Raw genomic sequence first — 910,432 nt, forward strand, 5'->3', positions numbered from 1 at the left:
GGAGCTTTTCCTTCCTCCCCCGGGAGCGGTCCGTTGCCATGCCACCGTTCGGAAGTTCGGTCCAGATCAGCAGACCCATCCGGTCGGCCACGTCGTAATAGCGCGGATCGGCTGCCTTGATGTGGCAGCGCAGGCTGTTGAGGCCAAGCTCTTTCGCCTTGCGGAACTGGTCCTCGAGGAACTCAACGGATGGCACCGTGCAGATCGTGTCCGGATAATAATCCTGATCGAGAGCTGCGCGCAGATAGAGCGGTTCCCCGTTGAGATAGAACTTGCCGTTCCTGGTCTCGATCGTACGGAAGCCGAAATGGTCGCTGATCTCGTCCCGCGCGACCCCATCACGGATCAGGGCAAGGCGGATCGTATAAAGGTTCGGCTCGTCCGGTGACCAGGATTTCACGTCCTTGACCGTGAAGGTGAAGGGCATGCTGGTCACGCCCACCTGCGTTTCATGGGTTTCGTCGAGGACGACCTTTCCGGATGGATCCTTGACTTCGATCCGGACCGCAGCGGAGTCGGTGAGGGGACGAGCAAAGAACACGCCGGAGGTCACATGACCGGTCTCACGCTTCGGGACGAGGCGGATCCTTGTCATATGATCCGGGATGCGGCGCTCGAGAAAGACCGACTGCCAAATGCCTGAGAGCGGCCCGTACCAGCTCTGCTTGCCGAAGGGAATTTCGGCGAAGGGTGAATCGGGAAACTCGGCAGGATTGTCCGTGGGCGAATCCACGCGGACCTTGATCTCGTTGAGACCCGCTTTGAGATAGGACGTGACGTCGAAGGAGAACGGCAGAAATCCACCTTCGTTCGTGCCAACCAGTTCCCCATTCACGAAGACGCGGGAGTTGTGAAAGACCGCTCCGAAGCGCAGCCAGATGCCGTCGCGGAGCCAGTCCTCAGGAATGTCGATGGCCCGACGATAAATACCAATGCCGGCGCGCATCCGCAGATCCTGGAACTGGGCCTGCCACGGGCTGGGGACGATGATCTCGCGGACTTCCGCTGGACCGGACATACGGTCATCGGCAACGTGCAAAAATTCCCAGCTTCCATCCAAGCTGATGCGATTGTCTTGCATGACAACTCCTTGAATCGGCGCTTACCCAAGGGCACTCAAAGCGGCAAAAACATGACTGAAACGGCAGGAGGAAGACGTTTCGGCCGTGGCTGAGCCGTGTCCGTTTCCAAGGCGCCTGCTCCCACATCCTTTCGGCTCGTAGTTCCGTTCCGACGCCATGCCCGGTCCGTCTCCATCAACGGCTGAACCCAGATGTTGGATCCCCACCCCTCCCATTCCTGAGCCCCCGCATAAGGCCAGCCGTCAGGGATAGGGGGAGGAACCGCCTCTTCCATGTCGCGTTGCCCACTTCACACAGCCGAGCCACGGAGCCCGGCCCCAGTCCTTACACGGTAACGAGGTTCACAATGGCTAGAATTGTTCCTGATGATCGGTCCCGACAAGGCCCCTCAGGCCGGCCAGTGCTTGGAGTGCTCCTTGGAGCCCTGCTCCTGTGCGGTATTGCCTTTGGCGGGTATCTCCTGTGGGTTGGCGCTACGTCACCCAATAATCCCGGGCAGGATGCGTCCCGTGCCGCCACGACGGGTTCCCCATCGGGATCGGCATCGAACCCTACTGATCGAACCTCTCCCGCAAATCCGGCTTATCCGGCACCTGCGGAGCCCTCGGCGACTGGAACAACAAAGACGAAATAAGCTCAGAAGTCGGGACTTCACCCGGAACAATGTCTGTTCATCGTTCCGGGCTTTTCTTGCCAACGTCCTCTCGGGCGGCGACTTTTCGCCTTAATGATTCGCATAACCAGCGTTCAACGAGTTGCGACGGGGCGATATCGCATGACGAAAATGGGACGATCGCGGCTGCTTCTGGCCGCTATGCTGGCTTTCGGCATGACGATGGCTGGCCTGGCCCAGGCGCAGGCCCCCCAGCCAGGCGTCGCGACACCCGTTTCTCCGACGGCGGCCCCGGCGACGGGGAATGGCTCGGCTCCGGGCGCAGCCGACACGAAGGCCGCGCGCGCCAGACTTGATGGCTTCAAGGCCGAACTGAGTCAGAGAGAATCTGCCATTCAGGGCCGCACGCAATCAGATGCGGACCTTCAGGCCCAGCGGCAGCAGATAGAACCGATTATCGAGAGCATCCGCACTCTCATTGCCGAGCAGGCTCCCAAGCTCGAAGCCAGCAAGGCTCGGCTGGCTCAGCTTGGGCCGAAACCAAAAGAGGGCGAACCCGAAGAGAGCGCCGACGCTGCCCGGGACCGGAGCGAGCGGGAAGCGGCAGTGGCAGAGCTCGATGAGACGCAGCGCCTTGGCCGGGCGCTTCTCGTGCAGGCGGAGCAGCTCAGTGCGCAGATCAGCGATTTGCGGCGCGCGGGTTTCACCCGTGCACTCTTCGAGAAGAGCGACAGCATCCTGAGTCTTGGCCTGTGGATGGACGTCCTCCAGGCCATCCCGAGGGAGCTCAGGGCTCAGAGGATCACGTTCGGCGACACCCTCGGGCAGATCCAGCGCAATGCGACGCTCGGGGTCCTGCTGCTCATCGGCTTGTCCCTCGGCGTCGCCATTGCTCTCTATGGCGGGCGACGCTCCATCGCACCGCGCCTTGTCCGTCGTGATCCGGCCATTCTCGATCCGGCTCGCCGCAGCCGGCTTCTCGCGGCTTTTGCCGTGCTTCTGCTGGGTACCGTTCCCGCCATTGCCGGAAGCTGGATCTTCTGGGTTGCGTTCGACGCCGTCAATCTCTTCCCCCCTCGCCTCGAGCAGGTCGTTGCGGCCATCCTGCGGGGCATCGCGTTCATCGCCTTCGTCCGCGCCCTGATCGATGCCATTGTGGCGCCGGATCATGGATCCTGGCGGCTGGTCGCAGTCAGCGAGGCATCCGCAGCACGGATCATGAACTTCGGTGTCACCCTCGCGACCGTCATGGTGGTCGGCAAGGTACTGGACGCCTTCAACCAGGCCATCGCCGCCGCTCTGCCGATCACTGTCATGACGCGGGCCATCTTCGCCCTGGCCTCAGCCCTTATCTTCGCCGAGTTGCTCCGCCGTTTCGCGACCAGGACAACCCAGGACGAGCCCTGTCTCGGTCCTTATGTCGCGCCCGAGGTGTCCGTCGGGGGGCCCCTCCGCACAGTGGGCTGGATCGTCGTTGCAATCGTGATCGGCAGCGTGCTCGGCGGGTACGTGGCACTCGCCTCGTTCATGGTCGACCAGGCCGTCTGGATCTCGATCCTCGTCGCCTTGCTAATCCTCTTCATAGCTCTCGCGGACGAGTTCATCAGCAATACCTTCAGGAACCAGAGCCGCATTTCGACGATGCTGCAGGCCAATACGGGGCTGCGCCGTCGCTCGCTCGAGCAGATCGGCGTTCTGGTGAGCGGTGGCGTACGCCTTGCCTTGATCATCATGGCCCTCCTTTTGGCGCTGGCGCCCTGGGGGATCGAGTCGACGGACGTGATGGGGTCGCTGCGGGCGGTGTTCTTCGGGTTCACCGTCGGCGACGTGACGATTTCCCTGTCGTCGATCCTGATCGCTGCCCTGCTTTTCACCCTCGGCTTTACGGTGACCCGCGTCATTCAGCGCTGGCTCGACAACACGTTCCTGCCAGCCACCGAGCTCGATGCAGGCCTTAGGAACTCGATCCGCACGGCCGCGGGATATGTGGGCATCATCTCCGCGGGCGTGATCGCCTTCACCTATCTCGGCCTCAGCCTGGAACGGGTCACGATCGTCGCCGGCGCGCTCTCGGTCGGTATCGGTTTCGGCCTGCAGTCGATCGTCAACAACTTCATTTCCGGACTGATCCTGCTCTGGGAGCGCCCCATCCGCGTTGGCGATCTCGTCGTTGTGGGCGATGGTGAAGGCTATGTGCGCCGGATCAACGTGCGCTCCACCGAAATCCAGACCTTCGATCGCTCGACGCTGATCGTGCCGAATTCCAATCTTATTTCCGGCATCGTCCGGAACCGGGTCCGAAACGACAGAATCGGGCGTGTCATCGTCTCGTTGCCCGTGCCCCGTGCCTCGGATCCTGACCAGGTGGCGGAGATCATGCGACAGAGCGCACTCGCTCATCGAGAGGTCATGAGCGAACCCGCTCCGAGGATCATCTTCAAGAAGGTGACCGAGAACACGATCGATTTCGACCTCGTCTGTTTCGTGGACGACATCGATTCGGCGGGCCGGGTTTCGAGCGACCTCTATTTCGACATTTACCGCAAGCTGCGGCAGGCAGGCGTGGGTGCGCCACCTGCACCCCCGGCACAGTTTCCGGAAGAAGAGCCGGACGGGAAGCCCAAGCACCAGGATGAGGATGAAGGCTTAACTCTTCTCAAGGATAAGTGAGCCTCATGAAACAGACGATTGTCCTCAGCCTCCTGGCGGCAGCGCTCGCGGCGTGCCAGGGCGCTCCGCCGGTGGCCCGCAACCAGACCCCGAGCTTTTATGCCTCTCTGGCACGGGCCGATACAGTCGTCGATGGCGCCATGGCGCGGGACATGATCAACGCCTACCGGCGCAACAAGGGCCTCGATCCACTGGTCCTCGACCCCAATCTCCAGGCCGCCGCGGAAGCGGAAGCGCGCACCATGGCGCTGGCCGACAAGCCCAGCTCCGCGGATTCCTTCAAAGCGCGCGTCGCGGCCGAGGGTTACAACGCGCCGGCAGCGAATCTCTCCGCCGGATATCACACCCTCGCCGAGGCATTCTCCGGCTGGCGAGAAAGCCCTCAGCACGACAAGGTGCTGACCGACCCGCAAGCGTCGCGGATCGGAATTGCGACCGCCTATGCACCGAAATCGAAATACAAGGTCTATTGGGCTCTCGTCGTGGCTGCTGAAAGGCGCTGATGCGCCTTCCATGGCACGAACAAAGTCACGGGTTGGCCGTTGATTGTCTCAGGGTTCGGTTTATGAAATGAATCCTGAGACGGGAGGGCGCTCGCGATGCGGCGACAGGCGGGACGGACGGCACAGACCATCGAATCTCTCCGCCGGGAGCGGTGATCGCCATGTGGTTGGTCCGTCTCTATGTTCGGGTTCTCGGGCAGCTCGGTTCCGACCTCAGGATCGGCGCGCTCCTTGCTCTCGCCAATGTCGCCCTCGCGATCTCTGCGTTCGCCGAGCCGATCCTGTTCGGTCGCATCATTGACGTTCTGACCCGGGCCCAGATACCCAATTCGCCTCCGATCACCTTTTCGGTGCTTCTGCCTCTCATCGCAGCCTGGGTCGCCTTCGGATTCTTCTCCATCGGTGCCGGCGTGCTGGTCGCTCTGCATGCCGATAAGCTGTCGCATCGTCGGCGCCTGGCCGTGATTGCAAATTATTTCGAGCATGTGCTCGAACTGCCGCTGGCTTTCCATACCTCGACCCATTCCGGCCGGGTCCTGAAAGTGATGCTGGAGGGCTCGAACGGCATGGCCTGGCTGTGGCTGGGCTTCTTCCGCGAGCATTTCGCGGCGCTTGTCGCCCTGGTCATCCTCCTCCCGCTGACGGTGTTTCTCAACTGGAGGCTGGGACTGCTCCTCGTCGCCCTTATGGTCGTCTTTGCCATCCTGACGACGATCGTGCTTCGCAAGACGGAGAGTCTCCAGGGCGCCGTCGAGCGATATCATTCCAGCCTTGCGGAGCACGCCTCCGACGCGCTCGGCAATGTTCCGGTCATCCAGTCCTTCACCCGTGTCGAGGCGGAGGCGGGTTCGCTGCGCGCGATTATCGGCCAGCTCCTCCAGGCGCAGAACCCCGTGCTGTCCTGGTGGGCCGTGGCATCAGTGGCTTCACGCGCCTCTGCGACGATCACCGTGACGGCCGTGTTTCTCGTCGGCACGGCGCTTCATCTGAACGGACTTGCGACCATCGGCGAGGTGGTCATGTTCATGAGCATCGCCACCATGTTGATCGGGCGGCTGGAGCAGGCGGTCAGCTTCGTGAACCAACTTTTCATGCAGGCGCCGAAAATGCGGGAGTTCTTCGAGATCCTCGATACCGCTCCCGCCGTCCGGGACCGCCCCAACGCCAAGCAGGTGCCGCGCTTCAAGGGCAAGGTCGCCTTTGAGAATGTGAGTTTTTCCTACGACGGCAAGCGCCCTGCCATCCAGGATGTGACCTTTACCGTGCCTCCCGGCGAAACCGTCGCCCTTGTCGGCGCGACGGGGTCCGGAAAATCGACGACCCTGGGGCTTCTCCATCGGGCGTTCGATCCGCAATCCGGTGTCATCCGGATCGATGACGACGACATCCGCGACCTCGGCCTGTCCTCTCTCCGGCGCAACATCGGCGTGGTGTTCCAGGAGCCGATGCTGTTCGCACGCTCGATCCGCGAGAACCTCCAGGTCGGACGGCCGGATGCGACGGATGCGGAGATGGTCGAAGCCCTGGAGCGCGCGCAGGCGATCGAGTTCATTGCCCGGCAGAGCGCCGGGCTGGACACGCTGATCGGCGAGCGCGGGCGCTCGCTTTCGGGCGGCGAACGCCAGCGCCTCTCCATTGCGCGCGCTCTCCTGAAAAACCCGCCGATTCTGGTTCTCGACGAGGCCACGAGCGCTTTGGATGCTGCGACGGAAAGGAAGCTGCAGCTCGCCCTCGACGAGGTCATGAGGGGCCGGACGACCTTCGTCATCGCCCATCGCCTGGCAACGATCCGAAATGCAGACCGGATCCTGGTTTTCGATCAGGGTCGGGTCATCGAAGCCGGGACATTCGAAGAGCTCGTCGCCGCAGGCGGGCGCTTTGCGGAGCTGGCGAAGGCGCAGTTCATCGCCAGCGAGACGTCTGTGAAACCACTTGGCGACGGCTCCACGCCCCTTCCTGCCCCCTGACGGATTCCGGACCTCGCTGCGGTCGTGAAGCCTGCGTGCGCCGTGCCGTCAGGACTGGCCCCTCCGGCCTGCGGCTGGCGATGCCTCGTCCAATTTCCTGACGATGGAAAGGGGCATGATCCGAAGCGCGGTGATCCGGTTGCGCGACTTACGGAGAACCTGGAAGCGGAACCCGTGGAAGGTGAAGATCTGGCCTGTATCCGGGATGGCTTGCGCTTCGTGGATGACGAGCCCTGCGATGGTGGTCGCCTCCTCGTCCGGCAGGTTCCAGTCCATGACCCGGTTGAGATCGCGGATCGGCACGGAGCCGTCCACGTTCACGGATCCGTTCGGCTGCGGACGTACGCCCTGAACCGATAGGTCGTGCTCGTCCTTGATGTCGCCGACGATCTCTTCGAGGATGTCTTCGAGCGTGACGAGACCCATCACCTCGCCATATTCGTCGACAACGAGCGCGAAGTGGGTCTTCTTGGCGAGGAACGCCTTGAGCTGGTCGCGCAGCGAGGTCGTATCGGGCACGAACCAGCTCTCGAGCGCAATGGTTTCCACATCGAGCCGACCCGCATCGCCACCCACTGCATCGAGGGCCCGGAGCAGGTCCTTGGCATGGAGGACGCCGATGATGTTCTCCTGGCTGCCGCGCCAGAGCGGCATGCGCGTATAGGAAGACGAGAGCACTTCGCGCACGATTTCTTCCGACGACAGATCGGCGTTGATGGTGCGCATCTTGGTGCGGTGGACCATGACCTCGGAGACGCTCAGTTCCTCGAGATCGAGGAGACCGCCCATCATGTCGCGTTCCACCTTGGCCACGTTGCCTTCCTTGTGGAGGAGGTCGAGCTGACCGCGGATTTCCTCACTGGCGGACAGGATCGGCGTGTTTGCCCCGATATGGATCCCGAATGGCCGCAACATGAGTCGGACAAGGCGTTCGATCGCCAGCGCCAGCGGACCGATGATGGCCACGACCCAGGTCATGGGGCGAGACAGGGCGAGGGACACCGTATCGGGGGAGGAAATGGCGATGGTCTTCGGCAGGACTTCGGCGAAAACGATCACGAGCACCGACATGATGACGGTCGCATAAAGCGCTCCGCCATCGCCGAAGATCGCCACGAGCACGCTGGTGGCGAATGCCGAGACGCCGATATTGACGATGTTGTTGCCGATCAGCACGGTACCGATGAAGCGCTCGCGCATCTGGAGGAGGCGGTTCACCAGGGCGGCTCGTGTGTCGCCGCCCTTCTCCAGGAACAGCATGCGTGCCCGGGATGCGCCGGTAAAGGCCGTCTCGCCGGCCGAAAAAAAGGCCGACAGCAGAAGACAGAAAATGACGACAATGGCCGCGACCCAGAGTTCGCTTGAAGAATCCTCGATCATGGTGACGCTGCGCTGCTCTCACTCGCCAGAAACGATCGAACCGAATTGACTGCGATACCGGGGGCGATGAAGCTTCGCCCGATGCCCCGTGCCAGGATGAAGGTAAGAGCGCCGCCCTTCACCTTTTTGTCCTGTGCCATGGCATCGAGCAGTTCCTCGACAGTGCCGCAGCCACCCGGAACATGGTTCAGGCGCGTGGGAAGTCCAGCCGCGGCAAGATGGGTCTCGACCCGCTGTGCATCCGACGCGGGGCAGAGGCCCAGGGCGGCCGAAAAGCGGAATGCGAGGCATAGGCCGATGGCGACGCCTTCGCCATGGACGAGCCGCGTGGAATCGTAACGGGTGATCCGCTCGAGCGCATGACCGAAGGTATGGCCGAGATTGAGCAGGGCGCGGTCGCCCTCCTCGCGCTCGTCGCGGACCACGACGGCCGCCTTGGCCCGACAGCTCTGGGCCACGGCCTCGTCCCGCTCCGCTCCTCCGGAAAAGACGCCGTGCCAGTTCGCTTCGCACCAGTCGAAGAAACGGGGATCGTCGATGAGCCCGTATTTCACGACCTCCGCATAGCCGGCCCGCATCTCCCGCAATGGCAATGTGTCGAGCGCGGCCGTATCGGCGAGGACGAGGCTCGGCTGATGGAAGGCACCGACGAGATTCTTGCCATGGCGTGAGTTGATGCCGGTCTTGCCGCCGACCGAGGAATCGACCTGAGCGAGCAGGGTGGTGGGGACCTGGACGAAACGGACGCCACGGCGCACGATGGCTGCGGAAAAGCCGGCCAGGTCGCCGATGACGCCCCCCCCGAGGGCCACCACGAGATCCCCGCGCTCGGTCTTGGCCTCGAGCACGAGATCACAGACCTTTTCCAGGGACGCGTACGATTTCGTCGCCTCGCCGGGCGGCAGGACGATCGTGGCCGTGCGAAGGCCTTCCCGCTGGAGGGCTTCGGCCAGGGGGCCGGCATAGAGGGGACCGACATGCTCGTCGGTGACGATTGCGGCGGTCCGCGCGCCAAGCGCCGCGATGCGCGCGCCAGCGCCTCCGAGGAGCCCCCGGCCGACCAGGATCTCGTAGGCCCTGTCGCCGAGGGAGACCGGGACCGTGATCACCGAGGCTTCCGGCATTCGCGCCGCTACACCATTCACCGGGGGGAACTCCCTTGTGCGTCGAACCAATTCTGAAGGGCCTGGATCACATCCGACACGACCCGGTCGTGGGGTGCCTCATGGGAATAGACGGTCACATCGGCGGTCGCATAGACCGGGTGACGAACCTCCATGAGGTTGCGCATGGTCCCCTCCGGATCGGGGTTCCGAAGCAGGGGGCGCGTGGCCCTCTTGCGGACCCGCCGCATAAGAACGTCGAGATCCGCCTTGAGCCATACCGAAACGCCCGCCGCCGCGATGGCAGCGCGCGTTTCCGCGTTCATGAAGGCACCGCCGCCCGTGGCAAGAACCATCGGGCCCTCTTGAAGCAGGCGGGCGATCACGCGTCGCTCGCCGTCGCGAAAATGCTCTTCCCCATGAATGGCGAAGATCTCGGGAATCGTCATTCCCGCCGCTACCTCGATCTCGTGATCGGCGTCGCGAAACGGCAGGCCGAGCTTCTGCGCGAGCCGTCGGCCGACGGTGCTCTTTCCGGCGCCCATGAGGCCGACGAGCACGAGTGAGCGCGAGCCGAGCTGGCGGGTAAGAGGATGGCCGCCCTGGCTTCTGATGTCCTGCCCGCCGGCTTCATCAAGCAAGTTGAAGCGGCTGATATTGTTCATGCGCCTGTCCTAGCATGAGGTCTTCGCTATGTCACAGCGCCAGAAATGACGGGCCCCGGAAAAGCTTGCCTTTAGGCTCAGCTCATGGTTGTAGGTGGAAACCTTGAAGAGGGGCCCCGTGCCGACGTTATTCCGGTTTCTTGTGGTAGTGGCGATCCTTGCCGGGATCGGTTTTGCTGTCGTTTTCGCCCTTGCGACTCTTGTCGAGCCTGAGCCGCGGGAAATCGCGGTTCCCATTCCAAGCAGTCGCCTGTCCACTCCATGAACGGCGCGAGGCAGGCCGTCCTGTTCCTCGATATGCTCGCCGCCGAGCGAGGCGCCTCGAAAAATACGCTCGATGCCTATCGACGCGACCTGGACGATTACCTCGCCTATCTCGCCGAGGCGAAGAGCCAGCCCGACACGGCCTCCGCCGCCACGGTGCGGGGTTTCATGGCCAGCCTCGAGGAGAGGGGGCTGAAGGCGTCTTCAGCCGCCCGGCGTCTCTCGGCGGTCAGGCAATTCCACAAGTTTCTCTATGTCGAGGGCTATGCCCCGGTGGATCCGACCGCGGCCGTATCCGCCCCGAAACGCGGGCGGGTCCTGCCCAAGGTTCTTTCCACCGATCAGGTCGACCGCCTTCTGCAAGTGGCCCATGCGGCAATCGCGAAGGAGGAGGCCACTCCGGCGGAGCGACTTCGGGCCGCCCGCATGGCATGCCTGCTCGAGCTCCTCTATGCGACAGGGCTGCGCGTCAGCGAGCTGATCAGCCTCCCGCGGAGCGCCGCCAAGACCCGTGAGCGTTTCCTCATTGTCCGCGGCAAGGGGGCCAAGGAACGCCTGGTGCCGCTGACCGATGCGGCGCGGGAGGCGAGCCGCGCCTATCTCGCGCTCCTCGAGGAGCAGGGGAAGGCGGCGGGGACCTGGCTGTTTCCGTCGGACAGCGAAAGCGGCCATCTCACCCGCCAGGCCTTCGCCCGGGATCTGAAAATCGCCGCCGCCGCGGCCGGCCTCCGGGCCGACAAGGTCAGTCCCCACGTTCTGCGCCATGCTTTTGCCAGCCACCTGCTTCAGAACGGCGCTGATCTGCGCATCGTTCAGGAATTGCTCGGCCATTCGGATATCTCGACCACACAGATCTATACCCATGTCCTGGATGAACGCCTCAAGAGCATGGTGCGCGACCTGCACCCGTTGGCGGGGCGCGAGAGCTGAGATGTGAATAAAATAAAATGCAGGTTATGTATGTTGTTCATGGCCGGCAAGATGTCGTCTTGGAAAGATTATAAGCTCACATGCGGAGAGTTGCTCTAGATAACCGCATGTAAACTTGAGTATAAATTATTCTATAGACAAGCTAGAACTGTCAGCGATCTGATGCGTTGGTGGGATCCGCGATGAATCATCATGGAGAAATCATCATGGCAAATCGCTCAGGCTCATCGAATCGTGGCTTTGCTTCCATGGATAAGGATAAGCAGCACGATATCGCCCGGAAAGGCGGAGAGAGCGTTTCCCCCGAGGACCGTTCGTTCTCCAAGGATCGCGATCTTGCCAGCGAGGCGGGCCGCAAGGGCGGCCAACACTCCCGTGGGGGCCATCGCTAGTCGAGACCTTTCACGTCGAGACTGGCGTTGGGAGGGCCGCCGCAAGGCGGCCCTTTCCCGTGTCTGAAGCGTCGCCTTGCCTCGTCAGCAGGAAGACGCCCTGTTCCCCCAAGAGATTCCATGCCCACCAGGGCAACGTGACGCGGACGGGGTGACCGCTCGCGTCGAGGGCGACCGCCCTGTCCATGCGGGCACCGACCTCACGGCACAGATCCATGAAATCGCGGATCGTACAGAAATGGATGTTGGGCGTGTCGTGCCAGGAATAGGGCATGTTCTCGGTGACGGGCATGCGCCCTTTCAACAGCAGATCCAGCCGGACGCGCCAATGCCCGAAATTGGGGAAGGACACGATGGCCCGGCGCCCGATGCGCAGGAGTTGCTCGAGCACGATCTTCGGCTGACGCGTGGCCTGGATGGTCTGCGACAGGATGACGTAGTCGAATGCATCGTCGGGATAGTCGGCGAGGTCGGTATCCGCATCGCCCTGGATCACGGGCAGGCCCTTGGCGAGGCAGGCATTCACCCCTTCGCGGGATATTTCTATGCCGCGTCCGTCGACACCCTTGCGATCGCGCAGGAGCGCCAGCAGCGATCCGTCGCCGCAGCCGATGTCCAGGACGCGTGATCCTGCCGCCACCATGTCCGCGACGAGAAGGAAATCGAGTCGCGTGCCGTCCTCACGGGCGTTCGGCGGGTGGGGGGCATCTACGATCATCGGGCCAGTCCCCGGACCCGGGCGGCCGCGTCGATGAAGCCGCGGGCCGCGGCGAACATCTCGGGCTCGTCGAGCAGGAAAGCGTCGTGCCCCTTGTCGCTGTCCACCTCAACGAAGCCGACCGAGGCAGCGGCGGCATTCAGAGCGTGAACGATGGCGCGGGAATCGGCGGTGGGAAACAGCCAGTCCGATGTGAAGGAGATGACGCAGAACCGCGTTGCCGATCCCTTGAAGGCGCGGGCCAGGCTGCCCCCGTACTCGGCGGCAAGGTCGAAATAGTCCATGGCCCGGGTCACGTAGAGGTAGGAATTCGCGTCGAAGCGCTCGACGAAGGAGAGGCCCTGGTAGCGCAGATAGCTTTCGATCTGGAAATCTGCATCGAAGGAAAAGGTCGGCGCGCTGCGGTCCTGGTAATTGCGCCCGAATTTCCGATGGAGGGCCATTTCCGAGAGATAGGTGATATGGGCGCCCATCCGGGCCACCGCGAGGCCCTTCGTGGGCCTCGTCCCCTCGGCCAGATAATGGCCGCCACGCCAGTCGGGATCGGCCATGATGGCCTGCCGGCCGACCTCGTGGAAGGCGATGTTCTGCGCGGAATGGCGCGCTGCCGCAGCGATCGGGAGGGCGGAGAAGACCCGCTCCGGATAGCTCGCCGCCCATTGCAGCACCTGCATCCCGCCCATGGAGCCGCCGATGACACAGAACAGGCTTGCGATTCCGAGCCGATCGATCAGGGCCTTCTGCGCGCGCACCATGTCGCCGATGGTGATGACCGGGAAGTCGAGAGCGTACGGCGAACCGGTTTCCGGATGGGTCGAAGCCGGGCCGGTGGTGCCCATGCAGCCGCCGATCACATTGGCGCAGATCACGAAAAACCGGTCCGTGTCGACCGGCCGGCCTGGCCCGACCATTGTGGTCCACCAGCCGGGCTTGCCCGTCACCGGGCTGACATTGGCGACGTGCTGGTCGCCCGTCAGGGCATGGCAGATCAGAACGGCGTTGGATCTGTCCGCGTTCAGGGTCCCGTAGGTCTGGTAGGCGATCTGCCAGGGAGCGAGGGGAACCCCTGCATCGAGCATCAGCGGCTCATCGACGCCGAAGCGCGCGACCGGGCTCGACGGATCGTCGATCTGGCTTCGCGGCTCGGGGGGCTGGAATGCGCTGGTCATACTCGACATAGCGGAAGCGTTCGATCTTTCGAACAGCGGTAGAGCGCGGAAGCCCGCGCGTCAACGCGCATAACGCCTCGCCGGGGACTCCGGGCGTATTCAGGCTTGGCACGGCCGCAGGAGGCTGCGAAGAAGAGCGCCAGCGTTCAGGACCGACCCATGACCACCGAAAAGCCCGTTCCCACACTCCCCCAGCTCCGGCAGGAGATCGACCGGATCGATGAAGCGATGCACCGGCTCCTGATGGAGCGCGGGACGATCATCGACCGGCTGATCTCGGTGAAGAAGACCTCCGAATCCGGTTCGGCCTTCCGTCCGGGCCGGGAGGCCTCGATGATGCGGGGTCTCGCCCAGCGTCACGAGGGGCTCCTGCCGCTGGACACGGTCGAGGGCATCTGGCGGGTGATCATTGCCACCTTCACGTATGTCCAGGCTCCTTACGCGGTGCATGCGGACATTTCCGGCGGCGACGCGCCGATGCGCGATTCGGCCCGGTTCCATTTTGGCTTCACGGTCCCCTATATCAGCCATCCCAGCGCGGCGGCGGTGATCGAGGCCGTCGCGTCCGGACGGGGCGATCTGGGGATTTTCCGGATTGACCAGGGAGCGTCCAGCGGCGCCTGGTGGCGGGCGCTGGCGGACAGGGACCGGCCGAAGATCATTGCTCGGCTGCCTTTCATCGAGCGGCCGGATCATCCGGCCGGCACGCCCGTCTTCGTGATTTCGAAACCGCTGACCGATGCCGCCGTGCGCGACGTCGTTCTCTACGCGGCGCAGTTCGAACGCTGGCACAAGGACGTTACCGGGGCGCTTGCCGGCCTTGGCGGCGAGGCGGTTGCCAGTGCTGCGGATGCCTATGGCCTCTCCGTCCTGATCGCCGTGCCAGGGTCTCTCGAGGCCTCGCGGCTGCACGATACTCTTACCGAGGCGGGGGCGAGCCTGGCCCAGCTCGTCGAGATCGGCAGTCACGCCGAACGTTTCCACGTGAAATGAGCGCGAAGCTGCGCTAGAGCCATCCCCAAAACCAATCCCATTCAGGAAGCGTTCCCATGTCCGCCCGTCCCGAACCCCGTCCCGGCGTCTTGAAGATCGAGGCCTATGTGCCCGGCAAGAGCGCGGCGGCAGGGGTTTCGAAGATCCACAAGCTGTCCTCCAACGAAACGCCGCTCGGGCCCTCGCCGAGGGCGATCGAGGCGATCCGCGCCTTTGATCACCTGGAGTTCTATCCCGACGGCTCCGCCACGCGCCTTCGTGAGGCCATTGCCGCCAAATACGGCCTCGATTCCCAGCGCATCATTTGCGGTGCCGGCTCCGACGAACTGCTGTCCCTGATCACGCATGCCTATGTCGGGCCTGGCGACGAGGGCATCTATTCCGAGCACGGGTTCCTCGTATATCGCATCGCCATTCTGGCCGCGGGCGGCGTTCCCGTGGTGGCCAAGGAGAAAAACTACCGAACGGACGTGGATGCGATCCTCGCCAAGGTGTCGCCAAAGACCAAGATCGTCTATCTCGCCAACCCCAACAACCCGACGGGCACCTATCTGCCCTTCGACGAGGTGAAGCGTCTCCATGCCGGTCTTCCGTCGCATGTGGTTCTCGTGCTCGACGCGGCCTATGCCGAATATGTTCGCCGGAACGACTACGAGGCCGGGCTGGAGCTCGTCGCCACGGCCGAGAACGTGGTGATGACCCGCACCTTCTCGAAGATCTATGGCCTTGCGAACCTGCGGATCGGCTGGATGGTCGCGCCGCCGCACATCGCAGACGCGGTCAATCGGATCCGCGGACCGTTCAACGTCAGCGGACCGGCCATGGCCGCCGCCGTCGCCGCGCTCCAGGACGATGCCCATGTGGCGAAGGCCATCGAGCATAACGAGACCTGGCTCTCCTGGCTCACCCGCGAGATCGAGGCCTTGGGCCTGAAGGTGACGCCCAGCGTAGGCAATTTCCTGCTCATCCATTTCCCCCACGAGGAGGGTCGGACGGCGAAGGACGCGGATGCCTACCTGATGAGCCGCGGCCTGATCCTGCGCCGGATCGACGGCTACGGCCTGCCGCACGCCCTGCGGCTGACCATCGGAGGCGAGGAAGCGAACCGTCTGGTCGTCCAGGCCCTGCGTGAATTCATGGGCGGCAAGGACAGTCATGCCTGATCGCCTCGGTCCTCCACGCGAGACTCCGCTCTTCGGACGCATCGCCCTGATCGGCCTCGGCCTGATCGGCTCCTCCATTGCCCGTGCCGCGCGGCATCAGAACCTCGCAGGCACGATCGTCGCCATCGACCGCGACGAGGCCGTGCTCGACCGTGTGAGGGATCTCGGGCTTGCCGACGAGGTGACGAGCGATTTTGCAGGCGGCGTCGCCGATGCCGACCTGGTCGTCCTTTGCGTGCCGGTCGGGGCCTGCGGTAGCGTCGCCGAGGTGATCGGCCCCCACCTCAAGCCCGGCACCATCGTATCCGATGTCGGTTCGGTAAAGGCCTCGGTGGTCGCCCAGGTGCAGCCCCATCTGCCTCCGGGCGTGCAGTTCGTTCCCGCGCATCCGGTGGCAGGCACGGAGCATTCCGGGCCCGATGCCGGCTTCGTGACCCTCTTTTTCAATCGCTGGTGCATCCTCACGCCGCCGGAAGGTACCGAGGAGGGGGCTATCGAGCGCGTCAGGGACTTCTGGTCCGCCATGGGCTCGAATGTGGAGGTCATGACGGCGCAGCACCATGATCTCGTGCTCGCCATCACGAGCCATGTGCCTCATCTCATCGCCTACAACATCGTCGGCACGGCCGCGGATCTGGAGACCGTGACCCAATCGGAGGTGATCAAATTCTCCGCCGGCGGCTTCCGTGATTTCACCCGCATCGCCGCTTCCGATCCGACCATGTGGAGGGACGTGTTCCTGCACAACAGGGAAGCGGTGCTGGAAATGCTCGGCCGCCTCAACGAGGACATCGCCCTTCTCGCCCGCGCCATCCGCTGGGGCGAAGGCGACAAGCTCTTCGACCTGTTCACCCGCACCCGTGCGATCCGCCGAGGAATCATCTCGGTGGGGCAGGAGACGCCGGAACCCGATTTCGGACGCCGGCGCGACGATCAATAGATCACGGGCAGCCTGACGCTCGGGATCACGAACGGGCCGAGTGCGAGGGTTCCGTTATCGAGCCGCAGCGGCGGCAGGGGCGTCAGCGCCGGCTGCTCGGCTTTCGCCGGGCCATTGGCGCGCCCGCCCTGACCGAGTAGGGCTCCGAGCAGCACTGCGCCGGGTCGGTTGCCCATCATCGACCCGAGCAGTCCATCGAGGCCGGAAGCGGCGACATTGAGCGTGCCTGACGGTCGATGCTGCGGGTCGATGCCGAGTTCACCCTTGGCCTCCACGCGGCGAGAGCCCTTGTTCACGGCCAGCATTTCGATCGTGACCCTGCCGGAATCATTGCGCCAGCGCTCCAATTCCTCGGCGATGGGGCGGCCCCGGAAACCTTCGGCCTGCGTGATGGTGAGATCTGCCTGCAGGTCCGCCGGCTCGGCGCCGCCGATCAGATTGTCGAGTGCCGGAATCCTGGCCTTCTCGATGGACAAGGCGACATCGTAGGCCTTGTCCTGAGGGCGCGAGGGATCGGGCCGCAGGTGAAATTCGGTCTCCCGGCTCGCCAGGACGATGGGTTCAGGAGACAGGCCCGTGACGGTGAAGGTGGGATTGGTGGCGACCGCCGAGAGTCGCTGCAGGCCGTTCGCCGTGGCATGGACGCTGGTCTGAAGCAGGTCCCAACGCCCCTCGAATGTGGCGGCGCCGTCGGTCAGGCGCAGGGGACCCTCGATTTCGGTGATGACGAATCGGGGTTGATAGACCTGGGCGACCGATTCGACCCGCCCAAAGGAGGCCGTCACGGTGCCGTGGGACAGGTTCAGGGATCCGCAGGTCACCTCCATGCGGAAGGGGAAGCCGCTCACAGTCCGGTCCCGGCAGGTCCATTGCCGGCCGGCTTTCGCCTCGAGACCGAACCAGGCGTCGATGGAATCCGTGGTGCGGCTACGGATGACGAACCACGCAACGCTCCAGGCGATGGCGATCAACAGAAGAAGCACGAACGGCGTGTAAAGCCAGAAACGGCTGGAGCGGACGTTTTCAGTGGCGGCCTCACCCATTCGGGTCTCCTGTGGTATCGCCTTTTGCGAATTGTGGGCCCATCACCCGCCATGGAAGGATCGGCTTCGGCGGACCATGGGCTTCATAAGGGAGGGCATGGACGGACGCAAAACCGGATTCCCTCTTTTCAGGTCCCGCTCCGGGTTGTGAAATGTCGCAGGATCCTGACGGGCAGCCGGTCCCGCTCGTCGGGATCATGCTCTAGCGCCGGATCCGGGCAAGGATCGGGCATATCGGTCAAAATGCAGGTTTCCAGCGATTTATGGGTCTTCGGATACGGCTCGCTCATGTGGCGACCCGGCTTCCCTTTCGTCGAACGGCGGCACGCCCAGCTCCACGGCTATCATCGTTCCCTCTGCGTCTTCTCGCACGTGCATCGCGGCACGCCGGAGAAACCGGGCCTCGTGCTCGGTCTCGACCGCGGAGGACGCTGTCATGGTGTCGCGTTCCGTGTGGCCGCGGAAGAGGCCGATGCCACCATTCACTACCTGCGCGAGCGGGAACAGGCGACGGCAGTCTATCTCGAGCGTCGTCTTCCGGTGCGCCTGGAGGGGGGCCTGAGAGCCGAGGCTCTCGCCTACATCGCCGACCGGAAACACCCGCAATACGCGGGTCGCCTGTCCTTCGAGGAGATCGTCGACCTGGTCCGCAACGGGGAGGGAATCTCGGGACGCAATCCGGATTATGTCCGCTCCACCCATGAGCATCTGGTCGGAATGGGCGTGGTCGATCCGCTCCTGCAGCGGCTGACTCTGTCGATCGACTAGCGATCCTGCTCGTCGTCCTGGCGCAGATCGTCGATCACAGCCCGACGCTCACATTCGTCGTGAGCGAGGCGGTGCACATGCATTTCATTGGCGCCGCGATTCTGGACGTCCGCCATCCATCGGGCGCGGGCCTGCTCGCTCGGATAGGAGCTGGCGGTGGCGATATCGATGACATGGGCTGTCCCTGCCTCGTCGCGTTTGACCGCCAGGATCACGGCGTCGGTCGTCACCTCGAAGACTTCGGCCTCGACGAGAGGATGTACGCCGACGATATAGCGCCGGCCGGAGCGACCGCGCCACGAACTCAAGGCCTCGGATGCCCGGAGCCCGGCGGTCGCTCTCAGGCGTTCCTCGCGCACACCCGCTCTCCGCGCCCGATCATTGCGAAGATCCCGCATCGCCATGGACCACGATATGGTTCGTTTGTTCGCCATTTGTTCTTAATATAAGAATCACCGGCGAAGCCGTCAAGAATCCCTCAAATCCTTGTGATGTCAGGATTCCGAGGCGTCTGTCCCAAGGCCGCTGCCGAGCCCGTTCCCCAAGTCCTTGCGCCCCTCGGCGATGAGCCGCTCGGTGCTGGCCTCGATCCTGTCCTGCATCGTCTTGAAGAAGACGTCGCGCGGCAGACCCGGCGGGATCGGATCGAGAACTTCGACCAGGATCGTGCCCGGGCGCCGGATGAACTGGCGGCGTGGCCAATAGAGCCCCGAGTTCAGTCCTATGGGAAGGCAGGGGACGCCGAGATTCTGATAGAGATGCGTGATGCCGAATTTGTAAGCCGGAGGCGCACCCGCCGGGCGGCGCGTGCCTTCCGGGAAGATGATGATCTCACGACCTTCCTCGGCCTCCTCGCGGGCTCTTGCCATCATTCTCAGGAGAGCCTGGGAGCCCGCCTTGCGGTTGACCGGGATGCAGTCCGCTTTCCAGGTATACCAGCCGAAGAACGGGATCCAACGGAGTTCCTGCTTCAGGATGAAGGTCGGATCCTTGAAAAGCGGAAGGAGAGCAAAGGTCTCCCACAACGACTGGTGCTTGGAGGCGACGAGCAGCCCGCCCTCGGGGATCCGTTCCCGCCCACGGATTTCCACCTTCGTTCCGGCGATCACGCGCATGAGCCAGAGGGAGGAAAGGGCCCAGTATTGCGCGCATCGCATGAAAACGCGCCGCGGCAGCAGGAAGGTCGGCAGCAACGCGATCATCCAGAGGATGATGTTCACATAGAAGGCGATATTGAAGAGCAGGGAGCGGAGGATGAGCATGGCTTCGACGAAAAACGGGGCCTCGTGCCCCGCGTGCCGCCACTCTAAGCCATCTTCAGGGCGGGGGGACAAGGTAAAAATGGAGGGCAGAAGCGGAGGTCAGCGCCACAGGGGGCCGGCGGAGACATGCTGGATCGGCCGCCCGCCGCTCATGATCTTCGCCGCCGAGGAGTGCTCCGGGTCCTTCTCGAACCGGGTGCGCACCCAGACGAGCAGGAATTTGAGGTATTCGGAGAAGATCACCTTGGCCGTGCCCGGGTTGTGCCACCAGTCGTGTGGATCGATCGTGGCGGCGACGGGATAGGGAATCTTCTGCAGATTCGGCAGAGCGTGGTCGAGTTCCACGAGCGTCCGGGGCATGTGGTAATTCGAGGTGACCACGATCAGTGCATCGAACTGGTTCTGCTCCGCCCAACGCCTTGTCTCGATGGCGTTGCCGATGGTGTTGCGGGCGCGATAATCGAGGTCGACGCAGCAATCGAACAGGCGGCGCTGGCCGGGATTGAGCCGGAAGATCTCGTCACGGCTGGTCTTCTCGTTGACGCCGGAGATGAGCAGCCTCTTGGCATAGCCCTGGGCGAGGAGATCGATGGCGTCGCCAATGCGCTGGGCACCACCGGTCATGGCCACGATCCCGTCCGCACGGGTCTCGGGCTTCTGCTCGAAGCGGTCGAGGGAATAGACGAAGACCAGGAAGCCGGCGAACAGCAGGACAAGACAGGCCGCCAGCGCGACAAAGCCATAGCCCAACGCACGACCCATTGACGATCGCCTACCTGGGAGAGAGGGCGATCCCGACATGGCCCAGCCCCAGCCCAGGGCCTCCGTTGTGTCCATGGCGCCGGTGACCGCCAGGTTCTGCGTTCGCGAGGTCATCTCGGCGGAAGATAATGCAGAATGCGGCAATGGAGAGGCAACCCTTTTTACCAAAGAGAATCATCAACCATTTCCGTTAAGAAAGCGTCTCACCGTGAGACGCGACACAATTCCCGTGATCAGCGCCACCGCGAGGGCGATCAGGACCACCACGACATAGCCGCGCCAGCCGATGCTGAAGGAGCCGAACAGGGCCTCGAGCTGATCCCCGGCCGGGCTCGCGCGCCACGACCGGGTGATGAACCCGAGCGCGATCGTCATGATCAGCGCCGCGCCGGCCCCCACCGCGCTTCCGCGCAGGCCGAGCCGGAAGAAGCGGCGCTGGAACTCGCGGGCGATGAAATCGTCGCTCGCACCGACGAAATGCAGCACGTCGACCACCTCGCGGTTGCCGGCCATGGCGCCACGGGTGGCGAAGGTGACAGCCAGCCCCGCCGCCAGCAGCACCAGGGCAACGAGGATCACTCCCACCCCGATGATCGTATTGGCCATGGTCGAGAGCCGGGACACCCAGAGGGCGTGATCGTCGAGACTGGCGCCGGGAACCTGATCGCGGAGCGCCTGCCTCAATCTCGTGAAATCCGGCCTCACATCGGCCTGGAGCTTCAGGACGATGAGGCGCGGCACCGGCAGATCGTTGAAATCGAGGCCGGTTCCGAGCCAGGGCTCCAGAAGACGTTCGGATTCCTGCTTCGAGAAGGCCTGGGTTTCCTCGACGCCAGGGGTCTGGCGCGCCAGGGCCACGGCGCGGGACACGTCGTCTTCGATCGAGCGCTGCGGATTGGGTCGGACCTGGATCGTGACCTCGCGGGCGATATCGGAGCGCCATTGCGTCGAGCTCGAGGCCACGAGTTCGGCGCCGCCTGCGCAGAGGGCCGCGAGAAAGGTGAGGATCGCGATCACTGCCGCGAGCGCCTGCCCACCCGCGGAATCGAGCGGAACGAGCGGCGCATTGCGGCGCAAGGAGGCCGGCAGGGGGCGCTTGTCCGCCTCGGGAGCCGAAGGGCGGGGCGGGCGCGGTTGCGACAGATCGTTCATCCCACTCACCGGCCCGCTCATTCGTCGATATGCAGCCTGCCGTCGCCAAGGACGAGGCGGCGGACGTCGAGCTGGTCCATCAGGCTGAAATCGTGGGTCGCAATGACCACCGAGGTGCCGAGCCGGTTGAGCTCGATGAACAGACGCAGCAGACGCCGGGCGAGGGAGGGATCGACATTGCCGGTGGGCTCGTCGGCAAGCAGAAGGTCCGGACGCACGATAAGGGCGCGCGCGATGGCGGCGCGCTGCTTCTCGCCGCCGGACAGGACGGGCGGCAGGACGTGCATGCGGTCTCCGAGGCCCACCCAGCGCAGCAGCTCCACCACCTCGGCCCGGTAGCTCGCTTCCTCCTTGCCCTGCACCCTCAGGGGGAGCGCCACATTTTCGTAGGTCGTGAGATGGTCGAGGAGGCGGAAATCCTGGAAGACCACCCCCATGCGCCGCCGCAGGTCGGTCAGCGCATTCTTCGAAATGCCGGAGACTTCCTCGCCGAACAGGGAGACCAGACCCCGCGTCGGCTTCACGGCGAGCAGGATCAGGCGCAAAAGCGTCGTCTTGCCGGCGCCCGAGGGGCCGGTGAGGAATTGAAACGAGTGAGGCTCGATCGAGAATGTCAGGTCCCGGAGAACCTCGGGGCCCATGCCGTAGCGCACGCCCACATTCTCGAAATGCACGACCGGAGCCGCGTCCTCCTCGAATTCGTTGTCGTAAAACGCTTTCACGCGCAGCCGGACCATCCTTGAATGGGCAAAAAAGAGAGGCGGATCGCTCCCGGGCGGGTTCCGATTCGCGTCGCTTATGGTCCATATGCCGTGGGCAAGTCCATAATTTCCGCGAGGATCCGAGGCGTGAGCGGGCCGAAGGCGCGGTGATGCTAGCGCATCGTGAGGAAAAGTGGACCCGGTTTTCCGCGACAAACGGTGCGCGGCCGGGAGCAACGCAGCCGGATGGGCCTCCCCGGAGGTCCTTGTGGTGGACTTTAAGGCCGCAGGTGGCGATGTCCGTTTGACTTCCCCGCGCCGTCATGGTCACGAAGGGGAAACTTTCCGGGTCTCCGGCCCCGCCGTGAAGGACCTTTCTGCTCAAACGGATCAACGATGACAGGCATTCCCCGCATTCGCGTTCTCTTCGACGAAGACACGATCGCCAGGCGCAACGAGGAACTGGCGCAGGAAATCGCCCGCTCCAAGCCCGAGAACCTGCTCGTCGTCGCCGTGCTGAAGGGGAGCTTCATGTTCGCGGCGGACCTGCTTCGTGCCCTGCACCGGGCCGGGCTCGAGCCGCAGGTCGAGTTCGTGCATCTGTCGAGCTATCTCGACGGCACCGTATCGTCCGGCCAGGTGGCGATCCTGCGCGACGTGGAGAGCGATGTCCGTGGCCGCGACGTCCTCCTTGTCGACGACATCCTCGAATCGGGCCGCACCGTCACCTTCGCGAAGGACCTGCTGATGGCCCGGGGCGCCAAGCGCGTCATGACGGCCGTTCTCCTCGAAAAGCCGGGCAAGCGGGCCGTGTCCATCGATGCGGATTTCGTCGGGTTCACCTGTCCCGACGTGTTCGTGGTCGGCTACGGGATGGACGTGGCCCATTCCTACCGCCAGCTTCCCTTCGTCGGGGTCGTCGACCACCTCGACAAGAATCCCGACCTGTTCGACCAGCCCTGATCGCGTCGGTGCGGTCGGTCTTTACGGATTGAGCCGCCAGATAGCGGCGTTGAGCGCCGTCGCATAGGCGACCCAGGCGAGATAGGGCACGAGCAGAAGGGCCGCTGCGCGGTCGAGCGGCCAGAACGTCCGGATGGTCACCACGATGGCCACGATCAGCGCGACGATCACCATCAATCCCGCCAGTGGCGAGCGGGCAGCGAAGAATGCCCATGACCAAAGGCCGTTCAGAATGAGCTGCACGAAAAAGATCGCCATGGCGATGCCGCGCCCCGGGCGATCCCTTGGCAGGGACAGGATTCGCCAGAGCGCGTAAGCCATCATGGCATAGAGCAGCGTCCAGACCGGCCCGAAGAGCCAGTTGGGCGGTGTGAAGCCCGGTTTGACGAGTGTGGCATACCAGGTCGGGATGTTCGGCGTCGTTGCAATCGTTCCGAGAACGCCGATGGCGGCAACCGGCAGGACGGCCGTCAGAAAGCGTTGCAAGGGTGGCGTCGGCTCATCGGGCAAAATACTCTCGCCTGGGTGCATGATCGTTCGATTCCCTGTACATGCATGGGTGCTGTCCTTCCTGCAACCCGCCCTGCTCATCGGAGGTTCCCATGTCGTCATCGCATCCGCTCTGGTCCAAGCGCTCCCTTACGGCGCAGGCGATGGGCCATGTGGATCCGATCACGAAGGCGGTCGTGCTGCCGATCCATGTGGCGACGACCTATATCCGCGATGAAGACAATGCCTATTCCTCGGGCTTCGTCTACGGCCGGCCGGACAATGCCACGGTCCGGGAAGCGGAAGCCGTGCTCGCGATGCTGGAGGAAGCCGATGCCGGCGCGCTGCTCTTCTCCTCCGGCATGGCGGCGGCAACCGCCGTCTTCCAGGCCCTCGACCCGGGTGACCACGTCGTGGCCTCGAAGGTGATGTACTGGGCCCTGCGCAGCTGGCTCATGACCGAGGCCACCCGCTGGGGCCTGCTGGTGGATTTCGTCGAGACCGACGATCTCGACGCCCTGCGCAAGGCGGTTGTCAAGGGACGCACGAAGCTGGTCTGGGTGGAAACGCCGTCCAATCCGCTCTGGACCATCACCGACATCGCCGCCGCCGCCGAGATCGCCCATGGGGCCGGTGCGCACCTGGCGGTCGATTCGACCACCGCCTCGCCCATCCACACCCAGCCGCTGTCGCTCGGAGCCGATATCGTCATGCATGCCGCGACGAAGGTCCTGAACGGCCATTCGGACGTGGTGGCCGGGGCGCTCGCAGGGGCAAAGGCGGACGACTTCTGGAATCGGATCGTCGCCATCCGCAAGATGCAGGGCGCCATCCTCGGCCCGTTCGAGGCGTACCTCCTTATGCGCGGCATGCGGACGCTCCATCTCCGCGCCGCCGCACAGGCGAAAAGCGCCATGTCCCTGGCCGAGCGCCTCAGCGAGCATCCGAAAGTGGCGCGCGTCCTCTATCCCGGCCTGCCGCAGCATCCGGGCCATGACATCGCGGCGCGGCAGATGGAGGGCGGCTTCGGCTACATGCTGTCCATTCAGCTGACCGGCGGTGAAACGGCGGCGATTCGAACGGCTGCGCGGGTCGGTCTGTGGAAGCGGGCCACGTCCCTCGGCGGGGTGGAAAGCCTCATCGAGCACCGGGCTTCCATCGAGGGTGCAGGGACGCCCTGTCCGCCGGATCTGTTGCGCCTTTCCACGGGCATAGAGGATGTGAACGACCTCTTCACCGACCTGGATGGTGCCCTGCGCGCGGCCTGATCCGGGGCGTGTTGATCTTGTCATGAAACTCGTGCTCTTCTCGGATCCGAGGGAAGTTATTTTCCGAGAGAAACAGTCATGACCTCGTCCCCGATCACCCGCCGGCGCGTCCTGCAGACCGGTGTCGCTGCGGCAGCCGTCAGCGCGCTCCCGAAGGCCGTTTTCAGTGCCGAGCCGGTGCTGAAGCTGCGGATCCTGGAGACCACCGATCTCCACGTGAACATCATGCCTTACGATTACTACCGTGACGCGGCGGACGACACGGTCGGGCTGACGCGGACGGCGACCCTGGTCAAGGCGGCGCGGACCGAAGCCAGGAACAGCCTGCTGTTCGACAATGGCGACCTGATCCAGGGCTCTCCCCTCGGCGACTATGTCGCCTACCGGCGCGGGATGAAGAAGGGCGACGTCCACCCGATGGTGGCCGCCATGAATACCCTGAACTACGACTGCGGCACCCTCGGCAATCATGAATTCAACTATGGGCTCGAGTTCCTGGAGAATTCACTCGGCGAGGCGAAATTCCCGCTGGTTTGCGCCAATGTCATCAAGGCCGATGGCGAAACGCTGCGGAAGCCCTGGCTCATTCTCGACCGCGAGTTCACCGACGAATCCGGCGCCAAGCAGAAGCTGAAGGTCGGAGTCATCGGCTTCGTGCCGCCGCAGATCGTGCAATGGGACAAGGCCAATCTCGACGGCAAGGCGACCACCACCGACATCGTCGATGCAGCGACCAGGCATGTGCCTGACATCAGGAAGGCGGGCGCCGACATCGTCGTGGCACTATGCCATTCGGGCATCGCCGGCGGCGAACGCAAGGGCGGCGAGGAGAACGCCGCCTTGCATCTCGCGAAGGTCGACGGCATCGATGTGATCCTGACCGGACATCAGCATTTCACGTTCCCGGGCGGCAAGGAGTTCAACGGCATTCCCGGCGTCGACGTGAAGGCCGGCACCCTGCACGGGAAGCCTGCCGTCATGGCCGGGTTCTGGGGCAGCCATCTCGGGCTGATCGACCTCGAGCTCACGAGGGACGGCAATGCCTGGAAGGTCGCAAACTTCCGCACCGAAGCGCGCCCGATCTACGATCGCGTCGATCGCAAGGTCGTGCCGAAGGTGGAGACGGATGCCCTCGTCGCCGCTGCCGTGACGGCCGATCACGAGGCGACGCTGAAATATGTCCGCGAGCCCGTGGGCACCACCACGGTGCCGATTCATTCCTACTACTCGCTCGTGGCCGACGATGCCTCCGTGAAGATCGTCGCCGACGCGCAGGCCTGGTATGTGGCGGACCTGCTCAGGACGACGTCCTACAAGGACCTGCCGCTTCTCTCCGCTGCCGCGCCCTTCAAGGCCGGCGGGCGCGGTGGCCCGAACTACTACACGGAGATCAAGCCGGGACCGCTGGCCATCAAGGACATGGCGGACATCTATATCTATCCGAATACGATCCGCGCCGTAAAAGTGACCGGCGCCCAAGTGCGAGAGTGGCTGGAGCGCTCGGCCGGCATCTACAACCGGATCGATCCGTCGAAGAGCGGCGAGCAGGACCTGATCAATGCCACCTTCCCGGCCTATAACTTCGATGTGATCGCCGGCGTGCAGTACCAGATCGATCCGACCGAAGCCTCGCGCTACGACAACAACGGCAAGGTCGTCGACCCGAATGCGCATCGCATCAAGGATCTGACCTATAACGGCAGGCCCGTCGCCGACGATCAGGTCTTCATCGTTGCGACGAACAATTATCGCGCCGGTGGCGGCGGCAATTTCCCGGGTAATGACGGCACCACGATCGTGCTCGAAGCTCCGGATCTCACGCGCGATGCCATCATGCGCTACATCGTCGAGCGCAAGGAGGTGTCACCCAGGGCCGATGGATCGTGGTCCCTGGTGACGCCTTCCGGGAACGCAACCGTTGTCTTCACCACTGGGCCGAATGCGGCGGCCTACCAGCCTGCCGGGATCAAGGTCGAGAAGATGGGCGATGCGCCCGAGGGCTTCATCAAGTATCGCATCGTCGGATGACATCGCTCGAGGATAACCCGGCTGCCAGGCCCCGGCCCGGCAGCCATTCTACGGGAGGCCGCCTCAGGGCAGCGTCACGACATCCTCGACCTGATCATAGCCGTGCACATCGTGCAGGCGTCCACGCTTCGCCGCGATGATGGTCCCGTTGAGCTCGCCCCCGAACAGGAAGATGGCGCCAAGCGTGTAGAGAAAAATAAGCGCCACCATGGCCGTCGAGAGACCTCCATATGTCGAGGCGTAGGCGCCAGGGTAATATTCGAGATACCACCCGAAGCCGAGACCGCCGAAGAGCCAGAGCAGGAGCGTGACGCAGACGCCGGGCAGGACGGCAACGAACGGGCGCCGCCCGGCAGGGATGAACTTATGCGCGACCACGAGGCCGGCGACGATGATCAGGGTCGCGGTTCCGATGCGGACGAACCCGATCAGATTGTCCAAGGGTGCGAGGGCCGGGACCCAGTAGAGCAGTCCGCGCCAGACGAAGGGGCCGAGCACGACGAGGAGAGCGAGCGCCAGCATCACCAGTGCTCCGCCCATGACGAAGGCCAGCGATTCGAGGCGCGTGAGCCACCATTGCCGCGTTTCCCGCACGCCATAGGCGCGGTTGAGGCCGACACGCAGGCTCTCGACCCCGCTTGAAGCGAAGTAGAGCGCCAGGACGAGGCCGAGCGTCAGGACATCGCTGCGTCTCCCGGTGAGAATCCGGTGGATCTCGCCGGCGATCGGCTCCGCGATCTCGCGCGGCCACGCCTCCAGGATGATGTTGGCCGCTTCGTCGGCAAGGGTGCCCGTCCCGAACAGGCCCGCGAGGGCCGTGAGCAGGATGAGGAACGGGAACATCGAGGTCAGGACGGACAGGGCGATATGGCTCGCGATCGCCCATGCATCGTGAAGGACGAAGCGATTGAAGGTGATCGTGACGACCTCGAGGTACAGACGCAGGCGGCTCAACAAACTTCCCCGACCGATGCGAGACAAGACAGGGAACTTAGAATGCTTTGCCCTGGAATCGATAGCCCATCTTTTCCGGGCCGGGCCGGGATATGGCAGGAGGCGAACCTGACTTCCGGCGAGCTTGCCTCCGGATCTGTCTCCCCGGCAGGGAAACGGTTCTCATCTTCGCTGGCCGTATTTTTTGACGGCGACCAGGATCCACTTCACCAAGAAATGCTCTAGGATGCCCGCCCCGACGAGGCCCTCCCGTGAAGCGGAGGCGTCCGCCCTCCCAAGTCCTTTCGATATTTGTCCCATGCCATCTGATACTGTCCTGGCGCGTGTCGCGCCGCCCCTGTTCGTCGTGATCTGGGCGACGGGTTTCATCGTCGCGCGCATCATCGCACCCTACGCGGAACCGCTGACCTTCCTGCTGGTGCGCTATCTGCTCGCTCTCGTGGTGCTCGGCGTCATCATCGGCGTCGCGCGGGCTCCCTGGCCACGCACGGGGCGGGAATGGACGAACAGCCTGATCGCCGGGGTCCTTCTGCACGGGTTCTATCTCGGCGGCGTCTTCTGGGCCGTGAAGGATGGGCTCCCGGCAGGAATCATGGCCCTCATCGCCGGTCTGCAGCCCCTTGCGACCGCTCTCCTGTCGAGACCGCTTCTCGGCGAGCGCGTCTCGCCGCGACGTTGGCTCGGCATCGCCCTGGGCTTTCTCGGCGCAGCGCTTGTGATCCTGCCGAAGCTCGGGGAGGGCGGTGTGCCGCCCGCGGCCCTCGTCGTGGGGCTTTTCGCCATGGTCTCGATCACCTGTGGGACGATCTGGCAGAAGCGCACCGGCTCTCATGTGGATCTGCGTGTCAATGCCGCCATCCAATATATGGGCGCCGCCCTCGTCACGGTGCCGATGGTCCTTCTCACGGAACAGGGCCGGATGGACTGGACGCTGCCGCTGCTCGGGGCTCTGACCTGGGCGGTCCTGGGTCTGTCCATCGGCGCCATCGGCCTGCTGCTTTATCTCATCCGGCATGGAGCCGTCGTCGGGGTTGCGACGCTGCTCTATCTCGTGCCGCCGGTCGCCGCTCTGATGGCGTTCGTTCTGTTCGGTGAAACCTTGAGCTTCGTCCAGATCCTGGGCATGGGCTTCGCCGCTCTCGGAGTCGCCGTCGCCAGCAGGAACTAGAGCGATTCCGGCGAAGCGGGAAACGGTCCACTGTCCAAAAATGCGGCAGCAAGGTCTTTATGAACCCCACGATCCCGTCGCGGCGCAACTGCTCTGGACGTGACAAAGCCCCAGGCGTACGGCCTGAGGCTTTGCAAAGACCACTTATTTCGTGATCTTGACCGAGACCGGGTCGCTGGCGGGAAAGCTTTCCTCCACGCCCTCGTCGAGCTTGCGGTCGAGGCTTTTCTTCGAGTTCTCGGGCAGCTTCCTATCCTTGGTGTCGCTCTTGTTGTGCTGCGACTCTCGGTTATGAGGCTTGTCCTTCATGAACGATCTCCTGCTCGGGCGATGTCCGCCAGTTTCTGGAAGACAACGCCCGAGCGCTCGATCCGATCCCTCGATCGTCAGGACACTTCCTTAACGCGGCTGGCCCTGCTGACTGTAGACGTAATAATCGAAAGGCAGCTCTGCGATGCGGAACCAAGTGTATTCCTTCTCGCGGAAGGCATTCCAGGAATCGTAGAATTTCTTGAACTTCGGATTGGAGGCCGCGATCTCGTTGTAATACTTGTACGCTTCCTTGTAGCTCGCATCGAGAATGTCCTTGGGAAAGGCGCGGAGCTGCGCGCCCTGTGAGACCAGGCGTCGGACGGCCTCGGCGTTCTCGGCATCGTATTTCATGACGCATTGGGCATTCGCTTCCGCGCAGGCCGCTTCGACAATCGCCTTGTAGGACGCCGGCAGCGCGTTCCACTTGTCCAGATTGACGTAGAACGACGGCTGGGCCGACCCTTCCCAGAAACCGGGATAATAGTAGTATTTGGCGACCTTTACGAAACCGAGCTTCTCGTCGTCGTAGGGACCGGAGAATTCCACGGCGTCGAGGGTGCCGCGCTCGAGAGCCGGATAGATATCCCCCGCGGCGAGCACCTGCGGTACGACGCCGAGTCGGGACATGATCTGGCCGCCCATGCCGGCGATGCGCATCTTCAGGCCGCTCAGATCCTGCGCGGACTTGATCTCGCTGCGGAACCAGCCGCCCATCTGGGCGCCGGTCTGGCCCCCGGGGAACGGCATGACGTTGTAATCCTTCATGAATTCGCGCACGAGTTGAAGGCCGCCGCCATACATCATCCACGCGTTATGGTGGCGCACATTCATGCCCCACGGCATGGAGGTCTCGAACTGGAATGTCGGATCCTTGCCGATATAGAAACTCGACAGGGTATAGCCACACTCGATGGTGCCGTTCTGCACATTGTCGAGCACCTGCAGGCCGCTGACGAGCTCGCCGGCGGCGAAGGGCTGGATCTGGAACTTGTTGTCGGTGGCCTCCGCGACGCGCTTGGCGATCTGCGCGCCGGCGCCATAGAGGGTGTCGAGGCTCTTCGGATAGCTCGAGGCCATGCGCCAGCGGAGTTCCGGCTGGGTCTGCGCAATGGCTGGCGACGCGACGCCGGCCGCGGCGGCCAGGCCTGCACCCTTGAGCACCGTTCTTCTGTCCATAGGGGGTTCCTCTCCCTTCGATGATGGTTTCAGCCACGGCGCGGCAGGGATTCCGCGCCGGGCGCATCGAAGACGTATCACCTCACATTCCCTAGGGGAAAGCCCCAGGGGAAAGGAGAAGGTACAGAGCGGTCCCGCATCTCGCCCATGCGGATGCGTGGAAGCGCCTCTGAACGGCGCGGAAATCCGGGGTCTGCCGCCCTCGACTTCCTGGTCAGGCCCGGAGCTTGGGCAAGATCCCCGTCAACGCTCCTCGCTGCCGCCCTTGGACAGGGGCCGCTTCGCCTGCGGGCCGCCGCCCCGGGCGGAGCGCTTCGGCGGCTTTTCGTCTCCGGTGGACGACTGTGAGCGTCCGCCCGCCTGCGTCGCGGTCGAATGGCCACGCACGAAGGTGCCCTTTGGAGCCGTGACCGCGTTGCCGGGGGCGGGGACCCGCTGGCGGCCGGAATCCGGGCTGATTCCCGGAGGGCGCTCCGCGGCGAAGCCGGTCGCATCCTCCATGCGTGCCGGGGCTGTGGCCGGGCTCTTGATCGCGGTGGTCGGCACGCTTTCGGCGATTTCGGCGTTCGAGCGCGCGACGGTCACATCGTCCGCGCCCCGCTCCGGAGGGACATCCTTGAAAGGCCGGATGCCGGCATTGGAGCCGCTTTTCACCCGGCCGTCGTCGACATGGGCGATATCGAGCTCCGGGTCGACCTTCTTTGTGGCGCCCATGATGCCGGTTGCCTTGGCTGCCGCGCGCTTGGTGTTGCCGACCTCGTTGCGCTGGGTCGGCCCCGCGACGAAGTCCTGACCGCCTTCATCCGCCTGTACTTCGTTGAGAACCTCATCCACGTCGGGTTCGGGGGGGCGGCCGCGCTTGTCCTGCGCCATGGAAAGCTCCTCTTCGCATTACGGCGGGCCGGATGCCCGCTTCTCAGTGGGCCAACGTCCCGCCGGGAAAGCGGGTTCCGGCCCAGCACGCAGCAAAACGCTGAGCGTATAGGGGATCAGCGGCCAAGTTCCTTCTGCATGTCCTGGAGAAGGGCGATGTGCTCCTTGATCTGGCCGCTTGCCAACTTGGCCACATTCGCCAGCTCGCGATTGCCGCCGTTGCTCTTGAGATAGCGCTCCTGGATGGCCAGCATTTCCTGATGCCCTTTCAGCTGTGCGGCCACATAGTCCTTGTCGAAGGCCGCGCCGGCCTGGGCCTTGGACATGCGCTCCATTGTAGCGGCATCGCCTGGCGGCAGTTCCGGAGCTGTCGAGGCTGCCTGCTGCGCGCCTGCGCCGGTGGAGGAGGTGGCGGCCGGATCGGCCATGGACTTCATGACCTCCGACAGGATGTTCTGCTCCGCCACTTCGAAATTCGCGAATTGTTTGACGCGCGGATCCTGCGCTTTCGAGATAGCGAAATTCGACGTCTGGAGCGAGACGGTGCCGGCGGCGAGGATCTGCTGGACGTATTGTTCATCGGCCTGCGATCGCTGCTGCCCCATCTGGGCGGGACCACCGGCTTGGCCCTGACGGTTTTGTGTCCGCGTATCCTGCGGCGCGCCACCCTGCCGGACCCTCTGCTCGCGCTGTTGCGCATTCTGGCCGAGTCCCTGATTGGTCTGCGTCTCCGCAGGTTGCGGCGTGACCGGGGACGGGATGGCCTGATTCTGCTGGGCGAGGGCGGGGAGGCTGAAGGCAGCGGCAAGGCCGGCGATGACGAGGCGTCGGGACATTGCGTTCTCCTGTGGGTCATGTGAGAGGGCGAACGTTCGCAAGGTCGCTTTGTTTCGGCGCGCTGGTGGATCGATGCCCCCGCGCTGCAGATAGAGGAGCTGCGATCTCCGCTGCGCACCTCCCGTCGAGCTGGTGGGAGTGTGGCTCCCCGCGTTGCGTGGTCCTTCGGGTCGTGCCCTCCCTCCTGCGGAGAAGGCCGACTTGCACAGCTTGGAGACGATCTCAAAAAAACATGGCCGCAGCATGTGCGGCCATGTCGGTCCTCAAAGGCAAGAACATGGCCGCAGGATGTGCGGCCATGTCGGATCAGGCAAAGGTGGAGCTCAGTTCAGGCGTACACCTTCCGGTGCTCTCTCCGCGGCCTTGCCGACCGGCACATCACCGATCATCAGGCCGGACGGGCCCGCGCGCACGACCACATTCTCGCCGTCGTGGATTTCGCCAGAGAGAATCAGTTCCGCGAGCGGATCCTGCACGTTCTTCTGGATCACGCGCTTCAAGGGCCGTGCGCCATAGGCCGGGTCGTAGCCCTTGTCGGCGAGCCATTCCCGAGCCTCGGGCTCGAGGGTGAGCGTGATCTTGCGATCCTCCAGGAGCTTCTGCAGGCGACCCATCTGGATGTCGACGATGGCGCCCATCTCGGACCGCTTCAGCCGGTGGAACAGGATGATCTCGTCCACGCGATTGAGGAACTCGGGCCGGAAATGCGAACGCACCACGGCCATCACCTCGCCGCGCACCGCATCCGTATCCTCGCCCTCGGACTGGCCGACGAGATATTCGGAGCCGAGATTCGAGGTCATGATGATCAGCGTGTTGCGGAAGTCCACTGTCCGGCCCTGTCCGTCGGTGAGACGGCCGTCGTCGAGCACCTGCAGCAGCACGTTGAACACGTCCGGATGCGCCTTCTCGATCTCGTCGAACAGCACCACCTGATATGGCCGGCGGCGGACGGCTTCGGTCAGCGCGCCGCCCTCCTCGTAGCCGACATAGCCGGGAGGTGCGCCGATGAGACGGGCGACCGAGTGCTTCTCCATGTATTCCGACATGTCGAGGCGGACCAGCGCGGTGTCGTCGTCGAACAGGAAGCCGGCGAGGGCCTTGGTCAATTCGGTCTTGCCGACGCCTGTCGGGCCGAGGAACATGAACGAGCCCATCGGCCGGTTGGGATCCTGCAGACCGGCCCTGGCGCGGCGCACCGCGGTCGAGACCGCCTCCACCGCCTCGCGCTGGCCGATGACGCGCTTCGCCAATTCCTGCTCCATGTGAAGCAGCTTCTCACGCTCGCCTTCGAGCATCTTGTCGACAGGCACTCCGGTCCAGCGCGACACCACCTGGGCCACGTGGTCAGGTGTCACCGCCTCTTCCATCATGCCGGCGCCATCGCCCTTCGCCTCGGTCTCGGAGAGCTCCTTCTCGAGGCTCGGGATGATGCCGTAGGAGAGTTCGCCCGCCTTCGCCCAGTCGCCCGCGCGCTGTGCATTGGCGAGCTGCGTGCGCGCCTCGTCGAGACGCTTCTTCAGTTCCGCTGCGTGACCGAGCTTGTCCTTCTCCGACTTCCAGCGCGCGGTGATCGCGGCCGACTGCTCCTCCAGGTCCGCGAGCTCCTTTTCGAGCCGTGCGAGGCGATCCTTCGAGGCGGCATCCGTCTCCTTCTTGAGTGCCTCCTGCTCGATCTTCAGCCGCACGATCTCACGGTCGATGTTGTCGAGCTCCTCGGGCTTCGAATCCACCTGCATGCGCAGGCGCGACGAAGCCTCGTCGACGAGGTCTATGGCCTTGTCCGGCAGGAAACGGTCGGTGATGTAGCGGTTCGAGAGAGTCGCTGCGGCGACGAGCGCCGAATCGGTGATGCGCACGCGGTGATGCTGCTCGTACTTCTCCTTCAGGCCGCGCAGGATCGACACCGTGTCCTCGACAGTGGGCTCGTTGACGAAGACGGGCTGGAACCGGCGGGCGAGGGCCGCATCCTTCTCCACATGCTTGCGGTATTCGTCGAGGGTGGTCGCGCCGACGCAGTGGAGCTCGCCGCGGGCAAGTGCAGGCTTGAGGAGGTTCGACGCATCCATGGCGCCGTCGGCCTTGCCCGCTCCGACGAGGGTGTGCATCTCGTCGATGAACAGGATGATGCCGCCTTCCGCCGCCGTGACTTCGGTAAGCACTGCCTTCAGGCGCTCCTCGAATTCACCGCGATATTTCGCACCGGCGATGAGCGCGCCCATGTCGAGGGCGAGCAATTGCTTGTCCCTGAGGGATTCCGGCACGTCGCCATTGACAATGCGCAACGCCAGCCCTTCGACGATCGCGGTCTTGCCGACGCCAGGCTCGCCGATGAGGACGGGATTGTTCTTGGTCCGCCGCGACAGCACCTGGATCGTGCGACGGATTTCCTCGTCGCGGCCGATCACCGGATCGAGCTTGCCCTCGCGGGCCGCTTCCGTGAGATCACGGGCATATTTTTTCAGCGCATCATACGCGTTTTCCGCGGTTGCATTGTCGGCCGTACGACCCTTGCGCAGGGCATTGATGGCGGCGTTGAGCGCCTGCGCCGTCACGCCTGCCTGGGCGAGAATACGCCCGGCTTCGGTATCCTTCTCGAGCGCGAGGGCCAGGAGCATGCGTTCCACGGTGACGTAGGAATCGCCTGCCTTTTCGGCCGTCTTCTCGGCATTGTCGAAAAAGCGCATCAGTTCCCGCGTCGCCTGCGGCTGTGACGCGGAACCGGAGACCTTCGGCTGCTTGGCAAGCCATTGCTCGACGGCGGCATGGGCCTCGCGCGAGCGTCCGCCGGCTTGGTCGATCAGGCCCGCGCACAGGCCCTCGGGATCGTCGAGCAGAACCTTGAGCACGTGGCCGGGAGCCAGCTGCGGATGGCCTTCACGCATGGCGAGGTTCTGGGCCGCCTGCACGAAGCCGCGCGCGCGCTCGGTGTATTTTTCGAAATTCATCTGTCACCCCTCCTGGATCCTGTCCGTCCAGTGAGCGGCCCGGGCAGGTCCTTTCGATGTCGGACCTTCCGTCTGAAGCATCCGCTCAGACTAATCTGGTGTGGCGGATCGGTCACAACAAGAGGGGGAACCGCCGTGCCGGGCTCGCATTGTCCCTCCAGGATTCGAGCAAGGAACCGAGCAAAGTTTCGAGCAATGTTTCGAGGAGGTGAGCATGATACGCGATCCGCGCTCCGATGCCGAAAAGGCCCGCGCCGATCTGGCCCGCAACACCGAGCTCGGCATGGCCGTTCCCGAAAGCCCGATGGAGCGTGAGCCGTCCGTGACGCCTCGGACCTTCGGCGATACGACCCAGAAATCCCAGGACCGGACAGCCCGGGAGGGCATGGAGGCCGGCGGCATCGATCCGGAGCTGGACGACGGCGATTCCACCGGCACCGGTACGATCCCCTCCAGCGGCCGGGTGCCGGTCTGGCCAGAGGATTCCGAGTCTCAGAAATCCGGGAACCCAAGAACCGACAACGATGAGGACGTGCTTTCGCGCGCCAAGGAGTAGATGATGGTCCTGTCCAAGGTCACCAAAGCCCTATCCCGGCTCAGCCCCAAGAAGCGGCGGGCAGACAAGGCGCGCGAGGAACTGCGCGCCAATGCGGAAAAGGCCCTGCGCATGAAGCAGGAAGCCGATTCCGGCACACATATCCCGCCGCATCGCACCACACATGACGGCATGCACCAGAGTCCGGCCGGCGAGGCCCGATCCCGCCAGGCCGATTTCAACACCCAGATGGGCCGCAGCGCCGGCGGCCGGTCGGGCGATGCCTCGTGACGCTTGCGCCCGTGGATGAGATTGGCCCCGCCTTCGGCGGGGCTTTTCTTTCTGCGGGGTGTCCTACACCTGGAAGGCGCGGCGGCAGAGCTTCACCAAGTCGTCCCGTGCCGACCATGGGCCGCCGGCGTCGCCCACATAGAGGGAAAAGGTGGCGTTCGGGAGCGGCGGCAGCCCCAGCCTTATGCCGACATCGTCGAGACGCGGCGAGAGGAGGTGCCGTGTTCGCACGGTGAGGCCGAGCCCGGCCTCCGCCGCCATCCGCAATCCCGACAGGCTCGGGCTGGTGAAGACCACGCGATGGGCTCGCCCCACGGAGGTGAGACCGTCGATGGCCGCCGATCGGAAGGTGCAGGGCGGCTCGAACATCACCAGCGGAACGGCATCGCTTTCGATAAGACTCGTCTCCTCCCGGCCGATCCAGATCATCGGCATCTCCGTGAGCGGGCCCCGGTTCAGGGGATGGTCCCGCCTCAGCGCCAATGCCATGTCGATGGTCCCGTTCTGAACGGCATCGATCAGGATCGCGGAACGGTCCACCTGGAGGGTCAGCTCCACGTCCGGATGCTCCTGGGCAAACCGGGCCAGCACTGCCGGCAGAACCGCTTCGGCGATGTCCTGCGTCGTCCCGAAGCGGAGGGGCGCCTTTCGCGCCGCGTCCGATGGAAAGGCGGAGACGGCCTCGTCGTTGGCGCTCAGGATTCGGCGGGCGAAGCCGAGGAGCCGCTCCCCTGCCAGGGTGAGCGCCACCTCACGGTTGTTGCGGCGAAAGACGGGCGCTCCGATCTCGGATTCGAGCCGCTGGATCTGGAGGCTGATGGCGGACGGCGAACGGCCCAGCCGGTCCGCGGCTTCGGAGAAGCTCCGCCCCTCCGCGATCAGCAGGAAAGCCCGAAGGACAGCGATATCGAGGTGGCGTTCGCGTGGCATGATTTAATTTAAATCAATTAATGTTGCTGATAAATCAATTTTTCAAAAATATGAGGCAGGGCTACCTTCGGCATCATCAAGAAGGAGAAACCCGATGCCGATCCTGAACCTGAAAGTCTCCGCGAACCGCTCCGCCACCCTCTCGCGTACCCTCGCCGAAGAACTGATCGCCGTGACAGCCCGCATCCTGCGCAAGAACCCGAAGGTGACGGCCGTCGCCATCGACTACGTCTCGCCCGAGGACTGGATCGTCGCCGGCCAGAGTCTTGCAGAACTCGGCAAGGCGAGTTTCTGGCTCGACATCAAGGTGGTGGACGGCACCAACACCAAGGACGAAAAGGCTGCCTATCTCGCCGAGGTCTTCGCGCTGATGGGCCGCGTCCTCGGTGATCTCCATGAGGAGAGCTATGTCCTGGTCGACGAGGTTTCGGCCGATGCCTACGGGTTTGGTGGGCTGACGCAGGAATATCGCTATGTCGCCGGCAAGATTCCGTCCCAGCTCGCCGCGTGACGGGACGGGATCCGACAGGCCCTTGCCGCCTCTCCGGGGCGCGGCTATCGAGGAGGCATGAGCATCCGTATTGCCTCCCTCCAGCGCTATCCCGTCAAGGGTCTCTCTCCCGAGCGGCTCACCTCCGCCGCCCTGAGGAAGGGCGGCTATTTTCCCGGTGACAGGCTCTATGCCATCGAGAACGGCCCCGCCGGTTTCGATGCTGCCAATCCGCAGCATCAGCCGAAGATCAAGTTCCTGATGCTGATGCGCAACGAGAAGCTTGCGCGACTCCGGACCCGCTATCTCGACACGATCACGACCCTCTTCATCGAGGAGGGCGGGCGCGAAGTGGCGCGGGGCGATCTCTCGACCCGCGAGGGCAGGCTTGCCATCGAGGCATTCTTCCGACGCTTCATGGCGGCCGACCTGCGGGGACCGCCGAAGGTTCTCACGTCACCTTCGGGCTTCCGCTTCACCGATTCCCGGAGCGGCTTCGTCTCCCTCATCAATCTCGCCAGCGTCCGGGCTCTCGAGGCGGAGATCGGCGCGACCGTCGATCCTCTGCGCTTCCGTGGCAATCTCCATCTGGAGGGCCTCGCCCCTTGGGCCGAGTTCGATCTCGTCGGACAGGTGCTGACGACGAGCACGGGCGCGCGGCTGAAGGTGACGAAGCGCATCGAGCGCTGCGCCGCCACCAACGTGGATCCGGCGACCGGAATCCGCGACCTGCAGATCCCCAAGAGCCTCATGCAGGCCTATGGCCATTTCGATTGCGGCATCTATGCCGAAGTCCTGTCGGACGGAACGGTCGCCGAGGGCGACAGCCTGATGCCGGAGCAGGCAACTCTGGCGCTGTAGGATCCGGAACGCCGGCCTCATGCCTCGCCGGGATCGGGGAGGTCCGCGATCTCCTCGCGGGGATCGTTGCCGACGAGGGGACGCAGCCGCGCCCGCATCTTGGGACGTGGCGCGGCGCCGGCTCGCCTTTGCCCCGGTTCGGTGTCGGAGAAGCGCGGCCTGTCGAATGTCGCGTTGGGATCGGCACGTGTCGCCGCCGCCATCTTGAGCGCAAGCCCTTCGAAATCGTCCGTTGCGGTTTGAAAATACGCCTGGGCCGCCCGCGGTGCCGGGTAGCCGAGCTTTTCCTTTCCGCGGCCTGCGATCATTTCGTCGAGAAGGGACTCGCCTCTATGCGCGGCAGCCTTGTCCGACAGGCGGCGCGACCGCGCGAACCGGCGTGAGAGATCCTCGAATGCGGCCATGAAGTTGCGGAACCGGACCCAGCGGTGGTTGGCGAAGATCTCCTCGTTGACCGCACCTGTCTCGGGATCCTGCCGGGCCGCGGGGTCGAAACGGGCGGAGATCAACAGCCCGGCGGCGCGGCCCCTCCGGTCGAGATCGGCGATGACGTCGGGACTCATGTCGAGGTTCAGGCCGCCCTCGTCCTCCCGGAGGGCGATGCTGACGACCCGGTCGCGGACGCCCGGTGCAATGAGCATCTGATTGTCGCTCCAGAACCTCGCCGTGTTCAGGAGGGTCTGGAAGAAAGAGACGACGCCCGCCCCCGGGGCCGTATCGAACGCCGTGAAGGGAACGGGCGAAACGCGGTTCCCCTTCGCCATCGAAACGAACCCCCAGACGGCATCGCCGGGTGCGGGGTCGCCGTCAGCGACCCCCGGTGATTTTTTGGGCCGGTTGGCGGCCGTACGGGCGGAGGCCCTCGGTCGCGCGATCGGCTTGTCGGCCTCGAGCTCATTCCCGTCCGGAGGCGCATTCTCGTGATTGGTGCCGCCATCCGGCATCTCGACGTTGGGAGCTTCCGCATCGAAGGCGACGAGATTGAAGCAAAAGGTCGGGCGGGACGGAATCGGGCTGTCGAAGAAATGGATCGGAAAGTTCGATGTGAGACCGCCATCCGAGAGCCACACATGGCGCAGGGGAACCCGTCCGCCTGCTTCCCTGGCCCTTGCGAAGTCCGGGGTCATGAGCGGCACGGCCGACAGCAGCACGGGAAAGCTCAGGGAAAGACGGGCGCCGAAGACAATGGGAAGGTCCTGAGGCCTCGGGAGGCGAATCACCCCGTCGCGCGCTTCCACCCGCTCGTCGTATGCCCCGGCCCGGTCCTTCATCCAGGAGACGATCGACGCCGGAAAGTACCGCGCGAGGACCGCAACCTCGACATAGATCGGCGACGGTGTCTCGATAAAGGGGAGCTGCACGATGCGATGGCGGCTGATGTCGCTCGCGATCATCGCCAGATCGATCGCACGCGGCATCGCCGGATCCGGTCGTGCCTCCTGCCCGGCCGTCCAAAGGTCGCCGAATGTGAGGGGCGGACCGCTTTCGGCGCGACCGGCCGCCGCCTGAACGACGCGGTTCATCCACGGCGTGAGCCCCTGGAGAGCGCCGTCCCCGGTGGCGACGCCCTCGGAAGGGGAGCAATTCCCGGTGCAGATCCCGTAGCCGTTCGCGCGCCATGCCGGCAGCCAGCGACGTGCGAGAACGACCGCCAGCATGGCCAGCCAGACCGAGAGGACCAGGGCCACGGCCGTGACGAGGCCGACGACGGACAGGAAAGGATGGCCGTCGGAGGCCAGCGCGACCGTTGCCGCAAGGCCCGCTGCCGCCGCCACGGTCACGGGCACCGTCACCTGCCAGGCAGACAGGCTCGCCTTGAGGAGGCGGAACGCCTGCCTCAGGAGGCCGCCGCCTCCGAACAGGGGCGTTACGAGGGCGAGGAGGGGCTTGGTCGACGGCTCCGGCGTGAACAGGTGAAACAGGCGCGAATGACCGTCCCCGGCAATGTCGCCAAGGCTCTTCGGCATCGCTCCGAGCTGTGCGAAGGCCCCTGGATTCGCTCCCGAGCGCCGGCCGTATTCCGCCGCCGCAGTCACGGCGGCGGCGATGGCGCCGACCGAGGTTCCGCCGATGGAATGGAATGAGTAGCGACGGGCGATTGCCGCAATGGCACCGGGATAGATGATGCCGCTCGTGACGCCGCCGGCCATGACGACGTCGCAATCGAGCAGGCCGCTCGAACCGGGGGCATTCCGTTCGGGATTGTCGCTCGCATCCGTCATGGCAGGTCCCAGGTCGCTGAAGCCGCTCCAGGGAAAGATTCCATGGGAGGGCGCCGGGATCAAATGCCCCTATGGTCAGGAAGGACGCGCCGGACCCTCCGGGGCGGCATCCGGGGGCGGCTTTGGCCGCAAGGACGATGCCGCCATGAGGTCATAGACAGATTGGCCATGAAAAAAGGGAGAGCCAGGCCCTCCCTTTCATGTCTCGTGCTGTGCCTGAGGCTTACTCGGCGGCGGGGGTCTCGGCGCCCTCAAAGCCTGCGGCATTCTCGGATCCGGCTTCCTCCCCCGCGCTGCGGCGCGGGCGCCGCGTCCGGCGGCGGGGGCGCTCCTCGTCAGCTGCCGCCTCCTGAGGGGCGGGGACGGCTGTCGCCGTCTCCACCGGCTCCTCGACGACGGGGGAGCGGACCGGATTGGTCAGGAAGGCCGGAAGGCCCCCCGCATCCTGGGTCTCGGCCTCGTCGCGCTGACGATCGCGGCGGAAGGGTGCGCGTCCATTGCGCTCCTGGCGCTCGCTGCGTTCGGGGCGCTCATTCCGGTCCTGACGCTCGGTCCGCTCGCTGCGGTCGAACTCGAGCCGGGGCTGGTCGTCACGGGAGAATTCCTGCCGGGGGCTGCGGTCGCGCTGGAAGCGCTCGCGCCGTTCGCCACGCTCCGGACGCTCACCACGCTCCTGACGGTCGCCGCGATCCTGGCGATCACGGTCCTGACGGTCACGATCCTGGCGCTCGCCCCGGTCGAACCGGGAGGGGCGCTCCCGCTCGCCTTCGCCACGGGCCTCGAATGGCTGCGGCTGGGAGCCGGGATCCATGTCCTCGCCATTGCCATAGGGCTGGCGGTCGCTCGGCGAGAAGCCCTCGTCGTCGCCCTCTTCGTCGAAGGGGCGCTGCTGATAGCCATATTGCTCCCGCAGCTGTTCCTGCGCGGCCGCGATGATGCGGAAATAGTGCTCCGCATGCTGGAAATAATTCTCGGCCGCCACCGGGTCGCCGCTTGCCGTCGCATCGCGCGCCAACTGGCTGTATTTCTCGGCGATATGCTGCGCGGTGCCACGGATCTTCACGTCCGGGCCGTTCGATTCGTAGCTCCGGGTCAGGGGATTGGGCCCCTTGTTGCCGTTGCGGTTACGACCGCGCATACGCCTGTTCTGTCCTGGTCTCATTCTGGTCTACGACCCTCGCTGGTTCTTCAAGCCCACGCGATGCAAGCCAATGTTCACCGAACGGGCTTATCGCCCACCGTTCGCGTGGCAACCGTCTGTCGTTAAGCCATAGCTTTCAAAGCCTTGGCCATCCTTCAGTGTCGGGTTCAAGTGATCACGCGTGGCTGTTCAAATTGCCCCTGCCTGCGCGATTGATATCGTTTGGTCTCCGGCATGTACCCGTGACTGGGTTCCACCGATTTGTGTCGACCGAGGACGATCTCTGAACCCAAATCTAGCGGGTTCCGCCCGGTCCAACAAGCGATATTTCAGCCTTTATCCCCTGTGGGAACGATAAACGTCCTGTCATGGGATCATGTCCGTTTCAGGGCGATGCAGCGTGGCTTGTCCGAGAGATCGTACGCCAGCCGCACCATTTCAAGGCCTTCCGCCGCGGCCAAACCGCCCACCGCATCGGCCTGATCATATCCGATCTCCAGCACCATGAGTCCGCCCGGCGCCAGCAGCCGCTCCGCTTCCGCGAGCAGCACGCGGTAGGGATCGAGGCCGTCCGCCCCGCCGTCCAGAGCCAGGCCCGGGTCGTAGTCCCGTACCTCCGGATCCAGGGTCGCGACGACGGGGGAGGGGATATAGGGGGGATTCGAGACTACCAGATCGAAGCGCCCGTCCAGAGCCTGCGCCCAGTGCCCTACGGCGAAGAGTGCACGACGGCCGACGCCGTTGGCCCAGGCATTGTCCCGCGCCGTCCGGGCAGCCTCCTCGGAGAGATCGATCCCGATCCCTTCCGCCTGGGGCAACTCGTGGAGAAGGGCGGTCAGGATGGCACCCGATCCGGTTCCGAAATCGACGATCCGCAGGGCCGCATCGCGTTCCGGGATCAGGGAAAGCGCTGTCTCGACCAGGGTCTCCGTATCGGGCCGTGGAACAAGTGTTTCGGGGGAGAGCCGGAAGGGCAGCCCCCAGAATTCCCGCACGCCGAGGATCCGTGCCACCGGTTCGTGGGCCAGACGCCGTACGGCAAAGGCGTTGAGGGTTTCGGCCTGGGCCGGCGTCAGGACTTCGTCGGGCCGCATGATCAGTTCCGCCGGGGCAATCTCGAGCGCGTCGAGCAGCAGCAGGCGGGCATCGAGGGACGGGGTCTCGAACCCGGCTCCGGCGAGAGTCTTCCGCACGGCGGCGAGCGCCTCCGCGCGCGTCACGCCGGCCTGGAATGCCATCCCTGGGGGCGGCTCAAGCCTGGCAGAGGGATCGTCGCTCATGGTCACGGGCTTCCGTCCTTCTCAACCCATCGCGGCCCGGGGGCCAGCACGCGCCGTGGAAGGCCCGGCCAGCGGTCGATGAGGCTCGGCCTCTCGTTCAGGCGGCCTCGTCCTGTGCCGCAAGCTGCGCCGCCTGATGCTCCGTGACAAGGGCGTCGATCAACTCGTCGAGGGCATTGCCGCTGAGGACTTCCTCCAGCTTATAGAGGGTCAGGTTGATGCGATGGTCGGTCACCCGGCCCTGCGGGAAATTGTAGGTGCGGATCCGCTCGGAACGGTCCCCGGAGCCGACCTGGGATTTGCGGTCCGCGGCCCGGGCCGCATCCTTCGCTGTGCGCTCGGCGTCGTAAAGGCGGGCCCTCAGCAGAGCCATGGCGCGGGCGCGGTTCTTGTGCTGGGAGCGCTCGTCCTGCACGAAGACGATGGTGCCCGTGGGGATATGGGTGATGCGGATCGCCGATTCGGTCTTGTTCACGTGCTGGCCGCCGGCTCCCTGAGCCCGCATGGTGTCGATCTTCAGGTCGGCGTCGTTGATGGCGATGTCCACGTCCTCGGCCTCGGGCAGCACGGCCACCGTGGCGGCGGAGGTATGGATGCGGCCCTGCGTTTCCGTGTCCGGCACGCGCTGGACCCGGTGGACCCCGCTCTCGAACTTGAGGCGGGCGAAGACGCCGCGCCCCTTCACCTCGGCCACGACCTCCTTGTAGCCCCCCGCCGTGCCCTCGCTCTCGGAGACGATCTCGACCTTCCAGCCCTTCAGATCGGCATAGCGGGTGTACATGCGCAGCAGGTCGCCGGCGAAGAGGGCCGCCTCGTCGCCGCCGGTGCCGGCGCGGATCTCGAGGATGGCGCTCTTCTCGTCGGCCTCGTCCCTGGGCAGAAGCATGAGGCGCAGGTTCTGCGCGGCCTGTTCCAGATCCTCCCGGGCGCGGGGCAGCTCTTCGCTCGCGAGGCTGCGCATCTCGGGATCGGCATCCTCCATCATGGCCTGGAGCCCGTCGAGGTTCTCCTTCATCAGGCGGTAGGCCTTGATGGCCGCAACCACATCGTCGAGCTCGGACAGCTCGCGCGAGAGGGCCACGATCGTCTCGGAATCGGACGCCGCATTGAGCGTCGCCGTCACGATGTCGTAGCGGGCGAGGATGGCGTCCAGGCGGTCAGAGGGCGGGGCGATCGACATCAGATCGGAATACCATGGCTTTCGGCGAATTGGGCGAGCCCGGGGCGCAGCGTATCGCCGCTCCCGTCCCGCTCCAGCTCCTCGCGCAGGAAAGCGCCGACGGACCCGGCGTCGAGTGCGAGCAGCATGGCCTTCACGGGGCCGATGGCCGCGGGCGACATGGACAGGGAGCGATAGCCCAGGCCAATGAGGGCCATGGCCTCGAGCGGCCGCCCGCCGATCTCGCCGCAGACGGTGAGCTCGCAGTCCGTCATGGCCGCCTCGTCCACCACCATCTTGAGCGCCCGCAGCATGGGCGGGCTCAGGGGGTCGAAGCGGTCGGCCACGCGGCGGTTCTCCCGGTCGCTGGCGAACAAGAACTGCATCAGGTCGTTCGAGCCGATGGACAGGAAATCGGCGACCGCGCAGATCTCCCTGAGCTGGAAGAGGAGGGAGGGCACCTCCAGCATGGCGCCGAGCTTCAGGTCACTGGGCAGGGTATAGCCATGGCGCGACAGATGGGCCTTCTCGCGCTCGACGAGATCCTTTGCCCGGATGAACTCGTCGCAGGTCGCCACCATCGGGAACATGATCTTCAGGGCGTGGCCGCCGGCCGCCTTCAGGAGGGCGCGGATCTGCATCCTCAGGAGGCCGGGCCGGTCGAGCCCGATCCGGATGGCGCGCCATCCGAGAGCCGGATTCTCTTCCTCGATGGCGTTCATGTACGGAAGGATCTTGTCGCCGCCGATATCGAGGGTCCGGAAGGTCACCGGCAGGTCGCCCACCTCCGCCACGACGGCGCTGTAGAGGGATTGCTGCTCGGTCGCGGTCGGCATGCGCTCGGCGATCATGAATTGCAGCTCTGTGCGGAACAGGCCGACGCCCTCGGCTCCGGTCTCCGCCAGATGCGGCAGGTCGACCAGGAGGCCGGCATTGAGCTGAAGGGTGATGGGGACCCCGTCCTTGGTGACGGCGGGCACGTCGCGCAGCTTGAGATACTGCTCCTGCCGGCGGGCGCGCAGGCGTGCCTTTTCCGCGTAGGCCGCCTCGACATCCGAAGAGGGGCGGATCTGGACCTCGCCCGCTGCTCCGTCGACGATGATGGCGTCTCCCTGCTCCGTCAGGGATGTGGCGTTGGCCACCTCGCCCACGGCCGGGATTCCGAGGGCCCGCGCGACGATGGCGATATGACTCGTCGGGCCGCCCTCCTCGAGCACGAGGCCGCGCAGGCGCGAGCGGTCGTAGTCGAGCAGGGCCGCCGGCCCCATGGAACGGGCGACGATGATGGCATTGTCGGGGAGCGAGCCCCGCTCCGCCACCAGATCCCGCCCGACGAGGCGGTGCAGCAGCCGGTTGGCGAGGTCGTCGAGGTCGTGGAGGCGTTCGCGCAGATAGGGATCGGTCTGACGCTGCATGCGGGCGCGGTTGTCGGACTGTACCCGCTCCACGGCCGCCTCCGCAGTCAGCCCCGACGCGACCGCTTCGCGCATGCGCCGGAGCCAGCCCTGATCGTGGGCGAACATGCGGAAGGTCTCGAGAACCTCCCGGTGCTCCCCGTGATGGGCCACGTCGCCGCGCTCGATCAGCTCATCGATCGTGTTGCGTACATCGGCGATGGCATCCTCGAGGCGCTGCAATTCGGCCTCGACGTTCTCGGCGATCAGGTTCTTGACCACCACGCGCGGCTCATGGGGCACCACGTGGCCGAGGCCGACGCCGTCCGCGAGGGCGATGCCCTTCTGATAGACCGGGCGGCGCAGGGCAATGCCGGTCTCCACCGGCGCCAGGGCCTGAAGCTCGCCGGCGGCGATCATCTCGGCAAGGACCATGGCGGTGGTCTGGAGCGCCTCGATCTCCTCCTCGGCATAGATCCGGTGGGTGCGGTTCTGGACCACCAGGACGCCGAGGGTATTGCCGGCGCGCAGCAGCGGCACGCCCAGGAAGGCGTGGTAGATCTCCTCCCCGGTCTCGGGCTTGTAGGAGAAGGCCGGGTGGCTCTGCGCATCCGACAGGGCGAGGGGCTCGGCCGTCGCGGCAATCAGGCCGACGAGGCCCTCGCCGGAGCGCATGGTGGTCCGGTGGACGGCTTCGCGGTTGAGGCCCTCGGTCGCAAAAAGCTCCAGCATGCCGTCGCCGCGCATCACGTAGACGGAGCAGACTTCGGCCACCATGTTCGCGGCGATGAGGACGACGATCTTGTCGAGGCGGTCCTGCGCGCCCACCGGCTCCGCCATGATCTCGCGGAGGCGGCGCAGCAGAAGGCGCGGACCGCCGGGGGCGCTTGGCATGGGCTCTCGTATTCCCGTCCTGGTTGGCCGACGGGAGGGCCGCCGGCTTTCTTATGAAGAGTGTCGCAGCCTCATGGACTGGCCGTCAATCAGGCTTGATCAAGGCCGTATAGCGAGTGGAGCGTGCGCACCGCAAGCTCCGTATAGGCCGAGTCGATGAGAACCGAGAACTTGATTTCCGAGGTGGTGATCGCCCGGATGTTGATGCCCTTTTCGGCCAGAGCCTTGAAGGCCCTGGCGGCCACGCCCGCATGGCTGCGCATGCCGACCCCGATGGCCGAGACCTTCACCACGTCGGTCGCGCCCTGGAGATCCCGGAAGGCGATCTCGTCCTTGTGCTGGTTCAGGACCGCGCAGGCCCGCTCGTAGTCGGCCGCGGGGACCGTGAAGGTGATGTCGGTGGTCGTGGTGTCGTCCGACACGACCTGGATGATCATGTCCACGTTGATATTGGCGTCGGCCAGGGGCACGAAGATCGAGGCGGCGATGCCCGGCTTGTCCGCGACATTCCGCAGCGTGATCTGAGCCTCGTCACGTGAATAGGCGATGCCCGTGACAACCTGCTGTTCCATAATATCTTCCTCGTCGCAGATGAGGGTGCCGAGCTGGGGCGCGGCGGGATCGTCGAAACTGGAGCGCACATAGGTCGGGACCCGGTGCATCATGGCGAGTTCGACCGAGCGGACCTGAAGGACCTTGGCTCCGAGGGAAGCCATTTCAAGCATTTCCTCGTAGGACACCTTGTCGAGGCGCCGGGCCTTGGACACGATCCGGGGATCGGTGGTGTAGACGCCGTCCACGTCGGTATAGATGTCGCAGCGCTCCGCCTGGATCGCCGCGGCGAGCGCCACGGCGCTCGTGTCGGACCCGCCCCGCCCGAGGGTCGTGACGCGCTGGGTCGGCTGGTGGATGCCCTGGAAGCCGGAAACCACGGCCACCTCCCGGTCCTTCGTGAAGCCCTGGAGAATGCCGGTGCCGTCGATGGCGGCGATTCGCGCCGAGCCGTGGGCTTCGGAGGTCATGATCGGAATCTGCCAGCCCTGCCAGGAGCGGGCCTTGAGGCCCATTTCCTGCAGGGCCAGGGCCAGGAGGCCCGAGGTGACCTGTTCGCCGGAAGCGACGACCACGTCGTATTCCTTGGAATCGTAGAGGGCGGAGGCGTCCTTGACCCAGCCGACGAGTTCGTTGGTCTTGCCCGACATGGCGGAGACCACCACCGCCACGTCGTAGCCGGCCTCGACCTCACGTTTGACGTGCCGCGCCACATTGCGGATGCGTTCAACATTGGCGACGGACGTACCGCCGAACTTCATCACGAGACGAGGCATGGGATGCTGGGCCGGGCAGGAGGACGGAGGCGCCTCCTCGCCAGGGGGCGGAAGGCGCCCTTACATGACTGTGGGGTAGCGCGCTGTCAACGCGGCGTTTGACTATTCTCCCCTTGCGGCGCGGGGGACCGGGGCGTAGCGGAGGATGGGGGAGACCCGAGCCCGAGGGGCAGGGAACGCAGGAGTTCGACTCATGGCCGACGGCACCAGCACCACCATCGACCCGGCCGAGGTCGCCCGTTTCGAGAAGATCGCCGATACCTGGTGGGATCCCAAGGGGCCGATGAAGGTCCTGCACCGGTTCAATCCCGTCCGCCTGGCCTATATCCGGGACGAGGCCTGCCGCCGGTTCGGGCGGGATCCGCGCTCGGCCCGGTCCCTCGAGGGGCTGACCATCCTCGACGTAGGCTGCGGCGGCGGCGTGCTCTCGGAGCCCCTGGCCCGCCTGGGCGCCCGGGTGACCGGGCTCGATCCTGCACCCACCAACATTTCCGTCGCCAGGCTCCATGCGGAGCGGGCGGGCCTCGCTGTCGATTACCGCGGCGAGACGGTCGAGGCGGTCGTCGCCCGCGGCGAGACCTTCGACATGGTCCTGGCCATGGAGGTGGTGGAGCATGTCTCCGATGTGCAGGCCTTCGTGAACGCCTGCGGCACGGCGGTGAAGCCCGGCGGCGCCCTCGTCATGGCGACCCTCAACCGCACCCTCCGCTCCTTCGCGCTGGCCATCGTCGGGGCCGAATACATTCTCGGCTGGCTGCCCAGGGGCACCCACGAATGGGACAGGTTCGTCACGCCCGACGAACTGAGCGCGGCCCTCGCTTCGGCCGGGTTCACCGTGAACGACCTGACCGGCGTCGCCTACAATCCGCTGGCCGGAACATGGTCGCTCTCCCGCGACACGGCCGTCAACTACATGCTCCTCGCCGCACGGGGTTGAGGCGCGGCGCGCTTCGCGAAGCGCAGAACCAGGAAACCGCAGAGCGCAGAGAGAAAGGATCCGGCAAGCACCCCGATCTTGGCGGAATCGACCAGGTCCTCTCGATCGGCGAAGGCCAGGGCATCGATGAAGAGGCTCATGGTGAACCCGATCCCGCACAGGAGCGCGACGCCATAGGCCTGCAGCCGGGATGCTCCGGCCGGCATGTCGGCGAGCCCGAGGCGCACGGCGGCCCACAGGGATCCATAGACGCCGATCTGCTTGCCGAGGAACAGGCCGAGTGCCACGCCGAGTGGGAGGGGAGCGAGAAGCGAGGAGAGAGAGAGGCCGGCAAAGGACAGACCCGCATTCGCGAAACCGAAAACGGGGATGATGCCATAGGCGACCCAGGGCTGGAGCGCATGCTCCAGACGATGAAGCGGCGAATCCTCGGCCCGGGTCTTCTTCGGGTGCGCTTGAAGGGGGATCGTCATGGCCAGCGCGACGCCCGCGAGGGTGGCATGGATGCCGGATTTCAGCACGAAGAACCAGAGCAGCGCACCGATCGCCAGGTAGGGCAGAAGGCTCGCCGCGCCGAGGCGGTTGAGGACGATGAGCGCGACGAGGCAGAGCCCGGCTAGCCCCAGCATCGGCAACGCGAGGTCGCTCGTATAGAAGAGCGCGATGATGACGATGGCCCCGAGGTCGTCGAGGATGGCGAGGGCGGTCAGAAAGATCTTCAGGGATGCGGGGACGCGGCTTCCCAGGATCGTCAGGACCCCGAGGGCGAAAGCGATGTCTGTGGCGGCGGGAATGGCCCAGCCCGCCCGTAGACCTGGATCCTGCCAGGTGATCGCGATGTAGACCAGGGCCGGCACAATCATGCCGCCGAACGCGGCAATTCCCGGCAATGCGCGGCGCGGCCAGGTGGAAAGCTGTCCGTCGAGGAACTCGCGCTTGATCTCGAGTCCCACGAGCAGGAAGAACACGGCCATCAGGGCATCGTTGATCCAGTGCTGGATGCTCAGGCCAAGGACATAGGTCTTGAGGATGCCGAAATAGGCCTCCGCGAGCGGTGAATTGGCGATGGCGAGGGCCGCGACCGTGACACCCATCAGCAGGATTCCGCCCGAGGCCTCGCTGTCGAAGAACCTTCGCATCAAAGAGATGGGCCGTTTCCCGGCCCGGGGCCCTGACTTGTCCTGCCCTCGGTCCATCCATGTCTCCTTCCATCTGGGTCCTAAAGTGAGCCGATCGTGGAAGAAACCCTCACGGTGTCGGTTTGCGATGACGAATGCGCGAGGAGTCCAGGATCCGTTCGAGCGTCACCGGGCGGTAATCCCAGACATCCACGCCGACATCGAATTGGCGCGTCTGGTGCTTCAGCCTGCCGTGGGAGTGGCCGTGCAGGTCGATCCAGCCGCGGCCCATGTTCTTCCAGGTGCGAAAGGCATAGTGGCAGAGCACGAGGAAAGCGCCATCGCATTCGATCTCCGCATAGGCCTGAACGCTGGCCCATCCCCCGGCGGAAACTGTACCGGGCCCGTCATTGTTTCCAACGATCAGGTGCTTGCGGCCGTGCAGGCAGGAAAGCAGCTCTTCGATCCGGTCTTCGGTGACATGAAGCGCGAAGTCGCCCAGGTGCCAGACCTCGTCCCGCGGCGAGACCACCTCGTTCCACCGGGCGATCAGGGTCTCGTCGTGCTCGGGAATCGTCCTGAACGGGCGCTTGTCGATGCGCAGCACCCTCGGGTCGCCGAAATGGGTGTCGCTGGTGAAGAAGACGCTCAAAGGATGTTCCCGACATCGGGGCGGTCTGGCTGAGATGGAGCGTGCCCGCCCCAAGGCGAGCCGTCCCTCTGCATGGCCGCCAGTGCGCCAGACCCTTGGGGAAGATCGTCTCCGTTCCTTAGTTCCGGTCGTCGGGAACGATGGGGAGAGGCATCACGTCGATACCTTCCTCCAGGAGCGCCTGCGCTTCGGCCGGTTGGGCCTCGCCATAGATGGAGCGCTGTTCGGCCTCGCCGTAATGGATCTTGCGGGCCTCGTCAGCAAAATCCTTCCCGACATTCTCGGAATTCTGCATCACATGCTCGCGCACTGCGCGGATCATGGCGCGGATCTGCTTCTCCTTCTCGGAGATCATGGCGACCGCCTGAGGCTCAGTCTCGGCCGGGGCGGGACTCTTGTCCGTCCGGCTGACGGACGGGGCCATGATCTGCTTCTCGACCTTGCTGGAATTGCAGAAGGGGCACGTCACGAAGCCGCGCTTGCGCTGCGTTTCGTACGCCTCGCTCGAAGGGAACCAGCTTTCGAATTCGTGGGCCTGCTCACAGGCCAAAGCATACTTGATCATGACCTTCCAGATGGGGATTGAGCATCTTTCGTCCAAGGGCGCAAGGGCGCGCGCAGGGGTGCGAGCGAGGGGCTCAGGCAGTGACCGCCCGTTTCTCCGGCATGGCTGCAACGACCTCGACGTTGAAGGGGCGGGCATTCCTGAGCGTCGGGATCCGGCTCCGCGCATCAGCCACCAGGGCGGTGTCGATCTCTGCGAGGATCACCCCGGGTTCCGCGCCCGCTTCCGCCAGTATCCGGCCCCAGGGATCGACGATGAGGGAATGGCCGAAAGTCTCGCGGCCGTCCTCGTGCAGGCCGCCCTGGGCCGCCGAGATCATGAACGAGCCGGTCTCGATGGCGCGGGCCCGGTGCAGCACATGCCAATGGGCCTCGCCCGTCTGCTTCGTGAAGCAGGCCGGAGCGGACAGGAAGTTGGCCCCGGCGTCGGCGAGCGCCCGGTAGAGGGCCGCGAAGCGCACGTCGTAGCAGATCGTCATGCCGAGACGGCCCCAGGGCGTGTCAGCGAGCACGGCCTTGTCGCCCCCGGTATAGGTCGCCGATTCCCGCCAGCTTTCGCCGTTCGGCAGGTCCACGTCGAAGAGATGCACCTTGTCGTACGAAGCGGCAATGGCACCGTCCGAAGCGATCAGGAAGGCGCGGTTGGCGACCTTGTCGCCGTCACTCACCGCGATGGAGCCAATCTGGATCGTGATGCCCCGCTCGCGGGCAACGTCCCGCAGGGCGGCGAGCACCGGGTCCCGATCCTGCGGCCCGACCTTGCCGAACAGGGCCGCCCGCTCGCGCTCGACGAGGGAGGTCATCTCCGGCGTCTGGACGAAATCGGCGCCCATGTCGGCCGCCTCCCGCACGAGGGCGACGGCGGCGTCACGATTGGCGAGGACGTCGCGCCCGGAACGCATCTGGACGCAGGCGGCTTTGAAGCGGGTGGCGGTCATCGGGTCTATGCTCCGTCAGGCTCGCAATAGAGCCTCAAGGTGGCCCTTGTCGTCCAGCGCATAAAGGTCGTCGCAGCCGCCCACATGGCGTTCGCCGATGAAGATCTGCGGAACGGTGGTGCGGCCGCCGGCCTTCTGGATCATTTCCGCGCGCCTGTCGGGCTTGGCCTCGATATCGACTTCCGTAAAGGCGGCGCCTTTGTCGTCGAGGAGTTTCTTCGCGGCCGCGCAATAGGGGCACCAGCCCTTGGTGTAGATCGTGATCGGGGGCATGAGAGGCCTTTCTCCATTCAATCGAGCCTTTTGGGAGCCCAGCATATAGGTGGCCTTCATGCGTCCGTCACGACCCGTGCGAAGGCGAGCACGTCGACGGCCTCGGCCCCGCCGCGCAGGAGTGCCCGGGAGGCGGCATTCGCGGTGGCGCCGGTGGTGAGCACGTCGTCGACCAGGAGGACGCGCCGGCCCTGGAGCCGCGCCTTGGCCTCCTGGGGGACGCGGAACGCGCCCTGCAGGTTGTCCCGCCTCTGCGCCTTCGTCAGCCCGACCTGCTGACGTGTCCGCTTCACGCGGGCGAGCAGGAAGGGATCGCATGGCACGTCGCTTGTCCGGGATATGACCGCCGATAGAGCCATGGCCTGGTTGAAGCGCCGCTGCCACAGGCGCCAGCGATGGAGAGGCACGGGGACGATCACGTCCGCATCCCTCAGGAGTTCCGCGCCGGCCCGCGTCATCATGAGGCCGAGAGAACGGGCCAGTTCCGGCCGGTCGCCGTATTTGAGGCGGTGAACCAGGGCGCTTGCGGTCCCGTCATAGCGGGCGACGGCGCGGGCGCGGGCGAAGACCGGGGGATCCGCGAGGGCGGCGGGCGAAAGCAGAGGCTGACCGAGATCGACGGCGAAGGGCGTCCCGAGCCGCTCGCAATAGGGCCGGGCGATGAAGCCGATCCCGGACCAGCAGGTCGCGCAGAGGGCGTGAGCGGCACCGGTCGCCGCCCCGCAGGCGATGCAGGTGGGCGGGTAGAGCAGACCGAGCAGAATTTGGGCCACATGGCCCATGCTTCGGCGCCACGCGCTCGCCCGGACCGCGGCGTGATCTCCGGCTTCCGTCATGCGATCAACGTAGCAGTGCGGGGGCCCTGGGCGCATCTCTCCGCCCGGAGGGGGATCATTTGGCCCTTGGCTCCGGTCCCGTCTCAGGCCATATCCAGCGTTCCATGGCAGCACCTCTCGTCTTCGACCGCACCCTCGTCCGCCGCCGCCTCGAAAGGGCGCTGCGCTCGGGATACGCGGATTTCCTGCTCTCCCGCATTGTCGAGGATCTCGACGAGCGGCTGGCGCCGATCCTGCGGCCCTTCACCCTTGCGCTCGATGTGGGCACGCCGACGCGCGCCGTCGCCGACCTCCTGCGGCGGACCAGCCGTTCGGAGACGATCCTGCGCGTGGCGCCCGTTCCGGAGCCTGGCGCCGTCACGGGAGACGAGGAGAGCCTTCCGGTCACCGGCAGCCGCTTCGATCTTGCCATCTCGCTCCTGTCGCTCCAGAGCGTCAACGATCTTCCCGGCGCGCTCGTCCAGATCCGCCAGGCGCTCAAGCCGGACGGATTGTTCATCGGCGCGCTTCTCGGCGGCGCGACCCTGACCGAACTCCGGCAGGCCTTCACCCAGGCCGAAGCGGAACTCGAAGGCGGGGCGAGCCCCCGCATTGCCCCCTTCGCCGATGTGCGCGATCTCGGCGGGCTCCTCCAGCGGGCAGGCTTCGCCCTGCCGGTGGCGGATTCGGAAATCCTGAGGGTGCGCTACGGCGATCCTTTCGCGCTCATGCGGGACCTGCGGCAGATGGGGCTGACCAACGCCCTCGTCCATCGGCGGAAAACACCCCTGCGCCGCGCCACCCTCGTGCGGGCGGCGGCGATCTACGCGGAGCGTTTTTCCGATCCGGACGGGCGCCTCCCGGCGACCTTCGAAATCGTCTGGCTCTTTGGCTGGGCGCCTCACGAGAGCCAGCAGAAGCCGCTCCGTCCGGGCTCGGCCAAGATGCGCCTCGCCGATGCGCTCGGGGTGAAGGAACGCTCCGCCGGAGACGAGGCCGGCAGGTGATGCCATAGGAATGGAGCCATAGGAATCCTTCCGCCGCGCCATCTCTTGGGGCCCGGGACGCGGTGCCCTATCTTCTCAGCATTGCTTCCGGAGAAGAGACCTCATGATGACCCCCGGCCCCGATCATCCGATCACGATCACCCGGAACCCGCACCGGATCCGGGTCGTGCTTGGCGGGTTCATCGTTGCCGAGACCACCGAGGCGCTCACGCTCCGGGAAGCCAGCCTCGACCCCGTCCATTACATCCCCCGCAAGGACGCTGAGCTGGATCTGCTCGAAGCGACGAGCCATTCGACCTATTGCCCGTACAAGGGCGAGGCCTCCTACTTCACCGTCACGGCGGGCGGATTGGTTCGGCCGAACGCCGTCTGGTCCTATGAGGAACCGTATCCGGCGGTGAAGGAGATCGCCGGCTACCTCGCCTTCTACCCGAGCCGCGTCGACGCCATCGAGGAATTCGAAAGCTGAGCGATCCGGGCGTCTCGCGTCAGCGCAGGAAAACCTGGTTTTCCGCAGCAGACGATGGCCCTGCCCGGAATCGGTACGGTCCGAAAACCGCCTGATCGATAGGGATGGCCTAGCGCCGGACGCGTCCGCTGAAGGTGACGAGCGCGACGCCGGAGAGCACCACCGCGCCGCCAAGGATCTCGCGGCCGCCGATATGCTCGCCCAGGAAGAGAACGGCGAGGATCGCCGTCCAGACCGGCAGCAGATAGCCCACCATGGAGGCGCGGGTGGGACCCGCGCGGCGGATCATGCGCATGAACAGGAGCATGGGCACAGCCGTCGCCGCCACTCCCAGAGCGATCAGTGGCGCCCAATGGGACGGTACGGCTGCGAACGAGGCGGGTCCGAAAAGCGCCAGGGCCAGGATCGTCGCGGGAATCCCCGAGCAGATCTGCTGTCCGAGGGCCAGCCGTGAAGGATCCGCCTGCTTGATCGTCCTCACATAGAGATTGGCGACCGCATAGCTCAGGGTGACCGCGACCATGGCAAGCGAACCCGTCGCGCTGATTCCGCTCTCGGGGAACGCGGCGGGACCGATGAGGATGCCCATTCCGACGAAGCCCACGAGCACCCCCAGGAACCGCAGCCGCGTCAGCCGTTCCTCCGGGAAGAGCATATGCGCCATCACGGCGACGATGAGCGGGCCCGACGCCTGCACCATGGCGGCGGAGGCCGTGGCGACCTGGGTCAGCGCATAGGATACGAGCACATTCGGCACCCAGCCGTTGAATGCCCCGAGAATGAGCCACGGTCCCAACTCGCTGCGGTGGGGCACCAGGCTCCTGCCCTGGATCGCGAACCAGAGGGCGAGGGATGACGCACCCAGGAGTCCGCGCGTGGCGGCGATCACGAAGGGATTGATGTCGCCGCTGACCTTGATGAACAGGAAGCCGCTCGCCCACAGGATGGAGCAGGCGAGGAGATGGGTGACGAGAAAGCCCTGGCCGACGGTGGGAACGGGCGCGACAGCCGCCGCCTGGTTCGACATGGCGAGCCTCAGGCGCCGACGATGTCGATGAGGAAGGGAATCAGAGGCTCGTCGGCCGGCGGCATCGGGTAGGCGCGCAGCTCCTGCGGCTTCACCCATTTCAGGGCCTGACCTTCGAGCGATTGGACGAAACCCTCCCAGCGGCGGCAGATATAGAGCGGCATCAGCAGGTGGAAGCTCTCATAGGCGTGGCTCGCGAAAGTGAGGGGCGCGAGGCAGGCTTCCTTGACCGTGATGCCGAGTTCCTCGCGCAGCTCGCGAATCAGGGTCTCTTCGGGCCTCTCTCCGGGCTCCACCTTGCCTCCGGGAAATTCCCACAGGCCCGCCAGCTGCTTCCCCTCCGGCCGCTGCGCCAGAAGGATGCGGTTGTCCGTGTCCACGAGGGCGACGGCGACGACGAGGGTGAGCTTGAGAGGTGGCACACGAGGTCCGCAGGCTGGTTGCGGCGGCTGTCATAACCGGTTTTTCGATCCGGCGCGAACGGTTTCAAGCTTGACAGTTGCGACGGCCTTGTGAAACGTAACTCAGTATCGAAGGTTCCGAGATGACGGCAATGCGTATCCTCCCCGCCCTCGCTCTCAGCGGGCTCCTGTTCGGTGCGACGAGCGTGGAGGCGCAGCCCAAGAACTGCAACGTCCCGACATTCAGGACTGTCATGGGGCAAACGGCAGAGGCTGAAATGACCGTGCGAGCCGGGAATCCGTGCAGGATCACCCTGGGCACCTCGCTCGCTGCCATTTCAGACGCGCGCATTCTCACGAAGTCCGCCGTAGGCTCCGTCTCGGTGCAGGGAACGACGGTCGTCTATGTTGCCAAGGCAGGCTTTACGGGCGCGGATCGTTTCACGTGGGCCTGGGCCGGGCGCGACCGTTGGGGCAATGAGCGGACGTGGCCCGTTGAAGTGTCCGTGAAGGTCATACCGTAACGTGTCCGCCAATGAAATCCTGCCGCCGCAGCCTGAGGAGACACTGGTGAGAAGATCGATCCCGCTTGTGCTCGCCCTGTGGGTCGTCCCAGTTCCAGCCTTCGCGGAGGGGCCGGATTGTGTCGTGCCGCCGCTGATGTTCAACTCGCATACGGCGGATCTCGAATCGACCCTGACCGTTCGCGCCGGCAAAGGGTGCGGTTTTGGCCTTTCCGGAATTACCGGCGCGATCACCGAAGCCAGGATCACGCGGAAGCCGAAAGTCGGTGCCGCCGGGGTGCGGGGCCTGATGCCCTTCTATGTCGCGAAACCGGGCTATAAGGGGCCGGATGAATTCGCCTATACGCTGATCGGCACGGATCAGTACGGCAATCCGATGAGGATTACCGTGACACGCAAAGTGGACGTCATCCCGTAAGAACCGGAATCGTCAGCTCCGATAGTCGCCGTTGATTTCCACATAGGCCTTGGTGAGGTCGCAGGTCCAGGCCGTGGCCTCCCCGCGTCCGAGGCCGAGATCGACCCGGATCGTGATCTCGTCGCCCTTCATGTAGGCGGTGGTCCTGGCTTCGTCGTAGGCCGGGTCGCGGGCGCCCTTGAAGGCGACGCGGATATCGCCGAACCAGATCGCGAGCTTGTCGCGCTCCGCCGGTTCACCGGCTTTGCCGACCGCCATCACCACGCGGCCCCAATTGGCGTCCTCGCCGGCGACGGCGGTCTTCACCAGCGGCGAATTGGCGATCGCCATGGCGATCCGCTTCGCGGACTGTGCTCCTGTCGCCCCTGTTACCCTCACGGTGACGAACTTGCGCGCGCCTTCCCCGTCCCGCGCCACCTGCTGGGCGAGGTCGCCGAGAAGGCTCTCCAGCGCCTGGCGGAAATCCTTCAGGCGGCGGTCGCTCGGCAGGGAGATGGACGGGGCGCCACGTCTCGCCGCCGCTCCTGTGGCGAAGAACAGCAGCGTGTCCGAGGTCGACGTATCGCTGTCCACCGTTACGCAGTTGAAGCTCTTGTCGGCGCCCTTCTTGAGCAGGGCCTGCAGCACCGGCGCGGCGAGCGGCGCATCCGTGAAGATGAAGGACAGCATGGTCGCCATGTCGGGAGCGATCATGCCGGCCCCCTTGGCGATGCCGTTGATGGTGACCTCGACACCGCCGATGGTGGCCATGCGCGTGGCGACCTTCGGAAAGGTGTCCGTGGTCATGATCGCCTTGGCGGCGTCGATCCAGGCCTTCGGGGCCGCCTTCTGCTCGCATTTCTCCAGGACGCCCGAGAACTTGCCGGCGTCGAGAGGCTCGCCGATCACGCCGGTCGAGGCGATGAAGACCTGCGAGGCACGGCAGCCCGCAGCCTTGGCGGCAATGTCGGCCGTAAGCTTCACCGCCTCGGCGCCCTTCTTGCCGGTGAAGGCATTCGCATTGCCGGAATTGACCACCAGCGCCCGGGCGACCCCCTTGTCGAGATTCTTGCGGCACCAATCGACCGGGGCCGAGGGGCATTTGGAACGGGTGAAGACGCCTCCGACCGTCGTCTCCTTGTCCAGGGCCACATAGAGCACATCCGTCCGGTTCTTGTATCGGATACCGGCCTCCGCCGTCGCGATCCTGACGCCTTCGATGGCCGGAAGCGTCGGGTAGGATTTGGGCGCCAGCGGCGAGACGGTCTTGGACATGGAGGAACCCGTAGAAGGTCGAGAAAAAAGGCCTGAGAGACCGGCGACCTGTGGCTTTCCAAGGCTTTTTGTCAAGCCCGCGTTTCGTCGGGGCACCTTGATCGGGAACCGCGGCAGGAGGAACGGACCACCCGTCCCGTCGTTGAGCCCGCAAGCCAGGAGAGTTTCCGATGACCCGCAGCAAGCATCCGAAGACGATCGCCAGTGAACGCAACCGCGTCGATGAGCGCGCCGATCCCGGCATCGGTTCCTCCAAGGGCGCCTTCATGACCGGCGAGGACCCGCGCCGGATCGAAGGTGAATCGACCTTCGAGGGCGATGTGGAGAACGACACCACCCGTGAGGGCGGAGTCGATCCGAAGAAGCTCGGACGGACGAACAAGTAACATCGGAGCCTTTGACATCGCAGCCTTGCTGCCGATGCCATCCCCAGTGGCAAGCCCGCGAAAGGCGATGAAGGTTCGGCGCCGCGGGCCAGAGCTCCATCCCCCCGATGGCCATGCCGCCTCCGGCCTGAGCCGCGCGGCGTGAAACCTGTCGCCGCCGAGCTTCATGAGGGGGCGCAGCGGCCATCGTCGCTCTTCGATCCGAAACGCCGGTGGTCACGGGTTCCAGGCCCGGCCCGCGGGCTGTCCCGGAATGGTGGGCGCAACGGAAAAGGGCGGCCTTTCGGCCGCCCCTGTTGCCTCGATTCCTTCGAGCCTTACGGCTTCTTCTGCTCGACCAGATTGCCCTTGTCGTCGAGGCGCTCGATCTTGGCGTTCTTGCGCAGACCGACGATCAGGTCCTGCTGGGCCTTGCGCTCCAGATAGGCGTTGACCTGATCCTTCATCTCCTCGAAGGACGGGACCGGCTTGTTGCGCTTTTCCTCGACTTTGATCACGTGCCAGCCGAACTGGGACTTGACCGGGTCCGAGACTTGGCCGGGCTCAAGCTTGAAGGCGGCCTCCGCGAAAGGCTCGACCATGCGATCCTTGGTGAAGAAGCCGAGATCGCCCCCGTCCGACTTCGAGCCCGGATCCTTGGACAGCTCGTTGGCGACCTTGGCGAAATCCTCGCCACCCTTCACCCGCGCCGCCGCCTTCTTGGCGTCCTCCTCATTCTCCACGAGGATATGGCGGGCATGGACCTCCTGCTCAGGAGTCATGGTCTTGGCGGTCTCGTCATAGAGCTTCTTCGCCGCCTCCGGCGTCACCGCCTTGCGGGACTCCTGGTCGAGATACTCGTCGAGGAGGGTCTTATCCTTGGTATAGGCGAGCTTGCGGGCGAAATCCGGGTTGTCCCCGACCTTGGCGGCCTCGGCTGCCTTGGCGCCGAGCTTCAGGTCGACGAGATAGCTGGTCAGGAGTTCGCGCTTCTGATCCTCGGGGATGTTCGGCAATTGCAGAGCCGGGTCCGCCGCCGCCACCGCCAGATCCGCTTCCGTAATGTCCACGCCGTTGACCCGTGCGACGACCTTGCTGGCCTGCTGGGCGCCCGCTGCCGGGGCGGCTGGAGCTGCCCCCTGGGCAAGGGCGAGGCCCGCCGACAGGGGAAGGGCGACGCCGAGAGCAAGAAGGCTCCCGCGAAGCGATGATGAAACTGACATGTCTGATCCTCTCCTGGGAATCGCCCACAATGGCGTCGAGCGATGACCGAGTTCATTGCGGTTTGCAAGTAATACCCTATCTATGGCACACGCCTCGCAGACTGCCGGAGCCTCAGGACGCGCGCCGGGGACATGTGCCCTCTTGGCGCAGTCTTTTAGATGCGCTCCTGCATAATTAAGTCTATAACGCCGCTCAAATTAACGTTTCTCCAGAATCCCAGAAGCTCGAAGGCCCTCGATGTTCGGAACACTCGCGAAGAAAATCTTTGGTTCGGTCAACGATCGCCGGCTGAAGTCCTACCGGCCTAAGGTGGCGGCCATCAACGCGCTGGAGCCCGAGTTCGAGGCCCTCTCCGACGATCAGCTGCGGGCGAAAACCGAGGAATTCAGAGCCCAGCTCGCCGCCGGCAAGGCTCTGGACGACCTTCTCATTCCGGCTTTCGCAACCGTCCGCGAGGCTGCCAAGCGCACCCTCGGCCAACGCCATTTCGACGTGCAGCTCATCGGCGGCATGGTTCTTCATGAAGGCTCCATTTCCGAGATGCGGACGGGCGAAGGCAAGACCCTGGTCGCAACTCTTCCGGTCTATCTCAACGCCCTCGCGAGCAAGGGCGTTCACGTGGTCACGGTGAACGACTACCTCGCCCGTCGCGACGCCGAGTGGATGGGCCAGATCTACCGGTTCCTCGGCCTGACCGTCGGCGTCATTGTCCATGGGCTCGACGATGTCGAGCGCGCCCAGGCCTATGCCGCGGACATCACCTACGGCACCAACAACGAATACGGCTTCGACTATCTGCGCGACAACATGAAATATGAGATGTCGCAGATGGTCCAGCGCGGACACAACTTCGCGATCGTCGACGAGGTCGACTCGATCCTGATCGACGAGGCCCGTACGCCGCTCATCATCTCCGGCCCCCTCGACGACCGGTCCGAGCTCTACAACGCCGTCGACAAGGTGATCCCGCGGCTCAACAAGAGCGATTACGATCTCGACGAGAAGCAGCGCGCCGTGTCACTGACCGAGGCCGGCACCGAGAAGATGGAAAATCTTCTGCGGGAGGTGGGCCTCCTGACCGAAGGCGATCTCTACGACGCCCACAATGCCACCCTGGTCCACCACATGAACCAGGCGCTCAGGGCCCATACCCTGTTCCAGCGCGACAAGGACTATATCGTCCGCAACGGCGAGGTGGTGATCATCGACGAGTTCACCGGCCGCATGATGCAGGGCCGGCGCTATTCGGAAGGCCTGCACCAGGCCCTCGAGGCCAAGGAGCGGGTGCAGGTCCAGCCTGAGAACCAGACGCTGGCCTCCATCACGTTCCAGAACTATTTCCGCCTTTACGACAAGCTCGCCGGCATGACCGGCACGGCGGCGACGGAGGCCGACGAGTTCCTCGAGATCTACAACCTCGAGGTGGTCGAGATCCCGACGAACCGTCCCGTCGCCCGTATCGACGACGACGACGAGGTCTACCGGACCGCGGAGGAGCGCTACAAGGCCGTCATCCGCGATATCGAGGCGGCATCCTCGCGCGGGCAGCCGATCCTGGTCGGCACCACCTCCATCGAGAAATCGGAATATCTGGCCGAGCTTCTGATCAAGGACGGCTTCACCCTGATCGACTTCGAGAACCCGCATGCCCTGGAGCCACTCTACAAAGCGGCCCGCGAGGGCAAGGCGACAAGGCATTTCGCGGTGCTGAACGCGCGCTTCCACGAGCAGGAGGCCTTCATCGTCGCCCAGGCCGGTGTGCCGGGCGCGATCACCATCGCCACCAACATGGCGGGCCGCGGAACGGATATCCAGCTCGGCGGTAACGCCAAAATGCGGTTCGAACGCGAGCTGGTCGGGCTCGAGGGCGAGGAGCGGGCCGCGAAGGAGAAGGAGATCCTCGAGGAGATCACCTCCTTCAAGGACAAGGCGCTCGCCGCCGGCGGCCTCTACGTGCTCGGCACCGAGCGCCATGAATCCCGACGCATCGACAACCAGCTGCGCGGCCGTTCGGGCCGTCAGGGCGATCCCGGCCGGTCGAAGTTCTACCTGTCGCTTCAGGACGACCTGATGCGCATCTTCGGCTCCGAGCGGATGGACGGCATGCTCCAGAAGCTCGGCCTGAAGGAAGGCGAGGCCATCATCCATCCCTGGATCAACAAGGCCATCGAGCGGGCGCAGGCGAAGGTCGAGGCGCGCAACTTCGACATCCGCAAGAACATCCTGAAATACGACAACGTCATGAACGACCAGCGCAAAGTCGTCTTCGAGCAGCGCAAGGAGTTCATGGCGGAAGAGAGTGTGCGCGAGACCATCGACGACATGCGCAACGGCGTCATCGAGGACATCGTCGCTCGCGCCATTCCCGAGCACGCCTATGCGGAACAGTGGGACATCACAGGCCTCAAAGGCAGCGTCGCCAACTTCCTCAACCTCGATCTGCCGATCGAGGATTGGGCGAAGGAGGAAGGCATCGCAGACGACGAGATCCGCGAGCGCATCCGCAAGGCGGCCGACGAGTCCTATGGCAAGCGTGTCGAGGAAAACACGCCCGAGGTGATGAACTACGTGGAGAAGCAGGTGCTCCTCCAGAGCCTCGATCATCTGTGGCGCGAGCACCTCGTCACCCTCGATCACCTGCGCCAGGTCATCGGCTGGCGCGGCTATGCCCAGCGCGATCCGCTCAATGAGTACAAGTCCGAGGCCTTCGAGCTCTTCAACAGCCTCGTCGGCCATCTGCGCGAGCAGGTCACGGGCCAGCTCATGCGCATCCAGGTGGTGTTCCAGCAGCCGGAGCCCGAAAGCCTGCCACCCATGTTCGCGCAGCATCTCGATCCCGCCACCGGCGAGAACGAGTTCGATCTCGCCCATAGCGGCCTCGGTGCCGCTCCGGCCCTGGGCTATGCGGCCTCCAACGGCGCCACGAATGGCCGCGATCCGAACGATCCTGCGACCTGGGGCCGCGTCGGCCGCAACGAGCCCTGCCCCTGCGGCTCGGGCAAGAAGTTCAAGCATTGCCACGGGCAGTTCGTGGCTTAAGCCCGAGGTGGAGACGACCACAAAAAAGCCCGGCCATGCGCCGGGCTTTTTTGTTGGGGCGGTCGCGCTCTCGCTGGCGGCCTCGATCAATTCCTGCCAGGAATTGGCAGCGTCTTCGCAGTCAAAGCCGTCTCATGTCCCGCTCCCAGCGCCTGCTCGACCTGATCCAGATCCTCCGCCGCCACCGGCGGCCGGTGAGCGGTCGGGTGCTGGCCGAGGAGATGGGGATCAGCATTCGAACACTTTACCGGGATATCGCCACGCTGCAGGCGCAGGGGGCGCATATCGAAGGCGAGCCGGGTCTGGGCTATGTGCTGCGGCCCGGCTTCATGCTTCCGCCCCTCATGTTCTCGGAGGAAGAGATCGAAGCTCTCGTCCTGGGTTCGCGATGGGTCGGCGACCGGGGCGACGATCGCCTTGCGCTGGCTGCGCGCAACGCGCTTGCCAAGATCGCGGCCGTCCTGCCGGAGGACCTGCGCGGGAACCTCGATGCCTCGACGCTTCTGGTCGGCCCGGGCGAACCGGTCGCCGTGGACAATGCGGGCCTGAGCCTCATTCGGAAGGCCATCCGCACCGAGCGGCGACTCGATATCGTCTATCGCGACGCCGGCGGCGCGGAATCCAAACGCACGATCTGGCCCTTCGCCCTCGGCTTCTTCGACCATGTCCGCGTTGTTGTCGCCTGGTGCGAGCTTCGGCGGGATTTCCGGCATTTCCGGGCGGACCGGATCGTGGCTCTGGATCCGCGGGAGGAGCGCTATCCCCGCCGCCGACAGGTTCTCCTCAAGGAATGGCGGGAGGCTGAAGGGATCCGAGCCGAATAAGGCATGCTGCCAGTTTCTGACAGGAGGCATCTCTAAAGTTGCCTCGCACGTCCGAGGAGACCATCCGATGTCACAGCCGACCTACATCCTGCTTTATGTCGAGAGCCCCGCAAAGAGCGCCGCCTTCTATGCCGACCTTCTGAACCTCGAACCTCTCGAAGCCTCGCCCACCTTCGCGCTGTTTGCCGTGAATCCAGGCCTGATGCTCGGTCTGTGGTCGCGGCGGACCGTCGAGCCGGTGGTCACGGCGCCCGCAGGGGGAGGCGAGATCGCCATTTCCGTCGAAGACGAGGCGGCGGTGCGAACAACCCATGCGAGGTGGAGCAGGCTCGGGCTGACCATTCTTCAGCCGCCTGCCGCCATGGATTTCGGCTTCACCTTCACGGCGCTCGATCCGGATGGCCATCGCCTCCGCGTCTTCGCGCCGGGCGCCTGAGGGGTCGACCATGCGGAAGAACTGGCTCGCCATCGCATCCGCCGCCCATGTCCGGCGTGGCCGGTCCGAGGGCTACATGCAGGTCTGCCACGGCAAGGCCGCTCCCCTGCGCCGCATCCGTCCCGGGGATGCGGTCGTCTACTATTCTCCAACCATCGACCTCGTCGGCGGGGACCGGCTGCAGGCGTTCACCGCGATCGGGATCGTGCAGGAGGGCGAGCCCTACCCCTTCGATATGGGCGGCTTCCGTCCGTTCCGACGGGACGTGCGGTGGCTTCCAGCCCAAGAAGCGCCGATCAAGCCGCTCCTCGACCGGCTCGACCTGACTGCGGGCAAGGCCAACTGGGGCCACCCACTCCGCCTTGGGCTCCTCGCGATCGGCGGGCATGACCTCGACGTGATCGCCCGAGCCATGGAAGCCATCGTGCCGGATCCGGAGAATCTTCCGTCGGAGGCGCCTCAGATCCAGGCTCTCCTCCCGCTCTGACAACGAAAAAAGCCCGCCGGATCGGCGGGCTTTCCAAGGCTGGAAAAGGTGCGGACGACGTTAGTTCACGGCTGCCGCCACGCTGACTGGGCCCGAGACCTGTGCCCTCTTCTGGGGCACCGCCTTCGTCCCCGGAGCCGGACGGGCCGGAGCTGTGGCCGGGGCGACCTGGGCCGTCTCGGCCGCGGGCTGCGCGCTCGAGGAGCTGAAAAGGTCGCCGATGCCGTTGAACATCTTCTTGTAGAACGGCGCTTCCGCGGTTCCTGCCGGGGCCGTCTTGGCCACAGGTTGAGCGGGCGCCGCGGCCGCGACTTTCGTTTCCGGCAGTGGCACGGGTGCCTTGGCCGGGGCCGGGCTCTGGTTCATCGAGGCGAAGGCGAGCGTCGTCGACGGCAGCTCGGGCTTAACCTTGCCGGTCTCGTCGAGGGCGATCTGCTGCGGTCCGGAGGACAGGCCTTCGGGGCGGCTGACCGCGCCGAACCTGTCGCGGGCGTCCACCACGAGGGAACCGTCGGAGCCGACCGCGCCGGCCAGCGCCGTGCGGAACGACTCGTGCGAGTCACCATCGTGATACACGAGCTTCACCGGCTTCTCGCCGCGGGCGACGAGATCGGCGACCTCCTGCTCGTCCTTCTGGCGCTTCTCGGCAAGCGCGGCGGCCACCGCTTCACCGGAGGCGTTGAACTGATAGCGTCCGGAGGCCACGGCGATCCGTGGCTCTTCCTTCGTGACCTCGAAATAATCCGAGCCTTCCTTGAGGTTCTTCCAGAACGCGATGTTCGGATCGAGCCGGTGCTGCGCCAGGTTCTTGGCCGTCATCCGGAACGGATAGGCCTGGAACTGGAAACCCCGCTGGCCGCTGGCGAAAGCCTCGCGTGCCACCGCGTAGATCTCGGCGATGCTCTCGTCCGTCATGGCGAAGCAGCCGCGCGAGGAGCACGAGCCGTGCACCATGATGTCGCCGCCATTGCGGCCCAGCGACCGGTCGAAAGTGTTGGGATAGCCGGTATCGAAGGACAGGTAATAGGCGGAGTTGGGGTTCATCTGCGACGGCGTGACCGTGTAGAAGCCCTCCGGCACCTGCCGGTCGCCCTCGCGGGTCTTGGGGCCGAGCTGGCCCGACCAGCGGCAGATCGGATAGGTCTTGAGGAGCGCGTAGCGGCCGTCCGTGCCGCGCTTCCAGACCTCCATCTCCGATTCCTTCTTGAAGGCCCGGATCAGGATGGGATCGTTCTTGGTCATCCCTTTGCTGGACATGAGCGCCATGGTGGCGGCCGGGATCGGCGTCAGGTGGCGCGTCGAGCTCCGGGAGAAGCCATTGTCCTGACAGGCGGCAAGCGCGAGCGTCAGGCTCGCGGCCAATACGATACGCTTCATCATAGGGGACCCCGCAATTTTTTTGATCCGCCCGGACTGATCCGGTCGGTTCCCCGATAGCCTTAGATTGTTAGCCTTAACTCCCACTTACCGCAAGCGGCGGCGTTACGGAGTTATGGTGAAGTTCCCCTTAATGGTCACGCTTCAGAGCTTGCGGCCGATGTTGAGGAACTTCTCGGCGCGATGGTCGCGCAGTTCCGCCGGGCCCATATTGCCGAGATCCTGGAGCGCCTCCTCGATGGCGCTGCCGGCCGCGGCGATGGCGGACTGCGGATCGCGATGGGCGCCGCCCGTCGGCTCGGTGACAATGCCGTCGATGACGCCAAGGCGCAGGAGATCCTGGGCGGTGATCTTCATGTTGGTGGCCGCGTCCTGGGCGCGCGCCGCATCGCGCCAGAGGATGGAAGCCGCGCCTTCCGGCGAGATCACGCTGTAGATCGCGTGCTCCATCATGAGAACCTTGTTGGCCGTCGCGATGGCGATGGCTCCGCCGGAGCCGCCCTCGCCGATGACGAGGGAGACGTTCGGCACCCCGAGGCCGAGCTGCGCTTCCGTGGACCGGGCGATGGCTTCGGCCTGCCCGCGTTCCTCGGCCTCGATGCCGGGATAGGCGCCGGCCGTGTCCACGAAGGAAAGGACCGGCAGGCCGAAGCGGTCCGCCATCTCCATCAGGCGCACGGCCTTCCGATAGCCCTCGGGACGGGCCATGCCGAAATTGTGCCGGATGCGGGTTTCCGTGTTGAAGCCTTTTTCCTGACCGAGGACGCACACGGACTGGCCCCGGAAGCGCCCGAAGCCCCCGACGATGGCCTCGTCCTCCGCGAACTTGCGGTCTCCGGCGAGGGGGGTGAAGTCGGTGATCAGGCTGGCGCAGTAATCGATGAAATGCGGTCGCTGGGGATGCCGGGCGACCAGGGTCTTCTGCCAGGGGGTGAGCTTGGCATAGAGATCCTTCAGGGCGTCGGCGGCCTTCGCCTCGAGGCGATTGATGTCGTCGGAAATCGAGACGGCATCCCGGTTCTCGCCGAGGGCCCTGAGTTCTTCGACTTTGGCTTCAAGCTCGGCGACCGGCTTTTCGAAATCGAGATAACTGCGCATCAGACTCTATGAAAAATGAAAAACCGGCGCCGACCTCGTCGGTCCCCGCCGGACCGGGCGGACACTGGCGATTTGGCGGCTTCAAGTCAAGTTGAGCGCGTTCCAAGTCCCTGGATAGGGTTGGAATCAGGGTAATTCCATCACCCGGGAGGCGGGGGCGGGAACGAAAACCGGCGCAAGGCGGGTCGCGCGCCGCACTGCGCGAACGGCCCCCGGCCGGTAGAGCTGCTTGGTGGCCTCGACAATGTGGAGGCCGGCAAAGGGCAAGGAAAATCCGATGCCGATCTGCTCCCAGGCCTGGGCCGTGCTCAGGAGGAAGCGGTTGCGCAGGGGCGGCACGTAAAGGGTCTCGGCCCAACCCTCGGGAGAGAACCATGTCTGACGCATCAGCCCCCTGAGCTGGGACCGGCTGTAGGGCTGGCCATGGCCGAAGGGGGTCGTGTCCATGCGGGCCCAGAGGCCGCGCCGGTTCGGCGCCACCAGGATGATCCGTCCCCCCGGGGTCAGGATCCGCCAGATTTCATGGAGCAGTTCGGTGGGGCTTTCCACCGTTTCCAGGGCGTGGACCACAAGCACCCGGTCGATGGAGGCGTCCGGCAGGGGCATCATCAGGGGATCGACGAGGGCGGATGCGGACGCCCCCGTGCTCGGCCAGTTCACAACTCCCTGGCTGGCCGGCATGAAGGCCAGCACACGCTCGCAATCGGCGCGGACCGCCGCAAGATAGGGCGAGGCGTAGCCGAGGCCGAGCACGCGCAGGCCCGTCAGCTTTCCCCAGAAGCGCCCGACGGCCCGTCCGACGAAGCGGCGCGTGACGCCCCCGAGGGGACTGGCATAGAAGCTGCGCAGATCCGTGATGTCGATGCTCATGCGCCGTCCGTCAGTCTTTCCGCCCGATGAACCGATCGCCTGCGCGGCCAGGGTCTGGTTTCCATCCCGGACTGTCCCATGATAACCGGTGAAGCATCAAGCCAAGGTCTCTTCATGCCCGCTCAGATTCACGCCTTCCTTTGCCGCGAAGACAATATCGGCGCCCTCGTCCACGATCCCAAGACGGGCGCCTGCGCCGCCATCGATGCACCCGAGGAGGGACCGATCCTGAAGGCGCTCTCGGAGACAGGCTGGTCGCTGTCCGACATTCTCGTCACCCACCGGCATGGGGACCATGTGGCAGCCATCGCTCCCCTGAAGGAGCGCTTCGGCTGCCGGGTGATCGCGCCGCTCAAGGATGAGGATGTGATTCCGGAGGCGGACATGCTGGTGCGGGAGGGAGATTTCGTGCAGGTGGGCGACCTGCGCGCCGATGTCTGGGAAACGCCGGGCCATTGCAACGATCATGTCTCCTACTGGTTTTCCGCGGACCGGATTCTGTTCGCCGGCGATACCATCTTCACCCTCGGCTGCGGGCGTGTGCTCGAAGGCTCGTACGCGGATCTCTGGGCCTCGCTTCAACGCATCGCGGCCCTTCCCGACGATACCCGCGTCTATAGCGGCCACGACTATACGCTCTCGAATGGACGCTTCGCGCTGGCCGCCGATCCCGACAACGCCGCCCTGAAGCAGCGGATGGCCGAGGCGGAGGCCGCCAAGGCCGAGGGGCGGTTTCTCGTCCCCTCGACGATCAGCACCGAGAAGGCGACGAATCCGTTTCTGCGTGCCGGCGAAGCGGCCGTTGCCCGCTCGGTGCAGAAGGAAGGCGCGGCGCCCGCTGCGGTGTTCCAGGCCCTGCGCGAATGGAAGAACAGGTTCTGAGAGGTGGTGGCCGCGATGGATCCTTCACATCCGTTTGCCGCTTGTCATCGGTCAAGAGGACGGAAGGGCTCGAAACCATGAGCGATCACGATCTGATTCTCGGTCTTGAGAGCCGCCTCATGAATGCCTGGCCGGCCTTCGACTACCAGGCCTATGAGGGCTGGATCCTGCGTCTGGCCAACGGCTACAGCAAGCGGGCCAATTCCGTGACGCCGTTCATGCCGGGCGCATCCCTCGACGATGCGCTGATCGACTACATGATCCTGCGTTTCCTGGACGCGAACGTGCGTCCGACCTTCCGCCTGACCGGTCTGCAGGATCCCTCCGTCGACGATCTTCTCAAGAACCGCGGCTTCACAGAGATCGAACCGACCTTCGTGCTCACCGCTCCCGTGACCGGAGAGTGCGAGCCGGATCCCGAGGTCGCGATCGAGCCCCAGGTCTCGAAGCGTTGGGTGAGGGAGGCCGCGCATTCCTATGGCGGCGACAAGGCGGACGACGCCACCCTGATCCAGATCGTGTCCCGCATCCGCCAGAAGGCGGCCTTCGCGACGTTGAGTCTCGACGAGCGGCCCGTCGCCTGGGGCCTTGGGGTGGTGGAGAGAGGCTATGTGGGCCTCTACGACATCGTTGTCGCGCCGGACCTGCGTGGCATCGGCCTTGGGCGGAGGGTGGTGGCGAGCCTCATGGCCTGGGGCTGCCGCGAGGGTGCGCATACGGCCTACCTGCAGGTGCGCGAGGAGAACGAGATCGCCGTATCCCTCTACCGCGCCCTCGATTTCTCACGGGCCTACCGCTATACCCACCGGGTCATGCCGGGCGGCGCTTAGGCGTGAGCGTCGCCACCAGGGCGCCGAGCACGATCAATCCGCAGGACAGGCCGAGCGTGAGGGACGCCTCGGCGTAGCCAGCGACGACGAGAAGCAGCGTGGACAGAACCGGCGTCGCATAGGAGGCGACGCCGAGGAGGCGGATGTCGCCACGCTTCATGCCGATGTCCCACACATAGAAGGCTGCGCCGACGGGCCCGAGCCCGAGGCCGAGGAGCGCAAGCCATTGCAAGGTTGATTCGGGCCATACCGTGGTTTCGAAGAGCCAGTGGCAGACGAGGCTCAAGGCCGCGGTCACGAGGCAGAAGCCCGCCACCGCGTCCGTCGGCACCTCGCCGAAGCGCCGGGACAGGACCGAGTAGGCCGACCAGACGAAGGCGGCGACGACGGCGCAGATATATCCCGGCACGTATTCCGCCCGCGCGTCGAGCGCCCCACGGCCCGCGATGAGCACCACGACCCCCGCGAAGCCGAGAAGGGCGCCGACCACATGCGCCCGTCGCAGGTGCTCGCCCGGGAGAAACGACGAGAAGAGCACGATCAGGAGCGGCCAGAGATAGTTCAGCAGCCCGGCCTCGGCCGGCGGCGCCAGCCGAAGGGCCGCAAAGTAGAGCGCGTGATAGCCGAACAGCCCGCCGAGCCCGAGCGCCCAGACCTCCGGCTTCTGGCGCAGGGCCTTCAGGCCCTCGGGACGCCTGATCCAGGTCGTGACCCCGACGAGGCCGCCGACGAGAAAGGTCATTGCGGCGAGCTGGAAAGGCGGAATCCGTCCGGTCGCGGCTGTCAGCAGGGCCAGGAGGGACCAGAGCACAACGGCGATGAAGCCGATGGAAGTGGCGGTGCGTGTTGTCATGATGCCCGCCACCTAGCACGTCATCCCGGCCGTCGCGAAGCCCAGATTGAGGGACTGCCGGACGAGGTTCGCCAGCCGGACCTTTTGATAAAAGGATGGTCCTGGCCGCGAGGATGGTGGAACCCTCAGGCCACTGGCAGGAAGGATGGCTTCTTGAGCATTTTCGATGACAAGGTTCACCAGGACTTCCTGATCGCCCTGAAGCTTGTTTATGCGCCAAGCAGGTTTGAATGCTCCAAGCCGCAAGTGGAGAAGGAGAGCGCGGAATACGGCGCTTGCGCCGTCGAGCTGGACGGGAAAGCCTTAAGGTTTCGGGTTTCCAGGATCACGCCGACGAAGGTCGGGCAGTTCGTCACCTTCTGGAAGCGGATCGGGAACGGACCGATCCAGCCTTTTGACGCATCCGATCACGTCGACTTCTTCGTTGTCAGCTGCCGCAAGGGTCCGCTTTTGGGACAGTTTGTTTTCCCCGGTTCGGTGCTGCACGAGCGCGACGTCATCTCGATCGGTGGCGAAGGAGGCAAGCGCGCCATGCGCGTCTATCCGCCTTGGGACCGTCCCCCGAGCGTCCAGGCCTTGAGAACCCAGAGCTGGCAGCTCAGGTATTTCCTCGAAATACCTGAGGACGGCCCTGTCGATCTGGCCAGAGCGCGAGAACTCTACGATTTGTAAGCCTGGGATCCTCTCGATCCCAGGCCCCGTCAACGAGCGTTCATCACGCCATGTACTGCCCGCCGTTCACCGTGAGCGTCGATCCGGTGATGAAGCCGGCCTCGTCGCCCGCGAGGAAGAGCACGCTGCGGGCAATCTCCTCCGCCTCGCCGAGCCGGCCGACGGGAATGAGCGGGAGGATCTTGGATTTCAGCACGTCTTCCGGCACGGCCTTCACCATTTCGGTGGCGATGTAACCCGGCGCGATGACATTGACGGTGATGCCCTTGTTGGCATTCTCGAGGGCAAGCGCCTTGGCGAAGCCGACAACGCCGGCCTTGGCGGCGGAATAGTTGGCCTGCCCCATCTGGCCCTTCTGCCCATTGATGGAGGAGATCAGGATGATGCGCCCGAAGCCGCGCTCGCGCATGCCTTCGATGACCGGGCGCGTGCAGGTGAACATGGAATCGAGATTGGTGCGGATCACCGCCGACCACTGGTCGAAACTCATGCGGTGAAACATGCCGTCGCGGGTGATGCCAGCATTGTTGACAAGGATTTCGACCGGACCGAATTCCGACTCGATCGTGCGGATTCCGGCCTCGCAGGCGGCGGGATCGGACACGTCGAACTTATAGACGGGGATGCCGGTTTCGGCTTTGAAATGGCTCGCCGCTTCATCGTTGCCGCCATAATTCGCAACGACCGTGTAGCCGGCTGCCTTCATTGCCCGCGAGACCGCGGCTCCGATGCCACGGGTACCCCCCGTGACCAGTGTGACGCGCGCCATCCTCGTCTCCTTCCCATGATCCGTTTCAGACAGGTCTTCATTGCGAGCCTGTCTTTTCGTGACGGTCCGGATCGAGCCGGACCGCCCTGGATCATAGCTTAGGTTGCCAAGCAGAGCCTAGAAGGGGCGGGCCGCATTATTTTGCGATGCGCGCCTTTCTTTTGGTCCTTTGCTCAGCGCTCGAGGCACATGGCGATGCCCATGCCGCCGCCGATGCAAAGAGTTGCCAGGCCCTTCTTGGCGTTGCGGCGGCCCATTTCGTGCAGCAGCGTGACGAGGACGCGCCCGCCCGAGGCGCCGATCGGATGCCCGATGGCGATGGCGCCGCCATTGACGTTCACAATGGACGGGTCCCAGCCCATGTCCTTGTTGACCGCCAGCGCCTGCGCCGCGAAGGCCTCGTTCGCCTCCACCAGCTCCAGGTCGGAGACCTTCCAGCCGGCTTTCTCCAGGGCCTTGCGGGAGGAGGGGATGGGGCCCGTGCCCATGATCGCCGGGTCGACGCCAGCGGTCGCCCAGGAAGCGATGCGGGCCAGCGGCGTGAGGCCGCGCTTCTCGGCCTCGGCTTCCGACATGAGAACGATCGCAGCCGCGCCGTCGTTGATCCCGGAGGCATTGCCTGCCGTTACCGTGCCGTCCTTCGAGAAGGCGGGCTTCAGCTTGGCGAGGGCCTCGAGGGTCGTTCCGGCGCGGATGTATTCGTCCTGGTCCACCACGATGTCGCCCTTGCGGGTCGAGATGGTGAAGGGGACGATTTCGTCCTTGAACCGCCCTGCCTTCTGGGCGGCTTCGGCCTTGTTCTGCGAGGAAACAGCGAACTGGTCCTGTTCCTCGCGGGTCAGCTGCCAGCGCTGGGCCACGTTCTCGGCGGTGTTGCCCATATGGTAGCCATGGAACGCGTCCATCAGGCCGTCGCGGAGCATGGTATCGACGAGCTTGAAATCACCCATCTTGGTGCCGCTGCGCATATGGGCGGCGTGCGGGGCCTGTGACATGGATTCCTGGCCGCCAGCGACAATGATGCTGGCGTCGCCGTTGGCGATCTGCTGCAGGCCGATGGCGACGGTGCGCAGGCCTGAGCCGCAGAGTTGATTGAGCCCCCAGGCCGTCTTCTCCTGGGGGACACCCGCAGCCATGGCGGCCTGCCGGGCGGGATTCTGGCCCTGTCCGGCGGTCAGGATCTGGCCGAGAATCACCTCGTCGACATCCGCGGCGTCGACCTTGGCCCGCGCGAGCGCTTCCTTGATGGCCACGGCTCCGAGTTCATGGGCGGGCGTGTTGGCGAACGCGCCGTTGAAAGAGCCGACGGCTGTCCGTGCCGCGCCGACGATGACGATGTTGTCCCGGGCCATTCCGATCTCCTGTGCTGAAGGGGCAAGCAGCCTCTTGATGTGCGATCAAAGCGCCGGATGGAGGGAAGTCAAGCGCCGTCGCCCGCATCCTGGTGTCTATATAGGCACGGGAGCGGAAAACGCTCTTAGACTTTTAGGGCTTTGATCGCAGGCTGGAACACTTATAAGTTGATGCGATGGCTGACGTTCCTGCTTGCGAACCAGGGACTGCCGGCTCGCCGGGTTTTCGCATACAACAGGACGCATCGGGTTCCATGGCGACGGACAAGCAGACCGACAAGAAACCGACCGTTATCAAGAAATACGCCAATCGCCGCCTCTATCACACCGGGACCTCCACCTATGTGACGCTCGAGGATCTGGCCGGCATGGTCCGCCAGGGCGAGGATTTTCTCGTCTACGACGCCAAGACCGGCGAGGACATCACCCGCTCGGTGCTGACCCAGATCATCTTCGAGCAGGAGAACAAGGAAGGGCAGAACCTCCTGCCCGTCACGGTCCTGCGCCAGCTGATCCGGTTCTATGGGGACAGTCTGCAGTCGCTCGTGCCCAGCTATCTCGAGTTCTCCATGGAGAATCTGTCTCGCGAGCAGCAGAAGCTTCGCGAGCAGATGTCTCAAGCCTTCGGTCCTACGGCCTTCCAGACCATGGAGGAGCATGTTCGCAAGAACATGACGTTCTTCTCGGAGGCCATGCGCATGTTCTCCCCCTTCGCTCAGCGCGATGCGGCTGCCAGGGGTAAGACCGATGAGCAGGGCGAGGGCCCCGGCGACCTGCAGGATTTGAAGCGCCAGATGGCCGAGATGCAGGCGAAGCTCGACAAGCTCACCAGCAAGTAATTTCCGCGCCGTGGGTTCTACGCCCTCAGGCGCGTGCCCGCAGCGGGGTGAGGCCGGGGAGAAGCAGAGGCTCGGCCCGACCTGGAACGGCGCCCTGCAGGTAGTCGATTCCCCAGTCGGCGAGCTTCCGTGCGCTGGCTTCGTCATCCACGCCGTCCGCGATCGCCGCGATGCCGAGATGCTGTGCGATGTCGACGAGCCGTCTCACGAAGAGCCGGTCGTCGATGGAACGCGCCAGGACCTGGACGAAGACGCTGTCGATCTTGAGGAGATCGATGGGCAGATGCCGCAGATGGGCCAGGGAGGCGTGGCCGCTTCCGAACCCGGACAGAACGATGCCGACCCCGAGAGCCTTCATGGCGTCGAGGCGGCCCTTCGCTGCGCCCGGTTGCCGCAGGATGCATTCCGGAACCTCGATCAGGAGGCGCGATTCGATGCCAGGGCGAGCGCCAAGGTGGGCGGCCAGCATCGTCAGCCACTCGTTGTCGCGCAACGTGGCCGGCGCGATGGCAAAGCTCACCCTGGCCTCGGGCTGCCGGGCCAGATGATCCGCCGCCAGCTCGAGCACACGCCCGTCGACGAGGAGGGGCAGATTGGCCCCCTTGAGCGCAGGCAGCTTCCCTAAGGGAGCGCCCATCGCCGATGGATCGGTGAGGGGGCGGACCTGGGCGAAGGCGGTCTTGCGCGTCCGCGCATCCACGACCGGCTCGAGCACCAGGGTGAGGCGGCGATCATTGAGAGCCTGCACGATCTCGATCGGATCCGCGCCGCGCCTGGAAGCCGGCGAGGAGAGCCTGCGGGGATCGTGGAGAACGGCGCTCCCGGGCGCCGCGGTCGCGGTGTCGAGGGCCTGTTCCGCAAGTCGCAGCAGCCCGGCCGCTTCCAGCGCGTGGTCAGGGCCCACCGCGGCGCCGAGTGTGACCGGCAGATCATGGGCCGCTGCGAGACCCGCGAGCCGCGTCATGGCGCTCGCTGCGTCCCAGGCCGCGCACGACGCGAGGACCAGGGCGAACCGGTTTGCCGCAAGCGCCATAAGCATATCCCTGCGGCGCATCATCGGACGAAGGGCGCGGGTCAGGCGATCGACGACCGGTCCGTGATCCGTATCATCCAAGGTCCCGACGATGACCGTAAAGGAATGGGAATACCTGAGCGCTTCGGCAATGTCGGCATTCAAGCGGCCGAGCAGGGCCGAGCGGCGCCGGATTGCTTCCGGCATCAGGTCGTCGGCCGCTCTCTCCGCCCTCAGGAATCCGCGGGTGGCACGCAGGAGGCCGCTTGCGTCGGCTTCCCTCCGGCCCGCATCCTGCACCAATATCACATGGTCGGCGGCAAAGCGCAGGGCGTAGCGCAGATCGTAGGTGTCTCCCCCGCCGTCCTGGATCGCCGCGTTTCTGTCGGACAGGCCGCAGCCCGGTTCGACGAGGTCTGCAAGCGCCCGTCCCGTCCGGGGCAGGGCTTCGGCCGGGACGCCCAGAACCTTGCAGGCGTTCGGCCCCCAGGTCAGGGCGTCGCTGGCGGCATCCCACTCGTAGACAATGCCTTTCAGGGCGGCGAGGGCGGATTGCGGATCGGCCACCGGCAGGCTTTGGGTGTGCCGGGTCAGGGACACGCCCTTGAAAAACCCAGCCCGCCCCTGCCGCTTCCTCGTCATGACATCGATCCTTGAACGCATACATGGAGGGCGGGGCGGCGATCCGGCGCCCCTCGATCGCCCTCGACAACAGCTTTCAGGATCGGACGCGAGGCTTAACGAAGACTAAAGGCGGCGCCGTTCTTCCGTGGCATTCAACAACAAAAAGCCGGCGCTTGCGGCGCCGGCTTGATGAAAGTGCATGTCGCAGCTTGCGATTAGGCTTCCGACTTCACCGTGAGAACCTGACGGCCCCGGTACATGCCGGACTTCAGGTCGACGTGGTGAGGACGGCGCAGCTCGCCGGAATCCTTGTCCTCGATGTAGGTCGGGGCCTTCAAGGCATCGGCGGAGCGACGCATGCCGCGCCGCGAAGGCGACGTTTTTCTCTTTGGAACGGCCATTTCTCGTCTCCGGTCAACAGCGGAGCGCCCGCTCGAACCGGGGAACGCTCACATTAGGAACTTGATGAGGTTGCGCCTCATACAAGGTATTTGCGGAAATATCTAGCCCAAAACCGCGCGGCATCGGGGCGCTAGCGCATCGTGCGGTCCCAAAGGGCCGCGTGAACGGGCGGACCTGGATCCCGCATCGATCCGATGCTCTAGCCCCTGAGGCACTCGCTGAAGGGGGCGGCCACCTCCATACGCCCCATCAGCCGCGCCGCCAAGGCCTGATGCCGGGGCCGCGGGCGTCCCGGATTGCGCACGAGCGGGTTGGGGAGGGCCGTCGCGAGGAGGGCGGCCTCGCGACGGGTCAGGCTCTTCGCCGATTTCCTGAAATATTTCTGCGCGGCGGCCTCCGCTCCGAAGACACCCTCGCCCCACTCGGCGATATTAAGATAATTTTCCATCATCTTCCGCTTCGACCAGATGAGATCGAGATACAGCGCGACCGGCAGTTCCAGGCCCTTGCGGAGATAGGAGCGCCCCGGCCAGAGGAAGAGGTTCTTGGCCGTCTGCATGGGGATGGTAGAGGCGCCCCGGGCCGGGCCGTCCTCGTCGGCTGCCTCCACCACGTCCCGCAGGGCATCCCAGTCGACCCCCCGATGGTCGCAGAAGCGGCCGTCCTCCGAGGTCATGACGGCGAGCGGCAGCTGGGGAGAGATGTCCTCGAGGCTCACGAAATCGCGCTCGACCGGCTGGAGGGTGATCCAGCGACCCAGCATCAGGGTGGAAACAGGAGGTACGGCCCAATACAAAAGGCCTAGCCAAAACACCGCCGCCACCCATAAGAGAATGAGCCCGAGGCCGAGCCCCACGACACGGCGAAGCCAGCGGGAGACGGTCTTCGGCCATTGCCGGGAGGCCGGTTCCCGCGCCGGGCCCTGGCTCTCGTTTCCTTCGGACCGGTCGCCTTCCGCGCCCGAATTCAGGCTGAACATGATCTCATCCACTGGCTCTTTCATGGTGCGACTGTCCGAGGTCGCAAAGGAAGTCGAGGTCTGCCTCGAAGCGTTGCTATCAAACGAAACGCAATCGGGCGAAATGGCAAGGCCCGGGCGTCTCCTTTCCGCCATGCGGCACGCCGCACTCGGTGGCGGCAAGCGGTTGCGGCCGCTCCTGACCATCGAGTCGGCCCGGCTGTTCTCCCACGGAGGAGTGGGCCCCCTGCGGGCGGGAAGCGCCATCGAGCTGCTGCATTGCTATTCCCTCGTCCACGACGATCTGCCTTCCATGGACGACGATGACATCCGGCGAGGGCAGCCGACGGTTCACAGGGCCTTCGACGAGGCCACTGCGATCCTCGCCGGTGATGCCCTCCAGACCCTAGCCTTCGAGGTTCTGGCCGATCCGGCCACGGATTCCGACGGGGCCGTCCGGGCGGACCTGGTGCTGGGCCTGGCGAGGGCCTCGGGCGTCGGAGGCATGGTCGGCGGCCAGATGCTCGATCTCGCGGCGGAGGGGCGCTACGGATCCGCAACCCTGGCCGAGGGCGAGATCCGGCGCCTCCAGATGATGAAGACGGGGGCGCTTCTGGCGTTTTCCGTCACGGCCGGGGCCATCCTCGGCCGGGCCGATGCAGCGGCGCGCGAGGCGCTGGGAATCTTTGGCCAGGCCCTCGGCGCCGCCTTCCAGGTGGCCGACGACATCCTCGACCGGGAGGCTTCTGCCGAGGCGCTGGGCAAACGGACGGGCAAGGATCTCGAAAAGGGCAAGGCCACTCTGGTCGACCATCTCGGCATGGACGGCGCCAAGCGGGAATGCCGGCGTCTTGTCGCGGAGGCCGAGGGGGCGCTGGAGGCCTTTGGGGACAGGGCCGACATCCTGCGCGCAGCGGTCCGTTTCGTGGCGGAACGGGAGGTCTGAAGGGACCTCACATTTCCGTCGACCGGCGTTCCTTGGCCCAGCGCGGCGGCTTGAGTTCGCTGACGATCACGCCTGCGACGATCAGACCGGCACCGATCAGGGCGGCGGCGGGGAGACGCTCGCCGGCAAGCCTCCCGACGATCCCGGCCCAGACCGGCTCCCCGGCATAGATCACCGTCGCCCGGGTGGGCGAAACGGTCTTCTGCGCCCAGTTCATTGCGAGCTGGATGCCGGCGCTGGCGATGCCGAGTCCCACGGCGCTCGCCACCAGCAGGCCGGACATGGCCGGGATGGGCTCTCCCATGGGGGCCATGCCGCCGAAGGCCAGGAGGGAGGCTGTGGCGAGCTGCACGACCGTGACGCGGCGCACGTCGACCCTTCCGGCATAGCCGCCGATGAGGATGATCTCGGAGGCGATCGCGACGGCACTGACCAACGTCAGCAACTCGCCGATCCCCAGCCCGATCGAGGTGCCCTCCGGTCCGGCGAGCAGCACGAGGCCGCCGAAGGCGAGGGCGATGCCGAGCCAGGACATGAGTGCCGGGGGACGACGCAGGACCAGCCATTGCAGCAGGGGCACGATGGGCACATAGAGCGCCGTGATGAAGGCGGATTTGCTGCTCGGGATCGTCTGCAGCCCGTAGGTCTGGAGCGTGTAGCCGAAGAAGATGCTGATGCCGATCAGGATCCCGGCCCTGGCCTCCTGCCAGGTCAGTCCGCGAAGGATGGGAGCGGCGAGAATTGCCATGAGCAGCGCGGCGGTGCCGAAGCGCAGGCCGACGAAGAACAGGGGGCCGCTCACGGCCAGGACGTTCTGGACGGTCAGGAAAGTCGCGCCCCAGATCACCGTGATGAAGACCAGCACGGCCTCGCTCCGGCTGAAGAAGAAGCGAAGGCGGGGAGCAGAGGGGGAAGCGGCGACCACGGACAATCCTTGCGTGAGATGCGCCGTGGGTATGGGCAAGCACGCGGCTGGTCAAGTGAACCGACCGCCACGGGGAGAAGGACCAGGACCTTACCCTGGGGACCCCGCCGGCGGGCCTATCCCGCCGTCGGCACCCAGAACCTGAGCTTCGGTTGTTCCGTGGTGCTCGAGGTGACGAACGTGCCGTCAAAAATGCCGCCATTGGCGAGGATGACCTTCCGCGAGGCCTCGTTGGTCTCGTCGCAGGTGACCAACACCCGCGAGAATCCTTCCGCACGCGCCACCGGGAGGATCAGCCGCAGGGCCTGCGTGGCATAGCCGCGCCGCCGCTTCCAGGGCACGATCGCGTAGCCGATATGCCCAAGGCAGGTCGGGGGCAGCTCCTCGGTGCCGGGCTGGAAACGAAAGCCGATCCGCCCGCAGAAATCGCCATCGCTGATCCAGAAATCGTGCGCCGGGAGACGCGGCACCTCGCGGCCGTCGGGCAGGCGGATGGTGGGACTGTTATAGATATCGTGAAGGAAGCGCGCCGGATCGCGCCGCAATTGCTCCAGCTGCTCGCGGCTCACGTCCTGGTCCGTATTGGGGGACCAGCCCTGCGCGAGCGCGCGCTCGTAGCCGGGAAGATCAGTGGGGTTGGGGCGGATGAGAGAGAGGATCGTCATGACGGCGCGAGACTGGCATCGCGCCATGTCTCTGACAACAGGGTCTCTGACAACAGGGTCTCTGACAACAGGCCCTCAGCGCGCGGAAAGGTCGGCTTTCCACACGATGGGCCGCAAACGTGCGGCCGGTGCCCTAGACCGTCACCTGGGTGCCGACCTCGACCACGCGTCCCGTCGGGATCTGGAAGAAGTCGGTGGCATCGCTCGCCGATTTGGCAAGGCCGATGAACAGCTTATCCTGCCAGAGCGGCATGCCGGACTGGGCGGCGGGACGGATCGAGCGGCGTGAGAGGAAGAACGACGTCGCCATGATGTCGAACTTGAAGCCCTGCTTGCGCAGGATCGCAAGGCCGCGCGGAATGTTCGGAGTTTCCATATAGCCATAGGCGATCTGGACGCGCCAGAACGTGTCGCCCACATGCTCGATATGCACCCGGTCCTCGTCCTCGAGACGCGGCACGTCCTCGCTGCGCACCGTCAGGATCACGTTCTTCTCGTGCAGCACCTTGTTGTGCTTGAGATTGTGCAGCAGGGCGGCCGGTGCGGTATCCGGGTCGCTCGTAAGGAACACCGCCGTGCCCTTCACCCGATGCGGCGGGCTCTTCTCCAGCATCTTCACCAGTTCGAGGAGCGGCACGTCGATCTTGCGGGTCTTCTCGAAGAGGATGGTGGTGCCCTTCACCCAGGTCCACATGAGCGTCATGAGCGCGGCTGCGAGAATGACGGGGACATAGCCTCCCGTGAAGATCTTCAGCAGATTGGCGCCGAAGAAGGCGAGGTCGATGAAGAGGAAGGGCAGCATCACGGCGAGCGTCAGGGCCAGCGACCAGCGCCAGCCCTTCCAGATGACGAGGATTGCGAGGATCGCGTCCACCGCCATGGCGCCGAACACCGACACACCGTAGGCGTGGGAGAGATTGCTCGACGAGCCGAAGATCAGGACGAGCACGACCACGCCGACGAGCAGCAGCACATTCACGCGCGGCAGGTAGATCTGGCCCTGATGGGTCTCGGAGGTGAAGCGGATCTCGAGGCGGGGCAGGAGGCCCAGCTGCACCGCCTGGCGGGTCAGCGAGAAGGCTCCGGTGATCACCGCCTGGCTGGCGATGATGGTGGCAAGCGTCGCCAGGCCGATCATGGGCAGGAGCGCCCAGTCCGGCACCAGATGGAAGAGCGGCGATTCGGCAGTTTCGGGGTGGGCGAGGACCAGTGCTCCCTGGCCGAAATAGTTGATCACCAGCGCGGGAAAGATGAGGTACAGCCAGGCGCTGCGGATGGGCTTCGCGCCGAAATGGCCGAGATCGGCATAAAGGGCTTCCGCTCCCGTGACCGACAGGCAGACGGCCCCGAGGACGGCGAGCGACACGCTCGGATGGTTATGGAAGAACGTGAGCGCGTAGATCGGGTTCATGGCGTACATCACGGTCGGGTCGTCGGCGATGTGCATGAGCCCGGCAGCGGCCAGGGCGGCGAACCAGACGAGCATGATCGGGCCGAAGAAGGCGGCGACGCGCCCTGTTCCCCGGCTCTGGACCATGAAAAGCGCGACCAGGATCGCCAGCGTGATCGGCACGACGTAGGGGTCGAGCTCCGGGGTTGCGAGCTTCAATCCCTCGACCGCGGACAAGACCGAGATGGCCGGCGTGAGGACCGCGTCGCCGTAGAACAGGCCGGCGCCGGCGATGCCGAGCATGAGGACGATGCCGCGCCGTTTGCCGAGGGCGCGCTGGGTCAAGGCCACGAGGGTCAGGGTCCCGCCCTCGCCCCGGTTGTCGGCGCGAAGCAGGATGAACACGTACTTCGCCGTAACGACGAGCATGAGCGACCAGAGGATCAGGGACAGGACCCCCAGGATGATGTCCCGGGTCAACGGCCCGCCCGCCGCCGCGGCAGCGACGGATTCCTTGAACGCATAGAGAGGGCTCGTGCCGATATCGCCGAACACGACGCCAATGGCTCCCAGCATAAGCGTCCAGAAGCTTGCGCGGGGATGTGATTCGGGTAGGGAGGCCTCCGGGGCCGCGGAATCGGCGTGCCCAGGGGCGACAGCGTGCTGTACCATATGAATGTTCTTTGCGGATGTGCCCGCGGACGGCCCTCTGTGAACTTTCCTGACGACTGAAGAAGGGCGGCCCTCCTTATCGAATGCGGCGGCCGTCCGTGCCGACGCGGCGGGCTCTCTAGCACGTCGCGCCAAAGCGTAAAACGGAATTTGAGCTACGGTTCCATTCCGGCCTGGCGGGCGCCGTTGAACGTCCTGATTTCCGTCAGCCGGTCAGGAGCCGTAATTCCGTTCGATATAGTCGAGAACGATGCGCTGGAAATCCTGGGCGAGGGTGGGGCCACGCAGGGTCATGGCCTTGCGGCCGTCGATGAAGACAGGGGCTGCCGGCTGCTCCCCCGTTCCGGGCAGGGAGATGCCGATATTGGCATGTTTCGACTCGCCCGGGCCGTTCACGATACAGCCCATGACGGCGACGTTCAGGTTCTCGACGCCGGCATATTGCCGGCGCCATTCCGGCATGGACGTCGAAATCCAGTTCTGGATGTCCCGTGCGAGCTCCTGGAAAACCGAGGACGTCGTGCGCCCGCAGCCAGGGCAGGCGGCGACGAGGGGGACGAAGGTCCGGAATCCCATGGTCTGGAGCAGCTCCTGGGCGGTCTTGACCTCGAGGGTGCGGTCGCCCCCGGGCTCCGGGGTCAGGGAGAAGCGGATCGTGTCGCCGATGCCCTCCTGGAGGAGGATGCCGATCGCCGCCGAGGAGGCGACGATCCCCTTCGTCCCCATGCCGGCCTCGGTCAGCCCGAGATGGATCGCATAGTCGGACCGGCGCGCAAGGTCCTGGTAGACGGCGATCAGGTCCTGCACCGCCGAGACCTTGGCGGACAGGATGATCCGGTCCCGCCCCAGGCCGATCTCCTCGGCGCGGGCGGCAGAGAGGAGTGCCGACTGGATCATGGCCTCCCGGGTCACCCAGCGCATGTCGCGGGGGGCGGCGGAGGCGGCGTTCTCGTTCATCAGATGGGTCAGGAGCTCCTGGTCGAGGGATCCCCAGTTGGCGCCGATGCGCACCGCCTTGCCATAGCGGATCGCCATCTCGATGATGGCCCCGAACTGGCGGTCCTTCTTTTCCCGGAAGCCGACATTGCCAGGATTGATCCGATACTTGTCGAGAGCCTCGGCGCAGCCGGGATGGTCGGCGAGCAGCTGATGGCCGATATAGTGGAAATCGCCCACCAGCGGCACGGTTATGCCCAGCCGGTCGAGCCGTTCGCGGATGCGGGGAACCGCCGCGGCAGCTTCGTCGCGGTCGACCGTGATGCGGACCAGCTCCGATCCCGCCCGCGCCAGCGCCGCCACCTGGGCGACGGTGGCGTCCGCATCCGCCGTGTCGGTATTCGTCATGGACTGCACGACGATGGGAGCGCCGCCACCGACCATTACGGACCCGACCCGGACCCCGACCGTGCGATGGCGGGGAGCAGGTTCGGCCAGGCCCTCAGGAAGAAGACGGGAGCCGGACGAATCGGAAGACTTGAATTCGGAGGACTTGGAAATGGCAGTCATCGGTCATCCTGAACGGCGGTGTTCGGGCCGCCGCCGTTAGCTGAGGCCTAATCGTGCCTCCGTCAAGCGTAGCCTGGGCGACATCCCGGCAGTGGACAGCGGCCCATGGTCTCCAGAACCGTCGCGCGGGGGGGAAACCCAAAGCCCCGCAAAGCGGTGACGGCCCTGCCCGGTTGTGCGGGTGATACTGCTACACTTCCATAGGGTGTCTGTCATGTTTCGGTGACACGACAGTGACGGGCGCCTTCCGGGATGGAGCCGGAACCCCTTACCTCTCGATGCGCGAGCCCGGCCGGAAACGCCAGACGCTGGTCTTCTTGATCTCGGAATCTTCCAGGGTGCGGGTGACCGGCACCTCGTATTCGGCGAGCCGCTCGAGCCTGTCGGTCGGAAGATAGCTGCGCCCGGGATCGCCGATGAGGACGGTTGCGCCGCGTTCGTTCAAGGCAAAGAGCCAGTCCGTCACCCGCTGGGCGAGATCCCGCTCGTAGCAGATGTCCCCGGCGAGCACCGCGTCCCAGCCGTGATCCTGCCCGACGATGTCGGCCTGGATGGCATCGAGATCGACCCGGTTCGCCTCGGCGTTGAGCCGGATGGCCGCGATGGCGAAATCGTCGATGTCGCAGGCTTCCACCTGCGCCGCGCCCGCTTTCCTGGCCGCAATGGCGACGAGGCCCGAACCGGAGGCGAAATCCAGCACCCGCCTGCCGTGCACGATGGCGGGATGGTCGAGGATGTAGCGGGCCAGGGCCTGCCCGCCGGCCCAGGCAAAGGCCCAGAAAGGTGGCGGGAGGCCGATGGCGCCGAGTTCCTCCTCCGTCTTCTGCCACAGGGCCGTCGCCTCGTCGGCCACGTGCAGGGAGATTTCCGGAGCATGCGGCACGGGCCGCAGCCGGGTCTCCGCGCGAATGAAGGCGGAGCGATCCGCGATCACGGCGCGAGGACCGTGCTGTAGAGTCGCTTCACCGCATCCATGACCTGCCTCTCGGTGAAGCCGTCGGAGACGCGGGCGCGGGCCGCTTCGCCCATGCGGGCCACGAGGTCCGGCTGCTGGCTCAACGAGATCAGGGCCTCCGCGAGGCGTTCCGAATCGCCGGGCGGAACAATCCGTCCTTCAACCCCGTCCCTTACCAGGGTCCGGCATCCGGGGACGTCCGTCGTCACGATGGCGCGGCCGCAGGCGGCTGCCTCCAGAAGCGTGCGCGGCAAGCCCTCGCCGCCCCGCGACGGCAGGCAGGCCACGTGATGGGCACGCCACACGCTCGCCACATCCCGTGTCGGCCCGTGCCAGGCGATGCCCGGCTCCGCGCTCCAGGCCTTCAGCGTCGCCTCCGGTATCGCCTTCGGGTTGGAAGGATCCGGCGCGCCATAGAGCGAGAGTTCGACCGCGGCGCCACGAGCGCGAGCCTTCTTGACGGCCTCCACGGCGAGATCGACGCCCTTCGACCAGAGCATGCGGGCGACGACGGCGACCTTCAGCGGCGGCTGTGGAGGGAGGGGCTCCGGGCGCAGGGCATCCGGATCGATGCCGGCCCCGCCGACAATGGTGACCCGGGGGTCCGACGGGTCGAGGCCCAGGAGCCTGGGATCGTCGGTATTCTCGAAGAGATAACGGGTCCCGGGGGTCTGCAGACCACGCACGAGAAGCCTCACCGCTCTCTGGGCGACACGCCCGATCCTGTCGGTTCTCGCGCCGAGGAAGCCGAGCCCTGTCAGGGCATAGACCCGGTTTTCGATTCCGGCCATGGCGGCCGCGGTGCCGCCGACGAGAATGCCGCGAAGCGCAATGCAATGGACAAGGTCGGCCTTCTCCGCCTTGAGGATGGCGGCGAGCTGTCCCGCCGCGTAACCGGCCGTCATCGGGTTGAGGCTCCGGCGCTCGGCATCGAGAGGAACGACCCGGGCGCCCTCGGCCTCGATGGCCTCGCGGTGCGCCCGGACGCGCGTCACGACCGTCACCGCAAGCCCGAGCTCTTTCGCAGCGCGGAGCATGGGGAGGAAATGGGATACGAAGAACCAGTCCTCGGTGACGACGAAGACCAGCTTTCGTCCGTCGAGGAGCGGCAAGGGACAAGGGGCAGAGGGGTGGGACACGGCCATTCCGGAATACGATGGGCCCTTCTAGTGCATTTCGCAGGCAAGGAAATCCCGCGGGCCCCAGAAAAAATCGCGGCTCGGCCGCCGGTTCCGTTTCCCGCCGCCTGCTGCGGACGCCGCTGCGACGTTGCGCGGGCGCCCGGGAGGGAACCGGACCCGACACGAGCCGGTTGACGCAGCGCCCTCGAACCCAGGCACGCCATGCTGCTCGATTCCGACGTCTCCAGCGACAATGTCGTCGATCCCCGCGATGCCGCGGAGACGGCAGGACTTCTTTACGTCTCCGACGAGGAGCCCGGCATTCGGCGCAAGAAGGCCGGCAAGGGATTCTCCTATGTGCGGCCGGACGGGGGAAAGGTGTCGGACAAGGCAACGCTCGCCCGCATCAGGTCGCTTGCCATTCCTCCTGCCTACACGGATGTGTGGATCTGTCCCAAGGCCAATGGTCACATCCAGGCGACGGGGCGTGATGCGCGCGGGCGCAAGCAATATCGCTATCATCCTGCCTTCCGCGACATTCGCGAGAGTACGAAATACGAGCACATGATCGACTTCGCGAAGGCCCTGCCTGAGATCCGCAAGTCGATTGACGCCCATATGGCCCTGCGGGGCCTGCCCCGCGAGAAGGTGCTTGCCACCGTCGTGCACCTGCTCGAGAACACACTGATCCGTGTCGGCAATTCCGACTATGCGAAGCAGAACAAGAGCTACGGCCTCACCACCCTGCGCGACCCGCATGTCAAGGTCGAAGGCGGCGAGCTGCGCTTCCAGTTCAAGGGCAAAAGCGGCAAGACCTGGCGCCTCAAGGTCAAGGACCGCCGCATCGCCAAGATCGTGAAGGCCTGCCAGGACCTGCCGGGGCAGCACCTGTTCCAATATCTGGACGAGACGGGCACCCAGCAAACCGTCACGTCGGCCGATGTGAACGCCTATCTCAAGGAAATCACCGGCAGCGACATCACGGCGAAGGATTTCAGGACGTGGGCGGGGACGGTGCTCGCGGCCCTCGCCCTGACTGAATTCGAGGAATTCGACAGCGAAGCCAAGGCGAAGAAGAACATCCGCGCAGCCATCGAAAAGGTCTCGGCTCGACTCGGGAACACGCCGGCGATCTGTCGCAAGTGCTATGTGCATCCGGAAGTGTTCACCTGCTATCTCGAGGGCGCGCTCCTGCTCGAGATCCGCGAGGAGGTGGAGGCCGAGCTGCGGGAAAACCTGCCCGACCTCAGGCCCGAGGAGGCGGCCGTTCTGTCGCTTCTGCAAAGCCGGCTGTCCGAGGAGGCATCCGCCCTGCGCACCGAACCGCCGCAGCCGGTGGGCAGGCGGCGCCAGGCACGCCCTGCCAGCCGGGGCGCAGAAGCGCGCGCCTGAGGGCGCGAACGTTTCGATCCCCGCCGCGTTAGGCTGTCGTCCTCGCCCGCCAGGAAAGCCCTATGCGTATCCATCATCTGAATTGCGGCTGCATGTGTCCCCTCGGTGGCAGGCTCATGGACGGAGTGAGCTCCGGGCTCGCCGCCCATCTCGTCTGCCATTGCCTTCTGGTCGAAACCGATCGCGGGTTGGTGCTCATCGATACCGGGTTCGGGACGCGGGACGTGGAGCGGCCCTATGAACGCCTGAGCCCGCTCTTCATTCACTTCAACCGAATTCAGTTCGAGCGCAGGCATACCGCGCTGGAGCAGGTCAAGGCGCACGGCTTCTCACCGCACGACGTGCGCCATATCGTTCTGACACATCTCGATTTCGATCATGCCGGCGGGCTCGAAGACTTTCCGCGTTCTCAGGTGCATGTGCTGCAATCGGAAGCGGAGGCTGCCGAACAACGCAGCGGCTTCATCGCCGGACGCCGCTACCGTCCGGAGCAATGGGATGCGGTGCGAAACTGGCGGTTCTACGAGCCCGGAGGAGAGCGCTGGTTCGGATTCGATGCCGTTCGGGATCTGGACGGCGTGCCGCCGGACATCCTCATGATCCCCTTGCGAGGCCACACTCTCGGACATGCCGGCATCGCCATCGCCACGCCGGAAGGATGGCTCCTGCACGCAGGAGATGCCTACTTCTACCGCCACGAGATGGATCCCGAGCCGTGCTGCACGCCCGGGCTTGCGGCCTATCAGCGGATGATGGAGGCCGATCGGCGGTCCCGCCTGCGCAACCAGGATCGCCTGCGAATGCTCGCCACGCGCAGGAGCGAGGCCGTGCGCATCTTCTGCAGTCACGATCCGGTCGAGTTCGAGGCTCTGTCGCGACTCAGCTCGGGTTGGCGACCTGTCTGACCCTCTTTGCCGCAGCCTGAACCCTGGATTTCTTCCCATTCCGCGCTAGTAAGGGGAGGGGAGACCGTTCGAGGGAGCGCGGCAATGGAACTCGACGCCTTGATGTTGTCCCGGATCCAGTTTGCTTTCACGATCTCCTTCCATATCATCTTCCCCGCCTTCACCATCGGCCTCGCCAGCTGGCTTGTCGCTCTCGAGTTCAACTGGCTGCGCACCGGCAGTCCCATCTACCGCAATCTGTTCCGGTTCTGGGTAAAGATCTTCGCGATCTCCTTCGGTCTCGGCGTCGTGTCGGGAATCGTCATGAGCTATCAGTTCGGCACCAACTGGTCCCGCTACTCGGAGTTCACCGGCAACGTTCTCGGTCCCGTCATCGCCTATGAGGTCATCACGGCATTCTTCCTGGAGGCTGCCTTCCTCGGGATCATGCTGTTCGGCTGGGAGAAAGTCGGCGACCGCCTGCACTTCTTCGCCACCTGCATGGTGGCGCTCGGGACCCTGATCTCCGCCTTCTGGATTCTTTCTGCCAATTCGTGGATGCAGACCCCCGCCGGTCATGCCATCGAAAACGGCAAGGCGGTGCCGGTCGATTGGTTTGCGATCGTCTTCAATCCGTCGTTCCCGCTGCGCTACGCGCATATGGTGATGGGGGCCTATCTCACCACTGCCTTCGCGGTGGCCGGCATGTCCGCCTGGATGCTGCTGCGCCATCCGCACGATGCGCCGGAGGCGAAGCTCATGGGGGCAAGGCGCTCCATGTCGATGGCCCTGTGGTTCGCTGCGATTTTCGTGCCGATTCAGATCGTCATCGGCGATCTGCACGGCCTCGGCGTCCTGAAATACCAGCCCACGAAGCTCGCCGCCATCGAAGGCAACTGGGAGCGCCAGGGCAACATGCCGCTTCGCCTCTTCGCGATTCCGGACGAGGTCGCGGAGACCAATCATTACGAGCTTGGGATCCCGAAGGTCGGAAGCTGGGTGTTGACCCATGCCTTCCACGGAGTCGTGCCCGGATTGAAGGATGTGCCGCCGGATGAGCGTCCGCCGGTCTGGCCCGTCTTCTTCTCCTTCCGCATCATGGTCGCCATCGGTTTCGCGATGCTGGCCGTCGGATGGTGGAGCCTCTATCTGCGCTGGAAGGGAACGCTCTTTTCGAACAGGTTCTTCCTGACCATCACGATGCTCATGACGCCGTCGGGCTTCGGTGCCGTGCTCTTCGGCTGGTTTACGGCGGAAATCGGCCGGCAGCCCTACGTGGTCTATGGGCTTCTCCGCACCGCAGATGCGGTCTCGCCCGTCACGACCGGCGCCGTGACGGCGTCCCTGATCGCCTTCATCGTCGTCTATTCCTTCATCTTCGGCTTCGGGTCCTATTACCTCGCGAAGCTGCTGCGCAGAGGCCCTGAACCAGTCGAGGGACTGGGCGAGGGCGATCTATCGAAGAAGGCGAAACGTCCTCTCTCGGTGCCTGACGAGCGCCTGGAAGGGCGGAGCAATCAGCGGCCGCAACCGGCAGGATAGGAGGCGTTCATGTTCGGGTTCGGCATGGAGTACGAAGGTCTCGCCTTCTGGTTGCCGCTGATCTGGGCGGCGCTCATCGCGGTGGCCGTTGCCATGTATGTCATCGCCGACGGTTTCGATCTCGGCATCGGCATCCTGTTCAAGAGTGCGAACAACGAGAACTGGCGCGACCGCATGATGATGTCGGTCGCACCGATCTGGGACGGCAACGAAACATGGCTCGTCCTCGGTGGCGGCGGCCTCTTCGCGGTCTTCCATCTCTCCTATGCGATCCTGATGCCGGCTCTCTACATTCCGATTTTCGTGATGCTGATCGCGCTGATCTTCCGGGGTGTCGCCTTCGAGTTCCGCTTCAAGGCGAACCGTTCGAAATTCCTTTGGGACAATGCCTTCCACTACGGATCGCTCGTGGCCACCTTCGCACAAGGCATGGTGCTCGGTGCCTTCGTCCAGGGCTTTTCCCACGACGGGCGCCAGTTCACTGGCGGGACGCTCGACTTCGTCACACCGTTCAGTGTCCTCACCGGCCTCGGGCTGATCTGCGGCTACGGTCTGCTCGGCGCCACCTGGTGCGTGATGAAGACCACGGGCGAACTCGAGATCTGGGCCCGGCGCATGGCCGTCCGCTTCCTGATCGCGACCGTCGCCGCCATGGTCCTGGTCTCGATCTGGGTCCCCTTCCTCGGCCGGCAGATCGAGACCCGATGGTTCTCCTGGCCGAATGTCGCCCTCCTGGCGCCGATCCCCCTGGTCACCGCCTACGCGGCCTATCAGCTCTACCGGGATCTTGAGATCGGGCGGCACATGCGGCCCTTCTTCCTGGCCATCGGGCTCTTTCTTCTTGGATATCTCGGGCTGGGGGTCAGCCTCTTTCCCTATATCGTGCCGCCGACGCTGACGGTCTGGCAGGCTGCCAATACAGTCAGCTCGCAGCTCTTCGCCCTCGTCGGGTTCGCGATCGTCATGCCGGTGATCTTCGCCTATACGGCCTATGCCTACTATGTCTTCCGCGGCAAGGTCGCCGAGGAAGCCCAGGGCGGGGGCTACGGGTATCACTAGAATGACCACCGGATCGTCCCGCCCTCCCGGCGGAACCTTGAAGCGCGTGGCCTGGTTCGGACTGATCTATCTTGCCAGCCTCGCGGCTTTTGCGGCCGCTGTGTACGGCCTGCGCGGGCTGGTCCCGCACTGAGGCGCGTGCTTCCGTTCCACCGGAGGATTCCCGCCAACGAGGGGCTCCCGGGATCCGTCGATTCGACGGGAGACGGCGCATTTTTCGCGTGCACAGCCGGAGATGCGACCACTTGCCGGCCCTGTGCAGGTGTCGTGAGCGACCGCTAAGCTACTGCGATTACATCGGAAATTACGCCTTTTCGGCTTACCGCGCAAAATCCAAAAAAGTGGCTTGCGCGCCTTTTCGTTGACATAATTACATGGAATAGGGTTACAAAAGGCTTGGCGTAAGGTAAACACCATGCCGGGGGCTTCCTCCTACGATGAACGCAGTCGCTCAAAAGCGCCGAACGAAGGTGCGCGCGAAGGTGTACATTATTTTAGCCCGCAACCGTCGCCATCGCGAGATGGCACCGCGCCCGGAACCGGAGATTTCCTTCGGTCCGGGAAAACCGCAACGCATAGGCGCGGTCCCGGCTTTTGCCGGTCCGCTTGATGGGACGACAGATGGCGCAGGCATCGAAAAGGCAACGGGAAGACAGCACAGAGGTCTATGACGCTCTGAAAGCATGCAGCCCTTCATTCATCGGCGTCGCCGTGTTCTCCGCGGTGGTCAATCTCCTGGCCCTCACGGGCTCTCTCTACATGCTCCAGCTCTACGATCGGGTTCTGTCGAGCCGGAGCATTCCGACCCTGATCGGCCTGTCGCTCATCGTCCTGGCCGCCTATGCCCTGTCCGGCGGCCTCGATATGCTGCGCGGCAAGATGCTGGCCCGGATCGGTGCCCGTTTCGACGAGCAGCTCTCCGCCCGCGTGTTCGACCTCGTGGCCCAGATGCCGCTGCGCGGCGCCAAGCAGACCGAAAGCCTGCAGCCCGTGCGCGATCTCGACCAGATCCGCGTCTTTCTCTCCAGCCTCGGCCCCACGGCCCTGTTCGACATGCCGTTCATGCCGATCTTCATCATCGGCTGCTTCATGATTCATCCCTGGATCGGCATCCTGTCGGTTTTCGGCGGCATCTGCATCGTCATCCTGACCCTCTACACCGACGCCAAGAGCAAGGCTCCGTCCTACGAGCTGACGAAGAGCTCCGCCGAGCGCCATGCCATGGCCGAAACCAGCCGCCGCAACGCCGAAGCCATCCGCGCGCTCGGCATGCTGGGCTTCCTGGCCAAGCGCTATGACGAGGTCCATTGCCGCCACGTCAACGACGGCCTGCGCGCCAGTGAGGCGTCCTCGGGCATCAGCGCCTTCGCCAAGGTCTTCCGCATGGTGCTTCAGTCAGCCATCCTGGGCCTCGGCGCCTATCTGGTCATCCAGGGCCAGATGTCGGGCGGCCTGATGATCGCCGGCTCGATCATGATGTCGCGCGCCCTCGCGCCGATCGAGATCGCCGTCGCGCACTGGAAGGGCTTCACCGCCGCACGCCAGGGCTATCGCCGCCTGCAGCACATCATGTCCCTGATCCCGCCGCAGTCGCAGCTCATGGACCTTCCCGCGCCCAAGGCCCACCTCGCGGTCGAGGAGGTGTATGTGGGAGCGCCTGGCGCGCCGCAGCCGATCGTGCAGGCCGTCTCCATGCAGCTCCAGGCCGGCCAGGGCCTCGGTCTCATCGGTGCCAGCGCCTCGGGCAAATCGACCCTGGCGCGCGCCCTTGTCGGGGTCTGGCCGAGCATGCGCGGGGAAATCCGCCTCGATGGCGCGGCCCTCGACCAGTGGGAGGCCGATGCGCTCGGACGCCATATCGGCTACCTGCCGCAGGATGTGGAGCTGTTCGACGGCACGGTCGCGGAGAACATCGCCCGCTTCCAGCCCGACGCGAAACCGGACGACATCATCTCTGCGGCGCAGATGGCCGGCGCGCATGACCTCATCCTCGGGCTGCCGGAGGGCTACAATACCCGGATCGGCGAGAGCGGGGCGTCGCTGTCGGGCGGCCAGCGCCAGCGTGTGGCCCTCGCCCGCGCGCTCTACGGCAATCCGTTCCTGGTCGTTCTGGACGAGCCCAATGCCAGCCTCGACGGCGCCGGCGACGACGCCCTCAACCGGGCGATCCTGTCGGTGCGCCAGCGCGGCGGCATCGTGATCGTCATCACCCATCGCCCGGCCGCTCTCGGCCAGGTCGATCAGGTCGCCATCATGGAAGAGGGGCGGATCCGGGCCATGGGCCCGCGGGACGAGGTCCTGCAATCCGTCATGAAACGCAACACGACGCCCGCACCCGCCGCCGCCACACGGCAACCGGCAGCTATGCCCACCGGCAACCTGCGAGAGGTTGGTTAAAATGCAGACGATCACACTCAAGGGGGCGAAGCCGAAGGCCTCCATTCACCAGCAGGCGCTGCGCAAGGCGGCGGTCACAGGCACCGCGCTGATCGCGCTGTTCGCCGGTACGATCGGCCTCTGGGCGGCCACCGCGACCCTGTCGGGCGCGGTCGTGGCCGGTGGCCAGTTCGTGGTCGACACGAGCGTCAAGAAGATCCAGCACGCCACCGGCGGCATCGTCGGCGAACTGAAGGTGCAGGAGGGCGACAAGGTTGCCGCCGGCGATCTTCTGATCCGCCTGGACGAAACGGTGACGCGGGCCAATCTCCAGCTCGTCACGAAGCAGCTCGACGAGTTCATCGCCCGTCGCGCCCGGCTCGAGGCGGAACGGGACGGCGCGGCCCAGGTCAAGGATCCGGAGGAGTTCGCCTCCCGTCTCGGCGAGCCGGGCGTGCAGACGATCATGGCGTCCGAGCGGACCCTGTTCGATGCCCGCCGCTCGGCGCGGGACGCGCAGAAGGACCAGCTGCGTAAGCGCATCTCCCAGTCCCAGGACGAGATCACAGGCCTCAAGGCACAGCAGGAGGCGAAGGCCCGCGAGGCCGAGTTCATCAAGGACGAGCTCAAGGGCGTGCGCGAACTCTACCAGAAGAACCTGGTGCAGCTTCCGCGGCTGAATGCGCTCGAGCGCGATGCGGCGAGCATCGAAGGCCAGCGCGGCCAGCTGATCGCGGCCGTCGCCCAGTCGGAAGGCCGGATCGCCGAGACCTCGTTCCAGATCATCCAGATCGACGAGGAGATGCGGGCCGACGCCCTCAAGGAGCTGCGCGAGATCCAGGGCCGGATCGCCGAGTACACCGAACGGCGGGTGGCCGCCGAAGACCAGCTCAAGCGCACCGACATCCGGTCGCCGAGCGCCGGCTTCGTGCACCAGCTCAACGTTCATACGATCGGCGGCGTGATCTCGCCCGCCGAGCCAGTGATGATGATCGTGCCCACCAACGACAAGCTCGAGCTGGAAGCCAAGGTCATGCCGAACGACATCGACCAGGTGAAGATCGGCCAGAACGCAACCGTTCGCGTTCATGCCTCGAATCAGCGCATGATTCCCGAACTGCATGGCACCGTGAGCCGGATCGCGGCGGACGTGTCGCGGGATCAGCAGACCGGGGTGACGTTCTACACGATCCGGGTCGACCTGCCTCCGAACGAGGTCAAGCGTCTGGAGAACCTCAAGCTCATCGCGGGCATGCAGGCGGAGGTGTTCGTCGAGGTCAACCAGCGCACCCCGTTCGAGTACTTCTTCAAGCCCATGGAAGAGCAGATCGCCCGCGCCTTCCGCGAGCACTGAGACGCTTCCGAGCGACAGGGCTCAGTCGAGCCACAATCCGTGGAATGAGAGGACGGCCTCCGGCCGTCCTCATTTTTTTGCTGGCGATGCGGCCGCCCCGCCATAAGCCGCACGGGTCGCTGTCGGCGGCGCCGTCGGATCGGGAAGTCCGGGACCGCACCCCTCCGGGCGACCGACGTCGTACGCTGCAGCTTCACCGGCCCATGGCGTCGAGCATGTGCGCGATCTTCACCGCCGTGTTCCAGTTCCGGTTGGTCCCGACCGCGCCGAGGGCCTTCAGGTTGAAGCCGGCAGGGATCCTGGACCCCGAAAGGGATCCTTCCCCAAACCAGATGTAGAAATCACCGCTTGCCACGCGCTCGATCCGCTCCACGCCCTGCGCCCGTCGGCGCAACTGCTCCAGGCCGAGCTCCGGGAGCGGTGCGCGCATCGCCCAAACCAGCAGTCGCGCGGGAGCGCGGGCCGCTTCCTCGGGAAAGGGATTGGCAGCGAGCAGCGTACGCCATTCCTCGGCGGTCTTGACGACCATTTCCGTCGCCCGGCCGTAAAACCGCTCGCAGGCATTCTCCAGATCCCGCTCCAAGGCGCGCGATTCCCGGCTTGAACGAAACAGGAGGTTGCCTGTCGCGATCACAGACCGCACGTCGGCACCTCCGACTTGCCCTGCGAGGGAGCGCGCGTCTTCCATTTTCACGCGCTGGCCATTGATGACGATACTGCGCATGAGGGCGACCTTGAGGGACATGCAGAAAGGATCCGTGCCGTTTCGCGGCAGCTTTCAGCCCTCCAGCGGGACCGATCAATCCCTGTCGGGCGCGCCCAGCGGAAAGAGCTGTCGATAAGGGCGCGCTTCCTCGACGGCGCGAGCGAAGGAGGGGCGGGCCAGGAGCCGGTTGCGATAGCCGCGGACGTGAGCCTGCTCCGTCCCGATTGCGTGCGTCCAATCCGCATAGAACAGGGCAGGCGCGGCCGCGCAATCCGCCAGGCTGAAGGTCTCGCCCGCGGCCCATTCGCGGGCGGCGAGCGTCCGGTCGAGCCAGCCATAGGCGCTGTCCAGCATGTGTCGCGCCTTGTCCACGCCATAGGGGTCGCGCGCCTCTTCCGGGCGAAGGGCGTTGAACACGATCTGCTGTATCGGCGTCATGATGTAATTGTCGAAGAAGCGATCCATCATTCGCACCTCCAGGGCGGCGCGCGGATCCTCCGGGATCAGGCGCACCGGTCCCGGATGGTGCAGAGCGAGGTACTCGATGATGATGCTCGATTCCAGCACCTTGTGGCCGTCGTCCGTCAGAACCGGCATCCGCTTCAGGGGCCACAGGGCCGCCCATTCGGCCGCGGCTTCGTCCTGGTCGACCTGACGCAACGTGAATGACGTGCCGTTCTCATAGAGCGCTGTCAGCACCTTCTGGCAATAGGACGAGAAAGGGTGGGCGAAGAGTTGCAGGGTCATCGGATTCTCTGCTTTCAAATTGCAAGCAGTTGCAGTCTAAAGTGACTGATCCTATTTTGCAACCGGTCAAGAGGAGTTCGTCTTCATGAGTGGCGCACACCGGTCCGGCTGCCCGATCAACCTGACTCTGGAGATGTTGGGCGATCGCTGGAGCCTGATCGTCATTCGCGACATCATGTTCGGAAATCGCCGCCATTATCGCGAGTTGCTGAGCCGATCGGAGGAGGGGATCGCATCGAACATCCTGGCCGATCGCCTCAAGCGCCTGGTCGCGGCAGGGCTGCTGTCGAAGCGCGACGATCCCTCCCACCAGCAGAAGGCGATCTACAGCCTCACCGAGCCCGCCATTCAGCTCGTTCCCCTGCTCGTGCAGATGGGAGCGTGGGGACGCCGCCATGCGCCCGCCTCGGAGGAACTGTCCATTCGCGCCCGATTGCTGGAGGAGGGCGGTCCGTCGATGTGGGATGCCTTCATGGCGGAGTTGCGCACCCTCCATCTCGGAGCGCCCGCGACCGGGCCATCGGTCCTTGCGGGCCTCCAGGCTGCCTACGAGCGAATCCTCGCACGAAGGCAGCGCGCGATGCGTCGAACCTAGCCTAGCCCGCATCCACCATCGCTTCGGGCCGATCCCGCCAGAGCCAGATCCGGATCGATCCGGCGCGGCCGCGGATCGATGCCGCCAGAGGGCCTTCGAGAAACCCGGAGTCGAGCACCGAACGGACCGATCCGGCAGCCTGGAGAAGATCGTCGCTCAGCGCGATCTCGGCGCGATGGGCGGCGGCCACCTCCATCAGGCGGCTCGCGACATTGACCGCGTCGCCGATGGCGGTGATGTGCTGGTGGCTGTCCCCGCCGAGGCGCGATGCGACGATCGGCCCGTAATGAGCGCCGATCTTGAAACCAAGGCGCGCGGCGAGGGGAGGCGGAAGGGATGCGAGCCAGGGCTTCATCCGGGCACATAGCCCGACGCAGGCAGCCACCGCGTGGGCAGCATCCCCGGGACCTGGCTCCGGCAGACCGAAGAGGAGCATCGCACCATCGCCCATGAAGCTCGCCACGAGCCCGTGATGACGGACAGCCTCCTCGTCCACGAGCGCGTGGAAGGTTCGCAGCATGCCTTGGGTCTCGTCGAGATCCATGACCTCGCTGAGGCCGGTGAAGCCTGAGAGGTCGATGAAAACCATGGCGGCTTCCTGATGGGCAGGCTCCGTCAGGAAGCCGGGATCCCGGGTCAGTCGCGCGGCGAGGCTTGGTGGTTGGAACCGCTTGAGAGTGACGCTCTCCAGGGCGAAGTGATCTGCCCGCTCGCGGTCCCGCCAAAGCGTCAGCGCTCCGAAGAGAACCGCGGGCGGAACGGCCGCGGCGAGGGGCAGAGCCATGCTCAGCCAGATGCCCTGCGAGAATGCGGCCAGGACGATCCCGGTCCAGAGGACAAGCACGACGCCGATGAGAGCGAAGCCCCATATGCCGCGATGCCAGGCGAGAAGCATAACGACGATCATCGGCAGGGCTGTCGCCGTCGCGGCATCGACAAGCCGCACGCGCCTGTCGCGCACGAGGCCGTCGCCTTGCATGATGTTGGCGATAGCCGTGGCGAGCACTTCGACCCCTGGCAGCACCTGATCGAACGGCGTCGGGAACACGTCGCCGCCGCCTGTGACCGTGGAGCCGATCACGACGATCCTGTCCCGCCAAAGGTGCTCGTCCTGGCGATCGTCATGGGCGCGATTGAGCACATCGCCGGCGCTGATGGTGCGGATGGTGCCGCCGGGTCCGTAAAAGCGCAGCGGCAGAGCAAACCCGATATCCGTCCTGGTCGCCGCGGCCCCGACCATGACGGTATCCTCACCGATAACGGGATCGCGCCCTGTCGCAACGGAGACGGCCCGCAAGGCAAAGGAAGGGATAAGGCGATCTCCCGACCACAGGAGAAGCGGTATATGCCGCGGTACGCCCGAGGGATCCGTCGCAATGTTGACGGCTCCGAACCCCGCAACGTCAACGAAGGTCTTGAGAGGCAGAAGCAGCCGTTGCGCTTGCGGGATGTCATCGAGGGCATTCCCATTCGAACGCAAAACGGGCCGAACCTTGTCGTCGAACACGGCCGCTGCCGCGAGCACGCTCGGCGTTTCGCGCAAGGCGTCCGCGAGCGCACGGTCTCCCTCCGCCGGGCCGGAGTCGACGAGCAGAAGGTCGAGGGCGAGCGCCTTTGGTTTGCCGGCCGCGAGGACCGAAAGAAGACGGGCTATGCTTGCTCTCGGAAGAGGAAAGGTCCCGGATTCCTGCGCGGTCCGGTCGTCGATGGCAACGATCGTGACCGCGTCCGGCGCGGGCCGCGGCCCCAGAAGCAGGAAACGCAGGTCCGCCAAAGGCGCCTCGATCCTCTCGAGGATTGGAATACCGCCGTGCCAATGGGGCAGGGCCAGCGCCGCACCCCACAGGCCCGCCAGGACGATCGCGGCCAGGGAGGCAAGGTGTCGCCGCCCCATCGCGAAGCTACCGTCCAACACGAGCAAGGAGGGCAGACGCCCGGGCGGCAGGCCATGTCTTCACCACCAGGGGCGCCGTTCCAGGCTCGACATCCACGCCCTGTCCGGGACCGAGATCGACGCCACGCCCCCCGCTGGACCTCCGAACGGAAACCCGGCCGCTGACGACGAACACCGCCGTCTTGGTCCCGGCCACGTCGACTGCCCATTGGGTGCCACGTACGGCGGCGACCGCCTGCGGCGTGAGGATGCGAAAGCCGCGCCGCCCGGACCGTGCAGGCGCATCGACGAAGACGGCGCCCCTGTTCACGCTGGCCGCCTCGGGCCGCCCGTCCCGGTTGTCATCGACAAGGGACAGGCTGGTTCCTTCTTCCGTCGTGATGGTCAGTCCGTCCCGGCAATGGAGCACCTGTCGCCGCGACGCGTCCGCCTGGAGAATGCAGCCGATTCCCTGTGCCGCTGCATCGCCCGGCAGCACCGGCCACGTCAGGAGCGCAAGGACGACGGGTCCAGCGGCGGCTCCGCTGACGGCCTGACGAAGCGATCGGTCGCGTCTCATGATCCATCTCCGGGCCCGAGGGTCTGGCGTTACCTTGCAAGGCGGATGGCGCGGACGATTATGCTATGGATACGGTCGCAGATCGAGTCGGGTCTCCGGTATCGGGCCGGTCGCCGCCACCCTGTTGCGGATCCTCTGTCGCCCGCACGCGAATGTGCCATGCAGGCGGAGCCGTCCTCGTGATCGTGACGTGCCTGTGACGGCGGCGCGTCACGACGCCCGGTGCGGCGCGGCCCAGGGCCTCCTGGCGGCGTCGTCCCGCGTGAACCGCGCGATGGCGTCGCCCTGCGCGCGGGTCAGGTCGATATCGTCCCAGCCGTTCAGCAGCTTCATGCGCCAGACCGGGTCGATGGTGAACGGCACCTGGGCGTTTCCGGCGGTGATCGACAGAGCTTCGAGATCGATACTGACTTCGATCATGCCGTTGTCGAGAACGCGAAGCAGTTCCTCCGCGTCGTCTGGTTCGACGCGGGCCGGGACGAGTCCGTTATTGACCGCATTCGAGGCGAAGATATCGCCGAAGCTCGGGGCGATGACGCAGCGGATGCCATAGTCGACCAGCGCATAGACGGCAGCCTCCCGCGAAGAGCCCGCACCGAAATTGCGCCGCGCGACGACGATCTGGGCACCTTTCCGCTCCGGCCTGTTCAACGGAAACTCGGCGACCTCCATTCCGGCTTCGTCGTGGCGCATGTCATGCAGCAGGAAACCGCCATAGCCGTCCGACCGCGAGCGCTTCATGAAACGGGCGGGAATCAACTGGTCCGTGTCGATATTGGCGAAGGGAAGCGGACAGGCGATGGCGGTCAGGCGGTTGAAGGGCTGCATCACGGACGTTCCTCGAGGAGGGAGCGGACATCGGCGAGATGGCCTGTGATCGCCGCCGCCGCGACCATGGCCGGAGACATGAGGTGGGTCCTGGAGCCGGGGCCCTGACGCCCCTTGAAGTTGCGATTGGTCGTGGAGGCGCACCGCTCGCCCGGTCCGACGATGTCGCCGTTCATGCCGACGCACATGGAGCATCCGGCATCGACCCATTCAAGGCCCGCATCCCGGAAGATCCTGTCGAGGCCCTCGGCTTCGGCCTGCCGTTTCACGAGGGTCGAGCCCGGCGAGACGAGCCCCGGCACTTTGGCCTTGCGCCCGGCCAGGATGGATGCCGCTGCGCGCAGGTCCTCGATCCGGCTGTTGGTACAGGAGCCGATGAAGACCCGGTCGATGCGAATGTCCGTGAGCTTCTGGCCGGGCCTGAGTCCCATATAGGTGAGCGCGTCGCTGATCTGCGCGGCCTTGCCCGGATCGGCGGCGCGGGACGGGTCCGGGACGTTCATCGTGATCGGCAGGGCGTCCTGCGGGCTCACACCCCAGGTGACGATGGGAGCGATCTCGGAAGCATCGAGAACGACCTCGCGGTCGAAGACCGCATCCGCATCGCTTGGCAGCCGCATCCAGTCGTCGACAGCCTGTTCGAACATCCCGCCCTGCGGCGCAAAGGGCCGGTCCCGCAGGTAGGCGATGGTGGTTTCGTCCGGCGCAACCATGCCGCAGCGGGCCCCCGCCTCGATCGACAGGTTGCAGAGCGTGAGCCGCCCTTCCATCGAAAGGGCGCGGATTGCGGAGCCCGCATATTCCACCGCATGGCCCTGCGCTCCGTCGGCGCCGATCTTCGCGATGATGGACAAAGCAATGTCCTTGGCACCGACGCCGGGGACCGTCGTTCCATCGACGACGATCCGCATCCGCTTCGGCTTTCGCTGCCACAGGGTCTGCGTCATCAGCACGTGGGCGACTTCGGACGCGCCAATGCCGAAGCCCCATGCGCCGAAGGCACCATGCGTCGAGGTGTGGCTGTCGCCGCACACGATGAGCAGGCCGGGGAGGGTCAGGCCCTGTTCCGGCCCGACCACATGGACAATGCCCTGGCGGGGATCGTCGAGGCCGAAGAGCATCACGCGATGCTCCGTCGTGTTGCGCTCCAGTTGTTCCACCATCTGCTGGATCGATGGGTCGAGGGCGCGGCCGGAGCGGCGGGTCGGCACGTAATGGTCGGCGATCCCGAATGTCAGGTCGGGTCGTGCCACCGGCGCGCCACGGTCCTTGAGCTTGTTGAAGGCGTGGAACGATCCCTCATGGACGAAATGACGGTCCACCCAGAGCAGGGTCTGCCCATCCTCGCGGGTGACGATGGCGTGGCTGTTCCAGATCTTGTCGAGCAGGGTCAGCGGTTCGACAGATGGCGACGGCATGGCGATCTCCCGAATGCGCTGCGGGTCGTGCTGGGATCTGATCCGGAGTATTTCCAAAAAAGGAACTTGACGCAAGGCAAATGTCTCATAATCTAGACAGGTAGCTGTCCGTCCTTTCAGCCAGGAACCGGACTGAGGCGAGAGCATCCTTGGACGCAGTCGAACCACACAAGGCCCGGCGCATCTATCTCCTGCTGCGCGAGCGGATTCTGAACGGGGAGCTGGAGCCGGGTGCCCGGCTTCCTGGCGAGCTTTCGATCGCGGCGGAGTACAAGATTTCCCGCGTCACCGTGCGCCGGGCACTGGACACCCTGGCGGGGGACGGACTTATCGATCGCCGTCCCGGTTCCGGCACGTTCGTACGCGACTCGAATTCCAGCCGACCGATCATCGCCGACCTCTCCAACGTGCTGTCCCACCTCGTCGAGATGGGCCGTCGGACCGGTGTCAAGCTCCTCTCCTTCGGCTACGTGGTGCCCCCCGACAACGTCGCCTCGAGCCTGGGGCTCGAACGCGGAGAGAAGACGCAGCGCTCCGTGCGCGTCCGGCTCATCGACGGTGCGCCCTTCTCCTACCTCGTGACCCACGTTCCGGAACGCATTGGCGTGACCTATTCGGAATCCGACCTGGCGACCATGCCGCTTCTTGGCCTCCTGGAACGCTCCGGCGTGCATGTGGAGAAGGCGAGCCAGAATATCGGAGCGACGCTCGCGGGGCCTGACGTGGCCGAGGCGCTCGGGCTGGAAATCGGATCGCCCCTGCTGGCGCTGACCCGCGTCGTCTGGGACCCGTCAGGACACGGCGTGGAGCACCTTCACGCGCTCTATCGGCCCGACCGCTATTCGTTTCAGATGGATCTCGTGCGAGCCGGCGCAGCCGATGCCCGCCGCTGGAATCCCGTTTCGAACATCTCACCCAAGGGGCCGCAGAGCCTCCAACCAAAGGCCCGCCGCGCGCGGGATTCGCACCAGAGGAGAACTTCAACATGAAAACGGACATGCGCCCGACGCGCCGGACCATTCTCAGGGTCGGAGCGGCATCGGCGGCGACGCTGGCAATGCCAGCCTATCTGCGCGCCCAGCCGCAAACCGTGAAGGTCGGAATCCTGCAACCCGTGACCGGAGCGCTGGCGCAGGATGGCGAGTTCGGTCGCATGGGCGCCGAACTGGCGATCAAGGAAATCAACGACGCCGGCGGCCTGAAGGGCCTCGGCGGCGCGAAGCTCGAAATGGTCTTCGGGGACGCGCGGTCGAATCCGGAGGCAGGCACCCAGGAGGTTGAGAAGATGCAGGCGGATGGCGTTGCCGCCATCGTCGGCGGTTTCGCGAGCCCGATCTGCCTCGCGGCGACACAGGCGGCCTCGCGCTACGACCTGCCCTATATCGTCGATGTCGGCGTCACCGATCAGATCGTGCAGCGCGGCCTCAAGAACACTTTCCGATTCGCGCCGGGATTCGGGATGGTGACCACGTTCGCCCTCGACAATCTCGTCAAGCTCAACGATGCCGCCGGAAAGCCCGCCAAGACCGTCGTGCTCGTCCATGAGGATGGGCTGTTCGGCTCAGGCCTCGCCAAGCTGATGCAGGCCGAATTGCCCAAGCGCGGTTTCGAGATCCTCGAAACCATCGCGCATCCGACACCCGCCCGCGACATGTCGAATGTCGCCCTGCGCATCCGCTCGCTCAACCCTGACCTCGTCATTCCATCGAGCTACTATGGCGAGTTCGTGCTTCTGGCACGCACCATGCAGCAGCAGCGAATCCGGCCGAAAGGCATCTATGCGGTTCTCAACGGCGCCGCATCGAACTATCGGTTCGTCAAGGAGTTCCCCGAGGCGGCCGCCAATGTGATGGACTGCAATCACTGGTACGACCCGCGCAATCCCAAGGCTCAGGAGCTGAAGAAGCAGGTCGAGGCGCAGGGCAAGACCTTCGCCTACAACATTCCCCTCAACTACTCGGCCGTGAAGCTGCTCGCAGACGCCATCAACCGTGCCGGTTCCGCCGACCGCGCCAAGATCATCGAGGCGTTGAACACCTCGACGTTCAAGGAGCACATCATGCCCTACGGCGAGACGAAATTCGTCAACGGCCAGAACATGGGCGCGGCGCCGGTCAACACGCAGGTGCAGGGCAAGGAGATCAAGGTGATCTTCCCTGAAGCCTTCGCCGACGCGAAGCCGATCTTCCCGGTCGCCGGCTAAAGCCCAACCAAGTCTCCGGGGCGCGCCGTCCGCTCGCGCTCCGGGCTTTTTAAGAGACATGATGTGATTTATTCACCAGCCATCATTGCCGAAGCGGTTGTGAACGGCCTCATGACGGGAGCGGTCTACGCCCTCATCGCGCTCGGCTTGACCCTCGTCTATGGCGTGCTTCACATCATCAATTTCGCGCATGGCGCCCTTCTCACGGTGGCGATGTTCGCCGTCTGGGGCGTCTACGTGGCGTTCGGTCTCGATCCCTATCTTGCCATCGTGCCGCTGACTCTTCTCTTCTTTGGGGTGGGATATGGCGTGCAGCGCTTCATCATCGGGCCTGCGAGCCACGGCAACGACAGCAATATCCTTCTCGTGACCCTCGGGCTCTCGATTGCGATCGAGAACGCGCTGCTTGCGGCCTTCCGGTCCGACACGCGCACGCTCGATACAGAGTATGGCTTCCAGGTCGTGGAACTCGGACCTCTGCTGCTGTCGAAACCGCGGGTCATCGGCTTCGGCGCCGCGATCCTCGTGACGGCACTCCTGTGGGTCCTCCTCGCGCGCACCGATATTGGAAAGGCGATCCGCGCCGTCGCCAAGGAGAAGCTGGGCGCCAGCCTCTCCGGCATCGATGTCGGGCATGTCTATGCGGTTACCTTCGGCCTCGGATGCGCCTGCCTCGCGGTGGCCGCATGCCTGCTGATGCCGACCTTCTATGTCAATCCGCGGATCGGCCAGGCCTTCGTGCTTGTCGCCTTCACCATCGTCGTGCTCGGCGGAATGGGCTCGATCCCGGGTGCCCTCGTCGGCGGCCTCTTCATCGGAGTGGTCGAGAGCCTGTGCGGCCTCTTCCTCGGAGATTCGCTCGGGCAGATCGGCATCTTCCTCATTTTCATCCTGGTGCTGCTCGTGCGTCCCACGGGCCTGTTCGGGGCAAAGGCATGACCATCCGCGACTTCGCCCCGATCCTCATCCTGGCGGTTCTTCTCGCCTTCGTTCCTGTCGTGATCTCGGCGAATACGGTCCTGAACTTCTTCGTCTTCACCCTCATCATCGCGCTCACCGCGCAAGGGTGGAACATCCTCGCCGGGTTCGGCGGGCAGTTTTCGTTCGGCCACGCCGCCTTCTTCGGGACTGGCGCCTATGCGACGGCGCTGCTGCAGACGCGCCTGGGCATCAATGCCTGGGCCGCCTTCGGGCTCGGCATCGCTGCCGGAGCCCTGATCGGCTGGCTGATCGGATATTTGAGCTTCCGGTCCGGGTTGCGCGGCTCGTATTTCGCGCTCGTGACCCTCGCTTTCGCGGAGGTGCTTCGCATTCTTGCCAATGCCGCCGACTTCACCGGAGGCGCAGCCGGAGTTCTGATCAAGCTCGATGTGCGGCCGGGCAATTTCCAGTTCGAGAGCCGTGGCGTCTTCTTCTGGATCGCGCTGGCGCTTGTGGTTGTGGCGCTTCTGCTCTCGCGCTGGATCGAGCGCTCACGCTTCGGGGCGCAACTCGTCGCTGTAAGGGAGAACGAGGCCGCTGCGAAGGCGCTCGGCGTCGACACCCTCAATGTCAAGCTCGGCGCCATCGTGCTCTCCGCAGCCGTGACGGCTGCCGCCGGCGGGCTCTATGCGCAGTACTTTCTCTATATCGATGCGACCATCGCGTACGGCACCTGGATCTCGGTGGAGGCCATCCTCGCGCCGATCATTGGGGGAATCGGTACCGTCTTCGGTCCACTCGTCGGCGCCATCGCCCTCCATGGGCTTGGAGAACTGACCAAGCTCGCGGCCGGGGGAGTTCCCGGCATCGATCTCCTGATCTTCGGCTCGCTCCTCATCCTGGCGGTCGCTTTCGCCCCGCAGGGAATCCTCGGGGCGCTTCGGCGGCTCAGGTACCGCGCGCCCGCCAAGGAGGCACCGCGTCATGCTTGAGGTACAGGATGCCAGCAAACGCTTCGGCGGGCTGATCGCTGTGAACAAGGCCTCGATGAGGGTGGACGACGGCTCGATCACCGGCCTGATCGGCCCGAACGGCGCAGGCAAGACAACTCTGTTCACCTTGATCTCGGGATTTGAAACTCCGACGGAGGGGCGCGTTCTCTTTGAAGGGCGCGATGTCACACGTCTCGAGCCGCATGTGCGCGCGCGCCAGGGTATTGCCCGGACATTCCAGATCGTGCAGCCCTTCGCCGGACTGACGGTGGCCGAGAACATCGCCGTCGGGGCGCATCTGCGCCATGCAAGTCGCATCGATGCCATGAGGAAGGCACGCGAGGTGGCCGAGCGCGTCGGCCTTGCCGCCGAAAGCGACAAGCCTGCGTCCAGCCTCACCGTCGCCGGGCGCAAGCGGCTGGAGCTGGCCCGCGCCCTGGCGACGGAACCCAAGCTGCTCCTGCTGGACGAGGTGCTCGCAGGACTCAATCCATCCGAGATCCGTGACATCGTTCCGGTTATCCAGGCCATTCGTCGCGACGGCATTACCATCTTGATGATCGAACACGTGATGCAGGCGGTGATGAATCTCTGCGACAAGGTCTATGTGCTGGCGCAGGGGCGGATCATCGCCGAGGGTGCGCCGGCGGAAGTCTGCGCTGCGCCCCACGTGATTGAAGCGTATCTCGGCAAGGGGGCCGCGGCGCGCCTGAGGCAGGAGGGTGCTCATGCTTGAGGTGAAGTCGCTGCGGGCAGGCTATGGCGGCACCGAAGTGCTTCGCGGCATCGACATGAATGTCGGAGCCGGGCAGATCGTTGCCGTTCTCGGCTCCAACGGCGTGGGCAAGACCACGCTCAACATGGTGCTTTCTGGGGTTCTGAAGGCTCAGGCCGGCGATATCCGTTTTGACGGGCAGCAGCTCTCGGGCGCATCTCCGGCGACGATCGTCGAGGCGGGCCTCATACAGGTGCCGGAGGGAAGAAAGATCTTCCCTAATTTGTCTGTGCGGGAAAATCTCGAACTCGGCAGCTACCGCCGCGGCCGTGGCCGGCGCCTGGAAAACATCGACCGTGTGTTCGAAACGTTTCCGCGGCTGCGCGAACGAAGCGCGCAGTTCGCCGGCACATTGTCGGGAGGCGAGCAACAGATGCTGGCCATCGGCCGCGGCCTCATGGCAGAGCCGCGTCTCCTGATCCTGGACGAGCCGTCGCTCGGCCTGTCCCCACTCCTTGTCGAGGAGATGTTCGTGCTCATACGCCGCCTGAACGAGGGCGGTCTCTCGATCCTCCTGGTCGAGCAGAACGTGGTCCAGTCTCTCGATTGCGCATCCCATGCCTACATTCTGGAGAACGGCCGCGTGATCCTGTCCGGACCGGCGGACCAGGTCCGGAGCGACCCCGAACTCAAGCGCGCCTATCTCGGCATGTAACGGAGAGGTTGATGACCATCCTCGCACAGAACGTCATTCCCGCATCCGTGCTTCTCCGCGAAGGCAGCCCGGACTGGCTCAAGAGATGGGGCGAATTCGCGGCTCAGGTCAGCTTCACGGACCTTCCTGAAGAAGTCGTCGCCCGCGCCAAGCTTGTGCTCCTCGACTGTATCGGGGCCATCGCCTCCGGCGCCCAGGAGCCGGAAATCCGCGCGCTTGTCGAGAGGCTCGCGACGCGGGAGCCCGGCGGCAACGCACCCGTCATCGGCACGGGTCGTCGCGTCACTCGTCTGCTTGCCGCGATGATCAATGGAACGGCCGGAACGATGCTCGAGCTCGACGAGGGCAACCAGTTCGCCCGCGGCCACCCGGGAATCCATGTCGTTCCCGCCGCCCTTGCGACCGGCCCGTCGCTCGGCGTTTCCGGATCGGATCTCCTGCTCGCCATCGTGCTCGGTTATGAGATCGGCTCGCGGATCGGCATCGCATCGAAGCTCAGGGTGACTATGCACCCGCATGGGACGTGGGGCACGGTTGGCGCCGCGCTCACGACGGCAAAGCTTGAACGAGCCGATGCCCGCCAGATGATCGAAACCGTCAATATCGCCTCGAGCCTCGGGCTCTCCACAAGTCGCCGCACGATGCTCGAGGGCGGCACGATCCGTAACAGCTATGCCGGTTTTTCGAACCAGCTCGGCCTGATGGCCTGGGAGCTGCAGGCCGCCGGTTTTCTCGGTGAGGCGGACGGTGTCGGAACGGTCTATGGTACGGTGATCGCCGACATGTTCCAGCCTGGCAAGATGGTCGCTGAACTGGGAGAGCGGTGGGAGATCGCCCGCAACTACTTCAAGCGCCACGCCGCGTGCCGCTATACCCATGGCGCCCTCGACGCACTGTCCGACATCGTGAAGCAGGCGGGCGGCCGCATCGAACCGGACGAGATCGAATCGATTGCCGTCGACACCTATGTCTGGGCGGCGCAGCTCGATTCGTCCGAGCCGAGGAATATGCTCGCAGCAAAATTCTCGTTGCCGTTTGCCCTGGCGACGTTCGTAGTCAACGGCGCCGCGACCGTGTCCGCGTTTCGTGACGACGCCCGTAACGATGACGTCACCCGCGGCCTCGCACGTCGCGTGACCGTGCGCGAGGATCCCGGCCTTACGGCAAGGCTCCCGGGATTGCGGCCAGCGCGCGTGCAGATGCACCTCAGGGATGGGCGCATTCTCTCGGCGCAGGCCCTGACCAACAAAGGCGATACGGAAGATCCGTATTCGCCGGAGGAGGTGAGGGAAAAGTTCCGCGACCTGACCGGTCCCGTCTGGGAGCGGGACCACGCGGAGCGGATTCTGGCTGCCATCGATGGACTCGAGGGAGCGCCGAACCTCAGCGGATTGACGGAACTTCTCGCCCGCCCGCCCCACCAGGAAACAACACGATGACTCTCCGAACCCGACTGCTGCAGAATGAGGTGGTTGTGGCGCCTGGGGTCTACGATCCCTTGACAGCCTCCCTCGCGACGGACGCCGGCTTCGAAGCGTTGTATCTGTCGGGCGCTGCCATTGCCTATACGCGCCTGGGTCGCCCCGATATCGGCCTCGTTTCCATGAGCGAGGTCGCCCAGACGATTGCCCTTGTGCGCGAGCGCGTCGCGACGCCTCTCATCGTCGATGCAGATACGGGATACGGCAATGCTCTCAACGTGCAGCGCACGGTGCGCGTGTTCGAGCGGGCCGGTGCCACTGCGATCCAGCTCGAGGACCAGAGCTTCCCGAAGCGCTGCGGACATCTGCAGGATAAGTCCGTCATCCCCGCCCTGGAGATGGCCGGCAAGATCAAGGCTGCGGTGGATGCGCGGCTCGATGACGCCACATTGATCGTCGCCCGCACCGATGCGGTGGCGGTCGAGGGATTCGAGGCGGCCGTCGAAAGGGCGCATCTCTATGCGCAAGCCGGCGCCGACGTGCTGTTCGTGGAAGCTCCGAAATCGCGCGAGCAGCTCTCCGCCATTACGCAGGCCCTCGGATCCCTGCGTCCGCTCCTTGTGAACATGGTTGAAGGGGGCGAGACGCCTCTGGCGTCGGCTCAGGATCTCGGCAGCCTCGGATTCCGGCTCGTCATCTTCCCCGGCGGCATCGTCAGGGCGCTCGCGCGGACGGCGCAGGACTATTACCGCTCGCTCAAGCTCCACGGCACCAACGAGCCGTTCCGGGACAGGATGTTCGATTTCGGGGCCCTGAATCGCCTCATCGGCACGCCGGACATGCTGGCTCTCGGCGAGCGCTATGAAAACTACAAGCAGGAGGCCGCTGAATGAGCGCCATCGACCCCGTCACACTTGCCGTGCTGAAAGGGCGCCTTGAGCAGATTGCCGACGAGATGGATGCGACCCTGTACCGGTCTGCGTTCAATCCGATCATCGCGGAGGCGCGCGACGCCTGCCATGGCCTCTATCATCCGGTGACCGGCGCGACCCTGGTACAAGGCACGAACGGTCTTCCGATCTTCGTCGGCGCTATGGCATTTGCCGTCAAGGCCGTGATCGACAAGGTCGAGCGCGAAGGAGGCCTGGAGCCGGGGGACACATTCCTGTTCAACGATCCCTACGACGGCGGGACCCATCTCAACGATTTCCGGCTCGTCCGCCCGATCTTCCGCAACGGGGAGCTCTATTGCTGGCTCGCCTCCGTCGGTCACTGGCTCGATATCGGCGGCAACGTTCCCGGTGGCTTCAATGCCCGGGCAACGGAGAGCTTTCAGGAAGGCGTACGCTTCCCGCCGGTCAAGCTCATCAAGGCCGGTGTCATGAACGAGGACATCGTCGCGATCCTTGCCGCGAATTCTCGGGTCCCGGTCTCCAATTATGGCGACCTGAATGGGCAGCTCAACGCCCTCGATCTCGGGGAAAGGCGGCTTGCCGACCTTTTGAACGACTACGGTGATGCCACCGTGGAGTCCGCATTCGAAGCCTTTTCGAATCGCGCGGAGGCTCTGATGCACGCGGCCATCGGCGCGCTCCCGGATGGCACCTATTCGTTCGAGGACTACCTCGACAACGATGGCATCACGGACGAGCCGCTCACGATCGCGCTCGATCTGACGGTCGCCGGCGAGACCATGACGCTCGATTTTTCGCGTTCTTCGGCACCCTGTTCCGGCCCGCTCAACATCGCGTATTCCACAGCCGTCGCATGCTGCTATGTGGCGCTGAAGCACGTCTTCACGGATGTTCCCGCCAATGCCGGCTGCCTGCGGCCGATCACGTTCAAGATTCCGGAGACGACGCTTCTCGGCGTCAAGCCGCCGAAGCCCGTGGGCGGCTACACGGAAACGATCCTGCGGGTCATCGGCGTGGTGTTCGGCGCCCTCGCCCAGGCCGATCCGGCGCGGGCGACTGCAGGCCCCTTCGGCACGATCAACGCCCTGTCCCTCGCCGGGCACCGCAAGGACGGATCGCGCTGGGTGATGTTCTCCTTTTTCGGCGGTGGTCTCGGCGGGAATCCCGAGAGCGACGGGCTCAACCATGCCAACAATCCGATTTCGACGGCGACGATTCCGCCCGCTGAGATCATGGAAGCGGCGTACCCCGTTCTCTTTACGCAATGGGCCCTGCGGCCGGATTCGGCGGGAGCCGGCGCCCATCGCGGCGGGCTCGGCGCGATCTACGAGATCGAAAGCTTAACCGACGCCGATGTGTTCCTGCTCGGCGAGCGCGGCAGGTTCGCGCCCTTCGGCGTCGCGGGCGGCCTTCCCGCAGCGTTCAATCACTTCACATGGCAGACGGACGATGGCGAGCGTTCCCCGCCCATGGCCTCGAAGATCGCGGATGTGAAGGTGCGGGCCGGCCAGCGGGTCCGCCTCGAGTCGCCTGGCGGCGGCGGCTGGGGTGATCCCTTCGCGAGGGATCCGGAACGTGTCGCCCGCGACGTGCGCCTCGGCTACGTGTCGGCGGCGACGGCGGCGCGGGATTACGGCGTCGCGCTCGACGGGGCGGGAGCGGTGGATGCGCGTGCAACGCGCGACCTGAGGAAGGGAGCGGCGGCATGAATGCCATGACTGGCAAAATGGTCGGCGTCGATGTCGGCGGCACGTTTACAGACCTCTTTTTCTATGACGAGGGCGCCGCTCGCTTCCGCACGGCGAAGGTCCCGTCGAACCGTGGTGACGAGGCGCTCGGCTTTCTCGATGGCCTGAGATCCTTCGGCCCGGTGGCGGAACTCGGCTCCATCGTTCACGGAACGACAGTGGGCACCAATGCCCTCCTCGAACGCAAGGGCGCGCGCATCGGCCTCATTACGACACGTGGCTTCAGGGACGTGCTCGAGATGCGGCGGCGTGACCGGCGTCACACCTGGGGCCTTTGGGGCGACTTCGTCCCCGTGGTCGACCGTGACCTGCGCCATGAGGTCGACGAGCGTACTCTGGCCGACGGAACCATCCGGTCGGAGGTCGATCCGGACGAGGTGAGGGCGGTTGCACGCAGACTCCTCGATCAAGGAGCCGAGGCCCTCGCCATCGTCTTCATCAACGCCTATGCCAACCCCGCCAACGAAGCGAAGGCGCTGGCGGCGGCGCAGGACATCTGGCCGAACGACAATGTCGCTTGCTCCAGCCAGATCCTGCCGGAGATCCGTGAATTCGAACGCACGTCGACGACGGCGCTCAATGCCTATCTTCAGCCGGTCGTCGGAAGCTACCTCGGCAAGCTCGACCAGGCGCTCGCGCAGGAAGGCTTCGGTGGTCGTTTTCATATCGTTCAGTCGAATGGCGGCGTCATGTCGACGGTGACCGCCCGGCGTTTACCGGTGCGGACGGCTCTTTCCGGCCCAGCGGCGGGTGTCATCGCCGCTGCCGCCATCGCGAAGGCCGCAGGCTTCCCGGATGTCATCACCGGCGATCTCGGCGGGACGTCGTTCGATGTGTCGATCGTCGTCGATGGCGAGACGGCGCTCGCGGCGCAGACCACCATCGATTTCGGCATGGTCATCCGCACGCCGATGATCGAGATCACGACCATCGGTGCCGGAGGCGGCTCCATCGCCCATGTGGATGCGGGTGGTCTCCTCCAGGTCGGTCCCGAGAGTGCGGGCTCACGCCCGGGGCCCGTCGCCTACGGTCAGGGTAACGATCGCCCCACGCTCACCGACGCCAATGTCGTGTTGGGGCGCATCAATGCCGAACGTCCCATCGGCGGCAAGCTTGCGCGCCTCGATGTGGAGGCCGCGACAGCCGCTATCGCGCGGCATGTGGCGGAACCGCTCGGGCTGGACGTGATGCAGGCGGCGGAAGCCATCGTACGGGTCGCCAACGGCAAGATGGCTGGCGCCATCCGCCTTGTCTCCATTGAACGCGGGCATGATCCGGGACGCTTTGCCGCCGTTCCCTTCGGGGGTGGCGGGGCGCTCCATGTCGGCGCGCTCATCAAGGACGTCGGCCTGAAGGCCGCCCTGGTGCCGCGCTATCCCGGCGTGACCTCGGCGCTCGGCTGCGTCATCGCCGATATCCGCCACGATCAGGTTCTCACCGTCAATCTGCTTCTCGATTCTCTCGATGCGAAGGCGCTGGATGCGCGAATGGTCGAGGAGGCGCGGGCGGCGCGTACCGTAGTCGAAGAGGCTGGCCTCTCCGTCGACAGAATCGATATCCTCTTCGAACTCGACATGCACTATGTGGGCCAGACCCATACGGTGTCGGTGCCGCTCCCGGTCACCATCGAGGGAGCTTCGACGGGAGTCGATGGATCGATCGTCAGGAGCGCCTTCGAGCGTGCCTATCAGGCATCCTTCAGCCGGCTGCTGCCGGGCGTACCCGCCAAGATCGTCAATCTGCGGACAGCGGCGGTGGGGCGGCGCCCGCATTTCGATCTGGCGGCGCTGGCACCCGAGCCCTCTGCGAACGTCGATGACGCAACGCGCGGCACACGGCCGGTCTGGTTCGACGGCGCCTGGCACGAGGCGGCGATTTACGCCCGTCTGGACCTGCCGGTCGGGGCGATCGTGCATGGACCCGCCATCCTTGAACAGCCCGATGCAACGACCGTCATCGATCCCGATCTCGTCGGACGCGTCGACGCTTTCGGAAACCTCATCGTGGAGCGGATCGCGTGAGCACGGCAACGATTCCCCCGGAGCACACGGCGCTGCTCATTGTCGATCTTCAAAACGACTTCCTTCATCCGAAGGGAGCCTATGGGCGCGTGGGACAAGGCGCAGCAGAGATCGCGGCCCTGCCCGAACGGCTGAAGCCCCTGGCCGACCTGTTGCGCGCGAGAGGCGGCTTCATCGTCTCGACGCAATTCACTCTTGTTCCGAGCAAGGGCGGCGAGCCGCTGATCTCGCCTCACCTCAAACAGCTGCGTCCCTTCCTGGCCAAAGGCGATTTCCAGCCAGGGGCCTGGGGTCACCAGCTGGTGGACATGCTTCAGCCTGCCGATCTCAGCGTCGAGAAGATCGCCTATTCGGCATTCTACATGACCCGCCTCGAATGGGTGCTGCGCAAATGCGGTATCGAGCGTCTCCTGGTTTGTGGGATCGTGACGAACGGCGGCGTTGCCTCGACGGTTCGGGACGCCCATGTGCGGGATTTCGACACGACCGTCCTCGAGGATGGATGCGCTGCATTCTCCACCTCCGTCCACGCGACCTCCATCGACGCGCTGCGTCCCGTCTGCCGGGTCGCAACCATTTCCGACATCATGAGCGAGCTGGAAAAGGCATGAGTGTTCTGCCGGCGGACAATGTCGCCTTCGATGTAGAGGTCCCGATCGTCGTCATCGGCGCGGGCGCGGGAGGTCTCGTCGCGGGTCTCGCCGCGCGCGAGATGGGGAAGGAGGTGCTCGTTCTGGAACGCGATGCGGCGCCGCGGGGATCGACGGCACTCTCGGCAGGCCTCATTCCGGCCGCAGGCACGCGCTGGCAGAAGGACGCCGGAATCGCGGACGATGCGGCGCTCTTCGGGGCCGACATCTCGCGAAAAGCCAAGGGTGAGCCGGACCCGGAGCTGGTCCGAACGGTAACGGAAGCAATCGGGCCGACCGTCGAATGGCTCGCTGACCGTCATGAACTGCCGTTCTCTGTCATAGACGATTTTCGCTATCCCGGTCACAGCGCCTGCCGGATGCACGGTCTTCCGAGCCGCTCGGGTGGCGAACTGATCGACCGCCTGCGCGAAGCCGCGGCGGCCGCAGGAGTCGAAATCCTCTGCGATGCCCACGTCACGACGTTGTATGCGAGACCCGATGGGGAGATCGCCGGCGTTGCGGCTCTGCGGCCCGACGGCTCGCGGGAACTGATCGGATGTCAGGCTCTGATCCTCGCGTGCAACGGCTATGGCGGCAACAGGGCGCTCGTCAAACGGCACATTCCCGAATTGAGCGACGCGCTCTATTTCGGCCATGACGGAAACCAGGGCGATGCGCTCCTCTGGGGCGCGGAGCTCGGTGCTGCGACGCGGCATCTGTCCGGCCACCAGGGACACGGGTCGGTGGCACACCCGCACGGCATCCTGATCACCTGGGCGACGATGACCGAGGGCGGTTTCCAGGTCAATGAGAACGGCGAGCGCTTTTCCAACGAGAGCAAGGGTTACTCCGAGCAGGCGGCTCTTGTGCTGCAGCAACCTCACGGATGTGCCTGGGACGTATTCGATTTCCGGATTGCCGGTATCGCACGGCAGTTCGAGGATTTCCGCCAAGCGGAGAGCAGCGGCGCGGTTCTCAGTGCAAACAGCGTCGAGGAGCTTGCGCAGCGGATGGGCGTTCCAGCCGCGGCGCTGGGCGTGACCATGAACGAGGTCGATGGGTTCAAGCGGGCGGGCCGGACAGATCGCTTCGGACGCGACTTCGCGGGGTCGAAGCCCCTGCAGGCGCCCTTCTGCGCGGTCAGGGTCACTGGCGCCCTATTCCACACGCAGGGCGGCCTCGTTGTCGATCGGAATGCCCGCGTGCTGCGCGACGATGGCACATCGCTCCCCAACCTTTACGCGGTGGGCGGCGCCGCCTGCGGGGTCTCCGGCGCGAAAGCGGAGGGCTACCTCTCCGGCAATGGCCTCCTGACGGCCGTCGCCCTCGGCCGGATCGCGGGTCGGGCCGCGTCCCACATGGAAGCCTGACGGGCCGCGCCTTCCCGCTCGTGCGGCTTTCGCCGATCCTGCGGCCAGGGCCCCTTTTCCAGGATTGGCTTTGGCCCGGCCGGTGGAAAAATGCCCGGAGCGGATTATCTCAAGGGAACGATTTGCACCACGTGATGAGCTTGGCAGGGCGGCAGGCTGGGATCCGGCCTTTCTCCTGCCTGGGGAAACTTTGCCGTGCCCCGGGGGTTAAAGCGTGGCTGTCTCGATCCGTCCGAGAGGAAGCAGACCTTTGAGAATCATCGATCGCGCCGGTGGAATCGCACTTCCGGCGCTTTTCTGTCCGAACAAGCGCTCGTTCAATCGATTCCTGCCCAAGGCAGGAGGGAGGCATTCGTCTGTCCATGCGTGAGGCTCTTTTGAAGAAGCCGGCTCATCCCGAGGCTCAGGAGGACTGGGCCCTGTTTCTGGATTTTGACGGGACCCTTGTGGACATCGTGGAACGCCCCGACGCCGTCATCGTCGATCCGGCGGTTCCGGAGATTCTGACGCACCTCGAAAACCGCCTCTCCGGAGCGCTCGCCCTCATCAGCGGCAGACCCATCGAGTTCCTCGACAAGCGTCTCGGCGCGCATCGTTTCGATATTGCGGGCCTCCATGGGCTCGAGCATCGAATTGCGGGCCAGCTTTTCCTCTGCGACCCCGACGATCATCCGCGGCTGCGCGAGATGGTCGGACGGCTGGAAGCTGTTTTTCAGGCAAAGCCCGGCATCCTGATCGAGGACAAGGGCTGCTCAGTCGCCATTCATTGGCGGCTTGCCCCGGTGGAACGGGATTTCGTGCACGCGACGGTGCATGCCGCACTGGAGGCGCTCGGGGGCGACTACCGCGTTCAGTTCGGCAAAGCCGTGGCAGAAATTCTTCCTTCCGCTGCCGGAAAAGGGAAGGTGATCGAGAAGTTCCTTCAGCTGCCGCCCTATCGGGGCCGGCGCCCGATCTTCATCGGGGATGACCTCACTGACGAGAATGGGTTCAAGATGGTCAACGCCCTGGGTGGTTTTTCCATCCGCATCGGTTCCGGAGAAACGGTCGCACAGGAACGACTCGACTCGCCTGCGGCGCTGAGGCGCTCCCTGGCGCAGTGGGCGTTCCAAGGCGCCTTTCCTTTTCAGGGGAGCCATTGAGGCCATGAGCTCACTCGACCTCGCCGTCATCGGCAACTGCATGATCGCGGCCCTAATCGACCGTCGCGCCCATATCGTTTGGAGCTGCTTTCCCCGTTTCGACGGCGACCCGGTTTTCTCGTCCCTTCTCGACAGCCCGGAGGACCGCCCCGACGCCGAGCAACGCGGCATTTTCGCGATCGACCAGGTCGGATTGCAGACGTGTGAGCAGAGCTATCTGGAGAATACGGCCGTCCTCGTCTCGACCATGACCGATTCCTCCGGCAATATCGTCGAGATCACGGATTTCGCCCCGCGCTTTACGCATTTCGACCGAACCTTTCGACCGCCATTGCTGATCCGGCGGGTGCGCCCCATCAAGGGACGTCCGCGGATCCGCGTGCGTCTTCGCCCACATTTCGAATGGGGGTCGTTGCCTCCCGCCAAAACCCGCGGCAGCAACCATCTCCGCTTCGTCGGCCCCCATCGCTCTTTCCGAGTGACGACCGACGCTCCGATTTCCTACGTCGATGAGGAACGGCCGTTTGTGGTCGACCGTCCGATCTCGTTCTTCTTCGGTGAGGACGAGCCGCTGCGTTCCGAGGCAGACACGACCGCACGCGAATTCCTCGACAAGACCATCGATTTCTGGCGCGACTGGGTCCGCTCGCTGTCGATACCGTTCGATTGGCAAGAAGCCGTGATCCGGGCGGCCATTACGCTCAAGCTCTGCAACTATGAAGAGACAGGAGCCATCGTCGCGGCACTCACCACTTCCGTCCCCGAGGCGCCCCATACGCAGCGGAACTGGGACTATCGCTATTGCTGGCTGCGGGACGCCTATTTCGTGATCCAGGCGCTGAACCGCCTCGGAACCACCAAGACGATGGAGGAATATCTCACTTATATCACCAACATCGTCGACGACATGGAGGCCAAGCCGGAACTGCGGGATATGCCGCCGCTCTTCAGCATCACCCGCTCCCCCGATCTCGGCGAGAGGGAGGCAAAGGCGCTCGCAGGCTACCGCGGCATGGGCCCCGTGCGGGTCGGCAATGCGGCCTACACGCAGGTTCAGAACGATGCTTATGGCAGCATCGTTCTGGCCTCGACCCACGCCTTCCTCGACCGCCGTCTCATTCGAACCGGCAATCGCGCCCTGTTCGATCACCTCGAGAAACTCGGGCACCGGGCGATCGAGGTGTTCGATCAGCCCGATGCCGGACCCTGGGAGCTTCGCACAAAGGCTGCGGTCCATACGTTTCCGAGCGTCATGTGCTGGGCAGCCTGCGATCGGCTCGCCAAGATCGCCCATGCGATGAAACGCGAGGATCGAGCCGTTTTCTGGCGCTCCGAGGCCGACCGCATGCATGCCATCATCGACGCGCGCGCCTACAACGAGGACAAGGGGATCTTCGTCTCCTCCTTCGATGGTGATCATCTCGACGCAACGTTGCTGTTGCTGGCCGAACTGAACTTCGTGGAACCGGGCGATCCGCGCTTCGTTTCGACCGTCGACGCCATCGGAGAGAGCCTGCGCAGGGGCGACCTCCTGATGCGATATGATGTCGAGGATGATTTCGGCCTCATGCATACCGCCTTCATGATCTGCGGCTTCTGGTACGTGGACGCGCTCAGAGCCGTAGGGCGCCGGGAGGAGGCCTGCGAGCTGTTCGAGAGGATCCTGAATCTGCGGAACTCCTTCGGACTCTTTTCCGAGGATGCGGACTTCACGACCGGCGAATTATGGGGCAATTTTCCGCAGACCTACTCCATGGTGGGTCTCATCAATTCTGCCGTACGTCTCAGCCGGAGCTGGGAGGAAGCGTTCTGATCCTCCTTTTTCGGTCCGCAAGAGCAGAAAGGTCATGAAGATTCGATGTTCGCGTTTCCCGTTCTGCTCGGTGACATCGGGGGCACCAACGCCCGCTTCTCCATTCTGTCGGCGCCCGGGGAGGCCGTTCAGCTCCTTCGACGGACGCTGACGGCGCAGACGCCGGGGCCCGTCGAGGCCATCAAGGTCGCATTGAACGGCTACAACGGGCCGCCCCCGCGGTCCGCCATGTTCGCCGTGGCAACACGGGTCGATCATCCCGCGATTCGGCTTACAAATGCCGATTGGACCATCGATGCCGAAGAGATCGGCAGGGCCCTTGGTCTCGAGCGGGTCGCTCTCGTGAACGACTACACTCCCGTCGCTGCGTCCCTGACGGTGCTGGACCCCGCCCGTGGAGATCTGGCGCCCTTGGGAAAGGTTGAAGCATTCGGGCCGGGGGCGCGCGTCGTGCTCGGTCCGGGAACCGGCTTCGGTGCCGCCGCGCTGGTTCCCATCGAGGATCGCTTCGCCATCCTCGCGACCGAGGTCGGACATGTGGAGTTCGGCCCCGTGGATGAGGAGGAAATGGCGCTTTGGCCCCATATCGAGCGAGTGGGTGGGCGTGTGACCGCGGAGGTCGTCCTATCGGGCCCGGGCCTCTACCGCCTCTCCAAGGCTTTGGCGGCCCGCCGAGGCGTGCCGTGTCCGTTCACGATTCCGAACGATGTGCTCTCGGCGGCGCATGACGGCAACATTCTTGCCGTGGAAACGCTGGAGCTGTTTTCCCGCTTCCTCGGGCGCTTCGCGGGGGACCTCGCCCTGGCCTTCGAGGCCTCGGGCGGGATCTTCATCGGCGGAGGCATCGCGCCACGCATGGTCGATGTGTTGCAACGGGGCGGATTTCGGGCGGCCTTTGATCGAAAAGTTCCGCATGAGGCCTGGGCCCGGAGGGTGCCGGCCTACGTCATCGTACATCGGGAGCCGGCTCTCGAAGGCTTGGCCGCGCTTGTCGCCCATCCGACGCGCTTCATTTATCAGTCACAGGGCTGGGTCCGGACCTAGGAATGCCCAAGGCCCCAGGAACCCTGGCCAAGCAGGACAGGCACTGGTAAGCCGACGCTTTCCGTCCTGACCGTCGTCCCAACCTGGTTGTCATGAGAACAGAACAGATCGCCCTCTCGCCGCTCGCGCCTGGCGCTAGCCTCTCCTTGACCGTCCACCACTTCGGGGAGGCGGGGGCCCGCCCGCGGATCTATGTCCAGGCAGCCCTCCATGCGGATGAGATTCCCGGCATGATCGCGGCCCATCATCTCCGCGAGCGACTCAAGGGGCTGGAGGCGGAAGGCCGGATCAAAGGCGAAATCGTCCTCGTCCCCTCCGCCAATCCCATTGGCCTGGCTCAGAAGGTTCTCGGTGAGCCGGTCGGCCGCTTCGACCTCTCGAACGGCGTCAATTTCAACCGGGGCTATGCCTACCTCGTCCCGCAGGTCGCCGAACGCGTCGAGGGCAAGCTGACGAAGGACGGCGATGCGAATCTGCGCCTGATCCGCGAGGCCCTCCGGGCGGAACTCGCCGGCTGGAAGACGACGAATCCGGCCGAGGTCCTGAAAAAGACCCTGCTTGGCCTCGCCATCGAGGCGGATCTGGTGCTCGACATGCATTGCGACTCGGAGGCCGTGGTGCATCTTTATACCCATACCCGGTCGGCCGAGACCTTCGCCCCGCTCTCGGCACTTCTCGGGGCTCATGCTTTCCTGCTCGCGGACGAGTCCGGTGACGATCCCTTCGACGAGGCCTGCAGCCGCCCCTGGGCCGAACTCGCGGAGCGTTTCCCCGACCACCCGATCCCGTTCGGCTGCCATTCCACGACCCTCGAGTTCCGTGGCGAGGGCGACGTAACCCACGATTTCGCACGGACTGATGCCGCAGCGATCGTCGATTACCTGACCCTGTGCGACGCCATTGATGGCGAAGCTCCGCAATTGCCTGAGCCCCTGTGCGGGCCGACGCCGCTCGCGGCATCGGAGCCGGTTCCCGCGCCAGCCTCGGGTATCGTGGTGTTCAAGGCACAGGTCGGAGACCGGGTGAGGGCGGGCGACGTGATCGCCGAGATCATCGATCCTCTCACGGGGACAGGAACTCCGGCCCGCTCGCCGACGGACGGAGTGATGTTCGCCCGTATCCTCCTGCGCTTCGCAACGGAAGGGCAGCGGCTCGCGAAGGTCGCCGGAACCGCCGCCCGGCGCACCGGCAAGCTTCTGAGCGCCTGAATCGAAAAGAAAGGCCGCCCGGAGGCGGCCTTTCCATTGTCGGGTCCGCGGTCCGATCGGGACCGCGCCTTTCGTGCCTTACGCACAGATCTCGGCAGAGGCCAGGATCAAGGTCGCAGCAACCGGGGACCGCAGGGTATGACAATGAGACACTTGATCACCTCCTTTCGTTGTTGACGGGAAACACCAATATGGGTTGAAACCCCTCACGACGTAAGAGGGCTGCGCTGCGGCGTCTTGCCCTCGTACACAGAGATCTTCGCCCAGAGAATTCGAGTGCCATGACCGATCTTCCGGCCCCCGTGGGCCGCCGCCGCACCTTTGCCATCATTTCCCATCCGGACGCCGGCAAGACCACGCTGACCGAGAAGCTGCTGCTGTTCGGCGGCGCGATCCAGCTTGCGGGCGAGGTGAAGGCCAAGAAGAACCGCGTTTCGACCCGTTCCGACTGGATGGGGATCGAGAAGGAGCGCGGCATCTCCGTCGTGACCTCGGTGATGACCTTCGAGTATGGCGATTGCGTCTTCAACCTGCTCGACACCCCGGGGCACGAGGACTTCTCGGAAGATACCTATCGGACGCTGACAGCCGTCGATTCCGCGATCATGGTGATCGACGCCGCGAAGGGCATCGAGGCGCGAACCCGCAAGCTGTTCGAAGTCTGCCGGATGCGTGACATTCCCATCGTCACCTTCATCAACAAGATGGACCGGGAGGCACGAAGCCCGTTCGACCTTCTCGACGAGATCGAGAAGACGCTCGCTCTCGATACGGCCCCCGTCACATGGCCAATCAGCCAAGGCCGCAGCTTCGCCGGGACCTTCGACCTCCGCCGCAACGTGGTGCGTCGCATCGACACGGACGAGGAGCCGATCAAGGTCTCCGGTCCCGAGGATCAAGCGGTCGCGAAGCTTCTCCCGCCGGAAGAGGTGGAGGCCTGGCAGGAGGAGGTCGCGCTCGCGCAGGAGGCCTGCAAGCCCTTCGAACTCACCGCCTTCCGGGAAGGGCATCTCACCCCCGTGTTCTTCGGCAGTGCCCTGCGCAATTTCGGCGTGCGCGACCTGATCGATGCGATGGCGGAGTATGCGCCGCCTCCGCGTGGCCAGGAAGCGGACAAGCGCCTCGTGGAGGCGGGCGAGCCGAAGATGACCGGCTTCGTGTTCAAGATCCAGGCCAACATGGATCCCAACCACCGCGACCGCATCGCGTTCATGCGCATCTGCTCGGGCAGGCTCTCGCGCGGCATGAAGGCGAAACTCGTGCGCACCGGCAAGCCGATGAGCTTGAACACGCCGCAATTCTTCTTCGCGCAGGATCGCGCGATCGCCGACGAGGCTTGGGCGGGCGACGTGGTCGGCCTGCCGAACCATGGCACTCTGCGCATTGGCGATACGTTGACCGAAGGCGAGAATATCGTGTTCCGCGGTGTGCCGAGCTTCGCGCCGGAAATCCTGCGCCGCATCAAGCTGCAGGATGCCATGAAGGCTAAGAAGCTGCGTGAAGCCCTGCAGCAGATGGCCGAAGAGGGTGTCGTACAGCTCTTCGTGCCACAGGACGGCTCGGGTGCGATCGTCGGTGTCGTCGGAGCCCTCCAGCTCGATGTGCTCAAGGAGCGTCTCCAGGCGGAATATGGGCTGCCTATCGACTATGAACCGACGCGCTTCTCGATCTGCCGTTGGATCACGGCGGACGATCGGGCGGAACTCGACAAGTTCGCCGACAGCCACCTGTCCGCCATGGCCCGCGACCTTGACGATGCGCCGGTTTTCATGGCGGCGAACGCCTTCAACCTGCAATACGAGCAGGATCGCTACAAGGCGATCCGGTTCTCGGATGTGAAGGACTACCAGAAGAAGGCCTGACGGCCAGCCAAGGATGCGGGGCTGGTTCGTCCCGAATCCGAGGGCGTCGGACCCAAAAGTGGCCTCCACTTTTGGGATCCATCCGACGCTCGTTCTTCAAGCGGCGCATCGATTGTCGCGAAAAACCCGAATCCCCTTTTCCCTGCCATGGCACTTCGGACCGTGAACGCGCACTTCTGGCTCCGCAGGAGGCACTAACGTGCGCTCTTCAGGCCGATTCTCTGTGGCGCCGGCTCGATGACGAATGCGCCCGCCTGATTTTCCGGAAATGACGCCTGGGTCTGCGCGATATCGGCGAGCGCTGGCAGGCTGGCTTCATTGCCGAGATGCTGGATGGCGTAGGCCGAGGCCGCACGGGCAAATATAAAGTGCTCGCGCCAGGACAATTCCGGCCGGGCAATGGCGGAATAGACATACGATCCGTGAAAGATGTCGCCGGCGCCGTTGGTGTCGACCACTGCCTCGGAGGGTACGGCAAGAGCCGGCAGAACGCCTTCCGAACCGGCTTCGTCGTACCAGAGGAGCCCGCGTTCACCCATCGTCACTCCGCCGATCTTGCAGCCACGGCTCTTCAGGTAAGTGAGCATTTCGCCGGCCGTCAGGTTCATCTGCTCGCAAAGCCGCTCGGCTACGATGGCGACATCGATGAACTCGAGCAGTTCGTGGGTGTTCGAACGCAGGCCGCCGCCGTCGAGAGAGGTGAGAATGCCGGATTCCCGGCAGGTTTGGGCATAGTGCATCGCCGCATCGGCCTGGTGGCCGTCAAGATGGAGCGCCTTGCAGCCGCTGATGTTGAGCGGCGGTACGGGATGGAGATAATGGTCGTCGCGACAGCGCACGATGGCGCGCTTGCCACCGCGCGGCATGATGAAGGACAGGGAGGATTCCTTCACCTTCCGATGGTGCACCGGAATGCGATACTTCGCGGCCATGTCGATGAACATGCGGCCGAGATAATCGTCCGCGACCGAGGTCAGGAGGTCGGGCGCGATGCCAAGCTTGGCGCAGGCGAAGGCTGCCGTAACGGCATTTCCTCCGAAGGAAATGGCATAGTCCCGCGCAACGGTCTTGTCGTCGCCGGTCGGAATTTCATCCGCCAGGAAGGTCACGTCGATATAGGTCTGGCCAACAAAAAGAGCGTCCATCGCGAGAGATTCATCCCTGAGAGAGGAGGGGCGTCAGGTCTGCCCGAGGGCGCGCGATTGTGCAACCTTCCTCGGGCAAGCTCAAGGCGCAGTGGATTTGGTCATGGCCTGTAACGCCTCCGTGATGGGAGCCGGCGATATGCGGGAAGGGCCGTCGAAGGGCCTTTCCCGCATGGCGACAAGGCCCAGGGTCGTGACGGCCGCTGTCGAAAAGATCGCAAGAGCCGCAATCTGGGCTCGTGGGCGCTCCAGATGGACGATGCCGATCGCCGCCTGGGTGATGAGCGCCAGAATGAGGACGGCCGTCCACTTGGTCCGGTCCGTCTGATCTCCGCTCAGCGCAAGCCGATCGTCCCTGGCGGTCCGGAGCTTGAGCGCCGTGTCCAGGAGGGCAGTCTGCGCCGCTGGGCCAGCTCCGGTCGCAATCTGCGGATTGGAGATCCGTGCGAGCAAGTCGAGCAACGCCTGACCGGCCTTCGCCGAACTTTCTTGATCGCGCATACTTGGCCACTCGTCCTGGATGAGAGCCTCCGCGTAACGCCTCGCGGCGCTGCGGAGATCTTCCATGTCCGTCACTGTCGCAGTGCTGATAGCCTGTATGGCCATCAGACCTTCACGTTCGCCCAGGACGGCGCGCATGGCCTGGCGATTGCGTTCCCAGACCTCGTTCGCAAGGAAGCCGGTCAGCAGCGCAAACAGGATGGCGACGGCACTGAAGAACGGGGCGACCACCCCGGTGAAGCTGGACGAATACGGCCGGACAAGCTTTCCGAAGCTCAGCCAATGGACGAGAAAGGCAGACAGGGCGAAGGTCACGATGAGCGAGGCAAAAATCCCCCCGACGGGCATGTCGAGCCACGTATCGAAAATCACGAATATCTCCAGGAATGCATAGCCGACGGGACACTATGCGATTCCACCTCGTCGTGAATAGGCGGCCACTCGATTTCCGATTGCGGCGGTGTGAATGCCATCAATCCACCAGCGCCGCCAGGCGGGCGGCCGTCATGGCCGCATCGACATCGCTGCTGATCACCTCGACAGGTGTCCGCAATTCCTCCTGGAAAGCGGCGGGGATGATGGGGTGAAGCCGCGTTCCTCCTCCGACAAGGGCCACGGGTCTCGGCCCAACGCGCTTGATCAGGCTGTTGGCGAGGCGCGCCAATTCCTTCCCCGCTTCGCGCAGGATGTGCAGGGAAAGAAGATCGCCGGTCTGCGCGGCCTCCCCGACGGCGCGGGCCAGAAGCCCGATCCTGCCGCGGTCGCCGCCGTAGACGAAGGTGCGCACGATATCCCAATCCGTCCCGCCGAGTGCCTTTGCCAGGGCGGTGCCGAGCGCGCTTGTCCAGCCCTCGCCCGGACTCTCCTCCTCCTTGCGCAGGACTGCTTTCAGTGCTTCCCGTGCAATCCAGAATCCGGAGCCGCCATCATCGATGAGATTTCCCCGGCCCCCGACGCGGATCATCTCCTTCTCCGGCGAAAGGTAGTATCCGATGGAGCCGGTGCCGCTGTAAACGAGGATGCCCTCGCCGAGCGCGAAATAGGACAGGTAGGCGATCCACGTGTCCTCGGCGACGAAGATGCGGGCCGATGGCAGTCCGAATACATCCGAGAGAATGCCGCGCATGAGAGCTTCGGCCGGCGTGTTCCGCGTCAGTCCCGTGATGCCGGCGACGATCCCGGAGGGATTTCCGGTCTTCCTGACCGTCTGCGCCAGTTCAGTGCAGATCCGTCGGGCCCGTTCTTCGGCTGGAAGCGAGAACAGATGGCCTGTCAAAGGTTCGACGGAGCCTTGAGCGACACATGGCCCATCGCGCTCGACGAGACGCCATCGCGTGGCCGTTCCGCCCGCGTCGATGCCAAGCCCCAGCCCCATGCGTCTTACTTTCCTGGTCTCCGCGCTTCGCCGAACCGGCGAAGGTCGTCGCACTTATGATGTGATGCCCACGAAGTGTGACAGAGCCTCGCGCAGATTTCCATCGCTCTGTTTCAGGGCCTCCTGCGCGTCGGAGGGCGCTGCGCCAAGGGCGATGAGCGAGGCGAGCTTCAGGTCCCCATTCGCCTGCTGGAGAGCTTCGATGGCCGTGGCGTCGTCACAGCCTGTGATCTGGGCCACCATGATTTCGCTGCGGCGGCGCAGTTTCGCATTGGTGGCGCGCATGTGGACCATCAACCCGCGATAAACGCGGCCGAGGCGCACCATGACGAGAGTGGACAGAAGATTGAGGATGACCTTTTGCGCCGTGCCCGCCTTCATGCGGGTCGACCCTGCGATCACCTCCTCGCCCGTATCGGCGAGAATGGGATGCGAACAGGCGTCGAGGATCGGGGCATCGGCATTGTTGGAGATGCCGATCGTCTGTGCTCCCCGTGCTTTTGCTTCTTCGAGTGCAGCAACGGTGAAGGGGGTCCGTCCGCTGGCGGCAACGCCGATCACCACGTCGTTCGCGCCGACGCCGGAATTCCGGATGCCTGCGATTCCTTGCTCGACGGAATCCTCGGCATTCTCGACGGCCTTGAGAAGTGCGCCTTCGCCGCCTGCGATCAGGTAGACGAGCTTGTCGTCGGGCCAGTTGAAGGTCGGAGGCAACTCCGTGCCGTCCTGGACGCCGATCCGGCCCGACGTCCCAGCGCCTACGTAAACGAGCCGCCCGCCCCGGCGAAGTCGTCCGACCGCCTCTTCGGCTGCTGCGGCGATGGCTGGAAGGGCAGGTCGGACCGCGGCGACGGCGGCTAGCTGACCCTCATAGAACGCGGAGAGGATATCGAGACTCGGCCAGGCGTCGAGATCCTGGAAGCGGGTGCTGAAACTTTCGGTGGCCATCATCAGTTCTTTCTTGCAGACCAATATAGGTCCAGTTCAGGCGTTCAGCAATGACCTGGCCGCATCCTGCCGATGCTTGCACACGGAAAAGGGGAAAGGCCTCAGTGATGTTGCCCGAGCGCATCGAGCAGGGCGATCACCCGCTCGCCGGTAGAGCGCCGGAGGGGCAGGATACCGCTGTCCGTGTGTCGCGAGGGGTGGACCCGGTTGGTCAGCAGCGACCATGCGATCTTCCGCTCGAAGTCGATCCAGAGCCCGGTGCCGGTGAAGCCCGTATGCCCGATGGTGGACGTCGAACACGCGTCTCCGCCATGCCATCCGGGATAGGCTCCTTCCCAGCCGATGGTGCGCTTCTCCGATTCCCGGGTTCGGATGCTCCTGAGGGATGGCGGCGCCAATGCGGTTCCGTCGAGAATCGACTGGGCGAAGTCGAGCACGCCGTCGATGGTCCCGAACAGACCGGCATGGCCGGAGGCCCCGCCGAGGGCGAAGGCGTTCTCGTCATGCACCTCGCCGCGAATCACGCGTCCGCGCCAGTTGCAGCGCTCCGTGGCTGCACAAAGGTGCGGGTCGGGCGAAAAGGACAGGTGCGGCGGCAGAGGCTGATCGATGAGCGCCTGTCCGGTGATGCGTTCAATGGCGATGCCGAGCAGCATGAAGTTGACGTCGGAATAGACCGGCGCACCGCTCTGCCACACGCGCTGGAGGATGAAAGCCCGCAAAGTCTGGGGATCCTGCCCGTAGGTATAGAGCGGCTCGACGGCCGGAAGATGCGTCTGGTGCGCCAGACACTGCCGGAAGGTGAGGCGCCGTTCGGTCGCATTCACGTCATATTGGCGCAGGTCCGGAATGACCGCTGCGAGGGGCATATCCAGATCGATCCTGCCCTCCTCGACGAGGCGGAGAATACGCGTCGTCGTAAAGATGACTTTCGTCAGGGAGGCGAGATCGAACCACGTCTCACGCGACAGTTCCTCCCGCTTCGGCTCGATCTGCGCCGCTCCGGCCCAGCGTACGGCGCGTCGGCCATCCTCCGTGACGAGGCCCAGAACCGCCCCCGGGATGGCGCCGCAACCGATGGACTCGACAGCAGGCTCGAAGGCTTTCTCGATCAGATTCTCCAGGGTCATCACGCAGCGCGATGCAGCTCGCCGCCGGGCATCGGGTGTGGGACGCCCGTGGTGGTCGGCAGACTCAAGGGCAATCCCTGCACGGACCTCACCGCCAGATAGCCGAAGGCCTGCGCCTCAAGAAAATCGCCGTTCCAGCCGACGCTTTCGACCGGCTCGACGCTCACGCCGAGTCTCGCCCGCAGCCGCTTCATGAAATGGGTATTGCGACGCCCGCCGCCTGTCACGAGCCAGCGCTGTGGCGGCTTTGGAACGTGCCGAAGGGAGGCTGCGACGGATTCAATGGTGAATTCCGCGAGCGTCGCGGCACCGTTCTCGTCGGAGAGCGCTTCCACGCCGCTGGCTCGGGCATGAAAATCCTGCCGGTCGAGAGATTTGGGGGCGGGGCGATCGAAGAACGGATTGGCCATGAACTCGGCGACGAGCGCCTGCTCCGGCACACCGGATGCCGCAAGCTTCCCGTCATCGTCGAAGGCAAGCCCCCGGCGCCGGAGTACGAAGTCGTCGAGGAGAGCGCTCGCCGGGCCCGTATCGAAGGCAATTACCGTGTCGCCGTCGATGTAGGTCACATTGCCGACGCCGCCCAGGTTGAGAATCATCAAAGGCTGGGCAAGTTGGCTTGCCAGGGCCCGATGATAGAGCGGCACGAAGGGCGCTCCTTCGCCGCCGGACGCCACGTCCGCGTGCCGAAAGCGGTCGACCGTATCGATGCCCAGCTGCTGAGCAACCCTGGTGCCGAGACCGAGCTGGCGGGTGAAGCGGATCTCGGGGCGATGATAAACCGTCTGCCCATGAAAGCCGATCAGGCCGACATCCGTCGCCGCCAAGCCATTTTGGGCCATGAATCGCCGGATCGCCTCGATATGAGCATCCGTTACCGCCCGATCGAGATCATCCAGCGGTTCGCTCTGTGCGCGGGTCGGCTCCGCGATCAGCTTCTGCAGTTCGCTCCGCAGATCATGGGGATAAGGAAAGGTCTGGCCCGGTCCGGGACGGACCATCATGTCGCCGTCGGTCTCGACGATCGAGACGTCGATCCCGTCCATCGATGTGCCGCTGATGACGCCGATCGCTGTCATGGGCGAATGTTGCAGCATCGAGCGTCTCCGGGAAAACCATCACTGCTTCAACCTATAGCACACCCGCAGAGGCGGTCCAGAGTGGTATGATATTGGACCATGACAGGTCCGTAGGGATGGCCTATAAATCGGTTGCGGCTTGCAAGGGAGAAAAGACGCATGTTCAGGTCGGTACTGCGCGGCGCCGTTGGCGCAGGCTTCATCATGGTGGCCATGGCCTCGGCCTCGGCTCAGGTGCTCGAGATCGGCATGGATAACGGCCCGACGGGCCTCGATCCGCACCTTATCACCGCCTTTCCCAGCTTCATGGTGGTGAACGGCAATATCTATGAGGGCCTCACCGCCGTCGACAAGGACTTGAAAGTCACTCCGGGCCTGGCCGAATCCTGGAGCATCTCTCCGGACGGGAAGACCTACACCTTCAAGCTGCGCTCCGGCGTGAAATTCCACGACGGCACCGATATGAACGCGGATGACGTGGTATCCACGATCCGGCGCGTGCAGAGCAAGGACATTGCGTCTCCGCTCGCCAGCCGCCTCTCCGCCATCGAGGCCGCCAAGGCTGTGGATTCCCAGACCGTCGAGCTGGCGTTGAAGGAGCCATCCGCGCCACTCCTGTCGTCGCTGGCCACCATCGCCATCGTTCCGAGCGAGGTTGAGACGAACAAAGACATTCTGCAGAAGACGCCGGTCGGCACCGGGCCGTTCAAGTTCCAGGAATGGCAGCCGAACGGCTTCATCCTTCTGGCGAAGAACGACGCCTATTGGCAGAAGGGCACACCGAAGTTCTCTGGCTTGAAGTTCAACATCGTTCCTGAATCGGCCACCCGTCAGGTCGGCCTGACCAACGGCCAGTACGCGCTCCTGCCCAATATCGATGCAGCCACTGCCCTGCAGCTCAAAGGCAAGCCGAACGTGGCGCTCGGCGAGACGTTGGATCTGGCCTATACGCTCATCGGGATGAACACCTCCAGGCCGCCCTTCGACAATGTGAAAGTCCGTGAGGCGGTCAATTACGCCATCAACCGCCAGGAAATCGTCGAAGCGGCGCTCTTCGGGGCTGGCGTTCCCGGCGGGCCCCTGTCGCCGGCGCTGAAATCCTGGGCGCTCGATGTCAAGGAGTTCTCCTGCTACAAGCCCGATCCCGCCAAGGCACAGGCCCTGCTGAAGGAAGCCGGGGTCGCGATGCCTGTCACCGTGACGATGAACGTTCTGCCGCGCCAGGACGTGAAAGACATCGCGCAGGTGGTCCAGGAGCAACTCAACAAGGCGGGCTTCAAGGTCGAGCTGAAGAACCAGGAGCAGGGTCAGTTCATTCAGGACTGGCGCAACAGCAACTTTGACCTGTTTGCCTCGATCAATGCCGGCAGCCCGGACCCAGACGAGTATTTCTACCGGACCTTCCGCACCGGCGGGTCGACGAACGTGTTCAAGTATTCGAACCCCGAAATCGACCAGCTTCTCGACAAGGCGCGTACGCTCCAGGACCAGACAGCGCGCAAGGCCGCCTACGATCAGGTGCAGAAGACGCTCGCCTGTTCCGGCCCCGTGGCGCACCTCACCTATGGCACCCTGTTCTCAGCCATGCGCGACAAGCTGAAGGGCTACGATGTCATGCCGAACCGCTCGCTTGTCACCCTGAAGAACGCGAGCTTCTGATCACTCGATCTCCGGCGCGGCCCCCGGCCGCGCCGGAGATCTTTGTATTCGCATCATCTCATATGAGCCGCATTCTGTTTTCACGCCTGATCGATCTGATCGTCGTCCTCTTCGGCGTCTCGATCATCGTCTTTCTGATGATCCGCCTCATTCCTGGCGATGCGGTGGCGATCATGCTCGGCGCCAATACTGAAATTACGCCGGAACGGATGGCCGAACTCAACAGCCGCGTCGGTCTCGATCGACCGATTGTGGAGCAGTATCTGCGTTGGGCGGGGGCGGCCCTGCATGGCGATTTCGGCACGTCCCTCTGGACCGGGCGTCCGGTCGCCACCGAAATTCTCATCAATCTCTGGCCGACCCTTGAATTGACCTTCCTCTCGCTTCTGATCGGCGCCGTACTGGCCGTTCCGGTCGGGTGCTGGATGGCGCAGACCCGTGGCGGCGGTGCCGATGTCGCCATGCGGATTGGAGCCATTGCCGGGCTGACGATCCCATCTTTCTGGCTTGGCATCGTCCTGATTCTCTTTTTCTCCGCTTTCGCTCCCGGATTTGCCTCCCTCGGCTACGTACCGTTCTCGGAGGATCCTGCGGGCAATCTCCAGCGCATGATCCTGCCGTCGTTCGCGCTGGCGTTGCCGATCCTCGCCAATCTGTCGCGTCTTGTGCGCTCTGCCATGCTGGATGCTCTCAGCCAGGATTACGTCCGCACCGCCCGTGCCAAGGGCTTGCGCGAGCGAACCGTCGTGTACAAGCACGCATTGCGCAATGCATTGATCCCCTTTCTCACCAGTGTCGGCATCATGACGGGGTATCTTCTCGGAGGCGCCATCGTCGTCGAGCAGGTCTTTGCAATCCCTGGCCTCGGGCGCCTGATCCTCGGCGCCATCGCCGAGCGCAACTATCCTCTGATCCAGGCCACGATTCTTGTCGTGACGGCGGGCTTCGTAGTCGTGAATTTTCTCGTCGACTTTCTCTACATCGTCGTCGACCCGCGGGTGAGGGCATAAGCCGTGTCACGCCTTGCCAAGAACAAGCTCCTGGCCTTCGCCGCGGCCCTCGTGGTCCTTCAGGTCGTCCTTGCCGTCGGCGCGCCCTGGTTCGCGCCTTACGATCCCATGGCGCAAAGCATCGTACGGCGTCTCAAGGGGCCGACGGTCCTGAACTGGCTCGGCACGGACCAGCTCGGGCGCGATGTTCTTACACGCATCCTCTACGGCTATCGCACCTCGCTGATCGCCTGCGTGCTTGCTGTGGGAATCGCGCTTCTGGCTGGCGGCACGCTCGGTCTCATCGCAGCCTATTACCGCGGCTGGCCCGACCGCATCATCATGCGCTTCATGGACGTCCTCTTCGCCTTCCCGGTGATGCTGCTCGCCATCGGCATCATCGCAGTTCTCGGGCCCCATACCTATAGCGCGGCTGCTGCAATTGCAGTGGTCTATACACCGATCTTCGCGCGTCTCCTGCGAGGTCCCGCCCTGGTGCTGTGCGAGAGCGAATATGTAGCGGGCGCCAGGGCAATCGGCGCTTCGGATAGGCGTATCATCTTTCTGCACATCCTGCCGAATCTCGCCTCGGTGATTCTGGTTCAGACCAGCCTTCTTCTTTCTGCCGCCATTCTCGTGGAGGCGTCCCTGTCCTTTCTCGGCCTCGGCACCCAGCCGCCGACACCATCTCTCGGTCTGATGCTCTCCGAAGGGCGCAACTTCCTGCAGCTTTCGCCGTGGAGCGCGATCTTCGCGGGTTTCGCCATCCTGTTCCTATCGTTTGGATTCAACCTTCTTGGTGATGCCCTGCGCGATACACTCGATCCCCGCCTGCGGGGGCAGTCATGAGAGTGAGGCGCGTCCGCGTCGAGGATCTTCCTGCGCTCGCGGCCATAGCGGAAGCCTCCTACAGATCGACCTTCGCCCCGATTCTTGAGGAGGAGGTGCTTGCCAGCCGCGATGCCGCATTCTTCGTAGAGCGGTTCGGGACGTCTTGGGAGCGCATGCACGTTTTGCTCTGCGACGAGAAGCCATCAGGGTTCCTCCTCATGACGGACGGACATATCGACATGCTTTTCCTGGACCCCGCCGCTACTGGGCGAGGTGGGGGCACATTACTGCTGCGCAAGGCGGAAAGATGTGGTGCCAGGAGCCTCGAATGCTTTCGGGACAATGCCGGTGCGCGCCGGTTCTATGAGAGGTGCGGGTGGCGTGTCGATCGGGAATATGAGTGCGACTTTGCTGGCAGCAACCGCAGCTTCGTCCGTTACGTGAAGGATCAACGGTCCGTCACAGGCTTATGACGCGACCGGACCGTACAGACTCGTCCGCTGCCAAAACGATTCTCAAGGATCTGACCGCGTCGGACATGTGGTCCGCCAGATCGAGATCCGCGTCGATCGCACGCAGCAGGAAGCGCTGCTCGCGCTCGCACAGGGCATCGTGATCCGGCTCGTCAGCTGTATCGATATGTTCATCGCGCCGCAGAAAGTGTCCGTCAGCGTTGAGATCCGCGTGGTGGAGCCGGATCCGGTTTGTCTTCGTGTGAGCGTTGATGTCGTCGGACCGCATTTCGCCCGCAGTCTCGGCCATAACGATGCTGACGCTGCCCTTCGGGCCGATCACGTCCTTCACGAAATAGGCCGTCTCGCTCATCATCGGCCCCCATCCGGCTTCGTACCATCCGACCGAGCCGTCGTCGAAGCTCACATGGAGGTGGCCGTAATTGTACATACCCGCCGGCATGTCCTCCGACAGTCGCGTACCGACTGCATGGACCTGAACAGGCTTTGCCCGCGTGATCTGGCACATCACATCGATATAGTGCACGCCGCAATCGACGATGGGAGACAGGGATTGAAGCAGTCGCTTATGGGCCTCCCAGGCCAGCCCGCTCGATTGCTGGTTCAGGTTCATACGAAAGACATGCGGCGTTCCAAGGGTTCTCGCGATGTCGATGAACTTGATCCATGATGGGTGATGTCGAAGAATGTAGCCAATGACAAGCTTGCGCTTCGTCCGACGCGCCGTCTCGACGACGCGCTCCGCATCCGCCACGTTGTCGGCAAGCGGTTTCTCGACGAAGACATGAGCGCCCGCTTCCATCGCCTTGATGGCATAATCCGCATGCGTGTCCGACCACGTATTGATGGAAACCACATCGGGCCTGAGAGCCGCCAATGCCGACTCGTAATGGCTATAGCTCTGGACATGGCGCAATGAGTCCGGCAGCGAAAGGTCAACGATGTTGCGCGTGCAAAGGCCCGCGACCTCGAAGCCTTCGATCCGGTCGTAGGCCAGGGCATGGGACATGCCCATATTGCCAAGGCCGACCACCAGTACCCGCTTCGCACTCATTGCGCCGCCTCCCGCTCTATTCGCCGTCAATCCACGTGTGCCTGACCTCAAGTGAGTCGTCGAGAAGAACCAGGCTCGCCCGATAGCCCGGTGCGATGCGCCCAAGTTCATGATCGAGACGAAGAAAGCTGGCAGGAACGTGAGAGGCCATGCGAAGGGCATCGCGCAGGGACAGGCCCAGGCGATGGACAGTGTTGCGCAGGGCAGTCGCCATGTCGAGATCTGAACCCGCAAGTGTGCCGTCGGCCGTCGTCAGCTTTCCATCCCTGCGATAGATCGTGCGGCCGTGAAGGTTGAACCGGTCGAGATCGGTACCGGTGACCGACATGGCGTCGGTGACCAGCATCATCCTGTCCACGCCCTTCGCGGCGATGGCAGCGCGAAGCGAAGCGTCATGCACGTGATGACCGTCGACGATGAGTCCGCACCAGGTGTCTTGACTGTCGAGTGCGGCTCCAACGGGCCCGGGATCGCGCCCGACGAGTGGCGGCATGGCGTTGAAGAGATGGGTGAAGCCGCGCAGGCCGCGGCGGTATGCTTCGATGATCTCGGCGTAGGTTGCCGCCGTGTGACCAGCGCAGAGCAGAACCCCTGCCCCGGTCAACTGCGAAATCGCGTCCAGGCTGTTCCTCTCGGGCGCGAGAGTTACAAGGGTGCGCCCTTCGGTCAGCGAGGTCAGGATCGCGATGTCCTCGTCCTCGATTGTTCGTATAAAGGCCGGATCGTGCACCCCCTTTCTCTCTGGATTGATGAAAGGGCCTTCCACATGGATCCCAAGGACGCCCGGCACGCGCGCTGCAAGCGCCTGGCGCATCGCTTCGACCGCCTCCGCCATCCGCTCGCGCGTGTCAGTGATGAATGTGGGCATGACGCCAACCGTGCCATAGGCACGGTGCGCTGCTGCGATTGTTCGCAGGCCCTCGATGCTGCGCACGTCGTTGTACAACACGCCTCCGCCGCCATTGACCTGGACGTCGATGAAGCCCGGTGCCAGGAGGCCCTCGATCCTGCGCCGCTCGATGGCGTCTGGAAGGTCTTTCTCCGCTGGAAGCGCAACGATCCGTCCCTGCTCGATGACGACCGCGCGGCCTTCGAGCATGTGGTCACCGTCGAAGATTCGAGCTCCGGTCAGCGCGAATGCCATCAGACTGTCTCCGTCACTTTGCGCAGACGCGGGGGATTGTCCGGGTTCCGGCCACGCGCCTGGGCAATGGCGTTCACGAGCGGATAGAAACTCTGGATCAGCGCAATCGGTGCGATGAAGGGATGAATGCCTTCGAGAGATGGCAGCATGACGGTCGCCGGCCCTTCCGCCGCGCCGGCGACAATGACGGGCACGTTCTGGTCGTTCAGCCTTGTCACGAGATCGTTGACGCCACTCAGTGTTTCATCGCGCTGGCTGAGGACGAGGATCGGAAAATGAGTGCCGGCGAGAGTCCAGGGACCATGCATCAGCTCGGCTGAACTCATGGCCTCGGCATGAACGCCGGCCGTTTCTTTCAGCTTGAGGGCCGTCTCCTGCGCCATCGCGAAGCCGACGCCGCGTCCGACGACAAAAAGATTATTGGCCTGGGTCAGGAGTGGAAGTGCGGCGGACCAATCCAAGGCAGCCGATTTCTCAAGAATCTCGGGCAGCCCTTCGAGGGCAGCCAACAGGTCGCGATCCTGTGACCAGTGCGCGACGAGCTGCAAAGAGGCCGCAAGCGCCGCAATGAAGGATTTCGTGGCCGCAACGCTTTTCTCCGGCCCGGCGTGGAGAGGCAGGACGATCTCGCAGGTTGTCGCCAGAGGCGAAGAGGTATCATTGACGAGTGCGACCGTCAGCGCTCCGTCGTCTCGTCCTGCCTGGGCGAGGTTGAGAATGTCGGGGCTGCGACCGGACTGTGACACAGCGAGGAACAGCGCGTCGCGCATCCGGGGCCGCGCATCATAGACAGACGTGACCGACGGACCAACAGAGGCGGTGACAAGGCCTGAGTGGATTTCCAGAAGATACTTGGCGAAGGTCGCGGCATTGTCCGAGCTGCCCCGTGCGCAGGTGACCGCGAATGGCGGCGGGGCTCCGCGCAGACGCGCACCGAGTTCACGGCACAAGTCGGCGTTGCTCGCGAGGAGACGTGCGACGACCTGCGGGGCTTCAAGCGCCTCACGCAACATGGCTGTCGGGGCGGGGTGGTTCAGGTCAGACATCATGTTGAATCCGGTCTGGCGGGCTGATGGTCAGTTCAGCCACGAAATCGTAGGCGTCGCCCCGGTAATAGGACGAGGTGAATTCGACGGCCTCGCCAGTCCCCGTATAGGAGCGGCGCTCGATATAGAGCGCCGGGCTCCTGACAGGGACTTGGAGCAGCGACGCCTGTTCATCGGATAGGAGCACGGCGTGAAGCCGCTGCAGCGCTCTCGTCGGCATCACGCCCTGCTCGTGCAGAACCGCATAGAGCGACTGCTTGACCAGGGTTGGATCGGGAAGAAATCGGCTCGGGACGACCGCATGCTCGATGGCCATGGGAATGCCGTTGGCTAGGCGGAGACGGTTGACGCGGCTGACCTGATCACCGGGCGAGAGGCCGAGTGCCATCAGCTCGTCGGGCGAGGCCTGCCCGACTGAACGGCTGAGGAGTATCGCGGAGGATGGCAACCCCCGGGCCGACATGTCGTCGGTGAAGCTGGAGAGACGGGACAGGGGCTGCTCGAGCCGCATCTGCGGGGCAATGAAGGTGCCGGATCCCCAGCGTTGAACGAGCACGCCCTTCTTGACGAGACCTGTAATCGCCTTGCGCACCGTAACACGCGAGACGCCTAGCTGCTTGGCGAGATCTCGCTCTCCCGGGAGCGCATCGTCCGCCTTGAACGCGCCCTTCCGGACGGCATCCTCGATGGATTGCTGCAGCTGAAGATAAAGCGGCGTGGGATTGCTCTCGTCGAGAGGGATCAGCGTGAGGGAGTCGGGAGCCTGGTCCGTCATCGGAGCCTCCGCGGTGAGGCTTCCCGCGTCATTTGCCGTGCCAGAAGAATCGCGCCGTCCATGGCATCCGCCTGCGGCGGCACAATGACCTGTTGAAGTGGGGGGGGCAGCCAAGGGCGTAGGGGCTCGGCCAACCCTCCGAACAAGCACAGGGCCGGGGCACCAAGATCGAGCAGGCGGGTCGCGATCTGTGCCATTTGCTCCGCGGCTCCTTCGATTAGCGTGAGTCCAATGGGGTCGCGCTGGAGCGCATGCTGGAGAACGAGGGGAGCATAGCCGGCATAATCCGCCGGACGGGCCTTGCCGACCCAATCCACGATGGCTTCAGGGCTATGATCGAACTCCAGCAGAATCGCACGGGTCAGCGGCGTCGGCGGGATGCGTCCGTCAAAGGCCCAGATGGTTCGGCGCAGAGCTTCGCGTCCGATTGCGGCGCCACTGCCCTCGTCGGAAATTTCGAAACCCCATCCGCCCACATAACGACGCTTCCCGGCGATAACCCCATAGCCGCATGAGCCGGTCCCGACGATCAGGATTGCCCCGTCTCCGCCGCCGAAGGCGCCGAGCCACGCAGCGTGGGCATCCGTATCGATGGTAAAGGATGCAAAGGGGTGGGGCCGCGACGTCAATCTATCGACTGCGCTGGTCTGTCCGGCACCGGCGGCTCCCATTCCGGCATGGATGCGGTTGAGATCACTTTCAGTGAGACCCGCCTCGACGATCGCGGCCCGGCTGGCGGTCAGAATCGAGTTCCAGACGAGATCGGGATCGAGCCGAATGTTGGAAGGGCCACCGTTTCCCTCGCCCAGCAGACTGCCGTCCGCATTGCGAAGGCGGGCCCGGCACTTGGTGCCCCCTCCATCGATGCCGAGAAACAGGGAATCAATCATGGTCCATGGGCCGCAGGTAACTCAGCAGAAACATCATTCATCTTGGGGCTCATACCATGCCACTTAATATCCAGTTCGTGAAGGGCGCAATTCAAGCCGCTGGACAAATTCAAGCCTGCAGCTCGGCGATGGCAGTACCGCGATAGGAGCGATTGCGGCGCACCACGTACCAAAGAGCTTGTCGCCTTTCGATTGCAGCGATACCAATATGAGGTCACTTGTCCGCTGCCAATTGGGGTGGGACCTTCTGAAAGTCCCGCCGGATGGCGCGAGAATGCGGGAAAATCCGCACGGGGCAGGTCGAGGGATCGACGATGGGCCATAGCAGGCGCCCTCAAGCCTGAAGGAGGAAGTACGACGATGAGCTTTCTTGCTACCAAAGCCATTCTGAAGCGCACGGGACGGTTGCTGGCCACGGCCTCGGTGGCCGCTTCCGCCCTTGCTGTCGCCCATGCCGCGTCGGCGCAGACACTGACCATCGAAAGCTGGCGAAACGACGATGCCGACGTCTGGAACGACCAGATCATCCCAGCTTTCAACAAGAAATATCCGAACATCAAGGTTCAGTTCAAAGCGGATCCACCAACCGAGTACAATGCGGCTCTCAATGCACGCCTTGCCGGTGGCACGGCCGGAGACCTGATCACCTGCCGGCCCTTCGATGCCTCCCTCGATCTCTTCAAGAAGGGGAATCTCGTTGCCGTCAACGACGTGAAAGGCATCGAGAATTTCTCTGATGTGGCCAAGAGCGCGTGGTCGACCGACGACGGCAAGACAACGTTCTGTATGCCTATGGCCTCCGTCATTCACGGCTTCATTTACAACAAGGCGATCTTCGACGAATTGAAGCTGACGCCCCCGAAGACAGTCGCTGAATTTCACCAGCTCCTCGACAAGATCAAGGCAGACGGAAAATACACTCCTGTCGCCATGGGCACTGCCGATCAGTGGGAAGCCGCCACCATGGGCTTCCAGAATATCGGCGTGAACTACTGGAAGGGCGAGGAGGGCCGCAAGGCGCTCATCGAGGGCAAGCAGAGATTTACCGATCCGGCCTATGTCCAGACTTTCACTGAGCTCGCGAGTTGGGCTCCTTACATGGGCGACGGATACAAGTCGCAGAAGTATCCTGACACTCAGAATCTCTTCACGCTCGGCCGCGCTGCGATTTACCCGGCAGGCTCGTGGGATATCCCGATCTTTCGCAAGCAGGCAGACTTCGAATTTGATGCCTTCGCGCCGCCCGTGCCTGATTCCTCCGGTAAGTGCTACATCAGCGACCACACGGATATCGCACTCGGAATCAATGCCAAGTCAAAGAACGTGGACGCGGCCAAGACGTTCCTCAGCTGGATCGCGTCCTCGGAGTTTGCAGATATTTACGCGAATGCCTTGCCTGGCTTCTTCCCGCTCTCCAAGGAGAAAGTCACGGTCAAGGATCCAGTCGCAGCAAAATTCGTTGGATGGCGCGGTACGTGCGAAAGCTCGATCCGCAATTCATACCAGATTCTTTCCCGCGGAACCCCGAACCTGGAGAACGAACTCTGGAATGTCAGCGCTCAGGTGCTCAATGGAACAATGAAGCCGGAGGAGGGCGCCAAGAAGGTCGAGGACGGGCTGGCGAGCTGGTACGAGCCGCATAAAAAGTAATTGCTCTATCGACGTGGCGGGTTGCCCGATGTGGGCAGCCCGCTCTCTCTCGTATCGGACGCGATCCCGATGTCGACAATGTCCCCGGATTTGAGCATGTCTCTTGAAAGCGTGCCGACACGCTCGCGCATTCGGCCCCACATCATTGTATTTCTGGCACCGGCGCTCATCGTCTATTCGGTCTTTTCCATCTACCCGCTGATCGACACGATCCGCCTCAGCTTCTATGCCGGCGATCAGACCGGCGCTCAGCAATTCGCCGGTCTTGCCAACTTCAGGACTCTTCTGAGCGATGCCGCATGGTCGGCCCAGTTTTGGAATGCCCTCCGCAATAACCTGATCTTCTTCGCCATTCATATGGTGGTGCAGAATGGCATCGGCCTCGGGCTCGCAATGTTGCTCAGCTTGCCCCATCTGGCCGGAGGCAGCATCTATCGAACACTGATTTTCTTGCCGACCATGTTGTCCGTCGTCATCATAGGCTTCGTCTGGCAACTTATTCTCAATCCACTGTGGGGCATCGCGTCAAGCCTTATGAAGGCGGTGGGCCTGGGCAGCTTGTTCGGACCTTGGCTTGGACAGGAATCGACCGCCCTTCTCACGATCTCCCTGATCTCCGTCTGGCAGTTCGTAGGGATTCCGATGATGTTGATCTATGCTGCCCTCATCAACATACCGGATGAACTTCTGGATGCCGCTACGGTCGACGGAGCTGGACCCTTCAGCATATTCTGGTTCGTACGGCTCCCCCTGATTCTGCCTACGCTCGGCGTCGTCTCCATCCTCACCTTTGTTGCGAACTTCAATGCATTCGACCTGATCTATGCGGTCAAAGGTGCGCTCGCGGGCCCGAACTTCTCGACGGATATCCTTGGCACATTCTTTTATCGGACCTTCTTCGGCTATCAGCTGCAGGTCGGAAGCCCGACCATGGGTGCGACGGTCGCGACTGCCATGCTGATCATCATTCTGATCGGCGTGTTGATTTATCTCTTCGGCGTGCAACGGCGCTTGCAGAGGCACATGTTCTGAGGCGCCATGAACCAGTCAGTCAGACCCGGTCGCATTGTCGTTCACTTGGCTCTCGCAGCCTACACAATCATTGCTCTCGGACCCATTCTGCTCATCCTGGTCAATGCGTTCAAGACGCGCCGGGCCATCTTCGCGGATCCGCTCGGCCTGCCCGATGCCCGCACATTCACAACTATCGGCTTCGATCAGGTTTTCGCCAAATCAGACTTCGGGCTCTACTTCGTCAACAGCCTGACGGTGACCGTCGTATCGCTGATATTGATCGTTCTTGTCGGAGCCATGGCAGCCTGGGCACTGACAGAGTATCGGTTCCGCGGGAGTACCATCATCTCCCTGTATCTGGCGATTGGGATTATGGTCCCGATCCGCCTGGGAAGCGTCAGCATTTTGCGCATGATGGTGGAACTGCATCTCGTCAACACGCTGACGGCGCTCGTCCTGGTTTATGTCGCGCAGGGCCTGCCGCTGGCGATCCTAATCCTCGGTGAGTTCATTCAGCAGATCCCGAAGGACCTGCGAGATGCCGCACGCTGCGACGGAGTCAGCGAGTATCGCATTTTTGCAAGTATTATCCTGCCGCTTATCCGGCCGGCGATTGCAACGGTTGCCGTCTTCACCATGGTGCCGATCTGGAACGACCTCTGGTTTCCGCTCATCCTTTCCTCCGGTGAAGGCAAGCAGACGATTACTCTAGGGGTTCAGCAGTTCATCGGCCAGTATGTCACGGACTGGAACGCCGTTCTGGCCTCCCTGACCCTGGCCATCGCGCCGATCCTGGTGCTCTACGTTGTTTTTTCACGCTATCTCGTTCGCGGCCTGACGGCCGGGGCCGTCAAGTAGAGCGTTGTTCTCGCGATAGGTTGCAATCTCATGGCTGATGTATCCCTCCACGGTCTTGCGAAGTCCTTCGGCCCGGTGAATATCCTGCGCGACATCGACTTGACCGTCGAGGATGGCGAGTTCGTCGTGTTCGTGGGTCCGTCAGGCTGTGGCAAGTCTACCTTACTGCGCATCATCGCAGGCCTGGAGAGCGTCAGCGCGGGAGAGATCCGGATTGACGGCAGACGCGTCAACGAACTGCCGCCCGCAGACCGTAAGATCGCGATGGTGTTTCAGTCCTATGCCCTTTACCCGCATATGTCGGTATACAAGAACATGGCTTTCGGCCTCAAATTCGCAAAGGCCGGCAAGGCAGAAATTGACCGTCGAGTAAGGCAGGCCGCGGAGGTCCTGAAGCTCACACCACTTCTTGACCGAAAGCCGCGCGAGCTTTCTGGCGGGCAGCGGCAACGCGTTGCTATCGGCCGCGCCATTGTGCGTAAACCGAGTGTCTTCCTGTTCGATGAGCCGCTCTCGAACCTCGATGCGGCGTTGCGTGTCAATACAAGGCTTGAAATCGCAAAGCTTCATCAGGAACTGCGCTCGACAATGATCTATGTGACGCATGATCAGGTCGAAGCCATGACTTTGGCGTCGAAGATCGTGGTGCTCAACCACGGACGCATTGAACAGATTGGTGCCCCGCTGGATCTCTACCGTAACCCCCGCAACATCTTTGTTGCTGGCTTCATCGGTTCCCCGCGCATGAACTTCATCCAAGGCGAGGTGCGTGGCCTCGCGGGGGGTAGCGTTGTTGTCGGGTTTGCGGGAGTGGAGGCGGAAATCAGGGATGTCGATGCAGGCCTCAAGGTCGGCGACCCAGTGACAATCGGAATCCGGCCCGAGCACATGACCGAGCAGGGCGCTGACGCGGTCGCGCTTTCAGGACGCGTTCATGCCGTAGAGCGCCTCGGAGAGGCGAGCTATGTGTATATGGAGCTTGCCAGCGGAGACGAGGTGACTGTTCGGACGTCAGGTGACGTGGAGGTCGGTCCCGGCGAGCAATTTAACGCACATCCTTCGTGGAGATTGCTGCACGTTTTCGATAGCTCGGGCCGCTCGATCCGTGCTGCGAAATCGCTGACTTAGGACTCCAGTCTGAGAAATCAGGCGCTACGGACCCAATTGATCACAGGGCGCTCTCGCCACATGCAACGCTCAAGGCGAAGCCCAATCAGATGCTGCATACGAGCGAGCGACTGCTCGTCCTCTGCCTCGATGACCAACGTCAGATAGCGATTCGAGGCCTGCATGGTGCAATGTCCAAAGCCGAACTCGGCACGCCCTTTGGTCCCGGAATAGGTTGCCGGGATGTTATGTGCGAAATGCTTACAGAGTTGAGCGAGGTAGCGATCAGGCACCTCCGTACCGATACTGGCCTCTGACCTCAGGGCGGGCATCATTCTCTCTTCCTTCGAAACATCCCTGTCCAGAGAATTCCTGTATGGTTAAACCTCGGCTCTGGTCATTCTCCAAAATGCCTCATCTTAGGAGTAAAATTCAATGCGGATTTTTTCCAAGTCCCTATAAAAGCAGTAAAATTCTACTGTTATATCGTAGAATAATCGCGGGCTTTTTACTCCGTCACAGGCGCGGAGATGCCCATCTTGCCAGAAACGACGGGACGTCTTTGGCAGCCATAGGGACTGCGTAGAAATTGCCTTGGGCCTGATTGCACCCCTTGGTTCGAAGGAAGCGGGCCTGATCGGCCGTTTCGACCCCTTCGGCGATCACGTCCATACCGAGGCTTTTTCCCAACTCGATCACAGCCAGTACGATTGCGACATTATCCGAATCGGTTTCCAGGCCCTTGACGAAGCTCTGGTCGATCTTGATGTCATCAACCGGAAACTGCTTGAGATGAATGAGGGAAGCGTAACCGGTTCCAAAGTCATCGAGGGCGATGCGGATGCCATTGTCATGAAATTGCTTCAGGGCTTTTGCGACATGGGCAGAACTGCGCCCCAGAAAGACCGTCTCGGTGATCTCCACTTCCAGGCGTTCATTGGGCACGTCTGCCGTGTAGAGGATCTCGAGAAAGCGCTTGGCGAGTCCGATCCAATTGAATTGCGCGGAGGAAAGGTTGACGGCCACGCGGCCACAATCGATTCCTTGACCAAGCCAGCGGCGAATATCCGCCGCGACCTGACGAATGATGGTCTCTCCTACGGCAATCGACAGTTCTGGATCCTCGAATGCGCTTGAGAAAGCAACCGGGGTCAGCAGGCCGTATTGCGGATGCCGCCAGCGCGCCAAGGCTTCGAAGCCGACGATCCGCCCGGTCGCCAGCTCGACCTTCGGCTGGTAAAACGGAACGATCTGCCCCCCTTGAAGGGCCTCCTGGATTCCACGCGTGACCGCCGCCTTGTGCTCGATGTGGAGACGCATATCCGGCGAGTACACGACGGCGCGGTTTCTGCCACGCGCCTTTGCGGTGTAGAGAGCGAGATCCGCGTCCTTCATCAACTCGGCGGGTTTGCTGTCATGGGCTGGAAAGATCGCGATTCCGATACTGACATGACAGGACAACAGTTCCTTGCGATAGCGGATAGGGCGCCTGAGATCGTCCAGGATTTGGTCCGAGAGCATACGGGCGCGGAGCAAGGGCCCGGAATCGAGAATGACCAGGACGAACTCATCCCCGCCGAGTCTTGCCACGGTGTCTCCGTTGTGAGTCAGGCGGCGCAGGCGTTCCGCAGTCTCTCTTAGAAGGGCGTCCCCCGCATCGTGACCGAGCGTATCATTGATGGTCTTGAAATTGTCGAGATCGATCAGAAGCAGGCCGACACCGGTCTCCTGACGCTCAGCTTCTGCGAGAGCCTGCTCGAATCGACTTTGGAACAGCGCGCGGTTGGGAAGATCGGTGAGAGCGTCATGGCTCGCCGCACGCCACGATCTTTCCTCGGCGGCCTTACGTTCGGTAATGTCGAGGACGGCCGACATGACGTGCGGAACACCGCCGATGTCGAGCACCTTCCCGGCGAGAAGAACGGTCCGCACCGAGCCGTCCGCCAGCCGGATCATCGTTTCAAAATCACTTGTCTCGCGGTGCTTCCTCAATGACTCGAGGAACGACACCCGATCGGAAGGATCGACATAGATCTCGTCGATCGATTGGATGCCGAGCGAGCGCCAATGAGCACCGAAGTACCGGGTCGCGGCGTCATTCGTCTCGACAATCGTGCCGTCCATCCGCACGACGACGAGCGGCACCGGAACTGTCTTGAACATCGTCTCCAATATGGTCCTGCTCTCGGCAAGCTTCTGATTGGCGCGCCGCTCGGCCTGCGTTGATGCCCACTCCAGGCGCTGGAGGCGGTTTGACCGCGCAAGAACGAGGAATAGGGCGAGGTTCAGCATGACCATCGCCAGCACGAGCCCCATTGCCGTAGGGCCGCCGTTCTCTGGGTACAGATACCCGGCCAGCATCAGGATGCTGCACGCGACGCCGGAGATGACCGACCAGCGCAAGGCGGTCGGTACAGCCAAATAATAAATGGATGGCAGCATGAGAACGACGAACAGGGCGATATCGCTATGGGAGCTCACGAGAACTGCCGCTGCCCCGGCATTGATCCATTCCCAGGCGATCATCGACTTTTGAGCGCTGCGAAAGCTGTGTGCCTGGCCAACGGCCCAAAGGCATAGCAGGGCAATGAGCACCACGACGATCCGCGCCGAAATCGCGATGTGGAAATGCGGCGTGCCGTAGAATCGCCAGTCGCTTAGGAAAAACAGGGCATTGAGGATAGCCGAGAGCAGAAACAGCAGGCGGACGTGTCGAAGGGTTTCGGGCAGCCGCTCAGCTTGGAAGGCAGCCTCCCTCTCGGGAGCTGAGAATTCGCCGCCGAAATGAGTTAAGGATGGAGGTGACGTGTCTGGCATCAGGTCACGCAAGGGTCCTTCATCCAGCTGTACGTCGTCATCGTGGCCGTCTACGCTCGGCACCCTGCCAGGAAATCCGGGTAAGCTCAAGAAGGACAACGGCTTCTATCCAAAAGAGCGTGCTGGGCCCATGTACCTGCCGTGACCACATAGTCCGGTGGCATTACCTGGGCTGCAAGGCTCTTCGTTGGCTAGAGCTAATCCCCGCGGCCTGGACCGCTCTCTTCTTTCCCGGCCGCGAGCGTTCCAAAATGGCTAAAGGTCGCGGCCTGACGTTGCGGCAGCGGCATAAGGACCATGCAGGATCTGTGATGGACTGCCGGATGAAACGACGCTTCCCTCATTGACGAGAACCATCTGGTCCGCAAGGTCTTCGATATCCTCCGGTGTGTGGATGGAGATGAGGATGGTCACCCTCCGCCTGCGCCGCATTTCGTCAACAAGGCCGATCATGCTGCGGCGCAAGTGAGGGTCGAGGCTGCTGAATGGTTCGTCGAGAAGGACAAGAGGACGTTCGGAGATCATCGCGCGGGCCAGCGCAACCCGTTGGCGCTGCCCACCTGACATATCCCCCGGGCGCCGCCCATCGAAGCCTTTCAGCCCAACCGCATCCAACATTGACGATACGAGACGACTCTCTTCGTGGCTCAGGCGCAGCGATGGCCGCAACCCAAGGGCGACATTCTCGGCGGCAGTCAGATGCGGAAAGAGATTATGATCCTGGAAGACGATGGCGACCGGCCGCTCCGAGGGAGACAAGGGGAGGAGGTCCTTCCCGCGAAACGTCAGGGTACCACTCTCTGGTGTTTCGAAACCCGCAATCATGTGCAGCAACGTTGTCTTGCCGCCTCCGGAAGGGCCAACTATGGCGCAAAGCGTTCCTTCCTCGACCTTGAGGGAATAGTTGGCCTTGAAGTCAGGCCATGTCAGGCGACAATTCTCAATCTCGAGCATGGGACAGCCGGCCGGACATATGGGCGAGTAGAAAGGCCACGAGGAGGATGATCAACCCAAGGGCCGAAGCTTCTTCAAAACGATAAGCCCCCAATCGTTCGTACAGGAGATAGGGCAGAGTTCGAAGCTCAGGTCCGCCAAATAGGGCGATGATGCCGAAATCGCCGAACGACAAGGCCATTGTCAAAGCGAAAGCGGCCCCTAACGGGCGGTTCAGAAACGGCCAATCCACGATGCTAAGCTTCCTAACACCCACTATGCCAAGGGATGCCGACAGACGCCCATACCGCTCCTCGATAAGCATGAGACGCGGAGCCACATAACGGTAGGCAAAAGGCAGCGCTCCCAGGCTGTTGATGAGAGGCAGAAGGATTAGACCCGCCATGTCAGAACTGACCACAGGCCGGATGACCAGAAAAAGGCCGGCCGTGAGGGCGAAGGGGGGCATCGCGAGAAGAAGATTAGGCAGAAGGTCGTAAAGCGCGGCCGCGCGGCGCGACCGTAAAGCGACGCGCTTATGCCTTGCCGCCGTGCCAAGTGAGAGAGCCATGAGGCAGGCAAGGGCTGCCGCGGTCGCCGCAATCGCAAGGCTTGTCACAAGTGCGATGATCAGGTCCGCATCAAGTACTTCCGGAATATGTAAGAGACCGGTGAGGACACTCAGTGCCAGCGGCCCGAGGAAAAGGACGCCGATGCCAAGCATGACGGCATCAAGAAATTTCAGCCGACGGTCCTTTCTATCGGGGCGAGGAACCGGATTGCGAAAAGTTGTCGTGACTGGGGGGCGGTCGAAAACTCCATGAAGGACAAGGGTCAGTGCAAGACAAATCGCAACCTGCCCGAGAGCAAGCCACGCGGCGCGAGCAAAATCCAGATCGATCTTCAATGCTTCGTAGATCGCGACCTCCAGCGTCGCTCGGTCCGGACCGCCTCCCAGCGCGAGCACGATGGCGAAGCTTTTGAAGCATAGAAGGAATACGAGGCTTGCAAGTCCTGGAAGCTCTGCGCGAAGAACGGGCCAGTCCAGGTGGCGGAAAGTCTGCCCAGGGCTAAACCCGAGCGCAGAGGCGAGCCGCCACTGTTCAGCAGGGACCTGATTGAGCGCATCCAATGTGACCTTCGCCACGAACGGGGCATTGAGGAATACATGTGCAATGAGAATTCCCGGGTATCCGAAAATGCTCATGCTCTCCGCCCAGCCGAACGCGTCCATCGTCCGGGTCAGCCAGCCGCTGCGGCCGTAAACGGCAAAGACGGCAAATACTGCGACGATGGTTGGCATGACCATCGTCGTCCCGAGGAGCGCCAGAAGTGCTTCGCGCCCCCGGAAGCGGCGCCGCGCCAAGGCTAGCGCAAGGCCCGTGCCCAGGCCGAGAGAGAGGATGGTCGAAATGCCCGCCTGGAGGAGAGAGAACACGACAACGCGTAGAAGATAGGGCCCAAGGGAGAGAAGAGTGGTTGTTTCTCCCCCCGCGCGGAGCAAGGCCAGGACGCCACCCCATACCAGCGCGAGGATGGCGAACGCTACGAAGCTCCCAGGATGAGGCGGCCTGAAGCCCATGATACAGGCTTATCGCGCCGTTGCGTTGAGCCAGCGATCAACGAAGGCACGGCGGTTTTCCCGAACTTCGTCCGGAGTGAACAGAAGCGCCTTGCTCGGCTGAACAACGTCTTTGAACGCCGGAGGCAGGCCGGCTGCGGGGTTCTTGGCCGGCATCATCCAGTTGCCTTCCGGCATTGCGGATTGAAACGCCTCGGAGAGGATGAAGTCCATGAACGTCTTGGCGAGTTCGGGATGTTTCGCAACGCGTGTCATGCCTGCAAGCTCTATGTGCAGATAGTGGCCTTCCTCGAAGGCTGCAGCTCTATATTGATCCTTCTTCTCGACCGAGACGTGATAGGCTGGCGACGTGGTGTACGACAATACCATATCGGCCTCGCCCTTCAGGAACAGGCCATAGGCCTCCGACCAGCCTTTGGTGAAGGTGACAATGCGGGGCTTCAACTGCGTCCACGCCTTATCGGCCTGATCACCAAAAATCTTCTGCATCCAGAGCAGAAAGCCGAGTCCCGGCGCACTGGTGCGCGGGTCCTGCAGGATGATTTTCGGCCCGTTCTCATCCTCCACCAGTTCCTTCAGACTCCTGGGCGGATGGGAGAGCTTGGTGGAGTCATAGACGAAAGCGAGATAACCCCAGTCGAAGGGAACGAACGTGCCGTCATTCCAGGCGATGGGGAGAGAGAGATCGCTCGTGGCTAGGCCGTGAGGCACAAAGAGATTCAATGCCTTCGCTTCGGCAGCAAGGTTCATGTCGAGGCCGACGACCACGTCAGCCTTCGTATCCGCGCCCTCCAGCCGCAGACGGCCGAGGAGGCTTCCGGCATCTTCGGCGGTCACCCAATTGAGGTCGCAGTTGCACACAGCCTCGAAACGCTCCTTTACGGCTTTGCCGGGTCCGTATTTGCCCGAGAAGGAACTGTAGGTGTAGACGGTCAGGGTGGGTCTCGTCTCGGCCGACGCGATACCCGCCGTGAGACAGAGCGAAAGAAGAGCGAAGAAAAATCGGCTGAACATCAGGAACGCTCCCATGCATGAGACAGGCCGGTTCGGCGGCGCAGCGGGCACGGGACGCAGGTCTTCTTTAGAAATCGCATGCTCATTCCCTCCGCCGGCATGACCCGGATCAGGTTCAACGGGTCGGCGGCTCCGCCACCTCTCAGCCGTTTCCAGGCTCCCCGTGAGACGGTCTCGTTTCTAAATCAGTTCTTTTGGCCGAACAAGCGCCTTCGCTAGGCTCGGCTTTCGTGGCGATGCCGGCCCGTTGCTGGGCCAGCCGAATTTTGATTGGAATGGCATCTTTGACCGGAGGGGCCGTGATAGAAGGTCCTAGCGCGATTTGTGATATTGCCGTGGTGGGTCTGAGCGGCATGGGATCGGCGGCGCTTTATCAGCTTGCCAAGAGAGGTGTTCGCGCCATCGGAATCGACCGGTTCGCTCCGCCGCACGATTATGGCTCGACCCACGGCGAAACCCGGATCACGCGCCAAGCCATCGGTGAGGGCGCGGCTTATGTGCCCCTGGCGCTGCGCTCGAACGAGATCAGGCATGAGCTCGAGGCAACGACCGGCGAGACTCTGCTGAGCCAAGTCGGCTGCCTTATCATCGGGAAATGGATAACGGGGCAAACAGTCCCTTCCGCACGAATTTCCTGGCGACGACCAAACAGGTAGCGGACGATCATGGCATCGCCCATGAAATCCTCGGACCCGAGGACATTCGGTCGCGCTACCCGCAATTCTCCCTGCAGGAGGGCGAATTCGGCTATCTCGAGCCAGGAGGCGGGCATTTGAGCTCTGAGCGGTGTGTCGCGGCTCATCGCACCCGGGCGAAGGATCTGGGAGCCGGTCTTCAGCTTGGGACCCGAGTGCTGTCTCTCTCGACCGCTGGCGATGGTGTCCAAGTCACGACAGATCGGGAGACTGTCCATGCCTCCCAGGTCATCGTCTCTGCGGGACCCTGAGCGCCCGCACTGTTCGGTGCTCCGTTCGACAGACTGCTCGTCCCGAGCCCGCAGGTCATGCACTGGTTTCCGGTGGCAGGAGACATGGCTTTCCGCTGGGTTGAAAGCCCTGTCTTCATCTGGGCCCCGGGAGCGGACCCTGAGGACTTCCTTTATGGTTTTCCCTCGCTTCCAGCATCGGGGACGATCAAGGCTGCCGGGGAACAATATGACGAGGCAACAACACCGGAAACCATCGAGCGCGCCATCGATCCGATGGAATCCCGGGCCATGTACGAGGCCCATCTTGCAGGACGTTTGAGCGGCATCGGCTCTGCGGCAGCGAAAGCCACGACGTGTCTCTACACTGTCACACCGGATTCTCACTTCCTGATCGATCGCCATCTAGGGAACGAGCGGATTCTGGTGGTCTCGCCATGGTCTGGGCACGGCTTCAAGCATTCTGCAGCCGTCGGCGAGGCTGCCGCGCAGATGGTCACGGACGGGCGCAGTCACATCGACCTGTCGCCCTTCCTGCTTTCCCGCTTCCAGCCCTTATCGAGGGCTGCCGAACTCTGAGGGCGTCAGGCTGCCTGGCCTCATGCGAGATCCCATTTGAAGCGGATAAGGAACTGTATCCTATGGGAGAATACTCCAGCCGCTGGGCACTGGATGGGCTCCGATTGCTGCTTTGCTTCCCCTGATGGGCAGTTTATTGATGATCATGCCTTTGCCGGCATGGGGACAAGAGGGAACACTTTAGGTTCGGCTGATGGAAGAACTGCCGATATACAGCGGACAGGCGATCTTTTATGTCTTCATCGGGGTGCTCGCCCTCGGCGCTGCCTGGGTCGCCGGCCGGGCCTCGGCACAACGACCTCTGTTTGCCTTCAACCAAGCTATCGACCGCTGGCGCAAGGGGGATCTCCAGACGAGGATCAAAATCCTCGACCCACATACGCCCATCGGCCGGCTGAGCCTGGCGTTCAACGACATGGCGACCAAGCTTAGTCTTCGCGAGGCTGAACGCGAAAGCGTCCTGCGAGTCCTTCGCGAGGGCGAGGAGCGTCTGCAGATCGCCCAGGACGTTGCTGGTCTCGGTATCTGGGACTGGGACCATCTCACTGGTGACATATCCTGGTCCGCTCAAATGTTTCAGCTGGTCGGGCTCGATCCGACCACAACCGATGCCAATCTCTCTCGTGTCTGGCAGGAACTCATCCATCCTGACGATAGGGTGTGGATGGAGCAGGAGGTGCGCCGCTTCTCCCGCACGCTTGAGCCGCTGACGGCCGAATACCGCATCATGCGGGAGGACGGATCGATCCGGTGGTTGCTGATGAGAGGGCAGTCGCTCCCAGATCCGGTCGGCAAACCCGTCCGGACGGTGATTGTCAATCTCGACATCACCTCGAGCAAGGACAGCGAGGTCCGCGAACGCTTTCTCTTGTCCTTGAGCGACAAGATCCGCGACCTGGATCGTCCGGACGAAATCCTCATGACGGTGGCAGAAGCCCTCGGAAATCACTTGGGCGTTACCCGCGTCGGCTATGGTGACGTGGAAGATGCAACGATGATTCTCTCAACGCTCGTGGACTGGCATGCGGATGACGCACCCGACGTTCCCGGACGCCATCCCTTGAAACCATTTGGGCCCTATTTCTGCTCTGATCTGAAGTCGGGCCGGACCGCCGTCTTCGACGATGCCCTATCGGATCCACGTGCGGAGGGCCACTACGCTGCCTATGCTGCTTTGGATTGCATCGCCTCCATCTCGGTTCCGCTCGTCAAGGAAGGGCAGTTGCGGGCTGCTCTTTACATTCATAGCGAGGTTCCTCGGCGCTGGACACAGGCCGAGATCGATCTGAGCCGCGACGTTGCCGAGAGGACATGGGCAGCCGTCGAAAGAGCAAAGTCGGATGCTCGCCGACGCCTTCTGATCAACGAACTGAATCATCGCGTCAAGAACACGCTGGCGACCGTTCAATCCATCGCAGCGCAAAGCTTCAAAGCCGGCGAACCGAAGGCGGCACGCGAGGCATTCGAGGCTCGCCTATTTGCCCTCTCCAAGACACACGACGTGCTAACCCGGGAAAACTGGGAAAGGGTCAATCTGCGCGACATCGCGGAGGAGGCCATGGCTCCGTACCGACGCGACCAGATCGAGCGGTTCGCGATTGAAGGGCCCGCCTTGCACGTCCCTCCGAGAATCGCGCTTCCTCTTGCGATGGCCCTGCACGAACTGAGCACCAACGCTGTCAAGTATGGTGCATTTTCCGTCGACAGTGGCCGCGTCGTCATCCACTGGGATCTCATCGAAGGTTGGGATGAGAAGAGCCTGATCCTGCGCTGGCAGGAGGAGGGCGGTCCTCCCGTCAAGTCGCCGACCCGCAAGGGGTTCGGCTCGCGCCTGATCGAACGCAGCCTGTCCCGGGAACTGTCGGGCCAAGTACTGCTGGACTATCGTTCTTCCGGCCTCCTTTGCACGATCAGCCTGCCTCTGCCGGTTGCACAGGAAAGCCTGACCCGCGCATCCAACTTCGTCTGAGGCACGCAGGTTCGACTGCATCGGGCGGACCGAGGAACAGTCCGGTCACATTCTCGTTGAACTGGGCACCGAGGTTTCCCATGGCTGCCCAGCTCTACTCGCCACTGACCGAACGATCGGTTCACCTCTGCATCGATATGCAGCGATTGTTTTCATCTGACGGTCCCTGGCCAACCCCTTGGATGGAACGTGTTCTTCCGACCGTGGTTCGCATCGCAGCGCGCTTTCCAGAACGGACTGTCTTCACGCGGTTTATGACGCCTCAGCGTCCTGAGGATATGCCGGGGACGTGGCAAGCCTATTATGAGCGCTGGCGCGAGACCACGCGGGATCGTCTCGATCCGCGCCTCCTGGAGCTGATGCCGCCCTTGGCCCGACTTGCTCCACCCGCAACCGTAATCGACAAGCCGGTCTATTCGGGTTTTACAGGGTATAAGCTCGCCGACCATCTTCGGAAACGGCAGGCGGATGCGCTCGTGGTCACAGGGTCGGAAACGGATGTTTGCGTGCTGGCCACCGTGTTGGGCGCGGTCGATCACGGGTATCGCGTGGTGATCGTGGCAGATGGCCTGTGCAGTTCATCCGACGAAGGTCACGACAGCCTGCTGTCCCTCTACAGCAAGCGGTTCAGTCAACAGATCGAAACCGTCAACAGCGAAATTGTTCTCTCGGCTTGGTCCTGAGCGTCGGACTTCGCAGGGTACGAAGAACGGCTGCGCGCTAGCGCGGGTTCCTTCCTTTGCCGCTTGGACCGGGCGCAGCCGAGAGACCCGCCCGACGCAGAGCCTCTGCCAATGCACCGGAGGATTCTGCTTCCTTTCCTGCGGGCCGTCTGGTGGATCCTTGAGGCGTACGCTCCCTCGACGAGGAATTGCGACCCTCATCGCCGCGGGAGGCCGGGTTCTTTCCAATGGGGTCGCTCATGCGCATTGAAAGCGAAATGCGCTTGCGCGCTTGATCGACCTCAAGAACCTTGACGCGGACGATATCTCCAGGCTTCACGACAGTCCTCGGATCCTTCACGAAGGTGTCAGACAGCGCCGAGATATGGACCAGGCCATCCTGATGAACGCCGATATCGACAAAGGCACCGAAGGCCGCCACGTTCGTGACAACACCCTCAAGAATCATGCCGGGCTTAAGCTGGCCAATGGTTTCGACGCCCTCGAGAAACGTTGCTGTCCTGAATTCGGGACGAGGATCGCGACCGGGCTTCTCCAACTCGCCAAATATGTCCTTCACCGTCGGAAGACCGAACCTGTCATCCGTGAACGCGCCCGGCTTGAGCGATTTTAGGATCGACCCATTGCCAATCAACAATTTGATATCGCTTTTGGTTGCTTCAAGTATTCGCCTTACAACCGGATATGCTTCGGGATGGACGCCGGATGCGTCGAGCGGGTCCTCGCCATTCGGAATTCGCAGGAATCCCGCAGCCTGCTCGAAGGTCTTTGGCCCGAGACCCATGACGTCGTTCAGGCTCTTGCGCGTGCGGAACGGACCGTTAGCGTCACGGTGTGCGACGATGTTCTGCGCGACCCATTCGCCAAGGCCCGATACGCGAGCGAGGAGGGGAGCTGAGGCAGTATTGAGATCGACGCCGACAGCGTTCACGCAGTCCTCGACGACGGCATCGAGGGAGCGCGATAGCTTGTATTCTGCGAGATCATGCTGGTATTGGCCGACGCCGATGGATTTGGGATCGATTTTGACGAGTTCCGCCAGCGGGTCCTGCAGGCGGCGCGCGATCGACACGGCGCCTCGCAGCGACACGTCGAGGTCCGGCAGTTCCTGGCTTGCATAGGCCGAAGCTGAATAGACGGATGCACCAGCTTCCGAAACCATGATCTTCGTCAGCTTCAGATCGGGATGCCTCGCGACCAGTTCGGCAGCGAGTTTGTCGGTCTCACGCGACGCCGTTCCATTGCCGATGGCGACGAGTTCCACCTTGTGGAGGCGGCAGAGCCTCCCGAGAGCTACGATGGATTCGTCCCATTGCCGCTTCGGTTCGTGTGGGTAGATCGTGTCGGTTGCGACCACCTTCCCGGTTGCATCGACAACCGCGACCTTTACGCCGGTCCGAAATCCCGGATCGAGGCCAAGAGTTGGGCGGGCACCGGCCGGTGCGGCCAGCAGGAGATCGCGAAGATTGCCGGCGAATACCCTTACCGCCTCGTCCTCGGCGAGCTGCCAGAGCCGCATCTTCATGTCGAGTTCAATGGAGAAGCGGAGCTTCGTTCGCCAGGCCCAGCGGACGGTTTCGAGAAGCCAGCGGTCCCCTGGGCGGCCCTTGTCGGCGATGCCGAAGGCCAGGGCAGTGCGGCCTTCGTAGGAGCTGACATATCCGGGCTCGCCAGCATCCTTGTCTTCTTCCATTCGCAGATCGAGAACCTCTTCCTTTTCGCCCCGGAACAGGGCCAGAATTCGGTGAGACGGCAGCTTCGGCAGCGGCTCCGCGAAATCGAAATAATCCGCGAACTTCGCTCCATCTGCTTTCTTGCCCTCACGAACGGTCGAGGTCAGGCGCCCACGCTGCCAATAGGTTTCGCGAAGCATTCCCAGGAGCTCGGCATTCTCGGAGAATCGCTCGACCAGAATGGCACGCGCCCCTTCCAGCGCTGCCTCAGGCGTTGCAACCTCCCTATCCGCATTGACGTAGCCTGCAGCCGATTCCTTCGGCTCACGTTCCGGCTTGGCGAGGAGGAGGTCCGCCAAAGGCTCGAGGCCAGCCTCCTTCGCGATCTGGGCCTTCGTGCGGCGTTTCGGCTTGAAAGGAAGGTAAAGGTCCTCAAGGCGGGCTTTCGTCTCCGCGCTGTTGAGCTGAATGGTCAATTCGTCGGTCAGCTTGCCCTGCTCGCGAATGCTATCGATAACGGTCTTTCGCCGGTCCTCAAGCTCCCTCAGATAGCGTAGGCGCTCGTCGAGGGTGCGCAATTGGGCGTCATCGAGCGTTCCCGTCACCTCCTTGCGGTAGCGGGCGATGAACGGAACAGTTGCTCCTCCGTCGAGGAGCGCGATGGCAGCCTGCACCTGCCATTCCTGGACATTCAGCTCGCTCGCGATGCGCCGGCCGATGGATTGCATGAGTCGCTTCCTTTAGAACAAGGGCCGGGTTCTACGGCGCTGTCCCTCCCTCGGTCAACGGCGGCCCCTCGCGGCAAGGTCGCAGTGCCGCAGCGTAATATCCCTCCTGGTAACGAAATTTTCCTTGGCCTGAGGGGACTTGAGCGATAGACCGTCCGGCCCGTCCGCCATGAGATTGCCCCGTCATGCCCTCACCATCCCAAGACCTTTCCATCGGCATCGATTTCGGCACGAGCAATACGGTCGTCGCCATTGCCGATTCTTCCGGGAATGTGGAGGCGCTGACCTTCGATCATGGAGGGACCACCCTCAAAGTTTACGTGACCGCCCTTTGCTTCTGGGACGAGCGGCACGGAAATGGCCTGCGGACTCGAGTGGAAGGCGGCCCCTGGGCTATCGAGCGATTCCTCGACGGACTTACCGCGCACCGCTTCATTCAGTCCTTCAAGACCTTCGCAGCGAGTGCGACCTTTCAGGAAACCCGCATCTTTCGGGAGCGCTTTCGCTTTGAGGATCTTCTCAGTACCTTCATTCGGACTCTTTTACGGCATGGTGGTGATAGGTTCGATCTTTCGATCAAGAATGTCGTGATCGGGCGCCCCGTTGAGTTCGCCGGATACAATCCGGATGACGCGCTCGCCATGCGTCGGTACCGGGCAGCCTTCGGCAAGCTGGGCGCCAAACATGCCTGCTACGTTTACGAACCTGTCGGCGCGGCTTTCTTCTATGCTCGGGAACTGAAGCATGACGCGACGGTTCTCGTCGCCGATTTCGGGGGCGGCACGAGTGATTTTTCCGTTATGCGCTTTTCGAAGACGGGCGGAATTCTCAAGGCAGAGCCTCTGAGCCACGCGGGTATCGGTATCGCAGGGGACGCCTTCGATTACCGCATCGTGGACAAAGTTGTTTCTCCACGTCTTGGGAAGGGCGGAAGCTATCGGTCCATGGGGAAGGTCCTCGCGATCCCCAACCATTATTACGCCAACTTCGCGCGCTGGAACCAGCTGGCTATGATGAAGGGCAGCGGCGACTTGAAGGAGCTTCGCGAGCTGGCGCGTGTTGCACTTGATCCGGGTCCGCTGGAAAAGTTCATCGATATTATCGACTACGACCTCGGCTTCGACCTTTATCGAGCTGTGTCGGCTACGAAAATGGCCCTGTCGAGCGAAGAGGAAACCGAATTCCACTTTACCGGCGAAGGCGTCGATATCCGCGCGGATGTTACCCGTCGGCAGTTCGAGAGCTGGATTGCAGAGGACGTCGGTCGCATTGAAGAGACCGTTGACCGGGCTCTCGCTGCAGCACAGGTTCGACCCTGTGCGATCGAAAGAGTCTTCCTCACTGGTGGGACCTCCTTCGTTCCGGCGATCCGCCGTCTCTTTCTCGACCGTTTCGGCGAGGACCGTCTCACCTCGGCCGACCAGTTCGAATCCATCGCCTATGGCTTGGCCCTGATCGGCCAGGCGGACGACCCAGGCCGGTGGGCTACGGCCGAGGTCGAGAAGGGAACCGCAACATTGCTCTTGCCGTGAGACCGGCCAAGGGGCTTTATTCGCAAGTGCAGCAAAAAGCTGAAAGCGAAGCGGGTGCCGACCGTGTCTCAATCCCCTCTTGGAACTCCTGACAAAGATCTTCCGCTCCGTGAGGATATCCGCCTTCTCGGCCGCCTCCTTGGGGATACTATCCGGGAGCAGGAGGGAGAGGCGGTCTTCGACGTCGTCGAGCATATTCGCCAGACCTCGATCCGCTTCCACCGGGACGAGGACAAGGTGGCTCGCCAGGAGCTCGAGACGACGCTGAACAGTCTCTCCCGGGGGCGTACGAATCAGATCATCCGTGCGTACAGCTACTTCTCCCATCTGGCCAATATTGCAGAGGACCAGCATCATGTGCGCCGTTCCCGCGCCCATGCCATGGCAGCCTCGTCCCCCCGAGAAGGAACAATCACGCGAGCATTGAAGCTTGCCTTGGAAGCCGGCGTGACGCAGGCAGATCTTCAACGCTTTTTTGCATCCGCTCTGGTGTGTCCGGTGCTTACGGCCCATCCGACCGAGGTGCGGCGCAAAAGTACGATCGACCGTGAGATGGAGGTTGCGCAAATCCTATCCCAGCGAGATCGCCAGCATCTGACCCCAGAAGAGGCGGCTGGCAGCGAAGAAGCTCTCCGCCGCGCCATCCTGACGCTCTGGCAGACCAGCATCCTGCGTCGCAATCGGCTCAAGGTGATCGACGAGGTTGTCAACGGACTCTCCTACTACGACTACACATTCTTTCAGGAGTTGCCTCGCTTTTATGCGGCGCTCGAGGACCAGCTCAACGCGATCGATCCCATATGGGCAACACAGGAGCTTCCATCCTTCATGCGGATGGGAAGTTGGATCGGAGGCGATCGAGATGGTAATCCCTATGTTACTGCGGATGCCCTGCGTCAGGCGCTCCAGCTTCAGAGCAAGCACGCAATTGGTTTCTATCTGGAAGAAATCCATCAATTGGGTAGCGAGCTGTCTCTGGACGGGCGTTATGTCAGCGTCTCTGAGCAGCTTCAGAAGCTTGCCGACATATCTCCCGATCATTCACCCCATCGGCAGGACGAGCCTTACCGCAGGGCAATTTCCGGAATATATGCCAGACTGGCCGAGACGGCCCAAGCACTCGGATACGGAGAGATCGCACGGCACGCGGTCGGGAAGGCCACAGCGTATGGCAGCGCAGAAGATCTCGCTGAGGATCTTTCAGTTCTGCATCGCTCGCTGACTTCAAATGGGTCGGGCGCCTTGTCACGCGGGCGCCTTCGCAAGCTCCGTCGGGCTGTCGACGTTTTTGGGTTCCACTTGGCGAGTATCGATCTCCGCCAGAACGCCGATGTTCATGAACGGGTTATTGCAGAGCTTTTCGAACAAGCGGGCCCCGGTATCGGTTATGCGCAGATGTCTGAGGGGGACAGGGTTTCGCTCCTTCTCCGGGAGCTTTGCACGCCGCGCCTCCTGACGTCGCCTTTCTTGGACTACTCCAAGGAAACGGCCTCCGAACTCGCTATCGTTCACGAGGCGGCGCGAGCTCATAGTCTTTATGGTAGAGCGGCCGTGCCCAACTACGTCATCTCAAAGGCGAGCGACCCGTCCGACATCCTCGAGGTGGCACTTCTCCTGAAGGAGGCCGGACTCCTACGCACTCGCGACGGCGAGATGAACGTCAATATCGTTCCACTCTTCGAGACCATCGACGACCTGCGCCAATGCGGCCAAGTGATGGACGCACTATTTTCCATGCCGGATTATCTGCGCCTCCTGCGCAGCCGCAAGCAGGCCCAGGAAGTCATGCTGGGCTATTCCGACAGCAATAAGGACGGTGGCTTTCTTACGTCCGGATGGGAGCTCTATAAGGCGGAAATCAAGCTCATCGAGGTTTTCCAACGCCATGGGGTCACGCTGCGTCTGTTTCACGGACGCGGAGGCTCCGTCGGGCGCGGAGGTGGCCCCAGCTATCAGGCCATCCTAGCTCAGCCGGGCGGCGCCGTGCAGGGCGCCATCCGCGTCACCGAGCAGGGCGAGGTCATTGCGGGCAAATACTCCAACCCCGACCTTGGGCGGCGCAACCTTGAAATCATGGCAGCAGCGACACTTGAGGCGAGCCTGATTCATACGGGCGCTCCGGCGCCGCGGGACGAGTACCTGAAAGCCATGGAGGAACTCTCGGACAGCGCTTACCGAGCCTATCGAAATCTTGTTTATGAAACGGACGGCTTCGAGCGCTATTTTTGGGAGTCCACCGTGATTGGGGAGATCGCCAATCTCAACATCGGAAGCCGCCCAGCCTCGCGCACAAATTCGCGCCGTATCGAGGATCTGCGCGCGATACCTTGGGTATTTGGCTGGGCACAGTGTCGGCTAATGTTGCCGGGTTGGTATGGTTTCGGGTCCGCTGTCAACGCTTGGCTTCAGAAACATTCCGATACCGGACTTTCGCTGTTGCAGGAAATGTATCGCGAGTGGCCCTTCTTCGAGGCGCTCCTTTCGAACATGGACATGGTTCTTGCGAAGAGCAATATCGCAATCGCTTCCCGTTATGCAAAGCTGGTCGAAGACGAGGATCTGCGTAACGCCATCTTCCCGCGCCTTCGTCGGGAATGGGATGACGCTATCCGCAGTCTTCTCGCCATCACGGGCCAGAATGCCCTGCTCGACCACAATCCCCTGCTGGCCCGCTCGATCCGCAATCGGTTCCCATATCTCGACCCGTTGAATCATCTGCAAATCGAGCTGCTGAAGCGCCATCGTGCCGGAGACGCTGACGACCGTGTCGTGCAGGGCATCCACCTGTCTATCAACGGAATTGCAGCTGGTTTGCGAAACAGCGGTTAGTATCCGGCGTGGTCCATAGGTCGAAAGCTTCCTCTGAAGGACGATTTATTCCGGTGTGCGCTTGGGCCGTTTAAGTCGACACTGGGTCGCGACCGGGTTCTCCTCTCGTTCCATGGGGCAGGAAGAGATTTGGATAGTTCCCGAAACGCTTGGTGGATTGCGGCGTCCAAGCGTGTCAGATCTTCGCCTTACGGACTCTCTGTGAGAGGATAACTCCTTGTTCCGCATCGGCCAGCAGCTCGGAAAACCGGGCTGTAAGGTCTTTTAACTGATCGGCGGTCAATACGAGCTTTGTGCGGCGTCCTGCAAAATCCTCGAAGTCGAGCTCATATTCGTCCCGAACTGCCGAAGCATAAAACTTAAACAGTCGGCGAGTTCTTACAGGACCGGCCACGGCCAACCTCTTCGATAGGATACTAAGCCTCTCGTTTAGGAAAGGGTCGTCGTATTTTCAACCCATACTGCTTTCGAAAACGTAAGTTATGCCGTCGATGTGAAAATATGACGCTCTGGAACTTCAAGCATTTCGCGTGCGGCCCAGGGTACTCTTTCATAACGAGATATCATATCATTAAAATTGCATCTGCTCGGTGTCTGACGATATCGACACCGCTCCGCATTTCTATAAATCACGCGGAGCCGATTCCGGCTCCGCGCAAGAATAAAATTCACTCCGCAGCGATCAAGTGAGAGTCGCCGGCTGCCTCGAGCGCGACTGCTGTCGACTGGATCACAGCGGCGAAGCGTACGGCCGTATGGATTTCTGCCGCACTCACCCCTGCTTCCCGGAGAATTTTCTCGTGGCTATCGATGCACATGCCGCATCCATTGATGGCCGACACGGCAAGGGACCAGAGCTCGAAATCAATCTTTTCGACACCGGGGTTCCCGACCACGCTCATGCGCAGTCGAGCCGGCATCGTTCCGTATTCCTTATTGGAGGCAAGGTGAACAAACCGATAGTAGATATTGTTCATTGCCATGATCGATGCGGCCGCGCGAGCCGCGTCGAGAGCCTGAGGCGAAAGATGGGCCTTGGCCTCCGCTTCAAGCGCTTGCGCAACAACGGGATTTCGGGTCGCAAGACCGCAGGCCACGAACAAACCATACTTGCGCTGCGGGGACAGACTGTCATCCGTAGCCAGAGCGGAGAGGTTCAAGCGCACATCCTTCGCAAAGGCGGGCAGCTTCTCTTTGAGACTATCAATCGACATGGTGAACCTTACGCGGCCTTCAACGTATCGCCGCCAACCTCGCGGTTACACGGGCAAAGTTCATCCGTTTGAAGAGCGTCGAGGACTCGGAGAGTATCCTTGGGGTTGCGGCCGACATTGAGGTTGGTCGCATAGACGTGCTGAATCGTATTGTCGGGGTCGACGACAAAAGTATAGCGATAGGCTACTCCATCGGGAGAGCGCACGCCGAGGCCGTCGACGAGGGAGCCATTCGTATCGGCGAATTGCCAAATGGCAAGACGGTCGAGATCCCGGTGGTCGCGGCGCCAAGCGAGCTTTACGAACTCGTTATCTGTCGAGCCACCAAGAACGACGGCGTCCCGGTCGGAAAATTCCCCGGCGAGGCGCGCGAACTCCGCGATCTCTGTGGGGCAGACGAAGGTGAAGTCCTTCGGATAGAAAAAGATGATTTTCCACTTGCCGGGGAAGCTGGCCTCAGTGATCGCTTCGAAGGCGCTTTCGCCATTCTCGACATGAGCGTTGAACTTCGGCTTTACGCCAGTGACACAAAAGGCAGGCAGCTTCTCGCCAATACCAAGCATCGGAAATCTCCAGGTCAGCGTGTTGAGGCGCACTGATGCAAAAGCCTAGCTCAAAGGTCAACAGGGATGCCTGAAAAAGATCCGGACCCGCCTCCCACCTGGCTTGTGTCCGTCTGACACGGGAGCCCTTAGGAACCAGGGAGCGCGCGCCCCGTTGGAACCCATAGGGCGGCTGAAGGACGTCTCTAAAATCTAACTGATTAGCTAGGAGAAAAATATGCCTCGTGGTGATAAATCGGCATATTCCGACAAACAGAAGCGCCAGGCCCAGCATATCGAGGAATCCTACGAGAACCGTGGCGTTTCCGAAGGTGAAGCTGAGCGACGGGCCTGGGCGACCGTGAACAAGGAAACCGGCGGCGGAAATAAGAGTGGCTCTGGCCGCGGCAAGAAAGACACACATAGTTCGTCGAAACTCGGCGGCAAGCGTGGCGGAGCTGCATCGGCTGCCCGACCAGCTGCCGCACGGTCGGCTTCGGCCAAAAAAGCTGCCGAGACCCGCAAAAAGAAGGCGAGCTGAGCGATTGCGGCCGCGTTTGCGCGACCAAGGTGGGTTAGGGCCGGCGGCCGGAGCGCATCTGACCGCCGATGGACGTTGACTGACTGCCTGGGAGCTTGCGGGTTCCCGGTGAATCCATCGCTGTCCTAAAAACGCCCATAGGAGGACTGGCATCAATCGAGTCGATGCAGCCTACCTGTCGTCGTGCGGCTAGGCTGGCTTTCGAAGGGCCAGGTCAGCGGCACAATGAACACTGACACCGTGAAAAACTACATCCGCAACGGCAGACCGAGTGTCCGGCAACTGCCGAAGCTACAACCGTCTGGTCCCATCCCCATCATGCTGGTCGACGTTGCTTTCGGCGTTAGGGAAGAGGCCGCGCCAGCGCAAAGACTCACTATGATCGTAGGGGGCGAAATGGCCATGTCGCGAGCAGCCGCCATGGCGACAGGAATCATGAGCAGAGTGGTCGCAGTGTTGCATGATCTGGCCGAGACCCGCAGTTAGAATAAAGCGCCCGAAGAGGAAGATGAAGGGCCCGGCACTGCCGGTTCAGCATAACGAGAACATCTGCAACGAGTCGTGCCGGGCCCGACTGTATCATTGCGGCCGAAGGTAGCATCATTGCCCCGACGAGGAGCGCGGTCGCCCAGTTTATCGCACGGTAGAATTCCTCCCCTGTGATGACATTGGCTAGAATCAACAGGAACACCGAAACAAGGCCTGCGATTGCCGGCAACATGTTACCGGCTTGCCAGCCAAAGAAGTGGGACGGTGCCCAACCTTAAACGGTTTCGTTGCTCCGCTCATTCCAAACGGTGCTTTCCACCGAATCCTCCTCGTCGACAGTGTCGGCAATTCCGGAATCAGCCGCTCATCCCAGTTCCGCCTAAATCCGAGTTTCGCTGGACATGCGCAGCCGGACGCAACCTCCAAGCTCGCGCGAACTGTCCCTGATGTTGATGATACCCGGTGCACACTTCATGTTTGCAGGGCGCTGCGTCCACAGTCAAAAAACGAAATCTTGCCCAACTATCAACTGTTAAGGTACCATCTACGTCTACGAGAGGCATCAATCCTATCCCGCGTCTGTGCCTGGCGTCCCATTTCCGCCTGCGCACCGAGCGAGACGGGTGTGCCTATGCGCGTGGCAGCGTATCGCAGCCGCGTTCCTTAGGGTAGGTTTGCATGGCCTCCAGGTTACTGTCGTTAAGAGGATGATATCCGACGGCGGTTCCTGGCGACGCAGTTTCTGTCCAGCGGGCTTCCGACCATGTCCATGATCATCGAGCCGCGCGACGGCGACGCCGAGGACGATGCCAGCAGCACCAAGAAGCGCTCGCTCATTGCCATTGCCGGGAGCCTGCTTGGCGAAATCAGTCTGCTGAAGCTTGCGCTTGCCTGGATTATCCTCGCGCTGATCCCTGGCCTGCTCCTTGGTGTTGCGCCGCTCGTCCTTACCGCCTGGGTCTCGTCAGTGTCCGGACGCATCGCGGCGATTGCCAGCTTTGGCTCCCTCGTCATTCTTGCGGTTCTCGCTACGATTGGCTGGTATGGCTTGCGGCCCCTTATTCGCGTTGCTGAGCGCAGCTTCTGGTCTCTGAACTCGTTGGCTATCCAGCCGGGTTATGTCTTATGTCGTGAAGGACTCCGCCACTTGGCAGAGCGATTTCTGCCGCCCGGCGCCAGCGAAGACTCGCGCGTCGCGTTGCGCTCGGTATCTGCCGTGGGCGCAGGGCTGCTTGGCTGCATCATTGCCACCGCAGTTGCGATGGCCGCTTGGCCATCGACCCGCTGGACCGGCGATCTCACAGACCTCGCCGAACCCCTTAGGCTCGTCGTCCCGGCTCTCGCCAACACAGTGACCGTCTTGGCGAGCTATCTGGCTGCTGCCTCACTCGCATGGGGTATCGCTGACGGATTCATGGACCAGCCGCGCAACCTTCTCAGTTTCGACAATGAACATCCGTCGGCACGGAAGTGGCGTGTGGCGCATCTTTCCGACATACATGTCGTCGGCGAGCGCTTTGGCTTCAGAATTGAGAGCGGACGCGCCGGCCCACGAGGGAACGACCGGTTTGCACTTGTATTGGAAAGACTCGATGCGATCCATGCCTGTAACCCGCTCGACCTCCTGCTGATCACCGGCGACATGACGGATGCCGGGCGATCGGCCGAGTGGGCAGAGTTCCTTGATGCCATAGCGCGGCATCCAACACTTGCGGAACGCTGCCTGATACTGCCCGGGAACCACGACGTGAACATAGTCGACCGCGCAAATCCGGCTCGGCTTGAACTCCCGACCAGTCCGCGGAAGAGGTTGCGTCAGATGCGTGCGCTTTCGGCAATCGCCGCCATTCAGGGCGAACGCGTGCGCGTCACTGACCGGAGCAGGACGAGACTGGCCGGCAGTCTCAATGCCGCGCTGGAGCCTCATCGGAAAACAATTGCCGATTTTGCCGATACCGGCACGTTGCGGCTGTCGGCGCGGCTTGCCATGATGTGGGCCGATGTCTTCCCAATGGTATTGCCGCCGCCACAGGAAGACGGGCTCGGCATTGTCCTTCTGAACTCCAATGCAGAGACGCATTTCTCCTTCACCAATGCGTTGGGTTTGGTTGCAGAGGAGGACATGCGGGCGACGCTTTCGATCCTGAACCATTTTCCCAAGGCTCGCTGGATCGTTGCCCTCCATCATCATCCCGTCGAATATCCTATGCCTGCTAAGGCCCTTTCCGAGCGCATCGGCACCGCGCTCATCAACGGTAGCCGCTTTCTGCGAATGCTCAAGCCGTTTTCGCACCGTCTTATTGCGATGCACGGCCACCGCCATATCGACTGGGTTGGTCGCTGTGGTTCGCTGAAAATCATCTCGGCTCCCTCTCCCGTGATGGAGGCAACCGACGGGGAACCAACCAGTTTCTACATTCACACGCTGGCCGCGGCGCCGGATGGCGGGATCGCCTTGCTCACGCCGCAGCGCATCGAAATTATGCCACCTTCAAAATCGCTTACATCCTAATGGTCGCGTCTTCGACAACATGCACGTCGTTCTGCGGCGAGCCGAGCAATTCTGAAAGCCAGAGGCTTGAAGGATGATGGGCACAGAATGTCAGGAAGGCGATGGTAATCGGGACGCCGATGAATGCGCCAAAGATGCCCCAGAGATAGCTCCAGAAGAAGACCGAGAACAGCACGATCACCGGAGACATTGCGAGTGCGCTGCCCGTGATACGTGGCTCGATATAGCTGCCAACGACGAACTGGATAAGGTTGAGGCAAACGAAGATCGAGATCACCGCCTGCCAGGACTCGAACTGTGTCACCGCGAACAGGGTTGGGAAAACGGTGGCGACGAGGGGGCCGAGGAAGGGGATGTAATTCAGAGAGAAGGCAATGAAGCCCCATTCTTCAGCTAGCTGCAGACCAACAAGTTTGGCAAAGGCCCAGACGAGCAGGCCAGTGGCGAGACTCATCCAGGTTCTAACCAGCATATATTGGCGGATTTTGGCTGCAGTTGCCACGCTTCCGTGAAGAAGAACTCGACCGCTCTCCCGATTGCGCATGCTGCGCAGCTTCCGACCAAAGTCGTCGACTTCCAACAGACCGAGGATCACGTACACGAGTACGATCACCCAGAAGCTCATCGTGCTGTTGAGCCGTCCAGTGACCCTCTGCGCGGTACGGAGTATCCAGCCGACACTGAAGTTTTCCGACCAAACGCCCGCTACTGCGATCCCATGCCCTTCCAGCCAGAGGGTGATTTGATCATAGAAGGCCTGGAAACGGGCAGCATCACTGACGATCCAACGGCCGACGCGACCGAATGCCCAGACAATCAGCGAGCCGAAGGCGGAGAAGGCAACGATCATGACGAAGACGCTGATCGCAAGCGCCAGGAGCCGTGGCAGAAAAGTCTGAAGCACCTTCTGCAATGGCCAGACAAGCGCAATTATGAAAAGCGCGAAGGCAACGGGCGCGAACACAGAGCTCGCGATCGACAGCGCTGCAAAGACCATGATGATGGCGATAACAACCTGCGCGCTTTGGTGGATTCTTCTGGCGGTCATCTGAAGTCCTGGCGGGCAATCTGCAGTAAGTTAGGCTATAGGTCGCGCTGCGATCTCAGTCGATCTTGCCATGCATCGTTTGACAGTTCATCGAGGTCGAGGGCCGACGGCCTTATCAAGGTCATCCTTGTGAGCCCGGTAGAAGGCTTCTGCGAGCGATCCTCCTCGTTTCGAGGTGAGATTGGGAACTGCGCTTGGGTATTTACTTTAGAGGAATATTTGGAATCAGTCATGACGTTTAACGAACTTCCGACGAGACGGAAGAAAATGACCCGAGCGCTGTGTGGGAGCTTAGGACAGTTTGCGGGCTCTGAGCCGGGTGCATGTCGCTCTCCCGATCGGCGGAAGCCGGAAGATCCGCTGCTCAGGTCGCCCTCGCCGGAGATTTCGGCGGCCTGAAACAGAGCCGGCCGATAAGCACGAATGACCCAGCAGCTAAGAACTGAGAAGAATGTTCCGCTCGCCGCCGGGAGGTCGCTGAAACGCGCTGTTCCCGCGGTTCTGGGTGCGTTACGGCCCTGACGGCGAGCTATCAGTGGGAACCGATATCGCGTCATCGGCACCGGCGGCTCTGACGACCCGTTGCGATGTCACGTCCGCCGATTCTGATTCTGTTACTGTCCGTGCCGTGAACCTGCCACTGTTCGGGCTGAACAGTGGCAGGTTCACGGTTCCTGCGCGTCCATTGCTTCAGTCGCTGACCCTTGCCCTACCGGCGCGCCGGGTCCTCGGGCTGATCGGCCATAGCGGTTCGGGCAAGTCGACCTCTGATCAAGCTGCTGGCCTGCTAGGAGTAACGTCCAAAGGGTCGATCCTCTTTGACGGCGAGGTGGTGTCCGGCTGGGGTGATCGGTCTTTCGCGAGACGGGTCGTCTGTTTGCCGCAACAGGCGCCGCCAGCCGCCGGGACGCTCGTCAGGGAACTCGTCGCGCAGAGGGCGCTATCCTTGACATGGGATGCCCGGGCGCTTTGGAGAGATCCATGAGAAGGTGACGGAAGCCATGGCACTTGCCGGTGGCGAGCTGTTCGCCGATCGCCTTGGCCTCGGGGGCCAACATCCTGGAGGCTGCCTGGCGTTCTCGACTCGATGAGGTTATCGCGGCGCTGCCGGCCGGGTTTGACACAGTGATCGGCGAGCGCGGCGTGAGGCTTGCAGGCGGGTAGAAGCATCATGCATGCAGACCGCATTGCGTCCATCGATCATGGTGCCATCATCGAACAGGGCAGGCATGAGGAACTTGTGGCGTTCGGCGGAGCCTATAAGCATCCGTGTGAGGCACAGTTCCATTGACCGTTGACTTCATCTGGTGAGAGAAGGCTACGCCTCGCACGTGAACTGTATGATAGTATTCCGAGTCTTGAAATGTATATTATTATTGGCAGCCATCACTTTTTAATAATTAAAAGAAAGGTAATATAGGGAGACTCTCAGTTTTTAAACGCTCTAAAGAAGGGTGTTTACTGCAATTTTGCCTTGAGATCGCGTCTCCGAGCCACTAATACGGTCGTTGTAGGGCCCCGGGGCTGGAACCATTCTGTTTCCATTGGGGAGTTCCACAAAGAGTCACTTCAAAACTGGATATTCGTAATGACGCCTTCTCCATTGGCCAGTTGCTGCGATATCTCCGCTGCCGTGCTGCGTCTGCGTGTATCGGGCGCATGGCCTTCGGCCGTTGGGCCTCGCAGCCCAGCTAGGAACAGCCGCAGGAGGTCATGGCGGGCCATTCTGAAAATCACTCTTCAGCATGGAGCGAGCTTGCGTCCATTGTTCGCCGCAGCCGCTGCAGTGCTTTGGCGATCTTGGGAGAGGCGCAGCCCAATGCGCGGAGTGCATGGGGGCACAGAACAATGAGGGAGATGACAGCAATCACGCGCCGCAGCTCAGTGACAAGCGTATGGCTGCTGGCCGCGATAGCCGCAGCGGCTGCTCTGGCCTTGCTGATCCTCACAAACAGCGCATCCGCTCAAGGAGCACCGGCAGGCTCAGGCGAGCCAGTTTCTTCCGGAGCCTTGCTTCCTGCGTCCGACGCCGCACCGACCTTGCCGACTGTCCCGGCCGCCGCAGAGGGTTCAGGAGGAGCCCCTCCGCCCGCGTCTCTCCGCATGCCTCACAACCTCTCTCCCTGGGGCATGTTCCTGGCCGCCGACATGGTGGTGAAAGGCGTAATGCTGGGGTTGGCCTTCGCCTCGGTCGTAACCTGGACAGTGTGGCTCGCAAAAGGGTTCGAGCTGTTGGGCGCCAAGCGTCGTGCCAGAAAGGCCGTTGACGTGCTGCGTGACGTTACCGGGCTTACGCAGGCGAGGGAGCGGGTCGTGCGCGGAGAAATCCGGCCGGGGCCCGCGGTGGCCTTGCTCGAGGCCGCCCACCGGGAGGCGAGCCAATCGGAGAACTTGCCCGCGGATGGAGTCAAGGAGCGCATCGCGATTTCGCTTTCGCGGATCGAGGCTCGCGCCGGCCGGCACATGTCCCGCGGCACCGGCGTCCTGGCGACGATCGGCTCGACGGCCCCCTTCGTTGGCCTGTTCGGAACCGTCTGGGGCATCATGAACTCCTTCATAGGAATATCCCAAGCCCAGACCACCAATCTGGCCGTCGTGGCCCCCGGTATCGCAGAAGCACTGCTCGCAACCGCGATCGGTCTCGTGGCGGCCATTCCGGCTGTGGTGATCTACAACGTCTTCGCGCGCTCGATCGCCAGCTACCGCGCCCTGCTTGCGGATGCCTCGGCCGAGGTCATGCGCCATATCTCGCGCGATCTCGACAGGGGCAGAGCCTCCATGGTTCCCGTGGCAGCGCTTCAGACGGCAGCCGCTGCCCGGGCCCGCAGGGCGGAGTAATTTCATGGCCGTGCGTCTCAAGGAGCATGACGATGATCTCGGCGAGGTCAGCGAGATCAATGTCACACCATTCATCGACGTTATTCTAGTGCTGCTGATCATCTTCATGGTGGCGGCGCCACTCTCAACGGTTGACATTGCAGTCGATCTGCCGTCCTCGAACGCTCAGCCGCAGCAGAGGCCCGACCAGCCCGTGTATCTCTCCGTCAAGAGCGATCTGTCGCTCGCTCTCGGTAACGACACGGTTGCGAGGGAGGCGGTACAAGCTGCTCTGGATCGACAGACCGGGGGTGATCGCGAGCAGCGCGTGTTCCTGCGAGCGGACAAGACGGTGGCCTATGGTGACCTCATGATGGTCATGAACGTTCTGCGCGGGGCCGGGTATCTCAAGATTGCACTGGTCGGCCTTGAGGCAGCGCAGGCGATACCTGATGGTGCCGGACTGCCATGAGCGCCCGGTCGGCCGCGACGGCGAACGACCGGTGGACGGGAATCCGCTGGGGTGTCGCGACCATCACCGTTCTCGCGGCTCATGCGGCAGGCGCCTGGATTGTTACACAACGGCCGCTGGAGGCCTCAACAGGCAAGGCGGTTGCAGCCATCATGGTTGAGTTGGAGCCGCTTCCCGTGGCTCCAGCCGCCGAGCCGACGGACGTCGCACCTGCACCCGAGGTCAGCGAGGTCCAACCTGAGCCCGAAGCCGAGGCACCTGAGCCCAAGCCTGACATGCCACCGCTGCCCGAGCCGGCAAGGCCCAATTTCGAAGCGGCGGAACTCCAGTCTCTGTCCCCTCGCGCGCCGGAGCCGGAGGTTGTCCTGCCGGAGCAGTTGAAGAAATCGCCGGTGACCGATCCTCACAGGCCCGAGGTGAAGAAAAAGCCTGTACCGCGACCACGTCAGCAGAGAAAGCAGACAAGGCCCCAGAACAGGGTCGCCACGGCTCCGCCGCGCGCACAGGACGCCGCTACTCCTGCCGCGCCTGCCCTCGGATCGGTTTCATCATCGACGGCCTCGCCCGCGAATTGGCGAGGTGCACTGATCGCTCATCTCAACCGCGCCAAGCGCTATCCTCTGGAGGCGCGGCAGCGACGGGAAGAGGGGATGGTGCGCCTGAACTTCAGTATCGACCGGAGTGGCCGCGTAGTGGGCTATCGGATCGTGGAAAGCTCGGGATCGGCAGCGCTTGACCAGGAGGCACTCGCCATGATCCAGCGTGCCTCGCCGCTTCCCGCACCTCCGCCCGAGATAGGAGGCACCCGCATCAGCCTGACGGTGCCTTTACGTTTCAACGTCAACTGACCATGGGTTCTGCACGTCTTCGTCCGGCTGTGGGGTTGCAGGGCCCGATGACCTTATATCACCCTCGTATACCGCCGTGACGCTCAGGCGGATGAGGAATTCCTGGCAACTGGCCCAAACTCTGAGGCCATATGGCTGCAGTCCGGAAAGTCTGCCCCGCCATCGTCAACCTCGGCGGTTACCTTTGGTGCTCCCTTGCGTCCGAACAATCCCGCAGAGCGCATAGTCACTTCGATCAGCAGTGCTGAACCGGATGCAGATGAGGGTCTCAGCCATATCGAAATACAGGCCCGCAAGTGGGTAATGTATCGGCCAACGAATACACGGGAACAGGGAGGGCATCTCGACCATTTCTCACATGGCAAGTCAGTGGAGTGTGGGATGAAGCTGTTGGCCTGTGCAACTCTCGTGTCATGGGGGCTCGCGAGCCCAGCTCTGGCAGCTTCCGCTGCGCCTGAGCCTCTCAAACTGGAGACCGTCAACAAGGCAGACCTATCGTCGAAGGATCAGAAAGGAATCAGTCCCGCCTTTATCAAGGCCCAGGTTCTGCTCGACCGTGTGCGCTTCTCTCCTGGAGTAATTGACGGCCGTAGTGGCGAGAATGTGCGCAATGCCCTCAAGGCTTTTGAGAAAGCGCGAGAGCTAAAGATCGATGGAGTGCTCGATGACGAAGTCTGGGCGAAGCTCAACGAATCTTCGCCGGATCCGGTTCTTGTCGAATACACGATCAAGGCAGAGGACGTGAAAGGCCCTTTCGCCAAAATTCCGGAGAAGATGGAGGAGCAGGCTGGTCTCGATCATCTCGGATACTCCAGCCCCGAAGAGCTCCTGGCCGAGAAATTCCATATGGATAAGGAGCTTCTCAAGGCCCTCAATCCCAACAAGCATTTCGATGACGCCGGGACTTCCATAGTTGTTGCGAATGTCCGGAGCCGCTATGAGGCGGAACGCGGAACAGAGAAGGTCGCCAGGATCGAGATCGTCAAGAGCGAGCATACCGTTCGAGCTTGGGCCGACGATGGGGCGCTCATCGCCGTCTACCCAGCATCGATCGGCAGCGAAGACAAGCCCGCCCCCACGGGGTCGTTCACGGTGCGCGCTGTCGTTCGTGACCCGAACTACACCTATAATCCCGAATACGCCTTCAAAGGCGTGAAGGCGAAGGAGAAGTTCCAGATCAAACCGGGTCCAAACAATCCTGTTGGCACGGTATGGATTGATCTCTCCGTCGAATCCTTCGGTATCCACGGCTCGTCAGAGCCCGACACAGTCGGAAAAGCCTACTCTCACGGGTGCGCGAGACTGACAAACTGGGATGTGGAAGACTTGGCGAAGATGGTCAAGAAAGGGACTCCAGTCACGTTCTCGGATTAGGGTACGTCAACTGGATTGTTGAAGCGCTCTCAACCTACGTATCGATGGTTCGTAGGCGGCGCTGTTCACAGGCGTCTCGCACCGCAGCCAGACGAGGTCGAGATCGTTGCTCGCCAGAACAGTTGCGCGCTGCGTAGCCGTCGATGCAAGGGCGCTGGTTTCGGTTCTATTGCTTGCGCTGTGGCGTCAGAGAAGAATTGCCTCTTGGGCATCTTGCGCCAGATGGGCTTGAATTCTGCCTTTCGATGCTTACGTTTGATACTGTCATGTTTATATCGCATCACATCTTCATCCTCCGTGGAGGCGGCCTTTTCGCAGGCCGCTGAGCCCCGAACTCAGGCGGGCGCCTTGCGCTGCTGTCGTTCGGGGGCATGACACATCTTGCACGATTGAATTCAGCGAGCACGAACCCGACTGAACGCGGCTGTTCTCTTTGACAGGGAGCATTCACGAGCCGGGTCAGTGCCGCGTCGGAGGATCTCATGAATAGAATTGTTGAATTGCCTCAGGTCACTGTCGCAACTCATGACTACAATCGCCTCATGTCCATCGTGAGCATGGACCTCTCCCAGCGCAGGCCGCACCATCAATTCCTGATGTCGGAGCTCCGGCGTGCATCGCTCTGTCATCCCAACGCGCTACCGGAGGATGTGGTATCTACCAACGCAAAGGTCACGTACCGGCTGGATGGTGACGGGAGGTCGAAGGCGCGCGTCCTGGTGTATCCGGAGGACCTGCTCTGGCCTGGGGCGGAACTGTCCGTAATGACGCCTTTGGGAATCGCATTGCTTGGGCTTCGCGTGGGCGACTGCATGCCGTTCCAGGCAGGCCGAGACGGATCATGGCACGAGGTCCTGGTAGAGGACGTCCAGTTCAGGCTTTTTGGGGATGAAGAGGAATCCGACCAGAGAGCATCTGATCCTTCAAAAAGCGGGCATGCCAATTCCAAGGAGGATCTCGAGCGTCGGCTTGACGATGCCTTGATGGAGACTTTTCCGGCAAGCGACCCGATATCGATCATCATTTGCGGACGATCCTGATGGAACAATCCAAACGGACAAGGAGAAGACGAATGAAGTCCAAAAACAAAATCCCAATGACAAAGAAATCACAGCGAAATCAGCCGACGGAGCGAGATGCGATCGTAGCCTCCACCTGGGCTCCTCAACCACTGTCGCTGACCCGCGAGGAAATTCGTAAGATCGTGATCGACCAGATAGGCTAGCGGTAATCTGTCTGCGGCTGAACCCTGGGGACTCGCATATGCCTGCAGAACCAGACTTCGGCCCAACCCCTCCGTGTCATCGCGCTCACGGGAGACGAACCCATGCACATTCTTGCTGCGACGGACTTTTCGACGCGTTCGCAACGGGCCTTGCGGCGAGCCGGGCTGCTCGCGCGGGCCAGCGGCGCCGAGCTTACTCTCGTGCATGTCGTGGACGATGACCAGCCGCCGGATCTGGTAGCACTCGAAAGGCGAGAGGCCAGCCGGATTCTCGCTGAGCAGATCGGTACGATCGCAGAGCTGCGTGGACTTCCGTCTGGCGCGCTCGTGGTTGCGGGCGATCCGTTCGATGGTATCCTGCGCGCGGCAGCGTCGACGTCGGCGGACCTTGTCGTCATGGGTGCCCATCGAAAGCAACTCCTGCGCGACATTCTTGTCGGAACGACTATCGAGCGTGTGATCCGCACGGGTCCCTTCCCGGTCCTGATGGTGAATGGTGCGGTGGACCAGCCCTACCGGACAGCCCTGGTTGCCGTCGACATGTGCCAACCGTCCGTGAATGCCCTCAGAACCGGTGTGGCTCTCGGATTGCATAGTGAAACCCGGCTTGCACTCGTGCACGCATTCTTGCCGATTGCGAAAGGGAAGATGTTTTACGCCGGCCTCAGTAGGGACAGTATCAACAAATATGTTGCCGATGAACGTATAAGAGCCACCAACGAGTTGATTGCATTCCTGGGAGCGAACGGGATCAAAGATCACGGCTGGCCGATGCACATCGAAGAAGGCACGCCATACAATGTGATCTCCACGTCCGTGGAGCAATTGAAGCCCGATGTCCTGATCGTGGGGACGCACGGCCGGTCAGGAATCGCCAAAGCATTTATGGGGGGTGTGACCGAGGAAATCTTGCGCTCTCTCGATGTCGATATCCTCACTGTCCCGCCCTTCCGATGAGACGGCAATCTCGTCGTTGGAGTTCAATTGAGCGGCAGCGGTGGAGAGGCGCGCCAGGTTCGCAACCGTCATGCGTCCGGAAGAAGCTGAGCCATGGAGCTCCATTCATGTCTCGCTATCAATCGTCCTTTCCTTGTTCTCAGCGTGGAGGGATCGGGTCCTCCTCCGTCCCTGCGGTCGGAACGTCCTCTCTACCCTCCGTGCGGTCTCGATACAGGGCCGCCCGGACAAGCAGCATCAAGGTCACCGGCGTAGTCAGAATGACGAACGCGGCGATGAGGATCTCATGAACGGCGGGCCGGGCCTCGGTTACGCTGAAGAACAGGACTGATCCCGCCAGGATGCTGGCCATGCCCAATGTCGTACCGAGAGTGGGCGCATGGACGCGGGCATAGAAGGTCCCGAGTCGCAGCAGCCCAAGCGATCCAATGAGAGTGACTGCGGACCCAAGCAACACGAGAAGGGCCGTGAGCAGCGCGGCCCAGGCCGGCATGTCCTCTACCGCGCTCATTCGATCACCTCGCCGCGCATGAGGAACTTCGCGAGCGCCACGGTCGCGACAAACCCGAGGAGCCCGATGATCAATGACGCCTCGAAGTACACCGTACTGCCTGTGCGGATCCCGAACGTGACCAGCATCAGCATGGCGTTCACATAGAGGGTGTCCAGCCCGAGGATACGGTCCTGGGCGCGGGGGCCTATAACCAGGCGGTAGGTGGCGCAGCACATTGCGAGGCCGAGCAGAACTTGGGCGACGGTGACAGCCCCCACCAGGATGGAAGCGCTCATTCGAACACCTCCATCAGTCGCCGCTCGTAGCGCTCCTTGATGAGCCGGGTCCATGCCGTCTCGTCGACCAAGTCCAGCACGTGCAGCAACAGGGTTCCCTTGGCTGCGTCGTAATCGACCCAGATCGTGCCCGGGGTCGAGGTGATGATGATGGAGAGGACCGCGAGTCCGTGACGGCTGCGCAGTTCGAGTGGAATCGTCAGAAAGCCCGCATTCGAGCCGGGCTTTCTGGAGCCGACGATGATCCGGCCAACGGCGATGTTCGAGCGGAAGATGTCGACCAGTACCATGCCTGCAAGGCGTAAGGCAGCTCCCGGGCGATGGATCCTGGCCTTTTCGGGCCTCAGGGCCGCCATCGCCCATGATGCCAGGACTGCGAGCACGCTTCCCAATGCCAGATGGCCGGGCGAGACCGTCTGGTTCAGCAGAAGCCATACGACGAGAAGGGAGGCTGAGAGCAGGGGATAGGGCAGAAGCCAACTCATGGATTACCGTCTCCCTGAGCCGGCTGCACCCTTTCCGCCGATAGAACGCCCGTCATGTAGCCGTGCGGAGCCCGCAGGGCTTGCGTTGCCGCTTCCATGTATCGCATTGCTGGCTCGCCGCCGATGGTAAGGCCGAGGCAGAGCAGCAGGAGGGCGAATACCGGGCCCATCTCGATGATCCGCACCCTGGGAACGCTGTCGTCCAAGCGGGCCCAGAAGCTGCTGATGCCGGACCGCGTCATGGCAATCAGCGTCGCAAGCCCTGACACGGTCAGTAGCCCGATCATGGTCCAGGTTGAGACCTGGATGGCGGTACCATCCATTCTGAGCATCGCCGCCATGATGGCGAACTTCGCGACGAAGCCCGAAAGCGGGGGGAGGCCCGCGAGGAGCAATGCGCAGGCGATGAAGCTGCCTCCCAGCAGCGCGATCGTCGCCGGAATCGCCACCCCGATCTCGTCCGCCGGATCATCGTCATCACCCTCACCATAAGCCTCCATGGTGACGGCGAGCACGTCGGCGCCAGGGTCGCGGATGCGCTCGACCAGTTCCACAAGGAGGAAGAACGCGGCAATACCCAAGGTGGAGCTGACCAGATAGAACAATGTGGCACCGATGACTCCGCTGTCACCGGTGCCGATGGAGGCGATCAGCGTCCCTGACGAGATGAGCACGCTGCATCCGGCGAGCCGCGATAGCGACTGCGACGCCAGGATGCCGATCGTGCCGAATATAATCGTCAGAATGCCACCGACGAGCAGCCAGTCGCCGCCGAACCCTGCAAGCGGTCCTGCATCTGGGCTGAAGACCAACGTCCACAGGCGCAAAATGACGTAGACGCCGAGCTTGCTCATGATCGCAAACATGGCGGCCGCTGGCGCGGAGGCGGCGGCATAGGTCGTCGGGAGCCAGAAATTGAGCGGCCATGCGCCCGCCTTCATGAGGAAGGCGGTACCGAGGATCGCGGCCGCGGTCGCTGCGAGAGCCGCATCCCCTGGGGCAAGAGCAGGAATACGGTTGGCAAGGTCCGCCATGTTAAGCGTGCCGGTGACGCCGTACGCCAGGCTCGCGCCGATCAGGAAAAGAAACGAGGCTGTCAGGTTGATTGCAATGTAGGCCAGACCTGCCCTGACTCGAACGATCCCATCTCCATGCAGGACGAGGCCGTAGGAGGCGGCGAGCAGTACCTCGAAGAACACGAAGAGATTGAAAAGGTCCCCAGTCAGGAAAGCGCCGTTGAGGCCCATGAGCTGAAGCTGGAAGATTGTGTGGAACCGCGGTCCCGCACGATGCCATCGCGCCAGCGAGAATATCAGCGACGCGATGCCCAGCACGCTCGTCAGCATCAGCATGAGCGCGGAGAGGCGATCCAGTACGAGCACGATGCCGAAGGGCGCTGGCCAGTTGCCGAGCTGGTACACCGTCACCGCCGCCTCATCCGGCTCGGCGGGAGGCATGTCGGCCAGGCGGAGCAGCATGATTGACACGATCAGCAGGGCGATCGCCGTCGCAATCCCGATCCCGCCCTTCAGGGCGCGTTGGCGCTCGTTGAGGAGAAGCATCGCGGCTCCGGAGAGGAGCGGCAGGAGGATCGGCATAAAGATCAGGTGGTCCGCCAAACCCATCATCGCGAGTCCTCCCTGCCGTCGACGTGGTCGGTTCCCGTGAGGCCGCGTGAGGCCAGCAGAACGACGAGGAACAGGGCGGTCATGGCGAAGCTGATAACGATGGCGGTGAGGACCAGTGCCTGCGGCAGGGGATCAGTGTAGTGTGCCGGATCGATAACCCCGGTGTTCTCGAGGACCGGCGGCGCTCCAATGCGCAGCCTCCCCATGCCGAAAATGAATAGGTTGACCGCATAGGAGAGCAGGGACAGACCGATGATGACCTGGAATGTGCGCGGGCGCAGCAGCAGCCATACTCCTGAGGCGGTGAGGATACCGACCGCGAGCGAGAAGATGAGCTCCATCATGAGACTTCCTTCACGGCGGTCGGAGTGTGCGGGCGAGCGGCTCGAGGGGTTCGGATCGATTGGTGCGCAAGTGCGATCAGGATGAGCACTGTCGCCCCGACAACGACCGAGAAGACGCCGAGATCGAACAGGAGCGCGGTGGCAGCGGGAACCCTGCCGATGACTGGAAGGTCCAGGTACTGAAAGTACGAAGTGAGGAAGGGATAGCCGAAGAGCCAGGCGCCCATGCCGGTAAACGCGGCGCAGAGCAGGCCGAGGCCCGTCCAGATGATGGGGCGGATCTTCAGGCGCGCCTCCACCCAGCGGGTCCCACCCGCCATGTACTGAAGGACGAGGGCGATCGACATGGTGACGCCGGCCGCGAATCCCCCGCCTGGCAGGTCGTGCCCGCGCAGAAAGAGGAAAACCGCGACCAGGCCGATCACGGGGAAGAGCCACTGCATGATCAGCCCGGGAATCGTGAGGTAGTCGGCCAAGGTATCGCCGACGGTACGGTCCGGACTGGCCCTGTCGTGGGCATCCTGCACCTGCTGCTGTTCTGGCGCGTCGACACTCTCGGGCGCTGGGCGGAACCGGCGCAGGAGCGAGAAAACGGTGATCGCGACGACCGCGAGCACCACGATCTCGCCGAAGGTGTCAAAGCCACGGAAGTCGACCAAGATGACATTGACGATGTTGCGTCCGCCCCCCTCCGCATAGGCGTTCTCGACGAAGTAGCGCGAGATGGTATCCGGCAGGGGTCGCGTGAGCATGGCGTAGACGATCAGCGTCATGCCGGCACCCGCAGCGATGGCGAGGGTCAGGTCACGCCCACGGCGCACCCTAGCCTGGAATCCGGCGGACAGGCCTTCGCCCGCAACCTCGATCCGCTTCGGCAGCCAACGCAGGCCCAGGAGAATCAATACCGTGGTGACGATCTCAACGAGAAGCTGGGTAATGGCGAGGTCAGGCGCCGAGAACCAGACAAAGGTGATGCAGGTGATCAGTCCCGCCCCGCCCATCATGACCATGGCGGCGAGGCGGTGGTACTTGGCCTGATAGGCTGCGCCGATGGCGCAGAGGCTCCCGACGATCCAGAGCAGCAGGAAGGCGGGATCGAAGGCGGCGCCGGTAAGCGGACCGGCTCCCAGGCCGGTACGGTACAGCGGCCAAAGTGCAGCGAGCAACGCGAATGCTACCAGCAGGCGCAACTGGGGCTGGAGTCGCTGGGTTCCGAAAAGGCGCTCCACGGAGCGGGCCCACTTCCATGACAGATTGACCAGCACGCGCTCAAAGATGCGCTGGCCTTTAAGGCGGCGCACCAGGGGAGAGCCCTCGATGCCCTTCGCGAGATAACCCTGCAACAGCCAATACAGGATGACGCCGCCACTCAGGGCGATGACGCTCATGAGCAGTGGCTCGCTGAATCCATGCCACACGGCCAGACTGTAAGGAGGCGTGTCTGGTCCCAGAACCGATCGAACCGCTGTAGCGAGGAATGGCCCGATCGTCATAGCCGGGATGATCCCGACCAGGAGGCACACCAGGACGAGCAACTCGATGGGAAAGCGCATCCAGTGCGGCGGTTCGTGCGGCTTGCGGGGCAGGTCCGTGGCGGACGGGCCGAAAAATACGCCGTGGATGAATCTCAGCGAATAGGCCACGCTGAAAGCGCTTGCCACCATAGCAAAGTAGGGCAGGGAGTGATCGAGAAGCGAGTCGACGTGGAATGCTGCCGCCTCGGCAAAGAACATTTCCTTCGACAGGAAGCCGTTGAGCAGGGGTACGCCGGCCATGGCGGCGGCAGCGACCATCGCCAGGGTGGCCGTGATCGGCATGAACCGGAAGAGGCCGCTCAGACGCCGGATGTCGCGGGTGCCGGACTCATGGTCGATGATGCCGGCGGCCATGAAAAGCGACGCCTTGAACGTCGCATGGTTCATGGTGTGGAAGATCGCCGCCACGGCGGCAAGGGGGCTGCTCAGTCCGAGCAGAAGCGTGATCAGGCCAAGATGGCTGACCGTGGAATAGGCGAGCAGGCCCTTCAGGTCCTGCTGGAAAATGGCTGCATAGGCGCCGAGCAGAAGCGTGCAGAGACCGGCTGTCACGACGATGTAGAACCATGCTTCCGTGCCAGCCAGGACGGGCCAGAGCAGAGTGAGCAGGAACACGCCGGCCTTCACCATTGTGGCCGAGTGGAGATAGGCCGAAACCGGGGTGGGCGCGGCCATGGCGTGAGGCAGCCAGAAGTGGAACGGAAATTGCGCGCTCTTCGTCAGGGCGCCAAGCAGGACGAGAATCAGGGTCGGCAGGTAGAGGCTGCTGTCACGGATGCGGTCTCCGGAGGCCAGGACCTGGTCGAGATCATAGCTTCCAACGATATGGCCTATGAGCAGAACACCAATGAGAAGGCACAGTCCGCCCGTGGCCGTGACCGTCAGCGCCATGCGCGCCCCGTCACGAGCGCCGGCATTGTGGTGCCAATAGCCGATGAGAAGAAAGGAGAAGAGGCTGGTCAGTTCCCAGAAGAAGACCAACTGAATGAGATTGCCCGAGAGCACGATGCCCAGCATGGCGCCCATGAAGGCGAGCAGGAACGCGAAGAAGCGTGGCACCGGATCGTCGGCCGACATGTAATAGCGAGCATAGAGGACGACCAGAAAGCCGATCCCAGTCACCAACATGGCGAACAGCCATGTAAAGCCGTCCAAACGCAGGATGAAGTCCAGACCGAGGGTGGGCAGCCACTCGATGCCGGTGCGCAGAACGCCGCCACGGTGAATGGCGGGATACTGAATGGCGGTTACAACGGCGCCGCAGAGGGCGATCGCCCCGGCCAGGAAGGCCGCACCATTTCTGGCGTCCTGCCGCAGAAAGGCCGCAATGACGCTTCCGATGAAAGGAAGGGCGACGATGGCCAGGAGGGGCATGCCACTGGACATAAATTAAGCAATCTCCTTCCGGGTGGGAGCGCGGATGAAACTCCAAGTGAGGGCTATGCAACCCAATATGATTGACGGGGGAGCCCGAAGCAACGGCGGTACCGGTAAAAATCATCGCCCGGCCCCTGCGATGCGAGAGTGTTCGGCGATTCAGCGATAGCGATTGCCGCCGGCGTCCGCCTCCGAGAACTGCCACGCCGCGCCGCGGATCCATCCCACGGCCACGGGAGCATGGATTTCGTAGGGCCGTCCATCAGCCGGCTAGGATCTGCAAGACATGGGCCAAGGCCGCCATTCGCAGTCCGCTCTAAGTAGAACCTCCTTCTACTGAGAGCGTACGACCTTTCCACGTACTCGTGCGAGTGAAGGAGATCACTGGCCCACTTGCGGAAGCAGAGTACTGACGTGGCCCTCCGCATCGCTGCTACCGCTGGTTCAGCTCCGGCCGAGCATATAAAACTCGTCATTCGGCCGCATATTAGTGACGTTGGCGAGCCGGTTCGACATGCCGAAGAAGGCGGCGATCGCAGCGATGTCCCAGACATCCTCCTCGTCGAAACCATGAGTCTTGAGAACTCCAATGTCGGTCTCGCCCACCGCATAGGCCTCGACGGCCACCCTCACGGCGAAATCGAGCATTGCTCTCTGCCGGTCGGAGATGTCCGCCTTCCGGTAGTTGGCAGCGATCTGGTCGGCGATCAGCGGGTCCTTGGCACGGATGCGCAAGATCGCCCCATGCGCGACGACACAGTATTGGCACTGATTGATGCCGCTCGTCGCAACGACGATCATTTCGCGCTCAGCCTTGGTGAGATTGCCGGGCTTGTCCATCAATGCGTCGTGATAAGCGAAAAAGGCGCGAAACTCGTCCGGTCGATGGGCCAGCACCAGAAAGACGTTAGGAACAAAACCCGATTTCTCCTGGACCGTGAGAATGCGAGAGCGGATATCGTCCGGCAGGTTGGCGACATCGGGAACAGGGAAACGGCTGATTGGATGCTGGCTCAAAGTAATACCTCGGTTACGGGCCTCGAAATGGTGGAGCGGCGCTCCCGGCAACCCCGTTGCCGCGGTCAGCATAATCGGTCTGGAACCTACAGCGAACGTATTTTAGGCTATCCTGAAGGAGATTGCCGATGAGCGTTCAGCATTCCGCGTCCAGCGAACCCATTCTGCTGCATGACAACCAGGGCGGCTTCGTCACCCTGACACTCAATCGGCCGGCTCAGTTCAATGCATTGTCTGAGGAGATGCTGACAGCGCTGCAAACGGCACTCGATGGGCTCGCCGAGGACGAAACAGTCCGCTGCGTCGTACTCGCCGGGGCAGGCAAAGCGTTCTGTGCGGGCCACGACCTCAAGCAGATGCGTGCTTATCCGAACCAGGGGTATTATGAAACTCTGTTCGCGCAGTGCAGCCGGGTCATGCAGAGCATCGTGAGTCTGCCTGTGCCAGTGATCGCCCGTGTGCAGGGGATGGCGACAGCGGCAGGCTGCCAGCTTGTGGCGACCTGCGACCTTGCCGTCGCTGCGGAAAGCGCCACCTTTGCGGTCTCTGGCATCAATGTCGGCCTCTTCTGCTCGACGCCCGCCGTGGCGCTCTCCCGCAATGTCGCCCCCAAGCACGCCTTCGACATGCTGGTCACGGGCCGCTTCATTACGGCGGCCGATGCCTTGTCCTATGGCCTTGTCAACCGGGTCGCGCCGGATGCCGACCTTGATTCGGTGGTCTCGACGCTCACGGCGGAGATTGGATCGAAGAGTCCCGTCGCGATCCGGACGGGTAAGGCCATGTTCAGTCGGCAACGCTCCATGAGCCTGGAAGACGCCTATGCATATGCGGCGCAGGTCATGGCCTGCAACATGATGGCGGAGGATGCCGCAGAGGGCATCGATGCGTTCATCGAAAAGCGCAAGCCGGTCTGGAGGGGGCGCTGAGCGTCAGTCGCTCCCTGCCACATTGCCGGGCGTCTGGCCGGCGCGCGCCAGTTCACGTAGCCGGAACTTCTGGATCTTGCCGGTGGACGTCTTCGGGATCTCCGCAAAGACAATAGTGCGTGGGCATTTGAACGACGCGAGATGTCGCCTGCACCAAGCGATCAGATCCTCCGCGGAGACTAGCTCGCCCGGCTTGATCTCCACGAAGGCGCAGGGCGTTTCGCCCCATTTCTCGTCCGGCATGGCGACGACCGCAGCCGCCTGGACCGCGGGGTGCTTGTAGAGCGCATCCTCCACCTCGATGGAGGAGATATTCTCGCCGCCGGAGATGATGATGTCCTTGGATCGGTCCTTAAGCTGAATATAGCCGTCGGGATGCTTCACACCGAGGTCTCCCGAATGAAACCAGCCGCCCTCGAAGGCCTTTGCGGATGCGGCAGGATTTTTCAGGTAGCCCTTCATCACAACGTTGCCACGGAACATAACCTCCCCCAATGTCGCGCCGTCGGCCGGAACCGGCTGCATCGTCCTCGGGTCGAGCACATCGAGAGCCTCAAGCACTGGATAGCGCACGCCTTGACGAGCCTTCATGGCTGCGTACTCCGCGGCATCGAGACGATCCCAATCCCGATGCCATTCGTTGACGACGGCAGGGCCGTAGACCTCCGTCAGGCCATAGAGGTGGGCCACGTCGAACCCAGCCTTTTTCATGGCGGCGAGCACCGCCTCGGGCGGCGGAGCCGCCGCCGTCAGGAATTTGACCGTGCTGAGCAGAGGTCGCTTCTCTCCGACCGAGGCGTTGAGAAGCGTCGACATCACGATAGGAGCTCCGCACAGATGGGTGACCCCGTGGTCGGCAATAGCATCGTACATTGGCTTGGCCCGAACGGCACGAAGACAGATGTGAGTGCCTGCGACGATGGATAGGGACCACGGAAAGCACCAGCCGTTGCAGTGGAACATGGGCAGAGTCCACAAGTAGACCGGATGCTGGCCCATTCCACTGGTGATGATATTGCCCATGGCGAGTAGGTAGGCGCCACGGTGATGATAGACGACGCCTTTGGGGTCCCCCGTTGTCCCAGAGGTATAGTTCAGAGCAATGGCATCCCATTCGTCCCGGGGCATGCTCCAGGCAAAATTCGGATCGCCTCCAGCTACGAAGGCCGCGTACTCGATGGTACCCAAATGCTCGCCTGAGCCAGTGAATTCTGGATCGTCATAGTCGATAATGAGTGGCTTGACGGATGCCAGGTCCAGGGCTGCCTTCACGATGGCCGAGAACTCCCGGTCTGTGATCAGGATCTTTGCGCCGCTGTGCTCCAGGGAGAAGGCGATGATCCTGGCATCGAGGCGGGTATTGAGGGTATTGAGCACTGCACCCACCATCGGCACGCCATAGTGGCACTCGAGCATGGCGGGCGTGTTGGGCAGCAGCACCGCGACTGTATCACCGCGCCCGACGCCTTGTCGCGATAGGGCAGAAGCAAGGCGTCGGGCGCGACTATAGAAGTCGCGATAATTGCGCCTCAAGGAGCCATGGATGATGGCCGTCTGGTCCGGATGCACGCTGGCGGCCCGTTCCAGGAAGGTAAGGGGCGTCAGAGGCTGGAAGTTCGCCGGGTTCTTGTCGAGATCAGTATCGTAAACGGTCAGGGGCACAGCCGCTTTCTCCAGTCCCAAGCTGCGATTATGTCCCGAGATAGTCGAGGCTGGCTACCCCGCTCAGGAGCGGTTCAGACGGGCATTCGGGCTGGCGTTGTCCGGACCGACGAAGGCCTTGGCACCTCAAGTAGGGGCGTTGTTCTATGGACGCACCTCGAAGTCGCCAAAGGCTGCTACGAAGGAGGTCGGCTTGATGACTCGATCGAGTGGGACTTGTCTTTCCAGGCTTTGATAGCGACAAATCCGCACGAAATAATACTTCTCACGAACAAGCTATTGAATATACAGAGAAAATCTTATCATATCGAGCGATAGCTTATGCGGCTGCGACACTCGCGTCGTTCGCTGTCTAAAGCAGGGTGAGGGCACCATGGGCCGCCATCGGGAGTTTGACGTCGACGAAGCTTTGTGCACGGCACTCCAGCTTTTTCGACGCAAGGGATATGAAGGCACATCCATATCCGACCTCACGGAGGCGATGGGCATCACCCGTCCGAGCCTTTACGCCGCATTCGGCAACAAGGAAGACCTGTTCCGCAAGACCCTGGATCTCTACGAGCGCCGGCACCTGTGCTTCATGCATGATGCGCTTCAGGCATCGACGGCGCGGGAGGCAGTGAGGAAACTTCTGCGGAGTTACGTCGATGTCCTCACCGATCCCTCGAATCCTCCAGGCTGCCTTGGTGTCAATGGTGCTGTCGCGTGCAGCGAGGCAAGCGCTCCCATCCGCGATGAGCTCATCACGCGTCGGACGATTAACGAGAACAATCTGCGCCTGCGCCTCGAGAAGGCGCGCTCCGAGGGCGACTTTCCCGCCGACGAAGAGCCCGCTGCCTGGGCCGGGTATGTCGTGTCGGTCGGCCTGGGAATGGCGGTAAAGGCTGCCTCCGGGGCGTCGCGTGAGGAACTCTATCGGGTCGTCGATTTTGCCATGCGTGGCTGGCCGGCGGCATAGGATCCAGGTCGGCCCAGCCTGAGGGGCACTCTCTGCCGGAGTGCCCCCACGGGTCTCAATTCACCAATTCCTCCGCCGGACGAGCGGCCGGAATGGCAGTGTCTTCCTCCGGCTGGTGTTTCAGGCGACGGTTACCCGACAGCTTGCGGATCAGAACATAGAAGACCGGCGTCAGAAACAATCCAAATGCCGTCACGCCGATCATGCCCGAGAACACCGCCACACCCATTGCCGAACGCATCTCCGCACCGGCGCCCGTCGATGTCACCAGCGGCACCACACCCATGATGAAGGCGAGCGATGTCATCAGGATCGGACGAAGGCGCAGGCGGCTGGCTTCGATGGCGGCCTCGGCCGGCGTACGGTCCTGAAACTCGAGTTCGCGGGCAAATTCCACGATCAAAATAGCATTTTTGGCGGAGAGACCCACGAGAACGACCAGGCCGATCTGGGTGAATACGTTGTTGTCCCCCGAAGTCAGCCACACGCCGAACAAAGCAGCAAGAAGGGCCAGCGGCACAATCAGGATGATCGAGACAGGCAGCGTCAAGCTTTCATACTGCGCCGCGAGAACCAGGAAAACGAGGAGAATAGCGATGGGAAAGACCAAGATCCCTGAATTGCCTGCGAGAATCTCCTGATAGGTCAAATCAGTCCACTCGGCGCTGAACCCCTTCGACAGGGTCTCGGCCGCGATCCGCTCGACCGCTGCGCGTGCCTGACCGGTCGAGTACCCGGGAGCCGCCTGACCGTTTATATCGGCGGACAGAAATCCGTTGTACCTCATGGCACGCTCCGGTCCCACGCTTGGCTGCATGTTCAGCAATGCGGGGAGCGGGATCATCTCCCCCGTCATGGAGCGCACTTTCAGGAATGCGATGTCCTCTGCACGTGCCCGGAATGGAGCATCCGCCTGGACGCGGACCGAGTAGGTACGTCCAAACTTGTTGAAATCGTTGACATAGAGCGATCCCAGATAGATCTGAAGCGTGCTGAATACGTCCGAGATCGGAACCCCGAGTTGGCGCGCTTTCGCCCTGTCTATATCTGCATAGAGCTGGGGTACGTTGATCGTGAAGCTGGAGAATATACCGGCAAGCTCGGGCGTCGTTGCCGCCTTGCCGAGGAAGTCCTTTGTAGCTCGATCCAGGGCCTCATAGCCAAGTCCAGCCTGATCCTCGATCTGCAGCTTGAAACCGCCGATCGTGCCCAGCCCCTGAACAGGGGGCGGAGGAAACATGGCAACCATGGCCTCAGATATTCCTGCAAACTGTTGATTGAGCTGCCTCGCGATTGCCGCCGCACTGAGGCTCGGATCCCGACGCTCTTCAAACGGCTTTAGAGACAGGAATACCGTTCCGGCATTCGAACTATTTGTGAAACCATTAATCGAGAGGCCGGGAAAGGCGATAGCGTTCTCGACGCCAGGATGCTTCAGCGCAATATCGCCCATCCGCCGTATGACGTCCTCTGTGCGGTCAAGCGTTGCAGCGTCCGGCAGCTGCGCGAACCCAACAAGATATTGCTTGTCCTGCCCGGGAACGAAGCCTCCCGGCAGGATCTTGAACAAGAAGCCCGTCGCGCCCAGCAGGGCGATATAGACGAACAACATCAGGGACTTTGTTGAGATGGCTCGCCGGACACCGCCGCTATAAGCGTCTGATCCTCGCTGAAAGAGGGTGTTGAAGCGGCGGAAGAGCCACCCGAAAAGTCTGTCCATGATCCGCGTGAGCCGGTCTTTAGGCGCATGGTGATCCTGGAGAAGGAGAGCAGCCAGGGCAGGGGACAGAGTTAGCGAGTTGATGGCTGAGATCACGGTCGAGATGGCAATTGTAACGGCGAACTGCTTATAGAATTGTCCGGTCAATCCGCTGATGAACGCGAGCGGGATAAACACTGCAACCAGCACCAGTGCGATCGCAACAATCGGCCCGGAGACTTCCTGCATGGCACGGTAGGCGGCTTGGCGCGGGCTAAGCCCATTCTCGATGTTTCGTTCCACATTCTCGACCACCACGATTGCGTCGTCGACCACGATGCCGATGGCCAGAACCAAGCCGAACAGGCTGAGAGCGTTGATCGAAAAACCGAGAACGTGCAGCACTGCAAAGGTGCCCACGATGGATACAGGGACAGCGGCGAGAGGGATGATCGATGCTCGCCATGTCTGCAAGAAGAGCACGACGACGAGAACGACAAGGAGCACTGCCTCCACCAATGTATGAACCACTGCGTCGATCGAGGCGCGCACGAACTGGGTCGTATCATAGACGATCTGGAAGTCGACTCCCTCCGGCATGTTGGCCTTGATGCTTGCCATCTCCGCCCGAACCTTGTCGGCAATCTCAATCGCGTTTGATCCCGGGGCCTGAAGCACGGGAATTGCGACAGCCGGTTTGTTGTTGAGAAGTGACCGCAGGGCATAATCGGCCGCGCCAAGTTCGACGCGGGCAACATCGCGCAGGCGCGTGATCTCGCCATGCGCTCCAGTCTTGACGATTATGTCGCCGAATTGTTCCTCATCCTGCAGGCGTCCTTGTGCGTTGATCGACAGTTGGTAATCGAGCCCGTGTAGTCCCGGGGAGGCGCCGATGACGCCTGCGGCAGCCTGTACATTCTGAGCGCGGATTTCGTTCACGATATCGCTGGCCGAAAGTCCGTGCTCAGCAATCTTCTGCGGGTCGAGCCAGACCCGCATCGAGTAGTCTCCGGATCCAAACAGAAGCACCTGGCCGACGCCCTGGATTCGAGCCAACCGGTCCTTAACGTTCAATGCAGCATAGTTTCTCAGGTATGTCACGTCATAGCGACTGTCCGGCGAGAGCAGATGGACGACCATCATCAGATCCGGCGAGCTTTTCACCGTTGTGACGCCAAGGCGCCGCACTTCCTCAAGCAGCCGGGGCTCTGCCTGTGATACGCGGTTCTGGACGAGCTGCTGCGCCTTGTCAGGGTCCGTACCGAGCGCGAAAGTGACGGTAAGCGTCATCACCCCATCTGTCGTGGCCTGACTGCTCATGTAGAGCATGCCCTCGACGCCATTGATTGCTTCTTCGATCGGCGCAGCGACTGTCTCGGAAATGACCTTTGGATTCGCCCCGGGGTATTGGGCCCGAACAACGACCTGCGGCGGCACGACCTCGGGATACTCTGAAATCGGAAGAGCTCGAAGAGCCAGCAAGCCGACTACGAAGATGAGGACCGACAGAACTCCGGCAAAGACCGGGCGGTCTATAAAGAATCTGGAAATATTCATGGAAGACGCTTTCAAATCTACCGAAATATGTCAGTCCGCTATGGAAGCGGAGGAACTCCCTGATCGCAGCGATGCAGAGGTGTCCAGAGAGGCAGGTTGGGGCGCGATCAAAGTGCCCGGGCGCACCTTCTGAAGTCCGTCAACGACAATCCGCTCGCCCGCGGCGAGACCGCTTGTCACGATCCGCAGTCCGTCAATGGACGCTCCAGTCGTGATCTCGCGGTAGCTGGCCGTCTGGCCTTGATCGACGACCAGTACGTACTTCTTGTCCTGATCGGTACCTATGGCCCGATCCGGCACAACGAGTGCGGCCGTGGATTTGGCTTGTCCCAAGCGAATGCGGGCAAACTGGCCAGGCATCAAGCGATCGTCCGCATTGTCAAAAACGGCGCGTACGCGCACGGTGCCGCTGCTGCTGTTGACCGTATTGTCGATCAACTGCACCTTACCCAGCGCAGCAGTGGCATTCGGTCCAGAGCGCATCTCCACAGGAATGCTTGAGACATTGACACTGCGGTCACGTCCTGCAGGCAGCGTCTGGAGCGCGCGCAGGACTGCACTCTCATCTGCATCAAAACTCACGTAAATGGGGTCGATCGAGACGAGTGTCGTGAGGACCGGCGCGCTAGCTCCTTCAGTGACAAGGTTGCCTGCGGTGACTTCGATTCTTCCGACACGCCCCGAGATCGGAGCGCGAACCTCAGTGTAAGACAGATTGAGGCGTGCGGACTTTGCAGCAGCATTGGCAGCACTCAGATTGGCTTCGGCCTCGCGGACGTTGTTTGCGCGCGTATCCAGGTCTCTTTGTGTAATTGTCTGATTGGCCGTCATTCTCATGCCCCGGTCGAGCTCGCTGTGAGCAAAGGCGAGCCGTGCCTCTGCTGAGCTGACCTGCGCCTCAGCTCGCTCTACTTCGGTGCGATACGGATCGGGGTCGATTGTGAAGAGAAGGGCGCCTTTCTTGACAAGCGATCCTTCCCGAAAATGAACTGCTTGGATGGTGCCGCCGACACGGGGGCGCAGGTCGACCCGTTCGATGGCTTCGAGCCGACCGGAAAACTCTGCCCACAGCGTAACCTCACGTTTGTCGACGGCGGCGACAGGCGCAGGTGTCGCGGGTTTCGCTGCGCTCGCACTGTCGTGCGAAGATGCGCCGTCGAGCGCTGACCAGATTGCCACGGTGCCAAGACCTACGGCGACCGCGCTGACGGACGCCAGAACCAGAATCCGCAACTTGTAGAAAAATTGCATGGAATGCCCACTGCCAGAAGGAAGTTCGACGCTTCGTGCATCAAATCTATACCAGACGGTACATTACTAATCGGTATGGTTGACCGTCCCTGGTGTCAACCTTTTCGTATCGATCGGTATCGAATTAGGGGGCAAACGCGGCATGAAAAGCGCAGCTATGTGTGGCAGCGCACATCCTCGCTGATATCGTGTTTCATTTCTGGCGCGCCTTGCTCATCCAAATCGAACTGCCGTTGGGCTAACTGTAATAGCCACGGCGATTGGCTGGGTCGGAAATGGGCATGCCGGGGACAAGCTCTGCGGCAGGCCAGGGACAATATCTGCAAGATTGCCCTGCCCACTCAATCGAACTGGCCCCGACCGCCGTCGCGGTTGCTGCTGCAAGCGCACCGCCAAGCACTTCTGAAACGGCACAGCCCGCAAGGAAGCGACGCGGGACCACAGGGCTCCCCGCAAGACTTTGCATAATTTAAATGCGGACGGCGCTACGTCGTTCCGATCGAGAGCGGTAATCAATTTAATGAACGTGTCTAGGAGATTAGTTTTCCAAATGTAAATGATGAACAGAAGATGAATGAATACTATGGAAACGCTTCCAGCATTTTCGTTCCCAATGTCTATAAGCTTAGCCGAAGATAGGACGTGGGGGTAAAGTTTGAAACGACTTCCGAACTTGTGCGTTAAATGGCCGTCGAGCAACGAGCTCGAGATGCATTCTAGGAGTAAGCACATGTCGAAGAAAATTCTTCTTGCCAGTGTGGTTCTCGCTACGCTCGTCCCTGCTGGTGCCTTCGCTCAATCGGGCGGCGCCGCGGCCGGTGCTGCCACGGGCGCAGTGGGTGGGGCCATCGTCGGCGGGCCTGTCGGTGCTGCGGTGGGTGGTGTCACCGGCGCCATCGTGGGCGGTATCGCCGACCAGCAACAGCCGGAATTCCGCCAGTACGTTATGACCCAGAAGGTCCCTTCCTACACATACAAGGAAGAGGTTCATGTTGGTGCTGTACTGCCCGAGTCGGGCGTAACTCTCTATGACGTCCCCACCCAGTACAAGGTGAAGGGCTATCGCTACACTGTGGTCAACAACACCCCGGTTCTTGTCGAGCCAAAAAGTCGTAAAATTGTGCAGGTCATTCACTAAGCTTGAATGAGATCAACGAAGGGCGGCTCAATGCCGCCCTTTTGTTTGATGCTCCTATGCTGACTGCCCCAGGAGGTAGCACCGAATAGCAGGGCCTCCCCCAGCAAATGCAAGATAAGCTCAACCGTGATCATAGGGACGGGCATGGCCGAAATCATTGCATTCAAGGACATGAAAATCACTGCGAAGCAGCGTGAGATCCTGGCGTTATTCAAGCCCGGTCAGTCCTGCGAAGCCGAAGCGCACCGAACCAGGACGGCGTTTAACTTCCCCAGTGGCCGCCCCGGCATTTCGGGCAATCTCGGAGACCTTTTCGAACAGGCGTGCGCGGTCGTCACGCGACATCACGAAGGAGACCCCAAGGTGCCGAAGGTTGTATCGGAAAAATGTGTCGAGTTGCTTCAGGCGCTCACGGAGCACGCCAAACCGGAATAAACCTCCAGACTGCCGCAGTTGCTGATCGCTGTGCATCATCAGGGTTCCGCACTTCCTGCCTTCCCGTTCGGTCGCCCTTCGGCGATATCTCCAGCGCGTAAGCGCGCTTCAATCCAAGCTGCCTCCTTCCGCAGAAGTGGGACCAACTCGCGTTGGCGCGTTTCGGTTAACCGGCTTTCGATTGCAGCAATCGAGAGTGCGCCAGCGGGCCTGCCATCCGCTCCGCAGATTGCGATGCCGATTGCCCATGAGTCGGAGAGAATGAGGCCCGGGTTGACCGCGTAGCCTCGTGCTCGTGTCTCCTGAACGAGCCCGCGAAGCATATCCGGTGAGAATCGCGGATACTTCTGGGCCAATAGGTCGGCATTTGCAGCAAGAATTTCCTCTACATCCCTATCGGGCAGAGTCGCCAGCAATGCCAGGCTCCCGGCCCCTACGCCGAGCGGATGTCTGTCCCCCGCATGAAGGGCATGGATACGGATCGGATAGGGTCCCTCTTCGCGATGCACACAGATAGAGTAGACATCGCGGGGAACCGAGAGGAAAGCGGTGTCGCCGGTCTCCTGGCTCAGCCGGGCGAGAGAGCGAAGCGAGATCGAGTGTATGCCGAACCGTGCACTAGCAAGCGTCCCCAGAACGTAGATCTCCGGTCCGATATAATATCGGCGGCTTTTCTGATCTTGATCCAAGAGGCCGGCGCGCACGAGCGCGAGAAGCATCCGGCGTACAGTCGGCTTTGGCAGGTTGCATTGCTCGACGAGGTGGGAGAGCCTAGCTCCCGTCGGGCCAGCCCGCCCCACAAGAAGCAGCAATGTTGCGGCGCGATCAATCGCCTGGGCTCCACTTGACGCTGGATCACTGGTCCCCTGCACGACGATCTTGGCCGAAGTCGACTTCGGATGTTCCAGCATATGGACCCTCAGCGGCACGCTGATTATGCGCTCCTCTAAGGCGGAAATTTTCATTTGACAAGCAAAGGCGCCAGAGTGCCTCCTGATGCAATCGGCAAAACCGCCCGCTAAGCGGCGTAGAAATATTCAGGGTCCGATATGTGGACCTATCGAGGAAACGTGAGAGTCCTGCGGGCTCCGGACCAGGAGGGTTATATGATTCTGTCTCGTCGCCGGCTATTGACTGTCGGCTCAACTGCTTTTGCCGGTGCCGTAATCGGCGCGCCGTTCGTTGCACGCGCTCAGCAGGCCGAGTTTACCTATAAGTATGCGAACAACCTGCCTGAAACGCATCCGATGAACCTGCGGGCGCGGGAGATGGCTGAGGCGATCAAAGCAGAGACCAACGGCCGTTTTGACCTCCAGATCTTCCCGAATAGCCAGCTCGGGTCGGACACAGATACGCTCAGCCAAGTGCGCTCGGGCGGGGTCGAATTTTTCACGCTGTCCGGCCTCATCCTGTCGACGCTCGTGCCTGCAGCATCCATCAACGGCGTGGGCTTCGCTTTCCCGAACTACGAAGCCGTCTGGAAGGCCATGGACGGCGATCTCGGAGCCTATGTCCGCGGACAGATCGCCAAGGCCAATCTCGTTGCCATGGACAAGATCTGGGACAACGGCTTCCGACAGACAACCTCCTCCACGAAGCCGATCAATACGCCCGACGATTTGAAAGGATTCAAGATCCGGGTGCCTGTCTCGCCGCTCTGGACGTCCATGTACAAAGCCTTCGAGTCCGCTCCGACCTCCATCAACTTCAACGAAGTCTACTCCTCCCTCCAGACGAAGGTCGTCGAGGGGCAGGAGAATCCACTCGCCATCATCTCGACAGCGAAACTATATGAGGTGCAGAAATACTGTTCGCTCACAAACCATATGTGGGATGGGTTCTGGTTCCTGGCCAACCGCCGCGCCTGGGAGCGGCTTCCTGAGGACGTGCAGGCCATTGCGGCTAAGCACATCAATGCCGCGGCCGTAAAGGAGCGCGATGATGTCGCAAAACTCAATGCAAACCTTCAACAGGAGCTTGCCGCGAAGGGCCTAAGCTTCAACCAGCCCAATTCCGCTCCTTTCCGGGATAAGCTGCGCCAAGCCGGGTTCTACGCCGAGTGGAAGGGCAAGTATGGCGACGAAGCCTGGGCCATTCTCGAAAAATCCGTCGGCAAGCTCGTGTAATGGCAATGGCCCACACCCAGACCCATCCTGGCAGGGCAGACCCAATCGCGGAAAGTTCTACCCCATCCCGCCGCCGTTCCTGGATAGCATCGCTTGATGCTATTCTCGGTGCGGCTGTCGAAATCCCGGTTGCGATTCTCGTCGCAACCGAGATTGTAATTCTATTTGCGGGCGTGGTGGCTCGCTTCGTCCTGCATCAGCCGCTTGTGTGGTCGGACGAATTGGCTTCGATCCTGTTTCTCTGGCTTGCCATGCTAGGCGCTGTCGTCGCCTTTCGCCGTAACGAGCACATGCGGATGACGGCGATCGTCAGCAGGGCATCGCCTCAAGTTCGTGCCTTCCTTGACGTATTCGCAATCGGGGCGGCTCTGGCATTCCTTCTGCTGATTGCCTGGCCGGCACTTGAATATGCTCAGGAGGAGACTTTCATTACCACGCCGGCGCTGGAAATCACCAACGCGTGGCGTGCCGCTGCCCTGCCGATCGGCATTGGACTCATGGCAGCATTCGCTGTGATGCGGCTTTTCAGTGTCGGGTCTTCGCGAACCGTTGCGATGGCTCTCGGGGCGGTCGTTGCGATCATGGCGATCTTCTGGATCGCAGAGCCCCTCTTTCGTCAACTTGGCAATCTCAACCTCGTCATCTTCTTCGTGGGCGTCGTCGCTGCATCAGTGCTGGCAGGAGTTCCCATCGCCTTTGCTTTCGGGCTTGCGATCTTCGGCTACCTGACCCTGACCACGCATACGCCACTCATGGTTCTCGTCGGTCGCATGGATGAGGGCATGTCGCATCTCATCCTTCTGGCCGTACCGCTCTTCGTCTTCCTCGGCCTTTTGATCGAGATGACGGGGATGGCACGGGCCATGGTCGCTTTTCTGGCAAGCCTCCTGGGACACGTACGAGGGGGGCTCCACTATGTACTCGTCGGAGCAATGTATCTGGTCTCAGGTATCTCAGGCGCAAAAGCTGCAGACATGGCGGCCGTTGCCCCTGTTCTCTTCCCCGAAATGAAAAAGCGCGGTGCCAAGCCAGGCGACCTGGTGGCCCTGCTTTCCGCAACGGGTGCACAGACCGAGACGATTCCACCAAGCCTCGTCCTCATCACGATCGGGTCGGTTACTGGAGTTTCGATTGCCGCACTTTTCACAGGCGGGCTTCTGCCCGGTGTCGTCCTTGCCATTACTCTCTGCCTGGTCGTCTGGTGGCGGTATCGGAAGGAAGATCTCAGCCATGTCCAACGCGCAACCAAGAGAGAAATCGGACGCACGTTCATCATCGCTGTTCCGGCGATTGCACTACCCTTCGTGATTCGCGCTGCCGTAGTCGAGGGTGTCGCCACGGCGACCGAAGTCTCGACGATCGGCATCGTATATGCCATCGCCATTGGGCTTGTCATATATCGCCAGTTCGACTGGACGAGGCTGAAGCCAATGCTGGTCGATACGGCCTGCCTGTCAGGCGCGATCCTGCTCATTATTGGAACAGCGACAGGAATGGCGTGGGGACTGACGCAGTCCGGCTTCTCTCGATCCCTTGCTGCGGCCATGACGGGTCTTCCCGGTGGAGCGGTCACCTTCATGGGTGTGTCGATCATTGCCTTCGTCATCCTGGGCTCGGTTTTGGAAGGCATCCCCGCGATCGTGCTCTTCGGACCTCTCCTTTTTCCGATTGCGCGCGCGGTCGGCATTCACGAGGTTCACTATGCAATGGTCGTCATTCTCGCGATGGGTATCGGCCTGTTCGCCCCACCATTCGGGGTGGGATACTATGCTGCTTGCGCGATAGGTCGGGTCGAACCGGCGGAAGGCATGAAACCCATCTTGGGGTACATGCTCGCCCTTCTCGTCGGCACCGTCATCGTGGCTGCCGTGCCGTGGATCTCGATCGGCTTTCTTCCGTGAGACGACCATGGCCTTCCTCTGGCGATGAATGGCCGTGTGAAGTGCCATTCACGGACGCGAGGCTTGCGATGGTCGTTCTCAGATGTCCGGCGGTTGTTGCCGACAAGGTGTTCATTCTGGAGAGCTGCCAATGACTGCGTCCATTCCAGCTCCTGCGAGCGGGATTTCTCCCGTGCAAAAACGGGTCATGAACCTGTCCCATTTTCTGCGTCAGGCAGCGCAACGCCATCGCGACGATATAGGCCTTGTCTGGGGCGACAGAGCCTGGACCTGGGCGGAACTCGACCAGCGTGTAGATGCAATGGCGACGGGGCTCGCTGCCTCTGGTGTACAGAAAGGTGATCGAGTCCTTGTGCAGTCAAAGAACTGCAATCAGATGTTTGAGTCGATGTTTGCCTGCTTCCGCATCGGCGCGGTTTGGGTGCCGACGAACTTTCGCCAGACGCCGGACGAGGTGGCCTACCTTGGCCAAGCAAGTGGCGCATCGGCCATGATATCCCATTGCGAGTTCCCAGAGCACGTCAAGGCTGCACGCGAGGCCGCTCCCTCCATTCGGTCCGTTGTCTCAATCGGCGCGTCCGAATTCGGCGACGACTACGATTCCCTCGTCGCACGATATATGGGACGGTCCTCTCCTGAGGCATCCGTCGTGCATGACGATCCATGCTGGTTCTTCTTCACCTCGGGCACGACCGGTCGTCCCAAGGCTGCGGTCCTTACCCATGGCCAAATGGCGTTTGTCGTGACGAACCATCTTTGCGATCTGATGCCTGGCACTACCTACCGGGATGCCTCACTCGTAGTTGCGCCGCTATCGCACGGAGCAGGCGTTCATCAGCTCACCCAGGTGGCACGTGGTGCCAAGTCCGTGCTCCCTGCAGGCGATCGATTCGATATCGACGAGGCCTGGAGGCTCGTTGAGAGGTGGCGGATCACGAACATGTTCACCGTTCCCACCATCGTCAAAATGCTAACCGAAAATCCCGCGGTGGATACATATGACCATTCGTCTCTGCGTTATGTAATCTATGCAGGCGCTCCCATGTATCGGGAGGACCAGAAACATGCGCTCAGAAAGCTCGGGAAGGTTCTTGTCCAGTATTTTGGGCTTGGGGAAGTCACGGGGAATATTACGGTGCTGCCGGCCGCGCTGCACGATGCAGAGGATAGGCCTGGAGCGAGGATCGGAACCTGCGGCTACGAGCGAACCGGAATGCAGGTTTCGATCCAGGATGAAAACGGACGCGAGCTAGCGGCGGGGGGTACGGGCGAAATCTGTGTCTGCGGCCCGGCTGTGTTTGCGGGTTACTACAACAATCCGGAAGCCAATGCGAAAGCCTTTCGTGACGGCTGGTTCCGGACAGGTGATTTAGGTCACATGGACGAGGAAGGCTATCTGTACATTACCGGTCGCGCCTCGGACATGTACATTTCGGGCGGGTCTAACGTCTACCCACGGGAGACTGAGGAGAAGATGTTGACGCATCCTGCGATTGCGGAGGTCGCAATCGTGGGAGTTCCCGACAAGACATGGGGAGAGGTCGGTGTCGCGGTTTGTGTCCTTCGAGATCGGGCGAGCCTCAATGAACAGGAGATTCTGGCGTGGCTAGAGGGCAGAGTCGCTCGCTACAAGCTTCCGAAGCGCGTGTTTTTCTGGGATACACTTCCAAGATCCGGCTACGGTAAGATCGCGAAGAAAGATATCCGGGCAGAGCTTGAGGATCGGGGCTGTCTACCGCTCGATCGGCCTGCTCAAGCATCTGGCTAAGCCAGAATTACGGGACCCAAGGATACGCCTGCAAGACAAAGCTGCTGAGCAAATGCGGAGAAAGTCATGTCTCATCAACAGACCGTGTTGGTCACGGGCGGGGCGTCGGGCATTGGACGTGCAATTGTCGAAGCCGTCCTTGCGGAGGGCTGGCGGGCTATTGTTGCGGATTCGAATGGCATTGACCTTGACCATTGCCGTGATCGCCTCGGGCCGTGTGGTGGAAGAGTGCGGTTCGAACAGATGAACGTTGCGGATGAGGATGCGGTCATCCATGCCATTTCAGCGTGTGAAGCCGAATTCGGCCTTCTGACGGGCGTGGTCAATTCAGCCGGGATCGCACGTGATATCCCGGCCCTCGATACCAGCACAGACATTTTCCGGAAGATGCTGGAGGTCAATCTGCTCGGAAGCTTTGTTGTGTCGCGGGAGGTGGCGAAGCGAATGGCCACTCGTGGAACAGGGTCCATTATCAATATTGCCTCCGTCTCGGGTCTCAAGGGGAACGTGGGGCGCGTAGCATATGGCGCTTCAAAAGGAGGGGTTGTCGTCATGACAAAAGTCATGGCGGTCGAGTTGGCTCCCATTGGAATTCGGGTGAATGCAATTGCGCCTGGCCCAATCGAAACACCACTTGTCCAGGAGGTCCATACCGCCGACGTGCGGGCGGGATGGATGGCACGCGTTCCGCAGCGCCGCTACGGTTCACCGGACGAGATCGCCAGCGCGGCTGTTTTTCTTCTCGACAGCCGCAAGTCGAGCTATGTGACAGGGCAAACAATTTGCGTTGACGGAGGATTTGCGATTGCTGGAATCATGGGCAGCGCCGCTTCCGTATCTGCAGCTCCGGCTCCTCTATAGACCGCACGTGATACTGACTGATCGTTTCCATGCGGGCGATCCCCGATGCGGTAGATACAAGTGGAGCCTATGTGATGCACGCCGCTAGCATCGGGCGTCGAGGAGAAGATTGGTGGTTGATCGACTGAAAGGCAAAACGGCTATCGTACTAGGCGCTGGATCCTCCGGGGCCGGATGGGGAAACGGCAAGGCGGCCGCGGTCGCGTACGCACGCGAGGGAGCCCGCGTGGCGTGTATTGATCTCATTCAGGAAGCAGCGGAAGAAACAGCGGCCATCATCAGGCGGGAAGGTGGCGTTGCCATTGCACTTGTGGCGGATGTGACCAGGACAGAGTCAATTCAGGATGCCGTGGCCGAAACGATGGCTGAGTTCGGCCACATCGATATCCTACATAACAATGTCGGTGTGACCCATATAGGGGGCCCCGTGGAACTGAGCGAGGAGAAGTTTGCTGCTGCCCTCAACCTGAACATTGGCTCAGTCTACCGTTCGGCAAAGGCCGTCATTCCGCACATGCTGCGGCAGGGCCGAGGGGTCATCGTCAATATTTCTTCGCTCGCAGCCATCCGATGGACAGGATATCCCTACTTCGCCTATTACGCGACCAAGGCCGCAGTCAACCAAGCGACAGTGGCGCTCGCCATGCAATATGCTCGGAGCGGCATCCGCGCCAATTGCATCATGCCTGGTCTCATTGATACGCCGCTTATCTACACACAGATTTCCGGGCAATACGCCTCGACAGAAGAGATGGTTGCAGCACGAAACGCAGCCGTCCCTATCGGAAAGATGGGAACGGCCTGGGACGTTGCCAACGCTGCTGTCTTTCTGGCGTCGGACGAAGCCCAGTTCATCACCGGGATCTGTCTACCGGTCGATGGCGGACAAAGCTGCGCGGTGTCCGAATTCTCCTGAGAGGCAGGATAGAGATGGCCGGAGGAGTATGAAATGAGCTTTGCAATCGCGAGCGACGGCGTTCGACTCTTCTATGAGTCGATAGGACAAGGCACGCCGATTGTCTTTGTCCATGAATTCGGCGGAAACCATTGGAGTTGGGAACCACAGGTCAGCTACTTTTCCCGAAGGCACCGCTGCATCACCTATGCAGCCCGGGGCTATTCTCCCTCGGATATACCTGAGGCAGTCGATAAATACTCGCAGACGCGCGCTGCCGACGATGTCATCGATGTCATGAATGCAGCGGGGGTCGACAAAGCTCATATTGTGGGCCTTTCGATGGGAGCATTCGCCTGTCTACATGCTGCTCTCCGTCACTCCGACCGTATTCTGTCGGCTGTTGCCGCTGGAGCGGGCTACGGATCGGAGATGGAGCACCAAGATTTCTTCCGCAAAAACTCGGAGGAAGTCGCGCGAGGCTTCGAGGAGCGCGGTGCTCAAGGTTTTGCTCCAGTCTACGCTGAGAGTGCTTCGCGCGTTCAATTCCAAACGAAGGACCCACGCGGCTGGCGCATTTTTGCTGAGAGGCTTGCGAAACATTCCGCTATTGGGGCAGCAAACACCATGCGTGGCGTTCAAATGCGCAGGCCTTCTCTCTATGATCTTAAGAATGAGCTAGCCGCTCTCGAGGTGCCCTTGCTTGTCATTGTCGGCGACGAGGACGATCATTCCATTCAGCCGGGCATCTTCCTGAAGCGGACCGTGCCACGAAGTGGCCTTGCCATGCTCCCGAAGTCCGGTCACACCCTAAACCTGGAAGAGCCGGAAATGTTTAACCGGCTGGTCGCGGAGTTTATTGCTCAGGTGGAGGCCGGACGCTGGGAAACTCGCGATCCACGAGCTGACCCTGCTCAGATCATGCGGACAAACTAGGACCCTGATCGAAGGCGGCACAGAATTTGTATGATGAGAAGTGCACATAACTCCAAGATCAGTGCACAGCTTTGAAAGCTGCAAGATCTTAAGCCCACTCACTCGGCCCTCGGCCGAGGCAACCAAGTAGGGGGGAAATCGAAAATGAGGCGGATTCTTCATCCAGGCCCAATCGCCCCGAACCGAACGACTGCTGTGTCCGATGCGCCGGTTCCATTGAAATTCGTATTGGAGTCAGGTCGGGCTGTGGACGAGGCACTTATCAAGGGATTCGCGGATTCGGGCTGTGTCGGCGGCTTTGTAGAGTTGCAAGGCGGTCGATGCGCTCCGTTCGAGTATGTCATTCCTGCCGCATCTCCAGATGCCAAGCATGCTGCCTGGTACAGCGCAACTATTGAACCCGTCGGTCCGGTGAAAATCGAGCGCGCCTGTGCCATTGTTGGATCGCGTGATGACAAACCATTCATCCATTGTCATGGGCTTTGGACCACGGACGAGGGCCCTCGGATGGGTCATATGCTCGCATCCAGTACGATTGTCGCCGAGCCGATTGAGGCAACGGGAATTGGGACAAGGAATTCGATCTTCAAGGCGTTGCATGATCCAGAGACGAACTTCACCCTGTTTGAACCGGTGGGGGGCTCAAAGGTTCGTGCAGTGCAGTCTGAGCCGCGCGTGGTCCTCGCAAGAGTCCGTCCCAACGAGGATATTGGCCATGCTATTGCGCACATCTGCTCGACCCATGACATACGAGCGGCCCGCATCCATGGTATCGGTAGCCTCAACGGCGTCCACTTCGCCGACGGAACATACCTGAAGTCTTACGCAACGGAAGTCCAGATCTGCGAAGGCAGCGTAATGTATGTCGATGATGAGCTGCAGACGCGGCTCTCTGTCGACGTCGTCAATATGAATGGAGAAATTTTCGCCGGCGAACTCGCGCGTCGGGACAATCCTGTCTGTGTCACTTTTGAGTTGGTGATCCTGGCGATCGAACCCTGAAGCGGCTTGTTTCCGGTCGGCAGCAGGTCGGAGCTCGCACCTGCGCTGCCCAAGTCTCCTTGGTGAGTGTCCGCCGCCTATTCCTACTGCGGCGGCAAGGGCAATCTCGTAGCTCGGTGATATAATCGGCTCCATCGCTTGATTCGCCAGGGACCTCGCCTCGGCCACTTATCCTGATCCATGATGCACCAATTTCCCTGAACGGTACACGGAGTCGAGCGCGATTGTCCAATTCGCTCCCATGGCCATGAGCGATGCCGTCCTTTATTTCAGAATCCATCACCAAGTGATGCTGCCGCGGAGCCATAATACATGTATGAGGTGTATCGAATTGAGACCATAGCCAGTGAGGCTGAGGGAGAAAGCGTCGTTCGCCGCATTTTGGTCAGGGCCGATTCTCTAGATATCGTGAAGGAGCGGGCACTAAGAATACTTTCACGCGCCCGCATCCCGCCGACCAGTAGACCAAAGATCGTAGCCGTTCGTGTATTAAACGGTGCTGGCTTCGAGCTCTTTCAAGTCAATGCAGCCGATTGATGTGTCTCGGCCAGTTCGGGGCGTGTCTACTTTCGAGGTGATGGCGCGGACACAGAGCCACGACCTCCAAATGGTCGACAATACCTCCATCCCTCCATCGCAACGCGTCGTCTCGGCAGCCATCCTCCGAAGCCCGCCTACACTCGGTTCATTGTTATTCCGAAGCTTCTCGTGGCGGGAGATGGCTGACTAGGGCTCTATGCCTTGCATCAGCCCCGGTTCAATCGCTCAGCCAAAGCAATGGGCTGGCTTTACTAAGCTTGTGAGACCTCCGGAGTGCATGGTATGGCGAGTCTTTCAAGAGCCCAACGTCAAGCTATGCCAAAGGCTCGGTTCACCATCCATTGAGGGAGAAGGCTTTGCTCACGAGTTCCGCAGCCGGAGTTTATGTGATTTGCCCGACACCGTTCGAGAACGACGGTCGGCTCGACATTGCGTCAACTGAGAGTATGGTCGAAGCCTTTCTGGCGGCCGGGGCTACGGGCCTCACCATTCTAGGGATCATGGGCGAAGCACCGAAACTGGCCGCCGAGGAATCACTTTCTTTTGCAAAGCATGTAATTTCAACCGTTGCAGGGCGCGTCCCAGTAATCGTCGGTGTGTCGGCGGCGGGCTTTGCGGCCATGTCTTCCCTGTCCGGCAAGGTGATGGACGCTGGAGCCTCAGGTGTCATGATCGCGCCTCCCTCGCATCTTCGGACGGACGATCAAATCGTATCCTACTTTGCCGATGCATCCGAGGCTATTGGTAAGGATACGCCGTTCGTGATTCAAGACTATCCCTTGGTCACCAATGTCGTGATGACGCCCAAAGTGATCATGCGAATTATCGACGAGAATGCGTCCTGTGTCATGCTCAAGCACGAGGATTGGCCTGGCCTCGATAAGATTACAACCCTGCGCCGCGCCAGCGATGGGGGGGGAACCCGACGCGTGTCGATTCTTTGCGGCAACGGCGGCTTATTCCTGCCTTTCGAAATGGAACGTGGCGCTGATGGTGCCATGACCGGATATGCCTATCCAGAAATGCTCGTCGGTGTCGTCAATTTAATGAAACAGAACATGCGCCGTGAAGCGCATGATCTTTTCGACCGGCATTTGCCGCTCGTCCGCTATGAAACACAGCCTGGCCTCGGTCTGGCGGTCCGCAAGTATGTCTTGCAGCGTCGAGGGATCATTGCATCCGCAACGCTCCGAAAGCCGGCACCGAAACTGACTCCAGAGACAATTGCCGATATTGAATGGCTAATGGACCGCATTGAGCATCCGCAAGAGGGAGCCTAACATCGTGGAAACAAATCTGAAGGGAAAGCGCGCACTTGTGCTAGGCGCGAGCAAGGGCCTGGGCTTTGGCATTGCTCAGGGACTTGCCGAGGACGGCGCGCAGGTGGGTATTGCGAGCCGCACGATCGAAGGTTCGAAAGCGGCAGCAGATAAGATTGGGGCCATCGCTTTTGCATGCGATACCGGCAAGACAGAGCAGATTGACGCTCTGGCGCAAAATGCAGTGGCAGAACTTGGGGGGATTGACATCCTCGTCCTGAACAGCGGCGGCCCGCCGCCTGGCAAAGCGCAGGGTGTCGCCTCTGACCAATGGCGGAACTCGTTTGAGGCAATGTTCGTCAACTTGGTCCGTCTGACCGATCACCTGCTTCCCGGCATGATCGAGCGTAAGTTCGGGCGTATCATCTCTGTGATTTCGTCCGGTGTCATACAGCCGATCCCCAATCTTGCCATTTCCAACGCGATCCGCCCGGCCTTGGTTGGATGGGGAAAGACATTGGCTAGCGAAGTGGCTTCGTCTGGCGTAACTGTCAATGCAATAGCTCCGGGGCGGATTGCCACCGACCGGCTAAAGCAGCTCGATGCCGCAAATGCGGAGCGCACAGGTCGCTCGGTCGAGGATGTTGCTGCTGCGGCGCGCGCAGGCATTCCTGCTGGCAGATATGGAGAGATATCCGAGTTTGGTGCTGCGGCCGTTTTTCTGGCCAGCGAAAAGGCTTCCTTCATCACCGGTTCGATCCTGCGGGTCGATGGCGGGCAGATCTCCTGCACCTAGTCTGTACAGGGCCTGGATGAACATAGGGCATCATTCATCCAGGTCCATGCTCCCTGGGCTGAGAGCGTGTCTATCGACTCAAATCATGCCCGCCATGTAGAAAATTAGTCCCGCTGCCGAACAGCCGATCAGAGTTGGGATCATTCCGGAACCCGCAGCCACACCCAATAGGCCTCGCCGAGAGAAACGCCATGGCTGGAGTCCAATTCCGCACGCTACGCCTCAATTCATTCGACGCTCTTCATTTCGCACCGTCAGGCTTCTTTGAGAGCCAGTTATGTGTTTCGTCGGGCGCATCCCTGCACCAGCGGTAGAACGCGTCGTAGAGACCCAATCCGACTGCAAGCTGACGATGATCATCGGAATACATCCGCGAAAGACCGAGCGATGCAGCAAGCAGACCGGGGGCTTTGGGAGCAAGGCCGAGGCGAGCGGTATCGACACCTCTTACGATTTTAGCAAGCCGCTCTAAAGGTGTCGTTGCAAGCCCGAATTCCTCGAGCATCGTATCGAACGTGCAGTTATCGCCGCGATGGCTCCAAAAAATATCGCTGTCCTCGAGATCGGATGGCGTTGCGACGAAGCGCTCCGCGACAGCCTTTACCTCCGACGGCGCGACAAAAAAAAAGAGGGCACCGGGGTCGACAAAGCGACGGATGAGCCACGGACAGGCGATGCGATCGATCTTGGGGTGGGAACGCGTTACCCAAACCGTACGTCCCTGCCTGTCCCGCAGAGGGATTTTTGCTTCTGGAACCATCGGCAGGCCAGCAAGTGACCAATCGTATACGCCCCCTTCCAGATAGTCGGCATGAACGCCGGCACATCGTAGCCAAGCTGCAATGCCCTGTGCGAGTTCACGCCCTTGTGGCACACGATGATCGCGGTACGTCCTGAGTATTCCGCAGCCCATAGGGGAGCCTCCAAGGGTAGGCGTCGGACCGTACCTGGTATCAAGCGAGGCTCGGCCTGAAAGACTTCAGCCGTACGGACATCGATCAGCACAGGACGGTGCCGAGTGCCAATAATACGGCTGAGCTTTTCAATAGAAATCCTCCAGACTTAGTCTGTCGAGCATCCTCGGATGGGGACCTGCCGAAAGGGGATGGTGGAACCGCTCGCTTCCAACATTTGGACCTCTATTCGTATGCAGGGCGACGATATAGAAAACTGCCAAGTAAACCTAAGCGACAGTGAAAATTTTCCCCTCGACGGTCCAGCTTACAAATGCAATTCTGGTGGCAGAAGGTTGTGGGAGCTGAGGTCCTCCGGTGCCATTAAGCATTTACTTTCACGGAGCTTCACGAGCCGTCACAGGGTCATGCTTTCTGCTTGAGACGGAACTGGCCCAGGTCCTGGTCGATTGCGGACTCTTTCAAGGCGCAAAGTCCGAAAGAGAGCTGAACTATCGTCCATTCCCTTTCAACCCCTCGATCCTCGATGCTGTTTGCTTGACGCATGCTCATATTGACCATAGTGGCCTGCTTCCCAAGCTCATGCTCGCGGGGTTCAACGGTCCGATCTTCGCAACCGGACCTACATCGGATCTTGCGTCGGTCATGCTGCCTGACTCAGGGCACATCCAAGAGGTCGAGGTCGATCAACTCAACCGCCGAAATGCTCGGAAGGGCCTTCCCGACGTCGTGCCAATCTATACGGGAGAAGATGCAGTCGCTTGCCTGAGCCAATTTCGATCGGTTTCGTATGGTCAGTGGCAGGCTATCGCTCCCGGGTTCCGTGTTCGGTATTGGAACGCCGGTCATCTCCTCGGCTCGGCTTCCATTGAGGTCGAGGTCACCGAAGGACATGCGGAAAAGCCGGTACGTTTGTTGTTCTCGGGTGATATCGGCCCGGGTGCCAAGCTTTTGCAACCCGAGCCAGCAGGTCCGCAGGACTTGGACTACGTGATCATGGAATCGACCTATGGCGACACGGATCGCCCGCCGATCACCATTGAGAAGCGGCGGCGAATGCTGAGAGACGAGATCCGTTCCGCCATGCGCCCCGACGGAGTGCTTTTGATCCCTTCCTTTGCCGTAGAACGGACGCAGGAAGTGCTTGTGGATATTCTCGAACTGGTCCAGGCGGGCACGCTGCCGCAGATTCCTATCTTCATCGATTCCCCATTGGCATCAAAGGCCAGTGCCATCTTCAAGCGTCATGCGGCGGAGCTGCGAAACGGGAACGATCTTGTCGAAGCCCTGGAATCCCACCGGGTCTTCTTCACGGAGAGCGTCGAGCAGAGCAAGGCGATCGATCGGATCCACGGCTTCCACATCGTGATGGCGGCGAGCGGGATGTGCGAGGCAGGGAGAATCAAACATCATCTCAAGGCCTATCTGTGGAAGGAAGAAACCACAGTACTCTTCGTTGGCTTCCAGGCTCAGGGAACGCTTGGTCGCATTCTGCAGGACGGAGCGCCTCGTGTACGCATCCATGGCGAAGAGATCAGTGTTCGTGCACGTATGCGTACGTTGGATCTTTATTCGGGTCACGCGGATGCCCCGGAACTTGAAGCGTGGCTGATGGAGCGGCTTCCTGTCCGGAGAGGCGTGTTTCTCGTTCATGGGGAGGATCCCGCCTTGACGAGCCTGAAGGCATTGCTGCAACGCAAGGCGTTCACTGGTTCCGTGATCATCCCTGAGCTTGACGATATCTATGACTTGAGCGGCGACATCCCCCGGCTCAAGGAGGATCACGAGCGCCGTCTGGCACCGGCGAGCACGGGACGACAGGACTGGAATAACGACTTCTCAAAGTTACTTCTTGATATCAACCAGGCCGTCGAGCAAGCTGCTGACCGGCGAACAAAGAGTGTTATCATTCGGCGACTTCGCCGCGCGCTTACGGAGCGTGACGAGGTCTCGTGACCCTGAGATTGATCAAAATCAAGGCTCGCCGTGTTGAGCTCTTCTAGGTTGAAGCAACCGGCAGTCTCAAGAGGAGGGCAACACCAATGTCGGAGGGATCCATGCTCCATCGCATTATGCTTCATCTCGCGCGTTGTCCCGCATATCCTGAAGGCAGCATCCGCCATGGATACGAGATTGTCGCCCCACTCGATACCAGCGGTCATCTGGATGCAGCGGAATGGAGAGAGCGGCGGAACCTGTGCAGGGTCCGGCGGTTCTGGGGAGACGAGGCAGAGCGTCTGGGTTGGCTGGTTCATCGAGCGGGCGGCGCAGGCGGGGCATCCTGGATCATAGACTATGATGCGACCAAGACAGTTGACGACGAAGCTGGTTATCGACTCAGCACACATCGGTTCATTCCCGGTGAGTATGTGTCGATTCAGGATGAGGACGAAAAGCTCCACACTTTCCAGGTTGCTTCGGTTCAAGATATGAAGGTTTCGGGGGCGATATGAGGCGGGTGTCGATGCAGCGCGTGCTCATCCTCGGGGTCGCTCTATTTGTGACTGCCCCTGCCTTTGCTCAAGAAGGTCGCATCCAGCGCGGTCTCGCGTTCGCGCGAACTCATTGTTCTCAATGCCATGCCATTGGTCCGTACGGCGATAGCCCCCTGGCTGAGGCCCCACCGTTCTCGGCTTTCGAGAAGCGCTATCCTATCGAAAATCTCGCCGAAGCTCTCGCAGAGGGCATTGTGACCGGCCATCCCTCGATGCCGGAGTTCCAACTCGACGCGGCGCAAATCAATGATCTGATCGCCTATATCAAGTCAGTCCAACGCTAGAGCGACGTGAAAAGTGGCCCACCAAGTCCACTTTTCATTGAACATAGGCCTTCGGCGATCGCTCAGTAGGAAAGCATCAAGGGAATTGGGCTGTCTCGCAGCATGGCCTGGGTGACCCCGCCAAGAACCAGTTGCCTCAAGCGGGAGTGGACATACGCTCCCATGACAATCATGTCGGCTTTGAGCATAAGGGCTTGTGAGCGAAGCGTTTCTCCTGCGTTGCCATTGGAAGCGGCGAGATCCTTGACCGAGCATTTGATCCCGTGACGCGAAAGATGAGGCGCAAGTTCCGAGCCTGGTACGGATCGGGAGATATCCTTTTCGCCAAGGATGCTTAGAATTTCGACCTCTTCTGCGGCTCTCAGGAAGGGGAGTGCGTCATTCACGGCCCTTGTTGCCTTGGCGCTGCCATCCCAGGCCACGAGAATTTTCCGGGCCCGGAAGGTGTCCACTCCAGGAGGCACGACGATCATCGGTCTTCCTCCATTGAAGAGAGTATCCTCTAGGATGCCGCGGCGAAGGCTCAGGGTATCCGGTTCTGCGTCGAAAATGGTGACGTCGTGGATTCTCGCCTGCTTGGTAAACGAACTGGCGAGCAGCGTATAATGCTCTTGGATCACACTTGACGTACAAGAGATCCCTTGTGCCATGGCATCCTGCCGAGCTTTCTCGATGGCGAGCTGAGCCCGTTCGAGAAGGCGCCGGTTTTCGGCCGCGACCAGACCTGCAGCAACGCTGCTGACGAAGGCGTGAGTCAAGGTCATTTCTGGGGAAAGTGCGGACATGGAAACATGAGCCCCGGCCTGCCCGGCCAAAGATATGCCGTATGAAAGCGCCCTCGAAGGACCCTCCTGCTCGGGAGAAAGGCCGATCAACACGCTCTTGATGTTCTGAATTCCCATATCAGACTCCCTGATCCTTATATTCATAAGCATTACTATCACACAGTAATGTTATGGCGTCTTTGATCCTGCTCAATCCGGTTACTTTAATTCCTCGCGATCAGCGTCGACCAAGGTCAGGCCGCCAGCGACGAGTCCCTTCCAGATATTTTCGGCACTGTCCGCAAAGTCGAAAAGTTCATGGTCGAACGGGTCGACCATCCTATGCTCTACAAGTGCCTCAAAGTTTATGACACTGTGCCAATACTCCTCGTCAAACAGAATGATCGGGAGAGGCGGTGCTTTGCCGGTTTGGCGAAGGTTGAGAATTTCGAAGAGCTCGTCGAGGGTCCCAAATCCTCCTGGAAAGACGACAAGCGCGTTCGCGCGCATGGCGAGATGCATTTTCCGCATTGCGAAATAATGGAATCGGAACGTTAGGTCTGGTGTTGAGTAAGCGTTGGGTCCCTGCTCGTGTGGCAGTGTGATGTTGAATCCGATAGAGGGCGCCCCCACGTCCGCCGCTCCTCGGTTCGCGGCTTCCATCAGACCGGGACCGCCGCCGGTTGCAATGACATTGTCGCGAATTCGATTGCCCTTTGCCATGGCGCCGCCGCGCTGCGAGGCTAGAGCTCCAAAAGACCTTGCTTCCCGGTACCACAGGCCTTGTTTCCCTGGCCCGTCCTCTCGCACCCGGGCGCTCCCAAAGACAACGATGGTCGAACGGACACCCCACGAGCGCAGGTAATGTTCGGCCTTGGCATATTCCAGCTGGAACCGAACCCCTCGCATCTCGTCGCCAAGGAGGAAATCCTGATCGAGCGCAGGAAGGCGGTAAGAGGGTGAGGCAAGTTGGCTGGCGTTCAATGGATTCTTCGTGTTCATCGGCAATGTTCTTCGTTTTGGCGTTGTCCGCCGACCGCGATCATGAGCGAGGAAGCCCCTTTCGCAAGGAGTCGAGATCATCGAGAGAGACGTTCGATCCGCAAAGAACCAGTCCGATCATCGCATCGTTTGGTAACGTTCGCGCGACTGTGTCGGCGGCGGTAAGAACACAGGCCGCGGCCAGTTCACAAAGGATCTTTTCAGTCTGCAGGAGCCAGACCAGATCTGCGGCAACCGGCTCATCCTCCACAACCAGCACGTCCGTTAGGAATTGCTTTGCGGCTGCAAGCGTACGCTCCGTTACAAAGGGTGCGCCCAGCGTACGAGCAGCCGAAGTGGCGCGGATCGTCACCGGCCTGTCCGCCTTAAGGGCCTCGGTCATCGTGGTTGCGCCTACGGTCTCAACGCCATAGACCGTTAGATCGGGTCGTCTCGCCTTGAGTGCTGCTGCAGTTCCGGCCATGAAGCCTCCCCCGCCGATCGAAACGAAGACATGGGTGAGTTCCGGAAGGTCATCGAGAAATTCGAGTCCGAGCGTCCCATGTCCTGCAATAATGGCAGGATCGTCATAGGGATGAACGAACAATCTGCCATCTTTCGCGTAAGCTTCCGCCTTGGTAAAGGCCTCTGCAGCATCGTCGCAAAGTTCAACTTTGGCGCCGTATTTCGTTGTCAGATCGATGTTGAACTGCGGGGTCACTTTGGGCATCAGAATGAGAGCGTCGATCCCCAGTGTGCCCGCCACGCGTGCAACCGCGATTGCATGATTTCCACCTGATACGGTCACGAGGCCTTGTCGGCGCTCGACATCGCTTAGGGTCATGACCTTATTGAAAACGCCGCGGACCTTGAATGAACCGGCAATCTGCAGAGCTTCCATTTTGATGGCGGCGCGGCGGCCAAGGCGTTCCGTAATGTCCTTGCTCTCGAACGCCGGCGTCCTTCGTACATGGCCGGCAATACGGGCTTTTGCAGCCTCGATATCAGCCAGCGTGACGTCGAATGATTTCATCGATGTATCCTCTTCAGGAAAGTGCAACGCACTCGATTTCGAGCAGAATTGGGCTGGGGAAGCGAGCGACTTGCACAGTTGAGCGTGCCGGATGTGGAGGTATGAAAACGTCTGCGTAGACTTCATTCATAGCCGTGAAATCATCTAGATCGGCGAGGAAGACCGTCGTTTTTACGACCTTATCCAAGGAGCTTCCCGCAGCCTCGAGGATTGCCGACAGATTGGTAAGGACGGCCTTCGTCTGGGCTTTGATGTCGCCCGGACCGACCACGGCGCCATCTCTATCGAGAGGCAGCTGGCCCGACACGAAGATCAGGTTGCCGGCGTGCACAGCCTGAGAGTAGGGCCCGAGAGGGCGCGGGGCGTGGGGCGAGAGAATGGGGTCAATTGTCATAATTGGGCTCGATGGGCGCTGGATCATGGTCGGATCGGATGGTTCCCGTCAATGAGCGTTCCGCGCTGAAACATCCTTCAATGCGGCTTGACCTTATGCGGTATCGCAAAGGATGTTGTCTCGATCTGATGGAGGCCCGCCCCAATGTCCTTGTCGCCTCGCGAGATGCTCGCTCGCCTCATAGCTTTCCCCAGCGTTTCGACCGCCAGCAATCTCGACATCATTCATTTCGCGAGAGGCTGGCTTCAGGGCCACGGCATCGAGAGCCACCTTGTTCACAGTCCGGCAGGCGACAAGGCCAATCTCTACGCAACAATCGGGCCCAAGGTCGAGGGCGGCGTTATACTCTCGGGGCATACAGATGTCGTTCCCGTGGAAGGGCAGGCGTGGACGAGCGACCCGTGGATCCTGACAGAGAGGAATGGCCGCCTCTATGGCCGCGGGACCAGTGACATGAAGGGGTTTGACGCACTCGCACTTGCCCTCGTTCCGGATATGGTCAAAGCGGGCCTGAAGCGCCCCATTCATCTCGCCTTATCCTATGACGAGGAACTTGCATGCCGTGGCGCCCCTTCAATGGTACGGGCCATGGCCGGGTCCATTCCCACACCTGCTGCTGTCATTGTCGGAGAGCCGACGCGTCTTTCCGTGGTCACCGGGCACAAAGCCTCGGTTCAGTTGCGGACTGATGTCACAGGACATGCCGTCCATTCGAGCCGGATAGATCTGGGAGTGAGTGCCGTCACGAACGCCGCACGCCTCATTGTCTGGCTCGAAGATTCGATGGAACGGAATCGCCAGGAGGCTGGCGGAACGAGTCCTTTCGAACCACCCTATACCACTCTTCATTGTGGAATGGTGGAAGGTGGCAATGCTGCGAATATTGTTTCATCGTCCGCGTGGTTCTACACGGATATCCGGGCTATACCGACCGAGAGCCCATGGGACTATGTGGAGCAATACAGGACTTACATCCGCACCGAGATCGAGCCGCGCATGAAAGCCATTGCTCCATCCGCAGGGGTTATGGTGGAGGTCGTCTCCGATGTCCCGGGGTTGCGTCCGGAAGGCAATGGTTCTGCAGAGCAAATGATGCGGCGACTGACCGGCGACAACGGAACGCATGTGGTCGCCTATGGGACCGAGGCGGGGCTTTTCCAGGGAAATGGCTGGTCGACTGTGGTCTGCGGACCCGGGGATATTGCCCAAGCCCATCAGCCAGACGAGTTCATCGAAATCAGTGAGTTCGAGGCCGGAGAGCGTCTCCTCCGCCGCCTGATCGCAGATCTTGCCGTCTGATGGGACCGCCATCGCCCCAAGATAGGGCTAGACCATTAGCCCATTCCCTGGCTAACTTCCGAACCTGAGGAGGCAAATGGGCGAAAAGCACGGCCTCCGACACAATAATACATCGCGCAACGACGCGAGACTTCCAGTGGAGAACCAAAGGATGACTATCCGAGCCAAAGTCCTCGCGACGACCATTGCGGCCCTTCTCGTGGGCACGGCCCTGCCGGCGATGGCCGTGACCCTGCGCTATGCCAACCAGGGCGACCTCAAATCGCTCGATCCCTATACGCTCAACGAGACGACGACCAATGCCCATCTCGGCCATGTCTATGAGGGCCTGACCAAGCGTGGCAAGGATCTGAAGATTGAGCCTGGCCTTGCGGAAAAGTGGGAGGTCAGCAGCGATGGATTGACCTGGCGTTTCTTTCTGCGCAAGGGCGTCAAATTCCATAACGGCAATCCCTTCACCGCCGACGACGTTGTATTCTCAGCCAATCGTGTCCGCGCCAACGGATCGAATTTCCAGACCCGGGTGCCGAGCGATTCAGAATTCGTGAAAGTCGACGACTATACGGTCGACGTAAAGCTCAAGAAGCCCAATCCAATCCTGAACTACCAGTGGGATACTTGGTACATAATGGATAAGGAGTGGAGCGAAGCCAACAACACGGCAGCACCGACGCCTGCAGCTGCGACAAGCCCCAGCTATTCGGCATTAAATGCCAATGGCACAGGCCCGTTCAAGATTGAGAGCCATCAGCCGGGCGTGAAGACAGTCTTCAAGAAGAATGCCGATTGGTGGGGAAAGGTCGAACACAATCTCGACGAGATCGTGTTCACGCCGATTAATTCGGATGCGACACGCGTCGCAGCTCTGCTCTCCGGCGAGGTCGATGTGATCGAGCCGGTGCCGCTGCAGGACATCCAGCGCGTCAACAGCAGTGCGAATGCCCAGGTAATGACCGGTCCTGAGTTGCGGACCATCTTCTTGGGCTTCGATCAGACACGGGATGAGCTGCTCTTCTCGAGCGTGAAAGGCAAAAATCCCTTCAAAGACGCGAAGGTTCGCGAAGCCTTCTTCAAGGCCATCGATATTGAAACGATCAAGTCACGCGTCATGCGCGGTCTCTCAACGCCTTCGGCTCTCATGATTGCGCCGGAGCTTTTTACCTATTCGAAGGATTTCCAACGCCCGAAATATGACCCGGATGCGGCGAAGAAGCTCCTAGCCGAGGCCGGTTATCCGAATGGCTTCGAGGTCGGGATGGACTGCCCCAACGATCGCTACGTTAACGACGAGGCGATTTGTCAGGCTGTCGTCAGCATGCTGGCGCGTGTGGGTGTCAAGATTAACCTTATGGCGCAGCCTAAAGCACAATACTTCGCCAAGGTTCTGAAGTCAGGGAACTACCAGACTTCGTTCTACCTCCTCGGATGGACTCCCGGAACCTTCGACAGCCACAACGTGCTGTTCGACATCGAAGGATGCCGCGACAATCCGAATTCGTCGCGAGGCGAGTCGAACCTCGGCAATTACTGCAACAAGAAGCATGACGAACTCACAGACAAGATCCTTGTCGAGAACGACAAGGCCAAGCGTGATCAGCTGATCAAGGAGGCTTTCCAGATCACGACGAGCGAATACGGGTATATCCCGCTCCATCAGCAGTCGCTCGCCTGGGGAGTGTCAAAAAAGGTGAAGCTCAGCCAGCGCGCCGACAACTCCGTGTTGCTCTATTGGGCGCACAAGGAGTGACCTGCGTCTGAACCAAAAGCCCGGGCGCTGAAGTGCCAGCGTCCGGGATATCTTGCTGATGAACCGGCACAGCACATGTGCGGTTGAGCGGAGTCCCGAGTTTTACCGATGCTTGCATTTATTGTTAGGCGCATTTTCCAGGCTATTGGCGTTCTGTTTGCGGTCGGGATTATCGCATTCTCGATGTTTCGCTTCGCCGGCGACCCGGTGAACCAGATCGTCTCAATCGATACGCCTGTGGCTCAGCGGGAAGAGGTTCGAAGGTCACTCGGGCTCGACGATCCAGTTCCAATCCAATTTGCCCGTTATCTGGCGGGTGCCGCGCAGGGAGATTTCGGCGTTTCCTATCAGTTCCGCCAGCCAGTCTCCGATCTTCTCGCTGAGCGGATGCCGGCGACACTTGAACTCGCATTTTGCGCGACCGTCTTCGCTGTCGTCTTTGGCATCTTGATGGGTGTCTATTCCGGTCTCAACCGGGAGAGTGCCTTGGCAAAGCTGTTTCAGGCCCTCTCGCTGGTTGGCATATCCCTCCCGACATTTCTCATTGGCATCCTGCTGATTTATCTCTTTGCCGTCACTTTAGGGTGGCTGCCATCCTATGGACGTGGAGACACGGTCCGGATCGGCTGGTGGTCAACCGGCCTCCTTACATCCTCGGGTCTGCTGGCCTTGATCATGCCGTCGGTTACCCTTGGGCTCTTTCAGATGACGCTGATCATGCGCATCGTTCGTGCCGAAATGCTGGAGGTACTGCGAACCGATTACATCAAGTTCGCGCGCGCACGTGGCCTCTCGACACGCGCGATCCATTTCGGGCATGCGCTTAAGAATACCTTGATCCCGGTCATAACCATTATCGGACTGCAATTGGGATCCGTGATCGCCTTCTCCATTATCACGGAAACGGTGTTCCAATGGCCCGGCATGGGTCTGCTTTTCGTCCAGGCGGTCCAGAATGTCGATATTCCAATCATGGCGGCGTACCTGATGCTCGTAGCGTTGATCTTCGTGATCATCAATCTTGCCGTCGATATCCTTTACACGATTGTCGATCCGCGGCTTCGAGCGACCATTCGACAGCCAGCGTAAGGTGGTGACATGAGCAGTACCTCACAGGTGTCTTCCGCCACTCCAACACGTCCCGTGTCCTGGTTCGCGCGCTTTCGTGATGGCGATATATGGGCCAGTTTCAAACGGTCCAAGATGACCATGGCTGCGGCCGTGTTGACATTGATCTTCCTTGTCGCGGCTATCCTTGCAGGCGTTCTTTCTCCTCAGAACCCATTTGATCCGGCTCAACTAGAACTCCTCAACAGTCGTCTCCCTCCGATATGGGAAGCAGAAGGGCACGTTCCGTTTGTCCTCGGCACGGATGAACAGGGAAGGGATATCCTTTCCGCCATCCTTTATGGCCTGCGGATTTCCCTCCTCGTCGGGTTTCTCGGGGTAGCTTTCTCGGCCACCCTGGGTATCACGTTGGGGCTTGTCGCCGGCTATTTCGGTGGAATTGTCGATACGCTGGTCATGCGAATTGCCGACGTCCAACTGACATTCCCTGCAATTCTCATTGCTCTTTTGGTCGACGGTGTCGTGAAATCCGTCTTGGGGAGCGATCTCGATGCGGTCACTGTCCTCTCTGTCCTCGTCTTTTCCATTGGTCTGAGCTTCTGGGTCCAGTATGCGCGAACCGTGCGCGGTTCCGTTCTGGTGGAGAAGAACAAAGACTATGTGGCGGCTGCAAAACTGATAGGTCTTCCGACCCATTCGATCCTGCTCAAACACGTTCTCCCAAACGTGACAGGTCCTGTTCTCGTAATTGCGACGATTAATCTTGCGCTCGCGATCATTACGGAGGCAACCCTTTCCTTCTTAGGTACCGGGATGCCCGAGACAATGCCCTCCCTTGGAACCTTGATCCGCATCGGGAATAACTACCTGTTCTCGGGAGAATGGTGGATCGTGGCCTTTCCTGGTTTCGCTCTTGCTGCGCTGGTCCTGGCAATCAACCTGCTGGGCGATTGGCTACGGGATGCGCTCAACCCAAAACTGCGATAGGAGATTGGAACATGAACGATCCAGTTCTTTCCGTTCGCGACCTCAAGGTGGAGTTCGTAACACGGCGTGGCATTCTAACAGCGATCGACGGCGTTTCCTTCGACATCGCGCGGGGGGAAGTACTTGGTGTCGTCGGGGAGTCCGGTGCGGGTAAATCCGTGACAGGTTCCGCCGTCATCGGACTCATTGATCCACCCGGACGCATTGCCGCGGGAGAAATCCTTTTGGCGGGGAAGCGGATAGACAATCTTCCACCCGAAGATTTGCGCAAAGTCCGTGGCAAACGGATTGGCATGATCTTTCAGGACCCTCTGACCAGTCTCAACCCGCTTTACACGGTTGGTGAGCAATTGGTCGAAACCATTCGGACCCACACAAGCTTGCCAGCCTCAGGCGCCCGCAAGCGGGCTATCGACTTATTAGCCGAGGTCGGGATTCCAGCTCCTGAGCGGCGGATTGACAGTTACCCGCACGAGTTTTCCGGCGGGATGCGTCAGCGCGTCGTTATTGCACTCGCGATTTGCGCGGAGCCTGAACTTATCATCGCCGATGAGCCGACAACGGCATTGGACGTCTCGGTGCAGGCCCAGATCATCTCCTTGCTAAAAAAGCTCGGACGTGAACACGGCACGGCGATTATGCTCGTAACGCATGATATGGGCGTCATCGCGGAGACTGCCGATAGGGTTGCAGTCATGTATGCTGGGCGGGTTGCGGAGATCGGGCCCGTTCAGCAGGTCGTTCAAAACCCCCTCCACCCTTATGCGCAGGGGTTGATGGGTGCCATCCCTTCGCTTCGCGGCGACACTCTCCGCTTGACCCAGATCCCCGGGTCAATGCCGCGTCTCTCGGCCATACCGCCAGGCTGTTCCTTCAACCCACGCTGTCCCTTCGCGTTCGAGCGCTGCCGTATCGAGCGGCCGGATGCGATCGCCCGCGACAAACACCCTGTTGCTTGTCATCTCTATGACACATCCCCAACTCCAGCCGAGGCCGCCGCGTGACGAATAAGTCCTACGTCGACATCAAGAATCTGCGCCGCGTTTTCGACGTGTCGAAGCCGTGGCTCAACCGTGTGATCGAGGGTGGGGACCGCCAGTTCCTGAAGGCTGTCGATGGTGTATCGTTTGAAATCGCCAAAGGAGAAACCTTCGCGCTGGTCGGGGAGTCCGGTTCAGGAAAATCGACTGTCGCCCGAATGGTCGTCGGCCTGCTGTCCCCAACCGAGGGTGAGGTGACAATCGATAGCGTGCCTATGGTTGGCAGTGCCTCGGCAGGAGAGCGCCAAAAGCTGCGCCGCCGCATTCAGATGATCTTTCAAGATCCGTATGCCAGCCTCAATCCGCGCTGGCGCGTATCCGATATTGTTGCAGAGCCCATTCGCGCTTTCGGATTGATAGAAGGCGAGACCAGGATACGCGAACGCGTTGGCGAGCTCCTGTCACTCGTTGGTCTTCATCCTGCAGATGGTGTGAAGTTTCCGCACGAATTTTCAGGCGGGCAGAGACAACGCGTTGCAATTGCGCGTGCACTGGCCTCCAATGCGGAGTTCATTGTCTGCGACGAGCCAACTTCGGCGCTCGATGTCTCTGTTCAGGCGCAGATCCTGAACCTCATGCGGGATCTACAGGATCGCTTCGGGCTGACATATCTCTTCATCAGTCATAATCTTGCTGTCGTAAGACACATGGCCACACGTATCGGCGTCATGTATCTCGGACGCATCGTCGAGATCTCGGAAGGCCGTGAATTGTTCGCGCATCCGAAGCATCCCTACACACGAATGCTTCTGGATGCCGTACCGGATATGGAAATGACAGGTCGTCAGCGAGTCCCTGTGAGCGGAGAGGTTCCCAATCCGATCGACCCTCCGACAGGGTGCACCTTCAACCCACGTTGTCCTTTCGCAAATGAGAGGTGCCGGTCTGAGGCACCGCTTCTGCAAGGCGGCGTTGCCTGTCATGCCTTTCATGAAGGACGACTGACAGCGCTGGCACCTGTTGCAGCCTGAAATAAGAGCGGTCTCGGATACAAACTACGCCGTTCTCATGCCTTCAGGTCCAAACAGGTTGCACCAAATTCGCCAGGAGACGAAAAGCGCCGGGCACAAGTTTGTCGAGTTGGTGGTGAAGGACGAGGCTCACATGAGTGTGTTGCCCCTTGCCGATTCTGCCCGAAATCAAACCGCCCGAGAGCGGCGCGTCGCCTGGATCATTCATGGCCAAAAGCGGGACATACACCGAGTCCCAGCGTGCTGCGAAGTAGATTCCGCGTTCCTTGTCCCATCCGGCCCAATCCGCGGGGCCGATTCTGTTCGGACCTTTCAGGAGGGGATGGTCGGGAGCCAGAACGGCCACAGGTGCATTCGGATCGCTGACGCGCCAGCGTAGGGATGGAGAGCCGATCTCAAGCGGACGTGGTGGGGTTTCCAGCGGATCCCACCCGTCGGTGGGCTTGTGATAGAGGGTCACAAGATGCCCTCCGGATTCGACAAAGGCACGCAGCTTGCTGGTCGCCGTCGCCAGGTCTCTCCGCCGGCCAAATGCAAAGATACCTACAACGATCGTTGTGTAATCAGAGAGATCACCGCGGAGGTCCTCTTGGTTGAGCTCTGTTACAGCGAGTCCTAAGCGAGTGAGCCAGAGCCCGACTCGGTCATTGCCACCTCCTACATAGGCAATTCGCGCTCCCTCCGGTAGCCGCAGGTCAAGTGACAGGATGTCGATGCCCTGACGACGAAGGAAAGCGGTCCTTCCGACGTGGGGGTAGGCGATGGGAGTTACCCGATAGGCGGGGCGCCCATCAATCCTGGGTTCGAAGCGGTAGTGTCCCTCTTGGGGTCGGTTGAGTGGATCGATCCTGATTTCGTTTGCTCGGCAGGCAACACTCCATCCGTCGGGGTGCTCAAACGTTATTGGAACTTCTGATGGGCCCCCGATATCAATTCCCGCTCTCAGGGGAACAGCCTTGTCATGAATGCTGATAACGAAAGCGTCCGGTTCCAGCGCAACGGAATGATGTGGGACAATTTGCAACGGCTCTTCCAGATCAGCCACAGTCCGGATGGTTCTTCGATTGGCCTTTGCCGTCAGAGCAAGACTCACTTCGCCATTGCCGCCAAGCGAACGGTGGCGCCGCGGATAGAGCATTGTGGCCAACGCATCTCCGGAAACGGCACAAAGGAGCGTCGTCACTCCGTCCGTCTCGCCTCTGTCCAAGACCGAAATATGCTCGGGAAGGATCGGCGTTATTGTGGTCCCGTTTTGAGGGACATCGCTACTGACATGGAGGCGGAAACTGTCGCCCGGAGACACACGGTTGGGATCGGCCCAGGCTCGCACCCGCACGCCGCTGACTTCACACAGGATGTCATCGAGTTCGCGTAGCTTATGGGAGAGCCGGCAACTCAGATCCTCGTGACCAGTAATCTGGCATTCGATAAGCGCACGGTCGATGGCACTGGCGGCTGCGAGGGCTGCATCGCGAATGACGTCATTGTTCGGAAATGCCGCTTGGGCACGCTCAATGTCCATTTGCGCCGCGAGCAGAAGGTCTGAGGCTTCAGAGGACAGGCCACTGGACGTGGCGAGTGCGCCGACATTTGCCTTGAGACCGTCCCGGATGTCGCCTTCCGATAGGACTGTGCCGTTTGCTGTTATGAGCAGATGAAGTGGCCAAGCCTGCTTGGGACGATCAAGCCACACACCCATTCCCTGGGAAAGGTGCGCCATGCGGGACCATTCGCCAATCCGTGCGAACGGAACTCCAGTCGCAGCATCGTTCCCAGGAGATTGGACGAGTAGAGTTGCTTCTGGAGGCGGAACCTCATCGTCGTAGGTTGCACCGCCGCCGGACCAAGCCGGCAAGTAGAACTTGGAAACCTGCCATGGTCGAAGGCCTTCAGAAAAGTGGTGCGGATAAGCACCGGGATCGGCTGCCCGTTCAATGGCGACTTTCGCCGCTCGTGTCATAGCACGGTGGTGTCCGTGTTGCCCCGGAACATCCAGAAAGGTCGGGATGACGATATCCGGTCTCTCTTCGCGATAGGCGCGCACGAGACGCTCGACAATGCGATCCTCGCCCCAACGTGCGAGAGTGTCGTCGCCACTCTTTGAAAAGCCGAAATCATGAACAGGATCCTCCGGACCGTGCCCCAGCCAGACAACATCGGCATCAAGGATTGCCGCCGCTGCCTCCATCTCACGGGTGCGCAGTAGGCCGAGTGCGGCGCCTCGCTCGGGACCAAGGGCATTCTGGCCCCCTTCACCGCGGGTCGAGCACGCAATGACAATTCGCATGCCAAATCCGAACCTTAATGCGGCAAGCATGCCGTTCGCTTCGTCGTCCGGATGAGCACCTGTATTCATGACTGTCAAAACGGACGAGAGACGCTCCAACTTGCGGTGAAGACGTAGTAGCGCTGGATCTGCCATCTCCCGTGCTATGCGCTCATGGTTCAGCAGCATTCGGCTTGCTCCGTTGTGACTAACTGCCCCCATCGGCCGGAGCCGTGTCGAGCCTTGGCGTCATGGTTTCGAGAAGAGGCAGGGCTGCTGCGCCGAGTGCGGCCGTCAGGATCCCGGTTGTTCCCTGAAGAATGCGAGGGACCATTCTTTGACGACGGCTGGCAACAGAGAGAGGCAGGGGAGCCAGGGCCTCGACTAGATCGTCGAAGACCGCACGAGGCAATGCGCCGCCGATGATGATGCTTTCCGGATCGAGCAGGTTCTCCAGCATCCCGATCACGGGTGCAAGGTGACCCGCGGCTTCGTCGATCCATTCACGTAGGAGCGGATGCTGCATTCTGTGGAGAGCGTCGAGATCGGCGGGGCCTGTGCACAAGAGTCCCGCTGCAGCCAGTTTTTCCTTAAGTCTATGAAGGGATGCATAGCGCTCCAGACAGCCACGGTTCCCGCAGGGGCAGGGGCGCCCGCCCGGCGATACGACGAAATGACCGATTTCGCCGGCATTGCCGAACGCCCCGCGGAATGGGCGACCATCGGCAACGATGCCCAGTCCGAGGCCAGCACCAAAGTATATCAGGCAATAATTCTTCAAACTCCTTGCAACGCCGTGCAGCCGCTCGCCTACGGCGGCAGCCGTCGCGTCGTTTTCGAGAATCGTTGGCTTCCCAATGGCATTGCTGAGCAAGCTTGCAGCGTCCAGGTCGAGCCATCCGGGAAGAGTGGTCGGGCCAACGGAGCTCATCCCATCGATCTCGAAGGGACCGGGCATCACAACGCCGACGCCGAGAAGCCTTTCGACCGAGCCAGGGATCTCCGAGCAGACTTTCGCAATGCCGTCGGTCAAGCGCGGTATGATATGGTGGGGACTGGGATCGATGTCGCTCAATGTCGTACACCGCTGGGCGCGTATACGGCCTGTGAGATCGACGAGAACCATGACCATCCGGTCCGCGCCAATCTCGACCCCGATCGTCATTCCGCCGTCCGGGTTTACAGCCACTTGGACCGGAGGTTGGCCACGCCCTGAGCGAAGGCGCCCGCGCTCCAGCAGAAGTCCGTCATCAAGCAGCTCTGCAACAATATTCGAAACAGCCTGTGGAGTGAGGTGAGCGAGACGGGCGATTGCTGTTCGCCCAATTGGGCCATGAAGTCGAACGACGTCCAAAACAACCCGACGGTTGTGCGTGCGGTTGCGCTCGGGATTGCTACCGATTGCAAGCTTCGCGGTCGGTACAGGCTTCTGACGCGGCATCGCATATTGCTCCGATGCGACGATGCCGGGACCTTGGGAATAACTCAAGTAAATTATTTTATTGACAGCGATGTTCCGTCAAGCGAGCCTTGCGTAAGAGCGGCGTACTACGCTCTGAACAAGGGAACGTTCGCCATGCGGATATCTGTCCGGATGGTCTCATGGAGGGTCGTCATGCGTTTGCGGAAAATGATTGCAGGTCTCGCCTTTGGTTTCAGCGTCATGGCAGCCAATGCCGCGAGCGCAGTCGAGATCGAGTACTGGCAGTATGTGTTCGATACCCGCGTCAAGGCGATGGATCAGCTGATCCAGAAGTTCCAGGCGGCTAATCCGGACATCAAGGTCAAGCATACGACGTTTCCCTATGCGGAATATCAAACGAAGGTCGCTGCAGCCGTCACGGCTGGGCAGGGGCCGGATGTCGTACAGCTATTTTACGGATGGCTTGACGGTTTCGTTTCCGGAAAATTGATTCAGCCACTGCCAAAAGAAGCATTTCCGCAGGACAAGATCGAATCCGAGTTCTTTCCGATCGTCGCCGCCATGAAGCGCAATGGCGAATATTATGGTCTTCCAACAGCGGTCCGCTCTCTCGCCCTGTTCTACAACAAGAAGCTCTTCCAAGCGGCCGGTCTCGATCCCAATAAGCCGCCGCAGACTCTGGAGGAGTTCGTCGCCGCGGCAGAGAAGACCGTGAAGCGCGATGCCGCTGGAAATATTCTCTCCGAAGGTTTCGCCATGGATATGGCAGGCCAAGATCACCAATGGTGGCGCGAAGTGCTCGTTCGACAGAATGGCGGCGTTCCCTATACGGACAATGACCGAAAGGTTGCATACAACGATGCGGCGGGCCTAAAGGCTTTGCAATTCTATGTGGATCTTCAGAAGAAGCAAAAAGTTGGCCAAGTCGGATTCATGGATGAAGCACAGGCCGCATTCAAAGGTGGCCTAGCGGCTATGACAATCGATGGAACCTTCCGCCTGGGAGCGTTCTCTTCCATCAAAGCCTTCGAATGGGGCGTAACTGAACTTCCCATGGCAAACGGAGTTCGGAGCAACTATGCAAGCTATTTCGCCAACGCAATTACCAGCAAGGTGACAGGCGAAAAGCTCGAGGCGGCGAAGAAGTTTCTCGCCTATGTCAGCTCTCCCGAAGCGATGGGTATCTGGATGAAGGTCGTTGGAGAACTCCCAGCGCGGCGGTCGGCTGCCCTGACCCAGGAAAATCTGGCCGATCCGATCTACGGTCCATTCCTGAAAGGCCTCGAATATGCACACACGACCCTGTTCGTCGATGAGGCAGGTCAACGTCAGGTTGCTATCGACATGGTCAACCGCGTCCTGATCCAAAATCAGGACCCGAAAGACTCCCTCGCCGAGGCTGCAAAGGCGGAGCAGGCGATCATCGACCGCGCCGCGAAGTGAGGTCGAAATGACAGCAGCATCGTCAGGACGATCCGGGTACGTCCGAACTGGGCTGAGCCTTCGCCATAAGCAAGTGCTCTGGGCTTGGTCGTTCCTGGCGGTGCCGATTGTCTTTTATAGTGTCATTCGCTTTTGGCCGACGCTTGAGGCGTTCGCATTATCCTTCACCGACTGGAACTTGTTGAGGCCAGCCTCATTCAATGGCCTCGACAACTATATCCGTCTCAGCACGGATCCGTTGTTCTGGCAGGTGTTTCGTAACACCACCCTCTACCTCGTGATCGGAACACCACTCAGCCTGCTGATCTCATTCGGGATTGCCTACTATCTCGACCGCATCACATTTATGCATGGCTTCATTAGGGCTCTCTACTTCCTGCCCTTTCTCACCACAGCCGCCGCCATGGCCTGGGTTTGGCGTTGGTTCTATCAGCCGCTGCCGATCGGAGTTGTGAATGGATTGCTGACATGGCTGGGACTTGCTCAGCAGCCATTCCTGCGGTCAACACAACAGGCACTTCCTGCCGTCCTTGCACCGGCGATCTGGGCCGGCCTGGGCTTCCAGATTATCATTTTCATGGCCGGAATCCGAGCGATCCCATCGTCCTATTACGAGGCCGCCCGTATCGACGGCCTTTCTGATATTGCGATCCTTCGGAAGATCACGATCCCTCTGCTCAGGCCGACGATCATTTTTCTTGTTGTGTTCTCGTCCATCGGATTTCTGAGGATCTTCGATCAGGTCTATAATATGACGTTCAACGATCCGGGTGGTCCTCTTAATACAACAAAACCCATCGTATTGATGATCTATCAAACAGCCTTCAAGTCGATGGAAATGGGATATGCATCGGCACAGACGGTTATCTTGTTTCTAGTTCTTCTAGCCTTGTCACTTGTTCAACTTCGCTTGCTCAGGGATCGTTGACAATGTCGATGGCTAAGCCTCCTTCTCAAATCACGCAGAGAGCCCTCCCTGTTCATCCTGGCCGTATCGTAGCTTGGACCTTGCTGGCTCTTGGCGGCATCGTGATGGTAACCCCAATTCTCTTTATGCTGTCGACATCTCTCAAGGATGCTTCGCAGGTTTACGATCTTCGCCTAATTCCAGAATCCCCCACTCTGGATAATTACAAGGTCGTTCTTTCCGACGGACGCTTCCTTCGTTGGTTCGTGAATTCGCTCGTCGTCGGGATCTGCGTGACGTTGTCGAATGTCTTTTTTGACTCCCTGGTTGGATATACGTTGGCGAAATTCCAATTCCGAGGTCGATATTTTATTTTCCTTGCGATTCTCTCGACACTGATGATCCCCACAGAGATGCTTGTGATCCCGTGGTATCTTATGGCCAGTAGCTTTGGGTGGATCGATTCTTATTGGGGCATCATGTTCCCCGGCATGATGACTGCTTTTGGTACTTTTTTGATGAAGCAGTTTTTTGAGACTGTGCCCGACGAATTTCTGGAGGCCGCACGCGTCGACGGACTGAACGAATTCACGATATGGTGGCGGGTCGCTATGCCCCTTGTGACGCCTGCCTTGTCGGCACTGGCGATTTTCACTTTCCTCGGGAACTGGACTGCCTTCTTCTGGCCGCTAATCGTCACCAACAGCCGTGAGCTCTATACGCTTCCCGTCGGCCTTTCGAGCTTTGCTGTAGAACAGGCCATTCAATGGGAAATGATCATGACGGGTGCGAGCTTGGCGACAATCCCGACTTTAATCATTTTTCTTCTTCTCCAGCGGTATATCGTGCGCGGTGTCATGCTGGCCGGCCTCAAGGGATGACCATGGCGAGCACGACAGATCCTCATCTCGAGGACGACAGCACTTTTCCGGACCCGGTCTATAAGGACACCGTCCTCAGACCGCTCTTTGAAGGTGCCAAGGCTCACTACATAGATGGCTTCCGACGCATCGACCGTGCGCATCTCGTCATGCTTTACGAAGTGGGCATAATCGATGCAGTGCAAGCGGCTGCCATCGCAAGGGCCCTCGTGAGTATCGATGCGGATCTCGATATTGCGTCCCTGACCTACACAGGGGAGGTCGAAGACTTTTTCTTCCTCGTAGAGAAGGAGCTTAAGGGAAGGCTTGGACCGGATCTTGCCGGTCGGCTTCATACGGCGAGGTCGCGCAACGACATTGACCATACCCTCTTCAAGTTCGTTCTCAAGGATCGGATTGATCTCCTCCTCGGAAAGGCACGCTCTCTGGCGGGCCAGCTGATTGAGGTTGCTACGCGAGAAATGGCGACAATCATCGTCGCCTATACGCATGGCCAGCCTGCACAGCCAACAACCTTTGGGCACTACCTTGGCGCTGTCATCGAAGTATTGCTGCGGGATATTGATCGTCTCGCTGAGGCTCGAAATATCGTCGATCGTTCCCCTATGGGCGCGGCTGCCATTACGACGTCCGGGTTCCCGATCAGCCGCGCGCGCGTGGCCGAGTTGCTTGGTTTTTCCTCGCCCCTTCAGAATTCCTACAGTTGTATCGCCGCTGTAGATTACATCACGTCCACCTATTGTGCGATTGAGCTGATGTTCCTCCATTTGGGGCGGGTCATTCAGGACATGCAATTCTGGACAAGCTTCGAAGTCGCACAGATCTACGTTCCAAATGCGTTTGTGCAAATCTCCTCGATCATGCCGCAGAAACGCAACCCGGTTCCTATCGAACATATGCGGCACCTTGCGTCGCAGACGTTTGGCCGTGCACGAGCCATGATCGACATCATGCATAATACGCCGTTCACGGATATGAACGACAGTGAGGGCGAGACGCAGGCCATGGGGTATGAAGCTTTCCGCTCCGCGGGCCGTGTCCTTGACCTGTTCGCCGCGCTGATCGCTGCTGTCCAGGTAAATGAGTCGCGCGTGCGAGAAAACATTCGGCGAAGTTGCATTACAGTTACCGAGCTTGCCGATAGCCTGGTTCGCCAGGAGGGTCTCTCCTTTCGAGAGGCCCATGAGATCGCGGCGGCAGTGGCGAAAGCCGTCGTTGCTATTCAGGGCGACATCGCACAGGATGGCTATGCGGCATTTCAGGATGCGTTTACTGCGGCAACAGGCCGTCAAACGACAATTGATAGGTCCGCCTACGCGACAATTGTTTCTTCTGAGAACTTTGTTGCGATCCGCGACCGATTTGGCGGTCCTGCACCAAAGCCAATGCGCGAGGCTCTCGCAGCGTATCGATCCCAGCTCGACGCCCTTGCGAACCAAGCGGACAGAACTGCAGCCCGGGAAACTGCCGCTGCATCTGACCTCGATAGGCAGTTTCATTCCCTGATGGGAGTTGCATGATGGCAGCCATCGCGCTTGAAGGTCTCGCAAAACGATACGGTAAGACCAAGGTCGTCCACGATATTGATCTTTACGTACAGGATGGTGAGTTCGTCGTCCTGGTGGGGCCCTCGGGCTGCGGAAAGTCGACTACGCTCCGGATGATTGCGGGTCTTGAGGACATTTCCTCCGGGACGATTTCGATCGATGGACGGATCGTCAATGAAGCTGAGCCGAAGGACCGCAACATTGCAATGGTGTTCCAGAACTACGCTATCTATCCGCATTTGAGTGTAGCGCAGAACATAGGCTTTGGCCTCTACACGTCCCGATTGTCGGAACCCGACAAGAAGAAGCGTATCGCCGAGACTGCGCAAATCCTTGGGCTGGAGACGCTTCTCGATCGCCGCCCATCTCAACTTTCGGGCGGTCAGCGCCAACGTGTTGCGATCGGACGCGCAATGGTTCGCGATCCTGTTGCTTTTCTCTTCGATGAGCCGCTGTCCAATCTCGACGCGCAGCTACGCGCGCAAATGCGATTGGAAATCAAGAAGCTGCACCAAAGGCTGGGCAAGACAATCGTCTTTGTGACACACGATCAGGTAGAGGCGATGACGCTGGCGGATCGTATTGTCGTCATGCGGGACGGCCGGATCCTTCAGGTTGGGACTCCGATCGACCTCTATGATAGTCCGGCTGACATCTTTACAGCGCGGTTCATCGGTAGCCCTGCAATGAATCTAATTCCCGCAAGACTCGCGCCGACATCGGCTGGTCTTGTTGTAGAGCTGGAAGGTCAGGAATCCAATATTCCGCTAAAATCGGGATTATGCTCGACAGAGCCAGGGGCAAAGGTCGTTGTCGGTGTACGCCCACATGACCTGCAGGTTGGCGGCTCCAGCGGTACGCCGGGTTTGACTTTGACCGGCAAAGTAAGTGTTGTTGAGCCACTTGGATCGGAAACGCTTGTTCACATCGATATTCCTGGTCTCTCGGTTATCGCAAGTGCTCCCGGCAAGACAGCTCCAAAAACCGGTGAACTGATTCATGCCCGTGCGCCTCTAGGAAGCCTCTATCTCTTTGATGCCGATTCCGAACGTGCCCTATGCAGGATGTAGCCGCCGCGTCTCCAGTCCGGAATGGTATTCTCTGCCTCGGTCGGACTTACTGCGATCTAATATTCACCGGCTTGGATGCGCTGCCCTCTCTGGGCCGAGAAGTCTTTGCTGAGAACGTTGCCATCGTACCTGGCGGCGGCGCCTTCATCACGGCCGCTCATCTTGTTCGGATGGGGCGCTTCACATCGCTGGCGACACGCATTGGCACTGATGCGCTATCCCGAGAATTGGATAGCGCACTTGCTGACAGCGGCGTCAATCTGACGTTTGTAGAACGCTCGCCTGACGCCGGGCCGCAGCTTACCGTCGCAGCAGTGCTCTCTCAGGATAGAGCATTTCTGTCTCATCGAGCAGGACATGGTCGCCCGGCCACGCTGCCGGCTGCATTATCTGCCCCTGGAATCCAGCATATCCATATTGCGGAATACGCGACTCTTGTGGAGCATCCGGATCTCATTCGGCATGCGAGGAGTCTTGGGTTGACCGTTTCGCTCGATCCAAGCTGGGACGCGGCACTGATGGACGACCGCGCATTTCTCCATGCATGCGACGGGATCGACGTATTCTTTCCGAACGAGGAGGAGGCCAGGGCACTCGCGCGGACGGATGATGCCGAGAAGGTGCTATCGTATCTCGAACGCCACTTTCCTCTAGTCGTTCTCAAACAGGGTGCACAGGGAGCGGTGCTTGCATACGAAGGGAAGCGCATTGAATTTCCCGCCCCCAAAGTCCAGGTGGTCGATACCACCGGCGCTGGCGATGCATTCAACGCGGGATTTCTGCACAGCTGGCTCGATGGCAGCAACCTTCAGACATGCCTCGCTGCGGCAGTCAGATCTGGCAGTCTGTCAGTGCAGGCCGCAGGGGGCGTTGCTGCCCTGGAGTACCTGAAGACTTCCGGGTAGAGCGGGCCGGAATTGGCGAACTAGGCAAGCGGCTAAGACCTTTCGACTCGTCCGCTGCGCACTTTGCTCCAGATCTCTTTACGCCGCCACTCTCACAACGAGAGCCCATAGACCATACGACGGCTACGGGCTCTCGCGACTTTGTTGGCAGAGGATCCCTTCTACGCGGCGCGGATACTCCGCAGGAATGTCTCGACCTCCTGTGTGAGCACGGACGAGTTGCGTGCGAGTTCTCCTGCCGATGAAAGAACCTGGGCCGCAGCAGCACCTGAATGGGTTGCCGCTTCCTGGACATGCGATATGCTACCATTGACTTCACGAGTGCCGCGGGCGGCCTCATTCACCGACCGAGCGATCTCCTGCGTCGCTGCCTGCTGCTCCTCTGCGGCGGCTGCTACGGCCGCTGCAATCTGATGCATTTCCTCAATCGTCCGGCTAATTTCGCGAATGGCTCCCACTGCCTCGCGGGTGTCCTGCTGGATGCGATTGATCTGGAGCGAGATTTCATCTGTAGCTTTAGATGTTTGGTTGGCCAGTTCCTTTACCTCGGAAGCTACAACAGCAAAGCCTTTGCCCGCCTCGCCGGCACGCGCAGCTTCGATCGTCGCATTCAAGGCGAGGAGATTGGTCTGGCTTGCAACATTGCTGATGAGGGCCACCACGTCGCCAATCTTCTGAGCGCTGTCCGCAAGGGCCTCGACGCGCGCATTCGTTGTCTGAACTTTCTCGACTGCCGCAGACGCTATGCGGGACGATTGTGATACCTGAGTCCCAATCTCGCTGGCAGATGCCGCAAGCTCCTCGGTTGCCGCCGCAACGGCCTGAACATTCGACGATGTTTCTTCAGACGCATCGGCGACGACACGGGACTGTTGATGTGCCTGCTGAGCTACGGATGTCATGGCTTCTGCAGTCGATTCCATCTCCTGTGCAGCTGCGAACAACTGTTGCACAAGCCCACCAACACTTCCCTCGAAGTTGCTTGCAAGGGTCATCATCTCTGTGCGGCGTCGCTCCGCAGCAGCCTCGTCAGCATGTTCCTGATTGCGCCTCAACTGATCTGCTTCTGTCATCGCTGACGAAAAGACCGACATCGCGCTCCAGATATCGCCAATCTCGTCCTTGCGGATTCGGGCCTGGCTCAGACGGTAGTCGCCCGATGCGAGTCTCTGAATGGCAGTGGCAACAGCTTGAAGAGGACGCGAGATCTGAAGATGCCCGACGATCCCCCCGATGGCGAGGCCGCCTGCCAAACCAGCGAGAGTCAGAGCAATGAGAATCACAAGGCGATCCTGGGAAGCGCTATGCGCCGTGGCGTTGATTTGAAGGAGGGCATCATTGCTCAGCTTCGTGATGTCGTCGATGCTTTGCTGGAACGCCTTTCGATTTGCGCGATTCGCTTCGTTGAATCCTTGCTCGGCAGCAGCTTCGGGAGACACTTGGGTGCCAAGACGGGCAGTTTCCATTCGAAATGTCTTGAAGTCGGCAGCGTCTTTCTTCAGGCGCTCAAACAGAGCCTGGTAGTCGGATGGAATAAGCGGTGCCCACTGCTCGAGAAGCTTGTCGATTTGTCCGAGAAATGTCGCGGAGCCCTTAGCATATTGCTGTGCTTCGGTGGTGTCCTTTGCCGCGTAGATGCCACGGCTTTCCATCACGACAGCCGTGACGAGGCGATTCAGGCGCTCACTGTAGAGAGCCCGTGTCGAGGCGGCCTGTCCCTGGTCCAGTGCTGAGTCGAGGGAGCGGAGAGCGTCGATGCTGACTCCTGAGACGGCTACAGTTATGAGGCTGAGTGCACCGATCAGGGCGAAGATCTTGGTTCGTATTTTCATGTTTGCTTCTCGGATCAAAGACCCTAGCTACCTAACGTAGCGGTAGTAAAATTTTCATAAAGAGTTTCAGGGGGTAAACGCAATTTTATGAGAAATGAAATTGCATGAGAGACCAGGGCCGAAGAAGTCACGTACCAGGGACTATCCACTAGGGCTTCTGCCTGAAGGTGCATTGCGCGAACAGGTCGTCTCTGCGAAACTTTCGGTTCGTTGAAGTCGGATGAGGAGCGGACCAATGACCCGCGCGATGCTCTTTACACCGTTCCGGTTGGGGCGACTTGAATTCGCAAATCGCATTGTCATTGCACCTATGTGCCAGTACTCGGCCGAGAACGGGTGCATGACCGATTGGCACCTTATTCATCTGGGGCAGCTCGCGCTCTCAGGTGCTGCTCTCCTGACCATTGAGGCGACAGCCGTCTCGCCGGAGGGGCGGATTACATATGCCGATGTTGGCCTTTATTCGGATGAATGCGAGGTTGCCATGGAGCGCATCCTCAAGAGTGTGCGGCGCTGGTCGAAGATGCCGATTGCCATTCAATTAGGGCACGCCGGACGAAAGGCATCCACGGAAGTTCCCTGGAAGGGAGGCAGGCAGGTTCCGCCCGATCACTCCAACGGATGGCAGACGGTCGCGCCCTCAGAAATGCCATTCGAACAGGGCCAGAACTCACCCTTGGCTTTGGAACAGGACGGACTTGCGCGGCTGAGAAATGCCTTTGCCGACGCGGCCATGCGAGCTGCCCGTCTTGGCCTTGACGCGGTTCAGATCCATGCAGCGCATGGTTACCTGCTCCACCAGTTTCTTTCACCGCTGTCGAACCAGCGTCGCGACGCCTATGGGGGGTCGCTCGAAAACCGCATGCGGTTTCCACTTGAGGTATTTGACGCGGTTCGAGCTGCATTTCCACCTGACCTCCCTGTAACGGTGCGTGTGTCCGGAACAGACTGGGCCGAGGGTGGCTGGTCGATTGAGGAGACTGCAGTCTTCGCAAAGGCTCTTGAAGCACACGGCTGTAGCGCCATCCATGTCTCCAGTGGTGGACTTACACCGGTACAGCGGATCCCCGTAGGGCCCAGTTACCAGGTGCCGCTGGCGCGCAAAGTAAAGGCTGCTGTCTCGATGCCGGTCGTGGCGGTGGGCCTCATTACGGACTATGTGCAGGCCGAGGCCATACTCAACACTGGCGATGCTGATTTCATCGCCCTGGCTCGCGCTATTCTCTACAATCCCCGCTGGCCTTGGCATGCAGCCGCACATTTTGGCGCGTCCGTTGCGGCACCGAGCCAGTACCTTCGCTCCCAGCCTCGGGAGTTCCCCCACCTTTTCGACACGCCTTCAGAGGATTGATGGATAGTCCGTGTAGATAGTGCTGGTTCGTCTACCTGGCAGCGATGATCCGCCGAGTGCTCAAGTGGGTGCCGCTGTAGGCCAGTATTGGATTGCCGCCTTTAAGCACTATCTGGAGCGGTTGGTCGACATAGTCATGAGAGGGTGGCCTTCCAGCAAGGTTCCAATGGATGCCCAAAGTTCGGCTCTCGTCTGAGCGCCGAGCCTGCGTAGAAGTTCGGCGGGATCCCATCGCGAGCAGAAGCCAGGAATATCGACCGCGGAGATCGCGGGGCTGAAAAGGTAACCCTGGGCAAGATCGCAGCGGTTCGTGCGCAGATAGGCGGCCTGGGATTCTGTTTCAATGCCTTCTGCGATGATCGTAATTCCCAGGCTCTTACCAAGTTGAAGAACCGCTTGCAGGATGGCGGCATCTCGCCGGGAATCTGTCAGATCCTGGATGAAAGAACGGTCAATTTTGATGCTATCGACTGGAAACTGCTTCAGGTGCGACAGTGAGGCATATCCCGTTCCGAAGTCGTCAAGGGCGATCGTCACGCCTGCGACACTCAGCTTTTGAAGGGCCCACTCCACCTTTTCTTCTCCTCGACCCAGGAAGACTGTTTCCGTCACCTCCAATTCAATACAATGGGCAGGGACACCTGCGCGGCGCAGACGCGTAAGAATACAATCGGCAAAATCGTCATTACGGAATTCTGCGGCCGTTGCATTAATGGCCACTCTCCCAAAATCCAAGCCTAGACTTTGCCAGGTACGCATGTCCGACAAGACCAATTCTTGCATGCGCTCGCCCAGCAGAGGAGCCAAATAGGGATCTTCGAAAGCCGCCTCTATTTCTGCGGGCATTCTAAGCTGCCCTTGTTCATCTTCCCATCGCAAGAGCGCTTCAAACCCGACAATTCGACCAGAAGCCAAGTTGATCTTGGGCTGATAGAACGGCCGGATCCACTGCTTGTCTATCGCGTTCCGCGCCCTCTCGCACATGAGCGCCCGATCGCCCTCGTCAAGGCTCGACATGTGCTGGAGAGTTAAACTCAACCGGTCCTGAACAGAAGTACGCAACAGCTGCACTATAAACCTCATATCATGTGAGCTGTCAGCGGGCTGGCAACACTACTCCAAAATCTAACGAATCAATCTGCGACCACAAGAAAAATGAGGCCGTCTCGGCCCCAAAAGCCCGAAAAACGTGTAGTAGGATTAATTGCGACCCCAAATTCAGGATGCCCATGCGCCCTCGGATCCCGCGATCGTCCGAATCCTGTCGTTTCCTGGGTCCGTTGCGCGACTTGCTTTGGGCTCTCCTCGTGACCCTAAGGGCGCCGCAGAGGCCCAAAACCTTCGGACGGAGCCACCTTATGCCGGGACCCCGTTCCTTTCCTGAACGATCCGGACTTAACCTTTTATAGATGACCGCCCTGTATTGGTTTCCCTTAAGGAAGATGCTTGTGCCACAGGCCTGCTTACCGAGGTTCCATAGGGACCGGATGCCGTCCTATTAACCAAGAAGTTCAGCTCGTGAAACATTGCCTGATTGTCGATGATTCCGCCGTCATCCGTAAAGTTGCGAGACGCATCCTGGAAGAGATGGCATTTGGAATTTCTGAGGCCGAGAACGGGGAGCTGGCATTGTCCATCTGCCAATCGCAGATGCCCGATGTCGTGCTTCTTGACTGGAACATGCCGGTCATGGACGGTTATGAATTCTTGACACGTCTTCGCAGCATGCCTGGCGGCGAGAAGCCCAAGATTCTTTTCTGTACGACTGAAAACGATATCGGGCATATCACGCGAGCGCTCCAGGCTGGTGCTGACGAGTATATCATGAAGCCCTTTGACAAGGACATCATGGCCGCGAAGCTCCAGGAAGTTGGGCTAGCCTAGTGCGCTGCACTGAATTTGGGAAAGTCATTCATATGCCGGACTTCCGGTCATGACGATGCTATCTGCGCCCCAGAGCATTTCCGCCGGGCAGGTGCGGACGCGCGTCATGATCGTCGATGACAGCGCCGTCATTCGCGGTCTCGTTGCCCGGTGGCTCACTGAGGTCGGCGAATTCGAGGTTATCACCACAGCTTCGAATGGCCGTCTCGCGCTTGAGGCACTCGAGCGCCACGATCCCGACATCGTGCTTCTCGATCTGGAAATGCCAGAGATGGATGGCGTGGATGCGCTTCCGCTGCTGCTCAAGCGCCGCCCCAGGACAAAGGTCGTCGTCGTATCAACCTTAACTCAGCGAAATGCCCAGATTTCACTGAAATGCCTTTCTCTTGGTGCCGCAGACTATCTCGCCAAGCCTGAGAGCCAGCGACAACCGGCTGCTGCCGAGGAGTTTCGTCGAGATCTGATCGAGAAGCTAAAGGCACTCGCTCCATCCAGAAAAAGAAGGCCGCTGGAGACGGTAGCGGCTGTTCCAGTACAGCCCCGGATTATCCGAAAGACGATCAATTCCCGTCCGGAGTGCCTTCTCATCGGCGCCTCGACAGGGGGGCCGCGTGCCGTAGAGCGCGTCCTGTTGGGCCTCGGCTCTGCAATAAAGCGAATTCCCGTGCTCGTCGTTCAGCACATGCCAGCGATGTTTACGGGCGTCTTTGCCGAGCACCTGCGTGTGCAGACCGGCGCACATGCTTGTGAGCCATCCGATGGGCAGCCCATCCAGCCTGGCACTGTTTTCATAGCCCCGGGTGGCCGGCATATGGGACTCTCGGTCGACCGGGGATACCCTGCGATTCGGCTCGACGACAGTGCGCCTGTCAATTTCTGCCGTCCTGCCGTAGACGTGCTCTTCCGTGATGCTGCTGCCGTCTATGGAAGCGCTGCGCTCGCTGTCATCCTCACTGGAATGGGCTCCGATGGAACCCAGGGTGCGCGCCTTCTGGTTCAAGCCGGAGGGACAGTCCTCGCTCAAGATGAAGGCACAAGCATCGTGTGGGGCATGCCGGGCAGCATTGCCAAGGCTGGCCTGGCGCAAGACGTCCTGCCTCTCGAGTCGATTGGACCTGCATTAAAGAACTACATTATCGGGTCCTCCTCATGAACGAACCTGACTTCGAATTCCTTCGCAGCTTCTTGAAGAGCCGCTCGGGCCTGGCGCTGCCTCCGGAGAAGCGCTATCTCGTCGAGAGCCGACTCGCTCCCGTATGCAGAAGCTTCGAAACAGCCAACCTAACCGAGCTGGTCAGAAGCATTCGAGGTGGCCGCAATCCTGCTCTGGAGGATGCTGTCATCGAAGCAATGACGACCAACGAGACATTCTTCTTCCGCGACAAGGGACCATTCGACTTGTTTCGTGACGTATTGCTTCCGCGATTCCTTGCGGCCCGCAGCACGACACGACATCTCCGCATCTGGTGCGCCGCTGCGTCAACGGGGCAAGAGCCATACTCCCTCGCGATGTTGCTGGACGAGGCTGCGGCTCGCCTCTCAGGGTGGAAACTCGACATTGTCGCGACCGATATCTCAACGGATGTGCTCTCCAAAGCGAAGGCCGGTCTCTACAATCAGTTCGAGGTACAGCGCGGACTTCCTATTCAACTTCTATTGAAACATTTCACCCAGGTTGGTGATCAATGGCAGATCTCCGAACGGATCCGATCGAAGGTGGACTACCGTCCCTTGAATTTGATCAAGGACTTCTCTCACCTTGGCACCTTCGACATCATCTATTGTCGGAACGTCCTGATCTATTTTGATGGACCGATGAAGAGCAATGTCCTCCAGCGAATTGCAAACGCAATGGCTTCAGACGGTTGTCTTATCCTAGGAGCAGCAGAAACCGTCCTTGGCCTCACGGACGCTTTGGTACCGGATCCGACGCATCGTGGCCTATACGGGAAGGTTGCAAGCGCAGCTGCGCCAAAAAGGAATCCCTCCCTGCTTGCGACGATGCGCTAAGAATCGCACTCCTCGGTTTGCTGGTATCAGTCTGTGACGAGCGTGGTCATCGCACCAACATGCGGGGATTTCATATTCGTCCGAAGCGTCATCACCTCTGTGGAATGATCCAAAAAGCCACGGATCGGGCCTGCCGCAGGCACGGGGGCATAGGCCTTAACATAAAAAGCGCGGACCTGGGTAAATGATCCAGGAATCGGACCAAAGATGATGGGTATTGGTCAACCGCTGTCAATTGGCGCCCCACTGCGGGTTGGGTGCAAGCGCGCCACGTTCTCGGCATCCTAAGAAGGAATGCCGATATCGGTTGTCGTCTTCTACAGGGTCTCGTTCTTCACCTTAAAGGTATTCTGCCAGCGAATGCCGAACTGCGCCGCCGCGGCCAACGAAACGCTCTGCCGATAGCATTGAGTTCAAGACCGCCTCCTGCGTCGTTTCCGCCGCGGCACGAAACAGCATGTCAATGCGGGCTTCGTTCAGGACACGAATTTCAACAAGGTCCCGGTCGAGGTCATGGTCAACGGTGTTTGCCGTACTGAAGGCTACGGTAATATCCCCGCTGCCATGCCCCCAAAAGGAGCCAAGCCGGGCAAGTCCCGATCCTGCACGGCGCGCGACGCGGTTCAGTTGGCGGTATTCCAGCGGCACGTCCGTTGCGAGCACAATAATGACAGAGCCTTTTTCCAGGGCATTCGGAGACGGCGCTTCTTTAAGAGGGGAGGGACGCCGACCATCGGGAAGCACAAGATCCCCGGCGTTTCCGAAGTTCGTCAGGACGAGTGTGCCCAGGTGGTAGCTTCTCCCATCAAGTTCGATCTTGCGTGACGAGGATCCGATGCCGCCCTTGAAGCCAAAGCAGGTCATCCCTGTCCCTGCACCGATGCTGCCCTGTTCGACAGGGCCATCCTTGGCTGCGACGAGCGCGGCACGCACGTGCTCTTCGGTTACGGCAAGGGATTGAATATCGTTGAGCGCTCCATCATTGCACTCTCCGACAACTGCGTTCACAGTCGAGGTGCTGCGCCCGATATCAGGGTTCTGTGCAACGGCGTCACGGATGAGCGCCGTTGTGCAGACGCCCACGCACAATGTATTCGTTAGGAGGATGGGCGTTTCGATCGTACCCACCTCCGAGATTTGCACAAGTCCTGCGCTTTTGCCGAATCCATTAATGATGTCGCAGGCCGCGACAACCTTCTTGCGGAAGAGATTGCCCGAATGCGGCAGGATCGCTGTGACCCCGGTATTGATGTCGCCATCTCGCAACGTGCAATGACCCACGCGGACACCGGGAACGTCCGTTATTGCGTTCAGGGCTCCCCGAGGCAGCAATCCGCAGGTCAATCCATAATCAGGAACAGTCCGGCCCATCATTTGCTCCACCGAAAATGTGTAGATCGCTCAAAGGCGACCTGCATCGATGATTCTCTTGAGGAAGGCCCTCGTGCGCTCGCCCTGCGGGTCGCCGAATATCTGCGATGGAGGCCCTTCTTCGTAGACGATACCTTCCTGCAGAAAGCAGACCTTGTCGGCAACTTCGCGAGCAAAGCCCATTTCATGCGTCGCGAGGACCATCGTCATGCCCTTCTTGGCCAAGTCCCGTACGATGTCGAGAACTTCAGAGACCAGTTCTGGATCCAGCGCTGACGTGATCTCATCGAGAAGAAGCAGGGCCGGATCCATGATGAGCGCTCGTACGATTGCGACACGCTGCTGCTGCCCACCCGAGAGGCGATCAGGGAACTCATCCGCCTTGTGGGCCAGCCCAATTCGGGAGAGAAGCGCCATGCCTTTCTCCCGGGCTTCCTTCAGCGGCATGCCTAAGACTTTAACGGGGCCAAGCGTAACATTCTCGATCACGCTCATATGGGGAAAGAGATTGTAGCCCTGGAAGACAATGCCGATCTCACGTCGCAGCATATCGAGATCGACGCCCGGGCCGGTAATCCGATCCCCATGCAGACGAATCTCACCTTCTTGGATCGTCTCAAGCCGGTTAATGCAGCGCAGAAGTGTGGACTTGCCGCAGCCGGACGGTCCAATAAGGCAGACCACCTGGTGCTCGTCGATATGCAACGAGAGATTTTTCAGCACAGCGACACTGCCGTAGCGTTTGTATGCACCATCTATTTCAACCAGCGCCATGTCGGTGCCTTCCTTCCGTCGTTGAACGCTTCACTGTCATTTCACTGGCTGGAGCGCATTTTCCGGCGATCACGCTCAATCAGTTTGTCGACGAAACGGGCTTGAGGAATAGTGATCAAAATGAAGATGATGGCAACGGTGGTCACGGCCGACAGGTTGAAATTGTTGCTGGCAATGATCTTGGACTGATTGAACGCATCGATCGTACCGATGATGGCGACAAGCGCAGTGTCTTTCTGGAGACTGATGCAATTGTTCATCAAGGCGGGAACAATACCGCGAACAGCCTGTGGAATGACGACATATCGCGTCGTTTTGAGGTAGGAGAGTCCGAGCGAGCGTGCGGCAGCGATCTGACTGGGATGAATGCTCTCGATGCCTGCGCGATAGACCTCGGAGGTGTAGGCACCGTATGTAAGCGTCAGAGCGATAATGGCATAGGCGTTCGAAGAGAGGTCCTTCAGAACCGGAAGGTTCGTGAGCGGGAGGCCGAATCCGATGAGATAGATCGTGATGATGGCGGGGAGGCCGCGGAAGAGATCGCTGTAGATGATCGCAAGCGTACGAATGGGCCGGCCAGCATCGCCAGGCAAGGTGCGCGCAATTGCGATGATGAGGGCCCAGACGAGGATGAGGACAGCGGAGACGACGAAGATGAAGATGTTGGTGCCGAAAGCCTTGAGAACGGTTCCTGCGGACCGTGCGATCAGATCGAGATCGAAGAATGTCCGGCTGACAGCGGCATCGTTGACAACCATGAACCAGGCCAGGGCACACACAATCAGCAATGCAGCCGAATAGGATATCGCATTCCAGGACAGGTCCGATGCGCGAGCCCCAAGGGCCCGGCCCTCATATACGTCTGCGGCCGAGCGGGCGCCCATCGAGAGACGGACAGCCTTGATCGCGAGACCGAGCACGAGAAGTGGAATCAAGGCGAAGAGGGTGGCGCTGGCCCACACGGGGGCTTTGCTCCAGCCTTCCTGGATCCCATAGGTCGCGATGGAGGCGACCGTATAGAGCACAGCTGCGAGTGTGAGGAAAGCTACCGAAAAGGCGGCCCAGGTCCGCGCGCCATACGAGCGAAGCCTGCTTCGAGCGCGCCACTGGTTGGCGCGCTCGTCGTTGGCCTTGACAGCCAGTTGGGTCATTGTGCTTCGTACCTGTCTCAGTACTTCCAGGTCGGAACGTCGTCAGGTGATACGCCGCCCCAGGAAGGGAGCAAATAGGCCTGCTCAAGCTTCTTCAGCGTTCCGTCTTCCTTCAGCTGCGCAATGATCTCATCGATCTTGGGCTTGTTTGAAGATCCCTTCGGATAAATGCCGGCGGTCTGGCCACCGGTTGCATACTTCCCGACAACTTTCAGTTTGCCCTTGGAATTGGCGACCTGCCCGAGAACGACGCCGAGATCGGTCATGACCGCATCGTCTTTGCCAGCGGCTGCTGCCGTGAACATAGAAGCTGTATCGTCGTAGACATCCACTTTCGTTGCCTTCAGGGTTTCTTGGGCAAAGGGAACAAGAGTGGTACCCGCCTGTACGCCGACACGGCCGGTCTTGATCGTATCCTGAGTCACATTTCCACCGGCCTTGGTGGCAACGCCATAATTGGAAACGGCATAAGGGGTCGAGAAGTCGACGACCTTCTTGCGAGGCTCGGTAACCGAGATCAACGCTAGAGCGATATCGAAGTCCTTGTTCTGACCTGCAACGATGGAATCAAAGGAGGCATTCACCAGCTTGACCTTGTCGAGGCCCAGTCGGTGCGCAATGTTGACGGCCATGCAGAACTCGAAGCCGTCTCTGATGCTGTCGGGTGTGTCGCCGTTAAACTGTCCGACAGCCGGAAGGTTGATGACGACCGTGAACTGTCCCGACACGGCTGGGGTTATCGTGTGTGTGCCTCTTTTTCCTGTCAGCTCACACTTGCCGTATCCGACAGTTTCTGCGGATGCCATGCTGCCGCCCACCAATGTCAGCGCAGACGCAAACAGTGCGACCTTGAGAAAGTTGGATCTCATTCCATTAGTCCCCTTTGGTGTTGGTTGGATGGTGTCTATCTATCGGAAGGCCTCGCACCGGTTGTGCGCGAGGTTCAAATAGATTTCTTGGAGGCGGAGTGTCACCGGCCCGGGCTTCCCGTCACCGATCTTATGGCCTGCTATCTCAATGACTGGTGTTACGAGACTTGAAGCGCTGGTAAGGAATGCCTCGCGCGCCGTGTGTGCCTCGTCGACGGTGAAGAGACGTTCTTCTATGTGCAGGCCAAGTTCGGCCGCAACCTCTAGCACTGCACGCCGTGTGCAGCCAGGTAGCACTGCCTGTGAATTGGGTCTGGTTACGATCCTACCAGAGCTCGATACGATAAATGCTGTCGACGAAGCGCCCTCGGTAATGAAGCCATCCTGGACCATCCACGCTTCCGCACAGCCCTCGGCCATAGCCAAGCGCTTGGCCTGCACCTGTGCCAGGAGCATGGTCGTTTTGATATCGCGTCGTAGCCATCGAATGTCGTCGACGATCGCGACCTTTACACCATTGCGTATCGAGTTTGTGCTTGTAAGGTTCTTTGTCTGTGTGAAGGCGATGATGGTTGGCCTCAGGTCGTCCCCATAGTGGAAGCTTCTGTCTTCACTCCCGCGCGTCACCTGCAGATAGACCACGCCTTCGTTGAGGCGGTTTCTCAGGATGAGCTCTTCTTGCATCGCAACGATTTCGATTTGCGACAACGGCATTGGAATATCGAGCTCCCGCAGGGAGCGCTTAAGGCGTGCCAGGTGGAGGTCGTTATCGATCATCCGCCCGCCGATAACGGCACTGACCTCGTAGATACTGTCCCCGAACAGAAAACCGCGGTCGAAAATGGAGACTGTAGCGTCCAGTTCCGGAATATATTTTCCATTCACATAAACAGTTCTCGACAAACGTTCGCCTCTGGGATCGGACTCGCCGGAACGCTAGTAAGAGAGATGGCTCATGGCCAATGCCATGTTTCTCTCAGCACTATGCAAATTTCGCATAATGCCAGAGAATGCCCTCAACTTTGATCCGTTTTACGAGGACGTGCCGTGGAGCTGAAATGGCTGGAGGACTTCTGTTGCCTTGCAGAACACTTGAGTTTTTCCAAAGCGGCCTCCTTGCGCGGCGTATCGCAGCCGGCCTTCAGCCGGCGAATCAGGCAACTGGAAGACTGGATGGGGGCGACGCTTATCAACCGCGCAGTCTTCCCATCGGAATTGACCTACGAAGGGAAGCGGTTTCTGCCGATCGCCGAGGAGGCAGTTCGCGACTGGCATGCGCATCGCACGGCCTTGCGCCGTCGGCAGCGGGATGAGCGCCATCGTCTCACCTTTTCCGCCCTCCACACATTAACTGTGACCTTCCTTCCGGAGTGGCTATGTTCCTTGCAGCAGACGTTACCGCCATTCAGCTCCCATCTTAGCCCCGACAAGGGCGGGATCGAAGACAACATCATGTCATTGGTGGATGGAAACTGTGATTTTCTGCTGACCTATGCTCACGCTTCCGTCCCGTTCCTGCTGGACCAAGCGCGCTTTCCTTATCTCCTGCTTGGTACCGAGAAAGTTCTGCCCGTCTCGCGTCCACATCCGGAGGGACCGATTCTCGACCGGGCTTTGGAGACCGGGAGCCCAATGCCATTCCTGAGCTATGGGGATTTCTCGTTCTTCGGAGTTGCGCTTACCAAGCTTTTTGCCAATCGGCCGTCTCTGGAGAGACGGGTCGTCCATGAGAACACGATCTCGATTGGTCACAAGGCAATGGCCTTAGCGGGCTGGGGCGTGGCGTGGCTGCCCTTGGATCTTGTCCAGTCGGAGCTGGACAAAGGTATCCTTGTGCCCGCTACCAGCGACCCGGCCTGGTCCCTCATGATCGAAGTCCGCCTCTATCGCCATGCGCGCCCGACCCGTCCCATCGTGGATCAGTTCTGGGAAGCAGCCGGCGCGCATGGAGCTGTCGTCAGATCGTAAGATACCGGATCGCCCGCAGGACCTCGAAGTAATTGTTGGAGACAAAGCGCAGAGTGCATGCTTTTGGATGCTGAACTCCCGGGTAGAAGCTTGCGCGGTAAGCATCGCTTGCATTATTGAATTCGAGTTCAACCTCGAAGGTTTCGGGAAGTTGCAATTGAACTTTTGAAAGGTCGCGAGACAGCGCCTCCTCGACGCCGTCGCGGATGACGCTGATCGCCTTTGCCGGAGAGAGTGAAATCGTTGCGCGGCCAAACCCCTCGCTGACCGCCACAGTCTTTATTCCGGGTACGAGGTGTTCCGCTTCCTTGCATATTCCGCTGTCGCCGGACAGGAATGCCGGCGCAACGCCGTTCAAAGCTGCAGTATGGGCATTCACCGTAAATTCCGAGGCAAGCTTGCCGTTGATATGGAGCTTCGCGATCCTATCGTTCATTGTATGCGCGAGAGGATTGGTGTCGGTTCCTGCTGCGTTGTGGTATCCGATGAACAAGGCGGCGTCGAAAGTTGGATCAAGACCAAACATCATTACATAGGGATGACCGCTCCAGGCGCGGACGATCCTGACATAGTCCGGCAGACGCGAGACAATCAGATTGCATCCGCTCTCGTGAGCGTCCTTGACAAGGATATCAGTGGCCCCGGCTGCGCGAGCGCCTTCGCACGCGGCAACGACCTCAGCGGTCATTTGCTCTCGGAACTCCTGGTATCCAAGACCGCCTTTGTGAACTTCGTCCCAGCCGGTTATTGCTGCGCTGCCTTCGATATCCGCGCTGATAAAAACTTTCATTCCGTCGCCCCCGTTCATCCCTTCCAGTCGATAACGGGGCAAAAGCAACGCTTCAAGCGTCTCGCGGATCTCTGCCGCCAATTAGCAAGCCGGCGGGCCGGGACGTCATACAATAGCCTGCCCAGGGACCTGCAGCCGCCGCACCAGCCTAGGCCGGCACGTCGATTTGAGGTCGGAGGGCAAAATCGGAACGGCCAGCGAATTGATTGGGAGAATCTCGTTGGAGCGTGTGCGGCCGAAGAGCCTGATCCAGTAAAAATACGAATATTCTCCTCTGGCAGAGCGATTGGCTGACAAATTGAGTGCGTCGTTGAAAATGCGAGGGCCGGGTAAGGTTTTTATTCCAAGCGAGCTGAATTTAGGCGCCAAAAGAACTCGTTGCCCGAACGGCGATATCTGAGCCTGCTCAAACAGATCGCTCTTCTATTCTTTCAGTCAACTTTGCTTCAGGTCCGGTCGCACGGTCGGCAGAAGTCGTATCCATATTGTAAAGCGCTGTCGGATCCTCGGAGACATGATGCCGGCCGTCAGGATCAGAGGTCGTGCTTCAGGAAACCCTCGCATCAGCCTCGACGGCTACAAGACTGCTTTCTCCAGGCACAGGCCCTCAGCATGAAACATGACATGACCGAGCGTCGCTCGAGCAGGCGTTTTCGAACTCACTTGGAAGGCCGAATAAAACATAGTGACGATGCTCCTGCGGTCGACTGTGTCTTATGGGATCTATCGGAGACAGGGGCGCGGCTCATGATTCCGCATTCCACCGAGATCCCGCTGGAATTTGAACTTCAGATTCCCGAGGAGGGAGCGCAAGCGAAGGTCCGCTTGGTGTGGTCGAACGGCGTTCATCATGGTGTGATGTTTACCGACTAGAGCAATTGCAAGAGCCGCAGGTCCGTTCCATCAGCCTGAGGGCCCACGCCAGTGAAAGGGGAGCCGCTTTTCCGCAGAGAGCGGCTCCAGTGACTGGCGAGCCGCACGGAACTCCCCAGAGGCTCCGCATGATCTGCCGCAGGATCGGGCAGCAGACGGTGAACATGGATTTTCGGGCCGGACAAGGTATGACGGGCCAGGTCACGTGATGGACCTGGACGGATAGTCTGTGCGCCTTATGAGAGGGTGGCCGTTACAGAACCGGTTCCGCTCTTGTGACTCCTCGCCTGATCATCTGCGCGATCGGGAAGTATTCTAACTGCGCCTGTGAAGGACGAGGTAGGCCGCCGCCGTCCATGAGAAGCTGTCTCCGCCCAGACCCTCGCCTGTCGTCGGATCGAAATACTCGCAAAATCCTGCTCGCTCGATGGCCGTGACCGTCATTTGCTCGATCTCCCGAGCAAGCTCTTCGGCGCCGTTCATGCGCAGGCCATCCGTGATGAGCCAATTGACCACGGCCCAGACCGGCCCCCGCCAATAGCGCTTGGGCTCGAAGGCCGGGGAAAATGGAGCGGTCGAGGGCAGCCCGACGATCATGCCGTGGTTCCAGCGCTCAATTTCATCCGTGATGGCGGTCCTTTGTGCCTCATTGAGGTGTATGGCGACAATCGGAATGAATCCGGCCTGCGTCGGAACATCGATATCTGCGCCGGATACAAGATCGAGAGAAACGAAGCGGGAGAGATCGGGGCGCCAACGACCAGAGAGGCCGGTCATGAGCCTCTGGTGCATCGTCGACAACTCGGCACGCTCCTCGGACAAGCCCAGATCCTCGGCCAAAGCCATCAAGTCGGCCGTGGAGCGCGCAAGGATGCCTGTCATCTGAACATCTGCGATCTTGAAGGGTGCGGCCTCCCATTGCTTCCGCGCATCCCAGCCGCAGGAACGATAGACGTCGACAAGGTGAATGAAGCGCTGATAATCCTCGTCACGCGGCCTCATTGCTGCTTCGACATGTCCCGTGTCCTTGCGCTGGATTACGGTCGTGGTCGACGTGGGAACACGTTCCAGGGCGGTATCCCAAGCCGGAGAGTTATCGCTCCCGCTTTCCCAAGGATGGAGGATCGCTACGAGGCCGTAGCCTTCCGGATCCCGCGCACGCAGCCACCAGCGATGCGAGCGCAAGGCAGCCTGGAAGAGAGAGCGCGTGCGCTCTTCCGCATTCGGCAGGTCACTCCTTGTCGCCGCGTCATGGATTTGGCGCAGAGCCATACCGAATACGGGTGGCTGGGTTATCCCGGACGTCGCGACCCGATGCCGCGTGCCCCACACATCCGGTCCCGGAAAGTATGTGTCACTCGCGGCATGGAACACGATGTGCGGGATCATGCCGTCATCCCATTGCCCTTCGATCAGTCTTTCGAGTTCGCGATAGGCACGATCCACGTCGAAGGTTGCGAAACCCATTGCGACGAAGGCGGAATCCCAGTTCCACTGGAATGGATAGAGACGATCAGTCGGGACCGTATACCCGCCACGATCGTTGCGGGCGAGAATTGCGCGGGCGGTGTCGTCCATATCGTGTCTGGTCATATCGTCCATGGTCGTTCCAATCATGTTCGTGCGATGGCGCGGCCCGTCGTGCTGTCGAACCAAGTCATGCGCGAGCTGTCGACGTTCAGTCCTACGCGCTCTCCCGCCGCCACGCGCGCAGTGGGCGGCACAACGATACGGGTGAGTTGACCGTCGATGGCGCCCGTCAGAAGCAGGTGTGACCCCATCGGTTCCACGACTCGGATATCGAATGGAATCCCTGAACCTGCGGGCGTAAGGCTCGCATCCTCGCCGCGCAAACCGAGCTCCAGATCCCCCGTCTCGATGGGGCAGCGCAGTGCGGCCCCGCCGATCTGTGCTGTGCCTCGGGCACATTGTACCTTGATGAAGTTCATGGGAGGGCTTCCGAGGAAGCCGCCCACGAACCGTGTTGCCGGCGTGGCATAGACTTCGAGCGGGGTACCGATCTGATCGATCTTGCCGCCGTACATCACGGCAATGCGGTCGGCGAGCCCCATGGCTTCCGTCTGGTCGTGTGTCACATAGATCGTCGTCGTGCCTGCCTCGCGCAGCACGGCTTTCAGCTCAGTCCTCATCTCGAGCCGCAGAAGCGCGTCGAGATTCGACAGGGGCTCATCCATGAGCAGGACGGCAGGCTCGACCGCGAGCGCCCGCGCGACTGCAACGCGCTGGCGTTGCCCGCCCGAGAGTTTTGCCGGGTAGCGATCAAGATGCTCCTCGATGTGCAGGAGCGCGGCGGCGCGCTGCACTTTCCGCTTTACGTCGTCCTGGGTCGCCTTCTGCATCCGGAGACCGAAGGCGACGTTCTCGAACACCGTCATATGCGGAAAGACGGCGTAGTTCTGGAAGACCATGGCGAGGCCACGCTTTCGTGGTGTGAGATCGCTCATATCCCGGCCGCCGATCACAACGCGGCCGGCATCCTGCTTCTCCAGACCAGCGATGATGCGCAGGAGGGTTGTCTTGCCGCAGCCCGACGGTCCGAGCAAGGCAACGAACTCACCGTCGCGGACATTCAAGGAAACGTCCTGCAAGGCCCGGAAGGAACCGAATTCCTTGACGACGCGGTCGATCACGATGTCGGCCATGAGGCGCTCCGTTACTTGCTTGCGATGCCCCACACCGCGAACAGGTATTTCCTGACGGCGAAGATGAAAAGCACCGATGGGAGAATAAGAATGAAGCCGCCCGCGAAGCGGTAGTGCAGTGGGCTCTCAGCCAGAATTTTGAGAAGGTAGGCGGTCAGTGTCCGCTCACGAACCGTGAGAATCGAGGCGGCGAAGACCTCGTTCCAGGAAATCACGAAAGCGAAGATGGCTGTGGCGGCGAGTCCCGGAAGGGCGAGAGGCAGAACCACCTTCATGAAGGCCTGGAGCCGGGTGCATCCGAAGACCCAGGCTGCTTCCTCGTATTCGCGGGGAATGCCCATGAACAGACTCTGAGTCACCAAGGCAGCAAAGGGCAAAGCCAGCACCGTGTGGATGAGCGAGACGCCGAAGGGCGTGTCGTAGAGCCCGAGCCGAATGAAGGAGACGGTGAGAGGAAGCGCCAGGATCGCGAGCGGGAAGGCGCGCGTGAGAAGAACGAGAAGGCGGTAGGCATTCTGTCCCCGGAAGGAATAGCGCGCGAGTGCGTAGCCTGCGGGCGCGCCGAGCAGAAGGGAAAACATGACTGTCAGTCCCGCCGCGATAAGCGAATTGACGAGAGCGTTGAACACCCCCTCGATCGCCAGAAACTGCATCATCGGGGCGAAGGACAAGTCGGTGGGCCAGATCGATTTCGGCCAGCGGAACACGCCGAGTCGTCCTCCGAAAGCGCCGAGCGCGACGAAGTAGATCGGGACCAGGACCCAGGCAAGGAGCGTCGCGATTCCCGTCCAGAGAAGCAGGCGCCGTGATGAGGGGAGAGCCATGCTTCTGCCGGGTACGGATTGCTGCAGGTCGGATGCACTCGCCGTCATGCCAATTGCTCCGGACGCGTTCTCAGGACACGCAGGTAAACCGCTGTGGCAGCCAGAGAGATCGACATGATGAGAACCGCGTAAGCCGCAGCGACCCCATAGTTCTGATTCTCGTTCTGCCAAGTATAGGCCTCGCCGGCGAGGACCGGGAAGTTCCGCCCGCCAAGGGCATAGACGACGGCGAAGACCTCAAAGGCCAGTACGGTGCGAAGGATGAGCGCTGATTGCAGGCTCGGCTTGAGAAGGGGCAGGGTGATTCTGCGAAAGCGCGTCCAGGGCTTTGCTCCGAAGATCTCTGCGGCTTCGGAAAACTCTCTGGGGATAAGCTGGAGGCCGGCGATCAAAATCACCAGGACAATGGCCGTCGCCCGCCAGACCTCGGCGAGAGCGATGGCCGCGAAAAGACTCCAGGGTGTCTCCTGGGACAGCCAGCCGACCGGCCCAGGAATGACCCCAAGCGCGAAAAGGGCCGAGTTCAGATAGCCCGTATTCTGGAGCAGTGAAAGCCACGCCAGACCCGCTGCCAGATCGGAAATGCCGAGCGGAATGGTGAGGATCCAAAGCACCAGGTCACGTCCTCGCTCCAGCTTCGACACCATCGTCGCCATGGCGAGCGCGAGAACGAGCTGGATCGGCACGACGACGAGAGTCAGCATGAAGGTGTTGCGGATCGCCAGGGAGAAGTTCAGATCTCCCGCCATGCGTTGATAATTGGCAAGCGACACACCATCGTCCGCCGTGAATGACAGCCAGATGGTCTGTACGAGCGGTATGAGAAAGAACGCAGCCAGAAAGGCAACCGAGGGCGCGATGAGCGCGTAGGGAATCCACGAAGTGCGCGACGGCATGACATCGCTCCGATCTCGAGGGGCAAGCCCGGCAGGCGAATGCATGCCGGGCCTCAGGATCGATCAGTTGACGGGGCAGGCGCCCTGGCTCGGCTTGTCCGGTGCCCAGCACGGTGCGCCCGTGTCCTTCATCAGCGCATCGAGCACTTTGGCCTGCTCTTCCAGCACGGTCTTGACCGGCTCGTTGCGCAGCACGATCCGCTGGAACGCGTCGGTATAGACCTTGTTGAACTCTCCGCCCTTGGCGCCCAAGCCCACAGGCAGAAGAGAGACAAGCGCGTCCTTCGCGTTCTGCGTCGCATCCACGGCTCCGGCGAGAAGTTTGATGCCCGGCGCGAGGTTCGGCGGCAAATCGGCCTTGACGACAGGGAAGAAGCCAACTTCCGCTGCGGTCAGAAGCTGCGTCTCCGGCTTGGTCATATGCTCGATCACCGCCACGGCGCCCGTGCGGTTCGGTGCATCCTTGGGAATCGCAAGTCCCGCGATCACAGGCATGTAGCCGCGTCCCTTCGGACCGGCCGGAGCCGGGAACGCAACGAACTGATCGGGTTGCAATGTGAGCGCCTCCTTGACGCGGGCGATGTGATCCCAGGCGATCCAAACCTCGCCGGCCATCAGAGGCTCCTGCATGAAATTGTAGTTGGTGGAGTTCGGGTTCGACACAGCCCAAAGCTCTTTCATGGCGTTCCAGCCGGCTTCCGCGTCCGCTGACCTGAAGGTCGAAACGACGCCACCGGTGAACGACGGATAGAAGTAGCCCTGGAAGAAGCGTGGCATGAGGCCCGTCGGGCCAGCTGGGAAGCCGAGCCGGCGTTGACCTGTCTTGTCGACGATATTCTTGGCCCATTGCTGCAATTGCGCGTAGGTCAGCGTGTTCACATCAGCTCCGGCGGGCAGATACGGCAGGGCCTGCTTGTTGGCGACCATCACATAGGTTGCCTGCATCCACGGGATGTATTGCTGGTGCTCCGTTCCGAGCTTGCCGAGGTCCATGAGGCTTGCAGGGATACTGCGATCGGCCAGCTTGGCGGCGACATCGTCGATCGGCTGGAGATCGGCGGGAACGTGAGGCTGCAGTTCTCCATGAAGGGCGCCGACCACGCTGGCAGTACGCTTTCCGGCCTGTGTTTCGGCTTTCATTCGCACGGCAAAGGCCGGAGGCTCGTCGACCACATAGGTGACCTTGCCGGGAATACCCTTCAGAAGGACGTCGCGGACCTTGCTTGCCTCCTCGATCGGGCGAAGCTGTGTCGAGTAGAAAATCGTTTCCTGCGCCTGTGCAGCGGACAAGCCTCCAAGTAGGGCGGCCGCGACGACAAATGAGCGAAATGGCATCTGCCTCATGTGCTTCCTCCGTCGGTCCCGATAGTGACGCTGCTCGACCCGGGTCCGGGAGGTCGGGCAGCTTTCAGATCAACTCGACGTCCGATGCGTGGCGCGTGGAACCTGCCGGACCGGCAGAATGGTCTGCAATTCCTGCGGATTGCCCCCGCCAAGGCGGGAAATCAGCATCTCGGCGAGCCGGCACCCCACATCCGGAGCCGCGATCTCCATGGTGGACAGGGGGGGATCGGTGAACGCGGCCGAGGGCAGGTTGTCATGGCCGATCACGGCGATGTCGCGCCCTGCGACGAGACCCTGTTCCTTGAGGGCGCAGAGAGCGCCGATGGCGATACTGTCCGTGGCGCAGAGAAAACTGGTCGGTGGCGACGGATGGCTCAGAAGCCAGCGGGCCGCCTCATACCCCCCCGCCTCTGTTGGCGGCGCGGCAAATTCAAGCGGGTCGGATAGATTTTCCTCCGCCAGGCCGGCCAGCCACCCGCTGCGACGCAGATGGGCAAAGGTCAGGGTCTGCGGGGCGGCAATATGGGCAATCCGTCGGTGTCCGAGAGACGCGAGCAGGCGGGTGGCCTCCCGGAAGGCACTCTCGCCATCGCCATCGATGAAGGCATCCTCGTCGGAACACTCTGTCCGTCCATGGGTGACGAACGGGATTCCACGCTCCCTCAGGAAGGCCACACGCTCGTCCCGGAGCCGCGTGCGAACGACGATGACCGCATCGGCCCGCCCGCCATCGATGAGCCGACGATATGTTTCCATTTCTGCGGCAGGGCTTGCAGTCGGCAGCAGCATCAGGTCGAGCCCCTCCTCTGCAAGCCGTTGGCCGCACGCCGCCAGCATATTCAGGAACAGCGGCGGCCCAAACCGCCCAGGTTCCAGAGGCAGGGTGACTGCAACGACTTCTGCCTTGCGACGCCTGAGGCTGCGGGCGGCGGAATTCGGCCGGTAATTGATGGCCTGCGCGGCCGCGCGAACACGTTCCCGCGTGGCGGGCGCCACGTCCGAATAACCATCCAGCGCCCGGGATACGGTCGTGATCGACAGGCCAAGGGTTTGTGCAAGGTGCTTCAAATTCGACACTGCAGGATGGCCTCCCTGTCGACACTGCATCCGAAACGTTTTGGAAAGTCAAGATTATGGTCCGTCAGCCGCCTGTTCGAACGAAGGTTCGCTGTCCGGCGCGAGTGCGCCGATATCAATCGCCCGGTGGGAGAAAAGGAGGGAAGCACTTTTTGCCCGGCCGCTCGATGGGCGCGTGCCACTTCTCACGTTGGTTTCACGCGGAAGGGATCCGCCGCGAGCCATGCCTCCCGGATCTGATCTGAGAGAGCACGTCGGTTCAAGCGCCGCCCTTCGAGTCGCAAGGGCAGCCATCGACCCGAACGGTGCACTAGCGTGCGAGCAGGATCACGCCGCCTGCCGCCAAGGAAGCGCTCCAGAGGATTTCAAGATTGATCCAGCCACGACTGAGGAACGCCAGTCCAATCCAGTGGTAGATGATCATCGCGGTTGCGCCGATCACGGCCAGCATCGCGCCCGTATGAACCGCGAGAGCCGCGAGCGAGACTGGAACGGACGTCCCGGCGGCGAGTTCGCCGCCGGGCCCTGACGAGACGCAGAGAGCCAGCATGGAAGGTATCAGCATGAGACCGGCGCCGTGGGCCATTGCCATCATGAACGACCATAGCCCGAGGCCCATCAGGCTGGTCTGCATCCCGATTCGCACATGGGTTCGGCGTGGCACGAGCATGTGCCAGGAGGCCCATCCTATGGCGATCAGACCAGCGCCGTGGCCGAGCAGTGATGCATCCAGGATCGTGCCGAAAGCGATCACGGCCAGCAATGTTGCGGCGGTGGCCGCGGCGTGCCCGAATGCGATCGGAGCGAGTGCGAGGACGACGACCTTTCGACTCTGCCGGTGAAGGCCGAGCGCGACGGCAAACAGCCACCCCATGGCAGGATTCAGCCCATGGAATGCGCCGAGACCCGCGAGTGCAATCCAGGGCCAGAGCGTCGACGATGCCGTGTTCATGGCTCTCTGCCCGATTCGTGCTGGAGACCCTCAAGGATAGCAGTAAGAGTCGGATGAGCAGTCCCCACCCTCGAGTCTGATCTGGTGGGGCCGGTGGCCCTTGGGCCACTCGATGAAGAATTCCTCGTCAAACGCTATTCCGCCATCAGGGTCCGCATTCAGCTTCACCATCCAGCCATCGAACCCGCGGTGATAGAATTGCTGGTCGATCGTGCCGTAGAGCGAGTTGGTGAAATAGACCCGTCGTCCATCCCGACTGATCTCCACCATCTGAGGTCCGCCCGTGAGATGACCGTTTCGTGCTCCGGGGTGGGAGGCACGGGATACGATGCCTCCGATGCGCACCTTGCCTGTCAGCTTCGGATTGAAGGGATCCGACACGTCGTATTGCTGGAGGTCGCCTGTGCCCCAGCATGACACGTAGAGAAATCGGTCGTCCATGGAGAGGTCGATATCCGTGACGAGGGGAGGCACCGCCCCAAAGCCCTTCAACATGTCCGGGAGATCATCGGAATTCGCGGGCTCGGCTGGAATCGTGATGATTTTCTTGACGGCCCAATGGTCGCCGTCGCGATACCAGGTCCAGATCGAGGAGGAGAGATCCTTAAGGCTGATCACGCAGTTGACGAAGCCATAGGCCTTCGTCGGATTGTGTGCCGGCCTGAGCTCGAAAACGAGCTGGTGTTCTTCGCCAAGGTCGATGTCTTGGAGATGCTTTCTTTTCAGAAGATCCCAGAAGTGCAGGCGCCGGCCGTATCGGGAACCGAGAAGAATCTCGGGGACGAGGCCGTTCTCGAAGGTATCGGGCGTGCCCCATTCGCTCGTAACGAGCGTGTCGTAGCCGAGATGCCACCATGCATCATACGCAAGCTGCTGCGAGCCTCTCTCGACTTCCCAGCGTCCGAGCGGTTCGAAGCTCTCATGGTCCATGACAAATATGCCACCGGGCGCCTTGCCCTCGCTATTGCCAAGGGCAGTGACATAAATCCCATCCGGGCCGCAATGGACCGTATGGGGCCTGGTGTAACCTGTCCTTTCGGCAATTGCCTCGGGCTCTATTACCTTGATGAGCGTCGGATTGCGGGGGTCCGGCTTGGTATCGAGAATGTGAATGCGCGAAGAGCGCAATCCCGGCACGACCAGATAGCGCCGCTCGACGTGGGGGTGAGGCATGTTCGGGCACAGGCATGACGAGCACGCGTTCCATCCGAAATGGTGCAGTTCATCTCCCGTATTGGGCATCGCAACGCTGCTGACGATCTGGGAGTATGACGGCGAGGCGGGATCGAGGTCGACGACCGCAATGCCGTCGGGTCGCGTCCTGTCGGGATCGAACATGGCCACATAGGCCAGCCTCTCGGGAGGCGCTTTCTCTGCAAGGCGAGGCGAGGGGTAAAAGCTCGGATCGGGCTGCCAACGCGTCACGACACCCTCCCTGATGCCCCCTCTGCTGATGGCGATCGGCTTTTCTTGTTGATCCTCATATTATGCCCCGGCCTGTGTCGCATTCGAGGCAGGAAAGGGTAAAACCACTTCGTGGAGTGGTGGCCGTCTCCGATGGGACATGGCACTCCCGACGCCAGGGCAAGGCCTGACGCCCCCGCGCCGCATGCGGGCGGTCAAGCTCTGCGATCTCTGGCGGAGAATTGGCGTCGGCGCCCATCGCCGGACTCGCCCGCGTCTTCCACCCTCGACAGGTTGCAGCGGGAACCAGGGAAAGGTCTTCATCAGCCCTGTCGAAGGGATCTGGCGAAAATCCCAGGCCGCTCGACAATCCGGTTGAACGACGCCCGCCGGAACAGGGTACGCCGTTCCAAGCGTCCATAGTCGGCCTTCAAGGATCGCGGTGTCATCGACGGCTTGTGCCAGTCTGCGCCGGGAGGCAGGCTCCGCGGCCCGGCGCTGACTGGCCCCGGTGCCGCGGCACTTCATGCCGTCTGTCGATGCAGGGGCTTCCCGCCTGCCAGGAACGAAAGGGCGTGACTACGCTGGCCCGATTGCGCCAACCTCACGCCCTTTTCGACCTTCGACGATCGAAACGAGGACTGGTTGTCCCTCTGACAGGGCGCCAAGCCCTGCCCGCTCGACCGCCGAGATGTGAAGGAAAAGATCCTTGCTTTCGCCCTCGACGGACACGAAGCCGTATCCCTTCACCGGATCGAACCACTTGACCGTTCCCGCGATCGTCGGCGGGCCGCTCATGGGCCGGGCCTCGTTCTCTCTGGGTCCGCGCCTTGGCGCGCCTTGCCGGGAGTAGCCATCGGACTGGCCCTGTCTGGCCGGGAACGCACGCCGCGGCGGTTCGGGGGTGGCGGTGCTTGCGTCGACGCTCAGAACCTCGTTGACCTGCTGGCCCTTCTGCCCCGGCCCGACCTTCACCATCAGGGTTGTGCCGGGCTCCAAGGCCGTGTGGCCCGCAGCCTCGACCTGCCTGATATGCAGGAATGCCTCGCCCGAGCCATCGGTCAGCTCGACGAAGCCAAAGCCCTTCTCGGGATTGAACCATTTGACCCGAGCCTCGGCCTCGCTCCCGGACGCCGGGTAGGAGCCCTGCTGGCGCACGGGTCGCTCGTACGATGGTTGGGGTGCATAATCGCCCCAAGGATCTACAGGTTGAGCGCCGAACTGACGTCGACGATCGCGATGATCGTTACCGCGGCCCATCAGGAGTGCCTTCTAACAAATGTCATGTAAGGATTACGCGTAACGCGCCCGGCTTGCAGACGCAAGATGATTGCTCGCTTTGATGATGGACGAGTTGGCCTTTGCGTTTGTCTATTTGGCCGGGACGCCTGAAACAATCCTCCGAGGACGGTTGATCCGGCGGGCGTGTTCTGGATCCGATGGTCCGGGAGCGGGCATCCATTCGCGTCAGCTTCGCCCGCTCGAACCTGATCCGCTCGCGTAAAGACCAGCGCAGCCGGTGTTGGCCGGCGGCTGAAATGATTTGAATTCAAATTATTTGAATGCTAATTAAATAGAATGTCGTCTCCATCTCCCCGGTTTCAGTTCGGATTCCAGCTCGTCAGACTCGCCCGGCGCTGGAGGCGTGACCTGGACCGCCGGCTCAACGGCGTTGGGCTGAGCGATGCCACATGGGCGCCCCTGATCCATCTCAAGGAGGCAGGCGACGGCATCAGCCAGAAGGACCTGGCCGCGAGCGTCGGCATCGACGGCTCGAGTCTGGTCCGGTTGCTCGACCTGCTTGCCGGGCGGGGGCTGATCGAAAGGCGGGCCGACACGGCCGACCGCCGTGCTCGGCGGGTGTTTCTGACGCCAGCCGGACACGAGGCCGTCCTGAACATCCGGGACCTGCTGCTGCAGGCCGAGGCCGACATGCTGGCCGATCTGTCCGACACCGAGATTGCCGCGATGCTCGAGACCTTTGAGAAGGTCCACCGTCGACTGGATCCCGAGCGGGCGGAGGACTGCGCTTGAACGCGTCCCTTCTGAATGCGCTCGGTTTCAATGTTCCTCGCCTGGGATATATGGCGCGCACCGCCGTTGCAGCCTGCCTTGCCCTGGTCCTCGCGTGGCTCATCGGCCTGGAGCATCCGCAATGGTCGGCCATGACGGTCTGGGCCGCTTCGCAGCCCTTGCGGGGCCAATTGCTCGAACGAAGCTTCTTCCGGATGGCCGGCACGGCGGCAGGCACGTTTGTCGGCGTCCTGCTCGTAGCCGTTGCCGGCCTTCATCCGATCGTTCTGGTGGCTGGACTCGCGCTCTGGCTGGCGACGTGTGCCGGCGTGGGCAATCTCCAGCGAAGCTATGTTTCATACGGCACGATGCTCGCGGGGTATTCCGCAGCGATGGTCGCCCTGTTGGACACTGCTCATCCGGATCGCGTGCTCCTCCTGGGAGCCGACCGCCTCCTGACCGTGATGGTCGGTGTTCTGACGGCTCTGGCGGTCGGGCTGCTGTTCGCACAACGACACTCTCCTGAGGACCTGAACGGCCGCGTGCGGAGCCTCACGGCGCGCGTGCTTCGCACCATGGCAGTGCACCTGCGCAGTCGCGGGAGCGATCATGCCGGTGAACGCCGCTCCATCCTGTCGGAAATGGCAGCCATCGAAGAGTCTCTCGATCCACAGGCTGCAGGCTCCCTGCGGTCTCGCCGGGCCGCGCGGGCAATCCGCATTCTGTTGGCCGCACAGGCAGCAGCCTTGGCCTGGCTGCGAGGGTCCGATGCCGCGCGGGTGGACCCGGCGACAAGCCTGGCCCTGGAACGCACCGCCGAAGCCATCGAGAACGGGGCCGCCCTCGAACAGATCATCGCGCGGATGGAAACGCTTGCCACGGAAGCGGAGGCCCATCCCTCCTTGCACGGCGTTGTCCTGCGGCTTGAGGTGGCCCTGCGCGATCAGATTGGCCTTCCTGCGCGCCAGGAAGGGCACCTGTCGCTTCGCTACCCCGTCATCCTGCACCGTGACTGGGTGATCGCGCGGCAGGCAGCGATTCGGGCCGGAGTCACCATCCTCGCCCTCGGACTGTTCTGGATCGGGACGGGTTGGACGCTTGCGCCCTATATGATGCTCGGCGCCTCGATCATGCTGTCGGTCTTCTCGACCTTCGACAACCCGGCGCGATCAGTCTGGTTTGTCGCGCTCGGTCAGCTGGGCGGTGTCGTTGCAGCCCTCGTCTGCCGCTGGCTGGTCTGGCCTCATGCGGGAAGCGAAGCGGCCCTGGTCTTTCTCGCGATACCGTTCATCCTGTCCGGTGCGCTGCCGATGGCCCATCGCCGCACCGCGCCCGGCGCTTATGATTATAACATGGCCATGCTGCTGATGCTGCAGCCGGCCTATCCGCCGACCATGTCCTTCTGGCCCTCGGTTGCCATGGCGGCGGCGGTTGTCGCGGGCCCGCTGGCCGGGCTTGCCGCCTATAGGCTGATCTTCCCGATCGATCCGCGTCGCCGCATGAGGATCCTCATCGGGATGATGGTGCGCGAGATTGCGTCGATGGCGGCCGCCCGCGACGTGACGGAACACCCCCTCGCTTGGCGTGCCCGGCTTTTCCACCGCATGCTGCGACTGATTCGCTGGACCGAGAAGTCCGGGGATCGAGAGATGTCCGTCATCGACGGAAGTCTCGCTGTCCTGACATTGGGCGAGGCGGTGCTGTGCCTGCGGAGTCTGTTGCGCGCACGAGACGTATCACCCGGCACGGCTCGCGCAGCCACTCTCGCCCTTGGTCGCATGGCCCGCATCACGCACGATCCTGACCGCGCCCGGTACGCTCTCGACCGAGCGGCGCGGCGGCTGACGCGCGAGGCGCGGCCCGAAACCATGCTCATTCGAGACGCCGGGGAAGCCCTGGCAAACAGCCGCTCCTTCTTTCGGCTCTCCGACGTCGCATAGGCTGTCCCGCGCCAGGGTCTGAGGACTCTTGTCTCGTGCATCGGCCGCGCGCTGCACCCTCGCTCCTGCCGCCAGCCTCAGGCAAGATTGCTGGCGTACCCACACTCCTAGGATACCCGTATCGGAGGTCTCTGTGGGGGACATTTATCTTTTCGATGTGGCCTCGCGGCAGGCCCAGTGGCTTGCGGTCCGTCAAGCGACGATCTCGAGCAACATCGCGAACGCAAATACTCCCGGCTTCAAGGCCAAGGATGTCGAACCCTTCTCCAAGGTGTTCGACCAGACGCAGCTCGCAATGGCTGCGACCGACAGCGCGCACCTCGGGTTCGACGCGTCCTATACGCGCCCCACAAAGGTGAAGAAGACCGAGAGCTGGGAGACCATGCATTCAGGAAACTCCGTCAGCATCGAGCAGGAGATGGTGAAGGCCGGCGAGATCAGTCGGGAATCGTCCCTGAATGTCAGCATCGTCAAAGCATTCCATCGCATGATGCTTGCGAGCACGAGGTCAGGACAATGATCGATCCGCTACAGGCTTCATCCCGGCTGGCGGGCGCCGGGCTCGAGGCGCAGTCGATGCGCCTCCGTATCGTTTCCGAGAACATCGCCAACGCACAATCGACCGGCAAGACGGCGGGCTCCGATCCCTATGCCCGCAAAACGGTCACGTTTCGAAGCGAGTTGGACCGTGCCCTTGGCGCCTCGTCCGTGAAGGTCAAGGGAGTCGGGGTCGACCGAGCGCCGTTCCAGGTCGAATACGACCCCGGCAACCCGGCGGCCGATGAAAACGGCAATGTGAAGCTTCCCAACGTGAACATGCTGATCGAAATGGCCGACATGCGGGAGGCCAACCGTTCCTATGAAGCCAATCTTCAGATGATGAAACAAACTCGATCCATGATCTCGGGATTGATCGACCTTCTGCGAGGCGCCTGATGTTCGACGCAGTTTCCTCCATATCCGCGATCTCGTCCACGATCGACAAAGCCAACGCGATCTCCTCGACCCGGTCGGTCTCCGCGCAGAGAGCCGAACTGGCGCCGTCGGCCTCGCAGCATGTCGACTTCGGCGACATCATGGTCCAGGTCGCGGCGAATGCCACCCAGACGCTCCGGGCCGGCGAATCCGCGGCGATCGCCGGGATGCAGGGGAAGGCCTCCGTCCAGCAGGTCGTCGAAGCTGTCATGTCGGCTGAGCAGGCTCTCCAGACGGCCATTGCGATCAGAGACAAGGTTGTTGCCGCCTACCAAGAAATTTCGCGGATGGCGATTTAAGGAGTAGACGATGAGGGCTCTCGCAATCGCAGCTACGGGCATGAATGCTCAGCAGCTGAACGTCGAAGTCATTGCAAACAACATCTCGAACGTGAACACGACCGCCTTCAAGGGAGCGCGTGCGGAGTTCACGGATCTCCTTTATCAGGCCGAGCGCCTGCAGGGCATTCCCAATCAGGGCGGGGAAACGCCACTTCCGGAAGGCGCCATGCTGGGACTGGGCGTCCGAACCGCAGCGATCAGAAACCTGCATCGTCAAGGATCGCTGACGAATACGACCAATCAGCTGGATGTCGCGCTGAACGGGCGTGGCTGGTTCCAGGTCGACGGTCCCAACGGGGAAAGGATCTATACCCGTGCTGGTTCCTTCAACAAAAGCAACACGGGTGCCGTCGTCACCCTCGAGGGCTATGCTCTCCCTGGGGTCGACCCTGTGCCCCAGAATACGATCGACATCTCCATCAATCAGGATGGCCGCATCTTCGCGAAGGTAAGCGGCGAGGTCGACCCGGTCGAACTTGGTCGGATCGAACTTGCGAACTTCGCAAACGATTCCGGCCTCGAGCCCATCGGAAACAACTATTACCGCGAGACGCCGGCCTCGGGCGCAGCTGTCGCCGGATTCCCGAATGATGAGGGCTTCGGAAGCATTCATCAGGGATATCTGGAGAGCTCGAACGTCGATCCGGTCAAAGAGATCACCAACCTGATTTCAGCTCAGCGCGCATATGAGATGAACTCGAAGGTCATCCAGGCCGCCGACGACATGGCTGGGACGGTCTCGAAGGGTATTCGCTGATAGGTTCGCCTGAAGGACGATGATTCTGCTCATGAAGAAGCTCACGCCGAAGATTCTGGCCATCGCACTCCTGATCGGTAACGGTGCAAGCGCATTCGCAGAAGACTTGTTCCTTCCCGTTCCAAGCGTCACGATCTATCCTGGCGACACGATCAAGGAGTCGATGCTGAAGGAGCGGGCCTATCCTTCCAACTTCCGCGCGCGCTCGGCAGTCATCGAATCTCCCGTTCAACTCGTCGGCAAAGTCGCGCGTCGCATGTTGCTTCCCGGAGAAGCAATTCCGACCAATGCAGTGGACGATGCCCGTCTGGTCACACGCGGTGCGGCGACACAGGTGATCTTTCAGGAAGAAGGATTGACGATATCCACCATGGGCTCTCCTCTGCAATCCGGCAGTCTCGGAGAGCAAATTCGCGTGCGAAACATCGATACCGGGCGCATCATCATGGGCACGGTGCAGGCGGACGGTACGATCCGCATTGGTAGGCAGTGATGAGAGGCCTCGCTATCCTGCTTCTTGCCCTGTTTGCTGCAAATGTGGCCCAGGCTTCCACGCGCATCAAGGACATTGCCTCGGTGCAAGGCGTGCGCGACAATCAGCTGGTCGGATATGGCCTCGTCATGGGCCTCCAGGGTACCGGCGATACCTTGCGGAATTCCCAGTTCACCGAGCAGTCTCTTCAATCCATGCTCGATCGCATGGGCGTGAATGTCCGCGACATGCCGCTTCGGACCAGGAACGTTGCGGCTGTCACCGTGACGGCCGACCTGCCGCCCTTCATCGGCAGCGGCTCGCGGATCGACGTGACAGTCACCTCCCTCGGCGATGCAACCTCTCTCAAAGGGGGGACGCTCATGCTGACCTCCCTCGTGGGCGGCGACGGCCAAGTCTATGCCGTGGCCCAGGGGCCGGTCGCAGTGTCCGGCTTCAATGCGACTGGACAGGCGGAGACCTTGACGCAAGGTGTGGCGACCGCGGGCCGAATCCCCAACGGCGCACTGATCGAGCGGGAGGTGCCGGGTGCCATGCGCGAGATGGCATCACTCGTGTTGGAGCTGAAAAATCCCGACTACAAGACGGCAACCCTGATCACGGATGCGATCAATGCATTCGCCCTGAGCCGCTATGGGAAGCGGGTCGCCACGCCTCGCGACTACCGTACCGTTGTCCTGAACAGGCCGCGGGACATCGGCACGACGCGCTTCATCGCCGAGCTCGGGGACCTGCGTGTGCAGCCCGACACTCCGGCGCGGGTCGTCGTCGACCAAAGAACGGGCACCGTCGTCATCGGAAAGAACGTCCAGATTTCCACCGTTGCCATGACGCACGGCAATCTGACGGTTCGGGTGACGGAGACGCCGCTCGTTTCGCAGCCGGAGCCATTCTCGCGAGGGCGCACCACCGTCGTTCCGCGGACGCAGATCACGGCAAACGAACAGGATGCCCACCTTGCCGTCATCGGAGGATCAGATCTTCAGACCCTTGTCAAAGGTCTGAACCAGATCGGCCTCAAGCCGACGGACATCATCGCCATCCTCCAGGCGGTCAAGACCGCCGGAGCCCTGCAGGCCGACCTGGTCGTCCAATGAGGTTGGTGATGAAACGACGCTTGGCAGGGACCCCAGTAGCTGAATGGCATTGCAACCTGGCACTTGAACCATGATGACGGGAATCTCATATCGGTCGATCTGCTTTCACCTTGCCCTCGGCGCCGCTGTGCTGGGACTGCCCGGTGTTGGCACCGCACAGGATAAGGCCCCGGGCGCGGCAACCGCCGCCACGCAGAAGCCGGCAGATTCGCCTAAGGATCCCAAGGCAAATCCATATTGCGCCAATATCGCCGATGCCGCCGCGGACGCTCGTTTCGCGTGGCAGAAAGAGACGCTGACGAACCTCGAAAAGGAAATCGAGGGGCGCATAAAGGTCCTCGAGCAGAAGCGCGCCGAGTACGAAGAGTGGCTGGCCAAGCGCAATGAGTTTCTCGCCAAGGCCGACGAGACGGTTGTCGCGATCTATTCCCGCATGCGTCCCGACTCTGCCGCGCTTCAGCTTGCCAACATGCAGGACGAGGTCGCTGCTGCCATCCTCGCGAAGCTCAATCCTCGCAGCGCGAGTGCCGTTCTCAATGAGATGGAACCGGCACGGGCCGCGCAGCTGACGAACGTGCTGACCGATGCCGCCAAGCGCTCCCAGGAAAGCGAAAAGTCATGATCAAGTACATCCCGTTGTCGGTGATGATGCTCTCCCTTGGGGCGTGTGCATCCAGCGAACTTGGGCGGGAACCTGCCATGACCCCGGTCGGGTACGGCCTGACCGTTGCGAGGGAACCAGTCCCGACAGTGTTTCCTACAGCGGGCAGGACATCGCACTATTCCCTGTGGACACAGAACAGCGCGGACCTCTTCCAGGACCCCAGGGCCAAGAAGGTCGGCGACGTCATCACGATCAACATCCAGATCAACGACAAGGCGCAGTTCGACAACGCGAGCGACCGTTCTCGTAACTCCAAGATCAATCTCGGCTTCGGCGGCAAGTATGACTTCAACGGAAACTCCGGCAAATATTCCGCGGACGGAGACATTCGTTCGGGATCGTCGACCGAAGGTCAGGGTTCGATCGATCGTTCCGAGAAACTTCGTCTCTCCGTGGCGGCCGTCGTCACGGAGGTCCTGCCGAACGGCAATATGATCATCAGCGGTTCCCAGGAAGTGCGCGTCAACTTCGAGGTTCGCGTCTTGAATATCGCCGGCATCGTTCGCCCGAGCGATGTGTCCCGCAAGAATACGATCAGCTACGACAAGATTGCCGAAGCACGTATTTCCTACGGAGGGAGAGGCCGGATCACGGATGTCCAGCAGCCGGCGTGGGGACAGCAGATCTACGATGCGATCACTCCATTCTAAACAGGGTCAAGGAGTCGCCATATGGCTCGAAAGAGGAAAATGGGACTTCCCGTGCCCGGTGGACGGGGCGGATGGCTTGTCACTTTAGCCATTCTGTCGTTGCTTGCGACCGGAACCGGCGGACTTTTCGGCCTGTACCTCGTTTCGACGGTTGAAAAGGCTGTCGACGAAAAGAAAAAGAGTGAAGAGGGCAAGAAGTCTCCCACGCTTCTCTATACCGGCGACCTTGCGTTGAGACCCATCGCTCCCGTGGTGACGAATCTCGCGAATGCGGACGATGTATGGATCCGGCTCGAGTCCTCGATCATCTTCACGAATGGAGCGCTCCAGAACCCCGACGTCGCAGTTGCCGAAATTCGGCAGGACATTCTTGCCTATTTGAGGACGCTGTCCATCGCCCAAATTCAGGGAGCAAGCGGGCTTCAGCATCTGCGGGAAGATTTGAACGAGCGCGTCGCTCTGCGGTCAAAAGGCCTGGTTCGTGAGATCGTCGTCGAGACGCTTGTCGTGCAGTAGGCCCCTGCTTTTCCCCGAGGGCGGCGATTGAGCGCATGGTGTCGTCTCGTTCGTCTCTCGTAGATCTCTTCCCAGAGAAATCGTCACAGACCGTCAAATGATATTGAGAATTTTTTACTTTATCTCGTTTTCACTCCTGGCCACCGCGGCGAGGGCGCAGGTGCCTGGTCTGGAATCGCTTCTACCGCCGGGAGACGGCGCGGCCAGCGGCCGGATCATCCAGATTGTCGCTCTCCTCACGGTGCTCTCGCTCGCCCCTGGTCTGCTGATCATGGTGACGAGCTTCACGCGATTTGTGGTGGCTCTGTCCTTTCTGCGGTCCGGATTGGGACTTCAGAGCACGCCGGCGAATCTGTTTCTCATCAGTCTGTCCTTGTTCATGACCTTCTATGTCATGGCGCCGACATTCGACCGCGCCTGGAACGACGGTATTCGTCCACTGACGGAGAACAGGATTTCGGAAGCGGAGGCCTTCACGCGCGTCGCGGAACCGTTCCGCGAATTCATGCTGTCACATGTCCGTCCGAAAGACTTGCAGACCTTCAGCGACATGGCGGCGGCAAGTTTTCCGAAGGCGGACGAGAATGCGAAGGTCGATTTGCGGATCATCATCCCGGCCTTCATGATCTCTGAGCTTCGTCGCGGATTTGAAATTGGATTCTTGATCGCGTTGCCCTTTCTCGTCATCGACATGATCGTCGCTACCCTGGTAATGTCCATGGGCATGATGATGATGCCGCCGACCGTGATATCGTTGCCGTTCAAGATATTGTTCTTCCTGCTGATCGATGGCTGGAACATTCTCATCAGCGGGCTGGTCCGGTCCTATTTCTGAGCACTCCTCCCTATAGGCGCAGACAGGCTCTGGCCGGGACGGTCCGTTAAGCAATCGTTAGCCATAACGGCGCGCCGGATGACCCGGTGCGCCTTCGCGCTTGACTAAGACGAAAGCTTCGCGCAAGCTTCAACCGTCGCAAAGACGAAATGGCAGGTTGAACGGACGGTCTATGCGTCCGTCCTTCGAAGGCATGATGCCGCCCTGCCATACCGGTGCAAGTCCGGTATGTCCCGCCAAAACGTGTTGCTTTCAAAGGGACAACTCACATGTCTAGCCTTCTGACGAATACCTCCGCCATGACCGCCCTGACGACGCTGAAAAGCATCGCAGGACAGCTCGACCAGACCTCCAGCCGCATCTCGACCGGCCTGAAGGTGGCGGACGCCTCCGACAACGCCGCCTACTGGTCGATCGCCACCACCATCCGCGCCGACAACGGCTCGCTCGGTGCGGTGAAGGACGCCCTCGGCCTCGGTGCCAACTCGGTCGACACGGCCTTCAACGGCATGAACCGCTCGATCGACATCATGAAGGACATCCAGTCGAAGCTGACTGCTGCGATGTCGCCGAACGTCGACCGCGCCAAGATCCAGACCGAAATCGACGCCAAGCTGAAGGAACTGAAGCAGACCGCCGAAGCCTCGGTGGTGTCGGGCGAAAACTGGCTCTCCACCGACTCCGGAGCCGGCAACTACGTCTCCGACCGTAAGATCGTCGCCTCGTTCACCCGTGAAAACGGCGCCGTGACGGTCGATACCGTTAACGTCTCGGTCGACACGACCAAGCTGTACGACAAGACGACCGCAGTTGCGACGGCTGGTACCGACGCCGCCAAGGGCACGATCGTCACCGACTGGGAAACCGCCCAGGACACCTACACAGCGGCCAAGGCGACGTTCGAGGCGAGCTCCAAGGACGCCGCGGCGATCACGGCCCTCGAGACGGCCAAGACCACCTATGAGACGGCCAAGACCACCTTCGAGACCGACCGCAAGACCGCCAACGATGGTGTCACGGCCGGTACGGACGGTGAGGGCGGCATCCTGAACAAGTCCTATGCGGTGCATGGGGCCGACGAGGATGGCTTTCTGAAGCACTACGAGCTGTCGGTTGACAAGCTCGACATCTCGAACATCCAGAACCAGGACCTGTCGAAGCTCCGCGCCTACATCACGGTGGTGGACAAGGCCCTGAGCGCGATGACCGACGCGGCGACCACGCTCGGCGCCAACAAGACGCAGATCACCTCGCAGACGACCTTCGTCGAATCGCTGATCAAGGCGAACGAGCGTTCGATCGGTACCCTTGTGGACGCCGACATGGAAGAAGAGTCGACCCGCCTCAAGGCGCTGCAGGTTCAGCAGCAGCTCGGCGTCCAGTCGCTCAGCATTGCCAACGGCAACACGCAGAACATCCTCTCGCTGTTCCGTTAATCTGAGCGATCCCGTTCCTCTTGGAACGAGCCTCATGAAGCCACGCTCCCCGGAGCGTGGCTTTTTTTATCGTTCCGGGCGATGAGCAGCCCCGTCCGGACCTCGGCCGAGGTGCGATCCAAAGCGTCCGCAGGCTTTTCCTTCCCGCAGGCCGATGAAAGAAAGTCGATCTCCGCTGAAGCTGACGACAGCTTCGCGCAAGCTTCGCGTGCAAAGGTCCCGCGCATAGCAGGTTGAATCGACCGGGCCGGACGCGATTCGAAGGCATGATGCCGCCCTGCTATACCGGTGCAAGCCCGGTATGTCCCTAGGGATAGCCAATGTCTTGGTTCGTCCCGCATCCTCTCCTCGCTAAAAGGGACAGCCATGTCTAGCCTTCTGACGAATACCTCCGCCATGACCGCCCTGACGACGCTGAAAAGCATCGCGGGACAGCTCGATAAGACCTCCGCCCGGATCTCGACCGGCCTGAAGGTGAACGACGCCTCCGACAACGCCGCCTACTGGTCGATCGCCACCACCATCCGCGCCGACAACGGCTCGCTCGGTGCGGTGAAGGACGCTCTCGGCCTCGGCGCAGCGTCCGTCGACACAGCCTTCAACGGCATGAACCGCTCGATCGAGCTGATGAAGGACATCCAGGCCAAGCTGACGGCCGCGATGTCGCCGAACGTCGACCGCGCCAAGATCCAGACCGAAATCGACGCCAAGCTGAAGGAACTGAAGCAGACCGCCGAAGCCTCGGTGGTGTCGGGCGAAAACTGGCTCTCCACGGACGGCAATGCCGGCAACTACGTTTCCGACCGTAAGGTTGTGGCCTCGTTCACCCGCATCGATGGCAATATCACCGTCGATACGGTGACGATCTCCGTCGACGACACGAAGCTGTACGACAAGAAGACCGCAGCTGCGACGGCCGGTACCGACTCTGCCAAAGCCGCGATCGTCACCACCTGGGAGACCGCCCAGGACACCTATGAAGCGGCAAAGGTGACGTTCGAAAAGAGCGCCAAGGATGCTGCGGCGATCACGGCTCTCGAGACGGCCAAGACCACCTTTGAGACGGCCAAGACCACCTTCGAGACCGACCGCAAGACTGCCAACGACGCCGTCACGGCCGGTGTGGACGGTGAGGGCGGCATCCTGAACAAGTCCTATGCGGTGCATGCGGCTGATGAGGATGGCTTCCTGAAGCACTACGAGCTGTCGGTCGATCAGCTCGACATCTCGAACATCCAGAACCAGGACCTGTCGAAGCTCCGCGCCTATATCCAGATCGTGGACAAGGCCCTGGGCGACATGACCGACGCAGCGACCACGCTCGGTGCCAACAAGACGCAGATCACCTCGCAGACGGCCTTTGTCGAATCGCTGATCAAGGCGAACGAGCGTTCGATTGGTACTCTTGTGGACGCCGACATGGAAGAAGAGTCGACCCGCCTCAAGGCGCTGCAGGTTCAGCAGCAGCTCGGCGTTCAGGCGCTCAGCATCGCCAACGGCAGCACGCAGAGCATCCTCTCGCTGTTCCAGGGCTAATAACCCGGAGTCGCAGGAGCGTTCTTCTCCACCCATTGTTTCAGTGAAAGCCGCACCCTTGGGCGCGGCTTTTCTCTTACGCAATCTCCACACAAGATTGACGGGCGAAATTGCTGCGGACTTTAACCTTTTCTCGCAATGAGCCCTTCGATGACCGGTCGCCAGCACGCCGAAAAATTGTGGACCAACATACTTGAGCTTGGAGCACGCCGCCTCGCAGCCCTTGGTCTCATTGGACTTGCTGTCTTTCTGGGAGTCGGAATCGGGGCCTATTACCTGAGCCGCCCCGCCCAGGAAGCGCTCTATGTCGGGCTCGAGCGGGAGGATGTGAGCCGAATCGGTTCGGTCCTGAAGGACGCGGGAATTCCATTCGATGTCAGCGCCGACGGCACCGCAGTCATGGTCCGTTACGGGCACACCGCACAGGCGCGAATGCTGCTGGCCGAAAAGGGGCTGCCGCAGAGTTCAAAATCCGGATACGAGCTCTTCAATGATCTGGGTTCGCTGGGCCTCACCTCCTTCATGCAGGAGGTAACGCGCGTTCGCGCGTTGGAAGGCGAGATCGCCCGCACGGTTCAGACCATGAAGGGCATCAAGGCGGCACGGGTTCACATTGTCCTGCCCGACCGGGGTTCGTTCCGGCGCGATCAGCAGCCTGCCTCAGCCTCGGTCGTCATTCGCACCGAGCCGGCGGACGATATGAGCTCCGCGCAGGCCATCAGGCATCTCGTGGCCTCTGCCATCCCGGGAATGAAAGCCGACAAGGTGACGGTGCTCAACACGGATGGCATGCTCCTGATGTCCGGGGAGGACGGCGTCAACGCCTCGACAGGGCGAATGGCAAGCCTCGAGCGCAATGTCAGCCGGGAGATCCAGGACAACATCCGCAGGACGCTGACTCCCTATCTCGGCCTCGGAAATTTCGAGATCAGCGTCGCAGCACGCCTGAACACCGACAAGACCAGCATCAATGAAACGATCTACAATCCGGAGTCGAAGGTCGAGCGCTCCGTGCGCACCATCAAGGAGACGGAAGTCTCCCAGAACCGCGCAAATCAGAAGCCGACAACGGTACAGCAAAATCTTCCTGAGGAGCGCGTGCGGGCCGATAGCGGCGATAGCTCCAGCGAGGATAATCAGCGTCGCGAAGAGCTGACGAACTACGAAATCTCCTCAAAGACGATTCAGACTGTCAGCGACGGATATGCCATCAAGAACCTCTCCGTCGCCGTGCTGGTCAACCGCAGCCGCCTTTCGGCTCTCTCTGGAGGCGATGCCGAAAACCAGGCAAAGATCGATGCCAAAATCGCTGAAATCGAACAACTTGTCTCGTCAGCGGCAGGCTTCGAAAAGGCGCGTGGCGACCAAATCAAGGTTGCGGCAGTTGGGTTCATCGACGACGGACGCATGATGGAGCCTGCGCCGCCACTCGGCCTCACGGAGGTTCTCATGCGGCAGTTTGGGAACATCATCAATGCCGCGACGATCCTCATCGTGACGTCCTTGCTCATCTGGTTCGGATTGCGTCCGGCAGTGACAGCCATTCTGGCGCGGCCCGAGACTGAGAATGTCTTCGAGAATGCGACCCCTGCCATCGAGAGCCTGGCAGCGGCAGCAGAGCAGACCGCGCAGATCGAATCCACCGAAACCGTTCCGAATCTCATTGAAGATCTGACGGGCAAGATGAGCCGTTCGCCGCAGAAGAAGCTCGAGCAACTGGTTGAGTACGATGAGGATCATGCCGCATCGATCCTCAAGCAGTGGCTGATCCAAGAGGCGGCCTGATGTCAAACGGGATCGCAGACTACTTGCTCGAATTCAATCTTGATGGAACCGGGAAGGTCGGCACTTCGCGTCCTTCGAGGCCGATCGTCGTTCCCCATGAGGAGCGGCGCGACGAAACGACAGAGCTGATTCGCGCCGCCGAGGCGCAGGCAAGGGAAGAAGAAAGGCAGATCGCCGAACAAACGCTGGCAGCTGCTCTCGCTTCGGAACGAAGGCAGGCAGAGGACAGGCTGCATCGTGAGCGGGCAAAGTGGATCCAGGAAGCGGCGGAAAAGCTGTCGTCTGAACTCAGGCAGGGCCTGCACAGCCTCGAAGCGAAGCTGAGCAACAGTGTCGCCCGGATTCTCGTGCCGTTTCTGAGCGATGTGCTTCGCGAGCAGGTTGTGGCGGAACTCTCGCAGACCCTTCGCACCCTGCTCACCGACGAACGCGCAGGGAAAATTTCGATCACCGGACCAGAAGAGCTCCTGGCCGCGTTGAAACAACGTCTCGGCGATGAGGGCCCGGCTCTCGATTACATCATCGATGAGGACAGCGAGATCCGTATCGTCGCTGACGAGACGATCCTTGAGACCCAGTTGAAAACGTGGATTGGCCGAATGGCTGATGCCGTTAAGCCGAGCTGAGCATGCCTGATCCGGACAAGCAGGAAATCATTATCGTACGCCGCTATGAGGCGGAGGAGGAACATCACAAAGGTGGTGTCTGGAAGATTGCTCACGCCGATTTCATGACGGCAATGATGGCCTTCTTCCTGGTGATGTGGCTGATCAGCGTGACAGACAACGAGACGCGCTCGACGATCTCGAACTATTTCAATCCCTTGAAACTCGCGGAGAGCACGACGGATCGCAAAGGTCTCAACGATCCGAAGAACGACTCGCACGAGACAAAGGAAGGCAGCGCCAACACATCGACGAAGAAGGGAAGCGGTGAGGAGAAGGGCGGCCGCGCGCCCCAGAGCCAGAGGTCGCAGATGGAGGAGGGAGCTCTCTTCCAAGATCCATATGCCGTCTTGGCGAGGCTGGCGACGGAAAGCGATTCGGACCAGCCGCAAATCAACTCCGGTCTGGACATGGCTGTTGGCGAAGCCGGCGACCCCGGCATGAACGGCGGAGAGGCTTACAGGGATCCGTTCGACCCTCTCTACTGGCAGGTGACACCGGGACCGAAGCCGAAGACGAAGACACCTGGAACTCCGGGGACCATGCCCCCGGCGCCGCGGGAGGGCACGATCGATGCGCTCGCCCCCTCATCGAAGGCGCTTACCGATCTCGCCGCCAGCGAGCAGGATGCAAAACAGCCGGCTCCGGGACAAGCCGCTGACAAGGCAGCTCAGCCAAACACGCGGGCGCCTGCGCCCCAGAATGCGGGCAAGCCGGCCGCCACGCCCGCCGACATGGATCTTCAGGCCGAGATTGCCAAGGCGGTACAGCCCGCCAAGGTATCGGGCTCCGCACCCAACGTCGAAGTCAACCGTACGGGGGAAGGCCTCCTCATCAGTGTTACGGATGATCTTAATTTCAGCATGTTTGCCGTTGGCTCGGCCGAACCGCAGCCGAAGGTCGTTCGCGCGATGGAGAAGATCGCGAAGGTCATCGGCGCGCGTCCCGGCAGGATCGTCATCCGCGGGCATACGGACGGGCGGCCGTTCAAGTCCGATACCTATGACAACTGGCGTCTGTCGACCGCGCGGGCGCACATGGCCGCCTATATGCTCATTCGCGGTGGAGTGGACGAGACTCGCATCGAGCATATCGAGGGATACGCCGATCGGAGCCTGAAGAACCGATCGGACCCGAATGCAGCGGAGAATCGCAGGATCGAGATCCTTCTGCGGGAGACGCCCTAGTGTCGGTCCTGCTGCGGCTTGCACTGTTGGTTGCCGTTCTCTCGACCTCTCCGGCTCATGCCGCGATCGAGCAGGGGGAAGAGCACGCGAAGGCAGTCGCCTTGCCGGTCGAACTCGTGCGGACGCTTCAGGCTCTGCAGGACCAGATCGCCGCAGGCTCGACGAATGCGCATGTCGCACAGAGGGCGCTTCTCACCCATATCGACGAGAGACTGATGCCTCTGGGTGCAGAGGTATGGCGTGACAGCAAGAACATTCGCGCGGCCGTTGTCTATGTATTGAGCGGCGGCAGGCCGGATCTTCTCAAAAGAATTCTTTCGTTCGAAGCGGTCCCGGCGCCCGAGGATGCTCTCGTCAAGGGCGCCTTGGCCTATGTCGAGGGTCGTGAAGCCGAAGCCCAGAAGCTTCTTGCTGATATCGATCCGCATAGCCTGCCAGCCACGCTTTCCGGACAGATCGCGCTTGTAAAGGCCGCCCTCAATGTCAGGGATGATCCCGCGAAGTCGGTCGAGCTTCTCGACTTCGCGCGCCTGCAACTGCCCGGAACTCTCGTGGAGGAAGCTGCGCTGCGTCGTGAAATCTTCGTCGTGGGCCAAATCGGCGATACGAAGAAGTTCGACTCGCTGTCACGCCAATATCTCCGGCGGTTCCGCTACTCCGTCTATTCCGGAAACTTCCGTCAGCGCTTTGCGGCCGCTCTTACGCGTCTCGAATTTGCACGCGATCCTAACTTCTTCTCCAGGCTGGTTGCAATGCTGGGTGAACTCGAGCCTGCAGGACGACTGGAGCTGTACTTGATGGTGGCCCGCGCCGCGATCAACCAGGGACAGACCCAGGCTGCGATCCTGGCGTCGGACAAGGCCCGCGAACTGTCCGCGGAGGACAAGGTCAGCGCTGCGCGGGCCCGGCTCTATCACGCGGCGGCCATCATCGTGACGGCCAACGGCTTTGATGAAGGCGTGGCTGAACTCAGGATGATCGATCGGTCGATCCTTCCAGCGGCGGATATCGCGCTTTTGGAATCGGCTCTTTCCATGGCGACGTATATCCGCGGCAACCCGCAAGGGGCGACCGCGGTTGCCGCGTCGGAGCCGCAACGTGACGCCGATCCCGCCATTGAGAAGCCAACGCCCACCATTTCCCGCGCACAGGAAGCGCTTGGTGCGGTCGATCAACTTGTCCGGAAGGGAACCCGATGAGCAAGCTCGAATTCCTTCTCCAGAATGCCATGCGTCGAACGGAAGCGCAGGCCCAGAAAGGGGTCTTTCCGGGCATTGCCGACGGCAAGGCGGCAAATGGATCCTCGGAAGCCTCGAATTTCGATGCGCTGCTTCAGACACTTTCCGGCAAAGGCGGCGGCGGGCAGGCCCAGGTTCAGCAATCTCCCCTGCTGATCATGCCCATCGGACCGGCGACCAAGGACGCCGAGTCAGAGCAATCCGGTGAATTCGAGGACGGCGAACCAGCCCGGGAGGACGTGTCGGGCGACCTTGGCAGCCAAACCGATTTCGCCATGCCGAAGCAGGAAGCGGCACCCGCCGTTCAGGCAGGATTTCCCTCACTGATCGTCCCGCAGCCCAACCCTGCGCCGGCCCAGCCGAAGTCGCCCTCCGCAACCACGCCGGCGTCACTGCTGGAGTTGATCCGCCCGAAGGATGATGGCGACGCGCAGGACATGATGCAGAAGCTCGCGAGCGCCTCGTCGCTGAAGGCGTCGGTGCTCCATCAGGAAGCTCATTTCAAGCCGGTACCGTCAAGTGCCGTCCCGGTGGATGCATCCGGGCAGAGCCAGGCCGGTGCCGCTCCTCCCGTTGACGCGCTGCAGGCCAGGAATGCGGAAGCGCTGCTTGCGGCCGGCCATGGCATCGCGGCGAAGGACGAGGGCGGCAAGGCCGCCGTCGCTGCCGCTCCCGCGATGCACAATGAGACCGCCGACCCGGCGACCAGCGCGCTGATCCTGCACAGAATCGCGAGCGCGGTCGCGGCCGAAACCGCCAAGACGGAGATGGCGGGCGAGGGGGCGCCGAAAGTCGATCAGGCTCCTGGCTCCATCGTTCTCAAGCCGTCGGAAGGTGTCCTGCGGGTCCTGAACATCCAGTTGCATCCGGTGGAACTGGGCGTCGTGACCGTGAAGATGCGGCTGTCCGGCGAGCAGCTCGAGATGGAGCTTCACACCAGCAGTGACGAGACGGCCGACATCCTTCGAAAGGATTCGGAAAAGCTCTCCGGATTGCTGCGCTCCTCGGGATACCGGGCCGACATCGTCACCATTCACGTGACGACGGATGCAGCGCAGCAGGACGCTCTCGGGGGGCAGAAGCAGCAGTGGGGAGCCCAGTCCCAGTCAGGGGGGTTCCAGCAGGGGCAAGCGGGTCAGGAAGAGCGGGCAAGGCGATCTTCGAATGGAACAGATGGGACAGGACACAGGACGCAAGGCGGGACTGAAGACGCATCTGCTGTCGGCACTCATGCAGGTGGTGTTTATCTGTAGCGCGGCACCCGCGGCTCTCGCGAACACGAATGCCTGCGAACGTGAGATGCTGCGGGCTTCTTCGAAGCACGGCGTCCCGCTCGGAATGCTTTATGCCGTCGGCCTGGCCGAGACAGGCAACCGCGGATCGTTGCAGCCTTATGCCATGAACATCGAAGGGCGCGCCTACTTTGCGCAGAGCGCGGGGGATGCTCTCCAGCGCTTCGAGGAAGCGCGCCGTACCGGTGCCAGGCTGATCGACCTCGGCTGCATGCAGATCAACCATTACTATCACAGGGAGCGGTTCACATCGCTGGAGAGCATGCTGAATCCCCGGGACAATGTCGATTATGCCGCTCAGTACCTGAAGCAGCTTCGCGTGCGGGAGGGCAGCTGGACCATGGCCATTGCCCGCTATCATGCCGGTCCGAACAACGATCCGGCACAGAAGCAATATGTCTGCCGGGTCATGACGAACATGGTCGCGACCGGATTCGGGCAATGGACGCCGACGGCGCGGTCATTCTGTCAATGAGGTCTTCGGCACCGCGTCGCGATAAGGCCTGCTAGCGGGACACCACGATGGCCGGCCCCTGGTTGCCGAGCCGTCCGACATAGTCGGAGCCGTTCTGCTGCAGATGCACGATGCTGCGCCCCCTGGCGTAAAGCTCGATCACGCCGTTGCGGAGGTTCCACGTGTTGACCTCCTGCAACGCCGGGCTTCGGCAGTTGCTGGTCGAAGCCTTGTAGAGGTCGAGCGTCGACGCGCTCGAGAGCTGGAGCTGGCAGGATCCGCCGCTCTCCTTCACCGTCCATTTTCCCAGAAGCGACGAGACGCCCCCGGCGCGAGGCTCCGGCTGCGCCCGGGCGGAATGGCCGGACTCCGCGGAGGCGAGGGCACCCGCCTCGGGCCCGGGCGGTGCCGGAACCTGAGAATCGGCCGATGGCGGGCCCGCGTCCGGGAACGACCCCGGGATGTCCTCGGATGATCCGAGGGGCCGTGATGCCCATGGGCCCATCGGCTCAAGAGGCACGGCTCCCGCAGGACCCGGCGCGACGGCCCCGGGATAAGCGGTGTCCGGAAAGGCGGGCGGGACGACGGGCTCAGGGAAGGGCGCGTTCCAGGGACTCGAATAGAGCGACAGGGTCGGGTCGAGAGGGCGCGGCTGCCCCCAGGGCCCGGACACATAGGCAGGGCCGGACGTCGTGCAGCCTGTCAGGACGAGAGAGGAGAGGACAATACCGAGAGCGAAACGCGGCATCAGCGGCCCTGGCGCCTCTGTTCGTCCCGCCCGCTGTTCGTGTCCTTCGTCATGGTCAAACTCTCGTGCTCGGAGATGGCTTCCAGATCGACGCCGCCGACGACGCGCAGTGTCCCAATTTTGTTATTTAAGGTGAGAAAGTATATCCCATGTATCGTTTGGCCTCGATGGGATCGTATCCGAGGCGGGCGCGGAGTTTTTTGCGCAGCTTGCTGACATGGCCCTCGATGACGCTTTCCTCGACATCGTTGGAATAGATGCCGTAGATGGCATTGAAGATCTGGGTCTTGGTCAGGCGGCGGCCCTTGTTGCGGACGAGGTATTCGAGAATGTGGCGCTCGCGCCGGGGCAGGGGCAGGCTGACGCCGTCGATTTCGGGATCGCGGCCGTCGAAATAGACCTTGAGGCGCTCGGGGGTGGCGGGCAGGGCGGTGGCGTTGACGCGCCGCCAGATGGCCTGGGAGCGGGCGAGGATCTCGCGCACATGCACGGGCTTGCGCACCACGTCGTCGAACTTGGCGGTGAAGAGTTCGAGGGTCTGCTCGAGGGAGCGGATTTCGCTCAAGGCGATGATCGGGGCGCGGGAATGGCGGCGGATGGCCTCGGCGCAGGCGATGCGCTCCTGGAACTCGCCGAGCAGGAAGCCCTGGACGGCCTCGAGATCGGCGCTGGAGGCGGCTTTGAGCCAGTCCTGGAACTCGCCGGAGAACAATCCGAGCGAGGAGACGCCTTCGCGGTCGAAGCTGGCGACGTAGGCAGACGTCACCATCTGCCGTTCATCGACGACGATGTACATGATTAGCCCCCCGGCCTATGAAGTGGTAGTCGAAACGCAGGCACGTGCGATGAACATCGCGAGATGCTGGCGGCCTGTGGCCGTGCAACTACTTTTTTACTTTTACTTTTATACTATGATGAAGAGCGCGTGTGCTTTGTTGATCCGCTTCGCCCCTCCGAATCAGTAGGACTATTCATAAATGCCGGGTGCGAGTCGCTGCGTCAACGGCAAAGGCAAATCCCCAGACTCCGCCCTCATCCTTGTCCCAGGGTGTTGCTCCCTTGCCATACATCGCCACACACCAAACCAACCAGAAGGCGGGTCCTCTGTCCGTGATCCCATCCGCCGGGAGCAAGGAGTGGCGGGGCTGACGTAGCGGTTCCAGGGTTGTTCCAGCCATACAACTATGAAACTGAGTTTCATTTCGAACAATTGAAGTTCTTCTAAGTAATATTTCTCGGCAGTTTTAACTCTTTATAGAGATCGCCAACGATATTTGTTTGCCTTGAAATTGCCGCTTTTGCCCATCGGAGCCTGAGATGCGTTTTCTCAACAATCTGCGAGTCATGACGAAGATCGCCATTCCCGTGGTCATTTTCGTCGCAATTGCAATAGGCCTGATTGCGCTGGCAAAGACAGGACTTGATCGCCTCGCCGCCGACACGCAGGCCATCGTCGATGTCGATGTCGCCCGTCTCAAAATCGCCTCGTCTCTCGACTCGAAGGTGAACCAGGCGACCATCCAAGAAAAAAGCATTCTCGGTGATCGAAACGTCGAAGGCCGCGGTGTCTACGGCGCCAGGTATGAGGAAGCCAAGCACGAAGCCCTGGCCGAACTCGGACAACTGATGAGGACGGTCGGCCCTTCGGGTGACCGTGCCGTCTATGACGACATAAAGAATTCGATCGAGAGCTATTTCGCGCTTGCCGACCAGAGCGTTGCCCATGGCCTGAAGGGATACATGGACGACGCCGCCATGAAGATTTCCAATGGCGAGGGACAAACCGCGCGCTTCAAGGTGCGCGACGGTCTCGCGGCCCTGGTGGCCAGCAACTCCATGAACCTCGACGACTCCCGCGACAAGGCGAATGCCCTTGCCACCCGAACCTCAACCATTCTCGTCGTGTCGGCCATTGTCGGAATTGCCCTTGCTCTGGGAATTCTCGGAACGATCGTGTTCTATGGCATCGTCCGCCCCCTGTCTCGGATGACCACCGCCATGTCGCGGCTCGCCGATGGAGACCTCACCGTCGATGTGGCGGGTGCGGAGCGGAAGGACGAGGTCGGCCAGCTCGCACGTGCCCTGCAGGTCTTCAAGGACAACGCCATCGAGGCGCGCCGGCTTGCTGCGGAACAGGACACCGAGAACGACGCGAAAATGCGCCGCGCTCAGCTTCTCGACCAGCTCACCAAGCAGTTCGATCACAAGGTCTCCGCCCTGACCCAGAGCCTCGCCGCCGCGGCCACCGAGATGGAATCCACCGCCCAGACCATGACTCACGTGGCGGACCGCACAACGGGACAATCGGTCAACGTCGCCAGCGCCGCGGAGCAGACATCCGCGAATGTTCAAACTGTGGCCGCCGCAACCGAGGAACTGTCCATCTCGATCCGCGAGATCGCAAGCCAGGTGGCCCAGTCGTCGCAGATCGCCGAGAAAGCCGTCCTCGACGCACAGCGTACGAATGGCACCGTGCAGACCCTCGCCGTGTCCGCCGAGAAAATCGGGAACGTCATTGCGCTGATCAATAACATTGCGTCCCAGACCAATCTGCTGGCTCTCAATGCGACCATCGAGGCGGCCCGCGCCGGGGAGGCCGGGAAGGGCTTCGCGGTCGTGGCGAGCGAAGTCAAGGAACTCGCCAACCAGACCTCAAAGGCCACGGATGAGATCTCCCACCAGATCGGCGCAGTGCAGGAAGCAACGGAAGAGGCCGTCACCGCCATTCAGCAGATTGCGAAAACGATCTCCGAAATGGCTCAGATCTCCGTGTCCATTGCTGCCGCCATCGAGGAGCAGGGCGCGGCAACGCAGGAAATTTCCCGCAACGTGCAGGAAGCGGCGCGAGGCACCGAAATGGTGACGAACAATATCGGAGAAATGCGCCAGGGAGCCAGTGAGACGGGAAGCGCCGCATCGCAGGTCCTTTCCGCCGCGCAGGAACTTGCCCGTCATTCCGAGAGTCTCGGCCAAGAGGTCGACCACTTCCTGTCAGGCGTCCAAGCGGCCTGAGCCTGTAGAGTTCCCATGGATGCGCTCGCTGCATCCATGCCCAGTCCTGTTGTGTATCGAACGTGAGTAGCTCTAATGGACGATCTTCTGCGTGAGTTTCTGACCGAGACGGCGGAGCACCTTGACACGGTCGACGTGGAGTTGGTCCGGTTCGAGCAGGACCCCAACAACAAGGCGATCCTGAGCAACATCTTCCGCCTCGTCCATACGATCAAAGGCACCTGTGGTTTTCTCGGCCTGCCTCGTCTGGAAGCTCTGGCCCACGCTGCAGAAACCCTCATGGGCAAGTTTCGCGATGGCATGCCCGTCACGACGCCTGCGGTTTCACTGATCCTGGCGACGCTCGACCGCATCAAGGACATTCTGGCGGAACTCGAGAAGCACGCTGTCGAGCCAGAGGGCTCGGACCAGGATCTGATCGACACTCTCGAGATGATGGCGGCGACGGACGTTGCGCCCGAGGCGGCAGCCGAACCTGCGCCGGAAACAAAACCATCGACGGTCGGCACACTGGCTTTCCAGGTTCTCGAGCGGGCGCTTCTTCCCGGCGAAGTGCCTCTCGATGAGCTGGAGCGCGCCTTCCGCGAAGCCCCGGGGCCGGATGCGCCGAAACCCAAACCGACGCCGGCCGCGCCACGATCCGAGGAGTCTTCCGCTTCCGAAGAGGCCGGCGAAGCCGTTGCCGCGAAGGTCCAGACCATTCGCGTGAATGTGGATACGCTCGAGCACCTGATGACCATGGTCTCGGAACTCGTCCTCACGCGTAACCAGCTGCTGGAAATCTCCCGCCGGGTGGACGACAGCAGCTACAAGGTGCCCTTGCAGCGGCTGTCGCATGTGACCGCCGAATTGCAGGAAGGTGTCATGCGCACGCGCATGCAGCCGATCGGCAATGCCTGGCAGAAGCTGCCGCGGGTCATTCGCGATCTTTCAGCGGAGCTTTCGAAGAAGATCGACCTCGTCATGCAGGGCGCCGATACGGAGCTCGACCGTCAGGTCCTGGAGGTGATCAAGGATCCGCTCACGCACATGGTGCGCAACTCCGCCGATCACGGCATCGAGTCGCCCCTGGAGCGCAAGGCCGCCGGCAAGTCGGAGCGTGGAACGATCCGCCTCAACGCCTATCATGAAGGCGGAACGATCACGATCGAGATCGCCGACGACGGCCGCGGCCTGAATTTCGCGGCCATACGCAAAAAGGCCATCGAACGTGGCGTCGCGTCGGAAGCTGAAGTCGAGCGAATGAGCGATGCGCAGGTCGCCAAGTTCATTTTCCATCCTGGCTTCTCAACGGCGGCGGCCATCACCTCGGTTTCGGGCCGCGGTGTCGGCATGGACGTGGTCAAGACGAATATCGAGCTGATCGGCGGCACGGTGGATATCCGCTCGGAGCCCGGCCGGGGAACGACGTTCACGATCAAGATCCCGCTCACCCTCGCAATCGTGGCGGCGTTGATCGTTGCCTCGAAGGACCAGCGCTATGCGATCCCGCAGGTGGCCGTCCTCGAGCTCGTCCGCGTCACGCCCGGCTCCGAACACACGATCGAGAGGATCAACGGAACACCGGTTCTTCGCCTTCGCGACAGGCTTCTGCCGATCGTGCCGCTGTCGAAGGTCCTCGGTCTGAATGCTGACGAGGAGGCCAGCGAGGGCTTCGTCGTCGTCACCCAGGTGGGCCGCCAGCGCTTCGGCATCCTGGTCGACGGCGTGTTCCACACGGAGGAAATCGTCGTCAAGCCCATGTCGACCAAGTTGCGACATATCCAGCTTTTCTCCGGCAATACCATTCTCGGCGATGGGGCGGTCGTCCTCATCGTCGATCCGAATGGCCTGGCCCGGATGGTCGGCTCCGGCACCGAGGACGGGCAGCTGCAGGGTGGCGCCGCCTTCGAGCAGTCGAACGTGGCGGACGACGAGACCACCACGCTTCTGGTCTTCCGCGGGGGAGGCGAGAGCCTCAAGGCCGTGCCGCTGTCCCTGGTGACGCGCCTGGAGGAGATCGACGCGTCCACCATCGAGTGGCTGGGGGGCCGTCCGCTCGTGCAGTACAGGGGCCGGCTGATGCCGCTCGTGGCTTCCGACGGCGAGCTCGAGATCAAACGCGAGGGCATGCAGGCGCTGGTGGTGTTCTCGGACGGCGACTTTGCCATGGGGCTGGCCGTCGACGAAATCGTCGACATTGTCGAGGACAGGCTGGACATCGAGCTCGTGGCGGACCGGTCCGACCTCGTCGGCTCGGCGGTGATCCGCGGGCGTGCCACAGAGGTCGTCAATATCGCTCACTATCTGCCGCTTGTCGCCGAGGCGTGGATGCGATCCGGACAGCCTTCGGGTGACACTCCGAGCAAATCTGTCCTTCTGGTCGATGGTTCTGCCTTCTTCAGGGACATGCTGTCGCCTGTCCTGAAAGCGTCCGGCTACAAGGTCCATATGGCAGCCAATGCCGGCGAGGCATTGCAGGTTCTGTCTTCGGGCGCGACGATCGATGTTCTGATCAGCGATCTCGACTTGCCCGATCGTCCTGGTTTCGAGCTGATCGCCAGCGTGCGCTCGTCGACCCGCTATGCGCATCTGCCGGTGATCGCGCTCACCGTCAAGCACGATCCGCGCCAGATCGCGCATGCGCACAAACTGCAGGTAACGGAACTTGTCGCGAAGTTCGACAGGCGTGGATTGATCGCGGCCCTCTCTGAACTGCAGGGCTCGATGGAGGAGGCAGCATGAGCATTACCCCGGCCAATACCAACAGAGCTTCCGTAACGAAGGGGTTCGCTGGATCGATCGAATACATCACGGTGACGGTGGCGGGCCAGTTGCTCGGGCTCGCCATCGACCGGGTGCACGATGTCTTCGTGGCCAGTGAGATGACGACCGTTCCACTGGCATCTCCGGAGATCGCGGGCCTCCTCAACCTGCGCGGCCGGGTCGTGACGGCTATATCGTTGCGCCGTCGGCTCCATCTGGGCGACCGCGAAGTCGGCGACCGGCGCATGGCGGTGGGCCTTGAATACCACGGCGAGGCCTTTGGCCTTCTGGTCGACGAGGTGGGAGAGGTTCTCAAGCTCGATCCGGAGGCGCTGCAACCCAATCCCGTGCATATGGACCCGCGCTGGGCCTCTCTATCCCAGGGCGTTCACCAGCTTCAGGACAGGTTGCTGATTATTCTGGATGTCGATTCCGTCCTGCGGTTTGACACCCATCTTGCAGCATAAAGCGATCTGACATCGGTTCCGAATAAGGACTTTCCCCCGTGAGTCTCGACTATTCCATCCCTGTTCTTGTTGTTGACGATTACCAGACGATGGTTCGCATTCTCCGCAACCTCCTCAAGCAGGTCGGCTTCAAGGATGTGGACGATGCCTCCGACGGCACCGCGGCGCTGGCCAAGCTCCGGGAGAAGAAATACGGCCTGGTGATCTCGGACTGGAACATGGAGCCGATGACCGGCTACGAGCTGTTGCAGCAGGTGCGGGCCGACGAGGAGCTGCGGGATCTACCCTTCATCATGGTGACGGCGGAGGCCAAGACGGAGAATGTTGTTGCGGCCAAGAAGGCCGGAGTCAACAACTACATCGTCAAGCCCTTCAACGCCCAGACCCTGCAGTCCAAGATCGCTGCCGTCCTCGGCGGAGAATAACGCGCGAGCCTGAGCCATGAGTACGCCGAAGATCTATAGCATCGAGGCCTCCAGGGGGCCTGGCGATACACACGAAGTCCAGCGCCACACCGAGATCATGGAGGCGATCGCATCCCTGCGCAGGCATGTGCAGCCGCCCCAGGACATGACCGGAGGCATGAGCGAGGACCGCCGGCAGGACCTGCTGGAGGTGCAACGGCTCAAGTCGGAACTCCATGCCATTTCCGAGGCCATCCAGCGCACGAAGCAGGAGATCGCAACGCTTCACTATACGGGCGCGCAGGGCCGCGAGATTGCACGGGTCACGGACGAACTTGGTGCCGTCGTCATGGGGACGGAGGCAGCGACCCATTCTATCCTCGAGGCTGCCGAAGCGGTCGACGAGATTTCCGGGAATCTCGTGTCGCGCCTCTCCGGCGAGGAGAGCGAGATGGCCGGCCAGATCCGTGAACGGATCGTCGGCATCTTCGAAGCGTGCAATTTCCAGGACATTACCGGCCAGCGCATCAGCAAGGTCGTCGGCGCCATGCGCTTCGTCGAGGAGCGTGTCGAGCACATGATCCAGATCTGGGGCGGCCTCGAAAGCTTCAGGGACGTTCCCAAGACGGAGAATCTAGACAGGACGGGAGACCGGGCCCTCCTGAATGGTCCGGCGCTGGAGACTGAGAGCAGCACGTCGCAGGCCGATATCGATGCATTTTTCAAATGACCACGACCATTGCTCCCGATGTGATCACCTGCTCGCGGCAATGGGACTGTTGCGCAGGCTTGGCCTCTGGTAGACCCCACACATCCGGCTGTTCCCGGTCTCGCCCCATCCGGTCGATCCGAGAGCCCGATCGGGAGCTGCACCCCTCAAACGCTTCATAGTGAACAAGGTTCTTCTTATGAGTCTCGACTATTCCATCCCTGTTCTTGTTGTTGACGATTACCAGACGATGGTTCGCATTCTCCGCAACCTCCTCAAGCAGGTCGGCTTCAAGGATGTGGACGATGCCTCCGACGGCACCGCGGCGCTGGCCAAGCTCCGGGAGAAGAAATACGGCCTGGTGATCTCGGACTGGAACATGGAGCCGATGACCGGCTACGAGCTGTTGCAGCAGGTGCGGGCCGACGAGGAGCTGCGGGATCTACCCTTCATCATGGTGACGGCGGAGGCCAAGACGGAGAATGTTGTTGCGGCCAAGAAGGCCGGAGTCAACAACTACATCGTCAAGCCCTTCAACGCCCAGACCCTGCAGTCCAAGATCGCTGCCGTCCTCGGCGGAGAATAACATGCGAGTCTTCGGTATGACGCCACGGAAAAGCTATCGGATCGAAGCTCAACGTTTTCCGGACATGCCGGACGACGGGTCGGCGACGCAGCGCCATACTGAAATCATGGAGGCCATTGCTTCACTGCGCGAGCTCCTGGAACCAGCCCACAAGGTGTCCAATTCCATCCTTGAAGAGCATCGCCGGGACATGCACGAGGCGCTCCGACTCAAGGTCGAACTGGATGCAATCTCTGAGGCAATTCAGCGTACGAAGCAGGAGATTGCAACCCTGCACTATGCCGGCGTCCGTGGACGAGAGATGTCGCGCGCCACTGACGAACTAGGCGCAATTGTCATGGGAACCGAGACGGCCACCAATGCCATCTTGGCTGCTTCGGAAAAGATTGACGAACTCGCTGGGAACCTTGCTGCCCGTGTCCTTGGGGACGACAAGGAAATTGCGCGCGAAATCTCCGACCAGGTCATTGGAATCTTCGAAGCGTGCAATTTCCAGGACATTACCGGCCAGCGGATCAGCAAGGTCGTCAGTGCCATGCGCTTCGTCGACGAGCGTGTGAGGCAGATGATAGATATTTGGGGAGGCCTTGAAAGTTTCAAGGAAGTCGCGACATTGGAGCTTCCGGAGCATTCCGGCGACAAGGCATTCCTAAACGGCCCGGCTCTGGAAAATGAAAACGGCTGTACCTCTCAGAGCGATATCGATGCACTGTTCGGTTGAATTCGGACCAGCCGAGGCCTGCCTCCTGGTCAGGATGTAACGGGACCAAGCCTCGGTGCGAGTCTGTCCCGACACGGCAATTGTCCGTGATCAGATTGGACTTATGCAAAGTCTCTCAGGACTGGCAGCAGACGCGCTCTCTAGAGACCCAGCGAGGGTGGTCTGATCCTGGCATCCGCTAAGGCGCTTTCAAAGGTTGTCAGGTCTTTGTCCGGGTCGCCCGATTTCACACTCAGCAGGATACGTTGAATGGAAACGCCAACGTAAAGTCCATGAAGGACGAGCTTGAAGAATACCGTGGCTGACGGATGGACAAATTCCATATCGAGGATGACCGCCGGCGCTTTCCCCCACTCAAAATTGACATCGACGCCATGGCCATAGGTCAGCGCGCCCTCTCTGAAAAATAACTCGGTCGATGACTCGATTAAGTCGTTTATGTTGCCGTGCTGATTGTTGAGTATATACGAGATGATGATACTGGCGTCGACGAGACAAATTTCGGCTACGACGTCCTTGATATTGTGGGCCAGAAGCTTTTCATAAGGCAGAAGCTCGGCCTCGGAGGCTGATCGGCTCGCATGAAACTCTTTCTCTTGTGCACTCACTTGGATCTCGTGAAGATAAAGAAAAGGATTTGTGCAACGGCCCGATAGAAATCAGGTGGGATCATGCGATCCACTTCGACATTGTCGTACATGGACCTTGCGAGAGCCTTGTCCTCAACCACGGGAACTCCATGGCGTTCGGCCGTCTCGCGGATTCTTAAGGCAATCAAGTCCTGGCCTTTCGCAACGACCAGAGGTGCGCTGGATTCCTGCCGATCATACCGCAAGGCAATCGCATAATGGGTAGGATTTGCGATCACGACGGTGGCTCTTGGGACGGCAGCGAGCATTCTCTTGCGGGAACGATCCTGCGCCAACGATCTCAGACGCGCCTTGACAAGAGGATCTCCTTCCATCTGCTTGAACTCGTCCTTGATCTCCTGACGAGACATGCGCAGATCGCGGTGCCAGCGAAGGCGCGACCAAATCAAGTCTGCGGCGACGAGGACGATGGTCGCAATACTGACTGCCGAGACCAGCCGTATCGCCATCGTCAGGATCATTTCCGGAACTAAGCTCGGATCACTGAACATGGCGTTCACGACCTTGTACTGCTCTGATTTTAGGAGCAAAACACAAACAACAGCAATTGTGAAAAATTTAAAAACGGACTTCAGGAATTCGATCAAGCCGGATTTTCCGAAAATCCTGTTCCAACCGCTGATAGGCGAAATTCGCGACCATTGGGGACGAATCCTCTCGTATACGACCTGAGGAAGGTTCTGGAGGACCGAGGATGAAATCCCGGCTATCGTTAGTATTGCTATAATAGGGGTCAGGAAACGCCCGACCTCGATAGCAACAGCACGAATAAGTTGCGTTGCGTCGTTCCCGGTTTGCAGAGAAAATCGTTTAGGATCATCAATAAACACTGCAAGCTTTCCGGCAAGATCTGCTGCATTCTGGCGTGTGACGAACGCGAGAATAATTAGCATTGCTACGATTGAGGCGAAAATAGGAGCCTCCCGGGAAACGGGAATATTTCCCTTTTCTACAGCGTCGCGAATTTTCTTGTCGGTTGCTGGTTCGGTTTTACTTTCCTTGTCCTCACCCTCAGCCATGCATCACCAAACTCAACGGAAATAGGTATCGCCGTCGTTTTCTGGGTTGAGTTCGATCTCGCCACGCCCTGCCATCTCGAGTGCCAGGTCCGTAATTGCGCGGCGAGCTTCAAGTACGTCACGCTGGGAGGCCGGTTCCTTGCTGTTCAGTTCGTGTTCGACAATGCGGCGAACGCGCGAGGCCAGAGATCCAAGAATAACATTACGGAACGAATCCTCTGTGCCCTTGAGCGCCAGGACTACGCGATCATTGGGAATCTGGTCGAAGAGAGCCGTGCGCGCACGCGGCGTCAGACCGACGATATCGTCAAACGTGAAGAGGAGGCCTTTGAGGATTTCAGCGGACTTCGGTCGAACTTCGCTCAGGCTCTGGAGCACATCTTCCATGTGATCCCGTTCCATTTTGTTGATGATGTCGGCCATCTTGGCATGAGTGTCTGCTCCCATGTTCCGCGAGAAATTGATCATGAAATCTTCATGAATCGTCTTTTCGATGTGCCGCATTGTCTCGTCAACGATCGGCTTGAACGTCAGCATTCGTCGCATGAGGCTGTTGCGCAGAGGGGTCGGAAGATGACCCATTACTTTCGCTGCGCAGGTTGGCCTTACCTTCGACAGGATGAGAGCCGCCGTCTGAGGATGCTCCTTCATCAGGTAGGTTGCGAGGACAGTCTCCGAGACATTGGAAATTCGGTCCCAAATCGAGCGATTCGAGTTTCCCAGAACATCCGTCATGAGTTCGGCGATTTGCTCGGGCGGTAACACACCGCTCAGGAGCTTCTCGACCTCGCTTGCAGTACCAAAAAGGCTTGATCCATTTGAGAACTGCGTGGCGAATTCTTCAACGAGCGTCTCAAGCTGGACAGGTGATACTGGCCCGAGTTCCGCAGCTGAACGTGTGATCAGCTTGATTTCCTCTGAGCTGAAGTGTTTCAGCAAGCGCCCTGCCGCGGGCTTCCCCATGGCCAAGAGGAGTACTGCGACCCGGTCTACACCTTGGAGTTGTCTCGCGCCAGAATTTGTTTTGACAGGGGAGCGGGCCACCATTGCAGACGATCCGTCTTAGCTGTTGAACTCGGAACTGGAAGGACCGACGATCTCTGTCAGCGAGACGCCAAAACGTGAGTTGTCGTCCTCTACGACGACGACCTCGCCACGCGCAATGACTCTCCCATTCACGACGACGTCGACGGGTTCGCCGACACGGTGATCGAGAGGAACGATGGCGCCTCGGCCGAGTTTCATGAGATTCGCCACAGGCATGGTAGCCGATCCTAGAACAACCTGGATCAAAACCTGGATACGGAGAATCGACTCAAGATTCTTGCCCGTTCCCATCCGTTCGTCACGGGCATCCAGGCTGCTGAACGCTGAATCCGACTTCGCGAAAAGCGCCTCATCATGCCAGGTTTCCTGCTCGTCCTGGCTGCTCTTTGACTTCTCCGTCATGGGAAGTGCTCCTTGAATGTGAGAAAGTAGTCATCAAACTATGCAGAGGCTGGCGCCACCTGATCGCGTAGGTCGGGCGAGTCGCGAGGTTTGAGAAGCCGGTTCTCCACGTAGTGGCTTGTGTTCCCTAACCTGCATCCGAAGGGATAGGCCGGGGCACCGATTCGCGGGCTGCGTTGCTCGCAAGCTCCAACTTCGCGATCATGACTTTCGCTTCCTCGATGCGCAGTCCCAAATTCTGAAGCACGTCTCTCCCATCCTCGTTGAGCATCTGAACCGCTTCATTGGCTGATCTAAGAGCCTCCGCAGTCTGATCGAAGATGCGTTTGTATTCGACATGATAGGAGTCGAGACGCTTGAGCTTGCGATACATCGACACGACACAAATGCTTGTCGCGACAAGTGCGAGGAAGAGGGCAGCATTAACGAGAGAGGACATCATCTATGAAATCCTGTTCCTGATCAATGAGATCGTCCACGCGCAGCACGTAGGACCCCTCAGCCTTCCCGACATGGCACCAGAAAAGTGGCTGGTCGTTGCCCTCAAGCTTAACTCTGCTTCTAGGAGTCGCCTGAAGCTCCAGGATCTGGCCCACCTTGAGATCAGCGATCTCGCCGAGGCTGAGATAGCGCTCTTCGAGCACGGCCTTCAGCGTCACCTCAGTTCGCTTAACTTCACTTGCGATCTGTTTCGTCCAACGAGGGTCGCGGGCTGAGGAATCACCGGATAGCACGCGCGCCAGGGTCTGTCTCATGGGATTGAGAACGGATTGCGGGATGATGACAAACATCTCCCCACCGCGGTTCAGCGCCTGGAGGAGAAATTTTGCGACAACGGACTGGTTGTTGCGGCGTCCGATTACCGCAAAATCCATGCGAGTTTCGAGGCGCTCAAATTTAAACGGCGTGTCGGTTACCAGAGCAAAGGACGCCTGCAGGGCTTTTCCAACCTGCTCAAAGATAGCCTGGGCGATGCGAAGCTCAATATTAGAGAACCCGCGCTCCTCGTCGACAGGCGGTTCCGAACCATCCGATCCGAGCAAGACTTCCACCATGGTGAAGACGAAATCGCGGTCAAAGCCAACGAGTACGTGGCTGTCCCACTCCGGAGCGTGAAAGACACCGGCGATCGCATTGGCCTCATACATTTCAAGAACGTCGCCTATCCGCCCGCTCTCGATGCTGCTCAATGAGTAGTACATCGGCGAGGCGGCAAGATGCCGGAGGTGGTCGGCGCAATGTGTCGCCATGCGATCGAAGATCACATGAAGCATGGGCAAACGGTCGAGCGAGAGACCGGCGGCGTCCAGAAGTCGATCGCGGATGTCGCTCGCGCTATGAGAGGCGTTCATGACTAGGCCGCCTCTTTCTGCTCAACGTCTGCTTTGGAGCCTCCGGATATGGTCGCCGCCTCGACTTCGTCGATGGTCGGGCGATCTGCCGAAGATATTGCCTTCCGACCATGCTCTACAGCGATCTGAGGAAGGGCTCCGTTCAAGGAAGCGAGGAGTGTCTGCTTGACAATAATGTAGACGCGACACTGTTTTTCCCTGGTCGATTTAATCTTCTGAGCCAAGGGCGATAGAATGGCGTAAGAAAGAAAAATACCGGCAAAGGTGCCGACGAGAGCTGCTCCGATCAAGCCCCCGAGCAACTGGGGTGACTGATCCAGGGCCCCCATGGCCTTCACGATTCCCAGAACAGCTGCGACGATGCCAAGTGCGGGCAATGCCTCGGCGACCGTGGTAATGGTCATGTATGGCTTGAGCTTGTCGCGCCGATGGGTTGCGATTTCCTCATCCATCAAGGCTTCGATTTCGTGAGGCCGTGCATTGCCGATGATGATGAGGCGAACGTAGTCGCAGATGAAGAGCGTCAGCTCCGGATCCTTCTGGATCTCCGGAAAATTTTCGAAAATGCTCGAATTTTGGGGGTCGTCAATATGAGTTTCAACCTCGTTGCGGGGCTTAGACCGAAGCTCCCGCATCAGCGCATATAGGAGGCCGAGAAGCGCCAGGTACTTGGGCCGCTTCGGCACCGTGCCGAGGATGGCCTCGACGGAGGCGCGCCCAGTATCTGCTACGACTGACATGGGATTCGCGACGATGTAGGTGCCGACGGCGATGCCGCCGATGATCACGAATTCCCATGGCTGCCAGATGACAGCCAGATGTCCTCCCATCGCAGCGAAGCCGCCGAACAGAGAACCGATAGCAATTAGCAAGCCAATAGCGACGCCCAACGATCCAGCCTCAGTATTACTTCCACCAAGACCCGGTTTAAGAGGAGAGGCTTGCGTGAGGCTGGAACAGCAGAGGAAAGGCTGGGACAAGCTAGGCAACCTAGCGTGGTGTCAAAGAGGTGCCTGCTATGCTGACGACATTCACCAGCTATCAGCTGATTTCCAGAGATTTGCAGAAATCCCTGGCTCGGACGGCGTCAGAGCCTGTCATTGCCCGAGAGGCGAAATACTATCTTGAGAATATTGAGAGCGTGAAGTCGATCGACGACTTTCTTGGAAATCAGCGACTCTACGCCTTCGCCATGAAGGCCTTTGGACTCGAGGACATGACTTACGCGAAAGCCTTCATGCGTAAGATATTGACAGAGGGCATTGCTGACAAGAATAGCTTTGCAAACCGTCTTTCTGACGAGCGATATAAAGAGTTCGCGAAGGCTTTCGATTTTGCCACCTATGGTAATACAACAACGACTTTCGAGCGCGCGCGGCAAGGCACGGTCGACAATTACATCCGACAATCCTTAGAAGCGTCGGCAGGCGAAGACGATCCTGGTGTTCGGTTGGCGCTATATTTCGAGCGCAAGGCCTCAGCCATAAATAGTCCTTACGATATTCTTGCCGACCCAGCGCTTTTGCAAGTCGTGCAGACGGCCCTCAATATTCCCGAGACAGCCTCGGGTGGAGGCATTGACGCCCAAGCAGCCATGATCGAGCGAAAGCTCGATATCGATCGCCTCAGTGAGCCTGACGTGCTGAAGCGCTTTCTTCAGCGCTTCACAACCATGTGGGATGCTCAGAACAATGTGGCGTCCGCGCCGGTTCTAAGTTTGTTCACAGGAACATCAGCGTCGTCCAGTATGGATATCGATGTGATGATGAGCCTTCAACGTATCAAATATAGCGGCACCTAGAAATGCAGTCATCCCTCTATGTCGCATTGTCCGCGCAAGTTGCGCTGGAGAAAAGACTGAACACGGTCGCGAATAACATTGCCAACATCAATACAGGCGGGTACCGGGCCGAAGAAGTCAAATTCGAAACTGTTCTCTCGCAGACCGGACTTGGGGATGTGGCCTTCGCTTCGTCCGGGGAGACCTATACCTCCCGGCGTGCAGGCGCTGTTACGAAAACCGAGAACCCCCTCGATGTTGCAATTCAGGGTGACGCTTGGCTCGCGATGAGCACGCCGTCGGGAACCGTCTATACCAGGGACGGTCGCATGAAGATGACCGAGGCAGGAGACCTCCAGACGATGGACGGTCACCCTATCCTTGATCCAGGAGGTGCTCCCATCCTTCTTAATCCGCAGGACGGCGAGCCTCGTATCGGCCGTGATGGAATGATCACGCAGGGCAACAATCAGATTGGCGCTCTTGGACTATTTCGGATCGACAGTAAGAGCCAACTGTCACGCTTTGGTAACTCTGGCGTAAAATCGAGTATGCCAGTGACCGTAGTCCAGGACTTCACGTCTATCGGAGTTCAACAAGGCTACTCGGAAGGAGCGAACGTAAATCCCGTCATGGAAATGACAAAGATGATTATGATTTCACGAACTTTCGATAACGCCGCAGCTACCATCTCCGAGACAGAATCGTCTTTGATGAGTGCGATTCGGGCGCTGGGCCCCAGCGCCTGAGTAGACCTTCACGAAAATACAGAAACTCGAAATGCCTCACCTCGTGAGAGTCGTTTCGAGGATAGGTCAGACCCCTCTTCTGAAAGAGGATGTGCTTCCGCAAAGGATCGCATGGCATGCACGCGCTTGAGCGGCTTGAAGAGGCCGTCTTCGATGGATTGCAATCGCTCCCCCAAATTCGGGTCGGCGGACAGATCCGCGAAGTCACACCCAGCTATTACCGTGTCTCCGGCATTTCTCAATTCGTCAAACTCGGAGATCGCCTTGGATTTGACAGCAAAGGGCGTCTTCGGGCCGGCGAGGTTGTGCGGATCGACGATACAGGTGTCACGGTTAAGCCATTTGAGGGACGCATCGACGCGAGTATCGGTGCATTTGCCTATCGTCTCGGCGAGATGGGCCTGAGTCCTGACCCTTCATGGAAGGGGCGAGTCATCAATGCGCTGGGTGATCCTATCGATGGAATGGGCGCTCTTATTCCGGGACATCGCATGATGCCAGTCGATGCGACGCCTCCAGCCGCCATGACTCGCTCACGTGTCAGCCGGCCACTGAAGACGGGCGTGCGGGCGATCGACCTTTTCACCCCACTTTGCGCAGGCCAGCGCATTGGTATCTTTGCGGGGTCCGGCGTCGGCAAGTCGACACTTCTGTCCATGCTGGCACGCTGTGAAGGCTTCGACACAATCGTGATTGCCCTCGTCGGCGAACGCGGAAGAGAGGTTCGCGAGTTTCTTGAAGGTCCCATTCTCGCAAACCGCGCTCGATCCGTAACCGTTGTATCGACGGGGGACGAAAGTCCGATGATGCGGCGCCAGGCACCAAGGACGGCCCTGTGCATCGCCGAGTATTTTCGTGATCTAGGAGAATCCGTCCTACTTATCGTGGATTCCGTTACACGCTTTGCGCACGCGGCGCGCGACGTTGCCCTCGCTGCCGGAGAGCCGGCGGTCGCCCGTGGTTACACACCAAGCGTATTCAGCGACCTTCCGAGTTTGCTCGAGCGCGCTGGCCCGGGGATGGAGGGGAAGGGGACCATCTCTGGCGTTTTTTCCGTCCTGGTGGATGGAGACGATCACAATGATCCGGTTGCCGACAGCATTCGTGGAACACTGGACGGACATATCGTTCTCGATCGGGCTATTGCGGACCAGGGTCGCTACCCCGCCATCAATGTCCTCGGCTCCATCTCGCGACTTGCCGAGCATGTGTGGACCTCAGAACAGAAAGAACTCGTCCGGCGGCTCAGGACATTGATCGCAAGGTTCGAAGATACACGGGATTTGCGCCTGATGGGAGGGTATCAGGCTGGCAATGACACTGAACTTGACCAAGCTGTCGTCATCGTTCCAAAAATATACGAGGCCCTTCGTCAGGATCCGGCTTCAGCGCCCAGCCATGATGCATTCACTGAACTGGCTCAGGCACTACGCGCATGAGCACATGTGAGTCTTGGGCGATGCATTAATTCTTAAATGGCCGCATCGGCAAAGCCAGCCCCACACAAGCCATCCGGCCTTTAATGCAGCCACGACCCTTCTCTTTTGGAGCCTAGCATGAGTCTCTATGGCGTTCTCCGTACCGGTGTTTCTGGCATGAATGCCCAGTCCAATAAGCTGGGCACCGTTGCTGAGAACATTCAGAATGCAAGCACGACAGGCTACAAGCGATCATCCACTGAGTTTTCATCATTGATCCTGTCCTCCGGGCAGGGGGCTTACAATTCAGGAGCGGTAACGACCACGGTGCGCTACTCGATCGGCGATCAAGGTCCAATCTCCTATACGACATCTGGTAGCGACCTCGCGATCTCAGGTAACGGCTTCTTCGTCGTATCGGACGGAGCGGGGACACCGTATCTTACCCGGGCCGGCAACTTCGTCGTCGATGGCCCGACCGGCAATCTTTACAACGCGGCCGGTTTCAAGCTCATGGGCTATAATTTGGCAAATGGCGATCCAGCTATTGCTCTCAACAGCCTCGACGGCCTAGAGCCAGTCAACATTTCTTCCATGGCCATGCAGGCGCGTCCCTCGCGGTCCGGGACATTCACAGGGAACCTTCCCTTTGGCGCAACCGTCGTGCCGGCGGCCGATCGACCCGGATCCGCAACTGGAACAACCTACACGAAGAAGTCGTCGCTTGTGACTTATGACAACGTCGGCAACAAGGTTAAGCTCGACATCTATATGACGAAGGTTGCAGACCCTGATCCTTTGGCCGTTCCTCCGACGAGCGGACAATGGGAGGTCTCGGTTTTCGACTCCGCCACCACGCCGACGTTGCCCGGGACGCCGATTGCAGGTGGAACGGCGACGCTGACGTTCGACGCTATGGGACAGCTGACGGGAACAAGCTCGCTGACATTCGACATCCCGAATGGTCAGACAGGATTCGTCCTCGATATGACAGGGATGACGCAGCTTGCCGGCGAGTATGATGTGAAGGGAACCGCAGACGGCAATGCGCCGACGGCAGTCAAGGGTGCCGAGTTCGGATCTGATGGGACTGTCTTCGCAGTCTATGAAGACGGGACAAGGATCGCCGCCTACAAGATACCCCTTGCCGACGTTCCCAGCCCCGACAATCTGACACCGCGCGCCGGCAATGTTTACGAGGCGAGCATCGACTCCGGCGGGATCCAAGTGGGCTTCGCACAACAGGGTGGACGAGGATCCATCTCGGTTGGAGCACTGGAGCAATCCAATGTGGACATCGGAACAGAGCTGACTGCGATGATTGAGGCACAAACGGGATACACAGCAAACTCGAAGGTGTTCCAGACGGGATCCGAGCTCCTCGATGTTCTTATGAATCTGAAGCGGTAAGTCCGGCATTTCAGCGCCAGAAGTCTAGGGAGTTCCTCAGATGGGTCTGTCACTCGCGCTTAATACCGCGCGTTCATCGATTCTCGCTTCGTCGTCGCAAATGGCGGTGGTGTCGCGGAATACGGCCGGGGCTTCAGATCCGTCGTACTCCAGGAAAATCGCAACCCTTGTCACGGGCGGCGGCTCCTCTCGCGTCGTGGTGGCGCGCGCGACAGATACGGCGCTTTTCTACAAAATGCTGGATACGACCTCCGATACGGCTAGGCAACAGGCTGTGTTGGACGGCATTGACAAGTTGAAGCAGACAGTCGGCGACTCGAGCCTCAACCAATCGAGCGCAGCTCGGATTGGAGCCCTTAACGCAGCCCTTGAGCAGTACGCCAAGAAGCCTGACGACCCGATCCTGGCACGGGCCGTCGTGACGCGTGCGAATGAACTCACGACGATGCTCAACGACGCGACTGCAACAATCCAGCGCACTCGCCAAGAGGCCGACGCCGGCATTGCTCAGTCAGTATCCCATGTGACCGATCTCCTATCGCAATTCAAATCCGTTAACGACGCAATCGTCAAAGGCACGGCGTCAGGGATTGATGTGAGCGATGAACTCGATACGCGAGATCACATCCTGGCCCAACTCTCCGAGGAGATGGGAATCAGTGTCGTGTCGCGTGAGAACAATGACATGGCGATCTACACCGACAGTGGCGTTACCCTGTTCGAAAAGGTTCCACGCGCAGTCGAGTTCAACCCGACATATACCTATAGTGCAGGAACGGTCGGCTCTGCCGTTGTCATCGACGGGGTTCCAGTTACCGGCGCTGGGCCGATGCCCCTTAACGCCGGGCGCATTGTTGGTCTAGTGCAGATCCGTGACCAGGACTCCGTGGTCTACCAGAAGCAACTGGATGAGGTTGCCGAAGCACTCATTGCTTCATTCGCAGAACAGAGCAAAGTCGATCCCACGTTATTCAAAGCTGGGCTCTTTGCACAGTCGGGAACGGCGGACATGCCGGTAGGATGGGACATTCCTGCGAGCCAGGCTGTAACGGGCCTCGCCGGACTTATCACGGTCAATCCTGCGATTGATCCATCCAAGGGCGGCACTCTCGACTTCCTGCGTGATGGCGGCGCGAATGGGCTTGACTATGTCGAGAATCCGGGTGTCCCGGTCGGATCGAATGCGGCGTACTCGGATCGCCTATACAAGCTTGGTGAGAATCTTAATGCCGAGCGTTCTTTCAATCCTGTCCTCGGTCTCGGAGAGACAGCAAGCCTCAAGAATTTCGCCTCATCCTCTGCAAGTTGGCTCGAGGGAAATCGTAAGGTCGCATCGACAAATGTCGACTACCAGATAACACTTTTAAGTCATGCGTCTGAGGCCCTCTCTAACGCCACGGGCGTAAACATGGATGACGAGACCGCACTGATGCTGCAACTGGAGAAGTCATACTCGGCATCAGCGAAACTCATTTCGGTAATTAACGAGATGCTTCAGACACTTCTCAACGCGGTGCGGTAAGGCAATGAAGACAACGTTCATATCGACGGTCAGTCTCTGGAATTCACCTCGAAATGCTTTGGCCAAGATGCAGGCGGGGCTCGCCAAGGCGAACCAGGAAATTGCGACAGGCCGCTATGCAGATGTTGGACTGGAGCTGGGGTACCGGACGGGTCAGGGAATTTCGCTTCGACAGGAGCGATCAGAACTTGATGCGCTCATCGACGGCAATGGGACCGTTTCACTGCGCTTGAATGTTACAAAAAACTCACTGGACAACATTCGCAGCACGGCAGAGACATACCTCAATTCGCTCCTCTCGCTTCCACCGCTCGAGCGCGGTGCCGAGACGGTCCGTGACAGCGCAGTGCTCAATCTCAAGGCGCTGACATCGGAATTGAACAAGTCGAGTGGGGGACAGTATCTGTTCGCCGGAACAAACACGAAGCAAAAGCCGATAGCCGAGTATGCCTCGGGCTCGCCGGCGAAGACAGCGGTCGATGGGGCGTTCTTCGCAGCATTCGGGGTGACGCAGAATGACCCCGGCGCCTTCGCTATTGCCGCGATCGACATGACTAACTTTCTTAACAGTGCCGCCTTTAATGATATTTTCGACGGTCCTGGGTGGAGTGACTGGTCTGCAGCATCTGACCAGAACATTGAGAGTAAGATCTCGACGACCGAGAAGATTGAAACGTCCACGAATGCCAATGAAGTAGCCATGCGCAAGCTTGCGAAGGCCTATACCATAGCCTCGGACCTGGGCATAGCGGGGCTGCGAACTGAGACCCAACAAGTCATTGTCGACAAGGTGATGCAGATCCTCGGAGGAGCAACCAACGACCTAGTCGAGATCCAAGCCAGGATCGGAGATGCCGAGACCAAGGTCAAAGGGGCCAATGACCGGATGGACGTCCAACGGAAGGTCATCGACCAGGGCATCGGGCGTCTTGAGGAGGTCGATCCCGCAGAGGCGAAGACAAGGGTGGATGCTCTGACGACGCAGATCCAGATGTCCTATTCGCTTACCGCCCAGCTTCGGCAGCTGAGCCTCCTGAATTATCTCTAATACCCTTAAGGTGACTGATGTATCGCTTCTCATATGCCGAGATTCTGGAAGACGCTTCGGACGGCTGCCGTGAAAGAGAGAGAATGGCATTCGATCATGCCATTCATCTTCTGCGAGCGGCGAACAGTGCAGGCGCGAGTTCGCCTGAACGGTCCGACGCCATCTCCTTCGTTCAGCGCCTATGGACTGTCCTTATCGAGGATCTCATGAGTCCTGAGAACGGCCTCCCGGAAGCACTCCGTGCCCAGCTCGTGTCGATCGGGCTTTGGATCATGAAGGAGGCCGACGTCGTGCGTCGGGAAGAAACGAAGAACCTCAAGGCCCTGATCGAGATCAACAGCATGATTCGAGACGGACTCAAATGAGCAGATCGATGCACCTGTCTCTCAAAGCGGGCGAGAGAATCTTCATCAACGGCGCCGTTCTGCGTGTTGATAGGAAAGTGTCCATTGAACTCCTGAACGATGCGACATTTCTTCTCGAGAACCATGTCCTCCAAGTCGACGATGCAACTACCCCTCTTCGTCAGCTCTACTTCGTCGTGCAGGCTATTCTGATCGATCCCAGCAGTGCCGACAAAGCCTTGGCTGTCTTCAAGGATCTTTATGCCGCGACCCTCGACACTTTTGCGAACAAGGACATAGTGCTTGGTCTCAAGAGTGTTGCGGAACTGGTGGATGCTGGAAGGCCGTTCGATGCTCTGAAAGTAATTCGAAGCCTGTTCCCAATCGAGAGCTCTCTTCTTCCCCTCGACGTTTCCTCACCTCCGCATCAAGCCGCCTAGCTAAGGAGATCAGAGATGGATGTCAGCAGCGTAATGATGGCGAACGCGAGCAATACGGCACAGCGAACCGCCTCGTCCAATGCATCGGCCGCAAGTCTGAATTACAATACCTTTCTCAAGCTCCTGCTTGAGCAGATGCGCAATCAGGACCCAACTGCGCCGATGAAGTCGACTGACTATATGGCGCAGTTGGCGACTTTTTCGCAGGTGGAGCAGAGCATGATCGGCAATAACAAGCTCGATGCTCTGTTGTCCTCTTCGACCCTGTCCCAGGCAGACAGCGTGATCGGTCGTACGGTGACCTCTGCTGATGGTACAATTTCTGGAGAGGTTTCCTCTGTTCGCATTACGAATGACGGAGCCGTTGCCAAGCTTTCGGACGGAAAAGAACTACTTATCGGTCCAGGCATTGTGATCAGCTGAAATGAACGAGGTTGATGCACTCGAGCTCGTTCGCTCAGCAATCTGGACGATTATCATCGGCGCTGGCCCAGCTGTTGCGGCGGCAATGGTCGTGGGCATCGCGATCGCCCTTGTTCAGGCGCTGACCCAGATCCAGGAAGTGACGCTCACCTTTATTCCCAAGATTATCGCCATTCTCTTGGTGACATTGCTTACCGGGTCCTTCATCGGCTCTCAAATCTTTGCCTTTACCGAACAGGTCTATGCGCGAATAGAGACTGGTTTCTGAAACGCACTTCCGTGACATTGGGGCGCTGGTGAGCCTTAGAAGGCACGCTCGCGCAAGCTTCGTGCCCGAGTTCTATCGTCTGGGAAACCGAAGATGGATTCGAGCCGAATGGCAGGCAGCGACGTTGCAGTCCTAGAGCGCGCTAAAAGCAGAGATATAGTGTTCGCGGGTGGCATCGTTGCTATCCTGGCGATTCTATTTCTTCCGATCCCGGCCGTTATTATCGATATGGGCCTGGCTCTCTCGATTGCGCTTTCAGTTCTGATTCTGATGGTCGCGCTCTGGATTCAGAAGCCTCTCGAGTTTTCCGCCTTTCCGACAGTTCTCCTGATTGTAACTTTGTTGCGGCTGTCGTTGGGTATCGCAACGACACGCCTGATTCTCGCGAAAGGGCATGAGGGCGTATCGGCTGCCGGCCATGTCATCTATGGATTCTCCCAGTTCGTGATGAGCGGCGACTTTGTCATTGGTATCGTCGTCTTTATCATTCTTATCACGGTCAATTTCCTGGTCATTACGAAGGGCGCAACTCGTATCGCCGAGGTAGGGGCACGCTTCACGCTCGATGCCATTCCCGGAAAGCAAATGGCCATCGACGCAGATCTGTCCGCGGGATTGATCGATGACAAGGAGGCACAGCATCGCCGTCGAGAACTAGAAGAGGAGAGCGCGTTCTTCGGCTCCATGGACGGAGCATCAAAGTTCGTTCGCGGTGAAGCGGTTGCGAGTCTCATCACAATTGCCGTGAATATCTTCGGCGGCATTATTATTGGCGTCACTCGCCATGGCATGGACCTATCCCATGCCGCCGATGTCTTCACGAAGCTCTCGGTCGGTGACGGTCTTGTTGCACAAATCCCTGCATTGGTTGTATCGCTGGCCGCCGGCCTGCTCGTCTCTAAAGGCGGAACGCGCGGTACAGCTGAGCAAGCGGTCATGGGGCAGCTTGGAGCTTATCCCAGGGCGTTATTCGTTGCGGCGGCACTCATGTTCGTGTTCGCCCTCGTCCCTGGTCTTCCGCTGATCCCCTTTATGGCATTGGGTGCGCTCATGGCGTTCATTGCCTATACGATTCCCAAGCGTTTGGCTGAGCAGCGTGCGGCGGAGAAGGCCAAGGTCGTGGCCGCGGAGGAACAGACCCGGACCGAAACAAAGGATTCCGTCAAGGAGTCTCTGAAGACAGCGGAAATCGAGCTGTGCCTCGGCAAGCATCTCGCTGTCCAGCTCTTGAGCTCGCACAGCGAACTCGCTCACCGCGTCAGCAAAATGCGTCGCAAATTCGCACAGCAATATGGCTTCGTCGTTCCGGATATCAAGCTCTCGGACAGCCTATCGATTCCACCGAAGAGCTACCAAGTGAAGATTCACGGAACAGTAGTTGCCACGCAGGAAACGCGCCCTGGCGAGCTTCTTGTCGTTATAGGCGACGGCCCTATGCCGGACGTGCCTGGAGATGAAATACGAGAGCCCGCATTCGGAATGAAGGCCATGTGGATCTCGGACTCCTATGCTAGCGAGGTCAAACGCGAAGGATTCAGTCCCGTGGACAGCAACTCCGTGCTGCTGACCCACCTGAGTGAGGTTATTCGAAATAATCTTCCGCAGCTTCTGTCGTACAAGGACATGCGCGCTCTTCTCGACCGGCTCGATCCTGAATACAAGCGTCTGATCGATGACATTTGTCCGTCACAGATTTCCTATTCCGGTCTTCAGGCTGTCCTCAAGTTGCTTCTGGCGGAGCGGGTGTCGATCCGGAACCTTCACCTCATACTTGAAGCAATTGCCGAAATTGCACCTCATGCCCGCCGTTCGGAGCAAGTCGTCGAGCATGTCAGGATGCGGATTTCGCAACAGATCTGCGGTGACCTGGCGGATGGCGGCGCTTTGAATGTGCTGCGCCTTGGAAATCGATGGGATCTGGCGTTTCATCAGAGCTTGAAAAGAGATGCAAAGGGGGACGTCATTGAATTCGACATTGACCCACGCCTCGTTGAACAGTTCGGAACCGAAGCATCCGAGGCCATCAAGAAGCGGATGAAGGAGGCACATACCTTCGCTCTTGTCACAGCTCCCGATGCCAGACCTTATGTTCGCATGATCATCGAACGCCTGTTCTCAACCCTCCCTGTATTGTCGCATCTGGAAATTGCTCGGGGAGTCGAAATCAAGTCGCTTGGAACGATTTCGTGACTGGGGTCACGCCGGAGACCTTTCTGGCCGTCTTTCTGATTTTCTGCCGGGTCGGCGGATGTCTCCTCGCCGTTCCGGGCTTTTCGAGTGCACGTGTTCCTCCGCAGGTTCGTCTTTTTATCGCCCTCGCCGTGAGTCTTGCGGTTTCCCCCCTCTTGCTTGAACGATTTCAAGAAAATCTCAGGGGGTTGCCGCCGGTCACCACGCTGTGGTGGATTTTCTCGGAGAGCCTGACGGGACTTTTGATCGGTCTTCTCGGCCGCATCTTCTTTATGGCACTGCAGACCTTGACTACGGCGATCGCAATGGGAATTGGTTTCGGTAGCATTCCTGGTACGGCGATCGATGATAGCGAGTCGGCTCCCGCGATCGGATCCTTGATCATGATGGTGGCCACGGCTCTCGTGTTTATGTCAGACCTCCATTGGGAGCTCTTTCGAGGGTTAATCGCCTCCTATTCCCGATTGCCGCCAGGAGAATCGTTCGGGGCGCAACTCGCTCTTATCCAGATCACAGACCAAGTTTCTGCAGCATTCTTGCTGGCGCTTCGAATTAGCAGCCCTTTCATCGTCTACTCTGTGATCGTCAATCTTGCAGTCGGTATCACCAACAAGCTCACACCCACAATTCCCGTCTACTTCCTGGCGACACCATTTGTTCTGCTAGGAGGAATGTTGATGTTTTATTTTCTCTTCAAGGAATTCATGCTCTTGTTCATGGCAGAATTCGTATCCTGGCTTACACGAGGATAGCCATTCATGGAAAGGCGCCTTCAAAAGACGAGACGTCTTCTGAAATTGCAGGAGCAACTTCACGACATCGACAAGTGGAAGCTCGCAGAACTTCAGCAGAAGGCGGTTGCCTTGCAGGAGGAGCAATCAGCTCTCATTATGATCTTGAACGACGACGAGACGCTTCACGGTCTATTTGTAGAAGCGAGGGCCAAACGGCTTCAGGCCCTTGCCGCGGAAGAGATGCAGGTTAAGCAAGCACAGGAACAGCAGACAAAGGTCGCCCTCGACCGAGCTCTGAAAGTCAAAAGAACGGAACGGATTGTTGACAAGCTGACTGTGGAACATCACCGCCACGTCGAGAAAAAGGACTATTTAGGCCTTCTCGATAGTTTGGCCGCGAAGGTCGACGCAAGCCTCCCGTAAGCTAGCACGCCTATACGGAGCGTGAGAAGATTTGTGAGAGGCGTTCATGGGGATCAGCCCTCCCTCCGATATCGTACAGGACGTAGCGCGCGCTGCCGATCCCACGAAGCTACAGGCAGCCAGTCGGAAGCTCATGGAGCTTTCCACTGGCGCCGATGCAACGGATTTCGCGGACGTTCTTGGGACATTGCAGAATGCTGGTAGTCCCATGGCAAAGGATCCATATACCGTACAACTGACGTCTCGGAACCAGACAACTCTATCTGGATCAGGCAAAGCAGACTCTGCCTATCGGCAGTTCGAGGCATTCGTTCTTCAAAGTTTCATCGAGTCGATGCTGCCGAAGGACTCCGAGTCCACATTTGGCAAGGGGACCGCTGGTAGCGTCTGGAGATCCATGATGGCTGAGCAAATCGGCGCCCAGATTGCGAAGGCTGGTGGGATCGGAATTGCGTCAAAGATTCTCGCCGGCCGCTCTCAGGAGAAGAGTGGAGAGCCTCTTTCGCCACCGGATTCTCTAGACGTGATTCCGTCCAGCCAGAACAAGGCATAGCATGAGGCCCGAAGCTGCTTTTTCCGATTTAGGAGACTTACACTTGAGAAACGGACCTTTGATTGTGCTCGCCAAGTCCATTGAACGTCTTGAGGAGACTATTGAGGCGGAAACTGCGGCCCTTCTTGCAAATGTTCCGTTGGATCACCAGGAATTCAACCGCCGCAAGAACCAAAGTCTCCTTGAACTTACCCGTATGATCCGGTCCCTTCCGAAGGATATCCCGCAGCCAGAGTTGCTGGAACGCATTCAAAGTCTGAAATCCAAGCTCGATCAGAACCATGCTGTCCTTGAAATGAACCTTCGTGCTGTTCAGGAAGTCGCCGATATCATCTCGGGCGCGATCCAGAATGCCGAGTCCGACGGGACCTACTCGGCAGGCAGCTATCATATGTCCTCAGAGTAACGTGCCATGGCACGTATTCTGATCACGGGCTTCTGGATCTGCGCGATCACTCTTGTATCCTGCTACGCCGCTGTCTATTGGGGCACGGGATTGAAGATCACAAAACAGGATGAATACCTAGAGGGCCTTGAATATCGTAAGGTGCGAGCCATCAATGTACCTGTGATCGCGGAGGGCGCAGTTCAGGGCTATGTAATTGCGAACTTGGTCTTCACCGCGGATGCGAAAACCCTTCGCAACCTAACTGTACCAGTTGAAACTTTCGTGATCGATGAAACTTTCCGCCAAGTCTATTCAGACGAAAAATTGGACTTTAGAAGGCTTTCTAAATACGATGTTCCGTCCCTGCTATCGAACATCAAGCGAAAGGTCAACGAGCGGATCGGTGCGGAGATTATCAGGGACGTCCTTATCGAGAACTTCAATTTCGTCAGTAAGAGCGACATTCGTTCTTGAATGACTTGGGTGAAATTCCGTCTGACGTGACCAATCACTCAAGAGCGATGCTGGCTCAGGTGATTTTCTGATTTGCCGTAGATATAGCAGCATCAGCCATCACGGTTCTCAGTTACCTCCTGTCCTGGTAGGATACGTTCTGCGAGAACAGGGGATTTGATGGCGTCCAACAGTGCTTGATAGCTAGTTTCTTCCAAGGCCATAAGAACTCCGCCGCAGACGTCTTCTTTGCCATCGAATTTGTAACGGAGCACGTTTGAGGCCTGCAGCAGCCCTGGGTTTCGAGAGACAAACCCTTGAAATGCGGATGATTCATTCCTTCCGTTGATTACTTCAAGCCCGCGTGACTGGCCGGACAGTGCCAGCGGAATGATGCGCAGCTTCTGCTTGGTCTGAAAGCCGACTGCCAGCTGGGCGCTCGCGATTGCAACCATCGTCTCGGGTTCAAAGTGAAGAAAGCCTTCGAACTCAACTGGCCCTTTAGATGCTGTAAAGTGATCGAAGACCGCGAGCGCACCTAGGTGCTCGGGAATGACGAAAATGCGCCGATGAACGAAGTCTGGACCGTGCACGTTGCTGCAGAGCTCAAACACGTGGTTTCCCGAAACGTGCGAATGCGATTTGAGCCAGGCGACGCCTGCCGTCGGCGTTCTTCCGTTTGGAATAGCGATATTATGGGCCCGAGGAGACTTGAGATACGCGCGAGCTGCGCCGTCCTCGCTCAGTGCTGAACCGCCGGAATCGCCAATCCATCGCCGGCTCCCGCTCGTGTAAACGAACGACGTCGTGTCCCCATGACCGCTGGGTGGGATTTGCTCCGATAGTGTCGCGCAAAAATACCCCCATGGTCGGCCCTGTTGATAGTAGCGCGCTGCCAACAGGCTGGATGACGGAGCCGTAAACGCTTTGCCACCTTGGGGATATGAGAGCTCCGCCTGTATCCCTTTGTCCCGAACCCAGGCCCGGCCATATTCAGACATCAGCTTGCGGATCCAGGAAGCGTGACGAAGCCTGAAGGGCGCGTCCCCAAAGGCAGGGAGCAAGCCTCCGGGATCAGTCATGGCAATCAAACTGCGTGCGGCCTCTTTCAGGCGCGGCGCCAAGAATTGTCTGAAGGTTATGGCCTCCGGTGTGTCCTTCATTGCGTCGCTTAGTATCATTCCCAGGGATACGAGCTCGAGTCGATAGTGAAGCGATGGCTCGAAGAACTCTCCGTTCGGGCCTAGAAGTTCATCGAAGCCTTCCTGCAACTTGGAAAGAGCAAGTGATGCCCAGTAGGGCGACAGAGGAACGTGCGGGAGCATATCCGCCACCGCGAACAGGGAACTTGCTGCATGAAGGTGGAAGATCGAATGAGAGAATGTATTCTGCCCGATGGTCTCGGCTAAGGCAAAGCCGTGCCGGATGACTTCTCCGAAAAGCGTACGGACCAGTTCAGGATCAAGCTTTCGGTCCGAGCGGGTTGCTCGGCCGAGCAGGCCAAGTAGCGCTTCCGTCCGCGCGGCTGCTACGGAAGGATGAAAGGCAAGATCATCCTCGGGCTCTTCGCAGGAGCTTACGCGGGACCATGATAGTGCAAGCTCGACTGCGCGCCTGAGAGAATCAGGTGCTGCATGCTCCGCAAGGTCGAGAAGCCATGTTAGGGCTTGATAGTCCATTCGCCATGCGCGCGATTGGAAGGGATCCTCCTTCCAGGTCGGCGTGCTTGGCAAGGGCCACGCAGGAAAAGATCCGAGATACAGAGTATCGGATGGGGCCCGGTCGAGCTCCCGTCGTTGAAGTGCACGAACTCTGCCAAGGATCTCTGGAGGAGAGGCAACTGTCCGCACATCAAGCCATTGATCTACGGCCTCTGATGCATCTCCCAGGCTCGAGTCTGGTACAGCTAGGCTAAGGCGCTGAGCAATGTTCTTGATGAAGTCCCCTGTGCCAGATGAGACTTCATCCTCGATACTATCGAGAAGGAGATCATATCCGAGAGAGACCTCTAGCGGCATGGCCAATTCAATCCGCGAAACATCGCTCCACGTGCAGAAGCCCAGATCAACCGTCTTTGCTGTTGGAGGTGGGACGAGCTCGAGGGTGAAACGGCGAGCCCGTGCGTGGGTTGGAATTCCGATGAAGGCACCGACACCCGGCGCCATTGCCGTTTCGGGGTAAGGCGCCGGAAGTTCTTTTCCGTCCGCGTCGCGAAACGTTACGCGGGCAAGAACTCCGTCGGTAATGTCACCATCCGAAACAATTTGACCTCGCACAAAGAGGTTATGGCCGGGCACCAGGCCGTAGCTGAACCAACGCGGCTCGGAAGAGAGAATGGGCCAGTTGCGCCGAGCGTCGCGAGAGGCATTTCTCTCTTCCCGCGACGGAGTAAGGAGCTCGTCCGACGGCTGGATATCAGCGTCGGGCTGCACAAACTGAGCGAGTACAAGGTCCTTAACCTTGAACGGATGCGAGTTCCGCCAGCTGCGTATTGTAATCTGGATCTGCCTGGCGGGAGCTGGGACGAGAAAGTTGCAGGTCGTCCTCCGGCTGCGGTCCGAAACAGCCTCACCGGAAGTGCCGGCAGGCCCAGGAATCAGGTGGCTGTAGGCGTCGATCTGGGCCCGTGACAGACCCGGGACGAAAGCAAAGTCGATACTCGAACCGTCATCGGCTTGAAAATCAACGCCTATTGCCGCGAAATCAGGTGCACTTCCCGCGATTTCATCTGCGTGGCACTCGATCCTGCAGCTGAATTCGCACCAGACGTCCGGGGTCAAGTTCTGAAACTTCAGAACGATGCGTGACCACCGGCTCTTGGTTGCGACGACGTGCTGTCCTTCACTCGGCCCGGGCTCGGAGTCGCCTGAATGCTGAACCGAAACCGGTAAGATATGCCTTACGCGCACCATGGAAACGGGAAACTCCGAAGGCGGAACAGCAATGCAAGGGTCTAAGGAAACGAATTTCTATTCTTAGACCCCGAATGCTCGATGGGCCATCCTTTTCGGCACTTCATGAGGTTTGCAACTGAATTGCGTGAAAAACCTTACCCGGCTGGCTCGGTGGTCTGCGGTCTGCAATTCGGAGGGGACAGCCCCAATTTTGTTATTTAAGGTGAGAAAGTATATCCCATGTATCGTTTGGCCTCGATGGGATCGTATCCGAGGCGGGCGCGGAGTTTTTTGCGCAGCTTGCTGACATGGCCCTCGATGACGCTTTCCTCGACATCGTTGGAATAGATGCCGTAGATGGCATTGAAGATCTGGGTCTTGGTCAGGCGGCGGCCCTTGTTGCGGACGAGGTATTCGAGAATGTGGCGCTCGCGCCGGGGCAGGGGCAGGCTGACGCCGTCGATTTCGGGATCGCGGCCGTCGAAATAGACCTTGAGGCGCTCGGGGGTGGCGGGCAGGGCGGTGGCGTTGACGCGCCGCCAGATGGCCTGGGAGCGGGCGAGGATCTCGCGCACATGCACGGGCTTGCGCACCACGTCGTCGAACTTGGCGGTGAAGAGTTCGAGGGTCTGCTCGAGGGAGCGGATTTCGCTCAAGGCGATGATCGGGGCGCGGGAATGGCGGCGGATGGCCTCGGCGCAGGCGATGCGCTCCTGGAACTCGCCGAGCAGGAAGCCCTGGACGGCCTCGAGATCGGCGCTGGAGGCGGCTTTGAGCCAGTCCTGGAACTCGCCGGAGAACAATCCGAGCGAGGAGACGCCTTCGCGGTCGAAGCTGGCGACGTAGGCAGACGTCACCATCTGCCGTTCATCGACGACGATGTACATGATTAGCCCCCCGGCCTATGAAGTGGTAGTCGAAACGCAGGCACGTGCGATGAACATCGCGAGATGCTGGCGGCCTGTGGCCGTGCAACTACTTTTTTACTTTTACTTTTATACTATGATGAAGAGCGCGTGTGCTTTGTTGATCCGCTTCGCCCCTCCGAATCAGTAGGACTATTCATAAATGCCGGGTGCGAGTCGCTGCGTCAACGGCAAAGGCAAATCCCCAGACTCCGCCCTCATCCTTGTCCCAGGGTGTTGCTCCCTTGCCATACATCGCCACACACCAAACCAACCACCAGGTGAAAACCTAGGCGTCAGGTCATGCAGAGACCATCAGTCGCCTGCGCGGTGAAGTTGCTTGAGCGTCACGGTTTGGAAAATCACTCACATGTGCCGATGGGGAATCGCTTCTGGTTCCATGTCATGGCGGTAGGCCTGGATGTTGACTCACCTGTGCCGGGCCTGGGGAATTGTAGCGCCGTGACTTCCAACTCGTCCCACTCGGGTTGGATCGAGCAAATTCTGTATCATAGTGCCGATTATGCAATGATATTATATTTAAGAGATTGTTGTCGGTAAGGGCTTCTCGGACGCTTCGACGATGGCTTCTCCAGGCCTCCCCTTTAGAGTTAACCTGACTGCCATCTTTCCCGCGAGGCTGCGCTTAATCCAATTGCCGATTCAGGATTCGAACTCTAGGTAAGGCAGAGAGTTCTGCTTTTGCCGAGGAGTTTTGCCAGATGGTTTCCACAAGACGTTTTCTCATGGCTTCTTCTCTGGCGCGGCTTATCCGCAAGGAACGTGGCGGCACACGTGTTACTGAGGGTCATTTCCCTAACCAGGCGGATCGCAGTTCATACGTTCATATTGAGGGAGATCAGGGAAGCCTTGTCCTGATCACCAGCGGGCCCGGAGCGCCGGTGGAAGAGCGTACGTCAGTCCCTCGGTCCCATGCGGAGGCACTCCTCGACGTCACTCCCGGCAAGGTGGACTATGTCCGTACTGACTTGTCTATCGGTAGCCGCGAGATTCAGATCAGCCGCTTTGTCACTCCGGGCCCGCTCGACTTGATCGTCGTAGAGTTTGAAGACGGCGATGATGCGAAGGACTTCCGCCCGCTGCCCTGGTTCGGACCGGAAGTAACAACTGAGACTGCTTATCAGAACCGCTCAATCGCTCTTAACGGACTTCCGCCGGCGCTCGATGTGCCTCTGTCCAATGCAGCACTCAACGGCCTCCTCGATACGCTGGAGAATCGTTTCAGCTCTTCAAGACAATTTTCTTATGCGCAATCGATGCCAGGCCATACGGAGAATGCGGAGGCTCGTCGTCGTTCGGCAGGCGCACCGGATAAGTCGGCTGCTCAGTCTCAGACCAACCAGTCGTCCAAACAGCAGCCGCAATCGACAGCGAACGCGCTGGAGGCACCATCCCGAGACGAGTTGAATCTCGACATTGAGGATAGCGTTATCCGCGAATTGGCACGTTCCTTGCGGCCGCAACAGCGATAATCGGACCTGCTGCTGGCAGGGCTCTGCGACCAATCGAATGATCCGACCATTGAACTGCAGTTAAGGTCGAGGGGCTCGAACAAGGCCATTGGAAGAGCCGCTCTCAGAAACCGGCATCTAGAAAAGGTCTTTCATGAGTCGCTGGGCGGGTAGACGCTGTCAGTCAGAATGTTCGCGGACTATCGATGCCAAAATAGCAAATTCCGTCTCCGGGAACAGCATTGGCATTTGGGAAAACAATATACCCTGCGCAGGGCGCGCAGACAGACTCGCCGTTGGCTCGCCGGGCTATGATCTCACCCTGCGCGATTGCATCTCCTGTTTTCCATGATCCCTCAAGACGGTCGCCCTTTTCCTGACAGAGGATGACGTCGGTGATCTGAATGGCCTTTTGGAGCGCAACGGGCGGAGGCGGCGCGTCGATCAGGGCCAGATGGGCAAGCGCATTGATGATCGCACGATAGCCTACCCCGACGGCGGCAGGATCGTCGTGCGACCCGCATTCGAGCGTGACGCCATATCCTCCGGAGAAGCGCATGTATTCTGTCGTGCCGATACCCTCGGAGATCGCCTTGTTGGCATATCCAAACTGCGCACGTTTCCGCAGCAGGCTGCCATAGACATCGAGCCAGCCGTGAATCACGATAGACGTTCCCAACCTTGCGGCGAACTGGCCCTCCTGCTTTGCAAAATGGAAGGGCTCCACAGGCCCCGAATTGTCCAGCGGCCCGGCGAAAATGAAAGGTGTACCCTCGCCCCTGAAGGAGTGTATGTCGAGCAGAACATCGTTCTCGCGAAGCAAGGCGCAGATCCGGTTTCCGATCTTGTCTTCATAGTCCTCGGGGATGGTTTTCTCCCGCAGGTCACGATTGAGATTCCTATCGCCTTCGCGCGTCGCTTGGCGATACGCTTTCATGTTAGCAACGGGGATGAATGTAACCTCCCCACGGCGGATCGAAAGCCGCCCCGTCCGGCAATCGGCGACAGCCTTCAGGATGGCCTGCGGCCCGCACGTTTCGTTGCCGTGGATCGCTCCAATCACAATCAGCCTGGGGCCTTTTTCAAGTCCGACAAACCGTATGACCTCAAGTGGACTCTGCTCATTCTTGGCGGGAAGGCGATCTTCATCCTCATGGCCGATATCAATTAACATCCCCGGGTGGAGGCGACGGGCGAATTCGAGCATCTGATCCGCCGGAATGCCAATGCAGCCGGCCGTTGCACCCATGTCTGCTCTGGCCGCATGGATGAACAGGGCACTGCCCCGGCCATACTCGGCAACAGCGTCGTTGAAGCCGATGGGGACAATTACCTCGAACAGGGATTCATCACGGGCCCTGCTCAATCTCTCGCCAAGGCGCTCACCGCCCGAGGAGAATACAAGGCGATTATAGCTTTCTCCGTCCTCCTCCCAAATCATGGCCTCTGATAGCGGGACAAAGGGGAAAGCGATGCCTCGCGCAAAATCAGGTTGGGCGGTCGCGTCATAGAACCCATAGCGCAGGGGGAAGACGCCGATCGGCGTGCATTTATCTCCCTCACGCTTGAGGGATGCTTGGATCAACCCTCCAGATCCAACTGTACATGGGATGGTCCAATCTCCGATTGCCAGCCTGCCGAGATGCAGCGCGTCCTGGTCACGGGGAATGCGAACGCGGATCGTGGGTATGGAAGTCATGATTGGCGTCTTTCTGAAGAGAACTCTCCGACAGCGTCCCTGGCGTGAGTCAAGATCCCTGCCGACCTATCTTCATGGGGGTGAGCGTTCAGATGCGGACCTGCCAGACAGGAAGTTCGTGCGTGCGCCGGCAGCGCACAAGGTGATCGTGCCCCACTGCTTCGAGGTCCGGAACCGGCGTCACGCGGCACAGGTCCCTCGCCTCCGGGCAACGTGGATGGAAGCCACAACCGATCGGCGGGTTGAGAGGGTTTGGAATTTCGCCCGTAATTTTCTCTCCCCGACTATTCCTGAACGGATCCGGAATCGCTGCGATGAGCGCGCGGGTATAGGGGTGACGGGGGCTCGAAAAAATTGTCTGCCAATCCCCGGTCTCTACGATGCGGCCCAGATACATCACCGCGACCGTGTCGCTCATATGCTCTACTACGCCGAGATCATGGCTGATCATGATGTAGGACAGACCAAGCGTCTCTTTGAGCTCCAAGAGAAGATTGATGATCTGTGCACGGATAGAAACATCGAGCGCCGAAACCGGCTCGTCCAGGACAACGATCTTTGGCTTCAGGATGAGAGCTCGAGCAATGCCGATCCGTTGGCGCTGGCCGCCAGAAAACTCGTGCGGATACCGTACCGCGACTTCCGGCCTAAGGCCGACACGACGAAGCATATCTTCAATTCTGTCGTTGATCTCGCTTCTGGCGGTGACGCCGTGCAGCCGCAATGGGGCCTCGAGAGTCTTGTAGACGGTCTGGCGGGGATTCAGTGACGAATATGGGTCCTGGAATACCATTTGCGTCATGCGGGCGCGAGCCATGCGGCTGCTATCGCTCTTGGCAATGTCATGCCCATCGATGACAACACGACCCCGTGTGGGCGCCTGCAGTCCCAGGATCGAAAGTGCAAGCGTTGATTTGCCACAACCCGACTCGCCGACGAGACCGAGGCATTCGCCCTGCTTCAGCTCGAGATCGACGCCATCGACCGCATGGACAAACCCTTTGGGGGCTCCGAACAAGCCGCCACCAACGGGAAAATGTACGGCTAGATCCTCGATTTTGAGGATCGGATTGCCCTTTGTCTCAATCATGATGATGACACCTTACGTGTCCGCCATTCTCGAGCAATGTCGGGGCAGGATCGTCGGTTCGGCAGATATCTGTCGCGGATATGCATCGCGGGTTGAAGCGACAGCCACTTGGAAATGCCGCCACGGGTGGAACGACTCCCTCAATTTCCTGAAGACGCATGCGACCGTGCCTTGCTCTCGCTCCAAGGAGAGGTAGGGACGCAACGAGTCCTTTCGTATAAGGATGGCTGGGCGCGCGAAAGATATCTTCCGCTGCGCGCTCTTCCACGATGCGCCCGGCATACATGACACCGACCCGACGGCACATGTTGGCGATCAGTCCGAGATCATGGCTGATCATCAGCACAGCGGTCCCATTTGCTGCAGAAAGTTCGCGAATGAGGTCGAGGATCTCTGCCTGCACGGTCACATCGAGCGCCGTGGTCGGCTCGTCTGCAAGAAGAAGATCCGGACCGCAGGCCAAGGCGATCGCAATCATGACGCGCTGGCGCATGCCACCCGAGAGCTGATGCGGGTAATCCTTCACTCTACGCTCGGGTGCCGGAACCCGCACGCTCGCAAGCGCGTCGACGGCAAGCCTCTCCGCGTCCCTCCAGCTTTTTCCTTTGTGCAGGACGAACATTTCCGCGATCTGCCGACCGACAGGCGAGAGCGGGTTCAGTGCTGTCATAGGCTCCTGGAATATCATGGAGATCCGATTGCCACGCAGCCTGCGCATCTCGGAGGCCGCTAGGTTTTGGATCTCTTGGCCGTCAAACCTAATTTTCCCGCCGCCGATCATGAGCGGATCCCGCAGCAGCCCGATGAGTGCCAGCGATGTGATGCTCTTGCCGCAGCCGGATTCTCCGACGAGACCCATCGTCTCGCCCCGTTCGATGATGAAGGATACGTCCTGCACGGCGGGGAAGCGCTTGCCGCCGATGGCAAGATCGATCCTGAGGTTCTCAACCTCGAGAAGCGGCGGTCTGCTCATGCGCGCCGCGTCCGTGCCTGGGGATCCAGGATGTCGCGCAATCCGTCGCCGAGCAGGTTCAACCCGAGGACCGTCGCGAAGATAGCGAGCCCCGGGAAGATGGAAATCCACGGCGCCGTCGTGATTTGGTCGCGCGCATCCGACAGCATGCTGCCCCAACTGGGGTAGGGCGGCCGGATGCCGAGACCGAGGAATGACAACGCGGCCTCGGCCAGCACGGCGCCACCCATGCCAAGGGTGCCGATGACGATGATTGGGCCCAGCATATTCGGCAGGAGCTGCGTCAACATGATTCGGACGTCGCCGTAGCCGAGGACCTTCGCGGCCTGGACATAGCCTTGGCTCTTCAAGGAGAGTGCAGAGGCTCGTGCGAGACGGCAAGTGAACGACCAGTTCGTAAGACCGAGCGCAATCAGCAGGCTGGTGAGCCCCGGATTGAGAATGGCCATGATAGCGAGAGCGAAGATGAGAGATGGAATCGCCAGCATCATGTTCGTCAGTCCGCTGACGAAATCGTCCCACCAGCCGCCCCAGTAGCCCGCGGAGAGCCCCAGGCACACGCCGATGACGGTATTGATGAGCTGCGAGACGATGCCGACGGTGAGCGATATCCGTGCGCCGTAGAGGACACGGCTGTAGATGTCGCGCCCCTGGGCATCGGTGCCGAACCAGAATTCGCCGCCGGGCGGCTCCTCGGCATACATCAGATTCGCATCCATGACGGGGTCCGTGTGCGCCAGCCAGGGAGCGAAGATGCCAGCAATGATCACGCCGGCAAACAGCACGCCTCCGATCACGAGATTGGCTCTGAGCTTCATGTCGCTGCCTCAGGTATACTTGATGCGCGGATCGATGATCGCGCACAGCACATCGACAAGCATGTTAATGACAAGAAACAGGAAGACGATCACCAGGATCGAACCCTGAACCACAGGAATGTCGCGCAATGTCACGCTGTCGACCAGGAGAGATCCGAGGCCTGGCCATGAGAATAGCTTCTCGATGACGACGGCTTGGCCGATAACCGTGCCGAACTGGAGACCGATGGTCGTGAGGACGATGACGAGGGCGTTGCGTGTGAGATGCCAGCGGACGACCTTACTCTCGCTCATGCCCTTTGACCGCGCTGTGCGGACGAAATCGGCATTCATGATCTCAAGCACGGCAGCCCGGGTCGTGCGCGCCAACAGCGCGAGGGGAGCTACGCCGAGAGCGATGGAGGGCAGGATGAGATAACGGGGATTCCCGCCACCATAGCCGAAGCTTGGAAGCCAGCCGAGCACCAGAGCAAACAGGTACATCAGCATCAGGCCGAGCCAGAATTTCGGCACAGATAGGCCTGACACCGCGCCGACCATGGAGACCGTATCGACCCAGCTTCCCGGCTTCAGAGCGGCGATGAAGCCGAGGGGCACGCCGATGGCGATCGCAAACAGCATGGATGCAAACGCGAGTTGCGCGGTTGGCCAAAGGCGCTCAGCGATCAAGTTGCTAACTGGTTGGCGTGTCCGGAATGAGGTCCCGAGGTCGAAGGTCGCGAGGTCGGCTATATACTTACCGAACCGGACATAGACCGGGTCGTCCAGCCCGAACTCTTTGTTCATGCGCGCCATGACCTCGACATCCAGTACGCTGCGTCCATCATCGCTCATGCTTGATGCGAAAGTTCCAGGAATGACGCTGAACATCACGAAGATAAGGGCCGCCACGGCCAGGATGATCGGCAATGTCTGTAGGAGGCGCCGCACGATGAATGAAAGCATTCAAAACTCCACCTGACGCCCTTGGCGAAGCGCAAGAGCGTCAGGATCTGCAGTTCGAGTGGTGAGCACTTGCCCGATCGTGGCTTACTTAGCGGGCGACGACGCGTCGACCCACATGTCCTCGTAGTTCTGGATCGCCAACTCGGTAGAGTTCGGCTGCAAACCCTTGATCCATGGCTGGTAGGCCATCACAGCCTTGTTGTAGTTGAACCACCACATCGGGACCTCCTCGCGGAGGATCGCATTCGCCTTCTTCAGGTTCTCAAGCTTCTTGGCCTGATCATCAGTTGCAGCGGCCTCGTCCAGAAGTTTGTCGAATTCGGGATTCTTGAACAGGGTGTAGTTGCAGGCCGATTGCGGCGTTGCTGAATGGAAGCACTTGAGCGAAGTCAGCGGATCCGGCCCCGACGTGTTCGACCAGATGAAGGCCTGATAGCTGCCGCTGCGCGCCACCTCGGACAGCACGGTTCCTTCGACCGGCTTGATTTTGACCTTGATCCCGACCTTCTCGAGCATGGGGATCACGGCCTCGACAATCGGGATACCCCAGCTCTCGTTGGAGGTCGCTGTCCATTCGAACTCGAAGCCGTTCGGATAGCCAGCTTCGGTAAGGAGCTTCTTTGCCTTGTCCGGATCGTACGGATAGGGCTTCATATCCTTGTCGTAGGCAGGCGACGAGATCGGCAGCCAGCTGGTCGCGCGATAGGCCTTGTCCTTCACCAGTTTCTTGATGATGAGATCTGCGTCGATGGCATAGTTGATCGCCTGACGCACGCGCTTGTCAGAGAAGGGCTTGAAGCTCGGGTTCATGCCCATGACGCGGGTATAGACCTCGGCGACTTCGAGAAGTCCCTTCGACAGCTCCGGATCGGCCTTGTAGGCGACGTACTGTGCCGGGCCGAGAATGGATGCATCGATCTCCTTGTTGCGGAAGGCGACGTCACGTGCGGAGGCCTCGCCCATGATGGAGATCGTGACCCGGTCGGCATGAGGTTTGCCCGGCTTGTAAAACTTTTCCCAACGCTCCGCGACGAGACGGGATCCGGGAACATATTCGACGAACTTATAGGGCCCCAGTCCAATAGGCTTCGTCGCAAAACTGTCTTTCGTGGCCTCGTCCGCAGGATAGATCGAGGTCATCGCCTGATTGAAGCTGAATCCGGGGTCAGCCTTCTCGGTCAGAGTCATCTCGATCGTGTGGTCGTCGATCTTCTTCAGGCCGGAAATTTCCTTCGCCTGGCCCTTTTCGACCTCTATGGCGCCCTTGATGAGGCGCACGTAGCGCGCGCCTGGATAGGCCTTCGCGCCGTCCATCAGACGCGTGTAGGTCCAGATGACATCGTCGGCCGTCATTTTTCGGCCATTGTGGAAGTAGGCATCGTCGCGCAGCTTGAACGTGTGCACAAGGCCATCGCCGGAAACCGTGACCTCCTTCGCCAGCTCGAGAACCGGCTTGTTCGCATTCGCGTCCCAGTTATAGAGCGAGCGGTGGATAGCCTTGGCCCAGATCTCGTCTTGTGCGCGGTTGGACGTGTGGATGTCGAGGTTCGCGAAGCTCGATCCATAGGGGGCCGTAAAGCGAATTGTGCCGCCGTTGCGCGGGGTCTGCGCCTCGGCGACGCCGCCCATGAAGAGGGCAATCGCTGTCGTAATGACGAGTTTCTTAAGCACGGTGATCCTCCAAAGCTATGGTCATCGTGCGCAGGCCGGCCATAGCGCGGCCTCGCACGTCTCAAGCACTCGCTCAACGAGTGCTGTCGGCTGTCCAGGCGTGTCCCTCTTTGTTTTTTAAGTAACGCCAAGACGATCGTGAACGATCGAACCTCCTCGAATGGTAAGATCGCAATGAGTGTTGTCAAGAATATCCTCGGGGCTTGCCGTCAGCAGGTTGCGGGAGAAGACCGCAATGTCCGCAACTTGCCCTGGGATCAGACGCCCCTTGATCTGCTCCAATTTCTGTGAGAAGGCGCCGAACTCCGTATAAGCCTGGAGCGCCTCCTCGATGGATACGGTCTCACGCGCATCCATGACGGTTCCCTTCCAGGTCTTGCGCGTCAGCATGGCATAGAAATTGGGGAAGGGACTGGGTTCGCAAACCGGTGCATCACTTCCTGTTGCCGGCTTGAGCCCGAGATCCATCCAGGTTCTGAAGGGATAGCTCCCAAGCCCGCGTTCTTCGCCAAGCACCGATATGTAGGCGTCGCCGAAGTCGTAAATGAAAACCTGTTGCGGGCAGGGATAGATTCCAGCCGCGACCATGCGCCTGTGCTGCTCCGGCGTCGAAAAGCCGGAATGCTCGATCCTGTGGCGCCGATCCGGATCCGGATGAGCGGCGAGTGCTCGCTCATAAGCCGTGATGAGCTGCTCGATCGCGGCGTCGCCGATAGCATGACAGGCCAGTTGATAGCCCTTGGCATGCGCATCCATGACAAGATCGTTCACCATGTCGTCCGGCATCATCCGAACGCCGGTGGTCTGGTCTTCACCAAGATAAGGCTTTGACATCCAGGCTGTCCGCCCGCCGGCGGAACCGTCGAGGAACAGTTTGACGGCGCCGATCATGAGCATGTCGTCGCCGGTACCGGTAATAAGGCCCGCCTCAAAGCATTGAGGAACAAGCGAGCGGTCCGGATCGCCGAGCAGAGTAAGCCATGTCCGCACAGGCAGGCGTGCTTCTCGCTTGGCGCGGTGATAGGCCGAGATTTCGCCAAATCCACCGCGCTGTCCCACGGCGGCATCCATGCAGCTCGTGATGCCATAGGACAGCAGATGACGGCCACCGCGCTCGATGGCGGCAACAAGCTGATCTTCACTGGAAGGCGGAATGACAGCCCATACGGGCGCCCGCGCATTCTCTGCAAGAAGACCTGTCAGGCGTCCTCCCTGCTGCTCGATAAGGCCGCCCGGGGGCGTCTTGGAGAACTCGTTGATCCCTGCGAGTTTCAGAGCCATGGAGTTGCAGATTGAGATATGTCCGCATGTCCGTACCAGCATTACCGGATTGTCCGGAGCAGCCTGATCCAACTCGGTGCGATGCGGGTGGCGTTGGACGTCGAGTTTGGTCTGATCGTAACCGCGCGCAAGGATCCAGTCCCCCGGGCGGGATTGCGCAGCGCGCCTCTGAATGCTTGCGAGAAGTCCGTCGAGGGTCGGTACGGTCGTGGGCTTTGCATCGACCCAGTCCATCATGAGGCCCAGCGACACAAGATGCAGGTGGGAATCGTTGAGGCCGGGCGTTGCAAGGCGTCCATGGAGGTCGACGACGCGTGTGGATGGGCCGATTAGAGTGGATATGCCGGCATCGCTCCCCGTTGCCAGGATGCGTCCCTGCCAGACTGCAACGGCTTCGACGACACCCTCCTTTCGCCCGCACCAGACCGGGCCATTCCGAAGCACGAGGTCAGCCTGCACCTGCACAATCTTTTCTCCATTCCTGCACCGACCTCGGTCGAGGCGGTTCCATATTCCTAGAGGTAGTCCGTTCCGGCAAGCTCACATCGCGTCGAGGGGCCAGATCGGCCGGCGAACCTTCTTATAGGGCCGCTCTTTGAAGTTGCGTGTCGAGAGGGCGCCAGTATCAACCTCGAGCACATCCCGCGCGATAGGCTCGAAGGCCGCGCGAAAATGTTGCATCGACTTTACGATCAGGGTTGATTTCCGCGTCGGATCCACACCGAGAGACGTGAACTGCCCAAGGTCGGTGGCTTGCCCGTTGTTGGTGATCACGATGATCTCGACGCCACCGACACGGAACAGGAGGCTCAGGCCATAGTTCCGCCGGGCGCCGCCGCCCATGGGGCCGTAGGCAATGAAACTGCCATCGGTGATCGCTGCCACGTGGCCGGTCAGTTCAAGTGGACCTCCGCCCATGCTGGGGTCCGTCTTGCCGCCAAGCCGGAGAGTGACCTGGTTGCCGACGCCAGCGGCCTGCGCCTGCCGGACCGCTTCCGGGTCGCAAATCGCATGAAATCCAACGTTCTGAAGATCCGCATCGATGACTGCCTTCAAGAGCGTTGTCGCATCTCCATAGGCGCCCGAACCTGGATTATCGGAATAGTCGGCAATGATGAGCGGCTTGGATTGACCCGTTCCGGCTTTTGCCTTGGCGATCGCCTCGTCAAGAGGCGTGAAATGGATCGATGAGAACGTACGCTGTTCCCATGCATAGTCCATAAGCTCCTCGGCAATGACCTGCGCGGAAGTCCGATCGTTCCCAGTTACGGCGATGGAAGGGCCGATATCGTGCACATCGGCGGAAGAGAACCCGGCCTGCACGCTCACGACAATGGCTTTCCCCGAAGTCTCGATCGCATCACCACGGCGTAGCAGTTCCTTCATGGGCGGTGATGTCGTCCTGCCACCATCAAGCGCATAGAGAATCGGCCGCCGTGCCACTGCTACCTTCGGCGAAATTTCGCCTTGAAGGGCCCGCTGAAGGATTTCGGCGCCCTGCCATGTCCGTTCGTACTGATCGATATGCGGGTAGGTCCGATAAGAGATCAGGGCATTGGCGTTGTCTGCCATTGCCTGCGTGACGGTCGCATGCAGATCGAGAATGACGACGATGGGAATTTCGGAGCCCAGACGGGCACGGAGGCGAGCGAGCAACTCGCCTTCGCCGTCATCGTAATCCTCAGTGGACATGGAGCCGTGGAGATGCAGCAGCACCCCGTCAATCTGTTCGCAAGCATACAGAATCCGGTTTGTCATTGCCTCGAAACATGCGTTCGTGACACGACCGGACGGGTTTGCGGAGGCCGCGAGAGGATGCACGATGTCCCAGCCGAACTGCTCGGCAGCCTCGAAGGCCGCGCCGATGGATGTATGCGTGCCCCGAAAGGCGTCAGGGATCTCGTTGTCGAGGTAGAAGCTCGATTTCCGGAACGCGTTCTCGTCTGTCGGCTGGACGCTGAACGTATTTGTCTCGTGCATGAACTCCGCGACGAGCACACGGCTTCCCATCTCACCCATCCTCTTCGATGCATCCCACGATGTGGGACATTCCCTTTTGTTTCTTTACAACGGTGTTTTTTGAAACCGCTTTTAAGGATGGTGACAAAGGCGAAAGGATTTTCCAAATATCATTCTTGGGCGAATTCATTCATTTTTGATATGATTTGGTGGGCTTGTGACAATATCGCTCCGTCACCTTGAAATCTTTCACGCGGTCATGTCTGCGGGTGGGGTAACGCAGGCGGCGGCCCTTCTGCGCACCTCGCAGCCCACCGTCAGTCGCGAGTTGAAGGACCTCGAGCGTCTGCTCCGCTTTCCCCTCTTTATGCGCAAGGGACGGCATCTACTTCCGACTGAGGCGGCATTGTCTCTTCATGCCGAGGTCCGCCGGTCGTTCGTCGGTCTGGAGGAGATTACCCGCGCTGCCGAGGCAATCCGGGCCAATGCCTCCGCTCACATCAGCGTCGCCTGCCTCCCGGCCTACAGCACAACCTTGCTTCCCGCGGTGTGCAGGGATTTTCTCCGTATAAACCCCTCTATCCGCCTTAGTATCCATTCCTTCGAGCAGGCGGTGGTCGCCAATGGATTGTCCACGCGCCACTATGACCTTGGTATCGTTGAGGTCGATCCGAGGCTGGAAGGGTTGAAGGCGCACATAATCGATATTGGAGAGGAAATGTGCGTCATTCCCAAAGGGCATCCTTTGGCAGAGAAGAAAATCCTTAAGCCTAGCGACTTCGAGGGGCTCGATTTTATCTATTTCTCGGCCGAGGATGCCTATCGACGCAACATTGATACGATTTTTCAGGAACATGGCGTCCGGAGACGGCTGCGAGTCGAGGCAACGACAGCGACATCGGTGTGCGCTCTCGTAGCCCAGGGCCTTGGGGTCTCTATCATCAACCCCATCAGCGCCCTGCATTGCCGGGGCCAGAATATTGAACTGCGCCGGTTTTCAGTTCCGATCCGCTATCTTGTGGGCCTTTATGGCCCGACAAGTGACGAGCGTTCGGCGCTGAGCGACCAGTTCCTGCGGTTGTGCGCCGAGGCCCTCGCCCAGGTCAAAGTAGAACTCGCGCGAATGAAATGATCCGAGGGCGGCCGAGTTCAGCCCGCTGGAGCGCCCACAAGGCGCTACCGTATGGCGAAGACAGTGATCATCCCTCTTCGGCGTAGAACGAGGCTGATGAGTAGCATCTGCCGGTCGTGAGCACCGTGCAGCGAAGGCACCATGATCGAGGCTTTTGATCAGCGGTCTTCTCCGACCGGGCCTCGGCGAGGCAGAGCCCGCTCCCGCAATATCACGCCAGACTTTGGCGGTGCTCCTGTGTATCGATCATACGGTGGGTTCACGTGCGCAAACGGTCCGCACGCGCTCGCGCAGCCAGCGATGCGCCGGGTCGGCATCCAGCCGGGGGTGCCAGAGCAACGAAATCGTGACCTCTGGCACGGAAACCGGCAGGGGGAAACTGTACATTCCGGAGCGCAGGTTTTGGGTGTGTCGTTCGGGAACGGTGGCGATCAGGTCAGAGGCCCGAGCAAGAGCCACCGCAGTCGAAAAACCTCCAACAATCGTGACGATGCCCCGTTCCAGGCCGAACGGCTTCAATGCTTCGTCGACGGGGCCTCTGTCGAGGCCCCGCCGTGAGACGGAAATATGCCTCCCGGTCGCATAACGGGAGCGGGTGATCTCCCCTTGGCTCAATGGGTGCCCCATTCGCACGACGCCAATGAAACGATCTCTGAACAGCGCCTGTGCACGCACCTCCGGACTTGTCGTCTCTCCCACGACGCCTGTTTCCAGATCGACGGACCCGTCGCGAAGGGATCTGCTATCTCTGTCTGGCTTCTGCATGAAGCGCAGCCGTACGCCAGGAGCTTCCTTGCAGATGCTGGCGAGGAGGTCCGACCCGAAGTTTTCCACAAAGCCTTCGCTGGACCGCAGGGTGAATGTCCGAACGAGTTGCTTGAGATTGAGTCCCTCAGCGGGGCGTAGAACCGCCTCTGCTTCCTGTACCAGCTGGCTGACCTGCTCCCGAAGCGCGAGTGCCCGGGGTGTGGGAACGAGGCCGCGTCCGGCCCTGACCAATAGCGGATCGCCCATCGTTTCACGCAATCGCGCCAGTGCCCGGCTCATCGCCGACGGGCTCAGTCGCAACCGTTCGGCCGCCCGCGCAACGCTGCCTTCTGCAAGCAGCACATTGAGGGTGACCAGCAGGTTGAGATCATGGCTTGGCATGGATTCAACTTAGCACGGTTTGATCCTGATGTGGCGTCAAATGCACGAATGAAGTGCAAATGATGCAAGTTCCGCCATGCCATGGGAAGGGCTACCTTCTAACAGTTCCGTTTCGGAAGCTGCCAAAAGTCGGGAGGGTCTAGTGAAGTTACCCATTGCAGGACGAGATAAGGGAGTTGCCGGAGGCGCGGTGAAGACTCCATCGGTTCGATGGGTACTCGCCGGCCTTTCGCTCTCCACATTGCTGTCCTCGCTTGGAGCCAGCATTGCCAATGTCAGCTTGCCGACCCTGACACAGGCGTTCGCAGCCTCGTTCCAGGAAGTTCAGTGGGTCGTTCTGGCTTATCTTCTGTCCATCACCACCCTTATCGTCGCCGCCGGACGGCTCGGCGACCTCGCCGGCCCCCGAAAGATGCTGCTCATCGGGATTGTCCTATTCACGGTTGCCTCGGTCCTATGCGGTGTCGCCCCCACTCTATGGCTGCTGATCGGCGCAAGGGCCGCCCAGGGATTGGGCGCAGCCATCATGATGGCCCTTGCCATGGCCTGTGTCGGCGCAACCATTCCGAGGGCAAAGACCGGCGGCGCCATGGGGTTGCTCGGAACCATGTCCGCCATTGGCACCGGACTTGGTCCTTCGCTCGGTGGCATTCTGATTGCCGAGCTCGGCTGGAGGGCAATATTCCTCGTCCCCGTTCCGCTTGGTATCCTTTCATTTCTTCTTGCCTATCGCGCTCTGCCGCTGGATAGCCGACGATCAGAGGTGGATCGACTTGGCTTCGATGGGGTGGGAATGCTGCTGCTTGGCTTGACTCTCGGAGCTTATGCGCTCGCCATGACAGTCGGGCGCGGTCATTTCGGCCTGGTCAACGGCTTCCTGCTGGTGGGTGCTGCTCTTGGTGCCACCCTCTTCGTGCGGGCGGAGGCAAATGCTGCCGCTCCCCTGATATGCTTGGAGATGTTTCGTAATCCAGTGCTGAGAGCGGGGCTCGCCGCGAGCGCGCTTGTCTCAACGGTGATGATGACGACGCTGGTGGTCGGACCGTTCTATCTCTCTATTGCGCTCCGACTTGATGCGGTCTCAGTTGGGCTCGTCATGTCGGCCGGTCCACTTGTCGCAGCGCTAACCGGTATGCCGGCCGGCCGAATTGTCGACAGGTTCGGCGCTGAACGCCTGATCATTGTTGGGCTTGCCGGAATGGCGGTTGGCTCCATCGCTCTGTCCATGACGCAGGCTGAGATGGGCATGGGTGGGTACATCGCCCCCATAGCTATCGTCACCAGTTGCTATGCGCTGTTTCAAGCTGCCAATAATACCGCCGTGATGAAGCATCTCCAGCCTGACCAGCGGGGCGTCATCTCTGGATTGCTCAACCTTGCGCGGAATCTCGGCCTCATCACGGGAGCATCTGTCATGGGCGCGGTGTTCGCAATTTCCCTCTCTGCGACCGATGCCACGACGGCGCATCCCGAGGCTGTTGGTGGAAGTATGCGGATTACGTTTGCAGTCGCCACGGTCCTGGTCGTCCTTGCGCTCGCAATTGTTATTGGAGACCGCGCTCTTACAACACGTCTTTTGCTTTCCCGTGACGTGCCATGACCCGTGCCAAAAAGCACCTCGCGTTTGTCGGCCTTTTCCTGGGACAGCTCGGTACCGAGCATCAGACAGTCCCCTATGCCGCATATGGGATTCGGGCGGGGAGATCAGTTGTGGGTCAGCCTCGTCTGAGGCTCAAATTATGACCTCTTCGCCGATCACGAGCACATCATCAATGTCGATCCCGGACGCAGTACGGTACTCGGTCTCATCTCTCAGAGCCAGACGATCGGCCTCCTTTCCAGGCGTCATTCTCTGACCTAAAGAGAACATTCGGAGAATTATTCCTTCCTCGGTCCCCCTTTGCTATTTGAAAAGGAGGCCTTCATTGACGACTGCTGCTTGGTAGAAAGACATAGATGAACATTGCGATCCGTTCAGCACAGCTCGCTGATGCGAAATCCATTGCCCGATTACATTTCCAGACATGGCAGGAAACGTATCGAGGCCTGGCCCCAGAAGCCGCCTACGAGGTTCTGACAGAGCCAGTGCGGCTTTCCCGGTGGCAGGATGTGCTCGCGCTCGAGGCAAGCCTGCGGACGGTTCTGGTGGCGGAAGCGGACGGGCGACTTGCTGGATTCGGAGTTGCCGGACCGCCAACGCATGACGCCTTTCAAAGTCGGGCGGAGGTCAAGTTCCTCTACGTCGGGTCGGCCTTCAAGCGTATGGGTGTTGGCCGCAAACTGCTCGCTCGGCTCGCGCGTCACATTTTGGTAGCAGGTTACGAGGGCATGGCGCTCGGCGTTGTCATCGGGAACTCACCAGCCATCGCGTTCTATGAAGCGCTGGGAGGCCGGAGAATAGGATCCTATACGGATCCTGGCCCCGTATGGCGCTCAGAGAATTTTATCTATGCGTGGGACAATCTGGCTGAACTCGCAGAGCTGGATCCGGTCGTGGATGGGGGAGGTTGAGTGAAGAGCAGGGTCATACCCGCTCTTCGGAGCATTCGAAGGGAGGGGCCCTGTCGCCCAGCGATGGGCCCATCCCATTGATAAGGCTTAGTCCTGACCCTGGTTGATGACGATTGGCGACAGCTTATTCGCCTGGAGACCGTATTTCTTCAGGATCTCGTCATAGACGCCCTTCTGCTGCAGGCGCTCGATGCCTTCCTTTACAGCGTCCCGCAGTTGCGTCTCAGTCTTGAGAACCGGAATACCGGAGAGAGACGTTGTGAAGGCCTCGCCGATCAGAACATAAGTGTTCGGCTCCTGGGCCTGCAGATAGGCCAGGGTCTCGTTGCCCTGAACCGCCGCATCAATGCGCTGGGTTTTGAGCTGCGTACGAGCATCTGCTGAGCCCTCGGTGCCGACGGCCTCGATGGCCGGCTTGCCTTTCGCGACGCAGTGGGCTTGGCTCCATTCGGTGATCTGGCGCGGCCAGTTCGTAGAGCGACTGGCTCCGACCTTCTTGCCGCACAGGTCGTCGGGTGACTTGATCGTCGCACCTGCGGCGGCTGTGACGTAGAACTGGGCGCCGGACTTAAGGTAGTCGACGAAATCCACGATCTCGCGGCGGGCTGGCAGGTCACTCATGCCCGCGAGTGCCAAGTCGACGCGGCCGGTCTGGAGTGAGGGAATCATCTGGGCAAAGGCGATCTCCTGCCACTCGAGAGCAACGCCGAGCTCCTTGGCCAGAGCTTCGCCGAGATCGATGTCGAAGCCGGTAAGCTTGTTCGTCGCCGGGTCCTTGTAGGTGATGGGCGCATAGTTGGGCATCGTCGCAACGACGATCTTGCCGGCCTTTTTGATCCGGTCGGGCAGCTCCGCCGCCTTCGACGGAGCCGCAATGCCCAGTGCGAGCGCACTCACGATCAATCCTGCTATCAGTTTCATTCTCGTCGGTCCTTTCGTGGGAACGTTTTCAAGCCAGAACCGCGGCGATGAAGTCGCGGGTCCGCTGCTGTTGCGGGTGCACCAACACCTCTTGCGGGGGGCCACGTTCCACTATGGCCCCACGATCCATGAAAACAACTTCGTTCGCCACTTCACGGGCGAATCCGAGCTCATGCGTCACGACAATCATCGTCATTCCCGATCGAGCCAAGTCTCTCATCACCGCAAGAACTTCTCCTACGAGCTCGGGATCGAGCGCCGAAGTCGGCTCGTCGAACAGCATGAGTTTCGGCTTCATGGCAAGCGCGCGGGCAATCGCGACGCGCTGTTGCTGACCCCCGGAAAGTTCAGGCGGATAGGCATCACGCTTGGCTGCGAGGCCCACGCGGTCCAGAAGCGTCATGGCTTCGTCGATGGCCTCCTTGCGGCGGCGTCTCTGCACAGTCACGGGACCTTCGATGATGTTCTCAAGGGCTGTCATGTGCTGGAACAAATTGAAACGCTGAAAAACCATGCCGCTCGTCAGGCGCTGACGGGCGATTTCAGAATCGTTCAGCTCATAGAGCCTGTCACCGACGCGGCGATAGCCGATCAGCTCCCCATTGACCCAGATCGCTCCGGAATCGATCCGTTCGAGCTGGTTGATGCAACGAAGGAAAGTGCTCTTGCCGGACCCTGACGGGCCGACGATACAGAGGACCTGTCCGGCCGGGATTTCGATCGAGACGCCATTAAGTGCCTGAACGGATCCGAAGGTCTTACATACGTCCGCTGCGACGACGATAGGAATCATGACTCAGGCCTCCGCTACCGGACGCGCTACTGAACGAGCGCGGCTATGACTTGAGCCCCTGGCGAAGTAACGTTCCAGGAAATGTTGACCGATGCTCAGAACGGTAACGATCATCAGATACCAGCCTGCCGCTACGATCAGCAGCTCAATGACGCGCGCGTTGGCGTAGTAAACCGTCTGAGCGTTGCGCAGCACCTCTGCGAAGCCGATCACACTCGCGATGGAAGTGAGTTTGACCATACTGATCACCTCATTGCCAACGGGTGGAATGATGACGCGCATGGCTTGCGGAAGAACAATGCGTCGCAGTGTCGTCAGGCGTGTCATGCCGATGGCCTTTGCAGCCTCAGTCTGTCCGGTGTCGACCGACAGGATGCCCGAGCGCACCACCTCCGCCGTATAGGCGCCCTGGTTGATGCCGAGACCTAGAAGCGTTGCCACGAACGGAGTCATCACGTCGACCATACGGGCTTCGAAAAGCCCTGGAATTCCAATGCGTGGAAAGACGAGAGCCAGATTGAACCAGATGAGGAGCTGGAGAAGGAGAGGGGTGCCGCGGAAAAACCATATATAAAAGACAGCTATGCCCTTGAGGACGGGATTGGGCGACATGACCATGACTGCGAACAGAACCCCGAGCGCGATGCCCAGCGCCATGGCGCAGAATGTCATGATGATCGTATTTCCCAGGCCGCTCACGATGGACTGCGCCGTGAAGAACTGGCCGACAATGCGCCAATCGATCTGCCCCTCAGCGAAGGCCTTTACCAGAAAGCCGAAGACGAGAAGTATCAAGATACTGGCGATCCAGCGCCCGTAGTGGCGGCGCGGCACGTGAGTCAGATGGGCGATCGACGGGTCGAAGCGCTCAGTCCCTGTTCCTGTGACCCTTGTGGAGGATGCGGTGGTGCTGCTCATCCCGGTTCTCCTCACTCACCCTCTTGAATTCGCGGGCCATCATAGCGCATAGCCCATTCGCGCTGTCGGTCGACCTCTGAACGAAGGCGTGACAGCTGCTCTGACACCCGGTGCGGAGCCGTTCCTCCGTAGCCGTCTCGCGCCTTGATCGCAGCCTCAGGCGTTAAGTTCGCCTTGAGGGCGACGTTCAGGCGCGCATCGACGGCTGCGAGATCGGCCTCGCTCAGATCCTCAAGACCGATGCTCCGATCTTCGCAATAGCGCACCAACTGGCCCGTAACCTCGTGCGCCTCCGAGAAAGGAACGCCTTGCCGGGCAAGCCAGTCGGCCACCTCGGTCGCAAGCGTGAAGCCATCGGTTGCCTGCCGCCGAAGCTCGCCGGCATCAACTCGCATAGTACGTACCATGCCGGCCATGGCAGGAAGCACGGCAGAAAGAGTGTCTACGGCCTCGAAAGCGGCCCGCTTGTCCTCGGCGAGATCGCGATTGTAGGCAAAAGGCAGCCCCTTGAGGGCCGTCAGCATCGTGCTCAGGCCACCGATGAGCCGGGCAGCGCGGCCGCGCGTGAGCTCCGCAATGTCGGCGTTCTTCTTCTGCGGCATGATGGATGAGCCGGTCGCATAGGCATCATCGAGCTCGATCCAACGGAACTGACGTGAAGACCAGAGGAAAATCTCCTCGGCAAGGCGGGACAGATTCACGCCCATCATCGCGGTTGCGAATAGAAACTCCGTTACGTGATCCCGGCTGCCGACGGCGTCGATGGAGTTTTCGCAGGGGCCGTCGTAGCCCAGTTCACGAGCGGAAAGTTCGGGCTGCTTGGCGATGGCGGATCCTGCGAGCGCCGCTGCACCGAGCGGAGAGCGCGCGGTCCGCCGGTCCCAGTCCTGCATCCGCGCGATGTCCCGAGCGAAGCCCTGGGCATGGGCGAGGAGCTGGTGTGCAAAGCTTACCGGCTGAGCCGGCTGGAGATGCGTGAAGCCCGGTGCCACTGCATCGATGTGCTGCTCGGCTTGAAGCGCAAGAGCCTCCTGAAGAGCCAGCAACTCAAGGACGATGTGACGACTTTGGTCCCGAAGGTAGAGCTTGAGGTCGTTGGCAGCCTGATCGTTGCGGGACCGTCCTGCCCGAAGCTTACCGCCGAGCGGCCCGAGCCTCTCGATCAGGGCACGCTCGAGAAACGTGTGCACGTCCTCGTCCGAATCCGACGGGAGAAGATTTCCGGTTGCAACTTCAATCCTGAGTGCCGCGAGGGCCGTCTCGATAGAATTTCCCTCTTCTGAGGTGAGCAATCCCGCCCTCACCAGCTCTCGTGCATGAGAGAACGATGCCGCGAGATCATACGGGGCCAAGCGGAAATGGCTTGGGTCCGAGCGTGAGAGGGCCATAAGCTCGGGGGACGGTCCAGAGCGAAATCTCGAAGCCCAAAGAACATTTGCCGGCGTCATGGCGGAATCCCTTTTTCTGCTGATGTTCCAAGGGAGCCTTCCGCTGGCAAATGAAAATTCCTCGCTTCGGTATTCCTTTTTGGAATAGAACAGCCGTGATATCAAGTTGTCCTCAATGCATTTTCCCATTCATGAGTATCCATCGCCTTCCAAATTCCATGACAGCCCTCCGCGTTCTGCTGGCTATTGCCGAGCACGGTACGGCGTCCGGCGCGGCAGACGCCGTCAATCTGACCCAGAGCGCAGTGAGCAAGCACCTGCGCGGATTGGAGGAGACGCTTGGCATTGCCCTCTTCGCCCGCAGTAGCCGTGGCCTCGTCCCGACAGAGGCGGGCCGACTATATGTGAATCATGTCCGCCGCGCCTTGGCTGAACTCGAGGCGGCGAATGCGCAGATCTCGGCCCTTAAGGCGTCGCCTTGGTCCGTGAGGCTCCATGTGCTGCCGATCATCGGTGACCGCTGGCTGGTGCCGCGTTTCTCTCGTTTTGCGGAACGCCATCCCGAAATCGACGTCCAGTTCACAACATTCGTCAACGCGGATACGGCTGAAGCCGCGGATGGCGTGTTCCGGTTTGGAGAGGGGGTGTGGCCAGGACACCAAGCTCGCTATCTGTTCGGCAGGGATGTTGCTCTCGTGGGTGCCGCGTCGTTCGTAGCACGACTCGGTGGCATCGAGACTGCGCACGACGTTCGCCGCTATACCGTTCTCGATCACTTTCAGACGCCCTTGCGTTGGAGTGAGTTCGGCGATGCGCATGGTCTCGATGATTTCACCCCACTTCATACGATCCGGTTCGGGTTCTATTCGCTGGTCATTAGAGCGGCAATCTCCGGCCAGGGCCTCGCATTGGTTCCACGACGCCTTGTGCAGGAAGAGCTCGAGACTGGACGCCTCGTCAACCCGGCAGGTCTAGGCTTCAAGAGCCGCAATGCCTATTGGTTCACGACGCCGGAAGATCGACCCAGACGCCCTGGCCTGCAGGCCTTTCAAAACTGGCTGCTGGCAGAGGTGCAGACATCGTGACGAGCCAGGCAAGCGGAGGGTTGTAGTGCTCGCCGGTCCGTTGTCGACTCCGAGGATGATCCCACTGCATTCGCCATACCACGGCACTACATATTCTCCCGGCACGACGGCGGCGTGGACCTAGTTCTTCCACGAAGTGGGGGGCGTGGCGCGGGCTGCATAGGACCGAGCCAGGACGGCGCAGACGATCAATTGGATCTGATGAAAGAGCATCAAGGGTAGGATGACCGCGCCGATGGTCGCCGCCGGGAAAAGGATGCTTGCGATGGGCACACCACTGCCCAGACTCTTCTTTGAGCCGCAGAACACGATGGCGACTTCGTCCTGCTGAGAGAACCCGAGCAAACGGCTCACACTTGTCGTGATGATGAGGACAAGAGTAAGAAGCAAACAGCTGATAAGCACGAGGATAATGAGGTCCCGTGCACCAAGCTGCGTCCACAGGCCATTTGCCACGGCTTCGCCAAATGCGAAGTAGACGACGAGAAGGATCGCACCGCGATCCACGAACCCTGTGAGTCTGCGGTGCTTTTCAACCCATTGACCAATTACGGGGCGTGCCAGATGTCCTGCGGCAAACGGCACGAGCAGCTGTCCCACGACGGAGCCGAGCGAGCCAAGCGGGACAGAACCTTCAGTGTGCATGAGAAAGCTCATGAGCAGCGGGGTCAGGAACACTCCGGCCACGTTTGACGCTGATGCGCTGCAGACGGCGGCGGCCACGTTGCCACGAGCGATCGAGGTGAACGTAATGGAAGACTGGATCGTGGACGGCAGAAGACAGAGGTAGAGGATTCCCATTGCAATGCCAGGAGCCAGGATGTGGTACAGGCTTAGGCTCAACGCGAGGCCGAGTAGCGGAAACAGGATGAAAGTGGCTGCGAATACCGTTAAATGCAGCCGCCAGTGGATGAGGCCTTTGACGATCGTCTCTCTCGACAGGCGGGCTCCCTGCAGGAAAAACAAAAGCGCTATCGAGCAGAAGATGACGACTTTGAAAATCGGAGCGGCTGCTCCCGTCGCAGGCACAACCGAGGCGACAGCGGCCGTCGCAACCAGCGCGACCGTGAAGCGATCTGGCCTCAGGTAAGAGAGAAGGGCCAACATCCTTTGCATTGGTAGCTTCCACTTATCATCCGAAGAAGCGTGCGTCTTGGTCGAGACGAAGTTTGCGCAAGAGCGAGTCCTCTGGCAGCTCCAAATGGCTCATGCGGATTTCTTCGCCCTTGGCCACCGGCGCCGTCAATCTGCAGTCCGCCGCAAGATAGAACGGAGCAGGTGCTCCAGATGCCAAAGGAGCGGCGGGCCTGAACTCGGCGGTGACGCCGGAGATGGTGTGATGATGTCCGCCCATGGAGAGCAGCGTGCCGGCAGGAAGATCTTCCGTTGCAACTGCAATCAGGTCGAAGCGCGGCTGGTAGTCGGCTCCGTAGCCTGAGACATTGTGGATGACTGCATCGAGAATGCTGGTGGTGGCCTCGAGTCCGAGAAGGTGGCGCGGCAGATAGGTCATCGCCGTCTCGCCTGTACGGCCGACGATATGCCCCTTTTGGGCGAGCATATCCCAGCTCTTGCCGTCATCACAGCGCACGACCACGAAGACGCCGCCCGCAAAGCTGACCTCATCGGCCTTTCGCAGGCAGTGAAAGACATCAAGGCGCCGCACGCCTGTGAGAATTCCGCCGCCCTCACGTTGCGAGAAGATCGTCGGGACTTCGCTGATGCGGGCGAGGGGGGCGTGCAAATCCATGCGATCCGGCTGCAATCCCGTCGCATTCGCAACGACCATGAGCTCGCAAAGGTCTGGAACAGCCCGCTGCGGGAACCCGGCAATGGCGGCATGCCGCGCGCTCAGGACGTCGTCCACGGCATGTTCGCCCAGATCCCAGTGAGCTGCGAGATCCGCGTTCGCTAGTGTTCCATTGCTGCTCACCTGCCCCGTGGTGGGATTGAAAACGAAATCGTATTCGCTCGATTTGCCGGCTGCGATGATGTCGAAACCCATGGTCTCCGCCCAGGTGGCAAGTCCGATGAGGAGGCTCGGCTGGTCACCATCCACTGTCGTAACGATCTGCCCCTTGTCCGCGGCAAGTGCTGTGAGGCCAGGCCCAACCACACTATCGAGCTCCTTCGTCACGAGGGCCAAGTGCTTCCCGGCTTCGATGGCCATAAGGGAATGGCGCGCCGCGGCGACAGGCTGTCCGGTTGCCTCAAGCACGACATCGAAAGGCAGGTCCGCCACGATGGCGAGATCGGCCGCCGCTATGTAGTCCCCCTGATTCCAGGCGGCACGCGCGTCGCTCGCCGATGTACAGATCCGGATCTTGCGTGGCTCGATCCCAGCAGCCATCAGGCCCGAGGCCGCGCTGTCGGACGACAAATCGACGGCGATCCGTGCATTCATCAATGGAACGCGCTGGGCTTGTGTGAGGAAACTCTGACCGAAGCCGCCCGTGCCGACGATACATGTTTCAACGGGACGCTCGGCCTTCGAATAGTAGGTATGATAGTTCATGACACTGTCCTCCCGGCCGATACGTCATATGGTCGGCATCCCGTCATTGGAGAGCGGCGTGCCGGCCCGAAATGCCAGGTCCTCTTGCGAGGCTGGCTCTTGCCGCTCATCAGAATGGCGTCCGGGATTGAGCAGGCGCACGTACCATCCGAACCTGCGTATGCCAAAGCCGCATGCTCAGATTGCGTCTTTGACGCGTTCCCAGGTTTTCATCATATGGGAGGTCAACACGCGCGAGAGACGATCGGGGTCCCGGGATTCGAGGGCAGCGATCATTTCCTCATGCTCGGCGACGGCGCCTGCCCACTTCTCCGGGCCCTCATTTCCGATGTAACGGATTCGCCGCAGCCGGGCCTGCAGAATGCCGTGCACGTAGGCAAGCGCCTCGTTCTTCGAGAGGCGCAGCATGGCCGAATGAATGTTCTGGTTGAGCTTGAAGTAGGGAAGGCGATCACGCTTCGCATACAGGTCCATCATGCGATCATGCAGCTGCCGAACCTCCTGGATTTCGATGTCCGTCGCATTCTCGCAGGCGAGGCGGCCTGCAAGGCCTTCTAGGTTTCCAAGGACGACCAGACTGTCGTGAACATCCTTGGGGCTGAATTGTCGTACGACGGCGCCACGACCCGGCGACAATTCCACAAGGCCTTCGCTGGCAAGAAACTTGAGCGCTTCCCGCAGCGGCGTCCGCGACACTCCAAGGCGGGTGCCCAGATTTCCCTCGTGAATCCGCGTTCCCGGCGCGAGTTCGCCTTCGATGATCATGTCCCGCACCCGTGCCACGACGGCGTCATGAAGGCTCAGCCGCGCAATCGGGCCTCGCTCTTCAGACTCGCCAACAAGCGAGGCTGAGGTCTCATGAAGTATGGAATGATCCATTTCTACGCGTCCGTTCTTAGGTCCTGTCTGGGAATAGGCCGAAGCTTAGAACTATATCTCTTCAATAGCGGCACGCCAAATTCACGTAAACAAAATTCTGCATACAGAATGCTTGCGTGCAGAATGATGCATTGCTAGTCTCCTTGCGTCACTTCCCCGCGAGGTTGCCGTGATCCCTCCTTCTCCATCGAAGCCCACCATTGCATTTGCCATGGGAGACCCGGCAGGAATCAGTCCTGAACTCGCTGCCAAGCTCATTGCGACAGAGGAGTTTCGCGCTGGTGCGCATCTGGTTGTCTTCGGGGACCGCCGGATCCTTGAAGCGGGAGCGCGGGTCGCGGGAGTTGGGGTCGACGTAGACCTGGCCTCCGAGGACGATGCCATCCCGAAGGAAACGCACCGCCCGGTCTTCATCGATCTGAAGAATCTCAGTCCCGACCAGGTCGTGCCGGCGACGGCCACCCTGGCAGGCGGGGTATTTGCGACTGAGAATTTCCGGCGCGCCCTGCTCCTGGCGAATTCCGGCCATGCCGATGGCGTGTTCTTCACCCCGTTCAATAAGAAGGCCATGCGCCTTGCCTATGAAGGGTACGATGACGAAATCCGCTTCGTTCGGGATGTTCTGAGATCTCCGGCGGCGGCAAGCGAGTTCAACGTTCTCGGCAGTCTCTGGAATGCCCGCGTGACCTCGCACATTCCCCTGTCGCAGGTGGCCTCCGCCATTTCCGAACAATCGATTTTACGTTCTCTGACGCTCGCCGACCGATGCATGCGCGCAGCCGGGTTCAATCCGCCTCGCATTGCAGTAGCTGGTCTTAACCCACATGCGGGCGACGGCGGCAATTTCGGTCGCGAGGAGATCGATGTGATCGAGCCCGCAGTCCGCATAGCCGTGGAACGGGGCCTGTCCGTCCAGGGGCCATTCCCGTCGGACACGGTCTTCCTCCGGGCCAAGAATGGCGACTTCGACGCCGTATTGACCATGTATCATGACCAAGGTCAGATCGCGATGAAGCTTATGGGCTTCGATCGTGGCGTGACATTAATTGGTGGCTTCCCATTCCCAATTTGCACTCCTGCGCACGGCACAGCTTATGAAATAGCCGGCCGTGGCATCGCCAATCTTGGAGCCAGCCAAGAAGCGTTGCGTCTCGCAATCCGTATGGGATCGGAGGTTCTCGTCGGCCGTCGGACGACGGCCGGATCTGAAAGGCTGCTGACAGGAACCACGTAGCTGAACACAGGAATCTGAGCCGACGCCATCGGCCAGGTATCGCTAAAAATGGGAGGAAACTATGCCAATCAAGACATCGTTGACGCTCGCGGCCGTCATTACCGTCGCGTTTGCGGGCATGGCGCAGGCAGACTGGAAGCCGACGAAATCGGTCGAATTTGTTGTGACGTCAGGTCCAGGCGGAGGAACCGACAATTTTGCCCGCGTCGTTCAGTCGATCGTGGCCAAACACAACCTGATGGATCAATCGATCATTGTTACTAACAAGGGCGGCGGCAGCGGGGCCGAAGGCTATGTTTATGCAAAGACGGCATCCGGGGATGCCCATAAACTCACCTTCGGGACGAACAATGAGTACCTTTTACCTTATGTCGCAAAGCTGGCCTTCAAGCCCAGCGATCTGACGCCCGTGGCCGCGATGGCTATGGACGAGTTCCTTATCTGGGTGAACGCGAATTCTCCCTACAATGATGCCAAGAGCTATATAGAGGCGGCGAAGGCGAAACCGCAGACGCTGAAGATGGGCGGCAGCCAATCCAAGGATACCGACCAGACGATCACGAGTCTGATTGAGGACGCGACCGGAGCAAAGTTCATCTACGTTCCCTTCCAGGGCGGAGGTGCGGCGGGTGTCCAGTTGGCGGGCGGTCACATCGACTCCAATACGAACAATCCGAATGAGAATGTCGGCCAGTGGAAAGCGGGTGCAATCAAGCCGCTCTGCGTCTTCAGCCCGGCCCGTTTGGCGGAAGGACCCAAGGTGACGACTGATATGGGCTGGTCAGACATCCCGACTTGCAAGGAAGCCGGCATCCCGATCGATCAGTTCCAGATGCCCCGCACAGTGTGGCTGCCCGGTGACGTTTCGCCGGATGCTGTGGCGTTCTATGCTGACCTTCTCAAGAAGGTCAGCCAGACCCCCGAGTGGAAGGATTACATCGAGCGGACGTCCCAGACAAATCGGTTCCTGGCCGGCGAGGAATTAAAGGCGTTCATCGCGGCGGACGACACCAAGAACAAGAAAGTCTTCGAGCGCGAAGGTTGGATCGTCAAGTAAGTCCCATCAATCGGATGGACCGGTGCGGGCATGTTCGCGCCGGTCCATCGGATACGAAACAGACAGAGGGCGATGCCATGATTTCGCGTTTCAAGGCGGAGGTCGCAACTGCGACGATAACTGCAATTCTCGGGCTCACGGCAGTCATCGGCGCTCTCGAATTCGGAATCGGATGGGGGGACGCCGGGCCCGAATCCGGCTTGTTTCCATTCTATATCGGCCTTCTCATCATAGGTGCGAGCCTCGGCAACCTGGTTCAGGCGACCAATGCCCGAAGTGCTCTCCAATCGGTTTTTCTCGACCGAGAGCAGGTCGGACGCATATCGTCGTTCCTCGCACCCATGTTCATCTTCGTCGCTCTTGCCTTTCTTCTCGGCCTCTACGTGGCGACTGCTCTATATCTGACTTTCGTGATGTGGAGGCAGGGCGGCTACCGGATCATTGTGTCCGCGCTGTCGGGCATAGCCGCGGCAATCATCTTTTATGTCGTGCTCGAATACGCATTTCAGGTTCCTCTCCTGAAAGGGCCGCTCGAGAGCGCACTGGGCCTTTCCTGAAACTCCAACTGCTCGGCGGAGACAGCCCGTGGAAAATTTCGCTTCTCTCCTGCACGGCTTCGGCGTTGCGCTGACGACCTACCATGTCGCACTGATGATCCTCGGAGTCCTGCTCGGTATCCTTGTCGGCGTTCTCCCCGGCCTCGGTGCACCGAACGGCGTTTCGCTCCTGCTCCCTTTGACGTTCACCATGGACCCCGTTTCGGCCATCATCCTGCTGACGAGCATGTATTGGGGAGCGCTCTTCGGCGGTTCGACGACATCCATTCTCTTCAATATTCCGGGCGAACCATCATCCGTGGCAACAACCTTTGATGGCTATCCTATGGCTAAGCAGGGGCAGGCCGCGCAGGCGCTGACGCTGGCGTTCTTGTCGGCCGGATTCGGCGCATTCGTTGGCATCATCCTGATCACAATTCTATCGGGCTGGGTCGCCAAGTTTGCGCTCCGGTTCAGTTCGCCTGAATACTTCGCCGTGTATTTCCTCGCCTTCGCCAGTTTCGTGGGCCTTGGCGGAGCGTCTCCGTTCAAGACTGTTGTGTCCCTGGGCCTCGGCTTCGCCTTTGCCGCGGTTGGAATGGACACTGTCTCCGGTGGACTACGCTTGACCTATGGCTTCAACGAATTGCTGGGCGGAATCAGCTTCCTGATTGCGGTTATCGGTCTATTCGGAATCGGTGAGCTTGTTCTCACCATGGAGGAGGGGCTCCGTTTCAATGGAATCAGGGCTCGGGTGACGCCGCGCGATGTCATCAGAACGGTAGCGACCATGCCACGTTACTGGCTCGCGCTGCTGCGGAGCAGCGCGATCGGGTGCTGGATGGGTATCACTCCAGGCGGTCCTACCGCCGCCTCCTTCATGAGCTACGGCATTGCCAAGCGGCTTTCCCGCCGTAAAGAGAGTTTTGGCCATGGTGAGCCCGAAGGCGTCGTTGCTCCGGAAACGGCAGACCATGCCGCTGGTAGCAGCGCCATCCTGCCGATGCTCGCCCTCGGTGTTCCTGGTTCGGCAACCGCGGCCGTCATGATGGGTGGCTTGATGATTTGGGGTCTGAATCCGGGACCAATGCTGTTCATCGAGCGTCCGGATTTTGTGTGGGGCCTGATCGCCAGCATGTATTTGGGCAACATTGTCGCGGTCCTTGTCGTGCTGACGACGATTCCGCTCTTCGCTTCAATCCTGCGCATACCGTTTTCGATCATCGGGCCAGTTATTGTGGTGGTCTGCTTCATCGGTGCCTATACCGTCGCGGGGCGGCCCTTCGATCTTTGGCTGGCTTTGGCTTTCGGTCTTGCCGGCTACCTCTTCAAGAAGCTCGACTATCCGATTGCCCCGCTCGTTCTGGCGATGGTGCTCGGAGACAAGGCCGAGGATGCCTTCAGGCAATCGATGATCATGTCTCGGGGATCCCTGTCAATCTTCTGGTCCAACGGGCTCGTGGGCACGATGATCACGCTCGGCCTCCTGCTGGCGCTCTGCCCGGTTGTGACAGCTGTCCGGGCGAAATTCGCCAGACCAAAGCCATCATCGATTGCCGCCTGAATCAAATCACGGCCGATTCATCCCGCAGCCTTATCGTCAATACAGGGGGAAACTCGACTGCAGCGGGCCGTTGGTCGTGGCCGAACGGAGGGAACGGTTCTGCGACCCGACAGACCGGACAGGCTCCCCAGCGCATTCCGCGAACCCGAAGGGCAGCGCAAGTGAAAAGGGACCCTGGCCTTTCGCAAGTGACGAGCTCTAGCAGTCGAGACCAGCAAGGAGCATGTACTTCATCTCGGTGAATTCCTCGATGCCATGCCGCGAGCCCTCGCGACCAATACCGGATTCTTTTACGCCACCGAAGGGCGCGACCTCGGTCGCAAGCAGGCCGGTATTGACCCCCACCATGCCGTACTCCAGGCCCTCCGCAACGCGGAAGACGCGGCCAAGATCGCGGGCGTAGAAATAGGCGGCGAGGCCGAACTGGGTGGCATTCGCAAGTGCGATGACATCCTCCTCGTCCCTGAAGCTGTAGACCGGGGCTAGCGGGCCGAAGGTCTCCTCCCGTGTCACGAGCATTTTTGTCGTGACATTGGCGAGTACGGTAGGCTCGAAGAAGGTGCGTCCCAACGCATGACGTCGGCCGCCTGTCACCACCTTCGCTCCTTGCGCCACGGCATCGGCGATGTGCCGCTCGACTTTGTCCACCGCATCCATGGTAATCAAGGGTCCCTGGACAACGCCGACTTCCACGCCGTTGCCGACTTTGAGATCCATGACCTTTTTGGCGAGACGCGATACGAACTCATCGTAAATCGCCTCTTGCGCGTAGATCCGGTTGGCGCAGACGCAGGTCTGCCCCATGTTGCGGAACTTCGAGACGATGGCGCCCTCCACCGCTGCGTCAATGTCGGCATCGTCGAAAACGATGAACGGTGCGTTTCCGCCAAGTTCGAGACCAACCTTCTTAACCGTCGACGCTGCCTGACCCATCAGCAGCTTCCCGATCTCGGTCGAGCCGGTGAAGCCGACGAATCTCACCGCAGGATGTGAGGTCAGGACTTCGCCGATGGCGGGCGCGTCGCCCGTAATAATGTTGAGCACACCGTTGGGAAGGCCGGCGCGTTCGGCGAGAACACCGAGGGCGAGGGCGGTGAGGGGCGTCTCGGGGGCCGGCTTGATGACCGCCGTGCAACCGGCAGCGAGTGCGGGCGCGACCTTCCGCGTGATCATTGCTGCTGGAAAATTCCAGGGCGTAATGGCGGCGACCACGCCGATGGGCTGGCGTGCCACGATGATCCGCGCATCGGGACGATGACTCGGGATCGTTTCGCCATAGATCCGCTTTGCCTCTTCAGAATAGAACTCGACGAAGGAAGCGGCATAGTCGATCTCGCCGCGCGCCTCAACGAGAGGCTTGCCCTGTTCGCTCGTCATGATGAGGGCAAGATCCTCCTTGTTGGCGATCATGAGGTCAAACCACCGCCGTAGGACGATCGAGCGCTCCTTGGCTGTCTTCTTCGACCAGGTCTGGAAGGCATCAGCCGCGCTATTTACCGCTGCGGTCGTCTCAGCGGAGCCGAAGCGCGGCACGCGTCCGACGATTGCGCCGGTGGCGGGATTCTCAACGGGGTCGATGGGCTCGCCGATCCAGGTGCCATTCACGTAGCACCGGTCGATGAGAAGGGACGGATCGTTAAGGTTCAGCATGGTCGTTCCTATAACTTCGATGGGGAGGATTGCCACGTCACGCGGCCAAAGCCCGCTCGAGAATCGCTAAGCCCTCGTCGACAATGGCGTCCGATGCCGTCAATGGTACGAGGATGCGGATCGTGTTGGCGTTGGTGCCGCACGAGAGCAGGATAAGGCCGCCTTCGTAGGCCCGCTGTGTAACTGCTTTTGTCGCCTGTGCATCGGGCTCCTGCGACGCGCGATCCTTCACGATATCGAACGCGATCATACTGCCTGGCCCACGGACCGCCGCAATCGGAAAGAGATCATTGCGCTGCTGGAAGGTTGCGAGCTTCGCCCTGAGGCGTGCGCCGATGGCGTTCGAGCGCTCGAGCAATCTCTCCTCGGCGAAGATGTCAAGCACCGCCAGTGCAGCCACGCATGATAGAGGATTGCCTGCGAAGGTGCCGCCAATTCCACCGGGGTCGGCGGCATCCATAATCTCGGCACGCCCAATAACCCCGGAAAGCGGAAAACCACCCGCAAGGCTCTTCGCGACGCAAATCAGATCAGCCTCGACATCGTAGTGCTCCATCGCGAACATCTTGCCCGTACGGCCGAAACCCGTCTGCACCTCATCCGCAATGAGAACAATGCCGTGTTCGTCGCAGACGCGGCGAAGGGCGCGCATCAATTCCGGCGGGGCCTGATGGAAGCCGCCTTCGCCCTGTACAGGTTCAATGATGATCGCGGCGACGCGAGATGGATCGACATCAGCCTTGAAGATGAAGTTGAGAAATTTGAGGGAATCCTCGACGCTCACATCGAGCTGCGGCACAGGGAAGGGTACATGCCAGATATCTGGCATTACCGGGCCGAGCCCCTTCTTGTAGGGAAACACCTTGCCGGTGAGGCCGGAGGCGAGGGCGGTGCGTCCATGGAATGCACCGGTGAATGCGATGATGCCCGAGCGTTCGGTCGCAGCGCGGGCCATCTTCACCGCATTTTCGGTTGCCTCCGCGCCTGTTGTGAAGAAGACCGACTTCGTTTGTCCGGAGATCGGCGCCAATGCGTTAAGACGCTCGGCAAGCTCGATGTAGGGTTCATACATCAGCACCTGGAAACAGGTGTGCGTAAACCTGTCCATCTGCTCGCGTACGGCCGCAAGGATCTTGGGATGGCAATGACCGGTGTTGAGAACAGCGATACCTCCGGCAAAATCCACGTAACGGTTTCCTTCGACGTCCCAGACTTCTGAATTGAGCGCACGGGCTGCCGAGATCGGGGTGGTGTGACCAACACCACGGACAATCGCGGCGTTACGGCGGGCGAGGAGATCTGCGTTGGTGGACATGATGACTCTCGAAGATGACATGCACGTGTGGTGTTGTTCCCCGCCGAAGCGACGGAAGGGGAGCTCGGGCCGGCTGCCAAGAGCGGCCGCTCGAGCTCTCAGAGGTTCATCGACATGATGGGTGCCTGCTCATCGGCTCTGTAGTCCGACCGAGGAGGAGGCTGTGCCCATTGCTTTGCAACGGTGCTGACCGGTTCGCAGGTGCTCTCCGGAGCAGTCTCATGCCTTCACCCGCGGCAGCGCCTCGTCGAGCGAGGCCCTGACTGCGTCAACCACTGTGTCGACTTGGGCTTCGGTGATGATCAACGGCGGAGAAAAGGCGATTGCGTCGCCCATATTGCGGGAAATGACGCCGTGCTGCTGCAAGAGTCCATTTACCAATCCGCCTAGCTTGCCGGGCTGTTCCCAGGGCGTCTTGCCGGCCTTGTCGGTGACGAGTTCGATGGCGGCGATCAGCCCGATGCCGCGCACTTCCCCAACAAGCGGATGGGGTTCGAACTCGCGCAGGCGCTTCTGGAGATGGGCGCCGACCGTGCGCGCGTTCTCGACAAGCCCACGTTCCTCGATGAGCCGCAGGTTCTCCAGAGCCACTGCAGCCGCGACGGGATGGCCGCCACCGGTGAAGCCATGGCCGAAAGTGGAGATACGGTTGCTTTCATCGGCGATGGGTTCGAATACCTTGTCGTTGATCAGCAGCGCGGAAATCGGCAGGTATGACGAGGAGATTGCCTTGGACAACACCATGATGTCAGGCGTGATGTCGAAGGTCTGGCAGCCAAACATCTGGCCAGTGCGTCCGAAGCCGCAGATCACCTCGTCCGCTACCAGGAGAATATCGTACTTTTTCAGGACAGCCTGGATCTTCGGCCAGTAACCCGAGGGAGGCACGACGACGCCGCCCGCACCCATCACGGGCTCCCCGAAGAATGCCGCGATCGTATCCGGCCCCTCTGCCAGGATAAGGTCCTCAAGGTTCTGTGCGAGCCTGGATGAAAACTGATCCTCGGTTTCTCCCGGCAGTGCCTCTCGCCAATAGTGCGGTGACGAAGTGTGAAGAACATTTGCGATCGGAAGATCAAAGGAGCGGTGATTGGCAGGAAGGCCGGTCAGGCTTGCCGATGCGATCGTGACGCCATGGTAGGCGCGATGCCGACTGATGATCTTCTTACGTTGTGGCTGCCCGATCGAGTTCGACCGGTACCAGATCATCTTCATGGCCGTGTCATTGGCCTCGGATCCGGAATTGGTAAAGAAGGCCTTGCTCATGGGCACCGGCGCCATCGCCACGAGCCTCTCGGCCAGGTCAATGAGCGGCGAATGCGATTTATGCGTGAAGTTGTGATAGAAGGGCAGTTTCGCCATCTGTCGTGTGGCCGCTTCCACCAGTCGCGGCTCGGAGAAGCCGACGGCGACGCTCCACAGGCCTGCCATTACCTCGATATAGCGGTTGCCGGCATTGTCCTCGACATAGACGCCGTCACCTTTCTCGATGACGAGTGGCCCGATCTCCTGGTGGCGGCGTGCATTGGTGTAGGCGTGCATCTGATACCGGATGTCACGGGCTTCGGCAGAGTTTGGTAGAATATCCATAGCAAGGTCCTTCGTGTCGGAAAAATATAGCGAACCTAGGGTGCGGCCACTCTGTTCATTCTCGCTGTGCGGCCCTTCAGCCACTCTACGGTGAGAAGCAGAAGGATCGCCGTAGCGAGCATGAGGGTCGCGGCCGAAGCGATGGTCGGTGAAATGTTTTCGCGCAGGCCCGAAAACATTTCGCGCGGAATGGTGCGGTGCTGTGGGCCCCCGACGAACAACACCGTGACGACTTCGTCGAACGAGGCGGCAAAGGCGAAGAGGGCGCCGGAGAATACACCCGGAGCGAGCAACGGCAGCATGACCCTGCGGAACACCGTGAGCGGCGCAGCGCCCAGCGACTGTGCGGCGCGCACGAGGCGCCAGTCGAAGTTGGCAAGGACCGCGGAGACGGTGACGACGACGAAAGGCGCACCGAGCGCCGCATGGGCGAGGATCAGGCCCGTATAGGTCTGGTTGAGTCCGAGCGGACCATAGAAGAGGTAAAGGCCGACCGCATAGATGACGATCGGGATGATCATGGGTGAGAGCAGCACCGCCATCAGGAATGCCTTACCCCGGAATTCCGCGATGTTGAGCCCGATTGCCGCTGCTACACCCAGTACGGTGGCGAGCGCCGAGGCAAGCGAGGCGATGAAGAAGCTGTTCTTGACCGAGAGGCTCCAGCGGTCTGACGTGAACAGGTCGACATACCAGTTCCAGGTAAAGCCGCGCAGCGGATAGGAAAGGAATGAGCTGTCGTTGAACGACAGGGGCAGGATCGCAAAGATCGGCGCGAGCAGGAACAGGAAGATCAGTGTGCACGATACATAGAGAACGATGCGCCAGATCCGCTCGCCCGTTGTGCGCGATGTGTTCGAGGTCATAACCCCTCCTATCCGAACGCGACGCTGCGGGCGCCGGTGAGGCGCTGATAGATGCCATAGAGGATGCCGACAGCGATCAGAAGCACGAGGCCAAGCGCCGCAGCGAGTCCCCAGTTGGCCGTGTCGGTGGTGTAGAAGGCGATGAACCAGCTGATCATCTGGTCATTGGCGCCACCGATCAATGCTGGCGTGATATAGTATCCGACTGCCATGATGAACACGAGAAGCACGCCTGCGAAGATGCCAGGCTTCGTCTGGGGCAGATAGATGCGCAGGAAGGAGGTGAAGGGTGGTGCGCCGAGCGACAGGCCGGCACGGTAGAGCTGCGGCGGGACTGTCTTCATGACACCGTAGAGCGGCATGATCATGAAGGGCAAAAGCACATGCACCATCGCGATGATCACGCCGGTGCGGTTGTAGATTAACCGGATCGGATGCTCGATGAGCCCGAGGGCCATCAGTGCGTCGTTGATCAGGCCGTTGTCCTGGAGCAGCACGACCCAGGCGGCGATGCGAACGAGCAGCGATGTCCAGAACGGCACGAGCACAAGAATGAGAAGGAGATTGCCGATCCTCGGGGGGCTGTTCGCCAGGAGAAATGCAATCGGGAACCCGAGTACAAGGCAGATCAGCGTGACAGCACCAGCGATCGACAGGGTGCGCAGCAGGATGTCGACGAAAATTGCTTCCTGGTCGGGGGCGGCGACGATGTTGCCGTCGATGTCCTTGCGCAGATCGAGAGCGTAGAGGGCATAGAAGCTCGTCAGAGGACCGCTCGACTGCTGCAGCAAGGCCCAGGTCCTCTTTTCTCCCCATGCCGGGTCCATGCCAATGAGAGCTTCGCGCCAGCTCTGCGGTTCGGATTCGAGACTGCCGACCTTGCGGGCACTGCTCATAATGAGGGTGCGTGCTCCTGGATCAGCATAGTTGAGCCGCCGAGCAACAGTGGCAGCAGTGCGTGCCTTCGCGCTCGCCTGCAGATCCGCGCCAAGGGCGGAAAAAGTCTCCTCAGGGGGAAGATCCCGCCCATCCCATGAGGAGAGGGCGGCGGTGACCCTAGGCCAGTTCTGGCGCAGGTCCATGTCGACTGTCGAGCGCCGCAGCATCTCGACCAGGGGGGCGACGAACGTAAGGAGCAGAAAAAGCACGAGCGGCATGACGAGCATGATCGCCATCCGGCGCCGCCTACGCTCCGCCCGCTTGACCTGCATGAGGATGTCGATGCGCTCGTTGCTCACGCTCACTCTCGATCGTTGTCGTTCTGGCTTGGTCGTTTGGCCCCGTCACCCTCGACGGCAAGGAAGCCATGGCCGGACCGCACCGGCCATGACGGGTTACGGGCCGTTTAGTTGGTGGCCGCCCACTTGTTGAAGCGCTCGTTCAGCTTGTCGAGATTCTCGATCCAGAACTTGTCCGAGATCTGCAGCGAGACGCCGAGGTGGTCGGGGTGCGTCGGCAGATCCGCGAGGCGCTTGGGATCGATGAGTTTGTCGGCTTCCTTGTTGGTTACGCCATAGGCGATGTATTCAGGAAGCTTGGCCTGGTTTTCCTTCTTGCCGACGAAATCGAGAAACTTGTAGGCGTCATCCTTGTTTGGCGATCCTTTCAAGATCACAAATGAGTCCACCGTGTAGAGCGAGCCGTTCCAGACGATTCCGAAATTCCGCTTATCTGCCTTGTTGGCAGCGTCGATGCGGCCATTGTAAACGGCCGTCATGGCGACCTCGCCAGAAGCGAGCAGCTGCGGGGGCTGAGCGCCGGCCTTCCACCAGACGATGTCCTTCTTGATGGTGTCCAGCTTCTTGAAGGCGCGGTCAATGCCCGCCGGGGTAGCGAGAACCTTATAAACGTCGGCCGGTGCCACGCCGTCTGCCAAGAGCGCGAATTCCAACGTCGTCTTAGGCCCTTGGCGAAGGCCGCGCTTGCCGGGAAACTTCGCCGTGTCGAAGAAATCCGCCCAGCCGCTCGGCGCGGTCTTCAGCTTGTCCTTGTCGTAGCCGATGACGAAATTGTAGAGGATGGCGCCAACGCCGCAATTGTGCACTGCCGCCGGCAGATAGGCATCCTTGCCACCGATCTTGGACCAGTCGAGCTCTTCATAGAGACCCTCGTCACAGCCGATCTCCAGTTCCTCGGATTCGACCTGCACCACGTCCCATGGCACCGCGCCACCCTGGACCTTGGCGCGCAGCACGCCAATGCCGCCGTCCCACGACTCGTCGATCAGGTCCTTTCCGGAAGCCTTCTTGAACGGCTCAAAATAGATCTTCTTCTGCGCGTCCTGATAGGCACCGCCCCACGAAACGACAGTCAACGACCGCGCGCTCGCCGGAGCCGCTAGCACAGTGCCTGCGAGAAGGGCGCCAGTCGCCAACGCAATCCACTTCTTCTTCATGTCGCTCTCCTTTGAAAGACCGCTCCCTGCGGCTTTTTTTCTGAGGTCGCAGGACACCCGTTCAGGCCGCAGACCGTTTCAGAATGACGCAATCCTCCGGCTCGAATCCGATCCTGACGGCCTCGCCTATGGCACTCGGTCTCGCCTGGCTGGTATTGGCGAGCTTCACGACGCAATCGACGGAGGCGACGGACACCACGACGCGCAGGTGATCACCGAGGTAGATAATTTCGCGCACGGTGCCGTCGAGCACGTTCGCCGCCGTCTCGTCCTGGCGAAGAAACCGTAGGCGCTCCGGCCGGGTCGAGACGATGGCTTCCTCCCCGACAGCATCGACATCGGCCCGCCGGCCCTTGATCGACGTGCCGCCGAGCGCGACACGTGCGGCCCCGTCGCAAAGATCCGCAAGTTTGCCCGGCAGGCTGTTGCTCTCGCCGACGAACGAGGCCACGAAGGCGTTTGCTGGACGCTCGTAGAGGTCCTGTGCAGACGCAAGCTGCTGGATGATGCCTTCGTGGAAGACCGCGATGCGATCCGACATGGCCAGCGCTTCGATCTGGTCGTGTGTTACATAGACGAAGGTCACGCCGAGCCGCTCGTGCAGGGCACGAATCTCATACTGCATATGCTCGCGCAGTTGCTTGTCGAGGGCGCCAAGCGGCTCGTCCATCAGGACGAGCGAGGGCTCGAAGACGAGGGCTCTGGCGAGCGCAACACGCTGCTGCTGGCCGCCAGAAAGCTGACCAGGGCGTCGGTCGCCGAGCGTTCCGAGCCGCACCATGTCGAGGGCTCTTGCAACCTTCTCAGCGATCTCTGCCCGCGGAAGCTTCCGAACCTCGAGGGGGAAGGCGAGATTTTCTGCGACCGTCATGTGCGGGAAGAGGGCATAGTTCTGAAAGACCATACCGATGCCCCGCCTATGCGGTGGCTGGTTCGTCACCGGGCGGCCCTCGAGCAGGATGTCGCCTGTCGTCGCGCTCTCGAACCCCGCAAGCATCATCAGCGTCGTCGTCTTGCCGGAGCCGGACGGGCCGAGCAGGGTCAGGAACTCACCTCGCTTGATGTCGAGGTCGAGATGCCGCACCACGAGCGATACCCCGTCGTAGCTTTTGGTTACGCCGCGCAAACTGACAATGGCGGAGGAATCCTGTCCCACAGTCACTGGTCACACCCATTCCGGGGAAGATTCTGCACGCGGTCCGCCATATTTCAAGGCGCCGCCACGACGATCCGTCGTTCGGTCCATAGTCAGTGGTCCCTCGGTTCGGCTGAGCGCCTTGTCGTTATTTTTTGAGCATTGCTTAGAATATTGATCAACGCAAGCGGTCTCTGCTAGAATTTTTGCACAACGGTCGGTAGTGATCCGATCTTGCCGGAAGGGCAGCGGGACGATGGGGACATGACGTGACCAGGAAGCACAGCGTGATGAATGTCGGTGCGCGCCTCAAGGAGTTGCGTCTCGCCGCTGGCCTGACCCAGCGCGATCTCGCCGCGCGGTCCGGCGTGACCCACGGACTGATCTCCATGATCGAGCAGAACAAGAACAGTCCTTCTGTGGCGTCGCTGCGCCACATCCTGGACGGCCTCGATATGACAATGGCCGATTTTTTCGCGCCCGAACGGGACCGGACGGATACGGTCTTCTTCACCAAGGATAGCCTCATCGACCTGACGTCCCAGCTCTATCGGCTCAATGGAAGCCGCCGGCAGGGAGGGCTCAGCTTCCGGCAGGTAGGCGACGCAAGGGCACATAACCTGCAGATTCTGCACGAACGTTACGAGCCCGGCGCCGACACCGGCCCATCCATGCTCAAACACGACTCGCACGAGGGCGGGGTGGTGATCTCAGGTGAACTTGAGCTGACGGTCGGCAACCAGGTCAGGATCCTGCAGCCGGGCGACGCCTATCTCTTCGACAGTCGGGAGCCGCACCGCTTCCGCAATCCCGGAAAGATCGCGTGCATCGTCGTGAGCGCCTGCACGCCGCCCTATCTGTGAGATCAGGTTCTGGGCAGTTCCCGCCTGTGCACGTGGCGTTTCGTCCGGACGAGGATGCTCGTCGTCGGGCGTGACACATGATAAGGCCGCCGCATCCCCTCCAGGCTCGAGACCCATGATTCGCGTTGAGAACGTCAGCAAGCAAAACAGTCACCGGATCCTTTTCATCGAGGCCTCCGCGACCCTCCAGAAGGAGGAGAAGATCGGTCTGGTCGGCCCCAACGGCGCGGGAAAGACGACGCTCTTCCGAATGATCACCAAGGAGGAGCAACCCGATGAGGGCCAAGTCGCCGTCGATCGCGGCGTCACGATCGGCTACTTCAGCCAGGATGTCGGCGAGATGGCGGGCCGCAGTGCCGTGGCCGAGGTCATGGACGGCGCCGGTCCGGTGAGCGCGGTGGCTGCGGAACTGAAGGACCTGGAGGCCGCGATGGTGGATCCGGCCCAGGCCGACGATCTCGACAGAATCATCGAACGTTATGGCGAGGTGCAGGCGCGCTATGAGGAACTGGATGGCTATTCCCTCGAGGGCCGGGCGCGTGAAGTCCTGGCGGGTCTCGGCTTCAGCCAGGAGATGATGGAGTCTGACGTAGGCGCGCTGTCGGGAGGCTGGAAGATGCGCGTCGCGCTCGCCCGCATCCTCCTGATGCGTCCTGACGTCATGCTCCTTGACGAGCCGAGCAATCATCTGGATCTCGAAAGCCTGATCTGGCTCGAGGCGTTCCTGAAGGGTTACGAAGGTGCGCTGCTCATGACCTCGCATGACCGTGCCTTCATGAACCGCATCGTCACAAAGGTCATCGAGATCGACGGTGGGGCGTTGACGACATATTCCGGCGACTACGAATTCTACGAGCAGCAGCGCGCGCTGAACGAGAAACAACAACAGGCACAGTTCGAGCGGCAGCAGGCAATGCTCGCGAAGGAGATCAAGTTCATCGAGCGCTTCAAGGCGCGCGCCTCACACGCCGCCCAGGTGCAGAGCCGCGTCAAGAAGCTCGAGAAGATCGACCGGGTAGAGCCTCCGAAACGTCGGCAGTCCGTGGCATTCGAGTTTCGACCGGCGCCCCACTCCGGGGACGACGTGGTCAGCCTGAAGCGCGTTCACAAGCGCTACGGGAGGCAGAGCATTTACGAGGGGCTGGACTTCGTGGTGCGCCGGAAAGAGCGATGGTGCGTCATGGGCGTCAACGGCGCCGGGAAATCGACCCTGCTGAAGCTCGTTGCAGGCGCCACGCAGCCCGACGAAGGGACAGTTGCGGTGGGGGGCAGCGTGAAAATGGGCTACTTCGCCCAGCACGCCATGGAGATGCTGGACGGCGAACGCACGGTGTTCCAGTGGCTGGAGGATGCATTCCCTCAGGCTGGCCAAGGCTCGCTGCGAACGCTCGCTGGATGCTTCGGCTTCTCTGGCGACGACGCAGAGAAGAAATGTCGCGTCCTCTCTGGTGGCGAGAAAGCCCGGCTGGTGATGGCCAGGATGCTCTATGATCCGCCGAATTTCCTGGTGCTTGACGAGCCGACGAACCATCTCGACATCGCGACAAAGGAGATGCTGATCGAAGCGCTGTCGCGGTATGAGGGCACGATGCTCTTCGTCTCCCACGACCGCCACTTCCTGGGGGCACTGTCCAATCGCGTTCTGGAGCTTACGCCAGAAGGCATCCATCAGTACGGCGGCGGATATACTGAGTACGTGGCGCGTACGGGCCAGGAGGCGCCGGGCCTGCGGAGTTGAGTGGCCGATCGAGCGAACCTTCGGGATGTGCCATGGCTCCCGGCCCGGATAACGGTGAAGCAGGGGGGATGGGAAAATTCAAGGGGCCTTCTCCGGCCGGATCGGGAATGCAGGCTTTCCTTGTTGTGTGCATGGGATCCGAAGGGGCAGCAGAAACCGCGATGGAACGATGTGGATGGACCTGAAATCGAGCGAGCATTGGATTGGCACAGAGCGGGGAAAACTCTTTGCGAAGACCTGGACGCCGCCGAACCGGCGCCTCGGCTCCGATGCGACCATCGTCCTCTTCCACGACTCGCTCGGGTGCGTGGACCTCTGGCGGGACTTTCCCGAGAAACTTGCAGCGGCGGCCCAGCGGCCTGTCGTGGCCTACGACCGGTTGGGCTTCGGCCGGTCGGACCCTTATCCCGGAACGCTTCCGGCGCATTTCATACGCGATGAGGCGGTGACAAGTGTTCGACGGCTGCGCGAGCAGCTTGGTTTCGATGCAATGATCCCGTTCGGCCATAGCGTGGGCGGAGCGATGGCTGTGGCCACGGCGGCGAGTTTACCCGACCGTTGTGCTGCGCTGGTGACGGAGGCCGCTCAGGCCTTCGTCGAGGACCGTACCCTTGCCGGCATAAGGGCAGCCCAGGCTGCCTTCCGGGAGCCGGGTCAAATCGAGCGCCTCGAGCGGTATCACGGCCCGAAGGCCCGATGGGTGCTGGACGCCTGGATCGAAACCTGGCTGGCGCCGGCCTTCAGGCTCTGGAGCCTCGACGAGGATCTGAAACAGGTCCGTTGCCCGACCCTTGCCATCCACGGCGACCAAGACGAATACGGGTCGCAGCGACATCCTGAGCGCATCGCTCATCTCTCAAGCGCTCCCGCCCGGGCCGTGATCATGCCCGCGTGTGGGCATGTCCCCCATCGCGAGCAGCCGGAGCCGGTGCTGCGCGAAGTCACGCATTTTCTGGCATCGGTCGGCTCCCTGTCAGGTCAAGGCCACGCCTAGTCGGCGGAATAGCACCGACATCCCCGTGAACATCATAAATCTCCGGAGCCGGTCAGGGGCATAGACCGAGCCAAGTCACTGAACGGTCTGCGACGTGGCTCGAGCGGGATGCACCACGACCGTTGCGGTCATGCCTGCGCTCAACCGCACATCCTCCGGAACTTTGTCGAGGACAATCCGGACAGGGACACGCTGCGCCAACCGCACCCAGCTGAAAGTCGGGTTGACGTTCGCGATCAGGCCATTGGTGGTCTGTGCTGTCTCCCGGTCCGCAATGGCGCGCGAGATGCTGTCCACATGGCCCTCGATCCCGTCGGGAAATCCCATGAGACGAACGATCGCCGGGTCGCCTTCGTGCAGGTTGCGGATCTTGGTCTCCTCGAAGTAACCCGCCACGTAAAACGAGTCGCTGTCCACAATGGCAAGCAGAGCCCGTCCTACGGTTGCGTAGTCACCTGTGTCGACCTGCAGGTTCGTCACGAAGCCGTTGACAGGAGAGCGGAGCTGCGTGCGATCAAGGTTGAGCCGGGCGGTGTTGAGCGCAGCGAGGGCCTGATCGTGGGCAGCCTCCGCCGTCGCGGCGGCGGTCTCTGCCTGTTCCCGAGCCTCGGCCGTGATGGCGAGGCTCGACAGACGAGTGCGCCGCTCGAGTTCACGGCGACGCTGCCCCAGTTCCTGCTCGCGTCCCTGCACATTGGCCTCGGCTTGGGAAAGCGCAAAGCGGTAGGGCTCCGGATCGATGGTAAAGAGGATATCGCCCTTCCTCACCGGCTGGTTGTCCTTCACACGAACGTCAGCGACAGCCCCCGACACATCCGGGGCGATTTCCACGATGTTGGCTCGTACGCGGCCATCGCGTGTCCACGGTGTCTCCATGTAGCTCTGCCAAGCAAACCATGCCGCGGCTGCGGCGGCAGCGATCACCAGTGTTGTGACGACGACGCGAACAGTGGAAGAGGCTGCCATGGGAAGGGGCCCTAACGGAAGACGATGGCGATGCAGAACGAGAGAATGAGGACATACAGCGCGGTGTTGAACAGCGCCGGGTGCCATACGAGGCGATAGGCGCCGGCCCACGCAAGGCACTGGCGCAGTCCCAGCCAGATCAGCGCCGCCGCCGCCGCGTAGCCGAGCATGGGTGGCAAATAGATGCCGAAAAGGTCGATTTCCTTGATCATGCGGGATGCTTCTGACTGAGGGCGTGAGGCACCGGCGAAGTCCGGACCTGCCCGAACAGGTCCGCGTTCCGGTGTATCGCACTGCTGAGGGCGACGAGCGCTGTCAAAAGGTCTTCCGCTCGCGCCGCAGGACGCGCGAGAAGAAGGGCAACTGCATCGTCGATCTCGTGCAAGGGGTGGCTGACGGCTGCGCCCATTGCCAAGTCCCCAAAGTGCCGCTCAAGTGCCGCCAAAACCCGATCAATGGCTGCTCTGGCTTCCCGCGGGAGCTCGCGTCGTGCCTCTTTCAGCAGGATGAGATTGAAGCCGACTCTCAGAGCAGACAGCGCGCTGCGCATGAGAGCCCGTTGATCGGGCTGCGTTGCGTCGAGACGGGAGAAGAGAGCGTTGATCCGGTCGAACATCCGGCTTGCGAAACGATTGCGGTCTACCTTGGTTTCAGACCCGGCTAATCTCGCCAGGTCTTCCAGCACACCGCGCCGGATGCGTCTGACCGTCCAATCCACCCCAAGTGGGCGCAGCAGCCTGAATATCAGGATTCCCGTCCCGATGCCTGCCAGCAACGCAAGGCTCGAATTGGCGAAACTCGCGAAATCGGGTTGGCTGCGCACGTTGGTAAGGCCGAGAAACGCCACAAGGTTGAGGCCGAGCGGCGTGACCTTGAGACCGATGCGTGGCAGGCTGAGGAGAACGCCAAAGGGCAGATAGAAGGGCAGAAGCGCGGCCACGAGCGAGACGAACCCGTCGATGGCAGGCAGGATGGCGAACATATAGATTGCGGCAAGGATCACCGAGACCAGAGTCATGCGCAGGAAGTTGGCTGCCGAGGTAGCCGGATCATCCAACGCCCCGAGAATGCTGCAGATCACGCCGCTGAAGATCACCGCTGAGCTGCCCTCCGGCCAGCCGGAGGCCATCCACAAGGCGGAGGTCGTCAGGACTGCGGTGGTGGAGATGGATCCGGCCACCAGCGCAAAGGTGATGTCGCGATAGCGGGCTGGTGAGGGCGCTGCCTCGGATAGGGGCACGGGCTTGCCCACCAGCAGAGCATCGCGCAGGTCGGGGATCCGCCTCCAGGTTGCCATCAGATCCACGATACGCAGAAGGATGTTGCGCACGGGGATCATCTCGTGATCGCGCACCATGTCGTCGAAGGTCGGCAGGCGGCTCTTAACCGCTTCCCGCAACCTTTCGGTCTCGGCCCGGAAGTCGTGATCGCGCCTGATGGGATCGTTCGGGTCAAGGTGGACGGATGCCACCTGGCCGAGAATGTCCTGGACGGCCTCATGTTTACCGGGCGCAAGATCCTGCAAGAGCGCCAGACGGTCGGAGATCGAAACAAGGATGGCCAGAAGGGACAGCAATTCACCCTGCAGGCGCCGCACAACGTCGCTGGCCGCCCTCACGGAAGGCGTGTCGAAGGTCGCAAAGACCCTCAGAGCGTCGAGGGAGATCGCGTCGGCGATCATCTTCCGCTGGTCCACGCGTGCCTTCTCTTCCCGACTCTCGCCGCGCAGCACGTCCCTTGTCCAGGCTGCCGCGTCGCCAAGGGTGGCATTGACAGATGCCTTGAGGGCCTCGCCTGCGGTCCGTGGAAGGATCACTTGGCTGACCAGGGTTGCACAACCAATTCCGAGCAAGATCTCCATGCAGCGGCCGACCGCATAGTCGAAGGCAGTTCCCGGCGCGAGGGCGGCCGGAATGCCCACAATGGCAGCGGTATATCCCGATAGCATGGCACCGTAGGCGGCCGGTGCATCGCGCAGCAGGACCGACGTGAAGGTGCAGGCGCCGATCCACAAGGCGAGGGACACCAGGAACAGCGGACTGCTCTGCGCGAAGGCCGCCACCAGCACGAGGGCCATGGAGGCTCCTACGATTGTCCCTATGACACGAAACAGGGATTTCGCCGCCACCATTCCGGCAATGGGCTGGGAGACGACGAAGACCGTCAGCATGGCCCAGGTGGGCTGCGTCAGGTCGAGGGCAAAGGCGATGTAGAGGGCCATTACGGCCGCACCGAAGGTCTTGACCGAGAACAGCACGTCCCGCCAGCCCGCCTGCACCATGGAAATCGCCTCTCGAAGCATGGCGGTGGCGGGAAACCAACGCCCGGACACAGCCGCGGCCAACGTGCCCGATCAAGTAGGGCATGCTGCCATTGTCACCATGCCGGGGCGCAGATCGATGTCGCTCACGCTCATCGCTGCGGCAGCGCATAGGCGATCACGTAATCGCCCGGCGTGGTGCCGATCGAGCCATGGCCGCCAGCAACGTGAACCACGAACTGCCGCCCGCCGACCTCGTAGCTCATGGGCGTCGACTGTCCGCCGGCGGGCAATCTGTGCCGCCAGAGCGTCTCACCGGTCGCGAGATCGTAGGCACGCAGGTAGTTGTCGATGGTCGCGCCCAGGAAGACCACGCCGCCGGCCGTGACCATGGGACCACCGATGCCTGGTACCCCAAGCTGGATCGGCGGGAGCGGGAAGGGGCCTGCGTCGCGGATCGTACCGTTCTTCAGCTTGTAGGCGATCCGACCCGTCTTGAGGTCCACCCCCGCGACATAGCCCCAGGGCGGAGCCTGACAGGGCAGGCCGATGGGCGACATGAACGGGGCCATGATCACCCCATAAGGACCACCCACATTGAGATTGAGGCCGGCCTCACCCGTGTTGACCTTCTGGTTGGGGCCGATCTCCGCCGAGGGGATCAGCTGCGAGGTGAAGGCAAGATAGGTCGGCATGCCGAACATCACCTGCCGCACAGGATCGACGGCCACCGAGCCCCAGTTAAACACGCCGAAATTGCCCGGATAGACGAGCGTACCCTCAAGGGAAGGGGGCGTGTAGCGTCCGGCATAGCGCAGAGAACGAAACTGGATGCGGCAGACGAGCTGGTCGAGAAGACTGACGCCCCACATGTCCCGCTCCTCCATCGGTCGCGGCTCGAAGCTGAGGTTAGATACGGGCTGAGTCGGCGCCGTCCAGTCCTCCTTGATCGCACCCGTCGGTGCGGGGCGCTCCGCCACAGGAACGATGGGGGAGCCTGTGCGCCGGTCGAGCACATAGAGGTCACCCTGCTTGGTGGGGCCGACCAGGGCCGGCACGGAACCATTTGCAGTCGCGATATCGATCAGCACAGGCTGGGCAGGTACGTCCATGTCCCAGAGGTCATGGTGCACGGTCTGGAACACCCAGCGCACTTGGCCGGTCGTGAGGTCGAGCGCGGTGATCGATGAGGAAAAGCGCTCCACCGCCGGGCTGCGGTCCCAGCCCAGCTGATCGGGCGTTCGGTTGCCGAGCGGCAGATAGAGAAGGCCGAGGCTCTCGTCCGCGCTCATGACCGACCAGACGTTGGGCGAGTTGGGCTTGTAGGTCTCGCCCTCCCCAATCGGCTGCGTATGGTCCGGGTTGCCGGAATCCCAATTCCACACCAGCGCGCCTGTATTGACGTCGAAGGCGCGAACGACGCCCGACGGAGCTTGGACGGCATAGTTGTCATTCACGGCGCCGCCCACGATGATGAGGTTGCGCGCAATCACGGGCGGCGAAGTGGAATAGTAGAAGCCGCTGCGCTGGTTGGGCATGTTGGCCCAGAGGTCGAGAGTACCGTTGGCACCAAATCCGGAGCAGACAGTTCCGCTCTTTGCATCGAGCGCGATCAAACGGGCATCCGAGGTGGGGAGAAACACGCGGGCGCCGCAGGGCTCGGCCGCTCGTGCCGGATCGACATGGAACGAGACGCCGCGGCAGGTCTGGTGCTGCCGGTCAGGGTCGAGCCCAACATTGGGATCGAAGCGCCAGCGCTCCTGACCCGTCGCTGCATCCAGGGCGATGGCGAGGTTATGTGGCGTGCAGAGATACAGAAGGCCGCCCGCCATGAGCGGCGTCACCTGATAGGTGGTCTCCGTCACATCCTGGGGCTGTTTGACGTCGCCCGTGCGATAGGTCCACGCCACGGTCAGCTGATTGACGTTCTGCGGGGTGATCTGGGCGAGCGGCGAGTAGCGCTGGCCCAGGAGTGTGCGTCCGTAGTGGTGCCATTCGCCGGCAGGGATCGGTTCCGATGCTGTTGCCGGGCTTGCTGCCGTGGCCGCGAGTTCGAGGCGACCGCGCTGATCGTGCGGGTCCTTGAACAGGGAGAACCCCGCCACGGCGATGGCGATCAGTAGCGACGCAGCAAGGGCAAGCCGCCCGAAGGTCCAGCCTGTCCGGCGACCAAGTGCCCAGGGCGTGAGGAGCCATAGGCCGAGGAGCACGACGAGGCCGCCCCGGGTGCCGAGCGGCCACCAGTCGAACCCAACTTCCCATAGCGCCCAAGCCAACGTGCCGAGCACGATGCCGGCATAGAGAAGCCGCGCCGCCGGATCGCGGCGCAGAACCAGGAAGGCTGTGGCGAGAAAAGCCACGCCTGCCAGCAGGTAGTAGGGACTGCCGCCGAGCCAGAGGAGCCACGCCCCACCGCCTCCCATGAACAGTCCGAGCGCGAGCAGCAGAATGAAGCTGACGATCATGCTGTGTCCTTCGGCGGATCACGCGTGTCACCGCAGGTTCCCCAAACTGCTCCACCTGGAATATTGTTCCACCAAGGGCTTAACTTTCCACCGACTTAGGAAAATAAGGATCGGATGTCACATCCAGACACTCCTTCCGGCAAGGGTTTGGTTGAAAGCGAGTGCCGGATGGTTGGGTGCAGTCGCCTCCGGCCTGTGAGTGCGGCGTACCTGGGGCCCCGCTGTTACTCCGCAGCACAGATCCAAACTGCCCGATGCTTTGACAATCACCGCCAGGAGCTTCCCTGGTCCCGGCTTCGTCGGGATGGGCCTGCCTCTCCTCCTGGAAGCATGGGCCTGTCAACCGACTCAGAGGCTCTTCATCGCGTACGACGGCGGCCCCAGGGCGCCCAGTCTCAGATCGGCACGAGGGATGATGGAGCCGGGCGACACAACACAGCCGAATCTGCGGCAAACCCGCAATTCCACTCCTCTAACGAAGCTGGTAATGGCGGCGCCTCGAAGGCTCGGCCGTCCAGAGCTTGGCTTCCGAGCCCTCTGCCCTCGCGATCGGTCTGCCTGTCGCTGGCGAGATCCAGAACCGGTTTCTTTATGCGTTCAGGAGTGGTACATCGACCCGACCAAAACGCTCGTGAGCCAAGGGCACCAGGGGCTGTCATTCCAGATCCCGGAGTGATCGGCGTTCTGCCTCTGCGTTTTCCAAGTACCTCTCCCTTGATCAAGGCTTCCCAGGATCTGGCAAGCCGGTGAATTCCGCGGCTGTGACCTTTGGAATGTAGAATCGAACACCCATGACGAACACACTCACCATGCGAGGCGTCTCAGCGCGAGTTTGGGCTGCGGAGTTCCGGGCTTGCCTCACTCTGGGCTGGCCCCTGATCCTGACAAACCTCTCTCAGGCTGCCTTGAGCGCGACCGACCTGATCATCATCGGCCGTCTCGGCGCTGAGACGCTCGCCGCAGGCTCACTGGCGACAAGCCTCTATCATGCCTGCATGATCTTCTGCATGGGGATTGCATCCGCCACGATGCCAATGATTGCAACCTCGCTGGGGCGGCATCGGCATGCGGTTCGCGATGTGAGGCGAACGGTCCGGCAGGGCCTCTGGAGCGTTGCCCTGGTCTGTCTCCCGTTCTGGGTGATGCTCTGGAATGTGGAATCTATCTACGTCTGGCTCGGCCAGCGCCCTGATGTCGCGGCTCGCTCGGCCGAGTTCATGCATACCCTGCAATGGGCACTCCTTCCCTATCTCGGGTATCTGGTCCTGCGATCGTTTCTCGCCGCCATGCAGCAGCCACTCTGGACCCTGCTCATCGCCGCCTCGGCCATTCTTTTCAACGCAATTGCCGGCTACGGGCTCATCCTCGGCAATTTCGGCCTGCCGCAGATGGGCCTCAAGGGTGCCGGCATCGTCACCACATGCTCAAGCCTCTGGATGTTCATCGGCCTTGCCATCGTCATTTCGACCCAACGGCGGTTCCGGCGCTATCATCTCTTCGGGCGTTTCTGGCGGCAGGACTGGCCCCGGTTCATCCAGCTGTGGCGTATTGGCCTGCCGATGGCGCTGACCTTCGCCTTCGAAACCACGATCTTCTACGCCGCGGTGGTCATGATGGGGATCATCGGACCGACAGCCCTCGCTGCGCATGCGATTGCGGCGCAGATCTCCATGCTGAGCTTCATGGTGCCCGTGGGGTTCAGCCAAGTCGCCACGGTGCGCGTGGGGCGAGCCAATGGCGAGGGTGACCCGGGAGGAGTCACGCGGGCAGGATGGAGTGCCTACGCGCTCGGAGTCGGGTTCATGGCAATCATGGCCATGATCATGCTGTTGCAGCCCCAAATTCTCGTCGCGGCCTTTCTCGACACGAACGATCCCGGCAATGCCGACGTGGCCAAGCTGGCGATGTGGTTCCTCGCGTTTGCCGGTCTGTTCCAGATCGTCGACGGTGCGCAGTCCATCGCCGCGGGCATGTTGCGTGGACTGCAGGACACGCGGATTCCGATGCTGTTCGCCGCCCTCGGATACTGGGGTATCGGTTTTCCCTTAGGAGCCGTGCTGGCCTTCAGGACGGACCTCAGCGGTGCCGGTGTATGGATCGGCTTGGCCTCGGGACTGGCAGTTGTCGCAGTGCTCATGACAGGACGATGGCTGCTTCGCGATCGGCTCCGCCTTCTCCGGAAGCATCAGGATCGTCACTGGATCCGACCACCGAAAGCAGCGGACGCGCTGGCTTGAGCCGATAGGGTCGTATTGCGTCACAGGTTTCCCCTTTCCGGACGCATAGGGAAAAACCGGCATGGGACAGGACGTGGATTTCTGTCGGGCTCTCGCGGCCGCGGTGCTCGGCGATCTCGACGGGCTGAGGCGCCACGGCAGGGTACGAGCAGAGCTCAATCTGGCAAAGCCGCAGCGAGCAGGATCACCGTGCCACCAAGAGACACTGGCGGCCGATGCAGGGATTCAAGTCGCTGCCGAACAGTTTGAGCTGCGTGCCGCCTGAACGCTTCAGCGAGAGGGTGCCCCTTGCGTGTCTGCCCTTAGAACTTGCGACAAAGCCCTCAATAGAGCAGGTTTCGGAGCCCGAGTGAGATCGCCGGAATATATGTGATCAATGCCAGGCAAAGCAGTACCACGCCAATGAACAGGCCCAAGGCACGCGTAATCCGGTCGAGTGAGATATTGGCCACCGCACAGGCTGCGAAAAGATTGACACCAAATGGTGGCGTAATCATTCCGAGCGCCAAGTTCACCACCATTACCATTCCGAAATGGACCGGGTCGATGCCAAAGCGAGCGGCGACGGGCGCCAAGATCGGGGCTAGCACGATGATAGATGCAGATGTCTCGATGAACATTCCGATGATGAAAAGGAAAACATTGACTGCCAGAAGGAATGTCCAGCCGCTGTGAAATGTCTCGATGATCCAGGCACTGATCTGAGCCGGTACGCCTGCCCGCGTGAGAAGAAAGCTGAAGAGACCTGCCATCGCGATGATCAGCATAACGATAGCCGACGAGATGACCGATCGATGGAGAATGAACGCCAAGGCCTTGAAGCTCAGTTCACGATAGATGAAGAAGCCTACGAAAAGCGCATAGAAGACCGCGACGATCGAAGCTTCCGTTGGCGTGAAAATGCCGCCATAGATGCCACCCAAGATGATGACCGGCATCATGAGCGCCAGCCATGCTTTTCGGAAGGCAATTGCGAACGGCAAGCGGCCCTGCCCATCATTCCGTCCATAGCCACGCACGCGGCACCAGATCCAGACGGATAGCATCAATACGCCACCGATCAGGAAGCCGGGGCCAAATCCAGCGATGAACAATTCTCCGATCGAGACTTCCGCCGCGACGCCGTACAGGATCATCGGGATCGAGGGAGGAATGATGACCCCGAGTTCCGCCGCGGTTGCTTGGAGGGCGGCCGCGAACGAAACGGGATAGGCGTGCTTGACCATGGCGGGAATCAGGATGGCCCCGATCGCGAAGGTTGTCGCAACGCTCGAACCCGAAACCGCGGCGAAGATCATGCAGGTCAAGATGCAAGTGCATGCGAGCCCGCCCTGCACTCCGCCGACGATACTCTTCGCGAACTCGACCAAGCGCGTCGAGATCCCGCCTTCCCCCATAAGGTTGCCGGCAAGGATAAAGAATGGGACGGCCGCCAGGGGGAACTTGTCGAGCGCGGCGAAGGCCTGTTGCGCAACGAGGACAAGCGGGAGTGACGTGAACAGCGTCAACCCCAAGATCGATGCAAGGCCAACTGCCACAGCCACAGGCACGGACAGTATGAACAAGACGCACATTGTGACAAGCATGACGGCGGTCATGGCGGGACCTCTATGTGGCTAGACGGCCGTATCGAGCTCTTCGCGTCGGGGATCGAAGTAGTGGGCCAGCACGGCAAGCACTGAGAACGAGGCCCCGACCGGGATGGCCGCATAGGCCCAACTCATGGAAATCTCCAAACCGGCAAGGTTCTGGAACCTGACACGATAGGTGAGGTCGATCCCGTACCAGATCAGAACGGCGAGAAGGCCGAGGGAGGCCACGGTGATAAGCGCTTCAAAAAATTTCCGCATCCGTCCGCGCGCGGCACGATAAAGGACATCGACGGACACGAGGGCACCGACCCGGAAGGCGCCGGCAACGCCGAGATACGACATCCAGATGAGAAGGGTCCGGATCGACGTTTCTGACCAGCTTGCCGGTTCATGAAACACGAAGCGGGTCAGGACCTGGTAGAATCCAACGAGGGCGGCCGCGGCCAAAAGGCCGCATGCCGTTGTTACGCTCAATGCCGTTAGGCCGCGTTCGACCCGCATCAACACCTTGATAGCTGGGTTGGAAGCGTTCATTTCTGCTCCCGGATGCGGGCGATGGTAGCCTCTCCGAAGCGCTTGGCGAATTCAGCGAAAGTGGGTTTCAAGATCTCCTGGAACTTCGCCGTATCGACGCTCTCCACCACCTGGAGGCCCTGCTTCTTCAGTGTCTCAATCCCTGATTTCTCCACTTTCGCGACCTCGTCCTTACAGATGATCATCGCATTGTGGGCGGCTTCAATGAAGATCTTCTGGTCCTCAGGAGACATGGCGTCGAAGGCGCTCGGCGCCATGACAACGCCGATTGGAGCGAAGGCATGGTTTGTGATGGTGAGGTACTTCTGCACCTCGCCGAACTTGTTGTTGATGATTGCGCCGATCGGGTTTTCCTGGCCGTCGACGACGCCCTGCTGCAGGGCCGTGAAAACTTCAGGAAGAGCCATAGGGGTCGGCAGAGCCCCAAGCGCCCTCCATACGGTAATATGGATCTGATTTTCTTGAGTCCGAATCTTCAGGCTTTTGACGTCTTCAGGGCCAGACACGGCCCGTCGGCTGTTGGTCAACTGACGGAACCCGATGCCGCCGAATGCAAGCCCTTGCAGCCCACGCGCCTTGAACTTCCCGAGGAGCTCCTGTCCGATCGGGCCGTCGAGGACTGCCTGAGCATGATCGAAGTCGCGGAAAAGAAACGGGATGTCGAAGACCTGAACATCAGGAACGAAGTTTGCGATGACGGACGTCGTCGGAATGGCGAGATCGACCGTTCCGATCTGTAGACCTTCAAGGATCTCTCGATCGCCGCCGAGCGCGCCGCCCGGATGATGACGGATTTCATAGCGCCCTGCGGTCCGCTTCTTGATCTCCTCTCCGAAGGCTGTCATCGCGATGCCTTCAGGCGCCGTCTGTCGGCCAACATAGGCCAGGTTGAGAACCTTTGGCTGCTGCGCCGATGCTGCGAATGGCAGCAGACCGCTTGCTAGCACGCCAAGAGCAAGAGCAAAACTTGTCAATTTCATCGGGCGTCCTCCTTTGGTTTATATGTCGAGGCTAGGTATCTCGTTAGCTCACGGACCACGCGTTGACGATAAAGGGTTCCAGTTTCTCAGGTGAGAGATCGAGGCCTAGTCCAGGCCCTTCGGGTACAGCAACTGTTCCGTCGGCTCCTATAGGATTGCTGGTGAACCGGGTCCTTAATGGATTGTAGGAATTGTCGTACTCGAAGAGAGGGTATGACACCCGACCTCGCTTTCCGGGAAGCACGGAGGCAAAGTGCAACGACGCATGGAAATTCACCGCCGAGCCCCAGACGTGCGGAATGACGGGGACGTCGAAGGCGTCAGCGAGCGCGGCAATCCTTAGCCCCTCACTGATCCCCCCACAGAGTCCAAGGTCCGGCTGAACAAAGTCGAACACGCCGTCGCCAATATAGTCTCTGAAGGCGTTAAGGCCGAACAGCGCCTCGCCCCCGGCCAGCCCCATGGGAAGCTGCTCGGACAGCTTTCGATAGCCGGGAAGGTTATCGTGAGCGATAGGTTCCTCGAGCCAGATCAGATCGGCGTCGCTAAGCCGGTTGGCCACATCGAGGGCGGCGCGCGTGTCAAAGCCTTCGTTGAGGTCTACCATCAGTGGGAAATCCGCACCGATGCGCCGGCGCACCATAAGGGCGACTTCGCCATCCCTTTGAGGAGTCGTCCCCATGCGAAGCTTGATGGCTCGAAAGCCAGCGTCCAGGTACCCGTTGATATCCGCGATGAAATCCTTGTAGGGATCAGGCCCAGGCTTCATGAAGGGCCCGCTGACATAAGCCGGGAGACGGTCGCGGAGGGCGCCGCCCAAGAGAGAATGGAGCGGCCGATCCTGAAGCCTCGCCGCGGCATCCCAGAGCGCCACATCGATGGCACCAATCGCCATGAACGAGATCCCGCGGCGATCATAGCCCAGCTGGTCCTCCATGCGGCTCCAGATGGGTCGTGGAGCAGATGCATCGAGGCCAACAAGTCCAGGGGCGAACTTCTCACGGATCAATGCAGCTGCAGCGCCCGGGAACGCCCATGTTTCTCCCCAGCCTGTCACGCCGGATGCGGTCGTCACCGCAATCAAGAGAGAGGAGCGGCTGTCAAAAAACTGTCGAGAATTGCCGACGAGCTCCGGGAGCACGCATCGGACCTCATACCCGTCAATGCGGATGATCTGGGAAGGTTTTGAAAATGCACTGGCCATCGAGACGCAACGGAGTTGTGTTGAATCTAGACTTAAGACACATTGCGGAAGCTGATCAAATTAGAACATTTAAAGCCGATTAATTGGGAAACTAAATGTGAAGATCACGCTCTCCCAGCTGGAGGCCTTCTTTTGGGTCTCGCAGTTGGGGTCAGTTCACTTGGCCGCCCGGCAGTTGAACCTGGCTCAACCGACGGTCTCTCTGCGGATCCGCGATCTCGAGGCGGCGCTGGGGAAAGAGCTGTTCGAACGGACCGGTCGCGGCATCCGGCCCTCGGAAGCTGGCCAGAAGCTCGTGAGGCATGCATCGCGCGTGCTCGATGATGTCGCACAGATCCGCCATCAAGCCGGGAATTTGGAGGTGAGTGGAGTCCTGCGAGTCGGGGTCGCCGAAGGCTTTGCTGTCGTGTGCTTGGCGCCTCTCCTGAATTCACTCCGGCATGAACACCCAGCGCTACACCTTGAACTCGTGATTGCCACCAGCTCTTCGCTTGAGAAAGACCTCCTTGCCCATCGTCTCGATCTTGCGATTCTGGTCAATCCCATCGGGGCTGCCGGCCTTCATCTGCAGCCGCTAGGAACACAAGCCACGGTGTGGGCCGCATCACCTTCCTGGCATCTCGGACCCAAGATACGACCTTCCGACGTTCGTCATCTTCCAATCGTGACGAATCCTCCCCCATCTGCAATGTACCGGCAGATCAACGACTGGTTTGCGACGAGCGGGATGGGGCCCGCCCGGCTGGACATCTGCACGAGCGTCGTCCTGGTGGCTCACCTTGTCGCCTCCGGCGTCGCGATCGGATTGCTTCCTTTAAAGATGATCGAATCAGAGGTCGCAGCGGGAAGGATCGAGGTATTGACGTCGATTCCGCCCGTGGATGACGGACGTGTCTATGCGGCTTTCTGGGACGGCGGACTATCTCCTGCTGTTAGCGCCGTGCTCCAAAGCCTCAAGGCTGTGCTCGCTCATATGGACTATTTAACAACCGCAGGAACATAGCTGGAGGGCTCTGTCGTAGGAGCACCGTCACAACGAAGCGTTGCCTGGCATCACGCAGCCAGGAGGCTGAACGCCGCGGAGAGGGACGTCTGCGAAGAACTCCTGCAGTCGGCAACCACCACTCGCTGAGCAGTTCGCGCGGCTGGCCACGAGCGGTTCACAAGACACCTGGTGTTTTTCGCTTCCGCTCCGGATTTGTAACGAAGCTTGTCATGCTGCCGTCGCCGTTTGCGGCGGACCTTGCCAAAGCCCGGCTGCCTCCTCATCGGACAGGACGGCCGGACGCTCCAGCATGGTCGTGATCGCTATGGAGCGCCCGGTGGAAGCTCCCTGTAGAATGCCGTGCATGACCTCAAGAACGTGAAGCGCCAACCGGCCCGTGGACCGGTGGGGCGTGCCGTTAAGGGCGGCACTTGCGAGATCCGCAAGGCCGAGTGCCCGATAGTTGGCGCGCGATGGCGCATCGGGCGCCCAGTTCGGCGAACGCCAGTTTGGGGCCCCCAGCGGCATGTCGCTCGAGTCCTTGGCCCGCCAGTCTCCGCCGCGCTCGGTCATCTCGACATGGCCGCCGAAGAAGTTCGGATCCGGCACACGCAGGGAGCCTTCCGTGCCGTAGAGCTCAATCGCCGGATGACCGTGCTTCCACACATCCCAACTCATGCAGAAGGTCACCGGGGCGCCAGAAGCGAATTCCAGCAGCGCCATGACGGTCGTAGACGTCTCCACGGTGATGCGCTGGCCCTTGCGGGGAGACTCCGCTGTCACGATGCGCTCGGGAAAACCGATGCTTGACATGGCGAATACGCGCTGCACGGGGCCGATGAGATTGACGAGAGCGCTGAGATAATAGGGTGCCATGTCGAGGATTGGTCCGCCTCCCGGCTTGAAGAAGAATTCCGGGTCGGGATGCCAGTGTTCCATGCCGTGGGACATCAAGAAGGCGGATCCCGAAAGGATCCGCCCAACCGCATCATCGTCAACCAGCTTGCGGGCAAGGCGCCCCCCCGCACCCAGAAAGGTGTCTGGTGCGCAGCCCAGCAACAGGCCCCGTGCCTCGGCCTCGTCGACCAGCGTCCGGCCCTGCTCGAAATCCACTGCCAGTGGTTTTTCCGAGAAGACGTGCTTGCCCGCGCTCAGTGCTGCGAGGGATACTCCGAAATGGGAGCTGGGAACCGTCAAGTTCACCACGAGATCGATGTCCTCGTGGGCCAGGAGTTCATCGACGGACATGGCCTCCGTACCGTAGCGGCTGGCCTGGGCTTGCGCGATCTCGGGCCTGATGTCCGCGCAGGCGCGCAGCGTCAGCCCCCGATAAGCTGGGATGTTCTGAAGATAAATTCCCGAGATGTTGCCGCACCCGATGATGCCGACGTTCAGGGCTTTCATAACGGTTATTCCTCGATCGTGCGCAGGAAGTCGAAGCTGGCGCGAGCCGTCTGGGCGGGATCCGCGGGCTTGTCGTGCTCCACGATCATCCACTTGGCTCCGGCCTCGCGACAGGAGCGCCACAGACTGCGCCAGTCCAGAATACCGGATCCAACGTCGGCCCAGCCATCCTGGTTCTCGTTTTGCCCTTCGGGGGCGATGTCCTTGACGTGAGCCGCGGTGATCCTGCTGCGGTAGCGATTGATCCACTCCTTGGGATCGACGCCGCCCCGTACGAGCCAGGCCACATCGACTTGCCAGCCAAGGGGGCTTCCTTCGGCCTCTTCGAAGATGAGTTCGAGCGCGGTCTTGCCCGCGTCCTTCGGCTTCAGTTCCCAGTGGTGGTTGTGATAGCCGAGACGGATGCCATCCCTTTCGAAGCGCTCGGCCGACCTGCCGAGCTCCTGTCCAAGCGAGCGCCAACCATCCGCGTCCATATCGCGCTGCTCCGGCGGGACGGCCGGCATGTAGAGATCCGTGATGCCGAGGGTCCCGCATGCCTTTATGATCGCATCAGGCCTTTCGCGCAGTGCCGCCAAGCTGACATGACTGGAGGACGCCTTCAGCCCGCGGGAGTCCAATTTGGAGCGAACGCCCGCAACATTGTCGAGATGCGACCCAACCGTCTCCACATAATGATACCCGGCTTGAGCCACCGTATCGAGAATGCAGTCGAGGTCCTCCATCGAGCGCAGGGTATATAGCTGAATTGAAAGAAAGTCTGTGACGCTCATGGAGTCCTCGCGGTTCGAAGGGGTTTTGCGTCTGCCTGGGAGGCAAGCAGATGGGAAAGCTGCCATTGATTCCGGTTAGAGACGCTCGCCGCTGCGGGAATCGAAGAGAGAGACTTGTGCGGCGTCGATACCCAAAGCGAGGTGTTCGCCCACCGACGCCTTGGTGTTCCCGCTTGTGCGAACCTGGAGCGACCCCTCGTTGTCGCTGCACCAGATCACCGCATCAGCGCCCATGGGCTCGATGATGTCGACCCGAAAACCCGGCCATGCGCCCACCTCAGCGATCTCGAGATGTTCCGGCCGCACGCCGAGCACGACTTCCTGTCCGGAGGTAGGGCTGCCAGTGAATTCGTAACCGTGAAGCGGAAGGCGACGCTCGCCGGACAGGAAGACCGGCCCGCTGCTCCTGTTCTCGAGCTTTCCCTTGATGAAGTTCATCTGCGGCGAGCCGACGAATCCGGCGACGAACAGGTTGGCGGGACGACGGTAAATCTCCGTTGGGCTGCCGACCTGCTGAATCCTCTGGTCTTTCATGACCACGATCCTATCCGCAAGAGTCATGGCTTCGATCTGGTCATGCGTTACGTAGATCATCGTCGTCATGCCGAGCCTGGCGTGCAGTCTCTTGATCTCCACACGCAGCTCGTTCCGGAGCTGTGCATCGAGGTTCGAAAGCGGCTCGTCGAACAGGAAGACTCCCGCATCGCGTACGAGGGCCCTGCCGATCGCGACGCGCTGACGTTGGCCTCCCGACAGCTGATCGGGGCGACGGTCGAGAAGGTGTGTAATCTGCAGAAGCTCCGCCGCGTGGCCAACGCGCCGCTCGATCTCGGGCCTGGGCGTCTTCGCCATCTTGAGCCCGAACGACATGTTCTCGCGCACGCTCATGCGCGGGTAGAGGGCGTAGGACTGGAACACCATGGCGATACCACGGTCCTTGGGTTCCTCCCAGGTGACGTTCCGTCCTCCGATCCAGATCTGGCCCTCCGAGATATCGAGGAGGCCGGCGATGGCGTTGAGCAGGGTCGACTTTCCGCAGCCTGAAGGTCCAAGCAGGACGATGAACTCGCCCTCCTCGAAATCCAGCGAGAGGCCGTTGAAGACGCGGACTGCCTCGAAGGCCACGGTAATATCACGAACGGAAACCGCGGACATGCTTACCCCTTCACAGCACCGGCAGCGATGCCACGGATGAACCAGCGTCCCGACACGAAATAGACGACGAGGGGGACGAGGGCCGCCAGCATGGTTGCCGCCATATCGACGTTGTAGGCGCGCTCACCTTGGGTCGAGTGAACGATATTGTTGAGCTGCACCGTCATAGGCAGGTTGTCCCGGCCCGCAAAAGTCAGCCCGAAGATGAAATCGTTCCAGATGCCCGTGACCTGCAGAATCGTCGCAACCACGATCATCGGCGTCGACATCGGCAGCATCACACGGAAGAAGATCGTCCAGAATCCTCCGCCGTCGATGCGGGCAGCCTTGAACAGTTCGACGGGTAGACCGGCGTAGTAGTTGCGGAACAGCAGGGTCATCGTGGGGAGGCCGAAGATCACGTGAACGACGACGATACAGAGCAGCGAGTTGTAGATCCCCGTCATGGAGAAGATCCGCACCAGGGGGTAGAGGAAAACCTGGTAAGGGATGAATGCTCCGAGGAGAAGGATGCCAAATATCAGGTTGGCGCCGCGAACCGTCCACAAAGACAGAGCGTATCCGTTGATCGCGCCAGCAATGATCGACAGGATTACGGACGGGATCAGGATGCGAACCGAGTTCCAGAAGCCGACGCTGATACCATTGCATTCAAGCCCGGTGCAGGCCGAGGACCAGGCCTTGCTCCAGGCTTCGAAGGTGAGCGTCGCGGGCAGGGCGAGGATATTGCCGAGGCGGATCTCCTCCATCGGCTTGAGAGAGGTTACAACCATGATCCATAGCGGCAGCAGGAAAAACAGGGCGGCCGAGATCAGGAACATATAGACGCCGATACGGCCAATAGTCATATATTTCGGGCGGCGTCCCTGCGGTACGACAGCGCTCATGCGGGCCCCCCTTGCGGGCGGACGTACTTGGCGTAGATCCATGGTGCCAGGATCACTACCACGGTGATCAGCATGATCGTTGCAGCGGCGGTTCCAAGGGCGATGTTGTTGCGCTCGAACAGGTGATCCATGACGAACTTTGCCGGCACTTCGGTCGCGATGCCGGGACCGCCGAGTGTCATGGCGACAACGAGGTCGTAGAGTTTCACGACCCCAGTGGCGAGCAGAACGGTCGCCGTCACCACCATAGGTCGGAGAAGCGGCAGGACGATGGAGAGGTAGACACGCCAGGCTGGAATGCCGTCGACGCGGGCAGCTTTCCATAGGTCGGCGTCCACGCCTCGCAATCCCGCAAGCAGGATCGCCATGGTCAGTCCGGCCCCATGCCACAGACCGGCAATGACGATGGTATAGATCGCCATGTCCTGGTTCACGATCCAGTCGAAGGTAAAGTTCTCGAAGCCCATGTCCCGCACAAGCTTCTGAAGTCCGAGTCCGGGATTAAGGAACCACTGCCAGGCCACGCCGGTGACGACGAAGGACATGGCGTAGGGGTAAAGGAAAATTGTGCGGAAGACGCCTTCGGCGCGCACATTCTGATCGATGAATACGGCCAGCAGGAAACCAAGGATGAGGCATCCTGAGATGAACAGGGTGCCGAAGATCAGGATGTTTTCGGCGGAGACCAGGAAGCGGTCGTTCATAAAGAGACGGCTGTACTGAGCAAAGCCGACCCAGTCGAGCTTGGGCAGGAGGGTCGAGCTCGTAAAGGACAACCGCACTGTCCAGAGCATGCAACCGACATAGACGACCAGAACGATGAGAGCTGTCGGCAGAAGCGCCAGGGCGGCTGGCAGCCGCGTCCTTACGCGGCGTCGGCTCTTGAGGGAATGTGCCGATCTGGCAACGGCGGTCGGGATGGTGACAATGGCCATCTGGCATCCGTTCTGTCGGGCGTGATGGGTTCGGCGGGCGCAACGCGTCGCCGAACCCAAGGAACTCAAGCTGACTCAGCTGGCGCTTTGCATGGCAGCCGTCACTTTCTCCACGAAGGCGTCCACCGACATGCTCGGGTTGTTCCAGTATTGTGTGACCGCGTCTTGCATGGCGCCGGAGAAGTTCGGCGTGCTCAGCAGCTCCATGGCCTCAACTTGGTTTTCCGGGTTCTTCAGTACTGAAGCGGATTTCTGGGCGCAGACGTCCATGGACGAGACGTCGACGTCCAGGCGAACCGGAATCGAGCCCTTTTTCTTGTTGAACTCGAGCTGAGTGGCAGGGTCGAGCAGAACTCCAGCCAGTTTGTCCTGTGCTGCCAGCTGGTCCTTGTCCTTGGTCGCCGGGAACACGAAGATGTCACCGCCGATCACCAGGCGGGGGTCCTTGCCGACGATGGTGCAGCTATATTCCTTGCCCGCTGTCTGGCCTGCGGCAGTAAACTCGCCCTTGGCCCAGTCGCCATTGAAGTGCATGGCCGCCTTGTCGGTGATCACCAGGGCCGCGGCGTCGTTCCAGTTGCGCCCCGGTGAACCCGGGTCGACGAGGCTGCGCATCTTGCCGAACAGCTCGGCTGCTTCCTTGAACTCAGCACTTTTGGCGGCTTTCGGATCCCGTTTGCCGTAGACGCTACGGAACAGCTCGGCGCCGCCGTTGCCCACGAGAACGGCGCGGAACAGGTTGTGCTCCCAGTTGGGCTGACCGCCCAGGGCGAGCGGAATGACCCCTTTGGCCTTCAACTTCGCGCCCGCCTCAATGAGCTCAGGGAAAGTCTTCGGGGGTTCGACGCCAGCATCCTTGAAAAGCTTGGTATTGTAGAAGAGCCAGTTTTGACCGTGAATATTGACCGGAACCGCATAGAATTTGCCGTCGTGGACTGTCGCATCGACGATGGGCTTGGGCATGATCTCGCGCCACTTGCCGGCCTTTGCCATATTTTCGACGTCGCGCACGAGGGCGTTGGTCACGAGTTCGTCGAACTGCTTGCCGGTATTGAATTGCATCATGGTGGGTGGATTGCCGCCGACGATGCGGTTGATCCCTGCCGCGCGGGCGTTTGCGCCGCCTGCAATGGCGTTGTCGACCCAGGTGCCGCCGCTCTTGGTGTACTGGTCGGCGAAGACTTTGACAGCTGCGGATTCTCCTGCAGATGTCCACCAATGGAGTACTTCCGCCTTTTGGGCCAAAGCTCCAGAACTCCAAACAAGGGCAACAGAAAGGGTATACGCAGAAACGCGTGTCTTCAGGCCCATGACTTCCTCCCAGAAGTGTTTCGATCGTTCTCTGTAATCGATTACAACTTGCTTTTTGCAGGTTGAAATCGACTGCAAGGTAAGTCAAGCATAATTTTTACGTAATAAGATGGCCGCGATGACAGAAGGGATTACCATGTGCGATCATTGTAGGTGGGAACGATGAGCCGTAGGCACTGGCGCGCGGTCAAAGACATGCGCATCGCCGACGTGGCGCGGCTCGCTGGGGTTTCGACAGCTTCGGTCAGCCGGGTACTGGCGAATCCAGATCAGGTCCGGCCAGAAACACTCGATCTTGTGATGGAAGCCGTGCGGCGAAGTGGCTACACGCCCAACAGCACGGCCCGGAATTTGCGCACGCGGCGCACCATGACCGTGCTGGTCGTTGCTCCGAGACTGACCAATCCGGTCTTCGCGCAAGTGCTGCGTGGAGTGGACGACGAACTGACGCAGAAGGGCTACGGGATCATCGTCGGCAATCTGGACAATCTGATCGAGCGTGAGTCTCGGTATGTAGACCTCGTGCTCTCGCGGCAGGTCGACGGCGTACTTCTGATGAATGGACGCATTCCGGAAAAGGACGGGCGTAGTATGGGCGAAGCCGGGCTCCCCATTGTAGCCTTGTGTTCGGCGATCCCGGGCGCCGGAATTCCCAATGTGACGGTACAGGACCGCGAGGCCTCGCGCAGAGCGGTGGAATATCTGGCGCAACTCGGACATCGCAATTTCGGCTATATCTCAGGCACTCCCGGCACATTCATCGAGGCGGAACGCTTCTCGGGATTCAAGGAGGGCGTCGCTGCCGCCGGGCTCAGCCAGAAGGACTTCACGCGATGGGAAGGGCCTTTCATGTTCGCGACCGGGGTTGCTGCCGCGGAAGCCTTTCTCCGCTTGAAGAAGCGTCCTACGGGAGTTTTCGCGACTTGCGATGAGAGCGCGATCGGATTCATCAAGACGGTGAGATCTGCCGGGATCCGGGTTCCCGATGATGTGTCCGTCATCGGCTTCGATGGCATCGAGTTCGCCGACTATACTGAACCGACTCTCACCACCTTCCGACAGCCGTTGCACGAACTCGGGCGCACCGGGGCAGGCATTCTCTTGAGGATGCTTAAGGGAGAAATGGATCCGACGGACTGGGAGATCCAGCTGCCGTTGCAACTGCTTGAGCGCGGCACGACGGGTCCGGCGATGAGGAAAGGCCGGAAAGCGAAGTGACCGGCACGTCCTTGGATTGCGACCGCTTCATCTCTGGGTGGCTCGGCCTTGTCGCTGCGGTCGCGTCTCTCGAATTCCTCCCGCGCAGGTAGCCTTGCCACGTTTTTGCCGATCGAACGCAACCACTGGAAACGCTCATGACGACCATTCGCAACCCGATACTGCCCGGGTTTAACCCTGATCCTGCGATCTGCAGGGCTGGGAAGGACTATTACATCGCCACATCGACCTTCGAGTGGTATCCGGGCGTTCAGATCCATCACTCGCGCGATCTCGTGAACTGGCGGCTCGCCTGTCGTCCCCTCGACCGTCAATCCCAACTCGATATGCGCGGCAATCCCGACAGTTGCGGCGTCTGGGCGCCGGCTCTGACCTATGCGGATGGGCTGTTCTGGCTGATCTATACGGACGTCAAGCGGCGTCTCGGCAACTTCAAGGACACTCACAATTATCTCGTGACAGCGCCGTCCATCGATGGACCCTGGTCAGATCCGATCCATATGAATTCGTCTGGCTTCGACCCTTCCTTGTTCCACGATAAGGATGGTCGGAAGTGGTTCGTCAACATGGTTTGGGACCACCGCCGACGCCGCAGTTCGTTTGACGGTATTCTCCTGCAGGAATACTCGCCTGCCGAGCGGCGACTTGTGGGTCCGATCACGAACATCTTCAAGGGAAGTCCGCTCGGGCTTGTCGAGGGACCCCATCTCTGGAAGCGCAACGATTGGTACTACCTGACCGTGGCCGAGGGCGGGACCTCCTACAATCATGCCGTTACGATGGCGCGTTCCAGGAACATCGATGGACCTTACGAGCTTCATCCGAACACCCATCTCCTGACCAGCAAGGATGCGCCGGATGCTCCGCTCCAGAGGGCAGGTCACGGCATTTACGTGGAGACACCCAACGGCGAGGTTTTTCACACCCATCTCTGCAGCCGACCCCTGCCCGGAACACGGCGTTCGCCGTTGGGTCGGGAAACAGCCATTCAGCGGGTGGTATGGGGAGAGGACAATTGGCTCTATCTTGCGCACGGGGGGCAGATTCCGGCTGTCGAGGTCGAGGGGCCCGGTCTCCCGCCGCACCCGTTCCCGCCCGAACCTGAGCGCCACGATTTCGACGATGAGAGATTGCCGTCGGTCTTCCAGTGGCTGCGCACACCCGATCGGGACCGCCTGTTCTCGCTGAAGGCCAGGGCAGGCCATTTGCGGCTATACGGGCGCGAGTCGATTGGAAGCTGGTTCGAGCAAGCGCTTGTCGCCCGCCGCCAGACCGAATGGAGCTATTCGGCCGAGACAGTGGTGGACTTCAAGCCCGAAACCTATCAGCAACTGGCCGGGCTGATCTGCTACTACGACCGCGCGCGATTTCACTATCTCGCAGTGTCCGCCGACGATGAGGGGAGGCGTGTGCTGCAGGTCATCTCGTGTCTGGGGGATCATCCAGATGCGTTGATGACTTATATGCTCGACAGCGATCTGCCGCTCCCTGCGCATGGCTCCATCCATCTAGGCGTCGATGTCCGCTTGGCGGAACTTCAGTTCAGGTGGTCCGTGGATGGCGTGGACTGGACGCCTATCGGACCTGTCCTCGATGCGAGCATCCTGTCGGATGAGGCAGGCCCGGGGGCTCATGGATCCTTTACCGGTGCCTTCGTCGGAATGGCCGCACACGATCTGACAGGCCGCGCCCTGCCGGCGGATTTCGATTATTTCGTTTACCGTGCCGCCAATCCCACCAGGTAGGAGATCATCGGCAAACGAAAGTGTCCTGCGGCGTTGCAGGGCAAAGGACATGCCGCTCAATTGAGTGCATAGTTTCAGGAGAACCACATGCAGCCGGTTCGTTGGGGTATTTTGAGCACAGCCAGGATCGGCAGGACGAAGGTTATTCCGGGAATGATGAAAAGCCCGCTATGCGCCATCACGGCCGTAGCGTCGCGGAATGAGGCGTCCGCACGGGCACTGGCCCAGGAGCTTGGCATTCCCAGGGCGTATGGTTCCTACGAGGCGCTGCTTGCCGACCCCGATGTCGAAGCCATCTACAATCCTCTTCCCAATCACCTGCACGTTCCGCTTGCCCTCAAGGCTGCCGCGGCAGGGAAGCATGTGCTGTGCGAGAAGCCTATGGCGATCACGGCTCAGGAGGCGGAGCAGCTTAAGGGGGTCTCGTCCCGGGTCCTCATCGCCGAGGCCTTCATGGTCCGCCACCACCCGCAATGGCTGTACGCGCGGGATCTGATCCGGCAAGGAGCAATTGGCGAGGCGCGGGTGATCCAGGTGTTCTTCTCTTACTTCAATGCGGATCCGTCCAACATCCGGAACCAAGTGGATATCGGCGGTGGCGGCCTGCTCGATATCGGCTGCTATGCGGTGGTGGCCGGGCGCTATTTTTTCGAGGCCGAGCCGGTCCGCGCAATCGCGCTGGTTGATCCCGATCCTGCCCTGGAGATTGACCGTACGACCAGCGCGCTCATGGATTTCGGCGCGCACCGGCAACTCACCTTCACGGTCTCAACCCAGCTTGTGCCTCATCAGCGGGTGCAGATTCTCGGGACGAAGGGACGCATCGAAATGGAGATCCCTTTCAATGCCCCACCTGATCAGCCGACCCGTATCCTCCTCGATGATGGAAGCGTGCATGGCGGCCGATCGGCGCGAGCCGTCGAGTTCGGGACCGTGGACCAGTATCAGCTTCAGGGCGAAGCATTCAGCCGTGCTGTCCGCGGTGCCGAAGCCCTGGGTTACGGTCTCGACGACGCGCTTATGAACATGCGCATCCTGGATGCCTTGCGACGCTCCGCAAAAACGGCAGCTTGGGAGCTGATCTAGCGAGCGCTCAACCGTGACGGCGTTATGCGGGCGAAGCTGACCGATCCTTCCGAAGGACACCGGAGTGGACGCCGTTCAGGGCCGGGGAGCCGTTCGCGCGCTGTTTGTCGGCTCTTGATGTCAGAGGGGCGGGCCGTCTCGACAGCCGAGATCTGACGCTCCGGTCAGGCAGGGTCGTGATCGGCATGGCAGCGTACGACGCCTCAATCGTCCGGAGCCCGATACAACCGAGGATCTCGTGCACTTTGCTCCAAAGTGGAGGCGTTGCTTCAGGCCTGTCCTGAAATCTGCACGAAATATGGAAGCTTGACCGGGATTGTGGCGGAGGGAGAGGGATTCGAACCCTCGATACGGTTTCCCGTATACACACTTTCCAGGCGTGCGCCTTCAACCACTCGGCCACCCCTCCACATGCCCTGAGGCTTCCTCATCCATCCCGGCGCTTCGACGGAGCGCAGATCGACGGGCTCCGCGATTTGGCGGAGGGCGACCGTGTAGCTCCAAACGGGTGCAAAAGGCAAGGTCCAAGTTGCAGGATCGCCGGACGAGCCTTTGCCTTCTCGTCAGGATGCTCTAAAATCACCCTTCAATCGGAGAGGGCACTTGCTGAAGTTTCTGGCGCGTATGTTCGGCTTGCTGCTGGTTGCAGCAGGTTTCGTCGGCCTCGTGATCGACGGAACCCGCTCGATTGTCAACAATGTGATATCGTTCACATCGGTCGACAGCCTTATCGGCCTTGTTCCTGGCGGCGTCCCGGGCCTTCAGTCCAAGGTTGTCGCCCGCTTGTCCCCCTGGCTCTGGGACTCGCTCTTCGTCCATGTTCTCCAGTTGCCGGCCTCGGTCACCGCTTTCCTCATCGGCGCGTTCCTGCTCTGGATCGGGCAGAAGTCGATGGAGCCCATTGGCTATCTGGCCGGCCGCTGAACGGCGCTCTGGAGTCTTTCACGGTATGGTGACCGGAGTGGCTCTCGCGCCTTGGCCGGATGTGACTACATGAAGGAAAACGAAAGGGCCCGCCATGTTCGGTTTCCGCAAGCGACTCGATCTTCCAACCACCTCCGAAGCTCTTCCCGGCAGGCCATCGCCCCTGCCGACAGCAGAGACCCATTTCATCAATGGCCGCCCGCTCAAGCCGCCTTACCCGGATGGCTTTGAAAAAGCCGTTTTCGGCCTTGGCTGCTTCTGGGGCGCAGAGCGGAAATTCTGGCAGTTGGGCGACGGGATCTGGATCACCGCCGCCGGCTACGCCGCCGGTGTGACGCCCAATCCCACCTACGAAGAGGTCTGTACCGGACAGACAGGCCATAACGAGGTCGTGCTCGTCGTCTTCGACCCCCGGAAGATCTCCTACGAGGCGCTTCTGAAGACGTTCTGGGAGAGCCATGATCCGACCCAGGGCATGCGCCAGGGGAACGATGTCGGCACCCAATATCGATCCGGTATTTATGTCTTCGACGAGAAGCAGCGTCAGGCCGCCGAAGAGTCTCGACGGGCCTACGCGGAAGCGCTCGCCAGCCGCGGCTATGACACGATCACGACGGAAATTCTCGATGCCGGGCCGTTCTATTTCGCCGAGGATTATCATCAGCAGTACCTCGCGAAGAATCCCAACGGCTATTGCGGCCTGGGGGGAACCGGCGTGACCTGCCAGATCGGGACGGGCGTCACCGCCGCGTGACAGCCCGCGCTCTGCCTTTTGTCTCGGCTTCCGCCTGGATCACGGCGCCGCTAGAACGCGGCGGCATTCGGCCGGGAGCTGGGCCAGGGTAAGAGGTGGGCGCGGCTTTCCGGGCTTGGGATGCAGCATGTCCGGCGTGAACCATAAGGCCAGCTCCGCTCCGCAGCCATCGCCCTGAGGGGGTGGGTCCTGATCGGCGCACCCCCCATCCGCGTCCGGGCACGAGAGGCGGACATGGAAGTGGTAGTTGTGCCCCCACATCGGCCTGATCTTTCTAAGCCATGTCCGATCCTGCCCTGCCTCGCGGCAGAGCGCTTTCTTGATGGCCGGATTGACGAAGATGCGAGCAACGCCGCGTTCCGTCGCTGCAGTGCGCAGAAGCGCTGTATGCTGTGGCGTCCAGCTTTGGGGATCGATATCGAGGCCATCGGGGCGCACGACGTTCGTGGCGGACATCTGCTCCCGCTCCTCCCGGGTGAGGCGATGTGACGGCATCGGCGTCAGCCACAGATCGGCGTCAAGCCCGATCTGGTGGGATGCGTGTCCGGTTATCATGGGCCCGCCGCGCGGTTGCGAGATATCCCCGATCAGCAATCCTGGCCAGCCATTCACGTTCGGGACTTTTGCCGACAGCCGTCGAAGGAAGGCGACCAGATCCGGATGCCCCCAGTTGCGATTGCGCGAAAGGCGCATCACCTGCCATGTCTCTCCATCGGTCGGGATGGCGACGGCTCCCGCGACGCAACCGCGAGCGTAACCGCCAATGGAGCGGGGGGGCAGGGACGCCGGCTTGTCTCGGCGTCCGAACAGTTCCTTCGCGGCGATGGATGGGTCATCCGGGTGAGACAGAGGGGGCAACGGTCTGGGGTCAAGCGTCCCCTTCTCCTGCGCGGCGACGCCGCAGGACGTGAGAATTGCAAGACCCAGGAGAATGGTTCGAATCACGATCATGCGGAGAGGCTAGCGCGTCATGGCAGTCTTCGGAACGCTCGCCTGCCTGTCCGAGATGCGGGGCGGCTGGCGAACGTTCCTTTCCGTCCCTGAAATCACGATCAATGCCGAGGCTGCGGGCGGGCGCTCGCACCTGTCCGCTGGGACAGGTGGCCAGGCCCGACAACAGGCCTGTCATGGCCATTTCCGGCGCTTCGATTCACGGACCGATAGCGCGGCAATGGGCGACGCCGGGGCATGCGCCGGTAGGAGCCCACGGAGGGGACGACGAGGGCTGCGATCGCGGCAGCAACGCCGGCAAGGACGGCGACCGTGGCGAACGGGTGAATCTGTGCCTCGAGCAGCATGCTCGTCTTACGCGGCTCGTGCGGCAGCGAGGAATAGACGTCGCCGTCCTCACGTGCACGATAGAGGTTATCTCTCATTCCGGGACGCTCAGGATGGTTCGTCGTCTGGGTGGCATATCCGGACCATTCCATGGCTTTGTCGAGCAGTCGCGGCGCGACCTTGCCCATGGCGCCAATGACCCATCCCCCGAAGCCAACGGTGATTTCGCGCCTCGAGTGCCCGGCCGCAAACACGATGGCCTTCGCGACGAGGTTGGGATCATAGGTGGGCGGAGGAATAGCCGCTTCCGCATCAAGGTAGTTTCGGGCGTGCTCCACATAGGGGGTATCAATGGAGGATGGCTTGATCAGGGTAACCCGGACCGGCGTCCCTTCGCTCTCCAGTTCCATGCGAAGTCCATCGGTGAAGCCTTTCACAGCGTGCTTGGAGGCTGAGTACTGGGTCTGGAGCATGATCGCCCGTTCGGAGAGCACGCTTCCGATATTGATGATCGTACCGCCGCGGTTACGCAGGTGCCTCGCGGCGATCAGGGAGCCGTTCACCAGACCCCAATAGTTCACCTCGAAGAGCTGTCGCTGGTCCTGCAGAGGGATCCGATCCAACGCTCCATAGAGAGCGACGGCGGCATCGTTCACCCATGTATCGAACCCGCCAAATGTCTCAACAGCCGTCCGTGCGACGTGTTCCAGCTCCTCGCGCTTGCTTACGTCCGCCGGCACGGCGATGGCGCGCGTGCCGCGACTGCTCAGTTCCCGAGCGACCCGCTGCAGAGCTTGTTCGTTGCGAGCGACAAGCACGAGGCCCTTGGCGCCCCGGGTTGCGAAGAGCCTGGCCGTTGCGAGGCCGATGCCGCTCGACGCGCCGGTGATCACGATGACTTGCTCTTCGACCGGCTTCTGCTGGACCTTCATCTGGCGCTCCTTCGTCCTCGGCGGATTCCTGCAAAACGGATCAACGTGACGAGGATAGGGGGGTTCCGCCTCCCGACCCGGACGCAGTCAGTCGGCTTCCGGCGAGATCATGCGGGAACCGGCTTTTTCGCCCGGGCGTTGCCATGCCAGTCACGGATAGAGGGAGAAAGCGATGCAGACGACAGCACAGACCGGCGGCGAGGTGCGAGAAACCCATGCCTTGATCGCCAGCGACAAGGTCGAGGGCACGCCCGTCCGCCGGTCCGACGGCGAGAAGGTGGGCACGATCGAGCGGGTTATGATCGACAAGCGTTCCGGCAAGGTGGCCTACGCGGTCATGAGCTTCGGTGGTTTCATGGGGCTCGGCGAAGAATACTACACGCTCCCGTGGGGCGTCCTCACCTACAACACGGAGCTGGATGCCTATGAGCTGAACCTGACGGAGGATCAGCTGCGTGGAGCTCCGCGCCGCACGGCGGAGGGGCACGATGCTTCCTACGACCGCGAGTGGGAGGAGCACGTTCACCGCTATTACAATGCCACGCCCTACTGGGGTGAGAGCGATCCGCTGAGCACGGGTCGCTGAAGGTGACAATCCTGAAAGGCGGCTCCAAACGACAATCGCCCGGCTTTCGCCGGGCGATTTTTTGCCGATGCACCGGGTGGCGGAACGCCCACCATCCGCTGCAAATGCCTGACCAGCCCTAGCGCTTCGACTTCGTCGAACGGCTGCGGGAGGTCGACGAGCGCTTCGCGCCCACGGTGCTCGACCGCTTGGTCGAGGACGTGCGGCTCGTCGCAGCGGCAGCGCGGGCCGGCGACTTGCCGGAGCTACGCGACTTCGACGCCGAGGACTTCTTGGCCGAGGTCCTCGAAGGAGCCTTCGTCGCGCTGCGCGAGGAGGTCTTCTTGGCCGCCGAACGGGCCGAGGTCTTCGCGCCGCCGCGGGCTGCGCTGGAGCGGGACGACGTGGAACGTGCGGACGTCGTGCGCTTGGCCGCCGACTTCTTGGCGGTGCTGCGAGCGGTCGACTTCGCTGCCGAGCGGGCAGGAGCCTTCTTCGCAGTCGAGCGCGAGGTGGACTTCGCGGCCGTCTTCTTGGCTCCGGCCTTGGAGGCCGTGCTGCGCGAAGCAGTCTTGGCCGCCGACTTCTTGGCGGTGCTGCGAGCGGTCGACTTCGCTGCCGAGCGGGCAGGAGCCTTCTTCGCAGTCGAGCGCGAGGTGGACTTCGCGGCCGTCTTCTTGGCTCCGGCCTTGGAGGCCGTGCTGCGCGAAGCAGTCTTCGAACCGCTCTTGCGGGACGAGGTGCCCGCCGATTTCGCGGCGGATTTGCGGGCCGTCGAGGTGCCGGACTTCTTGGCACTGGACGTTCCGCTCTTCTTGGCAGAGCCGCGGCGAGCGCTGCTCTTCTTCGATTTGGTGCTGGTCGCACCAGAGTCACCCGTGAACAACATCGTCAGCGGGTTGGACTTGTCGTCTGTCGGCATAGCCGCCTCCTTCAAGGGCCTTCGCGTGCAACCGTCACGCTTCGAAGGCAACGTCGTTATACCAAGCGGGTTCCGATTAACGGAAAGTGTAGAAAGTAAAACTGGCACATTTTCTGTGGATACTTTTCTCCAGACGATGCTTTCGGGCTTGCGCGCAGAGGGCGGAATGCAAGTCCCAATACTCGCTCCAAAGCGGTTCTCGACGATGATCGCATGCGCATCATCCTGATAACATGCGTCTGGAATTCACCTTTAAAAACAATATGTTAAACGAGTTTCGACGAACGTCGCGACGCGTGATTTAGAGTGGTGGCCTCTCCATACGAACAGGCATAGCATTTGCAAGCAACGCCACATGCGCAAGCCTTCCACGAGGTGGGAAACGCGTCGCAAAATTTTTTCGTGTTCGTCCTCCTAAATGCATCCTCCGTGCCTGAATCCGAGCGATTGCGCGTCGTGAATCACGTGTGCGTCGACCGACCAGCCGATCGTTTTGCTCGCCGCGGGCATCGGCGACACAGCTGCTCCGGTAAAGGCTGCCTCCCGAGGCTCACGACCGAGCCCTGCGGATGGTCTAATCTCTGAAGGCGGAGTTGCAGGCGATCGCGTCTTTGGATGGCGATCGGGATTCCGACGATACGGGTCCGGGGAGGTGCTCCAATGCGGGAGAGGGGTCGTGCGAAAATGCCTTCACGAGGGGCCGTTCCAGAGCTAATCCAGTTTGTCGTTCCTTGTGCCACCCGTCCCGAATGATCCGCCACGACGTGTCCCATCGCAGCCTTTTCGCCGTCGTTCTCTGGATGACGGGCGCGCTTTTCTCTTTCGCTGTGACGGCTGTATCCGTGCGCGCGCTGTCTCCGACCTTCTCCGTGTTCGAGATTCTGTCGATCCGGAATGGGGCGGCGGTCGCGCTTCTACTCTCTCTCGCGGCCTTCCGGTCGCGTCTTCGTCCGAGTCTGGTCTCCCGTCGCCTGCTTCTCCATCTGGTGCGGAATGTGCTGCATTTTGCGGGGACCGCGGCGTGGACGCTCAGCCTTACGCTCCTGCCGCTCGCAACCGCCTTCGCGCTCGAGTTCACCGCGCCCGCGTGGGTGGCGCTTCTGGCGGTTCCCTTCCTCGGAGAGAAGCTGACCCAGGGGCGTCTGGCAGCTGTCGTCCTCGGTCTCATCGGCGTTCTCGTCATCCTGCGGCCCGGGATCGAGGCGGTCGAGCCGGCAGGACTCGCGATGCTCGCAGCGGCCGTCGCCTTCGCACTCGTCGCTCTCGCGACGAAACGGCTGACTGAAACGGAAAGCACCTTCGCTATCGTTTTCTTCATGAACCTGATGCAGCTGCCGATGAATCTCGCCGGAGTCGGCTGGGGCTTCTGGAACCGCATCGCCCCGGGCCAGGCACTGCCCCTCGTCGGTATCTGCATGGGGGGACTCCTCGCCCATTTCTGCCTGACGAACGCCTATCGCCATGGGGATGCCAGCATGGTCGTGCCCCTCGATTTCCTGCGTGTTCCGCTCATCGCGCTTGTCGGGTGGACTCTTTATGGCGAGACCCTCGATCCCTATGTGTTTGTCGGCAGCGCCTGCATCATCGCGGGAATCCTTTACTCGTTGCATCGTGAGGCGAAATTCGCATGAGCTGGTCCCCCCAACAGGATGCCGCGTTGAAGGCTGTTTCCGAGTGGCTGAAGCGTGGCGACAGCCCTGTGTTCCGTCTCTTCGGATATGCAGGGACGGGAAAGACGACGCTAGCCCGGCACATCGCGGAGAGTGTAGACGGCGACGTCGCCTTCGGCGCCTATACCGGGAAAGCCGCTCTCGTGCTGCGATCCAAGGGTTGCCAGGATGCCTCCACGATCCACTCCATGATCTATCGCTCCCGCGAGTCCGATGAGGGCGGTCCCCAGTTCGTGCTCAATCGTCAAAGCCAGGCTGCCAAGGCCGATCTGATCGTCATCGACGAATGCTCGATGGTGGATGAGGAGCTCGGGCGCGATCTCCTGTCCTTCGGCCAGCCGGTTCTCGTCCTGGGAGACCCTGCCCAGCTGCCGCCGGTGAAAGGGGGAGGCTTCTTCACGGAGGCGGAGCCTGACGTCATGCTGACGGAAGTGCATCGTCAGGCGAAGGATAATCCCATCGTCCATATGTCGATGAAGGTGCGCGAGGGCGGAAGGCTGGAGCCGGGAACCTATGGTGAGAGCCGCGTCATCCGACGTCACGAGATCGACGCCGCACGGGTGATGGAAGCCGACCAGATCCTGGTGGGACTCAACAAGACGCGGCGTCTGTACAATGGGCGCCTGCGTGAACTGAACGGATATCGTGATCCGATGCCCGCGGCAGGGGAGAAGCTCGTGTGCCTGCGCAACGACAAGACCAAGGGAGTCCTGAACGGGAGCACCTGGAGTATTCAGGCGTTGCGCGGCATTCGCAACGACTTCATCCGCATGGACGTCCTTCCCGACGATGACGGTCGCCGGAAGACCGTCGAGGTTTCCGTCCACAAGGCCTTCTTTGAAGGGGCGGAGGAGGAGATTCCCTTCGTCCTGCGCCGCGAATCCGACGAATTCACCTATGGATACGCGCTCACGGTCCACAAGGCTCAGGGCTCTCAATGGGACGATCTCGTCCTGTTCGACGAGTCCTACGCCTTTCGCGAGCATCGCAGCCGCTGGCTCTATACGGCTCTGACGCGCGCTGCGGAGAAGGTGACCGTGGTCGCATGAGGGCCCCGATCCCGGAGATCGATGCCATTCTTTTACGAATGGGACGTTGATCTTCGTCGTCTTTGCTCTATCCGTAAGACGGGCGTCGTTCGTAGGGTCGCGCCGGCCGGAAACGGTGCCTCGTTAAGGATATCCCGAAACACATGGTCTCCGACGATCAAACGGTTGCGCGTATCGAGGCCCTTGAGCGACAGGTCATGGAGCTGCGCGAGGCCGTCGGCGCACGGGACGCGTTTCTCGCGGTTGCCGCCCATGAGCTGCGTAACCCCATGACCCCCATCCTCGCCCATGTTCAGAGGCTGCGTCGAATTGTCGATACCTCCGATCCGGTGAAGGACGACCTTGCCCACGGGCTGGGCCGCCTCGAGAAGCTGGTGGAGCACTATGTGCGGCGTGCGACCGCTCTGCTCGAGGTGTCCCGCATGACCACCGGAAAGCGAAGCCTGGACATTCAAAGCTTCGATCTGGCCGAACTGGCGCGGGAGGTCGTGGAGGCCTCTCTGCCTGCTGCGCATTATGTCGGTTCGTCTCTCTCCCTCGAAGCGCCGGACGAGCTTCTGGTCTGCACCGACCGCTTGGCAATGGAGCAGATCCTGGACAATCTGGTCTCGAATGCTGTCAAGTATGGCCAAGGACGGCCAATCGATCTCATGATCCGCTCCGATCCGGATGAAACGCTTGTGACGGTGCGTGACCGGGGCATCGGCATCTCTGCTGTCGATCAGGCTCGAATTTTCAGCCGGTTCGAACGTGCGGTCGGAGCGGGATCGACCATCGGCGGTTTCGGGGTGGGCTTGTGGGTCGTGGGTCAATTGGTGGACGCGATGGGTGCGCAAATTCAGGTGCAGAGCGCGCCCGGCGAAGGAACGACGATGACCCTCTGCCTGCCGCGCAAGAGAATGGAACGAATATGACCAAGTGCAAGGAAAGCATCCGGTGAGCGACAGGCGCATCGACAAGCTCTCGACGGGAATCGAAGGGTTGGACACGATCCTTGAGGGCGGGGTTCTCCGCGGAGGCATCTATATCGTTCAGGGCACGCCCGGGGCAGGCAAGACCATCCTCGGGAACCAGCTCTGCTTCAACCATGCAGCCAGGGGAGGACGTGCGCTCTATGTGACGCTGCTCGCCGAAACCCATGGGCGGATGCTCGCTCATATCGGGCAGCTCGGCTTCTTCAACGAGGCGGCGATCCCTGACGGCGTCTCCTACCTGAGCGCTTTCCGCATCCTCGAAATGGAAGGATTGAAAGGGCTTTCGGAGGCCCTGCGGCGGGAGATCCGTGCCCGGCAGGTCGATCTTCTAATCCTGGATGGGCTCGTCTCAGCCGAGGAAACTGCAGGGACGCCTCGTGAGTTCAAGAAGTTCATCCATGAACTCCAGATCCAAGCCGACCTCGCGGATTGCACCATGTTCCTGCTCACAAGCGCTGCGCCTGACCAGGGTTTCGCGTCGGCTGAGCATACGATGGTGGATGGCCTCATCGAGTTGCGAGCCCGGCTCCGCGAGCGCCGGTCCGAGCGCGATCTGCTTGTTCACAAGATGCGGGGCGGGAGTTTCCTCCGGGGCATTCATTCCTTCCAGGTGACCGGCGCTGGCATCACGGTTCAGCCCCGTATCGAGGCGCTGCTTGCTGCGCCAAGCCGCCCGGTCTCTCCAGACGGCCCCATACTCTCCACGGGCATTCCCATGCTTGATGACATGCTCGGCGGGGGCCTCCATCGCCACTCGACGACATTGCTCATGGGGCCGGCAGGCTCCGGCAAGAGCACGCTCGGACAGCACTTCCTCGGTGCGGAAGACGAGCCGGGCCTCTATCTGAGCTTCGATGAGAATCCGGAGTCGATCCGCTTCAAGGCGCGGGCACTTGGGTTGCCCGTCGCCCGGCTTTTCGAGGAGGGGACCGTCGAGATCATCTGGCAGCCTTCGACGGAGGGCATCTTCGACGAAGTTTGTCTGCGGCTTCTCGATCGTGTCCACTCCCGGGGAGTGAGGCGCATCTTCATCGATGGGCTCAACGACTTCGTCCAAATGACAGGCGAGCAGAATCGAATCGGTCCTGCTCTCACGGCCCTTGCGAACGAGTTCAGCGCTCTCGGAGCGACGATGCTCGGCACCTTCGAGCTCGACTTCAACGGGGTCGTGCCCGGGCAGCCGCTGACGGGTCTCCCCATTCTCGGCCTATCGCCCATCGCCGAGAACATCGTCGTCATGAGGTTTGCAGCGCTCGGCGCAGACATTCACCGCCTGATCGTAACGCTCAAGGCCCGCGACAACGCGATCAGGCCCGGGTTCCGACGCTATGACATCACCGCGCAGGGCATCGAGATCGATGCCGATTCCGCGCAGGCCCATGTCATCCTCAACGAGCTCATCCGCAACAGTGGGGCCGCTCCCGCGCCTTTCGCATGCGCCCCGTTCGCTCCCGACCAGCCATCGGGAGACGGCACGTGAAGACGATTCTCGTTGTCGATGACGAGTGGGCGATCGCGGAAGTCCTCGAAGCGCTCCTCGGAGACGAGGGCTACCGGGTCATTGTCGCCAACAATGGCAAGCAGGGGCTCGAGCGGCTTACCGAGTGGCAGCCCGATCTCATCATGCTCGATTTCATGATGCCGATCATGGATGGACCCGCGACGTTCGCGGCCCTCAAGGCGAATCCCGGCACATCCCGAATTCCCGTCATTCTCATGAGCTCCTTACCCGAGGAGACGATTGCAGAGCGCTGCTCCGGATACCGGGCCTTCCTCCGGAAGCCCTTTCGGGTCGCAGCCGTGCTGAAAGCAATCGAAACGGCCCTGAAGTAATCCTTCCGGGGAAGCCGGACGGTTTTCCCAGGGAACCTGAACGGTGCAGAGGCCTTATGTTCCCGGAGCCGACATTCTCCGGAGAGTCATCGATGCTCAAATGGGCCCTGATCTTCCTGGTGATTTCCCTCGTTGCGGGCGCACTGGGCTTTACCGGCGTTGCCTCTGGCGCCAAGACAATTGCCAAGGTCCTTTTCGGTCTTTTCCTTGTCCTTTTCGTCATCTTGCTGCTGCTCGCCTGGAGCGCCGGTGAGCTGCTGTTCTAGGAAGTCGGCCCCTTTGATAGGTCGCCGACGGACATATGCGTTCAGTGCATGAACTGTCTGCTCTCCCAGGAATGCCCCTTTCTGCGTGACCCGCTATGACGGTGCGCAGCCAGAGATGTGCGTTTGGGATCGCGTTCGTGAAACGTTTTGTCGTTCAGGGTGCGGTCCGCAACATATTTGAAAGGATCATTCCATGAAGCGTCGCTCTTTCCTCCAAGCTGCTACGGTAGGGGCGGCTGCGAGTTCCGTGGCCATGCCGGCTATTGCCCAGTCCGCACCCGAGATCCGCTGGCGCATGACCTCGGGTTTTCCGAAATCCCTCGATACCTTGTTCGGCACGGGCGAGCTTCTTGCCAAATATGTCCTGGAGGCGACGGACGGAAAGTTTCAGATCCAGTCCTTCGCTGCTGGCGAAATCGTCGGCACGCCGCAGGCGATCGACGCTGTCGGCAACGGCACCGTCGAGATGGCTCATTCGTGCTCGTACTATTACATTGGCAAGGATCCGACCTTTGCCATCGGCACCAATCTGCCCTTCGGACTCAATTCGCGTCAGACCAATGCCTGGCTCTATCACGGCGACGGCAGCAAGCTGCTCAACGAATTCTACGCCAAATACAACCTCTTTGCCCTTCCTGGCGGAAATACCGGCGCGCAGATGGGCGGCTGGTTCCGCAAGGAGATCAAGACCGTTCAGGATCTCAGTGGCCTGAAGATGCGCATCGCGGGCCTCGCCGGACAGATCATGGCGAAGCTCGGTATCGTGCCGCAGCAGATTGCGGGCGGGGATCTCTATCCCTCGCTTGAGCGTGGCACCATTGACGCGGCGGAGTGGGTCGCCCCCTATGACGATGAGAAGCTCGGCCTCAACAAGGTTGCGCCCTACTACTATTATCCCGGCTTCTGGGAAGGGGGGCCCGCGATTCACTTCTTCTTCAATCTGGAGAAGTGGAACACGCTGCCGAAGGCCTATCAGGCCGCGGTCACGGCAGCTGCGGGCTATGCCAATGTGGACATGCAGGCGAAGTACGACGCCCGCAATCCGAAGGCCTTGCGCAGCCTGATCGGCGCGGGCGCGCAGCTGCGTCCCTTCTCGCCCGAGATCATGGAGGCAGCCTACAAGGCCGCCAACGAGATCTATGACGAACTCTCTGCCTCGAATCCCGATTTCAAGAAGCTCTACGAGAGTTACAAGGCCTTCCGTGGCGAGGAGTATCTCTGGTTCCAGGTGGCGGAATACGCCTACGACAACTTCATGATCCGCGCCCGGGCGAGGGGCTGAACGAAAAGGCGGACGTGACGACAGCGCCCGCCTGCCGTCCTGGCGGAAGACCTACTGGCTCGCGTCGTCGATCGAGACGGCGCGATCCGCGAGCTTTGCTGCAAAGTAGGCGACGGTCTGGGAGTAGACCTGGGATTTGTTCCACTCCTTCAGGGCCGCGAAATTGGTCGCGCCTGGGGACCAGTCGGCGCCGCGCACCCAACCGTGACCCCTGAGGTAATTCGCGGTCGAGGCCAGAACGTCGGCCGGGCTGTGCAGCAGGTCCGCCCTTCCGTCACCATCGAAATCGACGGCATATTTCACGTAGGACGATGGCATGAACTGCGTCTGACCCAACTCTCCAGCCCAGGCTCCGCGCATTTCGCCAGGCCTGAGATCGCCACGCTCGACGATCCGCAGGGCATCGAAGAGATGGGCCTGGAACATGTCCGAGCGTCTGCAATCGTAAGCGAGAGTGGCGACGGAGCGGATGGTCGCCATATTGCCCTTTACGGCACCGAAATCGCTTTCCAGCCCCCAGATCGCGACCAGCACCGGACCGGGAACGCCGAATTGCTGTTCGATCCGCGCAAGCGTGCCGGCATGCTTGCGGAGAAGTGCGCTGCCCGTCTTGAGCCGGTACGACGACACCATGCGGCCTGCAAACTGCTCGAAGCTCTGCTTGAACACACCCTGGCCGCGATCCTTCTTGATCACGCCCGGATCGAAGGAGATGCCGGCCAAGCCGGCATCGACCGCGTCTGCGGCAATCCCCTTGCGAATGGCTTCCTGACGGATGTCGCCAAGCCACTTCTCGAACCCGGCAGGATCCCGGCACGTGGCCGCGGAGACTTGTCCCGCCGCCGCCAAGCCAACCGCGAGGATCGATATGCGCAACATGGCTGACATCGCCTTCTCCCACTTTCGCCAAGGTTACTGGCGACCTAGGGCTTGAGCCGTGCAACTCAAGAGGATGCGGACGCAACCCGAAGCCAAGCCGGGCGTTTTCCTCGAGTGGATCTTTTGTCCCTGGAGTTCTTCATGTCCCTGCCGATGAGTGCGATCCAGCCCCTGTCGGCCTCCTGGGCTGCCGCCATGCTTCTCGCATTATGGGCGCCGGATGCGCATGCGGCCCTGCGCATGCTCGGGGAGCCGCCTCCAGCGCCCTCGGTCCGGTTCGAGCCGGATGCGGATCGAACCCTTATCTCGACCCGGGTGGACGGCAATGCCTGTCTGACGCTGACATTGCCGCAAGAATGGCGCCTTACATCGGGGAACGATCCGCGGATCGTTCTCACCGCCTCGGGCGGGGCGGAGCTGGAAGCGATTCTGCGACCCGCCGGCGATGTGAAGGATATGCCGCAGACCGACCTCGCAAGCCGCGATGCCGCGCTTCTGCAACGCGACAATGAGGACATGTTCGGCCGGCCGGCCCAGGCCGCCACATTATCCGCACTGTCCTCAGGGGCCAAACGCTGGACCGCGACCTGGATCGACGCGAGCTTTCCGGCCGCCTCGCGGGAGGTGACCCTGGACACCGTCATCGTTCCACTCTCGGACGACTGGCTGCTTGAACTGTCCCTGAGCCAGGTCGATGCCCCTGCGGCCTATGAAGCCCTCGTGGGCAAGATTCTTGCCGGCCTGAAGCTGGCGTCGGCGGGCACCTGTCGGGGCGGCACGCGCTGAGCGAGCATCGGCTGGGATGGGGATGGCATACTGGACCAGTCCGATCCGACCATGACCGTTCAGGCGTTCGGCACCAGTTCGGTGCCGACCGGCACGGCGGGCTCGGGTACGAAAGCCTCCTTCTGCGCCTCCGGGGGCGCCGCGCGCTGCCGGATGCGGTAGACGCCCCATGATGCCATGAGAATCTGGGCCGCCACCGTGGCATAGGCCAAGCCCCGCGGTCCGAAGGCCGACATGGCCATGCCCGACAGCACAGGGCCTGCCGATGAGCCCGCTCCGAGCACGATCAGGAGCCCGCCGGATGCAGCGACGAACTCGCCCGGCTCCACCATGTCGTTCACATGGGCCGTGACGATGCTGTAGGTGGGAATGACGCTTCCGCCGAAAATCAGAACGCAGATATAGAGCACCCAGCCGGGGGGCTTGTCCGGAATGAAGGTCAGCAGCGCGAGCAGGATCGCCGCTGCCGTTCCCGCCGCTGCAATAATGACGAAGCGCCGGTCCGTTCGATCGGAGAACCAGCCGAGCGGCCATGTCATGGCAAATCCCCCGAGGGTTCCGCAGGCCATGAAGACGGCAATGCCGCCGGTATCGAGACCGGCCTGTTGCGCGAACAGCGGGCCAAGGGCGAAGAAGGACGCACTGGTCACGCCGCAGAGGAATGCCGCAACGATCCCGAACGGGGATTGCCGATAGAGGCGCCGCAGGTTGACCCTGGCGTCGCCGGTCGCATGGAGCGGTGCTGTTGCGCGTGAGAGCGCGATGGGAACCAGCGCCAGCGATATGATCATGGACACGATACAGAACAGGCGGAAACCGGACGGATTGCCCATCGGCAGGAGGAGTTGTCCGCTGATCCCCGCGATGAGGCCGGTCATGCCGTAGAGGCTCAGGATCTGCCCACGCGTCTGGCCGGTCGCGGCGGCATTGAGCCAGCTTTCAACGACCATGAAGAGACCCGCGAAGCAGAACCCGGTCAGTGCACGCGCAGCGATCCATACGACAGGGTGAACCACAAGAAGATGCAGCAATGCCGTCGACGCCGCGACGGCGGCGAAGGCCGCGAATGTCCGCGTGTGTCCGACCCCGGCGATGACGCTGCCGGCCCAGATTGATCCGAAGACGATCCCGACCCAGAAGGCCGCGCCAACCATGCCGATCTCCGTCGGGGAAAAGGTCTCAATGCCGCCGCGAACGCTCAGGAGTGTTCCCTGAAGGGTATTGCCCATCTGCATGAGTCCATAGCCAAGAAGCAGGGCAAGCAAGGTCGGCAGTACGTTGCGCAGAGATGTGGGCATGAAGGATTCTCTAGGCGTGAGATGGCGTTCGCCATGTCGACAGATCCTCGGCGATCGGAATTTCCTGGTCGCCCGACTACATCGGCGGCTGTCTTTGCAGTGGTCGCAATGGAGCGCAGGATGCGTCGCCCCAGGGTTGAACTCTCTCCGAATGAGAGGGTTCCGATGCGACCGGCCGATTGGAAAAGGGCAAATTGGGAGAGGCCGCCTGGCAAAAGTGGGGGATGGAACATCCGCAGCGCGAGCCATGATCTTGCCACAGTCGGACTCGCTAATCCGCCAACTCGATCAATAGCCGAGTTTGTTAAGACGGTATCATTGCGCACCACTAGCCGAGTATCGGAGGAGGTGGCTGATGGATGCAGACGTCGACAATGCTATTTCCCTGCAGGCGGAGAGCGTTCGCCTGCACGTTCGCAGATTGCTGATGAATCTCGTTCTCCACGAGAAGAAAAAGGTTTCCGATTTCACGAAGGCACTGGCGGACCTGAAGGAACTCGCACACCGTACCAACGGAGCGCCGCTCTTCGATCAGCCGGATTATGCCAGTCTCCTCATGGCGCTGCCGGCAGCCGTTTATGCGACCGATCCCTCGGGTTTCATCATCTTTTATAACGAGGCGGCCGTGGCGCTCTGGGGGAGGCGTCCGGTTCTGGGAGAAGACCGCTGGTGCGGGTCCTGGCGCATGTTCTACTCCGATGGCAGGCCCATGCGACGCGACGATTGTCCCCTGGCTCGGGCATTGTGCGAAAACAGAGACGTGCGCGACATCGATGCCATCGCGGAGCGGCCGGATGGGACGCGGGTCCATTTCATGGCGTTCCCGACCCTTTTGCGCGATGCCCTCGATAGGGTCGTCGGCGCCGTGAACCTCCTCGTCGACCTGAGCGCGACGACGGTCCTGGTGCCTGTCGATGGTCGGGAGCGGCGGTCATGAGGACCTTTCATGCATCCCGTATCCGCCTTTGTCTATTTTCTCTCGTGTATTGAGGTGTTCAATGCGTTGCTATTTCAATCTGACGAACGGTGACGATTTTTTTGCCGATAACGATGGGGTCGAAGTGGCCAGCCTCGACCAGGCCCACGGGGAAGCTCTGGATGCGATCCGTGAAATCTTCCATGACGATGCCTCCGACATCGATCTTCAGGGTTGGGCTCTGGATGTCGTCGATCCGGCAGGACGGGTTCTTCTGTCGATGTCCCTGGAGGATGCCGTCGAGGCGCCGCGCCTCAACAGCGATTTCGACGATTCATTCGATCTGATGCACTGATGGCCGCGAGGAGGCGGATGGCAGGCCTGCGTCGCTGATTGCGACGATGATCGGTGCCGCGGCATGCGCCGAAGCACGGACTTTTCACGAAGTGGCGTCCGTGCGGCGTCGGCATGGTCGATCCGGTCCCGGATCTTGTCCCCGCCGGGCCAGAGGGATCAGCTGTCCATCTTCAGCGCGGCAATGAAGGCTTCCTGCGGGATGTCGACCTTGCCGAACTGGCGCATCCGCTTCTTGCCTTCCTTCTGCTTGTCCAGCAGCTTGCGCTTGCGGGAGGCGTCGCCGCCGTAGCACTTGGCGGTCACGTCCTTGCGCAGCGCGCGGATGGTTTCGCGCGCAATGATCTTCCCGCCGATGGCGGCCTGAACCGGGATCTGGAACATGTGCGGCGGGATCAGCTCCTTCAGCTTCTCGCACATGGCGCGGCCACGGCCTTCGGCCCGGTCGCGGTGGACCAGCATGGAGAGTGCGTCCACCGGCTCGGCATTGACCAGTACCGACATTTTCACGAGATCGCCCTCGCGGTAATCGGAGATATGGTAGTCGAAGGAAGCGTAGCCTTTCGAGATCGACTTCAGGCGGTCATAGAAATCGAACACCACTTCGTTGAGCGGCAGGTCATAGACCACCATGGCGCGCTTGCCGACATAGTTCAGGTCGATCTGGACGCCGCGCCGCTCCTGGCAGAGCTTGAGAACGGAGCCTAGATAATCGTCGGGAGTGAGGATCGTCGCGCGGATCCAGGGCTCTTCGATGGACTCGATCTTCATCACGTCCGGCATGTCGGCCGGGTTGTGCAGCTCGATGGTCGAGCCGTCACGCAGCTTCAGGTGATAGACCACGGAAGGCGCCGTGGAGATGAGATCGAGGTTGAACTCGCGCTCCAGGCGCTCCTGGATGATCTCGAGATGCAGGAGGCCGAGGAAGCCGCAGCGGAAGCCGAAGCCCAGCGCCGCGGAGGTTTCCATCTCGTAGGAGAAGCTGGCATCGTTGAGGCGCAGCTTGCCCATGGCGGCGCGCAGGTTCTCGAACTCGGCCGCATCCACGGGGAAGAGGCCGCAGAACACCACCGGCTGCACCGGCTTGAAGCCAGGGAGCGCCTGGGCGGTCGGCTTGCGGTCGTCCGTGATGGTGTCGCCGACGCGGGTATCAGCCACTTCCTTGATCGAGGCCGTGAAGAAGCCGACTTCGCCCGGGCCGAGCTGGGCCATTTCCTGCATCTTCGGCGAGAAGACGCCCACCCGATCGAGGCTGTAGGAGGCGCCGGTGCCCATCATCTTGATGGTCTGCCCCTTCTTCATCACGCCGTCGACGATGCGCACGAGGACTACAACGCCGAGATAGGCGTCGTACCAGCTGTCGACGAGAAGGGCCTTCAGGGGAGCCGTCTCGTCGCCCTTCGGTGGCGGCAGCTTCGTGACGATCGCCTCCAGCACGCCCTCGATATTGAGGCCGGTCTTGGCCGAGATCGGTACGGCGTCCGAGGCGTCGATTCCGATCACCTCCTCGATCTGCTCCTTGATCCGGTCAGGATCGGCAGCCGGAAGGTCGATCTTGTTGAGGACTGGGACGATCTCGTGATTGGCGTCGATGGCCTGATAGACGTTGGCCAGAGTCTGAGCCTCCACGCCCTGGGAGGCGTCGACGACCAGAAGCGAGCCTTCGCAGGCGGCCAGCGAGCGGGACACCTCATAGGCAAAGTCCACGTGGCCGGGGGTATCCATGAGGTTCAGGATATAGGTCTTGCCGTCCTGCGCCTTGTATTCCAGGCGCACCGTCTGCGCCTTGATGGTAATGCCACGCTCGCGCTCGATATCCATGTTGTCGAGCACCTGCTCCGTCATTTCCCGAGCGGAAAGGGCGCCCGTGGTCTGGATCAGACGGTCGGCGAGCGTCGACTTCCCGTGGTCGATATGGGCCACGATGGAGAAGTTGCGGATGTTATCGAAGGTGCGTGCGGTCATTTAATGTTGCGATGATGCCCAAATGTCTGTTGGCAGGCCTTAGCAGCTAGCCCCTTCAAAGCCAAGGGAAGGGGTTGTCGCGATAGTCCGTGATAAATCAAGGCGATGCCTTCGCCCGGCAGCCTTCGCCTACCGGCCCTGCTCGAGCAGGCGGGTGATCACGCGGGCCGTATAGTCGACCATCGGGACGATGCGGGCATAGTTGAGCCGCGTCGGCCCGATCACGCCGAGTACGCCGACGATCTTCTGGCTGGCGTCGCGGAAGGGTGCCGCGATCATCGATGAGCCGGACAGGGAGAAGAGCTTGTTTTCCGACCCGATGAAGATCCGCACTCCCTCGCCGTTCTCGGCGCGGGTGAGCAGATCGATGACGTCGGTCTGCGTTTCCAGGTCCTCGAAAAGCAGGCGGATGCGTTCGAGATCCTCGACGGCTCTCAGGTCGTCCAGAAGATTGGCCTGGCCGCGCACGATCAGCTGGCGCGACTCCGCAGCGCCCACGGTGGTCGCCAGTCCGGCCTCCACCAGTCTTGCCGTCAGCGCGTCGAGCTGGCGCTCCATGTCGCTGCGGCGGGCCGCGACCTCCTCCTTGAGATCGGCCAGCGTCTTGCTACGGATGCGGGCGTTCAGGAAGTTGCCGGCCTCGACCAGGGCGCTCGCGGGCAGTCCGGGAGGCAGGTCGAGCAGACGGTTCTCCACCGAGCCGTCCTCGCCGACGAGCACGACGAGGGCGCGCGCCGGATCGAGCCGCACGAACTCGATATGCTTGAGGCGGGCGTTGGATTTCGAGGTCACCACCACCCCGGCGCCCCGGGAGATGCCGGACAGCAGGGCCGAGGCCTCGGCCAGTGCCGTCTCCATGGTGTGGCCGGACGCGGCGGCCCTCATCTGGGCCTCGATGCGCGCGCGCTCCTCGCTGCTGACGTCGCCGATCTCCATCATCGCGTCGACGAAGAAGCGCAGGCCGGTCTCCGTAGGCAGGCGCCCGGCACTGGTATGGGGCGCGAAGATCAGGCCGGCCGTCTCCAGATCCGACATCACGTTGCGGATCGAGGCGGGCGACAGGGTCATCGGCAGGATGCGCGACAGATTGCGCGAGCCTACGGGCTCGCCCGTGGCGAGATAGCTCTCCACGATCCGGCGGAAGATCTCGCGCGAGCGATCGTTCAGATCCGCCATGGCACGGATCTCGCTGAACTGTGGAGATGGGCTCTGCTTGTTCATCGCAGGCGGTCAAACCTCGTCTGTCGGCGTTGCAATCTTATTATGTGAAGTTTGCCGCGCTTAAACGCAAGCCCGCTCAAGGGTTCCGGCTGAAAAGGACCGGGAGGAAATCCTTCCGGCGGCAGTCCGCTTTCCGTCGTCTTGCCGTTCCGGCTGCGGATCGATAAGAGCACCGGAGCTTCATGGAGATCAACAGATGCGCCCTTCCCAACGTGCCTTGGACGAACTGCGCCCCGTCAGCCTGGAGCGCAGCGTCGCGCGTTATGCGGAGGGATCCTGCCTCGTCTCCTTCGGCAATACCCGCGTGCTGTGCACTGCCTCCCTCGAGGAGAAGGGGCCGCCATGGCTGCGCGGAACCGGCAAGGGCTGGGTCACGGCCGAATACGCCATGCTGCCCCGTGCCACCCACGAGCGCACGCGGCGAGAGGTGACGTCCGGCAAACCGTCGGGCCGGACCCAGGAGATCCAGCGTCTCATCGGCCGTTCCCTGCGCGCGGTCGTCAATCTCCCCGCCATCGGCGAGCGGCAGATCGTGATCGATTGCGACGTGATCCAGGCCGATGGCGGCACCCGCACCGCCTCCATCACGGGGGCGTGGGTGGCGCTCCACGAGTGCTTCACCTGGATGCAGAACCGCTCCATCATCTCGATCAACCCCCTGCGCGAACCGGTCGCCGCGATTTCCTGCGGGATCTATCAGGGCAAGCCGGTGCTCGACCTGGATTATGCGGAGGATTCGGCTGCCGAAACGGACGCGAACTTCGTGATCACCGGTTCCGGCGGCCTCGTCGAGGTGCAGGGGACGGCGGAAGGGAAGCCCTTCTCGGAGGAGGAGTTTCTCAGCCTTCTCCGGCTCGCGAAGGCAGGGGTGTCCCAGCTGGTCGAGTTGCAGAAGAAGGCTGTGGCGTAGACGGCCGTCCCAGTGGCTCCTGGCGAAGGCGGGAGCCATACGGCGAGTGCCGGGAATGCTTTTCTCGGGCGTCGCCTGGAAACGACAAGCGTTGTCCCGAGAGGTTTTCCGATGCCCCGTCCCCTGACCGGAAAGGTCATCATCGCCACCCACAATCCCGGCAAGCTTCGCGAGATGCAGGAGCTTTTCGCACCCTTCGGCGTCGAAGCCGTGTCTGCCGGAGAACTCGGGCTGCCGGTACCGGCTGAGACCGGGCACATGTTTGCGGAGAACGCGGCCATCAAGGCTCACGCGGCGGCCAAGGCCACGGGGCTGCCGGCCCTCTCAGATGATTCCGGCCTCTGCGTCGATGCTCTCGACGGAGCCCCCGGGCTCTTCACGGCCGACTGGGCAGGACCGAACAAGGATTTCCCCACGGCCATGCAGCGGGTCGAGCGGGAATTGCAGAGGCGAGGCGTCACGGCCACCGGCAACCGGAAGGCGCATTTCGTGTCGGCCCTGGTGATCGCCTGGCCGGACGGGCATGAGGAATTGTTCGAGGGTCGCGTCTTCGGGCAGGTCGTCTGGCCGCCCCGCGGCGCGCAGGGCTTTGGCTACGACCCCATGTTCCAGCCCGACGGCTTCAGCGAAACCTTCGGGGAGCTGTCCTCTGAGCGCAAGCACGGCATCGACTGGTCCGCGCCCGAACCCCGGGCCCTGTCGCACAGGGCGCGCGCCTTCCTCGAACTGGCCGCCGGCTGCCTGCGCAGAGCATAGGCAAACGAGAAGGAGCGCCCGTGGGCGCTCCTGGTATTGTGATGTGGACGGTCAGGCGCCGGCCGGGCCGCTCTTGTCGGCGCGGCGCTTGGCCATGAAGGCGTCGAACTCCTCGCGGTCCTTGGCCCGCTTCAGCTCCTCGACGAAGTCGCGGAATTCGCGAGCCTCCTCGTCAAGCTTGCGACGCTCTTCCTCGAGCCGCTCGATTTCGCGACGACGATATTCGTCGAAGGCAGCGTTGCCCGTGCCCGTTCCGAAACCGCCGGCCGGCCGGCGATAGGCGAACAGGTCGTCGATCGGGCGGCCGAAATTCTCACGGAAGAAGGCCTTTGCCTCATCGAATTTAGGATATCCCATGACTTTCCAGACCAGATAAGCGACCGCAAGCGGCCAGAACCAGATGAAGGCCAGGACGATGCCGGCGATCTCCAGGGCGCGCCGGGGCGGACGCCCGCCGCAGCGACGGTGATGAGCGCCGTTGTTCCAGGGCCCCGAACGGCCGGATTCGGAAGAGCCCGATCCCGGAAAGCCGGAGCTGGAGTTCCAGGCGGTGGAAGCAGAGTCAGACATCGCAGTTCCCGCATGTTAATGCTAACAACATTTACATGCGGATCGATTCAGGCGCTTTCAAGGGCCGATCACGCGGTGCGGGCTATTTTTTGAAAGCGTCCGGTTTTCGCTGGAGCGCGCCGTGGACAAGGGCCAGGACGCCGGCCCGCAGCAACTCGTATTTGTCGGGAAGGCCAGGACCTTTGGGAAGCTGCCCCGAGGCATCGAGGGTGGCGATCCCATGCGACAGGGCCCAGACCTCGAGGGCGATGAACCGGACATCCACGTCCTTGAAGCCGTCGGGGAAGGTGTCGGACAGAGCCTGGACCAGGAACCCGAAAGCTCCGCCGGGGGCTGCGGCGGCCTGCACCGCCGGCTTCTCCTTCACGCCTTTGGCCCAGGGCGGGCCGCAGGTCTCCGAATCCTGAGCCTCCGCCGGGCGTGGCGAGAACATGGCCGCATAGAATCCCGGCTCCTGCTCGGCGAAGGCCAGATAGGCCTCGCCCATCCGCGTGAAGCGCTCGAGGGGGGTGCCGGCGCTCGTCAAGGCGCGGCCGAGCCGCTCGGCAAGCTGGCTGAAGCCCCGGAACGCGACCTCGGCCACCAGGGCGTCGCGGCCGCGGAAATGGCGGTAGAGCGCTGCCGGCGTGACGCCGACGAGCTTGGCCGCGTCTGCCAGCGTAAAGCCGCCGAGGCCGCGCTCGGCGATGAACCGCTGCGCCGCCTCGATGAGCGCTTCCTTGAGATTGCCGTGATGGTAGCCCTGCCGGTCGAACGGGGCGCGCCAATGCCGCATGACGATACCTGTACTGTCTTTGCGTCCAGCCTAAGCCCTGGAGGACGGGGAGGCTAGATCGGGTCGCTCAGGATGAACCTTGCTCGCGGGAAAATGTTCGCTCTCCCAAACGGATGGCCCGCCCATGCGGCAAGGGGGAGAGTGACGGGCGGGTCCGGAACTGCCATATACGGGCCATGATCGACCATCCGACGCGCGATGTGGGCTTTGGCGTTTACGTGCACTGGCCCTTCTGCACCTCCAAGTGCCCCTATTGCGACTTCAACAGCCATGTCCGCCACCAGGGTGTCGATCAGGAACGGTTCCTGGCCGCCTTCCGGCGCGAGATCGCCCATACGGCCGCCCGCATTCCAGGACGGACGGTGACGAGCATCTTCTTCGGCGGCGGCACGCCCTCGCTGATGAAGCCGGAAACCGTGGGCGCCATTCTCGATGCCATCGGTGGCGCCTGGGCGGTCGATCCGGGTGCGGAGATCACGCTCGAGGCCAATCCGACCAGCGTCGAGGCGGAACGTTTCCGGGGCTATCGCCACGCCGGAATCAACCGGGTGTCGCTGGGCGTGCAGGCACTCAACGATCCCGATCTCAAGCGCCTGGGCCGCATGCATTCCGTGGACGAGGCCCTCGCCGCCGTAAGGGTCGCTGCCTCGATCTTCGAGCGCTATTCCTTCGACCTCATCTATGCCCGGCCAGACCAGACGCCGCAGGCATGGGGAGAGGAGCTGAAGCAGGCGATCGGCCATGCGGTGGAGCATCTCTCGCTCTACCAGCTCACCATCGAGCCCGGGACCTGGTTTCAACGCCTGTTCGATGCCGGAAGGATCACCGTGCCGGACGAGGACACCAGTCGGGCTCTCTACGACGTGACCCAGGACGTCTGCGAGGCGCATGGCCTGCCGGCCTACGAAATTTCAAACCATGCCCGCGCGGGCGCGGAATCCCGACACAACCTGCTCTATTGGCGCTATGGCGAATATGCCGGCATCGGTCCCGGCGCCCATGGCCGCCTGGTCACCGGCAATGCGCGGCTGGCCACCGCGACCGAGAAGCATCCGGAGACCTGGCTCGAGCGTGTCGAGCGCGATGGACACGGCGTCATCGACGAAGAGGTGCTTACCTCCGAAGCGGAGGGCGACGAATTCCTGCTCATGGGGCTACGCCTCAAGGAGGGCATCGAGCCGCGCCGGTTCGAAGCCTTCACCGGACGCAGGCTCAACGAAAAGCGCCTCCGGAACCTGGAGGAGGAAGGTCTCGTCCACCGGGACGGTGAGCGACTGCGCGTGACCCGCGAGGGCTTTCCTGTGCTAAACGCGGTGATCGCAGAACTGGCGGCCTGAGAGGCTGCCATCGTCCCGTGACGCACCTTTGGCGCGGACAGGGCATGAGACGGCGTTCGCGTCGCTATTTGCGCTTCACCTTTGTCTCGATCACATCCCACACGTTGACCGCGAGATCGGGTCCGCCGAGGCGCTTGATGGCGCGCAGGCCCGTCGGCGCCGTCACGTTGATTTCGGTAAGGTTGCCATCGATCACGTCGATGCCGACGAGAAGCAAGCCCATCCGCTTCAGGTCCGGGCCGATGGTCTCGCAAATCTCCCTTTCGCGTGGAGAAAGGTCCGTCGGCTTGGCCGCGCCGCCACGCACCATGTTGGAGCGAATGTCGTTGGCGGCCGGTACACGATTGACCGCGCCGGCGGCCTCGCCATCGATCAGGATGATGCGCTTGTCGCCCTCCGTCACCTTCGGCAGGAATCGCTGGATGACCCATGGCTCGCGGAAGGTCGCGGCGAAGAGGTCGAAGAGCGAGCCGAAATTCGGGTCCTCGCGGCCGATCTTGAACACGCTCGCGCCGCCATGGCCGTAGAGGGGCTTCATCACCACCTCGCCATGCTCGCGCCGGAACTCCTCGATCTCGCCCTTGTCGCGGGAGATGAGGGTCGGCGGCATGAGATGGGGGAAGCGGGTGACGAAGATCTTCTCCGGCGCATTGCGGACATGCGTCGGATCGTTGACCACGAGCGTCTCGGGGTGGATGCGCTCCAGGAAATGGGTGGCGGTGATATAGGCCAGATCGAAAGGCGGATCCTGGCGCATCAGCACCACGTCCGTATCCGCCAGGTTCACCCGCTCCGCGGTGCCGAGGGTGACATGGTCGCCCTCCACATCGCGCACCTCGACGGTTTCAGCCATGGCGGTGACGACTCCGTCGCGGAGGCTCAGCCGGTCCGGCGTATAATGCAGAATCCGGTGTCCGCGCCGTTGCGCCTCGAGCACGAGTGCGAAACCTGTATCGCCTGCGATCTTGATGCTGCTGATGTGATCCATCTGGATCGCGACGGTCAGGGTCATGCGTCAGTCTCCGTGAGAAGCGAGGTTATTGGCCGGAAACGCAGCAATGGCAACATCGCCGCCTCCGGGATGGGCCGAAAATTTCCGTTGCAGAACGCAAGACCTTGATGTTGCGCGCGTTTTTTGACGCTGCCCCTTGCGAACGAGGTCACGCTTGCCATCTGTTAGGCGATGTCCCGTCGTGCCCTTCTCATCGTCAATACGAAAAGCCGCAGCGGCGCCTCTCAATGCGAGAAGGCGGTCGCTATCCTGGAATCTCACGGGATCGAGCCCGTTCATCGGGAATGTGATGGCCGGGAGGAGTTGTCGCCGCTCATCGTCCGGCATGCGAAGGACGTCGATTGCGTCGTCGTCGGCGGCGGCGACGGGACTCTCAATGCCGCGGCGCATGGGGTCATGGAGGCGAACCTGCCGCTCGGCATTCTGCCCCTCGGCACGGCGAACGACCTCGCGCGCACGCTCGGCATTCCCTTCGACCTCGACAAGGCCGCCGACGTCATCGCCGCCGGTCGCACGCGGCAGATCGATCTCGGAATCGTCAACGGACATCCATTCTTCAACGTGGCCAGCATCGGCCTGTCGGCGGAACTGGCGCAGAAGCTGACGCGGGACATCAAGCGCCGCTTCGGCCGTCTCGGTTATGCATTGGTGGCCCTCAAGGTGCTGGCGCAGGCGCGCCCATTCCGGGCGACGATCATCAGCGAGACGGAGACCGCGCGGGTGAAGACCCTGCAGATCGCCGTCGGCAATGGGCGCTACTATGGCGGCGGCAACGCGGTCGAGAAGGACGCCGCCATCGACGATGAGCATCTCGACCTCTACAGCCTCGAGTTCAATCGCGCCTGGAAGCTGGCTCTCATGGCCCGCTCCTTCCGGTATGGCGCACACGGCGCCTGGCGCGAGGTGCGGGCGGTCCGCGCCCAGGAGTTCGACATCAGGACCCGCCTCCCGCGGCCCGTGAACGCCGACGGCGAGATCGTGACCCATACTCCTGCGCATTTTTCCATCAGGCCCAGCGCCGTTACGGTCTTTGCGCCGTGACGGCGAAGCACGCAGTTCAGCGCCATTCCGTGCAGGCTGAGGGCAGGGCGCCCGCTTCGGGCGCCTCGACCGGCGCAGGTTCGACAATGCTTGACCTGCCAAATGACGGCCGGCCATAGCGCACGGCGTCCTCGACCGCTCCGCGCGAGAGGCCGATATCGTGAAGCGCGCCATCCCCGAGCTGAGAAAGCAGGCGCATGTCGCGGCGGATGCGGAACTCCCGTGCGACGGCTGCGGCGATCCGGGCCAGAAGGGACGGGCGATGGGCGCGGGAGGCTCCAAGGGCGGAAGAGTAAGTGAGGGTCATGGGCATGGTTCGCTCCTGCAATCGTTCGGCATCGGCAAGAATTCCGGCAAGCCTCGGCCGTTCGCCGGAATGGGTCTCGGCGGGGCGCGTCGGAAGAGCTGCAAATGCGGTCGTATCGGCACCGCGAATTTGATCTCGGAGGATCTCGTCAGCGGCGAATGAAGAAACCATACGCCCTGGCCTTGCATAAATGAAACGAATGTTCATTATATTGAGAATAAGAAACCGTTATTGAGGTTGGCCATGGCCCGGAATCTCGATGTCAGCCTTCTGCGGGCCTTCGTGGCCGTCGTCGATGCCGGCGGAATGACCGCTGCGACCGGGATTCTCAACCTGACCCAGGCTGCCGTGAGTCAGCAGATCAAGCGGCTCGAGGAACTGGTCGGCGACGAGCTCATCACCCGCGACCGGCGCGGCATGAAGCTCACGGGCGCCGGGGAGCGTCTCTTCGGACGCGCCAAGCGCCTCCTGGCGCTCAACGACGAGATCTGGACCGAGATGACGACGCCTGAATACGAAGGCGAGGTCCGGCTCGGCATCCCGAGCGATATCATCACGACCTACCTGCCGACATTCCTGAAGGGCTTCGCCCGCTGCTATCCACGGGTACAGATCTCCCTGCACAGCGGGTCGAGCGCGAGGCTGCGTGCCGAGCTTGCCAGCGGCAAAGTCGATGTGGTCCTCGCGACCGAGCTCGCGTGTGATCCCGAGGGAGAGAACCTGGTGATGGACCGCCTGGTCTGGGTCGGTGCCCGCGGCGGCGAAGCTGTCCGGCAACGTCCGCTCCCGGTGTCGATCGGCTGTTCCGACTGCGCCTTCCGCGCACCCATCCGCGAGGCGCTGCAGACGGCCGGCATCGAATGGCGCTCGGCCTCCGAGGTCACGAACACGTCGGCGCAGGTGGCGACGGTCGCGGCGGACATCGCCGTCATGGCGTGGATGGCCTCGACGGTCCCCGAGGGGCTCGAGGTGCTGGGGCGTGAATCGGGCCTGCCCATGCTTCCGCCCTTCACGGTCAACCTTTATCTTCCTCGGGATGGCGGCAACCACATCGTGCAGGAGCTGGCGCGGCATATCCGCGAGGCGGTGGTCGAGCATCGCCGGCTGGTCGCGTAACCTCGATCCGACGTCTGTCCCCACCCTACGGAAAGACGGGACCTGCAGGCACAGGAGTCTGGAGCATCGGACCAAAAGTGGATTCCACGTCCGGGACCAGATCCGATGCTCATCTCCCAATCTGGCGCATCGTTGTGTGCGGAAAACCGAGTCCATCTTTCACTGGCGTGCCCTACGGGTCCGCACGATGCGCTAGGCGATGTCCAGCTCGAACGCCGCTGCCACATGCCGGGGCCAGCGGCGAGGCGCGACGAAAACAGCATCGGCGCGCCACGTCTTGTCGGCGGCCCAGGCGTGCCGGGAGAGCCATGCGCGTGCAGCACGCGAGAAGCGGCGCTGCTTCGTGGCGGTGATGGCCATGAGCGCATCGTCCATCTCACCCCGCGCCTTCACCTCGACGAACGCGATGGTGTCGCCCCTGCGCAGGATGAGGTCGATTTCGCCTCCAGCGGCGGAGAACCGGCGGGCCAGAGGGCGATAACCCTTGAGAAGCATGAAGAGGAGCGCGATCAACTCGGCCCGATGACCGCGCAGAAAGGTCGTTCTGCGGCGCTCGACGGCGCGCGTCATGAACCCTTCCGGGCGAGCACGAGCGCCCGTGCATAGGCATCGCGCTTCGGGATGTTCAGTTCCGCCGCGACGAGCGCGGCCGCGTCCTTGATGGAGTGGCTCTTCAGGGCAGCCTCGAGCCTCTCGTCGAGAACCGCGTCGACCTCCGCCGCATGCATGCCCTTCGTCGCCTCGCCGATCAGCACCACGATCTCGCCCTTCGGCGGACCCTCCTTCGCGAACATGTCGGCCAGTTCCGGAAGGGTGCCGCGCCGGATGGTCTCGAACATCTTGGTCAGCTCGCGCGCCACCACCGCCTGCCGTTCGCCGAGGATGGCGGCGGCGTCGGCAAGCATCTCCGGCAACCGATGCGGTCCCTCGAACAGCATCAGCGTTCCGGGGATGGCGGCAATCTCCGCGAGCCTCGCCCGGCGCGCGGCGCTCTTGGATGGCAGGAATCCCTCGAAGAAAAAGCGGTCGGTCGGCAGACCCGAGACGACGAGCGCCGTCAGCACCGCGGAAGGGCCGGGAATGGGGGTCACCGGCAGGCCTTCCTCGATCGCGGCCTGGACGAGCTTGAAGCCCGGATCCGACACCAGCGGCGTTCCCGCGTCCGACACCAAGGCGAGGGCCTGGCCCTCGCGGATGCGGTGGACCATGCGCTCGCGCACGGCCTCGTTCGAATGTTCGTGGTAGGCGACGAGCGGCGTCGTGATGCCGTAATGAGCCAGCAGCGTCTTCGTTACCCGCGTGTCCTCCGCCAGAACGGCGTCGGCTGCCGCCAGCACGCTGAGCGCCCTGAACGAGACGTCGCGCAGGTTGCCGATGGGGGTCGCGACCACGTAAAGGCCGGGTGCAAGGGGTTCGGCTTCGGCCGCGAGGCCGAAGGCCGTGAAGCTCGCGGCCCGGGCTGCGGGCTCCCGGCGCTTGGTCCGGTTGTCAATTCTCTGCGTCATCGTCTCTCACTGTCGCATGAAGGCAGCCTGAGGCAAGAGGTGCCCGGCCCGCCGGCTCGCCAATGCTTGGAAACAATGTTTACCATTTTGCGCGAACCTGGGCGTCGATCTGTCGGCTTCTGGTCCTCGGGGGATGGGATGGCGGAGTTTTCTTTGGCATTGGCCGCGCGGCCGTGGTGCAGCGGGCGCCTGCGCGCGCGCGCCGCTGCAGGCCTCGTTCTCGCCGGCACTCTGGCTCTGGCCGGGTGCGTCGGGTCGGGAAGCATGACGCCGCCGCGTCGGAGCGCGAAGCAAACTGCCGCAGCGGAACCCATTTACAACGCCGATCTGCCCGCGACCGGTGCCGTCGCTGACCCCACCGCCGAAAGGCCGCCGGCCGCAGCCGGCGGGATGGCTATCGGCAACGGCCCGGTGCGTGTCGCGTTGATCCTGCCGCTGTCCGGACAGGGCCAGGGCGCAGTGGCGGCGCAGAGTATGCGCAACGCCGCCGACCTGGCCCTGAGCGAGCTTCAGAACCCGCAGGTCACCGTCCTGGTGAAGGACGACCGCGGCACGCCCGAAGGCGCGCGCGAAGCCACGAGTCAGGCCATCGCCGAGGGCGCCGAACTCATCATCGGGCCGCTCTTCGCGGGCTCCGTGCAGGCAAGCGCCCAGGTGGCCCGCCAGGCGGGCCGGCCCATGGTCGCGTTTTCCACGGATACCAGCGTCGCCGCGCGTGGCGTCTATCTCCTGAGCTTCCTGGTTCAGGCGGAGGTAGATCGTGTCGTCTCCTATGCGGCGTCGCAGGGGCGCCGGTCCGTCGCGGCGCTGATTCCGCAATCGACCTATGGCAGCGTCGCCGAGGCGCAGTTTCGCGAGGCTGCGGCACAGCGGGGCATGCGTGTCGTCGCCGTGGAGCACTATCCTCCCGGGCAGCCACAGGCGGCGGTGCAACGCATCGCCTCGCTCGTCACGGGACAGGCGCCACAGGCCGATACGCTGTTCATCCCCGACAATGGCGATGGCCTGCCCATGGTCGCCCAGGCGCTCCAAACGGCCGGATTCAATCCGCAGCGGGTCAAGCCGATCGGCACAGGGCTGTGGAACGAGCCGCGCGTCTTCACCCTCCAGGCACTCCAGGGCGGCTGGTTCTCGGCCCCCGACAATCGCGGCTTCGAGGCCTTCGCAGCGCGGTATCGCGCCCGCTACAACACCGATCCGATCCGCCTCGCCACCTTGTCCTACGATGCGGTCACCCTGGCGGCGACACTGACGCAGGTGCAGGGTTCGCAGCGCTTCGCCGAGGGAGTCCTGACGAGCCCTGCCGGCTTCGCCGGCGCCGACGGCGTGTTCCGCTTCAAGCCGGACGGCACGAACGACCGCGCCCTTGCGGTGCAGGAAGTGCGCGGCGGCATGGCCGCCATGGTCAGCGGCGCACCGCGTACCCTGGCGGCCATGAACTGAGCCCCACGCCTCAGGGGCGCCGCGTCGCCGTCGCACTCAGTTCCGGCCGGTTGTTGAGAGTCTGGAACACGACGCAATAGCGCTCGGTCAGCTTGAGGAGCTGATCGACCTTGTCCTGCGGCGCGTCGGTATCGAGTTCGAATTCCAGGCGGATCGCCTTGAATCCGACGGGAGCCGCCTTGTCGACGCCGAGGGTGCCACGAAAATCGAGGTCGCCTTCGGCCTTCACGGCGCCGTGGCGCAGATCGATCTCCAGCGCCGTCGCGACAGCCTTCAGGGTCACGCCTGCGCAGGCGACGAGCGCTTCGAGCAGCATGTCGCCGGAGCACAGTTCCGCGCCGGAGCCTCCGGTGGCGGGATGCAGGCCGGCCACCGCGAGCGCGCGGCCGGTTTCCACCTTGCAGGCAATATGCTGGTCGTCGAGGGTGCCCTGCGCCCTGAGGGTGATCACCGCCGAGTCCGGGGCGGAGCGATACTGATCCTTCAACGGCGCCTGAAGCGCGCGCAACTGCGTCGAGTCCATGGGAATGTCCTTGGGGAATGTCCTTGATGTCACCACCAGAGCGCCGCCGCTTCGCGGTCGCGCTCCCGTTGGGGCAATGGTTGCACGGGATTGAGCGACTGGTCCAGGGCCGCCAGCACCCTCCGCACCGCGGCGTCGAAGGGCAGCGCCGCCCTGTCGCGCGGCCGGGCGAGGGCCAGCGGCAATTCGTCGAAGATCCGGCCGGGTTTCGGCTGCATGATGACGGCCCGGTCGGCAAGGGTCACGGCTTCCTGCACGTCGTGCGTGACGAGCACGACGGTGGGCCGGGTGTCCTCCCACAAACCGAGCAGGTGCTCGTGCAGGCTGGCGCGCGTGAAGGCGTCGAGGGCCGAGAAGGGCTCGTCGAGAAGCAGGACCTTCGGATTGGTGACGAAGGCGCGGGCGATGGCCACGCGCTGCTGCTGGCCGCCGGACAGTTCCCGTGGCCAGCGCCCCGCATGTTCGGCCAGCCCGATCTTTTCGAGCGCATGCTCCACGCGCGCTCTTCGCTCCGCCCGGTCCAGATGCGCGAGGCCGAAGCCCGCATTGTCGGCAATCGTGAGCCAGGGCAGTAGGCGCGGCTCCTGGAACACGATCCCGACCGCCGGATGCGGCTCGTCGATGGCCTCCCCGTCGAGATGGATGGCTCCCGCGCTCGCTTGGTCGAGGCCGGCGACGAGGCGCAGCAACGTGGTCTTGCCGCAGCCGGATCCGCCGATCAGCGCGACGATTTCGCTGCGGCGGACCGTCAGGTTGATGTCGGCGAGGGCGCGTGTGCCGTCGGCATAGGTCTTGGAGAGATGTTCCAGGGTGAGCATCACAGATGCTCCCGCGCCACGTCCTGCCAGCGCACCAGCGGGCGCGTCGCGAGGACGAGTAGGCTGTCGGCGAGCTTGCCGAGCAGGGCGAAGGCGATGATCGCCGCAAGGATCTGGTCCGGCTTGCCCATCTGCTGCCCGTCGACCAGGAGGTAGCCGAGTCCTTCGGACGCGCCCATGAACTCCGCGGCGACCACGAACATGAATCCGAGGCCGAGGCCGGAGCGAAGCGAGATGACGGTCTCCGGCAGAACGGCCGGCAGAAGAATGCGCCGTGCCAGCGCGACGCGCGACAGGCGGAAGACGCGGCCGACCTCCACGAGCTTCCGGTCGACGGAGAGGATCGCTCCCGCGATGCCGAGATAGACCGGGAAGAAGACGCCGACCGCGATCAGCGCCACCTTGGAGGATTCGAAGATGCCGAGCCAGAGGATGAAAAGCGGCACCCAGGCGATGGACGGAATGGCGCGCAAGGCCTGAAGCGTGGGATCGAGGAGGCGGCGGAAGGTTGCGCTCGTGCCGGAGAACGCGCCGAACACCATGCCTGCGACGGCGCCGATGGCAAACCCGGCGAGGATCCGCCACAGGGTGACGGACACATGCATCCATAGCTCGCCGGTCCGCGCCAGCGTCCAAAGCGCTGCGAGGATTCGACTGGGCGGAGGCACGAGGCGGCCCTGGACGAGACCGGCCTGCACGCCAGCCTCCCAAAGCAGCGCAACGGCGATGGGAAACAAAATGCCGAGAAGCACGCGCCTGTCGAAGGCGCGGCGCTTCCCGGCGAGGCGTGGAGCCGCGAGAGCGGCGGCTTCCCGTGGGGAGGACCAGGCCGGGCGCGTGGCGTGGATGGTGCCTTGAATCGTGCCTTGGCCTGTCACGGCGCTCTCCCGTGATGAAGGGGTCAGCGGGACGCGGTGGCGAAGCCGCGGTCGACGAGGGCGTCGACGGCGGCGCGCACATCCGTGTCCGCGGGAATGACACCTGCCTGCTGCAGGGCGAGGCCCGCCGCGACGATCGTATCGATCTGCGGCTGGCCGATGGTGGAGTGCGTCAGCTCCGTGCGCTCCAGCTGCCGCTCGATCACCGGTTCGGGAAGCTTGGTGTAGGCGACGAGCGCCTTCTTCAGCTCGGCCGGATTGGCGAGGGCATAGGCGCGGGCCTCCTCATAGGCCTTGAGGACACGCTTCACGAGGGCAGGGTTCTCCTTCGCGAAGGCCTCGGTGACATTGAGGATGCCCCACGTATTGGCGGCCGCGTCGCGGTAGAAGAGCCTGGCGCCGCTCTCGATCTCCGCCGCCGCCATCAGCGGGTCGAGCCCCGCCCAGGCGTCGACGTCGCCTCGCTCCAGGGCCGTGCGTCCGTCGGGATGCTGCAGAAGCACCAGTTTTACGTCCTTCTCCGTGAGCTTCGCCTCTTGGAGGGCGCGTACGAGGAAGATGTGAGGATCGGTGCCGCGCGTGACTGCCACGCGCTTGCCCTTCAGGTCCTCGACCTTGGCAATGGTGCTGTCCTTGCCCGTGACGAGGGCGGTCCATTCCGGACGGGAATAGACATAGATCGACTTGATCGGGTTGCCGTTGATCTTCCCGATCAGCGCGGCGGCGCCGGCCGTGGAGCCGAAATCGATGGAACCGGCATTGAGGAATTCGAGTGCCTTGTTCGAGCCGAGGGTCTGGACCCAGCGCACGCCGATCCCGTCCTTGGCCAGTTCCTTTTCCAGAAAGCCCTTGTCCTTCAGGACGAGGCTCACCGGGTTGTAGGTGGCGTAGTCGATCCGGATTTCCTTCGGCTGCGCCAGGGCGGCGGAGGACAGGCCGGTGGCGAGGGTGGCGGCGAGGAAAAGGCGGCGGGACAGGGTCACGGCGTAGCTCCTGGGTTGGCGCAGGAGCGGCTTCGAGACGCCCGGCGCTTTAGCTGCATTTGTTTCGCGCCCGCAAGCTGCTTTGCTCAAATCGGCGCGTGTCCTTTTTATAGGATCGGATCGTTTCTTTTGTCAAACGTCGCAGTTTAAAAAGAACGCTGCGGCGATGCAGGCGGCGGGAACCGATGGGCGAGGGGCCAGCAAGGTGATAAGCGGAAGAGTGAACAGGGTCCGCTCCAAGGTCGCTCCAAGGTCCGCTCATGGCCAATCCCAGTCTCGATGCCGTCCTTCCCCATCTGGGCGCTATCCCGCTCCGCGATGCCACCGAGTTGCGGTCGAGGCTGGTCCCGGAACTCAGGCTCTACCTCGACGGAATCCGGGCCACCGCCGAAGCCCGCCTCCTCGAGAAGGGGAACGGGCTCGCCTGCGCCCGCTACCTGTCGGATCGGATGGATGATCTGGTGCGCCTCGTCCACGAGGCGGTGGTCCGGCATCTCTATCCGGCCGACAACCCGTCGGCCGCCGAGCGCCTCGCCGTCGTCGCGACGGGAGGCTATGGGCGCGGGACCCTGGCGCCCGGCTCCGACGTCGATCTTCTGTTCCTGCTTCCGTACAAGAAAACCGCGTGGAGCGAGAGCGTCGTGGAGGCGATGCTCTACGTCCTCTGGGATCTGAAGCTGAAGGTCGGGCACGCCACCCGTTCCGTTGACGAATGCCTGCGGGAAGGCACGGCGGACATGACGATCCGCACGTCGCTTCTCGAAGCGCGTTTCATCTTCGGCGACGGAGCTCTCTACGACGACCTGATCACGCGCTTCGATCGGGAAATCGTCGCGTCTTCCGCCGCGGAATTCGTGGATGCGAAGCTGAAGGAGCGGGATGCCCGCGTCGCGAAGGCGGGCGCGTCGCGCTATCTCGTCGAGCCCAATGTGAAGGATGGCAAGGGCGGTCTGCGCGATCTCAACACCCTCTTCTGGATCGCGAAATACGTCTATCGCGTGCGCGAGCCCGAGGAGCTGGTGAAGGCCGGTCTCTTCACGCCGGAGGAGTTCAGGCTCTTTGCGCGTTGCGAGGAGTTTCTGTGGCGCGTGCGCTGCCATCTGCATTTCGCAACGGGTCGCGCCGAGGAGCGCCTGACATTCGATCTGCAGCGCATCATCGCGGAACGTATCGGATTTGCGGGGCGAGGTGGTCTCTCCGGTGTCGAGCGGTTCATGAAAGCCTATTTTCGCATTGCGAAGGATGTCGGCGATCTCACCGCCATCGTCTGCGCCGAGCTCGAAGCACGCCAGGCGAAGAAGCGCCCTGTGCTCGACCGCATGTTCGGACGCTTCCGCCGCCGCCGCGGCGGTGCTCTCGAAAACGAGGCCTTCGTCATCGACAACAACCGCATCAACCTTCGGACGGAGGATGCATTCGATCGTGATCCGGTCAATCTCATCAGGCTTTTCTGGCTCGCCGACCGGCACAACCTGCCCATTCATCCGGATGCGACGCGTCTCGCCACGCGGTCGCTGTCGCGGATCGGCCCGACCTTGCGCAACGACCGGGAGGCGAACCGGATGTTTCTCGACATCCTGACGTCGAGGAACGCTCCGGAGGTGGTGCTGCGGCTGATGAACGAGGCCGGAGTCCTCGGGCGCTTCATCCCCGATTTCGGCCGCATCGTGGCAATGATGCAGTTCAACATGTACCACCATTATACGGTCGACGAGCATCTCATCCGCTCCATTGGCGTGCTCACGGAGATCGAGAGCGGCAAGGGTGACGGGGATCATCCTCTCGCGATGCAGATCGCGAACACGATCCACAATCGCCGTGCCCTGTACGTGGCGGTCTTCCTGCACGACATCGCCAAGGGGCGGCCGGAGGACCACTCGGCCGCGGGCGCCGTCATCGCGCGCAAGCTCGGACCACGCTTCGGGCTGACCGATTCCGAAACGGATACGGTCGCCTGGCTCATCGAGCACCATCTGCTGGCATCCAACACCGCGCAGAGCCGCGACCTGTCCGATCCGGCCACGATCAAGGCCTTTGCCGAGACGGTCCAGACCATGGAACGCCTCAAGCTGCTCCATATGCTCACGATCGCCGATATCAAGGCGGTCGGGCCGGGGGTATGGAACGGTTGGAAGGGGCAGCTCCTGCGCAATCTCTACCATGAGACCGAAGTGCTGCTCGGCGGTGGCGCCGCCGACATGGCCCGCTCCGATCGCATCCGCCTCGCTCAGGAGGAGCTTCGCGCCGCGCTTCCCGACTGGACGCAGGAAGAGTTCGATGCCTATGCCGCCCGGCATGCGCCGGCCTACTGGCTCAAGACCGATGAGGCGCGGCGGGTGAGGCAGGCGCATTTCGTCAGGGCGTCGGACAAGGCGGGGCGGACCGTGACGACGGCCTACGAGACCGACGAGTTCCGCGGCGTGACGGAATTCACCATCCTCTCGCCGGACCATCCGCGCCTGCTCGCGATCATCACCGGCGCCTGCGCGGCGGCGGGGGGCAACATCGTCGATGCGCAGATCTTCACCACGACGGACGGCATGGCCCTGGACACCATCGTCCTGTCCCGGGCCTTCGACCGTGACGAGGACGAACTGCGCCGGGCGGAGCGGGTCGCAACCGCCATCGAGCGGGCCCTGAAAGGGGAGGTGAGGATTGCCGATCTCGTCGATGGCAAGCGGCCCGCCAAGGAGCGCTCCCGGACCTTCCAGCTCGCGCCGGAAGTCTCCATCGACAACTCCCTGTCGAGCCGCCAGACGGTGATCGAGGTGTCCGGTCTCGACCGGCCGGGCTTGCTTTACGATCTCACCACGGCCCTGGGGAAGCTCAACCTCAATATCGCCTCCGCCCATATCGTCACGTTCGGCGAAAAGGCCGTGGACGTGTTCTATGTCACCGACCTGACGGGAACCAAGGTTACTCATGCCGGCCGCCAGGCCTCGATCCGCCGGACCCTGCTCGACGTCTTCAAAGCGGAGGAAACGGACACGGGACAGCGCCGCAGCGCTTGATTTGTGGCCCCGGCGACCTGATATGTGGCCCGACCCCTTTTCCCATCTCAGTAGATTGACGATGAAGCCGCAAGACACGGAAAACCAGAATACGACGCCGCAGGCCGAGCCGAATGGCGAAGCCGCCAACGACGCCGCTCCTCAGGCATCTCCCGATCCGGTGGCCGTTCTCGAGGCCGAGAAGGCCGACCTGAAGGACAAGATGTTGCGCCTGATGGCCGACATGGAGAACCTGCGTCGGCGCACCGAGCGCGAGGTTGCCGATGCCCGCTCCTATGCGGTTACCAATTTCGCCCGGGACATGCTCAACGTGGCCGACAACGTGCGTCGGGCCATGGAAAGCGTGCCCGAGGAGAGCCGGAATTCTGCCGACGGCGCCTTCAAGGGGCTGATCGAAGGCATCGACCTCACCGAGCGCGACCTGCTCAAGACGCTTGAGCGCCATGGAGTGAAGAAGCTCGATCCCCAGGGCCAGAAGTTCGATCCGCACGTCCATCAGGCCATGTTCGAGGTTCCCAATCCCGATGTGCCGAACGGCACCGTCGTCCAGGTCGTCCAGTCCGGCTACGTCATCGGCGACCGGGTGCTGCGCCCGGCTCTCGTGGGCGTGGCCAAGGGCGGGCCGAAGGCCACCGGCAACGGCGCCCAGGAAGCCGATAATCCCTCCGCGGCCTCCTGACGGTCTCTCATCCTTCGTCATTCCGGGACGGCCCTCTGGGCCAGGCCGGAACCCATGGGCACCAGCGGTTCAGGATGAAGCCCTACGGCAGCCGTCGCGCGCTCTGTTCTGCACCGTCGCGGTGATGGGGTCCCCCGCTCCGCGTGGCCCTTCGGGTCGGGCTCTCGCTTCACGCGCCCGGGAATGACGGCTGTTCCCACGCCGGAGCATCGTGTTCTACAATCGGCTGCCGCATCTCCCGCGGTGACAAGAACCTTCGCGATCGAGAGCGCGCCCCGATGGGCTTCGTCAGCAGCATTCCCTTTGAAGCGATCGGGGTCGGCGTGTTTGCGCTCACGGGCGCCCTGGTGGGCGCTCGAAAGGGAATGGACCCATTCGGCTTTGCCCTTCTCGCAACGGTGACGGGCGTGGGCGGCGGGACCCTGCGGGACCTGCTGATCGGGACACGCCCTGTCTTCTGGGTGGGCGATCCTCGGGACGTGCTCGTCTGCCTTCTGGTGGCCGGAATCGTCTTCGCCCTCGGGCCGCGCCGCGTCGCGGCCTTGGATGGCGGGCGGCGGGGGCGGGCCCTGCTCTGGGCCGATGCTGTCGGTCTGGCGCTCTTCGCGGTCGGCGGCACCGGCAAGGCTCTGGCGGCCGGCGCTCCGGCCCTTTCGGCCGTGGCCCTCGGCACCATCACCGCGACCTTCGGCGGCATTATCCGGGATATCCTGGCCGGAACGACGCCGCTGGTGCTGCGAAAGGAAATCTACGTCACCGCGGCGGCTCTGGGCGCCGGCGTCATGGTGAGCCTCCAGGCCGTGGGTATTTCACCCTTCGCCAGTGCTGCGGCGGGCTTTGTCGCCGCTCTCGGTCTCCGGGCGCTGGCGATCCTGCGTGGCTGGTCCCTGCCGGCTTTCCCGCAGCGTGGCGGGGACTAGAACATCGTCTCGACGCCATCGATCACCTGGCGGAAGCGCGGCAGATAGGTCCGCCGGTCGGCGATCCTCGTCAGGCCGACCATCCGTACGTAGCGACCGTTGTCGAAGCGGATCGTCTGCATGACGACCACCGGCTCGCCGGAAGCAGCCTCCTTCGCCCGTGCCACGATCTCGTGCCAGTCCTGCCCCTGCAGCCGGAACGATTCCGAGCGCTCGATGGCGACCTCCTTGAGAATCTGGTTCGCATTGAGGGCTGCCTGGGCGAACTGGTCCCGCCGTTCCGCGGATTGCGGTGCCGGGGCCTGGGAGGCGGCGAGGATGAGGATCGGCTGTTCCACAGCCTTGATCGTGTCCTTGGGGCCCTCGGTCAGCAGGACCGAATTTCCCGAAGTGACCCGCACCGGGCGGAATCCCGCCTTGTCGCGGATCCGGAAGGGCAGGGCCGAGATCTGTTCCTCGAGGGACACCGGGCCACGCAGCGCCACGCTCTTCAACGCCGCCCGCACCGCGGCCTCGCTGTATCCGTCCTCGCCGCCCTCGACCTCCGCGACGAGAAGGGCCGTCAGATCGGATCCCTTGAGCGCCAGCACCCATTTGCGCCCCTTGACGGCACCGGTCATGGCGCCGGAGACGAGCAGGCCGGATGTGCCGGCGAGATTGAGCTTCTCCCGCGACACGACATCCAGGCCCTGCCGGCGCAGCGATTCCTTGGTCATCCCGGCCACGACCTGCTCATAGGCCTGGGGCGGCAGTTCGGTGATGCTGATGGCAGCCGCCTTCTGGGGATTCTCGAATCCCGTGAAGCGCTTCGACGGCACCATGTCCTCGAGCGGTACGAGCCCGACCCGCGACGCGGGTGGAAAGATCGGCTCGGCGGCGAGGGCCGCCTGGAACGACAGGGCGAGCCCGAAGGCGGCGACAGCGAAACCTTTCATCGAGGATTCTCCGAACATTCCCAGTCTCCACGCTTAAAGCGGCTTCTCGACCTTGCGCAAGGTGAGATTGAGTCGCCCGCCCTGCGGCAGCAGGTCCGAGGTCTCGGCCAGCAGCCGGTCGATCCCGTGATGGATCAGCCGCGCGGGTCCGCCGAACACGATCGCGTCACCCGATCTCAGCCGGATCGAGCGGGTCGGGTCCTTGCGGTCGAGCCCGCCATAGCGGAACAGCGCCGTATCCCCGAGCGAGAGCGACACCACGGGGGCGGCAAGCTCCTCCTCGTCCTTGTCCTGGTGCATGCCCATGCGGGCCCCAGGGGAGTAGAAATTGATCAGGCAGGCATCGGGCAGATGCGGATAGCCGCTCAGCGCCCCCCAGGCCGCCAGGATCGGCTCGGGGATCGCCGGCCAGGGCGCGCCCGTCTCCGGATGGGCCGGCTGGTAGCGGTAGCCTCGTTCGTCCGAGACCCAGCCGAGGCGGCCGCAATTGGTCATGCGCACGGAGAACGGCTTGCCGGTGCGCGGCATGCGCGGCGTGTAGAGCGGCGCGGCGCGGGTCACCTCCCGCACGGCCTTGAGCCATCGCTCCTGGGCCGGACGGTCCAGGTAATCCGGATGATAGGTGAGGCCGGGGGCGAGGGTGATGGCAGACATGGGGCCTCGGGGACGAGATGATGCGCCATCGTTCCCGTCTCCGGGACCGGGGGTCAAGAGACCGTTTGTCATCCCGGGGTCGCGTTAGCCCCGAACCCACAAGCCGGAAGCGTCACGGGAATGGAGCAGCGACAGCCGCCATATCCTGTCCTCAGCGCCGGCGGTTATCGGGTCGGGGCCCAGCGCTCCGGGCTGTCCCGGAACGACAATGGCGGCGCTGGCGGCCCTTCACAGAGACATAGGGTCAGGCCGCGAGCACCTTCTTGTCCTCGACCGTCGTATCCGCCTTGAGGGTATAGACCAGGGGGATCCCGGTCGCGAGTTCCATGGAGGGGATCGTCTCCGGCGTCAGCCTGTCGAGGACCATCACGAGGGCGCGCAGGGAATTGCCGTGGGCCGCGACCAGCACGCGCTCGCCGCGCATCACATGCGGCAGGATCTCGCTCACATAGTAGGGCAGCACGCGGGCAACGGTATCCTTCAGGCTTTCGCCGCCGGGCGGGGGTACGTCGTAGGAGCGGCGCCAGAGATGGACCTGTTCCTCGCCCCATTTCGCGCGCGCATCGTCCTTGTTGAGTCCCGACAGGTCGCCATAGTCGCGCTCGTTCAGGGCTTGGTCCCGGATGGTCTCGAGGCCGGGCTGGCCGATCTCCTCGAGGATCAGGTCGCAGGTCCGCTGGGCGCGCGACAGGTCGGAGGTGAAGGCGATATCGAACTGGATCCCCAGGGCCTTCAGGCGCCGGCCTGCTTCCCGCGCCTCCTTGACGCCGAGATCCGTAAGGCCCGGGTCCTTCCAGCCGGTAAAGAGGTTCTTGAGGTTCCAGTCACTCTGGCCATGGCGGGCAAGGACGAGAAGGCGGTTCATGAATCTGCGTCTCCGGATCGAGGGGATGGTCGTTAGAGGGAATCGAGGCCGAGGACATCGGCCATCGTGTAATAGCCGGGCTTCTTGTCGAAGCCCCAGAGGGCGGCCTTCACGGCGCCGCGGGCGAAAATGCCCCGGTCCTCGGCCCGGTGTACCAGTTCCACGCGTTCGCCGGAGCCGGCGAACGTGACGTTGTGATCTCCGACGACCGTGCCGCCGCGCAGGGCCGCGAAGCCGATGTCGCCGGTGCGGCGCGCACCCGTATGACCGTCCCGGCTTCGCACCGAATGATCCCTCAGCGAAATCCCGCGGCCCCGGGCCGCCGCCTCCCCGAGCAGGAGAGCCGTCCCGGACGGAGCATCCACCTTCATGCGGTGGTGCATTTCGAGGATTTCGATATCGAAATCCTCGCCGAGGGCCGCTGCCGCCTGGCGCACCAGTCCGGCAAGGAGATTCACACCGAGCGACATGTTGCCGGACTGGATGATCCGCGCATGCCGCGCCGCCGCTTCGAGTTTCGCGAAGTCGGGGTCCTGAAGGCCGGTCGTGCCGATCACGTGGACGATCCGCGCCTGGGCCGCGAGGGCGGCAAAACCGACGCTCGCAGCCGGTGTCGTGAAATCCAGCACGCCGTCGGCCTGGGCAAAGACGGGGAGGGGGTCATCCGTCACGTCGATGTCGAGAAGGCCCGTCCCGGCAATGAGCCCCGCATCGTGGCCGACGATATCGGAGCCGGGTCTTGCGATGGCGCCGACGAGGCGGCAGCCCTCCGCTTCCGCCACCGCCTTGATGAGCATGCGCCCCATGCGCCCGGCCGCACCGACCACGACAAGTCGCATCTCGCTCATGCCCAAGTCTCCTCCAGTCGGTCTGGGTATAGCGGTACGGCCATGACGTGCAAAGCTCAGATCGGCCTGACCATGAGGATCCGCCGCCTCGGATCGAAGCCGCTGGCGATCTCATGGTCGAACAGCAGCCTGAGGCTTTGATGGGCTTGATGGAGCGGCAACTCCACGAAACCGAGTCTCGCGTAAAATGGCGCGTTGAAGGCGATGAACCGGTCCGTCGTCAGCGTGATTCCGGTGCAAGCCTCCCTGGCGGCATGGTCCATGGCGAGTTGCATCAGCAGCCGCCCGATCCCCCTGCGCTGATGGTCCCGATGGACGCTCATCTCCCTCACGAACAGGGAACCCGCGATGGTCTCCGCGGCGAGGAAGCCGACCGGTTCGTCGTGCCGGTCGGCGGCGACCCACAGCAGGCCCGCATCGTGGCAGGCCTGCAAGGTCCCGGAGGGCGTGACCTCCGGGATATCCGTCGGTTCTCCGAGGGCTTCGAAATAGACCACGGCGGCGGAGCGCTCGATGTCTGCGAGGCGCGAGACATCGCCCGGCCGGCTCCGTCGAACGCGATAGGCCGGATCCGTCATGCGGGCTGCGGCCCGTCATACCCTTCGATGACGAGGATCTCGGCGACCGCATGGCCGTCCCGCTCCGCCTTGGCCGCCTGGTATTCGGGGGAATCCCAGCAGGCGAGCGCGGCCTCGTAAGACGGGAATTCGATCACCACATTGCGGGCCCGCGCTGCGCCCTCGACGGCCTTGAACGGACCGCCGCGCACGAGGAAGCGCGCTCCGAATTTGGCGAAGGCCGCCGCATTGGCGCGGACATAGTTCTGGTAGGCGTCGGGATTGGTGACGTCGACGCGGCCGATCCAGTACCCCTTGGCCATCATTCCGCTCCTTCGACGAGAACGAATTCCGCGAAGCAGGCGCCGTCGCGATGGGCCTTGGCGGCCTGATATTCGGGCGAATTGTAATAGCGCCTCGCCTGCTCCATCGACTCGAATTCGATCACCACGTTGCGGGGCCGCGCCTCACCCTCCAGGGCCTCATGGGCGCCGCCGCGCACGAGGGGGCGGCCATTGTATTTGCGGATCGCCTCCGAGGCGCCCTTGGCATATTCCGCATAGGCCTCGGGATTCGTCACGGTAACGCGGGCGATGACATAGCCTTTGGGCATGGAGTTTTCCTCGATGGTGGTGGTGCAGGGGACGCCGCGGGTGGCGCAACGTCAAGCGGGGCGTGCGGCGTTCATCTCGGCGAGAATGGCCTGGGCCGCGGCGCGCGGATCGGCGGCCTTCACGACGGGACGGCCGACGACGAGATGGGTCGCGCCGGCCCGGATCGCATCCGCCGGGGTGACAACGCGCTTCTGGTCCCCGGCCTCCGCGCCCGCGGGGCGGATGCCCGGCGTGACGATGAGGCGGTCGGGGCCGAGGATCTCGCGGACGCGGGCCGCTTCCGTGGCGGCACAGACGATACCGTCGACACCGATATCGCGGGCCTGCGCCGCGCGGCGGGCGACGAGTTCGGCGGCCGGGACGGGCACATACCCAGCCTCGACCAGGTCGCTGTCGTCGTAGGAGGTCAGCACGGTGACGGCGAGGATCTTGAGGGACGAGCCGGCCTTGCCCGCGACCGCGGCCCGCATGGTCTGCGGATAGGCATGGACCGTCAGGAGCGTCGCGCCGAGCTTCGCCACCGAGCGCACGCCCTGCTCCACGGTGTTGGCGATGTCGTGCAGCTTGAGATCGAGAAAGACTTTCTTGCCCTCGGCGATCAGCTCCCGCGCCAGCTCGAAGCCGCCCGCATAGGCGAGCTGATAGCCGATCTTGTAGAATGTCCCCGCATCCCCGATCCGCCCGACGATCGTGCGGGCCTCCTCGACGGAGGATACGTCGAGTCCAATGATCAATCTGTCACGCATGTCCCCCACCGGTATGGATTCCGTGTGAAAGGACATGGCGGTGCTCATGGACGGGTGACCTTGTTGTAGACCCAGACGCGGGCCGGGGGGAGATTGCGCCAGATCCGGTTGGAGGCGCGGGTGCGATAGGCCTGCGAGCGGGCCGGAATCGGCGGCACGACCGCATAGGTGAACTGGATGAAGGGGGCGTCGGCATGCATCATGCCCTGCGCCGCCTCCAGAAGATCCAGACGCTGGTCCATCGGCTTGGTGAACAGGGGCAGGCTGGACACGGTCGCGGCGGCGGGTTCGGTGAGGATGCCCGACAGGGTGTCGCCGAGATCGTAGGCGTCGCCCTGGACGATCGTCGCCTTGGGAAAACGGCGCTTCAGGAGCTGGCAGAATTCCGGATTGAACTCGACCAGAATGAGCCGGTCCTGCGCCACGCCGCGCCGCACGAGGGCATCGGTCACCGGTCCCGTGCCAGGACCGAGCTCCAGGATCGGGCCGGGGATGCGCGGATCCACATAGGCCGCCATGGTCCGTGCCAGGGCCTTGCCGGACGGAGTCACCGCACCCACGACGAGAGGGCGCTCGAGCCAGGATCGCAGAAAGCGGGCTTCGTCTTGAAAGCGGTCCTTGCCGAGAGGCAGTTTTCGGGGACGAGGCCGTTGAAACGACTGGAGCACGGGGCAGACCCTTCAAGCCGCGGATCGATCTGGTTCTTTAGATCTCAATGAAAACGACCGTCAAGCTAAGTGGATCCACTCAACCCGTCGAAGAATTCCCGCACGCGGGAGAAGAAGCCGGCGCTTTCCGGGTGATTTTCCTTGGAACATTCCTGATCGAACTCCATGAGGAGCTCGCGCTGGCGCTTGCTGAGTTTCTGCGGCGTTTCCACAACAACCTGGATGTAGAGGTCGCCCACATCCCGCGAGCGCAGTACCGGCATGCCCTTGCCCCGGAGGCGGAACTGCTTGCCCGACTGCGTCCCCTCGGGGACTTTGACCTGGGCGTCGCTGCCGCTGAGCGTCGGGACGCTGAACTCGCCGCCGAGCGCCGCCGTGACCATGGAAATCGGAACCCGGCAGAACAGGTCGGCCCCGTCGCGCTGGTAGAAGGGGTGGGGCTTGATCGACAGGAAGATGTAGAGATCACCCGCCGGTCCGCCGCGCAGGCCGGCCTCGCCCTCGCCCGCCAGGCGGATGCGCGTGCCGTCCTCCACGCCCGCCGGAATGTTGACCGACAGGGTCCGTTCCTTGGTGGTCCGGCCGGCACCGCCGCAATTGGGGCAGGGGTCGTCGATCACCTCGCCGCGGCCATGGCAGTTGGGGCAGGTCCGCTCGATGGAGAAGAACCCCTGGGTGGCGCGCACGCGGCCCGCGCCGCCGCAGGTGGGGCAGGACTTGGGCTGGGAGCCTGCCTTGGCGCCGCTGCCGGCGCAGACCTCGCAGGTGACGGAGGTCGGGATCTTCAATTCGGCGGTCTTGCCGTGGAAGGCCTCGTCGAGGTTGATCTCGAGATTGTAGCGCATGTCGGCGCCGCGCTCGCGGCCGCTGCTGCTGCGTCCGCCGCGCCCCCGCGTCTCGCCGAAGAAATTCTCGAAGATGTCCGACATGAAGTCGGAGAAGTCGTTGCCGAAGCCGGGCCCGCCTCCGCCGCCATTGGCGAAAGCCGCGTGGCCGTAGCGATCGTAGGCGGCGCGCTTCTGGCCGTCGGAAAGGGTCTGATAGGCCTCGTTGATTTCCTTGAACTTGATCTCGGCCTCGTGATCGCCCGGGTTGCGGTCCGGGTGATATTGCATCGCGAGCTTGCGGAAGGCGGATTTCATCTCACCCTCGGTGCAGGTCCGCGAGACGCCGAGCACCTCGTAATAATCGCGTTTCGACATGTCAGGCGCCCCTTGGAGCGGCCGGCCGCTCCATCATGCCGCGCATCCGTCGCGCTCCCGTTTCCAGCGTCGTCGTCGTTTCTGCCCGGAGGACGCGGTCGCGCCCACGGGCCATTGTCGGACGGTCGAATACGCCGGCGGCCTCTTTGTGCCGGGTGCCACGGATATCGGTCGGCAAGTCGGTCATTCTTGGTTCAAGCCTTTCCAGCCCGTTCATGAAAACGGCACCCGGCGAGGAAACACCGGGTGCCGAATTCTTCAAGACGCGGCCATGGATCAGGCGCGCTTCTTCTTGTCGTCGTCGTCGACTTCCTGGAAGTCGGCGTCGATGACATCGTCCTTCTTCGGCTCCTCGCCGGCGGCCTGCTCGCCGCCTTCACCGGCCGCCTGAGAGGCCTGGTACATGGCTTCGCCGAGCTTCATGGAGGCCTGCATCAGGTCCGTGGTGCGGGCCTTGATGGTCTCCACGTCCTCGCCGGCGAGCGCCTGGCGGAGCGCGTCGATGGCGGTTTCGATACCCTGCTTGTCGGATTCCGAAACCTTGTCGCCGTAATCCTTCAGCGACTTCTCCGTGGTGTGGACCAGGCTTTCGCCCTGGTTCTTGGTCTCGACCAGTTCGCGGCGCTTCTTGTCCTCCGAGGCATGGGCCTCGGCATCCTTCACCATCTTGTCGATATCGGCCTCCGAGAGACCGCCCGACGCCTGGATGCGGATCTGCTGCTCCTTGTTGGTGGCCTTGTCCTTCGCCGTGACGTTGACGATGCCATTGGCATCGATGTCGAAGGTCACTTCGATCTGCGGCATGCCGCGCGGCGCCGGGGGAATCCCCATCAGGTCGAACTGGCCGAGCAGCTTGTTGTCCGCGGCCATTTCGCGCTCGCCCTGGAAGACCCGGATCGTCACCGCGTTCTGGTTGTCCTCGGCGGTGGAGAAGACCTGGCTCTTCTTGGTCGGGATCGTCGTGTTGCGGTCGATCAGGCGGGTGAAGACGCCACCCAGCGTCTCGATGCCGAGCGACAGCGGCGTCACGTCGAGAAGCAGCACGTCCTTCACGTCGCCCTGCAGGACGCCGGCCTGGACAGCGGCGCCGATGGCGACCACCTCGTCCGGGTTCACGCCCTTATGGGGCTCCTTGCCGAAGAACGCCTTCACGACTTCCTGGATCTTCGGCATGCGGGTCATGCCGCCGACCAGGACCACCTCGTCGATCTCGCCGGCGGAGACGCCGGCATCCTTGAGGGCCTTGCGGCAGGGTTCGACGGTCTTCTGCACCAGATCGTCGACGAGCGACTCGAACTTGGCGCGGGAAAGCTTCAGCGCGAGGTGCTTGGGACCTGTCGCATCCGCAGTGATGTAGGGCAGGTTGATTTCGGTCTGCTGCGCGGAGGACAGCTCGATCTTCGCCTTCTCGGCAGCCTCCTTGAGGCGCTGGAGCGCGAGCTTGTCCTTCGTCAGGTCGATGCCCTGCTCCTTCTTGAACTCGGAGGCCAGGTATTCGACGAGGCGCATGTCGAAGTCTTCGCCGCCGAGGAACGTGTCGCCGTTCGTGGACTTCACCTCGAAGACGCCGTCGCCGATCTCGAGGATCGACACGTCGAAGGTGCCGCCGCCGAGGTCATAGACCGCGATAGTGCCGTGCTGCTTCTTGTCGAGGCCATAGGCGAGGGCGGCTGCCGTCGGCTCGTTGATGATGCGCAGCACCTCGAGGCCGGCGATCTTGCCCGCATCCTTGGTCGCCTGGCGCTGAGCGTCGTTGAAATAGGCAGGAACCGTGATCACGGCCTGCGTCACAGGCTGGCCGAGATGAGCCTCTGCAGTCTCCTTCATCTTCTGAAGAATGAAGGCGGAGATCTGGGAGGGAGAATATTGCTTGCCGTCGGCTTCGACCCAGGCGTCGCCGTTCGGACCCTTGATGATGTGGTAGGGAACGAGGCCCATGTCCTTCTTGGTCATGGGATCGTCGAAGGTGCGTCCGATCAGGCGCTTGATGGCGAAGAAGGTGCGCTCCGGATTCGTGACCGCCTGGCGCTTGGCCGGCTGGCCGACGAGGCGCTCGCCTTCGTCCGTGAAGGCCACGATGGACGGGGTCGTCCGCGCGCCTTCCGCATTCTCGATGACTTTGGCCTGCGAGCCTTCCATCACGGCGACGCAGGAATTGGTGGTGCCGAGGTCGATACCGATGACCTTACCCATGGCGGGATCCCTCACTTTCAAGCAGACCGCCGAGCCCCGAAGCGGCCCGGCCCATGGCTTATGGGTTGAACATGGACAGGGTGCATCCGTAGCCGGCTGCCCCCTGTACTGGCGCTGATATAAGAAGGGGTTTCAAACGCCGCAAGACGACGATGAGCGGATGGCCCCCGCTCTTCGCCGTCTCCGGACCTCAGTGTTGCAATCCTGCCATAAGCGAACAGGCTCAGGAGGCTACGCTTGCTGGAGCCCCGCCTCCCATCCGAGGATCGCCTGCTTGCGGGTCAGGCCCCAGTGGTAGCCGGTGAGCGCGCCCGAGCGGCCGAGCACCCGGTGGCAGGGGACGACGAAGGATACAGGGTTCCGCCCGACGGCCGCCCCTACGGCCCGGCAGGCCTTGGGGCTGCCGATATGCCGGGCGATATCGGAATAGGTCGTCGCCCGGTCGCGGGGAATGCGCAGCAGCGTCTGCCAGACCCGGACCTCGAAATCGGTGCCGATGAGGACGACCCGCAGCGGCCGTTCCTCCTGCCACCGGGCCGGGTCGAAGATCCGGCCCGCGAGCGGCGCGGTCGCCATGTGATCCTCGACATAGTCCGCCTTCGGCCAGCGCCGTTGCAGATCCGCCAGTGCCGCCCGGCGGTCGCCATCGTCGACGAATCCCAGCCCGGCGAGACCCCGCTCGGTGGCGACCAGCACGGCCTCGCCGAACGGGGACGGATGGAAGCCGAACCGCATGGTGAGCCCGGCTCCGCCCGCCTTGTAGTCGCCCGGGGTCATCGCTTCGTGCGTCACGAAGAGATCGTGGAGGCGGGCCGGCCCCGACAGGCCGAGCTCGTAGGTCGTGTCGAGAACGCTGGCGGAGGAGGCCAGCAGGGCCTTGGCATTGTCCAGGGTGATCGCCTGGAGAAAGGCCTTCGGCGACAGGCCCGCCCAGCGGCGGAAGAGGTGGTGCACATGGGTCGTCGACAGACCCACATGCTCTGCGATGGCCTCGAGGGAAGGCTGCTCGCGCCAGCGCTCGGAAATAAAGGCGATGATGGAGCGAACCCGCTCGTAGTCGGAATGCGGCGCGTCCGGCACGAGGTCGAAGGCGGCGGGCTCGATGGTGATGTCGCGCAATGTGTTCAGCATGGGCGTGATCCTTTGTCCGCCATCATAGGCATCCGGACGGGCCCGGACACCCGTTTCCTGTGCCGGGGGAATGATGCTTTCGTCCCCATGCGGCGCGGAGCCGTACCGCCGCTGTCATTCCGGGACAGCGCATCACGCTGGGCCCGGAACCCATCGCCACCAGCGGGGCAGGATCGCGCGTGGTGATCTCCGCGGCTGTTCCTTCGGCACTGGCAGCGGTGATGGGTTCCGGACTGGCCTTCGGCCATCCGGAATGACAGCTCATCCAGAAACGCGACGGGCGCACTTATCTCCCCGCACTGTCATGGGGCCGCGAAGGGGAGCCCGCAACCCATCACCGCCAACGGTTGCGGATGGAGCGCGACGGCAACCATAGCCCTCCTTCTGAAACCTCAGCGGTTGGCGTCCCCCGGGTCGGGCCCGGCGCGATGCGCTGTGCCGGAAGGACGGCGGCGGGGAGCGTCAGCGGCCGATGTTCCGTCTTTGTTCTTGACACCCCGCTCAAGCTAGGCTATATCATGACCTGTCCCGCCGCAGCGAGGGGCGCGCGCGCGAGGCGTCGCTGGTGTGGCGGTGGGAACGGTCCCGCAGGCAAGGTCACGCCGCCTTTGCCGGGCGGGGGGCCCAGGCTGTGCCCGGGGCTGCCGGTTGGTCCGCCGCCGCCCGCTGTCGCGAACAGCGGTGTCCGCGCCGGGCAGCAGGCCAGCCCTGCGCCGCCTGTCCGCCGCAACGAACCGTGCGCGATGACGCTTCGGCTCTTCGCTTCACTCCCATCCCACCCGAGCCGGAGCCGACACCGCGCCCCCCTCGAGCCTGCTTCCCCTCCGGGCCACCAAGCCCGGAGGCCGAAGCGGCGTGGCGGTTTCACAGACCGCGCTTCACGTCCGACAGGGCCCGGCCGAAAGCCTTCGCAAAGCTTTCCCGCTCGGGCGGAGACAGGTCCCGGGCGATCACCACATGCTGGCCACGGGAGATGAGCGACAGTTCCTGGAGGCCGTATTCGTCGTCGTCCCGCCGGTCGAGGCGGGTCCAGAGCGGATTGAACCGCCATTCGCGGACCTCGCCACGATCGCTGACCTTCTTGAGCAGCAAACGGATGGGCGTCAGGACCAGGATCTCGAAGGATTGTCCGTGCCGGTTGTTGATTCGGAGGGCGAGATAGAGCCCGAGGACGTCGAGGCCAAAGAATCCGGCAACGGGCCAGAAGCCCAGATACAGGAAAGGCAGGCTTGCGATGATGGACGTAAGACAGAGGAGGATCATCACGATCCGGAAGCCCTGCGGGCCGAGCGACCGATGCGGCCGGATCACGGCCTCGAAGACGGGCCGCTCCAGCCGCTCCATGACTTCGAATGCCGCTTTGCCGCTTTGCATCTCGTCATTATAACGCAATCATGTCCGATCTGAAGCGGTCAACCCGCCGCATTTCCAAATCCAGAGCAGGGCCGGCCGCGCCGGCGGTGGCATCCGTTCCGAAGCAGTCCGGCAGGACAGCCCGTTCCCGCGCGCCGAAGCCGGTCGATCGGGACGTCCTGGTCGAAATCTTTCGCCGCTTCCGCGATCTCAGCCCGGAGCCGAAGGGCGAGCTCGAACATACCAATCCCTATACGCTCCTCGTGGCGGTGGCGCTTTCAGCCCAGTCGACGGATGTCGGTGTGAACAAGGCGACCCGCGGCCTGTTCCCGATCGCCGACACGCCCGAAAAGATGCTGGCGCTCGGCGAAGAGGGCCTGCGCGAACGGATCAAGACGCTTAACTTCTTCAACACCAAGGCGAAGAACGTCATCGCCTTTTCCAAGCGGCTCGTGGAGGAGTTCGGCGGCAAGGTGCCGGATTCCATCGAGATCCTCGAGACCTTTCCGGGCGTCGGCCGCAAGACCGCGAGCGTCGTGGTCAACATCGCCTTCGGCGACCCGCGCATCGCCGTCGACACGCATATCTTCCGCGTCGCGAACCGCATTCCCCTCGCGGTCACCAGAACTCCCCTCGAGACGCAGGTGGCCCTCGAAGCCCGGGTGCCGGACGAGTTCCGGCTTCATGCCCACCACTGGCTGATCCTTCATGGGCGCTATGTCTGCAAGGCGCGCAGGCCGGAATGCTGGCGTTGCCCGATCGCGGATCTCTGCCGCTATCCGGACAAGACGCCGGCGCCCGTCGCAGGGCGGCACATCACCGCCTGAGGCACTGGAACGGACCGCGCGAGCAGGCGATGCCAGGCGTCGAGCAGGCGACACCCTCGGGCCTGCGACTGCAGATGATGCAGCCGTCGGTCCATTCCTGGCAGGAGGCGCCTGGGCTCGCCGGCTGCGGGGCCGACATGGCGATCAGGATGGCGAGCAGCACGGTCGCGACAGCGGTTACGACCGCGATCGTCGCCGCCAGGACTTCGCCGGGTGCGGACATCGGCTCGGTCTAGCCGAACACGATCAGGCCGGCGAGGCCCGCGGCGCCAACGACGATCCGCCACCAGGCGAAGGGGGCGAAGCCGTGGCGCGAGATGTAGTCGAGGAAAGTCTTCACCACGACGAGGGCCGCCAGGAAGGCCGCCACGAATCCGGCAATGATGAGCGAGGCGTCGTTGGCCGAGAGAATTTTGTAGTTCTTCAGGAGGTCGTAGGCGAAGGCGCCGGCCATGGTCGGCATGGCGAGATAGAAGGAGAACTCCGCCGCCGCGCGCTTGTCGGCTCCGAGCATCATGGCGCCGACGATGGTCGCTCCCGAGCGCGATACGCCGGGGATCATGGCAAGGCACTGGAGAAAGCCGATCTTCAGATACATCGGCAGGGGAAACTTGGTGGCATCGTGATGGACGGGCTTCAACGGCATGGCGTCCACCATCAGCAGCACGAAGCCGCCGGCGATCAGGGTCATGCAGACGATCCACGGATCGAACAGCACCTCCTTGATGAAGCCGTGGAGGGCGGCGCCGATCAGGGCGGCGGGCAGGAAGGCCACGAGGACGCCGATGACGAACCGGCGTGCGCCCGGATCGTACGGCAGAGCCTTGGCGATGGCCCAGAGCCGGTTGAAGTAAACCGACAGGATCGCCAGGATCGCTCCGAGCTGGATCAGGACCTCGAAGGTCTTGCCGGTGGACTCGAATCCCAGGAAATGGCCGACGAGCAGAAGGTGGCCTGTCGAGGAGACCGGGAGGAATTCGGTCAGGCCCTCGATGAGGCCCAGGAACAGCGCCTCGATGATTTGCGACATCGTTGGAAATCCTAAAGAGCGGCGCCAGATGGAGGCGGGCCTCCGCCCCTGTCAAGCGAAGCCTGCGCCCTCGGCGCAAGCCGTCTGCGCACGGGACATGAGATTCACCAAAATTCCTTACCGGGCCTTAACGAAACGCGGCCTTATTCTCGCCGCCTGTTTCGCGTCTGAGACGTTCATGGCCATCCTCCATTATCATCCCTTTTGCCCGCACTCGCGGTTTGTGCGCTTGATTCTGGCTGAATTGGGCCTGGAAGCGGACATGATCGAGGAGAAGCCATGGGAGCGGCGGGTCCCGCTGCTCGAAATCAATCCCGCGGGTAACCTGCCCCTGTTCATCGACGATGACGGCCAGGCGGTTCCAGGGCCCTCGGTGATCGCGGAGTACCTCGACGATACGCGGGGAGACAGTCTCGCCGATCGCCGCTTCCTGCCTCGGGGAGCCGCCGACCGGGTCGAGGTCCGCCGGCTGCTCGACTGGTTCCTGGTCAAGTTCCATGGCGAGGTTTCCGATTATCTCGCCACGGAAAAGATCTATAAGCGCTTCATGCCGTCCGAACTGGGCGGCGGTCCGCCCGACATGGGCGCGATTCGCGCGGCGCGAGCCAATGTGCGATACCATCTCAAATATATCGGGTACCTGATCGCAACCCGGAACTGGCTGGCGGGTCACCAACTGACCTACGCGGATCTCGCGGCGGCGGCCCATCTCTCGATAGTGGATTATCTCGGCGACGTGCCATGGGACGAGGACGAAACAGCGAAGCATTGGTACGCCAGGATCAAGTCCCGGCCGTCATTCCGCGCGCTCCTGGCGGATCGCGTGCCGGGCATGGCTCCGTCGGAGCACTACGACAACCTGGACTTCTAGAGGGCGAGGGCCTCAAGCGCGCTCTCGTCGACCGGGCCCGTGGGCTCGGCTTCGATGTCGTCCGCGTCGCCCGCCCGGATGCGATCCCGCTGGCGCCCGGACGGCTCGAGGCCTGGCTTGCCGAGGGACATCACGGCTCCATGGCGTGGATGGCCGAGACGGCCGAGCGCCGCGCCGACCCACGGACCCTCTGGCCCGAGGTACGGAGCGTCATCCTGCTCGGCCTCAATTACGGCCCGGCGGAAGATCCGCTCGCAGCCCTGTCGCTGACGGATCATGGCGCGATCTCGGTCTATGCCCGCAACCGGGACTACCACGATGTCATCAAGGGAAAGCTGAAGGAGGCCGCGGGCCTCCTCGCCGCGAAGGCCGGTGCGGACGTCAAGGTTTTCGTCGATACGGCCCCGGTGATGGAAAAGCCCCTGGCCCAGGCCGCGGGCCTCGGCTGGCAGGGCAAGCACACCGTCGTCGTATCGCGGGAATTCGGCAGCTGGCTCTTCCTCGGCGCGATCTTCACCACGGCGGAATTGCCTGCCGACGCGCCGGAGCGCGACCATTGCGGGTCCTGCCGGCGCTGCCTCGACATCTGCCCGACCAACGCTTTTCCTGCGCCCTACCAGCTCGATGCGCGCCGCTGCATCTCCTACCTCACCATCGAGCACAAGGGCCACATCCCCGTGGATCTGCGGTCCGGCATCGGCAACCGGATCTTCGGCTGCGACGATTGCCTCGCGGTCTGCCCCTGGAACAAGTTCGCGCAGAAGGCCAGCGAAGCACGCCTCGTTCAAAGGGACGACCTCGCGGCGCTCCCACTCGCCGAACTCTCCCGCCTGGATGACGCCGCCTTCCGTGCGCAGTTCTCCGGGACTCCCATCAAGCGGACAGGTCGTGACCGCTTCCTGCGCAACGTGCTCATCGCCATCGGCAATTCGGGTGACAGGCGCCTCGCCGAGGAGGCCGTGCGCCTGCTCGACGATGCCTCTCCCCTGATCCGCGCCATGGCCGTCTGGGCCTTGTCGCGACTGCTGCGCCCGGCCGATCTTGCCCGCCACGCGGCGGGGCGGCGGGACCAGGAGGCGGACGAGGACGTGCGCGCGGAATGGGAACGGGCGCTGGCGCCCCGCGAGGGCGCCGCATGAGGCTTTTCGTCTTCGGCCTCGGCTATACGGCGCTTTCCTTCGTCCGGAGCGGCATCGCCTGGTCCGACGTAACGGGAACGGTCCGGAGCGCGGACAAGGCCGACCGGCTCAGGAGAGACGGTCTCTCGGCCATCCCCTTCCTTCCAGGCAGCGAGGCGGAGCTGGTGCGCGGAATCGGCCAAGCCGATGCGCTGCTGATCTCGGCGCCGCCTTCAGAGGCCGGGGATCCGCTGCTCGCCCGGTTCCGGGATGTTCTCGCCTCGGCCCCGCATCTCGCCTGGATCGGCTATCTCTCCACCACCGGGGTCTATGGCGACCGGGGTGGGGCGTGGACCGACGAAACCGTTCCGGCCAACCCGCAAAGCCTGGCGTCGCGGCGCCGCCTTGCTGCAGAGGAGGCCTGGCTTACTCTGGGGCGCGAGATTCGGAGGCCGGTTCAGATCTTCCGTCTGTCGGGGATCTACGGGCCGGGGCGCAACGCGCTGGCGAACCTCGCGCGCGGCGCGGCCCAGCGCATCGTCAAGCCGGGGCAGATGTTCAACCGGATCCATGTGGACGACATCGCTGCCGTTCTGGCCGCCTCCGTCGCTCGCCCGCGCTCCGGGGCGATCTACAACGTCGCCGACGACGAACCGGCGCCGCCGCAGGATGTGGTGACCTATGCGGCTGCCCTTGCCGGTGTCGATCCGCCACCGGAGATACCCTTCGACGCGGCGGATCTAAGCCCCATGGCGCGCAGCTTCTACGCCGAGAACAAGCGGATCGCGAACCGTCTCGCCAAGGATGAGCTGGACGTCGTGCTTCGCTATCCGACCTATCGCGAGGGTCTCGATGCGCTCTACGCCGCCGGGGAATATGCTCAGGTCGCGTGACGGTTGGCCGTCGGTCCGAAATGGCCGATATAGCGTGGATTGATGGCCGATACGGGCAGGATGACAAGCACATCCGTCGTGCCGAACTGACGGTCGATCACGGCGCCGCGCCCGAAGCTGGCCCCAAGGCGCAGGTAGCCCTTGATCATCGGCGGCAAGGCATGGAGCGCCGCCTTGGGATCGACCGCCTCCTTGGGCAGGAGATCCATTTTCGTGAAACGCTCGGGCAGGGCGCTCGCCTGCCATTCGTCCCGAGCGGACGCGTAATGGTGCAGGAAACTCAGCGGCAGGGCGAGGCTTTGCGGATCCGTGCCCTCCAGGCTGGCGCAGCCGATCATCACGTCGATGCGGTGATGCAGCACGTAAGTCCAGATGCCGTGCCAGAGGAGCTCGACCGTGCGCTTGTTGCGATAGGGCTTGAGCACGCAGGAACGGCCCAGCTCGAGAAAACGCAGGCCGGGATGGGACTGGACCAGCGGGGCGATGTCGTATTCGCCCGCCGTGTAGAAGCCCGTGTGGCGGTCGGCCACCTCCTGGCGGAGCAGGCGGTAGGTGCCGACCACCTGCGGCTTGCCGGGCCGGAAGGGCTTGGACTTCACGTCATGATCGAGCACGAGCAGGTGGTCGCACCAGGCGTCATAGTCGTCGACATCGCGCCGGGACAGCAGAGCCTGCGCGTTTGGGGCGGCCGACATCTCCTCGTAGAAAACCTTGAAGCGCAGCTTCTGCGCCCGGCGGATCTCCTTGGCCGTCGTGGCGAGGCGGACTTCGAGCGATCCGATTCGACCCAGGACCGGATCCAGCGTGCCGTGGTCGCGAACAATCCTCCCCAGCCCCGGAATGAACTTGGCCATGCCCTTCGCGCCGAGCTCCGGCGACGAGAGGGGCGCCGGCGGAGCGAAACGGGTCAGCGGCGCTTCGTTCAGGGGGGAAGACGTCATCGAGACCTCGTTCGATTGAAGTGAATTGGGCGGGCCTTGGAGAGGGCCGGCTCCCTTGCGCTGAGACATAAAACTCATTTCGAACGGTTTTGTGACAGAGAAGATCGAGGATCGAGAGGGACTTATCAAGGGTCCTGCCATATTTCTGTCATGCTGCCCCCAAGCCTCAATTCCCATGAAATCCGCAGGTCGGCGAGTCCTCAGGCCAGCGCTGCGGTGGAGCGTCTGTCGGCGGATGCGCGGTAGGACAGGGCCTCTGCAATGTGAATCCGACGGACGCGCTCCTCCCCGTCGAGATCGGCGAGGGTGCGCGCCACCTTGAGGACCCGGTGAAAGCCGCGGGCCGAGAGGCGCATGGCATTCGCGGCGTCACGGATGAGCGACGCGCCCTCGGGATCCGGCCGGGCGATCTCATCGAGAACCGGCGGCGGGCAGGCGGCATTGGTGGCGACGCCTTCGAGTTTCAGGGCGGCATAGCGTCTGGCCTGCCGCTCCCTGGCGCCGGCGACCCTGGCGGCCGCTTCGGCGGAGCCTTCCGCCGGGGGTGGCAGGATCAGGTCCGCCGCCGTCACCGCAGGGACATCGATGACGAGGTCGATCCGGTCGAGGAGCGGACCGGAAATCCTGGCCTGGTACTGCGCCATGCAGCGCTCGTTCGGCTGGCGCCGGCAGACGAACCCGGGCTCCGTCGCCTGCCCGCAGCGGCACGGATTCATCGCCGCCACGAGCTGGAAGCGCGCCGGATAGGCGACACGGTGATTCGCCCGGGCGATCAGGATCTCTCCCGCCTCGAGGGGCTGCCGCAGGGAATCGAGCACCTGCGGCTGGAATTCCGGCAGTTCATCGAGAAAGAGCACGCCGTGATGGGCGAGCGATGCCTCGCCAGGGCGGGCATTCAGGCCCCCGCCGACGAGCGCGGCCATGGATGCCGAATGGTGCGGCGCCCGGAACGGGCGGCGATTCGTCAAGGCTCCGTTCGCCAGAAGCCCGGCCACGGACTGGATCATCGAGAGTTCGAGCAGTTCCCGCGGGGCGAGGGGCGGCAGGATGGAGGGCAGGCGTTGGGCCAGCATGGACTTGCCGGCGCCCGGCGGGCCGGACATCAGGAGGTTGTGCGCTCCGGCCGCTGCGATCTCGAGGGTCCGCTTGGCGCTCTCCTGTCCCTTGATGTCCCGGAGGTCCGGCAAGGTGCCCGAGACGGGCATGATGGCCGGCTTTGGCCTCGCCATGACCTGGCTGCCCTTGAAGTGATTGGCGAGCTGGATCAGCGATTCCGGCGCCAGGATCTCGATGTCGCTGCTGGCCCAGGCGGCCTCGGCGCCGCAGGCCGCGGGGCAGATCAGCCCCTGCTGCCGCTCGAAGGCCGCCATGGCGGCAGGCAGCACGCCGGCGACCGAGGTGATCGATCCGTCGAGTGCCAGTTCGCCGAGGACCGTGAAGCCGCTCAGGGCGTCCGGCGGAATCGCGCCCATCGCCGCCATGACGCCGAGGGCGATCGGCAGGTCGAAATGGCTGCCCTCCTTCGGCAGGTCGGCGGGAGCGAGGTTGACGGTGATGCGCTTGGCGGGCAGGGCGAGGCCGGACGCGACCAGCGCGGAGCGCACCCGCTCGCGGGATTCCGCAACGGCCTTGTCGGGAAGTCCGACTATGGTGAAGGCCACGTTGCCCGCCGCGATCTGAACCTGCACATCGACCGCGCGCGCTTCGATTCCTTCGAAGGCGACAGTTGAAACGCGCATGACCATCAGGCAGGAACTCCGTGAAAGGCGAAGCTTATCGTATGCTATATCGATGCGATAGAGATTCGTGCCGGCGCGACGGCCATTGCTCTTCGCCCCGTCGCGCAGCCGCTAGAGCTGCGCTTTCAGCCGATAGAGTGCCTCCAGCGCATCCCGGGGGGTCATCTGGTCCGGATCCATGGCCCCGAGGGCGTGGCGGAGGGGATCGGGGGCGTCATCTTTCGCAGGTTCGGCGCGGGCCGACACTGCGAAAAGGGGAAGATCGTCCACGAGCGCCCGCTTGGGATGCTCCCGGTCGGAGCGTTCGAGCTCGCTCAGGATCGCTCTCGCCCGCTCGACGACGGCGATCGGCAGGCCCGCGAGCCGCGCCACCTGCAATCCGTAGGATCGATCCGCCGTGCCGGGAACGACCTCATGCAGGAACACCACGTCGCCATGCCATTCCGTCACCTTCAACGTGGCGTTCGACAGGCGCGGAAGGCGTTCGGCCAGGGCCGTCAACTCGTGGAAGTGCGTTGCGAACAGCGCCCGGCAGCGGTTGGCTTCATGCAGGTGCTCGATGGCGGCCCAGGCGATGGACAGGCCGTCGAAGGTGGCGGTGCCGCGCCCGATCTCGTCGAGGATGACGAGGGAGTGCGAGGTCGCCTGATTGAGAATGGTCGCGGTCTCGACCATTTCGACCATGAAGGTGCTCCGCCCGCGCGCCAGGTCGTCCGCGGCGCCGACACGGGAGAAGAGGCGGTCCACGACTCCGATCCGGGCTTCTTTCGCCGGCACGAAGGAGCCCATCTGCGCCAGCACGACGATCAGGGCGTTCTGGCGCAGATAGGTGGACTTGCCGCCCATGTTCGGGCCCGTGATCAGCAGGATATGGCCCGCATCCTTGCCCGAGAGGTCGGAGTCGTTGGCGATGAAGGCCTCGCCGTCGCGCTTGAGCGCCGCCTCGACGACCGGATGGCGTCCGCCCCTGATGCGGAAGGAAAGGCTCCTGTCGATGGCGGGCCTCGTCCAGTCGAGCCGCATGGCAAGCTCGGCGAGGGCTGCCGACACATCCACCACGGCGATGGCTTGCTCCGCGGAAGAGATGGCCGCCGACAGATCCGCGAGTTCCCGGGCCATGGTCTCGAACAGCCCCAGCTCGATGCGAAGGGCCCGATCGGCCGCCGAGGCGATCTTGGCTTCGAGCTCGCCGAGCTCGACGGTGGAGAACCGCATGGCGCCGGCCATGGTCTGGCGGTGGACGAAGACCTCTTTCCAGGGCTCCTTCAGCAGATCCTCGCCCACGTTCTGCGGCACCTCGACGAAGTAGCCGATCATGTGGTTGTGCTTCACGCGCAGTGCACGGCAGCCGGTTTCGGTGGCGTAGCGCGCCTGCAGGGCGGCGATGAAGCGGCGGGAATCCTGTTGAAGCTCCCGAAGCTCGTCCAGATTCGGGTCGTAGCCGGCGCGGATGAAGCCGCCGTCGCGCTTCAGAAGGGGCATTTCGTCCGCCAAGGCCGCCGTCAGCTTCTCGGCCACGGCCGTGTCGAGGGATTGCAGCTTCCGGGACGCCTCGGAAAGCTCCTCCGGCAGGTCCGGCGCAATGGCGAGTTCGAGGCCGAGGTCGCGCGCCGCCAGGAGGCCGTCGCGGAGGCAGGCGAGATCGCGCGGGCCGCCGCGGCCGAGACCCAGACGCGACAGGGCCCGCGCGAAATCGGGCGACCGCTTGAGGATTCGGCGCAGGCGATCGCGCAAGTCGCCGTTCTCCAGAAGGGCGGCGACCGAGTCCAGCCGTTCCTGGATCATGTCCGGATCGGTCAGGGGGCCGGCAAGCCGCTCGCCCAGGAGCCGGGCGCCGCCCGGGGTCACCGTGCAGTCGATCGTGGCCAGCAGGCTCCCCGCCCGCTCGCCGGAAAGGGTCCGCGTGAGCTCCAGGTTCGCTCGCGTCGCCGCGTCGATGGCCAGAGCCGGGCCCGTCTTCTCACGGGAGGGCGGGTTCAGCACGGGGCGGCTGCCGATCTGTGTCTTTTCGATATAGAAGAGCGCGCTGCCCGCCGCGATGATCTCGGCGCGGCCGAAAGAGCCGAAGGCATCGAGAGTGGCGACCCCGAAATAATCCTTCAACCGTCGTTCCGCGGAGGCGGGATCGAGCCCTTCGCGGGACAGGGGCGTGATGGCGGCCTTCGTTTCCCGCCAGAAGGCCGCCAGCTCCGGGTCGTCGTGGATGACGTCCGGCACCAGGATCTCCCGGGGTTCGAAACGGGCGATCTCGGCGGAGAGCCCCGCGCCGTCCGTCTCGCTCAGGACGAAATGACCTGTGGATATGTCGACGGCCGCCAGACCGTAGCACCAGTCATGGTCCGACAGCCGGCGCCGGGCGACGGCGAGAAAGAAATTGGCCCTGCCCGGATCGAGAAGGCGGTCCTCGGTGATCGTGCCGGGCGTCACCAGCCGCACCACGTCGCGGCGCACGACGGATTTCGCACCGCGCTTCTTGGCCTCGGCGGGATCCTCGGTCTGCTCGCAGACGGCAACCCGATGGCCGAGGCCGATCAGGCGCTGCAGGTAGTCGTCGGCCCGCTCCACGGGCACCCCGCACATGGGAATGTCCTGTCCCAGGTGCTTCCCGCGCTTGGTCAGAACGATCCCGAGCGCCTGACTCGCGATTTCCGCATCCTCGAAGAACAGCTCGTAGAAGTCGCCCATCCGGTAGAAGAGGAGGCTGTCGGGATTGGCGGCCTTGATCTCGATGTACTGCGCCATCATCGGCGTGACGCGGCTGTCCGGCGCGGGTCTGGCGGTGGCGCGCGCATCGGGTTCGGCGCTGGCGGGGGGGAGGGCTCGGGCTTGGGACGACATCCTGATCTTACTAGCAAAACCCGCGTCGGCTTTCACCCGTGGCATAGGGTCGGGGAGAGGGGTGTGGACAAGTCTTGAGGGAAAGCGCGTCCTTGCCTTAAGGTCTCAGGCTCCCTTGGAAACGCCTCGAGATAAGAAATACACAATCAATGACCGATCAGTCCTCGACACGCCGCAGCCGGCCGACCTTCACCGATCAAGAGGCGCTTCAGTTCCATGCGCAGGGACGACCCGGGAAGCTGGAGATCGTACCGACCAAGCCCATGGCGACGCAGCGGGACCTGTCCCTGGCCTATTCCCCCGGCGTCGCGGTGCCCGTGAAGGCCATCGCCGAGAATCCCTCGCTGGCCTTCGATTACACCACCCGCTCCAACATGGTGGCCGTGATCACCAACGGCACAGCGATTCTCGGACTCGGCAATCTCGGGGCGCTGGCCGCGAAGCCGGTCATGGAGGGCAAGGCCGTCCTGTTCAAGCGTTTCGCGGATGTGGACTCGATCGATCTCGAGATCGATACCGAGGATGCGGATGCCTTCATCAACAGCGTCCGCTATCTCGGCCCCTCCTTCGGCGGCATCAATCTCGAGGACATCAAGGCGCCGGAATGCTTCATCATCGAGGAGCGCCTGCGCGAGCTCATGGACATTCCCGTCTTCCATGACGATCAGCACGGCACGGCGATCATCGCGGCGGCGGGACTCCTCAACGCCCTCCACCTCACCGGCCGCAACATGGCCCAGACCAGGCTGGTGGTGAACGGGGCGGGAGCCGCCGGCATCGCCTGCACGGAGCTGCTCAAGGCGATGGGCGTCGCACCGAACAATGTCATTCTCTGCGACACGAAGGGCGTGATCTACAAGGGTCGGACCGAAGGCATGAACCAGTGGAAGTCCGCCCATGCCGTGGAAACCAAGGCGCGCACGCTGGAAGAGGCGCTCGACGGCGCGGATGCGGTGCTCGGACTTTCGGTCAAGGGGGCCTTCACGGACGACATGATCCGATCCATGGCGCCCAACCCGATCATCTTCGCCATGGCCAACCCCGATCCCGAGATCACGCCCGAGGAGGTCGCGCGCATCCGCGACGATGTCATCATCGCGACGGGCCGGTCGGACTATCCGAACCAGGTCAACAACGTCCTCGGGTTCCCCTACATCTTCCGCGGCGCCCTCGACGTGCAGGCGACCACAATCAACATGGAGATGAAGATCGCGGCGGCGCAGGCCCTGGCGGATCTCGCCCGTGAGGACGTGCCCGACGAGGTGGCGGCGGCCTATCAGGGCGCGCGTCCGCGCTTCGGGCGCGAATACATCATTCCGGTGCCCTTCGATCCCCGGCTGATCCAGATGGTTCCGCAGGCCGTCGCGCAGGCGGCGATGGACACGGGCGTTGCCCGCCGCCCCATCGTCGATATGCGCGGCTACAAGGCACAGCTCTCGGCCCGCCGCGATCCGGTGGCGGGAACCTTGAACCGGATCTTCGAGCGCGTGCGCCGCTTCCCGAAACGGGTCGTCTTCGCGGAGGGCGAGGAGGAGCAGGTGATCCGCGCGGCCTTGTCCTTCATCAACCAGGGACTCGGACGGGCCATTCTCGTCGGGCGCGAGGACCGCATCCACGCCACGGCGGCCCAGGCGGGAATCGATCTCGAGGGGCGCGAAGGGATCGAGATCCACAATGCCCGTCTGTCGCACCGCAACAGCACCTATGCGCAGTTCCTCTACGAGCGCCTGCAGCGATCGGGCTTCCTGTTTCGCGATTGCCAGCGCCTGATCAACCAGGACCGCAATCACTTCGCCGCCTCCATGGTGGCGATGGGCGATGCAGACGCCATGGTGACGGGCGCGACGCGCAACTACTCCACGGCCCTGGCCGATGTCCGCCGCGTCATCGATGCCAAACCGGGGCATCGCGTGATCGGCCTGTCCCTCTGCCTTGCCCGCGGCCACACGGTTCTCGTGGCCGACACGGCCATCCACGAGATGCCGACGGCGCAGGAACTGGCGGAGATCGCCATTGAATCGGCCGGTGTCGCCCGCCGGCTGGGTTATGAACCGCGCGTGGCGCTGCTCTCGTTTTCGACCTTCGGTCATCCGCGGGCGGAGCGTGCCGAGAAGATCCAGGAAGCGGTCCGCATTCTCGACGGCATGCGCCTCGATTTCGAATACGACGGCGAGATGGCGGCGGACGTGGCACTCGACCGCGATGTGATGGCGCAATACCCGTTCTGCCGCCTGACCGGACCTGCCAATGTTCTGGTCATGCCGGCGTTCCACTCGGCGTCGATCTCGACCAAGATGCTGCAGGAACTCGGTGGCGCCATGGTGCTCGGTCCCATGGTCGTCGGCCTCGACCGGCCGGTCCAGATCGTCTCGCTCGGCGCGACGGACGCGGACATCGTCAACATGGCGGCGCTCGCCGCCTACAACATCGGCGGCTGAGCCGTTCCGGGCAGGGTTGTTCCGGAGCCGCGATCCCGTTCACGGAGTAAGGCCGCTCAGCCCTGCATGATTGTGGGGCTGGGATGCATTCCCGGAGAATGGTCCCGAGGCGTCACACGGGCTAAAGTCCGCCGGCGAACCGAACAAGGGGGATCAATCTTGACAGTCCGGAAACCGACCACGGTCGTCTTCGACGTGGGCAATGTCCTGTTGCGCTGGGATCCGCGCAACCTCTACCGCACGATCTTCGACGACGAAGCCGAGATGGAGTGGTTTCTCGGGACCGTCTGCACCAACCAGTGGAATCTGGAACAGGACCGCGGACGGGACTGGGACGAGGCGGTGGCGCTTCTGGTGAAGGATTATCCGGATCATGAGGCCTCGATCCGCGCCTTCCATCATCGCTGGGAGGAGACCGTTTCCGGCGCGATCGAGGAGAATGTGGCCCTGCTCGCGCGCCTGCGGAAGGCCGGCGTCCCGAACTACTGCATCACGAATTTCTCGGCCCCTAAATTCTCCCTGGCGAAGCAGCGCTTCCCGTTCCTGGACGGTTTTCAGGGCACCATCGTCTCGGGGGAGGAGCGGATGCTCAAGCCCGAACCCGAGATCTACACCCTGCTTCTGGACCGCTACGGCCTCGAGGCCGATGCCTGCGTCTTCATCGACGATTCCAGGGCGAACGTGGAGGGAGCCAGGTCCGTGGGAATGCACGCGATCCACTTCGTCGAGCCGATGGACCTTGCCGCAGAGCTTCAGCGTCACGGCATCGCCGCCTAAGGATCGCCTTGCCCTCTCGCTCCGCTTGCGCCATCAGGCGGCATGCGTGCCTTCGTGACAGCTCTTCCCATCGATGAGGTGCTCGCCGATCTGACGGCGAGCCTTCGTGCGCGGCCGAATGCGGTTCTCGTCGCCCCGCCGGGAGCAGGCAAGACGACGCGGGTGCCCCTGGCCCTCCTCGACGAGCCCTGGGCAGAGGGCCGCAAGCTCATCGTTCTCGAACCGCGCCGGCTTGCTGCCCGGGCGGCTGCCGATCGCATGGCCCGGACCTTGGGGGAGGCGGTCGGCGAGACCGTGGGGCTTCGCGTTCGCCTCGGATCCAAGATCGGCCGCAGGACGCGGATCGAAGTGGTGACCGAGGGCGTGTTCGCCCGCATGATCCTGGACGATCCTGCCCTCGACGGGGTTGCCGGAATTCTGTTCGACGAGTTCCACGAGCGCTCCCTCGACGCCGATCTCGGCCTTGCCCTCGCCCTCGATGCCCAAGGGGGATTGCGGGAGGACCTCCGCCTGCTTGTCATGTCCGCGACCCTCGACGGAGCCAGGGTCGCGAAGCTCCTCGGAAATGCTCCCGTGATCCAGTCGGAGGGCAGGGCCTTCCCGGTCGACACCCGCTACCTGGGTCGCGACCCGAACCGCCGCATCGAGGAACAGGTGACGGATGCCGTCCTTCGGGCCCTGCGGGCGGAGACGGGCTCGATCCTGGTCTTCCTGCCGGGCCAGGGGGAGATCCGTCGCGTCGACGCTCTCCTGCGCGAACGCGTCGCCGACCCGATGGTCGACCTCGCGCCGCTCTATGGCGCCCTCGACCGGGCCGAACAGGACCTCGCCGTGTCTCCCGCCAAGCCGGGCCGCCGCAAGATCGTTCTCGCCACCTCCATCGCCGAGACCTCCCTGACCATCGAGGGGGTAAGGGTCGTGGTGGATTCGGGGCTTGCCCGCGTCCCGGTCTACGAGCCGGATATCGGCCTGACCCGTCTCGAGACGGTGCGCGTCTCGCGCGCCGCCGCCGATCAGCGCCGGGGACGGGCCGGACGGACGGAGCCCGGCATCTGCTACCGCCTCTGGGAGGAGGCCGCGACCGGGGCGCTCGAACCTTTTGCACGGCCCGAAATCCTGTCTGCGGACCTGGCGCCGCTGCTCCTCGATTGCGCCGCCTGGGGCGTCACGGATCCGACGGCGCTGTCCTTCCTGGATCCGCCACCGGCGCCGGCCCTGAAGGAGGCGAGGGCGCTGCTGCAGCAACTCCTGGCCCTCGATGAGGACGGGCGGATCACCGAAGCCGGACGGCACCTGCGCGACCTGCCCTTGCCGCCGCGTCTGGCACGCATGGTGCTGAGGGCTGGCGAAGGCGGGCAGGCACGCGACGCCGCCGAGATCGCAGCCGTTCTCGTCGAGCGCGGGCTCGGCGGCGATGCCGTGGATCTTTCCGACCGGATCGACCGCTTCCGCCGCGACCGCTCCCGGCGCGCCGAGGACATGCGGCGCATGGCCGAGGGCTGGGCCCGAAGCGTCCCCAAGGCCTCGGCTCCGGAGCCTGAGCGTTCCGTGGGAGCGATTCTGGCCTTGGCTTATCCGGACCGCCTCGCCAAGCGGCGTGGCAAGCCCGGGGAATATCTCATGGCCAACGGACGCGGCGCGAACCTCCAGCCCCACGAGCGCCTGGCGAAGGACCCCTTCCTGGCGATCGCCGAGATCGCGGGCGGGGCCGCCTCGGCACGAATCCTTGCCGCCGCCGCCATCGACCTCGACGAGGTCGAGGCGCTCCTCGAGGACGAGATCGAGCGGCAGGACGAGGTCGTCTTCGACCGGCAGGCCAAGGCCCTTCGCGCGCGCGCCGTCAGGCGCTATGGCGCATTGATCCTCAGCGAGCGGCCCTTGCCCGTTCCGGCGACGGAAGACTCCGCCCGTTCCCTGGCGGCCGGTCTCGTCTCGCTGGGGCTTTCCGCGCTGCCCTGGTCCAAGCCTCTGGCGCAATGGCGTGACCGGGTCATGTTCCTTCGCAAGGCCGAGGGGGACGAATGGCCGGATGTGTCGGATGAGGCGCTCGGCACGGCGGCGGAGGAGTGGCTGGCGCCTCACCTCATCGGAAAGGCCAGCCTCGGCGAGATCGGCCCCGAGCTCCTGAGCGAGGCGGTCAGGAGCCTGCTGCCGTGGAATCTCCAGCGGCGCCTCGATGCGGAGGCGCCGACCCATGTGGAGGTGCCGACCGGCTCTCAGATTCCCGTCGACTATGGAACCGAGGAAGGGCCGGTCCTGGCGGTCCGTGTCCAGGAACTGTTCGGCCTCGATAAGCACCCGACCCTTGCCGGGGGACGCGTGCCGCTGATCCTTCACCTGCTTTCGCCCGCGCAACGCCCGATCCAGATCACGCGCGATCTGCCGGGGTTCTGGCGCGGGTCCTGGGCGGCTGTCCGCGCCGACATGCGCGGCCAATATCCCAAGCATCCATGGCCGGAGGATCCGATCGCAGCTCCGCCGACCCGCCGCGCCAAGCCGAGGGGCACCTGAACCAGATCAAGGATCGAAGGTGGCGATCAGTCGTTCCGCCGTGGCGCGGTTGAGGGCCATGGGGATGTTGTAGACGAGGGCGAGGCGCATCAGCGCCTTTACGTCCACGTCATGAGGGTGAGGCGAGAGCGGATCGACGAAGAAGAACAGGGCGTCGATCCTGCCATCGGCGATCATGGCGCCGATCTGCTGGTCGCCGCCGAGAGGACCGCTCTTCAGCCGAGTGACAGAGAGGGAGGGGCATCGCTCCATGACACGCCCGCCCGTCGTTCCCGTGGCGAAAAGCTCAAAGGGACGGATGGAATTTTCATGCATGGCGACGAAATCGGCCATGTCGTTCTTTTTGGCGTCGTGAGCCACGAGCGCCAATGTCAGCTTTGGCATGGTGAGATTGATGTCAGTTGTTCCAGCGGTCGCGCCACTGCATCTCGCCGGTCAGGCAATTGGCGCGGGCAGGGCTTTGGATGCGCTCGATCCGAGGGGCATGGGGTGTAAGGTTGGCGACTTCGAGAAGGATCTTGGTCTTGATCGCATTGATGAACTGGTCGCGCTCACGAACCGGAACCATGAACGCCCCCTGACCTCCGATGACGCAGTCCCTGTAATAGATGTCGAGTTCGGGAATGTCGAGGTAGCCAGGCTTGCGCAACATGATCGGCAGACCGTTGATGGTGATGCCCTTGGCGAGAGCCTCGTCCCGGGCCTGTTCGACTCCGCGTCCCTGGTTGTTGGGGCCATCGCCGGAGATGTCGATCACCTGACGGGTTGCCGTCACGTCGAGGTCATCGAAAAGCTTGGCGCTGAAATCGATGGCGCTCGAAATCGACGTGCGCTGAGCACGGCTCAAGGGCGTCGAGGAAATCCGGTCTGCGAAAGCCATGAGGCTCTCGGAATTGTCGAGGACCGTCCAGGGAATGATCACCTTCTGGTCCGAGGTCCCGGCCCATTCCATGTAGGTCACGGCAATCCTGCCCAGAAGGCCGCCCCGAATGGCCTCGTGCACGAGCGGGGAGCGGAAGGCCTGGGCAAATCCCTCGCGCTGCAGGCCTTGCTCTTCCGTGTCCATGGAGAAGGAAATATCCACTGCCAGGACCAGGGCCAGGTCCACCTCCGTCTGCGCCTTTGCCTGCGGCGGAGCCATCAGGCACGCCAAGGCTAGCGCGAGGCCTGCCACGAAACGCATGCAGCCGGAGCGAACCATCGGTGATCTCCCTTGAGGAGCCGGTCTGGTTCGAGGAAGTGTGCCAGCTTCCTGGCATGACGCAAGGTTAAGTTTTGTGTCTCTTTTTCTCCACGATGGCGAGGGCTGCCCAGAAGGTGGCGTCGGGGTCGAGGTCGGTCGTATCGAGGGTGATCGCGTCGGCGGCGGCCTTCAGCGGCGCCGTCGCCCGCGTCATGTCGCGCTCGTCGCGGCGGCGGATATCCGCAAGGATTCCCTCATAGGCCACCGCCTCGCCTCGCCGCAGGAGTTCGAGGTGGCGGCGCCGGGCCCGCTCCTCCGGGGTGGCAGTAATGAACAGCTTCACATCCGCATCGGGGCAGACGACGGTTCCGATGTCCCGCCCGTCGAGCACGGCCCCCGGCTCCTGGCTCCCGAACTGGCGCTGAAACGCCAGGAGGGCATCGCGCACGGGCTGGTAGGCGGAAATGACCGAGGCGGCTTCGCCCATCCGGGCGCCTCGAAGGTCGGGCGCGTCGAGATGGGTCACGTCGAGATTGTTCGCCGCCGCGGCTGCGGCGTCCCGGTCGGCGAGGGGGATGTCCTGGTTCAGCAGCACGGAGGCGACAGCGCGGTAAAGCAGCCCAGTGTCGAGATGGGCGAAGCCGAGGTGATCGGCAAGGCGCTTGCCAAGGGTGCCTTTGCCCGATGCTGCCGGGCCGTCGATGGCAATGATCATGGCATGCATCAATCGAGGATCGTGGCGCCCAGCTCCCGCATGAGCGGGATGAAGGTCGGGAAGCTGGTGGCGATCATCGCGCCGTCATCGACCGTGATGGGCTCCTGGGTCGCCAGCCCCATGACCAGAAATGCCATGGCGATCCGGTGATCGAGGTGGGTCGCGACCGGCTTGCCTCCGCCCCGAACCTTTCCGTGAGAGCCATGGACGATGAGGTCGTCGCCCGCAATCTCATAGGATACGCCCGCCTCTGCCAGACCGGCGGCAACGGCGGCGAGGCGATCGGATTCCTTTACCCTCAGCTCATGGAGACCCTCCATGCGGGTCGTTCCCTCGGCGAAGGAAGCGGCCACGGCCAGGATGGGGTATTCGTCGATCATCGCCGGGGCCCGGGCCGCCGGCACGGTCACGCCGCTGAGGCGGCTTGCCTGGACCCGCAGGTCGGCCACGGTCTCTCCGCCTTCGTCGCGCTCGTTCAACCGCTCGATGGACGCACCCATCTCCAGGAGGGTCGTGATCAGGCCGGTCCGAAGGGGGTTCATCATCACGCCTTCGACAACGATGTCCGAGCCGGGCGTGATCAAAGCGGCGACGATCGGGAATGCCGCCGAGGAAGGATCGCTCGGGACCACGACCGTCGAGCCGCGGAGCTCCGGCTGGCCCTGGAGGGTGATGGCGCGGCCATGTTCGCCGTGGGCGGCGACGTCCACCGTTGCGCCAAAGTGGCGCAGCATCCGTTCCGTGTGATCGCGGGTGGCCTCGCGCTCGAGGACCGTGGTGCGGCCCGGGGAGTTCAGGCCAGCGAGCAGCACGGCCGATTTGATCTGGGCCGAGGCCGCCGGGGTTTCGTAGGTGATCGGGATCGTCTCGCGCGGCCCGCGCAAGGTAAGGGGGACACGCCCGCCCTCGGCCTCGCTGACCACGGTGACGCCCATCCTGACCAGCGGATCGAGGATGCGGCGCATCGGGCGCTTGCGCAGAGATGCGTCCCCATCGAAGGTCGTGGTGATCGGATGGCTGCCGGCCACCCCCATCATCAGCCTGGAACCCGTGCCGGCATTGCCGAAATCGAGGACGCCCGGCGGCTCCGTCAGGCCGCCGATTCCGGCTCCAAGGATCCGCCAGCGTCCCGGGGCCTCGCGGGTAATCGTCGCGCCCAGGGCTTTGCAGGCCTCGGCCGTGCGCAACACATCGTCGCCTTCGAGGAGACCCTCGACCCTGGTCTCCCCGATGGCGAGAAGGCCGAGGATCATGGACCGGTGCGAGATCGACTTGTCGCCGGGAACACGAAGACGGCCACGCAGGGCCGAGCCGGCCCGGCTCGTGACCGGTGATGCCAATCCATGCGCCTGCGCCATTCCCGACCCTTTCCTCACGTGTCCGGGGCGGCTCCTAACACGGGCTTTCGGTGCCGTCATCCCGGCGCGGGACCCGGTCCGGACTTCTCCTGCAATTTCTTATTTGACAAGGGATGCCCCCGCGACTAACGGAGCCTTCCCAACCATCCAGATTGAGGCATAACCCGTGGCCAAACCGGAACTCGGCTTGAAGCGCCAGTGCATGAGCTGCGGCGCGAAATTCTACGATCTCAACAGGGATCCCGCTGTCTGCCCCAAATGCGGCACCGCATTTCAGGTCGCCGCCCTGAGCCGCGTCGCCGCTCCCGCCATCGCTCATGCGCCCAGCGACGAGGACGAGACCGAACTCGAATCGACGGGCGCCGAAATGGTCTCCCTCGACGAGGTCGAGGCGGGCGAGTCCGAAAAGGACATCCCGACCGACGACGACATCGATGTGGGCGACGATGTCGCCGATGACGATACCTTCCTCGAGGACGAGGAGGAGGGCGATGACGACGTGTCGGACCTGATCGACAGCGACCTGGAGGACGATGAAGAGGCTTGAACCTCTCATCAGACCCGACTATAGAAACGCCGCTGCTATCAGCGGCGACCCTTTCCGCGGTGCCCCAACACCGCGGCTGGCGTGGGGCCATAGCTCAGTTGGGAGAGCGCTTGAATGGCATTCAAGAGGTCGGCGGTTCGATTCCGCCTGGCTCCACCAAACTTTCCCTGAAGCCTCAGTTTCAGCCCATGGGTCGAAGACCCGGATCGGTTGTCTCGCGATAACCATGTTTGGCCGTCTTCAACCGATAATCGAAGATGACTGAGCCACATTCCGCTCAATCTCCGTCAAACCGTAGCCCTGACATCCCATACCACCCGATCAAACCCCGGGAATTCGAAGACGGCGCTTTGCCCGTCATCGGGTGAACGGCATTCCCCTTTTGTCCATCGGCGAAACAAATATCCGGCTTGGCCGTTGAAGCATTCGAGGGCTTTGCGCCCGACAATGCGTTCTCGGAAACATTCGCAGGAGTGAGCCGGTGACCACGCTCAAGGAATTCGAGGATGCGCTCCGGGAACAGGGGATGCACATGGCCCTCGCAATCCTGGAGAAACTGCGTGAGCGCGACCGGGTCACGCGGACGATTTCGCCGGCACGGCGCATCGCGGGACGGAAAATGACTCCCGATCTTGCCAGGCAGATCCTCGAGCTACACGCGACCACGGAAATGACGCAGCAGGAGATTGCCTTCAAACTCGGAGTCAATCAGGGCCGGGTCAATGAAGTCATCAAGCGGGGAAAGTGGCTGCACGACGATCCGCTGGCGCCCGAGGCGGTCGCCCGGGACAGGGCGAAGGCCCGCCTTGCCGAGAAGCGTTCGGATCCGAAGCTGCGGCCGCCTGTGGCCTTGCCCCTCTCCAACGGACGAAAGACGACCAGGAAGTCCCGCCGCAGCCAGCAGGAGCAGCTCGCCCTGGGCGACCTCTAGCGGCGGACGGCAGCCATATCACCTTAGCCCATCGGACAGCTTGCACGGCTGGCCGATCTCGCGCGACATCATCCCTGGCGCCGGAGATGCTTCGGGCTGGCGGCCCCTTGGCTCGCATGCGTAAGATCGGGTCCGGCCCCTCGTCCCGCTCCCGCCTTCGCCTGTGGCAAAAGTCCATTCCGCTCCTAGTTTTCCCGGGGAGAGCTTGAGATCCATGACAACATATGAGCCGCTGACCCTGCACGTTCCGGAACCGGCCGTTCGCCCGGGAGGAGCGCCGGACTTTTCCAATGTGAAGATTCCCAAGGCCGGCGCCGTGCCGCGGCCAGACGTCGATGCAGACCCTGAGAGCATTCGTGACCTGGCCTATTCCATCATCCGGGTCCTCAACCGCAACGGTGAGGCCGTTGGGCCCTGGGCGGGCCTGCTTAGCGATGAGGAGCTTCTCGACGGCATGCGGCACATGATGACACTCCGCGCTTTCGACGCGCGCATGGTGACAGCCCAGAGGCAGGGCAAGACGTCGTTCTACATGCAGCATCTCGGCGAGGAGGCCATCAGCTGTGCGTTCCGCAAGGCGCTCGCCGACGGCGACATGAACTTTCCGACCTATCGCCAGGCCGGGCTCCTGATCGCCGGCGGCTATTCCATGGTCGACATGATGAGTCAGGTCTATTCGAACGCGCACGACCCTCTCAAGGGACGCCAGCTGCCGATCATGTACTCGGCGAAGGATCATGGTTTCTTCACGATCTCGGGCAACCTCGCGACCCAATTCATCCAGGCCGTCGGATGGGCGATGGCCTCCGCCATCAAGAACGACACCAAGATTGCGGCGGCCTGGATCGGAGATGGCTCCACGGCCGAGTCCGACTTTCACGCCGCGCTCGTCTTCGCATCGACCTACAAGGCGCCCGTGGTCCTGAACATCGTGAACAATCAGTGGGCGATTTCGACCTTCCAAGGCATCGCCAGGGGAGGATCGGGCACGTTCGCAGCGCGTGGCCTGGGTTTCGGCCTGCCGTCACTCCGCGTCGACGGCAACGATTACCTCGCCGTCCATGCCGTCGCAAAATGGGCTGTCGAGCGCGCACGCCGCAATCTCGGGCCGACCCTGATCGAGTATGTGACCTACCGGGTCGGCGCCCACTCCACCTCCGACGATCCTTCGGCATACCGACCGAAGGCCGAATCGGATGCGTGGCCCCTTGGCGATCCGATCATCCGCCTGAAGAACCACCTGATTGGACGCGGCGTCTGGTCCGAGGAGCGTCACAAGCAGGCCGAGGCGGAAATTCTCGATGCCGTGATTGCGGCGCAGAAGGAAGCTGAAAGCTACGGCACCCTTCATGCAGGCGGAAAACCCTCCGCACGGGAAATGTTCGAAGGCGTCTATGCCGAAATGCCGCCACATCTGCGCAAGCAGCGCCAGCAGGCCGGAGTCTGACCATGGGAAAAATGACGATGGTCGAGGCCATTCGCGATGCCATGGATGTGATGATGGCGCGCGACGACGACGTTGTGGTCTTCGGGGAGGATGTCGGCTATTTCGGCGGTGTCTTCCGCTGCACCCAGGGACTTCAGCAGAAGTACGGACGAACCCGCTGCTTCGATACGCCGATCAGCGAGTCCGGCATCGTTGGAGCCGCCATCGGGATGGCGTCTTACGGCCTCAAGCCCTGCGTCGAGATCCAGTTCGCGGACTACATGTATCCGGCCTATGACCAGATCGTGTCGGAGGCGGCGCGTCTGCGCTATCGTTCCAACGGTCAGTTCACGTGTCCGATGGTGGTCCGGATGCCGACTGGCGGCGGCATCTTCGGCGGGCAGACCCACAGCCAGAGTCCCGAGGCCCTGTTTACCCATGTGTCGGGACTGAAAACGGTGGTCCCGTCAAATCCTTATGACGCAAAAGGGCTTTTGATCGCCGCGATTGAGGATCCAGATCCTGTCATCTTCCTGGAGCCGAAGCGTCTGTATAACGGCCCGTTTGACGGGCACCACGACCGGCCCGTGACACCCTGGTCCAAACATGAGCTCAGCGAGGTGCCGAGCGGCCATTTCACCGTTCCGCTCGGCAAGGCGACCGTTGTCCGCAAGGGTGCCGCGATCACCGTGCTCGCCTATGGCACAATGGTCTACGTGGCTCAGGCTGCCGCCGCCGAGAGGAATATCGACGCCGAGATCATAGACCTGAGATCCCTGCTGCCCCTCGACATGGACACCATCGTCGCCTCGGTCAAGAAGACCGGGCGCTGCGTGGTCGTGCATGAAGCGACATTGACATCGGGTTTCGGCGCCGAACTCGCTGCGCTGGTTCAGGAAGCCTGCTTCTTCCACCTCGAAGCGCCGATTGCGCGCGTGACGGGGTGGGATACACCCTATCCCCACGCGCAGGAATGGGATTACTTCCCCGGGCCTGCGCGCGTCGGGCGCGCGCTCATCGAGACGATGGAGGGCTGAAATGGGCGAGCATGTCATCAAGATGCCTGATGTCGGCGAAGGGATTGCCGAGGCGGAACTCGTCGAATGGCACGTCAAGGTCGGCGACCTCGTCCGGGAGGATACGCTTCTCGCAGCCGTCATGACGGACAAGGCGACCGTGGAGATCCCGTCCCCCGTGGAAGGCAAGATCCTCTGGCTCGGCGCCGGGATCGGCGACGTCGTGGCCATTGGGTCACCCCTGATCCGTCTGGAGGTCGAGGGCGAAGGGAACGTGCGTCCCGGCGCGGCGCAGAAGGCGGAGTCCGCGGGGAGGGCAACGGTTGTCCCGGCCGAGGGAACCGGCGTCGACGCCGTTGAAAAGCCGGCCGAGAAGCCTCGCCCTTCCGCTGCGCCTGCCCCGGCACAGGCGCGCATTGCGGAACCCGGCTCAAGCAACCTGGGCCAGCGTCCTTCGGTGCCGGTTGCACGAGGGGAGGGCGAAAGGCCCCTGGCATCTCCTGCCGTACGATTGCGGGCGAAAGACGCCGGCATCGACCTGCGCCAGGTGCCTGGTTCGGGTCCCGCCGGTCGGATCACGCACGAGGATATCGATCAGTTCATGGCTCATGGGCGCCAGTCGCCGAAGGGCCCGGGACTGGTTCCGAACACGTCCGTTCAGGAGGTCAAGGTCATTGGGCTTCGGCGCAAGATCGCCGAGAAGATGGCGCTTGCGAAGTCGCGCATCCCGCACATTACCTATGTTGAGGAAATCGACGTAACAGCGCTGGAAGAGCTGCGCGCCGTTCTCAATCAGCAGAAACGGCCGGAGCAGCCGAAACTGACCATCCTTCCATTCCTGATGCGCGCCATGGCCAAGGCCATTGCCGATCAGCCGCACCTGAACGCCCTCTATGACGACGAGGCCGGCATTGTCCGCCAGTACGGCGGCGTTCATGTCGGCATCGCCGCTCAGACCAGTTCCGGACTGATGGTGCCTGTCGTCAAGCATGTGGAGGCGCGGGATCTCTGGGGCTGTGGCGTCGAGATCAACCGCCTGGCCGAGGCTGCGAAATCGGGAACCGCAACCAGGGATGAACTGACCGGCTCGACCATCACCATCACATCCCTGGGGGCCATGGGCGGCGTCGTCACGACGCCGGTCATCAACTATCCCGAGGTCGCCATCGTCGGCGTCAACAAGATCATGACGCGGCCGGTCTGGGACGGGGCATCCTTCGTTCCGCGCAAAATGATGAACCTGTCGTCCAGCTTCGATCATCGGGTCGTGGACGGTTGGGATGCGGCCGTCTTCATTCAGCGCATCAAGGCGCTTCTGGAGACCCCGGCCCTGATCTTCGTAGAAAGTTGAGTCGATGAAGGATATTTCCTGCAAACTGCTCGTCATCGGTGCGGGCCCGGGCGGCTATGTCTGCGCGATCCGCGCCGGTCAGCTGGGCCTCGATACGGTCATCGTCGAGGCGGGCAAGCCTGGTGGCACATGTCTCAATATCGGCTGCATTCCGTCCAAGGCCCTGATCCACGCGGCCGAGGAATACGAGAAGATCGCCCACTGGGCCAAGCATCCGAGCCCACTCGGCATCTCGACCTCGAAACCCGTGCTCGATCTTTCGAAAACGGTGGCGTGGAAAGATGGCATCGTCGGACGGCTCAATGGCGGGGTCTCCGGATTGCTCAAGAGAGCCAAGGTCAAGATCGTCCAGGGCCGGGGGACATTCCGGGACGGGAAAACGGTCGCTGTCGAAACCGAAACCGGGCTCCAGGTCATCCACGCCGAGAACATCGTCATCGCGACAGGATCAGTGCCGGTCGAGCTACCTGTCCTGCCGTTCGGCGGTCCGGTCATTTCCTCGACGGAGGCGCTGTCGCTTTCGCACGTCCCGGAAAGGCTCGTGGTGGTCGGCGGGGGCTATATCGGCCTCGAACTCGGAACGGCATTTGCGAAGATGGGCGCGCATGTCACCGTCGTCGAAGCGCAGGCCAGGATTCTTCCGCAATACGATGCTGAGTTGACGAAGCCCGTCGTCGGCAGATTGCGCGAGCTGGGAATCGACGTCCTGACCGAAGCGTCGGCTGTCGGGTTGGACGAGGCGGGCGAGGCATTGATGGTCCGAAGGGCAGGGGAGCGCGATACCGCTCTGCCCGCCGACAAGATTCTCGTCACCGTCGGCCGGAAACCGCGGACGGACGGGTGGGGCATCGACCAACTGGTGCTTGACATGGACGGCCGTTCGATCCGCATCGACGACAGATGCCGCACGTCGATGCGCGGAATCTACGCCATCGGCGATGTGACCGGCGAGCCGATGCTTGCGCATCGCGCCATGGCGCAAGGTGAAATGGTCGCCGAGATCGTCGCGGGCCATCCCCGTCTCTGGGACAAGCGGGCCATGCCCGCGGTCTGCTTCACCGATCCGGAGATCGTCACGGTCGGGCTCAGTCCGGATGAAGCCCGTGAGAGCGGCATGGAGATCAAGACGGGACATTTCCCGTTTTCGGCGAGCGGACGTGCCATGACAAAGCTTGGCGAACAGGGCTTCGTGCGCGTTCTCGCCCGCGCGGACAATCACCTCGTCCTAGGCGTCCAAGCTGTCGGACAGGGTGTCTCGGAACTCTCTACGGCCTTCGGTCTCGCCCTTGAAATGGGAGCGCGTCTCGAGGATATCGCCGGAACCGTTCACGCCCATCCCACGCAAGGGGAGGGTTTCCAGGAAGCGGCGCTCAAGGCCCTCGGCTACGGGATTCACATCTGACGCGTGCATCCGCCCGGATCACGGGAGGGCCTAGCCGGCGCGCGAGAGAATGAGGCCGCTGAAGATCAGCGCGGCCGCGAGCAGCCGTGGCCAGGACATCGCGTGGACGGGCAGTCCGAACGCGCCGGTGGCGTCCAGGATCAACGCCGCGACCAATTGCCCGAAGACGAGGGCCGCGATCGTGCTGACAGCGCCGAGTTGCGGCACGCCCCAGATGACGATCGCGACGTAGAAGGCGCCGAGCAGGCCGCCGAGCCATGACCACCATGGCGCGGCTGCGATGGCGGATCCCGTCGGCCAAGCGCCGCGGGCCGCCGTCACGGCACAAAGAATGAGAAAGCCGATTCCGAACGAAATGCAGGCGGCAAGCAAGGGATCGCCCATCGCCCGTGCAAGAGCCGCATTGACAGGCGCCTGCGCGGCCAGCATCGCGCCGCCGGCGACGATGCCCAGAAGAGGGAGCAGGATCGATGGATTCATGAGCTTCTTCACTGGTGAGACCGGCATTGGAGGAATGCGCGGAAGGTGGGAAAAGTCCGGCGCCTCTCAGTAGTGCGGCGGTGGAGGCTCCGTCCGCGGCGCCGCTCCGGCCCTTTCCTCGGCCTCCCTGACCCGGTCGACCAAGCCGGATATCTGGCGTGTCAGGCGATCGATCTGCTTCCACTGCGCGATGATGGCCTTGTTGAGGTCCTCGATGATCTGGTCCTGATGGGCAATGCGCATCTCCAATGCATCGATGCGGGTATGCGGATCGAGATCACTCATCGGTCGGCCTCTCGGCTTGTAGGTCCAACGCATCCGCCATTTCCACCAGACCATGTCCCAGTGCGATGCGCTCGTCGAAAACGAAGCAGGCACCATTCCACCGGCTCTCGGCTCTGGGAATGTCCTCCAGGTATTTCAGGATGCCGCCCCTGAGGTGATAAACCTTCTCGAAGCCTTCCGAGAGCATGAACGCACTCGCCTTCTCGCACCGGATCCCGCCGGTACAGAACATGGCGATCTTCTTGTCCCGTCTTGGGTCGAGCTCCCGCTTCACGAAATCCCGGAAGTCGCTGAACCGTGCCATGCGCGGATCGACGGCTCCCTCGAAAGTGCCCATCGCAACCTCGAATGCGTTACGGGTATCGATCAGAACCACGTCCGGCTCCTCCAGGAGCCTGTTCCAGTCATTGGCCTCCACATAGGAGCCGACTTTTCGCGTCGGATCGACGGTAGGGTCGCCCAGAGTGACGATTTCCTTCTTGAGTCTGATCTTGAGACGTTGAAAGGGCATCGACGCGGCTGACGAGAACTTCAGCTCGAGATTGTCGAGACGCCCCTTGAACAAGGTGCCATTGCAGAGCTCGGCAATCAGGCTGTCGATGGCGGCGCCCTCGCCGGCGATCGTGCCGTTGATCCCTTCCCTGGCCAAAAGGAGCGTCCCTTTCAACCCGAGCGCTTCGCAGAGCCTCCGGAGCGGCTCCTTGAGCTGCGCATAGTCGGGCAGGGCGGCAAACTGATAGAGGGCGGCAACCTTGTACATCATGGTCGTGATCTACCAGCCGCAAGGGCCGCGGAAAACCCTCCCGGATCGCGACGGAGCCTCGCCGGTCTGCTGGGACGTAACCAGGCGCGGCGTTCCCGACGACCGGGGACCCAAAAGGCTCAGGAGGAAGCCTTAAGATCCGATGCGTGTCATTGTCGCAGCAATTGGCGATTTACCCGGTCGAAATCTTTGGCCGCCCCGGGAAAACTTTGGTACGACCGGCCCACAGCTGCGTCACATCTTCTGCAAGGGGCAGCGTTCATCGAGCCTTCATAATAGTAGAGCTAAGTTCCAGCCTGCTTCCATATATCGTTGAGGAAGTGGCACCTCGGCCATGATCTTTCTGTACGGACTGGCGCCCTCGACTTTGTCGGGACAGGCGCGCTCGTCTTGTCTCGCCGCGTTCGATGACGCAGCGGGAACGTCCGAACGCGCGCGTCTGGCGACTTTTCGCCGGGAGCAGGATCGGCTGTCCTATCGCATAGCCCGTGGTTTTCTGCGTCTGGTCCTCGCCCGCGAGGTCGGCCGCCCCCCGGGGAGCCTTGTCCTCTCGTCCGCATCCGGCGGCAAGCCGATCTGCCTTCAGGGCCCGTTCTTCAATATGAGCCACGCGGGCAGCCGGACGGTGGTCGCCGTCTCGCATGAACGGGAGGTGGGGGTCGATATCGAGGGCGTTTCCGCCGACGGGGGAGATATTCACTCTGTTCCGATGGCCGTCGCGGAGGAGGATCGCCGCGTCCTTCCGCTCCTGTCCGACAGGAGCGATCATGGCGAGACGCTTCTTTGGTCGATCAAGGAGGCTGCGCTCAAGCTGACGGGCGAGGTCATGATCGATCCGGGGCATATTGCAGTCCGGCGCGGGCGAAATGGAACATTCCGGGTCGGCCCGTCACGGGCCGCGACAGCGCCGATCCATGACGCTTTCGTCCGCCAGTTCTGGCTCGACGAAAACCATGTGCTCTCGGTCGCTACCTTCGAGCCCATTTCCATCTCTCAGATCACGGTGATGCCGGATTGCTGGCATGGTCCGCCCGGTCCCGACATCGCGCTCGGGAGACCCGATCTGCCTGGTGCCCATCCTCTTCCTGCTTTCCAGAAAACCGAAACATTTTCCCCATGTCCAACCCGATCCGCGGCCTGACCCGTCCCGACTTCCTGCGCGACGAGGTCCTTTCCGAGATTTTCGACGCGACAGTGCAAAGTTCTCCGGACCGGCCGGCCGTGATCGACGGCGAGATCCGGCTGACCTACCGGACGCTGCACGACAGAGCGTCTGCAATCGCCAGTGGGCTCGTCGATGCCGGAATTGGTCCCGGGGACGTGGTCGGCCTGTGGATGCCGCGCGGGTCCGATCTTCTGACCGCGCAGATCGCCATCACGAAATCCGGGGCAGCATGGCTTCCCTTCGACTCCGAAGTCCCCGTCGAGCGGATTGCGGCCTGCCTCGAGGATGTCGGCGCCAAGGGCATTCTGGTTGCCGACGGCTGGGAAGAACGCGTCGTATCCCTCGGGTTTCCGGCCTATGCTCCCGGAACCCTTGCCGTGAGTAAATCCGGCACGGTGCCCGACAGCCGCACCCGCGGCCTGACACCGGATCATCCCGCCTATGTGATCTATACCTCCGGCTCGACGGGAAAGCCGAAGGGGATCACGATCACCCATCGCAACATCTGCCACTTCCTGCGGGCGTCCAATGCGCTCTACGGCATTCGTGAAGACGATGTCGTCTTTCAAGGTTGCTCCGCCGCCTTCGATCTGTCGATGGAAGAGATCTGGGTGCCATATCTGGCCGGCGCCTGTCTCTGGGTCGCGCGAAAGGACTTGCTGAGCGACACGGAAGCGCTGGCGCGCTCCATGCGCGAGGCTGGAATCACCGTCATCGACACCGTGCCGACATTGCTGGCCATGCTGGGAGACGATCTCCCGTCGCTGCGTCTCGTGATCCTGGGCGGAGAGGCCTGCCCGCCCGCCCTCGTCAGCCGCTTCGCCGCGAATGGACGGCGTCTTTTCAACAGCTACGGCCCGACGGAGGCCACGGTCGTCGCCACCATGGCCGAACTGGTTCCCGAGGATCCGGTCACAATCGGGCGGCCGATCCCGAACTACTCGTGCTATGTCGTCGACGAGGCCATGTCTCTCGTTGCTCCCGGCGTACAGGGCGAGCTGCTCATCGGCGGGCCAGGAATTGCCGCGGGCTACGTCGGGCGACCTGATCTGACCGCGGAGAAATTCGTTCCCAATCCCTTCGGACAGAGCGAGGCCGACCCGGTGCTGTATCGCTCGGGCGATGCCGTAACGCTCGACCAGAGCGGCCGCATCGTGTTCCAGGGACGCATCGACGACCAGGTGAAGATCCGCGGCTTCCGGGTCGAGCTTGGCGAAATCGAAAGCGTGCTCACGAGCTTTCCCGGCATTTCGCAGGCTGCCGTCGTGTTGCGGGATGAGGACGGCATCGACCGTCTCGTGGCATTCCTCCTGCCGCAGCGCGGAATCGATCCCGATCCGACCCAGCTCCGGCTGGCTCTCCACGAACGCCTTCCGGCCTATATGGTCCCGGCGCATTTCGAGACGGTTTCCGACCTCCCTCGTCTTGCCGCTTCCGGCAAGGTCGACCGCAAGGCGCTCAAAGTCCTTCCGCTGACGGCCCCCATCACGGTGCTCGCTCAGGACGAACCTGCCACGTCAACGGAAGCGGCCCTGCTCGCAGCGGCGAGGCGCGTCTTCCCGAACCAGGCCGTGCCGATGGAGGCCGATTTCTTCCTCGATCTCGGTGGCCATTCTCTTCTGGCCGCCCGTTTTGTTTCGTTCGTTCGCGAGAACCATCGCCTGTCCTCGATCACCCTGCAGGACGTCTACACGGGCCGGTCCCTGCGCGAGATCGCAGCACGGCTGCAGACGCGCCTCACCGACGAAAAGGCAGACGAGGCCGTGCCGGGCTTCACGCCGCCGCCACTCCTTCGCCGGTTTCTGTGCGGTGCAGGACAGGCGGCAGCGCTTCCGTTCCTTCTGACACTGATGTCGGCTCCGTGGCTGTGCATCTTCATCAGCTATTCCGTGGTCACGGGCGACGATGCCTCTGTCTTTCTCGATACGGCCCTGATCTTTGTTGCCTACATGATGGTGAACGTCGTCACGACCTTCCTCGCCATCGGATTGAAATGGCTGATCATCGGGCGCGTCAAGCCGGGCCGGTATCCGCTTTGGGGCCTCTATTATTATCGGCTCTGGCTCGTACAGCGGCTGCTGAGCCTTGTTCACATGAAGTGGTTCCAGGGCTCTCCCGCCATCCGAATCTATTTGCGGCTGCTCGGCGCCAAGGTCGGAAAGGACGCCCTGATTGCCGAGATCGATGCTGGTGCCGTCGACCTCGTCACGATCGGCGATCATGCCAGCATCGGCGGAAAGGTCACAATCGCCAATGCGCGGGTGGTCGGCAACGAGTTGATCATCGGACCGGTCGAGATCGGTCGGGACGTATCCATCGGCTCGTCCTGCGTTATCGAAAACGATGTGGTGATCGGCGAAGGTGCAGAGCTTGCCGACCTCTCGGCGTTGACGTCGGGAACCCGGGTCGGTGCATGGGAGGCCTGGCGCGGATCGCCGGGGAAGAAGGTCCAGGATCTCGACCCCGCGCATCTTCCGCCTCCCGCCGAAGCGAGCAAGGCCCGGCGGTTGTCGCTGACGCTCTTCTTCATCGCCATGCTCGTGGTCGCTCCGCCGATCGCCCTCGTCCCGATCGTTCCGGCCTTCCACCTCATGGAAATGGTCGATGCGGTCATCAATCCGATCATCGGCATCCACTACCTCTATTACATGCCGCTCCTGGCGATGCCCGCTGCGGCAATCATGATCTTCGCGACCGTGCTGTTGATCGCGGCCATCCGCTGGATCGTCCTGCCGCGGCTGAAGCCTGGAGTGTATTCCGTTCACGGGGGTCTCTACGCCCGCAAATGGGTCGTCGGACTAGCGACCGAAGTCATGCTTGACGTTCTGTCCTCGCTGTTCGCGACAGTCTATATGCGCGCCTGGTACCGCCTCATGGGCGCCAAGATCGGCAAGGGATCCGAAATCTCCACGAATCTCGCCGGCCGGTTCGATCTCATCGATCTGGGTGACCAGAACTTCATTGCCGATGACGTGGTTCTTGGAGACGAGGAGATGCGTCGCGGCTGGATGACCCTTGGAACGGTCACTACCGGATCGCGGGTCTTCATCGGCAACGATGCCGTCGTCCCACCCGGCTATGCGATTGCGAACGGCGCGCTGATCGGCGTCAAGTCGAAGCCGCCGGAGGGTGGCAATGTCGGAGCGGACGAGACCTGGTTCGGATCTCCGCCGATCCAGCTGCCGGTCCGGCAGCGCTTCAACGCTGCCGTCACCGACACCTACGAACCGGCAAAACACCTGAAGCTTACGCGTGCGCTGTTCGAAGGCTTCAACATCACGCTGCCTACCGCCCTCTTCATCACCTTTGCGACGATGGGCATGGAAATGCTGGCGCCCTCGATCATCAACAAGAACTGGGGAATGGCGCTCACTCTCTGTGTCATCGCAAGCGTCGCGATCGCTGTCGGGCAATTGTTGACGGCAGCTGCCTACAAGTGGCTGCTGATGGGAATCTACAAGCCGACCATGCGGCCTATGTGGTCGTGGTGGGCGTTGCGGACGGAGGCCGTTGCGGTGATGTACTGGGGCATGGCCGGCAAGGGCATCCTCGACCACTTCCGCGGCACGCCGTTTCTGCCATGGGCGATGCGTCTCTTCGGCACGAAGACCGGGAAAGGCATCTACATGGACACCACGGACATCACCGAATTCGACTGCGTCAGGATCGATGATTATGCCGCCATCAATGCCAATGCCTGTCTTCAGACACATCTCTACGAGGACCGCCTGATGAAGGTCGGGCGGATCCATGTGGGGACGGGCGTCGCGGTCGGGTCCGGTTCCACCGTTCTCTACGATACGGACCTCGGCAAATTCTCGACGCTCGGCCCGCTGACGCTCGTGATGAAGGGCGAGTCCATTCCGGCTGGCGGAGAGTGGTACGGCTCACCGGCGCAGGTCCTCTCGCGCGGGGTCGAGTCCCGATCAGGTTCCGCGCCGAAGCTTGAGATCGCCTGAGATTCCGGGTGTCGGCGGTTTGCAACTGCACGGCAATCGATGAGGGGGCGGCTGGGCGTTTGTCCCGACCCTGGATATGTTTCGCATCGCGCGGATGCGGGGATGGTGGGATGCACGCGCTTCCCACCGGCTGCCGAGGTGACTAAGCTGTTGCGTGGCGTGGATACCCGTTGATGACATCTGACGACGAGAGCGACCCCGAGGTCTTGGACCGGACTGAGTCGGCGAGGAAGTCGCGGCTCCTCCAGGCCCTGGGGCCGGGTCTCATCACGGGCGCATCCGACGACGACCCAAGTGGGATCGCGACCTATAGCCAGGCGGGCGCTCAGTTCGGATATACCCTCTCCTGGCTCATGCTCTTCAGCTTTCCCCTGATGACTGCGGCGCAGATGATCAGCGCACGGATCGGGCGCACGACAGGGCACGGTATCGCCGGCGTGCTGCGGATGCACTATCCGAACTGGCTTCTTCAGGCGATCGTTATCCTCCTGCTGATCGCCAATACCATCAATCTCGGGGCCGACCTCGGGGCGATGGCGGACGCCGTCAATCTGCTGCTGCCGGGGCCGCGGTTCGGCTATATCCTCATATTCGCAGGCGCCTGCATCTACATGCAGGTTTTTATGCAGTACGCGCGCTATGTCATGGTCCTCAAATGGCTGACATTGGCGCTTTTCGCGTATTTTGCCGCTCTCATCGCCGTCAATGTGGACTGGAGCAAGCTGACGCGTCACCTGCTCATACCCGAAATCAGCTGGAGCAAGGATTACCTCACCACCGTCGTTGCCGTCCTCGGTACGACGATCAGCCCCTATCTTTTCTTCTGGCAATCGACCGAGGAAGTGGAAGATATCGAAGCTTATCCGCACCGCACGGGCTTGGTCGACGCGCCGGAGCAGGGCAAGGCTGCACTCCATCGGATCGAGATCGACACGATCGTGGGGATGGCGTTCTCCAATCTTGTTGCTCTGGCGATCCTCATCACTGCGGCAGCCGGTCTCAACGCGCATGGGATAACCGATATCCAAACCTCGGCTCAGGCTGCCGAGGCACTGCGCCCTATCGCTGGAAAATTCGCTTTCTGGGTATTCACGATCGGCATTGTCGGGACAGGGTTGCTGGCCGTTCCCGTTCTGGCCGGGTCCGCAGCCTATGCGGTCGGGGAGGCGCGTCGCTGGCCCGTCGGTTTCTCGCGACGCTGGCAGGAGGCCAAGGCCTTCTACGCAACGGTTGCGCTCGCGACCCTCGTCGGCATGATCATGAATTTCATCGGCATCAATCCTATCAAGGCCCTCTTCTGGAGCGCGGTTCTCAACGGTGTCATCGCCGTTCCTGTCATGGTGATGATGATGCTGATGGCTTCACGTCCTGACATCATGGGAAAATTTGCGATCCGCGGGAGATTGCAGAAATGGGGCTGGGTCTCGACGGCAGTGATGGCCATCGCCGTGATCGGGATGCTCGTGACGGCCATATAGCGGCCAAAGTCGCTGCGGCGGCCCCGGAAAGGCCTTGACGGGATAGCCCTCGAGGCGCATTTGGATGGCATCCGCCTTGTTCTGCTTCGGCAGTCCGGGCGGCTTCACAGGAACCATGAATGTCATGCCAAGCGACAGTCACAGTCGATTGACCGCGCCGTCTCGGCCTCGCGCAGACGCCTGATCGCTTGATCGGCTCACCTGCGACCAGGCCGCGACGGCCGGTCGAAAGGAAGGTGAGCCATGAATACGGAAGTGCGCTTCCTCGCCCAGCATCTGCTTCACGCCGGGCTTTCTCCCCTCGATGCTCGGGACCGCCGCGTGATCGCGCGCGTCGCCCGGCGCGTTCACACGGCCCGGAACCTGAACCGGGAATTCGACGATCGCCTGACCGTGGGCCAGCGCCTGGCCGACCGGGTCGCAACCATCGGCGGCTCCTGGGGGTTCATCGGCGGGTTCGGAATCTTTCTCGGGGCATGGGTGCTGGCCAATGTCGTTCTCCTGAGCGACAGGGCCTTCGATCCCTATCCCTTCGTGTTCATGAACCTGCTTCTCTCGATGCTGGCTGCCCTGCAGGCTCCGGTCATCATGATGAGCCAGAACCGACAGGCGGCGAAGGACAGGCTGGCCGCCGCGCTTGACTACGAGGTCAATCTGAAAAGCGAGATGGAGATCGCCTCCCTGAGCGACAAGATGGATTCCCTCCAGGCTCAGATGGAGCGGCTCATGGCCATCCATGCGGCGAACTCCAATGCGAAGCCCGCTTCTGCCAGACAGGCGATCTAGTTCACCACCAGGGAGCGGGGCATCCCCCGCTCCCTGATTTCTCGGGTGGAGCCCTCTTACGATTTCTGGCGCGCGATGATCTTGTCCTTGATCGCATCGTAGGCGTTCTGAGGGATGATCTTCTTGTCCACCAGTTCGTTTTTGGCTCTGTAGGGCCGCCCCTTGATGATGGCGTCGGCGCGTGCCGATCCAATCTGTGGAAGTTTATCCAGCTGATCCTTGGGAGCGGTGTTGATGTCGATCAGCGCCGATGCGGGGGCGGGGGAGGCCGGGACCGCAGCCTTTGCGGCTGGCGCAGCAGTCGAAGGGGCGGCTGCCACGGGAGGTTTGGTCGCCGTGCCCGGTCCAGCCGTCTGTGCGAAGATCGGTGTCGCGAGGAAGAGGCCCAACGTCGACAGGGCAGCAAGATGAGATAGGCGCATCGATAACACTCCTGCTCGTCATGCGGGCTCCGCAGCCCGATCCAAGGAGGATCTGCGCCTGAGTTTGAACCGGACCTTAACGTTGCGGAATGTCCGTTCCCGGCCTGACACGGGACCGTGTGAATCCTGCGGGACCCGCTCGTGGCGATCCCAGAGTCGTTTGCGCCTTATTGGAGTTGTGAAGCGCCTCTGAGAGTCTTTATCTGCCGCATTTCGGACGAGGCGCCGGTTCCTCCTTCGCCTGAAGACGCTCTAGAAGGCCCAGCCCTGGGCCTTCGAGACGAGAAAGTCGCGAAAGACCTGGACACGGGCTACCGAGCGCATCTCTTCCGGGTAAACGAGGTACGTATCCAGAGAAGGCATCTCGATGTCGCGCAGGACCTGCACGACGTTCGGCTTGCCCTCCATGGCGTAGGCGGGGGCCATGCCGACGCCGGCGCCATACTCGATCGCATGCCGGAGAGCCAGGCTGTCGTTGACGACGAGATGCTTGGGCCGCGGGTCCTTGGAGTCCCGTCCCAGGATTGCGAGTTGATGCACGGCCAGGACAAAGGGGGGCTGGCTGCCGCCGAGGCAGACGATGCGGTGGTTGTCCAGATCTTCCACCGTCTTTGGTTCTCCGAAGCGCTCGAGATAGGCTCGGGACGCATAGGCGTGATAATGCACCGTGAAGAGCCTGCGCTGAATGAGATCGGGCTGCGCAGGCCTGCGCAGGCGGATGGCGATATCGGCCTCCCGCATGGCGAGATCGAGTTCCTCATTCGTGGCGATGAGTTGGATATGGACTTCCGGATAGAGTTCGATGAACTCCGCGACCCGCTGCGCCAGCCATATGGCGCCTAATCCGACCGTAGCGGTAACCTTGAGGTTGCCGGCCGGCAACTCGCTTGTCTCCGTCAGCCGGCTGCGCGTCGTTTCCAGCCGCATGAGCATTTCCTGCGCAGCTTGAAAGAGAACGTCGCCCTGCTCGGTCAGAAGGAGGCCGCGAGCGTGCCGGTGAAAGAGAGGAACCTTCAGTTCATGCTCCAGGGCGCTGATCTGACGGCTGACGGAGGACTGGTTCAGACCCAGATGTTCGCCGGCGCGGGTGAAGCTGCCCGCCTCGGCAACCTCATAGAACAGTCTGATCTTGTCCCAATCCACGCTCGTCCTCCAGCTCCTCGTCCCGGTACGATGGCTCGCTTCGCCATCCCCGGGGTGGTCCTTCAAACAGACGAAAGCCTAAATCGCAACCGGTAAAGGATTGCCGTCCTGAAGATGCGTTCCGTCAATACTCCCATTCAGCCCCGACTCCGAGGGAGGTGCTGCCATTGGCCCCGACTTCGCCCTGCACGCGAATCCTCCGGGTGACATCGATGTCGACGCTGACACCGCTTTGCTCCGCCGACGCGCCGGCCCGGACCCCGACACTGATCCGGTCGCTGAGAGCCTTGGAGATCCCGATGGTTGGGCCGCCGTCCGCCCCAAACGAAAGATCGAGCCCTTCGACCCCCAGGGATCGCCGGAGGCTTTCGAAGACGTCGTCGCCGCCGCCTCCGGCGAACTGCGCCGCAACCTGCGCAAGCTGTACCGCCTGCCCGACAGAAAGCCCGCCCGAGGCCTTGGAGAACAGGATCCGCGACAGGACTTCGTCCTGCGGGAGCGCAGGGTCCGACGCAAAGGTGAACCGTGGCTCCCGCGCCGATCCGGTGACGAAGACCTGTGCAGTCACGTCCTCCGCCCGCGTCTCGGCGGCGAAATCGAGTTCGGGTGTCAGATCCCCGGTAAAGGTGAGATGGCCGCGGGTGAAGTCGAGGCGTGTTCCGACGATGGTGAAGCGACCGTTGCGCAGATCAAAAGCGCCGATGGCGATAGGATTGGCAAGTGTCCCCGTCAGACGCAGGTCTCCTCCCAGTTCTGCCTGAATCCCTCGTCCCCGCACATAGACGCGGCTTGGCGCAGAAACGGTAAGGTCAAGCACGGCATCGAAGGGCGGCGCGCGGTGCGCGCTCGCCTTGGCACGGGCTGCGAGAGCAAGCCGGGCCGCGGCGGTGGGAGTTGGGCGGATGTGCTTTGTGCCTTCGAGAGGGCGGATCGTCGCGGCGAGTCCGTCGGGAATCGTCACCTCCATCGAGAGGATCCGAACCTCGCCGTTGACGCGTGGATTCTGAGCCAGGGGACCAGACAGGGAGAGCGCCAGGTCGGCGACCGTCGTCACGATGTCGTTGGATGCGAGTTCCGCCCGTTGCCCCGTGATGCGGATATCTCCTGGAAAGCCTGCCGCCGGATCGATGCGGATGCGTCCTGTCGCAGAGAGAGTGCCGCCATTGCGCGTGGTCGCTGCAAATTGCTCGATGGTGACTTCGGACCCTCGGGCGGCAAAGCGGCCATGAATATCGGAAAGGCGGATGCCTTGAACGGCATCGGCGAAACTGCCGCGCGAAAGGATGGCATTTCCGGAGACCGAAGGCGCGGCCATCGATCCGGTGATCCGAGCGTCAATCTCGGCCGTTCCCGTTGCGCTTCGCCCGGAAATGGAGAGGTAGTTGTTCGCGGCGCCAATGTCGACACGCCCCTGGACCGTGAGGTTGATATTGCCGTCCGCCGTGAGCGGCACCTCGCCGCTCGCTTGGAGCGTGCCGGCGCTGCCGGCTTTCGCCGTCGCATTGACGGTTGTTTGCCCGTTCCTAAGCTGCCCGTCTGCCGCGACGTCGATGGGCGGAACGCCGATATTGCGCGTCTGAGGCAGGACAAGACCTTTTACCTGCAGGCGCCAGGCCCCTTCCGGCCGGGCCACCGTTCCCTTGATCTGAGCGCTGCCATCGAGCGTCCCGGAAAGACCGAGGCCCGGAACGAAAATCTCTGTCGCGGCAAGGGGCACCGATCGCGCATCGAAGCTCAGGGCGAGATCGGATCCGACGCGCCCTTCGATAGAGACCACACCTTTGTCAATGCCCAGGGAAAGGCGCTGCGTGACGACCGCTCCATTGACGAAGGACAGCGATGCGGGCTGAAGAAGGGAAATCTGCCTCCGGTCGCGGCGCGCACTGAATGTTGCAAGCTCGAGGCGCGTCGGCGTCTCTGGAACCAGGCGTCCCCGGGCCGTGAGGTTGAAGCCCCGTGCCATGGCCGTCAGGCTGATGTCGCTGGCCGCAGGCGTGCCTTTTGCGTCAAGCCGGATCTGCGAAACCGCCTCACCGGATATGATCGCCTGATCAACGGCTACCGAGCCATCGATCACAGGCTTTGCATAAAGATCGGTCACCGAGAGATCCGCCCGGAACCGGTCGATGACAAGATCCGAGACCCGGAGGCGGCTGCCTGTCGCGTCGATGCGGGCATTCTGCTTGTCGTCATCGGCGCTGAGGAGCACCATTGCGGTGAGATTGCCGGACAGACGCGTCAAGACCAGCGGCGAGAGGTCGTCGAGATTCCGGGCGTCGACCTTCAGGCGTCCTGCGGCAAGATTCGTGGCGGTGAGCTCTAGCTGGCCCGTGATCCTGGCAGAGCCGACCAGCAGATCGAGGGGATCCAGATGCCACGTGCCTTCGGAGCCTTGGCTGACATGCAATGTTCCATTCGTGGGCTTGCCATCGATCTCGCCGGTCAGCGTTGCGCGGGCATCGGGATGTCCTGTCAGGTCGTCGATGGAGGCATCGAGGGACAGCTGCGGGATGGGGCGGCCAAGAGCGGTCGCGTTGTTGAGTTGCCCATGTGCCTCGGCACTCATGCTGGCCAGTGAGCCGGTGAGCCGAGCTGTCGCCGTGGCACGTCCTGTCACGCGGCTGTCGGCTCGCGACAGATCGGAAACCTGCGCCGCCATGTTGAGGTCGATCTTTTCGGCTGTCGCATCACCATTGAGGCGGAGATCGGCATAGGCTCCCATCAACGCCAGATCCCGAAATCCAAAGCCTCCGGTGAGCGATTGTGCGGTCCCCGAAAGAGCCAGTCGGCCGCCCGTCAGCCCGTCGACGGGCTTGATGCCTGTTGCCAGCCGGGTCGCGCTTCCATTGATCGCCGCAACTGTCGGTCCCTTCGAGAGCAGGCCCGTGGTGTCGGCCGCGAGGTCAACAGCACCTCGCAGGCGCAAGGATGCGACAGCGTCGAAACGGGACAGATCGGGCAGCTTGAGCAGGAGCCGGCCCTTCGCGTCTGGCGTTCCGACCTGGCCGGAATAGGTTGCGTCGGCTGTTTCCGTCCTCAGATGGGCCGTCTGAACATCGCCGGTGCCGTCCATCGAAACGGCGCTGCGCAGAGTCAGAGTGAACTTGGAACCAACAGCTTTTGCGAGTGCGGCATCTGTCAGTACCACGTCACTCGCCGTGGCGTCTGCGACAAGGGCGATGCGGGTTGTCTTTTCCGAAAGCGGCCCGCCAGGAGAGGCGGAGAATGTTGCGGTGAGACTTCCGAGACGTCCCGCGGGCAGTCTCGCGTCCTCCGCGTCCAGCTTGCCCGCGATCTGCGGAGAGGCCAGCGGGCCCGTCACTTTCCCGGCGAAGGCCAGCCGTCGAATTTCGGCGCCGCCGGCCACGGTCTTTCCTTGCATGGTGGGAACCGCCCGGGCCGACACGTTCAGATCGATGGTACGATCGGTCGTGACAACCCCCGATATGTCGAGCCTCGCTGTTTGTGAGACGACCGACATCTGCGAAAGATCGACTGCGCCGCTGTCAGCGAACGATGTCTGCGCCTTGAGTTCCGTCGTCCCGGCAAAGATCGGCGCGACGGGGGAGGGGAGAAGCCCTTCGATGCGCGCCTGGGTATCGATGCTCAGAAGCCGCGCGGGGCCATTCCGCCGCATAGTGGCTTGGCCCCTTGCTCCGATCGTATCGCCTGCGTCGAAGGTCAGTTGAGCGGCGAAGGCGTCGAGGGTTCCGGACCCGGAAAGATCGAGCTTGACCGGCGGCAGGCCGGGAATATTCGCTGCGCGAGCGAGTATGCCGCCCTCCGGTTCGTCCAATGCCAGGGCAAGTTGCAGGTTCTCCGAGGCATAGAGCAGCCGCGCAATCAATTGGCCCGGGGCATCCAGGCGGCGGGCATCGAATCTCAAATTGAGGCCCTCAGATGGAGAGCCGAGAGAAGCAGTGCCGGTTGCCGTGAGTTGGGCTGGAACGCCGAGGATCGGTTGGCCAAGCGCAAGCTCCCGCAGCGCGAAGTCCTGGATCTGAATCCGGACCGGAAGTTCCGGCAGGAGAGGCTGGTCGGAATCCGGCACGGCATCCTGCGCGGGCAGGGGTCTGCGCAGCACCTCCAGCTTTCCTATTTCGAGCCGGTCCACTTCGAGTCGGCGTGACAGCAGCGCCAGACGGCGCCAGACGAGACGTGCGCTGTCCAGCCTGAGCCAGACACCGTCCCGATCGGCGATGGTAATGTTGCGAATGGTTGCATCCGACGACAGGGCACCTTCGACGGCGCCGATGGAAACCTGTGTCGTCGGTGTTGAGAGCGCCCGCGAGATCAAATCCGCAAGGAACCCGCGATCAGCCGCTTCGTCGCCGCGAGAGACGAGGGTCAGTGCAAGCAGCATCGCCCCTGCGAGAAGGACGACGACGGGAATCAGAACTCGGCGCATCACCATCATCAGAATGCCTGTCCAATGCTCACATAGAGCGAGACCGGCCTGTCGCCGGGCCGTGGATTGAGAGGCGTCGCGATGTCGAGCCGGATCGGGCCGATGGCCGTATAATAGCGAAGGCCCAGCCCCGCGGACAGGCGCAGGGTCTCGCCAAAGTCGGGATAGCTCGATTCAAAGGCGTTGCCAGCATCGATGAACGGAACGACGCCGATCGTGTCCGTGATCTTAATCCGCGCCTCAAGGGAGGCCTCCAGAAGGCTCCGTCCGCCGACCACGTAGCCGAACGGGCCCTGCGGCCCGAGGCTGCGATAGCGATAGCCACGAACGGAACCGCCGCCGCCGGCAAAGAAGCGGAAATTGGCAGGGATGTCCTCCAGGTCGGCACCGAGAATGGAGCCGAGGCCGATCCGACCCGCGACGATGTAGCGGGATTCCTCATCGAGTGAATAATACGCGGAGGCTTCCACCTTGCCGACGGTCATGCCGACCGTCGATCCAAGAAAGCTGGGGTAAGGCGTTATCGAGGCATTGACCCTCGCGCCCCGTGTCGGGTCAAGGGGTCGATCCGTGGAGTCGTAGGTCAAAGATGCGGGAAGGCCCACGAGGAAATAATCGATCTTACCGAGAACATCGCTCGTCTGCCCCTTCTGCAGTTGCAGTCCTGCTTGAGTGGAAAACGTTTCGCTGAAGCGATGGCGGATCGAAGCCGTGCCATTCACGAAGCGGCTCGTATATCCGCCATATCGATCGCCACCGGTCCTGTTCCGTTCGACAAGGGCGTCGAGAAGGAGGTCGTTTCTTGTCCCCCACAGCGCCGGCTTTATGAAGCTCGCGCTGATGCGCGCGCCGGTGTCGGAAGGCTCGAGATCCTCGACGCTCTTGATCCGCGTTCCATCGTTGCGCGGGGCAAGGAAGAGATCGGATTCGAGACGCAATCTCTCGGCTCCTCCAAAGAGGTTGCGGTGCTCCCAATAGCCGTGAAGCGCCGGGCCGTCGATGGTCGAATACCGGGCAGAAAAGCCGATGACGCGGGGCTTGCGTTCGGTAACCTCGACGAAGATCGGGAGGCGGCCCTGCGCATCGAGCGCCTTGGCCTCGCGAATCCTGACGGAACCGAGCGCCTGGATCGTGCTGACGGATTTGCGTGTCGCCGCAAGCGCTTCAGGAGAATAGGGATCCCCAGGCTCCAGATAGATGAAGGACCGAACGACGGTAGGATCGACATTTTCCGTTCCTGACACGGTGATGTCGCCGAACGGCGCAATGGGTCCGGGGTCGATCGAATAGGTGACATCCATCACCTGTGCGGGATGGTAGACGACCGGCTCCGTCGAGACGGTCCTTGCCAGAGGTCGCGACTGACTTCGGAAATAGTCCACAACGCGAGCTCGCGCCGCGCGAAGATCCGCCGCGCGCGCCGGGTCGCCAGGTTTCAACCCGATGATCCTGCTGGGCAGCTCCTGGGAGGGGAAGGGTTGCCGGATTCTCGAATGGTTCACTTCGATTTGGCGTAGGGTGAAGAGCGGCCCCGTATTGACCAGCACACGGATCGGAACCGGTTCGCGAGCGCGATATGTCTCAGCCCTGCGGGCGGCGGCTGTCGAAGTCCCGCCGATCGTCAGCTCCGCCCCGCCGATATCAAAGACCAGCGTTGCATTGTAATAACCTATGCCCCAGAGGGCATCGAGCATCGGTCCGAAATCCGCTTCGACGCGCCGTGTCAGAGAATCGCCTTCGAGCGGAGGATCCTGGCGCAGGCGGTAGAGCTCCGACGCATTCTTCAGGGCCTGCTCGACGGCCTTTCGGTCGCCGGTAATATCGAAGGTCAGCACATAGGGCAGGGAATTCGGAGTGGCGGCCGGGGGCTTGTCGTCGCCGCCGAAAAGCCCGAACAGATCGAAGGCTCTGGCGTCACTGCCAGAGAGAACGAGAGCGCCGACAAGCAAGCAAACGGAAACAGGGACGGCGCCGCGCCAAGGCCACAACTGCATTCATGACTCCTCGCGTCCCAACAGCGGCAAGAATGCGGACATTTTGTGGTCGCGTTTGGTGAGGGATTGGATTGGCAGCCGATCTTAAGGGCCATCCGCCCATGCTGAAAGGGAAACCGCGATCAGCGTTAAGCGATACTGAAGATCAGAGCGTCGCCATTTCGGGAGCAGCGGGCGGAGATAGAACCACCTCCAGCGGCCCGTGAGGCCAGCCCGAAACCCATCGGGCTGGCTGCTCAATCGTTACATCGTAGCCCCAACCTGCCACGGGAGGAATTCGGCGTCTCCATAGCCGAGTTCTTCGGACTTCGTGCGGCGGCCCGATGCTACCTGGAGGATGGTTTCGAAAATTTCGCGACCCTTCTCCTCGATCGAGACTCCGTCGAGGATATCGCCGCAATTGATGTCCATGTCGTCGAGCATCCGGCGATAAATGTCACTGTTGGTCGCGAGCTTGATGGAGGGCGTCGGCTTGCAACCATAGGCGGAGCCGCGGCCCGTGGTGAAGCAGAGAACATTCGCGCCACCGGCCACCTGCCCCGTGGCAGAAACCGGGTCGTAGCCCGGCGTATCCATGAAGACGAAACCCTTTGCAGTGACGGGTTCCGCATAACGATAGACCGCGTTCAAGGCCGTGGTGCCGCCTTTGGCGGCAGCGCCGAGGGATTTCTCTAGGATAGTGCTGAGGCCTCCCGCCTTGTTGCCCGGCGACGGATTGTTGTTCATCTCGCCTCGATTACGGGCCGTATAGTCCTCCCACCAGGCAATGCAGTCGAGAAGCTTTTCCCCGACATCCCGCGTGGCAGCCCGGCGCGTAAGGAGGTGTTCGGCGCCATAGATTTCAGGCGTTTCGGAGAGGATCGCCGTCCCACCGTGGCGAACGAGCAGGTCCGCGGCCGCTCCTAGTGCCGGATTGGCGGTGATGCCCGAATATCCGTCCGAGCCGCCGCATTGCAGGGCGAGCGTCAGCTCCGACGCCGGCACCGTTTCCCGGCGGGCCCGTGCCGCGGATGGGATCATGTCCGCAATGGCGGCGACGCCCGCTTCGACGGTCCTGCGCGTCCCGCCGACGTCCTGGATCGTCATCGTACGGAAGCTCTCGCTCTCCTCAAGCCCGTAAAGCTCCTTCCACCGGGCGATCTGAAACACCTCGCACCCTAGCCCCACCATCAGCACGCCCGCGATGTTAGGGTTCGACGCGTAGCCCCACTGCGTCCGTTTCAGAATCTCTGATCCCTCGCCACGCAGATCCATGCCGCAGCCCGTCCCATGAACCAGGGCGATGACTCCGTCGATCTCGGGATGGTTGCCGAGCAGTCCGGAACGTTCCACCTCACGGCCAATGAAGCGTGCAACCGAGGCCGAACAGTTCACGCTGGTGAGGATGGCGAGATAGTTTCTGGTTCCGACTTTCCCATTCGCTCGACGGAACCCCTCGAACGTCGCCTGCGCTTCAAGTGGAAGGACAGGCGTTCGGACCGCATCTTCGGCAATGCGGTAGTCGCGCGAGAAGCCGTGAAGCTGGATATTATGATCGTGTACCCACTCACCGGGTTCGATCGGCTTCGCGGCAAATCCGATGATCTGTCCGAACTTGAGGATAGGCTGATCCTCGCCAACTCCACCGATTGCGACCTTATGGCCGCGCGGGATGCGCTCGCGAACGGTGACGCCGTGCACCACCGATCCCGGAGATAGCGGATCCACAGCAACGACTACGTTGTCACGCTCATGGAGACGGATTGTCCGAGGGTCCGAAGGGTGCTTGTCAAACATGTCTCGTCACCTTGCGTATTCTGCTCTTTCCAGGATCCGCATCGACATGCACGAAGGCGGATGAGATCGTCACGCGATCAGCGCCGTAGAAGGCGTGGCCGATTCCTGCTCGAAAAGATCCGGATGCTGAATTTGCAATTCCGGCAGGGAGCGGAGGATCTCGCTCAAATGTTCCTGCATCGCGGTCTGCGCGGCCGCTGGGTCGCCAGCTCGGATCGCGCTTACGATGACCTCGTGCTGGGCCACGACGATATGCCGAGGTGTGGCCTGGGCCATGTCGAGAAACCGCACCCGGTCCATCTGGGGCTTGACATCCTCGATCATTTCCCACGCCGCCAAGCGGCCAGCCGTCTCAGCGAGCAGTCGATGGAACTCCTCGTCGAGAGCAAGAAACTCTTCCGACGATCTGGAACGCTGTGCACGACGCTGACGGCCCAAACTGGAATTCAGTTCGGCCAACATGGCGGGGCTCGCCTTGAGGGCTGCATCGCGTACGACGGCCGTCTCCACGGCTTCCCGGATGAAGCGGGCATTCTCAACGCCGCTTCTGGAGATCTTTACGACTTGGGTCCCCCGCTGGGGAAGAACGCGGACAAGTCCGGCTTCGCTCAGCTTGATCAAAGCCTCCCGCACCGGAGAGCGGCTCACCCCGAAGCGGCGCGCCAGATCCTGTTCGGACAGCATCTCCCCCGGTGCAAGCTGCATCGTTACGATAGCTTGGCGCAGGGCGCGGGTCACATGCCGGGCGATCGATTCCGGCCGGATATCAAGCTTAGGAAGAGTTCTGCCATCCATATTACTATACTACCATACTAGTAGACCATTGCAAAGCGACCAGTGTCGCTCTAAGCTGACCGGAATTGGCACCTGAACCGCCTGCATCCAAAATGGGCATGGGTACCGAGGGAGTAACGCCATGCTGATCCATCCGGACCGGCTGTTTCCGAACGAGCCAGACGCGCGCGCCGTGGCGCGACGCCTCTATGCTTCCGTCCAGGATCTTCCGATCATATCGCCGCATGGCCACACCGATCCGCGCTGGTTTGCGGAGAACGAGCCCTTTCCCGATCCGGCATCACTCTTCGTCATTCCGGATCACTACATTTTCCGGATGCTTTACAGCCAGGGCGTCCGTCTCGAAGACCTCGGCATTCGAAAGCGGGACGGGCAGGCTCCGGAATATGATGCCCGCGCCGTTTGGCAGCGTTTCGCAGCGCATTACCATCTGTTTCGTGGCACACCTACCCGCTTATGGTTGGACCACACCTTCGCGACGCTCTTCGGCTTTACCGAAAGGCTGTCCCCCCATATGGCGGATGCCTATTTCGATCGGATCAGCGCCGCGCTCCAAACTCCCGAATTTCGCCCTCGTGCCCTGTTCGATCGCTTCAGGATAGAAGCGATCGCCACAACGGAGAGCCCTCTCGATGCCCTCCGGCACCATGAGACCATCCGAAAATCCGGATGGCGAGGGCGTGTCGTCACGGCCTATCGACCCGATCCCGTCGTGGATCCGGACTTCGAGGGCTTCCGAAACAATCTGGCGCTGTTCGGCGAGATCACCGGCTGCGATACCCAGACCTGGGGTGGCTATCTCGAAGCTCACCGTAGGCGACGCGCCTATTTCCGTGATTATGGTGCCACTTCGACCGATCACGGCCATCCGACGGCGAGGACGGCGGATCTGCCCCGTAGCGAGGCGGAAGATCTCTTCCGGAGAGTTTCGACCGGCCCTGTCAGCCGCGAAGAGGCCGAGCTCTTCCGCGCCCAGATGTTGACCGAAATGGCGGCGATGAGTCTCGAGGACGGCATGGTCATGCAGATCCATCCCGGGTCCGTGCGCAACCACAACGAGGGCATCTTTCTGCAGTTCGGCCGCGACATGGGAGCCGATATCCCTTCCCGCACGGACTATGTATCGGCCCTCAAGCCGCTGCTCGATCGCTTTGGAAACGAGCGCGATCTGACCATCATCCTCTTTACTCTCGACGAGACGGCCTATTCGCGCGAACTCGCACCGCTGGCAGGCCATTACCCGGCCCTCAGGCTCGGTCCGGCCTGGTGGTTCTTCGATTCTCCCGAGGGAATGAAGCGGTTCCGCGAACTCACCACCGAAACGGCAGGCTTCTACAATACGGTCGGCTTCAATGACGACACGCGGGCCTATCTATCGATTCCGGCCCGCCACGACATGGCCCGCCGGGTGGACTGCGCATTTCTTGCCAATCTCGTGACGACCCATCGCCTCGATGAAGACGAAGCGAACGAGGTAGCTCACGATCTCGCCTATCGCCTCGCAAAAGAGGCTTACAAGCTGTGATGCCGGACGCGGGCCCATAAGGGCCGCGCCGCACAGAATGGGAGGAAGAGAATGACGAACCATATCACCAGACGGACCTTTGTCGGCGGCGTCGCCGGTGCCGCGGGAATTGCCGCCTTCGCGGGCCCGAGCATGGCCCAGCTGGCGCTTCCGAAAGAGCCTGTCGCGCTGAATGTCATCGACGTGGCCGGAAATCTGGCACTGACGCAGAAAGCGATCGAGAACTACCGCAAGGCGAAGCCGAATCTCGTTTCACGCATCACGTTCACGAAAGCGCCGGCCCCCGAACTCGCGGGCAAGATCAAAGCGCAGCAGGACGCCGGACGGGTCGATATCGATCTGGTGCTGACCGGAACCGATGCGCTCTCCGCCGGCATCGAGCAGAAGCTCTGGGTCGAGTTGCTGCCTGCCCATGCGGGCGCGCTGCCCAAGCTCGATGATATCTTCCTGCCGGCTGCGGCCAAGATGCAGACGCTTGCCAAAGGCCAGGGCGTCGTGGTGACGTACTATCCCTCGGGCCCGCTGCTCGAGTACATGCCCGACAAGGTCAAGAACGTTCCGACCACGGCCGAGGAACTGCTCGCCTGGGCGAAGGCGAACCCGAACCGGCTGATCTATGCCCGTCCCGCCAATTCCGGCCCCGGGCGCACCTTCATCATGGGCCTTCCCTATATTCTCGGCGACAGCAATCCCCAGGATCCCGCCAAGGGCTGGGACAAAACGTGGGCCTACCTCAAGGAACTGGGGCAGTATATCGAGTACTACCCCTCCGGCACGGGCGCCGTCATGAAGGAGCTCGGCGAAGGCTCCCGCGACATGACAGTTTCCACGACCGGGTGGGACATCAATCCGCGCGTTCTCGGCGTCGTGCCGAAGGAAGCGAAGGTCGCCAGCCTGAAGGGTTTCCACTGGGTCGCGGACGCTCATTACATGTGCGTGCCGAAAGGCCTGTCGAACGAGAAGCTTGCCGTTCTGCTCGACCTGATGAACTTCCTGCTGACGAAAGAGCAGCAGGCCTACACCTACGACGAGGGCTACTTCTATCCCGGCCCTGCGGTGAAGGGCGTCACTCTGGATATGGCTCCGGCGGACAGTCAGGCTGCCATCAAGGAGTATGGACGTCCTGAATATGAGAAGCTGATCGCCGACAACCCGATCGAACTGCCCCTCCAGCCGGATCAGATGGTCGTCGCGTTCCGCATCTGGGACGAGCAGGTCGGCGGCTCGAAGCGCAAGTAAGGAAGGGACCCGCGATGGCAATTGCACTTTCGCAGTTCGATGAGGTGCGGCTCGATCGGGTGAGCCGCGACTTCGGAACCCTCAACGCCCTGCGCGACATCAACCTGACGATCAGGCGAGGCGAATTCATCGCCCTGCTCGGGCCGTCGGGTTGCGGAAAGTCGACGACGCTGAACTGCATCGCGGGTCTCCTGCCGGTAACGGGAGGGGCGATCTGGCTCGACAAGAACCGGGTCGACACCCTGAAGCCGGAAGAGCGCGGATTCGGAATGGTCTTCCAGAACTATGCGCTCTTCCCCCACCTCAATGTTCGCCAGAACATCGGATTTGGCCTGAAGATGCGCGGCACGGCGAAGGCCGAGATGGAGCGCAAGATCGACGAGGCCCTCAACCTCGTCCGGTTGCAAGGGCAGGGGCACAAGCTGCCGGGTCAGCTTTCGGGCGGCCAGCAGCAGCGTGTTGCCATCGCACGGGCCATCGTGATCGAACCGCCTCTCGTCCTGATGGATGAGCCGCTGTCAAATCTTGACGCGAAACTGCGTCTGGAGATGCGCGCCGAGATCCGCCGCATTCACAACGAGCTCGGTGCGACCACGATTTATGTCACGCACGACCAGGATGAGGCCCTTTCGCTGGCCGACAGGATCGTCGTGCTCCGCGATGGTGTCGTGCGGCAGGTAGGGACGCCCAAGGAGCTTTATGACGCGCCCGCGCATCTCGATGTCGCCGACTTCATGGGCTATCGCAACAAGCTCAAGGGAACAGCGGTGGCGATCGAGAACGGACGCGCCGTCATCGACGTCGAGGGAGCGAGACTGGGGGGCGCAACGAGGGAGCCGATCTCTGTTGGCGCTCCCGTCTATGTTGCGATCCGTCCTGACGATCTCATCGTTGCTGAGGCCGGCAGCGACGCGCTGTCGGTCATCGTCGACACGGCGGAGTATCGTGGCCGGGAGTTCGTGGGCACCGCGCACACGAAGGGCGGCCTGGAGCTTGTGTTCCGTTCTCCTCACGCCGTGGAGCCCGGAACGGCCGTTCACCTGAGAGCGGATGCCGAGCGCACCCTTGTCTTCGCCGAGCCGGCGTGAGGGGAGTAACGACCATGCATGCTTCCGCTTCGGACGCCATGACCGGACCAAGCCTGCGGCAGCGGCTGGAGGCACGCGGTTTCGATGCCGTTACGCTGCTCGTGCTGCCGGCCGCCATCTTCAGCCTCTGCCTCTTCGTCTACCCGTTCGCGTTCGGCCTCATTCTGTCGTTCGAACCGAAGAGCGGCGGCGGTGCGCTCACCAACTACCAGCGCTTTTTTTCCGACCCTTATCTCTACGACACGATCGCCAAGACTCTGGCGCTTGCCATCCCCGTGACGGTTCTGAACCTCGTGCTGGCGGTGCCCGTCGCGTTTCGGGTCCGGCTCATGCGACGCCAGCGCCTCCTGACCACAATCCTCGTTCTTCCGATCACTCTGGGTACGGTCCTGGTTGCGGAGGGACTTCTGAACTATCTCGGACCTCAGGGATGGTTCAATCGGACGCTCCTGACCTTCGGGCTGATCTCGCAACCGATCCGGCTCGTTCACAATTACTGGGGCGTTTTTGCCTCCTTGCTGATTACCGGCTTTCCGTTCACGTTCCTTCTGACGTTGTCCTATGTCACGGGCATCGATCCGGCTCTGGAGCAGGCCAGCGCGACGCTAGGGGCGAATGCGTGGCAGCGGTTCCGGTACATCTATCTGCCGCTGCTGATGCCAGGCTTCGCCATTACGTTCTGCCTGTCCTTCGTGCAGGCATTCTCAGTCTTCCCCTCGGCGGTGCTGCTCGGCGAGCCGGCGGGACCGACGAGGGTCATCTCGATTGCCGCGTATCAGGCGGCATTCGAGGAGTATGACTACTCGATGGCTTCCGCCGTTGCGATGATCATGGGCTTCGTCCAGCTGGCGATCGTCGTTGCGGTTCTCGCCTCCCGCGGCCTGTTCTACCGCGGTCCGGCGTCTGGCGCGAAAGGGTGATGAGCCGATGATCCGAGATACAACTCTGGGCGCGAAGCTCTGGGCCGTCGCCGTGTGGTCCCTGGTCGGCTTCTTCATCGTCAACCTTCTGGCCATGATCGCCACGGTGGTCACGAGTTCCTTTGCCACGCGCTGGCTCGGCACCTGGCTGCCCATCGGCTGGACCACCCGATGGTATGCCTCCGCGTGGAACGAGTTTCAGTTGGGCGATGTGCTCATCGTAACCTTCCAGGTGGTCGGCGCGGTGGTCCTCATCTCCGGCGCCCTGGGAGTCACGGCAGCTTATGCGCTGGCGCGGCGTGACTTTCCCGGCAAGCGTCTTCTCGTGCTCCTGTTTCTTCTGCCCCTTCTGATCCCGCCCATCACATTCGGCATCCCCCTTGCGACGGTGCTGTATCAGACCGGCCTGGCGGGAACCTTCTGGGGCGTGGTCGCGGCCAATCTCGTACCCACGGTTCCGTTCGTGATCCTCGTGATGATCCCCTTCATCGAGCAGATCGATCCCAAGCTCGAGGCGGCGGCGCGGGTCTTCGGTGCCAATACCTTCAAGCTCTTCGTCCATGTGCTGCTGCCGCTTCTGTTGCCCGGCATCCTGGCGGCCCTTCTTCTGGTTCTGGTGCGGACGATCGCCATGTTTGAACTCACCTTCCTCGTCGCGGGGCCGACGAGCCAGACGCTGGTCGTCGCGCTCTATTATGCCGTCTTCGCTGCCGGTGTCCGCGCTGTTCAGTCCATTGATGCCATGGCGGTGATCTACATGGTGACGACGCTCGTCTGGCTGATCATAGCCCTGCGGTTCGTCAACCCGACCCAGATCGTCACTCGTGCTAAGCAGCAACCTGCGCATTGAGGCAGTGATGTCGAAGCGTTTGAATCCGGCTGAACTTTCCAGCCTGCCCACGACGATTGCGCGTCCTCGCTATGATCGCAGCGGCGTCACAACCGGCATCGTGCATCTGGGAGTCGGCGCTTTTCACCGTGCCCATCAGGCCGTCTATACGGATCTCGTTCTCGATCAGGATCCCCGCTGGGGAATCGTTGCGTCGAGCCTCCGGAGTCCCGAGACCCGTGATGCCCTGGAGCCGCAAGGGGGGCTGTACACGTTGTCGGTTCGCTCCGAGGATGGTGAAGCGCTCAGGATCATCGGGTCGATCACGCAGGTCATCGTCGCCCCTGAGGCGCCGGAAGTCCTCCTCGATGCCATGTCAAACCCCGGCGTGCGGATCGTTTCCCTGACCGTGACGGAGAAAGGATACTGCCACGACCCGGCGACAGCAGCGCTCAACGAGGCCCATCCGGACATCGTTCACGACCTGTCGAATCCGACGCAGCCGCGGACCGCCCCCGGTCTGATCGTCGAGGCCCTGCGCCGCCGACGCGTGGCGGGTATCGCCCCCTTCACAGTGATGAGTTGCGACAATCTCCCATCGAATGGGCGCACGGTGAAGAAGGTGCTCTCGCGCTATGCGGAATTGGTCGATCCGGATCTCGGCGCCTTCGTCAGAGATCATGTCGCCTGTCCCTCCACGATGGTAGATCGGATCGTGCCTGCGACGACGAACGAGGATCGGGACCGGATTGCGCATCTGCTCGGCGTTGAGGACGCGTGGCCGGTCGTCACGGAACCCTTCACGCAATGGGTGATCGAGGATGATTTCCCGCAAGGGCGCCCTCCATGGGGGCAAGCGGGAGCCGAGTTTGTCGCCGATGTCGAGCCTTTCGAGCATATGAAGCTGCGGCTCCTCAACGGAAGCCACTCCACGCTCGCCTATCTCGGCTATCTCGCAGGCTATGCGACGGTGGCCGATACGATGGCCAATCCGGCTTTCGAGAGGCTGATCCAGGGCCTGATGGACGAGGAGGTTGCGCCGACGCTGCACATGCCACCAGGCGCCGATATCGAGTCCTATAAGCGCGCGCTTCGCAAGCGCTTCAAGAACCCGGCACTGAAGCATCGCACCGCACAGATCGCCATGGATGGCTCGCAGAAGTTGCCGCAGCGGCTGTTGGGAACGGTTCGGGACCGTTTGGGTGCGAATGCACCCATTTCGCGGCTGGCGCTCGGCGTTGCGGCCTGGATGCGATACGTAACCGGAATCGACGAGAACGGCGCACCGATCGATGTTCGGGATCCGATGGCCGAGCGTCTGCGCTCTCTCACCGATGGCGTGCAGGCCGACCCTCCGAAGATCGCAGAAAGATTGTTCGGCATCCGCGAAATCTTCGGAGACGATCTCCCTGGCAATCCGGTTTTCACGGAGTCCGTCACCGATGCCTTGTCCAAACTCTATCGGGACGGCAGCCGTGCCACTGTCGACAGGCTGTCGCATACGTCCTGACGACCGGCTCCGACATGCCTGGAAAGACGGAGGAACGACATACCTGCCCGAGATCGCCAGATCCGGAAGGGCGGATACAACAGACCATCAAGACCATGTTATAACAGATAAATACAGTATATCCATGTATAGATTCCGAAGTCGTTTTGCCGCAGATCGGATCTAGGCCGGGCGAAATACTTGCGATAAAGCGATCCTGGATGTCAGGTTAGCACCCTTTCTGACCGGTCCTGCTGGATTTCTTCATGTCGCTTTCTCAAGACGATACCTGGATCGGCTCGGCTGGCCAGAACGACGATGCAGAGATGTTCGATCTTGCTCCAGTGTCGCTCTGGCTCGAGGATTATAGCGGGATCAAGAAGCTCTTCACCGAGTGGCACAGGGACGGCATACGATCTCTCCGGGCATTTCTGGAGGAGGACACCCGCCGCGTCGAAACGTGCTCGGACGCAATTCGCGTCGTCAAGGTGAATCGAAAGACGCTGACCCTCTTCGAAGCCGACGACCAAGCGCACCTCGTCGCAAATCTCGGTCGCATCTTTCGCAATGACATGCTGAAGACCCATATCGACGAGCTGGTACAGCTCTGGGAAGGAAAGAGGGAATTCTTCAGCAATACCGTCAACTATACCCTGTCCGGCCGCCGTCTCGACATCCAACTCAAGGGGGCGATCCTTCCGGGGCACGAGGAAAGCTGGGAACGGGTCCTGATCGCCATCGAAGATGTAACCGAGCGTGAATCCGCCCGTCGCAGCCTTGCCCGGAGCGAGGAATACGCGCGCGGTCTCTTCGAGCACTCGCCAATATCGCTCTGGGTCGAGGATTTCAGCAGCGTCAGACGTCTCCTCGAAGAGGTTCGCGACAAAGGCATCAGCGATTTTCGGGTATTCACCGATGTACACCCCGAATTCGTCGAGCGTTGTATGAGCGAGATTCGTGTCATCGATGTCAACCAGCATACCCTTGAACTGTTCGCCGCGCCTGACAAGGAAACCCTGCTGCGAAGCCTGCCGGAGATCTTCCGAGACGAAATGCAGCCTCATTTTCGGGAGCAGCTGATCGATCTTTGGGAAGGGAGAATCTTCCAGCGGCGCGAGGTCATGAATTATTCGCTTGCTGGAGACGAGCTGCATCTGCATCTCCAATTCTCGGTCCTCCCGGGACACGAGCATGATTGGTCCCTGGTTCAGGTTGCTCTGACGGACATCACCGCCCGTAAGAAGGCCGAGGCCTATCTCGAGTATCTCGGCAAGCACGACGTTCTCACGAAGCTCTACAATCGCTCGTTTTATGTCGACGAACTGAATCGCCTTGAACGCAAGGGCCCGTTCCCGGTCACCATCATCGTGGCCGATCTCAACGGACTGAAAGCGACGAACGATCAACTCGGGCATGCGGCCGGCGACGCCCTGCTCCGACGGGCCGGCGAGGTCCTGAACGAGGCGATCCACAAACCCGCCTACGCCGCACGCATAGGCGGCGACGAGTTTGCTCTGCTTCTTCCGAATACCGATGAGCGCGAGGGCGCGATGGTGATGGAGAACATCGAGCGGCTCGTCGTCATCAACAACCAGTTCTATTCCAGCCAGCCCCTGAGCTTGGCCATGGGCATGGCGACGGGAGAACGTGGGGATCGGCTCGAGGATGTCGTGAAGAGGGCCGATCTGCTGATGTATGAGGCCAAGCGGGAAATCTATGCGCTAGGCGACCAGGGCCGGCGTCCCGATGTGGCAAGCGATATCAGTCTCGACGGGTATTGATCCACTGCAGGGCCAGGGTGTTTCATGGGCCTTTGCGGGAGCGCCAGGCGCGCCATCGCCGGTTCCCCTGGGATATCCGGGCCAGATCCGGTTGAAGACGATCCATCGACCTTTTGATGATCCTCCCCTCCTTTTTCCCGACAGGGGCCTTAGGATAGAATCGAGGGGCGTCACCGAGGAAAGCGGAAATAATGAAGCGCATCCAGAAGCATGGTCTGCAGATCGCACCGGTTCTCTACGATTTCGTGAACGGGGAGGCCCTGGAGGGCACGGGCGTATCGCCGGATGGGTTCTGGAGCGGTCTCGCTGAGCTCATTCGTGAACTCGCTCCACGGAATCGCGACCTGCTTGCCTTCCGCGACAGGCTTCAAAGCCAGATCGACACCTACCATCGAGAGCGGTCGGGAAAGCCGCTCGACCGAGAGCATTATGAGGGGTTCCTGCGCAAGATCGGCTACCTTCGGGATGAACCGGGGAATTTTTCCGTATCGACGGCGAATGTGGATGACGAGATCACCCGGACCGCCGGACCGCAATTGGTGGTGCCGGTCTCGAACGCCCGGTATGCCTTGAACGCTGCCAATGCCCGCTGGGGCTCGCTCTATGATGCGCTCTACGGAACGGACGTGATTTCCGAGGAAGGCGGGGCAGGCCGGAGCGGAGGCTACAACAAGGTCCGCGGTGCGAAGGTCGTCGCCTGGGCCCGCGCATTCCTCGACCGGATCGCCCCACTTGCTTCCGGGAGCCACAAGGATGCCACCGGTTATGCGATCGAGAGTGGTGCCGTTACGGTACGTCTTCGGGAAGGGACGGTGACCGGGCTTGCCGATCCACGGCAGTTCGCCGGCTATCAGGGCGAGGCCCCCGCTCCCTCCGGGCTGCTGCTTCGTCATCATGGACTGCATGTCGACATTCGTATCGATCGGGAGAATCCGATCGGGGCAGTGGATCCCGCCGGGGTTGCCGACGTGATTGTGGAAGCTGCGCTCTCGACGATCATGGATCTCGAGGACAGCGTCGCAGCGGTGGACGCCGATGACAAGGTCGAGATCTATCGCACGTGGCTCGGCCTGATGAAGGGCGACCTCGTCGAACGCTTCGAGAAGGGCGGGCGCGTCGTGGAGCGGCGCCTCAATCCAGACCGTATCTATCGGGCGCCTGCCGGCGGCGAAGTGCGCCTTCATGGCCGTAGCCTGATGCTCGTGCGCAATGTCGGGCACCATATGTTCACTGACGCTGTGCTCGGCGACGACGGACAGGAGGTTCCCGAGACCATCCTCGATGCCGCCGTGACGTCATTGATTGGAATGCACGACCTGCGCAGCGGCGGTGCCCTGCGCAACAGCCGCACGGGTTCAATCTATATTGTGAAGCCCAAGATGCACGGTCCCGACGAGGTCGCGTTCGCCAACAATCTCTTCACACGGGTCGAGGACATGCTCTCCCTTCCGCGCAACACGCTGAAAATGGGCATCATGGACGAAGAGCGCCGCACCACCGTCAATCTGAAGGGTGCCATCCGCGCCGCGGCGGAGCGGATTTTCTTCATCAATACGGGCTTCCTGGATCGCACCGGGGACGAAATCCACACGTCGATGGAAGCCGGCCCCATGATCCGCAAGAACGATATGAAATCGACCCCCTGGATCAAAGCTTATGAGGACAACAACGTCGATGTTGGCCTCGCCTGCGGGCTGCCGGGCCACGCGCAGATCGGCAAGGGCATGTGGGCGGCGCCGGACAAGATGGCGGACATGCTGGCCCAAAAGGTCGGCCATCCCAATGCGGGAGCCAACACGGCCTGGGTGCCGTCGCCGACGGCCGCCACGCTTCATGCGCTGCACTACCACGAGGTCGACGTTCAGGCCAGGCAGCAGGAATTGAGGACGCGCGCACCGGCGAAGCTCTCCGATATTCTCACGATCCCCGTTTCGCAATCCAACTGGGCACCGGAAGCCGTGCAGGAGGAAATCGACAACAACTGCCAGGGCATCCTCGGCTATGTTGTGCGGTGGGTCGACCAGGGCGTCGGATGTTCCAAGGTACCCGACATTCACGACGTCGGGCTGATGGAAGACCGGGCGACGCTGCGCATCTCGAGCCAGCATCTGGCCAATTGGCTGCGCCATGGAATTGTCACGGAAGCCCAGGTGATGCAGGCTTTGAAGCGGATGGCAGAGGTCGTCGACCGCCAGAATGCCGGGGATCCGCTCTATCGCCCGATGGCGCCGGGCTTCGACGGTCCTGCCTTCCAGGCCGCCTGCGATCTGATCTTCAAGGGCCGTGAGCAGCCCAACGGTTACACCGAGTGGATCCTGCACAAGCGTCGCCGCGAAGCGAAGGCGGCAGGCGCGTCCGACCGCATCGACCAGAGCGGTGTCCGGACCGCCTAGCTTTCCTCGAACACGGTCGGCCCGTCGCGATAGCGGCGGAGCCGCCTTGCGGCATCCTAAGGCGCCGTCGGAGCGCCGGGCTCGCTTCCTGTGTCGTGATGGTGTGGACGAAGGGCATCGACGGCGCCGCTGATCAGGTTCGCAGCCAGGAGATGCTCAGTGGTCAGGTCTGTCCGCACCGGCACGATCATGGCTGGGAGGGATGCGATCCACTCCTTCAGGGCGCGGGCCGCCGCGACGGCCTCCGAACGCCCGACTGCCCGAAAGCGAACGGGGGATCCGGGCTGCAACTGGGCGAAGCGATCCAGATCGGCGCTGATCACGGTCGCAATCTTAGGATAGCCGCCGGCGGTCTGGCGGTCGCGCATCAGCACGATCGGCTGGCCATTGCCGGGGACTTGGATATGGCCATCGACAATGCCGTCGGAGACGATGTTAAAGCCCTTGGCATGCTCGAGAACAGGGCCCGCAAGCTGAAATCCCATCCGATCGGCCTGGGGGCTGACGGTGAACTCGCTCTCGAGAAACGTGCGGACCGCATCGGGGGTGAAATAATCGTCCTGCGGCCCGAGCATGACACGAATGGGCCCGCTGTCGTCGGGTAACTCTCCCGGGAACTGCATCGGCGACCCTGCCTCTTCGGCGCTCATGCATTCCAAACGATCTCCGGGCCGGAGGGGGCATCCGTCAAGGCCGCCCATCCGGGACCGGAGATGCAATGAAAGACTGCCAAGCTGCGGCGGGACGGAGAAGCCGCCCGCGACGGCAAGGTAGGCGAACAGGCCTGTTCTTGCATGGCTGATCACGGCGGTCTGTCCGTCCTTCAGAACGACCGAGATGCGCGGACCGACCGGCTTGCCATCGATACTGAGAGTGCTGTCCGCACCGGCCAGGGCCACCTGGACATCGCCGCCGCTGGCGGTGACAGACCCGCCGAGATGCATGAACTCGATGGCGCCGGTTTCGGGAGGGTTGCCTGCGAGCACGTTGGCCAAGGCGAGGCCTCGGCGGTCCATCGCACCCGATGTGGAGACGCCGAACCGCTGATATCCGAAGCGTCCCCGATCCTGAAGGGACGTCATGGGGCCGCAGGTCTTGATCACGAGTGCAGTCATAGGGCCACCTGCTCGGCGATCGGGTCTCCGGCCAGGGCAGCACGCTCGAGCGTATCCCAACGCCCCGCATCGGTTGGCTCGAAGACGACCTCATCCCCTGCGGCGAACAGGAAGGCCGGGTCTCTTGTCGGGTCATAACTGCGGACGGGAGTCCGGCCGAGAAGATGCCAGCCGCTCGGACATTCGATGGATGCCACTGCCGCCTGCGTTCCGCCGATAATGATCGAACTGGCGGGAATTCTTGACCTGGGCTGCGTCCGGCGCGGGGTCGCGAGCCGCGGGTCCAGGCCCCCAAGATAGGCGAAGCCGGGCATGAAGCCGATCATATAGATGCGGTACACGGCACCGGCATGCAGCTCGATCACCGTCGAGACGGACAGGCCATGGCGCTCCGCCACCTCCTCGAGATCGATTCCGTAAGGGCCGCCATAGACGACTGGCACCTTCCAGCGCCGCCCGGTCGTCGCACGGGGTGCCAGGTTTTGCGTCTCAGCCATGATCCGACGGACCAGGGCGTCGTAGTCGGTCAGGGTCGGGTCGAAAGTCACGAGCAGGGAGCGATAGGTGGGCACGGTTTCGAGCACCCCGGCCGGCGCCGTCGCCCGGAGGATCTCGTCCAGGGCGAGGACCCTGCCATTGATCGACGGATCAATGACGTCCCCGAACTCCACCGACAGGGCTCCGTCGCCGCAGATGAGAATTCTCGGTGTCTGCAAGGATGTACTGGACGATTCGATCATTGTGGGCTGGCCCATCTCACATCGGAGGGGATCGTTCAACGGGTACTGACATGGTGAAGGCGGACACGTGCCGTCAGACTCCCGCCACACGGCCTCTTCATGTTATGCCAGAACTCTGCTTGAGGTCTTCATCAGCATATCCGGAGCATTTCATGACCTTGAAATCGAAGTCTGCCGTCGTCACTGGCTCGACCAGCGGGATCGGCCTTTCCATTGCGCGCGCCTTTGCGAAGGAAGGGGCGTCGATTGTCCTCAACGGGTTCGGGCAGGCCGACGAGATCGAAAAGATCCGGAAGGAGATCGAGGGCGAATTCGGCGTGAAGGCCATCTATTCCCCGGCCGATATGACGAAGCCCGAGGAGATCGAGGAGATGATCCGACTGGCCGAGAAGACCTTCGGCGGTGTCGACATTCTCGTGAACAACGCAGGAATCCAGTTCGTCTCGCCCGTCGAGGACTTTCCCGTCGAGAAATGGAATCAGATCATCGCGATCAATCTGTCGTCAGCCTTTCATGCTATCCGCGCAGCCCTACCGGGCATGAAGGCGCGCAAATGGGGCCGTATCATCAATACGGCCTCGGCTCATTCCCTCGTCGCCTCGCCATTCAAGTCCGCCTATGTTGCGGCCAAGCATGGCATTGCCGGCCTCACGAAGACGGTGGCGCTGGAGACCGCGACCTTCGGGGTCACGGTCAACTGCATCAGCCCCGGCTATGTCTGGACGCCTCTGGTCGAAAAGCAGATCCCCGACACCATGAAGGCCCGCGGTCTCACCAAGGAGCAGGTCATCAACGACGTGCTGCTCGAGGCCCAGCCGACAAAGCAATTCGTAACGCCGGATCAGGTGGCGGCTCTTGCCGTGTTCCTCTGTTCGGATGCGGCAAGCCAGATGACGGGCACGAACCTGTCCATGGATGGGGGCTGGACGGCGGAGTAGGGCGCCGCCGCCTTTCGCGAGAGCTCAGGCTCTCGCGAAAGCGTCCGTCGTCTCGATGAGATGGTGCAGGATGCCGGGATCAGAATAGGCATGTCCCGCATCCGGCACCATGATGAAGCGGGCTTGCGGCCAGGCCTTGTGCAGTTCCCACGCGGTCGCCGGAGGCGTTGCGATGTCGTATCGCCCCTGGACGATTACGCCGGGAATGTCTTTGAGACGTCCGGCATCCCGTAGAAGCTGCCCTTCCTCGAAGAAGCCTTCATGCACGAAATAGTGATTCTCGATCCGGGCAAAGGCCAGGGCATAGTGCTCGTCACCGAACTGGTTTGAATAATCCTCGTTCGGCAGCAGCGTGATCGTCTCGCCCTCCCATAGGCTCCATGCCTTCGCGGCCTGACGCTGGGCAACCGGATCCGAACCAGTGAGGCGCTTCCGGTAGGCCGCCATCAGGTCCCCGCGCTCTTCTGGCGGGATCGGCGCCAGGAATCCCTCCCATTTGTCCGGGAAGATCCAGGATGCTCCCTCTTGATAATACCAGAGAAGCTCGGAGCGCCTCAACGTGAAGATACCCCGGAGAACGAGTTCGCTGACACGCTCCGGATGGGTTTCCGCATAGGCCAGGGCCAGGGTGCTGCCCCAGGACCCGCCGAAAACCATCCATTTCTCGGCATCGATCATCATGCGCAGTCGCTCGATATCGGCGACCAGATGCCAAGTCGTGTTGGCCTCCAGGCTGGCATAAGGCGTCGAACGTCCGCAGCCGCGCTGATCGAACAGCAGGATCTTGTATTCCTTCGGGTCGAACAGACGCCGCTGCGACGGCGTGCAGCCCCCGCCCGGTCCGCCGTGAAGGAAGACGACGGGCTTTCCCTTCGGGTTGCCGCACAGCTCCCAATAGATCCGATGCCCATCGCCTACCTCCAGCCAGCCGTGGTCGTAGGGATCGATCTCGGGATAGAGGGTGCGCATGGTCAAGCTCCGAAACAGGCGTCCTTCATACCCCGGAGCCGGAGCCTTTGTCAGCTGCCGTTGGGTTAAATTGAGCCGGCTCATATTGAGGCGTATAAGCCTTTCAAGACAGTAGCGCGTCGTCCGACTGTCATATAGTTTTGCAACTGGGGAACACGGGCCGAACCCGGACCACTTTGGAGGATTACGATGTTGACCAAACGTGCCAGCCTGAAGCTGGCGACCGCTTTCGCGGCTCTCATGATCGCCGGCGGTGCACACGCCGCCGAGAAGCTGCGGCTCCTGACCTGGGCCGATTATGCGCCGGCCGATGTGGTGCAGCAATTCACCAAGGAGACGGGCATCGAGGTCGAGGTCACGCTCTCGAACAATGAGGAAATGATCTCGAAGCTGCGCGCCACGCAGGGGGCAGGTTTCGATCTCGTCCAGCCCAGCCAGGACCGCATCGCAGGCCCGCAGCAGGAATTCGGCATCTATAAGCCGCTCGACATGTCGAAGCTGAAGTCCGATCTCTTCATTGCCTCGATGCTCGAGGCGACCAAGAAGAACACGACGGTCGGCGGCAAGGTTTACGGCGTACCCCATATCTGGGGAACCGACGGTCTCGTCGTGAACACGAAGGCCGCTCCCAACGTGGCCGACTATCCGGACCTCTGCAGCCAGGCCGTCGCCGGCAAGTCGAGTTTCCGTGCGAAGCGCCCGACCCTAATTGCCTTCGCCTTCGCAAGCGGCATGGATCCCTTTGCAGCGTATAAGGATGCGAAGCAATATACCGCCCTTATGGAGAAGGTCGGCGCCAAGCTCGCAGAGTGCAAGAAGAACGTGAAGTTCTTCTGGGACGGGAAGGACCAGCTCCTGAACGCCCTGCGCTCCGGTGAGGTCGTAGCGGCCATGGCCTGGGACACGGGCGGCTGGAAACTGAACTCCGAGAACGCGGACATCAAGTTCATTGCGCCGAAATCCGGAGCGCTTGGCTGGGTCGACACCTTCGCTATTCCCGCAAAGGGCCGCAACGACGACGCCGCCTACAAGTGGATCAACTTCAACATGCGCCCCGAGATCGCGGCCAAGGTCGCGGCGTCGGCGGGCAACTTCACAGCCTCCAACGGCGCCGACAAGTTGATGCAGGGCAAGCTGAAGGACCAGTTCGCCGAGAGCTTCCCGAAGGCCGCAATCGACAACATCAAGTGGTATCCGGCCGTTCCAGCGGGCATCGAGGAGATCGAGGGCAAGGTCCTCGACCGCCTGAAGGCCGGCTCGTAACGTCTCGATCCTGCAGTCCATCATCCCCCGGTTTCGCCGGGGGATGACTTTTTACGCGTGCAGACATGGCTCCTTCCAGCGATCTCGACCTCGTCAATGTCATCAAACGGTTCGGCACACACCTCGCGGTGAACGACGTTTCCTTTTCCGTTGCTCCCGGTGAGTTCTTCTCGATCCTCGGTCCTTCCGGATGCGGCAAGACCACCCTCATGCGAATGATCGCCGGCTTTGAGGATCCGAGTTCGGGCGACATCCGGATCCGAGGCAAGTCGATGATCGGCGTTCCGGCCAATCGGCGGCCGGTGAACATGGTTTTCCAGAGCCTCGCCCTTTTCCCCATGATGAGCGTCGGCGAGAACGTTGCCTATGGCCTGACCTGCCGCGGTGTCGGACGGGCGGATGCCGAGCAGCGCGCGACGCGCATGCTGGAGCGGGTCGGGCTCAAAGGTTTCGCCGAGCGTCGCGTGACCGCCCTGTCCGGCGGTCAGCGGCAGCGGGTCGCCATCGCCCGCTGCCTGGTTCTCGAACCGACCCTTGTGCTGCTCGACGAGCCGCTTGGCGCGCTCGATCTCAAGCTGCGCGAGCACATGAAAATCGAACTCAAGCAACTGCAGAGTACCTTCAACACAACCTTCGTTTACATCACGCACGACCAGTCGGAGGCGCTCGTGATGTCCGACCGCATCGCCGTGATGAACCAGGGGCGCTTCGAGCAGGTGGGAAGCCCGCGGGAGCTGTACCACGATCCCATGACGCCCTTCGTGGCGAGCTTCGTCGGCGAAACCAATCGTTGGGCCGGCGAGGCTATGGGGGAGGAGGCCGGAGCAATCCGTGTGCGCCTTGCATCGGGCGCCATGGTTCAAGGATCCGGGTCGGGTCTCCCGAAGTCCGTGCTCTGCTTCGTCAGGCCGGAGGCCATTGCCCTGTCGTCGAACGGGGAGAGCCATCACGCTCTTGCCAACCGCTTCGAAGGGCGCGTGTCGGCCGTTCTGTTCGACGGTGCCAACTCAAGTCTCCTGATCGAGACGCCAGGGTTCGATGAGCCCATTCGCGCCGTCCTTCCGCAGGCCGGGCCTCTGGCCGGCATCCAGGTAGGAGCCCAGGTCCATGTCGGCTGGACGGCGGATGCGATGAAGGTCTTCGCGGCATGAAACCGGCGCAGCGCCTGACCCTGTTTCTTCTCCTCGCGCCGGCTCTGATCTGGCTCGGTCTGCTGATCGTTCTGCCGCATGTGGAGATCCTCGTCCTCTCGTTCAGCGAAAGGGTGGCGCCGCGTGTCTATACATTCGGCTTCGGCAACTATCTGGAGTTCTTCACCGAACCGCTCTATTGGCGCACCTTCGCGCGGACGGCTTTCATGTCGGTTCTCGTGACGGCCCTGACCTTGGTTCTCGCCTTTCCGATTGCGCTCTATATCGCCCGCGTGGCCCAGGGACGTGTGAAGGCGATGCTGTTGCTTCTCTGCCTTCTGCCCTTCTGGGTGTCGGAACTCGTGCGGACGCTGGGCTGGATGATGCTGCTGCGTGAAACCGGGCTGATCTCCTACCTGCTTCAGACGACGGGCCTCGCAAGCCAGCCGGTCGAGATGCTTTACAACGATGGTGCCGTCATCCTCGGCCTCGTCTATGGTGGGCTGCTGTTCATGATCGTGCCGCTCGCCAATGCGCTTGAGAGTCTGGAGCCGTCGATCGTCGAGGCCGGCTACGATCTTGGCGGAAGCCGTTGGACCGTCCTGCGGCGCATCGTCATTCCCCATGCGATGCCCGGCATCGTCGCAGGCTCGATCATCGTCTTCATGCTGACGGTCGGCAATTTCGCGACGCCGGTGCTGTTGGGCGGCAAGAACGGGTTATGGTTCACCGAGCAGATCTACGCCCAGTTCATTACGCGCTTCAACTGGCCACAGGGCGCAGCCTTCGGCATGCTCCTCCTCGTCCTTTCATCGGTCATCGTCTGGGGCGGCCTGCGGTTGAGCGGGCAGAGCCTCGGCACGACATTGCGGCAGGCTTGATCCATGAACCGGCCTTCGATGCTCTGGAAGCTCTATATCGCGGCGTTCTACCTCTTCCTGTTCGCGCCGCTCCTCGTCGTCGCGATCTTTGCCTTCAATGCCAGCCCGTTCCCGTCGCCGCCGTGGAAGGGCTGGACCCTCGAATGGTTCATCGGAGACGGATCCGTCTACGGAAAGCCCGGCGTCCTGATGGATCCGATCTGGCTCACCAGCATCGGCAACAGCCTGAAGGTCGCAGTGCCGGTGGCGCTTCTCGCCGTTCTCGTCGGCACCGTGAATGCGTGGGTGCTGGAACGGGCCGAGTTCCCCGGCAAGACCGTTCTCGGCATGATGATGCTGTGGCCCCTGGTCATCCCTGGGGTCATCCTCGGCATCTCGATCCTGGCGTTCTTTTCCCGCGTCGCGAATGGCCTGGAAGAGGCGCTGCAGACGGATCTCGATCCTCTCAGGCCGGGATTGCCCCTCGTCATCCTGGGCCAGCTGTCCTTCATTCTGACCATCGCGACGCTGATCATCGCCGCGCGTCTGCGCAAGTTCGACCGTTCGCTGGAAGAAGCCGCGCTCGATCTCGGCGCCGGTCGCATGCATGTGCTGAGAACGGTCACGCTGCCGTTCTTAAGTCCCGCCCTGGTAGGGGCGGGACTCGTCGCGCTGCTGATGTCGTTCGAGAACTTCAACACGACCCTGATGCTCGTCGGGTCGGATCCGCCGCTGCCGATCACCATGTACGGGCAGATGCGGGAAGGGGCGACCCCGGCCATCAATGCCGTGAGCCTGCTCCTGATGCTGGGCGTCGGGGGAATTGCCAGCCTCTTCGCCCTGACCTCGAAGAGCCAGAGCTGAGGCGCAATCAGGCGCCCCAGGTCCGCTCCAGGACGTTGACCCAGTTCTCGTAGCAGAGCTTGCGCAATGTTGCCTCGTCATAGCCGTGCTTGCGCATGGCTTCGACGAGACGCGGGAGGCCACGCACATCGCCGATGTCCGCCGGGATGGTGGCGCCATCGAAATCCGACCCGAGGCCGACCCCGTCGACGCCCACATGCTCGATCAGATGATCCATATGGCGGATCATCTCTTCCAGGGGCGTATGCTCGCTCCGCTGCCCGTCCGGCCGGATGAACGACGTCGCGAAATTCACGCCCACCATGCCGCGGCTTTCGCGGATCGCCGCCAGCTGCTTGTCGGTGAGATTGCGCGAGTGGGGGCTGATCGCATGCGCGTTCGAATGGGTTGCCACGAGCGGTGAATCGCTCAGCTTCACCACGTCCCAGAAGCCCTTCTCGTTCAGGTGGGAGAGGTCGATCATGATCTTGAGGCGGTTACACGCCTTGATCAGTTCCTTGCCCAGGTCCGTAAGTCCCGGACCGGTATCCGGGCTGGACGGATAGCGGAACGGCACGCCATGTCCGAAGATGTTCGAGCGGCTCCAGACCGGCCCGATGGAGCGAAGGCCGCTGCCATAGAGGACGTCGAGCATGTAGAGATCTGCATCGATCCCTTCCGCGCCTTCGATATGCAGGATTGCCGCGAGCGAGCCGCTCTTCAGGCACTCGCGGATGTCGGCTGCGCTGCGGCATATCTTGACTTCGCCCTTGGAAGCCCGCTCGATCCGAAGCAGCAGGGCAGCCATGTGCACGGTGACATGCTGGCTTGCGTCGAGACGAAGCGGCTCCGGAAGCGGAATATCGTATTGCGGCCGTGTCATGAGCTCGTCGATGTCGAGGCCGCCACCTTCGGACGGAACATAGACCGCAAAGAATCCACCTGCGAATCCACCTTCCTTCATGCGGGGCCAATCGAGATGACCCATATTGTCGCCCTCGAGGAAGGCACGCTCCGGCTGAATCTTTCCGCGCATCAGGCGCAGAAGGACGTCGTTATGGCCGTCGAAGACCGGCATCAGGGAAGTACGGGACATGAAGCTCACGCAGTCGGTTGATGGGTTGACTCAAAGGGCAGCTGGGGCGGCTTTCGCCGTATCCCGTGAGAAGCCACGGCTGGCCTCGATCAGCTCCTGTGTATAGCTGTTCGTGGCACGGCCCGAGCGAAGGGCGACAGCTGTCGTTTCCTCGACCGCCTCGCCATGACGCATGACGAGGAGACGATCGCACAGATGGGCCACGACGGCGAGATCGTGGCTCACAAGAATGAAGGTCAGGCCTAGTTTCCGACGCAATTCGTCGAGGAGGTTCAGGATCTCTGCCTGCACCGATGCATCGAGCGCGGAGGTCGGCTCGTCGAGAAGAAGAACCTTGGGACGCAGGATCAACGCACGGGCAATGGCGATGCGTTGGCGCTGGCCGCCGGACAATTGATGCGGGTAGCGGAAACGGAAGGAGGGGCCGAGACCGACTTCGCGCAGGGCCTGCAGGATCCGCGCTTCGGCGTCCTTCTCCCCGTGAATGGCGAGCGGCTCGGACAGGGTGCGGTCGACCGTGTGCCGGGGGTGGAGCGAAGCGTAGGGGTCCTGAAACACCATCTGAACGGTGCGATAGAACGCCTTGTCACGTGGAGTCTTCACCTCTTGTCCGTCGACGCGCACATGGCCTCCCGAAATCGGAGCGAGACCGCAGATAGCTCTCAGGACAGTCGATTTGCCGGATCCCGATTCGCCAACGAGTCCATAGGAGGCGCCGGTCTCCACATGGAAACTGACATCTTTCACCGCTTCGACGCGCAGACGGCCCGTTCCGTAGACGACTTTTAGGTTTTGTATATTGAGCATCGGATCTTTACAGGGCCCAGGCAGGGTCGCGGTTGAGGGTCGGAAGCGGACGAACATCGTCCGCCAGGGTCGGGAGGCAGCGCATGAGGCCCTGGGTGTAGGGGTGCTTGGCCTCCCGCAGGTGCTTGGCCTCCAGCTCCTCGACCACGCGGCCGGCGTACATCACGAGCACGCGGTCGCAGAACGACGAGACGAGCTTCAGATCGTGCGAAATGAAGATCAGGCTCATGCCACGCTCCGAGACGAGCTCGTCCAGGATTCGCAGCACCTCCATCGACACTGTGACATCGAGCGCGGAGGTCGGCTCGTCCGCGATCAGGAGATCGGGCTCCGTGACCAGCATCATGGCAATCATCGCACGCTGGCCCATGCCGCCCGAAACCTCGTGTGGGTAGAGCGAGAAAACGCGATGCGGATCGCGCATCTTGACCGCTTCCAGCATGGCCAGCGCCCGATCGCGCGCTTCGCCGCGGCCCGCTGACTTGGCGTGAGCCTGATAGGCCTCGATGATCTGCTCGCCGATGGTCATGACCGGATTGAGCGAATATTTCGGGTCCTGCATCACCATGGAGATGCGTCCCCCGCGCAGCTGGCGCAGGGTTCGCGACGAGGCCGTAAGGAGGTCGATGCCGTCGAAGGTCATGCGCTTGGCGATGACCTCGCCGGGGGGAGGCGTGAGGCCGAGAATCGCCCGGCCCGTCTGCGATTTTCCCGAGCCGGATTCGCCGACGATGCCGAGGCGCTCGCGGCCGAGCTGGAACGAAACGCCCCGTACCGCCTCCACGGTGCCGGTGCGCAAGTGGAAGCGGACACGCAGGTCCTCGACTTCAAGAAGCGGCTTCGTCATTTTGCTGCCTTCGGATCGAGCACGTCGCGCAGGCCGTCGCCCAGCAGGTTGAAGCCTAGGCTGACCACGAAGATGGCAATGCCAGGCATGGCTGCCACCCACCATTGATCGATGAGATAGTTCCGTCCGGTGGCGACCATCGCGCCCCATTCGGGCATGGGCGGCTGCGCACCAAGACCGAGGAAGCCCAGGCCGGCCGCGGTGAGGATGATGCCTGCCATGTCGAGGGTGACACGGACGATCACGGAGGAAATGCACAGAGGGATGATGTGGCCGAAGATGATCCTCGGTGTCGATGCTCCCTGGAGCTTTACCGCGGCGATGAAATCGCTGTTGCGGACAGTCAGCGTCTCGGCGCGCGCAATGCGGGCGTAAGGGGGCCACGATGTGATCGCGATGGCGATGATCGCATTCTCGATGCCCGGCCCGAGCGCCGCCACGAAGGCCAGCGCGAGGATCAGACGCGGGAAGGCGAGGAAGATGTCGGTCATCCGCATCAGGACCGTATCGACCCAGCCGCCGAGATAGCCGGCGGCGGTGCCGATCATGACCCCGATAGGCGTCGCGATGATGGCAACGAGCATCACGACCCAGAGAGTGATGCGCGAGCCGTAGACGACACGCGAAAAGATGTCTCGGCCCTGATCGTCGGTGCCGAACCAGTACGTCGCGCTGGGCGGCAGCAGACGTTCCGTGCGCAGGTTGCCGCCTGCAACGGGTGAATAGGGCGCGATGAGCGGAGCAAGGATCGCAACCACGATGAGCAGCACCACAATGCCGAGGCCGAGCACTGCCAGCGGATTCTTCGTGAACGCGCGCCAGCCGAGATAGCCACGTCCAAATCGGGCCTGCCAACGGGACGCCGGTTCCGGCGAGAGAAGCCAGTCCCGGAAGGCGGAGGAGGGTTGGGGAAGGGGAGGGGCGCCGGCCATCAGCGGGTCCTCGGATCAAGCAGACGATAGAGCAGATCGGATACGAGATTGAGCAGTACGAAGACGGTTCCGATCACGATCGTCCCGCCCAGCACGGCATTCATATCGGCATTCTGCAGAGAATTGGTAATGTACTGGCCCAGTCCAGGCCATGCGAAGACCGTCTCCGTCAGGACCGAGCCCTCGAGCAGGTTCGCATAGGAGAGCGCGATGACCGTGATGAGAGGCACGGCGGCGTTGCGCAGGGCATGGCGCCAGATCACACGGAATTCGGAAAGGCCTTTGACCCGCGCGGCGATGACGTATTCCTGTGCGAGCTCGTTGAGCATGAAGGATCGCGTCATGCGGCTGATATAGGCGAGGGAGAAATAGCCGAGCAGGCAGGCCGGCAAGATCACGTGCGAGACGGCATCCCAGAACGCATCCATCTGACCCTGCATCAGGGTGTCGATGAGCACGATTCCGGTAACCGGCGTATAGAGATAGGAATATGTGACGTCTATTCGCCCCGGCCCCGCGACCCAGCCGAGTTTGGCATAAAACAGCAGAAGGCCCATCAGACCGAGCCAGAAGATGGGAATCGAATAGCCGACAAGCCCGAGGAACCGGACGATCTGGTCGATCAGAGAGCCGCGTTTCACCGCGGCCAGGACGCCAAGCGGGATCCCGATCAGCGTGCCGATGATCGTGCCGAGCGTCGCCAGTTCGAGCGTGGCGGGAAAGACGTTCTTGATATCCGTCATCACCGGGTTGGTGGTGAGAACGGAATTGCCGAAGTCGCCGGTCGCCGCTTTCTTCACATAGATGGCGAATTGCTCGATCAGCGGCTTGTCGAGGCCGAGTTCCTTTCTCACGCGGTCGTAGACCTGCGGCGGTGCGCGGTCGCCGACGATGGCGATAACCGGATCGATCGGCACAACGCGTCCGATAAAGAACGTGACTGCGACAAGACCGAGGAGCGTCGTCATCAAAACGATGACGAACTGCGCGGCCTTCTTAAGGAAGGAGCGGAGGGCACTTGCGTGCTCTCCGCCCCGGCTCATGACTGCAGAAACCATTTCAGCGTCAGTTCTTCTTTGCCTGAGACACGTCGTTGTCGCTGAAGGATGGGCCGAGGACGAAGTCCTGCACGTTCTTGCGAACCGCGGCCACCTCATTCTGCTGCAGGAAGATCACGAACGGGCCATCGTCGAGAACGGCCTTCTGCAGGTCCTTGTACATCTCCGCACGCTTTTCGGTATCGCGCTCCATGACGGCCGCGCGAGTCTTGGCCGTCAGCGGCCCCGGATCCCACGCGTTGCGCCAAGCGAGCGGCTTCGCCTTCGCGTTGTCGGAGTTGTCGTCGTTCGCCGCAAAGGTATCGGCATTGGAGTTCGGGTCCTGATAATCCGAGCCCCAGTTGCCGATATAGATGTCGTGCTGGCGGGCGCGATATTTCGTCAGCGCCTGCTTCGAGTCCATCGGCAGGATCTCAAGCTTGATGCCGGCCTGCGCGAAGGTCGACTGCATCGCCTGGGCGATACCCGTGATCTCAGCCGTGGAGCGCGTGTCCATCGTAACGGAGAATCCGTCCTTCAGGCCGGCCTTCGCGAGAAGCTCCTTCGCCTTGGCCACATCGAGCTTGTAGGGATTGGTGGTCGAGGCGCCAAGGAAGCCCTTGGGCAGGAAGTTCTGGTGGACGACGCCCTTGTACTTCATGATCGTGTCGGCAATGGCCGAATAGTCCACGAGGTACTTGAGGGCTTGGCGAACTTCGGGCTTCGCCAAGTTCGGATTCTTCTGGTTCAGCCCAAGATAGTACACCGTTCCCTTCGGAGCGCTTTGGATCTTGATGTCCGGGTTCTTGGCAACGGCGTCGATCTCTTCCGGATTCAGGCTGCGGGCGACGTCGATGTCGCCTTTTTCGAGCAGAAGGCGCTGGCTCGCCGTCTCCTTGATGTGGCGGAAGATCACGCGGGCAAGAGGAGTTTTCTTCTCGTAGTTGGGATTACGTTCCAGGACGAGGACCTCATTGGCCTTCCAGTCGCGCATGATGTAGGGGCCGGACCCGGCATAGTGCGTCTTCAGCCAGTTATAGCCGTAGTCCCCGTCCTTTTCGTTCTGCACGAGGAGCTTCTTGTCCACGATGGAAGCGACAGAGTTGCCGAGGCAGTAGAGAACGAGTGTCGGAGCATAGGGCTTGTCGACCTCGATGGTCAGTTCGAGCGGCCCGGTCTGCTTGATCTTGTCCTTCATGTTGTCCTTCGTCAGGCCGAACTGGCCCAGGATGAAGGCTGGGGACTTGTCGAGGGCGATCGCGCGCTGGAGCGAATAGACCACGTCCTCGGCTGAAATCGGGTTCCCCGACGCGAATTTGCGGTTCGGGCGGATCTTGAAGGTATAGGTCTTGCCATCGTCCGAGACGGTCCAGGACTCGGCGACCTGTCCACTGATCTTGGACACATCCTTGATGTCGTACTGGATCAGGCGCTCATAGGTGTTGCCCATGATTTCGGAGGCGCTGAACTCGAACACTTCGGCAGGATCGAGCGAGATGATGTCGTCGCTCTGCCAGGCCTGAACCAGTGTGTCGGGCGGTGTTGCAGCCTTCACAGCGGTGAAGGAGGTCGCCATGGCGGTGACCATGGCTGCCGAGAGGATGAATGTGGGTAGACGTTTCATTGGCCAATTCCCTTGCGGCGCTGCTTCGCGCCTGTTGTGCCGAGGTAAGAATGCAGATCAGACATGCTCTGTCGAGTCTAGCGACTGGCTTTGAAGTGGTAAACGGCGCGCACCATGCGTAAAGGGCGGGCAATCTGTCAATGCGGCTTGGCCTTGGGCCGGAATGTGTGGCAAAGGCATCGGGCCTTAATATCGGGATGAAACACCGTGTCAGAAGAAGCCAAGAAGTCCGGCGCCAATGTCATGTGGGGTGGGCGGTTCTCGTCCTCTCCCAGCGCACTCATGGAAGCCATCAATGCTTCCATCGATTTCGACAAGCGCCTGGCCTCGGAGGATATTCAGGGGTCGATGGCGCACAGCACGATGCTCGCAAGCCAGGGCATCATCGCCGAAAGCGACCGTGACGCGATCCATCAGGGCCTTCAGCGGGTCCTTGGAGAAATCGAGTCAGGCTCCTTCGCATTTTCCACGGCGCTGGAAGACATTCACATGAATGTCGAGAGCCGCCTGCGCGAAGTCGTCGGGGACCCGGCCGCCCGGCTCCATACAGCCCGCAGCCGCAACGATCAGGTCGCCGTCGATGTGCGTCTCTGGGTGCGCAGCGCCCATGACCGCGCCGAGGCGCAACTGACTGGTCTCATCAGGGCTCTCCTCGACAAGGCCGAGCCTCATGCCGCGACGGTGATGCCCGGCTTCACCCATCTGCAGGGGGCTCAGCCGGTAACCTTCGGTCATCACCTTATGGCCTACGTGGAGATGTTCGGCCGCGACCGTGGCCGGTTCCAGGATTCGCGCCGTCGCCTCAATGAGAGCCCCCTCGGGGCAGGGGCGCTCGCGGGGACCTCCTTCCCCATCGACCGGCACATGACCGCAAGGGCACTCGGGTTCGATGGCCCCACCCGCAATTCCCTGGATTCGGTCTCGGACCGGGACAGCCTTCTGGAATTCATGTCGGCTGCCGCGATCTGCGCGATGCACCTCTCCCGTCTCGCCGAGGAGATCGTGATCTGGATGTCGGCGCCATTCGGCTTCGTGCGCCTGCCCGACCGCTGGACCACGGGCTCCAGCATGATGCCCCAGAAGCGCAACCCCGACGCGGCCGAACTCGTCCGGGGCAAGACCGGGCGCATCTTCGGATCGCTCATGGCCCTCCTGACGGTGATGAAGGGCCTGCCGCTCGCCTATGCCAAGGACACCCAGGAGGATAAGGAGCAGCTTTTCGACGCCGCCGACACCCTCGAACTCGTCCTCGCTGCGATGACGGGGATGGTTCAGGACCTGGAGCCGGTACCTGAGCGCATGGCCGCCGTCGCCGGAGCCGGCTATTCCACGGCGACCGACCTTGCCGACTGGCTTGTCCGCAGCCTGAACATCCCCTTCCGGGATGCCCATCACATCACCGGGCGGATCGTCTCGGAGGCGGAAAAGCGGGGGACGCCGCTCGAGGATCTCCCTCTCGAGGTCATGCAGGCGGTCGAGCCGCGGATTCATAAAGGAATCTTCGACGTCCTCAGCGTCGAGAACTCGGTACGGTCCAGGACGAGCTTCGGAGGGACCTCGCCGGTGCGGGTAGCCGAGCAGATCGCCTGGTGGCGAGGCAGGGTCTGACGGAAGCGCTGCTATGAGAGAAAGGTCAAGTTGATCAGGGACTTGGCCCCTGATGTCGGTTCGGACGGCCGAGGTCTTGATAGGAGGTGAGGCAGCCTCCATATTGGTGTCAGCGCCTGGAAGCAGGCGCCTGAGTGCCGCATCAGCGGGCTCAAACCAAGCGAAGTGCCTCTGAACCTTGGGCTTCGAACATGTCGCGTCAATCGCCCTTCGGGCATCCTTTTCTCTTGGGTTTCGACGAGATCGAGCAAGCGCTCGACCGCGTCGCGAAAGCCGCGGGAGATGGATATCCTCCCTACAATATCGAGCGAATGGCGCGAACCGCGCAGGATCCCGAGCGTCTCCGTATCACCCTTGCTGTTGCCGGTTTCACCCGGGAGCAGCTCGAGGTGACTCTTGAGGAAAACCAGCTCGTCATCCGGGGCAGGCAGGTTGAAGACAAGGCAAGGCACTTCCTGCATCGCGGCATCGCCGCCCGACAGTTCCAGCGCGCATTTCTCCTCGCCGAAGGCATGGAGGTGCTGGGGGCTGACTTGTCCAATGGACTTTTGTCCATCGATCTCGCCCGGCCCGAGCCGGAAAGAATTGTCCGCAAGATCGATATCGCCGCCCCGGACAAGGCATGACGGCATCGCCCAGGAGAAGTCTTATGAACGTTAATTTCAAGATCCAGAGCGAAGGGCTCCTGAATACGGCTGAACTGGCTGCTCTCGGCGAGGGCGAGATGGCCTATGTAAAGCCAGTCCTGTCGGACGACATCGCTCGGCTTTTCCCCCAGGCACCCGAAATCCAGCCAGGCCTGCAACTCTTCGCCCTTCTGTCCGCCAGCGGCGAGCCCATCGTGCTGACCGATACCCGTGACGCAGCGGTGGCCAATGCCTGGGCACACGACCTCGAGACGGTGAGCCTTCACTAGCGCATCGCGCGGAAAAGTGGATCCGGTTCTCCGCAGGAAGCGACGCGCCATCGAAAAGCCTGAGCATCGGATGCATCCCAAAGGTGAGCTCCACTTTTGGGTCCGGTGCTCCAAGGCTCACCGACTCCCGTTTCAGCTCATGCCCTCGATGGCCTGAACGAGACGATCCATGTCCTCGGGCCTGGACAGCCGGTGGTCGCCATCCTTGATGAGGGTGAGGGAAACGCTGTCGCCGGGCAGGTGCTCGACGAGCGTCAGGGCATGGCCCCAGGGCACGTCCGGGTCCTCCATTCCCTGCAGAATATGCACGGGGCAGCCGGTCCGGATCGGCGCACCGAAGAGCAGGTGCCTTCGCCCGTCCTCGATAAGCCGCCTCGTGATGGGGTAGGGATCGGGCGAATAGGCCGAGGGCCGGTGGTAGACGCCGGTTTCCTCGATGGCACGCCTGATGTCCTCAGGAAATCGGTCCCACATCAGCCGCTCCGTGAAATCCACGGCGGGGGCGATCAGAACGATACCCACCGGCGACAGGTCCGGTCGCGTTTGCAGAAGTTGCCGCGTCGCGAGGAGGGCCAGCCATCCTCCCATGGACGACCCGACCAGAATCGGCCGCTCCGTCAGGTGCTGCCCGAGAACAGCCAGGCTGTCGTCCAGCCATTGTGAAATCGTTCCTTCCGCAAAGTTGCCGCCGGATTCTCCATGGCCGCTATAGTCGAAGCGGAGGAAGGCACGCCCGGCCTTCTCGGCCCAGGCATCCAGCGCTTCCGCCTTCGTGGAGCGCATGTCGGACTTGAACCCGCCGAGCCAGACAACGGGCGGCCCCTTGCCCTCGCGGGGCAGAACGGCAATGTGCCGCGCATGAGCGGCATCCCCGACGGCGACGGCTTGTTGCATGGTTAACTCATCCTCAACTGCTTTAAAGCAACGTTCAGTCAATTCCTTGGAGAAGGCTCATACCTCTGTGAATTTTTCAAAGCGACCCAGCGGGGGAGCTCCGTTTCCTTCGTCAAGCGTCCATCCGCTGGCGGGCCGGACAATCCTGCAAATCATTCCCGAACTCGAAGCCGGCGGTGCCGAGCGGACCGCGGTCGATGTCGCCGAGGGCCTCGCCCATGTCGGAGCCCGCGCGCTCGTGGCGACGGACGGGGGTCGGCTGGTCGGCGAGTTGCAGGCCAAGGGTGGGGTGTGGATCCCATTCCCGGCCGCGACCAAGAATCCTTTTTCCATGCTCCTCAATGTGAGGCGCCTTGCCCGGATCTGCCACCAGGAGCGGGTTGCCCTCGTCCATGCCCGTTCGCGGGCCCCGGCCTGGGTGGCCCTGGGCGCCGCGCGCTCCCTCGATATCCCCTTCGTAACGACCTATCATGGCAGCTATGCCGGGCGCTCATCGGTGAAGGTCCTCTATAACTCTGTCATGGCGCGGGGCGATGCGGTGATCGCCAATTCCCATTATACCGGCGATCTCATCCGCTCCCTCTATCCCCAGGCCGGCGAGCGGATCCGGGTCATTCACCGTGGCACGGATTTCCTGGCGTTCTCGCCTTCGGCCGTTTCTCCGGAGCGGGTCGAGAGCCTCAGGAAGGCTTGGAACGTCTCGCCCCACGAGCGGACAGTGCTTCTGGCGGCTCGGCTCACGGGCTGGAAGGGCCAGAAGGTCCTCATCGAAGCGGCGGCCAAGCTGCGCGATGCCGGACTTTCGGACGTGGCCTATATTCTGGCCGGCGATCCGCAGGGGCGCGACTCCTACGTGAAGGAGCTGGACGCGCTGATCGAGGCCCGCAAGCTGACCGGGATTGTGCGCCGCGTCGGCCATTGCGCCGACATGCCGGCGGCCTTCCTGGCCGCATCCGTGGTCACCGTCCCGTCCACCGAGCCCGAGGCCTTCGGGCGATCAGCGGTCGAGGCCCAGGCCATGGGGACCCCCGTCGTCGTCTCCGACCTGGGGGCAGTTCCCGAAACCGTTCTCTCGCCTCCAGCGGTGCTGCCGCACGAGCGGACCGGATGGCGGATCGTACCGGGTGATGCCGATGCGCTGGCCGAGGCGGTCGGCGCGGCGCTATCCCTGGGAGCGAGCGCCCGGATCGCACTGGGAACCCGGGCGAGGGCCCATGTGGAGCGTCACTTTTCGCTCGAGCGCATGGTGTCGAGTACGCTGGATGTCTATTCTGCCCTGCTGGAAGGGCATTTCCCGCGCAGAACAAGTTGACTTCGCGCGCTTTTGCGCGAAATGTCAGATCATTCGCGGTACCGGGACAGAGTCGGGGAGGGCAGGATGCCCTATGCCTGTTTTCGGGCCGCATAACAGGAGATACGAGCCATTCGCAGACCAATGAGAGCTATGCCGGTTCCGCAAAAGGACGGACCGCGCGCCAACCGGGACATTCGCGGCGTTCGCGAAGTGCAGCTGATCGACGATACCGGCCAGAATCGCGGCGTCATGCCGTTCTTGGACGCCCTGCGCCTCGCCGAGGATGCCGGGCTCGACCTCGTCGAGATCGCGCCGAATTCCGCACCTCCCGTCTGCAAGATCCTCGATTACGGCAAGTACCGCTTCCTCGAGCAGAAGAAGGCCGCCGAGGCCCGCAAGAAGCAGAAAACCGTCGAAGTCAAGGAAATCAAGCTCCGCCCGGGCATCGACGACCATGATTACGACGTCAAGATGAAGGCCATGCGCGGCTTCTTCGAAGAGGGTAACAAGGTCAAGATCACCCTGCGCTTCCGTGGCCGCGAGATGGCCCACCAGGATCTGGGCCTCAAGGTCCTCGAGCGCGTGAAGGCCGATGTGGGCGAGCTCGCGAAGGTCGAGATGGAGCCCAATTTCGAGGGCCGCCAGGTCGTCATGGTGCTGGCGCCGCGCTGATCGATAGGCTCCCTCGCAGGCCAGGACTTTTTCGAATGCGGCATGGCCGTCGGGTGATCGACGGCCATTGCTTTTTGGCCTGTCCTCTGCCATAAGCCGCCCTTCATCGAACCGCCCGGCTGATTAAGGGCTGCCGTGGCGGTTCGTTTTGCTCAGTGCAGCAATGACAGGGCTTCGCAGGCGGTTCGCCGCGTCGAGGCCTGACCAAAGGAGAGCCAAATGCCCAAGCTGAAGACGAAATCGGGCGCGAAGAAGCGCTTCAAGATCACTGGCACCGGCAAGGTCGTCTACGCCCAGTCCGGCAAGCGCCACGGGATGATCAAGCGGACCAACAAGCAGATCCGCAACCTGCGCGGCACCACCACGCTTTTCGCTGGTGACGCCTACAACGTGAAGAAGTACTTCCTGCCGAACGGCTGAGGCGGTCTTCCACATCCCGGATTTTGAAGGAGTTTTTAAATGGCCCGCGTCAAACGGGGCGTTACCGCCCACGCCAAGCACAAGAAGGTTCTGAAGGCCGCCAAGGGTTTCTACGGCCGCCGCAAGAATACCATCCGCATCGCCAAGCAGGCGGTCGAGAAGAGCATGCAATATGCCTATCGCGACCGTAAGAACAAGAAGCGCACGTTCCGCGCTCTCTGGATCCAGCGTCTCAACGCGGCGGTCCGCGAGCACGGCCTGACCTATTCCCGATTTATCGACGGTCTCGGCAAGGCTGGGATCGAGGTCGATCGCAAGGTTCTGTCCGAGATGGCCATCCACGAGCCGGCGGCCTTCGCCGCTTATGTGGAGCGCGCCAAGGCTTCGCTGCCGCAGCAGCAGGCCGCCTGAGGACGACTTGGCTCCAGGCGCGGCTGGTTTTGCCGGCCGCGCCTTCATTCCCCCGCTACCGAGACCATCCGCACCGGCGGCCGCAAGGGCGGCCGATTGTCATTTTGCGGCTCGGACAGCTTGACGGTTCCCGCGCCGCGCCTCACTCAAGCGCTTGCATTCTGGCTAGGGACCGATGACCGATCTCAATCAACTCGAACGTGACCTGCTGAGCCAGGTCGAGGCCGCCGGCGACGAGGCGGCCGTGGAAGCCGTGCGCGTGGCCGCGCTCGGCAAGAAGGGCTCCGTCTCCGAGCTGCTGAAGACCCTCGGCGCCATGACGCCGGAGGAGCGCAAGGAGCGCGGTCCCCTCATCAACGGTTTGCGCGACCGCGTGCAGAGCGCCATCGCCGCCAGGAAGGATGTTCTGGCCGAGTCCGCGCTCAACGCCCGTCTCGCCGCGGAGCGCGTGGACGTCACGTTGCCGGTCCAGGAAGGTCCGGAGGTGCGGGGCCGGATCCATCCGATCAGCCAGGTCATCGAGGAGCTGGCGGCGATCTTCGCCGATATGGGCTTTGCCGTGGCCGAGGGGCCGGACATCGAGACCGACTATCTCAACTTCACGGCACTGAACTTCCCTGAAGGGCATCCGGCCCGCGAGATGCATGACACCTTCTTCCTCGCCCCGGACGCAAAGGGCGAGCGCAAGGTGCTGCGCACCCACACGTCACCCGTGCAGATCCGCACGATGATGTCCCAGAAGCCGCCGATCCGGGTCATCTGCCCGGGCCGGACCTATCGGCACGACTCGGACCAGACGCATACGCCGATGTTCCACCAGGTGGAGGGCCTCGTGATCGACAAGCAGGCCAACATCGCCCACATGAAATGGGTGCTGGAGGAGTTCTGCAAGGCCTTCTTCGAGGTTGATCAGGTGAAGATGCGCTTCCGGCCGTCCTTCTTCCCCTTCACCGAGCCCTCGGCGGAAGTCGACATCCAATGCTCGCGCAAGGGCGGCGAGATCCGCTTCGGCGAGGGCGAGGATTGGCTCGAAATCCTCGGCTGCGGCATGGTCCACCCGAACGTGCTGAGGAATTGCGGCCTCGATCCCGATGAGTATCAAGGCTTCGCCTGGGGGATGGGGATCGACCGCATCGCCATGTTGAAATACGGCATGCCCGATCTTCGCCCCTTCTTCGAGGCCGATATGCGCTGGCTGAACCATTACGGCTTCCGCCCGCTCGACATTCCGTCGCTCGTCAGCGGCCTCACATCATAATCGGAGAGCAACGATGAAATTCACCCTCTCCTGGTTGAAAGACCATCTCGACACCACGGCTTCCCTCGACGAGATCGTCGAAACGCTCACCCGCATCGGCCTCGAGGTCGAGGGAGTCGAGGACAAGGCGAAGGCGCTGGCGCCCTACCGGGTGGCCTATGTCATCTCCGCCGAGCAGCACCCCAACGCCGACCGCCTGCGCGTCTGCATGGTGGATACCGGCGAGGGCGCGCCCATCCAGGTGGTCTGCGGTGCGCCGAACGCCCGCACTGGCATGAAGAGCGTGTTCGCGCCGCCCGGAACCTACATTCCGGGGAAGAACATCACTCTCGGTGTCGGCACCATTCGCGGCGTCGAGAGCGCGGGGATGCTGTGCTCGGCGGCGGAACTCGAGATTTCGGACGATCACGAGGGCATCATCGACTTGCCCGCGGATGCGCCGGTGGGCGTGGCGTATGCTGCCTATGCCGGGCTCGACGATCCGGTGATCGAGATCAATCTCACACCGAACCGTCCGGATTGCACCTCTATCCATGGCATCGCCCGCGATCTCGCGGCGGCAGGCCTCGGCACGCTCAAGAACGACGCGGTGGCACCGGTTCCGGCACAAGGAGCATGCCCGGTGTCCGTGACGCTCGATTTCGCGTCCGGCGATGAGAGGCTCTGCCCGGTTTTCGCGCTGCGCCTCGTGCGTGGCGTCAGGAACGGTCCATCCCCGGACTGGATGCAGCGCCGGCTTCTCTCCATTGGCCTGCGCCCCATCAACGCGCTCGTCGACATCACCAACTACATGACGTTCGACCGGGGCCGCCCGCTCCATGTCTTCGACGCCGCGAAGGTGAAGGGCAACCTCACCGTGCGCAGGGCGCGCGATGGCGAGGAGGTGCTCGCCCTCGACGGGCGTACCTACAAGCTCGATTCCGGAAACGTCGTGATCGCTGACGAGAACGGCGTCGAGTCCATTGCCGGCATCATGGGCGGTGAGCATTCGGGCTGTGATGAAACCACTACCGACGTGCTGATCGAATCGGCACTCTGGGATCCGCTGAACATCGCGCAGTCCGGCCGCAAGCTGGGCATCATCACCGATGCCCGCTACCGGTTCGAGCGCGGCGTCGATCCCGCCTTCACTCTGCCGGGCCTCGAACTGGCCGCCCGCCTGGTCGTCGACCTCTGCGGCGGCGAGGCGAGCGAAATCGTTGTCGCCGGCAAGGTGCCGGACACCAAACGTGCCGTGGCGTTCCCGTGGTCGGAAGTGCCGCGCTTGACGGGTCTCGACGTCAAGCCGGAGGAATCCAGGGAAATCCTGGAAAAGCTGGGCTTCGGCGTCTCGGGTTCGGGCGACACGGTCAGCGTGACTCCGCCGTCCTGGCGGCCCGACATCGAGGGCAAGGCGGATCTTGTCGAGGAGGTCATCCGCATCGCGGGCGTCGACCGGATCGAGCCTGCTCCGATGCCGCGCCTGGAGGCGGCGGTCGTCAAGCCGATCCTGACCCTGATCCAGAAGCGCACCCGGCTGGCCCGCCGCGCCCTGGCGGTCCGCGGGCTGGTCGAGGCCGTCACCTGGTCCTTCGTCGCAAAGGACGAGGCCGGACTGTTCGGCGGCGGCGACGAGCGTCTGGCTCTGGCCAATCCCATCGCGGCCGACCTCTCCGACATGCGCCCGAGCCTGCTGCCCGGCCTCCTGAAGGCAGCCCAGCGCAACGTCGATCGCGGCCTCGGCGATGTCGCCCTCTTCGAGGTCGGCCAGACCTTTGCCTCTGACGAGCCGGAAGGGCAGTCCATCAAGGCCGCCGCCGTCCGGCGAGGAACGGCACGGGCCGAGGGCGTCGGGCGTCACTGGGACGGTGGCGCGTCCTCGGTCGATGCGTTCGATGCCAAGGCCGATGTGATGTCGCTCCTGGCGAATCTCGGAATTCCGGCGGGCGGCCTCCAGGTCGTATCCGGCGGTCCCGCCTGGTTCCATCCGGGGCGGTCCGGAACCCTGCAGTTCGGGCCGAAGAACGTGGTCGGCGCTTTCGGCGAAGTCCATCCGAAGATCCTGAAGGCCCTCGACCTGAAGGGGCCGCTCGTCGCCTTCGAGATCAATCTCAGTGTGCTGCCGCCGCCCAAGTCCAAGCCGACCAAGATGAAACCGAAGCTGACGCTGCCCGACTTCCAGCCGATCACCCGCGATTTCGCCTTCGTGGTCGGCCGCGATGTGGCCGCCGGCGACATCGTCAAGTTCGCCCAGGCCGCCGAGAGGCAGCTGATCGCGGGGGTCAGCGTGTTCGACGTCTATGAAGGCGCAGGCATCGAGGACGGCAAGAAATCCGTCGCCGTCGCCGTGACCCTCCAGCCGACGGAGAAAACGCTGACGGACGCCGAGATCGAGGCCATTTCGGCTAAGATCGTCAGCGAGGTCGGCAAGAAGACCGGCGCCGTGCTGCGCTCCTGACAGGAACGCCATCCCGGGGCCGCGAAGCGGAGCCCGGGATCGTCACAGGAATGCGGTACATATCTGCTCACGATCCCGGATCGCGGCTCTGCCGCGTCCGGGATTGCGCCCCGGGTTGCCCATTCAGCGGATTCGCCTCGTCCCAGGCATAGCAGAGAGTCTCGAAACGCATCGACCGGGCGTCGACCATGAGGAGGCGTCCGACAAGGCTTTCGCCGAAGCCCACGATCTCGCGGATCACCTCCATTGCCATCAGGCTGCCCATCACGCCTGCCAGCGCCCCGAGGACGCCGGCTTCCGCGCAGGTCGGGATCGATCCCGGCGGGGGAGGCGAGGGGAAAAGGCAGCGATAGGTCGGGTTAGGTTTGCCGAAGGATCCGCTCTCGTGGGCGCGGATCGTGGTGAGGGAGCCGTCGAACTGGCCGAGCGCTGCGGTGACCAGAGGCTTCTTCTCGGCAAAGCAGGCATCCGACACCGCATAACGGGTCTCGAAGTTGTCCGACCCGTCGGCGACGAGGTCATACGCCGAGACGAATGCCCTGGCGTTCCGCTCCGTTAGCCGCACGGCGTGAATGTGGACGGCGACATGGGGGTTGAGACGGTGGACAGCCCGAGCGGCACTTTCCGCCTTGAGGCTATCGAGATCCGGCATGCCGTGGATCACCTGGCGCTGCAGGTTCGACAGGGAGACCCGGTCGTCGTCGACGATGCCGATGGTGCCGATGCCGGCTGCGGCGAGATACTGGATCAGCGGGGCGCCAAGGCCTCCGGCTCCGATCACGAGGACCCGCGCCGCCTTCAGCTTCAATTGCCCCGGACCGCCGACATCGCGCAGCACGAGGTGGCGGGCGTAGCGGTCGATCTCGTCGGGAGCCAGTGACATGGTGCGACCTTATCGACATCTCCCCCCGTATCAACCATTCCTTGTAGGAAAGACCAAGCCTGCCCGACAGGGTGCTTGGCGGCATGGCCCTTCCCATGCCATCGTCAGGGCGCAACCGGGTAACAGCCCGGGAGATACAGGGAACAATGCCGATGACAGCAACCAAATTCGGCCTCGCTCTTGCAGGCCTCGCTCTCTCCGCCTCGGTGGCCTTCGCGCAGGAAGCGTTCAAGCCGGCCGTCGTCTACGACCTCGGCGGAAAGTTCGACAAGTCCTTCAACGAGGGCGTCCATATGGGAGCCGAGAAGTACAAGAAGGATACCGGCACGGACTACCGCGATTTCGAGCCCCAGAACGATGCCCAGCGCGAGCAGGCCCTGCGCCGCTTCGCCCGCGACGGGTTCTCCCCGATCGTCGCCGTCGGCTTCAGCCAGGAATCGGCCCTCAAGAAGGTTGCGGAGGAGTTCCCGAAGACCAAGTTCGCGATCATCGACGCCGTGGTCGAGAAGCCGAATGTGGAATCGATCGTCTTCAAGGAGCATGAGGGCTCGTTTCTCGTCGGCCTGCTCGCCGCCAAGGCGTCCAAGTCCGGCAAGGTCGGCTTCGTCGGCGGCATGGACATCCCGCTGATCCGCAAGTTCGCCTGCGGCTACGTCCAGGGCGTGAAATACGCCAACAAGGACGCGGAAGTGTTCCAGAATATGACCGGCACCACCGGCGCTGCCTGGGCCGACCCGGTGAAGGGCGGGGAGCTCGCCAAGAGCCAGATCGACCGCGGCGCCGATGTGGTTTACCACGCGGCCGGCGGCACCGGCATCGGCGTGCTGCGTGCCACGGCCGACGCGGGCAAGCTCGGTATCGGCGTCGACTCGAACCAGAACGGACTGCATCCCGGCAAGGTCCTGACCTCCATGGTCAAGCGCGTGGACGTCGCCACCTACAACGTCTTCGATCAGGCCAAGAAGAACGCCTTCAAGCCCGGCCTTGCCGTTCTCGGCCTCAAGGAGGACGGTGTCGCGTGGGCGCTGGACGACAACAACAAGTCGCTGATCACGCCCGACATGAAGGCCGCCGCCGACAAGGCCGCCGCGGACATTAAGTCGGGTGCCATCACGGTCCACGACTACATGTCGGACTCGAAGTGCCCCATGTGATGAGCCACAAGGCTTGTCATTCTCCGGCGACGCCATAACGTCGAAAGGGATCCGGGCCGGTCGGCACCGTGTCCCTTTCTCCTTTTCGACCGGTGCGGGGTGAGTCAGAGCGTCGTGATGAATTCTGCGATCCAGCTTTCCGCCATCGACAAGCGTTTCGGCGCCGTCCACGCCAACAGGGACGTGAACCTCGACGTCGAGCGCGGCACGATCCACGGCATCGTCGGGGAAAACGGTGCGGGCAAGTCGACGCTCATGTCGATCCTCTACGGCTTCTACGAAGCCGATTCCGGCGAGATTCGCGTGGGAGGGCAGCCCGTCTCCATCCGATCCCCGGCCGACGCCATCCATGTGGGCATCGGCATGGTGCATCAGCACTTCATGCTGGTGGAGCCTCTCTCCGTGGTCGAGAATGTGATGCTCGGCGCGGAGGGCGGTGCCTTGCTGCGCAAGGGAGAGGCGAAGGTTCGGGCCGAGCTGGCGCGCCTGTCCCGCGACTATGGCCTGCAGATCGACGTCGACGCCACTGTCGGCGATCTCTCCGTCGGGTTGCAGCAGCGGGTGGAAATTCTCAAGGCGCTTTATCGTGGCGCCGACATTCTCATTCTCGACGAACCCACGGCTGTGCTCACGCCCTCCGAGGCGGACGCGCTGTTCGAGCTTCTTCGTGCACTGAAGGCGCAGGGCAAGACCGTCATCCTCATCACGCACAAGCTGCGCGAGATCATGGCCGTGACCGACCGGGTTTCCGTCATGCGCCGCGGCGAGATGGTGGCAACGCTCGAGACAGCGAACACCTCGCCGCCGGAGCTTGCCGAGCTCATGGTCGGCCGCCGCGTTCTTCTTCGCGTTGAAAAATCGGAGCGCCAACCGGGCGCGCCCCTGCTCGAGGTCACGGATCTCTCCGTGATCGATTCGCGCGGCGTGCTGCGTGTCTCCGGTGCATCCCTCACCATTCACGCAGGCGAGATCGTCGGCATCGCCGGGGTTTCAGGAAACGGACAGAGCGAATTGCTGGAAGCGCTCGCCGGCATGCGCCAGCCGGTTCTCGGCAGCATCCGCTTCGACGGCCAGGACATCACATTCAGCCATCACAATCCTCACCGCATGCGCCAGCTCGGTTTGCTGCATGTGCCGGAGGATCGGCTGCGCATGGGGCTGGTTCCCGCTTTCCCGGCCTTCGAGAGTGCGGTTCTCGGGTTCAGCGACGAGCCGGAGCTCGGTCGCGGACCGATCCTCGATCATGATCTCATGGTCGCCGACCTCGCCAGGAAGATGGAACAATACGACGTACGCCCGCAGGCCCCCCGGCTGAAGACGTCGAAATTCTCCGGCGGCAACCAGCAGAAGATCGTGCTGGCGCGCGAGATCGAGCGCCAGCCCAAGGTGCTGCTGGTCGGCCAGCCCACCCGCGGCGTCGATATCGGCGCCATCGAATTCATTCACCGCCGCCTGATCTCCTTGCGCGATGCCGGCGTCGGCATTCTCCTGGTGTCGGTCGAGCTCGACGAGATCATGAATCTGTCCGACCGCATCCTCACCATGTGCGGCGGGCAGATCACCGGCGAGCGCAGGGCATCGGAGACGAGCGAGCAGGATCTCGGACTTCTCATGGCCGGCGTGACCGACGAGGCAGCATGATGCAACCCCGCCTGACTCTTGTGACTCTCGGCGTCGCCGACGTTGGCCGATCCCGGGCCTTCTACGAGGCCTGGGGATGGAGGGCCTCTTCGGCGAGCCAACCCGAGGTGACGTTTTTCCAGGCCAATGGCCTCGCACTCGCCCTTTTCGGGCGAGCCGACCTTGCCAACGATGCCGGCGTCGAAGACCGGCCGACGGGCTTTGCCGCAATCACTCTCGCCTACAACGCACGCTCGAAGGCCGAGGCTGACGAGATCTACGCGCTCGCCGTCGCAGCAGGAGCCACACCGGTCAAGCCGCTGCACGATGTCTTCTGGGGCGGCTATTCGGGCTATTTCGCCGATCCTGACGGGCACCTTTGGGAGGTGGCCTGGAACCCGTCCTTCCCTCTCGATGACCAGGGCCACCTCTTCCTGCCGGATACTCTCACGTGAGCGCTCCCATCGACCTGCCCAGATGGGCCGATACGATTCTCGTGCCCGCCGTGTCGGTGGTCGCCGCCTTCCTCGTCGCCGGCCTCGTGGTCGTCGGCATCGGCGAGAACCCGCTGACGGCGACGCGGCTCCTGATCCAGGGCAGCCTCGGATCCGGCGAGGGTCTCGGCTTCACCCTGTTCTACATGACCGATTTCATCTTCGTCGGGCTCGCCGTCGCGGTGGCGTATCATGCGGGGCTGTTCAACATCGGCGGCGAGGGCCAGGCGACGCTCGCCGGCCTCGGCATCGCGCTCGTTCTCAACAACCTGACCTTCCTGCCGGGCTTCCTCCTCATTCCGCTCGGCATTCTCGGCGCAGCAGCCTTCGGTGCCGCCTGGGCGGCCGTCCCCGGTTATCTGCAGGCGAAACGCGGCAGCCACATCGTCATCACGACGATCATGTTCAACTGGCTCGCCAGCGTGCTGATCGTCTATCTTCTGGTGAATGTTCTGCGCGCCCCGCAGAACATGAATCCGGAGACGCCGGCGTTGCCTCCGCAGTCCCATATTCCGTTCATGCACGAGGCATTCGCCGCCTTCGGCATCGAGATCCCGCCGTCGCAGCTCAACCTCACCATGTTTCTCGCTCTTGCCGCCGCCTATGCGGTCTGGCTTCTCATCTACCGCTCGCGGCTCGGCTACGCGATCCGCGTGGTCGGCTCGAGCCCGTCGGCAGCCATCTACGCAGGCATCTCTCCGGCACGCATCATCGTGATCGCCATGGTGTTGTCGGGTGCGCTGGCAGGCGGTCTCGCGGTCAATGAACTGATGGGGTACCAGCACCGTCTGCTTCTCGAATTCACCTCCGGATACGGCTTCGTCGGCATCGCCGTCGCGCTGATGGGGCGGGCTCACCCTGTCGGCATCATCCTGTCGTCGCTCCTGTTCGGCATCCTCTATCAGGGTGGCGCCGAACTGGCCTTCGAGCAGCCTGCCATCACCCGCGACATGGTGGTCGTCATCGGTGGCATCATCATTCTCTTCGCAGGTGCGCTCGACGGTCTCTTTCGCCGTCTGGTGGCCCGCGTGATGCCGCGCCCGGAGCCGGCGGGGGCACGCGCATGAATCCGGGCGATCTCGTCACGCTGCTCGATTCCGGCCTGCGCCTGTCGATCCCGCTTCTCGCTGCCTGTCTGGCGGGGCTCTGGTCGGAGAAGTCCGGCGTTGTGGATATCGGTCTCGAAGGCAAGATGCTCGCTGCGGCCTTCGCGGCGGCAGCCGCGTCCTATGCATCGAATTCGGCCTGGATCGGGCTCGCCGCCGGAATCGGCGCATCGGTCGTCTTCGCCCTGATCCACGGTTTCGCCGCCATCAGCCAGCGCGGCAACCAGATCGTCTCCGGCGTCGCCATCAACATGCTCGCCGCCGGTCTTACAGCCATCGTCGGAAATGCGTGGTACGGGCAGGGCGGACGTACGCCGCCGCTCGAGGGCGATCAGCGCTTCCCGGATTTGCTTTTCGGGCATCCGGCACCGGTCTTCCTCGCGCTTCTTGCCGTGCCGCTGACCTGGTTCGTGCTCGGGCGGACGCGTTTCGGCCTGCGCTTGCGCGCGGTCGGCGAGAACCCGGCCGCCGTCGATACGGCGGGCATATCGGTCACAGGCCTGCGCTACGCCGCGGTCGTCATCGGCGGCGTGCTCTGCGGGCTTGCGGGTGCCTATCTCTCCGTTGGCCAGTCGGCCGGCTTCCTGCCCAACATGACGGCCGGCAAAGGCTTCATCGCCCTTGCGGCCCTGATCTTCGCCAAGTGGCGCGCCTGGCCCGCGCTCGGCGCATGCTTCCTGTTCGGGCTTCTCGATGCCATATCCATCCGCCTGCAGGGCATCGCGCTGCCAGGGATCGGCGAGGTGCCGGTGCAGGCCATCCAGGCGCTGCCGTACCTGATGACGGTGATTCTGCTTGCCGGCGTCATCGGCACGGCCATCCCGCCGCGTGCCTCAGGAGTCCCCTATGTCAAGGAGCGGTGATACGACCATGGCTTCGCTCGACGAACTCTTCGCCGCAGCCAGGGCGATCCAGACTCGCGCCTACGCCCCCTATTCCCGTTTCAAGGTCGGCGCCGCCCTCGCGACGCCGGACGGCCGGATCTTCTCAGGTTGCAACGTGGAGAATGCCGCCTATCCTGTCGGAACCTGCGCGGAGGCCGCCGCCATCGCCGCCATGATCGCTGCCGGTGAAAGCCGGATTGCGACGATCGTCGTCATGGGCGAAGGCGAGCATCTCGTCACGCCTTGCGGCGGATGCCGCCAGCGGATTCGCGAATTTGCCGGACCCGGTACGCCGATCCACGTTGCGGGACCGGAGGGAATCCGCAAAAGCTTCACCCTCGACGCCTTATTGCCGTTTTCATTTGGGCCCGAGAACCTGGATGGCGGATAAGAACACCATGATTCATTCGAATGTTCAGGAAGCGGTCGGGTTCGTACGTGCCAACGGCATCGAAGGCTCGTTCGATGCGGCCATCGTGCTTGGCACGGGGCTGGGCGCCCTGGCCGACGAACTCACGGAGACGGTGAGCCTTCCCTACGCGGAGATTCCCCATTTCCCGAAGAGTGGCGTTTCCGGTCATGCCGGCCGTCTCGTGGCGGGAAGGATGGAAGGGAAGCGCGTCCTGCTGTTTCAGGGACGGGCGCATTATTACGAGACGGGCGATGCAGGCGCGATGCGCGTACCAGTGGCGCTCATCAAGGAACTCGGCATTCCGGCCCTCGTCCTGACCAATGCCGCGGGCTCCGTCCGGGCACAGATCCGTCCCGGCAGCCTCGTCGCCATCGCCGACCACCTCAACCTGTCCGGCACGAACCCGCTGATGCGCGATCATACCGAGCAACGGTTCGTTTCACTGACAGGGGCCTATGACGCAGGCCTGCGGCGAACGCTTCAGAATGCCGCCAATAGGAGCGGAATCGACCTGCCGGAGGGCGTCTATGCCTGGCTGTCGGGCCCGAGTTTCGAGACGCCCGCCGAGATTCGCATGGTGCAGATTCTCGGCGGCGATCTCGTCGGCATGTCGACGGTGCCGGAGGTCATTCTCGCACGATATCACGGCCTCGATGTCGCTGCCGTTTCCGTCGTGACCAATCTGGCAGCGGGAATCGAGGGGGCCTCGCCCTCCCATCAGGAAACCAAGGATACGGCCGCCGAGGCCTCCGACAAATTCAAGCGTCTCATTCGTGCCTTCGTCGCGGAGCTTTCCCATGTCTGATGCCGGTCTCGCCCAGCGCGCCCTGCGCTGCCTCGATCTGACGGATTTGACGGATAACTGCACCGATCAGGCCATCGATGGGCTTTGCACCAAGGCGCAGGATCCGCGCGGGCCGGCCGCGGCCGTCTGCGTCTGGCCGCAGTTCGTGGCCCGCGCGCGCGAGGCACTGAGAGGTTCGCCCGTGCGGATTGCGACGGTCGTCAATTTCCCTGCCGGCGGCGAGGACGTGGCCCGCGTCACGGATGACGTGCGCGAAGCATTGAGCGACGGCGCAAACGAGATCGATCTCGTCATGCCTTACGAGGCGCTGCGGCGGGGAGACATCTCCGTGGTTTCGGAGATGATCGAGGCCGTGCGCGAGGTCGTGGACCAGGGGCGAACGCTCAAGGTCATTCTCGAAACGGGCATGCTCTCCGATCCTGACCTGATCCAGAAGGCGAGCAACCTCGCGATCGACGCGGGTGCCGACTTCATCAAGACGTCGACCGGCAAGACGCCGGTTTCCGCGACGCCGGAAGCGGCGGAAATCATGCTTCGCGCGATCAGGGACTCAGGGCGCCCCGTCGGCATCAAGCCTTCGGGTGGTATCCGCACGGTCGCGGATGCCAAGGTCTATCTCGATCTCGCCGACCGCATCATGGGAGCCGGCTGGGCAAATCCGAAAACCTTCCGCATCGGGGCGAGCAGCGTGTTCGATGCTTTGATCGCGGCGATCGAAGGCCGGCCAGGCAGCGCCGCCGCCGGGATGTACTGACATGACGCTCCTGCCGCAGGAAATCATTCGTCGCAAACGCGACGGTGGCACTCTCGATGCGGAGCAGATTCATGCCTTCATCGAGGGACTGACCTCGGGCCGCGTGTCGGAAGGCCAGGCGGCTTCCTTCGCCATGGCCGTGTTCTTTCGCGGGCTTTCCGTGCCGGAACGTGTGGCTCTGACGCGTGCGATGACTCAATCCGGCGAGGTTCTGGCATGGGATCTTCCGGGCCCAGTGCTCGACAAGCATTCTACGGGGGGCGTCGGCGACACGGTCAGCCTTGCGCTGGGTCCGGCCGTTGCCGCCTGCGGCGGCTATGTGCCGATGATCTCCGGTCGCGGGCTCGGACATACCGGCGGGACCCTCGACAAGCTCGATTCCATTCCGGGCTACGTCTCGCAGCCGGACATCGACACCTTCCGGCGCGTCACGCGGGAGATCGGCTGCGCCATCATCGGCCAGACATCCGCCCTCGCGCCCGCGGACAAGCGGCTGTATTCCATCCGCGACGTGACGGCGACGGTGGAATCGATCGACCTGATCACCGCTTCGATTCTGTCGAAGAAGCTGGCTGCCGGTCTCCAGGGCCTCGTCATGGATGTGAAGTTCGGGTCGGGCGCCTTCATGGACAATGCCGCCGATGCGCGGGCTCTGGCGGAGAGCCTGGTTCTCGTGGCCAATCGCGCCGGCCTGCCGACGAGCGCGCTGCTGACCGATATGAACGAGCCCCTTGCCTCGGCCGCGGGCAACGCGGTCGAGGTGGCCTACATTGCCGATTACCTCACCGGCCGCCGCCGCGAGGCGCGCTTCCACGACGTGACGGTCGCGCTCAGCGCCGAGATGCTGGTCCTGGGCAAGATTGCCGTGGACCTCACCGAGGCTCGGGTCCGCATCGAGGATGCCATCTCCTCCGGCCGGGCCGCCGAAATTTTCCAGCGCATGGTCGTCGCCCTCGGCGGGCCTGCGGATCTTCTGGAGCATCCCGGGAAGCATCTCGTCACGGCTCCCGTCGTCCGCGCAATCCATGCGGAGCGCGGCGGCGTCGTGCAGCGCATTGCGACGCGCGATGTCGGCGTCGCCGTCGTCGCCATCGGTGGCGGGCGAACGCGTCCGCAGGATCCGGTGGACCACGCTGTCGGCCTCACGGAACTTGCGGGAATCGGCGCGTCCGTCGATACGGAACGCCCGCTTGCCATCGTGTACGCGCGGAGCGAGGCGGCCGCCGATGCCGCCGAGCGCGCCGTCCGCGCAGCCTACGTCATCGGAGATGGCCCCGCTCGACCGGGGCCGCTCATCCTCGAACGGATTGGATCTACCGCGTGAGCCTTCTCATCGCCGTCACATGGGAGCCGAAGCCCTGGCTCGAGCGTTTCAAACTGCATTTGCCGGATTACCCCATCGCCGTGCTCGGAGAGGAGTTCGACAGGAGCAGGGTGCGCTATGTGGCCACCTGGGGGCCGAAGCCGGGAAGCCTGTCGGATCTTCCGGCACTCGAAGCCATCTTCTCGCTCGGAGCCGGCGTCGATCACCTGATGGGCTACCCCAACCTTCCCGACGTGCCGATCGTGCGCGTGTCGCAGGACGATCTCACCCACCGCATGAGCGAATATGTGGTGCTGCACTGCCTGATCCATCTGCGCGATCAGCGACGCTACGATGCCGCTCAGCGCGCCAGGCAATGGGATCCGAACCGCACGCCGCCTATCGCCGGTGATGTGCGCGTCGGCGTGATGGGCTTTGGCGTTCTCGGGCAGGATGCTGCGCGCAAGTTGCAGATCATGGGTTTCGATGTCGCCGGGTGGAGCCGCACGCCGAAATCCGCCGATGGCTTCGAGGTGTATTCGGGAGAGGAGGGCCTCGTCCGGTTCCTCGCCCGCACCGATATCCTCGTGAGCCTGCTGCCGCTCACACCCGACACGCGCGGCATCTTGAACGCTGCGCTCTTCAAAGGGCTTGCCCGTGATGGGCGCCTGGGAGGGCCGGTCCTGATCAATGCGGGACGGGGCGGACTTCAGGTCGAGTCCGACATCCTGGCTGCCCTCGACGACGGCACCTTGAAGGCGGCGACCCTCGACGTGTTCCAGGTCGAGCCGCTGCCGCAGGATTCGCCTCTCTGGACGCATCCCCGCGTCACCGTGACGCCGCACAATTCGGCGGTGAGCGATCCTGACATGACGGCGCGCTACATCGCCAAGCAGATCCGCCTGCATGAGGCGGGAGAGCCGTTCCGGAATGTGGTCGATCGCGCGCGGGGGTATTGACGGAGGTCAGATCCAACCGTAGCCGCTCAGGCCGTCCCAGAGCAGCTTGAGGGCCGTGATGGCGAGGAGACCGTAGCACAGACGGTAGAGCTGCTGCTGATTCAGACGCTCGTGCAATCTGTACCCGGCCCAGACGCCGAACGGGATGAACGGCATACAGCAGGCCATGAGAAGCCACAGATCCGCATCCGGCTTCGCCAGCAGCAGCCACGGAGCGGCCTTCATCACGTTCCCCACGGCAAAGAAGGTGCTGAGCGTTCCGGCATAGATCGCCTTCGGCAGCCCAAGCGGCAGAAGGTACATGGCGACCGGAGGGCCGCCGGAATGCGCCACCATCGAGGTGATGCCGGACCCCGTCCCCGCCAGCAGGGCCTTCGCAACGGATCGCGGCCGCTGCGCAATCCTGCCGCCGCCGCGGAGCCACAGCGCGATGAAGACGAGGATGATCAGCGCCATGATGATGGCGACGGCATGCCGGTCGGCGATCTTCAGCAGCAGATATCCTACCGCCATGCCGAGGCTCAGTCCCGGCAGGAGCAGGACGAGGTCCTTTTTCGACCATGTCCCGGGGCGCCAGTAGTACAGGGCAGCGAGATCCATGAGGACGAAAAGCGGCGCGAGCAGCGCACCCGCCGCGATGGGATCCATGACGAGTGCCAGGAGAGGAATTCCGATGATGGCGAAGCCACCCCCGAAGGCTCCCTTCATGAAGGCGATCAGGAAGACGCCCGCGGCAGCGACCAGCAGCACCTCGAAAGCAGGCATCGTTGCAGCGCTCAGTTTCCGAGAGATGCCAAGCGCTTGATCATGCTGATCGGGCCGTAGCTGACCCGGCGGATACGCTCCTCCGCGACAGCCAGGGGCTCGATGAGAACCTGCATCGTATGACCGGTGGCATGGAGGAGGCGCGCCTCGTCTAGCATCACTCCCACATGTCCTTTCCAGAACACCAGGTCGCCGCGTTGCAGGCCCTTGAGGTCGGGCGTAACGGCGACGGGCGTTCCGAGTTGTTCCGCCTGCATGTCGCTGTCGCGGGGCGCCTTGAAGCCTGACGCCGCGAGGGCGACCTGGGCGAGGCCCGAGCAATCGAGACCGATGCTGGTCTTGCCGCCCCAGAGATAAGGCGTGTGGAGCAGGCGCTCCGCCACGGTGACGTAATCGCTCTCCCAGGTGCCGAGCGCGGAGAGGTGAGGGGCATAGACGAAGCCGCCGGTGGCGAGGCGGGCATAGTCGCCCTCGATGTCGATGACAGCGACTTTCGCGTTGAGCGTGAGACAGGTTTCAGAGGGGAGCTTCAGGTTCGGGCCGGGATAGACGAAGGTGCGGATGGCGCTGACCCGATGGGTCGGCTCGGCACCCGGCTCGCCCAAGGCTTCGCTTCGGACATATCCCACATATCCGTCGTCATGGAGCTGTACCCAGGCCCAGCCCTCGTGCTCGTCATAGACCGTCACGCCTTCGCCCCAGATCGCCTGCGTGTCGACCGGCGCCTCGGGGGAGGGGTGGCGGTGGAGCGGCGTGTAGGGTGCGAGGATGCGCCCGGGCGTCCCGGGGGAAAACCGCTCCGCTTCGACCTGCCCGCGCAGCTTTTCGTCGGCCAGGTCGGCGCGGACGGGCGTGATGCGGCGGTCGAAGGTCATAGGGGCAACTCCTTGGCGCGGGCGCTGATGATGTCTCCTAGCCGCTCCACGGCCAGAGCACCAGCAACGGTGCGCTGAATGACGACATTGCGCCGATCCGCCTCATCCCGGCGACGGGAGACCAGATCGAGCTTGCCCATGGTGTCGAGAGCACGGGTGATGACCGGCTTGGTGACATTGAGCTTCTTCGCCAAGCCGCGGACGGTATGGGGCGGCGTCTCGAGATAGATGGTCAGGAGGATGGCGATCTGCCGGGAGGACAGATCGCCGCCCTGATGGACGAGGTCGAGATGGACATCGTGCCAGAGCTTGAGGGATTGGATCGCACGCAGTTCGACAGCCATGGCGGCCCCGTTCGTTTCGGGTCCGGATTATTCGGCCTCGACCCGAGCGGCGCAATGGAAGTCTCCCAGTATGCTTTAGGAACCGTAGCGTTTCCTGAGGAGGGCGTACATGAGCCGGGCGGCCTGGACCTCGCCACCCTCGGGGCGGCCGGGCCGCGTCGCATTGTTCCAGGCGAAGATGTCGAAGTGGACCCACGCCTTCGCGGCGGAGACGAAGCGGCTCAGGAAAAGCGCTGCCGTTACGGACCCTGCCATCGGCCCGCCGGTGTTGTTCACGTCGGCATATTTGGAGTCGAGCTGGCTTTGATAGGAATGCCACAGGGGCATGCGCCAGACGGGGTCGTTCACGGCGTCGCCCTCGCGCGCGACCTCGGCCGCCAGGGCATCGTCCTCCGTATAGAAGGGTGGCAGTTCGGGCCCGAGCGCCACCCGGGCCGCTCCGGTCAGCGTGGCGAAGTCGACCACCAGGTCAGGGTTCTCCTCATCTGCGAGAGCCAGCGCGTCGGCCAGGATCAGCCGGCCCTCCGCATCGGTGTTGCCGATCTCGACCGTCAGGCCCCTGCGGCTCTGGAGGATGTCGCCTGGCCTGAAGGCATTGGCGGAGATCGCATTCTCGACGGCGGGAATGAGCACCCGGAGGCGCACGGGGAGCTTGGCGCCCATGATCATGTCGGCAAGCGCCAGGGCCGCGGCGGAGCCGCCCATGTCCTTGCGCATCATCAGCATGGACGCGGCGGGCTTGATATCGAGTCCGCCCGTGTCGAAGGCGACGCCCTTGCCGATGACGGTAATGCGCGGCGCGTCGGCCTTGCCCCAGGTGAAGTCGATGAGCCGCGGAGCCGTAGCGGAGGCGCGCCCGACGGCGTGGATCATGGGAAAGTTCTGTTTCAGCAGGTCGTCGCCGACGATGCTCTTGAAGGTGGCGCCGTACTTGTCAGCAACCTTGCGTGCCGCGGCCTCGATCCCGTCCGGACCGAGGTCGCTCGTCGGTGTGTTGACAAGATCGCGGCTCGCCGCAACCGCGTCCGCGATCCGCGACACTTCCTCGGCATCGACACCGCGAGGGAGAACGAGCCGCACAACCTTCTGCGGACGCTTGCGGTAGCGATCGAAGGAATAGGCGCCCAGAAGCCAGGCCAGCGTGGCCAGGGCCGGGTCCGGGGGATCCGTCTCGAACCGGTAGGTGCCCTCCGGCAGGAGCGACACGAGTTTGCCGGGCAGGAAGGGATCGGCGCGCTTCGCATCCGCGGCATCGAGGCCGAAGGCCACGCCGAGGAGATTGCCGTCCGTGTCGGGCAGGAGGCAATGGCTGCCGGCCTTGGCTTCGAATTTCTGCGATCTTGCGAAGGCCTGGGCCTGGGCGGGCAGGCTGGCGGCGACTTCGGGCCAGGTCTTGTCGTTGGCCAGCCAGATGGGCAGGGACGCGGTGTCGGATGCAACGAGCAGGGGATGGGGCATGGAGGGATACTCTGGAAGCGACTCAGGCGGGAGGGACGAATACTAAGCGGCTGCATGGCCGATGCCATTCACAAAACAGCGCACCGGAGCATCGGACCTGAAAGTGGGCTCCAGTTTTGTGATTTGTCCGATACCTCTTCCACAAACGGCGCATCGTTCGATGCGACCCGAAGGGCTGCGTCAGCGAAAAGCCGGATCCGCCTTTTCGCACAATGCGCCGGCGAACGGATCGCGGGGAGAGGTTCGTCTCACAGGCGAGGGACGTGGCGGACGATCCGCGACAGGCCGGCGATCAGCGCATCCTTGGACGATCTCGTCTCCGTCGCAACACCATGGCGGGCAAGGGCTTTCGCATAGAGCTCCGCCCGCTGCGCATTGGCAAGGACGGTGACCTTGGAGGGGCGCGGGAACTGGCCGAGGGCGCTGTTGACTTCGTCTCCGGTGAGAAGCCCTGAGAGATAGGGGCCGAGCAAATTCGTCGCCATATGCCCCGAAACCACGGCCGCGCGGGCTTCGAAGAGCAGGTGCAGCAGACCTGCCGGTGCGCCCTTCCTGGGGTCGTTGCGCTCTGCGGCATCGAGGCCGAGGTCGAAGCCGTGGGGATCTTCCGGCTCCGTGGCCGGACGGCCGATCATCGAATGCTCGCGCAGGAGAGCGTACATTTCACCCGTCATCGAGGTGGCGAAGCGCTCGATCCGTCCGGCCTTCATGACGATCCACTTCGGATGCGTGCCCGCGGCGCAGACGATCCCATCCTCCACGTCCGATCCGAGGGCCAGCGTTTCCTCGCCGCGCATGACGTCCGAGGCGCCGGGAACCGGCGCGCAGTGGAGACCGGGCACGATATGTCCCAGCCGCCCACCTCCGACATCGACCGCAATCATCGCCTTCGCGATCTCGACGGGACCTGCCGGACAATCGGCATAGGGTGCGACGACCCAGCCCTCACGGCTCCCCACCATGCCGACGAGAAGAACCGGCGCCGTGGGCTCGGCCTTGAGCCAGTGTCCGCAATGGCGCGCAAAGACGCCGGCATGCTCGCCCGGCTTGAGGGCGGATACGCCTTCCTCGGACGAAACGGTGTCGAGAACCGTCCCGTTCTCGATCAGATAGGCCCGGAAGCGGGTCGTTCCCCAGTCGGCGACGATGAAACGCAAGACCGATATCCCCCTCGATGCGAAGAGAACGGCTCTGATGTTCAGCGCGTTCCGTACATCCTGTCGCCGGCGTCGCCGAGACCCGGGATGATATAGCCGTGATCGTTCAGATGATCGTCGATCGCAGCGGTCCAGATGTGCACGTCTGGATGCGCGCCGCGGAGCTTTTCAATGCCCTCGGGAGCCGCCAGGAGGCATACGAAGCGCAGGTCCTTCGCGCCACGCTCCTTCAGGCGGTCGATGGCCGCGACGGCGGAGTTGGCAGTCGCCAGCATGGGGTCGAGCACGAGCACCATGCGATCCGCCAGATCGGACGGAGCCTTGAAATAATACTCGACGGCCTGGAGCGATTCCGGATCGCGGTAGAGGCCGATATGGGCCACGCGGGCAGCCGGGACGAGGGTGAGCATCCCGTCGAGGAAGCCCACGCCGGCGCGCAGGATCGGGGCGAAGACGAGCTTCTTGCCGGCGATCTGCACACCTTCCATCTTCGTCAGCGGCGTTTCGATCTCGATCCGCTCCACCGGCAGGTCGCGGGTGACTTCGTAGCAGAGGAGCATCCCGATTTCGTTGAGCAGCTGGCGGAAGCCCTTGGTCGAGCGCTCCTTCTCACGCATCAGCGTCAGCTTGTGCTGAACGAGCGGATGGTCGACCACGGTGACGCCTTGCATGCTTTTCAAGCCTTTTATCGTTTTATGCTGATTCATCTAAAACACCGTCCCGTCGCTGATGATGGTCAGAGGGGGCGAACCGTCGCCGCGCCGTTCCTTAGCCAATCTGCGTCCCGTCGCCCAGGTGCCGCCTTCGAGCACTTTTGCGAGCGGAAAGTCTTCCGCCCTCAACCCTAGCGTCCTGCGGACGGGTTCGGCAATCCGGTCGAGCAGCGCCACCGTCAGGGCCCGCCATTCGACAACGAGAGTCGAGTCGACATCGTGCGGGCGCGTCGCCTCGCCCGGATCCTTGAGGGCCAGGACGCCGGAATCGAGGAAGAGGCCACCGTTCCGGTATTCGGGCAGTCCGGTGAGTCCGTCGATATCGATGACCGTGAAGCCTGCCCATTCGAGCGGCTCGATGAGGGAATAGCTCAGCCACTGGGAGAGCTTGTGGAATGGAATCAACCCCTTCGTGTCATCGTCCGCTTCGACGAGGGGATGGCGCCAGGTATCGCCCAGATTGATCCCGCCGAGCACGATGCGTCCCGGCCAGATGGCGCCGAGATAGGTCAGGAGCGCTTCCAGAATCGCGGTTGCCTTGATCTGGCCTTCGCTGTCGGCCGTGGCCGCCACGACATCGAAGAGGCCCCCCGGCCGTGGATCGTCATGCTGGCCGAAAATGTCCGGATTCGTCGCAACGGTTCGCCCGAGGCGGCGGAGGAGCGCGGCGCGTCCCTCGAGGCCGACGAGGGGATTGTCCGCTGAAACCTGGAAGCCTTGCGCGAGGTCCTCTGCCGTGAGGGCCAGAAGCGTCTCCGCGTCCATCCGGAACGGGTCCTCGGCATGGCTCGAGAATGCACCGCTCACGAACATGTCGAAACTCGCCACGGCAAGCCCTTCGGACCGGGCGAACACCTCGCCCGTGCGGCCCTCCTCGTAGCGCCATTGCGGCCCTGCGCCCGCGTCCAGCAGGACGGAGACGATGGCAAGATCGAAGGCGGAGCGCGCCATCTGCGCCGCATCCGCCCAGGGCGCTCCGTGCATGACAGCGTCCCAGCGGTCGTGTCCTCCGGCGGAGAAGTGCCGCCAGCGGGCATGAAACGGAATGTCGAGGGAGGGATAGGCGTCACGGATCGTGGCCACGACTTCATCGGCACAGGCCGGGAGCCGGTCGAGATCGATCGTGAAATGCTGCAGCCTGCCCGCCAGGCCATGGTTCAGAAGCTGATGGGACCGCTCGCGCACCGCCGCCGCATTCAGAAGGGTCCGGGCGGCTTTCGTTTCCGGGGACAAATGAAGCTGATCCGTCACGCAGGGCTCCGTTGCTCTCCTTGGGCTGAGAGCGATAGCACAAGTCGGGGCCCGGCAAGGGATGGTCGCCGGGCCGATTGAGGAGAAGGTTAAGACGAGCGCACCGTGCGGAGAAGTGGGCCCGGTTGTCCGCCATACGCGAAGCGCCGCTCAAACGATGGAGCATCGCATGGGTCCCCGAAGTGCACTCCCCTTTCGGGCGCAATGCTCCCGCGGCGGCTAGAAGCGCTCAAGGTCGCGTCCCTTGATCCGGTCGAGCGCAGCCTGGTCGGGAGCGCCATCGGGCGTGTAGTATCCCGCAGCCTTCTTCGCTTCCAGTTCGACCTGAGCGTCGGGCGGCACCAGTTCCGGCGGGATCGGCACCCGCTCCACCACCTCGATGCCGGAGCCGGTGATGGCGTCGTATTTCATGTTCGACATGGACATCAGCCGGTCGATGCGGCGGATGCCGAGCCAATGCAGCACATCGGGCATCAGTTGCTGGAAGCGCGCATCCTGCACGCCGGCGACGCATTCCGTGCGCTCGAAATAGGTCGCAGCGGAATCGCCGCCTTCCTGCCGTTTGCGGGCATTGTAGACGAGGAACTTCGTGACCTCGCCGAGCGCGCGGCCTTCCTTACGGTTATAGGCGATGACCCCAACCCCGCCCGATTGCGCCTCGCGCACGCATTCCTCGATTCCATGGACGAGGTATGGCCGGCAGGTGCAGATGTCCGAGCCGAAGACGTCCGAGCCGTTGCATTCGTCATGGACGCGGCAGGCGATCCGGCGCCTGGGATCGCCGAGGCCCTCGACATCGCCGATCACGTAGACGGTGATGTTGCCGATGGGGGGCAGGAAGACGCTCATGTCCGGGCGCGTCACCAGTTCCGGGAACATGCCGCCGGTCTGCTCGAACAAGGTGCGCCGCAGCTCGCCCTCGGAGCAGCCGAACCGCGCGGCGACGCCCGGCAGATACCAGACCGGGTCGACGGCGACCTTGGTCACCGAGATATCGCCTGAGCCATGCAGCACGTCGCCATCGGCCTTGAGCCGCTTTGCCCCCATCGCGGCGAGGATCTCCGGCATGTTGAGCCGGGCCTTCGTGATCGCGATGGTCGGGCGGATATCGACGCCGCCCGCGATCTCGTCATTAAAGGTCTGTCCCACCAGATGCCCCCAGGGATCGAGGGAGACGATCTTGCCGGGCTCGGACCATTGCGGATGCGGGCCGATCTCGGCCGTCGGATGGGTGTTGTGCAGGTCGGGGCGCGCGAGGGGATTGAGCGCGCGGGCGGAGATCGCCAGCGCCCGATAGAGCGAATAGGACCCGCCATGGGCGCCGATCACGTTGCGGTCCGCCGGGTTGGTCACGGAGCCGATCACCGGTCCACGCTCGCGCGGGTCGTCGGCTCCCCATCGGATGGGACGGCGAAGGGTGGCCGCATTCGGCTCGGGATGGGACGTCAGCCGAATGTGGGTCGAACGATTGGGCGAGTTCATATGAGCTTCCACGCGAGAACGGGAAGACTCCCCAAGGACCTTCGAACGATCGCTCGGAGCGTCTCCTTACGATCCTTGGAAGACTGATCCAAAGTTACGAGGGCGTCAATGGCCAGAGAGGTCGCCCGTGCCCCATGGGAAAGGTGGTCTCAAAGCCAGGAAGACCCCTTGCCGACATGGCTGACGCCCAGATGCGTCAAAACGCTCGCGCCGATGTCGGCAAGGCTCTCGCGCCTGCCGATGGAACCGGCCCCCGGGCCCGGCCCGAGGCAGAGGATCGGCGTGTGCTCCCGCGTATGATCGGTTCCCCTCCAGGAGGGATCGTTGCCGTGGTCGGAGGTGATGACGACGAGATCGCCGGGTTTGAGCGCTGCCTCGATCTCCGGCACGCGCCGGTCGAAGGCCTCCAAAGCGGCGGCATAGCCCGGAATGTCGCGGCGGTGACCGAACTCGCTGTCGAAATCGACGAGGTTGGTGAAGACGAGGCCGCCTTCGGGCAGGTGTTTCATGGCGTCGATCGCGGCGGTCAGGCAGGCATCGTTGCCATGGGGCTTGATCTCCTTGCCGGTGCTGCGATGGGCAAAGATGTCGCCGATCTTGCCCACGGTCACGATGGGGCGGCCCGCCTTCGCCAGGGTGTCGAGGATCGTGTCGGAGGGGGGCGGGGTCGCGAAATCCTTGCGGTTGCCCGTGCGCGTGAAGCCCGTTTCCGGCGTCCCCAGGAACGGGCGGGCGATCACGCGCCCGATGCGGTAGGGATCGCAGAGCCTGCGCACGATCCGGCAGAGATCATAGAGCCGTTCGAGGCCGAAGGTCTCCTCGTGCGCGGCAATCTGCAGCACGCTGTCGACGGACGTGTAGCAGATCGGCTTCCCGGTCCGCATGTGCTCGGCGCCGTATTCGTCGACGATGACGGTGCCGGAGGCATGGGTGTTGCCAAGGATGCCGGGAACGCCGCCCTGTGCGATGATGGCGTCGGTCAGTTCCTTCGGAAAGCTCGGCTTCGTATCCGGGAAATAGCCCCAATCGAAATCCACCGGCACGCCGGCGATCTCCCAATGGCCGGAGGGTGTGTCCTTGCCCTTGGAGGTCTCGACTCCGTATCCCCAGGCGCCCCGGACCGGACCTTGCGGAGCAAGGCCAGGCGGCATCCTGCCGGTCGAGACCTCGCAGGCGAGGCCGAGGCCGAGGGCGGCCAGATGCGGCAGGTGAAGGTGGCCCTGGCGCAGGCCCGGCCGGTCGCCCCCTCCCTCGGCACAGGCCTCGGCGATATGCCCGACCGTATCGGCTCCCTCGTCGCCATAGGAGCGCGCATCCTCCGCGCCGCCGATGCCGACGGAATCGAGCACGATGACAAGAGCACGAGGCATGATTGCTGATCCTTCAAGCCGGGAGATTCACGATTGATATGTCATATCGATCGAAGAAGCGACGGTTTCAGTGCCGGTGCTGCGCCCCATGCGCGTGTCCATGGCCATGATCGTCGTGATCGCGCTCGTCAGAGGGATGATCATATCCGTCGAGCGGACATTCCGGTCCGTGGCGATGCCCTTCGGGGGCCTTGATCTCGATCTGTAGCGTCGCGTGCCCGATTCCGAAGCGCTCCTTCAGCTCTCGCTGGGTGTCGGCCAGGAAACGGTCGCCCGGATGCCCCTCTGGCATGACGAGATGGACCGTGAGCGCGGTCTCTGTCGTGCTCATGGCCCAGACATGGAGGTGATGAACGCGGGCCACGCCCGGCAGCCCTTCCAGGCATGCCCTCACTTCCGGCACGGAAATTCCGCTTGGGACGCCCTGAAGGGAGAGGGTCAGGGACTGGCGGAAAAGATCCCAGGTCGTCCAGACGATGACGCCGGCGATCACAAGGCTGATCACGGGATCGACCCAGGTGGCACCCGTCCAAAGGATGATGGCGGCCGCGAACACGACGCCGAGCGACACAGCGGCGTCGGCCGCCATGTGCAGGAACGCGCCGCGGATGTTGAGATCGTCCTTGCTCCCACTCATGAACAGATAGGCGGTGAAGCCGTTCACGAGGATGCCGATGCCCGCGACGATCATGACGGTGCCGGCGGCCACGGGCTCGGGCTCGATCAGGCGCTGGACGGATTCCCACGCGATGCCCCCGACGGCGATGAGCAGCAGGAGCGCATTGAAGAGCGCGGCGAGAATGGAACTGGAGCGAAGCCCGTAGGTGAATTTCGGCGTGCGGCTGCGCTTGGCGAGTATGGCTGCGCCCCACGCGATGGCGAGGCCGAGCACGTCGCTCAGGTTATGGCCCGCATCGGACAGAAGGGCCATCGAACCGGCGAGAAAGCCGTAGATTGCCTCGATGGCGACGAAGGCGAGATTGAGCACGATGCCGATGACGAATGCGCGGCCATGACCGACCGCATGAGCATGGCCGTGACTTTGGCTGTGACCGTGATGGGAATGGCCGGCTGAATGCTGATGCGACGGCATATGTTTCACTCGCGAACCGCGTGACGGCTGTCCGCTTCCAGATTGAATGCCGCGGCGAAGAGGGCGCGGGTATAGTCGGTTTGAGGCTTGGCGAAAATCGTCTCCGCCGCACCCTCCTCGACAACCTTGCCATTCTGCATGACGACGACATGGTTGGCGAGGGCGCGCACCACCTTGAGATCGTGGCTGATGAACATATAGGCGAGATTTCGCCGCTTCTGAAGTTCGCGGAGCAGTTCGACGATCTGCGCCTGCACGGACATGTCCAGCGCCGAGGTCGGCTCGTCGAGCATGACGAACTGCGGCTCAAGCGCCATCGCCCGGGCGATGGCGATGCGCTGGCGCTGGCCGCCGGAGAATTCGTGCGGATAGCGGTCCATGGTGGCCGGATCGATGCCCACGTCGTCCAGCGCGCGCGCCACCACGGCACGGCGCTCGGCATAGGACAGGCTGCGATCCTGCACCAGCAGGCCCTCCTCCACGATCTCCGCCACCGACAGGCGGGGTGACAGGGAGCCATAGGGGTCCTGGAAGACGACCTGAAGATCCTTGCGCATGGGCCGGATCTCCCGCGAGCCGAGGGTGTCGATCCGGTTGCCGAGAAACACCACCGGGCCTTCCGATGACACGAGGCGCAGGATCGCGAGGCCGAGCGTCGTCTTGCCCGAGCCGGACTCGCCGACGATGCCCACCGTCTCGCCGCGCCGGACGCGGACGGACACGCCGTCGACGGCCTTCACGTGCCCCACCGTCTTGCGCAGGAAGCCGCGCTTGATGGGGAACCAGACCTTGATCGGCCCCGCCTCGACCACCGTCGGGGCATTGGTCGCCACGGGATTGGCACGGCCCCTCGGCTCGGCGGCCAGAAGCTTCTGCGTATAGGGATGCTGAGGATTGGCGAAGACCTCCGCCACGGAGCCCTGTTCGACGATCTGACCTTTCAGCATCACGCAGACACGGTCCGCCACCTTGCGGACGATGCCGAGATCGTGAGTGATGAACAGCATCGCCATGTTGAGCCGGCTCTTCAGCTCCGCGAGCAGCTTGAGGATCTGCGCCTGCACCGTCACGTCGAGCGCCGTCGTCGGCTCGTCGGCAATGAAGAGATCGGGCTCGTTGGCGAGCGCCATGGCGATCATCACGCGCTGGCGCTGGCCGCCGGAGAGCTGATGCGGGTAGGCGTTCAGGCGGCTTTCGGCATCACGGATTCCAACCAGTGCCAGAAGCTCGAGGGTGCGGGTGCGGGCGGCGCGGTCCGACAAGCCTCTGTGCAGCTTCAGGATCTCGCCGACCTGCCGCTCGATGGTGTGGAGCGGGTTGAGGGAGGTCATCGGCTCCTGAAACACCATCGTGATGTCGTCGCCGCGCACCCGCCGCATGGCATCCTCGTCGGCGGTGAGAAGGTCCTGGCCCTTGAGCAGGATGCGCCCAGACGGATGGGAGGCGGACGGATAGGGCAGCAGCCTGAGGATCGACAGGGCGGAGACCGATTTGCCCGAGCCGGACTCGCCCACCAGTGCCAGGGTCTCTCCCGCCTTGATGTCGAAGGAGACCCGGTCGACCGCGAGCATGTCTCGCCCGTCCTGGCGGAAGGCCACCGAGAGATCCTGAACGGAAAGGAGCGGCTCTGTCATTGGAACGTCTTCCGCGGATCGAAGGCATCGCGCACCGCTTCGCCGACGAAGATGAGGAGGCTGAGCATCAGCGCAATCACGAAGAAGCCGGTCAGCCCCAGCCATGGCGCCTGCAGATTGGCCTTGCCCTGCGCGAGCATCTCGCCGAGCGAGGGCGAGCCGGGAGGCAGGCCGAAGCCGAGGAAGTCGAGGGAGGTCAGGGTGCTGATCGAGCCGTTGAGGATGAACGGCAGGAAGGTCAGCGTCGCCACCATGGCGTTGGGCAGGAGGTGCTTGAACATGATGGTCACGTTCGACAGACCCAGCGCCCGGGCCGCGCGCACATATTCGAAGTTGCGGGCGCGCAGGAATTCGGCGCGCACCACGCCGACGAGCGACACCCATGAGAACAGCAGGAGAATGCCGAGCAGCACGAAGAAGCTCGGCGTGATGATCGCGGAAATGATAATGAGGAGATACAGCGCGGGTATGGCCGTCCAGACCTCGATGAAGCGCTGGAAGAGCAGGTCGACCCATCCGCCGAAATAGCCCTGCACGGCGCCGGCAAGGACGCCGACGACCGACGAGATGCCGGCGAGGATCAGCCCGAACAGGACCGAGATACGAAAGCCGTAGATCAGCCGCGCCACCACGTCGCGGCCTTGGTCGTCCGTGCCGAGCCAGTTCCATTCGATGTCGCGGCACCCCGTGCCGCCGGTGCGCTCCGCGATCGGACGACATTGCTCGTCGCTGAGCATCCACGTCGGCGGAGCAGGTGCCGGAACCGGCAGGTCGAGATTATGGGTGTTGTAGGAGAAGCGGATGGGTGCCCATAGGATCCAGCCGTTCTTGTCGATCTCCTTGGAGATGACGGGGTCGCGATAATCCGTCTGCGCCAGGAAACCGCCGAATTTCTCCTCGGGATAATCCACGAAGATCGGGGCGAGGATCTCGCCCTTGTAGGAGACGAGAAGCGGTCTGTCGTTGGCGATGAATTCCGCGAACAGGCTCAAGACGAACAGGACCATGAAAATCCAGAACGACCAGTAGCCGCGGCGGTTGGCCTGGAAGTTCTTCAGGCGCCGCCGGTTGAGCGGGGAGAGACGGATGAAGCCCTCCCTCGGAAGCGGCGGCGCAACGGGAGCATTGGCAGGAGACGCAACAGGCACGTTCTCGTTCATCTCACACCTCCCGCGTCTCGAAATCGATGCGGGGGTCGATCCACGTATAGGTGAGATCGGAGATGAGGTTCACCGCGAGCCCGACGAGCGAAAAGATGTAGAGATTGGCGAACACGACAGGATAGTCGCGGTTGACGATCGACTCGAAGGAGAGAAGCCCTAACCCGTCGAGGGAGAAGATCGTCTCGATCAGCAGCGCACCGGCGAAGAAGGCGCCGATGAAGGCGCCGGGGAAACCCGCGATCACGATCAGCATCGCGTTGCGGAACACGTGCCCGTAGAGCACCTGTCGTTCGGAGAGGCCCTTCATGCGCGCCGTCAGAACATATTGCTTGCGGATCTCATCGAGAAAGGAGTTCTTCGTCAGCAGTGTCGAGGTCGCGAATGCGCCGAGCGCCATCGAGATGATCGGCAGCGTGATGTGCCAGAAATAGTCGACGATCTTGCCGCCGAGGGAGAGCTGGTCCCAATTCTCGGACGTCAGCCCGCGCAAGGGGAAGATCTGCCAGAACGAGCCACCGGCGAAGAGCACGATCAGGAGGATCGCGAACAGGAAGCCCGGAATCGCATAACCGACGATCACGACTCCGGAGGTCCAGATGTCGAATGCCGATCCATCCTTGACCGCCTTGCGGATGCCGAGTGGTATCGAGATCGCATAGGACAGCAGGGTCATCCACAATCCGAGGCTCACGGAGACGGGCAGCTTCTCCTTGATGAGCTGAAGGACCGAGATGTCCCGGAAGTAGCTCTTGCCGAAGTCGAAGCGGGCGTAGTCCCAGAGCATCTTGAGAAAGCGCTCGGACGCCGGCTTGTCGAAACCGAACTGTACCTCCAGCTGCTTGATGAATTGCGGATCGAGGCCCTGCGCGCCGCGATAGCGCGACGACGACGATTCCCCGCCGCCGCCTGCTGCGCCCTGGCCGCCGGACAGATCGCCGCCGCCGCCGGAGATCCGCGACGTTGCGCCCGAATCCTGGCCCTGCAACTGCGCGATGATGCGCTCCACGGGGCCGCCCGGCGCGAACTGTACGATGACGAAGGAGATCAGCATGATCCCGAGCAGCGTCGGGATCATGAGAAGGACGCGGCGCGCGATATAGGCGAGCATCAGGCGTCACGCTGCCGGCCAATACGGCCGAGATGGGTGTCGCCGAAGGCGGATGCGTATTTCAAGCCATATCCTAACATGCGGTCGAATCCGATATGTGCCGCCCAGATGGCCGCGAGCCCAAGCGGAAGCGGCTCCCGAAGCAGGAGGCCGCATCCGGCGAGAATGGCCGGAGCGATGGTAGAATGAAGCGCATTGTAGAGGATAGCCCCCTTCTTGGGGCCGCCGAGATAGCCCGCAAAGCTCAGGTCCGGCGCGAGGAAGAGGATGGCATAGAGCCACCACGACAGCCCGGTGAAACCGAAGCCCGCTGTCGCCATGAGAAAAAGCGCCAGGCCCTCGAGACGCAGGATCAGGCGCGGGCCGCCTTTGACGGCCGCCATGTTTTGCTGCGGTTCCAAGTCTAGCCTCTTCCGATCCGGCGCGCCTTCTCGGCGTCGTACCACCATGTTCCAGGGGCGCCCGAGTTCAGCCGCGGCTTGACGGCGGGACGCGAGAACATGTCCCAATAGGCGAACCACTGGCTCGGCTTGAACCACATCGGCACCCAGTAATGACCGGCGCGCAGCACCCGGTCGAGGGCGCGGCAGGCGGTGACCAGTTCCTGTCTGGTCTTTGCCGACCCGATGAACTCGACGAGCGCATCCACGGCCGGGCTGTCAATGCCCGCGATGTTGTAGGACCCGGGCGCCCGGCCGGCCTGCGAGCCATAGACGACGCGCAGCGAGTCGCCGGGCGTGCTGGAACCCGAGAGCGCGCGGGACGTCATGTCGAAGTCGTAGCCCTCGATGCGCCTCTGGTATTGTGCCGCATCGACGATACGCGACCGCGCATCGATGCCGAGGCGCTTGAGATTGGACTGGAAGGGCTGCGTATGCGGCTGAAGCGCCGCCTGGAAATCGAGGAACTCGATGGTGAAGGGCTGGCCGTTCGGGAGCTTGAGAACACCACCCTCGCGCTTGCAGCCCGCCTCGCGCAGCAACTCGTCCGCGCGGCGCAGCAGGCGGCGGTCCTGACCGGAGCCGTCTGAGACCGGCGGCGTATAGGGTTCGCCGAAGACGGAGGGAGCAAGTTCGTCGCGGAACGGAGAGAGCAGGGCGAGCTCCGCCTCCGAGGGCTTCCCGCTCGCCATCATGTCCGAGTTCTCGAAATAGGACGTCAGCCGCCGATACGAGCCATACATGATGTTGGCGTTCGTCCATTCGAAGTCGAAGGCCAGGCCGATCGCCTCGCGGATGCGCGGATCCTTGAAGGCATCGCGGCGCGTGTTGAAATACCAGCCCTGGATCGGGGAGGGCGCGTCGTTCGGGATCTCCTCCTTCTTGACGCGGCCATCGCGGAATGCCGGGAAGTCGTAGCCCGTCGCCCAGGTGCGGGAGGTGAATTCCTCGTTGAAGTTGAGCGTGCCGTTCTTGAAAGCCTCGAACGACACGATCCGGTCGCGAAAATACTCGTAGCGGATGCGGTCGAAATTGTTCTGGCCCACGTTCACGGGCAGATCCTTCGCCCAATAATCGGCGACGCGTTCGAACTCGATAAAGCGCCCCTGTTCGAAATGCGCGACCTTGTACGGGCCGGATCCCAAAGGCGGTTCAAGGGTCGAGCCTTCGAAATCGCGGCCCTGCCAATAGGCCTGGGAAAAGATCGGCATTCCGGCGACCACCAGATGCAGGTCGCGGCTGCGCTTGGGTGAAAGCTGAACGCGCAGGATATCGTCGCCCTCGGGCTCCACGGCTTCGAGCTGGGTCAGCAGCAGGCGAAAGGTGGGGTGCCCTTTCTCCTTGAGGATGGCGAGCGAAAAGGCTGCGTCCCGGGCGGTCAGGCGCGAGCCGTCGTGGAACCGCGCTTCGGGCCGCAACAGGAAGCGGTATGTGAGCTTGTCGTCCGAGATCCGCACGGCCCGGGCCACAAGCCCGTACAGCGCGTCGGGCTCGTCGCCGGATGCGGCCATCAGGCTGTCGAAGGTGCTGTTCATCCCCGCCGCACCATCGCCGCGCAGCACGAACACGTTGAGCGTGTTGAACGTGTCGAAATTCTGGTTGCCGATCCCCTGCCTCAGCTGGAGCGCCAGGGTCCCGCCCTTTGGAGCCGCAGGGTTGACGTAGTCGAAATGCTTGAAATCGGGCGCGTATTTGAGGTCGCCAAAGCTGGACATCCCATGCACTTCGCCGTCTTCGGCACGGGCGGGACCCGTCCCTTGGCGGCACGCGAGGAGAGCGCTGGCCGCGCCGCCGAGAAGGAGGGTCCGCCGGGTCGGCCGTGTCATCGCGGAGCTCCGGTCTTGGCGGCCTTGGCGGCGTCGTACCACCAGATGGTCGGGAAGGCGGCTGCACCGTAGCGCGGCAGGGTCTCGGGATGGCTGAACCGGTCCCAGCGGGCGGTCCGCTGCTTCCGGTAGGTCCATTGCGGGACCATGTAGTCATGGGCGAGAAGCACGCGGTCGAGGGCTTTCGTCGCCGCCACCAGCTCCTCCCGGTCCTTGGCGAAGATCACCCGGTCGATCAGCGCGTCGACGCCCGGGTCGCCGATGCCGGCGAGATTGCGCGAGCCCTCGCGCTGGGCGGCCTGCGAACCCCAGAATTCGCGCTGCTCGTTGCCGGGGGAGAGGGATTGGCCCCAGAGCCCCGTGATGATGTCGAAATCGAACGAGCGGACTCGGTTGACGTGCTGGACATCGTCCACGATCCGGACCGTCGTGACGATGCCGAGGCGGTCGAGGGAGGCCTTGTAGGGAAGGTAGACCCTCTCGTCGTTCGGGCTGTCGCCGAGCAGCTCGACCGTCAGCGTTTCACCCTTTGCATTGACGCGGCGCCTGTCCTTCAGCTCCCAGCCCGCCTCGCGCAGGAGGCGGTCCGCCTCGCGCAGGTTGGCGCGCACCGCATCGGGCGTATCGCCCACCGGATTCTTGTAGGGCGTGGTGAAGACCTGCGGCGGGACCTTGTCCCTGACCGATTCCAGGATCTCCAGTTCCTTGCCCTCGGGCAGGCCGGAGGAGGCGAGCTCGAGGCCGTGGAAGTAGCTCGAGATTCGCTCGTACTGGCCGGAAAAGATTGTCCGGTTGATGTCCTCGAACGGAAAGGCGAGGTTGAGGGCCCGCCTGACGCGGGGATCCTTGAACTTGTCGCGCCGCAGGTTGAGCACGAAGGCCTGCATCACCCCGGAGGCCCGAATTGGAAATTCCTCCAGGACGACCTTGCCCTGCTGGCGGGCGGGGAAATCGTAGCCGGTCGCCCAGTTCCGGGCGCTGTTCTCGGTGCGGAAGTCGATGCGGTCGCCCTTGAATGCTTCGAGCAGCACGGTGGCGTCGCGGTAATATTCGTATCGGATCTCGTCGAAGTTGTATTGTCCGACATTCACATTCAGGGTCGCGCCCCAATAATCCTTGACCCGTTCATAGGTGGCGTTGCGGCCGGTATCGAAGCTCTTGATCCGGTAGGGCCCCGAGCCCAGGGGCGGTTCGAGGGTGGTCTGGGTCACGTCGCGCCTGCGGCCGTCGGGAGCGGTTCCCTCCCACCAATGCTTGGGAAGGACGAGGAGCTGACCCATGATCTGGGGAAGTTCCCGGTTGCCCTTCTCATCGAAGGTGAACTTTACCTCGCGGTCGCCGACCTTCTCCGCCTTCTGCACGTTCTTGTAGTAGAAGGCATAGGTCGGGCTGTTCGCCTTCAGGACCTCGAAGGAATAGATCACATCCTCGGCCGTGACCGGTTTGCCGTCGTGCCAGCGCGCCTCGGGGCGGAGGCGGAAGGTGGCGGACGAGAAATCGTCCGGAAAGGAGAAGGCCTCGGCGAGAAGGCCGTAAGAGGCGCTCGGCTCGTCCAGGGACGGGGTCACGAGGGTCTCATAGACCAGGCCGAGCCCCTGCTCGGGCGCGCCCTTCACTCCCGCCACGACAATGTTGAAGCTGTCGAAGGTCCCCTGCGCGCCGAATCGGACGAGGCCACCCTTGGGAGCGTCAGGGTTCACATAGTCGAAGTGCTTGAATCCGAAGGGATATTTAGGCTCTCCCAGGAGGGCCGAGCCATGCTTCCAGGAAGCGTCCTGTGCCGAGACGGGGGAAAGCGTCAGGCAGGCGAAAAGGCTCAGCAGGGCGATACGGAACACTCGGGACTCCTGGTTGCGGGGCGTCTTTTCACAGGTTGGTACATTTTTGGCCGGAATTCGAGGAGTGCAAGGGCCGCTGGCCAAAACAGGGCAGGGGGCCAAAACAAAAGCCGGGCACGAAGCCCGGCTTTGCAAAGGTGAGAATGTCTGCCGCTCTTACGGGGCGGTCGGGAAGGCAACCGGGTTGTCTGACAGCGACTTGAGATAGGCGAGGATATCGGCGCGCTCCTCGGGCTTCGCGATACCGGCGAAGGCCATGAGGGTTCCAGGGACATCCTTCTTGGGATTGGTGATGAACTTGTCGATTTCCTCGTACGTCCAGTTTCCGCCCTTGGCCTTCAACGCTCCCGAATAATTGAAGCCCTCGTGCGAAGCGACCGGGCGGCCGACGACGCCGTAGAGATCCGGGCCGACCTTGTTCGGGCCGCCCTTCTCGAAGCTGTGGCAGGCCTGGCACTTCTTGGCCGCGGACTGACCCTTGGCCGGATCGGCCTTGGCCAGCAGGACCGGAAGGGGCTCGGCCTTGGCCTCGGGAGCCGCCGCGCCGCCGGCCGCGCTCTCCTCGGGAGCCGGAAGATCGTAGCCTGGGACGGCGGGATGCTTTGGCGCGAACACGCCGCTGGCGATGACGTTGACGCCGACCACGAAGAGCAGCGTGCCAAACACGGCGCCCGCGATCTTATTGGTCTCGATATTCATGAAGGGGCTCTCCTCGCCTTAACCTGCGGCGGAACCGGCGCGACGAAACGGATGGCGCGCGGGCGGGCTGCCCGCGACCGTGGCGTTGCTTAGCCGCAGAGACGGGGGTTTGACAATGGGGTCCGGCGGCTTTTAGCCGGTCTCGTCGTCGCATGATTGTGCGGAAAGGCCGATTGTGCCGGGGCTGAACCGGCCGCCGCCATGCTCGGCCGCCCGGCCCGACACCATGACAAACCCTCCCGGCCTTGGTAAGGACCCGCGACTCCTGCCCGAATGTAGCCCATGTCCCATCCCCTCGTTCTGATTCCCGCCCGCCTCGCCGCGACCCGGCTGCCGAACAAGCCCCTGGCCGATATCGGCGGCGAACCGATGATCGTCCATGTCTGGCGGCGGGCCGTGGAAGCGGGCATCGGCCCGGTGGCGATCGCCACCGATGCCGAGCCGATCGCCGAGGCCGTGGACCGTGCGGGTGGAAAGGCCGTCATGACCCGCGCCGATCATGTCTCGGGTTCGGACCGGATCTTCGAGGCTGTGGAAAAGCTCGATCCGGAAGGCCGGCACGACGTGGTCGTCAATGTGCAGGGCGACCTGCCGACCATCGATCCCGCGGCCATAGCCGCCTCGGTCTCCCCACTGTCGGACGGTGCCGTCGATATCGCGACCCTCGTCGCCGTCATCGTGCGGGAGGAGGAGCGGACCAATCCGAACGTGGTCAAGATGGTGGGGACCGAGATCGTCCCCGGCCGCTTCCGCGCTCTCTATTTCACCCGGGCCACGGCCCCCTTCGGCGACGGGCCGCTTTATCATCACATCGGTCTCTATGCCTATCGGCGCAGGGCTCTGCAGCGTTTCGTCGGGCTTGCGCCGTCGCCCCTGGAGCGGCGCGAAAGGCTCGAGCAGCTTCGCGCCGTCGAGGCCGGAATGCGCATCGACGCGGTGGTCGTGGGCGACGTCCCGCTCGGCGTCGATACACCCGAGGATCTCGAACGCGCGCGCGCCATCATCGCCGCCCGGAGGACATCATGAACAGGTATATTTCATTCCAGGGCGAGCCCGGGGCCAATTCGCACATCGCCTGCTCGGAGGTGCATCCCGAATGGACGGTTCTCCCGTGTCCGACCTTCGAGGACGCTTTCGCGGCGGTGAAGGAGGGGCAGGCGGGGCTTGCGATGATTCCCATCGAGAATTCCATCGCCGGGCGCGTCGCCGACATCCACCATCTCCTGCCGACTTCCGGGCTCCACATCGTCGGCGAACATTTCCTCCCCATCCGCTTCCAGCTCATGAGCGTGCCGGACGCGAATCTCGGCACCATCAAGAGCGTGCACAGTCATGTTCACGCCCTCGGCCAATGCCGCAAGATCATCCGCAAGCTGGGTCTGAAGACCTATGTGGCGGGCGATACGGCCGGCTCCGCCCGCGAGGTCGCCGAATGGAAGGATCCGACCAAGGCGTCCCTGGCGCCGCGGATGGCCGCCGACATCTATGGCCTGAAGATCCTGGCGGAGGATGTGGAGGACGAGGCGCACAACACGACGCGATTCGTGATCCTTTCCAAGACGCCGCAATGGGCGCCGCTCGAAGACGGGCCCGTGGTCACGAGCTTCGTCTTCCGTGTCCGGAACCTGCCTGCCGCCCTCTACAAGGCGTTGGGCGGCTTCGCGACGAACGGCATCAACATGACCAAGCTCGAAAGCTACATGCTGGAGGGCGATTTCACGGCCACGCAGTTCTATGCGGAAGTGGACGGCCATCCCGAGGACGTCGCCCTGACGCGCGCCCTCGAGGAATTGGACTTCTTCTCGCGCGAGATCCGCATTCTCGGCGTCTACCCCGCGAGCCCGTTCCGGGAAAAGATCAAGGAAACGTCGGAGTGACGTTTGCAGTCGGACCTGCCGTGGAGGCGGATGCCGAGGGCATCGCCCGCGTCCATGTGCAGGGCTGGCGCGAATCGTACAGGGACTTCCTGATTCCCGCCGCGCTGGCGGGCTTGTCCGTCGAGGAACGGACCCGCATGTGGCGTTGCGTGCTCTCCTCTCGCGATCCGTCCGCACTCGATCTGGTCGCCCGTTGCGCCGATGGCGAGATCGTCGGGTTTGCCAGCGGGGGTGCCGCCCGTAGCGGGGAACCCGGCGCCCTTGGGACGGATGCTGAAATCTACGCGATCTACCTGCTGGACAGGGTCAAGCGCCGGGGACTTGGCCGGCGGCTCATGGCCGGCCTGTTCGAACATTTCGCGGAACACGGCTTTGCGTCGGCGGGGCTTTGGGCACTCGAGGACAATGAGCCCGCGCGACGCTTCTATGAGCGGCTCGGCGGCCGGCCGGCCGGGAATCGGATGCTGGAACTGCGCGGGCAGACGGTGGCAGAGGTCGCCTACCGGTTCGAGCCGATCCCCGGACGCGCCTGACCCTCACTCGCTCATCCAATGGCGCAGGAGATGATGCGCGATGGCGATGGGAGTGGGTGCGGCGAAATCCTCATGCGTGCCGTCGAGCATGCGGCGGACATCGTCCCGCGAGAACCACCGCGCATCTTCAAGTTCCGCCGTGTCGAACACGATCTCCTCGCTCTCCGCCTCCGCGGCACAGCCGATCATGATGGACGAGGGGAAGGGCCAGGGTTGGGAGGCCAGGTAGCGCACCGCGCCGATGCGCACGCCTGCCTCCTCGAACACCTCCCGCCGCACCGCATCCTCGATGGTCTCGCCGGGCTCCAGGAAGCCGGCGAGGCAGGAATACGAGCGTGCCGCGAAGCGCGCCTGCCGTCCGAGGAGACATCTGTCGCCCCGGGTCACGCGCATGATCACGACCGGGTCGGTGCGCGGAAAATGCTGGGCGTTGCAGACGTGGCAATCCCGGCGGAAACCGGCCTGGGCATGGTGGGTGGGCGCGCCGCAATTCGCACAGAAGCGGTGCCGGGCATGCCAGTCGAGAAGCGACTTCGCCATGGCAAGGGTGCCGAGTTCCTCCCCTGCGACGAGGCCCTCCATGGCAATCGCGCGCAGGTTCTCGACCTTGAAGTGCGGGTCGTGCTGAAACGGCTCCGCTGCCTCCGGCGCCGCGAGTGTCGCGATGACAGGGCGCTTGTCGAGGAAGCCGAGAAAGACCTGCTCCCGATGGCCGTCCAGGCGCTCCAGCACCGAGGCGGGCAGGAATGCCGTTCCAGGCTCCCCGGACTTCAGCACCGGCAGGTCGCCTGCCAGGAGAACAATGGCGGCGTCCGGGTCCTTGGCGTGGCGGGCCAGCGCCTCCGGGTCGTGCTCGACGCTGTGACGGACGAGCCGGTTCGTGGTGTAGGCGATCGTGGGGATCATTTGGCGATCTTCTCAGATGTCAGGCAGCCGTGAAGAGGGAGGCGGCGCGCTCGATCAGAGCCGTCGCCGCATGGGCGGGGTAGGGCATTCGGGTGCCGTGGCCCCAGACGGGTCCGGGCCAGGCCGGATCGGAGCGAAACCGCCCGATCACATGGACGTGGAGCTGCGTCACGATATTGCCGAGCGCGCCCACATTGACCTTGTCGGGCTTGGACAGCTCCATCATGACCCGCGTCGCGATGCGGATCTCGTCCATGAGCTGCGCCGCCTGAGGGTTGTCGAGATCCGTCAGTTCGCTTGCGCCGGGCACGCGCGGCACCAGGACGAACCAGGGAAAACGGGCATCGTCCAGGAGCAGGACCGATGACAGGGCCAGATCCCCGATGGGGATGGTATCTGCCTGAAGGCGGGAATCGAGCTGGAAGGTCATGCGTCTATCTAGCCGAGCTTCCTGCCCCGTGCCTATCCCGCCCGCACCGGAGGATCGTCCGTTCTGTTGCACGGCGCGTCTCCCTCTCCCCGGCGGGGAGACGGGAGCAAAAGCGCTAAACCGCCCGGTCATTCCGGGGCGCCGCAGGCGAGTCCGGAACCCATCGCCGCTGCCAGTCCGGAATGAAGCGCAGCGGGGCTCGGTGCTCTCCAACCTTGCACCGTCGTGGCTATGGGTTCCGGGCCCGCACCGCCGGTGCGGCCCGGAATGACAGCAACTCGAAGCGCGGCGGGCGCACTTGTCTCCCCGTCCTGTCCTTATTCCCCGCCGCCGTCATTCCGGATGGCCACAGGCCAGTCCGGAACCCATCACCGCCAATGGTGCAGAAGAAGGAGTTGTGACCTCCGCTGCGCATTCTCCGGCACCGCCGGTGGCGATGGGTTCCGGGCCCAGCGCGATGCGCTGTCCCGGAAGGACGGGGGCGGGGAGCGTCAGCGGCCGCTGTTCCGTCTTTGTTCTTGACGCCGCGCTCAAGCTATACTATATCATGACCTGTCCCGCCGCAGCGAGGGGCGCGCGCGCGAGGCGTCGCTGGTGTGGCGGTGGGAACGGTCCCGCAGGCAAGGTCACGCCGCCTTTGCCGGGCGGGGGGCCCAGGCTGTGCCCGGGGCTGCCGGTTGGTCCGCCGCCGCCCGCTGTCGCGAACAGCGGTGTCCGCGCCGGGCAGCAGGCCAGCCCTGCGCCGCCTGTCCGCCGCAACGAACCGTGCGCGATGACGCTTCGGCTCTTCGCTTCACTCCCATCCCACCCGAGCCGGAGCCGACACCGCGCCCCCCTCGAGCCGGCTTCCCCTCCGGGCCCCAAGCCCGGAGGCGGAAGCGGCGTGCCTGTCGCTATCGAGAAGGATCAGAGCCGAAAGTTCACGGGAATTCACAGCGACACCACGGACGCTCCAGGGCCGCTATCTCCGCTTGCGTTCGCTCCCTGAAACGCCCATATAGGCGTCGGGAGGTTGGCGAGGGACGTCTCACTCGCCAACCGGGTCAGGTCCGGAAGGAAGCAGCCCTAACGAGACCGAACGGGTCTTCGTCCAGCCTCCCACCCCAGCGCTTGCAGGAGCGCTCCCCGCAGCTTCCAATTCTTGCAGCCGATGGACGACACCACTGCTGGCACGCCCCTGAACGACGAGCCGGCTCTGCCGGGCTTTCCCCTTATGCCCGCCTCGTCCGGTGATGGGGCCTACCGCGTTCTCGCCCGCAAATACCGTCCGCGCACCTTCGACGACCTGATCGGCCAGGAGGCCATGGTCCGCACCCTCTCGAACGCCTTCGAGACGGGCCGCATCCCCCAGGCCTGGATGCTGACCGGCGTCCGCGGGGTGGGCAAGACCACCACCGCCCGTATTCTCGCCCGCGGCCTGAACTACCAGAGGGCCGGCGGCCAGGAATCCAGGGACTCTTCCGGACCGACGATCCACATGCCCGAACTCGGCGTCCATTGCGAGGCGATCATGGAGTCGCGGCACGTGGACGTGCTCGAGATGGACGCGGCATCCCATACCGGCATCGACGATGTCCGTCAGATCATCGACGGTATCCGCTACTCGCCGGTCTCGGCCCGCTACAAGGTCTACATCATCGACGAGGTCCACATGCTCTCGGAGAAGGCGTTCAACGCCTTCCTGAAGACTCTCGAAGAACCGCCGCCGCACGCGAAGTTCATCTTCGCCACCACCGAAATCCGCAAGGTCCCGGTCACGATCCTGTCCCGCTGCCAGCGCTTCGACCTGCGCCGCATCGATGCGGACAAGCTCGTGGCGCATCTCTCCCGCATCTGCGACGCCGAGGGCGTCAGCGCGGAAGCAGAGGCCCTTGCCGCCATTGCCCGGGCGGCGGAAGGCTCCGCCCGCGATTCGCTCTCGCTGCTCGATCAGGCCATCGCCCACGGGGCGGGAATCGTGAAGGCCGAGACGGTCCGCGACATGCTGGGCCTCGCCGACCGCACCCAGGTCATCGACCTGTTCGAGGCCGTCATGCGCGGCGACGTGCCCGCCGCCTTCGCCAATCTTCGCACGCAATACGATGCCGGGGCCGATCCGAGCGTCGTTCTCTCGGATCTGGCGGCCTTCTCGCATGTGGTCACGCGTCTCAAGCTGATCCCCGAGGCGGCGAAGGATCCTTCCCTCTCCGAGGCCGAGCGGAGCCGTGGGCTGGACTTCGCCCAGAAGCTCAGTGTCCGCACCCTCTCCCGTGCCTGGCAGATTCTGCTGAAAGGCGTCCCCGAGGTTCAGGTCTCGAACCGGCCGATCGCCGCCGCGGAAATGGTCCTGGTGCGCCTGGCCTATGCCGCCGACCTGCCGACCCCGGACGAGGCCCTGCGCTCATTGAAGGATGGAACGGCGCCTGCGACGGGCCAACCGCCTTCCGCGCCCCGTCCCTCGCCGCCGGCCTCCACCGGCAATATGGCCCTCGCCACGTCCCAGCCCCGTCCGCAACCGCGCCCTGAGCCGCAAGGCGCCGCTCCGGCCCTCCGCCTGCGCCGGTTCGAGGATGTGGTCGCCCTGGCAGGCGAGCGGCGGGAGATCCAACTGAAGGCCGCCCTCGAACGCGACGTGCGCCTCGTGCGCTTCGAGGAGGGCAGCATCGAGCTCAGCCTTGCCGAGGGCGGCAGCCGCACCATCGCCAACGATCTCGCCCGTGCCCTGCAGCAATGGACCGGTCAGCGCTGGATGGTGGCCCTGTCCTCCGAGCAGGGCGCGCCAACCCTGCATGAGCAGGCGAAGGCCGCCGAGCGGGAACGGAAGGAAGGGGCCGCGAACCATCCCCTCGTCCAGGCGGTTCTCGCCAAGTTCCCCGGCGCGCAGATCGTCAACGTGATCGAGCGCAAGTCCGACGATCCGGCCCCCGATGCCGAAACGGAAATTCTCGGCGAGGCCGACGCGCTCGCCGCTCACGAAACAGAAGCCGACGACGATCTGAGTTGAGGAGACCGTCATGAAGGACATCATGGGATTGATGAAACAGGCCCAGGCCATGCAGCAGAAGCTGCAGGACGCCCAGGCCGAGCTGGAGAACGTGGAGGTCGAGGGCACCGCCGGCGGCGGCGTCGTGACCGTGAAAGTCTCAGGCAAGGGCGCCCTGAAGGCGATCAGCATCGATCCCTCGCTGATGAACCCGGACGAGAAGGAGATCCTCGAAGATCTCATCGTTGCCGCCATGAACGACGCCCGCGGCAAGGCCGACCGTGCCGCCCAGGACCGCATGGCCGACCTGACCAAGGGCCTGCCGCTGCCGCCGGGCCTGAAGCTCTTCTAAGAGATCGCCATGGCCCAGAACGTCGCCGGACCCGAGATCGAGCGCCTGATTCAGCTTCTCGCCCGCTTGCCGGGCCTGGGTCCGCGCTCGGCCCGGCGCGCCGCGCTGCACCTGATCAAGAAGCGCGACACCCTGCTCAACCCGCTGAGCGACGCCATGCGCGTCGCCAACGAGCGCATCGTGGTGTGCTCGTCCTGTGGCAATGTCGATACGTCGGATCCCTGTACCATCTGCCGCGATCCGCGCCGCGACACGTCGATCCTCGTGGTGGTGGAGGACGTGTCGGATCTCTGGGCGCTGGAGCGCTCGGGCGCCGTCAACGCGCGCTATCACGTGCTCGGCGGCGTGCTCTCGCCGCTCGACGGCGTGCGCCCCGAACATCTCAATCTCGACCGTCTTGTGGCCCGGGCCTCCGAGCCCGGCGTCGCGGAGGTCATCCTCGCGCTCAACGCAACGGTCGACGGCCAGACGACCGCCCATTACATCACCGAACTCCTCGCGCATCTGCCGGTGAAGGTGACGAAGCTCGCCCATGGCGTGCCGGTCGGCGGCGAACTCGATTATCTCGACGAGGGCACCCTCTCGGCCGCGATCCGGCAGAGAACAGCGTTTTAAGGCCCTTGCCCCGTCATTCCGGGGCCGCGTGAGCGGAGCCCGGAACCCATGAACACGACGGCGGCGGACAGAAGGCAGCGATTGCCGCTGCGCGTTTCTCGCAAAGCTCAGCGGTTATGGGTTCCGGACTTGCCTGGCGGCAATCCGGAATGACGGCACGTGTCAGGTGACAGGCTCAACCGCCATTGCTAATCAGGCTTCTCCCGTTCCTCCCAAGCCCTCGAGCAAGCCCATGTCCCATACCGATCTCGCCCGCACCATTGATGCCGCCTGGGAGGACCGGGCGAATGTGAATCCCGCCACGACGGGCGCCGTTCGCGAGGCCGTGGAACACTCCATGCACCTGCTCGATTCCGGCAAGGCCCGCGTTGCGGAGAAGGCCGGCGGCGAGTGGCAGGTGCATCAATGGCTGAAGAAGGCCGTGCTGCTGTCCTTCCGCCTCAACGACATGGGCATCATCAAGGGCGGACCCGGAGACGCCGTGTGGTGGGACAAGGTACCCTCCAAGTTCGATGGCTGGACGGAGGTTGAGTTCAAGCAGGCCGGTTTCCGCGCCGTGCCCAACTGCACCGTCCGGCGCGGCGCCTATGTGGCGCCCGGCGTGGTGCTGATGCCGTCCTATGTCAATCTTGGCGCCTATGTGGACGAGGGCACCATGGTCGACACCTGGGCCACCGTCGGATCCTGCGCCCAGATCGGCAAGAACGTGCACCTTTCCGGCGGCGTCGGCATCGGCGGCGTGCTCGAGCCGCTGCAGGCCAACCCTACCATCATCGAGGATAACTGCTTCATCGGCGCCCGGTCCGAGGTGGTCGAAGGCGTCATCGTCGGCGAAGGCTCGGTGCTGTCCATGGGCGTCTTCATCTCCGCCTCCACCAAGATCATCGACCGCAACACCGGCGAGGCGTTCGTCGGTCGCGTCCCGCCCTATTCGGTGGTCGTCCCCGGCTCGCTCCCCGGCAAGCCCCTTCCGGACGGCACGCCCGGCCCGTCCCTCTACTGCGCCGTCATCGTCAAGCGCGTCGATGCGCAGACCCGGGCGAAGACGGGGATCAACGAGCTGTTGCGCGACTGATCCGATGGACCGTTCCCCCCTTGCTCTCGCCCAGTCCCTCATCCGCTGCCCCTCGGTGACACCTGCCGAGGGCGGGGCGCTTGCTTTCATTGAGACCGTGCTGCGCGAAGCAGGATTCGAGGTTCACCGGCCGGTCTTTTCGGAGCCGGGAACGCCGGATGTGGAGAATCTCTATGCCCGCTACGGCAAGGGGAAGCCTTATCTTCTTTTCGCCGGGCATACGGACGTCGTCCCACCCGGCGACCTGAGCCGCTGGCGGCACGATCCGTTCGGCGGCGTCGTCGACGGGCCTGAGCTTCATGGGCGCGGCGCGGTCGACATGAAGGGTGGCGTCGCCTGCATGATGGCGGCGGCGCTGGCCTTCATTCGGGAGAATCCCGACTTCGAGGGCTCCATCGGATTCCTCATCACCGGGGACGAGGAGGGGCCGGCCATCAACGGCACGGTGAAGCTCCTCGACTGGGCGAGGGCGCGGGGCGAGCGCTTCGATGCCTGCATCCTGGGCGAACCGACCAACCCGAACCGGCTCGGCGACATGATCAAGATCGGCCGGCGCGGATCGCTCACCGGCCATGTAACCGTCGAGGGCAAGCAGGGCCACGTGGCCTATCCGCATCTGGCGGAGAACCCGATTCCCGGCCTGATGCGCCTCCTGGAGGGACTTCTCGGCGAGCCGCTCGATCACGGCACCGAGCATTTCGATGCCTCGAATCTCGAAGTGACGACAATCGATGTGGGCAATCCGGCGGCGAACGTCATTCCCGCATCGGCCCGCGCCACCTTCAACATCCGCTTCAACGATCTCTGGACGCCGCAGAGCCTGCAGGAAGAATTGGAGCGACGCCTGCGCGAAGCCGCCGGCAACACAGTGCGCTATGTGCTGAGGACAGAGCCGACCAACGCGGTCGCCTTCCTGACGCCACCCAACGCCTTCGTCGGGTTCGTCGCCGATGCCATCGAGGCCGAGACCGGGATCAAGCCGAAACTCTCCACGACCGGCGGCACATCGGATGCGCGCTTCATCGTCCTGGATTGCCCGGTGGTCGAGTTCGGCCTTGTCGGCCAGACCATGCACCAGATCGACGAGCGCGTCGTCGTAGACGACCTCGACAGGTTGGCGTCGATCTACCGCAGGGTGCTTGCGGCCTATTTTCCCGCTTGATCGGAAGCGAAGGGAAGCCGGCAGCCCCTTCGCCATGGAAAGCTCAGCATTATTCGACTAAAGTCGAGTCGGCGCGGAACGTTCGCGGATCTGAGCGGTTTTCGTGGGAAACGGACCTCCTGGGATTTTCGCCCATGATCGTGACAGCCGACGAAGTCAATCGCTCGTTCAAAGGCGCGCTCGACCTGCTCAACAGCCGGGTGGAAGGCCTGAAGGCTTTCGACATGAGCGAGCGAGGTTTCTGGCGGTCTTTTGCCGCGATCTGGCTGACCCTTCCCGCCTATATCGTCTCCGTCGCCTTCGAACGGTTGCGCCTCGGCCTTCTCGCGCCGAACCATCCTCTGCTCGACAGTGTCCAGATCGACGTTCTGGTCGCCCTCGGGCAAGGCGCGAGTTTTGTGGCGCTGCCAGTCGCGATGATCTGGGGCGCACGCCACCTGCGCCTGACACATCGCTATGTGCCGTTCGTCATCGTGACCAACTGGATCAACGTCATCGCCATGCTGGTGATGTCGGTCCCGCTCATGCTGTTGCTTCTCGGGTGGGCGCCGCCGGCCCTGGCGTCGCTTTTCAGCCTCGCCTTCTTCGTCATCGTGATCCGGGTGCAGTGGTTCGCCACCAAGGCCACCCTCGGCCTCGACGCATGGACGGCCTTCGGAATCGTCACCCTGGGGGTGCTTCTCAACAGTCTTGTCTACGCGGCCGTCAGGGCGCTACTCGGCTAGGAAGGGTAATCGACGCCGATCAGGTAGAGGCCCATGGAAGGCGCCATGGGGCCGCAGCGGGTCCTGTCCCGTGCATCGAGCGCTGCCCGCACGTCTTCGATGGTCCAGCGCCCGGCCCCCGCCCGTTCCAGCGTCCCGACCATCGACCGCACCTGATGGTGCAAGAACGACCGGGCCGAGGCATGGATCCGGATCTCGTGTCCGACCCTTTCCACATCGAGGCGGTCGAGCGTTCGCACAGGGCTGTTTGCCTGGCATTCCGCAGCGCGGAAGGTCGTGAAGTCGTGCCGCCCGATCAGGGTCTGGGCGGCTTCGTGCATCACGGCATGGTCGAGGGGCCATGCCACATGCCAGGCGCGGTGGATATCGAGGGCAGGGGGCGAACGGCGGTTGAGAATCCGGTAGACGTAGTGGCGCTTGGTTGCCGAGAGGCGGGCATGGAAGGTTTCCGGCACCTGAGTAGCCGAGAGGATCGCGACCGGAGCCGGCTTCAGGTGAGCATTCGTGGCATCCCGGACGGTGTCCTCGCGCCAGTCCTTGCCGAGGTCCACATGGATCACCTGGTGAGTGGCGTGAACGCCGGAATCGGTCCGCCCCGCGCAATGGATCCGCACCCTCTCTCCGGCGAAGCGTGCGATCGCATCCTCGACCGCCTGCTGCACGGAAAGGCCGTTCGTCTGATGCTGCCAGCCGGTGAAGGGCGTGCCGTCATATTCGACGACCATCTTGTAGCGGGGCATGTCAGGGAAGCTCCGCGAAGGCAGGGGCATAGGTCACCTTGCCCTGTGCCGTCCGGCCCTTCTCGTTGAGAAACAGCGCCTGGAGATGGGGGCCGTCATAGGGAGTCACGAGGGTCGCCGCATGCGCAGCCCGAAAGCCGAAATCGCCGTAATAATCCGGATCTCCCAGCACGAGGATGAGATCGGCTCCCACATCCGCCAGGCGCTGGAGCCCATCCTCGATCAGGGCCGCGCCGATGCCCCGGTTCTGGAAGGCGGGCAGGACCGCCACCGGGGCCAGGGCATAGGCCTTGAGATCCCGGGCATCGGCCAGGGCCAGTGGCGAGAAGGCGATATGGCCGACCACATGGTCGGTGCAGGCGACGAGGGAAAGGGCGAGGTCGCCATCCTTGCGCAGGTTGTCGACGAGATCCGCCTCGGCGCGACCTCCAAACGCTGCAGCAAGGAGCGCATGGATCGCGGATCGATCTTCAGGGTCCTCGGTGCGGATCCGCAGATCGGGGATCATGCCAGGGCGGCTCCGGCAGCCAGCCTGATGCCGCGCAGGAAATCATCGGCTGCCATCGGGCCCTTGCCGCCGGCGCGCTGAACCGTGAGGAGACGGACGGCGCCCTCGCCGCAGGCCACCAGGCCCCTGTCGTCGAGAAGCGTGCCCGGCTTGCCGCTGCCTTCCGCCATTGCCGTCCGCAGGACTTTGACCCGTTCCTGGCCTCTGCCGAAATCGGCCGAGAAGTATGCGCTCGGAAAGGGCGAGAGCCCCCGCACATGGTCGTGCACGGTCTGAGCCGGCTTCGACCAGTCGATGCGCGAGTCCTCGTTCGTGAGCTTGTGAGCATAGGTGACGCCCTGCTGCGGCTGGGGCGTGAAGTTCAGGCCGCCGCGGGAGAGGGCCGCGAGCGCCCGCACCATCAGGTCGGCGCCAAGGCCCATCAGCTTGTCGTGCAGCTCGCCGGCGGTCATGTCAGGACCGATCACCACCCGCTCGACCATGGCGACGGGGCCGGTATCGAGGCCGTCCTCCATCTTCATCACCGCGACGCCCGTCTCCTTGTCGCCTGCCATGATGGCCCGCTGGATCGGCGCAGCGCCGCGCCATCGGGGAAGCAGGGAGGCATGGAGGTTCAGGCAGCCAAGGCTTGCCCCGTCGAGGATGGCCTTGGGGAGAATCATGCCATAGGCGACCACGACGGCCACATCGGCCTCATGCGCGCGAAACGCCTCCGCAGCGTCTTCGGTCTTCAGGGTCCGGGGGGTCAGAACCGGCAGGCCGAACCGCTCCGCCATCCGATGGACGGGCGAGGGGCGCAGCTCCATTCCGCGCCCGGCGGCCGCCGGGGCCCGGGTATAGACCGCAACAACCTCGTGGCCCTGGCCGACGATTTCCGAGAGCGTCGGCACGGCGAAGTCGGGTGTCCCCATGAAGACGACGCGGAGGCTCATGCGCCGCTGGCCTCGCGCTTCGCCGCCTTCTTGAACTTGGTCATGACGCGGTCGCGTTTCAGCTTTGAGAGATAGTCGATGAAGAGTACGCCGTTGAGATGGTCGATCTCGTGCTGGACGCAAGTCGCCATAAGGTCCTTAGCTTCCTGCTCGATGATCTCGCCGGTCAGGTTCATATAGCGGAACCTGACCCGGTCCGGCCGCTCGACCTCTTCGTAATATTCCGGAATCGAGAGGCATCCCTCCTCGTAAACCCGCTTTTCTTCGGAGGCCCAGGTAATCTCGGGATTGATGAGGACGAGTGGCTGGCGCTCGGTTTCCGACTTCGACACGTCCATCGTGACCATCCGGAGGGGAACGCCGAGCTGGATGGCGGCAAGGCCGACGCCGGGTGCGTCGTACATGGTTTCAAGCATGTCCTCGGCGAGCGTCCGGATCTCGTCCGTGATCTCCTTCACGGGCTCGGAAACGAGGCGGAGCTTGGGATCGGGAAGAATAACGAGCGGTTTGATGGTCATGATCGGCGGAGATAAGCGGTTGCACCGGGATGGTCAAATCGTTCGTCTTATGTTCGGATGATTTCGTCAACCGGAACCTTATCCCATGAACGATACCGTTCTCCTGCTCGGCTCCTATGCCCTTCCGCTGGGAAAGTTGATGGCTGGGATCGCGGCCTCCTGCCTCCTGCTTCTGGCGGTGGTGACCGTGATGCTCCTCCGGAGCAAGCGGGAGCGGGCCTTCGAGGCTGCCATCGCCGCGGAGCGGGCGCGGGAGATGGATGACAAGATGGCCGACCTGACGCGCATCCAGGCCGAAATGACCGGACGAATGCAGACGATCGCCGAGGTCTTCGGGACGCGCCAGAGCGACTTTGTGCGCCTCATCTCGGAGCGGATCGACGGGCTCCAGCACCGGGTCGGGCAGGGGCTGGATGCCACCACCCGCCACCAGAGCGAAAACCTTTCGAAGCTCAACGAGCGCCTCGCCGTGATCGACGCCGCCCAGAGGAATCTGAAGGACCTGACAGGGGAAATCGTGGGGCTGAAGGATGTTCTGTCCAACAAGCAGGCCCGTGGCGCCTATGGCCAGGGGCGGATGGAGGCGATCATCCGCGATGGTCTCCCGACCGGCGCTTTCGAGTTTCAGCCGACACTGTCCAACCGCACGCGGCCCGACTGCCTGGTGCGGCTGCCGGGCGATGTCCGCGGGTTGGTGATCGACGCCAAATTCCCCTTGGAGGGCTTCACCCATTTCCGTGAGGCGCGGGACGACGAAGGGAGGGCGAGAGCCGCCGCCAAGGTCCGCAACGACATGCTCGTCCATGTGAAGGACATCGCCGAGAAATATCTCATCCCCGGAGAGACCCAGGACATCGCCATGATGTTCGTTCCGGCGGAGTCGATCTACGCCGATCTCTCGGAGCATTTCGAGGAAGTGGTGCAGAAGGCCCATCGCGCGCGGGTTGTGATCGTTTCGCCGTCGCTGCTTTCACTGGCGATCCAGGTCATGCAGTCCCTCGTGCGCGATGCGCGCATCCGCGAGGAAGCGCATGTCATCCAGGTTGAGGTTCAGAAGCTCTTGGAGGATGTGGAGCGTCTCGATGGCCGCGTCGCCAAGCTCGATTCCCATTTTCGCCAGGCACAGGACGATGTGGCGCAGATCCGGGTTTCGACGGAGAAGATCGTGAAGCGCGCCCAGAAGATCGAGACACTGGAATTCGACAAGGGCGGGACCGAGGTGGAGGCGCAGGCGGAATGGCTCAGGCTGCATGGGCCGAGCTTGCGTGCCGTGGAGTAGCGACGCTTCTTGAATCTCGGTCTCGCATGGAATTGGGCCATTGAAGCGGGAACTGGTCGAAGCGCCGCGACGTTCTTGAACCGTTCGAACCACGATCCTCGCCGGCGCCTTGCGCTGGCTCTCCCAATCGAAGGATACGCGCCATGGGCCTGTTTTCGAAGGACATCAAATCGCTGGACGACCTCTTCATCCACACATTGCAGGATATCTATTACGCTGAGCAGCAGATCACGAAGGCGCTGCCTGAGATGATCGAAAAGGCGAGCGATCCGCAGTTGAAGCAGGCGTTCCAGACCCATCTCGGCGAAACGGAACAGCAGGTGAAGATGGTGGAACAGGTATTCCGCATGCATGGGCATGACCCAAAGGGCGTCACCTGCCCGGCCATCGACGGAATCATCGATGAAGCTCAGGATATCGCAGGCGATATCGACGATCCGCAGGTCCTCGACGCGGCCTTGCTCGCCGCTGCGCAGGCCGTGGAGCATTATGAGATCACCCGCTACGGAACCCTGACGGCATGGGCGAAGCAACTTGGCCGTGAGGATTGTGCCGGCATTCTGCACCAGATCATGGAGCAGGAGCGGGCGACCGATCAGAAGTTGAACCGTATTGCCGAAAGCAAGGTGAACACCAAGGCGGCCTGAGCCGCCGCAACTCTTGTTCTGGAAGCCGGAAAGAGAAGGCGGCCGTAAGGTCGCCTTTTCATATTCTGCGTCATGACGGCTAGATGATGAAGAGGTCTTTCTCCGTCATCTTGAGGCCTTTCTTGAGGGTGGCGATCTCGACCGCCTTGCCCCGGCCCGAACCGTCGGCGTCGTAGTACAGGACACCCTTCTTGTTGTCGTAGATCAGGTAGTCGTTCTTGTCCTTGGCATGGTCGCCGAGGGTGAAGAACTTGGCATTGAGCTTGCCGGGCTTGAGTTCCGTGCCCTTGCCGAGCTTCTTGAACACGGCATTGTCGAGCCAGATCGTGTCGTCCCGCACCGAAAAGTCGGCGATCTTGTCGAGGTTGGTCTTCTTGTTCGCCCGGGTGTCGAACACGAACACGTCCTTGCCGGCGCCGCCGGTGAGAACATCCTTGCCGATGCCGCCCCAGAGCCGGTCGTTGCCGGCACCGCCGCTCAGAGTGTCATTGCCCGTCTGTCCCTTCAGGACATTGGCGGCCGCGTTGCCGCTGACTCTGTTGGCGAAGCCGTTGCCTGTCAGATTCACGGCACCGGTGCCTGTTGCCATAAGGACTTCCACCTCCGCATCCACAGTCAATGCGAAGTTGGCCCTTGCCTCAACCGTGTCGACGCCACTACCCGCTGCCTCCGTAATCGCATCGGAAGCGCTGTCGACAATGTATCTGTCGTTCCCGGCACCGCCCTTCAGGTGGTCCGAGCCAGTGCCGCCGTCGAGAAGATCGTTGCCGCCTTCACCTTCGAGACTGTCGTTCCCGGCGTCTCCGTACAGCATGTCGTTGCCACTGCCGGCTTCGTGTATGCTGTCATCCCCATCGCCTCCGTGGACGAGATCGGAGCCCGTCGCTCCGTACAGCTGATCGCGGCCAGCGCCACCGTCGAGGATGTTGTTCCCGTCATTTCCGAAGATCGTGTTGTCGAGCGCGTTGCCGGTGCCGTTGATGTTTCCGCCGGCATTCTCCAGCGCCAGGTATTCCACATTGGCAGTCAGCACGTAGCTGATCTTGGCGATCACGCGGTCGAACGTTCCGCCGGGAGCTTCTTCGGTCACCGTGTCGCCCGCGGAATCGACGAAATAGAGATCGTTGCCGGTGCCGCCGATCATGACATCGTTGCCGGCGCCGCCGAGAAGCACGTCATCACCCTTGCCGCCATCCAGATGATCCGCGCCGCCGCCGCCGTCGAGGGTGTCATTGCCCTCGTCGCCCGTAAAGGTGTTGACACCGCTGTTGCCGGTCATGACGTTATCGGCAGTGTTGCCGGTGGCCGTGAAGTCCCGTGTGCCAGTGACCGTGAGATTCTCGACATTGTCCTGCAAGATGTATGAAGTCGGTGCATAGGCATCCGTGATCTTGATGGTGTCGGTGCCTTCGTCCTCGAACTCCGTAATCGTGTCGGCCGCGTCGATGACGTAGGTGTCATTGCCCATCGCGCCTCCGAGCGTGTCGGCTCCGGACCTTCCATCCAGAATGTTGCTCTGGTCGTTCCCACCTATGTAATTATCGAGACCGTTCCCCGTCCCGTCGATATTTTGATCACCTGTCAGAGCCAAGTCTTCAACATTGTCGGACAGCGTATAGCTGGCGGACGCGAAGACGAGATCAGTCCCTTCATCGGTAAGCTCCTGAACGACGTCGCCGGCATCATCGACGTAATAATGGTCATTGCCTTCGCCTCCGATCAGGATGTCGGCACCATGCCCGCCATCCAGATCGTCGTGGCCCTTGCCCCCTTCAAGACGATTGATGCCGTCGTTGCCCATAAGGATGTTGTTACCGTCATTGCCGAAGCCGTCGATGTCCTCACTCCCCGTGAGAATCAGGAATTCGATTTCTTCTGTGGCGATCGAGAAGCTGACGCTCGCCTTCACCGTGTCGTTTCCCTCGCCGGCACTCTCGACAACGACGTCATTGGCGTCGTCGACGTAAAAGGTATCGTCTCCGAGCCCGCCCCTCATGTCGTCTGCGCCGAAGCCGCCGTCCAGGGTGTCGTTCCCCTTGCCTCCGTCCAGCATGTTGCTCGAAGCATTGCCGATCAGGCGGTTGTCATAGTCGTTTCCAGTCGCATTCACACCGACCATCAGTTCGATATTTTCGATTTCCGTCCCAACGAGGGAATAGTCGAAGAGAACGAAAACCGTGTCGTCCCCCTCGTCGGCATTCTCAAGAACGACGTCGTTGGCGTCGTCGAGATAGTAGACGTCATCACCGAGGCCTCCGGTCATCTGATCGGCACCTGCGCCCCCGTCCAGCGTATCGTTGCCCTGGCCGCCGTCGAGAACATTGGCGAGGTCGTTTCCGTAGATCTGGTTGTCGCCGTCGGTTCCTGTGGCTTGCACGGCCGTGCCTTCGAGAACGACGTGTTCCACGTTGGCGTAGTCATTCAGGTCGATGTCGATATAGGAGATGATGGCATCGTCGCCCTCATCGTCCAGTTCCGTAATCACGGTGTCAGCCGTTCGAAGAACGTAGAGATCGTCCCCTTGCGCGCCGATCAGCGTGTCCTTGCCCCCGTCTCCACCGTCCAGTGCGTTGCTGGTGTCGTTCCCGGTCAGGATGTTGTCGAGGGCGTTGCCGATGATATTGGCATCGATATCGGCCGACTGGAGCGTGTAGTTCTGCTCCTGGTCGGTGAGGGTCCAGGTATTGGAGACGGGATCGTAGGTGGCCATGGAAGGTTCCTCGCAAGGGTCCTTCCGAGGATATTTTAATTTATATAACGTTGCAATTACAATGCCAAGACAATCTGCCGAGGGACTTACGGAAGCGGATCAGGAGCCAGAGGGGAGGATCCCCTTCCACAGGAAGCCAGCCAGATCGTCCGTGATATGGTCGATATGGAGCGCCTTGACCGCTTCCTGTTCGAATTCCTCCCGGAACGGGTCGGCCGTCCTGGGAACCACCAGGGTGGTGATCATCCCCAGGTCGTGGGGAACGATCAGGTTCTTGGCGATATCCTCGAACATCGCGGCCCGGGACGGCTCGACGGCATGCTTCTCGAGAAAGCTCTCATAGGCGCGCCGGTCCGGCTTGGGCACGAAATTGGCGGCCGCAATGTCGAAGACATCCTCGAAATGGTCGAGAATGCCGATCTTCTTCGCCACGTTCTCGGCATGCTTTCGGGAGCCGTTCGTCAGGATCAGCTTGCGGCCCGGCAGCTTCTCGATGGCCGCACCCAGTCGTTCGTCGAGGGCGATGTCGGTGTGGTCGATATCGTGGGCGAAATCGAGAAAATCGTAAGGATCGATATCGTATTCGTCGATCAGAGCCCGGAGCGTCGTCCCATACTTATGATAGAAGTACTTCTGCAGAGCACGCGCAGAGAGGCCGTCGATCCCGAAAAGTTCGGCAATATACAGGGTAATCCGCTCATCCACCTGCGGCCAGATCCGCGACGTGTGGGGATAGAGCGTATTGTCGAGATCGAAGATCCAAGTGTCCACGTGAGAGAAGCGTCGTGCTTCCCCTAGGGGCAGGTTGTCGTCGGCCGGTATAGCTTTCATGGCACCCAGAGATGGCAATGGGGCCGCACAGGCCCCATTCCCGTCATATAGGCACAGAAATCCTGGATTTGAAGAGCCTAGCCCCGCCGGATCAGGGTGCCGGCGCCGTGATCCGTGAACAGTTCGAGCAGAACGGCATGGGGAACCTTGCCGTCGAGGATCACGACCGCCTCGACGCCCCGCTCCAGGGCATAGATGCAGGTCTCGATCTTCGGGATCATGCCGTCGGTGATCGTGCCGTCGGCGATCAGGCGGCGACAATCGTCGATGGTCATTTCCGGAATGAGGTTCTTGTTCTTGTCGAGGACCCCGGGCACGTCGGTCAGCAGCAGAAGGCGCTTGGCCATCATGGCGCCCGCGATGGCGCCCGCGAAGGTGTCGGCGTTGACGTTGTAGGTCTGGCCGTCCTTCCCGACCGCGACGGGAGCCAGGACCGGAATCAGCTCGGCGCCGAGAATCTGGTCCAGGACGGCGCGGTTGACGTTCTCGGGCTCGCCGACGAAGCCGAGATCCACCACCTTCTCGATGTTGGAATCCGGGTCCACGGCGGTGCGGGTCACCTTTCGGGCGGTGACCATGTTGCCGTCCTTGCCGCTCAGGCCGACGGCCTTGCCGCCCTCGGCACCGATCCAGCCGACGATCTGCTTGTTGATCGAGCCGGCGAGGACCATTTCGACCACCTCGACGGTGGCGGAATCGGTGACGCGAAGGCCGGCCTTGAACTCGGACTTGATGCCGAGCTTGTCCAGCATCTTGCCGATCTGCGGTCCGCCGCCATGCACCACGATGGGCTTGATACCGGACTGCTCGAGAAGAACCACATCCTCGGCAAAGTCCTCCGCAGCGGCCCGGTCGCCCATCGCATGGCCGCCATACTTGATCACCACGACCTGCTGGTCGTAGCGCTGCATATGCGGCAGAGCCTGGACCAGCACTTCGGCTTGCACATGGACATCGGGCAGCTGATGGGCTGCAGGATTCGAATCGGACATGAATGGCCCCGGCGCATGGGTAAACGGAACGGCGACGGTTCTAGCCGAAGGGGACCGCCCTGGGAACAGGGACTTCAGGATCTTTGCCGAAGAAGGCCCGCGGCACCGGCGAGAAGCCAGCCGATCATCAGGAGGGTTCCGCCGGTCGGCGCCGCCATCGGGAACAGGGCAGTGCCCGCGAAAGTCCGGCGGGAAAGGTCGCCGCAGAAGAGGATGAGCCCCAGGACAAGCACATAACCAGCCAGCCGGGCAGCCTTGGGATGGAGGGCTCCGACCCCGGCGAGTGCACCAAGGGCCAGAAGAGCCGGTGCATGGAAGAGAAGGAATTGCGCTGCGGTCAGCAGTTGGCCTCCAGCGGTCACGTGGGCTGCGGCGGCCGAGAGTGCGACTCCGAGGCAGCCTGCCAGGCCGGCCGCGACGACCAGCAGCCGGTCCGGCAGAATCATGTGCCGCCTCTTTCGCTCAGGAGCCGGGCGATTTGCGCGCGCAGTTCCGGAATGCCCGCGCCGGTACGGCTCGAGGTCGGAATGATGACCGGAAAGGCTGCGGCACGCTTGGCGATGTTCTGGGCTGTGTCGGCGATCCGCTTCTCGATCTCGCCGGCCTTCAATTCATCCGCCTTGGTCAACACGATCTGGTAGGAAACTGCTGCCTTGTCCAGGGTTTCGAGCACGTTCTCATCGACCGGCTTGATGCCGTGCCGCGCGTCGATCAGGACATAGACGCGGGCGAGGCTTGCCCGTCCGCGCAGATAATCGTGGATCAGCTGGGTCCAGGCCTGCACCTTTTCCTTCTCGACCGCGGCATAGCCGTAGCCGGGCATATCCACGAGCTGAAACCGGCCGCCGATATCGAAGAAGTTGAGCTGCTGGGTCCGCCCCGGGGTGTGGGACGTACGGGCGAGCGTGTTGCGTCCCGTCAGGGCGTTCACGAGGCTCGATTTGCCCACGTTGGAGCGCCCGGCAAAGGCGATCTCCACCTGGCTCATGGGCGGGAGGTTCTTCAGCGAGTTCGCCGCCCATTTGAAGTCAGCCTCGCCAGCGAAGATTTTGCGGCCGATCTCGAAGAACGGATCGGTGTCGGGTGCCGTATCTGTCATGTGCTCCTTATCGGCGCTCGCGCTCCGTTGTTCAAGGCGCCCACGCGTCATTCCGCGGCCGTGCGAGGCACCGGGCTAGTCCCAGAACGGTTTGAGGCCTCGGAGCTTTCTGGCGGAGGCCTCCGCGTGCGACATGAGCTTTGTCATGCGTGCCTGGGAGTGTCGCTTCTGGGACGACGTCCGGTCGGGGAAAAGCTGCTCGCTCACGATCAGGTCGTTCATCCCACCCAGCTCGTCCTGCAGGTCCTCGAGGACAGCCAGCATGGACCTGCGACGACTTTCGGCCTTCCGTCCCGGGAAGGTCGAGGCAAAGAACTCGATCCCGTAGCGCAGGTCCTTGATCCTGATGCGCAGCCGGTGGCGCTTCTGGTCATCGACCTCTCTGATCCGCGGAACCCGTTTGCGGATCCGCTTCCAACGGCGCCCGAGTTCGCCGCCGGCCCTTTTCGCTGCCGGAAGGGCCCGAGCCTCCAGGCGACTTGCCTTCCGGCGAGACAGCCATCGGCCCGCCTCGATCCAGGCGGCGAGCAGGAGAATGGCCTTCACGAAGCGCGGCTTCTCGAATGTCCGAACCAGAGAACCATAGGCTCGCACCCGGCGATGTTCCGCCTCTGACAGAGCAGAGCGATCGAGGTCGAGCCCTCGATCGTGCAGCGTGTGCATATAGACATCGAGATCGCGCACCCGACCGAGTTTCCGCCCGATCCATCGCAGCTCCTTGATGGCGGCCTTGCTCTCGCGGTCCGTCAGCATCGTGTCGAACAGGGAAATCGCCGACTTCAGCCGTCTCGACCCGACGCGCATCTGGTGCAATGCCTCCGGGGCACGGGTCCGGCGCACGATCTCCTCGTTTCGAACGATCTGATGAAGGCAGGCCCTCGCGATGGCCTGAAAGGTCTCCGCGCTGTTCCATTCCGGCGGCACGGCAATAGGCTGGGCCCGGGCCACCTCGTCCTCGGATTCGGCCAGGAGACGATACCCGCGTTCTGACTTCGTGAGCATCGAAAGTCGCAGGGTGACCACATCCTCGAACTGCCGCGCGAGGGAGAACAGGGCCGACATTTCCCCGGCCTTCAATTCAAGCTCGATCTCGACAAAGCGGGAGGTCTTTGCACCCGCCCTGGCCTCGGCACGGTCCAGGCTGATCTCGACAAGCGCGCCCTTATGCGCAAGTTCGAACACCTGTCGGTCCGTCTCCAGGGTGAAAGCGGGCCTGAGGGCAGGGGCAACGGTCGGGCCGGCGACGAGGGTGCCAAGCGGGGTCGCGGATACGGCGTCAAGGTCGAGATTGTCTTGAACAGGCCATTCCCATTCGTCCCGGTCGAGAGCAAGGCCGGGTTCCCGGCGATCCATCTTGAGGGTCTGGACGACGCGCCCGCCATGCTCCCGGAGCCGGAGGGAGAAGCCGCCGCGGCGCAGCGCCAGGTCCGGCGTGTCGTAGTAGGTGGCTCGGAGGGAGCCGCTCTTTTCCGGCGCGGCCCTGGCCCGTTCAAGGAGCGGGTGCGTCAGGAGATCCTCCATGGTGCCGAAGGCCAGCTCGAGTTTCAACTCGACTTCGCGCGGTGCCGACATTGCCTGCATGGGCACAGCCTGAGGGGGGCGAGCTTGGTGCATGGGCGCAATCACGAAGGTTCCACCAGGACTATCTAGGGCCACAAGGAAAACGAGCAACGGAGGCAGCGCGGCTGCTCATCGAAAAATGAGGCCCAGACTGTCGATCCTGTCGGAGTGAAATCGGGACATTCATGTGCTTGTTGTGTGCCATGAGAACGTGCCGGCCCATGTCTTTGAGGGAAATCCGTCGTGAAAAGCGAACCCGTTCAGATCCAGTCCGTGGAGGTCCTGTCGGACGATTGGGCCATATTGAAGAAGGTGGTTTTCGACTATACGCGCCGGGACGGGCGGATCGAGCGGCAGGTCCGCCAGACATACGATCGCGGCAACGGGGCCGTCATCCTGCCCTATGACCCGGATCGCAACCGGGTGCTCCTGGTCCGGCAGTTTCGGCTGCCTGCCTACGTGAGCGGGCATCCTGCTCCCCTGATCGAGGCCTGCGCCGGCCTTCTCGACGACGACGATCCGGAAACCTGCATTCGCCGCGAGGCCGAGGAGGAGTTGGGCTACCGCCTGCGTGAACCGCAGCGCGTCCTGCAGGCTTTCATGAGCCCTGGCAGCGTCACGGAGCAACTGGTGTTCTTCGTGGCGCGCTACTCTCCCGATGATTCCACCGGAGCTGGCGGAGGAGCCGAGGAGGAAGGGGAGGATATCGAGGTTCTGGAGCCCACCCTCGACGAGGCGCTTCTGATGATCGACCGGGGTGAGATCGTCGATGCCAAGACGATCGTGCTGCTCCAGCATATGAAGCTGAAGGGGCTGATGCAGGCGTGAACTCCTGCGCCGCGCTCAGACGGCCTCGCGCAGAGCCTTCAGATCCGTTCCGCGAATGGCATTCAGGTTGCGTGCGACCTTCTCCGGGCTCCAGTCCCACCAGCGAATGGCGAGGAGGTCCTGGGTCACATCCTCCGGGAACCGTCTGCGGATGAGCCTGGCCGGGTTGCCGCCGACGATGGTGTAGGGTGGGACATCGGCGGTGACGACCGATCGTGCCGCGATGATCGCGCCGTCGCCAATCCGGACTCCCGGCAGGAATGTCGCCTCCTGCCCGATCCAGACATCGTTGCCAATCACCGTATCGCCCTTGAAACCGGCCTGGATCGTCGCCCAATCGAATCCTGTCTCCCAACCGCCTCCGAAGATGTTGAAGGGATAGGTGGAGAACCCCGTCATGGCGTGGTTGGCGCCGTTCATGATGAAGACAACGCCGGTCGCGATGGCGCAGAACTTCCCGATAATCAGGCGGTCGCCGATGAAGTCGTAGTGATGCTGGACGCAACGCTCTACGAATCCCTCCGGACCGCGCGGATCGTCGTAATAGGTGTAGTCCCCGACCTCGATGTTGGATTGGTCTACGAAAGCCTTGAGAAACCCGACCCTCGGGTGACCGGGCATGGGATGGGGCGATTTGGGGTCCGGTCCGATCATGGTCCTCTCCGTATCTGCCGGAACGAAAAATCCCCGGAGCGTGGCCCCGGGGATCCGTAACGACGGCCCGCCTCGACAATCAGCCTTTGGCCGGGGCTTTCTTTCCGAAGGTGCTGCGCAGGTTGTGCAGGAGTTCGATCCTGACCCCGTTGCGCTTCATGATGAACGCCTGCTGGGTGACCGAGAGCAGGTTGTTCCAGGCCCAGTAGATCACGAGGCCTGCGGGGAACGAGCCGAGCATGAACGTGAAGATCACGGGCATCCACGCGAAGACCTGCTTCTGGACCGGGTCCGGCGGCTCGGGATTCATCTTCATCTGGAGCCACATGGTCACGCCCATGATGAGCGGCCAGGCACCGAGCATGAGGAAGTGACCGATCACCGGGACTGAACCCGGATTGAAGGGGATCAGGCCGAACAGGTTGAAGACGGAGGTCGGATCAGGCGCTGCGAGGTCGCGGATCCAGCCGAAGAACGGTGCATGGCGCATCTCGATGGTGACGAAGAGCACCTTGTAGAGCGCAAAGAAAACCGGGATCTGGATAAGGACCGGCCAGCACCCGGCCACCGGATTGATCTTTTCCTTCTTGTAGAGCTCCATCAGCGCCTGCTGCTGCTTCATCTTGTCGTCAGCATAGCGCTCGCGGATCGCCGCCATCTCCGGCTGCACAGCCTTCATCTTCGCCATGGAGGCATAGGATTTGCTGGCCAGCGGGAAGAACAGGGCTTTCAGGATCACGGTCACGAGCAGGATCGCGATGCCGAAATTGCCGAAGAGCTTGTAGAAGAAATCGAGGACTTTAAAGAGCGGCTTGGTGATGAAGTAGAACCAGCCCCAGTCGATCAGGAGGTCAAAGTTCTTGATTTTCAGGTTCGTGGCGTATTGGTCGACCGTGGTCACCTCTTTCGCGCCAGCGAACACGCGCTGCGTCATGTCGAAGGTCGCGCCCGGTTGCACAATCTGCGCCGTGCCCAGGATATTGGCCTGATAGGTCGGTCCGTTCGGGTCCTGCCGGACGGTGAACGAGCCCTGATAGCCCTGCATCTGATCGGGAATGACGGCCGCTGCCCAGTACTTGTCGGTGATGCCGAGGAAGCCGCCGGTCACCCCGTCCCACACCTTGCCGACGACACCCTGGCCCGAGACCGGGCTTTCCTTGTCGAGCTTGGCGTAGGTGTATTCCTGGAGGCCCTGATCGCCGAGAACGCCGATCATGCCCTCGTGGAGGACGTAGTAGCCCAGCGTCGTCGGCCGGCCGTGGCGGGAGACGAGGCTGTAGGGATGTAGGGTTACGGGGTCTGTACCGCGGTTCTCGACGGTATCCTTCACCGTGAACATGAACTTGTCATCGACCGAAATGGTGCGCCGGAAGACTTGGCCCTTGCCGTTGTCCCAGGTCAGGGTCACGGGCGATGAAGGGGTCAGCTTGTCCTTGTCGGCAGTCCAGACGGTATTGGGCCCCGGCACGGAATCGGCCTGGGCACCGACCCAGCCGAACTCCGCGTAATACGGGTTCTGACTGCCCGACGGCGACAGGAGCACGATATTCGGGCTCTTGGGGTCGACTGTCTCATGATAGGTCCTCAGAGACACGTCGTCGATGCGCGCACCGCGCAGGTTGATCGAGCCGGCGATGGCGGGCGTCTCGATCGCAACGCGGGGCGAGCGGGCCAAGGCGGCCTCACGAGACTCGGCGACCGGAGCCAAAGGCGTCGCCGGAACCGTGCCGGGGACCGGGGCGGATGGCCCACCTGCCTGGCTCGGGGTTGGTGTGCCTGGGGTGACCTGCGTCGATTGCTGGGCGGTCTGAGTGGCCTGACGGTGCTTTTCAGCCTCCGGCGCCGCAAAGAAGTACTGCCAGCCAATCAAAACCGCCATCGACAGCACGATGGCGACGATGAGGTTTTTGTTCTCGTTAAGCATGGGAATGTCCGCGACGCTCGCCGTCAGGAGGTGAGGGGGGATTGGGGCGGCCCACGGGCCGCGCCGTCTTCGGCTTGGTAACGACATGCAACGCCCGCCGAAGGTCGTCGATGAGCACGTTATAGTCAGCGGTCAGGATGTCGCGTCGTCCGATCACCACGATATCGGCATGGAGATCGGCATAGTCCAGACCCGCCGTCCGGCATGCGGTTCTAAGCCGCCGCTTGATCCGATTGCGCTCGGTGGCATGACCGACACGCTTGGTGACCGTCAGGCCGATCCGGAGGCTCTCGGCCAGGCGGACGTCTTTCCGATCGTCGCGCAGGCGGCCCTGGACCGTCATCCGCTCCGTATGAAAGCGGCGGCCCGAGGCCGCCGCAACGAAGTCAGATCGTTTCGTCAGGCGCCCGACCGAGCCTGCGCGATGGTCGCGCACCGGTCCGCCCTGGATGCCGGTTACGCCGAAAGGCGCTTGCGGCCATGGGCGCGGCGAGCGGCGATGACCTTACGGCCACCCTTGGTCGCCATGCGCGCACGGAAACCATGGCGGCGCTTGCGAACGAGCTTGCTCGGTTGATACGTCCTTTTCACGGCTCATCTCCGGTCGAATGGGGCAGCGGTGCTCGAAGGCTCGCGCCCGTCTGGATGTGTGGGGAAAACCCCGAAACTGTCTCGAAAAAACGATCAGCGCCCAAAGCGAGCGCCGTCAGCTTGCGGGCTTATGACGGAAGGGAGGGCCAAAGTCAACGCTCTCCCGGCCTGCAACCGCGCCGAAGGCTGCCCTCACGAGGAAGTGACCTCCGCTTGGGCTCGGCGGCCTCCCGGTCTAAATGAGGGGAAATGACAGAGGCGGCAACGTGGCAATAGGTCGGCATCAGGACGGGGCGGGGGAGGCACCGGGCAGGCTGTGGCGATTCCTTCCCCTGGCGATGGTCATCATTGCAGCCGCCGCATTCTTTGCCACAGGCCTCCACCGGACCCTGAGCCTGGAAACCCTTGTCCAACACGACGACGGCATCCGGCGGCTCGTTGCCGATCATTACGGGGCGGCCGTCGCCATCTACGCACTGGCCTATGTCATCATCGTCAGTATTTCCATTCCCGCTTCCGCTCTCCTGACGACCTTGGGCGGCTACCTGTTCGGCTGGGCGCTGGGCGGTACTGTCGCGGCCATGGCTGCGACCGTTGGGGCGACGAACATCTTCCTGATCGCCCGTACGTCACTGGGGGACTTTCTCAAGCGCCGGGCAGGCATTCGTCTCCAGGCCCTGGCGAAGGGCTTCAGGAAAGAGGCTTTCTCCTATGTGCTCTTCCTCCGCCTCCTGCCTGTCATGCCGTTCTGGATCACGAATCTTGCCGCGGCCGTTTTCGGAGTCCGCCTGAAAACCTTCGTGATTGCGACCCAGCTCGGCCTGATCCCGAACTCGCTGGCTTTCGCGATCGCCGGATCCGGTCTCGACGCCGTCGTGGATCGGCAGGAGGAGATCTACCGGCAGTGTCTGGGCGCCGCCAAGGCCGATTGTAAATTGTCCTTGAGCCCTGAAAATCTGGTGACGACGGAGCTGCTGGTCGCCTTGGCAGTATTGGGTATCCTGGCGCTTTCCCCCATCCTCCTGCGGCGATGGCGGGAATGGCGCCAAAAGGAGCAAGCGTGACCCCTGCCCGTGAAGTCGACCCCAAGGACATTCTCAGGCCCGATCTCTGCATCATCGGCGACAGTTCGGCTGGGCTTTCGGCTGCGTCCCAGGCGGTTTCCCTGGGGGCGTCCGTCGTGCTCATCGCGCAGGGCAGGGCTGGAGCGGAGCGCCACAAGCCCGGCTGCATCGCCGCCAAGACACTGATCGCCGCTGCCCGCCGTGCGAACCTCTGCCGCCACGCCCGGCGTTTCGGCATCGGCTCCGGCGAGGAGCCGGACATCGACTTCGCCAAGGTTCGGGACCGCATCCAGGAGACGGTCCGATCGGTCGCTCCTATGGATTCGCGCGAGCGTTATACGGCCATGGGGGTCCGGGTCCTCGAGGCCGAGGGCCGTTTTGTCGACCGTTCGACGGTGCTGGCGGGGCAAACCAGCGTCCAGGCGCGCCGATTCATTGTCGCCACGGACGGACGGCCGGCGATTCCGGACATTCCCGGCCTCGATGGCATTCCTTTCCTGACCCAGGACACCCTGTTCGACCTTGCCGCCAGGCCGGACGATCTCGTGATCCTGGGCGGCGGTGCCGTCGGCATCGAGATGGCTCAGGCCTATCGGCGTCTCGGCGTCCGGGTCACGGTGATCGAAGCCGGAGAGCGCATCCTCGCCGGCGAGGATGCCGAAATGGCGGGCGTGATCGAGCGGGCTCTCCGGTCCGAGGGGACGACCCTCCGCACAGGCGTGACGATCGCGTCCGTCGAGCCGCGGACGGATCAGAAATTTGCCGTGATCCTCAGGGACGGAGAAACCGAGACAAGGGTCGAGGGGAGCCACCTTCTGGTTGCCATGGGCCGCTCACCCGGGCTCGACGGCCTCGATCTCGGCAAGGCCGGGATCTCGGCAGACGCATCCGGAATCAGGGTCGACCACGGCCTGAGGACCACGAATCCAAGAGTCTACGCCATCGGTGGCTGCGCGAGCGGGAATGGGGGCCGGTTCACTCATGAGGCGAATCATCAGGCCGGCCTCGTCATCCGGAACGCATTGTTCCGGCTTCCCATCCGGATCGGAGCCGAGCCGATCCCGCGAGTCATCTCGACCGACCCGGAATTCGCGGCCGCCGGGCTGACGGAGGAAGAGGCACGAGCACAGCACGCGGACATCCGGATCCTGAGGTGGTCCTTCGCCGACAACGTTCGCGCGCAGACCGAAGGCCTCATGGAGGGTCATATCAAGGCCCTTGTGACACCCCATGGCCGTATCCTCGGTTGCGCGATCGTGGGTCCCCAGGCTGGCGAATTGATCGGGCCATGGGTCCTTGCCATGGCAAAGAACTTGAAAATCACCGACTTGGCGGGGATGGTTTACCCCTATCCCACGCTGTCCGAGATCACAAAAAGCGCCGCAGTGGAATTTTTGAAGCCAACGGCGCAGAATCTCTGGGTGAGGCGCCTGCTCGGCTTCGTCAGGCGCCTGGGGTAAGAAGGGTCCGGATGAGAGCCGAGCGACCGAATTTCCTCAAGGGAGGATTCCTGAAGCGTTTCGGGCTTTCGGCGCGCCTGCTCCTTCTGACCGTGCTGTTCGTCATGATCGCGGAGGTGCTGATCTACGTGCCCTCCGTCGCCAATTTCCGCCTGACATGGCTGAACGACCGGTTGGCGGCGGCCCAGATCGCCGCTCTCGTGCTCGACGCTGCCCCCGATCAGAACCCGGCGGGCGAACTCGAAATGCGGATCCTTTCCGGGGTCGGCGCAAAGGCCATTGCCATCCGTGGCGGAGGGCGGCGGAGCCTCCTCGCGACCGGCGACATGCCTTCCGAAGTGGGCAAGACGGTGGACCTCCGGAGCGTGACATGGGCCGAGAGCATCCGCGACGCTTTCGAACTCATGATCGCCCCGCCAAGCCATCCGGTCCGAATCATCGGCTCGGGCATGGGCGTCGACTTCGTCGAGATGCTGCTCGACATGAGGCCGCTGCGCAATGCGATGCTGATCTTCTCGCGCAACATCCTGCTGGTCTCCCTGTTCATCTCCGGATTGACGGCCTGCCTGGTCTACCTTGCCCTGCAATGGGTGATCGTGCGTCCCGTGCGGCGGCTCACGGGTAACATCGCCGAATTTTCGCGCAATCCCGAGGACGCCTCGCGCGTCATCCAGCCGACCGAGCGAGCGGATGAGATCGGCCTCGCCGAGCAGGCATTGGCGCGCATGGAAACGGCGCTTGCGGACGAGCTCCGCCAGAAGCGGCGGTTAGCGGAGCTCGGGCTGGCCGTCAGCAAGATCAACCACGAACTGCGCAACATGCTCACCACGGCCCAGCTTCTCACGGATCGCCTCGACCGCGTGGGCGACGAGCGTGTCCAGCGGGTCGCACCGCGTCTCGTCGCCACGCTCGACCGCGCCATCTCGTTCTGCGAGGCGACGCTGGCCTATGGACGCGCGACGGAGCGCCTTCCCCAGCGCCAATTGGTTCCGCTCGCGCCTCTGGTCGAGGACCTCGCTCACCTGACCGATCTCGCGCCGGGACATGGCATCGCCTTCGATCGGCAGGTGCCGGAAGGGCTGATGATCGACGCCGATCCGGATCAGCTGTCGCGGATCCTGGTCAATCTCGTCCGCAACGCTGTGCAGGCGCTGAGCCAAGCCGGGACCCTCGAGGGGGCGCCGCGGATCGCGGTGACGGCGACGCGTCAGGGCAGCACGGTCGTCATCGACGTCAAGGACAATGGCCCCGGAATTCCCGAGCGCCTCCGGACGGGACTCTTCACACCGTTCCAGGGTTCGGTCCGGAAGGGCGGCACCGGTCTCGGGCTCGCGATCACTGCGGAACTTGTCCAGCTCCACGGCGGAACGATTGCACTGGCAGAGAGCGATACCGGCACGTGCTTCCGCGTGCAGATCCCCGATCGAGCGCCATCGTGAAAAAATTTCGAGCTGTCCTGCGCAGCTTCGTCATAAAGAGGCTTGCCAACCCGATCCGAACCCTTTAATTCAGCCGTCCTCCGGACAACGCTGCTTCTCGCAAGCAGCTGCCGAGTAAGCGCCCGTAGCTCAGCTGGATAGAGCACCAGACTACGAATCTGGGGGTCAGAGGTTCGAATCCTTTCGGGCGCGCCATTCTTATGAAGGAATCTTCGATCAGCATCGTGCTGCTTTGAGGAGGGACTAACCTCGGAGCTTGGTCGTCAGGCCGAGTGCCGGGGCGCGACATTGTCTGTTCGGTTCGGGGCCATAGCTCAGTTGGGAGAGCGCTTGAATGGCATTCAAGAGGTCGGCGGTTCGATTCCGCCTGGCTCCACCAACCGAAACGACATTGACGGAGCGTGCGGGTGTAGCTCAGGGGTAGAGCACAACCTTGCCAAGGTTGGGGTCGAGGGTTCGAATCCCTTCGCCCGCTCCAAACATCGATGCGCGGGCGTAGCTCAGCTGGTTAGAGTGCCGGCCTGTCACGCCGGAGGTCGCGGGTTCGAGCCCCGTCGCCCGCGCCAGTCGATTCGGTCCAGCCAAGCTTCGCCCTGAGCGCTCGAGGCTCCCTATGATTTCCACAGCAATCGATTCGCCGGCGCAACCTTAGCCACTTCTGTGCGTTTCCTGTGGGCTACCGGACACGGGGAACATCTCATGAGTATCATCTGGACAATTATCATCGGCTTTGTCGCAGGCGTCATCGCCAAGCTCATCATGCCTGGATCGAACGAACCCTCTGGGTTCATTCTGACCACGATCCTGGGCATTGTCGGTGCGTTCGTGGCCACATATCTGGGTCAGGCGCTCGGCTGGTACCGGGCGGACGAAGGTGCCGGCTTCATCGGCGCGATCGTTGGCGCGGTCGTCGTTCTGTTTATCTGGGGCCTGATTGCGGGGCGGAGCCGTTCCACCTCGTCCTATTGAGGGCTGCTGACTTTCGCTCACGGGGAAACGGGCTGCAGGCGAGGCGCCTTGCAGCCCGTTTTCGCATGTGCCCCGTCAGCCGATACGCCTGGTGGAATCCTCAGGGCCGAACAGGGCCGCCTTCACAGGACAGTTCCCCACGTAGCCTCTCCAGGCGAGGTAGGAACCGCCGAGGAGCGCGGCCACGTTCAAGAGCGGATTGGGACGAGGCTTTGCACCCGCCGCGGCCAGTCCGAGGCCTGCCACGATATAGGCGGCACGTTCCAAAGTCGTGAGGTTCTGTTCGTCCGAGGTCCCGTTGGCCACGTTCAATCTCCTGTAAAACCTTAACCGCAACGCGACGCTTCCAGATGTGGTTCCGGATGCGCGAATTTCAGGCGGCCATCGGAATCGTCGGAACCAGCCAACCGGGCTGTCGTTGAGTCCAAGCTCAACGATAAGGAGTTGCCGTTATGCCGAGCAAAGAGAAAACTTTGAACGATCTGTTCCTTCACACCCTGAAGGACGTCTACTACGCCGAGAAGCAGATCCTGAAGGCGCTGCCCAAGATGGCGAAGAATGCCGACTCGGAAGAACTCAAGCAGGCGTTCGAGAAGCACCGCGATGAAACCGAGGGCCAGATCGAGCGCCTGGAGCAAGTCTTCAAGATGATGGGTAAGCCCGCTCGTGGCGTCCAGTGCGAAGCGATTAACGGGATCATCGAAGAAGGCAAGGAAGTCATGGAGGATTTCGCCGAGAGCGAAGCGCTCGACGCCGGCATTCTCGCCGCCGCCCAGGCTGTCGAGCATTATGAAATCACCCGCTACGGCACCCTGAAGACATGGGCCATGGAACTCGGCATGAAGGATGCGGCAAGACTTCTCGAGGAGAACCTCGCCGAGGAAAAGAAGACGGACGAGCTTCTCACCAAGCTCGCCGAATCGCGGGTCAATATCAAAGCCGCATAATCGTCCTGTCCCAGGTCTCCATGCCGCAACCATGAGCCACCCTGCGCCACGACGAGGTGCGGAGTGGCTCCTGTCGGCGCCGCATTGATACTTCAATGCGGCGGACCTTCGGGGGACAGGTTGGCTGTTGCGAGGGTCAGCCGCAAATCCCCGGACGAATCCACCTCAAGCCGTGTCCTCAGGGATTCCGGTTGTTCGAGAAGATGCAGGAATGCCAGAACCCGCAGGCGTGAGATCGGCGGAAGTCCAGCTATAAGCTGGAGAATGCTGTCGCCGACGGCCCTCATCATCTCCTCCTGCACAAGGGTTGCGTAAGCTGGGTCGTCATGCCGCCGCATGGGACACCTTTACATGAGGAGGACACGAGAGGCCCTGCCGGACCAAGCAGGGACCCTTCAGCCCTGCGAGTTGACGTAGATGGTCGAGGCTGTCGGTTGCGATCGCAATGGCAACCGCCAGGCACGGCTGATCTTCGACCATCACGGGCAGTCCGAGCGGCCTGACCTTGAATCCTGCCTGCTGCCAGCGGGGCAACCACCACATTTCGACAACCGCCGTCACCTCGGTCATGCCCTCGTCCAGACAGAACTGCTGGAAGGCTGCGAGCAGGCGGCAATCGGTGCGGCCCATGCGTCTTTCCCTGACAACGAAATAGCGGGTGCATTCCAGGATTGTGGCGCCACGAAGCACGCGGCCGTGCACGAGATGCGGGAACGCCTCGCTGATCATGTGCGGCCGAAGTGTCGGATAAAGCCGCAGGCCGCCCACCAGGCGATCGCCTTCCAATGCCAGGAGATAGGTTGCATGATCGTCGTCGAATTCGTCAATGTCGCGGCCGTCGACGCGATCGAGCGCCCGCCACCCCCGCTCCGTGACGAAGACGTCATGCCGGGCGCGGTGGTAGACATCAAGGACGTCGCTGTAGAACCGCCTGTTTTCCGCAGTGATAACGTGAACCCATGTCATGCCAGTGGTCTCCGATGGCTCGGAGACCAATGTTCACGACGAACGCGGGATGCCTATTGTAGAAAATTACAGGTATCCCAGCGTCAGAGCTGAATCAGCCGATGCTGGAGGGCCCGCGCTACGGCATGGGTCTTGTTGACGGCACTCAGCTTGTGACACGCACTGGCCATATGGGCGGTGATCGTTCTCTCGGTCACGCCCAGGATGATGCTTGTGTCGAGGGCGGATTTGCCGGCTGCAGCCCAGCGGAGGGTTTCCTGCTCACGGGCAGTGAGAGGGTTTGCCTGTTTCGACGGCGAGAGGATCTGCCGGACACGCTCGAACGCGTACATGGCCATCAGGTGGATGGCCGGTTTCGTTTGCGGATTCAGATCGAGCTGGCGGCCGCTCATGGACAGGCAGGCCTCGTATCCGTTGAGGCCATGGATGGGAAGGCAATAGCCCTGTCGCATGCCGAACTCGCTGGCCTGGTGCATCACAGTGGCTGCCCGGGGCTGGGTGTCGGGATCGTAAGGGGCCTCTGCCCATTCGAAGGGTTGGACTGTCTGCCGGCAATAGCCGATCACGGGATCGTACCGGTCGTAGGCTTGGCCCGTATAGAGTCGAAACCACTCCATGGGCCATTTCTTGAGAAGCACGAGCCTCTCGATCCGCTGATCGGCATGGGGAAGCCCCGACATGATGAAGTTCTCGAAGCCGAACCGGGAGAACGAGCGCTCCATGGCGTCGATGACGCCTTGGGGCGCCGTCAGGAGATCGAGCCCTTCGATGAAGGCGAATGCTTCCCTCGCAGGATCGACACGGTCACCGGTCATGGGGACCTCCCTCGGAAATAAACACAACCAATAGAGGAAAAATATTTAATACTCAACTTTGGGTTTTGCAGAGGGATCGATTGGCACTATGCTTGCACAAGTGTTGGAGAGACCCGTGCAGAAAAAGTCCCCTGGCCCGATCGACCGGCATATCGGCAATCGGGTCCGCCTTCGCCGGATGACGATCGGAATGAGCCAGGAAAAGCTGGGAGAGGCCCTCGGGCTGACCTTCCAGCAGGTCCAGAAATACGAGAAGGGACTCAACCGCATCGGCGCAAGCAGGCTCGTGGCCATCGCGCAGATCCTCGGCGTCGGCATCGAGTTCTTTTTCGAGGGCTTGCCGGAACTCGGGCTCGTCCGACCGGCAGGGGAGGGGAGCATGAGCGACTTCCTGCTCGTTCCCGAAGGGGAGCGGCTGGTGCGAAGTTTCATGCGCCTTCCGGATGGCGAGGTCCGCAAGAAGGTCGTCGATCTGGTGGATTGGCTGGCCTCGGCTCGGTAAAGGGCCTCTTTACGGTTGCGCCCGCGCCTCGCCCACGTCGTCCGCCATGGCCGCCCCGCGCGCGCCCATGGCCCTTGCCGGGCCGGTCGTGGTATCCTGCGCAGTCTGGTGCTCAATCTCCGCGTTGATCTCGGCGCCGACCAGGACGACCCACAGAGACAGATAAATCCACATCATCATGCCGATGATGGTGCCGAGCGAGCCATAAGCTGCCGAATAGTCAGCCCAGTTCGATAAATACCACGAAAACAGAACGGAGACCGCGAGCCAGATCACGGCGGCAATGATGGAGCCCGGCGTGATCCAACTCCACTTCGCCATCTCGCGGCTTGGGCCATAGCGATAGAGCATGGCCAAGCCGATCAAGGCGACGCCGAACATCGAAATTGCCGGCAGAACCGTGATCAGGACGTCTCCGACGAAACCCAGCCGGAGAAACCGCACGACAAGCGGAACGCCCACGATCAGGTTGATCAGCAGAATGAAAAACACGACCATCCCGAGCGTAAAGGCGAGGGAAATAAGGAGAAGCCGGAGGAAGCTGCGCTTTTCCGTCTCGTCATAGGCCACGTTGAGGGCATCGAACAACGCCCGCATTCCGCTGTTCGCGCTCCACAGGGCAAGGAGCACGCCCCCGGCAAAGCTCAGGCCGAGGGCGCTTGTGCGGTTGCCGAGCAAACGGTGGAGCTCTCCGGCCATCAGATCGATGGCGGCCGAAGGAATATAGCCCCGCATGTCAGCCAAGTGTTCGCCGATCGTAATCGGATCGGCGAACAGGCCATAGAGCGAGACCAGAGCGGCGAGGGCGGGAAAGAGCGACAGGAGGATGAAGAACGCGGTGCCGGCCGCAACAGTGCCGACGCGATCCTCCCGGATTTCGTCCCTGAGGCGGAGGAGGATATCCTTCCACCCAAGCCACGGGATCTGGAGGGGCCGCGTGGCATTCCGACCGCGTCCGTGCTCGCTGGCTCTCAGCTTATTCACTCGGTCCGAGACCGCGTCGCCCATGCTGCCCCCAGGTGCAAACTTGTCCATACGTCTGAACGCGGATGCTGGGCAATTGTTGCCGCTCCGGTGTCCGATACGGCTCCGCTTCCGGACAGCGCTGCCTCTTGCGGAACATGCTGCGCTTCAAGGGGTTACTTCATCGCGATCGAAAGAGGATACCATGAGCGTGGGACAGCAAGGCAGCGACAGCAATCGCCAGCGTCAGGGCGAAGACGAGAATTGGGACACCCTGAAGGGCGATGTCAGCGACATTGCCGATGCCGCCGTGGAGCAGGGATGGCACTTCATCGATGCCGCCCGCGAGCAGGCGACGGATTATGCGGATCGTCGGAAAAGCGACGTGGCGCAGTCGGTCGCCGACTTTGCGAATTCATTGCGAGGATCGACGCAATCGTTCGAAGACCGTCCGAACATCCAGGCTGTCGTCGACAGTGCGGCCGAGGGGCTCGAGCACCTTGCGGATTCGATCCGTGACCGCAGCTTCGCCGACATTTTCAACGACATCGAAAACGTCGCTCGACAGAGACCGGCGACGGTCGCTGCCGTCTCGGTTGCGATCGGCTTCCTCGCCGCACGTTTCATCAAGAGCACGGCGGAAGATCTTCGCGACGAGGCTTATACGCCGCCGCGGCCCCAGGGTAGCAAGCGCAATGTGCGGCGCCAACGGGCCCGCAATGGCAATGCGACCAGCTGACGGGAGCATGACCATGTCGGATCGTGACTACCAGACCATCCAGGGCCTCGTTGTCGAGGCGATACGCGACAGCAGTGAACTGGCGCAGAAAGAGTTTGCTCTTTTCCGCACCGAGGTCACGAGCAACGTCCGCACGCTGTTCATGGGCCTCGCCCTGATCGTCGTCGCTGCGATCTTCGCCATCGCTGCAATCATGCTCTTCACCGACTCGCTGGTGAAATGGCTTGCAACGGTCGTCCATTCAGAAGCGCTTGCCGCACTGATCGTCGGTGGCGCCCTGGCTGTCATCGCTATTGGGCTCGGATTGTACGGGCGGCATGCGATGTCGCTCTCGGGTCTCGCGCCGCAACGAACCGTCCGGTCGATCAAGCGTGACGCCGAGGTTTTGTCTGAAAGGGTCGCTGGATGACGCAGAGCATCGAGGAACTCGAACGAGATATCGAACAGAGCCGGGCCAAGCTCGATCTGACCATCGACCAGCTTCAGAGCAGGCTGTCCGTCTCTGGTGTTGTCGATGACATGCTCGGAACTGCGCGCAATGGGCGCTACGCCCCTGCCTTCGACCATGTTCTGGCGACGGTGCGGCGCAACCCGGTCCCGGTGATGCTGATCGCCGCCGGGCTCGGGCTGTTGTTCTATCGTCTAGGACGCAAGCCGAGGGTGCGTACCCATGTGCGCGTCATGTCCGACGAGGATCTCCCGGCCTATCCGGAGGAACCTCGTCTCTACGAGTCCGGCGCATCCACTCTGCAATCCCCCCAGGACGTCATGGAACGTCGCCGGGGCGTGAACATGCGCATTTGAGTTCAACAGGAGATCTATATGGCTGACCCGAAGAATGAAACAGGCAAGTCGCCCTCGCAGCAGAACCAGCAGAATCAGCAGAGAAGCGGCGGCAGCTCGGATAGCAGCTCCGGCGCCAAGATCTCAGCCGGCACCTCCCTCGGTCACGTCGGCGAATCGCCCATGCCGCATGCTCAAGGTGGAGGCCAGACGGCGAGCAGGTCCACCCAGGGCGTTTCCGCGTCCTCCTCGCGCTCAGGCGGCCAGGGCTCGGACAGTGGGCGTTCGCAGGAACAATCCCCGAGGGGCGGCGTCGCGGACAAGGCGCAGCAAACCGCTCAGCAGGCAGGTGACAAGGTCCGTGAAGCCGCGGATGTGGCGCGGCAGAAGGCCGAGGACGTCTATGAGCATGCCTCCGATTGGGCTCAGGACACTTATGAGCGTGCCTCGGACTGGGCCTCCGACCGCTATCACCACCAGCAAGAGCGCTTCGGCGATATGAGGGAGCGTTCGACACGGCAGTTCGGTCGCGCACGAAACAGCGTGCAAAACTACGTTTCGGAAAATCCGATGGTGGTGGGTCTGGTGGGCCTGGCGGCAGGACTTCTGATCGGTGCACTGCTGCCGCGGACCCGGCGCGAGAACGAAGCCTTCGGCGAGTGGGCCGACGAGGTTCGCAACCAGGGCCTTCGCTACGCTCGCGAAGCGACGGAGCGCGGACGGGAATATGTGGAAGAAGCGTTCAACGGGGACGAGGATCGCTTCAGCCGCCACGAAAGTGAGTTCCGGGCTGGTCGCTCGAACGCCAATCCTCATTGATCGGATGCGCCGAACCTGGAAGGCGCCGGCCTACCGCCGGCGCTTTTTCGCGCGCCACGCGCGGACAGTCAGGATAGAAAAGCAACGGCCACGGCGAAGTCATGCGCGTACATCCGGCGTCATGAATTCAGCATCGTGACCGTATCCGGCGCCGATAGTCTCGCCGGTTGAGATAAAGATAAAAGCTGTATATGACACTTTCAAGTCATGCGCCCGAAAGACGCAGTCGGAACGCGGCGAGAGAAGAAATTAACTGAATTTTAACCATAGCTCTTCTGAGCAGCCCCGGATCGAACTTAAGGCCGGAACCGAGCTGCCCGCTCGTTCGTTCGCATTACGTTCGCGACACAAAATTGCTTCGCTGGGCGGACGGTATGCAATGCCGATAAATCCGGGATGAGGGAGTTGTGGTGTGCGTATTCTGATCCTTGAAGACGATCCTTTCATCGCGATGGACCTGCAGGCCATCCTGGAGGAAAAAGACCATGAGATCGTCGGCGTCTATAGTTCAATCCAGGATGTTAAAGAGCATCTGTCTGATAATTTCGATTATGCCTTGCTTGATATTGACGTGATTGGAGGAAAAAGCTTTGGAGTTGCCGAAGAACTACTTCAGAGGCGGATTCCCTTTGCCTTCGTGTCCGCCTCGCTGCCTTGCGATATGCCAGTCTCCCTGAAAAGGGCGTCTTTCATACCCAAGCCGTTCGAAGAGGATACCATTCTGCGCTCTGTTGGTCAGACCGCATCCCTGGCCCCTTTGGCCTGAGGTCCGAAGGTCAGAGCTCCACTTCCCGGCTTCCGCCATGGTGCAGGACGGAGCGTGCCGGGACGAACCTCCCTGGCTGGATGGAACAAGTGGTCCCTCCAGGCGTTGAGATGCGTCGTGGCGCGAGTTTCAGTATGATGTTCGAGGATCAGTCCACAGTTCTTTTAGTCGAGGACGAGCCCCTCATCCGTCTCTTCATTTCAGACCTGTTGAACGAAGCAGGCTTCAAGGTCGTCGAGGCCGCGAATTCAGCGGAAGCCTTGACGATTCTGGAGGCAGGACTGCCGGTCAGTGTCCTGTTGACGGATGTCGACATGCCCTTTGGCAGCAACGGTTTCGAGCTTGCCGGAGTGGTTCATGCCAGATGGCCGGAGACCGAGATCCTCATCATGTCGGGGAGGCAGTGGCCAGCCCGGGGAGACCTTCCGCCAGGGGCTGCCTTTCTGGCGAAACCTTGTCCCAACGAAGCCATCGTCTCACATGTGCTTTCCGCTGCCGAACGGACGAAACGAATCCGGAAGGATGGCAGAAAACCAAATGCGACCAGAGATTTGGCTCCAAATGTCGTTCCGTTTCCGAAAACGGCTTGATCCCTGCCAAAACGGCCTTGCTGACAGCACGGAGCAAACATAAGCTCTGCCACCATTGGCCACCGACCGGCATCCCGCTTTAGTCCAGGCCGATGGACACTTCACAGACCCTTCATGGCTGCGGAGGGTCACCTTTACCTATTCTCGGAGGAATCCATGCCGACCAAGACGACAGACGGAAAAGCCGGTGCGAAGAAGCCTGCGGCCAAGAAAGCGGCCGGATCCAAGCCCAATGCTCTTCAGCAGCCCCTGCAGCCGTCCAAGGAATTGGCGGCGGTCGTCGGCTCGAACCCGCTGCCTCGCGGAGAGGTCGTGAGCAAGATGTGGGAGTACATCAAGAAGCACAACCTTCAGAACCCGGAAAACAAGCGCGAGATTCTGGCAGACGACAAACTGAAGCCGATCTTCGGCAAGCCGAAGGTGACCATGTTCGAGATGAACAAGCACCTCGCCCAGCATCTGAAATAACTTTCAGGTGCCTTTTCAGGAATCCTGCCGCCATTGTGCGAGCGGCAGGATATCCGGCCTCTCTCCGGGTGCCTTGGCCCAGGGGTCGACTGCCCATCCCCGGCGATTGCCCTTCTCAGCGATGATCGCGGTCGTATGCGGATAGCGCCCGTCGATGAAGATCCCACGCGATTCGGGACGCTCCACCTCGTGATGGACCAGGAGCCCATGATCCTGCAGGACAAGGAGAAGGCTCGTCGTGTTCGCCGTCTCGTCGACGCAATCCATCTGCCCTGTCTGGCCCGCCAGCGAGGGCGGCGATCTGGGCCGGTCCGGCGCGCTGCCAATCCGGCTGGCAAGATAGGACGTGTAGAGCTTTACCACCTCGCGCAGCGCACGCCGTTCCGTTTCCGGCGTCAGGCTTCCCGATTTCAGAATCGTGCTCGCTTTGCGGATCAGGGAGGAGTCGATGGCTAGCGCCGTTCGTCGCGCACAGCCATAGCCATGACAGGCGACGATTCGATCGTTCGCAGGGGGAACATAGCCCTGCTCCACGAACCAGGATTGTGGCTCCTGAGCCGCTGCTGCTGACCCCGAGCACAGTGTCGGAATGAGAAGCAGGAATGCTGAAATGAGGGATGGCGTCCACTTCATAATCTGAGTACCTATCGCTCTGACCGTCCGATGCCCCGCGTGACCGGAGCCAGATAACTAGGCTTCTCGCCGGGCGAGGCCAGGGTGGTCGGTTCCGTGCTGTCGAGGTTTCCATGTCCCGCATAGTCTTCCTGAATGGTTCGTTCCTGCCACCTGAAGAGGCCAAGGTCCCGATCATGGACCGGGGCTTTCTGTTCGCGGACGGGGTCTACGAGGGCGTCGGCGTGCTGGACGGTCGACTGGTCGACAATGAGGCCCATCTGGAGCGTCTGGAGCGCTCCCTGCGCGAGGTTCGGATCGACAATCCCTATTCCCGGAACGAATGGACCCGCCTGGAGCAGGAGCTCGTGCGTCGGAATGGAATGACAGAGGGATTTCTCTATCTGCAGGTCACCCGTGGCGTTGCGGAGCGCGATTTCTTTTTCCCGAACGGCGTCACACCAACCGTGATGATGTTCACGCAGGCCAAGGCCATCGTCGACACGCCCGCGGCGCGGGAGGGGATGGCGGTGATCACCGTGCCCGACCAGCGTTGGGAGCGGCGGGACATCAAGTCGATCTCGCTCCTGGCGCAGGTTCTGGCCAAGCAGGCCGCAAAGGAGGCTGGAGCCCAGGAGGCCTGGATGGTCGAGGACGGCTATGTGACGGAGGGGGGCTCATCGAGCGGGTTCATCGTCACGAAGGCAGGCAGCATCGTCGTGCGCCCGCTGTCCCATGCCATCCTGCCTGGCATCACGCGGCAATCCCTGCTGCGCCTGTCCAAGGAGGACGGCATCCGTCTGGAGGAGCGCCGTTTCACGGTCGAGGAGGCCTATGATGCCGCCGAGGCCTTTCTGACCAGCGCATCGAATTTCGTGCTTCCCATCACCTCCATCGATGGTCGCAAGATTGGCGATGGAAAGCCTGGGCCGATTACCCAAAGGCTTCGTCAGCTCTACCTCCAGATGGCACGGGAGCAGGCCATCGCAGCCGAATAGACTTTGCCGGAACCTCTCCCCCGACGGCCCGTTCCCCTTGAAAGGAGCGGATTCATGAAGCGAATGCTCATTCTCGCGGTCATGACGGCAGGCGGCGTCACGGGTGCCCTGGCTCAGGCCCCCGTCCTGCCGCCCCAAGCGCCGAATATGCCCGCGCCGAAGGATATGCCGGCGGAGAAGATCAAGCCGTCCGACCCTTCGGAAACGGGATCGACCGGCACCTTGAGCGACAAGCTTGAGAAGAGCGATGGCGTCATTCGGCCACCGGCGACGGCCACACCGGAGATGACGGTCCCGGCCCCGGTTCCCAATCCGGGCACGACTCCGGTCATTCCACCGCCCGGCAGCCCAGGCGGCAACCCGCGTGTCGATCCCAAATAGGGGCCTCAGCCGGATTTCCTGCGCCGATTGGCCTTGGCGGGTTGATTGCCCTTGGCGGGCTGGGCTTTGCCGCTTTTCACGATCCGTTCGGCCAGTTCGGTAATCTGAAGGCGCAGCGCCTCGTTCTGGCTTTCCAAGACGGTCGCATCCGCCTGTGCCGGTTGCTCATCGAGCCGCTTGGTGAGAGCGGCGATCTCCGCGACCTTCCCGTCTCGCTCGGTTTCCAATTCACGGATGCGCTGCTCGAGAATCAGGCCGCGTTCCTGTTCGGCCGAGAGGTTCCTGGCAAGCTCGGCAAGCCGCTTGCGCTCGCCCGACAACTCACTGTGTCGCTCATTCAGAGCGCGCTCGAAATCGTCGCCGCGGGCGGTCTGGGTCATGAGCCGGGTCTCGAGGTCCGAAATTGTGATCCGCTTGACGTCGAGCTCGCTCAAGGCCGCATTCAGGCGTTGGTCGGCCTCGACATAGGTGGCGTCGCGCTCGGCAGACTTTTCCTCCAGTCGTGCGAGAGAGGCCTTGCTGCGTGCGAGGGCGGCCTGCACAACATCCAGCTCCCTGCGGTTGTTGGAAAGCTCGTCCAATGTCGCGCGATGGGCGTTCTCGAGGGCAGCCAGGGTCTCGCGGGCGCTGGAGAGGGAGTTGCGCGTCCGTCCGAGCTCCTCTTCAGTCGCCGCCACCTTGTCCAAAGCCGCCTTGAGCTCGGCCTCCCGCGCGGCGATGATTTTGCGGCAGGCGGCCAGCTCATCCTCCAGTTCCTGAATGCGAACGGCACGGCGGCCGAGCTCCTCGAGGCTCTGATGCTTGACCGCCTGCGCCTCCTCGGCCTTTCGCTCGATACGCCGCTGCAGGACCGCGAATTCGGCGCGCAGGTGATCCTTTTCTGCCGTCAACTCCTCGATAGACATGGGAAAGAGGGCCTCGACCCGTCGGCGGGCCAGACGCTCCGCGCGGCTGTTGACGGCCGGGATGATGAGAAGCGCGATCAGGGCTGCTGCCAGGAACCCCAATGCGAAGATCATGATTGTTTCGACCACGCGGACTCAAACTCCAAGGTGCCTGACCGGAAACGCTCAAGCACCTTGACTTGTGCCCGCGCCGCTTTCCAGGGCCTTATGAGAGCCCCGGAACGCCTTTTGTAGCGCAGATCAGAAGGGATTCCAGGTCGGCTCGGGGGTGAACTTCAGATATCCCATATTGACCCCCAGCCGGGCGCCGACGCCGGTACGGATCGGCACAACCACCATTTCGTCCGCCTTTGCCGCCGAAATCCCGAAGCCGCCGACGAGATAGGCGGAGCCGTCGATGCCGACGAAGCGGCGGTACAGGGCGTTCATGGCCGGAAGGTTGTAGACGAGCATCATCGTGCGCGCGCCTTCGCCACCCACGTCGAAGCCCAGGGTCGGCCCCTGCCAGAAAATGCGCCGCTCGCCCGCATTGCGGGTGAAAAGCTTGCCCTCGCCATAGCGCAGCCCTCCAAAGAAGGCGCCAGAGGCCTCCTGGCCCAGGATATAGCCGTTCGGCTCGCCCCAGCGCCGGACGGCTTCTTCCACCGCAAGGGCCAGCCCACGGGAGGCCGAGCCGAAGAACTGGTGTCCCGACTGTACGAGATCATTCGAGTTATAGGAGTTCGGCGCGTTTGGGGCGGTATAGCTGGAGGGGACCACCTGAGCCGATGCCCCAGCGGAGAACAGACCGACGAAGGCAGCCAAGGCGGCTGCGGCCAGAAAGGCGTAGCGCGAGCCCATGAGCAATCTCCTCGCATGAGATGCCGGAACCGAGGCCCCGACGGTAAGTGGACAAAACCGGCCCTGGCCGGATTTCCGTCCGTCCAAGGCCGGCCTTGGACACAGGCGGTGGCTCTTTTTTAAGGCCATCAACCCTAACAATCTCTCTACAGGCTCGCATGGCGCCGGACGGTGGGACCGGAAAACCCGCCTGTTCCCGCTTCCCTAGCAGGAGACGGGCAGGGCGAGGCGCGGTGCGAGGGAGATGTCCCCCAGGGCCGCGAAGGGGCCGTTGCGGTAATCGCGGCTCCTGTGGCCATAGGACAATGGCGCGCCTCCAGGACCTATGACCCTTCCGCCTGCGCATGAAAGGATGTGGTCGCCGGCCGCCGTATCCCATTCCATCGTCGGACCGCACCGGACGTAGACATCCGCCTCGCCCGACGCGATGAGGCAGAATTTCAAAGCGGACGAGGTCATCCGCCTTGACCCGATGGACAATGTCGAGAGGCACTCCTCCGTAGCATGGTCCCCGTGCCGGCGACTGACGAGGGCGATCAGGTTCTGTTCCGGGGCCGCTCTCGTCTTGACCGGACGCCAGACGATGTCTCCGTCCGGCTGATCGGGGATGGCGCCGACCAGGGCCTTTGTTCCGGCGATCCAGATGCTTCCCAGGGCAGGTGCCGCCACGACACCAGCCACGGGCCGGTCACCGCGGATCAAGGCGATGTTGACGCTGTATTCGCCTATCCCGTGGATGAAGTCGCCGGTTCCGTCGAGAGGATCGACGAGGAAGAAATGGGTATCCGTCTTCTCGTGGCATGCAGTCTCTTCGGCGATGATCGGGATGCCCGGCCAGGCGCTTTTCAGATGCCCGATGATGAACTCTTCGGCAGCCAGATCCGCGATCGTGCTCGGCGTCCCATCTTCCTTGATATACGGATCGAGGAGGGCAGGCTTCGCGCGGCGTAGGATCTGTCCGGCCCCGATGGCGACCACTGCAAGTTGCCGAGCAAGAGAATCGGTATCGCTGTCGTCAAGCCTCGTCATGGCTCCGGCCCGGTTGCGCAGGGCATGTGAATGCCGCTGCCTGCTTTTCAAAGAACTCTGAGCCGGGTATCCCGGTTCACGTTCTCTTTCCTGTTATCGCCTAACCTTGGCAGATCGAAACCCGCTTGTGCAAGCATAGGACCGATCTGACGGTCATTCCGGAGCCCTTATGGCCACGATTGCTCTTGATTCCCTGGATCTCGCCGCCCTCCTGTGTTCCCGCGTCTGTCACGATGTCATCTCTCCCGTGGGGGCCATCGTGAACGGGCTCGAGGTCCTGGAGGACGACAATGACCCGTCGATGCGGGAATTCGCCCTCGAACTGATCGAGAAAAGCGCGAAGCAGGCGTCCGCTCGTCTCCAGTTCGCCCGTCTCGCCTTTGGCGCGGCCGGTTCGGCGGGTGCCGCCATCGATCTCGGCGACGCAGAGCATGTGGCTCGCGGGCTGTTCCTGGACGACAAGATCTCCTTCGCCTGGTCGGCGCCCCGACTCCTGTTCCCCAAGAACCGGGTCAAGCTGCTGCTCAACCTGATCATGATCGCGATCAACGCCATCCCACGCGGTGGTTCAATTTCCGCGAGCGTGTCGGGAGATGCGGAGACATGCGAGTTCATCATTCGTTCGAAGGGGATGAACGCACGTATTCCGTTGCATGCGGAATCGCTGCTCGCCGGCGAGTCGGAGACGGGTACGATCGATGCACACGGCATCCAGATCTATTATGCCGGAATGGTCGCGCGTGCGTCCGGCATGACAACCACCTTCAGCATCGACGGCGACGAGGTCACATTGCGGGCGATGCCGGCGTAGGGACGTTTCGACGACGCCGAGGGATTGCGCAAGGCGATTCTCGCGGATGCTTCGGCTGTTATTGCGGCAGGAGAGACCGGCTGGACGCTTCCATGCCGGACAATGATAAGACTCCTGCCGCGCGAACGATACGGCACGCGAAAGACGTTTGCGGCTACGCCTTATAGGCGACCAGCACGGCTCCAGCAGCGATCAGCGCAACGCCTGTCCAGTTCCATCCGGACAAGCGTTCCCCGAGAAACACAACACCGAACACGGCCACCAGAACGACGCTCAACTTGTCGATAGGCGCGACGCGCGCCGCATCCCCGAGTTTAAGCGCGCGAAAGTAGCACAGCCACGAGGCGCCGGTGGCGAGTCCCGACAGGATCAGGAACGCATATGTCCGGCCAGAGACAGAGCCCAGTGCCTGCCACTGACCCGAGCCGGCGAGGATTGCGCCAAGCAGGACAAGAATAACGACGGTGCGAATGAACGTGGCGAAGTCCGGATTGATGTTCTCGATGCCGATCTTCGCGAAGATCGCTGTCATGGCGGCGAAGGCAGCCGAGAGCAAAGCCCAGAATTGCCAGGCTACAATGACAGACCGCATGAGGATTACCCCGCCTGAGTTCTGTTGCCTCATCATAACAAAAAACCCGGCTCATAGCCGGGCTTTTTGCATGGGATGAGGGGTTCGGTCTCAAACAGCGATGCGCTCTTCGGCGTCGTTCGGTTCGCGCAGCACGTAGCCGCGACCCCACACGGTTTCGATGTAGTTCTTTCCCTGCGAGGCGTTGGCGAGTTTCTTGCGGAGCTTGCAGATGAAGACGTCGATGATCTTCAGTTCCGGCTCGTCCATGCCGCCATAGAGATGGTTGAGGAACATCTCCTTCGTCAGGGTCGTCCCCTTACGCAAGGAAAGGAGTTCCAGCATCTGGTATTCCTTGCCCGTCAGGTGGACGCGGGCGCCGCCGACCTCGACGGTCTTGGTGTCGAGGTTGACGACCAGGTCCCCCGTGGTGATGACCGATTGCGCATGGCCCTTGGAACGGCGCACGATCGCGTGGATGCGAGCCACCAATTCGTCCTTGTGGAACGGCTTGGTCAGGTAGTCGTCGGCACCGAAGCCCAGACCCTTCACCTTGTCGTCGGTGCCGGCCATGCCGGAGAGAATCAGGATTGGCGTCTTGACCTTCGCAACGCGGAGGGTGCGCAGAACTTCGTATCCCGACATGTCGGGGAGGTTCAGGTCGAGAAGAATGATATCGTAGTCGTAGAGCTTGCCGAGGTCGACGCCCTCTTCGCCGAGATCCGTCGCGTAGACGTTGAAATTCTCGGACTTCAGCATCAGCTCGATGCTCTGCGCAGTTGCGCTGTCGTCTTCGATGAGAAGTACGCGCATGTTTATTCCCCAGCCCTTGCCCTTGGGCCACTGACCAGCCGATGGCTGCTCATCCGCCACAGGGCCTGTGGCGGATGCCCTTTTGAACTGATTCGCAACGCTAGTTCAGAATGGTTAACAAACCCTGATTCAGACATGCAAGCGCTTAACGACTCGGCTCTCGCCATCCGTCGTCCGAGCTTGCCGCCGTATAGTTTCTGACTCACCATTCGAACTCGTTCCGCACGATCGAAACTCTTTGCTTTTCGGGACTTTGCGTCCCCGTCTTCCAGCCTTCCCTAAGGGAGGCCGGTGCGACGGACTCAGTGTTAACGAGTTCGGTAAACGAAAGGTTGATGGCGCCCCGCCTGTGGATAGATGGATGTCCAAGTGACCCATCGCACAGCAACCTTTCGTGGGGATTTCCTCGGAGGCGGTAAGGAACGGTCAACTTCCATGCAGGATGGTAAATCCCGTCTGGCGGGTAACTGAGCGATCCGCAGGACACGTGAAACAGCGACGTGTGGAGTTGAATCAAAATGAAGTCGCGGGATACGCTCATCCGCCTCAAGCGCTTTCAGGTCGACGAGAAACGTCGAAAGGTTGCGCAGATCGAGATGATGATCGCCGAGTTTGACCGCATGGCGGTGGACCTCGATCGTGAAATCGCTGCGGAGGAGCATAAGGCCGGAATTTCCGATCCAAACCACTTCGCCTATCCGACCTATGCACGTGCCGCGGCGCAGCGGCGCGACAACCTTCGCCAATCTGTTCAAAATCTTCATGTGCAGCTCGACGACGCCAAGGCCGAGCTGGGAGAGGCCTTCGAGGACTTGAAGCGCGCCGAGAGTCTCGAGGACCGGGAGCGGGGCGCCGATCCGGCCCGCGATACCGCCATGATCGGCCAGGCTGCACAGCCGCGGGCTATGCGCGCTTCGGCATAGCCGTTACTGCAGGCTGCTTCTGGAAAGGCGCACGGGGTGCGCCTTTTTCTTTTCTAAGCGGTGGTCCCGTCAGGGCTGTCCCAGGATGGGCGCGTGCGGTCCCGCCTGCGGCGGCAGATGTCCCGCCAGCCGTGGATCGTCCGAAACCTCGATGGCTCGCTTGTAGGGCTCGAAGCCGGCGCGTCGGTAGAAGGCGAGGGCGCCGGGATGGTCAAGCGAGCAGGTATGGACGAACAGACGCCCGATGGGCTTTTCGAAGGCCCTGCGGACCGCCTCCTGGATGAGGAAGCGCCCGGCTCCCCGACCGATCGTCCCTGGGACCAGACCGAGAAAGGCGAGTTCCGCCTCGCCTGCGGGACGGAAGTCGAGCTCGAGCAAGCCGAAATCGGCCGTGCCGTCGGTCAAGGCATAGGCTTCGACCCCGGGGTGGCCGATGATCGCTCTCAACTCTTCATCCGGCATGATCGCTCTGCTGAACCAGAGCCAGGGCTCTCCAATGCTGCGGAAAAGGGCGCGATAGCGCGCGACGTCGCCGGTCATTCGCTCGAGGGACCAGCCGGGCGGCGCGGCCGCTGCGGCGGACGCAGGCGGCCTGCGCATCTGCAGATACGTCACGACCGCTGCAACCTTGCCGTCGGGGAGATCCGTATAGCCGTTCAGGTTCAGTTCGATCGAAGAGGGGTCTGTCATCGTGCGACGTTCTCCTGACGTCTATCCGCCGTAAGGATGGTTTCCCATGGCCGTCGCGGGAGGGCAACGGTCATGACGGCTTTGATGAGTCCTCTCGGGTGCGGCAGCCGTCGGCTCGGTCCAATGGGTCCGCGAAGCGCCGAATCTCCATGGGGCCCGAATCCTGTCCGGAGCCGGATTTCCTCCTTCATGCGTCCCGGCGCCGCGACCGACTTCCCCCTTGCGGGGCAAAGGCTTGTAGGGCACACAGGGAAAATTACCAGGGAGCCGCCCGCTTCGATGAAAAATGTGCGTGAGTTCATCTGGCCCTTGATCGGGCTGCTGGCGGTTGTTGTTTCCGGTTGGCTTCTTTATCGCGAACTTCGCGGCCTCTCCCTCGACGATGTATGGGAGAGCCTGAAGGCGGTGCCGCATCATCGTTATGTGCTCGCCGGGTTGTCGACGCTCGTCGCCTACGCGGCGCTGGCCTGGTACGACCGGATCGCCCTTCTGCATCTTGGCGTGCGGCACATTTCCTGGCTTTTCGTGTCGGTCACCTCGTTCACGACCTACGCCCTGTCGCACAATATCGGCGCATCGGTGTTTTCCGGCGCGGTCGTCCGCTACCGGGCCTATTCCTCGAAAGGTCTCAGTGCCGCCCAGATCGCCGTCCTGGTCGCCCTTTGCTCGTTTACCTTCGGCCTTGGCACAATCTTGCTCGGCGGCATCGTGCTGACCCTCGATCCGACCCTGCTGCATCGCCTGGAGGATTTGCTGCCGAGCGTCCTTACCAACCCGGCCACAGCGCGGATCGTCGGGTTCATCCTTCTCGGGCTCGCGGCTCTTTATGTGGCCGGATCGATCCTCCACCTTCCGCCCCTCGTCGTCCGTAAGGCGAAGCTCGAATATCCCCGCCCGGCCATTCTCTGGCGTCAGCTTCTGGCCGCCCCCCTCGAGCTTCTGGGAGCTGCCGGCATCATCTACTTCGTGCTGCCGGCCCATCTCGAGCCGAGCTTCGTCGTCGTGCTGGCGGTTTTCCTCGCTTCGTTCTCTGCAGCCCTGGTCAGCCATGCGCCAGGAGGGCTCGGGGTGTTCGAACTCGTTTTCATGACGGCGATGCCGGATATTCCAAAGCCCGACGTGCTGGCCGCGCTGATCGTCTTTCGCGTGTTCTATCTCCTGATCCCCTTCGCGCTTTCCCTGATCGTCGTCCTCCTGTTCGAGAGGGCGCGTCTGGCCCAGGCCTGGCGCGGGCGCGGCAGGCCCGACGGGCCGCTGCCGCCATCGCCTCTGGTCTGAGGCTCCCATGGCGGCTCCATGGCGGCGCCTCGGTTTTGGTCTCTCGACGCTTCTGGGAGGCAGAGCCAAAGGATTCTTCATTCCCTATCGCTACGCCGCCGATGTGAAGGTCCTTGGCTATCCGGCTCTCGTTTCCCTGTTCGAGGACGCGAAGCCTCGGTTTTCGTCGATCCTCGACGATATCGAGGCGTGCGCCGCGGACCTGCGCCTGATCGCTCAGGGGCAGGGACCGGCGCGCTTCGACCAGGATTGGTTCCCCCGGCTGGATGCCGCCGCCGCCTATGCGATTGTGCGGTCAAACAGGCCCGCGCGGATTCTCGAGGTCGGGTCCGGCCATTCCACCCGTTTCATGGCTCAGGCCGTGCAGGATGGCGGGTTTCAGGCCCGGATCACCTGCATCGATCCTGCACCCAGGGCGTCCCTGGCGAAACTCCACGTGCGGCACAAGGCCGTGCTGCTCCAGGAAGCCGATCCTTCCCTTTTCACGGAGCTGGCCGCCGGCGACATCCTGTTCATTGATTCCAGCCATATCGCCATGCCTGGGACAGACGTCGACCGGCTCTTCCTGGACGTGCTGCCGCGCCTCGCGAGCGGAACCGTCATCCATATTCATGACATGACCCTGCCGGACGCCTATCCGGAGGTCTGGAACTGGAGGGGCTATAACGAGCAGCTCCTGGTCGGCACCCTCCTGCAAGGCGGCGCCTACGAGCCCGTCTTCTCGAGCCACTTCGTGGCAAAGACCATGCTGGCGGGCCGCCCGCATGGCATTCTCTCCGAATTGCCGTTGCAGCCAGGGGCGCTCGAGACGAGCCTCTGGATTCGCAAGCGCTGAGCCGGGGTCGTTCAGCCGGCGGCGCGAACTTGCCCGTGTTCGGGTACGGCGAATCCGGCTTCCGCATAGTCGTTCAGCTTGTTGCGCAGGGTTCGGATCGAAATGCCCAGGATCTTGGCCGCATGGGTTCGGTTGCCCCGGCAATAGTCCAGCGTATCGAGAATGAGATGCCGCTCCACATCGGCGACCGTCCGGCCAATCTGGATCGTTCGCGAGGCAAGCAGCGCTGCCCCTTGGGTCGTCGAGGCCGCATTCGGAGCCATCGAAGGAGAGGAGGGCGGGTTCGGGAGTTCGTAGGCTTGCTGCACGTGTCAGACCTGTCTCTGCGAAAGGGGCCGCAGGACAATTGTCCGGGTATGGTTAGAAATCGCTTAACGTCGCCGTAGGATGCCTTTTGCGCGGCCGCCTGATACGATGAGGGCGCAGCTCTCAGGGAAGCCGCGCCCTTGAGACCGTTTCGGGGATTCTACTGGCGGTAATGCTGAATGCGCGTCGTGCGCAGCCCTGCAAGCCCATGCTGGTCGATCGACAGCTGCCAGCTGAGGAACTCCTCCGTCGTCAGGGTATAGCGCTGACAGGCCTCCTCGAGACTGAGAAGGCCTCCGCGGACGGCGGCGACGACTTCCGCCTTGCGTCGGATGACCCAGCGGCGTGTGCTGGACGGTGGAAGATCGGCAATCGTCAGCGGACTGCCGTCAGGCCCGATGACATACTTGACCCTCGGGCGGTGGGGTTCGGTCATGATACGCTCACACAAAAATTCAACGACCTTGTCGACGATGACGTTATGCGACGCCGCTTAATGTTTTCCTAAGCGCAGAGGCGCGGCCGGTGCGCATGCCCCGATTTCGCCATAATGGTTAATGAGCCGTGACGTTTGGGGCCATCGGGCGCTCTGGAAGATCGGCCCGGCAATCGCTATAGAGGTGCTTTGGCCCCTCCGTGCGCCGCCTTGAACGGCGCCTCGGGATGGAACGATGCTCAACTCACTCGATCTTCCCCGCGACCCGTCGCAGACGCGCGTCGTGGTCGCCATGTCCGGTGGCGTGGATTCTTCCGTCGTCGCCGCCCTTCTCAAGCGAGAGGGCTACGATGTCCTCGGCATCACGCTCCAGCTCTACGATCATGGTGCCGCCGCCCATCGCAAGGGTGCGTGCTGCGCCGGTCAGGACATCTACGATGCTCGCCGCGTGGCCGAATCCATCGGCATTCCTCACTACGTGCTCGACTATGAGGCGCGATTCCGCGAGGCCGTGATCGACCGTTTCACTCAGAGTTATCTGGCCGGCGAAACCCCGATTCCGTGCGTGGAATGCAACCGCTCGATCAAGTTTCGCGACCTGCTGGAAACCGCCCGGGAACTCGGGGCGGATGTGCTCGCGACCGGTCACTATGTGGCAAGCCGCGCGCTTCCGGACGGCCGCAGGGCCCTTCACCGGGCCGCCGACCCGGACCGCGATCAGAGCTATTTCCTCTATGCGACAACACCGGAGCAGCTGAGCCTGCTTCGCTTCCCCTTGGGCGAGTTGCCCAAGGAGGAGACCCGGGCGCTTGCGCGCGAGTTCGGTCTCACGGTGGCGGAGAAGGCGGACAGCCAGGATATCTGCTTTGTCACGCAGGGACGCTACAGCGACGTGATCGAGCGTCTGAAGCCGGACGCTGTGCATGGAGGCGAGATCGTCCATATGGACGGAAGGGTCCTCGGCCGTCACGAAGGGATCATCCACTACACGGTGGGGCAGCGAAAGGGCCTTGGCATCTCGACCGGGGAGCCTCTCTATGTCGTTCGGCTGGATGCCAAGGAAGCGCGGGTCGTCGTGGGGCCCCGGGAGGCTTTGGCGACGCGCCTTATCCGCCTGGCCGACGTGAACTGGCTCGGGGACGCACCTCTCGGCAGCCTCAGCGGGAAGGGCATGGATGTCGCAGTGCGCGTCCGTTCCACCCGTGAACCCCGTCCCGCGATCCTTCGGCTGGACGAGAAAGGCGCGAGCGTGGAGTTGTTATCGGCGGAAGATGGGGTGTCTCCCGGTCAAGCTTGTGTCATCTATGAAAGCGATGCTTCCCGGGCACGTGTGCTTGGCGGGGGCACGATCGCTCGCACGACAGCTGAGGTCGCCCCCGCCGCGGCCTAAGCCTTCCACTGAAGGACGCTCCATGACGGATGGACCCACCACGGCCCTGATGCGCAAGGCTTATGCGCGTTGGGCCCCGATCTACGATGTTGTCTACGACAAGCTGACCGAGCCGGCCGCCCGCGCCGCCGTGAACGCGGCCGTAGCCTGCGGCCCGCGCGTGCTCGAAGCCGGTGTCGGAACGGGTCTATCCCTCGGATATTATCCGAAGCATGCAGAGGTCTACGGAGTCGACCTGTCCGAGGACATGCTGCGGAGGGCCAGGATCAAGGTCGACAAGCACGGCCTTACCCATGTCAAAAGTCTTCAGGTCATGGATGTCACCCGCCTCGGCTTCCCCGACGAGACCTTCGATGCGGTGACGGCGCAGTTCATCATTACGCTCGTGCCGGAGCCGGAGGTCGCCCTCTCGGAGTTTGCCCGCGTGCTCAAGCCGGGTGGGGAGATCGTGCTCGCCAACCATTTCGGCCAGCCCTCGGGCCCGGTGGCGGCCCTGGAGGAATTGGCCTCTCCGCTTGCCAAGGCCATCGGCTGGAGCTCTGCCTTCAAGGCCTCCCGGGTCGAAGCCTGGGCCAGGACGACCGGGCGCATGGACGTGGTCGAGCTGAAGCCGCTTTTCCCGGCTGGCTTCTTCAAGCTCATGCGTGTCCGCAAACGTCCGTAAAAAGTCGCGCTGGAGTCAGTAAAAGGGGGGTCGTGATAACCTGAGTCCCGGCCGCCCTTGCTATTTATCAATCAAGTCCCTATCTTAGTATAGTCGTTGTTTGGCCGGATCTCTGGGCCCCGCTGCGTTTTAACTTGAACGCGCGTTCAGTCCTCTTCCCAAAAATCGAAAAAAAACCGACAGGTTTCGCTCTCTGGCGCGACTTGTTCTGTCATCATGCCGGAGGGGAACCGAAATGCTTCAAGGAACAGTCAAGTTTTATAACGACCATAAGGGTTACGGCTTCATTCAGCCCGACAATGGCGGCAAGGATGTCTTCGTCCATGCGTCGGCTCTCGAGCGTGCTGGAATGCGAGGCCTCGTTGAAGGCCAGAAGATCGGCTTCGAAATCGAAACGGATCGACGCACCGGCAGGCAATCCGCCGGCAACCTTCAAGCGGCCTGAGGTCGCACGGTCGCTGACCCATTCTCAACAGTTGCGAAAGGAGCCGGCAAGGCCCTTTGCGATTCAACGAACCTCAAGAAAAATCAAGGCTTACGAGTTATGCAATTTCACTTTATTCCCAAGCCCGCGGGCCAGGACCACTGGAGCGCAGGCTTCACTCTCGACCGGATTTGGGCCAGGGATGCCGGGAGCAACCGGGAGGTCAGCCACCTTCTCGACTGCTCCTATCTCTACCAGTCTCCGCGCGAGCTGCAATGGCACCTCGCTTACCGGTTCGGACTGGCCGCGCAGGCGATCGAGCTGACTTCCGAGGCCTGAGCCCTATCTAAGCGTGTGCTCCGATCCCTTAAGACAGAAAGACAGTCCCATGCGTATTTTCATGTTCGTTTCTCAGTCCCGGGACGAGCTACATGCCTTCGCCGGCGACGAATCCGGGAGCAAGCTCCCTGCGAAGTACGGTCCGTGGGGCCTGACAGGTACGCTCCAGTCGCGCCAGTCGCCGCCGCATAATTTCTCCCGTCGTGTCATCGAGCAGGCGATCTCGTCCGAGGGATTCCAGCTCTGGCGCACGAAGCCCAAGGGCTGAACCGTTTCGATGGTTCAGGGTCGCCCAGGCCCCGGATCGAGCCTAGGCGGGATGGTCATGGTGCCCTGTCCGGAAGCGGCACGCGGGCTTCGCGCCCCGAAGCCAGGCGGGCACGCGACGGCCGATCGCTCCCAGGTCATTATTATGCTCCCGCCGCGGATGGAAAGTCGGCCCCCTGAGGCTGACTGATGAAGCCGGGGGAGGGGGAAGCCGGGCTGGACAAAACCTGCCACGGCTGCGGTGGCGGCCCATACTCTTCCTTGACAGAGGTGCCAAACCTTCCCTATATCGCGCCTGTCTGACACGGGGTTGTCCCCGTTCCTGGGGCGGAGTAGCTCAGTTGGTCAGAGCAGAGGAATCATAATCCTTGTGTCGGGGGTTCAAATCCCTCCTCCGCTACCATCAATCCCTGTAATCCATCATGACGAATGGGCTTTTCTTCTAGCCGTCCCCAAGGATACGCCGGGATGGGGCTGGGCGCGTCTCGCTGACCTGATTTATCGGAGCCGAAGGCGCTTCGCACGAGCGTCTGCTCGGCCACGAGAGGCCCTGTCTTCAGGCACGTGTTGGATCGAAGGGGAGGTTACGACCCATCGCGGACCTTCATGCGCGGCTCAGGAAAGTTCCTTGGTGCCGGCAGGCGTCTCGATCTGCGCGCGGTAGCGGAAGACATCACAGAGCACAATTGCGGGCGAGCGGTCGACACCGATCTCTCGATGAAGTTCTGAGATCACCGCAGCGTCAGGGTGTTCAAGGGTGAATGATCTGAGCCTTGCTCCCAGATCCGCGATCGTCTCCATCGACCGAGGTTTACCGCGCCTGTCGATGATCGAGGGAACTGCGCCGTCAAGAGGAAGCGAACCATCGTCCTGAATTGCAAAGTCGAACGATGGATCGATCCACGGAAGAGATACTTTCCTTCCGAGTAGTCCTTCCCGACCGGCGAGGACGGCATCGATTGCGTCCGTCCGCGCCACCCAGGTCCGAAGGCGGCGGCCGGCATCCCAGTCGGCTCTGACGGCTTTGCTATCGTCCAATCCAAACCAGCGCGCGCGCCTTGGCCCTGTCGCATCAGGGTCCAAGGCGATGATTTCCAGATAGATCCCATCCCCCAGCTGCAGAAGGTGATTGTAGGTGCCGATGTAATGGTGGCGCTGCCCGAACGGGACATCGAGATCAAGGCACGTTCGGACATGCGCCACCCCCTCTGCGAGAGTCGGGGCGATGATGGTCAGATGATCAAGTTTGAGCATGGAAAAGCCAACGATGGCGGGCGGCGGCATCGGCATACCGGGACCGCTGGGGGGTGCCCCGGCCCGAACCCTGGAGGCGGGGATCATCTCTTTGCGCTTGCGGGAGGGCTCTTGCGGAAAGGGCCCTGTGGGATGTGAACGGCGGATTGAGAGTTGTCGCTGGCAGCGATTTTGTGGGCAACCCGCCAATCAAGTCAACGACTTGGCCCTCCACAAGGACGCAATCCGAACCAGATGGAGAGGGGTTGAGGGATTGGCGGTGGTGGTCCTCCGCTACCGGGCCGTAACGAGAGCATGTCGAAGGCTCTCCTTTTCCCTGCCCACCGATGGAAAGCGTGCATCTTGGGGCAGAATAGCAGGCTTGACCATTTCGGATTGTCGAGATTTCTTCTTCGTAAAAGAAGTGTTGCGAATAGATCCGCAGCAGATTACAGCACAAGAAAGCAACTACAAAGAATACGCAAATTAAAGGATGTATATTTGCAATTTTATTGCGTTGCATTGATGACGATCAATGCCAAGTCAGTAGTTGAAATGCCAGATGCGTCTGTAAGGGCGCAATTCTCGAAAGATAAACGGCTATTCGCAGACGGTCGTGCAGTCGTTGCACAATCGAGACGCTGCCAGGCTAGGGCGAGGCAAAGATGTTGTCACTGAACGGAAGCGATTTCCTCCGTGTTGCGATTTTCAGCGGCGCGTTAGGGTTTGCGGTATTCTGCGCTTCCTACAGCGTCTCGGTCTGGCGGAAGCGAAATAAGGGACGCAGTTACCGCCCAAGCTGGGCGCGACGCATCTCCTACGCCCTCGTGGCACTCGGAGCGGTTGGCCTGCTCGCCTCATGGGGCTTCAGCGAACTCGAAAAGCGCGAAGGCGTTGCCGGCGGGAACGACCTCTTCGTCGTGCATGCCCGCCGGGATAACACGGTTCTGACCCTGACCTCGCGGGACGCGGTCGAAGCCGGGGAGGTGATCGCGGCATTCGTCCCCCCAGCCAACCAGACGCAGCTCGCCGTCAAGAACATCCAGCAGGCGCAAGCGCTGGCAAGGAAGGAAGCCATCCGCGTGCAGTCTTTGCCGGTCGATCAGGGGCTCGTCCAGCGCGAACTTCAGATCCGCACGCAGATTACCCAGGCGGAAGGCTTTCTTCTCGAGCTTCAAAAATCGCGGGGCGAGGCCGACAAGGCACGTGCGGCGCTCCTGACGGAATGGACGCGCGAGAAGACCCGAATCGAGGGGGAGATCGCATCCACCGAGAAGTCTCTCTCGGCGGCCTTGAGCCAGCTGGAGATTGCGCGCACGGCCCTGCAGCAGGCCGCCGACGCGTTCAAGAAGCAGATCATCACGCAGCCGGTCTATGACACGCGACGCTCGAACTTCATCAATGCGGAGCGTGAGGTCAACACCCAGCAGGTGGCCTTGACCTCGCTGAATGCCCGGAGCCAGGCGTTGGAGGATCGTTTCAGGCAGTCCGATACGTCTCTCAGTCAGCAGCTTGTCCAGATCGAAGAGAACACCACCAAGTTCAGCGCCTCGCTGGAGAGCTACAAGGCACAACTTGCCGAGACCGAGCGCCTGCTGGGAGATGATCGCGCCCGTGCAAGGACGCTTGTCGAACGTGAAGTCGAAGCCGCGGATCTCGAGACTTCGATCGCGGCGGCGGAGAGGGAGCGTTCCATCGAGACGACCCAGTTGAAGGCGCCGTTCTCCGGTCATGTTGTGTTCCGCCATCCCACCCCGGGGCTTGCGGCCGATGGCGCCCCGGTCCTTGCCCTTTCCTCGGGCGCGGGCTTCCTTGCCCGGATCAGGCTGCCGCGCGCTGAGGCTGACGAGCTGGCGTCCGAAAAGCGGCCGGTCGCGCTCGTGCTGGATCACTCCGCGATGCGCAATGTCATCACGGCGAACTTCGTCGAAGCCGAGCCGGTTCCGCTCATGAAGGATCAGGTGATCGCGCTCTTCGACTGCACCCTTCCGGCAGAGGTCATCGCGAGCCTTGGGAACTCCGCCGAGCCGATCAAGGTGCGGCTGCTCTGGAAGCCCTCTCTGCTGCGGAACACGGGGGCCCAGGCGAGCGCCGCGTTGGCCCTGCTCGGTGTCCTCGGCCTCATGTTCGGAGGAACCCGTGCGAAGAGGGAGAACGAGTTCAGTGAGGCAGCACGGAACACGACTATGGCGCCCGTCCCGCCCCAGGCTGGATCCGACGCGGGAACATCGCTCCAGAGCCCGCCGCCCTCCGGTCTGAATTCAACGAGCGAGATCGTTGATATCCGAAGCCGCAAGGCAATGGTCCAGAACCGCGGCGAATCCGTACCCAAAGACTCCGTCACGGGTCTTATCGATCGCGACCAGTTCCTGGGCATCGCCGAAGCGGAAGTGAAAAACGCATCCGAGGCTGCCACCTCCCTGTCGGTTCTCATTCTTCGCATCAACCAGCTGAGGGAGACCAACACCATCTATGGGCGCAAGGTTGGTGATGCGGTCCTGAAGGATTTGGCCGAACTTTGCCGCGGCTCGCGCGATCGGGATCTTTCGGCACGTTGGTCGGGTGAGGAGTTTGTCGTGCTGCTCCCGGAGACGGACCTTGCGGGGGCTGAGGTCGTTGCGGAGCGGCTGCGCCAGAGAGCGAGACAACTCCGGGTCAGTGACCTGCCGCATGTCCAGGGCTCCATCAGTGTCGGAGTGGCGGACGTGCTCGCCGGCGAGACGACGGTGCTGCCGGCGCTCGAAAGAGCCGCCCGGCGGGCCGAAGAGGAGACTCGCGGCATGCGGACCGTCGCCACCGCCTGAGGGGCAGGAACGCACGCAACGGCTGGAGCCCTATTCGGCGGCGCTCGAGGCCAGGACAGTTCTGCCGGATCAGTGAGCGAAGGGCGAAATGTCCGATATGGTGGATCACACGGGGGCCGGCAGGGAGTTCAGGGCGCGCCGGCGCTCTCTCCCTCGGGCGCTGGTCAACTTCCTCGCCGTCGTCACGTTCGTTTACGGTGTCTCTCTCCTGCTGACCTTGCCCTGGAGCATGAAGGAGGCTGCCTTTGCGGAAAGTGGGCTCGCCGCCACAGGACCACTTGGACACATCAGGGCTGTCCTGCTGGTGGGGATCGGGACCTTCATCCTGGTGCGCTGGCTCGTCATCCAGGGGCTTGCCTTTACGGAACTCAACCGGATGCGGCGATCTGCGCCGGTCGAGCCCGACAAGCTGCCTTTCGTCTCGATCCTTGTGCCCGCCTACAACGAGTCGGAGACCGTTGTGGCTGCGCTCCAGTCCCTGATCCACCTCGACTATCCCGCTTACGAAGTCATCTTCGTCGACGACGGGTCTTCCGACGACACCTATGCCAAGGCGCTTCCCGTCGCCGGTCAGCATGGCCGTTGCACCGTTCAGGTGTTCACGAAGCCCAATGGCGGCAAATGGAGTGCGTTGAACTTCGCCTACGAAAGGGCGAAAGGCGATCTCATCCTCTTCGTCGACGCGGATTCGGGCCTGGCGCGGGATGCGCTGAAGGTCATGGTGCCGCGTGTTCTGAGCCCCGGCGTCGCCGCCGTGTCAGGGCAGGTCACGATCCGCAACCGCATCAACATGCTGACCCGGTTCCAGTCGATCGAATACCTCCTCGGCAACGGCGGAATGCGGACGGCCCTGAGTTCCCTGGGAGTGGTCACCGTAGTGCCGGGCCCCATCGGCCTCTACAGGCGCGAGATCCTAGAGGAAATCAGGAATCTGCCGGGAAACCGGTCGAAGGAAACGGCCGGACGCAAACCCGGCGACGTCTTCGGCCCCCTGTCCGGCGAGACGTTCGCGGAGGACTTTCAGCTGTCGCTTTCGGCCCTCGCCCTGGGCGGCCGCATCGTCTATGAGCCGCGCGCCTGCGCCTATACGAAATGTCCGGAGGATATCGGCACGCTCATGAACCAGCGCTATCGCTGGTTTCGCGGCACCTGGCAGGTCTATGCCATCTATTGGCGGCAGCTGCGCCACCTGAGGAAGGAGAAGATCCGCTATCTGCCGACGATCATGGCATTGTTCTATCCCCTGGACATTTATCTCGTTCCCATCCTGAACCTCGTCTTCTGGGGGTCGATCGCCCTGTCCGCGGCGACAGGCGCGTCGTTGGACGATGTCGTGGCCTGGATTGGATCGGTGAGCCTGCTGAACGTCATGACGGCCATGATCTACGTCCTCGAGCAGGATGACGAGATCGAGCTGTTGCCTTTCGTTCCGTTTCTCGACCTCTACCAGAGCTTCCTGGTGAACAGTGCCTGGATCGTCGCCGCGATAGACGAGGTGCGGGGCACGCGGATGAAATGGTCGTGAGAGGTTTCTTCGCATCGTTCGTCCATGCCGGCGGCAGCCGCCGTTTTGATCCGGCCGAGATGCAGCGCGACAACAATTTGAAGTTGTGAGGCGCCTCGAGAACCTAACGGTTGGTTTAAAATCGCACTCCTCCGGCCAAGATTGCGAAAATTGCGAACAGACTTGCAAACTTGCAAGGTTCCTTTGAGGGATCATCGGGCGTGGTTAACGCCGCCCCAGGCATCCGCGATCCTTGCTTCCTCTGCAGCAAATTGTGTCCATCCCCCAACGGCAGTGCCGGGCTATACGCTGGCTCTACTCGACGCGGATTTAATTCCCTCTCTGAACGAAGAGCTTGGCGTCTCCCCCGTTTGATCTAAGAATGTGACGTAAGAACATATCATTGCCCGAACCATCAAAGGGACGGGCCGTGAGGCAACAGTCAGTCTTAGGGGACGTCACATGAACAAGCCCGTTTTCGACAAGGCCCTCGTTAGCGAGACGATCCGGCTGGATAACCTGGGCAGTCTCAACTCCGCCGATGGATTCGCTGAGTTGGTGCCCACCGAGATCGTTGCTGCCGCCGAGGAGGAGGTTCGGCACGGGTCTCATGTCAATGTCGAGCGTGCGGATCAAAGCCTGGGCCGTTCACAACAGGCATCCGGAGAGGGCCACGATGGGGCAGCGACACCCGCAGGCGCCGAAGAGGAAAGCCGTAACCTCACCCTCGGGCCCAATGTAGTGACTGCCTCACTCGCGAAGGGCCATCCTATCGATCTCGATGTCGCTCACGAAGCGAATGCCGAATCCGGCAGCGTGGAGACGTCTCGCTGGGATCCAATGGATCTCCTTGGCAGCACCCTCAAGTATGAGGCCGACGCCAGCTTGAACTCGACAAACGATAGGCTGGCGGCGCCCCAGGAAGAGCGCGGCGCTCCTGTCGTCCTAGACGGCTCGGCACTTTCTGCTGAGCAGTCTCAGAACGCGCTCGCGGAACCATCGACGAACGGCCCAGTGGAGACGCTTGCTGGACCGCCGCCCTCCGCAGGAATATTCAACGGAAATACAACCATCGACGAAAACCCGACTCCAAGCCAGACGCTCGGAGTTTTGCTGCCTAATGATGATGGATACGCCCACAGCTTCGCAACCGTGTCTGGCCAGCCCGTCAAAGTCCAATATGTGGACGGCACATATTATGTCCGGGTTACCGATCCTTCGGTATACAACTACGAGACGGCCACCAACCACCAGGTCAAGGCGCTGGTCAAAGCGACGACATACGACATCGAGACTGGGGAATCGTCGTCCGTTTTGCAGACGCTGACATTCACGCTCAACGATGTCTCCGAGCCGCCAATCATCGGCCTGAATGGGCCTTACGAAGTGGCTGAGAACCAAGTCGGCTTTGTGGTCGGTGAGCTCAATATCACTGACGTTGAAGGGAGGTTGATCTCAGACGTACGTGTACAAAATGACTCGCGATTTTTCGTGACCAAGAACAATGGCAAGTATTATCTTATTACATACGACCAGTTCGGGGGGGCGAACAGCGGGATCGACTATGAAACGACACCCAACCATACACTCAATGTCACCGTTTCGGCGACGAACACCGCGGGACACACGGGGTATCAGACCTTCAATCTAACGGTTCTGAACGGACCCGATGCTCCGACTGGGGTAACAATCAACGGAGGGAGTACCGCGTCCATCCCGGAAAACTCGCCCGGCGATACCGTCGTCGGAACATTGCAGGGACAAGACCCTGACAGCACGTCGTTTACCTATCAGGTGCTCAACAACGATCCGCGTTTCTACGCTGTTGGGAATCTGCTGAAGGTCAAGCCGGGAGCCGTTCTCGATTACGAAACGACACAGATGTATACCGTCTTGGTTCGTGTGACAGACGAGTCCGGCCTGTCGTTTGACCGGTCCCTTCAGGTCAATCTTACCAATGTGGATGAGGTCAACCACGACCCGGACAGCCTGTCCTTCATCGACGGTGCCGTCACGACGACCGTGAACGAGGAAATGGCCGGTGCGGTGCTCGGCACGCTCAAGGGGCATGACATCGACAATGACACTTTGACCTATTCGATCGCGCCTGGGGGGGACCCGAGCGGACGCTATGAAGTGGTCAACGGCGTGTTGAAGCTCAAGGACGGCGTGAGTCTCGATTACGAAACCACCGGTCCGTTCCATCAGTCCTCCGTCGTGGTGAGAGTGTCGGACGGCCGTGGCGGATTCAAAGACCAGGTTTTCACGATCAACATCGCCGACGCGTCAAACGACTCGCCGAACCGAAGCCCAGACAGCCTGACCTTTACCGATGGCACCGTCACGGCGACCGTGACCGAAGAGGTAACGGGTACAGTGGTCGGCGCACTCAAGGGCCACGATCCGGACAGTTACGATCCATCCAGTGTACTGAAATATGCGCTGGCGCCAGGGGGTGATCCGAGCGGTCGCTTCGAGGTGGTCAAAGATGCCAGCGGCAATCCAATCCTGAAGCTCAAGGATGGCGTCAGCCTCGATTACGAGAGCTCGGGTCCGAACCACAGCTATACGGTCGTGGTGCGGGTGTCCGACAATCATGGCGGGTTCTTCGATCAGGCGCTTACCATCAATGTCGCCGATGTGCCGAGTGATCCGCCGAACCGCAATCCCGACAGCCTGACCTTCGCCGACGGCTCCGTCGCCGCGTCCGTGAACGAGGAAACGCCGGGCGCGATCATCGGCGCGCTCATGGGACACGACCCGGACAGCTATGATCCGGCGAATGCGCTGATTTACTCGATCGCACCGAACGGTGATCCGAGCGGGATGTTTACAGTGGCCAACGGGCTGCTGAAGCTCAAAAATGGGGTCAGCCTCGATTACGAGACGTCAGGTCCGAACCACAGCTACACGGTGGTGGTGCGAGTGTCGGACGGCCATGGCGGATTCAAGGACCAAGCCTTTACGATTGCTGTCACCGATGTGCCGAACGACCCGGTCAACCGCAGTCCCGACAGCCTGACGTTCGCCGATGGCACCATCGTTGCGACCGTGAACGAGGAAACGCCGGGCGCAGTGCTCGGCGCGCTTTTGGGACATGACCCGGACAGCTATGATCCGGCGAATGCATTGACCTACTCGATTGCACCCAACGGCGACCCGAGCAACTGCTTCGAAGTCGTCAACGGCGTGCTGAAGCTCAAGGATGGCGTCAGCCTCGATTACGAGACGTCGGGTCCGAACCACAGCTATGCGGTCGTGGTGCGGGTGTCCGACAATCACGGTGGGTTCCTCGATCAGACCGTAACGATCGGCGTCACTGATGTGCCGAATGATCCGCCGAACCGCAATCCCGACAGCCTGACCTTCGCCGACGGCTCCGTCGCCGCGTCTGTGAACGAGGAAACGCCGGGCGCGATCATCGGCACGCTCATGGGACACGATCCGGACAGCTATGATCCAGCCAATACGCTGGTCTATGCGCTGGCGCCGAACGGTGATCCGAGCGGAAAGTTCGTGGTGGTAAATGGACTCTTGAAGCTCAAGGATGGCGTGAGCCTCGATTACGAAAGCTCGGGCCCAAACCACAGCTACACGGTCGTGGTGCGGGTATTGGACGGCCATGGCGGGTTCAAGGATCAGGCCTTTACGATTAATGTCTCCGATGTGCCGAACGACCCGGTCAACCGCAGTCCCGACAGCTTGACTTTCGCCGACGGCACGACCACAGCCTCGGTTATCGAGAACATGACCGGCGCCGTTGTTGGCACGCTTATGGGTCATGACGCCGATATATCCGACGTTTTGACCTATTCTTTGGCGCCGAATGGTGATCCGAGCGGTCGTTTCGAAGTCGTCAACGGCGTGCTGAAACTCAAGGATGGCGTCAGCCTCGATTACGAGAGCTCGGGTCCGAACCACAGCTATACGGTCGTGGTGCGGGTGTCCGACAATCACGGTGGGTTCCTCGATCAGACCGTAACGATCGGCGTCACTGATGTGCCGAATGATCCGATCAATCATGATCCGGACAGCCTGACGTTCACGAACCACCAGACCGAGATCTCGACTCGACCCGATATGCCGGGCGCGTTGATCGGGGTCTTGATCGCTTCCGATCCCGATCCTGAGGATGCGGGGCTGCTGCGGTTCGAGCTGGTGTCTGATCCGGACAATCTGTTCCAGGTCTCGCCGGACGGAATCGTCCAGCTGCAGGCGGGCAAGAGCCTTGGCATGTTCACCGATGCCTCGATCACGGTGCGCGTATGGGACGGCCATGGCGGCTCCAAGTTGCAGGAGCTGATCATTCACGCCGATGCTCCGAGCAACAACTCTCCGCCCCAGATCCAGGTCAACGGCGAAACGGACTTCACGATCAACGACGTTGCGACAATTGCACCGTTCCAGAACCTGGTCTTCGCGGATGCGGAGGACGATGCGACGAGTCCCGCAACGCCGATCACCGTACTGGTCAGTTTCCTCGGACAGCTGACCGGCGGCTTCGAGAACCTCCCGACGAACCTGCCGCCGGGCGTGGACTTCGTCTATACGTCTGGTGACTCGATCCTCATCAAGGGCACCCACGATCAGGTCACCAGCATCCTGAGCCAGCTTCAGTTCAATCCGAACAACCGGCCGGACGGTGCTCCCGACGAGACGACGGACTTTACCGTGGTCGTGTTCGACTCGCAGGATGTTCCGTCAGACCCGCTGCATGTGCACGTCACCTCTCATGCGACGGGAGCAATGAACCACTCGCCGATCATCGAGATCGACCCGAACGGGGAGCCGGTTCCACCGACGGTCTCCGACCTTGCAACCTTCACGCCGTTCAAAAACCTGATTTTCAAGGATCAGGACGTCAACGACACCCTGACTGTCACGGTCTCCTGGACGGGGGCCGACGGCGAGTTCGATGTGTCCCAGGCCTTCGGCGTGACGATCGAGGAGAACAACCTCAACGAGAATTTCATTCGAGTCTCGGGATCTCAAGACAGCCTGACCAGCTTCTTCAAGGCTCTGCTGTTCTCGCCGGCCGACTTCCCCAATGATCCGACCGGCCAGGATCACCCGATCACGTTCAGCGTCGACGTTCAGGATCAGAGCGAAGCGCACGACAGCATCGAGTTGAGCTATTCGGTCCTGACCGAGAACCGCGCGCCCGATCAGATCATCCTGAATGCCGCTCCGATCCCGGAGGATGCTGGCGTGGGCCAGCCTGTCGGGACCTTGACGGGGCACGATCCCAACCTCGGCGATACGATCGTTTCCTATCGCCTGGTCGGCGATGCGGAGGGGCGGTTCACCCTTGAGCAATTCGGCACCGAATGGGCGATCGTCGTCCACGGTGCTCTCGACTACGAGACCCTGCCAGAGGCTCAGAAGGACCAGGCCAACAATGTCGGCTGGTACGAGATCACTGTCGTTGCCACGGATAGTCACGGGCAGGAATCGGCCCCCATCCCGGTCAAGGTCTACATTCAGAACCTCCAGCCCGAGCCCGACAACACGGCGCCGGTGATTTCCGTCGATCCCAACGGCACCACCGAATGGTTCGTGAACGACACTGACACCGTTGCGCCCTTCCACGACCTGAGCGTCTCCGACTTCGAGGATAATCGGGACGGCGCAATCATCACGGTGTCGCTGCTCATAGACGACACGATGGGCGGCACCTTTGAGTACCAGGCGGATTTCCCGGGGGTGACCCTCTGGCCCGGCGAAGGTGCCCTGGCCATCCAGGGCCTGCAGGATGACGTCAATGCCTTCCTGAAGCTGGTGGTCTTCAATCCTCGCAATGCCATGGGCCCTGCCAACTCGACGATCATCCAGGGTATCACGGTGACCGCTTTCGACTCCACGGGAGCCTGGTCCACCAAACATGTCACAGTGAACACGACAGTGACGGGGAATACCGTCGATAATGCGGCCCCTGTCATCGCCGTGTCCGACACGAACCCGATCCCGACGACGGATTGGGGTCCGGCCGTCAACCCGTTCACGAACGTTACCCTGACGGATGCGAACGGTGACGAACTGACGCTCACGATCTCGTTCAGCCGGGATGACGGTTCGCTTTCCGGGCTTCCGGAGAATACCCCGTCGTCCTATGACTCTGCGACGGGCAAGATCACCTATACGCTGACCGGGTCAGCGCTGGCCCTCACCACATTGCTTCACGGCCTCGCCTTTGATGCCACAGAGCACGATGCACCCAGCAACCAGCCGGTCACGACCCAGTTCACCATTACGCTGGATGACGGGCACCATGCCTATCCGACCAGCAACAGCCAGGTAACGGTCGTTTCGACGATCACCGGACCGGGCGCCAATGACGATATCTACCATGTCACGGCTGTCGGCCAGACTTTCGGAGAAGATCCGGATCCCGCCGTCGGCGGTTACGACAAAGCCTATATCCACGATATCGGCGGACAGTATGTGCTTGACGATGGCGACGGCATCGAGGTGCTGGAGGCCTTTGCCGAAAACACCTCCGGGATCGATGTCAAGGGCAACAACCTGGACAACACGATTGTCGGCGGCGCCTTCAACGATACTCTCGATGGGGGCAGCGCCGGTCAGGATGTCCTGCGCGGCGGCCTGGGCGATGACACCTATATCGTGTCCCGGCAGCAGGGCGTGACCGTCGAAGACGTGGCGAACGAGACGGGTGGCGTCGACACCATCAAGCTTGATGGCGCCGTGTTCAATAACAACTGGGCCGCCTATACCCTTGGCGGCTTCATCGAGAACCTCGACGCCAGCGGTTCGTCCGGCGCCGTGACTCTCGGCGGCAACGAACTGGGCAATGTCATCACCGGCAATGCCGACAGCAATATCCTGAACGGCTACGACGGCGACGATGTTCTCGATGGCGGTGTCGGGGCCAGCCCCGACATCCTCGATGGAGGCACGGGCAACGACACCTACCGGATCCGTCACCTGAACGACGCGATCGTCGATGGCGCAGACGGTGGCTTTGACACGGCCGAGATCACCTTCAGCGACGAGTATCGCCTCGCGGCGAATGCCCAGATTGAGGTTCTGAAAGGGGTCGATGGCGGGGCGGGTGTCCATCTTGTCGGCAATGCCTATTCGTCGATCATGCTCGGCAGCGGAACGGCGGCAGTTTCCGATACGCTCGATGGCGGGGCCGGCGTGGGAATTGTTCACACCCTGGTGGGTGGCGACGGCAATGACACCTACATCGTCGTCAACGCCGGCGACATGATCGTGGGTGAGATCGATGTCGACAACGCGAACGATGACGGCACGATCCACGGCAACGACGATGTCGCCTATATCTACCGCGGCCTCTATGCCACGAAGGAAGAGTGGCAATCGGCCATCGCCACCTACATGAGCCAGGGCATCGAACGGGTGATCACGCTCGATGGAGTTCCGGAGGTGCCCGACAATGCCGCGCCGACGAATGTCCGTCTCGAGGATGGGACTTGGACGGCACTCGTCGCGGAGAATGCGGGTGATCAGACGGTGGTTGCAAAAGTCGTTGCCGATGACGATGGCGACACGGCTGAACTCGCCTACGAAATGACGGCCAATACCAAGTTCGGCATCGGGGAGAATGGCGAGATCTATGTTCTCGATGGGGCCGAGCTGGACCTCGAGACGCAGCAGACCTACACGGTCCATGTCCGCGTCAGGGACCAGAACGGTTCGGGCCTCTACTCGGCCTGGACGGATATCACCATCAATCTGGCGGATGTGAACGAAGCCGCGGACCGCATCGACTTTTCGGATCTGAAAAATCTGCATGTCGGGGATTTCGGCGGAGCGCTGGTCGTCAAGGCAACCGCTCACGATCCGGACATCTACACCGAGGCCAATCAGCATAACCACTACCGGTTCCTGGATGGGCTGGGCCCCGACGGGCTGATCAGCTCGGATGGCCTCTTCGAGATCGATGCCGCTACGGGACAGGTCAAAGTCCACGCCGACCAACTCACCGATAACGACAAGGGGCAGCATTCCCTCTGGATCGTTGCCTACGATGAGTCCGATCCGTCCCTCGTCAGCCAGGCGTTCAAGTATGACGTCGTCGTTCAGGATGCGACCGGCAACCAGCCGCCGTCGAATCTGCGTCTGACGACCGGCGGAACCGCCATTGCCGTAAACGAGAATGCCGGAAACGACGCATTCCAGTATTTCGTCACGGCCGATGACGACAAACAGGGTCCTCTGAAATACTTCATGGACGCGAACGATCTTTTCGAGATCGATCAAACGACTGGCCAGATCCGCATCAAGGCCAATGCAACCCTCGACCATGAGGCGAACGCAACCTATACGGTGACCGTCCGCGCCCAGGATGGCGAGGGCGCGATTTCCGACCCGCAGACGATCACGATCACGATCGGCGACGTCAACGAGGGGCCGGATACCGTGGCGGTCGCCTATGTGGCGGACGTCCACGCCGGGAGCGGACAGGATATCGTCGTGGCTCAGGCCACGGCGCATGACTTCGACGCTCCCGACTCGGGTTTCGTCGCCAATCGCTTCAAATTCGTCGATGGCGCCTGGTCCGGCACCACGAGCCAGGATGGCTTGTTCGTCATCGACGAGTATACGGGCGAGATCAAAACTGCCCGTGATGTGGTGGGATCGGACGTCTTCAGTCACAACCTGAAGGTCGTGGCCTATGACGATGATGGCCATGTCAGCGCCGAGACGACCTATACGGTGGACGTGGGGCCTGCAGGCAACTCGGCTCCGTCGAATATAACCTTCTCGGAGTTGTTCGTGGCCGAGAATCCCGGCCCGGATGCCGTTCTTGGTCTCTTCCAAGCACAGGACGGTGAGCAGAATCCGGAGGCGCTAACCTTTACATTGGTAGAGGATGGGACGAACGGAGGCCTTACCATTCTCAATGGGAACCAGCTCGTGGTCGCCAATCCCACCAAGATCGATTACGAGCAGTATCCGACCGGCTCTTTCACCATCAAGGTCAAGGCGTTCGACGGGACGGACTACTCCGAAGTCCAGACGATCGAGATCAATATCGAGAACCTGTTCAAGGAGTCCGTCTTCGGAACGGAAGGCAACGATCTGATACTGGGTGGTGCGACTGGTGACATCCTGCGCGGAAATGGAGGCAATGATACCCTCGCAGGCAGTTGGGAGATGGATCGTCTGTTTGGAGGATCTGGGGCGGATTCGTTCGTCTTCGATACCAATCTGACCGTGACGAACCATGATCTTATCATGGACTTTACGGTTGCTGATGGAGACCGCGTCCTTCTCAAGCAGTCGGTGTTCAAGGGGCTGGGAGCGCCAGCTGCACAAGGAGAGCCCCAGCAGATTGCCGCGGCCGAGTTCGGTCTGGGAACGACAGCCACAACCGCCTCGCAGCGGATCCTGTATGACCAGACGACCGGCAATATCTACTATGACGCCGATGGGGCCAATGGGGTGGCGGCCAGGCTTCTGGCGACGATCAATAACAAGCCGGATGGTGTGAACAAGCCGCTTTTGGACGCTTCCATGTTCTTCGTCATCTAGGGAATTTTATGCCTGGGTCTCTTCACAGACGAGATCCAGGCATTTAATGTAACGATATTATCTATATAAAACAGGGGAAAACCAATGGCTCTCTCGCTTACGCCTTATGCTCCTACGGCAACACAATATCATGCCGGTATGGTGAACGGCTCCACTATCGAAATAGCCATCGACGAGAATCTTCCTGCGGGGACGCGTATTGCCGAGATTAAAGGCTGGGAGGCTACAAATTTCTCGTCGATCGTATGGGCCAATAATCCCAATAATAACTTCGAAATTGAAATAGATACCGTGAATAACAAGTGGTATCTCGTCGCCAAAGCAGGAAGCTCATTTGATTACGAGGATGAAAACTGGTTTGGAGTTTATCCGCAAATCTCATTTAAACTGGTGGATGGTTCTGGAAAGACGGTTCTTCAGTCGAACTTTCAAGTTGATCTGAATGATGTTGTGAATGAAACCGTCGACGCGGCGCCGACGGTGACGGCGGGCGGCACGGTCAATGCGGTCGACAACGGCGCGGCGGTGACCCCGTTTGCGGGCGTGACGCTGACCAACGACGACACCACGACGGTGACGCTCACGTTTGCCGACGCGGACGGCGTGCTCAGCGGCACGGGCCTCGGCACCAAGACGGTGACGGGCGGGATCGCGAGCTACACCTTCACCGGGGCGGCGGCGGCGATCCAGGCGACCCTTCAGGGCCTGAGCTTCAACCCGACCGACCGGGCGGCGAACAGCCCTGCGGTCGATACGGTGTTCACGATCGCGGCGACGGATGCGACGCATCCGACGCCGGTGACCGGTCAGGTGACGGTGCACACCACCGCGCATGGTGACGCGGCGCCGACGGTGACGGCGGGCGGCACGGTCAATGCGGTCGACAACGGCGCGGCGGTGACCCCGTTTGCGGGCGTGACGCTGACCAACGACGACACCACGACGGTGACGCTCACGTTTGCCGACGCGGACGGCGTGCTCAGCGGCACGGGCCTCGGCACCAAGACGGTGACGGGCGGGATCGCGAGCTACACCTTCACCGGGACGGCGGCGGCGATCCAGGCGACCCTTCAGGGCCTGAGCTTCAACCCGACCGACCGGGCGGCGAACAGCCCTGCGGTCGATACGGTGTTCACGATCGCGGCGACGGATGCGACGCATCCGACGCCGGTGACCGGTCAGGTGACGGTGCACACCACCGCGCATGCGGACAGTGCCCCTGTCATCGACAGCCTGTCGTCGAGCCAGGTCTCCGAGGATGCGCAGGTCGCAACGGAGGTCGGCGTCTTTGCGGTTCACGACCCGGAGGATGGCCAGGGCGGGCTTGTTTATGAGCTCAAGGATGCGCAGGGCAATGCTGCCAACGCTGGCGGTTTGTTCGCCGTCGACGCCTCTGGACACCTCACGGTTGCCAAGGCACTACCCGACGGGACCGGCAATCAGAATTTCGAGATCACGCTCAAGGTCTCCGACAAGAACGGTGGGGCAGGATCCCTGTCGACCTACCAGACCTTCACCATCACGGTGACGGATGTGGTCGCAGGTAATCATGCGCCGGATCAGCTCCAGCTGAACGGCGGAACGGTCGTCACCGTCAATGAGAATGCCGCCTTTGCCGGCAATCTCACGGCTCATGACTCGGACAACGACACTGCGTTCACCTGGAGCTTCGACAACACGGTTGCCGGCAACGCGAACAACCTGTTCGAGATCGTCGACGACGGCAACGGCACCAAGCAGCTCAAGCTGAAGGCCGGCTTCGACTACGAGGCGCTTCCCGCCAATCAGAAATTCGTCATGGTCTACATGAAGGCCGATGACGGCAAGGCGGGCGGCGTAAGTGCCACCCAGGGCTTCAAGATCAACATCGCCGAAGTCAACGAGGCGCCGGACAATGTCAGGCTCAATGCTGCGACAGCCGTCACGATCGCGGAGAATACGGCAACCAATACGGAAGTGGGTACTCTGACCGCCCATGATCCGGAAGGGCAGGCGGTGACCTACGCCCTCAGCGACAGCGCGGGCGGCCGGTTCAAGTTGGACGCGACAAAGACGAAGATCCTCGTGGTGGACGGCACCAAACTCGATTGGGAGGCGCTTCCCGAAGGCGCCAAATACCACGAGATCAAGGTTGTTGCGACCGATGAAGGCGGCATGTCCTCCGAGCAGGTCATCCGCATCAACCTGAGCGATGTCGATGACACGCCGACGACGAACCATGCCCCTTCGGGGGTGGCGCTGTCGGGGGGCCGGTCCGCGGCGGAATATGCCGCGGCGGGGACGCTGATCGGCTCCCTCTCGGCCACCGACGCGGACGGCGATGCCCTGTCCTATGCGCTCACCGACAATGCCGGCGGCCGCTTCGTGCTCTCCGGCCACAACATCCTGGTCGCCGACGGCTTCCGCCTCGACTTCGAGCAGGCCCGCTCCCACGCCGTCACCGTCCAGGTCTCCGACGGCCATGGCGGGGTCGCGAGCCAGACCTTCGCGATCGGCGTCACCGACGTCGCCCGCGAGGTCACGGCGGGCACGGCCGGCCACGACGTGTTCAAGGCCGGCAAGTACAACGACAGGCTCGGCGGCGGGCTTGGCAACGACAAGCTGTGGGGCGGGCTGGGCAACGACCAGCTCACCGGCGGCAAGGGCAGGGACACCTTCGTGTTCGACACCAAGTTCCATAAGTCGAAGAACAAGGACCTGATCCGGGACTACTCGGTCAAGGACGACACGATCTGGCTCGACAATGCCCTGTTCAAGGCGAACAAGACGCTCTACGCCGCGATCAAGAAGGGCAGCGAGACCAAGCCGCTGAAGATGGCGTCGAAGTTCTTCAGTCTCGACCACGCCAAGGACAAGGACGACTTCTTCGTCTACGACAGCCACAAGCGGGTGCTGTACTACGATGCCGACGGCTCCGGATCCAAGGCCGGCATCGCCATCGCCAGCTTCACCAGCAACAAGGCCTTGAAGAACTTCACCTACAAGGAATTCTTCTTCATCTAGGGCGACGGATCCAAGGGTGGTTTTCACTTTTGGATCCATTCGATGAACACGCCTTCGGGCGGCGCATCCTAGGAAGCCCCGGGGCTCGTCTCCGGGGCTTCAACATTGAGGAACGCTGGGCAGCCGGTCGGATTGACGTGCGTTGTCGGGCCGGCCCCGCCGGCGGAGCATTTTCGGGATCCAGAGGCCGTGTCGGCAGGAAGTGGAAGACCGATCTTCCGCTCGAAAATGCGGCAAGCAGAGACCACGGAAGAGAGTTGCGATTCTGCGGAACTCGAGCCGCTCCAAGCTACCGGTATCACTCAGGGTCCATGAACCAGCCTGACCCAACCGGCCCCTTTCAGATTCTGCATTCTGTTGCAACGCTGGAGGCTCCGGATGCCGGCAGCCGGTGGCGGAATTGTCCGTCCGGACACAATCTCCCCGGCCTTCGCGATACGAAGCCGAGAAGCCCTCAGCCTCTGATGCACTGGGAACCGGCCTTGGCCAACGGTGTGTCGATCCACGCTCCGGATCCGGTACCCCATTCGCGGTCTTTCTTTCGTGCAGGGAGAGGTCGGGACCAATCCCGGAAACTCCACCAGAAGCTTTGTAGCCCTGACCCCTTCAGAGCCAGCCCAGTCGGTCCCGTGGCCGAACCAGTGGCATCGAACGGGCTGTCCTCCCGCTTGGAACCGGTGCGAGGAATGACCCGCCAAGGCGGTCTTGCCGATGATTGGCGTCCGCCCGGGATATTCTTCAATCGCAGCCCGAACCGGCTATAGTACCGAATGCTGAATCCGATCAGTCCTTCCGATTCAGCACGGCTACAGGGGAGAAGATGCCCAAGACTGTTCAGTGGGACGATGTCCGGGCGAGGGAGATCGTTGCGAACCATTCAATGCTGGATGGGGCCGCCCTGCCCATTCTTCACGCCCTCCAGCGCGAGTTCGGGTTCATTCCCGACGAAGCCATTCCTCTCGTCGCCTCCGCGCTCAACCTGTCGCGGGCCGAAGTCCATGGAATCGTTACATTCTATCATGATTTCCGCCGCACGCCGCCGGGCCGGCACGTCCTCAAGATTTGCCGTGCGGAAGCGTGCCAGTCGATGGGCGGCGCTGCCCTCTCTCGCGACTTCCTGGCCCAACAGGGGGTCGATTGGGGGGGGACGACCAAAGATGGCAGCCTTACGATCGAGAGCGTTTATTGCCTCGGCCTCTGCGCCTGTTCACCCTCCGCCCTCTATGATGGGGAGCCCATAGGTCGTCTCGATGGCGAAAAGCTTCACGCCATTGCGCAGGAGGCGAGGGACCGATGACCAGAGTTTACTTGTCCCAGGATTCAGCCTCCCTGGCGCTCGGGGCGGAGGGGATCAGCCGCATTCTCGTCGATGAAGCGGCCAGGCGAGGGGAGGCTGTCGAGATTGTCCGAACCGGATCGCGCGGACTCTTCTGGCTCGAGCCTCTCGTGGAGGTCGAAACGCCGGAGGGACGGATCGCCTACGGGCCACTCGATGTTGCCGAGGTTCCAAGCCTCTTCGGGGCAGGTTTCCTTCTCGGCGCTCCCCATGCGCGGAGACTTGGGCGTTTGGAGGATCATCCTTACCTCGCCCGCCAATCCCGCCTGACCTTTGCCCGATGCGGCATCGTCGATCCGCTGTCCCTGGACGATTATCGGATCCACGGTGGGTTCAAGGGGCTCGAGCGGGCTCTGAGCCTTGAGTCTGTAGCCGTGGTTGCCGAGGTAAAAGGCTCCGGCCTGCGGGGACGGGGCGGCGCGGGATTCCCGACCGGGGTCAAGTGGGACACGGTCCTGAATCTCGATGCGGACCGGAAATATGTAGTCTGCAACGCGGACGAGGGCGACAGTGGCACGTTTGCCGACAGGATGCTCATGGAGGGCGACCCCTTCTGTTTGATCGAAGGCATGACGATTGCGGGTCTCGCCGTCGGCGCGACGAAGGGTTTTGTCTATATCCGTTCCGAGTATCCACACGCGTTTCGAACCATGAATCGCGCCATCGAGATCGCAGCGGAGGCCGGCTATCTCGGGCCCTCCATCGCCGGATCCGGGCGCGCCTTTACACTTGAAACACGGTTGGGGGCAGGAGCCTATATCTGCGGCGAGGAGACATCCCTTCTCGACAGCCTGGAAGGCAAACGCGGCGTCGTCCGCGCCAAACCGCCCTTGCCGGCCTTCAAGGGCCTTTTTGGAAGACCGACCGTTGTCAACAATGCTCTGACCTTCGCCGCCGTTCCGTGGATCATGACTCATGGCGCGAAGGCCTATGCCGGTTACGGCATGGGTCGCTCCCGCGGCACGATGCCGGTGCAACTGGCTGGAAACGTCAAGCAGGGCGGGCTCATCGAACTCGCCTTCGGACCCACGCTGCGCGAACTCGTTTACGATTTCGGGGGTGGAACGGCAACCGGCCGACCTGTGAGAGCGGTGCAGGTCGGCGGCCCTCTTGGAGCCTACTTCCCGGAAGCCATGCTCGAACTGCCTTATGACTACGAGGCTCTCTCACACGCGAAAGGCATGCTCGGGCATGGCGGCATCGTCGTCTTCGACGACAGCATCGATCTCGCCCGGCAGGCACGTTTCGCGTTCGAATTCTGCGCCGCCGAGAGCTGCGGAAAGTGTACACCCTGCCGTATCGGTGCCATTCGGGGCGTCGAGGTCATGGATCGCATCCTCGCCGGAACCGAGCGCGAGCGGAACTTCGCTGTCCTGGCGGATCTGTGTCAGCTTATGACGGATGCCTCGCTTTGCGCCATGGGTGGACTCACTCCCGTCCCCGTGCTGAGCGCCTTGACCCATTTTCCGGAAGATTTCGACAAGGCGCCACGTCAGCCTGCCGAAGCCGAGTAAGGAGCGTTTCGATGGCCCTCATCCAGGAAACCGATTACGGCACGCCAATCTCCGGATCGGAAGCGATGGTTGCGCTGACGATCGATGGTCAGGAGATCTCCGTCCCGGCCGGGACGTCCGTCATGGCCGCGGCCATGATGATGGGCACGAAAATCCCGAAACTCTGTGCGACGGATTCGCTTGAGGCGTTCGGCTCCTGTCGCCTCTGTCTCGTCGAGATCGAGGGACGTCACGGGACGCCCGCCTCCTGCACGACACCCGTGACGGAGGGCATGGTGGTCCATACCCACACGCAGAGGCTTGCCGATCTGCGGCGTGGCGTCATGGAACTCTATATCTCCGATCACCCTCTCGATTGCCTGACCTGTTCGGCAAACGGCGATTGCGAGTTGCAGGACATGGCAGGCGACGTGGGCTTGCGGGAAGTCCGATACGGCTACCAGGGAGAAAACCATCTCGACGCTCCCGACGACGTCTCGAATCCTTATTTCGCGTTCGAGGATTCCAAATGCATCGTGTGCTCGCGCTGCGTGCGTGCCTGCGAGGAGGTGCAGGGGACCTTCGCCTTGACCATCCAGGGGCGAGGGTTCGATTCTCGCATGTCTCCAGGAGGGTCCGACTTCTTCGGGTCCGAATGCGTATCGTGTGGCGCTTGCGTCCAAGCCTGCCCTACGGCATCCCTGAACGAAAAGAGCGTCATCGAACTTGGAAAACCCGAACACTCGGTGATTACCACCTGTGCCTATTGCGGGGTCGGCTGTTCCTTCAAGGCAGAGATGAAGGGCAATACTCTCGTGCGCATGGTTCCCTACAAGGATGGGAAGGCCAACGAAGGCCACTCCTGCGTCAAGGGCCGCTTCGCATGGGGATATGCGACGCACAAGGATCGCGTCACCACGCCGATGATCCGGGAAAAGATCACCGATCCATGGCGCATCGTATCCTGGGACGAGGCAATCGCTCATACGGCTAGCGCTTTCAAGCGTATCCAGGCGCAATATGGCCGTGACTCGATCGGCGGGATCACGTCGTCCAGATGTACTAACGAGGAGACCTTTCTGGTCCAAAAGCTGGTCCGCGCCGCGTTCGGCAACAACAATGTCGATACATGTGCTCGCGTCTGCCACTCACCGACGGGATATGGCCTCAAGACAACGCTCGGTACGTCGGCAGGCACGCAGGATTTCGCGTCTATCGCCCATGCCGACGTGGTCGTCGTCATCGGCGCCAACCCGACGGAGGCGCATCCGGTCTTTGCCTCGCGCATGAAAAGGCGATTGCGGCAAGGAGCGCGCCTGATCGTAATCGATCCGCGGCGGATCGATCTGGTGAGGTCGCCGCATGTCGCAGCGGATTATCATCTCCAACTGCTCCCAGGCACGAACGTCGCGTTGATCAATGCTCTTGCTCACGTCGTCGTCACCGAAGGTCTTGTCGATGAGACCTATGTCCGCGAGCGCTGCGAGATTGCCGAGTTTGAATCCTGGGCGCGGTTCATCGCGGAGCAACGGCATTCCCCGGAGGCCGTCGAACCGCTGACGGGTGTTCCGGCCGCTGATATCCGCGCAGCAGCGCGCCTTTATGCGACCGGGGGCAATGCCGCGATCTATTACGGGCTGGGCGTCACCGAGCACAGCCAGGGTTCGACGATGGTCATGGGCCTGGCGAACCTTGCCATGGCCACGGGAAATCTCGGACGCATCGGCGTCGGCGTGAATCCTCTACGCGGACAGAACAATGTTCAGGGATCCTGCGACATGGGATCGTTTCCGCACGAATTCTCCGGCTATCGCCATGTCTCCGACGACGCAACCCGCCACATGTTCGAGGCACTGTGGAATGTTCCGCTCCAAAGCGAACCGGGCCTCCGGATCCCCAACATGCTGGATGAAGCGGTCGATGGGCGTTTCAAGGGACTTTACATCCAGGGTGAGGACATCGCGCAGTCCGATCCCGATACCCGTCATGTCACGGCTGGTCTGAAAGCGATGGAGTGTGTCGTCATCCAGGATATCTTCCTGAACGAGACCGCCAAATACGCTCATGTCTTCCTTCCGGGATCCTCGTTTCTCGAGAAGGATGGAACCTTCACCAACGCTGAACGACGGATCAACCGCGTCCGCAAAGTGCAGCCGCCACTCGCAGGCATGGCGGACTGGGAAGTGACGATGGCGCTTTCGAATGCTCTCGGCTATCCGATGCATTACGGGCATCCGAGCGAAATCATGGACGAGATCGCTCGTCTGACACCGACATTCGCTGGGGTTTCCTATGAAAAGCTTGAGCGTCTCGGTTCGGTACAGTGGCCGTGCAATGACGCCGCTCCGCTCGGCACACCGACGATGCATGTGGATCGGTTCGTACGCGGCAAGGGCAAGTTCATGTTGACCGAGTTCGTGCCGACTGAGGAGCGCACGGGCCCACGCTTTCCCCTTTTGCTCACGACGGGGCGCATCCTCACGCAATATAATGTCGGAACTCAAACGTGCCGTACTGAGAACAGCCGCTGGCACGAAGAAGATGTCCTTGAGATCCATCCCTTCGATGCAGAAAGTCGCGGCATTCGAGACGGCGACCTGGTCGCCCTGGAAAGTCGCTCGGGTGATATCACGCTCCACGCCCTCATCAGCGAGCGCATGCAGCCCGGCGTCGTCTATACGACGTTCCATCACGCCAAGACCGGCGCGAATGTCGTGACGACCGATTTCTCCGATTGGGCCACCAACTGCCCGGAGTACAAGGTGACGGCTGTGCAGGTGCGTCGCACCAACAGAATGTCCGACTGGCAGGCGCGGTTCGCCGAGGAAGCCCACAGCCTCAAGCGTATCGAAAGCAACCTCGATGCGGCAGAATAAGGTTCAGACAACATTTCCTCTGGCGCAGGAGGTTACGACATCCGTCGTGTCCTTTGACCGCGACGGCTGCAGTCCCGGCCTACGAACGATACCCACGGAAGAACCTATCAACGTCATCTACGCTGGAATTCCATTTGCGGTGATGATGGCAAGCCCTGCCGATCTTGAGGATTTCGCCATCGGTTTCAGTTTCACTGAAGGCATCGTCGAAAGTGTGGACGACGTCCGCTCCATTCACGTCGAGAGGGAGGAGCGCGGCATCCGGCTGCTCATAGATCTTTCGGCTGAGGGGCTGCATGCGCATCTGGCCCGAAAACGTGCCCTTGCCGGCCGTACGGGGTGCGGGTTGTGTGGAATCGATGATCTAGGGGCACTTCCAAAGGCACGTCCACCCGCGGAGCCTGCGCCAACACTGGCGCCTTCTGCCGTCCGCAAGGCTCTCAACACGCTCGAGGGCAACCAGCCGCTCAACGAGTCGACGCGCGCTGTGCATGCGGCCGCGTGGTCGGATCTTGAAGGGAACATCCTGTTCGTCCGAGAGGATGTAGGCCGACATAACGCCCTGGATAAGCTGATCGGGGCCCTGTGCCGCAGCAGCATTGTGCCAAGCCGAGGCTTCTGTATCGTAACCAGTCGTTGTTCCTTTGAGCTCGTTGAGAAAGTCGCGGCCTTCGGTGCGAGAACGCTCGTGGCGATCTCAGCGCCGACATCGCTCGCACTGGATCGGGCACGTCTCCATGATATGACCCTCATCGCCATCGCTCGCCATGACACGATGACAGTATTTCATGGCCTCGAGCGTATCGATCAACAGGGCGTGTCCTCATGAGCTCCGAAAAGCTGATCCATATGGCCAACCAGATCGCGGGGTTCTTCAGGTCCTACCCGGAAGAACAGGCTATTGCCGGGATTCATGATCATCTCGCCGCTTTTTGGACGCCCCATATGAGGGACGCCATCATGAGCTGTGCATGGGAAGAGGGAAACGGGATCGATCCTCTCGTCCTCCTAGCACTGCGGACTTTTCCAACTGCAAAGGGTTCTGTCGAGAAGCCCGCCGCCGGCCCAAGCCAACCTGACCCGCAAGGGCGGGATGCTGGTTGAACAATGCGGGGGCGCGACGTCTAGAGGTTGTCCCTGCGTGTCGGGGGCTGCGGATCCTCTTGCCGATAGATCGTCTCGGCGATCGACAAGAGCGTTTCGCGATCGGTGCTGCCCGTAACCACGTAAGACAGGTCGCGATCGATCCACGAGAACGCAGCTATGTCGCCCTGTGCCTCGAAGCGGAAGGCGGTCGGCTGACTGCCGCTGTCCGGACGCGCGTAGAATGTCAGACGCTTCCCTTTGCTGTCCTCATACATAAAGAGAGCAGCCGGGGACGATCCTGCAGGAAGCAATCGGCCGCCGACGAGATGGAATCCCTGCTGCGTCAAATCGGGAGCCTTGATCCGCTTGCCGAGGCGACGGGAGAGCCACTGCACCAGATGAGCTTCCTGATTGGCACCGACCTCAACTGGATGGGCCGTTTCGACCACATAGGTCCGGTAGGCTGCCATCGCATCCTGCGCGACTCGTCGTGTCTCCACAGGGCCCGGCGTGACTTGAGACGTGATCCAGGCGTGGCCGGCAGCGCCAATGACCGAGCCCACAATGAGCCATGCAGCGGCCGCGGCCGTGGCCGTCCACGCCCGAGAGAACCCGCGACGGTGACCGGCCATGATATTGGCAACCCGGAGACGGGCTGGAATGGGTTCGCTGGCCTTCGCGCTTAAGCGTTGACGCAGCGCCTCCCGCTGCTGGGTATAAGCGGCGACCTGTGCGGCGGACCTCTCATGGTTTTCGAGATAGGACTCCACAGCAGCCCTGCGCTCGGGGGGCAGATAGCCATCCACGTAAGCCTGAAGGTCGTCTTCGCCGATCGGGAGCTCAGTCGTCATTTCACTCTCCTGAGCACCGTCATCCGCCCGGTTTCCATGAACCGCCTCATTTTCTCCCGTGCCCGGCTCAATCGGGACATGATCGTCCCAACCGGGACGGCGAGCGCCTTGGCCGCTTCTTCATATGAAAGATCCTCGACACTCACGAGCAGCATGACCGAGCGCTGTTCCTCTGGCAGGGCGTCCAGGGCTGTTAGGATATCCTGCAGGCCCGGCTGCTCGTCGGGGGCGCTTTCCGGGGAGGCCCAATCGACAAGCGTGTCCGTGCCGACCTGGATACCCCGCCGCTTCTGTTGCCGTATCCGATCTACGAACAGGTTGTGCTGGATCGCGAAGAGCCAAGCCTTGAGTCCGCCATCCCGTCGCCGCGAGTGCCACTTGCCGATCGCGCGCTCGAGGGTATCCTGGACAAGATCGTCGGCCGCCTCACTGTCGCGCAAGAGGGCCCAGGCGTGACGCCGTAAACTCGGAATGAGCGGTTCGAGAAGGGCGGCGATCTCGTCCAAGACAGGTACCTTCTACCCTGGGTTCATCCGGATCTTAGGGCGCAGCAACATGCCAGATGTTATTGACGCCATCGCCCGTTGTCTCGCCAGGCTTTGTATCCTTAACCCATGTATAGAGCGGCTTGCCTTTGTAGGCCCATTGCATTGAACCGTCGTCACGCTTCACGAGGCTCCATTCCCCTGACGCCTTCGCGCTGGCGTCGGCCATGAGGGGGGGCCAGTTCTGTGCACAAGTTCCATTGCAGTTGGACTTGCCCGTAGCATCCTTGTCAAAGGTGTAGAGGGTCATGCCCTTCATATCGACGAGAGCCTTGCCTTTTGAGGTCTCTGCAATCTTCGCCGGTGTTGCGGTCTGGGCAGCCGCGACGCTCGCGCCGAGCAGAGCGCCGAACAGGACAGCCGTACAGAATGTCGATTTCAACACGGTTTTTCTCCCTGGGCCGGTATTGACCCACCTATTGAGACGACGAGATTGCCCCTTTATTCCGGAGACATATGTATTCTTTGCTGATTTTTTTTCGCGAATGCCAACCGAGGTCAGATATCCGGCTGTCCATCCGAACCGATAGACGCATTAGTCCATCGTAGTGGTCGCCAAGGGATGGCTAGGTCTTGTGGAAAGCCTGGTGGCGATACAGAATGCCCGGCAACAAAGCCCAGTACTGGGTAAGAGCCGGGCGAGCCCGGCAGAGTGCGTAGGAAAAACTGCGCCGCAGAGGAAACGAAGCCGCATGGCACGCTCAGCAGGCGCGCTGTGTCCGGAGAGGAGGCGTCGGTGACGACGATTGCTGACTCGCGCGAGGATACATTTCCGAAGCTGATTGTCAGCAATGCACGCGTTCGCCCGCAGCGGACCGCCTTTCGCCACAAGGATCTCGGAATCTGGCAATCGTGGACTTGGGCGGAGGTCCACGAGATCGTCCTGGCCTACGCCGCCGGCCTCCATGAACTCGGCCTGCGCCGTGGTGGGAAAATCGCTGTCATAGGCCACAATCGTCCTTATCTTTACTGGACGATCATGGCGGCTCAGTGGATTGGAGCGACACCGATCCCGGTTTATGCCGATTCCGTCGCCGAGGAGATGTCGTACGTCCTCGCTCACGCCGGTGTCACCCATGCCGCCGTTCAGGATCAGGAGCAGGTCGACAAGCTGATCTCCGTCTCAGGCGAGCTGCCTGAACTGGACCGCATTCTTTACGACGAGGATCGGGGACTGCGAGATTACGACCACAGCCGCCTGCATTCGATCCGATCGGTTATCGAGCGGGGACGTGACAGGCTGAAGGACGGCGAGAGCGCAGCCCTGTTCCAGCGGGAGCTCAAGGCCGGCAAGGGGTCCGATCTTGCGATCATCCTCTACACTTCAGGGACGACAGGCCGCCCGAAAGGAGTGATGCTGACGTTCGACAGCGTTATCGCCGCGGCAGAGATCGGATGCAATTTCGACAATCTCGATGAGACCGACGAGATCATCGCCTATCTTCCGATCGCATGGGTGGGGGACCATATTTTCTCGTATGCCCAGGCGATTCTGTCAGGGCTTTGCGTAAACTGTCCCGAAAGCCCGGAGACGATCGCCGACGACAGGCGGGAGGTCGGGGCTACCTATATCTTCGCACCGCCCCGCGTGTTCGAAAGCATGTTGACGCTCACGATGGTCCGTATGGAGGATGCCGGAGCGCTCAAACGGCGCATGTTCAAGTACTTCATCGACCACGCGACAAGGGTCGGTGAAAGGATCCTCAACCGGGACGCAGGCGTCGGCCTTTGGGGCCGCTTCGTCTGGCATGTGGGGAATGCCCTGGTTTATGCGCCGCTGCGCAATCGCTACGGCATGACCAAGTTGAAGGTGGGATACACAGCCGGCGAGGCCATCGGCCCGGAGATCTTCCGGTTTTATCGCTCCATTGGCGTCAACCTGAAGCAACTCTATGGGCAGACGGAAGCCTCCGTCTACATTACCATGCAGCCCGACGGGGAGATTCACGCCGATACCGTCGGAAGGCCCGCGCCGCGGGTCGAGATTCGCATCGATGAGAACGGCGAGGTGCTCTACCGGTCGCCCGGCGTCTTCGTCGGCTACTACAAGGACGACGAGAAGACGGCGGAAACAAAGACGCCGGATGGCTTCGTACGTTCGGGCGACGCAGGATTCTTCGATGCCGCCGGCCACCTGAAGATTATCGATAGAGCGAAGGATGTGGGGCGGCTGCGTGACGGTTCGCTTTTCCCGCCGAAATACATCGAGAACAAGCTCAAGTTCTATCCGAACATCAAGGAGGCGGTATGCTTCGGCGATGGGCGCGACTATGTCGGATGCTTCATCAATATCGACCTCGTCGCCGTCAGCAACTGGGCGGAGCGCAACGGGGTGACCTATGCCTCCTACCAGGAGCTTGCCGGCCACCCGCTGGTTTATGACATGATCGAGAAGCACGTCGATGAGGTCAACTGTTCCCTGGCCGCGGAGCCCCGCATGGGCGGAGCGCAAATCAAGCGTTTCCTGATTCTGCACAAAGAACTGGATGCCGACGATGGGGAGTTGACCCGTACCCAGAAGGTTCGGCGCGGCTTCATCGCGGAGCGATACGCCACTCTGATCCAGGCGCTTTACGATGGGTCGTTGGAAACCGACGTCACCACGGAGGTGACATTCGAGGACGGACGCAAGGGAGCAATCTCCGCGCGCGTCAAGCTGCGCGATATGGCGCCTCATCCCTACAAAGAAGGCGTTGCGCTGCAGGAGGCAGCGGAATGAGACCCTTCGCACAACAGACGGCAGGCACGGACGATACGCTTTTAGCCGTCGAGAACGTGTCCTTGAAGTTTGGAGGCGTGAAAGCACTCACTGACGTTTCATTCGATATCAGGAAAGGCGAGATTCGGGCGATTATCGGTCCGAACGGTGCCGGGAAGACCTCGATGCTCAACTGCATTAACGGCTTCTACTATCCGACCGAAGGCCGCATTACCTTCAAGGGGGAGACGCGGCGAAAGATGCGGCCGCATGAGGCGGCGCGCGGGGGCATCGCGCGTACCTTTCAGAATGTCGCCCTCTTCAAGAGCATGTCGACGCTCGACAACATCATGGCCGGACGCTCCCTCAAGATGAGAGCGAGCTTCTTTTGGCAACTGTTCCGTCACGGCCCCGCCCTGCGGGAGGAGGTCTCACATCGGAAGGTGGTCGAGGACATCATTGATTTCCTTCAGATTCCGCACATTCGCCACATCCCGGTCGGCCGACTTCCTTATGGATTGCAAAAGCGTGTGGAGCTTGGGCGTGCCCTCGCCATGGAGCCGGATCTACTCCTGCTCGATGAACCTATGGCTGGAATGAATCTCGAAGAGAAGGAGGACATGTCCCGCTTTATCGTCGAAGTGAACCAGCAGTTCGGGACGACGATCGCGCTCATAGAGCACGACATGGGCGTGGTTATGGATCTCTCCGACAGGGTTGTCGTGCTGGAGTACGGTCGAAAGATTGCGGACGGGACACCCGAACAGGTGAAAGGCGACCCACGCGTCGTCGACGCCTATCTCGGCGTGGCGCATTGAGGAGGACACATGGATATTTTCTACAAGGTCCTCGTGGAACCCTTCATCTTCATGGGGGAAGCCCCGGACCTTTTGGTGCAGACCCTCTGGGAGGGCCTTGTGTCCGGCGTTCTCTACGCGCTGATAGCACTTGGCTTCGTCCTGATCTTCAAGGCGTCCGGTGTCTTCAATTTCGCCCAGGGGATCATGGTCGTCTTTGCCGCGCTGACTCTGATCTGGTTCTACGAAAAAGGCATTCCCGCCTTTATGGCGCTCATTCTTACCGCGATCGTGATGCTGCTTCTCGCCATGGCGGTAGAGAGGATCGTTCTTCGCCCTCTCGTCAACCAGCCGGACATCATTCTTTTCATGGCGACCTTCGGCTTGACCTATCTTCTGATCGGTCTGGGCGAGTTGGTCTTCGGCGGTTCTCCGAAGGAAATGATTACTGATGCCCTCCTTCTGCCTCAAGGCACGACGGAACTGACCATTTTTGGCGGATCGGTCCGCTTCCAGCATCTCGATATCGCGGCGGCCATAATTGCGTCACTCATCATCGGGCTTCTTGCCGTCTTCTTCTCGAAGACGCGGATCGGTCGCGCGTTGCGCGCCGTTGCCGACAGTCACAAGGCTGCTCTATCCGTCGGCATCTCCCTGAACCAGATCTGGGTCATCGTCTGGTTCGCTGCCGGGATCGTGGCCCTCGTTGCGGGCATCATGTGGGGCGCCCGATCAGGCGTCTCCTTCTCTCTCCAGATCATCGCCCTGAAGGCACTTCCCGTGCTTATCCTGGGTGGTTTCACCTCGATCCCCGGAGCCATCATCGGCGGCCTGATCGTCGGAGTCGGGGAGAAGCTGGGTGAGTTCTATTGGGGTCCGCTCGTCGGCGGCGGGATCGATACCTGGCTTGCCTATGTCATTGCACTGCTGTTCCTCCTCTACAGGCCGCAAGGGCTGTTCGGGGAGCGCATCATCGAACGTATCTGAGGGAACGACGCGTGCTCTATCGTGAAGCGGGACAGTTCAAAACCACCTATTCGTCCGACATGGCGGTTTTCCGCCTGCGGGAAGATCGGATCGGGCTGACTGTCATCATCCTAGCAGCCTACGGACTCACCTTCGTCGGAAGTGACTTCCTCCTTCAGGCCGTTCTGATTCCCTTTCTCGTCTTCTCGCTCGCAGCCATTGGTCTTAACATCCTGACTGGCTACGCGGGCCAATTGTCGCTCGGCACCGGCGCATTCATGGGGGTCGGTGCCTATGCATGCTATAAGCTCATGACGGCTTTCCCTGATGTGAACGTCATCATTTGGATTCTTGTGTCCGGCCTCTTTTCGGCCGTTGTCGGCGCGCTTTTCGGGCTACCTTCCCTGCGCATCAAGGGTTTCTACCTTGCTGTTGCGACACTGGCCGCTCAGTTCTTCCTGCAATGGTGCTTCATCCGCATACCGTGGCTCGTGAACTACAATGTGTCAGGAGCGCTCGATGCTCCCTTGCGGACTGTTTTCGGCATCCCGGTCGTCGGTGCCACAGCGACGCCGCAGACGCGCTACTTCGTTGTCCTTTCCCTGGTAATCCTGTTGACGTGGTTCGCATCGAACCTCGTGCATGGTCGCATCGGGCGAATGTGGATCGCTGTGCGGGACATGGATCTCGCGGCGGAGTTGATGGGAATCCGCCTGCTTCGGACAAAGCTTATGGCCTTTGCCGTGTCATCCTATTTCTGCGGGGTGGCAGGAGCGCTCATGGTATTTCTCTGGTACGGCGGTGCCGAGTACGACGTCTTCAACATCAATCAATCCTTCTTCATTCTGTTCATGGTGATCATCGGAGGACTCGGCAGCCTTATCGGGTCCTTCTTCGGCGCCGCCCTCATCTTCATCATGCCAATTCTGCTTGGCGTGGTACTGCCAATCATGCTCTCGCCCTTCGGGCTCTCAGTCGGCTCCGAGACCATTGAGCATCTGCGCTTCATGATCGTGGGCGCGCTCATCATATTTTTCCTGATCGTCGAACCACACGGACTCGCGCGGCTCTGGCAGATCGGCAAACAGAAGCTCCTGGTCTGGCCGTTTCCCTACTAAGGTAGCTGGGACGCCGCTAAGCCAAGGAGACATCGCTCGACAACGACCGGTTCAGCCGGACAATATGGGAGAAAGGCAGATGTCTTTACGTAGAATGGGCCTTGGATTGGCCGTTGCAACGCTGATGGGAGGTGCGGCGCTTCCCGCGGTCGCGCAGGATTCCATTTACGTGCCCTTGTTCACCTACCGGACGGGGCCTTTTGCTGGATCGGGTACTCATATCGCCGACGGCATGCACGATTACCTTGAAATGCTGAACCAGCGCGATGGCGGTATTGGTGGGGTCAAGCTCGTCATCGAAGAATGCGAAACGGGATATGATACCAAGAAGGGCGTCGAATGCTACGAGGCGGTGAAGGGTAAGAATCCTGTCATCGTCAATCCGTGGTCGACAGGCATTACCTTGCCTTTGATTCCCCGTGCGGCTGTGGACAAGATCCCCATCCTTTCGATGGCATATGGTCTGTCGGCCTCGGCACGCGGTGACATCTTTCCCTGGGTCTTCAACCCGCCAAGCACCTACTGGGACGGCATGTCGATGATCGTCAAGTATATCGGCGAGAAGGAGGGCGGACTCGACAAGTTGAAGGGCAAGAAAATCGGCTTCCTTCATCTCGACGCCAGCTTCGGAAAAGAGCCAATTCCGCTGCTTGAAGAACTCTCAAAGGAACTCGGGTTCGAAGTAAAGCTCTATCCTGTGGCTGCGCAGGATATGCAGAATCAGTCGTCCCAGTGGTTGAGCGTCCGTCGCGACCGTCCGGACTACATGGTGATGTGGGGATGGGGCTCCATGAATGGCGGCGCCATCAAAGAGGCCGTCCGTTCCGGTTATCCCATGGACAAGTTTCTCTCCGTCTGGTGGCCGGGAGAGGACGATGCCAGGAGCGGGGGCGCCGGCGCCAAGGGGTTCAAGATGCTCAACTGGCATGGCGTCGGAACCACCTATCCCGCCCTGCAGGACATTCTCAAGAATGTGGTCGACAAAGGACTCTCGAAGGCTTCCAAGGACAAGGTTGGCGAACTGCTCTATAACCGCGGCGTCTATAATTCGCTTTTGATCGCCGAAGCCATCGCGAACGCTCAGAAGCTCACGGGCAAGAAGGCCGTGACGGGCGAGGATGTCCGCCGCGGCATGGAGACGATCAACCTCGATCCTGCTCGCCTCAAAGCGCTTGGGCTCGAAGGCTTTACCGATGCGATTGCGCTGTCCTGCAGCGACCACAACGGCCACCGTCCCGCCTTTATGCAGGAGTGGGATGGCACGAAATGGGTCAAGATCTCCAATCCCATCGAGCCCATGGGCGACCGCGTGCGGGCGCAGCTCGATGCGGCTGCCAAGGACTATGCGGAAAAGAACGCAGGTTGGCCCAAGCGGACGGAGGCCTGCGACAAGGCAAGCTAATTTCCCTTTGAGTAACGCAGCAGGTGCGTGGACGGGATCGGGTCCTGTCCGCGCGCAGCCCTGATAAGGAAATCGCGGTGGAACAGGCGGCTCAGGCGAAGGCTGAAGATCTCGTTCTCTCAGTCAACAATATCGAGGTCATCTATGACCACGTGATCCTTGTCCTCAAAGGTGTGTCCTTAAACGTTGTGCGTGGCGGAATCGTCGCGCTTCTAGGTGCCAATGGGGCAGGTAAGACGACAACCCTGAAAGCGATATCGAATCTGCTTCATGCGGAGCGGGGGGAGGTAACAAAAGGCAGCATCGCGTTCGATGGAAAGCGGGTCGACAAGCTGTCCCCCAACGAACTGGTACGTCGCGGCTGCATTCAGGTCCTCGAAGGGCGCCATTGCTTCGGCCATCTGACGATCGAGGAAAATCTCCTGACCGGTGCCTTCACGCGCCGCGACGGGAACGCCGCGATTCGGCGCGATCTTGAAAACATTTACGACTATTTCCCACGTCTGAGGCAGCGACGCGGCTCCATGGCAGGCTACACGTCAGGCGGCGAACAGCAGATGTGTGCAATTGGACGGGCGATGATGTCTCGACCAAAGATGATTTTGCTGGACGAGCCATCAATGGGTCTCGCTCCCCAGATCGTGGAAGAGATCTTTGAGATTGTCCGCAAGCTCAATGAATCAGAAGGTGTGTCATTTCTCCTCGCTGAACAGAACACCAATATGGCGCTGAAATACGCAACCTATGGCTATATCCTTGAAACGGGCCGTGTTGTCATGGATGGCCCAGCTGCCATGTTGCGCGAGAACGAGGATGTGAAGGAATTCTACCTCGGTGTTTCCGAAGGAGATCGGAAATCGTTTCGGGAGGTGAAGAGCTACAAGCGCCGCAAGCGCTGGCTCGCCTGACACCTTTCACCTGTACTCAAGGATAGAGAGCAAGACCGGTGACCGAGTTTTTCGACAGGCTTGAAACGCGCGACCCCGCCGCGCGCGAAGCGGATCTCTTCGCCCGTCTTCCGAGCGTCTTGGAGCGAGCCGTTCACGCGCCGTCCTACGCCGCGCGACTGAAGGGAATTGATCTCGCTTCGATTTCTAGCCGCGAGGCGCTTGCGCGTCTGCCCATCCTGCGCAAGGCGGAAATGCCTGGTCTCCAGAGAACTGCACTTCCATTTGGTGGCTTCGTACCTGCTCCGAAAAATGCCTTTGGACGACTCTTTACGTCGCCAGGACCGATCTTCGAACCGGAAAGCACGGAGCCGGACACCTGGCGTGCCGCACGAGGCCTGCACGCGGCAGGCCTTCGCAAGGGTGACGTGGTGCTCAACACCTTGAGCTACCATATGACGCCGGGCGGCTTCATCATGGATTCGGGAGCGCGGGCCCTGGGATGCCCGGTTATTCCGGCCGGTCCCGGCAATGTCGAGCAGCAGTACGAACTGATCGAGGCGTATCGACCATCCGCGTACACGGGCACTCCGGATTTCCTCAAAATCCTGCTCGATGGTGCGGAGGCGGCTGGGCGGGATCTCACGTCCATCCGGCGGGCGCTGGTATCCGGCGCGGCGTTCCCGAAATCGCTCCAGGAGGAGTTCGCCAACCGGGGGATCGCTGCTTTTCAGGCCTATGCGACGGCAGATCTTGGCTTCATCGCGTACGAAACCTCCGCACGCGAAGGGCTTGTCGTCAACGAGAACATTATCGTGGAGGTCGTGCGCCCCGGAACAGGCTATCCTGTTCCCGACGGCGATGTAGGCGAGATCGTCGTGACCACGCTTGATCCGGAGCGGCCGTGGATTCGTCTCGCGCTCGGAGACCTGACTGCCATCTTATCCGGACCAAGCCCCTGTGGTCGTACGAATATGCGCATCAAGGGGTGGATGGGTCGCGCCGATCAGGCCACGAAGGTAAAAGGGATGTTTGTAAGGCCCGAGCAGATCGCGGAAATCGGCCGCCGTCACCCTGGGCTTGGTCGCCTCCGACTTGTCGTGACCCGGGAAAATGAAACCGATGTCATGACATTGAACGTCGAAGCGTCGCTCTCCGATCCGGATATCGCGTCGGAGATTGCCGTCGCGCTCCAGGACCTAACGAAGTTGAAAGGGCATGTCGCGGTCGTTCCGCCTGGGTCGCTGCCGAACGATGGCAAGATCATCGTGGATGAGCGAAGCTACGATTAGAGCATCGACCGAAAGCGGATCCGCCCGAAGCTCCGGCCAGCGATTGGCGCATCGCCTGTTGCTGAAATCCGGGCCGACTTCTCCGCACGTTGTGCCAATGTCGAGCACGTCGTGATGTTTGGGAGAGCCGCTCTATTGTAGGCGCTCGCTCTCCCAAGATCTCGACCTACCGACCGACCGCATAAGCCTGCATCAACCGCGGTGTCGCCGCACCGTGGAGCATTCCATCCTTATCCCGACTTGCCGCGACCAGACGCCCGACGGTCCAGGCCGGCATCGCTTCAATGTCATGACCGCGAGATCGCAGGTCGTCGAGAACCTCGGCGCCAAAGGTTTCCTCGATCGCGAGATGCCCCGGCTTCTGCTCGCGCGGATAGAACGATGACGGGAAATGCGCCGTGTGGGCCATGGGCAGGTCAATGGCTTCCTGCAAATTGAGGCCATGGTGGGCATGGCGGAGGAAGAGCAGCAGCTGCCACTGCTCCTGCTGGTCTCCGCCCGGCGAACCAAACACCATATAGGGCTCGCCGTCCTTCTCCGCGAGGGTAGGAGTAAGGGTCGTACGCGGTCGCTTGCCGGGCTCCAGGCTTGCCGGAAGGCCTGGCTCCAGCCAGAACATCTGCGCGCGCGAGTTGAGCATGAAGCCAAGTTCAGGAATGACCGGCGATGATTGCAGCCAGCCGCCGGACGGCATGGCTGCGATCATGTTACCGTGGCGGTCGACCACGTCGATATGAACTGTGTCGCCTCGACGGGCAGATCGCATGGACGCCAAGGTCGGCTCGCCGCCCGTCACCTTCCGGTCCGTCGTGGAGAGGTCGCGAAGCGCCTTTAGTGCACGCTCAACCTGAAGTTCGTACCCTTCCACATGACCCGGACGAAGCTCGAGCGATGCCCTCTCGCCGATCAGCTTGCGCCTTTCGTCCGAATAGGTATCGGAGAGGAGGGTCTCTATAGGGACTTTTACGAAATCCGGATCCCCATAATAGGCTTCGCGGTCGGCAAAGGCGAGCTTCATCGCCTCAACGACAGTATGGACGAAGGGTGCGCTTGTCGGCCCCATGGCCTCGAGGTCGAAGCCCTTCAAGAGAGCCAACGTCTGAAGGAAGACGGGACCCTGTCCCCACGGCCGAATCTTGTTGACCCGGTAATTATGGTATTCATAGGTGAGCGGTGTGTCATAGCTTGCGGACCACGAGGCCAAATCATCCGCGGTGATCACGCCGCGATGGCGAGCGCCGGATTGATCCATCACCTCATGGCTGCGTGCGAAGCGATCGATTGCCTCGGCCACAAAGCCCTTGTAGAAGGCATCTCGCGCAGCCTCGATTTCACCCTCACGGTCGCGCCCTTTCGCTTCGGCCTCTCGCAGAATGCGCTTCCAGGTTTCCGCAAGCTGCGGGTTGCGGAACAGCTTGCGCGGCTCCGGTGCATTTCCGCCAGGAAGGAATACAGCAGCAGAGGTTGGCCACTCGGCTTCAAAGAAGCCCTTCAGCCCCTTGATCGTGTCCGCCACCCGCGGAAGCAGCGGATGACCCTTTTCGGCGTAATAGATCGCGGGCTCGAGCACATCACGCAGACGGAGGTTCCCGTGATCGCGCAACAGGATCATCCAGGCATCGAAGGCTCCGGGAACGACGGTCGCGAGGAGTCCATTGCCCGGGATCAGGGCCAGGCCTTCGCGCCTGTAATGATCGATAGTAGCGCCCTTCGGGGCCGTTCCCTGGCCGCAGAGGACCTCCACCTTCCCGGTTCGTGCTGAATAGAAGACCGCCGGGACCTCGCCTGCGGGCCCGACAAGATGAGGTTCGACAACCTGCAGTACGAACGCCGACGCGACGCAGGCATCGAACGCATTGCCATTCTTCTCAAGAATCGACATTCCGGCTGCGGAGGCAAGCCAATGGGTCGAGGTGACGACACCAAAAGTGCCAAGGATTTCAGGTCGAGTGGTGAACATGTATCTGATCCGAAGTGAGACGTTAGTTTTCGCGAGGATCCAGAGCATCGCGCAGGCCGTCGCCTAGAAGGTTGAAGCCGAGCACGATGAGGAAGATGGCGGAGCCGGGGAAAAAGGACATCCACGGCGCCTGGTCCATGAAGTTCTTGGCCGTATTCAGCATGGAACCCCAGGACGGATTTGGCGGTTGCTGGCCGAGGCCGAGAAACGAGAGGCTGGCCTCGGCGATGATGGCGCTGGCAATCGTGAGGGTCGCCTGGACGAGAATCGGGGGAACAACATTTGGCAGGATATACCTCAGGATGATCCAGAAATTCGGTAGGCCGATTGCGCGCGCGCCCTCGACGTAATCCTCAGTCTTGATGGAAAGAACCTGGCCGCGTGTGAGACGAATGAAGATCGGCATGGCCGAGAGACCGATGGCGATCATGGCGTTGCTCAAGCTTGGGCCCAGGAAGGCCGCGAGCGCAATGGCGAAGATCAGGAACGGGATGGCGAGCATCGCTTCCGTGGCTCGAGAAATCACTGCGTCGATCCAGCCGCCGAAATAGCCGGCGACGAGGCCGAACGGGACACCGAGCAGTACCGCAATCGTCACGGAGATGACGCCTGCGGAAAGCGAGGCCCGCGTTCCCCACAGCATTCGTGAAAATACGTCGCGCCCCAACTCGTCTGTGCCGAACCAGAAAGCGGCGGACGGTGCCTTGCGGATCGTCATGAAGCTCGGCTTGACCGGATCGAACGGAGAAACCATTGGCGCAACGATCGCAACGACGACGAAGAACAGGACGATGCCGGCTCCAAAGAGGCCACTGCGGTTCTTCAGGAATTTAGCGAGGATGCGATTGCGCTTCTTCGGAAGTGCCACATCTTCGGAGATGGCAAGGGTCATCGGGCGTGCCTCAGGCGCGGATTGGCCAGAACATACAGGACATCGGCGAGCAGATTCATGACGATGAAGCCAACGGCCGTGCACAGGACGACGCCCTGAACGACGGCGTAGTCGCGGTTGAAGACCGCGTCGACCACGAGCTTGCCGAAGCCGGGAATCGTGAAGATCTGCTCGGTCAAAACGGCGCCGGCGAGCAACTCGCCAAAGAGCAGAGTCGAGAGGGTAATGATGGGCATAAGGGCGTTTCGCAGGGCGTGCTTCATGATCACGACGCGGCTAAGCAATCCCTTGGCGCGAGCGGTTCGGATGTAATCCGAACGCAGGACGCCGAGCATGGCGCTTCGCGTATGGCGCATCAAGCTGGCTGCAAGGCCTGTACCAAGCACGAAAGCCGGCATGATCATGGTCTTGATGTTCAGCCAGAGATCTTCGCTGGGAGGGACGAAGCCTGAGGCAGGCAGCAATTTCCAGCGCACGGATACCAGCATGATGAGAAGGATTCCGAGCCAGAAGTTTGGAATCGACAAGCCTGACAACGCAACCACGTTGGCGGCATAATCGATTGAAGTACCTTTCCGAACTGCCGAAATGATTCCGGCTGGGATGCCGATGGCCAACGCAATGACCATTGCCAGTATAGCCAGCTCGATCGTCACTGGCAGCTTGCCGAGAATGAGAGTGAGGACGGGAATGTCCGTTCGCAAGGACACTCCCAGGTTTCCCTGGAGTACCTGGGTGAACCAAGCGAAGTATTGCACGGGAATTGGATCGTCGAGGCGATACTTCTCGCGAAGAAACGCCAGGACCTGAGGATCGCGCTCCTCGCCCGCCAGGGTCAGTACGGGATCTCCGGGCAAGAGCTGCTGCAGGGTGAAGACCAGCACCGACACGATCAATATCGTCGGGATGGCAATCAGGATTCGTCTGGCGATATAGCGGAGCATGCGGGTCAGGCTTCCGGTGCGTGACAGAGAGCGTGCCCGGCGCTTCCGCCGGACACGCGCATGGTTGAGGCGCTAGGAGGAGAACTTCATTCCCTTGAGACGGATCATGCCATCGGGATAGGCCCGGAAACCTTCAACTTTCTTGGCCAGTACGAACGGCCAAGGCTGGTAGTACGTGTAGATGATCGGCAGTTCGTCCTGCAGGATCGTCTGCGCCGCGTCATAGAGCTCCTTGCGCTTAGCCTCATCGGTGATAACCCGCGCTTCATTCAGGAGGCGATCAACCTCCTGGTTGCAATAGCGCCCATCGTTCAAGCCGCCCTTGCAGGTTACGAAGGGATGAATATTTCCGTCAGGATCGACCCGGCCAGACCAGCCGATAACGTTGACATCGAAATTGCCGGCCTGAGCTTCTTTCTGCATGGCGGCGAACTCGGTCGGGCGGAGCGAAATATCGAAACCGGCCTCCGCCGCCATCGCCTGGATGATCTCGGCGATTTGCTGTGCCGTTGTGCCAGTTCCGAATGTTAGGTCGAACTTCACGCGTTCGACACCGGCTTCCTTCAAGAGCTTCTTCGCCTTCTCGACATCGCGCTTTTTGGCTGCGAACTTCTTGTCGTTATAGGGGCTCGCCTCCGGGAAGGGCTGGCCTGCCGGCGGGAAGATGCCCTGGCCGACGACTTCGTTGATCACATCGCGGTCAATGGCATATTCGAGCGCCTGGCGAACGCGCTTGTCCTGGCCGAGCGGCGACTTCGAGCGCTCGCCATTATTGGTGTTGATCGTCAGACCTTGGTAGCCGATGCCGCTCACGGGCGCAAAAATGAGAGAGGAATCGCTCTTAACGGCTGCGACGTCGCTCGGGGCCAAACGTTCCAGCATGTCGAGATTGCCGGACTTGAGATTGGCCAGCCGCACGGTGGTGTCTGGAATCGGCTGGAACACGACCTTCTCAAAATTGTAGCTCTTTGCGTCCCAGTAGTCCTTGAAACGCTCGAGGACGATGCGATCGTTCTGCACGCGCTCGACGAACTTGTAGGGACCTGAACAAACAGGCTTCTGGCCGAAATCGGCTGCGGCGAGTGCCTTCGGCGACATGATCATGCCGGCGCGGTCGGAAAGCTGCGACAGCAGCGTCGCATCCGGCCGCGACAGCTTCAGGGCTACCGTCATGTCGTCAACAGCTTCGACACTCTCGACCGAACCGAGCTCGCTCTTGCGAAGGCTGTCCGGCAGCGTTCGGGCGCGGTCGATATTCGCTTTGACGGCGGCGGCGTTCAGAGGCTCTCCATCGTGGAATTTCACGCCGGAGCGGAGCTTAAGCGTGAGGGTCTTCGGATCCGTCCAGGTCCACTCCGTCGCGAGCTGGGGAACGAATTTCAGGTCTGGTGTGATATCGACGAGCTTGTCGCACAAGGATGTGAACACGATACGCCCGACGAAGGTCCGGGCGCGGTGCGGATCGAGCACGTCGGGATCTTCATTCAATCCGATCCTGAGCGTCTGCGCGGAGGCTGCGGTGCCCATCGCAAATGTGGCAGCCATCGCCAACATGAATAGGGGCTTTTTCAATGATCTCTCCTCTGGTTTTCAGCGGCCTGGTTTTGCGGCTTCATCTTGGCGCTTCCGCCAGGATTGATAGAGTGCCATACGCTTGGCGAATGCTGCGCTTGGCGGTGGCGCCGTCAAAGCGCCGGCGCCTGCATTCTGAATTTCGCGCCAGAAGTGGCAGGCGACCGAGCGACCGTCGCCTGCGGCTTCCAACGTTGGGTGCTGTTCGCGGCATATGGCGCGCGCATGGGGGCAGCGCGTATGAAATCGGCATCCAGGCGGAGGAGCCGTCGGGCTCGGAACATCGCCCTGAAGCAACGGCTTCGGACTGCGGTTCACGGGACTTGGAATGGGAATGGCTGTAAGAAGCGCCTGTGTGTAGGGATGAAGGGGTGTTTCAAAGAGATCGTCGGTCGAGCTGAACTCAACGATCTCTCCAAGATACATGACTGCGACCCGGTCGCTCATGTGCCGGATCACCGCGAGATCGTGAGCGACGATTATCAGCGTCAGGCCGAAGCGTTCCTTCAGGTCCTCCAAAAGGTTGATAATCTGCGCCTGGATCGAGACATCCAGAGCCGAGACGGGCTCATCTCCGATAATCAGCTTCGGCTCGCCGGCCAAAGCACGAGCAACACCAATGCGCTGGCGCTGGCCGCCCGAGAATTCGTGAGGATAGCGATCTGCATAGGCCGGCAGAAGACCGACAGTCCGCAGGAGCTCCGCGACTCGCTCACGCCGCTGCGATCTGCTTTTTGCAAGTCCATGCAACCAGATCGGTTCGCCGACAATATCCCCGACGTTCATCCGCGGATTGAGGGAAGCGAACGGATCCTGGAAAATGATCTGCAGTTCGCGGCGAAGTCGGCGCATCGCAGTCGGATCGAGCGACAGGATGGAGCGGCCCTCGTAAAGAACGTCGCCAGCGGTGGGCTCGATGAGCCGCAGGAGCAAACGGCCGAGAGTGGATTTCCCGCAGCCAGACTCTCCCACGACGGCAAAGGTTTCTCCCCGTCTGACGGATAGGGAAACCCCATCCACTGCATGGACGATGGTTGGCGACGAAAGAAGTCCGCCTCCGCCAAAATGCTTTACGAGATCGACCGCCTGAAGAATTGTGTCCCGGACATCAATACTCATGCCGCATTCCCCCGGTGCAGTTCGAGTGGGGCATACCAGCAGCGTCCCCAGTGTCCCGGCGTCACCTCGGTGAGGGGCGGGGGCTCGGCCACGCAGCGTGCGTCGGCAAAAGGACAGCGAGGCATGAAGCGGCAGCCCTTCGGCATGAGCTCGGCCGGGGGAACTGTGCCGCGGATCGTGGCAAGACGTCCCTGACGACGACTGAGGGATGGTACGGATCCCATCAGGCCAATTGTGTAGGGGTGCTGCGGATCCTCGAAAATTGCCTCGACGGAGCCCGCCTCCACGATCCTGCCCGCATACATGACGGCCACCTCGTCGGCGACTTCGGCAACGACGCCAAGGTCATGCGTGATCAGGATCATCGCCATGCCGCTTTCGTCCTGGAGGTGGCGAATAAGCGAAATGATCTGCGCTTGAATCGTCACATCGAGGGCAGTCGTCGGCTCATCGGCGATCAGAAGTTCTGGCTCGTTCGCCAGTGCCATGGCGATCATGATGCGCTGGCGCATGCCCCCGGACATTTCATGCGGATAGGCCCTTAAGCGCTTTTCCGGCGCGGGGATCCGGACACGCCGAAGCATCTCGAGAGCGCGCTCGGTCGCTTCGGCCTTGGAGACCTTGCGGTGCCGTAGGATACCTTCCGTGATCTGGTCTCCCACCGTGAAGGCAGGGTTGAGCGATGTCATCGGCTCCTGGAAGATCATCGCGGTCCGGTTGCCGCGCATGTCGGCCCGCGCGCGCTCGGGCAGGCTGAGGAGATCGGTTCCGCGGAAATAGGCAGCTCCGCTTGCAATTCTCGCTGGTGGAGTCGGCAGGAGCCCCATGAGGGAGAGCGCAGTGACGCTCTTCCCGCATCCGGATTCGCCCACCAGGCATAGGGTCTTGCCCTTGTCGACCGAGAAGGACACATGGTCCACGACGTTGATGCCTGGTGGTGCGCCATCGAAGCGGACGGACAGGTTCTCGACCCGAAGGAGAGGTTCCGGCTCCTTGGCATGTTGGCCAACCGCATTGGCCGCCGTAACCTGGAGTGCCGCATCATTGTTCATGCCGCGGGCCTTCCTTGTTTCTTCGAAAGGACGTCATTGCCGGGTCCGTTGTCCTGCTGAACAGCCGACCGCGTCATGATTCTGAGAAGACTCGCGCGAACCGTCTCCAGATGTTCACGCATCGCGTGCTCCGCTGCGCCGCCGTCACGGGCGGCGATCGCTTCGATGACCCGGCTGTGCTGACTTACGTAGTTCCTTTGACCGGGTCTCGACCGCGCCTGTTCGCGAAGCTGGCGCCATGTGGGATCCTGCCGGATCCGGTTCATGATGTCGAAGAACACGAACAGGAGACTGTTGCCGGCCGCCTCTGCAATCGCTCTATGGAAGGCGCCGTCCCACAATTCCCTGCTGTCCATGTCACCATCGGCGCTCGACGCTGTCTTATTGGCAAGATGCTTCAAGCGTTCGACATCGCCGTTCGAGGCTCTCAATGCAGCAAACCGAGCCAGGGCGGGCTCGATTTCGAGCCTGGCTTCCATGATTTCAAGAGGGTTCGTACCGCTTGAAAGGGCTTCGAGGCTCATCTCAGTAGATTGGGGACGGGGACCGACGAAGGTCCCCTTGCCTTGTTGTCGCCAGAGACGCCCTTCTGCTTCAAGGACCTCGAGAGCCCGCCTTAATGCCCGGCGACCGACTCCAATCTGCTGTGAAAGGGATCGCTCAGGTGGAAGTTGAGTGTCCGCCCCCTCGGGAAGCGCGTCCAGCAGGCTGCGCAACTGCGTGAGGGCAAAATCGGAACTGTCTGATGAGGACTCAGTGGCCATACAGCTCCCTCTGAAACCAATTGTTACATTGGCGCGCGGTTACAAAGAGGTTTTCTTGCACGACGACGTGCGGAATCGAAATAAATCTATCTCAGAGCCGAACCAATAGGCAATTGGTTTCGTAAGGGTTCAATATGGTTCAGGCGCGCCACCACATTCTCTCCCCAAGAAAATTCTCCGTTTATCCTGCCCTTGAGGGCCGCTACCCCTTGCGGATCGCGCGATGCCGCCGAGATAACGGAGGTGAAAAATTGCGGATGAGATGATGAACGAAATCCTTGGTTTGTTTGCCGATCCTGCCGTCTGGGCGGCTCTTGCCACCCTTATTGTGATGGAGGTGGTCCTCGGGATCGACAATCTCATCTTCATTTCGATCCTGACGAACAAGCTGCCCGCGCAACATCAGGCGAAGGCGCGTCGTATCGGCATTGGCCTCGCCCTGATCCTTCGTTTGGGCCTTCTAGGGACTGTGGCTCTGATTGTGCAATTGACGGAGCCGCTGTTCAGCCTTTTTGGGCATGGCTTTTCCTGGCGGGACCTGATCCTCATCGCCGGCGGCCTCTTTCTGGTGTGGAAAGCGACCAAGGAGATTCATCACAATGTTGATCCGGACCCCGGCCCCGACATGTTCGAGGGCGGCAAGGCCAGTCTGGGGTTCGCTTCCGCCATCGGCCAGATCCTCGTGCTCGACCTGGTCTTCTCGATCGATAGCATCATCACAGCTGTCGGTATGACCGAGCACATTCCAGTCATGGTCATCGCCGTCATCGTCGCTGTGACCGCGATGCTACTAGCTTCTGGCCCCCTGGCACGCTTCATCCAGGCTAATCCTACAGTCGTCATGCTGGCTCTGGGCTTCCTCCTGATGATCGGCATGACGCTGATCGCTGAAGGTTTCGGTGCTCACGTGCCAAAAGGCTACATCTACACTGCGATGGCCTTCTCGGCCCTCATCGAAGGACTGAACATGCTCTCGCGACGGGCGAGGAAGAGATGAGACCGGGTCAGGATCGGCACTAGCATAGGGCGCGATAGAGCCCCGGGCGGCCCCGCCAGGGGCGGTCCGGGATTTTATTTCTGTTGGGTCGGAGATGGCCTTTGTTCCGGCCCGCTCGGGGCGGGCGAGTGTATCGAGGCCTGGAGACGCGGCAGGAAGTCCCATAACTCGCGATTGAGCGATTTCAGGTCCTCGATGACCTTGATCAATTCGCGGACACGGCTTTCGTCGACAGGGCGAACCTCTCCGAGAACAAGACGGCCGGCACTTTCCCGGATCTTCATTGCATGGGTATGGGTGATTTCCCCGCGGTCGCTCACCGCGTACATGCAATGGTTGAACTCGTTGCGAATCCGTGTGCAGACGTTGAAACGTGCAATGAGGCGCTCCAGGTCTTGCGCCGTCTCCTTGTCGGTGATCTTCGCCTTAGCAAGACGCTGGACGAGATCGAGCCGGGCTCTCGTCGTATTGAGGGTTGCAAAGACGATCGCGGCCGACACTTCGTCGGTCTCGAGAAGCAGCATGAGCACATAAATGAACATGCTCTCGTTGTTCGACCAGCTGAAGACGAGATTGCCAATGAGGGCCAGCACCATTGTCCGATGGTCGGCCGAGTCGATCGCTGCGGCCTCAATGGCCTGAAAGTCGGGCTTTTGAGGGAGCCTCGATGGCATAGCATTGCCCTTCCGGAGCCGAGAAACATCACACGCGCTGCGTTTCAGCCGCTGCGCCTACTATAGCCCAGTTTATCCATAAGGGCGATTGCAGGTCATCGACGTTGGAGCGATGGTTCGACCGTGCGGAGACACAGGTTCCTGATGCTCCAGCTGTGGAAAGCGCGACAGGGCCGAAGGGCGGCCATGGCGGTGCTCGGCCCCCTCATTGAGAGAAGCGAAGCAAGTCTGGGCGGAATTCCCGCTGCAGCATGGCATGATCCCTATGTCCTGGGCTTCGTGTCGATGCTGGCAAGCCTCGAGGCAAGGGCTGCCCTTGGTGGCAACCTCGGTTCTACTGCGCTCGGGCTCATCCAGTCTGAAACGATGGCCGAATTAAGTGGTGTACCAGCCAGCCTCCATGGCGAACAAATCCTGACATTGAGCACGGACGGCGATCCGCAGTTTCAACGTGGCTGCAGCCAAGCCGCGATCTTCCATACTGCATTGCGGACCAGCGAGCTTGTGACAACCGGCACCGGCGCAGGAAGTCTTTGGAGTGGCGAATTGTTAGGTTCTCGCGACGACGTTTTTCTTCTATGGCTCGATATGTTTCAGGAAAAGGTCGCCGTACTTAGCTGATTTCCGCAGCTAGTTCTGTTCTGGTCTGGAGGGCTACTCCCTTTGCGCGACTGGACGAGGCAGATGAAGTAAAGTTTACTTTCAATGTCTGAAGCATCTTCTTGGAATGGCTTCGACGTTCTGAGCACATTGCAGAGCATGTGGCTCGAAAATGAGAAGCTGAGGCACGTTTCCTTCCCAGGAAACGCAGACTTCTCCAACGCTGGAAAACGACATCAGGGGCAGTCGCACAGATGTGCGGCCGGCAGAGCGGTTTGGGACAGCGTTCTATGGCGCTTCCCGCATCGCGAGGTTTGCGCCTGTCAGACCTGATCCGACTGTCCCCAAAATGAATGTCGAGGAGGGAGCGCAGGTGATCGAAGGAGGAGACGCCAAACAAAATATCCGTTGCAACTGCCAAGTGGCCTGATTGGAAGGCCTTGCGAGAGGCGGGCCGCGCTCAGAGCCCTTGGAAAAGCCACAGACATTAGCATCGCATCGTAACAGCTCTGCCGGACACGTAATGGATGTGAAGGCTGAGGCTGAAGCGCTGCCATCAACCAAGATGGGATACCAACCATGGCTACCGATCAAAATGGCAATATCGCTGCGGCCATTGCAGGTTTCGCTTTTGCTTCCCAGGAGAACGGGAATTACGAGGACGAGAGCAATACCGACAGCCGCAACGACAATAGCATCGCCGATAGCTACAACGACAACTCTGACAACAGCGATAACAGCGACAACAGCGACAACTCAGATAACAGCGACAACAGCGTTGCCGACAGCTACAACGACAACAGCGACAACTCAGATAACAGCGATAACAGCGATAATTCTGATAACAGTGATAATAGTATTGCCGATAGCTACAACGACAATAGCACCGCAACGACCGTTGATGTTGCTGTCAGCGACGCGCTGAATAACAAGAGCGTTAACGACAGCTACAACGACAACTCTGACAATAGCGACAACAGCGTTACAGATAGCTACAACGACAACAGCGATAATTCCGATAATTCGGACAATAGCGACAACAGCACGAACGACAGCTACAACGACAATTCGGATAACAGCGACAACAGCGATCACAGCGTCAACGACAGCTATAATCCAACTGACAGCTATAACGACAACAGTGATCACAGCATCAACGATAGCTACAACCCAACGGATAGCTACAACACTGAGACTTTCGATCTGAGCGTTAATATCCAGGATTCGTTCAACTACTCAGAAACAAACTGGATCAATCTCGACAACACCGACTTCAATGGCGTGCTCTCCGCTATCGGGGATGGTGCCGGCCAAGCGTTCAGCATGACGCAAATCAGTGAAATGACTGATAACGACACCCTGACTGCAAACCTGAGCAGCAACTCGGAATGGAGCCAGGATGGAGAGTGGAACGGCGGTGACGCAAGCGGCATCAATGGCGCTACGGGCGACTTCGCATCCGCAGCCGGCGAGGACGGATCGGTCGATGCAACCGCAACCGCGGCCGCCACATCGCATCTCGAAGCATTCAACCAGAATATCTCGATGGGTGCGAACATTCAGTATCATTCGATGAGCGTTGTCGGCGGCGACCTCACGGACGATCATCACAGCTAAGTCTCCTGTTTGACCTGGCCCGCGCGATCCTGTCGCGCGGGCCGCCTTGTTGCCCTTTGGCGACCCTACGAAGCAGGAGGACGCGATGGTTCCAGGCGGCGTACTCGAAATCATCTGGCATTTCGCCGGTTACTGGCATCTGTCCGAGGATTTCGCCGCAGCGCGTCCGAATTACGATGAAGCGCTCTACAAGAGCCAGAATTCCGACTATCGTCTCGCTCTTGACGACGCTTCAAGCCTTCCGCTGGACACTCCCGATATTGTGGGGCAGCCGGTCCACATTGTTTTCCCGGCGCTATCGGCAAGTTCCAGCAGCTCCCCGAGCGAGCTCAAGCTCCAGCATCACGAGTACTCAAAAATCGATAGCCAGGTCTATCTTCCTGACCACGCTGCCGAGCGTGATCATCGGGAGGGTTTATCAGGCGGAGACGACGCGACCATCAGCATACGGTACGGTCATGTTGTCCATCATATCCGGCACTACGTTGAGCATGATGCAAGCCCGCGGGCCGATCCGCACCATCGGGAGCCCAGCTACGCCATGTCTTACGACGATCCACCTGCAGGTGTGATCGGAAAGTTGACGCAGGCCAACTCCCTCTCGGATAATGACTGGTCTTCGGACGGAGGGCATGCTTACGAAGCCCTTCATTCCATCGATGGCAGCGAGACGATTTCTCACCTTGTCGATATGGGCAAGGATTTCGTCTCCGATGCCGCAGTTCCCTTAGGCGAGCTCGGGGATACGGGCCTGACTGCCCTCATGATCCATGACGAGGCTATTGCTGAAGGAACGGTTGAGCCGGGAGCGGTTGAGCCTGGTCGCTATGTGAACGGCGAGCTGCAGGCTGCAGACAGCCAGGCCTCTGAAACCCCGGCCGTGGCGGATGTCCCGGCCCCTCCCGTCCGGGAGGAGGGCGGCACGGGACCGGGCCAAGTAGCCGAAACCGGCAATAACACGGCTGAAAACGCAGCCTTGATCCTCGACTTCAACGAGGCACCTGCAACGATGATCGTGCAGGGGAACTACTTCTCGACCAATGCTATCATTCAAGCCAACATTTTGCAGAACCAAGACCATATTCTTGACGCTGGAGCAGATCCGGCTCCGACCCCTGAAGGTGAAAACTCCGCCGACAACATAGCGACATTCAACGCGAAGGAAGCCCTGGAAGCAGGCGGGTATCACACCCTCCGGGGCGACCTGAAGGTCAATGTCGATTACATCGATGGCGATCTCTTCGATATCAAGGCTCTTACGCAACGGAGCTTCATTCAGGACGGCGACGTTTCCGTTCAGACCCAGATGCAGTCCTATTCCGAGGTCCGTAGCGGCAGCAATGAGCAATACAATGTCGCAAAGTTCGTGGACTGGGGGAAGGGATACGACGTTATCATCGTGCTTGGGGACTATCATTCTGCGAACGTGATATCGCAGTTGAATGTCGTCCTTGACGACGATGTTGCCGGTTTGAATTCCCAGGCAACAGAGGACGAGTCCTCCGCCGTCCTGACCGATCAGAACAACCTCCGGAACGAGGCTGCGATCCACACCTATGGAACGACGACCTTCGACGCTTTGAACGGAGATATCGAGAACCTGATCCAAAGGCTGGGGAATCGTGAAGCCCTCGACAGAGAAGCCTGGTCGAGTTTCCAGGGTACCGCTTCGGGAAGCTTCGATGTCCTGTTCGTGACTGGCAATTACTACGACCTGAACATCATCAATCAGGTTAACATCATTTCGGATCCCGACGTTGCTGTGCAATGGGCAGGCGAGGAATCCTCGCTGCAATGGCTCTCGACCGGTGGTAACACTGCAGGCAATTTTGCTCAGATCATTGATGGCAGTGCGACATCGAGCCAAATCCTGGGCGGCAATGCATATGAGGATTCCATCCTTCTACAAGCCAATCTGGTCTCCGATACGACGCAAACGGTTGCGACGGATCCAACGGCGTTGGTGACGGAGCTCGTTGCCTTCGTGGATCATGCGCAAGGCAGTGGCGAGGCCGACGCGAGCGCCTGGACGCGAGACGTTTTTGGAAACCAGCACGATACGTTCGGGCATGTCCTGACCTAATCCTGCCGAGTTGGGGGAATTGATGCTTCTGAAAGATACCTTGAGAGGTCTGTCTACGGGACCGGAGCTCGGCAGGAGCAACAATGACGGGCCCCCCAACGGTCCTGCTCGCAGGGACGGCGGAGTCAGGCCAGGTGAGGACCCGGCCCGTGTGGCCCGCAACAGCCCGCAACCTGTGGCCCCGAGACCGTCACCGATGAATCGGACAGAAGGACCGGCACCGTTTGCGCCTCCCCGTGCAAGGCCGCCCGTCGCATTCCGGAAAGAGGGCGGAGGGCCGCGAGGAGAGGGTCCCGTCCTTTCTCGTGAGAGCGGAGGCCAACTGAACGGACGAGGGCCAGATGGAGGCGGGCATGGACCACGCAAGCCTCCGCAAGTGCAGCAGCGCTCGGCGGATCGCGACTTCCGTGAAGTTCTCAGCAAAGGACTCGCCGCTTGTCGCCGCAATCTGATTACAGTCGCGGTTTTTTCCTTCTTTGTGAACGTGCTCGTGCTGGCGATCCCAGTGTACCTGTTCAATATTTCAGACCGCGTTCTGACAAGCCGCAGTGTCGATACGCTCGCGATGCTGTCGCTGGTGGTCATTGGGGCGGTGCTTGCGCATGTTCTGATGGATATGATGCGCCGGTTCATCTTGATGCGGATTGCCGTCGAGGCAGAAAGCAAACTTGGTGCTCCTGTCCTCAGTGCGGCCGCCAAGGCATCGCAGAGCGGTTCCAGCAAGGAGTTTCAAATCCTGTCCGACCTTCAGCATGTCAGGAGCTTTCTGACGGGGCCCGTGCTTCTGATGATGCTGGATGCACCGGTCGCGCCTGTCTATCTCTTGGCGGTTTTCCTGATCCACCCACAACTTGGATACATCGTGTCGGTTACGGGGCTTCTGCTTCTCGTCGTAGCGCTTGTAAATCAGAAGCTCACAGCTGTTCCTTTCGCCAAGGCGAATGCTTATGCGTCACGAGCCAACATTCAGGCCGATGCCATGGCCCGCAATGCACAAGTGATCAATGCAATGGGCATGATTCCGGAAGGAGTCTTGATGTGGGGTCGGGAAACGGGCGAGTCGCTGAAAGCCCAGGTCATTGCTCAAGACCGGAACATCATGATGACCGGGCTGTCGAAGTTCATTCGTCTTACGACACAGGTTTCGCTTCTTGGATGGGGCGCAACTTTGTCCATGGCCGGCGAACTGACCGGTGGCATGGTGATCGCATCGTCCATCGTCGCCAGCCGTGCATTGGCGCCCGTCGAGGGTACGATCGAGGGCTGGAGAAATTTCGTGCAGGCGCGCTCTGCCTATGGGCGGATCAAGGCACTTCTGCAGCATTCGCCGCTCAATATGGAGCGTCTTCGCCTTCCGCAGCCGCAGGGGCGCCTGAGCGTGGAGCGGGTTCTTTATGTGCCTCCGCCGAATAAGAAAGTCATTCTGAATGGCATTTCCTTTCAGCTGGAACCCGGCGAGTCCCTGGCCATTGTCGGCGCATCTGGAACAGGCAAATCGACCCTGGGGCGCATGCTCGTAGGATCGATCATCCCAACAGCGGGAAGCGTACGGCTCGATATGATGGACCTTCGCAATTGGGACCCGCGGCAGTTTGGCGAAAGTGTCGGCTACCTTCCCCAGGACGTACAGCTCTTCCCAGCCTCGATCAAAGCCAACATCGCGCGCATGCGCGAAGATATGAGCGACGAAGAGATTTTTGATGCGGCAGCCTTGGCGGATGTCCATGAGATGATTTCCCAGTTCGCACAAGGCTACGAGACGATCGTCGGAATGGATGGGAGCCCGCTTTCCGGTGGACAGCGGCAGCGCATTGGCCTTGCAAGGGCCTTTTTCGGCAATCCACGTCTCGTCGTGCTCGACGAACCCAACTCGAACCTTGATTTTCCAGGCGAGCAAGCCCTCGCACGCGCCCTGGCCAGGGGGAAGGAGCGCGGCATCACCATCGTTGCGATCACCCAGCGGCCCGCTCTCCTGAAGAGCGTTGATAAAATCATGATGCTTAAGGACGGCTCGGTTCAGGCTTTTGGCAGGCGCGATGAGATTATTCCCCTGATGAGCGGACGCAAGCCCAGCGATTCACCCCCAGTCCTCGAAGGCTGAGACAGGTCCTATGTCACAAACGGCAATCATCACTCTTCAGAAACAACAGGAATGGTATGCCGATGTGCCTCGTAGCACGCGCCTGCCAACGCTCCTCGGCATCGGTATTCTCTCTTTGACCTTGATGGGCTTCGGCTACTGGGGAGGAATTGCCCCGATCGCCGGGGCCGTCGTCACGAACGGTGCCTTCGTCGCAACCGGGCAGAACAAGATCATCCAGCATCTCGAGGGAGGTGTCATTCAGGACATCCTCGTGCGTGAGGGAGATGTGGTCGAACCCGGCGAGACCTTGGTCCAGCTCGACGAGACCGGCCCTCGCGCCGAACTGCGACGCCTTGCCCTCCGCGAGGCTCGATTGGTCGCTATCGAGGCCCGGCTCCGGGCTGAAATGGCGGAAGGGCGTGAGGTCGCCTTCCCTTCGGAACTGCTATCGAAGATCAGTACCGATTCAGATGTCGCGACAATCGTCAAAGCCCAACGGGCAACGCTCGAGGCCCATCGGAAGAGCATGCAAAGCGAGATCGCTTCGATCAGGACAAGCATCGAAGCCCTGCAGGAGCGCATCAAGGGGAGTACGACCCAGCTGGCATCGGTGCGTGAGCAGATCGCCTTTTTCGATGAGGAGCTTCAGGCCAAGGAGCAACTGCTGAAGAATGGGCTGATCCGAAGATCTGAGGTACTGGCTCTTCAGCGTGCCCGCGCCAACTTGCAGGGGGAGGTCGGGCGACTGACGGGTGAGATTGGAGATTCCAAGGAGCGCATCGCCCGTTCCGAGGAGCAGATCGTTGGCGTCCGCAACACCGCTGTGAAGACGTCCGTCGAGCAATTGCATGAGACCCTCGGTGAACTGGCGGATGTCCGCGAGCGGGTACTGTCCGCAACACGGGTCCTGGACCGGGTAAAGATAGCCAGCCCGGTGAGGGGCGTCGTGGTCAAACTCCGCTATCATACCCCGGGAGGAGTCGTCGAAGCGGGAAAGACCGTCATGGAGATCGTCCCTCTCCAGGAGAACCTATTGATCGAGGTCAGGGTCCGCCCCCAGGACATCCCCAACGTGAAGCTCGGGCAAAGAGCCATTATTCGCCTCACGGCCTTGAAGCAACGTGTCACGCCGATGATCGAGGGTGAAGTCGCCTACGTCTCAGCCGATGCCCTTCCAGACGAAAAAAGCACGCTCGCCCGCAACGATGTCTATGTCGCAAGGATTTCCCTCGATCCGGCCGAAGTGGCAAAGGTCCATGGCTTTGCACCGACGCCTGGGATGCCGGCGGAGGTTTACATCAAGACCGCGGAACGTACATTCATCGAGTATCTGCTCCAGCCACTCCGAGACAGCATGGCGCGTGCCTTCCGGGAATCCTGACCTGCACAAGGCGAGTGGCCTTTGCATTCCATCCCGTCCGTGGCTGGCACCATGCAAGACTCTTCGGATGGTCGCTCAGGAATGCCATCGCTCAAACTGATGAAATGGTGATACGAAATGTACAGAGTGAGACTGGATTAGGGAAGAACAACTCTTTCAAGAAGTATTGCCAGGAGAGCGGCAGGATAATTTCATCGTTCTTTCTGGGATGATATTCTTCAACTCAACGTGTTCAACGTTCAGTTTTTAAGGTGCGATTCTGGGAATATTTTGTATTTGGTAAATGTTTTCCTAGCGGAATTTTGGGTTCTAAAGGGGGTTATCTGGCCATATCGAAATTACCTCCTAAGCGGTAAATCTACCTCTTTTGCCTTAATGCTTAACAAATCCTGAATTGTATAATTTAGGAGAAAATTTCTCAGGGGGATGACACGTATGCCTCAGAATTCGATGCCTGTAACAACATTCCTGATCTGTCGGAACGTTATGTTGCGCGAAGGAATTCGCCACATCTTGTCGAGCACAACCTATCGGGTAAATCCCGAAGAGGTCGTCGACAATAAGGACGTGCTATCCCAAATGCCCCGGGAGGCGGCAGTCCTGTTTATCCTGGACGAGAATCTCTACCAGGATCGGACCTCGGAAATCGTCAGGGACCTCAAGGCTCGTGCTCCGGCATCGCGTGTCGTCGTGCTCGCGGATGGCTTTGACCTTGGTCGCATGATGGGAGTGGTCGAGGCCGGTGCCGAAGGCTATTGCTTGGCGACAATAGGGTGCGAAACCCTCGTCAAGTATCTGGATCTCGTCATGCTTGGAGAGAAGGTTTTTCCCGCGGCGATGGTCATTTCAGCCATGTCAGGTCAGGCTGAGCCGGCCGCCCAACCGCGCTTCTATCAATCGGCCGACGTTCAGAGGATGCAGGTCCTTGCAACGAGCTTGCCGAGCCGGATGCTCTCGGCACGAGAAGCGGAAATCCTGCACTGCCTGATGGAGGGCGCTCCGAACAAGACGATTGCTCGCAAGCTCGAGGTCGCGGAAGCCACCGTGAAGGTGCACGTGAAAGCCATTCTCCGGAAAATCAGGGTGACCAATCGGACGCAGGCTGCCATGTGGGCCGTGACGCATTTTGCGAATGGCGCTCATGAGGATCAGACTACTCTATCATCGTAGGTTGGTTCGCAAAGGTGGCTTCGGCAACCGTTCGTGAATTCTGGGTTCTGACATTGGCTGAAGTAAAAATGGTATCCGGCACGGAGACGGCATTCCCGTCGTTCTCCGGGCTTGGATCCTGAAGTCGGCGGGTTCAACGCACAACTCTAGACGTCGAATTTTGGATGGCCGCGCCGACGCTGACGGTTTTGCGTAATTTGTTCGTATTCGGAAGATTGCTATCGTAAGGGCCTCATCGGAAAATAGTAAACGGCACTACTTCCTTGAATGTTTTTAGAGAGGCTGGTTCCATGGTCTCCGAAAAGAATGAGGTAACGTCTCAAGATCCAACAATGAAGAAAGACGTCGTGAAAGAGCATGTACGATTTATGCTTCAAAAGCTAATCGATACGACTGCGTCAAACCGGGGAAGTGCAGAAAATAATTCAGTGAAGGATGCCGCTAAGCGGGATCGAGAATAGGATCTGCCCCCGTTCATTGGTCACCTCAAGAGACCAGTTTCGCCAGTCTCCGGCCATTCCGCCATCCTCCTCCAGCAGCTCTTCAATTGCCTTCACGGCTTGGGAGCGGGCTTGGTCAAGATCCGATACCTCGATGCCGTCCTGGTCCAGGATCCGTTCATAACCATCGACGAGATTGAAGTAGCACCTCATGATGACGGATATCGGCTCCATTTACTCTTTTCTATGGTGATATTTGGAATCAGACGGGCTTGAACCGGCAGCGCCAAATGATCTAGATCCGCCGAGGTCCGTTGTCTAGGTTCTACTTTGCCAAGGGCGCTCGATATTACTCTCAAGGGTAAGAGGACTGCGAATCAGTATCCGGGGAGAGCCAGAAAGGTTGCCAGAGCCCATCTGCATCCTCTGAGAAAGTTTGCTTCCGTTTGCATCCTTGCAGGATGGTCCCCCCTGCCTGGAATTAATTGCTTACGGGATTCTTTGCAAAAATAAAGCGAAATACCCCTTGATGGCCTCAAACTGCCGAGAACATGTTTGTGCATGCGCGAGAGTTGAGTTAGGTTTCTCGTAAGGGAAATATGAATAAATATCGTGCTGAACTGTCCGGGGGCTTGGCCAGAGAAGCAGACGATGAGGAAGAACTATAGTTTCGATAGCCTGTCCGACTTGGATAGCCTTGTCTCAGACGAGACTTTCTCAAAAGTGCCGGATTCACGCGCCGATGGCGTGTGGAGTCGAGCGACAGGGTCAGATACGGGCCTTGTCTCTACATTTCTTGTAGAACCCAACACATTGCTGAGGGAAGGGCTGAAGCGGATCCTGATCGATACACGTTTCAACGTTGTCGCTTCCGGTGCGAATTTTGGTGAGTGTTCTCGCCAGCAGTCGCTGGACCGTCCTATCATGGTCATTGTAAGCGCCGGCAGCGACCATGAGGACGTCTTCGGTCAGATAAAGCAGCTCAAGAGCGAAAATGCGTCGGCAAAGGTCGTCGTCCTCGTGGAACGATATGACTTGAAGGAAGTGCTCACCGCCTTCCAGGCCGGCGTTGATGCTTATCTCGTCAAGTCCGTTTCCTGCGAAGTCCTGACCAAATCGCTCGATTTGGTGATGCTGGGAGAAGCCGTTTATCCCGCAGCGATCCTCAGCCTGATCCGCGAGCCTGCCTCCGAGGCCGAGGAGACCCACGGGGATCCGGATGAAGTTCTCATGGAGGCGGGAAGCAAACTCGGAAAGCGAGGCCTGTCGATCCGTGAAACTGTCATCCTGCGGTGTCTCATGCAGGGTGACTCCAACAAGATCATCGCACGGAAATTCGATATCACGGAAGCCACCGTCAAGGTGCACGTGAAAGCCATTCTCCGAAAAATCCGGGCCAAGAACAGGACCCAGGCAGCCATCTGGGCGGCCAGCCATCTCCGCCCAACCGATCAAACTGTAGGAATCGACGGCCACTAGTTCATTGCCCTCCTCAGCGGCTCAAGGAAATTCCCGGCCTTTGCCCAGCGGAGGGCGATGACATCCTGCCGACCGTATCGTAGAGCGTGTCCCGAAATCGCCGGGCCCGCTGGTGCTGTGAAACCGTCAGCGGGGACGGGTGCCCGTTCCTCCTCCTGATGGGGGAGTCGGCTTCCTCATTGTGAGCTTTCATTTATTGCAGACGCTGACGCGTGTCGTCGGACCCCTCGTGGATAGGACAGGCCTCACCCACTCGTGTTTCGAACCGCCGGACAATGCTTCGGGTGGTCAGGAACACGGATTTGCTCTCCGTTGAGAGCGGACTGGTCTTGCCACCTCATCTTCCCCCTTCATTGCATCAGTGTCGTCCCCGTTCCTCCTGCGATAGATTGTGAGCAACTTTCCAGGTGTGTCCCTGCGTGCGCATTGAAGACGAAGCGGCTGAGTAGGGACCATGGGCAAAATCATCCCTGTTCTTCTCTCTGGTGGAACGGGTTCCCGCCTTTGGCCCCTGTCACGGCGAGACCATCCCAAGCAACTTTTGTCGCTCACCGGAGAGGAGACCCTTCTTCAGCAGACAGCCAGGCGGGTGAGCGACCCCGGCCTCTTTGAAGGGGCGATGATCGTGGCAAGCGCGGGTCAGCGCTTCGTCATCGCGGAGCAGTTGCGTGCCGTTGGCGTGAACGATGCCCGGATCATTCTTGAACCGGCGGGGCGCAACACTGCTCCAGCCGTTGCAGTGGCAGCACTATTTGCATCGCAACGCGACCGCGAGGCGATCCTGCTGGTACTGCCTACAGACCATTCGGTAACAGGCTTGGATGCTTTCCAGACCGATCTGAAGATCGGACTTGAAGCCGCTCGAAGCGGCTTCCTCGTTCTCTTCGGCATCAAGCCCTCTGGTCCGGAAACAGGCCTTGGATATATCCACCTGGGCCAGTCTCTCGGAAGGAACTCGGTTCTCCGTAGGGTGCAAGGCTTCAAGGAAAAGCCGAATAAGCCGGCTGCCGAGTCCTTCTTCAGAAGTGGGGAGTATGCGTGGAACAGCGGCATCGTCCTCCTGTCTGCGCAGGCGCTGTTGAGCGAACTCCAATGCCTGGAGCCCGCACTCCTGCGGGCCTGCAAGGATGCGGTCTCTGGCGCCAGTGCTGATCTCGATTTCATTCGTCTCGATGGAGATGCGTTCTCGAGATCCAAAGATATTTCGCTCGATCATGCCGTCCTGGAGAAGACAAGAAAGGCAGCCGTCGTCCAATCTTCGTTCGCTTGGTGTGATTTAGGGACATGGTCGGCGCTCTGGGAGAAGGGAAGGAAGGATGATTGCGCCAATGTCTCTGTGGGAGACGTCGTCTCTCAAGAAACCACCAACAGCTATATCCATTCCGAGGGTCCACTTGTTGCAACCCTAGGCGTCGACAGCCTGGCTATCGTGGCCACGCCGGATGCTGTCCTTGTGGCTGAGAAAGGCCGTGACCAAGAGGTCAAGAACCTTGTCAGTGACATCAAGGCGACCGGCTACCGGATGGCGATGGAAGCCGCCACTGCACATCGCCCCTGGGGATTCTATCGACTCCTGCACGTGGGAGAGCAGGTTCAGGTCAAGCACATCCGTGTCGATCCCGGTGCCAGACTGTCGTTGCAGAAACATCAGCATCGATCCGAGCACTGGATTGTCGTCCACGGGAGCGCCCTGGTAACCCGCGGTCCGGAGCAGGCTCTTCTGCGCGAGAATGAATCAACCTACATACCGAGCGGATGCGTTCATAGGCTCGAGAATCCAGGAGCATCTCCCCTCGATCTCATAGAGGTGCAATTGGGTGCCTATCTTGGAGAGGACGATATTGTCCGGCTCGAGGACGATTATGGTCGCCTATAGGTCCCGAGCTGGGCCGCGATGGGATTGAGAAAGTTATCGCGTCGACGCCAGTACGCTCAGGCACGGCTGAAAGAGAGGTGCGCTCAAGCTGCCACTGAACGGCCGGTCCTCGAGTCTTCCAGGATCATCATTGCTCCCTTTTCCGCGATCATCAGCGTGGGAGAGTTCGTGTTACCGCTCGTGATGGTCGGCATGATGGACGCATCCACGACACGAAGTCCCTCGACTCCACGTACGCGAAGGCGCTCGTCGGTGACGGCCATAGGATCGCCCTCGACACCCATCTTCGCCGTCCCGACCGGATGGAAGATGGTCGTTCCAATCTCTCGGGCTCCCTGGAGCAGTTCCTGATCCGTCGTTAGCCCTGAGCCGGGCTTGTACTCCTCCGGACGGTACTTCTGGAGCGCTGGCATCGAGACGATCCGCCTGACAAGACGCAAGGCATCCACGGCAACCTCCTGGTCCTCCTGCGTCGCCAGCGAGTTAAGCTTGATCGATGGTTGCTCAAACGGTTCCGGGCCGCGCAGCTGAATCTTGCCACGGCTCGTCGGCCGCAGATTGCAGACACTGGCGGTAAAGGCCGGAAAAGGATGTGGCTCCTCACCGAACTTGTCGAGGGACAGGGGCTGGATGTGGAACTGCAGGTTCGGCGTCGCATAATGCGGGGATGAGCGTGTGAAGGCTCCAAGTTGAGAGGGTGCCATGGTCAGGGGCCCACGCCGGAACAAAGCATATTGAAAGGCCATGTGGCCTTTCTTCACAAGCGAACGATAGTCCTCATTGAGCGTGCGAACGCCATGAACGCGATAGATCGGGCGCAACTGCAGATGATCCTGCAGGTTCTCCCCCACACCGGGCAGGTGGTGCACGACGTCGATGCCGTGCTGTCGCAGGAGCGCAGCGTCGCCGACACCCGACAATTGCAGCAATTGAGGCGTGATGACGGCCCCGGCCGCAATCACGACCTCTTGCCTTGCGCGGACCGCGCGTCTGACGCCATTCTGCACGAACTCTACACCGACGGCGCGCTTCCCCTCGAAGAGGACGCGCGTTGCCCGGGCGTAGGTTTGAACCTTCAGGTTCGCGCGTGACAGGGCGGGCTTGAGAAAGCCGCGTGCCGCAGACCAGCGGCGTCCGTTCTTCTGATTGACGTGGAAATAGGCAATTCCTTCGTTATCGCCGGTGTTGAAATCGTCCGTGCGGGGAATGCCTGCTTCAACGGCGGCATCGATGAAGGCATCGAGAATGTCCCACCGGACGCGAGGGGGCTCGATACGCCATTCGCCGCCGGCGCCATGGTGCTCACCTTCGCCCAGATAGTGATCCTCATGACGGCGGAAGATCGGTTTGACGTCGTCCCAACCCCAGCCGTGAAGTCCCATCTGGCGCCAGTGGTCATAGTCCTCGCGCTGCCCGCGCATATAAATCATGGCATTGATCGCTGACGATCCACCCAGGACCTTGCCGCGGGGGTAATTGAGAATGCGGTTGTTCAGGCCCGGCTCCGGTTCCGTCTTGAGCATCCAGTCGGATCGGGGGTTGCCGATCGCGAAGAGGTAGCCGACCGGGATATGAAACCAGATCCAATTGTCCTTTCCGCCGGCCTCCAGCAGGCACACGGACTGGCCGGGATTCGCCGACAGCCTGTTCGCGAGCACGCATCCGGCTGATCCGCCGCCGACGATCACGTAGTCGAATATATCGCTGTCCGACATGGCCCTAGCTCGACAGATGCGGCCGCGCCTCGGTCGTGGGAGGCAGGCCTGACTCAGGAGTGCTTGCTTCTCTTGTGTTTGAGAAACTCCAGGATCTCCCCGGCAATACCGCGACGGAAGAGGAGCACGCACACGACGAAGATGATGCCGATCAGAACGGTTACCGGAAAGTCCGACGAGGCAAGATAGTTCTGAAGTGCGATCACGAAGGCGGCGCCTACGACGGGGCCAATCAACGTCCCGATCCCGCCGAGCAGGGTCATCAGGATCACTTCACCGGACATCTGCCATTGAACATCCGTCAGCGTAGCGAATTGGAACACGATGGCCTTCGTGCCGCCGGCAAGTCCGGCCAGCGCCGCCGACATGACGAAGGCACCGAGTTTATAGCGCTCGACCCGATATCCGAGTGAAATGGCGCGTCGTTCATTTTCGCGGATGGCTTTCAGGATATTCCCGAACGGCGAGTTCACAATGCGCCAGACAGCGAAGAAGCCGAAAAGGAAAATGGCAAGCGTGAAGTAGTACATGGCGAGCGGTTGGCCGAGATCGATCACGCCCAGGAGATGTCCCCGCGGGACACCTTGAATTCCGTCTTCGCCATGGGTGAACGGTACCTGCAGGCAGATGAACGCGAACATTTGCCCCAGCGCCAGAGTGATCATCGCGAAATAGATGCCCTGACGGCGAATGGCCAGAAAGCCGACCACAAGTCCGAGAACCGCCGCGCCCAGGGCGCCCAGAAGGATCCCAGCCAGCGGCTCCCAGCCCCACACCTTCACAGCGTGAGCAGTGACATAGGCAGCACCGCCAAAAAATGTCGCATGGCCGAAGGAGAGCAGTCCCACATAGCCGATGAGCAGGTTGAAGGCGCAGGCGAAGAGCGCAAAGCAGAGGACGCTCATCAGAAGAATAGGATAAACGACGAAGGGCGCGGCAATCAGTCCGACGAGCGCCAGGGCAGCGAACGCCTTGACGGAAATCCGGACCCCTTCCTGCCCTTCGAAAGGCTGCGATTGAACCTTCACGTTGCTCAAGCCTCCCGCCCGAAAAGGCCTGCCGGTCTGATAAGCAGGACAATGGCCATGACGACGAAGATCACGATGCTTGACGCCTCTGCATAGAAAACTTTCGTCAGCCCTTCCAGGATACCCAGCACGTAGCCTGTCACGATAGCTCCGAGAATGGAGCCCATGCCGCCGACCACGACCACGGCGAAGACAATGATGATGAGGTTGGTCCCCATGAGTGGGCTGACCTGATAGATCGGAGCGGCCAGAACCCCGGCGAGAGCCGCCAAGGCTGCGCCCAGGCCGTATGTAAGGGTTAAAAGACGTGGAACATTCACGCCGAAAGCCTGGACCAGCGTAGCGTTCTCGGTCGCTGCGCGCAGATAGGCGCCAAGGCGTGTCTTCTCGATCAGCAGCCAAGTTCCAAGGCAAATCGCGAGAGAGGCGATAACGACCCAGCCGCGATAGATCGGCAGGAACATGAAGCCGAGATTCACCGCGCCGGTGAGTTGCGATGGCGGCGCATAAGGCTTACCCGATGTGCCGAACCAGTAACGGAAAGCTCCCTCGAAGATAAGTGCCAGCCCGAATGTGAGAAGCAGGCCATAGAGCGGGTCCAAGCCATAGAGCCGGCTGAGCATGGTGCGCTCGATCACGATGGCGACCGCCCCGACGATCAGCGGAGCAAGAACGAGAGACGGCCAGTAGCCTATGCCCGCATAATTCAGAAGGCCATAAGCCGCGAACGCGCCGAGCATGTATTGCGCCCCATGGGCGAAGTTGATGACACGCAGCAGGCCGAAAATAACCGCGAGGCCCAGACTCAGCAGTGCATAAAAGGATCCATTGATGAGGCCGATCAGGATTTGGCCGTAAAGGGCGGGAGCGGGGATGCCGAAAATCGTGCTCATCTGACCCTCACACCCCAAGCACTTCGTGGAGCTCGTCCATATGGGAGTCGAGCTCGTGGCCCGGGAAAGAATTCACCATCCGCCCATCTTCCATGAGATAAAATCGATCGGCCACCTTGCGAGCAAAGCGGAAGTTCTGCTCGACCAGCAGGATCGTCATGCCGCGTCGCTTGAGAGCGACCAGAACATCGCCGATGCGTTGCACGATGACAGGGGCGAGGCCCTCCGTCGGTTCGTCGAGAAGGATCGTTCTCGCACCGGTTCGCAACACACGGGCAATGGCGAGCATCTGCTGCTCTCCGCCGGAAAGTTTGGTGCCCTGGCTGTAGCGGCGCTCATGCAGATTCGGAAAGAGCCGGTAGATTTCCTCCAGACTCATGCCGCCACCAGCCACCTTGGGCGGGAGAGTGAGATTCTCCTCGACGTTGAGGCTTGCGAAGATTCCGCGCTCCTCGGGTACGTAGCCGAGGCCAACCTGCGCTACGCGATGAAGTGGCAGTGCGAGCAGATCCTGGCCGCGCAGTCGGATCGAACCCTCGCGCCTGCGCAGGATACCCATGATTGCGCGAAGAGTCGTCGTCTTCCCGGCGCCGTTTCGCCCGAGCAAGGTCACCGTCTCGCCCTCGCGGATGTCGAGATCGACTCCGTGCAGCACATGACTTTCGCCGTACCAGGCGTTCAGCCCGCGAACTTCGAGAAGAGCGTCACTCATGCTCCGTACCCATATAGGCTTCCCGGACGCGCGGATCGGCGCTGACTTCATCGTACGTGCCATCCGCCAGGATTTCGCCTCTCGCCAGAACGGTGACCCGGTCGCAGAGATCGGCCACCACGTGCAGATTGTGCTCCACCATGAGGATGGTACGGCCCTTGGAAATGCGGCGGATGAGCTCGGAAATGCGGCCAATGTCTTCGTGGCCCATTCCGGCCATGGGCTCATCGAGGAGCAGCATGGCTGGGTCGAGCGCCAGTGTGGTTGCAATCTCCAAAGCGCGCTTGCGTCCGTACGGCAATTCGACGGCGGGAGAGTGCACGTAGGCGGAAAGGTTCACCGCTTCGATCAGCTCGAAGGCACGCTCGTCCAGGCGGGAGAGTATGCGCGATGAGCGCCAGAACTGTGTCGCAAGGTTGGATGGCCGCTGCAAAGCAACGCGAACGTTGTCGAGAACTGTCAGATGCGGGAATACCGCCGAGATCTGGAAGGAACGCACGAGCCCAAGGCGCGCAACCTCGGCGGGCTTCATCCTGGTGATGTCGCGACCGCGAAATTCGATCCTGCCTTGGGTCGGCGTCAGGAACTTCGTGAGCATGTTGAAGACGGTGGTCTTCCCTGCTCCATTCGGCCCAATCAGTGCATGGATGGTCTCTTCGTGGATGGAAAGCGTCACGTTATTCACGGCAATAAAGCCGCGAAACTCCATGGTAATCCCGGTAGCGTTCAGGATAGGCGTGGCAGTGACCATCATGCGGTCGATCATTTCACGACAATAAGTATGCAACTGTTATGGCGTCCCGGAATTCCGGAACGCCGCGGCATCGGCTCGTGCCGAGGGGCAGGTTAACTGCCCCTCGTCTTGCGCACACGCTATTGCGTGAGTTGACAGCCGCTGTCGGCAACCTTGAGGAACGCCTCATCGCCAGGAACCTTGGCCAGTTGCTTGTACATATCCCATTCGCTCTTGCTCTCTTCCGGCTTCTTCACCTGGAAAAGATACATGTCATACACCATGCGGCCATTGGGGAGGACCTTGCCGTTCTTCGCAAAAATATCCTCTACCGGCATCTCATGGAGAGCTTTCGCCACCGGCTCCGTCGCATCGGTGCCGACCTTCTGGATCGCCTTGAGATATTGCAGAACGGACGAGTAGGTGCCCACATGAATCATGTTCGGCATCCGGCCGGTGCGCTTCATGAAACGCTCGGCGAACTTCCGGTTCTCGTCGCTCTGGTCCCAGTACCAGCCTTCGGTGAGGGTCAGGCCCTGAGCGGCCTTAAGGCCCAGTCCATGCACTTCTGCCAAGGTAAACAGAAGAGCCGCGAGGCGCTGGCCACCCTGCGTGATACCGAATTCTGAGGCCTGCTTGATTGCATTGGATGTGTCGAGGCCTGCATTGGCGAGACCGATGACATTGGCCCCCGAGCTTTGCGCCTGCAGAAGGAAGGACGAGAAATCATTGGCGCTGAGCGGATGGCGCACGGAGCCGAGAACCTGTCCGCCCTTCGACTTCACGAACTTCGCGGTTTCGCCTTCGAGGGAGTATCCGAAAGCATAGTCCGCGGTCAGGAAGAACCATTTGTTGCCGCCGTTTTCCACCAATGCCCCACCGGTTCCCACCGCTAGGGCGTGGGTGTCGTAAGCCCAGTGGAAGCCGTAGGGCGAGCACTGCTTGCCGGTGAGATCCGTCGTGGCAGCGCCCGTGACGATATCAATCTTCTTCTTTTCCTTGGAAAGGCCTTGAACTGCCAGGGCGACTGACGAGGTCGTCAGCTCCATGATCGCGTCGACCTTCTCGGTGTCATACCATTGGCGGGCGACGCTGGAGGCGACGTCCGGCTTATTCTGATGGTCCGCGTTGACGATCTCGATTGGTGCGCCGAGCACCTTGCCGCCAAAGTCTTCCACGGCCATCCGAGCGGCCTCGACGGAGGATTTGCCGCCAAAATCGGCATAGACGCCCGACTGGTCGTTCAGGATTCCAATCTTGACGACATTGTCGGAGACCTGCTGCGCGTAGGCGGATTGCGCCAGCACGGTGCAGCTCAAGGCGAACAGGGCTTTCTTGAGAATGCGCATCGACTTCCTTCCCTTCGTATCGCATGCCCGGCTGTGCCGGATCTGATTATGGTCGCATGGTGAGGCGACCTGCGGCGGTGGTCAAGGAAGGTACGCGGACTTTTCGATCCGGCAATGCGGCCCAGGTTCATCCTTAAGTCGCAGAGATCTACAATCGAGCGCTCCTCTACAGGCTGGATTGCTCAGGCTTCGGGCGTGCCCTTCGCCCTAAGAAGAAGCGCCGCAAGCTCTGCGAAGCCCTTCCCCGAGTGGGACGCGGCGATATAGGACGGTTTGTTCTTCAGCCGGTGCGCAAAGGCTTCGATGTTTGCGACCCCGACGCTGAGTGGGAATGCCGCGAACATGGGCTCGTCATTGGGTGAATCCCCAGCATAGATCACATATTTTTGAGCATCCTCCCAGCCAATCCCGAACACATCGGCCAACAGGGACTTGGCCATGCTGAGCTTGTCGTAGGCTCCAAACCAGCCATTCACGTGGATCGAGCTGACCTTGGCCTGGGCGCCCGCCCGCTCGAAAATCGAGACGATCCGGTCTACGTCCTTCTCCGGCAGGGGGGCGACATCCTCACGAAAATCAATGGCGAGATCGGCAACCCGATAGGCCTGGTCGCTGGCGAGCGCGGCTCCCGGAACGCTCGCTAGAACTTCCTTTTCGACAGCCTCGAGACGGGCCCGATTCACCCGTCGCTCCTGGGAACTCGCCCAGAAATGTTGATGCATCTTCTTTTTGGTTCGGTCGTAGCGGAAGTAGAACGCGCCGTTCTCCCCGACCACCGCATCGACCGGCCACATGCGGGCAATATGGTCGCACCAGCCGGCCGGACGACCTGTCACCGGAATGACCAGGAAACCAGCCCGATGCAGCGCTTCAAGAGCGCCATAGGCGGAGGCCGTGAGCATTCCCTCCGACGTGATCGTATCGTCGATGTCGGAGAGGACCACGCGAACGGCACGCGCCTCGGCGAGGGGCAATTCGGATAATGGCTTCATTCCGCGGCTCCCGCCATCATAGCGCGAGCAAAATCAGGGGCAGTCACTGGCATGGGGAACATTTTCTTGAGGGAGCTTAGTGAAATTCTGTAGAAATCTAAGAGCCGGGAAATTCCGGATCAAGCATAATGATGTGGCATCTTCCACAAAATTACGACCGGCTTCCAACATTCATCTCAGAGAGTGAGAATTGCCATGACGTTTCCTGTGGGCAAAAAGGTCTCCCGTCAAAGGCAGATCGTGGCGGAATTGAACCTCAGCCCGACAGTGAGGACATCGGACCTGGCACGACGGCTTGGCGTCTCGGCGGAAACCGTTCGCCGTGACATCGAGGAGCTGACCCGCCGCGGCCTTGCCAGCCGCACCTATGGTGGTGCTGCCGGGCGCCAGCTCGGGCTCCAGCCAGAGGTCTCCCACAGAGAGTCCGAGGCTGTCGGCGAGCGCAACGCGATTGCCCACGCAGCCACGCTGCTCGTCAAGCCCGGCGACGTGGTCATGATCGATTCCGGCTCCACGACCACCCGCTTTGCGCAGGCCTTGGCCGCGCAGGTCGAAAACATCACCGTCATTACGAATGGTTTTGCCGTCGCAAACGCCTTTGCAGGTGAGGGACATTCCAGGGTGATGTTCTGCCCGGGCGAATTCGTTCCCCGCGAGCGCGGCGTCTACGGCTCCGAAACCTGCGGATTCCTTCGAAAGTTCTTTGCTGACATCGCCTTTATCGGTGCCAGCGGCTTGACTGTCGACGGGCCGACGGATGTGGAGACTGAAGCATGCTGGGTGAAACGGGCCATGCTCGACCGATCGGAGAGACGGGTCCTGCTGATCGACTCGACAAAGTTCGACCGCCGACATTTCGAGATCGTTTGCCCGCTGGCCGCCTTGTCCGATATCGTCGCCGACCGGGCCCCCGAAGGCGCGCTCGCCGAGCGGCTGGCCGCAGACGGCATTGCCATTCACGGGGGATCGTCGAAGGAGCCCGACGCAACCATGCCGTAGTCACCTCGAAAAGGGCATGCGGGCATCAGGCGCGAGAGGGGATGGATGACCTCATGGATTTCGAACGAGGCAGTCATGGAGATCGAAAGGCTGACGTTAGGGAAGATCCATGCGCGCGCCTGCCGGTCACACCTTCTCGGGACAGGAAGCCTTCATACGTGATCGCCGACGGCGCCGCTCTCGGTCGGCGGTATGTTCCAGACGGGACACGTCCGCACCTTTCCTCATCGCTGCTCCGGCATCGCGACAATTATCGCCATGCCAAGCCAATCCTTGTCATCTGACCGGATGCCGCCGAAACTCCCCCTCCTGAGGTTTTCATGATGCAAAGCGATAGGGAAATCCTGCACGCCTTGTTCGACGCAGCGCTGAACGCAGCGCTACCCGATGGTCAATTCGAGGGCCGCCTTCCCGATATGCCGAAAGGGCGGACGATTGTGCTTGGTGCCGGGAAAGCGTCGGCCCGCATGGCAGCGGCGTTCGAGAATGCATGGATGGCCGCGGGTGGAACGTGCGAGGGTCTCGTCGTCACGCGCTACGGGCATGGCGCCTCGACACGCTCAATCGAAGTCGTGGAGGCGGCGCACCCGGTTCCCGATCAGGCCGGGCTCGATGCCGCACGACGCATCCTCGATCTTGCGCTGGAGGCCGGACCGGACGATCTGGTCGTCTGCCTGATCTCCGGCGGGGCATCGTCCCTTCTGTCGCTGCCTGCTGAGGGGCTGAGCCTTGCGGACAAGCAGGACGTCAATCGTGCAATGCTGCGATCCGGTACGCCCATTGGAGAAATGAACCGCGTGCGAAAGGCCCTGTCGGCCATTAAGGGCGGACGCCTTGCCGTGGCCGTCAAACCTGCATGCCTCGTTACCTACCTGATTTCGGATGTGCCGGGCGATGATCCCGGCAGCATCGGTTCAGGCCCGACCGTTTCCGAGCCCGTCGATCCGGAAGCCGCTCTCGCGATTCTTCGCCGCTACAACATCGAGGTGGGCGAGCACGTGATCGAAGCCATCCGTGCCAATGCGGCTGAGGAGAATGTATCGGGCGGCGTCGTTCATATGCTGGCGACGCCGAAAATGGCCCTGGATGCGGCCGCCCGGCGCGCGCGGGAACTCGGCCTTTCGCCGCTTATTCTCGGCGATGCCATCGAGGGTGAGGCAAGGGAGGTCGGCCGCGTCATGGCCGGCATCGCCGACTCGGTCCTGCGGCATGGGGAACCCATCGACACGCCTTGTGTGCTCCTTTCCGGAGGTGAAACGACCGTGACTGTGCGCGGTCAAGGGCGTGGTGGACGCAACGCCGAATTTCTGCTCTCCCTTGCCCTGTCCTTGAAGGGACACACGGCATTCTCGGCCATCGCCTGTGACACGGACGGGATCGACGGATCCGAGGATAATGCAGGTGCGTGGTTCGATGCCGGGCTCTTCGCGGAGGCGCGCCGAAAAGGGCTGAACCTCGAAACCTATCTCGCAAACAACGACGCCTACACAGCATTTTCGGCTCTGGATCGCTTAGTCATCACGGGTCCGACGCTTACGAATGTAAATGACTTTCGCTGCATCCTCGTGCGCCGCTGATTGCGCTCGGCAGACGGCCGCTTCCTTGTCGAGGCCAATATGGAACGACGAGACCGCATTCATTCCTGCATGCGCTGTTCGAGCCGAGGCTAGCCCCTGACGCGTGTCTCGATCCTCTCGCTCCAAGGAAGGACCAGGGTGATCGTTGTGCCACGACCTTCCACGCTGTCGACCTGAACTTTGCCGTCATGCAGCTGGAGGATGTGCCAGACAAGGCTCAGCCCTAAGCCGGTCCCGGGCAAATGTTTCGCATTGCGAGCCCGGAAGAAGGGCTGCATCAGGAATGGCAGATCCCTTTCAGGCACACCGATACCCTCGTCTTCGATGCTAATTCTTACCTCCTGGTCGCTTCCGCGGCCGGAAACAGTAATGGGGCGGTCGATAGGGGAATATTTCATCGCGTTCCCGATGACGATGACGAGTGCCTGCTCCAGAAGAATGGGGTCTCCGAAAAAAGCGTCTGGCAGTTCTTCCGCTGCCACATGAAATATCCGGCCGGGCTGCTGCTGGTTCTGCTCCTGGCAGACACGGCGGACCAGGGAATTGAGGTTGAATGGGCTGGGATTGAGCGTAATCGCCCCGGCATTCGCCCGTGTATAGGACATGATCGTTTCGATCAGTTGATGAAGGCGAAGGCTCGCTCGCCAGATCTTTTCACCTCGGTCGCGGACCTCTTGCGGCTTTAGATTTTCAGAGCGCCGCATCAGGCCTTGAGCGAGGGCGGAAATCGTCGAGAGAGGCGTCACCAGTTGGTGCGCCAGAAGGGCCATGCGGTCCAAATGCCGGAATGGATCGCTTGAAGGATCCCGGCCGTTTTGGGTTGAAGTCGCACTGGGCTTGCTGAATGGAGTCCGATGATCCGGCACGAAAAGCTCTTTGGGAATTTAAAGATATAACGTTATATCCACGGTATGGTTCAATCCGCCTGATGAAATTATTCGTCGGCCCTGAAGATTTGCCTCAATCCAGCTCGAGTATCCGACCTGAAGGGCCCCGATCTGTCGGACAGGCAGCCCTGCTAATGGAGAAAGCTGGGCGCGTCGCCCTCTATTTGAAGAGTATTTCGCCAGATTTGGGAGCGAGCTTCGCTGGAACCTAGGCCGATGCAGGAGGATCATCTTCCGCCGTGACCGGGATTTTCTATGGAAAGGATCGGAAACCCTTGCGCAATCCGCGCGTTCAGCATTCACACTGAATTCAAGATAGGAGTTTTGATGATGGATAAGGATCGCGTCGAAGGCAGCATGAAGAACGTCAAAGGCAGCCTGAAGGAAGGCGTCGGCAAGGCCGTCGGCGATACCAAGCTCGAATCCGAGGGCAAAATGGATAAGGCCGAAGGCAAGATCCAGAACACCGTCGGCGGGATAAAGGATTCCCTCCGCAACAAGGATTGATGACGCCTTTCATGACGATCTGGCCCGGCAGCGCGCCGGGCCTTTTCTTCGCGCCTCTTTCGCAGCTTCATTCCTTGCGAATGACAAAGACGAAGCGATCCCCGTCCTGGCTCTGGCTCTCCAGGGTATCGCCCGTCTCGCGAATGAGATTGGGGACATCAATCGACGCCAGAGGGTCCGTGCAAATGACCTTCAGTTGATCCCCAGATGCCAGAGCACGCAACTTCTTGCGGGTGTGAAGGACCGGCAGGGGGCATTTCAGGCCCGAAAGATTCAATTCATTCATATGAGGAACCCGTGTCAGTCCCTTTCATGGGAGGGCCGGAAAAGTGCGCCAGGAGAGTCTCCGCTAACGCGAGATCCTCTTGCGTGTTGATGTTGCAGAAGGGATCGAAGGGCGCATCGGCCCACTCCGCCACGGCCAGGCCGTGCCGTTCCGACCAGTGGCGAACACTTCGGAGGCCTTCATCAAGCAGCGCGTAGCGAAGATCGTCCTTGAGGTGCACGGGCCACAGCCCGATCGTGGGATGGATCCTGCCGCCAGAGGAGGCACAGGCAAGCGCCGTTCCGGCACTTCGGCGTGCCTCGTGCAGTCCCGCGACGAGATTGACCGGCAGGAATGGCGTATCGCCGGACACGGACACGACCCAGTCCGCCCCCGGACGGTGTGCCGCTGTCCATTCAAGGGCGGACAGGATCCCGGCCAGCGGGCCCGGATGGCCGGGCAGGGGATCGGGTACGACCGGCAGGTGGAAACGTTCGAAGCGGGTCGGATCACCGTTGGCATTCAGGATCAGGCCGTCGCACTGAGGGGCGAGGCGACGGGCAATATGGTGAAGGATCGTCTCTCCGCCGAGGCTGATCAGGACTTTGTCTATTCCTCCCATGCGCGTCGCCAGGCCGCCGGCCAGAATCACGCCCTGTGTGGTCGGCTGGGGTCCTGCGCTCGACATGTCCCTTACTCGATGACGATGCGTGGCGGCAGCCGCTGCCTGCTCCCCCCTGCAAGTCCATCCGCAATCTGTCGCGCCATGGCCTTGTAGATCAGGGCGTGCGGTCCGTCCGGCTCCGCCGCAACCACGGGACGGCCGGCATCGGAAAGTTCACGGATCGACATGGTGAGGGGCACTTCGCCGAGGAAAGGTACACCGAGGCGTTCCGCCTCCATGCGAGCGCCGCCATGCCCGAAGATATGGGATGATTGGCCGCAATGCGGGCAGATGAAGGTGGCCATGTTCTCGACGATGCCGAGGACCGGAACCTCTACACGCTTGAACATGGAAACCCCGCGCCGCGCATCGATCAACGCGAGATCCTGTGGCGTGGAAACGATGACGGCTCCCGCCAAGGGCGTCGCCTGCGCCATGGTCAGCTGGGCGTCGCCCGTTCCTGGCGGCATGTCGACCACGAGCACGTCCAGGTCTCCCCAGGCCACCTCCCGCAGCATTTGGGTAATGGCCGACATCACCATCGGCCCCCGCCAGATCATGGCCGCCTCTTCGTCCACGAGAAAGCCGATGGACATCACTTTGAGGCCGTAGGCCTCCATCGGCTCGAGAACCCGGTCGGCGAGGACCCTGGGCTTGCCGTGGATGCCAAGCAGCTTCGGCATCGAGGGACCATAGATGTCGGCATCGAGGAGGCCGACCTTCAGGCCCAGAGACTGGAGGGCCAGGGCGAGGTTGCAGGCGGTGGTCGATTTGCCGACGCCGCCCTTGCCAGAGGCAACGGCAATCACGTGCTTTACGCCGGGGATCTGCTGCCCCCGCGTCTGCGCTCCGGCGTGAGGGCGGCGAGGCTCCGCTCGGGGCGCGGCGGCGCTTGCCGAGGCCGGGCGCTCCGCTGTGAGGGTGGCGAAGACGCCCTTCACCCCTGGAAGACTCTGGACCGCATTCTGGGCCGCCTGGCGGACCTGCTCCATCTCCGGCGCCTCCGCAGGCTCAACAAAGATCGAGAACATGACCCGGGCCGCATCGTCGATCACCACTTCGGAGAGCCGGCCTGACGCTGTGAGGCTGGTGCCTCCCGCATCGACCGGCACGTTTGCGAGAGCCTTCAGCACGTCTCCACGGGTGATCGCCACGGTCAAGTCTCCTTTGCCGAACCTTGTGTGATGGTCCTGACCGTCATGTAAACGCTGAAGGGGCGCCCGTTAAGGTGCTTGTTGCCTCAGGCCTCTTCGTCCGAACAAAAGCATGCGTGGTCCGTTGTCATCGCAGCGCCCCGATGGGTGAATGACCCTAGCCCCGTGCTCCCGTGATGACGCGCACCATTCGTGCATTCATCGCCTTTTGGCCCGAGGGAATGGGAGCAGAATTGAGGATAGGACAATGCATCAGCACGGCCACGACGATCCCCACGCCAGCAAACTTTATGGAATGATCAAGGACACCAAGATCGCCATGATGACCACGGCCGATACGGATGGCTCGCTCCACAGCCGCCCCATGTACAGCCAGGAGGCTGACGAGCACGGCGACCTGTGGTTCTTCACCAAGGTGCAGTCTCCAAAGATAACCGAGATCTCCAGGGACAGCGAAGTCAACCTCGCCTACGCAGATCCCGAGAAGCAGAATTACGTTTCGGTTTCCGGGAAAGCCGAGATCGTCAGGGACAAGGCCACTATCGATGAGAAATGGTCGGAGGGGCTGCGGGCATGGTTCCCGGGAGGGAAGGACGATCCTTCGATTGCTCTCGTCCGCGTTCATCCCGCAAAAGGCGAATATTGGGACAGCCCGTCATCGACCCTCGTTCACCTTTTCGGATACGCGAAGGCGGCCGTCACCGGCAAGCCGCCGACGAATATAGGCGAGCAGGAAAAGGTCAATCTGCGCTGACGCGACCTACGCCGCATCATATCTGCAAGCGGAGGCAGCGGGGCTCTCTGGAGCCTCGCTTTCTCGTCCGTCCCGGTAAGAGATCCGAACGAAAGCGGAAATAACGCCAATGCCCAACTTGAAAAAGTGCAGGATGGCTTCAGACTCCTCGTGCGCCATAAGTCTTTCAAAGAGCAGGCGGTGCAGAGGAGGTCGTCATGAAATCGCTGTTCCTCGCGTCTGTCTCCGTTGCGTTTCTTACATCGACCGCCTTGGCCCAACCCGCGACGCAGTCGCCCTCGGGTAATCTCGAAAAGCTCACGTCATTCAGGAGCACCGGCACCGTCGAGCCGAAGCCGATACCCCAGGAAGGACGGCGCGCCGACGCCATTCGGCGGAACCTGGAAAAAGTCAAACTGCCACCGGGATTCACGATCGATCTCTATGCGATCGTTCCCGATGCGCGGCATATGGCTGTCGGCCCGTCGACGGGGGTCGTGTTCGCCGGAACGCGCAAAAACAACGTTTATGTCGTCACCGACCGCGACAAGGACCGGGTCGCAGACGAGGTGAAGGCCTTCGCACCCTCCGTGGAATTCAAGATCCCGAATGGCGTCTGCTTCTCTCCGGACGGCATGCTCTATGTCGTCGAGCAGAACCGTGTGCTGCAATTCCCCGCGGCGGAATTCTTCTACGAGGGGCCGGATGTCGCGGCCTACGTGGTGACGAAGCAGGGCGACCTGATTCCACCGACGGAGGAGAGTTTCAACCACACGGCGCGCGTCTGCCGTATCGGGCCCGACAGTAAGCTCTATATTGCCCTCGGCCAGCCCTTCAACGTTCCGCCGAGGGACAAGCTGGACCTTTATGCGCGCTATGGGCTTGGCGGCATCATTCGCATGAACCAGGACGGGAAGGACCGCGAGAACTACGTCGCCGGAATCCGCAATTCAGTCGGAATGGATTTCAATCCGTCTGACAAGACTCTGTGGTTCACCGACAACCAGGTCGACGGCATGGGGGACGATCAACCTCCGGGCGAGCTCAACCGCGTGACGCAGATGGGCCAGAACTTCGGTTTCCCGATATATGGTGGCGGAACGGTCCGGACCGTTGAGTACAAGAACGATCCCGAGCCAGCCGGAGCTATCGCGCCGCAGGTGGAAATGGCGCCTCACGCGGCCGATCTCGGGATGATGTTCTATACGGGCAAGATGTTTCCGCAGACCTACCAGGGCGGCATCTTCGACGCCCAGCACGGTTCCTGGAACCGGACAAAGCCCGTTGGTGCGAGAGTGATGTTCACGCCCCTCAAGCCTGATGGCACGGCTGATAAGCCACAGGTCTTTGCCGAGGGTTGGCTGACCGAGAACGGCGAATATCTTGGCCGGCCGGTGGACGTGGCCATGCTGCCGGACGGCTCGCTGCTTGTCTCCGACGATACCGCAGGAGCAATCTATCGTATCTCTTATGCTTCGCGATGAGTTGAAGCGAACGGGCGCGCCGAGCACGCGCCTCTTCGCCCGCATCCTGGGAATCGCCGGAATGAAGCCGCTTCGGACCCTGCTTTTCGCCGCCGCTGCATCGGCCCTGGCCGTTTCCGGCACCGCCAGGGCGGGCGACAGGGCGGCAGGGCGTCGGACGGTCGTGGTCTGCCAAGCCTGCCACGGCATGGACGGGCTCTCCAAGAACCCCGAGGCCCCGAACCTGGCAGGGCAGGTCGAGACCTATCTGGCCAAGGCCTTGCATGACTACAAGAGCGGAGCACGCAAGAACGAGTCCATGAACATTGTTGCCAGGGATCTCACGGACGCGGATATCGAAAACGTGGCTGCGTACTATTCTGCGATAGAGGTCGATGTCCTGCCCCCCTGATGGGGTCATGCCTGCCTTGATTTCGCCCGCTCTTTCATCGTGAGCCCCCCTTCGCTATTGTCCTGCCTCCTGAAGCGGCAAGGAGCAGGCGATGGCGGACATCGCGACCAGGGTCTATAACCATACCTGGAAAATTGACCCGATCGTCCGATCCGTCCTGGACACGGATTTCTATAAACTCCTGATGGCGCAGACGATTTTCCGTCGCCACCGGGATGTCCAGGTAACGTTCGGAATTCAGAACCGCACGACGCGCATCCGCCTTGCGGATATCATCGACATGGGCGAACTGCGCGAGCAACTCGATCACGTGCGCTCCCTGTCGCTGACCCGGGGCGAGTCCACTTGGCTGCGAGGCAACACGTTCTATGGCAAGCGGCAGATGTTCTCGCCCGAATTCATGGACTGGCTCGAGACTTTTCGCTTCCCCGAATACCTGCTGGAAAAGGAGGATGGCCAGTATGTCCTCACATTCCACGGACCCTGGATCGAGACCACCATGTGGGAGATTCCGGCTCTCGCAATCCTGAACGAGCTGCGCTCCCGCGGTGTGCTGAAGGGCATGGGCAAGTTCGAATTGCAGGTTCTTTATGCTCGCGCCATGACCCGCGTGTGGGAGAAGATTCAACAGCTCAAGACGCTCCCGGATCTCTCGATCACGGATTTCGGGACGCGTCGCCGCCACGGCTTCCTCTGGCAGGACTGGTGCGTGCAGGCGATGATCGAAGGGCTCGGCCCGGCCTTTCTCGGGACATCCAACTGTCTGATCGCCATGCGGCGAGAGGTCGAGGCTGCCGGCACGAACGCTCACGAACTGCCGATGGTCTATACTGCACTCACGGACAATGACCAGGACATGGCGATGGCACCCTACCGGGTGCTCGCCGACTGGCAGAGCGATTACGAAGGCAACCTTCGCGTCATTCTGCCCGATACCTATGGCACAACGAATTTTCTGCGCAACGCACCGGACTGGGTTGCTGCCTGGACCGGCATCCGCATCGATTCAAAGGATCCTATCGAGGGCGGGGAGGAGGCGATTGCCTGGTGGCGGGAGCGCGGCCAGAATCCCAAGGAAAAGCTCGCCATTTTCTCGGACGGCCTCGATGTGGATGTGATCAAGCGCATCCACCAGCATTTCCAGGGACGGATGCGCATCGGCTATGGTTGGGGCACGTTGCTGACCAACGATTTCCGGGGCTTCGTCCCGGAAGGGGGGCTCGATCCCATTTCCATCGTTTGCAAGGTCATTTCCGCAAATGGCCGGCCGACCGTGAAGCTCTCTGACAATCCCACCAAGGCCATGGGGCCGAAGAGCGAGATCGAGCGGTACAAGCGCGTCTTCAATGTCGGCGCGCAGAGCGCAAAGCCCGTTCTGGTATGAGTGTCATGATGATCGATCTCAATTGCGACATGGGCGAAGGCTTCGGGCCCTGGCCCATGGGGGATGACGAGGCAATGCTGGACATTGTCTCCTCCGCCAATATCGCGTGCGGCTTTCACGCCGGCGATCCCGGCACCATGTTCCGCACCGCCGAGACGGCGCGGCGGAAGGGTGTCGCGATCGGCGCCCATCCCGGGTTCAACGATCTGCAAGGCTTTGGCCGCCGCGTGATCAGGGGGGACAGCCCCGCGGATATCGAGCGCATGGTAGCCTATCAGATCGGCGCTCTGCAGGCTGTTGCGTCACTCGCCGGCCATCGCGTCACCTATGTGAAGGCGCATGGCTCGCTCAACAACATGGCGAACGAGGATGAAGATCTTGCCCTCGCTATTGCGCGTGCGGTCAAGGGTGTGGATCCGAACCTCGTCAATGTGTGCATGCCGGGCCTTCTCATGGAGAAGGCATCGGAAAGGATGGGATTACGGGTGGCGCGGGAGTTTTTTGCAGACCGTACCTATGAGGATGACGGCACGCTGTCGAGCCGCAGGAAGCCGGGTTCGGTCCTGCACGACGCAGAGGCCGCCGCGGCACGGGTTCTGCGCACGCTGGAGGAGGGGGCCGTGACGACGACTTCCGGCAAGCGCATCCCCATCGCAATTGATACGATCTGCGTTCACGGCGACGAGCCAAGCGCAGTTGCGATGGCAAGGACGATCCGAGACACGCTTCAGGCCAATGCCATCGCGATAGCCCCATTCACAGGCGTTTGATTGATGTCCTTCAAGGATCATTTCTCGTCGCACTCTGCCGGCTATGCGGCCTACAGGCCGACTTATCCACGCGAGCTCGCGACGTACCTTGCCAGCCTGTGCCCATCGCCCGACGTCGCGCTCGATGTCGGCTGCGGCACCGGTCAGCTTTCGGTTCTGCTGGCCGAGACCTTCAGATCCGTCATCGCCACCGATGCGAGCGTCAGGCAGATCGAGAACGCCGTGCCGCATGAGCGCGTCGCGTACCGCGTCGCACCTGCGGAAAACAGCGGGCTGCCTGATCATTCCGTTGATCTCATCGCCGCGGCGCAGGCGGCGCATTGGTTCGATCTTCCCGCATTCTATGAGGAGGCACGACGCGTTGGAAAGCCGGGAGCTGTCCTGGCGCTGATCACCTATGGCGTGATCCGGTCCGATTCTCAGATCGACCCGGTGATTCGGCACTTCTACAAGGACGTGATCGGACCCTACTGGCCGCCCGAGCGTCGACATGTCGAGGACGGCTATCGGGCCTTCGATTTCCCGTTCAAGGAGCTGACGCCACCGTCGCTCGCAATCAGGGTTGATTGGCGCGCTGAAGATCTCATCGGTTATGCGGATACATGGTCTGCCGTGCGAGAGGCCGAGAAAGCACTCGGCCGCGAGCCCATCGAGCAATTTGCGCGCGACCTGAAGGCTGCGTGGGGAGATCCCGATCGCCGTCGCACGATCTGTTTTCCGCTATCGTTCAGGATTGGGGCGATCTGACGTCTGAGGTCCCAAGGACTCGATTCAGGAAGGGCTTGAGGGCGGCCAGCGTTTCCGAGGGTGCTTCCTCGGCGAGATAATGTCCGCAATCTATCCCGTGCCCCTCCACACGATCGGCCCAATCCCGCCAGACGCCGAGCACGTCATACCAGCGCTCCAGGCCGTTCCTGAGGGCCCAGAGAGCCTGGACCGGACATGCGATCCGCCGTCCGGATGCATGGTCTTCCTCGTCAAGGCGCATGTCGATGCTGGCGCCGGCCCGGTAGTCCTCGCACATGGCATGGATCGTGTCGGGATCCGTGAAACAGCGCCGATACTCGGCAAGGGCACGCTCGTCGAACATCGTCCGGCCGCGGCGCAGATAGAAGGCCTCCGGATCGGAGGCGATCAGGCGCTCGGGCAGATCGTAAGGCTGTGCCAGGAAGAACCAATGCCAATATCCCATGGCGAAGGCCATGTCGGTGCGCCGAAAATGCTCGGATGTCGGAATGATGTCGAGAACGGAGAGACCCGCGATGCGCTCAGGGTGGTCGAGCGCCATGCGGTAGGCGCAGCGTCCGCCGCGGTCGTGCCCAACGACGGCGAAACGCTCGAAGCCGAGAATCCGCATCACCTCGATCATATCACGCGCCATTGCCCGCTTCGAGTAGGGCTCATGATCCGGCGTCGTCAGCGGCTTCGAGCTATCGCCGTAGCCGCGAAGATCCGCACAGACCACGGTATGATTCTCCGCCAGGCGCGGGGCAACACGATGCCACATGACATGCGTCTGGGGATGGCCATGCAGAAGCAGCACCGGCGGGCCCTCGCCACCATAGCGGAGGTTGATCCTCGCTTCTGCCGTCGTGACCTGTCGCTGCGTGAATCCTTCGAACATGATGCGCCCCGATCCGTCTAAGACACCAGGGCCATGCGATCGACGTCGACGAGCCCGAAATCCGTGATCTTCAGATGTGGGATCACCGGAAGCGGCAGGAACGCAACCTGCAGAAACGGCTCGGGAAGCGTGACACCGAGGTTCTTCGCGGCGCGCCTCAGGGGATAGAGCGCATCGCGCACGGCCTCATAGGGACGGTCGCTCATTAGACCCGCAATGGGGAGCGCCAATTCTGCGAGAACCTGACCGTCGGCAACGACGACGAACCCGCCCTCTATCGCATGCAGGCGGTTGACGGCGACGGCCATATCGTCATCGTTGACGCCAACGACACAGATGTTGTGGCTGTCATGCCCGACGGATGACGCGATGGCGCCGCGCTCAAGGCCGAACCCCTTCACGAAACCGAGGCCGACATTGCGGTTGACGCCGTGGCGCGCCACGACGGCGACCTTCACGATATCCTGAATCGGATCGACCTGAGTCGAGCCCTCTCGATGGGGCAGGGTCAGCGAATGACTTTCGGTGATGATCTTGCCAGGAATGACGCCGATGACCGGCATTGGTCCGGGGGAGGAGGGGATGCGAAAATCATCAGCTGTGATGGTTCCGATCTTGACGCTCCCGCGACCGATCGGAGCGACGGCGCGACGGCTCGCGAAAAGGCCATCGTCCACCAGACGTCCCGCGCTGATGACATCCGAGACCGCGCAGGCCGCAAGGTCGTCGAGCAGCACGATGTCGGCACGTTTGCCGGGGGCTATCATGCCGCGGTCGGTGAGGCCGAACGCCTGCGCTGCTGTCATCGAAGCCGCGCGATAGGCCGCGAGAGGCTCGCACCCCAGTTCGATCAAGGTCCGGATCATGTAGTCGAGATGGCCTTCCTCCGCGATGTCGAGAGGGTTGCGGTCGTCGGTGCAGAGAGCAAGGAAGGGCGATGTCTGAACGGACAGCAGCGGCGCAAGCGCGTGGAGGTCTTTCGACACGGACCCTTCGCGGATGAGAACGGTCATGCCTTTGCGGATTTTTTCCAGTGCTTCCTCGGCGGTCGTGGTTTCGTGGTCGGTCCGGATCCCCGCCGACAGATAGCCGTTGAGATCGAGCCCGCGAAGAAGCGGCGCGTGTCCGTCGATATGCCCATCGGCGAAGGCTTCGAGCTTGGCGAGGCAGGCAGGGTCTGCGCCAAGGACCCCGGGAAAGTTCATGAACTCGGCAAGGCCGATGACCTTGGGATGATGACGGTAGCGCACGAGATCGACTGCTTCGATGCGCGCCCCGGACGTTTCAAGGTGTGTCGCCGGTACGCAACTGGACAGCTGCACACGCAGATCCATGATCGTCCGCTCGGCACAGGCCAGAAAATAGTCGAACGCAGCCGTCCCGAGAACGTTCGCCATTTCATGAGGATCGCAGATCGCCGTCGTGACGCCGCGGGGCAGGACGCAGCGGTCGAATTCGAATGGCGTGACGAGGGAGGATTCCACATGCAGGTGCGTGTCGATGAAACCGGGGACGGCGATGCGCCCGCGACCATCGATGGTGCGGGCGCTCCGATATTGTCCATATGTGCCGACGATCGTATCGCCGCAGACCGCGATGTCGGTGTGCGTGAGCGAGCCCGTCACGAGATCGAGAAGGCGGACGTCGGCAATGACGAGATCTGCTTCAGCCTTTCCGCGCCCCTGAGCGATCCGGGTGGCGATCGTGTGCGCATCGGGCTGTGTCGTCATGCGTTCTCGTGGCCTCTACCAGCTTCGGCGCGTTCCATTGTCGACATGGATGATGCCGTTCCGATAGATCTTAAGGCCGCCGACCTCGGGACGCGAGCGCAAATATGCCATGACTCCGCGTATGCGGTTGTGAATACGAAAGTCCACGGCGCGGCAGGCGAGATGCAGGGAATGCCCGGCCCCGCCCGCTCGCCTGTTCCTCCCGGCTGTGCGATGGGTGGATTCGACGCTCACTGCACCGAACCTCGCAGCTATGTCAGCAATGACATCCCGTAGGGGCGCGGGGACGCAATTGGTCGGTGCCCCTTTCCGTAATACGATGTTCCCGAGACTGACCGAGGTCGAGAAGCGCGAGGCCGGTTTTGGCACCGCGGCATCCCTCGGCAGGCTTCCCGTTTCGGAGGGGTCTCTCATACGGTCGGTCGCCGGAAGGCTGGCATATTGCGCCGCAGGGTATCCGATCCCTTCGCTTTCCGCCTTCGCCGGATTCAGGGATGCTCCCAGAACCGCTGCACCGAAAAGGCATCCGGCGCAAAGGGTCATGGGGATGCACACGCTTTTGTGGCGACGAGAACTGGTGCTCATAGGGTCCTCCCAAACGAGCCCCCCTTTTGCGGCCATGAGCGACCCTCAGCCGCACATCGCTGCGTCTGCTTTTGGTTCTTGAGCATGTAACGGCTAAGTTGCCGCTGCCAGCGAAGCAAGCTAAGGTTGAAACCAGCGGCGGCAAGCCCTGGGATTTGAATATAATCAAAAGTAAACCCAAAGGGCCGGAACGATGTCCTGTTCTAACGCAATGGAGATCTGAAATTATCCTTTGTAGCCTTGCAATAGCGTTTCAATTGACGCTGCTCTTGCAGGCGAAGTTTGGCATGCACACATCTTCTGACGTCGTGCTGCCCTCCTCGGCAGCCAGGAGAAAGTGGGATGTACGCTGCTCGCAGCGCTTTTTTCGATTCCGTGAAGTCGGCCGGTTCAACCCGCGAGGATGCTGTCGCGCGCGTTACGATGGTGGCGAACCTCATGGATAGCGCGTTTCTGATTCCGGGCCTGAACCGGCGCATCGGTCTCGATGCGGTGATCGGTCTCGTCCCCGGTGTGGGCGACGCGATTTCTGCGGTTCTGGCGAGCTATATCGTCTGGGAGGCCCATCAGCTCGGTCTGCCCCGCTGGAAGATCGCGCGGATGATCGCCAACATAGCACTCGATACGGCATTCGGTGCGATCCCTGTGGCGGGCGACGTATTCGACGTTTTCTTCAAAGGCAATCAGCGCAATTTGCGCATCATTCACCAACACCTTGGTCTTTCCAAGCGCGGTCCGCGCCAGATCGACGCTACCGCAACCCGTATCGACGAGCGCTGACGATGAGACGGTTTCTCTGGCTGGTTGCCGGAATCATGGTGGCCCTCTGGTCTCTTCTGGCCTGGGGCGCCTATGGCCTCATCGATCTGTTCGGCACCACCGCAGCCCGGCATGCGGACGTGGTGAGCAGCCATCCCGAAACGGTCGAATGGCTTTCATGGAGCCTGGCGGCCATTCGGAATCTTGGGCTCGCCGCCATCGTCTTCGTCTGGGGCATCGTGGCCCTGCTGATCCTGGCTGTGCCAGCGGCCATCAGCATCTTTCTGGGACGCGCCGTCCGTCCAGGGGAGCCAATGGATTGGAACGGAGGCTATCCACGTCCCGGCTACCGGGACGTGACCCCCTCGGACATCACGGACGCGTCGGCGGATGGCGATTTCGAGCGACGCAGCATCGAACGGCGCTGAACCGGCGGTGCCGGTTCAGCGGTGGCTGGAAATGAACTGCTTGAAGCGCTCCGATTTCGGCGCGCCAAACACCTCCGACGGCGTGCCTTCCTCCTCCACCATGCCCTGATGAAGGAACATGACGCGGTTGGATACGTCGCGGGCGAATCCCATCTCGTGAGTCACCACGAGCATGGTCCTGCCTTCTTCCGCCAAGGAGCGCATGACCCGAAGCACTTCGCCGACCAGTTCCGGATCGAGGGCCGAGGTCGGTTCGTCGAAGAGCATGACCTTGGGGTGCATGGCCAGGGCGCGCGCAATGGCCGCGCGCTGCTGCTGGCCGCCCGACAGATGCGATGGATATTGGTTGCGCTTGTCGGCGATGCCGACCTTTTCGAGAAGGGCCTCCGCCTCGGCAAGGCATTCCGTCTTCGGCCGCTTCTGAACGTGGACCGGGGCTTCGATGACGTTTTCCAGAACGGTCATGTGAGACCAGAGATTGAAGCTCTGGAACACCATGGCGACCCGCGAGCGGATGCGATCCACCTGTGACTGGTCCGCCGGCTCCATGCCACGCCGCGTCTTCTTGAGACCGATTGCCTCGCCGCCGATCTTGATCTCGCCGGAATCCGGTACTTCCAGCATGTTGATGCAGCGAAGCATCGTCGACTTGCCCGATCCGGATGCGCCCAGGATCGAGATCACGTCGCCTTCCCGGGCCTCCAGAGAGACGCCCTTGAGAACCTCGAGTGAACCGAAGCTCTTGCGCAGGTTGTGAACGGAGACAGCGGGAGCATTGGAGGACGGCACGGGCGAAACTCCGTTTTGCAGCGAAGCGGAAAACGGGACTGCATCAGACATGTGCAGCCTCCAGTTTCGGCGCGACGGCGGGCGGGCGGCGCAGATGAGGGGAGAGCCACCACTCGACGGCCATGATGATGCGCGTGATCACGAAGTTGAGGATGAGGTAGATCGCTCCAGCAACCACGAAGACCTCGACCGCGCGGAAGGTCTGCGAAATGAGTTTGGCCGCCAGGCCGGTCACTTCCATCATGGTGATGATGGAGGCAAGCGACGTCGCCTTTACCATCAGGATGATCTCGCTGCCATAGGCAGGGAGAGCCTGCCGGACGGCGATGGGAAAGACGATCCGGCGAAAGAGCAGCATGCCAGACATGCCACAGGCGCGCGCGGCCTCGACCTGCTGATGCGGCACGGCCTGCAATCCACCGCGGAAGATCTCGCTCGCATAGGCGGCGGTGTTGAGAGTCAGGGCCAGCACGGCGCACCAGTAGGGCTCGCGGAAGAAGCTCCAGATACCCCATTCCTGAAGTGTCGGGCGAAACTGACCGAGGCCATAATAAATCAGGAAGATCTGCACAAGCAGCGGCGTTCCACGGAAGACGAACACGTAGGCCCGCGCGACGATATCCAGAACGCGGATTCCGGAGATGCGCATCAGCGCCAGAAGCATCGCGAAGACGGCGCCGAAGGCGACAGAGGTGAAGGCGAGGTTGAGCGTCAGCGGGACGCCTGTCATGAGCTGCAGGAAGGTATCCCGCATAAAGGTGAAATCCATCAGGAAGCCCTCCGCATGCCGCGCATGGAATGGGTCTCGGCGCGTTGGAACAGGTAGGTCGAAACCCACGTGATCACGAGGTAAAGCAGGGCGGCGGTGATATAGAAGTCGAAGGGCCGGCGGGTCGAGCCCGCCGCGATATGCGACTGGCGCAGCAATTCCACGAGCCCGGTGACGGAGATGAGCGCAGATTCCTTCAGGACGAGCTGCCATGTGTTGCCGAGGCCAGGAATCGCGTAGCGCAGCACCTGCGGGGCGATGATGCGGCGGAACATCAGCCAGCGATGCATGCCGACCGAGCGCGCCGCCTCGATCTCGCCACGGGAGACGACCTGGTAGGCCCCGCGGAACACCTCGGCCTGGTAGGCTCCGGAGACGATACCGATCGCGAGTGCGCCTGTGACGAAGGCAGGGACGCCGATGAACCCTTCCGCGCCGAACAGGCTGCCGATGGCGCTGAGGGCCGCACTGCCGCCGAAATAGAAAAGATAGATGACGAGAAGATCAGGGATGCCGCGCAGAATGGTGGTATAGCCGTCGGCCAGGCTTCGGGCCGCGACATTGCGCGAAAGCTTCGCCCAGGCGACGACGGTGCCCACCACGGATCCGCAAAGAAAACCGCAGAGCGCAACGGCCAACGTCATTCCCGTCGCCGTCAGAAGCGCCCATCCCCACCCGTTCGGACCGAACCCGACGAGCTCGAAATAGCTCAGTTGCTGCACGCTGGACTGTTCCTGTTATGCGTCATCCCGCGAACGGGATGACGCTGTTCGAGATAACGATCGCGCGCTGAGCTCAGCTCTGCGGGGTCATATCGACCTTGAACCACTTCTCGGTCAGCTTCTTGACCGTTCCGTCGGCGATGGCGGCCTGGATCGCCGCATCGAAATTGCTTTTCAGTTCCGCTTCGCCCTTGCGCATTCCGACGGCCACGCCGCGTCCGAGCACGCCGCCGGAAACGCCGGCGCCGGCCATGGCCATGTTCTTGAATTCGGGCTGGTCGAGGGTCGCCTTCATGGACGACTGCGCCGCGAAGATCGCATCGACGCGACCTGCCGCGAGGTCGAGATCATGCTGCTCCGTGGTCTTGTATTCGCGGATCTCGATCGTGTCCTTGAGGTACTTTTCCAGGAACTGGGAGTTCACGGTCGAGCCCTGCACGCCGATGGTCTTGCCCTTCAGGACAGGCTTCCACGCATCGATCACCTTCTGCGCGCCAGCGGCATCCTTGTCCAGGTTCACGCGGCCACCGGTCCCCTCCAGCTTCGCAAGGGGGGAATCCTTCATCGTCGCGAAGCCATGCAGGCCCGACGCATAGGGGCGCGAGAAGTCGATCACTTCCAGCCGCTTGTCGGTGATGTTCATGCCGGCCATGATGGCGTCGTACTTCTTGGCATTGAGTGCCGGGATGATGCCGTCCCAGTCCTGGGCCACGATCTCGCACTTCACCTTCATGCGTGCGCACAGGTCGTTGGCGAGATCGATCTCGAACCCTTCCAGCTTGCCGCCGGCGCCGGTGAAGTTCCACGGCGCATAGGCGCCCTCGGTGGCGATCTTCACGGTCTTCTCCTGGGCCGCCACGCCGCCCATCGCAAGCGCGGAGGCCAGTAGGCCAAGGCCGATTACCTTGAACATTCTCATCGTCGTTCCCTAAATGTGTGGCGTCAAACGAGCCTTTTCCGGCGAGGCCGGAACCAGGGCTCCAGCAGTCGTCGCTGGCTCAGAGCTAACATTCAAAAGCCAAGCCAACGCAAGTCCCAATCATGCCAATTCGGCGGGCTCGGCTGGCGATTTCGGTCGCAGTCCGGGGTGATCCGTACAAAAAAGGCGCGGCCCGGGCCGCGCCTTGCTGGATGAACGAAGCCGGGTCAGCTCCGCGGCGTGGTGTCGATCTTGAACCACTTCACGGAGAGTTTCTGCACGGTGCCGTCCTTGATGGCGGCCTGAATGGCGTCATCGAAGCTCTTCTTCAGTTCGGTATCACCCTTGCGCAGGCCGACGCCCACGCCGGCGCCGAGCATGCCGCCGGTGATCGACGGGCCGACGAGAACATAATCCTTGAACTCGGGCTTCTCGAGAGTGCCGATGATCGCCGTCGCATCGGCGAGGACCGCGTCGATGCGGCCCGCAGCGAGGTCGAGGTCATGGGCCTCGGTGGTCTTGTACTCGCGGACTTCGGCCGTGCCCTTGAGATACTTGTCGGCGAAGTTCGAATGGATCGTGGAGCCCTGCACGCCGACGGTCTTGCCCTTCAGGAGAGGCTTGAAGGCATCGATCGCCTTCTCGGCCGCGGCCTGCTGGGAGGTGAGGTTATAGGCCTCGCCGGTGCCCGGCATCTTCGCGAGCGGCGAGTCCTTTGCCACCAGGAAGCCATTGGGAGAATTGGCGTAGGGGCCCGTGAAGTCGATGACCTTCTTGCGCTCTTCGGTGATGCTCATGCCGGCCATGATGGCGTCGTACTTCTTGGCATTGAGCGCCGGGATGATGCCGTCCCAGTCCTGGGCCACGATCTCGCACTTCACCTTCATGCGCGCGCACAGGTCGTTGGCAAGATCGATCTCGAACCCTTCCAGCTTGCCGCCGGCGCCGGTGAAGTTCCACGGCGCATAGGCGCCCTCGGTGGCGATCTTCACGGTCTTCTCCTGGGCCGCCACGCCGCCCATCGCAAGCGCGGAGCCGAGAATGGCCAGGCTGACTGTCTTGAAGAACTTCATATGTGTTCCCTTGATTCTAGGGCTCGGATTGAAGGCGAGCCTTGCTTCTCGCGATCTGATCGATCGCGCCGTGACGGAGTAACCTCCAAACGCGTCAAAAAGGCAAGACGCCTTCAGTCGGACGGGACGACCGTCAGCCGGATCTCGCCCAGCCCCTCGATGGCGCCGGTCATCGTCTGCCCTTTCACCACCGGTCCGACCCCGTCAGGGGTGCCGGAAAAGATGATGTCGCCGGGCGCCAGCTCGAAATAGGAGGAGAGATAGCTGATCTGTTCCGCGACCGACCAGATCATGTCGGAAAGATCGGCCTTCTGCTTCACCTCCCCATCGACGGCCAGGGAGATCGCACCCGCGCCGGGATGCCCGATCCGCGAGGCCGGGAGCAGCGGCCCGACCGGGCCCGACAGGTCAGCCGCTTTCCCGAGTTCCCAGGGACGACGGAGCTGCTTGGCCTCGTCCTGGAGGTCGCGGCGGGTCATGTCGAGACCGACCGCATAGCCGTAGACATGGTCGAGCGCTTCCGACACCGGGATGTCGCGGCCGCCCTTGGCGAGCGCCACCACCATCTCGATCTCGAAATGGTAGTTTCCGGTCTTCGGAGGGTATGGATGGTCGATCGTCCTGCCGGCGGGGACCGGCTGAAGAGCATCGGCGGGCTTCATGAAGAAAAAGGGCGGCTCCCGGGTCGGATCGCCTCCCATTTCGCGGGCATGCGCCGCGTAGTTGCGCCCGACGCAATAGACTCGGCGGACGGGGAAGAGGTCGCTCGAATCGGCAACGGGAAGGGCCGGGACGGTCGGGGCAGGAATCACATAGGCCATCGGAGGTCCGGAAAAGCGTGGGAGGATTGTTCTTATCCCGGCCTTCCTGTGGGGCAGGCCGGTTGGTCCTTTCCTACACCTTGCAGTCGACACGACAAGACGCAATGACTATGCCCAACCTCCGAGGAGCAGGAATGGATATCGAAGCCCCCGCGCATAGAACCTTCATCCAGGGTCTGACGGAAAGACTTGGCAAGGCGGCGGTCCTGACCGATGCCGCGGACCTCGAGAGCGCCCTGGTCGAGACCCGTGGGCTTTACCGCGGACAGGCCTTGGCCCTCGTGAGGCCGCGTGATCGGGACGAGGTCGCGCATGTCATGCGGGAATGCGCGCAGGCCGGGATCCCGGTCGTGCCGCAGGGGGGCAATACGGGCCTGGTCGGAGGCGGGGTCCCGTCGGGCGGGATCGTCCTCTCCCTGGCCCGGCTCGACCGGATCCGGGATCTCGATCCGGTCAATGCGACGATCACCGTGGAAGCCGGTTGCATTTTGAAATCGGTCCAGGATGCCGCCGACGCGGCGGGCCATCTGTTTCCCCTCTCCCTTGCATCGGAGGGGTCGTGCCGCATCGGCGGCAATCTCGCCACCAATGCCGGGGGCACCGCCGTCCTGCGCTATGGCAACATGCGGGAGCTGACCCTCGGCCTCGAGGTGGTCCTTGCGGATGGGAGGATCTGGAACGGCTTGAAGGGCCTGCGGAAGGACAACACGGGCTACGACCTGAAAGATCTCTTCATCGGATCGGAGGGGACGCTGGGCATCATCACCGCAGCCGTCCTGAAGCTTTTTCCAAAGCCGCAGATGCGCGTCACCGCCTTTGTGGGCTGCGCCTCGCCGGGACGCGCGCTGACGCTGTTTCATCGCCTGCGCGAGACCGCAGGCGACCAGCTCACCGCCTTCGAATACATTCCCGATTTCGGGCTCGAGATCGTGCTCAAGCACCGTCCTGGCGCCGTCCGGCCCCTGGCGGAGCGTCATCACTCCTATGCCCTGATCGAACTCTCCTCGCCTCAGAGGGACGCAGATCTCCAGGGAAGGCTCGAGGAGATTCTGGGCCAGGCCCTCGAGGAGGGCCTGGTGGAGGACGCGACGCTGGGAGCCAGCGAGGCCCAGAGTATTGCCCTCTGGCATCTGCGGGAAAGCCTCTCCGAGGTACAACGGCTCGAGGGCGGGTCGATCAAGCACGATATCGCGGTCCCCGTGTCCCGCGTCGCCGAGTTCATCGAGGCTGCCACCCAGGCCTGCGAGGCGGAAATGCCGGGAATACGGGTCTGCGCCTTCGGACACTTCGGCGACGGCAATATCCATTTCAACCTGTCCCAGCCCATGGCCATGGGCAAGAACGACTTCCTTGCGCGATGGGAGCATTTCAACCGCATCGTCCACGACATCGTTCATGCCATGGACGGATCGATCGCCGCCGAACACGGGGTCGGCTTGATCAAGCGTGACGAGCTCCTGCTTTATAAGGACCCTGTGGCGCTCGATCTCATGCGCGCCCTCAAGCAGACCCTCGACCCCCAGAACCTCCTCAACCCCGGCAAGGTCCTCCGGACGGGCGAGAGCACCACCACAGCCATCCTGAGTTTGACGGATCACGCATGAAAACCATCGATCTTCTGGCCATCGGCGAGCCCCTGATGGAATTCGCCGAGGTACAGCGCAATGGCGAGCGCCTTTACCTGCCCGGTTTCGGAGGCGACGTGTCCAATACGGCGGTCGCCGCGGCCCGCCAGGGAGCAAGAGCCGCGATCTTCACGGCCTTGGGTGGCGATGCGTTCGGAAAGGAGTTTCTGGCGCTGTGGGATCGGGAAGGAGTCGACCGCTCTTCCGTGATCGTTCGGAGCGATGGAAGGACCGGCGTCTATTTCATCAGCTACGGCGAAGAGGGGCACGTCTTTTCCTACGCCCGGGCAGGATCTGCGGCGAGCCTCGTGCGGGTCGACGACTTGCCTCTTGACCAGATTGCTTCCGCCCGGATCCTCCACGCCTCCGGCATCAGCCAGGCGATCTCGGACGACTGCGCGGATGCTGTCTTCGCCGCCATCCGTCATGCGAAGGCGAGCGGCACCGTCGTCAGCTATGACACGAATCTGCGCCTGCGGCTTTGGCCGCTCGACCGGGCCAGGGCTGTGATCCACGGCGCGGTCGCCCTGTCCGACATCGCACGGCCTGGCCTCGACGATGCCCGTCAGCTGACGGGCATCGACCGTCCAGAAGATATCTGCGCCTTCTATCTCGGGCTCGGCTGCCGCATTGTCGCGATGACCATGGGAAAGTCCGGCACCATGGTCGCGACGCCGGATCGCCTCGATGTCATTCCGGCCCGGCCTGTCGCAGCGGTGGATGCGACCGGGGCGGGGGACACGTTCGGCGGCGCCTTCCTCGCGGAGTGGCTCGTGCATGGCGACGCCTTCAGGGCAGCGGCCTATGCCAATGCGGCGGCGGCGCTCTCGACCCTGGGGCAGGGGGCCGTCGAGCCGATGCCGGTTCGAAAGGACGTCGAAGCCTTCCTCCGCGCCGCATGAAAACGGCGGGTCTCAAGGACCCGCCGACGCAATACTGACTCGAGGTACGCGATCAGCGCCCGCCCGGCAGTCGGCGTGCCGTTGCAAGGTGCTGTTCCAGATGCGGAATCACCGACTGGGAATACTGCACCAGGGCCGGATCGGTGCCTGTCTGGGTATAGCGCTGATACAGGGCCAGGGTCTCCTGATGGGCGGCGCGCTGATAGCGGCCATAGAGGCGGTCGAACTGCGGACCACTGGTCGAAGCGAGTTGGTTCAGCATCTGGGTCTTTTCGGCATCGAGCTGAACTGGTAGCCGGATGGGCGCCGCTGCCACTGAACCGGTCGACCGCACATCGGCGGCGCGGCCTGCAACTCCTCCGGTCGTCGCGCCGACGCCAGCGCCCACGGCCGCCCCTACGGGGCCACCGACCAAGGCGCCGACACCGGCTCCGGCCAGGGTGCCGCCGACCGCGCCAGCCCCGGTACCGGGGCCGCCGCTCGGAGCACTGGCCACCGCGCCGGTCGTTGCCCCGACGCCCGCTCCGACTGCGGCGCCGACAGGGCCGCCGACCAGAGCGCCGATGCCTGCGCCTGCCAGGGTTCCGCCAACCGTGCCGCCCAGCCATTCACCGGACGCCGAATAGACGGCGCGGCCGCCATTGAGCGCCTGGCTCGTCTGGCCATGGTCCGTGATCATGTTCTGCGCGAAGGTGCGAACCCGTTGGTTGTGCGAGCGATCCAGAGCCAGCCGGCTTGCGGCGATCTCGAAGGCATCGGCCTGGGTGGCCATCGTACGGAAAGTCTGACTGTCCAGCGGCTGCGCGAAGGCAGGAGCGGAGGCACTCGTCAGCAAAGCTGCAAGAATAACGTACTTCTTCATAGGATGAGCTCCCGGCATTTGGAATGCAGAACACCTACGCAAGACCTGTCAGCCTGCACAGAACTACTGGTGACTGCTGCAGCCGTTCAACGATGTAGCATCCTGGTGGTTCCAGGCTGAAACCATGATCCAATCAATACGCTGAAGCTTGCGCATCTAAGCTTGGCGCTTGGTAGCCTCAACTATGCGCCTGGTTTAAAAGACATTCGGCGGAACAAGGATGCGGCGGCGGCTCCGATAGGGTATGAGCGCACGTCCGGTTCCGAGATCCTCTTGTCGAAGCTTGTTCATATCCAGGTCCTGAGAGCGCTGGCCGCCCTGGCGGTCGCCTTCCTGCATGCGCAGCACGATGCTGCGGGATTGGCGGCGCGCATCGGACAATCCTTCCCGCCGCTCGAGAACCTCCCCTGGATGGCCGGCGTCGATATCTTCTTCGTGATCTCCGGCTTCATCATGGTCTATGCCTCGCGCTCCCTCTTCGGGAGGAGGGGCGGAAAGGGTGAGTTTCTGGTCCGGCGCCTGCTGCGGATCGTGCCGCTCTACTGGACGGTCACCACGCTCTACCTTGCCATTGCCCTGCTCGCCCCGTCTTTGCTCAACAGCGAAACCCTGGTGCCGTGGCAGATCCTGGCATCCTATCTCTTCATTCCCTTCGAGCGTCCGGACGGAACGGCACAGCCCCTCTACTCCCTGGGCTGGACCCTGAACTACGAGATGTTTTTCTACGTTCTCTTTGCGGGTGTGCTCGCGTGGCCGCGGAGGTGGGCGGTGGGCATCCTGTCTGGAGTATTGGTGCTCCTCGCGATCCTCGGCCGCGTGGTCGCCCTGCCTCAACCGCTGGACTTCTGGACCGACCCGATCGTTCTGGAGTTCGCTTTCGGGCTCGGGCTCGGCTGGCTGCACGCGGAGGGTGTGACGCTGAGCAGAGGCGTCCGCTGGGTCCTGGTCGTCGCCGGCCTTGCGCTTCTGGCAATGAACTTCATCGGATTGCGGGCCAATCTCAACGAGATGCGGCCTCTGGCCTGGGGCATTCCGGCAGCCTTCCTCGTCGCGGCTGCGGCCCTTGGCGCGAAACAGCGTCCGCCGAGCGCGGTGACGCGCTTCGTCGCGCTCGCGGGGGACGCGTCCTATGCCATCTACCTCATCCATCCCTTCGTGATCCGGGGAACCGGAACCGTCCTGGCGCGGGCCGGTGCCGATGCCGTTCTCGGCCCTTGGGGCTTCATTGCCGTTTCGCTGGCGGCGACCCTGATCGTCAGCCTGCTCGTGCACCGCTTCTTCGAGCGGCCCGTGACCGATTTCGCCCGGGCAAGGCTGGGGACGTTCGGCAAACGCGTCTCGCCGCAGCGCTGACTCTCACGATATTCGCGTCGTCCTGGGCTCAGGGCGCGCTGCTGGGCCGCCGGATCTGACCGAGGGCCAGCATGCCCATTCCTCCGATGGTACCGTCCGGTCTCAGGCCCCTCAATTCCGCAGTCAACAGGAAGCCCGTCTCGTCCCGGTCGATGGTGAAGAGATGATAGCCCGCCTTGTGGGTGATCGTTCCGCCATGGGCCGACGCCGAGGGCGCGCCGATGACGGGAACCGGTCCCCTGGGGCCGGGAAGCTGCGCGAGCGATCCGACATGGTTGTGCCCATGCAGGATGAGCTCCGCCCCGACGCGGCCGATCATGGCCTCGAAGGCTCGCGCATCCGTCAGGTTGCGGCCCGGCTGTGCTCCTCCCCGGTGGGGCGGATGATGGATCATGACGGTACGGAAACATGATGGATCCTCTCCCAGATCCATCAGAATCGTCTCCGCAGCCTTCATCTGCCTCGAGCCAACGCGCCCCGTGGCGACGAAGGGCAGGGTCGGGATGGCGGAGGAAAGGCCGACCAGTGCGATTGGACCGTAGCGGCGCAGGTAAGGAAAAACGCCCTCCCGGCCGTCGATGCCGCGTGTCCAGGGGGCGACCTCCTTCAGGAGTCCCTCGAGCGCCCCCATCACATAGGCATCGTGGTTTCCCGGCACGAAGCTGACGGTATCCGGGGTGCCGAGGCTTTCCAGAAAAACGCGCGACGTCACCCACTCACTCGGGAGCCCGATATTGCAGGTGTCGCCGGTACAGGCGATGTGGTCGGGCGACTGCATGCGGATATCGGCGACAAGGTCCGCCAGCAACTCCATGTCATGGGCGCCGGCGCGGCTGCGGTGCCAGTTGTACCAGCCTGTGAGCCGCTTGCTCAGCAATTGCCGAAGCAGCGGACGGGGGAGAGGCCCCACATGGGGGTCGGTCAGATGGGCAAGACGGAACATGGCGCGGACCTTATGGCGTCAGAGGCCGTTCGCCAATTGCCGGGGCCCTCAGGCGTTGCCGATGAAGATGCCGGCGCGGAGTACCAGTACGCCTCCGACGATGACCTGGAATGCGGCCGTTCAGGAGCGGGGTGTCCATATTGCGGCACCGCGAGGCGGAGCCGCGCCTTCCGCTCGTGGTCGCGCTCGACCTCGCAGCACATCCTGTCGAGATCGAGCCGGACATTCCATCAGACGGCGCGGCGCTTCAGGAAGCTGCGCATCCGCGCCGGATGGGCGGCAGGTGTCCGTCGAGGCGGAAACGGTAGAAATCGTGGAGGGAGTTGCGATGATGGCGTTCTTCCTCCGCCAAGTTGTCGAAGATTTCGGCGGAGGAGGGAAAATCGGGGCGCGGCCGATCGGCGAAAGTCTGATAGATCCGGGAGTCTTCTCCCGCGTTCGCGATCGCGAGGGCAATGACCTCACGCTCGCTCAGCACCGACAGCGCCACGATCCCGAGAGCCCCTGTTTGGAGATTCTCTCAACAGGATTCCCGAATATCGCCAAGCCCGGGTCCGGGCGAGATGACGGAACGGCAGAAATCGTCGCGGAAAGCGATTAGTACTGAGCGCCGGGGATCAGGGTCGAGCGGATCGCATGATCCTTGAGATCGAGAGCCGGGGACCAGGCGAAACGAGCGGAACGGACGAGGCGGGACAGGATGAGCGAGAGGAACATGGAAGCACCTTTGGGTTGCGCTTGTCATAGACCTGCACGAGGCGCATGTCATATGCTGAAACAATGGTGCAGATATGCATCTAAAGTATAACTCCATTCATGAATTTGTAATCTCGGCTGCGGTTCGCTCATGAGAATGCCCGTCCTGACAGAGTCCAAGCTCGCCTCGCGCCTGATGCGCCGGACCCTGCATACCTATTGGCGCTTCGCCCGCGGTATGACTCTCGGCGTGCGGGCCGCGGTCATCGACGGCGATAACCGCGTCTTCCTCATCCGCCATACCTACGTTCCCGGCTGGCATCTTCCCGGCGGCGGCGTCGAGACCGGAGAACCTGTGCTCGATGCCTTGGAGCGTGAGCTCCGGGAGGAGGCCTGCATCGTCATGACGAAGCCGCCGCGGCTGCACGGTGTCTTCTTCAACAGCCATGCCTCTCCGCGTGATCATGTGGTGGTCTATGTGGTCCGCGACTTCACCGTCGCCGGACCCAAGGCCCCTGATCGCGAAATCGCCGAGGCGCGCTTCTTTCCTGTCGATGACCTTCCGGAAGGAGTGACTTCGGCCACCCGCCGGCGCCTGGCGGAAATTCTCGAGGGGGAGCCGGCAGGCAACCAGTGGTGAGGTGTTCGCGGAACTGTTTGCGCCCGCGCGCCGACGCTGCTATGGGCCAAGGCATCCAAGGACACATGCCCCTCATGACGATGACCCGGAACCTGCGACGACGAAACGGCTGACGTTCCCGCCACGCCCGCTTTGCATCGCTGTCATTCCGCGAGTCCGTTCATGACCGAACTCTCTCTGATCATCCGCAACGAACTGCCCATCGATTCCGAGGCCATCGAGCGCCTGCATGAACGCGCGTTCGGCCCCGGTCGCTATGCCCGCACGGCCTCCCGTCTGCGGGAAGGGGCTCCCCATCTGCCCGAGCTTTCCTTCACCGCCCTGGTCGGCACCTTGCTCGTCGGTTCCGTCTGGCTGACACCGGTCAAAGCAGGAGAGGATCCGGCGCTCATGCTCGGTCCGCTGGCGGTGGAGCCTGCCTTCGAGGGCCGAGGGATCGGAGCGGCGTTGATGCTGCGCTCCCTCGATGCTGCGCGGGCCAGGGGACACACCCTGGTGCTGCTGGTGGGGGACGAGCCCTATTACCGTCGCTTCGGCTTCAGGCGCGTTCCCCCGGGACATCTTCAGCTTCCCGGCCCCGTCAATCCCGATCGTTTCCTTGCCGCTGAGCTGGTCGAAGGCGCCTTGTCCCGCATCAGGGGACACGTGAGCGTGGTTTCGGTCTGAGGCAGCCCCTGCTCAGGCGCGGCGGCGGCCCTCGACCAGCCAGGCGGCAAGCGTCGCGCCGACGAGCAGGACGAGACCGAGGAGCCCGAGGGCGAGCGGGAACACCGACACGCCCCGCACGATGGCGCTTTCGCTCGGCTTGATGCCGATCCAGTCCCCGCCGGAGAACCGTGTTCCCGACAGGACGGCGAGAATGCGCGGAACGGCGATGTCCCTCTCGCCTTCGGAGGCGACGCGCCGCACGGAGCCGCCCGTGGCCTCCGCAATGGGGCGGAGGGCGTCGACATTGCTGAACACGTCCGTCAGCTCCCGCGGGTTGGCGGGCCCAATGCTCACGAAGGCGATCAGGTCGCCGGAGCGGACCGTATGGAGCCCGAGTTCCCGGCTCGCCACCTGCGCCGTGAACAGGCCAGGACGCGTCTCGGCGAGGGCGATGCTGCTTTCGGCGCCGCTCGGAGCCTTGAGGGTCACGGGATCGGCGCTGTCCTTCATGGTCTGGCGTTCGATCCTGATGTCGCGACCGACCGCGCTGGCGCGCAGGGCCTCCTCCTCCAGAGCCGGCTCCTTCATGAGCCAATGGGCAAGGCGGCGCAGCAGGTCGAGATGGGGTCCGCCGCCCTCGTAGCCGCGGGCCCAGAGCCAGGCGTGGTCGGAGAGCAGAAGGGCCACGCGCCCCTTTTCCTCGCGCTTGAGAACGAGAAGGGGCAAGTCGTTCGCGCCCGACATGACCGTGCTTCCCGCATTCACCTGCGTCCCGATGGTGCGCAGCCATTCCCCCCAGCTCGGCGGATTCGTTTCCGAACCGGGCAGATCGCGGGTCACAGGATGGCGCGCCCCCGTGTCCGTGATGCCGGCTCTGTAGGGTTCCTCGATGATGCGTCCGTCCGGCACGCCCGGGATGATCGGCGACAGCCTTGTCTGAGCGAGGCTTCCAAAGCCTGCGAATTCCGGTCCCGCAGCGACCAGGACGGCGCCTCCCTCGCGCACATAGCGCACGATGTTCTCGAAATAGGTCGAGGGAAGGACGCTCTGGTTGGCGTAGCGGTCGAAGATGATGAGGTCGAACTCCTTGATCTTCTGCTGGAACAGCTCGCGCGTCGGGAAGGCGATCAGCGACAGCTCGTTGATCGGCGTGCCGTCCTGCTTCTCCGGCGGACGCAGGATGGTGAAATGGACCAGATCCACGTTCGCGTCGGACTTGAGCAGGTTGCGCCATGTCCGCTCGCCGGGATTCGGTTCGCCGGAGACGAGGAGCACGCGCAGTTTCTCCCGGATCCCTTCGATGGGGACGACGGCGCGGTTATTCGCCTGCGTCAGCTCGTCCGGCAGCCCGTCGACCTCGAGCTCGACCACATTCGGCCCTCCGTGCTCGATGCGCACATTGATCGAGAAGGGCGTGTCCGCGCGGACCTGCTGGCGTGCGAATTCCTGGCCGTCGCGGCGGACGGTGACGGTGGCCGAGCCGGTGCCGCCCCGCTCCATCACCACGGCGCGGATGGTCTGATCCTTGCCGACAATGCCGAAGCGTGGGGCCTCGAGCAGCTTGATCTGCCGGTCGCGCTCGTCGGGGCGTCCCGTGACGAGAACATGCAACGGCGCCTTGAAGCCGAGGCTCTCGATGTTGGGCGGGATGTCGTGCACCACGCCGTCGGTCACGAGGATGGCGCCGGCGAGACGGTCGGGCGGGACGTCGGCCAGTCCGTTGGACAGAGCCGCGAACAGGCGGGTTCCGTCATCGCCCGTACCGTCGTCCGCCTCGATATAGCGAGGTTCGACGTCGTTCAGGGAACCGAAGCGGCGTTCCAGTTCGGCGCGAACCTTGTCGGTCATGTCCTTCCGGTCCCCGAGGGTCTGGGACGTGGTCCGGTCGACGACCACCGCAACGATGTCCTTCACCTTTTCCCGTTCTTCCTGGACGAGGGAAGGATTGGTGAGCGCCAGAAGGATCAGGCCCAGCGCCAGAGCCCGCAGGAGCGCAACCGGTCCCCGCGAGACGAGGGCCAGAACGGCAAGAAGCACCGCGACTGCGCCGACGGCCCAGAGCACGGGAACAGGAACCAGCGGTGTGAAGCTCAAGGAAAGCAATGCGATGTCCTATCCCTATTGCCCCAGGCGTTCGAGCAGGGCAGGCACATGGACCTGATCCGCTTTGTAGTTTCCGGTCAGTGCATACATGACGATATTGATGCCGCTTCGGAATGACAGCTCACGCTGGCGCTGCTGATCGCTTCCGACCACGGGATAGAGAGCCTCGCCCCGTGCCCCGACCGCCCAGGCCGCGGCGAGATCGTTGGACGTGATGATGATCGGCGAGACGCCGTCGCCCGAGCGCGCCGGACGATTGGCCGTTTCGTCCGTCTGGGGCGGCAGGGCTTCGACCCAGGTCTGGCCCGTGGCGTAGCGCCCTGGAAAATCGTCGAGGATGTAGAATGTCTTCGTCAGGACGTGGTCGGCAGGAACGGGCTCGAGCTCGGGGATATCGAGGCCGGCCAGCATCCGGCGCAGATATTGCCCCTCGGCGCTGACCGCACCGTCCGGACGGGCGCTGAAGGCGTCCCGCGTATCGAAGATCACCGTCCCGCCCCCTTTCATGAAGGCATCCAGACGCCGGATCGCAGCATCGCTGGGGACCGGCCGCGTCGCGACGATGGGCCAGTAGAGGAGGGGGTAGAAGGCCAGTTCGTCCCGCGCCGGATCGATCCCGATGGGATCTCCGGGCTGCAGCGCCGTACGCATGCCGAGCACCTGAGAGAGACCCATCAATCCGGCCTTGCTGGCTGCATCCACCTCTGCGTCGCCGGTAATCACATAGGCCAGGCGCGTGACGAGGGCGGAGGTCCTGTCCTCCTGCGTCAGCGTTGAGCGCTCCTGAGTTGGGCGCTCCTGGGCGGACCCGTCCGGCGGAAGGGCCGCGATGAAGATGGCCGCCAGGACGACCGCCGCTCCGGCACCCGCCCGGCGCATCCGGCCGAACAGGTTCCCGAGCTGTCCGCCGAGCCAGAGCGAGGCCAGGGTATCGATCAGGAGGAGCGCGAGCGCCAGGGTAAACAGCGGAGCCCTGAGGTCCACGGTCTTGGCGCCCTCGAGCGGTGCGATGCGGGCCTTCAGCGGACTGAAGTCCAGGGGAGCGAGGCGGTCACCGGCAACGAGCGCGTTGACGGCGAGGCCCGAATCCACCGGGCCGTAGAAGCCCGGTGGGTGCTCCGCGCTGGCGCGCTCCGTGTAATTGCGTGTCACCGCGCGCGCCGTGGCCGGAGGCGACGAGAAGACGCCGAAGCCGTCGAGCGTCAGGCGCGGGGCAACGGTCTGATTCTCGGCATTCCGGGATTCGGCGTTGGCGTCGCCGGGCGAACCGGCCAGGGCGGTAATCCGGCGCAGCATGTCCACGAAGAGGCCGGACAGGGGCAGGTTCGACCAGGTGGTGTCGGCGGTCACGTGGAAGAGCACCACGAGCCCATCGCCCCGCTTGTCCGCCGTCACGATCGGCGTTCCATCCGCGAGGGCGGCCCAGGTCTTGGCCGGAAGGTCGCCCTCGGGCTCCGCCAGGATCTGGCGCCGAATGCCGATCTCGTCCGGTATGGTCAGCCCGAAGAACGGGCTTTCGCGGGTGAAGGGCGCGAAGGTCCTCGGAGTGTCCCAGGACAGGGTGCCCCCGAGGTTGCGGCCCCCCCGGCGCAGGCGCACCGGGACGAGGTCGTCGTTCCCTGCCGCAAGGCGCGATCCTGCAAACCGGAGCAGCAGGCCACCACGCTCGACGAAGGCGGTCACCTTCGCCAGAGCGTCCCGGTCGAGGCCGCCGACATCGGCCAGCACGAGAACCGAGACCTGCTCCTCGAGCAGCTGATCGATCGCATCCGTAACGCCTCCATGCCCCTGCCGGATCTCGGCATAGGGGGCCAGCGCCTTCTCGACATAGTAGACCGGGGACAGGAGCGGCTGCGCCTGGTCGGCCGTTCCGCCGAAGACGAGGCCGACGCGCCGGCGCTTGCCGCGCTCGTCGAGAAGGGTCACGGCTCCAGCGGAGTTCTCACCCAGAATCTCGATCCGTGCGATATCGTTCCTGATCTCTGTCGGCACGTCGAAGGTGGCGGTCGTTTCCGTGGCATTGGGAGCGAAAGTGAAGCGCGCATCCGCGAGGGGCAGGTTCTTCAGGTCGAGCGCACGGACGATCCCCGCATCGCGTCCATTCGGCTCGGCCCTGATCACGGTTGCGGTCAACTGGCCGCCCGCATTCGCGGTATCGGCAAGGGCAAGGGCGGAGGATTGCTCCGCTTTGACGACGAGAGCGGGCCGGTCCCCTGTCAAGGACGCGAGGCCGTCGACGAATGCCTGCCCGTCAACGCCTGCGACGCCGTCGCTGATCCATACGACCTCGGCATCCGGCGTCGATTCCAGGAAACGGCGGACGGCGTCGAGATGGGCCTGGCGGTTCGGCAGATGGGGTAGGGGACTGAAAGAGCGCAGGCGCTCGAGGGCGGATGCGGGGTTCGTCGCCTGAAGATCCTGCGGGTCGCCTGCCATGGCGACCACCGCCACGATGCGCCCTTCGCGCTCCGCCGCCTCGATGCGTCCGGTCGCAAGGTTCATGCGTTCGCGCCAGTCATGTGCCGCGGCGATCCCGTTGTCGACCAGGAGAAGGAGCGGCGCGCGGCTGCCGCCCTCCGCGAGCGGATTCCAGATGGGGCCGGCCGCCGCGAGGATGAGGAGCGCAGCGAGAAGAAGCCGCAGCAGCAGAAGCCACCACGGCGTGCGCGCGGGCATCTCCTGTTCGGGACGCAGATCGGCGAGGATCTTCAGCGGCGGAAAATCGACCCGCCTTGGCTGAGGCGGCGTGATGCGCAACAGCAGCCAGATTGCGGGCAGGGCTACGAGCGCGATGAGGACGAGGGGAGCGGCGAAGGTGAGAGGAAGGCCCAGCATGGTCTAGCGCCTTCCGCTGCCGACGCCGCGCGACGCCGCGACGAGCGTGATCAGACGCAGGGCCGCCTCGCTGGCCGGCCGGTCGGTCCGATGGATCGTGAGGGTCCATCCCCTCCTGCGCACGAGCTCTTCGAGACTGTCCCGATGCTGCGCCATGCGCTTCCGGTACGCCTCGCCCCACGAAGCGGCATCGCCGATCCTCAGCGAGATCCCGTCTTCGAGATCGTGCAGGACGGCCTGGCCCTCGAAGGGGAAGGTTTCCTCGACCGGGTCCAGGATCATCACAAGATGCCCGCGGCCGCCCCGGCTTGAAATCGCCTCCACAGCGGCGGCGACTTCGCCCGGAGGGCTCAGGAAATCACTGATCAGGATCGCCTCGTCCATGGTCGGAATCGGGGCCCGCGGCGGCGTGTCGTCGTCAAGCGACGACCGGTCCGCAACCATGGCTTCGGCCATGGATTCCGCGATCCGGGTCGTCGCCCGCGGTGCCATGAGGCCAAGCATTCCCGCCCGCTCGCCGCCCTCCACGAAGGCGTCCGCCAGGGCAAGGCCGAGCACGACGGCCCGCTCGACCTTGGGTGCGAGGGCCAGATCGGAGGCATAGGCCATCGAGGCGGAGCGATCGATCCAGAACCAGATGTTCTGCGCTGCCTCCCACTCGCGCTCGCGGACATAGAGCCGGTCGTCCCGGGCCGAGCGACGCCAGTCGATGCGCTGGGCGGCCTCGCCGGCCACGAACGGCCGGAACTGCCAGAAGGTCTCGCCGATGCCCGCGCGCCTGCGGCCATGAATCCCGTGAGACAGGTTGGCGGCAACCCGGCGCGCCTCGAGAACGAGGCGGGGCATACGCTGCGCAAGATCGAGCGCCGCTTCCGTTTCATGTCGGCCGGGAGCGCGGGCGGTCTCGGGAAGGACCCGGACGCGGACCATGTTGGTGATCCTAGCCGGCCAGCCGCGCCGTCAGGCGGCCGATGACGCTCCTGATCGTTTCGCCGTCCGCACGGGCCGCGAAGGTCAGGGCCATGCGGTGCTTCAGGACCGGTTCCGCCAGGGCCGCCACGTCGGCGATGGAGGGGGCGACCCGACCTTCGATGAGAGCCCGGGCGCGGACAGCCAGCATCAGGGACTGGGAGGCCCGGGGCCCCGGGCCCCAGAGCAGCTTGTCGGTCACGCCCTCGAGGGGCTCGCCGCCGGGTCTCGCCGCGCGGACGAGATCGAGGATGGCGTCGACGACGCTGTTGCCGACGGGGAGGCGGCGCACGAGCCGCTGCGCATTCATGAGCGTCTCCGCGTTCATGACCGCGACGGGTTTGTGCTCTTCGGCTCCCGTCGTCTCGATGAGAATGCGCCGTTCGGCGTCGCGGTCGGGATAGCCGATATCGATCTCGAGGAGGAACCTGTCGAGCTGGGCTTCGGGCAGCGGATAGGTGCCTTCCTGCTCGATGGGATTCTGGGTCGCGAGGACATGGAAGGGCTGGGGCAGGTCGTGCCGCTCGCCACCGACCGAGACGTGGTGCTCCTGCATGGCCTGGAGGAGCGCGGACTGGGTGCGGGGGCTGGCCCGGTTGATTTCGTCCGCCATCAGGAGTTGTGTGAAGACCGGTCCCTTGACGAACCGGAACGAGCGCCGCCGGTCGGCTCCCTCGTCCAGAATCTCGGATCCGAGAATGTCCGACGGCATCAGGTCCGGGGTGAACTGCACCCGGCGTGCGTCGAGGCCCAGCACCGTCCCGAGGGTTTCGACCAGCTTTGTCTTCGCAAGGCCGGGCACGCCCACGAGAAGTCCGTGCCCGCCTCCGAGCAAGGTGATGAGGGTTTGATCGACCACATCCTCCTGACCGAAAATGACCGAGTGGATCGCCTCACGGGCCCGTGCCACGGTTTCGAGCGTCGCCTCCGCGCTGCGGATGATGGCGTCGTCGAGAGCGGTGGGCGGTTGAGCGATGCTGGCCGTCATGAGTTATCCTTCCACGCGCTAGCGTCCGCCCCCGGCCGACACTCTGCCTGCGTTAGGCATCGGTAGGCAAGCGGGTCATGCAGGTCTTTGCGCCGCAGCGGCAAATCCGGAACCAGGGAACTGGACGGCGCACGCTATGGCTCTATGCTCTAGCAATTAGCCACCGATCGCCGTTCGTCGATCCTCGAGGTGCAAATTCTTGTTCACGCTTGTGTCATGACCGAACCTGTCTCAACGACCGGCAGCGCCTTGTCGCGGCTTGCGGCCGCACTCGGACCGGACGAAAAGCGAAAAGGCCCGCCACCGGTGGAGCGATGGAATCCCGCCTATTGCGGCGAGATCGACATGCGCATCGCCGCGGACGGGAGCTGGCATTATATGGGCACGCCGATCAACCGGCCCGCGCTGGTGCGCCTTTTCTCCACCGTGCTGCGCAAGGACCCGGAGCGATATGTCCTCGTCACGCCTGTCGAACGGGTGGGAATTACCGTCGAGGACGCGCCGTTCCTGGCCGTCGAGATGGCGGTCGAGGGCGACGGCGAAGGACGCCAGATCGCCTTCCGCACCAATGTCGACGATCTCGTGCAGGCGGGGCCCGATCACCCGCTGCGTTTCGATCGGGACGAAAACGGGGGTGTGAAACCCTATGTGAAGATCCGCGGCGGCTTGTGGGCGCTGGTGACGCGGTCTCTGGCGCTCGACCTGATCGCTCTCGGCGAGGAGAGGGCACTCGACGGGGTGGATCAATACGGCATTCAAGCAGGGGGTGCGTTCTTTCCCATCGCCCCCGCCTCCGAGGCACGGTAGGCGCTGATGCCGACGGTCCCTCTGGATGCGCCCGAATTTCTGCATCTTGCAGCCAGGCGCCTGCGGCCCGAGCCGCCGGTTCTCGGCGAGGCCCTCGCCAATCCCCGGCGCGATCATAGCCTCGACAACATCCCGCTGGTCGAGCCCCTGACGCCGAAAGAAGCCGCCGTCCTCGTTCCCGTCGTGATGCGGGAGGAACCGACCCTGCTGTTCACGGAGCGGGCGACGAGCCTTCGCCAGCATTCGGGCCAGATCGCCTTTCCAGGCGGAAGGGTCGATCCGACGGACGAGTCCATCCTGGCGGCAGCCTATCGGGAGGCACAGGAGGAGATCGGCCTCGACAGCCGCCTGATCAGCCCGCTCGGCTATCTCGATGCCTACCTGTCCACGACCAATTATCTCGTGATTCCGGTCGTGGCGCAGGTCGCACCCTCTTATTCGCTGGTCCTCAACCCCGATGAAGTCGCCGATGCCTTCGAAGTGCCCCTGAGCTTCCTCATGGACCCTGCCAATCATCAGCTCCATGCCCGGGAGTGGAAAGGGAACCTGCGCAGGTACTATGCAATGCCATATGAAGGACGATACATCTGGGGCCTCACGGCGGGCATCCTCCGCAATCTCTACGAGAGGCTCTACACGTCATGACGCGGGCGATCTTTCAGGAACTGTCGCTGTTCCTCCTGCCTTTCGCCGCCTTCGCCATCTACCTCGTCATCGTCCGCCGGAATCCCCTTGCCTGGTCGTCCTGGAGCAATCACGTGTCGTGGGTCGGCATTGCAGGACTCATGCTCGTGATCGCGTCACTGCTTCTGGGCGGCTTTCTCGCGGAGCGCCACACCGGCGCGTTCGTCCCGACACACATGGAAAACGGGCGCGTCGTGCCGGGGCAGTTCAAGTGACCGCGATGCTCGACCGGGACGCTCTCGCCACCCTTCTGCAGCGGCCACGGCTGCGGGCCCTGCTCGGCGCGATGAATGAGGGCGGCGAGGAAACGCGAATCGTCGGCGGCGCCGTGCGCAACGCCCTGCTGGGACGTGCCGTCACAGAGGTCGATTGCGCCAGTACCGCGCTGCCGGACCGCATCGTCGCCCTGGCGCAGCGGGCCGGCTTCAAGCCGGTGCCGACCGGCATCGATCACGGAACGATCACCGTCGTGGTCGAAGGCGAGCCGTTCGAGGTCACGACCCTGCGAGAGGATGTGGAGACCGACGGGCGCTATGCGGTCGTTCGCTTCGGCCGCGACTTCGAGGCCGATGCGCGGCGGCGCGACTTCACCATCAATGCCCTGTCCCTCGGAATGGACGGCCATCTCCATGATTACACGGATGGCGTTGCCGATCTCGCCGCCCGGCGAGTCCGTTTCATCGGCGACGCGCATACGCGAATCCGGGAGGACTACCTGCGGATTTTGCGCTTTTTCCGCTTCTATGCGGAATATGCGGAGAACGGCCCCGATCCGGAGGGGCTGGCGGCCGCCGGATCTGAGCGGGCGGGACTCGCCATCCTGTCCCGGGAGCGTATCCGGCATGAATTCCTGAAGCTGCTGGCGGCGCGGCGCGCCGTGGACACGGTGCGGATCCTCGCCGAACACGGCTTCCTGACCTGGATCCTGGACGGGGCGGCCGAGTTCGGCCGGTTCGGGCGCGTCGCTCGCGGCGCGTCGGCTTTCGGCCCTGCCGACCGGCTGGCCGTGCTGGCCGTCATGGTCGAGGAGGATGCGGAGCGTCTGCGCGAGAGGCTGCGCCTCTCCAATGAGGAGGAGCGCAGGCTCGCGGCCTATGCAAGGCTCCTCGCCGTTCTCAAGGGCGAGCAGGCGCCTGTGGACCGGACGGAGATGCGCCGCCTCGTCGCCTCGCATGGGATCGAGACCGTCACGCTGGCCCTCGCGGCCCTCGCGGGCGAACCGCGGCCGGAGGTGACGGCGGATTCCAGGACGGCGCTGGAGGATTTCGCCACCGGCGCCGATCCTCTCCCCGCCTTCCCGCTTCGGGGCGCCGATTTCATGGGACAGGGCATCCCAAAGGGCCCGCGGATCGGGGAACTCCTGAGCCGGGCGCGCTCGATCTGGCTCGCGGAAGGGTGCCCTTCCGATCCGGCCTTCGCCAGGGCCCTCCTCGACCGCGTCCTCGCCAGCGCGTGAGCCTCAAGGCCAGCGGACCGTCGGCGGCATCGAGGACAGGATCGAGTCGATGTTGCCGCCAGTCTTGAGCCCGAAGATGGTGCCCCGGTCGTAGAGCAGGTTGAACTCCACATAGCGGCCGCGACGCACCTGCTGTTCGATCCGGTCGGCCTCCGTCCAGGCGGCGCCGACATTCCGGCGGACGATCTGCGGATAGATCTCCAGGAAGGCCTCGCCCACATCGCGGGTGAAGGCCAGGTCCTCGCCCGGGTCGCCGGTCCAGTGGTAGTCGTAGAAGATGCCGCCGATGCCGCGCGGCTCCTTGCGATGCTTGAGGAAGAAGTACTCGTCGCACCAGGCCTTGTACTTGTCGTAGGGGGCGGAGGGGTGCCGGTCGCAGGCCTGCTTCATGGCTGCATGGAACGCCACCGCGTCGGGATCCTCCTGGGTCCTGCGCCGGTCCAGGACCGGGGTCAGGTCCGCGCCGCCGCCGAACCAGGGCTTCGTGGTGACGACGAAGCGGGTGTTCATGTGCACGGTCGGAACATTCGGGTTCCAGGGATGGGCGATCAGCGAGATGCCCGAGGCCCAGAATCGCGCATCCTGATCCGAGCCGGGGATCTGGCCCCGGAATTCCGGGGCGAACTCGCCGTGCACGGTCGAGACGTGGACGCCGACCTTCTCGAACACCCGGCCGCGCATCATCGACATGACGCCTCCGCCGCCCGGTTGGCCGCTATGATCCTTGCGCTCCCATGGCCTGCGTTCGAACCGTCCCGGTGCGGACGCTTCCGGGGGGAGGGGCGATGTCACCTCGTCCTCGATGGCCTCGAAGGCGGCGCAGATCCGGTCTCGGAGGGCGGCGAACCAGACGGGGGCTTGTTCCTGCAGGTGTCGAACGGCGGTGTCGGTCATGGTGAACTCATTCGAATGATGGGGAGAACGCTGGAAACGAACCGGTTTGCCGCAGGGCCTCGCCCAGGATCATGGCTGCCGTGACGGCGACATTGAGGGAGCGCAGACCGGCCCGCATGGGAATGACCACCCGCGCGGCAGCCGCATCGTGAACTTCGTCGGGCACCCCGGCCGATTCGCGCCCGACAAGGATGATATCGTCGGCGCGGAAGGCAAAATCGACATAGGACGTAGCGCCCTTCGTGGTCGCCAGGACCAGGCGGGGTCCGCCGGCCGGGGTCTTGCTTTCCTGGCGCCAGGTCTCGAAACTGCGCCACGAGACGTGGCGTGTGACCGTCGCACGGTCCAGATAATCCATTCCCGAGCGGCGAAGGTTGCGGTCGGAGACGTCGAAACCCGCCGGCTCGATGATCTCGACCGGCACGCCAAGGCAGGCCGCAAGTCGCAGCATGGTGCCGGTGTTCTGCGGAATGTCCGGTTGATACAGAGCAAGACGGGGCATGGCCGGCCACATCGGCGAAAGCGGGCCCTGCCGTCAAGTGAACGCTTCGCCATCCATCGGGTTGTCGCAGGGCCCGGGCGGAAGAAGACCGACAGGAATCCGAGGATCCGAATGTTCCGGTGGTTTGAAAAGCAGATCGACCCGTTCGCGCCGTTCGACGAGAACGAGACGCCGCCGGATACGGTCGGGGCCTTTTCCTGGTACTATATCCGGCCGGTCAGGTACTGGCTCGTGGTGCTCTTCTTCGCGTCGCTGCTGGTCGGCCTGTTTGAGGCCTCGCTCTACGTCATCATGGGCTGGATCGTGGACATCCTTGCCCACTCGACCCCCGACCGGCTCTGGCCGGATCACGGAACGTCGCTGATGCTGGTGGGTGGGGCGATCCTGTTCGTCAGGCCGATCCTTCACTTCCTGCACGAGACGATCACGAATCAGGCTCTGGTCCCGCAGAGCACCAACATGATCCGCTGGCGGACCCACCTTTACACGCTGGGTCACGCGCTCGGGTACTTCCAGGCCGATTTCGCGGGGCGCCTCGCCAACCGCATCACCCAGGCGGGTTCGGCGATCCGCGAAATCGCGGTGACGGTGCTCGATACCCTTCTCTATGTGGCGATCTTCGCGTTCACGGCCCTCGGGCTGTTCTCGAAGGTGAGCCCCTGGCTCGCACTGCCGATGGGCCTGTGGATCGTCGGCTATGTCCTTCTGCTCCGCTATTTCGTTCCACGCGCCAAGTCCCGGTCCCTGAAGGTCGCCGACACGCGCTCAGCCCTCGTGGGACGTGTCGTCGACAGCTACACCAACATTCTCACGGTGAAGCTCTTCGCCCGCAGGGCCGAGGAGCGCTCGGCCGTCCAGAACGCCCTGGCCGCCCACACGGACGCTTTTCTCAATTCATTCCGGCTGATCACCGGGGTCACCGGCATCCTCGCCGTCATGAACAGTGCCCTCCTCGTGGCGACGGGAGCCCTGTCGATCGCGCTCTGGATGCGCGGGCTCATGTCGAGCGGCGAGGCCGCGACGGGCCTGGCCCTCGTCATGAGGATCCTCGCCATGTCCGGCTGGGTCATGCAGACCGTCCGCGGCGTCTTCGAGAATATCGGCGTCGTGCAGGAAAGCATGGAGACCATCGCCCGGCCGCACGGGATCGTCGACGCGCCGCGTGCCGGCACGCTGGTCGTCACGGCCGGGGAGATCCGGTTCGAGCACGTCTCCTTCCATTACGGACGAGAGGACGGGGTCATCGAGGACCTGAGCCTGACGATCCGGGCCGGCGAAAAGGTCGGCCTCGTCGGCACCAGCGGCGCCGGCAAGACGACCATCACCTCCCTGCTTCTCCGCCTCCACGATGTGGAAGAGGGAAGAATCCTCATCGACGGCCAGAACATCGCCGATGTGAGCCAGGACACCCTCAGGGCTGCCATTGCCATGGTGACGCAGGATACCTCGCTGCTCCACCGGTCGATCCGGGAGAATATCGCTTATGGGCGGCCGGGGGCGAAGGACAGCGAGATCGAGCAGGCGGCGCGTCTGGCCCATGCCCACGATTTCATCCTCGACCTGGAGGATCACCGGGGCCGCAGGGGCTACGATGCCCATGTGGGCGAGCGTGGCGTCAAGCTTTCGGGCGGTCAGCGCCAGCGCATTGCCATTGCGAGAGTCATCCTGAAGGACGCGCCGATCCTCGTTCTCGACGAGGCGACGTCGGCCCTGGATTCCGAGGTCGAGGCCGCGATCCAGGAGGCATTGTCCACTCTGATGGAAGGCAAGACCGTAGTGGCGATTGCCCACAGGCTGTCGACCATCGCGGCCCTCGACCGACTCATCGTCATCGACCGGGGGCGGATCGTCGAGGAGGGCACCCATTCGCAGCTCCTGCGGCGGGATGGGCTCTATGCCAGGCTCTGGCGCCGCCAGTCCGGCGGCTTCCTGGGGGCCGAGGAAACGGCGGAGATCTGAGCAGAACGGATTGGAACAAGTCCAATCCACCTATGGACAGTCGGGCTTGGCCGTGCCAAAGAGCGCTTCGCGCGGCGACGCCCAGTCGCATTGCGCGCGCATTGGCGCGTATGCTTGTTCAAGCGGGCGGCGTGCCGGATGCTTGGATGCCCGAGGGTGCCCAGGTCATCGCAGATGCGCGGTTCTCGTTTTTTGACGTATGCTGGAGAGCCAAGTGGCTGAGACCACCTCTACCGTCGTTGAGCCGACACGGCGCGATTTTCTCTTCATCGCCACGGGCGCTGCCGCTGCTGTCGGCGGAGCGACTCTGGTATGGCCATTCGTTCAGTCGATGATGCCGGACGCTGCCACGGTCGCCGCCGGTGCGCCGGTGGAGGTCGATCTGGCGCCGATCGCCGAAGGGCAGATCGTCAAGGTCTTCTGGCGCGGGAAACTGATCTTCATCCGCAACCGCACGCCGGCCGAGATCAAGGCTGCCGAGGACGTCAACGTCGCGAGCCTCCGTGATCCGCAGCCTGATTCCGCCCGCGTCAAGCCGGGGCACACCCAGTGGCTGATCGTCTACGGCAACTGCACCCATCTCGGATGCGTGCCGCTCGGGCATCAGGGCCAGTACGAGGGGTGGTTCTGCCCGTGCCACGGCTCGGTTTTCGACACCTCGGGCCGTGTTCGCGGCGGTCCGGCTCCGATCAATCTGCCGATCCCGCCCTACACCTTCACGTCCGATACGAAGATCGTCATCGGCCAGGAAGCCACGGCGTAACCCTTCGCGACGGCCATTCGATCAGGCGAGACCATGAGCCAGCACCCCACCACCTATGTTCCCAAGAGCGCCTTCGGCAAGTGGTTCGAAACCCGCTTGCCCATCGCGGGCCTCGTCCATTCCTCATTCATCGCGTTCCCCGTTCCGCGGAACCTGAACTATTTCTGGACCTTCGGCGCCATCCTCGCGTTCATGCTCGTGTCGCAGATCGTGACCGGCGTGTTCCTGGCGATGTACTACACGCCGAACGCGGCGCTGGCCTTCCAGTCCGTCGAGCACATCATGCGCGACGTGAACTATGGCTGGCTCCTGCGCTACCTGCACGCCAACGGCGCCTCGATGTTCTTCGTCGCGGTCTATGTCCATATCTTCCGCGGCCTCTATTACGGATCGTATAAGGCTCCCCGCGAGATCCTCTGGATTCTCGGCGTCGTGATCTACGGTCTCATGATGGCGACCGCCTTCATGGGCTACGTGCTGCCGTGGGGCCAGATGAGCTTCTGGGGCGCGACCGTCATCACCAACATCCTCGCCGCCATTCCGGTGGTCGGCGACACGATCCAGAGCCTGCTCTGGGGTGGTTACTCCGTCGGCAACCCGACCCTGAACCGCTTCTTCTCGCTCCACTATCTGCTGCCGTTCATGATCGTCGGCGTGGTGATCCTGCACATCTGGGCGCTGCACGTGCCGGGCCAGAACAACCCGACCGGCGTTCCGATCAAGTCGGGCAAGGATGCGGTTCCCTTCACGCCCTACGCCACGATCAAGGACATCTTCGCGACCGTCGTGTTCCTGATCTTCTTCGGGTGGTTCGTATTCTACATCCCGAACTTCCTCGGCCATGCGGACAACTACATCCCTGCCAACCCGTCCGTAACCCCGGCCCATATCGTGCCCGAATGGTACTTCCTGCCGTTCTACGCGATCCTGCGCGCCATTCCGGACAAGCTCGGCGGCGTCATCGCCATGTTCGCCTCCATCGCGGTCCTGGCCTTCCTGCCCTGGCTCGACACCTCGAAGGTCCGCTCGACGACCTATCGTCCGCTCTACAAGCAGTTCTTCTGGATCCTTGCAGCGGACACCCTTCTCCTCGGCTGGCTCGGCGCCAAGCCGCCGGAGGGCTGGTATGTCATCGTTTCGCAGATCGCGACGGCCTACTACTTCATCCACTTCCTCATCATCCTGCCGCTGCTCGGCTTCATCGAGCGTCCGCTCCCGCTGCCGAATTCGATCATCGACTCGGTGATGGGCGTGAAGGGTGGTGCGGGCCTGCCGACCGGCGCCAATGCCGAACCGCAGTCCAAGGGCTGATGCGAGCGCTGGGGAATAATATTATGATGAAGCGTACTCTTCTCATCGCCGCGGCCGTTCTCGGCCTCTCGGCCCCTGCTTTCGCCGCTGGCGAGACTCCGGTCCCGCCGCAGCTGAAGTGGAGCTTCCACGGCCCGTTCGGCACCTTCGACCGGGCCCAGCTCCAGCGCGGCTTCAAGGTTTATCGGGAGGTCTGCTCCTCCTGCCACTCCTTGAGCTACATCGCGTTCCGCAACCTCGCCGAGCCGGGCGGACCGGAATTCTCCGAGGCGCAGGTCCGGGCCCTGGCTGCCGAGTACAAGGTCCAGGACGGTCCGAACGACGCCGGCGACATGTTCGAGCGTCCCGCCCGCCCGGCGGACCGTTTCCCGTCGCCGTTCCCGAACGAGAATGCCGCCGCCGCGGCCAATGGCGGCAAGGCACCGCCGGATCTGTCCCTGATGGCCAAGGCCCGCACCTATGAGCGCGGCTTCCCCTGGTTCGTCTTCGACATGTTCACCCAGTTCGCGGAGACGGGTCCCGACTACGTCCACGCGGTGCTGACCGGCTACGAGGAGCCCCCGGCCGGCTTCCAGGTCCCCGAAGGCGGACATTTCAACGAGTATTTCCCCGGCCACATCATCGCCATGCCCAAGCCCCTGAGCGACGGGCAGGTCGAATATCCGAAGGATGCCAACGGGCAGCCGCAGGCTCCGGAGACGGTCGAGCAATATTCCCGCGACGTCACCGCCTTCCTGATGTGGACGGCGGAGCCGAAACTCGAGGCGCGCAAGCGCATCGGCTTCCAGGCGATCCTGTTCCTGATCGTGCTCTCCGGCCTTCTCTACTTCACGAAGAAGAAGGTCTGGGCCCGGGTCGGGCACAGCGACGTCACGACGACGCAAGCCTGAGGCGGATTGAAAAGGCTCCTTCGGGAGCCTTTTTCTTTGGAAGTTCGAGGTACCGGGGTGGCTTGAGCCGCCATCGGCCATCCTCCCTCCGGGCTCGCATGGGATCGGGAAGGCAAGGACGATGACGAAGGCCGTGCTCGGCATCATCGGTGGTTCGGGCGTCTATGATCTGCCTGGGATCGAGGACCTGCGCGAAGGGCCGGTCTCGTCCCCGTGGGGCAAGCCTTCCGATGCCCTCAGGCGCGGACGCATCGGGAGGACGGAGGTGGTGTTTCTGCCCCGGCATGGCCGTGGCCACCACTCCTCACCGTCCGACATCGATTACCGCGCCAATATCGACGTGCTGAAGCGAGCCGGTGTGACCGATCTCATCTCGGTCTCGGCCTGCGGGGCCTTTAAACAGGAGCTCTTTCCCGGCTCCTTCGTGCTGGTCGATCAGTTCGTGGACCGGACCTTCAGGCGCGAGACGTCCTTCTTCGGCCGCGGCTGCGTCGCCCATGTTCCCATGGCCCATCCGGTCGGCCCCCTGCTCCAGCGGCGCATCGCGCAGGCCGCCTCGCAAGAGGGGATTCACGTCACGGTCGGCGGCACCTATGTGTGCATCGAGGGACCGCAATTCTCCACCTATGCCGAGTCGGTCACCTACAAGGGGCTCGGCTACGACGTGGTCGGCATGACGGCGATGCCGGAAGCCAAGCTCGCCCGGGAGGCCGAGATCACCTATGCCACCATCGCCATGGTGACGGATTTCGACTGCTGGCATCCGGAGCACGACGACGTCGAAGTCGCAGCCGTCGTCGCCGTCGCGCAGCAGAATGCGGCAAAGGTCGCGAGACTGATCGCGCGGGTTGCACGCGACTTCCCGGCCGAGCATGAACCCTGTCCCGTGCGCTCCGACCGGGCCCTCGACGGCGCCATCATGACAGCGCCATCCGCGCGGGATCCGGCCTTGGTGGCGAAGCTCGACGCCGTTGCGGGGCGGGTGCTCTGACGGCGCGCCTTCAGCCTCAGGTCATCATCCCGCCCATGATTCCGAGCCCGAAGACCAACCGGAACAGCCAGCCGATCAGGGCCAGGATGAAGGCCACAATGAAGGTCGCGGGAATGGCTGCGAGGGCGGCCTTCACGAAGAACAGGACGAGACTGGCGAACGGGATGTCGATATCCGTCAGGATCGTTCGCTGAAACGGATCGGGCATGGTAGGTCTCCGGGAAGATTCCAACGCCCCTCAAATGTGTCAGGCTCAGCCGATGGACCAGCGTTTCCTTACAGATCTCAAATCGACCATTCGCTCGATCCCGGATTATCCCAAGCCGGGCATCATTTTTCGCGACATCACGACCCTGCTCGGCGATGCACGGGCGTTCCGCAGAGCCGTGGATGAACTCGTCCATCCCTTCGCGGGCGGACGCATCGACAAGGTCGCAGGAATCGAGGCGCGGGGCTTCATCCTCGGCGGTGCCGTTGCACACCAGCTCTCGTCCGGGTTCGTGCCGATCCGCAAGAAGGGCAAGCTTCCGCACGAGACGGTCCGGATCGCCTATTCGCTCGAATATGGCGTCGACGAGATGGAGATCCATACCGACGCCATCGGGCAGAACGACCGGGTTGTCATCGTGGATGACCTGATCGCCACCGGCGGCACCGCCGTCGCAGCGACGCAGCTCCTACGCCAGATGGGTGCCGATATCGTCGCCGCCTGCTTTGTCATCGACCTGCCGGATCTCGGCGGCGCGAAGAAGCTGCGCGACCTCGGCGTCGACGTGCGAAGCCTCGTGAGCTTCGAGGGGCATTGAGGTTTTCACCCGTCATCCCGGGATGGCGCGGAGCGTTGGACCCGGTCCGAAGGTCCCGGGAAGCGGGGAAGCCCACGAACACAACCTCCCGGAACAGGACGCCGCGCTTGCAGCTGCTCCTTATCCTGAACGGTTGACGTTCATGGGTTCCGGGCTTGCCTGCGGCGCCCCGGAATGACGGAGGTTGATACCCCTCACGCTGTCATTCCGCGACAGCTCAAAAGAGCTAGGCCCGGAACCTATAACCGCTAGCAGTTCAGGATAAGCAGCGACGGCACCGCACCCTTCTCGTAAAGCTCGGCGGTTATGGATTTCCCGCTAACGGAGTCCCCGACGGGCGGTGGTGTCTCAGCCCTCCGGCCGCCGCTCCCAGAACACCGCGCCATCGAACGAGAACACCTCTTCGCCGTGCTGGTTGACGCCCGTATTGTGATGGGAAGCGATCCCCCAGCCGGGACGGGACGCGGAGGCGCGCCGGTCCGTGATCGTTGAGCGATAGGTGATCGTATCGCCCGCATAGACGGGTTTCAGCCATTTCAGGCTGCGGAAGCCGGGCGAGGGACCGAGATGGGCCGGGCGCTCTCCCCGGGCCAGGGCATCGGCCCGAATGCGATCGCGATGGGCCGCCATCAGCTTCATCCAGATGCTCGCCGTCTGCCATCCGGAGGCACAAAGGTCGCCGAACAGACTCTCCTTCGCGGCAACGGGATCCACGTGGAAGCGCTGCGGATCGTACGCCTTCGCAAACCGGATGATGCTCTCTGCCGGATAGGTGAAGCTCCCCAGCACGTCCGTCTGACCGATGACGAGATCGTCGAGATAGGGATTGACGGAGAAGGGCGGGATCTCGGCCGGCGGGGCAGGGGAGGCTGGCTGCGCGGGCGGAAGGCTCCTGGTTCCATTGAAGGCGAGGCCGGTGCCTTTGCGTCCGAACATGACCCAGTTGGTCTGGACCATCACGATCTCGTCGGCCTGGTTGACCACTTCGAACTGGAACTTCACGAGCCCGAGCGTCGGTCGGCTCTTCGAGGCACGGCTCTCGAGGACGGTCATTCGCGACCGCAAGGTGTCGCCCGGTCGGACGGGCTTTGCCCATTTGAGCTCTTCGATGCCGGGCGATCCCATGGATGTCGAATCGAGAATGACCTCGTCCGCGAGGAGCCGCATGTTGAGAGAGCAGGTATGCCAGCCGGAGGCGATCAGCGTCCCGACGAAGGTGTCCTTCGCCGCGATCTCGTCCGTATGGAAGGGCTGCGGGTCGTATTCCCGCGCAAAGGCGACAATCTCGTCCTTCGAGACGGTGATCGGGCCGAGGATCCGGGTCGAACCGGGCGTGAAGTCTTCAAAGGCGAAACGAGGCATCGGTCTTTCGTCTTCAGGAGCGGAAGGGCCCTGGCGGCCCTTCCCGACCGGGAGGTCACGGGTTGAACTGTCCGGCTGCGTTGTGCGCCAGGCGGATCGGCTCGGGCAAGCGATATTTTGGCGAGCAGGCGAGGACGAGAGCCGCCGATGTCGGGATATCCGCCAGGTGGCCGGGCGAGATGAACATCGGGTTCTTTGCCGTGCGGGTCCGCAGGGCCACGCCGATGGTTTCGCCCCTGTCGATCAGCGGCGCGGCTGCGCCCTTTTCCTCGGCAAGGTCCTTGTAGCGTCCGCAGAGGAGCGTCTTGCCGCACCCGATGGTGGGACGCTCCAGCCACAGGCCCATGTGGCTGGCTATCCCGATGCGGCGGGGATGGGCGATTCCCATGCCGTCGAAGAGAAACACGTCCGGTTCGCTCTGCAGCTTCTCGAACGCCTCTTCCAGCACGGGGCCCTCCCGGAAGGAGAGGAGGCCGGGAATATAGGGAAAGGGTGTCGGGCGCTGGGCAAGCACCGTTTCCACCGGCAGGAAGCCGGGATAGGTCATGACAACGATCGCCGCCTGGGACTGCTCGTTCTTGACGCTTACGTCGACCCCGGCGAGGAGCCCGATCTTGTCGAGCAGGATCGGGCGGTTGGAAACGACCTCAGCCCGCAGTTCCTTCTGAAGGGCGATGGCTTCGGCGGGGGAGAGGTTCCAGGAGTGGCGGTGACGGAGGTGCATGCGCTCAGCATCAGGACAGACCGATGCTCAACGCGTCAAGGTCCGAAACGGTCCCGATCAGTGCCGTTCCCGTGGCCAATGGGCCTCCTGCCCATGGCGTCCTGCAAAAAGCGAATGAAGGGCGCTGACCAGGAAGCCGCAGGCCACCAGCAAGGCGACGATCAATTCCGCCGAGCCGAGACCCGGCGAAACCACGGCCCCACCGACCACATAGGCGATCTCTTCAAGCGAATCCTGCATGGCTCCTGCCTCCGCGCAGGATAAACGCAGGAACCGGCTGAACGGACGAGGAAGCGTCCGTTCACGAATCCGTCAGTTTGCGAAACGGAAATGCAGCACGTCGCCGTCCTGAACGGTGTAGTCCTTGCCTTCCAGGCGCAGCTTGCCCGCGTCCCGCGCCCCCGACTCGCCCTTGAGCGTAACATAGTCCGGATAGGCGATGGTCTCGGCGCGGATGAATCCCTTCTCGAAATCCGTATGGATCACGCCGGCCGCCTGCGGGGCGCGGGTGCCCCTGGTGATGGTCCAGGCGCGAGCCTCCTTCGGGCCGACCGTGAAATAGGTGATCAGGCCGAGGAGTTCGTAGCCGGCGCGGATCACCCGGTTGAGGCCCGGTTCGGCGAGGCCGATGGCATCGAGATAGTCCTTCTGCTCGTCCGGGGCGAGAACGGCGATCTCGCTCTCGATCTTCGCCGAGACGACGACCGCCTTGGCACCTTCTTCCCTGGCCCGCTCGAAGACCCGGGCCGAAAAGGCATTGCCCTGATCGGCCGAGGCCTCTTCGACGTTGCAGACATAAAGGACGGGCTTGGAGGAGAGGAGCCCCAGCATCTGGAACAGGCGTTCCTCCTCGGGCTTGCGCTCGACGAGCCGTGCGGGGGTGCCCTCGCGCAGGAGGACAAGGGCGCGATTGACGAGGTCCAGGGTCTCCTTGGCTTCCTTGTCGTTGCCCTTGGCCTTCTTCTCCAGGGCCGTGACGCGCTTCTCCAGGCTTTCGAGGTCGGCCAGCATCAGCTCGGTCTCGATGATCTCGATATCCGTGATGGGGTCGATCTTGCCTTCCACATGAGTGATGTCCGTGTCCTCGAAGCAGCGCACCACATGGGCGACGGCGTCCACCTCGCGAATATTGGCCAGGAACTGGTTGCCCAGGCCTTCGCCCTTGGAGGCGCCACGCACAAGGCCGGCGATATCGACGAAGGTGAGGCGAGTCGGGATGATCTGGCCGGAGCCGGCGATGCCGGCGAGCTTCTCCAGGCGATCGTCGGGCACCGCCACGTCGCCGACATTCGGCTCGATAGTGCAGAACGGGTAGTTCGCCGCCTGGGCCGCCGCCGTCTGGGTCAGCGCGTTGAAAAGGGTGGATTTGCCCACATTCGGCAATCCGACGATGCCCATCTTGAAGCCCATGGCCCCACTCCTTGCCAATAGCCGGCTTCTGCCGGCGTCACTCTTTCTTGACCGGCGTCAGCCGGTGTTCTTTTTATCCTGGCCCGCCTGTTCGCCGGGTCGCTTCACGTCCGTCCACCCTCTCGCCTCCATGGCGAGGTGGATCTTGTTCTGAAAGCTCGCATCCTCGCCCTTGGCGAGAAGCGCCGCGTTGTCCGCGATCGTCCGGGTCAGGTCCGCGACCCAGGGCTCCTCCGCCTTGGCGAAGTCCCCGAGCACATGGGGCTGAACCAGCGGCTTGTGCCCGGGATGGCCGATACCGATCCGCACGCGACGGTAATCGTTGCCGCAATGGGCGGTGATCGATCGCAGGCCGTTGTGGCCCGCATTGCCGCCGCCGACCTTGACCCTCAATTTCGCCGGAGGCAGGTCGAGCTCGTCATAGAAGACGGTCACATCCGAGAGCGGGATCTTGAAGAAGCGCTGGGCCTCCGCAACCGCCCGGCCCGACTCGTTCATGTAGGTCTGCGGCTTGAGAAGGAGAACCCGCTCGCCGCCGATCACGGCCTCCGCGCATTCCCCCTGAAACCGCTTCCGCCACGGGGAAGCCCCCTGGAGCCGGGCGATCTCGTCCACGGCCATGAAGCCGATATTGTGGCGGTTCCTGGCGTAGCGGGACCCGGGATTGCCGAGGCCGACAAAGAGGCGCATCGCTCAAACACCTTCATAAGAAACGCCCCGGCCTTGCGGCCGGAGCGTCGAAGCCGTTCGATGGGCAGTGGTGCCCGGCGAAGGAACGATCAGGCCTTGGGAGCCGCAGCCTCGCCCTCGGCCGCCGCCGGAGCCGCTTCCTCTTCCTTCATGCCCGACGGGGCAACGACGGTGACGAGGGTGACGTTCTCGGCCGCGGTCGGCTTGGCGCCCTTCGGCAGCTTGATATCCGACAGGTGGATCGAGGAGCCGATCTCAAGCTCGGCAACGGAGGCCTCGATGTAATCCGGGATCGCGTCGGAGGGAACGAGCAGTTCCACCGAGTGCTCGACGATCTGGAGCGTGCCGCCGCGCTTCACGCCCGGGCTCTTCTCCTGGCCGATCACGTGGACCGGAACCACGACCTTGATCGCCTGACCGGCGGCGAGGCGCAGGAAGTCGACATGGACCGGGAAGTCGCGGACCGGGTCGAGCTGGTAGTCGCGCGGGATGGCGCGGGTCTTCTTGCCGTCCACGTCGATCTCGAAGATCGTGGTGAGGAAGTGGCCGGCGAAGATCAGCTGCTTGGTGTTGTTGAAGTCGAGTGCAATCGCCTGGGCGGGTTGGCCGCCTCCATAGATGACAGCTGGAACTTGGCCTTGGCGACGAACAGCCCGGGCGGCCCCCTTGCCGGCCCGGTCGCGCGCCACGGCCTTGATTTGCTTGATATCGCTCATGGTCGTGGTCCTTAAAACAGGTGGTGAAAAACCGAAGGCCGCCATTGGCGGCCACAAGGTCGGCGCCCGTGCCTCCAAGGGTGTCGAGCGGGCGCGAGGCGGCTTATAGAGAAAGCGGTCCGGAAATGCAATGCGGCGCCAGCTCACGCCTCGGCCTTGAAGGTCCGACCGAGATCCTCGCCCGCTCTCACATAATGCCGGAAGACGTAGAGAAGAGGCTGCCAGCGGCCCACATCGACGTGGTTGCTCTCTGGGATCGTGATCTCGGCATGGGCGTGAACCCGCACCACCTGCGTTTCGATGATGGCGAAAGCATGGGCCGAGCCGATTGTCCAAGGACCTCCGCCGGGCGCATGGGCCGCGACGACCCGTGCCTCGAGTTGGAGCGGGCATTCGACAATCCGGGGCGGCCGAACGAGGTCCGATGGCAGAGGCGTCAGCTCGGCGGCTTCGAATTTCCGGGGCTCGTGATGATAGCCGGAGGCGGCCTTGTCTTCAGGGACAGGACTGCGGCCGGTCGTCCTGGCCAGCCGTTCCACTTGCTCCCACAAGTCCGCCGGCGCGAGGTTGATGACACATTCGCCCTCGCGAACAGCGTTCTCGCCACCCTGGCCGCCCGAGGACAGTCCAAGCACGACCCGGTCGCCCAGGGCCCAGGCGGAGGACATCGGCGAGATATTGGGCGTGCCGTCCGGATTCAGGGTTGTGATCAGGGCCACCGGGGTGCCGAAATACAGCACGGAGGGATTGATCACCCGGTGGATGGGAATGGGCTTCTGGAGATGGGCGTTCATCGGCGTTGCCTCGCAGGAATTCAACCAAGGCAGGCCTAACAGAACGGGGCGGCGCGATCCGCTGCTAACGCTTCGGCCGTGGCCGAAGCGTCCTCGCGATAGAAGGATCCTCTAGTCGAACAAACTCGACACGGAGCTTTCCGTGGCAGTCCGGCCAATGGCTTCGCCCATGAGCTGGGCAATGGGCACGACGCGGATATTGTGTGCGACCTTCACGGCCTCGGTCGGCATGATCGAATCCGTGATGACGAGTTCCTTCAGCTTCGAATTCGAGATGCGCGAAACCGCGCCGCCGGAAAGCACCCCGTGGGTGATGTAGGCGTAAACCTCCTTTGCCCCATTGGCGAGGAGGGCATCGGCGGCGTTCACCAAAGTGCCGCCCGAATCCACGATGTCGTCGAGCAGGATGCAGGACCGGCCGCGGACATCGCCGATGATGTTCATCACCTCCGACTCGCCAGGGCGCTCGCGGCGCTTGTCGACGATGGCGAGAGGCGCGTCGATGCGCTTGGCGAGGGCGCGGGCGCGCACCACGCCGCCCACGTCGGGCGAAACCACCATGCGGTCGCCGCCGTCGAGGCGCTCCTTCACGTCCCGGGCCATGATGGGGGCCGCGAAGAGATTGTCAGTCGGGATGTCGAAGAAGCCCTGGATCTGTCCGGCATGGAGATCGAGGGTCAGGACGCGGTCGGCCCCCGCATGGGTGATGAGGTTGGAGACCAGCTTGGCCGAGATCGGCGTGCGCGGGCCGGGTTTGCGGTCCTGGCGGGCATAGCCGAAATAGGGGATCACCGCCGTGATGCGGCGCGCCGAGGAGCGGCGCAGAGCGTCGATGATGATCAGCAATTCCATCAGGTGGTCGTTCGCCGGGAACGATGTCGACTGAATCACGAAGACGTCCTCGCCGCGGACATTTTCCTGGATTTCGACGAACACTTCCATGTCGGCGAAGCGCTTCACCTGGCATTTGGCGAGCGGAACGTTGAGATAGGCGGAGATGGCCTCTGCCAGCGGTCGGTTGGAATTTCCCGCGACGAGCTTCATGTACGCATCTTTGGCTCTTAGAGTGACCGAGGAGCCCACCGCGTGACGTTGTTGCCCTTATGCGGCAAGGCGCTTGGGTCTTAGCAGCGATAAGAAACCGTCACAATACGCGCATAGCCGCAGATGCGCGCTTTTCCGACTTGATCCGAATCCGTTACTGCGCCGCAACAGCCTCGCCGTCCACATCGGCCTCCGCCGTCCGGATCGGGGTCTCCGAGCGCGCGGCGCTCAGGAATTCGGCGATTTCATCCATGCTGGCGCTGGCGAGTTTGGCCAGCGTCTCCTTGTCCAGCGCTGAGATCGACTTTGCCGCAACCTGGCCGGGGCTCGTTCCGGTCAGGCGCTTGGCGCGGCGTTTTTCCGAATCGAAGACGTCCCAGACATAGGCGACCTTCGTCTCGCCGTTGAGTGTTTCCGTGGAGAGATAGCCGCGAACCCGATAGCGCGCCTGGGCAGTGGAGCCGACCAGCTCGACCTTCCGGCTGGCGGCGGCCGTCGTCAGTTCGTCGATCAGGGCCGTTTTGACCGGGGGAGGGGCGCCGTCGATGCTCTCGAGCGCGATCGGCACGCCCTCCGGCGATCCGTTCGACACGGAGTCGGTCTGGCAAGCGCCCAGCAGGACGGTCATCGCCAGGACAGCCGCCTGTCCCGCCCGTTTCATCCCAGCCATGAACACTCCCGCTCTCCGCTTCGGTAACGAAGTTTTAAGCTTAACGGAGCGCGGCGTCCAGGTCAGCGCTGTTTGCGCCAGCGGAGGGCCAGTTCGTCGAGGCCGAGGGCGACGAGGCCCGCCGCCAGCCCCCAGAAGGCGGAGCCGATTCCAAACAGGGAGAGGCCGGAGGCCGTGACCGCCAGGGTCAGCACTGCGGGAAAGCGCTTGAACTCGTCCGCCAGCGCGGAGCTCATGGCGCCGGTGAAGGCTCCGATGAGCGCCAGGCCCGCGACGGTCTTGATCAATTCCGGCGGCAGGGCGGCGATGAGGGCGATGAGGCTGGCGCCGAACGCGGCGAAGAGGAGATAGGTGAGGGCGTAGAACGGCCCGACGAGCCAGCGTTTGCCCGGATCGGGATGCGTGTCGGGACCGGTGCAGATCGCTGCCGAAATGGCGGCGAGATTGCTCGTATGCGCGCCGAACAGGGCGGTGACGACCGAGGCGACGCCGGTCACGGCCAGGATCGGGCGTGAGGGCGGCGTGTAGCCGGACGCCCGCAGCACCGCGAAGCCCGGCAGGTTCTGTGATGCCATGGTGACCAGGAAGAGCGGAAGGCCGAGGCCGATGAGTACCGTCGGCTCGAAGCTGGGCGCGATGAAGGTCAGCGACGAGAAATCGAGCGCGGAGGTGGGCAGGACCGCGAGACCGTCGCCGAAGGCGAGGCCCAGACCGACGAAGAGCACGGCCAGGACCGCCATCGCGGGATTGAAAAGCCGGACCAGGAGAAAGATGGCGACGAGCGGGAGGACGAGCCGCGGCGCTCCCTGGGCACTCTCGAATACGGCCATGACGAAGCGGATCAGGATCCCGGCGAGCATGGCCGCCGCGATTGCTGTGGGAATCCGCTCGATCAGGCGTCCGAAGGGCCTGAAGGCGGCGGCGAGCACGATCAGCGTGCCGGCCATCAGGAAAGCTCCCACAGCGGCATGAATCGCGATTCCGGTAGAGGCGGCGATCAGCGCCGCGCCCGGGGTCGACCAGGCGGTGATGACCGGCATCCGGTAGCGCACGCTCAGGTATCCGCTCGTGGCCGCCATGCTCAGGCACAGGGCCGCAACCCAGGACGTCGTCTGTGCCGCATCGGCTCCCACCGCATTCGCCGCCGCGATGATGATGGCAATCGTGCTTCCGAAACCGACGAGGGCCGCGATGATGGCAGATGAAATGATCGAGAGGCGCATTGGTCCGGTTCCGGTCATTGGCAGAGCGTAGCGGTTTAATCCGGCCGGAATATTATCTCCAGTCCTTTGCAGCTCTTCCCTCGGGAATCCGGACTGCTTAAATCATCCTCATGAGTCGCAATACTTACAACGACGTTCCTCCCGATATTCTGGACAACGAGGACGAGGAGGATACCGTCGCGGTCGAGAGCGGGTCCGACGTCGAGTTCGACCTCGCGGCCAATCCCAGCTCGGTCCAGAGGGGAACGGACGTCATCAGACGCTTCTGGTCGACGCTGCCCCACGCTCCGGGCGTGTACCGGATGCTCGATGGCAAGGGCGATGTTCTCTATGTCGGCAAAGCGAAGAGCCTGAAGGCCCGGGTCGGGTCGTACGCGCGGGGCCAGGCCCATACCAACCGGATCGCCCGGATGATCGGCGAGACGTCGTCGATGGAGTTCGTCACCACCGCGACCGAGACCGAGGCGCTGCTGCTCGAAGCGAACCTCATCAAGCAGCTCAAGCCCCGCTACAACGTGCTGATGCGGGACGACAAGTCGCTCCCGTACATCCTCCTCACCGGCGATCACGAGGCGCCCCAGCTCGTGAAGCATCGCGGTGCGCGCAAGCGAAAGGGTGATTATTACGGGCCGTTCGCCAGCGTCTGGGCGGTGAACCGCACCATCAACGCGCTCCAGCGCGCCTTCTTGCTGCGGTCGTGCAACGACAGCTACTACGAAAACCGCACCAGGCCGTGCCTCCTCTTCCAGATCAAGCGCTGCTCGGGGCCATGCACCGGGGAAATCTCCCGCGAGGATTACGCGGAGCTCGCCGACGAGGCGCGGGCGTTTCTCTCGGGCAAGTCCAACGCCGTGAAGGCCCGCATCACGGCGGAGATGCAGGAGGCGGCCGAGACGCTCGAGTTCGAACGGGCCGCTCGCTGCCGCGACAGGCTGGCGGCGCTCTCCGCCATCCAGGGCGTACAGGGCATCAACACGCAATCGGTGGAAGAGGCGGACGTCTTTGCCCTCGACGAGCAGGCCGGCCAGTTCTGCGTGGAGGTCTTCTTCTTCCGCAACTGGCAGAACTGGGGCAACCGCGCTTATTTTCCGAAGGCGGACAAGTCGATGAGCCCGGAGGAGGTGCTCTCCTCCTTCGTCGCGCAGTTCTACGACGACAAGCCGGCGCCGCGCGTCATTCTCCTCTCGCACGAAATCGAGGATGCCGAGCTCATGGCGGCGGCGCTCTCGACCCGTGCAGAGTCCAAGGTCGAGATCCATGCGCCCCAGCGCGGCGAGCGGCGGCAGCTCATCGACTACGTGCAGCGCAATGCGAAGGAGGCCCTCGGGCGGCGGCTGGCCGATACCACGTCGCAACAGAAGCTCCTCATCTCCCTGGGTCAGGCCTTCGGGCTGTCGAAGGCCCCGCGCCGGGTCGAGGTCTATGACAACTCGCACATCATGGGCACGAATGCGGTCGGCGCGATGATCGTGGCGGGCGCGGGCGGCTTCATGAAGCAGCACTACCGTACCTTCAACATGAAGTCCGAGGACCTGAAGCCCGGCGACGATTACGGCATGATGCGTGAAATGCTGCAGCGCCGCTTCGCGCGCCTGGTGAAGGAGGAGCCGCGGGCGCCCGCCGCCGGCAGCGCACTCCTTCTCGAGGGCCCGGCCGGAGAAGGGGTCCCGGCGCCGGCGGCGGGCGCGATTGACGCGCACACGCCCACCTCCATGCCCTCCCAACAGGGGGAGGGCGAATATGACGGTGCCGACGACGACAGCTTTCCCGCATGGCCCGATCTCGTTCTGATCGATGGTGGCAAGGGGCAGCTGGAGGCAGCCCGTCGGGCTCTGGAGGAAATCGGGGTCGGCGAGAAGGACGTCGCGCTCGTCGGTATTGCCAAGGGACGGGACCGGGACGCCGGGCGGGAGACCTTCTTCAAGCCGGGCCAGCCGCCTTTCAAGCTGCCGCCGCGCGATCCGGCGCTTTATTTCGTCCAGCGTCTGCGCGACGAGGCGCACCGCTTTGCCATCGGCGCCCATCGGGCCAAGCGCAAGCGCGAGATGGTGAAGAACCCTCTCGACGAGATCGCTGGCATCGGACCGACGCGCAAGCGGGCCCTTCTGCACCATTTCGGCACCGTCAAGGCGATCCAGCGGGCAGCGCTCGAGGATCTCATGAAGGCTCCGGGGGTGAACGCGGCGACGGCGCGGGCCGTCTATGATTTCTTCCACGACAGGAGCTGAGTGTCGAAAACGGTCTTCACGATCTCTCGATATCAGCGCGGCGGGCATGGCGCATCGGCGTTCGAGGACCGCGTGGCAGACCATGTCCGGTTGACGGACCGGCCTCCGGCATGCTTCCTGCCTTGTCATGAGCACCGCCTCTTCCATGCGCCGGTCGAAAGCCTTCAACCTCGCCAATATGCTGACCTATGGGCGGCTCGTGGCCGTCCCCGCGGTCGTCGGCCTGCTGTTCTGGCCGGAGGATCACTGGTCCCGCTGGGCGGCGCTCGCGATCTTCGCCCTTGCCGGCATCACCGACTATCTCGACGGCTACGTGGCGCGCACCTATGCGCAGCAATCGGCGCTCGGCCGGATGCTCGATCCGATCGCCGACAAGCTGCTGGTCGCTGCGTGCCTCCTGATGCTGGTGGCCGACAAGACGATCCATGGCTGGTCCCTCTGGGCGGCCATCGTCATCCTGTGCCGCGAGATCCTCGTTTCCGGACTGCGGGAGTTCCTGGCGGAACTGAAGGTCGGGGTCCCGGTGAGCCGGGTCGCCAAGTGGAAGACCACCGCACAGATCGTCTCCGTCGGGTTTCTCATCGCCGGACCTGCGGGCGAGACGGTTCTGCCGGGAACCGTCGTCATCGGCACGGTCCTGCTCTGGATTTCGGCGATCCTGACCATCTATACCGGCTGGGACTATCTCAAGACCGGGATCCATCACATGATGGATGAAGGGTAGGGCGCCATGAAGCTCGTCTACTTCGCCTGGGTACGCGAGCGCATCGGGCGGACGGATGAGGAGGTGGAGCCGCCTGAAGGAGTCGCAACCGTGGCCGACCTCGTCCGCTGGCTCAAGACCCGGGGCGAGGAATATGAATACGCCTTCGAAAACGAAGAGGTCGTCCGCGCCGCCATCGACCGGGTCCATGCCAAGCCGGACCGGAGCATTGCCGGCGCGCGGGAGATCGCGTTCTTCCCGCCCATGACCGGAGGCTGACCCCAGCGAGGGACAGGCAGATCGTGAACGTGATCATCCGGATTCAGAAGGAAGGATTCGATGCGGCCGCCGAGGCGGCGGCGCTGACGCGCGGGCGCACCGATGTCGGTGCCGTCGTCAGCTTCACGGGCCTGTGCCGGGACGAAGGCGGGCGCCTCTCCGCCCTCGAGCTCGAACATTATCCTGGCATGGCCGAGGCGGAGACCGCGCGGATCGCCGCGATGGCGCGCGAGCGATGGCCGCTCCTCGGTCTGACGATCATTCACCGCTACGGCATGATTCGTCCGGGGCAGGAGATCGTCCTGGTTCTGGCGGCATCGGCGCATCGCGAAGCTGCGTTCGAGGCCGCCTCCTTCCTCATGGACTATCTGAAAACCCAGGCACCCTTCTGGAAGCGCGAGCATCTCAAGGATGGCACGACCGGTGCCTGGGTCGACGCCAGGGCAGAGGACGACGCGGCCGCCGGCCGGTGGCAGTAGCGGCGGCGCTCTTTCGTTGCGGATCCGGATCGTGCTTGACGGCCCGGCCCTGGAGGCGGACCATCGGCGGGCCAAAGGATCGACGGAGGCCCGCATGCGGTACGTCGTTGTCACCTTGAGCCTGCTGATGGCCACAGGCCCAGACCCTTCCGGGGAACTCAGCCTCGCTCAGGCGCAGGTGCCCGCTCACAACCCTCTCGACTGTTATTGCCGGGCGGGCGGAAAGATGTTCGCCGTCGGTGAAAAGGTCTGCCTCAGGACCACGGATGGACCGCGCCTGGCCCAGTGCCGGATGGAAATCAACGTCACGTCCTGGGCCTTCTCGGAGACTCCCTGTCTCGATTCATGAAAAACGCTGCCGGAGGGTTCCGGCAGCGTGGGTTGAAATTCGTACGGGTCGGACGGGTGTCGCTCTCCGGCCGGGCAATGCTTTCGCCTAGAAAACCCCGACGACAATGGCGCAGATGAAGGCGAGCGAAACGCACACCGCCGCGATGTTGAGTTTAGAAGCCTTATCCAAATGCGACGTCAGGTTCATAGGGATCCCCTGTCTAAATGGAGAGGTAAATTAACAAACGTTCACCAGGGTGAAAAGCCAAACTTTTCAGTCTAAGCACTGCGTTTCGAGGGATAGATTGGTTTATCAGGTGTTAAAGTATTGTTTTGGCGTCGAAATCCTTCATGTCGCCGCAATCGAAAAAAGTTGACGATCTTAGTAATCGGGAAAATTTTCATAAACAAGCCGCCGCTCCATCAAGTCTTTTCCTGAACGCATTCAAGAATCAGATGTTTTTGGTGCCAATTCTGCAGCAAGTATTGATCTCGACATCCTGAAATACAAAGATCGCCCCATTGACGATCTGTTTACGGGCGCCTGCCTAAACTGAGCTCATGCGTCGTGGGTTAGTTGCGTTTTTTGCCCTATCGCTGGTCGGGCTCGGGCTTACGGGATGCGGTCTGTTCAGGTTCGAACAGCGCGAGCCTTGGCGCGCCCAGGCCGAAGAGGCGTGCCTGTCTCAGCGTCTCGTCCAGCCTTCCGCCTATATGGCCCTGTCCTCCAAGATCGACGGCCCGGGCGTCTGCGGCATGGATCATCCCTTCAAGGTCGCGGCCTTCAACAACGGCTCCGTCGGTCTGAAGTCCAAGGTCACCTTGGCGTGCCCGATCATCCCCCGGATCGATACCTGGATCGACGAGATCGTGAAGCCCGCCGCCACCCTCTATTTCGGCGTTCCCGTCGTCGACCTGAAGGCGGGTTCCTATTCCTGCCGTCCCCGCAACAACCAGCGGGGCGCCAAGGTCTCCGAGCATGCCTTCGGCAATGCTCTCGACGTGATGGCCTTCATCCTCGCCGACGGCCGGGAGATCGCTGTCGCGAAAGGCTGGAAGGGCGAGCCCGCGGAACAGGAATTCCTCCGCGAAGTCTTCGTCGGCGCCTGCCGCTACTTCAGCACGGTCCTCGGCCCCGGATCCGATGCCTTCCACTACGATCACGTGCACATCGATCTCGCGCGGCACGATCCGCGCGGGACGCGGCGCATCTGCAAGCCGGTCCTCAAGTTCGTCGCCCGGATCGACCCCGAGCGCAGCCGCCTGGCGGAAGCGCAGCCTGCCCCGACGGCGGAGGACTTGGCGCCCATCGACATGGAGCAGGACATCCCCGAGGAGATGGCCCTCGGCCGCGCATCGGACGTGCCGGGCTCCACCCGCCCGAACCTCTCGACCGGCACCGGCTTTGCGGCGGATCTGCCAGGGCCGGGCCTGCCGGCTTCGCGACCTCTGCCTCCGGGTCCGATCAACCAGACCGCCATTCCGCCAGCCTATCGCCCCGCACCGTCCGGTGCGCCGCTGGCGCTGAACGGCTCCGGAATATACTAAACCCGCAAGCGGAGCCTTGACGTTCCTGTTTCGCGCTTACATGGTCCAGAAACGATCGTTGGATCTGTTGGAGCATCGCGATGAAGTGGCTGGCGGCTTTGGTTTCCTGCGTGCTGTTGAGCGCACCGGCGTTCGCTCGCGAAATAACCCCGGCCGAGCGACGGGACCATTCGTTCAGCGCTTCTCTTCCGGCCTGTGGCGACCCTTCGGTCCTGGGACAGATCTCTTCGGATTTCTCGACCCGGGAAAGCCGGTTCTGGCAATCCTCCCTCACGATCCTCGGCTTCGAGCAGGTGGTCGAAGCGGAATGGCGTCCCTGGGGGCTCGACTACATCCCTCGCCGTTATTGCACCGGCACCGTGATCGTGTCCGACGGCTATAAGCGCCGGATCAATTATTCCGTCCGGGAAAATCTCGGTTTCCTCGGCATCAGCTGGGGCGCCGATTGGTGCGTGGTCGGCCTTGACCGCAACTATGCCTACGCGCCCCTGTGCAAGCAGGCGCAACCGTGAATCTGGCCCGGTGCCTTGCCATTGCAGGCGCCTGGCTTTTCGCACTCTCTCCCGCCTTCGCACAGGCGTTCATGCAGGAAGCGCGGGGAGCGCCGACGGGGGCGTTCGACTTCTATGTCCTCGCCCTGTCCTGGTCTCCCGGCTTCTGCGAAGTCAGCGCCCGTGGGAATGAGCGCAAGCAATGCGAGAAAGGCAGCGGTCTCGGCTTCGTGGTCCACGGCCTTTGGCCACAATCCGAGCGTGGTTACCCGACCTTCTGCGAGCCCGGCGGGCGTTTCGTTCCGCGGGCCGTGATCGATCAGGCTGAAGGTCTTTTCCCCGATCCGAATCTGGCACGCTACCAGTGGCGCAAGCATGGGACCTGCTCCGGCGTCAGTCCGAGCGAGTATTTTTCGCTCGTGCGGAAGGCCCAGGAGCGTGTGCGGGTCCCGGAAAGCCTGTCCGGTTCTCGGACCGAGTCACGCGTGATGCCGACCGAGATCGAGCGCGCCTTCGCGGCAGCCAATCCGGGATTGCGGCCGGAAATGATGGCTGTCTCCTGCGGGCGCCGCGTCTTCCAGGAGATCCGCATTTGCATGGACAAGGACTTGCGCGGTTTTCGTCGATGCCCGGAGGTCGACCGGGATGGATGCCGCGCGGGCGAGATCACCGTCCCGGTGCCTCGCTAGGTCCAGGCTGCACCTTTCGCCGTCTCGGGCGAACAGGCGTTTCCCTCTCGTCCCAAAAAATGCTTTAGATCGCTCATGAATTATCGTCATGCCTTTCATGCCGGCAATTTCGCCGATGTCATGAAGCACGCGCTCCTGGTGCGGATCCTGGCCTATCTCCAGCGCAAGGAGACGCCGCTGCGCGTCATCGATACCCACGCGGGAATCGGACAATACGACCTTACCGGCGACGAGGCCGGCCGGACAGGGGAGTGGATCGACGGCATCGGTCGTCTCGACACGCCTTTTGCGCCGGAGGTCGAGGATCTGTTGGCCCCCTATCGCCGGGTCGTCGCCGACGTCCGTGCCCGGCACGGAGAGAGCATCTATCCGGGCTCCCCAGGAATTATACGCGAAATGCTGCGCCGGCAGGATCGTGGCGTCCTCGTGGAGCTGCATCCGGCCGACTGTGCGAGTTTGAACGAAGCCTTCAATACGGTCGCCAATCTCAAGGTCATGCATCTCGACGGCTGGACGGCTCTTCATGCTCTCATCCCTCCGAAGGAGAAGCGCGGCCTCGTCCTGATCGACCCGCCCTATGAGCAGCCGAACGAACTCGACCGACTGGGCACCGAAATCCTGGCGGCTCTCGGCAAATGGGAGACCGGCGTCTATGCAGGCTGGTATCCCATCAAGACGCTCGCGCCGGTCGACGCCCTGATTCAACGGCTGCATGCGGAAAGCCCACGCCCGGGTCTGCGTCTCGAGCTGCTCGTCGACGACCCGCGCGAGCCCGCGCGCCTCAACGGAAGCGGGCTGATCGTCTTCAATCCACCCTGGGCGCTTCGCGATGAAGCCGAGATCCTGCTTCCGGCCCTCGCAGAACGCCTGTCGCGAGGGTCTTATGCCCGCTATCGCTGTGAGCCTTTCGGGCCACCGGCATAAAAGCCATTGCCGCGGCTTCGCCTGGGCGTCATGAAGGCAGACCGTTTCGTTCCAGGTCAGTCCTCATGCTCATTCTTCGCACATCTCCCGCTTCTCCCTTCGGTCGGAAGGTCAAGATTTCCGCAGCCCTTCTCGGCCTGTCGGATCGCATCGAACTCGTCGGCGCCGACACGTCCGATCCGAACGATTCGATCCGCCAGCAGAATCCGCTCGGCAAGATTCCGGCTCTGATCCTGGAAAATGGAGAGGCTGTCTACGACTCGCGGGTGATCGTCGAGTATCTCGATCACCTCGCCGGCGGCGGCAAGATCTTTCCCGCCGGTGCCGACCGCTTCGTCGCCCTGCGCCAGCAGGCATTGGCCGACGGCATCATGGATGCGGCGCTTCTCCAAGTCCTTGAGGGACGCTTCCGGCAAGCGGACCGGCACGAGCCGAAGTGGCTCGAACTCCAGGCAGGAAAGGTGAAACGGGCGCTCGATTATGCGGAAGCGCATTTCTCGACGCCCGAGCCGGAGCTCCATGTCGGACACATCGCTCTCGCCTGCGCCCTCGGCTATCTCGATCTCCGCATGGGCGGGACGTGGCGCGAGAGCCATCCCAAGCTCGTGGACTGGCTTGCCGATTTCGAGGCGCGCGTCCCCGCCTTCGCCAAGACGCGGGTGACCGCCTGACATGAAAAGGGCCCGGTGTTTCCACCGGGCCCCTTCGGTCGCGGATGCGACTGATCTCAGTAGGTCGAGAACTTGTAGTTCAGGCCGGCGCGGACCACGCCGAACTCGTCCTTGTTGCGGCTGCCGCCATAATAGCCCAGGCCGTAGATGTCGTTGTTGTTGCCGTTGTCGATGTTCACGTACAGACCTTCGATCTTGGCGGTCAGGTTGTTCGTGAAGGCGTATTCGAGACCGCCACCGACCGTCCAGCCGGCATTGTCGCCGTTGAAGGCGAAACCGCCGGTCGCGTAGATGAGGGCGCGGTCAAAGGCGAAACCGGCGCGGGCGCGGGCGGTGCCGAACCAGTCGTCGGAATTGTTGCCGCCGTAGTAATAGCCAAGCGTCGGGCTATAGAGGAGGCTGTTCTTGTTGCCGCGGTCGGCATACTGGATGTCCGCCTCGGCACCGATGACGAACTGGCCGATCTGGTAGTTGTAGCCGATCTGGCCACCACCAACGAAGCCGCCGTCGCTGCCGCTGTCGCCGCCATAATAGCCGAGCGCCGGGTCATAGAAGAACGGGTCGTTGTTGTTGGTGTTCCAGCCATAGCCGGCGTTCACGCCAACGTAGAAGCCGGTCCAGGTGAAGATCGGAACAGCCGCGATGATCGGGGCCGGGGGAGCAGCGCGGGTGGGGAGATCCGCGGCGGAGGCGGCTCCCGCGAAACCGAAAAGGGCGACACTGGCGAGAAGGATCTTCTTCATGATTACTTTCCTGTTCGACGTCCTCGTGCCCGATATACTACAACACAACGGCTTCGGACCGAGTCAGACTACGAGTGCTGTTATAGGGCGAGAGCCTCGTGAGAGCTGTGACATGTCCACAACAGCGCCGAAAGGCACTGTGACAGCATTGTGGCAGAGCTGCGTGTTGTTCCCCTTTGGCATCCCCTGCGACTCAAAACGCTTGACGGCCAAGTTGGTTCGAGCCGCAATGTGAGAATTGTGACTTTGTGCACATGTTCGAAAATGGGGTGAGGGTGACATCCCCGCATGGGACCACAATCCGGGAGGCCGCGCTGGTCACCGGAGGAGCCCGCCGGATCGGGCGAAGCCTCGTCGAGAGGCTTGCCCGGGAGGGGTTCGCTGTGGCCATCCACTGCAACCGGTCGGTCACGGATGGGCAGGATCTCGCGGAGGGGATCCGGGCGATGGGAGGGCAGGCTGCTGTCGTCTGTGCCGATCTCGCCGATGCCGGAGCCGTCGATGCTCTGGTCGCCGCTGCGCGCGCCGCCGTCGGGCCTTTGACGCTTCTCGTGAACAACGCCTCCGAATTCGAGCCGGACGAGGTCACCTCCCTCGTCCCTGAGCGCTGGGAGAGGCATTTCGCCATCAATCTGCGCGCGCCCGCATTCCTTGCGCGGGACTTCGCCCGCCAGCTGCCCCCGCAGCGAAGGGGATCGATCGTCAATATCGTCGATGAGCGGGTCTGGAAGCTGACGCCTCAGTTCTTCTCGTACACGCTCACGAAATCAGCCCTCTACACTGCAACGAAGACCATGGCACAGGCACTGGCCCCGCGGATCAGGGTCAATGCCATCGGGCCGGGGCCGACCCTTGCCAGCGACCGCCAGGACGAGGGGGATTTCGCTAGGCAGACGGAGGCGCTTCTTCTTCGCCAGCCCGCAAGCCCGGACGATATCGCCGACGCGCTGATGTATCTCGTGCGGGCCCGCAGCGTGACCGGGCAGATGATTGCGGTCGACCGGGGTCAGCATCTCGCGTGGGAGACGCCCGACGTCACAGGTATGAAGGAATGAGGGTGATGGCAGAGATCAGCCGGCCGTAATCGGGCTCGCCGCGATGGGTCGCGCGCCGGTAGCTGTAGAAGTGCTCTTCGTCGGAATAGGTGCAGAGGCCGAGATTGGCGAACTCGCCGATGCCGGCGTCTTCGAGCCGCCTTCCGATATAGCCGGGCAGGTCGAACATGGCGTGATCCGCCCGCTCGCTGGGCTTGAAGAAGCGATCATTTCCGGGATCCAGCTCGAGGAACGGTGCGGCAAAGCCGGGTCCGACCTCATAGGCGCCCTGGCTGATGGTCGGTCCCAGCACCGCCACGATCTTGTCGCGCCGGGCACCGATCCTTTCCATGGCCTCGATCGTCGATTCGAGGATGCCGGTGAGAGCTCCCCGCCAGCCCGCATGGGCGGCGCCGATGATGTTCGCATGGGGATCGGCGAAGAGAACGGGGCCGCAATCGGCGGTGGTGATCCCGAGGGCGATGCCGGGCACGGCGGTCACCATGGCGTCGGCCTTCGGGCGCGGCCCGCTCCAGGGAGCCTCGACAATGACCGCGTCCGCCGAGTGGACCTGATGCACGCTGACGAGGGCTTCGGGAGCGACTTCGAGCTCCACTGCCATGCGGCGGCGGTTCTCCCTGACCTTGTCCGGGTCGTCGGACGACCCGAGCCCGCCGTTGAGCGAGGCGTAGAGGCCCTCGGAGACGCCGCCCTCGCGGGTGAAGAAGGCGTGCCGCACGCTGGGATAGGCGGCGAGTTCGGGGGCTTCGACATACATGGGGTTCAGGTCCTTGCCGGGTTGAGAGGATGGGCGGCCAATCCGGAGACGGCCTCAAGGCCGGGATGGCTTAACGCCAAAACCTTAAAGAGCTCCCCCATGCCCTTGGCTCCGCGCGCGGTGAGGCGCTCCAAGGCACGGTCGATGGCCTCCGCCTGAGTGGCGGCCGCACGCTGTTTCAGAGCGGACGCCCGCGTCGCGATACCGAGGGCCTCGAGGAAGTCCGCCTGTGCCGTCATCCCGTGCACCCGCGCATTCTCAGCTGCCGCGGCCTGTGCGAGGGCATGAAAATCCACATGCGTCGTCAGGTCGGCTTCCCCCGGTTCGATGAGAGGGTCGACCGGGGCGTGATGCTTCAGGGCCTGGAGCGTGTCGCCGAAAGCCGGACCCCAATAGCCGTAATCGATGATCAGGGCGGCTCCGCTCTGCCGCACCAGCCTGCGGGCAAGGCCTTGCGCCAGCCCGATGCCGGCGGCCGGCCATTCGAGTACGTCGCCGTGCCTCACGGGGCTCCCAAAGGTTGGTTCGGGCTCAGGTTTCAGCCCGAAGGTCAGGGCATCCTGGTCGAGGCCGACGAGGCGTTCGCACCAGCCGCGTTCTGTGGCCAGGAACTGGCGCACCGGCAGGGCATCGAAGAACTCGTTGGCGACGAGGAGGGTCGGCCCGGCGGGCACGTCGTCGAGGGTGTCGTGCCAGGTCACGGGGAGGCTTTCCTGCCGCAGCGTCTCCCGCTGGCGCTCCCGGAGAGCCGGACTCGTCTCGACCAGGTGCAGCGAGGCCGCGGCCAGGAAATCCGGCATGAGCCGCGCGGCGCGAAGAAGGTCGCTCATCAGGGTTCCGCGCCCCGGCCCGAGCTCGATCAGCCGCAAGCCTGCGGGGCGCCCCATTCCGTGCCAGGTGTCCAGCATCCACAGGCCGATCAATTCGCCGAACATCTGGCTGATCTCGGGGGCCGTCGTGAAATCGCCCGCGGCGCCCAGCGGATCGCGCGTCGCGTAGTAATGCCCGAGACACAGGCTCATGTAGCGCTCGACGGTGATCGGCCCTTCGACGGCGATCAGATCGCGCAGGGTATCTTCGAACGCAGTCACGCGGGCTTTGCGGCGGTCGTGGGTCGGGTCCAGCCCCTCGCGGCGATCCAGATCGCCGCCGCGCCGGCAAGCGCCATCGGCACCGACAGAAGCATTCCCATGGTGATGCCGCCTTCGAGGAGCGACACGGAGGAGCCGAAGAGGAAACCGAGCTGCTCGTCGGGCTCGCGGAAGAACTCGCAGGAGATCCGCGCCAGGGCATAGCCGAGGAGGAAGATCCCGCCCACGAGACCGGGGCGGCGGAAGCCGAACCGGCGCACCGCGAAGGCCATGACGGCGAACAGGATCAACCCCTCCGCGAGGGCCTCGTAGAGCTGGCTCGGATGCCGGGGGATGGGCCCTGCATGGGGAAAGACGATGGCATAGGGAAAGTCCGGCGCGGGGCGCCCCCACAACTCGCCATTGATGAAGTTGGCGATGCGCCCGAAGAACAGGCCGATGGGCGCGACCGTCGATGCGAGGTCGAGGATCGTCAGGGCGTTCAGGCCACGCGACCGGGCGAAGAGGATAATGGCGAGCGCCGCGCCGAGGAAGCCGCCATGAAACGACATGCCGCCGCGCCAGACTGCGAAGATTTCAAGCGGATGCGCGAGATAGGCGCTCAAATTGTAGAAGAGGACATAGCCGATGCGTCCGCCGAGGACGACGCCTAGCGCCACCCAGACTATGAGATCGTCGATATCGGCCGGCTTCGGCTGCGGGGAGGGGGCCCAGAGGTCGGCACGGGCTGCGAGGCGCTTCGCATAGAGCCAGCCGCCCAGGAGGCCCACGACGTAGGCCAGCGCATACCAGCGGATCGCGAAGGGGCCGATCGCGAAGGCGACCGGATCGATGACGGGAAAGGCGAGGCCGGAAAGAGGCATTCAGGAAGCCTTGATGATGTTCCACGCCATTGGAACGCCGGCGGCCCGATCGTCAACCCTGTTGCAGCCGGCGGAAAAAACGCCCACATGTGACCGCATGCGGGCGCCGCCCGTCCCACGATCACGGATAGACCCATGACCCAGACCTCCAACCGGCTTTTCGATGAACTCGCTCGCCTTGCGACGGACGCCGCCGGCGCGGCACAGGGAGTGCGGCGGGAGGTCGAGAGCGTGGTCAAGAGCCAGATCGAGCGCTTCATCCAGGATATGGATGTCGCGACTCGGGAAGAGGTCGAGGTCCTTCGCGAGATGGTGGCCGCCGCCCGGGAGGAGAACGAGCGGCTGGCCACGCGGGTTGCCACGCTCGAAGCCAGGCTGGGCGAGTCCACTCCTGCGAAACCGGCGAAGTAAGCCTTCCACAGCCTTGTCGCTGCGGGGCGGTCACCTTTTGTGGACAGGTCAGACCGACGCATTGTGACAGGAGTCAAAATCTAAGACTGTCGTTTCATGAGTTGATTCGTTGCGGAATTGGGAAAAACTTCCGAATAGCCAAGGTATTCGGTAAGGAGTAGCCCGAAATCGCCCGAATTTACGTTACGACGTTGCTTGGTTGTGCTTTGCATTTTCAAGCGGAAATTTCATGGAACGATATGTCTCAGCTCCACATCGAAATTGATCGCCTGGAACACCCGCTCGATGTCGTCGAGCGGCTGGCCTCCTTGAGAGATTGGATCTTCGATCGTGCGGAGGCTGACGAGATGTCGGTTTCGGTCTCGGGACGCTGGGCCGATTATCACATTGCTTTCACCTGGATCGAGGACGTCGAGGCGCTTCATGTCGCCTGCGCCTTCGATCTGAAGGTTCCCGACCGCCGCCGCCAGGATATCCTCCAGCTCATTTCGCGCATCAACGAGCAGCTTTGGGTCGGGCATTTCGACCTCTGGAGCAAGGAAAACGTCGTGATGTTCCGGCACGCGCTCCTGCTCGCCGGCGGCGCCGATCCTACCCAGGGTCAATGCGAAACCATGCTGCGCGTCGCGGTCGAAGCGTGCGAGCGCTATTTTCAGGCGTTCCAGTTCGTCATGTGGGCCGGCAAGTCGCCGAAGGATGCGCTCGACGCGGTGCTGTTCGAGACCGAAGGCGAGGCCTGATCCCGCCCTCGACAGGGGCGGGACGAGATGGATAGATTGCGCGCTCCGCAACGATCCACAGGCTTGCCCATGTCCGCCCCGACCCGCCACCTGCCATCCTCACTCCTTCTCCTCGGGGCCGGCAAGATGGGTGGGGCCATGCTGGAGGGATGGCTTGCCGAGGGCATGCCGCCACAGGGCGTTACGGTCATCGATCCACGCCCATCGGACGAGATGGCGCGGCTTTGCGCCGATCGCGGGATCGCGCTCAATCCCGCAGATCCACGCCAGCCCGAGGTGCTGGTCCTCGCCATCAAGCCGCAGATGCTCGATGAGGCGGCGAGGGACCTGAGTGCGCTGGTCGGGCCGCAGACGCTCATCGTGTCCATTCTCGCGGGCAAGACCATCGGCGATCTGAGGAAGCGCCTTCCCGCGGCCCGCGCCATCGTGCGCGCCATGCCCAATCTTCCCGCCAGCATCGGACGCGGCGCGACCGGGGCCGCGGCCAGCGCCGAGGTCTCAGAGACGCAGCGTCTGACGGCAGATGCGCTTCTCAAGAGTGTCGGAGCGGTGGAATGGCTGCCCTCGGAGGACCTGATCGATGCGGTCACCGCCGTTTCGGGCTCGGGTCCCGCCTATGTCTTCCATCTCGTCGAATGTCTCGCCGAGGCCGGAATCGCCGCGGGGCTTCCTGGGGAACTGGCGCAGAGGCTTGCGCGTGCCACGGTCACGGGAGCGGGCGAACTTCTTTTCCAGAGTGATCTTGCTCCTGCGACCCTGCGTCAGAACGTGACCTCGCCCGGCGGCACGACAGCCGCGGGACTGCAGGTGCTGATGGCCGATCCCGGCGGCCTCAAGGCGCTGATGTGCGAGACGGTGGCTGCGGCAAAGAAGCGTGCCGAGGAGCTGGCCGGCTGACGGTCGAGCGATGTGGCCTAGATAAGCAGGCAGGTTCATTCACGGTCAGGAGATTATCATGGCGGCAGACATGCCATCCAAGCGCAAGGCGGCGGTCGATGCTCTCATGGAGCTTGCTTCCCGGCGGCGGTGGGATGAGATCGAGATCAGCGACATCGCCAAGGCCGCCAATCTGTCCCTTGCTGAGTTCCGCGAGCTGTTCCCGTCGAAAGGCGCCGTCCTCGGTGCGCTTTCGCGCCAGATCGACAAGCAGGTCCTGGAAGGGACGACGGACGATCTGGCGCAGGAGCCGGCCCGGGAACGGATCTTCGATGTCATCATGCGGCGCTTCGATGCCCTGGCGCCCTACAAGAACGCCCTGCGCAACATCGCGCGCGCTCTCAGATACGATCCTCTCGCGCTGGCGGCATTGAACCGTGGAGCGCTCAATTCGCAGCGTTTCATGCTCGCCGCCGCCGGTATTCCCACAGAGGGTCCGCTGGGGACCTTGAAGATCCAGGGCGCGGCCATCGTCTATGCCAACACGATGGGCACATGGCTCGAGGACGACGATCCCTCCATGGCAAAGACCATGGCGCGCCTCGACCGCGAATTGCGGCGCGGCGAGCGGATTCTCGAACGGGCCGAGGATGTGCGCCGCCTGACGGCCCCCCTGCGCGCCATCGGCCGCGCGCTCATCGAGGGTCGCGGGCCGGCGAGGAGCTATACAAAACGCAGGGATGACGGCGAGGCCAGCAATCCGGCAGCAGCCATCTAGCACGCCATCAGGGGGAAGGCATGGATCAGGCAAGTTCGCGGCCGGCGCAGATCGGCTTCGACGATTTCCTCAAGGTCGACATTCGCGTCGGCCGGATCGTCGCGGTGGAGGCCTTTCCACAGGCGCGCAAGCCGGCGTTCAAGCTGACGATCGATTTCGGTCCCGAGATTGGCACCAGGCGCTCTTCGGCGCAGATCACCGTGAATCACACGCCTGAGGATCTCGTCGGCAGCCAGGTCCTGGCGGTCGTGAACTTCCCGCCCCGGCAGATCGGCCCCTTCATGTCCGAGGTCCTGACGCTCGGCGTGCCCGACGCCAACGGCGACGTCATGCTCGTCAGACCGGATCGGGACGTGCCGCCCGGGGGGCGCCTGTATTGATCGCAGAGGTCGTCGACGGGCGTTTCCCGGCATCAGGCCGGAAGGCGGACCGTCGCGCGTAAGCCTCCCAGCGGGCTTTCGCCGAGGGTGATGTCGCCGCCATGGGAGCGGGCGATGTCGCGGGCGATGGCGAGGCCGAGGCCGGAGCCACCTTCGTCCTGGTTGCGCGCCTCGTCCAGCCGCACGAAGGGCTTGAAGACTTCCTCACGCAGATTGGCGGGAATGCCGGGGCCGTCATCATCCACATGCAGGACCAGCCAGCGCGTCTCGTGATTGGCGCAGATCTCGATCTTCTCGCCATGTCGTGCGGCATTGGCGACGAGGTTGAAGAGCAGGCGCCGGAAGGCGTCCGGCCGCACGGTCACGATCGGGTCTCCGACCATGTCGAGGCTCGTCGAATGGCCCTGCCGCTCGGCATCGGACTGGAGATCCTGGAGGAGGGGACGCAGATCCGTCTCGACCGCGTGCTCGCCGGTATCGCCGCGCGCGAAGGCGAGATAGCCTTCGAGCATCCGGCTCATCTCATCGACGTCGCGCTTCAGATCCTCCACTTCCGGGGTCTGCTTCAGCAGGGCGAGGGACAGTTTGAAGCGGGTGAGGATCGTGCGCAGGTCGTGGCTTACGCCGTTCAGCATGGTCGTGCGCTGTTCCATATTGCGCTCGATGCGCCGCTTCATCTCCAGGAAGGAGTGGCCGGCCTGCCGGACTTCGCGGGCGCCGCGCGGACGGAATTCGATTTCGCGCCCCTTTCCGAGCGCCTCGGCCGCCTCCGCGAGCCGGAGGATCGGACGGATCTGGTTGCGCAGGAACAGGATCGCGATGCCCATCAGGACGAGGGATGAGCCGCCCATCCACACGAGGAAGATGTGCGAGTTCGAAGCATAGGCCTGGCTGCGCCGCGTCAACACCCGCATGATGGTGTTCTGATCGAGCTTGACGCGGATTTCGACGAAGTTCGACCGTCCTACCGTGTCCATCCAGTATGGCCTGTCGATCTGCCGGCGCAATTCGTCGGACAGGGTCTCGTCCAGGATCGAGAAGAACGGCTTGGGGCCGGGCGGCGGCAGATCCGTGTCATGCAGGACGTCCACGTCGAGTTGGAGACGCTCGGACGCGATCCGGCTGAGCGTGGTCGCGTCCCGGTCCTGCGGATAGCTCTCGTAGATATCGATCAGCGCAGCGATATCCGAGGTGACGGCAGAGGAAAGACGGCGCGTCACAAGCTGCCAGTGCCGCTCCATGAAGACATAGGCAACGACCGATTGCAGCAGGACAATGGGGGCGATGATGATGATCAGCGAACGTGCATAAAGGCCTTTCGGGAGAATGCGCCCAAGCCATCGCATGGCGATGTCGAACGGGGAATGCTTCAAGGCGGAGCTGATCCTCATCGGTCGATCACGAGGCGGTAGCCTATGCCGCGCACGGTCTGCAGGAAGCCGGGATTCGCCGGATCGGCCTCGATCTTGCGGCGCAGGCGGTTGATCTGGACGTCGACCGTGCGCTCGTTCGCGGCGATGCCGCTGCCCGCAAGCTCCTCGCGCGGAACGTTGTCACCGGCACGCGAACCGAGGATCGTCAGGATCTCCCGCTCGCGCTCGGTGATGCGCACGATTTCATCGTCCCTGCGCAACTCGCCGCGATCGAAGCGATAGGTGAACGGCCCGAAGCGGACGAATTCGGGCATGTCCAGGGATGCAGTGGGCTCCGACGGGGCCGCGCGCTTGAGAATGTTGCCGAGCCGCAGAAGGAGTTCGCGAGGCTCGAAGGGCTTGGGCAGATAGTCGTCCGCGCCGATTTCGAGTCCCGTGACGCGATCCGCCGCATCCGCCCGAGCGGTCAGCATCAGGATCGGGATCTGCGACGACTGCCGCAGGCTTCTCGCATAGTCGAACCCCGACTCGCCCGGCATCATCACGTCGAGCACCAGCGCGTCGAATACGAAATTCTCCGTTTTGGCCCGGGCGTCGGCGGCGCTCGCCGCGGTGGTGATACGGTAGCCGTTCTCCGTGAGGAAGCGGGCCAGAAGATCGCGCAGGCGTCGGTCGTCGTCCACGACGAGGATGTGGGGAGCGTGGTCGGGGATATCGATACGTGTGACTTCCATTGCCTCGGGCTTTTATCAGACTTCTGCCTTCCCGAACACGAGGCGCTCCACGTGGGCCCGGTCGTCGGGGTCGATGAGGCCCAGGAGGTAGCGGGTAACGAGATCCTTGGCCTCCGGCTCCAGGCCGGCAAGCGCCCCCGCGATGCGTTTCGTCTGCAACTGGGCAAGTTTCAAGGCCAAATCGTGGCCTTGGGGCGTGGCATAGAGGAGACGCTGGCGACGGTCCGCCGTGCCGGTCCGGCTCTCGATGAAGCGCTTCTCGATGAGCTCCTTGAGAACCCGGTTCAGGCTCTGCTTGGTGATGCGCAGGATGTCGAGGAGCTCGGCAATCGTCAGGCCCGGCTGACGGCTGACGAAATGGATCGCCCGGTGATGCGCCCGGCCGAAGCCGTATTCTTCAAGGATCCGGTCGGGATCGCTGACGAAGTCGCGATAGGCGAAGAAGAACAGCTCGATGAGATCATAGGCCGGCCGCTCGGCACGCAGCTCGGCAGCGGGCCTGGGGGAACGTAGAACCGGGATTGCGTCTGGCACCGTGTCCATACCCATTATTAAGTCAGTGTTGTTGACATATCTCAAGTCGATTGTTACTCGTCAAGCCGCTTCCGCGAAAGGAATGAAATCGAAACCGCGCGGAATGGCATCGGAAATTTCGCGACCCCGATGAGCCCCAAGGTCGCCGTTCAGGAGAAGATAAATGTCCGCTACCCCCTTCGATCAGCGTGATGGATGGATTTGGTATGACGGGCAGCTGGTACCGTGGAAAGATGCCAAGGTTCACGTGCTGACTCATGCCCTCCATTATGCGTCCAGCGTCTTCGAAGGCGAGCGCGCCTATGGTGGCAGCATCTTCAAGTCCATCGAGCATGCCGAGCGGCTCCGGAAGTCCGCCCAGATCCTCGATTTCGAGATTCCTTACAGCGCGGCCGAGATCGACGCAGCGAAGCGGCTCGTGCTCGAAAAGAACGGCCAGAGGAACGCCTATCTGCGTCCGCTGGCCTGGCGCGGGTCCGAGATGATGGGCGTCTCCGCCCAGCACAACAAGATCCACCTCGCCATCGCCAGCTGGGAGTGGCCGAGCTATTTCGATCCGGCCCAGAAAATGAAGGGCATCCGCATCGATATGGCGGAATACCGCCGGCCGGACCCGGCGACGGCGCCCTCCACTGCCAAGGCCTCCGGCCTGTACATGATCTGCACGATCTCCAAGCACCGTGCCGAGCGCCGGGGCTATGCAGACGCCCTCATGCTCGACTGGCAGGGCCGCGTCGCCGAATGCACCGGGGCGAACGTGTTCTTCGTCAAGGACGGCGTCCTGCATACGCCCTTGGCCGATTGCTTCCTCGACGGCATCACCCGGCAGACGGTGATCGGCCTCGCCAGGCGGCGCGGGATCGAGGTGGCGGAGCGCCGGATCATGCCGGAGGAAATGGCCGGGTTCAGCGAGTGCTTCATCACCGGAAGCGCCGCGGAGGTGACGCCAGTTGCCGAAATCGGCACCTATACCTTCACGCCGGGGGCTCTCTCCAAGACCCTCATGGAGGATTACGAAGCCGAGGTGCAGCCGAAAGCCAAGGCGGCCTGAGGCGCCGATCTCTCGCGGGGACGGCCGGATTTTCGGAGCCGTCCCCGCGTGACGAGATCCGACGGACGATCGGAATCCTCCGCATCGGGAATCCGTTTGAACACGATACCAGCTGGCGTTGTGTCTGCCCGTCAGCCACAAGGCGAGTGCCACGGCCCAAAATCGGTTCGGGCGCGTGGGGCCCGCAGCGTTCGACAGCAGGACGCAGGGTTGGCATGGACACCGCGCCCAGATGACGCCACTCCGCCGGAAGAACCTATCCACGGCCTGACATGCGCCGCCGCGTTTCGCAACGTTCAGGCAGGCTTGCGTATCGCAATCCAACCCCTTTCCCAGTTGGCTGAACAAAGCAGGAACACAGGCATTTTCGACAATGGAGGCGCAAACCTGTGGATAACGGGGACGGTTTTAACTTCCGAAGACTGCTCTTTCTTTGCGTTACATAGGAAAGGGAAATCTTGTTCTCTCTTTGAACAGAAAGCGAACAAAAAGGGTTTGAAACCCGACAGTGCGAGATATCCCTCACCTGGCAGAAGAATGTGCGCCGGGGCAAAAAAAGAACATCAAGTAATCACGCCCATTGGGGCCTGGCTCTTTGCTGGCCCCACCGGGACGACAGGACGCCTTCGAGGGCCACGGATGTCCATATCGCCAGCCGTCGGATGCCGCGCCCAGGGATCGGCTAGATCCTGCCGGAATGGCCCGTCTCCGGAGCCTGGTGCACGACCGTCCTTGAAGTGGACACCGCAGAGCCCCCACATTCCGGTCGCAAGACCGGCCCCTGAACCACAGGACCACCATAGGACTTCCTGGCATGCCTCTCACGCGCCGACGGTCTTCCCGCATCCTGCGGCGGGTTCTGAATCCTCTCGTCCTGGCCGTCGCGGTCTGCGTCGTGATCGTGGACGACGCCTTTCGGGCTTTCGTTATTCCCGCTGTACAGGCGCTGGCGCGCCTCCCTGTCATGCGCTGGCTCGAAGCATCGGTCGCGAGACTGCCCGCCTACGGCATTCTCACCCTGTTCCTCGTGCCTCTCGCCATCATCGAGCCGTTCAAGATCTACGCCCTCTACCAGTTCAGCCTCGGGCATTTCGCATCGGGCCTGCTCACCTTCTTTGTGGCGAAGGTGGTAGGGCTCGGTCTCGCCGAGCGCCTCTTCGCCGTCGGAAGGGAAAAGCTCCTCACGATCGCCTGGTTCGCCTGGTGCTTCACCCGGATCGTTTCGATCCGTGACCTCGTCCATGCCTGGCTTCAGCAAACCCGGGCGTGGCGGCAGGCGAAGCGCATTGCCGGAACTGTGCGGGAGGGTGTGGCTGGAATGCGCGGCAGGCTCTCCCGCTTCTGGGGCGAGGGCGGCCGGCAGGGCTGGCTGGCGGCGGCACGACGCCGGGTGCGCCAGCGAACGATCCTTTGATGGGACCCCTTTCAGGGTCTTCGAATGGCACCCATATGATGTTCGTGGGGCATTCCGCTCCGAAGGATGACAGACGACGATGATGAAGATCGCCTCTCGCCGCAGCCGTCTCATGATTGCGCTCGCGGCAGCCCTTGTTTTCGCCGGAAGCGCGGCGGAGGCTCGCGTCGGCGGGGGACGGGGCAGTTTCGGCTCGCGTGGCGCCCGGACTTGGAGCGCGCCTCCGAGCACCAGCACGGCGCCCGGCACGGCCGCGCCGATGCAGCGTTCGCAGATCCCCAATCAGGGTCCCGCCTTTAACCGTCCTGGCGCCCCCAATCCGTCGGTTGCGCAGCCGCGCCGGTTCGGATTCGGCACGGGTCTCATGGCCGGCCTCTTCGGCGCCGGGCTCTTCGGCATGTTGATGGGCCACGGCTTCCTCGGGGGCTTGTCCGGTCTCGGCTCGTTCCTGGGCCTCCTGCTCCAGATCGGCCTGGTGGTCCTCCTGGTCTCGTTTGCCATGAAATGGTTCAGGCGGCGGCAGCAGCCGGCCTATGCGGGCCCCCAGGCTTATGATCGCACGATGTCGGGCGGATCCTCCGTGCCCCCGGCGGGCCGGAGCGGGCTCGGTGGCCTTGGCGGACTGGGCGCAGGCCTCGGAATGGGTGGTCTCGGCGGCGGAGCAGCCGCGAGCCGGGCTCGTCCGGGCGTGCGCGATGAGGTCGGCATCGGCGAGCAGGACTACGGGGCGTTCGAGCGGTCCCTGACCGAGGTGCAGGACGCCTATTCCCGCAATGACGTGGCAAAGCTCTGGACATTGGCGACGCCGGAAATGGCGGGATACATGCAGGAGGAACTGAACGACAACGCCGCGCGCGGCGTCGTGAACAAGGTCTCCGATGTCCGCCTGCTCCAGGGCGACCTGGCCGAAGCCTGGCGTGAGGGAAGCACTGATTATGCAACCGTCGCCATGCGCTATGCGCTGATCGACGTCACGACCGACAAGGCAACGGGACGCGTGGTGGACGGCGATCCCTCAAAGCCGGTGGAAGCCACGGAAATCTGGACATTCCGCCGCGATCAGGGCAGCTCCTGGAAGCTTTCGGCGATCCAACAGAGCTAGAACCTTTTCATCGCCTTTGAGGCGGCCGGTTCAATCACCGGCCGCTTTTTTTATGAATGGAGCCACTATTCGGCGGCCTGGCGGCGTGCATGCCGTCCTTCCTGCACCTCCTCGATGATCTTTGCCGAGAAGGCATCCAGGTCTCCGGGGTTGCGGCTGGTAATCAGGCCCTGATCGTTGACGACAGTCTCATCGCGCCACTTGCCACCGGCGTTCTTCACGTCCGTCTTGATGGAGTGATACGAAGTGCATTGCCGGTCTTTGATCACGCCGGCCTCGATCAGAAGCCAGGGAGCATGGCAGATCGCCGCGACGACCTTGCCGCTGTCGTAGAAGGCGCGGATGATCTCGATGGCCTTCTGCTCCGTCCGCAGCTTGTCCGGATTAATCTGTCCGCCGGGAAGAACGAGGGCGTCGAATGCGGCCGGATCGACATCGTCCAGGTTCTTGTCGACCTTAACGCTTTCGCCCCAATCCTTCTTGTTCCAGCCGCGAATGCTGCCCTGTTCCATGCGCGATTGCGGCGAGGCGACCACAACCGTCGCTCCTGCTTCGGAAAGCTTCTTTTGCGGAACCATCAGTTCGGATTGTTCGAACCCGTCGGTCGCCATGATGAGAATCGTGGCCTGCTTGATATCGGGCATGGCACTCTCCGTTCTGTTGAGGGATGGCCGGGCAACGGGCGAGCGCGCCGAGAGTTCCAACGAAGGGAGATCGCTCGGAACCGTCCTGCCGCGGCTCGGTTGACCCTTCGAGAGAAAGAAGGGCGAAGGAACGAAGTATGGTCAATCCAGGCATGCCTGACCGCGACCCGATTCCGGGTGGTAACATTCCAACCGAGGTGCCTCCCGCTTCGCCCGAGGAGCAGCCCGACATCGGCCCGACCGGGCCGCGCACGCCATATCCGGTCAACGATCCCGGGATTACGGACCCCAAGGGGCCGGGTTCGGAGCCCGATTACCTGCCCGGAAATCCGACGGGCCCTGGGACGCGATTCTGATGGGAGAATGAGAGGCGTTCAGACCGCCAATCGCCGAGGGTCGATTCCGAATGGCGGTCTCTGTCTCAGGCCAGCGCGTCAAATCGGGGCCGACAATGCCCGAGACGGCCGCAATGACGGCCGACTTTCTCAACGGCGAGTTGGCGCAGTCCAGAATTCCATGAACGGAGACGACGCCGTCGGAAATCAGATCTCGAGGATCGCATAGGGCTTCCCGTTCGGCTTCTCGATGTGCTTCGCGACATTGTAGACGGGCTGCCCGCCCGGCGTCCGACCCTCGAAACGGCCGCGATGGGCGTGCCCATGAACGACGGCCGAGACCTTGAACCTGTCGATGGTTTCCGCAAGGCGCGAAGAGCCGAGGAACGGATAGATTTCCAGCGGCTCGCTCTCGATCGTCTCGACAATCGGCGCGTAGTGAAGGACCACAAGGGAGCGCTTGGCGCGGACCTGTCGCATGGCGTTCTCGAGCTTGATCGTCTCGTTCATGGCCTCGCCGACGAATTGCTTGATGGCCGGTTCGCCGAACGAGCCCAGCATGCGGCGGCCGAAACCGCCGGCGAAGCCCTTCACGCCGACGAATCCGACGCCCCCGATCTCGCAGGACTGCCCGTCGAGAAGGCGCATCCCGGCGTCGCGCAGGATCTGCGAGACTTCCTCATGCGCGCCGCACTCGTAATCGTGATTGCCGAGGACGCCGACGATGGGAATCGAACATGCCTTGATGTCCTGCGCCAGGAGTTCCGCCTCGCGCGGCTTGCCGAGATCCGTCAAATCTCCCGTGAGTACGAGGACATCCGCTTCCTTGGAAATCTCGGTGAACAATTCGCGATATGCCGCGACGTTGTCCTCACGGACGTGCAGATCGCCCATTGCGGCAATCTTCAAGGGAGTTTGCGCCTCAGTCATTCCGCCAGTCGCCTTCGCCGCCGACATCGGCGAAGCCCCATTCCTTCACGTCGATCTCGTAGTCCACGCGGGAGAACATGCGACCGCGGCAGACCTTCATCTGCGGAGGAGGAAGCTCGAGCTGCTTGGACAGGCGGTCGAGCAGTTCGTCCATGACCCAGCGTGGGACCTTGTCCCGCTCGGTGGGGTAGATCCAGCGGAAGTTCAGGAGATGCATCAACAGGACCTCCCAATGCACCTCCATGTAACCGAGCAGGCCGTGCCAATCGATCAGGTCATGAGCCCTGAGAATCGTATGCGCGACATCGGCTCCGTCATAGCGGTGGCGCAGCTGGATGAAGCACTTCGACCAGACAAGCTCTGTCGGGCCGACGATGCGGACCGGCGAGCCGAAAACCTCGATCTGCCTGGCATTCTCGAACCACGAGTCGCCGATCGGCATCGTCCCATTCGACGAGGCGAAGATCACGTCGAAGAAGGAACGCCCCTTGAAGACCTTGCCCAGCCACCGATCATCCTCGATCTCGACCGCGTAGCCCAGGCTCTTGAAGTGGGACAGAACCCGGGTGTAGTCGCCTGCCTTGCAGAAGATGTCGAGATCCTTGGTCGGCCGTGTGATGCCGGTATAGGCCGAAAGCGCGTAGGTTCCGGCCAGAAGGAAGGGGAGCCCAAGCTGGTTCAGCTCCCGAAGCGCCTCCGCATAGAAGGCTTCCGCCTCGGGGTACTGCAGCGTCGGCTCTGCCTTGGCGTCGAAGATCGGGACGCCGGGATGCGCAATAGGGGTAAAGTCCGGGTTGTGAACCGTCATCGACCTCGTCCGAATGGGCGCGTTCGGCCCGCGTTCGACAACCGAGTGACGGTAATGAAGTTCCTTGGCCTCGGCTCGGAGCCTGCGCGCCGAGGCTCACGCCGACATGCGGCGGTCCCGGATCTCCCCTGGAGGAAGGGGCGTTGCGATGCCAAGGGAATCGAGGACAGGCGCCGTCTTGGTCTCGAAGCGGATCATGCGCGCCTCGACTTCCGTCCGATGCTCCTCCTGCGTCAACGCCTTACCGTCCTTGGCGAGCCTCTGTCCGGTTTCATTCATGCTGCGCCAGACGAGTTCGGGCACGTTGGCTTCCCCTCGCCGCAGGGCGAGCCAGATGAACTGGTCGATCTGCTCGACCCGGATGCCGCTCCCTGTCACCGGAGAGGCAAAGGGGCTGCAGGATTGTCCGTGCAGAGCCTGTGTCGCGACGGCCATGTTGAAGGCGTCGGTCCTGGACCTTCGCTCCGGGAGCCCGTCGTCGGCAAGGCAGGGATGACAGGCGCCCTGGCCGATCAGATAGACGAGGAATTGCGTGATCTTGTCGACACCGTGCTTCGCAATGTCCGGCGAGGCCATGATCTCCCGCACCGTTCGTGGATGGTGGTCGAGCGCTGCGGTCAGGGCGCGATGGAAGTCGGGCTGGAGAGTGAGGTTGTAGTTTCTGCCCTGTATCTGAGGCGAGATCTCCTGGCCCGGCTGCGACAGGGCAAAGCGAGTATCGAGCCATTGCTCCCTCACGAGAGATGAGTTCAGCCGGACCGGACCCTTCACGAAGACATCCTTCCGGAACCCCTGGTCGATCAGGTGATCACGAACGGTTTCGCGAAGCGGGGTGCCGTCGATGCCGGCCAGGATCTTCCGCTGGTCCTCCGACAGGTTGAGTTCCTCAACCGCATCGAGGGGCGCGGCAGACCCGATCCAGCGCAACTTGGCTTCCTCGAATTCGCTCGCGACATCCATGAAATAGAACGGGTTCAGGTCGGCGTTGAAATATTCATGGGCGATGTAGCTGGGATCCTTTTTCATGATCTGCGCCAGCCGTTCGGCCAGCTTGGGATGGCTGGCGAAATAGCGGGCTCCAACCTTGCTCAGGCGTTCGGCAAAATCCAGGGAGTTGCGAATTCGCGCAGCCCTGGAGCCGGCGCTCTGCTGCGTCGCATACTCCACGATCAAGCGGCGGAGGGGCATCACCGAAGCCCAGCCGGGCATGGTGTTGTAGGAGACGTAGACAATTCCGCCTGGCTTGAGCTTCTTGCGGATGAACCGGACAATGTTCCGGCGATTTTCGGCGGAGATCCAGCTGTAGACTCCGTGGAATGTGACGAAATCGAAATCCGGCAGGTCGTCCCTCTCCAGGAACTCGGCGAAGCTGTCGTCCGAGAAATGGACGTTGCCGAGCCGCGCTGCGCGGGCTAGGGCGTCGGCGCCTGCGATGTGGGCAGGGTTGAAATCAGTCGCGTAGAACTGGACATGAGGGTTGGCCGCCGCGAGCAGATTGGTCGACACGCCTTGGCCGCATCCGAGTTCGCAGTAGGTTGCCGGTCCGGTCCCGAGCCCTGGCGCCCGGACGCCTTGCATCAAGGCGATGAAGCCGAGAAAGCTCGGGGCAAGTTCGCGATAGAATCCGTGTGTGTACTCGATATCGACGACGTAACCCGAGGCCCAGTCCGCCATACCGCCTCCGTCCCTCCAAGCAGCATCCGGAGAGGATGTTACAACGGAACGAAGATACTGTGTATCGCTTTCTGGCCGAGAACCTGTGCGCGCCCTAGTGCCCGCCGAGGGACACGCGGACGTCCCGGGGGCTGTTGAGGATCTCGAGCAGGCTGTTGGCGATATGCCGGGCCTCGTTGTCTTTCAGCCGCAACATGAAAGGGGCCATGGGGCCCGCCTGGAGCGCAACCACGGCCTGGCCGTTCTCGTCCATGCCGATATCGATGGTGGGCGAGGTGACGTCGAGCATTTCCTCGATCTCCTCCTCCCCGGATTCCGGACCCTCTCCGATCGCGGCGAGCAGTTGCCCCAGCGCCCTCACGAGGGAGCGCGCCGCGTGGGGATCCATGACGACGGCCGTCGACTGCTCGCCTTTCTGGAAGGCGAGTTGGATGTTGGTGCCATCGAGCGTGACGGAAATTCCTGCCATGAAGTCTGAGCCTCCCCGTCACATATGGGGTCGCAGGGCGCGAAGCGAAAGGCAAGAGGGGGCAGCGAGAGAATCTGCCTCCTCCCATGAAGATCACGGCAAAGATGAGCCCCGAAGCACGCCCATGCGGTCCCGACGGGCCCGTTTGGCATGCAGCGGGGTGTCATGCCGAAGGGCCGGTCAGGTCCCGGAGGTGCTCGGCGTGCGTCGGCGGCCGGTATCCTGGCCCGAGGCCAAATCGCCGCCGGTCGTGCCCGCCGTCCTGGAGCCGCCCGACAAACCGCTCCCCATCCCGAGATCGCTGCTCTGCCGGACCCGCAGATTGTTCTGGACATGGGTGACGCCGGAGACGGATTCGGCGATGTCCTCCGCATGCCGCTTCTCGAAGCGACCCTGCACCGTTCCGCTGAGCGTCACCTCCCGGCTCGTGACCGTCACCTCGATCTCGGAAGCGTCGATATGCGGGTCATCGGTGAGGCGGTCGTTGACATCCTCCCGGATGCGCTCGTCGGAGCGCTGGTAGCCCTTGGGCCCCCGGCCACGGTGGTAATTTTCCGCGCGGCGCACATCCATGTCCCGCCGCCGGTCGGCCTCCTCGTCGCCGAACCAGGACCGGACCTCGTCTCCGGCGCGCTCGAGAAAGCCGCGCTCCTCGCCATAATCGCGGGAGCCCCGGCCGAAGAAGCCGCTGCCATACCGGTCGCGGTCCTCGTCGAAGGAGGAGCGATATCCCCCCTGCCAGTCCCGATCGCGGCTGTAATCGACCCCGTAGCCCGTCATGCCGCGCCGCCGGTCGTCCCCGAAGACATCGCGCCAGTCGCGAGCGGATCCGCCGCTGCCGTAGCCGGCGGAGTCGCCGAAGTCGCGCCAGCGCGACGACTCATAACGGTCCTCGTCGCTGCGGCCGGGCTCATAGCCGGACGCACGGTTTCCGAAGCCGCGCCGGGCGATGTAACCATCCTCGTCGCGCCTCCATCCGGTCGAGCCGTGTTCGGGCTCGTACGGACGGCGCGGTCCATATGCTTCGTCCCTACCGCGCCAACTGCCGGAGCGGTCGCGGTCGGGGTCATAACGGTAACGGTCCTTGGGCATGGATGCGTTCCTCGTGTCTGGAAAGGGCGGCCGCTGCCATGCTCCGGCAGCGGTCTCGAGGGCCAACGGGCAGGCGCCGGAGACGGTTCCTCGGGGCCGGGATTTGCCGCGCCCGGGATGGTCGCCGGGGTTGGGATTTGGAGGGACCGGGTGGTGCAAACGAGGGGCAAAGGGGGTGCATGCCTTGCAATTGCCCTAACCTTCCCCTAGTTATTTTCGCATCGACATTTGGCCGGACGACTGGGCTACTCCGCTTTGGCACTGCCGGGCGCACGTTCCTTCTCTCTACCAATATCGACTAACGGGTGTTTGTTTCGGCATCCACCTACGTGCAAACGACAGTGAAAGGACTTCCCATGGAAACGGGAACCGTAAAGTGGTACAATGAAACCAAGGGCTATGGTTTCATCCAGCCCGACAACGGCGGCAAGGACGTGTTCGTTCATGCCACGGCGCTTGAGCGTGCCGGCATGCGCGGCCTCCGCGAAGGTCAGAAGATCTCCTACGAGCTTCAGACCGATCAGCGCACCGGCCGCGCTTCTGCAGTCAACCTGCAGAACGCCTAAGGTTCGATGCCGGAGGGCGTGCCTGTCACGCCCTCTTGCATTTCAGCCGTTCCGCTGAGGGGCGGCTTTTTGTTTTTGAGACGAAGGGCTTTGCATGGCAAAGGAAGAACTGATCACATTCGAAGGTCTGGTGACCGAAATCCTGCCCGATGCGCGCTATCGCGTGCAACTCGACAACGGGCACGAAGTGATTGCCTATACAGCCGGCAAGATGAAGAAGAACCGCATCAAGACCCTCGCGGGCGACCGTGTGACGGTGGAGATGTCTCCCTACGACCTTGAAAAGGGTCGGCTCATCTTCCGCCACAAGGATTCCGGTGCATCTTCGGGTCCCCGCCCGCCGCAGCGCGGCGGCCAGCAGTTCCGCCGCCGCTGAGCGCGGCTGCCCGGATCAGGCGACCGCGGCCATGACCGACAGGGTCACGCGGTCGGGCCCGATGTCTTCGTCCATATCGGTAAAGTGCATCAGCTCGGCGAGGCGGTTGCGCGCCCGGTTGACACGACTCTTGATCGTGCCGACGGCGCAGCCGCAGATCTCCGCTGCCTGCTCATAGGAGAAGCCCGAAGCGCCGACGAGCAGCAGCGCCTCCCGCTGGTCGTGAGGTAGACGGGCGAGGGCCTTCTGCAGATCCTCGAAATCGAGATGCGGAATCTGGTCGGGCTGGACCGAGAGGGTCGAGGCGTATTTGCCGTCCGCATCCTCCACCTCGCGGCGGCGCTTGCGGTATTCGGAATGGAAGAGGTTGCGCAGGATCGTGAAAAGCCAGGCCTGCATGTTCGTCCCGGGCTGGAAACGATTGATGTTCGCAATGGCGCGCATCAGCGTCTCCTGAACCAGGTCGTCCGCGCGATCCACGTTGTTGGTCAGAGAAATCGCGAAGGCGCGCAGATTCGGGGTCGCCTTGAGCATGGAATCGCGAAGGGTGATGTCAATGCTCATGATTGTTGCTTCTCCGGCATCCGTTGGTCGAGGCGGTTGATGATCTCGATGAACCGGTCCGGGACCGGCGTTTCGCCCAGCGACAGGGATTCGTAGAACTGGCGCAGGCGCTGGCCGAGTTGTGCCTGGACGGAACGCGTGAGGGTGGGCGAAGCGTGCTTCATGCCCGGAACCGGCTCAAATTCCTCATGGGATGCGTCTTGGTGACTTTTTACCTTCATTGGGTCATCCTGAGCCATGCGAGGTTGTCGACCTTCCCTATGGGTCGCACTCACGGCGGCACCCAATCGCCTCGAATGTAACGCCGAGGTTGGTCCAATCGTTCCCTTGGGCGACCCATTTCCGTTGCCGCTTCCCTGCCAAGCGTAGCCGGGAACTTAATCCTTACCGCCAAGTTTCTCTCACGGATGCCGCGGAATTGCGGCCGGAAGCTCTCCGGTTCCCGTTCGCATGGCGGCTCATCATGGCCCCATCCGCCCCGGCGCGGATGGGGTGCGAGGCAACGGTCCGGCCAGGGAATCGAGCGTCCCGAACCGGCGGAAGGTCAAGGACACGTCATCATGGCTCTCAGCACCATTCTGCTTATCATCGTCATCCTGCTCCTCATCGGCGCCGTTCCGGCGTGGCCCTACAGCCGCAGCTGGGGATACGGCCCGAGCGGCATCCTCGGCGTCATCCTGGTCATCTTCATCATCCTGCTGCTGATGGGACGAATCTGACGCCTCGGAACGCCGGCCGCAGAACGATGGGCGCCTGACCGGGTCTCGTCCGGTCAGGCGCCTTTTTGCTTGGCGCGAAGCAGGCCCGGCCCGTCTCGCGACCGCGCCGTCGGGGCCAGGGAGCGCGCCTGTCGGTCGGGAAAATCCGACGAGGCGGGGAGGAGAGTTCCGTGCTCACGCAGGTCGGAGTGGCTGAGCGTCTGGGAAAGCCACAGTCCCTCGTGGCGATGTCTGAGGGCGGCGAACGGCGGTTGGATGTAATTGAGTTTTTAGCGATTTCTGAGACAATAGATAACCCTGCCTTGATACTACAAAATTTAAACAAGCTGCTACATCATAGTGTTCATGTAGTGATCAAAAGTAATCTTAAATCAGCTTCAATGGAATTGAGCAAGCTCGCTTGGAACACTGCAAAATATTCTGGTGTAACAGTCCCTGGTGTGGCGGCCCCAGAGTACTTCGCGAATACCGATCCTACTTTCTTCCGCTTTGCTGCAGCGGCTTTTTGCTTGCCATGATCCAAATCATGCTGAAGATCATTCCTCAATGCATTAACGTCCAGAAATGATTGTGGTATATTTTCACCAAGTCTCTCGCCTATGCTTTCCCAAAAAACAAAATAAAGCCCTTCAATATAACTCTTGTAGTGCGGATAGTCTGTAATTGTATTGCCCAATTTATTGAGAGCAGATAGTGTTTTGTTGGTTGGTTTAAAGAGATCTTTTCCGGTTTTAGCGGAATGGCTCGCATTCAGCTTTTCAATTAGGTCGGTTATTGACCCTCCCAATCTCTTAATTTCTGCATTAAGGCCGCTTTCCTTAACGATCGTTGGATCAAAAACTCCTAGTAAGATAGGGGAATGAGTCAACATTTTCCTTAGTAATATTTCATCTCTTGTGCGGGTGTTGCCCTTAACATTCGCGCTAATGGATCGTTGAAAAAGTAGATAATCAGTATCCGTTGCATTTAGGCCTAGTTCTACTTGCCGAGATAGCTCCGCGGAGAAATCTTTGACGAACTTGTAGAAATATTGCTCAGTACCGGCACTACGACCCGTCCTAATGATGCGGGCAGCCAAAGTTGTTATTGACTGTACCATCGAACGATTGCGAAGTTGAACACTCTTTGACGGAAACACCTTATCTAGGTAGTCAAAGGTCCCGATTAAGCGCTGCGCAACTGCAGAACGATCCGAAAAATTGGACTGACTTTCAAAAAGAGCTCTTAGGTCATCGAAGCGCAATCCCGTATCAATGCCCTCAATTTCAATGGCAGCAACTTTCGCTGCGATGTCAAAATACGCGTACCGTTTGTCTGAAAAGCTAACTTTTGTCTTAAAGAAATTGTGCTTTGCAAGTGTACGACAGAAATTGCGAAGCTTGCTGTGTACTGAGTTTAGCTTCTCACTGCTGGTTAAAGGCAGGCCTTGCTGTAAACGCTGAAAGAATAATTTTATCTCCTGATCTGTCGCATCTGTAATCTCATCATAATCGATCTCAAAGTCGTCGAATTCGTCTGACCTAGTGCTTGGCAAGTCTTTATAATAAGTTCCGCCAAAAGCTTTCGCCGAAGCTGGTGATAGAGGCAGAACGTTATCAAAAAACTCAAAAATTGCGGTCATTCTCTGCTGACCATCTACAACTTCGAACTCTTCCGGCTCGTCCTGCGTCTTAAGGAAGTAGAATTTGGGAAGTTTCCAGCCCCTTAGAATGCTGTCAATGAGCTCCTGCTTCTTAACCGTGTCCCATACTTCTTCGCGTTGCCAATCAGGGATCTCATATCGATCCCGGCGCTTATAAATTTTGTCGAGAGCCCGCTTTTTTGATTGAACGTACATTGGTGAGAACCCTGTGGTCGAAGATTACTACACAAGCTAGAGCGTAAAATGAACGCGATTTTGCTCGAGGTCTGAAGGAAATGTGCCTCGGTCAAGGACACCTACCAATTACGGCTAAGCTCTAGTCGGCAGCTTGTCACAATATTGCATAAGCTGATGAAAGTACGATTCCTTCTCAAGGCTCGATCGCACGGCATCTATGTGCCGAAGCTGGGCTGATGCATTGTGTAGTTGGCTTGGAATAGCCGATGGCATTATGCAGCCCGGGCCAGGCTCGTCCGCAGTGACAAGCGGGGCATAGCGGTGACCGAGTTCGCAGTTTGCTTAGCTCACCGCCCCTTGCGCCCCTTATATTTCGGCTTCTGCCCGCCATGCCCCTGGGTCGAGCGCGGCAGGGGGCGTTCCCTGAAGTTCAGGGGCACTTCGCGGTCGGTGCCGGGGCCCATTTCGTCGAGGCCGGGCTTGCGGATGCGGGTGCCCTCGTCGGAGCGGCCCTTTCCGATGGGACCGTAGGCATCGGCGTCCTCGTCGCCGGCGCTGGCGCCCTCGGGGGAGGGGGGGAGGCCCTTCGGCGGCAGGTTGGCGCTCTGGCCGTATTTGCGCGAGCCGGAATAGCGGCCCGCCTCTCGCTCCACCTGTCCCTGGCGGGCCAGCGGATCGTCGCTGATGGCGAGTTCCGTCGCCTGCAGGCGCTTGAGCTCGTCGCGCAGGCGCGCGGCTTCCTCGAATTCCAGGTTCGCCGCCGCTTCGCGCATGCGCTTTTCCATGTCGGCGATGACGGCCTTGAGGTTGTGGCCCACGGTCTTCTCGGCAAGCCCGGTATCGACCGACACGTGGTCGCGCTCGTAGACGCTTTCCAGGATGTCGGCGATGTTGCGCTTCACGCTCTGCGGCGTGATGCCGTGCTCGGCGTTGTAGGCGAGCTGCTTCTCGCGGCGGCGGTTGGTCTCCGCGATGGCGCGCTGCATAGAGCCGGTCATGTTGTCGGCGTAGAGAACCGCCTTGCCCTCCACGTTGCGCGCGGCGCGGCCGATGGTCTGGATCAGCGACGTCTCTGAGCGCAGGAAGCCTTCCTTGTCGGCGTCGAGAATGGCGACGAGGGCGCATTCGGGAATGTCGAGGCCCTCGCGCAGGAGGTTGATGCCGATCAGCACGTCGAAGGCGCCAAGCCTGAGATCCCGGATGATCTCGATGCGCTCCAGGGTGTCGATGTCCGAATGCATGTAGCGCACGCGCACGCCGTTCTCGTGCAGGTATTCGGTGAGGTCCTCCGCCATGCGCTTGGTGAGCGTGGTGACGAGGGCGCGAAAGCCCTTGGCGGCGAGCTCCTTCACCTCGTGCAGAAGATCGTCGACTTGGCTGCGCGCGGGGCGGATTTCCACCACCGGGTCGACGAGGCCCGTGGGACGGATGACCTGCTCGACGAACACGCCGCCGGTCTGCTCCATCTCCCATTTCTGCGGCGTCGCCGACACGTGGACCGACAGGGGCCGCATGGCATCCCATTCCTCGAAGCGCAGGGGCCGGTTGTCCATGCAGGAGGGCAGGCGGAAGCCGTATTCGGCCAGCGTCGCCTTGCGGCGGAAGTCGCCGCGATACATGCCGCCGATCTGCGGCACGGTCACGTGGCTCTCGTCGGTGAAGACGAGGGCATTGTCGGGCAGGTATTCGAACAGGGTCGGCGGCGGCTCGCCGGGCTTGCGGCCGGTGAGGTAGCGCGAATAGTTCTCGATGCCGTTGCACACGCCCGTCGCCTCGATCATCTCGAGGTCGAACTGGGTGCGCTGCTCCAGGCGCTGCGCCTCCAGCAGGCGGCCCATGCGGGTGAGCTCCTGAAGGCGGTGCTGCAGCTCGTCCTGGATGCCCTTCACCGCCTGCTGCAGGGTCGGGCGCGGCGTCACGTAGTGCGAGTTCGCATAGACCTTCACGAAGGAGAGGTCGTTGGTCTTCTTGCCGGTGAGCGGATCGAACTCGACGATGCTCTCGATCTCGTCGCCGAACAACCCGATGCGCCAGGCGCGGTCCTCCAAGTGGGCTGGAAACAGTTCGATCACGTCGCCGCGCACGCGGAACGTACCACGGGCGAAATCGTTCTGGATGCGCTTGTATTGCAGGGCCACGAGATCGGCGATGAGCTGACGCTGCTCGATGCGCTCGCCCACCTTCACCGAGAAGGTCATGGCCGTATAGGTCTCGACCGAGCCGATACCGTAGATGCACGACACGGAGGCGACGATGATCACGTCATCGCGCTCGAGCAGGGCGCGGGTCGCCGAGTGACGCATGCGGTCGATCTGCTCGTTGATGGAGGATTCCTTCTCGATATACGTATCCGAGCGCGGCACATAGGCCTCGGGCTGGTAATAGTCGTAATACGAGACGAAGTATTCCACCGCATTTTCGGGGAAGAACGACTTGAACTCGCCGTAGAGCTGCGCGGCGAGAGTCTTGTTGGGCGCGAGGATCAGCGCGGGACGCTGCGTCTCCTCGATCACCTTCGCCATGGTGAAGGTTTTTCCCGAGCCCGTGACGCCGAGCAGCACCTGGTCGCGCTCGTTCCGGCGCACGCCGTCCACCAGTTCCGCGATGGCGGTGGGCTGGTCGCCGGAGGGCTTGAATTCCGAGACGAGCTTGAACGGAATGCCGCCTTCCGACTTCTCCGGACGGGGCGGGCGGTGCGGCACCCAGGGCTTGCCGTCCTTGAAGCGTGGATCGCCCTCGGTCAGCAGCCGCGTCAACGCGTCCACGGTGGCGGATACGCCGTTCACGTCCGGCGCCATGTCGCCGAGGTCGGTGGCGACGTCGGGACCGTCGTCGGGCCCCTTCAGGCCGAGCTTCTTGGCCAGTGCCGGGTCCACATCCTCGACATCGCCGTGGATGAAGGTTTCCTGCGCACGCTCGGCAAAGCCCTCCGCCGCCTTCCGCTCCCGGTTGACGGCGGGATTCAGCAGATCGGCCAGATAGGTATCCAGCGGCTTGAGCTCAGGTTTGGACGCCTTCCCGGTGGAAAGCTTGGGCTTCTTGGGTGCTTTGGCCATGGAACGAATATGGTACAAATCGCCTGCCTTGGGAAGGGTGGGCAGCCCCGCTTCCGTGCCGTCATCCGCCCGTCATGAGGCGGAGGCATGACGGCCGCACCGTTCAAGCATCCAGTGGGGCCTCATCATGGACCGTCGTTACATTGCCGGCGCGCTCGCCGTCGTTCTTCTCTCGGGCACGGCCCTGAAGGCCTCGGCGGCGGACTATTTCGACCGGATCGCCAGCTTCCCGATCACCTCCAACCTTCCGCAGGATGCGGACAGGAAGGCCTCGACGGTGGCGGAGATCATCTCCGCGAGCGAGGACGGAAAGCTCCTCGTCTATACGGACAGCCCCAACAAGGCGATCGGCTTCATCGACATCGCGGACCCGGTGAGGCCTGCCCCCGGGGGGATGCTCGCGGTCGGTGGCGAGCCGACCTCGGTGAAGGTGGTCGGCGGCAAGGCTCTGGTCGCCGTCAACACCTCCGAGAGCTTCACGAAGCCGAGCGGCAAGCTCGTCATCGTCGATCTCGCGACGAAGACGATCGCCGGCGAGTGCATGCTTCCCGGCCAGCCCGATTCCGTCGCCGCACGCGGCGAGGTGCTTGCCATCGCCATCGAAAATGAGCGCGACGAGAAGGTGAACGATGGCGCGCTGCCGCAGATGCCGGCGGGCGCGCTCGTGATCGGAGCGCTGAAGAACGATGCGCTCGATTGCGCCGCGCTCAAGACCGTGGCGATGACCGGCCTCGCCGCCGTCGCGGGTGAGGATCCCGAGCCCGAATTCGTCGACATCAACGAGGACGGCAAGGTGGTCGTCACCCTGCAGGAGAACAACCATATCGCCATCGTCGACGGCAGGACCGGCAAGGTCGAGGCACATTACTCCGCAGGCACCGTCGACCTGAAGGACATCGACACCAGGAAGGACGGCAGGATCGAGCTGACCGGCAGCATGAAGGCTGTTCCGCGCGAGCCCGACGGCGTGCATTGGATCGACGGCAACCGTTTCGTCACCGCCAACGAGGGCGACTGGAAGGGCGGCAGCCGCGGATTCACCATCTTCAACAGGGATGGCACCGTGGCCTACGAATCCGGCGCTCGTTTGGAGCATGAGATCGTCGCCCTCGGCCATTACCCAGACAAGCGCAACAAGAAGGGCGTCGAGATCGAAGGCGTCGAGGTTGCGCGCTACGGCAACGACACGCTGCTCTTCGTCGGCTCCGAGCGCGCTTCCGTCGTCGGGGTCTATCGCGATACCGGCGCCGCTCCGGAGCCCGTCCAGGTGCTGCCGACCGGCATCGGCCCCGAGGGCCTGCTGGCGCTGCCCGCCCGTAACCTCTTCATCGCCACGAGCGAGGCGGATCTGCACGGCGAAGGCGGCGTCGCCCCGCACGTGATGATCTACGAACGCAAGGAGAGGCAAGCTCCGGCCTATCCCACCATCCGCTCCGTGAAGGGCGCGAATGGCCTTCCCATCGCCTGGGGCGCACTCTCGGGTCTTGCCGCCGACAAGGCGCAGCCGGGCAGGCTCCATGCGGTCACCGACAGCGTCTACAGCGCCGCGCCGCGCATCCTCACCATCGACGCCACGACGAAACCCGCGACCATCGTGGCCGAGACCCCGGTGACGCGCGGTGGCGCTGCGGCGGAGAAGCTCGATCTCGAAGGCATTGCCATGGCGAGCGACGGCGGCTTCTGGCTCGCCTCCGAGGGCAACCCGAAGAAGGACATGAAGAACCTTCTCATCAAGGTCGACGCGAAGGGTGCGATCCAGGAGGAGATCGCCCTGCCGGCGAGCCTCGAGGAAGGTGCGCAGAATTACGGCTACGAGGGCGTCACCGTCACAGGCTCGGGCGCGAGCGAGACGATCTGGCTGGCGGTGCAGCGCGAATGGGCCGATGACGGCAAGGGCTTCGTCAAGCTCCTCGCATACACGCCCGCCACGAAGACATGGGGTGCGGTGCGCTATCCGCTCGACAAGACCGAGACCGGCTGGATCGGCCTGTCCGAGATCACCGCTGCCGGTGACCGGGTCGTCATCATCGAGCGCGACAACCAGATCGCCGGAAACGCGAAGGTGAAGAAACTCTACGCAGTCGCACTCTCCGACATGAAGCCCGCCCCGCTGGGCAGCGAGTTGCCGGTGGTGAAGAAGACGGCGCTGCGCGACCTGCTGCCCGATCTGAAGAGCGCCAAGGGCTACGTGCTCGACAAGGTCGAAGGCTTCGCTATCGACGCGGCGGGCGATGCCTTCATCGTCACCGACAACGACGGTGTCGACGATTCCTCCGGCGAGACGCAGTTCCTCAAGCTCGGGAAGATGTAAAACCGCAAAGAACAGGCATGAAAGCGGCCCTCTCGCGAGAGGGCCGCCGCTCTGCCCGGGACCCTGCGCTGCGGCCAAAAGGGGACGCGCAGCCGCAACGTCAGGATGAGATCAGCCCGGCAGAAGAACCGTATCGACCACGTGGATGACGCCGTTCGACTGCATGACGTCGGGAATCATCACGCGGGCCGTCTGGCCCTTCTTGTCCATGATGTCGACGCCGTTGCCGGCCGCTGTCGCGGTCAGGGTCTCGCCTTCGACCGTCTTGAGGGTCGCCTTGCCGCCGCCCTGCTTGATCTTGTCGAGGAGTTCCTTCGCGGTGACCTTTCCGGCGACCACGTGATAGGTCAGCACGCCCGTCAGCGCCTTCTTGCTCTCTGGCTTGAGGAGCGTCTCGACCGTACCGGCCGGAAGTTTCGCGAAGGCTGCGTTGGTCGGTGCGAAGACCGTGAAGGGCCCCTTGCCCGACAAGGTGTCGACAAGTCCGGCCGCCTTCACGGCCGTGACGAGCGTCGTGTGATCTTTCGAATTGACCGCATTTTCGACGATGTTCTTCGACGGATACATCGGGGCACCGCCGACGGTCGTCATCATTTCCTCTGCAACGGCGGGAAGGGTGAGCGCGGCCATCGGGGCTGCGAGCGCCAGCGCGGCACCAAGGCAGGCGATGCGAATTTTCATAAGTCCAATACCTCAATTGATTGCTGAAGATCCCGGCGGCACGCCGGTGATCGAAGGCTGACCTTCGAGGGTGGTACGCATCGTCCGCGTTGCTGGATGCAGGAAGCGCTTCACGTTGTTGTGAGAGGTCGATCAGGCGGAGAACGCAGTGGGGCCTTTGAGATAGCGTGCCGTGCGTTCCATCCTGGCGCGCTCTTCGTCATCCGAGCGTTGGGACGTGACCAACGGCTGTTCGGACGCGTGATGCGGTTCGGCACCAGCGGTCCCGATGGGCGGGTCCGTGGATGCTTCGGCACTATCCGGAGAGCTGGGCAGGGGCGGACGGGCTGTCATGACGTGCTCCTGGAATCGTCGCCGGGAGTCTCGGTGCAATCCGTGTCGCAATTGCGGCACCGCCGCCGTCAAAGAGCGGTGGAGGCCGTACCCTTCATCACCACCGGCCCGGTCGGAAGACCCGTCGGCGAGCCGTTCATCGGCTCCACCGAGACGGAGACCACCTGATCGGCATGGAGCTGGGGCATCCTGTTCATGTCGAGCTGCGCTCTGCGCGCGGCGCTGATGACGCCCACCGACACGGGAGGGCCCTTCGGGTCCGGGAAGGTCCAGATCTGGATCGAATGGTTGTGCGGAATCGTCATGTCGCCGAGAGGCACCAGCTCCGCTCGCCCGTCGGCATAGGTGCTGAGCACGGCGCCGGGCTGGTTGGCATCGTTGAGCAGCACCGCGATCATCACCGGTTGCCGGGCCGGCTGCCTGACGAGAAGGAAGCCAAGGCCGACTGCCAGAACAAGGGCCGCAAGCGCGCCTGCCAGCCCGAAGCCGCGCCAGAAGGCGAGGCTGTCCCAAAGCCCAGGCTTCGTGACGGACGGCGCGAGAGGCGTGGACCGGCTCTGCATGGCGATCCGGCTCGAGGGCTCGTTGAGCGCTGCCTCGATGCGTCGCCACAGTCCTTCTCCCGCCGGCAGTTCCGGTGCCGTCCGGTCGAGCTCAGCAAATCGTTGGCGCCAGTTCTCGACGCGCGCGAAAAACCCGGTATCCGTCGTGACCAGCCGCTCCGCTTCGAGCTTCTCCTCACCGTCGAGAAGGCCAAGAACGAATTCGGCGGCCAAACGGTCGTGATCCTCGTCCGTCATGCCATGCACTCGCGCAACGCTGTGAGGGAGCGCCTGATCCAGGATTTGATCGTGCCGAGCGGGACGCCGAGGCGACCCGCGAGCTCGCCATGGCTGAGGCCGTGGATATAGGCCAGCGTCACAGCCTGCCGCCGCGACGGCTCCAGACGCTCGAGACACCTCCTGAGACGTCCCGTATCGGAGAGGCGAAGCACCGCCGCTTCGGCCCCTTCTTCGTCGCTCACCAGGCCCATCGGCTCGAGGTCGTCGACAAAATCGGTGCGTGACTCGCCGCGGAGGATATTGAGGGCGCGGTTCCGCAGGACCGCGTAGAGCCACGTGCGCCCGTCGCCTCTGTCGGGATCGAAGCTCTGCGCCTTCTGCCAGACCTGCACGAATGTATCGTGCACGACCTCCTCCGCCAGGGCGCGCCTGCGCAAGAGCCGCATGGCGACGCCGAGCATCCGCGGTGCTTCCAGGTCGTAGATTGCGCGCAGGGCTATACGGTCGCCCTTGGCGCACCGGCCAAGGGCGTCGTTCAAGTCGAGGGCAGGGGGCGTCATGCTCCCGATCGCGGCCTTCACCCTTACACTCCGTTCACTGATCTTTCCGATACACGCAAGCGAGCGTCCTGGATGCATGGCGCCGCGAAGAAAGGTGAACCTCAGTGCGCAGCGGCCCGCGGATCAGGCCTCGTCACAGCTGCGGCCGAGGAGGTTCAGGCCCTCGTCGAGGAGATCGCCGAGATTGGGGATGCCGATGAGCCAGTCGGCCGTGGAGAGGGAACTGGCGGCCTCCCGCTCCCGGGCGAGCCGCACCGCGTCGGCCCACTCCTGGGGCTCCATGTCGCCGCGGCCGATATAGACGAGGGCGATCAGGTCGGCGCGCTCGTCGTCGTTGAGGCCTGCGACCACCTCCCGGACTTCTTCCTCGGTCATGTCGTCGGGGCTGGTGGCCAGCGCGTCGATATTGCCGTCGTCGATGGGGTTCGAGCCGGAATCCGGATCGGTCACGCCCTCCTTCACGTCGACGGCCCTCACGCGGGTGATGAGGTCGCAGACCTTATCGACTCCGATATTGAGGGAAACGGCTTGGGAAAAGTCTCTTTTCTGCGTCATGACATGAAAACCCCGAAAGCGGCGTTCGGTTCAGCTTCTTCCGCCGGATCGCTTCCTCGGGGCTCATGTAGGGCGCGGGCGCGGGAGACACAGCCTGCGCGGAATGCCCGAGAATTTCATCGGGCTTTCAGAAAGGTCGTGATAGAGCAGCCACGTTCCCTCCCGATTCGGTCCCACCATGTCCGGTCTCGACATCCTTGGCTTCGCTGCCGCCGTTCTGACGACCCTGTGCTGGCTGCCCCAGGCTCTGAGGACCATCCGGACCAAGGATACCAAGGCGCTGTCCCTGGCCACGCAGAGCGCCTTCACCTTCGGGGTCGCGCTCTGGCTGATCTACGGGATCATGGCCGGGAACGCGCCGATCATCTTCGCCAACAGCATCACCTTCATTCTGGTGGCGCTCATCCTGGCAATGAAGTTACGATATGGGTAGAACAGGTCTTCCCGGATAACGGGATTCCTCGCGAAGGGCCTGCCTGGAGATGGCGATGCGCCGGTTTTTCACCTTTGCCCTGGTCGGCGTGGCCCTGGTCCTCGGCCTTCCGACCGCAGCCTTGAGCCAACAGGCCCAGCGTCCGCAGGCCTTCAGGCTTGAACCGCAGCGGCCCGGACAGACGGATGTCTACATCCTCTCCTTCGGACTCTGGGGGCCGCAGAGCGTCTTCGAGAGCGAGGCCAAGGGCGCGGCCCGCATCCTGGAGCAGCAGATCGGGTCCAAGGGTCGCACCATCGTCCTGTCCAACACCAAGCGGCGCTCGGATGCGACGCCAGGGGCTCTCCTCGCCGCGGCGCGGGCGGCCGGTGCGACGCTCGACCCGGACGAGGACATTCTCGTGCTGGTCCTCACCTCCCACGGTGGACCGGACGGGATCGGCCTGATTTCCCGGCGGGAGGAGGGCGTGGTCACGCCGGAGAATGTCGGCCGGCTCCTGCAGGAGACGCGGGCACGCAATCGCGTTCTCATCGTGTCCGCTTGCTATTCGGGCATCTTTGCCAAGGCCCTGGCCGACGAGCGCACCCTGGTGATCACGGCAGCGGCGGCGGACAAGCCCTCCTTCGGATGCCAGGACGGGGCCACCTGGACCTATTTCGGCGATGCCTTCTTCAACCGGGCGCTGCGCAGCGAGGCGCGCCTGAACGCCGCATTCGAGCGGGCAAGGCAGCTCGTGACGACCCGCGAAAAGCGCGAGGGCTTCGATCCCTCGAACCCGCAGATCTCGGGCGGCGGGGAGGTCATGGAGCGGCTGACCGCGGGCTGCGCCATGCTCCAGCCGCAGCGCGCCTGCTGACCGCGCCGGGTTGAGGCAAGGGCCTGCGTCCGTGGGCCTCACGAACTTTCCGCACCGTCCCCGGTTGTGACTCCACCCATTCCATCCCGCGCCCTTGACAGGATCGTGCGGAGGAATAGGGCAGGGACGCTTCCCCCCACATTTCACGAATGCTCATGAATCCCCATACCGCGCCTGTCGCCATGCTCATCGCCTCGAACGTCTTCATGACCTTCGCCTGGTACGGCCATCTGAAGTTCAAGACATCCGCCCTCTGGATGGCGGTCCTCGCCAGCTGGGCGATCGCGTTCTTCGAATACTGGCTCGCAGTGCCGGCGAACCGGATCGGCTCCGCGGTCTATTCAGCGGCCGAACTGAAGACCATGCAGGAGGTCATCACCCTCGCGGTCTTCGCGGCCTTCTCGGTGCTCTATCTGAAGGAGCCGCTCGGCTGGAACCATCTGGTCGGCTTCGCCCTGATCGCCTCAGGCGCCGCGTTCATCTTCCGGGGCTAGCGCATCGTGCGGGCCCAAAGGCCCCGTCCGTGAAAAGCGGACCCGGCCTTCGGCAACAAGCGGTGCGCCGACCGGAGGGGTGAGCGTCGGATCGACCCCAAGAGCGGATCCCACGTCCGGGTCCGGATTGCTTGACCGCCGCCGTCTCAATCCGCCGGCCTGATGCGGAGGAGCCGTCCCTCGCGCGAGTCGGTCAGCAGGTACACGAAGCCGTCCGGCCCCTGACGAACGTCGCGGATGCGCTCGCCGAGCTGGTGCAGCATGCGCTCTTCGCCGGTGATCTTGTTTCCGCTCGTTTCCAGCCGGGACACGAGTTGGCCGGCAAGCGCCCCGACCAGGATGCTGCCGCGCCACGCCGGAAACTTGTTGCCCGTATAGAACACCATGCCCGACGGCGCGATGGACGGGTCCCAGTAATAGATCGGCTGCTCCATGCCGGCCTTCTTCGTGCCCTCGCCGATCTTCGCGCCGGAATAGTCGACCCCGTAGGTAATGACCGGCCAGCCGTAATTCTTCCCTTTGCGGGGAATGTTGATCTCGTCGCCGCCCCGCGCGCCATGCTCGGCGGTCCAGAGTTCGCCAGTTGCGGGATTGAGCGCCGCGCCCTGCACGTTGCGATGGCCGATGGACCAGATTTCCGGACGGGTGCCCGGGCGGTTCAGGAAGGGATTGTCCGGCGCGGGTCCGCCTTCCGGCCTGATATGGGCGATCTTGCCGAGCAGGTTGGCCGGATTCTGCGCCTGATCGCGCAGATCGAAGCGCTCTCCCAGGGTCACGAAAAGATTGCCGCTGCGATCGAACACGAGTCGGGAGCCGAAGTGGTTGCCGCCGGTATAGGCCGGCTCCTGGCGGAAGACGATCTGGGAGTCGGTCAGCGCCATCGCCGCCTCGTCGAGGCGGGCGCGCAGGACGCTCGTCCCGGCACGGCCGTCGCCCCGGTCTTCGGCGAAGCTGAGATAGACGAGGCTGTTGCGTGCAAAGTTCGGATCAAGGGCGACATCGAGCAGCCCACCCTGGCCGCGGGCCGCGATGCGCGGCATGCCCTTGATCGGCTCGGAGGCCTTGCCCTCCGCCGACAAAATCCTCAGGCGACCCGGCCGCTCGGTCACCAGCATCCTCCCGTCGGGAAGAAAGGCGACGCTCCAGGGATTGGCGAGGCCGCGGGCCACGGTCTCGACGATGACCTCGACCTTGTCGGTGCGGACACGCTGCGTGTCCTGAGCGAAGGCGGGAGAGAGGGTGATTCCGAGGATGAAGACGAAGGCGGGGCAGAAGCGGATCATGACACTCTCCGGCGAACGAACAGGGCGGAGAGCTAGCCGTTTACGGGTTGCCGTCAACCGGCATGTTTCATCATGCCCATCTTATTGAAGGACGGCCGTCAGGCTGATCGAGCCTTCGTGGCTTGACAGGGCCTGGGTCGTGGTCGCCATCACGGAAATCGTCGCGAGGCCCATCAGCATGACGAGAGCAAGCGAAAAGCGGCTTTCCCTCCGTGGATCGAGGCGCTGGACGCGGGAGGCGACGTGGTACGCATTGGTGCTGCGGGCGGTATTCATCACTTTTCCCCATGCACAGAACAGTTGTTGCGGGAAAAAACAGGTGTGAATCGAGAAAGTTCCGAGGCTTATCCAAAAGAGTGCTTTTACAAGACAGGCCAAGACTTGGAGTTAATGGGTCGTTAACCTTTGTGGCAAAAGCCGCGAAGTAGTGGGACAGATTTTCGACCGCCGCACAATGAAGGATGTGAAACAAAAATGGCCGGGACGTGCCCGGCCATGACTTCGATGTTGACAGGAAGTGCTTTGGAGATCAGTTGCCCTCGACCGTCTTGATGTTGGCGGCCTTGATCACGTCGGCCCAAGTCTGGATTTCCTTGGCAAGATAAGGCTTGAAAGCCTCAGGATCGCGGACGTTGAGGGTGAAGCCGAGCTTGGTGATCCGCTCCTTGACGTCGGGCTTGTTGAGGATCGCGATAATGGTCTTCGACAACTTGTCGAGGACAGGTGCGGGCGTCTTCACCGGGGCGAAGAAGGCCGCCCAGGATTCCGCATCCGCATCGGAGATGCCCTGTTCGCGCAGCGTCGGGACGTCGGGCGCCTGCGGGTTGCGCTGCGGGCTTGCGATGCCGATGGCACGCATCTGGCCGGCCTGGAACTGGGCCAGTACGCTGGGCAGGGTGGAGTTCGACACGTCGATGCGCCCGGCCATCAGTTCGGTCACGAGCGGCGCTGCGCCCCGGAAGGGCACATGCGTCATCTTGATGCCGGTGCGGGCCATGAACAATTCGGTCGCCAGATGGGAGCCGGAGCCGACGCCTGTGGAGCCGTAGTTCAGCTTGCCGGGATCCTTCTTGGCGAGAGCGATCAACTCGGGGATCGTCTTCACGGGAAGGTCGTTGCTGACCACGAAGACGTGCTCGAAGGCGCCGGCGCCAGCCAGTGGCGCGAAGTCCTTGATCGCGTCATAGCCCGGCTCCTTGAGCAGGAACATGTTGTTCCCGTGGGTCTGGTTGTTGCCGAAGACGATGGTGTAGCCGTCGGGCTCGGCCTTCGCGACCGTGCGGGTGCCGACCGCGCCGGAGGCGCCCGCCAGATTCTCGACGATCACGTTCTGGCCAAGATTCTTGCCCATCTCCTCTGCCACGATGCGGGCGATCACATCGGTCGGTCCGCCCGCCGGATAGGGCACGACCATCTTGATGACGCGGGTCGGGAACTCCTGAGCCATGGCCGAGGTGGCCAGGAGCGCCGCACCGGCGAAAAGGCCGAGGGCGAGGCGGCGTGTCAGGTGGGATGTCATCGGCAGGGGAACTCCTCAAAAACCCACGGGAGGTGGGCCGTTTTGCTTGATTGGGCGGCTTATGCGGACTAGGGTCCGCCGCCGTCAAGGTCCCTTCTAACGCCCCGATCGGAGGATTCCCATGGGCTTTTTGTCTGACGCCCTTTCCCGCATCAAGCCATCTGCGACCATCGTCATCACGCAGAAAGCGCGGGACCTGAGAGCCCAGGGCCGGGACGTGATCAGCCTTTCGGTCGGCGAGCCGGATTTCGATACGCCGGACAATATCAAGGAAGCGGCCATCGCCGCCATTCGCCGCGGCGAGACGAAGTACACCCCCGTCTCCGGAATCGTGCCTCTGCGCGAGGCGATCGCGGCGAAGTTCAAGCGTGAGAACGGCCTCGACTACAAGCCATCGCAGACCATCGTCTCGACCGGCGGCAAGCAGGTCATCTACAACGCGCTGCTCGCCACCCTGAATCCGGGCGACGAGGTCATCATCCCGGCTCCCTATTGGGTCTCCTATCCGGAGATGGTCGTCCTGTGCGGGGGCAAGCCCGTCTTCGTCGACTGCACGATGGAGCACAATTTCAAGCTTCAGCCGGAGCCTCTGGAGCGTGCCATCACGCCCAAGACCAAGTGGATCATCCTCAACTCGCCCTCGAACCCGACCGGCGCGGCCTATACCCGCGCGGAGATGAAGGCCATCACCGACGTGCTGATGCGCCACCCGCATGTCTGGGTGCTCACCGACGACATGTACGAGCACCTGACCTACGGTGATTTCGAGTTCGTCACCCCGGCGCAGGTGGAGCCCGGCCTCTACGAGCGCACCCTTACCATGAACGGCGTGTCCAAGGCCTATGCCATGACCGGCTGGCGCATCGGCTATGCCGGGGGGCCCCAGCACCTGATCAACGCCATGGATTTCGTGCAGGGCCAGCAGACGTCCGGCGCGGCCTCCATTTCGCAATGGGCGGCGGTCGAGGCGCTCAACGGTCCGCAAGACCACCTGAAGGTCTTCAAGAAGGCCTTCGAGGAGCGCCGTGACCTCGTGGTCTCGATGCTGAACCAGTCGAAATACCTGAAGTGCCCCATGCCGGAGGGCGCGTTCTACGTCTATCCGTCCTGCGCCGATGCCATGGGCAAGACTGCACCCTCGGGCAAGGTGCTGAACACGGACGAGGATTTCGTTTCGGAACTGCTCGAGACCGAAGGCGTCGCGGCGGTCCACGGCTCGGCCTTCGGCCTGGGTCCCAACCTCCGCATCTCCTATGCCACGTCGAACGCGGCCCTGGAGGATGCCTGCAACCGCATCCAGCGCTTCTGCGGCAGCCTGCGGTGAATCGACTGCCTCGGACCTTTCATCCGGATCCCGGGGCAGCTCCCTATCGCCTCGATCAGCATTCGCCCTATCGGGTGAAGTCGGACTTCCGGGTCGACTTCACCAACGGCGGCCATGTCGAGGCGAAGGATTTCATTCTCGACATTGAGGGCGACAGCGTCACGCCCGAGCGTCTGGCCGAGATGATCGTCTCGGCCATGAACCTGCTGAGGGCGGGTCCGGTGACGATTTTTTCCATGGAGATCGTCCGGCGGGGCAAGCATCGGGACGAGGAACCGGCGGTTCCGCCCCACCCGTGAGGCGCCAGCCTGCCCGTAAGGGAACATCATTCCTCCTGCATCGTTGATCGCCCAAGCCAAGCTTAAGGAGATCACGATGCTTCGCGCCGTCACATCCGTCGCAGCCCTGGTGCTGCTCGCTTCAACCGGGATCTCGGACGCGCAGGCCCAGAGCCGGGTCAGGGCCGGGGTCCTGACCTGCAGCGTGTCCGGGGGCATCGGCCTGATCCTCGGATCGCAGAAGGCGACCACCTGCACCTTCCGGCCACGCCGTGGTCCCGCCGAGCGCTACGTCGGGGTGATCCGCAAGTTTGGTCTCGATGTCGGCGCCACGCGGCGCGGCGCGATCACCTGGGCGGTCTTCTCCCAAGGTCGCCCGGGGCCGTGGGCCCTCGCCGGCAGCTATGTCGGCGCGACCGCGGAGGCGACCGTCGGTGCGGGGCTCGGGGCGAATGTCCTGGTCGGAGGCTTCAACCGTTCGATTTCCCTGCAGCCGGTTTCCGTGAGTGGCCAGACCGGCCTGAATTTCGCGCTCGGTGTCGGCGACCTGGAGCTGCGCCCGGCACGCCGGTAATGGAATCGCGACGGCCTTTTCACGGTCCGGCCCATGCCGGGCCGTATTCTTTTGCGCCCCAGTCGGGCCGATAGGTTGCCGACAAAGCCCTTGCCATTGCTGGCCGACAGGCAGAGCATCGCCCGTATGCGGCCGGCAAGAGCGCGCTGATGGGGGCAGGGAAGGAGACTGTCATGGCACCCAACGGCAGAGGAACGAAGGGCCCGCGATGCATCGCCATCGTTGGCCCGTTCCAGAGCGGAAAGACCACCCTCCTCGAAGCGATCCTGGAGCGAACCGGCACCATCGGGCGATCGGGCCGGGTGATGAACGGAGACAGCGTGGGCGATTCGAGCGCGGAGGCACGGGCCCATGCGATGAGCATCGAGCCGAATGTCGCAACGGTCACGTTCCTCGGCGAAACCATGACCTTCGTGGACTGTCCCGGCTCCACTGAATTCCTGCACGAAATGCGCAATGTGGCCCCGGTCTGCGATGCGGCGATCGTCGTCTGCGAAGCGGACGAACGCAAGATCCCCGCCCTCGAGATCATCCTGCGGGAGCTTGAGGAGGCCGATATTCCGCGCTTCCTGTTCATCAACAAGATCGATACGGCGACGCGGCGGGTGAGAGAGTCCCTCGCCTTGCTGCAGCGCGCCTCGCGCACGCCGCTCCTGCTGCGCCAGATCCCGATCTGGAAGGATGGGATCGCCGTCGGCTTCATCGACCTCGCGCTGGAGCGCGCCTTCATCTATCGCGAGCATGCGCCGAGCGAGATCGTCGACATACCGGATGGGGAAACCCTGCGCGAGCGCGAGGCGCGGTTCGCCATGCTCGAGCGGCTGGCAGATTATGACGACACCCTGATGGAGGATCTCATCTCCGAGATAGAACCGCCGCGCGACCGGGTGTTCGACGATCTGGCGCAGGAACTCAAGGACCAGCATGTGGTGCCCGCCTTCATCGGCTCGGCGGAACGCGGTAACGGGGTGACGCGCCTTCTCAAGGCCTTGCGCCATGAGGCTCCCGGCGTGGAGGACACCCGTGCCAGGCTGGGCGTGCCGGAGGATGGCCCGCCGCTCGCCCAGATCGTGAAGACCCTCCATCTCGGGCAGGGCGGCAAGATGTCGGTCGCCCGGGTTCTGCGCGGCGAATTCCATGAGGGCGACACGGTGATCGGGTCCCGGGGCGCGGAGGCCCGGATCGGCAGCCTCATGACCCTGGTCGGCGCCTCCATGACACGCAAGGAGGCCGCGCAGGCCGGGGAGACGGTCGGCTTCGGACGCCTGGAGGACCTCGCGACGACGGATTGCTTCAGCACTGGCAAGACCCGTCCCGAGGCCATCCTGTCCATCGCGCCGCCCGAGCCCGTCTATTCCCTCGCGATCCGGGTGAGGGACCGCAAGGATGACGTTCGCCTCACCGGCGCGCTCGCCAAGATCGCGGAGGAGGATCCGTCGCTCGTGATCGACAATCGCCCCGAGATCGGAGAAATCCGGCTCCTCGGCCAGGGTGAGATGCATTTGAGGGTCGCGGTCGAGAAGCTCGCGTCCCGGTTCCAGGTCGGCGTCGAGACGTCCAAGCCCCGGGTCTCCTATTGCGAGACGATCCGCACCCCCGCCTCGGCACGGGGCCGGCATCGCAAGCAGACCGGCGGACACGGCCAGTTCGGGGACGTGATGATCGAAATTCACCCCCTGCCGCGCGGGGAGGGCTTCGCGTTCCAGGACAAGATCACGGGCGGCGTGGTGCCGCGCCAGTACATCCCCTCCGTGGAAACGGGGGCGCGGGATGCGGTCAGGTGCGGGCCCCTTGGCTTTCCCGTGGTCGATGTGGCGGTGACGCTGACCGACGGTTCCTACCACACGGTCGATTCCTCGGACGCGGCGTTCCAGGCCGCGGCGAAGCTCGCCCTGGCGGAAGCCTTGCCGAAGGCCAAGCCTGTCCTTCTGGAGCCGGTCCTGTCGGTGGAGATCACGATTCCGACCGAGGCTCTCTCCAAGGCGACGGGGCTCGTCACCTCGCGCCGCGGCCAGATCCTCGGCTATGACGCGCGGCCGGGCTGGCCGGGCTGGGACGTGATCAACGCTACGATCCCGGAGGCCGAGATCGGCGATCTCATCGTCGAGCTGCGCTCCGCGACCGCGGGCGTCGGTACGTTCTCGACCCGGTTCGATCACATGGCGGAACTGAGCGGACGTCCCGCCGAACTCGCCATGCAGAAGGCGCATTGAGGGAAAGGCTCGGATGGCCGGCGCCTGCCGGCCATCCCGCCATGCCGCTTCCACTTCCTGCCACCTCCGCCACCCGCCTCGGCCGGCTGCTTCGACGAAGCGCCCATCGACAAAGGGTGTCGTGCACGCCAAGTTAGCCTCAAGGGAAACGCCATCCCATGACGCAGCCGCATGACGAGCGGAGGAAACGACAAAATGAACGCCACGACCCCGGCGCCCATCCTCACGGGAGCCGCCGACCCGGCCGCAACCAAGCCCTGGCTGAAATCCTACCCCTCGAACGTTCCGGCCACGATCGACGAGGCGAAGGTCGGAACCCTGGTCGACATGTTCCGCGAAGGCGTTGACCATTACGGAAACCGGTTTGCTGCGGATAGTTTCGGGAAGCGGATCACCTATGCGGAGCTTGGCCGACATGCCGAGGCTGTCGCCTCCTGGCTGCAGTCTCAAGGGCTTCAGAAAGGCGAGCGTGTCGCGATCATGCTGCCGAACGTCATGGCCTACCCGGCAATCCTGTTCGGGATCCTGATCGCCGGGGGCACCGTCGTAAACGTCAATCCGCTCTACACCGCACGCGAACTGGGACACCAGGTGAAGGATGCCGGTGCGCGATTCCTGTTCGTGCTCGAAAACTTCGCGGCGACGGTTCAGGAAACCTTGCCCGAGCTTCGTCTCGACCGCGTCGTGATCGTAACGCCCGGTGACCTGCTCGGGTTCAAGGGCGCGATCGTCAATCTCGTGTCGCGCTATGTGAAGAAGGCGGTGAAGTCCTACGATCTTCCGAAGACGGTGACCTTCAGGTCCGTCCTGTCGGAAGGGGCATCGCGCCGGCCTGATCCGGTCTCGATCACACCCGATGACATCGCCTTTCTGCAATATACCGGCGGCACGACGGGCGTCGCGAAAGGCGCCGTGCTGCTTCACCGCAACGTGGCGGCGAACGTGCTGCAATGCGAGGCGTGGATGCGCCCCTTCTTCGGCGAGCGCGACGACCATGTGATGGTCGCGGCGCTGCCGCTCTACCACATCTTCGGATTGACGGTCTGCGCCATGCTGATGACGCGGATCGGCGGCTGCATGCTGCTGATCGCCAATCCGCGCGATATCCATGGTTTCGTGAAGACGCTCAAATCGCGGCGCATTACGCTCATGTCGGGGGTCAACACCCTCTACAACGCCCTGGCGAACGCCCCGGGAATCGAGGAGGTGGACTTCTCTCAACTCGTCTTCGCCGTTTCGGGCGGCATGGCCACGCAGGCGGCCGTCGCGAAGAAGTGGAAGGACGTGGCGGGCCAGCCCATCGTCGAAGGGTACGGCCTGTCCGAAACGTCGCCCGTCGTGTGCGCCAACAGACTCGACATCGAGGAGTTCACCGGGACCATCGGGTATCCCATCCCGTCAACCCTGGTCTCCATCCGCTCCGCCGAGGGAGCGCCGGTTCCGCCCGGCGAGCGGGGCGAGCTGTGCGTCAAGGGTCCGCAGGTCATGGCCGGCTACTGGATGCGGCCCGACGAGACCGCGAAGGTGATGACGTCGGACGGTTACTTCCGCACCGGCGATGTCGCGGTGCTCCTGCCGGACGGACAGGTGAAGATCGTCGACCGCATGAAGGACATGATCCTGGTCTCGGGCTTCAACGTCTATCCGAACGAGGTCGAGGACGTGCTCACACAGCATCCTGGCGTCATGGAAGCGGCGGTGATCGGCCTGCCCGACGAGCATTCCGGCGAAATCGTCGTAGCCTACGTGGTGCGCAAAGACTCATCCCTCACGGCGGAGGAACTCCGGCATTTCGCGCGTGACAATCTCACCGCCTACAAGGTGCCCCGAAGGATCGAGTTTCGTGACTCGCTGCCGAAGTCCAATGTGGGCAAGGTGCTGCGGCGTGTCCTGAAGGACGACGTGAGCGCCTCGCGCTGAGGCGCGCTCGTCGACGGCAGCGAGACCTCGCAGGCAAAAAAAAAGCCGGGCGCGAAGCCCGGCTAAAGTGAGGTCCGACAAATGTCAAAACCTTCCAGAGGGAACGGCCGAAACGGCAGCGCTTGGGAGGAAGATAAGCGATGCCGCGTTGAAATCAGCCAATGCTCATATCGACCGCACCGCGCTCTTTTGCAATGCAGCATGCCTCATAAAAGGGCTGCGCTACATGCATGGCTTGTGTCGTCAAGCTGACAAATTCCGGCTGAGCCATCCAGCTTGGCCGCCCTAATAGGTCCAGCGCTGGGCTTTGCTGATGAGAAAATCGCGGAACGCCTGGACGCGCGCGACCGAGCGCATCTCCTCCGCGTAGACGAGATAGCTGTCGAGTGACGGCATCTCCACGTCGCGCAGGATCTGTGTGAGGTTGGGATTGCCGACGACCACGTAGTCCGGCAGCACGGCGATGCCCGCCCCGGTCTCGACCGCGAAGCGGAGAGCCGTGATGTTGTTGACCACGTAGTGATAGGGCCGGGGCTCCTGGCCTTCGCGGCCGGCCGTCGAGAGCCAGTAGACCGAGGTCAGATAGGACGGTTCATGGCCGCCGAACGATACGATACGGTGTTTGTCGAGATCCTCGAGTGTCTTCGGTTCGCCGAACCGCTTCAGGTAGTCGTTCGAGGCATAGACATGGAAGTGGATCGTGAACAGTCGCCGCTGGATCAGGTCGGGCTGGGCGGGGCGGCGGAGCCGGATCGCCACATCGGCTTCGCGCATGGCGAGATCCAGTTCCTCGTTGTTGAGGATCAGTTCGACGCGGACATCCGGATAGAGGTCGAGAAACTCCGCGATGCGCTGCGCCAGCCAGATCGAACCGAGGCCGACGGTGGTGGTCACCTTGAGCACACCCGAGGGCCGCTCGCTTGTCTCGACGAGGCGAGCCTTGGTGGTTTCCAGCCGCATGCGCATGTCGCGCGCGGCGCGGAACAGCAGATCCCCCTGCTCGGTCAGAATGAGGCCGCGGGCATGGCGATGGAAGAGAGGGGCCTTCAGCTCCCGCTCGAGGGCGCTGATCTGACGGCTGACGGCGGATTGGCTCAGACCCAGATCGTCGCCGGCCCTCGTGAAGCTTCCAGCCTCCGCGACCGTATAGAAAATCCGGATCTTGTCCCAGTCCACAGCGTTCCCCTGGCGTCCCGGCTTTTGTGCCGAGTTCCTTATCTCTTATCAGCTTCGGCCGGAGGCAATAGGAATTCCGGCCAAAGATTCACCAATTCTTTTCATGATTTCATTCAGCCGCCTGCTGGGTCGCCTCCAGCGCGGCGAGGTAGCGCTCGGATTCCAGGGCGGCCATGCAGCCCATGCCCGCAGCCGTGACCGCCTGGCGAAACACGTCGTCCGCCACATCGCCGGCTGCGAAGACGCCGGGAATGTTGGTCGCGGTGGAACCAGGCTGCGTGAGAAGATATCCTCCCTGCTTCATGTCGAGCTGGCCCGAGAAGAGTTCCGTCGAAGGCTTGTGGCCGATGGCAATGAAGACGCCATCGGTCTCGTGCTCCGTCACCTGGCCGGAGACGAGGTTCTTGAGCCTGAGATGGGTGACGGAAGTCGGGTTCTGCGTACCGCAGATTTCCTCGACGGCGGAATTCCAGACGACTTCGATGTTCGGATGCTTGAACAGACGATCCTGCAGGATGCGCTCGGCGCGGAAGGAGTCGCGCCGATGCACGACGGTGACCTTCTTTGCGAGATGGGCGAGGTAGAGCGCCTCCTCGATCGCCGTGTTGCCGCCGCCGACCACCACGACCTCCTTGCCGCGGAAGAAGAAGCCGTCGCAGGTGGCGCAGGCCGAGACGCCGAAGCCCTGGAACTGGGCTTCCGACGGAAGCCCGAGCCACTTCGCCTGGGCGCCGGTGGCGATGATCAGGGCATCGCAGGTATAGACGTCGCCGGAATCGCCCTCGATCCGGAAGGGGCGGGTGTTCAGATCGACCTTGACGATATGGTCGGACACCGTCCTGGTCCCCACGTGCTCCGCCTGGAGGCGCATCTGCTCCATGAGCCAGGGGCCCTGGATCACGTCCGCGAAGCCGGGATAGTTCTCCACGTCGGTGGTGATCATGAGCTGGCCGCCCGGCTGGAAACCGGAGATCAGGACAGGCTCGAGGAGGGCGCGGGCCGCATAGATCGCCGCCGTGTAGCCTGCTGGCCCAGAGCCGATAATGATGAGCTTGGCGTGGGATTGGGCCATCAGGGATTCTCCAGTGAGAACGCCGCGTCCGGGAGGCCGAGAGCGCGGCGGTGGCGGGCCAGGCCTTCGGCAATGGCGCGCGCGATCGTGGGGGTTGAATTTAGCGGCACGTAAGGGCTGCCTTCAAGGCGCCCCTCGAACCCATGCACAATTCCCTTGCCCTTAAGCTCATTCAGGAAAGCGTGCAACTTGGGGTGACCGCCGCCGGGCTCGAAGACCAGGATCGGCACGCCCGTCGCGGCCGCCTCTCCGACCATGTTGAAGGAGTCCGCGGTTACTACCACAGCATCCGCAAGGGCGAGGAGGCCGACGAAGGGGTTCTCGCCCTTGCCGTCCCACAGGAAGCCGCCATGCCGGCGGACGAGGTCGGCCAGGGCCTCCCGAAGGGCCGGCGGCGTGCGCCGGGAAGCGGTCACCATCAGGCCGGCACCCGTTTCCGCCAGCCTCCTCAGGCGGGCGAGGAAACCGGCGATGTCGCTCTCGCCGAACCGGTGATGCCGGCTGCTGCCGCCGACCAGGACGCCGACGCGCGGGTGGGGCAGGGAGGCGAGCCGCGGGTCGGGCTCGGCCCGTGCCGCCGCGAGGCGCTCCGGCGAAATCCTGTGCGGAGGCGTGAGCGTGTTGAGGACGTTGGGGCCCCGGATCCGGTCATAGCTCGGCGCCCAGATGAAGTCGGCGGCCTTCAGGCCGATCCGGGGATCCTTCAGGAACACCGTATAGGTCCGCCCGCCCGATGCGTGCTTCACGAAGCGCAGATAGGGCACGGCGCGGCGTCCGGACCCGATGAGCAGGTCGGGAAAGGGCGGAACGAGGGGGCTGTTGTGGGCCGCGGGCCGCTCCCGCGGATCGATCGGCCCCCAGGGCATGAGCCAGCTGAAGGGGGGGCGGGGCCTGACGCGGCGAATCTCGGGAACAAGGCCCAGGGCGTCCGCGACGCTCAGGGCCTGGAGCTCGTCGCCCGCCTTGCCGTCCGTCAGAACCCAGGAAATAATGCCGACATCGCGCAACATTCGATCATTGTGCCTGTGGAGTTCGCGAAGTTCGTTGCGACTTAATCGCCGGACCTTCTTGTGCAGTCCCTCTACAACGTCTACTCAGCCGAGACGAGCCTTTCCCGGAGGTCATGTGCGCGGACGCCTCGATTCCATAGACTGGGCCATCCTGAAGGAACTGCAAGCCGACGGCAGCATCACGAATGTGGAGCTGGCCCGCCGAGTCGGCCTGTCGGCGCCCCCATGCCTGCGCCGCGTGCGTGCGCTCGAGTCAAGCGGCGTGATCAAGGCCTATCGGGCCATGCTCGATCCGAAGGCGCTCGGCTTCGAGATCGTCTGCTTCGCCATGGTGCAGCTCGAAGTCCAGGGCAAGAAGGAACTCAACGAGTTCGAACAGCACATCAAGGACTGGACCATGGTCCGCGAGTGCTGGACCCTGTCCGGAGATATCGACTTCATCATGAAGTGCGTGGCGCCTCATCTGGCGTCCTTCCAGGGCCTCGTCTCAGAACTCACCAGCCTGCCCAACGTGCGCAACGTGCGTACCGCCCTGACCCTCGACCTGATCAAGGACGAACCTCTGGTGCCGATCGAGGACGTGGTGGAGGCCGGTTCCTGACCCCACCGACATTCCGGCACGCGCCGGAGGTGCGGGCCCGGAACCCATAACCACGACGGTTCAGAATAAAGAGCGACGATAGCCCTGCTTTCGATCCCGAACCTGCGGAGGGTCTGGGTTCCTGCTTCGCGGCCCTTCGGGTCAGGCTCTGCTGGCGCGAGCTCGCTTTCAGTTGATGAGCTGCCGTCGCAGCCACAGCACGTAGTTGTGCGCAAGCTCGACCGCGCGGCCGGGCTCGTCCGGATCAAGGATGCTGCGATTGGCCTGCAGCACCGCGAGCTGCGGGTGGCGGGCCAGGATCTCGCCTTTTCGGCCGATGGCCAGGGCTTCGCCGTCCAGCGAATCCGTCCCGCCTCCGCCCCCGCCACGCCGCCAGTGGTCTCCGCCCCCGCCGGGGGATGCGGTCTGGACCAGTTCGGTCAGACGGACAACGAGCCGCGGGCCCCTCGGATCGATCCGGTCGCCGAAGGAGACGCGAAGCTGCTCGAGTGTCGCGGCAGCGATGAGATCGGCAAAGGGGCCGAGGCCCTTGGCCTTCAGGACGCTCACGTCGACGGCAAAGGACGAGAAATACTGTGGGAAGGGTTGAGCGGGCGCGAAAAGCTGAGCCCGGGCAGGCGAGAAGGCCGCGCCGCTCAGCGCGGCGACGGCGAATCCGATCAGAGAAGAGCGGCGGGACAGGGGAGACATGATCGACACTCGCGCATGATGCCCCTTTCCATATGGGTCAGCCGAAGCGGACGCCCACGACCTCGTAGGACTTACCTCCCCCAGGAGTCGTCACCTCGACGGTATCGCCGACGGTCTTGCCCATCAGGGCGCGGGCGATGGGGGACGAGATCGACACCCGGCCCGAGCGCACATCGGCCTCGGGATCGCCGACGATCTGGTAGGTCTTCTCCTCTTCCGTGTCCTCGTCGACGAGCTTCACGGTGGCGCCGAACTTGATCCGGTCGCCCGAGAGCTTGGAAATGTCGATGACTTCCGCTCGGGAGATCAGGCTCTCGAGCTCGAGGATCCGGCCCTCGTTGAGGGACTGGGCTTCCTTGGCCGCATGATATTCCGCGTTTTCCGACAGGTCGCCCAGCGCGCGGGCTTCCGCAATCGCCTGGATGATCCGGGGGCGTTCGACCTGTTGCCGGTGCTTGAGCTCTTCTTCGAGCGCCGCAAAACCCTTGATCGTCAGAGGGACCTTGTCCATCATTCGTCTCGTTCAAAAAGAGGTGCGAGGCCGCCGTTGCCGACGCCCTCGCTCATCAACGAAAACTTCCGTGAAGCTTCGCAGTTCCGATTCAGGCCGGGCTTCAGGCGAAGTAATCCTGGAGCGCCCTGACCTCGAGATCGCCGCCGAGATAGGCTTTGACGCCCTCGGCCGCAGCGATCGCTCCTGCAAGAGTGGTGTAGTAGGGAACCTTATGCAAGAGGGCAGCCTGTCGTAGGCTGCGCGAATCCGAGAGCGCGCCTGCACCCTCGGTTGTATTGAACACGAGCTGGATGTCGCCGTTCTTGATGGCATCCACCACGTGTGGGCGGCCTTCGAGCACCTTGTTGATCCGCGTCGCCTTGACGCCGTTTTCCTCAAGAAACTTCTGCGTGCCGCCGGTTGCGACGACCTGGAAGCCGATTTCCTGCAGCATCTGGATCGTCGGCAGGATCCGCGCCTTGTCCGAGTCGCGCACCGAGACGAAGACGGTGCCGGTCTTCGGCACCTGGCTTCCGGCGCCGAGCTGGCTCTTGGCGAAGGCCACGCCGAAACCGCGGTCGAGACCGATGACTTCGCCCGTAGAACGCATCTCGGGCCCGAGGAGCACGTCGACGCCCGGGAACCGGGCGAAGGGGAAGACCGCCTCCTTGACGCCGATATGGGGCAGCTCCTTGGGGGTAAGGCCGAACTTTGCGAGACTCTCGCCGGCCATGATCCGGGCGGCGATCTTGGCGATCGGCTCGCCGATGACCTTGGCCACGAAGGGCACCGTCCGCGAGGCGCGGGGGTTGACCTCCAGGACGTAGATCTCACCGTCCTTGATGGCATATTGCACGTTCATCAAGCCGCCGACGTCGAGGGCGAGCGCCAGCGACCTGGTCTGGCGCTCCAGCTCGGCGACGATCTCCGGCGCCAGGGAGCGGGGCGGCAGCGAGCAGGCGGAATCGCCCGAATGGATCCCCGCCTCCTCGATATGCTCCATGATGCCGGCGATGAAGGTGTCCTTGCCGTCGCTGAGGCAGTCCACGTCCACCTCGATCGCGTCCGAAAGATACCGGTCGAAGAGAAGCGGGTTCTTTCCGAGAACCGTGTTGATCTGGCCGGTCTTGTCGTTGGGGTAGCGCGCCTTGATGTCGGAGGGGATCAGGCTCGGCAGGGTGCCGAGCAGGTAATCCTCGAACTGCGTCTCGTCGCGGATGATCGCCATGGCCCGCCCGCCCAGCACGTAGGAGGGGCGCACCACGAAGGGCAGTCCGAGATCGGCGGCGATCAGGCGGCTCTGCTCCACCGAATAGGCGATGCCGTTCTTGGGCTGTTTCAGGTGGAGCTTGTCCAGCAGGCGCTTGAACCGGTCCCGATCCTCCGCGAGGTCGATGGCGTCCGGGGAGGTGCCGAGGATCGGCACGTCCGCTTCCTCCAGGGCGCGGGCGAGCTTGAGCGGCGTCTGGCCGCCGAACTGTACGATGACCCCGTGCAGGGTGCCCCTGGAGCGCTCGGTTTCGATGATTTCGAGCACGTCCTCCTGCGTCAGGGGCTCGAAATAGAGCCGGTCGGAGGTGTCGTAGTCCGTCGAGACGGTCTCCGGGTTGCAGTTGACCATGATGGTCTCATAGCCCGCGTCCTTGAGGGCGAAGCAGGCATGGCAGCAGCAATAGTCGAACTCGATGCCCTGGCCGATCCGGTTCGGTCCGCCGCCGAGGATGATCACCTTCCTGGCATCGGACGGATAGGCCTCGTCGGCCGGCTGTCCGGCGAAGGGCGCCGCATAGGTCGAATACATGTAGGCTGTGGGGGAGGCGAACTCCGCGGCGCAGGTATCGATGCGCTTGAACACGGGGCGCACGGCGAGCGAGCGGCGCAGCTCGCGCACCTCGGTCTCGGTCTTGCCGGCCAGAACGGCGAGGCGCGCATCCGAGAAGCCCATGGACTTGAGCTGACGGAACGCGCCGGGCGTCTGGGGCAGGCCGTGGGCCTTCACCTTGGCCTCTAGATCGACGATGGCCTGGAGCTGCTCCAGGAACCAGCGGTCGATCTTGCAGCTCTCATAGACCTCGTCGTGGCTGACTCCGAGGCGCAGGGCCTGGGCCACCTTGAGGAGCCGGTCAGGGGTCGGGGTGCCCAGAGCCGCCTTGATGGCGTTCTTGTCGTCACCCTTTCCGAGACCCTCGATCTCGATCTCGTCGAGGCCCGTCAGGCCGGTTTCCAGGGAGCGCAGTGCTTTCTGCAGGGATTCGGGGAGGGTGCGGCCGATGGCCATGGCCTCGCCCACCGACTTCATGGCGGTGGTGAGCGTCGGCTCGGCGCCGGGGAACTTCTCGAAGGCGAAGCGCGGGATCTTGGTGACCACGTAGTCGATGGTTGGCTCGAACGAGGCCGGGGTCACACCGCCGGTGATGTCGTTGGCGATCTCGTCCATCGTGTACCCGACGGCGAGCTTTGCCGCGACCTTGGCGATGGGGAAGCCCGTCGCCTTGGAGGCGAGCGCCGAGGAGCGCGACACGCGGGGGTTCATTTCGATCACGATCATGCGCCCGTTCTGGGGATTGACCGCGAACTGCACGTTCGACCCGCCGGTCTCGACGCCGATCTCGCGCAGAACCGCCAAGGAGGCGTCGCGCATGATCTGGTATTCCTTGTCGGTGAGGGTCAGAGCGGGGGCGACGGTGATCGAATCGCCGGTATGCACGCCCATGGGATCGATGTTCTCGATCGAGCAGACGATGATGCAGTTATCCGCCTTGTCGCGGACGACCTCCATCTCGTACTCCTTCCAGCCGAGAACGCTCTCTTCGATCAGCACCTCGTTGGTGGGCGAGGCGTCGAGGCCGCGTTCGACGATATCGAGGAATTCATCCCGATTGTAGGCGATGCCGCCGCCTGTGCCGCCCATGGTGAAGGACGGGCGGATGATCGCCGGGAGGCCGACCTCCGCCAGCGCCAGGAGGGCTTCGCCCATGGCGTGCTCCTGATAGCGCTTGCGACGGTCGTTCTCGTGCGCATTCCACTTCAGCTCGTAGGCGGCGACCATCCGCTTCTTGTCGCCGGGGTGAAGGTCGAGGGCCTCCATGCGGGCGAGCTCGGCGAGATAGGCGTCGCGGTCGGCCTTCTTCAGGGCCGACGCGTTGGCGAGGCGCGATTTCGGGGTGTCGAGGCCGATCTTGGTCATGGCCTCGCGGAAGAGCTGGCGGTCCTCCGCCTTGTCGATGGCCTCCGCCGTCGCACCGATCATCTCGACGCCGAATTTTTCCAGCACGCCCATCTTCTTGAGGGACAGGGCGCAGTTGAGGGCTGTCTGCCCGCCCATGGTGGGCAGGAGAGCGTCCGGCCGCTCCTTCTCGATGATCTTGGCAACGATCTCCGGGGTGATCGGCTCCACATAGGTGGCATCGGCCAGATCCGGATCGGTCATGATCGTCGCCGGGTTCGAGTTGACCAGGACGATTCGGTAGCCTTCCTCCTTCAGGGCCTTGCAGGCCTGAGTCCCCGAGTAATCGAACTCGCAGGCCTGCCCGATGATGATCGGGCCTGCGCCGATGATGAGGATGGAAGAGATGTCAGTCCGCTTCGGCATAGGGCCACCCAGGCGTATCCAGCCGCGCGGCCGCATGATGCGGCGCTTCCGAGCGCAGCTGGCGTGTTGTCAGATTGAAGGTTGAGAGAGGCTCTTACACGGCCTTCCCCCGTAAAGGAAGGGGCAAGGCGCCCCATGCCCAGGTTTCGGCCCCGGTATTCCCACGTATCTCGGCCGTCACTCCGGGAACGGGCACGCGGCCGGTGCCGCGCTGGATTCGCATGGCCGGTATTCGTGGCTTCCCGGGCCTGCAGGCCACGGAATGACAAAGGCGATCGGCTTCGGGAAATCATCCAGGGCGTGACCTGGTGGCTCCGAGGCGCTATGGGAGCCCGGTGACGACGTTTCCCGCCCTTTCCCGACTTGCCCGGCAGTTCAGCGCCTTCTTCGGCGTCGGCGTCGTGGCGGCCATCGTGCATTACGGCCTTCTCATCGGTCTGGTCGAAGGGGCGGGGGCCGATCCCGTGCCTGCGACCCTCGGCGGATACATTGCCGGCGGGCTTGTTTCCTATGCCCTGAACCGCAGACACACCTACCGGAGCAATCGGCCCCATCGGGAAGCCACATGGCGCTTCGCCCTCGTCGCATTCGTCGGATTCCTGCTGACCTGGGGCTTCATGCACGTGTTCACCGTCAACCTCGGCGCGCCCTATCTCGCCGCGCAGCTGGTGACCACCGGGATTGTCATGCTGTGGAGCTTTTTGGCGCACAAGGCATGGACGTTTGCCTGAGGCGGGCATGTGCCCGGGAATTTTCGCCTGCTGAGCCGTCTGCGCTCTTCATCGCGAAGACGGGTGCGCAGCGGCGCGAGCCTCCTCCCGCCGCTCGGCGCGCCTGTCCGCCAGCGCAGCCTGGCCGGATCCCGGTTTCAGTTCAGCTCGGGAGCGACCTGCCCGAAGTTCAGGACGGCGACGAGGCTTACCCCGCCCAGGACATTTCCAATCAGGGTCGGGACGAAGAAGCGCGTGAAATAGTCCGACCAGGCAGCTTGGCCTGTCTCGACAAGATAGAAAGCATCGACCGAGCCTGCGATCAGATGGGTAAAGCCGCCGATCGCCACGACGTATGTGATGATCAGGATGATCACGGCGCGACCTGATTCCGCTCCGGGCAGGAGCCAGACCATCAGGGCGATGAGCCATCCGGCGAAGACCGCCTTCAAGACCGTGGTCCCGAAGGGTGGTTCGAGGACTTTTCGGCTGATCTGAGTGAAGGCCTCCTTGATTTCGGGTGCAAAAAGCGGCGTGTGGGCGATGACTGCTGCAAAGATCCATGTGGCGACGATGTTGGCCGCAAGAACCACGAGCCACAGCTTGAGGACTTTCCAGAGGGTGTGTGCATTTCTGTTGTGCAGCAACGGCAGGATTGGTGTCAGCGTGTTTTCGGTGAAGAGCTGCTGGCGCCCCAGCACAACGATCAGAAAGCCGACCGAGTAGCCCAAGGCACTGACAAGAGGCTTCCAGGCGCCATTCGGAAGGTGGGCGTGCAGGACCCCTTCGGTGACAAGCGAGAAGCCAATGGACGAGCCGGCCGCAAGTCCCGAGAGCAGCAAGGCCACCGCCGTACGGTCGAGTTCGCTTTCGCCTTCCGCGCGAATGGTTTCGTGGATGAGAGCCGCATTGGGCCGGCTCTGTTCCTCGATGGCTTTCTTCTTCCGGGGCGACAGGTCGGGGATTTTCTCGGCAGGATTGAAACTGTCCTGGTGCTTCGTTTCAGAGGAGCCGACGGTCATGGCGGCCTCGCAGGTTCGCTCTGCAACAAGGCGCCAGCCTCTTGCTTGTTCCGAGCGCCGACAGCCGCTGTGACTCAGGTGCCGTCAACGGAAGGCGCAGCGGGCCGTGCCACGAAGGTCATCCGCGCCTGGTTGTGCCCGAGATTGCGGTCCGCGCGCTCTGCCGAGAACCCGGCCTCGTGCAGGATCTCGATCATCTCCGTCTCGCCGTAATGGGACAGGCCGATCTCGTCGCGGATTTTGCGGTAATCGGACAGGGCGGTGCGCACCAGGCCACCCAGGGCGGCGGCGAGGAAGCCGCCCTGCCAGGCGAAGGAAAGAAGCGCTTTGGCGTCGGTGACGGGCTTCACATCGGGCGGCACGACATCGGCGATCACCAGTTCGCCCGTTGCCTTCAGCTTGCTGCGCCAGGTCTGCAGGATGGTGCGCAGCTCCTCGAGGGAGAGATATTGCAGCAGGGAATTCACGACGATCAGGTCGAGAGATGAATTCTCCATCTCCGAAAGATCCTCGGGAGCGAGGATGGTGACCCGCGGATTCGCACCGAGCCGCTCGCGGAGCCTGTCGCGCACCAGGGGAGCCGCGTCGCAGAGATGGAGACGGCCGCAGCGGGCCGCGACCCGATCCGCGAACAGGGCCTCCCCGCATCCGTAGTCGAGCACCCGCGCCTCGGGCGAGGGGATCAGGCCGATGATGTCGTTGGCCACGAGCCGATAATGCAGGAGCTTGTGCCGCTCGCTGGCGTAGATCGGTGTGTCCTGGTTCCAGTAGTCTCGCCAGTTCATGGCGAGAGTCCTAGAGCATCGGGCCCCAAAGTGGAATCCACCTTTGGAGTCGATCCGATGCTCGGTTCTTCGAGCGGCGCATCGCTCGTTGCGGAAGACCGGTCCGCATGAGGGCCGGCCGGTACTCAAGGTTTGGTCGTCACTCTTGAGACCACAGCTTGGTCAGAGGTCCGTCCGCGCCGTCCACGGGATCCGTGTCCGGCATCGGCACCTGTGCGATGCGCTTGCGCGCTTCCGCGATCACCTTGGGATCGTCCCTCAAGGTATCGTAGTCGCGGCCGTCGGCGTAGGCCCCGACCACCAGCAGATCGCCGTTCTGGTTGATCAGGGCATGGCCGACGCCCGCCGGGATCACCACGACATCACCGGCGGTCAGCCCGACGATCTCGCCACCCTCGCCACCGAAACGCACATTCGCGGAGCCCGAGGCGATGCCCAGCACCTCGTGGGCGCTCGAGTGATAGTGATGAAACTCGAAGATGCCGTTGCGCCATGTGTTGGTCCATCCATTCCGGCGAAAGGTTTCTTCGAAGGGTTTGGCGGGGTCGGAGCTTCCCGGCGTGATGGCGCCCTGCCTGACGATCAGCGGCAGCCGGTTGTTGGGAATGAGCCCGTCGTCCCGAAAAACATAGGTGTCTGTCTTGAGGGGCGCATTATAGGCGTGCGCCTCGCCGTAACCTTTCGCCTTGGCCATGGCGGGATCTCCTGTTCTGTCCCGAGCAGAACGCCGGACACGCCAAAAAGGTCGGAAGGACGGCTCCTCCATCGGGGAGAAGCCGGGGAAAGGTCAGTTCCTCAGCCGCAGCGTGACCTCGGTGAGAAGCTCCGAGGGCGGCACGTCGCGGGGCGTGTTCAGATAATTCTCGAAGACCGGCTGGTCACCGATTTCCTCGCCGCTCCGGGGAAGCCATTCCCGGTAGAGCTGGCGATAGACTTCCTCGAGTCCGGCATAGGGGCCCTTGTAGAGAACGACCGCTATGCGGCCGGCCGGAATGTGGCGCAGCGTGACCCCGTCGCTCAGCGGCGTATCCGGCGCGACCTCGATGCCGGCCTCGGAGCGCAGTTCCGCCTCCGGCACGCTTTCCGGATCGTCGTAATAGAGGCCCATCATCCGACGCGGGCGGTCGAAGAGGCCGTGCGCCCCGGCCCATACGCCGAGCCGGTCGAAGCAGCGGCCGATCTCCTGATAGTTGCCACGATGGGGGAGGGTGGCGAGATAAATGCCCTCGAAGTCCTTTACCGTGACGGGAAGCATGATGTCGTCTCCATTTCCGAATGGTCGAAACGGAGTGAACCGTGCCCGAAACGCGCCCGGCGGCTCGCCATGGTCGGCGCCGAAAGCCCGCGTGAAGGCTTCGACGGAGCCATAGCCAGCCCTGCGGGCGATCCGCTCGATCGGGTAGGTCGAGCGGGCCAGTTCCCCGGCTGCCCGGTGCAGTCTCAGGCGCCGGACGGTCTCGGTGACAGTCTCGCCCGTGATCGATCGATAGATGCGATGGAAGTGGAAGGGCGAGAAGCAGGCGATACCTGCCAGGTGCTCGAGGGACAGCTCGCCGTCCAGATGGTCGGCGATGTGGTCGATGACCAGGGAGACCCGGCGTCCGTAATCGAGGCGTGTCTTCGGTTTCTTTTGCAGCATGGATCACTCCGAAGCCCGACAATACGGCTCCGGAATTGATCATGGTTGCGCATTTGCGGCGAGTCCCGCCCGCGTCTCAGAGGCCGAGGGAGAGGGCGGCGACGGCGCGGTCGATGGCCAGATAGAACACGACGAAGGCGAGGGCGCCGGCGATGGCGAACTCGATGATCTGGTTCTTGAAGATGCGCATATGGCGAAACATCTCCCGGCCGAGCACGCACATGAGCCAGGCGACGGTCAGAACCGCGGGAAAGACGAAGAGGAACGACCACGTGCTCTCGACCTGTCCCGCATAGGACGGATCGATGAGCGGACGGATATTGCGAACCCAGGGGGCGTAGAAGGACGCATAGAGCGCGGTCAGCCAGGACAGGCCGACGGCGACGCCGAGGTGAAACGTAAACAGGCTATGGAGGCGGCTGAATTCGCCCGCCTTCTCGTCAATGGTCATCGGAGAAACCCCCAAATCAGGATTCGTATGGTCGATGTTTTATGGTTTTCGACCGGTTAACGTGATTTGGGGATCTTGCGCAATACACGCGTTGTCGCGGAGACATCCTTCTTCCGGCCAAGCTTCCGTTGCCCAGCCAGAAGAATAAAGTCTCTAAGCTTGGCGTTTCGCCTTCTCGTCTTCGATCAGCTTCACGAAACGGTCGAAGAGATAATGGCTGTCCTGCGGGCCCGGTGAGGCTTCCGGGTGGTACTGGACCGAGAAGGCGGGCCGGTCGGTCAGCGCGATGCCGCAATTTGAGCCGTCGAAGAGGGAGACATGCGTCTCGACGGCATTGTCCGGCAGGCTCTCGGGATCGACCGCGAAGCCGTGATTCATCGAGGTGATCTCCACCTTGCCGGTTGTTCTGTCCTTCACGGGGTGGTTCGCCCCATGGTGGCCCTGGTGCATCTTCTTGGTTCGGCCGCCGACGGCGAGGCTCAGCATCTGGTGGCCGAGACAGATGCCGAAGGTCGGGATCTTCTCCTCCAGCACCTTTCGGATCACGGGCACCGCATATTCTCCGGTCGCCGCTGGATCGCCAGGGCCGTTCGAGAGGAAAACCCCGTCCGGCTTGAGGGCCAGCACGTCCTCCGCCGATGCGGTGGCGGGCACGACCGTGACCTTGCAGCCCGCCCGCGTCAGCAGGCGCAGGATGTTGCGCTTCACCCCGTAGTCGATGGCGACCACGTGGTACTTGCTTTCATCGGTCTTCCCGTAGCCCTGTCCAAGGTTCCAGGTGCTCTCGTCCCAGTCGAAGCGCTGCGCGCTCGTGACCATGGGAACGAGGTCGAGCCCGTCCATGGAATGCAGGGTGGCGGCGCGGGCCTTGAGGCTGTCGATGTCGAATCGGCCGTCGGGATCGTGCGCGATCACCGCGTTCGGCATGCCCTTCTCGCGGATCAGGGCGGTCAGCGCGCGGGTGTCGATGCCGGTCAGGCCGATGATGCCGCGGGCTTTGAGCCAGGAATCGAGGTGGCGGGAGGCGCGCCAGTTCGACGGGTCCGTAACCGCGGCGGCCATGATGGCGCCACGCACCCCGGACGAGGATGCCGCATTCACGCTCTCGATGTCTTCCTCGTTGGCGCCGACATTGCCGATATGCGGGAAGGTGAAGGTGATGATCTGCCCGGCATAGGACGGGTCGGTCAGGATTTCCTGATAGCCCGTCATGGCCGTGTTGAAGCAGACCTCGCCCGTGGCCTCGCCGATGGCGCCGATGCCGAAGCCTTCGAGGACGGTGCCGTCCTGAAGCACGACAACGGCCGTGGCGCGCGGCTCCGTCCAGCCACCCGAGGAGCTCCCGGTGGTGTCTTTGTCTTGCAGCATCGTCATGATCTCTTGTAAGTCCGAACCCAATGGGTCGCGCTTGAGCAGGCGTGCCCGAGACGCCCTTGACCTATCCTCGTGACTTAAGGGGCCGCTCGCGCCACGTCAACGCTCAAGCGTTCAATGGTAAGGAGAAGCGCATGCTGCGCGAACGTTTCACCGCGGATATGAAGGCAGCCATGAAGGCCGGCGACAAAGGCAGGCTGGGCGCAATCCGCCTGATCCAGGCCGCGCTGAAGGACAAGGACATCGAGGCCCGCGGCGCCGGCAAGGGCCAGGCTTCCGACGAGGAGATCCTGGCGCTCCTGCAGAAGATGATCAAGCAGCGCCAGGAATCGATCGCCATGTACGAGCAGGGAGGCCGTCCCGAGCTGGCGCAGCAGGAGAGAGAGGAGGCCGCGGTGATCACCTCCTACCTGCCGCAGCAGATGGATGAATCCGAAGTGAAGGCGGCCATCGAGGCCGCAATCGCCGAGACGGGCGCCGCCTCCATGAAGGACATGGGCAAGGTGGTGGGGATCCTGCGCGGCAAATATGCCGGCCGGATGGACTTCGCCAGGGCGAGCGGCCTCGTGAAGGAGATGCTGCCCAAGGGCTAGGCCCTCAGGCGGCTCGATCCGCCTGTCCCGCCATCTCGTCCAGGAGCGCCCGGGTCGTCACGACGCGGGCGAACTCGAAGCGGAGCGTCGCCACATGGGCGGCATGGATGCCCTCGGCAGGGATCGTTCCACCCGCTCCGTCGGGCAGGTCGAAGCAGTCGCAGGCATCCTCCACCAGCACCATGTCGTAGCCGAGATTGGCTCCGACCCGCACAGTCGTCGAGACGCACATGTCGGTGGAGATGCCGAAGACCACGACCGTCCGGACGCCGAGCCGCTTGAGCCGCAGGTCGAGGTCCGTGCCGATGAAGGCGGAGTTGACGCTCTTGGAGATGAGCGGCTCCCCGCCGCGCGGCCCGAACCCGGGCCGGAAGGCATTGCCAGGCTGCCCCGGCGCCAGAGTCGAGCCCGGCGTCACGGAGTCGTGGCGCACGTGGATGATCGGGAGATTGCGGATCCTCCAGGCCCCGAGAAGGGCTTGGCCGTTGGAATCGACAGCCTCGTTCCAGCGGCGCGGCCAGGAGGGGAGGTCGAAAGCCAGCTGCATGTCGACCGGCAGAAGGACGGCGTTGGCAATGGTCATGGGAAGCTCCTTGAGTCCCTCGGTTTTCGCGCATCGCGATGCCGGTTTCACTCGACAAGATGACGGCCCGACCGGCTAAATGCCGGTCGGAGCTCCTCAGGACGGCGGTTTGATCTTCATGCTGGACGAGAAAGACAGGATTCTCATCGGCGCCCTGCGCAAAAACGCGCGGGAGAGCCTCGTCGGCCTCGCCCGCAGCGTCGGGCTCTCGCGAAGCGCCACGCAGGAGCGGATGCGCCGCCTGGAGCGGGACGGCGTGATCAAATCCTATACCGTTGCGCTCGCGTCCGAGCACGATCCCGCGGTCCGGGCCATGATCGCCGTCACCTTCGAACCCGGCTTCCGCTGCAAGCACGTGGTGCCGCACCTTTCCGGAATCCCCGAGATCGTCGCCTGCCATTCCCTGACCGGCGCCATCGACATGATGGTGATGGTGGCCTGCGACACGAACACGACCCTCGACCGGATCCGCGATGCGGTCGCCGCCGTCGAGGGGGTCGCGACCGCCACGACCCATATCGTCCTGGGCACCCCCCTGGCGCGGGGGTGAGGCGCCCGCCTCGTTACATGGCCTCGATCCTGTGAATTGCGGGCAAACCGAGAGCCGCCCACGATTTTCGTTCCGATTGACGGCCGCCCTAGTTTATCCAGCAGGCTTGGAGAATTCGCTTCGTGCGCTACCCGCCCCAGATCCTCGAGGAGATCCGCGCCCGGCTGCCGGTATCGGCCGTCGTGGGCAAGCGCGTGCGGCTCAAGAAGGCCGGGCGGGAGTGGAAGGGGCTGTCGCCGTTCAATGCGGAGAAGACGCCATCCTTCTATGTGAACGACCAGAAACAGTTCTATCACTGCTTCTCCTCCGGCAAGCATGGCGACATCTTCACCTTTCTCCAGGAGACGGAAGGGCTATCCTTCCCCGAAGCCGTGGAGCGCCTGGCGGCGGAAGCCGGGGTTGCGCTGCCCAAGCTCACCCGCGAGGACCGGGCCGAAGAGGTCAAGCGCAACAGCCTCTACGACGTCCTGGAGATGGCGGCGGAGTTCTTCATGACCTCCCTCCAGGGCCGTTTCGGCGTGAAGGCAAGGGATTATCTCGCCGGGCGCTCCCTGAGCCGCGAGACCCAGGAGCGCTTCCGCATCGGCTATGCGCCCCCGGAGCGCTATGCCCTGCGCGATCATCTGGCCGGCAAGGGCGTCCCCCTGGAGATGATGGAGGAGGCGGGCCTTCTCTATTCGGGCGAGGATGTGAAGATCCCCTATGACCGGTTCCGCGACCGGATCATGTTCCCGATCTGCGACCTGCGCGGCCGGGTCATCGCCTTCGGCGGCCGGGCCATGAGCGCCGAGGTCTCGGCGAAATACCTCAATTCTCCGGATACGCCGCTCTTCAACAAGGGCCGGCTCCTCTATAATTTCCACCTCGCCCGAAAGCCCGCCCACGACAGGGGAACCGTGATCCTTGCGGAGGGCTATGTGGACGTGATCTCGCTGAGCGTCGCGGGCTTTCCCAACGCGGTGGCTCCGCTCGGAACCGCCCTGACGGAGGACCAGCTTGCGCTTCTCTGGCGCATGGCCGATGAGCCGGTCCTCTGCTTCGACGGCGACAAGGCGGGACGGCGCGCGGCCTACCGGGCCCTCGACATCGCCCTGCCGAACCTCAGCGCCGGGAAATCCCTGCGCTTCGCCATGCTTCCGGAAGGGCAGGACCCGGACGATCTCGCCCGGACGGGTGGACCGGCGGCCATCGAGCGGGTGCTGGCCTCGGCGCGGCCGCTGATCGACATCCTGTGGGCGCGGGAACTGGAGGCGGGCCCCCTCGACACTCCTGAACGCCGGGCGGCCCTGGAGAGGCGCCTTCGCGAATCACTGGCACTGATTCGGGACGAAACCCTCAAACGGTACTACCGGGAGGACATCGAGGCGCGCCTGTCCACGCAGAATCCTGAGCCGCGGCCGGGCCGCTTCCAACGGCATGGCGGCGGCTCGCGACGGGAGCGCTGGGCGCCCGCTCCGACCACCCCGAGTGCCCGGGTCAGCATCAGCCCGCTTCTCGCACGCAGTGCCCTTTTCACCGGTGGAACGGCGGAGTCCCCCCGCGAGGCGATCATTCTCTGCGCTTTCCTGGCCCATCCGGAAATGCTGCATAGCCATGCTGAAACCCTTGCGGAGCTTGAGTTTGAGGGTAGGGGGGCGCAGGACCTGCGCCGGTTCCTGATCGATGACGCAGCCCATGGCGAACCGCCGGGACCGGACGTCATGCGGGTCCGCCTCGAGAGGTCGGGGCTTGCGCCGGTGGCGGAACGACTTACATATCTGGTTCGACCCGGCGACCGCTGGATGCTCGACCCGCACGCGGATTTCTTGCGACTTGAAGACGCATTGAGGCAGGCAATCACCTTGCATCGCCGCGCACGCACGTTACATAGCGAACTTCGGGCCGCGGAGCGCGCACTCGCCGAAGACGACAACGAGGCCAATCTCGCCTGGCTGCGAGAGGTCCAAAACCAGCTGTCTTCCGTCGAGGGTGCCGAGGCCGATCTAGACAACGGAGTTGTCCACCGCGATCACTGACGCTCGGATCTGGCCGGGTTCAGATGAGCGGGCTGAGCGGGGGAATGGTTAACGGTTAGTCAAGCGACTCGCTGTTTTATTGTTTGGAATGAATTTCGGGTGGTGAGGCCGTGGAGCTTCGCTGCCCGTTCGCGCATCGCCGATCTGGCTCGGGGGCCGGGGAGGCGACGGAGTAGTGCAAAGCATGGCAACGAAGGCAACCGAACGGGACGAAGCCGAGACCGCAGCTCCTGAGCAGCAGAGCGATGGGCCTCTTCTCGATCTGACCGATGCCGCCGTCCGGCGGATGATCAAGCTCGCCAAGAAGCGCGGCTACGTGACCTATGACGAACTGAACGAGGTCCTGCCCTCCGAGGAGTTCTCCTCCGAACAGATCGAGGACGTGCTCGGCCAGCTGTCCGAGATGGGCATCAACGTAGTCGAGTCCGAGGAAGCCGAGGAAGGCGAGAAGGCGGAAGCCGAGGAGGAGGAGGCCGAGGGCGGGGATCTCGTTGAGACCACCCAGGCCCGCGCCGTCGTCGTCCGGGAGACCACGACCAAGGAGCCGACCGACCGCACGGACGACCCGGTGCGGATGTACCTGCGCGAGATGGGCTCCGTGGAGCTTCTTTCCCGCGAAGGCGAAATCGCGATCGCCAAGCGCATCGAGGCTGGCCGCGAGGCCATGATCGCGGGCCTGTGCGAGAGCCCGCTGACCTTCCAGGCCATCATCATCTGGCGCGACGAGCTCGTCGAGGGCCGGGTGCTCCTGCGCGACATCATTGACCTCGAGGCGACCTATGCCGGCCCCGACGGCAAGGGTGCCCCACGGGAAGATGGTCCCGAGGGCGAGGAGGAAGCCGCGAGCGAGGATGGCGAGGGAGCCGTTCCGCCCGAAGGCGAGATGGACGACGACGATCTGGAGAACAACGTGTCGCTGTCGGCCATGGAGGCCGAGCTGAAGCCGCGGGTTCTCGAGACCTTCGATTCCATCGCTGACAATTACAAGAAGCTGCGCCGTCTCCAGGTCGAGCACGTGGAGCAGCGCATGCAGAACAAGCAGCTGACTCCGGCCCAGGAGCGGAAATACCGCGAGCTCAAGGCTGACATCGTCGCGTCCGTGAAGTCCCTCTCGCTCAACAACAACCGGATCGAGGCCCTCGTCGAGCAGCTCTACGATATCAACAAGCGGCTCATCTCGCATGAGGGCCGCCTGATGCGCTTCGCCGAGAGCCATGGTGTCGCGCGCGAGGAGTTCCTCAAGCATTACCAGGGCTGGGAGCTCGATCCGAAATGGGTCCTGCGCGTCTCCAAGCTCGGCGGCAAGGGCTGGAAGGACTTCGTCGCCAAGGGCAAGGACCAGATCCACGAGCTGCGCGACAAGATCCACAATCTCGCTTCCGAGACCGGCCTGGAGATCCAGGAGTTCCGGCGCATCGTCATGATGGTGCAGAAGGGCGAGCGCGAGGCCCGGCAGGCGAAGAAGGAAATGATCGAGGCGAATCTTCGTCTCGTGATCTCCATCGCCAAGAAGTACACGAACCGCGGCCTGCAGTTCCTGGACCTCATCCAGGAGGGCAATATCGGCCTCATGAAGGCGGTCGATAAGTTCGAGTATCGCCGCGGCTACAAGTTCTCGACCTATGCCACCTGGTGGATCCGGCAGGCGATCACCCGCTCGATCGCCGACCAGGCCCGCACGATCCGCATTCCGGTGCACATGATCGAGACGATCAACAAGATCGTCCGCACCTCGCGCCAGATGCTGCACGAGATCGGCCGCGAGCCGACTCCGGAAGAACTGGCCGAAAAGCTGGCCATGCCCCTGGAGAAGGTGCGCAAGGTCCTCAAGATCGCCAAGGAGCCGATCTCCCTCGAGACGCCCATTGGCGACGAGGAGGACAGCCACCTGGGCGACTTCATCGAGGACAAGAACGCGATCCTGCCCATCGACGCGGCGATCCAGTCGAACCTGCGCGAGACCACGACACGGGTGCTCGCCTCCCTCACCCCCCGTGAGGAACGTGTCCTGCGCATGCGCTTCGGTATCGGCATGAACACCGACCACACGCTGGAGGAGGTCGGTCAGCAGTTCTCGGTGACCCGCGAGCGTATCCGCCAGATCGAGGCGAAGGCGCTCCGGAAGCTGAAGCATCCGTCCCGGAGCCGGAAGCTCCGGAGCTTCCTGGACAACTGATCGGTCGCTCACGCCACCGACGACAAGAAAGCGCCCGACCGGGCGCTTTTTTATTTGCCAGAGTGATCGTCAATGGACCGGTGGAAGGTTGTGCGCGCCCCATAACCGCCGCGGGATCGCATCCCCCACGGCGAACTCGAAGGCATGGACGGCCCGGCGGTCGGCACTCAGGTCGCAGATGAATTGCAGATGGTACCAATGCTGCGCGCTGCGGAACGCGGCACCGTCGGCAATCAGCCTGTTCTGCCTCATTTTCACGTCTGCCATGGCATAGGCCACGACCCTGTCCGGCTGGAACTGCTTGAGGGTCGCGGCGATCTGGGCCATCGCCTCGATGCCGCAGAGCTGTTCGATCCGGGTTTCCTCGTCGAAGCGAGGCAGGGCCTGCCGCATCGCGCGACTGAGCGGGCTCGCCAGGACCTCGCCGGACAGTATCCTCGTCGCCCGGATTCTTGCCGGTGGACCGGGCTGCAATGGTTCAGGCGCGGCTGAAACTTGCGTTCGTTCCTGGACGGTGTCGGGCGGCGCCTGCGGTGAGGCCTCGGGGACCGGCGCGGCGCTGACCCTCGGTGCCAGCGCCTCGACCTCCGCCGGCGTCCAGATCTCGACCGGAATTCCTTCGTCGAGCGGCGGAATGGGCTGGGGCCTCAGCAGGGCCAGCCCGGCGATCAGCAAAAGGCCGTGCAGGCCGGCCGAGGCCGCAAGGCTGCGGGCCTCGGCACGCAGGTCGACACGATGGGATGAGGCGAGGACCGACTGTTCCATAAGGTGCCCGTGACCAGCCAATCCCTGCTTCGGCACTCAACCGAACCGTCCGGCGCGGAGCCGTTGCCGCGAGCGGCGGCCAGGGGACTGCGTCATCGCTCTGTCCTATCCTCTCACGTACCGCGCGGAAGCAGCGCGGCTCCGCCTGCCGCGATGGCGGCGAGGCTCGCCGCAGCGACGAGCCATCCCGCCTTCGTGGTTCCCAGACCGAAGGTCATTCCGGCCTTCACCACCGTGTTCGTGGCGACCGCGAGGCCGATGCCCAGCACGGCTGCGCCGAGGGGAAGGGAGGTGTGCGAAAGGCGGGCGAAGGACAACGTGACGGCATCCACATCCGCAAGGCCGGAGAGAATGGCGAGCAGGTTCAGGCCGGTCGCGCCGAACGTTTCGGTCATGACCTTTGCCAGGAAGCTGATGACGGCGATCAGAGCCGCCAGGCGCAACGCCATGCCGAGTTCGAAAGGATTCTTGATGTCCAGGTCCGGCTGGCCACGCTCTTCGCCGCCATGCCTGAAGAGGAGCCCTCCCGCCACGAGAACAAGGACGAGCCCGGCTCCGCCGAGGGGCCATGCGAGGGGTGTCAGGAGTTGCGGATTGACTGCCGCCGCCACGACGATCACGCGCCCAACCATGACCGCGCTCGACAGGAGGATGCCGCCGGCCAGGAGCGGGCTCGCCGCGGGATGCTCCCGGGCGAGACGTGCGAGGGTCATGGTCGTCGCGGTGGAGGAGGCGAGGCCGCCTGCCAGCGCAGCCAGGGCGATGCCGTGCTGGCTTCCGAAAACCCGAACCGCCACATAGCCCACGAAGGACAGGGCGGCGATGATGATGGCGAGGAGCCAGATCTCCGCAGGATTGACGGAGTCGTAGGGGTCGATGGTCCGGTCCGGGAGCAGTGGCAACAGCAGGAATGTCATGGTGAGGAGGATGAGAACAGCGCGGATCTCCTCCCAGGTCAGGCGTCTCACCCAGCTGTGCAGAGGCTCCTTCAGGGCGAGGATGATGGTCGTCGTAACGGCGACCGCGACGGCGATCTGCAGATTTCCGAGCATCGTATAGGCGCCGAGCGCGAAAGCGATCAGGGCCGCGACGACGCCGGTGGCGCTGAAGTTGCCCTCCGACGATGCCTCCAGCCATGCGAAAGCGGTGAAGGCGAGGGCAAACGCGAGAAATGCGAAGCTGAGAAAGATCGCGCCCAGGCTGCCGCTGAGAATGGCGCACAGGGCGCCGAGCAGCGTCGCGAGCATGTAGGTACGAAAACCCGCCGTCCGCTCCCCTTCCGCTTCATCCCGCTGTTTCCAGCCACGCTCAAGACCGATCAGCAGGCCGATGGCGAGGGCAACGGCGAGACGTTCGAGCAGCGGATCCAGGATCATCGGATGTCCTTGGCATTGAGAACTCGGATCCTTTTACGTCACGCCTGACATTAGACCTAGAGCGTTTCAGGACCGGGCGCCGACAAGCACCTTCGCGAGCGCCGCCGCGTCGCTTCGCCGGGACGAGGTACGGCGCCAAGCGACGCCGATGGTGCGCACAGGTTCCGGCTCTGCGAACCGAACGAGTTGGACCCGTTCCGTGCCTTCCATCTCCGCCGCCATCTCAGGCAGGAGCGTGACGCCATAGCCGTTTGCCACGAGATGCATCACGGTCGACAGGCTTGAGGCCCCGAAGGCCATATGAACGCTGGGCGAGAGCGCACCGCAGACGCTGAGAGCCTGGTCGCGCAGGCAATGGCCTTCTTCCAGCAGCAGAAGATGCTCCGAGGCGAGAGCAGACGGGTCCATCCTCTCGTCCCCCCCGCAGCCTGCCCGTGCCTGTCGCGCCAACAGAAAGCGATCCTCGAACGCAGCCAGGGTCTCGAGTTCCGGCCGGTCCAGGGGAAGGGCGGCGACGATGAGGTCGAGATCGCCGCGGATGAGTTCGTCCACCAGTGCCGTCGTCTGGGTTTCACGGACGCGCAGGTCGAGGTCCGGATATCGCCTGTGAAGCGTGGGGAGAGCCCGCGGAAGAAGGTAGGGCGCGATGGAGGGTATGATCCCGAGCTTCAGCGGGCCGACCAGGGGAGGCTTATCCCGACGGGCATAATCCTCCAAGTCCGTGACGGAGGCGAGAATGGCGGCAGCTCGGCGGGCGATTTCGCGGCCGTCCGCGGTCAGATCGACGGCGTTGCGGCGACGTTCCACGAGATGAAGGCCCAAGGACTGCTCCAGGTCCTGGATCTGCATGGAAAGAGCCGGCTGAGTGACATGACAGAGTGCGGCCGCCCGCCCGAAATGCCGGGTCTCGGCGATGGCGGCAATGTAGCGAAGCTGGCGAAGCGTGAGCATAACGATAAGTTAAGCTGATCGTCGACGTCAGGCAATCGAATTGGACTAATGCCAAACGCCCGGTGATGGTGCCGCCTTCAGGAGGATCACCATGTCGAAACCGACCATGACGACCACGGCCGGAGCGCCGATTGCCGACAACCAGAATTCAGCCTCGGCCGGCCCCAGGGGACCACTGCTGCTGCAGGATTACCAGCTGATCGAGAAGCTGGCGCATCAGAACCGTGAGCGCGTTCCAGAGCGCGTGGTCCATGCCAAGGGCTCGGGTGCCTATGGCACTTTCACGGTGACGCAGGACATCACCGGGTTTTCCAAGGCCAGGCTCTTTTCGGAAATCGGCAAGCAGACGGAAGTCTTCCTGCGCTTCTCAACGGTGGCCGGCGAGCGCGGCGCTGCGGATGCTGAACGCGACGTTCGCGGCTTCTCGGTGAAGTTCTACACCGAGGAGGGCAACTGGGACGTGGTCGGCAACAACACGCCTGTCTTCTTCGTGCGCGATCCGTTGAAGTTCCCCGATTTCATTCGCACGCAGAAGCGCCATCCCTCGACGAATCTCCGCAGTCCCACGGCCATGTGGGATTTCTGGAGCCTGTCGCCGGAAAGCCTGCACCAGGTGACGATCCTGTTCTCGGATCGCGGCCTGCCGCAAGGCTATCGCTTCATGCATGGATTCGGGTCGCACACCTACTCGTTCCTCAACGCCGCCGGTGAGCGCTATTGGGTAAAGTTCCACTTCAAGTCGCTGCAAGGGATCAAAACCTGGACCAACCGCGAGGCGGAAGCCGTGATCGCCAAGGATCGGGAGAGCGCTCAGCGCGACCTCTACGAAGCCATCGAGCAGGGCGACTATCCGCGCTGGCGCGTCTGCGTGCAAATCATGCCGGAAACCGACGCCGAGAAGACGCCCTACAATCCGTTCGACCTCACGAAAGTGTGGCCACATGCGGATTATCCGCTGCATGAGATCGGTCTTCTGGAGCTGAACCGGAACGCCAGGCATTATTTCGCCGAGGTGGAGCAATCCTCCTTCTCCCCGTCGAACATCGTGCCGGGGATCGGCTTCTCGCCGGATAAGATGCTCCAGGGGCGCATCTTCGCCTATGCGGACGCGCATCGCTACCGGGTCGGCACTCATTACGAGGCCCTACCCGTCAACCGTCCGCGCTGCCCGGTTCACCATTACCATTCCGATGGCGCGATGCTGTTCGAGGTGCCCGAGCGGGGCGACGCCTATTACGAGCCGAACTCCTTCGGCGGCCCGACGCAGGATACCCGCCTCGCCGAGCCTCCGCTGAAGATCTCGGGCGACGCGGACCGCTACGACCACCGGATCGGCAACGACGATTACAGCCAGCCAGGGGCCCTGTTCCGCCTGATGAGCGACGAGCAGAAGGCGCAGCTCATGAACAACATCGCCGAGGCGATGCAGGGTGTGCCGGTCGAGATCGTGAAGCGCCAGGTGCTCCACTTCTATCTCGCTGACAAGGCCTATGGCCTTGGTGTCGCCGAGCGGATGGGCCTGTCGCCGAGCGAGGCTGTTCCACAGGCGGCGGAGTAAGCCATTCTCCCGATCCCTCCTGTCGGGCGCCCGGTTTGCCGGGCGCCCGCTTCATATCCGAGACTGCCCGCGGCCGGTGACGACGGCGCACATTCATCGCCGCATTTCCACCCGCGCCATGCAACCCGAGCCCAGCCTGACCGTTCTGTCCTGAGTGGAGCGGGACAGGCATGGCGGCGCAGACATCGTCAAAGAAGGTCATCTATGCCGCGCTGCTCGGCAATTTTCTGATCGCGATTACCAAATTCGTCGCTGCCGGCTGGACCGGAAGCTCGGCGATGCTGAGCGAAGGGGTCCACTCGCTTGTCGATACCGGCAACGAGCTCCTGCTGCTCTACGGGCTCCATCGGTCGGCGAAGCCGCCGGACCGCGCCCATCCGCTCGGTTATGGACGTGAGCTCTATTTCTGGACCTTCATCGTCGCACTCCTCATCTTCGGCCTGGGCGCGGGCGTGTCCTTTTACGAAGGCTTCATTCATATCCGTCGTCCCGAGCCCATGGAGAATCCGCGGATTGCCTATGTGGTGCTGGGACTGTCGATGCTTTTCGAGGGCGGCTCGTGGTGGATCGCGCTCAAGGAGTTCCGCAAGGCAAAAGGGGCTCTCGGCTATCTGGCCGCCGTACGGCAGAGCAAGGACCCGACGACCTTCACCGTTCTGTTCGAAGATACTGCCGCGCTGGCAGGATTGCTGATCGCGTTTGCGGGCGTCGTCGCCGCCGAATATTTCGCGATGCCCGAGCTGGACGGTGTCGCATCCCTTGGCATCGGGGCAGTCTTGGCCATGACCGCCCTTGTGCTTGCCCGGGAAACGAAGGGCCTCCTCATCGGGGAGGCCGCTCATGTCGGCCTGCAGGAGGCGGTTCTGGCCATCGCGCAGGAGGACCCGGCGGTCGAACGTGCCAATGGCGTGGTGACAGTCCATCTGGCGCCAAACCAGGTCGTTGCCGCGCTCAGCGCCGAATTCTCCGATGAACTGCGGACGCCCGACATCGAAGCCTGCGTCACCCGCGTCGAGGCAAGGATCAGGCAGGCGCATCCCGAGATTGTGACCTTGTTTATCAAGCCGCAGAGCGCGGGTACGTACCGGCGCCAACTCGAGACGAAGGCCGCTCTGCACAGCGATTGAGACGGAGGCGAAACGGCGGTTCATGTCTCCACGCGCTTCAGATCGAATCTTACGGGCGCAGGACCGATGGGCCATCGACGAAGGTGAGACTCGCGTTTCATGCCGGCATCCCGGGTCCGAGACGTGCGACGAGGAGATGTCCCTTCCGCAACCCAGCATTGCACGGGCAATGGGAGAGGCCGGAGCTTTTTTGGTTTATAGGCGAGTGGCATAATGCCCCGCCGAGGCCGAGCGTCCGCCGCGCCTCTCAAAAAGAACGCCATGGACACCAAATCGACCGTCATCCCTGCCGCCACGCCTGCCCGAACCGTGACGGAGGGAGTCGCCATCCCGATCCTTGCGGCGATCAGCTTCTCACATTTTCTGAATGATCTGATCCAGTCGCTCATCCCGGCGATCTATCCGATCCTCAAGTCGAGCTATGCGCTCGACTTCGGGCAGATCGGCCTCATCACGCTCACGTTCCAGCTCACGGCGTCCCTCCTCCAGCCGCTTGTCGGTTTTGCAACCGACAAGAAGCCGAGACCGTTCTCCCTCGTCGTCGGCATGGGCTTCACGCTCGCCGGCCTGCTCACACTCTCGCGGGCTTCGTCGTATCCGCTCCTTCTCCTGGCCGCGGGACTTGTCGGCATGGGGTCGTCGGTCTTCCATCCCGAATCCTCCCGCGTGGCCCGCATGGCTTCAGGGGGGCAGCATGGCTTGGCGCAGTCGATCTTCCAGGTCGGCGGCAATGCCGGAACAGCGGTCGGACCGCTGCTCGCGGCCTTCATCGTCGTGCCCATGGGACAGCCGAGCATCGCGTGGTTCTCGTTGGTTGCCCTGCTTGCCATGGTTGTCCTGTCCCAGGTGGGACGATGGTATCGGAACAAGCTCGTCGCCTTGCAGGCGAAGTCCCGTGCGACGGAACACAGGTCCCATTATTCCCGGAAGCGGATCTTCTGGTCGATCACGATCCTGATGCTCCTCGTGTTCTCGAAGAACTTCTACACCGCGAGCATCACGAGCTACTTCACGTTCTATCTGATCGCGAAGTTTCAGCTCTCCGTCCAGGACGCACAGCTGCACCTGTTCATCTTCCTCGGCGCCGTGGCCGCGGGCACAGTGCTCGGCGGGCCGATCGGGGACAGGATCGGGCGCAAATACGTGATCTGGTTCTCGATCCTCGGCGTGCTGCCTTTCACCCTGGCTCTGCCTTATGCGAACCTGTTCTGGACCGGGGTGCTCAGCGTGGTCATCGGCCTCATTCTGGCTTCGGCCTTCTCCGCCATCCTCGTCTATGCGACGGAACTGGTGCCCGGGCGGGTCGGCATGATCGCGGGACTCTTCTTCGGGCTCTCGTTCGGCATGGGGGGGCTGGGCGCGGCGGTACTCGGCGAACTGGCCGACTGGACCAGCATCGAGACGGTCTATCGCGTCTGCTCGTTCCTGCCGGCGATCGGGCTGCTCACGGTCTTCCTGCCGCACGAACGGCCCAGGGGCCGCATGGCGTAAGGCGGATCAGCGCCAGGAATAGTTGAAGCTGACGCTGATCCGCTCGCTCTCCGCAGCGTTCATGGGAACCTCGTGCCGAAGCCAGCTCTCCCAGAGCAGGATCGTGCCGGGCCTCGGGGCCATGTAGGCGAATTGCCGGTTCTCGAGCTTGGCCCTGGCCTTCCGGGGAGGAGCCGCCATCATGAATCCAAGACGTGGGTCCTCGAGCTTGAGGGCGCTCGCCCCATCCGGAATCGTGACGTAATAGGTGCCGCTCACCACCGAATGCGGGTGGATGTGGGACGTGTGGATGCCTCCCGGTGGCAGGATGTTGATCCAGAGCGAGTCGAGCTCGAGCTTGCGGCCCTTCAGGTCGAACTCGAGCTCTTTCGCGAAGGCGGCCACATGAGAGTTGAGCTGTTTCAGCAACTCCTCGAAGACGGGCACGCGCCAGGGCAGATCATCGAGGGAGGCATAGGACGTGTAGCCGGGGTAGCCGTTCTTCTCGCACCAGCGCTGGCCGGCCACGTCATCCTCCGCGATGGACCAGCAGGCCGTCTCGAGATCCGCGTTGAGGCGCGCCGCCTTGGTCTCGGGAAGCTCCGCGCGGTAGACTTTTGTGACGAAAAGCGTTTCGATGGTGGACATGGCAAGGCTCTAGCTTTCGCGGCGGAGAGTGTCAAAACGAAAGCAGTTCGGCAAGCGGCGGAGGGGCGATTTCAAGGGCACCTCTCCTTGCAGGTTTGTCCGCACGATCCCACCTTGGCGGTATAATGCTCTCGCTCTCACCAACCAGTCCCTTCGAGGATTCCCTGGAACTGGCGCGCAGCCTGGATCCGGAGACCTTGTCGCGCGTCATCGCTCTGCGCGACTGGCTCGTGACGGAAGCTGCCCGGATGGATGACCTGAACGCCATCATGAGCGCCTTCATCGAGCGGTTGCGCGAGCTTGGCCTGCCCATCGATCGGGCCGCCTCGGCCATCGAGGCTCTCCATTCGGAATATGCGGGGATCGGGCGGTTCTGGACAAAGGAAGAGGGCACCATGGTGCGCTATCTTCCCCATGGCGACCGCCGTTCGCAGGTGTATGGGTCGAGCCCCTTCGCCCATGTCAACAGAACCGGGGAATGGCTGCTGCTCGACATTGCCACGACTCCGGACGACACCTTCCCCATCCTCGCAGAGCTCAGGGAAGGCGGCTATCGCCACTATCTGACGATTCCGCTTCGCTTCAGCAGCGGCGCGGAGAACGCCATCTCCTTCGCGACCCGCTCGCCCCGCGGTTTCGACGAACAGACGCTGAAGATCCTGCATCTGGTCATCCCGTCCTTCGCCCTTGTGATCGAGATGCGTACGACGAGCAACCGACTCGACGAGGTCCTTCGCATCTATGTGGGCGACGACCCGCATCGGGCCATCCTGTCGGGGGTGATCCTTCGCGGCCAGGTCACGCGCATCCGCTCGGCGATCCTCTTCGCGGATATGCGCGATTACACGCAGATCTCCTCGACCTTGAGCCCTGAACATGCGGTCGAGCTCCTGAACAACTATTTCGACTGCCTCGTTCCTCCGATCGAGGACGAGGGCGGGGAGGTGCTGAAATATCTCGGTGACGGCCTTCTGGCGATCGTTCGCGACCGTGGCGACGACACGGGCGGCGCGCCGCAGTCGGCTCTGTCCGCCGCGACCAAGGCCCTTAGGCGCGTCCAGGCCGCCAACAGGGAGGGGCGCTTCCCGGCGCCCGTGAATGTAGGCATTGCCCTGCACCACGGCGACGCGGCCTACGGCAATGTCGGATCAGGACGGCGGCTGGATTTCACCGTGATCGGCCGCGACGTAAACTTGGCGAGCCGGATCGCGGAACTCAACAAGCAGCTCGGAGAACCGCTGCTCATGTCCAAGGCTTTCGTGGAACATCTCTGGGGGAATCCGACGCCTCTTGGAGCCCAGACGGTGGAGGGGTTCGACGAGAAGATCGAGGTCTTCAGGCCGTAATGGATCCGCCAGGCGGACGGCACTCCCGTCCATGCGTGGACACCCGTTGCCGAGCGACCCTTTTTCCAGCTAAAAGCCGCTGACCCTTTTCCAAAGGGCCTGTAGCTCAATGGTTAGAGCCGGCCGCTCATAACGGTCTGGTTGCAGGTTCGAGTCCTGCCAGGCCCACCACTTCTTCCCTCGACGAAAGGGCATTCTTCCTTCGCTTACAACGGTTTTGCGCCGTGTCCGGGGGTCGAGCACCGCTCCGGGCGCACGCCCGGAAAGAGGTGGATGGCTGCGCTGAATCCCGGGTGAATCGCTGCCTCCCGGCCCAGAGCCCTGTCGAGGCCCTGCGTACCACCGACCGGTGCGGCCAAATCTGATATCCCTTCCACTCAGCCATGACGTGCCATCCGGCGATCCACGCGTCGCATGCTGGCATAGACGGCTGGCAGGGACTTGTGCGTCCCGTGCTCGTCGCACGCTGTGGTGCATTGGTAACAGTGCGAAGAGGTGCGGATGGTCTTGGAGGGCAATCACATTCTGACCACATTGGAGGGCCAAGCGCAGCCGTGCCTTCCGGGAGCCGGATCGTCCGGGCTTCGTGAGGGTAGTTAACCGAAGCGCAGCCGATGGGATGAACGCGACCATGTACAGTCCGACGACTTTGGAGACCTATTTTCTCCAACTCGTGAATGAGACCCGCGCCAAGGCCGGAGTGCAGGCACTCTCATTCGACGGCGAGCTTCTGGCAGCCGCCGATGGGCACAGCCTCTGGATGGACCAGAACGACAAGCTGACCCATACGGGCGAGAACAGCACCACCGCCGGATACCGCGTGACTCAGGCGGGCTACGGATATGTCAGCGTCGCCGAGAATATCGGATACGTAAGCGGACCCCTGAACGAGGCGACCGTCCTCAACCTTCACGAGACAATCCTGAAGACGCCAACCTACTATTCGAACACCATCAGGGCCCATTACGAGGAGATCGGGATCGGCCTGAAGGCGGGCACCTTGTATGGAGAGGACGTGGTCTTCGTTACGCTGAACTTCGGCACACCGGACGACCAGGAACGCGTGGAGCCCGACGATGTGGGCCCGGCCGTGCCGGATGAGACCGACACGGGAGGAGCGGAGGTCATCGCTGGCACCAGTCAGAACGACGTCTTGTACGGGACAACAGGGGACGACCTGATCTACGGGTATGCCGGCCATGATGTCATTCACGGACTGGGCGGAATGGACCTCATGTATGGCGGCACGGGCAACGACACCTATTACGTGAACCAGGCAGACGACAGGGCCATTGAGAGGGCAGGGGAAGGCAACGACACCGTCTACAGCTCGATCACCTACTCGCTGCAGGGGCAGGTCGTGGAAAATCTTACCCTGAACGGCTCCGCAAACATCGACGGCACCGGCAACAGCCTGCACAACAGGCTGACGGGCAACGGGGGCGCCAATGTCCTCGACGGTGGGGCCCTGAACGATATCCTGAACGGCAGGGCCGGCAAGGATGTCCTGATCGGCGGCTCCGGCAGCGACATCTTCGTGTTCGAGACCGAGGCGGATGCCCGCGGTGATACCATTGCCGACTTTGAGCAGGGATATGATCGGATCAACCTGGTGAACATCGATGCGAACCGGGCGCTGGAGGGCAACCAGACATTCACGTTCATCGGCACAGAGCGTTTTCACAACGTCGCCGGAGAGCTGCATGTCTACCATCCGGCCGACGGTAACACCTATATCTCGGGCGACAGCGACGGCAATGGCGCCGCGGACTTCGCCATCAAGGTGCTTGGCTGGCACACCTTCACGAGTGCAGACTTCGTGCTCTGACGCTGGCGCTCGCGCCTCCCAACTCGGCCGTTTTCGTGAAAATGCCGCTGTCCCTTAGAACCGGCGAGGCGAGGGCAGCGGCATCTCGACGATGCGATGCGTCGAAGAGGCAGGTGCTTAGTCTCACGTCTACGCTCATTCTGGTCGATGCTTGATCGCCCTAAACTTGTATACTAGAGTACATGTTGTGTGACTACACCGAGACAGCAACGAAGTCACATTGGATCGCGGGATGCGTTGCACTGCCGCCATAACAAGTTTTAGGGAACTCAACCGATGCCAATCTCAAAAACTGCTCTTTTCTTCGCCTCGGCACTGGTCGGAATAGGTTTGGCTGCCGGCACGGCCCAGGCTCAGGATGTCCCCCCTCCCGGGACGAGCCCGCGCATCGACGCCATCAAGAAAGCTGGCGAGTTGAGAGTGGGCGTGTTGTCCAATCCGCCCTGGCTCGTTGAGGACACCACCGGTTCGGGCGAGGCGTGGGCTGGCCCGGCTTGGACGTTATCCAAGGAATTTGCCAAGCGTCTCGGCGTCAAGCTGGTACCCGTTCCAGTCTCTCACGAGACGAAGGTGCCGGTTCTTGCTGCGAACCAAGTCGATCTCACGATTTCTCCGCTTTCGGTGACCAAGGAACGACAGAATGTCGTCGACTTCGTCACCTATTCCAAAACCAGCCTTTGCGTTTTCGGCCGCGCCGATAATCCCAAGGTCGCAAACGCCAAATCGATCGATGATTTCAATAACCCAGACATCACGGTCGCCTACTTTACAGGCGGCGGTGAGGAGAACTGGGTGAAGCAACGCTTCCCGAAGGCGAAGTTGCGTGGCGTGTCCAGCGCCGGCACGGCGGCTCCGGTCGAAGAGATCATGGCCCGTCGCTCCGATGTCACCCCGATCAACCGGATTCCGTGGATTGCTCTGAACAAAAAGGTGAAGGGTCTCAAGGCGCTGCCGGAAGGCAACAACTGTCAGGACAGCACCGAAGCCGCGAACGAAATCGGCCTCGCGCTCGATAAGAACCAACCGGAGTTCCACAAGTGGCTGAAATCCGTCGCTGATCCGATGCTGCCTGCGTTGCAGGCTGAAGAAGAACGTATCGTCGAGACGATGTAGCTCGCAGCCGACGTACATGTTTCCGATGCCGGGCGCTCGACCCGGCATCGGCTCCACTCCTGCTTTCACTTGCTGAAGTGGCTTCCATCATGGAATTCAATTTCGAACCTGTCCTGCGGAGTTGGCGCTTTCTGCTCGACGGCCTGTGGGTTACATTGCTCCTCGCATTCGGTGTCGCCGTCTGCAGTCTGCTTCTCGGGACGGCCGTAGGCTTGGCGAGGCGCTATGGGCCGCAGTGGCTGAAGCCCGTCCTCGTCTTCTATATCGATTCCATGCGGGCGATTCCGGTTCTGGTTGTCCTCGTGTGGATCTACTTCGCGCTCCCCGCCATCACGGGCTGGAATATGCCGCCATTCTGGTCGGCACTGTTCGCCCTTTCGTTCCATCTGGCCGCCTACGTGGCGGAGGTGGTGCGTGCCGGTATCGAATCTGTGCGTCCGGGTCAGATCCGTGCAGGGCTGGCGCTCGGCATGTCGGGACCCCAGGTGGTGCGCAAGATCGTGTTGCCACAGGCCATTGTGCGCATGATGCCCGCCTTTGGCTCGCTTCTGTCACTCTCCATCAAGGACACGGCCATCGCAGCTGTCATCGCGGTGCCGGAGCTGATGCGTCGAGCAGATTCGATCGCTGGGCAGTCTTACACCCCGGTTGAGGTCTTCACGACCGTGATGATCATCTACTTCCTTATCATCTTTCCCGTCACCCGCGCGGTCGACATTGTCTATAAGCGCATTGCCTTCCTGGGGCGGTCATGAACCTGGATTGGTCCATCATTCCGGCGAGCGCTGGTGCGCTTGCACATGGCGCTCTCATCACGATCGCCCTTACCGTCCTGACGATGGCGATTGCCGTTCCCTGTGGGATCGTTGTGGCGATGTTGCGCGAGTCACACTTGCGCCCAGTCGCATTTTTGGCCACCTGCTTCGTCGAGTTGTTCCGAAATATTCCGATCATCCTCGTGGTATACTGGGCATTCTACGTCATGCCCGTGATCTTTGGCCTCGCCTTTTCGCCTTTCGTTACCGGCCTGGTGGCTCTTTCTTTGAATAACACCGCCTATAATTCCGAGACATTCCGATCCGGAATCAAGTCCATCCGCAAGGGCCAGACGGAGGCAGCGCTCGCGCTTGGCATGAGCACAGCTCAGTCGTTCCGCAAGATCGTGCTGCCTCAAGCATGGCGACGAGTGCTTCCAGTCCTCGCTACCACATGGGTCACCCTGTTTAAGGATACGTCGCTTGTATCCGTCATTGCCGTAGGGGATTTGGCCCACACCGCGATGCAGATCCGGTCCCAGACCTTCCGCGTGATCGAGATGCTCACTGCTATGGCTGCGATTTATTGGCTGATGGGCTATCCGCAGGCCAAGCTCGCAGATTGGATCCACAAGAAATTCGGGGTGACAGAATGACAGCCGCCGTCTCTGCGACGCAGACCGCTCCTGACATCGTCCTGCAGTACCGTGACGTTCGCAAGCAATATGGGAAATTCGTTGCCCTGTCAGGCGTTTCCATGGAAGTGAAGCGCGGCCAGGTGGTGTGCCTGATCGGCCCATCCGGGTCGGGCAAGTCCACACTTCTGCGCTGCACCAACGCCCTGGAAACCATTGACGGAGGTGAAATCCTGTTCGACGGCGTTTCGCTACCCAGGGACCCGGGGGCGATCCGCAAGGTTCGTCAGCGAATGGGGATGGTGTTCCAGAACTTTGAACTCTTCCCTCATAAGACGGCCATCGAGAACATCATGATGGGACCGACGACCGTTCTCGGCCTTTCTGAGGAGAAGGCGCGTCAGCGAGCTGAAGCTCTTCTCGCAAAAGTCGGTCTTACCGACAAAGCCGACAACTATCCGGCGAACCTCTCCGGCGGTCAGCAGCAGCGCGTGGCGATCGCCCGTGCACTTGCTATGGAACCGGAGGTGATGCTCTTCGACGAACCGACGTCGGCACTTGACCCCGAGACCATTGGCGAGGTGCTGAACGTCATGAAGGCACTGGCGGATGACGGCATGACCATGGTGGTCGTCACCCATGAGATGACCTTTGCCCGCCGCGTGGCGGATCACGTTGTCGTCTTCGAGAGTGGCCAGATCGTCGAACAGGGCCCGCCAACCCAGATCTTTGATGCACCGACACAGGCGCGGACCCGCGACTTCCTCGGTCATCTCGGCTGGAATGCGTAATCGGGAGCACCTGCGACGTGGCCGAGACGCCTCGACATAAGACCACTGCTCAAGAAAAGGCAGAGCACGAGAGCTTCCAGCCCATCGCGATGCCCGCAAGTGTCGCGGAGATCCATGACATCATACGTCAGGATATCATCTTCCTGCGCCTTCGACCGGGCACGCGCGTCTCCGAGAATGAACTCGCACGCCGGTTTGGGACGAGCCGCACGCCGGTGAGGGAAGCCCTGTTCCGGCTCGTTGATGAGAGCCTGATTGAAGTTTGGCCGCAGCGAGGCACGTTCATTACGCGCATCTCCCTGAAGGCGGTTCGTCGCGCTCGCTTCGTCCGGGAGGCAATGGAGATCGCGATCCTGCATCGAGCAGCCGAAAGGGGACTTTCGGAAGCAAGTCTGAGAGCGCTCGACAAGGCCATCAGCGATCAGGAGGCGGCACAAAGTGAGCCGGAGCGGTTCACTGTTGCGGATGACGTCTTTCACAGGGTGTTCGCCGAGTCCATCGACGTCGGAAATATCTGGGCGGTGCTGGAGCGGGAGAAGGCCCAGTTTGATCGTCTGCGCTTTCTCAGCCTTCCAAACGTCACGCCGGTATCGAAGCTGATTGAGCAGCACAAAGCGATGCTCCTGGCCGTTCGCGCGCGCAATGTTGCAGCGGCCGAGCGTGCCGCTCGTGAGCATCTGTCCGAGGTGCTGAAGGTTGCCGATACGCTGGCGGCCACACATTCCGAACTGATTGTGAACGATATTTGAGGACCCGAGATCGCAGCAAATCTGCGGCGTCCAGCCAGATCGGCCTTCGAGAGGCAAGTTCCTCGAGGCAGACAGGAACTCGCTGAAGCGCCGGACCAAAAGCGGTCTTGCGCTTTCCGGGTCGTCCGGTGCCCCTCGTTCACCTGCCTCACGGGGTTGGCGCCAGATCCAGGAATGCGGCGATCGCCGCCCAGCCGGGAACCGACAGCAGAGCGAACGGCATCGAGCCGGCCCTGTTCCAACCCGGCCAGCTCAGGACGAGCCGCCCTTGGCGGGGATCGTGGCAATCTTGTCCTTCGCGGCCCGACGGGGCGACCGTCGCTCCCTTGTCTTGGTTGCAGCGGATTTGGATTGCAAGTTCATCCAAGGGAGGCGGATAATGCCCTGCCCATCGGGCGAGGAACTCCTGTCAAGAGGGAGCCAGGCTGCATGTCTTCGAACCTCGACCAAATTCGTGACCAACAGCGTGAAACCTGGGATCAGTTCTCCGCCGGCTGGAACAAGTGGGACGAACTGGTCCAGAATTGGGAGGCTCCATTCGGCGAGGCGATGATCCGACTCGCCGATCTGCAGGAGGACTCCCGCGTCCTCGATGTTGCTTCCGGTACTGGCGAACCAGGGCTCACGGCAGCGATGCTTGTGCCGCATGGGCGTGTGACCGTGACGGACTTGTCCGAACGAATGCTGGCTGTGGCGGCGGAGAAGGCAGCGCGCCGCGGCATGCGCAATTTCGAGACCCGTACTTGCGACGCCGGCGCATTGCCTTTCCGCGACGCCAGCTTCGATGCTGTCCTCTGCCGCTTCGGTTTCATGTACTTTCCCGATGTCGTATCGGCTGCGCGCGAATTCGCACGGGTGGCGAAGCCGCAGGCGCGGGTTTGCGCCGCCGTTTGGAGCTCGCCGGACAAGAACCCCTGGGCGACCACCGTTACGGGCGCGATTGCCCGCCATGTGGATGTGCCTCCCGCGCAGCCCGGTTCGCCTGGCCTGTTCCGCTGTGCGCCAGAGGGCACAATGCGCGCCGCGTTCGGCGAGGCAGGCTTGCGTGACATTGTTGAGGAGGAGGTATCGACCTTCTTGGTTCATGAGACGCCGGAGCAATATTGGCAGTTCATGACCGAGATCGCAGCACCCGTCGTCGCGGCGCTTGCGAAGGCCGACGCGGCAACGCGGGACCGCATCCGGGCCGAAGTCCTCGAGGTGGCGCGCAAGTCTATGCGCGACGGAACCGTCCAAATGCTGTCGACAGCAACGGTGATCGTCGGCACGCGGTAGGGTCCTGCCTGGTCGCCTCCAACGACGGCCCAGACGAACGGCTATGGCGTGGTGATGTGCCTGACGTCATAGCGGTTCATCGCCGGGGGGCGGTGCGCCAGACCATGAGGGAGGGATCGCTCAAGCTCCAAGCTTCGTCGCTGCGCGAGCCAGTGCTGTCCCAGCCTGTCCAGTCCGATCAGGCCCCGCGGATCTCGCTCTCTCGGACGGCCCGCTCCACCGACCCGGATTTGATCCGGTATGAAAGTTCGCCGGTCTGGTCGGCCGGCATGAGCCGTACGATTTCGTAGGTGCTGGTGGAGCTCGTCCGGGCGTCGGCAAAACCGGCGTGCTTCAGTCGGACCATCTGGCGAACCTTGAATTTGTGGGACATGGCTGTTGATCTCCTCGGTGCGAGTGGAACTGTGAGCCTGCCATGGGGCAGGGTGGAAATTCTTATCGGCTTCGGGCCTTTCGCGCCGCGTAGCGTGCGTCGCGGGCGGCCTTGCGTTCCAATTCGAGCGTGGCGTCTGCAGCGGCCTTTTCGGCAGCGGCGCGCTCCTGCTGAGCCGCCATTTCAACGGCGATCCGTTCCTGCAGTTTTGCCGCCTCCGCGACCGATGCTGCTTTCGCGGCTTCGCGCTCGGCGATGCGCACATCGCGCGCGGCGCTGACAGCCTCGCGGGCTTTACGGCGCTCGATCACCGCCGGGTCATCATTCCCGGGCCGCTGGAGGAACTTTGCGGCCATGGTTTGTTTCGCCATCTTGGCAGCGTTGAGGCGCTCGCCAAATCTGTCTTCTTTCATTCTGTCTCTCTATCTCGCTTCTTGCTCGGATCGACGGCCGGGAATTATCGAACCCGTCTGATGCTGGTGATATTGCCCGGGGGCAGAGTGCCACGGCTCTGCTGGGCCCGCGCAATTCCTTCCACGGCCCGGCTGTCGCTCGCCTTCGAGGGCGTGTCGACCCACAGATAGGCAGTTCGGGAATCGTCGTAGCTCACAAGAAAGATCACCGATTTTGCAGGAGCGGATTTCCGGAACATGTTCATGGCAGCCTCATCGGTGGTTTCTCGAAAAAGAAAAGCCGCTCCCCAGGGAGCGGCTTCGTAAGAGGGGCGTCTAGGGGAGGACGCCGATCCATTCTTAGGCAAGCTGGATATTGTTCACCGCTACCTTGCCGGAGCGGCGATCTTCGGCTGTGTCGAAGGAAACCTTCTGGCCTTCCGTCAGGCCGCGCATGCCGGCGCGCTCGAGGGCCGTGGCATGGACGAAAACGTCCTTGCTGCCGTCGTCCGGCTGAATGAAACCGAAGCCCTTCATGTCATTGTAGAATTTCACGGTACCGATCATCATCGGGATAGCCTTTCGCAATTGTCGTAGATGCACGTGAACGTGGCGGCGCGCTGCGCCACCATCGATCGTTAAGTCGATGTTTTGGAAAGAAAGTCCGAACGTGCGCCTGGCAGTGCCAATAGCGAAACGGCCCGATTGTCCGGCCAAATGTCGATAATGTTCATATAGAACTTTATGGGTTATTTTACAAGGGGGCTGGTTAATTCAGGCAAAATTGATCCATTTCAGCTCCATGATTCGATTTCTCTCCGGGCCTGTTCTTCAAGAAAATTCCTAGAATTTTCTTAGGCTGATCTTGCTGCTGATGCCGCAGCTGCGCCGCGCTTAACTTGCACCCACAAGCTTTCTCTTCAGATGCCCTGTGTCCCGCGCCAGGATCTCGTTGGGAACCCGAATGCCTTATGCGGAGACGGGTTCTTCGGATCCCCGGCATCCAGCTCCGGCATGCCGTTTTGCCGCGGGCTGTTCTTAACCTTTCGTCGGGTGGACAAATTGGTATACTAATATATGAGTTTTCCGAAGAGCTCGCTTGGCGAGCAAAAACCGCATGCAGAGAACATGCGAGAGGAAATGCCCGTGTCCGAGGTCTTCGTTGCCCCTTCGCGGCCCCGCGGTCGCCGCGTGCATCCCGCCGGGAAGGTCAAGGACCGCCGACAGGTGCCGACAGCCTCGGCCGTCATCCGCCAGGATCTACGCAACGACATTCTCGCCCTTAAGCTTCTGCCCGGTCAGCCGATCGTCGAAAAGGAAATCGCGGAGGCTTATGGCGTCAGCCGGACCCCCGTCCGCGAAGCCGTGCTGAGACTGGCAGAGGAAGGGCTGATCGACATTTTCCCTCAATCGGGAACCTATGTCTCGCGCATTCCACTCCAGGCCCTGCCGGAGGCACTCATCATCCGCCGTGCTCTGGAAGAGACGAGCGCTCGAATGGCAGCGACCCGTGCCGGCCCACGAGAAATCGCCGCTATCGAAGCCGTCATGGATCGTCTGCGCGAAGCCGCAGCCAGGGGAGACCGGGAGCACTTCCACCAGAACGACGACGCCTTTCATGCCGCCATCGCCGAGGCGGCAGGATATCCGGGCCTCTGGCGCGTGGCGCAGCAGGTCAAGGTCCAAGTCGATCGCTATCGTCGGCTGACGCTTCCACAGGAGGGGCGGCTCGAGCGCGTGCTCATCGAACATGAGGCCGTGCTCGATGCCATCCGGCGTCGCGATCCCAGCGACGCGGCTCACCACATGGGTCACCACCTCGGAAGTCTCATGGCCGATATCGGCGACGTAGCAGGCTTGAATCCCGATTACTTCGATGTCGGCGGCAGCGCATCGCCCCACCCGAACGACGAGCTTACGACCCCCAAGAATAACCTGGAGACGAAATGACGATCGAGATCAGGCAGGTTTCGCATCCCGAGGCTGTGAAGCGCTTTGATACGGAGGAGCTGAGGCGGCACTTTCTCATCGAGCGCCTGTTTTCGCCCGATGAGGTGCTGCTCACCTACAGTCATATCGATCGTTTGATCGTCGGCGGCGCGATGCCGGTCAGGAACCGAGTGTCGCTGCCGACTCCGAAAGCCGTCGGCACAGACGCGTTTCTCAAGCGCCGCGAACTCGGTGTCATCAATGTCGGCGGCGCCGGCCGCGTCCTTGTCGGTGAAACGGTGTATGAGCTGGGGCGCCGTGACGGCCTTTATATCGGAATGAATGCGGGCGACGTAGCATTCGAAAGCACGGACGCGCAGGCGCCCGCCAAGTTCTACCTCATAAGCACGCCCGCCCATGCGACCTACGAAACCGTCAAGATCCCGCAGGAGAAGGCCAACAGCTTCAAGGTTGGTGAGCAGGCGACGGCCAACAAGCGCACAATTCACCAGTACATCATTCCAGGGGTGTGCCAGTCCTGCCAGCTGGTGATGGGCCTGACCCAGCTTGAGCCCGGCAGCATGTGGAACACCATGCCCTGCCACACCCACGACCGCCGTTCCGAGGCCTATCTCTATTTCGATCTCGGACTCGACACCCGTGTTGTCCACCTCATGGGAGAGCCGAGCGAGACACGCCACCTGATGGTGGCGAACGAACAGGCAATCCTGTCGCCCGGCTGGTCGATTCACTCCGGCGTCGGAACCGCAAACTATGCCTTCATCTGGGCAATGGGCGGCGACAATCAGGATTATACGGACATGGACATGGTCGCCATGTCGGACCTGCGGTGAGAATGCTTCGATGAACAGCCTTTTCGACCTCACGGAAAAGACGGCTCTCGTGACTGGCGCCAATACCGGTCTGGGGCAGGCCATTGCCGTCGCACTGGCCGGCGCCGGTGCCGACATCGTCGCCGTCGGCCGGTCATCGATGGCAGAGACTGAAGCTGCGGTGGCGAAAACCGGAAGATCCATCCAAACGATCTCGGCCGACCTCTCAACGCTCGAACCGATCGAGAGAATCGCAGCGGAGGCATCCGAGCGCGCCCGTGTCGACATCGTGGTCAACAATGCCGGCATCATCCGCCGTGCCGATGCCATCGACTATACGGAGGCGGACTGGGATGCGGTCATGGATATCAACCTCAAGACGGTGTTTTTCCTGACACAAGCGTTCGCCCGGAAAATGCTCGCGGACGGGAAGGGCGGCAAGATCATCAATATCGCGTCGCTCCTCTCCTTTCAGGGCGGCATCCGCATCCCGGCCTATACCGCCAGCAAGAGCGGACTTGCCGGACTCACACGCCTGCTTGCCTGCGAATGGGCGGGGCGCGGCATCAATGTCAACGCCATCGCTCCCGGCTATTTCACGACGAACAACACGCAGGCCTTGCGCGAGGATGCAGATCGCAACGCCCAGATTCTCTCGCGCATCCCCGCTGGCAAGTGGGGCGACCCGTCGGATCTGGGCGGGGCTGCGGTCTTTCTCGCGTCACGGGCCGCGGACTACGTCCATGGCATTGTTCTGCCTGTCGACGGGGGCTGGCTCGCACGATGAGGACGGGCGGATGAAATACAAGTTCGACTTCTCGGCGCTCGAGGACTATTGGCCCGAATTCTTGCGGGGTGCGCTGACGACGCTCGAGATGACGGCCATCGCGACCGTCCTCGGACTTGTCATCGGCATTCTCTGCGCCATCGGGCGACGCAGTTCGTCCGCTTGGCTCAGGACGGTCTGCGGGGCCTATATCGAGACCGTTCGCAACACGCCCTACATCATTCAGATCTTTTTCTTCTTCTTCGGTCTATCCAGCATCGGCATCAGGCTGCCTGTCTTCTTCGCGGCCATTCTGACTCTCATCATCAATGTCGGAGCCTATACGGCCGAAATCGTCCGTGCTGGCATGGACACGATTCACCCAGGGCAGATTGAAGCGGCCGAAGCACTTGGTCTTTCGCGCGCGCAGATCTACTGGGACGTCATCCTGCGGCCATCGCTCGAGCGGGTCTATCCGGCTCTCACGAGCCAGTTCGTTCTGATGATGCTTGCGTCCTCCATCACGTCGCAGATTTCTGCGGAGGAACTCACGGCGGTCGCCAACAACATCCAGTCGGTGACCTTTCGTGCCTTCGAGACCTACATCGTCGTGGCCGTACTCTATCTGGCTCTCGCCGTCCTCCTGAAGTTCGCATTCTTCCTCTTCGGTCAGGCAATCTTTCCCCGCCGACGCCGACTTGGCACGGCGTTGTGAGGTGGATATGGGCGGTGATTTCACACTCGACCATCTGCTTTATCTGCTCCAAGGCGTTGCCTGGACGGTCGTCCTCACGGTTCTCGCGTTCTTGCTGGGCAGTATTGCGGGATTCGGCGTGATGCTGCTGCGCACGTCCCGTTCGCGCTTTATTCGCAATGCCTCGCTCGTCTACGTGCAGATCATTCAGGGAACGCCTCTGCTGATTCTTCTATTTCTGATCTATTTCGGATTGTCGGTTGTCGGGATCGAAATGCCGCCGCTTGTCGCCGCGGGTGTCTCGCTGATGATCTATTGCAGCGCGTTCCTCGGGGAGATTTGGCGTGGCTGCGTCGAGGCTGTGCCTCGTACGCAAAGCGAGGCGGCCGAGTGCCTGGCGCTGAGCCGTTGGCAGACTTTGGTCGATGTCGTCCTGCCCCAGGCGGCAAGGATCGCCACCGCGCCGACTGTGGGCTTCTTCGTCCAGGTGCTCAAGAATACCTCGCTCGCATCCGTTGTCGGATTCGTCGAGCTGACGCGGGCGAGCCAGGTCATCAACAATTCCCTGTTCCAGCCGTTCCTGGTGTTCGGCCTCGCCGGCTGTCTCTACTTCGCCCTCTGCTATCCCCTGTCCCGTTGGAGCCGCGCGCTCGAAAGGAGGCTCAATGTCGGCCGTCGTCAGGCTGCATGACGTTCACAAACGCTTCGGCGCGATCGAGGTTCTCAAAGGTGTGAGCTTCAACGTCGCAGGCGGCGAGGTCGTCGCCATCATCGGACGCAGCGGCTCGGGTAAGAGCACGGCGCTGCGCTGCATCAATCGCCTTGAGACAATCCAGTCCGGTGAGATCGAAGTCGGCGGCCATCGCGTCCATGACCCGGCGCTCGATCTGCGTTCATTGCGCCAGGATGTTGGAATGGTGTTCCAGAGCTACAATCTCTTCCCACATCTCACCGTCGCCGAGAACATCATGCTTGCCCCGCGTCGGGTGAAGCGGACGCCGACCGCTAAGGCGCGGGTTATCGCCGAGGAGGCGCTGGCGCAGGTAGGGCTTTCGGACAAGATAGAGGCCTATCCCGAGCAACTTTCGGGCGGGCAGCAGCAACGCGTCGCAATTGCGCGCTCTCTCGCCATGAATCCGAAGGTGATGCTGTTCGATGAAGTGACTTCCGCGCTCGATCCGCAGCTCACCGGCGAAGTTCTCAAGACGATGGAGTCCTTGGCGAAGGGTGGCATGACGATGGTCGTCGTCACTCATGAGATGGCTTTCGCCCGTCGTGTCGCAGACCGGGTGATCTTCATGCACACGGGTCGTGTCTGGGAGACTGGATCCGGCGACATGCTTGCCAATCCTCAGACGCCGGAACTGAAGGAGTTTCTGGCTACCGGCCTCTGATGACACTGGCCCGACAGGGGCCGCTTTACAACAACCGATAATGGAGGAACGAACATGACGCTCAAGACCATCGCCCGTCTCGGCATGGCCGCCGCTGCCGCCTGGCTTGCCTTCGCGCCCGTGGCGCAGGCCGATCAACTCGACGATATCATGAAGGCGAAAAAGATCCGTGTCGCCGTCGCGATGGGCGTCCCGCTCTTCGCCTTTGTGGATGCTCAGGTGAAGCCGACCGGATCGGATGTCGAAACCGCCCGTATGATTGCCAAGGACATGGGCGTCGACCTTGAACTCGTCGAGATCACGAATGCGGCACGCGTTCCGACTATCCAGACACGCAAGGCGGACATTCTGGTGGCCAATCTCGGCATCACGCCCGAGCGCAAGAAGGCCGTCGATTTTACAGTTCCCTATGCAACCCTCAACATCATCGTCGCGGCGCCTGAATCCGTAGCGATCAAGGACTATGCCGACCTTGCTGGCAAGCGCATCGGCGTGACCCGCGCGACAGTCAACGACCAGATGGTCACGCAGAATGCCAAGGGTGCCGAGATCGTCCGTTTCGAAGACGATGCGACGCTGATCACCGCGGTCGTGTCGGGACAGGTTGATATCGTCTCGACCCAGACTGCCGTTCTGGCCGCCATGAATGAGAAGCGCGGCGGAAAGAATCCACTCGTGACCAAGATCGTTCAGCAGGAGCTCAATCTGGGCATTGCCCTTCCGCAGGGTGAAACGCGGTTGAAGGAGTGGCTGGATAATTGGATCAAGACGAACGTTGCGAATGGGCATCTCAATGCCACCTTCAAGAAGTACCATAACCGCGATCTGCCGGCGGACCTTGTTCAGCGGAGCTGACCGACATCGCAGCTATCTTTCATGGCTCCCCAGCCGTTCCCGTGCGCACGGCTGGGATCTATCCGCATCGGCCCTCGGGCATGGGCAAATCTTTGAAAATATTCCCTTGAGGGCGGCTCAGAGCGCTGCAGGTGTATTGCTCACTGTCCTGCGCCAGTCCGTCTGATGGCGCAGACCAGGGATGAACGCTGCGCTTTTCCGGGAACCTTGAGGACCTTCCCGGTGTTCTGGCCAATAACCCTTAGGTCGCACAAGCACAAAAATGCTCGACTTGGCCCTCATCCTTCCCGCGACTCTTCGGCCGCCCGACGCGATGCCGTTCGGATGACGGGGCGGAGGCAAAGGCGGAGATCGACGTGACCATCGCACAATATCGAAACCTGATGTGGGATCTGGCCATCATATTCGGCTGGTTGTCTCCTGTTGTTCTTGTCATGGGATATTATGCCCGCAAGCGATTCAAGGCCCTCCTCAAAGCGCCATTGACGGAAGAGGTCGAACATCAGACCCATGCGTGGGAGCATCGTGTCCATCGGTGGACAATTCTCGGCCTTCTGGTCCCCGGCTTCTCGATTGTCTGTTTCGTCGGCTGGTTCGTTCTGTCCCGGCTCTCGTCCGCTGCGTAGCGGACCGAGAAGCGGCATTCTCTGGACCAAGGCAGTCCGCAACCGGTTCTAGGTTCTAGCCGGGCCGCATGAGCGGCCGAAGGGCATGAGCGTAGAAGTAAGCAAGCTGCGGTAGGATGAGGACGGCTTCCCGGCCTCCATAGACCGCGCCATAGAGCATGAGGGGCGCAAGAGAAATCGCGATCGTAATCAAGGACACCACCGGCCGATTTACGATCTCGCATTCAAAGGCGAGTTCGCTGAGCCGCCGGAACCGCGGGTCCGCCCTCAGGATTCCGCGGCCGGCGACTTTATCCTCGAGAAGCAGAAGCTCGTGCTCACGAAATCTCGCCCATTCGAGCCCTTCGAGAGGGGAACGGCGCGGCGACCTGCGGAGGCGGCGGACGAAGCCAGCTCCTGCCAGAACGAGGATGATCACTGGGAGGGCGACGGGAAAGGCGAGGGCCATGATGCTTCCGACATCCTGATCCAGCGCGTTGGCGATCGGCGAGAGGTCCCGGTCACAATATCGGCTGTCGGTTCGCAGAACAGTGGCGAGCGCGTCGCGTCTTGCTCGATATCGACGGGCGAGCGGCAGGGATACGAGTGCGATGGCCCATGCCACGACGAGTACGACGAAGGCTCCAAGAACTGGATCGGGGAGGTTCATCGCGACACTCCTGACACCATCATAGTGGGCTTCGCCCAACGGAGATAGATTTGGACCTCCGGTCGATGAGGGCGGCCTCTCCCAGTTCTTTCGGCGCAGTGATGTATCAGATCATTGGAAGGGTTCTGGGGCGTGGTCCGCGCGGAAACGCTCTGTCGATCTCGGCGATCTCCGTATCCGACAGGATAAGGTCCCCGGCTGCCGCATTCGCTCGTACGTGATCCGGCGAGCCCGCTTTCGGAATCGTAAAAAGCGAGGGCCTGCGGGTCAGAAAGGCAAGCGCGACCTGCCGAGCCGTTGCATGGCGGGCACCGGCGATGCGTGCCAGCACCTGGCCTTGCTGCGTCTGCGGTTCAGGGAAGGCCCCGTGACCGAAAGGAGAATAGGCGACAAGCGCAACTTCGTTGCGTTCACACCAGGGAAGGACGGCGTGCTCCACCGCGCGCTCGCCGAGATGATAGAGAACTTGGTTGCAGGCAATCTTCCCGGGGCCCGCGATGGCCAGCGTTTCCGCCAGATCAACTTCATCGAAATTGCTGACGCCCCACGAGAGGATTTTCCCGTCGCTGCGAAGGGATTCGAAGGCCGCAATGGTCTCCTCCAACGGGTGATTGCCGCGCCAATGCAGGAGGTAGCAGTCCAGCCGATCGGTTCCAAGGCGCGCCAGGGACTTCTCGCATGCAGCGATCGTCCCGAGGCGGGACGCATTCTGTGGCATCACCTTCGAAACGAGAAAGATCTCATCGCGCCGACCGCCGAGTGCATCGCGGACCAGAGGCTCGGCTTCGCCATACATCTCGGCAGTGTCGATGTGGTTCATGCCACAATCGAGCCCCTTGCGAAGCGCCGTTACGGCCCGAGAGCGATCTCCCTCGTCTAGCCGCCATGTACCTTGGCCGATGACGGCAACAGAGTCCCGCCGGGAACCAAAAGGATGATGCCTCATGCCACGCTCCGTTTCATGAAAGAATTGACAGACGCTGGATCCCGTTCCGCAGTCCGGTGCGCGGTCAGTGGTCGGAACCTTTTCTTTTGAAGGACCCCAGCCGGCTCTTTGGCTACTTTCCCGGTCGAGAATAGCGCCAACAACCGGTCTATCCCAGGGGCCAAGCTGATTGGAGATGCTTTTCGTTGGCGAGGCCGGTATAGTATCCGTTCAATTCCGCCGTCGTCCGGGCCTCTAGAACAACGGGTTTGTGACAATAAAATCTAGAACACGCAGAGAACATCTTGAATTGGCGTCTTGCCAAGAATGAATTTCGGACATATTTCGGCCATGCGCTTCAGGACCTGATGACATAAGTGCCATTAGTCCTGATAGGCGTTACGGAACATAAATCCCAAAATATCGATCACGACGGTTCCTGCGTGGCTAAGGATAACAAGACTATGAGCGAGAACGCTTCCTCTCCGAATTTTGTCGAACTCGCTGCCGATATCGTTTCGGCTTACGTGAGCAACAACTCCGTTCCCGCTGCAGATCTGCCACTGCTTCTTAATTCAATTCATGCCGCGCTGACGAAGACGGCACAGGGCATTGTCGAAGAACCCCAGGCTGCGCTGGCACCAGCGGTTCCGGTGAAGAAGTCCATTACGCCGGATTTCATCATTTGCCTCGAAGACGGCAAGAAGTTCAAATCCCTGAAGCGTCACCTTCGCACGACCTATAACATGACCCCCGAGCAGTATCGGGCCAAGTGGGATCTGCCACGCGACTACCCGATGGTTGCGCCGAACTATGCCAAGGCGCGTTCGGAACTGGCCAAGACCATGGGTCTTGGGCAGCAACGCCGCAAAGCGGAGGCCGAGAAGCCTGCTTCGGCCGGTAAGGGCCGCCGCAGCAAGAAGGTCGCCTGATCTCGGGCAATTGACTTTCCCGGCCCACGTTGCCCGTTGAGCATTCGGTGCCCGCCTTCCGAGGCGGGCATTTTTTATTGCTCGAGCAATCCTTGGATTCGTAGCGCCGTAAGGCAGGCGTTAATGAGATCCTTACGGCTCACGAGGTTTTCTGTTTCTGAGGTTTCACGAGAGGCTTCCACGGTCAGGGGATTTCGCGGATGATGGATGACAGCGCGTGGCGCCGCGACATCAAGCATTTTCTCGATGGCGCCCGTTACAGAATTACTCACTACACGGGCCTCTATTCGGACGAGGACCTGGTTGGCGCGGTGCTTTTGGCCTGTCGGGATGCGGCCGTCGGCCTTGTGCCAGATCTGCGTCTCGATGACGCCAGGATGGAAGTCGAGGCACGTTGCCGGCGTCTGGTCCAGGCTGCCGATCGTTTCGCAGTCCGGGATCTGGCCGGTGTTACGTCCGCAAGGGCACAGGCCCTGGCCGCTGTCGATATGTTCCAGGATCTCCTGCTGAAGCAGTGTCGCTTGCGTCATGCGAGTCGCGCTCTTGGTCCGCTCTTGAAGAGGAGGGCACATTAGGCTTCCGGGCGTGGCGCACGCGCCTGCTCCCTGCGGGCATTCTAAAGAGATGACTTACCAGGCTCGCCGTTGGCTTCGGAGATTACGCGGGTCAGGCTCCCGGTCGATGGATAGAGCGGAATCAGGCAGGCCTGAAGGGCGTGATAGAGATCCGGCTTGCCGGTAAAGAGCGTTGCTGCCGGCCGCAATGTTTCAGACAATTCCGGATGCCATCCCTTGTTCCGGTCGTCGATGACATACCGCGCGACGAAATCCCAGAGATGCCGGTACCAGGCCTCATGGAAGTCGCTCGGAAGGTGATCGCACAGAAATGCTGCCGCGCCGATCGCCTCCGCACAGGGCCACCAGAGTTTCTGCCGCAGGGCAGGGCGGTTGTCCCAGTCCAGGGTATAGAAGAAGCCTCCGTTCGTCTCGTCCCATCCGAGCTCGACCGCGGACCGGAACAAGGAACGGGCAGCGTTCGGCATCCACTCATGTCGCTTTCCGCCAAGCACCCAGAGCTGAAGCAGGAGGCGCACCCATTCGAGCCAATGACCCGGCGTGGCGCCCGAAGGGCGAAAGACGTCGGATCCGCGATAATCGCGATTGAGGCTCCAATCCTCATGAAAGTGTTCGGCGACGCGATAGCCGAGATCTGTGGCATGGCGGCCGATGATCAGCCCGGCGATGCGTTCGGCCTTATCGAGATAGCCCCTATCGCCGGTAACCTCGAAAGCCGCCATCAGGGCTTCGGTCAGATGCATGTTCGAGTTCTGGCCGCGGTAATGTGTGAGAGGAGACCAGTCGCGCGCGAACTCCTCCGCTACGGCACCGTATCGCTCCTCCCAGAACCGCCGCTCCAGAAGCCGTGTCACGTCCTCCAGAAGGGAATCCGCCAGAGGATGTCCGACGACCTTCGCGCTCGATGCAGCGAGCAGAACGAAAGCATGCCCGTAGGCCTGTTTCGTGTCGTCCTTATATTGCTCGTCGTCCAGCGACCAGACATACCCGCCGTGTCGTGGATCGCGGTGGTGCTCCCACAGATAGTCCATTCCGTGATCGACGATGTCTGCGCAGCCGGGCCGGCCCAAGAGATGGCCTATGGCGAAGCAATGGACCATTCGCGTCGTCTCATGGATCTGTCGAACGGGATTGCCGTTGTCCATCGGTTCGCCGGCTTCATTCAGATCGAAAAATCCGCCCTTCGGATTGATCAGACGAGGCTGGTAGAAGGCGAAGAGATCCGCCGCCTGATTCGCAAGCCAATGCCGGTGGCCCGTTCGGGCGCGCCAGGGCGAGCCGGCGGGCGGGAGGCCGAAATGGGACATCGGCATAGCAAGGCTCCGGTTGGTGGCCGCTCGGCGGCAGTTGCGCCTCTTCAAGCCCTATCTTGACGATCTGGAATGCAGAGAAAAAGGGTTTTGAGCGCGGGGCGCGGGATTTGATGTGGGTTGTGGTCCAGGCCGACGTTGGGCGAGCCGCCTTGGCTTTGCGAGCGGCGTCCGTGAAGCATGGGAACCCATTCAGAGTTCGGCATCTGCAGCTGGTCGAGTCCGGCGGGCAGTTGCCCCCTCGGACCACGACCGCGAGGTCTCCTCGAGCACGAGGTTCCGGCTGCGCCCAAGATGCCGACGATGCGTTCTCCCTGTCGCTCGTCTCCCGGGCTTGCGTTCATGTGGAACGCGGTGTCGACTGTCGGGCAAAGGTTGTCGCGCCGGTTCTTTGAGTTTTTTGCCGCCAGACGTACCTGGACCCGGCCGCGCAGCCACTGTTGTTGCGAACCGAGCAGAGGAGAGACCCGTGACGAAGGAACGTATCGGATTCATCGGTGTCGGACATATGGGCCACGGCATGGCGAAGAACCTTGTTGAGAAAGGCTGGCCGCTGGCCGTTCTCGGCCACCGGAAGCGCGAGCCGGTGGAGGATCTGAGGGCGCGCGGCGCGGCAGAAGCCCACTCGCCGAAACAGCTTGCAGAAATGTCGGACGTTGTCGTTCTCTGCGTGACTGGATCGCCGGAAGTGCAGGCCGCGATTCTGGGGCCGGATGGGTTGGCCGCAGCGCGTAAGGCGCTTCTGATCATCGATTGCTCCACATCCGATCCATCCGTGACGATCAAACTCGCCGAAGAGCTCGCACGCACTCATATTACGCTGATCGACGCTCCCCTCGGACGCACGCCGGCGGATGCGCAGGCCGGCACGCTTGACGTCATGGTCGGCGGCGATCCCCAGGTGGTGGCGCGCGCGCGTCCTATCCTTGAGGCTTTCGCTGGTCGCATCGTTCATACCGGACCGACGGGGACCGGCCATACCATGAAGCTTCTCAACAACTTCCTCTCGATGGGTTACGCATCCATCTATGCGGAGGCGTTGGCACTGGGCGCTAAGGCCGGCATCACGCCGCAACTTTTCGACAGCGTTATCCGGGGCGGGCGGATGGATTGCGGGTTCTACCAGACTTTCTTCAAGTGGGTGCTTGAGAGGGACCGCGAAGCGCACAAGTTCACCCTCAGGAACGGCTTGAAGGACGTGACGTATCTTGCCTCCTTTGCCCAATCGGTGGGCCTTGCGAATCCGATCGGTGCCTCCGTGCGCAACAGCTTCGCGACCGCCGTCGCCACGGGGCATGGAGATGACTACGTCCCGATGCTGTCAGACATCGTTGCCGAGCTGAATGGGATCAGGTGAAACGGACGCGCACAGAGACCACCGATGCGGACTTCCCGTATCAGGCGATGCATAGCTCGATAAGATCAGCTTGCTTGCTCGAGTGCTGACGTGCTTCCGGCTTGCGGCTCCTCGAATCCTTTCGGGTGGGCGGAACGCCATGCCCAAGCTGTGCTCACGATATCGTCGAGGGATGCGTATTGCGGCGACCAGCCCGTGTCTCGCCGCAGTCGTTCGTTCGAGGCAACGAGGACTGGTGGATCGCCAGGGCGCGGAGGGCCAATCCGATGGGGGACCTTGCGCCCCGATACGCGTTCGACCGCGTCGATCACCTGGCGAACGGAATAGCCCGTGCCATTGCCGACATTATAGCAGCCGCTGCGGCCGGCTGCGAGGCGATCGAGAATCCGGCAATGCGCATCCGCCAGATCGGTGACGTGCACATAGTCGCGGACGGCGGTTCCATCGATCGTGTCGTAGGAATCGCCGAAGATGGTCAGTTCCGGTCCGATCCCCAGCGCGGCGTTGATCGCCAGGGGAATGAGATGTGTCTCCGGATTGTGGTCCTCGCCGAGCCGTCCCTTCGGGTCGGCGCCGGCCGCATTGAAGTACCGCAGCGCCGACCAATGCAGGCCATGGACCCTCTGCGCCCAGTCGAGCCCCCGTTCCGCCATGAGCTTCGATTCGCCATAGGGCGACAGCGGAAAGAGCTTCGATTTCTCATCGATCGGGATGCGATCCGGCATGCCGAACAGCGCCGCAGTCGAGGACAGGACGAAGCGCATGCAGCCGGACTTGATGGCGGCTTCCGCGACCCGAAGAGTATTGCTCACGTTCTCGGAAAGGTAGAGGAGGGGCTCTCGCATGCTTTCGCCTACCAGGGAACGCGCCGCGAAATGGACGACGCCGTCAAAGCGCCAGGACGCAAAGATCTCCCGGAGGCGGCGCGTGTCGGCTATGTCCTCGACAATCAGATCGACGCCCGAAGGCACAGCTGCGCGGTGGCCTTGAGAGAGATTGTCGAGAACGACGACGTCGTCTCCGCGCTCGATAAGCGCCAGAACGGTGTGGCTGCCGACATAGCCGGCTCCGCCGGTGACGAGAAATCTGGCCATATTATATCCCGTGACAAAGGATACGCTTGGCAACATCGAAGCGCCAAGCCGGATCGGATGGAGAGAGTCTATGCTCTATTGTGGAGGAAAGCGACAGGCATCCGTCAGGTGGTTCGCGTTCCGCCATAGCGGAGAGCGCCGGTCCAGACATGCTCCAGACGCTGTAAGGTTCTGAACGCCGTTTCCAGATCCTGCTTCTCGTCCTCATTGCGCACGACGAGACGGTGATAGGTTTCATCCATCTTCCGGACGGATTCGCAAAGCTCACGTCCCTTCTCCGAGAGGCGGATGCGCGCGGAACGCCGGTCCCGTTCGGACGCACTGCGGTCCACATATCCGCCTTCGACCAATCGCTTGAGGTTATAGGACGCATTCGAACCCAGGTAATATCCACGGTCGATAAGGTCGCGGACAGTCAGTTCGTCGGCGCCGATCATGAACAGCATCATCACCTGGGACGGGCTGAGATCGTCGACGCCGAGACGTCCCAGATCCAGCCGGAACAAATCCAGATAGCGGCGATGAACGCGCTCGACAACGCGGACGAGATCGAGATGCGATACTCCGGAGAGGTTCTCGGCCGGATGGATGGTCTCTACAACTGGAGCTGGGACTTTCGCAGATTGCGGGATCGGGGAGAGATCCGACAGGCCGCTTGTCGGCACTTCCCGAAACAGCCCTACTTCTTTGCTGAACTTATGTTCCATGCGTTCTCCTGTCACGCTAGTGATTAGTTCGAAATTCGAACTATTTCTAAGACGTTTTCCCTAAACTTTTAAGTTGTGTTGTTTGTTTCGTTATAAAGAGAATGCTTATTCTAGGGTGACATTCTGCAAGATCGCCATATGATGGTATAGAGAATTGTCGTCGTGTAAAGCAATCGGAAATAATCCCTTTATGGGGCTCGGCGATTACTCTCTCCTCTGTCACATTTTCGTCGATATATTCGTTTCAGAAATGGCTCGCATGAACAAGGCGACTGTCTCCGGAGAGGCCGCGGATCTCATTCACCGCGGCCGTAAGGCATTCATCGTGGGGCTCGCCTATGCGGGTCTCCTGAGTGCGTTCATCAATTGCCTACAGCTCACCGTGCCACTGTTCATGTTGCAGGTGCATGATCGCGTCGTGAACAGTCAGAGCCTCGATACGCTCACGATGCTCATTGTCATCGCCGCGGTCGGCCTCATTCTGTTCGGCGTCCTCGACTACGTGCGCGCCCTCACTTTCCAGGTGATGGGCAGTCTTCTCCTCCGCCGGCTCAATCTGCCCGTCCTGCAGGCTGCCGTGTCCGCTTCCGTTCAACAGGGCAGTGCACGTGCAAGCCAGGCGATTCGCGACCTCAATGATCTGAGGTCCTTCCTGACCGGCAACGCCATCAGCGTTCCCCTGGAAGCGATCTGGTGCCCGATCTTTCTCGCGGTCCTGTTCGCTCTGCATCCGCTGTACGGGTTGGTGGCGCTCATTTCCGCGACTCTGATCGTGGTGCTCAGCCTGGTTTCGGACCTGCTGACCCGTCGCGCTCTCAAGCGTGCAAATGAATCCGCTATCCGCGGCATCGGCGACATGAGTTCCAGCCTTCGCCATGCGGAGGCGATCGAGGCGATGGGGATGCTCCCCGCACTGGCCCGCCGCTGGCGTGGCCATCAGGTTCGCGCGCAGGATCTCCTCGACATTGCAACGCGGCGCGGGCGGGCGATGTCATCCCTGACACGAACCTGTCGCTATATGATGCAGATTGCCGTGCTCTCGGTCGGAGCCATGCTTGTCATCCGGCAGGAAGTCAGTCCGGGCTCAATGGTGGCTTCCAGCATCATCATGGGGCGGCTGTTGTTGCCGTTCGACTCGATGGTAGACGGATGGCGGCAATGGGTCCTTGCATCGGCCGCATGGACGCGTGTGTGCGACCTCCTGGAAAACGAGACGCCGCGTCGCGACACTCAGCCGACGCCGCGCACGGACGGCGAGCTGACCGTCGACCGGCTTGTCTATGCGCCTCCTGGATCCGATGTCCCAGTCCTGAAAGGCGTCTCCTTCTCGTTGTCTCCCGGCGAAGTGCTGGGTATCGTCGGTCCGTCGGCTGCTGGAAAGTCCACCCTCGCGCGTCTTCTCGTCGGAGTGCTCAAGCCGACGACCGGTGGCATTTACCTCGATGGGCACAACGTCTTTCTGTGGGAGCGCGAGTCGTTCGGCGACATGGTCGGCTATCTGCCCCAATCCGTTTCGCTCCTTGAGGGGTCAATTCGCGAGAACATCGCCCGCATGCAGGAGGCGGATCCGCACCTTGTCCTGGAAGCGGCGCGCCTGGCCGACGTGCACGCCATGATCGGTCGCTTTCCTCTCGGGTACGACACACGCCTCGGGGACAGCGGTTTTCTTCTGTCCGGTGGGCAGAAGCAGCGGATCGGACTTGCGAGGGCCCTCTATGGCCGGCCGCGCCTGATCGTTCTGGACGAGCCGAATGCAAATCTCGACACCGAGGGCGAGCGGGCCCTCATGCGAGCCATCGAGGCGGCGCGAGCAGGTGGCGCCATCATAATCCTCATCGCGCATCGCCCATCGATCATGCAGGTCGCCGACAAACTTCTGGTTCTACAGGATGGGCGAGTTGCTCAGTTCGGACCCCGAGCCTCAGTGGTCGGTATCAATGATCGCGACGGGAAAATCGCAAAGCCTGTTCAAGCGCAGGCTATCCGAGCCGTTCAGGGAGAGGGACCTCGTGGCTAGCACCGAAATCCTCGTCCAAAACCGCCGCTCGCCGATTGCGAAGCAGGTGGATCTGAAACATGTGGACTTGAAACGGAACTGGGTCGAACGCTTCGAAAGCGAAGAGCATGGCAGTCCCTCCCTGCGGACACCGCTCATGGCAGGAATAGTCGCGATCGTGATCGGCCTCGGAGGCTTCGTGGGCTGGGCTTTCGCGGCACAGCTCGATAGCGCCGCTGTTGCCAACGCAACGGTGGTGGTCGATTCCAAGCGCAAGACGGTCAGCCACCTCGAGGGCGGAATTCTCAAGACGCTGCTCGCCCAGGAAGGGGACGTCGTCAAGGCAGGACAACCACTTCTGCGGCTCGACGACACGCGCGCCAAGGCGGAGCTCGAGCAGCTTCGCGCAAAGCGGATCGGCCTCGAGGCGCGGCTCGTCCGTCTGCGCGCAGAACAGACCCATCAGAAGGAGCTGTCTTTTCCTGATGAGGTTACGGCGTCGTCGAGCCCGATCGCGGCCGACGTGGTCAAGGCGGAACGAAATGTCTTTCTTTCACGGCGCGAGATGTTCAACCGCCGAGTCGATATCCAGCGCAAGACGGTGGAGCAGCAGAATGCGGAACTTGCGGCGATCAGCGCCCAGACCGAAGCCAACACGCGTCAATCGGAACTGCTGAGCCGCGACCTGAACGCCATCGCCACGCTGGTCGAGAAGGGCTACGCTCCCCGCCCGCGACTAACGGAACTGCAGACCCGGGAGAGCGAACTCGTCGGGCGCGCCGCGGAACTCGTGGCTCGCAAGGCAAAGGCCGAACAGGCCAAATCGGCGGCCGAACTCGAGATTCTCTCGATCGAGAATGACTTTCAGCAGCAGGTCGCCGCAGATCTTCAGACGGCGCAGCTCGACCTCGCAGATACCATCGAGCGTATGAATGCAGCCAGTGATGTTCTGCGCAGGGTCGAGGTGGTTTCTCCCCAAAGCGGAATCGTTACAGATATCCGCACCCGCACGCCAGGAGGCGTCATTGCGCCGGGCCAGCCGATCCTCGATATCGTCCCCGAGCAGGAACCCTTGATCATCGAGGCGAAGGTCGGGCTGCGCGATATCGATTCCGTGCACCTCGGCGCCCCAGTCCAGGTGCGTCTGACAGCGTATAATAATCGGAGCACGGCGCCACTCGCCGGAACGCTGACTTACCTCTCTGCCGACCAGCAGATCGACGAGCGAAATCAATCAGCCTTCTATGTCGTGCGGGCCTCGATCCTGCCCGAAAGTCTGGCAAAGAACACGGATGTTAAGCTGTATCCTGGAATGCCTGCTGAAATACTTATCATCAACAAGCCGCGTCGGGCCATCGACTATCTTCTCGCTCCCATAACGGAAAGCTTCAATCGGGCCTTCCGAGAGGAGTGACGTGAGAGCAGAGAAGGGCGAGGACTAGCTCCGGCCTCCCAAACTCAAACGCATCGGTGTCGAAGTGCGTGCGCCAAGGCGCACGTCGGAGCGGATAGGCGCGAGCCTCGTTCTGCTAGCCGACGACTGACATCCCACGGTCCTCTATCGCCCGGATGAACCATTTATCGAAATAGAACACCCTCTGTATCAATGTATTAGAAGATATTTCGAATTTCGAACTAAATTGAATGATGTTTAGATAGGTAAATAGACTAAATTGGATGCTGTCATAATATCGTCAATATTAGAGTTTGAATAGCTTTTATTGTGATTTGGTCTTTACAAGCGCTATGTATTCATCAATGTTGCGGTGCGGCGAACAGGTAATACGAATTCTGACGATGTCATCGTCGGTCGCCTTCGGGTGAAGGTTCGCTCGCTTCAATTCCACCTATCCCATCCGGCGGGCAGATGCCCTCCGGCTCAGACAGCAAGGAGACAGGTATGGCAACTCTTGAAGGTGGCGCCTATCACGACACGCTACACGGCACCCACTCACCCGATGTGATCTTCGGGAACGGCGGAGACGACTTCCTCTTCGGCGGCGGGGGCAATGACGCTCTCTTCGGCGGGGAAGGTGACGACCTTCTTTTCGGAGGTAACGGAGAGGACGCGCTGTTCGGCGGCGCCGGAAGCGACGTGCTCTTCGGTGGAAACAGCAACGACGTCCTTCAGGGCGCTGCCGGCGATGACATCCTCTTCGGAGGCAATGGCGACGACGCGCTTCAGGGCGGCTCGGGTGACGATTATCTCCGCGGCGGCAATGGCAACGACGTCCTCCAGGGCGGCGATGGCAGTGACATTCTCGAAGGCAATTCCGGCGACGACCTTCTTCAGGGCGGCGCCGGGGATGACGTCCTGCGAGGCGGGTCGGGCGATGACATTCTCCAGGGTGGCGCCGGAGACGACGTTCTCCAGGGGAATTCCGGCCAGGACGTCTTCGTGTTCTCTGGTGGCGGTGGCAACGACGTCGTCCTGGACTTCAAGGTCGGGGAGGACCTGCTGCAGGTCACCAAGGGCATCAACGGCACGGATATCTCCTCCGCGGAAGATATCGCAAGCCGCGTCCACCAAGTCGGCGACAATACTCTCGTCGATCTGGGCAACGGCGACTCGGTTACTCTCGTCAACGTCAGCGCCGACGACGTGCAGAGCAACCCGAACGACTACTTCTCCGTCAACTAACGTAAAAAAGCGCTGCAGCCTCGTGCTGCAGCGCCCCTCTTGCAAGGTTCTCGAACGGCATGGCGCTGCTTGATCTATCGGAAACGGCTTCGACGCCCGGCATCGCAAATCGGCCCGCGGCCGCGCTTCTCGGTGGTGGCGTGGTGTTGGTCGTATGGGATGTTCCCGAGGCAGTGCGGGCCCCAGCGTCTCTCTCCCTCTCGGATGGTGTCGTCGTTGCACCGACCGCTGCGCTGCGCCTGGCTCGCAAAGATGGCGGCACTCGCCTTCTTTGGGCACTGCGCCGTCCCGACCACATCTCCCTCGAAATCGTTCTGTCGACCGGGACGCTCGGTTCCCGAGCGGAGCTTTCCCTTCCGGCAAGCTCTATCGTATCCGCAGTGGACGCCGGCGCGCTCCTTCATGATCTCGAGGATCATGCAAGCGCGACCCTTGTCTCGACTCTGCTGAATCTGTGGGGTGGCCTCTTTCGTTTGCAGAGGAATGGCGCTTTCATCCGTAGCCTGTCGGCGCTGTTGCGGCATATCAATCCCTCTCCCCAGCCTGTTGCAGTCATCGCAAGGGCCGTCGACGATCTCGTGCTTCTGCAGACGCCTTTTCCGAGCGCTTTCGGAAAAGTCGACGCGATCTATCGCATCACGCGCCATGCTGCGGAGCGTCTCAAGGGGCGGCCCCATCGAACCTCCCTCGGGAAGGGGCGGGACGTGCTGCACCTTCTCACCGCGGGGGCGTCGAATGGGCAGGAAGGGTGGCTCATTTTTGCAGGCTCGGATGGAATCCAGGTACGCGCGTTGGTGCCACCGGAGAAGAAGGCGCCGCCGCTGACCGGCTGGCTGCGGGAACATGCAAAGCGAGCCGCGGGTCTTCGGGAACATCTGCTGATCGAATTGTCGCAACTCGCGGATACAGGCGACGCGGCGGCGGTGGAGGCGCAGCTCGCCGCGCCCCTCGAACGTCAGAGAGTTGGCACAGGAACCTCGGGCTTGTCGGCCGAGGTAACGAATGCCCTTTCGACTGCTGCAGGAACCCTCGTTACCGGATGGTTTCGCGACCCATTAAATCTCGTCGCCGGCATAGCGGCTGTCGGTCGCGACGGGGCCATACACGACTTGACGGGGACTCTTCATCGTTACCCGATCACGGCCGAGGCGGCCGGTGTCGACGGGCGGGTGAGCGCCGTGGGGTTCGCGGCCCTCGCTCCCTCCGCCGGAGGTTCGACGCCTGTTCTCCAGCCGCGATTTCGCCTTCTATTGAAGTCGGGAGCATACCATCCGCTCGTGCCCGCCCTTCAGCCGATCGATCCAGCAGAGGCACGAGCAGCCGCTCTGAGAGCCGTTTCACCACAGCATGTCGACGACCGCCTGTTGGCGGACACGTTAAGTCCTGTCATAGCCGAGCTGCATGACCGGGCTCGGATCGCACCGAGCAAGCCCCATATCCACCAAATCGGCCAACCTCTCGCGCGTCCTCGGGCATCTGTCGTCATCCCTCTCTACAAGGCGCTCGATTTCCTTCGCTTCCAGATTGCGGCCTTCGCGACGGATCCCTGGTTCAGGCAACATGCCGAGCTGATCTATGTCCTGGACTCGCCTGAGCAGGCACTGGACGTCAAGCATCTGCTCAATGGGCTGCACCTTGTCTATGGGCTTCCAGTTGTGCTCGCGACTATGGATCGCAACAGCGGATATGCGCGAGCCTGCAATGTGGGCGCCGCGCTCGCCCGCGGCGATATTCTGGCGCTCGTCAATTCAGACATCATTCCGGAAGCACCTGGCTGGCTCGCGGCCCTGGCCGCAAGGCTTGATGCCCGCAAGCGGATCGGCGCAGTGGGTCCTAAACTCTTGTTCGAGGACGGGTCCCTCCAGCACGCCGGAATGTACTTCGAACGCGATCATCACGGGCGGTGGCTCAATCACCACTATTTCAAGGGGATGCCGCGACATTACGCGCCTGCAATGGAACAACGCCTCGTCCCAGCGGTCACGGGTGCGTGTCTTGTCACGTCGCGTACGCTCTTCGAAAAGGTCGGCGGCTTCTCGGACGACTATGTCGTCGGCGACTACGAGGACAGCGATCTTTGCCTCAAGATCACGGCAGCCGAACGTAAGATTCTCTATGTTCCGGACGTCGAGCTCTATCATCTCGAACGCAAGTCCATGGCTCTCAACGTCGAGTACATGAAAGGCGTTGCCTGGCAATACAACTGCGCCCTGCATGACTCCCGATGGGGAGACATGATTGCCGACATCATGAACATCCATAACCGATTCGGAAAAACAAGGAGCAAAGCGGCATGAATGCGCAGGTCGGCAGCAGGGTTTCCGCCTATCAGCCCCTACTTTCCCCACACGAAGAAGGTCGCCTTTCGGTGATCATGGAGACGATCGAGCGCAACCGCTTCCTCCCGGCTCCGGCTCCCGAGAGTATCTTCGTCGGCGATGGCGATTACCGCGCGATCGGTGCGGAGTATCTCGGGCATTTCGTGCGCATCGGTGGCCTCAGGCCGTCCGACCGCGTCTTGGATATCGGTTGCGGGATCGGGCGCATGGCGGTTCCACTGACCCAATATCTCGACCATGAAACAGGCTGTTACGAGGGCGTGGACCCTGTGAAGGACGGAATCGAGTGGTGCGTGCAGAACATCACGCCAATCTATCCGCACTTCCGGTTTTGCCAGATCGACTTGGCTCATGAACTCTACAACCCCGGCGGAGCTCTGGCAGGGCATGAGGTCGTTCTACCCTTCTCTGACTCCAGCTTCGATTTCGCCGCCATGGTTTCCGTCGCGACGCATCTTCCGATTGCGGAAATCGCCGCCTATGCCCGCGAGATCACGCGTCTTCTTACGCCAGGCGGCCGCCTGTTCATGACGACATTCCTTGTCCTCGACGGCGACCTGGAGCGTGCAGGAGCCCGCCCGAAATTCAGCGCAGGCCGCGAGAGCGGGAGCTGGTACGGCGATCCCGCCGCCCCCCTTGGAGCGATCGGATTCGATCGACATCTGGTCGAACGGGCCCTTTGCGAAGCAAGCTTGCAGATCCAGCGCGTAAGCCTGGGTCACTGGCGGGGCATCGACAGCACGCATTACCAGGACATCGTCATTGCCACGAAGCCGGAGAGGGCCGCCTGACCATGCGCGTTCTCGTCGTCGCCCATAACCATCCGGATCTGCATCCCGGCGGAACCGAGATTTTCGCTCACGATCTTTTCCGCGAGCTCCGCTCAAGACCCGGGATCGAGGCCCTGTTCCTGGCGGCGACGAACCGCGTTCACCGGGAGCCGCGTCCTGGTACGAGCTTCCAGTCAGTCTCGGACGCGCCGGACGAAGTCGTGCTCTGGAGCGGGCATTTCGACCACTTTTATCTCAGCCAGATCGATACCTATGGCGTCGTGCCGAACCTTGTTGGACTCCTGCAGGAGTTCCGGCCCGACGTGGTTCACATTCACCACGTGCTGCTTCTCGGTGTCGAGTTCATTGCCATCATCCGCCGCGTTCTGCCACAGGCGCGGATCGTGATGACACTGCACGATTATTACGCCATCTGCGCCCATGATGGCCTCATGATGCGGCCGAAGGGGCGGGAGCGCTGCGACCGTGCCTCTCCGAACCGTTGTGGTGCATGCTTTCCTGATATTGGAGCCGATCGCTTCCTTCTGCGGGAGCGCTATGTCAAGACATTGCTGAGCCAAGTCGACAGTTTCGTTGCGCCCAGCCATTTCATCAAGGATCGTTTCGTTGCATGGGGACTCCCCAATGACCGGATCGATGTCGTGCCGAACGGCCGGCCGGATGCTCCAATTGCCACGCACAGACCCTCCGCCGACGGGCGGCGGCCCGTCTTCGGCTATTTTGGCAATCTCAATCCTTGGAAGGGTGCTCCCGTCCTATTAAAAGCGGTTCAGCGTCTTGAATCCGAAGGTTTGGAAGGGTTCGAGTTGCGCATCCACGGCGGCGCGCCATTTCAGGCCGAAGGCTTCATCGAGGAGGTCGACGCCCTTGTCGGGCGAGTCGAGCGTCATGTTGCGCGCCTCGGTCCTTACCGCCGGGACGAAATCCCCGCATTGATGGCGGCGGTGGACTGGGTCGTCATGCCTTCGATCTGGTGGGAGAATGCACCCCTTGTCATTCAGGAGGCTTTTCACCATCGACGTCCTGTTATCGTGAGCGGCATCGGCGGTATGGCCGAGGCCGTGCAGGACGGCGTCAACGGCCTTCACGTGCGCCCCGACGATCCGGTCGCACTGGCCCGTGCCATGAGGAGGGCCATGGACGAGCCACGCCTCTGGGACAATCTGGTCGAAGGCATCCGGCCGCCGCCGACTATGGCTCAGACGGCGGATCATCATCTCGACCTCTATCGCGGCATCGGCGCATCTGCGCAGGCCGCCTGAAGCAGGGAGCAATGACCCGATGAGCATTGCGGAAGTCAAGAAATCATCCACAAACGTCGTCCAGGTCCCGGCGAGCCAGATCCAGGGACGGCTGGATGCTGTTGAAAGCCGCCGGCTCTACGGCTGGGTTTGGGATCGGGCGCGTCCCGAGGAGAGGCTCCTCGTGCGGGTGCTCTTCCGAGGGCGCATGGTCGCGTCAGCAACTGCCGATCGTCCTCGCATCGACCTGCGCCGCAACGGCATTGGCGACGGTGCTTATGCATTCGAGGTCGAGCTCCCGGAGGCAGTGAGTCACGACCTCGGTGAACTCGAGGTCGTTGCCGTCTTGCGCAAGACCGGCGAAGAAATCGTTCTGCCAGCGCCCAGCCAGGATGAGCGGACTGCGGAGGCGGTGATCAGCGCTCCGCTCAACAGAGTGCTGCAGCAGTTGGAGGTCCTGATATCTGCGCAGCATCGATCGCAGATCATTTTGCGTGAAGCTGTGGAGGCGATACGCGACACGGCAGGCCAGGTTGAGCAGATGTCCTCCAAGGAAGATGGCATCGGCGCTGCGCTCGAAGTTGTTCGTTCCAACCATGGCGAACTGGCCCGGCGCATCTCCGATGTAGAAATCTTCCATATGCGTTTCGACAAGATGATCGCCGGCTTCGACGACCGCATCAAGGACTTGACGAGCGCGGCAGACAGGCCCATGCGTCGCGCCGTTGCCGTTCTGGTTCTGCTGACGAGCATCTCGGCCATCAGTGCCATATCAACCCTCATGATTGCACTCCGATAGGGATATTCATGACGATAGCAGTACGTCACGCGCCGCAACAGGACATGGCTCCCAGTCCACGTTCAGACTACGCCGCGGGAAATGCGTTCCTGAACGATCAACTGAGCCTCCCGACGGATGGAGAAACAGTCATCGCGTCGCCCGTCGGCGAGGATCTGCTGCTCGTCAGCGGGGTAACCGATGCGCTGTCGGGCGCCGTACCCGTTCTTCTCAACGGCGATCCCTCGCTCTCGATGACGGCGAACGTCATCACGTGGAACCGGCGAGAGGCACCTCCGGAGGCAAAAGTCGGCTTTGTCGCCATTGTCCCCGTCAAGGTTGCGGGCCGAGTCCGCATCCGTTCCATCGTCATGCGCCGCAAGGGGCAGCCGGCGCGCTATACGCTGGTGAGACGGGCCTTGCCGCTGATGAGCCTGATGAACGTCGTAGCCGCCGATGCAGAAGCGGAGTTCTCGAAGGTTGCCGATGGCGTTGCTCAGGCTCTGGTAATCGGCACAAGCGACCCGAAACGCATGTCCGCCGCTCTTTCGATGCTGACGGCGACAGCACGCACGGACGGATTCGTGGAGGTCATGGGCGTTCTCGACACGGGGGAAATATATCTCCAAGGCTGGTCGAGCGAGCTTCCGGCCGACAAGTCTCGCCTCATCGTTTCCCATGACGGTCTGCATGCGGTGGATTTCGTTTCGGCCAAGGTTCAGCGAGAGGATCTCGGTGAGCGCGGATACGGCTTTGTGGGCCTTGTGACTCCTGGAACCGCGACGGTCGATCTGGAGCGCCTGCAACGGCTCTTCTTTCGTGGCCAGCAGGGATGGCGGACACTTGAGATTTATGACCGCCGCATTCACCTTTCACCGATGGACGTGCCGGCGCATGTGCGCGATGCCCTTCCAAGAGCCACTGCAAATGTCGAGACCCTGGGCCTGCTGCAGAAAGCGGGTGCCCGCTTCGACGGGCGGGATACGGTCTCTAGTCTCAGTGAGCCCGTGCGCATCGGAATGGACATGGTGCTGGAATTGCCGAAGGGGGGAATCCTGGTCGGCGGCTGGATGCTCGATCCGGAGCACGTGGTAAAGGAGGTTGTGCTCAACGCAGGCAAGAAATCCGTGCCAATCGAAAGCAGCTGGACGCGCCTGTCCCGGCCCGATGTAACGGCGGCATTCCAGCATGACCCGGTCTTCGGACACAGTGTCGATCCCCATCGCCATGATCATGGCTTTTTGGCGTTCGTCCCGGAGCTGGGCTCCACGAACCAGGATCCAGTCTATTTCGAGATCAAGATCGGTGACGAAACGTCTGCCTTCTATCCCCTCAACCCTGCGCGCGCCGCATCACGGCGCGCAGTGGACAAGGTGATGGCCGCGCTCGACCCTCGCTCTGCGGCTACAAGTATGGCCATCGAGTCGCATATCGGCCCGATGATCCAGGCGTTCGACCATCCCAAGCCACGAGCGGTCGAAAGGCGAGATTTCGGCTATGACGAGAGCGCAGCGCGTCTTTGCCTCGTCCTTGGCGGCCGGCGCGACGTGGAAGAGGTTCTCGTCGCTCTTTCACTTTTGGCGCTGGATCCGGAGATGCACAGTGTCCCCATTCTCCTTTGTGTGCCGATGGAGCTTTTCGGCCGTATTGCCGCGGAGGTGCAGCGTCTCGCGAGGTTCTACGGGCTGGGCATTCGTCTCGTAGGAGCCGATGGAGTCCAGGATTCGTGCGATACCCTGGAAGCCGCCGTTCAGGCGACGAACGCCGAAGCGCTCGTCTTCCTCTCGGCAGGCGTCTTGCCTCGCAAGCCCGGATGGCTCTCCGTGATGGAGCGGACATATCGCAAGCGCAACGGAAAGGTCCTTGTAAGCCCAACAATTGTCTTCGAAGACAACTCCATTTGCTTCGCAGGCACCTTGCTCGACCAGCGCGAGAGGAAGCTGGTCGACAGCTTCCTGGGGTATCCGAGCGATGTCATCCGCGGCGCCGAACCGACGGAGGTCATGGCCGGCTCGACCGCCTGCTGCATTGTCTCACGCTCCGCCTTTCACGATATTGGCGGGTTCAGCCAGTCTTACATGAGCGTCAAGGAGAAGGGGCGGGACCTCTGCCTTAAGCTCAAACTCGCAGGCACGCCCTCGTTCTGGCTGCCGGATGTGGAAATGATTGCCGCGGACGGAGACTCCGTCGATGCCAGCCTTCCCTGGCAGCGGCTGGTTCAGCATGTCGACCGCTGGAGTTTCGACCGTCGCTGGTCTCTCCTCGTCGCCAACATGCGGGGGGTCGAATGACTTATCATCCTTTGCGCGTCCTCGTTGTATCCCACGGACATCCAAGCTTCTCGCTCGGTGGGGCGGAGGTCGCATCGTACAATCTGCACAAGGGTCTGAACGCTCTCGATGGCGTCAGTTCCCGGTTCGTCGCCCGTGTCGGTCATCCGGTCGTGCGCCACGGAGGCACCGCCCTTCTCAGCCTTCGCCAGAAGGAGGGTGAGATCCTCTACCATGCTGATGACTACGATCACTTCTTCCTTTCCAATCGCAACACCGAGGAGATCGAGCGGGACTTCCTGCGAGTGGTGCTCGATCTCAAGCCCGATGTCATCCATTTTCATCACTTCATTGGTCTGGGGCTGGAATGCATCTATGCGGTGCGACGCGCCCTGCCGGATACTGTCATCGTCGTCACCTTCCATGAGTTCCTGTCCATCTGTCATCACCACGGGCAGATGGTGAAGACGCGAAACAACAACCTATGTCGGCAGGCTTCGCCTGCGGATTGCAATGCCTGCTTTCCCGATATTTCGCCGGCGCGGTTCCTGCGCCGCGAGAATTTCGTTCGCGGCCTGCTTGAATTAGCGGATCATTTCATATCACCAAGCCAGTTCCTCGTAGACCGCTATGTCGATTGGGGCCTCGACCGGTCGAAGTTCTCGGTCATCGAGAATGGCCTCGATATCGCGGATCCTGCTGCCCCGCGGCCATTGCCCGATGGCGCGCGCAGGGCGCGCTTTGCGTACTTTGGTCAGATTACATCCTTCAAAGGTGTCGATGTTCTGCTCGATGCAGTTGCCCGAATCCCGGACGCGGTCTGGGGAGATGATGCCCAGCTCATGATCTTCGGCGGCAATCTGGAACGGCAGCCAGCGGCGTTCCAAGAGAAGATCGAGAAACTCGTCGAACAGGCGGGGCCGCGCGCGCGCTTTTACGGTGCCTATCAGAACGCCGAAATGCCGCGCCTCATGCAATCGATCGACTGGACGATCATCCCATCAATCTGGTGGGAAAACTCGCCAATCGTCATTCAAGAGTCGTTCTTCCACGGACGGCCCATGATCTCCAGCAATATTGGCGGCATGGCGGAAAAGATCGTGGATGGTGTAAACGGCTTGCATTTCCGCGCCGGCTCTCCTGAAGACCTGATTGATCGCATGACCGAGGCGCTGACCAACCCGAACCTCTGGGACCGTCTCCGCGCCGGGATAGAGCGGCCGATCAGCTATCGGGAATGCGCGCAGAAACACCTCGACCTGTACTACACGATCGCCGCGAACCGCGAGATCGCCCCCGCGGCGCGGTCAGCCTGACAATTGTCCACAAAGTCGAATTGCAGCCAGAAGGAGAGAGAACATGGCACGCATTCTCGTAATGATTCCATCCGGTGAGGTTTATGACCACGACAATGTTCGTTGGTACCGGTACAAGGACGTCCAGAACCACATCAATCACTATCACAACATTGGCGATGCTTTCGTCTTCGATTCCTCGCTGAAGCTTCTCAATTTTGATAAGCTTGGAGTTCTGCCGATCGCGAACCCGAACCTAGATGATATAGACCGGCTCAATGAGGAATATGATTATGTATTCCTGCGTGGCTCCAACTACGTCCACAAGGATATGCGCTGGAGCCAGACGATCGAGGTTCTGAAGCGGCTCAAGATACCAGTCGTCGCCTACGGCATTGGTGCGCAGGCGCCCGTCAAGGGCAAGATCGAGCTTTCGGACGAGACAAAGACGGTCTTGCGCATGATGGCGGACTCGACCACCTCGATTGGTGTCCGCGGAGCATACTCCGCCCAGGTTCTGTGGGATATCGGCATCCGCAATGTCCGCATCGTCGGCTGTCCGACTGCCTTCCGTCGGAACAATCCGAACATGACCATCCAGCTTCCGCCTCTCGACAAGGTCAGGTATGTGGGTGTCACGATGCGCCGGGAGGTTTCGCCTGCCTATGCGCAGGATATCAAGCGCTACCTCACCTTCCATCGTGATTTCGTCAAGTCCCTTGCGCAGCGGTTCGATGTGGTCCTGATGGCGCAGGGCGAGGTCGAGGAAAAGAAAATTGTCTTCGGAACACAGGAGCAGAAAGAAGAGGCCTTCGCGGCACTGCGCGCCAACAAGTGGGTCTCCGACTGGTATCTGGACGACACCATGGAAAAGCTCCATCGTGAGCGGTTGTTCTATTCCGACGTTGTTGCCGACTACGAGGACCTGGTGCAGCAGAAAGACCTCGTCCTGGGATATCGCCTGCACGGCAATCTGATGGCGCTGTCGAATAGCACGCCCTCGATCTACTTCACGTATGACAGCCGGACAGTGGAGTTTGCCGAGACGTTCCAGATTCCGAGCTTCGACGTGTTCGCCGGCAAGGACTTCAGCATCGAAGAGTACTGGGACCAGTCGCTCTTCGACAAGTTCAATCGGGCCTACCATCATACCTATCGTGAAATGCGGCAGTTCCTCGTGGAGAACGGCGTCGATACAAAGATGGTCGATGTGATGCAGAAAGTCGACGACCCGATGCAGAAGGTGGCGTAGGGGGGCCAAGTCGATGAGAAGACCGCTGACGCTTCTCGCTCTCTCTCTCCTGGCGGGAAGCGTTCTGTGGGCCGGCGCCCGAGCCGAGACGGCCGGGCGCCGGGACCTCTTGATCGGTCCGGTTGGACCGATCGAGACCGTGTTCGACTGGTCGCGCGATGCCTGTGTGAAGAGTCACGTCCCGGATGCATCCGCGCGCGCCTTCCGCAACGCGGACGGCGAGGTTCGCCTGACCATCAGTCATAACGACAACCGCGCTCTCGTGGGAAAAGGACTGAACGACGTTCAGCCACGATGCGATCTCATCTATCAGGGGAGGGGATCCGCCAGACTCTCCGATTTCGACGACCTGAGCTGGATCGGCGGGGTCTACACGACCGATGGCCGGACGGTGTACGCCCTTGCTCATACGGAACTGCGTGGAGAGCGGACGCCCGGACAGTGCCCTGCAGGACGCTACAGCGCCTGTCTGCTCAACACCGTGACCGGCTTGATTTCCCGCGACGGTGGCCGTCACTTTGTCCCCGCCGGTGACGGGAAGCCCCCTGTCGTCGCGACGCTCCCCTATTCCTATCCAACTGACCGCTCGGCACGGGTCGGCTATGCCAATCCCACCAACATCATCGCGCGCAACGGCTGGTACTATGCGTTCGTCTTCGCCGATGGCTATCGGGACCAACGTCGGGGAAACTGCCTCATTCGGACCCAAACTCTCGACGACCCGACCTCCTGGCGGGCTTGGAGCGGTTCCGACTTTTCCGTGCGGTTCGTGAACCCATTCAGCGAGAGGGCGATCGATGCGGCGTCGCACGTCTGCCAGCCCGTTGCCCCGAACGTGATTGGACGCCTGATTGGCAGCATCGTCACACAGCGCGAGACCGGCGCCGTGATCGCTGTCTTTGGGGACAAGCGGCGTGGACCGGATGGTCGTATCGTGGAGGGCATCTACTCGTCCATGTCGCCCGATCTTCTCAATTGGACACAGCCCAGGCTCGTCATGGAAGCGCAACTGCTCTGGGACAAATCCTGCGATGAGAAGCTGGCTTACTTCTATCCAAGCCTGATCGATCCTGGGGCGGAGACGTTGTCGTTCGAAGACATCGGGTTCAGCGGCTTTCTTTACCTGACTCGTTATCAACTCTCGAACTGCAAAGTCACCTGGGATCGCGATCTCGTCCGTGTTCCCGTTGAGATTGGGAAAGCGCCATAGGCACGAAGGGCCCATGTATCCGCCTGAACTCATTGCGATGTTGTCTCCCGTTCAGAGGAATTCAAAAGTAGAGGCAGATAAGAAATATTCTAAGTAATTGATTTATAATTGATTTTGCCTCAAATTGTAGATAGCGCTGCTTCATGGTTACAGGCGTAGCCTTTGAACCGGGGCCTTGAACCCCGAAGCGCGAGGTCAATCAATGCCGACGTCCACACGGCCCAGTGGCGCACCTGCTGTTGTACGGTCATATCCCGTTCTAATCATTCTGCTCGTTGCCGCCTGCGTGCTTACATTCGTTATGCAAAGTAGCGGTGCCCACGCCCAGAGCTCGTCAGGGATGGTCGAGGTCACCGACCTGGCCGGCCGCACGGTCCAGGTCAAAAAGGGCGTGCAGCGCATGGTCCTCGGCGAAGGGCGCCAGCTTTATGGCTTGGCGGTTCTCGAAAGGGACAATCCTTTCAAGCGCGTCGTTGGCTGGCGGGATGATCTGAAGGTCAACGATCCGGATGCCTGGCGCAAATACCGCAGCAAGTTCCCGGAGGCTGACCGGATCGCCGATTTCGGCAATCCCTATACGAGCGACTTCAGCGTCGAGAAGGTTCTGGCTCTGGATGCCGATGTGGTCGTTCTCGATCTCGGCAACTATTTCAAAGCGCAGGAAACCGGGCTCATCGCAAAGCTCGAGAAAGCGGGTATTCCTGTCGTTTTTATCGATTGGCGCGAGGATCCGAGCCAGAACACCGTGCCGAGCCTCATCCTTCTCGGACGCATCATGGACCGAGAGAGGGAAGCTCTTGCCTTCGCCGATTTCTATCTTCGGCAGATGCGCCTTGTTTACACCCGGGTCGGAAATCTCAAGGAGAAGGATCGTCCCCTGGTCTTCATGGAACGTGCGGCAGGCTACAATCCGAACAGCTGCTGCTCCACGTGGGGCGCCACGAACTTCGGCAAGTTTGTGGAAGAGGCGGGTGGCCGCAATTGGGGAAGCCGCTTCTTCAGCTCGACCAGCGGCGGTGACGTCAATGTCGAGAAGATTGTTGCGGACGATCCGGAGTACTTCCTTCTGACAGGAGCGAATTGGTCGGAATCCATTCCGAGCAGCACCGCTGCACCCATGGGCTATGATGCTACCGACGAGAAGGTCCAGGCACGCCTGAGTACGCTGATGGAGCGCCCGGGACTGCCGCTGCTTCGGGCTGTCCAGAAGAAGAACGTCATGGTGCTCTACCATCAGTTCTACAACTCGCCCTATTCCTTCGTGGCCGTGCAGGCGATTGCAAAGATGCTCCATCCGGAACGCTTCAAGGATGTCGACCCGCAGGCGACGTGGGAAGATCTCCATGCGAAGTTCTTGCCGGTTGCACCTTCCGGAATCTTCTGGGCCACCCTGAAATGACCGCTGCCACGCTCACGACGGTCGTGGGCTACCGGCGCGTTGCACGCCGGCGGCTGGGCCTAGTTTGCCTTGGGCTTGCAGCCTTGGGGGCGGCATTCGTGACCGATCTCGCGGTCGGCCCCGGTCCCGCCACTTTGAGCCAAGTTCTTGATGCGCTCCTGGATCCATCAGGGGCCGAGACGCGCCTCCACCTGGTGGTGTTCGAACTTAGGTTGCCCGTGGCACTCATGGCGGTGCTCGTGGGAGCCATGCTCGGACTGTCCGGTGCCGCGATGCAGACCATCCTCAACAATCCTCTCGCCGATCCCTTCACGCTCGGCGTGTCCGCCGCTGCAAGTGTCGGTGCCTCGCTTGCCATCGCTTTCGGCTGGGTCGTTCTCCCGGTCGGGGGAACGCTGGCCATTACGGCGAATGCTTTCGTCTTCGCGCTGCTGGCATCGCTCGCTCTGTTTGGATTGACAAAGCTGCGCGGCGTCAGCGCCGAGACGATGGTGCTCGTGGGCATCGCTCTCCTCTTCACCTCGAATGCGCTCCTCGCGCTTATCCAGTACCGCTCGAACGAAACGCAGTTGCAGCAGATCGTCTTCTGGATCATGGGGAGCCTGAGCCGCGCGACTTTCGAGAAGATCGGGATCTGCATTGCAGCTCTCGGTGTTGCGATGCCGTGGATGCTTGCCCGCGCATGGGCATTGACGGCGATCCGCTTGGGCGACGAGCGGGCGGAAACCATGGGCATCAAGGTCGATCGGCTTCGGCTTGAGATTCTGGGTCTGGTGTCGCTCCTTGCGGCGATTTCGGTGGCGTTCGTCGGAGCCATCGGCTTCGTGGGACTGGTTGGGCCGCATATTGCGCGTCTCGTGATCGGCGAAGACCAACGCTTTTTCCTTCCTGTATCCGCAGTGATGAGCGCTGTCATCCTATCCTTGGCGTCAACCCTGTCGAAAGCAATAACTCCTGGCATCATCTATCCGATCGGCATGATTACGAGTCTGATCGGAGTTCCGTTCTTCGTCAGTCTCATCCTCTCGATCCGCAGTCGGGGAGCTTGATAGATGTCACTCATGATTGACGACCTGAGCTTTTCCTACGGCCCGCACGTGGTGCTCCGCGGACTTGTTGCGGGCCCCTTGGCACGTGGCGCCTTGACGGCCCTTGTGGGTCCGAACGGATCGGGCAAGTCGACGCTGTTCCGGTGCTTTTCAGGGGCAGCCAGGCCGCAGAGTGGCCGCATCCTGCTCGACGCGCAGAATCTAACTGCGCTCAAGGGGCGCGAACGTGGCCGCAGAATTTTCCATTTGGCGCAAGATCTGTCGGCGCGGGCGGCCCTGACTGTGTTCGAGGTTGTGCTCCTCGCTCGAAAGACCCTTTCAGGCGGAATGAGCCTGCGCGCAGGCTTGTGCGACTTGCGTGCGGTGCAGAATGTTCTGAGCAGCCTTGCCCTGGACCCGTTGAGTCAGCGCCATATCGGCACGCTTTCCGGAGGTCAGCGACAGCTGGTGGGCATTGCTCAGGCACTCGTGCGTGAGCCTGATGTGCTGCTGCTCGACGAGCCGACGAGCGCCCTCGATGTGCGCCGTCAGCTTGAGGTTCTGCAGATCGTCCGGCAGGTCACGCGGGAACGATCCATGATCACCGTCGTTGCGATGCACGACCTCTCCCTCGCTGCCCGTTTTGCCGATCGTTTCCTCGTTCTCAAGGATGGCCGCATTGCCGAAGAGGGGCAGCCGGAGCAAGCACTCAGAACGCACGCCACGGCTGAAGCCTACCGTGTCGGAATCCATCTGGAGCGATCCGCCCGCGGGTCTCTCCTCGTCGAGCCCTATCTTTCATCGTTGTGAGCCTTCGAATGACGAGCACCATGCAGGCCCCTTCCAACTGGTCCATCAAGGACGACATCCGAACCTATTGGTCGAAACGTGCGGAAACATTCGACCAGTCTTTTGGGCACCGCATTCCGAAAGGAGTCGAGCACGATGCGTGGGCCGAGGAGATTCGCGCTCATCTCGGGTCCCAACCTCTCGATGTCCTGGAACTCGCATCGGGAACGGGAGAGGTGACTGGGGTCCTCCTGTCCCTGGGCCATCGGGTCACCGGTATCGACCTGTCCGAAGCGATGATTGCCCGATCCAGCGCCAAGCATCGGGGTAATCCACGAGCGAAGTTCATTCTAGGGGACGCGGAAAGCACGAAGGAACTGGATGAGACCTTCGACGCTGTCGTCTGCCGCCATCTCGTCTGGACCCTGACTGACCCACAGGCGGCTCTGGAGGACTGGTTTCGCGTTCTCAGACCTGGCGGCCGAATCGTCATTTTCGATGGGGATTTCGTCAATCTGCCGCTGCGAGGACGTATAGCCAAGCGGGCGATGACTCTGCTGGAGCGGCTTTCAGCCACGCCGCCGCATCGTGACCCTGCGCTGGCGGATGAACACGCCGCCATCCTCCAGCGACTGCCTTTTCGCGATGGCCTGACGTTCGAGACGCTCAAGTTCCTCGTAGAGCAGGCTGGATTTGCCGATGTCGTGTGCGGGGACTATCGCCGCATCCACCGCGCTCAGCGTCGCATTGCCGGACCTCACGATTGGCTGCGGACATGGCTGCACGATCGCTTTATCCTGTGCGCGACGAAGCGCTGACCTGAGCAGCTATCGTCAGGAGCGACGGCGAGAGACTTTCAGGGAGGAGGACCGGGCACGTCATGAATTCAACGGATTGGACGGACCTGCCGGATCTGAAGACGCCTTTCATTCTTGTGCAGAAGGAACGCCTCCTTTGCAATATCCGCAAAGGCGCCGCGATAGCCGCAGAGGCGGGGATTTCGCTGAGGCCGCACGTGAAGACCCACAAGTCGGTTGAACTCGCGGGTCTTCAGAAGGAGCACGGCGCCATCGGTCTGACCGCCTCCAAGCCCAGCGAAGCCGAGGTCTTCGTCCATGCGGGCTTCAAGGACATTCTCGTCGCCTATCCTGTGATCGACCCCGATCGCGTCATTCCGCTTCTCCAAGTGGCGGAGGGCAGGCGCGCCTCGGTCGCCTTCATTGCGGACAGTCCCGATGGACTCGCTGCGCTTGCCCGGGCAGCACAGATCGCGGGGCGAAGCATCCCGGTCCGATTGAAAATCGACGTGGGATTGCATCGCTGCGGCGTAGCAGCTGATTCCTCTGCCCTCGACGAACTCGCACGGCTCCTGCATGCGCTTCCCATGCTCGCGTTCGACGGCCTTGTGTCTCACGCTGGCCATGCCTATGGCTGCACGGAGCAAACGCAGATCGCGCACGTCGCGCGGACCGAGCAGAGCTTGATGCTTCTTGCCAAGGAGCGGATGTCGAAATTCGGCTTCGCGAATGCCAGGATCTCCGTTGGATCCACTCCTACGGTCTTCTCGTCGGAAAGCTTTGCAGGCATCGACGAGATCCGGCCTGGGAACTACGTGTTCCTCGACCTGACTGCGGTCCGCCTCGGCATAGCATCCCCTCATAATCTCGCCCTCGCGGTCGTTGCCACCATCGTGAGCGCGAACGAAGATTATTACATCATCGATGCCGGATCGAAGGCCCTGACGTCCGACCTCGGGGCGCACAGTTCCGGCGGGTCCGGATTCGGCCTTGCATTTCCCTTCGCTGCCCAGCACGACCCTAAGGCAATGCTTCCGGTGGTGCGATTGTCCGAGGAGCACGGTTCTGTCGAGAGGCGCGGCGGCTTGCTTGGCGTCGGGACCCGGCTGCTGGTGTATCCCAATCACGCATGCCCGGTGGTCAACCTCTTCAATCGCTTGGCGATATGCATCCCGGGCGGGGAGGCATCCCTCTGGTCGGTCGATGCAAGGGGGAAAGAGACCTGATGGAAAGGTCCTGACCGGTGACCGTGAGGCAAGAGCGCAGCCCAGGCAGCAGAGCGGAAGAAGTAAGCAGAAAGCTCTCCTCTCGGAACCAGGGGCTAGCCGGCTAAAATTCCGAACGCCTTCGAATCACAGGCTTTTCACCGTCATCTAAATGTGATTGTCTGTTCCCATAAGAGACGCGAAAAGCGCAATCAGGGAGGGAAGTGGGACCGTGGACAATTCTGTCTTGCCCGCGATCGATATTGATCGTCTGCAGGTGAGCTACGGCAGCCAGCAGGTGCTGCATGGGGTCAGCCTTTCGGTCGCCCCCGGGGAATTCATTGCCATCCTCGGCTCGTCCGGTTGCGGGAAAACGACGCTCCTGCGGACGGTCGCCGGCTTCCAGAAAGCTTCGGGCGGGGCCATTCGCCTGTTCGGCCGGGACGTGGTCGATGTGCCGCCGGAGAAACGCGGCATGGCCATGATGTTCCAATCCTATGCCCTCTGGCCGCACATGACCGTGCTCGGCAATGTGGGCTACGGCCTCCGCCTGCGCGGGGTCCCCAAGGATGAAATCCGCGCCCGGGTCGGGTCCGTTCTCAAGATGCTGAACATGGAAGGCCTCGAGGACAGGAAGGTGACGAACCTGTCCGGCGGGCAGCGGCAGCGGGTGGCCCTCGGACGCGCGCTCGCCATTGAGCCCGAGATCCTGTTGCTCGACGAACCGCTATCCAACCTCGACGCCAAGGTGCGCATCCAGCTACGCTCCGAGATCAAGTCCCTGCAGGCGCGTCTCGGCTTCACGGCTATCCACGTCACGCATGACCGGGAAGAAGCCATGACGATGGCGGATCGGATTGTGGTCATGGATGCCGGCCACATCGCCCAGATGGGGCCGCCCAAAGACGTGTACGACCGGCCGAATTCACCTTTCGTCGCCAGTTTCATGGGGGCGGAGAACACGATCGACCTGGATATCCGCGCATCGGGTTCGGATGTCGAGATCAGAACCAGGGACGGACGCGCTACACCCTATGCTGGCGCAGTTCCCGTCGGCGCCGTGACCGCTTTCTTCCGTGATGATGTTGCCTCGCTCGAAGATCCTGGCGCCCTGATCGAAGGGTCCATCATTCTGCCCGGGACAATTACGCAGAGAACGTATCCCGGCGGACACTACAGGTACGTGGTCGCGATCGGCGACCGTCATTTTTCCGTGACGGACGACCGCTACCACGACGTCGATCGCCCCGTCGGCCTCCGGCTGCCGGTGTCGTCGTTGCACCTGTTTCCCACTGACCAAGCCAAGGGAGGAATCCATGCGTAAAGCCCTTTACGCTGCCGGCATTGCAGCGTTTCTCATGACGAGCGCGGCGAGCGCGCAGACGCTCAACGTCGCCACTGCCGGCGACCAAAACATGGTCGATTACATCAAGGACTATCTCGGACCGCTCTTCGAAAAGCAGCATCCGGGCGTCAAGGTCGTCGCCGTCGGCACCGGGCCCGGTGACGGCGGATCGCAGAAGATCTTCGAAAAGCTCGACGCGCAGACCAAAGCCGGCGCAGCCGCCGATTTCGATGTGGTCGTCATTCACCAGAAGGCGGCCGGAACCATGGTGCAGGACAACCTGCTCAAGAAATACCGGGATAGCCTTCCAACCGGAAAGCTGGTGACGCGCGACACAGCGACCAATTCGCTGGGTGCCGACGTTTCGGGCTACGTCATGCCGATGTTCCATTCCCAGACGGCGATCGCCTACAATCCTGATTTGATCAAGTCTCCACCGAACAGCTATGCGGAACTGCGGGACTGGGTGAAGAAGAATCCGAAGCAGTTCGGCTATAACGGCATCAAGGGTGGCATGTCCGGCGTTGCCTTCGTGACGGGTTGGGTCTCGGCCTTCGGCGGCGACGCGGCGAAGCTGGAGAAGGGCCCCTACGATGCTGCCACGAAAGCCTCCTGGGACAAGGCCATGGCGGATCTGAAGGAGTTCAACCAGAACGTCGTCATCACGCCCGGCAATGCAGGCACGCTCGACATGCTCAACCGCGGCGAGATCGCCATGGGACCGGTCTGGGTCGACATGTTCTATACCTGGAAGGCAGAGGGCAAGCTCCCTCCGAGCATGAAACTGAAGCTCGTGTCCCCCGGCATGCCCGGGCAGCCCATGTATTATGCCATTCCAGCAAAGACGGCTCAGGACAAGTTGGCCGCGGAGTTCGTGGCGCTCGCAACGAGTCCCGAGGTACAGGCCGAGGGCATCGTGAAGCGCTTCAACTGGTATCCTGGCATTGATGCCAAGAATCTGGAAGGCAAGCTCGATCAGGCCGTGTGGAACCAGCTCTTCGCGGATATCCCGCCGGATGTGCTGTCCTCCAACGGTAAGCCTTTCCCGATCGGCCCGTATTTCAACGACATTCTCGAAACCTACGAGAAGAAGGTCGCGAACTGATCGAACATTCACCGTTGACGGGCGGCCTATACCCGAGGGCCGCCCGCCGCCCCGATGTCACGATCGGTCTCCCAGCGAGATCGGGACTTTGTAGAATCATGGCGAGACCTTCGTTCTTCGGCCTCCTGCTCATTGCGCCAGCCCTGGCGATGATCGGTGTCCTGTTCCTGTACCCGCTCGGGTTTTCCCTTGCCTCGGCATTCACGGCGCCTGATGGCGGCTTGTCTCTCGCGTCCTTCCACAAGGCCTATGACCTCTATTCCACCGACATCCTGTTCACCCTGTTCATCGTCATCACCTCGACCCTTCTGACGGCGCTGTTCTCGATTACGATCGCCGGGATACTTACACTGAGCGAGATTCCATGGCTGATCGCGGTCCTTCGCAATCTTTATCGCTGGCCGCTTTTCATCCCGTTCATCGTCGCGGCGCAATGCATGCGCACGTTCCTCGCCAAGAACGGCTTGATGAACAATTCGTTCGTCGCTCTCGGCCTGATGGAGCCGATCCAAGCGACGAGTTTTCTCGATTGGCGCGGCATCATCATCACGTTCGTCTGGAAACAGGTGCCCTTCGTGACTCTAATGCTGGCAGGAGCCATGGCCTCTATTGACCGAGCGACCATCGAAGCGGGCCGGAATCTTGGCGCATCGCGGCTGCGCGTCCTCATCGAACTGGTTCTGCCGCAGGTGGCTCAGACATTGCTCGTCGGACTTGTGCTGTCCTTTGTCACCATGCTGTCCGTTCTGTCCGTGCCGATGATGGTCGCGGGCTCCCAGCCTACCATGCTGACGGTCGACATGGCCTTCCGCATCAATTCCTATGGTGATTACGCCACGGCCAATGCACTCGGCGTGATCTCCTACGTGATCGCCGGGACCGTCGCCTGGATCTACCTTCGCCACAATGTGAGGCGGGAGGTGCAGTCGTGAGCGGGAAGATGCAGTTCTCTCCCGCATCGCCGGAGCCAATCTCCTTGAATCGGCCTAGGCGCTTCAGCCTGAACCGTCGTGTACCATCGAAATCGGCGGCCAGGGTGTGGGTCGTCGGGTCCTCCGCGCTCAAGGTTCTCGCGCTGGTGGTGTTCGCCTTTCTTCTGTTCGGGCCGCTCGCCAATCTCGTTCTCTGGTCGGTGGCCGAGCGATGGTATGCGCCGTTCAAGCTCCCGGTCTCCTATGGCCTGCGCTACTGGGAGGTGGTTTTCCGCCCCACTGGTGATGCCATGTCATCGCTCGTAACCAGTATCAGCATCGCCTGCCTCACGGTTGTCGTAGCCTTGTGCGTCTCTGTTCCGGCCGGATATGCGCTTGCGCGCCTCAGGCTGCCGTGGCGCACGGCCCTCATGATCCTGTTCCTTCTGCCCCAGGCGTTTCCCTCGGTCGCAATCTACATCAACGTGGCAAGGGTCTTCTACAGCATCGGCCTGACGGGAACGATCACAGGTGTCGTGCTGGTGCACGCCGCCCACGGACTCGTCTATTCCGTTTGGATCGCAGCGGCAGCGTTCGCGGCAGTCGACAAGGATCTTGAGTTAGCGGCGCGGAATATCGGCGCATCCCCTCTGCGCACCTTCTTCACCATCACGCTGCCGCTTGCAATGCCCGGCATCATGGCAAGCGCCATCTTCGTCTTTCTGGAGTCACTCGATGAATTCACTGGAACGTTCTTCGTCGGCGTTCCACAGGTGACAACCCTGCCGCTTCTCCTCTACAACGCCAGCATGGGCGGCAACTACCAGATTGCCTCCATCACGGCTCTTATCCTCCTCGTTCCGTCCGTGTTGTTCATGATTGTCATCGAACGCTTCCTGAAAGCGGATGTCCTGAGCAAGGTCGGCCAATAAAACCAGGACTTCTTCATGCTCCGGATCATCACCTGGAACATCCAATGGGGCCTCGGGATCGACGGGCGCGTCGATCTCAAGCGCATCATCGATGAAGCGCGCTCCATCGCCGATTTCGACGTGCTGTGCCTTCAGGAGGTTTCAGACAACTTTGGAAATCTCAAGGGTAACGCCGGCGCCAATCAGTTCGCCGAAATTGCTGCCCTGCTGCCCGATTACGCTGCCATCGAGGGTGTCTCCCTCGACATTCCTGATGGGGCAGGGGCGCGGCGACGCTTCGGCAACATGATCGCCTCGCGCCTCCCCGTGGCGCAGGTACTGCGATATACGCTGCCTTGGGAGGCTGCACCGACCCTCAATATGCCGCGCGTTCTGCTGGAAGCGGTGGTGGAAGCACCGACAGGCCCCTTGAGGATTATGACAACCCACTTGGAATATTCCTCTGACACATTGCGGCAGGCGCAGGTCGAGGGCATCCGAGAGGCACACAGGACGGCTCATGATCGCACGCTGACGCCGCGGAAGGACGGTGAGGGCACCTATGTCCGGTTCCCGTTAACCTCGTCTGCAGTGCTGACCGGTGATTTCAACATGCGTCCGGAGGACACTACGAAAAAGCGTATCTCTGACACATTCGACAACGGCGCGCCGGCGCTGAGGGATTCCTGGCAGGTCGTAAACGGCACGGTGCCGCATCCCCCATCCTTCTGCATCTACGACCAAACCCATGGTCGTCCGCATTGCTGCGACTTTGTCTTTGTAACGGAAGATCTTGCACCTCGGGTGCGCTGCATCTCGTACGACCAAGAATCGCAGGCCTCGGATCATCAACCCGTCCTGCTCGAACTCGATATCTGAAGTTCCGGTGCTACGCCCGGCGCATCATTCATGCGGGACCTCCGGGGCGGGCTAGGGGCCGGGATTGCTCGCGACAATTAACGTAGCGGAAGATCTGCAGGGCGCCGGTGACATCGAAAGAATCCGGTCTTGACGTCGATGTTAGAGCAATGCAAACGCGGCGTATGAGCTAACCTTGCCGGGACGGCTCATTTCTTAAGCTTTTCTCCGGGCATAAAGGAATACCTATGAACAAGAACGAACTTATCGAGCAGATTTCCAAGGAATACGAACTGACGAAGACCTTCGCGCGGGACCTGATCGAGAACGTGTTCGAATCGATTTCCGACGCCGTCCACAAGGGCGAAGAGGTTGCGATCTTCGGCTTCGGAAAGTTCAAGCTCGCAGAGCGCAAGGCGCGCAAGGGCCGCAATCCGCAGACGGGCGAGGCCATCAAGATCGCTGCCTCCAAGAACGTCAAGTTCGAACAGGCCAAGGCCCTCAAGGAACGGGTCAACACCAAGCGTAAGGCGCGCAAGTAAGGCCTCCTCCCGACCGCTTTGAATGTATTGGGCGCCGTCGACGGCGCCCAAACTTTCTGGGGAAACGGCCAAGCTGCCGCCCTGGATCGGACGTTTGAGCCAAGGACCGGACGAATAGCCCGCCGACGAGCTGTACCACGACGATGCCTCCGGATCGCCGTGATTCCCGCGGCCTGACGTAAGCAACCGGTGCGCCCAACGCGCGGCCCCCGGAAAGGATTCCCCACACGTCACTGGAACCCACGGGACCTGATGTCGTTCAAATCTGTATCCGGGCAACCGAGTTGGTATGCCCGTTTGGGCTGGGGACCATCCTGAACGGAGGCGGCAATGTTCCAATTGCCCCGATCCCTGTGTCTATGCCTGCCCCTGGCTGCTCTTCTTCTCACGGATCCTGCGAACGCCGAACCTAGGCTCGATCTCGCACTCGTCATCGCAGTGGACGTCTCCTCGTCGATGGATCCGGTTGAGCAGAAGCTCCAGCGTGACGGGTTTGTCGAGGCGTTTCGGTCCCCACTCGTGCACAAGGCCATTCAGCGAGGCATTCTGGGAAGGATTGCAGTCACTTATGTCGAATGGTCCTCCGTGGACGATCAGGTTGTTATCGTGCCATGGACGGTGATCGATGGCCCGGATTCCGCCAGCACGTTCGCACAGAGACTCTCCTTCCAGCCCACGCGCCGGGGTACAACCACTTCGATTTCTGCAGCGCTCGACTTCAGCGCACGGCTCCTGCGAGAGGTAGAGCCGGAAGCGGTCCGTCAGGTCATCGATGTCTCGGGAGATGGCACGAACAACGATGGTCGCTCCGTGACGGATGCCCGGGATCAGGTCACCGGATCAGGTGTTACGATCAACGGCCTCCCCGTCATGGTCAAGAACCCGGAAGCGGCCTGGGACATGGATGCGCTCGACCTTTATTATCGGGACTGCGTTATCGGTGGAATGGGCGCATTCATGCAGCCAATCCGGAACATCAACCAGTTCGCAGCCCTGATTGAGCTCAAGATCCTTAGGGAGGTGTCCGGAATTGGCGGTCGGTTAACGCGTACGGAACCTGTCGGAATAGCTGTGGACTGCCGGACGGGAGAGACGAAGCGGCAGGAGGACGGCCTGCCTGGCATTCGGAAGCCGTGAGAGGGCAGTCGATTCGCTGGGAAGGGGCCACGACCTTCAGAACGGGGCCGCTCTCACCAAGGATCCTGGCCTCAATTGACAGCGTTCGTCGGCGCATCACCCATGAGCGCAACCTTCGCCGCCATAAGGAGCGCTTCGCCGAGTTCGCGTGCACGGTCGGCAGTCATGGCGACCGGCATCTGATGGCGAATGCCACGGGCGAAGTCATCTGGCGTGGCGGCGATCTCGATGACCATCATCGCATCCCGACCATCCAAGGTGCCAACGGAAAAGCTTGTCAAAGCGCCGATCAGATCAAAATCCTGGGTCATGTCGACCTCCATCCTCTGTGCATAATCGGATTTCTCTCTCAGTCCGCGCGAATTGTCTGCTCTCCAGGCAAAGAGTGGATTGTGTTACGTTTGGATTTTCCCTTATTTTACAAGGATTACCCAGCGAAGATTTTCGAATATTCTTTTCTATCGACGACTGGCTCCAGCGTTTTCGCAATAATGTGTCGATTTGCCCTGGCACATGAACCGCGTTCGTTACTATCGATTAACCGATGCCCGGGCCTTACATGAGAGTCAGAAGATTCTTGTCGTGAAGATTCTTGTCGTGATGAGACGAAAAAAAGCGACTGGAGGCGCATGATCATGGATGAGGCACTGCGGCGGCAGATAATCGATATTCTCAACGGCGCCAAGGACTTGACCCTCGCAACCATCCGCGAGGACGGCTATCCTCAAGCCACTTCGGTTTCCTTCGTCAACAATGGGCTGACCCTTTATTTCGGCTGTGCTGCGCAATCTCAGAAGGCCCAGAACATCGCACACGACAACCGGGTTTCCGCTGCCATCTGCCTGCCCTACGGATCCTGGGAGGAGATTCGGGGTCTGTCCCTAGCGGGGCGCGCGGAACTCCTGACGGATCCGACGAAAATCGAGCAAGCAGCGCGGATGATGATGGTGAAGTTTCCGCAACTCGCCCAATACGCGTCGGAGGCCTTGGAAGGCGTGGCGCTCTTCAGGATCCTTCCCGAGGTATTTTCGGTCCTGGACTACAGGAAGGGATTCGGTCACACGGAGTTCGCAACGGTGTCTGCAGGAAACGAGGGCGTCGATATCGTCGAAGAGGCTGATCTTGAGTCGTTTCCGGCAAGCGATCCACCGTCATGGACCGGGACATCGCTGCTTTGAGGCGTGTCTATGGATAGGGCTGTGGCAGGGCTGCCGTAATCTGGATTTCAAGCCCGTAGCCGGGATCCGCCAGCTTGGATCCGACGCAGGCTCGAGTCGGCGCGTGGCCAGGCAGGATCCACGCATCCCGGACCGCATTCATCTCCTCGAAGGCGTCCATTTCGGCAAGCCAGATCATGGCGTGAAGGATCCTATCCTTGCCGCTACCGATTTCGACGAGCGACTGTTCGATCTGGTTGAGCACATCCCGGGTCTGATCCGCCACGGATTGGCCAAGGCTCGTCTCCGGCACGTACCCGGAGAAATAGACAACATCGTCCTTGATCACGAGGTCGCTGTAGCGAGATGCGATGCCCACCCACGAAATCGTCGCCATGACCGAAAGCTCCTTGTCGTTTCCCACCGGGCGCATGATCAGACTGGGTTGTCCGGACATCGGATGGCTATGCCGGTGTCATGGTGTTCCTAGGCCGTTGGAAGTCGCCCTGCGAATGCGACCGCCACGGGGCCGATGAGAACAACGCTCTCGTCGTCGCGGATCTCGACCTGCAGGCTCCCTCCGGGCATTTCCACCGTCACCCGCCTCTCATGGGTCAGGCCTCGCCGCCGTGCTGCCAGGACCGCCGCGCAGGCCCCGCTACCGCAAGCCTGGGTCAGAATACCCGGTCTTTCCCAGACGACGAGGCGCAGGCGCCTGGGGCTGACGAGCTCTGCCACACCGATATTGGCGCCCTCGGGCAGCAGAGGGGCGCCCTGCAAGCTGGGAGCCCAACGGGGGACATCGATGGCATCGCGGTTCTCCACGAAGCAGACGAGATGCGGGTTGCCGACATTGACTGCGCTCGGTTTTGAAAGCGGGCCGGATTCGAGGTCGAGATAGAGGGTTTCACCGGGCGCTGCGAGCGGGATGGCGTCCCAAGCCCAGCGTGGCGAGCCAAGTTGGAGCGCGACCTGATCGTCCTCGAATCTGGAACCCTGGATCAGCCCTCCAAGGGTCTCCAGCACCAGGTCGCCCGTACCGCTCTCCTGCAGGAGGAGCCAGACGACGCATCGGGTCGCATTGAGACACGTTTCGGCTTCCGTGCCATCGACATTGTAGATCCGCATCCGGCCAGAAGCGCCCTCGACTGTCGGCGGCTCGATGACGAGAAGCTGGTCGCCCCCGACGCCGATATGTCGGTCGCAGATGAGGCGGATTGTGTCGGGAGAGGGCCGGAACGGTTTTTCACGACCGTCGACGATTACGAAGTCGTTGCCCAGTCCATGCATCTTCAGGAACGGGCGGCCGGGGGGTGCGAAGGAGAGCAAGATCGATCCTGGGCGAGTTCAAAGGGCCGCGGTGAGATTCATGATGGCCGGGAACAGAGACTGTGTGCTCCCCTGCGGTCTGTCAAGAAACCGGTCCGAGGGCACGGTCCCGAAAATCGCTCCGCTTCCCGTCGCGCACGCCTTATAAGACGAACATCTGAGAAACGACCGTTATCTGGGAGCGTGTCATGAAAGCCAGAGTGAAGTTGATCGACGGGATGGCCTTCGTCGGCGAGTCGGGAAGCGGCCACGCTATCGTCATGGATGGCGCACCGGAATATGGCGGTCGCAATCTCGGTATCCGCCCAATGGAGATGCTCCTGATCGGCCTGGGCGGCTGCACGGCTTTCGACGTGGTGCAGATTCTCAGGCGAGGACGCGAGCAGGTGACCGATTGTGTCGTCGAGGTCGATGCGGAGCGTGCGGAGACGGATCCCAAGGTCTTTACGAAGATTCACATCGTCTACCGCGTAACAGGCCGGGACCTGGCTCCGGCAAAGGTGGAGCGGGCGATCTCCCTGTCTAAAGAGAAATACTGTTCGGCCTCGATCATGCTGGGCGCCGTCGCCACGATTACGCATGAATGGTCGGTCGTCGATGAGGCCGGGGAAAAGGTATCCTGAGCCCTCTCAACGTAGGGTGGCCTGTTGCCGAGCCAGATGTGCATAGACCATAAGACCACTATGGACAGGAGGCGACCAATATGAGACCAGTGGAAGCGTGAGCGAAACTGGCCTTCATACCCGCTTCCGATCGATCTACCGGCAGTCGCTTCCCGGAACTCGTATCAACGAGGACGGCTGTGGTCTGCAGGGCTCTTATGCTTGGATCGTCGATGGCGCGACAGGCATCTCGGACAGACAGATCTTGGCTGCGCCGAGCGATGCGGCATGGCTCGCCAGCCTCATCGGCGAAACGCTCTCCAAGGCTATTCCGGCCGGTACCGCGGACGACGGAATTCTCATGGAGCTCCAGTCCGAAATCCAAAGCGCGTTCGAAGCTGCTGTTGCGCCAGCCGGGGTATCCGCGGACTTGATCGGCCCGTCGGCCTGCCTGGGCCTGATCGGGATCGAAGCTTCCGGAAGTCGCGATGTCCTGCGGCTGACCGGTTCCTTCCTCGGCGATGTGGTGGCCCTCGTCCCGTCAGAGGGTGGCATTCTTCGCTGGACGGATGACCGGGCGAAGCCCTTCGAGCAGTTGACGCTTGCCGCCCTGGGAACTGGCGGACACCAGCCTGACGGCATGACGGAGCGCGTCCGTCGGCAGATCCGAGAAAATCGTTCGAAACTCAACCGGCCAGATGGCTATTGGGTCGTGAACCCGTGCCTCCCGTGGGCAGGCAGCGCAATCCGGTTCGAGACCGAGGTCGCGGCCAACGCGCCCATCGTCCTGGCGACAGACGGCTTCATGCGCCTCGTGGACGTGTTCGGTGTCTATACGGAGGCGTCCCTCTACGACGCTCTGGCTGAGGGGCGCGGCAATGAACTGCTCGATGAACTGCGCGAACGCGAGCGGCGGGACGAGACAGGCCAGACGTTCAGACGCGTGAAGGCGCATGACGATGCGACCGTTCTCGTGATCGCCGCGCACGGCCGAAGCTGACGGAATTCCGAAAGATGGGCCTCAAATGGCGCGTTTTTCGGTGTTAAAGGAGGAGACTTCAACAATGAGGGGACTTTCGATGAGTCTGACAAGACGGATGCTGATGGGCGTTGCCATGGGCGGTTATCTGCTCTCGGCCGGGGGCGCCATGGCCAAGACCGATCTGACATTCTGGAGCTGGCGCCAGGAGGACAAGGCTTTCTACCAGGACATCATCAAGAAGTTTCAGGAGAAGGAGCCAGATATCTCGGTCAAGTTCGAGACATATGCGCCGGAGAATTACCAGACCATTCTGTCCACGGCGCTCGCCGCCGGGCGCGGCCCCGACGTGATCCAGGCCCGGGCCTACGGCAATCTCGAGGCCGTTGCGACCCCTGGCTACCTGCTCGCCCTGGACAAGCAGAACGTTCCTGAATTGGCGAACTTCCCCGAGGCGGCGCTGGCGGCCGAGACCCTACGGTCAGATGGGAAGGTCTATGCGGTTCCCTTTGCCATGCAGACCCAGCTCGTGGTCTACAACAAGAAGCTCTTCAAGGATGCAGGCGTCAACCCGCCCAAGACCTGGGACGAGCTGATGGCCCTCTGTCAGGCCCTCAAGGCTAAGAACATCAACCCCTTCGCCAACGGTACGGCCACGGCTTGGCAGAACGAGACCATCGTCGGCGGCCTGCTGTCGTCCATGCTCGGTAAGCAATTCGAGTCCGACATCGTCTCCGGAAAGGCGAACTTTACCGATCCGCGCTTCGTAAATGCGTTGACCAAGTTGAAGGAGGTGAGCCAGTACTTCTCGCCGAACTTCACCGGCGTCGATTATCCCTCGTCGCAGCAACTCTTTGTGGCGGGACGCGCAGCCATGTTCGCAGGTGGTTCCTACGAAGTCGCGAATTTCAAGAACCAGAATCCAGCCCTCGATCTCGGCGTGTTCCCGGCTCCGGTCGCAAAGGCAGGCGACGAGGCTCTCGTTGCGACCTATTACGACGGCGGCTACGCGGTCAATGCGAAGTCGGACAAGAAGGATGCCGCAGTGAAATTCGTGCGGTTCCTGTCGACGCCCGAATACGGCACGGCCTTCACCAACACGCTGAAGAACCTGTCTCCGATCAAGGGCATCAAGATCGAGGACCCGATCACACAGGAAGTGGCAAAGCTCGCAGAGCATGCGATGTCCTACCTGATGCTCGTGCACTTCCGTTACCAGGAGCCGAGCGGATCCGTTCTGCTTCAGTCGAACGTGCAAAAGATGCTGGCGGGCCAGCAGACCCCCGAGCAGGCCGCGGCAGAAATCAACAAAGGTGTCGCGACCTACTACAAGCCCTTCCAGAAATAAGGCCGAGCATGGCGGCGGGGCCACTCCGCCGCCATCTTCATGTGGGAGTTCGCATGCCCGTCTCGCCGAAGCAGGCCCGAACGCTGAAACATCGCAGCTGGGTGGCGTTTCTCGTCCTCCCGCCGATCGCCTTCATGTCGCTGTTCGTGGTCTACCCCATTCTGTCCGCCTTCGCCTACGCCTTCTATGAATGGCGCGGACTGGCGCGCGGAGAGTTTGTCGGCCTTGCGAACTTCTACGATGTGCTACTCGGGCCAACCATGGGTCCCGTCGTCTGGAACGCCTTCCTTCACAACGTCTATGCCCTCGTGGCATTGATGATCATCCAGAACGGCGGCGGCTTCTTCCTTGCCTGGCTGCTTTACAAGGAGCCGTTCGGATTCCGTTTCCACCGCGTTGCGGTGTTCGTGCCAGTGGTGCTCTCGACGATCATCGTGGGCTTTCTCTGGAAGCTCTTTCTGAATCCGAATTTCGGCATCGTGAACCAAGCGCTCTACGCGGTCGGTCTGGACGCCTTGGCAAAACCATGGCTCGGCGATTCGTCAACCGCGCTGGGCGCCCTCATCCTCGCCAATGCCTGGCACTTCATCGGATTTCCAACCCTTGTCTATCTCGCCGGCATGCAGCGCATCCCCTCCGAGATCATCGAGGCCGCGCGCCTCGATGGCACTTCGGAGTGGCAACTCCTGAAAAACGTCATCTGGCCGCTCGTGGCACCGAGCACCACCATCCTGTTCACGCTCCTGTTCATCGGTGCATTCAACTGGTTCGAGATTCCCTATGTGATGGTGGGTCTCGACGGATCGCCCTTCGGCTCGACCGATGTGCTCGGACTCGTGTTCTATCGAACGGCCTTCGGGAACCAGAGCGGCGGCATCCAGAATTTCGGTCAGGGCTCAGCGCTCGCGACACTGCTGTTTCTATTCATTGTCGTCTTCGCGTCCATGCTTACCCTGTGGCTGCGCCGTCGGGAGATCCAGTTTTGACGACCTCGACACATGAGGCTGCACCGCGGCAACCGATCTCCTTTGCATTTCTGGTTCAGATCATCCTGGTCATGAACTCCTTCATCATGCTCTATCCGGTGGTGGTGATGGTGTTCTCGGCGTTCAAGACGACGGGCGAGATTTTCGAGCATCCCTTCTCCGTGCCGGACTTCACGCAGATACAGAATTTCGCCCGCGTTCTCGGCGAAACGTCGATGCCGACCTACTTTCTAAATTCCATCGTCGTCACCGGGGCCTCGATCGTTCTCATTCTCGTGCTCGGGACCATGGCCGGCTATGCCGTGGCGCGCTACGAGTCGCGCACGAATACATTGGTGCTGCTGTTCTTTCTCGCCGGCCTCATGCTGCCGCTGAAGCTCGCAGTCATCCCTCTCTTCATCCTCTTGCGGGATCTCAATCTTCTCGACAGCCGCTGGGCCCTTATCGTCACCTACACCGCGATCGGCATGCCGTCGGCCGTATTCATCATGGCGGGATTCCTGCGGTCCCTTCCGGCGGAACTCGAGGATGCGGCGCGGATCGATGGTGCGTCCGAGCCGCGCATCATGTGGTCCGTGATGCTGCCTCTCGCCCGCCCGCCGATGGCCATCGCCGCGATCCAGAATGCGGTTCCGATCTGGAACGATTTCTTCTTTCCCCTGGTGTTCATCCAGTCGGATTCGGCAAAAACCTTGCCGCAGGGTCTGACGACCTTCATGGGCGAATACACCACCGATTGGGGCATGCTGTTTGCCGGGCTGACGATAGCGGCGGCTCCGATCACGCTTCTCTATATCGCGCTGTCACGACAGTTCATTCAGGGCATGACCGCCGGTGCCGTGAAATAGGAGCTCGAAAATGCACATTCCGAAAGGCGCGCTCATCGTGTCCTGCCAGGCCAGGGCCGACAATCCGCTCCATGGCCCGATCTTCATGTCCGCCATGGCACGTGCCGCTGCCGCTGGCGGCGCCCAGGGCTTCCGCGCCAATGGCGCTGAGGACATCGCGGCGATCCGGGCTCTGACGACCCTTCCCATCATCGGAATCGCAAAGGTGTTCGACGACAACGTTCCCGTCTATATTACGCCGGATTTTGCAAGTGCGGCGCAGGTTGCCCGGGCCGGTGCCGAGATCGTCGCACTCGATGCGACGCCCCGTCGTCGCAACGGCGAGCCCGTCGAGAGCTTGATCGGCCGCATCCGCAGCGAACTCGTGCGTGAAGTGTTCGCCGACATCTCGACCGTCGAGGAGGGCAGGGCGGCAGCCATTTTCGGCGCGACCTATGTGGCGACGACCCTGTCCGGTTACACCGATGAAACGGCCGCGATGCGAGACAAAGGGCCAGATCTCGATCTGCTGGAAGCTCTCGTGGCCGCTATCCCGGTCCCGGTCGTGGCGGAGGGGCGCTTCGACACACCCGATCTCGTTGCCGCAGCGTTCGAGCGCGGCGCCCATGCGGTGGTGGTCGGAACCGCGATCACCAATCCACGTGAGATCACGAAAAGGTTCGTCCAGGCGGCAGCGCCATGGACGAACGAAGGAAACACCGGCGCCCCGTGAAAAGGCGCAGATCCGTCACGGAGTCTACCATGGCCAATGTATCGATCCGGAATATCCGCAAATCCTTCGGACCCGTTGCCATCATCAAAGGCGTCGACATTGACATCGATGATGGCGAGTTCGTTATTCTCGTGGGCCCATCGGGATGTGGGAAATCGACCCTGCTGCGGATGATTGCCGGCTTGGAGGACGTCACGGACGGGGAGATCCGCATTGGCTCGCGAGTCGTGAACGACGTGCCGCCGAAGGACCGCGACATCGCCATGGTGTTCCAGTCCTATGCGCTCTATCCGCACATGACGGTCGCGGAGAACATGGCCTTTTCCCTTAAACTGAAGGGAGCGCCGAAGGTTGAGCAGGCGAGGCGGATCCAGGATGCCGCCGCTTCCCTCGGCCTTCTGCCGTTGCTCGACCGTTATCCGCGGCAGTTGTCCGGCGGCCAGCGCCAGCGTGTCGCCATGGGCCGGGCGATCGTGCGCGATCCGCAGGTCTTCTTGTTCGACGAGCCGCTGTCCAACCTCGATGCCAAGCTGCGGGTCGCGATGAGGGCCGAGATCAAGGAGTTGCACCAGCGGCTCAAGACGACGACCGTCTACGTTACCCATGACCAGATCGAGGCCATGACCATGGCCGACAAGATCGTGGTGATGCACGATGGCGTGGTCGAGCAGATCGGCACGCCCCTGGAGCTCTATGACCACCCGGCCAACCGCTTTGTTGCCGGCTTCATCGGATCGCCGGCCATGAACTTCGTCGAAGGAGTGGTGGGGGAGGGCGGTCTCCACCTGCCGAGTGGCGCCATTCTGCCTCTCCAGGTCCCTTCGTCCCTGCCGCCAGGTGCCAAGCTGACCTACGGCATCAGGCCCGAGCATCTCCAGATCGTTCCGGCGGGATCCGCCGGAGCCATTCCTGCCACCGTCACGGTGGTTGAGCCGACCGGGTCCGACACGACCGTAATCGCCAAGGCCGAGGGCGAGAACCTGACCGTGGTCGTGCGAGACAGGATCAACCTCCGCCCCTCCGAGGCTGTGGCTCTGAAACCGGTGGCCCAGTACGCCCATCTCTTTGATGAAAAGGGGCAGCGCATCGCGACGATATGACGGCACGGTAGGCTTCGCCGGCAGGATCATGTATCTCACGATGGTGAATATCATAACGGAATCGTGAAAGCACATTTGCCCTTCTCGGGTGTACCCAGATAAGGCTTTAAGCGAGGTGCCGTCGTGTTGATCCGTCGCGCTGCAGATATTCTTCCGTCCGAGATCACCCCTCGGGAGATCTATCTCAATCGCCGCCAGCTCTTCGCCGGGGCTGCCGGGCTTGCCCTGGCTTCAGGCCTTCCCGGAGGGTTACAGGCGGCCTCCCTTGCCACGGTGAAGAGCCCGCTCTCCACGGATGAGAAGCTCACCAGTCTCCAGGACGTGACGAGCTACAACAATTACTACGAGTTCGGTGTCGACAAGAGCGCTCCGGCCTCCTACGCCCATACTCTCAAATCCTCCCCTTGGACGGTGAAGGTCGACGGTTTCGTCGGCAAGCCCGGCGAGTTTTCCGTGGAGGATCTCATCAAGTCCGCGACGCTGGAGGAGCGGATCTACCGGATGCGCTGCGTCGAGGGTTGGTCAATGGTCATTCCCTGGGATGGCTTCCAGTTGTCGGACCTGATCAAGCGCGTCGAGCCGCTGGGGAATGCGAAGTACGTCGCTTTCGAGACGGCTTACCGGCCCGAGGAAATGCCGGGCCTGCAATCCGTTTTCCCCGTGCTCGACTGGCCCTATGTGGAGGGGCTGCGCCTGGACGAGGCGATGAACCCGCTGACCATCCTCGCCGTCGGCCTCTACGGAGAACGCTTGCCCAACCAGAACGGTGCCCCCATCCGTCTCGTCGTGCCATGGAAGTACGGATTCAAGGGCATCAAGTCGATCACGCGGATCAGCTTCGTCGAAAAGCAGCCTGAAACGTCGTGGAACAAGCAGGCCTCAAACGAATACGGTTTCTATGCCAACGTGAACCCAAACGTTGACCACCCACGCTGGAGCCAGAAGACCGAGCGTCGGATCGGCGAGGGTGGTTTGTTCGTGAAACGGCGGCCGACGCAGCTGTTCAATGGCTACGCCGAACAGGTGGCGCAGCTTTATTCCGGCATGGACCTGAAGAAGTTCTATTGATGGACGCCAGGACGCCACAGCAAACGGCGAAGCCGCGTTTCGTCGTTCCCCAGGTGCCGAAGATCGCGGTCTACATTGCCGGTTTGGGTCCGGCGGGATGGCTGTTCTACCAGGGAATCAACGACCATCTCGGCGCAGACCCCATGCGCTATCTCGAGCAGGCGCTCGGGTTATGGGCGTTGCGGTTTCTTGTAGCGACCCTTGCGATCACGCCCCTGCGCCAGATTTTCAACATCAACCTTTTGCGCTATCGCCGTGCCCTGGGGCTGCTCTGCTTCTACTACGCCGTTCTGCACCTTACGACCTATCTCGTTCTTGACCAGGGACTCGATCTTCAGGCGATCTGGGCCGATCTTGTGAAGCGGCCGTACATCACCATCGGCATGGCGACCTTCCTAATCCTCGTGCCGCTGGCGGTCACTTCCAACAATACCGCGATCCGCCGCCTTGGAGGACAGGCTTGGGCGAAGCTCCACCGCCTCGTCTATATCGCTGGCCTTGGCGCAGTGCTCCATTTTCTCCTTGTGGTGAAGTCCTGGCCGCCAGAGCCCCTGGTCTATGCGGCGATCATGCTCGCCCTGCTCGGCTACAGGCTGGTCCGGTCCGCGTCCCGAAAGTTGTCGTCAGACCCGCGCCCGCGCCGTCGCGCCGCTTGAAGACCGAGGCGTCTCCGATAGGATGGCGAAGTTGGATCCTTAACCGCAGGACGGGGAACATGAAGCCGATGTTCAGGAGGGTAGCCTTTCTGCAGGCGGTCCTGATGATCCTATCGATGTCCCTTGGCGCCTCTGTTCCAGCTGCCGCGCAGGAGAAGCCTGTCGTTGTCTTCGCGGCAGCGAGCCTGAAGAACGCACTCGACGACATCAATGCCGCCTGGCAGCGCGAGACCGGCAAGAGAGCCGTCATTTCATATGCGGGGAGCAATGCCCTGGCCAAGCAGATAGAGGCGGGCGCACCTGCGGATCTTTTCGTCTCGGCGGATCTCGACTGGATGGATTACGTTGCGTCCAAGGGGCTAATCGACCCCGCCAGCCGCATCAACCTCCTCGGAAACGCCCTTGTGCTCATTGCACCGAAGGACGATGCGCGCGGGATGACGATCCAGCCCGGCTTCGACCTCGCCGGCGCCTTAAATGGGGGCCGACTCGCCATGGCCAACGTGGCTGCCGTACCAGCCGGCAAGTATGGCAAGGCGGCGCTTGAAAAACTTGGCTTCTGGGATGCGGTGAAGGATCGGATCGCCCAGGCGGAAAGCGTTCGGGCAGCACTGCTCTTCGTCTCGCGCGGTGAGGCTCCGCTCGGTATCGTGTACCGGACGGATGCCAGATCCGATCCAGGGGTCAGGATTGTCGCCGATTTTCCGGAAAATACCTATCCGCCCATCGCCTATCCTGTCGCATTGACGAAGGCGGCCGGATCGAACGCGAAGGAATTTTTCGATTTCCTGCGTTCGTCGAAAGCCCTTCCGCTCTTCGAGCAGCAGGGCTTTTCCATTCTCGCCAGGCCGGCCGGGTCTTGAGCACGTGGCTTTCGCCTGAGGAATGGTCAGCCGTCGGCTTGAGCCTGAAGGTCGCGGTGGCGGCCATGCTTGGCAGCCTCATTCCCGGGATCGCCGTCGCCATGCTCCTGGCGCGCGGGCGGTTCTGGGGGCGTCAGATGCTCGATGCCGTGGTGCACCTGCCCTTGATCCTGCCGCCGGTGGCCGTGGGATACGTTCTTCTGTTGGCCCTTGGTCGTCGCGGCCCCGTGGGCGCGTTTCTTGAAGAGCATTTCGGGATTGTATTCTCATTTCGCTGGACAGGCGCGGCTCTCGCCTGCGCCATTATGGGATTTCCCCTTCTCGTGCGCGCAATCCGTCTCTCCATCGAGGCAGTCGACCGCAAGCTCGAGCGGGCTGGGGAGACTTTGGGGGCCCACCCGGTCTGGGTGTTCCTGCTTGTCACTCTGCCTCTGATCCTGCCGGGCATCCTGGCCGGGATGGTCCTGTCCTTCGCCAAGGCCATGGGCGAATTCGGAGCGACGATTACGTTTGTTTCCAACATTCCAGGCGAGACGCAAACACTGCCGACGGCGATCTATGCCCTGACCCAGGTCCCCGGTGGCGAGGGGGGCGCCCTGCGCCTGACATTCGTGTCTGTCGTCATATCGGTGGCCGCCCTTTGGGCCTCCGAGTGGCTGGCGCGACGCCTGAGGGGAAGGCTGGCCGTCGGATGAGTCTCGATGTCGATGTCAGGCACAGGCTGGGCGACTTCGTGCTCCGTGCCCGGTTCCATTCTGAAGGGCGCCTGACCGCCCTGTTTGGGCGCTCGGGTGCCGGCAAGACCACCCTCGTCAATGCCATTGGCGGCCTTTTTCGGCCGTCGAAGGGGCGGATTGTGGTCAACGGGCGGGTGCTCCTCGATACGGAGCGGCGAATCGACGTGCCGGTTCATCGGCGGAGGGTCGGCTACGTTTTCCAGGAAGGCCGCCTGTTCCCTCATCTCAGTGTTCGTCAGAACCTGCTCTTCGGGCGCTGGTTTACGCAGAGGCAGGAGCACTACGCGAATTTCGAGAATGTCGTGTCGCTTCTCGGAATCGACCACCTGTTGGCGCGCCGTCCTGCGACGCTCTCGGGTGGAGAGAAGCAAAGGGTTGCGATCGGTCGGGCGCTGCTGGCGGATCCACTGCTCCTGCTCATGGACGAACCGCTTGCATCCCTCGACGAGACCCGAAAGGCGGAAATTTATCCTTACATCGAGCGTCTCCGGGACGAGGGCCGCGTTCCCATCGTTCTCGTCAGTCACTCCGTGCCGGAGATTGCCCGGCTCGCTACGTCTGTCGTGGTTCTCTCGAACGGCGAGGTGACCGCCGTCGGACCGACCAGCGAGATCCTGCGACACACAAGCCTGCTTCCGCAGCCCGGACTTGCCGAGGCCGGTGCGTTGATAGAAACGAGGGTCCTGCGGCACGAGGAAGAATTCGCGCTGACCATTCTCGAGATGAGGGCAGGAGCTCTTACGATTCCCCATCTCGATCTGCCGATCGGGGCTCCCTTGCGGGTTCGCATCCGGGCCCGCGATGTCATTCTGTCGTTGGACCGTCCGGACAGGTTGAGCGCTCTGAACATCGTTTCCGGGACAATTGTCTCCTTGGAGCCGTCCGAGGGTCCTGGCGTCGATGTGACTTTCGATTGCGCGGGCGAAACCCTCGTCGCACGGGTCACCCGCAAATCCGCTGAGCACTTGGGGCTCGCACCCGGCTTGCCGATTTACGCCATCGTCAAGAGCGTCGCCTTCGATTCAGATGCGCTGACCCGGGTGCCCCGTGAGAACGAACGCTGATCACCCCTTGAGGGTTGCGCCCAGAATTGGGGGGTGTAGCTTGCCCGGCGAACCAATCCCAGTCCTAGAATCCCTTTCCCAAGAGGCAGGATCATGAACGATCGATTCCGGAACCCGTCAGACGCCACTTCCCATGCGGAGCGGCTCGACCGCCTCGCCGAGGTTGCGGTGCGCGTCGGGCTGGGACTCCGGCCAGGCCAGGAAGTCGTCATGACCGCGCCTCTCGAAGCGGTTGCTCTGGCCCGCCGTATCACCGAGCACGCGTACAAGTCCGGCGCGTCCCTGGTGACGACCATCTTTTCCGATGAGGAGGCAACGCTTATGCGCTTCCGCCATGGCCGCGAGGACACTTTCGACAGCGCCGCATCCTGGCTCTACGAGGGTATGGCCGAGGCCTACAGGAAAGGGGCGGCACGCCTCGCCATCGTCGGCGAGGACCCGTCCCTTCTGGCGCAGCAGGACCCCGAAAAGGTCTCACGGGCCAACCGGGCGCGTTCCAAGGCCTACATGCCAGCCCTGAACCTCATCGCCGGCTTCGACATCAACTGGACCATCGTCTCCGCGGCGACCCCAGCCTGGGCGAAGGCCGTGTTCCCGAATGATCCCGAGGAGATTGCGCTCGCCAAGCTGTGGGATGCGATTTTCGCCGCGTCCCGCATCGATGCTCAGGACCCGATTGCCGCATGGGCCACCCATAATGCCGAGTTGCAGGCCAGGACGCGCCTGCTGAACGAGAAGAGCTATGCCGCTCTTCATTTCAAGGGTCCCGGAACCGACCTTCGTGTCGGTCTCGCCGATGGGCATGAATGGAACGGGGGGTCGACGAAGGCCAAGAACGGCGTCGTCTGCAATGCCAATATTCCGACCGAAGAGGTCTTCACCACCCCACACAAGGACCGGGTGGACGGCACGGTGACGAGCACCAAGCCGCTCTCGTATCAGGGCACGTTGATCCAGGATATCCAGGTTCGGTTTGAAGGTGGAAGAATCACAGAAAGCAAGGCACGGACGGGTGAGGCGGTCCTCAGGAAGGTCCTTGAAACGGACGAGGGCGCGTGCCGGCTTGGCGAAGTGGCCCTGGTGCCGAACTCGTCACCGATTTCCCAAAGTGGGCTTCTTTTCCTGAACACACTTTTCGATGAGAATGCATCCAGCCACATCGCCCTCGGGCAAGCCTACAGCAAATGTATCAGAAATGGCGGCACGATGAGCGAGGAACAGCTTGCCGCATGTGGCGCCAATCGCAGTCTGATCCATATCGATTGGATGATCGGGTCGGGCCAGGTCGACGTTGACGGAATCACCGCCGATGGACGCGCCGAACCGCTGATGCGTGGGGGCGAGTGGGTCACTGCGTGACGAAAATGATTGGCCCGGTGCAGCGTATTGCCGGCTCATCATCTCAACGGGACTTGACGGTAAGGCTCCGCCACTGCGAAGGGGAATGGTATTCAAGAGGTACGGGCCCAACCTTTCGCACAAGGGCCTTATCGTGAGCAGGATCCATGTCTGACACCCCAGCCAATCGTCAGTTCAAGGACGGACCCCTTCTGTCGGTCCGCGGACTCTCGGTCGAGTTCGGAGCGGGAGAAGGAATATTTCGAGCGGTGAAGGATGTCAGCTTCGACGTCCAGCCCGGACGGACCCTTGCCATCGTCGGAGAATCCGGCTCGGGCAAATCCGTCACCTCCCTCGCGATCATGCGGCTGACGGACTATACCGGCGGGCGCATCGCCGGCGGCGAAGTGTTGTTTCGCCCCTCGGAGGGGCCAGCGCTCGACCTGGTCGGCGCGTCCGATGCCAAGCTCCGGGAGATCCGCGGCAAGGATATCGCGATGATCTTCCAGGAGCCGATGACTTCGCTCAACCCGGTCTTCACCATCGGCAACCAGATCGTCGAAGCGCTGGTGCTCCACGAGGGCCTCAGTGCGCGCGACGCCCGGCTCAGGGCCCGGGACTTGCTGCAGAAGGTTCGCCTTCCCGATGCGGAAAAGCTCCTCGACCGGTATCCGCACCAGCTTTCCGGCGGCATGCGGCAGCGGGTCATGATCGCCATGGCGCTTGCCTGCGGCCCCAAGCTGCTGATCGCCGACGAACCGACGACGGCGCTCGATGTCACGATCCAGGCGCAAATCCTCAACATCATCCGGGACCTCCAGGCCGAGATGGGCACGGCCGTCATCTTCATCACCCACGACATGGGCGTTGTCGCCGAGATGGCGGACGACGTCGTCGTCATGTGGAAGGGGGAGAAGGTCGAGCAGGCGCCCGTGCGGAAGATCTTCGCAGCGCCGAACCATCCCTACACGCGCGCCCTGCTGTCGGCCGTGCCCCGTCTCGGAAGCCTGACGGGTCAGCCGTTGCCGAAGCGCACGCCCGTGACGGTGATGGAAGGGACCCAGCCGAAGCAAACGGGGGAAACCCACATTCAGGACACGGCGGACTATTCCAAGCCGATCCTGCAGGTCGACAAGCTGACCACCCGCTTCGACGTCGGCAAGACATTCTTCGGCCGAGTCACGCATCGAGTCCACGCGGTCGAGGAAGTCAGCTTTGACATCTATCCCGGCGAGACCCTGGCTCTGGTCGGCGAATCCGGCAGCGGGAAATCGACCATCGGCCGCACCCTGCAACAACTCGTCGAGCCGACCAGCGGCACGGTGCGGTTCGACGGGCGCGACATGAATGCCATGAGCCAGGCAGAGCGACGCCGCCTGCGCCAGCAGATCCAGTACATCTTCCAGGATCCCTTCGCTTCCCTCGATCCTCGGCATACGGTCGGGTTCAGCATCGCCGAGCCCATCGTGGTTCATGGCCTCATCAAGGACCGCAGGTCCATCGAGCGACGGGTGCAGGAACTGTTGGAACAGGTCGGGCTGCAGCCGCAACACGCCAAGCGCTACCCGCATGAATTCTCCGGCGGCCAGCGCCAGCGTATCTGCATCGCCAGGGCGCTCGCAAGCGATCCGAAGCTCGTGATCGCAGACGAATCGGTGTCCGCTCTCGATGTGTCGATCCAGGCCCAGATCGTGAACCTGCTCATGGAGTTGCAGGAGCGGCGGCGGCTGTCATACCTGTTCATCACGCACGATATGGCAGTAGTGGAGAAAATCAGCCATCGCGTCGCAGTGATGTTTCTCGGGCAGATCGTCGAACTCGGTACGCGCCAGGCGATATTTGAAAATCCGCAGCATTCCTATACCCGCAAGCTCCTGTCGGCGGTCCCCATCGCCGATCCGGAGCGAGAGCGGGCAAAAACGCGCATCGAGGGTGAGATCCCAAGCCCGGTCCGACCCGTCGGACACGAACCGGCGATCCACCGCATGCGACAAGTCGAGCCGGGCCATTGGGTGGCAGTCGAGAACGATCGACTCCTTGGCGCGGCGTAAGGAAACTCTTCAGAGGAGCAAGCAGAATGAAACTTTCGACCACACTCAAGGCACTCGGCTTCACGGTCGCTGCAGCCTTGGCGCCGCTCGCAGCGACGCAGGCCCAGGCGGCCGGCACGCTGACGACGGCCATCGCCCTGGATCCCGGCAGCTGGGACCCTATCGACACCTTCATCGTCGATTGGTCCTCCGCCGCCAACAATATCTTTGACGGTCTGACCTCACGCGGGGCGGACATGAAGCTTAAGCCCGGCCTCGCCACCAGCTGGGAATTCCTCGACAACAACAGCCGCATCCGCTTCAAGCTGCGCGAGAATGTAAAGTTTCACAACGGCGAACCCTTCAATGCGGACGCCGTAAAGTTCACCTTCGATCGCCTTCTCGGCCCCGAGGGCAAGAAGGGGCCACAGCAGTCAAACTACACCTCCATCGATCATGTGGAGGTCGTCGATGCCAGCACGGTCGATTTCGTCATGAAGCAGGCCGATCCCGTGCTGATCACCAAGCTCGCTGGATATGGCGCGATGATCGTTCCGCCGAAATACATCCAGGAGAAGGGCGACGACTACTTCAATACCCATCCCGTCGGGACAGGGCCGTTCAAGTTCGTCAGCTATGAGCCGAAGGTCAGCCTGACGCTCGAGTCCTTCCCTGAGCATTGGGGTGGTGCGCCGAAGCTCGACAAGCTCGTGTTCCGCATGATCGCAGAGGCGAATACTCAGATCGCGGAACTGCAGGCAGGTCGTATCGACATCGCCACACTCATCCCCTTCGGCCTTGCGCCGACGGTGGAGAAGGATCCGAAGCTGAGCCTCATCAGCATCACCGGGCCGACGGTCGTTGCCCTGCGCCTCAACACGAAAGAAGGCATCACCAAGGACGTGAATGTCCGCAAGGCGCTGATCATGGGTATCGACCGCGACGCCATCATCAAGGCCGTGCTGCTCGGCCATGCCAAGCCGATTGCGAGCTTTCAGGCCGACCTCTCCTTCGGCTACGATCCGAACCTGAAGCCGCTGCCTTTCGATCTCGCCAAGGCCAAGCAGATGCTCCAGCAGGCGGGTGTCCAGCCCGGCGCACCGGTAAAGATCGATTTCCGCGGCAACGACGCGACGTTCCGCGAAGTCGCGCAGGCCGCTGCAGGCTTTCTTCAGGCGCTTGGCCTGAAGGCCTCGCTCCAGCCGTACGAAACGCCAGTCCTGCTCAACGACATCATCCCGAACGGCAAGACGGACGAAGCCTGGCACAATGCCTGGGGCGGCTGGACGTTCGACTACGATAATACCGCTTATCTGATGTATCACTCGGGGGAGAAGTGGAATCCCTACGACAAGGATCCCAAGCTCGATGCCTTGCTTGAGAAGCAGCGCAGCATCTACGACGTGAAAGAGCGCGAGAAGGTTCTACAGGAAGTCGCCCGCTACGTGGCGGACCAGGCGCTGGAGATCCCGCTCTACAACCAGAACACCATCTATGGCGTGAACAAGCGGGTGAAGAATTTCGAGCCGCCGGCAGACCGTCGCTTCCGTTTCTCGGACGTGACGGTGGAGTAAGTCACCCATCGCGGGCGTCGCCACGAGCGGCGACGCCCGTCATTGTCGTTCGACAATCAGGCAGGCCCGCGAGCACAGGGCCGCTTCGACACAAGAAGACGGAACAGGATCACTGCATGGCGGGCTTCATTCTCCGGCGATTGCTGCAGGCCATCTTCGTGATCCTGGCCGTGACACTTATCGTGTCCTTCGCCATCAGGCTTTCCGGCGATCCGGCGGTGATGCTGGCAGGCGGCAGCAACATCACCGAGAAGGATCTGCAGAACATCCGTCAGGCGTTGGGACTGGAGCGTCCGTTCTATGTCCAATATATCGATTTCCTCAGAGGTCTCCTCGTCGGTGATTTTGGACGCAGCTTCATGGGCGGAACGCCCGTGTCGCTCCTGATCTCAAAGGCACTCCCTGCGACGCTGCTTCTGGCCTTTGCGTCGCTTTTCCTTTCCATCGTGCTATCTGTGCCACTCGGCGTCTCCGCGGCCGTGAATCGGGGACGGTGGCCGGATCAGGTCATCCGCATCCTTTCCCTTGTCGGGCTGTCATTTCCCAACTTCTGGCTGGCGATCATGATGGTCCTGTTCTTCTCGATCACCCTCGGTCTCCTGCCGCCGAGCGGCATGGAAGGGTTCGAGAGCTTCATCATGCCTGCCTTGACCATGGGAATTATTCTCACCGCGACGAATGTGCGACTGGTGCGGACCTCGATGCTGGAAACTCTTTCCCAGCAATACATCATGGTGGCGCGGTCCAAGGGGCTGAAGGACCGTGTCGTGCTCTACAAGCATGCTCTACGAAACTCTGCGATTCCGCTCGTCACCTATATCGGGCTCCAGTTCGGCGGCCTGATCGGCGGAATCGTCATTGTGGAGCGTGTCTTTAACTGGCCCGGCATGGGAACCCTCGCGTTCGATGCGATTTCGGCGCGTGACTATCCCGTTCTGCAAGGCTCCATCACGGTCCTCGCCCTCTTCATCGTGCTCATCAATCTCCTGGTCGATATCGCCTACGGGCTCATCGATCCGCGCATTCGGACGGAGTGACGCTCATGGCCATGGCTCAGGCCGCACCCGGATCGCGCCGGCGCTTCAGATCATTTGAACTCGTCCTTGGCGTCATTCTGACCGGAGCCATGACGCTCGCGGTCCTGTTCTCGGGCATTCTGTTTCCTGATGGCGGCGAGAGCATGGACCTGATGGCGCGTCTCCTGCCGCCGTTCCAGAATCCGGCCCACCTTCTCGGCACCGATCCGCTTGGGCGCGATGTTCTCGCCCGCGTGGTGATAGGCGGGCGGATTTCGCTTACCGTCGGTGCGCTCTCCGTCCTCGGCGCCGTGATCCTCGGAACCCTGGTCGGCCTGATCGCCGGCTATTACCGCGGTATCGCCGAGATCGTGCTGATGCGCTTTGCGGATGTGCAACTCGCATTGCCCTTCATTCTCATCGCGATCATGTTCCTCGCCATCCTCGGCACCGGTGTCGACAAGGTGATCTTCTTCATGATCGTCGCGCAATGGGTGCAATATGCCCGCCTCGTACGTGGCTCCGTGCTTGCCCTTCGCGACCGGGAATTCATCCTCTCCGCCCGCGCCATCGGCGTCGGGAACGGCCGCATCATCTTCCAGCACATCCTTCCCAATGTGCTCGGCCCCATCGTCATTCTCATGACCCTGAACGTCGCCAACAACATCCTTCTCGAAAGCAGCCTGACCTTCCTCGGCCTCGGCGTCGATCCGCTGATCCCGAGTTGGGGCGGCATGTTGGCGGATGGGCGCACCTATCTGCAATCCGCTTGGTGGGTTAGCGTCTTTCCGGGACTCGCCATCATGTTCACGGTGCTCGGCCTCAATCTTCTCGGCGATTGGCTGCGCGACTATCTCGACCCGACAGGACAGACTTCGAAATGACCATCCTCCTCGATGAAACGGTGCCGCGGACTCTCGATGCCCTCGTCTCGGAATGGTCCAGGGCCGGTCGGAGTGGGGCCCATATCGAAGCCTGGCTGTTCGAGGACGAGCCGGCGCGGCGACATGCGGAGACGGTGCTTGCGAAGGCCGGCGTCACGGCGCGCCTGCGCAGTACCTACAAGCCCCTGGTCCATGCATTCCTGGAGGAAATCGAGACAGCCGACCTCGCGCGTGTCGAGGTGACTTATCCGGTGCATCCGCAGGCGGACGCCGTGCGTTTCCTGTCGGAGGCCTATCCGCTGGCGGCGTTGCTCAGCCATGCCGAGGCCGTGTTCGTTCCCGGAGGCGAGAGCCTGACCTATCGCATCATTGCGGACTATCGCGATGGGCGCCGGATCGAGAAAGAAATTTTCGCTCCCAACCGCCTTCGCTCGAATCATATCGGCCAAAACGACCTGTCTCCGACTGGCTGGATCAGGGCAACCCGTTGTCCTGACCGCCCTGATCTCGACGAGGCGATCACGACCGAGGTGGAGACCGTCTTCGAGGCTGTGATGACAGCGATTGCGGGCCATTCCTGGCCCGCCGAGGAGCCCTACGCCGAGACCATCGCCATCGACGTTCAAATTGCGGGGATCGAGCGTCCCCTCGATTGCGGCGACGAGGTGATCAGTACGCGCGAGGCGCTGCACGAGGATTTCTATTTCTCGCTGCTGGAGTTCTTCAAGCACAAGTCGGGCCGTCCCCCGGAGGATCGCAGCCTTCAGCCGGGCCAGATCGTGCCGGACATCCGCGCCGGCGCGGGCGACGCGCATGTTCGTGTCGAACTTCGTTCCTTCGCGGTTCCGAAGAATCCGGTCAGGCGTGAGCAGGTGCTGGAAACAGCAGACGCAGCGCCCGGTCTGGAGCAGATCTACAGGGAGATGGCGAACCTTCCCGGAACGACCTTCCAGGCTGTGTCCCGCGAAGGGAGGCCAGTGTGCGGTCTCTATCGCAAAGGGTCACACCCGGCCGTGCTGATCTCTGCCGGGCAGCATGCCAACGAGACCTCGGCTCCGGTCGGTGCACTTCGCGCCGTCCGGCGCCTCCTTGCCGACCCCGAGGCGAGTGTCGCCCTGATCGCGGTCGAGAATCCTGACGGGTATGCGCTGCACGGAAGGCTCTGTGAGGCCAATCCGCGGCACATGCACCATGCCGCGCGCTACACCTCCCTCGGCAGCGACGTGGAGTTCGATCGTGGCAATCCCACCTATGAATTTGGAGCGCGGATCCAGGCGCTGGAACTGTCCGGAGCACAGCTTCACGTGAACCTCCACGGTTATCCCGCCCATGAGTGGACCCGGCCGTTCACCGGCTACCTCCCACGTGGCTTCGAATTGTGGTCGATCCCGAAGGGGTTCTTCCTGATCATGCGCCATCACCATTCGTGGGGAGAGACGGCGAGGGCGCTCGTCGAGGCGGTGACCAAGCGGCTTCAGGCCATTCCGGGCCTGCCGGCGTTCAACCGGCGCCAAATTGAGATCTGCGCCATCCATTCGGGCGGAAAACCATACGAGATCATCAATGATATTCCGTGCCTTATCACCGCGGAGGAGCGGCACCCCACGCCGCTGACCCTCATCACGGAATTTCCCGACGAGACTATCTACGGCGAATCCTTCCGCTTCGCCCACTCGGTACAGATGACGACGGTACTGGCGGCTGAGGAGGCGTTTGCAACCCTCATGGCGCAAACCGTTTGAGACCAATCGTTTCGCCGGCGAATCCAAACGGAGACGCCATGGCCAAAGTTGCCGTCGTCACCGCCGCCGGCAAGGGCGAGACGCCGCTGTTGCGCGAATTGGATCGCGCAGCGAGCGCCCTGCGCTTCCGATGCGCTCCGACAGCCCGCCGGACAGGACGGGTGCGCACCACTCGGATCCCGACGGGCCGGGAGGGCCACGGGTCAGAACATCCATCGTCGATGGCGGTCTCGTCCGCGTCAATTGAGCCGGAACAGGAAAACCGAACCTGCCGTTAAGGAGAAGATGCCCGAGCGTGTGCATGGCACCGCCCTGGCCGCGATCTCGTGAGGGTTGGATCATGGTCGGCCTGTCCCGGAAGCAGCGCGAGAGCGATGCTGCAATCGAGGAGACGGTCGGGATCGTCCGCGCCAGCGGCGAACCCCTCCCGCCTCTGGACGACGCCAACGCCTTCGGCATCCCGTTCGACCGCTACGCCGATGCCAAGGTGGTGCTGCTCGGCGAGGCGACCCACGGCACGTCGGAGTTCTATCGTGCCAGGGCGGCGATAACGCGCCGGCTCATCGAGCATCACGGCTTCACCATCGTCGCCGTCGAGGCGGACTGGCCGGATGCCGCGCGGATCGACGCTTATGTGAGACATCGATCCATTCCCCAAGGTGATGACGCTGCGTTCGAGCGGTTCCCGACCTGGATGTGGCGGAATGAGGATGTCGCGGATTTCGTCAATTGGATGCGCGCCTTCAACCAGGGTCGTCCGGCGGGTCAGCGGGCCGAGTTCCGCGGGCTCGACGTCTACAGCCTCGATGCCTCCATCCGCTCTGTCCTCGACTATCTCGACCGGATCGATCCCGAAGCCTCAAAGGAGGCACGGGAACGCTACGGCTGCCTCAGCCCGTGGCAGTCCGATCCCGCGCGTTATGGACGGGCCGTGCTGACGGGCCAGAAGCGACCCTGCGACCAAGCCCTGCTGGCCCAACTTCAGGACATGCTCGGCCATCGTTTGCGCTATTTGGGAGCACAGGACGGCGAGGACTTCTTCGATGCGGTCCAGAATGCCCGGATTGTCCACGCTGCAGAGCACTACTACCGCATCATGTATGAGGGCGCGACAGAGTCCTGGAACCTGCGCGATCGACACATGTTCGATACGCTGCAAAGCCTCCTTGGTCGGCGCAAGAATGCGAAAGCCGTGGTCTGGGCCCACAACTCCCATGTCGGGAATGCCGCGGCGACTGCCATGGGCTGGCAGGGCGAGTTCAACATCGGCGAGCTATGCCGAACGGCCTACCGAGATGAAGCCGTTCTCATCGGCTTCGGAACCGATCGGGGCACGGTCGCCGCCGCGAGCGACTGGGACGCGCCTATGGAAATCAAGGACGTCCGTCCGGCACGGCCCGACAGCCATGAGCGAATATTCCGGGATACCGGCCTCGGCCGTTTCCTCACCGACTGGCGGGGAAGCGGGCGGGTCGATCTGCGTGGCGCGCTGTCCCAGCCACGCCTGGAGCGCGCCATCGGTGTGATCTACAGGCCGGAAACGGAGCTTTACAGCCACTATTTCGAAGCCATCCTGCCGGAGCAGTTCGACGCCTTCGTCTGGTTTGAGGAGACCGGGGCCGTCACGCCGCTGACGAAGGCTCATGGGGAGGGTATGCCCGAGACTTATCCGTTCGGGCTTTGAGGGCTCCGCAGCCATTCCGGCCTGGTGCCGCGCCGTCCCGGAATGGCGGGGAGGGGGCCCCCGGCGACCTTTGCCCGCCTTGCCCCGGCAGGCCGCCCCTGCTAACTGACCGGCAACTCCCACCACGACCAGTCAGCAGGTTCCTTCCGTGTCCCGTCAGTTCATCTATCACATGCGTGGCCTTACCAAGACCTATTCCAGTGGGAAGAAGGTCTTGGATAACGTCCATCTCTCCTTCTATCCGGATGCGAAGATCGGCGTGCTCGGCGTCAACGGCGCCGGTAAATCGACCCTGCTGCGCATCATGGCCGGCATAGATACCGACTATAATGGCGAAGGCTGGGTCGCCGAGGGCGCCCGGGTCGGCTACCTGCCGCAGGAACCCCAGTTGGATCCCGCAAAGACCGTGCGTGAGAACGTCATGGAGGGTGTCGCAGCCAAGAAGGCGATCCTCGACCGCTACAATGAACTCGCCATGAACTATTCCGAGGAGACAGCGGACGAGATGACCCGCCTCCAGGACGAGATCGAGGCGAAGGGGCTCTGGGATCTCGATTCTCAGGTCGACCAGGCCATGGACGCCCTGCGCTGCCCGCCCGACGACTGGGCCGTGGACAAACTCTCCGGCGGCGAGCGCCGCCGCGTAGCGCTCTGCAAGCTCCTGCTTGAGCAGCCGGAACTGCTTCTGCTCGACGAGCCGACCAACCATCTCGACGCCGAGACGACCGCTTGGCTCGAAGGCCACCTGCGCAGCTATCCGGGCGCGATCCTGATCGTGACCCACGACCGCTACTTCCTCGACAACGTGACGGGCTGGATCCTCGAACTCGACCGCGGCCGTGGCATTCCGTACGAGGGCAACTACTCGTCCTGGCTGGAGCAGAAGCAGAAGCGCCTCGAGCAGGAGGGTCGCGAGGAAGAGGCCCACAAGCGCACAATCGAGCGCGAGCGGGAATGGGTGTCCGCCTCGCCGAAGGCCCGTCAGGCCAAGTCGAAGGCCCGTATCCAGCGCTACGAAGAACTCGTCGCCAAGGCATCCGAGAAGGGGCCGACCACCGCGCAGATCATCATCCCCATCGCCGAGCGTCTTGGGAACAATGTCATCGAGTTCGATGGCCTTAAGAAAGCCTTCGGCGACAAGCTGCTCATCGATGGCCTGTCATTCAAGTTGCCGCCCGGCGGCATCGTCGGAATCATCGGTCCCAACGGCGCCGGTAAGACGACACTGTTCCGTATGATCACCGGGCAGGAGCAGCCGGACGAAGGCACGATCGAGATCGGCGAGAGCGTCAAGCTCGGTTATGTCGACCAGAGCCGCGATACGCTCGATGCCAACAAGACGCTCTACGAGGAGATCTCCGGCGGCAACGAGGTGCTCTACCTCGGCAAGCGTGAGATCAATGCTCGCGCCTATTGCGGCGCATTCAACTTCAAGGGTGCCGATCAGCAGAAGAAGGTCGGCGTGCTCTCGGGCGGCGAGCGCAACCGCGTGCATCTCGCCAAGATCCTGAAGTCCGGGGCAAACGTCCTTCTCCTCGACGAGCCGACCAACGATCTCGACGTCGACACCCTGAGGGCCCTCGAAGAGGCGCTTGAGGACTATGCCGGCTGCGCGGTGATCATCAGCCACGATCGCTGGTTCCTCGACCGCATCGCCACCCACATCCTCGCGTTCGAGGGCGACAGCCATGTGGAATGGTTCGAGGGCAACTTCGCCGACTACGAGGAGGACAAGAAGCGCCGCCTCGGAGTGGATTCCACGATTCCTCACCGTATCAAGTACAAGAAGTTTTCGCGGTAGGACCGATGGGGACCTACCTCATTACCGGGATCGGACGCGGGATCGGCAAGGAGCTTGCCCGTGTCCTTCTTGCGCGCGGGGATCGCGTCATCGGCACGGTGCGCGACGAGGGCGCTCTTTCCCTCGACTGGCACGAGTATTCGGAACAGGGCAAGCTCAAGCTCATCAGGCTCGATCTTCTGGATCAGGGATCCATTATAGATGCGTCGCGCGCCGTCGACGATTCCGTCGATGTGCTGATCAACAACGCGGGCGTAATCGGTCCCCAGAGACAATCGACGCTGGAGATGGATTTCGACGGATTCCTCGACACGCTGAAGGTCAATACCCTCGGGCCCCTCCGCGTGACCCAGGCCTTTCTGCCGCAGCTTCGGCGCTCGAAGGCCCCCAGGATCGTCACGATAAGCAGCCGAATGGGCTCGTTGGCATATGCCAAATCGGATCGGATCGCCTACCGAGCCTCAAAAGCTGCTGTAAACAAGCTTATGCAAGGTTTGGCAACGGATCTCGCGCCGGAGGGGATCGTGGCGGTCAGCGTCCACCCAGGCTGGGTGCGCACGGAGATGGGCGGCGCGGACGCCGATATTCCCGTGGGTGAGAGTGCAGCGGGAATCGTCGCCTTGATTGATCGCCTGTCCATGGCGGACAGCGGTCTCTTTTTTGACTGGCAGGGGGAACGACTGCCCTTCTAAATGCATCGCGCTGGGTATCGCCTGCTTAGGAAGAGAGTTGGGTTCACACCCGAAACGGTGTAAGACCCTTGAGGCACGAGAACTCTCGAAGGACGTTGCCGTGCCCGCCGATGAGATGAAAGCTTTTCAAACCGTAGCCTCCCCTGAAGAAGCCGTCGAAAAGCTCGCTCTGCTTTACGATGCCGCCGTCGAGGGCCAGCGCCACGCTCTTGAGCATTTCTTTGCGACGAAGCTGCCGCCGACAACCGACGAGCGAGCCCACTTTCGATATCCGGAGTTGCGCGTCGTCTACAGGGCGACGTCCCTGCCGCCGGTCAAGCAGAGGGCCTATGCGAAACTGCAGGGGCCAGGGGTATTCGCCACCACGATCACGCAGCCGGCTTTCTTCAGGAACTATCTTCTCGAGCAGTTGAGACATCTGGTCCGCGACTACGGTGTGACCCTCGAGGTCGGCGTGAGTCGCCAGGAGATCCCGTATCCGTACATTTTCGAGCGCGGCGACGAACTCGGTCGTGGCGCGCATTCCGCAGCGGAACTTGCCCAGTTTTTCCCGACTCCGCTTCTGGCGACGGTCGGCGATGAGATTGCCGATGGGACTTGGGATTTCGTCGAGAACGTACCGCGTCCGCTATCGCTATTCGATGCGGCGCGCACCGATTATTCCCTGCGGCGCCTCGTGCACTATACGGGGAGCGACTGGCGGGCGATCCAGCCATGGATCCTTCTGACGAACTATCATCGTTATGTGGACCAGTTCGTTCGCTGGGCGGTCACCGAGCTTGCGGACCCGGAAAGCCCGTTCGAGAAGCTGATTCTGCCGGGTGGAGTCGCCATCGAAAGCGGCCTGTCCGAGGAAACGGTTGCGGAACTGATCGGCTCTTCGCCTTGGCATCGTTTCCAGATGCCGTCCTATCACCTCACCCGCCGAGATGGGCACGGGGTTACTCTCGTCAATATTGGCGTCGGCCCGTCCAATGCCAAGAACATTACGGATCATCTTGCGGTTCTGCGGCCCCATTGCTGGCTTATGGTCGGCCATTGCGGTGGCCTGCGCCAGTCGCAGACCATCGGTGACTATGTGCTCGCCCATGGCTATCTGCGTCGCGATCGCATCCTCGACAATGCCGTCCCCCCGGAGATTCCCGTCCCCGCCCTCGCAGAGGTGCAGGTTGCGCTTCAGGAAGCCGCCGCTCGGGTTACGGGGGAGAGAGGCGAGGAACTCAAACGGCGCCTGCGCACGGGCACGGTGGTCACTTATGACGATCGCAACTGGGAGCTGCGATGGAGCCACGAACGGCGCCAGATCAACCTGTCCCGCGCCATCGCCGTCGACATGGAAAGCGGTACCATTGCCGCCCAGGGCTATCGCCTCAGGGTTCCCTACGGTACCCTGCTCTGTGTCTCGGACAAGCCCCTGCATGGCGAGATCAAACTACCAGGGGCCGCGAATGCGTTCTATGAGCGCGCGGTCGGCGAGCATCTCATGATAGGCCTTTCCGCCCTTGATATTCTCCGGGACCAGCGAACCTCCCTCCATTCCCGGAAGCTACGCAGTTTCGACGAGCCCCCCTTCCGCTGAGAGTGCCGGAAGAGACCCATGTCTTTTGAAACCTCAGGCCAGCTCGATGCTCGTCGTGGCGCCCAGGCATCTATGCCGGGAGCGGCCTTTCACTGATCGGCCGGCCGCCCTCCTGAACGGTCTTGGTGCCTCTTCCTGCAAGCCTCATGCAAGGGAGACCAATTGTCCTCCGGCTCAGTTCGTGGCCGCAGCGGTGGTCCCACCTATGCATGGGACGCCACATTCGGACATAGGATTTGGCCGAATGTTCAAGTTTGACTTGCCTCAGCTCCGAAAGAAGATATAAATATATCTTTATATGTGAGAGCGAGTTTCGAGCCGTGCCCGACGCTGCATCGCCATCCCTGGACCTGACCCTGAGCATCCTGCGGGCGGCCGCCGAGGAGACGCGTCTGCGGATTCTGGCCCTGCTCACGGAGGGAGAGCTGTCCGTCTCCGACCTCACGGACATCCTGGGGCAGTCGCAACCGCGCATTTCCCGCCATCTCAAGCTCCTCGTCGAGGCGGGACTGGTGGAGCGGCACCGGGAGGGGGCCTGGGCCTTCTTCCGGCTTACGGATCGTAGCGACGCATCCCGTATTCTCCGCCCGATGCTGGAGAGCCTCGATCGGGCTGATCCGCTTCTCCTCGACGATCGGACGCGGCTAGAGGCAGTCCGGAGTCAGCGTGCCCATGCCGCTCAGGCCTTCTTCTCCCGCCTTGCGCCGGATTGGGACCGCCTTCGTTCCCTCCATGCGCCCGAGGCGACGGTAGAGGCGGCCGTGCTCGACGCTCTTGGCGACAGGCCGATCCGAAACCTGGTCGATCTCGGCACCGGCACCGGCCGGATGCTCCAGCTCCTCGCACCCCGGGCGCTGCGCACCGTCGGACTTGATGCGAGCCACGCCATGCTTTCCGTCGCTCGCGCCAACCTTGAAAAGGCGGGCCTGAGGGGAATCGAGCTCAGGCAGGGCGATATCTACGCGCCGCCTTTCCCGCGCAACACCTTCGACCTTGTCGTCATTCACCAAGTCCTGCATTACCTTGACGATCCAGCCCGTGCGATCCGCGAAGCATCTCGCCTCGTTGCGCCAGGCGGGCGGATCCTCGTTGTCGATTTCGCGCCGCACACCCTCGAATTCCTGCGGGAATCCCAGGCCCATCGCCGTCTCGGATTTGCCGCTGAGCAGGTCGCCGACTGGCTTGGGGAGGCGGGGCTCGACTGTACGCTGAACCGACAGATCGCGCCGTCGAAAAAAGGCGGCGAGCAGTTGATCGTTTCCCTTTGGCTCGGCCAGGACCGTCGCACGATGACGGACTGGCCGCTGACCGCACCCGACAGAGAGGTTGCCTGATGTCGCCGCTAGCGCTTCGCCCGAGCCGTCAGGCATCATGCCCGATCCACGTCTCCTTCGAGTTCTTCCCGCCCAAGACGCCAGAGATGGAGGCCACTCTCTGGTCGTCCATCGAACGGTTGGCGCCGCTTGATCCCCAGTTCGTGTCGGTCACCTATGGCGCCGGCGGCTCAACCCGGGAGCGCACCCACGCCACTGTGTCGCGTCTCGTGCGCGAGACGCAGCTCAAGCCCGCAGCGCATCTCACATGCGTCGCCGCGCCGAAGGCGGAGGTCGACGGCGTCGTGCAATCCTATTGGGATGCCGGCGTCCGCCATGTGGTGGCGTTGCGTGGTGATCCCGTCGGTGGTCTGGGGACGACCTACGCGCCGCATGCGGACGGCTATCAGCGCACATGCGACCTTGTCGCGGGGATCAAGGCTGTCGGCGATTTCGAAGTCTCCGTCTCCGCATATCCTGAGAAGCATCCGGAGGCCGCATCCCTCGATGCGGATATCGACGTGCTGAAGGAGAAGGTCGATTGTGGCGCGGACCGCGCCATCACACAGTTCTTCTTCGATAACGACGTCTATTTCCGCTATCTCGACCGCGTCCGGGCGCGGGGCATCAATATCCCCATCATTCCCGGTATCGTGCCGGTACAGAATTTCAAGCAGACGGCCAATTTCGCGGCGAAGACCGGCGCGAGCATTCCCGCATGGCTGGCCGCGCGGTTCGAAGGGCTCGACGACGATGTCGAGACCCGCAAGCTTATCGCGGCCGCCGTGGCCGCCGAGCAGGTGATCGATCTCGTGGATCGCGGCGTCAACGAATTTCATTTCTACACCATGAACCGGGCCGATCTCGTTTATGCGATTTGTCGCCTGCTCGGCCTGCGCAGCCAGGCGGAGAGGGTGGCGGCCTGACCGACCAACCAGCATGCCCGGCTCAGGGCGCGCAATTCCCGTGTGCCGAACGGCATGATCCCTGAGTGGCAGGGACGGACGAAAGAGACGACCATGACGATTGAAGTTCCCTGTCCCGCCAATGGCGCCGAGGTCACGAAGGCCCTCCGCGAGGCCGCGTCGAGACGCATTCTCGTGCTGGACGGCGCGATGGGGACGGAACTCCAGCGGGCCCGCTTTTCGGAGCAGGATTTTCGCGGTGCGCGCTTCAAGGACTGGAAACAGGACGTCAAGGGCAACAACGATCTGCTGATCCTGACCCAGCCCGATGCCGTCCGCCAGGTTCACCTGGATTACTTCCGCGCCGGCGCCGACATCGTCGAAACCAACACCTTCTCGGGCACGTCCATTGCGCAGGCCGATTACGGCATGGAGGCGATCGTCTACGAACTCAACGTCCAGGGTGCGCGCCTCGCACGCGAGGCCGCCCTGCTGGCGGAAGGCGAGGACGGCCGCCGCCGTTTCGTCGCCGGCGCCGTCGGCCCCACGAACCGCACCCTCTCGATCTCGCCGGACGTGAACAATCCCGGCTATCGTGCGGTCACGTTCGATCAGATGAGCGAAGCCTACGCCGAACAGGTGAGGGGGCTTGTCGACGGTGGCTCCGAGCTCATCCTCATCGAGACGATCTTCGACACGCTCAACGCCAAGGCCGCCATCGCGGCCACCTACAAGGTGTTTGCGGAGCGAGGCGTGTCTCTTCCGGTCATGATATCCGGTACCATCACGGATCTGTCCGGGCGCACCCTGTCCGGTCAAACGCCCACTGCCTTCTGGCATTCCGTGCGCCATGCAGACCCATTCGCAGTCGGCCTCAACTGCGCCCTCGGCGCGCGGGAGATGCGCGCTCATGTCCAGGAAATCGGCAGGGTCGCGGACACCCTCGTCTGCGCCTATCCCAATGCCGGTCTTCCGAACGAGTTTGGGCTTTATGACGAGCGGCCCGAAGCGACCGCAGGCATGCTGGCGGAATTCGCCGATGCTGGCCTCGTCAATGTGGTCGGCGGCTGCTGCGGGACGACGCCGGACCACATCCGTGCGATTGCCGAAGCCGTGGCCGGCAAGGCACCTCGTGAAGTTCCGGTGGTCAAGCCGATGATGCGGCTGTCCGGCCTGGAGCCTTTCATCCTCACCCCGGACATCACATTCGTGAATGTCGGCGAGCGCACGAACGTTACCGGGTCCGCCCGGTTCCGGAAGCTCATCACCAACGGCGATTATGCGGCCGCCCTCGACGTCGCCCGCGACCAGGTCGCCAATGGCGCGCAAATCATCGACGTCAACATGGACGAGGGTCTGCTCGATTCCGAAAAGGCGATGGTTGAGTTTCTGAACCTCGTGGCCGCCGAGCCCGATATCGCCCGTGTGCCGATCATGGTCGATTCCTCGAAATTCCATGTCATCGAGGCCGGCCTGAAGTGCATTCAGGGCAAGCCTATCGTGAATTCCATCTCGATGAAGGAGGGTGTCGATGCCTTCATCGCGCAGGCGAAAGTGTGCCGCTCCTATGGTGCTGCGGTCGTCGTCATGGCATTCGACGAAAAGGGACAGGCCGACACGCTGGAGCGCAAGGTCGAGATCTGTACCAGGGCCTACAGGATTCTCACCGAGGAGGTGGGATTTCCGCCCGAAGACATCATCTTCGATCCCAATGTCTTCGCCGTCGCCACCGGCATCGAGGAGCATAACGGCTACGGAGTCGACTTCATCGAGGCAACGCGGATCATCCGCGGGACGCTCCCCCATGCCCACATCTCTGGCGGCGTGTCGAACCTGTCCTTCTCCTTCCGAGGCAACGAGCCGGTCCGCGAGGCGATGCACTCGGTCTTCCTCTACCATGCGATCAAGGTCGGCATGGATATGGGCATCGTCAACGCGGGCCAGCTTGCCGTTTACGACGAGATCGACCCGGAATTGCGGGAGCTCTGCGAGGACGTGGTGCTGAACCGCCGCCCGGATGCGACCGAGCGCCTGCTCGAAGCAGCGCCCCGGTTCAAGGGCGACGGGAGCGGCTCCATCAAGGCGGCGGATCTCGAATGGAGGTCCTGGCCCGTCGAGAAGCGTCTCGAACATGCGCTTGTCAACGGCATCACGGAATTCATCGAGGAAGACACGGAGGAGGCTCGTCAACTGGCAGAGCGACCTCTTCATGTCATCGAGGGCCCGCTGATGGCGGGTATGAATGTGGTCGGCGACCTGTTCGGCGCGGGAAAGATGTTCCTGCCCCAGGTGGTGAAATCAGCCCGCGTCATGAAGCAGGCCGTCGCCTACCTCATGCCTTTCATGGAAGCGGAGAAGGCGAATGGCGGCAGCGTCGAGCGCTCTGCTGCCGGGAAGATCCTGATGGCGACCGTCAAGGGCGACGTGCACGATATCGGCAAGAACATCGTCGGCGTCGTCCTAGCCTGCAACAATTATGAGGTCATCGATCTCGGCGTCATGGTGCCGGCGCAGAAGATTCTCGATACCGCGCGCAAAGAGAACGTCGACATCATCGGCCTTTCCGGCCTCATCACGCCATCCCTCGATGAGATGGCGAATGTGGCGAGCGAGATGGAGCGCGAAGGCTTCGACATTCCGCTTCTCATCGGCGGTGCCACGACGAGCCGGGTTCACACCGCCGTGAAGATCCATCCCCAGTACCAAAAGGGTCAGGCAGTCTATGTGACGGATGCGAGCCGCGCGGTCGGCGTCGTTTCCTCGCTCCTGTCGCCGGACGCGAAGGGCGAGTACATCAGCACGGTCCAGGCGGAATATCGGAAAGTAGCCGAGGCCCACAAGCGCGCCGAGGCCGACAAGCAGCGGCTTTCTCTCGAGAAAGCGCGAGCCAACCGACTGAAGGTCGACTGGGCGGCTTATCAGCCGCCAAAACCTACATTCACGGGCGCGCGCGTCTTCCGCAGCTACGATGTTGGCGAACTTGTGTCCTATATCGACTGGACGCCGTTCTTTCAGACGTGGGAGCTTAAGGGCCGCTTCCCGGCCATCCTCGATGATCCGGAACAAGGTGAGGCGGCGCGGCAGCTCTACGACGATGCACAGGTGATGCTGAAGCAACTCGTCGAGGAGCGGTGGTTCAATCCGAAGGCCGTGATCGGCTTCTGGCCTGCGAACGCGGTCGGAGACGACATCAGGCTCTACACGGGCGAAAGCCGCATCGACGCGCTTGCGACGCTGCATGGGCTACGCCAGCAGCTCACACGGCGCGACGGAAAGCCCAATCTTTGTCTGTCCGACTTCATCGCTCCGGAGGAAAGTGGCAGGGCGGACTACATCGGAGCCTTTGTTGTCACGTCCGGTATCGAGGAGGTGCGCATCGCCGAGCGGTTCGAGCGCGCGAATGACGACTACCGGTCGATCCTTGTCAAGGCGCTGGCGGACCGCTTGGCGGAGGCCTTTGCGGAACGGATGCACCAGCGTGTGCGCAAGGAGTTCTGGGCCTATGCGCCGGACGAGGCCTTGAGCAACGAGGATCTGATCCGCGAGGAATATCAGGGCATCCGTCCTGCTCCAGGCTATCCGGCCCAGCCCGACCACACGGAGAAGACGACGATCTTCCAACTGCTCAACGCCGAGCGCAGCATTGGCGTGGCGCTGACGGAATCCTACGCCATGTGGCCCGGTTCCTCTGTCTCCGGACTCTATCTGTCGCATCCCGACGCCTATTATTTCGGTGTTGCCAAGGTGGAGCGCGATCAGGTGGAGGATTATGCCCGGCGCAAGGGCATGAGCATCCCCGAAGTCGAGCGCTGGCTTTCGCCGATCCTCAATTACGATCCCGCATCGTACAATGTGATGGCTGCCGAGTAGGAGCGATTCCCCATCGGCGTCGAAGGACGCCGGTTGGCCAAGTTCCATCCGCGGGTACTTTAGAATATATATAAACTATTGATTTAATTGCGTTTTTTTGTTGCATGTCCCGCTATAGCGCTCTATTGGTGCGATCCGTTCGCAACAGTGGGCCGGGATCATGAACGATTGGTCGGTGGGAGTGCAGGCTGCCGCTATCCTTCTCCGTGAAGGACTGGAGGCCATGCTTATCGTTGCTGCTCTGGCGGCATTCCTGCGCCGGTCCGATCTGCACGACAAGTTGCGGCCGCTTTATGCAGGGGCTGTCGCCGCGATTGTTGCGAGCCTCGGTTCGGCGTGGGTCTTCGAGACCTATTTCAACGGCACTCACAATGACCTTCTCGAGGCGGGCGTCATGCTGTTCGCTGCGGCCCTGATGTTCTATATGAGCGGCTGGCTTTTCCTGCGACAGGATCCGAAGGCCTGGCAGGCGGAGTTGCGTCGCGCAGCCGCGCGCGCCGCCGATGCTGGCACGGCGTTCTCGCTTGCCGGGATCGCCTTTCTTGCCGTCTTCCGCGAAGGTGGCGAGACGGTCCTGTTCCTGCACACGCTCGCACAGACAAGCGGCGGATGGGGAACCGGGATCCTCGGGGGCCTTGGTGTCGCGGCAATCGGTCTCCTCATCCTTTTCGGCGCGATGCAATGGCTGGCGCTGCGCCTTCCTCTTCGTCCCATCTTCCTCGTGACATCCGGCCTGCTTTTCGTCATGGGACTCCGCTTCATCGGCAACGCCGTGCTGGAGCTTCAGGAACAGTCGATCGTCCCGATCCACGACCAGGGCGTTCCGGACTTCTTTTTGGCTCTTGGCCTGGGTGTGAGCTGGGAGGCCATCGGTGCGCAGCTCTTCGTACTTGTGGCGGCCGTCGCAGGAATCGGCATGGCCCGGGCGCGCAAAGCCCGGATCCCGGGCGGCCTTCTGTCAGCCGCCGAGTGAAACCTCTCAGGGATCGGCGCTGGAAGGCGCCGCCGCTTCAGGTCCGCTGCTGGCTCTGCAGGTGGAAGAGAGCATCGTGAGGGTGCGCGCCCCGGATCCGATCCTACGCGATGCTTTGAGCTACTCCCTGCGAAGCGCCTCGATAGGATCGAGCTTCGCCGCGCGCCGGGCCGGATAGAACCCGAAGAAGATACCGACGAGGGCGGAGAATCCGACTGCGATGACGATGGCGTCGGATGACACAAGAGACGGCCAGCCCGCGAGCCGTGCGACGAAATAAGCTACGCCCACCCCAAGCCCTATTCCGAGGATGCCCCCGATCGTCGAGAGCGTCGTAGCCTCGATCAGGAACTGGGAGAGGATGTCTCGGGGGCGCGCGCCGACTGCGAGGCGCAGGCCGATCTCGCGGGTGCGCTCGGTGACCGAGACGAGCATGATGTTCATGATGCCGATCCCGCCGACGAGAAGCGAAACCGCGGCAACCGCGGCAAGCAGCATCGACAGCGTATTGGCCGACGCGGAGGCCGTGTTGGCGATTTCGGTCAGGTTGCGGATCGAGAAGTCATCCTCCTGGTCGCGGACGATGCGGTGGCGCTGCTGGAGAAGCTGGGTGATGAGCTCGATGCCGGGCTCGATGTCCTGTTCCTGAGCGAATTTTACAAAGATCGAGCCGACGGAACGGTCTTTGGCATAGTTCCGTCCGATGACGCGCCGCCGCCCCGCATCGAGGGGAACGAAGATCACATCGTCCTGATCCTGACCGAATGCAGACTGGCCCTTCGGCGCCATGACGCCGATGACCCGGAACGGCACGTTGCGCACGCGGATCGTCTGGTCGATGGGATCATCCTCCCCGAAGAGATTGCGCGCGACCGTCTGCCCGAGGATGACGACGATGTCGCCACGGCGGATTTCTTCAGGATCGAAGCCGCGACCGACCGCTACGTCCCATTCCCGCGCCTCGAACCAATCGTTGTCGACACCATAGATGCGCGTCGCCCAGTTGTTGCCACCCGCGACGACCTGCGTTCCACCCTGCACGAACGGCGCGGCCGCCGTTACGCCGTCGATCTCGCTCTTGATGGCCTGAGCATCCTCGTCAGTCAGGGATGACGCTGCGCCAGCGCCGAGACGGGCGCCGCCCTGTGTGACGTTGCCGGGTGTGACGATGGCAAGGTTCGCACCGAGCGAGCGGATCTGCCGGTCGACCAGATTGCGCGCTCCCGAGCCGATGGCGACCATGGCAATCACTGCTGCGACACCGATTACAATGCCGAGCATGGTGAGCAAGCTGCGCAGGGCATTGGCAGTGATGGCGGATAACGCGGACCGGATGGCCTCGATCAGCCTCATGCCAGGAACTCCTCGCTTCGGGCGTCAAGAGGTGTCTGAAGGCTGTCCTCGATGACACGACCGTCCCTGAACCGGACGAGGCGGCGCGCATGGCGTCCCACCTCGGCATCGTGGGTGACGAGGACGATCGTCACGCCCTCACGGTTCAATTCCTGGAACAGCGCCAGGATTTCGCTGGCCGTGCGGCTATCGAGAGCGCCTGTCGGCTCATCGGCAAGGAGAAGGCTCGGCGTGTTCACGAGCGCCCGTGCAATGGCGACGCGTTGCTGCTGCCCGCCAGACAATTGCATCGGGCGGTGATGGGCGCGGTCTGCGAGGCCGACACGATTCAGGGCGCCCAGGGCGCGTTGATGGCGCGTGCGGCGATCGACGCCCGCATAGATCATCGGCAATTCGACATTCCCGATGGCATCAACCCGCGGCAGGAGATTGAACTGCTGGAACACGAATCCGATCTCGCGGTTGCGCAGGCGCGCAAGTCCGTCCGCGTCGAGACTTTCGACCGACGTGCCGGCCAGCCGGTAATGGCCATCGGTCGGCCGGTCGAGGCAGCCGACGAGGTTCATGAATGTGGACTTGCCGGAGCCCGAAGGTCCCATCACCGCGACGAACTCACCCTGTTCGACATCGAGGTCGACATGATCCAATGCGACGACACGCCCGCCGTCGAGATCGTAGATGCGGCGCAGGCCGCGGGTTTCGATCAGCGCCACGACGAATTCCTAGAACATGCGTGGAGGACGGGGACGCTGCGAGGAGCGTGGCTGATCCATCTCCTGTGAAGTGCCGCGTACTCCGCCTCCGACAATGATCGCATCGCCTTCCTTCAGGTCACCCCTGAGCACCTCCGTAACGCTTCCATCGGTCACGCCGAGACGGACCGGGACAAGTTCGGGATTTCCATTCACGAGACGGTAGACGCGCCCCTCCGTGCCAGGATCTGACACTGGCCGCGTTCCAGTCCGACGCCCCGGCTGGCCCTTCCGAGTGTCCGGCGGAGACGGTCGGGCCGCCACTGCCATGCCCACCGGGCGGAAACGGAGAGCGGCGTTCGGGATGCGCAAGGTGTCATCTCGCTCGTCGGTGATGATCTGGAGATTGGCCGTCATGCCGGGAAGCAGGGCCATATCCGTGTTTCTCACGCCGATGACGGCCGTGTAGGTCACCACGTTCTGAACCGTCTGGGCGCCGAGGCGGACGAGGCGCACGGAGCCGCTGAAGGCGCGGTTCGGATAGGCGTTGACAGTGAAGGTGACCGCCTGTCCTGGCTTGAGGCGTCCCACATCGGCCTCGTCGATATTGGCGTAGATGTCGATTTCCCGCAGATCCTGCGCGACCGTGAAGAGGGTCGGCGCCGAAAGGGACGCGGCCACGGTCTGGCCGAGCTCAATGTCGCGCTTGACCACGACCCCGTCGACCGGTGACCGGATCTCGGTCCGGGCAAGATCGATCTCGATATCTTTCAGTTTCGCCTCGCGCTGGAGGATGAGGGCCTCTGCCGACTTCACGCTCGCTTCCGCAAGGGAAAGATCCGCCTTCAGCCCCTCGGTCTCGGCCTTGTTGGATGCGATCTGGGCCTGCGCTGAAACCAGGGCCGCTTTCTGAATGTCGAGCTGTGTCTTCGTCTGATCGAGGGCATTCTGGGTGCCGGCGGCGCGGGCCACCAGTTCGGTCTGCCGTTCGAAGTTGCGCTGCGCCTCGGCGAGTTGTGCCTGCGCACGGTCACGCTGCGCTCCGAGATCGGTGGCGACCGCTTCTGATCGCTGCAGCATGGACCTGGCCTTGTCGATCTGTGCCTTCTTCGTGTCCCGGTCCGCCCTCGCCTGGGCAAGGTCGGCCAAGGCGGCATCACGGCGGGATTTGATCTGCTCGGAATAGAGGCGGGCCACCACCTGGCCCTCTTGGACCGGCGTGTTGTAGTCGGCGAGGATCTCCACGACCTGGCCGGAAAGCTGCGAGCCGACGAGCACGGTCGTCACCGGGTTGAGCGTCCCCGTGGCCCGCACGCTCGCCGTGATCGGGCCCCGTTCCACCGCCGCGAGCCTGAAGGTGGTGTCGGATGCGCTCCCGCCCGCGGGCCGCCACAGAAGGAAACCGGCCGTACCCGCAACGGCCAGAATGCCGATCAACCACAACCAGATCCGTTGCACCTTCGAGCCCTTCACGCCATGACGTACAAATAACATTCTGGCGGATTTCCTGGCCGGATTCGAGTTAACTCTTTGTCATGGGGCGTGTGGCCGCTTGGCGATGAGATCCCGCAAGGTCGTGATGGTCGATGCGTCGGCCACCCCATCGACCCGCTCGGGCCGGAAGTGCCGCTGGAAGGCCGCAACGACCTTTTCCGTATTCTCGTCGAACACCCCGGTGATCTTCAGGCCGTAGCCATACATCGCGAGCATGGCCTGGAGCGCCTCGATGGGCATGCCCGCGTCGCCGCGAGCGAAGAAGCGGCCGTCGCGGATCGGCGCCGGCGCAACCCAGTGACCAACGCCCTCCTCATGGAGGTGCTGCCAGGGAAAAGCCTCGCCGGGATCGAGCTTGCGTCCCGGGGCGACGTCTGAATGTGCGAGGATGCGGGTAGGAGAGATCCGCCACCGGCCGATGAGGTCGCGCGCCAAGGCCACGACGCTGTCGATTTGCTGCTTCGGAAATGAGGGCAGGCCGCCGGGATGTCCCGGATTGGCGATTTCGATGCCGATCGAGCGGGAATTGATGTCGGTTTCGCCGTCCCAGAAGGATGCGCCCGCATGCCAGGCCCTGCGGGCTTCCGGCACCATCTGGAGAACGCGTCCATCCTCGAACACGAAGTAGTGGGCGGAAACCTGGGACACCGGATTGCACAGCCACTGCAGGGCTTCTCCTGCCTCCGGCATGCCGGTGTAGTGCAGGATCAGCATGTCAGGACGCTGGCCGCCCTTCCTTTCCCCGTGATTTGGCGAAGGGAAGACCTTCGCGGCAACGGTGCTCTCGGGAGAAAGGGGCGTGCTCATCGGGTTACCTGAGATTCCGCTCGGAGGCGATGCGTTCCCAAGCGGCATTGATGACGGCGAGCCGTACCGTCGCGATCTTCACCGCTTCGGGCGGCAAGCCGCGTGCAATTTCCCGGTCGGGATGATTCTCGGCAACGAGCTTGCGGTAGTGCCGCTTCAACTCGTCGTCGCTCATGTCGCGATCTGCTTTCAGGATCATGTAGGGATCGTCGGGCCGTCTCACGTGGCGCGCCGCGATACGTTCGAAATCGGCGGGCGAAAAGCCGAAGATCGTCGCGACATCGCGCAGATAGGCGAACTCGGCGTCGTGCACCGCACCGTCGGCCTTGGCGATGTGGAACAGGCCGTCGAGGACATCCTCCAGAAGCGCTGGTTCGTCCTGGAAGGCATCGCCGATCTGACGGGCATAAGCTTCGAAACCGTCCGGCGTCTCTTTGGCCAGATCGAACAGGCGCGTCACGCGCTCGTGCTCGTTCGGAGGAACCTCGATGATCTGCTCGAACGCCATGACCTCGCGGTCGACAACGACACCGTCCGCCTTTGCCATCTTGGCGGCCAGGGCCACCAATCCCATGGTGAAGACGACGTCCTTCGGCGGGCGTCCGAAGATCGCGCCTTCACGGTCGATCAACATATGGCCCGCGACGCCGCCCAGGAGGGCCCCGATCGGTCCCCCCAATGCGAGCCCGAGCCCCGCGCCACCCAACTTGCCCCAAATCGACTGAATCATGGTCTTGAGTGGTAAGCTCAAGTCCCAGCAAAAGAAAAGGGGCCGGAACGTTCCGGCCCCTAAAATTCATGCGCAGACGGTTAGCGGCAGTAGATGTTGCCGTACACGTCCTGATATGTGCCGTAGGGGCAGGCCGGGCGCGAGGGGGTGGTGGCCGCGCCGACCATGGCGCCACCGGCTGCTCCGATGGCCGCGCCGGCAAGAGCGCCGCTTCCGCGACCCGTCGCAGCGCCACCAATGGCTGCACCTGCGAGACCGCCAATAGCCGCACCGCCGACTGCACGCTCGCCAGGAGTGTTGCAGGCTGCCATCGAGAGGGTGAGGGCGCCAGCTGCGATGGCTGTGATGATCTTTTTCATGGAAGCTTCCCTGTCGTTAGTGGGCCGTGGATCGCCCGACCCTACTTAGCTTGACCTTACGCAGACGCCAACTCTCCGCAGGCCAAACAGTTCCTCATGATAGGAATTATCTGTACAAAAGGCCTTACCGAAAGCACACAGGCTATAACTGGGATATTGTGAGTAGATTGCATACTTCTAATGGTCTAGCTTAAGAAGTTTTTGAATATCGTTGCGATTTGCTGTGTCACATCTTTGCCCTAATTCGGCCTCACCGAGCCAATGATCGCACTTGGTCGTTCGTGGGAGAGCCATATGACTTTGCAGCATTTCTTCAGAACGATCGTTGTCGCGATGCTGGGTGCCGCTGCTCTTGCATTTGCCTCGCAAGCCCGCGCCGAAGGCGGCGAGGGGTCCAGCCTTGTTCCCCCCGAGCCGCCGGTTGTGGCGAGTGCAACCCCGATGGGGGAGACCGCGGCACACGCGGAGTCCGCCAGTGAAGAGAAGGCGGCGATGACTGCCTCCATCGCCCCGGGCATTCGGATCAAGTCGAAGGGTGGCGACGATGTTCGCGCCAATGCCTTAAGGCCGCTTATCGTGCGCTATGCCTCGGAGCATGAACTACCCTATGCCTTGGCCGACGCCGTTGTCCGGATCGAGAGCCGCTACAACCCCAGCGTCCGGAATGGTCCCAACATGGGCCTGACCCAGATCAACTTCCGGACCGCGCAGTCCCTTGGATACCAGGGCAGCGCGGCGGGCCTTCTGGATGCGGAGACGAACCTTCGCTACGGCCTCAAATATCTGGCGCAGGCGTACAAGCTCGCCGGCGGCGATACGTGCGGCACGATCCTGCGCTATCAGTTTGGGCACCGCACCCAGACGATGACCCGCGCATCGCGGGTTTATTGCGCCAAGGTGAAGACCATCACGGCCAAAGCCGAATAGAACCCTTGACGAATACCCATTCATTCCCCCACATCCAACGCGTCAGTCGGCCGGGCGGCCGCTCCGCCATGCGGAGAGGAAAGTCCGGGCTCCATGGAGACACGGTGCCGGATAACGTCCGGCGGGGGTAACCCTAGGGAAAGTGCCACAGAAAGCAGACCGCCCCGCTTTGCGAGGTAAGGGTGAAAGGGTGCGGTAAGAGCGCACCGCGGACGCAGTGATGCGGACGGCACGGCAAACCCCACCAGGAGCAAAACCGAATAGGGACGACAGGCGTTCGCGCCAGGCTTGTTTCCAGGCTCGTCGTCCGGGTTGGTTGCTTGAGGCGGTCAGCAATGACCGTCCCAGAGGAATGGCCGCCACGTTCAAGGCTCGCGCCTTGGGCCCTACAGAACCCGGCTTACAGGCCGGCTGACGACCTTTTCCACAGGATGAAAATTCGAAAACATCGGGCAAACCATTGCTCTGCTTACGATTCATTAACCCTAAACAATTCTGATGTGTGTCGCGTGCCGACAAGCCCTCGTACCAGCCCCATTTCGTTGACGCCCATAACCTCCCATGTTATCCCAAATCATCCCGCCGACGGTGTCTTCTGAAGGGATGGTCAGGCCCGCACAAGGATCTGGCTGCATTGTTCAGAATGAGGCGTCTTCACCGGCGTCGGGTGGTGGATCGATGAGATCTGCCGGGGGGCTGACAATCAGGAGAGCGCGAGCCGCGGCCCATGAACCGCTTCGTGTCCAATTTCACCAACAAGTTGGATTCGAAGGGTCGGGTCTCGATCCCCGCATCTTTCCGCGCGGTGCTGGCCGTGGATGGGTTCGAGGGACTCTACGTTCATCCGGCGCTCGACGCGCCGGCTCTGGATGCGGGCGGCAACGTTCTCCTGAACGAGATCGATGCGTTCTTGTCGACGCTGTCGCCCTATTCGGACGAACGGGATCAGCTGTCGACGGCGTTGTTCGGAACCAGCGAGATTCTCAAGGTCGATCCGGAGGGGCGTGTCATCCTGACGGATACAGTGAAAGTACATGCCGGGATCGCGGACATGGTGACGTTCGTCGGACTCGGTCACAAGTTCCAGATTTGGGAGCCCGAGCATTTCCGTGCGCATCTGGAGGAGGCGCGTACGAAGGTGCGAGATCTGAAGAGGGTCTTGGGCGGCCGGGTCGTGGAGCGTTCGGTGCAGGATATCTCACCAGGAGTACGGGAGCGATGATGGGACGCGGCGACGGCCCAGGAGCCGGAGCCGCTGGCGGACCGACCCGTCACGTCCCCGTTCTCCTGGAGGAGGTCTGCACAGCGCTGGATGCGAAAAGCGGCGGGACGTACATCGACGGTACGTTTGGCGCCGGAGGCTATACGCGCGCCATTCTCGATGCCAATTCCCGCAACGTCGTCATTGCCATCGACCGCGATCCCGATGCGATTGCCGGTGGCGCGGCACTGGCCTCGCGGGTCAAGCGACGCCTCGTGCTCGTGCAGGGCCGCTTCGGCCATCTCGACCAGATTGCCCGTCAGAACGGGTCGGAGAGCGTCGATGGCGTGGTGCTCGATATCGGGGTGTCGTCGATGCAACTCGATGAAGCGGAGCGCGGCTTCTCGTTCCGCAGCAACGGACCTCTCGATATGCGCATGGAGCGAGAGGGCCCGAGCGCTGCCGATCTCGTAAATGAATCCTCCGAAGCGGAGCTCGCCGACATATTCTATCATTATGGTGAGGAGCGTCGTGCCCGCGCCGTCGCCCGCGCGATCGTCGAAGCCCGGCGCAGGCAGGCCTTTGAGACGACAGGCCAACTCGCCGATCTCGTTGCCTCGCTGATCCGCCAGGAGCCGGGCGGCATCCACCCTGCGACGCGCGTGTTTCAGGGGCTGCGCATTGCTGTCAACGACGAGTTGGGCGAATTGGTCCGGGCGCTGCATGCTGCGGAGCGCATTCTGAAGTCAGGTGGACGTCTTGCCGTCGTCACTTTCCATTCCCTCGAAGACAGGATCGTGAAGCAGTTCTTCGCGGCCCGTACGGGGCGAAGCCCGAGCGGGTCCCGCCATCTGCCCGGAATCGCTGCGCCGGAGCCGACCTTCGAGGCCATCACCCGGGGACCTGTCGCTCCGGGCGACGCCGAAGTCGCACGCAACCCGCGCGCGCGCTCGGCAAAGCTGCGAGCCGGGTTAAGAACCGATACGCCGCCGCAGGAACCTTTGAGCGCCATTACCATGCTTGCCGAGTTGCCGCAGACTGCCGAGAAACGGGGAGGGCGCCGGTGATCCGCCTGCTTCACATCATTGCCATTTCCATGCTCATCGCATCGGCGGGATATGCCTATTCGGTCAAATACGAGACCCTCTACTATGTCGAGCAGGTGGCGAAGCTGAAAGCGAAAGTGCAACGCGAACGCGATGCCATCGCCGTGCTCCAGGCCGAGTGGCAATATCTCGACCGCCCAGACCGGCTGCAGGCCGCGGTCGATCAACATCTCGATCTTCAGCCCTTGAAGATCCAGCAGCTCGCGCGGCTGTCCGACTTGCCGAACCGTCCGGCACGTGAGGACGAGATCGGACGCAAGCTCGAAGCGCTCGGGCTGCTCGAGCCGACATCGACGCCCAAGGACAAGAACAGCGACGCCCGCACCCCGACCACACAAACTCCGAGACGGTAAGCCGTGCTGCAAAAGTTCGATCCGGATCTGATCGGCCAGGACGCTGCCCCCAGGCGCAGCGTTTTGAGCTATGTGCGCGAATTGTTTCGCCTCCGGGTGGACAAGAGTACGTCCCGCGTCGGCTTCACGGCGCTCTGCTTCGCGAGCCTGTTCAGCGTCATCGGGGGACGGCTCGTCTACCTTGCGATGACCAGCGACACCTCAAGCGAAGTGCGTCGGGCGGCATCGCTGGAGATCTCGGCGGCACGCCCCGACATCGTCGACCGCAACGGCAACATTCTCGCGACCGACGTCAAGATGGTGTCGGTCTTCGCCGAACCGCGCAATATCATCGACAAGGATGAAGCGGTCGAACTGCTGACCGCTGTCCTTCCCGATCTCGACGCCACGGATCTGCGCAACAAGCTCGGCACGAAAAAAGGCTTTGTCTGGGTGAAACGCGAGATCACGCCGCGCCAGCAGGCCGAGGTGCATCGCCTCGGTATTCCCGGCATCGGCTTCCTGCCCGAAAACAAGCGCATTTACCCGAACGCCGAAGCGGCCGCCCATGTTCTCGGCTTCGCGAATGTCGACAATGTGGGCATCGCCGGCATCGAGAAATATATCGACAGTCAGGGGCTTCAGGACCTGAACGGCGCCGGCTTTGCCATCTCGGCGGCGGACCTCAAGCCGGTGCAGTTGTCCCTCGACCTGCGCGTCCAGCATGCACTTCGCGACGAACTCGCCAAAGGCATGGCGAAGTTCAAGGCCAAGGCAGCGGCCGGCGCCATCATGGATGTGAACACGGGCGAAATGATTGCGCTCGTTTCGCTTCCTGACTTCGACCCGAACAATCCGGTCGACGCATTGGAGAGCGACCGCATCAACCGCATCAATGTCGGCGTGTTCGAGATGGGCTCCACCTTCAAGGCCCTGACCACCGCCATGGCGCTGGATTCGGGCAAGTTCACCATCAACTCCTCGCTCGATGCCCGTTCAGGTCTGCGCTACGGCAAGTTCACCATCGGCGACTACCATGCGACGCACCGCGTGCTGACCGTGCCGGAGGTCTTCATCCACTCGTCCAACATCGGCACTGCGCGCATGGCGCTCGGGATCGGCGTCGAAGGGCATAAGGCCTTCCTGCGCAAGATGGGCCAGCTGACGCGGCTCAAGACGGAGCTGCCCGAGAATGCGGAGCCGATCGTCCCGCCAAGGTGGGGTGAACTCAATACCATGACCATTGCCTTCGGACACGGGCTTGCAGTCGCCCCGCTGCAGGCCCTGATGGCTGTCGGCGCGCTCGTGAACGGCGGTGCCCTGATCACGCCGACCTTCCTCAAGCGTGACGAGGCAGCGGCCCGCAAGGATGCGCTGCAGGTTATCAAGCCCGAAACGAGCGAAGCTCTGCGCTACGTGATGCGCCTCAATGCCTCCAACCCTGCGGGTTCGGCATCCGCCGCGGCCATCGCGGGCTTCTTCGTGGGTGGAAAGACCGGTACGGCGGAGAAGGTCGTCAACGGGCGCTACTCGAAGAACAAGAACTTGACGACATTCACGGCAATATTGCCGGCCGACAAGCCGAAATACGTCTTCCTGACAATCATGGACGAACCCCAGGCCGTCGAAGGCACCTATGGCTTCTCCACGGCCGGCTGGAATGCGGGCCCGATCACCGGCAATATCATCGAGCGCGTGGCGCCCCTGCTTGGGGTTCCGCCCCGGTTCGAGCCGCCCGCGCAGCCTTTCCCTCTGATGTCGCGCCTGGGCGCATGGGGCACGAAATAATGCCGACGAAAAGCTTCCTTCTGAGTGACCTCCTTCCCGAGGCGCAGAACCATGCCGGAGCTTCGCTCGCCGTTGCGAAGATCACCTCCGACAGCCGTAAGGTCGAGGCGGGTTCCGTATTCTTCGCGGTGCCGGGAACGAAAGCGGACGGCATGAGCTTCGTCGCCCAGGCTGCAACGGCGGGCGCGATCGCCATCGTCGGAGAGGCCGATCGTCCCTCGGATCTGCCGTCGGATGTCGTCTTCCTGCGCGTCCCGGATGTGCGTCGTGCTCTTTCCGAAGCCGCATCCCGGTACTTTCCGCGGCAGCCCGAGAAGATCGTTGCCGTCACGGGCACGAGCGGCAAGAGCTCCGTGGCGGATTTTGCGCGCCAGCTCTTCGCCATGCTCGGGCATAAATCGGCGAGCCTCGGTACCCTCGGTGTCATCACATCCGATGGCGCCGCCTACGGATCGCTGACCACACCGGATCCGATCTCGCTGCACGAGACTCTCGACCATCTGGCGCGGGACGGCGTCACCCGGCTGGCGATGGAAGCATCGTCCCACGGCATCGACCAGCGCCGGCTCGACGGGGTTCGCCTGAGTGCTGCCGGCTTCACCAACCTCGGCCGCGATCACCTCGACTATCATGGCACGACCGAGGCCTATGCGGCTGCAAAGCTGCGTCTCTTCGATACGCTCCTGCCGAGCGGCGCTCCAGCGGTCGTCAATGCGGATGGCCCGTACGCGGATGTCTTCATGGAAGGAATCCGGCGGGCCGGACGGACACTTTTGACGACGGGAAGCGCGGGCACTGCGCTTCGTCTTGTCGATGCGCAACCCGACGGCTTCAGGCAAAGCCTGACGGTTGAGGCCTTCGGTCGGACTCTGCGCACGACGCTTCCGCTCCTGGGGGGCTTCCAGATCGAGAATGCCCTGCTCGCGGCGGGCCTTGTGATGGCTGTCGAAGGCGAGAAGCACGCGGCGGATATCGTGGCGGGCTTGGCTCACCTGAAGGGTGTTTCGGGCCGATTGGAACGGGTCGGCGAGATCGACGGCGCCCTCTGCATCGTCGATTATGCCCATAAGCCCGATGCGCTCGCCCATGTGCTCGACGCGCTGCGCCCCTTCACGAAGGGGCGGCTCATCTGTCTCGTCGGCTGCGGCGGCGATCGGGACCGCGGCAAGCGCCCCCTGATGGGCCGGATCGCCGTCGAGAAGGCGGATGCCGTGATCATCACGGACGATAATCCTCGCTCCGAAGATCCGGCGGCGATCCGCGCGGAAATCATGAAAGGCGCCCCCGGCGCCCGTGAGATCGGCGACCGGGCGCAGGCCATCCGGACCGCCGTGAACGACCTCCGCCCGGGAGATGTCCTCGTCGTGGCGGGCAAAGGTCATGAAACGGGCCAAATCATCGGCGACCGGACCCTGCCGTTCTCGGATCACGACGAAGTTCGGGCGGCCATTGCGGAGAGGCAGGGATGACGACGCCCCTATGGACCCTGGATGAAATCGCGGCCGCGACCGGCGCCCGGATCGGCGCGGGCGTGGCACCGGCGTCGGGCGCCTCCATCGATACGCGCACGCTCGCTCCCGGCGATTTTTACTTTGCCATCAAGGGCGACGTCCATGATGGCCACGATTTCGTAACAACGGCACTCGAGAGGGGAGCTGCCGCTGCCTTCGTCTCCGAGGAAAAGGCTCCTGGCTTCAAGGAGGCGGACCGGCTCATCGTCGTGCCCGACGTGCTGGAAGCGATGCGCCAGCTCGCACGCGCCGCCCGTGAGCGGAGTGGTGCGAAGATCGTGGCGATCACCGGGTCCGTGGGGAAGACGGGCACCAAGGAAGCGATGCGCCTCGCCCTGGCCCGCCAGGGCGCGACCCATGCCTCGGTCGCCTCCTACAACAACCATTGGGGTGTGCCCCTGACCCTGGCCCGCATGCCCCGCGAGGCCGAGTTCGGGATTTTCGAGATCGGCATGAATCATGCCGGGGAAATCCTTCCCTTGACGGCGATGGTCCGACCGCACGTGGCCGTCGTCACGACCGTCGAGCCTGTCCATATTGAGTTCTTCCGCTCGATCTGGGGCATCGCGGACGCGAAGGGAGAGATCTTCGCCGGAATCGAGCCCGGCGGGACGGCGGTCCTCAACCGCGACAACTCCTATTTCGATCGCCTGCGCGCGCACGCACTCGCCTCGCGGGCCGGGCGTGTCGTGACCTTCGGCGAGAGCGATGGCGCTGATGTCCGCGCGGAGCGCATCATCGTAAAACCCGACCTGTCCATCGTGGAGGCACGGGTTTTTGGCCAGCCACTGGCCTATCGGATCGGGACGCCGGGGCGGCATATCGCCCTCAATTCCCTGAGCGTTCTCGCCGCCGCCCATGCACTCGGCGCCGATCTGGCGCTGACGGCGCTCGCTTTTTCGGATCTGAAGCCGCCTGTCGGTCGCGGCGAGCGGACCATGCTGTCCCTGAAGGATGGCGAAGCGCTGCTGATCGATGAGAGCTACAACGCCAATCCAGCCTCGATGCGGGCGGCGCTCGCCAATCTCGGCGCGGTGGAGGTTCCCCGACGGGGACGCCGCATCGCCGTCCTCGGCGACATGAAAGAACTCGGAGCGGACGGACCTGCCCTCCACGAAGGTCTGGCCGAGGCGGTCACAGCCAACCGGGTCGACCATGTCTTCCTGGCCGGCCCCTTGATGGAGCATCTGGCCGGCAAACTGCCGCAGGCGCAGGTCATGGCCCGCGAACCGGCATCGGCAGATCTGATCGAGGCGGTCTGCGCCGCCGTACGGCCGGGTGATGCCGTCATGGTCAAGGGATCGCTGAGCATGAAGATGGCTTTGGTTGTCAAAGCCCTGAAAGAACGTTACGGCGCTGGCGAAACCGGCCACGCGCTGAAAGGATGATCGATGTTGACCTGGTTGGCTGAGTTCAGCCCCTATTTCAGCCCTCTCAATATTTTCCGCTACATCACGTTCCGCACCGGCGGCGCGACCGCGACGGCGCTCCTCTTCGTCTTCCTTTTCGGACCCGCCATCATCTCCCTGCTTCGCGTGCGCCAGGGCAAGGGTCAGCCGATCCGTGAGGACGGCCCGCAATCGCACCTGCTGACGAAGCGCGGCACGCCGACCATGGGCGGTCTCATGATCATGGCCGGGGTGCTGGTTTCCACACTGCTCTGGGCCAATCTGGCCAACCACTATGTCTGGGTGGTGCTGTTCGTCACGGTGGGCTTTGGCGCCATCGGGTTCTATGACGACTTTCTCAAGGTGACCAAACAATCCCACAAGGGATTTTCGGGTCGCTCCCGCCTCGCCATCGAGGCGCTGATCGCAGCGGCCGCCTGTATTGCGATCTCGTATATGGCGACCCCTGGACTCGCCAACAAAGTGGCGCTGCCTTTCTCGAAGGAATTGATCCTCAATCTCGGCTGGTTCTATATCGTCTTCGGCGGGTTCGTGATCGTCGGCGCCGGCAACGCCGTCAATATCACCGACGGCCTGGACGGTCTGGCGATCGTCCCGGTAATGATCGCGGCGGGCACCTTCGGCTTCATCGCCTACCTCGCCGGTAACGCTGTCTTTGCCAACTACCTCCAGATCCATTTCGTGCCCGGCACCGGAGAGCTCGCGGTGATCTGCGGTGCGCTGATCGGGGCAGGTCTCGGATTTCTCTGGTTCAACGCCCCTCCGGCGCAGATCTTCATGGGTGATACCGGGTCGCTGGCGCTCGGCGGACTGCTCGGCACCATCGCTGTCGCGACGAAACACGAGATCGTGCTCGCCATCGTCGGCGGCTTGTTCGTGCTGGAGATCATGTCCGTGATCATCCAGGTCGCGTCGTTCAAGCTCACCGGCAGGCGCGTCTTCAAAATGGCACCGATCCATCACCATTTCGAGCAACTCGGCTGGACCGAGCCGCAGGTGGTGATCCGGTTCTGGATCATCTCAGTCGTCCTGGCGCTGGTCGGGCTTGCCACCCTGAAACTCCGGTGAGCCGATGACGCCCGTCACCTCCTTCGCCGGAAAAACAGTTGCGCTCTTTGGTCTCGGCGGGTCCGGGCTGGCGACGGCGCTCGCCTTGAAGGAGGGCGGCGCTCATGTCATCGCCTGCGACGACAATCCGGCGAAGATAGCGGAGGCGCAGGCAAGGGACATCGAGACCGGTGATCTGCGGACGCTCGACTGGTCCCGGATTTCGTCGCTCATCCTTTCGCCCGGCGTTCCCCTGACCCATCCTGCGCCGCACTGGTCCGCGGTGCTGGCGAAGGAAGCCGGCGTCGAAATCATCGGCGATATCGAGCTGTTCTGCCGCGAACGGGCAACGGTGGCGCCAAACGCTCCGTTCATCGCCATCACCGGCACCAACGGCAAGTCCACGACGACGGCGCTTATCGCGCATATCCTGCGCGAGGCCGGACACGACGTGCAGATGGGCGGCAATATCGGCACCGCGATCCTCTCGCTCGACCCGCCCTCGGACGATCGGGTTCATGTCGTCGAGTGTTCGTCGTTCCAGATCGACCTCACGCCTTCTCTGGCGCCGACCATCGGCATCCTCCTCAATATCTCGCCCGATCACCTCGACCGGCATGGGACGATGGAAGACTATGCCGCCATCAAGGAAAGGTTGGTGGCGAAGGCCCGGCATGCCATCGTCGGCGTCGACGATGACCTGAGCCGTGAGATTGCCGACGCCTGCGAGGCGAAAGGCATCGATGTGACGCCCGTTTCAACTGGTCCCTTGCATGGGAAAGGCTTCTTCGCCGACGGTGCGACGCTGTTCCATGCAACCTCTTCGGGCCCGGAGCAGGTGGCGGATCTTACGGGCATTCATTCCCTGCGCGGCGCGCACAACGCTCAAAATGCGGCGGCAGCCATCGCCGTTGCCACGGCGATGAATATCCCAGCGGACAAAATCAGATCGGGCCTCGGCACCTTTCCCGGACTGCCCCATCGGATGGAGGAGATCGGCCGGCTTGGTTCGACGCTGTTCATCAACGATTCGAAAGCGACGAACGCAGATTCCACCGAGAAGGCGCTCAAATCCTTTGACAACATCCTCTGGATTCTGGGCGGCAAACCGAAAGAGGGCGGAATCGCGTCCCTGCGGCCGTACTTTTCGAAGATCAAGAAAGCCTACCTCATCGGAGCGGCATCGGACGAATTCGCCGGGACACTTGGCGACGAGGTCGCTTACATGCGCGCAAGCACGCTCGACCGTGCGGTCGAGCAGGCAGCGCAGGATGCGGCTATCATGGATACGGCGCCGGTCGTGCTGCTGTCACCGGCTTGCGCCTCGTATGATCAATATCCGAACTACGAGGTGCGCGGGGATCATTTCCGCGCCCTTGTCAGAAACCTGCCCGGCATCAACCCGACGATGGGAGCCTGACGATCATGGTGTCACGCGCGGAACGTTCGGCCTTCGGCGATTGGTGGTGGACCGTCGACCGGGTGCTGCTGGCCTCCCTGGCGATCCTTGCGCTGACGGGCCTTGTCTTTCTCATGGCCGGCGGACCTCCTGTGGCTGAGCGCCTCGGGTTGTCGACATTCCATTTCGTGAATCGGCAGGTCCTCTTCCTGATCCCCGCCCTCGCCATTCTTCTTCCCGTCTCCTTCCTGTCCCTGCGCCATGTCCGCCGCCTTGCCCTGCTGATCTATTTCGCAGGGATGGGTCTGATCCTCCTGGCCTTTCAGTTCGGGCCGGAGATCAAAGGCGCCCATCGCTGGATCATGATCGGGCCGCTCGGCATTCAGCCTTCGGAATTCGTGAAGCCGGCCTTTGTCATCCTGGCGGCCTGGGCCTTTTCGGAAGGTGCCCGGCGCAAGGACATGCCTGGCGCGCTACTTGCCTTCCTCATCCTTCCCGCCACCATCGTGCCGCTGATCCTCCAGCCGGATTTCGGCCAGACGATGCTCATCACCATCGTATGGTGCGGCCTGTTCTTCGTAGCCGGCCTACACTGGTTCTGGGTCATGGGTCTGGGCGGTGCAGGCCTGATCGGCATCGTGGCGGCCTACGAGTTCCTGCCGCACGTGCGCGCCCGAATCGAGCGCTTCATGGACAAGTCCTCCGGCGATACGTTCCAGGTCGACATGGCCATGGAATCCTTCGCCCGCGGCGGCTGGCTCGGGCGTGGGCCGGGTGAAGGATCCGTGAAGCGCATCCTGCCGGACGCCCATACCGACTTCATCTTCGCCGTCACGGCGGAGGAGTTCGGCATCGTCGTGTGCATCGGTCTGCTGATGCTCTTCGCCTTCATCGTTCTGCGCGGCCTGACGCTCGCCCGCCGCAACGAGGATACGTTCTGCCGCCTTGCGGCGACCGGCCTCATCATGATGTTCGGCCTCCAGGCGGCCATCAACATGATGGTCAATGTCCACCTCATGCCCGCCAAGGGCATGACGCTGCCGTTCATCTCCTATGGCGGATCGTCGCTCCTGTCGCTGGCGCTCAGCATGGGTTTCCTTGTCGCCCTCACACGCCGCCGTCCGCGTGCCGAGACGATGGATTTCTTCCAGGATTCGCCGCGCTCATGACGGGTCCCCTGATCCTTCTCACCGCAGGCGGTACGGGAGGGCATCTCTTTCCGGCCGAGGCTCTCGCCAACGCCCTGAAGGCATCGGGCGCGCGGATCGCACTGGCGACTGACAAGCGCGCCAATGCCTATGCCGGATCGTTCCCGGCTGACGAGATCGTGGAGGTGCCATCCGCAACGCCGTCCGGACGGTCTCCCCTCCAGATGGCGAAGGCTGCGTTGACTCTCGGGCGCGGGACGCTCGCCGCGATCCGGACCATCCGCCGCATGAAGCCGGCGGTCGTGGTGGGCTTTGGTGGGTACCCGACGGTTCCCCCGGTCATGGCGGCGTCGTTCCTGGGCGTGCCTACGGTCATCCACGAGGCCAATGCCGTCATGGGGCGAGCGAACCGGCTCCTGGCCCGGCGCGCATCGGTGATCGCGACGGGGTTCGCGGCCGCCCAGGGCGTTCCCGCGGGCGTTCCAGGGACCAGGATCCATACCGGCAACCCGATCCGGCCCGCCGTTCTCGAAGCGTCGCGGAAGAGCTATCTGGCGCCGGTCGACGGCGGGAGGCTTCGGTTGCTCGTCGTCGGCGGCAGCCAGGGTGCGCGGGTGATGAGTGACGTCGTTCCGCCCGCTCTCGAACTTCTTCCACCCGCCCTGCGATCGCGGATCGAGGTCTGCCAGCAGGCACGGGGAGAGGACCTGGAGCGGGTCCGGGCGCATTATTCACGCCTCGGGGTTCCGTTCGAGGCGGAACCTTTCTTCAAGGACCTGCCAGGAAGGATGGCAGATGCCCACCTCGTCGTTGCCCGGTCCGGCGCATCGACCGTCGCCGAACTCGCCGCCATCGGCCGGCCATCGATTCTCGTCCCCCTGCCGGGCGCTCTCGACCAGGATCAGGCGGCCAATGCCAAAACCCTGGGCGATCTGGGTGCTGCCATCGTTCTTCCACAACCAGCCTTCACTCCTGAGCGGCTGGCGCAGGAAATCGGGACGCTTCTGCAGGAGCCGGACCGCTTGACGCGGGCGGCTGCTGCCGCACATAGCGCCAGCATCACAGACGCGGCCGAGCGCCTGGCTCAGGCCGTGTCCCATCTCGCCTCTTCGAACAAGAACGGAAAAACCTCATGAAGCTGCCGCCGAAACTCGGACCCATTCACTTCATCGGCATCGGCGGCATTGGCATGTCGGGCATCGCCGAAGTCATGCACAATCTCGGTTACACCGTGCAGGGCTCGGACGCCTCTGACAACTATAACGTCAAGCGCCTCGCCGAGAAGGGCATCAAGACCTTTATCGGTCACAAGGCGGAGAACGTGGACGGGGCTGAGATCGTCGTTGTTTCTACGGCGATCAAGCGCGACAATCCCGAACTCACCACTGCACGAGAGAAACGCCTGCCCGTGGTCCGCCGCGCCGAAATGCTGGCGGAGCTGATGCGGTTCAAGTCCTGCGTCGCAGTGGCCGGCACCCACGGCAAGACCACGACCACATCGCTCGTCGCCACCCTGCTCGATGCGGGCGGTCTCGATCCGACCGTCATCAATGGCGGCATCATCAATGCCTATGGCACCAATGCCCGCATGGGCGAGGGCCAGTGGATGGTTGTGGAGGCGGACGAATCCGACGGCACATTCCTCAAGCTGCCCGCGGACGTGGCAATCGTCACCAATATCGATGCCGAGCATCTCGACCATTTCGGAAGCTACGACGCCATCAAGGATGCATTCCGCTCCTTCATCGACTCGATCCCATTCTACGGCTTTGCGGTGATGTGCATCGACCACCCCACCGTGCAGGATCTGGTCGGCCGCATCGAAGATCGACGCATCATCACCTACGGAGAGAATCCGCAGGCCGATGTGCGGCTCATGGACGTGGATACGCGGGGAGGGCAGAGTCGGTTCCGCGTCATGATCCGAGACCGCCGTCCGGGCTTCCGCCTCGAGCTCGAGGATCTCGTCCTGCCCATGCCGGGTGCGCACAACGCGCTGAACGCCACCGCGGCGATTGCCGTGGCGCACGAACTCGGCGTTTCGCCCGATGCCATCCGCAAGGCGCTCGCCGGCTTCGGCGGCGTGAAGCGTCGTTTCACCCGAACGGGCGAGTGGAACGGCGTGACGGTCTTCGACGATTACGGACACCATCCCATCGAAATCGCAGCGGTGCTCAAGGCCGCGCGTTCGTCGACGGACGGTCAGGTGATCGCCGTCGTGCAGCCGCACCGCTATACCCGGCTCTCGTCCCTGTTCGATCAATTCTGCACCTGCTTCAACGACGCCGACGCCGTGATCGTTGCGCCGGTCTATGCGGCGGGCGAGCAGCCGATTCCCGGAGCTGATCGGGACGGGCTCGTTTCCGGACTCAAGGCGCGCGGCCACCGCAACGTGATGGCTCTCGAGAAATCCGAGGATCTGGCAGGGCTGATCAAGGGCATCGCCAAGCCCGGAGATTATGTGATCTGCCTCGGGGCGGGCAACATCACCCAATGGGCCTATGCCCTGCCCGGGGAGCTCGAGGCGCTCGGCGAAAAGGCAGCCTGATGTTTCGTGACCTGACGGCCGAACTGAAGGCGCGGATGCCGAATCTGCGCGGCAAGCTCGAAGCGAACGCGCCGACCGCGCCCCTGTCCTGGTTCCGCACGGGCGGGCCCGCACAGGTTCTGTTCACGCCCGCCGACGAGGACGATCTCGCCTATTTCCTCGCTGGACTCGATCGGCAGATCCCCATTCTCGTGGTCGGTCTCGGCTCCAATCTGCTCATCCGGGACAACGGCTGGGAAGGTGTCGTGATCCGTCTCGGCAAGGGCTTCTCCGACATCGCCGTCGAGGACGGGTATAGGATCCGCGCCGGCGCGGCTGCGCCCGACGTGAAGGTGGCGCGGGCTGCGGCGGAAGCAGGCATCGCCGGCCTCTCGTTCCTGCGCGGCATTCCCGGCACCATCGGCGGCGCGCTGCGCATGAATGGCGGTGCCTATGGCGGCGAAACGAAGGATGTTCTCGTCGAAGCGCGAGGCGTGACGCGCGCCGGCGTGCGGATCGTCTGCTCCAACGCCGACATGGGCTTCACCTATCGACATTCGGCCGTGCCCGACGACGTGGTCTTCACACAGGCGCTTTTTCAGGGCCGTCCCGGCGACTCCACCGCAATTCTGGCCGAGATGAATACGATCACGGAAGCGCGATCCTCGACGCAGCCGGTCAATACCCGCACGGGCGGTTCCACCTTCAAGAATCCGGAAGGGCACAAGGCCTGGGAGCTGATCGACGCCGCCGGGTGCCGGGGCCTTCGCATCGGCGATGCCCAGGTGTCGGAAATGCACTGCAACTTCCTGATCAACCACGGATCCGCTTCGGCCGCCGATATCGAGGCTCTCGGCGAAGAGGTGCGCAAGCGCGTCCGCCAGGCTTCCGGCATCGAGCTCGAATGGGAAATCAAGCGCGTCGGACGGCCCTGACATCCGACCCGAATCACACCCGACCACGCCGTCATCGACGGTCCATGGAGAGCATATCATGAGCAAACACGTTGCCGTTCTCTATGGCGGTTGGTCAGCGGAACGAGAGGTCAGCCTGGCCTCGGGCCGCGCTTGCGCCAAGGCGCTCGAGGAGCGCGGCTACAGGGTGACGCCCATCGACGTCCAGCCCGACATTGCCACCGTGCTCGAGGCAACCGCTCCCGAGGTCGTCTTCAACGCGCTCCATGGCCGGGGCGGCGAGGACGGGACGATCCAGGGCCTCCTGGAAATCCTTTGCATCCCCTATACCCATTCCGGCGTCCTCGCGTCGGCGCTGGCCATGCATAAGGACCGCGCGAAGGTCGTCATGCAGGCGGCCGGCGTCCCGGTTCCCTTTGGGAAGGTTGTTAACCGTTTGGAGGCGGCGAGGAGCCACGTTCTGCCGGCGCCCTACGTGATCAAGCCGGTCAGCGAAGGCTCCTCGGTCGGAGTCATTATCGTGCGCGAGGACCGCAGCCATCCGCCCCAGGAACTCCTCCGGGAGGATTGGGCCTTCGGCGAGAAAGTCCTTGTCGAATCATACGTTGCGGGGCGCGAACTCACCTGTGCGGTGATGGGCGACAGGGCCCTCGGGGTCATCGACATCAGGCCCGCCACGGGTGTGTTCTACGACTATGATGCAAAGTATGCGAAGGGAGGCTCCATTCACGTCCTCCCGGCAGAAATTAAACCGAATATTTACCAAAAGGTCCAAGAGTTGGCGTTAACGGCGCATCAAGCGCTCGGCTGTCGGGGAATCAGCCGCGCCGACTTACGGTATGACGATACTCCCGGGGGGACCGGGGAACTCGTGGTACTCGAGGTCAACACGCAACCCGGCATGACCGAGACGAGCTTGGTGCCAGAATTGGCAGCCCATGCGGGCTATTCGTTTGGCGAGCTTGTGCAATGGATGGTGGAGGACGCTACCTGCAACCGATGACGGCCTACAAGGCCGGCAGCCCGGTTGCGCGCGCGACCGCCGCCGCACCGCGCAAGGCGGGCGCCCCGCGGATCGGTCTCATCAAGCGGTTCCGTCCCACCAAGAGCGTCAGGCGCCGTTCCGCCGGTGTTCCGATCGAGCGGCGCATCCCGCGCTATCTGGGAACGGTTCTTACCCTTGGTTTCTTCGGGGCCGTCGCGGTAACGGGACTCTGGCAGGGCGGTCACCTCAACGATTTCATCCGCAAGAACGGCGAGCCGCATCACGCCCTGGCGCGCCTCGTCGGCCTCGGACTGGAGCAGATCACCATTTCCGGCCTGTCGCAGATGCGCGAGGCCGAAGTTCTCGCCGCTGCCGGTCTCGATGCCAAGCTGTCTTTGGTGTTCCTCGATGTGAACAATGTGCGCGAGCGCCTCGAGCGCGTTCCGATGGTCAAGAGCGCAACTGTCCGCAAGCTCTATCCGAACGAACTGGTCATCGGCCTGACCGAGCGCGAGCCTGATGCGATCTGGCAGCTCAAGGGCGAACTGTTCGTGATCTCCGCCGACGGCACCGTGATCGACCTGATGCAGGATGCCCGCTATGTCGGTTTGCCGTTCGTGGTGGGCGAGCAAGCCAATACCCGCAGCAAGGACTATATCGCGCTGCTCGAGGCCGCCGGTCCTCTCAAGAGCCGCATCCGCGCCGGGACTCTCGTTGCCGGTCGCCGGTGGAATCTCAAGATGGACAACGGCTTGGACGTGAGCCTGCCTGAACTCGGAGCTGCCGATGCGCTGGCGAGGCTCGTGAAGCTCGAGCGCGAGCAGAAAATTCTCGAGAAGGACGTGCTGGCGATCGATCTGCGGATGGCGGACCGTGTCGTCGTCCGTTTGACGGAAGAGGCGGCTTCGGCCCGCGCCGATGCCCTGAAGAAAAAACCGGTGCGCGGCAAAGGAGTCGAAACATGAGTCGGTCGGGTCATGGTCTGACACCGCGCCTGAAGCCGCTGTCCGCGCGCAAGAGCGCCATTCTCTCCGTCCTTGACATCGGGACGAGCAAGGTGGTGTGCGTCGTGGCCGAGCTGAAGCCGGCCGATGAGGTCGAATCTCTGCGCAGTCGTACCCATGTGGCGCGCATTCTCGGAATCGGGCATCAGCGGTCCGTTGGTCTTAAGGGCGGCGTGATCGTCGATCTCGAAGCCGCCGAGACATCGATCCGGCAGGCTGTCCATGCAGCAGAGCGCATGGCGAAGGTCGAGATCCAGTCCGTCATCGTCAACCTTACGGGTGGGCGGCTGAGTTCTGAACATTTCGAGGCGCATGTTCCCGTGCGCGGCGCGGTCGGTGACGGCGATGTCCACCGTGTGCTCGATATCGCGAGCAGTTACGATCCGCGTCGGGGCAGGGCGGTCCTGCATGCTCTGCCGACGGGTTTCTCACTTGATGCGCAAAGCCATATCGTCGACCCCGCCGGGATGATCGGCGAGCGCCTCGGAGTCGATCTCCACGTCGTCTCGTCAGAAGCTGCCGCGGCGCGTAACCTGATGCTCGCGGTCGAGCGCTGCCATCTCGGTGTCGAGGCGGTGATCGCCACGCCCTACGCTGCAGGTCTGTCGGCCCTGGTCGACGACGAGGCCGACATGGGCTGCGCCGTGGTCGATATGGGCGGCGGCACGACCAGCGTCGGAATTTTCATGAACGGTCACCTCGTGCATGCCGATGCCATCGCTGTCGGCGGGCATCACGTGACCATGGATATCGCCCGCGGGCTGACGACGCGTGTCTCAGCCGCGGAGCGCCTCAAAACGCTCTATGGGTCGGCGATCGCATCGAGCGCGGACGACCGCGACATGATCGCCGTTCCGCAGGTTGATGAAGACGAGCGCGATGTTCCCAACCATCTGCCGAAGTCGCATCTGGTCAGGATCATCAAGCCGCGGGTCGAGGAGATCCTCGAACTCGTTCGCGACCGGTTGAAATCGGCGGGATTCGCCGCGCAGGCCGGCCGGCGCGTGGTGCTGACGGGCGGCGCGAGCCAGCTTGTCGGCCTGCCGGAGACGGCGCGGCGCATTCTGCAGGGTCAGGTTCGTGTCGGGCGCCCGCTCGGCATCAAGGGCCTGCCCGAAGCGGCCAAAGGCCCAGCCTTTTCGGCGGTGGTCGGCCTGCTGGTCTATCCGCAGGTAGCGCATATCGAGTATTTCGAGCCGCGCTCCAGTGGCTTGTTTCAGAGTACGGGAACCGACGGCTACATCTCGCGGGTGGGCCGGTGGATTCGCGATAGTTTTTAACGCGTAAGGCGGTGGCGCGGCGGCCATCGCCCAGAGTTCAAGTCAACCAAGGGTAAGCGTCGGCCGAACGCTGTCGGTACAAAGGCCAAAGAGGCATCAGGTCATGGCAATCAATTTGCAAGCTCCGGACATCCGGGAACTCAAGCCACACATCACGGTTTTCGGCGTCGGCGGTGCTGGCGGCAATGCCGTGAACAACATGATCGAGTCCGGGCTCCAGGGCGTCGAGTTCGTGGTCGCGAACACCGATGCGCAGGCCCTCGCATCGTCCAAGGCCGATCGTATCGTGCAGATGGGTCTGCAGGTGACCGAGGGTCTCGGCGCCGGTTCTCAGCCGGAAGTCGGACGCGCGGCGGCGGAAGAGGTGATGGACGAGATCCGCGACCAGCTCGCCGGCTCCCACATGGTGTTCATCACCGCAGGCATGGGCGGCGGAACGGGCACCGGTGCGGCGCCCGTGGTGGCCCGAGCCGCCCGTGAACTCGGGATCCTGACCGTCGGCGTCGTCACGAAGCCGTTCCAGTTCGAAGGTGTCCGCCGCATGCGTCTGGCGGAGGCCGGCATCACCGAACTGCAGCAGTCGGTCGATACGCTCATCGTCATCCCGAACCAGAATCTCTTCCGGGTCGCCACCGAGAAGACGACCTTCGCCGATGCCTTCGCCATGGCGGACCAGGTGCTCTACTCGGGCGTCGCCTGCATCACCGATCTGATGGTCAAGGAAGGTCTCATCAACCTCGACTTCGCCGATGTGCGTTCGGTCATGCGCGGCATGGGCAAGGCCATGATGGGCACGGGCGAATCCTCCGGCGAGAAGCGCGCCATCCGCGCGGCCGAGGCCGCCATCGCCAACCCGCTCCTCGACGACGTGTCGATGAAGGGGGCACGCGGCCTGCTGATCTCCATCACGGGTGGCAATGATCTCACCCTCTACGAACTCGACGAGGCCGCCACCCGCATCCGCGAAGAGGTGGATCAGGACGCCAACATCATCCTCGGCGCCACCTTCGACGAGAGCCTCGAGGGCATCATCCGCGTGTCGGTGGTCGCCACCGGCATCGATCAGATCGCCGGCGCGGAAGGCGTGGACCTGACCTCCACGGAGCAGCGGATCTCGGAAGTGGCTGAACGCCTGCGCGCCGAGGCCCGCGCCCGTGTCGCCCAGACCCAGGCCGTCCCCACCTTTCGCGCCGCCGCCCCAGCCGAAACGGTGAAGGCGGTTCCCGCTGCGATCGAGGCCGCTCCGGCTGCCACCCCAGCCTATGTCTCCATGGCGACCCCTGTCGTCGAGCCGGCTCCCCAGCCGGTCGTTCGCGACGATGTGGTCCTCACGCCGACCCAGCCGAAGCAGGCCATGGCCTACGAGGCCCCGGTCGTGGCTGAGCCCGCCTATCACGAGGATCCTGCGGCCCAGGGCGCCTTCATTCCGCCGCAGCCCGAGCGGGCCATGCGCCCGGCCCGGATGCCCCGGATCGACGAACTGCCGATTCCGGCGCAGAACCAGATCCGCGCCAGTCGCGGGGAGGAAGCGCCGCACGACACCAAGCGGATGTCGCTGCTCCAGCGTCTCGCCACGGTCGGCTTTGGCCGCCGGGACGACCACGCGCCCGCGGAGGCCGCTCCGCAACGCCAGGCTCCCGAGGCGCCCCGTCAGCAGATGTCGCCGGTCCACGCGGAATACGCCAAGCGGCCTGCGAGCCCGCAGGGCTACCGCCCCGCTCAGGGCCATCCTGAGCAACAGCCCCGGATGCCCGCGGCCCAGCGCAGTGTGGAAGACGACCAGCTGGAAATCCCGGCCTTCCTCCGCCGCCAGGCGAACTAGCGTCAGCGATCGGCAACAAATCAGGCCTCCGGCTGTTACACAGCCGGAGGCTTTTTCATAATTTGTTTACTTTTCAATAACTTACAAATGGCCGAGGTTGTAACAGACGGTAAAAAAGCGTGATTTGGCCTAGCCTGCATCGAGTCCTATGTTCCCTTCATCTTAAAGGCAGGATTCGCAGGAATTCTGCGGGGCACGAACAAGAACAGCGGGCGCTCAAGGCCAAAGCGGATCATCCGCCGGAACGCGACGCTCGAGGTCGAGTAAAGATGAAGCAGAGCCAGCAAACCACGCTTCGCGCAGCCGTCGCTCTCATTGGCGCCGGCGTCCATTCCGGAGACGAGGTCAAGATCGTTCTCCACCCCGCGGAGGTGAATCATGGCATCGCTTTCCTGCGCACCGGCCTGCCTGGGGGTCTCGAGCGCCTGATCGACGCACGTCATCTGGCCGTTACCGCCACCGAGCTCTGCACCGTGATTGGAGACCGTGATAGCGGCGCCGTCGCCACGATCGAGCACCTGATGGCTGCTCTCACGGGCCTTGGCATCGACAACGTGCTGGTCGAGATCGATGGGCCGGAAGTCCCGATTCTCGATGGCAGCGCCGCGCCCTTCATCGACGCCATCGATCAGGTCGGCCTGGCCTCGCAGGCGGCCACCCGCCGCTACCTGAAGGTTCTCAAGCCTGTCCGCGTCACTCAGGGCAAGGCCTTCGCCGAACTGCTTCCCAACGAGCGTGCTTTCCGCCTGGATGTCGAGATCGATTTCCCGACGCCGGTGATCGGCCGCCAACGCAAGGCCATTGACCTGTCTCCTTCGGTATTCCGCAAGGATATTTCCCGCGCCCGCACCTTCGGCTTCATGCATGACGTCGAGAAGCTCTGGAGTGCCGGATTCGCTCTGGGGGCCTCGCTCGAGAACACGGTCGCCATCGGCGACGACGGCGTGATGAATCCGGAAGGCCTGCGCTACGGCGACGAGTTTGTGCGGCACAAGATCCTCGATGCGGTCGGCGATCTCTCCCTTGCCGGCTTCCCGCTGCTCGGCACCTACCGCTCCTATTGCGGCGGCCACCGGCTGAATTTCTCGGTGCTGGAAGCCCTGTTCGAGAGCCGTTCCAATTACACCATCGTGGATGGCAGCGCTCGCCGGGAAACGGGTTACGCGGAGCTTGGCAGCGGCGTCGCCGTTCCGGCCTTTGCGCCCGAAATCCATTAAAAGTCCCGCTTTCGGCCGTTCCTGGGCGCCCCATTCGCAGCGGGCGCCTTTTGGTCGCATGATTTCGCCCCTCATCCCCAAACCGACTGGGTAAAGCCTGACGGATAGGGTTGGCTCTTTGCCCGCGCATAGGTTAAAGAGCCTTTGCACCGTTACAACCCGGGCACTATTTTCGGAGGACCGCGAAGCATGTCTTTCGCGAAGGCTTATTTAGGATTGAGGGATAGCGTCGTTCGCGCGCTGGTGATCGGGGCCTGCGGCCTGACCGTCGCCGGCTGCGATACCCTTTCGTCGCTCAATCCATTCGACAAGAGCGAAACCTACAAGCCGGAAATCGTGGCGAGCGTCCCGGCCGAGCAGATCTACAACGATGGGCTCGCCCGGATCCAGAAGAAGGATTACGAGGGGGCGGCCAAGAAGTTCTCCACCCTCGACAAGCAGTATCCCTATTCCGACTGGTCGCGCAAAGGCCTGATCATGGAGGCCTATGCCAACTACGAGGGCGGCCTCTACGACGAGTCCATCACTGCGGCGAAGCGCTATCTCCAGATGCATCCGTCCACCCCGGATGCGGCCTATGCGCAGTATCTGCTGGCGTCTTCCTATTACGACCAGATCCCGGACATCACCCGCGATCAGGAGAAGTCGGAGCGGGCGCTCCTCGCGTTGCAGGAGCTGATCCAGCGCTATCCGACTTCGGAATACGTCGCCGACGCGAAGAAGAAGATCCAGGTCGCCAGCGACCAGCTGGCCGGCAAGGAGCTCGAGGTCGGTCGCTTCTATCTGCAGAAGCGCAACTATTCGGGCGCCATCAATCGCTTCCGCACCGTCGTCTCGCGTTATCAGACAACCCGTCACGTGGAGGAGGCGCTGGAGCGCCTGGCCGAAGCCTACATGGCCATGGGCATCGTCGCCGAGGCGCAGACTGCCGCCGCGGTTCTCGGACACAACTTCCCTGACAGTCCCTGGTACAAGGACGCCTACGCATTGCTGACCAAGGGCGGCGTCGAGCCGCGCGAGAATTCCGAATCGTGGATCAGCAAGGCCTTCCGCGGCGTTCCCCAGGTCGGTCAGCGGGCGGGGTAAGCCTCACCTTCCATGCTGATCCAGCTGGCGATTCGCGACATCGTCCTTATCGACAAGCTCGAGCTCCATTTCCGTGAGGGCCTCAGCGTCCTCACGGGCGAAACCGGAGCAGGCAAGTCGATCCTGCTCGATGCTTTTGCATTGGCTCTTGGCGGGCGGGGTGATGGAAGCCTCGTCCGGCACGGTGAGGCTCAAGGTCAGGTCACTGCCGTCTTCGACTGCCCGATGGACCATCCCGCCCGCCGCATCGCCGCTTCCGCGGAGATCGACGTGGACGGAGACCTGATCCTGCGCCGCGTCCAGGTGGCCGACGGGCGCACACGTGCGTTCGTCAACGATCAACCGATCAGTGTCCAGGTCCTGAGGGCCATCGGCTCCGCGCTCGTCGAGATACACGGTCAGCACGACGATCGCGCCCTCGTCGACCCGGTCACCCATCGGGCGATCCTCGATGCATTCGGCAATCTGTCCGGTGAGGTCCAGGCGGTCGGCGAGGCCGCGAGACAGGTCCGGGATGCCCGGCAGGCCTTGCAGGAGCATCGGGGTCGCATCGAGAAGGCGCGCAAGGAGGCCGATTTCCTCCGCCATGCCGTCGAGGAACTGAGCAAGCTCGCACCGAAGGCCGGCGAGGAGGAAACCCTCTCGGAGCGACGCATCGTCATGATGCAGTCGGAAAAGGTCGCGACGGACCTCAACGAAGCCTTCGATGCGGTGGCGGGCTCCTCGTCGCCTGTTCCCGTTCTTTCCGCCGCCGTGCGCAAGCTGGAGCGACGCAGTGCCCAGGCGCCGTCCCTCGTGGATCCGAGCGTCCAGGCCCTCGACGCGGCGCTCGTCGCCATCGACGAGGCCCGTGCCGCCCTTGAGGAGGCCATCCGCGCCGCGGAGTTCGATCCGCGCGAGCTGGAGCAGACCGAGGAGCGTCTCTTCGCCCTGCGCGCCGCCGCCCGCAAATACGATGTTCCGGCCGATGAGCTGGCAGCCCTCCAGCAGCGCTTCGTCGAGGACGTGGCGGCCATCGACGCTGGCGAGGAGCGGCTGGGGGAACTCGAAGCAGTTCTGAACGAGGCCGAGCGGGCCTATGTCGCGGCGGCCAAGATCCTGTCTTCGGGCCGGCGCAAGGCCGCCCGGGCGCTCGATGCCGCCGTGCAGGCCGAGCTTCCGCCCTTGAAGCTGGAACGGGCGCGCTTCATCACGGAGATCCAGACGGACGAGGACAGTCGCGATCCCAATGGGTTCGACCGGGTCGAGTTCTGGGCCCAGACCAATCCCGGCACCAAACCGGGCCCGCTGATGAAGGTGGCGTCCGGGGGCGAACTGTCCCGCTTCATGCTCGCGCTCAAGGTCGTGCTTGCCGACAAGGGATCCGCTCCGACCCTGGTGTTCGACGAGATCGATACGGGAGTCGGCGGCGCGGTCGCGGACGCCATCGGCCAGCGCCTCTCCCGGCTGGCCCAGCGGGTTCAGGTCATGGCAGTCACCCATGCCCCACAGGTCGCGGCGCGGGCTGAGAGCCATTTTCTCATCGCGAAGGAGGGCGTGCGCGGCTCCGATCGGGTTGCGACCCGCGTCGTCCCGCTGGACGATGGCCCGCGCCGCGAGGAGATCGCGCGCATGCTCGCCGGTGCCACCATCACCGAGGAAGCCCGCGCCGCCGCCGCCCGCCTGCTCGAAGCGGCGGTGCATTAGCGCTCGGTCGACACGGCTGAGCCGTCATTCCGGGGCCGCGTCAGCGGAGCCCGGACCCCATATCCGCCAAGCGTTGCGGGAGGGTGCAGGGGTAACCGTGGCCCTCTCTTCCCCAACGCCAGTGTTCATGGGGTATGCGGCTTCGCGTGGCCCTTCCGGTCGGGCCCAGCGCTCCGCTGCTCCGGCCTGGCAGAGGAGCTCCGGAGGGAAGGGAGCGAGCTATCCCCAGCGTTCCTCTGGAGAGTCCCGCCGGGAGCGCTATGGTTTCCCGTTCCTCATTTTCGATTCGATCCATGGCCCGGCACAAAACCTCCTCGGAAATACCCGTCGATCAACTCAGCTTCGTCGAGGCTCAGGCCGAGCACGGGACCCTTGAACGCGAGATCGCCGAGCATGACCGGCGTTATTATGAAGAAGATGCGCCAACGGTTTCGGATGCCGAGTATGATGCCCTGCGCAAGCGATACGAGGCTCTCGAGGCGCAGTTCCCGGAGCTGACGAGCACCGAGAGCCTGACCCAGAAGGTGGGCGCCAAGGCTTCAGAGAAGTTCGCCAAGGTCCGCCACCGGGTCCCGATGCTGTCGCTGGCGAACGGCTTCGAGGACGAGGAGGTCGTCGAGTTCGTCGAGCGCATCCGCCGCTTCCTGCAGCTCAAGCCCGAGTCGAAGCTGCTCTTCACGGCCGAGCCGAAGATCGATGGCCTGTCGCTGAGCCTGCGCTACGAGGCGGGCCGTCTCGTCAGTGCGGCGACTCGCGGCGACGGAGCGGTCGGCGAGGACGTGACAGCCAATGCCCGCACGGTTCATGACATCCCCCATACCCTGAAGGGCGCCAGGGTCCCCGATGTGTTCGAGGTGCGCGGCGAGGTCTACCTCTCGCATCGGGACTTCGCCGCGATCAACGAACGGCAGGCGGCGGCCGGCAAGCCGCTCTTCGCCAACCCGCGCAACGCGGCCGCGGGCAGTCTGCGGCAACTGGATTCCAGGATCACGGCATCGCGTCCCCTTTGCTTCTTCGCCTATGGCTGGGGCGAAGTCAGCGCCATGCCGGCAACGACGCAGCATGGCATGGTCGAGGCCCTGAAGTCCTTCGGGTTCCAGACCAATCCGCTGACGCGCCTGTGCTCCAGCGTCGAGGAACTGCTGGAGCATTACCACGCCATCGAGACCGACCGGGCCAATCTCGGCTATGATATCGACGGAGTCGTGTACAAGGTCGACGACCTGGGGCTCCAGACCCGCCTCGGATTCGTTTCCCGCTCGCCCCGCTGGGCGCTGGCGCACAAGTTCCCCGCGCAGCAGGCCATGACCGTGCTCGAGGATATCGAGATCAATGTCGGTCGCACCGGCTCGCTCAATCCCATCGCGAAATTGAAGCCCGTGACGGTCGGCGGCGTCGTCGTCTCGAATGCGACACTCCACAACGAGGATTACATCAAGGGCATCGATGGCGACGGTCAGCCGATCCGCAACGGCGTCGATATCCGCATCGGCGACACGGTGGTGGTGCTGCGCGCCGGCGACGTGATCCCCAAAGTGCTCGATGTGGTGCTCGACAAGCGCCCGCCGAGCGCGAAGCCCTATGTTTTCCCGACGGTCTGCCCCGCCTGCGGCAGCCATGCGGTGCGCGAGGTCAACCCTCGCACGGGCAAGGAGGATTCGGTGCGCCGCTGTACGGGCGGCCTCATCTGCCCTGCCCAGGCCCGCGAGCGGCTGAAACATTTCGTCTCGCGCAACGCCTTCGACATCGAGGGCCTCGGCGGGCAGCGCATCGAGGACTTCTATGCGGAGGGTCTGATCCGGAGCCCGCAGGACATCTTCACCCTGGAAGCGCGGAATGCCCGCAGCCTTCAGAGGCTGGAGAACCGGGAAGGATGGGGGGCGACGAGCACGAAGAACCTTTTCGCCGCCATCGATGCGCGCCGGACCATCGCGCTCAACCGCTTCATCTTCGCTCTCGGCATCCCCCATATCGGCGAAACCTCGGCCCGCCTGCTCGCACGCCATTTCGGCTCCTTCGAGGCCTTGCGCGAAACGGCGAAGGCCGCCGCCGATCCGACGTCCGACGCCCATGCGGAGCTCACGGCCATCGGCGGGATCGGCCCCGTGGTTGCCGAGGCGATCGTCGAGTTCTTCAGGGAGAAGCACAACGAGGATATGCTCGATGCGCTTCTGGCCCAGGTCGGGACAGTGCCGATGGAGGCGACCGCCTCGGCTTCCCCCGTTGCGGGCAAGACGGTGGTCTTCACGGGCTCCCTGGAACAGATGACCCGTGAGGAGGCCAAGGCCATGGCCGAGCGCCTCGGAGCCAAGGTGTCGGGCTCGGTGTCCAAGAAGACCGATATCGTCGTGGCGGGACCCGGAGCAGGATCGAAGCTCGACAAGGCGAAGGAGTTCGACGTCCAGGTGATGGACGAGGACGGCTGGTTCGCGCTGGTCGGACGCCCATGAGACTCCTGTACAAGACGCGCCGGCGCGGATGTGGCATCGTGTAGGCCATGACGGTCATCAGTCCGGAGCTTTCGCTCGATCCTGACCAGCGCGCCCTGGGCGACGTAACGCATTTCTGGCGGGTCCCGCGGCATCGCGGCCTCGAATGCCTGCGTGCGACTTTCCGCCGTCACGCCTACGCCAGGCACAGCCACGAGACCTATGCCATCGCGGCGATTCTCTCGGGTTGCGAGACCTTCTTCTATCGCGGCGAGCAGCGCTACGCCGGCCCGGGCTCCATTGCCATCGTCTGTCCCGACGAAATTCATGACGGGGAGCCTTATGGCGGCGGCTTCGAATACCGCACGTTCTACCCCTCCGTTGAACTGATGCAGGAGATCGCGGAGGATGTCGCCGGCCGCTCCATGACCGGCGCCCCCTGGTTTCCGCACGCGGTCGTGGCGGATCCGGAACTCGCAAACGCCCATGCGTGTCTTCACGCCTGCCTTTGCCATGACGACGTCTGGACCTCGGAGATGGAGCAGGATACCCGGTTAGTGGCATTTCTGGCCCGGCTGATCGTCCGGTGGGCCGATCTCGATGCTGCCGCACCCCTCCGCTACGGTCCCAAAGGCATCGCCCGGGTGAAGGACTATCTCGACAGCCATCTCGGGCAGGAAGCGGAACTGGCGAATCTCGCGGCCATTGCAGGGCTCTCGCGCAGTCACTTCATCCGCGCCTTCCGTAAGGAAACAGGCCTGACGCCTCACGCCTATCTCGTCGACCGGCGTTTCCGGGCAGCGCGCCGTCTTCTCGAGCGGGGAGAGGCACCGGGAGCAGTCGCCGCCACCTGCGGTTTCTTCGATCAGAGCCATCTCAACCGGGTCTTCAAAGCCCGCATGGGCGTGACCCCAGGGGCCTTTCGCGCCGCCTGAAGAGCACTTTCATCCAAGACCGTTCGATCACGCTCCGGCATAAGGCTGGAAAACGGACATGACTATGGATCAAGCCAATCCCCACCACTTCACCTATCGGCGGGACGCGCGGGCCGGCCTGCGCGACATTGCGCCGGCGGCGATCGCCGCGATCCCGATCGGTCTCCTTTTCGGTGCCGTTGCCGTCACCAAGGGCTTGAGCCCGGCCGAGGTGGCGCTGATGTCGGCTCTCGTCTTCGCCGGCGGTGCCCAGTTCGCGGCCATCGAGAGCTGGGTCAGTCCGGCCCCGATCCTCGCCCTCGCATTCGGGACTTTCCTCATCAACGTGCGGCATGTGCTGATGGGGGCGTCGCTCTCGCCCAAAGCCCGGATGAGCCGTGCTGCAAAGTTCGTCGCCTTCTTCTTCCTGACTGATGAATCCTGGGCCCTGTCGGAGCGCCGTGCCCTCGAGCGCCCCGTCACGGGTGCCTATTGGGCCGTGATGGCTGCCGTTCTCTACTCGAACTGGGTCATCTCGACGACGCTGGGGGCCGTGCTCGGCTCGCTCCTCGGCGACCCGGCCCGCCTCGGGGCGGATTTCGCCTTCACGGCCCTGTTCATCGGACTGGTAGCCGGTTTCGGCCGAAGCCGGGTGACCCTGGTCACGGTTGCCGTCAGCGCGGCGGTGGCGGCCCTTGTCCATCATTTCATCGGCGCGCCCTGGCACGTCGCCTCGGGCGCATTGGCGGGGATCGCCGCTGCCTATCTCGCGGCCGGAGAGGAGGCGCGGGCATGAGCGTCGATCCCACGACCCTTCTCGCCATCCTCGCCATGGCCATCGTGACCTATTTCACCCGTGTCGCCGGTCTCCTGGTCGCCGACCGGCTGGCCCTCACGGGCCGCGCCAAGGCGGCCTTCGACGCCATCCCGCCCGCCGTGCTTGTCGCCGTCATCGCGCCGACTGCCCTGACCACGGGATGGGCGGAGGCCATCGCCGCCGCCATCACGGCGATTGTCGCCTTCAGGCTGCCTCTTCTCGCGACGATTGCCGTGGGCGTGGCCGCCGTGGTGCTGCTGCGCGGTCTCCTGTAGCGGCGGCGCGAGAAACGTTACGCCAGAGGCTTCGTCGCCTGCTCCAGCCAGGCGCGGGTCTGGTCGTCCAGGTCCGGGCCGATCTTCTCACGCACCTGGGCGTGATAGCCGTTGAGCCACGCCAATTCGTCGGCGGTAAGGAGGGACGGTTCCACCAGGCGCAGGTCGATAGGCGTGAAGGTGAGCGTCTCGAATCCAAGCATCTCTCTGTCCCCGCCCGGAATCGTGCGGGGTTCCACCAGGATCAGGTTCTCGATTCGGATGCCGTATTCGCCCTTCTTGTAGAAACCCGGTTCGTTGGACAGCAGCATCCCGGCCTCGAGGGCGGTCAGGCCGGTCTTGGCAATGCGCTGCGGGCCCTCGTGCACGGACAAATAGCTGCCGATGCCGTGGCCGGTGCCATGGTCGAAATCGAGCCCGGCCTCCCACAGGGGCAGGCGGGCGAAGGCATCGATCTGGGCTCCGCTCGTGCCTTTCGGAAACACGCTGCGGGCGATGGCGATGTGGCCCTTGAGGACCCGCGTGAACCGGTCCTTCATCTCGGCCGTAGGCTTTCCGACGATGATGGTGCGCGTGATGTCCGTCGTGCCATCCTCGTACTGCGCGCCAGAGTCGATGAGGAAGATCTGGTCGTTCTCGATAGGCCGGTTGCTCGACCGGGTGACCCGGTAATGGGGCAGGGCGGCATTCGGCCCCGCTCCTGAAATCGACGGGAAGGACACGTTCTTCAGGGCCCCCGTTTCGGCCCGGAAGGTCTCGAGCGCCTCGACGGCATCGATCTCGGTCAGCTCGCCCCTGGGAGCCTCCTGATCGAGCCAGGCGAGGAACCGGGCCACCGCGACGCCGTCGCGCAGATGGGCGGAGCGCGAGCCGGCGATCTCCGCCTTGTTCTTCACGGCCTTCATGAGGCTGATCGGATCGGCGCCGACATCGGCCGTTCCGCCGGCCTCCTCGATCCGCCGGATCAGCGCGACCGCCCCGGTCGCCGCGTCGATCCGGACCTTGCCGCCATTCGTTCCGAGGGCATCCAGCTCACCGAGAAAGGCGGTGATGTTCACGAAGTCGGCGAGGTCGCCCACCGCATCGCCGGCTTCGTTGGTCACCTTCGCCGGGTCGAAGAACAGCCGCGCCGGCCCCTCCTTCGGAAGGATGGCATACCCGAGCGGAAGGGGCGTGTGCCCGACATCGCCGCCGCGGAGGTTGAATGCCCAGGCCAGATTGTGCGGGTCGGAGATGACGAGCGCATCCACCTTGGCTTCCACCATCTTGGCGCGCACGCGGGCAAGCTTGGACGCGGCGGTTTCGCCCGCATAGGCCAGCGGGTGCGGCATGACCGGAGCCTGCGGCGGGGAGGGGCGGTCGATCCAGATCACATCGACCAGGTTCATCTCGACGGGGGCGAGCTTCGCGCCGGCGCGAGCGACCGCCTGCTCCAGACGCTTCAGCCCGTCATTGGTGTGCAGCCACGGATCGTAGGCGAGGATCCCGCCCGCCGGAAGGTTCGCGGCAATCCAATCCTCGGCCGAGGTTTCGGCCATGGGGACCGGGGTGATCACCGAGGTGTCCACCTGCTCCGACGCCTGCACCGTGTAGCGCCCGTCAATGACGAGAGCCGCCTTGTCCTGCAGGATGACAGCCGTTCCCGCCGAGCCGGTGAACCCGGTCAGCCAGGCCAGCCGTTCGGCGCTCTTCGGAACGTATTCGCCCTGGTGCTCGTCGGCGCGCGGCACGATAAAGCCGTCATAGCCGCGGCGCGACAGCTCGGTGCGCAGCTTTGCGATCCGTTTGGGCCCCTGGGCGGGGGATGTGGAATCTTCGAAACTCTGGAAGCGTGACATTACGATGCGAAAACCGATCTCGGGGAGGTTGGGCGACAAGCTAGAGCGCTTTCGTCCGCAACGAAACCGGCCTCGTCGGCACGGCGCAGAAATAATTCGTCATGCGCGGCCGGACCCCGTTCCAGGACAGGCTACGGCTTCGACCCGACTGCCCTTCCGTGAGGCGATTTGCCTTCGTGTTATGCGTTCCGTGCCTAGCAAAGCAGAATCGTCGATTGTGAACTGCATCTGGCTCATGGCTCACATGCTTCGGCGCCTCTCCTCATCAGGGCTGGCTGCGCCTACCTATCTAGCAACGACATAACGAGGAACGTCGAAGGGTCATCACACCAAACTGGGGGATGAACCTATGGCCACTGTCACTTACCCCGCCGCACAGAGCGCAGCGGTACCTTCGATCTTCGGAATCTATGCCAAGCGCATCGCCAATGCGCTCATCGCCAGTCGCGCCCGCGCGGCGGAGCATGCGCTGCGCCGTCACGATGCCGTCAGGGGCGACCTCGCCTTCCGCTACGGCCAGGCGTCCGCGTCCGTGAACTGAGCCCGATTCCTGCCCTTCAACCTTCGATCGAGGAGAAAACCATGTTGATTGCTGTCATTTTCAAGGCCGTTCGCGACGTTTGGAACGATGCCTTTGCGCTCCGTCGGGCCATGCTCAAGCGCTATCCCGGCGTTGCTGCGGAATAACCCCCGTCTTCAGCGGGGCAGCGGATGAACGCCGCCCCGTTTCATCACAAGGGCGACCCAGCCCTCGAGATCGTACCGGCGCTCTAGGTGCCAGCCCTGCGCGGCATAGGCCGTCAGCACGCCCGGGACATCGCGTCCCAAAAGGCCTGACAGGATGAGGACGCCGTCCCGCGTCGCGACACGGGCGATGGAGGGCGCGAGCACGCGCAGTGGCTTTGCCAGGATATTGGCGAAGATCAGGTCGAAATGGCCGGGTCTGTCCGCCAGGCTGTGACGCACCCCGGGCCCGACATAGAGCTTCATCAGGGATCCTATGCCGTTCAGGCGCGCATTCTCGCGTGCGACATGGACGGCAACGGGATCGATGTCTCCCGCCACCACAGGTCGCTTGAGGATCTTCGCCGCCGCGAAGGCCAGGATCCCTGTGCCCGTGCCGACATCAAGGATGTGGCGCGGCCTGCGCCTCTTCAGCTCATCCATGAAGGCGACGAGGCAGCTCTTGGTGGTGCCATGGTGACCGGTGCCGAAGGCCAGGGCAGCCTCGATCTCGATGGTAATGTCATTGGGCCGGCGCATAGCCCTGTCGTGGGAGCCGTGAACCAGAAGCCGTCCAGCCCGGACCGGGCTGAGCCCCTCGAGCGAGGCCTTGACCCAGTCCTGCTGGGCCAGAGGGAGAAAAACGCCCTTGTCCGCCTCCGCGCCGACAATTGGCCGAAGCAGGTTGCGGATCGCGGCCTCATCGGGCTCGTGGGCGAAATAGGCCTCGAGCAGCCAAGGGCCGTCGTCCTCCGTCTCGAAGGCGGCGACGGCGGTTTCCGCCGGATCGAAAATCTCCCCGATCAGCTCCGTCATGGCGCGGGCCGAGCGTCCGTCGGTCGTGATCCGGAAGACATGGGTGGGGCGGTTGGGGTGAAGTCCTTCAAGCATGGGCATCGCTTAGCGCATTTCCGGAAAAAGCGGGAGAAGGCAGATCGCCCGAAAAAGCGGCAGGCCTCTGCCTCCGGCGTCCCGCACGGAGTCCAGCCGGCATGCACCGCTTCCGGATCGCACGGGAGGCGCGCCGGAACCGGCTGGTAGCGGATCCGTTGTGCCCTCGACCAGCCTCGCGCACGGCCTGCGCGAAGGCCACGCTTCAAGTGACGACAGGAGCTCGATCATGCCCGGACGCCTTTTCGACAAGGTCGCGATCATCACCGGTGCAGGCACCGGCATCGGCGAGGCGATCGCCCTGAAGTTTGCCCAGGAGGGGGCGCGGCTCCTGCTTGTCGGTCTGCCGGATGATCCCGTCGACGACGTGGCGCGACTCATCAATGGTGCCGGCGGCTTCGCGGAGGTCTATCTCGGCGATATCGCCGAGGAGCGGCATGCGGAGGCCGCGGTGGAGGCCTGCCTCGGTGCCTACGGCCGGCTCGACGTGCTGATCAACAATGCCGGGGTTTTCCTGGCCGTCGCGGAAACGCAGGATTACCCGATCGACAAGTTCGACGAGACCCTGCGCGCCAATGTGCGCTCCGTCTTTCTGATGACGAAATTCGCCTTGCCTCATCTCCAGAAGACCCATGGCAACATCGTCGCCACCGGTTCCGAGGCGGGCATGATCGGACATCCGAAGAATGCCATGTATGGCGGAACGAAAGCGTTCATCCACTCCTTCATTCGTGGCATCGCGGGAGAGCAGGCAGCCTACGGCGTGCGCGCCAACTGCGTCTGCCCCGGACCCATCGATACGGCCTGGACCCACAAGTCCACAGGTCCCATGGATTCCGAGCTGGCGTCAATGATCACGCAGGCCACCCCCATGGGCCGGCGCGGCACGCCCGAGGAGGTGGCCAACGTCTTCTGCTTCCTGGCCTCCGACGAGGCGAGCTTTGTGACCGGCGCGCTCTATGCGGTGGACGGCGGCATTACGATCTCGAAGGGACCCATGGGCGCGAAGGCTTCCTCCTTCTTCAAGAAGCAGCCTGAGACCAAGCTGCCGACCCGCCATTCGCACGATGGGCTGAAGAACAAGGATTACGAGACCGTGACCTGAGAGCGGGAAGGCTCCTCAGGTTGGTGTCGGCTCCGGCTCCGCCTGCTGCAGGATCTTCAGGCGCTCCGACTCCTGCAGGCGGTAATGGCGCTGGAGATCCGTGATGTAGTCGCGCACGATCGGCGCCGCATCCCGCCTGCGGGCAAGCTGCATGTGGAAGACGAGCTGGCTGCCCGAGGTGAACATGGTCTCCGCGCTGATGAGATAGAACTCGAACATCCGGCAGAAGCGCTCGTCGTACATGGCGGCGATCCGGTCGCGGTTGGCCTCGAAGCGCTTGTGCCAGTGGTTCAGCGTCTTCGCATAATGAAGACGCAGGAACTCGAGATCCGTCACCCAGAGGCTGTTCTGCTCGACGACCGGGAACACTTCGGAGAGGGCAGGGGAATAGGCGCCGGGGAAGATGTATTTCCGCAGCCACGGGCTCGCGGTTCCGGGCGGGCTCATCTTGCCGATGGAGTGCAGGACCATGAGCCCGTCGTCGTCGAGAAGCGCGTTGATCTTGGCGAAGAACTCCCCGTAATGATGAACGCCCACATGCTCGAACATGCCGACCGAGACGATGCGGTCGAAGCGGTTCTGGACCTTGCGATAGTCCAGCAGTTCGAAGCGCACACGGTGGGCGAGCCCGGCACGCCGCGCCTTCTCGTTCGACAATGCGTGCTGCTCCTTCGAGAGGGTCACGCCGGTGACGTCGACATCTTCCATGGCGGCGAGATAGAGCGCGAGGTCGCCCCAGCCGCTGCCGATGTCGAGGATCTTCAGGCCGGGCTTCAATTGCAGCTTCGAGGCGATGAGACGAAGCTTGTTCTGCTGCGCTTCCTCGAGCGTATCGTCATCGTGAATGAAATAGGCGCAGGAGTACTGCATCCCCTTGTCGAGGAAGAGTTTGTAGAACTCGTTTCCGAGATCGTAGTGGTGCGCGACGTTCTTCTCGGCCTTGCCCACCGGATTTGCCTGCTGGAACCTCTTCACGCCGCGTGAGATCCGCTTCAGCACGTTCTGGAGCGGATAGTTCGCGAGTGACGAGCGATTGAGCGAGAAGAGGGTCAGGAAGTCCCGGATCGTGGAGCCATCCTCGAAGCTCATCCGCCCGTCCATGTAGGCCTCGCCCGCATGAAGCTCCGGGTTGAGGAAGAGCTTGTGGTAGAGCGACCGGTCCGTGAGACGCATGGTGACCTTGGGGCTGGGAGTGCCCGCAAAGACATGCTTCTTTCCGTCCGCGTCGATCACCGTGAGCGTGCCGGTGCGGATGAAGGATTTCAGCATGTGGGAGAGAGGAAACATCGCGACCTCGAACGGGCTTTCAACGGGGCGGGATCGTTCCACAGTCGCAAGCCCATGGCTAGGGGCTTTTCCCGGCGCAATTTTCCGGTTCTCCGCCTGATTCCGGGATGACCGCTACCCCATCGCCTCCACGAAGCTGTCGAGGACCATCTTCCGCCCGGCCTTGTCGAACTCGACCGTCAGCTTGTTGCCGTCCACCGCCTCGATGGTGCCCGGCCCGAACTTGGTGTGGAGCACGCGGCCGCCGACGGAGAAGCCCGAACCTCCGGTGGATTTCGCCACCAGTTCTCCCTCGATCATCATCGGGCCACGGCGGTCGCCCGGCCTGCGGGCGGAATAGCCGCCGTCCGAGGTGGACGCCCGGTGCGCCTGGGCGCGCTGCCATCCCGGGGTCTGGTAGGACGAGCCGGTGAAGGGAGCCATCCGGTCGAAGCGCGATCCTTCCCCGAAGCCGCCGCCATAGGAAAAATTGGCGGGAGCTTCGAGGATCTCCACGTCGGCTTCCGGCAGATCATCGATGAAACGGCTCGGGATGGTCGAGTTCCACAGGCCATGGATGCGCCTGTTGGAGGCGAAATAGATCTTGGCCCGGCGCCTTGCGCGGGTCAGTCCCACATGGGCGAGGCGGCGCTCCTCCTCGAGGCCGGCGCGGCCGCTCTCGTCGAGGGCGCGCTGGTTCGGAAACAGGCCTTCCTCCCAGCCGGGCAGGAAGACGGTGTCGAATTCCAGCCCCTTCGCCGCGTGGAGCGTCATCAGGCTCACGCGCTCCGTGGTGTCCGATTCGTTGGCTTCCATCACGAGCGAGACATGCTCGAGGAAGCTCTGCAGATCCGGGAACTCCTCCATGGAACGGACCAGTTCCTTGAGGTTTTCCAGGCGCCCCGCCGCATCCGCCGATTTGTCCTTCTGCCACATCTCGGTATAGCCGGATTCCTCGAGAACCGTCTGCGCCACCTCGGACTGCGTCATGGTCTCGGAGAGCTTCGCCCAGCGTCCGAAGGAGATGAGGAGATCGCGCAAGGTCGCACGCGGCTTCGGCTTCAACTCGTCTGTCTC

At 62.3% G+C, this 910,432-nt stretch carries 853 protein-coding genes, 8 tRNA genes, 2 other RNA genes, 4 pseudogenes and 1 riboswitch (2 of these 868 only partly in view); of the genes and pseudogenes, 481 read left to right on the plus strand and 386 right to left on the minus strand.

The features are described 5' to 3' along the window. Positions 1 to 1,018: the start of a glycoside hydrolase family 2 protein gene (locus AC522E_RS00235; protein ID WP_500748414.1), read on the minus strand. Its footprint begins 1,670 nt before the window's first position; only the first 1,018 of its 2,688 coding nucleotides appear in the window; it begins with the start codon at positions 1,016 to 1,018; its stop codon lies beyond the left edge, outside the window. Between the two features lie 839 nt (positions 1,019 to 1,857). Between AC522E_RS00235 and AC522E_RS00240 the strand changes: the two genes are divergently transcribed. The 3 genes from AC522E_RS00240 to AC522E_RS00250 all read left to right on the plus strand — a co-directional run bounded on the left by AC522E_RS00240 (position 1,858) and on the right by AC522E_RS00250 (position 6,835). After that, entirely contained in the window at positions 1,858 to 4,365 is a 2,508-nt protein-coding gene (locus AC522E_RS00240; RefSeq protein WP_500748415.1) for a DUF3772 domain-containing protein, read from the plus strand. Between the two features lie 5 nt (positions 4,366 to 4,370). Then, positions 4,371 to 4,868: a CAP domain-containing protein gene (locus tag AC522E_RS00245; RefSeq protein ID WP_500748416.1), complete on the plus strand. Its 498-nt coding sequence runs from the start codon at positions 4,371 to 4,373 to the stop codon at positions 4,866 to 4,868. A 161-nt stretch (positions 4,869 to 5,029) separates the two neighbouring features. After that, positions 5,030 to 6,835: a glucan ABC transporter ATP-binding protein/ permease gene (locus AC522E_RS00250; RefSeq protein WP_500748417.1), complete on the plus strand. Its 1,806-nt coding sequence runs from the start codon at positions 5,030 to 5,032 to the stop codon at positions 6,833 to 6,835. A gap of 48 nt (positions 6,836 to 6,883) precedes the next feature. Here AC522E_RS00250 and AC522E_RS00255 read toward each other — a convergent pair whose 3' ends face one another. From AC522E_RS00255 to AC522E_RS00265, 3 genes are read right to left on the minus strand one after another with little or no spacing between them, the layout of a single operon-like run. Further along, positions 6,884 to 8,215 (minus strand): HlyC/CorC family transporter, encoded by a 1,332-nt coding sequence (locus AC522E_RS00255; protein WP_500748418.1) that lies wholly within the window; start codon positions 8,213 to 8,215, stop codon positions 6,884 to 6,886. Then, the gene (aroB, locus tag AC522E_RS00260) at positions 8,212 to 9,339 is read right to left on the minus strand and encodes a 3-dehydroquinate synthase (protein ID WP_500750810.1); all 1,128 of its coding nucleotides are present in this window, start codon (positions 9,337 to 9,339) and stop codon (positions 8,212 to 8,214) included. Before aroB ends, AC522E_RS00255 begins: the two co-directional genes overlap by 4 nt. A gap of 17 nt (positions 9,340 to 9,356) precedes the next feature. Continuing rightward, positions 9,357 to 9,983: a shikimate kinase gene (locus AC522E_RS00265; protein WP_500748419.1), complete on the minus strand. Its 627-nt coding sequence runs from the start codon at positions 9,981 to 9,983 to the stop codon at positions 9,357 to 9,359. Positions 9,984 to 10,244: 261 nt separating this feature from the next. Here AC522E_RS00265 and xerD point away from each other — a divergent pair, with 261 nt between their 5' ends. Together xerD and AC522E_RS00275 are read left to right on the plus strand one after the other, a co-directional pair. Beyond that, complete coding sequence (xerD, locus tag AC522E_RS00270) at positions 10,245 to 11,177, plus strand: site-specific tyrosine recombinase XerD (RefSeq protein ID WP_500748420.1); 933 nt, start codon at positions 10,245 to 10,247, stop codon at positions 11,175 to 11,177. Positions 11,178 to 11,383: 206 nt separating this feature from the next. Further along, positions 11,384 to 11,569, plus strand: coding sequence for a con-10 family general stress protein (locus tag AC522E_RS00275; protein ID WP_500748421.1), 186 nt, complete (start codon positions 11,384 to 11,386; stop codon positions 11,567 to 11,569). A gap of 10 nt (positions 11,570 to 11,579) precedes the next feature. Here the strand turns inward: AC522E_RS00275 and metW are convergent, their stop codons facing one another. Then, positions 11,580 to 12,287, minus strand: a complete 708-nt coding sequence (metW, locus tag AC522E_RS00280; RefSeq protein WP_500748422.1) for a methionine biosynthesis protein MetW — start codon at positions 12,285 to 12,287, stop codon at positions 11,580 to 11,582. After that, positions 12,284 to 13,465 (minus strand): homoserine O-acetyltransferase MetX, encoded by a 1,182-nt coding sequence (gene metX / locus AC522E_RS00285; protein WP_500748423.1) that lies wholly within the window; start codon positions 13,463 to 13,465, stop codon positions 12,284 to 12,286. The genes metW and metX overlap by 4 nt, the downstream gene beginning before the upstream one ends. 150 nt (positions 13,466 to 13,615) lie before the next feature. On the opposite strand from metX, the gene AC522E_RS00290 reads away from it, so the two are divergent. From AC522E_RS00290 to AC522E_RS00300, 3 genes are read left to right on the plus strand one after another with little or no spacing between them, the layout of a single operon-like run. Next, entirely contained in the window at positions 13,616 to 14,449 is an 834-nt protein-coding gene (locus tag AC522E_RS00290; RefSeq protein WP_500748424.1) for a chorismate mutase, read from the plus strand. Between the two features lie 56 nt (positions 14,450 to 14,505). Then, a complete protein-coding gene (hisC, locus tag AC522E_RS00295) occupies positions 14,506 to 15,612 on the plus strand; it encodes a histidinol-phosphate transaminase (protein WP_500748425.1) in 1,107 nt (368 codons plus the stop codon). After that, positions 15,605 to 16,552, plus strand: coding sequence for a prephenate/arogenate dehydrogenase family protein (locus tag AC522E_RS00300; RefSeq protein WP_500748426.1), 948 nt, complete (start codon positions 15,605 to 15,607; stop codon positions 16,550 to 16,552). The genes hisC and AC522E_RS00300 overlap by 8 nt, the downstream gene beginning before the upstream one ends. Here the strand turns inward: AC522E_RS00300 and AC522E_RS00305 are convergent. Next, entirely contained in the window at positions 16,546 to 17,595 is a 1,050-nt protein-coding gene (locus AC522E_RS00305) for a DUF2125 domain-containing protein (RefSeq protein ID WP_500748427.1), read from the minus strand. The genes AC522E_RS00300 and AC522E_RS00305 overlap by 7 nt on opposite strands. 243 nt (positions 17,596 to 17,838) lie before the next feature. Here AC522E_RS00305 and AC522E_RS00310 point away from each other — a divergent pair, with 243 nt between their 5' ends. Next, the gene (locus tag AC522E_RS00310) at positions 17,839 to 18,363 is read left to right on the plus strand and encodes a gamma-glutamylcyclotransferase (protein ID WP_500748428.1); all 525 of its coding nucleotides are present in this window, start codon (positions 17,839 to 17,841) and stop codon (positions 18,361 to 18,363) included. Here the strand turns inward: AC522E_RS00310 and AC522E_RS00315 are convergent. From AC522E_RS00315 to ftsE, 5 genes are all read right to left on the minus strand, one after another. Further along, positions 18,360 to 18,797, minus strand: a complete 438-nt coding sequence (locus tag AC522E_RS00315) for a hypothetical protein (RefSeq protein WP_500748429.1) — start codon at positions 18,795 to 18,797, stop codon at positions 18,360 to 18,362. The genes AC522E_RS00310 and AC522E_RS00315 overlap by 4 nt on opposite strands. A gap of 60 nt (positions 18,798 to 18,857) precedes the next feature. Next, positions 18,858 to 19,625: a lysophospholipid acyltransferase family protein gene (locus tag AC522E_RS00320; RefSeq protein ID WP_500748430.1), complete on the minus strand. Its 768-nt coding sequence runs from the start codon at positions 19,623 to 19,625 to the stop codon at positions 18,858 to 18,860. A gap of 99 nt (positions 19,626 to 19,724) precedes the next feature. Then, positions 19,725 to 20,501: a YdcF family protein gene (locus tag AC522E_RS00325; RefSeq protein ID WP_500748431.1), complete on the minus strand. Its 777-nt coding sequence runs from the start codon at positions 20,499 to 20,501 to the stop codon at positions 19,725 to 19,727. Between the two features lie 63 nt (positions 20,502 to 20,564). Then, complete coding sequence (locus AC522E_RS00330) at positions 20,565 to 21,539, minus strand: cell division protein FtsX (protein WP_500748432.1); 975 nt, start codon at positions 21,537 to 21,539, stop codon at positions 20,565 to 20,567. Between the two features lie 17 nt (positions 21,540 to 21,556). Then, complete coding sequence (gene ftsE, locus AC522E_RS00335) at positions 21,557 to 22,261, minus strand: cell division ATP-binding protein FtsE (protein WP_500748433.1); 705 nt, start codon at positions 22,259 to 22,261, stop codon at positions 21,557 to 21,559. Positions 22,262 to 22,636: 375 nt separating this feature from the next. Here ftsE and hpt point away from each other — a divergent pair, with 375 nt between their 5' ends. Beyond that, on the plus strand, positions 22,637 to 23,203 hold the full coding sequence (hpt, locus tag AC522E_RS00340) for a hypoxanthine phosphoribosyltransferase (protein WP_500748434.1): 567 nt from the start codon (positions 22,637 to 22,639) through the stop codon (positions 23,201 to 23,203). 21 nt (positions 23,204 to 23,224) lie between these two features. Here the strand turns inward: hpt and AC522E_RS00345 are convergent, their stop codons facing one another. Then, complete coding sequence (locus tag AC522E_RS00345; RefSeq protein WP_500748435.1) at positions 23,225 to 23,689, minus strand: TspO/MBR family protein; 465 nt, start codon at positions 23,687 to 23,689, stop codon at positions 23,225 to 23,227. A 116-nt stretch (positions 23,690 to 23,805) separates the two neighbouring features. Between AC522E_RS00345 and AC522E_RS00350 the strand changes: the two genes are divergently transcribed. Further along, positions 23,806 to 24,960, plus strand: a complete 1,155-nt coding sequence (locus tag AC522E_RS00350; RefSeq protein ID WP_500748436.1) for a trans-sulfuration enzyme family protein — start codon at positions 23,806 to 23,808, stop codon at positions 24,958 to 24,960. A gap of 78 nt (positions 24,961 to 25,038) precedes the next feature. Continuing rightward, positions 25,039 to 26,988 (plus strand): bifunctional 2',3'-cyclic-nucleotide 2'-phosphodiesterase/3'-nucleotidase, encoded by a 1,950-nt coding sequence (locus AC522E_RS00355; protein WP_500748437.1) that lies wholly within the window; start codon positions 25,039 to 25,041, stop codon positions 26,986 to 26,988. A gap of 63 nt (positions 26,989 to 27,051) precedes the next feature. On the opposite strand, the gene AC522E_RS00360 is transcribed toward AC522E_RS00355, so the two are convergent. Continuing rightward, entirely contained in the window at positions 27,052 to 27,942 is an 891-nt protein-coding gene (locus tag AC522E_RS00360; RefSeq protein WP_500748438.1) for a YihY/virulence factor BrkB family protein, read from the minus strand. Positions 27,943 to 28,240: 298 nt separating this feature from the next. Between AC522E_RS00360 and AC522E_RS00365 the strand changes: the two genes are divergently transcribed. Continuing rightward, entirely contained in the window at positions 28,241 to 29,110 is an 870-nt protein-coding gene (locus tag AC522E_RS00365) for a DMT family transporter (protein ID WP_500748439.1), read from the plus strand. Between the two features lie 144 nt (positions 29,111 to 29,254). Here the strand turns inward: AC522E_RS00365 and AC522E_RS00370 are convergent, their stop codons facing one another. The 5 genes from AC522E_RS00370 to clpB all read right to left on the minus strand — a co-directional run bounded on the left by AC522E_RS00370 (position 29,255) and on the right by clpB (position 35,256). Continuing rightward, complete coding sequence (locus AC522E_RS00370) at positions 29,255 to 29,419, minus strand: hypothetical protein (RefSeq protein ID WP_500748440.1); 165 nt, start codon at positions 29,417 to 29,419, stop codon at positions 29,255 to 29,257. A gap of 90 nt (positions 29,420 to 29,509) precedes the next feature. Then, the gene (locus AC522E_RS00375) at positions 29,510 to 30,598 is read right to left on the minus strand and encodes a TRAP transporter substrate-binding protein (RefSeq protein ID WP_500748441.1); all 1,089 of its coding nucleotides are present in this window, start codon (positions 30,596 to 30,598) and stop codon (positions 29,510 to 29,512) included. Positions 30,599 to 30,841: 243 nt separating this feature from the next. Then, positions 30,842 to 31,471: a hypothetical protein gene (locus AC522E_RS00380; RefSeq protein ID WP_500748442.1), complete on the minus strand. Its 630-nt coding sequence runs from the start codon at positions 31,469 to 31,471 to the stop codon at positions 30,842 to 30,844. 116 nt (positions 31,472 to 31,587) lie between these two features. Beyond that, positions 31,588 to 32,307, minus strand: a complete 720-nt coding sequence (locus AC522E_RS00385) for a DUF4142 domain-containing protein (RefSeq protein ID WP_500748443.1) — start codon at positions 32,305 to 32,307, stop codon at positions 31,588 to 31,590. A gap of 324 nt (positions 32,308 to 32,631) precedes the next feature. After that, entirely contained in the window at positions 32,632 to 35,256 is a 2,625-nt protein-coding gene (clpB, locus tag AC522E_RS00390) for an ATP-dependent chaperone ClpB (protein WP_500748444.1), read from the minus strand. A gap of 214 nt (positions 35,257 to 35,470) precedes the next feature. On the opposite strand from clpB, the gene AC522E_RS00395 reads away from it, so the two are divergent. Then, positions 35,471 to 35,812 carry a hypothetical protein gene (locus tag AC522E_RS00395; RefSeq protein WP_500748445.1) on the plus strand — a complete coding sequence of 114 codons (342 nt, stop codon included), beginning with the start codon at positions 35,471 to 35,473 and terminating at the stop codon, positions 35,810 to 35,812. Beyond that, positions 35,813 to 36,082, plus strand: coding sequence for a hypothetical protein (locus AC522E_RS00400; protein ID WP_500748446.1), 270 nt, complete (start codon positions 35,813 to 35,815; stop codon positions 36,080 to 36,082). Between the two features lie 63 nt (positions 36,083 to 36,145). Here the strand turns inward: AC522E_RS00400 and AC522E_RS00405 are convergent, their stop codons facing one another. Then, positions 36,146 to 37,012: a LysR substrate-binding domain-containing protein gene (locus AC522E_RS00405; protein ID WP_500748447.1), complete on the minus strand. Its 867-nt coding sequence runs from the start codon at positions 37,010 to 37,012 to the stop codon at positions 36,146 to 36,148. Between the two features lie 94 nt (positions 37,013 to 37,106). Here AC522E_RS00405 and AC522E_RS00410 point away from each other — a divergent pair, with 94 nt between their 5' ends. Then, entirely contained in the window at positions 37,107 to 37,523 is a 417-nt protein-coding gene (locus tag AC522E_RS00410; protein ID WP_500748448.1) for a tautomerase family protein, read from the plus strand. A gap of 57 nt (positions 37,524 to 37,580) precedes the next feature. Beyond that, positions 37,581 to 38,363: an MOSC domain-containing protein gene (locus AC522E_RS00415; protein WP_500748449.1), complete on the plus strand. Its 783-nt coding sequence runs from the start codon at positions 37,581 to 37,583 to the stop codon at positions 38,361 to 38,363. A gap of 17 nt (positions 38,364 to 38,380) precedes the next feature. On the opposite strand, the gene AC522E_RS00420 is transcribed toward AC522E_RS00415, so the two are convergent. The 6 genes from AC522E_RS00420 to AC522E_RS00445 form a co-directional block, all read right to left on the minus strand. Beyond that, on the minus strand, positions 38,381 to 40,585 hold the full coding sequence (locus tag AC522E_RS00420) for a hypothetical protein (protein ID WP_500748450.1): 2,205 nt from the start codon (positions 40,583 to 40,585) through the stop codon (positions 38,381 to 38,383). Positions 40,586 to 40,808: 223 nt separating this feature from the next. Further along, positions 40,809 to 41,723 (minus strand): DUF4167 domain-containing protein, encoded by a 915-nt coding sequence (locus AC522E_RS00425; protein WP_500748451.1) that lies wholly within the window; start codon positions 41,721 to 41,723, stop codon positions 40,809 to 40,811. 377 nt (positions 41,724 to 42,100) lie between these two features. Further along, positions 42,101 to 43,006: a peptide chain release factor N(5)-glutamine methyltransferase gene (gene prmC / locus AC522E_RS00430; RefSeq protein ID WP_500748452.1), complete on the minus strand. Its 906-nt coding sequence runs from the start codon at positions 43,004 to 43,006 to the stop codon at positions 42,101 to 42,103. A 97-nt stretch (positions 43,007 to 43,103) separates the two neighbouring features. Further along, complete coding sequence (gene prfA / locus AC522E_RS00435) at positions 43,104 to 44,186, minus strand: peptide chain release factor 1 (protein ID WP_500748453.1); 1,083 nt, start codon at positions 44,184 to 44,186, stop codon at positions 43,104 to 43,106. Beyond that, on the minus strand, positions 44,186 to 46,453 hold the full coding sequence (gene ptsP, locus AC522E_RS00440) for a phosphoenolpyruvate--protein phosphotransferase (protein WP_500748454.1): 2,268 nt from the start codon (positions 46,451 to 46,453) through the stop codon (positions 44,186 to 44,188). Before ptsP ends, prfA begins: the two co-directional genes overlap by 1 nt. A gap of 89 nt (positions 46,454 to 46,542) precedes the next feature. Beyond that, positions 46,543 to 47,781: an aspartate kinase gene (locus tag AC522E_RS00445; RefSeq protein WP_500748455.1), complete on the minus strand. Its 1,239-nt coding sequence runs from the start codon at positions 47,779 to 47,781 to the stop codon at positions 46,543 to 46,545. 193 nt (positions 47,782 to 47,974) lie between these two features. Between AC522E_RS00445 and ubiG the strand changes: the two genes are divergently transcribed. Beyond that, a complete protein-coding gene (ubiG, locus tag AC522E_RS00450; RefSeq protein WP_500748456.1) occupies positions 47,975 to 48,718 on the plus strand; it encodes a bifunctional 2-polyprenyl-6-hydroxyphenol methylase/3-demethylubiquinol 3-O-methyltransferase UbiG in 744 nt (247 codons plus the stop codon). Here the strand turns inward: ubiG and nhaA are convergent. The 6 genes from nhaA to AC522E_RS00480 form a co-directional block, all read right to left on the minus strand. Continuing rightward, on the minus strand, positions 48,691 to 49,857 hold the full coding sequence (gene nhaA / locus AC522E_RS00455) for a Na+/H+ antiporter NhaA (protein WP_500748457.1): 1,167 nt from the start codon (positions 49,855 to 49,857) through the stop codon (positions 48,691 to 48,693). The two genes, ubiG and nhaA, sit on opposite strands and share 28 nt — an antisense overlap. 109 nt (positions 49,858 to 49,966) lie before the next feature. Then, positions 49,967 to 50,488 (minus strand): metallophosphoesterase family protein, encoded by a 522-nt coding sequence (locus AC522E_RS00460; protein WP_500748458.1) that lies wholly within the window; start codon positions 50,486 to 50,488, stop codon positions 49,967 to 49,969. Positions 50,489 to 50,606: 118 nt separating this feature from the next. After that, positions 50,607 to 51,053, minus strand: a complete 447-nt coding sequence (locus tag AC522E_RS00465) for a DUF1178 family protein (RefSeq protein WP_500748459.1) — start codon at positions 51,051 to 51,053, stop codon at positions 50,607 to 50,609. A 73-nt stretch (positions 51,054 to 51,126) separates the two neighbouring features. Continuing rightward, positions 51,127 to 51,990, minus strand: a complete 864-nt coding sequence (locus tag AC522E_RS00470; protein WP_500748460.1) for a carbon-nitrogen hydrolase family protein — start codon at positions 51,988 to 51,990, stop codon at positions 51,127 to 51,129. Between the two features lie 15 nt (positions 51,991 to 52,005). Further along, complete coding sequence (grxC, locus tag AC522E_RS00475) at positions 52,006 to 52,263, minus strand: glutaredoxin 3 (RefSeq protein ID WP_500748461.1); 258 nt, start codon at positions 52,261 to 52,263, stop codon at positions 52,006 to 52,008. Between the two features lie 56 nt (positions 52,264 to 52,319). Beyond that, entirely contained in the window at positions 52,320 to 53,045 is a 726-nt protein-coding gene (locus AC522E_RS00480) for a ComF family protein (RefSeq protein ID WP_500750812.1), read from the minus strand. A gap of 158 nt (positions 53,046 to 53,203) precedes the next feature. On the opposite strand from AC522E_RS00480, the gene AC522E_RS00485 reads away from it, so the two are divergent. Together AC522E_RS00485 and AC522E_RS00490 are read left to right on the plus strand one after the other, a co-directional pair. Then, positions 53,204 to 54,085 (plus strand): methyltransferase domain-containing protein, encoded by an 882-nt coding sequence (locus AC522E_RS00485; protein ID WP_500748462.1) that lies wholly within the window; start codon positions 53,204 to 53,206, stop codon positions 54,083 to 54,085. Between the two features lie 103 nt (positions 54,086 to 54,188). Further along, positions 54,189 to 54,554: a DUF427 domain-containing protein gene (locus AC522E_RS00490; RefSeq protein ID WP_500748463.1), complete on the plus strand. Its 366-nt coding sequence runs from the start codon at positions 54,189 to 54,191 to the stop codon at positions 54,552 to 54,554. A 109-nt stretch (positions 54,555 to 54,663) separates the two neighbouring features. Here the strand turns inward: AC522E_RS00490 and AC522E_RS00495 are convergent, their stop codons facing one another. Next, complete coding sequence (locus AC522E_RS00495; protein WP_500748464.1) at positions 54,664 to 55,581, minus strand: DMT family transporter; 918 nt, start codon at positions 55,579 to 55,581, stop codon at positions 54,664 to 54,666. Between the two features lie 8 nt (positions 55,582 to 55,589). Further along, positions 55,590 to 56,003, minus strand: coding sequence for an 8-oxo-dGTP diphosphatase MutT (gene mutT / locus AC522E_RS00500; RefSeq protein ID WP_500748465.1), 414 nt, complete (start codon positions 56,001 to 56,003; stop codon positions 55,590 to 55,592). A gap of 122 nt (positions 56,004 to 56,125) precedes the next feature. Between mutT and AC522E_RS00505 the strand changes: the two genes are divergently transcribed. Continuing rightward, positions 56,126 to 56,506: a hypothetical protein gene (locus AC522E_RS00505; RefSeq protein WP_500748466.1), complete on the plus strand. Its 381-nt coding sequence runs from the start codon at positions 56,126 to 56,128 to the stop codon at positions 56,504 to 56,506. A gap of 46 nt (positions 56,507 to 56,552) precedes the next feature. Then, on the plus strand, positions 56,553 to 56,924 hold the full coding sequence (locus AC522E_RS00510; RefSeq protein WP_500748467.1) for a hypothetical protein: 372 nt from the start codon (positions 56,553 to 56,555) through the stop codon (positions 56,922 to 56,924). A gap of 12 nt (positions 56,925 to 56,936) precedes the next feature. Here the strand turns inward: AC522E_RS00510 and argJ are convergent, their stop codons facing one another. Beyond that, complete coding sequence (gene argJ / locus AC522E_RS00515; RefSeq protein WP_500748468.1) at positions 56,937 to 58,178, minus strand: bifunctional glutamate N-acetyltransferase/amino-acid acetyltransferase ArgJ; 1,242 nt, start codon at positions 58,176 to 58,178, stop codon at positions 56,937 to 56,939. 170 nt (positions 58,179 to 58,348) lie between these two features. Here argJ and AC522E_RS00520 point away from each other — a divergent pair, with 170 nt between their 5' ends. After that, positions 58,349 to 58,564: a hypothetical protein gene (locus AC522E_RS00520; protein ID WP_500748469.1), complete on the plus strand. Its 216-nt coding sequence runs from the start codon at positions 58,349 to 58,351 to the stop codon at positions 58,562 to 58,564. A gap of 317 nt (positions 58,565 to 58,881) precedes the next feature. Here AC522E_RS00520 and AC522E_RS00525 read toward each other — a convergent pair whose 3' ends face one another. Further along, positions 58,882 to 59,766 carry a peptidylprolyl isomerase gene (locus tag AC522E_RS00525; RefSeq protein WP_500748470.1) on the minus strand — a complete coding sequence of 295 codons (885 nt, stop codon included), beginning with the start codon at positions 59,764 to 59,766 and terminating at the stop codon, positions 58,882 to 58,884. A gap of 238 nt (positions 59,767 to 60,004) precedes the next feature. On the opposite strand from AC522E_RS00525, the gene secA reads away from it, so the two are divergent. The 4 genes from secA (at position 60,005) to AC522E_RS00545 (ending at position 64,553) form a co-directional block, all read left to right on the plus strand. Then, a complete protein-coding gene (secA, locus tag AC522E_RS00530) occupies positions 60,005 to 62,806 on the plus strand; it encodes a preprotein translocase subunit SecA (RefSeq protein ID WP_500748471.1) in 2,802 nt (933 codons plus the stop codon). Positions 62,807 to 62,940: 134 nt separating this feature from the next. After that, positions 62,941 to 63,630 (plus strand): helix-turn-helix transcriptional regulator, encoded by a 690-nt coding sequence (locus tag AC522E_RS00535; RefSeq protein ID WP_500748472.1) that lies wholly within the window; start codon positions 62,941 to 62,943, stop codon positions 63,628 to 63,630. A 67-nt stretch (positions 63,631 to 63,697) separates the two neighbouring features. Beyond that, positions 63,698 to 64,066, plus strand: a complete 369-nt coding sequence (locus AC522E_RS00540; RefSeq protein ID WP_500748473.1) for a VOC family protein — start codon at positions 63,698 to 63,700, stop codon at positions 64,064 to 64,066. A gap of 10 nt (positions 64,067 to 64,076) precedes the next feature. After that, positions 64,077 to 64,553, plus strand: coding sequence for an EVE domain-containing protein (locus AC522E_RS00545; RefSeq protein ID WP_500748474.1), 477 nt, complete (start codon positions 64,077 to 64,079; stop codon positions 64,551 to 64,553). A gap of 60 nt (positions 64,554 to 64,613) precedes the next feature. Here the strand turns inward: AC522E_RS00545 and AC522E_RS00550 are convergent, their stop codons facing one another. From AC522E_RS00550 to AC522E_RS00560, 3 genes are all read right to left on the minus strand, one after another. Beyond that, a complete protein-coding gene (locus AC522E_RS00550; protein ID WP_500748475.1) occupies positions 64,614 to 65,933 on the minus strand; it encodes a L,D-transpeptidase family protein in 1,320 nt (439 codons plus the stop codon). Positions 65,934 to 66,074: 141 nt separating this feature from the next. Then, positions 66,075 to 67,028, minus strand: a complete 954-nt coding sequence (locus AC522E_RS00555) for an acetyl-CoA carboxylase carboxyltransferase subunit alpha (protein ID WP_500748476.1) — start codon at positions 67,026 to 67,028, stop codon at positions 66,075 to 66,077. A 126-nt stretch (positions 67,029 to 67,154) separates the two neighbouring features. Continuing rightward, positions 67,155 to 67,898: a methyltransferase domain-containing protein gene (locus tag AC522E_RS00560; RefSeq protein WP_500748477.1), complete on the minus strand. Its 744-nt coding sequence runs from the start codon at positions 67,896 to 67,898 to the stop codon at positions 67,155 to 67,157. A 114-nt stretch (positions 67,899 to 68,012) separates the two neighbouring features. On the opposite strand from AC522E_RS00560, the gene gloB reads away from it, so the two are divergent. Both gloB and AC522E_RS00570 read left to right on the plus strand, forming a co-directional pair. Then, positions 68,013 to 68,780 (plus strand): hydroxyacylglutathione hydrolase, encoded by a 768-nt coding sequence (gloB, locus tag AC522E_RS00565; protein ID WP_500748478.1) that lies wholly within the window; start codon positions 68,013 to 68,015, stop codon positions 68,778 to 68,780. 77 nt (positions 68,781 to 68,857) lie between these two features. Next, complete coding sequence (locus AC522E_RS00570) at positions 68,858 to 69,610, plus strand: GNAT family N-acetyltransferase (protein WP_500748479.1); 753 nt, start codon at positions 68,858 to 68,860, stop codon at positions 69,608 to 69,610. On the opposite strand, the gene yddG is transcribed toward AC522E_RS00570, so the two are convergent. After that, the gene (gene yddG / locus AC522E_RS00575; protein WP_500748480.1) at positions 69,591 to 70,463 is read right to left on the minus strand and encodes an aromatic amino acid exporter YddG; all 873 of its coding nucleotides are present in this window, start codon (positions 70,461 to 70,463) and stop codon (positions 69,591 to 69,593) included. The two genes, AC522E_RS00570 and yddG, sit on opposite strands and share 20 nt — an antisense overlap. 153 nt (positions 70,464 to 70,616) lie before the next feature. Here yddG and AC522E_RS00580 point away from each other — a divergent pair, with 153 nt between their 5' ends. Beyond that, the gene (locus tag AC522E_RS00580) at positions 70,617 to 71,135 is read left to right on the plus strand and encodes a MepB family protein (protein WP_500748481.1); all 519 of its coding nucleotides are present in this window, start codon (positions 70,617 to 70,619) and stop codon (positions 71,133 to 71,135) included. 43 nt (positions 71,136 to 71,178) lie between these two features. Here the strand turns inward: AC522E_RS00580 and phbB are convergent, their stop codons facing one another. Beyond that, positions 71,179 to 71,904, minus strand: a complete 726-nt coding sequence (gene phbB, locus AC522E_RS00585) for an acetoacetyl-CoA reductase (RefSeq protein WP_500748482.1) — start codon at positions 71,902 to 71,904, stop codon at positions 71,179 to 71,181. A gap of 173 nt (positions 71,905 to 72,077) precedes the next feature. After that, positions 72,078 to 73,256, minus strand: a complete 1,179-nt coding sequence (locus AC522E_RS00590) for an acetyl-CoA C-acetyltransferase (RefSeq protein ID WP_500748483.1) — start codon at positions 73,254 to 73,256, stop codon at positions 72,078 to 72,080. A gap of 254 nt (positions 73,257 to 73,510) precedes the next feature. Between AC522E_RS00590 and phaR the strand changes: the two genes are divergently transcribed. Continuing rightward, positions 73,511 to 74,095: a polyhydroxyalkanoate synthesis repressor PhaR gene (gene phaR, locus AC522E_RS00595; RefSeq protein WP_500748484.1), complete on the plus strand. Its 585-nt coding sequence runs from the start codon at positions 73,511 to 73,513 to the stop codon at positions 74,093 to 74,095. A gap of 25 nt (positions 74,096 to 74,120) precedes the next feature. Here phaR and AC522E_RS00600 read toward each other — a convergent pair whose 3' ends face one another. The 3 genes from AC522E_RS00600 to mtgA all read right to left on the minus strand — a co-directional run bounded on the left by AC522E_RS00600 (position 74,121) and on the right by mtgA (position 77,112). Next, on the minus strand, positions 74,121 to 75,749 hold the full coding sequence (locus tag AC522E_RS00600) for an EAL domain-containing protein (protein ID WP_500748485.1): 1,629 nt from the start codon (positions 75,747 to 75,749) through the stop codon (positions 74,121 to 74,123). A gap of 197 nt (positions 75,750 to 75,946) precedes the next feature. Next, a complete protein-coding gene (gene rpmF, locus AC522E_RS00605) occupies positions 75,947 to 76,132 on the minus strand; it encodes a 50S ribosomal protein L32 (RefSeq protein ID WP_500748486.1) in 186 nt (61 codons plus the stop codon). A gap of 200 nt (positions 76,133 to 76,332) precedes the next feature. Then, on the minus strand, positions 76,333 to 77,112 hold the full coding sequence (gene mtgA, locus AC522E_RS00610; protein WP_500748487.1) for a monofunctional biosynthetic peptidoglycan transglycosylase: 780 nt from the start codon (positions 77,110 to 77,112) through the stop codon (positions 76,333 to 76,335). On the opposite strand from mtgA, the gene AC522E_RS00615 reads away from it, so the two are divergent. Next, on the plus strand, positions 77,111 to 78,037 hold the full coding sequence (locus AC522E_RS00615; protein WP_500748488.1) for a polyprenyl synthetase family protein: 927 nt from the start codon (positions 77,111 to 77,113) through the stop codon (positions 78,035 to 78,037). The genes mtgA and AC522E_RS00615 overlap by 2 nt on opposite strands. A 7-nt stretch (positions 78,038 to 78,044) precedes the next feature. Here the strand turns inward: AC522E_RS00615 and AC522E_RS00620 are convergent, their stop codons facing one another. The 6 genes from AC522E_RS00620 to AC522E_RS00645 all read right to left on the minus strand — a co-directional run bounded on the left by AC522E_RS00620 (position 78,045) and on the right by AC522E_RS00645 (position 85,289). Then, positions 78,045 to 78,962 carry a DMT family transporter gene (locus AC522E_RS00620; RefSeq protein WP_500748489.1) on the minus strand — a complete coding sequence of 306 codons (918 nt, stop codon included), beginning with the start codon at positions 78,960 to 78,962 and terminating at the stop codon, positions 78,045 to 78,047. 116 nt (positions 78,963 to 79,078) lie between these two features. Beyond that, positions 79,079 to 79,627, minus strand: coding sequence for a GNAT family N-acetyltransferase (locus AC522E_RS00625; protein ID WP_500748490.1), 549 nt, complete (start codon positions 79,625 to 79,627; stop codon positions 79,079 to 79,081). Between the two features lie 133 nt (positions 79,628 to 79,760). Further along, a complete protein-coding gene (locus tag AC522E_RS00630; RefSeq protein WP_500748491.1) occupies positions 79,761 to 81,689 on the minus strand; it encodes a potassium transporter Kup in 1,929 nt (642 codons plus the stop codon). A gap of 213 nt (positions 81,690 to 81,902) precedes the next feature. Then, positions 81,903 to 83,195, minus strand: coding sequence for a flavodoxin-dependent (E)-4-hydroxy-3-methylbut-2-enyl-diphosphate synthase (gene ispG, locus AC522E_RS00635; RefSeq protein WP_500748492.1), 1,293 nt, complete (start codon positions 83,193 to 83,195; stop codon positions 81,903 to 81,905). A gap of 268 nt (positions 83,196 to 83,463) precedes the next feature. Further along, positions 83,464 to 84,129, minus strand: a complete 666-nt coding sequence (locus AC522E_RS00640; RefSeq protein WP_500748493.1) for a class I SAM-dependent methyltransferase — start codon at positions 84,127 to 84,129, stop codon at positions 83,464 to 83,466. After that, positions 84,126 to 85,289, minus strand: a complete 1,164-nt coding sequence (locus AC522E_RS00645; protein ID WP_500748494.1) for a glycosyltransferase family 4 protein — start codon at positions 85,287 to 85,289, stop codon at positions 84,126 to 84,128. Before AC522E_RS00645 ends, AC522E_RS00640 begins: the two co-directional genes overlap by 4 nt. A 207-nt stretch (positions 85,290 to 85,496) precedes the next feature. On the opposite strand from AC522E_RS00645, the gene AC522E_RS00650 reads away from it, so the two are divergent. The 7 genes from AC522E_RS00650 (at position 85,497) to AC522E_RS00680 (ending at position 93,878) form a co-directional block, all read left to right on the plus strand. Then, positions 85,497 to 86,663 (plus strand): DNA topoisomerase IB, encoded by a 1,167-nt coding sequence (locus AC522E_RS00650; RefSeq protein ID WP_500750813.1) that lies wholly within the window; start codon positions 85,497 to 85,499, stop codon positions 86,661 to 86,663. 62 nt (positions 86,664 to 86,725) lie between these two features. Continuing rightward, complete coding sequence (locus AC522E_RS00655) at positions 86,726 to 87,568, plus strand: MBL fold metallo-hydrolase (RefSeq protein ID WP_500748495.1); 843 nt, start codon at positions 86,726 to 86,728, stop codon at positions 87,566 to 87,568. A gap of 84 nt (positions 87,569 to 87,652) precedes the next feature. Next, positions 87,653 to 89,089 (plus strand): cytochrome ubiquinol oxidase subunit I, encoded by a 1,437-nt coding sequence (locus AC522E_RS00660; RefSeq protein ID WP_500748496.1) that lies wholly within the window; start codon positions 87,653 to 87,655, stop codon positions 89,087 to 89,089. A 9-nt stretch (positions 89,090 to 89,098) separates the two neighbouring features. Then, positions 89,099 to 90,148, plus strand: coding sequence for a cytochrome d ubiquinol oxidase subunit II (gene cydB, locus AC522E_RS00665; RefSeq protein ID WP_500748497.1), 1,050 nt, complete (start codon positions 89,099 to 89,101; stop codon positions 90,146 to 90,148). A 1-nt stretch (position 90,149) separates the two neighbouring features. Beyond that, on the plus strand, positions 90,150 to 90,281 hold the full coding sequence (locus tag AC522E_RS00670; protein WP_500748498.1) for a hypothetical protein: 132 nt from the start codon (positions 90,150 to 90,152) through the stop codon (positions 90,279 to 90,281). Positions 90,282 to 90,769: 488 nt separating this feature from the next. Continuing rightward, positions 90,770 to 92,545, plus strand: coding sequence for a type I secretion system permease/ATPase (locus AC522E_RS00675; protein WP_500748499.1), 1,776 nt, complete (start codon positions 90,770 to 90,772; stop codon positions 92,543 to 92,545). 1 nt (position 92,546) lies between these two features. Beyond that, positions 92,547 to 93,878 carry an HlyD family type I secretion periplasmic adaptor subunit gene (locus AC522E_RS00680; RefSeq protein ID WP_500748500.1) on the plus strand — a complete coding sequence of 444 codons (1,332 nt, stop codon included), beginning with the start codon at positions 92,547 to 92,549 and terminating at the stop codon, positions 93,876 to 93,878. Positions 93,879 to 94,071: 193 nt separating this feature from the next. Here AC522E_RS00680 and AC522E_RS00685 read toward each other — a convergent pair whose 3' ends face one another. Continuing rightward, positions 94,072 to 94,623 carry a DUF1697 domain-containing protein gene (locus AC522E_RS00685; RefSeq protein ID WP_500748501.1) on the minus strand — a complete coding sequence of 184 codons (552 nt, stop codon included), beginning with the start codon at positions 94,621 to 94,623 and terminating at the stop codon, positions 94,072 to 94,074. Between the two features lie 54 nt (positions 94,624 to 94,677). Then, complete coding sequence (locus AC522E_RS00690; protein WP_500748502.1) at positions 94,678 to 95,331, minus strand: glutathione S-transferase family protein; 654 nt, start codon at positions 95,329 to 95,331, stop codon at positions 94,678 to 94,680. Between the two features lie 85 nt (positions 95,332 to 95,416). On the opposite strand from AC522E_RS00690, the gene AC522E_RS00695 reads away from it, so the two are divergent. Beyond that, positions 95,417 to 95,926 carry a winged helix-turn-helix transcriptional regulator gene (locus AC522E_RS00695; RefSeq protein WP_500748503.1) on the plus strand — a complete coding sequence of 170 codons (510 nt, stop codon included), beginning with the start codon at positions 95,417 to 95,419 and terminating at the stop codon, positions 95,924 to 95,926. Position 95,927: 1 nt separating this feature from the next. Here the strand turns inward: AC522E_RS00695 and AC522E_RS00700 are convergent, their stop codons facing one another. The 4 genes from AC522E_RS00700 to leuC form a co-directional block, all read right to left on the minus strand. Continuing rightward, positions 95,928 to 97,820, minus strand: coding sequence for a CHASE2 domain-containing protein (locus AC522E_RS00700; RefSeq protein WP_500748504.1), 1,893 nt, complete (start codon positions 97,818 to 97,820; stop codon positions 95,928 to 95,930). 7 nt (positions 97,821 to 97,827) lie between these two features. After that, positions 97,828 to 98,379 carry a FecR domain-containing protein gene (locus AC522E_RS00705; protein ID WP_500748505.1) on the minus strand — a complete coding sequence of 184 codons (552 nt, stop codon included), beginning with the start codon at positions 98,377 to 98,379 and terminating at the stop codon, positions 97,828 to 97,830. 210 nt (positions 98,380 to 98,589) lie between these two features. Continuing rightward, the gene (gene leuD / locus AC522E_RS00710; RefSeq protein ID WP_500748506.1) at positions 98,590 to 99,207 is read right to left on the minus strand and encodes a 3-isopropylmalate dehydratase small subunit; all 618 of its coding nucleotides are present in this window, start codon (positions 99,205 to 99,207) and stop codon (positions 98,590 to 98,592) included. Beyond that, positions 99,207 to 100,625 (minus strand): 3-isopropylmalate dehydratase large subunit, encoded by a 1,419-nt coding sequence (leuC, locus tag AC522E_RS00715; RefSeq protein ID WP_500748507.1) that lies wholly within the window; start codon positions 100,623 to 100,625, stop codon positions 99,207 to 99,209. Before leuC ends, leuD begins: the two co-directional genes overlap by 1 nt. A 149-nt stretch (positions 100,626 to 100,774) precedes the next feature. Between leuC and AC522E_RS00720 the strand changes: the two genes are divergently transcribed. The 17 genes from AC522E_RS00720 to AC522E_RS00800 all read left to right on the plus strand — a co-directional run bounded on the left by AC522E_RS00720 (position 100,775) and on the right by AC522E_RS00800 (position 121,346). Beyond that, entirely contained in the window at positions 100,775 to 101,614 is an 840-nt protein-coding gene (locus AC522E_RS00720) for a GntR family transcriptional regulator (protein ID WP_500748508.1), read from the plus strand. Continuing rightward, a complete protein-coding gene (locus tag AC522E_RS00725; RefSeq protein ID WP_500748509.1) occupies positions 101,611 to 102,828 on the plus strand; it encodes an ABC transporter substrate-binding protein in 1,218 nt (405 codons plus the stop codon). The genes AC522E_RS00720 and AC522E_RS00725 overlap by 4 nt, the downstream gene beginning before the upstream one ends. Positions 102,829 to 102,894: 66 nt before the next feature. Then, positions 102,895 to 103,767, plus strand: a complete 873-nt coding sequence (locus tag AC522E_RS00730) for a branched-chain amino acid ABC transporter permease (RefSeq protein ID WP_500750814.1) — start codon at positions 102,895 to 102,897, stop codon at positions 103,765 to 103,767. Further along, positions 103,764 to 104,741 (plus strand): branched-chain amino acid ABC transporter permease, encoded by a 978-nt coding sequence (locus AC522E_RS00735; RefSeq protein ID WP_500748510.1) that lies wholly within the window; start codon positions 103,764 to 103,766, stop codon positions 104,739 to 104,741. Before AC522E_RS00730 ends, AC522E_RS00735 begins: the two co-directional genes overlap by 4 nt. Then, positions 104,734 to 105,477, plus strand: coding sequence for an ABC transporter ATP-binding protein (locus AC522E_RS00740; RefSeq protein WP_500748511.1), 744 nt, complete (start codon positions 104,734 to 104,736; stop codon positions 105,475 to 105,477). Before AC522E_RS00735 ends, AC522E_RS00740 begins: the two co-directional genes overlap by 8 nt. Next, positions 105,470 to 106,171, plus strand: a complete 702-nt coding sequence (locus tag AC522E_RS00745; RefSeq protein ID WP_500748512.1) for an ABC transporter ATP-binding protein — start codon at positions 105,470 to 105,472, stop codon at positions 106,169 to 106,171. Before AC522E_RS00740 ends, AC522E_RS00745 begins: the two co-directional genes overlap by 8 nt. An 11-nt stretch (positions 106,172 to 106,182) precedes the next feature. Next, the gene (locus AC522E_RS00750) at positions 106,183 to 107,610 is read left to right on the plus strand and encodes an MmgE/PrpD family protein (RefSeq protein WP_500748513.1); all 1,428 of its coding nucleotides are present in this window, start codon (positions 106,183 to 106,185) and stop codon (positions 107,608 to 107,610) included. Continuing rightward, on the plus strand, positions 107,607 to 108,485 hold the full coding sequence (locus tag AC522E_RS00755; protein WP_500748514.1) for an isocitrate lyase/PEP mutase family protein: 879 nt from the start codon (positions 107,607 to 107,609) through the stop codon (positions 108,483 to 108,485). Before AC522E_RS00750 ends, AC522E_RS00755 begins: the two co-directional genes overlap by 4 nt. Then, entirely contained in the window at positions 108,482 to 110,215 is a 1,734-nt protein-coding gene (locus AC522E_RS00760; RefSeq protein WP_500748515.1) for a hydantoinase B/oxoprolinase family protein, read from the plus strand. The genes AC522E_RS00755 and AC522E_RS00760 overlap by 4 nt, the downstream gene beginning before the upstream one ends. A 5-nt stretch (positions 110,216 to 110,220) precedes the next feature. Then, entirely contained in the window at positions 110,221 to 112,275 is a 2,055-nt protein-coding gene (locus AC522E_RS00765; protein WP_500750815.1) for a hydantoinase/oxoprolinase family protein, read from the plus strand. Beyond that, complete coding sequence (locus AC522E_RS00770; RefSeq protein ID WP_500748516.1) at positions 112,272 to 112,886, plus strand: cysteine hydrolase family protein; 615 nt, start codon at positions 112,272 to 112,274, stop codon at positions 112,884 to 112,886. Before AC522E_RS00765 ends, AC522E_RS00770 begins: the two co-directional genes overlap by 4 nt. Then, positions 112,883 to 114,277, plus strand: coding sequence for an FAD-dependent oxidoreductase (locus tag AC522E_RS00775; protein WP_500748517.1), 1,395 nt, complete (start codon positions 112,883 to 112,885; stop codon positions 114,275 to 114,277). The genes AC522E_RS00770 and AC522E_RS00775 overlap by 4 nt, the downstream gene beginning before the upstream one ends. A gap of 362 nt (positions 114,278 to 114,639) precedes the next feature. Next, on the plus strand, positions 114,640 to 115,419 hold the full coding sequence (gene otsB, locus AC522E_RS00780; protein ID WP_500748518.1) for a trehalose-phosphatase: 780 nt from the start codon (positions 114,640 to 114,642) through the stop codon (positions 115,417 to 115,419). A 4-nt stretch (positions 115,420 to 115,423) separates the two neighbouring features. After that, positions 115,424 to 117,232: a glycoside hydrolase family 15 protein gene (locus AC522E_RS00785; RefSeq protein WP_500748519.1), complete on the plus strand. Its 1,809-nt coding sequence runs from the start codon at positions 115,424 to 115,426 to the stop codon at positions 117,230 to 117,232. Between the two features lie 105 nt (positions 117,233 to 117,337). Further along, positions 117,338 to 118,276 carry a glucokinase gene (locus AC522E_RS00790; RefSeq protein WP_500750816.1) on the plus strand — a complete coding sequence of 313 codons (939 nt, stop codon included), beginning with the start codon at positions 117,338 to 117,340 and terminating at the stop codon, positions 118,274 to 118,276. 92 nt (positions 118,277 to 118,368) lie between these two features. Then, positions 118,369 to 119,484: a succinylglutamate desuccinylase/aspartoacylase family protein gene (locus AC522E_RS00795; protein WP_500748520.1), complete on the plus strand. Its 1,116-nt coding sequence runs from the start codon at positions 118,369 to 118,371 to the stop codon at positions 119,482 to 119,484. Between the two features lie 281 nt (positions 119,485 to 119,765). Then, positions 119,766 to 121,346: a peptide chain release factor 3 gene (locus AC522E_RS00800; RefSeq protein WP_500748521.1), complete on the plus strand. Its 1,581-nt coding sequence runs from the start codon at positions 119,766 to 119,768 to the stop codon at positions 121,344 to 121,346. Positions 121,347 to 121,540: 194 nt separating this feature from the next. On the opposite strand, the gene AC522E_RS00805 is transcribed toward AC522E_RS00800, so the two are convergent. From AC522E_RS00805 to AC522E_RS00830, 6 genes are all read right to left on the minus strand, one after another. Further along, positions 121,541 to 122,491 (minus strand): sugar kinase, encoded by a 951-nt coding sequence (locus AC522E_RS00805; RefSeq protein WP_500748522.1) that lies wholly within the window; start codon positions 122,489 to 122,491, stop codon positions 121,541 to 121,543. A gap of 81 nt (positions 122,492 to 122,572) precedes the next feature. Continuing rightward, positions 122,573 to 123,364, minus strand: a complete 792-nt coding sequence (locus AC522E_RS00810; RefSeq protein WP_500748523.1) for a bestrophin-like domain — start codon at positions 123,362 to 123,364, stop codon at positions 122,573 to 122,575. Positions 123,365 to 123,464: 100 nt separating this feature from the next. Next, entirely contained in the window at positions 123,465 to 124,367 is a 903-nt protein-coding gene (locus AC522E_RS00815) for an N-acetylglucosamine kinase (protein ID WP_500748524.1), read from the minus strand. 54 nt (positions 124,368 to 124,421) lie between these two features. After that, positions 124,422 to 125,315, minus strand: a complete 894-nt coding sequence (locus tag AC522E_RS00820) for an N-acetylmuramic acid 6-phosphate etherase (RefSeq protein WP_500750818.1) — start codon at positions 125,313 to 125,315, stop codon at positions 124,422 to 124,424. 101 nt (positions 125,316 to 125,416) lie between these two features. Beyond that, the gene (locus AC522E_RS00825) at positions 125,417 to 126,445 is read right to left on the minus strand and encodes a serine hydrolase domain-containing protein (protein ID WP_500748525.1); all 1,029 of its coding nucleotides are present in this window, start codon (positions 126,443 to 126,445) and stop codon (positions 125,417 to 125,419) included. Continuing rightward, positions 126,445 to 127,542, minus strand: a complete 1,098-nt coding sequence (locus AC522E_RS00830; RefSeq protein WP_500748526.1) for an anhydro-N-acetylmuramic acid kinase — start codon at positions 127,540 to 127,542, stop codon at positions 126,445 to 126,447. Before AC522E_RS00830 ends, AC522E_RS00825 begins: the two co-directional genes overlap by 1 nt. A 141-nt stretch (positions 127,543 to 127,683) precedes the next feature. Between AC522E_RS00830 and AC522E_RS00835 the strand changes: the two genes are divergently transcribed. From AC522E_RS00835 to AC522E_RS00850, 4 genes are all read left to right on the plus strand, one after another. Continuing rightward, complete coding sequence (locus tag AC522E_RS00835) at positions 127,684 to 129,183, plus strand: ABC transporter substrate-binding protein (protein WP_500748527.1); 1,500 nt, start codon at positions 127,684 to 127,686, stop codon at positions 129,181 to 129,183. Between the two features lie 62 nt (positions 129,184 to 129,245). Further along, positions 129,246 to 130,193 carry an ABC transporter permease gene (locus tag AC522E_RS00840; protein ID WP_500748528.1) on the plus strand — a complete coding sequence of 316 codons (948 nt, stop codon included), beginning with the start codon at positions 129,246 to 129,248 and terminating at the stop codon, positions 130,191 to 130,193. A 3-nt stretch (positions 130,194 to 130,196) separates the two neighbouring features. After that, complete coding sequence (locus tag AC522E_RS00845; protein ID WP_500748529.1) at positions 130,197 to 131,021, plus strand: ABC transporter permease; 825 nt, start codon at positions 130,197 to 130,199, stop codon at positions 131,019 to 131,021. Continuing rightward, on the plus strand, positions 131,018 to 131,476 hold the full coding sequence (locus AC522E_RS00850) for a GNAT family N-acetyltransferase (RefSeq protein WP_500748530.1): 459 nt from the start codon (positions 131,018 to 131,020) through the stop codon (positions 131,474 to 131,476). Before AC522E_RS00845 ends, AC522E_RS00850 begins: the two co-directional genes overlap by 4 nt. Here AC522E_RS00850 and AC522E_RS00855 read toward each other — a convergent pair. The 5 genes from AC522E_RS00855 to AC522E_RS00875 are packed head-to-tail and all read right to left on the minus strand — an operon-like array spanning position 131,463 to position 136,385. Beyond that, a complete protein-coding gene (locus AC522E_RS00855; RefSeq protein ID WP_500748531.1) occupies positions 131,463 to 132,530 on the minus strand; it encodes a Gfo/Idh/MocA family oxidoreductase in 1,068 nt (355 codons plus the stop codon). The genes AC522E_RS00850 and AC522E_RS00855 overlap by 14 nt on opposite strands. A gap of 16 nt (positions 132,531 to 132,546) precedes the next feature. Further along, positions 132,547 to 133,674 (minus strand): N-acetylglucosamine-6-phosphate deacetylase, encoded by a 1,128-nt coding sequence (nagA, locus tag AC522E_RS00860; protein ID WP_500748532.1) that lies wholly within the window; start codon positions 133,672 to 133,674, stop codon positions 132,547 to 132,549. Next, the gene (locus AC522E_RS00865) at positions 133,674 to 134,723 is read right to left on the minus strand and encodes an SIS domain-containing protein (RefSeq protein WP_500748533.1); all 1,050 of its coding nucleotides are present in this window, start codon (positions 134,721 to 134,723) and stop codon (positions 133,674 to 133,676) included. Before AC522E_RS00865 ends, nagA begins: the two co-directional genes overlap by 1 nt. Continuing rightward, entirely contained in the window at positions 134,713 to 135,495 is a 783-nt protein-coding gene (locus tag AC522E_RS00870; protein WP_500748534.1) for a GntR family transcriptional regulator, read from the minus strand. Before AC522E_RS00870 ends, AC522E_RS00865 begins: the two co-directional genes overlap by 11 nt. Further along, complete coding sequence (locus tag AC522E_RS00875) at positions 135,492 to 136,385, minus strand: glucosamine kinase nucleotide-binding domain-containing protein (RefSeq protein WP_500748535.1); 894 nt, start codon at positions 136,383 to 136,385, stop codon at positions 135,492 to 135,494. Before AC522E_RS00875 ends, AC522E_RS00870 begins: the two co-directional genes overlap by 4 nt. A 360-nt stretch (positions 136,386 to 136,745) precedes the next feature. On the opposite strand from AC522E_RS00875, the gene AC522E_RS00880 reads away from it, so the two are divergent. From AC522E_RS00880 to AC522E_RS00895, 4 genes are all read left to right on the plus strand, one after another. Further along, a complete protein-coding gene (locus AC522E_RS00880) occupies positions 136,746 to 138,035 on the plus strand; it encodes an ABC transporter substrate-binding protein (RefSeq protein ID WP_500748536.1) in 1,290 nt (429 codons plus the stop codon). A 96-nt stretch (positions 138,036 to 138,131) separates the two neighbouring features. Next, on the plus strand, positions 138,132 to 139,067 hold the full coding sequence (locus AC522E_RS00885; protein ID WP_500748537.1) for a carbohydrate ABC transporter permease: 936 nt from the start codon (positions 138,132 to 138,134) through the stop codon (positions 139,065 to 139,067). A gap of 6 nt (positions 139,068 to 139,073) precedes the next feature. Next, positions 139,074 to 139,907, plus strand: a complete 834-nt coding sequence (locus AC522E_RS00890; RefSeq protein ID WP_500748538.1) for a carbohydrate ABC transporter permease — start codon at positions 139,074 to 139,076, stop codon at positions 139,905 to 139,907. A gap of 30 nt (positions 139,908 to 139,937) precedes the next feature. Continuing rightward, a complete protein-coding gene (locus tag AC522E_RS00895; protein ID WP_500748539.1) occupies positions 139,938 to 141,035 on the plus strand; it encodes an ABC transporter ATP-binding protein in 1,098 nt (365 codons plus the stop codon). Positions 141,036 to 141,052: 17 nt separating this feature from the next. Here the strand turns inward: AC522E_RS00895 and AC522E_RS00900 are convergent, their stop codons facing one another. The 5 genes from AC522E_RS00900 to thiB form a co-directional block, all read right to left on the minus strand. Next, complete coding sequence (locus tag AC522E_RS00900; RefSeq protein ID WP_500748540.1) at positions 141,053 to 141,349, minus strand: DUF2218 domain-containing protein; 297 nt, start codon at positions 141,347 to 141,349, stop codon at positions 141,053 to 141,055. 181 nt (positions 141,350 to 141,530) lie between these two features. Then, complete coding sequence (locus AC522E_RS00905) at positions 141,531 to 143,843, minus strand: putative bifunctional diguanylate cyclase/phosphodiesterase (protein WP_500748541.1); 2,313 nt, start codon at positions 143,841 to 143,843, stop codon at positions 141,531 to 141,533. Between the two features lie 243 nt (positions 143,844 to 144,086). Then, positions 144,087 to 144,785: a thiamine ABC transporter ATP-binding protein gene (locus AC522E_RS00910; protein ID WP_500748542.1), complete on the minus strand. Its 699-nt coding sequence runs from the start codon at positions 144,783 to 144,785 to the stop codon at positions 144,087 to 144,089. Then, complete coding sequence (locus tag AC522E_RS00915) at positions 144,772 to 146,346, minus strand: ABC transporter permease subunit (RefSeq protein ID WP_500748543.1); 1,575 nt, start codon at positions 146,344 to 146,346, stop codon at positions 144,772 to 144,774. The genes AC522E_RS00910 and AC522E_RS00915 overlap by 14 nt, the downstream gene beginning before the upstream one ends. Before the next feature lie 9 nt (positions 146,347 to 146,355). Then, positions 146,356 to 147,360, minus strand: a complete 1,005-nt coding sequence (thiB, locus tag AC522E_RS00920; protein ID WP_500748544.1) for a thiamine ABC transporter substrate binding subunit — start codon at positions 147,358 to 147,360, stop codon at positions 146,356 to 146,358. A 68-nt stretch (positions 147,361 to 147,428) separates the two neighbouring features. Next, positions 147,429 to 147,534: riboswitch (TPP riboswitch) on the minus strand. A gap of 179 nt (positions 147,535 to 147,713) precedes the next feature. Between thiB and AC522E_RS00925 the strand changes: the two genes are divergently transcribed. The 5 genes from AC522E_RS00925 (at position 147,714) to AC522E_RS00945 (ending at position 151,516) form a co-directional block, all read left to right on the plus strand. Continuing rightward, complete coding sequence (locus AC522E_RS00925; protein ID WP_500750540.1) at positions 147,714 to 148,016, plus strand: FAD-dependent oxidoreductase; 303 nt, start codon at positions 147,714 to 147,716, stop codon at positions 148,014 to 148,016. Further along, positions 147,956 to 148,306, plus strand: coding sequence for an FAD-dependent oxidoreductase (locus AC522E_RS00930; protein WP_500748545.1), 351 nt, complete (start codon positions 147,956 to 147,958; stop codon positions 148,304 to 148,306). Before AC522E_RS00925 ends, AC522E_RS00930 begins: the two co-directional genes overlap by 61 nt. Before the next feature lie 84 nt (positions 148,307 to 148,390). Next, the gene (locus tag AC522E_RS00935) at positions 148,391 to 148,864 is read left to right on the plus strand and encodes an FAD-dependent oxidoreductase (RefSeq protein WP_500748546.1); all 474 of its coding nucleotides are present in this window, start codon (positions 148,391 to 148,393) and stop codon (positions 148,862 to 148,864) included. A gap of 193 nt (positions 148,865 to 149,057) precedes the next feature. After that, positions 149,058 to 150,833 (plus strand): HWE histidine kinase domain-containing protein, encoded by a 1,776-nt coding sequence (locus AC522E_RS00940; RefSeq protein WP_500748547.1) that lies wholly within the window; start codon positions 149,058 to 149,060, stop codon positions 150,831 to 150,833. 80 nt (positions 150,834 to 150,913) lie between these two features. Beyond that, on the plus strand, positions 150,914 to 151,516 hold the full coding sequence (locus AC522E_RS00945) for a cysteine hydrolase family protein (RefSeq protein WP_500748548.1): 603 nt from the start codon (positions 150,914 to 150,916) through the stop codon (positions 151,514 to 151,516). A 37-nt stretch (positions 151,517 to 151,553) separates the two neighbouring features. On the opposite strand, the gene AC522E_RS00950 is transcribed toward AC522E_RS00945, so the two are convergent. Beyond that, positions 151,554 to 153,917 (minus strand): Tex family protein, encoded by a 2,364-nt coding sequence (locus tag AC522E_RS00950; protein ID WP_500748549.1) that lies wholly within the window; start codon positions 153,915 to 153,917, stop codon positions 151,554 to 151,556. Between the two features lie 185 nt (positions 153,918 to 154,102). Between AC522E_RS00950 and AC522E_RS00955 the strand changes: the two genes are divergently transcribed. Both AC522E_RS00955 and ppc read left to right on the plus strand, forming a co-directional pair. Then, positions 154,103 to 155,449: an Hsp70 family protein gene (locus AC522E_RS00955; RefSeq protein ID WP_500748550.1), complete on the plus strand. Its 1,347-nt coding sequence runs from the start codon at positions 154,103 to 154,105 to the stop codon at positions 155,447 to 155,449. Positions 155,450 to 155,488: 39 nt separating this feature from the next. Continuing rightward, positions 155,489 to 158,278, plus strand: a complete 2,790-nt coding sequence (gene ppc / locus AC522E_RS00960) for a phosphoenolpyruvate carboxylase (protein WP_500750542.1) — start codon at positions 155,489 to 155,491, stop codon at positions 158,276 to 158,278. A gap of 175 nt (positions 158,279 to 158,453) precedes the next feature. Here the strand turns inward: ppc and AC522E_RS00965 are convergent, their stop codons facing one another. The 3 genes from AC522E_RS00965 to AC522E_RS00975 all read right to left on the minus strand — a co-directional run bounded on the left by AC522E_RS00965 (position 158,454) and on the right by AC522E_RS00975 (position 160,055). Next, positions 158,454 to 158,672, minus strand: a complete 219-nt coding sequence (locus AC522E_RS00965; RefSeq protein ID WP_500748551.1) for a hypothetical protein — start codon at positions 158,670 to 158,672, stop codon at positions 158,454 to 158,456. 274 nt (positions 158,673 to 158,946) lie between these two features. After that, complete coding sequence (ahpD, locus tag AC522E_RS00970; RefSeq protein ID WP_500748552.1) at positions 158,947 to 159,492, minus strand: alkylhydroperoxidase, AhpD family; 546 nt, start codon at positions 159,490 to 159,492, stop codon at positions 158,947 to 158,949. A gap of 8 nt (positions 159,493 to 159,500) precedes the next feature. Beyond that, a complete protein-coding gene (locus AC522E_RS00975; RefSeq protein WP_500748553.1) occupies positions 159,501 to 160,055 on the minus strand; it encodes a peroxiredoxin in 555 nt (184 codons plus the stop codon). A gap of 217 nt (positions 160,056 to 160,272) precedes the next feature. Between AC522E_RS00975 and AC522E_RS00980 the strand changes: the two genes are divergently transcribed. Then, positions 160,273 to 160,575 carry a plasmid stabilization protein gene (locus AC522E_RS00980; protein ID WP_500748554.1) on the plus strand — a complete coding sequence of 101 codons (303 nt, stop codon included), beginning with the start codon at positions 160,273 to 160,275 and terminating at the stop codon, positions 160,573 to 160,575. A gap of 1,252 nt (positions 160,576 to 161,827) precedes the next feature. Then, on the plus strand, positions 161,828 to 163,576 hold the full coding sequence (locus AC522E_RS00985) for a metallophosphoesterase family protein (RefSeq protein ID WP_500748555.1): 1,749 nt from the start codon (positions 161,828 to 161,830) through the stop codon (positions 163,574 to 163,576). Here AC522E_RS00985 and AC522E_RS00990 read toward each other — a convergent pair. After that, positions 163,566 to 164,624 (minus strand): AI-2E family transporter, encoded by a 1,059-nt coding sequence (locus AC522E_RS00990; protein ID WP_500748556.1) that lies wholly within the window; start codon positions 164,622 to 164,624, stop codon positions 163,566 to 163,568. The two genes, AC522E_RS00985 and AC522E_RS00990, sit on opposite strands and share 11 nt — an antisense overlap. A gap of 628 nt (positions 164,625 to 165,252) precedes the next feature. On the opposite strand from AC522E_RS00990, the gene AC522E_RS00995 reads away from it, so the two are divergent. From AC522E_RS00995 to AC522E_RS01035, 9 genes and pseudogenes are all read left to right on the plus strand, one after another. Beyond that, positions 165,253 to 165,609, plus strand: coding sequence for an ATP-binding cassette domain-containing protein (locus AC522E_RS00995; protein ID WP_500750543.1), 357 nt, complete (start codon positions 165,253 to 165,255; stop codon positions 165,607 to 165,609). Positions 165,610 to 165,665: 56 nt separating this feature from the next. Then, positions 165,666 to 165,915: pseudogene (locus tag AC522E_RS01000) on the plus strand (multidrug ABC transporter ATP-binding protein); the annotation flags it as partial. Between the two features lie 557 nt (positions 165,916 to 166,472). Beyond that, complete coding sequence (gene exbB / locus AC522E_RS01005; protein WP_500748557.1) at positions 166,473 to 167,462, plus strand: tonB-system energizer ExbB; 990 nt, start codon at positions 166,473 to 166,475, stop codon at positions 167,460 to 167,462. Positions 167,463 to 167,466: 4 nt separating this feature from the next. Beyond that, complete coding sequence (gene exbD, locus AC522E_RS01010) at positions 167,467 to 167,913, plus strand: TonB system transport protein ExbD (protein WP_500748558.1); 447 nt, start codon at positions 167,467 to 167,469, stop codon at positions 167,911 to 167,913. Further along, positions 167,910 to 168,761, plus strand: coding sequence for a TonB family protein (locus AC522E_RS01015; RefSeq protein WP_500748559.1), 852 nt, complete (start codon positions 167,910 to 167,912; stop codon positions 168,759 to 168,761). Before exbD ends, AC522E_RS01015 begins: the two co-directional genes overlap by 4 nt. A gap of 381 nt (positions 168,762 to 169,142) precedes the next feature. Continuing rightward, positions 169,143 to 170,135, plus strand: coding sequence for a L,D-transpeptidase family protein (locus AC522E_RS01020; protein WP_500748560.1), 993 nt, complete (start codon positions 169,143 to 169,145; stop codon positions 170,133 to 170,135). A gap of 482 nt (positions 170,136 to 170,617) precedes the next feature. Then, on the plus strand, positions 170,618 to 171,175 hold the full coding sequence (locus AC522E_RS01025; RefSeq protein ID WP_500748561.1) for a GreA/GreB family elongation factor: 558 nt from the start codon (positions 170,618 to 170,620) through the stop codon (positions 171,173 to 171,175). Between the two features lie 32 nt (positions 171,176 to 171,207). Continuing rightward, positions 171,208 to 171,360, plus strand: a complete 153-nt coding sequence (locus AC522E_RS01030) for a hypothetical protein (RefSeq protein WP_500748562.1) — start codon at positions 171,208 to 171,210, stop codon at positions 171,358 to 171,360. Positions 171,361 to 171,462: 102 nt separating this feature from the next. Beyond that, positions 171,463 to 172,317: a universal stress protein gene (locus tag AC522E_RS01035; protein ID WP_500748563.1), complete on the plus strand. Its 855-nt coding sequence runs from the start codon at positions 171,463 to 171,465 to the stop codon at positions 172,315 to 172,317. 139 nt (positions 172,318 to 172,456) lie between these two features. Here the strand turns inward: AC522E_RS01035 and mnhG are convergent, their stop codons facing one another. The 7 genes from mnhG to AC522E_RS01070 all read right to left on the minus strand — a co-directional run bounded on the left by mnhG (position 172,457) and on the right by AC522E_RS01070 (position 179,492). Next, positions 172,457 to 172,828 (minus strand): monovalent cation/H(+) antiporter subunit G, encoded by a 372-nt coding sequence (mnhG, locus tag AC522E_RS01040; protein ID WP_500748564.1) that lies wholly within the window; start codon positions 172,826 to 172,828, stop codon positions 172,457 to 172,459. Continuing rightward, positions 172,825 to 173,106, minus strand: a complete 282-nt coding sequence (locus tag AC522E_RS01045; protein ID WP_500748565.1) for a K+/H+ antiporter subunit F — start codon at positions 173,104 to 173,106, stop codon at positions 172,825 to 172,827. The genes mnhG and AC522E_RS01045 overlap by 4 nt, the downstream gene beginning before the upstream one ends. Next, complete coding sequence (locus AC522E_RS01050; protein WP_500748566.1) at positions 173,103 to 173,591, minus strand: Na+/H+ antiporter subunit E; 489 nt, start codon at positions 173,589 to 173,591, stop codon at positions 173,103 to 173,105. Before AC522E_RS01050 ends, AC522E_RS01045 begins: the two co-directional genes overlap by 4 nt. Continuing rightward, positions 173,588 to 175,219 (minus strand): monovalent cation/H+ antiporter subunit D, encoded by a 1,632-nt coding sequence (locus AC522E_RS01055; RefSeq protein WP_500748567.1) that lies wholly within the window; start codon positions 175,217 to 175,219, stop codon positions 173,588 to 173,590. Before AC522E_RS01055 ends, AC522E_RS01050 begins: the two co-directional genes overlap by 4 nt. Next, positions 175,216 to 175,560: a Na+/H+ antiporter subunit C gene (locus AC522E_RS01060; protein WP_500750545.1), complete on the minus strand. Its 345-nt coding sequence runs from the start codon at positions 175,558 to 175,560 to the stop codon at positions 175,216 to 175,218. The genes AC522E_RS01055 and AC522E_RS01060 overlap by 4 nt, the downstream gene beginning before the upstream one ends. Then, positions 175,560 to 178,484, minus strand: coding sequence for a monovalent cation/H+ antiporter subunit A (locus AC522E_RS01065; RefSeq protein WP_500748568.1), 2,925 nt, complete (start codon positions 178,482 to 178,484; stop codon positions 175,560 to 175,562). The genes AC522E_RS01060 and AC522E_RS01065 overlap by 1 nt, the downstream gene beginning before the upstream one ends. A 435-nt stretch (positions 178,485 to 178,919) precedes the next feature. Next, positions 178,920 to 179,492, minus strand: a complete 573-nt coding sequence (locus AC522E_RS01070) for a peroxidase-related enzyme (RefSeq protein WP_500748569.1) — start codon at positions 179,490 to 179,492, stop codon at positions 178,920 to 178,922. A gap of 128 nt (positions 179,493 to 179,620) precedes the next feature. Here AC522E_RS01070 and AC522E_RS01075 point away from each other — a divergent pair, with 128 nt between their 5' ends. Further along, positions 179,621 to 180,421 (plus strand): enoyl-CoA hydratase, encoded by an 801-nt coding sequence (locus AC522E_RS01075; RefSeq protein ID WP_500748570.1) that lies wholly within the window; start codon positions 179,621 to 179,623, stop codon positions 180,419 to 180,421. A 3-nt stretch (positions 180,422 to 180,424) separates the two neighbouring features. On the opposite strand, the gene AC522E_RS01080 is transcribed toward AC522E_RS01075, so the two are convergent. After that, a complete protein-coding gene (locus tag AC522E_RS01080; protein WP_500748571.1) occupies positions 180,425 to 182,083 on the minus strand; it encodes an acyl-CoA synthetase in 1,659 nt (552 codons plus the stop codon). A 373-nt stretch (positions 182,084 to 182,456) separates the two neighbouring features. Between AC522E_RS01080 and AC522E_RS01085 the strand changes: the two genes are divergently transcribed. Then, positions 182,457 to 183,041 (plus strand): TetR/AcrR family transcriptional regulator, encoded by a 585-nt coding sequence (locus tag AC522E_RS01085; protein WP_500748572.1) that lies wholly within the window; start codon positions 182,457 to 182,459, stop codon positions 183,039 to 183,041. Between the two features lie 55 nt (positions 183,042 to 183,096). On the opposite strand, the gene AC522E_RS01090 is transcribed toward AC522E_RS01085, so the two are convergent. Together AC522E_RS01090 and AC522E_RS01095 are read right to left on the minus strand one after the other, a co-directional pair. After that, on the minus strand, positions 183,097 to 186,297 hold the full coding sequence (locus AC522E_RS01090; RefSeq protein WP_500748573.1) for an efflux RND transporter permease subunit: 3,201 nt from the start codon (positions 186,295 to 186,297) through the stop codon (positions 183,097 to 183,099). Positions 186,298 to 186,327: 30 nt separating this feature from the next. After that, the gene (locus AC522E_RS01095) at positions 186,328 to 187,548 is read right to left on the minus strand and encodes an efflux RND transporter periplasmic adaptor subunit (RefSeq protein ID WP_500748574.1); all 1,221 of its coding nucleotides are present in this window, start codon (positions 187,546 to 187,548) and stop codon (positions 186,328 to 186,330) included. A gap of 730 nt (positions 187,549 to 188,278) precedes the next feature. Between AC522E_RS01095 and AC522E_RS01100 the strand changes: the two genes are divergently transcribed. Together AC522E_RS01100 and AC522E_RS01105 are read left to right on the plus strand one after the other, a co-directional pair. Further along, positions 188,279 to 188,686, plus strand: coding sequence for a DUF1236 domain-containing protein (locus tag AC522E_RS01100; RefSeq protein ID WP_500748575.1), 408 nt, complete (start codon positions 188,279 to 188,281; stop codon positions 188,684 to 188,686). 144 nt (positions 188,687 to 188,830) lie between these two features. Then, positions 188,831 to 189,121, plus strand: a complete 291-nt coding sequence (locus tag AC522E_RS01105) for a hypothetical protein (RefSeq protein ID WP_500748576.1) — start codon at positions 188,831 to 188,833, stop codon at positions 189,119 to 189,121. A gap of 38 nt (positions 189,122 to 189,159) precedes the next feature. On the opposite strand, the gene AC522E_RS01110 is transcribed toward AC522E_RS01105, so the two are convergent. Beyond that, the gene (locus AC522E_RS01110; protein ID WP_500748577.1) at positions 189,160 to 190,086 is read right to left on the minus strand and encodes an IclR family transcriptional regulator; all 927 of its coding nucleotides are present in this window, start codon (positions 190,084 to 190,086) and stop codon (positions 189,160 to 189,162) included. 141 nt (positions 190,087 to 190,227) lie between these two features. Between AC522E_RS01110 and AC522E_RS01115 the strand changes: the two genes are divergently transcribed. The 9 genes from AC522E_RS01115 (at position 190,228) to AC522E_RS01155 (ending at position 201,205) form a co-directional block, all read left to right on the plus strand. Further along, on the plus strand, positions 190,228 to 191,247 hold the full coding sequence (locus AC522E_RS01115; protein WP_500748578.1) for a TRAP transporter substrate-binding protein: 1,020 nt from the start codon (positions 190,228 to 190,230) through the stop codon (positions 191,245 to 191,247). A 5-nt stretch (positions 191,248 to 191,252) separates the two neighbouring features. Continuing rightward, positions 191,253 to 193,148 carry a TRAP transporter large permease gene (locus AC522E_RS01120; RefSeq protein ID WP_500748579.1) on the plus strand — a complete coding sequence of 632 codons (1,896 nt, stop codon included), beginning with the start codon at positions 191,253 to 191,255 and terminating at the stop codon, positions 193,146 to 193,148. Positions 193,149 to 193,278: 130 nt separating this feature from the next. Next, positions 193,279 to 194,916 (plus strand): acyl-CoA synthetase, encoded by a 1,638-nt coding sequence (locus tag AC522E_RS01125; protein ID WP_500750546.1) that lies wholly within the window; start codon positions 193,279 to 193,281, stop codon positions 194,914 to 194,916. Positions 194,917 to 194,982: 66 nt separating this feature from the next. After that, positions 194,983 to 195,777, plus strand: coding sequence for an SDR family NAD(P)-dependent oxidoreductase (locus AC522E_RS01130; RefSeq protein WP_500748580.1), 795 nt, complete (start codon positions 194,983 to 194,985; stop codon positions 195,775 to 195,777). Positions 195,778 to 195,889: 112 nt separating this feature from the next. Next, positions 195,890 to 196,693: an SDR family NAD(P)-dependent oxidoreductase gene (locus AC522E_RS01135; protein ID WP_500748581.1), complete on the plus strand. Its 804-nt coding sequence runs from the start codon at positions 195,890 to 195,892 to the stop codon at positions 196,691 to 196,693. Between the two features lie 33 nt (positions 196,694 to 196,726). Then, positions 196,727 to 197,608 (plus strand): alpha/beta fold hydrolase, encoded by an 882-nt coding sequence (locus tag AC522E_RS01140; protein ID WP_500748582.1) that lies wholly within the window; start codon positions 196,727 to 196,729, stop codon positions 197,606 to 197,608. Between the two features lie 144 nt (positions 197,609 to 197,752). Then, a complete protein-coding gene (locus AC522E_RS01145) occupies positions 197,753 to 198,610 on the plus strand; it encodes a PCC domain-containing protein (protein ID WP_500748583.1) in 858 nt (285 codons plus the stop codon). An 896-nt stretch (positions 198,611 to 199,506) separates the two neighbouring features. Continuing rightward, positions 199,507 to 200,430, plus strand: a complete 924-nt coding sequence (locus AC522E_RS01150) for a dihydrodipicolinate synthase family protein (protein WP_500748584.1) — start codon at positions 199,507 to 199,509, stop codon at positions 200,428 to 200,430. Between the two features lie 4 nt (positions 200,431 to 200,434). Then, complete coding sequence (locus AC522E_RS01155; protein WP_500748585.1) at positions 200,435 to 201,205, plus strand: SDR family oxidoreductase; 771 nt, start codon at positions 200,435 to 200,437, stop codon at positions 201,203 to 201,205. A gap of 241 nt (positions 201,206 to 201,446) precedes the next feature. On the opposite strand, the pseudogene AC522E_RS01160 reads toward AC522E_RS01155, so the two are convergent. Then, a pseudogene (locus tag AC522E_RS01160) lies at positions 201,447 to 202,258 on the minus strand (chromate resistance protein ChrB domain-containing protein). Between the two features lie 218 nt (positions 202,259 to 202,476). On the opposite strand from AC522E_RS01160, the gene AC522E_RS01165 reads away from it, so the two are divergent. From AC522E_RS01165 to AC522E_RS01175, 3 genes are all read left to right on the plus strand, one after another. Beyond that, positions 202,477 to 204,075: an MBL fold metallo-hydrolase RNA specificity domain-containing protein gene (locus AC522E_RS01165; protein WP_500748586.1), complete on the plus strand. Its 1,599-nt coding sequence runs from the start codon at positions 202,477 to 202,479 to the stop codon at positions 204,073 to 204,075. Positions 204,076 to 204,176: 101 nt separating this feature from the next. Further along, on the plus strand, positions 204,177 to 204,572 hold the full coding sequence (locus tag AC522E_RS01170) for a hypothetical protein (RefSeq protein WP_500748587.1): 396 nt from the start codon (positions 204,177 to 204,179) through the stop codon (positions 204,570 to 204,572). Positions 204,573 to 204,583: 11 nt separating this feature from the next. Further along, the gene (locus AC522E_RS01175) at positions 204,584 to 204,898 is read left to right on the plus strand and encodes a c-type cytochrome (protein ID WP_500748588.1); all 315 of its coding nucleotides are present in this window, start codon (positions 204,584 to 204,586) and stop codon (positions 204,896 to 204,898) included. Positions 204,899 to 204,960: 62 nt separating this feature from the next. On the opposite strand, the gene AC522E_RS01180 is transcribed toward AC522E_RS01175, so the two are convergent. Genes AC522E_RS01180 through AC522E_RS01195 form a run of 4 tightly spaced genes read right to left on the minus strand, consistent with a single transcriptional unit; the run spans position 204,961 to position 208,097 of the window. Beyond that, positions 204,961 to 205,827: a universal stress protein gene (locus AC522E_RS01180; RefSeq protein WP_500748589.1), complete on the minus strand. Its 867-nt coding sequence runs from the start codon at positions 205,825 to 205,827 to the stop codon at positions 204,961 to 204,963. A 54-nt stretch (positions 205,828 to 205,881) separates the two neighbouring features. Next, positions 205,882 to 206,664 carry an LOG family protein gene (locus AC522E_RS01185; protein WP_500748590.1) on the minus strand — a complete coding sequence of 261 codons (783 nt, stop codon included), beginning with the start codon at positions 206,662 to 206,664 and terminating at the stop codon, positions 205,882 to 205,884. A gap of 40 nt (positions 206,665 to 206,704) precedes the next feature. After that, positions 206,705 to 207,802 (minus strand): threonine ammonia-lyase, encoded by a 1,098-nt coding sequence (locus AC522E_RS01190; protein WP_500748591.1) that lies wholly within the window; start codon positions 207,800 to 207,802, stop codon positions 206,705 to 206,707. Continuing rightward, positions 207,690 to 208,097, minus strand: coding sequence for a Rid family detoxifying hydrolase (locus AC522E_RS01195; RefSeq protein ID WP_500748592.1), 408 nt, complete (start codon positions 208,095 to 208,097; stop codon positions 207,690 to 207,692). The genes AC522E_RS01190 and AC522E_RS01195 overlap by 113 nt, the downstream gene beginning before the upstream one ends. Before the next feature lie 117 nt (positions 208,098 to 208,214). Between AC522E_RS01195 and argE the strand changes: the two genes are divergently transcribed. The 6 genes from argE to AC522E_RS01225 all read left to right on the plus strand — a co-directional run bounded on the left by argE (position 208,215) and on the right by AC522E_RS01225 (position 215,182). After that, entirely contained in the window at positions 208,215 to 209,369 is a 1,155-nt protein-coding gene (argE, locus tag AC522E_RS01200; RefSeq protein ID WP_500748593.1) for an acetylornithine deacetylase, read from the plus strand. A gap of 151 nt (positions 209,370 to 209,520) precedes the next feature. Continuing rightward, on the plus strand, positions 209,521 to 211,116 hold the full coding sequence (locus AC522E_RS01205; protein ID WP_500748594.1) for an ABC transporter substrate-binding protein: 1,596 nt from the start codon (positions 209,521 to 209,523) through the stop codon (positions 211,114 to 211,116). Between the two features lie 108 nt (positions 211,117 to 211,224). After that, on the plus strand, positions 211,225 to 212,205 hold the full coding sequence (locus AC522E_RS01210; protein ID WP_500748595.1) for an ABC transporter permease: 981 nt from the start codon (positions 211,225 to 211,227) through the stop codon (positions 212,203 to 212,205). A 9-nt stretch (positions 212,206 to 212,214) separates the two neighbouring features. Continuing rightward, positions 212,215 to 213,171, plus strand: coding sequence for an ABC transporter permease (locus tag AC522E_RS01215; protein WP_500748596.1), 957 nt, complete (start codon positions 212,215 to 212,217; stop codon positions 213,169 to 213,171). A gap of 11 nt (positions 213,172 to 213,182) precedes the next feature. Further along, positions 213,183 to 214,175, plus strand: coding sequence for an ABC transporter ATP-binding protein (locus AC522E_RS01220; protein WP_500748597.1), 993 nt, complete (start codon positions 213,183 to 213,185; stop codon positions 214,173 to 214,175). Next, complete coding sequence (locus AC522E_RS01225; RefSeq protein WP_500748598.1) at positions 214,172 to 215,182, plus strand: ABC transporter ATP-binding protein; 1,011 nt, start codon at positions 214,172 to 214,174, stop codon at positions 215,180 to 215,182. The genes AC522E_RS01220 and AC522E_RS01225 overlap by 4 nt, the downstream gene beginning before the upstream one ends. Before the next feature lie 43 nt (positions 215,183 to 215,225). Here AC522E_RS01225 and AC522E_RS01230 read toward each other — a convergent pair whose 3' ends face one another. Together AC522E_RS01230 and AC522E_RS01235 are read right to left on the minus strand one after the other, a co-directional pair. Further along, on the minus strand, positions 215,226 to 217,637 hold the full coding sequence (locus AC522E_RS01230; RefSeq protein WP_500748599.1) for a PIG-L family deacetylase: 2,412 nt from the start codon (positions 217,635 to 217,637) through the stop codon (positions 215,226 to 215,228). 19 nt (positions 217,638 to 217,656) lie between these two features. Beyond that, positions 217,657 to 218,889: an ROK family protein gene (locus tag AC522E_RS01235; RefSeq protein ID WP_500750548.1), complete on the minus strand. Its 1,233-nt coding sequence runs from the start codon at positions 218,887 to 218,889 to the stop codon at positions 217,657 to 217,659. A 174-nt stretch (positions 218,890 to 219,063) separates the two neighbouring features. Here AC522E_RS01235 and AC522E_RS01240 point away from each other — a divergent pair, with 174 nt between their 5' ends. Genes AC522E_RS01240 through AC522E_RS01265 form a run of 6 tightly spaced genes read left to right on the plus strand, consistent with a single transcriptional unit; the run spans position 219,064 to position 225,624 of the window. Then, complete coding sequence (locus AC522E_RS01240) at positions 219,064 to 220,314, plus strand: sugar ABC transporter substrate-binding protein (protein WP_500750549.1); 1,251 nt, start codon at positions 219,064 to 219,066, stop codon at positions 220,312 to 220,314. Between the two features lie 7 nt (positions 220,315 to 220,321). Further along, positions 220,322 to 221,242 (plus strand): carbohydrate ABC transporter permease, encoded by a 921-nt coding sequence (locus tag AC522E_RS01245; RefSeq protein WP_500748600.1) that lies wholly within the window; start codon positions 220,322 to 220,324, stop codon positions 221,240 to 221,242. Positions 221,243 to 221,250: 8 nt separating this feature from the next. After that, positions 221,251 to 222,102 carry a carbohydrate ABC transporter permease gene (locus tag AC522E_RS01250; RefSeq protein ID WP_500750550.1) on the plus strand — a complete coding sequence of 284 codons (852 nt, stop codon included), beginning with the start codon at positions 221,251 to 221,253 and terminating at the stop codon, positions 222,100 to 222,102. A gap of 2 nt (positions 222,103 to 222,104) precedes the next feature. Further along, the gene (argH, locus tag AC522E_RS01255) at positions 222,105 to 223,622 is read left to right on the plus strand and encodes an argininosuccinate lyase (protein ID WP_500748601.1); all 1,518 of its coding nucleotides are present in this window, start codon (positions 222,105 to 222,107) and stop codon (positions 223,620 to 223,622) included. Then, positions 223,622 to 224,719, plus strand: coding sequence for an ABC transporter ATP-binding protein (locus AC522E_RS01260; RefSeq protein ID WP_500750551.1), 1,098 nt, complete (start codon positions 223,622 to 223,624; stop codon positions 224,717 to 224,719). The genes argH (AC522E_RS01255) and AC522E_RS01260 overlap by 1 nt, the downstream gene beginning before the upstream one ends. After that, positions 224,707 to 225,624, plus strand: a complete 918-nt coding sequence (locus tag AC522E_RS01265; protein WP_500748602.1) for a carbohydrate kinase family protein — start codon at positions 224,707 to 224,709, stop codon at positions 225,622 to 225,624. The genes AC522E_RS01260 and AC522E_RS01265 overlap by 13 nt, the downstream gene beginning before the upstream one ends. Positions 225,625 to 225,785: 161 nt before the next feature. On the opposite strand, the gene AC522E_RS01270 is transcribed toward AC522E_RS01265, so the two are convergent. After that, on the minus strand, positions 225,786 to 227,456 hold the full coding sequence (locus tag AC522E_RS01270; protein ID WP_500748603.1) for a methyl-accepting chemotaxis protein: 1,671 nt from the start codon (positions 227,454 to 227,456) through the stop codon (positions 225,786 to 225,788). A 235-nt stretch (positions 227,457 to 227,691) separates the two neighbouring features. Between AC522E_RS01270 and AC522E_RS01275 the strand changes: the two genes are divergently transcribed. After that, a complete protein-coding gene (locus AC522E_RS01275; RefSeq protein ID WP_500748604.1) occupies positions 227,692 to 228,807 on the plus strand; it encodes an NADH:flavin oxidoreductase/NADH oxidase in 1,116 nt (371 codons plus the stop codon). A gap of 108 nt (positions 228,808 to 228,915) precedes the next feature. On the opposite strand, the gene AC522E_RS01280 is transcribed toward AC522E_RS01275, so the two are convergent. Next, complete coding sequence (locus AC522E_RS01280) at positions 228,916 to 229,878, minus strand: EAL domain-containing protein (RefSeq protein ID WP_500748605.1); 963 nt, start codon at positions 229,876 to 229,878, stop codon at positions 228,916 to 228,918. Positions 229,879 to 230,325: 447 nt separating this feature from the next. Between AC522E_RS01280 and AC522E_RS01285 the strand changes: the two genes are divergently transcribed. The 3 genes from AC522E_RS01285 to AC522E_RS01295 are packed head-to-tail and all read left to right on the plus strand — an operon-like array spanning position 230,326 to position 232,701. Beyond that, positions 230,326 to 230,691 (plus strand): response regulator, encoded by a 366-nt coding sequence (locus AC522E_RS01285; RefSeq protein ID WP_500748606.1) that lies wholly within the window; start codon positions 230,326 to 230,328, stop codon positions 230,689 to 230,691. A 49-nt stretch (positions 230,692 to 230,740) separates the two neighbouring features. Beyond that, a complete protein-coding gene (locus AC522E_RS01290) occupies positions 230,741 to 231,844 on the plus strand; it encodes a protein-glutamate methylesterase/protein-glutamine glutaminase (RefSeq protein WP_500748607.1) in 1,104 nt (367 codons plus the stop codon). Continuing rightward, positions 231,841 to 232,701 (plus strand): CheR family methyltransferase, encoded by an 861-nt coding sequence (locus tag AC522E_RS01295; RefSeq protein WP_500748608.1) that lies wholly within the window; start codon positions 231,841 to 231,843, stop codon positions 232,699 to 232,701. Before AC522E_RS01290 ends, AC522E_RS01295 begins: the two co-directional genes overlap by 4 nt. Before the next feature lie 339 nt (positions 232,702 to 233,040). On the opposite strand, the gene AC522E_RS01300 is transcribed toward AC522E_RS01295, so the two are convergent. Genes AC522E_RS01300 through AC522E_RS01320 form a run of 5 tightly spaced genes read right to left on the minus strand, consistent with a single transcriptional unit; the run spans position 233,041 to position 237,769 of the window. Further along, complete coding sequence (locus tag AC522E_RS01300) at positions 233,041 to 234,072, minus strand: DmpA family aminopeptidase (protein ID WP_500750552.1); 1,032 nt, start codon at positions 234,070 to 234,072, stop codon at positions 233,041 to 233,043. Positions 234,073 to 234,102: 30 nt separating this feature from the next. Continuing rightward, the gene (locus tag AC522E_RS01305) at positions 234,103 to 234,846 is read right to left on the minus strand and encodes an amino acid ABC transporter ATP-binding protein (RefSeq protein ID WP_500748609.1); all 744 of its coding nucleotides are present in this window, start codon (positions 234,844 to 234,846) and stop codon (positions 234,103 to 234,105) included. 41 nt (positions 234,847 to 234,887) lie between these two features. Continuing rightward, positions 234,888 to 235,997 (minus strand): amino acid ABC transporter permease, encoded by a 1,110-nt coding sequence (locus AC522E_RS01310; RefSeq protein ID WP_500748610.1) that lies wholly within the window; start codon positions 235,995 to 235,997, stop codon positions 234,888 to 234,890. 17 nt (positions 235,998 to 236,014) lie between these two features. Beyond that, the gene (locus AC522E_RS01315; protein ID WP_500748611.1) at positions 236,015 to 236,866 is read right to left on the minus strand and encodes an ABC transporter substrate-binding protein; all 852 of its coding nucleotides are present in this window, start codon (positions 236,864 to 236,866) and stop codon (positions 236,015 to 236,017) included. A 39-nt stretch (positions 236,867 to 236,905) separates the two neighbouring features. Next, entirely contained in the window at positions 236,906 to 237,769 is an 864-nt protein-coding gene (locus AC522E_RS01320; protein ID WP_500748612.1) for a D-amino-acid transaminase, read from the minus strand. Between the two features lie 144 nt (positions 237,770 to 237,913). Between AC522E_RS01320 and AC522E_RS01325 the strand changes: the two genes are divergently transcribed. Beyond that, a complete protein-coding gene (locus tag AC522E_RS01325) occupies positions 237,914 to 238,834 on the plus strand; it encodes a LysR family transcriptional regulator (RefSeq protein WP_500748613.1) in 921 nt (306 codons plus the stop codon). On the opposite strand, the gene AC522E_RS01330 is transcribed toward AC522E_RS01325, so the two are convergent. Continuing rightward, on the minus strand, positions 238,824 to 239,705 hold the full coding sequence (locus tag AC522E_RS01330; protein WP_500748614.1) for a M55 family metallopeptidase: 882 nt from the start codon (positions 239,703 to 239,705) through the stop codon (positions 238,824 to 238,826). The genes AC522E_RS01325 and AC522E_RS01330 overlap by 11 nt on opposite strands. A 543-nt stretch (positions 239,706 to 240,248) precedes the next feature. Here AC522E_RS01330 and AC522E_RS01335 point away from each other — a divergent pair. Then, complete coding sequence (locus AC522E_RS01335; protein ID WP_500748615.1) at positions 240,249 to 240,497, plus strand: PilZ domain-containing protein; 249 nt, start codon at positions 240,249 to 240,251, stop codon at positions 240,495 to 240,497. A gap of 315 nt (positions 240,498 to 240,812) precedes the next feature. On the opposite strand, the gene AC522E_RS01340 is transcribed toward AC522E_RS01335, so the two are convergent. The 9 genes from AC522E_RS01340 to AC522E_RS01380 all read right to left on the minus strand — a co-directional run bounded on the left by AC522E_RS01340 (position 240,813) and on the right by AC522E_RS01380 (position 250,815). Continuing rightward, complete coding sequence (locus AC522E_RS01340) at positions 240,813 to 242,099, minus strand: MGH1-like glycoside hydrolase domain-containing protein (protein WP_500748616.1); 1,287 nt, start codon at positions 242,097 to 242,099, stop codon at positions 240,813 to 240,815. An 11-nt stretch (positions 242,100 to 242,110) separates the two neighbouring features. Further along, complete coding sequence (locus AC522E_RS01345; RefSeq protein ID WP_500748617.1) at positions 242,111 to 243,160, minus strand: ABC transporter ATP-binding protein; 1,050 nt, start codon at positions 243,158 to 243,160, stop codon at positions 242,111 to 242,113. 11 nt (positions 243,161 to 243,171) lie between these two features. Further along, positions 243,172 to 244,032 (minus strand): carbohydrate ABC transporter permease, encoded by an 861-nt coding sequence (locus AC522E_RS01350; RefSeq protein WP_500748618.1) that lies wholly within the window; start codon positions 244,030 to 244,032, stop codon positions 243,172 to 243,174. Then, a complete protein-coding gene (locus AC522E_RS01355; RefSeq protein WP_500748619.1) occupies positions 244,029 to 244,880 on the minus strand; it encodes a carbohydrate ABC transporter permease in 852 nt (283 codons plus the stop codon). The genes AC522E_RS01350 and AC522E_RS01355 overlap by 4 nt, the downstream gene beginning before the upstream one ends. Before the next feature lie 63 nt (positions 244,881 to 244,943). Continuing rightward, complete coding sequence (locus tag AC522E_RS01360; RefSeq protein ID WP_500748620.1) at positions 244,944 to 246,224, minus strand: ABC transporter substrate-binding protein; 1,281 nt, start codon at positions 246,222 to 246,224, stop codon at positions 244,944 to 244,946. Between the two features lie 69 nt (positions 246,225 to 246,293). Then, positions 246,294 to 247,301, minus strand: a complete 1,008-nt coding sequence (locus AC522E_RS01365; RefSeq protein ID WP_500748621.1) for a LacI family DNA-binding transcriptional regulator — start codon at positions 247,299 to 247,301, stop codon at positions 246,294 to 246,296. A 310-nt stretch (positions 247,302 to 247,611) separates the two neighbouring features. After that, positions 247,612 to 248,253 (minus strand): hypothetical protein, encoded by a 642-nt coding sequence (locus AC522E_RS01370; protein ID WP_500748622.1) that lies wholly within the window; start codon positions 248,251 to 248,253, stop codon positions 247,612 to 247,614. Positions 248,254 to 248,283: 30 nt separating this feature from the next. After that, a complete protein-coding gene (locus AC522E_RS01375; protein WP_500748623.1) occupies positions 248,284 to 249,678 on the minus strand; it encodes a selenium-binding family protein in 1,395 nt (464 codons plus the stop codon). Between the two features lie 558 nt (positions 249,679 to 250,236). Further along, positions 250,237 to 250,815 (minus strand): cold-shock protein, encoded by a 579-nt coding sequence (locus AC522E_RS01380; RefSeq protein WP_500748624.1) that lies wholly within the window; start codon positions 250,813 to 250,815, stop codon positions 250,237 to 250,239. A 420-nt stretch (positions 250,816 to 251,235) separates the two neighbouring features. Here AC522E_RS01380 and AC522E_RS01385 point away from each other — a divergent pair, with 420 nt between their 5' ends. The 20 genes from AC522E_RS01385 to AC522E_RS01480 all read left to right on the plus strand — a co-directional run bounded on the left by AC522E_RS01385 (position 251,236) and on the right by AC522E_RS01480 (position 269,552). Continuing rightward, positions 251,236 to 251,691 carry a MarR family winged helix-turn-helix transcriptional regulator gene (locus AC522E_RS01385; RefSeq protein WP_500748625.1) on the plus strand — a complete coding sequence of 152 codons (456 nt, stop codon included), beginning with the start codon at positions 251,236 to 251,238 and terminating at the stop codon, positions 251,689 to 251,691. After that, positions 251,688 to 253,610 carry an FUSC family protein gene (locus tag AC522E_RS01390; RefSeq protein ID WP_500748626.1) on the plus strand — a complete coding sequence of 641 codons (1,923 nt, stop codon included), beginning with the start codon at positions 251,688 to 251,690 and terminating at the stop codon, positions 253,608 to 253,610. The genes AC522E_RS01385 and AC522E_RS01390 overlap by 4 nt, the downstream gene beginning before the upstream one ends. A gap of 133 nt (positions 253,611 to 253,743) precedes the next feature. Beyond that, the gene (gene flgB, locus AC522E_RS01395) at positions 253,744 to 254,130 is read left to right on the plus strand and encodes a flagellar basal body rod protein FlgB (RefSeq protein WP_500748627.1); all 387 of its coding nucleotides are present in this window, start codon (positions 253,744 to 253,746) and stop codon (positions 254,128 to 254,130) included. After that, entirely contained in the window at positions 254,127 to 254,546 is a 420-nt protein-coding gene (gene flgC, locus AC522E_RS01400; RefSeq protein WP_500748628.1) for a flagellar basal body rod protein FlgC, read from the plus strand. The genes flgB and flgC overlap by 4 nt, the downstream gene beginning before the upstream one ends. After that, positions 254,546 to 254,884 (plus strand): flagellar hook-basal body complex protein FliE, encoded by a 339-nt coding sequence (fliE, locus tag AC522E_RS01405; RefSeq protein ID WP_500748629.1) that lies wholly within the window; start codon positions 254,546 to 254,548, stop codon positions 254,882 to 254,884. The genes flgC and fliE overlap by 1 nt, the downstream gene beginning before the upstream one ends. 10 nt (positions 254,885 to 254,894) lie before the next feature. After that, the gene (flgG, locus tag AC522E_RS01410) at positions 254,895 to 255,683 is read left to right on the plus strand and encodes a flagellar basal-body rod protein FlgG (protein WP_500748630.1); all 789 of its coding nucleotides are present in this window, start codon (positions 254,895 to 254,897) and stop codon (positions 255,681 to 255,683) included. 25 nt (positions 255,684 to 255,708) lie between these two features. Then, on the plus strand, positions 255,709 to 256,176 hold the full coding sequence (gene flgA / locus AC522E_RS01415; RefSeq protein ID WP_500750553.1) for a flagellar basal body P-ring formation chaperone FlgA: 468 nt from the start codon (positions 255,709 to 255,711) through the stop codon (positions 256,174 to 256,176). After that, positions 256,176 to 257,273 carry a flagellar basal body P-ring protein FlgI gene (gene flgI / locus AC522E_RS01420; protein ID WP_500748631.1) on the plus strand — a complete coding sequence of 366 codons (1,098 nt, stop codon included), beginning with the start codon at positions 256,176 to 256,178 and terminating at the stop codon, positions 257,271 to 257,273. The genes flgA and flgI overlap by 1 nt, the downstream gene beginning before the upstream one ends. Before the next feature lie 73 nt (positions 257,274 to 257,346). Then, positions 257,347 to 257,895, plus strand: a complete 549-nt coding sequence (locus AC522E_RS01425) for a MotE family protein (protein WP_500750554.1) — start codon at positions 257,347 to 257,349, stop codon at positions 257,893 to 257,895. Continuing rightward, positions 257,892 to 258,587 (plus strand): flagellar basal body L-ring protein FlgH, encoded by a 696-nt coding sequence (gene flgH, locus AC522E_RS01430; RefSeq protein WP_500748632.1) that lies wholly within the window; start codon positions 257,892 to 257,894, stop codon positions 258,585 to 258,587. The genes AC522E_RS01425 and flgH overlap by 4 nt, the downstream gene beginning before the upstream one ends. 21 nt (positions 258,588 to 258,608) lie before the next feature. Beyond that, complete coding sequence (locus AC522E_RS01435; protein WP_500748633.1) at positions 258,609 to 259,103, plus strand: flagellar basal body-associated FliL family protein; 495 nt, start codon at positions 258,609 to 258,611, stop codon at positions 259,101 to 259,103. Between the two features lie 97 nt (positions 259,104 to 259,200). Continuing rightward, a complete protein-coding gene (fliP, locus tag AC522E_RS01440) occupies positions 259,201 to 259,938 on the plus strand; it encodes a flagellar type III secretion system pore protein FliP (protein WP_500748634.1) in 738 nt (245 codons plus the stop codon). A 269-nt stretch (positions 259,939 to 260,207) separates the two neighbouring features. Next, positions 260,208 to 261,374, plus strand: a complete 1,167-nt coding sequence (locus AC522E_RS01445; RefSeq protein ID WP_500748635.1) for a flagellin N-terminal helical domain-containing protein — start codon at positions 260,208 to 260,210, stop codon at positions 261,372 to 261,374. Between the two features lie 366 nt (positions 261,375 to 261,740). Beyond that, positions 261,741 to 262,910, plus strand: coding sequence for a flagellin N-terminal helical domain-containing protein (locus AC522E_RS01450; protein WP_500748636.1), 1,170 nt, complete (start codon positions 261,741 to 261,743; stop codon positions 262,908 to 262,910). Between the two features lie 150 nt (positions 262,911 to 263,060). Then, entirely contained in the window at positions 263,061 to 264,695 is a 1,635-nt protein-coding gene (gene fliF / locus AC522E_RS01455; RefSeq protein ID WP_500748637.1) for a flagellar basal-body MS-ring/collar protein FliF, read from the plus strand. After that, positions 264,695 to 265,321: a hypothetical protein gene (locus AC522E_RS01460; protein WP_500748638.1), complete on the plus strand. Its 627-nt coding sequence runs from the start codon at positions 264,695 to 264,697 to the stop codon at positions 265,319 to 265,321. The genes fliF and AC522E_RS01460 overlap by 1 nt, the downstream gene beginning before the upstream one ends. Before the next feature lie 2 nt (positions 265,322 to 265,323). Beyond that, complete coding sequence (locus AC522E_RS01465; protein ID WP_500748639.1) at positions 265,324 to 266,547, plus strand: MotB family protein; 1,224 nt, start codon at positions 265,324 to 265,326, stop codon at positions 266,545 to 266,547. Continuing rightward, positions 266,547 to 267,746, plus strand: a complete 1,200-nt coding sequence (locus AC522E_RS01470; RefSeq protein WP_500748640.1) for a MotC family chemotaxis protein — start codon at positions 266,547 to 266,549, stop codon at positions 267,744 to 267,746. The genes AC522E_RS01465 and AC522E_RS01470 overlap by 1 nt, the downstream gene beginning before the upstream one ends. Then, the gene (gene fliK, locus AC522E_RS01475; protein WP_500748641.1) at positions 267,743 to 269,038 is read left to right on the plus strand and encodes a flagellar hook-length control protein FliK; all 1,296 of its coding nucleotides are present in this window, start codon (positions 267,743 to 267,745) and stop codon (positions 269,036 to 269,038) included. Before AC522E_RS01470 ends, fliK begins: the two co-directional genes overlap by 4 nt. Continuing rightward, positions 269,016 to 269,552 carry a transglycosylase SLT domain-containing protein gene (locus tag AC522E_RS01480; protein ID WP_500750555.1) on the plus strand — a complete coding sequence of 179 codons (537 nt, stop codon included), beginning with the start codon at positions 269,016 to 269,018 and terminating at the stop codon, positions 269,550 to 269,552. Before fliK ends, AC522E_RS01480 begins: the two co-directional genes overlap by 23 nt. Before the next feature lie 31 nt (positions 269,553 to 269,583). Here the strand turns inward: AC522E_RS01480 and AC522E_RS01485 are convergent, their stop codons facing one another. After that, entirely contained in the window at positions 269,584 to 270,279 is a 696-nt protein-coding gene (locus tag AC522E_RS01485; RefSeq protein ID WP_500748642.1) for an AprI/Inh family metalloprotease inhibitor, read from the minus strand. Between the two features lie 127 nt (positions 270,280 to 270,406). Next, complete coding sequence (locus AC522E_RS01490) at positions 270,407 to 271,075, minus strand: response regulator transcription factor (protein WP_500748643.1); 669 nt, start codon at positions 271,073 to 271,075, stop codon at positions 270,407 to 270,409. 521 nt (positions 271,076 to 271,596) lie between these two features. On the opposite strand from AC522E_RS01490, the gene AC522E_RS01495 reads away from it, so the two are divergent. From AC522E_RS01495 to AC522E_RS01525, 7 genes are all read left to right on the plus strand, one after another. Continuing rightward, a complete protein-coding gene (locus tag AC522E_RS01495) occupies positions 271,597 to 273,291 on the plus strand; it encodes a methyl-accepting chemotaxis protein (RefSeq protein WP_500748644.1) in 1,695 nt (564 codons plus the stop codon). Between the two features lie 75 nt (positions 273,292 to 273,366). Then, entirely contained in the window at positions 273,367 to 276,015 is a 2,649-nt protein-coding gene (locus tag AC522E_RS01500; RefSeq protein ID WP_500748645.1) for a hybrid sensor histidine kinase/response regulator, read from the plus strand. Beyond that, entirely contained in the window at positions 276,012 to 276,503 is a 492-nt protein-coding gene (locus AC522E_RS01505) for a chemotaxis protein CheW (protein ID WP_500748646.1), read from the plus strand. Before AC522E_RS01500 ends, AC522E_RS01505 begins: the two co-directional genes overlap by 4 nt. 38 nt (positions 276,504 to 276,541) lie before the next feature. Then, positions 276,542 to 276,928 (plus strand): response regulator, encoded by a 387-nt coding sequence (locus AC522E_RS01510; protein WP_500748647.1) that lies wholly within the window; start codon positions 276,542 to 276,544, stop codon positions 276,926 to 276,928. A gap of 16 nt (positions 276,929 to 276,944) precedes the next feature. Next, positions 276,945 to 277,637 (plus strand): protein phosphatase CheZ, encoded by a 693-nt coding sequence (locus tag AC522E_RS01515; RefSeq protein ID WP_500748648.1) that lies wholly within the window; start codon positions 276,945 to 276,947, stop codon positions 277,635 to 277,637. 178 nt (positions 277,638 to 277,815) lie between these two features. Continuing rightward, positions 277,816 to 278,202, plus strand: coding sequence for a response regulator (locus AC522E_RS01520; protein ID WP_500748647.1), 387 nt, complete (start codon positions 277,816 to 277,818; stop codon positions 278,200 to 278,202). A gap of 1 nt (position 278,203) precedes the next feature. Continuing rightward, positions 278,204 to 278,923, plus strand: coding sequence for a protein phosphatase CheZ (locus AC522E_RS01525; protein ID WP_500748649.1), 720 nt, complete (start codon positions 278,204 to 278,206; stop codon positions 278,921 to 278,923). Positions 278,924 to 279,063: 140 nt separating this feature from the next. On the opposite strand, the gene AC522E_RS01530 is transcribed toward AC522E_RS01525, so the two are convergent. The 7 genes from AC522E_RS01530 to motA form a co-directional block, all read right to left on the minus strand. Beyond that, entirely contained in the window at positions 279,064 to 279,531 is a 468-nt protein-coding gene (locus AC522E_RS01530) for a BspJ family T4SS effector nucleomodulin (protein ID WP_500748650.1), read from the minus strand. Further along, positions 279,528 to 280,592, minus strand: coding sequence for a flagellar biosynthesis protein FlhB (gene flhB, locus AC522E_RS01535; protein ID WP_500748651.1), 1,065 nt, complete (start codon positions 280,590 to 280,592; stop codon positions 279,528 to 279,530). The genes AC522E_RS01530 and flhB overlap by 4 nt, the downstream gene beginning before the upstream one ends. A 12-nt stretch (positions 280,593 to 280,604) precedes the next feature. Beyond that, positions 280,605 to 281,639: a flagellar motor switch protein FliG gene (locus AC522E_RS01540; RefSeq protein ID WP_500748652.1), complete on the minus strand. Its 1,035-nt coding sequence runs from the start codon at positions 281,637 to 281,639 to the stop codon at positions 280,605 to 280,607. Between the two features lie 15 nt (positions 281,640 to 281,654). Further along, positions 281,655 to 281,930 carry a flagellar motor switch protein FliN gene (fliN, locus tag AC522E_RS01545; RefSeq protein ID WP_500750556.1) on the minus strand — a complete coding sequence of 92 codons (276 nt, stop codon included), beginning with the start codon at positions 281,928 to 281,930 and terminating at the stop codon, positions 281,655 to 281,657. 238 nt (positions 281,931 to 282,168) lie between these two features. Next, positions 282,169 to 282,483 (minus strand): hypothetical protein, encoded by a 315-nt coding sequence (locus AC522E_RS01550; protein WP_500748653.1) that lies wholly within the window; start codon positions 282,481 to 282,483, stop codon positions 282,169 to 282,171. Further along, positions 282,464 to 283,393: a flagellar motor switch protein FliM gene (locus tag AC522E_RS01555; RefSeq protein WP_500748654.1), complete on the minus strand. Its 930-nt coding sequence runs from the start codon at positions 283,391 to 283,393 to the stop codon at positions 282,464 to 282,466. Before AC522E_RS01555 ends, AC522E_RS01550 begins: the two co-directional genes overlap by 20 nt. 2 nt (positions 283,394 to 283,395) lie before the next feature. Further along, positions 283,396 to 284,283, minus strand: a complete 888-nt coding sequence (motA, locus tag AC522E_RS01560) for a flagellar motor stator protein MotA (protein ID WP_500748655.1) — start codon at positions 284,281 to 284,283, stop codon at positions 283,396 to 283,398. Positions 284,284 to 284,411: 128 nt separating this feature from the next. Between motA and AC522E_RS01565 the strand changes: the two genes are divergently transcribed. From AC522E_RS01565 to AC522E_RS01640, 16 genes are all read left to right on the plus strand, one after another. Continuing rightward, positions 284,412 to 285,194, plus strand: a complete 783-nt coding sequence (locus AC522E_RS01565; RefSeq protein WP_500748656.1) for a DUF1217 domain-containing protein — start codon at positions 284,412 to 284,414, stop codon at positions 285,192 to 285,194. Positions 285,195 to 285,196: 2 nt separating this feature from the next. Beyond that, entirely contained in the window at positions 285,197 to 285,922 is a 726-nt protein-coding gene (gene flgF / locus AC522E_RS01570) for a flagellar basal-body rod protein FlgF (RefSeq protein WP_500748657.1), read from the plus strand. Between the two features lie 116 nt (positions 285,923 to 286,038). Further along, complete coding sequence (gene fliI, locus AC522E_RS01575; protein WP_500748658.1) at positions 286,039 to 287,361, plus strand: flagellar protein export ATPase FliI; 1,323 nt, start codon at positions 286,039 to 286,041, stop codon at positions 287,359 to 287,361. A gap of 117 nt (positions 287,362 to 287,478) precedes the next feature. After that, positions 287,479 to 288,750, plus strand: a complete 1,272-nt coding sequence (locus tag AC522E_RS01580; RefSeq protein ID WP_500748659.1) for a flagellar hook protein FlgE — start codon at positions 287,479 to 287,481, stop codon at positions 288,748 to 288,750. A 40-nt stretch (positions 288,751 to 288,790) separates the two neighbouring features. Then, complete coding sequence (flgK, locus tag AC522E_RS01585; RefSeq protein WP_500748660.1) at positions 288,791 to 290,272, plus strand: flagellar hook-associated protein FlgK; 1,482 nt, start codon at positions 288,791 to 288,793, stop codon at positions 290,270 to 290,272. 4 nt (positions 290,273 to 290,276) lie between these two features. Continuing rightward, on the plus strand, positions 290,277 to 291,320 hold the full coding sequence (locus tag AC522E_RS01590; RefSeq protein ID WP_500748661.1) for a flagellar hook-associated family protein: 1,044 nt from the start codon (positions 290,277 to 290,279) through the stop codon (positions 291,318 to 291,320). A gap of 17 nt (positions 291,321 to 291,337) precedes the next feature. Next, positions 291,338 to 291,685 carry a flagellar biosynthesis regulator FlaF gene (gene flaF / locus AC522E_RS01595; protein WP_500748662.1) on the plus strand — a complete coding sequence of 116 codons (348 nt, stop codon included), beginning with the start codon at positions 291,338 to 291,340 and terminating at the stop codon, positions 291,683 to 291,685. Further along, positions 291,682 to 292,104, plus strand: coding sequence for a flagellar biosynthesis repressor FlbT (flbT, locus tag AC522E_RS01600; RefSeq protein WP_500748663.1), 423 nt, complete (start codon positions 291,682 to 291,684; stop codon positions 292,102 to 292,104). Before flaF ends, flbT begins: the two co-directional genes overlap by 4 nt. Positions 292,105 to 292,119: 15 nt before the next feature. Continuing rightward, positions 292,120 to 292,527, plus strand: a complete 408-nt coding sequence (flgD, locus tag AC522E_RS01605; protein ID WP_500748664.1) for a flagellar hook assembly protein FlgD — start codon at positions 292,120 to 292,122, stop codon at positions 292,525 to 292,527. Position 292,528: 1 nt separating this feature from the next. Beyond that, positions 292,529 to 292,795 carry a flagellar biosynthesis protein FliQ gene (fliQ, locus tag AC522E_RS01610; RefSeq protein ID WP_500748665.1) on the plus strand — a complete coding sequence of 89 codons (267 nt, stop codon included), beginning with the start codon at positions 292,529 to 292,531 and terminating at the stop codon, positions 292,793 to 292,795. A 108-nt stretch (positions 292,796 to 292,903) separates the two neighbouring features. Next, positions 292,904 to 294,985 (plus strand): flagellar biosynthesis protein FlhA, encoded by a 2,082-nt coding sequence (gene flhA / locus AC522E_RS01615; RefSeq protein ID WP_500748666.1) that lies wholly within the window; start codon positions 292,904 to 292,906, stop codon positions 294,983 to 294,985. Then, positions 294,982 to 295,737, plus strand: a complete 756-nt coding sequence (fliR, locus tag AC522E_RS01620; RefSeq protein ID WP_500748667.1) for a flagellar biosynthesis protein FliR — start codon at positions 294,982 to 294,984, stop codon at positions 295,735 to 295,737. Before flhA ends, fliR begins: the two co-directional genes overlap by 4 nt. Positions 295,738 to 295,743: 6 nt before the next feature. Then, complete coding sequence (locus tag AC522E_RS01625; protein WP_500748668.1) at positions 295,744 to 296,142, plus strand: hypothetical protein; 399 nt, start codon at positions 295,744 to 295,746, stop codon at positions 296,140 to 296,142. A gap of 46 nt (positions 296,143 to 296,188) precedes the next feature. Continuing rightward, positions 296,189 to 296,695: a rod-binding protein gene (locus AC522E_RS01630; RefSeq protein WP_500748669.1), complete on the plus strand. Its 507-nt coding sequence runs from the start codon at positions 296,189 to 296,191 to the stop codon at positions 296,693 to 296,695. Position 296,696: 1 nt separating this feature from the next. After that, positions 296,697 to 297,101 (plus strand): flagellar protein FlgN, encoded by a 405-nt coding sequence (locus AC522E_RS01635; RefSeq protein ID WP_500748670.1) that lies wholly within the window; start codon positions 296,697 to 296,699, stop codon positions 297,099 to 297,101. Positions 297,102 to 297,107: 6 nt separating this feature from the next. Continuing rightward, entirely contained in the window at positions 297,108 to 297,557 is a 450-nt protein-coding gene (locus AC522E_RS01640) for a hypothetical protein (protein ID WP_500748671.1), read from the plus strand. Between the two features lie 92 nt (positions 297,558 to 297,649). Here AC522E_RS01640 and AC522E_RS01645 read toward each other — a convergent pair whose 3' ends face one another. Together AC522E_RS01645 and AC522E_RS01650 are read right to left on the minus strand one after the other, a co-directional pair. Next, positions 297,650 to 300,316, minus strand: coding sequence for a heparinase II/III domain-containing protein (locus AC522E_RS01645; RefSeq protein ID WP_500748672.1), 2,667 nt, complete (start codon positions 300,314 to 300,316; stop codon positions 297,650 to 297,652). Between the two features lie 332 nt (positions 300,317 to 300,648). Further along, entirely contained in the window at positions 300,649 to 301,317 is a 669-nt protein-coding gene (locus tag AC522E_RS01650) for a response regulator transcription factor (protein WP_500748643.1), read from the minus strand. A gap of 740 nt (positions 301,318 to 302,057) precedes the next feature. Here AC522E_RS01650 and AC522E_RS01655 point away from each other — a divergent pair. Next, positions 302,058 to 302,828, plus strand: coding sequence for a hypothetical protein (locus AC522E_RS01655; RefSeq protein ID WP_500748673.1), 771 nt, complete (start codon positions 302,058 to 302,060; stop codon positions 302,826 to 302,828). Positions 302,829 to 302,991: 163 nt separating this feature from the next. Here the strand turns inward: AC522E_RS01655 and AC522E_RS01660 are convergent, their stop codons facing one another. The 8 genes from AC522E_RS01660 to AC522E_RS01695 form a co-directional block, all read right to left on the minus strand. Beyond that, on the minus strand, positions 302,992 to 304,506 hold the full coding sequence (locus AC522E_RS01660; RefSeq protein WP_500748674.1) for a L,D-transpeptidase family protein: 1,515 nt from the start codon (positions 304,504 to 304,506) through the stop codon (positions 302,992 to 302,994). 88 nt (positions 304,507 to 304,594) lie between these two features. Then, complete coding sequence (locus tag AC522E_RS01665; protein WP_500748675.1) at positions 304,595 to 305,596, minus strand: ABC transporter ATP-binding protein; 1,002 nt, start codon at positions 305,594 to 305,596, stop codon at positions 304,595 to 304,597. After that, a complete protein-coding gene (locus AC522E_RS01670) occupies positions 305,589 to 306,569 on the minus strand; it encodes an ABC transporter ATP-binding protein (RefSeq protein WP_500748676.1) in 981 nt (326 codons plus the stop codon). The genes AC522E_RS01665 and AC522E_RS01670 overlap by 8 nt, the downstream gene beginning before the upstream one ends. Continuing rightward, entirely contained in the window at positions 306,566 to 307,387 is an 822-nt protein-coding gene (locus AC522E_RS01675; protein WP_500748677.1) for an ABC transporter permease, read from the minus strand. Before AC522E_RS01675 ends, AC522E_RS01670 begins: the two co-directional genes overlap by 4 nt. Before the next feature lie 9 nt (positions 307,388 to 307,396). After that, positions 307,397 to 308,332 (minus strand): ABC transporter permease, encoded by a 936-nt coding sequence (locus AC522E_RS01680; protein WP_500748678.1) that lies wholly within the window; start codon positions 308,330 to 308,332, stop codon positions 307,397 to 307,399. 84 nt (positions 308,333 to 308,416) lie between these two features. After that, the gene (locus AC522E_RS01685; protein ID WP_500750557.1) at positions 308,417 to 309,961 is read right to left on the minus strand and encodes an ABC transporter substrate-binding protein; all 1,545 of its coding nucleotides are present in this window, start codon (positions 309,959 to 309,961) and stop codon (positions 308,417 to 308,419) included. Between the two features lie 159 nt (positions 309,962 to 310,120). After that, entirely contained in the window at positions 310,121 to 311,752 is a 1,632-nt protein-coding gene (locus tag AC522E_RS01690; protein WP_500750558.1) for an amidohydrolase, read from the minus strand. Positions 311,753 to 311,824: 72 nt separating this feature from the next. Then, positions 311,825 to 313,294, minus strand: coding sequence for a M81 family metallopeptidase (locus AC522E_RS01695; RefSeq protein WP_500748679.1), 1,470 nt, complete (start codon positions 313,292 to 313,294; stop codon positions 311,825 to 311,827). A 166-nt stretch (positions 313,295 to 313,460) separates the two neighbouring features. Here AC522E_RS01695 and AC522E_RS01700 point away from each other — a divergent pair, with 166 nt between their 5' ends. Continuing rightward, a complete protein-coding gene (locus AC522E_RS01700; RefSeq protein ID WP_500748680.1) occupies positions 313,461 to 314,375 on the plus strand; it encodes a LysR family transcriptional regulator in 915 nt (304 codons plus the stop codon). Positions 314,376 to 314,621: 246 nt separating this feature from the next. On the opposite strand, the gene AC522E_RS01705 is transcribed toward AC522E_RS01700, so the two are convergent. Then, complete coding sequence (locus tag AC522E_RS01705) at positions 314,622 to 315,524, minus strand: LysR family transcriptional regulator (RefSeq protein ID WP_500748681.1); 903 nt, start codon at positions 315,522 to 315,524, stop codon at positions 314,622 to 314,624. A 142-nt stretch (positions 315,525 to 315,666) separates the two neighbouring features. On the opposite strand from AC522E_RS01705, the gene AC522E_RS01710 reads away from it, so the two are divergent. Beyond that, positions 315,667 to 317,124, plus strand: a complete 1,458-nt coding sequence (locus tag AC522E_RS01710) for an MFS transporter (protein WP_500748682.1) — start codon at positions 315,667 to 315,669, stop codon at positions 317,122 to 317,124. 356 nt (positions 317,125 to 317,480) lie between these two features. After that, positions 317,481 to 318,035, plus strand: a complete 555-nt coding sequence (locus AC522E_RS01715; RefSeq protein WP_500748683.1) for a GNAT family N-acetyltransferase — start codon at positions 317,481 to 317,483, stop codon at positions 318,033 to 318,035. A gap of 87 nt (positions 318,036 to 318,122) precedes the next feature. Here the strand turns inward: AC522E_RS01715 and AC522E_RS01720 are convergent, their stop codons facing one another. The 4 genes from AC522E_RS01720 to argH (AC522E_RS01735) are packed head-to-tail and all read right to left on the minus strand — an operon-like array spanning position 318,123 to position 322,115. Further along, entirely contained in the window at positions 318,123 to 318,956 is an 834-nt protein-coding gene (locus AC522E_RS01720; RefSeq protein WP_500748684.1) for an ABC transporter substrate-binding protein, read from the minus strand. Positions 318,957 to 318,984: 28 nt separating this feature from the next. Then, entirely contained in the window at positions 318,985 to 319,749 is a 765-nt protein-coding gene (locus AC522E_RS01725; RefSeq protein WP_500748685.1) for an amino acid ABC transporter ATP-binding protein, read from the minus strand. A gap of 3 nt (positions 319,750 to 319,752) precedes the next feature. After that, on the minus strand, positions 319,753 to 320,667 hold the full coding sequence (locus AC522E_RS01730) for an amino acid ABC transporter permease (protein WP_500748686.1): 915 nt from the start codon (positions 320,665 to 320,667) through the stop codon (positions 319,753 to 319,755). A gap of 11 nt (positions 320,668 to 320,678) precedes the next feature. Beyond that, the gene (gene argH, locus AC522E_RS01735; RefSeq protein ID WP_500748687.1) at positions 320,679 to 322,115 is read right to left on the minus strand and encodes an argininosuccinate lyase; all 1,437 of its coding nucleotides are present in this window, start codon (positions 322,113 to 322,115) and stop codon (positions 320,679 to 320,681) included. A gap of 158 nt (positions 322,116 to 322,273) precedes the next feature. On the opposite strand from argH (AC522E_RS01735), the gene AC522E_RS01740 reads away from it, so the two are divergent. After that, positions 322,274 to 323,140, plus strand: coding sequence for a LysR substrate-binding domain-containing protein (locus tag AC522E_RS01740; RefSeq protein ID WP_500748688.1), 867 nt, complete (start codon positions 322,274 to 322,276; stop codon positions 323,138 to 323,140). A 120-nt stretch (positions 323,141 to 323,260) separates the two neighbouring features. Here the strand turns inward: AC522E_RS01740 and AC522E_RS01745 are convergent, their stop codons facing one another. The 3 genes from AC522E_RS01745 to AC522E_RS01755 all read right to left on the minus strand — a co-directional run bounded on the left by AC522E_RS01745 (position 323,261) and on the right by AC522E_RS01755 (position 326,534). Continuing rightward, positions 323,261 to 324,247 carry a bile acid:sodium symporter family protein gene (locus AC522E_RS01745; protein ID WP_500748689.1) on the minus strand — a complete coding sequence of 329 codons (987 nt, stop codon included), beginning with the start codon at positions 324,245 to 324,247 and terminating at the stop codon, positions 323,261 to 323,263. A 25-nt stretch (positions 324,248 to 324,272) separates the two neighbouring features. Then, positions 324,273 to 325,655 (minus strand): NAD(P)H-dependent oxidoreductase, encoded by a 1,383-nt coding sequence (locus AC522E_RS01750; protein ID WP_500748690.1) that lies wholly within the window; start codon positions 325,653 to 325,655, stop codon positions 324,273 to 324,275. Positions 325,656 to 325,832: 177 nt separating this feature from the next. Continuing rightward, on the minus strand, positions 325,833 to 326,534 hold the full coding sequence (locus AC522E_RS01755; protein WP_500748691.1) for a GntR family transcriptional regulator: 702 nt from the start codon (positions 326,532 to 326,534) through the stop codon (positions 325,833 to 325,835). A 211-nt stretch (positions 326,535 to 326,745) separates the two neighbouring features. On the opposite strand from AC522E_RS01755, the gene AC522E_RS01760 reads away from it, so the two are divergent. From AC522E_RS01760 to AC522E_RS01775, 4 genes are all read left to right on the plus strand, one after another. Continuing rightward, entirely contained in the window at positions 326,746 to 327,768 is a 1,023-nt protein-coding gene (locus AC522E_RS01760) for a 4-hydroxythreonine-4-phosphate dehydrogenase PdxA (RefSeq protein WP_500750559.1), read from the plus strand. Positions 327,769 to 327,835: 67 nt separating this feature from the next. Further along, positions 327,836 to 328,825: a Bug family tripartite tricarboxylate transporter substrate binding protein gene (locus tag AC522E_RS01765; RefSeq protein WP_500750560.1), complete on the plus strand. Its 990-nt coding sequence runs from the start codon at positions 327,836 to 327,838 to the stop codon at positions 328,823 to 328,825. Positions 328,826 to 328,902: 77 nt separating this feature from the next. After that, positions 328,903 to 329,382, plus strand: coding sequence for a tripartite tricarboxylate transporter TctB family protein (locus AC522E_RS01770; RefSeq protein ID WP_500748692.1), 480 nt, complete (start codon positions 328,903 to 328,905; stop codon positions 329,380 to 329,382). Between the two features lie 28 nt (positions 329,383 to 329,410). Beyond that, positions 329,411 to 330,925, plus strand: coding sequence for a tripartite tricarboxylate transporter permease (locus tag AC522E_RS01775; RefSeq protein ID WP_500748693.1), 1,515 nt, complete (start codon positions 329,411 to 329,413; stop codon positions 330,923 to 330,925). A 198-nt stretch (positions 330,926 to 331,123) separates the two neighbouring features. Here AC522E_RS01775 and AC522E_RS01780 read toward each other — a convergent pair whose 3' ends face one another. From AC522E_RS01780 to AC522E_RS01810, 7 genes are all read right to left on the minus strand, one after another. Continuing rightward, positions 331,124 to 332,575 (minus strand): NAD-dependent succinate-semialdehyde dehydrogenase, encoded by a 1,452-nt coding sequence (locus AC522E_RS01780; protein ID WP_500748694.1) that lies wholly within the window; start codon positions 332,573 to 332,575, stop codon positions 331,124 to 331,126. Between the two features lie 37 nt (positions 332,576 to 332,612). Continuing rightward, positions 332,613 to 333,890 (minus strand): 4-aminobutyrate--2-oxoglutarate transaminase, encoded by a 1,278-nt coding sequence (gene gabT, locus AC522E_RS01785; RefSeq protein ID WP_500748695.1) that lies wholly within the window; start codon positions 333,888 to 333,890, stop codon positions 332,613 to 332,615. 219 nt (positions 333,891 to 334,109) lie between these two features. Beyond that, positions 334,110 to 335,480 carry an aspartate aminotransferase family protein gene (locus AC522E_RS01790; RefSeq protein WP_500748696.1) on the minus strand — a complete coding sequence of 457 codons (1,371 nt, stop codon included), beginning with the start codon at positions 335,478 to 335,480 and terminating at the stop codon, positions 334,110 to 334,112. Between the two features lie 35 nt (positions 335,481 to 335,515). Further along, positions 335,516 to 336,346 (minus strand): ABC transporter permease, encoded by an 831-nt coding sequence (locus AC522E_RS01795; RefSeq protein ID WP_500748697.1) that lies wholly within the window; start codon positions 336,344 to 336,346, stop codon positions 335,516 to 335,518. A gap of 8 nt (positions 336,347 to 336,354) precedes the next feature. Then, entirely contained in the window at positions 336,355 to 337,590 is a 1,236-nt protein-coding gene (locus tag AC522E_RS01800; RefSeq protein ID WP_500748698.1) for an ABC transporter permease, read from the minus strand. A 101-nt stretch (positions 337,591 to 337,691) separates the two neighbouring features. After that, the gene (locus AC522E_RS01805) at positions 337,692 to 338,741 is read right to left on the minus strand and encodes an ABC transporter substrate-binding protein (RefSeq protein ID WP_500748699.1); all 1,050 of its coding nucleotides are present in this window, start codon (positions 338,739 to 338,741) and stop codon (positions 337,692 to 337,694) included. 61 nt (positions 338,742 to 338,802) lie between these two features. After that, the gene (locus AC522E_RS01810) at positions 338,803 to 339,903 is read right to left on the minus strand and encodes an ABC transporter ATP-binding protein (protein WP_500748700.1); all 1,101 of its coding nucleotides are present in this window, start codon (positions 339,901 to 339,903) and stop codon (positions 338,803 to 338,805) included. Between the two features lie 242 nt (positions 339,904 to 340,145). Between AC522E_RS01810 and AC522E_RS01815 the strand changes: the two genes are divergently transcribed. The 3 genes from AC522E_RS01815 (at position 340,146) to AC522E_RS01825 (ending at position 343,471) form a co-directional block, all read left to right on the plus strand. Further along, complete coding sequence (locus AC522E_RS01815; protein ID WP_500748701.1) at positions 340,146 to 340,739, plus strand: cupin domain-containing protein; 594 nt, start codon at positions 340,146 to 340,148, stop codon at positions 340,737 to 340,739. A 115-nt stretch (positions 340,740 to 340,854) separates the two neighbouring features. Continuing rightward, positions 340,855 to 342,477, plus strand: a complete 1,623-nt coding sequence (locus AC522E_RS01820) for an ABC-F family ATP-binding cassette domain-containing protein (RefSeq protein ID WP_500748702.1) — start codon at positions 340,855 to 340,857, stop codon at positions 342,475 to 342,477. A gap of 175 nt (positions 342,478 to 342,652) precedes the next feature. Beyond that, positions 342,653 to 343,471: an alpha/beta fold hydrolase gene (locus AC522E_RS01825; protein ID WP_500748703.1), complete on the plus strand. Its 819-nt coding sequence runs from the start codon at positions 342,653 to 342,655 to the stop codon at positions 343,469 to 343,471. Between the two features lie 75 nt (positions 343,472 to 343,546). Here the strand turns inward: AC522E_RS01825 and AC522E_RS01830 are convergent, their stop codons facing one another. The 4 genes from AC522E_RS01830 to AC522E_RS01845 all read right to left on the minus strand — a co-directional run bounded on the left by AC522E_RS01830 (position 343,547) and on the right by AC522E_RS01845 (position 349,162). Continuing rightward, entirely contained in the window at positions 343,547 to 344,437 is an 891-nt protein-coding gene (locus tag AC522E_RS01830; protein WP_500748704.1) for an efflux RND transporter periplasmic adaptor subunit, read from the minus strand. Between the two features lie 11 nt (positions 344,438 to 344,448). Beyond that, on the minus strand, positions 344,449 to 344,649 hold the full coding sequence (locus AC522E_RS01835; protein WP_500748705.1) for a DUF1656 domain-containing protein: 201 nt from the start codon (positions 344,647 to 344,649) through the stop codon (positions 344,449 to 344,451). Further along, complete coding sequence (locus tag AC522E_RS01840; RefSeq protein ID WP_500748706.1) at positions 344,646 to 346,718, minus strand: FUSC family protein; 2,073 nt, start codon at positions 346,716 to 346,718, stop codon at positions 344,646 to 344,648. The genes AC522E_RS01835 and AC522E_RS01840 overlap by 4 nt, the downstream gene beginning before the upstream one ends. 131 nt (positions 346,719 to 346,849) lie before the next feature. Then, positions 346,850 to 349,162, minus strand: coding sequence for a glucose/quinate/shikimate family membrane-bound PQQ-dependent dehydrogenase (locus AC522E_RS01845; protein ID WP_500748707.1), 2,313 nt, complete (start codon positions 349,160 to 349,162; stop codon positions 346,850 to 346,852). Positions 349,163 to 349,953: 791 nt separating this feature from the next. On the opposite strand from AC522E_RS01845, the gene AC522E_RS01850 reads away from it, so the two are divergent. Then, on the plus strand, positions 349,954 to 351,399 hold the full coding sequence (locus AC522E_RS01850) for an MATE family efflux transporter (RefSeq protein WP_500748708.1): 1,446 nt from the start codon (positions 349,954 to 349,956) through the stop codon (positions 351,397 to 351,399). Positions 351,400 to 351,722: 323 nt separating this feature from the next. On the opposite strand, the gene AC522E_RS01855 is transcribed toward AC522E_RS01850, so the two are convergent. The 4 genes from AC522E_RS01855 to AC522E_RS01870 are packed head-to-tail and all read right to left on the minus strand — an operon-like array spanning position 351,723 to position 355,709. Continuing rightward, positions 351,723 to 352,997 (minus strand): TRAP transporter large permease, encoded by a 1,275-nt coding sequence (locus tag AC522E_RS01855; RefSeq protein ID WP_500748709.1) that lies wholly within the window; start codon positions 352,995 to 352,997, stop codon positions 351,723 to 351,725. Between the two features lie 18 nt (positions 352,998 to 353,015). Then, entirely contained in the window at positions 353,016 to 353,525 is a 510-nt protein-coding gene (locus AC522E_RS01860; protein ID WP_500748710.1) for a TRAP transporter small permease, read from the minus strand. Then, positions 353,522 to 354,505: a TRAP transporter substrate-binding protein gene (locus AC522E_RS01865; protein WP_500748711.1), complete on the minus strand. Its 984-nt coding sequence runs from the start codon at positions 354,503 to 354,505 to the stop codon at positions 353,522 to 353,524. Before AC522E_RS01865 ends, AC522E_RS01860 begins: the two co-directional genes overlap by 4 nt. A gap of 43 nt (positions 354,506 to 354,548) precedes the next feature. Next, positions 354,549 to 355,709, minus strand: coding sequence for a mandelate racemase/muconate lactonizing enzyme family protein (locus tag AC522E_RS01870; RefSeq protein WP_500748712.1), 1,161 nt, complete (start codon positions 355,707 to 355,709; stop codon positions 354,549 to 354,551). A gap of 97 nt (positions 355,710 to 355,806) precedes the next feature. Between AC522E_RS01870 and AC522E_RS01875 the strand changes: the two genes are divergently transcribed. Then, entirely contained in the window at positions 355,807 to 356,712 is a 906-nt protein-coding gene (locus AC522E_RS01875; protein ID WP_500748713.1) for a LysR family transcriptional regulator, read from the plus strand. 210 nt (positions 356,713 to 356,922) lie between these two features. On the opposite strand, the gene AC522E_RS01880 is transcribed toward AC522E_RS01875, so the two are convergent. The 6 genes from AC522E_RS01880 to AC522E_RS01905 all read right to left on the minus strand — a co-directional run bounded on the left by AC522E_RS01880 (position 356,923) and on the right by AC522E_RS01905 (position 363,159). Then, positions 356,923 to 358,098, minus strand: coding sequence for a Gfo/Idh/MocA family protein (locus AC522E_RS01880; RefSeq protein ID WP_500748714.1), 1,176 nt, complete (start codon positions 358,096 to 358,098; stop codon positions 356,923 to 356,925). 5 nt (positions 358,099 to 358,103) lie between these two features. Further along, positions 358,104 to 358,871, minus strand: coding sequence for a sugar phosphate isomerase/epimerase family protein (locus AC522E_RS01885; protein WP_500748715.1), 768 nt, complete (start codon positions 358,869 to 358,871; stop codon positions 358,104 to 358,106). Positions 358,872 to 358,946: 75 nt separating this feature from the next. Next, positions 358,947 to 360,026, minus strand: coding sequence for an ABC transporter ATP-binding protein (locus AC522E_RS01890; RefSeq protein ID WP_500748716.1), 1,080 nt, complete (start codon positions 360,024 to 360,026; stop codon positions 358,947 to 358,949). A 2-nt stretch (positions 360,027 to 360,028) separates the two neighbouring features. Further along, entirely contained in the window at positions 360,029 to 360,913 is an 885-nt protein-coding gene (locus AC522E_RS01895) for a carbohydrate ABC transporter permease (protein ID WP_500748717.1), read from the minus strand. Further along, entirely contained in the window at positions 360,910 to 361,848 is a 939-nt protein-coding gene (locus AC522E_RS01900; protein ID WP_500748718.1) for a carbohydrate ABC transporter permease, read from the minus strand. Before AC522E_RS01900 ends, AC522E_RS01895 begins: the two co-directional genes overlap by 4 nt. A gap of 75 nt (positions 361,849 to 361,923) precedes the next feature. Next, on the minus strand, positions 361,924 to 363,159 hold the full coding sequence (locus AC522E_RS01905; protein WP_500748719.1) for an ABC transporter substrate-binding protein: 1,236 nt from the start codon (positions 363,157 to 363,159) through the stop codon (positions 361,924 to 361,926). A 162-nt stretch (positions 363,160 to 363,321) separates the two neighbouring features. On the opposite strand from AC522E_RS01905, the gene AC522E_RS01910 reads away from it, so the two are divergent. From AC522E_RS01910 to AC522E_RS01920, 3 genes are all read left to right on the plus strand, one after another. Continuing rightward, complete coding sequence (locus AC522E_RS01910) at positions 363,322 to 364,377, plus strand: LacI family DNA-binding transcriptional regulator (RefSeq protein WP_500748720.1); 1,056 nt, start codon at positions 363,322 to 363,324, stop codon at positions 364,375 to 364,377. A gap of 137 nt (positions 364,378 to 364,514) precedes the next feature. Continuing rightward, entirely contained in the window at positions 364,515 to 366,122 is a 1,608-nt protein-coding gene (locus AC522E_RS01915; protein WP_500748721.1) for a glycoside hydrolase family 43 protein, read from the plus strand. Between the two features lie 87 nt (positions 366,123 to 366,209). After that, positions 366,210 to 367,208: a Gfo/Idh/MocA family protein gene (locus tag AC522E_RS01920; RefSeq protein WP_500748722.1), complete on the plus strand. Its 999-nt coding sequence runs from the start codon at positions 366,210 to 366,212 to the stop codon at positions 367,206 to 367,208. 319 nt (positions 367,209 to 367,527) lie between these two features. On the opposite strand, the gene AC522E_RS01925 is transcribed toward AC522E_RS01920, so the two are convergent. Continuing rightward, positions 367,528 to 367,617, minus strand: a tRNA-Ser gene (locus AC522E_RS01925). A 194-nt stretch (positions 367,618 to 367,811) separates the two neighbouring features. Here AC522E_RS01925 and AC522E_RS01930 point away from each other — a divergent pair. Together AC522E_RS01930 and msrA are read left to right on the plus strand one after the other, a co-directional pair. Next, positions 367,812 to 368,132 carry a PetM family of cytochrome b6f complex subunit 7 gene (locus AC522E_RS01930; protein WP_500748723.1) on the plus strand — a complete coding sequence of 107 codons (321 nt, stop codon included), beginning with the start codon at positions 367,812 to 367,814 and terminating at the stop codon, positions 368,130 to 368,132. 94 nt (positions 368,133 to 368,226) lie between these two features. Further along, positions 368,227 to 368,886: a peptide-methionine (S)-S-oxide reductase MsrA gene (msrA, locus tag AC522E_RS01935; protein WP_500748724.1), complete on the plus strand. Its 660-nt coding sequence runs from the start codon at positions 368,227 to 368,229 to the stop codon at positions 368,884 to 368,886. A 39-nt stretch (positions 368,887 to 368,925) separates the two neighbouring features. Here msrA and mepA read toward each other — a convergent pair whose 3' ends face one another. Next, positions 368,926 to 369,837, minus strand: coding sequence for a penicillin-insensitive murein endopeptidase (mepA, locus tag AC522E_RS01940; protein WP_500748725.1), 912 nt, complete (start codon positions 369,835 to 369,837; stop codon positions 368,926 to 368,928). Positions 369,838 to 369,938: 101 nt separating this feature from the next. Beyond that, positions 369,939 to 371,096: an SDR family oxidoreductase gene (locus tag AC522E_RS01945; protein WP_500748726.1), complete on the minus strand. Its 1,158-nt coding sequence runs from the start codon at positions 371,094 to 371,096 to the stop codon at positions 369,939 to 369,941. A 172-nt stretch (positions 371,097 to 371,268) separates the two neighbouring features. On the opposite strand from AC522E_RS01945, the gene AC522E_RS01950 reads away from it, so the two are divergent. The 9 genes from AC522E_RS01950 (at position 371,269) to AC522E_RS01990 (ending at position 379,657) form a co-directional block, all read left to right on the plus strand. Continuing rightward, positions 371,269 to 371,682: a PRC-barrel domain-containing protein gene (locus AC522E_RS01950; protein WP_500748727.1), complete on the plus strand. Its 414-nt coding sequence runs from the start codon at positions 371,269 to 371,271 to the stop codon at positions 371,680 to 371,682. Between the two features lie 176 nt (positions 371,683 to 371,858). Then, positions 371,859 to 372,812, plus strand: a complete 954-nt coding sequence (locus tag AC522E_RS01955) for a hypothetical protein (protein WP_500748728.1) — start codon at positions 371,859 to 371,861, stop codon at positions 372,810 to 372,812. 535 nt (positions 372,813 to 373,347) lie between these two features. Next, positions 373,348 to 374,214 carry a DMT family transporter gene (locus tag AC522E_RS01960; protein ID WP_500748729.1) on the plus strand — a complete coding sequence of 289 codons (867 nt, stop codon included), beginning with the start codon at positions 373,348 to 373,350 and terminating at the stop codon, positions 374,212 to 374,214. Beyond that, positions 374,211 to 375,302 (plus strand): ATP-dependent DNA helicase, encoded by a 1,092-nt coding sequence (locus AC522E_RS01965; RefSeq protein WP_500748730.1) that lies wholly within the window; start codon positions 374,211 to 374,213, stop codon positions 375,300 to 375,302. Before AC522E_RS01960 ends, AC522E_RS01965 begins: the two co-directional genes overlap by 4 nt. A gap of 143 nt (positions 375,303 to 375,445) precedes the next feature. Further along, complete coding sequence (locus AC522E_RS01970) at positions 375,446 to 376,216, plus strand: sensor histidine kinase (protein WP_500748731.1); 771 nt, start codon at positions 375,446 to 375,448, stop codon at positions 376,214 to 376,216. Between the two features lie 22 nt (positions 376,217 to 376,238). Further along, on the plus strand, positions 376,239 to 377,756 hold the full coding sequence (locus AC522E_RS01975; RefSeq protein WP_500748732.1) for an RAD55 family ATPase: 1,518 nt from the start codon (positions 376,239 to 376,241) through the stop codon (positions 377,754 to 377,756). Further along, positions 377,753 to 378,109, plus strand: a complete 357-nt coding sequence (locus tag AC522E_RS01980; protein ID WP_500748733.1) for a response regulator — start codon at positions 377,753 to 377,755, stop codon at positions 378,107 to 378,109. Before AC522E_RS01975 ends, AC522E_RS01980 begins: the two co-directional genes overlap by 4 nt. 92 nt (positions 378,110 to 378,201) lie before the next feature. Then, entirely contained in the window at positions 378,202 to 378,375 is a 174-nt protein-coding gene (locus tag AC522E_RS01985; protein WP_500748734.1) for a DUF1328 domain-containing protein, read from the plus strand. 193 nt (positions 378,376 to 378,568) lie between these two features. Continuing rightward, entirely contained in the window at positions 378,569 to 379,657 is a 1,089-nt protein-coding gene (locus tag AC522E_RS01990; protein ID WP_500748735.1) for a TRAP transporter substrate-binding protein, read from the plus strand. 51 nt (positions 379,658 to 379,708) lie between these two features. Here AC522E_RS01990 and AC522E_RS01995 read toward each other — a convergent pair whose 3' ends face one another. After that, positions 379,709 to 380,545 (minus strand): lytic murein transglycosylase, encoded by an 837-nt coding sequence (locus tag AC522E_RS01995; protein WP_500748736.1) that lies wholly within the window; start codon positions 380,543 to 380,545, stop codon positions 379,709 to 379,711. Positions 380,546 to 380,677: 132 nt separating this feature from the next. On the opposite strand from AC522E_RS01995, the gene AC522E_RS02000 reads away from it, so the two are divergent. Further along, entirely contained in the window at positions 380,678 to 381,322 is a 645-nt protein-coding gene (locus AC522E_RS02000) for a hypothetical protein (protein ID WP_500748737.1), read from the plus strand. Positions 381,323 to 381,381: 59 nt separating this feature from the next. On the opposite strand, the gene AC522E_RS02005 is transcribed toward AC522E_RS02000, so the two are convergent. Next, complete coding sequence (locus tag AC522E_RS02005; RefSeq protein ID WP_500748738.1) at positions 381,382 to 382,620, minus strand: MFS transporter; 1,239 nt, start codon at positions 382,618 to 382,620, stop codon at positions 381,382 to 381,384. 355 nt (positions 382,621 to 382,975) lie between these two features. Here AC522E_RS02005 and AC522E_RS02010 point away from each other — a divergent pair, with 355 nt between their 5' ends. Together AC522E_RS02010 and AC522E_RS02015 are read left to right on the plus strand one after the other, a co-directional pair. Then, on the plus strand, positions 382,976 to 383,557 hold the full coding sequence (locus tag AC522E_RS02010) for a hypothetical protein (RefSeq protein ID WP_500748739.1): 582 nt from the start codon (positions 382,976 to 382,978) through the stop codon (positions 383,555 to 383,557). A 61-nt stretch (positions 383,558 to 383,618) separates the two neighbouring features. Next, complete coding sequence (locus AC522E_RS02015; RefSeq protein WP_500748740.1) at positions 383,619 to 383,891, plus strand: DUF6894 family protein; 273 nt, start codon at positions 383,619 to 383,621, stop codon at positions 383,889 to 383,891. A gap of 158 nt (positions 383,892 to 384,049) precedes the next feature. Here AC522E_RS02015 and lepA read toward each other — a convergent pair whose 3' ends face one another. Continuing rightward, the gene (lepA, locus tag AC522E_RS02020) at positions 384,050 to 385,855 is read right to left on the minus strand and encodes a translation elongation factor 4 (protein WP_500748741.1); all 1,806 of its coding nucleotides are present in this window, start codon (positions 385,853 to 385,855) and stop codon (positions 384,050 to 384,052) included. A 129-nt stretch (positions 385,856 to 385,984) separates the two neighbouring features. Next, the gene (gene hrcA / locus AC522E_RS02025; protein ID WP_500748742.1) at positions 385,985 to 387,076 is read right to left on the minus strand and encodes a heat-inducible transcriptional repressor HrcA; all 1,092 of its coding nucleotides are present in this window, start codon (positions 387,074 to 387,076) and stop codon (positions 385,985 to 385,987) included. 196 nt (positions 387,077 to 387,272) lie between these two features. Here hrcA and rph point away from each other — a divergent pair, with 196 nt between their 5' ends. Continuing rightward, on the plus strand, positions 387,273 to 387,986 hold the full coding sequence (rph, locus tag AC522E_RS02030) for a ribonuclease PH (RefSeq protein ID WP_500748743.1): 714 nt from the start codon (positions 387,273 to 387,275) through the stop codon (positions 387,984 to 387,986). A gap of 111 nt (positions 387,987 to 388,097) precedes the next feature. Continuing rightward, positions 388,098 to 388,742, plus strand: coding sequence for a non-canonical purine NTP pyrophosphatase (locus AC522E_RS02035; protein ID WP_500748744.1), 645 nt, complete (start codon positions 388,098 to 388,100; stop codon positions 388,740 to 388,742). A gap of 51 nt (positions 388,743 to 388,793) precedes the next feature. Here AC522E_RS02035 and AC522E_RS02040 read toward each other — a convergent pair whose 3' ends face one another. After that, positions 388,794 to 389,312 (minus strand): DUF2852 domain-containing protein, encoded by a 519-nt coding sequence (locus AC522E_RS02040; RefSeq protein ID WP_500748745.1) that lies wholly within the window; start codon positions 389,310 to 389,312, stop codon positions 388,794 to 388,796. 82 nt (positions 389,313 to 389,394) lie between these two features. After that, positions 389,395 to 390,087: a TetR/AcrR family transcriptional regulator gene (locus AC522E_RS02045; protein ID WP_500748746.1), complete on the minus strand. Its 693-nt coding sequence runs from the start codon at positions 390,085 to 390,087 to the stop codon at positions 389,395 to 389,397. A gap of 176 nt (positions 390,088 to 390,263) precedes the next feature. On the opposite strand from AC522E_RS02045, the gene hemW reads away from it, so the two are divergent. Further along, entirely contained in the window at positions 390,264 to 391,424 is a 1,161-nt protein-coding gene (hemW, locus tag AC522E_RS02050; protein ID WP_500748747.1) for a radical SAM family heme chaperone HemW, read from the plus strand. A gap of 64 nt (positions 391,425 to 391,488) precedes the next feature. On the opposite strand, the gene gshB is transcribed toward hemW, so the two are convergent. Beyond that, complete coding sequence (gshB, locus tag AC522E_RS02055; protein WP_500748748.1) at positions 391,489 to 392,436, minus strand: glutathione synthase; 948 nt, start codon at positions 392,434 to 392,436, stop codon at positions 391,489 to 391,491. A 171-nt stretch (positions 392,437 to 392,607) separates the two neighbouring features. On the opposite strand from gshB, the gene AC522E_RS02060 reads away from it, so the two are divergent. Beyond that, positions 392,608 to 393,477, plus strand: coding sequence for a lipid kinase (locus AC522E_RS02060; RefSeq protein WP_500748749.1), 870 nt, complete (start codon positions 392,608 to 392,610; stop codon positions 393,475 to 393,477). Positions 393,478 to 393,493: 16 nt separating this feature from the next. Here the strand turns inward: AC522E_RS02060 and AC522E_RS02065 are convergent, their stop codons facing one another. Then, positions 393,494 to 393,790 carry a DUF1127 domain-containing protein gene (locus AC522E_RS02065; protein ID WP_500748750.1) on the minus strand — a complete coding sequence of 99 codons (297 nt, stop codon included), beginning with the start codon at positions 393,788 to 393,790 and terminating at the stop codon, positions 393,494 to 393,496. Positions 393,791 to 394,027: 237 nt separating this feature from the next. Between AC522E_RS02065 and AC522E_RS02070 the strand changes: the two genes are divergently transcribed. After that, complete coding sequence (locus AC522E_RS02070) at positions 394,028 to 394,900, plus strand: LysR substrate-binding domain-containing protein (RefSeq protein WP_500748751.1); 873 nt, start codon at positions 394,028 to 394,030, stop codon at positions 394,898 to 394,900. 192 nt (positions 394,901 to 395,092) lie between these two features. On the opposite strand, the gene AC522E_RS02075 is transcribed toward AC522E_RS02070, so the two are convergent. Both AC522E_RS02075 and rsmI read right to left on the minus strand, forming a co-directional pair. Further along, complete coding sequence (locus tag AC522E_RS02075; protein WP_500748752.1) at positions 395,093 to 395,470, minus strand: YraN family protein; 378 nt, start codon at positions 395,468 to 395,470, stop codon at positions 395,093 to 395,095. After that, positions 395,467 to 396,405 carry a 16S rRNA (cytidine(1402)-2'-O)-methyltransferase gene (gene rsmI / locus AC522E_RS02080; RefSeq protein WP_500748753.1) on the minus strand — a complete coding sequence of 313 codons (939 nt, stop codon included), beginning with the start codon at positions 396,403 to 396,405 and terminating at the stop codon, positions 395,467 to 395,469. Before rsmI ends, AC522E_RS02075 begins: the two co-directional genes overlap by 4 nt. 138 nt (positions 396,406 to 396,543) lie before the next feature. On the opposite strand from rsmI, the gene AC522E_RS02085 reads away from it, so the two are divergent. After that, a complete protein-coding gene (locus tag AC522E_RS02085; RefSeq protein ID WP_500748754.1) occupies positions 396,544 to 397,848 on the plus strand; it encodes a penicillin-binding protein activator in 1,305 nt (434 codons plus the stop codon). A 10-nt stretch (positions 397,849 to 397,858) separates the two neighbouring features. Here AC522E_RS02085 and AC522E_RS02090 read toward each other — a convergent pair whose 3' ends face one another. From AC522E_RS02090 to AC522E_RS02105, 4 genes are read right to left on the minus strand one after another with little or no spacing between them, the layout of a single operon-like run. Then, a complete protein-coding gene (locus AC522E_RS02090; RefSeq protein WP_500748755.1) occupies positions 397,859 to 398,371 on the minus strand; it encodes an OsmC family protein in 513 nt (170 codons plus the stop codon). A gap of 29 nt (positions 398,372 to 398,400) precedes the next feature. Next, complete coding sequence (locus AC522E_RS02095; RefSeq protein WP_500748756.1) at positions 398,401 to 399,189, minus strand: ABC transporter ATP-binding protein; 789 nt, start codon at positions 399,187 to 399,189, stop codon at positions 398,401 to 398,403. Beyond that, on the minus strand, positions 399,189 to 400,067 hold the full coding sequence (locus tag AC522E_RS02100) for an ABC transporter permease (protein ID WP_500748757.1): 879 nt from the start codon (positions 400,065 to 400,067) through the stop codon (positions 399,189 to 399,191). Before AC522E_RS02100 ends, AC522E_RS02095 begins: the two co-directional genes overlap by 1 nt. 23 nt (positions 400,068 to 400,090) lie before the next feature. Continuing rightward, positions 400,091 to 401,050 carry an aliphatic sulfonate ABC transporter substrate-binding protein gene (locus AC522E_RS02105; RefSeq protein ID WP_500748758.1) on the minus strand — a complete coding sequence of 320 codons (960 nt, stop codon included), beginning with the start codon at positions 401,048 to 401,050 and terminating at the stop codon, positions 400,091 to 400,093. A 260-nt stretch (positions 401,051 to 401,310) separates the two neighbouring features. Between AC522E_RS02105 and AC522E_RS02110 the strand changes: the two genes are divergently transcribed. The 3 genes from AC522E_RS02110 to AC522E_RS02120 all read left to right on the plus strand — a co-directional run bounded on the left by AC522E_RS02110 (position 401,311) and on the right by AC522E_RS02120 (position 405,660). Further along, complete coding sequence (locus AC522E_RS02110; protein WP_500748759.1) at positions 401,311 to 404,061, plus strand: [protein-PII] uridylyltransferase; 2,751 nt, start codon at positions 401,311 to 401,313, stop codon at positions 404,059 to 404,061. A 61-nt stretch (positions 404,062 to 404,122) separates the two neighbouring features. Beyond that, positions 404,123 to 404,740, plus strand: coding sequence for a nucleotide exchange factor GrpE (grpE, locus tag AC522E_RS02115; RefSeq protein ID WP_500748760.1), 618 nt, complete (start codon positions 404,123 to 404,125; stop codon positions 404,738 to 404,740). Between the two features lie 278 nt (positions 404,741 to 405,018). After that, positions 405,019 to 405,660 carry a trimeric intracellular cation channel family protein gene (locus AC522E_RS02120; protein WP_500748761.1) on the plus strand — a complete coding sequence of 214 codons (642 nt, stop codon included), beginning with the start codon at positions 405,019 to 405,021 and terminating at the stop codon, positions 405,658 to 405,660. Here AC522E_RS02120 and AC522E_RS02125 read toward each other — a convergent pair. The 14 genes from AC522E_RS02125 to AC522E_RS02190 all read right to left on the minus strand — a co-directional run bounded on the left by AC522E_RS02125 (position 405,657) and on the right by AC522E_RS02190 (position 417,447). Continuing rightward, positions 405,657 to 406,595: a hypothetical protein gene (locus AC522E_RS02125; RefSeq protein WP_500748762.1), complete on the minus strand. Its 939-nt coding sequence runs from the start codon at positions 406,593 to 406,595 to the stop codon at positions 405,657 to 405,659. The genes AC522E_RS02120 and AC522E_RS02125 overlap by 4 nt on opposite strands. 33 nt (positions 406,596 to 406,628) lie before the next feature. Further along, positions 406,629 to 407,249: an alpha-ketoglutarate-dependent dioxygenase AlkB family protein gene (locus AC522E_RS02130; protein WP_500748763.1), complete on the minus strand. Its 621-nt coding sequence runs from the start codon at positions 407,247 to 407,249 to the stop codon at positions 406,629 to 406,631. Positions 407,250 to 407,493: 244 nt separating this feature from the next. Next, positions 407,494 to 408,114: a 2,3-bisphosphoglycerate-dependent phosphoglycerate mutase gene (locus AC522E_RS02135; protein WP_500748764.1), complete on the minus strand. Its 621-nt coding sequence runs from the start codon at positions 408,112 to 408,114 to the stop codon at positions 407,494 to 407,496. Between the two features lie 32 nt (positions 408,115 to 408,146). After that, positions 408,147 to 408,953, minus strand: coding sequence for a 4-hydroxy-tetrahydrodipicolinate reductase (gene dapB, locus AC522E_RS02140; protein WP_500750561.1), 807 nt, complete (start codon positions 408,951 to 408,953; stop codon positions 408,147 to 408,149). A gap of 65 nt (positions 408,954 to 409,018) precedes the next feature. Continuing rightward, entirely contained in the window at positions 409,019 to 409,540 is a 522-nt protein-coding gene (locus AC522E_RS02145; protein ID WP_500748765.1) for a GNAT family N-acetyltransferase, read from the minus strand. Then, complete coding sequence (locus AC522E_RS02150; RefSeq protein WP_500750562.1) at positions 409,537 to 409,842, minus strand: DUF1330 domain-containing protein; 306 nt, start codon at positions 409,840 to 409,842, stop codon at positions 409,537 to 409,539. The genes AC522E_RS02145 and AC522E_RS02150 overlap by 4 nt, the downstream gene beginning before the upstream one ends. After that, on the minus strand, positions 409,842 to 410,132 hold the full coding sequence (locus tag AC522E_RS02155; protein ID WP_500748766.1) for a DUF1330 domain-containing protein: 291 nt from the start codon (positions 410,130 to 410,132) through the stop codon (positions 409,842 to 409,844). Before AC522E_RS02155 ends, AC522E_RS02150 begins: the two co-directional genes overlap by 1 nt. A gap of 51 nt (positions 410,133 to 410,183) precedes the next feature. Further along, positions 410,184 to 410,915, minus strand: coding sequence for an orotidine-5'-phosphate decarboxylase (pyrF, locus tag AC522E_RS02160; protein ID WP_500748767.1), 732 nt, complete (start codon positions 410,913 to 410,915; stop codon positions 410,184 to 410,186). A gap of 8 nt (positions 410,916 to 410,923) precedes the next feature. Then, positions 410,924 to 411,547 (minus strand): class I SAM-dependent methyltransferase, encoded by a 624-nt coding sequence (locus AC522E_RS02165; RefSeq protein ID WP_500748768.1) that lies wholly within the window; start codon positions 411,545 to 411,547, stop codon positions 410,924 to 410,926. Positions 411,548 to 411,612: 65 nt separating this feature from the next. Then, a complete protein-coding gene (gene dnaJ / locus AC522E_RS02170; protein ID WP_500748769.1) occupies positions 411,613 to 412,749 on the minus strand; it encodes a molecular chaperone DnaJ in 1,137 nt (378 codons plus the stop codon). 1 nt (position 412,750) lies between these two features. Then, entirely contained in the window at positions 412,751 to 412,936 is a 186-nt protein-coding gene (locus AC522E_RS02175) for a hypothetical protein (RefSeq protein ID WP_500748770.1), read from the minus strand. A gap of 89 nt (positions 412,937 to 413,025) precedes the next feature. Then, positions 413,026 to 414,942: a molecular chaperone DnaK gene (gene dnaK, locus AC522E_RS02180; RefSeq protein ID WP_500748771.1), complete on the minus strand. Its 1,917-nt coding sequence runs from the start codon at positions 414,940 to 414,942 to the stop codon at positions 413,026 to 413,028. 231 nt (positions 414,943 to 415,173) lie between these two features. Then, positions 415,174 to 416,073, minus strand: coding sequence for a methylated-DNA--[protein]-cysteine S-methyltransferase (locus AC522E_RS02185; RefSeq protein WP_500748772.1), 900 nt, complete (start codon positions 416,071 to 416,073; stop codon positions 415,174 to 415,176). An 864-nt stretch (positions 416,074 to 416,937) separates the two neighbouring features. Beyond that, positions 416,938 to 417,447, minus strand: coding sequence for a DUF2244 domain-containing protein (locus tag AC522E_RS02190; RefSeq protein WP_500748773.1), 510 nt, complete (start codon positions 417,445 to 417,447; stop codon positions 416,938 to 416,940). 20 nt (positions 417,448 to 417,467) lie between these two features. Between AC522E_RS02190 and nth the strand changes: the two genes are divergently transcribed. Continuing rightward, positions 417,468 to 418,253, plus strand: coding sequence for an endonuclease III (nth, locus tag AC522E_RS02195; protein ID WP_500748774.1), 786 nt, complete (start codon positions 417,468 to 417,470; stop codon positions 418,251 to 418,253). A 29-nt stretch (positions 418,254 to 418,282) separates the two neighbouring features. Continuing rightward, positions 418,283 to 418,489 (plus strand): hypothetical protein, encoded by a 207-nt coding sequence (locus AC522E_RS02200; RefSeq protein ID WP_500748775.1) that lies wholly within the window; start codon positions 418,283 to 418,285, stop codon positions 418,487 to 418,489. Here AC522E_RS02200 and AC522E_RS02205 read toward each other — a convergent pair. Next, positions 418,486 to 419,283: an undecaprenyl-diphosphate phosphatase gene (locus AC522E_RS02205; RefSeq protein ID WP_500748776.1), complete on the minus strand. Its 798-nt coding sequence runs from the start codon at positions 419,281 to 419,283 to the stop codon at positions 418,486 to 418,488. The genes AC522E_RS02200 and AC522E_RS02205 overlap by 4 nt on opposite strands. A 178-nt stretch (positions 419,284 to 419,461) precedes the next feature. Between AC522E_RS02205 and AC522E_RS02210 the strand changes: the two genes are divergently transcribed. Continuing rightward, positions 419,462 to 420,154 carry a glutathione S-transferase family protein gene (locus AC522E_RS02210; RefSeq protein WP_500748777.1) on the plus strand — a complete coding sequence of 231 codons (693 nt, stop codon included), beginning with the start codon at positions 419,462 to 419,464 and terminating at the stop codon, positions 420,152 to 420,154. On the opposite strand, the gene AC522E_RS02215 is transcribed toward AC522E_RS02210, so the two are convergent. Continuing rightward, positions 420,151 to 420,285, minus strand: a complete 135-nt coding sequence (locus AC522E_RS02215; RefSeq protein ID WP_500750821.1) for a hypothetical protein — start codon at positions 420,283 to 420,285, stop codon at positions 420,151 to 420,153. The genes AC522E_RS02210 and AC522E_RS02215 overlap by 4 nt on opposite strands. On the opposite strand from AC522E_RS02215, the gene queG reads away from it, so the two are divergent. After that, positions 420,238 to 421,293 (plus strand): tRNA epoxyqueuosine(34) reductase QueG, encoded by a 1,056-nt coding sequence (queG, locus tag AC522E_RS02220; protein WP_500750563.1) that lies wholly within the window; start codon positions 420,238 to 420,240, stop codon positions 421,291 to 421,293. The two genes, AC522E_RS02215 and queG, sit on opposite strands and share 48 nt — an antisense overlap. Then, the gene (locus AC522E_RS02225; protein ID WP_500748778.1) at positions 421,290 to 422,165 is read left to right on the plus strand and encodes an SDR family oxidoreductase; all 876 of its coding nucleotides are present in this window, start codon (positions 421,290 to 421,292) and stop codon (positions 422,163 to 422,165) included. Before queG ends, AC522E_RS02225 begins: the two co-directional genes overlap by 4 nt. On the opposite strand, the gene olsB is transcribed toward AC522E_RS02225, so the two are convergent. The 3 genes from olsB to mutS form a co-directional block, all read right to left on the minus strand. Next, complete coding sequence (gene olsB / locus AC522E_RS02230; protein WP_500750564.1) at positions 422,153 to 423,019, minus strand: l-ornithine N(alpha)-acyltransferase; 867 nt, start codon at positions 423,017 to 423,019, stop codon at positions 422,153 to 422,155. The genes AC522E_RS02225 and olsB overlap by 13 nt on opposite strands. A gap of 287 nt (positions 423,020 to 423,306) precedes the next feature. Continuing rightward, on the minus strand, positions 423,307 to 424,851 hold the full coding sequence (locus AC522E_RS02235) for a YifB family Mg chelatase-like AAA ATPase (protein WP_500748779.1): 1,545 nt from the start codon (positions 424,849 to 424,851) through the stop codon (positions 423,307 to 423,309). Positions 424,852 to 424,956: 105 nt separating this feature from the next. Beyond that, positions 424,957 to 427,683, minus strand: coding sequence for a DNA mismatch repair protein MutS (gene mutS, locus AC522E_RS02240; protein ID WP_500748780.1), 2,727 nt, complete (start codon positions 427,681 to 427,683; stop codon positions 424,957 to 424,959). 149 nt (positions 427,684 to 427,832) lie between these two features. Here mutS and AC522E_RS02245 point away from each other — a divergent pair, with 149 nt between their 5' ends. The 3 genes from AC522E_RS02245 (at position 427,833) to hrpB (ending at position 433,409) form a co-directional block, all read left to right on the plus strand. Continuing rightward, positions 427,833 to 430,121 (plus strand): NADP-dependent malic enzyme, encoded by a 2,289-nt coding sequence (locus tag AC522E_RS02245; protein WP_500748781.1) that lies wholly within the window; start codon positions 427,833 to 427,835, stop codon positions 430,119 to 430,121. A 159-nt stretch (positions 430,122 to 430,280) separates the two neighbouring features. Continuing rightward, positions 430,281 to 430,898 (plus strand): HAD family hydrolase, encoded by a 618-nt coding sequence (locus tag AC522E_RS02250; protein ID WP_500748782.1) that lies wholly within the window; start codon positions 430,281 to 430,283, stop codon positions 430,896 to 430,898. Between the two features lie 42 nt (positions 430,899 to 430,940). After that, entirely contained in the window at positions 430,941 to 433,409 is a 2,469-nt protein-coding gene (gene hrpB / locus AC522E_RS02255; protein ID WP_500748783.1) for an ATP-dependent helicase HrpB, read from the plus strand. A gap of 6 nt (positions 433,410 to 433,415) precedes the next feature. On the opposite strand, the gene AC522E_RS02260 is transcribed toward hrpB, so the two are convergent. The 4 genes from AC522E_RS02260 to aroA form a co-directional block, all read right to left on the minus strand. Further along, positions 433,416 to 433,793 (minus strand): methylglyoxal synthase, encoded by a 378-nt coding sequence (locus AC522E_RS02260; protein WP_500748784.1) that lies wholly within the window; start codon positions 433,791 to 433,793, stop codon positions 433,416 to 433,418. A 13-nt stretch (positions 433,794 to 433,806) separates the two neighbouring features. After that, positions 433,807 to 434,610 (minus strand): DUF1194 domain-containing protein, encoded by an 804-nt coding sequence (locus tag AC522E_RS02265; protein WP_500748785.1) that lies wholly within the window; start codon positions 434,608 to 434,610, stop codon positions 433,807 to 433,809. Between the two features lie 67 nt (positions 434,611 to 434,677). Then, on the minus strand, positions 434,678 to 435,307 hold the full coding sequence (gene cmk / locus AC522E_RS02270) for a (d)CMP kinase (RefSeq protein ID WP_500748786.1): 630 nt from the start codon (positions 435,305 to 435,307) through the stop codon (positions 434,678 to 434,680). A gap of 8 nt (positions 435,308 to 435,315) precedes the next feature. Continuing rightward, positions 435,316 to 436,665: a 3-phosphoshikimate 1-carboxyvinyltransferase gene (gene aroA / locus AC522E_RS02275; protein ID WP_500748787.1), complete on the minus strand. Its 1,350-nt coding sequence runs from the start codon at positions 436,663 to 436,665 to the stop codon at positions 435,316 to 435,318. 166 nt (positions 436,666 to 436,831) lie between these two features. Between aroA and AC522E_RS02280 the strand changes: the two genes are divergently transcribed. The 7 genes from AC522E_RS02280 (at position 436,832) to lpdA (ending at position 443,338) form a co-directional block, all read left to right on the plus strand. Further along, positions 436,832 to 437,212 carry a TIGR02300 family protein gene (locus AC522E_RS02280; protein ID WP_500748788.1) on the plus strand — a complete coding sequence of 127 codons (381 nt, stop codon included), beginning with the start codon at positions 436,832 to 436,834 and terminating at the stop codon, positions 437,210 to 437,212. A gap of 83 nt (positions 437,213 to 437,295) precedes the next feature. Then, positions 437,296 to 437,371 (plus strand) — tRNA-Ala (locus AC522E_RS02285). Between the two features lie 322 nt (positions 437,372 to 437,693). Further along, on the plus strand, positions 437,694 to 438,143 hold the full coding sequence (locus AC522E_RS02290; RefSeq protein ID WP_500748789.1) for a sigma factor-like helix-turn-helix DNA-binding protein: 450 nt from the start codon (positions 437,694 to 437,696) through the stop codon (positions 438,141 to 438,143). 214 nt (positions 438,144 to 438,357) lie between these two features. Beyond that, positions 438,358 to 439,590: a 3-methyl-2-oxobutanoate dehydrogenase (2-methylpropanoyl-transferring) subunit alpha gene (locus AC522E_RS02295; protein WP_500748790.1), complete on the plus strand. Its 1,233-nt coding sequence runs from the start codon at positions 438,358 to 438,360 to the stop codon at positions 439,588 to 439,590. Between the two features lie 2 nt (positions 439,591 to 439,592). Beyond that, the gene (locus tag AC522E_RS02300; protein ID WP_500748791.1) at positions 439,593 to 440,606 is read left to right on the plus strand and encodes an alpha-ketoacid dehydrogenase subunit beta; all 1,014 of its coding nucleotides are present in this window, start codon (positions 439,593 to 439,595) and stop codon (positions 440,604 to 440,606) included. 1 nt (position 440,607) lies between these two features. After that, positions 440,608 to 441,936 carry a dihydrolipoamide acetyltransferase family protein gene (locus AC522E_RS02305; protein WP_500748792.1) on the plus strand — a complete coding sequence of 443 codons (1,329 nt, stop codon included), beginning with the start codon at positions 440,608 to 440,610 and terminating at the stop codon, positions 441,934 to 441,936. Between the two features lie 4 nt (positions 441,937 to 441,940). Then, entirely contained in the window at positions 441,941 to 443,338 is a 1,398-nt protein-coding gene (gene lpdA, locus AC522E_RS02310; RefSeq protein WP_500748793.1) for a dihydrolipoyl dehydrogenase, read from the plus strand. 30 nt (positions 443,339 to 443,368) lie between these two features. On the opposite strand, the gene AC522E_RS02315 is transcribed toward lpdA, so the two are convergent. From AC522E_RS02315 to trhO, 3 genes are all read right to left on the minus strand, one after another. Continuing rightward, on the minus strand, positions 443,369 to 443,818 hold the full coding sequence (locus AC522E_RS02315; RefSeq protein WP_500748794.1) for a DMT family transporter: 450 nt from the start codon (positions 443,816 to 443,818) through the stop codon (positions 443,369 to 443,371). Positions 443,819 to 443,884: 66 nt separating this feature from the next. Further along, positions 443,885 to 444,103, minus strand: a complete 219-nt coding sequence (locus AC522E_RS02320; RefSeq protein ID WP_500748795.1) for a SlyX family protein — start codon at positions 444,101 to 444,103, stop codon at positions 443,885 to 443,887. Beyond that, a complete protein-coding gene (gene trhO, locus AC522E_RS02325) occupies positions 444,096 to 444,866 on the minus strand; it encodes an oxygen-dependent tRNA uridine(34) hydroxylase TrhO (RefSeq protein WP_500748796.1) in 771 nt (256 codons plus the stop codon). The genes AC522E_RS02320 and trhO overlap by 8 nt, the downstream gene beginning before the upstream one ends. 334 nt (positions 444,867 to 445,200) lie before the next feature. On the opposite strand from trhO, the gene AC522E_RS02330 reads away from it, so the two are divergent. The 4 genes from AC522E_RS02330 to AC522E_RS02345 all read left to right on the plus strand — a co-directional run bounded on the left by AC522E_RS02330 (position 445,201) and on the right by AC522E_RS02345 (position 452,254). Further along, positions 445,201 to 446,007 (plus strand): 4'-phosphopantetheinyl transferase family protein, encoded by an 807-nt coding sequence (locus tag AC522E_RS02330; protein WP_500748797.1) that lies wholly within the window; start codon positions 445,201 to 445,203, stop codon positions 446,005 to 446,007. After that, a complete protein-coding gene (locus tag AC522E_RS02335) occupies positions 445,983 to 449,990 on the plus strand; it encodes a Pls/PosA family non-ribosomal peptide synthetase (RefSeq protein ID WP_500748798.1) in 4,008 nt (1,335 codons plus the stop codon). Before AC522E_RS02330 ends, AC522E_RS02335 begins: the two co-directional genes overlap by 25 nt. A 173-nt stretch (positions 449,991 to 450,163) precedes the next feature. Then, complete coding sequence (locus AC522E_RS02340; RefSeq protein ID WP_500748799.1) at positions 450,164 to 451,468, plus strand: NRAMP family divalent metal transporter; 1,305 nt, start codon at positions 450,164 to 450,166, stop codon at positions 451,466 to 451,468. Between the two features lie 243 nt (positions 451,469 to 451,711). Then, positions 451,712 to 452,254: a DUF1003 domain-containing protein gene (locus tag AC522E_RS02345; RefSeq protein ID WP_500748800.1), complete on the plus strand. Its 543-nt coding sequence runs from the start codon at positions 451,712 to 451,714 to the stop codon at positions 452,252 to 452,254. A 56-nt stretch (positions 452,255 to 452,310) separates the two neighbouring features. On the opposite strand, the gene AC522E_RS02350 is transcribed toward AC522E_RS02345, so the two are convergent. The 6 genes from AC522E_RS02350 to AC522E_RS02375 all read right to left on the minus strand — a co-directional run bounded on the left by AC522E_RS02350 (position 452,311) and on the right by AC522E_RS02375 (position 462,792). After that, positions 452,311 to 452,676: a ComEA family DNA-binding protein gene (locus AC522E_RS02350; RefSeq protein WP_500748801.1), complete on the minus strand. Its 366-nt coding sequence runs from the start codon at positions 452,674 to 452,676 to the stop codon at positions 452,311 to 452,313. Positions 452,677 to 452,928: 252 nt separating this feature from the next. Continuing rightward, complete coding sequence (locus AC522E_RS02355; RefSeq protein WP_500748802.1) at positions 452,929 to 453,819, minus strand: LysR family transcriptional regulator; 891 nt, start codon at positions 453,817 to 453,819, stop codon at positions 452,929 to 452,931. Between the two features lie 124 nt (positions 453,820 to 453,943). Further along, positions 453,944 to 458,227: a translocation/assembly module TamB domain-containing protein gene (locus AC522E_RS02360; RefSeq protein WP_500748803.1), complete on the minus strand. Its 4,284-nt coding sequence runs from the start codon at positions 458,225 to 458,227 to the stop codon at positions 453,944 to 453,946. A gap of 8 nt (positions 458,228 to 458,235) precedes the next feature. Continuing rightward, positions 458,236 to 460,221: an autotransporter assembly complex protein TamA gene (locus AC522E_RS02365; RefSeq protein ID WP_500748804.1), complete on the minus strand. Its 1,986-nt coding sequence runs from the start codon at positions 460,219 to 460,221 to the stop codon at positions 458,236 to 458,238. A gap of 243 nt (positions 460,222 to 460,464) precedes the next feature. After that, the gene (locus AC522E_RS02370; protein WP_500748805.1) at positions 460,465 to 461,997 is read right to left on the minus strand and encodes a UxaA family hydrolase; all 1,533 of its coding nucleotides are present in this window, start codon (positions 461,995 to 461,997) and stop codon (positions 460,465 to 460,467) included. Positions 461,998 to 462,066: 69 nt separating this feature from the next. Then, positions 462,067 to 462,792 carry a GntR family transcriptional regulator gene (locus AC522E_RS02375; protein WP_500748806.1) on the minus strand — a complete coding sequence of 242 codons (726 nt, stop codon included), beginning with the start codon at positions 462,790 to 462,792 and terminating at the stop codon, positions 462,067 to 462,069. 121 nt (positions 462,793 to 462,913) lie between these two features. Here AC522E_RS02375 and uxaC point away from each other — a divergent pair, with 121 nt between their 5' ends. From uxaC to AC522E_RS02415, 8 genes are all read left to right on the plus strand, one after another. Next, complete coding sequence (gene uxaC / locus AC522E_RS02380) at positions 462,914 to 464,317, plus strand: glucuronate isomerase (protein WP_500748807.1); 1,404 nt, start codon at positions 462,914 to 462,916, stop codon at positions 464,315 to 464,317. A gap of 51 nt (positions 464,318 to 464,368) precedes the next feature. Continuing rightward, positions 464,369 to 465,556 carry an ABC transporter substrate-binding protein gene (locus AC522E_RS02385; protein ID WP_500748808.1) on the plus strand — a complete coding sequence of 396 codons (1,188 nt, stop codon included), beginning with the start codon at positions 464,369 to 464,371 and terminating at the stop codon, positions 465,554 to 465,556. Positions 465,557 to 465,570: 14 nt separating this feature from the next. Beyond that, positions 465,571 to 466,644, plus strand: coding sequence for an ABC transporter ATP-binding protein (locus tag AC522E_RS02390; RefSeq protein WP_500748809.1), 1,074 nt, complete (start codon positions 465,571 to 465,573; stop codon positions 466,642 to 466,644). 38 nt (positions 466,645 to 466,682) lie between these two features. Then, positions 466,683 to 467,564, plus strand: a complete 882-nt coding sequence (locus AC522E_RS02395; protein ID WP_500750565.1) for an ABC transporter permease — start codon at positions 466,683 to 466,685, stop codon at positions 467,562 to 467,564. Positions 467,565 to 467,571: 7 nt separating this feature from the next. Beyond that, positions 467,572 to 468,414, plus strand: coding sequence for an ABC transporter permease (locus AC522E_RS02400; RefSeq protein ID WP_500748810.1), 843 nt, complete (start codon positions 467,572 to 467,574; stop codon positions 468,412 to 468,414). 7 nt (positions 468,415 to 468,421) lie between these two features. After that, a complete protein-coding gene (locus AC522E_RS02405) occupies positions 468,422 to 469,903 on the plus strand; it encodes a mannitol dehydrogenase family protein (protein ID WP_500748811.1) in 1,482 nt (493 codons plus the stop codon). A 245-nt stretch (positions 469,904 to 470,148) separates the two neighbouring features. Then, complete coding sequence (locus AC522E_RS02410; protein ID WP_500748812.1) at positions 470,149 to 471,663, plus strand: sensor domain-containing diguanylate cyclase; 1,515 nt, start codon at positions 470,149 to 470,151, stop codon at positions 471,661 to 471,663. Between the two features lie 191 nt (positions 471,664 to 471,854). Next, positions 471,855 to 474,056 (plus strand): malate synthase G, encoded by a 2,202-nt coding sequence (locus AC522E_RS02415; protein WP_500748813.1) that lies wholly within the window; start codon positions 471,855 to 471,857, stop codon positions 474,054 to 474,056. A gap of 56 nt (positions 474,057 to 474,112) precedes the next feature. Here AC522E_RS02415 and AC522E_RS02420 read toward each other — a convergent pair whose 3' ends face one another. Beyond that, the gene (locus AC522E_RS02420; protein WP_500748814.1) at positions 474,113 to 475,171 is read right to left on the minus strand and encodes a 5-oxoprolinase subunit C family protein; all 1,059 of its coding nucleotides are present in this window, start codon (positions 475,169 to 475,171) and stop codon (positions 474,113 to 474,115) included. After that, the gene (gene pxpB, locus AC522E_RS02425) at positions 475,168 to 475,911 is read right to left on the minus strand and encodes a 5-oxoprolinase subunit PxpB (RefSeq protein ID WP_500748815.1); all 744 of its coding nucleotides are present in this window, start codon (positions 475,909 to 475,911) and stop codon (positions 475,168 to 475,170) included. Before pxpB ends, AC522E_RS02420 begins: the two co-directional genes overlap by 4 nt. Positions 475,912 to 476,063: 152 nt before the next feature. On the opposite strand from pxpB, the gene AC522E_RS02430 reads away from it, so the two are divergent. Continuing rightward, on the plus strand, positions 476,064 to 476,849 hold the full coding sequence (locus AC522E_RS02430) for a 3-hydroxybutyrate dehydrogenase (protein WP_500748816.1): 786 nt from the start codon (positions 476,064 to 476,066) through the stop codon (positions 476,847 to 476,849). Positions 476,850 to 476,873: 24 nt separating this feature from the next. Here AC522E_RS02430 and pip read toward each other — a convergent pair whose 3' ends face one another. Then, a complete protein-coding gene (gene pip, locus AC522E_RS02435) occupies positions 476,874 to 477,818 on the minus strand; it encodes a prolyl aminopeptidase (RefSeq protein WP_500748817.1) in 945 nt (314 codons plus the stop codon). Between the two features lie 189 nt (positions 477,819 to 478,007). Here pip and AC522E_RS02440 point away from each other — a divergent pair, with 189 nt between their 5' ends. From AC522E_RS02440 to AC522E_RS02455, 4 genes are all read left to right on the plus strand, one after another. After that, positions 478,008 to 479,081, plus strand: a complete 1,074-nt coding sequence (locus tag AC522E_RS02440) for an extracellular solute-binding protein (RefSeq protein ID WP_500748818.1) — start codon at positions 478,008 to 478,010, stop codon at positions 479,079 to 479,081. Positions 479,082 to 479,146: 65 nt separating this feature from the next. Continuing rightward, positions 479,147 to 480,232, plus strand: coding sequence for an ABC transporter ATP-binding protein (locus AC522E_RS02445; protein ID WP_500748819.1), 1,086 nt, complete (start codon positions 479,147 to 479,149; stop codon positions 480,230 to 480,232). After that, a complete protein-coding gene (locus AC522E_RS02450) occupies positions 480,229 to 481,092 on the plus strand; it encodes an ABC transporter permease (RefSeq protein ID WP_500748820.1) in 864 nt (287 codons plus the stop codon). Before AC522E_RS02445 ends, AC522E_RS02450 begins: the two co-directional genes overlap by 4 nt. Positions 481,093 to 481,095: 3 nt before the next feature. Further along, complete coding sequence (locus AC522E_RS02455; protein WP_500748821.1) at positions 481,096 to 481,935, plus strand: ABC transporter permease; 840 nt, start codon at positions 481,096 to 481,098, stop codon at positions 481,933 to 481,935. 7 nt (positions 481,936 to 481,942) lie between these two features. Here the strand turns inward: AC522E_RS02455 and AC522E_RS02460 are convergent, their stop codons facing one another. From AC522E_RS02460 to AC522E_RS02485, 6 genes are all read right to left on the minus strand, one after another. Beyond that, entirely contained in the window at positions 481,943 to 483,010 is a 1,068-nt protein-coding gene (locus tag AC522E_RS02460; protein ID WP_500748822.1) for a dipeptidase, read from the minus strand. Positions 483,011 to 483,040: 30 nt separating this feature from the next. After that, entirely contained in the window at positions 483,041 to 483,817 is a 777-nt protein-coding gene (locus AC522E_RS02465; protein ID WP_500748823.1) for an ABC transporter ATP-binding protein, read from the minus strand. Positions 483,818 to 483,824: 7 nt separating this feature from the next. Then, positions 483,825 to 484,664: an ABC transporter ATP-binding protein gene (locus AC522E_RS02470; RefSeq protein ID WP_500748824.1), complete on the minus strand. Its 840-nt coding sequence runs from the start codon at positions 484,662 to 484,664 to the stop codon at positions 483,825 to 483,827. Next, a complete protein-coding gene (gene nikC / locus AC522E_RS02475) occupies positions 484,661 to 485,596 on the minus strand; it encodes a nickel transporter permease (protein WP_500748825.1) in 936 nt (311 codons plus the stop codon). The genes AC522E_RS02470 and nikC overlap by 4 nt, the downstream gene beginning before the upstream one ends. Then, positions 485,596 to 486,564, minus strand: a complete 969-nt coding sequence (locus AC522E_RS02480; protein ID WP_500750566.1) for an ABC transporter permease — start codon at positions 486,562 to 486,564, stop codon at positions 485,596 to 485,598. Before AC522E_RS02480 ends, nikC begins: the two co-directional genes overlap by 1 nt. 97 nt (positions 486,565 to 486,661) lie before the next feature. After that, positions 486,662 to 488,257, minus strand: coding sequence for an ABC transporter substrate-binding protein (locus AC522E_RS02485; RefSeq protein WP_500748826.1), 1,596 nt, complete (start codon positions 488,255 to 488,257; stop codon positions 486,662 to 486,664). A gap of 243 nt (positions 488,258 to 488,500) precedes the next feature. Here AC522E_RS02485 and argH (AC522E_RS02490) point away from each other — a divergent pair, with 243 nt between their 5' ends. From argH (AC522E_RS02490) to AC522E_RS02500, 3 genes are all read left to right on the plus strand, one after another. Then, on the plus strand, positions 488,501 to 489,865 hold the full coding sequence (gene argH, locus AC522E_RS02490) for an argininosuccinate lyase (RefSeq protein WP_500750567.1): 1,365 nt from the start codon (positions 488,501 to 488,503) through the stop codon (positions 489,863 to 489,865). 191 nt (positions 489,866 to 490,056) lie between these two features. Continuing rightward, a complete protein-coding gene (locus AC522E_RS02495; protein ID WP_500748827.1) occupies positions 490,057 to 490,491 on the plus strand; it encodes an Hsp20 family protein in 435 nt (144 codons plus the stop codon). A gap of 23 nt (positions 490,492 to 490,514) precedes the next feature. After that, the gene (locus AC522E_RS02500) at positions 490,515 to 490,781 is read left to right on the plus strand and encodes a BQ00720 family protein (protein WP_500748828.1); all 267 of its coding nucleotides are present in this window, start codon (positions 490,515 to 490,517) and stop codon (positions 490,779 to 490,781) included. A gap of 132 nt (positions 490,782 to 490,913) precedes the next feature. On the opposite strand, the gene AC522E_RS02505 is transcribed toward AC522E_RS02500, so the two are convergent. After that, a complete protein-coding gene (locus AC522E_RS02505) occupies positions 490,914 to 491,675 on the minus strand; it encodes an alpha/beta hydrolase (protein WP_500748829.1) in 762 nt (253 codons plus the stop codon). 67 nt (positions 491,676 to 491,742) lie between these two features. Between AC522E_RS02505 and AC522E_RS02510 the strand changes: the two genes are divergently transcribed. The 6 genes from AC522E_RS02510 (at position 491,743) to pheT (ending at position 498,167) form a co-directional block, all read left to right on the plus strand. Next, complete coding sequence (locus AC522E_RS02510; RefSeq protein ID WP_500748830.1) at positions 491,743 to 492,987, plus strand: glycosyltransferase family 4 protein; 1,245 nt, start codon at positions 491,743 to 491,745, stop codon at positions 492,985 to 492,987. Positions 492,988 to 493,119: 132 nt separating this feature from the next. After that, entirely contained in the window at positions 493,120 to 493,641 is a 522-nt protein-coding gene (gene infC / locus AC522E_RS02515; RefSeq protein ID WP_500748831.1) for a translation initiation factor IF-3, read from the plus strand. Between the two features lie 219 nt (positions 493,642 to 493,860). Continuing rightward, positions 493,861 to 494,061, plus strand: coding sequence for a 50S ribosomal protein L35 (rpmI, locus tag AC522E_RS02520; RefSeq protein WP_152587093.1), 201 nt, complete (start codon positions 493,861 to 493,863; stop codon positions 494,059 to 494,061). 39 nt (positions 494,062 to 494,100) lie between these two features. Continuing rightward, positions 494,101 to 494,472 carry a 50S ribosomal protein L20 gene (gene rplT, locus AC522E_RS02525; RefSeq protein ID WP_152587092.1) on the plus strand — a complete coding sequence of 124 codons (372 nt, stop codon included), beginning with the start codon at positions 494,101 to 494,103 and terminating at the stop codon, positions 494,470 to 494,472. A gap of 175 nt (positions 494,473 to 494,647) precedes the next feature. Continuing rightward, entirely contained in the window at positions 494,648 to 495,730 is a 1,083-nt protein-coding gene (gene pheS / locus AC522E_RS02530) for a phenylalanine--tRNA ligase subunit alpha (RefSeq protein WP_500748832.1), read from the plus strand. Between the two features lie 13 nt (positions 495,731 to 495,743). Further along, positions 495,744 to 498,167, plus strand: coding sequence for a phenylalanine--tRNA ligase subunit beta (pheT, locus tag AC522E_RS02535; protein ID WP_500748833.1), 2,424 nt, complete (start codon positions 495,744 to 495,746; stop codon positions 498,165 to 498,167). Positions 498,168 to 498,234: 67 nt separating this feature from the next. Here pheT and AC522E_RS02540 read toward each other — a convergent pair whose 3' ends face one another. Further along, positions 498,235 to 499,050: a HesA/MoeB/ThiF family protein gene (locus AC522E_RS02540; protein WP_500748834.1), complete on the minus strand. Its 816-nt coding sequence runs from the start codon at positions 499,048 to 499,050 to the stop codon at positions 498,235 to 498,237. A gap of 152 nt (positions 499,051 to 499,202) precedes the next feature. Here AC522E_RS02540 and AC522E_RS02545 point away from each other — a divergent pair, with 152 nt between their 5' ends. From AC522E_RS02545 to AC522E_RS02590, 10 genes are all read left to right on the plus strand, one after another. After that, a complete protein-coding gene (locus tag AC522E_RS02545; RefSeq protein ID WP_500748835.1) occupies positions 499,203 to 500,204 on the plus strand; it encodes a BMP family lipoprotein in 1,002 nt (333 codons plus the stop codon). 117 nt (positions 500,205 to 500,321) lie between these two features. Beyond that, entirely contained in the window at positions 500,322 to 501,845 is a 1,524-nt protein-coding gene (locus AC522E_RS02550; protein ID WP_500748836.1) for an ABC transporter ATP-binding protein, read from the plus strand. Further along, a complete protein-coding gene (locus AC522E_RS02555; RefSeq protein ID WP_500750568.1) occupies positions 501,845 to 502,279 on the plus strand; it encodes a VOC family protein in 435 nt (144 codons plus the stop codon). The genes AC522E_RS02550 and AC522E_RS02555 overlap by 1 nt, the downstream gene beginning before the upstream one ends. Then, a complete protein-coding gene (locus AC522E_RS02560; protein ID WP_500748837.1) occupies positions 502,276 to 503,385 on the plus strand; it encodes an ABC transporter permease in 1,110 nt (369 codons plus the stop codon). The genes AC522E_RS02555 and AC522E_RS02560 overlap by 4 nt, the downstream gene beginning before the upstream one ends. Beyond that, positions 503,382 to 504,287, plus strand: a complete 906-nt coding sequence (locus AC522E_RS02565) for an ABC transporter permease (protein WP_500748838.1) — start codon at positions 503,382 to 503,384, stop codon at positions 504,285 to 504,287. The genes AC522E_RS02560 and AC522E_RS02565 overlap by 4 nt, the downstream gene beginning before the upstream one ends. Positions 504,288 to 504,294: 7 nt before the next feature. Beyond that, entirely contained in the window at positions 504,295 to 504,699 is a 405-nt protein-coding gene (gene cdd, locus AC522E_RS02570) for a cytidine deaminase (RefSeq protein ID WP_500750569.1), read from the plus strand. Between the two features lie 7 nt (positions 504,700 to 504,706). Continuing rightward, positions 504,707 to 505,525, plus strand: coding sequence for a purine-nucleoside phosphorylase (locus tag AC522E_RS02575; RefSeq protein WP_500748839.1), 819 nt, complete (start codon positions 504,707 to 504,709; stop codon positions 505,523 to 505,525). Next, a complete protein-coding gene (gene deoC, locus AC522E_RS02580) occupies positions 505,518 to 506,279 on the plus strand; it encodes a deoxyribose-phosphate aldolase (RefSeq protein ID WP_500748840.1) in 762 nt (253 codons plus the stop codon). The genes AC522E_RS02575 and deoC overlap by 8 nt, the downstream gene beginning before the upstream one ends. Before the next feature lies 1 nt (position 506,280). Continuing rightward, positions 506,281 to 507,603 (plus strand): thymidine phosphorylase, encoded by a 1,323-nt coding sequence (gene deoA / locus AC522E_RS02585; protein ID WP_500748841.1) that lies wholly within the window; start codon positions 506,281 to 506,283, stop codon positions 507,601 to 507,603. Further along, positions 507,600 to 508,541, plus strand: a complete 942-nt coding sequence (locus tag AC522E_RS02590) for a 2-hydroxyacid dehydrogenase (RefSeq protein ID WP_500748842.1) — start codon at positions 507,600 to 507,602, stop codon at positions 508,539 to 508,541. Before deoA ends, AC522E_RS02590 begins: the two co-directional genes overlap by 4 nt. A 6-nt stretch (positions 508,542 to 508,547) precedes the next feature. Here AC522E_RS02590 and AC522E_RS02595 read toward each other — a convergent pair whose 3' ends face one another. The 17 genes from AC522E_RS02595 to AC522E_RS02675 all read right to left on the minus strand — a co-directional run bounded on the left by AC522E_RS02595 (position 508,548) and on the right by AC522E_RS02675 (position 527,757). Then, the gene (locus AC522E_RS02595) at positions 508,548 to 509,306 is read right to left on the minus strand and encodes a sulfite exporter TauE/SafE family protein (protein ID WP_500748843.1); all 759 of its coding nucleotides are present in this window, start codon (positions 509,304 to 509,306) and stop codon (positions 508,548 to 508,550) included. An 11-nt stretch (positions 509,307 to 509,317) separates the two neighbouring features. After that, positions 509,318 to 510,181, minus strand: coding sequence for a C40 family peptidase (locus AC522E_RS02600; RefSeq protein WP_500748844.1), 864 nt, complete (start codon positions 510,179 to 510,181; stop codon positions 509,318 to 509,320). After that, entirely contained in the window at positions 510,178 to 510,525 is a 348-nt protein-coding gene (locus AC522E_RS02605) for a MarR family transcriptional regulator (RefSeq protein ID WP_500748845.1), read from the minus strand. The genes AC522E_RS02600 and AC522E_RS02605 overlap by 4 nt, the downstream gene beginning before the upstream one ends. A 75-nt stretch (positions 510,526 to 510,600) precedes the next feature. After that, complete coding sequence (locus AC522E_RS02610; protein ID WP_500748846.1) at positions 510,601 to 511,983, minus strand: leucyl aminopeptidase family protein; 1,383 nt, start codon at positions 511,981 to 511,983, stop codon at positions 510,601 to 510,603. 248 nt (positions 511,984 to 512,231) lie between these two features. Next, the gene (locus AC522E_RS02615) at positions 512,232 to 513,140 is read right to left on the minus strand and encodes a 2-dehydro-3-deoxygalactonokinase (RefSeq protein WP_500748847.1); all 909 of its coding nucleotides are present in this window, start codon (positions 513,138 to 513,140) and stop codon (positions 512,232 to 512,234) included. A 41-nt stretch (positions 513,141 to 513,181) separates the two neighbouring features. Beyond that, the gene (gene upp / locus AC522E_RS02620) at positions 513,182 to 513,811 is read right to left on the minus strand and encodes a uracil phosphoribosyltransferase (RefSeq protein ID WP_500750570.1); all 630 of its coding nucleotides are present in this window, start codon (positions 513,809 to 513,811) and stop codon (positions 513,182 to 513,184) included. A 36-nt stretch (positions 513,812 to 513,847) separates the two neighbouring features. Continuing rightward, positions 513,848 to 515,104: a URC4/urg3 family protein gene (locus tag AC522E_RS02625; protein WP_500748848.1), complete on the minus strand. Its 1,257-nt coding sequence runs from the start codon at positions 515,102 to 515,104 to the stop codon at positions 513,848 to 513,850. A gap of 219 nt (positions 515,105 to 515,323) precedes the next feature. After that, positions 515,324 to 516,586 (minus strand): GTP cyclohydrolase II, encoded by a 1,263-nt coding sequence (locus AC522E_RS02630; protein WP_500748849.1) that lies wholly within the window; start codon positions 516,584 to 516,586, stop codon positions 515,324 to 515,326. A gap of 149 nt (positions 516,587 to 516,735) precedes the next feature. After that, positions 516,736 to 517,956, minus strand: coding sequence for a phosphopentomutase (locus AC522E_RS02635; protein WP_500748850.1), 1,221 nt, complete (start codon positions 517,954 to 517,956; stop codon positions 516,736 to 516,738). A gap of 67 nt (positions 517,957 to 518,023) precedes the next feature. Further along, entirely contained in the window at positions 518,024 to 519,049 is a 1,026-nt protein-coding gene (locus AC522E_RS02640) for a cation diffusion facilitator family transporter (RefSeq protein ID WP_500748851.1), read from the minus strand. A 5-nt stretch (positions 519,050 to 519,054) separates the two neighbouring features. After that, a complete protein-coding gene (locus AC522E_RS02645; protein ID WP_500748852.1) occupies positions 519,055 to 520,683 on the minus strand; it encodes an ABC transporter ATP-binding protein in 1,629 nt (542 codons plus the stop codon). Further along, positions 520,680 to 521,843: an ABC transporter permease gene (locus AC522E_RS02650; RefSeq protein ID WP_500748853.1), complete on the minus strand. Its 1,164-nt coding sequence runs from the start codon at positions 521,841 to 521,843 to the stop codon at positions 520,680 to 520,682. Before AC522E_RS02650 ends, AC522E_RS02645 begins: the two co-directional genes overlap by 4 nt. A 1-nt stretch (position 521,844) precedes the next feature. Then, entirely contained in the window at positions 521,845 to 522,954 is a 1,110-nt protein-coding gene (locus AC522E_RS02655; protein WP_500748854.1) for a microcin C ABC transporter permease YejB, read from the minus strand. After that, the gene (locus tag AC522E_RS02660; protein ID WP_500748855.1) at positions 522,954 to 523,355 is read right to left on the minus strand and encodes a DUF4260 domain-containing protein; all 402 of its coding nucleotides are present in this window, start codon (positions 523,353 to 523,355) and stop codon (positions 522,954 to 522,956) included. Before AC522E_RS02660 ends, AC522E_RS02655 begins: the two co-directional genes overlap by 1 nt. A 2-nt stretch (positions 523,356 to 523,357) precedes the next feature. Further along, positions 523,358 to 525,220 (minus strand): extracellular solute-binding protein, encoded by a 1,863-nt coding sequence (locus tag AC522E_RS02665; RefSeq protein WP_500748856.1) that lies wholly within the window; start codon positions 525,218 to 525,220, stop codon positions 523,358 to 523,360. Then, the gene (locus tag AC522E_RS02670) at positions 525,217 to 527,058 is read right to left on the minus strand and encodes an extracellular solute-binding protein (RefSeq protein ID WP_500748857.1); all 1,842 of its coding nucleotides are present in this window, start codon (positions 527,056 to 527,058) and stop codon (positions 525,217 to 525,219) included. Before AC522E_RS02670 ends, AC522E_RS02665 begins: the two co-directional genes overlap by 4 nt. 156 nt (positions 527,059 to 527,214) lie before the next feature. Beyond that, a complete protein-coding gene (locus tag AC522E_RS02675; RefSeq protein WP_500748858.1) occupies positions 527,215 to 527,757 on the minus strand; it encodes a c-type cytochrome in 543 nt (180 codons plus the stop codon). Between the two features lie 282 nt (positions 527,758 to 528,039). Here AC522E_RS02675 and AC522E_RS02680 point away from each other — a divergent pair, with 282 nt between their 5' ends. From AC522E_RS02680 to AC522E_RS02690, 3 genes are read left to right on the plus strand one after another with little or no spacing between them, the layout of a single operon-like run. Further along, positions 528,040 to 528,783, plus strand: coding sequence for a 3-deoxy-manno-octulosonate cytidylyltransferase (locus tag AC522E_RS02680; RefSeq protein WP_500748859.1), 744 nt, complete (start codon positions 528,040 to 528,042; stop codon positions 528,781 to 528,783). Continuing rightward, on the plus strand, positions 528,780 to 529,634 hold the full coding sequence (locus tag AC522E_RS02685; RefSeq protein WP_500748860.1) for a prephenate dehydratase: 855 nt from the start codon (positions 528,780 to 528,782) through the stop codon (positions 529,632 to 529,634). Before AC522E_RS02680 ends, AC522E_RS02685 begins: the two co-directional genes overlap by 4 nt. Further along, positions 529,631 to 530,167, plus strand: coding sequence for a GNAT family N-acetyltransferase (locus AC522E_RS02690; protein WP_500748861.1), 537 nt, complete (start codon positions 529,631 to 529,633; stop codon positions 530,165 to 530,167). The genes AC522E_RS02685 and AC522E_RS02690 overlap by 4 nt, the downstream gene beginning before the upstream one ends. Before the next feature lie 3 nt (positions 530,168 to 530,170). Here AC522E_RS02690 and nudC read toward each other — a convergent pair whose 3' ends face one another. Next, positions 530,171 to 531,073 (minus strand): NAD(+) diphosphatase, encoded by a 903-nt coding sequence (gene nudC / locus AC522E_RS02695; protein ID WP_500748862.1) that lies wholly within the window; start codon positions 531,071 to 531,073, stop codon positions 530,171 to 530,173. Between the two features lie 19 nt (positions 531,074 to 531,092). Next, on the minus strand, positions 531,093 to 531,503 hold the full coding sequence (locus tag AC522E_RS02700) for an HIT domain-containing protein (protein ID WP_500748863.1): 411 nt from the start codon (positions 531,501 to 531,503) through the stop codon (positions 531,093 to 531,095). Between the two features lie 1,006 nt (positions 531,504 to 532,509). On the opposite strand from AC522E_RS02700, the gene ffs reads away from it, so the two are divergent. From ffs to AC522E_RS02735, 7 genes are all read left to right on the plus strand, one after another. Continuing rightward, positions 532,510 to 532,606: signal recognition particle sRNA small type (gene ffs / locus AC522E_RS02705), an RNA gene on the plus strand. Positions 532,607 to 532,653: 47 nt separating this feature from the next. Then, positions 532,654 to 534,486, plus strand: a complete 1,833-nt coding sequence (locus AC522E_RS02710; RefSeq protein WP_500748864.1) for a DNA polymerase III subunit gamma/tau — start codon at positions 532,654 to 532,656, stop codon at positions 534,484 to 534,486. 10 nt (positions 534,487 to 534,496) lie between these two features. Beyond that, complete coding sequence (locus AC522E_RS02715; protein WP_500748865.1) at positions 534,497 to 534,817, plus strand: YbaB/EbfC family nucleoid-associated protein; 321 nt, start codon at positions 534,497 to 534,499, stop codon at positions 534,815 to 534,817. Between the two features lie 9 nt (positions 534,818 to 534,826). Continuing rightward, on the plus strand, positions 534,827 to 535,432 hold the full coding sequence (gene recR, locus AC522E_RS02720; protein ID WP_500748866.1) for a recombination mediator RecR: 606 nt from the start codon (positions 534,827 to 534,829) through the stop codon (positions 535,430 to 535,432). A gap of 232 nt (positions 535,433 to 535,664) precedes the next feature. Continuing rightward, complete coding sequence (dapD, locus tag AC522E_RS02725) at positions 535,665 to 536,507, plus strand: 2,3,4,5-tetrahydropyridine-2,6-dicarboxylate N-succinyltransferase (protein WP_500748867.1); 843 nt, start codon at positions 535,665 to 535,667, stop codon at positions 536,505 to 536,507. A gap of 4 nt (positions 536,508 to 536,511) precedes the next feature. Further along, on the plus strand, positions 536,512 to 537,669 hold the full coding sequence (gene dapE / locus AC522E_RS02730) for a succinyl-diaminopimelate desuccinylase (protein WP_500748868.1): 1,158 nt from the start codon (positions 536,512 to 536,514) through the stop codon (positions 537,667 to 537,669). A 134-nt stretch (positions 537,670 to 537,803) separates the two neighbouring features. Continuing rightward, positions 537,804 to 538,394 (plus strand): hypothetical protein, encoded by a 591-nt coding sequence (locus AC522E_RS02735; RefSeq protein ID WP_500748869.1) that lies wholly within the window; start codon positions 537,804 to 537,806, stop codon positions 538,392 to 538,394. Here AC522E_RS02735 and truA read toward each other — a convergent pair. The 4 genes from truA to def are packed head-to-tail and all read right to left on the minus strand — an operon-like array spanning position 538,391 to position 541,092. After that, positions 538,391 to 539,134 carry a tRNA pseudouridine(38-40) synthase TruA gene (truA, locus tag AC522E_RS02740; protein ID WP_500748870.1) on the minus strand — a complete coding sequence of 248 codons (744 nt, stop codon included), beginning with the start codon at positions 539,132 to 539,134 and terminating at the stop codon, positions 538,391 to 538,393. The genes AC522E_RS02735 and truA overlap by 4 nt on opposite strands. A gap of 1 nt (position 539,135) precedes the next feature. Beyond that, positions 539,136 to 539,642 (minus strand): GNAT family N-acetyltransferase, encoded by a 507-nt coding sequence (locus AC522E_RS02745; RefSeq protein ID WP_500748871.1) that lies wholly within the window; start codon positions 539,640 to 539,642, stop codon positions 539,136 to 539,138. Beyond that, positions 539,639 to 540,574 (minus strand): methionyl-tRNA formyltransferase, encoded by a 936-nt coding sequence (fmt, locus tag AC522E_RS02750; RefSeq protein WP_500748872.1) that lies wholly within the window; start codon positions 540,572 to 540,574, stop codon positions 539,639 to 539,641. The genes AC522E_RS02745 and fmt overlap by 4 nt, the downstream gene beginning before the upstream one ends. Then, complete coding sequence (def, locus tag AC522E_RS02755; protein WP_500748873.1) at positions 540,571 to 541,092, minus strand: peptide deformylase; 522 nt, start codon at positions 541,090 to 541,092, stop codon at positions 540,571 to 540,573. Before def ends, fmt begins: the two co-directional genes overlap by 4 nt. 85 nt (positions 541,093 to 541,177) lie before the next feature. Between def and AC522E_RS02760 the strand changes: the two genes are divergently transcribed. Both AC522E_RS02760 and AC522E_RS02765 read left to right on the plus strand, forming a co-directional pair. After that, a complete protein-coding gene (locus tag AC522E_RS02760) occupies positions 541,178 to 542,371 on the plus strand; it encodes a DNA recombination protein RmuC (RefSeq protein ID WP_500748874.1) in 1,194 nt (397 codons plus the stop codon). A 143-nt stretch (positions 542,372 to 542,514) separates the two neighbouring features. Continuing rightward, entirely contained in the window at positions 542,515 to 543,018 is a 504-nt protein-coding gene (locus AC522E_RS02765; protein WP_500748875.1) for a YciE/YciF ferroxidase family protein, read from the plus strand. Positions 543,019 to 543,097: 79 nt separating this feature from the next. On the opposite strand, the gene AC522E_RS02770 is transcribed toward AC522E_RS02765, so the two are convergent. From AC522E_RS02770 to AC522E_RS02795, 6 genes are all read right to left on the minus strand, one after another. Continuing rightward, on the minus strand, positions 543,098 to 545,728 hold the full coding sequence (locus AC522E_RS02770) for a calcium-binding protein (protein ID WP_500748876.1): 2,631 nt from the start codon (positions 545,726 to 545,728) through the stop codon (positions 543,098 to 543,100). A 99-nt stretch (positions 545,729 to 545,827) separates the two neighbouring features. Beyond that, the gene (locus AC522E_RS02775) at positions 545,828 to 546,559 is read right to left on the minus strand and encodes a pyrimidine 5'-nucleotidase (RefSeq protein WP_500748877.1); all 732 of its coding nucleotides are present in this window, start codon (positions 546,557 to 546,559) and stop codon (positions 545,828 to 545,830) included. A gap of 77 nt (positions 546,560 to 546,636) precedes the next feature. After that, entirely contained in the window at positions 546,637 to 547,551 is a 915-nt protein-coding gene (gene argB, locus AC522E_RS02780) for an acetylglutamate kinase (protein WP_500748878.1), read from the minus strand. A gap of 74 nt (positions 547,552 to 547,625) precedes the next feature. Beyond that, on the minus strand, positions 547,626 to 547,997 hold the full coding sequence (locus AC522E_RS02785) for a DUF423 domain-containing protein (protein WP_500748879.1): 372 nt from the start codon (positions 547,995 to 547,997) through the stop codon (positions 547,626 to 547,628). Next, entirely contained in the window at positions 547,994 to 548,650 is a 657-nt protein-coding gene (gene yihA, locus AC522E_RS02790) for a ribosome biogenesis GTP-binding protein YihA/YsxC (protein ID WP_500748880.1), read from the minus strand. Before yihA ends, AC522E_RS02785 begins: the two co-directional genes overlap by 4 nt. A gap of 75 nt (positions 548,651 to 548,725) precedes the next feature. Continuing rightward, complete coding sequence (locus AC522E_RS02795) at positions 548,726 to 550,231, minus strand: CYTH and CHAD domain-containing protein (RefSeq protein ID WP_500748881.1); 1,506 nt, start codon at positions 550,229 to 550,231, stop codon at positions 548,726 to 548,728. 222 nt (positions 550,232 to 550,453) lie between these two features. Between AC522E_RS02795 and AC522E_RS02800 the strand changes: the two genes are divergently transcribed. Next, entirely contained in the window at positions 550,454 to 551,038 is a 585-nt protein-coding gene (locus AC522E_RS02800) for an NUDIX domain-containing protein (protein ID WP_500748882.1), read from the plus strand. A gap of 15 nt (positions 551,039 to 551,053) precedes the next feature. Here AC522E_RS02800 and AC522E_RS02805 read toward each other — a convergent pair whose 3' ends face one another. From AC522E_RS02805 to rpmH, 4 genes are all read right to left on the minus strand, one after another. Next, positions 551,054 to 551,692, minus strand: coding sequence for a CatB-related O-acetyltransferase (locus AC522E_RS02805; RefSeq protein WP_500748883.1), 639 nt, complete (start codon positions 551,690 to 551,692; stop codon positions 551,054 to 551,056). 79 nt (positions 551,693 to 551,771) lie between these two features. Then, positions 551,772 to 553,616, minus strand: a complete 1,845-nt coding sequence (gene yidC, locus AC522E_RS02810; protein ID WP_500748884.1) for a membrane protein insertase YidC — start codon at positions 553,614 to 553,616, stop codon at positions 551,772 to 551,774. Next, a complete protein-coding gene (gene rnpA / locus AC522E_RS02815) occupies positions 553,609 to 554,052 on the minus strand; it encodes a ribonuclease P protein component (protein WP_500748885.1) in 444 nt (147 codons plus the stop codon). Before rnpA ends, yidC begins: the two co-directional genes overlap by 8 nt. 20 nt (positions 554,053 to 554,072) lie before the next feature. Next, complete coding sequence (gene rpmH, locus AC522E_RS02820) at positions 554,073 to 554,207, minus strand: 50S ribosomal protein L34 (protein WP_027314822.1); 135 nt, start codon at positions 554,205 to 554,207, stop codon at positions 554,073 to 554,075. Between the two features lie 266 nt (positions 554,208 to 554,473). Here rpmH and AC522E_RS02825 point away from each other — a divergent pair, with 266 nt between their 5' ends. The 8 genes from AC522E_RS02825 to AC522E_RS02860 all read left to right on the plus strand — a co-directional run bounded on the left by AC522E_RS02825 (position 554,474) and on the right by AC522E_RS02860 (position 559,139). Then, positions 554,474 to 555,271 carry a TVP38/TMEM64 family protein gene (locus AC522E_RS02825; protein WP_500748886.1) on the plus strand — a complete coding sequence of 266 codons (798 nt, stop codon included), beginning with the start codon at positions 554,474 to 554,476 and terminating at the stop codon, positions 555,269 to 555,271. Next, positions 555,268 to 556,731, plus strand: a complete 1,464-nt coding sequence (locus AC522E_RS02830) for a dihydrolipoyl dehydrogenase family protein (RefSeq protein WP_500748887.1) — start codon at positions 555,268 to 555,270, stop codon at positions 556,729 to 556,731. Before AC522E_RS02825 ends, AC522E_RS02830 begins: the two co-directional genes overlap by 4 nt. A gap of 11 nt (positions 556,732 to 556,742) precedes the next feature. Beyond that, the gene (locus AC522E_RS02835; RefSeq protein ID WP_500748888.1) at positions 556,743 to 558,170 is read left to right on the plus strand and encodes a sensor histidine kinase; all 1,428 of its coding nucleotides are present in this window, start codon (positions 556,743 to 556,745) and stop codon (positions 558,168 to 558,170) included. Between the two features lie 118 nt (positions 558,171 to 558,288). Beyond that, a tRNA-Arg gene (locus tag AC522E_RS02840) sits at positions 558,289 to 558,365 on the plus strand. A gap of 108 nt (positions 558,366 to 558,473) precedes the next feature. Beyond that, positions 558,474 to 558,549: transfer RNA gene (locus AC522E_RS02845), tRNA-Ala, on the plus strand. Positions 558,550 to 558,573: 24 nt separating this feature from the next. Next, a tRNA-Gly gene (locus AC522E_RS02850) sits at positions 558,574 to 558,648 on the plus strand. An 11-nt stretch (positions 558,649 to 558,659) separates the two neighbouring features. Next, positions 558,660 to 558,736, plus strand: a tRNA-Asp gene (locus AC522E_RS02855). Between the two features lie 133 nt (positions 558,737 to 558,869). Beyond that, positions 558,870 to 559,139, plus strand: a complete 270-nt coding sequence (locus AC522E_RS02860; RefSeq protein WP_500748889.1) for a GlsB/YeaQ/YmgE family stress response membrane protein — start codon at positions 558,870 to 558,872, stop codon at positions 559,137 to 559,139. Between the two features lie 75 nt (positions 559,140 to 559,214). On the opposite strand, the gene AC522E_RS02865 is transcribed toward AC522E_RS02860, so the two are convergent. After that, positions 559,215 to 559,445, minus strand: a complete 231-nt coding sequence (locus AC522E_RS02865) for a YgaP-like transmembrane domain (RefSeq protein ID WP_500748890.1) — start codon at positions 559,443 to 559,445, stop codon at positions 559,215 to 559,217. Between the two features lie 146 nt (positions 559,446 to 559,591). On the opposite strand from AC522E_RS02865, the gene AC522E_RS02870 reads away from it, so the two are divergent. Then, on the plus strand, positions 559,592 to 560,086 hold the full coding sequence (locus tag AC522E_RS02870; RefSeq protein ID WP_500748891.1) for a YciE/YciF ferroxidase family protein: 495 nt from the start codon (positions 559,592 to 559,594) through the stop codon (positions 560,084 to 560,086). Positions 560,087 to 560,178: 92 nt separating this feature from the next. Here AC522E_RS02870 and AC522E_RS02875 read toward each other — a convergent pair whose 3' ends face one another. From AC522E_RS02875 to AC522E_RS02885, 3 genes are all read right to left on the minus strand, one after another. Next, positions 560,179 to 560,376 (minus strand): hypothetical protein, encoded by a 198-nt coding sequence (locus tag AC522E_RS02875; RefSeq protein WP_500748892.1) that lies wholly within the window; start codon positions 560,374 to 560,376, stop codon positions 560,179 to 560,181. Between the two features lie 34 nt (positions 560,377 to 560,410). Next, entirely contained in the window at positions 560,411 to 561,052 is a 642-nt protein-coding gene (locus tag AC522E_RS02880; protein ID WP_500748893.1) for an acyl-homoserine-lactone synthase, read from the minus strand. A gap of 83 nt (positions 561,053 to 561,135) precedes the next feature. Continuing rightward, positions 561,136 to 561,867, minus strand: a complete 732-nt coding sequence (locus AC522E_RS02885) for a LuxR family transcriptional regulator (RefSeq protein WP_500748894.1) — start codon at positions 561,865 to 561,867, stop codon at positions 561,136 to 561,138. A gap of 115 nt (positions 561,868 to 561,982) precedes the next feature. Here AC522E_RS02885 and AC522E_RS02890 point away from each other — a divergent pair, with 115 nt between their 5' ends. Further along, the gene (locus AC522E_RS02890) at positions 561,983 to 562,369 is read left to right on the plus strand and encodes a helix-turn-helix domain-containing protein (RefSeq protein ID WP_500748895.1); all 387 of its coding nucleotides are present in this window, start codon (positions 561,983 to 561,985) and stop codon (positions 562,367 to 562,369) included. 9 nt (positions 562,370 to 562,378) lie between these two features. Here the strand turns inward: AC522E_RS02890 and AC522E_RS02895 are convergent, their stop codons facing one another. Continuing rightward, on the minus strand, positions 562,379 to 563,353 hold the full coding sequence (locus AC522E_RS02895; protein WP_500748896.1) for a YihY/virulence factor BrkB family protein: 975 nt from the start codon (positions 563,351 to 563,353) through the stop codon (positions 562,379 to 562,381). 184 nt (positions 563,354 to 563,537) lie between these two features. Between AC522E_RS02895 and AC522E_RS02900 the strand changes: the two genes are divergently transcribed. From AC522E_RS02900 to AC522E_RS02930, 7 genes are all read left to right on the plus strand, one after another. Beyond that, on the plus strand, positions 563,538 to 564,071 hold the full coding sequence (locus tag AC522E_RS02900) for a hypothetical protein (protein WP_500748897.1): 534 nt from the start codon (positions 563,538 to 563,540) through the stop codon (positions 564,069 to 564,071). 13 nt (positions 564,072 to 564,084) lie between these two features. Next, entirely contained in the window at positions 564,085 to 564,480 is a 396-nt protein-coding gene (locus AC522E_RS02905) for a phage holin family protein (RefSeq protein ID WP_500748898.1), read from the plus strand. Beyond that, entirely contained in the window at positions 564,477 to 564,875 is a 399-nt protein-coding gene (locus tag AC522E_RS02910) for a DUF3618 domain-containing protein (protein WP_500748899.1), read from the plus strand. The genes AC522E_RS02905 and AC522E_RS02910 overlap by 4 nt, the downstream gene beginning before the upstream one ends. Positions 564,876 to 564,893: 18 nt before the next feature. Beyond that, a complete protein-coding gene (locus AC522E_RS02915) occupies positions 564,894 to 565,673 on the plus strand; it encodes an ElaB/YgaM/YqjD family protein (RefSeq protein WP_500748900.1) in 780 nt (259 codons plus the stop codon). 412 nt (positions 565,674 to 566,085) lie between these two features. Beyond that, positions 566,086 to 566,439 (plus strand): response regulator, encoded by a 354-nt coding sequence (locus tag AC522E_RS02920; RefSeq protein WP_500748901.1) that lies wholly within the window; start codon positions 566,086 to 566,088, stop codon positions 566,437 to 566,439. A gap of 134 nt (positions 566,440 to 566,573) precedes the next feature. Further along, a complete protein-coding gene (locus tag AC522E_RS02925; protein ID WP_500748902.1) occupies positions 566,574 to 567,029 on the plus strand; it encodes a response regulator in 456 nt (151 codons plus the stop codon). Positions 567,030 to 567,185: 156 nt separating this feature from the next. Further along, positions 567,186 to 567,497: an SWIB/MDM2 domain-containing protein gene (locus tag AC522E_RS02930; RefSeq protein WP_500748903.1), complete on the plus strand. Its 312-nt coding sequence runs from the start codon at positions 567,186 to 567,188 to the stop codon at positions 567,495 to 567,497. 15 nt (positions 567,498 to 567,512) lie between these two features. Here the strand turns inward: AC522E_RS02930 and AC522E_RS02935 are convergent, their stop codons facing one another. Beyond that, on the minus strand, positions 567,513 to 568,130 hold the full coding sequence (locus AC522E_RS02935; RefSeq protein ID WP_500748904.1) for a hypothetical protein: 618 nt from the start codon (positions 568,128 to 568,130) through the stop codon (positions 567,513 to 567,515). A 113-nt stretch (positions 568,131 to 568,243) separates the two neighbouring features. Between AC522E_RS02935 and AC522E_RS02940 the strand changes: the two genes are divergently transcribed. Together AC522E_RS02940 and AC522E_RS02945 are read left to right on the plus strand one after the other, a co-directional pair. Continuing rightward, positions 568,244 to 569,107, plus strand: a complete 864-nt coding sequence (locus tag AC522E_RS02940; protein ID WP_500748905.1) for a D-amino-acid transaminase — start codon at positions 568,244 to 568,246, stop codon at positions 569,105 to 569,107. A gap of 54 nt (positions 569,108 to 569,161) precedes the next feature. Continuing rightward, positions 569,162 to 569,488, plus strand: a complete 327-nt coding sequence (locus AC522E_RS02945) for a hypothetical protein (protein ID WP_500748906.1) — start codon at positions 569,162 to 569,164, stop codon at positions 569,486 to 569,488. A 5-nt stretch (positions 569,489 to 569,493) separates the two neighbouring features. Here AC522E_RS02945 and AC522E_RS02950 read toward each other — a convergent pair whose 3' ends face one another. The 3 genes from AC522E_RS02950 to AC522E_RS02960 form a co-directional block, all read right to left on the minus strand. Continuing rightward, positions 569,494 to 570,507 (minus strand): hypothetical protein, encoded by a 1,014-nt coding sequence (locus AC522E_RS02950; protein ID WP_500748907.1) that lies wholly within the window; start codon positions 570,505 to 570,507, stop codon positions 569,494 to 569,496. Between the two features lie 126 nt (positions 570,508 to 570,633). Continuing rightward, positions 570,634 to 571,233 (minus strand): DUF1134 domain-containing protein, encoded by a 600-nt coding sequence (locus AC522E_RS02955; RefSeq protein ID WP_500748908.1) that lies wholly within the window; start codon positions 571,231 to 571,233, stop codon positions 570,634 to 570,636. 204 nt (positions 571,234 to 571,437) lie between these two features. Continuing rightward, a complete protein-coding gene (locus tag AC522E_RS02960; RefSeq protein WP_500748909.1) occupies positions 571,438 to 572,262 on the minus strand; it encodes a 3'(2'),5'-bisphosphate nucleotidase CysQ family protein in 825 nt (274 codons plus the stop codon). A 169-nt stretch (positions 572,263 to 572,431) separates the two neighbouring features. Between AC522E_RS02960 and chpT the strand changes: the two genes are divergently transcribed. Further along, positions 572,432 to 573,073 carry a histidine phosphotransferase ChpT gene (gene chpT, locus AC522E_RS02965; protein WP_500748910.1) on the plus strand — a complete coding sequence of 214 codons (642 nt, stop codon included), beginning with the start codon at positions 572,432 to 572,434 and terminating at the stop codon, positions 573,071 to 573,073. Positions 573,074 to 573,227: 154 nt separating this feature from the next. Here chpT and AC522E_RS02970 read toward each other — a convergent pair whose 3' ends face one another. After that, positions 573,228 to 573,665 (minus strand): EamA family transporter, encoded by a 438-nt coding sequence (locus tag AC522E_RS02970; RefSeq protein ID WP_500748911.1) that lies wholly within the window; start codon positions 573,663 to 573,665, stop codon positions 573,228 to 573,230. Positions 573,666 to 573,755: 90 nt separating this feature from the next. After that, positions 573,756 to 574,457, minus strand: coding sequence for a response regulator transcription factor CtrA (gene ctrA / locus AC522E_RS02975; RefSeq protein WP_500748912.1), 702 nt, complete (start codon positions 574,455 to 574,457; stop codon positions 573,756 to 573,758). Positions 574,458 to 574,975: 518 nt separating this feature from the next. On the opposite strand from ctrA, the gene fliJ reads away from it, so the two are divergent. Next, positions 574,976 to 575,380 (plus strand): flagellar export protein FliJ, encoded by a 405-nt coding sequence (fliJ, locus tag AC522E_RS02980; protein WP_500748913.1) that lies wholly within the window; start codon positions 574,976 to 574,978, stop codon positions 575,378 to 575,380. Positions 575,381 to 575,449: 69 nt separating this feature from the next. Here fliJ and AC522E_RS02985 read toward each other — a convergent pair whose 3' ends face one another. After that, the gene (locus AC522E_RS02985) at positions 575,450 to 576,070 is read right to left on the minus strand and encodes a GNAT family N-acetyltransferase (protein ID WP_500748914.1); all 621 of its coding nucleotides are present in this window, start codon (positions 576,068 to 576,070) and stop codon (positions 575,450 to 575,452) included. A 279-nt stretch (positions 576,071 to 576,349) separates the two neighbouring features. On the opposite strand from AC522E_RS02985, the gene AC522E_RS02990 reads away from it, so the two are divergent. Both AC522E_RS02990 and AC522E_RS02995 read left to right on the plus strand, forming a co-directional pair. Beyond that, a complete protein-coding gene (locus tag AC522E_RS02990; RefSeq protein WP_500748915.1) occupies positions 576,350 to 577,348 on the plus strand; it encodes a lysylphosphatidylglycerol synthase domain-containing protein in 999 nt (332 codons plus the stop codon). A gap of 7 nt (positions 577,349 to 577,355) precedes the next feature. Further along, positions 577,356 to 578,183: a class I SAM-dependent methyltransferase gene (locus tag AC522E_RS02995; RefSeq protein ID WP_500748916.1), complete on the plus strand. Its 828-nt coding sequence runs from the start codon at positions 577,356 to 577,358 to the stop codon at positions 578,181 to 578,183. Between the two features lie 11 nt (positions 578,184 to 578,194). On the opposite strand, the pseudogene AC522E_RS03000 reads toward AC522E_RS02995, so the two are convergent. Together AC522E_RS03000 and sciP are read right to left on the minus strand one after the other, a co-directional pair. Further along, positions 578,195 to 578,383 (minus strand): annotated as a pseudogene (locus tag AC522E_RS03000) (helix-turn-helix domain-containing protein); the annotation flags it as partial. Between the two features lie 266 nt (positions 578,384 to 578,649). Next, complete coding sequence (gene sciP / locus AC522E_RS03005) at positions 578,650 to 578,925, minus strand: CtrA inhibitor SciP (RefSeq protein WP_109595385.1); 276 nt, start codon at positions 578,923 to 578,925, stop codon at positions 578,650 to 578,652. Positions 578,926 to 579,160: 235 nt separating this feature from the next. Between sciP and mnmA the strand changes: the two genes are divergently transcribed. From mnmA to AC522E_RS03035, 6 genes are all read left to right on the plus strand, one after another. Further along, positions 579,161 to 580,315, plus strand: a complete 1,155-nt coding sequence (mnmA, locus tag AC522E_RS03010; RefSeq protein WP_500748917.1) for a tRNA 2-thiouridine(34) synthase MnmA — start codon at positions 579,161 to 579,163, stop codon at positions 580,313 to 580,315. A 22-nt stretch (positions 580,316 to 580,337) separates the two neighbouring features. Then, positions 580,338 to 580,979, plus strand: a complete 642-nt coding sequence (locus tag AC522E_RS03015; RefSeq protein ID WP_500748918.1) for a class I SAM-dependent methyltransferase — start codon at positions 580,338 to 580,340, stop codon at positions 580,977 to 580,979. A gap of 235 nt (positions 580,980 to 581,214) precedes the next feature. Next, positions 581,215 to 581,424 (plus strand): cold-shock protein, encoded by a 210-nt coding sequence (locus AC522E_RS03020; RefSeq protein ID WP_500748919.1) that lies wholly within the window; start codon positions 581,215 to 581,217, stop codon positions 581,422 to 581,424. A 99-nt stretch (positions 581,425 to 581,523) separates the two neighbouring features. Then, a complete protein-coding gene (locus AC522E_RS03025; RefSeq protein WP_500748920.1) occupies positions 581,524 to 581,742 on the plus strand; it encodes an AsnC family transcriptional regulator in 219 nt (72 codons plus the stop codon). 49 nt (positions 581,743 to 581,791) lie between these two features. Then, on the plus strand, positions 581,792 to 582,010 hold the full coding sequence (locus AC522E_RS03030) for a hypothetical protein (protein ID WP_500748921.1): 219 nt from the start codon (positions 581,792 to 581,794) through the stop codon (positions 582,008 to 582,010). Between the two features lie 325 nt (positions 582,011 to 582,335). Next, positions 582,336 to 582,412: transfer RNA gene (locus AC522E_RS03035), tRNA-Met, on the plus strand. A gap of 212 nt (positions 582,413 to 582,624) precedes the next feature. Here the strand turns inward: AC522E_RS03035 and AC522E_RS03040 are convergent. Further along, positions 582,625 to 583,263: a VOC family protein gene (locus AC522E_RS03040; RefSeq protein ID WP_500748922.1), complete on the minus strand. Its 639-nt coding sequence runs from the start codon at positions 583,261 to 583,263 to the stop codon at positions 582,625 to 582,627. Positions 583,264 to 583,907: 644 nt separating this feature from the next. Here AC522E_RS03040 and AC522E_RS03045 point away from each other — a divergent pair. The 9 genes from AC522E_RS03045 (at position 583,908) to AC522E_RS03085 (ending at position 606,884) form a co-directional block, all read left to right on the plus strand. Continuing rightward, complete coding sequence (locus AC522E_RS03045; RefSeq protein ID WP_500748923.1) at positions 583,908 to 586,046, plus strand: GGDEF domain-containing protein; 2,139 nt, start codon at positions 583,908 to 583,910, stop codon at positions 586,044 to 586,046. Between the two features lie 88 nt (positions 586,047 to 586,134). Continuing rightward, on the plus strand, positions 586,135 to 587,571 hold the full coding sequence (locus AC522E_RS03050) for a glycosyltransferase family 2 protein (RefSeq protein WP_500748924.1): 1,437 nt from the start codon (positions 586,135 to 586,137) through the stop codon (positions 587,569 to 587,571). A 441-nt stretch (positions 587,572 to 588,012) separates the two neighbouring features. Continuing rightward, positions 588,013 to 597,072 (plus strand): cadherin domain-containing protein, encoded by a 9,060-nt coding sequence (locus AC522E_RS03055; protein ID WP_500748925.1) that lies wholly within the window; start codon positions 588,013 to 588,015, stop codon positions 597,070 to 597,072. A gap of 450 nt (positions 597,073 to 597,522) precedes the next feature. After that, complete coding sequence (locus tag AC522E_RS03060; RefSeq protein ID WP_500748926.1) at positions 597,523 to 600,075, plus strand: cadherin domain-containing protein; 2,553 nt, start codon at positions 597,523 to 597,525, stop codon at positions 600,073 to 600,075. Between the two features lie 820 nt (positions 600,076 to 600,895). Next, positions 600,896 to 601,372 (plus strand): formate dehydrogenase subunit gamma, encoded by a 477-nt coding sequence (locus tag AC522E_RS03065; protein ID WP_500748927.1) that lies wholly within the window; start codon positions 600,896 to 600,898, stop codon positions 601,370 to 601,372. Further along, positions 601,369 to 602,925, plus strand: coding sequence for a formate dehydrogenase beta subunit (locus AC522E_RS03070; RefSeq protein WP_500748928.1), 1,557 nt, complete (start codon positions 601,369 to 601,371; stop codon positions 602,923 to 602,925). The genes AC522E_RS03065 and AC522E_RS03070 overlap by 4 nt, the downstream gene beginning before the upstream one ends. Positions 602,926 to 602,936: 11 nt before the next feature. Beyond that, the gene (fdhF, locus tag AC522E_RS03075) at positions 602,937 to 605,780 is read left to right on the plus strand and encodes a formate dehydrogenase subunit alpha (protein WP_500748929.1); all 2,844 of its coding nucleotides are present in this window, start codon (positions 602,937 to 602,939) and stop codon (positions 605,778 to 605,780) included. A gap of 46 nt (positions 605,781 to 605,826) precedes the next feature. Beyond that, positions 605,827 to 606,609 (plus strand): formate dehydrogenase accessory sulfurtransferase FdhD, encoded by a 783-nt coding sequence (gene fdhD / locus AC522E_RS03080; RefSeq protein ID WP_500748930.1) that lies wholly within the window; start codon positions 605,827 to 605,829, stop codon positions 606,607 to 606,609. Positions 606,610 to 606,629: 20 nt separating this feature from the next. Next, on the plus strand, positions 606,630 to 606,884 hold the full coding sequence (locus AC522E_RS03085; RefSeq protein ID WP_500748931.1) for a formate dehydrogenase subunit delta: 255 nt from the start codon (positions 606,630 to 606,632) through the stop codon (positions 606,882 to 606,884). A gap of 20 nt (positions 606,885 to 606,904) precedes the next feature. Here the strand turns inward: AC522E_RS03085 and AC522E_RS03090 are convergent, their stop codons facing one another. The 3 genes from AC522E_RS03090 to AC522E_RS03100 are packed head-to-tail and all read right to left on the minus strand — an operon-like array spanning position 606,905 to position 608,617. Next, entirely contained in the window at positions 606,905 to 607,717 is an 813-nt protein-coding gene (locus AC522E_RS03090) for an anti-sigma factor family protein (RefSeq protein ID WP_500748932.1), read from the minus strand. Further along, a complete protein-coding gene (locus AC522E_RS03095) occupies positions 607,714 to 608,223 on the minus strand; it encodes a sigma-70 family RNA polymerase sigma factor (RefSeq protein ID WP_500748933.1) in 510 nt (169 codons plus the stop codon). Before AC522E_RS03095 ends, AC522E_RS03090 begins: the two co-directional genes overlap by 4 nt. A gap of 34 nt (positions 608,224 to 608,257) precedes the next feature. Continuing rightward, positions 608,258 to 608,617, minus strand: coding sequence for a COG4315 family predicted lipoprotein (locus tag AC522E_RS03100; protein WP_500750571.1), 360 nt, complete (start codon positions 608,615 to 608,617; stop codon positions 608,258 to 608,260). A 381-nt stretch (positions 608,618 to 608,998) separates the two neighbouring features. On the opposite strand from AC522E_RS03100, the gene AC522E_RS03105 reads away from it, so the two are divergent. From AC522E_RS03105 to AC522E_RS03135, 7 genes are all read left to right on the plus strand, one after another. Next, on the plus strand, positions 608,999 to 610,981 hold the full coding sequence (locus AC522E_RS03105) for an AMP-dependent synthetase/ligase (RefSeq protein ID WP_500748934.1): 1,983 nt from the start codon (positions 608,999 to 609,001) through the stop codon (positions 610,979 to 610,981). Continuing rightward, a complete protein-coding gene (locus AC522E_RS03110; protein WP_500748935.1) occupies positions 610,978 to 611,778 on the plus strand; it encodes an ABC transporter ATP-binding protein in 801 nt (266 codons plus the stop codon). Before AC522E_RS03105 ends, AC522E_RS03110 begins: the two co-directional genes overlap by 4 nt. A 9-nt stretch (positions 611,779 to 611,787) precedes the next feature. Further along, entirely contained in the window at positions 611,788 to 612,744 is a 957-nt protein-coding gene (locus tag AC522E_RS03115; protein ID WP_500748936.1) for a branched-chain amino acid ABC transporter permease, read from the plus strand. An 11-nt stretch (positions 612,745 to 612,755) separates the two neighbouring features. Further along, positions 612,756 to 613,841 (plus strand): branched-chain amino acid ABC transporter permease, encoded by a 1,086-nt coding sequence (locus AC522E_RS03120; RefSeq protein ID WP_500748937.1) that lies wholly within the window; start codon positions 612,756 to 612,758, stop codon positions 613,839 to 613,841. Positions 613,842 to 613,920: 79 nt separating this feature from the next. Next, positions 613,921 to 615,243, plus strand: a complete 1,323-nt coding sequence (locus AC522E_RS03125; RefSeq protein WP_500748938.1) for an ABC transporter substrate-binding protein — start codon at positions 613,921 to 613,923, stop codon at positions 615,241 to 615,243. Positions 615,244 to 615,320: 77 nt separating this feature from the next. Further along, positions 615,321 to 616,151 (plus strand): ABC transporter ATP-binding protein, encoded by an 831-nt coding sequence (locus AC522E_RS03130; protein ID WP_500748939.1) that lies wholly within the window; start codon positions 615,321 to 615,323, stop codon positions 616,149 to 616,151. A 38-nt stretch (positions 616,152 to 616,189) separates the two neighbouring features. Continuing rightward, complete coding sequence (locus tag AC522E_RS03135) at positions 616,190 to 617,422, plus strand: phenylacetate--CoA ligase family protein (RefSeq protein WP_500748940.1); 1,233 nt, start codon at positions 616,190 to 616,192, stop codon at positions 617,420 to 617,422. A gap of 166 nt (positions 617,423 to 617,588) precedes the next feature. Here the strand turns inward: AC522E_RS03135 and AC522E_RS03140 are convergent, their stop codons facing one another. The 8 genes and pseudogenes from AC522E_RS03140 to AC522E_RS03175 all read right to left on the minus strand — a co-directional run. Further along, complete coding sequence (locus AC522E_RS03140) at positions 617,589 to 619,382, minus strand: gamma-glutamyltransferase family protein (RefSeq protein WP_500748941.1); 1,794 nt, start codon at positions 619,380 to 619,382, stop codon at positions 617,589 to 617,591. Between the two features lie 22 nt (positions 619,383 to 619,404). Then, the gene (locus AC522E_RS03145) at positions 619,405 to 620,274 is read right to left on the minus strand and encodes an ABC transporter permease (protein WP_500748942.1); all 870 of its coding nucleotides are present in this window, start codon (positions 620,272 to 620,274) and stop codon (positions 619,405 to 619,407) included. After that, entirely contained in the window at positions 620,271 to 621,218 is a 948-nt protein-coding gene (locus AC522E_RS03150) for an ABC transporter permease (protein WP_500748943.1), read from the minus strand. The genes AC522E_RS03145 and AC522E_RS03150 overlap by 4 nt, the downstream gene beginning before the upstream one ends. Before the next feature lie 72 nt (positions 621,219 to 621,290). After that, complete coding sequence (locus AC522E_RS03155) at positions 621,291 to 622,772, minus strand: ABC transporter substrate-binding protein (RefSeq protein WP_500750572.1); 1,482 nt, start codon at positions 622,770 to 622,772, stop codon at positions 621,291 to 621,293. A gap of 36 nt (positions 622,773 to 622,808) precedes the next feature. Beyond that, complete coding sequence (locus AC522E_RS03160; RefSeq protein WP_500748944.1) at positions 622,809 to 623,909, minus strand: ABC transporter ATP-binding protein; 1,101 nt, start codon at positions 623,907 to 623,909, stop codon at positions 622,809 to 622,811. Further along, positions 623,906 to 624,961, minus strand: a complete 1,056-nt coding sequence (locus AC522E_RS03165; protein WP_500748945.1) for an ABC transporter ATP-binding protein — start codon at positions 624,959 to 624,961, stop codon at positions 623,906 to 623,908. The genes AC522E_RS03160 and AC522E_RS03165 overlap by 4 nt, the downstream gene beginning before the upstream one ends. Beyond that, complete coding sequence (locus tag AC522E_RS03170; RefSeq protein ID WP_500750573.1) at positions 624,958 to 625,485, minus strand: FadR/GntR family transcriptional regulator; 528 nt, start codon at positions 625,483 to 625,485, stop codon at positions 624,958 to 624,960. The genes AC522E_RS03165 and AC522E_RS03170 overlap by 4 nt, the downstream gene beginning before the upstream one ends. A gap of 36 nt (positions 625,486 to 625,521) precedes the next feature. Continuing rightward, a pseudogene (locus AC522E_RS03175) lies at positions 625,522 to 625,725 on the minus strand (GntR family transcriptional regulator); the annotation flags it as partial. A 265-nt stretch (positions 625,726 to 625,990) separates the two neighbouring features. On the opposite strand from AC522E_RS03175, the gene AC522E_RS03180 reads away from it, so the two are divergent. Beyond that, entirely contained in the window at positions 625,991 to 626,722 is a 732-nt protein-coding gene (locus AC522E_RS03180; protein ID WP_500750574.1) for a TerC family protein, read from the plus strand. A gap of 74 nt (positions 626,723 to 626,796) precedes the next feature. Here the strand turns inward: AC522E_RS03180 and AC522E_RS03185 are convergent, their stop codons facing one another. Continuing rightward, a complete protein-coding gene (locus AC522E_RS03185) occupies positions 626,797 to 627,396 on the minus strand; it encodes a hypothetical protein (RefSeq protein WP_500748946.1) in 600 nt (199 codons plus the stop codon). A gap of 186 nt (positions 627,397 to 627,582) precedes the next feature. On the opposite strand from AC522E_RS03185, the gene AC522E_RS03190 reads away from it, so the two are divergent. The 6 genes from AC522E_RS03190 to AC522E_RS03215 all read left to right on the plus strand — a co-directional run bounded on the left by AC522E_RS03190 (position 627,583) and on the right by AC522E_RS03215 (position 636,330). Further along, positions 627,583 to 628,017, plus strand: coding sequence for a hypothetical protein (locus AC522E_RS03190; protein ID WP_500748947.1), 435 nt, complete (start codon positions 627,583 to 627,585; stop codon positions 628,015 to 628,017). Positions 628,018 to 628,575: 558 nt separating this feature from the next. Beyond that, positions 628,576 to 629,613 (plus strand): hypothetical protein, encoded by a 1,038-nt coding sequence (locus AC522E_RS03195; RefSeq protein WP_500748948.1) that lies wholly within the window; start codon positions 628,576 to 628,578, stop codon positions 629,611 to 629,613. Positions 629,614 to 629,698: 85 nt separating this feature from the next. After that, positions 629,699 to 631,696 (plus strand): hypothetical protein, encoded by a 1,998-nt coding sequence (locus AC522E_RS03200; RefSeq protein WP_500748949.1) that lies wholly within the window; start codon positions 629,699 to 629,701, stop codon positions 631,694 to 631,696. A gap of 196 nt (positions 631,697 to 631,892) precedes the next feature. Then, complete coding sequence (locus AC522E_RS03205; RefSeq protein ID WP_500748950.1) at positions 631,893 to 633,797, plus strand: type I secretion system permease/ATPase; 1,905 nt, start codon at positions 631,893 to 631,895, stop codon at positions 633,795 to 633,797. Between the two features lie 10 nt (positions 633,798 to 633,807). Next, a complete protein-coding gene (locus AC522E_RS03210; protein ID WP_500748951.1) occupies positions 633,808 to 635,160 on the plus strand; it encodes an HlyD family type I secretion periplasmic adaptor subunit in 1,353 nt (450 codons plus the stop codon). 513 nt (positions 635,161 to 635,673) lie between these two features. Beyond that, positions 635,674 to 636,330 carry a LuxR C-terminal-related transcriptional regulator gene (locus tag AC522E_RS03215; protein ID WP_500748952.1) on the plus strand — a complete coding sequence of 219 codons (657 nt, stop codon included), beginning with the start codon at positions 635,674 to 635,676 and terminating at the stop codon, positions 636,328 to 636,330. 425 nt (positions 636,331 to 636,755) lie between these two features. Here AC522E_RS03215 and AC522E_RS03220 read toward each other — a convergent pair whose 3' ends face one another. After that, a complete protein-coding gene (locus AC522E_RS03220) occupies positions 636,756 to 637,004 on the minus strand; it encodes a DUF6894 family protein (protein WP_500748953.1) in 249 nt (82 codons plus the stop codon). 378 nt (positions 637,005 to 637,382) lie between these two features. On the opposite strand from AC522E_RS03220, the gene AC522E_RS03225 reads away from it, so the two are divergent. Beyond that, the gene (locus tag AC522E_RS03225; RefSeq protein WP_500748954.1) at positions 637,383 to 638,249 is read left to right on the plus strand and encodes a LuxR C-terminal-related transcriptional regulator; all 867 of its coding nucleotides are present in this window, start codon (positions 637,383 to 637,385) and stop codon (positions 638,247 to 638,249) included. 454 nt (positions 638,250 to 638,703) lie between these two features. Then, positions 638,704 to 640,125, plus strand: coding sequence for a mannose-1-phosphate guanylyltransferase/mannose-6-phosphate isomerase (locus AC522E_RS03230; protein WP_500748955.1), 1,422 nt, complete (start codon positions 638,704 to 638,706; stop codon positions 640,123 to 640,125). An 83-nt stretch (positions 640,126 to 640,208) separates the two neighbouring features. On the opposite strand, the gene AC522E_RS03235 is transcribed toward AC522E_RS03230, so the two are convergent. From AC522E_RS03235 to AC522E_RS03265, 7 genes are all read right to left on the minus strand, one after another. Next, positions 640,209 to 641,840 carry a GMC family oxidoreductase gene (locus tag AC522E_RS03235; RefSeq protein WP_500748956.1) on the minus strand — a complete coding sequence of 544 codons (1,632 nt, stop codon included), beginning with the start codon at positions 641,838 to 641,840 and terminating at the stop codon, positions 640,209 to 640,211. Between the two features lie 53 nt (positions 641,841 to 641,893). Beyond that, positions 641,894 to 642,823, minus strand: coding sequence for a branched-chain amino acid ABC transporter permease (locus AC522E_RS03240; protein ID WP_500750575.1), 930 nt, complete (start codon positions 642,821 to 642,823; stop codon positions 641,894 to 641,896). Positions 642,824 to 642,873: 50 nt separating this feature from the next. Beyond that, a complete protein-coding gene (locus AC522E_RS03245) occupies positions 642,874 to 643,761 on the minus strand; it encodes a branched-chain amino acid ABC transporter permease (protein ID WP_500748957.1) in 888 nt (295 codons plus the stop codon). A 7-nt stretch (positions 643,762 to 643,768) separates the two neighbouring features. Further along, a complete protein-coding gene (locus AC522E_RS03250) occupies positions 643,769 to 644,473 on the minus strand; it encodes an ABC transporter ATP-binding protein (RefSeq protein ID WP_500748958.1) in 705 nt (234 codons plus the stop codon). Then, complete coding sequence (locus tag AC522E_RS03255) at positions 644,466 to 645,224, minus strand: ABC transporter ATP-binding protein (protein WP_500750576.1); 759 nt, start codon at positions 645,222 to 645,224, stop codon at positions 644,466 to 644,468. Before AC522E_RS03255 ends, AC522E_RS03250 begins: the two co-directional genes overlap by 8 nt. Before the next feature lie 122 nt (positions 645,225 to 645,346). Next, a complete protein-coding gene (locus tag AC522E_RS03260; protein ID WP_500748959.1) occupies positions 645,347 to 646,555 on the minus strand; it encodes an ABC transporter substrate-binding protein in 1,209 nt (402 codons plus the stop codon). A 182-nt stretch (positions 646,556 to 646,737) separates the two neighbouring features. Continuing rightward, a complete protein-coding gene (locus AC522E_RS03265; protein ID WP_500748960.1) occupies positions 646,738 to 647,547 on the minus strand; it encodes an HAD-IIB family hydrolase in 810 nt (269 codons plus the stop codon). A 195-nt stretch (positions 647,548 to 647,742) separates the two neighbouring features. Between AC522E_RS03265 and AC522E_RS03270 the strand changes: the two genes are divergently transcribed. Further along, on the plus strand, positions 647,743 to 648,546 hold the full coding sequence (locus AC522E_RS03270) for a DeoR/GlpR family DNA-binding transcription regulator (protein WP_500748961.1): 804 nt from the start codon (positions 647,743 to 647,745) through the stop codon (positions 648,544 to 648,546). A gap of 323 nt (positions 648,547 to 648,869) precedes the next feature. Further along, the gene (locus tag AC522E_RS03275; protein WP_500750577.1) at positions 648,870 to 650,123 is read left to right on the plus strand and encodes a glycerate kinase type-2 family protein; all 1,254 of its coding nucleotides are present in this window, start codon (positions 648,870 to 648,872) and stop codon (positions 650,121 to 650,123) included. Between the two features lie 89 nt (positions 650,124 to 650,212). Here AC522E_RS03275 and AC522E_RS03280 read toward each other — a convergent pair whose 3' ends face one another. Then, entirely contained in the window at positions 650,213 to 650,893 is a 681-nt protein-coding gene (locus tag AC522E_RS03280) for a sensor histidine kinase (protein ID WP_500748962.1), read from the minus strand. A 372-nt stretch (positions 650,894 to 651,265) separates the two neighbouring features. Here AC522E_RS03280 and AC522E_RS03285 point away from each other — a divergent pair, with 372 nt between their 5' ends. Then, positions 651,266 to 651,517 carry a CsbD family protein gene (locus AC522E_RS03285; RefSeq protein WP_500748963.1) on the plus strand — a complete coding sequence of 84 codons (252 nt, stop codon included), beginning with the start codon at positions 651,266 to 651,268 and terminating at the stop codon, positions 651,515 to 651,517. Between the two features lie 67 nt (positions 651,518 to 651,584). On the opposite strand, the gene AC522E_RS03290 is transcribed toward AC522E_RS03285, so the two are convergent. From AC522E_RS03290 to AC522E_RS03300, 3 genes are read right to left on the minus strand one after another with little or no spacing between them, the layout of a single operon-like run. Then, complete coding sequence (locus AC522E_RS03290; protein ID WP_500748964.1) at positions 651,585 to 651,803, minus strand: sulfurtransferase TusA family protein; 219 nt, start codon at positions 651,801 to 651,803, stop codon at positions 651,585 to 651,587. Beyond that, positions 651,796 to 652,470, minus strand: coding sequence for a molybdenum cofactor guanylyltransferase MobA (mobA, locus tag AC522E_RS03295; protein ID WP_500748965.1), 675 nt, complete (start codon positions 652,468 to 652,470; stop codon positions 651,796 to 651,798). Before mobA ends, AC522E_RS03290 begins: the two co-directional genes overlap by 8 nt. Before the next feature lie 5 nt (positions 652,471 to 652,475). Continuing rightward, positions 652,476 to 653,600 (minus strand): Mrp/NBP35 family ATP-binding protein, encoded by a 1,125-nt coding sequence (locus AC522E_RS03300; protein WP_500748966.1) that lies wholly within the window; start codon positions 653,598 to 653,600, stop codon positions 652,476 to 652,478. A gap of 247 nt (positions 653,601 to 653,847) precedes the next feature. Between AC522E_RS03300 and AC522E_RS03305 the strand changes: the two genes are divergently transcribed. The 6 genes from AC522E_RS03305 to AC522E_RS03330 all read left to right on the plus strand — a co-directional run bounded on the left by AC522E_RS03305 (position 653,848) and on the right by AC522E_RS03330 (position 659,109). Next, positions 653,848 to 654,354: a pyridoxamine 5'-phosphate oxidase family protein gene (locus AC522E_RS03305; RefSeq protein ID WP_500748967.1), complete on the plus strand. Its 507-nt coding sequence runs from the start codon at positions 653,848 to 653,850 to the stop codon at positions 654,352 to 654,354. Between the two features lie 197 nt (positions 654,355 to 654,551). Next, positions 654,552 to 655,817, plus strand: coding sequence for a PQQ-dependent sugar dehydrogenase (locus tag AC522E_RS03310; protein WP_500748968.1), 1,266 nt, complete (start codon positions 654,552 to 654,554; stop codon positions 655,815 to 655,817). 61 nt (positions 655,818 to 655,878) lie between these two features. Beyond that, positions 655,879 to 656,208, plus strand: a complete 330-nt coding sequence (locus AC522E_RS03315) for a c-type cytochrome (RefSeq protein WP_500748969.1) — start codon at positions 655,879 to 655,881, stop codon at positions 656,206 to 656,208. Between the two features lie 91 nt (positions 656,209 to 656,299). Further along, positions 656,300 to 657,592: a nicotinate phosphoribosyltransferase gene (pncB, locus tag AC522E_RS03320; protein WP_500748970.1), complete on the plus strand. Its 1,293-nt coding sequence runs from the start codon at positions 656,300 to 656,302 to the stop codon at positions 657,590 to 657,592. Between the two features lie 5 nt (positions 657,593 to 657,597). Further along, positions 657,598 to 658,362, plus strand: coding sequence for a LamB/YcsF family protein (locus tag AC522E_RS03325; RefSeq protein WP_500748971.1), 765 nt, complete (start codon positions 657,598 to 657,600; stop codon positions 658,360 to 658,362). 3 nt (positions 658,363 to 658,365) lie between these two features. Further along, positions 658,366 to 659,109, plus strand: a complete 744-nt coding sequence (locus AC522E_RS03330) for a class I SAM-dependent methyltransferase (RefSeq protein ID WP_500748972.1) — start codon at positions 658,366 to 658,368, stop codon at positions 659,107 to 659,109. On the opposite strand, the gene AC522E_RS03335 is transcribed toward AC522E_RS03330, so the two are convergent. The 3 genes from AC522E_RS03335 to AC522E_RS03345 are packed head-to-tail and all read right to left on the minus strand — an operon-like array spanning position 659,090 to position 662,337. Continuing rightward, a complete protein-coding gene (locus AC522E_RS03335) occupies positions 659,090 to 659,986 on the minus strand; it encodes an alpha/beta fold hydrolase (protein WP_500748973.1) in 897 nt (298 codons plus the stop codon). The two genes, AC522E_RS03330 and AC522E_RS03335, sit on opposite strands and share 20 nt — an antisense overlap. 17 nt (positions 659,987 to 660,003) lie before the next feature. Next, positions 660,004 to 661,716, minus strand: a complete 1,713-nt coding sequence (gene ade / locus AC522E_RS03340; protein ID WP_500748974.1) for an adenine deaminase — start codon at positions 661,714 to 661,716, stop codon at positions 660,004 to 660,006. 15 nt (positions 661,717 to 661,731) lie between these two features. After that, a complete protein-coding gene (locus tag AC522E_RS03345; RefSeq protein ID WP_500748975.1) occupies positions 661,732 to 662,337 on the minus strand; it encodes a YcbK family protein in 606 nt (201 codons plus the stop codon). Between the two features lie 306 nt (positions 662,338 to 662,643). Here AC522E_RS03345 and AC522E_RS03350 point away from each other — a divergent pair, with 306 nt between their 5' ends. Both AC522E_RS03350 and AC522E_RS03355 read left to right on the plus strand, forming a co-directional pair. Next, entirely contained in the window at positions 662,644 to 663,081 is a 438-nt protein-coding gene (locus tag AC522E_RS03350) for a DUF4112 domain-containing protein (RefSeq protein ID WP_500748976.1), read from the plus strand. Between the two features lie 2 nt (positions 663,082 to 663,083). Continuing rightward, the gene (locus AC522E_RS03355; protein WP_500748977.1) at positions 663,084 to 663,488 is read left to right on the plus strand and encodes a hypothetical protein; all 405 of its coding nucleotides are present in this window, start codon (positions 663,084 to 663,086) and stop codon (positions 663,486 to 663,488) included. Positions 663,489 to 663,503: 15 nt separating this feature from the next. On the opposite strand, the gene AC522E_RS03360 is transcribed toward AC522E_RS03355, so the two are convergent. The 6 genes from AC522E_RS03360 to AC522E_RS03385 all read right to left on the minus strand — a co-directional run bounded on the left by AC522E_RS03360 (position 663,504) and on the right by AC522E_RS03385 (position 668,581). Next, positions 663,504 to 664,328 carry an ABC transporter ATP-binding protein gene (locus AC522E_RS03360; protein ID WP_500748978.1) on the minus strand — a complete coding sequence of 275 codons (825 nt, stop codon included), beginning with the start codon at positions 664,326 to 664,328 and terminating at the stop codon, positions 663,504 to 663,506. Continuing rightward, positions 664,321 to 665,046 carry an ABC transporter permease gene (locus tag AC522E_RS03365; protein WP_500748979.1) on the minus strand — a complete coding sequence of 242 codons (726 nt, stop codon included), beginning with the start codon at positions 665,044 to 665,046 and terminating at the stop codon, positions 664,321 to 664,323. Before AC522E_RS03365 ends, AC522E_RS03360 begins: the two co-directional genes overlap by 8 nt. Continuing rightward, a complete protein-coding gene (locus tag AC522E_RS03370; protein ID WP_500748980.1) occupies positions 665,046 to 665,768 on the minus strand; it encodes an ABC transporter permease in 723 nt (240 codons plus the stop codon). The genes AC522E_RS03365 and AC522E_RS03370 overlap by 1 nt, the downstream gene beginning before the upstream one ends. Before the next feature lie 73 nt (positions 665,769 to 665,841). Then, positions 665,842 to 666,687, minus strand: a complete 846-nt coding sequence (locus AC522E_RS03375) for a lysine/arginine/ornithine ABC transporter substrate-binding protein (RefSeq protein WP_500748981.1) — start codon at positions 666,685 to 666,687, stop codon at positions 665,842 to 665,844. A 227-nt stretch (positions 666,688 to 666,914) separates the two neighbouring features. After that, the gene (locus AC522E_RS03380) at positions 666,915 to 667,760 is read right to left on the minus strand and encodes a transporter substrate-binding domain-containing protein (RefSeq protein ID WP_500748982.1); all 846 of its coding nucleotides are present in this window, start codon (positions 667,758 to 667,760) and stop codon (positions 666,915 to 666,917) included. Positions 667,761 to 667,873: 113 nt separating this feature from the next. Next, positions 667,874 to 668,581: a fumarylacetoacetate hydrolase family protein gene (locus AC522E_RS03385; RefSeq protein WP_500748983.1), complete on the minus strand. Its 708-nt coding sequence runs from the start codon at positions 668,579 to 668,581 to the stop codon at positions 667,874 to 667,876. 134 nt (positions 668,582 to 668,715) lie between these two features. Here AC522E_RS03385 and AC522E_RS03390 point away from each other — a divergent pair, with 134 nt between their 5' ends. After that, the gene (locus tag AC522E_RS03390) at positions 668,716 to 670,185 is read left to right on the plus strand and encodes an FAD-binding oxidoreductase (protein ID WP_500748984.1); all 1,470 of its coding nucleotides are present in this window, start codon (positions 668,716 to 668,718) and stop codon (positions 670,183 to 670,185) included. Next, positions 670,182 to 671,108: a sugar kinase gene (locus tag AC522E_RS03395; protein ID WP_500748985.1), complete on the plus strand. Its 927-nt coding sequence runs from the start codon at positions 670,182 to 670,184 to the stop codon at positions 671,106 to 671,108. The genes AC522E_RS03390 and AC522E_RS03395 overlap by 4 nt, the downstream gene beginning before the upstream one ends. Before the next feature lie 52 nt (positions 671,109 to 671,160). Here AC522E_RS03395 and AC522E_RS03400 read toward each other — a convergent pair whose 3' ends face one another. Beyond that, complete coding sequence (locus AC522E_RS03400; RefSeq protein WP_500748986.1) at positions 671,161 to 671,970, minus strand: DUF4142 domain-containing protein; 810 nt, start codon at positions 671,968 to 671,970, stop codon at positions 671,161 to 671,163. 273 nt (positions 671,971 to 672,243) lie between these two features. Between AC522E_RS03400 and AC522E_RS03405 the strand changes: the two genes are divergently transcribed. Further along, positions 672,244 to 673,323: an acyltransferase family protein gene (locus AC522E_RS03405; protein WP_500748987.1), complete on the plus strand. Its 1,080-nt coding sequence runs from the start codon at positions 672,244 to 672,246 to the stop codon at positions 673,321 to 673,323. 28 nt (positions 673,324 to 673,351) lie between these two features. Here AC522E_RS03405 and AC522E_RS03410 read toward each other — a convergent pair whose 3' ends face one another. Then, a complete protein-coding gene (locus AC522E_RS03410) occupies positions 673,352 to 674,266 on the minus strand; it encodes a metallophosphoesterase family protein (RefSeq protein WP_500748988.1) in 915 nt (304 codons plus the stop codon). 247 nt (positions 674,267 to 674,513) lie between these two features. After that, positions 674,514 to 674,756 carry a ferritin family protein gene (locus AC522E_RS03415; RefSeq protein ID WP_500748989.1) on the minus strand — a complete coding sequence of 81 codons (243 nt, stop codon included), beginning with the start codon at positions 674,754 to 674,756 and terminating at the stop codon, positions 674,514 to 674,516. A gap of 363 nt (positions 674,757 to 675,119) precedes the next feature. Here AC522E_RS03415 and AC522E_RS03420 point away from each other — a divergent pair, with 363 nt between their 5' ends. Further along, the gene (locus tag AC522E_RS03420; protein ID WP_500750578.1) at positions 675,120 to 675,602 is read left to right on the plus strand and encodes an NUDIX domain-containing protein; all 483 of its coding nucleotides are present in this window, start codon (positions 675,120 to 675,122) and stop codon (positions 675,600 to 675,602) included. 162 nt (positions 675,603 to 675,764) lie between these two features. Beyond that, complete coding sequence (locus AC522E_RS03425; protein WP_500748990.1) at positions 675,765 to 676,268, plus strand: GNAT family N-acetyltransferase; 504 nt, start codon at positions 675,765 to 675,767, stop codon at positions 676,266 to 676,268. 12 nt (positions 676,269 to 676,280) lie between these two features. On the opposite strand, the gene AC522E_RS03430 is transcribed toward AC522E_RS03425, so the two are convergent. Genes AC522E_RS03430 through AC522E_RS03445 form a run of 4 tightly spaced genes read right to left on the minus strand, consistent with a single transcriptional unit; the run spans position 676,281 to position 683,145 of the window. Next, entirely contained in the window at positions 676,281 to 678,353 is a 2,073-nt protein-coding gene (locus AC522E_RS03430) for a hypothetical protein (protein WP_500748991.1), read from the minus strand. A gap of 15 nt (positions 678,354 to 678,368) precedes the next feature. Beyond that, complete coding sequence (locus AC522E_RS03435; protein WP_500748992.1) at positions 678,369 to 681,188, minus strand: DUF4159 domain-containing protein; 2,820 nt, start codon at positions 681,186 to 681,188, stop codon at positions 678,369 to 678,371. Between the two features lie 3 nt (positions 681,189 to 681,191). Continuing rightward, positions 681,192 to 682,118 (minus strand): DUF58 domain-containing protein, encoded by a 927-nt coding sequence (locus AC522E_RS03440; protein ID WP_500748993.1) that lies wholly within the window; start codon positions 682,116 to 682,118, stop codon positions 681,192 to 681,194. Between the two features lie 10 nt (positions 682,119 to 682,128). Then, entirely contained in the window at positions 682,129 to 683,145 is a 1,017-nt protein-coding gene (locus tag AC522E_RS03445) for an AAA family ATPase (RefSeq protein WP_500748994.1), read from the minus strand. 216 nt (positions 683,146 to 683,361) lie between these two features. On the opposite strand from AC522E_RS03445, the gene AC522E_RS03450 reads away from it, so the two are divergent. From AC522E_RS03450 to AC522E_RS03465, 4 genes are read left to right on the plus strand one after another with little or no spacing between them, the layout of a single operon-like run. Continuing rightward, complete coding sequence (locus AC522E_RS03450) at positions 683,362 to 683,952, plus strand: DUF1285 domain-containing protein (RefSeq protein ID WP_500748995.1); 591 nt, start codon at positions 683,362 to 683,364, stop codon at positions 683,950 to 683,952. Between the two features lie 6 nt (positions 683,953 to 683,958). Then, positions 683,959 to 684,597, plus strand: a complete 639-nt coding sequence (locus tag AC522E_RS03455; protein WP_500748996.1) for a CoA pyrophosphatase — start codon at positions 683,959 to 683,961, stop codon at positions 684,595 to 684,597. Then, positions 684,594 to 684,851, plus strand: coding sequence for a DUF6111 family protein (locus AC522E_RS03460; RefSeq protein WP_500748997.1), 258 nt, complete (start codon positions 684,594 to 684,596; stop codon positions 684,849 to 684,851). The genes AC522E_RS03455 and AC522E_RS03460 overlap by 4 nt, the downstream gene beginning before the upstream one ends. A 5-nt stretch (positions 684,852 to 684,856) precedes the next feature. Beyond that, positions 684,857 to 686,092, plus strand: a complete 1,236-nt coding sequence (locus AC522E_RS03465; protein ID WP_500748998.1) for a CCA tRNA nucleotidyltransferase — start codon at positions 684,857 to 684,859, stop codon at positions 686,090 to 686,092. Positions 686,093 to 686,095: 3 nt separating this feature from the next. Here AC522E_RS03465 and hemF read toward each other — a convergent pair whose 3' ends face one another. Continuing rightward, on the minus strand, positions 686,096 to 686,986 hold the full coding sequence (gene hemF, locus AC522E_RS03470) for an oxygen-dependent coproporphyrinogen oxidase (protein WP_500748999.1): 891 nt from the start codon (positions 686,984 to 686,986) through the stop codon (positions 686,096 to 686,098). Between the two features lie 7 nt (positions 686,987 to 686,993). Continuing rightward, positions 686,994 to 687,488 (minus strand): tRNA (cytidine(34)-2'-O)-methyltransferase, encoded by a 495-nt coding sequence (locus AC522E_RS03475; RefSeq protein WP_500749000.1) that lies wholly within the window; start codon positions 687,486 to 687,488, stop codon positions 686,994 to 686,996. A 111-nt stretch (positions 687,489 to 687,599) separates the two neighbouring features. On the opposite strand from AC522E_RS03475, the gene AC522E_RS03480 reads away from it, so the two are divergent. The 5 genes from AC522E_RS03480 (at position 687,600) to AC522E_RS03500 (ending at position 693,402) form a co-directional block, all read left to right on the plus strand. Further along, positions 687,600 to 689,447 (plus strand): ABC transporter ATP-binding protein, encoded by a 1,848-nt coding sequence (locus tag AC522E_RS03480; RefSeq protein ID WP_500749001.1) that lies wholly within the window; start codon positions 687,600 to 687,602, stop codon positions 689,445 to 689,447. A gap of 199 nt (positions 689,448 to 689,646) precedes the next feature. After that, the gene (gene petA, locus AC522E_RS03485; protein ID WP_500749002.1) at positions 689,647 to 690,210 is read left to right on the plus strand and encodes a ubiquinol-cytochrome c reductase iron-sulfur subunit; all 564 of its coding nucleotides are present in this window, start codon (positions 689,647 to 689,649) and stop codon (positions 690,208 to 690,210) included. A gap of 33 nt (positions 690,211 to 690,243) precedes the next feature. Further along, complete coding sequence (locus tag AC522E_RS03490; protein WP_500749003.1) at positions 690,244 to 691,521, plus strand: cytochrome b; 1,278 nt, start codon at positions 690,244 to 690,246, stop codon at positions 691,519 to 691,521. Positions 691,522 to 691,544: 23 nt separating this feature from the next. Beyond that, entirely contained in the window at positions 691,545 to 692,411 is an 867-nt protein-coding gene (locus AC522E_RS03495) for a cytochrome c1 (RefSeq protein ID WP_500749004.1), read from the plus strand. 121 nt (positions 692,412 to 692,532) lie between these two features. Continuing rightward, positions 692,533 to 693,402, plus strand: a complete 870-nt coding sequence (locus tag AC522E_RS03500; protein ID WP_500749005.1) for an S-methyl-5'-thioadenosine phosphorylase — start codon at positions 692,533 to 692,535, stop codon at positions 693,400 to 693,402. Positions 693,403 to 693,418: 16 nt separating this feature from the next. Here AC522E_RS03500 and AC522E_RS03505 read toward each other — a convergent pair whose 3' ends face one another. Continuing rightward, positions 693,419 to 693,610, minus strand: a complete 192-nt coding sequence (locus tag AC522E_RS03505; RefSeq protein ID WP_500749006.1) for a hypothetical protein — start codon at positions 693,608 to 693,610, stop codon at positions 693,419 to 693,421. 52 nt (positions 693,611 to 693,662) lie between these two features. Between AC522E_RS03505 and AC522E_RS03510 the strand changes: the two genes are divergently transcribed. Further along, the gene (locus AC522E_RS03510) at positions 693,663 to 694,208 is read left to right on the plus strand and encodes an adenine phosphoribosyltransferase (protein WP_500749007.1); all 546 of its coding nucleotides are present in this window, start codon (positions 693,663 to 693,665) and stop codon (positions 694,206 to 694,208) included. 348 nt (positions 694,209 to 694,556) lie between these two features. Here AC522E_RS03510 and AC522E_RS03515 read toward each other — a convergent pair whose 3' ends face one another. From AC522E_RS03515 to AC522E_RS03560, 10 genes are all read right to left on the minus strand, one after another. Further along, the gene (locus tag AC522E_RS03515; protein ID WP_500749008.1) at positions 694,557 to 695,570 is read right to left on the minus strand and encodes a MaoC family dehydratase; all 1,014 of its coding nucleotides are present in this window, start codon (positions 695,568 to 695,570) and stop codon (positions 694,557 to 694,559) included. A 55-nt stretch (positions 695,571 to 695,625) separates the two neighbouring features. Continuing rightward, on the minus strand, positions 695,626 to 696,294 hold the full coding sequence (gene nfi, locus AC522E_RS03520; RefSeq protein WP_500749009.1) for a deoxyribonuclease V: 669 nt from the start codon (positions 696,292 to 696,294) through the stop codon (positions 695,626 to 695,628). A gap of 57 nt (positions 696,295 to 696,351) precedes the next feature. Further along, on the minus strand, positions 696,352 to 696,534 hold the full coding sequence (locus AC522E_RS03525) for a hypothetical protein (protein ID WP_500749010.1): 183 nt from the start codon (positions 696,532 to 696,534) through the stop codon (positions 696,352 to 696,354). A gap of 72 nt (positions 696,535 to 696,606) precedes the next feature. After that, positions 696,607 to 697,704: a redox-regulated ATPase YchF gene (gene ychF / locus AC522E_RS03530; protein ID WP_500749011.1), complete on the minus strand. Its 1,098-nt coding sequence runs from the start codon at positions 697,702 to 697,704 to the stop codon at positions 696,607 to 696,609. Between the two features lie 57 nt (positions 697,705 to 697,761). Further along, entirely contained in the window at positions 697,762 to 698,394 is a 633-nt protein-coding gene (pth, locus tag AC522E_RS03535) for an aminoacyl-tRNA hydrolase (protein ID WP_500749012.1), read from the minus strand. Between the two features lie 89 nt (positions 698,395 to 698,483). Continuing rightward, the gene (locus AC522E_RS03540) at positions 698,484 to 699,110 is read right to left on the minus strand and encodes a 50S ribosomal protein L25/general stress protein Ctc (RefSeq protein WP_500749013.1); all 627 of its coding nucleotides are present in this window, start codon (positions 699,108 to 699,110) and stop codon (positions 698,484 to 698,486) included. Between the two features lie 143 nt (positions 699,111 to 699,253). Then, a complete protein-coding gene (locus tag AC522E_RS03545; RefSeq protein ID WP_500749014.1) occupies positions 699,254 to 699,904 on the minus strand; it encodes a flavin reductase family protein in 651 nt (216 codons plus the stop codon). Between the two features lie 111 nt (positions 699,905 to 700,015). Further along, a complete protein-coding gene (locus AC522E_RS03550; protein WP_500749015.1) occupies positions 700,016 to 700,948 on the minus strand; it encodes a ribose-phosphate pyrophosphokinase in 933 nt (310 codons plus the stop codon). Positions 700,949 to 701,102: 154 nt separating this feature from the next. Then, on the minus strand, positions 701,103 to 701,618 hold the full coding sequence (locus AC522E_RS03555; RefSeq protein ID WP_500749016.1) for a hypothetical protein: 516 nt from the start codon (positions 701,616 to 701,618) through the stop codon (positions 701,103 to 701,105). Positions 701,619 to 701,680: 62 nt separating this feature from the next. Beyond that, positions 701,681 to 702,841: a benzoate/H(+) symporter BenE family transporter gene (locus AC522E_RS03560; protein WP_500749017.1), complete on the minus strand. Its 1,161-nt coding sequence runs from the start codon at positions 702,839 to 702,841 to the stop codon at positions 701,681 to 701,683. 110 nt (positions 702,842 to 702,951) lie between these two features. Here AC522E_RS03560 and uvrC point away from each other — a divergent pair, with 110 nt between their 5' ends. The 10 genes from uvrC (at position 702,952) to AC522E_RS03610 (ending at position 711,183) form a co-directional block, all read left to right on the plus strand. After that, positions 702,952 to 705,069 carry an excinuclease ABC subunit UvrC gene (uvrC, locus tag AC522E_RS03565; RefSeq protein WP_500749018.1) on the plus strand — a complete coding sequence of 706 codons (2,118 nt, stop codon included), beginning with the start codon at positions 702,952 to 702,954 and terminating at the stop codon, positions 705,067 to 705,069. Between the two features lie 127 nt (positions 705,070 to 705,196). Beyond that, a complete protein-coding gene (gene pgsA, locus AC522E_RS03570; protein WP_500749019.1) occupies positions 705,197 to 705,793 on the plus strand; it encodes a CDP-diacylglycerol--glycerol-3-phosphate 3-phosphatidyltransferase in 597 nt (198 codons plus the stop codon). 6 nt (positions 705,794 to 705,799) lie between these two features. Beyond that, on the plus strand, positions 705,800 to 706,051 hold the full coding sequence (moaD, locus tag AC522E_RS03575; RefSeq protein WP_500749020.1) for a molybdopterin converting factor subunit 1: 252 nt from the start codon (positions 705,800 to 705,802) through the stop codon (positions 706,049 to 706,051). Positions 706,052 to 706,074: 23 nt separating this feature from the next. After that, positions 706,075 to 706,530, plus strand: a complete 456-nt coding sequence (locus AC522E_RS03580) for a molybdenum cofactor biosynthesis protein MoaE (protein ID WP_500749021.1) — start codon at positions 706,075 to 706,077, stop codon at positions 706,528 to 706,530. 94 nt (positions 706,531 to 706,624) lie between these two features. Then, positions 706,625 to 706,879: a hypothetical protein gene (locus AC522E_RS03585; RefSeq protein ID WP_500749022.1), complete on the plus strand. Its 255-nt coding sequence runs from the start codon at positions 706,625 to 706,627 to the stop codon at positions 706,877 to 706,879. A 542-nt stretch (positions 706,880 to 707,421) separates the two neighbouring features. After that, entirely contained in the window at positions 707,422 to 708,408 is a 987-nt protein-coding gene (locus tag AC522E_RS03590; RefSeq protein WP_500749023.1) for an extensin-like domain-containing protein, read from the plus strand. An 80-nt stretch (positions 708,409 to 708,488) separates the two neighbouring features. Then, positions 708,489 to 708,920 (plus strand): hypothetical protein, encoded by a 432-nt coding sequence (locus AC522E_RS03595; RefSeq protein ID WP_500749024.1) that lies wholly within the window; start codon positions 708,489 to 708,491, stop codon positions 708,918 to 708,920. Next, positions 708,917 to 709,588, plus strand: a complete 672-nt coding sequence (locus tag AC522E_RS03600; protein WP_500749025.1) for a ribonuclease T2 family protein — start codon at positions 708,917 to 708,919, stop codon at positions 709,586 to 709,588. Before AC522E_RS03595 ends, AC522E_RS03600 begins: the two co-directional genes overlap by 4 nt. Positions 709,589 to 709,663: 75 nt before the next feature. After that, positions 709,664 to 710,512 carry a 23S rRNA (adenine(2030)-N(6))-methyltransferase RlmJ gene (locus AC522E_RS03605; RefSeq protein ID WP_500749026.1) on the plus strand — a complete coding sequence of 283 codons (849 nt, stop codon included), beginning with the start codon at positions 709,664 to 709,666 and terminating at the stop codon, positions 710,510 to 710,512. A 65-nt stretch (positions 710,513 to 710,577) separates the two neighbouring features. Beyond that, the gene (locus AC522E_RS03610) at positions 710,578 to 711,183 is read left to right on the plus strand and encodes a glutathione S-transferase family protein (protein WP_500749027.1); all 606 of its coding nucleotides are present in this window, start codon (positions 710,578 to 710,580) and stop codon (positions 711,181 to 711,183) included. Between the two features lie 56 nt (positions 711,184 to 711,239). Here AC522E_RS03610 and AC522E_RS03615 read toward each other — a convergent pair whose 3' ends face one another. Next, on the minus strand, positions 711,240 to 711,926 hold the full coding sequence (locus tag AC522E_RS03615; protein WP_500749028.1) for an outer membrane protein: 687 nt from the start codon (positions 711,924 to 711,926) through the stop codon (positions 711,240 to 711,242). A gap of 269 nt (positions 711,927 to 712,195) precedes the next feature. On the opposite strand from AC522E_RS03615, the gene AC522E_RS03620 reads away from it, so the two are divergent. Next, entirely contained in the window at positions 712,196 to 712,981 is a 786-nt protein-coding gene (locus AC522E_RS03620; RefSeq protein WP_500749029.1) for an SDR family oxidoreductase, read from the plus strand. Here AC522E_RS03620 and pgeF read toward each other — a convergent pair. The 3 genes from pgeF to lgt are packed head-to-tail and all read right to left on the minus strand — an operon-like array spanning position 712,962 to position 715,692. Then, complete coding sequence (gene pgeF / locus AC522E_RS03625; RefSeq protein WP_500749030.1) at positions 712,962 to 713,738, minus strand: peptidoglycan editing factor PgeF; 777 nt, start codon at positions 713,736 to 713,738, stop codon at positions 712,962 to 712,964. The two genes, AC522E_RS03620 and pgeF, sit on opposite strands and share 20 nt — an antisense overlap. A 5-nt stretch (positions 713,739 to 713,743) precedes the next feature. After that, complete coding sequence (locus AC522E_RS03630; RefSeq protein WP_500749031.1) at positions 713,744 to 714,829, minus strand: class I SAM-dependent methyltransferase; 1,086 nt, start codon at positions 714,827 to 714,829, stop codon at positions 713,744 to 713,746. Next, positions 714,826 to 715,692: a prolipoprotein diacylglyceryl transferase gene (gene lgt / locus AC522E_RS03635; RefSeq protein ID WP_500749032.1), complete on the minus strand. Its 867-nt coding sequence runs from the start codon at positions 715,690 to 715,692 to the stop codon at positions 714,826 to 714,828. The genes AC522E_RS03630 and lgt overlap by 4 nt, the downstream gene beginning before the upstream one ends. 135 nt (positions 715,693 to 715,827) lie before the next feature. Here lgt and AC522E_RS03640 point away from each other — a divergent pair, with 135 nt between their 5' ends. The 5 genes from AC522E_RS03640 (at position 715,828) to AC522E_RS03660 (ending at position 718,877) form a co-directional block, all read left to right on the plus strand. Continuing rightward, positions 715,828 to 716,103 (plus strand): accessory factor UbiK family protein, encoded by a 276-nt coding sequence (locus AC522E_RS03640; protein ID WP_500749033.1) that lies wholly within the window; start codon positions 715,828 to 715,830, stop codon positions 716,101 to 716,103. 239 nt (positions 716,104 to 716,342) lie between these two features. Next, on the plus strand, positions 716,343 to 716,843 hold the full coding sequence (locus tag AC522E_RS03645) for a type III secretion system chaperone family protein (protein ID WP_500749034.1): 501 nt from the start codon (positions 716,343 to 716,345) through the stop codon (positions 716,841 to 716,843). A 69-nt stretch (positions 716,844 to 716,912) separates the two neighbouring features. Then, complete coding sequence (gene proC, locus AC522E_RS03650) at positions 716,913 to 717,740, plus strand: pyrroline-5-carboxylate reductase (protein WP_500749035.1); 828 nt, start codon at positions 716,913 to 716,915, stop codon at positions 717,738 to 717,740. 58 nt (positions 717,741 to 717,798) lie between these two features. Beyond that, complete coding sequence (locus AC522E_RS03655) at positions 717,799 to 718,497, plus strand: TetR/AcrR family transcriptional regulator (protein WP_500749036.1); 699 nt, start codon at positions 717,799 to 717,801, stop codon at positions 718,495 to 718,497. A gap of 20 nt (positions 718,498 to 718,517) precedes the next feature. Further along, positions 718,518 to 718,877, plus strand: coding sequence for a tRNA-binding protein (locus tag AC522E_RS03660; protein WP_500749037.1), 360 nt, complete (start codon positions 718,518 to 718,520; stop codon positions 718,875 to 718,877). 32 nt (positions 718,878 to 718,909) lie between these two features. Here AC522E_RS03660 and AC522E_RS03665 read toward each other — a convergent pair whose 3' ends face one another. From AC522E_RS03665 to AC522E_RS03675, 3 genes are read right to left on the minus strand one after another with little or no spacing between them, the layout of a single operon-like run. Then, the gene (locus AC522E_RS03665; protein WP_500749038.1) at positions 718,910 to 720,268 is read right to left on the minus strand and encodes an ATP-binding protein; all 1,359 of its coding nucleotides are present in this window, start codon (positions 720,266 to 720,268) and stop codon (positions 718,910 to 718,912) included. Continuing rightward, positions 720,265 to 720,984 (minus strand): response regulator, encoded by a 720-nt coding sequence (locus tag AC522E_RS03670; RefSeq protein WP_500749039.1) that lies wholly within the window; start codon positions 720,982 to 720,984, stop codon positions 720,265 to 720,267. Before AC522E_RS03670 ends, AC522E_RS03665 begins: the two co-directional genes overlap by 4 nt. A 15-nt stretch (positions 720,985 to 720,999) precedes the next feature. Beyond that, positions 721,000 to 721,533: a MarR family winged helix-turn-helix transcriptional regulator gene (locus tag AC522E_RS03675; RefSeq protein ID WP_500749040.1), complete on the minus strand. Its 534-nt coding sequence runs from the start codon at positions 721,531 to 721,533 to the stop codon at positions 721,000 to 721,002. Positions 721,534 to 721,681: 148 nt separating this feature from the next. On the opposite strand from AC522E_RS03675, the gene AC522E_RS03680 reads away from it, so the two are divergent. The 3 genes from AC522E_RS03680 (at position 721,682) to AC522E_RS03690 (ending at position 725,085) form a co-directional block, all read left to right on the plus strand. Beyond that, on the plus strand, positions 721,682 to 722,569 hold the full coding sequence (locus tag AC522E_RS03680; RefSeq protein WP_500749041.1) for a branched-chain amino acid aminotransferase: 888 nt from the start codon (positions 721,682 to 721,684) through the stop codon (positions 722,567 to 722,569). Positions 722,570 to 723,383: 814 nt separating this feature from the next. Beyond that, positions 723,384 to 723,983 carry a hypothetical protein gene (locus AC522E_RS03685; RefSeq protein ID WP_500749042.1) on the plus strand — a complete coding sequence of 200 codons (600 nt, stop codon included), beginning with the start codon at positions 723,384 to 723,386 and terminating at the stop codon, positions 723,981 to 723,983. 79 nt (positions 723,984 to 724,062) lie between these two features. After that, a complete protein-coding gene (locus AC522E_RS03690) occupies positions 724,063 to 725,085 on the plus strand; it encodes a Tim44 domain-containing protein (protein WP_500749043.1) in 1,023 nt (340 codons plus the stop codon). 65 nt (positions 725,086 to 725,150) lie between these two features. Here the strand turns inward: AC522E_RS03690 and AC522E_RS03695 are convergent, their stop codons facing one another. Further along, complete coding sequence (locus AC522E_RS03695; RefSeq protein WP_500749044.1) at positions 725,151 to 725,729, minus strand: type 1 glutamine amidotransferase domain-containing protein; 579 nt, start codon at positions 725,727 to 725,729, stop codon at positions 725,151 to 725,153. A 137-nt stretch (positions 725,730 to 725,866) separates the two neighbouring features. On the opposite strand from AC522E_RS03695, the gene AC522E_RS03700 reads away from it, so the two are divergent. Then, positions 725,867 to 726,085 (plus strand): hypothetical protein, encoded by a 219-nt coding sequence (locus AC522E_RS03700; protein ID WP_500749045.1) that lies wholly within the window; start codon positions 725,867 to 725,869, stop codon positions 726,083 to 726,085. Positions 726,086 to 726,271: 186 nt separating this feature from the next. On the opposite strand, the gene AC522E_RS03705 is transcribed toward AC522E_RS03700, so the two are convergent. From AC522E_RS03705 to AC522E_RS03725, 5 genes are all read right to left on the minus strand, one after another. After that, positions 726,272 to 726,994, minus strand: coding sequence for a metallophosphoesterase family protein (locus tag AC522E_RS03705; protein WP_500749046.1), 723 nt, complete (start codon positions 726,992 to 726,994; stop codon positions 726,272 to 726,274). Beyond that, positions 726,987 to 727,802: a nucleotidyltransferase family protein gene (locus AC522E_RS03710; protein WP_500749047.1), complete on the minus strand. Its 816-nt coding sequence runs from the start codon at positions 727,800 to 727,802 to the stop codon at positions 726,987 to 726,989. The genes AC522E_RS03705 and AC522E_RS03710 overlap by 8 nt, the downstream gene beginning before the upstream one ends. Before the next feature lie 96 nt (positions 727,803 to 727,898). After that, positions 727,899 to 729,476 carry a methyltransferase regulatory domain-containing protein gene (locus AC522E_RS03715; RefSeq protein ID WP_500749048.1) on the minus strand — a complete coding sequence of 526 codons (1,578 nt, stop codon included), beginning with the start codon at positions 729,474 to 729,476 and terminating at the stop codon, positions 727,899 to 727,901. 94 nt (positions 729,477 to 729,570) lie between these two features. Next, complete coding sequence (locus AC522E_RS03720) at positions 729,571 to 729,945, minus strand: hypothetical protein (protein ID WP_500749049.1); 375 nt, start codon at positions 729,943 to 729,945, stop codon at positions 729,571 to 729,573. 180 nt (positions 729,946 to 730,125) lie between these two features. After that, entirely contained in the window at positions 730,126 to 731,037 is a 912-nt protein-coding gene (locus AC522E_RS03725) for a BON domain-containing protein (protein WP_500749050.1), read from the minus strand. Positions 731,038 to 731,393: 356 nt separating this feature from the next. Between AC522E_RS03725 and AC522E_RS03730 the strand changes: the two genes are divergently transcribed. Both AC522E_RS03730 and infA read left to right on the plus strand, forming a co-directional pair. Then, the gene (locus AC522E_RS03730) at positions 731,394 to 731,603 is read left to right on the plus strand and encodes a cold-shock protein (protein WP_091138623.1); all 210 of its coding nucleotides are present in this window, start codon (positions 731,394 to 731,396) and stop codon (positions 731,601 to 731,603) included. 94 nt (positions 731,604 to 731,697) lie between these two features. Further along, complete coding sequence (gene infA / locus AC522E_RS03735; RefSeq protein WP_047188265.1) at positions 731,698 to 731,979, plus strand: translation initiation factor IF-1; 282 nt, start codon at positions 731,698 to 731,700, stop codon at positions 731,977 to 731,979. A gap of 15 nt (positions 731,980 to 731,994) precedes the next feature. Here infA and AC522E_RS03740 read toward each other — a convergent pair whose 3' ends face one another. Continuing rightward, positions 731,995 to 732,543: a sigma-70 family RNA polymerase sigma factor gene (locus tag AC522E_RS03740; RefSeq protein ID WP_500749051.1), complete on the minus strand. Its 549-nt coding sequence runs from the start codon at positions 732,541 to 732,543 to the stop codon at positions 731,995 to 731,997. Further along, positions 732,540 to 732,707, minus strand: coding sequence for a NepR family anti-sigma factor (locus AC522E_RS03745; RefSeq protein ID WP_500749052.1), 168 nt, complete (start codon positions 732,705 to 732,707; stop codon positions 732,540 to 732,542). The genes AC522E_RS03740 and AC522E_RS03745 overlap by 4 nt, the downstream gene beginning before the upstream one ends. A 396-nt stretch (positions 732,708 to 733,103) precedes the next feature. Here AC522E_RS03745 and AC522E_RS03750 point away from each other — a divergent pair, with 396 nt between their 5' ends. Further along, entirely contained in the window at positions 733,104 to 733,262 is a 159-nt protein-coding gene (locus AC522E_RS03750) for a DUF3309 family protein (protein ID WP_500749053.1), read from the plus strand. A gap of 343 nt (positions 733,263 to 733,605) precedes the next feature. Here AC522E_RS03750 and AC522E_RS03755 read toward each other — a convergent pair whose 3' ends face one another. After that, positions 733,606 to 735,099 carry a GmrSD restriction endonuclease domain-containing protein gene (locus AC522E_RS03755; protein WP_500749054.1) on the minus strand — a complete coding sequence of 498 codons (1,494 nt, stop codon included), beginning with the start codon at positions 735,097 to 735,099 and terminating at the stop codon, positions 733,606 to 733,608. A 329-nt stretch (positions 735,100 to 735,428) separates the two neighbouring features. Further along, entirely contained in the window at positions 735,429 to 738,137 is a 2,709-nt protein-coding gene (gene uvrB / locus AC522E_RS03760; RefSeq protein WP_500749055.1) for an excinuclease ABC subunit UvrB, read from the minus strand. Between the two features lie 127 nt (positions 738,138 to 738,264). Here uvrB and AC522E_RS03765 point away from each other — a divergent pair, with 127 nt between their 5' ends. Next, entirely contained in the window at positions 738,265 to 740,448 is a 2,184-nt protein-coding gene (locus tag AC522E_RS03765; RefSeq protein WP_500749056.1) for an esterase-like activity of phytase family protein, read from the plus strand. A 111-nt stretch (positions 740,449 to 740,559) separates the two neighbouring features. On the opposite strand, the gene AC522E_RS03770 is transcribed toward AC522E_RS03765, so the two are convergent. The 4 genes from AC522E_RS03770 to AC522E_RS03785 all read right to left on the minus strand — a co-directional run bounded on the left by AC522E_RS03770 (position 740,560) and on the right by AC522E_RS03785 (position 743,359). Beyond that, on the minus strand, positions 740,560 to 741,129 hold the full coding sequence (locus AC522E_RS03770; protein WP_500749057.1) for a fasciclin domain-containing protein: 570 nt from the start codon (positions 741,127 to 741,129) through the stop codon (positions 740,560 to 740,562). 401 nt (positions 741,130 to 741,530) lie between these two features. Then, the gene (locus tag AC522E_RS03775; RefSeq protein WP_500749058.1) at positions 741,531 to 742,262 is read right to left on the minus strand and encodes an anti-sigma factor; all 732 of its coding nucleotides are present in this window, start codon (positions 742,260 to 742,262) and stop codon (positions 741,531 to 741,533) included. Continuing rightward, positions 742,259 to 742,804, minus strand: a complete 546-nt coding sequence (locus tag AC522E_RS03780; protein WP_500749059.1) for a sigma-70 family RNA polymerase sigma factor — start codon at positions 742,802 to 742,804, stop codon at positions 742,259 to 742,261. The genes AC522E_RS03775 and AC522E_RS03780 overlap by 4 nt, the downstream gene beginning before the upstream one ends. A gap of 123 nt (positions 742,805 to 742,927) precedes the next feature. After that, complete coding sequence (locus tag AC522E_RS03785) at positions 742,928 to 743,359, minus strand: DUF3775 domain-containing protein (protein WP_500749060.1); 432 nt, start codon at positions 743,357 to 743,359, stop codon at positions 742,928 to 742,930. 178 nt (positions 743,360 to 743,537) lie between these two features. Between AC522E_RS03785 and AC522E_RS03790 the strand changes: the two genes are divergently transcribed. From AC522E_RS03790 to AC522E_RS03800, 3 genes are all read left to right on the plus strand, one after another. Next, entirely contained in the window at positions 743,538 to 743,792 is a 255-nt protein-coding gene (locus AC522E_RS03790) for a SemiSWEET transporter (RefSeq protein WP_500749061.1), read from the plus strand. Positions 743,793 to 743,847: 55 nt separating this feature from the next. Then, positions 743,848 to 744,648: a C13 family peptidase gene (locus AC522E_RS03795; RefSeq protein ID WP_500749062.1), complete on the plus strand. Its 801-nt coding sequence runs from the start codon at positions 743,848 to 743,850 to the stop codon at positions 744,646 to 744,648. 155 nt (positions 744,649 to 744,803) lie between these two features. Next, on the plus strand, positions 744,804 to 745,142 hold the full coding sequence (locus tag AC522E_RS03800; protein WP_500749063.1) for a DMT family protein: 339 nt from the start codon (positions 744,804 to 744,806) through the stop codon (positions 745,140 to 745,142). 146 nt (positions 745,143 to 745,288) lie between these two features. Here the strand turns inward: AC522E_RS03800 and AC522E_RS03805 are convergent, their stop codons facing one another. From AC522E_RS03805 to AC522E_RS03815, 3 genes are all read right to left on the minus strand, one after another. Beyond that, entirely contained in the window at positions 745,289 to 746,425 is a 1,137-nt protein-coding gene (locus AC522E_RS03805) for a PQQ-dependent sugar dehydrogenase (RefSeq protein WP_500749064.1), read from the minus strand. A gap of 81 nt (positions 746,426 to 746,506) precedes the next feature. After that, positions 746,507 to 746,701 (minus strand): hypothetical protein, encoded by a 195-nt coding sequence (locus tag AC522E_RS03810; RefSeq protein WP_500749065.1) that lies wholly within the window; start codon positions 746,699 to 746,701, stop codon positions 746,507 to 746,509. Positions 746,702 to 746,954: 253 nt separating this feature from the next. Next, complete coding sequence (locus AC522E_RS03815) at positions 746,955 to 747,944, minus strand: Bug family tripartite tricarboxylate transporter substrate binding protein (RefSeq protein WP_500749066.1); 990 nt, start codon at positions 747,942 to 747,944, stop codon at positions 746,955 to 746,957. Positions 747,945 to 748,065: 121 nt separating this feature from the next. Between AC522E_RS03815 and AC522E_RS03820 the strand changes: the two genes are divergently transcribed. The 5 genes from AC522E_RS03820 to AC522E_RS03840 all read left to right on the plus strand — a co-directional run bounded on the left by AC522E_RS03820 (position 748,066) and on the right by AC522E_RS03840 (position 754,253). Then, entirely contained in the window at positions 748,066 to 749,268 is a 1,203-nt protein-coding gene (locus AC522E_RS03820) for a pyridoxal phosphate-dependent aminotransferase (protein ID WP_500749067.1), read from the plus strand. Continuing rightward, positions 749,265 to 749,567, plus strand: coding sequence for a hypothetical protein (locus AC522E_RS03825; RefSeq protein ID WP_500749068.1), 303 nt, complete (start codon positions 749,265 to 749,267; stop codon positions 749,565 to 749,567). Before AC522E_RS03820 ends, AC522E_RS03825 begins: the two co-directional genes overlap by 4 nt. Before the next feature lie 76 nt (positions 749,568 to 749,643). Further along, positions 749,644 to 750,120 carry a DUF992 domain-containing protein gene (locus tag AC522E_RS03830; protein WP_500749069.1) on the plus strand — a complete coding sequence of 159 codons (477 nt, stop codon included), beginning with the start codon at positions 749,644 to 749,646 and terminating at the stop codon, positions 750,118 to 750,120. Positions 750,121 to 750,293: 173 nt separating this feature from the next. After that, complete coding sequence (locus tag AC522E_RS03835; protein ID WP_500749070.1) at positions 750,294 to 752,333, plus strand: elongation factor G; 2,040 nt, start codon at positions 750,294 to 750,296, stop codon at positions 752,331 to 752,333. A 195-nt stretch (positions 752,334 to 752,528) separates the two neighbouring features. After that, positions 752,529 to 754,253 (plus strand): AMP-binding protein, encoded by a 1,725-nt coding sequence (locus tag AC522E_RS03840; RefSeq protein ID WP_500749071.1) that lies wholly within the window; start codon positions 752,529 to 752,531, stop codon positions 754,251 to 754,253. 285 nt (positions 754,254 to 754,538) lie between these two features. Here AC522E_RS03840 and AC522E_RS03845 read toward each other — a convergent pair whose 3' ends face one another. From AC522E_RS03845 to AC522E_RS03855, 3 genes are all read right to left on the minus strand, one after another. Then, positions 754,539 to 755,429, minus strand: coding sequence for a LysR family transcriptional regulator (locus tag AC522E_RS03845; RefSeq protein ID WP_500749072.1), 891 nt, complete (start codon positions 755,427 to 755,429; stop codon positions 754,539 to 754,541). 109 nt (positions 755,430 to 755,538) lie between these two features. Then, entirely contained in the window at positions 755,539 to 756,501 is a 963-nt protein-coding gene (trxB, locus tag AC522E_RS03850; RefSeq protein ID WP_500749073.1) for a thioredoxin-disulfide reductase, read from the minus strand. Next, the gene (locus tag AC522E_RS03855) at positions 756,501 to 757,511 is read right to left on the minus strand and encodes a mitochondrial fission ELM1 family protein (RefSeq protein ID WP_500749074.1); all 1,011 of its coding nucleotides are present in this window, start codon (positions 757,509 to 757,511) and stop codon (positions 756,501 to 756,503) included. Before AC522E_RS03855 ends, trxB begins: the two co-directional genes overlap by 1 nt. Before the next feature lie 115 nt (positions 757,512 to 757,626). Between AC522E_RS03855 and AC522E_RS03860 the strand changes: the two genes are divergently transcribed. Then, the gene (locus AC522E_RS03860; RefSeq protein ID WP_500749075.1) at positions 757,627 to 758,112 is read left to right on the plus strand and encodes an Lrp/AsnC family transcriptional regulator; all 486 of its coding nucleotides are present in this window, start codon (positions 757,627 to 757,629) and stop codon (positions 758,110 to 758,112) included. 168 nt (positions 758,113 to 758,280) lie between these two features. On the opposite strand, the gene AC522E_RS03865 is transcribed toward AC522E_RS03860, so the two are convergent. From AC522E_RS03865 to carB, 3 genes are all read right to left on the minus strand, one after another. Beyond that, positions 758,281 to 758,802 carry a hypothetical protein gene (locus tag AC522E_RS03865; protein ID WP_500749076.1) on the minus strand — a complete coding sequence of 174 codons (522 nt, stop codon included), beginning with the start codon at positions 758,800 to 758,802 and terminating at the stop codon, positions 758,281 to 758,283. A gap of 37 nt (positions 758,803 to 758,839) precedes the next feature. Then, positions 758,840 to 759,313, minus strand: coding sequence for a transcription elongation factor GreA (gene greA, locus AC522E_RS03870; protein ID WP_500750579.1), 474 nt, complete (start codon positions 759,311 to 759,313; stop codon positions 758,840 to 758,842). A 103-nt stretch (positions 759,314 to 759,416) separates the two neighbouring features. Next, positions 759,417 to 762,887, minus strand: a complete 3,471-nt coding sequence (carB, locus tag AC522E_RS03875; protein WP_500749077.1) for a carbamoyl-phosphate synthase large subunit — start codon at positions 762,885 to 762,887, stop codon at positions 759,417 to 759,419. 335 nt (positions 762,888 to 763,222) lie between these two features. On the opposite strand from carB, the gene AC522E_RS03880 reads away from it, so the two are divergent. Beyond that, the gene (locus AC522E_RS03880) at positions 763,223 to 763,618 is read left to right on the plus strand and encodes a GtrA family protein (RefSeq protein WP_500749078.1); all 396 of its coding nucleotides are present in this window, start codon (positions 763,223 to 763,225) and stop codon (positions 763,616 to 763,618) included. Between the two features lie 137 nt (positions 763,619 to 763,755). On the opposite strand, the gene AC522E_RS03885 is transcribed toward AC522E_RS03880, so the two are convergent. The 6 genes from AC522E_RS03885 to carA all read right to left on the minus strand — a co-directional run bounded on the left by AC522E_RS03885 (position 763,756) and on the right by carA (position 768,862). Next, positions 763,756 to 764,619, minus strand: coding sequence for a formate/nitrite transporter family protein (locus AC522E_RS03885; protein WP_500749079.1), 864 nt, complete (start codon positions 764,617 to 764,619; stop codon positions 763,756 to 763,758). Between the two features lie 74 nt (positions 764,620 to 764,693). Beyond that, the gene (locus AC522E_RS03890; RefSeq protein ID WP_500749080.1) at positions 764,694 to 765,404 is read right to left on the minus strand and encodes a class I SAM-dependent methyltransferase; all 711 of its coding nucleotides are present in this window, start codon (positions 765,402 to 765,404) and stop codon (positions 764,694 to 764,696) included. Positions 765,405 to 765,543: 139 nt separating this feature from the next. Beyond that, positions 765,544 to 766,098 carry a cupin domain-containing protein gene (locus AC522E_RS03895; RefSeq protein WP_500749081.1) on the minus strand — a complete coding sequence of 185 codons (555 nt, stop codon included), beginning with the start codon at positions 766,096 to 766,098 and terminating at the stop codon, positions 765,544 to 765,546. Between the two features lie 93 nt (positions 766,099 to 766,191). Further along, on the minus strand, positions 766,192 to 767,043 hold the full coding sequence (locus AC522E_RS03900) for an AraC family transcriptional regulator (protein WP_500749082.1): 852 nt from the start codon (positions 767,041 to 767,043) through the stop codon (positions 766,192 to 766,194). 76 nt (positions 767,044 to 767,119) lie between these two features. Further along, positions 767,120 to 767,494 carry a hypothetical protein gene (locus AC522E_RS03905; RefSeq protein WP_500749083.1) on the minus strand — a complete coding sequence of 125 codons (375 nt, stop codon included), beginning with the start codon at positions 767,492 to 767,494 and terminating at the stop codon, positions 767,120 to 767,122. A gap of 153 nt (positions 767,495 to 767,647) precedes the next feature. Then, positions 767,648 to 768,862, minus strand: a complete 1,215-nt coding sequence (gene carA, locus AC522E_RS03910) for a glutamine-hydrolyzing carbamoyl-phosphate synthase small subunit (protein ID WP_500749084.1) — start codon at positions 768,860 to 768,862, stop codon at positions 767,648 to 767,650. 140 nt (positions 768,863 to 769,002) lie between these two features. On the opposite strand from carA, the gene AC522E_RS03915 reads away from it, so the two are divergent. Continuing rightward, positions 769,003 to 769,461 carry a GatB/YqeY domain-containing protein gene (locus AC522E_RS03915; protein ID WP_500749085.1) on the plus strand — a complete coding sequence of 153 codons (459 nt, stop codon included), beginning with the start codon at positions 769,003 to 769,005 and terminating at the stop codon, positions 769,459 to 769,461. 4 nt (positions 769,462 to 769,465) lie between these two features. Here the strand turns inward: AC522E_RS03915 and AC522E_RS03920 are convergent, their stop codons facing one another. Further along, entirely contained in the window at positions 769,466 to 770,044 is a 579-nt protein-coding gene (locus AC522E_RS03920; RefSeq protein ID WP_500749086.1) for a cysteine hydrolase family protein, read from the minus strand. 118 nt (positions 770,045 to 770,162) lie between these two features. On the opposite strand from AC522E_RS03920, the gene AC522E_RS03925 reads away from it, so the two are divergent. The 3 genes from AC522E_RS03925 (at position 770,163) to rpoD (ending at position 774,785) form a co-directional block, all read left to right on the plus strand. After that, positions 770,163 to 770,594, plus strand: a complete 432-nt coding sequence (locus AC522E_RS03925) for an Lrp/AsnC family transcriptional regulator (protein WP_500749087.1) — start codon at positions 770,163 to 770,165, stop codon at positions 770,592 to 770,594. A 122-nt stretch (positions 770,595 to 770,716) separates the two neighbouring features. Continuing rightward, positions 770,717 to 772,609, plus strand: a complete 1,893-nt coding sequence (gene dnaG / locus AC522E_RS03930; RefSeq protein ID WP_500749088.1) for a DNA primase — start codon at positions 770,717 to 770,719, stop codon at positions 772,607 to 772,609. A gap of 184 nt (positions 772,610 to 772,793) precedes the next feature. Continuing rightward, positions 772,794 to 774,785, plus strand: coding sequence for an RNA polymerase sigma factor RpoD (rpoD, locus tag AC522E_RS03935; RefSeq protein WP_500749089.1), 1,992 nt, complete (start codon positions 772,794 to 772,796; stop codon positions 774,783 to 774,785). A 69-nt stretch (positions 774,786 to 774,854) separates the two neighbouring features. Here rpoD and AC522E_RS03940 read toward each other — a convergent pair whose 3' ends face one another. From AC522E_RS03940 to AC522E_RS03950, 3 genes are all read right to left on the minus strand, one after another. Next, positions 774,855 to 775,550, minus strand: coding sequence for a DUF930 domain-containing protein (locus AC522E_RS03940; protein WP_500749090.1), 696 nt, complete (start codon positions 775,548 to 775,550; stop codon positions 774,855 to 774,857). A 113-nt stretch (positions 775,551 to 775,663) separates the two neighbouring features. After that, complete coding sequence (locus AC522E_RS03945; RefSeq protein ID WP_500749091.1) at positions 775,664 to 776,926, minus strand: MgtC/SapB family protein; 1,263 nt, start codon at positions 776,924 to 776,926, stop codon at positions 775,664 to 775,666. Between the two features lie 66 nt (positions 776,927 to 776,992). Next, on the minus strand, positions 776,993 to 777,877 hold the full coding sequence (locus tag AC522E_RS03950) for a hydrogen peroxide-inducible genes activator (protein WP_500749092.1): 885 nt from the start codon (positions 777,875 to 777,877) through the stop codon (positions 776,993 to 776,995). Positions 777,878 to 777,968: 91 nt separating this feature from the next. Here AC522E_RS03950 and AC522E_RS03955 point away from each other — a divergent pair, with 91 nt between their 5' ends. From AC522E_RS03955 to AC522E_RS03965, 3 genes are all read left to right on the plus strand, one after another. Next, positions 777,969 to 779,435, plus strand: a complete 1,467-nt coding sequence (locus AC522E_RS03955; RefSeq protein ID WP_500749093.1) for a catalase — start codon at positions 777,969 to 777,971, stop codon at positions 779,433 to 779,435. Between the two features lie 170 nt (positions 779,436 to 779,605). After that, positions 779,606 to 780,562 (plus strand): cation diffusion facilitator family transporter, encoded by a 957-nt coding sequence (locus tag AC522E_RS03960; protein ID WP_500749094.1) that lies wholly within the window; start codon positions 779,606 to 779,608, stop codon positions 780,560 to 780,562. A gap of 261 nt (positions 780,563 to 780,823) precedes the next feature. Continuing rightward, positions 780,824 to 782,053 (plus strand): MFS transporter, encoded by a 1,230-nt coding sequence (locus AC522E_RS03965; RefSeq protein WP_500749095.1) that lies wholly within the window; start codon positions 780,824 to 780,826, stop codon positions 782,051 to 782,053. Between the two features lie 6 nt (positions 782,054 to 782,059). On the opposite strand, the gene AC522E_RS03970 is transcribed toward AC522E_RS03965, so the two are convergent. Further along, positions 782,060 to 782,680, minus strand: coding sequence for a TIGR02466 family protein (locus AC522E_RS03970; protein WP_500749096.1), 621 nt, complete (start codon positions 782,678 to 782,680; stop codon positions 782,060 to 782,062). 125 nt (positions 782,681 to 782,805) lie between these two features. Here AC522E_RS03970 and AC522E_RS03975 point away from each other — a divergent pair, with 125 nt between their 5' ends. The 9 genes from AC522E_RS03975 (at position 782,806) to AC522E_RS04015 (ending at position 791,172) form a co-directional block, all read left to right on the plus strand. Next, a complete protein-coding gene (locus AC522E_RS03975) occupies positions 782,806 to 784,026 on the plus strand; it encodes an adenylate/guanylate cyclase domain-containing protein (RefSeq protein WP_500749097.1) in 1,221 nt (406 codons plus the stop codon). Positions 784,027 to 784,121: 95 nt separating this feature from the next. After that, positions 784,122 to 784,197: transfer RNA gene (locus AC522E_RS03980), tRNA-Ile, on the plus strand. A gap of 460 nt (positions 784,198 to 784,657) precedes the next feature. Continuing rightward, positions 784,658 to 785,854 (plus strand): M10 family metallopeptidase C-terminal domain-containing protein, encoded by a 1,197-nt coding sequence (locus AC522E_RS03985; protein ID WP_500749098.1) that lies wholly within the window; start codon positions 784,658 to 784,660, stop codon positions 785,852 to 785,854. Between the two features lie 276 nt (positions 785,855 to 786,130). Beyond that, a complete protein-coding gene (locus tag AC522E_RS03990) occupies positions 786,131 to 786,967 on the plus strand; it encodes a substrate-binding periplasmic protein (RefSeq protein ID WP_500749099.1) in 837 nt (278 codons plus the stop codon). An 89-nt stretch (positions 786,968 to 787,056) separates the two neighbouring features. Beyond that, the gene (locus AC522E_RS03995) at positions 787,057 to 787,722 is read left to right on the plus strand and encodes an amino acid ABC transporter permease (RefSeq protein WP_500749100.1); all 666 of its coding nucleotides are present in this window, start codon (positions 787,057 to 787,059) and stop codon (positions 787,720 to 787,722) included. Beyond that, the gene (locus AC522E_RS04000; RefSeq protein ID WP_500749101.1) at positions 787,719 to 788,378 is read left to right on the plus strand and encodes an amino acid ABC transporter permease; all 660 of its coding nucleotides are present in this window, start codon (positions 787,719 to 787,721) and stop codon (positions 788,376 to 788,378) included. The genes AC522E_RS03995 and AC522E_RS04000 overlap by 4 nt, the downstream gene beginning before the upstream one ends. Continuing rightward, positions 788,375 to 789,148 (plus strand): amino acid ABC transporter ATP-binding protein, encoded by a 774-nt coding sequence (locus AC522E_RS04005; RefSeq protein WP_500749102.1) that lies wholly within the window; start codon positions 788,375 to 788,377, stop codon positions 789,146 to 789,148. The genes AC522E_RS04000 and AC522E_RS04005 overlap by 4 nt, the downstream gene beginning before the upstream one ends. 89 nt (positions 789,149 to 789,237) lie before the next feature. After that, positions 789,238 to 789,897, plus strand: a complete 660-nt coding sequence (locus tag AC522E_RS04010; RefSeq protein WP_500750580.1) for a GntR family transcriptional regulator — start codon at positions 789,238 to 789,240, stop codon at positions 789,895 to 789,897. 429 nt (positions 789,898 to 790,326) lie between these two features. Next, complete coding sequence (locus AC522E_RS04015) at positions 790,327 to 791,172, plus strand: class I SAM-dependent methyltransferase (RefSeq protein ID WP_500749103.1); 846 nt, start codon at positions 790,327 to 790,329, stop codon at positions 791,170 to 791,172. Positions 791,173 to 791,350: 178 nt separating this feature from the next. Here AC522E_RS04015 and AC522E_RS04020 read toward each other — a convergent pair whose 3' ends face one another. The 4 genes from AC522E_RS04020 to AC522E_RS04035 all read right to left on the minus strand — a co-directional run bounded on the left by AC522E_RS04020 (position 791,351) and on the right by AC522E_RS04035 (position 792,507). Continuing rightward, entirely contained in the window at positions 791,351 to 791,545 is a 195-nt protein-coding gene (locus tag AC522E_RS04020) for a hypothetical protein (protein WP_500749104.1), read from the minus strand. Between the two features lie 62 nt (positions 791,546 to 791,607). Continuing rightward, entirely contained in the window at positions 791,608 to 791,958 is a 351-nt protein-coding gene (locus AC522E_RS04025; RefSeq protein WP_500749105.1) for a DUF6481 family protein, read from the minus strand. Between the two features lie 44 nt (positions 791,959 to 792,002). Next, positions 792,003 to 792,203, minus strand: a complete 201-nt coding sequence (locus tag AC522E_RS04030) for a hypothetical protein (RefSeq protein WP_500749106.1) — start codon at positions 792,201 to 792,203, stop codon at positions 792,003 to 792,005. 94 nt (positions 792,204 to 792,297) lie between these two features. Then, a complete protein-coding gene (locus AC522E_RS04035) occupies positions 792,298 to 792,507 on the minus strand; it encodes a cold-shock protein (RefSeq protein WP_500749107.1) in 210 nt (69 codons plus the stop codon). 570 nt (positions 792,508 to 793,077) lie between these two features. Between AC522E_RS04035 and AC522E_RS04040 the strand changes: the two genes are divergently transcribed. From AC522E_RS04040 to AC522E_RS04075, 8 genes are all read left to right on the plus strand, one after another. Further along, on the plus strand, positions 793,078 to 793,887 hold the full coding sequence (locus AC522E_RS04040; protein WP_500749108.1) for a GntR family transcriptional regulator: 810 nt from the start codon (positions 793,078 to 793,080) through the stop codon (positions 793,885 to 793,887). Next, the gene (kduI, locus tag AC522E_RS04045) at positions 793,884 to 794,720 is read left to right on the plus strand and encodes a 5-dehydro-4-deoxy-D-glucuronate isomerase (protein WP_500749109.1); all 837 of its coding nucleotides are present in this window, start codon (positions 793,884 to 793,886) and stop codon (positions 794,718 to 794,720) included. Before AC522E_RS04040 ends, kduI begins: the two co-directional genes overlap by 4 nt. Before the next feature lie 10 nt (positions 794,721 to 794,730). Beyond that, on the plus strand, positions 794,731 to 795,486 hold the full coding sequence (gene kduD / locus AC522E_RS04050) for a 2-dehydro-3-deoxy-D-gluconate 5-dehydrogenase KduD (RefSeq protein ID WP_500749110.1): 756 nt from the start codon (positions 794,731 to 794,733) through the stop codon (positions 795,484 to 795,486). 10 nt (positions 795,487 to 795,496) lie between these two features. Next, positions 795,497 to 796,180 carry an amino acid ABC transporter permease gene (locus tag AC522E_RS04055; protein WP_500749111.1) on the plus strand — a complete coding sequence of 228 codons (684 nt, stop codon included), beginning with the start codon at positions 795,497 to 795,499 and terminating at the stop codon, positions 796,178 to 796,180. A 7-nt stretch (positions 796,181 to 796,187) separates the two neighbouring features. Next, a complete protein-coding gene (locus tag AC522E_RS04060) occupies positions 796,188 to 796,850 on the plus strand; it encodes an amino acid ABC transporter permease (protein WP_500749112.1) in 663 nt (220 codons plus the stop codon). After that, positions 796,825 to 797,553 (plus strand): amino acid ABC transporter ATP-binding protein, encoded by a 729-nt coding sequence (locus AC522E_RS04065; RefSeq protein WP_500749113.1) that lies wholly within the window; start codon positions 796,825 to 796,827, stop codon positions 797,551 to 797,553. Before AC522E_RS04060 ends, AC522E_RS04065 begins: the two co-directional genes overlap by 26 nt. Positions 797,554 to 797,607: 54 nt before the next feature. After that, positions 797,608 to 798,408, plus strand: coding sequence for a transporter substrate-binding domain-containing protein (locus tag AC522E_RS04070; protein WP_500749114.1), 801 nt, complete (start codon positions 797,608 to 797,610; stop codon positions 798,406 to 798,408). A 356-nt stretch (positions 798,409 to 798,764) separates the two neighbouring features. Further along, entirely contained in the window at positions 798,765 to 799,034 is a 270-nt protein-coding gene (locus AC522E_RS04075; RefSeq protein ID WP_500749115.1) for a hypothetical protein, read from the plus strand. A 55-nt stretch (positions 799,035 to 799,089) separates the two neighbouring features. On the opposite strand, the gene AC522E_RS04080 is transcribed toward AC522E_RS04075, so the two are convergent. Beyond that, positions 799,090 to 799,683 (minus strand): hypothetical protein, encoded by a 594-nt coding sequence (locus tag AC522E_RS04080; protein ID WP_500749116.1) that lies wholly within the window; start codon positions 799,681 to 799,683, stop codon positions 799,090 to 799,092. A 106-nt stretch (positions 799,684 to 799,789) separates the two neighbouring features. Next, positions 799,790 to 800,629 carry an aldo/keto reductase gene (locus tag AC522E_RS04085; protein ID WP_500749117.1) on the minus strand — a complete coding sequence of 280 codons (840 nt, stop codon included), beginning with the start codon at positions 800,627 to 800,629 and terminating at the stop codon, positions 799,790 to 799,792. A 443-nt stretch (positions 800,630 to 801,072) separates the two neighbouring features. Here AC522E_RS04085 and AC522E_RS04090 point away from each other — a divergent pair, with 443 nt between their 5' ends. Beyond that, positions 801,073 to 801,540, plus strand: a complete 468-nt coding sequence (locus tag AC522E_RS04090; protein WP_500750581.1) for a Ros/MucR family transcriptional regulator — start codon at positions 801,073 to 801,075, stop codon at positions 801,538 to 801,540. A 74-nt stretch (positions 801,541 to 801,614) separates the two neighbouring features. Here the strand turns inward: AC522E_RS04090 and AC522E_RS04095 are convergent, their stop codons facing one another. After that, the gene (locus AC522E_RS04095) at positions 801,615 to 802,070 is read right to left on the minus strand and encodes a hypothetical protein (protein ID WP_500749118.1); all 456 of its coding nucleotides are present in this window, start codon (positions 802,068 to 802,070) and stop codon (positions 801,615 to 801,617) included. An 86-nt stretch (positions 802,071 to 802,156) separates the two neighbouring features. Further along, positions 802,157 to 803,428, minus strand: coding sequence for an AGE family epimerase/isomerase (locus AC522E_RS04100; RefSeq protein WP_500749119.1), 1,272 nt, complete (start codon positions 803,426 to 803,428; stop codon positions 802,157 to 802,159). A 112-nt stretch (positions 803,429 to 803,540) separates the two neighbouring features. Here AC522E_RS04100 and AC522E_RS04105 point away from each other — a divergent pair, with 112 nt between their 5' ends. Further along, positions 803,541 to 804,782, plus strand: a complete 1,242-nt coding sequence (locus AC522E_RS04105; protein WP_500749120.1) for an NAD(P)-dependent oxidoreductase — start codon at positions 803,541 to 803,543, stop codon at positions 804,780 to 804,782. A gap of 65 nt (positions 804,783 to 804,847) precedes the next feature. Here the strand turns inward: AC522E_RS04105 and galE are convergent, their stop codons facing one another. Beyond that, positions 804,848 to 805,876 carry a UDP-glucose 4-epimerase GalE gene (gene galE / locus AC522E_RS04110; RefSeq protein ID WP_500749121.1) on the minus strand — a complete coding sequence of 343 codons (1,029 nt, stop codon included), beginning with the start codon at positions 805,874 to 805,876 and terminating at the stop codon, positions 804,848 to 804,850. A gap of 104 nt (positions 805,877 to 805,980) precedes the next feature. Next, a complete protein-coding gene (locus tag AC522E_RS04115; RefSeq protein WP_500749122.1) occupies positions 805,981 to 806,583 on the minus strand; it encodes a MarR family transcriptional regulator in 603 nt (200 codons plus the stop codon). Positions 806,584 to 806,842: 259 nt separating this feature from the next. On the opposite strand from AC522E_RS04115, the gene AC522E_RS04120 reads away from it, so the two are divergent. The 23 genes from AC522E_RS04120 (at position 806,843) to AC522E_RS04230 (ending at position 834,423) form a co-directional block, all read left to right on the plus strand. Next, a complete protein-coding gene (locus tag AC522E_RS04120) occupies positions 806,843 to 808,600 on the plus strand; it encodes a type I secretion system permease/ATPase (RefSeq protein WP_500749123.1) in 1,758 nt (585 codons plus the stop codon). Then, positions 808,593 to 809,993 carry an HlyD family type I secretion periplasmic adaptor subunit gene (locus AC522E_RS04125; RefSeq protein ID WP_500749124.1) on the plus strand — a complete coding sequence of 467 codons (1,401 nt, stop codon included), beginning with the start codon at positions 808,593 to 808,595 and terminating at the stop codon, positions 809,991 to 809,993. The genes AC522E_RS04120 and AC522E_RS04125 overlap by 8 nt, the downstream gene beginning before the upstream one ends. A 486-nt stretch (positions 809,994 to 810,479) precedes the next feature. Next, on the plus strand, positions 810,480 to 811,220 hold the full coding sequence (locus AC522E_RS04130) for a calcium-binding protein (RefSeq protein WP_500749125.1): 741 nt from the start codon (positions 810,480 to 810,482) through the stop codon (positions 811,218 to 811,220). A gap of 59 nt (positions 811,221 to 811,279) precedes the next feature. Further along, the gene (locus AC522E_RS04135; RefSeq protein WP_500749126.1) at positions 811,280 to 813,517 is read left to right on the plus strand and encodes a glycosyltransferase; all 2,238 of its coding nucleotides are present in this window, start codon (positions 811,280 to 811,282) and stop codon (positions 813,515 to 813,517) included. Beyond that, on the plus strand, positions 813,514 to 814,350 hold the full coding sequence (locus tag AC522E_RS04140) for a class I SAM-dependent methyltransferase (RefSeq protein WP_500749127.1): 837 nt from the start codon (positions 813,514 to 813,516) through the stop codon (positions 814,348 to 814,350). Before AC522E_RS04135 ends, AC522E_RS04140 begins: the two co-directional genes overlap by 4 nt. Next, positions 814,347 to 815,612: a glycosyltransferase family 4 protein gene (locus tag AC522E_RS04145; protein ID WP_500750583.1), complete on the plus strand. Its 1,266-nt coding sequence runs from the start codon at positions 814,347 to 814,349 to the stop codon at positions 815,610 to 815,612. Before AC522E_RS04140 ends, AC522E_RS04145 begins: the two co-directional genes overlap by 4 nt. Before the next feature lie 19 nt (positions 815,613 to 815,631). After that, positions 815,632 to 816,390 carry a hypothetical protein gene (locus tag AC522E_RS04150; protein WP_500749128.1) on the plus strand — a complete coding sequence of 253 codons (759 nt, stop codon included), beginning with the start codon at positions 815,632 to 815,634 and terminating at the stop codon, positions 816,388 to 816,390. An 8-nt stretch (positions 816,391 to 816,398) separates the two neighbouring features. Next, the gene (locus AC522E_RS04155; RefSeq protein ID WP_500749129.1) at positions 816,399 to 818,660 is read left to right on the plus strand and encodes a glycosyltransferase family 2 protein; all 2,262 of its coding nucleotides are present in this window, start codon (positions 816,399 to 816,401) and stop codon (positions 818,658 to 818,660) included. Further along, positions 818,657 to 819,955, plus strand: a complete 1,299-nt coding sequence (locus AC522E_RS04160) for a glycosyltransferase family 4 protein (RefSeq protein ID WP_500749130.1) — start codon at positions 818,657 to 818,659, stop codon at positions 819,953 to 819,955. The genes AC522E_RS04155 and AC522E_RS04160 overlap by 4 nt, the downstream gene beginning before the upstream one ends. A gap of 43 nt (positions 819,956 to 819,998) precedes the next feature. Further along, on the plus strand, positions 819,999 to 821,186 hold the full coding sequence (locus AC522E_RS04165; protein WP_500749131.1) for a polysaccharide pyruvyl transferase family protein: 1,188 nt from the start codon (positions 819,999 to 820,001) through the stop codon (positions 821,184 to 821,186). 13 nt (positions 821,187 to 821,199) lie between these two features. Continuing rightward, complete coding sequence (locus AC522E_RS04170; protein ID WP_500749132.1) at positions 821,200 to 822,396, plus strand: hypothetical protein; 1,197 nt, start codon at positions 821,200 to 821,202, stop codon at positions 822,394 to 822,396. Positions 822,397 to 822,736: 340 nt separating this feature from the next. Further along, entirely contained in the window at positions 822,737 to 823,795 is a 1,059-nt protein-coding gene (locus AC522E_RS04175) for an ABC transporter substrate-binding protein (protein ID WP_500749133.1), read from the plus strand. Then, positions 823,792 to 824,844: a FecCD family ABC transporter permease gene (locus tag AC522E_RS04180; RefSeq protein WP_500749134.1), complete on the plus strand. Its 1,053-nt coding sequence runs from the start codon at positions 823,792 to 823,794 to the stop codon at positions 824,842 to 824,844. The genes AC522E_RS04175 and AC522E_RS04180 overlap by 4 nt, the downstream gene beginning before the upstream one ends. A gap of 3 nt (positions 824,845 to 824,847) precedes the next feature. Further along, complete coding sequence (locus tag AC522E_RS04185; RefSeq protein WP_500749135.1) at positions 824,848 to 825,633, plus strand: ABC transporter ATP-binding protein; 786 nt, start codon at positions 824,848 to 824,850, stop codon at positions 825,631 to 825,633. Positions 825,634 to 825,641: 8 nt separating this feature from the next. Then, on the plus strand, positions 825,642 to 826,430 hold the full coding sequence (locus AC522E_RS04190) for a class I SAM-dependent methyltransferase (RefSeq protein ID WP_500749136.1): 789 nt from the start codon (positions 825,642 to 825,644) through the stop codon (positions 826,428 to 826,430). Between the two features lie 62 nt (positions 826,431 to 826,492). Beyond that, positions 826,493 to 827,635 carry an alanine racemase gene (locus AC522E_RS04195; protein WP_500749137.1) on the plus strand — a complete coding sequence of 381 codons (1,143 nt, stop codon included), beginning with the start codon at positions 826,493 to 826,495 and terminating at the stop codon, positions 827,633 to 827,635. A 211-nt stretch (positions 827,636 to 827,846) separates the two neighbouring features. After that, positions 827,847 to 828,938, plus strand: coding sequence for an ABC transporter ATP-binding protein (locus tag AC522E_RS04200; protein WP_500749138.1), 1,092 nt, complete (start codon positions 827,847 to 827,849; stop codon positions 828,936 to 828,938). After that, entirely contained in the window at positions 828,931 to 830,064 is a 1,134-nt protein-coding gene (locus AC522E_RS04205) for an ABC transporter substrate-binding protein (RefSeq protein WP_500749139.1), read from the plus strand. The genes AC522E_RS04200 and AC522E_RS04205 overlap by 8 nt, the downstream gene beginning before the upstream one ends. 98 nt (positions 830,065 to 830,162) lie before the next feature. Then, on the plus strand, positions 830,163 to 830,996 hold the full coding sequence (locus AC522E_RS04210) for an ABC transporter permease (protein WP_500749140.1): 834 nt from the start codon (positions 830,163 to 830,165) through the stop codon (positions 830,994 to 830,996). A gap of 104 nt (positions 830,997 to 831,100) precedes the next feature. Beyond that, a complete protein-coding gene (locus AC522E_RS04215) occupies positions 831,101 to 831,907 on the plus strand; it encodes an ABC transporter permease (RefSeq protein WP_500750584.1) in 807 nt (268 codons plus the stop codon). Positions 831,908 to 831,922: 15 nt separating this feature from the next. Beyond that, on the plus strand, positions 831,923 to 832,765 hold the full coding sequence (locus AC522E_RS04220) for an endonuclease/exonuclease/phosphatase family protein (RefSeq protein WP_500749141.1): 843 nt from the start codon (positions 831,923 to 831,925) through the stop codon (positions 832,763 to 832,765). A 227-nt stretch (positions 832,766 to 832,992) separates the two neighbouring features. After that, a complete protein-coding gene (locus AC522E_RS04225) occupies positions 832,993 to 833,286 on the plus strand; it encodes an HU family DNA-binding protein (protein WP_500749142.1) in 294 nt (97 codons plus the stop codon). Positions 833,287 to 833,616: 330 nt separating this feature from the next. Next, entirely contained in the window at positions 833,617 to 834,423 is an 807-nt protein-coding gene (locus AC522E_RS04230) for a DUF1194 domain-containing protein (RefSeq protein WP_500749143.1), read from the plus strand. A gap of 71 nt (positions 834,424 to 834,494) precedes the next feature. Here the strand turns inward: AC522E_RS04230 and AC522E_RS04235 are convergent, their stop codons facing one another. Continuing rightward, complete coding sequence (locus tag AC522E_RS04235) at positions 834,495 to 834,734, minus strand: hypothetical protein (RefSeq protein ID WP_500749144.1); 240 nt, start codon at positions 834,732 to 834,734, stop codon at positions 834,495 to 834,497. 324 nt (positions 834,735 to 835,058) lie between these two features. Between AC522E_RS04235 and AC522E_RS04240 the strand changes: the two genes are divergently transcribed. After that, the gene (locus AC522E_RS04240; RefSeq protein ID WP_500749145.1) at positions 835,059 to 835,601 is read left to right on the plus strand and encodes a pyridoxamine 5'-phosphate oxidase family protein; all 543 of its coding nucleotides are present in this window, start codon (positions 835,059 to 835,061) and stop codon (positions 835,599 to 835,601) included. A gap of 7 nt (positions 835,602 to 835,608) precedes the next feature. Here AC522E_RS04240 and AC522E_RS04245 read toward each other — a convergent pair whose 3' ends face one another. Next, positions 835,609 to 835,977 carry a RidA family protein gene (locus AC522E_RS04245; RefSeq protein ID WP_500749146.1) on the minus strand — a complete coding sequence of 123 codons (369 nt, stop codon included), beginning with the start codon at positions 835,975 to 835,977 and terminating at the stop codon, positions 835,609 to 835,611. Positions 835,978 to 836,066: 89 nt separating this feature from the next. Beyond that, entirely contained in the window at positions 836,067 to 836,909 is an 843-nt protein-coding gene (dapF, locus tag AC522E_RS04250) for a diaminopimelate epimerase (RefSeq protein WP_500749147.1), read from the minus strand. Positions 836,910 to 837,097: 188 nt separating this feature from the next. On the opposite strand from dapF, the gene AC522E_RS04255 reads away from it, so the two are divergent. The 26 genes from AC522E_RS04255 to AC522E_RS04380 all read left to right on the plus strand — a co-directional run bounded on the left by AC522E_RS04255 (position 837,098) and on the right by AC522E_RS04380 (position 869,273). Continuing rightward, complete coding sequence (locus AC522E_RS04255; protein ID WP_500749148.1) at positions 837,098 to 837,532, plus strand: OsmC family protein; 435 nt, start codon at positions 837,098 to 837,100, stop codon at positions 837,530 to 837,532. A gap of 97 nt (positions 837,533 to 837,629) precedes the next feature. Next, a complete protein-coding gene (locus tag AC522E_RS04260) occupies positions 837,630 to 838,511 on the plus strand; it encodes a hypothetical protein (RefSeq protein WP_500749149.1) in 882 nt (293 codons plus the stop codon). Positions 838,512 to 838,590: 79 nt separating this feature from the next. Then, positions 838,591 to 839,838 (plus strand): extracellular solute-binding protein, encoded by a 1,248-nt coding sequence (locus AC522E_RS04265; RefSeq protein ID WP_500749150.1) that lies wholly within the window; start codon positions 838,591 to 838,593, stop codon positions 839,836 to 839,838. Between the two features lie 53 nt (positions 839,839 to 839,891). Continuing rightward, positions 839,892 to 840,824 (plus strand): carbohydrate ABC transporter permease, encoded by a 933-nt coding sequence (locus AC522E_RS04270; RefSeq protein ID WP_500749151.1) that lies wholly within the window; start codon positions 839,892 to 839,894, stop codon positions 840,822 to 840,824. Further along, the gene (locus AC522E_RS04275; RefSeq protein ID WP_500749152.1) at positions 840,821 to 841,672 is read left to right on the plus strand and encodes a carbohydrate ABC transporter permease; all 852 of its coding nucleotides are present in this window, start codon (positions 840,821 to 840,823) and stop codon (positions 841,670 to 841,672) included. The genes AC522E_RS04270 and AC522E_RS04275 overlap by 4 nt, the downstream gene beginning before the upstream one ends. Positions 841,673 to 841,682: 10 nt before the next feature. After that, positions 841,683 to 842,384 (plus strand): N-acetylmannosamine-6-phosphate 2-epimerase, encoded by a 702-nt coding sequence (locus tag AC522E_RS04280; RefSeq protein ID WP_500749153.1) that lies wholly within the window; start codon positions 841,683 to 841,685, stop codon positions 842,382 to 842,384. Positions 842,385 to 842,413: 29 nt separating this feature from the next. Then, complete coding sequence (locus AC522E_RS04285; RefSeq protein WP_500749154.1) at positions 842,414 to 843,484, plus strand: ABC transporter ATP-binding protein; 1,071 nt, start codon at positions 842,414 to 842,416, stop codon at positions 843,482 to 843,484. Positions 843,485 to 843,607: 123 nt separating this feature from the next. Continuing rightward, positions 843,608 to 844,552, plus strand: coding sequence for a protein-methionine-sulfoxide reductase catalytic subunit MsrP (gene msrP, locus AC522E_RS04290; RefSeq protein ID WP_500749155.1), 945 nt, complete (start codon positions 843,608 to 843,610; stop codon positions 844,550 to 844,552). Then, on the plus strand, positions 844,552 to 845,208 hold the full coding sequence (msrQ, locus tag AC522E_RS04295) for a protein-methionine-sulfoxide reductase heme-binding subunit MsrQ (protein WP_500749156.1): 657 nt from the start codon (positions 844,552 to 844,554) through the stop codon (positions 845,206 to 845,208). Before msrP ends, msrQ begins: the two co-directional genes overlap by 1 nt. Positions 845,209 to 845,276: 68 nt before the next feature. Further along, positions 845,277 to 846,071 (plus strand): molybdate ABC transporter substrate-binding protein, encoded by a 795-nt coding sequence (gene modA, locus AC522E_RS04300; protein WP_500750585.1) that lies wholly within the window; start codon positions 845,277 to 845,279, stop codon positions 846,069 to 846,071. Next, positions 846,068 to 846,766 carry a molybdate ABC transporter permease subunit gene (gene modB, locus AC522E_RS04305; protein ID WP_500749157.1) on the plus strand — a complete coding sequence of 233 codons (699 nt, stop codon included), beginning with the start codon at positions 846,068 to 846,070 and terminating at the stop codon, positions 846,764 to 846,766. Before modA ends, modB begins: the two co-directional genes overlap by 4 nt. Then, positions 846,763 to 847,872: a molybdenum ABC transporter ATP-binding protein gene (gene modC / locus AC522E_RS04310; protein ID WP_500749158.1), complete on the plus strand. Its 1,110-nt coding sequence runs from the start codon at positions 846,763 to 846,765 to the stop codon at positions 847,870 to 847,872. The genes modB and modC overlap by 4 nt, the downstream gene beginning before the upstream one ends. Positions 847,873 to 847,965: 93 nt before the next feature. Then, positions 847,966 to 849,231, plus strand: coding sequence for an aminopeptidase (locus tag AC522E_RS04315; protein ID WP_500749159.1), 1,266 nt, complete (start codon positions 847,966 to 847,968; stop codon positions 849,229 to 849,231). A gap of 146 nt (positions 849,232 to 849,377) precedes the next feature. Then, the gene (locus AC522E_RS04320; RefSeq protein ID WP_500749160.1) at positions 849,378 to 851,261 is read left to right on the plus strand and encodes an ABC transporter ATP-binding protein; all 1,884 of its coding nucleotides are present in this window, start codon (positions 849,378 to 849,380) and stop codon (positions 851,259 to 851,261) included. Between the two features lie 26 nt (positions 851,262 to 851,287). After that, a complete protein-coding gene (locus tag AC522E_RS04325; RefSeq protein ID WP_500749161.1) occupies positions 851,288 to 852,814 on the plus strand; it encodes an ABC transporter substrate-binding protein in 1,527 nt (508 codons plus the stop codon). Between the two features lie 116 nt (positions 852,815 to 852,930). After that, on the plus strand, positions 852,931 to 853,851 hold the full coding sequence (locus AC522E_RS04330; protein ID WP_500749162.1) for an ABC transporter permease: 921 nt from the start codon (positions 852,931 to 852,933) through the stop codon (positions 853,849 to 853,851). 5 nt (positions 853,852 to 853,856) lie between these two features. Beyond that, on the plus strand, positions 853,857 to 854,714 hold the full coding sequence (locus tag AC522E_RS04335; protein WP_500749163.1) for an ABC transporter permease: 858 nt from the start codon (positions 853,857 to 853,859) through the stop codon (positions 854,712 to 854,714). Then, positions 854,711 to 856,456 (plus strand): M14 family metallopeptidase, encoded by a 1,746-nt coding sequence (locus tag AC522E_RS04340; RefSeq protein WP_500749164.1) that lies wholly within the window; start codon positions 854,711 to 854,713, stop codon positions 856,454 to 856,456. The genes AC522E_RS04335 and AC522E_RS04340 overlap by 4 nt, the downstream gene beginning before the upstream one ends. Positions 856,457 to 856,796: 340 nt before the next feature. Continuing rightward, positions 856,797 to 858,140, plus strand: coding sequence for an erythromycin esterase family protein (locus AC522E_RS04345; protein WP_500749165.1), 1,344 nt, complete (start codon positions 856,797 to 856,799; stop codon positions 858,138 to 858,140). A 148-nt stretch (positions 858,141 to 858,288) separates the two neighbouring features. Then, on the plus strand, positions 858,289 to 859,941 hold the full coding sequence (ettA, locus tag AC522E_RS04350) for an energy-dependent translational throttle protein EttA (protein WP_500749166.1): 1,653 nt from the start codon (positions 858,289 to 858,291) through the stop codon (positions 859,939 to 859,941). Positions 859,942 to 859,946: 5 nt separating this feature from the next. Further along, positions 859,947 to 860,633, plus strand: coding sequence for an SDR family oxidoreductase (locus tag AC522E_RS04355; protein ID WP_500749167.1), 687 nt, complete (start codon positions 859,947 to 859,949; stop codon positions 860,631 to 860,633). Positions 860,634 to 860,733: 100 nt separating this feature from the next. Further along, the gene (locus AC522E_RS04360) at positions 860,734 to 862,212 is read left to right on the plus strand and encodes an AMP nucleosidase (RefSeq protein WP_500749168.1); all 1,479 of its coding nucleotides are present in this window, start codon (positions 860,734 to 860,736) and stop codon (positions 862,210 to 862,212) included. Between the two features lie 320 nt (positions 862,213 to 862,532). Further along, positions 862,533 to 863,546 (plus strand): ArsR/SmtB family transcription factor, encoded by a 1,014-nt coding sequence (locus tag AC522E_RS04365; RefSeq protein WP_500749169.1) that lies wholly within the window; start codon positions 862,533 to 862,535, stop codon positions 863,544 to 863,546. Further along, positions 863,546 to 864,451: a methylenetetrahydrofolate reductase [NAD(P)H] gene (metF, locus tag AC522E_RS04370; RefSeq protein ID WP_500749170.1), complete on the plus strand. Its 906-nt coding sequence runs from the start codon at positions 863,546 to 863,548 to the stop codon at positions 864,449 to 864,451. The genes AC522E_RS04365 and metF overlap by 1 nt, the downstream gene beginning before the upstream one ends. Positions 864,452 to 864,544: 93 nt before the next feature. Further along, positions 864,545 to 868,300: a methionine synthase gene (gene metH, locus AC522E_RS04375; RefSeq protein WP_500749171.1), complete on the plus strand. Its 3,756-nt coding sequence runs from the start codon at positions 864,545 to 864,547 to the stop codon at positions 868,298 to 868,300. 160 nt (positions 868,301 to 868,460) lie between these two features. Further along, positions 868,461 to 869,273: an FTR1 family iron permease gene (locus tag AC522E_RS04380; protein ID WP_500749172.1), complete on the plus strand. Its 813-nt coding sequence runs from the start codon at positions 868,461 to 868,463 to the stop codon at positions 869,271 to 869,273. Positions 869,274 to 869,393: 120 nt separating this feature from the next. On the opposite strand, the gene AC522E_RS04385 is transcribed toward AC522E_RS04380, so the two are convergent. The 6 genes from AC522E_RS04385 to AC522E_RS04410 form a co-directional block, all read right to left on the minus strand. Further along, positions 869,394 to 870,626: an ABC transporter permease gene (locus AC522E_RS04385; protein ID WP_500749173.1), complete on the minus strand. Its 1,233-nt coding sequence runs from the start codon at positions 870,624 to 870,626 to the stop codon at positions 869,394 to 869,396. Beyond that, positions 870,623 to 871,339, minus strand: coding sequence for an ABC transporter ATP-binding protein (locus AC522E_RS04390; protein WP_500749174.1), 717 nt, complete (start codon positions 871,337 to 871,339; stop codon positions 870,623 to 870,625). Before AC522E_RS04390 ends, AC522E_RS04385 begins: the two co-directional genes overlap by 4 nt. Positions 871,340 to 871,348: 9 nt before the next feature. After that, complete coding sequence (locus AC522E_RS04395) at positions 871,349 to 872,812, minus strand: efflux RND transporter periplasmic adaptor subunit (RefSeq protein ID WP_500749175.1); 1,464 nt, start codon at positions 872,810 to 872,812, stop codon at positions 871,349 to 871,351. A gap of 39 nt (positions 872,813 to 872,851) precedes the next feature. Beyond that, positions 872,852 to 873,619 (minus strand): N-acetylmuramoyl-L-alanine amidase, encoded by a 768-nt coding sequence (locus tag AC522E_RS04400; protein WP_500749176.1) that lies wholly within the window; start codon positions 873,617 to 873,619, stop codon positions 872,852 to 872,854. Between the two features lie 4 nt (positions 873,620 to 873,623). Further along, positions 873,624 to 874,349, minus strand: a complete 726-nt coding sequence (locus AC522E_RS04405; RefSeq protein WP_500749177.1) for a TerB family tellurite resistance protein — start codon at positions 874,347 to 874,349, stop codon at positions 873,624 to 873,626. Between the two features lie 80 nt (positions 874,350 to 874,429). Then, positions 874,430 to 874,708: a YMGG-like glycine zipper-containing protein gene (locus AC522E_RS04410; RefSeq protein ID WP_500749178.1), complete on the minus strand. Its 279-nt coding sequence runs from the start codon at positions 874,706 to 874,708 to the stop codon at positions 874,430 to 874,432. A gap of 294 nt (positions 874,709 to 875,002) precedes the next feature. On the opposite strand from AC522E_RS04410, the gene AC522E_RS04415 reads away from it, so the two are divergent. The 25 genes from AC522E_RS04415 (at position 875,003) to AC522E_RS04535 (ending at position 903,532) form a co-directional block, all read left to right on the plus strand. After that, positions 875,003 to 875,635: a transglycosylase SLT domain-containing protein gene (locus AC522E_RS04415; protein ID WP_500749179.1), complete on the plus strand. Its 633-nt coding sequence runs from the start codon at positions 875,003 to 875,005 to the stop codon at positions 875,633 to 875,635. Between the two features lie 42 nt (positions 875,636 to 875,677). Further along, positions 875,678 to 876,054, plus strand: an RNA gene (rnpB, locus tag AC522E_RS04420) — RNase P RNA component class A. A gap of 308 nt (positions 876,055 to 876,362) precedes the next feature. After that, positions 876,363 to 876,857, plus strand: a complete 495-nt coding sequence (mraZ, locus tag AC522E_RS04425) for a division/cell wall cluster transcriptional repressor MraZ (RefSeq protein WP_500749180.1) — start codon at positions 876,363 to 876,365, stop codon at positions 876,855 to 876,857. Next, the gene (gene rsmH / locus AC522E_RS04430; RefSeq protein WP_500749181.1) at positions 876,854 to 877,903 is read left to right on the plus strand and encodes a 16S rRNA (cytosine(1402)-N(4))-methyltransferase RsmH; all 1,050 of its coding nucleotides are present in this window, start codon (positions 876,854 to 876,856) and stop codon (positions 877,901 to 877,903) included. The genes mraZ and rsmH overlap by 4 nt, the downstream gene beginning before the upstream one ends. Continuing rightward, positions 877,900 to 878,295 carry a cell division protein FtsL gene (ftsL, locus tag AC522E_RS04435; RefSeq protein WP_500749182.1) on the plus strand — a complete coding sequence of 132 codons (396 nt, stop codon included), beginning with the start codon at positions 877,900 to 877,902 and terminating at the stop codon, positions 878,293 to 878,295. The genes rsmH and ftsL overlap by 4 nt, the downstream gene beginning before the upstream one ends. A 3-nt stretch (positions 878,296 to 878,298) precedes the next feature. Further along, complete coding sequence (locus AC522E_RS04440; RefSeq protein WP_500749183.1) at positions 878,299 to 880,062, plus strand: peptidoglycan D,D-transpeptidase FtsI family protein; 1,764 nt, start codon at positions 878,299 to 878,301, stop codon at positions 880,060 to 880,062. Then, positions 880,062 to 881,531 (plus strand): UDP-N-acetylmuramoyl-L-alanyl-D-glutamate--2,6-diaminopimelate ligase, encoded by a 1,470-nt coding sequence (locus tag AC522E_RS04445; protein WP_500749184.1) that lies wholly within the window; start codon positions 880,062 to 880,064, stop codon positions 881,529 to 881,531. The genes AC522E_RS04440 and AC522E_RS04445 overlap by 1 nt, the downstream gene beginning before the upstream one ends. After that, positions 881,528 to 882,961, plus strand: coding sequence for a UDP-N-acetylmuramoylalanyl-D-glutamyl-2,6-diaminopimelate--D-alanyl-D-alanine ligase (locus AC522E_RS04450; RefSeq protein ID WP_500749185.1), 1,434 nt, complete (start codon positions 881,528 to 881,530; stop codon positions 882,959 to 882,961). Before AC522E_RS04445 ends, AC522E_RS04450 begins: the two co-directional genes overlap by 4 nt. A gap of 3 nt (positions 882,962 to 882,964) precedes the next feature. Next, positions 882,965 to 884,050 (plus strand): phospho-N-acetylmuramoyl-pentapeptide-transferase, encoded by a 1,086-nt coding sequence (gene mraY, locus AC522E_RS04455; RefSeq protein WP_500749186.1) that lies wholly within the window; start codon positions 882,965 to 882,967, stop codon positions 884,048 to 884,050. Positions 884,051 to 884,054: 4 nt separating this feature from the next. Then, positions 884,055 to 885,449, plus strand: coding sequence for a UDP-N-acetylmuramoyl-L-alanine--D-glutamate ligase (gene murD, locus AC522E_RS04460; protein ID WP_500749187.1), 1,395 nt, complete (start codon positions 884,055 to 884,057; stop codon positions 885,447 to 885,449). 5 nt (positions 885,450 to 885,454) lie between these two features. Beyond that, positions 885,455 to 886,597, plus strand: coding sequence for an FtsW/RodA/SpoVE family cell cycle protein (locus AC522E_RS04465; RefSeq protein ID WP_500749188.1), 1,143 nt, complete (start codon positions 885,455 to 885,457; stop codon positions 886,595 to 886,597). After that, on the plus strand, positions 886,594 to 887,712 hold the full coding sequence (murG, locus tag AC522E_RS04470; protein ID WP_500749189.1) for an undecaprenyldiphospho-muramoylpentapeptide beta-N-acetylglucosaminyltransferase: 1,119 nt from the start codon (positions 886,594 to 886,596) through the stop codon (positions 887,710 to 887,712). Before AC522E_RS04465 ends, murG begins: the two co-directional genes overlap by 4 nt. Next, positions 887,709 to 889,124, plus strand: a complete 1,416-nt coding sequence (gene murC, locus AC522E_RS04475) for a UDP-N-acetylmuramate--L-alanine ligase (RefSeq protein WP_500749190.1) — start codon at positions 887,709 to 887,711, stop codon at positions 889,122 to 889,124. The genes murG and murC overlap by 4 nt, the downstream gene beginning before the upstream one ends. Then, on the plus strand, positions 889,121 to 890,038 hold the full coding sequence (gene murB, locus AC522E_RS04480; RefSeq protein WP_500750586.1) for a UDP-N-acetylmuramate dehydrogenase: 918 nt from the start codon (positions 889,121 to 889,123) through the stop codon (positions 890,036 to 890,038). The genes murC and murB overlap by 4 nt, the downstream gene beginning before the upstream one ends. Positions 890,039 to 890,096: 58 nt before the next feature. Continuing rightward, positions 890,097 to 891,020 carry a D-alanine--D-alanine ligase gene (locus AC522E_RS04485; protein ID WP_500749191.1) on the plus strand — a complete coding sequence of 308 codons (924 nt, stop codon included), beginning with the start codon at positions 890,097 to 890,099 and terminating at the stop codon, positions 891,018 to 891,020. Then, positions 890,987 to 891,967 (plus strand): cell division protein FtsQ/DivIB, encoded by a 981-nt coding sequence (locus AC522E_RS04490; protein ID WP_500749192.1) that lies wholly within the window; start codon positions 890,987 to 890,989, stop codon positions 891,965 to 891,967. The genes AC522E_RS04485 and AC522E_RS04490 overlap by 34 nt, the downstream gene beginning before the upstream one ends. After that, positions 891,964 to 893,286 (plus strand): cell division protein FtsA, encoded by a 1,323-nt coding sequence (gene ftsA / locus AC522E_RS04495; protein ID WP_500749193.1) that lies wholly within the window; start codon positions 891,964 to 891,966, stop codon positions 893,284 to 893,286. Before AC522E_RS04490 ends, ftsA begins: the two co-directional genes overlap by 4 nt. Before the next feature lie 103 nt (positions 893,287 to 893,389). After that, on the plus strand, positions 893,390 to 895,108 hold the full coding sequence (gene ftsZ, locus AC522E_RS04500; protein ID WP_500749194.1) for a cell division protein FtsZ: 1,719 nt from the start codon (positions 893,390 to 893,392) through the stop codon (positions 895,106 to 895,108). A 269-nt stretch (positions 895,109 to 895,377) separates the two neighbouring features. Then, a complete protein-coding gene (lpxC, locus tag AC522E_RS04505) occupies positions 895,378 to 896,325 on the plus strand; it encodes a UDP-3-O-acyl-N-acetylglucosamine deacetylase (protein ID WP_500749195.1) in 948 nt (315 codons plus the stop codon). A 189-nt stretch (positions 896,326 to 896,514) separates the two neighbouring features. Then, positions 896,515 to 897,411 carry an outer membrane protein assembly factor BamD gene (locus AC522E_RS04510; protein WP_500749196.1) on the plus strand — a complete coding sequence of 299 codons (897 nt, stop codon included), beginning with the start codon at positions 896,515 to 896,517 and terminating at the stop codon, positions 897,409 to 897,411. A 12-nt stretch (positions 897,412 to 897,423) separates the two neighbouring features. Then, positions 897,424 to 899,097, plus strand: a complete 1,674-nt coding sequence (recN, locus tag AC522E_RS04515) for a DNA repair protein RecN (RefSeq protein ID WP_500749197.1) — start codon at positions 897,424 to 897,426, stop codon at positions 899,095 to 899,097. 293 nt (positions 899,098 to 899,390) lie between these two features. Then, the gene (gene ligA, locus AC522E_RS04520) at positions 899,391 to 901,547 is read left to right on the plus strand and encodes an NAD-dependent DNA ligase LigA (RefSeq protein WP_500749198.1); all 2,157 of its coding nucleotides are present in this window, start codon (positions 899,391 to 899,393) and stop codon (positions 901,545 to 901,547) included. Positions 901,548 to 901,594: 47 nt separating this feature from the next. Beyond that, positions 901,595 to 902,461 (plus strand): AraC family transcriptional regulator, encoded by an 867-nt coding sequence (locus tag AC522E_RS04525; RefSeq protein ID WP_500749199.1) that lies wholly within the window; start codon positions 901,595 to 901,597, stop codon positions 902,459 to 902,461. A gap of 58 nt (positions 902,462 to 902,519) precedes the next feature. Continuing rightward, the gene (locus AC522E_RS04530) at positions 902,520 to 903,236 is read left to right on the plus strand and encodes an AzlC family ABC transporter permease (protein WP_500749200.1); all 717 of its coding nucleotides are present in this window, start codon (positions 902,520 to 902,522) and stop codon (positions 903,234 to 903,236) included. After that, positions 903,233 to 903,532 (plus strand): AzlD family protein, encoded by a 300-nt coding sequence (locus tag AC522E_RS04535; protein ID WP_500749201.1) that lies wholly within the window; start codon positions 903,233 to 903,235, stop codon positions 903,530 to 903,532. Before AC522E_RS04530 ends, AC522E_RS04535 begins: the two co-directional genes overlap by 4 nt. Before the next feature lie 17 nt (positions 903,533 to 903,549). Here the strand turns inward: AC522E_RS04535 and AC522E_RS04540 are convergent, their stop codons facing one another. Next, positions 903,550 to 905,370, minus strand: coding sequence for an aminopeptidase P family protein (locus AC522E_RS04540; RefSeq protein ID WP_500750587.1), 1,821 nt, complete (start codon positions 905,368 to 905,370; stop codon positions 903,550 to 903,552). A gap of 349 nt (positions 905,371 to 905,719) precedes the next feature. Between AC522E_RS04540 and AC522E_RS04545 the strand changes: the two genes are divergently transcribed. Continuing rightward, positions 905,720 to 905,911 carry a hypothetical protein gene (locus AC522E_RS04545; protein ID WP_500749202.1) on the plus strand — a complete coding sequence of 64 codons (192 nt, stop codon included), beginning with the start codon at positions 905,720 to 905,722 and terminating at the stop codon, positions 905,909 to 905,911. Between the two features lie 155 nt (positions 905,912 to 906,066). Here the strand turns inward: AC522E_RS04545 and AC522E_RS04550 are convergent, their stop codons facing one another. Further along, on the minus strand, positions 906,067 to 906,984 hold the full coding sequence (locus AC522E_RS04550; protein WP_500749203.1) for a 50S ribosomal protein L11 methyltransferase: 918 nt from the start codon (positions 906,982 to 906,984) through the stop codon (positions 906,067 to 906,069). A gap of 229 nt (positions 906,985 to 907,213) precedes the next feature. Between AC522E_RS04550 and AC522E_RS04555 the strand changes: the two genes are divergently transcribed. Further along, positions 907,214 to 908,089 carry an SDR family NAD(P)-dependent oxidoreductase gene (locus AC522E_RS04555; RefSeq protein WP_500749204.1) on the plus strand — a complete coding sequence of 292 codons (876 nt, stop codon included), beginning with the start codon at positions 907,214 to 907,216 and terminating at the stop codon, positions 908,087 to 908,089. A gap of 15 nt (positions 908,090 to 908,104) precedes the next feature. Here the strand turns inward: AC522E_RS04555 and AC522E_RS04560 are convergent, their stop codons facing one another. Further along, positions 908,105 to 909,376, minus strand: coding sequence for a class I SAM-dependent methyltransferase (locus AC522E_RS04560; RefSeq protein ID WP_500749205.1), 1,272 nt, complete (start codon positions 909,374 to 909,376; stop codon positions 908,105 to 908,107). Positions 909,377 to 909,490: 114 nt separating this feature from the next. Beyond that, positions 909,491 to 910,432: the final stretch of an ATP-dependent helicase gene (locus AC522E_RS04565; protein WP_500749206.1), read on the minus strand. Its footprint extends 1,437 nt past the window's final position; the window shows 942 of its 2,379 coding nt (coding positions 1,438-2,379); its start codon lies off the right edge, out of view; it ends in the stop codon at positions 909,491 to 909,493.

This window comes from Microvirga sp. BF8 (assembly GCF_059888585.1).

Excerpts from the sequence above, each read along its gene's own strand:
- AC522E_RS04280 (WP_500749153.1), top strand. The coding sequence starts at position 841,683 with ATGCACATTCCGAAAGGCGCGCTCATCGTGTCCTGCCAGGCCAGGGCC.
- AC522E_RS03710 (WP_500749047.1), bottom strand. The coding sequence starts at position 727,802 with ATGACGGTTCACAACCCGGACTTTACCCCTATTGCGCATCCCGGCGTC.
- AC522E_RS03740 (WP_500749051.1), bottom strand. The coding sequence starts at position 732,543 with ATGAGCATTGACATCACCCTTCGCGATTCCATGCTCAAGGCGACCCCG.
- phbB (WP_500748482.1), bottom strand. The coding sequence starts at position 71,904 with ATGGCGCGCGTCACACTGGTCACGGGGGGTACCCGTGGCATCGGAGCC.
- AC522E_RS02065 (WP_500748750.1), bottom strand. The coding sequence starts at position 393,790 with ATGCCCATGACCCTCACTTACTCTTCCGCCCTTGGAGCCTCCCGCGCC.
- AC522E_RS00670 (WP_500748498.1), top strand. The coding sequence starts at position 90,150 with ATGACCACCGGATCGTCCCGCCCTCCCGGCGGAACCTTGAAGCGCGTG.
- chpT (WP_500748910.1), top strand. The coding sequence starts at position 572,432 with ATGGCCACGATTGCTCTTGATTCCCTGGATCTCGCCGCCCTCCTGTGT.
- AC522E_RS02935 (WP_500748904.1), bottom strand. The coding sequence starts at position 568,130 with ATGAAGTGGACGCCATCCCTCATTTCAGCATTCCTGCTTCTCATTCCG.
- AC522E_RS04100 (WP_500749119.1), bottom strand. The coding sequence starts at position 803,428 with ATGCCGATGTCCCATTTCGGCCTCCCGCCCGCCGGCTCGCCCTGGCGC.
- AC522E_RS03920 (WP_500749086.1), bottom strand. The coding sequence starts at position 770,044 with ATGACCATTGCCAACGCCGTCCTTCTGCCGGTCGACATGCAGCTGGCT.
- AC522E_RS00525 (WP_500748470.1), bottom strand. The coding sequence starts at position 59,766 with ATGTCAGTTTCATCATCGCTTCGCGGGAGCCTTCTTGCTCTCGGCGTC.
- AC522E_RS01105 (WP_500748576.1), top strand. The coding sequence starts at position 188,831 with ATGGCCGAAATCATTGCATTCAAGGACATGAAAATCACTGCGAAGCAG.
- AC522E_RS03690 (WP_500749043.1), top strand. The coding sequence starts at position 724,063 with ATGATGAAGATCGCCTCTCGCCGCAGCCGTCTCATGATTGCGCTCGCG.
- AC522E_RS03380 (WP_500748982.1), bottom strand. The coding sequence starts at position 667,760 with ATGAAGTTCTTCAAGACAGTCAGCCTGGCCATTCTCGGCTCCGCGCTT.
- AC522E_RS01945 (WP_500748726.1), bottom strand. The coding sequence starts at position 371,096 with ATGAAGGTCCAGCAGAAGCCGGTCGAAGAGCAAGTCATCGTGATCACC.
- AC522E_RS03945 (WP_500749091.1), bottom strand. The coding sequence starts at position 776,926 with ATGATCCTGGATCCGCTGCTCGAACGTCTCGCCGTTGCCCTCGCCATC.
- AC522E_RS00925 (WP_500750540.1), top strand. The coding sequence starts at position 147,714 with ATGGGATCGGCGGCGCTTTATCAGCTTGCCAAGAGAGGTGTTCGCGCC.
- AC522E_RS03925 (WP_500749087.1), top strand. The coding sequence starts at position 770,163 with ATGCTGGACGAGAAAGACAGGATTCTCATCGGCGCCCTGCGCAAAAAC.
- AC522E_RS00570 (WP_500748479.1), top strand. The coding sequence starts at position 68,858 with ATGAGCGATCACGATCTGATTCTCGGTCTTGAGAGCCGCCTCATGAAT.
- AC522E_RS04405 (WP_500749177.1), bottom strand. The coding sequence starts at position 874,349 with ATGATTCAGTCGATTTGGGGCAAGTTGGGTGGCGCGGGGCTCGGGCTC.
- AC522E_RS01590 (WP_500748661.1), top strand. The coding sequence starts at position 290,277 with ATGAAGACAACGTTCATATCGACGGTCAGTCTCTGGAATTCACCTCGA.
- AC522E_RS03195 (WP_500748948.1), top strand. The coding sequence starts at position 628,576 with ATGGCTACCGATCAAAATGGCAATATCGCTGCGGCCATTGCAGGTTTC.
- dapD (WP_500748867.1), top strand. The coding sequence starts at position 535,665 with ATGTCCCATACCGATCTCGCCCGCACCATTGATGCCGCCTGGGAGGAC.
- AC522E_RS02650 (WP_500748853.1), bottom strand. The coding sequence starts at position 521,843 with ATGAACGAGAACGTGCCTGTTGCGTCTCCTGCCAATGCTCCCGTTGCG.
- AC522E_RS01840 (WP_500748706.1), bottom strand. The coding sequence starts at position 346,718 with ATGGTGCAGGCGGGCTGGCGGGACGTGCTGTTCTCGGTCAAGACCTTC.
- AC522E_RS00680 (WP_500748500.1), top strand. The coding sequence starts at position 92,547 with ATGCAGACGATCACACTCAAGGGGGCGAAGCCGAAGGCCTCCATTCAC.
- AC522E_RS01190 (WP_500748591.1), bottom strand. The coding sequence starts at position 207,802 with ATGAAGTCTACGCAGACGTTTTCATACCTCCACATCCGGCACGCTCAA.
- AC522E_RS02710 (WP_500748864.1), top strand. The coding sequence starts at position 532,654 with ATGGACGACACCACTGCTGGCACGCCCCTGAACGACGAGCCGGCTCTG.
- flgC (WP_500748628.1), top strand. The coding sequence starts at position 254,127 with ATGATCGATCCGCTACAGGCTTCATCCCGGCTGGCGGGCGCCGGGCTC.
- AC522E_RS04255 (WP_500749148.1), top strand. The coding sequence starts at position 837,098 with ATGAAAGCCAGAGTGAAGTTGATCGACGGGATGGCCTTCGTCGGCGAG.
- AC522E_RS01830 (WP_500748704.1), bottom strand. The coding sequence starts at position 344,437 with ATGGCAGCCTCTTCCACTGTTCGCGTCGTCGTCACAACACTGGTGATC.
- AC522E_RS02550 (WP_500748836.1), top strand. The coding sequence starts at position 500,322 with ATGAATTCTGCGATCCAGCTTTCCGCCATCGACAAGCGTTTCGGCGCC.
- AC522E_RS00725 (WP_500748509.1), top strand. The coding sequence starts at position 101,611 with ATGAAAACGGACATGCGCCCGACGCGCCGGACCATTCTCAGGGTCGGA.
- AC522E_RS02200 (WP_500748775.1), top strand. The coding sequence starts at position 418,283 with ATGCCAGGCGTCGAGCAGGCGACACCCTCGGGCCTGCGACTGCAGATG.
- AC522E_RS01245 (WP_500748600.1), top strand. The coding sequence starts at position 220,322 with ATGACAGCAGCATCGTCAGGACGATCCGGGTACGTCCGAACTGGGCTG.
- aroA (WP_500748787.1), bottom strand. The coding sequence starts at position 436,665 with ATGGCGCAGGCGCATGGATTGGCATCACCGGTCACGAGCCGGGCCGGC.
- AC522E_RS02415 (WP_500748813.1), top strand. The coding sequence starts at position 471,855 with ATGAAGCGCATCCAGAAGCATGGTCTGCAGATCGCACCGGTTCTCTAC.
- AC522E_RS03785 (WP_500749060.1), bottom strand. The coding sequence starts at position 743,359 with ATGACGCAGAAAAGAGACTTTTCCCAAGCCGTTTCCCTCAATATCGGA.
- AC522E_RS03940 (WP_500749090.1), bottom strand. The coding sequence starts at position 775,550 with ATGGAACAGTCGGTCCTCGCCTCATCCCATCGTGTCGACCTGCGTGCC.
- AC522E_RS02010 (WP_500748739.1), top strand. The coding sequence starts at position 382,976 with ATGGATGCAGACGTCGACAATGCTATTTCCCTGCAGGCGGAGAGCGTT.
- AC522E_RS02945 (WP_500748906.1), top strand. The coding sequence starts at position 569,162 with ATGAAGCGAATGCTCATTCTCGCGGTCATGACGGCAGGCGGCGTCACG.
- carA (WP_500749084.1), bottom strand. The coding sequence starts at position 768,862 with ATGCTGCAAGACAAAGACACCACCGGGAGCTCCTCGGGTGGCTGGACG.
- AC522E_RS02190 (WP_500748773.1), bottom strand. The coding sequence starts at position 417,447 with ATGCAAAGCGGCAAAGCGGCATTCGAAGTCATGGAGCGGCTGGAGCGG.
- AC522E_RS02260 (WP_500748784.1), bottom strand. The coding sequence starts at position 433,793 with ATGCCAAAGCTGACATTGGCGCTCGTGGCTCACGACGCCAAAAAGAAC.
- AC522E_RS04080 (WP_500749116.1), bottom strand. The coding sequence starts at position 799,683 with ATGAACCTCCCCGATCCAGTTCTTGGAGCCTTCGTCGTACTCGTCGTG.
- AC522E_RS02365 (WP_500748804.1), bottom strand. The coding sequence starts at position 460,221 with ATGCAGTTGTGGCCTTGGCGCGGCGCCGTCCCTGTTTCCGTTTGCTTG.
- AC522E_RS01075 (WP_500748570.1), top strand. The coding sequence starts at position 179,621 with ATGAGCGTTCAGCATTCCGCGTCCAGCGAACCCATTCTGCTGCATGAC.
- AC522E_RS03145 (WP_500748942.1), bottom strand. The coding sequence starts at position 620,274 with ATGACCCTTGCCATCTCCGAAGATGTGGCACTTCCGAAGAAGCGCAAT.
- AC522E_RS01360 (WP_500748620.1), bottom strand. The coding sequence starts at position 246,224 with ATGAGGCAGATGCCATTTCGCTCATTTGTCGTCGCGGCCGCCCTACTT.
- AC522E_RS01650 (WP_500748643.1), bottom strand. The coding sequence starts at position 301,317 with ATGTACATCGTCGTCGATGAACGGCAGATGGTGACGTCTGCCTACGTC.
- ctrA (WP_500748912.1), bottom strand. The coding sequence starts at position 574,457 with ATGCGCGTACTTCTCATCGAAGACGACAGCGCAACTGCGCAGAGCATC.
- AC522E_RS03715 (WP_500749048.1), bottom strand. The coding sequence starts at position 729,476 with ATGGCGGACTGGGCCTCGGGTTACGTCGTCGATATCGAGTACACACAC.
- AC522E_RS01450 (WP_500748636.1), top strand. The coding sequence starts at position 261,741 with ATGTCTAGCCTTCTGACGAATACCTCCGCCATGACCGCCCTGACGACG.
- kduD (WP_500749110.1), top strand. The coding sequence starts at position 794,731 with ATGAACAGCCTTTTCGACCTCACGGAAAAGACGGCTCTCGTGACTGGC.
- AC522E_RS03385 (WP_500748983.1), bottom strand. The coding sequence starts at position 668,581 with ATGGCCTATGTGATTCCTGCCCCGACCGTCCCGGCCCTTCCCGTTGCC.
- AC522E_RS03765 (WP_500749056.1), top strand. The coding sequence starts at position 738,265 with ATGGACCGTCGTTACATTGCCGGCGCGCTCGCCGTCGTTCTTCTCTCG.
- AC522E_RS03840 (WP_500749071.1), top strand. The coding sequence starts at position 752,529 with ATGAACGCCACGACCCCGGCGCCCATCCTCACGGGAGCCGCCGACCCG.
- AC522E_RS04015 (WP_500749103.1), top strand. The coding sequence starts at position 790,327 with ATGTCTTCGAACCTCGACCAAATTCGTGACCAACAGCGTGAAACCTGG.
- otsB (WP_500748518.1), top strand. The coding sequence starts at position 114,640 with ATGCGTGAGGCTCTTTTGAAGAAGCCGGCTCATCCCGAGGCTCAGGAG.
- AC522E_RS03585 (WP_500749022.1), top strand. The coding sequence starts at position 706,625 with ATGCGGTACGTCGTTGTCACCTTGAGCCTGCTGATGGCCACAGGCCCA.
- AC522E_RS03775 (WP_500749058.1), bottom strand. The coding sequence starts at position 742,262 with ATGACGGACGAGGATCACGACCGTTTGGCCGCCGAATTCGTTCTTGGC.
- AC522E_RS01855 (WP_500748709.1), bottom strand. The coding sequence starts at position 352,997 with ATGACCGCCGTCATGCTTGTCACAATGTGCGTCTTGTTCATACTGTCC.
- flhA (WP_500748666.1), top strand. The coding sequence starts at position 292,904 with ATGGCAGGCAGCGACGTTGCAGTCCTAGAGCGCGCTAAAAGCAGAGAT.
- carB (WP_500749077.1), bottom strand. The coding sequence starts at position 762,887 with ATGCCGAAGCGGACTGACATCTCTTCCATCCTCATCATCGGCGCAGGC.
- AC522E_RS04540 (WP_500750587.1), bottom strand. The coding sequence starts at position 905,370 with ATGTCACGCTTCCAGAGTTTCGAAGATTCCACATCCCCCGCCCAGGGG.
- flgH (WP_500748632.1), top strand. The coding sequence starts at position 257,892 with ATGATCAAGTACATCCCGTTGTCGGTGATGATGCTCTCCCTTGGGGCG.
- AC522E_RS00600 (WP_500748485.1), bottom strand. The coding sequence starts at position 75,749 with ATGACGAGGAAGCGGCAGGGGCGGGCTGGGTTTTTCAAGGGCGTGTCC.
- rpmF (WP_500748486.1), bottom strand. The coding sequence starts at position 76,132 with ATGGCCGTTCCAAAGAGAAAAACGTCGCCTTCGCGGCGCGGCATGCGT.
- nikC (WP_500748825.1), bottom strand. The coding sequence starts at position 485,596 with ATGGCCGGCGCCCCTCCCCTTCCCCAACCCTCCTCCGCCTTCCGGGAC.
- moaD (WP_500749020.1), top strand. The coding sequence starts at position 705,800 with ATGAAGCTCGTCTACTTCGCCTGGGTACGCGAGCGCATCGGGCGGACG.
- pyrF (WP_500748767.1), bottom strand. The coding sequence starts at position 410,915 with ATGTCCTTTCACACGGAATCCATACCGGTGGGGGACATGCGTGACAGA.
- AC522E_RS03020 (WP_500748919.1), top strand. The coding sequence starts at position 581,215 with ATGCTTCAAGGAACAGTCAAGTTTTATAACGACCATAAGGGTTACGGC.
- AC522E_RS01260 (WP_500750551.1), top strand. The coding sequence starts at position 223,622 with ATGGCAGCCATCGCGCTTGAAGGTCTCGCAAAACGATACGGTAAGACC.
- AC522E_RS01270 (WP_500748603.1), bottom strand. The coding sequence starts at position 227,456 with ATGAAAATACGAACCAAGATCTTCGCCCTGATCGGTGCACTCAGCCTC.
- AC522E_RS03895 (WP_500749081.1), bottom strand. The coding sequence starts at position 766,098 with ATGGCCAAGGCGAAAGGTTACGGCGAGGCGCACGCCTATAATGCGCCC.
- AC522E_RS02575 (WP_500748839.1), top strand. The coding sequence starts at position 504,707 with ATGATTCATTCGAATGTTCAGGAAGCGGTCGGGTTCGTACGTGCCAAC.
- mraY (WP_500749186.1), top strand. The coding sequence starts at position 882,965 with ATGTTGACCTGGTTGGCTGAGTTCAGCCCCTATTTCAGCCCTCTCAAT.
- AC522E_RS04055 (WP_500749111.1), top strand. The coding sequence starts at position 795,497 with ATGAAATACAAGTTCGACTTCTCGGCGCTCGAGGACTATTGGCCCGAA.
- AC522E_RS02205 (WP_500748776.1), bottom strand. The coding sequence starts at position 419,283 with ATGTCGCAAATCATCGAGGCGCTGTTCCTGGGCCTCATCGAGGGCCTG.
- yidC (WP_500748884.1), bottom strand. The coding sequence starts at position 553,616 with ATGCTTAACGAGAACAAAAACCTCATCGTCGCCATCGTGCTGTCGATG.
- AC522E_RS00505 (WP_500748466.1), top strand. The coding sequence starts at position 56,126 with ATGACGGCAATGCGTATCCTCCCCGCCCTCGCTCTCAGCGGGCTCCTG.
- AC522E_RS03015 (WP_500748918.1), top strand. The coding sequence starts at position 580,338 with ATGACGGATGGACCCACCACGGCCCTGATGCGCAAGGCTTATGCGCGT.
- AC522E_RS03270 (WP_500748961.1), top strand. The coding sequence starts at position 647,743 with ATGACGTTTCCTGTGGGCAAAAAGGTCTCCCGTCAAAGGCAGATCGTG.
- fliI (WP_500748658.1), top strand. The coding sequence starts at position 286,039 with ATGCACGCGCTTGAGCGGCTTGAAGAGGCCGTCTTCGATGGATTGCAA.
- AC522E_RS01525 (WP_500748649.1), top strand. The coding sequence starts at position 278,204 with ATGCGAGTCTTCGGTATGACGCCACGGAAAAGCTATCGGATCGAAGCT.
- AC522E_RS01265 (WP_500748602.1), top strand. The coding sequence starts at position 224,707 with ATGCAGGATGTAGCCGCCGCGTCTCCAGTCCGGAATGGTATTCTCTGC.
- AC522E_RS00290 (WP_500748424.1), top strand. The coding sequence starts at position 13,616 with ATGACCACCGAAAAGCCCGTTCCCACACTCCCCCAGCTCCGGCAGGAG.
- AC522E_RS01825 (WP_500748703.1), top strand. The coding sequence starts at position 342,653 with ATGGACCTGAAATCGAGCGAGCATTGGATTGGCACAGAGCGGGGAAAA.
- AC522E_RS03885 (WP_500749079.1), bottom strand. The coding sequence starts at position 764,619 with ATGACCGTCGGCTCCTCTGAAACGAAGCACCAGGACAGTTTCAATCCT.
- argH (WP_500748687.1), bottom strand. The coding sequence starts at position 322,115 with ATGACGCCGGCAAATGTTCTTTGGGCTTCGAGATTTCGCTCTGGACCG.
- AC522E_RS01060 (WP_500750545.1), bottom strand. The coding sequence starts at position 175,560 with ATGGAGCTCATCTTCTCGCTCGCGGTCGGTATCCTCACCGCCTCAGGA.
- AC522E_RS03065 (WP_500748927.1), top strand. The coding sequence starts at position 600,896 with ATGCCCAAGACTGTTCAGTGGGACGATGTCCGGGCGAGGGAGATCGTT.
- AC522E_RS01180 (WP_500748589.1), bottom strand. The coding sequence starts at position 205,827 with ATGAATATAAGGATCAGGGAGTCTGATATGGGAATTCAGAACATCAAG.
- fliJ (WP_500748913.1), top strand. The coding sequence starts at position 574,976 with ATGAAGTCGCGGGATACGCTCATCCGCCTCAAGCGCTTTCAGGTCGAC.
- AC522E_RS03450 (WP_500748995.1), top strand. The coding sequence starts at position 683,362 with ATGACCGAACCTGTCTCAACGACCGGCAGCGCCTTGTCGCGGCTTGCG.
- AC522E_RS04380 (WP_500749172.1), top strand. The coding sequence starts at position 868,461 with ATGAACGATTGGTCGGTGGGAGTGCAGGCTGCCGCTATCCTTCTCCGT.
- pgsA (WP_500749019.1), top strand. The coding sequence starts at position 705,197 with ATGAGCACCGCCTCTTCCATGCGCCGGTCGAAAGCCTTCAACCTCGCC.
- AC522E_RS00305 (WP_500748427.1), bottom strand. The coding sequence starts at position 17,595 with ATGGGTGAGGCCGCCACTGAAAACGTCCGCTCCAGCCGTTTCTGGCTT.
- fdhF (WP_500748929.1), top strand. The coding sequence starts at position 602,937 with ATGGCCCTCATCCAGGAAACCGATTACGGCACGCCAATCTCCGGATCG.
- AC522E_RS03260 (WP_500748959.1), bottom strand. The coding sequence starts at position 646,555 with ATGCGCATTCTCAAGAAAGCCCTGTTCGCCTTGAGCTGCACCGTGCTG.
- AC522E_RS02085 (WP_500748754.1), top strand. The coding sequence starts at position 396,544 with ATGGCGGAGTTTTCTTTGGCATTGGCCGCGCGGCCGTGGTGCAGCGGG.
- AC522E_RS01890 (WP_500748716.1), bottom strand. The coding sequence starts at position 360,026 with ATGTCCGCGGTTTCCGTTCGTGATATTACCGTGGCCTTCGAGGCAGTC.
- AC522E_RS03725 (WP_500749050.1), bottom strand. The coding sequence starts at position 731,037 with ATGCCCAAGGACCGTTACCGTTATGACCCCGACCGCGACCGCTCCGGC.
- AC522E_RS01910 (WP_500748720.1), top strand. The coding sequence starts at position 363,322 with ATGAGCCGTAGGCACTGGCGCGCGGTCAAAGACATGCGCATCGCCGAC.
- AC522E_RS03555 (WP_500749016.1), bottom strand. The coding sequence starts at position 701,618 with ATGGCTGGGATGAAACGGGCGGGACAGGCGGCTGTCCTGGCGATGACC.
- AC522E_RS01020 (WP_500748560.1), top strand. The coding sequence starts at position 169,143 with ATGAAGCTGTTGGCCTGTGCAACTCTCGTGTCATGGGGGCTCGCGAGC.
- AC522E_RS02315 (WP_500748794.1), bottom strand. The coding sequence starts at position 443,818 with ATGAATCCATCGATCCTGCTCCCTCTTCTGGGCATCGTCGCCGGCGGC.
- AC522E_RS00820 (WP_500750818.1), bottom strand. The coding sequence starts at position 125,315 with ATGGCCACCGAAAGTTTCAGCACCCGCTTCCAGGATCTCGACGCCTGG.
- flhB (WP_500748651.1), bottom strand. The coding sequence starts at position 280,592 with ATGGCTGAGGGTGAGGACAAGGAAAGTAAAACCGAACCAGCAACCGAC.
- nagA (WP_500748532.1), bottom strand. The coding sequence starts at position 133,674 with ATGGCATTCGCGCTGACCGGAGCTCGAATCTTCGACGGTGACCACATG.
- AC522E_RS03255 (WP_500750576.1), bottom strand. The coding sequence starts at position 645,224 with ATGGTCACTGCCACGCCTATCCTGAACGCTACCGGGATTACCATGGAG.
- AC522E_RS04135 (WP_500749126.1), top strand. The coding sequence starts at position 811,280 with ATGGCGCTGCTTGATCTATCGGAAACGGCTTCGACGCCCGGCATCGCA.
- uvrB (WP_500749055.1), bottom strand. The coding sequence starts at position 738,137 with ATGGCCAAAGCACCCAAGAAGCCCAAGCTTTCCACCGGGAAGGCGTCC.
- truA (WP_500748870.1), bottom strand. The coding sequence starts at position 539,134 with ATGCCCCGCTACAAGATGGTCGTCGAATATGACGGCACGCCCTTCACC.
- ftsA (WP_500749193.1), top strand. The coding sequence starts at position 891,964 with ATGAGTCGGTCGGGTCATGGTCTGACACCGCGCCTGAAGCCGCTGTCC.
- AC522E_RS00410 (WP_500748448.1), top strand. The coding sequence starts at position 37,107 with ATGCCGATCCTGAACCTGAAAGTCTCCGCGAACCGCTCCGCCACCCTC.
- AC522E_RS03030 (WP_500748921.1), top strand. The coding sequence starts at position 581,792 with ATGCGTATTTTCATGTTCGTTTCTCAGTCCCGGGACGAGCTACATGCC.
- AC522E_RS00695 (WP_500748503.1), top strand. The coding sequence starts at position 95,417 with ATGAGTGGCGCACACCGGTCCGGCTGCCCGATCAACCTGACTCTGGAG.
- uxaC (WP_500748807.1), top strand. The coding sequence starts at position 462,914 with ATGCTGATCCATCCGGACCGGCTGTTTCCGAACGAGCCAGACGCGCGC.
- AC522E_RS04285 (WP_500749154.1), top strand. The coding sequence starts at position 842,414 with ATGGCCAATGTATCGATCCGGAATATCCGCAAATCCTTCGGACCCGTT.
- AC522E_RS03440 (WP_500748993.1), bottom strand. The coding sequence starts at position 682,118 with ATGGTCCGCGTCCGGGTCCTTCCCGAGACCGCCCGCGCTCCCGGCCGA.
- AC522E_RS00495 (WP_500748464.1), bottom strand. The coding sequence starts at position 55,581 with ATGTCGAACCAGGCGGCGGCTGTCGCGCCCGTTCCCACCGTCGGCCAG.
- AC522E_RS03965 (WP_500749095.1), top strand. The coding sequence starts at position 780,824 with ATGGACACCAAATCGACCGTCATCCCTGCCGCCACGCCTGCCCGAACC.
- murD (WP_500749187.1), top strand. The coding sequence starts at position 884,055 with ATGACGCCCGTCACCTCCTTCGCCGGAAAAACAGTTGCGCTCTTTGGT.
- AC522E_RS03545 (WP_500749014.1), bottom strand. The coding sequence starts at position 699,904 with ATGAACGCCCATCTCCAGAAGCCCATTCCCATCCACCGGGTGATCAAT.
- AC522E_RS01315 (WP_500748611.1), bottom strand. The coding sequence starts at position 236,866 with ATGAGATCCAACTTTCTCAAGGTCGCACTGTTTGCGTCTGCGCTGACA.
- AC522E_RS00265 (WP_500748419.1), bottom strand. The coding sequence starts at position 9,983 with ATGAACAATATCAGCCGCTTCAACTTGCTTGATGAAGCCGGCGGGCAG.
- AC522E_RS03200 (WP_500748949.1), top strand. The coding sequence starts at position 629,699 with ATGGTTCCAGGCGGCGTACTCGAAATCATCTGGCATTTCGCCGGTTAC.
- AC522E_RS01520 (WP_500748647.1), top strand. The coding sequence starts at position 277,816 with ATGAGTCTCGACTATTCCATCCCTGTTCTTGTTGTTGACGATTACCAG.
- AC522E_RS00800 (WP_500748521.1), top strand. The coding sequence starts at position 119,766 with ATGACCGATCTTCCGGCCCCCGTGGGCCGCCGCCGCACCTTTGCCATC.
- AC522E_RS00240 (WP_500748415.1), top strand. The coding sequence starts at position 1,858 with ATGACGAAAATGGGACGATCGCGGCTGCTTCTGGCCGCTATGCTGGCT.
- AC522E_RS04140 (WP_500749127.1), top strand. The coding sequence starts at position 813,514 with ATGAATGCGCAGGTCGGCAGCAGGGTTTCCGCCTATCAGCCCCTACTT.
- AC522E_RS02795 (WP_500748881.1), bottom strand. The coding sequence starts at position 550,231 with ATGCAGGCAATGTCGGCACCGCGCGAAGTCGAGTTGAAACTCGAGCTG.
- AC522E_RS04170 (WP_500749132.1), top strand. The coding sequence starts at position 821,200 with ATGAGAAGACCGCTGACGCTTCTCGCTCTCTCTCTCCTGGCGGGAAGC.
- AC522E_RS01740 (WP_500748688.1), top strand. The coding sequence starts at position 322,274 with ATGACAGCCCTCCGCGTTCTGCTGGCTATTGCCGAGCACGGTACGGCG.
- AC522E_RS03795 (WP_500749062.1), top strand. The coding sequence starts at position 743,848 with ATGCGCCGGTTTTTCACCTTTGCCCTGGTCGGCGTGGCCCTGGTCCTC.
- AC522E_RS02595 (WP_500748843.1), bottom strand. The coding sequence starts at position 509,306 with ATGCCTGCTTTCGAGGTGCTGCTGGTCGCTGCCGCGGGCGTCTTCCTG.
- AC522E_RS01140 (WP_500748582.1), top strand. The coding sequence starts at position 196,727 with ATGAGCTTTGCAATCGCGAGCGACGGCGTTCGACTCTTCTATGAGTCG.
- leuC (WP_500748507.1), bottom strand. The coding sequence starts at position 100,625 with ATGCCGTCGCCATCTGTCGAACCGCTGACCCTGCTCGACAAGATCTGG.
- nfi (WP_500749009.1), bottom strand. The coding sequence starts at position 696,294 with ATGCACCTCCGTCACCGCCACTCCTGGAACCTCTCCCCCGCCGAAGCC.
- AC522E_RS01500 (WP_500748645.1), top strand. The coding sequence starts at position 273,367 with ATGGACGATCTTCTGCGTGAGTTTCTGACCGAGACGGCGGAGCACCTT.
- AC522E_RS00950 (WP_500748549.1), bottom strand. The coding sequence starts at position 153,917 with ATGCAATCCATCGGCCGGCGCATCGCGAGCGAGCTGAATGTCCAGGAA.
- AC522E_RS00755 (WP_500748514.1), top strand. The coding sequence starts at position 107,607 with ATGACTCTCCGAACCCGACTGCTGCAGAATGAGGTGGTTGTGGCGCCT.
- AC522E_RS03790 (WP_500749061.1), top strand. The coding sequence starts at position 743,538 with ATGTCCGGTCTCGACATCCTTGGCTTCGCTGCCGCCGTTCTGACGACC.
- AC522E_RS03550 (WP_500749015.1), bottom strand. The coding sequence starts at position 700,948 with ATGAAGCTCGTCGCGGGAAATTCCAACCGACCGCTGGCAGAGGCCATC.
- AC522E_RS01990 (WP_500748735.1), top strand. The coding sequence starts at position 378,569 with ATGAAGCGTCGCTCTTTCCTCCAAGCTGCTACGGTAGGGGCGGCTGCG.
- AC522E_RS00310 (WP_500748428.1), top strand. The coding sequence starts at position 17,839 with ATGCAGGTTTCCAGCGATTTATGGGTCTTCGGATACGGCTCGCTCATG.
- fliF (WP_500748637.1), top strand. The coding sequence starts at position 263,061 with ATGACCGGTCGCCAGCACGCCGAAAAATTGTGGACCAACATACTTGAG.
- pip (WP_500748817.1), bottom strand. The coding sequence starts at position 477,818 with ATGCGCACCCTCTATCCCGAGATCGATCCCTACGACCACGGCTGGCTG.
- AC522E_RS00775 (WP_500748517.1), top strand. The coding sequence starts at position 112,883 with ATGAGTGTTCTGCCGGCGGACAATGTCGCCTTCGATGTAGAGGTCCCG.
- AC522E_RS02130 (WP_500748763.1), bottom strand. The coding sequence starts at position 407,249 with ATGTCTGCCATCACCCTCGCCCCCGGCCTCACCTATCATCCGGATTAC.
- AC522E_RS03045 (WP_500748923.1), top strand. The coding sequence starts at position 583,908 with ATGTTGTCACTGAACGGAAGCGATTTCCTCCGTGTTGCGATTTTCAGC.
- AC522E_RS03665 (WP_500749038.1), bottom strand. The coding sequence starts at position 720,268 with ATGAGGATCAGCTCCGCCTTGAAGCATTCCCCGTTCGACATCGCCATG.
- AC522E_RS00445 (WP_500748455.1), bottom strand. The coding sequence starts at position 47,781 with ATGCCTCGTCTCGTGATGAAGTTCGGCGGTACGTCCGTCGCCAATGTT.
- AC522E_RS01760 (WP_500750559.1), top strand. The coding sequence starts at position 326,746 with ATGGGAGACCCGGCAGGAATCAGTCCTGAACTCGCTGCCAAGCTCATT.
- AC522E_RS04415 (WP_500749179.1), top strand. The coding sequence starts at position 875,003 with ATGACTTTGCAGCATTTCTTCAGAACGATCGTTGTCGCGATGCTGGGT.
- AC522E_RS02210 (WP_500748777.1), top strand. The coding sequence starts at position 419,462 with ATGGCCATCCTCCATTATCATCCCTTTTGCCCGCACTCGCGGTTTGTG.
- AC522E_RS03705 (WP_500749046.1), bottom strand. The coding sequence starts at position 726,994 with ATGACTGAGGCGCAAACTCCCTTGAAGATTGCCGCAATGGGCGATCTG.
- AC522E_RS03360 (WP_500748978.1), bottom strand. The coding sequence starts at position 664,328 with ATGTCTGATGCAGTCCCGTTTTCCGCTTCGCTGCAAAACGGAGTTTCG.
- AC522E_RS04035 (WP_500749107.1), bottom strand. The coding sequence starts at position 792,507 with ATGATGATCGGTACCGTGAAATTCTACAATGACATGAAGGGCTTCGGT.
- exbD (WP_500748558.1), top strand. The coding sequence starts at position 167,467 with ATGGCCGTGCGTCTCAAGGAGCATGACGATGATCTCGGCGAGGTCAGC.
- AC522E_RS03820 (WP_500749067.1), top strand. The coding sequence starts at position 748,066 with ATGGGCTTTTTGTCTGACGCCCTTTCCCGCATCAAGCCATCTGCGACC.
- infA (WP_047188265.1), top strand. The coding sequence starts at position 731,698 with ATGGCAAAGGAAGAACTGATCACATTCGAAGGTCTGGTGACCGAAATC.
- AC522E_RS01355 (WP_500748619.1), bottom strand. The coding sequence starts at position 244,880 with ATGCCGTCGCGCACTTCGTGGATTCCCTACGCGCTCATCGCGCCCTCG.
- gloB (WP_500748478.1), top strand. The coding sequence starts at position 68,013 with ATGCCCGCTCAGATTCACGCCTTCCTTTGCCGCGAAGACAATATCGGC.
- AC522E_RS03560 (WP_500749017.1), bottom strand. The coding sequence starts at position 702,841 with ATGCGCCTCTCGATCATTTCATCTGCCATCATCGCGGCCCTCGTCGGT.
- AC522E_RS03210 (WP_500748951.1), top strand. The coding sequence starts at position 633,808 with ATGTCACAAACGGCAATCATCACTCTTCAGAAACAACAGGAATGGTAT.
- AC522E_RS03675 (WP_500749040.1), bottom strand. The coding sequence starts at position 721,533 with ATGGGTATGGACACGGTGCCAGACGCAATCCCGGTTCTACGTTCCCCC.
- AC522E_RS00825 (WP_500748525.1), bottom strand. The coding sequence starts at position 126,445 with ATGACCCTGGAGAATCTGATCGAGAAAGCCTTCGAGCCTGCTGTCGAG.
- pheS (WP_500748832.1), top strand. The coding sequence starts at position 494,648 with ATGACCGATCTCAATCAACTCGAACGTGACCTGCTGAGCCAGGTCGAG.
- AC522E_RS02600 (WP_500748844.1), bottom strand. The coding sequence starts at position 510,181 with ATGACCTTCGACCGCCGCATCACGCCCGTCCGCGCCGACCTGGCCGAC.
- AC522E_RS02005 (WP_500748738.1), bottom strand. The coding sequence starts at position 382,620 with ATGCCCACATCTCTGCGCAACGTACTGCCGACCTTGCTTGCCCTGCTT.
- AC522E_RS03500 (WP_500749005.1), top strand. The coding sequence starts at position 692,533 with ATGACGAAGGCCGTGCTCGGCATCATCGGTGGTTCGGGCGTCTATGAT.
- AC522E_RS03390 (WP_500748984.1), top strand. The coding sequence starts at position 668,716 with ATGGATATCGAAGCCCCCGCGCATAGAACCTTCATCCAGGGTCTGACG.
- AC522E_RS03125 (WP_500748938.1), top strand. The coding sequence starts at position 613,921 with ATGTCTTTACGTAGAATGGGCCTTGGATTGGCCGTTGCAACGCTGATG.
- AC522E_RS03525 (WP_500749010.1), bottom strand. The coding sequence starts at position 696,534 with ATGCAGGATTCGCTTGAAGAGATCGCCTATGTGGTCGGTGGGGCCGTG.
- AC522E_RS02930 (WP_500748903.1), top strand. The coding sequence starts at position 567,186 with ATGCCGACCAAGACGACAGACGGAAAAGCCGGTGCGAAGAAGCCTGCG.
- AC522E_RS02955 (WP_500748908.1), bottom strand. The coding sequence starts at position 571,233 with ATGGGCTCGCGCTACGCCTTTCTGGCCGCAGCCGCCTTGGCTGCCTTC.
- AC522E_RS04185 (WP_500749135.1), top strand. The coding sequence starts at position 824,848 with ATGTCACTCATGATTGACGACCTGAGCTTTTCCTACGGCCCGCACGTG.
- AC522E_RS01115 (WP_500748578.1), top strand. The coding sequence starts at position 190,228 with ATGATTCTGTCTCGTCGCCGGCTATTGACTGTCGGCTCAACTGCTTTT.
- AC522E_RS01230 (WP_500748599.1), bottom strand. The coding sequence starts at position 217,637 with ATGCTGCTGAACCATGAGCGCATAGCACGGGAGATGGCAGATCCAGCG.
- AC522E_RS02555 (WP_500750568.1), top strand. The coding sequence starts at position 501,845 with ATGCAACCCCGCCTGACTCTTGTGACTCTCGGCGTCGCCGACGTTGGC.
- cdd (WP_500750569.1), top strand. The coding sequence starts at position 504,295 with ATGGCTTCGCTCGACGAACTCTTCGCCGCAGCCAGGGCGATCCAGACT.
- AC522E_RS03990 (WP_500749099.1), top strand. The coding sequence starts at position 786,131 with ATGCCAATCTCAAAAACTGCTCTTTTCTTCGCCTCGGCACTGGTCGGA.
- AC522E_RS01125 (WP_500750546.1), top strand. The coding sequence starts at position 193,279 with ATGACTGCGTCCATTCCAGCTCCTGCGAGCGGGATTTCTCCCGTGCAA.
- AC522E_RS01220 (WP_500748597.1), top strand. The coding sequence starts at position 213,183 with ATGAACGATCCAGTTCTTTCCGTTCGCGACCTCAAGGTGGAGTTCGTA.
- AC522E_RS03695 (WP_500749044.1), bottom strand. The coding sequence starts at position 725,729 with ATGCCCGATATCAAGCAGGCCACGATTCTCATCATGGCGACCGACGGG.
- AC522E_RS00400 (WP_500748446.1), top strand. The coding sequence starts at position 35,813 with ATGATGGTCCTGTCCAAGGTCACCAAAGCCCTATCCCGGCTCAGCCCC.
- AC522E_RS00975 (WP_500748553.1), bottom strand. The coding sequence starts at position 160,055 with ATGCTTGGTATTGGCGAGAAGCTGCCTGCCTTTTGTGTCACTGGCGTA.
- AC522E_RS03140 (WP_500748941.1), bottom strand. The coding sequence starts at position 619,382 with ATGTTCACCACTCGACCTGAAATCCTTGGCACTTTTGGTGTCGTCACC.
- AC522E_RS01035 (WP_500748563.1), top strand. The coding sequence starts at position 171,463 with ATGCACATTCTTGCTGCGACGGACTTTTCGACGCGTTCGCAACGGGCC.
- AC522E_RS01215 (WP_500748596.1), top strand. The coding sequence starts at position 212,215 with ATGAGCAGTACCTCACAGGTGTCTTCCGCCACTCCAACACGTCCCGTG.
- AC522E_RS01670 (WP_500748676.1), bottom strand. The coding sequence starts at position 306,569 with ATGAGCAGACCGCCGCTTCTCGAGGTTGAGAACCTCAGGATCGATCTT.
- AC522E_RS04395 (WP_500749175.1), bottom strand. The coding sequence starts at position 872,812 with ATGTTATTTGTACGTCATGGCGTGAAGGGCTCGAAGGTGCAACGGATC.
- deoC (WP_500748840.1), top strand. The coding sequence starts at position 505,518 with ATGTCTGATGCCGGTCTCGCCCAGCGCGCCCTGCGCTGCCTCGATCTG.
- AC522E_RS02465 (WP_500748823.1), bottom strand. The coding sequence starts at position 483,817 with ATGCTCAATATACAAAACCTAAAAGTCGTCTACGGAACGGGCCGTCTG.
- AC522E_RS00630 (WP_500748491.1), bottom strand. The coding sequence starts at position 81,689 with ATGGTACAGCACGCTGTCGCCCCTGGGCACGCCGATTCCGCGGCCCCG.
- AC522E_RS03810 (WP_500749065.1), bottom strand. The coding sequence starts at position 746,701 with ATGAATACCGCCCGCAGCACCAATGCGTACCACGTCGCCTCCCGCGTC.
- AC522E_RS03170 (WP_500750573.1), bottom strand. The coding sequence starts at position 625,485 with ATGAGCCTCGAAGCCCTTTCAAGCGGTACGAACCCTCTTGAAATCATG.
- AC522E_RS03455 (WP_500748996.1), top strand. The coding sequence starts at position 683,959 with ATGCCGACGGTCCCTCTGGATGCGCCCGAATTTCTGCATCTTGCAGCC.
- AC522E_RS00415 (WP_500748449.1), top strand. The coding sequence starts at position 37,581 with ATGAGCATCCGTATTGCCTCCCTCCAGCGCTATCCCGTCAAGGGTCTC.
- AC522E_RS02960 (WP_500748909.1), bottom strand. The coding sequence starts at position 572,262 with ATGACGAGGCTTGACGACAGCGATACCGATTCTCTTGCTCGGCAACTT.
- cmk (WP_500748786.1), bottom strand. The coding sequence starts at position 435,307 with ATGATCATTGCCATCGACGGCCCGGCAGCATCGGGCAAAGGCACCCTT.
- nth (WP_500748774.1), top strand. The coding sequence starts at position 417,468 with ATGTCCGATCTGAAGCGGTCAACCCGCCGCATTTCCAAATCCAGAGCA.
- AC522E_RS02110 (WP_500748759.1), top strand. The coding sequence starts at position 401,311 with ATGGCCAATCCCAGTCTCGATGCCGTCCTTCCCCATCTGGGCGCTATC.
- AC522E_RS02885 (WP_500748894.1), bottom strand. The coding sequence starts at position 561,867 with ATGACCGGTGACCGTGTCGATCCTGCGAGGGAAGCATTCGCCTTCATC.
- AC522E_RS01685 (WP_500750557.1), bottom strand. The coding sequence starts at position 309,961 with ATGGGCGGCGTCGCCGAGGCGCAGACCCCGCGCAACGGCGGCACAATT.
- yddG (WP_500748480.1), bottom strand. The coding sequence starts at position 70,463 with ATGACAACACGCACCGCCACTTCCATCGGCTTCATCGCCGTTGTGCTC.
- AC522E_RS02985 (WP_500748914.1), bottom strand. The coding sequence starts at position 576,070 with ATGACAGACCCCTCTTCGATCGAACTGAACCTGAACGGCTATACGGAT.
- deoA (WP_500748841.1), top strand. The coding sequence starts at position 506,281 with ATGACGCTCCTGCCGCAGGAAATCATTCGTCGCAAACGCGACGGTGGC.
- AC522E_RS02910 (WP_500748899.1), top strand. The coding sequence starts at position 564,477 with ATGACGCAGAGCATCGAGGAACTCGAACGAGATATCGAACAGAGCCGG.
- AC522E_RS02995 (WP_500748916.1), top strand. The coding sequence starts at position 577,356 with ATGGCGGCTCCATGGCGGCGCCTCGGTTTTGGTCTCTCGACGCTTCTG.
- murC (WP_500749190.1), top strand. The coding sequence starts at position 887,709 with ATGAAGCTGCCGCCGAAACTCGGACCCATTCACTTCATCGGCATCGGC.
- AC522E_RS04065 (WP_500749113.1), top strand. The coding sequence starts at position 796,825 with ATGTCGGCCGTCGTCAGGCTGCATGACGTTCACAAACGCTTCGGCGCG.
- argB (WP_500748878.1), bottom strand. The coding sequence starts at position 547,551 with ATGTCCGATTCGAATCCTGCAGCCCATCAGCTGCCCGATGTCCATGTG.
- AC522E_RS03655 (WP_500749036.1), top strand. The coding sequence starts at position 717,799 with ATGGCGGCAGACATGCCATCCAAGCGCAAGGCGGCGGTCGATGCTCTC.
- AC522E_RS03190 (WP_500748947.1), top strand. The coding sequence starts at position 627,583 with ATGGCGGTGCTCGGCCCCCTCATTGAGAGAAGCGAAGCAAGTCTGGGC.
- AC522E_RS03115 (WP_500748936.1), top strand. The coding sequence starts at position 611,788 with ATGGATATTTTCTACAAGGTCCTCGTGGAACCCTTCATCTTCATGGGG.
- AC522E_RS00745 (WP_500748512.1), top strand. The coding sequence starts at position 105,470 with ATGCTTGAGGTGAAGTCGCTGCGGGCAGGCTATGGCGGCACCGAAGTG.
- AC522E_RS01015 (WP_500748559.1), top strand. The coding sequence starts at position 167,910 with ATGAGCGCCCGGTCGGCCGCGACGGCGAACGACCGGTGGACGGGAATC.
- AC522E_RS01100 (WP_500748575.1), top strand. The coding sequence starts at position 188,279 with ATGTCGAAGAAAATTCTTCTTGCCAGTGTGGTTCTCGCTACGCTCGTC.
- AC522E_RS02145 (WP_500748765.1), bottom strand. The coding sequence starts at position 409,540 with ATGACGGATCCGGCCTATCGCGTTCGACGGAGCCGGCCGGGCGATGTC.
- mobA (WP_500748965.1), bottom strand. The coding sequence starts at position 652,470 with ATGTCGAGCGCAGGACCCCAGCCGACCACACAGGGCGTGATTCTGGCC.
- AC522E_RS00325 (WP_500748431.1), bottom strand. The coding sequence starts at position 20,501 with ATGACCTCGCGAACGCAGAACCTGGCGGTCACCGGCGCCATGGACACA.
- AC522E_RS03160 (WP_500748944.1), bottom strand. The coding sequence starts at position 623,909 with ATGAGTATTGATGTCCGGGACACAATTCTTCAGGCGGTCGATCTCGTA.
- fliN (WP_500750556.1), bottom strand. The coding sequence starts at position 281,930 with ATGGGAACGGGCAAGAATCTTGAGTCGATTCTCCGTATCCAGGTTTTG.
- AC522E_RS03235 (WP_500748956.1), bottom strand. The coding sequence starts at position 641,840 with ATGTCGGACAGCGATATATTCGACTACGTGATCGTCGGCGGCGGATCA.
- AC522E_RS02075 (WP_500748752.1), bottom strand. The coding sequence starts at position 395,470 with ATGACGCGCGCCGTCGAGCGCCGCAGAACGACCTTTCTGCGCGGTCAT.
- AC522E_RS01050 (WP_500748566.1), bottom strand. The coding sequence starts at position 173,591 with ATGAGTTGGCTTCTGCCCTATCCCCTGCTCTCAGCCTCCCTTCTCGTC.
- lpxC (WP_500749195.1), top strand. The coding sequence starts at position 895,378 with ATGAAGCAGAGCCAGCAAACCACGCTTCGCGCAGCCGTCGCTCTCATT.
- AC522E_RS01985 (WP_500748734.1), top strand. The coding sequence starts at position 378,202 with ATGCTCAAATGGGCCCTGATCTTCCTGGTGATTTCCCTCGTTGCGGGC.
- AC522E_RS03950 (WP_500749092.1), bottom strand. The coding sequence starts at position 777,877 with ATGCTCACGCTTCGCCAGCTTCGCTACATTGCCGCCATCGCCGAGACC.
- rplT (WP_152587092.1), top strand. The coding sequence starts at position 494,101 with ATGGCCCGCGTCAAACGGGGCGTTACCGCCCACGCCAAGCACAAGAAG.
- AC522E_RS02320 (WP_500748795.1), bottom strand. The coding sequence starts at position 444,103 with ATGAGTGATCTCGATCCGCATACCCGCATCGATGCATTGGAGATGCGC.
- argE (WP_500748593.1), top strand. The coding sequence starts at position 208,215 with ATGTCCTTGTCGCCTCGCGAGATGCTCGCTCGCCTCATAGCTTTCCCC.
- AC522E_RS00560 (WP_500748477.1), bottom strand. The coding sequence starts at position 67,898 with ATGAGCATCGACATCACGGATCTGCGCAGCTTCTATGCCAGTCCCCTC.
- AC522E_RS02395 (WP_500750565.1), top strand. The coding sequence starts at position 466,683 with ATGACCGGACCAAGCCTGCGGCAGCGGCTGGAGGCACGCGGTTTCGAT.
- AC522E_RS04315 (WP_500749159.1), top strand. The coding sequence starts at position 847,966 with ATGAACGATCGATTCCGGAACCCGTCAGACGCCACTTCCCATGCGGAG.
- AC522E_RS00485 (WP_500748462.1), top strand. The coding sequence starts at position 53,204 with ATGGCAGCACCTCTCGTCTTCGACCGCACCCTCGTCCGCCGCCGCCTC.
- AC522E_RS03605 (WP_500749026.1), top strand. The coding sequence starts at position 709,664 with ATGAATTATCGTCATGCCTTTCATGCCGGCAATTTCGCCGATGTCATG.
- AC522E_RS02400 (WP_500748810.1), top strand. The coding sequence starts at position 467,572 with ATGATCCGAGATACAACTCTGGGCGCGAAGCTCTGGGCCGTCGCCGTG.
- AC522E_RS03480 (WP_500749001.1), top strand. The coding sequence starts at position 687,600 with ATGTTCCGGTGGTTTGAAAAGCAGATCGACCCGTTCGCGCCGTTCGAC.
- AC522E_RS01580 (WP_500748659.1), top strand. The coding sequence starts at position 287,479 with ATGAGTCTCTATGGCGTTCTCCGTACCGGTGTTTCTGGCATGAATGCC.
- AC522E_RS01305 (WP_500748609.1), bottom strand. The coding sequence starts at position 234,846 with ATGGCGCTGGTTGAAATAGATGGTGCATACAAACGCTACGGCAGTGTC.
- dnaK (WP_500748771.1), bottom strand. The coding sequence starts at position 414,942 with ATGGGTAAGGTCATCGGTATCGACCTCGGCACCACCAATTCCTGCGTC.
- AC522E_RS01755 (WP_500748691.1), bottom strand. The coding sequence starts at position 326,534 with ATGGATCATTCCATACTTCATGAGACCTCAGCCTCGCTTGTTGGCGAG.
- AC522E_RS02470 (WP_500748824.1), bottom strand. The coding sequence starts at position 484,664 with ATGACGAAGCCGCTTCTTGAAGTCGAGGACCTGCGTGTCCGCTTCCAC.
- AC522E_RS04400 (WP_500749176.1), bottom strand. The coding sequence starts at position 873,619 with ATGAGCACGCCCCTTTCTCCCGAGAGCACCGTTGCCGCGAAGGTCTTC.
- ubiG (WP_500748456.1), top strand. The coding sequence starts at position 47,975 with ATGGCCGACGGCACCAGCACCACCATCGACCCGGCCGAGGTCGCCCGT.
- AC522E_RS03355 (WP_500748977.1), top strand. The coding sequence starts at position 663,084 with ATGAGACGGTTTCTCTGGCTGGTTGCCGGAATCATGGTGGCCCTCTGG.
- AC522E_RS00900 (WP_500748540.1), bottom strand. The coding sequence starts at position 141,349 with ATGATGCCCGCCCTGAGGTCAGAGGCCAGTATCGGTACGGAGGTGCCT.
- AC522E_RS02390 (WP_500748809.1), top strand. The coding sequence starts at position 465,571 with ATGGCAATTGCACTTTCGCAGTTCGATGAGGTGCGGCTCGATCGGGTG.
- AC522E_RS01695 (WP_500748679.1), bottom strand. The coding sequence starts at position 313,294 with ATGGGAAGCCGTGTGCTCGTCGCGGAGTTCATGCACGAGACAAATACG.
- AC522E_RS04510 (WP_500749196.1), top strand. The coding sequence starts at position 896,515 with ATGTCTTTCGCGAAGGCTTATTTAGGATTGAGGGATAGCGTCGTTCGC.
- AC522E_RS01290 (WP_500748607.1), top strand. The coding sequence starts at position 230,741 with ATGACGATGCTATCTGCGCCCCAGAGCATTTCCGCCGGGCAGGTGCGG.
- AC522E_RS01915 (WP_500748721.1), top strand. The coding sequence starts at position 364,515 with ATGACGACCATTCGCAACCCGATACTGCCCGGGTTTAACCCTGATCCT.
- AC522E_RS00615 (WP_500748488.1), top strand. The coding sequence starts at position 77,111 with ATGATCTCATCCACTGGCTCTTTCATGGTGCGACTGTCCGAGGTCGCA.
- AC522E_RS01750 (WP_500748690.1), bottom strand. The coding sequence starts at position 325,655 with ATGAACTATCATACCTACTATTCGAAGGCCGAGCGTCCCGTTGAAACA.
- AC522E_RS03955 (WP_500749093.1), top strand. The coding sequence starts at position 777,969 with ATGTCGAAACCGACCATGACGACCACGGCCGGAGCGCCGATTGCCGAC.
- AC522E_RS03985 (WP_500749098.1), top strand. The coding sequence starts at position 784,658 with ATGTACAGTCCGACGACTTTGGAGACCTATTTTCTCCAACTCGTGAAT.
- def (WP_500748873.1), bottom strand. The coding sequence starts at position 541,092 with ATGACCATCAAACCGCTCGTTATTCTTCCCGATCCCAAGCTCCGCCTC.
- AC522E_RS01340 (WP_500748616.1), bottom strand. The coding sequence starts at position 242,099 with ATGGACGATATGACCAGACACGATATGGACGACACCGCCCGCGCAATT.
- AC522E_RS01870 (WP_500748712.1), bottom strand. The coding sequence starts at position 355,709 with ATGGCCAGTGCATTTTCAAAACCTTCCCAGATCATCCGCATTGACGGG.
- flgD (WP_500748664.1), top strand. The coding sequence starts at position 292,120 with ATGGATGTCAGCAGCGTAATGATGGCGAACGCGAGCAATACGGCACAG.
- AC522E_RS00735 (WP_500748510.1), top strand. The coding sequence starts at position 103,764 with ATGACCATCCGCGACTTCGCCCCGATCCTCATCCTGGCGGTTCTTCTC.
- AC522E_RS02350 (WP_500748801.1), bottom strand. The coding sequence starts at position 452,676 with ATGCGCCTATCTCATCTTGCTGCCCTGTCGACGTTGGGCCTCTTCCTC.
- AC522E_RS04240 (WP_500749145.1), top strand. The coding sequence starts at position 835,059 with ATGGATGAGGCACTGCGGCGGCAGATAATCGATATTCTCAACGGCGCC.
- upp (WP_500750570.1), bottom strand. The coding sequence starts at position 513,811 with ATGCAAGGCGTCACCGTGGTCGACCATCCGCTCGTTCAGCACAAGCTG.
- AC522E_RS03670 (WP_500749039.1), bottom strand. The coding sequence starts at position 720,984 with ATGGAAGTCACACGTATCGATATCCCCGACCACGCTCCCCACATCCTC.
- hrpB (WP_500748783.1), top strand. The coding sequence starts at position 430,941 with ATGCGTGCCTTCGTGACAGCTCTTCCCATCGATGAGGTGCTCGCCGAT.
- AC522E_RS00750 (WP_500748513.1), top strand. The coding sequence starts at position 106,183 with ATGACCATCCTCGCACAGAACGTCATTCCCGCATCCGTGCTTCTCCGC.
- AC522E_RS03755 (WP_500749054.1), bottom strand. The coding sequence starts at position 735,099 with ATGTACGTTCAATCAAAAAAGCGGGCTCTCGACAAAATTTATAAGCGC.
- AC522E_RS01550 (WP_500748653.1), bottom strand. The coding sequence starts at position 282,483 with ATGATGTCCTCTCTCGTTAATGCTGCCCTCTTCCTCGCACTTGTCGCG.
- yihA (WP_500748880.1), bottom strand. The coding sequence starts at position 548,650 with ATGACAGATACGGCACCCGACACCGATCCGTTCTTCGAGATCGGCCGC.
- AC522E_RS02420 (WP_500748814.1), bottom strand. The coding sequence starts at position 475,171 with ATGACTGCACTCGTGATCAAGACCTGCGGCCCCATGACGTCCCTTCAG.
- lepA (WP_500748741.1), bottom strand. The coding sequence starts at position 385,855 with ATGACCGCACGCACCTTCGATAACATCCGCAACTTCTCCATCGTGGCC.
- AC522E_RS01965 (WP_500748730.1), top strand. The coding sequence starts at position 374,211 with ATGAGCTGGTCCCCCCAACAGGATGCCGCGTTGAAGGCTGTTTCCGAG.
- cydB (WP_500748497.1), top strand. The coding sequence starts at position 89,099 with ATGTTCGGGTTCGGCATGGAGTACGAAGGTCTCGCCTTCTGGTTGCCG.
- AC522E_RS01145 (WP_500748583.1), top strand. The coding sequence starts at position 197,753 with ATGAGGCGGATTCTTCATCCAGGCCCAATCGCCCCGAACCGAACGACT.
- grpE (WP_500748760.1), top strand. The coding sequence starts at position 404,123 with ATGAAGCCGCAAGACACGGAAAACCAGAATACGACGCCGCAGGCCGAG.
- AC522E_RS01900 (WP_500748718.1), bottom strand. The coding sequence starts at position 361,848 with ATGGCCATTGTCACCATCCCGACCGCCGTTGCCAGATCGGCACATTCC.
- AC522E_RS02040 (WP_500748745.1), bottom strand. The coding sequence starts at position 389,312 with ATGTCTGACTCTGCTTCCACCGCCTGGAACTCCAGCTCCGGCTTTCCG.
- flaF (WP_500748662.1), top strand. The coding sequence starts at position 291,338 with ATGTATCGCTTCTCATATGCCGAGATTCTGGAAGACGCTTCGGACGGC.
- AC522E_RS01770 (WP_500748692.1), top strand. The coding sequence starts at position 328,903 with ATGATTTCGCGTTTCAAGGCGGAGGTCGCAACTGCGACGATAACTGCA.
- AC522E_RS00420 (WP_500748450.1), bottom strand. The coding sequence starts at position 40,585 with ATGACGGATGCGAGCGACAATCCCGAACGGAATGCCCCCGGTTCGAGC.
- AC522E_RS04040 (WP_500749108.1), top strand. The coding sequence starts at position 793,078 with ATGCCCGTGTCCGAGGTCTTCGTTGCCCCTTCGCGGCCCCGCGGTCGC.
- AC522E_RS02000 (WP_500748737.1), top strand. The coding sequence starts at position 380,678 with ATGTCCCTGCCGATGAGTGCGATCCAGCCCCTGTCGGCCTCCTGGGCT.
- rph (WP_500748743.1), top strand. The coding sequence starts at position 387,273 with ATGCGCCCTTCCCAACGTGCCTTGGACGAACTGCGCCCCGTCAGCCTG.
- grxC (WP_500748461.1), bottom strand. The coding sequence starts at position 52,263 with ATGCCCCCGATCACGATCTACACCAAGGGCTGGTGCCCCTATTGCGCG.
- AC522E_RS00990 (WP_500748556.1), bottom strand. The coding sequence starts at position 164,624 with ATGACCGCCAGAAGAATCCACCAAAGCGCGCAGGTTGTTATCGCCATC.
- AC522E_RS01045 (WP_500748565.1), bottom strand. The coding sequence starts at position 173,106 with ATGAGCGCTTCCATCCTGGTGGGGGCTGTCACCGTCGCCCAAGTTCTG.
- AC522E_RS03720 (WP_500749049.1), bottom strand. The coding sequence starts at position 729,945 with ATGGCAGGAATTTCCGTCACGCTCGATGGCACCAACATCCAACTCGCC.
- AC522E_RS00980 (WP_500748554.1), top strand. The coding sequence starts at position 160,273 with ATGCCTCGTGGTGATAAATCGGCATATTCCGACAAACAGAAGCGCCAG.
- AC522E_RS01175 (WP_500748588.1), top strand. The coding sequence starts at position 204,584 with ATGCAGCGCGTGCTCATCCTCGGGGTCGCTCTATTTGTGACTGCCCCT.
- AC522E_RS04345 (WP_500749165.1), top strand. The coding sequence starts at position 856,797 with ATGGTCGGCCTGTCCCGGAAGCAGCGCGAGAGCGATGCTGCAATCGAG.
- AC522E_RS01095 (WP_500748574.1), bottom strand. The coding sequence starts at position 187,548 with ATGCAATTTTTCTACAAGTTGCGGATTCTGGTTCTGGCGTCCGTCAGC.
- flgI (WP_500748631.1), top strand. The coding sequence starts at position 256,176 with ATGAGAGGCCTCGCTATCCTGCTTCTTGCCCTGTTTGCTGCAAATGTG.
- AC522E_RS02860 (WP_500748889.1), top strand. The coding sequence starts at position 558,870 with ATGAGTATCATCTGGACAATTATCATCGGCTTTGTCGCAGGCGTCATC.
- AC522E_RS04000 (WP_500749101.1), top strand. The coding sequence starts at position 787,719 with ATGAACCTGGATTGGTCCATCATTCCGGCGAGCGCTGGTGCGCTTGCA.
- AC522E_RS04355 (WP_500749167.1), top strand. The coding sequence starts at position 859,947 with ATGGGGACCTACCTCATTACCGGGATCGGACGCGGGATCGGCAAGGAG.
- ftsZ (WP_500749194.1), top strand. The coding sequence starts at position 893,390 with ATGGCAATCAATTTGCAAGCTCCGGACATCCGGGAACTCAAGCCACAC.
- AC522E_RS04270 (WP_500749151.1), top strand. The coding sequence starts at position 839,892 with ATGCCCGTCTCGCCGAAGCAGGCCCGAACGCTGAAACATCGCAGCTGG.
- AC522E_RS03800 (WP_500749063.1), top strand. The coding sequence starts at position 744,804 with ATGAATCCCCATACCGCGCCTGTCGCCATGCTCATCGCCTCGAACGTC.
- metW (WP_500748422.1), bottom strand. The coding sequence starts at position 12,287 with ATGATCGTAGATGCCCCCCACCCGCCGAACGCCCGTGAGGACGGCACG.
- argH (WP_500750567.1), top strand. The coding sequence starts at position 488,501 with ATGTGGGGTGGGCGGTTCTCGTCCTCTCCCAGCGCACTCATGGAAGCC.
- AC522E_RS04385 (WP_500749173.1), bottom strand. The coding sequence starts at position 870,626 with ATGAGGCTGATCGAGGCCATCCGGTCCGCGTTATCCGCCATCACTGCC.
- sciP (WP_109595385.1), bottom strand. The coding sequence starts at position 578,925 with ATGACCGAACCCCACCGCCCGAGGGTCAAGTATGTCATCGGGCCTGAC.
- AC522E_RS00590 (WP_500748483.1), bottom strand. The coding sequence starts at position 73,256 with ATGGCCCGGGACAACATCGTCATCGTCGGCGCGGCACGGACAGCCGTC.
- AC522E_RS01110 (WP_500748577.1), bottom strand. The coding sequence starts at position 190,086 with ATGAAAATTTCCGCCTTAGAGGAGCGCATAATCAGCGTGCCGCTGAGG.
- AC522E_RS02540 (WP_500748834.1), bottom strand. The coding sequence starts at position 499,050 with ATGTCACTGGCTCCCGACGAGATCGACCGCTACGCCCGCCACCTCGTG.
- AC522E_RS00895 (WP_500748539.1), top strand. The coding sequence starts at position 139,938 with ATGGCTGATGTATCCCTCCACGGTCTTGCGAAGTCCTTCGGCCCGGTG.
- AC522E_RS02875 (WP_500748892.1), bottom strand. The coding sequence starts at position 560,376 with ATGATGAGGGCCGTCGGCGACAGCATTCTCCAGCTTATAGCTGGACTT.
- AC522E_RS03645 (WP_500749034.1), top strand. The coding sequence starts at position 716,343 with ATGTCTCAGCTCCACATCGAAATTGATCGCCTGGAACACCCGCTCGAT.
- AC522E_RS04320 (WP_500749160.1), top strand. The coding sequence starts at position 849,378 with ATGTCTGACACCCCAGCCAATCGTCAGTTCAAGGACGGACCCCTTCTG.
- AC522E_RS01995 (WP_500748736.1), bottom strand. The coding sequence starts at position 380,545 with ATGTCAGCCATGTTGCGCATATCGATCCTCGCGGTTGGCTTGGCGGCG.
- AC522E_RS02070 (WP_500748751.1), top strand. The coding sequence starts at position 394,028 with ATGGCCCGGAATCTCGATGTCAGCCTTCTGCGGGCCTTCGTGGCCGTC.
- AC522E_RS00250 (WP_500748417.1), top strand. The coding sequence starts at position 5,030 with ATGTGGTTGGTCCGTCTCTATGTTCGGGTTCTCGGGCAGCTCGGTTCC.
- AC522E_RS00480 (WP_500750812.1), bottom strand. The coding sequence starts at position 53,045 with ATGGGCCATGTGGCCCAAATTCTGCTCGGTCTGCTCTACCCGCCCACC.
- dnaJ (WP_500748769.1), bottom strand. The coding sequence starts at position 412,749 with ATGTCGAAACGCGATTATTACGAGGTGCTCGGCGTCTCGCGGACCTGC.
- AC522E_RS04545 (WP_500749202.1), top strand. The coding sequence starts at position 905,720 with ATGGCCACTGTCACTTACCCCGCCGCACAGAGCGCAGCGGTACCTTCG.
- ispG (WP_500748492.1), bottom strand. The coding sequence starts at position 83,195 with ATGACTGCCATTTCCAAGTCCTCCGAATTCAAGTCTTCCGATTCGTCC.
- AC522E_RS00840 (WP_500748528.1), top strand. The coding sequence starts at position 129,246 with ATGAGCCGCATTCTGTTTTCACGCCTGATCGATCTGATCGTCGTCCTC.
- modC (WP_500749158.1), top strand. The coding sequence starts at position 846,763 with ATGAGTCTCGATGTCGATGTCAGGCACAGGCTGGGCGACTTCGTGCTC.
- AC522E_RS03085 (WP_500748931.1), top strand. The coding sequence starts at position 606,630 with ATGGCCAACCAGATCGCGGGGTTCTTCAGGTCCTACCCGGAAGAACAG.
- AC522E_RS02155 (WP_500748766.1), bottom strand. The coding sequence starts at position 410,132 with ATGCCCAAAGGCTATGTCATCGCCCGCGTTACCGTGACGAATCCCGAG.
- AC522E_RS02120 (WP_500748761.1), top strand. The coding sequence starts at position 405,019 with ATGGGCTTCGTCAGCAGCATTCCCTTTGAAGCGATCGGGGTCGGCGTG.
- AC522E_RS04115 (WP_500749122.1), bottom strand. The coding sequence starts at position 806,583 with ATGGAACATAAGTTCAGCAAAGAAGTAGGGCTGTTTCGGGAAGTGCCG.
- AC522E_RS00545 (WP_500748474.1), top strand. The coding sequence starts at position 64,077 with ATGCGGAAGAACTGGCTCGCCATCGCATCCGCCGCCCATGTCCGGCGT.
- AC522E_RS02870 (WP_500748891.1), top strand. The coding sequence starts at position 559,592 with ATGCCGAGCAAAGAGAAAACTTTGAACGATCTGTTCCTTCACACCCTG.
- AC522E_RS03285 (WP_500748963.1), top strand. The coding sequence starts at position 651,266 with ATGGAAAGGATCGGAAACCCTTGCGCAATCCGCGCGTTCAGCATTCAC.
- AC522E_RS00795 (WP_500748520.1), top strand. The coding sequence starts at position 118,369 with ATGAGAACAGAACAGATCGCCCTCTCGCCGCTCGCGCCTGGCGCTAGC.
- AC522E_RS02675 (WP_500748858.1), bottom strand. The coding sequence starts at position 527,757 with ATGAATATCGAGACCAATAAGATCGCGGGCGCCGTGTTTGGCACGCTG.
- phaR (WP_500748484.1), top strand. The coding sequence starts at position 73,511 with ATGGCGACGGACAAGCAGACCGACAAGAAACCGACCGTTATCAAGAAA.
- AC522E_RS03040 (WP_500748922.1), bottom strand. The coding sequence starts at position 583,263 with ATGCTCAAACTTGATCATCTGACCATCATCGCCCCGACTCTCGCAGAG.
- AC522E_RS02345 (WP_500748800.1), top strand. The coding sequence starts at position 451,712 with ATGAATACGGAAGTGCGCTTCCTCGCCCAGCATCTGCTTCACGCCGGG.
- AC522E_RS01725 (WP_500748685.1), bottom strand. The coding sequence starts at position 319,749 with ATGATTCCTATCGTCGTCGCAGCGGACGTATGTAAGACCTTCGGATCC.
- AC522E_RS02385 (WP_500748808.1), top strand. The coding sequence starts at position 464,369 with ATGACGAACCATATCACCAGACGGACCTTTGTCGGCGGCGTCGCCGGT.
- metX (WP_500748423.1), bottom strand. The coding sequence starts at position 13,465 with ATGTCGAGTATGACCAGCGCATTCCAGCCCCCCGAGCCGCGAAGCCAG.
- AC522E_RS02770 (WP_500748876.1), bottom strand. The coding sequence starts at position 545,728 with ATGGCCACCTACGATCCCGTCTCCAATACCTGGACCCTCACCGACCAG.
- AC522E_RS01625 (WP_500748668.1), top strand. The coding sequence starts at position 295,744 with ATGGAAAGGCGCCTTCAAAAGACGAGACGTCTTCTGAAATTGCAGGAG.
- AC522E_RS03770 (WP_500749057.1), bottom strand. The coding sequence starts at position 741,129 with ATGAAAATTCGCATCGCCTGCCTTGGTGCCGCGCTGGCGCTCGCAGCC.
- AC522E_RS03090 (WP_500748932.1), bottom strand. The coding sequence starts at position 607,717 with ATGACGACTGAGCTCCCGATCGGCGAAGACGACCTTCAGGCTTACGTG.
- hrcA (WP_500748742.1), bottom strand. The coding sequence starts at position 387,076 with ATGAACAAGCAGAGCCCATCTCCACAGTTCAGCGAGATCCGTGCCATG.
- AC522E_RS02605 (WP_500748845.1), bottom strand. The coding sequence starts at position 510,525 with ATGGCTGTCGAACTGCGTGCGATCCAATCCCTCAAGCTCTGGCACGAT.
- AC522E_RS02655 (WP_500748854.1), bottom strand. The coding sequence starts at position 522,954 with ATGCTCGCCTATATCGCGCGCCGCGTCCTTCTCATGATCCCGACGCTG.
- AC522E_RS01435 (WP_500748633.1), top strand. The coding sequence starts at position 258,609 with ATGGCTCGAAAGAGGAAAATGGGACTTCCCGTGCCCGGTGGACGGGGC.
- AC522E_RS01445 (WP_500748635.1), top strand. The coding sequence starts at position 260,208 with ATGTCTAGCCTTCTGACGAATACCTCCGCCATGACCGCCCTGACGACG.
- AC522E_RS04555 (WP_500749204.1), top strand. The coding sequence starts at position 907,214 with ATGCCCGGACGCCTTTTCGACAAGGTCGCGATCATCACCGGTGCAGGC.
- AC522E_RS03745 (WP_500749052.1), bottom strand. The coding sequence starts at position 732,707 with ATGAAGCACGCTTCGCCCACCCTCACGCGTTCCGTCCAGGCACAACTC.
- fmt (WP_500748872.1), bottom strand. The coding sequence starts at position 540,574 with ATGAGCCTCCGCGTCGTCTTCATGGGGACACCCGACTTCGCCGTGCCG.
- AC522E_RS01715 (WP_500748683.1), top strand. The coding sequence starts at position 317,481 with ATGAACATTGCGATCCGTTCAGCACAGCTCGCTGATGCGAAATCCATT.
- AC522E_RS01210 (WP_500748595.1), top strand. The coding sequence starts at position 211,225 with ATGCTTGCATTTATTGTTAGGCGCATTTTCCAGGCTATTGGCGTTCTG.
- AC522E_RS03680 (WP_500749041.1), top strand. The coding sequence starts at position 721,682 with ATGTCCGCTACCCCCTTCGATCAGCGTGATGGATGGATTTGGTATGAC.
- AC522E_RS00470 (WP_500748460.1), bottom strand. The coding sequence starts at position 51,990 with ATGACCGCCACCCGCTTCAAAGCCGCCTGCGTCCAGATGCGTTCCGGG.
- AC522E_RS04090 (WP_500750581.1), top strand. The coding sequence starts at position 801,073 with ATGAGCGAGAACGCTTCCTCTCCGAATTTTGTCGAACTCGCTGCCGAT.
- AC522E_RS04485 (WP_500749191.1), top strand. The coding sequence starts at position 890,097 with ATGAGCAAACACGTTGCCGTTCTCTATGGCGGTTGGTCAGCGGAACGA.
- AC522E_RS04095 (WP_500749118.1), bottom strand. The coding sequence starts at position 802,070 with ATGACGCAAGCGACACTGCTTCAGCAGGAGATCCTGGAACATATCGAC.
- rpmI (WP_152587093.1), top strand. The coding sequence starts at position 493,861 with ATGCCCAAGCTGAAGACGAAATCGGGCGCGAAGAAGCGCTTCAAGATC.
- ychF (WP_500749011.1), bottom strand. The coding sequence starts at position 697,704 with ATGGGCTTCAAGATGGGCATCGTCGGATTGCCGAATGTGGGCAAATCC.
- AC522E_RS04530 (WP_500749200.1), top strand. The coding sequence starts at position 902,520 with ATGACTATGGATCAAGCCAATCCCCACCACTTCACCTATCGGCGGGAC.
- AC522E_RS03230 (WP_500748955.1), top strand. The coding sequence starts at position 638,704 with ATGGGCAAAATCATCCCTGTTCTTCTCTCTGGTGGAACGGGTTCCCGC.
- AC522E_RS01275 (WP_500748604.1), top strand. The coding sequence starts at position 227,692 with ATGACCCGCGCGATGCTCTTTACACCGTTCCGGTTGGGGCGACTTGAA.
- AC522E_RS01195 (WP_500748592.1), bottom strand. The coding sequence starts at position 208,097 with ATGATCCAGCGCCCATCGAGCCCAATTATGACAATTGACCCCATTCTC.
- dapE (WP_500748868.1), top strand. The coding sequence starts at position 536,512 with ATGGACCGTTCCCCCCTTGCTCTCGCCCAGTCCCTCATCCGCTGCCCC.
- thiB (WP_500748544.1), bottom strand. The coding sequence starts at position 147,360 with ATGTTCAGCCGATTTTTCTTCGCTCTTCTTTCGCTCTGTCTCACGGCG.
- AC522E_RS03330 (WP_500748972.1), top strand. The coding sequence starts at position 658,366 with ATGTCCTTCAAGGATCATTTCTCGTCGCACTCTGCCGGCTATGCGGCC.
- gabT (WP_500748695.1), bottom strand. The coding sequence starts at position 333,890 with ATGTCCACCAACGCAGATCTCCTCGCCCGCCGTAACGCCGCGATTGTC.
- kduI (WP_500749109.1), top strand. The coding sequence starts at position 793,884 with ATGACGATCGAGATCAGGCAGGTTTCGCATCCCGAGGCTGTGAAGCGC.
- galE (WP_500749121.1), bottom strand. The coding sequence starts at position 805,876 with ATGGCCAGATTTCTCGTCACCGGCGGAGCCGGCTATGTCGGCAGCCAC.
- AC522E_RS03265 (WP_500748960.1), bottom strand. The coding sequence starts at position 647,547 with ATGAAGCCATTATCCGAATTGCCCCTCGCCGAGGCGCGTGCCGTTCGC.
- AC522E_RS02440 (WP_500748818.1), top strand. The coding sequence starts at position 478,008 with ATGTTGACCAAACGTGCCAGCCTGAAGCTGGCGACCGCTTTCGCGGCT.
- AC522E_RS02640 (WP_500748851.1), bottom strand. The coding sequence starts at position 519,049 with ATGCCGTCGCATCAGCATTCAGCCGGCCATTCCCATCACGGTCACAGC.
- AC522E_RS03335 (WP_500748973.1), bottom strand. The coding sequence starts at position 659,986 with ATGTTCGAAGGATTCACGCAGCGACAGGTCACGACGGCAGAAGCGAGG.
- AC522E_RS01865 (WP_500748711.1), bottom strand. The coding sequence starts at position 354,505 with ATGAAATTGACAAGTTTTGCTCTTGCTCTTGGCGTGCTAGCAAGCGGT.
- hemF (WP_500748999.1), bottom strand. The coding sequence starts at position 686,986 with ATGACCGACACCGCCGTTCGACACCTGCAGGAACAAGCCCCCGTCTGG.
- AC522E_RS00880 (WP_500748536.1), top strand. The coding sequence starts at position 136,746 with ATGAGCTTTCTTGCTACCAAAGCCATTCTGAAGCGCACGGGACGGTTG.
- argJ (WP_500748468.1), bottom strand. The coding sequence starts at position 58,178 with ATGTCCAAGACCGTCTCGCCGCTGGCGCCCAAATCCTACCCGACGCTT.
- AC522E_RS03685 (WP_500749042.1), top strand. The coding sequence starts at position 723,384 with ATGCCTCTCACGCGCCGACGGTCTTCCCGCATCCTGCGGCGGGTTCTG.
- AC522E_RS01665 (WP_500748675.1), bottom strand. The coding sequence starts at position 305,596 with ATGATTGAGACAAAGGGCAATCCGATCCTCAAAATCGAGGATCTAGCC.
- AC522E_RS02245 (WP_500748781.1), top strand. The coding sequence starts at position 427,833 with ATGACCGATCAGTCCTCGACACGCCGCAGCCGGCCGACCTTCACCGAT.
- AC522E_RS00690 (WP_500748502.1), bottom strand. The coding sequence starts at position 95,331 with ATGACCCTGCAACTCTTCGCCCACCCTTTCTCGTCCTATTGCCAGAAG.
- AC522E_RS02060 (WP_500748749.1), top strand. The coding sequence starts at position 392,608 with ATGTCCCGTCGTGCCCTTCTCATCGTCAATACGAAAAGCCGCAGCGGC.
- AC522E_RS04225 (WP_500749142.1), top strand. The coding sequence starts at position 832,993 with ATGAACAAGAACGAACTTATCGAGCAGATTTCCAAGGAATACGAACTG.
- AC522E_RS02375 (WP_500748806.1), bottom strand. The coding sequence starts at position 462,792 with ATGGATGGCAGAACTCTTCCTAAGCTTGATATCCGGCCGGAATCGATC.
- AC522E_RS02880 (WP_500748893.1), bottom strand. The coding sequence starts at position 561,052 with ATGACATGGGTTCACGTTATCACTGCGGAAAACAGGCGGTTCTACAGC.
- AC522E_RS01970 (WP_500748731.1), top strand. The coding sequence starts at position 375,446 with ATGGTCTCCGACGATCAAACGGTTGCGCGTATCGAGGCCCTTGAGCGA.
- AC522E_RS00940 (WP_500748547.1), top strand. The coding sequence starts at position 149,058 with ATGGAAGAACTGCCGATATACAGCGGACAGGCGATCTTTTATGTCTTC.
- AC522E_RS02760 (WP_500748874.1), top strand. The coding sequence starts at position 541,178 with ATGAACGATACCGTTCTCCTGCTCGGCTCCTATGCCCTTCCGCTGGGA.
- leuD (WP_500748506.1), bottom strand. The coding sequence starts at position 99,207 with ATGCAGCCCTTCAACCGCCTGACCGCCATCGCCTGTCCGCTTCCCTTC.
- AC522E_RS04525 (WP_500749199.1), top strand. The coding sequence starts at position 901,595 with ATGACGGTCATCAGTCCGGAGCTTTCGCTCGATCCTGACCAGCGCGCC.
- AC522E_RS02970 (WP_500748911.1), bottom strand. The coding sequence starts at position 573,665 with ATGCGGTCTGTCATTGTAGCCTGGCAATTCTGGGCTTTGCTCTCGGCT.
- gshB (WP_500748748.1), bottom strand. The coding sequence starts at position 392,436 with ATGACCCTGACCGTCGCGATCCAGATGGATCACATCAGCAGCATCAAG.
- AC522E_RS04160 (WP_500749130.1), top strand. The coding sequence starts at position 818,657 with ATGACTTATCATCCTTTGCGCGTCCTCGTTGTATCCCACGGACATCCA.
- AC522E_RS03915 (WP_500749085.1), top strand. The coding sequence starts at position 769,003 with ATGCTGCGCGAACGTTTCACCGCGGATATGAAGGCAGCCATGAAGGCC.
- AC522E_RS04535 (WP_500749201.1), top strand. The coding sequence starts at position 903,233 with ATGAGCGTCGATCCCACGACCCTTCTCGCCATCCTCGCCATGGCCATC.
- AC522E_RS02500 (WP_500748828.1), top strand. The coding sequence starts at position 490,515 with ATGAACGTTAATTTCAAGATCCAGAGCGAAGGGCTCCTGAATACGGCT.
- AC522E_RS01295 (WP_500748608.1), top strand. The coding sequence starts at position 231,841 with ATGAACGAACCTGACTTCGAATTCCTTCGCAGCTTCTTGAAGAGCCGC.
- AC522E_RS01675 (WP_500748677.1), bottom strand. The coding sequence starts at position 307,387 with ATGAAGCTCAGAGCCAATCTCGTGATCGGAGGCGTGCTGTTTGCCGGC.
- AC522E_RS02430 (WP_500748816.1), top strand. The coding sequence starts at position 476,064 with ATGACCTTGAAATCGAAGTCTGCCGTCGTCACTGGCTCGACCAGCGGG.
- AC522E_RS02485 (WP_500748826.1), bottom strand. The coding sequence starts at position 488,257 with ATGAAACGTCTACCCACATTCATCCTCTCGGCAGCCATGGTCACCGCC.
- modA (WP_500750585.1), top strand. The coding sequence starts at position 845,277 with ATGTTCAGGAGGGTAGCCTTTCTGCAGGCGGTCCTGATGATCCTATCG.
- hisC (WP_500748425.1), top strand. The coding sequence starts at position 14,506 with ATGTCCGCCCGTCCCGAACCCCGTCCCGGCGTCTTGAAGATCGAGGCC.
- AC522E_RS03180 (WP_500750574.1), top strand. The coding sequence starts at position 625,991 with ATGAACGAAATCCTTGGTTTGTTTGCCGATCCTGCCGTCTGGGCGGCT.
- AC522E_RS01485 (WP_500748642.1), bottom strand. The coding sequence starts at position 270,279 with ATGCCGCGTTTCGCTCTCGGTATTGTCCTCTCCTCTCTCGTCCTGACA.
- AC522E_RS03495 (WP_500749004.1), top strand. The coding sequence starts at position 691,545 with ATGATGAAGCGTACTCTTCTCATCGCCGCGGCCGTTCTCGGCCTCTCG.
- AC522E_RS00910 (WP_500748542.1), bottom strand. The coding sequence starts at position 144,785 with ATGCTCGAGATTGAGAATTGTCGCCTGACATGGCCTGACTTCAAGGCC.
- AC522E_RS02775 (WP_500748877.1), bottom strand. The coding sequence starts at position 546,559 with ATGAAAGCTATACCGGCCGACGACAACCTGCCCCTAGGGGAAGCACGA.
- AC522E_RS03960 (WP_500749094.1), top strand. The coding sequence starts at position 779,606 with ATGGCGGCGCAGACATCGTCAAAGAAGGTCATCTATGCCGCGCTGCTC.
- AC522E_RS00405 (WP_500748447.1), bottom strand. The coding sequence starts at position 37,012 with ATGCCACGCGAACGCCACCTCGATATCGCTGTCCTTCGGGCTTTCCTG.
- AC522E_RS02225 (WP_500748778.1), top strand. The coding sequence starts at position 421,290 with ATGAGGCTTTTCGTCTTCGGCCTCGGCTATACGGCGCTTTCCTTCGTC.
- AC522E_RS04220 (WP_500749141.1), top strand. The coding sequence starts at position 831,923 with ATGCTCCGGATCATCACCTGGAACATCCAATGGGGCCTCGGGATCGAC.
- mtgA (WP_500748487.1), bottom strand. The coding sequence starts at position 77,112 with ATGTTCAGCCTGAATTCGGGCGCGGAAGGCGACCGGTCCGAAGGAAAC.
- AC522E_RS02835 (WP_500748888.1), top strand. The coding sequence starts at position 556,743 with ATGAGAGCCGAGCGACCGAATTTCCTCAAGGGAGGATTCCTGAAGCGT.
- AC522E_RS00320 (WP_500748430.1), bottom strand. The coding sequence starts at position 19,625 with ATGCTCATCCTCCGCTCCCTGCTCTTCAATATCGCCTTCTATGTGAAC.
- AC522E_RS02745 (WP_500748871.1), bottom strand. The coding sequence starts at position 539,642 with ATGATCCCCGATCTGCGGATCCGCACCGAGGACCCTGAAGATCGATCC.
- AC522E_RS02460 (WP_500748822.1), bottom strand. The coding sequence starts at position 483,010 with ATGTCCCGTACTTCCCTGATGCCGGTCTTCGACGGCCATAACGACGTC.
- flgK (WP_500748660.1), top strand. The coding sequence starts at position 288,791 with ATGGGTCTGTCACTCGCGCTTAATACCGCGCGTTCATCGATTCTCGCT.
- AC522E_RS02665 (WP_500748856.1), bottom strand. The coding sequence starts at position 525,220 with ATGACACGGCCGACCCGGCGGACCCTCCTTCTCGGCGGCGCGGCCAGC.
- AC522E_RS02015 (WP_500748740.1), top strand. The coding sequence starts at position 383,619 with ATGCGTTGCTATTTCAATCTGACGAACGGTGACGATTTTTTTGCCGAT.
- AC522E_RS00955 (WP_500748550.1), top strand. The coding sequence starts at position 154,103 with ATGCCCTCACCATCCCAAGACCTTTCCATCGGCATCGATTTCGGCACG.
- AC522E_RS02360 (WP_500748803.1), bottom strand. The coding sequence starts at position 458,227 with ATGCGCCGAGTTCTGATTCCCGTCGTCGTCCTTCTCGCAGGGGCGATG.
- AC522E_RS04155 (WP_500749129.1), top strand. The coding sequence starts at position 816,399 with ATGACGATAGCAGTACGTCACGCGCCGCAACAGGACATGGCTCCCAGT.
- AC522E_RS01820 (WP_500748702.1), top strand. The coding sequence starts at position 340,855 with ATGATTCGCGTTGAGAACGTCAGCAAGCAAAACAGTCACCGGATCCTT.
- pth (WP_500749012.1), bottom strand. The coding sequence starts at position 698,394 with ATGCGCCTCTTTGTCGGCCTCGGCAATCCCGGGTCCCGCTACGCCAGG.
- AC522E_RS02925 (WP_500748902.1), top strand. The coding sequence starts at position 566,574 with ATGATGTTCGAGGATCAGTCCACAGTTCTTTTAGTCGAGGACGAGCCC.
- nhaA (WP_500748457.1), bottom strand. The coding sequence starts at position 49,857 with ATGCGAAGGTTCTTCGACAGCGAGGCCTCGGGCGGAATCCTGCTGATG.
- AC522E_RS03475 (WP_500749000.1), bottom strand. The coding sequence starts at position 687,488 with ATGCCCCGTCTTGCTCTGTATCAACCGGACATTCCGCAGAACACCGGC.
- AC522E_RS00815 (WP_500748524.1), bottom strand. The coding sequence starts at position 124,367 with ATGGGGCTGGGGCTTGGCATCGACGCGGGCGGAACGGCCACGCGATGG.
- AC522E_RS00805 (WP_500748522.1), bottom strand. The coding sequence starts at position 122,491 with ATGGACGCTCTTTTTGTTGGCCAGACCTATATCGACGTGACCTTCCTG.
- AC522E_RS02175 (WP_500748770.1), bottom strand. The coding sequence starts at position 412,936 with ATGACCGACTTGCCGACCGATATCCGTGGCACCCGGCACAAAGAGGCC.
- AC522E_RS00760 (WP_500748515.1), top strand. The coding sequence starts at position 108,482 with ATGAGCGCCATCGACCCCGTCACACTTGCCGTGCTGAAAGGGCGCCTT.
- mutS (WP_500748780.1), bottom strand. The coding sequence starts at position 427,683 with ATGTCGTCCCAAGCCCGAGCCCTCCCCCCCGCCAGCGCCGAACCCGAT.
- AC522E_RS03865 (WP_500749076.1), bottom strand. The coding sequence starts at position 758,802 with ATGTCTCCCCTGTCCCGCCGCTCTTCTCTGATCGGATTCGCCGTCGCC.
- AC522E_RS02150 (WP_500750562.1), bottom strand. The coding sequence starts at position 409,842 with ATGGCCAAGGGGTACTGGATCGGCCGCGTCGACGTCACCAATCCCGAC.
- AC522E_RS00540 (WP_500748473.1), top strand. The coding sequence starts at position 63,698 with ATGTCACAGCCGACCTACATCCTGCTTTATGTCGAGAGCCCCGCAAAG.
- AC522E_RS02265 (WP_500748785.1), bottom strand. The coding sequence starts at position 434,610 with ATGGTTCGCTCCGGCTGCATGCGTTTCGTGGCAGGCCTCGCGCTAGCC.
- AC522E_RS02805 (WP_500748883.1), bottom strand. The coding sequence starts at position 551,692 with ATGATCGGACCGGACCCCAAATCGCCCCATCCCATGCCCGGTCACCCG.
- AC522E_RS02565 (WP_500748838.1), top strand. The coding sequence starts at position 503,382 with ATGAATCCGGGCGATCTCGTCACGCTGCTCGATTCCGGCCTGCGCCTG.
- AC522E_RS02370 (WP_500748805.1), bottom strand. The coding sequence starts at position 461,997 with ATGTTTGACAAGCACCCTTCGGACCCTCGGACAATCCGTCTCCATGAG.
- AC522E_RS01185 (WP_500748590.1), bottom strand. The coding sequence starts at position 206,664 with ATGAACACGAAGAATCCATTGAACGCCAGCCAACTTGCCTCACCCTCT.
- AC522E_RS00355 (WP_500748437.1), top strand. The coding sequence starts at position 25,039 with ATGACCTCGTCCCCGATCACCCGCCGGCGCGTCCTGCAGACCGGTGTC.
- AC522E_RS03805 (WP_500749064.1), bottom strand. The coding sequence starts at position 746,425 with ATGATCCGCTTCTGCCCCGCCTTCGTCTTCATCCTCGGAATCACCCTC.
- AC522E_RS01465 (WP_500748639.1), top strand. The coding sequence starts at position 265,324 with ATGCCTGATCCGGACAAGCAGGAAATCATTATCGTACGCCGCTATGAG.
- AC522E_RS00555 (WP_500748476.1), bottom strand. The coding sequence starts at position 67,028 with ATGCGCAGTTATCTCGATTTCGAAAAGCCGGTCGCCGAGCTTGAAGCC.
- AC522E_RS02680 (WP_500748859.1), top strand. The coding sequence starts at position 528,040 with ATGTCCCATCCCCTCGTTCTGATTCCCGCCCGCCTCGCCGCGACCCGG.
- AC522E_RS02215 (WP_500750821.1), bottom strand. The coding sequence starts at position 420,285 with ATGTCCCTCGGCAAGCCAGGCCTCGAGCCGTCCGGGCGCCAGCGGGAT.
- AC522E_RS01630 (WP_500748669.1), top strand. The coding sequence starts at position 296,189 with ATGGGGATCAGCCCTCCCTCCGATATCGTACAGGACGTAGCGCGCGCT.
- AC522E_RS01300 (WP_500750552.1), bottom strand. The coding sequence starts at position 234,072 with ATGGGCCGGACTGTTCCTGATTATGGATTGACCTGCGGATTGCTGCCT.
- AC522E_RS02340 (WP_500748799.1), top strand. The coding sequence starts at position 450,164 with ATGACATCTGACGACGAGAGCGACCCCGAGGTCTTGGACCGGACTGAG.
- AC522E_RS01920 (WP_500748722.1), top strand. The coding sequence starts at position 366,210 with ATGCAGCCGGTTCGTTGGGGTATTTTGAGCACAGCCAGGATCGGCAGG.
- AC522E_RS01130 (WP_500748580.1), top strand. The coding sequence starts at position 194,983 with ATGTCTCATCAACAGACCGTGTTGGTCACGGGCGGGGCGTCGGGCATT.
- AC522E_RS03150 (WP_500748943.1), bottom strand. The coding sequence starts at position 621,218 with ATGCTCCGCTATATCGCCAGACGAATCCTGATTGCCATCCCGACGATA.
- AC522E_RS02990 (WP_500748915.1), top strand. The coding sequence starts at position 576,350 with ATGAAAAATGTGCGTGAGTTCATCTGGCCCTTGATCGGGCTGCTGGCG.
- AC522E_RS01025 (WP_500748561.1), top strand. The coding sequence starts at position 170,618 with ATGAATAGAATTGTTGAATTGCCTCAGGTCACTGTCGCAACTCATGAC.
- AC522E_RS02445 (WP_500748819.1), top strand. The coding sequence starts at position 479,147 with ATGGCTCCTTCCAGCGATCTCGACCTCGTCAATGTCATCAAACGGTTC.
- AC522E_RS01805 (WP_500748699.1), bottom strand. The coding sequence starts at position 338,741 with ATGAAGAAGAAGTGGATTGCGTTGGCGACTGGCGCCCTTCTCGCAGGC.
- infC (WP_500748831.1), top strand. The coding sequence starts at position 493,120 with ATGCCGGTTCCGCAAAAGGACGGACCGCGCGCCAACCGGGACATTCGC.
- AC522E_RS01640 (WP_500748671.1), top strand. The coding sequence starts at position 297,108 with ATGGCACGTATTCTGATCACGGGCTTCTGGATCTGCGCGATCACTCTT.
- AC522E_RS04265 (WP_500749150.1), top strand. The coding sequence starts at position 838,591 with ATGAGTCTGACAAGACGGATGCTGATGGGCGTTGCCATGGGCGGTTAT.
- AC522E_RS04060 (WP_500749112.1), top strand. The coding sequence starts at position 796,188 with ATGGGCGGTGATTTCACACTCGACCATCTGCTTTATCTGCTCCAAGGC.
- AC522E_RS04025 (WP_500749105.1), bottom strand. The coding sequence starts at position 791,958 with ATGAAAGAAGACAGATTTGGCGAGCGCCTCAACGCTGCCAAGATGGCG.
- AC522E_RS04340 (WP_500749164.1), top strand. The coding sequence starts at position 854,711 with ATGACCATCCTCCTCGATGAAACGGTGCCGCGGACTCTCGATGCCCTC.
- AC522E_RS02135 (WP_500748764.1), bottom strand. The coding sequence starts at position 408,114 with ATGAACCGCCTTCTCGTCCTTGCCCGCCATGGCCAGAGTGACTGGAAC.
- AC522E_RS01540 (WP_500748652.1), bottom strand. The coding sequence starts at position 281,639 with ATGGTGGCCCGCTCCCCTGTCAAAACAAATTCTGGCGCGAGACAACTC.
- metF (WP_500749170.1), top strand. The coding sequence starts at position 863,546 with ATGTCGCCGCTAGCGCTTCGCCCGAGCCGTCAGGCATCATGCCCGATC.
- AC522E_RS02185 (WP_500748772.1), bottom strand. The coding sequence starts at position 416,073 with ATGCTGAACACATTGCGCGACATCACCATCGAGCCCGCCGCCTTCGAC.
- ligA (WP_500749198.1), top strand. The coding sequence starts at position 899,391 with ATGGCCCGGCACAAAACCTCCTCGGAAATACCCGTCGATCAACTCAGC.
- AC522E_RS01310 (WP_500748610.1), bottom strand. The coding sequence starts at position 235,997 with ATGACCCAACTGGCTGTCAAGGCCAACGACGAGCGCGCCAACCAGTGG.
- hemW (WP_500748747.1), top strand. The coding sequence starts at position 390,264 with ATGATCGACCATCCGACGCGCGATGTGGGCTTTGGCGTTTACGTGCAC.
- AC522E_RS03025 (WP_500748920.1), top strand. The coding sequence starts at position 581,524 with ATGCAATTTCACTTTATTCCCAAGCCCGCGGGCCAGGACCACTGGAGC.
- AC522E_RS02495 (WP_500748827.1), top strand. The coding sequence starts at position 490,057 with ATGTCGCGTCAATCGCCCTTCGGGCATCCTTTTCTCTTGGGTTTCGAC.
- AC522E_RS04175 (WP_500749133.1), top strand. The coding sequence starts at position 822,737 with ATGGTCGAGGTCACCGACCTGGCCGGCCGCACGGTCCAGGTCAAAAAG.
- AC522E_RS02635 (WP_500748850.1), bottom strand. The coding sequence starts at position 517,956 with ATGCCTCGTGCTCTTGTCATCGTGCTCGATTCCGTCGGCATCGGCGGC.
- AC522E_RS01055 (WP_500748567.1), bottom strand. The coding sequence starts at position 175,219 with ATGATGGGTTTGGCGGACCACCTGATCTTTATGCCGATCCTCCTGCCG.
- prmC (WP_500748452.1), bottom strand. The coding sequence starts at position 43,006 with ATGAGCGACGATCCCTCTGCCAGGCTTGAGCCGCCCCCAGGGATGGCA.
- AC522E_RS02610 (WP_500748846.1), bottom strand. The coding sequence starts at position 511,983 with ATGCCCCATCCCCTGCTCGTTGCATCCGACACCGCGTCCCTGCCCATC.
- AC522E_RS03375 (WP_500748981.1), bottom strand. The coding sequence starts at position 666,687 with ATGAGAATGTTCAAGGTAATCGGCCTTGGCCTACTGGCCTCCGCGCTT.
- AC522E_RS03365 (WP_500748979.1), bottom strand. The coding sequence starts at position 665,046 with ATGGATTTCACCTTTATGCGGGATACCTTCCTGCAGCTCATGACAGGC.
- AC522E_RS03310 (WP_500748968.1), top strand. The coding sequence starts at position 654,552 with ATGAAATCGCTGTTCCTCGCGTCTGTCTCCGTTGCGTTTCTTACATCG.
- AC522E_RS03445 (WP_500748994.1), bottom strand. The coding sequence starts at position 683,145 with ATGACGGCCAGCATCGCTCAACCGCCCACCGCTCTCGACGACGCCATC.
- AC522E_RS00625 (WP_500748490.1), bottom strand. The coding sequence starts at position 79,627 with ATGACGATCCTCTCTCTCATCCGCCCCAACCCCACTGATCTTCCCGGC.
- AC522E_RS02915 (WP_500748900.1), top strand. The coding sequence starts at position 564,894 with ATGGCTGACCCGAAGAATGAAACAGGCAAGTCGCCCTCGCAGCAGAAC.
- AC522E_RS02700 (WP_500748863.1), bottom strand. The coding sequence starts at position 531,503 with ATGACCTTCCAGCTCGATTCCCGCCTTCAGGCAGATACCATCCCCATC.
- AC522E_RS00535 (WP_500748472.1), top strand. The coding sequence starts at position 62,941 with ATGTCCCGCTCCCAGCGCCTGCTCGACCTGATCCAGATCCTCCGCCGC.
- AC522E_RS01705 (WP_500748681.1), bottom strand. The coding sequence starts at position 315,524 with ATGCCAAGCCATGATCTCAACCTGCTGGTCACCCTCAATGTGCTGCTT.
- AC522E_RS01660 (WP_500748674.1), bottom strand. The coding sequence starts at position 304,506 with ATGACTTCCATACCCACGATCCGCGTTCGCATTCCCCGTGACCAGGAC.
- AC522E_RS00380 (WP_500748442.1), bottom strand. The coding sequence starts at position 31,471 with ATGGCGCAGGACAAGCGCGGCCGCCCCCCCGAACCCGACGTGGATGAG.
- AC522E_RS03435 (WP_500748992.1), bottom strand. The coding sequence starts at position 681,188 with ATGCTGGGCCTTCCTCTCACCTTCGCCGCTCCCCTCGTCCTCATCGCG.
- AC522E_RS03345 (WP_500748975.1), bottom strand. The coding sequence starts at position 662,337 with ATGGCCGCAAAAGGGGGGCTCGTTTGGGAGGACCCTATGAGCACCAGT.
- AC522E_RS01655 (WP_500748673.1), top strand. The coding sequence starts at position 302,058 with ATGGTTTCCACAAGACGTTTTCTCATGGCTTCTTCTCTGGCGCGGCTT.
- AC522E_RS04490 (WP_500749192.1), top strand. The coding sequence starts at position 890,987 with ATGGATGGTGGAGGACGCTACCTGCAACCGATGACGGCCTACAAGGCC.
- AC522E_RS01565 (WP_500748656.1), top strand. The coding sequence starts at position 284,412 with ATGCTGACGACATTCACCAGCTATCAGCTGATTTCCAGAGATTTGCAG.
- AC522E_RS04085 (WP_500749117.1), bottom strand. The coding sequence starts at position 800,629 with ATGAGGCATCATCCTTTTGGTTCCCGGCGGGACTCTGTTGCCGTCATC.
- AC522E_RS03315 (WP_500748969.1), top strand. The coding sequence starts at position 655,879 with ATGAAGCCGCTTCGGACCCTGCTTTTCGCCGCCGCTGCATCGGCCCTG.
- AC522E_RS02235 (WP_500748779.1), bottom strand. The coding sequence starts at position 424,851 with ATGGTCATGCGCGTTTCAACTGTCGCCTTCGAAGGAATCGAAGCGCGC.
- lgt (WP_500749032.1), bottom strand. The coding sequence starts at position 715,692 with ATGCCTCTTTCCGGCCTCGCCTTTCCCGTCATCGATCCGGTCGCCTTC.
- AC522E_RS03595 (WP_500749024.1), top strand. The coding sequence starts at position 708,489 with ATGAAGTGGCTGGCGGCTTTGGTTTCCTGCGTGCTGTTGAGCGCACCG.
- flbT (WP_500748663.1), top strand. The coding sequence starts at position 291,682 with ATGAGCAGATCGATGCACCTGTCTCTCAAAGCGGGCGAGAGAATCTTC.
- flgG (WP_500748630.1), top strand. The coding sequence starts at position 254,895 with ATGAGGGCTCTCGCAATCGCAGCTACGGGCATGAATGCTCAGCAGCTG.
- AC522E_RS02900 (WP_500748897.1), top strand. The coding sequence starts at position 563,538 with ATGAGCGTGGGACAGCAAGGCAGCGACAGCAATCGCCAGCGTCAGGGC.
- AC522E_RS04180 (WP_500749134.1), top strand. The coding sequence starts at position 823,792 with ATGACCGCTGCCACGCTCACGACGGTCGTGGGCTACCGGCGCGTTGCA.
- AC522E_RS00935 (WP_500748546.1), top strand. The coding sequence starts at position 148,391 with ATGGCTTTCCGCTGGGTTGAAAGCCCTGTCTTCATCTGGGCCCCGGGA.
- AC522E_RS02125 (WP_500748762.1), bottom strand. The coding sequence starts at position 406,595 with ATGAAAGGTTTCGCTGTCGCCGCCTTCGGGCTCGCCCTGTCGTTCCAG.
- petA (WP_500749002.1), top strand. The coding sequence starts at position 689,647 with ATGCTGGAGAGCCAAGTGGCTGAGACCACCTCTACCGTCGTTGAGCCG.
- AC522E_RS04010 (WP_500750580.1), top strand. The coding sequence starts at position 789,238 with ATGCCCGCAAGTGTCGCGGAGATCCATGACATCATACGTCAGGATATC.
- AC522E_RS01745 (WP_500748689.1), bottom strand. The coding sequence starts at position 324,247 with ATGTTGGCCCTTCTCTCTTACCTGAGGCCAGATCGCTTCACGGTCGCG.
- AC522E_RS02950 (WP_500748907.1), bottom strand. The coding sequence starts at position 570,507 with ATGATCTTCGCATTGGGGTTCCTGGCAGCAGCCCTGATCGCGCTTCTC.
- AC522E_RS00520 (WP_500748469.1), top strand. The coding sequence starts at position 58,349 with ATGACCCGCAGCAAGCATCCGAAGACGATCGCCAGTGAACGCAACCGC.
- uvrC (WP_500749018.1), top strand. The coding sequence starts at position 702,952 with ATGAGTCGCAATACTTACAACGACGTTCCTCCCGATATTCTGGACAAC.
- AC522E_RS03815 (WP_500749066.1), bottom strand. The coding sequence starts at position 747,944 with ATGACATCCCACCTGACACGCCGCCTCGCCCTCGGCCTTTTCGCCGGT.
- AC522E_RS03350 (WP_500748976.1), top strand. The coding sequence starts at position 662,644 with ATGTACGCTGCTCGCAGCGCTTTTTTCGATTCCGTGAAGTCGGCCGGT.
- AC522E_RS03165 (WP_500748945.1), bottom strand. The coding sequence starts at position 624,961 with ATGAACAATGATGCGGCACTCCAGGTTACGGCGGCCAATGCGGTTGGC.
- AC522E_RS00315 (WP_500748429.1), bottom strand. The coding sequence starts at position 18,797 with ATGGCGAACAAACGAACCATATCGTGGTCCATGGCGATGCGGGATCTT.
- AC522E_RS03855 (WP_500749074.1), bottom strand. The coding sequence starts at position 757,511 with ATGTTGCGCGATGTCGGCATTATTTCCTGGGTTCTGACGGACGGCAAG.
- xerD (WP_500748420.1), top strand. The coding sequence starts at position 10,245 with ATGAACGGCGCGAGGCAGGCCGTCCTGTTCCTCGATATGCTCGCCGCC.
- mnhG (WP_500748564.1), bottom strand. The coding sequence starts at position 172,828 with ATGAGCGCGGTAGAGGACATGCCGGCCTGGGCCGCGCTGCTCACGGCC.
- recR (WP_500748866.1), top strand. The coding sequence starts at position 534,827 with ATGGCCCAGAACGTCGCCGGACCCGAGATCGAGCGCCTGATTCAGCTT.
- AC522E_RS01090 (WP_500748573.1), bottom strand. The coding sequence starts at position 186,297 with ATGAATATTTCCAGATTCTTTATAGACCGCCCGGTCTTTGCCGGAGTT.
- AC522E_RS02335 (WP_500748798.1), top strand. The coding sequence starts at position 445,983 with ATGTCCAACCCGATCCGCGGCCTGACCCGTCCCGACTTCCTGCGCGAC.
- AC522E_RS03395 (WP_500748985.1), top strand. The coding sequence starts at position 670,182 with ATGAAAACCATCGATCTTCTGGCCATCGGCGAGCCCCTGATGGAATTC.
- AC522E_RS03205 (WP_500748950.1), top strand. The coding sequence starts at position 631,893 with ATGAATCGGACAGAAGGACCGGCACCGTTTGCGCCTCCCCGTGCAAGG.
- AC522E_RS03835 (WP_500749070.1), top strand. The coding sequence starts at position 750,294 with ATGGCACCCAACGGCAGAGGAACGAAGGGCCCGCGATGCATCGCCATC.
- AC522E_RS00255 (WP_500748418.1), bottom strand. The coding sequence starts at position 8,215 with ATGATCGAGGATTCTTCAAGCGAACTCTGGGTCGCGGCCATTGTCGTC.
- AC522E_RS00425 (WP_500748451.1), bottom strand. The coding sequence starts at position 41,723 with ATGCGCGGTCGTAACCGCAACGGCAACAAGGGGCCCAATCCCCTGACC.
- AC522E_RS01370 (WP_500748622.1), bottom strand. The coding sequence starts at position 248,253 with ATGAACACGGCATCGTCGACGCTCTGGCCCTGGATTGCACTCGCGGGT.
- AC522E_RS04005 (WP_500749102.1), top strand. The coding sequence starts at position 788,375 with ATGACAGCCGCCGTCTCTGCGACGCAGACCGCTCCTGACATCGTCCTG.
- AC522E_RS03890 (WP_500749080.1), bottom strand. The coding sequence starts at position 765,404 with ATGAACTGGCGAGACTACTGGAACCAGGACACACCGATCTACGCCAGC.
- AC522E_RS03730 (WP_091138623.1), top strand. The coding sequence starts at position 731,394 with ATGGAAACGGGAACCGTAAAGTGGTACAATGAAACCAAGGGCTATGGT.
- AC522E_RS03490 (WP_500749003.1), top strand. The coding sequence starts at position 690,244 with ATGAGCCAGCACCCCACCACCTATGTTCCCAAGAGCGCCTTCGGCAAG.
- AC522E_RS02300 (WP_500748791.1), top strand. The coding sequence starts at position 439,593 with ATGGGAAAAATGACGATGGTCGAGGCCATTCGCGATGCCATGGATGTG.
- AC522E_RS02035 (WP_500748744.1), top strand. The coding sequence starts at position 388,098 with ATGCCCCGTCCCCTGACCGGAAAGGTCATCATCGCCACCCACAATCCC.
- AC522E_RS01860 (WP_500748710.1), bottom strand. The coding sequence starts at position 353,525 with ATGAACGCTTCCAACCCAGCTATCAAGGTGTTGATGCGGGTCGAACGC.
- AC522E_RS04020 (WP_500749104.1), bottom strand. The coding sequence starts at position 791,545 with ATGTCCCACAAATTCAAGGTTCGCCAGATGGTCCGACTGAAGCACGCC.
- AC522E_RS01205 (WP_500748594.1), top strand. The coding sequence starts at position 209,521 with ATGACTATCCGAGCCAAAGTCCTCGCGACGACCATTGCGGCCCTTCTC.
- AC522E_RS00490 (WP_500748463.1), top strand. The coding sequence starts at position 54,189 with ATGATGACCCCCGGCCCCGATCATCCGATCACGATCACCCGGAACCCG.
- trxB (WP_500749073.1), bottom strand. The coding sequence starts at position 756,501 with ATGGCCCAATCCCACGCCAAGCTCATCATTATCGGCTCTGGGCCAGCA.
- AC522E_RS04465 (WP_500749188.1), top strand. The coding sequence starts at position 885,455 with ATGGTGTCACGCGCGGAACGTTCGGCCTTCGGCGATTGGTGGTGGACC.
- AC522E_RS00740 (WP_500748511.1), top strand. The coding sequence starts at position 104,734 with ATGCTTGAGGTACAGGATGCCAGCAAACGCTTCGGCGGGCTGATCGCT.
- AC522E_RS02330 (WP_500748797.1), top strand. The coding sequence starts at position 445,201 with ATGATCTTTCTGTACGGACTGGCGCCCTCGACTTTGTCGGGACAGGCG.
- AC522E_RS03425 (WP_500748990.1), top strand. The coding sequence starts at position 675,765 with ATGACCGAACTCTCTCTGATCATCCGCAACGAACTGCCCATCGATTCC.
- AC522E_RS00835 (WP_500748527.1), top strand. The coding sequence starts at position 127,684 with ATGTTCAGGTCGGTACTGCGCGGCGCCGTTGGCGCAGGCTTCATCATG.
- AC522E_RS01495 (WP_500748644.1), top strand. The coding sequence starts at position 271,597 with ATGCGTTTTCTCAACAATCTGCGAGTCATGACGAAGATCGCCATTCCC.
- AC522E_RS01425 (WP_500750554.1), top strand. The coding sequence starts at position 257,347 with ATGACGGGAATCTCATATCGGTCGATCTGCTTTCACCTTGCCCTCGGC.
- AC522E_RS04410 (WP_500749178.1), bottom strand. The coding sequence starts at position 874,708 with ATGAAAAAGATCATCACAGCCATCGCAGCTGGCGCCCTCACCCTCTCG.
- AC522E_RS01555 (WP_500748654.1), bottom strand. The coding sequence starts at position 283,393 with ATGAACGCCTCTCATAGCGCGAGCGACATCCGCGATCGACTTCTGGAC.
- msrQ (WP_500749156.1), top strand. The coding sequence starts at position 844,552 with ATGGACGCCAGGACGCCACAGCAAACGGCGAAGCCGCGTTTCGTCGTT.
- AC522E_RS03460 (WP_500748997.1), top strand. The coding sequence starts at position 684,594 with ATGACGCGGGCGATCTTTCAGGAACTGTCGCTGTTCCTCCTGCCTTTC.
- AC522E_RS04550 (WP_500749203.1), bottom strand. The coding sequence starts at position 906,984 with ATGCTTGAAGGACTTCACCCCAACCGCCCCACCCATGTCTTCCGGATC.
- rpoD (WP_500749089.1), top strand. The coding sequence starts at position 772,794 with ATGGCAACGAAGGCAACCGAACGGGACGAAGCCGAGACCGCAGCTCCT.
- AC522E_RS01780 (WP_500748694.1), bottom strand. The coding sequence starts at position 332,575 with ATGCTGAACCTTAACGATCCGTCCCTTCTCATCGACCGGTGCTACGTG.
- AC522E_RS00930 (WP_500748545.1), top strand. The coding sequence starts at position 147,956 with ATGGATAACGGGGCAAACAGTCCCTTCCGCACGAATTTCCTGGCGACG.
- AC522E_RS03410 (WP_500748988.1), bottom strand. The coding sequence starts at position 674,266 with ATGTTCCGTCTTGCCCATCTGACCGACCCCCATGTGGGGCCTCTCCCC.
- ade (WP_500748974.1), bottom strand. The coding sequence starts at position 661,716 with ATGACGACACAGCCCGATGCGCACACGATCGCCACCCGGATCGCTCAG.
- AC522E_RS01235 (WP_500750548.1), bottom strand. The coding sequence starts at position 218,889 with ATGCCGCGTCAGAAGCCTGTACCGACCGCGAAGCTTGCAATCGGTAGC.
- AC522E_RS02405 (WP_500748811.1), top strand. The coding sequence starts at position 468,422 with ATGTCGAAGCGTTTGAATCCGGCTGAACTTTCCAGCCTGCCCACGACG.
- AC522E_RS04450 (WP_500749185.1), top strand. The coding sequence starts at position 881,528 with ATGACGACGCCCCTATGGACCCTGGATGAAATCGCGGCCGCGACCGGC.
- AC522E_RS01850 (WP_500748708.1), top strand. The coding sequence starts at position 349,954 with ATGACGAACACACTCACCATGCGAGGCGTCTCAGCGCGAGTTTGGGCT.
- AC522E_RS04190 (WP_500749136.1), top strand. The coding sequence starts at position 825,642 with ATGACGAGCACCATGCAGGCCCCTTCCAACTGGTCCATCAAGGACGAC.
- nudC (WP_500748862.1), bottom strand. The coding sequence starts at position 531,073 with ATGATCCCCACGATCGCCTACACCACGAACCGGCTCGTCCGTCACAGC.
- exbB (WP_500748557.1), top strand. The coding sequence starts at position 166,473 with ATGAGGGAGATGACAGCAATCACGCGCCGCAGCTCAGTGACAAGCGTA.
- AC522E_RS02505 (WP_500748829.1), bottom strand. The coding sequence starts at position 491,675 with ATGCAACAAGCCGTCGCCGTCGGGGATGCCGCTCATGCGCGGCACATT.
- AC522E_RS03660 (WP_500749037.1), top strand. The coding sequence starts at position 718,518 with ATGGATCAGGCAAGTTCGCGGCCGGCGCAGATCGGCTTCGACGATTTC.
- AC522E_RS03700 (WP_500749045.1), top strand. The coding sequence starts at position 725,867 with ATGGTCAATCCAGGCATGCCTGACCGCGACCCGATTCCGGGTGGTAAC.
- AC522E_RS03245 (WP_500748957.1), bottom strand. The coding sequence starts at position 643,761 with ATGAGCACGATTTTCGGCATCCCCGCTCCCGCCCTTTACGGCCAAATC.
- AC522E_RS03995 (WP_500749100.1), top strand. The coding sequence starts at position 787,057 with ATGGAATTCAATTTCGAACCTGTCCTGCGGAGTTGGCGCTTTCTGCTC.
- pncB (WP_500748970.1), top strand. The coding sequence starts at position 656,300 with ATGGCGGACATCGCGACCAGGGTCTATAACCATACCTGGAAAATTGAC.
- AC522E_RS01845 (WP_500748707.1), bottom strand. The coding sequence starts at position 349,162 with ATGATCGTCAGCTTCATTCTGCTGCTCGCGCTCGGACTGTTCATGGGA.
- rsmI (WP_500748753.1), bottom strand. The coding sequence starts at position 396,405 with ATGACGCAGAGAATTGACAACCGGACCAAGCGCCGGGAGCCCGCAGCC.
- AC522E_RS03250 (WP_500748958.1), bottom strand. The coding sequence starts at position 644,473 with ATGAGTGACGCTCTTCTCGAAGTTCGCGGGCTGAACGCCTGGTACGGC.
- AC522E_RS02735 (WP_500748869.1), top strand. The coding sequence starts at position 537,804 with ATGATCGTGACAGCCGACGAAGTCAATCGCTCGTTCAAAGGCGCGCTC.
- AC522E_RS03055 (WP_500748925.1), top strand. The coding sequence starts at position 588,013 with ATGAACAAGCCCGTTTTCGACAAGGCCCTCGTTAGCGAGACGATCCGG.
- AC522E_RS04335 (WP_500749163.1), top strand. The coding sequence starts at position 853,857 with ATGGCCATGGCTCAGGCCGCACCCGGATCGCGCCGGCGCTTCAGATCA.
- AC522E_RS03400 (WP_500748986.1), bottom strand. The coding sequence starts at position 671,970 with ATGAAGAAGTACGTTATTCTTGCAGCTTTGCTGACGAGTGCCTCCGCT.
- secA (WP_500748471.1), top strand. The coding sequence starts at position 60,005 with ATGTTCGGAACACTCGCGAAGAAAATCTTTGGTTCGGTCAACGATCGC.
- mraZ (WP_500749180.1), top strand. The coding sequence starts at position 876,363 with ATGAACCGCTTCGTGTCCAATTTCACCAACAAGTTGGATTCGAAGGGT.
- AC522E_RS03110 (WP_500748935.1), top strand. The coding sequence starts at position 610,978 with ATGAGACCCTTCGCACAACAGACGGCAGGCACGGACGATACGCTTTTA.
- metH (WP_500749171.1), top strand. The coding sequence starts at position 864,545 with ATGACGATTGAAGTTCCCTGTCCCGCCAATGGCGCCGAGGTCACGAAG.
- hpt (WP_500748434.1), top strand. The coding sequence starts at position 22,637 with ATGACAGGCATTCCCCGCATTCGCGTTCTCTTCGACGAAGACACGATC.
- AC522E_RS01170 (WP_500748587.1), top strand. The coding sequence starts at position 204,177 with ATGCTCCATCGCATTATGCTTCATCTCGCGCGTTGTCCCGCATATCCT.
- AC522E_RS00370 (WP_500748440.1), bottom strand. The coding sequence starts at position 29,419 with ATGAAGGACAAGCCTCATAACCGAGAGTCGCAGCACAACAAGAGCGAC.
- AC522E_RS00945 (WP_500748548.1), top strand. The coding sequence starts at position 150,914 with ATGGCTGCCCAGCTCTACTCGCCACTGACCGAACGATCGGTTCACCTC.
- AC522E_RS01250 (WP_500750550.1), top strand. The coding sequence starts at position 221,251 with ATGGCTAAGCCTCCTTCTCAAATCACGCAGAGAGCCCTCCCTGTTCAT.
- flgF (WP_500748657.1), top strand. The coding sequence starts at position 285,197 with ATGCAGTCATCCCTCTATGTCGCATTGTCCGCGCAAGTTGCGCTGGAG.
- AC522E_RS00660 (WP_500748496.1), top strand. The coding sequence starts at position 87,653 with ATGGAACTCGACGCCTTGATGTTGTCCCGGATCCAGTTTGCTTTCACG.
- AC522E_RS01350 (WP_500748618.1), bottom strand. The coding sequence starts at position 244,032 with ATGACGGCGAGTGCATCCGACCTGCAGCAATCCGTACCCGGCAGAAGC.
- AC522E_RS00365 (WP_500748439.1), top strand. The coding sequence starts at position 28,241 with ATGCCATCTGATACTGTCCTGGCGCGTGTCGCGCCGCCCCTGTTCGTC.
- AC522E_RS04560 (WP_500749205.1), bottom strand. The coding sequence starts at position 909,376 with ATGTTTCCTCTCTCCCACATGCTGAAATCCTTCATCCGCACCGGCACG.
- AC522E_RS01880 (WP_500748714.1), bottom strand. The coding sequence starts at position 358,098 with ATGAAAGCCCTGAACGTCGGCATCATCGGGTGCGGCAACATCTCGGGA.
- AC522E_RS04330 (WP_500749162.1), top strand. The coding sequence starts at position 852,931 with ATGGCGGGCTTCATTCTCCGGCGATTGCTGCAGGCCATCTTCGTGATC.
- AC522E_RS00885 (WP_500748537.1), top strand. The coding sequence starts at position 138,132 with ATGTCTCTTGAAAGCGTGCCGACACGCTCGCGCATTCGGCCCCACATC.
- AC522E_RS03640 (WP_500749033.1), top strand. The coding sequence starts at position 715,828 with ATGACCCAGACCTCCAACCGGCTTTTCGATGAACTCGCTCGCCTTGCG.
- AC522E_RS04150 (WP_500749128.1), top strand. The coding sequence starts at position 815,632 with ATGAGCATTGCGGAAGTCAAGAAATCATCCACAAACGTCGTCCAGGTC.
- AC522E_RS03830 (WP_500749069.1), top strand. The coding sequence starts at position 749,644 with ATGCTTCGCGCCGTCACATCCGTCGCAGCCCTGGTGCTGCTCGCTTCA.
- murG (WP_500749189.1), top strand. The coding sequence starts at position 886,594 with ATGACGGGTCCCCTGATCCTTCTCACCGCAGGCGGTACGGGAGGGCAT.
- AC522E_RS04070 (WP_500749114.1), top strand. The coding sequence starts at position 797,608 with ATGACGCTCAAGACCATCGCCCGTCTCGGCATGGCCGCCGCTGCCGCC.
- fliE (WP_500748629.1), top strand. The coding sequence starts at position 254,546 with ATGTTCGACGCAGTTTCCTCCATATCCGCGATCTCGTCCACGATCGAC.
- pheT (WP_500748833.1), top strand. The coding sequence starts at position 495,744 with ATGAAATTCACCCTCTCCTGGTTGAAAGACCATCTCGACACCACGGCT.
- AC522E_RS03505 (WP_500749006.1), bottom strand. The coding sequence starts at position 693,610 with ATGCCCGATCCGTTTCAGCGAACGATCCTGACGGATATCGACATCCCG.
- mepA (WP_500748725.1), bottom strand. The coding sequence starts at position 369,837 with ATGATCGTGATTCGAACCATTCTCCTGGGTCTTGCAATTCTCACGTCC.
- AC522E_RS01950 (WP_500748727.1), top strand. The coding sequence starts at position 371,269 with ATGCAGACGACAGCACAGACCGGCGGCGAGGTGCGAGAAACCCATGCC.
- AC522E_RS00375 (WP_500748441.1), bottom strand. The coding sequence starts at position 30,598 with ATGGACAGAAGAACGGTGCTCAAGGGTGCAGGCCTGGCCGCCGCGGCC.
- AC522E_RS02905 (WP_500748898.1), top strand. The coding sequence starts at position 564,085 with ATGTCGGATCGTGACTACCAGACCATCCAGGGCCTCGTTGTCGAGGCG.
- ptsP (WP_500748454.1), bottom strand. The coding sequence starts at position 46,453 with ATGCCAAGCGCCCCCGGCGGTCCGCGCCTTCTGCTGCGCCGCCTCCGC.
- AC522E_RS03290 (WP_500748964.1), bottom strand. The coding sequence starts at position 651,803 with ATGAATGAATTGAATCTTTCGGGCCTGAAATGCCCCCTGCCGGTCCTT.
- AC522E_RS03900 (WP_500749082.1), bottom strand. The coding sequence starts at position 767,043 with ATGCTGCAAAAGAAACCGAAGACACGCCTCGATTACGGACGCCGGGTC.
- AC522E_RS04230 (WP_500749143.1), top strand. The coding sequence starts at position 833,617 with ATGTTCCAATTGCCCCGATCCCTGTGTCTATGCCTGCCCCTGGCTGCT.
- AC522E_RS00830 (WP_500748526.1), bottom strand. The coding sequence starts at position 127,542 with ATGCTGCAACATTCGCCCATGACAGCGATCGGCGTCATCAGCGGCACA.
- AC522E_RS04245 (WP_500749146.1), bottom strand. The coding sequence starts at position 835,977 with ATGGCGACGATTTCGTGGGTGGGCATCGCATCTCGCTACAGCGACCTC.
- AC522E_RS03275 (WP_500750577.1), top strand. The coding sequence starts at position 648,870 with ATGCAAAGCGATAGGGAAATCCTGCACGCCTTGTTCGACGCAGCGCTG.
- AC522E_RS01240 (WP_500750549.1), top strand. The coding sequence starts at position 219,064 with ATGCGTTTGCGGAAAATGATTGCAGGTCTCGCCTTTGGTTTCAGCGTC.
- AC522E_RS02305 (WP_500748792.1), top strand. The coding sequence starts at position 440,608 with ATGGGCGAGCATGTCATCAAGATGCCTGATGTCGGCGAAGGGATTGCC.
- AC522E_RS01490 (WP_500748643.1), bottom strand. The coding sequence starts at position 271,075 with ATGTACATCGTCGTCGATGAACGGCAGATGGTGACGTCTGCCTACGTC.
- proC (WP_500749035.1), top strand. The coding sequence starts at position 716,913 with ATGTCCGCCCCGACCCGCCACCTGCCATCCTCACTCCTTCTCCTCGGG.
- AC522E_RS01795 (WP_500748697.1), bottom strand. The coding sequence starts at position 336,346 with ATGACCTCGAACACATCGCGCACAACGGGCGAGCGGATCTGGCGCATC.
- AC522E_RS01895 (WP_500748717.1), bottom strand. The coding sequence starts at position 360,913 with ATGAGCGCTGTCGTACCGCAGGGACGCCGCCCGAAATATATGACTATT.
- AC522E_RS03305 (WP_500748967.1), top strand. The coding sequence starts at position 653,848 with ATGCATCAGCACGGCCACGACGATCCCCACGCCAGCAAACTTTATGGA.
- lpdA (WP_500748793.1), top strand. The coding sequence starts at position 441,941 with ATGAAGGATATTTCCTGCAAACTGCTCGTCATCGGTGCGGGCCCGGGC.
- AC522E_RS03420 (WP_500750578.1), top strand. The coding sequence starts at position 675,120 with ATGCCCGTCCTGACAGAGTCCAAGCTCGCCTCGCGCCTGATGCGCCGG.
- AC522E_RS00655 (WP_500748495.1), top strand. The coding sequence starts at position 86,726 with ATGCGTATCCATCATCTGAATTGCGGCTGCATGTGTCCCCTCGGTGGC.
- fliP (WP_500748634.1), top strand. The coding sequence starts at position 259,201 with ATGATATTGAGAATTTTTTACTTTATCTCGTTTTCACTCCTGGCCACC.
- AC522E_RS00700 (WP_500748504.1), bottom strand. The coding sequence starts at position 97,820 with ATGGGGCGGCGACACCTTGCCTCCCTGGCCGCGATCGTCCTGGCGGGC.
- AC522E_RS04195 (WP_500749137.1), top strand. The coding sequence starts at position 826,493 with ATGAATTCAACGGATTGGACGGACCTGCCGGATCTGAAGACGCCTTTC.
- AC522E_RS03185 (WP_500748946.1), bottom strand. The coding sequence starts at position 627,396 with ATGCCATCGAGGCTCCCTCAAAAGCCCGACTTTCAGGCCATTGAGGCC.
- AC522E_RS00865 (WP_500748533.1), bottom strand. The coding sequence starts at position 134,723 with ATGATGTCTGACCTGAACCACCCCGCCCCGACAGCCATGTTGCGTGAG.
- trhO (WP_500748796.1), bottom strand. The coding sequence starts at position 444,866 with ATGATGTACAAGGTTGCCGCCCTCTATCAGTTTGCCGCCCTGCCCGAC.
- aroB (WP_500750810.1), bottom strand. The coding sequence starts at position 9,339 with ATGCCGGAAGCCTCGGTGATCACGGTCCCGGTCTCCCTCGGCGACAGG.
- AC522E_RS02090 (WP_500748755.1), bottom strand. The coding sequence starts at position 398,371 with ATGGACTCGACGCAGTTGCGCGCGCTTCAGGCGCCGTTGAAGGATCAG.
- AC522E_RS04205 (WP_500749139.1), top strand. The coding sequence starts at position 828,931 with ATGCGTAAAGCCCTTTACGCTGCCGGCATTGCAGCGTTTCTCATGACG.
- AC522E_RS02450 (WP_500748820.1), top strand. The coding sequence starts at position 480,229 with ATGAAACCGGCGCAGCGCCTGACCCTGTTTCTTCTCCTCGCGCCGGCT.
- AC522E_RS00765 (WP_500750815.1), top strand. The coding sequence starts at position 110,221 with ATGACTGGCAAAATGGTCGGCGTCGATGTCGGCGGCACGTTTACAGAC.
- AC522E_RS04120 (WP_500749123.1), top strand. The coding sequence starts at position 806,843 with ATGAACAAGGCGACTGTCTCCGGAGAGGCCGCGGATCTCATTCACCGC.
- AC522E_RS00350 (WP_500748436.1), top strand. The coding sequence starts at position 23,806 with ATGTCGTCATCGCATCCGCTCTGGTCCAAGCGCTCCCTTACGGCGCAG.
- AC522E_RS02630 (WP_500748849.1), bottom strand. The coding sequence starts at position 516,586 with ATGAACTCGCCCAATCGTTCGACCCACATTCGGCTGACGTCCCATCCC.
- AC522E_RS03780 (WP_500749059.1), bottom strand. The coding sequence starts at position 742,804 with ATGACGCCCCCTGCCCTCGACTTGAACGACGCCCTTGGCCGGTGCGCC.
- AC522E_RS03515 (WP_500749008.1), bottom strand. The coding sequence starts at position 695,570 with ATGCCTCGTTTCGCCTTTGAAGACTTCACGCCCGGTTCGACCCGGATC.
- AC522E_RS02715 (WP_500748865.1), top strand. The coding sequence starts at position 534,497 with ATGAAGGACATCATGGGATTGATGAAACAGGCCCAGGCCATGCAGCAG.
- AC522E_RS04325 (WP_500749161.1), top strand. The coding sequence starts at position 851,288 with ATGAAACTTTCGACCACACTCAAGGCACTCGGCTTCACGGTCGCTGCA.
- AC522E_RS04030 (WP_500749106.1), bottom strand. The coding sequence starts at position 792,203 with ATGAACATGTTCCGGAAATCCGCTCCTGCAAAATCGGTGATCTTTCTT.
- pgeF (WP_500749030.1), bottom strand. The coding sequence starts at position 713,738 with ATGTATGTCGAAGCCCCCGAACTCGCCGCCTATCCCAGCGTGCGGCAC.
- AC522E_RS03610 (WP_500749027.1), top strand. The coding sequence starts at position 710,578 with ATGCTCATTCTTCGCACATCTCCCGCTTCTCCCTTCGGTCGGAAGGTC.
- AC522E_RS03615 (WP_500749028.1), bottom strand. The coding sequence starts at position 711,926 with ATGAAGAAGATCCTTCTCGCCAGTGTCGCCCTTTTCGGTTTCGCGGGA.
- AC522E_RS03905 (WP_500749083.1), bottom strand. The coding sequence starts at position 767,494 with ATGACCATTGACGAGAAGGCGGGCGAATTCAGCCGCCTCCATAGCCTG.
- fliQ (WP_500748665.1), top strand. The coding sequence starts at position 292,529 with ATGAACGAGGTTGATGCACTCGAGCTCGTTCGCTCAGCAATCTGGACG.
- AC522E_RS01515 (WP_500748648.1), top strand. The coding sequence starts at position 276,945 with ATGAGTACGCCGAAGATCTATAGCATCGAGGCCTCCAGGGGGCCTGGC.
- AC522E_RS03750 (WP_500749053.1), top strand. The coding sequence starts at position 733,104 with ATGGCTCTCAGCACCATTCTGCTTATCATCGTCATCCTGCTCCTCATC.
- AC522E_RS01335 (WP_500748615.1), top strand. The coding sequence starts at position 240,249 with ATGACCGAGCGTCGCTCGAGCAGGCGTTTTCGAACTCACTTGGAAGGC.
- AC522E_RS02410 (WP_500748812.1), top strand. The coding sequence starts at position 470,149 with ATGTCGCTTTCTCAAGACGATACCTGGATCGGCTCGGCTGGCCAGAAC.
- AC522E_RS02295 (WP_500748790.1), top strand. The coding sequence starts at position 438,358 with ATGACAACATATGAGCCGCTGACCCTGCACGTTCCGGAACCGGCCGTT.
- AC522E_RS00385 (WP_500748443.1), bottom strand. The coding sequence starts at position 32,307 with ATGTCCCGACGCCTCGTCATCGCCGGCCTTGCCGCTGCCTTCAGCCTC.
- AC522E_RS01480 (WP_500750555.1), top strand. The coding sequence starts at position 269,016 with ATGCAGGTGGTGTTTATCTGTAGCGCGGCACCCGCGGCTCTCGCGAAC.
- olsB (WP_500750564.1), bottom strand. The coding sequence starts at position 423,019 with ATGGCCAAGTTCATTCCGGGGCTGGGGAGGATTGTTCGCGACCACGGC.
- AC522E_RS00675 (WP_500748499.1), top strand. The coding sequence starts at position 90,770 with ATGGCGCAGGCATCGAAAAGGCAACGGGAAGACAGCACAGAGGTCTAT.
- rsmH (WP_500749181.1), top strand. The coding sequence starts at position 876,854 with ATGATGGGACGCGGCGACGGCCCAGGAGCCGGAGCCGCTGGCGGACCG.
- AC522E_RS00685 (WP_500748501.1), bottom strand. The coding sequence starts at position 94,623 with ATGTCCCTCAAGGTCGCCCTCATGCGCAGTATCGTCATCAATGGCCAG.
- AC522E_RS00915 (WP_500748543.1), bottom strand. The coding sequence starts at position 146,346 with ATGGGCTTCAGGCCGCCTCATCCTGGGAGCTTCGTAGCGTTCGCCATC.
- AC522E_RS00890 (WP_500748538.1), top strand. The coding sequence starts at position 139,074 with ATGAACCAGTCAGTCAGACCCGGTCGCATTGTCGTTCACTTGGCTCTC.
- AC522E_RS03280 (WP_500748962.1), bottom strand. The coding sequence starts at position 650,893 with ATGGCCCTTCTGGCGCACCAACTGGTGACGCCTCTCTCGACGATTTCC.
- AC522E_RS00870 (WP_500748534.1), bottom strand. The coding sequence starts at position 135,495 with ATGACGGACCAGGCTCCCGACTCCCTCACGCTGATCCCTCTCGACGAG.
- AC522E_RS01030 (WP_500748562.1), top strand. The coding sequence starts at position 171,208 with ATGAAGTCCAAAAACAAAATCCCAATGACAAAGAAATCACAGCGAAAT.
- AC522E_RS01345 (WP_500748617.1), bottom strand. The coding sequence starts at position 243,160 with ATGGCCGACATCGTGATCGACCGCGTCGTCAAGGAATTCGGTTCCTTC.
- AC522E_RS00465 (WP_500748459.1), bottom strand. The coding sequence starts at position 51,053 with ATGATCAAGTATGCTTTGGCCTGTGAGCAGGCCCACGAATTCGAAAGC.
- AC522E_RS03155 (WP_500750572.1), bottom strand. The coding sequence starts at position 622,772 with ATGTTGGCGATGGCTGCCACATTTGCGATGGGCACCGCAGCCTCCGCG.
- prfA (WP_500748453.1), bottom strand. The coding sequence starts at position 44,186 with ATGTCGATCGCCCCGCCCTCTGACCGCCTGGACGCCATCCTCGCCCGC.
- AC522E_RS00300 (WP_500748426.1), top strand. The coding sequence starts at position 15,605 with ATGCCTGATCGCCTCGGTCCTCCACGCGAGACTCCGCTCTTCGGACGC.
- AC522E_RS02455 (WP_500748821.1), top strand. The coding sequence starts at position 481,096 with ATGAACCGGCCTTCGATGCTCTGGAAGCTCTATATCGCGGCGTTCTAC.
- AC522E_RS03510 (WP_500749007.1), top strand. The coding sequence starts at position 693,663 with ATGGACCAGCGTTTCCTTACAGATCTCAAATCGACCATTCGCTCGATC.
- AC522E_RS02765 (WP_500748875.1), top strand. The coding sequence starts at position 542,515 with ATGGGCCTGTTTTCGAAGGACATCAAATCGCTGGACGACCTCTTCATC.
- AC522E_RS01120 (WP_500748579.1), top strand. The coding sequence starts at position 191,253 with ATGGCCCACACCCAGACCCATCCTGGCAGGGCAGACCCAATCGCGGAA.
- AC522E_RS02940 (WP_500748905.1), top strand. The coding sequence starts at position 568,244 with ATGTCCCGCATAGTCTTCCTGAATGGTTCGTTCCTGCCACCTGAAGAG.
- AC522E_RS03070 (WP_500748928.1), top strand. The coding sequence starts at position 601,369 with ATGACCAGAGTTTACTTGTCCCAGGATTCAGCCTCCCTGGCGCTCGGG.
- AC522E_RS00785 (WP_500748519.1), top strand. The coding sequence starts at position 115,424 with ATGAGCTCACTCGACCTCGCCGTCATCGGCAACTGCATGATCGCGGCC.
- AC522E_RS01680 (WP_500748678.1), bottom strand. The coding sequence starts at position 308,332 with ATGCTTTCATTCATCGTGCGGCGCCTCCTACAGACATTGCCGATCATC.
- AC522E_RS00275 (WP_500748421.1), top strand. The coding sequence starts at position 11,384 with ATGGCAAATCGCTCAGGCTCATCGAATCGTGGCTTTGCTTCCATGGAT.
- AC522E_RS02545 (WP_500748835.1), top strand. The coding sequence starts at position 499,203 with ATGACAGCAACCAAATTCGGCCTCGCTCTTGCAGGCCTCGCTCTCTCC.
- AC522E_RS00985 (WP_500748555.1), top strand. The coding sequence starts at position 161,828 with ATGTCCATGATCATCGAGCCGCGCGACGGCGACGCCGAGGACGATGCC.
- argH (WP_500748601.1), top strand. The coding sequence starts at position 222,105 with ATGGCGAGCACGACAGATCCTCATCTCGAGGACGACAGCACTTTTCCG.
- AC522E_RS03540 (WP_500749013.1), bottom strand. The coding sequence starts at position 699,110 with ATGAGCGATATCAAGCAAATCAAGGCCGTGGCGCGCGACCGGGCCGGC.
- AC522E_RS01905 (WP_500748719.1), bottom strand. The coding sequence starts at position 363,159 with ATGGGCCTGAAGACACGCGTTTCTGCGTATACCCTTTCTGTTGCCCTT.
- AC522E_RS01720 (WP_500748684.1), bottom strand. The coding sequence starts at position 318,956 with ATGAAACTGATAGCAGGATTGATCGTGAGTGCGCTCGCACTGGGCATT.
- dapB (WP_500750561.1), bottom strand. The coding sequence starts at position 408,953 with ATGCGACTTGTCGTGGTCGGTGCGGCCGGGCGCATGGGGCGCATGCTC.
- AC522E_RS04130 (WP_500749125.1), top strand. The coding sequence starts at position 810,480 with ATGGCAACTCTTGAAGGTGGCGCCTATCACGACACGCTACACGGCACC.
- AC522E_RS01505 (WP_500748646.1), top strand. The coding sequence starts at position 276,012 with ATGAGCATTACCCCGGCCAATACCAACAGAGCTTCCGTAACGAAGGGG.
- ahpD (WP_500748552.1), bottom strand. The coding sequence starts at position 159,492 with ATGTCGATTGATAGTCTCAAAGAGAAGCTGCCCGCCTTTGCGAAGGAT.
- AC522E_RS03970 (WP_500749096.1), bottom strand. The coding sequence starts at position 782,680 with ATGTCCACCATCGAAACGCTTTTCGTCACAAAAGTCTACCGCGCGGAG.
- AC522E_RS00550 (WP_500748475.1), bottom strand. The coding sequence starts at position 65,933 with ATGATGAAGCGTATCGTATTGGCCGCGAGCCTGACGCTCGCGCTTGCC.
- AC522E_RS00705 (WP_500748505.1), bottom strand. The coding sequence starts at position 98,379 with ATGAGACGCGACCGATCGCTTCGTCAGGCCGTCAGCGGAGCCGCCGCT.
- AC522E_RS01790 (WP_500748696.1), bottom strand. The coding sequence starts at position 335,480 with ATGGATATTCTACCAAACTCTGCCGAAGCCCGTGACATCCGGTATCAG.
- msrA (WP_500748724.1), top strand. The coding sequence starts at position 368,227 with ATGTTCGGTTTCCGCAAGCGACTCGATCTTCCAACCACCTCCGAAGCT.
- AC522E_RS02045 (WP_500748746.1), bottom strand. The coding sequence starts at position 390,087 with ATGCGGCATTGGCGCGCCCCGTTCGACCGGCAGGGCTACCATCACGGC.
- AC522E_RS00850 (WP_500748530.1), top strand. The coding sequence starts at position 131,018 with ATGAGAGTGAGGCGCGTCCGCGTCGAGGATCTTCCTGCGCTCGCGGCC.
- greA (WP_500750579.1), bottom strand. The coding sequence starts at position 759,313 with ATGGACAAGGTCCCTCTGACGATCAAGGGTTTTGCGGCGCTCGAAGAA.
- AC522E_RS04235 (WP_500749144.1), bottom strand. The coding sequence starts at position 834,734 with ATGACCCAGGATTTTGATCTGATCGGCGCTTTGACAAGCTTTTCCGTT.
- AC522E_RS03050 (WP_500748924.1), top strand. The coding sequence starts at position 586,135 with ATGTCCGATATGGTGGATCACACGGGGGCCGGCAGGGAGTTCAGGGCG.
- AC522E_RS04165 (WP_500749131.1), top strand. The coding sequence starts at position 819,999 with ATGGCACGCATTCTCGTAATGATTCCATCCGGTGAGGTTTATGACCAC.
- AC522E_RS00330 (WP_500748432.1), bottom strand. The coding sequence starts at position 21,539 with ATGAACGATCTGTCGCAACCGCGCCCGCCCCGCCCTTCGGCTCCCGAG.
- AC522E_RS01065 (WP_500748568.1), bottom strand. The coding sequence starts at position 178,484 with ATGTCCAGTGGCATGCCCCTCCTGGCCATCGTCGCCCTTCCTTTCATC.
- AC522E_RS00395 (WP_500748445.1), top strand. The coding sequence starts at position 35,471 with ATGATACGCGATCCGCGCTCCGATGCCGAAAAGGCCCGCGCCGATCTG.
- AC522E_RS02685 (WP_500748860.1), top strand. The coding sequence starts at position 528,780 with ATGAACAGGTATATTTCATTCCAGGGCGAGCCCGGGGCCAATTCGCAC.
- AC522E_RS03590 (WP_500749023.1), top strand. The coding sequence starts at position 707,422 with ATGCGTCGTGGGTTAGTTGCGTTTTTTGCCCTATCGCTGGTCGGGCTC.
- AC522E_RS01885 (WP_500748715.1), bottom strand. The coding sequence starts at position 358,871 with ATGAGCGTCACAGACTTTCTTTCAATTCAGCTATATACCCTGCGCTCG.
- AC522E_RS01460 (WP_500748638.1), top strand. The coding sequence starts at position 264,695 with ATGTCAAACGGGATCGCAGACTACTTGCTCGAATTCAATCTTGATGGA.
- AC522E_RS02480 (WP_500750566.1), bottom strand. The coding sequence starts at position 486,564 with ATGACGACGCTCCTCGGTCTTGTCGCAGTCACGTTCTTTATCGGACGC.
- AC522E_RS03465 (WP_500748998.1), top strand. The coding sequence starts at position 684,857 with ATGCTCGACCGGGACGCTCTCGCCACCCTTCTGCAGCGGCCACGGCTG.
- AC522E_RS01635 (WP_500748670.1), top strand. The coding sequence starts at position 296,697 with ATGAGGCCCGAAGCTGCTTTTTCCGATTTAGGAGACTTACACTTGAGA.
- AC522E_RS02095 (WP_500748756.1), bottom strand. The coding sequence starts at position 399,189 with ATGCTCACCCTGGAACATCTCTCCAAGACCTATGCCGACGGCACACGC.
- AC522E_RS02645 (WP_500748852.1), bottom strand. The coding sequence starts at position 520,683 with ATGACAGAGCCGCTCCTTTCCGTTCAGGATCTCTCGGTGGCCTTCCGC.
- AC522E_RS04210 (WP_500749140.1), top strand. The coding sequence starts at position 830,163 with ATGGCGAGACCTTCGTTCTTCGGCCTCCTGCTCATTGCGCCAGCCCTG.
- AC522E_RS00245 (WP_500748416.1), top strand. The coding sequence starts at position 4,371 with ATGAAACAGACGATTGTCCTCAGCCTCCTGGCGGCAGCGCTCGCGGCG.
- AC522E_RS03975 (WP_500749097.1), top strand. The coding sequence starts at position 782,806 with ATGCTCTCGCTCTCACCAACCAGTCCCTTCGAGGATTCCCTGGAACTG.
- recN (WP_500749197.1), top strand. The coding sequence starts at position 897,424 with ATGCTGATCCAGCTGGCGATTCGCGACATCGTCCTTATCGACAAGCTC.
- AC522E_RS01385 (WP_500748625.1), top strand. The coding sequence starts at position 251,236 with ATGTCGTCTCCATCTCCCCGGTTTCAGTTCGGATTCCAGCTCGTCAGA.
- AC522E_RS01835 (WP_500748705.1), bottom strand. The coding sequence starts at position 344,649 with ATGATCAAGGAAATCGACCTTTTCGGCATCTATTTGCCACCCATGCTC.
- pxpB (WP_500748815.1), bottom strand. The coding sequence starts at position 475,911 with ATGATCGAATCGTCCAGTACATCCTTGCAGACACCGAGAATTCTCATC.
- AC522E_RS01085 (WP_500748572.1), top strand. The coding sequence starts at position 182,457 with ATGGGCCGCCATCGGGAGTTTGACGTCGACGAAGCTTTGTGCACGGCA.
- fliK (WP_500748641.1), top strand. The coding sequence starts at position 267,743 with ATGAGCAAGCTCGAATTCCTTCTCCAGAATGCCATGCGTCGAACGGAA.
- mnmA (WP_500748917.1), top strand. The coding sequence starts at position 579,161 with ATGCTCAACTCACTCGATCTTCCCCGCGACCCGTCGCAGACGCGCGTC.
- AC522E_RS04445 (WP_500749184.1), top strand. The coding sequence starts at position 880,062 with ATGCCGACGAAAAGCTTCCTTCTGAGTGACCTCCTTCCCGAGGCGCAG.
- AC522E_RS00855 (WP_500748531.1), bottom strand. The coding sequence starts at position 132,530 with ATGAGTGCGAAGCGGGTACTGGTGGTCGGCCTTGGCAATATGGGCATG.
- AC522E_RS02785 (WP_500748879.1), bottom strand. The coding sequence starts at position 547,997 with ATGATTCTGCCGGACCGGCTGCTGGTCGTCGCGGCCGGCCTGGCAGGC.
- AC522E_RS03325 (WP_500748971.1), top strand. The coding sequence starts at position 657,598 with ATGATGATCGATCTCAATTGCGACATGGGCGAAGGCTTCGGGCCCTGG.
- AC522E_RS00875 (WP_500748535.1), bottom strand. The coding sequence starts at position 136,385 with ATGATTGATTCCCTGTTTCTCGGCATCGATGGAGGGGGCACCAAGTGC.
- AC522E_RS03220 (WP_500748953.1), bottom strand. The coding sequence starts at position 637,004 with ATGGAGCCGATATCCGTCATCATGAGGTGCTACTTCAATCTCGTCGAT.
- AC522E_RS01730 (WP_500748686.1), bottom strand. The coding sequence starts at position 320,667 with ATGAGCAGCACCACCGCATCCTCCACAAGGGTCACAGGAACAGGGACT.
- clpB (WP_500748444.1), bottom strand. The coding sequence starts at position 35,256 with ATGAATTTCGAAAAATACACCGAGCGCGCGCGCGGCTTCGTGCAGGCG.